The 902,147-nt window shown below is 71.4% G+C and carries 858 protein-coding genes, 14 tRNA genes, 4 pseudogenes and 1 riboswitch (2 of these 877 running past the window's edge); of the genes and pseudogenes, 548 read left to right on the top strand and 328 right to left on the bottom strand.

The annotated features are described in order from the left end of the window. The 6 genes from nhaA (D7I47_RS05715) to D7I47_RS05690 form a co-directional block, all read left to right on the top strand. Nucleotides 1-961, top strand: partial view of a Na+/H+ antiporter NhaA gene (nhaA, locus tag D7I47_RS05715; protein WP_120762152.1) — the 3' portion only. It extends 944 nt beyond the left edge of the window; the window shows 961 of its 1,905 coding nt (coding positions 945-1,905); its start codon lies beyond the left edge, outside the window; its stop codon occupies nt 959-961. Between the two features lies 1 nt (nt 962). Continuing rightward, the gene (locus tag D7I47_RS05710; protein ID WP_120762151.1) at nt 963-2,591 is read left to right on the top strand and encodes an FAD-dependent oxidoreductase; all 1,629 of its coding nucleotides are present in this window, start codon (nt 963-965) and stop codon (nt 2,589-2,591) included. Between the two features lie 47 nt (nt 2,592-2,638). Continuing rightward, the gene (locus tag D7I47_RS05705) at nt 2,639-3,268 is read left to right on the top strand and encodes a DUF308 domain-containing protein (protein WP_120762150.1); all 630 of its coding nucleotides are present in this window, start codon (nt 2,639-2,641) and stop codon (nt 3,266-3,268) included. After that, nucleotides 3,265-3,570 (top strand): hypothetical protein, encoded by a 306-nt coding sequence (locus D7I47_RS05700; RefSeq protein ID WP_120762149.1) that lies wholly within the window; start codon nt 3,265-3,267, stop codon nt 3,568-3,570. Before D7I47_RS05705 ends, D7I47_RS05700 begins: the two co-directional genes overlap by 4 nt. Nucleotides 3,571-3,754: 184 nt before the next feature. Continuing rightward, on the top strand, nt 3,755-4,381 hold the full coding sequence (locus D7I47_RS05695; protein WP_120762148.1) for a hypothetical protein: 627 nt from the start codon (nt 3,755-3,757) through the stop codon (nt 4,379-4,381). Continuing rightward, nucleotides 4,371-4,862 carry an RNA polymerase sigma factor gene (locus D7I47_RS05690; RefSeq protein ID WP_120762147.1) on the top strand — a complete coding sequence of 164 codons (492 nt, stop codon included), beginning with the start codon at nt 4,371-4,373 and terminating at the stop codon, nt 4,860-4,862. Before D7I47_RS05695 ends, D7I47_RS05690 begins: the two co-directional genes overlap by 11 nt. 104 nt (nt 4,863-4,966) lie before the next feature. Here the strand turns inward: D7I47_RS05690 and purB are convergent, their stop codons facing one another. Together purB and D7I47_RS05680 are read right to left on the bottom strand one after the other, a co-directional pair. Then, complete coding sequence (gene purB / locus D7I47_RS05685; RefSeq protein WP_120762146.1) at nt 4,967-6,352, bottom strand: adenylosuccinate lyase; 1,386 nt, start codon at nt 6,350-6,352, stop codon at nt 4,967-4,969. Then, nucleotides 6,349-6,873 (bottom strand): low molecular weight protein-tyrosine-phosphatase, encoded by a 525-nt coding sequence (locus tag D7I47_RS05680; protein ID WP_120762145.1) that lies wholly within the window; start codon nt 6,871-6,873, stop codon nt 6,349-6,351. Before D7I47_RS05680 ends, purB begins: the two co-directional genes overlap by 4 nt. A 133-nt stretch (nt 6,874-7,006) precedes the next feature. Here D7I47_RS05680 and D7I47_RS05675 point away from each other — a divergent pair, with 133 nt between their 5' ends. Beyond that, nucleotides 7,007-7,255 (top strand): hypothetical protein, encoded by a 249-nt coding sequence (locus tag D7I47_RS05675; protein ID WP_120762144.1) that lies wholly within the window; start codon nt 7,007-7,009, stop codon nt 7,253-7,255. Beyond that, the gene (locus D7I47_RS05670; RefSeq protein ID WP_120762143.1) at nt 7,242-8,747 is read left to right on the top strand and encodes a hypothetical protein; all 1,506 of its coding nucleotides are present in this window, start codon (nt 7,242-7,244) and stop codon (nt 8,745-8,747) included. The genes D7I47_RS05675 and D7I47_RS05670 overlap by 14 nt, the downstream gene beginning before the upstream one ends. Here the strand turns inward: D7I47_RS05670 and D7I47_RS05665 are convergent. After that, nucleotides 8,716-9,141: a phage holin family protein gene (locus D7I47_RS05665; protein ID WP_120762142.1), complete on the bottom strand. Its 426-nt coding sequence runs from the start codon at nt 9,139-9,141 to the stop codon at nt 8,716-8,718. The genes D7I47_RS05670 and D7I47_RS05665 overlap by 32 nt on opposite strands. A 59-nt stretch (nt 9,142-9,200) precedes the next feature. Between D7I47_RS05665 and D7I47_RS05660 the strand changes: the two genes are divergently transcribed. From D7I47_RS05660 to D7I47_RS05630, 7 genes are all read left to right on the top strand, one after another. Then, on the top strand, nt 9,201-10,256 hold the full coding sequence (locus D7I47_RS05660) for a histidinol-phosphate transaminase (protein WP_120762141.1): 1,056 nt from the start codon (nt 9,201-9,203) through the stop codon (nt 10,254-10,256). A gap of 36 nt (nt 10,257-10,292) precedes the next feature. Then, nucleotides 10,293-11,411 (top strand): thiamine pyrophosphate-dependent dehydrogenase E1 component subunit alpha, encoded by a 1,119-nt coding sequence (locus D7I47_RS05655; protein ID WP_120762140.1) that lies wholly within the window; start codon nt 10,293-10,295, stop codon nt 11,409-11,411. A gap of 8 nt (nt 11,412-11,419) precedes the next feature. Further along, a complete protein-coding gene (locus D7I47_RS05650; protein ID WP_405083449.1) occupies nt 11,420-12,388 on the top strand; it encodes an alpha-ketoacid dehydrogenase subunit beta in 969 nt (322 codons plus the stop codon). A 25-nt stretch (nt 12,389-12,413) separates the two neighbouring features. Then, nucleotides 12,414-13,742: a dihydrolipoamide acetyltransferase family protein gene (locus D7I47_RS05645; RefSeq protein WP_120762138.1), complete on the top strand. Its 1,329-nt coding sequence runs from the start codon at nt 12,414-12,416 to the stop codon at nt 13,740-13,742. 178 nt (nt 13,743-13,920) lie between these two features. Further along, complete coding sequence (locus D7I47_RS05640) at nt 13,921-14,739, top strand: metal ABC transporter ATP-binding protein (RefSeq protein ID WP_120762137.1); 819 nt, start codon at nt 13,921-13,923, stop codon at nt 14,737-14,739. Further along, entirely contained in the window at nt 14,736-15,608 is an 873-nt protein-coding gene (locus D7I47_RS05635) for a metal ABC transporter permease (RefSeq protein WP_120762136.1), read from the top strand. The genes D7I47_RS05640 and D7I47_RS05635 overlap by 4 nt, the downstream gene beginning before the upstream one ends. Continuing rightward, a complete protein-coding gene (locus tag D7I47_RS05630) occupies nt 15,605-16,000 on the top strand; it encodes a Fur family transcriptional regulator (RefSeq protein ID WP_120762135.1) in 396 nt (131 codons plus the stop codon). The genes D7I47_RS05635 and D7I47_RS05630 overlap by 4 nt, the downstream gene beginning before the upstream one ends. A 3-nt stretch (nt 16,001-16,003) precedes the next feature. Here D7I47_RS05630 and D7I47_RS05625 read toward each other — a convergent pair whose 3' ends face one another. After that, nucleotides 16,004-16,405 (bottom strand): PIN domain-containing protein, encoded by a 402-nt coding sequence (locus D7I47_RS05625; RefSeq protein ID WP_120762134.1) that lies wholly within the window; start codon nt 16,403-16,405, stop codon nt 16,004-16,006. Then, entirely contained in the window at nt 16,402-16,650 is a 249-nt protein-coding gene (locus tag D7I47_RS05620) for an AbrB/MazE/SpoVT family DNA-binding domain-containing protein (protein WP_120762133.1), read from the bottom strand. Before D7I47_RS05620 ends, D7I47_RS05625 begins: the two co-directional genes overlap by 4 nt. A gap of 255 nt (nt 16,651-16,905) precedes the next feature. Between D7I47_RS05620 and rpmB the strand changes: the two genes are divergently transcribed. The 5 genes from rpmB (at nt 16,906) to D7I47_RS05595 (ending at nt 20,205) form a co-directional block, all read left to right on the top strand. Beyond that, nucleotides 16,906-17,142, top strand: a complete 237-nt coding sequence (gene rpmB / locus D7I47_RS05615; protein ID WP_120762132.1) for a 50S ribosomal protein L28 — start codon at nt 16,906-16,908, stop codon at nt 17,140-17,142. A 1-nt stretch (nt 17,143) separates the two neighbouring features. Continuing rightward, the gene (gene rpmG, locus D7I47_RS05610) at nt 17,144-17,314 is read left to right on the top strand and encodes a 50S ribosomal protein L33 (protein ID WP_120762131.1); all 171 of its coding nucleotides are present in this window, start codon (nt 17,144-17,146) and stop codon (nt 17,312-17,314) included. A gap of 3 nt (nt 17,315-17,317) precedes the next feature. Next, nucleotides 17,318-17,623: a 30S ribosomal protein S14 gene (gene rpsN / locus D7I47_RS05605; protein ID WP_120762130.1), complete on the top strand. Its 306-nt coding sequence runs from the start codon at nt 17,318-17,320 to the stop codon at nt 17,621-17,623. A gap of 247 nt (nt 17,624-17,870) precedes the next feature. Beyond that, complete coding sequence (locus D7I47_RS05600) at nt 17,871-18,155, top strand: HU family DNA-binding protein (protein WP_120762129.1); 285 nt, start codon at nt 17,871-17,873, stop codon at nt 18,153-18,155. Nucleotides 18,156-18,243: 88 nt separating this feature from the next. Continuing rightward, nucleotides 18,244-20,205 (top strand): cytochrome c oxidase assembly protein, encoded by a 1,962-nt coding sequence (locus tag D7I47_RS05595; RefSeq protein WP_120762128.1) that lies wholly within the window; start codon nt 18,244-18,246, stop codon nt 20,203-20,205. Here the strand turns inward: D7I47_RS05595 and D7I47_RS05590 are convergent. Continuing rightward, nucleotides 20,199-21,140 (bottom strand): hypothetical protein, encoded by a 942-nt coding sequence (locus tag D7I47_RS05590; RefSeq protein ID WP_120762127.1) that lies wholly within the window; start codon nt 21,138-21,140, stop codon nt 20,199-20,201. The genes D7I47_RS05595 and D7I47_RS05590 overlap by 7 nt on opposite strands. 59 nt (nt 21,141-21,199) lie before the next feature. Here D7I47_RS05590 and D7I47_RS05585 point away from each other — a divergent pair, with 59 nt between their 5' ends. Next, the gene (locus D7I47_RS05585) at nt 21,200-22,492 is read left to right on the top strand and encodes an ATP-dependent DNA helicase (protein ID WP_120762126.1); all 1,293 of its coding nucleotides are present in this window, start codon (nt 21,200-21,202) and stop codon (nt 22,490-22,492) included. A gap of 18 nt (nt 22,493-22,510) precedes the next feature. Here the strand turns inward: D7I47_RS05585 and D7I47_RS05580 are convergent, their stop codons facing one another. Both D7I47_RS05580 and D7I47_RS05575 read right to left on the bottom strand, forming a co-directional pair. Beyond that, nucleotides 22,511-23,887: a serine hydrolase domain-containing protein gene (locus D7I47_RS05580; protein ID WP_120762125.1), complete on the bottom strand. Its 1,377-nt coding sequence runs from the start codon at nt 23,885-23,887 to the stop codon at nt 22,511-22,513. A 3-nt stretch (nt 23,888-23,890) separates the two neighbouring features. Next, the gene (locus D7I47_RS05575) at nt 23,891-24,916 is read right to left on the bottom strand and encodes a 6-phosphofructokinase (RefSeq protein ID WP_120762124.1); all 1,026 of its coding nucleotides are present in this window, start codon (nt 24,914-24,916) and stop codon (nt 23,891-23,893) included. A gap of 112 nt (nt 24,917-25,028) precedes the next feature. On the opposite strand from D7I47_RS05575, the gene D7I47_RS05570 reads away from it, so the two are divergent. The 4 genes from D7I47_RS05570 (at nt 25,029) to D7I47_RS05555 (ending at nt 27,328) form a co-directional block, all read left to right on the top strand. Then, nucleotides 25,029-25,370: a DUF4190 domain-containing protein gene (locus D7I47_RS05570; RefSeq protein WP_120762123.1), complete on the top strand. Its 342-nt coding sequence runs from the start codon at nt 25,029-25,031 to the stop codon at nt 25,368-25,370. Nucleotides 25,371-25,397: 27 nt separating this feature from the next. Then, nucleotides 25,398-25,670: a hypothetical protein gene (locus D7I47_RS05565; RefSeq protein ID WP_170154365.1), complete on the top strand. Its 273-nt coding sequence runs from the start codon at nt 25,398-25,400 to the stop codon at nt 25,668-25,670. A gap of 90 nt (nt 25,671-25,760) precedes the next feature. Beyond that, complete coding sequence (locus tag D7I47_RS05560; RefSeq protein ID WP_120762121.1) at nt 25,761-26,669, top strand: DNA-3-methyladenine glycosylase family protein; 909 nt, start codon at nt 25,761-25,763, stop codon at nt 26,667-26,669. 101 nt (nt 26,670-26,770) lie between these two features. Further along, complete coding sequence (locus D7I47_RS05555; RefSeq protein ID WP_227000887.1) at nt 26,771-27,328, top strand: thioesterase family protein; 558 nt, start codon at nt 26,771-26,773, stop codon at nt 27,326-27,328. A gap of 82 nt (nt 27,329-27,410) precedes the next feature. Here the strand turns inward: D7I47_RS05555 and D7I47_RS05550 are convergent, their stop codons facing one another. The 4 genes from D7I47_RS05550 to D7I47_RS05535 all read right to left on the bottom strand — a co-directional run bounded on the left by D7I47_RS05550 (nt 27,411) and on the right by D7I47_RS05535 (nt 32,233). Further along, entirely contained in the window at nt 27,411-28,958 is a 1,548-nt protein-coding gene (locus tag D7I47_RS05550) for a phytoene desaturase family protein (protein WP_120762120.1), read from the bottom strand. Between the two features lie 82 nt (nt 28,959-29,040). Next, a complete protein-coding gene (locus D7I47_RS05545; protein WP_227000885.1) occupies nt 29,041-29,643 on the bottom strand; it encodes an NAD-dependent epimerase/dehydratase family protein in 603 nt (200 codons plus the stop codon). Nucleotides 29,644-29,728: 85 nt separating this feature from the next. Beyond that, a complete protein-coding gene (locus D7I47_RS05540; protein ID WP_120762118.1) occupies nt 29,729-31,111 on the bottom strand; it encodes a DUF6421 family protein in 1,383 nt (460 codons plus the stop codon). A gap of 135 nt (nt 31,112-31,246) precedes the next feature. Next, on the bottom strand, nt 31,247-32,233 hold the full coding sequence (locus D7I47_RS05535; protein ID WP_120762117.1) for a helix-turn-helix transcriptional regulator: 987 nt from the start codon (nt 32,231-32,233) through the stop codon (nt 31,247-31,249). An 83-nt stretch (nt 32,234-32,316) separates the two neighbouring features. Here D7I47_RS05535 and D7I47_RS05530 point away from each other — a divergent pair, with 83 nt between their 5' ends. Further along, nucleotides 32,317-32,682, top strand: a complete 366-nt coding sequence (locus D7I47_RS05530) for a VOC family protein (protein ID WP_120762116.1) — start codon at nt 32,317-32,319, stop codon at nt 32,680-32,682. A 32-nt stretch (nt 32,683-32,714) separates the two neighbouring features. Here D7I47_RS05530 and D7I47_RS05525 read toward each other — a convergent pair whose 3' ends face one another. The 5 genes from D7I47_RS05525 to D7I47_RS05505 all read right to left on the bottom strand — a co-directional run bounded on the left by D7I47_RS05525 (nt 32,715) and on the right by D7I47_RS05505 (nt 38,966). Continuing rightward, nucleotides 32,715-33,536, bottom strand: a complete 822-nt coding sequence (locus D7I47_RS05525; protein WP_120762115.1) for an alpha/beta fold hydrolase — start codon at nt 33,534-33,536, stop codon at nt 32,715-32,717. 43 nt (nt 33,537-33,579) lie between these two features. After that, a complete protein-coding gene (locus D7I47_RS05520; protein WP_120762114.1) occupies nt 33,580-35,037 on the bottom strand; it encodes an APC family permease in 1,458 nt (485 codons plus the stop codon). A 106-nt stretch (nt 35,038-35,143) separates the two neighbouring features. Next, complete coding sequence (locus tag D7I47_RS05515; protein ID WP_227000883.1) at nt 35,144-36,508, bottom strand: LLM class flavin-dependent oxidoreductase; 1,365 nt, start codon at nt 36,506-36,508, stop codon at nt 35,144-35,146. After that, on the bottom strand, nt 36,505-37,686 hold the full coding sequence (locus tag D7I47_RS05510) for an acyl-CoA dehydrogenase family protein (protein WP_120762113.1): 1,182 nt from the start codon (nt 37,684-37,686) through the stop codon (nt 36,505-36,507). Before D7I47_RS05510 ends, D7I47_RS05515 begins: the two co-directional genes overlap by 4 nt. Further along, complete coding sequence (locus tag D7I47_RS05505; protein ID WP_120762112.1) at nt 37,686-38,966, bottom strand: acyl-CoA dehydrogenase family protein; 1,281 nt, start codon at nt 38,964-38,966, stop codon at nt 37,686-37,688. Before D7I47_RS05505 ends, D7I47_RS05510 begins: the two co-directional genes overlap by 1 nt. Nucleotides 38,967-39,141: 175 nt before the next feature. On the opposite strand from D7I47_RS05505, the gene D7I47_RS05500 reads away from it, so the two are divergent. Further along, nucleotides 39,142-39,531, top strand: a complete 390-nt coding sequence (locus tag D7I47_RS05500) for a RidA family protein (RefSeq protein ID WP_120762111.1) — start codon at nt 39,142-39,144, stop codon at nt 39,529-39,531. Between the two features lie 14 nt (nt 39,532-39,545). Here D7I47_RS05500 and D7I47_RS05495 read toward each other — a convergent pair whose 3' ends face one another. Next, entirely contained in the window at nt 39,546-40,385 is an 840-nt protein-coding gene (locus tag D7I47_RS05495) for an exodeoxyribonuclease III (protein WP_120762110.1), read from the bottom strand. Between the two features lie 51 nt (nt 40,386-40,436). Between D7I47_RS05495 and D7I47_RS05490 the strand changes: the two genes are divergently transcribed. From D7I47_RS05490 to D7I47_RS05480, 3 genes are read left to right on the top strand one after another with little or no spacing between them, the layout of a single operon-like run. Further along, nucleotides 40,437-41,123 carry a hypothetical protein gene (locus tag D7I47_RS05490; RefSeq protein ID WP_120762109.1) on the top strand — a complete coding sequence of 229 codons (687 nt, stop codon included), beginning with the start codon at nt 40,437-40,439 and terminating at the stop codon, nt 41,121-41,123. Nucleotides 41,124-41,142: 19 nt separating this feature from the next. Continuing rightward, the gene (gene pyrE, locus D7I47_RS05485) at nt 41,143-41,697 is read left to right on the top strand and encodes an orotate phosphoribosyltransferase (RefSeq protein WP_120762108.1); all 555 of its coding nucleotides are present in this window, start codon (nt 41,143-41,145) and stop codon (nt 41,695-41,697) included. Nucleotides 41,698-41,721: 24 nt separating this feature from the next. Continuing rightward, on the top strand, nt 41,722-43,179 hold the full coding sequence (locus D7I47_RS05480) for a hypothetical protein (RefSeq protein ID WP_120762107.1): 1,458 nt from the start codon (nt 41,722-41,724) through the stop codon (nt 43,177-43,179). Between the two features lie 85 nt (nt 43,180-43,264). Here D7I47_RS05480 and D7I47_RS05475 read toward each other — a convergent pair whose 3' ends face one another. Beyond that, nucleotides 43,265-44,050 carry an HAD-IIA family hydrolase gene (locus tag D7I47_RS05475; protein WP_120762106.1) on the bottom strand — a complete coding sequence of 262 codons (786 nt, stop codon included), beginning with the start codon at nt 44,048-44,050 and terminating at the stop codon, nt 43,265-43,267. After that, nucleotides 44,047-44,946: a DNA-methyltransferase gene (locus D7I47_RS05470; protein WP_120762105.1), complete on the bottom strand. Its 900-nt coding sequence runs from the start codon at nt 44,944-44,946 to the stop codon at nt 44,047-44,049. Before D7I47_RS05470 ends, D7I47_RS05475 begins: the two co-directional genes overlap by 4 nt. Nucleotides 44,947-45,039: 93 nt before the next feature. Here D7I47_RS05470 and D7I47_RS05465 point away from each other — a divergent pair, with 93 nt between their 5' ends. After that, the gene (locus D7I47_RS05465; RefSeq protein WP_120762104.1) at nt 45,040-45,666 is read left to right on the top strand and encodes a TrmH family RNA methyltransferase; all 627 of its coding nucleotides are present in this window, start codon (nt 45,040-45,042) and stop codon (nt 45,664-45,666) included. A 63-nt stretch (nt 45,667-45,729) separates the two neighbouring features. Here the strand turns inward: D7I47_RS05465 and D7I47_RS05460 are convergent, their stop codons facing one another. Genes D7I47_RS05460 through D7I47_RS05400 form a run of 13 tightly spaced genes read right to left on the bottom strand, consistent with a single transcriptional unit; the run spans nt 45,730 to nt 59,601 of the window. After that, nucleotides 45,730-47,457, bottom strand: a complete 1,728-nt coding sequence (locus D7I47_RS05460; protein ID WP_120762103.1) for a YhgE/Pip domain-containing protein — start codon at nt 47,455-47,457, stop codon at nt 45,730-45,732. Beyond that, nucleotides 47,454-48,044 carry a hypothetical protein gene (locus tag D7I47_RS05455; protein WP_120762102.1) on the bottom strand — a complete coding sequence of 197 codons (591 nt, stop codon included), beginning with the start codon at nt 48,042-48,044 and terminating at the stop codon, nt 47,454-47,456. Before D7I47_RS05455 ends, D7I47_RS05460 begins: the two co-directional genes overlap by 4 nt. After that, on the bottom strand, nt 48,041-48,688 hold the full coding sequence (locus D7I47_RS05450; protein ID WP_120762101.1) for a TetR/AcrR family transcriptional regulator: 648 nt from the start codon (nt 48,686-48,688) through the stop codon (nt 48,041-48,043). Before D7I47_RS05450 ends, D7I47_RS05455 begins: the two co-directional genes overlap by 4 nt. Nucleotides 48,689-48,747: 59 nt before the next feature. Then, nucleotides 48,748-52,695 (bottom strand): type VII secretion protein EccCa, encoded by a 3,948-nt coding sequence (gene eccCa, locus D7I47_RS05445; RefSeq protein WP_120762100.1) that lies wholly within the window; start codon nt 52,693-52,695, stop codon nt 48,748-48,750. After that, the gene (locus D7I47_RS05440) at nt 52,695-54,053 is read right to left on the bottom strand and encodes an FHA domain-containing protein (RefSeq protein ID WP_120762099.1); all 1,359 of its coding nucleotides are present in this window, start codon (nt 54,051-54,053) and stop codon (nt 52,695-52,697) included. The genes eccCa and D7I47_RS05440 overlap by 1 nt, the downstream gene beginning before the upstream one ends. Beyond that, a complete protein-coding gene (locus D7I47_RS05435; protein WP_120762098.1) occupies nt 54,053-55,414 on the bottom strand; it encodes a hypothetical protein in 1,362 nt (453 codons plus the stop codon). The genes D7I47_RS05440 and D7I47_RS05435 overlap by 1 nt, the downstream gene beginning before the upstream one ends. Before the next feature lie 13 nt (nt 55,415-55,427). Continuing rightward, a complete protein-coding gene (locus D7I47_RS05430) occupies nt 55,428-55,856 on the bottom strand; it encodes a hypothetical protein (protein ID WP_120762097.1) in 429 nt (142 codons plus the stop codon). Between the two features lie 41 nt (nt 55,857-55,897). Continuing rightward, nucleotides 55,898-56,764, bottom strand: coding sequence for a hypothetical protein (locus tag D7I47_RS05425; protein WP_120762096.1), 867 nt, complete (start codon nt 56,762-56,764; stop codon nt 55,898-55,900). 12 nt (nt 56,765-56,776) lie between these two features. Further along, nucleotides 56,777-57,616 (bottom strand): hypothetical protein, encoded by an 840-nt coding sequence (locus D7I47_RS05420; RefSeq protein ID WP_120762095.1) that lies wholly within the window; start codon nt 57,614-57,616, stop codon nt 56,777-56,779. Nucleotides 57,617-57,626: 10 nt separating this feature from the next. Further along, nucleotides 57,627-58,607: a hypothetical protein gene (locus D7I47_RS15025; RefSeq protein WP_120762094.1), complete on the bottom strand. Its 981-nt coding sequence runs from the start codon at nt 58,605-58,607 to the stop codon at nt 57,627-57,629. A 1-nt stretch (nt 58,608) separates the two neighbouring features. Then, nucleotides 58,609-58,938: a hypothetical protein gene (locus D7I47_RS05410; RefSeq protein ID WP_120762093.1), complete on the bottom strand. Its 330-nt coding sequence runs from the start codon at nt 58,936-58,938 to the stop codon at nt 58,609-58,611. 45 nt (nt 58,939-58,983) lie between these two features. Then, nucleotides 58,984-59,280 carry a WXG100 family type VII secretion target gene (locus tag D7I47_RS05405; RefSeq protein WP_227000881.1) on the bottom strand — a complete coding sequence of 99 codons (297 nt, stop codon included), beginning with the start codon at nt 59,278-59,280 and terminating at the stop codon, nt 58,984-58,986. A gap of 9 nt (nt 59,281-59,289) precedes the next feature. Continuing rightward, entirely contained in the window at nt 59,290-59,601 is a 312-nt protein-coding gene (locus tag D7I47_RS05400) for a WXG100 family type VII secretion target (protein ID WP_120762092.1), read from the bottom strand. 299 nt (nt 59,602-59,900) lie between these two features. Here D7I47_RS05400 and D7I47_RS05395 point away from each other — a divergent pair, with 299 nt between their 5' ends. The 8 genes from D7I47_RS05395 to D7I47_RS05360 are packed head-to-tail and all read left to right on the top strand — an operon-like array spanning nt 59,901 to nt 74,512. Continuing rightward, on the top strand, nt 59,901-61,016 hold the full coding sequence (locus tag D7I47_RS05395; RefSeq protein WP_170154364.1) for a serine/threonine-protein kinase: 1,116 nt from the start codon (nt 59,901-59,903) through the stop codon (nt 61,014-61,016). 1 nt (nt 61,017) lies between these two features. Further along, the gene (locus D7I47_RS14730) at nt 61,018-66,945 is read left to right on the top strand and encodes an Ig-like domain-containing protein (protein ID WP_157981644.1); all 5,928 of its coding nucleotides are present in this window, start codon (nt 61,018-61,020) and stop codon (nt 66,943-66,945) included. 15 nt (nt 66,946-66,960) lie between these two features. Further along, nucleotides 66,961-67,926: an AAA family ATPase gene (locus D7I47_RS05390; protein ID WP_120762091.1), complete on the top strand. Its 966-nt coding sequence runs from the start codon at nt 66,961-66,963 to the stop codon at nt 67,924-67,926. Further along, on the top strand, nt 67,923-69,290 hold the full coding sequence (locus D7I47_RS05385) for a DUF58 domain-containing protein (RefSeq protein WP_120762090.1): 1,368 nt from the start codon (nt 67,923-67,925) through the stop codon (nt 69,288-69,290). Before D7I47_RS05390 ends, D7I47_RS05385 begins: the two co-directional genes overlap by 4 nt. Further along, nucleotides 69,287-71,761 carry a transglutaminase domain-containing protein gene (locus D7I47_RS05380; protein ID WP_120762089.1) on the top strand — a complete coding sequence of 825 codons (2,475 nt, stop codon included), beginning with the start codon at nt 69,287-69,289 and terminating at the stop codon, nt 71,759-71,761. The genes D7I47_RS05385 and D7I47_RS05380 overlap by 4 nt, the downstream gene beginning before the upstream one ends. Continuing rightward, the gene (locus D7I47_RS14725) at nt 71,758-73,122 is read left to right on the top strand and encodes a DUF5684 domain-containing protein (protein ID WP_157981643.1); all 1,365 of its coding nucleotides are present in this window, start codon (nt 71,758-71,760) and stop codon (nt 73,120-73,122) included. The genes D7I47_RS05380 and D7I47_RS14725 overlap by 4 nt, the downstream gene beginning before the upstream one ends. After that, nucleotides 73,119-73,916, top strand: a complete 798-nt coding sequence (locus tag D7I47_RS05365; protein ID WP_120762086.1) for a PP2C family protein-serine/threonine phosphatase — start codon at nt 73,119-73,121, stop codon at nt 73,914-73,916. Before D7I47_RS14725 ends, D7I47_RS05365 begins: the two co-directional genes overlap by 4 nt. Further along, entirely contained in the window at nt 73,913-74,512 is a 600-nt protein-coding gene (locus D7I47_RS05360) for a hypothetical protein (RefSeq protein WP_120762085.1), read from the top strand. Before D7I47_RS05365 ends, D7I47_RS05360 begins: the two co-directional genes overlap by 4 nt. Before the next feature lie 6 nt (nt 74,513-74,518). On the opposite strand, the gene eccB is transcribed toward D7I47_RS05360, so the two are convergent. Both eccB and eccD read right to left on the bottom strand, forming a co-directional pair. Beyond that, nucleotides 74,519-77,107: a type VII secretion protein EccB gene (eccB, locus tag D7I47_RS05355; protein WP_120762084.1), complete on the bottom strand. Its 2,589-nt coding sequence runs from the start codon at nt 77,105-77,107 to the stop codon at nt 74,519-74,521. Nucleotides 77,108-77,117: 10 nt separating this feature from the next. Continuing rightward, nucleotides 77,118-78,452 carry a type VII secretion integral membrane protein EccD gene (gene eccD / locus D7I47_RS05350; protein ID WP_120762083.1) on the bottom strand — a complete coding sequence of 445 codons (1,335 nt, stop codon included), beginning with the start codon at nt 78,450-78,452 and terminating at the stop codon, nt 77,118-77,120. A gap of 106 nt (nt 78,453-78,558) precedes the next feature. Between eccD and D7I47_RS05345 the strand changes: the two genes are divergently transcribed. Further along, nucleotides 78,559-79,842 (top strand): adenylosuccinate synthase, encoded by a 1,284-nt coding sequence (locus D7I47_RS05345; protein ID WP_120762082.1) that lies wholly within the window; start codon nt 78,559-78,561, stop codon nt 79,840-79,842. A gap of 216 nt (nt 79,843-80,058) precedes the next feature. Here D7I47_RS05345 and D7I47_RS05340 read toward each other — a convergent pair whose 3' ends face one another. The 4 genes from D7I47_RS05340 to D7I47_RS05325 are packed head-to-tail and all read right to left on the bottom strand — an operon-like array spanning nt 80,059 to nt 83,796. Then, nucleotides 80,059-81,501 (bottom strand): sodium/solute symporter, encoded by a 1,443-nt coding sequence (locus D7I47_RS05340; RefSeq protein WP_120762081.1) that lies wholly within the window; start codon nt 81,499-81,501, stop codon nt 80,059-80,061. Beyond that, entirely contained in the window at nt 81,498-81,860 is a 363-nt protein-coding gene (locus tag D7I47_RS05335) for a DUF485 domain-containing protein (RefSeq protein ID WP_120762080.1), read from the bottom strand. Before D7I47_RS05335 ends, D7I47_RS05340 begins: the two co-directional genes overlap by 4 nt. Beyond that, entirely contained in the window at nt 81,857-82,606 is a 750-nt protein-coding gene (locus D7I47_RS05330) for a LytR/AlgR family response regulator transcription factor (protein ID WP_120762079.1), read from the bottom strand. The genes D7I47_RS05335 and D7I47_RS05330 overlap by 4 nt, the downstream gene beginning before the upstream one ends. Further along, on the bottom strand, nt 82,603-83,796 hold the full coding sequence (locus D7I47_RS05325; protein ID WP_120762078.1) for a sensor histidine kinase: 1,194 nt from the start codon (nt 83,794-83,796) through the stop codon (nt 82,603-82,605). Before D7I47_RS05325 ends, D7I47_RS05330 begins: the two co-directional genes overlap by 4 nt. Before the next feature lie 176 nt (nt 83,797-83,972). Between D7I47_RS05325 and D7I47_RS05320 the strand changes: the two genes are divergently transcribed. The 5 genes from D7I47_RS05320 to D7I47_RS05300 all read left to right on the top strand — a co-directional run bounded on the left by D7I47_RS05320 (nt 83,973) and on the right by D7I47_RS05300 (nt 87,907). Continuing rightward, the gene (locus D7I47_RS05320; RefSeq protein WP_120762077.1) at nt 83,973-84,323 is read left to right on the top strand and encodes a DUF485 domain-containing protein; all 351 of its coding nucleotides are present in this window, start codon (nt 83,973-83,975) and stop codon (nt 84,321-84,323) included. Beyond that, nucleotides 84,323-85,936, top strand: a complete 1,614-nt coding sequence (locus tag D7I47_RS05315; protein ID WP_120763824.1) for a solute symporter family protein — start codon at nt 84,323-84,325, stop codon at nt 85,934-85,936. The genes D7I47_RS05320 and D7I47_RS05315 overlap by 1 nt, the downstream gene beginning before the upstream one ends. Before the next feature lie 70 nt (nt 85,937-86,006). Then, entirely contained in the window at nt 86,007-86,654 is a 648-nt protein-coding gene (locus D7I47_RS05310; RefSeq protein WP_120762076.1) for a GNAT family N-acetyltransferase, read from the top strand. Nucleotides 86,655-86,672: 18 nt separating this feature from the next. After that, nucleotides 86,673-86,990, top strand: a complete 318-nt coding sequence (locus D7I47_RS05305; protein ID WP_120762075.1) for a chorismate mutase — start codon at nt 86,673-86,675, stop codon at nt 86,988-86,990. After that, the gene (locus D7I47_RS05300; RefSeq protein ID WP_170154363.1) at nt 86,987-87,907 is read left to right on the top strand and encodes an SDR family NAD(P)-dependent oxidoreductase; all 921 of its coding nucleotides are present in this window, start codon (nt 86,987-86,989) and stop codon (nt 87,905-87,907) included. Before D7I47_RS05305 ends, D7I47_RS05300 begins: the two co-directional genes overlap by 4 nt. Nucleotides 87,908-88,282: 375 nt before the next feature. Here D7I47_RS05300 and purL read toward each other — a convergent pair whose 3' ends face one another. Then, nucleotides 88,283-90,619, bottom strand: a complete 2,337-nt coding sequence (purL, locus tag D7I47_RS05295) for a phosphoribosylformylglycinamidine synthase subunit PurL (protein ID WP_120762073.1) — start codon at nt 90,617-90,619, stop codon at nt 88,283-88,285. Nucleotides 90,620-90,674: 55 nt separating this feature from the next. Here purL and D7I47_RS05290 point away from each other — a divergent pair, with 55 nt between their 5' ends. Continuing rightward, nucleotides 90,675-91,322 carry a hypothetical protein gene (locus D7I47_RS05290; RefSeq protein WP_120762072.1) on the top strand — a complete coding sequence of 216 codons (648 nt, stop codon included), beginning with the start codon at nt 90,675-90,677 and terminating at the stop codon, nt 91,320-91,322. An 85-nt stretch (nt 91,323-91,407) separates the two neighbouring features. After that, complete coding sequence (locus tag D7I47_RS05285; protein WP_120762071.1) at nt 91,408-91,971, top strand: RBBP9/YdeN family alpha/beta hydrolase; 564 nt, start codon at nt 91,408-91,410, stop codon at nt 91,969-91,971. A gap of 93 nt (nt 91,972-92,064) precedes the next feature. Here D7I47_RS05285 and D7I47_RS05280 read toward each other — a convergent pair whose 3' ends face one another. Continuing rightward, nucleotides 92,065-92,613, bottom strand: a complete 549-nt coding sequence (locus tag D7I47_RS05280) for a PadR family transcriptional regulator (protein WP_120762070.1) — start codon at nt 92,611-92,613, stop codon at nt 92,065-92,067. A 52-nt stretch (nt 92,614-92,665) separates the two neighbouring features. On the opposite strand from D7I47_RS05280, the gene D7I47_RS05275 reads away from it, so the two are divergent. The 3 genes from D7I47_RS05275 (at nt 92,666) to gap (ending at nt 95,263) form a co-directional block, all read left to right on the top strand. After that, nucleotides 92,666-93,079, top strand: coding sequence for a hypothetical protein (locus tag D7I47_RS05275; RefSeq protein ID WP_120762069.1), 414 nt, complete (start codon nt 92,666-92,668; stop codon nt 93,077-93,079). 122 nt (nt 93,080-93,201) lie between these two features. Further along, the gene (locus tag D7I47_RS05270) at nt 93,202-94,149 is read left to right on the top strand and encodes a GlxA family transcriptional regulator (RefSeq protein ID WP_120762068.1); all 948 of its coding nucleotides are present in this window, start codon (nt 93,202-93,204) and stop codon (nt 94,147-94,149) included. Between the two features lie 115 nt (nt 94,150-94,264). Further along, nucleotides 94,265-95,263, top strand: a complete 999-nt coding sequence (gene gap / locus D7I47_RS05265) for a type I glyceraldehyde-3-phosphate dehydrogenase (protein WP_120762067.1) — start codon at nt 94,265-94,267, stop codon at nt 95,261-95,263. A 46-nt stretch (nt 95,264-95,309) separates the two neighbouring features. Here the strand turns inward: gap and purQ are convergent, their stop codons facing one another. The 7 genes from purQ to purD all read right to left on the bottom strand — a co-directional run bounded on the left by purQ (nt 95,310) and on the right by purD (nt 101,083). Beyond that, on the bottom strand, nt 95,310-96,014 hold the full coding sequence (purQ, locus tag D7I47_RS05260; protein ID WP_120762066.1) for a phosphoribosylformylglycinamidine synthase subunit PurQ: 705 nt from the start codon (nt 96,012-96,014) through the stop codon (nt 95,310-95,312). Next, nucleotides 96,014-96,256, bottom strand: a complete 243-nt coding sequence (locus tag D7I47_RS05255) for a phosphoribosylformylglycinamidine synthase subunit PurS (RefSeq protein WP_120762065.1) — start codon at nt 96,254-96,256, stop codon at nt 96,014-96,016. The genes purQ and D7I47_RS05255 overlap by 1 nt, the downstream gene beginning before the upstream one ends. A gap of 37 nt (nt 96,257-96,293) precedes the next feature. Beyond that, nucleotides 96,294-96,902 carry a nucleoside/nucleotide kinase family protein gene (locus tag D7I47_RS05250; protein WP_120762064.1) on the bottom strand — a complete coding sequence of 203 codons (609 nt, stop codon included), beginning with the start codon at nt 96,900-96,902 and terminating at the stop codon, nt 96,294-96,296. Beyond that, on the bottom strand, nt 96,899-97,681 hold the full coding sequence (locus tag D7I47_RS05245; protein ID WP_157981642.1) for an SGNH/GDSL hydrolase family protein: 783 nt from the start codon (nt 97,679-97,681) through the stop codon (nt 96,899-96,901). The genes D7I47_RS05250 and D7I47_RS05245 overlap by 4 nt, the downstream gene beginning before the upstream one ends. A gap of 120 nt (nt 97,682-97,801) precedes the next feature. Beyond that, nucleotides 97,802-98,683: a VOC family protein gene (locus D7I47_RS05240; RefSeq protein ID WP_227000877.1), complete on the bottom strand. Its 882-nt coding sequence runs from the start codon at nt 98,681-98,683 to the stop codon at nt 97,802-97,804. A 229-nt stretch (nt 98,684-98,912) separates the two neighbouring features. Then, entirely contained in the window at nt 98,913-99,800 is an 888-nt protein-coding gene (locus D7I47_RS05235; RefSeq protein WP_193726461.1) for a phosphoribosylaminoimidazolesuccinocarboxamide synthase, read from the bottom strand. Next, nucleotides 99,797-101,083: a phosphoribosylamine--glycine ligase gene (gene purD, locus D7I47_RS05230; protein ID WP_120762062.1), complete on the bottom strand. Its 1,287-nt coding sequence runs from the start codon at nt 101,081-101,083 to the stop codon at nt 99,797-99,799. The genes D7I47_RS05235 and purD overlap by 4 nt, the downstream gene beginning before the upstream one ends. A gap of 36 nt (nt 101,084-101,119) precedes the next feature. On the opposite strand from purD, the gene D7I47_RS05225 reads away from it, so the two are divergent. The 3 genes from D7I47_RS05225 to D7I47_RS05215 all read left to right on the top strand — a co-directional run bounded on the left by D7I47_RS05225 (nt 101,120) and on the right by D7I47_RS05215 (nt 102,996). Next, complete coding sequence (locus D7I47_RS05225; protein ID WP_157981641.1) at nt 101,120-101,482, top strand: sterol carrier family protein; 363 nt, start codon at nt 101,120-101,122, stop codon at nt 101,480-101,482. 191 nt (nt 101,483-101,673) lie between these two features. Continuing rightward, complete coding sequence (locus D7I47_RS05220; RefSeq protein WP_120762061.1) at nt 101,674-102,000, top strand: hypothetical protein; 327 nt, start codon at nt 101,674-101,676, stop codon at nt 101,998-102,000. 51 nt (nt 102,001-102,051) lie between these two features. Beyond that, on the top strand, nt 102,052-102,996 hold the full coding sequence (locus tag D7I47_RS05215) for a hypothetical protein (protein ID WP_120762060.1): 945 nt from the start codon (nt 102,052-102,054) through the stop codon (nt 102,994-102,996). On the opposite strand, the gene purF is transcribed toward D7I47_RS05215, so the two are convergent. After that, nucleotides 102,989-104,446 carry an amidophosphoribosyltransferase gene (gene purF / locus D7I47_RS05210; protein WP_120762059.1) on the bottom strand — a complete coding sequence of 486 codons (1,458 nt, stop codon included), beginning with the start codon at nt 104,444-104,446 and terminating at the stop codon, nt 102,989-102,991. The genes D7I47_RS05215 and purF overlap by 8 nt on opposite strands. Nucleotides 104,447-104,753: 307 nt before the next feature. On the opposite strand from purF, the gene purM reads away from it, so the two are divergent. Next, nucleotides 104,754-105,881, top strand: a complete 1,128-nt coding sequence (gene purM, locus D7I47_RS05205; protein ID WP_120762058.1) for a phosphoribosylformylglycinamidine cyclo-ligase — start codon at nt 104,754-104,756, stop codon at nt 105,879-105,881. 19 nt (nt 105,882-105,900) lie between these two features. On the opposite strand, the gene D7I47_RS05200 is transcribed toward purM, so the two are convergent. Genes D7I47_RS05200 through D7I47_RS05190 form a run of 3 tightly spaced genes read right to left on the bottom strand, consistent with a single transcriptional unit; the run spans nt 105,901 to nt 107,532 of the window. Further along, nucleotides 105,901-106,797 carry a hypothetical protein gene (locus tag D7I47_RS05200; protein WP_120762057.1) on the bottom strand — a complete coding sequence of 299 codons (897 nt, stop codon included), beginning with the start codon at nt 106,795-106,797 and terminating at the stop codon, nt 105,901-105,903. A 59-nt stretch (nt 106,798-106,856) separates the two neighbouring features. Further along, the gene (locus D7I47_RS05195; RefSeq protein WP_120762056.1) at nt 106,857-107,066 is read right to left on the bottom strand and encodes a DUF3073 domain-containing protein; all 210 of its coding nucleotides are present in this window, start codon (nt 107,064-107,066) and stop codon (nt 106,857-106,859) included. Nucleotides 107,067-107,124: 58 nt separating this feature from the next. Beyond that, nucleotides 107,125-107,532, bottom strand: coding sequence for a PGPGW domain-containing protein (locus D7I47_RS05190; RefSeq protein ID WP_227000876.1), 408 nt, complete (start codon nt 107,530-107,532; stop codon nt 107,125-107,127). A 71-nt stretch (nt 107,533-107,603) separates the two neighbouring features. Between D7I47_RS05190 and D7I47_RS05185 the strand changes: the two genes are divergently transcribed. After that, on the top strand, nt 107,604-108,704 hold the full coding sequence (locus tag D7I47_RS05185; protein ID WP_120762055.1) for an FAD-dependent oxidoreductase: 1,101 nt from the start codon (nt 107,604-107,606) through the stop codon (nt 108,702-108,704). Between the two features lie 3 nt (nt 108,705-108,707). Here D7I47_RS05185 and D7I47_RS05180 read toward each other — a convergent pair whose 3' ends face one another. Next, nucleotides 108,708-110,756: an APC family permease gene (locus tag D7I47_RS05180; protein ID WP_120762054.1), complete on the bottom strand. Its 2,049-nt coding sequence runs from the start codon at nt 110,754-110,756 to the stop codon at nt 108,708-108,710. A 76-nt stretch (nt 110,757-110,832) separates the two neighbouring features. Between D7I47_RS05180 and D7I47_RS05175 the strand changes: the two genes are divergently transcribed. Continuing rightward, nucleotides 110,833-111,480, top strand: coding sequence for a hypothetical protein (locus D7I47_RS05175; RefSeq protein ID WP_120762053.1), 648 nt, complete (start codon nt 110,833-110,835; stop codon nt 111,478-111,480). Nucleotides 111,481-111,482: 2 nt separating this feature from the next. Here the strand turns inward: D7I47_RS05175 and D7I47_RS05170 are convergent, their stop codons facing one another. Together D7I47_RS05170 and D7I47_RS05165 are read right to left on the bottom strand one after the other, a co-directional pair. Continuing rightward, nucleotides 111,483-112,103, bottom strand: a complete 621-nt coding sequence (locus D7I47_RS05170; protein WP_120762052.1) for a PadR family transcriptional regulator — start codon at nt 112,101-112,103, stop codon at nt 111,483-111,485. Then, the gene (locus tag D7I47_RS05165; RefSeq protein ID WP_120762051.1) at nt 112,100-112,900 is read right to left on the bottom strand and encodes a DUF4097 family beta strand repeat-containing protein; all 801 of its coding nucleotides are present in this window, start codon (nt 112,898-112,900) and stop codon (nt 112,100-112,102) included. Before D7I47_RS05165 ends, D7I47_RS05170 begins: the two co-directional genes overlap by 4 nt. A 159-nt stretch (nt 112,901-113,059) precedes the next feature. Here D7I47_RS05165 and D7I47_RS05160 point away from each other — a divergent pair, with 159 nt between their 5' ends. Continuing rightward, nucleotides 113,060-113,803, top strand: a complete 744-nt coding sequence (locus D7I47_RS05160; protein WP_120762050.1) for a MerR family transcriptional regulator — start codon at nt 113,060-113,062, stop codon at nt 113,801-113,803. A gap of 173 nt (nt 113,804-113,976) precedes the next feature. Here D7I47_RS05160 and yczE read toward each other — a convergent pair whose 3' ends face one another. Next, nucleotides 113,977-114,543, bottom strand: a complete 567-nt coding sequence (yczE, locus tag D7I47_RS05155; RefSeq protein ID WP_227000947.1) for a membrane protein YczE — start codon at nt 114,541-114,543, stop codon at nt 113,977-113,979. Between the two features lie 140 nt (nt 114,544-114,683). Between yczE and yczR the strand changes: the two genes are divergently transcribed. Both yczR and D7I47_RS05145 read left to right on the top strand, forming a co-directional pair. Continuing rightward, nucleotides 114,684-116,096, top strand: coding sequence for a MocR-like transcription factor YczR (gene yczR / locus D7I47_RS05150; RefSeq protein WP_120762049.1), 1,413 nt, complete (start codon nt 114,684-114,686; stop codon nt 116,094-116,096). Nucleotides 116,097-116,292: 196 nt separating this feature from the next. Further along, entirely contained in the window at nt 116,293-119,403 is a 3,111-nt protein-coding gene (locus tag D7I47_RS05145; RefSeq protein ID WP_120762048.1) for an efflux RND transporter permease subunit, read from the top strand. A 13-nt stretch (nt 119,404-119,416) separates the two neighbouring features. Here D7I47_RS05145 and D7I47_RS05140 read toward each other — a convergent pair whose 3' ends face one another. Both D7I47_RS05140 and D7I47_RS05135 read right to left on the bottom strand, forming a co-directional pair. Beyond that, nucleotides 119,417-120,022: a hypothetical protein gene (locus D7I47_RS05140; protein WP_120762047.1), complete on the bottom strand. Its 606-nt coding sequence runs from the start codon at nt 120,020-120,022 to the stop codon at nt 119,417-119,419. A 241-nt stretch (nt 120,023-120,263) separates the two neighbouring features. Beyond that, on the bottom strand, nt 120,264-121,253 hold the full coding sequence (locus tag D7I47_RS05135) for an alpha/beta hydrolase (protein WP_120762046.1): 990 nt from the start codon (nt 121,251-121,253) through the stop codon (nt 120,264-120,266). Between the two features lie 356 nt (nt 121,254-121,609). Here D7I47_RS05135 and D7I47_RS05130 point away from each other — a divergent pair, with 356 nt between their 5' ends. Then, nucleotides 121,610-123,685, top strand: coding sequence for a DEAD/DEAH box helicase (locus D7I47_RS05130; RefSeq protein WP_120762045.1), 2,076 nt, complete (start codon nt 121,610-121,612; stop codon nt 123,683-123,685). Nucleotides 123,686-123,842: 157 nt separating this feature from the next. Here the strand turns inward: D7I47_RS05130 and D7I47_RS15020 are convergent, their stop codons facing one another. From D7I47_RS15020 to D7I47_RS05110, 4 genes are all read right to left on the bottom strand, one after another. Further along, nucleotides 123,843-125,333 (bottom strand): hypothetical protein, encoded by a 1,491-nt coding sequence (locus D7I47_RS15020; RefSeq protein ID WP_227000874.1) that lies wholly within the window; start codon nt 125,331-125,333, stop codon nt 123,843-123,845. 83 nt (nt 125,334-125,416) lie between these two features. Continuing rightward, nucleotides 125,417-128,260, bottom strand: coding sequence for an FtsX-like permease family protein (locus tag D7I47_RS05120; RefSeq protein WP_120762044.1), 2,844 nt, complete (start codon nt 128,258-128,260; stop codon nt 125,417-125,419). Continuing rightward, nucleotides 128,257-128,979 carry an ABC transporter ATP-binding protein gene (locus D7I47_RS05115; RefSeq protein WP_120762043.1) on the bottom strand — a complete coding sequence of 241 codons (723 nt, stop codon included), beginning with the start codon at nt 128,977-128,979 and terminating at the stop codon, nt 128,257-128,259. Before D7I47_RS05115 ends, D7I47_RS05120 begins: the two co-directional genes overlap by 4 nt. Beyond that, entirely contained in the window at nt 128,976-129,572 is a 597-nt protein-coding gene (locus D7I47_RS05110) for a PadR family transcriptional regulator (RefSeq protein WP_120762042.1), read from the bottom strand. Before D7I47_RS05110 ends, D7I47_RS05115 begins: the two co-directional genes overlap by 4 nt. Nucleotides 129,573-129,824: 252 nt before the next feature. On the opposite strand from D7I47_RS05110, the gene D7I47_RS05105 reads away from it, so the two are divergent. Together D7I47_RS05105 and recQ are read left to right on the top strand one after the other, a co-directional pair. Then, a complete protein-coding gene (locus tag D7I47_RS05105) occupies nt 129,825-133,817 on the top strand; it encodes an ExeM/NucH family extracellular endonuclease (protein WP_120762041.1) in 3,993 nt (1,330 codons plus the stop codon). Between the two features lie 328 nt (nt 133,818-134,145). Next, nucleotides 134,146-136,062, top strand: coding sequence for a DNA helicase RecQ (gene recQ, locus D7I47_RS05100; RefSeq protein WP_120762040.1), 1,917 nt, complete (start codon nt 134,146-134,148; stop codon nt 136,060-136,062). 467 nt (nt 136,063-136,529) lie between these two features. Here recQ and D7I47_RS05095 read toward each other — a convergent pair whose 3' ends face one another. After that, entirely contained in the window at nt 136,530-138,041 is a 1,512-nt protein-coding gene (locus D7I47_RS05095; RefSeq protein ID WP_227000872.1) for an SPFH domain-containing protein, read from the bottom strand. 34 nt (nt 138,042-138,075) lie between these two features. After that, a complete protein-coding gene (locus D7I47_RS05090) occupies nt 138,076-138,552 on the bottom strand; it encodes an NfeD family protein (RefSeq protein ID WP_120762039.1) in 477 nt (158 codons plus the stop codon). A 104-nt stretch (nt 138,553-138,656) separates the two neighbouring features. On the opposite strand from D7I47_RS05090, the gene D7I47_RS05085 reads away from it, so the two are divergent. The 3 genes from D7I47_RS05085 (at nt 138,657) to D7I47_RS05075 (ending at nt 142,601) form a co-directional block, all read left to right on the top strand. Then, the gene (locus D7I47_RS05085; RefSeq protein WP_227000870.1) at nt 138,657-139,361 is read left to right on the top strand and encodes a lysophospholipid acyltransferase family protein; all 705 of its coding nucleotides are present in this window, start codon (nt 138,657-138,659) and stop codon (nt 139,359-139,361) included. 38 nt (nt 139,362-139,399) lie between these two features. Next, on the top strand, nt 139,400-140,266 hold the full coding sequence (ypfJ, locus tag D7I47_RS05080) for a KPN_02809 family neutral zinc metallopeptidase (RefSeq protein WP_120762037.1): 867 nt from the start codon (nt 139,400-139,402) through the stop codon (nt 140,264-140,266). Between the two features lie 214 nt (nt 140,267-140,480). Then, on the top strand, nt 140,481-142,601 hold the full coding sequence (locus D7I47_RS05075; protein WP_120762036.1) for an acyl-CoA dehydrogenase family protein: 2,121 nt from the start codon (nt 140,481-140,483) through the stop codon (nt 142,599-142,601). Here the strand turns inward: D7I47_RS05075 and D7I47_RS05070 are convergent. Further along, entirely contained in the window at nt 142,586-143,131 is a 546-nt protein-coding gene (locus D7I47_RS05070) for a hypothetical protein (protein WP_120762035.1), read from the bottom strand. The two genes, D7I47_RS05075 and D7I47_RS05070, sit on opposite strands and share 16 nt — an antisense overlap. Nucleotides 143,132-143,230: 99 nt before the next feature. Between D7I47_RS05070 and D7I47_RS05065 the strand changes: the two genes are divergently transcribed. Then, nucleotides 143,231-144,124, top strand: coding sequence for a hypothetical protein (locus D7I47_RS05065; protein ID WP_120762034.1), 894 nt, complete (start codon nt 143,231-143,233; stop codon nt 144,122-144,124). 15 nt (nt 144,125-144,139) lie between these two features. On the opposite strand, the gene D7I47_RS05060 is transcribed toward D7I47_RS05065, so the two are convergent. Together D7I47_RS05060 and D7I47_RS05055 are read right to left on the bottom strand one after the other, a co-directional pair. Beyond that, the gene (locus D7I47_RS05060) at nt 144,140-144,874 is read right to left on the bottom strand and encodes a glycosyltransferase family 2 protein (protein ID WP_120762033.1); all 735 of its coding nucleotides are present in this window, start codon (nt 144,872-144,874) and stop codon (nt 144,140-144,142) included. Nucleotides 144,875-144,896: 22 nt separating this feature from the next. Next, nucleotides 144,897-145,613 carry a hypothetical protein gene (locus D7I47_RS05055; protein WP_157981640.1) on the bottom strand — a complete coding sequence of 239 codons (717 nt, stop codon included), beginning with the start codon at nt 145,611-145,613 and terminating at the stop codon, nt 144,897-144,899. 197 nt (nt 145,614-145,810) lie between these two features. On the opposite strand from D7I47_RS05055, the gene D7I47_RS05050 reads away from it, so the two are divergent. From D7I47_RS05050 to D7I47_RS05035, 4 genes are read left to right on the top strand one after another with little or no spacing between them, the layout of a single operon-like run. Then, nucleotides 145,811-146,809, top strand: a complete 999-nt coding sequence (locus D7I47_RS05050; protein WP_120762031.1) for an intradiol ring-cleavage dioxygenase — start codon at nt 145,811-145,813, stop codon at nt 146,807-146,809. Between the two features lie 26 nt (nt 146,810-146,835). Then, the gene (locus tag D7I47_RS05045) at nt 146,836-147,021 is read left to right on the top strand and encodes a Sec-independent protein translocase subunit TatA/TatB (protein ID WP_120762030.1); all 186 of its coding nucleotides are present in this window, start codon (nt 146,836-146,838) and stop codon (nt 147,019-147,021) included. Then, entirely contained in the window at nt 147,018-147,815 is a 798-nt protein-coding gene (gene tatC, locus D7I47_RS05040) for a twin-arginine translocase subunit TatC (RefSeq protein ID WP_227000868.1), read from the top strand. The genes D7I47_RS05045 and tatC overlap by 4 nt, the downstream gene beginning before the upstream one ends. Nucleotide 147,816: 1 nt before the next feature. Further along, on the top strand, nt 147,817-148,191 hold the full coding sequence (locus D7I47_RS05035; protein ID WP_227000866.1) for a twin-arginine translocase TatA/TatE family subunit: 375 nt from the start codon (nt 147,817-147,819) through the stop codon (nt 148,189-148,191). An 82-nt stretch (nt 148,192-148,273) separates the two neighbouring features. Here D7I47_RS05035 and D7I47_RS05030 read toward each other — a convergent pair. The 3 genes from D7I47_RS05030 to D7I47_RS05020 all read right to left on the bottom strand — a co-directional run bounded on the left by D7I47_RS05030 (nt 148,274) and on the right by D7I47_RS05020 (nt 148,575). Beyond that, nucleotides 148,274-148,346 (bottom strand) — tRNA-Phe (locus D7I47_RS05030). A 58-nt stretch (nt 148,347-148,404) separates the two neighbouring features. Next, nucleotides 148,405-148,478: transfer RNA gene (locus D7I47_RS05025), tRNA-Asp, on the bottom strand. A 21-nt stretch (nt 148,479-148,499) separates the two neighbouring features. After that, a tRNA-Glu gene (locus tag D7I47_RS05020) sits at nt 148,500-148,575 on the bottom strand. Nucleotides 148,576-148,879: 304 nt separating this feature from the next. On the opposite strand from D7I47_RS05020, the gene D7I47_RS05015 reads away from it, so the two are divergent. Both D7I47_RS05015 and D7I47_RS05010 read left to right on the top strand, forming a co-directional pair. Beyond that, entirely contained in the window at nt 148,880-150,100 is a 1,221-nt protein-coding gene (locus D7I47_RS05015) for a M23 family metallopeptidase (RefSeq protein ID WP_120762028.1), read from the top strand. Continuing rightward, nucleotides 150,093-151,400: a C40 family peptidase gene (locus D7I47_RS05010; RefSeq protein ID WP_157981639.1), complete on the top strand. Its 1,308-nt coding sequence runs from the start codon at nt 150,093-150,095 to the stop codon at nt 151,398-151,400. The genes D7I47_RS05015 and D7I47_RS05010 overlap by 8 nt, the downstream gene beginning before the upstream one ends. A 1-nt stretch (nt 151,401) precedes the next feature. Here D7I47_RS05010 and D7I47_RS05005 read toward each other — a convergent pair whose 3' ends face one another. After that, nucleotides 151,402-151,890, bottom strand: a complete 489-nt coding sequence (locus tag D7I47_RS05005) for an inorganic diphosphatase (RefSeq protein WP_120762026.1) — start codon at nt 151,888-151,890, stop codon at nt 151,402-151,404. 42 nt (nt 151,891-151,932) lie between these two features. Between D7I47_RS05005 and tilS the strand changes: the two genes are divergently transcribed. The 20 genes from tilS (at nt 151,933) to D7I47_RS04910 (ending at nt 171,515) form a co-directional block, all read left to right on the top strand. Beyond that, nucleotides 151,933-153,027: a tRNA lysidine(34) synthetase TilS gene (tilS, locus tag D7I47_RS05000; RefSeq protein WP_120762025.1), complete on the top strand. Its 1,095-nt coding sequence runs from the start codon at nt 151,933-151,935 to the stop codon at nt 153,025-153,027. An 89-nt stretch (nt 153,028-153,116) separates the two neighbouring features. Then, nucleotides 153,117-153,668, top strand: coding sequence for a hypoxanthine phosphoribosyltransferase (gene hpt, locus D7I47_RS04995; RefSeq protein ID WP_120762024.1), 552 nt, complete (start codon nt 153,117-153,119; stop codon nt 153,666-153,668). Nucleotides 153,669-153,845: 177 nt separating this feature from the next. Beyond that, complete coding sequence (gene ftsH / locus D7I47_RS04990; protein ID WP_120762023.1) at nt 153,846-155,870, top strand: ATP-dependent zinc metalloprotease FtsH; 2,025 nt, start codon at nt 153,846-153,848, stop codon at nt 155,868-155,870. A 6-nt stretch (nt 155,871-155,876) separates the two neighbouring features. Continuing rightward, nucleotides 155,877-156,464: a GTP cyclohydrolase I FolE gene (gene folE, locus D7I47_RS04985; protein WP_120762022.1), complete on the top strand. Its 588-nt coding sequence runs from the start codon at nt 155,877-155,879 to the stop codon at nt 156,462-156,464. After that, complete coding sequence (gene folP / locus D7I47_RS04980; RefSeq protein WP_227000864.1) at nt 156,461-157,261, top strand: dihydropteroate synthase; 801 nt, start codon at nt 156,461-156,463, stop codon at nt 157,259-157,261. Before folE ends, folP (D7I47_RS04980) begins: the two co-directional genes overlap by 4 nt. Then, nucleotides 157,248-157,616, top strand: a complete 369-nt coding sequence (gene folB, locus D7I47_RS04975; RefSeq protein WP_227000862.1) for a dihydroneopterin aldolase — start codon at nt 157,248-157,250, stop codon at nt 157,614-157,616. The genes folP (D7I47_RS04980) and folB overlap by 14 nt, the downstream gene beginning before the upstream one ends. Beyond that, a complete protein-coding gene (folK, locus tag D7I47_RS04970) occupies nt 157,613-158,098 on the top strand; it encodes a 2-amino-4-hydroxy-6-hydroxymethyldihydropteridine diphosphokinase (RefSeq protein WP_120762020.1) in 486 nt (161 codons plus the stop codon). Before folB ends, folK begins: the two co-directional genes overlap by 4 nt. Continuing rightward, entirely contained in the window at nt 158,095-158,574 is a 480-nt protein-coding gene (locus tag D7I47_RS04965; protein WP_120762019.1) for a DUF3180 domain-containing protein, read from the top strand. The genes folK and D7I47_RS04965 overlap by 4 nt, the downstream gene beginning before the upstream one ends. 173 nt (nt 158,575-158,747) lie before the next feature. After that, complete coding sequence (locus D7I47_RS04960) at nt 158,748-160,049, top strand: ABC transporter substrate-binding protein (RefSeq protein WP_227000861.1); 1,302 nt, start codon at nt 158,748-158,750, stop codon at nt 160,047-160,049. A 140-nt stretch (nt 160,050-160,189) separates the two neighbouring features. Then, nucleotides 160,190-161,134 (top strand): carbohydrate ABC transporter permease, encoded by a 945-nt coding sequence (locus D7I47_RS04955; RefSeq protein WP_227000859.1) that lies wholly within the window; start codon nt 160,190-160,192, stop codon nt 161,132-161,134. Continuing rightward, a complete protein-coding gene (locus D7I47_RS04950; RefSeq protein WP_227000857.1) occupies nt 161,127-161,936 on the top strand; it encodes a carbohydrate ABC transporter permease in 810 nt (269 codons plus the stop codon). Before D7I47_RS04955 ends, D7I47_RS04950 begins: the two co-directional genes overlap by 8 nt. Continuing rightward, nucleotides 161,933-164,944, top strand: a complete 3,012-nt coding sequence (locus D7I47_RS04945) for a glycoside hydrolase family 2 TIM barrel-domain containing protein (RefSeq protein ID WP_120762018.1) — start codon at nt 161,933-161,935, stop codon at nt 164,942-164,944. The genes D7I47_RS04950 and D7I47_RS04945 overlap by 4 nt, the downstream gene beginning before the upstream one ends. Before the next feature lie 49 nt (nt 164,945-164,993). Further along, the gene (locus D7I47_RS04940) at nt 164,994-165,962 is read left to right on the top strand and encodes a LacI family DNA-binding transcriptional regulator (RefSeq protein ID WP_264371286.1); all 969 of its coding nucleotides are present in this window, start codon (nt 164,994-164,996) and stop codon (nt 165,960-165,962) included. Nucleotides 165,963-165,980: 18 nt separating this feature from the next. Beyond that, the gene (locus D7I47_RS04935; protein WP_227000853.1) at nt 165,981-166,490 is read left to right on the top strand and encodes a PH domain-containing protein; all 510 of its coding nucleotides are present in this window, start codon (nt 165,981-165,983) and stop codon (nt 166,488-166,490) included. After that, entirely contained in the window at nt 166,487-168,031 is a 1,545-nt protein-coding gene (locus tag D7I47_RS04930; protein ID WP_120762017.1) for a PH domain-containing protein, read from the top strand. The genes D7I47_RS04935 and D7I47_RS04930 overlap by 4 nt, the downstream gene beginning before the upstream one ends. Further along, the gene (locus D7I47_RS04925) at nt 168,028-168,705 is read left to right on the top strand and encodes a Rossmann-like and DUF2520 domain-containing protein (protein ID WP_120762016.1); all 678 of its coding nucleotides are present in this window, start codon (nt 168,028-168,030) and stop codon (nt 168,703-168,705) included. Before D7I47_RS04930 ends, D7I47_RS04925 begins: the two co-directional genes overlap by 4 nt. Nucleotides 168,706-168,716: 11 nt before the next feature. After that, the gene (gene panC, locus D7I47_RS04920) at nt 168,717-169,556 is read left to right on the top strand and encodes a pantoate--beta-alanine ligase (protein WP_227000851.1); all 840 of its coding nucleotides are present in this window, start codon (nt 168,717-168,719) and stop codon (nt 169,554-169,556) included. Between the two features lie 8 nt (nt 169,557-169,564). Then, nucleotides 169,565-171,064, top strand: a complete 1,500-nt coding sequence (gene lysS / locus D7I47_RS04915; protein WP_120762014.1) for a lysine--tRNA ligase — start codon at nt 169,565-169,567, stop codon at nt 171,062-171,064. 9 nt (nt 171,065-171,073) lie between these two features. Next, complete coding sequence (locus D7I47_RS15185; RefSeq protein ID WP_264371285.1) at nt 171,074-171,205, top strand: hypothetical protein; 132 nt, start codon at nt 171,074-171,076, stop codon at nt 171,203-171,205. A gap of 118 nt (nt 171,206-171,323) precedes the next feature. Then, entirely contained in the window at nt 171,324-171,515 is a 192-nt protein-coding gene (locus tag D7I47_RS04910) for a hypothetical protein (RefSeq protein ID WP_120762013.1), read from the top strand. Nucleotides 171,516-171,517: 2 nt separating this feature from the next. Here D7I47_RS04910 and D7I47_RS04905 read toward each other — a convergent pair whose 3' ends face one another. Beyond that, entirely contained in the window at nt 171,518-172,510 is a 993-nt protein-coding gene (locus tag D7I47_RS04905; protein WP_120762012.1) for a pirin family protein, read from the bottom strand. A 103-nt stretch (nt 172,511-172,613) separates the two neighbouring features. On the opposite strand from D7I47_RS04905, the gene D7I47_RS04900 reads away from it, so the two are divergent. Together D7I47_RS04900 and D7I47_RS04895 are read left to right on the top strand one after the other, a co-directional pair. Beyond that, a complete protein-coding gene (locus D7I47_RS04900; protein ID WP_120762011.1) occupies nt 172,614-174,197 on the top strand; it encodes a cation:proton antiporter in 1,584 nt (527 codons plus the stop codon). A gap of 60 nt (nt 174,198-174,257) precedes the next feature. Further along, entirely contained in the window at nt 174,258-175,307 is a 1,050-nt protein-coding gene (locus tag D7I47_RS04895; protein WP_157981638.1) for a hypothetical protein, read from the top strand. A 3-nt stretch (nt 175,308-175,310) separates the two neighbouring features. On the opposite strand, the gene D7I47_RS04890 is transcribed toward D7I47_RS04895, so the two are convergent. From D7I47_RS04890 to D7I47_RS04880, 3 genes are read right to left on the bottom strand one after another with little or no spacing between them, the layout of a single operon-like run. After that, nucleotides 175,311-175,538 (bottom strand): helix-turn-helix domain-containing protein, encoded by a 228-nt coding sequence (locus tag D7I47_RS04890; protein ID WP_120762009.1) that lies wholly within the window; start codon nt 175,536-175,538, stop codon nt 175,311-175,313. After that, complete coding sequence (locus tag D7I47_RS04885; RefSeq protein ID WP_120762008.1) at nt 175,538-176,323, bottom strand: hypothetical protein; 786 nt, start codon at nt 176,321-176,323, stop codon at nt 175,538-175,540. Before D7I47_RS04885 ends, D7I47_RS04890 begins: the two co-directional genes overlap by 1 nt. After that, nucleotides 176,323-176,934 carry a hypothetical protein gene (locus tag D7I47_RS04880; protein ID WP_120762007.1) on the bottom strand — a complete coding sequence of 204 codons (612 nt, stop codon included), beginning with the start codon at nt 176,932-176,934 and terminating at the stop codon, nt 176,323-176,325. Before D7I47_RS04880 ends, D7I47_RS04885 begins: the two co-directional genes overlap by 1 nt. 172 nt (nt 176,935-177,106) lie before the next feature. On the opposite strand from D7I47_RS04880, the gene D7I47_RS04875 reads away from it, so the two are divergent. From D7I47_RS04875 to D7I47_RS04860, 4 genes are all read left to right on the top strand, one after another. Then, nucleotides 177,107-179,614, top strand: coding sequence for an ATP-dependent Clp protease ATP-binding subunit (locus D7I47_RS04875; RefSeq protein ID WP_120762006.1), 2,508 nt, complete (start codon nt 177,107-177,109; stop codon nt 179,612-179,614). 159 nt (nt 179,615-179,773) lie between these two features. Beyond that, nucleotides 179,774-181,021, top strand: coding sequence for a hypothetical protein (locus D7I47_RS04870; protein ID WP_120762005.1), 1,248 nt, complete (start codon nt 179,774-179,776; stop codon nt 181,019-181,021). Between the two features lie 157 nt (nt 181,022-181,178). Next, the gene (locus tag D7I47_RS04865) at nt 181,179-183,761 is read left to right on the top strand and encodes a glycosyl hydrolase 53 family protein (protein WP_120762004.1); all 2,583 of its coding nucleotides are present in this window, start codon (nt 181,179-181,181) and stop codon (nt 183,759-183,761) included. 113 nt (nt 183,762-183,874) lie between these two features. Then, nucleotides 183,875-184,330, top strand: coding sequence for an amino-acid N-acetyltransferase (locus tag D7I47_RS04860; RefSeq protein WP_120763810.1), 456 nt, complete (start codon nt 183,875-183,877; stop codon nt 184,328-184,330). 12 nt (nt 184,331-184,342) lie between these two features. Here D7I47_RS04860 and D7I47_RS04855 read toward each other — a convergent pair whose 3' ends face one another. Next, nucleotides 184,343-184,699 (bottom strand): hypothetical protein, encoded by a 357-nt coding sequence (locus D7I47_RS04855; RefSeq protein WP_120762003.1) that lies wholly within the window; start codon nt 184,697-184,699, stop codon nt 184,343-184,345. 131 nt (nt 184,700-184,830) lie between these two features. Between D7I47_RS04855 and D7I47_RS04850 the strand changes: the two genes are divergently transcribed. The 4 genes from D7I47_RS04850 to D7I47_RS04835 are packed head-to-tail and all read left to right on the top strand — an operon-like array spanning nt 184,831 to nt 191,393. Further along, a complete protein-coding gene (locus D7I47_RS04850; protein WP_157981637.1) occupies nt 184,831-185,442 on the top strand; it encodes a hypothetical protein in 612 nt (203 codons plus the stop codon). Between the two features lie 58 nt (nt 185,443-185,500). Continuing rightward, complete coding sequence (locus D7I47_RS04845) at nt 185,501-187,312, top strand: outer membrane protein assembly factor BamB family protein (RefSeq protein WP_120762001.1); 1,812 nt, start codon at nt 185,501-185,503, stop codon at nt 187,310-187,312. After that, nucleotides 187,309-189,123: a hypothetical protein gene (locus D7I47_RS04840; RefSeq protein ID WP_157981636.1), complete on the top strand. Its 1,815-nt coding sequence runs from the start codon at nt 187,309-187,311 to the stop codon at nt 189,121-189,123. Before D7I47_RS04845 ends, D7I47_RS04840 begins: the two co-directional genes overlap by 4 nt. 26 nt (nt 189,124-189,149) lie before the next feature. Next, nucleotides 189,150-191,393, top strand: coding sequence for a prealbumin-like fold domain-containing protein (locus D7I47_RS04835; RefSeq protein WP_120761999.1), 2,244 nt, complete (start codon nt 189,150-189,152; stop codon nt 191,391-191,393). A 19-nt stretch (nt 191,394-191,412) separates the two neighbouring features. Here the strand turns inward: D7I47_RS04835 and radA are convergent, their stop codons facing one another. Next, nucleotides 191,413-192,762 carry a DNA repair protein RadA gene (radA, locus tag D7I47_RS04830; protein ID WP_120761998.1) on the bottom strand — a complete coding sequence of 450 codons (1,350 nt, stop codon included), beginning with the start codon at nt 192,760-192,762 and terminating at the stop codon, nt 191,413-191,415. 240 nt (nt 192,763-193,002) lie between these two features. Between radA and D7I47_RS15180 the strand changes: the two genes are divergently transcribed. From D7I47_RS15180 to D7I47_RS04810, 4 genes are read left to right on the top strand one after another with little or no spacing between them, the layout of a single operon-like run. After that, nucleotides 193,003-194,268 (top strand): efflux RND transporter periplasmic adaptor subunit, encoded by a 1,266-nt coding sequence (locus D7I47_RS15180; RefSeq protein WP_264371284.1) that lies wholly within the window; start codon nt 193,003-193,005, stop codon nt 194,266-194,268. Continuing rightward, nucleotides 194,265-194,975, top strand: a complete 711-nt coding sequence (locus D7I47_RS04820; RefSeq protein WP_120761997.1) for an ABC transporter ATP-binding protein — start codon at nt 194,265-194,267, stop codon at nt 194,973-194,975. The genes D7I47_RS15180 and D7I47_RS04820 overlap by 4 nt, the downstream gene beginning before the upstream one ends. Continuing rightward, nucleotides 194,972-196,204 carry an ABC transporter permease gene (locus D7I47_RS04815; protein WP_193726459.1) on the top strand — a complete coding sequence of 411 codons (1,233 nt, stop codon included), beginning with the start codon at nt 194,972-194,974 and terminating at the stop codon, nt 196,202-196,204. The genes D7I47_RS04820 and D7I47_RS04815 overlap by 4 nt, the downstream gene beginning before the upstream one ends. Before the next feature lie 11 nt (nt 196,205-196,215). Continuing rightward, nucleotides 196,216-198,009 (top strand): HlyD family efflux transporter periplasmic adaptor subunit, encoded by a 1,794-nt coding sequence (locus D7I47_RS04810; RefSeq protein WP_170154362.1) that lies wholly within the window; start codon nt 196,216-196,218, stop codon nt 198,007-198,009. A 4-nt stretch (nt 198,010-198,013) separates the two neighbouring features. On the opposite strand, the gene rlmC is transcribed toward D7I47_RS04810, so the two are convergent. Beyond that, nucleotides 198,014-199,138: a 23S rRNA (uracil(747)-C(5))-methyltransferase RlmC gene (gene rlmC, locus D7I47_RS04805; protein WP_120761995.1), complete on the bottom strand. Its 1,125-nt coding sequence runs from the start codon at nt 199,136-199,138 to the stop codon at nt 198,014-198,016. 50 nt (nt 199,139-199,188) lie between these two features. Here rlmC and D7I47_RS04800 point away from each other — a divergent pair, with 50 nt between their 5' ends. From D7I47_RS04800 to D7I47_RS04790, 3 genes are read left to right on the top strand one after another with little or no spacing between them, the layout of a single operon-like run. Next, nucleotides 199,189-200,097: a cytochrome b/b6 domain-containing protein gene (locus D7I47_RS04800; protein WP_120761994.1), complete on the top strand. Its 909-nt coding sequence runs from the start codon at nt 199,189-199,191 to the stop codon at nt 200,095-200,097. Nucleotides 200,098-200,130: 33 nt separating this feature from the next. Then, nucleotides 200,131-200,478 (top strand): DUF2200 domain-containing protein, encoded by a 348-nt coding sequence (locus D7I47_RS04795; RefSeq protein WP_120761993.1) that lies wholly within the window; start codon nt 200,131-200,133, stop codon nt 200,476-200,478. A gap of 42 nt (nt 200,479-200,520) precedes the next feature. Then, the gene (locus D7I47_RS04790; RefSeq protein ID WP_120761992.1) at nt 200,521-201,288 is read left to right on the top strand and encodes an enoyl-CoA hydratase/isomerase family protein; all 768 of its coding nucleotides are present in this window, start codon (nt 200,521-200,523) and stop codon (nt 201,286-201,288) included. A 49-nt stretch (nt 201,289-201,337) separates the two neighbouring features. On the opposite strand, the gene D7I47_RS15215 is transcribed toward D7I47_RS04790, so the two are convergent. Beyond that, nucleotides 201,338-202,624 carry a glycoside hydrolase family 11 protein gene (locus tag D7I47_RS15215; RefSeq protein WP_319592674.1) on the bottom strand — a complete coding sequence of 429 codons (1,287 nt, stop codon included), beginning with the start codon at nt 202,622-202,624 and terminating at the stop codon, nt 201,338-201,340. A 394-nt stretch (nt 202,625-203,018) separates the two neighbouring features. On the opposite strand from D7I47_RS15215, the gene D7I47_RS04780 reads away from it, so the two are divergent. Next, entirely contained in the window at nt 203,019-203,783 is a 765-nt protein-coding gene (locus D7I47_RS04780) for an isocitrate lyase/PEP mutase family protein (protein WP_120761990.1), read from the top strand. A gap of 17 nt (nt 203,784-203,800) precedes the next feature. Here the strand turns inward: D7I47_RS04780 and D7I47_RS04775 are convergent, their stop codons facing one another. Further along, nucleotides 203,801-204,610 (bottom strand): DeoR/GlpR family DNA-binding transcription regulator, encoded by an 810-nt coding sequence (locus D7I47_RS04775; RefSeq protein ID WP_120761989.1) that lies wholly within the window; start codon nt 204,608-204,610, stop codon nt 203,801-203,803. Between the two features lie 86 nt (nt 204,611-204,696). On the opposite strand from D7I47_RS04775, the gene melA reads away from it, so the two are divergent. Together melA and D7I47_RS04765 are read left to right on the top strand one after the other, a co-directional pair. Beyond that, nucleotides 204,697-206,016, top strand: a complete 1,320-nt coding sequence (gene melA, locus D7I47_RS04770; protein WP_120761988.1) for an alpha-galactosidase — start codon at nt 204,697-204,699, stop codon at nt 206,014-206,016. Next, nucleotides 206,013-206,861: a class II fructose-bisphosphate aldolase gene (locus D7I47_RS04765; protein WP_120761987.1), complete on the top strand. Its 849-nt coding sequence runs from the start codon at nt 206,013-206,015 to the stop codon at nt 206,859-206,861. Before melA ends, D7I47_RS04765 begins: the two co-directional genes overlap by 4 nt. Before the next feature lie 93 nt (nt 206,862-206,954). Here D7I47_RS04765 and D7I47_RS04760 read toward each other — a convergent pair whose 3' ends face one another. Continuing rightward, nucleotides 206,955-208,004, bottom strand: coding sequence for an amidohydrolase family protein (locus D7I47_RS04760; RefSeq protein ID WP_227000848.1), 1,050 nt, complete (start codon nt 208,002-208,004; stop codon nt 206,955-206,957). 126 nt (nt 208,005-208,130) lie between these two features. Between D7I47_RS04760 and D7I47_RS04755 the strand changes: the two genes are divergently transcribed. The 7 genes from D7I47_RS04755 (at nt 208,131) to D7I47_RS04725 (ending at nt 215,812) form a co-directional block, all read left to right on the top strand. Next, nucleotides 208,131-209,444 carry an extracellular solute-binding protein gene (locus D7I47_RS04755; protein WP_120761985.1) on the top strand — a complete coding sequence of 438 codons (1,314 nt, stop codon included), beginning with the start codon at nt 208,131-208,133 and terminating at the stop codon, nt 209,442-209,444. 75 nt (nt 209,445-209,519) lie between these two features. Beyond that, complete coding sequence (locus D7I47_RS04750; protein ID WP_120761984.1) at nt 209,520-210,398, top strand: SIS domain-containing protein; 879 nt, start codon at nt 209,520-209,522, stop codon at nt 210,396-210,398. A gap of 25 nt (nt 210,399-210,423) precedes the next feature. After that, nucleotides 210,424-211,383: a carbohydrate ABC transporter permease gene (locus tag D7I47_RS04745; RefSeq protein WP_120763807.1), complete on the top strand. Its 960-nt coding sequence runs from the start codon at nt 210,424-210,426 to the stop codon at nt 211,381-211,383. Further along, nucleotides 211,383-212,252: a carbohydrate ABC transporter permease gene (locus D7I47_RS04740; protein ID WP_120761983.1), complete on the top strand. Its 870-nt coding sequence runs from the start codon at nt 211,383-211,385 to the stop codon at nt 212,250-212,252. The genes D7I47_RS04745 and D7I47_RS04740 overlap by 1 nt, the downstream gene beginning before the upstream one ends. Further along, entirely contained in the window at nt 212,249-213,178 is a 930-nt protein-coding gene (locus D7I47_RS04735; RefSeq protein WP_120761982.1) for a carbohydrate kinase family protein, read from the top strand. The genes D7I47_RS04740 and D7I47_RS04735 overlap by 4 nt, the downstream gene beginning before the upstream one ends. After that, nucleotides 213,175-214,086 carry a 1-phosphofructokinase family hexose kinase gene (locus D7I47_RS04730; protein ID WP_157981635.1) on the top strand — a complete coding sequence of 304 codons (912 nt, stop codon included), beginning with the start codon at nt 213,175-213,177 and terminating at the stop codon, nt 214,084-214,086. The genes D7I47_RS04735 and D7I47_RS04730 overlap by 4 nt, the downstream gene beginning before the upstream one ends. Beyond that, complete coding sequence (locus D7I47_RS04725; RefSeq protein ID WP_157981634.1) at nt 214,079-215,812, top strand: hypothetical protein; 1,734 nt, start codon at nt 214,079-214,081, stop codon at nt 215,810-215,812. Before D7I47_RS04730 ends, D7I47_RS04725 begins: the two co-directional genes overlap by 8 nt. A 79-nt stretch (nt 215,813-215,891) precedes the next feature. On the opposite strand, the gene D7I47_RS04720 is transcribed toward D7I47_RS04725, so the two are convergent. The 5 genes from D7I47_RS04720 to D7I47_RS04700 are packed head-to-tail and all read right to left on the bottom strand — an operon-like array spanning nt 215,892 to nt 220,298. Continuing rightward, the gene (locus D7I47_RS04720) at nt 215,892-216,650 is read right to left on the bottom strand and encodes an SDR family NAD(P)-dependent oxidoreductase (RefSeq protein ID WP_227000846.1); all 759 of its coding nucleotides are present in this window, start codon (nt 216,648-216,650) and stop codon (nt 215,892-215,894) included. Between the two features lie 30 nt (nt 216,651-216,680). Further along, complete coding sequence (locus D7I47_RS04715) at nt 216,681-217,469, bottom strand: HpcH/HpaI aldolase family protein (protein WP_120761979.1); 789 nt, start codon at nt 217,467-217,469, stop codon at nt 216,681-216,683. A gap of 1 nt (nt 217,470) precedes the next feature. Beyond that, nucleotides 217,471-218,409 carry a cupin domain-containing protein gene (locus D7I47_RS04710; protein ID WP_120761978.1) on the bottom strand — a complete coding sequence of 313 codons (939 nt, stop codon included), beginning with the start codon at nt 218,407-218,409 and terminating at the stop codon, nt 217,471-217,473. Nucleotides 218,410-218,436: 27 nt separating this feature from the next. Continuing rightward, nucleotides 218,437-219,372 (bottom strand): BKACE family enzyme, encoded by a 936-nt coding sequence (locus D7I47_RS04705; RefSeq protein WP_227000845.1) that lies wholly within the window; start codon nt 219,370-219,372, stop codon nt 218,437-218,439. Then, on the bottom strand, nt 219,369-220,298 hold the full coding sequence (locus tag D7I47_RS04700; RefSeq protein ID WP_120761977.1) for a DUF6282 family protein: 930 nt from the start codon (nt 220,296-220,298) through the stop codon (nt 219,369-219,371). Before D7I47_RS04700 ends, D7I47_RS04705 begins: the two co-directional genes overlap by 4 nt. A 229-nt stretch (nt 220,299-220,527) precedes the next feature. Here D7I47_RS04700 and D7I47_RS04695 point away from each other — a divergent pair, with 229 nt between their 5' ends. From D7I47_RS04695 to D7I47_RS04665, 7 genes are all read left to right on the top strand, one after another. Continuing rightward, nucleotides 220,528-221,307, top strand: a complete 780-nt coding sequence (locus D7I47_RS04695; RefSeq protein WP_120761976.1) for an IclR family transcriptional regulator — start codon at nt 220,528-220,530, stop codon at nt 221,305-221,307. After that, nucleotides 221,304-222,203, top strand: coding sequence for an ABC transporter permease (locus tag D7I47_RS04690; RefSeq protein ID WP_227000843.1), 900 nt, complete (start codon nt 221,304-221,306; stop codon nt 222,201-222,203). The genes D7I47_RS04695 and D7I47_RS04690 overlap by 4 nt, the downstream gene beginning before the upstream one ends. Continuing rightward, nucleotides 222,200-223,069 carry an ABC transporter permease gene (locus tag D7I47_RS04685; RefSeq protein ID WP_120761975.1) on the top strand — a complete coding sequence of 290 codons (870 nt, stop codon included), beginning with the start codon at nt 222,200-222,202 and terminating at the stop codon, nt 223,067-223,069. The genes D7I47_RS04690 and D7I47_RS04685 overlap by 4 nt, the downstream gene beginning before the upstream one ends. 11 nt (nt 223,070-223,080) lie before the next feature. Beyond that, nucleotides 223,081-224,220, top strand: coding sequence for an ABC transporter ATP-binding protein (locus D7I47_RS04680; RefSeq protein ID WP_120761974.1), 1,140 nt, complete (start codon nt 223,081-223,083; stop codon nt 224,218-224,220). A gap of 144 nt (nt 224,221-224,364) precedes the next feature. Further along, nucleotides 224,365-225,462 (top strand): extracellular solute-binding protein, encoded by a 1,098-nt coding sequence (locus tag D7I47_RS04675; RefSeq protein ID WP_120761973.1) that lies wholly within the window; start codon nt 224,365-224,367, stop codon nt 225,460-225,462. Nucleotides 225,463-225,530: 68 nt separating this feature from the next. Beyond that, on the top strand, nt 225,531-226,328 hold the full coding sequence (locus D7I47_RS04670) for an IclR family transcriptional regulator (RefSeq protein WP_120761972.1): 798 nt from the start codon (nt 225,531-225,533) through the stop codon (nt 226,326-226,328). Next, on the top strand, nt 226,300-227,274 hold the full coding sequence (locus tag D7I47_RS04665; RefSeq protein ID WP_120761971.1) for a cyclase family protein: 975 nt from the start codon (nt 226,300-226,302) through the stop codon (nt 227,272-227,274). Before D7I47_RS04670 ends, D7I47_RS04665 begins: the two co-directional genes overlap by 29 nt. A gap of 23 nt (nt 227,275-227,297) precedes the next feature. Here the strand turns inward: D7I47_RS04665 and D7I47_RS04660 are convergent, their stop codons facing one another. Continuing rightward, nucleotides 227,298-228,728, bottom strand: coding sequence for an NAD-dependent succinate-semialdehyde dehydrogenase (locus tag D7I47_RS04660; RefSeq protein WP_120761970.1), 1,431 nt, complete (start codon nt 228,726-228,728; stop codon nt 227,298-227,300). Continuing rightward, entirely contained in the window at nt 228,725-229,957 is a 1,233-nt protein-coding gene (locus tag D7I47_RS04655; RefSeq protein WP_157981633.1) for an iron-containing alcohol dehydrogenase, read from the bottom strand. The genes D7I47_RS04660 and D7I47_RS04655 overlap by 4 nt, the downstream gene beginning before the upstream one ends. A 72-nt stretch (nt 229,958-230,029) precedes the next feature. Between D7I47_RS04655 and D7I47_RS04650 the strand changes: the two genes are divergently transcribed. Beyond that, entirely contained in the window at nt 230,030-230,767 is a 738-nt protein-coding gene (locus D7I47_RS04650; RefSeq protein WP_120761968.1) for an IclR family transcriptional regulator, read from the top strand. Nucleotides 230,768-230,867: 100 nt separating this feature from the next. Here the strand turns inward: D7I47_RS04650 and D7I47_RS04645 are convergent, their stop codons facing one another. From D7I47_RS04645 to D7I47_RS04620, 6 genes are all read right to left on the bottom strand, one after another. Further along, nucleotides 230,868-231,779 carry a cation diffusion facilitator family transporter gene (locus tag D7I47_RS04645; protein ID WP_120761967.1) on the bottom strand — a complete coding sequence of 304 codons (912 nt, stop codon included), beginning with the start codon at nt 231,777-231,779 and terminating at the stop codon, nt 230,868-230,870. Between the two features lie 57 nt (nt 231,780-231,836). Beyond that, on the bottom strand, nt 231,837-232,478 hold the full coding sequence (locus D7I47_RS04640; protein WP_120761966.1) for a winged helix-turn-helix transcriptional regulator: 642 nt from the start codon (nt 232,476-232,478) through the stop codon (nt 231,837-231,839). 2 nt (nt 232,479-232,480) lie between these two features. Then, nucleotides 232,481-232,918, bottom strand: coding sequence for a VOC family protein (locus tag D7I47_RS04635; protein WP_120761965.1), 438 nt, complete (start codon nt 232,916-232,918; stop codon nt 232,481-232,483). Between the two features lie 90 nt (nt 232,919-233,008). Continuing rightward, on the bottom strand, nt 233,009-234,001 hold the full coding sequence (locus tag D7I47_RS04630; protein WP_120761964.1) for a DUF2804 domain-containing protein: 993 nt from the start codon (nt 233,999-234,001) through the stop codon (nt 233,009-233,011). Then, a complete protein-coding gene (locus D7I47_RS04625; RefSeq protein ID WP_120761963.1) occupies nt 233,998-235,758 on the bottom strand; it encodes a glycoside hydrolase family 2 protein in 1,761 nt (586 codons plus the stop codon). The genes D7I47_RS04630 and D7I47_RS04625 overlap by 4 nt, the downstream gene beginning before the upstream one ends. Then, nucleotides 235,755-237,068: an MFS transporter gene (locus D7I47_RS04620; RefSeq protein WP_120761962.1), complete on the bottom strand. Its 1,314-nt coding sequence runs from the start codon at nt 237,066-237,068 to the stop codon at nt 235,755-235,757. The genes D7I47_RS04625 and D7I47_RS04620 overlap by 4 nt, the downstream gene beginning before the upstream one ends. Nucleotides 237,069-237,139: 71 nt before the next feature. Here D7I47_RS04620 and D7I47_RS04615 point away from each other — a divergent pair, with 71 nt between their 5' ends. Further along, entirely contained in the window at nt 237,140-238,129 is a 990-nt protein-coding gene (locus D7I47_RS04615) for a LacI family DNA-binding transcriptional regulator (protein ID WP_170154361.1), read from the top strand. A gap of 27 nt (nt 238,130-238,156) precedes the next feature. Here D7I47_RS04615 and D7I47_RS04610 read toward each other — a convergent pair whose 3' ends face one another. Further along, nucleotides 238,157-238,570, bottom strand: coding sequence for a DUF1801 domain-containing protein (locus D7I47_RS04610; protein ID WP_120761960.1), 414 nt, complete (start codon nt 238,568-238,570; stop codon nt 238,157-238,159). A gap of 45 nt (nt 238,571-238,615) precedes the next feature. Here D7I47_RS04610 and D7I47_RS04605 point away from each other — a divergent pair, with 45 nt between their 5' ends. Continuing rightward, nucleotides 238,616-238,912 carry a DUF2277 domain-containing protein gene (locus D7I47_RS04605; protein WP_120761959.1) on the top strand — a complete coding sequence of 99 codons (297 nt, stop codon included), beginning with the start codon at nt 238,616-238,618 and terminating at the stop codon, nt 238,910-238,912. Nucleotides 238,913-239,073: 161 nt separating this feature from the next. On the opposite strand, the gene D7I47_RS04600 is transcribed toward D7I47_RS04605, so the two are convergent. From D7I47_RS04600 to D7I47_RS04590, 3 genes are all read right to left on the bottom strand, one after another. Then, a tRNA-Ser gene (locus D7I47_RS04600) sits at nt 239,074-239,163 on the bottom strand. A gap of 57 nt (nt 239,164-239,220) precedes the next feature. After that, nucleotides 239,221-240,393 carry a class I SAM-dependent methyltransferase gene (locus tag D7I47_RS04595; RefSeq protein ID WP_319592673.1) on the bottom strand — a complete coding sequence of 391 codons (1,173 nt, stop codon included), beginning with the start codon at nt 240,391-240,393 and terminating at the stop codon, nt 239,221-239,223. A 217-nt stretch (nt 240,394-240,610) separates the two neighbouring features. Beyond that, nucleotides 240,611-241,471 (bottom strand): NAD(P)H-binding protein, encoded by an 861-nt coding sequence (locus tag D7I47_RS04590; RefSeq protein WP_120761958.1) that lies wholly within the window; start codon nt 241,469-241,471, stop codon nt 240,611-240,613. 152 nt (nt 241,472-241,623) lie between these two features. Between D7I47_RS04590 and D7I47_RS04585 the strand changes: the two genes are divergently transcribed. From D7I47_RS04585 to D7I47_RS04575, 3 genes are all read left to right on the top strand, one after another. Beyond that, entirely contained in the window at nt 241,624-242,019 is a 396-nt protein-coding gene (locus D7I47_RS04585; protein WP_120761957.1) for a winged helix-turn-helix transcriptional regulator, read from the top strand. 95 nt (nt 242,020-242,114) lie between these two features. Beyond that, on the top strand, nt 242,115-242,876 hold the full coding sequence (locus D7I47_RS04580; protein ID WP_227000841.1) for a GTP pyrophosphokinase: 762 nt from the start codon (nt 242,115-242,117) through the stop codon (nt 242,874-242,876). A 31-nt stretch (nt 242,877-242,907) separates the two neighbouring features. Then, entirely contained in the window at nt 242,908-243,780 is an 873-nt protein-coding gene (locus D7I47_RS04575) for an LLM class flavin-dependent oxidoreductase (RefSeq protein ID WP_120761956.1), read from the top strand. 70 nt (nt 243,781-243,850) lie between these two features. Here D7I47_RS04575 and D7I47_RS04570 read toward each other — a convergent pair whose 3' ends face one another. Continuing rightward, nucleotides 243,851-244,750, bottom strand: coding sequence for an EamA family transporter (locus D7I47_RS04570; protein WP_227000839.1), 900 nt, complete (start codon nt 244,748-244,750; stop codon nt 243,851-243,853). 109 nt (nt 244,751-244,859) lie between these two features. Here D7I47_RS04570 and D7I47_RS04565 point away from each other — a divergent pair, with 109 nt between their 5' ends. From D7I47_RS04565 to D7I47_RS04550, 4 genes are all read left to right on the top strand, one after another. Beyond that, complete coding sequence (locus D7I47_RS04565; RefSeq protein WP_120761955.1) at nt 244,860-245,390, top strand: hypothetical protein; 531 nt, start codon at nt 244,860-244,862, stop codon at nt 245,388-245,390. A 124-nt stretch (nt 245,391-245,514) separates the two neighbouring features. Then, nucleotides 245,515-246,006, top strand: a complete 492-nt coding sequence (locus D7I47_RS04560) for an RNA polymerase sigma factor (protein ID WP_157981632.1) — start codon at nt 245,515-245,517, stop codon at nt 246,004-246,006. After that, nucleotides 245,999-246,931 carry a hypothetical protein gene (locus D7I47_RS04555; protein WP_120761953.1) on the top strand — a complete coding sequence of 311 codons (933 nt, stop codon included), beginning with the start codon at nt 245,999-246,001 and terminating at the stop codon, nt 246,929-246,931. The genes D7I47_RS04560 and D7I47_RS04555 overlap by 8 nt, the downstream gene beginning before the upstream one ends. A 5-nt stretch (nt 246,932-246,936) precedes the next feature. Next, on the top strand, nt 246,937-249,369 hold the full coding sequence (locus tag D7I47_RS04550) for a hypothetical protein (protein ID WP_120761952.1): 2,433 nt from the start codon (nt 246,937-246,939) through the stop codon (nt 249,367-249,369). Nucleotides 249,370-249,378: 9 nt separating this feature from the next. On the opposite strand, the gene D7I47_RS04545 is transcribed toward D7I47_RS04550, so the two are convergent. Next, a complete protein-coding gene (locus D7I47_RS04545; RefSeq protein WP_120761951.1) occupies nt 249,379-250,158 on the bottom strand; it encodes a DNA-formamidopyrimidine glycosylase family protein in 780 nt (259 codons plus the stop codon). Between the two features lie 322 nt (nt 250,159-250,480). Continuing rightward, nucleotides 250,481-255,034, bottom strand: coding sequence for an ATP-dependent helicase (locus D7I47_RS04540; protein WP_120761950.1), 4,554 nt, complete (start codon nt 255,032-255,034; stop codon nt 250,481-250,483). Nucleotides 255,035-255,243: 209 nt separating this feature from the next. On the opposite strand from D7I47_RS04540, the gene D7I47_RS04535 reads away from it, so the two are divergent. From D7I47_RS04535 to D7I47_RS04515, 5 genes are all read left to right on the top strand, one after another. After that, a complete protein-coding gene (locus tag D7I47_RS04535) occupies nt 255,244-256,167 on the top strand; it encodes an ABC transporter ATP-binding protein (protein WP_120761949.1) in 924 nt (307 codons plus the stop codon). Then, the gene (locus D7I47_RS04530; RefSeq protein WP_120761948.1) at nt 256,164-256,970 is read left to right on the top strand and encodes an ABC transporter permease subunit; all 807 of its coding nucleotides are present in this window, start codon (nt 256,164-256,166) and stop codon (nt 256,968-256,970) included. Before D7I47_RS04535 ends, D7I47_RS04530 begins: the two co-directional genes overlap by 4 nt. Nucleotides 256,971-257,032: 62 nt before the next feature. Next, the gene (locus D7I47_RS04525; RefSeq protein ID WP_120761947.1) at nt 257,033-258,358 is read left to right on the top strand and encodes a sensor histidine kinase; all 1,326 of its coding nucleotides are present in this window, start codon (nt 257,033-257,035) and stop codon (nt 258,356-258,358) included. Beyond that, the gene (locus D7I47_RS04520) at nt 258,355-259,020 is read left to right on the top strand and encodes a response regulator (RefSeq protein ID WP_227000837.1); all 666 of its coding nucleotides are present in this window, start codon (nt 258,355-258,357) and stop codon (nt 259,018-259,020) included. Before D7I47_RS04525 ends, D7I47_RS04520 begins: the two co-directional genes overlap by 4 nt. A 27-nt stretch (nt 259,021-259,047) precedes the next feature. Beyond that, nucleotides 259,048-259,620, top strand: coding sequence for a DUF2510 domain-containing protein (locus D7I47_RS04515; protein ID WP_157981631.1), 573 nt, complete (start codon nt 259,048-259,050; stop codon nt 259,618-259,620). Nucleotides 259,621-259,627: 7 nt separating this feature from the next. On the opposite strand, the gene D7I47_RS04510 is transcribed toward D7I47_RS04515, so the two are convergent. Further along, nucleotides 259,628-260,272 carry an alpha/beta hydrolase gene (locus D7I47_RS04510; RefSeq protein ID WP_120761945.1) on the bottom strand — a complete coding sequence of 215 codons (645 nt, stop codon included), beginning with the start codon at nt 260,270-260,272 and terminating at the stop codon, nt 259,628-259,630. Nucleotides 260,273-260,436: 164 nt separating this feature from the next. Between D7I47_RS04510 and D7I47_RS04505 the strand changes: the two genes are divergently transcribed. Next, the gene (locus D7I47_RS04505) at nt 260,437-261,000 is read left to right on the top strand and encodes an NUDIX hydrolase family protein (RefSeq protein ID WP_120761944.1); all 564 of its coding nucleotides are present in this window, start codon (nt 260,437-260,439) and stop codon (nt 260,998-261,000) included. A 13-nt stretch (nt 261,001-261,013) separates the two neighbouring features. Here D7I47_RS04505 and D7I47_RS04500 read toward each other — a convergent pair whose 3' ends face one another. Further along, entirely contained in the window at nt 261,014-262,513 is a 1,500-nt protein-coding gene (locus D7I47_RS04500) for a DEAD/DEAH box helicase (protein WP_120761943.1), read from the bottom strand. Nucleotides 262,514-262,752: 239 nt separating this feature from the next. On the opposite strand from D7I47_RS04500, the gene D7I47_RS04495 reads away from it, so the two are divergent. Both D7I47_RS04495 and D7I47_RS04490 read left to right on the top strand, forming a co-directional pair. Further along, nucleotides 262,753-263,253 carry a 2-phosphosulfolactate phosphatase gene (locus D7I47_RS04495; RefSeq protein ID WP_120761942.1) on the top strand — a complete coding sequence of 167 codons (501 nt, stop codon included), beginning with the start codon at nt 262,753-262,755 and terminating at the stop codon, nt 263,251-263,253. Nucleotides 263,254-263,280: 27 nt separating this feature from the next. After that, nucleotides 263,281-263,589: a DUF427 domain-containing protein gene (locus D7I47_RS04490; RefSeq protein WP_120761941.1), complete on the top strand. Its 309-nt coding sequence runs from the start codon at nt 263,281-263,283 to the stop codon at nt 263,587-263,589. On the opposite strand, the gene D7I47_RS04485 is transcribed toward D7I47_RS04490, so the two are convergent. From D7I47_RS04485 to D7I47_RS04475, 3 genes are read right to left on the bottom strand one after another with little or no spacing between them, the layout of a single operon-like run. Next, nucleotides 263,590-264,084: a CGNR zinc finger domain-containing protein gene (locus D7I47_RS04485; RefSeq protein WP_120761940.1), complete on the bottom strand. Its 495-nt coding sequence runs from the start codon at nt 264,082-264,084 to the stop codon at nt 263,590-263,592. Between the two features lie 25 nt (nt 264,085-264,109). Then, on the bottom strand, nt 264,110-264,556 hold the full coding sequence (locus tag D7I47_RS04480) for a SprT-like domain-containing protein (RefSeq protein WP_120761939.1): 447 nt from the start codon (nt 264,554-264,556) through the stop codon (nt 264,110-264,112). A 41-nt stretch (nt 264,557-264,597) separates the two neighbouring features. Further along, a complete protein-coding gene (locus D7I47_RS04475; protein WP_120763799.1) occupies nt 264,598-265,419 on the bottom strand; it encodes a spermidine synthase in 822 nt (273 codons plus the stop codon). A gap of 154 nt (nt 265,420-265,573) precedes the next feature. On the opposite strand from D7I47_RS04475, the gene D7I47_RS04470 reads away from it, so the two are divergent. The 21 genes from D7I47_RS04470 (at nt 265,574) to D7I47_RS04370 (ending at nt 295,793) form a co-directional block, all read left to right on the top strand. Next, the gene (locus D7I47_RS04470) at nt 265,574-266,302 is read left to right on the top strand and encodes a head GIN domain-containing protein (RefSeq protein WP_120761938.1); all 729 of its coding nucleotides are present in this window, start codon (nt 265,574-265,576) and stop codon (nt 266,300-266,302) included. 415 nt (nt 266,303-266,717) lie between these two features. Beyond that, on the top strand, nt 266,718-270,182 hold the full coding sequence (rpoB, locus tag D7I47_RS04465) for a DNA-directed RNA polymerase subunit beta (protein ID WP_120761937.1): 3,465 nt from the start codon (nt 266,718-266,720) through the stop codon (nt 270,180-270,182). Nucleotides 270,183-270,232: 50 nt separating this feature from the next. Continuing rightward, complete coding sequence (gene rpoC / locus D7I47_RS04460; protein WP_120761936.1) at nt 270,233-274,105, top strand: DNA-directed RNA polymerase subunit beta'; 3,873 nt, start codon at nt 270,233-270,235, stop codon at nt 274,103-274,105. 83 nt (nt 274,106-274,188) lie between these two features. Continuing rightward, nucleotides 274,189-274,956, top strand: coding sequence for a hypothetical protein (locus D7I47_RS04455; protein WP_120761935.1), 768 nt, complete (start codon nt 274,189-274,191; stop codon nt 274,954-274,956). After that, nucleotides 274,931-275,341 (top strand): hypothetical protein, encoded by a 411-nt coding sequence (locus D7I47_RS04450; RefSeq protein ID WP_120761934.1) that lies wholly within the window; start codon nt 274,931-274,933, stop codon nt 275,339-275,341. Before D7I47_RS04455 ends, D7I47_RS04450 begins: the two co-directional genes overlap by 26 nt. A gap of 142 nt (nt 275,342-275,483) precedes the next feature. Beyond that, nucleotides 275,484-277,139, top strand: a complete 1,656-nt coding sequence (locus D7I47_RS04445) for a GspE/PulE family protein (protein WP_120761933.1) — start codon at nt 275,484-275,486, stop codon at nt 277,137-277,139. A 43-nt stretch (nt 277,140-277,182) separates the two neighbouring features. Then, a complete protein-coding gene (locus D7I47_RS04440) occupies nt 277,183-278,691 on the top strand; it encodes a type IV pilus twitching motility protein PilT (protein WP_227000835.1) in 1,509 nt (502 codons plus the stop codon). Beyond that, nucleotides 278,691-279,950 (top strand): type II secretion system F family protein, encoded by a 1,260-nt coding sequence (locus D7I47_RS04435; RefSeq protein ID WP_157981630.1) that lies wholly within the window; start codon nt 278,691-278,693, stop codon nt 279,948-279,950. Before D7I47_RS04440 ends, D7I47_RS04435 begins: the two co-directional genes overlap by 1 nt. A 121-nt stretch (nt 279,951-280,071) precedes the next feature. Continuing rightward, a complete protein-coding gene (locus D7I47_RS15210; RefSeq protein ID WP_120761931.1) occupies nt 280,072-280,557 on the top strand; it encodes a prepilin-type N-terminal cleavage/methylation domain-containing protein in 486 nt (161 codons plus the stop codon). 112 nt (nt 280,558-280,669) lie between these two features. Next, nucleotides 280,670-281,356 carry a prepilin-type N-terminal cleavage/methylation domain-containing protein gene (locus tag D7I47_RS04425; RefSeq protein WP_120761930.1) on the top strand — a complete coding sequence of 229 codons (687 nt, stop codon included), beginning with the start codon at nt 280,670-280,672 and terminating at the stop codon, nt 281,354-281,356. Next, a complete protein-coding gene (locus D7I47_RS04420; RefSeq protein WP_157981629.1) occupies nt 281,353-282,015 on the top strand; it encodes a PulJ/GspJ family protein in 663 nt (220 codons plus the stop codon). The genes D7I47_RS04425 and D7I47_RS04420 overlap by 4 nt, the downstream gene beginning before the upstream one ends. Nucleotides 282,016-282,029: 14 nt before the next feature. After that, nucleotides 282,030-284,102 (top strand): RICIN domain-containing protein, encoded by a 2,073-nt coding sequence (locus D7I47_RS04415; protein WP_120761928.1) that lies wholly within the window; start codon nt 282,030-282,032, stop codon nt 284,100-284,102. Then, complete coding sequence (locus D7I47_RS04410) at nt 284,099-284,956, top strand: prepilin peptidase (protein ID WP_120761927.1); 858 nt, start codon at nt 284,099-284,101, stop codon at nt 284,954-284,956. The genes D7I47_RS04415 and D7I47_RS04410 overlap by 4 nt, the downstream gene beginning before the upstream one ends. A gap of 26 nt (nt 284,957-284,982) precedes the next feature. After that, nucleotides 284,983-286,032, top strand: coding sequence for a type IV pilus assembly protein PilM (gene pilM / locus D7I47_RS04405; RefSeq protein WP_120761926.1), 1,050 nt, complete (start codon nt 284,983-284,985; stop codon nt 286,030-286,032). Beyond that, nucleotides 286,029-286,769, top strand: coding sequence for a hypothetical protein (locus D7I47_RS04400; RefSeq protein ID WP_120761925.1), 741 nt, complete (start codon nt 286,029-286,031; stop codon nt 286,767-286,769). Before pilM ends, D7I47_RS04400 begins: the two co-directional genes overlap by 4 nt. Further along, nucleotides 286,766-287,431 (top strand): type IV pilus inner membrane component PilO, encoded by a 666-nt coding sequence (locus tag D7I47_RS04395; protein WP_120761924.1) that lies wholly within the window; start codon nt 286,766-286,768, stop codon nt 287,429-287,431. The genes D7I47_RS04400 and D7I47_RS04395 overlap by 4 nt, the downstream gene beginning before the upstream one ends. A gap of 368 nt (nt 287,432-287,799) precedes the next feature. Next, entirely contained in the window at nt 287,800-288,168 is a 369-nt protein-coding gene (gene rpsL / locus D7I47_RS04390) for a 30S ribosomal protein S12 (RefSeq protein WP_120761923.1), read from the top strand. A 5-nt stretch (nt 288,169-288,173) separates the two neighbouring features. Then, nucleotides 288,174-288,644, top strand: coding sequence for a 30S ribosomal protein S7 (gene rpsG / locus D7I47_RS04385; RefSeq protein WP_120761922.1), 471 nt, complete (start codon nt 288,174-288,176; stop codon nt 288,642-288,644). Between the two features lie 84 nt (nt 288,645-288,728). Further along, nucleotides 288,729-290,843, top strand: coding sequence for an elongation factor G (gene fusA, locus D7I47_RS04380; protein WP_120761921.1), 2,115 nt, complete (start codon nt 288,729-288,731; stop codon nt 290,841-290,843). Between the two features lie 143 nt (nt 290,844-290,986). Beyond that, on the top strand, nt 290,987-292,180 hold the full coding sequence (gene tuf, locus D7I47_RS04375) for an elongation factor Tu (protein ID WP_120761920.1): 1,194 nt from the start codon (nt 290,987-290,989) through the stop codon (nt 292,178-292,180). A gap of 295 nt (nt 292,181-292,475) precedes the next feature. After that, entirely contained in the window at nt 292,476-295,793 is a 3,318-nt protein-coding gene (locus tag D7I47_RS04370) for an SdrD B-like domain-containing protein (RefSeq protein ID WP_120761919.1), read from the top strand. An 18-nt stretch (nt 295,794-295,811) separates the two neighbouring features. Here D7I47_RS04370 and D7I47_RS04365 read toward each other — a convergent pair whose 3' ends face one another. Genes D7I47_RS04365 through D7I47_RS04355 form a run of 3 tightly spaced genes read right to left on the bottom strand, consistent with a single transcriptional unit; the run spans nt 295,812 to nt 298,968 of the window. Beyond that, entirely contained in the window at nt 295,812-296,945 is a 1,134-nt protein-coding gene (locus D7I47_RS04365) for a Dyp-type peroxidase (RefSeq protein ID WP_120761918.1), read from the bottom strand. Then, entirely contained in the window at nt 296,942-297,676 is a 735-nt protein-coding gene (locus D7I47_RS04360) for a hypothetical protein (RefSeq protein WP_120761917.1), read from the bottom strand. Before D7I47_RS04360 ends, D7I47_RS04365 begins: the two co-directional genes overlap by 4 nt. Next, the gene (locus tag D7I47_RS04355; protein ID WP_157981628.1) at nt 297,673-298,968 is read right to left on the bottom strand and encodes a right-handed parallel beta-helix repeat-containing protein; all 1,296 of its coding nucleotides are present in this window, start codon (nt 298,966-298,968) and stop codon (nt 297,673-297,675) included. The genes D7I47_RS04360 and D7I47_RS04355 overlap by 4 nt, the downstream gene beginning before the upstream one ends. 277 nt (nt 298,969-299,245) lie before the next feature. On the opposite strand from D7I47_RS04355, the gene D7I47_RS04350 reads away from it, so the two are divergent. The 26 genes from D7I47_RS04350 to D7I47_RS04225 all read left to right on the top strand — a co-directional run bounded on the left by D7I47_RS04350 (nt 299,246) and on the right by D7I47_RS04225 (nt 316,672). Beyond that, nucleotides 299,246-300,850, top strand: coding sequence for a SpaH/EbpB family LPXTG-anchored major pilin (locus tag D7I47_RS04350; protein ID WP_157981627.1), 1,605 nt, complete (start codon nt 299,246-299,248; stop codon nt 300,848-300,850). A 62-nt stretch (nt 300,851-300,912) separates the two neighbouring features. Next, complete coding sequence (locus D7I47_RS04345; protein ID WP_227000833.1) at nt 300,913-301,881, top strand: class C sortase; 969 nt, start codon at nt 300,913-300,915, stop codon at nt 301,879-301,881. Between the two features lie 227 nt (nt 301,882-302,108). Next, nucleotides 302,109-302,948: a hypothetical protein gene (locus D7I47_RS04340; RefSeq protein WP_120761913.1), complete on the top strand. Its 840-nt coding sequence runs from the start codon at nt 302,109-302,111 to the stop codon at nt 302,946-302,948. A gap of 434 nt (nt 302,949-303,382) precedes the next feature. Beyond that, nucleotides 303,383-303,691: a 30S ribosomal protein S10 gene (rpsJ, locus tag D7I47_RS04335; protein WP_120761912.1), complete on the top strand. Its 309-nt coding sequence runs from the start codon at nt 303,383-303,385 to the stop codon at nt 303,689-303,691. Between the two features lie 30 nt (nt 303,692-303,721). After that, on the top strand, nt 303,722-304,372 hold the full coding sequence (rplC, locus tag D7I47_RS04330) for a 50S ribosomal protein L3 (RefSeq protein ID WP_120761911.1): 651 nt from the start codon (nt 303,722-303,724) through the stop codon (nt 304,370-304,372). 2 nt (nt 304,373-304,374) lie between these two features. Further along, nucleotides 304,375-305,028, top strand: coding sequence for a 50S ribosomal protein L4 (gene rplD, locus D7I47_RS04325; RefSeq protein WP_120761910.1), 654 nt, complete (start codon nt 304,375-304,377; stop codon nt 305,026-305,028). Continuing rightward, the gene (rplW, locus tag D7I47_RS04320; protein ID WP_120761909.1) at nt 305,025-305,324 is read left to right on the top strand and encodes a 50S ribosomal protein L23; all 300 of its coding nucleotides are present in this window, start codon (nt 305,025-305,027) and stop codon (nt 305,322-305,324) included. The genes rplD and rplW overlap by 4 nt, the downstream gene beginning before the upstream one ends. A gap of 17 nt (nt 305,325-305,341) precedes the next feature. Next, the gene (gene rplB, locus D7I47_RS04315; RefSeq protein WP_120761908.1) at nt 305,342-306,181 is read left to right on the top strand and encodes a 50S ribosomal protein L2; all 840 of its coding nucleotides are present in this window, start codon (nt 305,342-305,344) and stop codon (nt 306,179-306,181) included. A gap of 12 nt (nt 306,182-306,193) precedes the next feature. After that, a complete protein-coding gene (gene rpsS / locus D7I47_RS04310; protein WP_120761907.1) occupies nt 306,194-306,475 on the top strand; it encodes a 30S ribosomal protein S19 in 282 nt (93 codons plus the stop codon). A 25-nt stretch (nt 306,476-306,500) separates the two neighbouring features. Beyond that, entirely contained in the window at nt 306,501-306,899 is a 399-nt protein-coding gene (rplV, locus tag D7I47_RS04305) for a 50S ribosomal protein L22 (RefSeq protein ID WP_120761906.1), read from the top strand. Next, nucleotides 306,899-307,645, top strand: a complete 747-nt coding sequence (gene rpsC / locus D7I47_RS04300) for a 30S ribosomal protein S3 (protein WP_120761905.1) — start codon at nt 306,899-306,901, stop codon at nt 307,643-307,645. The genes rplV and rpsC overlap by 1 nt, the downstream gene beginning before the upstream one ends. A 2-nt stretch (nt 307,646-307,647) precedes the next feature. Then, on the top strand, nt 307,648-308,067 hold the full coding sequence (gene rplP, locus D7I47_RS04295) for a 50S ribosomal protein L16 (RefSeq protein ID WP_120761904.1): 420 nt from the start codon (nt 307,648-307,650) through the stop codon (nt 308,065-308,067). Continuing rightward, nucleotides 308,067-308,393: a 50S ribosomal protein L29 gene (gene rpmC, locus D7I47_RS15205; protein ID WP_120761903.1), complete on the top strand. Its 327-nt coding sequence runs from the start codon at nt 308,067-308,069 to the stop codon at nt 308,391-308,393. The genes rplP and rpmC overlap by 1 nt, the downstream gene beginning before the upstream one ends. Then, complete coding sequence (gene rpsQ / locus D7I47_RS15200; RefSeq protein ID WP_120761902.1) at nt 308,393-308,731, top strand: 30S ribosomal protein S17; 339 nt, start codon at nt 308,393-308,395, stop codon at nt 308,729-308,731. The genes rpmC and rpsQ overlap by 1 nt, the downstream gene beginning before the upstream one ends. 3 nt (nt 308,732-308,734) lie before the next feature. After that, nucleotides 308,735-309,103 (top strand): 50S ribosomal protein L14, encoded by a 369-nt coding sequence (gene rplN, locus D7I47_RS04280; RefSeq protein ID WP_120761901.1) that lies wholly within the window; start codon nt 308,735-308,737, stop codon nt 309,101-309,103. A gap of 2 nt (nt 309,104-309,105) precedes the next feature. Next, entirely contained in the window at nt 309,106-309,465 is a 360-nt protein-coding gene (gene rplX / locus D7I47_RS04275) for a 50S ribosomal protein L24 (protein WP_120761900.1), read from the top strand. Then, a complete protein-coding gene (gene rplE, locus D7I47_RS04270) occupies nt 309,466-310,044 on the top strand; it encodes a 50S ribosomal protein L5 (RefSeq protein WP_120761899.1) in 579 nt (192 codons plus the stop codon). 81 nt (nt 310,045-310,125) lie between these two features. Continuing rightward, nucleotides 310,126-310,524 carry a 30S ribosomal protein S8 gene (gene rpsH, locus D7I47_RS04265; protein WP_120761898.1) on the top strand — a complete coding sequence of 133 codons (399 nt, stop codon included), beginning with the start codon at nt 310,126-310,128 and terminating at the stop codon, nt 310,522-310,524. Nucleotides 310,525-310,530: 6 nt separating this feature from the next. Then, the gene (gene rplF / locus D7I47_RS04260; protein ID WP_120761897.1) at nt 310,531-311,067 is read left to right on the top strand and encodes a 50S ribosomal protein L6; all 537 of its coding nucleotides are present in this window, start codon (nt 310,531-310,533) and stop codon (nt 311,065-311,067) included. 2 nt (nt 311,068-311,069) lie between these two features. Then, nucleotides 311,070-311,429, top strand: coding sequence for a 50S ribosomal protein L18 (rplR, locus tag D7I47_RS04255; RefSeq protein ID WP_120763797.1), 360 nt, complete (start codon nt 311,070-311,072; stop codon nt 311,427-311,429). A 47-nt stretch (nt 311,430-311,476) separates the two neighbouring features. Beyond that, nucleotides 311,477-312,142 (top strand): 30S ribosomal protein S5, encoded by a 666-nt coding sequence (rpsE, locus tag D7I47_RS04250; RefSeq protein ID WP_227000943.1) that lies wholly within the window; start codon nt 311,477-311,479, stop codon nt 312,140-312,142. Further along, the gene (gene rpmD / locus D7I47_RS04245) at nt 312,142-312,327 is read left to right on the top strand and encodes a 50S ribosomal protein L30 (RefSeq protein WP_120761896.1); all 186 of its coding nucleotides are present in this window, start codon (nt 312,142-312,144) and stop codon (nt 312,325-312,327) included. Before rpsE ends, rpmD begins: the two co-directional genes overlap by 1 nt. Then, entirely contained in the window at nt 312,327-313,097 is a 771-nt protein-coding gene (gene rplO / locus D7I47_RS04240; RefSeq protein ID WP_120761895.1) for a 50S ribosomal protein L15, read from the top strand. The genes rpmD and rplO overlap by 1 nt, the downstream gene beginning before the upstream one ends. An 87-nt stretch (nt 313,098-313,184) precedes the next feature. Then, nucleotides 313,185-314,513 carry a preprotein translocase subunit SecY gene (secY, locus tag D7I47_RS04235; RefSeq protein ID WP_120761894.1) on the top strand — a complete coding sequence of 443 codons (1,329 nt, stop codon included), beginning with the start codon at nt 313,185-313,187 and terminating at the stop codon, nt 314,511-314,513. Further along, a complete protein-coding gene (locus D7I47_RS04230; RefSeq protein WP_120761893.1) occupies nt 314,510-315,109 on the top strand; it encodes an adenylate kinase in 600 nt (199 codons plus the stop codon). The genes secY and D7I47_RS04230 overlap by 4 nt, the downstream gene beginning before the upstream one ends. Before the next feature lie 12 nt (nt 315,110-315,121). Continuing rightward, nucleotides 315,122-316,672 carry a hypothetical protein gene (locus tag D7I47_RS04225; RefSeq protein ID WP_120761892.1) on the top strand — a complete coding sequence of 517 codons (1,551 nt, stop codon included), beginning with the start codon at nt 315,122-315,124 and terminating at the stop codon, nt 316,670-316,672. 1 nt (nt 316,673) lies between these two features. On the opposite strand, the gene D7I47_RS04220 is transcribed toward D7I47_RS04225, so the two are convergent. After that, a complete protein-coding gene (locus D7I47_RS04220) occupies nt 316,674-318,572 on the bottom strand; it encodes a BglG family transcription antiterminator (RefSeq protein ID WP_120761891.1) in 1,899 nt (632 codons plus the stop codon). Between the two features lie 233 nt (nt 318,573-318,805). On the opposite strand from D7I47_RS04220, the gene D7I47_RS04215 reads away from it, so the two are divergent. The 11 genes from D7I47_RS04215 to rplQ all read left to right on the top strand — a co-directional run bounded on the left by D7I47_RS04215 (nt 318,806) and on the right by rplQ (nt 326,386). After that, nucleotides 318,806-319,126, top strand: coding sequence for a PTS sugar transporter subunit IIB (locus tag D7I47_RS04215; protein ID WP_120761890.1), 321 nt, complete (start codon nt 318,806-318,808; stop codon nt 319,124-319,126). Next, nucleotides 319,126-319,398, top strand: a complete 273-nt coding sequence (locus D7I47_RS04210) for an HPr family phosphocarrier protein (protein ID WP_193726458.1) — start codon at nt 319,126-319,128, stop codon at nt 319,396-319,398. The genes D7I47_RS04215 and D7I47_RS04210 overlap by 1 nt, the downstream gene beginning before the upstream one ends. Next, nucleotides 319,395-321,077 carry a phosphoenolpyruvate--protein phosphotransferase gene (gene ptsP, locus D7I47_RS04205; RefSeq protein ID WP_120761889.1) on the top strand — a complete coding sequence of 561 codons (1,683 nt, stop codon included), beginning with the start codon at nt 319,395-319,397 and terminating at the stop codon, nt 321,075-321,077. Before D7I47_RS04210 ends, ptsP (D7I47_RS04205) begins: the two co-directional genes overlap by 4 nt. Before the next feature lie 28 nt (nt 321,078-321,105). Then, entirely contained in the window at nt 321,106-322,656 is a 1,551-nt protein-coding gene (locus D7I47_RS04200) for a PTS mannitol transporter subunit IICB (protein WP_120761888.1), read from the top strand. A gap of 34 nt (nt 322,657-322,690) precedes the next feature. Beyond that, complete coding sequence (locus D7I47_RS04195; RefSeq protein WP_120761887.1) at nt 322,691-323,131, top strand: PTS sugar transporter subunit IIA; 441 nt, start codon at nt 322,691-322,693, stop codon at nt 323,129-323,131. A gap of 190 nt (nt 323,132-323,321) precedes the next feature. After that, nucleotides 323,322-323,543, top strand: a complete 222-nt coding sequence (gene infA, locus D7I47_RS04190; protein ID WP_100365313.1) for a translation initiation factor IF-1 — start codon at nt 323,322-323,324, stop codon at nt 323,541-323,543. Between the two features lie 59 nt (nt 323,544-323,602). After that, nucleotides 323,603-323,719 carry a 50S ribosomal protein L36 gene (gene rpmJ / locus D7I47_RS04185; RefSeq protein WP_055821300.1) on the top strand — a complete coding sequence of 39 codons (117 nt, stop codon included), beginning with the start codon at nt 323,603-323,605 and terminating at the stop codon, nt 323,717-323,719. Between the two features lie 140 nt (nt 323,720-323,859). After that, the gene (rpsM, locus tag D7I47_RS04180) at nt 323,860-324,240 is read left to right on the top strand and encodes a 30S ribosomal protein S13 (RefSeq protein WP_120761886.1); all 381 of its coding nucleotides are present in this window, start codon (nt 323,860-323,862) and stop codon (nt 324,238-324,240) included. Further along, nucleotides 324,240-324,638: a 30S ribosomal protein S11 gene (rpsK, locus tag D7I47_RS04175; protein WP_120761885.1), complete on the top strand. Its 399-nt coding sequence runs from the start codon at nt 324,240-324,242 to the stop codon at nt 324,636-324,638. Before rpsM ends, rpsK begins: the two co-directional genes overlap by 1 nt. Before the next feature lie 146 nt (nt 324,639-324,784). Next, nucleotides 324,785-325,777 (top strand): DNA-directed RNA polymerase subunit alpha, encoded by a 993-nt coding sequence (locus D7I47_RS04170; RefSeq protein ID WP_120761884.1) that lies wholly within the window; start codon nt 324,785-324,787, stop codon nt 325,775-325,777. Between the two features lie 45 nt (nt 325,778-325,822). After that, nucleotides 325,823-326,386, top strand: coding sequence for a 50S ribosomal protein L17 (rplQ, locus tag D7I47_RS04165; protein WP_120761883.1), 564 nt, complete (start codon nt 325,823-325,825; stop codon nt 326,384-326,386). A 77-nt stretch (nt 326,387-326,463) separates the two neighbouring features. Here rplQ and D7I47_RS04160 read toward each other — a convergent pair whose 3' ends face one another. Beyond that, a complete protein-coding gene (locus D7I47_RS04160; RefSeq protein WP_120761882.1) occupies nt 326,464-328,368 on the bottom strand; it encodes an acyltransferase family protein in 1,905 nt (634 codons plus the stop codon). A gap of 34 nt (nt 328,369-328,402) precedes the next feature. Here D7I47_RS04160 and truA point away from each other — a divergent pair, with 34 nt between their 5' ends. The 5 genes from truA to D7I47_RS04135 all read left to right on the top strand — a co-directional run bounded on the left by truA (nt 328,403) and on the right by D7I47_RS04135 (nt 332,263). Beyond that, on the top strand, nt 328,403-329,308 hold the full coding sequence (gene truA / locus D7I47_RS04155; protein ID WP_120761881.1) for a tRNA pseudouridine(38-40) synthase TruA: 906 nt from the start codon (nt 328,403-328,405) through the stop codon (nt 329,306-329,308). Nucleotides 329,309-329,442: 134 nt separating this feature from the next. Further along, entirely contained in the window at nt 329,443-329,889 is a 447-nt protein-coding gene (gene rplM / locus D7I47_RS04150) for a 50S ribosomal protein L13 (RefSeq protein ID WP_120761880.1), read from the top strand. A 32-nt stretch (nt 329,890-329,921) separates the two neighbouring features. Continuing rightward, a complete protein-coding gene (gene rpsI, locus D7I47_RS04145) occupies nt 329,922-330,410 on the top strand; it encodes a 30S ribosomal protein S9 (protein ID WP_120761879.1) in 489 nt (162 codons plus the stop codon). A 16-nt stretch (nt 330,411-330,426) separates the two neighbouring features. After that, nucleotides 330,427-331,794 (top strand): phosphoglucosamine mutase, encoded by a 1,368-nt coding sequence (glmM, locus tag D7I47_RS04140; protein WP_120761878.1) that lies wholly within the window; start codon nt 330,427-330,429, stop codon nt 331,792-331,794. A gap of 25 nt (nt 331,795-331,819) precedes the next feature. Continuing rightward, the gene (locus D7I47_RS04135) at nt 331,820-332,263 is read left to right on the top strand and encodes a nitroreductase family deazaflavin-dependent oxidoreductase (protein WP_120761877.1); all 444 of its coding nucleotides are present in this window, start codon (nt 331,820-331,822) and stop codon (nt 332,261-332,263) included. Here D7I47_RS04135 and coaA read toward each other — a convergent pair. After that, entirely contained in the window at nt 332,250-333,194 is a 945-nt protein-coding gene (coaA, locus tag D7I47_RS04130; RefSeq protein ID WP_120761876.1) for a type I pantothenate kinase, read from the bottom strand. The genes D7I47_RS04135 and coaA overlap by 14 nt on opposite strands. 84 nt (nt 333,195-333,278) lie before the next feature. On the opposite strand from coaA, the gene glmS reads away from it, so the two are divergent. The 8 genes from glmS to D7I47_RS14720 all read left to right on the top strand — a co-directional run bounded on the left by glmS (nt 333,279) and on the right by D7I47_RS14720 (nt 340,648). Next, nucleotides 333,279-335,129, top strand: a complete 1,851-nt coding sequence (gene glmS, locus D7I47_RS04125; protein ID WP_120761875.1) for a glutamine--fructose-6-phosphate transaminase (isomerizing) — start codon at nt 333,279-333,281, stop codon at nt 335,127-335,129. Between the two features lie 2 nt (nt 335,130-335,131). Next, the gene (locus D7I47_RS04120) at nt 335,132-335,488 is read left to right on the top strand and encodes a holo-ACP synthase (RefSeq protein ID WP_120761874.1); all 357 of its coding nucleotides are present in this window, start codon (nt 335,132-335,134) and stop codon (nt 335,486-335,488) included. Next, nucleotides 335,485-336,579 carry an alanine racemase gene (alr, locus tag D7I47_RS04115; protein ID WP_120761873.1) on the top strand — a complete coding sequence of 365 codons (1,095 nt, stop codon included), beginning with the start codon at nt 335,485-335,487 and terminating at the stop codon, nt 336,577-336,579. Before D7I47_RS04120 ends, alr (D7I47_RS04115) begins: the two co-directional genes overlap by 4 nt. Then, complete coding sequence (tsaE, locus tag D7I47_RS04110) at nt 336,576-337,043, top strand: tRNA (adenosine(37)-N6)-threonylcarbamoyltransferase complex ATPase subunit type 1 TsaE (RefSeq protein WP_120761872.1); 468 nt, start codon at nt 336,576-336,578, stop codon at nt 337,041-337,043. The genes alr (D7I47_RS04115) and tsaE overlap by 4 nt, the downstream gene beginning before the upstream one ends. A gap of 87 nt (nt 337,044-337,130) precedes the next feature. Beyond that, on the top strand, nt 337,131-337,742 hold the full coding sequence (gene tsaB / locus D7I47_RS04105) for a tRNA (adenosine(37)-N6)-threonylcarbamoyltransferase complex dimerization subunit type 1 TsaB (RefSeq protein WP_120761871.1): 612 nt from the start codon (nt 337,131-337,133) through the stop codon (nt 337,740-337,742). After that, entirely contained in the window at nt 337,739-339,298 is a 1,560-nt protein-coding gene (gene tsaD / locus D7I47_RS04100; RefSeq protein WP_120761870.1) for a tRNA (adenosine(37)-N6)-threonylcarbamoyltransferase complex transferase subunit TsaD, read from the top strand. Before tsaB ends, tsaD begins: the two co-directional genes overlap by 4 nt. Nucleotides 339,299-339,369: 71 nt before the next feature. Continuing rightward, the gene (locus D7I47_RS04095; protein WP_227000831.1) at nt 339,370-339,972 is read left to right on the top strand and encodes a DUF4190 domain-containing protein; all 603 of its coding nucleotides are present in this window, start codon (nt 339,370-339,372) and stop codon (nt 339,970-339,972) included. A gap of 76 nt (nt 339,973-340,048) precedes the next feature. Further along, nucleotides 340,049-340,648, top strand: a complete 600-nt coding sequence (locus tag D7I47_RS14720) for a hypothetical protein (RefSeq protein WP_157981626.1) — start codon at nt 340,049-340,051, stop codon at nt 340,646-340,648. A gap of 61 nt (nt 340,649-340,709) precedes the next feature. On the opposite strand, the gene D7I47_RS04085 is transcribed toward D7I47_RS14720, so the two are convergent. Next, nucleotides 340,710-341,885, bottom strand: coding sequence for a class I SAM-dependent methyltransferase (locus tag D7I47_RS04085; RefSeq protein ID WP_120761868.1), 1,176 nt, complete (start codon nt 341,883-341,885; stop codon nt 340,710-340,712). Nucleotides 341,886-342,086: 201 nt separating this feature from the next. On the opposite strand from D7I47_RS04085, the gene groES reads away from it, so the two are divergent. From groES to D7I47_RS04065, 4 genes are all read left to right on the top strand, one after another. Next, nucleotides 342,087-342,383, top strand: a complete 297-nt coding sequence (gene groES, locus D7I47_RS04080) for a co-chaperone GroES (RefSeq protein ID WP_120761867.1) — start codon at nt 342,087-342,089, stop codon at nt 342,381-342,383. Nucleotides 342,384-342,472: 89 nt separating this feature from the next. Further along, nucleotides 342,473-343,411 carry an EamA family transporter RarD gene (gene rarD / locus D7I47_RS04075; RefSeq protein ID WP_120761866.1) on the top strand — a complete coding sequence of 313 codons (939 nt, stop codon included), beginning with the start codon at nt 342,473-342,475 and terminating at the stop codon, nt 343,409-343,411. A gap of 46 nt (nt 343,412-343,457) precedes the next feature. Further along, nucleotides 343,458-344,726, top strand: a complete 1,269-nt coding sequence (locus D7I47_RS04070) for an ABC transporter substrate-binding protein (protein ID WP_120761865.1) — start codon at nt 343,458-343,460, stop codon at nt 344,724-344,726. Between the two features lie 142 nt (nt 344,727-344,868). After that, entirely contained in the window at nt 344,869-346,140 is a 1,272-nt protein-coding gene (locus tag D7I47_RS04065; protein ID WP_120761864.1) for an ABC transporter substrate-binding protein, read from the top strand. Between the two features lie 121 nt (nt 346,141-346,261). Here the strand turns inward: D7I47_RS04065 and D7I47_RS04060 are convergent, their stop codons facing one another. Genes D7I47_RS04060 through D7I47_RS04045 form a run of 4 tightly spaced genes read right to left on the bottom strand, consistent with a single transcriptional unit; the run spans nt 346,262 to nt 350,229 of the window. Beyond that, on the bottom strand, nt 346,262-347,029 hold the full coding sequence (locus D7I47_RS04060; RefSeq protein ID WP_120761863.1) for an ABC transporter ATP-binding protein: 768 nt from the start codon (nt 347,027-347,029) through the stop codon (nt 346,262-346,264). Further along, the gene (locus D7I47_RS04055; RefSeq protein ID WP_193726457.1) at nt 347,026-348,012 is read right to left on the bottom strand and encodes an ABC transporter ATP-binding protein; all 987 of its coding nucleotides are present in this window, start codon (nt 348,010-348,012) and stop codon (nt 347,026-347,028) included. The genes D7I47_RS04060 and D7I47_RS04055 overlap by 4 nt, the downstream gene beginning before the upstream one ends. After that, complete coding sequence (locus D7I47_RS04050) at nt 348,002-348,979, bottom strand: branched-chain amino acid ABC transporter permease (protein WP_120761861.1); 978 nt, start codon at nt 348,977-348,979, stop codon at nt 348,002-348,004. The genes D7I47_RS04055 and D7I47_RS04050 overlap by 11 nt, the downstream gene beginning before the upstream one ends. Nucleotides 348,980-348,981: 2 nt before the next feature. Beyond that, nucleotides 348,982-350,229: a branched-chain amino acid ABC transporter permease gene (locus D7I47_RS04045; protein WP_120763794.1), complete on the bottom strand. Its 1,248-nt coding sequence runs from the start codon at nt 350,227-350,229 to the stop codon at nt 348,982-348,984. A gap of 337 nt (nt 350,230-350,566) precedes the next feature. On the opposite strand from D7I47_RS04045, the gene guaB reads away from it, so the two are divergent. From guaB to guaA, 9 genes are all read left to right on the top strand, one after another. Beyond that, the gene (gene guaB, locus D7I47_RS04040; RefSeq protein WP_120761860.1) at nt 350,567-352,069 is read left to right on the top strand and encodes an IMP dehydrogenase; all 1,503 of its coding nucleotides are present in this window, start codon (nt 350,567-350,569) and stop codon (nt 352,067-352,069) included. Between the two features lie 432 nt (nt 352,070-352,501). Continuing rightward, on the top strand, nt 352,502-353,446 hold the full coding sequence (locus D7I47_RS04035) for a type IV toxin-antitoxin system AbiEi family antitoxin domain-containing protein (protein ID WP_157981625.1): 945 nt from the start codon (nt 352,502-352,504) through the stop codon (nt 353,444-353,446). 134 nt (nt 353,447-353,580) lie between these two features. Continuing rightward, entirely contained in the window at nt 353,581-354,702 is a 1,122-nt protein-coding gene (locus tag D7I47_RS04030) for a GuaB3 family IMP dehydrogenase-related protein (RefSeq protein ID WP_120761858.1), read from the top strand. A 224-nt stretch (nt 354,703-354,926) separates the two neighbouring features. After that, complete coding sequence (locus tag D7I47_RS04025; protein ID WP_120761857.1) at nt 354,927-356,615, top strand: glycerol-3-phosphate dehydrogenase/oxidase; 1,689 nt, start codon at nt 354,927-354,929, stop codon at nt 356,613-356,615. An 85-nt stretch (nt 356,616-356,700) separates the two neighbouring features. Further along, on the top strand, nt 356,701-357,225 hold the full coding sequence (locus D7I47_RS04020; RefSeq protein ID WP_120761856.1) for a TrkA C-terminal domain-containing protein: 525 nt from the start codon (nt 356,701-356,703) through the stop codon (nt 357,223-357,225). Nucleotides 357,226-357,228: 3 nt separating this feature from the next. Beyond that, nucleotides 357,229-358,662 carry a cation:proton antiporter gene (locus tag D7I47_RS04015; protein ID WP_120761855.1) on the top strand — a complete coding sequence of 478 codons (1,434 nt, stop codon included), beginning with the start codon at nt 357,229-357,231 and terminating at the stop codon, nt 358,660-358,662. A 1-nt stretch (nt 358,663) separates the two neighbouring features. Next, nucleotides 358,664-359,449 carry an SURF1 family protein gene (locus D7I47_RS04010; RefSeq protein WP_120761854.1) on the top strand — a complete coding sequence of 262 codons (786 nt, stop codon included), beginning with the start codon at nt 358,664-358,666 and terminating at the stop codon, nt 359,447-359,449. 9 nt (nt 359,450-359,458) lie between these two features. Then, nucleotides 359,459-359,914: a DUF3817 domain-containing protein gene (locus D7I47_RS04005; RefSeq protein WP_120761853.1), complete on the top strand. Its 456-nt coding sequence runs from the start codon at nt 359,459-359,461 to the stop codon at nt 359,912-359,914. After that, nucleotides 359,911-361,491 (top strand): glutamine-hydrolyzing GMP synthase, encoded by a 1,581-nt coding sequence (guaA, locus tag D7I47_RS04000; RefSeq protein ID WP_120761852.1) that lies wholly within the window; start codon nt 359,911-359,913, stop codon nt 361,489-361,491. The genes D7I47_RS04005 and guaA overlap by 4 nt, the downstream gene beginning before the upstream one ends. 16 nt (nt 361,492-361,507) lie before the next feature. Here the strand turns inward: guaA and D7I47_RS03995 are convergent, their stop codons facing one another. Beyond that, entirely contained in the window at nt 361,508-362,185 is a 678-nt protein-coding gene (locus tag D7I47_RS03995) for a hypothetical protein (protein WP_120761851.1), read from the bottom strand. A gap of 164 nt (nt 362,186-362,349) precedes the next feature. Here D7I47_RS03995 and D7I47_RS03990 point away from each other — a divergent pair, with 164 nt between their 5' ends. Then, on the top strand, nt 362,350-363,006 hold the full coding sequence (locus D7I47_RS03990; RefSeq protein ID WP_120761850.1) for a hypothetical protein: 657 nt from the start codon (nt 362,350-362,352) through the stop codon (nt 363,004-363,006). Nucleotides 363,007-363,013: 7 nt separating this feature from the next. On the opposite strand, the gene D7I47_RS03985 is transcribed toward D7I47_RS03990, so the two are convergent. After that, a complete protein-coding gene (locus D7I47_RS03985; RefSeq protein WP_120761849.1) occupies nt 363,014-363,514 on the bottom strand; it encodes a hypothetical protein in 501 nt (166 codons plus the stop codon). A 57-nt stretch (nt 363,515-363,571) separates the two neighbouring features. Between D7I47_RS03985 and D7I47_RS03980 the strand changes: the two genes are divergently transcribed. Next, nucleotides 363,572-364,582 carry a glycerophosphodiester phosphodiesterase family protein gene (locus tag D7I47_RS03980; RefSeq protein ID WP_120761848.1) on the top strand — a complete coding sequence of 337 codons (1,011 nt, stop codon included), beginning with the start codon at nt 363,572-363,574 and terminating at the stop codon, nt 364,580-364,582. 44 nt (nt 364,583-364,626) lie between these two features. Next, entirely contained in the window at nt 364,627-367,008 is a 2,382-nt protein-coding gene (locus D7I47_RS03975) for an ATP-dependent helicase (RefSeq protein ID WP_120761847.1), read from the top strand. 11 nt (nt 367,009-367,019) lie between these two features. Here the strand turns inward: D7I47_RS03975 and D7I47_RS03970 are convergent, their stop codons facing one another. After that, complete coding sequence (locus tag D7I47_RS03970) at nt 367,020-368,291, bottom strand: MFS transporter (RefSeq protein ID WP_120761846.1); 1,272 nt, start codon at nt 368,289-368,291, stop codon at nt 367,020-367,022. A gap of 105 nt (nt 368,292-368,396) precedes the next feature. On the opposite strand from D7I47_RS03970, the gene D7I47_RS03965 reads away from it, so the two are divergent. The 3 genes from D7I47_RS03965 to D7I47_RS03955 are packed head-to-tail and all read left to right on the top strand — an operon-like array spanning nt 368,397 to nt 371,624. Then, nucleotides 368,397-368,996 (top strand): TetR/AcrR family transcriptional regulator, encoded by a 600-nt coding sequence (locus D7I47_RS03965; protein ID WP_120761845.1) that lies wholly within the window; start codon nt 368,397-368,399, stop codon nt 368,994-368,996. Then, on the top strand, nt 368,993-370,195 hold the full coding sequence (locus D7I47_RS03960; RefSeq protein ID WP_120761844.1) for an MFS transporter: 1,203 nt from the start codon (nt 368,993-368,995) through the stop codon (nt 370,193-370,195). Before D7I47_RS03965 ends, D7I47_RS03960 begins: the two co-directional genes overlap by 4 nt. 34 nt (nt 370,196-370,229) lie before the next feature. Continuing rightward, entirely contained in the window at nt 370,230-371,624 is a 1,395-nt protein-coding gene (locus D7I47_RS03955; protein ID WP_120761843.1) for a GH1 family beta-glucosidase, read from the top strand. Here D7I47_RS03955 and D7I47_RS03950 read toward each other — a convergent pair. Further along, on the bottom strand, nt 371,592-372,320 hold the full coding sequence (locus D7I47_RS03950) for an oxygenase MpaB family protein (protein WP_157981624.1): 729 nt from the start codon (nt 372,318-372,320) through the stop codon (nt 371,592-371,594). The genes D7I47_RS03955 and D7I47_RS03950 overlap by 33 nt on opposite strands. A 194-nt stretch (nt 372,321-372,514) precedes the next feature. Between D7I47_RS03950 and sucC the strand changes: the two genes are divergently transcribed. The 4 genes from sucC to D7I47_RS03930 are packed head-to-tail and all read left to right on the top strand — an operon-like array spanning nt 372,515 to nt 377,568. Next, on the top strand, nt 372,515-373,681 hold the full coding sequence (sucC, locus tag D7I47_RS03945; protein WP_120761841.1) for an ADP-forming succinate--CoA ligase subunit beta: 1,167 nt from the start codon (nt 372,515-372,517) through the stop codon (nt 373,679-373,681). A gap of 12 nt (nt 373,682-373,693) precedes the next feature. After that, nucleotides 373,694-374,587, top strand: coding sequence for a succinate--CoA ligase subunit alpha (gene sucD / locus D7I47_RS03940; protein WP_120761840.1), 894 nt, complete (start codon nt 373,694-373,696; stop codon nt 374,585-374,587). 1 nt (nt 374,588) lies between these two features. Next, on the top strand, nt 374,589-375,989 hold the full coding sequence (locus D7I47_RS03935; protein WP_120761839.1) for a serine hydrolase domain-containing protein: 1,401 nt from the start codon (nt 374,589-374,591) through the stop codon (nt 375,987-375,989). Between the two features lie 4 nt (nt 375,990-375,993). Next, on the top strand, nt 375,994-377,568 hold the full coding sequence (locus tag D7I47_RS03930; RefSeq protein ID WP_120761838.1) for an alpha/beta hydrolase: 1,575 nt from the start codon (nt 375,994-375,996) through the stop codon (nt 377,566-377,568). A 5-nt stretch (nt 377,569-377,573) separates the two neighbouring features. Here D7I47_RS03930 and D7I47_RS03925 read toward each other — a convergent pair whose 3' ends face one another. Next, complete coding sequence (locus D7I47_RS03925; RefSeq protein WP_120761837.1) at nt 377,574-378,341, bottom strand: IclR family transcriptional regulator; 768 nt, start codon at nt 378,339-378,341, stop codon at nt 377,574-377,576. A gap of 148 nt (nt 378,342-378,489) precedes the next feature. On the opposite strand from D7I47_RS03925, the gene D7I47_RS03920 reads away from it, so the two are divergent. The 7 genes from D7I47_RS03920 to purH are packed head-to-tail and all read left to right on the top strand — an operon-like array spanning nt 378,490 to nt 386,890. Further along, nucleotides 378,490-379,236 carry an MIP/aquaporin family protein gene (locus D7I47_RS03920; RefSeq protein WP_120761836.1) on the top strand — a complete coding sequence of 249 codons (747 nt, stop codon included), beginning with the start codon at nt 378,490-378,492 and terminating at the stop codon, nt 379,234-379,236. Further along, nucleotides 379,233-380,228 carry a dihydroxyacetone kinase subunit DhaK gene (gene dhaK, locus D7I47_RS03915; protein WP_120761835.1) on the top strand — a complete coding sequence of 332 codons (996 nt, stop codon included), beginning with the start codon at nt 379,233-379,235 and terminating at the stop codon, nt 380,226-380,228. The genes D7I47_RS03920 and dhaK overlap by 4 nt, the downstream gene beginning before the upstream one ends. A 32-nt stretch (nt 380,229-380,260) precedes the next feature. Continuing rightward, nucleotides 380,261-380,905, top strand: coding sequence for a dihydroxyacetone kinase subunit DhaL (gene dhaL, locus D7I47_RS03910; RefSeq protein WP_120761834.1), 645 nt, complete (start codon nt 380,261-380,263; stop codon nt 380,903-380,905). Nucleotide 380,906: 1 nt separating this feature from the next. Then, nucleotides 380,907-383,414: a phosphoenolpyruvate--protein phosphotransferase gene (gene ptsP / locus D7I47_RS03905; protein ID WP_120761833.1), complete on the top strand. Its 2,508-nt coding sequence runs from the start codon at nt 380,907-380,909 to the stop codon at nt 383,412-383,414. A 9-nt stretch (nt 383,415-383,423) separates the two neighbouring features. After that, a complete protein-coding gene (locus D7I47_RS03900; protein ID WP_120761832.1) occupies nt 383,424-384,659 on the top strand; it encodes a cell division protein PerM in 1,236 nt (411 codons plus the stop codon). 9 nt (nt 384,660-384,668) lie between these two features. Beyond that, on the top strand, nt 384,669-385,259 hold the full coding sequence (gene purN / locus D7I47_RS03895) for a phosphoribosylglycinamide formyltransferase (protein ID WP_120761831.1): 591 nt from the start codon (nt 384,669-384,671) through the stop codon (nt 385,257-385,259). Then, the gene (purH, locus tag D7I47_RS03890) at nt 385,256-386,890 is read left to right on the top strand and encodes a bifunctional phosphoribosylaminoimidazolecarboxamide formyltransferase/IMP cyclohydrolase (RefSeq protein WP_120761830.1); all 1,635 of its coding nucleotides are present in this window, start codon (nt 385,256-385,258) and stop codon (nt 386,888-386,890) included. The genes purN and purH overlap by 4 nt, the downstream gene beginning before the upstream one ends. 250 nt (nt 386,891-387,140) lie before the next feature. Here purH and D7I47_RS03885 read toward each other — a convergent pair whose 3' ends face one another. Further along, nucleotides 387,141-388,658, bottom strand: coding sequence for an NCS2 family permease (locus D7I47_RS03885; RefSeq protein ID WP_120761829.1), 1,518 nt, complete (start codon nt 388,656-388,658; stop codon nt 387,141-387,143). A 240-nt stretch (nt 388,659-388,898) separates the two neighbouring features. Here D7I47_RS03885 and D7I47_RS03880 point away from each other — a divergent pair, with 240 nt between their 5' ends. Continuing rightward, a complete protein-coding gene (locus D7I47_RS03880) occupies nt 388,899-390,725 on the top strand; it encodes an ABC transporter ATP-binding protein (RefSeq protein ID WP_120761828.1) in 1,827 nt (608 codons plus the stop codon). Then, a complete protein-coding gene (locus D7I47_RS03875; RefSeq protein ID WP_120761827.1) occupies nt 390,722-392,533 on the top strand; it encodes an ABC transporter ATP-binding protein in 1,812 nt (603 codons plus the stop codon). The genes D7I47_RS03880 and D7I47_RS03875 overlap by 4 nt, the downstream gene beginning before the upstream one ends. Nucleotides 392,534-392,555: 22 nt before the next feature. On the opposite strand, the gene D7I47_RS03870 is transcribed toward D7I47_RS03875, so the two are convergent. The 3 genes from D7I47_RS03870 to D7I47_RS03860 form a co-directional block, all read right to left on the bottom strand. After that, on the bottom strand, nt 392,556-393,032 hold the full coding sequence (locus D7I47_RS03870) for a hypothetical protein (RefSeq protein WP_120761826.1): 477 nt from the start codon (nt 393,030-393,032) through the stop codon (nt 392,556-392,558). Nucleotides 393,033-393,103: 71 nt separating this feature from the next. Continuing rightward, nucleotides 393,104-393,430, bottom strand: a complete 327-nt coding sequence (locus D7I47_RS03865; RefSeq protein ID WP_120761825.1) for an MGMT family protein — start codon at nt 393,428-393,430, stop codon at nt 393,104-393,106. 11 nt (nt 393,431-393,441) lie between these two features. Beyond that, nucleotides 393,442-393,894, bottom strand: coding sequence for a GNAT family N-acetyltransferase (locus tag D7I47_RS03860; RefSeq protein WP_120761824.1), 453 nt, complete (start codon nt 393,892-393,894; stop codon nt 393,442-393,444). A gap of 108 nt (nt 393,895-394,002) precedes the next feature. Here D7I47_RS03860 and D7I47_RS03855 point away from each other — a divergent pair, with 108 nt between their 5' ends. Together D7I47_RS03855 and D7I47_RS03850 are read left to right on the top strand one after the other, a co-directional pair. Beyond that, a complete protein-coding gene (locus D7I47_RS03855) occupies nt 394,003-395,220 on the top strand; it encodes an NADP-dependent isocitrate dehydrogenase (RefSeq protein WP_120761823.1) in 1,218 nt (405 codons plus the stop codon). Nucleotides 395,221-395,346: 126 nt separating this feature from the next. After that, on the top strand, nt 395,347-396,324 hold the full coding sequence (locus D7I47_RS03850; protein WP_120761822.1) for a malate dehydrogenase: 978 nt from the start codon (nt 395,347-395,349) through the stop codon (nt 396,322-396,324). Nucleotides 396,325-396,389: 65 nt separating this feature from the next. Here D7I47_RS03850 and D7I47_RS03845 read toward each other — a convergent pair whose 3' ends face one another. The 4 genes from D7I47_RS03845 to D7I47_RS03830 all read right to left on the bottom strand — a co-directional run bounded on the left by D7I47_RS03845 (nt 396,390) and on the right by D7I47_RS03830 (nt 399,908). Continuing rightward, on the bottom strand, nt 396,390-396,962 hold the full coding sequence (locus D7I47_RS03845) for a YdeI/OmpD-associated family protein (protein WP_120761821.1): 573 nt from the start codon (nt 396,960-396,962) through the stop codon (nt 396,390-396,392). A gap of 125 nt (nt 396,963-397,087) precedes the next feature. After that, complete coding sequence (locus tag D7I47_RS15170) at nt 397,088-398,602, bottom strand: ferredoxin--NADP reductase (RefSeq protein ID WP_157981623.1); 1,515 nt, start codon at nt 398,600-398,602, stop codon at nt 397,088-397,090. Further along, the gene (locus tag D7I47_RS03835; protein WP_120761819.1) at nt 398,599-399,459 is read right to left on the bottom strand and encodes an FAD:protein FMN transferase; all 861 of its coding nucleotides are present in this window, start codon (nt 399,457-399,459) and stop codon (nt 398,599-398,601) included. Before D7I47_RS03835 ends, D7I47_RS15170 begins: the two co-directional genes overlap by 4 nt. Before the next feature lie 8 nt (nt 399,460-399,467). After that, nucleotides 399,468-399,908, bottom strand: a complete 441-nt coding sequence (locus D7I47_RS03830; protein WP_120761818.1) for an FMN-binding protein — start codon at nt 399,906-399,908, stop codon at nt 399,468-399,470. A gap of 147 nt (nt 399,909-400,055) precedes the next feature. Between D7I47_RS03830 and D7I47_RS03825 the strand changes: the two genes are divergently transcribed. The 7 genes from D7I47_RS03825 (at nt 400,056) to D7I47_RS03795 (ending at nt 407,600) form a co-directional block, all read left to right on the top strand. Beyond that, nucleotides 400,056-401,207 carry an ROK family transcriptional regulator gene (locus tag D7I47_RS03825; protein WP_120761817.1) on the top strand — a complete coding sequence of 384 codons (1,152 nt, stop codon included), beginning with the start codon at nt 400,056-400,058 and terminating at the stop codon, nt 401,205-401,207. A 77-nt stretch (nt 401,208-401,284) separates the two neighbouring features. Continuing rightward, entirely contained in the window at nt 401,285-402,583 is a 1,299-nt protein-coding gene (locus D7I47_RS03820; protein WP_120761816.1) for an extracellular solute-binding protein, read from the top strand. A 146-nt stretch (nt 402,584-402,729) separates the two neighbouring features. Then, nucleotides 402,730-403,653: a carbohydrate ABC transporter permease gene (locus D7I47_RS03815; RefSeq protein ID WP_120761815.1), complete on the top strand. Its 924-nt coding sequence runs from the start codon at nt 402,730-402,732 to the stop codon at nt 403,651-403,653. Then, entirely contained in the window at nt 403,650-404,489 is an 840-nt protein-coding gene (locus D7I47_RS03810) for a carbohydrate ABC transporter permease (protein WP_120761814.1), read from the top strand. The genes D7I47_RS03815 and D7I47_RS03810 overlap by 4 nt, the downstream gene beginning before the upstream one ends. After that, nucleotides 404,486-405,892, top strand: a complete 1,407-nt coding sequence (gene nagZ, locus D7I47_RS03805; RefSeq protein WP_120761813.1) for a beta-N-acetylhexosaminidase — start codon at nt 404,486-404,488, stop codon at nt 405,890-405,892. Before D7I47_RS03810 ends, nagZ begins: the two co-directional genes overlap by 4 nt. After that, the gene (locus D7I47_RS03800) at nt 405,889-406,830 is read left to right on the top strand and encodes an ROK family protein (RefSeq protein ID WP_120761812.1); all 942 of its coding nucleotides are present in this window, start codon (nt 405,889-405,891) and stop codon (nt 406,828-406,830) included. Before nagZ ends, D7I47_RS03800 begins: the two co-directional genes overlap by 4 nt. Beyond that, complete coding sequence (locus D7I47_RS03795) at nt 406,815-407,600, top strand: glucosamine-6-phosphate deaminase (protein ID WP_120761811.1); 786 nt, start codon at nt 406,815-406,817, stop codon at nt 407,598-407,600. Before D7I47_RS03800 ends, D7I47_RS03795 begins: the two co-directional genes overlap by 16 nt. Nucleotides 407,601-407,604: 4 nt before the next feature. Here D7I47_RS03795 and nagA read toward each other — a convergent pair whose 3' ends face one another. Then, entirely contained in the window at nt 407,605-408,738 is a 1,134-nt protein-coding gene (nagA, locus tag D7I47_RS03790; protein WP_227000827.1) for an N-acetylglucosamine-6-phosphate deacetylase, read from the bottom strand. Between the two features lie 74 nt (nt 408,739-408,812). Here nagA and D7I47_RS03785 point away from each other — a divergent pair, with 74 nt between their 5' ends. Continuing rightward, nucleotides 408,813-410,636 (top strand): AAA family ATPase, encoded by a 1,824-nt coding sequence (locus D7I47_RS03785; protein ID WP_120761810.1) that lies wholly within the window; start codon nt 408,813-408,815, stop codon nt 410,634-410,636. Between the two features lie 107 nt (nt 410,637-410,743). Then, nucleotides 410,744-412,333 (top strand): S1C family serine protease, encoded by a 1,590-nt coding sequence (locus tag D7I47_RS03780; protein ID WP_170154360.1) that lies wholly within the window; start codon nt 410,744-410,746, stop codon nt 412,331-412,333. Between the two features lie 43 nt (nt 412,334-412,376). Here the strand turns inward: D7I47_RS03780 and purU are convergent, their stop codons facing one another. Then, entirely contained in the window at nt 412,377-413,228 is an 852-nt protein-coding gene (gene purU, locus D7I47_RS03775; protein WP_120761808.1) for a formyltetrahydrofolate deformylase, read from the bottom strand. Between the two features lie 75 nt (nt 413,229-413,303). On the opposite strand from purU, the gene D7I47_RS03770 reads away from it, so the two are divergent. Then, nucleotides 413,304-414,494, top strand: a complete 1,191-nt coding sequence (locus D7I47_RS03770; protein ID WP_120761807.1) for an MFS transporter — start codon at nt 413,304-413,306, stop codon at nt 414,492-414,494. A gap of 9 nt (nt 414,495-414,503) precedes the next feature. On the opposite strand, the gene D7I47_RS03765 is transcribed toward D7I47_RS03770, so the two are convergent. Further along, nucleotides 414,504-414,980: a hypothetical protein gene (locus D7I47_RS03765; protein WP_120761806.1), complete on the bottom strand. Its 477-nt coding sequence runs from the start codon at nt 414,978-414,980 to the stop codon at nt 414,504-414,506. Between the two features lie 129 nt (nt 414,981-415,109). Next, complete coding sequence (locus D7I47_RS14715) at nt 415,110-416,207, bottom strand: hypothetical protein (protein WP_157981622.1); 1,098 nt, start codon at nt 416,205-416,207, stop codon at nt 415,110-415,112. Nucleotides 416,208-416,310: 103 nt separating this feature from the next. Next, nucleotides 416,311-416,396: riboswitch (ZMP/ZTP riboswitch) on the top strand. Between the two features lie 39 nt (nt 416,397-416,435). Here D7I47_RS14715 and glyA point away from each other — a divergent pair. Together glyA and D7I47_RS03750 are read left to right on the top strand one after the other, a co-directional pair. Continuing rightward, the gene (glyA, locus tag D7I47_RS03755) at nt 416,436-417,728 is read left to right on the top strand and encodes a serine hydroxymethyltransferase (protein ID WP_120761804.1); all 1,293 of its coding nucleotides are present in this window, start codon (nt 416,436-416,438) and stop codon (nt 417,726-417,728) included. Between the two features lie 94 nt (nt 417,729-417,822). Beyond that, nucleotides 417,823-418,704, top strand: a complete 882-nt coding sequence (locus D7I47_RS03750; RefSeq protein WP_120761803.1) for a bifunctional methylenetetrahydrofolate dehydrogenase/methenyltetrahydrofolate cyclohydrolase — start codon at nt 417,823-417,825, stop codon at nt 418,702-418,704. On the opposite strand, the gene D7I47_RS03745 is transcribed toward D7I47_RS03750, so the two are convergent. From D7I47_RS03745 to galT, 3 genes are all read right to left on the bottom strand, one after another. Beyond that, entirely contained in the window at nt 418,701-418,976 is a 276-nt protein-coding gene (locus D7I47_RS03745) for a Fe-S cluster assembly protein HesB (protein WP_120761802.1), read from the bottom strand. The two genes, D7I47_RS03750 and D7I47_RS03745, sit on opposite strands and share 4 nt — an antisense overlap. A gap of 179 nt (nt 418,977-419,155) precedes the next feature. Beyond that, on the bottom strand, nt 419,156-420,322 hold the full coding sequence (galK, locus tag D7I47_RS03740; RefSeq protein ID WP_120761801.1) for a galactokinase: 1,167 nt from the start codon (nt 420,320-420,322) through the stop codon (nt 419,156-419,158). Continuing rightward, complete coding sequence (galT, locus tag D7I47_RS03735) at nt 420,319-421,404, bottom strand: galactose-1-phosphate uridylyltransferase (protein ID WP_120761800.1); 1,086 nt, start codon at nt 421,402-421,404, stop codon at nt 420,319-420,321. The genes galK and galT overlap by 4 nt, the downstream gene beginning before the upstream one ends. A gap of 49 nt (nt 421,405-421,453) precedes the next feature. On the opposite strand from galT, the gene D7I47_RS03730 reads away from it, so the two are divergent. The 6 genes from D7I47_RS03730 to D7I47_RS03705 are packed head-to-tail and all read left to right on the top strand — an operon-like array spanning nt 421,454 to nt 426,089. Beyond that, nucleotides 421,454-422,269, top strand: a complete 816-nt coding sequence (locus D7I47_RS03730; protein WP_120761799.1) for a DeoR/GlpR family DNA-binding transcription regulator — start codon at nt 421,454-421,456, stop codon at nt 422,267-422,269. A 10-nt stretch (nt 422,270-422,279) separates the two neighbouring features. After that, nucleotides 422,280-423,212 carry an aldose 1-epimerase family protein gene (locus D7I47_RS03725; RefSeq protein ID WP_157981621.1) on the top strand — a complete coding sequence of 311 codons (933 nt, stop codon included), beginning with the start codon at nt 422,280-422,282 and terminating at the stop codon, nt 423,210-423,212. Next, nucleotides 423,209-424,129 carry an aldose 1-epimerase family protein gene (locus D7I47_RS03720; protein ID WP_120761797.1) on the top strand — a complete coding sequence of 307 codons (921 nt, stop codon included), beginning with the start codon at nt 423,209-423,211 and terminating at the stop codon, nt 424,127-424,129. The genes D7I47_RS03725 and D7I47_RS03720 overlap by 4 nt, the downstream gene beginning before the upstream one ends. 42 nt (nt 424,130-424,171) lie before the next feature. Continuing rightward, the gene (locus D7I47_RS03715; RefSeq protein ID WP_120761796.1) at nt 424,172-425,236 is read left to right on the top strand and encodes a VIT1/CCC1 transporter family protein; all 1,065 of its coding nucleotides are present in this window, start codon (nt 424,172-424,174) and stop codon (nt 425,234-425,236) included. A gap of 9 nt (nt 425,237-425,245) precedes the next feature. After that, the gene (locus D7I47_RS03710) at nt 425,246-425,668 is read left to right on the top strand and encodes a helix-turn-helix transcriptional regulator (RefSeq protein ID WP_120761795.1); all 423 of its coding nucleotides are present in this window, start codon (nt 425,246-425,248) and stop codon (nt 425,666-425,668) included. Nucleotides 425,669-425,687: 19 nt separating this feature from the next. After that, a complete protein-coding gene (locus D7I47_RS03705; protein WP_120761794.1) occupies nt 425,688-426,089 on the top strand; it encodes a VOC family protein in 402 nt (133 codons plus the stop codon). Between the two features lie 48 nt (nt 426,090-426,137). Here D7I47_RS03705 and D7I47_RS03700 read toward each other — a convergent pair whose 3' ends face one another. Next, the gene (locus D7I47_RS03700; protein WP_120761793.1) at nt 426,138-426,899 is read right to left on the bottom strand and encodes a putative protein N(5)-glutamine methyltransferase; all 762 of its coding nucleotides are present in this window, start codon (nt 426,897-426,899) and stop codon (nt 426,138-426,140) included. A gap of 111 nt (nt 426,900-427,010) precedes the next feature. Between D7I47_RS03700 and D7I47_RS03695 the strand changes: the two genes are divergently transcribed. Beyond that, nucleotides 427,011-427,319 (top strand): DUF1508 domain-containing protein, encoded by a 309-nt coding sequence (locus D7I47_RS03695; RefSeq protein WP_227000825.1) that lies wholly within the window; start codon nt 427,011-427,013, stop codon nt 427,317-427,319. Nucleotides 427,320-427,363: 44 nt separating this feature from the next. After that, nucleotides 427,364-427,909: a ribonuclease H family protein gene (locus D7I47_RS03690; protein ID WP_120761791.1), complete on the top strand. Its 546-nt coding sequence runs from the start codon at nt 427,364-427,366 to the stop codon at nt 427,907-427,909. Here D7I47_RS03690 and D7I47_RS15165 read toward each other — a convergent pair. Together D7I47_RS15165 and D7I47_RS03685 are read right to left on the bottom strand one after the other, a co-directional pair. Further along, a complete protein-coding gene (locus D7I47_RS15165) occupies nt 427,906-428,034 on the bottom strand; it encodes a hypothetical protein (RefSeq protein ID WP_264371281.1) in 129 nt (42 codons plus the stop codon). The genes D7I47_RS03690 and D7I47_RS15165 overlap by 4 nt on opposite strands. Continuing rightward, nucleotides 428,010-428,082: transfer RNA gene (locus tag D7I47_RS03685), tRNA-Lys, on the bottom strand. The genes D7I47_RS15165 and D7I47_RS03685 overlap by 25 nt, the downstream gene beginning before the upstream one ends. 75 nt (nt 428,083-428,157) lie before the next feature. Between D7I47_RS03685 and D7I47_RS03680 the strand changes: the two genes are divergently transcribed. After that, entirely contained in the window at nt 428,158-428,790 is a 633-nt protein-coding gene (locus D7I47_RS03680; protein ID WP_120761790.1) for a DNA-directed RNA polymerase subunit beta, read from the top strand. Between the two features lie 474 nt (nt 428,791-429,264). Here the strand turns inward: D7I47_RS03680 and pstB are convergent, their stop codons facing one another. The 7 genes from pstB to D7I47_RS03645 all read right to left on the bottom strand — a co-directional run bounded on the left by pstB (nt 429,265) and on the right by D7I47_RS03645 (nt 437,280). Further along, a complete protein-coding gene (gene pstB / locus D7I47_RS03675) occupies nt 429,265-430,044 on the bottom strand; it encodes a phosphate ABC transporter ATP-binding protein PstB (RefSeq protein WP_120761789.1) in 780 nt (259 codons plus the stop codon). Nucleotides 430,045-430,062: 18 nt separating this feature from the next. After that, nucleotides 430,063-431,151, bottom strand: coding sequence for a phosphate ABC transporter permease PstA (pstA, locus tag D7I47_RS03670; RefSeq protein WP_120761788.1), 1,089 nt, complete (start codon nt 431,149-431,151; stop codon nt 430,063-430,065). After that, nucleotides 431,151-432,089, bottom strand: coding sequence for a phosphate ABC transporter permease subunit PstC (gene pstC / locus D7I47_RS03665; protein ID WP_120761787.1), 939 nt, complete (start codon nt 432,087-432,089; stop codon nt 431,151-431,153). Before pstC ends, pstA begins: the two co-directional genes overlap by 1 nt. A 90-nt stretch (nt 432,090-432,179) precedes the next feature. Then, complete coding sequence (gene pstS, locus D7I47_RS03660; protein WP_120761786.1) at nt 432,180-433,274, bottom strand: phosphate ABC transporter substrate-binding protein PstS; 1,095 nt, start codon at nt 433,272-433,274, stop codon at nt 432,180-432,182. Nucleotides 433,275-433,429: 155 nt separating this feature from the next. Next, on the bottom strand, nt 433,430-434,371 hold the full coding sequence (locus D7I47_RS03655; RefSeq protein WP_120761785.1) for an NUDIX hydrolase: 942 nt from the start codon (nt 434,369-434,371) through the stop codon (nt 433,430-433,432). After that, nucleotides 434,368-436,536: an RNA degradosome polyphosphate kinase gene (locus D7I47_RS03650; RefSeq protein WP_120761784.1), complete on the bottom strand. Its 2,169-nt coding sequence runs from the start codon at nt 436,534-436,536 to the stop codon at nt 434,368-434,370. Before D7I47_RS03650 ends, D7I47_RS03655 begins: the two co-directional genes overlap by 4 nt. A gap of 57 nt (nt 436,537-436,593) precedes the next feature. Next, entirely contained in the window at nt 436,594-437,280 is a 687-nt protein-coding gene (locus D7I47_RS03645) for a response regulator transcription factor (RefSeq protein WP_193726455.1), read from the bottom strand. A 72-nt stretch (nt 437,281-437,352) separates the two neighbouring features. Between D7I47_RS03645 and D7I47_RS03640 the strand changes: the two genes are divergently transcribed. The 4 genes from D7I47_RS03640 to D7I47_RS03625 all read left to right on the top strand — a co-directional run bounded on the left by D7I47_RS03640 (nt 437,353) and on the right by D7I47_RS03625 (nt 440,609). Next, the gene (locus tag D7I47_RS03640; protein ID WP_120761782.1) at nt 437,353-437,670 is read left to right on the top strand and encodes a hypothetical protein; all 318 of its coding nucleotides are present in this window, start codon (nt 437,353-437,355) and stop codon (nt 437,668-437,670) included. 134 nt (nt 437,671-437,804) lie between these two features. Then, entirely contained in the window at nt 437,805-438,434 is a 630-nt protein-coding gene (locus D7I47_RS03635) for a nitrobindin family protein (RefSeq protein ID WP_120761781.1), read from the top strand. After that, nucleotides 438,424-439,479, top strand: a complete 1,056-nt coding sequence (gene ygfZ / locus D7I47_RS03630; RefSeq protein WP_120761780.1) for a CAF17-like 4Fe-4S cluster assembly/insertion protein YgfZ — start codon at nt 438,424-438,426, stop codon at nt 439,477-439,479. The genes D7I47_RS03635 and ygfZ overlap by 11 nt, the downstream gene beginning before the upstream one ends. Nucleotides 439,480-439,481: 2 nt before the next feature. After that, complete coding sequence (locus tag D7I47_RS03625) at nt 439,482-440,609, top strand: FUSC family protein (RefSeq protein WP_227000823.1); 1,128 nt, start codon at nt 439,482-439,484, stop codon at nt 440,607-440,609. Between the two features lie 62 nt (nt 440,610-440,671). On the opposite strand, the gene D7I47_RS03620 is transcribed toward D7I47_RS03625, so the two are convergent. After that, nucleotides 440,672-441,478 carry a class I SAM-dependent methyltransferase gene (locus D7I47_RS03620; RefSeq protein ID WP_120761779.1) on the bottom strand — a complete coding sequence of 269 codons (807 nt, stop codon included), beginning with the start codon at nt 441,476-441,478 and terminating at the stop codon, nt 440,672-440,674. 107 nt (nt 441,479-441,585) lie between these two features. Here D7I47_RS03620 and D7I47_RS03615 point away from each other — a divergent pair, with 107 nt between their 5' ends. The 4 genes from D7I47_RS03615 to D7I47_RS03600 all read left to right on the top strand — a co-directional run bounded on the left by D7I47_RS03615 (nt 441,586) and on the right by D7I47_RS03600 (nt 444,104). Beyond that, complete coding sequence (locus tag D7I47_RS03615; RefSeq protein ID WP_120761778.1) at nt 441,586-442,332, top strand: phosphoglyceromutase; 747 nt, start codon at nt 441,586-441,588, stop codon at nt 442,330-442,332. Nucleotides 442,333-442,345: 13 nt separating this feature from the next. Continuing rightward, entirely contained in the window at nt 442,346-442,657 is a 312-nt protein-coding gene (locus D7I47_RS03610; RefSeq protein ID WP_120763791.1) for a thiamine-binding protein, read from the top strand. Nucleotides 442,658-442,725: 68 nt separating this feature from the next. Then, the gene (locus D7I47_RS03605; protein ID WP_120761777.1) at nt 442,726-443,241 is read left to right on the top strand and encodes a MarR family winged helix-turn-helix transcriptional regulator; all 516 of its coding nucleotides are present in this window, start codon (nt 442,726-442,728) and stop codon (nt 443,239-443,241) included. Then, nucleotides 443,238-444,104 carry an SDR family oxidoreductase gene (locus D7I47_RS03600; RefSeq protein WP_120761776.1) on the top strand — a complete coding sequence of 289 codons (867 nt, stop codon included), beginning with the start codon at nt 443,238-443,240 and terminating at the stop codon, nt 444,102-444,104. Before D7I47_RS03605 ends, D7I47_RS03600 begins: the two co-directional genes overlap by 4 nt. A 3-nt stretch (nt 444,105-444,107) precedes the next feature. Here the strand turns inward: D7I47_RS03600 and phoU are convergent, their stop codons facing one another. After that, entirely contained in the window at nt 444,108-444,749 is a 642-nt protein-coding gene (gene phoU / locus D7I47_RS03595) for a phosphate signaling complex protein PhoU (protein ID WP_120761775.1), read from the bottom strand. A 198-nt stretch (nt 444,750-444,947) separates the two neighbouring features. Here phoU and D7I47_RS03590 point away from each other — a divergent pair, with 198 nt between their 5' ends. Next, on the top strand, nt 444,948-446,105 hold the full coding sequence (locus D7I47_RS03590; protein WP_120761774.1) for a sensor histidine kinase: 1,158 nt from the start codon (nt 444,948-444,950) through the stop codon (nt 446,103-446,105). Beyond that, the gene (locus tag D7I47_RS03585; protein WP_120761773.1) at nt 446,102-446,785 is read left to right on the top strand and encodes a response regulator transcription factor; all 684 of its coding nucleotides are present in this window, start codon (nt 446,102-446,104) and stop codon (nt 446,783-446,785) included. The genes D7I47_RS03590 and D7I47_RS03585 overlap by 4 nt, the downstream gene beginning before the upstream one ends. A 6-nt stretch (nt 446,786-446,791) precedes the next feature. Here the strand turns inward: D7I47_RS03585 and D7I47_RS14710 are convergent, their stop codons facing one another. Beyond that, complete coding sequence (locus tag D7I47_RS14710; protein WP_157981620.1) at nt 446,792-447,310, bottom strand: hypothetical protein; 519 nt, start codon at nt 447,308-447,310, stop codon at nt 446,792-446,794. Nucleotides 447,311-447,437: 127 nt separating this feature from the next. On the opposite strand from D7I47_RS14710, the gene D7I47_RS03575 reads away from it, so the two are divergent. Further along, entirely contained in the window at nt 447,438-447,920 is a 483-nt protein-coding gene (locus D7I47_RS03575; protein ID WP_120761771.1) for a CarD family transcriptional regulator, read from the top strand. A gap of 20 nt (nt 447,921-447,940) precedes the next feature. Continuing rightward, nucleotides 447,941-449,110 (top strand): 2-C-methyl-D-erythritol 4-phosphate cytidylyltransferase, encoded by a 1,170-nt coding sequence (gene ispD / locus D7I47_RS03570; RefSeq protein ID WP_120761770.1) that lies wholly within the window; start codon nt 447,941-447,943, stop codon nt 449,108-449,110. A gap of 147 nt (nt 449,111-449,257) precedes the next feature. Here the strand turns inward: ispD and D7I47_RS03565 are convergent, their stop codons facing one another. Beyond that, nucleotides 449,258-452,443 (bottom strand): HtaA domain-containing protein, encoded by a 3,186-nt coding sequence (locus tag D7I47_RS03565; protein ID WP_170154359.1) that lies wholly within the window; start codon nt 452,441-452,443, stop codon nt 449,258-449,260. Nucleotides 452,444-452,588: 145 nt separating this feature from the next. Between D7I47_RS03565 and cysS the strand changes: the two genes are divergently transcribed. Together cysS and rlmB are read left to right on the top strand one after the other, a co-directional pair. Continuing rightward, complete coding sequence (cysS, locus tag D7I47_RS03560) at nt 452,589-454,001, top strand: cysteine--tRNA ligase (RefSeq protein ID WP_120761768.1); 1,413 nt, start codon at nt 452,589-452,591, stop codon at nt 453,999-454,001. A 28-nt stretch (nt 454,002-454,029) separates the two neighbouring features. Further along, nucleotides 454,030-455,013: a 23S rRNA (guanosine(2251)-2'-O)-methyltransferase RlmB gene (gene rlmB, locus D7I47_RS03555; RefSeq protein ID WP_120761767.1), complete on the top strand. Its 984-nt coding sequence runs from the start codon at nt 454,030-454,032 to the stop codon at nt 455,011-455,013. Here the strand turns inward: rlmB and D7I47_RS03550 are convergent. The 3 genes from D7I47_RS03550 to D7I47_RS03540 all read right to left on the bottom strand — a co-directional run bounded on the left by D7I47_RS03550 (nt 454,980) and on the right by D7I47_RS03540 (nt 457,991). Continuing rightward, on the bottom strand, nt 454,980-455,453 hold the full coding sequence (locus D7I47_RS03550) for a heme-binding protein (protein WP_120761766.1): 474 nt from the start codon (nt 455,451-455,453) through the stop codon (nt 454,980-454,982). The genes rlmB and D7I47_RS03550 overlap by 34 nt on opposite strands. After that, nucleotides 455,453-456,739: a DUF4032 domain-containing protein gene (locus tag D7I47_RS03545; RefSeq protein ID WP_120761765.1), complete on the bottom strand. Its 1,287-nt coding sequence runs from the start codon at nt 456,737-456,739 to the stop codon at nt 455,453-455,455. The genes D7I47_RS03550 and D7I47_RS03545 overlap by 1 nt, the downstream gene beginning before the upstream one ends. Nucleotides 456,740-456,881: 142 nt before the next feature. Then, nucleotides 456,882-457,991: an ABC transporter ATP-binding protein gene (locus D7I47_RS03540; RefSeq protein ID WP_120761764.1), complete on the bottom strand. Its 1,110-nt coding sequence runs from the start codon at nt 457,989-457,991 to the stop codon at nt 456,882-456,884. Nucleotides 457,992-458,239: 248 nt separating this feature from the next. On the opposite strand from D7I47_RS03540, the gene D7I47_RS03535 reads away from it, so the two are divergent. The 3 genes from D7I47_RS03535 (at nt 458,240) to D7I47_RS03525 (ending at nt 460,262) form a co-directional block, all read left to right on the top strand. Continuing rightward, nucleotides 458,240-459,160 carry a DsbA family protein gene (locus tag D7I47_RS03535; protein WP_157981619.1) on the top strand — a complete coding sequence of 307 codons (921 nt, stop codon included), beginning with the start codon at nt 458,240-458,242 and terminating at the stop codon, nt 459,158-459,160. A 15-nt stretch (nt 459,161-459,175) separates the two neighbouring features. Continuing rightward, nucleotides 459,176-459,252: transfer RNA gene (locus tag D7I47_RS03530), tRNA-Thr, on the top strand. 14 nt (nt 459,253-459,266) lie between these two features. After that, nucleotides 459,267-460,262, top strand: a complete 996-nt coding sequence (locus D7I47_RS03525; protein WP_120761762.1) for a DMT family transporter — start codon at nt 459,267-459,269, stop codon at nt 460,260-460,262. Here the strand turns inward: D7I47_RS03525 and D7I47_RS03520 are convergent. Together D7I47_RS03520 and msrB are read right to left on the bottom strand one after the other, a co-directional pair. After that, the gene (locus D7I47_RS03520; protein ID WP_227000821.1) at nt 460,231-460,779 is read right to left on the bottom strand and encodes a nitroreductase family protein; all 549 of its coding nucleotides are present in this window, start codon (nt 460,777-460,779) and stop codon (nt 460,231-460,233) included. The two genes, D7I47_RS03525 and D7I47_RS03520, sit on opposite strands and share 32 nt — an antisense overlap. Before the next feature lie 19 nt (nt 460,780-460,798). Then, nucleotides 460,799-461,215 (bottom strand): peptide-methionine (R)-S-oxide reductase MsrB, encoded by a 417-nt coding sequence (msrB, locus tag D7I47_RS03515; protein WP_120761761.1) that lies wholly within the window; start codon nt 461,213-461,215, stop codon nt 460,799-460,801. A gap of 159 nt (nt 461,216-461,374) precedes the next feature. Between msrB and D7I47_RS03510 the strand changes: the two genes are divergently transcribed. From D7I47_RS03510 to groL, 5 genes are all read left to right on the top strand, one after another. Then, complete coding sequence (locus D7I47_RS03510) at nt 461,375-461,635, top strand: DUF3263 domain-containing protein (protein WP_227000819.1); 261 nt, start codon at nt 461,375-461,377, stop codon at nt 461,633-461,635. Then, complete coding sequence (locus D7I47_RS03505) at nt 461,636-462,211, top strand: LytR C-terminal domain-containing protein (RefSeq protein ID WP_120761759.1); 576 nt, start codon at nt 461,636-461,638, stop codon at nt 462,209-462,211. 184 nt (nt 462,212-462,395) lie between these two features. Next, the gene (locus tag D7I47_RS03500; RefSeq protein WP_120761758.1) at nt 462,396-462,599 is read left to right on the top strand and encodes a cold-shock protein; all 204 of its coding nucleotides are present in this window, start codon (nt 462,396-462,398) and stop codon (nt 462,597-462,599) included. Nucleotides 462,600-462,656: 57 nt separating this feature from the next. Next, nucleotides 462,657-463,703 carry a DUF3048 domain-containing protein gene (locus D7I47_RS03495; protein WP_120761757.1) on the top strand — a complete coding sequence of 349 codons (1,047 nt, stop codon included), beginning with the start codon at nt 462,657-462,659 and terminating at the stop codon, nt 463,701-463,703. Between the two features lie 142 nt (nt 463,704-463,845). Further along, nucleotides 463,846-465,465, top strand: a complete 1,620-nt coding sequence (groL, locus tag D7I47_RS03490; RefSeq protein ID WP_120761756.1) for a chaperonin GroEL — start codon at nt 463,846-463,848, stop codon at nt 465,463-465,465. A 61-nt stretch (nt 465,466-465,526) separates the two neighbouring features. Here the strand turns inward: groL and D7I47_RS03485 are convergent, their stop codons facing one another. Genes D7I47_RS03485 through D7I47_RS15195 form a run of 4 tightly spaced genes read right to left on the bottom strand, consistent with a single transcriptional unit; the run spans nt 465,527 to nt 471,219 of the window. Next, nucleotides 465,527-465,817: a WXG100 family type VII secretion target gene (locus D7I47_RS03485; protein WP_120761755.1), complete on the bottom strand. Its 291-nt coding sequence runs from the start codon at nt 465,815-465,817 to the stop codon at nt 465,527-465,529. 9 nt (nt 465,818-465,826) lie between these two features. Continuing rightward, the gene (locus D7I47_RS03480; RefSeq protein WP_120761754.1) at nt 465,827-467,533 is read right to left on the bottom strand and encodes a sensor histidine kinase; all 1,707 of its coding nucleotides are present in this window, start codon (nt 467,531-467,533) and stop codon (nt 465,827-465,829) included. 37 nt (nt 467,534-467,570) lie between these two features. After that, nucleotides 467,571-468,263: a response regulator transcription factor gene (locus tag D7I47_RS03475; protein WP_120761753.1), complete on the bottom strand. Its 693-nt coding sequence runs from the start codon at nt 468,261-468,263 to the stop codon at nt 467,571-467,573. 49 nt (nt 468,264-468,312) lie between these two features. Then, nucleotides 468,313-471,219, bottom strand: a complete 2,907-nt coding sequence (locus tag D7I47_RS15195) for a helix-turn-helix transcriptional regulator (protein ID WP_120761752.1) — start codon at nt 471,217-471,219, stop codon at nt 468,313-468,315. A gap of 121 nt (nt 471,220-471,340) precedes the next feature. Here D7I47_RS15195 and D7I47_RS15160 point away from each other — a divergent pair, with 121 nt between their 5' ends. The 4 genes from D7I47_RS15160 to D7I47_RS03450 all read left to right on the top strand — a co-directional run bounded on the left by D7I47_RS15160 (nt 471,341) and on the right by D7I47_RS03450 (nt 476,262). Beyond that, entirely contained in the window at nt 471,341-473,272 is a 1,932-nt protein-coding gene (locus D7I47_RS15160) for an Ig-like domain-containing protein (RefSeq protein WP_193726454.1), read from the top strand. 116 nt (nt 473,273-473,388) lie between these two features. Beyond that, a complete protein-coding gene (locus D7I47_RS03460; protein ID WP_120761751.1) occupies nt 473,389-474,639 on the top strand; it encodes an NAD(P)/FAD-dependent oxidoreductase in 1,251 nt (416 codons plus the stop codon). A gap of 79 nt (nt 474,640-474,718) precedes the next feature. After that, a complete protein-coding gene (gene folP, locus D7I47_RS03455; protein WP_227000937.1) occupies nt 474,719-475,522 on the top strand; it encodes a dihydropteroate synthase in 804 nt (267 codons plus the stop codon). Continuing rightward, the gene (locus D7I47_RS03450; protein WP_227000817.1) at nt 475,519-476,262 is read left to right on the top strand and encodes a pyrimidine reductase family protein; all 744 of its coding nucleotides are present in this window, start codon (nt 475,519-475,521) and stop codon (nt 476,260-476,262) included. Before folP (D7I47_RS03455) ends, D7I47_RS03450 begins: the two co-directional genes overlap by 4 nt. Here the strand turns inward: D7I47_RS03450 and D7I47_RS03445 are convergent. The 6 genes from D7I47_RS03445 to D7I47_RS03420 form a co-directional block, all read right to left on the bottom strand. Beyond that, nucleotides 476,229-476,873, bottom strand: coding sequence for a TetR/AcrR family transcriptional regulator (locus D7I47_RS03445; RefSeq protein WP_120761748.1), 645 nt, complete (start codon nt 476,871-476,873; stop codon nt 476,229-476,231). The genes D7I47_RS03450 and D7I47_RS03445 overlap by 34 nt on opposite strands. Before the next feature lie 56 nt (nt 476,874-476,929). After that, a complete protein-coding gene (locus D7I47_RS03440) occupies nt 476,930-477,802 on the bottom strand; it encodes an ABC transporter permease subunit (RefSeq protein ID WP_120761747.1) in 873 nt (290 codons plus the stop codon). Further along, a complete protein-coding gene (locus D7I47_RS03435; protein ID WP_120761746.1) occupies nt 477,799-478,713 on the bottom strand; it encodes an ABC transporter ATP-binding protein in 915 nt (304 codons plus the stop codon). The genes D7I47_RS03440 and D7I47_RS03435 overlap by 4 nt, the downstream gene beginning before the upstream one ends. A gap of 89 nt (nt 478,714-478,802) precedes the next feature. Continuing rightward, complete coding sequence (locus tag D7I47_RS03430) at nt 478,803-480,440, bottom strand: DNA repair helicase XPB (RefSeq protein ID WP_120761745.1); 1,638 nt, start codon at nt 480,438-480,440, stop codon at nt 478,803-478,805. A gap of 371 nt (nt 480,441-480,811) precedes the next feature. Then, the gene (locus D7I47_RS03425) at nt 480,812-482,698 is read right to left on the bottom strand and encodes a helicase-associated domain-containing protein (RefSeq protein ID WP_120761744.1); all 1,887 of its coding nucleotides are present in this window, start codon (nt 482,696-482,698) and stop codon (nt 480,812-480,814) included. Beyond that, a complete protein-coding gene (locus D7I47_RS03420; protein WP_120761743.1) occupies nt 482,688-482,951 on the bottom strand; it encodes a hypothetical protein in 264 nt (87 codons plus the stop codon). Before D7I47_RS03420 ends, D7I47_RS03425 begins: the two co-directional genes overlap by 11 nt. Before the next feature lie 56 nt (nt 482,952-483,007). On the opposite strand from D7I47_RS03420, the gene D7I47_RS03415 reads away from it, so the two are divergent. Together D7I47_RS03415 and D7I47_RS03410 are read left to right on the top strand one after the other, a co-directional pair. After that, nucleotides 483,008-483,388: a cold-shock protein gene (locus tag D7I47_RS03415; RefSeq protein WP_120761742.1), complete on the top strand. Its 381-nt coding sequence runs from the start codon at nt 483,008-483,010 to the stop codon at nt 483,386-483,388. After that, nucleotides 483,381-484,016, top strand: a complete 636-nt coding sequence (locus D7I47_RS03410) for a DUF3027 domain-containing protein (RefSeq protein WP_227000815.1) — start codon at nt 483,381-483,383, stop codon at nt 484,014-484,016. Before D7I47_RS03415 ends, D7I47_RS03410 begins: the two co-directional genes overlap by 8 nt. Here the strand turns inward: D7I47_RS03410 and D7I47_RS03405 are convergent. Together D7I47_RS03405 and serC are read right to left on the bottom strand one after the other, a co-directional pair. Then, nucleotides 483,963-484,130, bottom strand: a pseudogene (locus tag D7I47_RS03405) (DUF2530 domain-containing protein); the annotation flags it as partial. The gene D7I47_RS03410 and the pseudogene D7I47_RS03405 sit on opposite strands and share 54 nt — an antisense overlap. A gap of 9 nt (nt 484,131-484,139) precedes the next feature. Next, on the bottom strand, nt 484,140-485,249 hold the full coding sequence (gene serC, locus D7I47_RS03400) for a phosphoserine transaminase (protein ID WP_120761740.1): 1,110 nt from the start codon (nt 485,247-485,249) through the stop codon (nt 484,140-484,142). A 54-nt stretch (nt 485,250-485,303) separates the two neighbouring features. On the opposite strand from serC, the gene D7I47_RS03395 reads away from it, so the two are divergent. The 7 genes from D7I47_RS03395 to D7I47_RS03365 all read left to right on the top strand — a co-directional run bounded on the left by D7I47_RS03395 (nt 485,304) and on the right by D7I47_RS03365 (nt 490,654). Next, nucleotides 485,304-485,996: a metal-dependent transcriptional regulator gene (locus D7I47_RS03395; RefSeq protein ID WP_120761739.1), complete on the top strand. Its 693-nt coding sequence runs from the start codon at nt 485,304-485,306 to the stop codon at nt 485,994-485,996. Nucleotides 485,997-486,254: 258 nt separating this feature from the next. Further along, a complete protein-coding gene (locus tag D7I47_RS03390; protein WP_157981618.1) occupies nt 486,255-486,962 on the top strand; it encodes a C40 family peptidase in 708 nt (235 codons plus the stop codon). Between the two features lie 297 nt (nt 486,963-487,259). Continuing rightward, entirely contained in the window at nt 487,260-487,760 is a 501-nt protein-coding gene (locus tag D7I47_RS03385) for an HNH endonuclease (RefSeq protein WP_120761737.1), read from the top strand. A gap of 337 nt (nt 487,761-488,097) precedes the next feature. Then, a complete protein-coding gene (locus tag D7I47_RS03380; RefSeq protein WP_157981617.1) occupies nt 488,098-489,084 on the top strand; it encodes a CHAP domain-containing protein in 987 nt (328 codons plus the stop codon). 142 nt (nt 489,085-489,226) lie between these two features. Beyond that, a tRNA-Arg gene (locus D7I47_RS03375) sits at nt 489,227-489,298 on the top strand. Nucleotides 489,299-489,503: 205 nt separating this feature from the next. Further along, nucleotides 489,504-490,079 (top strand): helix-turn-helix domain-containing protein, encoded by a 576-nt coding sequence (locus D7I47_RS03370; RefSeq protein ID WP_157981616.1) that lies wholly within the window; start codon nt 489,504-489,506, stop codon nt 490,077-490,079. After that, the gene (locus D7I47_RS03365; protein WP_120761734.1) at nt 490,079-490,654 is read left to right on the top strand and encodes a hypothetical protein; all 576 of its coding nucleotides are present in this window, start codon (nt 490,079-490,081) and stop codon (nt 490,652-490,654) included. Before D7I47_RS03370 ends, D7I47_RS03365 begins: the two co-directional genes overlap by 1 nt. Before the next feature lie 46 nt (nt 490,655-490,700). Here the strand turns inward: D7I47_RS03365 and D7I47_RS03360 are convergent, their stop codons facing one another. Together D7I47_RS03360 and D7I47_RS03355 are read right to left on the bottom strand one after the other, a co-directional pair. Continuing rightward, complete coding sequence (locus tag D7I47_RS03360) at nt 490,701-492,290, bottom strand: multicopper oxidase family protein (protein WP_227000813.1); 1,590 nt, start codon at nt 492,288-492,290, stop codon at nt 490,701-490,703. Next, nucleotides 492,287-492,688 (bottom strand): hypothetical protein, encoded by a 402-nt coding sequence (locus tag D7I47_RS03355; RefSeq protein WP_120761733.1) that lies wholly within the window; start codon nt 492,686-492,688, stop codon nt 492,287-492,289. The genes D7I47_RS03360 and D7I47_RS03355 overlap by 4 nt, the downstream gene beginning before the upstream one ends. A gap of 63 nt (nt 492,689-492,751) precedes the next feature. Here D7I47_RS03355 and D7I47_RS03350 point away from each other — a divergent pair, with 63 nt between their 5' ends. Together D7I47_RS03350 and D7I47_RS03345 are read left to right on the top strand one after the other, a co-directional pair. Beyond that, nucleotides 492,752-493,177 carry a MarR family winged helix-turn-helix transcriptional regulator gene (locus D7I47_RS03350; RefSeq protein WP_157981615.1) on the top strand — a complete coding sequence of 142 codons (426 nt, stop codon included), beginning with the start codon at nt 492,752-492,754 and terminating at the stop codon, nt 493,175-493,177. 54 nt (nt 493,178-493,231) lie between these two features. Then, on the top strand, nt 493,232-493,618 hold the full coding sequence (locus D7I47_RS03345; RefSeq protein WP_120761731.1) for a hypothetical protein: 387 nt from the start codon (nt 493,232-493,234) through the stop codon (nt 493,616-493,618). On the opposite strand, the gene D7I47_RS03340 is transcribed toward D7I47_RS03345, so the two are convergent. The 6 genes from D7I47_RS03340 to D7I47_RS03315 are packed head-to-tail and all read right to left on the bottom strand — an operon-like array spanning nt 493,615 to nt 498,108. Then, on the bottom strand, nt 493,615-494,325 hold the full coding sequence (locus D7I47_RS03340; RefSeq protein WP_170154358.1) for an urease accessory protein UreD: 711 nt from the start codon (nt 494,323-494,325) through the stop codon (nt 493,615-493,617). The genes D7I47_RS03345 and D7I47_RS03340 overlap by 4 nt on opposite strands. Next, nucleotides 494,300-495,088, bottom strand: coding sequence for an urease accessory protein UreG (gene ureG, locus D7I47_RS03335; RefSeq protein ID WP_120761730.1), 789 nt, complete (start codon nt 495,086-495,088; stop codon nt 494,300-494,302). Before ureG ends, D7I47_RS03340 begins: the two co-directional genes overlap by 26 nt. Continuing rightward, nucleotides 495,081-495,761, bottom strand: a complete 681-nt coding sequence (locus D7I47_RS03330; RefSeq protein WP_193726453.1) for an urease accessory protein UreF — start codon at nt 495,759-495,761, stop codon at nt 495,081-495,083. Before D7I47_RS03330 ends, ureG begins: the two co-directional genes overlap by 8 nt. Further along, a complete protein-coding gene (locus D7I47_RS03325; protein WP_193726452.1) occupies nt 495,761-497,458 on the bottom strand; it encodes an urease subunit alpha in 1,698 nt (565 codons plus the stop codon). Before D7I47_RS03325 ends, D7I47_RS03330 begins: the two co-directional genes overlap by 1 nt. Next, nucleotides 497,458-497,793: an urease subunit beta gene (ureB, locus tag D7I47_RS03320; RefSeq protein ID WP_120761729.1), complete on the bottom strand. Its 336-nt coding sequence runs from the start codon at nt 497,791-497,793 to the stop codon at nt 497,458-497,460. Before ureB ends, D7I47_RS03325 begins: the two co-directional genes overlap by 1 nt. Before the next feature lie 12 nt (nt 497,794-497,805). Next, the gene (locus D7I47_RS03315) at nt 497,806-498,108 is read right to left on the bottom strand and encodes an urease subunit gamma (protein WP_120761728.1); all 303 of its coding nucleotides are present in this window, start codon (nt 498,106-498,108) and stop codon (nt 497,806-497,808) included. A gap of 453 nt (nt 498,109-498,561) precedes the next feature. Here D7I47_RS03315 and urtA point away from each other — a divergent pair, with 453 nt between their 5' ends. The 8 genes from urtA to D7I47_RS03275 all read left to right on the top strand — a co-directional run bounded on the left by urtA (nt 498,562) and on the right by D7I47_RS03275 (nt 506,264). Beyond that, the gene (gene urtA, locus D7I47_RS03310; RefSeq protein WP_120761727.1) at nt 498,562-499,860 is read left to right on the top strand and encodes an urea ABC transporter substrate-binding protein; all 1,299 of its coding nucleotides are present in this window, start codon (nt 498,562-498,564) and stop codon (nt 499,858-499,860) included. A 97-nt stretch (nt 499,861-499,957) separates the two neighbouring features. After that, nucleotides 499,958-500,842 carry an urea ABC transporter permease subunit UrtB gene (gene urtB / locus D7I47_RS03305; RefSeq protein ID WP_120761726.1) on the top strand — a complete coding sequence of 295 codons (885 nt, stop codon included), beginning with the start codon at nt 499,958-499,960 and terminating at the stop codon, nt 500,840-500,842. Beyond that, nucleotides 500,839-501,906 (top strand): urea ABC transporter permease subunit UrtC, encoded by a 1,068-nt coding sequence (gene urtC, locus D7I47_RS03300; RefSeq protein WP_120761725.1) that lies wholly within the window; start codon nt 500,839-500,841, stop codon nt 501,904-501,906. The genes urtB and urtC overlap by 4 nt, the downstream gene beginning before the upstream one ends. Further along, nucleotides 501,903-502,694 (top strand): ABC transporter ATP-binding protein, encoded by a 792-nt coding sequence (locus D7I47_RS03295; RefSeq protein WP_120761724.1) that lies wholly within the window; start codon nt 501,903-501,905, stop codon nt 502,692-502,694. Before urtC ends, D7I47_RS03295 begins: the two co-directional genes overlap by 4 nt. Then, nucleotides 502,694-503,374, top strand: coding sequence for an urea ABC transporter ATP-binding subunit UrtE (urtE, locus tag D7I47_RS03290; protein WP_120761723.1), 681 nt, complete (start codon nt 502,694-502,696; stop codon nt 503,372-503,374). The genes D7I47_RS03295 and urtE overlap by 1 nt, the downstream gene beginning before the upstream one ends. A 75-nt stretch (nt 503,375-503,449) precedes the next feature. Continuing rightward, the gene (locus D7I47_RS03285) at nt 503,450-505,168 is read left to right on the top strand and encodes a purine-cytosine permease family protein (RefSeq protein WP_405083447.1); all 1,719 of its coding nucleotides are present in this window, start codon (nt 503,450-503,452) and stop codon (nt 505,166-505,168) included. Then, nucleotides 505,129-505,692, top strand: a complete 564-nt coding sequence (locus D7I47_RS03280) for a TetR/AcrR family transcriptional regulator (protein ID WP_120761722.1) — start codon at nt 505,129-505,131, stop codon at nt 505,690-505,692. Before D7I47_RS03285 ends, D7I47_RS03280 begins: the two co-directional genes overlap by 40 nt. Then, on the top strand, nt 505,692-506,264 hold the full coding sequence (locus D7I47_RS03275) for a TetR/AcrR family transcriptional regulator (protein ID WP_120761721.1): 573 nt from the start codon (nt 505,692-505,694) through the stop codon (nt 506,262-506,264). Before D7I47_RS03280 ends, D7I47_RS03275 begins: the two co-directional genes overlap by 1 nt. Before the next feature lies 1 nt (nt 506,265). Here D7I47_RS03275 and D7I47_RS03270 read toward each other — a convergent pair whose 3' ends face one another. Next, the gene (locus D7I47_RS03270; protein ID WP_227000810.1) at nt 506,266-507,366 is read right to left on the bottom strand and encodes a Nickel transporter NicT; all 1,101 of its coding nucleotides are present in this window, start codon (nt 507,364-507,366) and stop codon (nt 506,266-506,268) included. A 117-nt stretch (nt 507,367-507,483) separates the two neighbouring features. On the opposite strand from D7I47_RS03270, the gene D7I47_RS03265 reads away from it, so the two are divergent. Beyond that, nucleotides 507,484-507,837 carry a DUF488 domain-containing protein gene (locus tag D7I47_RS03265; protein WP_120761719.1) on the top strand — a complete coding sequence of 118 codons (354 nt, stop codon included), beginning with the start codon at nt 507,484-507,486 and terminating at the stop codon, nt 507,835-507,837. A 52-nt stretch (nt 507,838-507,889) separates the two neighbouring features. On the opposite strand, the gene D7I47_RS03260 is transcribed toward D7I47_RS03265, so the two are convergent. Beyond that, nucleotides 507,890-509,050: an SLC13 family permease gene (locus D7I47_RS03260; protein ID WP_120761718.1), complete on the bottom strand. Its 1,161-nt coding sequence runs from the start codon at nt 509,048-509,050 to the stop codon at nt 507,890-507,892. A gap of 40 nt (nt 509,051-509,090) precedes the next feature. Here D7I47_RS03260 and D7I47_RS03255 point away from each other — a divergent pair, with 40 nt between their 5' ends. The 3 genes from D7I47_RS03255 (at nt 509,091) to D7I47_RS14980 (ending at nt 514,212) form a co-directional block, all read left to right on the top strand. Next, nucleotides 509,091-509,561 carry a GNAT family N-acetyltransferase gene (locus D7I47_RS03255; protein ID WP_227000808.1) on the top strand — a complete coding sequence of 157 codons (471 nt, stop codon included), beginning with the start codon at nt 509,091-509,093 and terminating at the stop codon, nt 509,559-509,561. Between the two features lie 295 nt (nt 509,562-509,856). Then, a complete protein-coding gene (locus D7I47_RS03250) occupies nt 509,857-510,249 on the top strand; it encodes an SHOCT domain-containing protein (protein ID WP_120761716.1) in 393 nt (130 codons plus the stop codon). Between the two features lie 102 nt (nt 510,250-510,351). Further along, the gene (locus tag D7I47_RS14980) at nt 510,352-514,212 is read left to right on the top strand and encodes an AAA family ATPase (RefSeq protein ID WP_405083445.1); all 3,861 of its coding nucleotides are present in this window, start codon (nt 510,352-510,354) and stop codon (nt 514,210-514,212) included. A gap of 162 nt (nt 514,213-514,374) precedes the next feature. Here D7I47_RS14980 and mscL read toward each other — a convergent pair whose 3' ends face one another. The 3 genes from mscL to D7I47_RS03230 are packed head-to-tail and all read right to left on the bottom strand — an operon-like array spanning nt 514,375 to nt 515,650. After that, on the bottom strand, nt 514,375-514,776 hold the full coding sequence (gene mscL, locus D7I47_RS03240; RefSeq protein ID WP_120761715.1) for a large conductance mechanosensitive channel protein MscL: 402 nt from the start codon (nt 514,774-514,776) through the stop codon (nt 514,375-514,377). A gap of 8 nt (nt 514,777-514,784) precedes the next feature. Continuing rightward, on the bottom strand, nt 514,785-515,054 hold the full coding sequence (locus tag D7I47_RS03235) for an FmdB family zinc ribbon protein (RefSeq protein WP_120761714.1): 270 nt from the start codon (nt 515,052-515,054) through the stop codon (nt 514,785-514,787). Between the two features lie 8 nt (nt 515,055-515,062). Continuing rightward, complete coding sequence (locus D7I47_RS03230) at nt 515,063-515,650, bottom strand: 5-formyltetrahydrofolate cyclo-ligase (RefSeq protein ID WP_120761713.1); 588 nt, start codon at nt 515,648-515,650, stop codon at nt 515,063-515,065. Nucleotides 515,651-515,711: 61 nt separating this feature from the next. Here D7I47_RS03230 and galU point away from each other — a divergent pair, with 61 nt between their 5' ends. The 5 genes from galU (at nt 515,712) to D7I47_RS03205 (ending at nt 518,945) form a co-directional block, all read left to right on the top strand. After that, complete coding sequence (gene galU / locus D7I47_RS03225; protein ID WP_120761712.1) at nt 515,712-516,650, top strand: UTP--glucose-1-phosphate uridylyltransferase GalU; 939 nt, start codon at nt 515,712-515,714, stop codon at nt 516,648-516,650. A gap of 32 nt (nt 516,651-516,682) precedes the next feature. Further along, nucleotides 516,683-517,327, top strand: coding sequence for a GNAT family N-acetyltransferase (locus tag D7I47_RS03220; protein ID WP_120761711.1), 645 nt, complete (start codon nt 516,683-516,685; stop codon nt 517,325-517,327). Nucleotides 517,328-517,373: 46 nt separating this feature from the next. Next, the gene (locus D7I47_RS03215; RefSeq protein ID WP_120761710.1) at nt 517,374-518,318 is read left to right on the top strand and encodes a hypothetical protein; all 945 of its coding nucleotides are present in this window, start codon (nt 517,374-517,376) and stop codon (nt 518,316-518,318) included. Between the two features lie 54 nt (nt 518,319-518,372). Further along, nucleotides 518,373-518,445 (top strand) — tRNA-Ala (locus D7I47_RS03210). Nucleotides 518,446-518,537: 92 nt separating this feature from the next. Next, a complete protein-coding gene (locus tag D7I47_RS03205; RefSeq protein WP_120761709.1) occupies nt 518,538-518,945 on the top strand; it encodes a nitroreductase family deazaflavin-dependent oxidoreductase in 408 nt (135 codons plus the stop codon). Between the two features lie 3 nt (nt 518,946-518,948). Here D7I47_RS03205 and D7I47_RS03200 read toward each other — a convergent pair whose 3' ends face one another. Further along, complete coding sequence (locus D7I47_RS03200; RefSeq protein ID WP_120761708.1) at nt 518,949-519,395, bottom strand: SRPBCC family protein; 447 nt, start codon at nt 519,393-519,395, stop codon at nt 518,949-518,951. Between the two features lie 140 nt (nt 519,396-519,535). On the opposite strand from D7I47_RS03200, the gene D7I47_RS03195 reads away from it, so the two are divergent. Together D7I47_RS03195 and D7I47_RS03190 are read left to right on the top strand one after the other, a co-directional pair. After that, on the top strand, nt 519,536-520,207 hold the full coding sequence (locus D7I47_RS03195; protein WP_120761707.1) for a hypothetical protein: 672 nt from the start codon (nt 519,536-519,538) through the stop codon (nt 520,205-520,207). A gap of 42 nt (nt 520,208-520,249) precedes the next feature. After that, the gene (locus tag D7I47_RS03190) at nt 520,250-521,236 is read left to right on the top strand and encodes a metal ABC transporter solute-binding protein, Zn/Mn family (protein WP_120761706.1); all 987 of its coding nucleotides are present in this window, start codon (nt 520,250-520,252) and stop codon (nt 521,234-521,236) included. Between the two features lie 192 nt (nt 521,237-521,428). Here D7I47_RS03190 and D7I47_RS03185 read toward each other — a convergent pair whose 3' ends face one another. Beyond that, nucleotides 521,429-522,133, bottom strand: a complete 705-nt coding sequence (locus D7I47_RS03185) for a hypothetical protein (protein ID WP_120761705.1) — start codon at nt 522,131-522,133, stop codon at nt 521,429-521,431. Between the two features lie 76 nt (nt 522,134-522,209). Further along, nucleotides 522,210-522,707 (bottom strand): hypothetical protein, encoded by a 498-nt coding sequence (locus D7I47_RS03180; RefSeq protein ID WP_120761704.1) that lies wholly within the window; start codon nt 522,705-522,707, stop codon nt 522,210-522,212. Between the two features lie 119 nt (nt 522,708-522,826). Here D7I47_RS03180 and D7I47_RS03175 point away from each other — a divergent pair, with 119 nt between their 5' ends. The 5 genes from D7I47_RS03175 (at nt 522,827) to mmsB (ending at nt 528,816) form a co-directional block, all read left to right on the top strand. Then, nucleotides 522,827-523,837: a LacI family DNA-binding transcriptional regulator gene (locus tag D7I47_RS03175; protein ID WP_120761703.1), complete on the top strand. Its 1,011-nt coding sequence runs from the start codon at nt 522,827-522,829 to the stop codon at nt 523,835-523,837. 124 nt (nt 523,838-523,961) lie between these two features. Next, nucleotides 523,962-524,798, top strand: a complete 837-nt coding sequence (locus D7I47_RS03170) for a class II aldolase/adducin family protein (RefSeq protein WP_120761702.1) — start codon at nt 523,962-523,964, stop codon at nt 524,796-524,798. Nucleotides 524,799-524,854: 56 nt separating this feature from the next. Then, complete coding sequence (gene chvE / locus D7I47_RS03165) at nt 524,855-525,931, top strand: multiple monosaccharide ABC transporter substrate-binding protein (protein WP_120763784.1); 1,077 nt, start codon at nt 524,855-524,857, stop codon at nt 525,929-525,931. An 84-nt stretch (nt 525,932-526,015) separates the two neighbouring features. Beyond that, a complete protein-coding gene (mmsA, locus tag D7I47_RS03160; protein ID WP_120761701.1) occupies nt 526,016-527,545 on the top strand; it encodes a multiple monosaccharide ABC transporter ATP-binding protein in 1,530 nt (509 codons plus the stop codon). A gap of 26 nt (nt 527,546-527,571) precedes the next feature. Then, a complete protein-coding gene (mmsB, locus tag D7I47_RS03155) occupies nt 527,572-528,816 on the top strand; it encodes a multiple monosaccharide ABC transporter permease (RefSeq protein ID WP_120761700.1) in 1,245 nt (414 codons plus the stop codon). 10 nt (nt 528,817-528,826) lie between these two features. Here mmsB and D7I47_RS03150 read toward each other — a convergent pair whose 3' ends face one another. Then, on the bottom strand, nt 528,827-529,564 hold the full coding sequence (locus tag D7I47_RS03150) for a FadR/GntR family transcriptional regulator (protein WP_120761699.1): 738 nt from the start codon (nt 529,562-529,564) through the stop codon (nt 528,827-528,829). Nucleotides 529,565-529,698: 134 nt separating this feature from the next. On the opposite strand from D7I47_RS03150, the gene D7I47_RS03145 reads away from it, so the two are divergent. The 6 genes from D7I47_RS03145 to D7I47_RS03120 all read left to right on the top strand — a co-directional run bounded on the left by D7I47_RS03145 (nt 529,699) and on the right by D7I47_RS03120 (nt 535,813). Beyond that, on the top strand, nt 529,699-531,072 hold the full coding sequence (locus D7I47_RS03145; protein WP_120761698.1) for an MFS transporter: 1,374 nt from the start codon (nt 529,699-529,701) through the stop codon (nt 531,070-531,072). A 62-nt stretch (nt 531,073-531,134) separates the two neighbouring features. Further along, on the top strand, nt 531,135-532,880 hold the full coding sequence (locus D7I47_RS03140) for a dihydroxyacetone kinase family protein (protein ID WP_120761697.1): 1,746 nt from the start codon (nt 531,135-531,137) through the stop codon (nt 532,878-532,880). Further along, nucleotides 532,877-533,353 carry a ribose-5-phosphate isomerase gene (locus D7I47_RS03135; protein ID WP_120761696.1) on the top strand — a complete coding sequence of 159 codons (477 nt, stop codon included), beginning with the start codon at nt 532,877-532,879 and terminating at the stop codon, nt 533,351-533,353. Before D7I47_RS03140 ends, D7I47_RS03135 begins: the two co-directional genes overlap by 4 nt. After that, nucleotides 533,353-534,129, top strand: a complete 777-nt coding sequence (locus D7I47_RS03130; RefSeq protein ID WP_120761695.1) for a triose-phosphate isomerase family protein — start codon at nt 533,353-533,355, stop codon at nt 534,127-534,129. The genes D7I47_RS03135 and D7I47_RS03130 overlap by 1 nt, the downstream gene beginning before the upstream one ends. Beyond that, a complete protein-coding gene (locus D7I47_RS03125) occupies nt 534,126-534,941 on the top strand; it encodes a sugar phosphate isomerase/epimerase family protein (protein WP_120761694.1) in 816 nt (271 codons plus the stop codon). The genes D7I47_RS03130 and D7I47_RS03125 overlap by 4 nt, the downstream gene beginning before the upstream one ends. 2 nt (nt 534,942-534,943) lie before the next feature. Next, on the top strand, nt 534,944-535,813 hold the full coding sequence (locus tag D7I47_RS03120) for a phosphogluconate dehydrogenase C-terminal domain-containing protein (RefSeq protein WP_120761693.1): 870 nt from the start codon (nt 534,944-534,946) through the stop codon (nt 535,811-535,813). 57 nt (nt 535,814-535,870) lie between these two features. Here the strand turns inward: D7I47_RS03120 and D7I47_RS03115 are convergent, their stop codons facing one another. Both D7I47_RS03115 and D7I47_RS03110 read right to left on the bottom strand, forming a co-directional pair. Then, nucleotides 535,871-537,286 carry a rhamnulokinase gene (locus D7I47_RS03115; protein ID WP_120761692.1) on the bottom strand — a complete coding sequence of 472 codons (1,416 nt, stop codon included), beginning with the start codon at nt 537,284-537,286 and terminating at the stop codon, nt 535,871-535,873. A gap of 8 nt (nt 537,287-537,294) precedes the next feature. Beyond that, nucleotides 537,295-539,334: a bifunctional aldolase/short-chain dehydrogenase gene (locus tag D7I47_RS03110; RefSeq protein WP_120761691.1), complete on the bottom strand. Its 2,040-nt coding sequence runs from the start codon at nt 539,332-539,334 to the stop codon at nt 537,295-537,297. Nucleotides 539,335-539,532: 198 nt separating this feature from the next. Here D7I47_RS03110 and D7I47_RS03105 point away from each other — a divergent pair, with 198 nt between their 5' ends. Continuing rightward, nucleotides 539,533-542,643, top strand: coding sequence for a glucuronyl esterase domain-containing protein (locus tag D7I47_RS03105; protein WP_170154357.1), 3,111 nt, complete (start codon nt 539,533-539,535; stop codon nt 542,641-542,643). A gap of 146 nt (nt 542,644-542,789) precedes the next feature. Here the strand turns inward: D7I47_RS03105 and D7I47_RS03100 are convergent, their stop codons facing one another. Further along, nucleotides 542,790-543,809 carry a LacI family DNA-binding transcriptional regulator gene (locus tag D7I47_RS03100; RefSeq protein WP_120761689.1) on the bottom strand — a complete coding sequence of 340 codons (1,020 nt, stop codon included), beginning with the start codon at nt 543,807-543,809 and terminating at the stop codon, nt 542,790-542,792. A gap of 111 nt (nt 543,810-543,920) precedes the next feature. Here D7I47_RS03100 and D7I47_RS03095 point away from each other — a divergent pair, with 111 nt between their 5' ends. Beyond that, nucleotides 543,921-546,830 carry a right-handed parallel beta-helix repeat-containing protein gene (locus D7I47_RS03095; protein ID WP_120761688.1) on the top strand — a complete coding sequence of 970 codons (2,910 nt, stop codon included), beginning with the start codon at nt 543,921-543,923 and terminating at the stop codon, nt 546,828-546,830. A 22-nt stretch (nt 546,831-546,852) separates the two neighbouring features. On the opposite strand, the gene D7I47_RS03090 is transcribed toward D7I47_RS03095, so the two are convergent. After that, nucleotides 546,853-547,662 carry a substrate-binding domain-containing protein gene (locus tag D7I47_RS03090; RefSeq protein ID WP_120761687.1) on the bottom strand — a complete coding sequence of 270 codons (810 nt, stop codon included), beginning with the start codon at nt 547,660-547,662 and terminating at the stop codon, nt 546,853-546,855. A 106-nt stretch (nt 547,663-547,768) separates the two neighbouring features. On the opposite strand from D7I47_RS03090, the gene D7I47_RS03085 reads away from it, so the two are divergent. The 9 genes from D7I47_RS03085 to D7I47_RS03045 all read left to right on the top strand — a co-directional run bounded on the left by D7I47_RS03085 (nt 547,769) and on the right by D7I47_RS03045 (nt 558,699). Beyond that, nucleotides 547,769-549,454, top strand: coding sequence for a glycoside hydrolase family 13 protein (locus D7I47_RS03085; protein WP_120761686.1), 1,686 nt, complete (start codon nt 547,769-547,771; stop codon nt 549,452-549,454). A gap of 67 nt (nt 549,455-549,521) precedes the next feature. After that, entirely contained in the window at nt 549,522-550,886 is a 1,365-nt protein-coding gene (locus D7I47_RS03080; protein WP_120761685.1) for an extracellular solute-binding protein, read from the top strand. 57 nt (nt 550,887-550,943) lie between these two features. After that, the gene (locus D7I47_RS03075; protein ID WP_120761684.1) at nt 550,944-551,924 is read left to right on the top strand and encodes a carbohydrate ABC transporter permease; all 981 of its coding nucleotides are present in this window, start codon (nt 550,944-550,946) and stop codon (nt 551,922-551,924) included. Beyond that, nucleotides 551,921-552,853, top strand: a complete 933-nt coding sequence (locus D7I47_RS03070) for a carbohydrate ABC transporter permease (RefSeq protein ID WP_120761683.1) — start codon at nt 551,921-551,923, stop codon at nt 552,851-552,853. The genes D7I47_RS03075 and D7I47_RS03070 overlap by 4 nt, the downstream gene beginning before the upstream one ends. 118 nt (nt 552,854-552,971) lie before the next feature. Continuing rightward, a complete protein-coding gene (locus tag D7I47_RS03065; RefSeq protein WP_120763783.1) occupies nt 552,972-554,507 on the top strand; it encodes a sugar ABC transporter ATP-binding protein in 1,536 nt (511 codons plus the stop codon). After that, nucleotides 554,504-555,490: an ABC transporter permease gene (locus tag D7I47_RS03060; protein ID WP_120761682.1), complete on the top strand. Its 987-nt coding sequence runs from the start codon at nt 554,504-554,506 to the stop codon at nt 555,488-555,490. Before D7I47_RS03065 ends, D7I47_RS03060 begins: the two co-directional genes overlap by 4 nt. Further along, the gene (locus D7I47_RS03055; RefSeq protein WP_120761681.1) at nt 555,487-556,539 is read left to right on the top strand and encodes an ABC transporter permease; all 1,053 of its coding nucleotides are present in this window, start codon (nt 555,487-555,489) and stop codon (nt 556,537-556,539) included. The genes D7I47_RS03060 and D7I47_RS03055 overlap by 4 nt, the downstream gene beginning before the upstream one ends. A gap of 54 nt (nt 556,540-556,593) precedes the next feature. Beyond that, a complete protein-coding gene (gene rhaS / locus D7I47_RS03050; RefSeq protein ID WP_120761680.1) occupies nt 556,594-557,628 on the top strand; it encodes a rhamnose ABC transporter substrate-binding protein in 1,035 nt (344 codons plus the stop codon). 66 nt (nt 557,629-557,694) lie between these two features. Next, complete coding sequence (locus D7I47_RS03045; RefSeq protein WP_193726471.1) at nt 557,695-558,699, top strand: LacI family DNA-binding transcriptional regulator; 1,005 nt, start codon at nt 557,695-557,697, stop codon at nt 558,697-558,699. Between the two features lie 25 nt (nt 558,700-558,724). On the opposite strand, the gene D7I47_RS03040 is transcribed toward D7I47_RS03045, so the two are convergent. The 3 genes from D7I47_RS03040 to rhaI form a co-directional block, all read right to left on the bottom strand. After that, nucleotides 558,725-559,366 (bottom strand): dihydrofolate reductase family protein, encoded by a 642-nt coding sequence (locus tag D7I47_RS03040; protein WP_120761679.1) that lies wholly within the window; start codon nt 559,364-559,366, stop codon nt 558,725-558,727. A 70-nt stretch (nt 559,367-559,436) separates the two neighbouring features. Then, nucleotides 559,437-559,736: an L-rhamnose mutarotase gene (locus D7I47_RS03035; protein WP_405083446.1), complete on the bottom strand. Its 300-nt coding sequence runs from the start codon at nt 559,734-559,736 to the stop codon at nt 559,437-559,439. A 46-nt stretch (nt 559,737-559,782) separates the two neighbouring features. Next, nucleotides 559,783-560,949, bottom strand: coding sequence for an L-rhamnose isomerase (gene rhaI, locus D7I47_RS03030; RefSeq protein ID WP_120761677.1), 1,167 nt, complete (start codon nt 560,947-560,949; stop codon nt 559,783-559,785). A gap of 127 nt (nt 560,950-561,076) precedes the next feature. On the opposite strand from rhaI, the gene D7I47_RS03025 reads away from it, so the two are divergent. Further along, nucleotides 561,077-562,084 carry a LacI family DNA-binding transcriptional regulator gene (locus D7I47_RS03025; protein ID WP_193726450.1) on the top strand — a complete coding sequence of 336 codons (1,008 nt, stop codon included), beginning with the start codon at nt 561,077-561,079 and terminating at the stop codon, nt 562,082-562,084. A gap of 52 nt (nt 562,085-562,136) precedes the next feature. Continuing rightward, nucleotides 562,137-562,892 carry a hypothetical protein gene (locus tag D7I47_RS03020; protein ID WP_120761676.1) on the top strand — a complete coding sequence of 252 codons (756 nt, stop codon included), beginning with the start codon at nt 562,137-562,139 and terminating at the stop codon, nt 562,890-562,892. Between the two features lie 46 nt (nt 562,893-562,938). Here D7I47_RS03020 and D7I47_RS03015 read toward each other — a convergent pair whose 3' ends face one another. Further along, nucleotides 562,939-564,372 (bottom strand): helix-turn-helix transcriptional regulator, encoded by a 1,434-nt coding sequence (locus D7I47_RS03015; RefSeq protein ID WP_120761675.1) that lies wholly within the window; start codon nt 564,370-564,372, stop codon nt 562,939-562,941. Between the two features lie 106 nt (nt 564,373-564,478). Here D7I47_RS03015 and D7I47_RS03010 point away from each other — a divergent pair, with 106 nt between their 5' ends. Genes D7I47_RS03010 through D7I47_RS02995 form a run of 4 tightly spaced genes read left to right on the top strand, consistent with a single transcriptional unit; the run spans nt 564,479 to nt 569,237 of the window. Continuing rightward, complete coding sequence (locus D7I47_RS03010) at nt 564,479-566,317, top strand: phosphoenolpyruvate carboxykinase (GTP) (RefSeq protein WP_120761674.1); 1,839 nt, start codon at nt 564,479-564,481, stop codon at nt 566,315-566,317. Next, nucleotides 566,314-567,291: a class II fructose-bisphosphatase gene (glpX, locus tag D7I47_RS03005; RefSeq protein WP_120761673.1), complete on the top strand. Its 978-nt coding sequence runs from the start codon at nt 566,314-566,316 to the stop codon at nt 567,289-567,291. Before D7I47_RS03010 ends, glpX begins: the two co-directional genes overlap by 4 nt. A gap of 48 nt (nt 567,292-567,339) precedes the next feature. Further along, the gene (locus tag D7I47_RS03000; protein ID WP_227000807.1) at nt 567,340-567,993 is read left to right on the top strand and encodes a GntR family transcriptional regulator; all 654 of its coding nucleotides are present in this window, start codon (nt 567,340-567,342) and stop codon (nt 567,991-567,993) included. 5 nt (nt 567,994-567,998) lie between these two features. Then, on the top strand, nt 567,999-569,237 hold the full coding sequence (locus D7I47_RS02995) for an alpha-hydroxy acid oxidase (RefSeq protein WP_120763780.1): 1,239 nt from the start codon (nt 567,999-568,001) through the stop codon (nt 569,235-569,237). Between the two features lie 57 nt (nt 569,238-569,294). Here the strand turns inward: D7I47_RS02995 and D7I47_RS02990 are convergent, their stop codons facing one another. Both D7I47_RS02990 and D7I47_RS02985 read right to left on the bottom strand, forming a co-directional pair. After that, on the bottom strand, nt 569,295-570,242 hold the full coding sequence (locus D7I47_RS02990; RefSeq protein WP_120761671.1) for a permease prefix domain 1-containing protein: 948 nt from the start codon (nt 570,240-570,242) through the stop codon (nt 569,295-569,297). Further along, on the bottom strand, nt 570,239-570,574 hold the full coding sequence (locus D7I47_RS02985) for a PadR family transcriptional regulator (RefSeq protein ID WP_120761670.1): 336 nt from the start codon (nt 570,572-570,574) through the stop codon (nt 570,239-570,241). The genes D7I47_RS02990 and D7I47_RS02985 overlap by 4 nt, the downstream gene beginning before the upstream one ends. A 160-nt stretch (nt 570,575-570,734) precedes the next feature. On the opposite strand from D7I47_RS02985, the gene D7I47_RS02980 reads away from it, so the two are divergent. From D7I47_RS02980 to D7I47_RS02960, 5 genes are all read left to right on the top strand, one after another. After that, nucleotides 570,735-572,219 carry an FAD-binding oxidoreductase gene (locus D7I47_RS02980; protein ID WP_120761669.1) on the top strand — a complete coding sequence of 495 codons (1,485 nt, stop codon included), beginning with the start codon at nt 570,735-570,737 and terminating at the stop codon, nt 572,217-572,219. Nucleotides 572,220-572,301: 82 nt separating this feature from the next. Next, nucleotides 572,302-573,207 carry a sugar phosphate isomerase/epimerase family protein gene (locus tag D7I47_RS02975; RefSeq protein ID WP_120761668.1) on the top strand — a complete coding sequence of 302 codons (906 nt, stop codon included), beginning with the start codon at nt 572,302-572,304 and terminating at the stop codon, nt 573,205-573,207. A 36-nt stretch (nt 573,208-573,243) separates the two neighbouring features. Further along, nucleotides 573,244-574,476 (top strand): Tm-1-like ATP-binding domain-containing protein, encoded by a 1,233-nt coding sequence (locus D7I47_RS02970; RefSeq protein WP_120761667.1) that lies wholly within the window; start codon nt 573,244-573,246, stop codon nt 574,474-574,476. 30 nt (nt 574,477-574,506) lie between these two features. Beyond that, nucleotides 574,507-575,442 carry a creatininase family protein gene (locus D7I47_RS02965; protein ID WP_120761666.1) on the top strand — a complete coding sequence of 312 codons (936 nt, stop codon included), beginning with the start codon at nt 574,507-574,509 and terminating at the stop codon, nt 575,440-575,442. Nucleotides 575,443-575,546: 104 nt separating this feature from the next. Next, entirely contained in the window at nt 575,547-576,221 is a 675-nt protein-coding gene (locus D7I47_RS02960) for a GntR family transcriptional regulator (RefSeq protein WP_170154356.1), read from the top strand. 39 nt (nt 576,222-576,260) lie between these two features. Here the strand turns inward: D7I47_RS02960 and D7I47_RS02955 are convergent, their stop codons facing one another. Both D7I47_RS02955 and D7I47_RS02950 read right to left on the bottom strand, forming a co-directional pair. Continuing rightward, nucleotides 576,261-577,268, bottom strand: coding sequence for a sugar phosphate isomerase/epimerase family protein (locus tag D7I47_RS02955; RefSeq protein WP_120761664.1), 1,008 nt, complete (start codon nt 577,266-577,268; stop codon nt 576,261-576,263). A gap of 39 nt (nt 577,269-577,307) precedes the next feature. Next, the gene (locus D7I47_RS02950; protein ID WP_120761663.1) at nt 577,308-578,483 is read right to left on the bottom strand and encodes a Gfo/Idh/MocA family protein; all 1,176 of its coding nucleotides are present in this window, start codon (nt 578,481-578,483) and stop codon (nt 577,308-577,310) included. A gap of 173 nt (nt 578,484-578,656) precedes the next feature. On the opposite strand from D7I47_RS02950, the gene D7I47_RS02945 reads away from it, so the two are divergent. The 7 genes from D7I47_RS02945 to D7I47_RS02915 all read left to right on the top strand — a co-directional run bounded on the left by D7I47_RS02945 (nt 578,657) and on the right by D7I47_RS02915 (nt 584,473). Continuing rightward, a complete protein-coding gene (locus D7I47_RS02945) occupies nt 578,657-579,520 on the top strand; it encodes a branched-chain amino acid ABC transporter permease (RefSeq protein ID WP_120761662.1) in 864 nt (287 codons plus the stop codon). After that, complete coding sequence (locus tag D7I47_RS02940) at nt 579,520-580,578, top strand: branched-chain amino acid ABC transporter permease (RefSeq protein ID WP_120761661.1); 1,059 nt, start codon at nt 579,520-579,522, stop codon at nt 580,576-580,578. Before D7I47_RS02945 ends, D7I47_RS02940 begins: the two co-directional genes overlap by 1 nt. Continuing rightward, nucleotides 580,575-581,840 carry an ABC transporter substrate-binding protein gene (locus D7I47_RS02935; RefSeq protein ID WP_120761660.1) on the top strand — a complete coding sequence of 422 codons (1,266 nt, stop codon included), beginning with the start codon at nt 580,575-580,577 and terminating at the stop codon, nt 581,838-581,840. The genes D7I47_RS02940 and D7I47_RS02935 overlap by 4 nt, the downstream gene beginning before the upstream one ends. A 66-nt stretch (nt 581,841-581,906) precedes the next feature. Then, nucleotides 581,907-582,668, top strand: a complete 762-nt coding sequence (locus D7I47_RS02930; protein WP_120761659.1) for an ABC transporter ATP-binding protein — start codon at nt 581,907-581,909, stop codon at nt 582,666-582,668. Then, the gene (locus D7I47_RS02925; protein ID WP_227000805.1) at nt 582,652-583,401 is read left to right on the top strand and encodes an ABC transporter ATP-binding protein; all 750 of its coding nucleotides are present in this window, start codon (nt 582,652-582,654) and stop codon (nt 583,399-583,401) included. Before D7I47_RS02930 ends, D7I47_RS02925 begins: the two co-directional genes overlap by 17 nt. Nucleotides 583,402-583,414: 13 nt before the next feature. Further along, nucleotides 583,415-584,185, top strand: a complete 771-nt coding sequence (locus tag D7I47_RS02920) for an SDR family oxidoreductase (protein WP_120761657.1) — start codon at nt 583,415-583,417, stop codon at nt 584,183-584,185. 24 nt (nt 584,186-584,209) lie between these two features. Further along, on the top strand, nt 584,210-584,473 hold the full coding sequence (locus tag D7I47_RS02915) for a hypothetical protein (protein WP_120761656.1): 264 nt from the start codon (nt 584,210-584,212) through the stop codon (nt 584,471-584,473). Here D7I47_RS02915 and D7I47_RS02910 read toward each other — a convergent pair. Next, nucleotides 584,446-585,048, bottom strand: a complete 603-nt coding sequence (locus D7I47_RS02910; RefSeq protein WP_157981614.1) for an ECF transporter S component — start codon at nt 585,046-585,048, stop codon at nt 584,446-584,448. The two genes, D7I47_RS02915 and D7I47_RS02910, sit on opposite strands and share 28 nt — an antisense overlap. A gap of 79 nt (nt 585,049-585,127) precedes the next feature. Between D7I47_RS02910 and D7I47_RS02905 the strand changes: the two genes are divergently transcribed. Genes D7I47_RS02905 through D7I47_RS02890 form a run of 4 tightly spaced genes read left to right on the top strand, consistent with a single transcriptional unit; the run spans nt 585,128 to nt 589,027 of the window. Continuing rightward, nucleotides 585,128-585,706: an ECF transporter S component gene (locus tag D7I47_RS02905; protein ID WP_120761654.1), complete on the top strand. Its 579-nt coding sequence runs from the start codon at nt 585,128-585,130 to the stop codon at nt 585,704-585,706. Beyond that, entirely contained in the window at nt 585,703-587,418 is a 1,716-nt protein-coding gene (locus tag D7I47_RS02900; RefSeq protein WP_120761653.1) for an ABC transporter ATP-binding protein, read from the top strand. Before D7I47_RS02905 ends, D7I47_RS02900 begins: the two co-directional genes overlap by 4 nt. Next, on the top strand, nt 587,415-588,230 hold the full coding sequence (locus tag D7I47_RS02895; RefSeq protein ID WP_120761652.1) for an energy-coupling factor transporter transmembrane component T family protein: 816 nt from the start codon (nt 587,415-587,417) through the stop codon (nt 588,228-588,230). Before D7I47_RS02900 ends, D7I47_RS02895 begins: the two co-directional genes overlap by 4 nt. Beyond that, nucleotides 588,227-589,027 (top strand): siderophore-interacting protein, encoded by an 801-nt coding sequence (locus D7I47_RS02890; protein ID WP_120761651.1) that lies wholly within the window; start codon nt 588,227-588,229, stop codon nt 589,025-589,027. Before D7I47_RS02895 ends, D7I47_RS02890 begins: the two co-directional genes overlap by 4 nt. A 111-nt stretch (nt 589,028-589,138) precedes the next feature. Here the strand turns inward: D7I47_RS02890 and msuE are convergent, their stop codons facing one another. Beyond that, entirely contained in the window at nt 589,139-589,717 is a 579-nt protein-coding gene (gene msuE, locus D7I47_RS02885; RefSeq protein WP_120761650.1) for an FMN reductase, read from the bottom strand. Nucleotides 589,718-589,911: 194 nt separating this feature from the next. On the opposite strand from msuE, the gene D7I47_RS02880 reads away from it, so the two are divergent. The 5 genes and pseudogenes from D7I47_RS02880 (at nt 589,912) to D7I47_RS02860 (ending at nt 593,656) form a co-directional block, all read left to right on the top strand. Beyond that, on the top strand, nt 589,912-590,463 hold the full coding sequence (locus D7I47_RS02880) for a DUF4956 domain-containing protein (protein ID WP_120761649.1): 552 nt from the start codon (nt 589,912-589,914) through the stop codon (nt 590,461-590,463). Further along, entirely contained in the window at nt 590,463-591,221 is a 759-nt protein-coding gene (locus D7I47_RS02875) for a polyphosphate polymerase domain-containing protein (RefSeq protein ID WP_120761648.1), read from the top strand. The genes D7I47_RS02880 and D7I47_RS02875 overlap by 1 nt, the downstream gene beginning before the upstream one ends. A gap of 22 nt (nt 591,222-591,243) precedes the next feature. Further along, entirely contained in the window at nt 591,244-592,785 is a 1,542-nt protein-coding gene (locus D7I47_RS02870) for a carbohydrate-binding domain-containing protein (protein ID WP_120761647.1), read from the top strand. 23 nt (nt 592,786-592,808) lie between these two features. Beyond that, a pseudogene (locus D7I47_RS02865) lies at nt 592,809-593,224 on the top strand (pilus assembly protein CpaE). Between the two features lie 60 nt (nt 593,225-593,284). Continuing rightward, on the top strand, nt 593,285-593,656 hold the full coding sequence (locus D7I47_RS02860; protein WP_120761646.1) for a hypothetical protein: 372 nt from the start codon (nt 593,285-593,287) through the stop codon (nt 593,654-593,656). On the opposite strand, the gene D7I47_RS02855 is transcribed toward D7I47_RS02860, so the two are convergent. Continuing rightward, a complete protein-coding gene (locus tag D7I47_RS02855) occupies nt 593,628-595,001 on the bottom strand; it encodes an MFS transporter (RefSeq protein ID WP_120761645.1) in 1,374 nt (457 codons plus the stop codon). The genes D7I47_RS02860 and D7I47_RS02855 overlap by 29 nt on opposite strands. Before the next feature lie 63 nt (nt 595,002-595,064). Continuing rightward, entirely contained in the window at nt 595,065-595,943 is an 879-nt protein-coding gene (locus D7I47_RS02850; protein WP_120761644.1) for a DUF4349 domain-containing protein, read from the bottom strand. 184 nt (nt 595,944-596,127) lie between these two features. Between D7I47_RS02850 and D7I47_RS02845 the strand changes: the two genes are divergently transcribed. The 3 genes from D7I47_RS02845 to D7I47_RS02835 are packed head-to-tail and all read left to right on the top strand — an operon-like array spanning nt 596,128 to nt 598,166. Then, on the top strand, nt 596,128-596,328 hold the full coding sequence (locus D7I47_RS02845) for a hypothetical protein (protein ID WP_120761643.1): 201 nt from the start codon (nt 596,128-596,130) through the stop codon (nt 596,326-596,328). A gap of 40 nt (nt 596,329-596,368) precedes the next feature. After that, nucleotides 596,369-597,151 (top strand): alpha/beta fold hydrolase, encoded by a 783-nt coding sequence (locus tag D7I47_RS02840; RefSeq protein WP_120761642.1) that lies wholly within the window; start codon nt 596,369-596,371, stop codon nt 597,149-597,151. A gap of 28 nt (nt 597,152-597,179) precedes the next feature. Further along, a complete protein-coding gene (locus D7I47_RS02835; RefSeq protein ID WP_120761641.1) occupies nt 597,180-598,166 on the top strand; it encodes an aldo/keto reductase in 987 nt (328 codons plus the stop codon). Between the two features lie 69 nt (nt 598,167-598,235). On the opposite strand, the gene D7I47_RS02830 is transcribed toward D7I47_RS02835, so the two are convergent. Continuing rightward, nucleotides 598,236-599,444: an MFS transporter gene (locus D7I47_RS02830; RefSeq protein WP_120761640.1), complete on the bottom strand. Its 1,209-nt coding sequence runs from the start codon at nt 599,442-599,444 to the stop codon at nt 598,236-598,238. 265 nt (nt 599,445-599,709) lie between these two features. Between D7I47_RS02830 and D7I47_RS02825 the strand changes: the two genes are divergently transcribed. Beyond that, nucleotides 599,710-602,175: a ribonucleoside-diphosphate reductase subunit alpha gene (locus D7I47_RS02825; RefSeq protein ID WP_193726449.1), complete on the top strand. Its 2,466-nt coding sequence runs from the start codon at nt 599,710-599,712 to the stop codon at nt 602,173-602,175. Nucleotides 602,176-602,254: 79 nt separating this feature from the next. After that, nucleotides 602,255-603,253: a ribonucleotide-diphosphate reductase subunit beta gene (locus D7I47_RS02820; protein WP_120761639.1), complete on the top strand. Its 999-nt coding sequence runs from the start codon at nt 602,255-602,257 to the stop codon at nt 603,251-603,253. Here D7I47_RS02820 and D7I47_RS02815 read toward each other — a convergent pair. Continuing rightward, nucleotides 603,250-603,648 carry a pyridoxamine 5'-phosphate oxidase family protein gene (locus D7I47_RS02815; protein ID WP_120761638.1) on the bottom strand — a complete coding sequence of 133 codons (399 nt, stop codon included), beginning with the start codon at nt 603,646-603,648 and terminating at the stop codon, nt 603,250-603,252. The genes D7I47_RS02820 and D7I47_RS02815 overlap by 4 nt on opposite strands. A gap of 56 nt (nt 603,649-603,704) precedes the next feature. Next, the gene (locus D7I47_RS02810; protein WP_120761637.1) at nt 603,705-607,706 is read right to left on the bottom strand and encodes a S8 family serine peptidase; all 4,002 of its coding nucleotides are present in this window, start codon (nt 607,704-607,706) and stop codon (nt 603,705-603,707) included. Nucleotides 607,707-607,782: 76 nt separating this feature from the next. On the opposite strand from D7I47_RS02810, the gene D7I47_RS02805 reads away from it, so the two are divergent. Beyond that, complete coding sequence (locus D7I47_RS02805) at nt 607,783-608,436, top strand: pyridoxine/pyridoxamine 5'-phosphate oxidase (protein ID WP_120761636.1); 654 nt, start codon at nt 607,783-607,785, stop codon at nt 608,434-608,436. Nucleotides 608,437-608,776: 340 nt separating this feature from the next. Here D7I47_RS02805 and hrpA read toward each other — a convergent pair whose 3' ends face one another. Genes hrpA through D7I47_RS02790 form a run of 3 tightly spaced genes read right to left on the bottom strand, consistent with a single transcriptional unit; the run spans nt 608,777 to nt 614,013 of the window. Further along, on the bottom strand, nt 608,777-612,622 hold the full coding sequence (hrpA, locus tag D7I47_RS02800) for an ATP-dependent RNA helicase HrpA (RefSeq protein ID WP_120761635.1): 3,846 nt from the start codon (nt 612,620-612,622) through the stop codon (nt 608,777-608,779). A gap of 36 nt (nt 612,623-612,658) precedes the next feature. Continuing rightward, nucleotides 612,659-613,645: an SRPBCC family protein gene (locus D7I47_RS02795; protein WP_120761634.1), complete on the bottom strand. Its 987-nt coding sequence runs from the start codon at nt 613,643-613,645 to the stop codon at nt 612,659-612,661. Between the two features lie 29 nt (nt 613,646-613,674). Further along, on the bottom strand, nt 613,675-614,013 hold the full coding sequence (locus D7I47_RS02790; protein WP_120761633.1) for an ArsR/SmtB family transcription factor: 339 nt from the start codon (nt 614,011-614,013) through the stop codon (nt 613,675-613,677). A 93-nt stretch (nt 614,014-614,106) separates the two neighbouring features. Between D7I47_RS02790 and D7I47_RS02785 the strand changes: the two genes are divergently transcribed. From D7I47_RS02785 to D7I47_RS02770, 4 genes are read left to right on the top strand one after another with little or no spacing between them, the layout of a single operon-like run. After that, nucleotides 614,107-614,748: a hypothetical protein gene (locus tag D7I47_RS02785; RefSeq protein ID WP_120761632.1), complete on the top strand. Its 642-nt coding sequence runs from the start codon at nt 614,107-614,109 to the stop codon at nt 614,746-614,748. Between the two features lie 4 nt (nt 614,749-614,752). After that, a complete protein-coding gene (locus D7I47_RS02780) occupies nt 614,753-615,049 on the top strand; it encodes a transcriptional regulator (RefSeq protein ID WP_120761631.1) in 297 nt (98 codons plus the stop codon). Continuing rightward, nucleotides 615,046-615,930 (top strand): ABC transporter ATP-binding protein, encoded by an 885-nt coding sequence (locus D7I47_RS02775; protein WP_120761630.1) that lies wholly within the window; start codon nt 615,046-615,048, stop codon nt 615,928-615,930. Before D7I47_RS02780 ends, D7I47_RS02775 begins: the two co-directional genes overlap by 4 nt. After that, the gene (locus D7I47_RS02770) at nt 615,927-616,679 is read left to right on the top strand and encodes an ABC transporter permease (RefSeq protein ID WP_120761629.1); all 753 of its coding nucleotides are present in this window, start codon (nt 615,927-615,929) and stop codon (nt 616,677-616,679) included. The genes D7I47_RS02775 and D7I47_RS02770 overlap by 4 nt, the downstream gene beginning before the upstream one ends. A gap of 67 nt (nt 616,680-616,746) precedes the next feature. On the opposite strand, the gene pntB is transcribed toward D7I47_RS02770, so the two are convergent. Then, entirely contained in the window at nt 616,747-618,174 is a 1,428-nt protein-coding gene (gene pntB / locus D7I47_RS02765; RefSeq protein WP_227000803.1) for a Re/Si-specific NAD(P)(+) transhydrogenase subunit beta, read from the bottom strand. Continuing rightward, nucleotides 618,171-619,715 carry a Re/Si-specific NAD(P)(+) transhydrogenase subunit alpha gene (locus D7I47_RS02760; protein ID WP_120761628.1) on the bottom strand — a complete coding sequence of 515 codons (1,545 nt, stop codon included), beginning with the start codon at nt 619,713-619,715 and terminating at the stop codon, nt 618,171-618,173. Before D7I47_RS02760 ends, pntB begins: the two co-directional genes overlap by 4 nt. 161 nt (nt 619,716-619,876) lie before the next feature. Between D7I47_RS02760 and D7I47_RS02755 the strand changes: the two genes are divergently transcribed. Then, nucleotides 619,877-620,707 (top strand): aldo/keto reductase, encoded by an 831-nt coding sequence (locus tag D7I47_RS02755; protein WP_120761627.1) that lies wholly within the window; start codon nt 619,877-619,879, stop codon nt 620,705-620,707. A gap of 81 nt (nt 620,708-620,788) precedes the next feature. Here D7I47_RS02755 and D7I47_RS02750 read toward each other — a convergent pair whose 3' ends face one another. Continuing rightward, a complete protein-coding gene (locus D7I47_RS02750; RefSeq protein ID WP_227000801.1) occupies nt 620,789-621,526 on the bottom strand; it encodes an MBL fold metallo-hydrolase in 738 nt (245 codons plus the stop codon). A gap of 35 nt (nt 621,527-621,561) precedes the next feature. On the opposite strand from D7I47_RS02750, the gene D7I47_RS02745 reads away from it, so the two are divergent. Then, nucleotides 621,562-623,406 (top strand): thioredoxin domain-containing protein, encoded by a 1,845-nt coding sequence (locus D7I47_RS02745; RefSeq protein ID WP_120761625.1) that lies wholly within the window; start codon nt 621,562-621,564, stop codon nt 623,404-623,406. Nucleotides 623,407-623,418: 12 nt separating this feature from the next. Here D7I47_RS02745 and D7I47_RS02740 read toward each other — a convergent pair whose 3' ends face one another. Further along, on the bottom strand, nt 623,419-624,294 hold the full coding sequence (locus D7I47_RS02740; RefSeq protein ID WP_120761624.1) for a sulfurtransferase: 876 nt from the start codon (nt 624,292-624,294) through the stop codon (nt 623,419-623,421). A 217-nt stretch (nt 624,295-624,511) separates the two neighbouring features. Between D7I47_RS02740 and D7I47_RS02735 the strand changes: the two genes are divergently transcribed. Next, a complete protein-coding gene (locus D7I47_RS02735) occupies nt 624,512-625,468 on the top strand; it encodes a hypothetical protein (protein WP_157981613.1) in 957 nt (318 codons plus the stop codon). Then, nucleotides 625,468-625,977, top strand: a complete 510-nt coding sequence (locus D7I47_RS02730; RefSeq protein WP_120761622.1) for a hypothetical protein — start codon at nt 625,468-625,470, stop codon at nt 625,975-625,977. Before D7I47_RS02735 ends, D7I47_RS02730 begins: the two co-directional genes overlap by 1 nt. A 9-nt stretch (nt 625,978-625,986) precedes the next feature. On the opposite strand, the gene D7I47_RS02725 is transcribed toward D7I47_RS02730, so the two are convergent. From D7I47_RS02725 to D7I47_RS02705, 5 genes are all read right to left on the bottom strand, one after another. After that, a complete protein-coding gene (locus D7I47_RS02725) occupies nt 625,987-626,571 on the bottom strand; it encodes a CoA-binding protein (protein WP_120761621.1) in 585 nt (194 codons plus the stop codon). Between the two features lie 4 nt (nt 626,572-626,575). Further along, complete coding sequence (locus D7I47_RS02720) at nt 626,576-627,907, bottom strand: O-acetylhomoserine aminocarboxypropyltransferase/cysteine synthase family protein (protein ID WP_120761620.1); 1,332 nt, start codon at nt 627,905-627,907, stop codon at nt 626,576-626,578. A 4-nt stretch (nt 627,908-627,911) separates the two neighbouring features. Continuing rightward, entirely contained in the window at nt 627,912-628,940 is a 1,029-nt protein-coding gene (locus tag D7I47_RS02715) for a D-alanine--D-alanine ligase family protein (RefSeq protein ID WP_120761619.1), read from the bottom strand. Next, complete coding sequence (gene alr / locus D7I47_RS02710; protein ID WP_120761618.1) at nt 628,937-630,034, bottom strand: alanine racemase; 1,098 nt, start codon at nt 630,032-630,034, stop codon at nt 628,937-628,939. Before alr (D7I47_RS02710) ends, D7I47_RS02715 begins: the two co-directional genes overlap by 4 nt. 219 nt (nt 630,035-630,253) lie before the next feature. Next, nucleotides 630,254-631,903, bottom strand: coding sequence for a dolichyl-phosphate-mannose--protein mannosyltransferase (locus tag D7I47_RS02705; protein WP_120761617.1), 1,650 nt, complete (start codon nt 631,901-631,903; stop codon nt 630,254-630,256). 60 nt (nt 631,904-631,963) lie between these two features. Between D7I47_RS02705 and D7I47_RS02700 the strand changes: the two genes are divergently transcribed. Together D7I47_RS02700 and rsmI are read left to right on the top strand one after the other, a co-directional pair. Continuing rightward, nucleotides 631,964-632,491: a hypothetical protein gene (locus D7I47_RS02700; protein ID WP_120761616.1), complete on the top strand. Its 528-nt coding sequence runs from the start codon at nt 631,964-631,966 to the stop codon at nt 632,489-632,491. A gap of 4 nt (nt 632,492-632,495) precedes the next feature. Beyond that, nucleotides 632,496-633,308, top strand: a complete 813-nt coding sequence (gene rsmI / locus D7I47_RS02695; RefSeq protein ID WP_120761615.1) for a 16S rRNA (cytidine(1402)-2'-O)-methyltransferase — start codon at nt 632,496-632,498, stop codon at nt 633,306-633,308. Between the two features lie 39 nt (nt 633,309-633,347). Here the strand turns inward: rsmI and D7I47_RS02690 are convergent, their stop codons facing one another. Then, entirely contained in the window at nt 633,348-633,788 is a 441-nt protein-coding gene (locus tag D7I47_RS02690) for a hypothetical protein (protein ID WP_120761614.1), read from the bottom strand. Between the two features lie 67 nt (nt 633,789-633,855). Here D7I47_RS02690 and metG point away from each other — a divergent pair, with 67 nt between their 5' ends. The 6 genes from metG (at nt 633,856) to D7I47_RS02660 (ending at nt 640,435) form a co-directional block, all read left to right on the top strand. After that, complete coding sequence (gene metG / locus D7I47_RS02685) at nt 633,856-635,454, top strand: methionine--tRNA ligase (RefSeq protein ID WP_120761613.1); 1,599 nt, start codon at nt 633,856-633,858, stop codon at nt 635,452-635,454. Next, complete coding sequence (locus D7I47_RS02680) at nt 635,451-636,374, top strand: TatD family hydrolase (RefSeq protein WP_120761612.1); 924 nt, start codon at nt 635,451-635,453, stop codon at nt 636,372-636,374. The genes metG and D7I47_RS02680 overlap by 4 nt, the downstream gene beginning before the upstream one ends. Further along, on the top strand, nt 636,371-637,231 hold the full coding sequence (gene rsmA, locus D7I47_RS02675) for a 16S rRNA (adenine(1518)-N(6)/adenine(1519)-N(6))-dimethyltransferase RsmA (protein ID WP_120761611.1): 861 nt from the start codon (nt 636,371-636,373) through the stop codon (nt 637,229-637,231). Before D7I47_RS02680 ends, rsmA begins: the two co-directional genes overlap by 4 nt. A 9-nt stretch (nt 637,232-637,240) precedes the next feature. Further along, the gene (locus D7I47_RS02670; RefSeq protein WP_120761610.1) at nt 637,241-638,173 is read left to right on the top strand and encodes a 4-(cytidine 5'-diphospho)-2-C-methyl-D-erythritol kinase; all 933 of its coding nucleotides are present in this window, start codon (nt 637,241-637,243) and stop codon (nt 638,171-638,173) included. Nucleotides 638,174-638,432: 259 nt separating this feature from the next. Continuing rightward, nucleotides 638,433-638,792 carry an ArsR/SmtB family transcription factor gene (locus tag D7I47_RS02665; RefSeq protein WP_120761609.1) on the top strand — a complete coding sequence of 120 codons (360 nt, stop codon included), beginning with the start codon at nt 638,433-638,435 and terminating at the stop codon, nt 638,790-638,792. After that, a complete protein-coding gene (locus tag D7I47_RS02660) occupies nt 638,789-640,435 on the top strand; it encodes a SulP family inorganic anion transporter (RefSeq protein WP_120761608.1) in 1,647 nt (548 codons plus the stop codon). Before D7I47_RS02665 ends, D7I47_RS02660 begins: the two co-directional genes overlap by 4 nt. A gap of 5 nt (nt 640,436-640,440) precedes the next feature. On the opposite strand, the gene D7I47_RS02655 is transcribed toward D7I47_RS02660, so the two are convergent. Next, entirely contained in the window at nt 640,441-640,728 is a 288-nt protein-coding gene (locus D7I47_RS02655; protein ID WP_120761607.1) for a hypothetical protein, read from the bottom strand. Between the two features lie 88 nt (nt 640,729-640,816). Between D7I47_RS02655 and D7I47_RS02650 the strand changes: the two genes are divergently transcribed. Continuing rightward, the gene (locus D7I47_RS02650) at nt 640,817-642,604 is read left to right on the top strand and encodes an ABC-F family ATP-binding cassette domain-containing protein (RefSeq protein WP_120761606.1); all 1,788 of its coding nucleotides are present in this window, start codon (nt 640,817-640,819) and stop codon (nt 642,602-642,604) included. 13 nt (nt 642,605-642,617) lie between these two features. Here the strand turns inward: D7I47_RS02650 and D7I47_RS14705 are convergent, their stop codons facing one another. Genes D7I47_RS14705 through D7I47_RS02635 form a run of 3 tightly spaced genes read right to left on the bottom strand, consistent with a single transcriptional unit; the run spans nt 642,618 to nt 645,893 of the window. Beyond that, nucleotides 642,618-643,784, bottom strand: coding sequence for a hypothetical protein (locus D7I47_RS14705; protein WP_157981612.1), 1,167 nt, complete (start codon nt 643,782-643,784; stop codon nt 642,618-642,620). 45 nt (nt 643,785-643,829) lie between these two features. Continuing rightward, nucleotides 643,830-644,867: an NAD-dependent epimerase/dehydratase family protein gene (locus D7I47_RS02640; protein WP_120761605.1), complete on the bottom strand. Its 1,038-nt coding sequence runs from the start codon at nt 644,865-644,867 to the stop codon at nt 643,830-643,832. 30 nt (nt 644,868-644,897) lie between these two features. Then, nucleotides 644,898-645,893, bottom strand: coding sequence for a helix-turn-helix transcriptional regulator (locus D7I47_RS02635; RefSeq protein WP_120761604.1), 996 nt, complete (start codon nt 645,891-645,893; stop codon nt 644,898-644,900). Nucleotides 645,894-645,989: 96 nt separating this feature from the next. Between D7I47_RS02635 and D7I47_RS02630 the strand changes: the two genes are divergently transcribed. The 3 genes from D7I47_RS02630 to D7I47_RS02620 all read left to right on the top strand — a co-directional run bounded on the left by D7I47_RS02630 (nt 645,990) and on the right by D7I47_RS02620 (nt 647,582). Further along, nucleotides 645,990-646,415: a VOC family protein gene (locus tag D7I47_RS02630; protein WP_120761603.1), complete on the top strand. Its 426-nt coding sequence runs from the start codon at nt 645,990-645,992 to the stop codon at nt 646,413-646,415. A 75-nt stretch (nt 646,416-646,490) separates the two neighbouring features. Then, the gene (locus tag D7I47_RS02625) at nt 646,491-646,901 is read left to right on the top strand and encodes a VanZ family protein (RefSeq protein WP_120761602.1); all 411 of its coding nucleotides are present in this window, start codon (nt 646,491-646,493) and stop codon (nt 646,899-646,901) included. 9 nt (nt 646,902-646,910) lie between these two features. Then, nucleotides 646,911-647,582 (top strand): TMEM175 family protein, encoded by a 672-nt coding sequence (locus D7I47_RS02620; protein WP_120761601.1) that lies wholly within the window; start codon nt 646,911-646,913, stop codon nt 647,580-647,582. Nucleotides 647,583-647,634: 52 nt separating this feature from the next. Here the strand turns inward: D7I47_RS02620 and D7I47_RS02615 are convergent, their stop codons facing one another. The 3 genes from D7I47_RS02615 to D7I47_RS02605 form a co-directional block, all read right to left on the bottom strand. Beyond that, the gene (locus tag D7I47_RS02615) at nt 647,635-649,086 is read right to left on the bottom strand and encodes a sugar transferase (RefSeq protein ID WP_120761600.1); all 1,452 of its coding nucleotides are present in this window, start codon (nt 649,084-649,086) and stop codon (nt 647,635-647,637) included. A 79-nt stretch (nt 649,087-649,165) separates the two neighbouring features. Continuing rightward, the gene (locus tag D7I47_RS02610) at nt 649,166-650,461 is read right to left on the bottom strand and encodes a UDP-glucose dehydrogenase family protein (protein WP_120761599.1); all 1,296 of its coding nucleotides are present in this window, start codon (nt 650,459-650,461) and stop codon (nt 649,166-649,168) included. Nucleotides 650,462-650,469: 8 nt separating this feature from the next. Next, entirely contained in the window at nt 650,470-651,441 is a 972-nt protein-coding gene (locus D7I47_RS02605) for an NAD-dependent epimerase/dehydratase family protein (protein ID WP_120761598.1), read from the bottom strand. 134 nt (nt 651,442-651,575) lie between these two features. Here D7I47_RS02605 and D7I47_RS02600 point away from each other — a divergent pair, with 134 nt between their 5' ends. Genes D7I47_RS02600 through D7I47_RS02590 form a run of 3 tightly spaced genes read left to right on the top strand, consistent with a single transcriptional unit; the run spans nt 651,576 to nt 654,496 of the window. Further along, entirely contained in the window at nt 651,576-652,958 is a 1,383-nt protein-coding gene (locus D7I47_RS02600; protein ID WP_120761597.1) for a polysaccharide biosynthesis tyrosine autokinase, read from the top strand. A gap of 55 nt (nt 652,959-653,013) precedes the next feature. Beyond that, the gene (locus D7I47_RS02595) at nt 653,014-653,598 is read left to right on the top strand and encodes an arsenate reductase/protein-tyrosine-phosphatase family protein (protein WP_227000799.1); all 585 of its coding nucleotides are present in this window, start codon (nt 653,014-653,016) and stop codon (nt 653,596-653,598) included. Between the two features lie 55 nt (nt 653,599-653,653). After that, nucleotides 653,654-654,496: a hypothetical protein gene (locus D7I47_RS02590; protein WP_157981611.1), complete on the top strand. Its 843-nt coding sequence runs from the start codon at nt 653,654-653,656 to the stop codon at nt 654,494-654,496. Nucleotides 654,497-654,580: 84 nt separating this feature from the next. Here the strand turns inward: D7I47_RS02590 and D7I47_RS02585 are convergent, their stop codons facing one another. From D7I47_RS02585 to D7I47_RS02560, 7 genes are all read right to left on the bottom strand, one after another. Next, on the bottom strand, nt 654,581-655,858 hold the full coding sequence (locus D7I47_RS02585; RefSeq protein ID WP_157981610.1) for a hypothetical protein: 1,278 nt from the start codon (nt 655,856-655,858) through the stop codon (nt 654,581-654,583). Then, nucleotides 655,839-657,062, bottom strand: coding sequence for a lipopolysaccharide biosynthesis protein (locus D7I47_RS02580; protein WP_120761593.1), 1,224 nt, complete (start codon nt 657,060-657,062; stop codon nt 655,839-655,841). Before D7I47_RS02580 ends, D7I47_RS02585 begins: the two co-directional genes overlap by 20 nt. After that, nucleotides 657,029-658,018 carry a polysaccharide pyruvyl transferase family protein gene (locus D7I47_RS02575; RefSeq protein ID WP_157981609.1) on the bottom strand — a complete coding sequence of 330 codons (990 nt, stop codon included), beginning with the start codon at nt 658,016-658,018 and terminating at the stop codon, nt 657,029-657,031. Before D7I47_RS02575 ends, D7I47_RS02580 begins: the two co-directional genes overlap by 34 nt. Further along, on the bottom strand, nt 658,015-658,338 hold the full coding sequence (locus tag D7I47_RS15260) for an acyltransferase (protein WP_157981608.1): 324 nt from the start codon (nt 658,336-658,338) through the stop codon (nt 658,015-658,017). The genes D7I47_RS02575 and D7I47_RS15260 overlap by 4 nt, the downstream gene beginning before the upstream one ends. Nucleotides 658,339-658,424: 86 nt before the next feature. Further along, on the bottom strand, nt 658,425-658,910 hold the full coding sequence (locus tag D7I47_RS14700) for a glycosyltransferase (RefSeq protein ID WP_157981607.1): 486 nt from the start codon (nt 658,908-658,910) through the stop codon (nt 658,425-658,427). 476 nt (nt 658,911-659,386) lie between these two features. Then, on the bottom strand, nt 659,387-660,241 hold the full coding sequence (locus D7I47_RS14695) for a glycosyltransferase family 2 protein (protein ID WP_157981606.1): 855 nt from the start codon (nt 660,239-660,241) through the stop codon (nt 659,387-659,389). Further along, the gene (locus D7I47_RS02560) at nt 660,238-661,407 is read right to left on the bottom strand and encodes a glycosyltransferase (protein ID WP_120761590.1); all 1,170 of its coding nucleotides are present in this window, start codon (nt 661,405-661,407) and stop codon (nt 660,238-660,240) included. The genes D7I47_RS14695 and D7I47_RS02560 overlap by 4 nt, the downstream gene beginning before the upstream one ends. Before the next feature lie 630 nt (nt 661,408-662,037). On the opposite strand from D7I47_RS02560, the gene D7I47_RS02555 reads away from it, so the two are divergent. The 3 genes from D7I47_RS02555 (at nt 662,038) to D7I47_RS02545 (ending at nt 664,784) form a co-directional block, all read left to right on the top strand. After that, nucleotides 662,038-663,369, top strand: a complete 1,332-nt coding sequence (locus D7I47_RS02555) for a DUF4012 domain-containing protein (protein ID WP_157981605.1) — start codon at nt 662,038-662,040, stop codon at nt 663,367-663,369. Nucleotides 663,370-663,462: 93 nt separating this feature from the next. Next, complete coding sequence (locus tag D7I47_RS02550) at nt 663,463-663,990, top strand: hypothetical protein (RefSeq protein ID WP_120761588.1); 528 nt, start codon at nt 663,463-663,465, stop codon at nt 663,988-663,990. Between the two features lie 68 nt (nt 663,991-664,058). Beyond that, on the top strand, nt 664,059-664,784 hold the full coding sequence (locus D7I47_RS02545) for a CPBP family intramembrane glutamic endopeptidase (protein ID WP_120761587.1): 726 nt from the start codon (nt 664,059-664,061) through the stop codon (nt 664,782-664,784). Between the two features lie 189 nt (nt 664,785-664,973). Here D7I47_RS02545 and D7I47_RS02540 read toward each other — a convergent pair whose 3' ends face one another. After that, nucleotides 664,974-665,465 (bottom strand): MarR family winged helix-turn-helix transcriptional regulator, encoded by a 492-nt coding sequence (locus D7I47_RS02540; protein WP_120761586.1) that lies wholly within the window; start codon nt 665,463-665,465, stop codon nt 664,974-664,976. Between the two features lie 26 nt (nt 665,466-665,491). Here D7I47_RS02540 and D7I47_RS02535 point away from each other — a divergent pair, with 26 nt between their 5' ends. After that, a complete protein-coding gene (locus D7I47_RS02535) occupies nt 665,492-666,457 on the top strand; it encodes a nucleoside hydrolase (RefSeq protein ID WP_120761585.1) in 966 nt (321 codons plus the stop codon). 17 nt (nt 666,458-666,474) lie between these two features. Next, a tRNA-Gln gene (locus D7I47_RS02530) sits at nt 666,475-666,546 on the top strand. 130 nt (nt 666,547-666,676) lie between these two features. Here D7I47_RS02530 and D7I47_RS02525 read toward each other — a convergent pair. The 5 genes from D7I47_RS02525 to D7I47_RS02510 all read right to left on the bottom strand — a co-directional run bounded on the left by D7I47_RS02525 (nt 666,677) and on the right by D7I47_RS02510 (nt 672,468). After that, entirely contained in the window at nt 666,677-668,467 is a 1,791-nt protein-coding gene (locus D7I47_RS02525; RefSeq protein ID WP_120761584.1) for a hypothetical protein, read from the bottom strand. After that, a complete protein-coding gene (locus D7I47_RS02520; RefSeq protein WP_120761583.1) occupies nt 668,464-669,399 on the bottom strand; it encodes a site-specific integrase in 936 nt (311 codons plus the stop codon). The genes D7I47_RS02525 and D7I47_RS02520 overlap by 4 nt, the downstream gene beginning before the upstream one ends. Then, entirely contained in the window at nt 669,396-670,532 is a 1,137-nt protein-coding gene (locus tag D7I47_RS14690) for a hypothetical protein (protein WP_157981604.1), read from the bottom strand. The genes D7I47_RS02520 and D7I47_RS14690 overlap by 4 nt, the downstream gene beginning before the upstream one ends. 66 nt (nt 670,533-670,598) lie before the next feature. Continuing rightward, the gene (locus D7I47_RS02515; protein WP_120761582.1) at nt 670,599-670,886 is read right to left on the bottom strand and encodes a hypothetical protein; all 288 of its coding nucleotides are present in this window, start codon (nt 670,884-670,886) and stop codon (nt 670,599-670,601) included. 145 nt (nt 670,887-671,031) lie between these two features. Further along, entirely contained in the window at nt 671,032-672,468 is a 1,437-nt protein-coding gene (locus D7I47_RS02510; protein ID WP_157981603.1) for an FUSC family protein, read from the bottom strand. Nucleotides 672,469-672,928: 460 nt separating this feature from the next. On the opposite strand from D7I47_RS02510, the gene D7I47_RS02505 reads away from it, so the two are divergent. Further along, nucleotides 672,929-674,461 (top strand): FAD-dependent oxidoreductase, encoded by a 1,533-nt coding sequence (locus D7I47_RS02505; RefSeq protein ID WP_170154355.1) that lies wholly within the window; start codon nt 672,929-672,931, stop codon nt 674,459-674,461. A 54-nt stretch (nt 674,462-674,515) separates the two neighbouring features. After that, a complete protein-coding gene (locus tag D7I47_RS02500; protein WP_227000798.1) occupies nt 674,516-675,517 on the top strand; it encodes a zinc-binding alcohol dehydrogenase family protein in 1,002 nt (333 codons plus the stop codon). On the opposite strand, the gene D7I47_RS02495 is transcribed toward D7I47_RS02500, so the two are convergent. Together D7I47_RS02495 and D7I47_RS15255 are read right to left on the bottom strand one after the other, a co-directional pair. Then, nucleotides 675,514-676,341 (bottom strand): DNA topoisomerase IB, encoded by an 828-nt coding sequence (locus D7I47_RS02495; protein WP_157981602.1) that lies wholly within the window; start codon nt 676,339-676,341, stop codon nt 675,514-675,516. The genes D7I47_RS02500 and D7I47_RS02495 overlap by 4 nt on opposite strands. A 54-nt stretch (nt 676,342-676,395) precedes the next feature. Beyond that, nucleotides 676,396-676,668, bottom strand: a pseudogene (locus D7I47_RS15255) (hypothetical protein); the annotation flags it as partial. Nucleotides 676,669-676,711: 43 nt separating this feature from the next. Here D7I47_RS15255 and D7I47_RS02490 point away from each other — a divergent pair. The 12 genes from D7I47_RS02490 (at nt 676,712) to D7I47_RS02435 (ending at nt 687,925) form a co-directional block, all read left to right on the top strand. Continuing rightward, a complete protein-coding gene (locus D7I47_RS02490; protein ID WP_157981601.1) occupies nt 676,712-677,281 on the top strand; it encodes an MmyB family transcriptional regulator in 570 nt (189 codons plus the stop codon). 242 nt (nt 677,282-677,523) lie between these two features. Next, a complete protein-coding gene (locus tag D7I47_RS02485; RefSeq protein ID WP_120761577.1) occupies nt 677,524-678,351 on the top strand; it encodes an alpha/beta fold hydrolase in 828 nt (275 codons plus the stop codon). Nucleotides 678,352-678,422: 71 nt separating this feature from the next. Further along, entirely contained in the window at nt 678,423-679,529 is a 1,107-nt protein-coding gene (locus D7I47_RS02480; protein WP_120761576.1) for an enolase C-terminal domain-like protein, read from the top strand. An 8-nt stretch (nt 679,530-679,537) separates the two neighbouring features. Beyond that, complete coding sequence (locus D7I47_RS02475) at nt 679,538-680,581, top strand: SLAC1 family transporter (RefSeq protein ID WP_157981600.1); 1,044 nt, start codon at nt 679,538-679,540, stop codon at nt 680,579-680,581. Then, the gene (locus D7I47_RS02470) at nt 680,568-681,065 is read left to right on the top strand and encodes an ester cyclase (RefSeq protein WP_120761574.1); all 498 of its coding nucleotides are present in this window, start codon (nt 680,568-680,570) and stop codon (nt 681,063-681,065) included. Before D7I47_RS02475 ends, D7I47_RS02470 begins: the two co-directional genes overlap by 14 nt. Next, nucleotides 681,065-681,844, top strand: coding sequence for an MIP/aquaporin family protein (locus D7I47_RS02465; RefSeq protein WP_120761573.1), 780 nt, complete (start codon nt 681,065-681,067; stop codon nt 681,842-681,844). Before D7I47_RS02470 ends, D7I47_RS02465 begins: the two co-directional genes overlap by 1 nt. A gap of 104 nt (nt 681,845-681,948) precedes the next feature. Beyond that, complete coding sequence (locus tag D7I47_RS02460) at nt 681,949-683,025, top strand: SMP-30/gluconolactonase/LRE family protein (protein ID WP_120761572.1); 1,077 nt, start codon at nt 681,949-681,951, stop codon at nt 683,023-683,025. Beyond that, the gene (locus D7I47_RS02455) at nt 683,022-684,044 is read left to right on the top strand and encodes an NADPH:quinone reductase (protein ID WP_120761571.1); all 1,023 of its coding nucleotides are present in this window, start codon (nt 683,022-683,024) and stop codon (nt 684,042-684,044) included. The genes D7I47_RS02460 and D7I47_RS02455 overlap by 4 nt, the downstream gene beginning before the upstream one ends. Before the next feature lie 34 nt (nt 684,045-684,078). Next, the gene (locus D7I47_RS02450; RefSeq protein ID WP_120761570.1) at nt 684,079-684,510 is read left to right on the top strand and encodes a GlcG/HbpS family heme-binding protein; all 432 of its coding nucleotides are present in this window, start codon (nt 684,079-684,081) and stop codon (nt 684,508-684,510) included. Nucleotides 684,511-684,515: 5 nt separating this feature from the next. Beyond that, nucleotides 684,516-685,754, top strand: a complete 1,239-nt coding sequence (locus tag D7I47_RS02445) for an LVIVD repeat-containing protein (protein ID WP_157981599.1) — start codon at nt 684,516-684,518, stop codon at nt 685,752-685,754. Between the two features lie 3 nt (nt 685,755-685,757). Continuing rightward, nucleotides 685,758-687,494, top strand: a complete 1,737-nt coding sequence (gene poxB, locus D7I47_RS02440; RefSeq protein ID WP_120761569.1) for a ubiquinone-dependent pyruvate dehydrogenase — start codon at nt 685,758-685,760, stop codon at nt 687,492-687,494. Then, nucleotides 687,491-687,925 carry a DUF302 domain-containing protein gene (locus tag D7I47_RS02435; RefSeq protein ID WP_157981598.1) on the top strand — a complete coding sequence of 145 codons (435 nt, stop codon included), beginning with the start codon at nt 687,491-687,493 and terminating at the stop codon, nt 687,923-687,925. The genes poxB and D7I47_RS02435 overlap by 4 nt, the downstream gene beginning before the upstream one ends. A 423-nt stretch (nt 687,926-688,348) precedes the next feature. On the opposite strand, the gene D7I47_RS02425 is transcribed toward D7I47_RS02435, so the two are convergent. Continuing rightward, a complete protein-coding gene (locus D7I47_RS02425; RefSeq protein WP_157981597.1) occupies nt 688,349-689,113 on the bottom strand; it encodes an AsnC family transcriptional regulator in 765 nt (254 codons plus the stop codon). Between the two features lie 573 nt (nt 689,114-689,686). Between D7I47_RS02425 and D7I47_RS02420 the strand changes: the two genes are divergently transcribed. Together D7I47_RS02420 and D7I47_RS02415 are read left to right on the top strand one after the other, a co-directional pair. Next, entirely contained in the window at nt 689,687-692,365 is a 2,679-nt protein-coding gene (locus D7I47_RS02420) for an AAA family ATPase (protein ID WP_170154354.1), read from the top strand. Between the two features lie 173 nt (nt 692,366-692,538). Next, nucleotides 692,539-693,357 carry a helix-turn-helix domain-containing protein gene (locus D7I47_RS02415; RefSeq protein ID WP_120761564.1) on the top strand — a complete coding sequence of 273 codons (819 nt, stop codon included), beginning with the start codon at nt 692,539-692,541 and terminating at the stop codon, nt 693,355-693,357. 10 nt (nt 693,358-693,367) lie between these two features. Here the strand turns inward: D7I47_RS02415 and D7I47_RS02410 are convergent, their stop codons facing one another. Together D7I47_RS02410 and D7I47_RS02405 are read right to left on the bottom strand one after the other, a co-directional pair. Continuing rightward, complete coding sequence (locus tag D7I47_RS02410; RefSeq protein ID WP_157981596.1) at nt 693,368-694,651, bottom strand: FtsX-like permease family protein; 1,284 nt, start codon at nt 694,649-694,651, stop codon at nt 693,368-693,370. 48 nt (nt 694,652-694,699) lie between these two features. Beyond that, entirely contained in the window at nt 694,700-695,434 is a 735-nt protein-coding gene (locus D7I47_RS02405; protein ID WP_120763774.1) for an ABC transporter ATP-binding protein, read from the bottom strand. A gap of 308 nt (nt 695,435-695,742) precedes the next feature. Between D7I47_RS02405 and D7I47_RS02400 the strand changes: the two genes are divergently transcribed. From D7I47_RS02400 to nhaA (D7I47_RS02390), 3 genes are all read left to right on the top strand, one after another. After that, on the top strand, nt 695,743-696,216 hold the full coding sequence (locus D7I47_RS02400; RefSeq protein WP_227000796.1) for a YbhB/YbcL family Raf kinase inhibitor-like protein: 474 nt from the start codon (nt 695,743-695,745) through the stop codon (nt 696,214-696,216). Nucleotides 696,217-696,250: 34 nt separating this feature from the next. Further along, complete coding sequence (locus tag D7I47_RS02395; protein ID WP_120761561.1) at nt 696,251-697,240, top strand: SDR family NAD(P)-dependent oxidoreductase; 990 nt, start codon at nt 696,251-696,253, stop codon at nt 697,238-697,240. A gap of 102 nt (nt 697,241-697,342) precedes the next feature. Continuing rightward, nucleotides 697,343-699,142: a Na+/H+ antiporter NhaA gene (gene nhaA / locus D7I47_RS02390; RefSeq protein WP_120763773.1), complete on the top strand. Its 1,800-nt coding sequence runs from the start codon at nt 697,343-697,345 to the stop codon at nt 699,140-699,142. Nucleotides 699,143-699,172: 30 nt separating this feature from the next. On the opposite strand, the gene D7I47_RS02385 is transcribed toward nhaA (D7I47_RS02390), so the two are convergent. After that, nucleotides 699,173-699,589, bottom strand: a complete 417-nt coding sequence (locus tag D7I47_RS02385; protein WP_157981595.1) for a hypothetical protein — start codon at nt 699,587-699,589, stop codon at nt 699,173-699,175. 1,020 nt (nt 699,590-700,609) lie between these two features. Here D7I47_RS02385 and D7I47_RS02375 point away from each other — a divergent pair. Continuing rightward, a complete protein-coding gene (locus D7I47_RS02375) occupies nt 700,610-700,966 on the top strand; it encodes a hypothetical protein (protein WP_120761558.1) in 357 nt (118 codons plus the stop codon). Nucleotides 700,967-701,029: 63 nt separating this feature from the next. Here the strand turns inward: D7I47_RS02375 and D7I47_RS02370 are convergent, their stop codons facing one another. Next, nucleotides 701,030-701,473 (bottom strand): hypothetical protein, encoded by a 444-nt coding sequence (locus tag D7I47_RS02370; RefSeq protein WP_120761557.1) that lies wholly within the window; start codon nt 701,471-701,473, stop codon nt 701,030-701,032. Beyond that, entirely contained in the window at nt 701,470-702,009 is a 540-nt protein-coding gene (locus tag D7I47_RS02365) for a hypothetical protein (RefSeq protein ID WP_120761556.1), read from the bottom strand. The genes D7I47_RS02370 and D7I47_RS02365 overlap by 4 nt, the downstream gene beginning before the upstream one ends. Before the next feature lie 538 nt (nt 702,010-702,547). On the opposite strand from D7I47_RS02365, the gene D7I47_RS14685 reads away from it, so the two are divergent. The 4 genes from D7I47_RS14685 (at nt 702,548) to D7I47_RS02345 (ending at nt 705,142) form a co-directional block, all read left to right on the top strand. Continuing rightward, entirely contained in the window at nt 702,548-703,087 is a 540-nt protein-coding gene (locus D7I47_RS14685; protein WP_157981594.1) for a response regulator transcription factor, read from the top strand. Nucleotides 703,088-703,171: 84 nt separating this feature from the next. Next, nucleotides 703,172-703,723, top strand: a complete 552-nt coding sequence (locus D7I47_RS02355; RefSeq protein ID WP_120761554.1) for an RNA polymerase sigma factor — start codon at nt 703,172-703,174, stop codon at nt 703,721-703,723. Then, nucleotides 703,716-704,678, top strand: coding sequence for a hypothetical protein (locus tag D7I47_RS02350; protein ID WP_157981593.1), 963 nt, complete (start codon nt 703,716-703,718; stop codon nt 704,676-704,678). Before D7I47_RS02355 ends, D7I47_RS02350 begins: the two co-directional genes overlap by 8 nt. 56 nt (nt 704,679-704,734) lie before the next feature. Continuing rightward, nucleotides 704,735-705,142, top strand: a complete 408-nt coding sequence (locus D7I47_RS02345) for a peptidase inhibitor family I36 protein (protein WP_157981592.1) — start codon at nt 704,735-704,737, stop codon at nt 705,140-705,142. Nucleotides 705,143-705,214: 72 nt separating this feature from the next. Here the strand turns inward: D7I47_RS02345 and D7I47_RS02340 are convergent, their stop codons facing one another. The 9 genes from D7I47_RS02340 to D7I47_RS02300 form a co-directional block, all read right to left on the bottom strand. Further along, on the bottom strand, nt 705,215-705,736 hold the full coding sequence (locus D7I47_RS02340) for a hypothetical protein (RefSeq protein WP_120761551.1): 522 nt from the start codon (nt 705,734-705,736) through the stop codon (nt 705,215-705,217). Continuing rightward, the gene (locus D7I47_RS02335; RefSeq protein ID WP_157981591.1) at nt 705,720-709,679 is read right to left on the bottom strand and encodes an SGNH/GDSL hydrolase family protein; all 3,960 of its coding nucleotides are present in this window, start codon (nt 709,677-709,679) and stop codon (nt 705,720-705,722) included. Before D7I47_RS02335 ends, D7I47_RS02340 begins: the two co-directional genes overlap by 17 nt. Before the next feature lie 350 nt (nt 709,680-710,029). Beyond that, nucleotides 710,030-710,446, bottom strand: coding sequence for a hypothetical protein (locus D7I47_RS02330; protein WP_157981590.1), 417 nt, complete (start codon nt 710,444-710,446; stop codon nt 710,030-710,032). Nucleotides 710,447-710,565: 119 nt separating this feature from the next. Further along, the gene (locus D7I47_RS02325) at nt 710,566-710,850 is read right to left on the bottom strand and encodes a hypothetical protein (RefSeq protein ID WP_120761548.1); all 285 of its coding nucleotides are present in this window, start codon (nt 710,848-710,850) and stop codon (nt 710,566-710,568) included. Between the two features lie 144 nt (nt 710,851-710,994). After that, nucleotides 710,995-711,279 carry a hypothetical protein gene (locus D7I47_RS02320; RefSeq protein ID WP_120761547.1) on the bottom strand — a complete coding sequence of 95 codons (285 nt, stop codon included), beginning with the start codon at nt 711,277-711,279 and terminating at the stop codon, nt 710,995-710,997. 20 nt (nt 711,280-711,299) lie between these two features. Then, nucleotides 711,300-711,641: a hypothetical protein gene (locus tag D7I47_RS02315; protein WP_157981589.1), complete on the bottom strand. Its 342-nt coding sequence runs from the start codon at nt 711,639-711,641 to the stop codon at nt 711,300-711,302. After that, the gene (locus D7I47_RS02310) at nt 711,638-712,405 is read right to left on the bottom strand and encodes a hypothetical protein (RefSeq protein WP_157981587.1); all 768 of its coding nucleotides are present in this window, start codon (nt 712,403-712,405) and stop codon (nt 711,638-711,640) included. Before D7I47_RS02310 ends, D7I47_RS02315 begins: the two co-directional genes overlap by 4 nt. Next, a complete protein-coding gene (locus D7I47_RS02305) occupies nt 712,393-712,854 on the bottom strand; it encodes a hypothetical protein (RefSeq protein ID WP_120761544.1) in 462 nt (153 codons plus the stop codon). Before D7I47_RS02305 ends, D7I47_RS02310 begins: the two co-directional genes overlap by 13 nt. Beyond that, nucleotides 712,851-713,144, bottom strand: coding sequence for a hypothetical protein (locus D7I47_RS02300; protein ID WP_120761543.1), 294 nt, complete (start codon nt 713,142-713,144; stop codon nt 712,851-712,853). The genes D7I47_RS02305 and D7I47_RS02300 overlap by 4 nt, the downstream gene beginning before the upstream one ends. Before the next feature lie 849 nt (nt 713,145-713,993). Here D7I47_RS02300 and D7I47_RS02295 point away from each other — a divergent pair. Then, entirely contained in the window at nt 713,994-714,998 is a 1,005-nt protein-coding gene (locus tag D7I47_RS02295) for a metallophosphoesterase (protein ID WP_120761542.1), read from the top strand. A gap of 300 nt (nt 714,999-715,298) precedes the next feature. Then, nucleotides 715,299-715,865 carry a hypothetical protein gene (locus tag D7I47_RS02290; protein WP_120761541.1) on the top strand — a complete coding sequence of 189 codons (567 nt, stop codon included), beginning with the start codon at nt 715,299-715,301 and terminating at the stop codon, nt 715,863-715,865. Between the two features lie 415 nt (nt 715,866-716,280). Here D7I47_RS02290 and D7I47_RS02285 read toward each other — a convergent pair whose 3' ends face one another. Beyond that, the gene (locus D7I47_RS02285) at nt 716,281-717,288 is read right to left on the bottom strand and encodes a hypothetical protein (protein WP_157981585.1); all 1,008 of its coding nucleotides are present in this window, start codon (nt 717,286-717,288) and stop codon (nt 716,281-716,283) included. A gap of 433 nt (nt 717,289-717,721) precedes the next feature. Between D7I47_RS02285 and D7I47_RS02280 the strand changes: the two genes are divergently transcribed. From D7I47_RS02280 to D7I47_RS14680, 5 genes are all read left to right on the top strand, one after another. After that, nucleotides 717,722-718,054, top strand: coding sequence for a hypothetical protein (locus tag D7I47_RS02280; protein WP_120761539.1), 333 nt, complete (start codon nt 717,722-717,724; stop codon nt 718,052-718,054). Between the two features lie 292 nt (nt 718,055-718,346). Next, nucleotides 718,347-719,519: an XRE family transcriptional regulator gene (locus tag D7I47_RS02275; protein ID WP_120761538.1), complete on the top strand. Its 1,173-nt coding sequence runs from the start codon at nt 718,347-718,349 to the stop codon at nt 719,517-719,519. Between the two features lie 30 nt (nt 719,520-719,549). Further along, nucleotides 719,550-720,080, top strand: coding sequence for a hypothetical protein (locus D7I47_RS02270; RefSeq protein ID WP_120761537.1), 531 nt, complete (start codon nt 719,550-719,552; stop codon nt 720,078-720,080). A gap of 91 nt (nt 720,081-720,171) precedes the next feature. Continuing rightward, nucleotides 720,172-720,645 carry a hypothetical protein gene (locus tag D7I47_RS02265; protein WP_120761536.1) on the top strand — a complete coding sequence of 158 codons (474 nt, stop codon included), beginning with the start codon at nt 720,172-720,174 and terminating at the stop codon, nt 720,643-720,645. After that, entirely contained in the window at nt 720,645-721,010 is a 366-nt protein-coding gene (locus D7I47_RS14680; protein ID WP_157981583.1) for a hypothetical protein, read from the top strand. Before D7I47_RS02265 ends, D7I47_RS14680 begins: the two co-directional genes overlap by 1 nt. A 5-nt stretch (nt 721,011-721,015) precedes the next feature. Here the strand turns inward: D7I47_RS14680 and D7I47_RS14975 are convergent, their stop codons facing one another. Further along, a complete protein-coding gene (locus D7I47_RS14975) occupies nt 721,016-721,186 on the bottom strand; it encodes a hypothetical protein (RefSeq protein ID WP_227001012.1) in 171 nt (56 codons plus the stop codon). A gap of 414 nt (nt 721,187-721,600) precedes the next feature. On the opposite strand from D7I47_RS14975, the gene D7I47_RS02260 reads away from it, so the two are divergent. Continuing rightward, on the top strand, nt 721,601-722,470 hold the full coding sequence (locus D7I47_RS02260; protein WP_264371278.1) for a ThiF family adenylyltransferase: 870 nt from the start codon (nt 721,601-721,603) through the stop codon (nt 722,468-722,470). A gap of 38 nt (nt 722,471-722,508) precedes the next feature. Further along, on the top strand, nt 722,509-723,147 hold the full coding sequence (locus D7I47_RS02255) for a hypothetical protein (protein WP_120761534.1): 639 nt from the start codon (nt 722,509-722,511) through the stop codon (nt 723,145-723,147). A gap of 63 nt (nt 723,148-723,210) precedes the next feature. Here D7I47_RS02255 and D7I47_RS02250 read toward each other — a convergent pair whose 3' ends face one another. From D7I47_RS02250 to D7I47_RS02220, 7 genes are all read right to left on the bottom strand, one after another. Then, nucleotides 723,211-726,183 carry a DEAD/DEAH box helicase gene (locus D7I47_RS02250; protein WP_120761533.1) on the bottom strand — a complete coding sequence of 991 codons (2,973 nt, stop codon included), beginning with the start codon at nt 726,181-726,183 and terminating at the stop codon, nt 723,211-723,213. A gap of 179 nt (nt 726,184-726,362) precedes the next feature. Further along, complete coding sequence (locus D7I47_RS02245) at nt 726,363-727,343, bottom strand: aldo/keto reductase (RefSeq protein ID WP_120761532.1); 981 nt, start codon at nt 727,341-727,343, stop codon at nt 726,363-726,365. Further along, the gene (locus D7I47_RS02240; protein WP_120761531.1) at nt 727,340-728,098 is read right to left on the bottom strand and encodes an SDR family oxidoreductase; all 759 of its coding nucleotides are present in this window, start codon (nt 728,096-728,098) and stop codon (nt 727,340-727,342) included. The genes D7I47_RS02245 and D7I47_RS02240 overlap by 4 nt, the downstream gene beginning before the upstream one ends. A gap of 37 nt (nt 728,099-728,135) precedes the next feature. After that, complete coding sequence (locus tag D7I47_RS02235; protein WP_157981580.1) at nt 728,136-728,537, bottom strand: sigma-70 family RNA polymerase sigma factor family protein; 402 nt, start codon at nt 728,535-728,537, stop codon at nt 728,136-728,138. Then, a complete protein-coding gene (locus D7I47_RS02230; RefSeq protein WP_120761529.1) occupies nt 728,527-729,405 on the bottom strand; it encodes an RNA polymerase sigma-70 factor in 879 nt (292 codons plus the stop codon). The genes D7I47_RS02235 and D7I47_RS02230 overlap by 11 nt, the downstream gene beginning before the upstream one ends. A 95-nt stretch (nt 729,406-729,500) precedes the next feature. Next, nucleotides 729,501-731,231, bottom strand: a complete 1,731-nt coding sequence (locus tag D7I47_RS02225; RefSeq protein ID WP_120761528.1) for an FAD-dependent oxidoreductase — start codon at nt 731,229-731,231, stop codon at nt 729,501-729,503. Nucleotides 731,232-731,300: 69 nt separating this feature from the next. Next, a complete protein-coding gene (locus D7I47_RS02220) occupies nt 731,301-731,747 on the bottom strand; it encodes a MarR family winged helix-turn-helix transcriptional regulator (protein WP_120761527.1) in 447 nt (148 codons plus the stop codon). 95 nt (nt 731,748-731,842) lie between these two features. Here D7I47_RS02220 and D7I47_RS02215 point away from each other — a divergent pair, with 95 nt between their 5' ends. The 4 genes from D7I47_RS02215 (at nt 731,843) to D7I47_RS02200 (ending at nt 735,685) form a co-directional block, all read left to right on the top strand. After that, nucleotides 731,843-732,796 (top strand): RNA polymerase sigma-70 factor, encoded by a 954-nt coding sequence (locus D7I47_RS02215; protein ID WP_120761526.1) that lies wholly within the window; start codon nt 731,843-731,845, stop codon nt 732,794-732,796. Between the two features lie 174 nt (nt 732,797-732,970). Beyond that, on the top strand, nt 732,971-733,921 hold the full coding sequence (locus D7I47_RS02210) for an alpha/beta hydrolase (RefSeq protein ID WP_120761525.1): 951 nt from the start codon (nt 732,971-732,973) through the stop codon (nt 733,919-733,921). 39 nt (nt 733,922-733,960) lie between these two features. Then, nucleotides 733,961-734,671 carry an alpha/beta fold hydrolase gene (locus D7I47_RS02205; RefSeq protein WP_120761524.1) on the top strand — a complete coding sequence of 237 codons (711 nt, stop codon included), beginning with the start codon at nt 733,961-733,963 and terminating at the stop codon, nt 734,669-734,671. A gap of 54 nt (nt 734,672-734,725) precedes the next feature. After that, complete coding sequence (locus D7I47_RS02200; protein WP_120761523.1) at nt 734,726-735,685, top strand: alpha/beta fold hydrolase; 960 nt, start codon at nt 734,726-734,728, stop codon at nt 735,683-735,685. Nucleotides 735,686-735,697: 12 nt separating this feature from the next. Here the strand turns inward: D7I47_RS02200 and D7I47_RS02195 are convergent, their stop codons facing one another. Genes D7I47_RS02195 through D7I47_RS02185 form a run of 3 tightly spaced genes read right to left on the bottom strand, consistent with a single transcriptional unit; the run spans nt 735,698 to nt 737,533 of the window. Then, entirely contained in the window at nt 735,698-736,444 is a 747-nt protein-coding gene (locus D7I47_RS02195; RefSeq protein WP_120761522.1) for an SDR family oxidoreductase, read from the bottom strand. Continuing rightward, nucleotides 736,441-736,863, bottom strand: a complete 423-nt coding sequence (locus tag D7I47_RS02190) for a GNAT family N-acetyltransferase (protein ID WP_157981578.1) — start codon at nt 736,861-736,863, stop codon at nt 736,441-736,443. Before D7I47_RS02190 ends, D7I47_RS02195 begins: the two co-directional genes overlap by 4 nt. Then, nucleotides 736,853-737,533 carry an SDR family oxidoreductase gene (locus D7I47_RS02185; protein ID WP_227000794.1) on the bottom strand — a complete coding sequence of 227 codons (681 nt, stop codon included), beginning with the start codon at nt 737,531-737,533 and terminating at the stop codon, nt 736,853-736,855. The genes D7I47_RS02190 and D7I47_RS02185 overlap by 11 nt, the downstream gene beginning before the upstream one ends. A 123-nt stretch (nt 737,534-737,656) precedes the next feature. Here D7I47_RS02185 and glmU point away from each other — a divergent pair, with 123 nt between their 5' ends. Beyond that, a complete protein-coding gene (glmU, locus tag D7I47_RS02180) occupies nt 737,657-739,087 on the top strand; it encodes a bifunctional UDP-N-acetylglucosamine diphosphorylase/glucosamine-1-phosphate N-acetyltransferase GlmU (protein ID WP_120761519.1) in 1,431 nt (476 codons plus the stop codon). Between the two features lie 321 nt (nt 739,088-739,408). Continuing rightward, a complete protein-coding gene (locus D7I47_RS02175) occupies nt 739,409-740,755 on the top strand; it encodes an HNH endonuclease signature motif containing protein (protein ID WP_120761518.1) in 1,347 nt (448 codons plus the stop codon). A gap of 233 nt (nt 740,756-740,988) precedes the next feature. On the opposite strand, the gene D7I47_RS02170 is transcribed toward D7I47_RS02175, so the two are convergent. The 5 genes from D7I47_RS02170 to D7I47_RS02150 are packed head-to-tail and all read right to left on the bottom strand — an operon-like array spanning nt 740,989 to nt 746,222. After that, nucleotides 740,989-742,302, bottom strand: a complete 1,314-nt coding sequence (locus D7I47_RS02170) for a DUF58 domain-containing protein (protein WP_120761517.1) — start codon at nt 742,300-742,302, stop codon at nt 740,989-740,991. A 3-nt stretch (nt 742,303-742,305) separates the two neighbouring features. Beyond that, on the bottom strand, nt 742,306-743,265 hold the full coding sequence (locus D7I47_RS02165; protein WP_120761516.1) for an AAA family ATPase: 960 nt from the start codon (nt 743,263-743,265) through the stop codon (nt 742,306-742,308). A 37-nt stretch (nt 743,266-743,302) separates the two neighbouring features. Further along, nucleotides 743,303-744,445, bottom strand: a complete 1,143-nt coding sequence (locus D7I47_RS02160; protein ID WP_120761515.1) for a DUF4350 domain-containing protein — start codon at nt 744,443-744,445, stop codon at nt 743,303-743,305. Beyond that, nucleotides 744,442-745,131, bottom strand: coding sequence for a DUF4129 domain-containing protein (locus tag D7I47_RS02155; protein WP_120761514.1), 690 nt, complete (start codon nt 745,129-745,131; stop codon nt 744,442-744,444). The genes D7I47_RS02160 and D7I47_RS02155 overlap by 4 nt, the downstream gene beginning before the upstream one ends. Then, nucleotides 745,128-746,222, bottom strand: a complete 1,095-nt coding sequence (locus D7I47_RS02150) for a hypothetical protein (RefSeq protein WP_120761513.1) — start codon at nt 746,220-746,222, stop codon at nt 745,128-745,130. Before D7I47_RS02150 ends, D7I47_RS02155 begins: the two co-directional genes overlap by 4 nt. 119 nt (nt 746,223-746,341) lie before the next feature. Here D7I47_RS02150 and mtrA point away from each other — a divergent pair, with 119 nt between their 5' ends. The 6 genes from mtrA (at nt 746,342) to secA (ending at nt 754,697) form a co-directional block, all read left to right on the top strand. Continuing rightward, the gene (gene mtrA / locus D7I47_RS02145; RefSeq protein WP_120761512.1) at nt 746,342-747,022 is read left to right on the top strand and encodes an MtrAB system response regulator MtrA; all 681 of its coding nucleotides are present in this window, start codon (nt 746,342-746,344) and stop codon (nt 747,020-747,022) included. A gap of 9 nt (nt 747,023-747,031) precedes the next feature. Continuing rightward, a complete protein-coding gene (mtrB, locus tag D7I47_RS02140; RefSeq protein ID WP_120761511.1) occupies nt 747,032-748,615 on the top strand; it encodes an MtrAB system histidine kinase MtrB in 1,584 nt (527 codons plus the stop codon). Beyond that, nucleotides 748,612-750,285 carry an LpqB family beta-propeller domain-containing protein gene (locus D7I47_RS02135; protein ID WP_120761510.1) on the top strand — a complete coding sequence of 558 codons (1,674 nt, stop codon included), beginning with the start codon at nt 748,612-748,614 and terminating at the stop codon, nt 750,283-750,285. The genes mtrB and D7I47_RS02135 overlap by 4 nt, the downstream gene beginning before the upstream one ends. Nucleotides 750,286-750,348: 63 nt before the next feature. Next, nucleotides 750,349-751,032 (top strand): ComF family protein, encoded by a 684-nt coding sequence (locus tag D7I47_RS02130; protein WP_120761509.1) that lies wholly within the window; start codon nt 750,349-750,351, stop codon nt 751,030-751,032. 97 nt (nt 751,033-751,129) lie between these two features. After that, nucleotides 751,130-751,795, top strand: a complete 666-nt coding sequence (gene hpf / locus D7I47_RS02125) for a ribosome hibernation-promoting factor, HPF/YfiA family (RefSeq protein ID WP_120761508.1) — start codon at nt 751,130-751,132, stop codon at nt 751,793-751,795. Nucleotides 751,796-751,892: 97 nt separating this feature from the next. Next, complete coding sequence (secA, locus tag D7I47_RS02120; protein ID WP_120761507.1) at nt 751,893-754,697, top strand: preprotein translocase subunit SecA; 2,805 nt, start codon at nt 751,893-751,895, stop codon at nt 754,695-754,697. A 105-nt stretch (nt 754,698-754,802) separates the two neighbouring features. On the opposite strand, the gene D7I47_RS02115 is transcribed toward secA, so the two are convergent. After that, a complete protein-coding gene (locus D7I47_RS02115; protein ID WP_227000792.1) occupies nt 754,803-755,225 on the bottom strand; it encodes an Rv3235 family protein in 423 nt (140 codons plus the stop codon). Between the two features lie 148 nt (nt 755,226-755,373). Here D7I47_RS02115 and D7I47_RS02110 point away from each other — a divergent pair, with 148 nt between their 5' ends. Then, on the top strand, nt 755,374-755,955 hold the full coding sequence (locus tag D7I47_RS02110; protein ID WP_120761506.1) for a hypothetical protein: 582 nt from the start codon (nt 755,374-755,376) through the stop codon (nt 755,953-755,955). A 14-nt stretch (nt 755,956-755,969) separates the two neighbouring features. Here the strand turns inward: D7I47_RS02110 and D7I47_RS02105 are convergent, their stop codons facing one another. Next, nucleotides 755,970-756,248 (bottom strand): helix-turn-helix domain-containing protein, encoded by a 279-nt coding sequence (locus D7I47_RS02105; protein WP_120761505.1) that lies wholly within the window; start codon nt 756,246-756,248, stop codon nt 755,970-755,972. Nucleotides 756,249-756,381: 133 nt separating this feature from the next. Here D7I47_RS02105 and D7I47_RS14970 point away from each other — a divergent pair, with 133 nt between their 5' ends. From D7I47_RS14970 to D7I47_RS02060, 9 genes are all read left to right on the top strand, one after another. After that, a complete protein-coding gene (locus D7I47_RS14970) occupies nt 756,382-757,017 on the top strand; it encodes a CpaB family protein (protein WP_227000790.1) in 636 nt (211 codons plus the stop codon). 1 nt (nt 757,018) lies between these two features. Further along, complete coding sequence (locus D7I47_RS02100) at nt 757,019-758,263, top strand: AAA family ATPase (RefSeq protein ID WP_227000789.1); 1,245 nt, start codon at nt 757,019-757,021, stop codon at nt 758,261-758,263. 4 nt (nt 758,264-758,267) lie between these two features. Continuing rightward, entirely contained in the window at nt 758,268-759,764 is a 1,497-nt protein-coding gene (locus D7I47_RS02095) for a sensor histidine kinase (RefSeq protein WP_120761503.1), read from the top strand. Between the two features lie 344 nt (nt 759,765-760,108). Continuing rightward, a complete protein-coding gene (locus D7I47_RS02090; protein WP_120761502.1) occupies nt 760,109-761,104 on the top strand; it encodes an AAA family ATPase in 996 nt (331 codons plus the stop codon). A 16-nt stretch (nt 761,105-761,120) separates the two neighbouring features. Next, on the top strand, nt 761,121-762,008 hold the full coding sequence (locus D7I47_RS02085; RefSeq protein ID WP_120761501.1) for a DUF58 domain-containing protein: 888 nt from the start codon (nt 761,121-761,123) through the stop codon (nt 762,006-762,008). Then, a complete protein-coding gene (locus D7I47_RS02080; protein WP_120761500.1) occupies nt 761,995-762,468 on the top strand; it encodes an SHOCT domain-containing protein in 474 nt (157 codons plus the stop codon). Before D7I47_RS02085 ends, D7I47_RS02080 begins: the two co-directional genes overlap by 14 nt. Before the next feature lie 11 nt (nt 762,469-762,479). Continuing rightward, nucleotides 762,480-764,339: a vWA domain-containing protein gene (locus tag D7I47_RS14965; RefSeq protein ID WP_227000787.1), complete on the top strand. Its 1,860-nt coding sequence runs from the start codon at nt 762,480-762,482 to the stop codon at nt 764,337-764,339. After that, entirely contained in the window at nt 764,336-764,998 is a 663-nt protein-coding gene (locus tag D7I47_RS02065) for a hypothetical protein (protein WP_120761499.1), read from the top strand. Before D7I47_RS14965 ends, D7I47_RS02065 begins: the two co-directional genes overlap by 4 nt. Then, nucleotides 764,992-766,065, top strand: coding sequence for a hypothetical protein (locus D7I47_RS02060; RefSeq protein WP_120761498.1), 1,074 nt, complete (start codon nt 764,992-764,994; stop codon nt 766,063-766,065). The genes D7I47_RS02065 and D7I47_RS02060 overlap by 7 nt, the downstream gene beginning before the upstream one ends. 22 nt (nt 766,066-766,087) lie before the next feature. Here the strand turns inward: D7I47_RS02060 and D7I47_RS02055 are convergent, their stop codons facing one another. Beyond that, nucleotides 766,088-766,336: a WhiB family transcriptional regulator gene (locus D7I47_RS02055; protein WP_120763770.1), complete on the bottom strand. Its 249-nt coding sequence runs from the start codon at nt 766,334-766,336 to the stop codon at nt 766,088-766,090. A gap of 199 nt (nt 766,337-766,535) precedes the next feature. On the opposite strand from D7I47_RS02055, the gene D7I47_RS02050 reads away from it, so the two are divergent. Next, a complete protein-coding gene (locus D7I47_RS02050) occupies nt 766,536-766,937 on the top strand; it encodes a hypothetical protein (RefSeq protein WP_157981576.1) in 402 nt (133 codons plus the stop codon). Between the two features lie 24 nt (nt 766,938-766,961). On the opposite strand, the gene D7I47_RS02045 is transcribed toward D7I47_RS02050, so the two are convergent. Further along, nucleotides 766,962-767,471, bottom strand: a complete 510-nt coding sequence (locus tag D7I47_RS02045) for a peroxiredoxin (protein WP_120761496.1) — start codon at nt 767,469-767,471, stop codon at nt 766,962-766,964. Between the two features lie 44 nt (nt 767,472-767,515). On the opposite strand from D7I47_RS02045, the gene D7I47_RS02040 reads away from it, so the two are divergent. Next, nucleotides 767,516-767,591, top strand: a tRNA-Lys gene (locus D7I47_RS02040). Nucleotides 767,592-767,621: 30 nt separating this feature from the next. Here the strand turns inward: D7I47_RS02040 and D7I47_RS02035 are convergent. Then, nucleotides 767,622-768,290: a hypothetical protein gene (locus tag D7I47_RS02035; RefSeq protein WP_120761495.1), complete on the bottom strand. Its 669-nt coding sequence runs from the start codon at nt 768,288-768,290 to the stop codon at nt 767,622-767,624. A 77-nt stretch (nt 768,291-768,367) separates the two neighbouring features. On the opposite strand from D7I47_RS02035, the gene D7I47_RS02030 reads away from it, so the two are divergent. Both D7I47_RS02030 and D7I47_RS02025 read left to right on the top strand, forming a co-directional pair. Beyond that, the gene (locus D7I47_RS02030; RefSeq protein WP_120761494.1) at nt 768,368-769,582 is read left to right on the top strand and encodes an alanine racemase; all 1,215 of its coding nucleotides are present in this window, start codon (nt 768,368-768,370) and stop codon (nt 769,580-769,582) included. 68 nt (nt 769,583-769,650) lie between these two features. Continuing rightward, nucleotides 769,651-770,967: an FAD-binding oxidoreductase gene (locus D7I47_RS02025; RefSeq protein WP_120761493.1), complete on the top strand. Its 1,317-nt coding sequence runs from the start codon at nt 769,651-769,653 to the stop codon at nt 770,965-770,967. Nucleotides 770,968-771,160: 193 nt separating this feature from the next. Here the strand turns inward: D7I47_RS02025 and D7I47_RS02020 are convergent, their stop codons facing one another. After that, nucleotides 771,161-772,690 carry an amino acid permease gene (locus tag D7I47_RS02020; protein WP_120761492.1) on the bottom strand — a complete coding sequence of 510 codons (1,530 nt, stop codon included), beginning with the start codon at nt 772,688-772,690 and terminating at the stop codon, nt 771,161-771,163. A 191-nt stretch (nt 772,691-772,881) separates the two neighbouring features. Between D7I47_RS02020 and D7I47_RS02015 the strand changes: the two genes are divergently transcribed. The 5 genes from D7I47_RS02015 to D7I47_RS01995 all read left to right on the top strand — a co-directional run bounded on the left by D7I47_RS02015 (nt 772,882) and on the right by D7I47_RS01995 (nt 778,017). Beyond that, on the top strand, nt 772,882-774,246 hold the full coding sequence (locus tag D7I47_RS02015; RefSeq protein ID WP_120761491.1) for a glutamine synthetase family protein: 1,365 nt from the start codon (nt 772,882-772,884) through the stop codon (nt 774,244-774,246). Continuing rightward, entirely contained in the window at nt 774,233-774,976 is a 744-nt protein-coding gene (locus D7I47_RS02010; RefSeq protein WP_120761490.1) for a gamma-glutamyl-gamma-aminobutyrate hydrolase family protein, read from the top strand. The genes D7I47_RS02015 and D7I47_RS02010 overlap by 14 nt, the downstream gene beginning before the upstream one ends. Continuing rightward, nucleotides 774,973-776,340, top strand: a complete 1,368-nt coding sequence (locus D7I47_RS02005) for an aldehyde dehydrogenase family protein (protein WP_120761489.1) — start codon at nt 774,973-774,975, stop codon at nt 776,338-776,340. Before D7I47_RS02010 ends, D7I47_RS02005 begins: the two co-directional genes overlap by 4 nt. Further along, nucleotides 776,337-777,116, top strand: a complete 780-nt coding sequence (locus D7I47_RS02000) for a 3-oxoacyl-ACP reductase (protein WP_227000785.1) — start codon at nt 776,337-776,339, stop codon at nt 777,114-777,116. The genes D7I47_RS02005 and D7I47_RS02000 overlap by 4 nt, the downstream gene beginning before the upstream one ends. A gap of 190 nt (nt 777,117-777,306) precedes the next feature. Next, a complete protein-coding gene (locus D7I47_RS01995; RefSeq protein ID WP_120761488.1) occupies nt 777,307-778,017 on the top strand; it encodes a FadR/GntR family transcriptional regulator in 711 nt (236 codons plus the stop codon). A gap of 76 nt (nt 778,018-778,093) precedes the next feature. Here D7I47_RS01995 and D7I47_RS14675 read toward each other — a convergent pair whose 3' ends face one another. Continuing rightward, complete coding sequence (locus D7I47_RS14675; RefSeq protein ID WP_157981574.1) at nt 778,094-778,537, bottom strand: hypothetical protein; 444 nt, start codon at nt 778,535-778,537, stop codon at nt 778,094-778,096. Continuing rightward, on the bottom strand, nt 778,537-778,725 hold the full coding sequence (locus D7I47_RS01985; RefSeq protein WP_120761487.1) for a hypothetical protein: 189 nt from the start codon (nt 778,723-778,725) through the stop codon (nt 778,537-778,539). Before D7I47_RS01985 ends, D7I47_RS14675 begins: the two co-directional genes overlap by 1 nt. 137 nt (nt 778,726-778,862) lie before the next feature. On the opposite strand from D7I47_RS01985, the gene D7I47_RS14960 reads away from it, so the two are divergent. From D7I47_RS14960 to D7I47_RS01970, 3 genes are read left to right on the top strand one after another with little or no spacing between them, the layout of a single operon-like run. Continuing rightward, nucleotides 778,863-779,414, top strand: a complete 552-nt coding sequence (locus D7I47_RS14960; protein ID WP_227000783.1) for a TetR/AcrR family transcriptional regulator — start codon at nt 778,863-778,865, stop codon at nt 779,412-779,414. Nucleotides 779,415-779,422: 8 nt separating this feature from the next. Continuing rightward, entirely contained in the window at nt 779,423-782,356 is a 2,934-nt protein-coding gene (locus D7I47_RS01975; protein WP_120761486.1) for an MMPL family transporter, read from the top strand. Then, nucleotides 782,353-784,140 carry a YhgE/Pip family protein gene (locus tag D7I47_RS01970; RefSeq protein ID WP_120761485.1) on the top strand — a complete coding sequence of 596 codons (1,788 nt, stop codon included), beginning with the start codon at nt 782,353-782,355 and terminating at the stop codon, nt 784,138-784,140. The genes D7I47_RS01975 and D7I47_RS01970 overlap by 4 nt, the downstream gene beginning before the upstream one ends. Nucleotides 784,141-784,149: 9 nt before the next feature. On the opposite strand, the gene D7I47_RS01965 is transcribed toward D7I47_RS01970, so the two are convergent. Further along, nucleotides 784,150-785,043, bottom strand: coding sequence for a sugar phosphate isomerase/epimerase family protein (locus D7I47_RS01965; RefSeq protein WP_120761484.1), 894 nt, complete (start codon nt 785,041-785,043; stop codon nt 784,150-784,152). Nucleotides 785,044-785,150: 107 nt separating this feature from the next. Between D7I47_RS01965 and otsA the strand changes: the two genes are divergently transcribed. From otsA to serA, 10 genes are all read left to right on the top strand, one after another. Next, nucleotides 785,151-786,635: an alpha,alpha-trehalose-phosphate synthase (UDP-forming) gene (gene otsA, locus D7I47_RS01960; protein ID WP_170154353.1), complete on the top strand. Its 1,485-nt coding sequence runs from the start codon at nt 785,151-785,153 to the stop codon at nt 786,633-786,635. Then, entirely contained in the window at nt 786,605-787,423 is an 819-nt protein-coding gene (gene otsB / locus D7I47_RS01955) for a trehalose-phosphatase (RefSeq protein ID WP_120761483.1), read from the top strand. Before otsA ends, otsB begins: the two co-directional genes overlap by 31 nt. Nucleotides 787,424-787,540: 117 nt before the next feature. Continuing rightward, nucleotides 787,541-789,262, top strand: a complete 1,722-nt coding sequence (ilvD, locus tag D7I47_RS01950; RefSeq protein ID WP_120761482.1) for a dihydroxy-acid dehydratase — start codon at nt 787,541-787,543, stop codon at nt 789,260-789,262. A 215-nt stretch (nt 789,263-789,477) separates the two neighbouring features. Then, complete coding sequence (locus D7I47_RS01945) at nt 789,478-791,292, top strand: acetolactate synthase large subunit (RefSeq protein ID WP_120761481.1); 1,815 nt, start codon at nt 789,478-789,480, stop codon at nt 791,290-791,292. Between the two features lie 4 nt (nt 791,293-791,296). Then, complete coding sequence (ilvN, locus tag D7I47_RS01940) at nt 791,297-791,806, top strand: acetolactate synthase small subunit (protein WP_120761480.1); 510 nt, start codon at nt 791,297-791,299, stop codon at nt 791,804-791,806. Between the two features lie 60 nt (nt 791,807-791,866). Then, nucleotides 791,867-792,892: a ketol-acid reductoisomerase gene (ilvC, locus tag D7I47_RS01935; protein ID WP_120761479.1), complete on the top strand. Its 1,026-nt coding sequence runs from the start codon at nt 791,867-791,869 to the stop codon at nt 792,890-792,892. Nucleotides 792,893-793,059: 167 nt separating this feature from the next. Then, nucleotides 793,060-794,193, top strand: a complete 1,134-nt coding sequence (locus tag D7I47_RS01930) for a mannitol-1-phosphate 5-dehydrogenase (RefSeq protein WP_120761478.1) — start codon at nt 793,060-793,062, stop codon at nt 794,191-794,193. A 73-nt stretch (nt 794,194-794,266) separates the two neighbouring features. Next, a complete protein-coding gene (locus D7I47_RS01925; RefSeq protein WP_120761477.1) occupies nt 794,267-794,749 on the top strand; it encodes a hypothetical protein in 483 nt (160 codons plus the stop codon). Further along, complete coding sequence (locus D7I47_RS01920; RefSeq protein ID WP_120761476.1) at nt 794,746-795,111, top strand: hypothetical protein; 366 nt, start codon at nt 794,746-794,748, stop codon at nt 795,109-795,111. Before D7I47_RS01925 ends, D7I47_RS01920 begins: the two co-directional genes overlap by 4 nt. 121 nt (nt 795,112-795,232) lie before the next feature. Further along, nucleotides 795,233-796,828, top strand: coding sequence for a phosphoglycerate dehydrogenase (serA, locus tag D7I47_RS01915; protein WP_120761475.1), 1,596 nt, complete (start codon nt 795,233-795,235; stop codon nt 796,826-796,828). 78 nt (nt 796,829-796,906) lie between these two features. Here serA and D7I47_RS01910 read toward each other — a convergent pair whose 3' ends face one another. Continuing rightward, nucleotides 796,907-797,161 carry a DUF6458 family protein gene (locus D7I47_RS01910; protein WP_120761474.1) on the bottom strand — a complete coding sequence of 85 codons (255 nt, stop codon included), beginning with the start codon at nt 797,159-797,161 and terminating at the stop codon, nt 796,907-796,909. A 147-nt stretch (nt 797,162-797,308) separates the two neighbouring features. Here D7I47_RS01910 and D7I47_RS01905 point away from each other — a divergent pair, with 147 nt between their 5' ends. Beyond that, entirely contained in the window at nt 797,309-798,361 is a 1,053-nt protein-coding gene (locus D7I47_RS01905; RefSeq protein ID WP_120761473.1) for a 3-isopropylmalate dehydrogenase, read from the top strand. Between the two features lie 30 nt (nt 798,362-798,391). Continuing rightward, nucleotides 798,392-799,504 (top strand): branched-chain amino acid aminotransferase, encoded by a 1,113-nt coding sequence (locus D7I47_RS01900; RefSeq protein WP_120761472.1) that lies wholly within the window; start codon nt 798,392-798,394, stop codon nt 799,502-799,504. 9 nt (nt 799,505-799,513) lie between these two features. Here the strand turns inward: D7I47_RS01900 and D7I47_RS01895 are convergent, their stop codons facing one another. Then, the gene (locus D7I47_RS01895) at nt 799,514-800,134 is read right to left on the bottom strand and encodes an alpha/beta hydrolase family protein (protein ID WP_120761471.1); all 621 of its coding nucleotides are present in this window, start codon (nt 800,132-800,134) and stop codon (nt 799,514-799,516) included. Between the two features lie 97 nt (nt 800,135-800,231). Here D7I47_RS01895 and D7I47_RS01890 point away from each other — a divergent pair, with 97 nt between their 5' ends. The 5 genes from D7I47_RS01890 (at nt 800,232) to D7I47_RS01870 (ending at nt 804,163) form a co-directional block, all read left to right on the top strand. Beyond that, nucleotides 800,232-801,014: a fumarylacetoacetate hydrolase family protein gene (locus D7I47_RS01890; protein WP_120761470.1), complete on the top strand. Its 783-nt coding sequence runs from the start codon at nt 800,232-800,234 to the stop codon at nt 801,012-801,014. Next, complete coding sequence (locus D7I47_RS01885; RefSeq protein WP_227000781.1) at nt 801,011-802,267, top strand: MFS transporter; 1,257 nt, start codon at nt 801,011-801,013, stop codon at nt 802,265-802,267. Before D7I47_RS01890 ends, D7I47_RS01885 begins: the two co-directional genes overlap by 4 nt. Nucleotides 802,268-802,272: 5 nt before the next feature. Next, nucleotides 802,273-803,289, top strand: a complete 1,017-nt coding sequence (locus tag D7I47_RS01880) for a YeiH family protein (RefSeq protein WP_120763766.1) — start codon at nt 802,273-802,275, stop codon at nt 803,287-803,289. Between the two features lie 64 nt (nt 803,290-803,353). Next, nucleotides 803,354-803,689: a hypothetical protein gene (locus D7I47_RS01875; RefSeq protein WP_120761469.1), complete on the top strand. Its 336-nt coding sequence runs from the start codon at nt 803,354-803,356 to the stop codon at nt 803,687-803,689. A gap of 36 nt (nt 803,690-803,725) precedes the next feature. Beyond that, nucleotides 803,726-804,163 carry a YdeI/OmpD-associated family protein gene (locus D7I47_RS01870; protein WP_120761468.1) on the top strand — a complete coding sequence of 146 codons (438 nt, stop codon included), beginning with the start codon at nt 803,726-803,728 and terminating at the stop codon, nt 804,161-804,163. 2 nt (nt 804,164-804,165) lie between these two features. Here D7I47_RS01870 and D7I47_RS01865 read toward each other — a convergent pair whose 3' ends face one another. Further along, the gene (locus tag D7I47_RS01865; protein ID WP_120761467.1) at nt 804,166-805,179 is read right to left on the bottom strand and encodes a LacI family DNA-binding transcriptional regulator; all 1,014 of its coding nucleotides are present in this window, start codon (nt 805,177-805,179) and stop codon (nt 804,166-804,168) included. A gap of 4 nt (nt 805,180-805,183) precedes the next feature. Continuing rightward, the gene (locus D7I47_RS01860; protein ID WP_120761466.1) at nt 805,184-806,698 is read right to left on the bottom strand and encodes a sugar ABC transporter ATP-binding protein; all 1,515 of its coding nucleotides are present in this window, start codon (nt 806,696-806,698) and stop codon (nt 805,184-805,186) included. Between the two features lie 302 nt (nt 806,699-807,000). On the opposite strand from D7I47_RS01860, the gene D7I47_RS01855 reads away from it, so the two are divergent. The 9 genes from D7I47_RS01855 to D7I47_RS01815 all read left to right on the top strand — a co-directional run bounded on the left by D7I47_RS01855 (nt 807,001) and on the right by D7I47_RS01815 (nt 818,261). Beyond that, entirely contained in the window at nt 807,001-807,999 is a 999-nt protein-coding gene (locus tag D7I47_RS01855) for an ABC transporter substrate-binding protein (RefSeq protein ID WP_120761465.1), read from the top strand. Between the two features lie 103 nt (nt 808,000-808,102). Beyond that, nucleotides 808,103-809,716: a sugar ABC transporter ATP-binding protein gene (locus D7I47_RS01850; RefSeq protein WP_120761464.1), complete on the top strand. Its 1,614-nt coding sequence runs from the start codon at nt 808,103-808,105 to the stop codon at nt 809,714-809,716. Next, complete coding sequence (locus D7I47_RS01845) at nt 809,713-810,798, top strand: ABC transporter permease (protein WP_120761463.1); 1,086 nt, start codon at nt 809,713-809,715, stop codon at nt 810,796-810,798. The genes D7I47_RS01850 and D7I47_RS01845 overlap by 4 nt, the downstream gene beginning before the upstream one ends. Further along, nucleotides 810,795-811,823: an ABC transporter permease gene (locus tag D7I47_RS01840; protein ID WP_120761462.1), complete on the top strand. Its 1,029-nt coding sequence runs from the start codon at nt 810,795-810,797 to the stop codon at nt 811,821-811,823. The genes D7I47_RS01845 and D7I47_RS01840 overlap by 4 nt, the downstream gene beginning before the upstream one ends. A gap of 35 nt (nt 811,824-811,858) precedes the next feature. Continuing rightward, entirely contained in the window at nt 811,859-812,866 is a 1,008-nt protein-coding gene (locus tag D7I47_RS01835; RefSeq protein WP_227000779.1) for a LacI family DNA-binding transcriptional regulator, read from the top strand. Between the two features lie 191 nt (nt 812,867-813,057). Continuing rightward, entirely contained in the window at nt 813,058-814,632 is a 1,575-nt protein-coding gene (locus D7I47_RS01830; RefSeq protein WP_120761461.1) for an FGGY-family carbohydrate kinase, read from the top strand. Next, the gene (locus tag D7I47_RS01825) at nt 814,625-815,323 is read left to right on the top strand and encodes an L-ribulose-5-phosphate 4-epimerase (RefSeq protein WP_120761460.1); all 699 of its coding nucleotides are present in this window, start codon (nt 814,625-814,627) and stop codon (nt 815,321-815,323) included. Before D7I47_RS01830 ends, D7I47_RS01825 begins: the two co-directional genes overlap by 8 nt. Next, nucleotides 815,320-816,837 (top strand): L-arabinose isomerase, encoded by a 1,518-nt coding sequence (gene araA / locus D7I47_RS01820; protein ID WP_120761459.1) that lies wholly within the window; start codon nt 815,320-815,322, stop codon nt 816,835-816,837. The genes D7I47_RS01825 and araA overlap by 4 nt, the downstream gene beginning before the upstream one ends. A 101-nt stretch (nt 816,838-816,938) precedes the next feature. Further along, a complete protein-coding gene (locus D7I47_RS01815; RefSeq protein ID WP_120761458.1) occupies nt 816,939-818,261 on the top strand; it encodes an exonuclease domain-containing protein in 1,323 nt (440 codons plus the stop codon). A gap of 15 nt (nt 818,262-818,276) precedes the next feature. On the opposite strand, the gene D7I47_RS01810 is transcribed toward D7I47_RS01815, so the two are convergent. Beyond that, nucleotides 818,277-818,804 (bottom strand): LysR substrate-binding domain-containing protein, encoded by a 528-nt coding sequence (locus D7I47_RS01810; protein WP_120761457.1) that lies wholly within the window; start codon nt 818,802-818,804, stop codon nt 818,277-818,279. Nucleotides 818,805-818,826: 22 nt separating this feature from the next. On the opposite strand from D7I47_RS01810, the gene D7I47_RS01805 reads away from it, so the two are divergent. After that, nucleotides 818,827-819,198 (top strand): DUF5997 family protein, encoded by a 372-nt coding sequence (locus D7I47_RS01805; protein WP_227000777.1) that lies wholly within the window; start codon nt 818,827-818,829, stop codon nt 819,196-819,198. Between the two features lie 9 nt (nt 819,199-819,207). Next, entirely contained in the window at nt 819,208-819,957 is a 750-nt protein-coding gene (locus D7I47_RS01800; RefSeq protein ID WP_120761456.1) for a DarT ssDNA thymidine ADP-ribosyltransferase family protein, read from the top strand. Nucleotides 819,958-819,998: 41 nt separating this feature from the next. Here D7I47_RS01800 and D7I47_RS01795 read toward each other — a convergent pair whose 3' ends face one another. Beyond that, a complete protein-coding gene (locus D7I47_RS01795; protein WP_193726447.1) occupies nt 819,999-820,421 on the bottom strand; it encodes a pyridoxamine 5'-phosphate oxidase family protein in 423 nt (140 codons plus the stop codon). Between the two features lie 102 nt (nt 820,422-820,523). On the opposite strand from D7I47_RS01795, the gene D7I47_RS01790 reads away from it, so the two are divergent. From D7I47_RS01790 to D7I47_RS01770, 5 genes are all read left to right on the top strand, one after another. Further along, entirely contained in the window at nt 820,524-821,399 is an 876-nt protein-coding gene (locus D7I47_RS01790) for a DMT family transporter (RefSeq protein ID WP_120761455.1), read from the top strand. 20 nt (nt 821,400-821,419) lie between these two features. After that, nucleotides 821,420-822,925, top strand: coding sequence for a glutamate--tRNA ligase (gene gltX, locus D7I47_RS01785; RefSeq protein WP_120761454.1), 1,506 nt, complete (start codon nt 821,420-821,422; stop codon nt 822,923-822,925). Between the two features lie 101 nt (nt 822,926-823,026). Beyond that, nucleotides 823,027-823,098 (top strand) — tRNA-Gln (locus D7I47_RS01780). Nucleotides 823,099-823,199: 101 nt separating this feature from the next. Continuing rightward, nucleotides 823,200-824,285, top strand: coding sequence for a hypothetical protein (locus D7I47_RS14670; RefSeq protein WP_157981572.1), 1,086 nt, complete (start codon nt 823,200-823,202; stop codon nt 824,283-824,285). A 94-nt stretch (nt 824,286-824,379) separates the two neighbouring features. After that, complete coding sequence (locus tag D7I47_RS01770; RefSeq protein ID WP_120761453.1) at nt 824,380-825,054, top strand: GAP family protein; 675 nt, start codon at nt 824,380-824,382, stop codon at nt 825,052-825,054. 3 nt (nt 825,055-825,057) lie between these two features. Here D7I47_RS01770 and D7I47_RS01765 read toward each other — a convergent pair whose 3' ends face one another. Both D7I47_RS01765 and D7I47_RS01760 read right to left on the bottom strand, forming a co-directional pair. Further along, nucleotides 825,058-825,384: a rhodanese-like domain-containing protein gene (locus tag D7I47_RS01765; RefSeq protein WP_157981570.1), complete on the bottom strand. Its 327-nt coding sequence runs from the start codon at nt 825,382-825,384 to the stop codon at nt 825,058-825,060. After that, complete coding sequence (locus D7I47_RS01760; RefSeq protein WP_120761451.1) at nt 825,381-826,022, bottom strand: MBL fold metallo-hydrolase; 642 nt, start codon at nt 826,020-826,022, stop codon at nt 825,381-825,383. The genes D7I47_RS01765 and D7I47_RS01760 overlap by 4 nt, the downstream gene beginning before the upstream one ends. A gap of 57 nt (nt 826,023-826,079) precedes the next feature. On the opposite strand from D7I47_RS01760, the gene D7I47_RS01755 reads away from it, so the two are divergent. The 8 genes from D7I47_RS01755 to D7I47_RS01720 all read left to right on the top strand — a co-directional run bounded on the left by D7I47_RS01755 (nt 826,080) and on the right by D7I47_RS01720 (nt 833,351). After that, nucleotides 826,080-827,051, top strand: coding sequence for an acetylxylan esterase (locus D7I47_RS01755; RefSeq protein ID WP_120761450.1), 972 nt, complete (start codon nt 826,080-826,082; stop codon nt 827,049-827,051). Between the two features lie 37 nt (nt 827,052-827,088). Beyond that, nucleotides 827,089-827,370, top strand: a complete 282-nt coding sequence (locus tag D7I47_RS01750) for a metal-sensitive transcriptional regulator (protein ID WP_120761449.1) — start codon at nt 827,089-827,091, stop codon at nt 827,368-827,370. Further along, nucleotides 827,370-829,577, top strand: a complete 2,208-nt coding sequence (locus tag D7I47_RS01745; RefSeq protein ID WP_120761448.1) for a heavy metal translocating P-type ATPase — start codon at nt 827,370-827,372, stop codon at nt 829,575-829,577. Before D7I47_RS01750 ends, D7I47_RS01745 begins: the two co-directional genes overlap by 1 nt. A gap of 97 nt (nt 829,578-829,674) precedes the next feature. Next, nucleotides 829,675-830,598: a diacylglycerol/lipid kinase family protein gene (locus D7I47_RS01740; RefSeq protein ID WP_120761447.1), complete on the top strand. Its 924-nt coding sequence runs from the start codon at nt 829,675-829,677 to the stop codon at nt 830,596-830,598. 65 nt (nt 830,599-830,663) lie between these two features. Next, a tRNA-Glu gene (locus D7I47_RS01735) sits at nt 830,664-830,739 on the top strand. Nucleotides 830,740-830,836: 97 nt separating this feature from the next. Next, entirely contained in the window at nt 830,837-831,181 is a 345-nt protein-coding gene (locus tag D7I47_RS01730; protein ID WP_120761446.1) for a histone-like nucleoid-structuring protein Lsr2, read from the top strand. 3 nt (nt 831,182-831,184) lie between these two features. Then, a complete protein-coding gene (locus D7I47_RS01725) occupies nt 831,185-832,591 on the top strand; it encodes an amidase (RefSeq protein WP_120761445.1) in 1,407 nt (468 codons plus the stop codon). Between the two features lie 52 nt (nt 832,592-832,643). Then, nucleotides 832,644-833,351 (top strand): SOS response-associated peptidase, encoded by a 708-nt coding sequence (locus D7I47_RS01720; RefSeq protein ID WP_120761444.1) that lies wholly within the window; start codon nt 832,644-832,646, stop codon nt 833,349-833,351. A gap of 4 nt (nt 833,352-833,355) precedes the next feature. Here the strand turns inward: D7I47_RS01720 and D7I47_RS01715 are convergent, their stop codons facing one another. After that, nucleotides 833,356-834,021: a TIGR00645 family protein gene (locus tag D7I47_RS01715; RefSeq protein ID WP_120761443.1), complete on the bottom strand. Its 666-nt coding sequence runs from the start codon at nt 834,019-834,021 to the stop codon at nt 833,356-833,358. Between the two features lie 79 nt (nt 834,022-834,100). On the opposite strand from D7I47_RS01715, the gene D7I47_RS01710 reads away from it, so the two are divergent. Continuing rightward, complete coding sequence (locus D7I47_RS01710) at nt 834,101-835,483, top strand: MFS transporter (RefSeq protein WP_120761442.1); 1,383 nt, start codon at nt 834,101-834,103, stop codon at nt 835,481-835,483. Next, a complete protein-coding gene (locus tag D7I47_RS01705; RefSeq protein WP_120761441.1) occupies nt 835,480-836,934 on the top strand; it encodes a pyridoxal phosphate-dependent decarboxylase family protein in 1,455 nt (484 codons plus the stop codon). Before D7I47_RS01710 ends, D7I47_RS01705 begins: the two co-directional genes overlap by 4 nt. Nucleotides 836,935-836,937: 3 nt before the next feature. On the opposite strand, the gene D7I47_RS01700 is transcribed toward D7I47_RS01705, so the two are convergent. Genes D7I47_RS01700 through D7I47_RS01690 form a run of 3 tightly spaced genes read right to left on the bottom strand, consistent with a single transcriptional unit; the run spans nt 836,938 to nt 839,799 of the window. Then, nucleotides 836,938-838,002 carry a P-loop NTPase gene (locus D7I47_RS01700; protein WP_120761440.1) on the bottom strand — a complete coding sequence of 355 codons (1,065 nt, stop codon included), beginning with the start codon at nt 838,000-838,002 and terminating at the stop codon, nt 836,938-836,940. Further along, entirely contained in the window at nt 837,999-838,505 is a 507-nt protein-coding gene (locus D7I47_RS01695) for a DUF1003 domain-containing protein (protein WP_120761439.1), read from the bottom strand. Before D7I47_RS01695 ends, D7I47_RS01700 begins: the two co-directional genes overlap by 4 nt. After that, nucleotides 838,492-839,799: a magnesium transporter MgtE N-terminal domain-containing protein gene (locus D7I47_RS01690; protein WP_120761438.1), complete on the bottom strand. Its 1,308-nt coding sequence runs from the start codon at nt 839,797-839,799 to the stop codon at nt 838,492-838,494. Before D7I47_RS01690 ends, D7I47_RS01695 begins: the two co-directional genes overlap by 14 nt. A 36-nt stretch (nt 839,800-839,835) precedes the next feature. On the opposite strand from D7I47_RS01690, the gene D7I47_RS01685 reads away from it, so the two are divergent. Beyond that, nucleotides 839,836-840,318, top strand: coding sequence for a general stress protein (locus tag D7I47_RS01685; RefSeq protein ID WP_120761437.1), 483 nt, complete (start codon nt 839,836-839,838; stop codon nt 840,316-840,318). Nucleotides 840,319-840,355: 37 nt separating this feature from the next. Here the strand turns inward: D7I47_RS01685 and D7I47_RS01680 are convergent, their stop codons facing one another. Together D7I47_RS01680 and D7I47_RS01675 are read right to left on the bottom strand one after the other, a co-directional pair. Beyond that, nucleotides 840,356-841,798 (bottom strand): aminopeptidase P family protein, encoded by a 1,443-nt coding sequence (locus tag D7I47_RS01680; RefSeq protein ID WP_120761436.1) that lies wholly within the window; start codon nt 841,796-841,798, stop codon nt 840,356-840,358. A 42-nt stretch (nt 841,799-841,840) separates the two neighbouring features. Beyond that, nucleotides 841,841-842,854 (bottom strand): endonuclease/exonuclease/phosphatase family protein, encoded by a 1,014-nt coding sequence (locus D7I47_RS01675; RefSeq protein WP_120761435.1) that lies wholly within the window; start codon nt 842,852-842,854, stop codon nt 841,841-841,843. A 74-nt stretch (nt 842,855-842,928) separates the two neighbouring features. Here D7I47_RS01675 and D7I47_RS01670 point away from each other — a divergent pair, with 74 nt between their 5' ends. Continuing rightward, nucleotides 842,929-843,783 carry a PHP domain-containing protein gene (locus D7I47_RS01670; RefSeq protein ID WP_120761434.1) on the top strand — a complete coding sequence of 285 codons (855 nt, stop codon included), beginning with the start codon at nt 842,929-842,931 and terminating at the stop codon, nt 843,781-843,783. Nucleotides 843,784-843,812: 29 nt separating this feature from the next. On the opposite strand, the gene D7I47_RS01665 is transcribed toward D7I47_RS01670, so the two are convergent. The 3 genes from D7I47_RS01665 to D7I47_RS01655 all read right to left on the bottom strand — a co-directional run bounded on the left by D7I47_RS01665 (nt 843,813) and on the right by D7I47_RS01655 (nt 846,710). After that, on the bottom strand, nt 843,813-844,493 hold the full coding sequence (locus D7I47_RS01665; protein ID WP_120761433.1) for a hypothetical protein: 681 nt from the start codon (nt 844,491-844,493) through the stop codon (nt 843,813-843,815). Nucleotides 844,494-844,555: 62 nt separating this feature from the next. Beyond that, complete coding sequence (locus D7I47_RS01660) at nt 844,556-845,161, bottom strand: hypothetical protein (RefSeq protein ID WP_120761432.1); 606 nt, start codon at nt 845,159-845,161, stop codon at nt 844,556-844,558. A gap of 148 nt (nt 845,162-845,309) precedes the next feature. Next, complete coding sequence (locus D7I47_RS01655; RefSeq protein ID WP_193726446.1) at nt 845,310-846,710, bottom strand: DEAD/DEAH box helicase; 1,401 nt, start codon at nt 846,708-846,710, stop codon at nt 845,310-845,312. Nucleotides 846,711-846,802: 92 nt separating this feature from the next. On the opposite strand from D7I47_RS01655, the gene D7I47_RS01650 reads away from it, so the two are divergent. Continuing rightward, complete coding sequence (locus D7I47_RS01650) at nt 846,803-847,516, top strand: ferritin-like fold-containing protein (RefSeq protein ID WP_157981569.1); 714 nt, start codon at nt 846,803-846,805, stop codon at nt 847,514-847,516. A gap of 310 nt (nt 847,517-847,826) precedes the next feature. Continuing rightward, entirely contained in the window at nt 847,827-848,771 is a 945-nt protein-coding gene (locus tag D7I47_RS01645) for a DUF559 domain-containing protein (protein WP_157981567.1), read from the top strand. Between the two features lie 116 nt (nt 848,772-848,887). On the opposite strand, the gene D7I47_RS01640 is transcribed toward D7I47_RS01645, so the two are convergent. Continuing rightward, nucleotides 848,888-849,184 (bottom strand): hypothetical protein, encoded by a 297-nt coding sequence (locus tag D7I47_RS01640; RefSeq protein ID WP_120761428.1) that lies wholly within the window; start codon nt 849,182-849,184, stop codon nt 848,888-848,890. A gap of 25 nt (nt 849,185-849,209) precedes the next feature. After that, a complete protein-coding gene (locus tag D7I47_RS01635; RefSeq protein WP_120761427.1) occupies nt 849,210-849,434 on the bottom strand; it encodes a DUF3107 domain-containing protein in 225 nt (74 codons plus the stop codon). 89 nt (nt 849,435-849,523) lie between these two features. Here D7I47_RS01635 and D7I47_RS01630 point away from each other — a divergent pair, with 89 nt between their 5' ends. After that, the gene (locus D7I47_RS01630) at nt 849,524-852,664 is read left to right on the top strand and encodes an ATP-dependent helicase (protein ID WP_170154352.1); all 3,141 of its coding nucleotides are present in this window, start codon (nt 849,524-849,526) and stop codon (nt 852,662-852,664) included. After that, nucleotides 852,657-855,887: an ATP-dependent DNA helicase gene (locus D7I47_RS01625; RefSeq protein ID WP_120761425.1), complete on the top strand. Its 3,231-nt coding sequence runs from the start codon at nt 852,657-852,659 to the stop codon at nt 855,885-855,887. The genes D7I47_RS01630 and D7I47_RS01625 overlap by 8 nt, the downstream gene beginning before the upstream one ends. A 21-nt stretch (nt 855,888-855,908) precedes the next feature. Here D7I47_RS01625 and D7I47_RS01620 read toward each other — a convergent pair whose 3' ends face one another. Beyond that, nucleotides 855,909-856,751: a LysR substrate-binding domain-containing protein gene (locus tag D7I47_RS01620; protein ID WP_120761424.1), complete on the bottom strand. Its 843-nt coding sequence runs from the start codon at nt 856,749-856,751 to the stop codon at nt 855,909-855,911. Nucleotides 856,752-856,834: 83 nt separating this feature from the next. On the opposite strand from D7I47_RS01620, the gene D7I47_RS01615 reads away from it, so the two are divergent. Then, nucleotides 856,835-858,181 carry an MFS transporter gene (locus D7I47_RS01615; protein WP_227000776.1) on the top strand — a complete coding sequence of 449 codons (1,347 nt, stop codon included), beginning with the start codon at nt 856,835-856,837 and terminating at the stop codon, nt 858,179-858,181. Nucleotides 858,182-858,212: 31 nt separating this feature from the next. Here the strand turns inward: D7I47_RS01615 and D7I47_RS01610 are convergent, their stop codons facing one another. Then, entirely contained in the window at nt 858,213-859,208 is a 996-nt protein-coding gene (locus D7I47_RS01610) for a phosphotransferase (RefSeq protein WP_120761422.1), read from the bottom strand. 95 nt (nt 859,209-859,303) lie between these two features. On the opposite strand from D7I47_RS01610, the gene nudC reads away from it, so the two are divergent. Together nudC and D7I47_RS01600 are read left to right on the top strand one after the other, a co-directional pair. Then, nucleotides 859,304-860,275, top strand: coding sequence for an NAD(+) diphosphatase (gene nudC / locus D7I47_RS01605; protein WP_227000774.1), 972 nt, complete (start codon nt 859,304-859,306; stop codon nt 860,273-860,275). Further along, nucleotides 860,272-861,978, top strand: a complete 1,707-nt coding sequence (locus tag D7I47_RS01600) for an ATP-dependent helicase (protein ID WP_120761420.1) — start codon at nt 860,272-860,274, stop codon at nt 861,976-861,978. Before nudC ends, D7I47_RS01600 begins: the two co-directional genes overlap by 4 nt. Before the next feature lie 841 nt (nt 861,979-862,819). Here the strand turns inward: D7I47_RS01600 and D7I47_RS01595 are convergent. The 4 genes from D7I47_RS01595 to D7I47_RS01580 all read right to left on the bottom strand — a co-directional run bounded on the left by D7I47_RS01595 (nt 862,820) and on the right by D7I47_RS01580 (nt 865,392). Next, nucleotides 862,820-863,716 (bottom strand): SDR family oxidoreductase, encoded by an 897-nt coding sequence (locus tag D7I47_RS01595; protein WP_120761419.1) that lies wholly within the window; start codon nt 863,714-863,716, stop codon nt 862,820-862,822. Between the two features lie 52 nt (nt 863,717-863,768). Continuing rightward, nucleotides 863,769-864,476: a YidC/Oxa1 family membrane protein insertase gene (locus tag D7I47_RS01590; protein ID WP_120761418.1), complete on the bottom strand. Its 708-nt coding sequence runs from the start codon at nt 864,474-864,476 to the stop codon at nt 863,769-863,771. Nucleotides 864,477-864,553: 77 nt separating this feature from the next. Continuing rightward, nucleotides 864,554-864,853: a DUF6412 domain-containing protein gene (locus D7I47_RS01585; RefSeq protein ID WP_120761417.1), complete on the bottom strand. Its 300-nt coding sequence runs from the start codon at nt 864,851-864,853 to the stop codon at nt 864,554-864,556. Nucleotides 864,854-864,885: 32 nt separating this feature from the next. Beyond that, nucleotides 864,886-865,392, bottom strand: coding sequence for an EXPERA domain-containing protein (locus D7I47_RS01580; protein ID WP_120761416.1), 507 nt, complete (start codon nt 865,390-865,392; stop codon nt 864,886-864,888). A 195-nt stretch (nt 865,393-865,587) separates the two neighbouring features. On the opposite strand from D7I47_RS01580, the gene D7I47_RS14955 reads away from it, so the two are divergent. The 4 genes from D7I47_RS14955 to D7I47_RS01560 all read left to right on the top strand — a co-directional run bounded on the left by D7I47_RS14955 (nt 865,588) and on the right by D7I47_RS01560 (nt 869,178). After that, nucleotides 865,588-866,232, top strand: coding sequence for an ECF transporter S component (locus D7I47_RS14955; RefSeq protein WP_120761415.1), 645 nt, complete (start codon nt 865,588-865,590; stop codon nt 866,230-866,232). 74 nt (nt 866,233-866,306) lie between these two features. Next, the gene (locus D7I47_RS01570; RefSeq protein WP_405083455.1) at nt 866,307-867,842 is read left to right on the top strand and encodes an ABC transporter ATP-binding protein; all 1,536 of its coding nucleotides are present in this window, start codon (nt 866,307-866,309) and stop codon (nt 867,840-867,842) included. Next, nucleotides 867,839-868,645 carry an energy-coupling factor transporter transmembrane component T family protein gene (locus D7I47_RS01565; protein WP_227000770.1) on the top strand — a complete coding sequence of 269 codons (807 nt, stop codon included), beginning with the start codon at nt 867,839-867,841 and terminating at the stop codon, nt 868,643-868,645. The genes D7I47_RS01570 and D7I47_RS01565 overlap by 4 nt, the downstream gene beginning before the upstream one ends. Next, entirely contained in the window at nt 868,642-869,178 is a 537-nt protein-coding gene (locus tag D7I47_RS01560; RefSeq protein ID WP_227000768.1) for a nucleoside/nucleotide kinase family protein, read from the top strand. Before D7I47_RS01565 ends, D7I47_RS01560 begins: the two co-directional genes overlap by 4 nt. Here the strand turns inward: D7I47_RS01560 and D7I47_RS01555 are convergent. The 8 genes from D7I47_RS01555 to D7I47_RS01520 all read right to left on the bottom strand — a co-directional run bounded on the left by D7I47_RS01555 (nt 869,153) and on the right by D7I47_RS01520 (nt 873,513). Next, nucleotides 869,153-869,812 carry a hypothetical protein gene (locus D7I47_RS01555; protein WP_120761413.1) on the bottom strand — a complete coding sequence of 220 codons (660 nt, stop codon included), beginning with the start codon at nt 869,810-869,812 and terminating at the stop codon, nt 869,153-869,155. The two genes, D7I47_RS01560 and D7I47_RS01555, sit on opposite strands and share 26 nt — an antisense overlap. Nucleotides 869,813-869,904: 92 nt before the next feature. Then, nucleotides 869,905-870,258, bottom strand: a complete 354-nt coding sequence (locus tag D7I47_RS01550; RefSeq protein ID WP_120761412.1) for a metallopeptidase family protein — start codon at nt 870,256-870,258, stop codon at nt 869,905-869,907. Next, a complete protein-coding gene (locus tag D7I47_RS01545; protein WP_157981565.1) occupies nt 870,255-870,707 on the bottom strand; it encodes a DUF2017 family protein in 453 nt (150 codons plus the stop codon). Before D7I47_RS01545 ends, D7I47_RS01550 begins: the two co-directional genes overlap by 4 nt. Then, nucleotides 870,704-870,967 (bottom strand): ATP-dependent Clp protease adapter ClpS, encoded by a 264-nt coding sequence (gene clpS, locus D7I47_RS01540; protein ID WP_120761411.1) that lies wholly within the window; start codon nt 870,965-870,967, stop codon nt 870,704-870,706. The genes D7I47_RS01545 and clpS overlap by 4 nt, the downstream gene beginning before the upstream one ends. A gap of 26 nt (nt 870,968-870,993) precedes the next feature. Then, a tRNA-His gene (locus D7I47_RS01535) sits at nt 870,994-871,069 on the bottom strand. Nucleotides 871,070-871,095: 26 nt separating this feature from the next. After that, nucleotides 871,096-871,719, bottom strand: coding sequence for an oligoribonuclease (gene orn / locus D7I47_RS01530; RefSeq protein ID WP_120761410.1), 624 nt, complete (start codon nt 871,717-871,719; stop codon nt 871,096-871,098). Between the two features lie 130 nt (nt 871,720-871,849). Then, nucleotides 871,850-873,082: an MFS transporter gene (locus D7I47_RS01525; RefSeq protein ID WP_120761409.1), complete on the bottom strand. Its 1,233-nt coding sequence runs from the start codon at nt 873,080-873,082 to the stop codon at nt 871,850-871,852. Further along, nucleotides 873,079-873,513: a MarR family winged helix-turn-helix transcriptional regulator gene (locus D7I47_RS01520; protein WP_120763759.1), complete on the bottom strand. Its 435-nt coding sequence runs from the start codon at nt 873,511-873,513 to the stop codon at nt 873,079-873,081. The genes D7I47_RS01525 and D7I47_RS01520 overlap by 4 nt, the downstream gene beginning before the upstream one ends. Nucleotides 873,514-873,600: 87 nt before the next feature. Between D7I47_RS01520 and D7I47_RS01515 the strand changes: the two genes are divergently transcribed. The 5 genes from D7I47_RS01515 to D7I47_RS01495 all read left to right on the top strand — a co-directional run bounded on the left by D7I47_RS01515 (nt 873,601) and on the right by D7I47_RS01495 (nt 880,432). Further along, a tRNA-Arg gene (locus D7I47_RS01515) sits at nt 873,601-873,673 on the top strand. A 1-nt stretch (nt 873,674) separates the two neighbouring features. Further along, on the top strand, nt 873,675-876,143 hold the full coding sequence (locus D7I47_RS01510) for a hypothetical protein (protein ID WP_120761408.1): 2,469 nt from the start codon (nt 873,675-873,677) through the stop codon (nt 876,141-876,143). Then, nucleotides 876,140-878,827: an FtsX-like permease family protein gene (locus tag D7I47_RS01505; protein WP_120761407.1), complete on the top strand. Its 2,688-nt coding sequence runs from the start codon at nt 876,140-876,142 to the stop codon at nt 878,825-878,827. Before D7I47_RS01510 ends, D7I47_RS01505 begins: the two co-directional genes overlap by 4 nt. Nucleotides 878,828-878,831: 4 nt before the next feature. Next, nucleotides 878,832-879,761, top strand: a complete 930-nt coding sequence (locus tag D7I47_RS01500) for an ABC transporter ATP-binding protein (RefSeq protein ID WP_120761406.1) — start codon at nt 878,832-878,834, stop codon at nt 879,759-879,761. Further along, nucleotides 879,758-880,432, top strand: coding sequence for an ABC transporter ATP-binding protein (locus D7I47_RS01495; RefSeq protein WP_120761405.1), 675 nt, complete (start codon nt 879,758-879,760; stop codon nt 880,430-880,432). Before D7I47_RS01500 ends, D7I47_RS01495 begins: the two co-directional genes overlap by 4 nt. Nucleotides 880,433-880,444: 12 nt before the next feature. Here D7I47_RS01495 and D7I47_RS01490 read toward each other — a convergent pair whose 3' ends face one another. Together D7I47_RS01490 and D7I47_RS01485 are read right to left on the bottom strand one after the other, a co-directional pair. Then, nucleotides 880,445-881,170, bottom strand: coding sequence for a hypothetical protein (locus D7I47_RS01490; RefSeq protein ID WP_120761404.1), 726 nt, complete (start codon nt 881,168-881,170; stop codon nt 880,445-880,447). A 59-nt stretch (nt 881,171-881,229) separates the two neighbouring features. Beyond that, complete coding sequence (locus D7I47_RS01485; RefSeq protein WP_120761403.1) at nt 881,230-882,234, bottom strand: aldo/keto reductase; 1,005 nt, start codon at nt 882,232-882,234, stop codon at nt 881,230-881,232. Between the two features lie 82 nt (nt 882,235-882,316). Between D7I47_RS01485 and msrA the strand changes: the two genes are divergently transcribed. The 5 genes from msrA to D7I47_RS01460 all read left to right on the top strand — a co-directional run bounded on the left by msrA (nt 882,317) and on the right by D7I47_RS01460 (nt 884,621). Beyond that, on the top strand, nt 882,317-882,844 hold the full coding sequence (gene msrA, locus D7I47_RS01480; protein WP_120761402.1) for a peptide-methionine (S)-S-oxide reductase MsrA: 528 nt from the start codon (nt 882,317-882,319) through the stop codon (nt 882,842-882,844). 66 nt (nt 882,845-882,910) lie between these two features. Next, nucleotides 882,911-883,123, top strand: coding sequence for a methyltransferase (locus D7I47_RS01475; protein WP_120761401.1), 213 nt, complete (start codon nt 882,911-882,913; stop codon nt 883,121-883,123). A gap of 165 nt (nt 883,124-883,288) precedes the next feature. After that, the gene (locus tag D7I47_RS01470) at nt 883,289-883,738 is read left to right on the top strand and encodes a single-stranded DNA-binding protein (protein WP_120761400.1); all 450 of its coding nucleotides are present in this window, start codon (nt 883,289-883,291) and stop codon (nt 883,736-883,738) included. 47 nt (nt 883,739-883,785) lie between these two features. After that, entirely contained in the window at nt 883,786-884,256 is a 471-nt protein-coding gene (locus D7I47_RS01465; RefSeq protein ID WP_120761399.1) for a DUF6993 domain-containing protein, read from the top strand. A gap of 116 nt (nt 884,257-884,372) precedes the next feature. Next, nucleotides 884,373-884,621 (top strand): hypothetical protein, encoded by a 249-nt coding sequence (locus D7I47_RS01460; RefSeq protein WP_120761398.1) that lies wholly within the window; start codon nt 884,373-884,375, stop codon nt 884,619-884,621. A 71-nt stretch (nt 884,622-884,692) separates the two neighbouring features. Here D7I47_RS01460 and D7I47_RS01455 read toward each other — a convergent pair whose 3' ends face one another. Next, entirely contained in the window at nt 884,693-886,132 is a 1,440-nt protein-coding gene (locus tag D7I47_RS01455) for a hypothetical protein (protein WP_120761397.1), read from the bottom strand. 281 nt (nt 886,133-886,413) lie between these two features. On the opposite strand from D7I47_RS01455, the gene ettA reads away from it, so the two are divergent. From ettA to D7I47_RS01440, 3 genes are all read left to right on the top strand, one after another. Beyond that, nucleotides 886,414-888,093, top strand: a complete 1,680-nt coding sequence (gene ettA / locus D7I47_RS01450) for an energy-dependent translational throttle protein EttA (RefSeq protein WP_120761396.1) — start codon at nt 886,414-886,416, stop codon at nt 888,091-888,093. A gap of 7 nt (nt 888,094-888,100) precedes the next feature. Further along, nucleotides 888,101-888,574, top strand: coding sequence for an acyl-CoA thioesterase (locus tag D7I47_RS01445; RefSeq protein ID WP_120761395.1), 474 nt, complete (start codon nt 888,101-888,103; stop codon nt 888,572-888,574). A 202-nt stretch (nt 888,575-888,776) separates the two neighbouring features. After that, entirely contained in the window at nt 888,777-889,199 is a 423-nt protein-coding gene (locus tag D7I47_RS01440; RefSeq protein WP_120761394.1) for a DUF6069 family protein, read from the top strand. A 268-nt stretch (nt 889,200-889,467) separates the two neighbouring features. On the opposite strand, the gene D7I47_RS01435 is transcribed toward D7I47_RS01440, so the two are convergent. Further along, a complete protein-coding gene (locus tag D7I47_RS01435) occupies nt 889,468-890,361 on the bottom strand; it encodes an acyl-CoA thioesterase (RefSeq protein ID WP_120761393.1) in 894 nt (297 codons plus the stop codon). Between the two features lie 51 nt (nt 890,362-890,412). Here D7I47_RS01435 and D7I47_RS01430 point away from each other — a divergent pair, with 51 nt between their 5' ends. After that, the gene (locus D7I47_RS01430) at nt 890,413-891,102 is read left to right on the top strand and encodes a hypothetical protein (protein WP_120761392.1); all 690 of its coding nucleotides are present in this window, start codon (nt 890,413-890,415) and stop codon (nt 891,100-891,102) included. Between the two features lie 85 nt (nt 891,103-891,187). Here the strand turns inward: D7I47_RS01430 and D7I47_RS01425 are convergent, their stop codons facing one another. The 9 genes and pseudogenes from D7I47_RS01425 to D7I47_RS01390 all read right to left on the bottom strand — a co-directional run bounded on the left by D7I47_RS01425 (nt 891,188) and on the right by D7I47_RS01390 (nt 899,614). Next, nucleotides 891,188-892,843: an FAD-binding dehydrogenase gene (locus D7I47_RS01425; protein WP_120761391.1), complete on the bottom strand. Its 1,656-nt coding sequence runs from the start codon at nt 892,841-892,843 to the stop codon at nt 891,188-891,190. Between the two features lie 55 nt (nt 892,844-892,898). Beyond that, nucleotides 892,899-893,297, bottom strand: coding sequence for a globin (locus D7I47_RS01420; protein ID WP_120763758.1), 399 nt, complete (start codon nt 893,295-893,297; stop codon nt 892,899-892,901). Nucleotides 893,298-893,311: 14 nt separating this feature from the next. After that, entirely contained in the window at nt 893,312-894,295 is a 984-nt protein-coding gene (locus D7I47_RS01415) for a mechanosensitive ion channel family protein (protein ID WP_120761390.1), read from the bottom strand. Nucleotides 894,296-894,362: 67 nt separating this feature from the next. Then, complete coding sequence (locus tag D7I47_RS01410; RefSeq protein ID WP_120761389.1) at nt 894,363-894,770, bottom strand: roadblock/LC7 domain-containing protein; 408 nt, start codon at nt 894,768-894,770, stop codon at nt 894,363-894,365. Next, complete coding sequence (locus D7I47_RS01405; protein WP_120761388.1) at nt 894,767-895,321, bottom strand: GTP-binding protein; 555 nt, start codon at nt 895,319-895,321, stop codon at nt 894,767-894,769. The genes D7I47_RS01410 and D7I47_RS01405 overlap by 4 nt, the downstream gene beginning before the upstream one ends. Next, entirely contained in the window at nt 895,321-895,947 is a 627-nt protein-coding gene (locus tag D7I47_RS14855; RefSeq protein ID WP_170154346.1) for a hypothetical protein, read from the bottom strand. Before D7I47_RS14855 ends, D7I47_RS01405 begins: the two co-directional genes overlap by 1 nt. A 171-nt stretch (nt 895,948-896,118) precedes the next feature. Further along, a pseudogene (locus D7I47_RS15155) lies at nt 896,119-896,193 on the bottom strand (DUF2510 domain-containing protein); the annotation flags it as partial. Nucleotides 896,194-896,318: 125 nt separating this feature from the next. Beyond that, nucleotides 896,319-898,877 carry an aminopeptidase N gene (gene pepN / locus D7I47_RS01395; protein WP_120761387.1) on the bottom strand — a complete coding sequence of 853 codons (2,559 nt, stop codon included), beginning with the start codon at nt 898,875-898,877 and terminating at the stop codon, nt 896,319-896,321. A 65-nt stretch (nt 898,878-898,942) separates the two neighbouring features. Continuing rightward, nucleotides 898,943-899,614 carry a hypothetical protein gene (locus tag D7I47_RS01390; RefSeq protein WP_157981563.1) on the bottom strand — a complete coding sequence of 224 codons (672 nt, stop codon included), beginning with the start codon at nt 899,612-899,614 and terminating at the stop codon, nt 898,943-898,945. Between the two features lie 99 nt (nt 899,615-899,713). Between D7I47_RS01390 and D7I47_RS01385 the strand changes: the two genes are divergently transcribed. Then, nucleotides 899,714-900,199, top strand: coding sequence for a ribose-5-phosphate isomerase (locus tag D7I47_RS01385; RefSeq protein WP_120761385.1), 486 nt, complete (start codon nt 899,714-899,716; stop codon nt 900,197-900,199). A 3-nt stretch (nt 900,200-900,202) separates the two neighbouring features. Then, nucleotides 900,203-901,174, top strand: a complete 972-nt coding sequence (locus D7I47_RS01380) for an Fpg/Nei family DNA glycosylase (RefSeq protein ID WP_120761384.1) — start codon at nt 900,203-900,205, stop codon at nt 901,172-901,174. Here D7I47_RS01380 and D7I47_RS01375 read toward each other — a convergent pair whose 3' ends face one another. Both D7I47_RS01375 and D7I47_RS01370 read right to left on the bottom strand, forming a co-directional pair. Beyond that, nucleotides 901,175-901,996, bottom strand: coding sequence for a carbohydrate ABC transporter permease (locus D7I47_RS01375; RefSeq protein ID WP_120761383.1), 822 nt, complete (start codon nt 901,994-901,996; stop codon nt 901,175-901,177). It lies immediately after the preceding gene. Continuing rightward, nucleotides 901,989-902,147, bottom strand: the 3' portion of a protein-coding gene (locus D7I47_RS01370; protein WP_227000766.1) for a carbohydrate ABC transporter permease. The gene runs 759 nt beyond the window's last position; 159 of the gene's 918 nt are visible here — the last part of the coding sequence; its start codon lies beyond the right edge, outside the window — the gene reads right to left on this strand; the stop codon is at nt 901,989-901,991. The genes D7I47_RS01375 and D7I47_RS01370 overlap by 8 nt, the downstream gene beginning before the upstream one ends.

Genomic DNA, 902,147 nt, shown 5'->3' with positions numbered 1-902,147 from the left:
CGTCATCCTGCCGCTCTTCGCGCTCGCCAACGCGGGCGTCGTGCTGAGCGGCGACATCCTCGCCGCCGCCCTCACCTCGGCGCTCACCTGGGGCGTCGTGATCGGCCTCGTCGTGGGCAAGTTCCTCGGGGTGTTCGGCTCGGCGGCGATCATGAAGCTGCTGCGGGTGGGCGAGTTCGGCGCCGGGCTCACACTCGACCGCATCGCGGGCGGCGCCGTGCTGTGCGGCATCGGCTTCACCATCTCGCTGTTCATCGTCGACCTCGCGATCGACGACCCGGCGGCCCAGAACGAGGCGCGGGTCGGGGTGCTCGCGGCATCCGTCATCGCCTTCGCGATCGCGACGGCCGTGTTCCGGATCTCGGACGCCGTGCACCCGGACGAGGAGACCGGCCAGACCCTGGTGCGCCCCGTCGACCCGCGCCGCGACCACATGTTCGGCACGGCCGACGCGCGGTACGAGGTGGTCGAGTACGGCGACTTCCAGTGCCCGTTCTGCTCGAAGGCCTCGGGCGCGATCCAGCAGGTGCGCGAGGAGCTCGGCGACGAGCTGCGCTACGTGTGGCGGCACGCCCCGCTCGTCGACCAGCATCCCAACGCGCTCGCGGGGGCGGAGGCCTCGGAGGCGGCCGCGCTGCAGGGCAGGTTCTGGGAGTTCGAGCGAGGGCTCTTCGCCGACCAGGAGAACCAGCTGCCCTCCGACATCGTTCGGCTCGCGGCGCAGCTCGGGCTCGATGTGCCGCGGTTCGAGCGCGACCTGCAGTCGGCGGAGGTGGCCGCCCACGTGCGCGACGACATGCTCGACGCGGAGGCGATGGGTGTCGACTCGGTGCCCACCTTCTTCATCAACGGCCGCCGCCACGTGGGGCCCTACGACGCGGGCTCGCTCATCCGGGCGCTGCGCGAGGCCGACCCCGCGCCGGCACCGACATCCGCCCCGACCCCCTCCCCGAGGAGCTGAGATGCCCGAACTCGACCCCGCCGACCCGGTCATGCAACCGCAGCTGAGCGACGCGCAGTGGGCGCGGCTCGTCGAGCACGCGACGCCGCTCGAAGTGGCCGACGGCGAGCACGTGTTCCGTGCGGGGCAGCGCGACTACCCCATGGTGCTCGTCGAGGAGGGCGCCGTCGAGCTCGTGCGCGACGCGCTCGCCTGGATGGGCGAGGAGGTGCTCGCCACGATGGGACCGCGTACCTTCGCGGGTGAGCTCGGACTGCTCAACGGGCAGAGCGCCTTCCTCTCGGCGCGGGCCCGGGGCGACTCCCGGGTGCGGCTGCTCGACCGGGCCGAACTGCGGCGCATCATGAACGAGGACGACGAGCTGTGCGACCTCATCCTGCACGCGCTGTGGGCTCGCCGCGAGAACCTGCGGCGGGGCTCGGCGGCGATGACGCTCAAGTTCGTCGGCGCGGATTCCTCGGGCGAGTTCCTGGCGCTCAGGCGCTTCGCCGAGCGGCTCGACCTCGTGCACACGGCGTTCACGGTCAGCCCCGCCGACGAGAACGCCTCCTTCCGCTACCGCGCACAGGACCTGCCGATCGCGTTCATCCAGGGCGAGCCCGTGCTGCACGCCACCCCGGGCGCGGTCGCCGAACGGCTGGGACTCGCCTACGAGGCGCAGGGCGACGAGGCGGTCGACCTCGTGGTCGTAGGCGGCGGGCCGGCCGGACTCGCGGCGGCGATCTACGGCGCATCCGAGGGGCTCAGCACGGTGCTGCTGGACGCGGTCGCGCCCGGCGGGCAGGCGGCCGCCACCTCGCGCATCGAGAACTTCCTCGGCTTCCCGTTCGGGGTCAGCGGCGGCGAGCTGATCGGGCAGGCGACGCTGCAGGCGCTCAAGTTCGGGGTGCGCGTGTACGCGCCGTGCGAGGCGGTGGCCCTCGACGAGGCGGACGGCCTGCTCGACGTGACCCTCGTCGACGGCCGCATCATCCGGGCCCGTGCCGCGATTGTCACCTCGGGGGCCGCCTATCGTCGCCTGCAGCTGGACCGCTGGACGGACTTCGAGCAGGCCGGCATCTTCTATGCGGCGACCCCGCTCGAGCTGCGGCAGGTGGCGGAGTCGCCCGTCGTCGTGGTGGGCGGCGCGAACTCCGCGGGGCAGGCGGCGCTGTACCTGGCATCCAACGGCTGCCCCGTGCACCTCGTGGTGCGTGGCGCGGAGCTCGGCGCCGGCATGTCGTCGTACCTCGTCGACCGTCTCGGCGAGGACCCCCGCATCCAGGTGCACCTCGGCTCGAACGTCGTGGGGCTCGGCGGCGATGTCGCGCTGCGCTCCGTGTCGATCGACTCGGCGGGCGAGATCGCCGCGCGTGGGCTGTTCTGCTTCATCGGGGCGGAGCCGGCCACCCGCTGGCTGCGCTCGGTCGACACGGATGCCGACGGCTTCATCCGCACCGGCGTCGACGTCACGGCGCTGTCGCTCGCGCGCTGGCAGGAGCTCGGACGGGATCCGTTCCCGTTCGAGACCTCGATGCCGCGGGTGTTCGCGGCGGGCGACGTGCGGCGCGGTTCGATGAAGCGCGTCGCGGCGGCGGTCGGCGAGGGATCGAGCGCCGTCGCCTCGGTGCACCGCGTGCTCGCCGGGTGAGGCGGGGCCCGGCGTCCGGGCGTCGCGGCCGAACGTAGGATGGTGTCGTGCCCACGGAAGCCTCGCCCGCTCTCGGAGCGCCGGATACCTGGGTCGCTCCTCTCGCACGTGCCCTGCCCGCGCTCGCGCTCGGCCTGCTCATCAGCTTCAGCCAGGACCACTCCGCGCCGCTCGGACTCGTCTCCTTCGGCGTCTTCGCCGTCGTCACCGCGGCCGTGCTGCTGGCCGCCGCGTTGCGCGCCGACCGTGCCGTGCGCGGCCTCGTGCTGCTGCAGGGTATCGTCACCGGCCTCGCGGGGATCGCGGCGCTCGTGCTGCCGGGCGGCGGGATCGGGTATCTCGTGCTCGTCGTGAGCGCCTGGGCGATCGTCGCGGGCGCCCTCGAGACCGTCAACGGCATCCGCTTCCGCCGCGCGCGTCCGGCGGCGCGCGACTGGCTGCTGACCGGTGCCCTCACGGTGCTGCTCGGGCTCGCGTTCCTGCTCGTGCCGCAGGACCTGCGCCAGGTGTACGAGTTCGAGGACAAGGGGCAGACCATCTCGGGCGTCATCACCGCCGACATCGTGCTCGTCGGCATCCTGGGCGCCTGGGCGGTCATCGTGGGCGTACAGCTCGCGATCGCCACCGTCACCCTGCGGCCCGTGCGCGCGGCGCGCTCCGCGGAGGCGGCCGCGTGACCGAACCGCAGCACACGCCCACCCGGCGGGAGAAGATGCGGCCGCTCGAGCTGCTCGTGATGGCGGCCGTCTTCGGCGTGTTCGTCGGGGCGTTCGTCTTCATGGGCACGCGCGAGTGGGGGCTCGCCCTCATCATGGCGGGTGTCGCCTTCATCGCCTCGCTCGTCGTGCTCGCCACGCTGCTCATCGCCGTCGGCCCGAAGATCGACGACGACCGCGTCGACCCGGTCGACCCCGACGCCCCCACCGGCACCGCCGGCTCCGTGCACCGCGACCCGCAGTCCGGTCCCCGCGGCCACTGATCCCTCCCGCGCTCCCTCCCCTCCTGCTGTGTCGAAAATGCAGGATCACCCGGCTCCGACCTCCATGGTTGCTGCCCTCGCCGCGGCGACACGCGCGGGATCTCCTGCATTTTCGACACAGCCGTGGACGGATGCGGGGGTGCCGGACATGTGGGGGTAGACACTCACCACGAGAAGGAACCCCATGATCGACACCGACCCGATCGAGGAGCTGCTCGCGCGCTCGGCACCCCGCACCACGACCGCGACGCCGGAGCTTCGCGAGGAGCTGACCCGGATGGCGGTCGCGTCCGGCAACGAGCGTCGCGCCTCCCGCTCGCGCCGGCGCATCGCGGTCGGAACCGGCATCGCGACGGTCGCCCTGCTGGCGGGGGCCGGCACCGCCGCGGCGACGGGCGTCATCGAGTGGGGTCCGTGGGCGCAGGACCCGGACGTCGTCTATGCGTACAGCCTTCCGAGCGGCGACGCCTGCGAGCTCCGGATCGCGTTCGACGATGACGCCACCGGCGCCACCGCGCGCGACATCGCCGCCGGGATCGACTTCGCGAGCGCGGTCGACGTCGAGGCGGAGATCGCCCGCATCCGCGCGACGTCGAGTACGGCCGGTGACGAGTTCGGCAACAGCTGGGACACCAGCTACGGTACCGACGACTACCTCTACGCCGACCCCGATTTCGAGTACGACACCGCGGTGCAGCAGGGCGTCACGGGCGTGCTGTTCGAGGAGCTGAACGCGCGCGGCGTCGACCCCGCGGCGCAGGACGCGACGGTCGCCTCCACCTGCTCGATCGAGCGGGCGAATGAAGGCTGACGCGGCGGGCGGGCGCGTCGCCGAGGAGCTCGCCGCGAACGCGCCCGAGCTGCTGGCCTACTTCGAGCGACGGGTGCAGCCGGCGGATGCCGCCGACCTGCTCGCCGAGGTGATGCTCGCGGCCTGGCGGCGCGCATCCGAGCTGCCCGCCGACCCCGAGCGGGCGCGCATGTGGCTGTACGTGACCGCGCGCAACGTGCTCGCCAACGCCCAGCGCGGTGAGCGGCGACGCTGGCGGCTCGCCAACCGCCTGCGGCTCCTGGTGCAGCCCGTCGCGGCTCCGGATGCGGGTGAGGGTGCCGAGGTGCGCGAGGCGATCGCCCGCCTCGACCCGGAGCTGGCGGAACTCATCCGCCTCGTGCACTGGGACGGCCTCACCCTCGCCGAGGCGGCCGAGGTGCAGGGCATCCCCGCCTCGACCGCGCGCGGGCGCTACCAGCGCGCGAAGTCCGAGCTGCGTGAGGCCCTCGCCCCCGTCTGAACCGACGGTGCTGGTGTCAAACGCTGTAGCGCCACGCCCGACGCTGCAGGAATGTCTGCGGCCGGAGGCGTGGCGCTACAGCGTTTGACGAGAAGGTGGGGGACTCAGGCGTCGAGGTAGTCGACGAGGGTGGAGGCGGCGCCCGTGTACGTCGCCGGGGTGAGGGCGAGGAGGCGGCTCTTCGCGGCGTCGCCGATGTCGAGGCCCGAGATGAACTCGGCGAGGTCGGCGGCCGTCGCCCGCTTGCCGCGCGTGAGCTCCTTGAGCAGCGCGTACGGGTCGGCGATCGAGGAGCGCCCCGCCGTCACCTCGGCGCGGATCACCGTCTGGATCGCCTCGCCGAGCACCTCCCAGTTCGCGTCGAGGTCGGCCGCCAGCGCCTCCGGGTTCACGGCGATCTCGCCGAGGCCACGCGCGAGGTTGTCGAGCGCGAGCAGCGAATGCCCGAGCGCGACGCCGATGTTGCGCTGCGTGGTCGAGTCGGTGAGGTCGCGCTGCAGGCGGCTCGTCACGAGCGTCGCGGCGAGCGAGTCGAGCAGCGCGCTCGAGAGCTCGAGGTTCGCCTCGGCGTTCTCGAAGCGGATGGGGTTGATCTTGTGCGGCATCGTCGACGACCCCGTCGCCCCGGCCTGCGGGATCTGCGTGAGGTACCCCATCGAGATGTAGGTCCAGATGTCGGTCGCCAGGTTGTGCAGGATGCGGTTGGCGTGCGCGACCCGCCCGAACAGCTCCGCCTGGCCGTCGTGCGACTCGATCTGCGTGGTGAGCGGATTCCAGGCGAGCCCGAGCTGGGTCACGAACTCGCGCGAGAGGGCCGGCCAGTCGGCATCCGGGTCGGCGGCGAGGTGCGCCGAGAAGGTGCCGGTGGCGCCCGAGAACTTGGCGGGGAAGTCGACCGCCTCGATCGCCGCGAGCTGACGCTGCAGGCGGTGCACGACGACGGCGATCTCCTTGCCGAAGGTCGTGGGGGTGGCGGGCTGGCCGTGCGTGTGGGCGAGCATCGGCTGGTCGCGCTGGGCGAGGGCGAGCTCGCGGAGCGCGTCGACGACGGTGCGGAAGGCGGGCAGCCACACCCCGTGCAGGGCGCTGCGCAACGTGATGCCGTAGGAGAGGTTGTTGATGTCCTCGCTCGTGCAGGCGAAGTGGGTGAGCTCGGCGAGGTGGGTGAGCCCGAGCTCGGCGAGCCGGCGCCGCACGAGGTACTCGACGGCCTTCACATCGTGGCGCGTGGTGGCCTCGAGGGTGGCGAGCTCGTCGATCTCGGCCTGGCCGAACTCGGTCGCCCAGGTGCGCAGGGCCCGGGCCTGCTCGGCGCTCGGCACCTCGGCGCCGAACGTGCCGCGCTCGGCGAGGAACAGCAGCCACTCCACCTCGACCTGCACGCGCGCCCGGTTGAGGCCCGCCTCCGAGAGGTACTCGCCGAGCCCCTCGACGGCGGCGCGGTAGCGCCCGTCGAGCGGACTGAGCGGCTGGGGGGGAAGCGGACTCATGGGACTCCCTGTCGGATGGCGGGTTCGAGCTGCCGGAACAGCGCGTTGCAGGCCCGTTCGATCGCGACGAGCACGGTGTCGAACATGGCGGCGTCCGAATAATACGGATCCGGCACATCCATCGTGCCCGATTGTTCCGGGTCGAAGCTCATCAGCAGCTGTACCTTGCTGCGGTCGGCCTCCGTGGGGGCCCATTCGCGCAGCACCCGCTCGTGTCCGCGGTCGAAGGCGACGATGAGGTCGAGCTCGGGGAACCAGGCGGGGTCGAACTGGCGGGCGCGGTGGCGGCCGGCGTCGTAGCCGTGGGCCTCGAGGGCGGCGATCGTGCGGGGGTCGGCGTGCTCGCCCACGTGCCAGTCGCCGGTCGCGGCGGAGGTGACGGCGATGGTCTTCGCGAAGCCCTTCGTGGCCACGATGCTGCGGAAGATCGCCTCCGCCATCGGCGAGCGGCAGATGTTGCCCGTGCACACGAAGCAGATCCGGAACACGAACGGTGCGCCGCCGGTCCCCTCGAAGGTCATGCGCCCATTGTGGCCCCGTCGTCCGCTCCTCCACACCCCGTGCGGGTGAACGACTGTCCCCGGATGCGGCTTCGGGCGCCCACGGCGTCGTACGGGGCGGGCACCCTGGGTGCACCGACAGGGAAGGAACACCGTGCCCATCGACCCGCTCGAACTCCAGCTTCTGCGCGACCGCATCGTGCGGTTGCACGGTCTGCAGCAGCACGCGCTCGCCCGCGCCGCGCATCCGCCGCGCATCGGGCCGGAGGCGTGGCGCGGGCCCGCCTACCGGGCCTACTCGCTCGCCGCCGACGAGCTGCAGTCGCGGTTGCGCGCCGTGGCCGAGGAGCTCACGCGCACCCTCCAGCTCGCCCGGACGGAGCTGGCCCGTGTCGGCGTCTGAGCTGCGGCCGCCCGCGCTGCCGCCGGGCGGGGCCGACCTCGTCGTGCACACGCCCGGCTCGCTGCTCGTCGCCACCGACGCGCTGCTCGCCCACCTGCCCGTGCTGGCGGGCCTCGCCGACGCCGTCGAATCCGACACCCATCGGATCGCACTGCTCGGGCTCGAGACGCCGCACGGCGCACTGCGCCAGGCCGTGGAGGGATGCGAGCGGTCGAGCGCGGAGCTGGCCGACGACATCCGGCGCCTGCGGGCGGGCATCCTCGCCGCCGAGCTCGGCTACACGGCGGCGGAGCGCGCCGCCACCACCCTGCAGGACACGCTGTCCGACTGGGTCGCGGGCATCGCGGGTCGCGGGCTGTGGGCGGCGCTGCCGGCACTCGCGCTCGGCGGCTTCGCCGCGTGGAAGCTCGCCCCCGGCAGCGACCGGCAGAAGACGGCCCTGCTGCAGCGTTGGATCATCGCGCATCCCGAGCTCGTCACGAGCCCCGAGTTCTGCACCCTCGTGCGGCGCTTCGTGACGGGCACCGACGACGCCGTGCTCGGCGCGCTCGGGGTGCCCGAGCCGCTCACCCTGCTGCTCGGCGAGCACGGGCTCGGCCTGCTCGGCGTCGACACGAGCGCGGCCGCCGTCATCGCGCTCGGCGGCATGAGCGGCACCCGCGTCATGCACGAGACGCCGGTGCGCGTGGAGCGGGTCTCGGAGCGCACAGGCGGCGCTCCGCCCGCGAACGCGACCGAGCGGCTCGACCGCGTGCCGGGCGACGAGCAGGTGCGCATCGAGCGGTACTCCGCACCCGGGCAACCCGACCGCTACGTCGTCTACGTCGCCCCCACCCAGACCTTCTCACCCGTCGCCGACGGCGAGCCGTGGGATCTCACGAGCAACATCGCGGGCGTCGCGGGGCTGCCGGCGGGCTCCATCCGCGCCACCGAGCAGGCGATGGCCGACGCCGGCATCAGCTCGGAGGCGGAGGTCATGCTCGTCGGCTTCTCGCAGGGCGGGCTCGTGGCGGACGCGCTCGCGGCATCCGGCGACTGGAACACCGTGGCGCTCGAGACCTACGGCGACCCCGGTGCCGGCATCGAGCTGCCGGAGGGCATCCGCGGCATGGCCGTGCACCACACCGACGACTTCGTCGTCGCGACGGGCGGCCCGCAGGTGCCCACCGATCGGCTCATCGTCGAACGGCAGGCCTACCCCGACGGCAGCACCATGCCCACCGACCGCGCGGTGCCCGCGCACCAGCGCGACGCCTACGTCGAGACGGCCGAGCGCATCGACCGGTCCCGCTCGCCGCAGCTGCGCGCCGAGCTCGACGCCGTCGACGCCTTCACCCACGACTACACCGCGCGGGAGGGTTCCGAGATCACGACGTACAGCTACCGCGCCGAACGCATTCCGGCGCCCGAGGTGCCGGCGGGCTTGATCGACGACCTGAAGGACTTCGACACCCGCCGGTTCAGCGCTTCTTCGTCAGGGGTCGGAGGATGATCCCGATGAGCCAGGCGATGACGCCGAGCACGAGCGCCCCGAGCACGCCCCACCAGAAGCTCTCCACCGAGAGACCGAAGCCGATGAGGGTCGAGATCCACGCCACGAGCAGGAACAGCAGCCCGTTCACGATGAGCGAGATGAGGCCGAGGGTGAGGATGTAGAGCGGGAAGGCGACGATCTTGATCGCCGTGCCGATGATGCCGTTGACGACGCCGAACACGACGGCGATCAGCAGGTACGTCCAGAACAGCGGCCACGAGACGCCCGCGCCGCCCGAGGCCGCGGAGTCCGCGCCCGCATCCCACGAGTGCATCTGCACGTGCGGGTTGAGGATCAGCACGGTGAGCCACAGGGCGAGGGCGTTGATGAGCAGCCGGATCACGAAGCGCATGCCGCCATCATCCCAGTGGCCCCGATGATTCGCCAGGAGGGCGCCCTAGGCTGGGCGGCATGCCCGTGGTCCTCCGCCCCGAGATCGCCGCCCTCGACCCCTACCGCCAGGGCCGCGCGGCGCCCGCCGACGCATTCAAGCTGTCCTCCAACGAGAGCCCGTTCCCGACGCTCCCCGCCGTGCTCGACGCCGTCGCCGCATCCGAGCTGCCGCGCTACCCCGACGGCTCCGCCGCCGGACTGCGCGTCCGGCTCGCGGAGCGCTTCGGCGTCACCGTCGACGAGGTGCACGTGGGCGCCGGCTCGGTGTCGATCCTGCACCAGCTCGCCCAGGCGACCTCCGGTCCCGGCGACGAGATCCTCTACGCCTGGCGCTCCTTCGAGGCCTACCCCGGCATCGTCACCGTCTCGGGCGCGACGAGCGTCACCGTGCCGAACCTGCCCGACGGCTCGCACGACCTGCCGGCGATGGCCGCGGCCGTGACCGACCGCACCCGGCTCATCCTGGTGTGCACCCCCAACAACCCGACGAGCGCCGTCGTCACCGCCGAGGCCTTCGAAGCCTTCATGGACTCCGTACCCGACACGGTGCTCGTGGTGCTCGACGAGGCCTACCGCGAGTTCGTGACCGACCCGGATGCCGTCGAGGGCATCCCGCTGCTCGAGCGCTACCCGAACCTCGTCGTGCTGCGCACCTTCTCGAAGGCCTACGGCCTCGCGGGGCTGCGCGTCGGCTACGCGATCGGCCCGTCGTACGTGCTCGACGCCGCCCGCGCCACCGCGATCGCCCTCTCGGTGACCGAGCCCGCCCAGCGTGCCGCGCTCGCCGCCCTCGACCACGAGGCCGAGTACGCCGCCCAGGTGGCCGAGCTCACGGCCCGCCGCGACGAGATCCGCGACGCCCTGCGGGCCCAGGGCTGGAACATCCCGGAGCCCCAGGGCAACTTCGTCTGGCTGCCCACCGGGCAGCACACGGCCGCCGCCGCGCAGCTGCTCGAGGAGCACGGGATCGTCGCCCGGGTGTTCGCGCCCGAAGGCATCCGCGTGACCGTGGGGGAGGCGGAATCTGTGGCCCCCCTCATCGGGGCCGCGGAAAAGGTTGTGCGAACCCTCTGACTTCGGCGGAATACGCCCGCGGATAGGGTGGTGCCTATGTCTTACACCGAGGCGACGATCCAGTTGCTCTCGCCGCAGGGCTCCCTCCTCGAGAACGACACCTCGGCCCCCTATCTGCCGTATCTCGCAGCCCTCGACGAGCAGCGACTGCGCGACTTCCACCGGCAGATGGTGGTCATCCGGCGCTTCGACATCGAGGCGGGCAACCTGCAGCGCCAGGGCCAGCTCGCGCTCTGGATCCCGAGCCTCGGCCAGGAGGCCGCCCAGGTCGGCTCCGGGTACGCCGCCCGGCCCCAGGACCACATCTTCCCCGCCTACCGCGAGCACGCCGTGGGACGCATCCGCGGCCTCGACGTCATGAAGCTCATCGAGATGCTGCGCGGCCAGAGCCACGGCGGCTGGGTGCCGGAGGAGACCGGCAACTTCCACCTCTACACGCTCGTCATCGGCTCGCAGTCGCTGCACGCCACCGGCTACGCGATGGGCATCGCCCTCGACGGCGCGAGCGGCACCGGCGACCCCGAGAAGGATGCGGCGGTGCTCGTCTACTTCGGCGACGGAGCCACCAGCCAGGGCGATGTCAACGAGGCGTTCGTCTTCGCGGCCAGCTACCAGACCCCGCAGGTGTTCTTCCTGCAGAACAACCACTGGGCGATCTCGGTGCCCGTCGAGCGCCAGTCGCGCACCCCGCTCTACCTGCGCCCGGCCGGCTTCGGCATCCCGAGCGTGCAGATCGACGGCAACGACGTGCTCGCCAGCTACGCCGTCACCGCGGCGGGCCTGGATGCCGCCCGCGCCGGCAAGGGACCGTGCTTCATCGAGGCGCTCACCTACCGGATGGGCGCCCACACCACGAGCGACGACCCCACCAAGTACCGCGAGGACGACGACGTCGCGTTCTGGAGCGAGCGCGACCCGATCGCCCGCTTCGAGGCGTACCTGCGCTCGCTCGGCGAGGGCGACGACTTCTTCCGCGACGTCGCGACCGAGGCAGAGGACCTGGCATCCGACATCCGCCGCCGCACGCTCGAGATCGAGCCGCCGACCGCCGCCAAGGTGTTCGAGCACGTCTACAGCGAGCCGCACCCGCTCGTCGCCGACGAGGCCGCCTGGTACACCGCCTACGAGGCCGGCTTCGAGGAGGGCGGCGCGTGACCGAGCGGATGCTGCCGATGGCGAAGGCCATCAACGAGGGACTGCGCGCGGCGCTCGCCGCCGACGACAAGGTGCTCCTCATGGGTGAGGACATCGGCACCCTCGGCGGGGTGTTCCGCGTGACCGAGGGGCTGAAGGCCGAGTTCGGCGAGGACCGGGTGCTCGACACCCCGCTCGCCGAGTCGGGCATCGTCGGCACCGCGATCGGCCTCGCCATGCGCGGCTACCGGCCGGTGTGCGAGATCCAGTTCGACGGCTTCATCTTCCCCGGCTTCGACCAGATCACCTCGCAGCTCGCGAAGCTCACCTACCGGCACGAGGGGTCCGCGAGGTTCCCCGTCGTCATCCGGGTGCCGTACGGCGGGCACATCGGCGCCGTCGAGCACCACCAGGAGAGCCCCGAGGCCTACTTCGCGCACACCCCGGGCCTGCGCGTGGTGAGCCCCGCCACCTCCAACGACGCGTACTGGATGATCCAGCAGGCGATCGCCTCCGACGACCCGGTGCTGTTCTTCGAGCCGAAGGCGCGCTACTGGCAGAAGGGCGAGGTGGCCGACGACGGCGTGCCCGCGCCGCTGCACAGCTCGCGCGTCGTGCGCACCGGCACCCAGGTGACGCTCGTCGGGCACGGCGCCATGGTCGCCCAGCTGCTGCAGGCGGCCGAGGTGGCCGAGTCGGAGGGCACGAGCGTCGAGGTGATCGACCTGCGCTCGCTCTCGCCCCTCGACTACGCGCCGATCCTGGCGTCCGTGCAGAAGACCGGGCGGCTCGTCGTCGCCCAGGAGGCGCCCGGCAACGTGTCGGTCGGCTCCGAGGTCGCCGCGACCGTCGCCGAGCGCGCCTTCTACTCGCTCGAGGCGCCCGTGCTGCGGGTGTCGGGTTTCGACACCCCCTTCCCGCCCGCCAAGCTCGAGGGCGTCTACCTTCCGGATGTGGACCGCATCCTCGAGGCCGTCGACCGCTCGCTCGCCTACTGAACCCCGACCCGTAAGGAGTCCCCGCGTGGCCCATGCAGAGTTCCCGCTGCCGGACGTCGGCGAAGGTCTCACCGAGGCCGAGATCGTCGCGTGGAAGGTCAAGCCCGGTGACACCGTCACGGTGAACCAGGTGCTCGTCGAGATCGAGACCGCCAAGTCGCTCGTCGAGCTGCCGTCGCCGTTCGCGGGCACCGTCACCGAACTGCTCGCCGAGGAGGGCACCACCGTCGAGGTGGGCGCGCCCATCATCCGGGTCGACTCCGCCGGCGGCACGATCGAGCTGCAGGCGCCCGCCAACGACTCCGAGAGCCTCGGCACCGTCTCCGACCCCGTGCACATGGGCGACAAGGACGACGCCGGCTCCGGCGCCGTGCTCGTCGGCTACGGCTCGAAGGGCGGCCACGGCGCCACCCGCCGTCGGCGCCCCGGAGCGGCCGTGCCCGTGGAGGGTGCGGATGCCGCCCCCGCCCGCACGGCGCCGCGGGCCCCCAGCGCGCCCGTCATCGCGAAGCCGCCCATCCGCAAGCTCGCGAAGGACCTCGACGTCGACCTGCAGCAGGTGACCGCGACCGGCCCCGGCGGCGAGGTGCTGCGCGAGGACGTCATCCGGCAGGCCGAGCAGGCGAGCGTCTTCCGCAACATCCAGACGCCCGCCTGGCCCACCGAACGCGAGGAGCGCATCCCCGTCAAGGGCGTGCGCAAGGCGACCGCGCAGGCGATGGTGACCTCCGCGTTCACGGCGCCGCACGTGTCGGTGTTCACCGACGTCAACGCCACCCGCACGATGGAGTACGTCAAGCGGTTGAAGGCCTCGCCCGACTTCGCCGGCGTGCGCGTCTCGCCGCTGCTCGTCATGGCGAAGGCGATCATCTGGGCGGTGCGGCGCAACCCCACCGTCAACTCCTCGTGGACGGACGAGGAGATCATCGTGCGCCACTACGTGAACCTCGGCATCGCCGCCGCCACCCCGCGCGGCCTCATCGTGCCGAACGTCAAGGACGCGCAGGACCTGTCGATGCTCGAGCTCGCGCAGTCCCTCGAGCAGCTGACCCTCACGGCGCGCGAGGGCAAGACGCAGCCCGCCGAGATGTCGGGCGGCACCATCACCATCACCAACCTCGGCTCCTTCGGCATGGACACCGGCACGCCGATCCTCAACCCCGGCGAGGTGGCGATCGTCGCGCTCGGCGCGATCAAGCAGAAGCCGTGGGTGGTGGACGGCGAGGTGCGTCCCGCCTACGTGACGACCGTCGGCGCCTCCTTCGACCACCGCGTCGTCGACGGCGATGTCGCCTCCCGCTTCACCGCCGACGTCGCCTCCGTGCTCGAGGAGCCGGCCCTCTTGCTCGATTAGGGTCGTGTCCGCTTCGCGGGGGAACGGGGGCGCCACCGTCGGAAAAGCAGGCTCAAATCGCGTCACCGTGGGCGCAGGCACGAGAGATGCGCGGTTGCGCCTGCTTTCCGCGCACCTTCTTCTTCCACACAACAGCACCCCGCAGCGGATGAGAACGGTTCTCAGGTAGCATGGCGCGGTGACGGATGCGGTGCTCGAGGTGCGGGATGCGGAGCTGCGGCTCGGCGCGCGCACGCTGTGGTCGGGCCTCGACCTCGAGGTGGGGCGCGGCGAGTTCCTTGCCGTGCTCGGCGCGAACGGCTCGGGCAAGACGAGCCTGCTGAAGGCGATCCTCGGGCAGCATCCGCTCGCGGCCGGCGAGATCCGCTTCGAGGGCGAGCCCGTGCACCGCGGCGACCGCCGCATCGGCTACATCCCGCAGCAGCGCGGACAGGATCCGGCCCTGCGCATCCGGGGCCGCGACCTCGTGCGGCTCGGTGTCGACGGGCACCGCTGGGGACCGGGCCGGCCGAACGCCGCCCGCAGAGCCCGCGTCGACGAGCTGCTCGAGGCGGTCGGCGCCGCCCACTACGCGAAGGTGCCGGTGGCGCTGCTCTCGGGCGGCGAGCAGCAGCGGCTGCGCGTCGGGCAGGCGCTCGCCGGCGACCCGAGCCTCGTGCTGTGCGACGAACCGCTCGGTTCGCTCGACCTGCGCGCCCAGCGCGTGGTGAGCGAGCTCATCGACCGGCATCGCCGCGCGAGCGGCTTCGGCGTGCTGTTCGTCACGCACGACGTGAACCCCGTGCTCGGCATGGTCGACCGGGTGCTCTACCTCGCGGGTGGGCGCTTCCGCATCGGCGCCCCCGACGAGGTGCTCACGAGCGAGGTGCTGAGCGAGCTGTACCAGGCGCCGATCGACGTCATCCGCACCCACGGGCGGGTCGTGATCGTCGGCGCCCCCGACCACTCCCACCACGAGCACGAGCACCACGGTCACCGCCACGGGGGTGCCGCGTGAACGACTGGTGGAGCGCCCTGTTCGACTTCAGCGACTACGGGGCGCTGCTGGCCCTGCTGCACAACTCGCTGCTCGCGGGGGCGGTGCTCGGGATCGCGGGGGGCCTCATCGGGGTCTTCGTGATGACGCGCGACCTGGCCTTCGCGGTGCACGGCATCAGCGAGCTGTCGTTCGCGGGTGCCGCCGCGGGCCTGCTGTTCGGGGTCGGGGTGGTCGAGGGATCGGTGATCGGCTCGGTCGTCGCCGCGCTCATCATCGGGCTGCTCGGGGCGCGGGCGCGCGAGCGCAACTCGATCACCGCGGTGCTCATGCCGTTCGGGCTGGGCCTCGGCATCCTGTGCCTGGCGCTGTACCCGGGCCGCGCCTCCACCAAGTTCGGGCTGCTGACCGGCCAGATCGTGGCCGTCGACGACCCGCGGCTCGGCGCCCTCGCGCTCGTGTGCGGCATCGTCGTGGTGGGGCTGCTCGTCATGTGGCGCCCGCTCAGCTTCGCGAGCCTGGATGCGGATGTCGCGGCCGCCCGCGGCGTTCCGGTGCGCGCCATCTCGATCGCGTTCATGCTGCTGCTCGGCCTCGCGGTCGCCGCGAGCATCCAGATCGTCGGGGCGCTGCTCGTGCTCTCGGTGCTCGTGACGCCCGCGGCGGCGGCGCTGCGCATCTCGAGCTCGCCGCTGTGGGTGCCGCTGCTCTCGATGGGGTTCGCGCTCGTCTCGCTCGTGGGCGGCATCCTGCTCGCCCTCGGTGCGAGCGTGCCGATCAGCCCCTACGTCACCACCATCTCGTTCCTCATCTGGGTGGTGTGCGTCCTGGTGGGTCGACGGAGGCGGGATCGCCGTACCCTGGAGGTCAGGGAGGTGGCGGCACCGTGAAGCGGAACACCTGGCAGCGCGAGGCCGTGCGCGACGCACTCGGCCGCACCGAGGGCTTCGTGTCGGCTCAGGCGCTGCACGCCTCGCTGCGGGGAACCGGCTCCGAGGTGGGGCTCGCGACCGTCTACCGGGCGCTCGCCGACCTCGCCCACGAGGGTGAGGCCGACTCGCTCGTGCAGGAGGGCGAGAGCCTCTACCGCGCGTGCACGCCCGGCTCGCACCACCACCACCTGATCTGCCGCAGCTGCGGCAAGGCGGTCGAGATCTCGGCGGATCCCGTGGAGGCCTGGGCGCGCCAGGTGGCCGCCGAGCACGGCTTCACCGCGCCGGAGCACGTGGTCGACGTCTTCGGGCTGTGCCCCGAGTGCAGCGCCGCGGCATCCGCCCACTGACGGTCAGCCGGCAGTTTCCACGAGTCGCCAGCCGAGCTTCTTCGACGCCCGACGATCGAATGTAACGGTATCGGTCACCCCGAACAGCTCGCCGCTGGCCGCGATGAGCGCGTCGGCGAAGTCCGCGCCGTCGTCGGCGAGAGCGAGCGCACGGACCACGCTCTCGCCGTCTTCGAACTCGAGTTCGCGCGTCTCGACGAGCCCGCGGATGACGGCCAGGCGCGCCTCCCGGGAGACCCTGTAGCCGCGCTTGAGCACCCAGTCGACCTCGGCCAACACGACGTGCGTGATGAACCCGGGCCGGGCTCGCGTGAGGGTCCCCAGGAAGGCCGTGGCCAGCGGAGTCTGCACGGCGTCGTCACGCAGGACGTGGCGGAGGATGACGTTCGTGTCGACCCCAATCACCGGGCGACGCTCTCCCGGTAGGACTCCGCGACGGCTTCACCGATCGCCTCGTCCATCTCTTCGACCGTGAGGTGGGGCATGCCCTCGTAGTGCAGGATGCCCGCAAGGTCCATGATGCTGCCGGTGCGGGCGACGATGTTGTACTGACCGTTCGGCAGCTTCACGAACATGACCTGTGAGCCGGCTTCGAGGTTGAGATCGTCGCGCACCTCCTTGGGCACGGTGATCTGCCCCTTGCTGGTCATTGTCGCAGTCGGCATCTCGCACTCCTTACTCAACATCCAGGACCTTACCGGAGGAGTTGAAGTAAGGCTAGCCGCGCGAGGTCACTCCGAGTGGCGGATACGGCATCCGTCCGGTATCTTGGGAGGGTTGCGCAGCAATGCGCTTCCTTGTGCGCCGTCGCGACCACCGGATCCGTCCGGAGGATCTCGATCTGGCGTGCCGACAAGTGACCTTGGGTGGGGCGCTCGCCCCACGGTAGAGAACAGGAAAGAACCATGGCAGCTGTGTGCCAGGTGACCGGAGCCGTTCCCGGCTTCGGACACAACATCTCGCACTCGCACCGCCGGACGAAGCGCCGCTTCGACCCGAACGTGCAGAAGAAGAAGTACTACGTCCCGTCGCTCAAGCGCACCGTGACCCTGACCGTGTCCGCCAAGGGCATCAAGGTGATCGACGCACGCGGCATCGAGGCGGTCGTCCAGGACCTCCTCGCACGAGGGGAGAAGATCTGAGATGGCCAAGAAGGCTCAGGACGTCCGTCCGATCATCAAGCTCCGCTCGACCGCCGGTACCGGGTACACCTACGTGACCCGCAAGAACCGTCGCAACGACCCCGACCGCATCGTGCTGAAGAAGTACGACCCCATCGTGCGCAAGCACGTCGAGTTCCGAGAGGAGCGTTAAGCAATGGCCAAGAAGAGCAAGATCGCGAAGAACGAGCAGCGGAAGGTCATCGTCGAGCGCTACGCCGCGAAGCGCCTCGAGCTCAAGAAGGCGCTCGTGGACCCGAACTCGACCGACGAGCAGCGCGAGGCCGCCCGCGTGGGCCTGCAGAAGCTGCCCCGCGACGCGTCGCCCATCCGCGTGCGCAGCCGCGACGCCATCGACGGCCGCCCCCGCGGTGTGCTGTCGAACTACGGCGTCTCGCGTGTGCGTTTCCGCGACATGGCGCACCGTGGCGAGCTGCCCGGCGTGACCAAGTCGAGCTGGTAAGCACCGCACCACACGTCCGAGGGGGCGTCGGCATCGCGCCGGCGCCCCCTCGTCGTGTTCCGGGGGCCCGCGAAACCCTCAACCATCACCTGAGGCCGAGTTGCGAAATGGGGCCGAAAAGCCCGGGAATGTCGGGGATCACTGGTAGTTTCGAGCACGGTTCAGGGGTAGACAGCCTCGGGGCCGACCCCCGCAGAACCTCACCGGTGCTGCATCAGATCAAGAAACCGTCCGAGGAGGACACCCCATGGCTGACACCCTCAACAAGAGCGACCTCGTGGCGGCGATCGCCGCGGAGACCGGCGAGAGCCAGGCGGCCGTCGGCAAGGTCGTCGACGCGTTCTTCTCCGTCGTGGCCTCGCAGGTCGGCGGCGGCAAGAAGGTCAGCATCCCCGGCTGGCTCTCCTTCGAGAAGACCCACCGTGCCGCCCGTGCGGGCCGCAACCCCGCGACCGGCGAGACCATCCAGATCGCTGCGTCGAACGGCGTGAGCGTGAAGGCCGGCTCGAAGCTGAAGGCCGCCGTCAAGTAACGACAGCCTCACCGCGCAGGGCGCCGACCGGAGCAGGTCGGCGCCCTGCCGCGTTCTCGGGCCCGGATGCGGCGCTTAAGCTGGATGCGTGCGGCGCCTCGCGTGGGTCACCGGACCCGCCATCCTCCTGATCGCCGCGCTCGCGGCGGTGCTCGTGGCGCTCGCCGTCGGCGGCGGAGCCGACCCACTGCCGCTCGTCGACCCGGGCGCGGTCGTGCGCTACGGCATCCCGATCGCCACGATCCTCGTCGACCTCGGCGCCGCCGGCACGATCGGCGCCCTCGTGCTCGCGTGCTTCGCCCTCACCCCCGGCGAGAAGGCCTACGAGCGCGCGGCGGATGTCGCCGCCGCCTGCGCGGGCGTCTGGACGGTCGCCTCCGCGGCGATGGCGTTCCTGCTGTTCCAGAGCCTCTACGTCGCCGCCCCGAACCTCGACGACGCCTACGGGCAGCAGCTCGGCACCTTCCTCACCGACGTCTCGGTCGGCCGCGCCTGGCTCACCACGACCCTCGTCGCGGCGGCCGCCACCGCCCTCTGCTTCGCCGTGCGCCACGTGGCGGTGCTCGCCTTCGTCGCCGTCGGCTCGGCCCTCGGCCTCATCCCCGTCGCCCAGCAGGGCCACGCCGGCTCGACCGCCGACCACGACCTCGCCATCACCTCCATCTGGCTGCACATCGTGTTCGTGTGCGTGTGGCTCGGCGGCCTGCTGACGCTCGTGCTCGTGCGGCGCCAGCTCGACGAGGAACGCTTGCGCACCGTGCTCGCGCGCTACTCGAGCGTCGCGCTCGTGTGCTTCGTCGTCGTGGCGGTCTCGGGCTACGTCTCCGCCGCCATCCGGGTCGGCGAACTGGGCGCCCTCGGCACCCCTTACGGCCTGCTCGTGCTCGCCAAGGTCGCCGCCCTGCTCGTGCTGGGCGCGCTCGGCGCCGTGCAGCGGCGGTTCGTGATCCCGCGGGTGCGGGACGCCGCGCCCCGCTGGTTCCGGATGCTGGTGCTCGCCGAGCTCGCCTTCATGGGCATCGCGGCGGGCGTCGCCGCGGCCCTCGCCCGCACTGCGCCGCCGGTGGACGAGGTGCCGACGACGGAACTCGCCACCCCCACCCCGGCCGAGTATCTGACCGGCCGCGAGCTCCCGCCCGAGCTCACCCCCATCCGCTTCCTCACCGAGTGGCGGCTCGACCTGCTGTGGGCGCTCGTGGTGGCGTTCGGGGTGTTCTTCTACCTCGCGGGCGTGTGGCGCCTGCACCGGCGCGGCGACCGCTGGCCCTGGTACCGCACGGTGCTGTGGCTCGCCGGGTTCGCGGTGCTGCTGTGGGTCACCAACGGCGCCCCGGCCGTGTACGAGCAGTTCCTGTTCTCGACGCACATGCTCGGCCACATGATCCTCACCATGGCGATCCCCGTGCTGCTCGTGCTCGCGGCGCCCGTCACGCTCGCGGCCCGCGCCATCCGCCGCCGCGACGACGACAGCCGGGGCGGGCGCGAGTGGATCCTGTGGGCCGTGCAGTCGCCCGTCGCCGGCGTGCTCACCAACCCGCTCGTCGCGGCCGTGCTGTTCGCGGGGTCGCTGTGGCTCTTCTACTACACCGATATCTTCCGCTGGGCCGTCACCGACCACGTGGGGCACGTGTGGATGGTCGTGCACTTCCTCATCACCGGCTACCTGTTCGTGCTCGTGCTGGTGGGCGTCGACCCCGTGAAGAAGCGCCCGCCGTATGCGCTGCGGCTCGTGCTGCTGCTCGCCACGATGGGCTTCCACGCCTTCTTCGGGCTCGCGATCATGTCGAACACCGGCCTGCTGCTGGCCGACTGGTTCGGCGCCATGGGCCGCACCTGGGGGCTGATGCCGCTCGAGGACCAGCAGTGGGGCGGCGGGATCGCGTGGTCGGTGGGCGAGATCCCCACCGTGATCCTGGCGATCGCGGTCGCCATCCAGTGGGGCCGCAGCGACGAACGCGAGGCGAAGCGCCTCGACCGGGCCGCCGACCGCGACGGGGATGCCGAGCTCGCGGCCTACAACGAGATGCTCGCGCGCCGCGGCGGTCAGTAGCCGGGGATCAGCGCGACGCGGTCGTCGTCGAACGCGATGAGGTAGTTCGCGTCGAAGGGCACGTCCTCCTCGAGGGTCGAGATCGTGCCGTCGAAGATCGACTGCACCTCGACGCTCAGGTGCGCGACGCCGTGCACGGGCGGCACCGCCCACAGCCCGATCTCGTCGGATGCGGCGATCTCGGCATCCGGCATCTCCGCGATCGTCCAGAGCGGCTCGGAGGCCACGCGGTCCTCGATCGACCAGCCGAACGGGCAGCCGGTCGGGAACAGCACCGTCTGCGCGGCGCACGCGTCGAGGTCGGCCTCCATCGCCTCCTGCACGGCGGCGACGAAGGCGTCGTTCGGTTCGACGTCGACGGTCAGCGACTGGGCGGTGCCCGTCGCGACCACCGTGGTCGGGTCGGCGTGCAGGAACGCGGAGTCGTGGCCCACCCGGTAGATGCCGGGGGTGAGTGCGGCGAAGGCGACCGGCTCGCCCCCGTCGATCGTCAGCGGCACCTCGCCCACGGTGAGACGCTCGTCTCCCGTCGTGCCGAGCTCGAGCTCGGTCACGGGTGAGCTCGCGAACCCCCAGGCCGGGAACAGCAGGAACCGCGAACCGGTGCGCTCGACCCGCAGCACGGCCTCGTGGTCGAGGTGCGTGGCCCCGAAGGCGACCCGGACGGCGTGCACGCCGCCGCGCTCCGTGTCGCCGCGCACCTCGAAGCGGAAGGTGCCGAGCGCGGCCGGGTCGAGCAGGGCGTCGTCGAGGCCCTCGTCGTCGACCCCCGGCAGCGCGAGCACCTCGTCGACGCGACCCGCGGCGAGCGCGCGCAGGTAGTCCTCGGCGAACGACGCCGCCGAGAACACGGTCGCGTTGGCGACGGCCACGCCGCCCGCGATCGCCCCGCCCACCACGAGCACCGCTCCCGCCCAGGCCAGTGCGATCCGCATGCTCCACATTCTGCCGTGCCCGTCCGGCCGTGCCCTCCCGGCTCGGTTAGCCTGCTGGGATGCCGCGCACCGAACTCGCCCCCGAGCAGCGGGCGGTGTTCGAGGCGATCGAGACGACGCGCGACCACATCTTCGTGACCGGCCGCGCCGGAACCGGCAAGTCGACGCTGCTCGAGCACCTCGCGTGGAACACCTCCAAGCAGCTCGTCATCTGCGCACCCACCGGGGTCGCGGCGCTCAACGTGGGCGGGCAGACCATCCACTCGCTGTTCCGGCTGCCGATCGGGGTCATCGCCGACCACGAGATCGAGCAGTCGGCCGAGCTCAAGAAGCTGCTCAACGCCATCGAGACGCTCGTCGTCGACGAGGTGTCGATGGTCAACGCCGACCTGCTGGATGCCATGGACCGCAGCCTCCGGCAGGCGCGGCTGAAGCCGCACGAGCCGTTCGGCGGGGTGCAGCTCGTGCTCTTCGGCGACCCGTTCCAGCTCGCACCCGTGCCGGGCGACGGCGACGAGCGCGCCTACTTCGCCGACCGCTACCGCTCCATGTGGTTCTTCGACGCGAAGGTGTGGGACGAGACCGACCTCACCATCTACGAGCTCGGCACCATCCACCGCCAGCACGAGCTCGAGTTCAAGCAGCTGCTCAACGCGGTGCGGCACGGGATGGTGACCGCCGAGATGGCGGGGCGCCTCAACTCGGTGGGCGCGCGCCCGGCGCCCGAGGAGGGCGCCATCACCCTCGCCACGACCAATGCCACGGTCACCCGGATCAACGCATCCGCCCTCGGCCGGCTGCCGGGTCGGGCGATGAGCGCCATCGCCGACGTGACCGGCGACTTCGGGGGGCGCGCCTACCCGGCCGACGAGAAGCTCGAGCTGAAGGTGGGGGCGCAGGTCATGTTCCTGCGCAACGACGCGGGCGGCGAGGGCCGCTGGGTCAACGGCACCATCGGCGAGGTGGTGCGCATCGCCGACAACGTGACGGTCGACATCGACGGCGAGCGGCACGAGGTGGCGCCCGCCACCTGGGAGCGCTACAAGTACAGCTACTCGCCCGTCACCAAGCAGCTGACCCGGGATGTGGTGGCCGAGTTCACGCAGTTCCCGCTGCGGCTCGCGTGGGCGGTCACCATCCACAAGTCGCAGGGCAAGAGCTACGACCGCGCGATCGTCGACCTCGGGCCGCGCAGCTTCGCGCCCGGGCAGACCTACGTGGCGCTCAGCCGGCTGACCGCCCTCGACGGCCTGCACCTGACGCGGCCGCTGCGCCCGTCCGACATCATCGTCGACGACGACGTGCGCCGATTCATGGGGCGGGCGAAGCCCATCCCGGGCATCGAGGCGTAGCGGGCGGGTGCCCGTACCTCACGGTGTCGTGGGCGCGACGTCGAGCTTCTGGATGCGGGGGCTCGCGTGCGGCGTCACGAGGATGCGGCAACGCAGGGCGCCGTGCGGACCGCGCAGCTCCCAGGCGGCGTCGGCGGGGGTGGTGTGGGCGAAGGCATCCTCGACCGTGACGCCGCCGATGCGGTCGAGCTGCGCCGCGAGCTCGGCGAGACGCCGCGGGAGCGGGAGGTCGAGCCCGACGCAGTCGTCGAGCAGGGCGGCATCCGGAAGCCCACCCGCCGCGAGCGCGGCGCGGGTCGCCTCGGCGAGGGCGAGGGTCTCGGGCCACGGCGTGGCGTTCGGGGTCGCAGCCGCGAGGGGGGCCGCCGGGGCGGGGAAGGCGGCATCGAACGCAGCGGTCACGGCGTCCGTCAGCCGCGTGTAGCCGGCGTTCTCGAAGACGACCGCGCCGAGGTCCGCGCCCTCCACCCACTCCATGCGGGTCGTGAACCCGGGGTAGCCGCCGCTGTGGCCGACGAAGCGGCGACCCGCGGCATCCGCGCGCACCATGAGGCCGAGGCCGTAGGCGTGCCAGGCGCCCGCGGGATCGCCGCTCACGGGGGTCACCGCCTGCCGCATCCGCTCGCCGACCGAGGCGGGCAGCGCCGAGTGCTCGGCGAAGCCCGCGAGCAGCGCCGCCCAGCGGGCCAGATCGTGCGCGGTGCTGAACAGTCCGCCGATCGGCGAGAAGGCGCCGGGCCCGCTCACCGGCTGCGCCTCCCAGCCGTCAGGACCCGGTCGGAACCCGGTCGCGACCCCGGCGGGTGCGCCGACCGTCTCGTTGAAGCCCGTACCGCCGAGCCTCAGCGGCTCGAGCAGCCGCGACTCGACCAGACGCCGGAACGGCATCCCGCCCCGCAGCCCCAGGATGCGGCCCGCGATCGCGTAGCCGAGGTTCGAGTACTCGAAACGCTCGCCCGCCGGCCACATCACGCGCACGCCCTCACCCAGCAGTCGGGCGAAGGCGTCGTCGGAGAGCGACTCCTGCCGGTCGGCCCACGGGTCGTCGGTGGGGAAGCCGCCGCGCATCGCGAGGGCGTCGCGCACCGTCGGCGCCGCGCCGGTCGCCCCGACGAGCCGCAGCGGCACGTCGAGCGCGTCGGCGAGCGGCTCGTCGAGGTCGAGCAGGCCGTCGTCGGCGAGCAGCAGAGCGGATGCCGCGGTGAAGCTCTTCGTGCACGACGCGATCCGGAAGGCCAGCTGCGCGGGATCCGGCGGCAGCGCACCCGCCGCATCCACCCGCACGAGACCGCTGCCGTCGAACACCCCGCGCACCTGTGCCGGCGTGCGCTCGCCGACGCGCGGCGACAGACCCGCGTCGAGCGCCGCGGCGAGCCGGTCGGCGGGGGCGGTCACGGGTCAGCCGAACAGGATCGCGGCCTCGTCGTACCGCGACTGCGGCACCGTCTTGAGGCGACCGAGCGCATCCTCGAACGGCACCGTGACGATCTGGGTGCCGCGCAGCGCCACCATCTTGCCCCACTGCTCCTCGAGCACGACGTCGATCACGGCCATGCCGTAGCGGGTGGCGAGCACGCGGTCGTAGGCGGTCGGCGTGCCGCCGCGCTGGATGTGGCCGAGGGTCGTCGCGCGGGTCTCGATGCCCGTGCGCTCCTCGATCTCGGGGGCGAGCATGTCGCCGATGCCGCCGAGCCGCGGGCGGCCGAAGGCGTCGAGGCCGCGCTCCGAGTGGGCGTCGTCCATGACGTCGAGCTTGAAGCCCTCCGCGACGACGATGAGCGGGGCGCGACCGCGCGAGCGGGCCGAGTCGACCCATCCGCAGATCTCGTCCATGCTCGTCTTGCGCTCCGGGATGAGGATCGCGTGCGCACCCGCGGCCATGCCCGAGTGCAGGGCGATCCAGCCCACGTGCCGGCCCATGACCTCCGCGACCATGCAGCGGCCGTGCGAGTCGCCCGTGGTGCGCAGGCGGTCCATCGCCTCGGTGGCGATCTCGACCGCGGTGTCGAAACCGAAGGTGTAGTCGGTGGCCGAGAGGTCGTTGTCGACCGTCTTCGGCACGCCCACGATCTGGATGCCCTCGTCGGTGAGGCGCTTCGCCGCCGCCAGGGTGCCCTCGCCGCCGATCGCGACGATCGCGTCGATGCCCTGGTCGGACATCACCTCCTTGACGCGCGGCACCCCGCCGTACTCGAAGGGGTTGGTGCGCGAGGTGCCGAGGATCGTGCCGCCCTGCTTGGAGATGCCCATCACCTGGGGTCGGCCGAGCGGATGGATGTCGGCCTCGACGAGGCCCTTCCAGCCGTCCTTGATGCCGACGAACTCGATGTCGTCGTGCTGTGTGATGCCCTTCAGGACCGCGCCGCGGATGACCGCGTTCAGCCCGGGACAGTCGCCGCCACTGGTGAGGATTCCGATCTTCACCCGCTCATCATCCCCTATTTCGGCGCGCGGCTCTCGCGCGGGTTCGCGCGCAGTCGGTAGAGTGCCCCCGGATCGGGTGTCATCCGATCCCTCGTCCACCACTAGGAGAGTCATGACCGACCCCAACGTCCCCGCCGCCCCCGCACCGCAGCCCGCAGCCGCGGCGCCCGGCAGCTACCCCGGAAAGGGCCTCGGCATCGCCGGCCTCATCCTGAGCATCTTCGTCGCCATCGTCGGCCTCATCCTGAGCATCGTCGCGCTGCGTCAGTCGAAGAAGGCCGGATACGGCAACGTGCCCGCCGTCGTCGGCATCATCATCGGCATCCTCGGATCGATCGGCTGGATCATCTTCTGGATCGTCATCATCGGCACCGCGGTCGCGCTCGCGAGCCAGTGTGCGGAGCTCGGCCCCGGCGTGCACGAGGTCGGCGGCGTCACCATCACCTGCAGCTGAACCACACCCCCTATCCCGCGAAGGAGCATGATGTCGAACCTCCAGACCGCCCCCTCGGGCACCGACTACCCCGGGAAGACCCTGGGCATCGTCGGCCTCGTGCTGGTGTTCTTCACCATCGTCATCGGCCTGGTCCTGAGCGCCGTGGCGCTCAGCCAGTCGAAGAACGCCGGCTACACCAACACGCCCGCCAAGATCGGCGTGATCCTCGGGAGCATCTTCCTGGCGATCCTCGTCCTCTGGGTGGTCATCGTGTTCGTCGTGGCGGGCCTCGCGGTCTCGAGCGGCCAGCTCGGCTGACCGGGCCACGTCGTCACGGAGGGGCTCGCGCCGCAGGCGCGGGCCCCTCTCGGCGTCTCCGGGTCGGTGCGGCGGGTTAGCCTGAGCCCGATGGACCCGGTCGTCACCCGCTACGCCCCGCCGCATCCGGTGCGGCTGCGGCTCGTGCTCGCCCCGCTCGTGCAGGGGGCGACCGACCCGACCGCGCGGCGCACGGCCGACGGCTGGTGGCTGACGGCGCGGTTCGCCGCGGGGGCTGCGACGCTGCTGCTGCGCGAACGCGCGGACGGCGTGGAGGCGCGGGCGTGGGGGCCCGGCGCCGAGCAGGCGATCGCCTCGGTGCCGGCGCTGCTCGGCGCGGAGGACGACGACTCCGGGTTCGAGCCGGGGCGGCATCCGCTCGTCGCGCGACTGCACCACGAGACGCCCGGCCTGCGGTTGGCCCGTGCGGGCCGCATCCTGCCGTACCTCGTGCCGACGGTGCTCGGCCAGAAGGTGACCGGCATCGAGCAGAAGTCGGCCTGGCGGCAGCTCGTGACCCGCTACGGGGAGGCGGCGCCCGGGCCCGCGCCGCTCGGCATGCGGGTGGTGCCCGAGGCGGCGGTGTGGCGGCGCATCCCCTCCTGGGTGTGGCACCGGGCGGGCGTCGGACCGCAGCGCTCCGACACGCTCATGCGGGTGTTCGCGGTGGCCGACGCGCTCGAACGGGGTGCCGTGCTGCCCGGGGCGGAGGCCGGGCGGCGCCTGCGGACGGTGGCGGGCGTCGGGCCGTGGACGGTGGCGGAGACGCTGCAGCGTTCGCACGGCGACCCGGATGCGGTGAGCGTCGGCGACCTGCACCTGTGCAAGCGCGTCGGTACGGCGCTCGCGGGTCGGCGCGTCGACGACGACGGCATGCTCGAACTGCTGGAACCCTGGCGCGGGCACCGCCAGCGCGTCGTGCGGCTCATCGAGGCGGCGGGCATCGGCTACGAGCGCCACGGGCCGCGCCTCGCGATCCCCGAGCACCGCGCCCGCTGATCGTCGCCATCGCGCACCGACGCGACGCGTACCGCGCGTGGGTTTGTCGGCATCCGACAGCGCTCTGGCGATCCGTTGACGGATGCGCCTAACGTTCCTGCGTGGGTTTCCTCCGCCGTCTGTCCCGTCTCGCCTGGCTGACCACGCGCGCACCGAAGCTGCCGCCGCTCGACATCTACGACGTGTGCCGCTCGCCGCGCCGCGTGCTGCTCGGCGACCTCGACGAGCTGCGCCACATGAACAACGGCGCCTACCTCGCGAACCTCGACCACGCGCGGCAGGAGCTCGTCGTGCGCACGGGACTCTGGAAGCGGATGCGGGACGCCGGCATGTACCCGGTGGTGGGCGCGCAGACGATCGCGTACCGCAAGTCGCTCAAGCTCGGGCAGCGGTACGTCATCGAGTCGCGCTTCCTCGGGCTCGACGACCGCGCCGCCTACCTCGAGCAGCGCTTCGTGGTCGACGGCGAGGTGTTCGCGCGGGCCTACGTGCAGGGCCGCTTCCTCTACGACCGCGGCGGTACCGTGCCGATGGACGAGCTCTCCCGCGTGAGCGGCATGGACCCGGCCACCCACCCCATCCCCGCCTGGCTGCACGACTGGGCGGCCCAGATCCGCCTCCCCGGCACCCGAACCCCCACCCCCTCCACCTGGGACTGACCAGCCGACATCGCTGACCGGTCGGTTTCTGGCCTCAAACTCGCTATATGGGGCGAGAAACCGACCGGTCAGCGACGACGGGTCAGGACTCGAGGGTGGCCATCGCGGCGTGGTAGCCGCCGAGACCGGAGACCGCGCCGCCTCGGCGGGAGCCGGAGCCGCAGAGGAGGATGCGGGGGTGCGCGGTCGCGACGCCCCAGCGCTCGGCGGGGGTGGCGAGCGGGGTGTCGTCCTCGGCCCAGGGCCAGGCGAGCGGGCCGTGGAAGATATTACCGCCCGGCATCCGCAGGCTCTGTTCCAGGTCGCGCGTCGTCGCCGTCTCGATGCACGGGTTGCCCGCGGCATCCGTCATGAGCACGTTCGCGATCGGCTCGGCGAGCACCGAGTCGAGCGAGGCCAGCACGGCATCCTGCAGCTCGGCACGCGCCGTATCCGGGTCGCGGCCCTCGAGCAGCCGGTCGGGGGTCTGCAGGGCGAACACCGTGAGGGTCTGGGCGCCCGCCGCCCGCAGCTCGGGCGAGAGGATGCCGGGGTCGGTGAGCGAGTGGCAGTAGCTCTCGAGCGGCAGCGGCGCGGGGATGCGACCCGCGGCGGCGCTCGCGTGTGCGGTGTCGAGCGCGGCGAAGCCCTCGTGCACGTGGAAGGTGCCGGCGAAGGCGGCGGCGGGGTCGGCGGAGGCGTCGCGCAGCCGCGGCAGGCGCGTCAGCAGCAGGTTGACCTTCACCTGGGCGCCCTCCGGCCGCTCCGCCCGCTCGCCGAGCAGCCGCGCGAGCTCGAAGGGGGCGACCCCCGAGAGCACGGTCGCCCCGGCGAGGCGGTGCTCGGCATCGCCCGTGCGGTAGCTCACCTCGCCGTCGGGGGTCACCGAGGTGACCTCGGCGCCCGTGATCAGCTCGGCGCCGGCATCCCGTGCCGCCCGCGCGAGCGCCCCGCTCACGGCTCCCATGCCGCCGACCGGCACATCCCAGTGCCCGGTTCCGCCGCCGATCACGTGGTACAGGAAGCATCGGTTGGCGGCGAGCGTGGGGTCGACCACGGGCGCGAAGGTGCCGATGAGCGCGTCGGTGAGCACGACGCCGCGCACCAGGTCGTCGGCGAAGCGGTGCTCGACCGTCTGGCCGATGGGCGCCTCGACGAGCTCCGCCCACACCCGGTCGTCGCCGACCGCGCGGCGGGCCTCCGCGCGGGTGAGCAGCGGGTCGGTGACGGTCGGCCAGATCGCGGCGGCGAGGCGGGCGGTGTCGGCGCCGAAGGCGTTCCAGGCGGGGAGGTCGGAGGCCGCGCCGATGCCTGCGAAGCTCGCGGCGGTGGCATCCGCGTCGCCCGTGTCGACGAGCAGACCGCGGTCGGTGCCGGGCAGCGGCGTGTAGGACGAGAAGCGGCGGCGGGCGAGGGCGATGTCGAGCCGGAGGTCGCGGCGGATGCGCTCGGGCAGCAGGCTCACGAGGTAGGAGTAGCGCGAGAGGCGGGCCTCGACGCCCGGGAACACCTCGGCCGAGATGGCAGCGCCGCCGAGGTGCGGCTGCCGTTCGAGCAGCGTCACGCTGCGGCCCGCACCCGCGAGGTAGGCGGCGGCGACGAGGGCGTTGTGCCCGCCACCCACGATGACGACATCCCGCATCCGAGTCATGCGGCCAGTATCCCAACTCCCCCTACGCTGACCGGTCGGTAATCGGCCCCAAACCGCGGGAATGGGGCCAGAAACCGACCGGTCAGCGCAGGGTGAGCGACACGCGGGCGCCGTTCACGGAGGCGGCGGGGGCGTCGAGCCAGGCGGCGAGGCGCTCGGCGAGGACGGCTGCAGGGGTGCCCTCCTCGCCGAGCGAGCGGATGACGAACACGGTCGCGGCGCCGCCCGCCGCCCCGAGGCGGTCGCCCAGCTCGGCGACCAGCCCCTCGGCGTCCGCCTTGGCGCGCGCGTAGGAACTCGTGGGTTCGGCGTCCGGCTTCACTGCGGTCGAGCTGACGATCGCGAGACGACCCGCGGACGCGGTGAGGGCCGCCTCGAACGCCGCGATCACGTGCGCGAGACTGTCGACGAGGCGCGGACGCAACCACGCGTCCACCTCGGCCGAATCGCCGCCGCGCCAGCCGCCGACGAGGTGCAGCACCGCGTCGACGGGGCCGAGATCCGCCGCGAGGGCGCGCACGGCATCCGCGTCGGTGAGGTCGGCGACCATCCGCTCTGCCGCGTCGACCGACGCGAGCCTCCCGGCATCCGTGCCCACCGCGATCACGGTGTCGCCGCGCTCGCGCAGCAGCGAGCACACGGCCCGCCCGGCGATCCCGCTCGCTCCGGTGACGACGACCCTCACGCGCCTCCTCCTCTCCGCGAAAGTACGCACTTTTGGGCGCTCGGGAGCGATTTCGGCCCAAAAGTACGTACTTTCGGGGACGGCGTCACCCGGTGATGCCCTTGGTCGACTCGATCACGTCGGTCATCTTCTTGCCGAGCGCCTCGTAGAACATCGACAGCGGGAACTCGTCGTCGAGCACCGCGTCCGTGTAGCCCTTCGGGGCGCCGGCGAGCACCTCGTCGGGCAGCCCGCGCGCCCACACGGATGCCGGGTTCGGGGCGAGCGTGCCCCGCACGAGCTCGTAGGCGGCCAGCCAGTGCGCCGTCTTCGGGCGGTCGATCGAGCGCCAGTACAGCTCGTCGATGGCGTCCGACAGGGCGATCACGGCATCCGGCACCTGATCCCAGTCGAAGGCGAGCTGGGTGTCGGTCCAGTGCAGAACGTCGCGCTGGTGCAGCCACGCGAACAGCAGCTGCCCGCCGAGCCCGTCGTAGTTGCGGATGCGGGAGCCGGTGAGCGGGAAGCGGAACAGCCGGTCGAACAGGATCGCGTGCTGCACGTGCACCGCACGGTCGCGGGTGCGCTCGTCGGCGTCCTCCGAGCGCGCGAGCTTCACGCACTCGCGGAACGCGGTGAGGTCGCAGCGCAGCTCCTCGAGCGAGTAGAGGAAGTACGGCATCCGCTGCTTGATCATGAACGGGTCGAACGGCAGGTCGCCGCGCATGTGGGAGCGGTCGTGGATGAGGTCCCACATCACGAAGACCTCCTCGGCGAGGCCCTGGTCCTCCAGCAGCAGGCGCTGGCTGGGCAGCAGCTCGAGCTTGGTGATCTCGGCGGCGGCGTCGACCACGACCCGGAAGCGGGCGGCCTCGCGGTCCTGGAAGATCGCCCCCCAGGTGAACGGCGGGATCTCGCGCATCGCGACCGTCTCGGGGAACAGCACCGCGGAGTTCGTGTCGTAGCCGGCCGTGAAGTCGACGAGCCGCAGCGAGACGAACAGCTTGTTCGTGTACCGCTCCTCGAGGCGGGCGATGAACTCGGGCCAGATCACCTCGACGATGAGCGCCTCGACGTGCCGGTCGGGCGAACCGTTCTGCGTGTACATCGGGAACACGACGAGGTGGCGGAGGCCGTCGACGCGGTGGCTCGCGGGGTCGAAGGCGACGAGCGAGTCGAGGAAGTCGGGCACGCCGAAGCCGTCCGCCTCCCAGCGCGCGAAGTCGTGCGGCAGCGCCTCGAGGTAGGCGGCGTCGTGCGGGAACGCGGGGGCGAGGGCGCGGATGCCGGCGACGAGCGCCGCGACGTGACCGCTCGCCTCGGGGTGGCGGGCGGCATCCGGGATCGAGCCGTCCTTCTCCTGCAGCGCGGCGAGGCCGGTGGCGGCGGCCTTGAGCTGCGCCCAGGCGGCGCTCTGCTCGGCGGTGGAGGCGTCTTCCACGACCTCCGGTTCTCCGATGATGGATGCGGGCTGGGCGAGCGTGGTCATGGCGCCTCCTTCCGGCATCGAGCCTACGAAGGATCGTTGTGCGAAGGGTTGCCAACCGCGCTGGATCGTTGCGTGCACGCACGATTCCGCGCACATCCGCGCAGGTTCCCGTCGCTGACCGGTCGGTTTCTCGCCTCAAACCTCCGGTTTGAGGCGAGAAACCGACCGGTCAGCGAGGGAGGAGACGAGCCGGGCGGCGAGGGCCCGCACCTCGTCGCGCAACTCGTCGGGCTGCTCGATCACGAACGGGCGGTCGAGGCCCGCGATCGCGGCCGCGACCCAGTCGAGTCGTTCGGCGCGCAGCTCGATGCGCAGCCATCCGTCGTCCGCGGTCTCGACGGTCGCGGCGCCGGGCGGGAAGCGGCGCAGCACCGCGTCGAGCCCGGCGTCGACCCGCACTCGCACCACATGGGCGCGGGGCACGGATGCGAGACTCGCGAGGAGGAAACCGCGGATGTCGAACTCGGCCGGCCCGCGGAACACGGCGCGCCGGAGACGATGGCGCAGGATGCGGTCGACCCGGAAGACGCGCGGTTCGGCCACCCCCTCGACGCCCGCGACCAGATACCAGTGGGCGTCGTGCGCGACCACACCGTAGGGGTGGACCAGCCGATCCACGCGTACCCCGTCGGCGCGCGCGTAGGCGAGTTGCACCGCGCGACGCTCGCGCACCGCGTCCGCGAGATCGAGCACCGTGCGGGTGGCGGCCGGGGTCGGCTCGCGCCCCGCGCCGGTCGCGGTGACCGAGCCCAGCACGGCGTCGACTCGGCGGCGCAGCGCGGCCGGCAGCGCGCGGCGGAGTTTCGCGGCCGCGCTCGCCGCCGCGCCGTCCGCGTCGCTCAGCAGCCCCGCCTCGCCCGCGAGCAGCAGTCCGACGACGGTCGTGAGCGCCTCCTCGTCGGTGAACAGGAGGGACGGCGTGCGGTAGCCGGGCGTGACGCGGTAGCCGCCGTGTCGGCCGCGCACCGCCTCGATCGGCACGCCCGCTTCGAGCAGCAGTTCGATGTCCCGTCGGATGGTGCGTTCGCTCGCCCCGAGGCGCTCGCGCAACCGCGAGACCGGATGCGTGCCGCCCGACTGCAGCACCTCGAGCAGCGCGAAGGCGCGCACCGCCTGCTGCATTCCGGGCCTCGATTCCGAATACCGGTCGTGGCACGACCGGTATCGCTCCTAGCCTGCCCGAGGTATCCACCGAGAGGAAGACCATGCAGTTCGCATCCGTCCGCATCATCACCGACGACGTCCCCGGGCTCACCGGGTTCTACGAAGCCCTCACGGGGCTCGAGGCCCAGCGCGTGGCTCCCGTGTTCGCCGTGTTCGCCGCGCCCACCGGCACCCTCGCGATCGGAGACGTCGTCACGGCGCCCTTCGTCGACGCGACGAACCGGTCGGGCTCCGCGGCGATCGTCGAGTTCCTCGTCGACGACGTGGAGGCGGCGTTCGCGCACGCCGTCACGCTCGGCGCCGAGGCCGTGCTCGAGCCGGCGACGATGCCGTGGGGCAACCGCTCGGCCATCGTGCGCGACCCCGCCGGCACGCTCGTGAACCTGTTCCGGCCTCCCGCAGCCTGACTCCGCCGGGCGAGGGTGCGCCCGGCCGCGGGTCACAGGCCGTGGCGGACGAGGAAGTCGCGGAGCAGCGCGGTGAAGCGGGCGGGGTGCTCGACGCTCGGCAGGTGGGCTGCGTCGGGGAAGCGGCCCTCCTCGGCGCCCGGGATGCCGGCGAGCAGCAGGCCGGCGGCGACCTTCGCATCCGTCACGTCGTGGTCGCCGATCACGACGAGCGTCGGCACGGCGACCTCGCCCAGCCGATCGATTGCGGGGTCGGCGGGCGGGGTCGCCTCGCCCGCGAAGTCCCAGTGCGCGGCCCCCACGTTGAGCTCGATCGCCCGCTCGACGAACGCCGGGTCGACGTCGTCGGCGTCGCGGTCCGGCCCGATGTCCCACAGCTGCACCTCGATGCGCACGAGCGCGTCGACGTCCTGCGCGGCCTCCGCCTCGTCCATCGCCGCCTCGAGCGCGAGCTCGTTCGGCGTGTACTCGATGCCCTCCTCGCGCTGCCCGCTCGGGTTCGACCCGACCATCACGAGGCCGACCACCCGATCCGGATGCGCGAGGGCCGCGTCGAGCGCGAAGCGGCCGCCGCGCGAGGCGCCCACCACGGTCGCCCGTGAGACGCCCGCCGCATCCAGCACCGCGACGAGGTCGTCGACCTCGGAGTAGGGCACCGCGGCCCCCGGCGAGGCGCCGTAGCCGCGGGTGTCGTAGCGGATCACCCGGTGGTCGGATGCCAGCTCGTCGAACTGCGGATCCCACATCGCCCGCGTCGCGACGCCCGCGTGCACGAAGAGCACCGCGGGCGCGCCCTCGTCACCGGCGACGTCGAAGGTGAGCGACGCGCCGGGCACGGATGCGACGGGGGGCACGCCGCCAGACTAGGCGACGTGCCCCCCGCGGGCCAGGACCGAATCAGTCGAGCTCGGCGCCCTTCCGGAAGCGGCCGACGATCGGGCCCGCGAGGAACGCGAGCGCGAGCAGCACGAGGATGCCGATCGAGAACGGGCCGTAGCTGTCCTCGTAGACGAGGGCGGGCAGGTTCCAGAGGATGATCGCGAAGAACCCGAGCAGGCCGATGAGGGCGAGCGTCGGCGCGATCAGGCGTCGCCACAGGCTCACGCCGTGCGGCTCCTTGCGGAAGATGCCGATGACGGACGCCGTCGTGATGACGAGCAGCAGCACGAAGCCGACCGAGGCGATGCCGCCGAGCCAGGTGTAGAACTCGTCGATCGGCTTGAGGTTGAGCGCGACGGCGGCGACCACGAGCAGTCCCACGATGGTGGCGGTGACGAGCGAGGCGCGCGAGGGCGAGCCGTGCCGGGCGTGCGCGATGCCGAGGGGCTTCGCGATCACGCCCTTGCGGGCGAGCGAGTAGAAGTAGCGCGTCGAGATGTTGTGGAACGACAGGATGCACGCGAAGAGGCTCGTGACGAACAGCACCTGGATGATGTGGCCGCCGACCGCGCCGAGGTACTGCTCGGTGGTGTCGCTCAGGATGGTGCCGAAGTTGGCGGTGGCGTTCTCGACGATCGTCGACTGGCCGTTGGCGCTGATGAGCGCCCAGCTGGAGATCGCGTAGAAGACGCCGATCGAGATGAGCGCGATGTAGGTGGCCCGCGGGATGGTCTTGTCGGGGTCCTTCGCCTCGTCGCGGAACACGGCGGTCGCCTCGAAGCCGATGAAGCTCAGCAGCGCGAAGAGCACGGCGAAGCCGGGCGCGCCGGAGACGATCTGGGCGGGGTCGAGGAAGCCGGTCGAGAAGCCCTCGGGGCCGCCGCCGGAGAAGACGACCGCCGCATCCAGCGCGAGCACGATGAGCACCTCGCCGATCAGCAGCACGGCGAGCACCCGGCCCGAGAGCTCGATGTTGAAGTAGGCGAGCGCGGAGACGACGACGAAGCCGACCGCGGCGTACGCCCACCACGGCACGGCGGGCAGGCCGTACGACTGCAGCAGGTTGTCGACGCCGGGCCCGAACAGGCCGAAGACGCCGGCCTCGAGCACGAGGTACGACAGCAGCGCCGAGAACGCGGTGCCGAGGCCGGCCCCGCGGCCGATGCCCTTGTCGACGTAGGCGTAGAAGGCGCCCGCGCTGCGCACGTAGGGCGTCGCCGCCGTGAAGCCGACCGCGAAGAGCACGAGCACGGCCGTCACGACGAGGAAGATCGTGGGGAAGCCTGCGCCGTTGCCGAAGGCGATGCCGAGCGGCACGGGGCCGCCGATGACGCCGAGCGGCGAGGCCGCGGCGACGACGATGAAGACGATGCTGGCGACGCCGAGCGAGCCGCGCAGCTTGCCGGTGACGGCGCGCTCCGGGGCGTCGTCGCCCTGGGGAGCCGTCTCGGCGGGGCGAGTGGTCGTGGTGGTCATGGTGGGGTCCTTCGGGATCTGTGGGGGTGCTCCGCCGTGCGGATGCGGCACGCTATCGCCCCCGGGCGGGGCTGCGCGAACGTGTGTGACGGGGTGCGACGCAGCGTTACGACGTGTGTCGGAAGGCCGCGGCGGCGTGGTCGTCGGCGACCCGCGCTCCGGCGCCGGAGAGCTTCTCGCGCAGGGTGCCGCGGCGCGGTTCGGCGGGCCGTCGGCCGCGTCGGCGCAGCTCCGGGACGAGCAGCCCGGTGAGCTGCTCCCAGCCCTCGGGCGAGACCGTCGCGGCGAGGTTGAAGCCGCTCACGCCCGTGGTCTCGACGGTGCGCTCCAGCACGTCGGCGACCGTCGAAGGCGAGCCGACGACGACCGGTCCGTCGCCGCCGATCCGCGCGTAGTCGGCGATCTCGCGCGGCGTCCACACCCGGCTCGGGTCGGCCGCGGTGAACGCGTCGACGGCCGACTGGATGGCGTCGCTGCCCTGGGCGGCGAGCGGGGCATTCGGATCCAGCCGCGAGAAGTCGATGCCCGTCCAGCCCGAGAGCAGCACGGCCGCGCCGATCGGGTCGGCCACCTCGAGGTACTCGCGGTAGAGCGCCTCGGCGTCGGCATCCGTCGCGGCGAGGATCACGGTCTGCTGGTTGATGACGGGCACGGTGTCGGGGTCGCGCCCCGCCTCGGCGACGGCGGCGCGCACGGCCGCCACCTGCTTCGCGAGCACGGCGTCGCTCGGCGCGGCCACGAACACCGCCTCGGCGTGCCGGGCGGCGAAGCGCAGCCCGCGCGGGGAGGCGCCCGCCTGGAACAGGAACGGGGTGCGCTGCGGCGAGGGTTCGGCGAGGTGCAGCCCGGGCACCCGGAAGAACTCGCCGGCGAAGTCGATCGCGCGCACCTTCGCCGGGTCGACGTACACCCCGGATGCGGCATCCGCGACGACCGCGTCGTCGGCCCAGCTGCCCTCCCACAGGCGGTAGCAGACCTCGAGGTACTCGTCGGCGATGTCGTAGCGGCGGTCGTGCGCCACCTGCCCCGAGACGCCGAGGTTGAGCGCGCCGCTCGAGAGGTAGGAGGTGACGATGTTCCAGCCGATGCGGCCGTTCGTCAGATGGTCGGCCGTCGAGATGCGGCGGGCGAAGGGGAAGGGGTGCTCGAAGGAGACGGATGCCGTGACCCCGAAGCCGAGGGTCTCGGTGACGGATGCCATGGCCGGTACGAGCTGCAGCGGGTCGCCGACCGGCACCTGCGCGCCGGCCCGGAGCGCGGCATCCGGGCTGCCGCCGTACACGTCGTAGACGCCGAGCACGTCGGCGAGGAACAGCACGTCGATGCCGCCCGCCTCGAGGGTGCGCGCGAGGTCCAGCCAGTGCTCGAGGGTGCGGTAGCCGCGCGAGCGGTCGCGCGGGTGGCGCCAGAGCCCCGAGGAGAGGTGGTTCGGGGTGTTCATGCTGAACGCGTTGAGGATGATCTCGCTCACGACGCGGCACCCTTCGGCGGCACGCCCACGTACCACTCGTAGGGCGGCTCGGCATCGTTGACGACCGCGTCGCCCACGATGCGCGCCTTGAACGCGACCGGGTTGTGGGATGCCACGGTGCGGGCGTTGCGCCAGTGCCGGTCGAGGTCGCGGGCCGCACTCGTGGCGGAGGCGCCGAGCACGTCGAAGAGGGCGGTCGTCTGGCGCAGCGCCAGCTCGGTGACGCTCAGCTGGGCGCGCGAGACGGCGAGCTCGGCGGCCCGCTTGTGCTCGGCGACGGTCGCGGCATCCGCGCCCCGCGCCTCGGCGGCCCGCTGCACGACGCGCGCGGCGTCGAGGGTGATGGCGCGGGTGGCGGCGGTCGTGGCCGAGAGGCGGCCGATCGCCTCGAGCAGCTGCGGGTCGTGGCGGCTGGTGGCGGCGGCGCCGTGGCTGAAGACGCGGGCGCGCGTGCGCAGCTCGTGCACGGCATCCCGTTCGGCCTCCTGCGCGATGCCGGCGAGCACCGCCACGAGCACGAGCTGGTAGAGGGCCGTCTGGTAGGGGAAGCGGGTGGCGAAGTCGAAGACGTCGGCGGCGTCGACGTGGGCGGCCTCGAAGACGGTCGTGCCGCTGCCGGTGAGGCGCTGGCCGAAGCCGTCCCAGTCGTCGGTGATGGTGACGCCGGGCTGGTCGCGACGCACGAGCGCGGCCACCTCGACGCCGTCGGGGCGCATCGCGTTGGCGTCGATCCAGTCGGCGAAGATGCTGCCGGTCGTGTAGTACTTCGTGCCCGTGATCGCGTAACCGCCGTGGCTGGTGTCGAGGCGGGTGGAGACGGCGCCGAGCGTCACGTTGCCGATCTCGGTGACCGCGTTGCCCACGAGCTCGCCCGCCGCGAAACGCGCCAGCCAGCGGTCGCGATCCGGGCCCTCGGGCGCCCACAGGCGGTCCTCGACGAAGGCGAGGTGCCCGCGCAGCGCCTGCGGCACGTTCGGGTCGGCGGCCGCGAGGTCGACGAGCGCCGCGGTGAGCGCGACGATGTCCGCCCCGCCGCCCCCGGCATCCGCGGGCACCCGCAGGGCGCCGAAGCCGGCATCCCGCAGCCAGCCGAGCTGCTCGAACGGCAGCACACGGTCGCGTTCGCGCTCGACGGCACCCTCGCGGATGCGGTCGATCGCCTCCTCGAGCGCGCCCATCAGGTGTACAGCGAGACGGGCTGCAGGCGGCCGTCGAGGAAGTGCGCCCCGACCTCGATCGACTTGTAGTCGACCGGATCGTGCAGCGTGTAGGTGCGGACGTTGCGCCAGAACAGGTCGAGGCCGATGCGGTTCGCGGTGGCGGATGCGCCGGTCACCTCGAAGACCCGGTTCGTCACCTCGAGCGCGGCGCGGGTCGAGGCGACCTTGAGCGCCGCGATCTCGACCTCGATGCGGCCGCGGTCCGCCTCCGTCGTGGCGGCGCCGAGCGCGACCGCCTCGTCGAAGCGGCGCGCCAGCCGGTCGGCGAGCGCCTCGACGGCGGCCGTCTGCGCGACGAGCTCGCCGAGCACGCGGTGCACGGTCGGGTCGTCGGCGTAGCGCTCGACGCCCGAGAGGAACCAGGCGTTCGAGCGCGCCAGCACGAGCTCGCGCGCCTGCTCGAGCGCACCCTGGGCGCCCGCGAGGTAGACGTTCGCGAGCAGCAGCTGCACGCCGGGCGTGACGAGCGCGGCGAACGGCTCCTCGCGGTCGACGCCGATGACATCCGCCTCGGTGATGCGCACGTCGGTGAAGCGGATCGAGCCGGATGCCGAGGCCCGCTGGCCGAGGTGATCCCAGTCGTCGGGGTGCTCGACGCCCGCGCGGCGCGAATCGAGAGCGAACACGACGAGCTCGCCGTCGTGGCGGCCGCCCTCGGCGATCGCGCCCGAGATGACGACGTCGGTCGCGGCGGCGCCCGTCGCGAAGCGCTTGACGCCGTTCAGCAGGTAGCCGTCGCCGTCGGCCGTGAACGAGAGGTCGGGGCTCACCGGGTTGAAGGCGTCGCTCCAGAACAGGTTCCGCTCGGCGGAGGCGCGGTACCAGCGCTCGCGGCCGTCGGGGTCGCCGTAGAAGGCGACGCAGGCCTGGTTGAGGTAGTGGTAGCCGAGGATCTGCCCGAGCGAGGCATCCGCCCGCGACACGGTGCGGATCACCTCGAACGCGGTCTCCCAGTGGGCGCCGTGCCCGCCGTTCTCGGCCGGGACCACGAGGTTCGCGAGCCCGGAGGCGCGCAGCACCTCGAGCGCCGCGCGCGGGTCGCCCGTGCGGTCGCGTTCGAGGGCGCCGGGGCGCAGCTGCTCGGCGACCGCCTCGGCCACCCCGCGCCAGCGCGCGAGCTCCTCGGCGGATGCGGTGCCCGCCCAGGGGCTGCGGGCGGTGCGGGCGGCGCCCGTTCCGGCGCTGCTCGGGCTGGCGCTCTCGGTGCTACTCGGACTGGCGCTCTCGATGGTGCTCATGCGGTGCTCTCGGGTCGACGACGGGTGCCCCGTCATGCTCCCGGCTCCGCATCCGTCCGTCGACACCGGATGCAACAAGACGTAATCGCTGACCGGTCGGTTCTCAGCCCCATTTCAGATAAATGAGGCGAGAAACCGACCACTCAGCGTCGGAGGACCCGAGGAGACTCGAGCCATGAACGCACAGATCACACCGGTCGACCCGCCCAGCATGGCCACGAGCCCCGCCTTCGCACAGGGGATGATCGTGCCCGCCGGGCCGATCCTGTTCGTCGGCGGTCAGAACGGCGTCGACGGCGACGGCAACCTCGTGAAGGGCCTCGGCCCGCAGACCGCGCAGGCGCTGCGCAACGTGAAGGCCGTGCTCGCCGAGGCGGGCACCGGCCCCGAGCACGTGGCGAAGCTCAGCATCTTCCTCACGTCGGGGGTCGCCCCGAACGAGGCCTACGCCGCGAGCGCCGCCGAGTGGACCCACCGCACCGCGGTCACCGTCGTGACGGTGCCGATGTCGCGTCCCGGGGTCCTCGTCGAGATCGAGGCCGTCGCCGCGATCCCCGCCGGCTGAGCGGGCGGGGGAGCCTAGAAGATCATCGGGCGGTCGTCGTCGTCCGCCGCCCCCAGATCGAGGTCGACCACGACGGGCACGTGGTCGCTCGGGCCGTCGCCCTTGCGCTCCTCGCGGTGGATGGAGGCGTCGACGACGCGGTCGGCGAAGGCGTGCGATCCGAGGATGAAGTCGATGCGCATGCCCTCGTTGCGCGGGAAGCGCAGCTGCTTGTAGTCCCAGTAGGTGAAGCCCTCCGGGCGGATCGGGCGCACCACATCCGCGAGCCCCGCCTTCTCGAACGCGGCGAACGCCGTGCGCTCGGGCGGCGAGATGTGGGTCGAGACGCCCGGCACGAAGGTGGGGTCGCCGACGTCGGAGTCGAGGGGGGCGATGTTGAAGTCGCCCATGAGCGCGAGCGGCAGCTCGGGGTCGGCCGCGAGCCAGTCGCGGGTGTCGGCCGCGAGGGTCGCGAGCCAGTCGAGCTTGTAGGCGTAGTGCGGGTCGTCGAGCGCGCGGCCGTTCGGCACGTAGAGGCTCCACAGCCGCAGCCCCTCGACCGTCGCGCCGATCGCGCGCGCCTCGAGCGGCGCATCCGGGCCCTCGTGCCCCTTCAGGAACCCGGGCTGGCCGGGGAAGCCGACCCCGACATCCTCGATCGCGTGCCGCGCCGCGATCGCCACGCCGTTCCACTGGTTGAGGCCGTGCAGCACCACCTCGTAGCCGGCGTCCTCGAAGGCGGCGAAGGGGAACTGCGCCTCGGTGCACTTGATCTCCTGGAAGGCGACCACGTCGACGTCCTCCCGCAGCATCCAGTCGATGGCGCGCGCGTGACGGGTGCGGATCGAGTTGATGTTCCAGGTCGCGATGCGCATACGGCAACGCTAGCGGCCACCGCGGATGACGTCGTGTGGCACCCTCGGAGGATGCGTCTGCCCTGGTTCCTCCGGACCGCGCTCTCGCCGCTCGTGCTCGCGGCGATCGCGCTGAGCGTGCCGCTCACGGTGATCGGAATGGAGCTGTCGATCCCCGACGATCGGGCGGAGCTGCCGTGGTCGAACGTGCTCGTCGCCTTCCCCGCGATCGTCGGGGCGATCGGCGAGCTCGAGGTGGTGTGGCGGAGACTGTCGGTCAACCGCATCGCCGAGGCGTTGCGGCGCACCCTCGTGGTGCCCACGGCATCCGCCCTCGTCTCGGCGGCCACCGTCGCGATCTCGTACGCCGCCCTCGACGTGGAGGGCCGCATCGGCGACGACCACCTCGTGTTCCCCGCGGACGTCGGCAACCCGTGGGCGCTCACCCTGTTCGCCGGCGCCGGTCTCGGCATGGCCGCGGCGCTCGGCGTGCTCATGATCGTGACGTTCCCGCTGCTCACCGTCTTCCGCGCCGACGAGGTGGTCGCCTTCAACTACGTGGAGCTCGACGAGCAGCACCTCCCGACGGCGCGGACGGCGGTGCGCGGCATCGCGGTGGTCGTCGCGTGCCTTCCGGTCGCCGTGACCGCGTTCGTGCTCGACTGGCCCCTGCTCGCCTGGCCGGTGACCGTCGTCGGCGTGATCGCGGTGATCCGCGTGGTCGGGCTGCAGCGCCGGATCGGCCGCAGCCCGATCTGATCCCTCTAGGCTGTAGGCCGTGACCGACGCGCGCAGCCAGCTCATCGAGTACATCTCGAACGAGGCCGTGTTCCACGGCGACTTCACGCTCACGAGCGGCCGCAAGGCCAGCTACTACGTCGACCTGCGCAAGGTGAGCCTCGACCACCGCGTCGCCCCGCTCATCGGGCAGGTCATGGTCGACCTCATCGCCGACATCCCCGAGGTGGACGCCGTGGGCGGGCTCACGATGGGCGCCGACCCGATCGCGGCCGCGGTGCTGCACCAGGGTGCCGCACGCGGCCTCTCCTACGACGCCTTCGTGGTGCGCAAGGAGCCGAAGGACCACGGGCGCGGCAAGCAGGTCGAGGGCCCCGACCTCGCGGGCAAGCGCGTCATCGTGCTCGAGGACACCTCCACGACGGGCGGTTCGCCGCTCAAGGCCATCGAGGCGCTCGAGAAGGTGGGTGCCGAGGTCGTCGCCGTCGCCGTCGTCGTCGACCGGGCGACGGATGCGCAGGAGCGCATCGAGGCCGCCGGCTACCCCTACCTCGCCGCCATCCGGCTCGCCGACCTCGGCCTCGAGCCGCAGTAAGCGCATCCGAGACCCCCGATACCGATGAGCGAACGACCCGGCGACGACGAGCAGTCCCCGAGCGACTGGCTCTCGTCGCAGTTCGACGAGACCGGCGAGGTGCGGAAGCCGCCGGCGGCCACGCCGCCGCCGGTCGCCCCGCCGCCCACCGCGGCACCGGTCCCGCCACCCGCGGCGACGGCCCCGCCGGCGGGTGGCTTCGACTGGGGGCTGCGCGCGACCACGCCGCCCGCGGCGAACGCGTCGACTCCGCCCGCGGGTGGCTTCGACTGGGGGCTGCGCGCGACCACGCCGCCCGCGGCGAACGCGTTGACTCCGCCCGCCGCCGTGCCGCCGGAGCCGGAGTTCATCCCGACCCCCGCGTGGACGCCCGGAGCCCGCACGCCCGCGGAGCCTCCGGCGGCGACTCCGCCGCCCGCTGCCCCGGTGCCGCCCGCCGCCCCGCCGGCGGCCGTGGCCCCGCCGCCGCTCCCCGTGCCGCCGCCGCTCGTCGAACCGCCGAGCGTCGACCCCGCGCCGACCGTCGCCTGGACGCCCCCGCCGATCGAGCCCTCCCTCGACGGAGCCGAACCGCCCGCGGCTCCGCCCGAGGCGCCCATGCCGTTCGAGACCGCGCGACTGCCCGAGGTGGCGCCGGATGCGGCCGACGCGCCCTCCTGGGATCAGCCGACCCAGCTCATGGCATCCGTGCCGGAGCCCGCCGTCGACCCGTACGCGAACGTCTCCGCGACCGAGCTGCTCGGGGCGGCGGCCGTCGCGCCCGACCCCGGCACGAGCTCCGCGCTCGAGACACTCTTCGGCGAGGACAACTTCCGCGACTACGACGCCGAGGCCGCCGGGGCGCCCCGACCGGCCGCGGTCGCCGTCGAGGGGCGGCCCGAGGTGCCGGTGCGGATCAGCCGCACCCAGAAGGTCCTGCTCGGGGTGGTCGGCGGGCTCGTCGCGCTGCTCGCGCTCGCGGCGCTCTTCCTGCTCGGCACGAGGCTCGGCGCGCTGGCTCCGGCGCCGACCCCCACGCCGAGCGTCACGCCCACCCCGACCCCCACTCCGACCCCCACCGCCGCGCCGGTCGGGCCGGTCGAGCCGGGCGTCTGGGCGTGGGATGCGCTGCTCGGCGGCGAGTGCCTCGACCCCTACGTCGACCCGTGGGCGGAGGAGTTCACGGTCGTCGACTGCGCGACGCCGCATCCGGCCCAGATGGTGCTGCGCGGCACCTTCGCCCCCTCCGCGGAGGGCGTCACCGACGACCCGTACCCGGGGGCGGATGCGCTGCAGGGCCAGCTCTCGCTGCTGTGCACGGCGCCCGGCGTGATCGACCTCGCGCAGGCGGGGCAGTACCCCGACCTGCAGTTCCAGGGCAGCTACCCCGCGAACGCCGAGCAGTGGGACGAGGGCAACCGCTTCTACTACTGCTTCGTCAGCCGCTCCTCCGGCGAGCCCCTCACCGGCTCCGTCGCCGTGCCCGCGACCCCCGCCGCCTGATCCCGGGTCAAACGCTGCAGCGGTTGGCGGCCGGCGGCAGACATCCCTGGCGCGGAACGCCAAGCGCTACAGCGTTTGACAGAGATCAGGGGAGCAGCTCGTGGACGCCCGCGAGGATCTCGTCGGGGCGGAACGGGTAGCGCTGGATCTCGGCCTCGTCGCTGATGCCCGTGAGCACGAGCACGGTGTGCAGGCCCGCCTCGATGCCGGCCACGACATCCGTGTCCATGCGGTCGCCGATCATGGCGGTCGTCTCGGAGTGCGCGGCGATCTTGTTCATCGCCGAGCGGAACATCATGGGGTTCGGCTTGCCGACGATGTACGGGTCCTTGCCGGTGGCCTTCGTGATGAGCGCGGCGATCGCGCCCGTCGCGGGGAGCACGCCGTCGGCCGACGGGCCCGTCGCATCCGGGTTCGTCGCGATGAAGCGGGCGCCCGCGTTGATGAGGCGGATCGCCTTCGTGATCGCCTCGAACGAGTAGTTGCGCGTCTCGCCGACCACCACGAAGTCGGGGTCGGTCTCGGTCATCACGAAGCCCGCCTCGTGCAGCGCCGTCGTGAGGCCCGCCTCGCCGATCACGAACGCGGCGCCGCCCGGGATCTGGCTCTTGCAGAACTCGGCCGTCGCGAGGGCGCTCGTCCAGATGCGGTCCTCGGGCACCTCGAGACCGGAGGCGCGCAGCCGCGCCGCGAGGTCGCGCGGCGTGAAGATCGAGTTGTTCGTCAGCACGAGGAACGGGGTGCCCGACTCGACCCAGTGGTGGATGAGCTCGGGGGCGCCGGGAAGCGGCTGGTTCTCGTGGACGAGCACGCCGTCCATGTCGGTCAGCCAGCTCTCGATGTGGGGGCGGGCGTCGTGGCGCGGGTTCATGCGTCCAGGGTAGTGGCGGCGGATGCGGTGGCCAGCACGCGCGCAGCCGGCAGCCGGGCGCGCATCACGGCCACGGCGTCCGGGTTCGCGTCGACGAGCAGGAAGCGCCGGCCGAGGGCGGATGCGACGGCCCCCGTCGTGCCGGAGCCGGCGAACAGGTCGAGCACGGCATCCCCCGGCGCGCTCGAGGCCTGCACGATGCGGCGCAGGATCCCCTCCGGCTTCTGGGTGGGGTAGCCGGTGCGCTCGGAGCCGTTCGTGGTGACGATCGTGTGCCACCACACGTCGGTGGGGAGCTTGCCGCGCTCGACCTTCTCGGGGGTGACGAGCCCGGGCGCCATGTAGGGCTCGCGGTCGACCGTCTCGTTGTCGAAGTAGTAGGAGGCCGGGTTCTTCACGTAGACGAGGATCGTGTCGTGCTTGGCCGGCCAGCGGCGGTTCGACTTGCCGCCGTAGTCGTAGGCCCAGATGAGCTCGTTGAGGAAGCAGTCGCGGCCGAACAGCGCGTCGAGGGCGACCTTCGCGTAGTGCGCCTCGCGGTAGTCGAGGTGCAGGTAGAGGGTGCCGCGGTCGTCGAGCAGCCGCCAGGCCTCGGCGAGACGCGGCTCGAGGAAGGCCCAGTAGTCCTCGAAGCGGTCGTCGTAGCCGTACAGGCTGCGGATGACGGTGCGGTAGCGCTCGCCGCCGTAGCCGGTGCGGTCGCCGTCGGCGTCGCGCACGGTCTGCACGGCGCGGTGCCGCTGGGTGCGGCCGGTGTTGAACGGCGGGTCGAGGTACACGAGGCGGAAGCTCGCATCCGGCAGCGCGCGCGCCACCTCGAGGTTGTCGCCGTGCACGACGGTGTCGGGGCTCGCGGCATCCCACGAGTCGGGCCCCCACCCCTCTCCGTCGCTCATGGCCCGAGATTAACAGGCCCCCAGTCCGCGAAAGTACGTACTTTTGGGCCCTTTCGGCCGGGCAGAGCCCCAAAAGTACGTACTCTCGGGGACGTGGACGAGTCGGATCGCGCGCCGGTCGGGGTGGGCCCGTGGCCGGGCGGGCGCGCGGCGTGGCCGAGCGACCCGCGCTACGACCCCGAGCTGCTCGAGCACGGGGATGCGCGCAACGTCGTCGACCGGTTCCGCTACTGGCGGCTGGAGGCGATCGTCGCCGAGCTCGACACGTTGCGGCATCCCTTCCACGTCGCGATCGAGAACTGGCAGCACGACCTCAACATCGGCTCGATCGTGCGCACGGCGAACGCCTTCACGGCCGAGGCCGTGCACATCGTCGGGAACCGCCGCTGGAACCGCCGCGGCGCGATGGTGACCGACCGCTACCAGCACCTCGTGCAGCATCCGAGCATCGACGACCTCGTCGCCTGGGCGCGCGAGCGCGGGCTGCCGATCGTCGCGGTCGACAACACCGAGGGGGCCGTGCCGGTCGACGCCTACCCGCTGCCGGAGCGCTGCGTCCTGCTGTTCGGGCAGGAGGGTCCGGGGCTCACGGATGCCGCGCTCGCCGCCGCGGACGCGCACGTCGAGATCCGCCAGTTCGGCTCCACCCGCTCCATCAACGCCGCGGCCGCCGCCGCGATCGTCATGCATGAGTGGATCCGCCAGCACGCCCATCCGTGAAAGTACGTACTTTTGGGGCGACACGCCGGGGGCGGGGCCCAAAAGTACGTACTTTCGGGGACGTCAGCCGATGAGGCTGGGCTCCAGGTCGCGCAGCGTGCGGAAGTGGGTCATGCGGGTCACGCCGACGGCGGCCAGCACGAGCGCGCCGAGCATCCAGGCCACGAGCACGAGCGCGTCGAGGCCCGCCCGGCCGACGTCGCCGCCGTACATGAACTGCCGGATGCCGTCGACGGCGTAGCCCATCGGCAGCACGTGGTGCAGCGCGGCGAGCGGCGCGGGCAGCGTCTGCCACGGGAAGGTGCCGCCCGCGGTCACGAGCTGCAGCACCATGAGCACGAGCCCCAGGAACTGCCCCACCGAGCCGAGCCAGACGTTGAGCGCGAGGATGATGGCCGCGAAGCACAGCACGGCGAGCGCCATCATCCCGAACACGCCCCAGGGGATCGCCATCGAGAAGCCGAGCGCCACCGCGAGCACGAGGAACAGCGCGCCCATCTGCAGCACCCCGAGGATGCCGGGGGTGAGCCACCCCGCGACCGTGATCTTGATCGGCGAGTGCAGTGCCGTGATGGCGCGCCGCGACACGGGCTTCACGATGAGGAACAGCGCGTACATGCCGATCCAGCCGGCGAGCGCGGCGAAGAACGGGGCGAGGCCCGCGCCGTAGCTGTCGGCGCTCGCGACGTTCGAGGTCTCGAGCTCGACGGGGTCGGCGATCACGGCTGCCTGCGCGGCGCGCGTGGCGGCATCCGTGTCGGGGATCGAGGTGAGGGCGTCCTCGAGGCCGTCGCGCAGCTGCGCGGTGCCGTCGTCGAGCTGGGCCACCCCGTCGGCGAGGGTCGCGGCACCGGATGCCGCCGCCGCGGCGCCGTCGGAGAGCTGCCGTGCCCCGGCGGCGAGCTCGTCGATCTGCCCGACCGTCGACTGCACCTTCGTGTTGGCGCGGTCGAGGGCGGATGCCACGGGGTCGAGCTTCGCGAGCACCGCGTCGATGTCGTCCTGGTCGAGGCCCTGGTCGGCGAGCGCCTGTGCGATCGCGGCGCGCGCCTCGGGCAGCTTCGCGTCGGCCTCGGCCGCCGCGGCGCCGAGCTGGTCGGCCTTCGCCGCGAGCTGCGCGTTCCCGTCGGCCACCTGCGCGGCGCCTGCGGCGAGCTGCGCCGTGCCGTCGGCGAGCGTGGCGGCGCCCGCGGAGGCGGCGTCCGCCCCGTCGGCGAGCTGCGTCGCCCCGTCGGCGGCGTCGACGAGCCCCGCGCGGATGTCGGAGATGCCGTCGAGCAGCTGTTGCGCGGCCTGCTCGACCACCTGCTCGGTGATCTTCGCGAGCAGCGTGGCCGCCGCCTGCTTGCCGATCGAGGTGGCGAGGTAGCTGCCGGCGTCGTTCGTGGCGAGTTCGAGCTGGGCCTGCCGCGGGGTGTCGCCCGCCACCGAGAGCAGCGCATCCGTGAAGTCGGCGGGGATCGTGACGGCGAAGTCGTAGCGCGCCGCGGCGAGCCCCTCGGCCGCCTCCTCGGCGGTCACCTCGTGCCAGTCGAAGGTGCCGTCCTCGAGCAGTTCGCGGGCGACGTCGTCGCCCACCACGAGGTGCTCGCCGTCCTGCTCGCCGCCCTCGTCCTCGACGACGAGCGCGACGGGGATGCGGTCGAAGCGGTCGTACGGGTCCTGGTTGGCCCACAGGTACAGCCCGCCGTACAGCACGGGCACGGTGCAGAGGGCCAGCAGCGCGACGATCGCCATGGGGGTGGCGGTGAGCCGACGCAGCTCGGCCTGGATCATGGCACGGATCCTCATGCGGCGCTCCAGGGGTTGAGGGCGGCCATCGCGGGCCGGCCGATGACGGCGAGCACCGCGAGCTCGCGCTCGGCGAGCTCGGCGAGGGCGGCCTGCCAGTGGGCGGGTTCGCCGCCGTGCCGATCGGGGGAGACGACGACGAGGCCCCGCACGCCGGGGCGCAGCAGTGCCAGTTCGGCGAGCACGCGCACGCGGGTCGCGGGGGCGAGGTCGGCCATCCGGGTGCCCGCGTCTGCGGCGGCGCCGAGCTCCTCGAGGATCGCGAGGGCGGCCTTCGCCGACGCCCAGCGCCCCGCGAACATGAGCTCCTCGGCGGCGACGCCCGCGAGGGTGACGCCGGGCGGGGGTTCGCTCACGGCGGGCGCGTCGACGAGGGCGATCTCGCGGCGGATGCGGCGGGTGTCGTCCGCGCCGTCGATGCGCACCTCGCCGTGCGCGGGCCGCATGCGGCCGCTCGCGATGAGGCCGAGCACGGTGGGGCGTTCGGCGGTCTCGGCCTCGGCGAGTACGAGCTCGCCGGTGCCGTAGCTGAGGGTCGTGGGCGGGAGGGCGCTGCCCTTGTCGACGCCGGTGAGGCTGATCCTCATGAGCGCAGCTCCGGGGTGGCGTCGATGAGGGCGTGCGCCTCGGCGGCGCCGAAGCCGAGCATCCCGAGCACGGAGAGGGCGACGAGGCGGTCGCCGGTGGGCACGTCGATGGCCGAGCGGGTGGCCTCGTCGAGCACCGAGAGCACGGCACCCTCGACGAGGCGGGCGAGGATCGGCGGGTCGATGTCGTCGCGGATGCGGCCGGTCGCCGCCCCGACGGCGACGGCGTGCCGCACGCGGTCGCGCAGCGGGGTGAGGGCGTAGGCGAGTTCGCGCTGGTGGCTGCCGCGCACCGTGAACTGGGCCATGACGCGCACGGCCTCGACCTCGCGCCACATGACGACGCCGATGAGGGCGAGCAGGGTCGGGGTGTCGGGGTGCTCGACCTGTTCGACGGCGGCGAGCAGTCGGCTCACGCGGTGGGCGAGCAGCGAGTGGATGAGGTCGTCGCGTGTCGCGAAGTGCCCGTAGAGGGCGCGTCGGCTGAGGCCGGCCTCGGCGGCGATGGCGTCGAGGGAGGCGTCGGGGTCGCGGTTGAGCACGGTGCCGGCGGCGGCGAGCAGCGCGAGGCGGTTGTTCTCGGCGTCGCGTCGGCGGCTGGTGGCTGCGGGCGCGGGGGCGACGGGGGTGTCTGTCGGGGTCACGTCGCGACGATACACCTAAAGTGCACACCGATGTGCAACTTACAGCGGTCTTTCGGGTTTCACTCCTGGGTCGGCGGCGAGTAGGCCAGCTGGCCCGCGAACACCCCGCGATCCCGGCTCACGATCTGCGCGCGGCCGGGGTTCGCGAGCTGCGGCTTGACCTTGCCGATCAGCTGACCCTCCTCGGGGTTGCCCGAGAGCAGGATGCCGGTGACGCCCAGGTCGGTGAAGCGCTGGATGACGGCGTCGTAGGCCGCCCGGCTCGCACCGCCCGTGCGCCGCGTCACGATGAGGTGCAGCCCCACGTCGGCCGCCTGGGCGAGCAGCGGCGCGAGGGCCGCCACCGGGTTGCCCTGCGAGGTCGACACGAGGTCGTAGTCGTCGACGAGCACGAAGCCCTCGGCGCCCGTCCACCAGCTGCGCGTGCGCAACTGCTCGGCCGTGACCTCCGGTCCCGGCATCCGGCTCTGGAAGAACGCGGCGAGCTCGGCCATGCCGCCCGTCGCCTGCTCGTGCGAGGTGAGGTAGGCGCCGAGGTGCGTCTCGGGGATCTCGCCGAGCAGCGAGCGCCGGTAGTCGACGACGAAGATCTTCGCCTCCTTCGGCCCGTACTGGCGCACGATCTCGGAGACGAAGCCGCGCAGCATCGACGACTTGCCGGAATCGGCATCCCCGTAGAGATAGAGGTGCGGCTCGGCGTGCAGGTCGAGCCCGAAGGGGGCGATGGATGCCTCGTCGACGCCCAGCCACGCGGTCTTCGCCTCCGTCGCGGGGGCCGCGGCGCGCACCTCGTCGAGGGTGATGAGCTCGGGCAGCAGGCGCAGCTTCGGGCCGGGCGTGCCGGTCCAGGCCGCGTTCGCGCGCGCGACGAGCTCCTCGACGCCGTTCGCGAGGGTCGTCGGGTCGCCCGAGCCGTCCACCCGCGGCAGGGCCGTGATCATGTGCAGCCTGCGGGGGTCGAGGCCCCGGCCGGGGCGGGTCGGCACGGCGGCCGCGACCTTGCGATCCACCTCGGAGTCGCTCGCGTCGCCGAGTCGCAGCTCGACGCGCGTGCCGATGAGGTCCTTGAGGCTCGCGCGGATCTCCATCCAGCGCGCCGCCGTGATGACCACGTGGATGCCGTAGGTGAGGCCGCGCGCCGCGAGCGCCTGGATGGCGGGCTCGTACGCCTCGAACTCGGCGCGCAGCGTCGCCCAGCCGTCGACGACGAGGAACACGTCGCCGTACCCGTCGTCGACCCGACCCTCGGCGCGGCGCATCCGGTAGGTGTCGATCGAGTCGATGTTGTTGACGCGGAAGTACTGCTCGCGCGCGTCCACGATGCCGGTGATCTCGGAGATCATCCGGCGCACGACATCCGGTTCGGAGCGCGTGGCGACGCCCGCGATGTGCGGGAAGCCGGTGAGGCCCGCGAAGGTGCCGCCGCCGAAGTCGGCGATGTAGAACTGCACCTCGCGCGGCGTCATGGTGAGCGCGAGCGACACGACCACCGTGCGCGCGAGCGTCGACTTGCCCGACAGCGGCGCGCCCACGATCGCCATGTGGCCGCCCGCCCCGCCGAGCGAGATCGCGAAGCTCTCGCGGCGCTGTTCGAGGGGGATGTCGGTGATGCCGAGCGGGATGGTGAGGTTGCCGACCGCGCGCCAGCGGGGCGACACGAGACCGAGCTGCGGATCCTCGGCGAGGTCGGGCATGAGCTCGTCGAGGCTCGGCGGCACCTCGAGCGGCGGGAGCCAGACCCGGTGCGCCATCGGCCCCAGCCCGCTCATCCGCTCGACGGCGATCTCGAAGGTGTTGCGCTTCTCCTCCGGCTCGGCGGGGCCCGCCGTCGGCACGGGCGCCGAGTCCTCCTCCTCGACGGTGCGGATGACGGGGGCCGCCCGGAACAGCTCGATCTCGGCGCTCGCGGCGGTCGCCCCGCCCGCCGCGGCGGCCTGACGCTTGCGTCGCGGGGGAGGTGCGGAGACGTAGGCGGCGCGGAACTGGGTCATCGAGTCGGTCGTGAACTTGAGGTAGCCGACGCCGGGGATCGACGGCAGCGTGAACGCGTCGGGCACGCCCAGCACGGTGCGGGACTCGGCGGCCGAGAAGGTGCGCAGACCGATGCGGTAGGAGAGGTGCGTGTCGAGCCCGCGCAGCTTGCCCTCCTCGAGGCGCTGCGACGACAGCAGCAGGTGCACCTGCAGCGAGCGGCCCACGCGGCCGATCATGACGAAGGTGTCGGCGAACTCGGGCTTCGCGGTGAGCATCTCGGAGAACTCGTCGGCCACGATGAGCAGCGCGGGCAGCGGGGCGAGGTCGGTGCGGCCGCCGCGGCGGGCCTTCTCGTAGTCGCTCACGTTGGCGAAGTTGCCGGCCGCGCGCAGCAGCTCCTGGCGGCGGGTCACCTCGCCCTGCAGGGCGTCCTGCATGCGGTCGACGAGCGTGAGCTCCTCGCCGAGGTTGGTGATGATGGCCGAGACGTGCGGCATCTCGGACATGCCGGCGAAGGTCGCGCCGCCCTTGAAGTCGACGAGCACGAAGTTGAGCTGCTCGGGCGAGTGGGTGAGGGCGAGGGCGAGCACCATGGTGCGCAGCACCTCCGACTTGCCGGATCCGGTGGCGCCGATGATGAGACCGTGCGGGCCCATGCCCTGCTGGGCGGCCTCCTTGATGTCGAGCACGACGGGTCCGCCGTCGGGCGACTGGCCGATCGGCACCCGCAGCCGGTCGCGTTCGAGGCGCGGCTGCCAGGCGAGGCTGAAGTCGATGTCGCGCACGTCGGGCAGCCCGAGCAGGTCGACGAGCTCGAGCTGGGTGGTCGTGGCGGCGGCCTGGCCGGGCGCCCCGGATGCCGGGCCCGCGTAGAGCGGCATGAGCCGGCGTGCGGTCGCCTCCGCCTCGGCGACGCTCAGGGTGTCGAAGGCGACCTGCGTGACGCGCGAGGTGGTCGTGAGCACCTCGCCCTCCTCGGCGAGCACCCGCAGCACCTGCGGGCTCTCGAGCTCGCCCCAGGTGGCGGGCAGGTCGATGACGGTGACCCCGACCATGCCGTCGGGGCCGAGGATCGGGTCGCCCGGGGGGATGCGGGCGCCGTCGGTCACGACGACGAGGTGCGGCAGCAGGGGGGCGCTGTCGGCGGCGAAGCGCGGCCGCTCGCGCAGGTCGGCGGGCAGCATCCCGAGCAGTTCCGCCCACTCCGAGCCGATGAGGCGGGCCGGGCCGATGGCATCCGAGGCGACGCGCGAGTGCGCGTGCGGCAGCCACTTCACCCACTCCCAGCGGTCGAGGGTGGCGGGCTCGGAGACGACCACGAGCTGCACCGCCTCGGGGTGGTGCAGTGTCGCGATCGAGCTGATCATCGCGCGCGCCATCGCGCGCACGTGCTCCTCGTCGCCGAGCAGTTCGACGCGCGAGTAGCTCCGCAGCCCGTAGGCGAGGGGCAGTTCGCGCTCGACCTCGTGCGCGAGCATGAAGCGGTGGGCCGAGGAGGCCGCCACCGGGTCGAGCTGGGTGAGGTCGGGCAGCGGCGGCGCCTCGAGTTGGATGCACAGCGGCTGGTCGGAGGTGCCGAGCCGCACCGAGAGGAAGTCGGCGTCCGAGGGCGAGCGCTCCCAGACGCGCGTGCGGTCCTCGGCGAGGTAGGTGAGGGTGTCGGGCGCCGGGTTCATCCAGTTGGTGTGCCGGCGCTGTTGGCGTCCGGCCACGCGCACCGTCTCGCGCAGCTCGGAGATGTAGCGCAGGTAGTCGCGGCGCGCCGTGAGGATCTGCGCGTTGCGCTGCGAGCGTTGCCGCCAGCCGTTGACCCCCACGAAGCCGAGCGAGGAGATGAGGAACATGCCGCCGGTGAGCAGGCCCGTGGGACCGGCGTTCGTCGTGACGACCATGATGATCGCGCCGAGCGAGCCGAGCGCGGGCAGCAGGGTCTGGATGAGTCCCCCGCCGTCGGCGGGCTGGATGGTGGGCGGCGGTTGCACCTGCACCTTGCCGCTCGGCAGCCGCGGCGGCGCGAGCCGGTTGCCGGCCATCAGCCCTCACCGCCCAGGATGAGGTTGACGGTGAAGGTGCGGTTGCCGATGCGCACGCGGGCGCCCTCCTCCAGTTCGCGCCGTTCGCCCTTCTGGAGGCGGGTGGTCGTGCCGTCGTCGCCGAGCAGGGTGGTGCCGTTGGTCGAGCCGAGGTCGACCACCCAGGTCTGGCCGCGCGAGTGCTCGATGCGCACGTGGCTCTTGGAGACCGTCGACTCCGGGTCCTGCACCTTGATCGCGCGGTCGCCCGGCTCGGTGCCGGTCGGGGCGCGCCCCAGGTTGATGGCGGCGGGTGTCGGCACGCGCTCGCGCTGGCCCGTGTCGAAGACGAGCAGCAGGGTCGAGACGCCGCTCGGCAGCACCGTCACGACGGTCGACTCGACCCCGCTCGCCGCCTCGAGGTCGGGCGCGACGACACCCGCGAGCACCTCGGGCGCCTCCTCGGCGACGGGGGCGACCGCGGTCGCGGGGTCGGCGACGAGCGGCACCGCCGCGGGGGGGACGAGGGGCGCGACCCCCGCCACGGCGGGCGGGGCGTCGGTGCGGTCGGCCGAGATCTCGAGGTCGTCGGCGAGCAGCACCGCCGGCGCGACCATCGTCGGCGCCGACACCGTGGTCACGGGCGGCGCAGCGACGGATGCGGCCTGCCGGGCAGCCCGCGGCAGCGGCACCACGCGCCGGGTTCCCGCGAGGCGGTCGGCCCAGCTGCGGTGCTGACCGGATCCGTCGGCGAAGCCGGATGCGACCACGACGGCCCCGCCCACCACGAGCCCCACGAGCGCGCCGGCGAGCACCGTGAGGCGCCAGGCGCCCGCCCGGGCGGCGCCCGGCGAGAGGGGTGCCTCGTCGCGCGAGGCGCGCACCCGCAGCAGCAGGTTGCCGAGCGTCGCGCCGGTGCGCGCCTCGATCACCCACAGCAGCACGGCGGCCTCGACGAGCGCGACGACGGCGAAGACGAGGCTGCCGGTGAGCAGCCCGACGCCCGCGGCGAGTCCCACCGCGGCGAGCACGTCGATCGCCCAGGCGAGCAGCTGGCGTCCGACGCCCGCGACCGTGCCGGCGAACTCCGACGGCAGCGGGGTGGGCGCCTGCCGCACCCGCGGGGCGACGACGATGGGCGCCCCGACGGAGATGAGCGGCGCCCCGGCCTGCGGGGCGGATGCGGCGGGTGCCGGGGCGGCGACCGGCGCGGGCGGCGCGGGGCTTGCGGCGGCCACCTCCGCCGCAGCCGCGGGCGCGCCGCCCGCGGGTCCCGCGGCCAGCGTCACGCCGCAGTACAGGCAGCGCTCGGCGCCGAGCCGCATGGCCTGGCCGCAGTTCCAGCACGTGGTGGCCCCGAAGGGACTCGCTCCCGCCATCAGGACATCAGCCTCCGCACGAGCTCCGGGATGTCGGCGGCGAGCAGGGCGGCCGGCAGCGAGAGCGCCACCGCGAGACCCTGCAGCGCATCCGCGATCCGCGAGACGGCGAGCGAGCGGGACCCGCGCGCGATCGGGATGAGCAGGTAGGCGACCACGACCGCCACCAGGAGGGCGACCGTCGCGACGATCGTGCGGGCCGTCGGATCGGCCTGGACCAGCACGGGAACCGCCACGAGCGCGACGACCCCGGCCGCGACGCGCGGGCACCACCGGCCGATGAGCGTGCCGCTGGCCCGCGGGATCGTGAGGAGCGCGACCACGACCGTGCACCACAGGCCGATCGCCCCGCCGAGCGCGAGGGGGCTCGCGGCGTCGAACACCCCGACCGCGAACGGCGCCGAGACCACGGCGAGCAGGCAGAGCGCGACCGTGCCGACCGCGAGCTGGGCGGATGCCGCCTCCACGGCGGGCCGCAGCTCGTCGATGCGCACGGAGCCGGGCGAGCTCGGGATCGAGCCGCGCACGGTCCAGCGGTTGGTGAGGAAGTGCTCGAACTCGATGAAGTAGCCGGGCTCGACCCCCAGCAGGGTCGTCGGCAGGATCCGGAGCGCGACGGGCACGATCCCGAGGCACAGGGCGGCGCTCGCGGCGACGTCGAGGCCGATGAACAGGCCGAGCAGCCACACCCCGCCGGTGAGCAGCACGAGCACGAGCAGGGTCGCGAGGGCCCCGCGCAGCCGCGTGCCGCGCGAGCTCACGAGCATGAGGGCGACGACGACCGCGACGGCCCCGAGCGCGATCACGGTCGCGAGCTGCGCCGCGGCCTCCGCGTCGCGGGGCACGAGCAGGAAGCCCGCCGCCCAGGCGAGGGCGAGCGGGCCGAAGACGAGCACGGCGTCGCGCGTGCGGTCGCCGACCGCGCGACGCACCCACAGGATGCCGCTCGCGATCGCGAGCACCCCCGCGAGCGCCGCGCACGCGAGGCGCAGCCGCTCGTCCACCTCGGTGACGAGGCCGAGGCCGGCGGCGAGCGCGCCCACCGCGAGCAGCGGCAGGATCGCTCCGGCACCGGGGATGGGGGCGGCCTCGGTGCCCGTGGGCCGCTGCGAGAGGTCGACGTCGTCGGGCGCGTCCGGGTCGACGATCGCCAGCAGCGTGCCGTCGAGCAGCTCCGACACGGGAGTGCCGGAGGGCACCGGGCGGCCGTGCTGGTCGAGCACGACCCGGCCGGGGCCGAGGGGATAGCCGAGGTCGTCGAGGCACTGCCGCACCGTCAGCTGGGGGGCCAGCTGCACGTCGAGTCGCCGACCGGGGGCGAGCACGACGATGCGCCGACGCTCGGGTGCCTCGGTCGTCATGTCGTGCGGGATCTCAGAGGTCGCGCAGGAGCTCGTCGAACTCCTCGAGCGACTTCTGCAGCTCGGCGCGAGCCGCCTCCGCCTCGGCGCGCTCCGGGCTCTGCTCGGGGTCGTCGAGCACGTCGGCGTAGTTCTGACGCAGCTCGGGGATCGCGGCGCTCATCTTCGCGCGCACCGCGACGGCCTCGTCGGACTGGTCGATGCCGCCGACGATGTCGTCGAGGGTGGTCTCGCGCATGTCGATGCGCTGCTGCAGCACCTGCCAGTCCCGGCCCTCCGAGCCGGAGCGACGCGCCTCCTCGACCTCGGCGAGGGCCTTGTCGAGCCCGGCGCGTTCGGCGGCGAACGCGGCCTCGCCCTCCTTGGTCCACGCGTCGATCTCCGCCATGGCGGCGTTCATCTCCGCCAGGGTGGCCTCGAGGTCGAACTCGTCCTCATCCATCTGGGTCTCCTTCGTCGCTGTCGGGTTCGATCACGGCCGGGTCAGGTGAACGCCCCGGCGCCCTTCTGGACCTGGGATGCGCCGTGCTGCGCCTGGGTCGCGGCGTCCTGGATCCTGCCGAGACCGCTCTGGGCGCTTCCCGCGGCGCCCGCTGCGGTGCCCGCCGCCTGGGCCATCCCCCCGACGACCGACCCGACGCCGCCGAGTCCCACCGCGTTGAGCCCGGCCTGCGCGGCCTGGAGCACCTGCTGGATCTTCTGCACGGCCGACTTCACCTGGTCGACGATCTTCTTGACCATCTCGACCATCTGCTTGAACTTCTCGATGCCCTCTTTGATGCGCTTGGTCCAGGCGACCACACCCTGGGCGATCGAGGCGACCCACCCCGGCACGCTCACGGCGCCGATGATGGTCGCCGCGGCGGCGAGCATGCCCGCGACCTTGTAGCTGAGCTCCTTGATGGCGGCCATGATCATCTTCGCGAGGTAGCCCGAGAGCTGCGTCAGGCCCTCGCATGCCGCCTCCATCGCCATCCCGAGCGGCGGGAAGAGCATGAGCGCACCCGCCACCTTGACCTGGCTGGAGATGAACGTCGCCGCGCCCTCGCCCTGCCAGCGGAAGCCGATCTGGGGGCCGACGGCGAGCATGTTCTGGGCGACGCCGCCCACCGCCTTGCACGAGTTGTTCCAGGCGTTCGCCCCGCGGGCGAAGGCATCCCAGTCGCCCGCGAGCGGCTTGGCGATCCACTCCTGCAGGATCGAGAACCCCGTGATGCCCTGGATCGCGGAGTCGATGGTCGACACGATGATGCCGGCCTCGGAGCGCAGCTGCTCGAGGGTCAGGCCCGCGCCCTTGGTGCTCGGGGCGACGAGGAACGATCCGGCGTCGACGGAGGCGGAGATGCTCATGGGGTGCTCCGATCAGCGGGAGATCGCACCGAGTGCCGCGGCCGACACCTGGCTGAAGATGGACGAGTCGATGAGGTTGCCGATCTGGGGCAGGGCCGCGACGGGGGTCGCACCCACGAGTTGCGCGATCGAGCCGAAGTCGAACGACACCGGGGTGCGTGCCTGCCAGAGGGACTTCAGCAGCTCGGGGCTGCGGCCGAGCGGATCGGCGGCGGCGCGATCGAGCCACACCGCGTGGTCGATCGGGGGCGGGGGAGCGAGCACCGCCTCGATCGGCGGCGGCCCGATGACCGGCGGGGGCGGCGGGGGCGCGAACACCTCGTGCAGCGGCGGCGGAGGGGGTGGCGGCACCTCGGAGACGGGGGGCGGAGGCGCGTAGCCCCCGGGCGACGTCCCGACGTTCGGCGGCGGGGTCGGGTACTCGCGCTCCTGGTGGGTGAAGTCGGGCGGGGGCACGGGGACGGCGTGGTGCACGGCGCCCGCGGCCGCCCCTGCGGCCGCTCCGCCCGCGCCGCCGAACCCCTTGCCCGAGTTCTCGAGCGCCTGCAGCATCCCGCGGATCAGGTCGTGGTGGGACTCCTCGAGCTGCTTCACCTCGTCCGCGTACTTCTTGACGAGGTCGCGGCGCTTCTCGACCAGGTTGGCGCCGATGCCGAATCCGCTGATCGCGAGCTTCCAGCTGATCTCGTAGATCGGGAAGACGATGAGCAGCAGCAGGCCGAAGTCCTTCCAGTCGATGTGCCCGTGCTCCTCGAGGTACGAGCGCGTCTTCTGCATGACCTGCTGCTGGCTCTCGAAGAACTGGGCGAGCTCCTCGAGCACGCCCTCCTCGATGGCGATCTTCTGCGGCATGACCGTCCTCCTACTCGCCGTCCGGGCGCGTGCGATGACGCCCGCCGGCGCCGGCCCCCGCGGAGCGCGGGGCGGCGTCTTCGTCTTCTTCGAGTTCGGGCGCCTGGAGGCCGAGGCCCGTCGGGCCCGAGTCGCTCTCCCCCTCGGCGCCGCCCATCATGCCGCCGCCCATCATGCCGCTCATGCCCGCGGAGCCTCCGGCGCCGAGCATGCCCGCGGCGCCGCCCGCGGCCGCGCCGCCCGCGCCGAGCACACCGCCCGCGCCGCCGAGCGCTCCGGTGCCTCCCGCGCCGAGGCCCGCACCGCCGACTCCGCCGACACCGCCGGCGAGGCCGCCCGCGCCGCCCGCGCCGAAGCTCGCGCCGCCGACACCGCCCGCGCCGCCGATCGCGGCGCCGCCGTCGAAGGCGAGCCCGCCGGATCCGGGGGTCGCATCCGGGTCGAGTCCGCCGGCCCAGTCCGGCGGGGTGGTGTCCTGCCAGGGAGCCGGGGGTGGCGTGCCGACGTCGATGATGCCCGAGTCGAAGTCGGTGTCCATGGGCTTGGACTGGTTGCCGACCGGTGCCAGGTCGCGCTCGAACTGCTTGAGGCCCTCCTCGCCGCGGTCGTCGTCGTCCTCGCCGAACAGGGCGTTCCACGCCTCGCTGAGACCCAGCGTGGCGACCCCCGCCGCGACCCGGCCGACGATGTCCTGGTTCACCTCGTCGAACTCCTGGTACTTCTGGTACACGCGACCCCACGCCTGGTTGGCCCAGTCGAGTCCGCGACGCGCCTGCTCGGCGGCGAGCTGCGCCCGCAGGATGTCGGCGCGCAGCGTCGCCGCGTACTGCGCCGCCTGCAGCGCCGACTGCCCCGTCCAGCCGGGCTCCGACGCGAAGTCGCCCAGCTGCTCGGCGAGCTCCTCGAACAGCGGCTCGAGCGCGTCGAGTGCATCCCAGGTGAACGGACCGTCGGAGACGACCCGCTCGAGTTCATCCGCCCACTGGCCCATGTCAGACGCCTCCGCCCGTGCCGAGATCGGAGGTGATCCGGCGCGCCTGCGCGTCGGCCTCCTGATCCGTCTTCACGAGGGTGTCGATCGCCGTGTCGACCTGCGACGCGAGGTCGCGGATGCGCTGCGCGAGCTGGTCCGTGACGGACGCCATCTCGAAGGCGCGGCTCCAGAGCGGCTGACTGTAGTTCATGCCGTAGTAGCTCTGCGTGCCCCCTATCCGGCTCACCTCGTCGCGCGACGGCAGCTGGTCGACCAGGTCGACCAGCCGCTGCATGGCGCGCTTGACGGCATCCGGATCCTCGACGCTGATGGTTCGTGAGCTGGTCACGATCCCTCCCTTCGCCCGGTCACGGGCGGCGACGCGATTCGACCGTCAGAGGGCGAAGCGTCCCGCGGCGGACTTGTCGGTCTGGGTGTACTGCGACGAGATCTCGTCGGTCTTCGACGCGATCTGCTCGAGCAGCTGCTGCATCTCGCCGAGCGACTTCGTCCACTTCGCCTGCGCCTGGTCGTACGAGGTCTGCGCCTCGCCGCTCCAGGATGCGCGGAGCTTGCCGACCTCGGACTCGAGCGTGTCGAGCTGGCTCTTGATGCCCGAGGCGCCGTTGCGGATCTGGGCGGCGAGAGCGGATACCTGTGCCGGGTCGACCGACATCGACTGCATGCTCATGATGTTCTCCTAGCTCATCAGCGAGCCGAGGCCCGAGATCGTCTGCTGGTGCTGCTCCTCGGAGGCAGCCTGGTCGCGTTCGGTGCCGGACAGGGCCGCCTCGAGGGTGACGAGCACCTCGTTGAGGTTGCGGGCCTTCTCGTCCCAGCTGTTCATGAGTCCGGTGAAGGCCGTGGCGGCCGAGCCGGACCAGAAGCCGCGCAGCTGGTCGATCTCGCCGCGCACCTTCTTCGCTTCTTGATCGATGCCCGCTTTCGCGGTGTTGACAGCCTGGGCCCCGCGACGCAGGGCTCCTTCTTCGGCTGAGATGACGTTGGCCATGCGCTCATTCCTCGTGGCTCGGTGGGATGTGGGGGGTGCTGGTGCGGAGGTGCGTTGCGAACGCGGGCACGCCGAATACCGATCCGAAAGGCTGGAAGCGGAGGGGGATTTCGTGGTGGTACCGCATCGCCGAGAGCAGACGCCGTCAGGGTAGACCCGCGGTCCCCGCCACCGCAATGGATTCAGCGAACTCCAAGCAAGGCGCTCGCTATCGCCCTCGCGCCGCGCGGAGTAGCATCGGCGCCACACCCGGCGTCACCCGTAGCTACCCCCACCACCACCACGAGATTCCGGCCGTCATGAATCGACGCTCTGCAGCGACCCCGCCCGTGCTCCCCGGGTTCAGCTACGTGCGCCCGCTCGGCTCGGGCGGTTTCGCCGACGTGTTCCTCTACGAGCAGGAGATGCCGCGGCGGGTCGTCGCGGTCAAGGTGCTGCTCGCGGATGCGCTGAATCCCGAGGTGCTGAGCTCGTTCGCCGCCGAGGCGGACGTCATGGCGCGGCTCTCGGCGCATCCGTCGATCCTCACGATCTACCAGGCGAGCATCTCCGCCGACGGCCGCCCGTACCTCGCGACCGAGTTCTGCCCCGACTCCTACGGGGTGCGCTACAAGCAGGCGCCGGCCTCGCTCGCCGAGACGCTCGACGTGGGGGTGCGGATGGCGAGCGCACTCGAGACGGCGCACCGCGCGGGCGTGCTGCACCGCGACGTGAAGCCCACGAACGTGCTCATCGCGAGCCTCGGCACGCCCGTGCTCGCCGACTTCGGCATCGCGGCGTCGCTCTCGGCGGCCGACGACGGCGACGAGTCGTTCGCGATGTCGGTGCCGTGGAGCGCGCCCGAGGTGGTGAGCGGCTCGACCTCCGGCACCGTCGCGAGCGAGGTGTGGTCGCTCGGGGCGACGCTCTACACGCTGCTCGCTGGGCGCAGCCCCTTCGCCTCCGACGACAAGACCAAGAACACCCGCGACGCGATGATCTCGCGCATCATCCGGGCGCACTACACGGAGCTCGGCCGGGCGGATGTGCCGCCCGCGGTCGAGGAGCTGCTGCGGTCGACGATGGCGAAGGATCCGTCGAAGCGTCCCGAGTCGATGGCGGCGCTCGCCGAGAAGCTGCGCTGGCTGCAGTACGAGCTCGGCCAGGTGCCCTCGCCCATCGAGATCGCGGGCGGGCTCGGTGCGGGCGTCTCGGCGGCGTCGGCCGGGGCGCCGCGCGGCCCCGTCATCACGACCGTCAACCCCGACTCGCGTCGGGCGGCACGCGCCGCCGCCGCGAGCGGTCGAGACCCGGACGCCGCCACGCGCCGGGCGTCGGCTCGCCGGCCTATTGGACTCGTGGTCGGGCTGGCCGTGGGGGCGGTCGTGCTGGTGGGCGCCGTCGTCGCGGTGCTGCTCGCGGTCGGGGTGATCTGAGATGCCCGCGCCCCGGCTGCTGCGTCATCCGGGGGTGCCCGTCGTCGCCGGGCTGGCGGTCGTGGGCGTCGTGGCGGGGTTCGCGATCGCGGCGCCCGGCTACGACTCGCGCGAGGTGCCGCACGTCGAGACCTCGGTGTGGGTCACGCGTGCCGCCGGCGAGTACGCGCGACTCGACACCGAGCTGGGCGAGCTTGACACCATCCGCAAGGTCGACGACCCGAGCGGGCTCGTGCAGTCCGGCCCCGCGGGGCTCGTGTTCGGGCAGGGCAACCGCCAGTACTGGTCGATCGACCCGGCCTCGCCCGCCGACCTCGTGGTCGACGAGGGCGGCGCCTCGGGGAACGACCCGGTCGCCCGCGCCCAGCCCACGCCGTCCGGGACGACCGCGGTGCTCGCGGGCGGGTCGCAGCTGCTCGCCCTCACCGGAGGGGGCCCCGCCTACCTCTCGGAGCTCGCCGACCCGGGTGCGGCGGTGGCGTTCCGCGTGCTCGACCCCTACGCCGACCTCCAGCTCGAGGAGGGCGAGACCCGGCCGGTGTACGCGGCGGATGCCGGGGCGATCGACGAGGCGGGCGACGTCGTGCTGTACTCCGCGGAGGAGGGGGCCGTGCGCCGCTGGGACGGCCGCTCGGGCGCGTTCGCGGGCGACGCGGCGACGGTGCCGGAGGCTCCCGCGGACGACGACGGCCTGGCGATGGCGCTCGTCGGCGGGCGCTGGGTGCTGTTCGCGCCGGACTCGGGGCAGCTCTGGGTGCAGGGTCGCGACGCCCCGATCACCGTCGACGTCGACGGCTCGGCCCTCCTGCAGGCCTCGAGCGGGACGGGCTCGACGGTGTTCGTCGCCGACGACCAGGGCCTCGTGGCGGTCGACCTCGACTCGGGCGCGGCCGACCGGCGCGTCGAGGCCTCCGGGGTGCCCGCGGCGCCGGCCGAGCTCGACGGGGTCGTCTACGCGGCGTGGCTCTCGACCGACACGGGCACCCTGTGGTCCTCCGACACCGGGGAGTCGATCCGCCTCGAGACCGAGGCCGACGCGCTCGACGCGGTCGTCACCCTGCAGCCGGTGCTGCGCGGCAACGGCGACCGGATGGTGCTCAACGAGACGAGCTCGGGGCTCGTCTGGCTCGTGCCCTCGGGCGAGCTCATCCCCACGGTGGCCTGGGCCGACGACGAGGTGAGCGACGTCTCCGAGGGGGAGGTGACGGTCGACGACGCCTCCGAGCAGCTGCCGCCGACCGCCGAGCCCGACTCCTTCGGGGTGCGCGCGGGCGCGCTCGTCGCGCTGCCCGTGCTGTTCAACGACCACGACCCGAACCGGTCGGATGTGCTGTCGATCTCGGCCGACTCCCTCGCGGCAGGGCTCGCCGACCCCTCCTTCGGCGACCTCGTGCTCACGAGCGGCGGGCAGGCGCTCGCCATCCGGGTGCGCGCGACGGCGGGCAGCACGACCTTCGGCTACGCGGTGACCGACGGTCTCGCCGTCTCGCCGCCGACCACGGTGACGCTGACGGTCGTCGCCGACGACGCCCAGTCGGCACCCGTGTGGTGCGGTGTGGCGCACTGCACCCAGGACTGGCCGACGCCGCAGCTCGCGGCGGGCGGCACGATCACGGTGCCCGTGCTCGACGGCTGGGTCGATCCCGAGGGCGACCCCTTCGTGCTCTCCGACGTGCGGGTGGCCGACCCCACCGCCCCGGTGAGCGCGATGCCCACCGCGGACGGCCGCCTCGCGATCCGCCACACCGACCCGAACGCGGGCGCCCAGCTCGTGACCGTCACGGTCGTCGTGATGGATGCACGCGGCGCGACGGCCGAGAAGGATCTCGAGCTCTCGGTGAGCTCGGCCCCGACGCTCAGCATGCGTCCGGGGGCATATATCGCGCGGGTGGGTTCCCGCACGGTCGTTGACGTCGTGAGCCTGGTGAGCGGCGGCTCGGGGTCGTACCGGCTGCTCGACGCCGCCGACTCCTCGACGCGCGCCGGCGGCCTCGCGCTCGAGGCCAACACGGCCGACGGCACGGTGAGCGTCGAGGCGAGCGCCGAGGGCGAGTACGCGGTGTCGGTCACGGTGCAGGACACCGGCACGCTCGCCGAGCGCAGCGCCGTGCTGCGGTTCACGGCGATCCCCGGTGCGCTGCCGCTCGCGGTGCCGCCGCTGACGGCGTTCGTGCGGGCGGGCGAGGATGCCACGGTGGGCGTGCTCGACGCCGTGCAGAACACGAGCGGCCGCGTGCTCATCGTGGCGACGGCCGAGTCCGACACCCCCGAGCTCACGGCGGGCGTCGTCGGCCAGAGCTACGTGCGCGTCCGCGGGTCGACGCAGGACGGGCAGCCGGGGCCGATCGGCACGATCCGCTACCAGGTCACCGACGGGGCGGGTGCCTTCGCGGAGGGCACGCTGACCGTCTTCCTCGTGGCGCCCGCGCACGACGTCGCCCCGATCGCCGTCGACGACGCCGTCACGGTGCGCGCGGGCGCCCTCATCGACGTGCCCGTGCTGGCCAACGACATCGGTCCGCGCGGCGAGCGGCTCGCCCTCTACCCGGACGTGACCGGATCGGGCACGCCGGGGGAGCTCGTCTTCGCCGCCGGCAGCACCGTCCGGTACCTCGCCCCGGACGAGCCCGGCGTCTACACCGTGAGCTACAGCAGCTACCTCGAGTCCTCGCCCGGAACCCTCGCGACCGCCCGACTCGACGTGACGGTGCTCGCCGAGGGTCAGAACAAGGCGCCCGAGCCGCGCCTGCTCGTGGCGCGCGTGCTCGCGGGCGGCACGGTCGACATCCCCGTGGACCGCTACGGGATCGACCCGGACGGCGACGTCGTGACGCTCGTCGACGTCGCGCAGCCCGGGGGCGGGCAGGGCGTCGCGACGGTCGCCGCGTCCGGCGCATCCATCGTCTACCGCGCCCCCGCCGCCGGGGTGCGCGACGGGCAGGTCGAGTTCGGCTACACGGTGCGCGACAGCGAGGGGCAGACCGCCACGGGCACCGTGCAGGTGGGGGTGCTCGACGAGGACGTGGCGGATGTGACCCCGGTGACCTTCAGCGAGCACCTGCGGGTGCGGGTCGGCTCGACGACGCCGCTCACGGTGCTGCCGCTGCTCAACGACCGCGACCCCGCGCAGGGCGCGCTGAGCCTCGTCGACCTCGTGCCGAACGCGCCCACGACGGGCGACGGCATCGAGTACGCGCGGCTCGAGGGTCTCATCGGCTCCGACACCTCGCTCGAGGACGGCGTCGTGTCACTGCTCGCCGGGGACGTCGTCGGCACCCACTCGTACATCTACACCGTGCAGTCCTCGGCGACCTCGAGCACGGCGCAGGGGCTCATCGTCGTGACGGTGTCGGAGGGCGCGCCGCCCGACCGTCCCGTCGTCGCGGACACCGTCGTCGACCTCACGACCCGCAACCAGCTCGCCCGCGGCATCGACGTCGTGAGCGGCAAGGTCACCTGGGCGACGGGCGATCCCTCCGGTCTCACCCTGTCGCTCTGGGACGAGGACGACGAGTACACGGTGAACGGATGGTCGATCTCGGGGCGTGCGCCCGCGGGCGGCGACCTCGTGCCGTTCCGGCTCGACGGCACCGACCCGGAGGGGCAGCCGGTCGTCGCCTACGGCTTCCTGCGCATCCCGGCGTTCGACGACATGCGCGTCGAGCTCGCGCCGGGCGTCGACCCCGTGCAGGTGGACGAGGAGGACGAGCGCAGCTTCGACGTGCCGACCGCGCTGCGCATCGACCCCGCCGATCAGATCGAGCTGCGCGAGGGCGACTTCCCCGTGCAGCGGCCCGGCTCCTCGTGCACGCGGGTGGACGCGACGCACGCGAGCTATCGGGCCGGCCGCGACGCACCGTGGACCGACACCTGCGCCGTGTACGTGCGCGTCGCCGGGCAGTCGGCGTGGAGCGTCGTCGCGGTGCCGATCCTCATCGCGCCGGGCGACCCGCAGCCGCTCCTCAACTCGATCACCCGCACGATCGCGCCGGGCGAGAGCGAGAGCATCGACCTGTACGAGAACCTCACCACCTGGGAGGGCGGCCGGGTCGGAGATGCCGCGGCGCTGCAGTACAAGGTGACCTCGGGCGGCTCCGCGTTCGTGCTGACCCAGTCGGGCCGCAACGTCACGATCGAGGCGCGGGCGGACGCGCCGCCCGGCACCCGGGTCGCCTTCGTCGTCTCGCTCGTCGGGCAGGACGTGCTGACCGCGACCATCACGGCCGTCGTCGGCATCGCCGCGCCCGACAGCCCGAAGGGCGCCGTGCTGAGCACCCAGTGCAGCGTCACGGGCGGCGCCTGCACGACGAAGGTCATCGGCGTGCCGGGTGCCGGCGAGTACGACCCCTTCGCCGGCAGCACGGGCGCCGGGCTCACGCTCACGGGCGTGTCGGCACCGGACTGCGCGGTCGCGAGCTTCACGGCATCCGGTGACCAGATCACGGCGAACTGGCCGCCCGGACCGAAGCCCCTCGGGGGCAGCTGCACGGCCGTCTTCACCGTGAAGGATGCGCAGGGCCGCCCCGGGACGGGCGAGCTCACCCTCGACCTGCAGGGCTACCCCGCCACCCCGCAGACCGTCACGACGGTCGCCTACACGGCCACGAGCGTGACCGTCGAGGTCGCGCTCGGCGACGCCGCATCCGCCCACCCGGCGCTCACCGCGGTCGCGCTCTACGAGGGCAACGCGAAGGTCGCCACCGTGTGCACGCCCGCGGGCCCCGCCGCGTACCGCTGCACGATGAACGGACTGCAGAACGGGCAGCCGCACGGCTACAGCGCCCGCGCCGTCAACACCGTCGGCGAGTCGGCGGGCACGACGGTGCACACGACGTGGGCCTACGCGGCGCCCAAGATCGACCAGCTCACGGCCGAGCCCGTGTACGACGGCGAGAAGACCTCGGCGACCGAGGGCGTCGTCCAGCTGAAGATCAAGGCCGGCGACGACGCGCTCTCCTTCCGCATCGACAACACCCACACGACCGTGCCGCGTTCCGGGGCGACGACGACGGCGACGATCACGCTGCCGGCCGGCGCGCCCGTCTCGGTCACCGTCATCCCGGTGAGCAAGTTCGAGCCGCCCACCGGCAGCGGCGGCGAGGGCTCCTCGAAGTCGGTCACCGTGACGCCCGCCGGTCTGCCCATCTACCCCTCGGGCCCGGCCGTGACCATCACGAGTTCGACGACCGCGACGGTGACGATCGCGGATCCGGATGCCAACGGCTCGTCGAGGCCGCGCGAACAGCGGTTCTTCGCGACGACGGGCGACGGCGGTTGCTCGCTCGACTCGCACGGACACGTCACGGGCCCGAACGGCGGCGACGACCGCAGCAACGACGACGGCCACTTCACCGGACTCAAGAAGTTCACCGACTACCACTTCTTCGTGTGCGCGACCTTCGGCTTCGGCGTCATGCGGTCGGATGTCGTGGACAAGATCAGCTACGTCCCGCCGCCCGCCCCCACCGGCACGCTCAGCTACACGGTGGACGGCAGCCCCGCGCTCGGCGGGTACATGGCGTGGGACTCGCTGGACACGGCACCCGTCATCGCGCCCGCGCCCACCGACTTCACGATCGTCTACTACCGTGACGGCACTCCCGGCCCGTCGTTCCAGATCGACAAGTCGAAGTACTCGACCTACGCCGTTGCCTACTGCCTCCAGACCGATCCGACCCAGTGCGGCCCGCAGGCCGCGATCACACCCGCGAAGTTCGGCGCGCCGTTCGACATCACCTTCTACTCGGGCCTGTGCCCGACGACCACCCCCGTCCCGACGGTGAGTTCCTCGGCGACGGGGCAGATCGTGGTGTACACGACCCTCGTCCTCTTCGACCCCCTCACCTTCAAGTACACGTGGTCGTTCCAGGTGGCGGCCTACGGCACCTTCTCGTCCATCGACGGCCTCATCGTGACCTGCACCTCGTGACCCGAAAGGACCACCATGACCATCACCCAGCAGCAGGCCGACTGGTTCACCGAGGCCTTCGGCCTCATCGCGGCCAACGTCGAGCAGGCGATCCTCGGCAAGCGCAACGTCATCGAGCTCGTGCTCGCGACGGCGATCAGCGAGGGGCACGTGCTGCTCGAGGATGTGCCGGGCACGGGCAAGACGGCGCTCGCGCGGGCGCTCGCCCAGTCGATCAAGGGCACCTCGAGCCGCATCCAGTTCACCCCCGACCTGCTGCCGGGTGACGTCACCGGCATCACCGTCTTCGACCAGAAGAAGGGTGTGTTCGAGTTCCACTCGGGGCCCGTGTTCGCCAACGTCGTGCTCGCCGACGAGATCAACCGCGCGAGCCCCAAGACCCAGTCGGCGCTGCTCGAGGTCATGGAGGAGGGCAACGTCACGACCGACGGCGTGACGCGCCCGGTGGGCACCCCGTTCCTCGTGATCGCGACCCAGAACCCCGTCGAGCAGGCGGGCACCTACCGGCTGCCGGAGGCGCAGCTCGACCGCTTCATGATCAAGACCTCGGTCGGCTACCCCGACGACGCGGCCATGACCCGCATCCTCACGGGCGTCGCGGCGGGCAAGACCGCGGTGCAGGGCATCGTCGAGCTCGAGACGATCGTCACGATGACGGATCTCGCGCGCGGCGTCTACGCCAACCCGCTCGTCATCGACTACCTCATGCGGATCGTCAACCAGACCCGCCTCGCCTCCGAGGTGCGGCTCGGGGTGAGCGTGCGCGGCGCGCTGTCGTTCACCAAGCTCGCGCTCACCTGGGCGGTCAGCCGGGGGCGCACCTACCTGCTGCCGGACGACGTGGCCCGCGTCGCCATCCCGGCGCTCGCGCACCGCATCATCCTCGACCCGGAGGCGGAGTTCGACGGGGTCACCGCCGAGCAGGTCGTCGGCAAGATCCTCGTCGACGTGCCCGCACCCAAGGAGAACGGCACGGCGTGAGCGACCACTCCGAGACCACCAGCCGCTCGCGGTCCGGGTCGTGGACCCGCAGCCGCGGCGAGACGATCACGCGCACCGGCACGGGGCGCACGGGCGTCGTCGAGGCGGGCTACGCCTGGACGCGCCGGGTGTCGGGGCGTGCCTCGCGCCTCGTGCGGGCGGTCGCCGGCTGGCTGCGCGAGACGGTGGAGCCGCTCGGCTGGTTCCTGCTCGCGGTGCTCGTGCTCGCGATCCCCGCGGCGTTCGCGCTCGGCTGGACGGAGGCGGCGGTCGTCGCGATCGTGGCGGCGCTGCTCGTGCTCATGAGCCTCGTCTTCCTGATCGGCGGCACCGACATCGACATGCGGCTCGTGCTGGAGCGCGACCGCGTCGTCGCCGGCACCGACGCGCACGCCGCCCTGCACCTCACCAACACCTCGCACCGGCTGAGCCTGCCGTGCGTGGTCGACGTGCCGGTGGGCGACGGCCTCGTCGAGGTGCGGGTGCCGCTGCTGCTCGGTCGCGCGGTGCACGTCGAGCCCCTCACGATCGGCGCCCGCAGGCGCGGCGTCGTGCAGATCGGACCCATGACGATCGCGCGCGGCGACCCCATCGGCATCCTGCGCCGCGAGGTCGCCTGGCCGCAGGTCGAGCAGCTCTACATCCACCCCGCGACCGTCTCGGTGCCGCGGTTCAGCGCCGGCTACATCAAGGACATCGACGGCAACCCCTCGCGGCAGATCGTGGATGCCGACCTCGCCTTCCACGCGGTGCGCGAGTACCTGCCGGGCGACTCGCACCGGCACGTGCACTGGAAGGCGACCGCGCGCACCGGCACCCTCATGGTGCGCCAGTACGAGGAGAGCCGGCGCTCGCGGCTCGGCGTCGTGCTCGACCTCGTGCGGTCGAACTACGCCGACGACGAGGAGTTCGAGCTCGCGGTGAGCGCCGCGACCTCCCTCGCCCTGCAGGGCGTGCGCGAGGGGCGCGACGTGCTGCTCGCGGTGAGCGCCGAGCAGCCCGAGTCGACCCGCGGCCGGGTCATGTCGGTGCGCACCCTGCCGACGCTGAGCCCCGTCGCGCTGCTCGACGCGGCCGCCACGATCGAGGCGCACACCAACGCCCTCACGCTGGAGGAGGCGGTCGGGCTCACCGGCCAGTCGCATCCGGACCTCTCGATCCTCTACGCGGTGACGGGCAGCCTCACGCCGCTCGCCCGCGCACGACGGGCCGCCTTCGCGGCGCCGAAGGGCGTGCTCGCGGTCGTCACGCGCTGCGAACGCGGCGCGCAGCCCGGGTACCGCCCGTTCGCCGAGTTCTCGATCATGACCGTCGGCGCCCTCGTCGACGTGCGGTACCTCATGGCGAGGGGGGCCGCGGCATGACCGACGCCTCCCCCCGCACCCCGCTCTCCCGCGTCATCCCCACCGTCGTGCTCGTGGCGGCGGGGGTCGTCGTCGCGACCGTCTCGGCGTGGCCTATCTACCAGCACGGGGCGATGGTCCAGGTGGCGGTGGCGGGCGGCGCCCTCGGCATCGCCCTCGCGGTGCTCGCCCGGATGCTGCGCTGGCCGTGGTTCGCGGCACTCGGGGTCGCCCTGCTCGGCTACCTCGCGCTCGCGGTGCTCGTGGCGATCCCGGGGGCGACGGCGTCGCTGCCCGCGGCGTTGCGCGGGCTGCGCGACGCGCTGTTCGGGATCGTGCTCGGCTGGAAGCAGCTGCTGACGCTCGAGCTGCCGCTCGGCGACTACCAGACGGTGCTCGTGCCGTGGCTCGTGGTCGTGTTCGGCGGCGGGTTCGCGGCGACCGCTTTCGGGCTGCGGCCCGGCCGGGTCGGGTTGCTCGCGCCGCTGCTCGTCGTGGCGATGGTCGGATTCGGGGCCGCGTTCGGCGCGGCGGAGACCGGCACCGGGCTGCCCCTCCCCGGGCTCGACGGCCCGACGGTGCGCGTCGTGGCGATCGGCCTCGTGACGGTGCTGCTCGGCGTCGGCTGGCTCGCCCTGCGCCGCCGCGGCGAACGCGCGGCCGCCCTCGCGCGCGCATCCGGGGTCACGACGGGTGTCGACCGGCGCACCGGCGGGCGGGGCGCGATCCTGCGGCGCGGGGCGCTCGGCGCGGGCCTGCTCGTGGTCGCCTCGGTCGCGGGCGCGGTCGTCGCGCCGGCGGTCGCGGGCGACCGTGTGACCTTGCGCGAGGGCATCGACCCGACGATCGTCGTCACCCGCATCCCGAGCCCGCTCGGCGACTACCGCAGCTGGTTCGACACCGACGCGTTCGACGCGACCCTGTTCACCGTGCAGGGTGCCCCGGCGGGCGTCGACCGGGTGCGGCTCGTGACGATGAGTACCTTCGACGGCACGCGCTTCCAGGTCGACACCTCGCGCGCCGAGCGCTTCCAGCGGCTCGCCGACCCGATCCGCCCGGCCGACGCGGTGCCCGTGACCGTCGAGATCGGCGACGGCTACACGCTGCCGTGGCTGCCTATCGTGGGGCGGCTCGAGAGCGCGCCGAGCTTCGAGGGGTCGCGGGCCGGGGCGCTCGCCGACGCCCTCTACGTGGCGCCCGGCGGCTCGACCGCGATCGAGGTGGCCGACGGCGCCGCGCTTCCGCTCGAGGAGGGCGACGGCTACCGGATGTGGGTCGCGCCCGATCCCGGCACCGACCGGCTCGCCGCGACCCCCGGCGGCGACGTGCGCATCGACCCCGGACTGTTCCCGCAGCTGACCGCGTGGGCGGATGCCGCCGAGCTGCCGCGCACCGGGGAGGGGCTGCTGCGCGGCGTCGAGCTGCTGCGCGACCGCGGCTACCTCTCGCACGCCCGCGCGGACGACGCCGACGCGGCCGCCTGGGTGGCGGGGCTGCAGGCGCGCACCGACTACCGCTTCGAGCCGAGCTTCGCCGGCCACTCCACGGCCCGCATCGAGGACATGTTCCGCGCGCTCTCCGACCAGCAGCGCAACGCGGGGCCGGGAGCCCCCGACGAGCTGCTCGTCGCGGCGGTCGGCGACGACGAGCAGTTCGCGGCGGCCGCCGCGCTCCTCGCGCGCTACCTCGGGCTCGACTCGCGCGTCGTGCTGGGTGTGCGCCTCGCCGACGCCGACCCCATGGCGGGGGTGCGACCGTGCGACGACGGGGTGTGCACGGGCGGCAACGTGACCGCCTGGACCGAGGTGCGCGACGCATCCGGGTCCTGGGTGCCGGTCGACGTGACCCCGCAGTACATGCGCAGCATCTCGCGCGTGACCCTCAGCGAGGTGCCGCCCGAACAGCCGACCGTGCCCGACGACCCCCAGGCCGAGGTGCTCGAGCCGCCGTCGGCGACCAGCACCGACACCGAGGACGCCGACAAGCCCGCAGACCAGGATGCCGGGGTGCCGGAGGGCCTGCGCCGCATCCTGACCGCGGTCGTGACGATCGTGGTGAGTCTCGCGCTGCTCGCGCTGCCGGTCGTCGCGGTGCCGATCGTGAAGGCGACGATCCGTCGCCGTCGCCGCGCCCAGTCGATCCCCGAGGTGGCGATCGTCTCGGCGTGGGAGGAGCTCATGGACGTCTACGCGGATGTCGGGATCGGCCCGGTGGCGGGCGGCACGCGGCGCGAGATCGCGGCCGCCGTCGAACGTCCCGCGGCGGGTCGCCTCGCCGCGCTCGCCGACGTGGCCGTGTTCGCGGAGCATCCCCCGCAGCGACCCTCGAGCGAGGACGCCTGGGCGATCGTCGACGCCGAGCGCAGCGAGCTGCGCGGCGCCGCCTCGCCGTTCGCCCGCATCCGCGCGGCCCTCAGCCTCGAGTCCGTGCTGCACCGGCTCGGTCGCCGCGCAGCCCACCCCCACCCGACACCGAAAGGCCCCGACGAATGAACGACTCCAGCGGTTACCTGTTCGCGCTCATGATCCCGGGCGTCTCGCTCCTGGTCGGGATCGGCATCTACGTGTGGAGCGCGATCGCGCTGAGCCGGGTGTTCGGCTACATGGGCGCGCCCGGCTGGAAGGCGTGGGTGCCCGTGCTCAACGTCGCCGAGCTGCTGCGGCTCGCCGGCATCAGCCCGTGGTTCGCGCTGTTCCTGCTCGTGCCGGTGCTGAACCTCGTGGGGCTGTTCTTCCTCATCACGGCGTACCACCGCATCAATCTCGCCTTCGGCAAGGGTGTCGGGATGACGGTGCTCGCGGTGCTGCTGTTCCCCGTGTGGGCGACGATCCTCGCCGGGGTCGGCGCCCGGCGGGCCGCGGAGCTCGCGGGCGGGGCACCGGCCGCGGCCCCCGCTGCGGCCCCGGCTGCCGCCGCGCCCGCCCCCCAGCCGGTTCCCGCTGCGGCGCCCGTGCCCGAGGTTGCACCCCCCGCCCCCGCGCCGGCCGTCCCTGAGCCCGCGCCCGCCGCAGCGGCGCCCGCCCCCGCGTCGCTGTTCGCTCCGCCCGTCGAGGAGGCCCCGCCGGCCGCGCCCGCGTCGCTGCCGCCGCTCCCGGGCGCCCCCGAGGCCGCCGCCGACGAGGTGCAGGAGACGGTCGTCGTCCCCTTCGTGCCCACCCCGGAGCCGGAACCCGTTCCGGAACCGGAACCCGTTCCGGAACCCGAACCCGTGCCGGTGCCTGTTCCCGAACCGACGCCGGTGCCTGTTCCCGAGCCGGAGCCGACCCCCGAGCCCGTTCCCGGACCCATCCCCGTCCCGGAACCTGCTCCGGTGCCGATCCTGGTCCCCGAGCCGGAGCCGATCGCCGCACCCGCCCCGGAGCCTGTGCCGGTCTCCATCCCGGAGCCGGAGCCGGAGCCTCAGCCGGAGCCGGTCCCGGAACCCGCGCCCGAGCCGCTGCCCGCACCCGTGCTCGTCCCCGAACCCGAGGACGAGGAGGACGAGGATCACACGGTCGTCGTCGAGCGGGCGCCCAAGGTCGTCTGGGAGCTCGTGACCGAGGACGGCGAGCGGCTCCGCATCCCCTCCGACCGCGTCGTGCTGGGACGCCGCCCGAGCGACCCGGGCGACGGCTCCGTCGCGCTCGCCGTGCCCGACCCCACCAAGACGCTGTCGAAGGTGCACGCGCGGCTCGAGCGCGGCGCCGACGACGCGTGGACGATCACCGACCTCGGCTCGACGAACGGCGTCATCATCCTGGCCCCCGACGGCGCCGAGCAGACCCTCGAACCGAACGCGACCGCCCGGGTCGAGGGCTCCTTCGTGCTCGGCAAGCTCACCCTGCGCATCGAGCGCTCGGGGGGCGCCGGATGAGCGGTCTCCACGTGCTCGACGGGGTCGTGCTCGAGGTGGGGGCGGCGACCGACCCCGGACTCCGCCGCGAGCTCAACGAGGACTCGATGCTCGCCGAGCCGCCCGTCTACCTGGTGGCCGACGGGATGGGCGGCTACGAGTCGGGCGATCGGGCGAGCCGGGCCGTCGTCGACGCGTTCCGCACGGTGTTCGAGGGGCGCGTGCGCGCCGATCTCGACGGCATCCGCGACGCCCTCGACGACGCGGATGCCGGGGTCGCGGCGGTCGCGGGCGGCACGCAGCGCGGTGCGGGCAGCACGGTCGCGGGCGCCGCGCTCGTGTGGCTCGACGAGCTGCCGCAGTGGGTGATCTTCAACGTCGGCGACTCGCGGGTCTACCGCCAGCAGGGCGACACGCTGCAGCAGGTGACCGTCGACCACTCGCTCGGGCAGGAGCTGTTCCTCGCGGGCAGGATCACGGCCGAGGAGCTCGCGAACTTCCCCCGCCGCAACGTCATCACGCGGGCGATCGGCGCCCCCGACGCCGACGCCGACAGCTGGGTCATGCCGGTCGTCAACGGCGAGCGGCTGCTGCTGTGCTCCGACGGGCTGCACGGCGAGGTCGACGACCAGGGCATCATCGAGCTGCTCGTCGCGCATCCGGATCCGACGGAGGCGGCCCGGGAGCTCGTGGAGGCGGCGAAGCGCGGCGGCGGCAAGGACAACATCACGGTCGTCGTGGTGGGGGTCGTCGAGGGCGGGCTGCTCGAGGCGCCCGAGCCGGCGGAGGTCGACGAGGACACGGTCGACGCATGAGCACACCGGAGCGGGACGAGGACGACGAGACCGTCGTCGTCGACCGCGCCGTGCCCGCGCCGCCCGCGGACGAGGAGCCGGAGGCGGAGGACCACACCGTGGTCGTCGAGCGGGAGGACGACGCGACGGTCGCCGTGGAGCGCTCCGGCTCGACGACGGGCGAGCACACCGTCGCGGTGCCCGTCGACTCGGAGGGCGCCCCGCTGCAGCCGGCACCCGCCGAGACCTCCCTCGGGCACGACTCGGGCTCGCTGAGCCCCGTCGGCCCCAAGCTCGCCCGCCCGGCCGGGGCGCGCCGCCGCGGCGAGCTGCGTCCCGCGCCCGTCCCCGCCGGCTTCGGCCGCACCGCGACCCGCGCGGTGGGTGCCGGCGCCGTGCTGAGCTACGCCCCCGCCGAGGTCGCCGCGGCACAGGCCACCGCCCAGCCGATCGCCGCCGCGGCGGAGGCCACCCGCTTCCGCGCGCCGTCCATGCCCTCGGTGCTGCGCAGCTCGCGGCGGGCGGCGGTCACCGCGGTCGTCGTGCTCGCGGGGGCGTGCGTCGTGTCGATCGGCGGCCTCGCCGCGGTCATCGTCTTCCTCGTGACCACCCGCTGACGCGGGTCACGCCTCCGGGTCGGGCGTGGTCGACGGGAACAGCCCGCCACCCGTGCGCGGGGGCGGCTGCGGTTCGGGGCGTCGGCGTCCGAGCGCGATCACGACGATCGCCCCCACGACCACGAGGCTGAGGCTCGCGATGCCGATCGCCAGCTCGCGGGTGATCCGGATGGGCGGCACGCCCGCATCCGGCGCGAGTTCGACCCCCGCCGGGGTGAGGGCGGGCGCCCCCACGCCCTCGGGGGCGGCGGGGCCGCGCAGACCGGCATCGGGCAGCACCGTGAGCGCCTCGAACGGCTGGATGAAGCCCCAGCCGTCGCGGTCGTCGCGGGTGTCGGGGTCGGCGCGCGCGGCGCTCACCATGAGCCGGTACTCGAGCTGCGCGGGGGTCTCCTCGGGGAAGCGCTCGCGCAGCAGGGCGACCGCGCCGGTCGCGTAGCCGGTCGCGTAGCTCGAGGAGGGATCCGTCGCGTTCGTGAACTGGCAGTTGCCCGCGCCGGGGGCCGTGCTCCAGACGTCGGCGCCGGGCGCCGAGACGTCGACCTGCGGACCGTGGATCGACGTCTCGGTGACGCGCCCGTCGAGTCCCGCGGCCGCGACCCCCAGCACATCCGGGTAGGCGGCCGGATAGCGCAGACCGTCGGTCGTGACGACCGCGGTGTCGCGGTTGCCCCCGCTCGCGACGAGCACGACCCCCGCGGCGACCGCCTCGCGCACGGCGGCCGCGAGCTCCGGGTCGTCGACGGGCTGGCTGAGCGAGAGGTTGATGACGTCGGCGCCGTGGGCGACCGCCCAGCGGATGCCGGCCGTCACCTTCGCGGTGTCGGGGCCGAAGCCGGCCTCGACCGAGCGGTCGTCGTCGCCGCGGAACACCCGCACCGAGAGCAGCTCGGCCTGTGGCGCCACCCCGACGATGCCCGAGCCCTCCACGGGGCGCGCGGCGATGATGCCCGCGACCGCCGTGCCGTGCCCCTTGACGTCGGTGAAGCCGTGCGGGTCGGTCCCGTCGCCCACGAGGTCCACTCCGCCCACCACCGCACCCGCGAGCTGCGGGTTCGCGGCGTCGATGCCCGAGTCGACGACCGCCACGAGCACCCCCTGCCCGGTCGCGAGCGCCGACGCCGCCGACAACTGCAGCTGGGTGAGCGGGGTCGGCGTGCCGGCCTGGAAGGCGACGACCCCCGGCGTGCACTCGTCGGCGGCCGCGGTGCGGCCGTCGACGGCGAGGGCCGAGGGGGTGGGCTCGTCGGACGGCGGCTCGACGACGCGCTCGCCGGTGTCGGGGGTGGAGCCCGCCGCGGCGACCGTGAGCTCGGGGCCCGACGGCAGGAACTGCAGCCAGCGGTCGGTGACGCGCGACACGTGCTCGGGCAGGTAGCCGAGCCGCGCCAGCACCTCCTCGTCGGCACCCGGGACGGGGAACGCCGTGCCGGTGGCGTCGACGATCGTGACGACGCCCTGGCTGTCGGAGCCGACCCCGCCCCCGCGCACGAGCGCGCCGGTCGAGGGCTGCAGGCGCACCCCGTCGGCGTCGAGCGCGACCGCGGGGGCCGCCGCCGCGGCGGCCAGCACCGTCGTGGGGTCGCCCGTGTCGTCGTGCTGCAGGAGCGCGCAGGCGGTGCCCTCGAGGGGGGCGAGCGTGCCGGACGGCCAGTCCCCGCCCGCCGGCGCATCCGCCGTCGGGAGCGCCGCGAGCTGGGCGGGGGAGACCGAGACGGCGGGGCCGAGCACGGCCCCCGCGCCCAGCAGGTAGAGCTGGTACGCGAGTTCGCCGAGCGGGGCGAGCCGGCCGTCCGAGGTCACCAGGAACCGCCGGTCGTCGGGGGTGCCGTCGGGGTGCACCACCTGGCCCACGATGAGCGAGGTGCCCGGCACCTCATCCCCCGCATCCGGCACGTCGAGCGGCGCGAGCTCGTCACCCGGCGCGAAGAGGTTGAGCCACCGGCCGTCGACCGGCAGTGGGCGCGCCTCGTCGAGCCCCACCGCGCGCAGCACCGCATCCCGCGCCGACGCCGGCACGGCGAAGCGGCGGTCGCCCGCGACCACGTAGTCCTCGTCGTTCAGCTCGACGACGACACCGCCGTCGCTCGCCTCGGCGAGCGGGCTCGCGGCGATGCCCACCGCCGTGCCGTCGGGGGCCGGGCACGCGGTCCAGCCGTCGCCCTGCAGCGAACCCACCGCGGGCAGGTCGTCGGGGGCGCCCACGATGCCGATCGTCGGACCCACCGGTACGCCCGAGATGGTCGCCTGGTCGGTCATCACGAGCCGGAACTCCGACGACTCGATGAGCAGCCGCGCGCTCGCCGTGTTGATGACCGGGTAGAGGGTGCCGTCGACGGCGACGAAGCGGCCGCCCGTGTCCTTCAACACGATGAGCGAGTTCTGCTGCCAGCCCTCCGGCAGCCCCGGCCGCAGGAAGCCGTAGAACAGGCCCGCCACGACGACCGCCGCGGCGATGCCGATCCCGGCGATCACGGCGCGCAGCGGCTTCGCGGGCTCGAGCTCCTTGCCGCCGGGGGCGCCGCTCGTGAAGGCGGTCAGCAGGCGACGCCGACTGAAGCCGACGGCCTCCTGAAGATCCTTCTTGGTGGCCATCGGCGGCGGGTCAGTTCAGTCCGGCGGTGATGACGCCGAGCGGCAGGAGGGAGGCGACCACGAGCACCTCGGCGATGTCCGCGATCCGGGTGACCGCGGGTCGCGCGCGCGGGGCGAGCAGCGTGAGCGCCACGATCACCGCCGTCGCCGCGAACAGGATCACGAGCAGGGCGGCGTGCAGTTCCGGCTGCGAGACGGCCACCGTGATGCCGGTCAGCACGAGCCCCACCACGCCGATCGCCATGATGACGAACACCCCGACACGGGCGTAGGTCTGCCGCGAGGGGAACATCATCGCCGCGAACGCGGCCGCCATGAGCGCCGCACCCCAGGTGCCGGATGCCGCCACGAGCGGCGTCGCCAGCACCACCGCGAGCGCGAGCCCGATCCGGATCGCCACCGCGATCCGCCGACCCGAACCCACCTGCGCGGCGATCGCGGCGCTGTCGATGGGCGCCGGCGTCGCGAAGATCTCCTGATCGCTCTGCGGCGAGATGACCTTGATGCGCACCGTGCTGAGCGCGAGCCACGGGATGAGGCCCGCGCACGACCCCGCGACCGCGACGAGCACGACCACCGGGAGCAGCGCATCCGCCCCCATCGTGGCGACGAAGACCGCCGGGATCGCGACGGCGACGCCGGCGACGATCGGCACGAGGTGCGGATCGCGCGGCAGCGAGAGCGCGAACGACGCCATGCCGACCACGACCGCGGCGATGCCGGCGAACATGAGCGGCCAGCTCCACAGCTCCTCCGTGAGCCCCAGCCCGTAGAGGAACCCGGCGACCCCGGCGAGCGCGGCCGCCGCGAGGCCGATCCCGGCCGCCGCGTCCGGCTGCCCGAGCCTGCCCAGCACGATGCCCGTCACCGTGAGCACCACCGCCGAACCGGCGGCGATCATCCAGCCGAGCGCGCCCGGCCCCGACAGCACCAGCACGAGCGCCGCGAGCGCGACGAGGCACAGGCTCACCGCGAGCGCGGTGCGCGCGTGGTCGCGGGGGGTCCACGGATGGTTCTGGCTCGAGGTGGCGTCGATGACCGTCTCGACGACGTCGTCGTACACCTTCGGCTGCACGAGGTGCACGCCGCGCAGCAGCGTCAGCACGTCGCCGTCGCGCACCCCCTGCTCGCCGCACGTCTTCGCGGGGTCGAGGGCCGAGCCGTCGGTGCGCTGCAGGGCGTACCCGCCGTGGGTGAGCGAGGGGTCGAGCACCCCGAGCGAGCGGGCGAACCCCGGCAGCAGCTCGATGATCGCCACCTGGCTCGGGATGCCCACATCCAGCCGCCGACCCTCGCTCGCGACGGAGACCCGGATGACCGAGGTGACTGCCGCGGGGGTCGACATGTCGGTCATCCTAGTGACGCGGCCCCACGTGAGATAGGCCCAGGATCACGGGGTTCGTTCCGATAGGCTGGGGTGTAATCCCCCGTCGAACCTAGGGAGAAGAGCTATGCCCGCGATCGTGCTCATCGGCGCCCAGTGGGGCGATGAAGGCAAGGGCAAGGCGACCGACCTGCTCGGCGACCGCGTCGACTACGTGGTCAAGTTCAACGGCGGCAACAACGCCGGCCACACGGTCGTCGTGGGCGACCAGAAGTACGCCCTGCACCTGCTGCCCTCCGGCATCCTGAGCCCCGGCGTCACCCCCGTCATCGCCAACGGCGTCGTCGTCGACATCGAGGTGCTGTTCAGCGAGCTGGAGGCGCTCGGCGCCCGCGGGGTGGACGTGTCGCGGCTGCTCATCTCGGCCAACGCGCACGTCATCACGCAGTACCACCGCACCCTCGACAAGGTCACCGAGCGCTTCCTCGGCAAGCGTCAGATCGGCACCACCGGCCGCGGCATCGGCCCCGCATACGCCGACAAGATCAACCGGGTCGGCATCCGGATGCAGGACCTCTTCGACGAGAACATCCTGCGGCAGAAGGTGGAGGGCGCCCTCGACCAGAAGAACCACCTGCTGCTGAAGGTCTACAACCGCCGCGCCATCGAGGCCTCCGAGGTCGTCGACGACCTGCTGTCGTACGTCGAGCGGCTGCGGCCCATGGTGGTCGACACCGCGCTCGAGCTGAACCGCGCCCTCGACGCCGGCAAGACGGTGCTCTTCGAGGGCGGCCAGGCCACCATGCTCGACGTCGACCACGGCACCTACCCCTTCGTCACCTCCTCGAACGCCACCTCCGGCGGCGCCGCCACCGGCTCGGGCGTCGCCCCCAACCGCTTCGACCGCGTCATCGCCGTCGTGAAGGCCTACACGACCCGCGTCGGCTCGGGGCCGTTCCCCACCGAGCTGTTCGACGAGTCGGGCGAGTTCCTGCGCTCGGCCGGCTTCGAGTTCGGCACCACCACCGGCCGCCCGCGCCGCACCGGCTGGTACGACGCACCCATCGCTCGCTACGCGGCCCGCATCAACGGCGTCACCGACTTCGTGCTCACCAAGCTCGACGTGCTCACCGGCCTCGAGCGCATCCCCGTCTGCGTCGCCTACGACGTCGACGGTGTGCGCGTCGACGAGGTGCCCGTGAGCCAGACCGACTTCCACCACGCGAAGCCCATCTACGAGGAGCTCCCCGGCTGGTCGGAGGACATCACCGGCGTCCGCAGCTTCGCCGAGCTGCCGAAGGCCGCGCAGGACTACGTGCTCGCCCTCGAGCAGATGTCCGGCTCGCGCATGTCGGCGATCGGCGTCGGCCCCGGCCGCGACGCGATCGTCGTGAGGCACGACCTGCTCTGAGCCACCCCTCTGCGGGTTGAGTAGCCCGCGCAGCGGGCGTATCGAAACCCATGCAGGCGTGGATGCAGAGGCCTCACCGAGCGAAGGCGCCCCGTCGAGGGGCGCCTTCGCTGGTTTCGATACACCGCGCTTCGCGCGGCACTCAACCAGCGGGAGGGTGACGCCCGGCGCGCGGCACTCAACCAGCGGGAGGGGTGGCGCCCGACGCACGGTGTCTCACCGCTCGGGCAGGTGCAGCAGGGCGAGGGTGCGGTCGACACCGCGCGGGATGCGGCGGCGGTCGAGGCGCGAGACGAGCACCATGGTGAGGGTCGCGAGCGGCACCGTCCACGCGGCGGGCTGCTCGAGCAGCACGAGGCCGGGCACGAGCGGCCCGACGAGGATGGCGGTGCCGCAGGCGACCGCACCCGTCGCCATCCCGGCGACGGCGCCGCGGGCGGTGAGCCCCCGCCACCAGATGCCGAGCAGCAGCACGGGGCAGAGGGTGGAGGCGGTGAAGGCGAACACGAGCCCGACCGAGCCGGCGAGCCCCGCCGACTCGGTGATCCCGGCGACGACGAGCGGCACGGCGACGGACCCGACGGCGGCGATCCGGAATCCGCGCACCGAGCCGGCGAACAGCTCCTGCGAGACGACGCCGGCGAGCGACACGACGAGCCCGGAGGAGGTCGACAGGAACGCCCCGAACGCGCCCGCGATGACGAGGGCGGTCACCGCCTCCGCGTAGGGCGACGGCAGCACGCGCGACGGCAGCAGCAGGAGGAGCGCATCCGGGTCTCCCTCGGCGAGCTCGGGCAGGAACACGCGCCCCAGCATCCCGATGGCCACGGGGAAGAGGTAGAACGCGCTCAGCAGGCACAGCACGATGAGGGTGGTGCGCCGGGCGGCCGGGCCGTCGGGGTTGGTGTAGAACCGCACGAGCACGTGCGGCAGTCCGAGGGTGCCGAGCAGCAGGGCGACGAGCAGCGACACGGCGCGGTACACCTCGCCGGGGCCGCCGACGCTGAACGGCGGGAAGGCGGCGGCGACGGCCTCCGCATCCGCCCGGATGCCGGGCTGCAGCAGCAGCACGAAGACCACGGGTGCCGCGACGGCGGTGAGCTTGAGCCAGTACTGGAACGCCTGCACGAAGGTGATGGAGCGCATGCCGCCCGCCGCCACGACCACCCCGACGATGAGGGCGACGGCGACGGCCCCCACCCAGCGTGGCAGGCCCGTCGTGATGCCGACGGTGAGGGCCGCCCCCTGCAGCTGCGGCACGATGTACAGCCACCCGATGACGATGACGAGCACCGAGGTCACCCGCCGCGCGAGGCGCGACTCGAGCCGCGCCTCGGTGAAGTCGGGCACCGTGTACGCCCCCGAGCGCCGCAGCGGGGCGGCCACGAACAGCAGCAGCATGAGGTAGCCGGCGGTGTAGCCGAGGGGGAACCACAGCGCCGCCTCGCCCTGCAGCAGCACGAGGCCGGCGACCCCGAGCACGCTCGCCGCCGAGAGGTACTCGCCGCCGATCGCGGAGGCGTTCCACCACGGCCGCACGGTGCGGGACGCGACGTAGAAGTCGGAGGTGGTGCGCGAGATGCGCACGGCGAAGAAGCCGATGAGCACCGTCACGAGCGTGACGGCCGCGATGGAGCCGTATCCGATGCCCGGGCTCATGCGTCGTCCGCGAGCGAGCGGTAGCGGGACTCGTTGCGGGCGGAGGTGCGCACGAAGAGCGCGGCGATGGCGATGAGCACGGGGAACAGCCCCGCGCCGAGCACGATCCACGAGACGGGCACGCCGCCGACGCTCGCCGCATCCAGCCCCGGCACGAGCACGAACACGAGCGGCACGGCGACGAGCACGACGATGAACGCGACGGCGCAGACGATCGCGAGCCGCAGCTGCGAGCGGATGAGGGAGCGGATGTAGAGCGCCCCCGGGTCGCCGAGGCCCGGTCCGGATGCCGCGCGCCCGAGCTCTTCGGCGCGGGGGGCGGTGACCCGCACACGCTGCGGGCGGGGCGCCTCGCTCACGTGCCGGCTCGCAGCCGGCGGGCGTCGAGCGCCTCCCGCAGCGCCGGCTGCAGCCGGCGGGAGACCGGCAGCTCGACGGCGCCGATGGTGACGGTCGCGTGGCCCGCGCCGCCGCGCAGCCGGGTCACGTGGTCGAGCTGCACGAGGTAGGAGCGGTGCACCCGCAGGAACCCGGCATCCGCCCACTGCCTCTCCAGGTCGCTGAGCGGGATGCGTACGAGGTAGCTGGACTCCTCGGTGTGCAGCCGCGCGTAGTCGCCCTGCGCCTGCACGTAGCGCACGTCGTCGCGGCGGATCATGCGGGTCGTGGCGCCGAGGGTCACGGCGACCAGCTCGGGGCGCTGCACCGGTCCCGTGACGGGCGCGGCCCGCATCCCGTCGAGCACGCGGTCGAGGGTGCGGGTGAGCCGTTCGGCGCGCACGGGCTTCAGCAGGTAGTCGACGGCGGCGAACTCGAAGGCCTCGAGCGCCTGGTCCTCGTCGGCGGTCACGAAGACGAGCGCGGGGCGGTGCTCGAAGCGACCGAGGGCGCGGGCGAGGTCGAAGCCGGAGAGCCCCGGCATGTGGATGTCGAGGAACGCGGCGTCGACGGTGCGCTCCGAGAGCAGCCGCACCGCCTCGGCACCGGATGCGGCGCGGTGCACGGCGGCGATCCGCGGATCCTGGCCGAGCAGGTAGGCGAGCTCGTCGAGAGCGGGCGGCTCGTCGTCGGCGATGAGCACGCTGATGCTGCGGGTCTCGGTCATCCGGCGAGCCGCTCCTCTCCCGCGCGCAGCGGCTGCGATTTCGGCACCCGCATGGTGACGAGGGTGCCCGCGCCGACGTTCGTCTCGACGACGAGCCCGAAGTCGTCGCCGTACACCTGCCGCAGGCGCGTGTCGACGTTGCGCAGCCCGACGTGCTCGCCCCCGGCACGTCCGGCGAGCACCGCCCGCGCGAGCTCCGGGTCGATGCCGACCCCGTCGTCCTCGACCGTGATGAGGGCGCAGCTGCCCGCATCCGTCGCCGTGATGGTGACCCGGCCGCCGCGCTCCGCCGACTCGAGGCCGTGGCGGACGGCGTTCTCGACGAGCGGCTGCACGGAGAGGAACGGGATGATCGTGGCGAGCAGCTCGGGCGCGATCTGCAGCGTCACCTCGAGCCGGTCGCCGAAGCGGGCGCGCTCCAGCCGCAGGTAGCCGTCGACGCTGCGCAGCTCCTCGGCGACGGTCGTGAAGTCGCCGTGGCGGCGGAAGCTGTAGCGCGTGAAGTCGGCGAACTCGACGACAAGCTCGCGCGCCTTCGCCGGGTCGGTGTGGATGAACGAGGCGATCGCGGTGAGCGCGTTGTAGATGAAGTGCGGGCTGATCTGCGCCCGCAGCGCCTTCACCTCGGCCTCGGCGAGCGCGGCGCGGGAGGCGTCGAGCTCGGCGAGCTCGAGCTGGGTCGACACCCAGCGCGCCGCCTCACCCGTCGCCCGCACGAGGCCGGGCCGCGCCCCGCGGGCGAAGGCGACGAGCGTGCCGGCCCGGATGCCGCTGCGCAGGATGGGCGCGGACACCGCGTCGAGCGCCTCCCGCCCCTGACCGGCGGCGGCGCGGTGCAGCTGCGGCCGGAGCCCGGAGTGGGCGCGCACGACCCCCTCGGCCACCTCGCGGAGCGCGGCCGGTCCGTCGACGGCGAGCACGCCATCCGCACCGGAGAGGGCGAGCGCGTCGCAGTCGAGCATGGCCCGCAGGTCGCGCGCGGCGCGCACCGTGTCGCCGCCCTCGAGGCCGGCCCGCAGGTGCTCGGCGGCGCGGGTGGCGAGGTGCAGGGTCGTGAACCGGGTGCGCTCGGCCTCGGTGCCGAGTTCGCGCGGCCCCCGCGCGAAACGGCGCGCCAGCAGATACCCCGCCACCGCCAGCAGCGCCACGGCCACGGCGATCGCGAGGCCGCTCGTCAGCGACTCGGCCATGCGACCCACGATAAGCGGTCGCTCGTCGTCGGCACAGCGCCGTTCGTCGCACGCGGACCGCCGCCCGGCGACGACGAGCGGTGTCGCCGCGCGTCACCGGGACGCAACCCCCAGAGTGTTCCGCAATCACGTCGAGACGGGTGCGCAACGGAGCGTGCCCGGGATGAGGAGAGATGATGGGCGACGAAGCCCCCAGCTCGGTCACGGAGGAGGGTGTCGACTTCGCCGGCATCCAGCAATCCGACCGCTTCCAGCAGTTGAAGAAGCGGCATCGATCGTTCGTATTCCCCGTACTGGCCCTCGCACTGGTCTGGTACTTCGCCTACGTGCTGCTCGCGGGCTACGCCCCCGACTTCATGGCTATCCCCGTGTTCGGAAGCGTCAACGTGGGCCTGCTGATCGGGCTCGGGCAGGTGGCGACGACCTTCATCATCACGATGGTCTACGTCTCCTACGCCAACCGGAAGCTCGACCCGCTCGCCGAGGAGCTGCGGGATGACGCCGAGGCCGGGAAGGCGGTGAAGTGATGCTCCCCACCGCGCTGCTCGAGACGAGCGCCTCGCCCGGCAACCCGGCGCTGAACATCGCCATCTTCGGCGGCTTCGTGCTCGTGACGATGATCATCGTGTTCCGGGCCAGCCGGAACAACAAGACCGCGGCCGACTACTACGCCGCCGGACGCTCCTTCTCCGGCCCGCAGAACGGCACCGCGATCGCGGGCGACTACCTGTCGGCCGCCTCCTTCCTCGGCATCTGCGGCGCGATCGCCCTCACCGGCTACGACGGGTTCCTGTACTCGATCGGCTTCCTGGTGGCGTGGCTCGTGGCCCTGCTGCTGGTCGCCGAGCTGCTGCGCAACACGGGGCGCTTCACGATGGCGGATGTGCTGTCATTCCGCCTCAAGCAGCGTCCGGTGCGCATCGCGGCGGCCACCACGACCCTCGTGGTGTGCTTCTTCTACCTGCTCGCCCAGATGGCGGGCGCGGGCGGCCTCGTCTCGCTGCTGCTCGGCATCCCCGACAAGGTGGGTCAGGGCGTCGTCATCGCGGTGGTCGGCGGCCTCATGATCGTCTACGTGCTCGTGGGCGGCATGAAGGGCACCACGTGGGTGCAGATCATCAAGGCGTTCCTGCTCATCGTGGGTGCGGGCGTCATGACGATCTGGGTGCTCGCGCTCAACGGCTTCAACCTGTCGACGCTGCTGGATCACGCGGTCGCGACGGCGGGCAACCCCGACATCCTGGCCCCGGGCATCAAGTACGGCGTCTCGGACATCACCCGCGTCGACTTCCTGTCGCTCGGCCTCGCGCTCGTGCTCGGCACGGCGGCCCTGCCGCACGTGCTCATGCGCTTCTACACGGTGCCGACGGCGAAGGAGGCGCGTCGCAGCGTCGTGTGGGCCATCTGGCTCATCGGCATCTTCTACGTGTTCACCCTCGTGCTGGGCTTCGGCGCGGCGGCGATGATCGGGCCGGAGGTGATCGCGGCGGCTCCGGGCGGCGCGAACTCGGCGGCCCCGCTGCTGGCGTTCGAGCTCGGCGGGCCGATTCTGCTGGGACTCATCTCGGCGATCGCGTTCGCGACGATCCTCGCGGTCGTCGCCGGGCTCACGATCACGGCCGCCGCGTCCTACGCGCATGACATCTACGCGAACGTGCTCAAGAAGGGCAAGGCGGAGCCGGGCTCGGAGGTGCGGGTGGCGCGTCGCACGGTGGTCGTGATCGGCCTCGTCGCGATCGCCGGCGGCATCCTCGCGAACGGGCAGAACGTGGCGTTCCTCGTGGCGCTCGCGTTCGCGGTGGCGGCGGCGGCGAACCTGCCGACGATCGTCTACTCGCTGTTCTGGAAGAAGTTCAACACCCGCGGGGCGCTGTGGAGCATGTACACGGGCCTGATCTCGTCGATCGTGCTCATCGTGTTCTCGCCCGTGGTGTCGGGTGGCCCGACGGCGATGATCCCGGCGGCCGACTTCGACATCTGGCCGCTGTCCAACCCCGGCATCGTGTCGATCCCGCTCGCCTTCCTGGTCGGCTGGATCGCGTCGCTCACGCAGCGCGAGCCGGAGGACGCGGCCAAGCAGTCGGAGATGGAGGTGCGCTCCCTGACCGGTATCGGTGCTGAGGGCGCCGTCCAGCATTGAGACCCGGCGGGGGTGGGTGTCGTGCCTGGCCCCACCCCCGCCGAAACCCCTCGATCCGTAGAGTGGACGCGTGACCGCGACGCGACCGGAGAAGTCGGCCCTCGTCGGGCGGTATGTGCGGCTCGACCCGTACACGCCCGCCGACCTGCCCGCCCTGTGGCGGGCGCTCGGGCATCCGGAGGTCTTCGCCGGCGGCTACGGCGGCGGCCCCGAGGGTCTGCCCGCGGATGAGGCGGCCTACGCCGAGTGGGCGCCCCGCTACTTCCCCCACGAACGCGGCATCACCTTCGTGGTGCGCGTCGCATCCGGGCCCCACACGGGCGAGGTGGTCGGCGCGAGCAGCATGGCCGACTTCGACGAGGCGAAGGAGTCGGCCCACATCGGCTGGACCGCCTACGACCCGCGCGTCTGGGGCACCCAGGTGAACGTCGAGGCGAAGCTGCTCATGCTCGGCCTGCTGTTCGACCACGGCTTCGGCCGGGTGAAGCTGCAGGCCGACGCGATCAACGAGCGCTCGCGCGCCGCCATCCAGAAGATCGGCGCCTCGTTCGAGGGCATCACCCGCCGCGACCAGCGCCGCGCCGACGGTTCGTGGCGCGACGCCGCGATCTTCTCGGTGCTCGTCGACGAGTGGCCCGAGGTGCGCGCGGGCCTCGAGCGCCGGCTCGAGGACTGGGGCGAGCGCCCCGTGCTCTACCGCTCGGTGCCGTCGGCCTGAGCCCGGTACCCTCGGGCTATGACCGCCGACCCGCACGAGGACCCGGGAGCCGTGCTCGCCGGCATCCGGCAGAGCATCGACAACATCGACGCGGCCCTCATCCACCTGCTCGCGGAGCGCTTCAAGTTCACCCAGCAGGTGGGGCGGCTGAAGGCGGCGAGCGGGATGCCTGCCTCCGACCCGGAGCGCGAGCGCGTGCAGGTGGCGCGGCTGCGGGCGCTCGCCGAGGAGTCGCATCTCGACCCCGAGTTCGCCGAGAAGTGGTTCACCTTCGTGGTCGCCGAGGTTATCCACCACCACGAGCGTCTCGCCGGCAACGGCGGCGCGGAGGCGTGACCGCCTGGGATCCGCGGGCGCTGCCGTCGCTCGCCGGGCGCACGGTCGTCGTCACGGGCGGCAACGCGGGGGTCGGCTACTTCACCTCCGAGCAGCTCGCCGCGGCGGGGGTGCGCGTGGTGATCGCCGCGCGCTCGGCCGAGAAGGCGCAGCTCGCGATCGACAGCATCCGCTCCCGCGTGCCGGGCGCCGAGCTCGCGCACGTGCGGCTCGACCTCACCTCGCTCGCCTCGGTGCGCGAGGCGGCGGAGGCGCTCGCGGCGTTCCGGCCGCTCGACGGGCTCGTCAACAACGCCGGCCGCGTGGTCGCGTCGCGGCACCGCCTCACGACGGAGGACGGCTTCGAGGCGACCGTCGGCGGCAACTTCCTCGGCCACTTCGCGCTCACGACGCTGCTGTTCCCGGCGCTCGCGGAGGGTGGCCGCGTGGTCGGCCTCGGCTCGGATTCGACGCGGATGGTGCGGCTCGAACCCGACGACCTCTGGTCGGAGCGGCGCTACCGGCCGTTCCGTGCCTACGGCTTCTCGAAGCACGCCGTGCAGGGCTTCCACCTCGAGCTCGCGCGGCGGCTCGCGGCGGCGGGCGACTCGCGGCTCTCGCTGCTCGCGCACCCCGGCTGGGCCACCAACAGCTACGCCGAGCGTCGCCCCGGCATCACCGACCGCGACCCGCGCGGCGGCCGCATCTTCGAGACCCTCACCGGCTGGGTCGGCCAGGGCAAGGACCGCGGCGCCTGGCCCGCCGTGCGCGCCATCGCCGACCCGGATGCGGTGAACGGCGAGTTCTTCGGCCCGCGGCGCGAGATGTCGGGTCCGCCCGTGCCCACCACGCCGGTCGCCTCATCCGCCGACCCCGCCTTCGGCGCCGCCCTGTGGGCCGACGCCGAGCAGAAGACCGGCATCCGCTTCCCCCTCTGAGCGCGGCCGCCGGGCCCGGCATCCTCCGGCATCTCACCGGCGGGAGCAACCGCACCAGCGGCGGGAGCAACCCGCAGCGCGGGCGGCGAAACCCTTAGGCGGCGGGAGCAATTGCTCCCGCCGGATGCCCGTTTCGCCGTCCGGTGCGGAACGCCGCGCGGCGCCCGCCCGCGCGATGGACTCACACGGGACCCCAGCACGAGGCTCCTCACGAGGGCATCGCGGGCGGAATTGCTGTCATATGGCGGGAGTAATTGCTCCCGCCGCCCAGCAGGTCTGCCGCCCGCGCATGCGGTTGCTCCCGCCGCTGGATACGAGGGTGGAGGCGCGGACGGATGCCGCGGCAGGGCGAGACGCGGGGCGCCGGCCCGCGCGTCAGGCGAAGCGGGCGCGGAGGGGCTCGCGGAAGGTGGAGGCGAGCTCGTCGACGGATGCCGTGAAGAGTCCCTGCACCTCGAGCGCGGGCTCGGAGTCGGTCACGCCGATGCGGATCACCGGGTAGCCGCGGCCCTCGCACAGACGGGTGAACTTGACGTCCTCCTCGCGCGGCACGGCCACCAGCACGCGGCCCGTCGACTCCGAGAACAGGGCGGTCGCCGCATCCACGCCGTCGCGGACGAGCAGCTCGTCGAGGAACACCCGCGCGCCGACGCCGAAGCGCAGCACGCCCTCGGCGAGCGCGATCGCGAGCCCGCCGTCGGCGAGGTCGTGGGCCGCGTTGAGCAGACCCTCGTAGGCCGCCGCCGAGAGCAGCGAGGCGAGCTCCTTCTCGGCGTCCAGGTCGACGGCCGGCGGGCGTCCGCCGAGGTGCCCGTGCACGATGCCCGCCCAGGCGGAGCCGTCGAGCTCGAGGGCGGTCGTGCCGAGCAGGTAGAGGTTGTCGCCCGCGTCCTGCCAGCCGGACGGCACGCGCCGCCCGACGTCATCGATCGTGCCCATGACGGCCACGACGGGGGTCGGGTGGATCGGCACGTCGCCGGTCTGGTTGTAGAAGCTCACGTTGCCGCCCGTGACGGGGATGCCGAGCTGCAGGCAGCCGTCGGCGAGCCCCTCGACCGCGCGCGAGAACTGCCACATGACCTCCGGGTCCTCGGGGGAGCCGAAGTTGAGGCAGTCGGAGACCGCCACCGGGGTCGCGCCCGTGACGGCGACGTTGCGGTACGCCTCGGCGAGCGCCAGCTGCGCACCCTGGTACGGGTCGAGGTAGCAGTAGCGGCCGTTGGCATCCGTCGCGAGCGCGAAGCCGAGGCCCGAGCTCTCGTCGACGCGCACCATGCCGCCGTCGTCGGGGTAGGAGAGCGCCGTATTCCCGAGCACGTACTTGTCGTACTGCGAGGTGATCCAGCTCTTGTCGGCGAGGTTCGCCGAGCCGAGCAGCGCGAGCAGCTGCGCCTTGACTGCGGGCCCCTCGGTGGGCCGCGCGAGGGCGGATGCGGAGTCGGCGTTCACCCGGTCGATCCACGTCGGGTAGGCGACCGGCCGCTCGTAGACGGGCCCGTCGACCGCGACCGTGCGCGGGTCGACGTCGACGATCGTCTCGCCCTTCCACTCGATCACGAGGCGCCCCGTGTCGGTGACCTCGCCCAGCACGCTCGCCTCGACATCCCACTTCGACGTCACCGCGAGGAAGCCTTCGAGCTTCTCGGGGGCCACGACCGCCATCATGCGCTCCTGGCTCTCCGACATGAGGATCTCCTCGGCCGTGAGCGTGGAGTCACGCAGCAGCACCTCGTCGAGCACGATGTGCATGCCGCCGTCGCCGTTGGAGGCGAGCTCGGAGGTGGCGCAGGAGATGCCGGCCGCGCCCAGATCCTGGATGCCCTCGACGAGCTCGCCGCGGTACAGCTCGAGGCAGCACTCGATGAGCACCTTCTCCATGAAGGGGTCGCCCACCTGCACGGCGGGGCGCTTGCGGCCCGCGCCTTCGTCGAATGACTCGGATGCCAGGATCGACGCGCCGCCGATGCCGTCGCCGCCCGTGCGGGCCCCGAACAGCACGACCTTGTTGCCGACGCCGCGCGCGTTCGCGAGGTGCAGGTCCTCGTGACGGAGCACGCCCACGGCGAGCGCGTTGACGAGCGGGTTGGCCTGGTACACCGGGTCGAACCAGGTCTCGCCGCCGATGTTGGGCAGGCCGAGGCAGTTGCCGTAGAAGCTGATGCCGGAGACCACCCCGGGCACGACGCGGGCCGTATCCGGGTGGTCGATCGACCCGAAACGCAGCGCATCCATGACGGCGACCGGCCGCGCGCCCATCGAGATGATGTCGCGCACGATGCCGCCGACGCCGGTCGCGGCGCCCTGGAACGGCTCGACGTAGCTCGGATGGTTGTGGCTTTCGATCTTGAAGGTGACCGCCCAGCCTTCGCCGATGTCGACGACGCCCGCGTTCTCGCCCATGCCGACCATGAGGTTCTGCTTCATCTCGGGCGTGACCTTCTGGCCGAACTGCCGCAGCCACACCTTGGAGCTCTTGTAGGAGCAGTGCTCGCTCCACATGACCGAGTACATGGCGAGCTCGCCGCTCGTGGGGCGGCGGCCGAGGATCTCGCGGATCTGCAGGTACTCGTCGGTCTTGAGTCCGAGCGCCGCGTACGGCTGCTCCCGCTCCGGGCTGGCGGCGGCGTTCTCGACGGTGTCGACGACGTGCGTCGAGGGGGTGCTCACGGGGGAGTGCTCCTTGCGGCGGGGCGGATGCGGCAGCACCGCCATCCTACCGGCGTGGGCATCCCGCATCCCGCGGGGGCGGCTCCGCTAGCCTGCGAGCATGTCCGAACCCGTGAACGGTGCCGTGCCCGCCGCATCCGCGCCGACGCGCGCCGGACTGTACTGGCGCCGCGGCGCGAGCGTGACCGCGGGCATCATGACCCTCGACGCCGGCGTGCTGTCGTTCCGCACCGAGCGGGAGACCGTGTTCAGTGCGCCCGTCGATCGGGTGTCGGCGGAGTTCACGCGCTTCTCGACGCTCGTCGTCACCTCGGATGGGCATCGGCACGTCTTCGTGACGGGGGCCTACGCCGGCAACTTCGCGCGCGAGTTCAGCACCGCGCAGCTCGCCGAGCTCGCGGGCGCACCGCACGCCTCCGAGGCGGCCCAGGCCTTCCGCGAGGGCGCGGCGATCGTCGTCTCGAGCGGGGTCATGCGCAGCGCCGCGGTGATCGCCGGCTCGGCGGCCGGTGCCGCGTTCGCCCTCGTCGGGGACGCGGTCGGGGTGGCGAGCCTGTTCGGCTCGCAGAGCCGCTCGTTCGCGCTCGCCCGGGCGTGGGCCGAGCACCTGGCCGCGAACGGCGTCGCGGTGCGGATGCGCGGCACGACCTTCGCGCGCTCGCAGGCGTTCATCGCGGCGATCGTGCTGCCCTCGGTCGCCGTGTTCGGCGTCGGGGTGTGGTTGCTGCTCTCGGCGCTCGCCTCGTAGTCCCCTCGGCGCGCTGGCGGGAACTCGTGCGGGCGTGGCGGCGTTCGTGCGGTGGTCGGGGACCCGCATCCGGCACGCTGGAGGCATGAGCCTTCGCCGCGTCGTCATCCTGCACGGCTACACCGCGCATCCCGGCAAGCACTGGTTCGGCTGGCTGCGCGAGGAGCTCGCGCCGCACGGCGTCGCCGTCGAGGTGCCCGCGCTGCCCGACACCGACCACCCGGAGGCGGCGGCCTGGACGGATGCGGCGGTCGCCGCGCTCGGCACCGTCGACGCGGAGACGGCGCTCGTCGGGCACAGCCTCGGCACCATCACCGCGGTGCGCGCGCTCGGCCGGGCGCTCGCCGAGCAGCCGGATGCGCGCCTCGGTGCACTCGCGCTCGTCGCCTCGTTCGTCGACCCGGTGCCGATCTACCCCGAGCTCGACCCCTTCACGGTGGGGCTGCCCGAGCTCGGCGAGCTCGCCGCGCGCACCGGGCGGCGGCTCGTCATCCGCTCCGACTTCGACCCCGAGGTGCCGATCGAGCTGACGCCCGCGGTCGTCGCGGGGCTCGCCGCCGAGGAGCTCGTGGTGCCGGGTGCCCAGCACTTCTGCGAGTCGCAGGGCGTGACGACGCTGCCCGCCCTCCGCGACTGGCTCACGGCGTAACCCCCGGGGCCAGCTCGGCGGGTGCACCTGCATCTGCCCTGACTGGTCGGTTTCTGGCCCCATTTCACCGAAATGGGGCCAGAAACCGACCAGTCAGCGCCCGTCGGCGATGAGCGCGTCGAGGGTCGCGATCGTCTCGTCGGCCCACGCGAGGGAGGCGCGCGCCGTGTGCTCGCCCGCCGCGATCGTCATGAGCTGGTACGGGCGGTGCGCCGGATCGGATGCCGCCTCCGTCTCGCGCCGGGCCGCGGCGAGTGCGGCGAGTTGTTCCGCCGCGATGCCGCGATACTCGACGACCAGCTCGCGGCAGGCCCGCGCCCCGAGCGCATCCCCGAAGAACAGCCGCAGCAGCATGCCGTTGCGCGGCGGCGTGCGGGTGGGCGGTTCGCGCATGAGCTCGACGAGCCGGGCGCGGCCGGATGCCGTGAGTCGGTACGCGGACGATCCGGGGCGGTCGCCGTCGCCCGCCTCGACGAGCCCGGCGTCACGCAGCCGCGCGAGCGCGGGGTAGATCTGCCCGAAGCTCTCGCTCCAGAAGGCGCCGAGGTGCGCGAGGATCGCCTCGCGCAGGGCGTAGCCGGTCATCGGCTCGACGCTGAGTGCGGCGAGGACGGCGAGGTCGGTCTGGGTAGCCCGTGGCATCCCGTCATCATATCTGCTAGACATATCGATATATCTGCCAGAAAGGTTCCGGATGTCGTTCGACCCCGCCGTCATCGCCCGCGTCGCCGCGATCGTGGCCGCCGTGCTGTACCTCGGGCTGGTCGCGTTCCAGCTCGCGCTCGCCCTCGGCGCCCCGTGGGGCCGCGCCGCCTACGGCGGACAGAGTGCCGAGCTCTCGACCGCACTCCGCGTCTCGAGCGCGATTGCCGTCATCGTCTGGAGCGGCGTCGCGCTCGTCGTGCTGCGCCGCGCCGGCGTCACCGGCTGGGCTCCGCTGCCGGATGCCTGGCTCCCCGTCGCGGTCTGGGTCGTCGTCGGCCTCTCGGCCGTCGCGATCGTCATGAACGCCATCACCCCGAGCGCCCTCGAACGCGCCATCTGGCTGCCCGTCGCCATCCTGCTGTTCGGCTCGACCCTCACGGTCGCGCTCGCCGCGCCGCGCTGACCCGGCGCACCGGGATGCTTGGCGCTATCCTTTCGACGGATGGCGTTTCCGCCACTGTGCGCGGCGGGCGGGATCCGCGAACCTGACCAGGGCCGTGCACCCGCGGTCGGAACGGAGGCGGCATGCGGCGGCATCGGGTCGTCGTCCTCGTGCTCGACGGAGCGCAGCCGCTCGACGTCGGCATCCCGGCGCAGACCTTCCAGGCGCGCGACGAGCTGCCCTACGACGTGCTCATGTGCGGCGTCGAGCCGGGCATCGTGCGCTCCGGTGAGGGGCTGAACTACGCGGTCGAACACGGCGTCGAGGCACTCCGCACCGCCGACACGGTCATCGTGCCCGGCTACCGCGATCCCGTGCGCCCCGTCGACCCGCGGGCGCTCGAGGCGCTGCGCGCGGCACACGCCCGCGGTGCGCGCATCGCCGCCATCTGCACGGGCGTCTTCGCCGTCGCCGCCGCGGGGCTGCTCGACGGGCGCCGTGCCACCACCCACTGGCGGCACGCGCCCGACCTGGCGCGCCTGCATCCGGAGGTCGACGTCGACGGCAGCGTGCTGTTCATCGACAGCGGCGACGTGCTCACCTCGGCCGGGGTCGCATCCGGCATCGACCTGTGCCTGCACCTCATCCGCAGCGACCACGGGGTGCGGATGTCGAACGTCGCCGCCCGCAGGCTCGTCGCCGCCCCCTATCGCAGCGGCGGGCAGTCGCAGTACGTGCCGCGTTCGGTGCCGGAGGATCTCGGCGACCGCTTCGCGGCCACCCGTGCGTGGGCGATCGAGCGTCTCGGCGATCCGCTCACCGTGCACGACCTCGCCCGCCACGCGGCGGTGTCGACGCGCACGTTCTCGCGGCGCTTCGTGGAGGACACCGGCTACACGCCGCTGCAGTGGATCCTGCGCGCCCGCGTCGACCTGGCACGCGAGCTGCTGGAGCGCACCGACTTCGGCGTCGAGCAGATCGCCGCCGAGGTGGGGCTCGGCACCGGGGCCAATCTGCGGCTGCACTTCCAGCGCATCCTCGGCACGAGCCCCAGCGAGTACCGCCGCATCTTCGCGCGCGTGCCGGCCTGACCGTCGCGCCGCGGTGGCGCGAAGCTCGCGCAAGCTGGCCGACATCCGCACGGTGCCGGGGGCGGTGCGGGCTCATCGTGGAAGGTGAACGATCCACCCACGAAAGGACCCACCCATGACCACGCGCGTCGCCATCAACGGCTTCGGCCGCATCGGACGCAACGTGCTGCGCGCGCTCCTCGAGCGCGACACCGACCTCGAGGTCGTCGCCGTCAACGACCTCACCTCGCCCGCCACCCTCGCGCAGCTGCTGCGCTACGACTCCACGCTCGGCCGACTCGGGCGTCCCGTCACCGCGGGCGACGACCACCTCGTCGTCGACGGGAAGCGGATCGCCGTGGTCGCCGAGCGCGAACCCGCGAAGCTCCCGTGGGCCGAGCTGGGCGTCGACCTCGTACTCGAGTCGACCGGCCGCTTCACCGCCGCCGCCGACGCGGCCGCCCACCTCGAGGCGGGCGCGGGGCGGGTGCTCGTGAGCGCAGCATCCGCCGGTGCCGACGCGACGATCGCGTACGGCGTCAACCACGACACCTACGACCCGGCGAAGCACCGCATCGTGTCGAACGCGTCGTGCACCACCAATGCCCTCGCCCCGCTCGCGCACGTGCTGCACGAGGTCGCCGGCATCGAGGCGGGCTTCATGACGACGGTGCACGCCTACACGCAGGAGCAGAACCTGCAGGACGGCCCCCATCGCGACCTGCGTCGCGCCCGCGCGGCCGGGGTCAACATCGCCCCCACGACCACCAATGCCGCCAACGCCATCGGCCTCGTGCTGCCGCAGCTCGCGGGGCGTCTCGACGGCTACGCCATCCGGGTGCCTGTCGCCGTCGGCTCGCTCGTCGAGCTGAACGTGACCGTCGAACGGGATGTGACCGTCGACGAGCTGAAGGCCGCCTACCGGGATGCCGCATCCGGTTCCCTCGCCGGCGTGCTCAGCTACACGGAGGACCCGATCGTCTCGACCGACATCGTGGGCGACCCGGCGTCGTCGATCTTCGACGCCGAGCTGACCCGCGTGCTCGGCCGCCACGTGAAGGTGGCGTCCTGGTACGACAACGAGTGGGGCTTCTCGAACCGCGTCGTGGACACCCTCGGCCTGATGGCCGGCTGAGGCTCGTGCTCGAGCAGCTCGTCCGGCACACCGGGGAGCGCGCGGGCTAGACCCCGGCGAGGGTGCGCTCGATGACCGAGCTGAAGAAGCGCAGGCCGTCGACGCCCGAACGCATGGCATCCGCCGTGTCGGGGCCGAAGCCCGGCTCGGTGGCGTGCTCCGGATGCGGCATGAGACCCACGACGTTGCCGCGCTCGTTCGTGAGGCCGGCGATGTCGCGCAGCGAGCCGTTCGGGTTCACGTCGAGGTAGCGGAACGCGACGAGACCCTCGCCCTCGAGGCGGTCGAGGGTCTCCTCGGTGGCGATGTAGCCGCCCTCGCCGTTCTTGAGCGGGATGACGATCTCCTCACCCTGCTCGAACGCGGAGGTCCACGCGGTGGAGGCGTTCTCGACGCGCAGCTTCTGGTCGCGGCAGATGAAGTCGCCGTGGTCGTTGCGGATGAGGCCGCCCGGCAGCAGCTGCGACTCGACCAGGATCTGGAAGCCGTTGCAGATGCCGAGCACCGGCATCCCGGCGTTCGCCGCCGAGACCACCTCGGCCATGATCGGCGAGTGCGCGGCGATCGCGCCGCAGCGCAGGTAGTCGCCGTAGCTGAAACCGCCCGGCAGCACGATCGCGTCGACGCCCTGGAGGTCGTGGTCGCCGTGCCAGAGGGCGACCGGCTCGCCGCCCGCGAGCCGCACGGCGCGCTGCGCGTCGCGGTCGTCGAGCGAGCCGGGGAAGGTGACGACGCCGATGCGGGTGGCCATCAGGCGACCTTGACCGTGACGACGTCCTCGATGACCTGGTTGGAGAGGAACTCCTCGGCCAGCTTCTGCGCCTCGGCGAGCACGGCATCCGTGACCTCGCCGTCGACGGTCAGCTCGAAGCGCTTGCCTATGCGCACCCCGCTGAACGTCGACGAGCTCTTGGCGATCGCGCCCGCGGTGGCCTTGCCCGCGGGGTCGAGCAGCTCGGGCTTCGGCATGACCTCGACGACGATGGTGGGCACGGACGACTCCCGGAGTTCGAGGGGCGGGGGAACGCCCTCAGTCTACGGCCACCTGCAGTTCGGCACGGTCCGCGGTCCGGCGGATGACGGCCGCGTTCGCCTCGTCGGGTCCGGTCGCCCAGGCGTGGGCGGCGGCGGGCGTCTTGCCGAAGCGGTGATGGCGCCGGATGAGGCGCGCGATCCGCAGCGCCTCGTCGACGCGCACGAAGGCGGTCACGTCGAGCAGCGGGGCGACGGCCTCCCAGCCGCCCTCGTCGTGCAGCAGGTAGTTGCCCTCCACGAGCACGATGCGGTGGCCGGGGTCGATGCGGATGGCGCCGGGCACCGCCTCCTCGACCTCGCGATCGAAGCCGGGCGCGTCGACCGGGCCGGCATCCGCCCGCACCTCGCCGAGCAGCCGCACGAAGCCGGCGACGTCGAAGGTGTCGGGGGCGCCCATCCGCTCGCGCCGGCCGAGCTCGACGAGCCGGGCCTGCGGCAGGTGGAAGCCGTCCATGGGCAGCACCACGGCATCCGCGCCGAGCGCCTCGGCGGTGCGGCGGGCGAGGGTCGACTTGCCGGATCCGGGTTCTCCGGCGATGCCCACGAGCAGTCGCGCCGTTCCCGCGCGGGTGCGCAGTTCGGCGGCGAACCGCTCGGGCGTCATGCCTCGGCCGGGCGGGGCGCGGAGGCGATCTCGGAGAGGCCGCGGTGCCACGCGTCCTCGACGGCCCAGCGCGCCCAGTCGGCGTAGCCGGAGGCGGAGGGGTGGAAGCGGTCGCTCGCGAAGAAGTCGGGCCCGTACGGCGGCGGCACCTGGTCGGTGATCATCCAGCGCGGGTCGCGGGCGATGACCGTGCGGGCGGCGCGCTCCAGGTTGCGCGAGTGCCGGTAGAGCGTCGTGCGCAGCGGCTCGGGCAGCAGCTCGAAGCGGATGAAGACGGGCAGGTTCGACATCAGGATGCGGGCCTCGGGCAGTCGGTCGCTGAGCGTCTCGAGCAGCTCGCGCAGGTCGCGCGCGAAGGCGCGGGCGGAGCGCGCGTGCAGGGCGTCGTTGGCGCCGAGGGTGACGAACACGAGGTCGGCCGGCCGGGCGAGCGCGTCGGTGAGGTGCCGTTCGAGGAACTGGCCGGTGTCGGCCCCGTTCTCGCCGACCGAGCGCCAGATGACGCCGCGGCCGGTGCGGGCGTGCAGCTCGCGCGCGAGCGATCCGGGCAGCGCCTCGTCCTGGGTGGCGGCGCCCGTGCCGGCGGCGGTCGAATCTCCCGCGACGAGCAGCCGCAGCGGCTCGGGGCCGGCGAGCTTGCCCTCCCAGGGGAGCGCGGCATCCGGGAGCCGTTCGACCTCGGCCTCGAGCTTCTTCTTCTGCCCGAGGATGCGCGGCCCGTGCAGCACGAGGAAGGCGCGGCTCGCCCGCAGCTGGCGCGGGTAGACGGGGTCGTTCACGGTGCGAGTGTAGGAGCGCGCGGCTCGACGTTCGCTGCAGACGCGCTCAGCCGGTGGTGCGGTTTCGGCCGGATGGCGCGGCTTCGCGGCCGCCACCCGGCCGAAACCGCACCACGCGGTTCAGCCGCGACCCGGAACGGTCACCAGGATGCGGTTCGCCCAGGGGTCGTCGAGCTCCACCGTGCGGCCGTCGTCGCGGGACTCGACGCCGAAGTGCGCGAGACGCTCGCCGAGCTCGCCGAGCGAGTCGGCATCCGGCACCTCGATGTCGACCCGGCCGAGGCCCAGGGTCGGCTGGCGGCGGCCGGCGCCCCGCGAGTTCCACACGTTCATCGCCATGTGGTGGTGGTAACCCCCCGCCGACACGAAGAGCGCCTGCCCCGGGATCGCGATCGTCTCGTCGAAGCCGAGCCGGTCGACGTAGAAGGCGCGTGCCTGCGCGATGTCGCCGACGGAGAGGTGGATGTGGCCGACACGCGCGTCGCCGGGGAGCGGGGACGCCATCCCCTCCTCGCTCAGGTTCTCGGCGAGGAAGCGGTTCGGGTCGAGGTAGACGGTGCCCATCTCGATCGTGCCGTGCACCCAGCTCCACTCGCTGCGGTCGCGGTCCCAGTAGAGCTCGACGCCGTTGCCCTCCGGGTCGTCGAAGTAGAAGGCGTTGCTGACGTAGTGGTCGGAGGAGCCGGTGAAGGTTCCCGGATGCTTCTGTGCGACCGAGTAGACGGCGGCGGCGAGCGCGGCCTTCGTGTCGAACACGATCGCGGTGTGGAAGAGGCCCGCCTCGCGGGGTCCGGCGTGCCGCAGCTCGGGGGTGTGCACGAGGATCACGACGGGCCGGTTCGCGGCATCCGCCCGCCCGAGCACGACCCGGGGGCCGGATGCGTCGAGCACGTCGAGTCCGATCGCGTCGCGGTAGTAGCGCGTCATCGCGTCGAGGTCCGCGACGTTGAGGGTCACCGCGCCCATGGCGGTGTCGGCGGCGAAGCGGCTGGTGTCGGTCATGTCCTCCCCAACATAGTTGCCCCAACAACTATTCCGCGACCCCGCCGCCGGTTTCGCAACTCAGGACATCCGGCCGTTTCCCCGGATGCGACCGCCCATCCGCCGGGATCTCCTGAGTTACGAAACCCGCTCGTTCTCGCAACTCAGGAGAAGAGCGGTGCTGGAGGGGGATGCGGCGCGTGTGGAGCGGAATCTCCTGAGTTGCGAAACCGGCGGGAGCGCTCGGGCGTCAGGCCGTGAGGCGCTGGATGAGTTCGCGGTAGCGGGCCGCGGTGCGCTCGACGATCTCGGGGGGCAGCGGGGGCGGGGTGCCCTGCTTGTCCCAGTTCGCGGCGAGCCAGTCGCGCACGATCTGCTTGTCGAAGCTGTCGAGGCGGTGCGGGCCGCCCGCGGCGTACAGCTCCGCATCCCAGTAGCGCGAGGAGTCCGAGGTGAGCACCTCGTCGGCGAGCGTGATCTCGCCCGTCTCCGGGTCGCGCCCGAACTCGAACTTGGTGTCGGCGAGGATCACGCCGCGCTCCTGGGCGATCGCCGACGCCGCCGAGAACACCCGCAGGCTGAGCGCCCGGATCGCCTCGGCATCCGCCTCGCCCACGAGCTCCACGGTGCGCTCGAACGAGATGTTCTCGTCGTGCTCGCCGAGGGGCGCCTTGTAGGCCGGCGTGTAGATCGGCTCGGGCAGCCGGTCGCCGTTCGCGAGGCCGTCCGGCAGCGGGATGCCGCACACCGAGCGCGTCGCCTGGTACTCCGCCCAGCCGGAGCCGACGAGGTAGCCGCGCACGACCGCCTCGATGGGGAACATGTCGAGCAGCTTCACGAGCATCGCCCGCTCGGCGACATCCGCCGGGAGCGGCGTCGAGAGCTCCGCGAGGCCCCCGCGCGCCCCGGCGAGGTGGTTCGGCACGTCGAGCTTGTCGAACCACCACAGGCTCAGCGTCGTGAGCAGCGCCCCCTTGCCCGGGATGCCCGGCTCGAGCACGTGGTCGAAGGCGCTCACCCGGTCGGAGGCGACCACGAGCGCGCGGGCCGGCTCGGCATCCGAGAGGTAGAGGTCGCGCACCTTGCCCGAGTACTCGTGGCGCCAGCGCAGCGCCTCCAGGCGCGGGTCGGCGCTCACCGCGCCACCCGCTCGGCGATGTCGTGGCGGAACTGCCCGCCCTCGAGCCCGATGCGGCCGATCGCCTCGTAGGCGGCGGATCGGGCGGCGCCGAAGTCCTCGCCGCGTGCGACGACGCCGAGCACCCGGCCGCCGGTCGCGAGGTAGTGCCCGTCGACGACGGCCGTCGAGGCGTGCGCGATCGTGACGCCCGGCACCTCGGCGGCGGCGTCGAGTCCGGTGAGCTCGCGGCCGGTCACCGGGTTCTCGGGGTAGCCCTCGCTCGCGAGCACGACGACGACCGCGGCCTCGTCCGAGAAGGTCGGATACGGCAGCCGGCCGAGTCCGCCGGTCGCGGCCGCGAGCAGCAGCTCCGAGAGGCGGCTCTTGAGCCGCGGCAGCACCACCTGGGTCTCGGGGTCGCCGAAGCGGGCGTTGAACTCGATGACCCGCACGGCGGCGCCGCCCGGGTGGCCCTCGTCGGCGACGATGAGGCCGCAGTAGAGCAGCCCGATGAAGGGCGTGCCCTCCGCCTCCAGGGCGCGCACGGTGGGCAGCGCGACGGTGTCGAGCACCTCGTCGACGAACGCCGCCTCCGACCCCCAGCGGGCGGTGAGCCACGGCAGGGGGGAGTAGGCGCCCATCCCGCCCGTGTTGGGGCCCTGGTCGCCGTCGAGCGCGCGCTTGTAGTCCTGCGCGGGGCTGAGCGGCACGACGTCGTGCCCGTCGGCGAGGAAGAACAGCGACACCTCCTGGCCGGTGAGGAACTCCTCGACGAGCACCGGGCCGTGCTGCAGGTAGTACTCGGCGTGCTCGATGGCGGCCTGGCGGTCCTCGGTGACGAGCACGCCCTTGCCGGCGGCGAGGCCGTCGGCCTTGACGACGTGCGGGGCGCCGAGCTCGTCGAGGGCCGCGACGAGCTCCTCGATCGTGGTGGCGCGCACCGCCCGCCCGGTGGGCACGCCCGCGGCATCCATGATGCGCTTCGCGAAGGCCTTCGAGCCTTCGAGCGCGGCTGCCGCCTTGCCGGGACCGAACACGGGGATGCCCTTCGCGCGCAGCACATCCGCGACGCCGGCCACGAGCGGGGCCTCGGGGCCGATCACGACGAGCTCGACGCCGTTGTCGTGCGCGTAGTCGGCCACGATGCGGCCGTTGCTGGGGTCGAGGGACACCGTCTCCACCTGGGCGGCGATGCCGGCGTTGCCCGGTGCCGCGGTGATCTCGTGCCCGGCGTCTTCGGCCAGCAGGGCTTCGACGATGGCATGCTCGCGGGCACCGGATCCGAGGACGAGGATCTTCACCCCGACAGGCTACCGGGCGCGCGGTAGCGTCGAGGCGTGGCGGTGAGGCGGCGGATCGACGCGGATGCGGGACGCGCCGCCGTGCGCGCCTGGCAGGGCGGCGCCGACGACCGGCAGACACTCGCGACGGCCGTGCGCTTCCTGCTCGAGCAGCTCGCCACCGACCACGAGGGCAACTCGGTCGAGGTGCGCGTGCCGCCGTTCGGCGCGACGCAGGCGATCCCGGGACCCCGCCACACCCGCGGCACCCCGCCCAACGTCGTCGAGACGGATGCCGTCACCTGGCTCGCGCTCGCGACAGGCGCGCTCGGCTGGGACGCGGCGCTCGCGGATGCGCGCGTCTCGGCATCCGGAACCCGCGCCGAGCTGCGCGGGGTGCTGCCGCTGCGCTGGGCGTAGCCCGGCCCGCTCGCCCCGCCCGCCCGCCCGCCCGGCGCCGCATCCCGCACGGCGGGAGCAGCCGCCTGCTCGGGCGGCGCGCACCCCACGCGGCGGGAGCAACTTCTCCCGCCGCCTGCGCGCGACGCCGCCCGCGCGTCGATCGCGAGAGCCCGGAGGATGCCCCCCGCGGAGGCTGCGACAATGGAGGGGTGAGCGAACCCGAGACCCCCGACGAGGTGCCCGCGGCCCCCGAGCCGCCCGCCGCACCCGAGGTGCTCGAGACCCGCATCCGCCGCGCCCCCAAGCTCGGGGTGTTCCTGCTGGTCGGCGCCGTGCTCGGCGCCTTCGCGACGCTCATCCTCACGAGCCTGTTCCCGGCCGACCCGAACGTGGGCTTCGCGGCGACGTTCGCCTACTTCTGCCTCTACGGCGTGCCCGCCGGCGTGCTCGTCGCCGCCCTCATCGGCCTCGCGCTCGACCGCCGCAGCGAGCGCCGCGCGCGCACGGTGCGCGTGGAGCACGAGCAGGTCGACTGACGCCGCAACGGGGGTGTGCGACCGGCCACGGGCTCGAATAGCGTCGCAGGGGTGACCGACCGGGCCGACACCGCACTCCAGTTCCACTACACGGCCGACGCCGGTTTCGCGGGGCGGTACGCACGCGCGATGTTCCTCGAGCGCCAGCGCGGCAGCCTCGTGTTCGGAGCGGTGCTGGTGCTGCTCATGGGCGCACTGGGGTTCCTCGAGTCGGCGTTCCTGCTGGGCGCGGGGCTCTTCCTCGCGCTCATGGTCGTGCTCCAGCTCGTCGTCCTCCGCGAGACGCTTCGCGCGGCCCGTCGCGGCGCCCCCGAAGGCGACACGACCGTCGTGCGCTATGACGAGGTGGTGCTCCGCCTCGCGGACGCCGACGTCGACGCCTTCATCCCGTACGCGCGGTTCCGGGATGTGCGCCCGCGCGGCCGGTTCGTGGCCTTCCGCCGGGTGGATGCGGCGCCGCTGCTGCTGCCCGTCGAACTGTGCCCACCGGAGGCCGTGGAGCGGGTGCGGGCAGGGATCGCCTCGCGCGTCGTGCCGCAGCTCGACCCCGCCCAGTTCCCCCACCACGCGACGATCGACGGCGGGTTCCTCCGCGCCGCCTCGCGGCGGGTCGTGGTGCTCATGGCGACGCATCCGACACTGCTGGCCGTCGCGGCGGGGGTGCTCGTCACCGGCGGTGCCCTGACGGTCGCGTTCGCGGACCCGGTGCCGGTCGTCGTCGCGGTCGCGATCCTGGTGCTGTGGCCGATCACCGCGATCGTGGGCACCCGCTCGGCGATCCGCAAGCAGCTCGGCACCGAGACGATCTGGAGCGGGTTCGACGACGAGTACGTGACGGTGGCCCGCGGCGGCGAGGTGCTGCGGATGCGCTACCGCGCGTTCGACCGGTTCGCGGTGTCCCGCGGCGCCGCCGAGCTGCGCGTCGCATCCACGCGCGAGTGGCAGCTGTACCCGCTGGGGCTGTTCCCCGCGGAGGTGCGGGCCCGCTTCAGCTGAGCTGGTTGCGCTCGACCCACTCGAGGTACTCGGGCGTCACGGTGCCGGTGACGTACTCGCCCGTGAAGCAGCTCATCTCGAGGTCGGTGATCGTCGAGCCTTCGAGGATCGCCGACTTCATGTCCTCGACCTCCTGGTAGATGAGGTAGTCGGCGCCGAGGGCGGTCGCGATCTCGGGGATCTTGCGCCCGGATGCGATGAGCTCGGCCCGTGTGGGCATGTTGATGCCGTAGACGTGCGGGTAGCGCACAGGCGGCGCCGCCGAGGTGAAGGTGACCGAGTGGGCGCCCGCCTGACGCGCCATGTCGACGATCTCCTTCGAGGTCGTGCCGCGCACGATCGAGTCGTCGACGATGAGCACGTTCTTGCCGGCGAACTCGGAGCTCATCGCGTTGAGCTTCTGCTTGACGCTCTTCGTGCGCTGCTCCTGGCCGGGCATGATGAACGTCCGCCCGACGTAGCGGTTCTTGTAGAAGCCCTCGCGGTACTCGATGCCGAGCTTGCGCGCCACCTGCATGGCGGCGGGGCGCGAGGAGTCGGGGATCGGCATGACGACGTCGATCGCGCCCGAGGGCGTGTACTTGGCGATCGTGTCGGCGAGCCGGTCGCCGAGCCGCAGGCGGGCGTCGTAGACCGAGATGCCGTTCATGATCGAGTCGGGGCGCGCGAGGTACACGTACTCGAAGGAGCACGGGATGAGGCGCGGGTTCTTCGCGCACTGCCGCGCGTACAGCTCACCCGAGCGCGTGATGAACACGGCCTCGCCGGGGGCCACATCCCGCACCACCTCGTAGCCGCCGTGCTCGAGCACGAGCGACTCCGACGCCACGACCCACTCCTCGCCGACGAGCCCCGCCGAGCGGCGACCCAGGATGAGCGGACGGATGCCGAACGGGTCGCGGAAGGCGAGCAGCCCGTGCCCGGCGATGAGGGCGATGGCCGCGTAGGAGCCCTCGACGCGCTCGTGCAGGGTCTCGATCGCGTCGAACACCTGGTCGGGGTCGAGGTCGGCGCCGCGGATCTGTGACTGCAGCTCGTTGGCGAGCACGTTGACGAGCAGTTCGGTGTCGGAGTTGGTGTTGAGGTGCCGACGGTCGGTGTGGAAGAGCTCCTCGGTGAGCTCGCGCGTGTTGGTGAGGTTGCCGTTGTGGACGAGCACGATGCCGTAGGGCGCGTTCACGTAGAACGGCTGGGCCTCCTGCTCCTTGGAGGCGTCGCCGCGGGTGGCGTAGCGCACGTGCCCGAGACCCATGGTGCCGAGGAGGCTGCGCATGTCGCGCGTGCGGTACGCCTCGCGCACCTGCCCCTTGGCCTTGAACATGTGGATGATCGAGCCCTCGGACGTGGCGATGCCCGTCGAGTCCTGGCCGCGGTGCTGGAGGAGGGACAGGCTGTCGTAGACCTGTTGGTTGACGGGGCTCGATGAGACGATGCCGACGATGCCGCACATGCTGCGGGCTGCTCCTGGGGTTCGTGGGGCGCGCACCGGATGAGTACGCCCCATCCTCCCACACCCCCTCCTGAGAATCCGGATGACCTCGGATGCCGCCCCCTCCTTCCCATCTCAAGGACTCGGGCCTCCCATCTCAAGGAGCTCGCATCCGCATCCGCCCCTTCCTCCCCAGCAGTCGACACCGGTCACACCGACTCCTTGAGACGGGAGGCCCGACTCCTTGAGATGGGACGACCGCGCGCGGGCGACGGCGGATGCGGGGAGGGCGAGCCGGGCCCCGACCCGCCGCGGGTATCCTGGGCACGTGACGAGCGCCCCCGCATCCGCCCCCGCCCACGGCGACGCGAGCTACGCGGCCGCCGGCGTCGACACCGCGGCGGGCGACCGCGCGGTCGAGCTCATGAAGGCCTCGGTGGCCCGCACGCACGGCCCGGAGGTGCTGGGCGGCGTGGGCGGCTTCGCGGGCCTCTTCGACGCAACCGCCCTGACCGGTTACACGCGTCCGCTGCTCGCGACGAGCACCGACGGCGTCGGCACCAAGATCGCGCTCGCACTCGCGGTCGACAAGCACGACACGATCGGCCAGGACCTCGTGGCGATGGTCGTCGACGACATCGTGGTGGTGGGTGCGAAGCCGCTCTTCATGACCGACTACATCGCCACCGGCAAGGTGCACCCCGAGCGCATCGCGACCCTCGTGGCGGGCGTCGCACGCGCCTGCGAGGCGACCGGCACCGCGCTCGTCGGCGGCGAGACCGCCGAGCATCCCGGCCTCATGGCCGCAGACGACTACGACATCGCGGGTGCCGCGGTGGGCGTCGTCGAGGCGGATGCCGTGCTCGGCCCGGACCGCGTGCAGCACGGTGACGTCGTGGTCGCCATCGCCAGCTCCGGCCTGCACAGCAACGGCTTCTCGCTCGTGCGGCACATCCTCGACCAGCGCGGCCTCGCCTACACCGACCACTCGGACGAGCTCGGCGGCGTCGTCGGCGAGGTGCTGCTCGAGCCGACACGCCTCTACACCGCGCCGCTGCTCACCGTCATCGACCAGCTGCCGGGCGCCATCCACGCGCTCTCCCACGTGACCGGCGGCGGCATCGCCGCGAACCTCGCGCGCGTGCTGCCGAAGGGCGCCTGGGTCGAGCTCGACCGCTCCACCTGGAGCCCGCAGCCCGTGTTCCGCACCCTCGCCTCCTGGGGCGGCCTCGAGCTCGCCGACACCGAATCCACCTGGAACCTCGGCGTGGGCTTCTTCGCGGTGGTGGATGCCGCGGCAGCCAGCTCGGTCACGCGCGCCCTCGAGGCGGCCGGCCTGCCCGCGTGGGTCGCGGGCCGCGTCTCCACGGCGTCCCACGACCTCGCCGGCTTCGAGCAGGGCGCCAAGGGCGTCGACGGAGGCGCCGTTCGCCTGGTCGGCGGTTACGCCTCCTGAGGCTCTCCGCGACGGTGCATCAGGGCCTGGGCGTCGCGTTCGCGACGGCCTCGCGCAGCACGTCGGCAGGGGTGGACAGCGGGGCGACGGCGCGCACGATCTCGTCCGGTCCCACCAGCGACACCTCGTGCAGACGCGCACCCGTCCGCACCCAGAAGTCGCCCTCCTGAACGCAGTCCTGCTGCGAGTCGACGCTGCGGGGGTCGGCCGGATCGCGGATCGCGTCCTCGATGCAGGGCGCCGACGCCGGCGCCGGCTGGGCGATGATCGCGAACGCGATCTCGCCTCCTCCTTCGGGAACGTAGGCGGCCCAGTACGCGGGGCCGTCGAGGTCGAGGGCCTCCGGTGCGCCGACGGCGACATACCCCGGCACCACGGTCGTGGTGGGGATGGCGGGGTAAGGCGGGACCTTCGGGGCGGCCAACCCGGCGGCGACGACCCCGATCGTGACGACGAGGGCCACGAGGCCGGCCGCGCCGAGCACCCGGGCGACGCCCCGATGGGCCAGCAAGGCGCAGGCGGCAGCGGCCGTCCCGGCGACGAGGCAGGCGCGCAGGAACTCGGGCGCGGTGTAGACGTCGCCCAGCTCCGCCACCTCCGCTCCCAGGAATCCGAGGATCGCGCCGGCGAGCCAGGCCATCGCCGTGCAGCCGAGCCAGGTCGCCCGGCGGCTTCCGACGAAGGCGATGCCGAGCCCCGCGAAGACGGCGAAGCCGACGACGAGCGTGGTGGCGCCCACCACCGCCAGAACCAGGGGGCCGCCCATGAGCGCGGCGACGGCGATCGAGGGGAGCGCGGTGACGCCAAGGGAGCCCACCCCGAACGCGACGAGCGCGTGCACCCAGGCGCGTGGGCGGCGGGCCTCGCGCAGCGAAACGGCCTCGGAGTCGCGGAACCCCGTTCGCGCATCGGTCACCGGCTCAGCGTGGCAGCCGAGCCCGCCTCACGTCCAGCCGCGTCTGGGGATGACCCGACTCAGGCGGTCTTGACGTCGCTCTCGTCGAGGTCGTCGTCCTCGTCGTCACCGTAGGTGTCGGCGTACTCCGGCCACTTCTCGAGGTCCTCCTCGAGGCGCGGGTTGCCGCCGAGCTCGCGCTCGAGCGCGTTGTAGTTGGTGTCCGGGCTGAAGTACTTCAGCTCCCGGGCGACCTTGGTGTGCTTTGCCTTCTGACGGCCGCGCCCCATGCGTGACCCCCTCGTTTCAGAGCTGCGATATAGGACGGAAAAATCTGCGGGGAGTCTATCACGCAGCGGGGCTCGGGCCCCGGTCGGCGGGGGTCGAGGACGAGCGGCGGGCGCGCCGCTCGGCGACCTTCGCGGCGGCCGTCTTGGCGGCTGCGGTGGCCTTCGTCGACACCTTCCTCGCGCCCTCGAACTCGCTGCCGAGCATCGCCAGCCCGCCGAGCGCGATGAGGGTTCCCGGGCCCGGCAGCGGCATGAGCACGACGCCGAGCGCCACCGTCGCCCCGCCCGTGACGCCGACCGCCGTGCGGTACGCGCGATCGGCCGAGGGGTTGCCGCGGATCGCCTCCCGCGCCCGCCCCGCGGCCCGCTTGCCGCTCGAGAACGCGGCCCCCACCATCCGACCCGCCGCGGCGGTCGCGGATGCCGGGGTCGCGGCGAGCTCGTCGGGGTCGGGGGTCACGGTCATGCCCCGACGATAGGGCGGGCGGCTGAAGATCTCCTGCCCCCAGCCGGAGCCCGGCGGGTAACGTGGGGCGGGTGACTGACCGGCCGACCGACACCTCCGTGGTGATCATCGGCGCCGGACAGGCGGGCCTCTCGGTGGCCTACTACCTGCGCAAGCTCGGCCTCGATCCGGGCAACGACTTCGTGCTGCTCGACCGGGGTCCGGGCGCGGGAGGCGCGTGGCAGTTCCGCTGGGAGGCGCTGCGACTCGGCTACGCGCACCGCGTGAACGACCTCCCCGGCATGGACGAGCTCGGCCTCAGCTTCGACACGGCCGACCGCACCGCGCCCGCGCGCGACGTCGTCGCCGACTACTACGCGCAGTACGAGCGGCACTTCGACCTCAAGGTGGTGCGCCCGGCCGACGTCACCCGCGTGCGGGCGACCCTCGACGGCTTCGAGGTCACCTTCGACGACGCCTACGGCGACCAGACCTTCTCGACCCAGGTGGTCGTGAACGCGACCGGCACCTGGGGCGCCCCCTTCATCCCGTGGTATCCGGGGCGCGACGACTTCCGCGGCCGGCAGCTCAACACGACGGAGTACCGCGACGCCGAGGAGTTCCGGGACCAGGATGTCGTGGTGGTCGGCGGCGGCACGAGCGCGATCGGCTTCCTGCTCGAGCTCGAGAACGTGGCGCGCTCCATCACCTGGGTCACCCGGCGCCCGATCGAGTTCCTCGAGGAGCAGGAGCTCAACATCGAGGGCGGCACGCGCGCCGTCACCCTGCAGGACGCCGCCGCGCGCGAGGGCCGCGCCCTGCCGTCGATCGTGTCGACGACGGGCGTGCCGCGCACCCGCCGCATCCAGGCCGCAATCGACCGCGGGCTGCTCTCCGAGCGCCCCATGTTCACCCGCATCGAACCGGATGGCGTGGTCTTCGCCGACGGCTCCGCCCAGCACGCGGATGCCATCATCTGGGCGACCGGGTTCCGTCCGGAGCTGCGGCACCTCGCCTCGCTCAAGCTGCGCGAGCAGGCGGGCGGCGTGACGGTCGCGGGCGGCGCCGCCTACCGCAACGCGGGCGTCTTCTTCGCCGGCTACGGGCCCACGGCATCCACGATCGGCGCCAACCGCGCGGGCCGCACGATCGCCCGTCAGGTGGTCTCCTACCTCAGCACCCTCGGCTACTGACCGTCAGCGCTTGCGGCCCGTGGGGGTCGGGGGGTTCGGGGCGCGCATCGGGGGGCGCACCGGCTCGCCGCGGCGGTCCTGGCCGGGCAGCGGGCGCGAGCGGCGGCCGTAGATGAGGTCGGACGAGTCGAGCAGCCACGGCACGAGCGCCACCACGACGCCGTGCACGAGCATGAGCTTGTGGCGGATGCGGCGCGCCTTGTGGTTGTGCAGCACGACCTCCCACCAATGCCCCACGATGTACTCGGGCAGGTACACCGTCACCACCTCGGAGCCGTGGGCCGCGCGGTGCTGCTTGATGTACTTGATGAGCGGCAGCGAGATGTCGCGGTACGGCGAGCCGATCACGGTGAGCGGCACGTGGATGTTGTGCTCGGCCCACTGCGCCTCGAGCGTCTCGCTCGCGGCGTCGTCGATCGACACGTGGATCGCCTCGATCGACTCGTGCCGGGCGGCGATCGCGTAGTCGAGCGCCTTCAGCACGGGCTTCGACATGCGCCCGACGAGCACGATCGCGTGGTCGCCGGAGGAGCCGAACACGGTCGTCGCATCGGCCGCGATCTCCCGGTCCACGTCGCGGTAGTAGCGGTTCACGCCGATCATCAGCAGGATCAGCACCGCCATCACGACGAACACGATCCACGCCCCGTGCACGAACTTGGTGACCGTCACGATGATGAGCACGGATGCCGTCATGAGCGCCCCGAGGGCGTTGATGGCGAGCCCCCGCCACACGGAGCCGCGGTCGGTGCAGCCCTCGCGCAGCATCCGCGACCAGTGCCGCACCATGCCGATCTGGCCGAGCGTGAACGAGATGAAGACGCCGATGATGTACAGCTGGATGAGCGCCGTCACGTTCGCCTGCGCGCCGATCAGCAGCACGATCGCGACCGCCGAGAGGGCCAGCACGCCGTTGGAGAAGATGAGCCGGTCGCCGCGGGTGGCGAGCGCCTTGGGGGCGTAGCCGTCGGTGGCGAGCACCGACCCGAGCAGCGGGAAGCCGTTGAAGGCCGTGTTGGCGGCGAGCAGCAGCACCGCCGCGGTGGCGGCCTGCACGATGAAGAACGGGATGGTGTTGTTGCCGAAGGTCGCGGAGGCGATCTGGGCGATGAGCGAGCGCTGCGGCTCGGTCTCGCAGTCGGTGAAGCCGATGAGGTCGCACGCGCGCTCGGCGTAGTGCACGCCCGTGACGAGCGCGACGACGGTGAGCCCGGTGAACAGCACGATCGCGATTCCGCCCATCGCCACGAGGGTGCGCTGCGCGTTCTGCACCTTGGGCCGGCGGAAGGCGGGCACGCCGTTCGAGACCGCCTCGACGCCCGTGAGGGCCGCGCATCCGCTCGCGAAGGAGCGCAGGATGAGCAGCACGAAGGCGGCCTGCGTGAGCTGCTCGCCCTTCACATCCCAGCCGGCGCTCTCGGCGACGGGCGCGTCGCCGAGAGCCATGCGGATGAGCGCCGTGACGAGCATGACGGCGATCGAGCCGATGAAGAGGTAGGTGGGGATCGCGAACGCCTTCGACGCCTCGCGCACGCCGCGCAGGTTGATGGCGGCGAGCACCACGACGAAGCCGACGGCGAGCTCCACCCGCCAGCCGTTGAGCCCGGGGATCGCCGAGATGATGTTGTCGACGCCGGACGCGACCGAGACGGCGACGGTGAGGATGTAGTCCACGAGCAGCGCGGCGGCGACCACGACGCCCGCCTTCTCGCCGAGGTTCTTCGACGCGACCTCGTAGTCGCCGCCGCCCGAGGGGTAGGCCTTCACGAGCTGGCGGTAGGAGGCGACAACGACGATGAGCAGCAGCACGACCGCGCCCGCCACCCAGGGCGCGAAGCTGAGGAAGGCGAGCCCGCCGAGCAGCAGGATCATGAGCAGCTCCTGCGGCGCGTACGCCACGGAGGAGAGCGGGTCGCTCGCGAAGATCGGCAGCGCCAGATGCTTCGGCAGCAACTGCCCCTCGAGGGTCGAGGTGGGCAGCGGATCGCCGATGAGCCAGCGCTTGGGAGATCGGGGTGTGTCCTCGGATTCGCTCCGAGACTCGTCAGTCACGGAGGGGAAGCATACGCTTGCGGCGCCGCTCGTCAAGCGGGCCGCACCTGGCCTCCCGCGCTCCTATGATCGTGCGGTGACGAGTGCGCGACGCAGGAGGCGGTGGCCGTGGATCGCGGGCGCCGTCGCGGTGGTGCTGTTGGTGCCCGCGGCCGTGCTCGGCATCCCGATCCTGCTGCACCAGGACGGCGGTGCGGCCAACCAGGAGACGCCCGCCGAGGATTGGCCGACCACCGTCACCGCGACGGGCGACGACGGCCGCGAGCGCGAGCTGAGCGTCGTCTCACCCGACCCGGGCGGCGTCGTCGACACCTCGGCGCTCACGGTGGGGGAGCGGATCGTGGTCAGCGGCACGGGCTACGACGCGGGCCAGGGCATCTACGTGGCGATCTGCGTGATCCCCGACGACCCCTCGATCAAGCCGGGACCGTGCCTCGGCGGGGTGCCGTCGACCGACGAGCAGCAAACCTCCGAGGGCGAGATCCAGTGGGCGCCGTCGAACTGGATCAACGACGAGTGGGGCTGGAAGCTTTTCGGCGCGCGCCCCTTCGACGACGCGGCCACCGGCACCTTCACGGCCTACCTCGAGGTCGTCGACCCGGTGGGCGACGGCTACGACTGCACGGTCGACGCGTGTGCGATCTACACCCGCAACGACCACACGGCGCTCGGCGACCGCGTGCAGGACCTCTCCATCCCGGTGGCCTTCGCACCCGCCGGGTGAGCTCAGCCGCGCAACGCCCGCGTGACCTCGCGACGCACCTCGTCGAGACGGCTCGTGAGCAGCCCGACCGCCTCCTCGATGCGGCGCCCGGCGGCGTGCTGCGCGCGCAGCTCGCTGCGCAGCTCGGCGCGGAAGGCGGTGAGCGCCGCATCCGCCTCGTGCAGCCGCTGGCGGGCCGCCGAGCGGTCGTCGGCTCCCGGATCGACGCGCACCCCGGCGTGCTGCGGCGTCGTGCGCGCCTCACGGGCGGCGGATGCCAGGTCGGCCCGCAGCGAGCGCATGGCGTCGCTCACGGAGCTGCGCACCTCGTCGGCGAGGCGGCGCACCGAGTCGGTCACGTCGGTCTCGATCGCGTCGAGCTCGTCCTGACGGGATGCCAGCTCGGCGCGACCGGCATCGGTGATCGCGTAGACGCTGCGGCGGCCGTCGGACTCCTTCGTGACGAGGCCCTCGTCCTGCAGCTTCGCGAGCCGCGGGTAGATGGTGCCGGCGCTCGGCACGTAGGTGCCGCCGAAGCGGTCGCCGAGGGCCTGGATGAGCTCGTAGCCGTGCTGCGGCTGCTCGGCGAGCAGGCTCAGCAGGTAGAGCCGCAGGTGGCCGTGGGCGAAGACGGGCGGGGTCATGCGCGCACCGTGTGCAGGATGCTGACGTCGCCGCCGACCGTGTTGATGCGCACGTCGGTCCAGCGCTGGTCGAGCACGCCGTGGCGCGCGGTGTAGCGGCCCTTGACGACGGTGATCGACTGCGCGTCGAGCTGCAGCTTGCCGCCGACGGTCTGCACCGTGTAGCTCGCGGGGGTGTCGGGGTCGAAGCGCGCCGTGACGGCGCCCGACACGGTGTTGACGCGCACCGCATCCGGGATGCCGGTGGCGTCGAGCATGATCTCGCTCGAGACGCCGTCGGCGTCGAACTTGGCGATCGCGCCGCTCGCGATGACGTCGCCCGACACGGTGTTGATGCCGACGGGGCCCGCGTGGTCGCGCACGGTGATCTCGCCGCTGACCGAGTTGACGGTGAGCTTGCCGGTGAGGGCGTCGGCGGTGATGTCGCCGGAGACGGTGTTGAGCTGCGCGTCGCCTTCGATGCCGGCGACGAGCGCATCCGCCGAGACGACGCCGAGCGTCACCGCGAGCTCGCGCGGCACGAGCACGCTCACCTCGGCGCGGATGCGCGAGCCGAAGTTCTTGAAGACGTCGATCCAGTTGTCCCAGCGCAGCTGGGGGTGGTCGATCTCGAGGCGGTCGCCGTCGACCTGCACGAGCAGTTCGCGGCCGGTCACCTCGCGCACCTCGACGCGCACGCCCGGCTCGTCGTGGGCGACGATGTCGACGTGCCCGCCCACGAGGCCCACCTTGAGCCGGTGGATGTTCTCGAGGTCGATCGTCTTGGGCCCGTCCACGAGCCACTTCTCCTGCGCCATCATCCGCTCCTGTCGAGATACATCGCGTCTTGTCAAACTCACGATATATCGTGTCTGTGGATGTGCGCAAGCCGGATGCCGCCCGTGGGGTTGCGGTTGACGTTGCGTCAACGTCTAGCGTCGGAGGCGACGGCACGACGGATGCGGGAGGAGCCGAACATGGAGCACACGATCCAGGAGGTCGCCCGGCTCGCGGGCGTCACGAGCCGCACCCTGCGGCACTACGACCAGCTCGGGCTCGTCGCCCCGAGCAGCGTCGGCGCGGGCGGCATCCGCCGCTACGACGCCGACGCCCTCGTGCGCCTGCAGCGCGTGCTGCTGTTGCGCGAACTCGGGCTCGGGCTGCCGGCGATCGCCGAGGTGCTCGCCGGCGAGACGCGCGACGTGCACGCACTGCGCGCCCACCGCGCGTGGCTCGAGCAGGAACGGGAGCGCCTCGCGCGGCAGCTGACGAGCGTCGAGGCGACCATCGACGCCCTGGAGGGAGGTGAGGAACCGATGGCAGAGCAGATGTTCGACGGCTTCGACCACACGCAGTACCGGGACGAGGTGACCGAGCGCTGGGGCGCCGACGCGTACGCGCGATCCGACGCCTGGTGGCGCGGGAAGAGCGCCGACGAGAAGCGCGAGTGGCGACAGCAGCTCGAGGCGCTGAGCGCCGACTGGATCGCGGCGGCGGCATCCGGCGTCGCCCCCGACTCGGCGGCGGCGCAGGAGCTCGCCCGCCGCCACGTCGCGTGGCTGGCCGGCATCCCGGGCACCCCGGGCGCCCTGAAGGAGTACGTCACGGGGCTCGGCGACATGTACGTCGCCGACCCGCGCTTCGCCGCCCACTACGGCGGCGCCGCGGGCGCGACGTTCGTGCGCGATGCGCTCAGCGCCTATGCCCGGGCGCGGCTCTGAGCATGACGAAGCCCCCGGAGACCTGACTTCTCCGGGGGCTTCGCGGATCTCGGATGCCGCCTACGGCAGCAGCGCCCGGTCGACGGGCAGCTGGCGGTAGCCGTCGTTGGCGGTGATCACGGCGGTGGCGATGATGGCCCAGAGCGACAACGCCCCGAGCGAGAGCAGCACGATCATGCGGTCACCTCCTCCCCGGATGCGGTGGGTGCGGCGGCAGCGGGTGCCGCCTCCGGAACCCGGAAGAAGGGGAGCGTCACGCCGACCATCGGGCCGATGAGCAGCGCGAACGCGACGGTGCCGATGCCGACCTGGCCGCCGAGCAGCCAGCCGACGACGAGCACGGTCACCTCGATGCCGGTGCGCACCGCCCAGATCGGCCAGCCCCAGCGGGCGTGGATGCCGGTCATGAGGCCGTCGCGCGGGCCCGGGCCGAGGCGGGCGCCCACGTAGAGGCCGGTGGCGACGGCGAGCAGCGCGAGGCCGGCCGCGAACAGCAGGCCCTGCGTCCACCACTCGTGCTGCTGCGGGATCCAGGCGAGGCCGAGATCGGCCGCGGGGCCGATGAGCAGGATGTTGAGCACCGTGCCGACGCCCGGCCTCTGACGGATGGGGATCCACAGCAGCAGCACGACCGCGCCGACCGCGACGACGATGACGCCGAACGAGATGCCGGTCTGGGCGACGAGGCCCTGGGTCAGCACGTCCCACGGACCCACGCCGATGCCGGCGCGCACCATCATGGCGATGGCGATGCCGTACAGGAACAGGCCGACGAGCAGTTGCCCGATGCGGCGAGTCCAGATGAGTTGCGGGGTCACGGTGAGCAGTCCACCTCACAATTGGCCCTTGAACAAGAGTCCAATCCGGCTACACTGGCCGCATGAACACCCTCTCGGCGCGCGCATTGGCATTGCTCATGGTCGATTGGCGCGGAAGCGGTCCCGCCTACCTGGCGCTCGCGGACCGCATCCGCCTGCTCATCCTCGACGGCCGCATCCCGCTCGGCACCCGCCTGCCCGCCGAACGCGAGCTCGCGGCGCACCTCGGCCTCAGCCGCACCACCGTGTCGGCCGCCTACGCCGAGCTGCGCGACACCGGCTACCTCGCGAGCGTCCGCGGCTCCGGCAGCACCGCGCGCCTGCCGCAGGACGGCACCGCCGACGACCTGCTCGTGGATGCGCCGCTCGACTTCTCGAAGGCGTCGCTGCCCTCGCTTCCCGCCGTCGCCCAGGCCGCCCAGGCCGCCGTCGAGCGGCTGCCGAGCTTCCTCGGCGACAGCGGCTTCGACCCCTTCGGCCTGCTCGTGCTGCGCCGCGCGATCGCCGACCGCTACACGGAGCGCGGGCTGCCGACCGACCCCGAGCAGCTCATGATCACGGTCGGCGCGCAGTCCGCCATCCACCTCGTCGCCCGCACCCTGCTCTCGCGCGGCGATCGCGCGGTCGTCGAGTCGCCCGGCTACCCGCACGCCTTCGCGGCGCTCAAGGCCGCGGGCGCGCGGCTCGTGCCCGTCGCCGTCACGACCGACGAGGGCTGGGACGAGGCCGGCCTCGAGCAGGCCTTCCAGCGCACGAGCCCCACGCTCGCCTACCTCATGCCGGAGTTCCACAACCCCACCGGCCGCACCATGGACGACGCCACCCGCCAGCGCGTGCTCGCCCTCGCCGAGCGCGAGGGCACCACGGTGATCGTCGACGAGACGATGACCGGCCTCGGCCTCGACGGTCAGACGCGCGTCGCCCCGTTCCCGGTCACCCGCAACGTCGTCATCATCGGATCCGTCGGCAAGTCGATCTGGGGCGGCCTGCGCATCGGGTGGGTGCGCGCCGAGCGCGAGCTCATCCAGCGGATGGCGCGCACGCGCTTCGCGAGCGACCTCGGCACCCCGATCCTCGAGCAGCTCGTCGTCGCCGAGCTGGTGCCCGACTACGAGCAGATCCTCGCCGGGCGCCGCGCCTACCTGCGCCAGGGCCGCGATCACCTCGCCAAGCGCATCCGCGCGCAGCTGCCCCAGTGGCGGATGCCGCACGTCGAGGGCGGGATCGTCGCGTGGGTGAACATCGGCGCGCCCGTGAGCTCGCAGCTCGCGCTCGCGGCCCGCAACGAGGGGCTCGTGATCGGCGCGGGCCCGCGCTTCGGACTCGACGGCGTCTTCGAGCGCTTCCTGCGCATCCCCTTCGGCATGCCGGCCGACCAGCTGGACCGCGGCGTCGACGCCCTCGCCGCAGCCTGGGCGACCGTCACCCGCCACGGTGCGCGCCTTCCCGAGGCCGACCTCGCCCACGTCGTCTGACCCGTCGTCGCTGACCGGTCGGTTTCTGGCCCCAAACCTGCGGTTTGGGGCCAGAAACCGACCAATCAGCGCCGGGGGCGGGGGTTCAGGGGATTGGAAGGTAGGGGCGCGACGCGGCTGGGATACTGAGGCGAGTGCACAGCGGCGTGCGCGCCTCCCGCCGCGCGAGCGGCATCCACAGCAATCCGGGGGAACCGTGTCACTGCTCTCCGTGTTCAGCCTGCGCAACCGCGCACTCATCGCCCTGCTCACGATCGTCGTCGCCCTGTTCGGCGGCTACGCGCTCACGGCCCTCAAGCTCGAGCTGTTCCCCTCGCTCACGCTGCCGAACGTGACGATCGTCACCACCTACCCGGGCGCGAGCCCCACGGTCGTCGAGAACGACGTCTCCACGCCCATCGAGTCCGCCATCCAGGGCGTCGAGGGCCTCGACTCCACCTCCGCCACCAGCTCGGCCGGTGTCTCCACCGTCCAGGCGAGCTTCGCCTACGGCACCGACCTGACCCGCGCCGAGCAGAAGGTCGAGCTCGCGGTCGGCCGCATCCAGTCGCAGCTGCCCGACGGCGTCGACCCGCAGGTCGTCACCTTCTCGATCGGCGACTTCCCCGTCGTGCAGCTCGCCGTCACGAGCGACCTCGACACCGCCGACCTCGCCTCACGCCTCGAGACCCTCACGGTGCCCGCGATCGAGCAGCTCGACGGCGTGAGCGCCGCGACCGTCTACGGCGCCACCGGTCAGCGCATCACCATCACCCCGGATGCCGCGGAGCTCGCCGCGCACGGGCTCAGCACCCAGGCGGTGCGCGACGCGCTCACGGCGAACGGCATCCTCATCGCCGCGGGCACCGTCGACGACGGCGACCAGACGCTCACGGTGCAGGCGGGCGTCAAGCTCGACTCCACCGACACCCTCGCCGCACTGCCGCTGCTCGGCGGCGCCACCCCCGCCACGATCGGCGACGTGGCCGACGTCGCGATCGTCGACAACCCGATCACCGGCATCTCGCGCGTCAACGGCGAACCCTCGCTCACCATCGCCATCACCAAGACGCCCGCCGGCAACACGGTCGAGGTCTCGCGCGCCGTGAACGCCCAGCTCGACGAGCTCGCCGCGCAGCTCGGAGGCGACACCGGCTTCACGGTCGTGTTCGACCAGGCGCCCTTCATCGAGCGCTCCATCAACTCGCTCGCCACCGAGGGTCTGCTCGGCCTCGGCTTCGCGGTCGTCGTGATCTTCATCTTCCTGCTGTCGATCCGCTCCACCCTCGTCGCCGCGATCTCCATCCCCGTCTCGGTGCTCATCACCTTCGTCGCGATGCTCGCCACCGGCTACTCGCTCAACGTGCTCACCCTCGGCGCTCTCACGATCGCCATCGGCCGTGTCGTCGACGACTCGATCGTCGTCATCGAGAACATCAAGCGGCACCTGGGCCTCGGCGAGCAGAAGAAGGAGGCGATCCTCGCCGCCGTGAAGGAGGTCGCGACCGCGATCACCGCCTCCACCGTCACGACCGTCGCCGTGTTCCTGCCGATCGCGCTCGTCGGCGACATCACGGGCGAGCTGTTCCGGCCGTTCGCCCTCACCGTGACGATCGCCCTGCTCGCCTCGCTCTTCGTCGCGCTCACGATCGTGCCCGTGCTCGCCTACTGGTTCCTCAAGGTGAAGCCCCACCACGCGCACGACGCCGCCGAGGCCGACCCCGCGCATCCGGACGACGAGCTCGAGCGCCCCTCGCCCCTGCAGAGGGGCTACCTGCCGATCATCCGCTGGACGGTCGCGCACCCCGCCATCACGATCGGCGCCGCGCTGCTCGTGCTCGTCGGCACCTTCGCGCTCACACCCCTCGTGCCCACCAACTTCGTGGGCGGCTCGGGGCAGAACACCCTCACCATCAGCCAGACGATGCCCGCCGGCACGAGCCTCGACGCGAAGGACGCCGCCGCGAAGAAGCTCGAGGCGGCGCTCGACGACGTCGACGGGCTCGAGACGGTGCAGGTGTCGGTCGGCTCGAGCGGCGGCTCCAGCTCCGCGCTCGCCGCGATCTTCGGCGGCGGCGGGTCGACCACCTTCTCCATCACGACCGACGACTCCCTCGACCAGGACGAGCTGCGCGCGAACGTGCAGGACGTCATCGACGGACTCGACCCGGATGCCGTGGGCGAGATCTCCGTCTCCTCCGGATCCGGCGGTGGCGGGTTCTCGAACGACATCGCCATCGACATCACCGCCCCCGACGCCGACACCCTGCAGGAGGCGAACGACCGCATCGTCGACGCCATGCGCGGGCTCGACGTCGCCCAGCAGGTGGAGTCGAACCTCTCCGAGACGCAGCCCTACATCGAGATCAAGGTCGACCGTGAGAAGGCGGCCGCCGTGGGGCTCTCCGAGGTGGCGGTCGGCGGCATCGTCGCCGAGGCGATGCTGCCCGCCGCGGTCGGCTCCGTCGAGATCGACGGCAACACCCTCTCCGTCTACATCGACAACCCCGCGGCACCCACGAGCGTGCAGGAGCTCGAGGACTTCGTGCTCCCCACCCTCGCCGGCCCGCAGCCGCTCAGCGCGCTCGCCACCGTCTCGCAGGTCGACGGGCCCGCATCCATCTCCACCCAGCGCGGGGTGCGCACGGCGACCGTCTCGGTGACGCCCGCCACCGCCGACATCGGCACGGCGTCCTCCGACGTCACCGCCGCGCTCGCCGACACCGAGCTGCCCGACGGCGCCACGGCGACCGTCGGCGGCGTCACCTCCGACCAGCAGGACGCCTTCAGCCAGCTCGGCCTCGCCCTGCTCGCGGCCATCCTCATCGTCTACACGGTGATGGTGGCGACGTTCCGCAGCCTCCGGCAGCCGCTGCTGCTACTCGTGTCGGTGCCGTTCGCCGCCACCGGCGCGATCCTGCTGCAGCTGGCATCCGGCATCCCGCTGGGCGTCGCCTCGATCATCGGCCTGCTCATGCTCATCGGCATCGTCGTCACCAACGCGATCGTGCTCGTCGACCTCGTCAACCAGTACCGCGAGCGCGGGATGGGGGTGGTCGACGCGATCGTGCACGGCGCCTCCCGGCGTCTGCGGCCCATCCTCATGACGGCGCTCGCGACGATCTTCGCGCTCATCCCGATGGCGGTGGGGCTCACCGGCCACTCCGGCTTCATCTCGCAGCCGCTCGCGATCGTCGTCATCGGCGGGCTCATCTCGTCCACCGTGCTGACGCTCGTCGTGCTGCCGTCGCTCTACTCCCTCGTCGAGGGTGCGCGCGAGCGTCGCACGGCGAAGCGGGCCGCCGCGGTCTCCGCTTCCGCGGAGTAGCGGGGCGCGCGGCTCACGTCGTGCGCGTCAGGGTGCCCTGGTCTATGGCCGTGATCCCACCGGAGTAGGTGTAGATGTAGCCGAGCTGCGTGAGCGGCGAGTCGAGCAGGGTCAGCACGACGGTCCCGTCGTCGGCGCAGCCGCCGGGAACCGTGAGCGTCTCGCTGAAGGTGACCGTCGTCTCGCTGCGCGCCGTCTGCGTCCACTCCGCCTCGCAGAGGAGCTCGGGGTAGGAGAGCACCCCGGATGCGACGGTGCCGTCGTCGGTGATCGTGACGAGGAGGTTGTAGCCGCCCGGCGGGTTGATCGCGCCTTCCCAGCTGCCGGCGATCGTGACGGGCGCGGGAGCGGTCGCGGTCGCCGTGGGCGTCGGGCTCGCGGTCGCGGTGGGTGCCGCGGTCGCGCAGCCCTCGTCGGCCGCGTGGGCCGCGGGGGAGGTCGCCATCCCGCCTGTCGTCAGGCTGAGCACCAGCACGCCGAGCAGCGCCGCCGGGGCGAGCCGTGAGCGTCGACGGACGAGCAGCGCGAGCGTGATCCCGAGCGCGACGGCGCCGGCAGCGATGGCGCTCACCACGATCCAGGCGTCGGAGGCGCCGGTGGCGGCGAGGCAGTCGGTCATCGGGATCCCCTCGATCAGAAAACTGCAATGATTGTACTTATTTGGCGCCCGCGCGCCAGCCGGGTGCAGTCTGCGGCCCCCGCCGCCCGCGTGCCGCGCGAAGCCGCCACTCCCCCCGCTGGTCGAGTGCCGCGCGAAGCGCGGTGTATCGAGACCCACGACGGACGCCCCTCGACGGGGCGCCCGTCGTCCGTGAGGCCCCACCGGTCCACGTCCGCACGGGTTTCGACCCGCCCGCTGCTCAACCCGCGGGCGGCGCCGCATCCGCCGCATCCGTCGCGGGGGCGACGGGCAGCTCCTTCGGGGCGAGGGTGCGGGCGTAGAAGTCGAGGATGCGCTGCTTGAGGCCGGCGTCGAGCATGGCGATCGAGTGCAGGGTGCCGGTGACGGTGACGAAGGTGGTGTCGACCCCGGCATCCCGCAGCGCGCGCACGAAGAGCTTCGCCTGCCCGAGCGGGATCATCTCGTCGGTCGAGTGGGCGACGAAGAACGGCGGGTCGCTCGCATCCACCCAGGTGTCGGCGGATGCCGCGACGGCGGCCGGGCAGGCGTCCTCGGTGGCGCAGCCGAGGTAGGCGAGCTGCACCGGTACGAAGTCGTCGGTGACGGCGACACCCGTGAGGTCGATGGGACCCGAGAGCTCGACGACCGCCGCCACGCGCGAGCCGACGTCGAGCGACCCGGTGCCGCGGGTGCCGAGCAGCGACACGAGGTTGCCGCCCGCCGAGCCCCCGAACGCGCCGATGCGGTCCGGGTCGATGCCGAAGCGGGCGAGCTGCTCGGGGTCGCGCAGCCACTCGACCGCCGCCCCGACGTCGTCGATGGCCGCCGGGTACGGGTGCTCGGGCGCGAGTCGGTAGTCGAGCGCGAAGGCCGGGTAGCCGGATGCGGCGAGCCACTGGCACACCGCGCGCCACGCCACGTCGTCCTTCGAGCCGCGGGCCCAGCTGCCGCCGTGCACGACGACGATCGCGGCGCGGGCGGGGTCGGTGAGCGCGTCGAAGTCGGGCGGGAGGCACGCGTCGAGCAGCAGCGGCTGCCCGTCTGCCGCCCCGTACTCGATGTCGGCGACGACGGGAACGTCGGGGTAGGTCGCGAGCTCGGGGTTGCTGGCGCCCGCCACCCCCTCGACCTCGGTCGACTCCGCGCCCTGCGGCGCGCATCCGCCGAGCGCGAGCGTCACGAGGCACAGCCCCGCCAGGGCGGCTCGTCTCGGGTTCGCGGCGCGCATGGTCGGACCACCGTAACCCCGACGGTGACGGTGTCAAACGCTGCAGCGCCTGGCCGACCGCGCCACCGATGTCGGGCGCGCGTGGCCGAACGCTGCAGCGTTTGACACGACTCTCACGGCGGATGCTCGGGTGCGGGAATACGGCACCCGCTATGCTCGACGGGTCGGCTCTCGACGAATCGCGGCATTGCGCCGCGTCTGATGCACCTTGTAGGTCGAGCGGGCCGGATCACCAGCGCATCCGCTGGTGAGGACTTCCACGAGGAAAACGGCCCCGGTCCACGTATGCCCGGGTTCTCGTCGCACGCGCGTTTCTGCGTGCGCGGCGCACTCTCATGAACACCGGAGACACATCGATGGCGTACAACGCGCGCGCCGCCCAGGGCGGCAAGAAGAACACGAGCAAGAAGGTCGGCGGCCCCTCCGCCAAGCACCGCGGCTACAAGCCCGAGGCGGATGCCGCTCGAGGCGGCAAGAAGCCCCGCTGGTCGAGCGAGCAGCGGGTCGCGAACGGTCGCGGCGTCGAGCGTCCGCGCGGGCAGCGCCAGGAGCGCGCCGAGGACGGCCGCCCCAACTGGGAGCCGCGCGGCAAGGACGCGCGCAACTCGGTGGAGCGCGCCCCCGCGGCCCGCAAGCGCGACACCGGCTACGGCGAGCGCCGCGACGACCGGGGTCGCACCGACCGCCCCCGCACCGACCGTTTCGTTCGGGAGGACGACGCGCCGCGGCGCGACGGATACCGCGACCGTGACGGCGTGTCATCCTCCCGAAGCAACCACGCGGGCGACCGCCCGCACCGTCTCGCCGGCGACCGCCCGCAGCGGCACAGCTACGGCACCGACCGTCCCCGCCGTGACGATGACCGCGCCCGTGACGACCGTCCGGCGCGCAGCTACGACGACCGCCCCCGCACCGAGCGTTTCGTTCGGGAGGACGACGCGCCGCGTCGGGACGGATATCGGGGCCGCGACGGCGTGTCGTCCTCCCGAACGGACAAGGATGCGCGCCCGCGTCGCGAGTACGGCGACCGGCCGCAGCGGGACGACCGCCGCGGCGGGTACCGGGACGATCGCGGTGGGTACCGGGACGAGCGCCCGCGTCGCGACGACCGCCCGCGCTACGAGGAGCGCCCGCGTCGCGACTATGACGACCGTCCGCGTCGCGACTTCGGCGACCGCGAGGACCGCGCCCCCCGCCCGCAAGTGGAGGACGTCGTGCTCGAGCGTCTCGAGGCGCAGGCCACCCTGGCATCCGACGTCGAGGGCATGACCTTCGGCGACCTCGGACTCGGCCAGAACATCGTGCGCGAGCTGGAGGAGCTGGGCGCCACGAGCCCCTTCGCCATCCAGGCCGCGACGATCCCGGATGTGCTGTCCGGCGGCGACGTGCTCGGCCGCGGCCGCACCGGCTCCGGCAAGACGATCGCCTTCGGCGCCCCGCTCGTCGAGCGGCTGCTGCGCATGCAGGCGGGCGACCAGAAGCGCCGCGAGTTCGGCCGCGCCCCGCGCGCGCTCATCCTCGCCCCGACGCGTGAGCTCGCCCTGCAGATCGACCGCACCGTGCAGCCGATCGCCCGCAGCGTCGGCCTCTTCACGACCCAGATCTACGGCGGCGTGCCCTACGCGCGTCAGCTCGGCGCGCTCGAGCGCGGTGTCGACATCGTGATCGGCACCCCGGGCCGCATCCAGGACCTCTCCGCATCCGGCAAGCTCGACCTCTCGAAGGTCGTCATCACGGTGCTCGACGAGGCCGACCACATGTGCGAGCTGGGCTTCGCCGAGCCGGTCACCGAGATCCTCGACCGCACCGCCGAGGGCGGGCAGCGTCTGCTGTTCTCCGCCACCCTCGACAAGGGTGTGGCGGACATCGTCGAGCGCTACCTGAAGGACCCGGCCGTGCACGAGGTCGCCGGCGAGGACCAGGCGAGCTCCACGATCGAGCACCGCGTGCTGCTGCTCGACCAGCGCGACAAGCAGGAGGTGCTCGTCGAGCTCGCCTCCGGCCCCGGCAAGAAGCTCGTCTTCGCGCGCACCCGCGCCTTCGCGGAGCAGCTCGCCGACCTGCTCGACGACGCCGGCATCCGCGCCGAGTCGATCCACGGCGACCTCACCCAGTCGCGTCGCCAGCGTGCCCTCGACAAGTTCGCGAACGGCCGCGTGCAGGCGCTCGTGGCGACGGATGTGGCCGCGCGCGGCATCCACGTCGACGACGTGTCGCTCGTGATCCAGGCGGATGCGCCCGACGAGTACAAGGCCTACCTGCACCGCGCGGGCCGCACGGGCCGCGCCGGCAAGGAGGGCACCGTCGTGACCCTCGTGCCGCGCAACCGCCGCCGCCGCACCGAGGAGCTGCTGCAGCGCGCCGACATCGTCGCCGAGTGGACGCCGGTCGTGCCGGGCGACGACATCATCCGCGAGCTCGCCGACCGCTGAGCCTGAGCCTGAGCGCCACGAGGGGGCGGCATCCGCAGGGATGCCGCCCCCTCGTCCTGGAGAAATGCAGGAGATATCGCGCTCGACGCCCGCAGAGGCCCGCACCGGCAGAGGAGCTGACGGGGGTCTCCTGCATTTCTCCGCCTCGTTCGGGCGGTCACGACCAGCCGTTGTCGAACCAGCCGTGCCAGAGGGCGTTGTCGAGACCCCGGCCGACCACGTCGAGCCGGTGGTCACCCCACGACGCGACGTCGAGCCCCGAGCTGAACTGGCCGCCGAGCGACTCCCAGCCGTGCCAGCTGCCGTTCCACCAGCGGTGCCAGGCGGCGTTGTCCTGGCCCCGGGCGACGATGTCGAGACGGTTCGGGCCCCAGGATGCGACGCCGGGCGCGGAGGTCAGCACCCCGCCGAGCGACTCCCAGTTGTGCCACGAGCCGTCGAACCACTTGTGCCACAGCGCGTTGTCCTGCCCGCGCGCGAACACATCCAGCCGGCCCGGGCCCCAGGATGCCACCGCCGGGTCGCTCGTGATGACGCCGCCGAGCGACTCCCAGTTGTGCCAGTGCCCGTCGAACCAGCGGTGCCACAGGGCGTTGTCCTGCCCGCGGGCGAAGACGTCGACGCGACCCTTGCCCCAGGATGCCGCGGCGGGTCCGGAGGTCAGCACCCCGCCGAGCGACTCCCAGTCGTGCCACGAGCCGTCGAACCACTTGTGCCACAGGGCGTTGTCCTGCCCGCGCGCCCAGATGTCGAGGCGTCCCTTGCCCCACGACGAGGCCGCGGGGTCCGAGGTGACGATGCCGCCGAGCGACTCCCAGTCGTGCCACGACCCGTTCCACCATCGGTGCCAGACGGCGTTGTCCTGCCCCCGCCCGACGAGGTCGAGGCGGTTCTTCGCCCAGGATGCCGCACCCGGCCCGGAGGTCAGGATGCCGCCGAGCGACTCCCAGCCGATCCCGTCGGGGCGGTGGCTGACCGCGCCGGTGAGACGGTAGTCGACGCCGCTCGGGTGGAAGCGCAGGTTGAGGTCCTGGTCGGCGAGCACCGGGATGGGGAGCGTCATCGAGGTGTCGACGGCCGCGAACACGAGCGGCGTCATCCCGATGAGGTCGTCGGGGTCGCCCCACGACTGCAGGAACAGCCCGATCGCCTCGAGCGTCGACGGCTCGACGGCGGCGCGGATGTTGCGCACGGCCGCGTCGATGTCGGGCTGCGGGTTGGCGAGGTTGAGGTTGCCCTGCTCGACGAGCCGGGTGATCTGGGTGCGTGCCGCGGCGATGAGGTCGTTCACGAGTCCGCGGATGGCGCTGAACGGGGTCGCATCCGATTCGAAGGTCAGCACGATCGCGCCCACCAGCTCGGGGAACTGCCCGGCCAGCACCTCGGCCTGGGTGGGGCGGTCGATGCCGCCGAAGGTGACGGTGCCCTGGTTGCGGGGGATCGCCTTCGACTCGCCGGAGTCGATGCCGTCCGCCCAGTCGTCGTCGAGCACGCCGCTCCAGAAGACGCTCGTGGAGCCGGGGGTTCGGAACCGGGACCGGAAGCCGATCGTGATGAGGTACGGCTCGTCGCCGTCGCTCCAGAAGTCGTCCTCGTCGGCGTCGACGACCCGCAGGCGGTCGAGCGCGATCGTCCATGATTCGGCCATGGTCGTGCCTTTCTCTCTGTTCCGCGGTCGGACGGCCGCGTACGAGGGAGGAGGCCCGACGACGCCGAGTGATACCCGCGGACTCAGCCCACGCGACGCACCGCGACCCGCCGCCGCCCCGCGGTCGCCCACGAGCCGATCGCGATCGCGAGCGGCACACCGACCACGGCGAGCCCGAGTTGAAGCCACGGCGCCGCGAAGTCCTGCAGCGGTCCGCCGCCGGTCCATCCGCCCTGCTCCTGGGCGAGCCGGGTCGCGAGGGCGAGCGTCAGCACCGGCAGCACCCCGACCGCGGCGCCGAGCAGCGTCCCGATGCCGGCGACCACGATCGCCTGCCAGAACGCGACCGAACGGCGCAGGCGCGGCGGGGCGCCCACGGCATCCAGCACCTCGTCGTCGCGCCGGCCGTCGGCGCGGGCGAGGCCGATCGCGACGGATGCGGAGGCGAAGGTGATGAGCGCGACGAGCCCCAGCATCGCCCACGCGAAGCCGCCCGCGTACTGGGGCGGTCCCGCCTCGTAGCGGGCGCTCGCGTTGCCGATGAGGGTTTGCATCCCGGCCCAGAGCGCCTGGTACTGGCGATCGCTGACACCGCCCGGCGCGGGGGCGACGACGCGCACCGGCCCGTAGTCGAGACCCAGCCGGTCGGCGGCCGAACGCGACAGCAGCACCCCGTAGAGCCCGGTGTAGTCCGACGCGACCGACAGTGCGGGCACCGTGACGGAGCGCAGCGGGTCGTCGCCCTCCGACGGCCCGCGCAGCTGCGCGTCGCTCCAGGTGTCGAGCGTGACCTTCCCGTCCTCCACATATTCCGGCCAGAACGCGATCGCGCCGCCGCCCGCCAGCATCCGCGCGGCGTCGTCGTCCGGCTTGTGGCCCAGGATGACGGCCAGGTCGTTCGCGTCGCCCACGTAGAGGTGGTCGTTGCGACCGAACTCGTACGGGAAGCTCGGCACGCACGAGGGGGTCGACTGCTCGCACGGCGAGACGCCGTACACGTGCGGTGTCGTCCACTCGGCGTCCGGCTGCTCGGCACCGAACGTCATCGGGTCGAGCACCGCCTCCAGTACCGTCACCTCGGCGGTGCCGAGCACGCTCGAGAACAGCGCCCGCACGTCGTCGACCTGGTCGTCGGTGGGGAAGGTGCGCACGGACGCGGAGGAGGGGTCGCTCGGGTCGAAGAGGCCCACGGGCGCCAGGTCTCCGCTCACGTCGCCGATCGGCACCTCGTACCGCCACTCGTCGTCGATCGTCTTCTGACCGGATGCCAGATAGGTCATGAGGAAGACGGCGACGCACACCGTGCTCATGACCGCGGCCGCCGCGGGCACCGAGCGCGCGTGGTTGCGGCTCGCATCCCGGCTCGCGAGCCGTGCGCCGTCTCCCACCCGGCTCAGGATGCGGGCAGCGCCGCCCAGCAGCGCCGGCGTCGTGAGGGCGAGGCCGAGCTGCAGCACGATCGCGCCCCCGACGAGCACCGCCATGGCGATCCAGACGACGTCGAGCTGATACCGCGGCCAGTAGCCGAGCACCGCCAGCAGCCCGCCGACGGCGAGCAGCCCGGCCCCGACGAGCGCGACCACGGTTCCTGCGACGGCGCGGCGCCTGTGGGCCGGCTGCGGGCGGCGCGAGCCGCGTAGCGCGGCGACCACGTCGATCCGTCGCGCCCCGCGCGCCGCCGCGAGCGCCGCCAACCACCCCGCGAGCACGCCGACGGCGAGCACCGGCAGGAGCGCGAGCGGCCAGGGGTGGAAGCCCGGCAGCGTCACGGCGTTGCCGTCGTCGGTCAGCGCGTAGTAGCCCCAACCGGCGAGCACGCCGAGGCCGATCCCGATGAGGCCGCCGACTCCGCCGAGCACGACGCCGCCCATCGAGACGATGCGTGAGACGAGCCGCGGGTCGCCGCCGACGCTCGCCACGGTCGCGAGCGAGCGCTGGTCGGCGCGCATGCCGACGATGAACGCGGCTCCGGCGAGGAGGCACACCTGGAACACGGCGAAGCCGCCGATGAGCAGCAGCAGCGAGATGTAGCCGGAGTTGATGTCGTCGGTCCACGAGCCGGAGCCGGCGCCCACGGAGAAGTCGCCGGGCGCCGGGGGATGCTCGACCACCTGGCGCGAGTAGGCGATCCAGCCCTTCTGATTGAGCTCGCGCACCGCGCTCCAGTCGAGCTCGGTGTCGGGCAGGTAGAAGAAGGCGTGCGTCGGGTCGTCGGCCGCGCGGACGTCGCTCACCGCACCGTCGCGCGCGAACACGGTCGCGGTGTCACCGGATCGGGCCCGGTCCTCGATGACGCCGACGACGGTGCCGGTGACCGTGCGGGGCGCGACGATCCGTACGGTTCCGCCGAGCTCGACGCCGAGCCGTTCGAGCGCGGAACCGCTGAGCGCGAACTCGTCGTCGCGCTGCGGCGCCCGCCCCTCGGCCAGGTGGTAGCGCCCCTCGAGCGCGGGATCCCCCGCGTCGCCCTCGATCACCGTGACCGCGTCGATGCCGGCATCCGTGCGCACGGTGGCGTTCACCTCGGAGGTCGAGAGCACACGGGTGCCCGTGGGGAACACCGCATCCGGCGCGAGCACCTCGGCGTCGGGGTCGTAGCCGGTGGGCTCGTAGTTCTCGTCGACGTCCCGCTCCGCCCATCCCGCGACGGTCGGCGACTGGTCGAGCGTCGGGTCGGGCGGCGAGTACGCCTGCACCATCGCCTCGGTGCGGCCGAGGGCGTAGGCGAGCTTCTCGTCCGTGGTCGGGACGGTGCTGGTGATGAGCACGGTGCCGGCCGCGAGTCCGATCGTCGGCAGGGCCACGAGCGCCACGATGAGCGCACTGCGCCCTGGATGCCGCAGTGCCGTGCGCCACGCGATCCGCGCCGCCACCCGGCTGGTGCGCTTCGAGCGCGACGGCAGCGCCGCATCCGCCCGCGAGCTCACGCCCGGCCCCCGACCATGGCATCCACGCCGCGGTAGCTCGACTCGTCGACGATGCGGCCGTCGCGGATGAACACGATCCGGTCGGCCCAGGCGGCGTGCCGGGCGTCGTGGGTGACGAGGATGCCGGCGGCGCCGTGGTCGACGCGGGTGCGCAGCATCCGCAGCACGACCTCGCCGGTGGTCGAGTCGAGGGCGCCGGTGGGCTCGTCGGCCAGGATGAGGCTGCGGCCGCCGACGACCGCGCGGGCGATCGCGACCCGCTGCTGCTGGCCGCCGGAGAGGTCGTCGGGGAAGCGGTCGGCCTGCTCGGCGAGTTCGACCGTGGAGAGCGCGTCGCGGGCGGCGCGGCGCGCCTTCGAGGCCTTCCAGCCGTCGAGCTCGAGCGGCAGCGCGACGTTCTCGATCGCGGTGAGCGCGGGCACCAGGTTGTAGTCCTGGAAGACGAAGCCGAGGTGGCGGCGGCGCAGGGTCGCGAGCTGGCCGGCGCTCAGGCTGCTGAGCCACTGCCCGTCGACGATCACCTCGCCCGAGGTGGGCTTCACGAGGCCGCCCGCGACCGTCAGCAGGGTGGACTTGCCGGATCCGGATGCACCCATGACGGCCACGAGCTCGCCGCGGTGCACCTCGAGGTCGACGCCGGAGAGGGCGGTGACGGCGGTGGGACCCGAGCCGTACTGCACGGAGACGCCGTCGAGGCGGAGGAGCGGGGTGGTGGTCATCGGGTGGTCTCGGTCTCGGCAGCGGCGGTGGTCTCGATACGCCCGCTGTGCGGGCTACTCGACCGACGGGGGGTGCGAGACGTGCGCGCTTCGCGGGCCAGGCGGGCCTCCGAGTGGTCGAGCCAGCGCACCTCGGCCTCGAGCTGGAAGATCATCGACTCGAGCACGAGCTCCCAGGCGAGGTCGCCGGAGTCCTCGCGCTTGAGGCGCGTGAGGTCCTGCAGCGCGCCGAGCGTCGCGGTGCGCTGGGTCTGGATGAGCGCCGGGATGTCGACCCCCGGCAGGGTGACCGCGAGCGCGAGCTTGATGGCGAGCTCGTCGCGGCTCGCGCGCTCGCGGGTCACCGGATGCCCGAGCCAGTCGGCGGTCGCCGCGCGGCCGGCGTCCGTGATCTCGTAGAGCAGCTGTCCCTCCTCGGTGCTCGCGCCGCGACGTACGAGGCCGTCGCGTTCGAGCCGGTCGAGGGTCGTGTAGACCTGCCCGATGTTGAGCGGCCAGGTGCCGCCCGTGCGCTGCTCGAACTCGGCCCGCAACTGGTAGCCGTAGTTCGGCCCCAGTTCGAGCACGGCCAGCAGGCCCTGTCGCACGCTCATGTCACTCCCTCGTCATCGCGGATGCATCACGAGTATATGCATACCCGGTATGCAATCCCGGGGACATCGGGGATGACCCTGATCTCCGCCGTGCGACGCACTGCGCAGATGAGCGCCGGATGAACGCCCGATGACGCGGATGCGCGAAGGGTTGCGCGGCGTCGGGGGCGGAGGGTAGGCAAGGGGGTGGCCCCCAACCGGGGGGTAACCCGACCAACGCTGTCCCCTTCGAACAACGGAGCACCGCGCGTCATGACAACTCCAGAAACCCTCGATCCGTCGCGCCCCGCCCGGCGCCGTCTCACCGCCGTCGCCGCGGCCGCCGTCGCCGCCCTCGGGCTCGCCACGCTGAACGCGACCCCCGCGCTCGCGGCCGACACCACCCACACGATCGCCGAGGTGCAGGGCACCGGCGCGACCACCCCGCTCGGCGGCCAGACGGTCACCGTCGAAGGCGTCGTCACGGGCTACTACAACGCCGCATCCGGCTACCGCGGGCTCTACCTGCAGAGCGCCGGATCCGGGGGAGACACCGACGCCACCCCCGGCGCATCCGACGGCATCTTCGTCTACTTCAACCAGCTGAACCCCGCCGTGGCGGTCGGCGACCTCGTGAAGGTCACCGGCACCGCGGGCGAGTACGGCGGCCAGACCCAGCTCACCGCGACCTCCGCATCCGCATACGAGGTCGTCGAGGCGGGCGCGGGCCTGCCCGCGGCCACGCCGCTGCCCGACACCGTCGTCGGCGACGCGCGCGAGGCCTTGGAGGGCATGCTCGTGCAGCCGACCGGCGACTACCGCCTGGCATCCAGCCACGAGCTGTACAACTTCGGCTCGCTCTGGCTCTCGGCCGGCGGCGAGCTCGTCAAGTCGACCGAGACGACGGATGCGGGCGACGCCGCGAACGCGATCGCCGCGTCGAACCTGGCCCGGCGTCTCATCGTCGACGACGGCTACTCGATCCGCGTCGACAACAGCGCGCATGCGGGGGACCAGCCGTACTTCACGGCCGACACGGTCGTCCGCAACGGCGACCGCTTCGTGCCGCCGACCAACACGATGATCCTCGGCTACGGCTTCGACAACTGGCGCCTGCAGCCGCAGACGCCGCTCACCGATGCCAGCCCGGCCGAGTACAAGCCCAGCTTCGAGACCCTCAACCCGCGCCCCGCGACGGCCCCCGAGGTCGGCGGCGACGTGCAGTTCGGCTCCTTCAACGTCTTCAACTACTTCACGACCTTCGGCGGCGACGCGCGCGGCGCATCCGGCCCCGAGCAGTTCGCGAAGCAGAAGGCGAAGATCGTCGCCGCGATCAACGGGCTCGGCGCGGATGTCGTGGCGCTCGAGGAGATCGAGAACTCCGCCGTGCTCGGCGAGACCGCCGACGAGGCGCTCGGCGACCTCGTCGCGGGGCTCAACGACGCGGCCGGCGCCGGTACCTGGGACTACATCCCCACGCCCGACGCCGCGAACGGCGACGGCAACGACGTCATCACGACCGCGATCATCTTCAAGCCGTCGGTCGTGACGCCCGTCGGCGACAGCTTCGCCGACGCGGACGCCGTGTGGGACATCGCGCGCAAGCCGGTCGCCCAGACCTTCGACATCGGCGACGGCCGGCTGGTGACCGTCGTGGCGAACCACCTCAAGTCGAAGAGCCCGCCGAGCGGCAACACCGCCCCCGAGCCGGCCGACGGCCAGGGCTTCTTCAACGCCGAGCGCACGGCGCAGGCGGAGCGCCTCGTCGACTTCGTCGCCGGCATCGCCGCCGACCCGGCCAAGAGCTCCGACGTCATCCTGCTCGGCGACTTCAACGCCTACGGCCAGGAGGACCCGGCCCAGGCGCTCACCGACGCCGGCTTCGTCGACCTCGTGCCGACGAAGGCGCAGGGCCAGTACACCTACAGCTACAACGGCGAGCTGGGCTCGCTCGACCACGCCTTCGTCAGCGGCTCGCTCGCGAGCTCGGTCACGGGCGTCGGGGTGTGGGGCATCAACTCGGCCGAGTGGAGCGACCGCGGCTACGCCTACGGCGCCACCGACGGCACGAGCCCGTACCGCTCGAGCGACCACGACCCGGTCGTGGTCGGGGTGAGCGCCGTCAAGCCGCCGGTCACGATCGACCTGCTGAGCATCAACGACTTCCACGGCCGGCTCGAGGCCTCCTCGACGACCGCGGGGGCGGCGGTGCTCGGCGGCATGGTCGACTCCTACGAGGCGGCCAACCCGAACACCCTGTTCGTGGGCGCGGGCGACCTCATCGGCGCCTCCACCTTCACCTCGTTCATCCAGCACGACGAGCCCACGATCGACGCGTTCAACGAGATCGGGCTCGACGCGAGCTCCTTCGGCAACCACGAGTTCGACCAGGGGCGCGCGGATGTCGACGACCGCATCCTCGAGCACGCGGACTGGCCGTACCTCGCCGCGAACCTCTACGACCGCGCGACGGGCGAACCCGCCTACCAGGAGTACGAGGTGCGCGAGTTCGACGGCGTGCGGATCGGCTTCATCGGCGCCGTCACCGAGGACCTCACCGAGCTCGTGAGCCCCGCGGGCATCGCGAGCCTCGAGGTCAAGGAGGTCGTGCCCGAGGTGAACCGGGTCGCCGAGCAGCTCAGCGACGGCGACGACTCCAACGGCGAGGCCGACATCCTGGTGCTGCTCGTGCACGAGGGCGCCGCGACCACCGACATCTCGAGCGCGACCGACGACTCCAACTTCGGCCGCATCGTGAACGGGGTCGACCCCGACGTCGACATGATCATCTCCGGTCACACGCACCTCGCGTACGACTTCGACGTGCCGATCCCCGGCACCGACCGCACGCGTCCGGTCATCTCCTCCGGCCAGTACGGGGCGATGTACGGGCACTCGACGATCGTCTACGACCCCGAGACGGAGGCCCTCTCGATCGAGACCGAGAACCTCAACCTGATCGGCGCATTCGCGCCCGACCCGGCCGTCGCGCAGATCGTCGCGGATGCCGTGGAGGTCGCGAAGGAGCTCGGCGGCGTCTCGCTCGGCACGATCACGCAGGACATCCGGCGCGCCGTGCAGTCCGACGGCTCCGAGAACCGCGGCGGCGAGTCGATGATCGGCAACCTCATCGCCGACGCGCAGCTCGAGGCGACCAGCGACCTCGGAACCGAGGCCGCGCTCATGAACCCGGGCGGCATCCGCGCCGACCTGGTGTACGCGGGCACGGGCGAGGACGACCCGGACGGCAACGTCACCTACGCGGAGGCGGCGCTCATCCAGCCGTTCGCCAACACGCTCGTGACGCTCGACCTCACGGGGGCGCAGCTGAAGGCCGTGCTCGAGCAGCAGTGGCAGCCGGCCGGGGCGGCGCGTCCGTTCCTGAAGCTCGGGCTGTCGCAGGGGCTCGAGTACGTCTACGACCCGGCCGCGGCGGCGGGATCGCACATCACGGCGATCACGCTGAACGGCGAGCCGGTGACCGACGACCAGGTGGTCAAGGTGGTGACGAACTCGTTCCTCGCCGCCGGCGGCGACAACTTCGGCGCCTTCGCCGAGGGTGCGAACAAGGCCGACTCGGGGCGCATCGACCTCGACGCCTTCGTCGCCTACATCGGCGAGCACTCGCCGGTCGCCCCGCCCACCGAGCAGCGCGCCGTGGGCGCGACGCTCACGGCCCCCGCCGACGGCACCGCCTACCAGGCGGGCGAGCAGGTGACGGCCGAGTTCTCGTCGCTGCTGTTCAGCGCGGGAGGTGCCACCTCGGGCGATGCCACCGTGAGCCTCGGCGGCGAGGTGCTCGGCACGGGCGCCATCGCACTGCAGATCGTCGACACGACGGACGAGCAGGGCACCGCCACCGTGACCTTCACCGTCCCGGAGGGGGTCGAGGGCGCCCAGACGCTCACGATCTCCGGTCCGGGCGGCACCGAGGTGACGCTGCCGATCGACGTGGCCGCGGCCACCGAGCCGGCCGAGCCGGTCGCCACCCGCACGAGCGGCTCCGCGCCGTTGATCGTGTGGGGCTCGCCGGTGAAGTACACCGTCACGGTGCGCACGGCCGACGGGTCGCCCGCGGTGGGCGAGCTCGTCATCCGCGACGGCCTCAAGACGGTCGCGACCGTGCAGCTCACCGAGGCGGACCACGGCAAGGTGACCGTCAACCTCGGCAAGCTGAAGCGCGGCATCCACCTGCTGTCGGCGCAGTTCCACGGCGAGGGCTTCGACCCGTCGCTCAGCTGGCCGTCGCCGGTGATCGTGCTGTAGCCCGGTCGCCGGATGCGTGAAGCGGCCCGCAGGTCCATCCCACTGGTGCCTGCGGGCCGCTGCGCGGCCGTGCACCGCGTGGGGTTTCTGGGGTCCACATGAAGGTGCGGGGGTCGCCGCCCCCCGACGGCGATCCCCCGCTCCGGATTCCCCCCAGATATCCGGTTTACCTTGAAGACGAAGGTAACGATTCAATCCGACGTGCGCGACGACCCCGAAGGGGGGGCACCCGTGCGGGGGTGAACGCGCTTTCACGCCCGCGGCGCGGCGATCCACAGGCGGCGTCCCCGATCCGGTCGACGTCCGAGCCGCCGGGTACGGTAGGCGCATGCCCGCCCCCCTCGAGGTCCTCCACCGCGTCTTCGGCTACGCCGGATTCCGCGGCGACCAGGGCGCCATCATCGACCGGGTGGTGGGCGGCGGCGACGCGGTCGTGCTCATGCCCACGGGCGGCGGCAAGTCGCTGTGCTACCAGATCCCCGCCCTCGTGCGGCAGGGCACGGGCGTCGTCATCTCGCCCCTCATCGCCCTCATGCAGGACCAGGTCGATGCGCTCGCCGCGCTCGGGGTGCGGGCGGCGTTCCTCAACTCCACGCAGAACCCCGACGAGCGACGGCTCGTCGAGCAGGAGCTGCTCGCGGGCGAGCTCGACCTGCTCTACCTCGCGCCCGAGCGGCTGAAGCTCGAGAGCGCGCGCGAGCTGTTCGACCGCGCCCCGATCGCCCTGTTCGCGATCGACGAGGCGCACTGCGTCTCCCAGTGGGGGCACGACTTCCGCCCCGACTACCTCGGCCTCTCGGTGCTGCACGAGCGCTGGCCCACCGTGCCGCGTATCGCCCTCACCGCCACGGCCACCGCCGCCACCCGTCACGAGATCGTCGAACGGCTCGAACTGCAGGGCGCGCAGCAGTTCGTGTCGAGCTTCGACCGCCCCAACATCCAGTACCGCATCGAGCCCAAGAACCAGCCGCTCGCGCAGCTGCTGCAGCTCATCCGCACCGAGCATCCGGGCGATGCGGGCATCGTCTACTGCCTCTCGCGCGCCTCCGTCGAGAAGACGGCCGATGCTCTCGTGGCCGAGGGCATCCCGGCGCTGCCGTACCACGCGGGGCTGGATGCGGGGGTGCGCGCCCGCAACCAGGCGCGGTTCCTGCGCGAGGACGGCATCGTCATGGTCGCCACGATCGCCTTCGGCATGGGCATCGACAAGCCGGACGTGCGCTTCGTCGCCCACCTCGACCTGCCGAAGTCGGTCGAGGGCTACTACCAGGAGACGGGGCGTGCGGGCCGCGACGGCCTGCCGTCGACGGCGTGGCTCGCCTACGGCCTGCAGGACGTCGTGCAGCAGCGGCGCATGATCCAGGAGTCGGAGGGCGACGCCGCCTACAAGCGGCGCGCATCCCAGCACCTGGACGCCATGCTCGCCCTCTGCGAGACGGTCGAGTGCCGCCGGGTGCAGCTGCTGAACTACTTCGGGCAGGCCTCCGAGCCGTGCGGCAACTGCGACACCTGCCTCGCGCCGCCCGAGGCGTGGGACGGCACGGTGCCGGCCCAGAAGCTGCTGTCGACGATCGTGCGCCTGCAGCGCGAGCGCAACCAGCGCTTCGGCGCCGGGCACCTCATCGACATCCTGCTCGGGCGCGACACCGAGCGCATCCGTCAGCAGCGGCACGACGAGCTGCGCACCTACGGCATCGGCGGCGAGCTCGGCGAGCAGGAGTGGCGCGGGGTGGTGCGGCAGCTGCTCGCGCAGGGGCTGCTCGCCGTCAACACCGACGGCTACGGCACGCTCGTGATCACCGAGGCCTCGGCATCCGTGCTCGACGGATCGCGCACGGTGTCGCTGCGGCGCGAGCCGGAACGGGTCGCCAAGCAGAAGAAGCGCAGCGCGGGCGCCGAGCTGCCCGAGGCGGCGCAGCCGCTCTTCGAGCGCCTGCGGGCGTGGCGTGCCGACGTCGCTCGCGCGCAGGGCGTGCCTGCCTACATCGTCTTCGGCGACGCGACGCTGCGCGGCATCGCCCTCACCGAGCCCGCGAGCCTCGCCGAGCTCGGCACCGTCTCGGGCGTCGGTGAGAAGAAGCTCGAGGCCTACGGCGCCGCGGTGCTCGCCCTCGTCGCGGGCGACGAGCCCCCCGCGCCCGCGCCGGCCGTGGCATCCGCCCCCGCATCCGCCCCCACTCCTGCGGCCCCGGACGACGACTACCCACCCCTCACCGACGACGACGCCCCGCCCCTCGACTTCTGAGCGCGCCCGTGCGGTCGGGACGCCATCACTCGCGGTGTTGCGCCGATCGGATGGAGAAGTCGTCGCGCGGCGGGGGAAACCTCTCCCGCCGGGCGACCGCCCCGCCGCCCGCGCCAGCGAATGCCCCCGCCGAAGGTGCAACTCGTCCCGCCGGCGGAGCACCCGCAGCCATCCCCGGAACAAAGCCCGAAGCGTTTCCGCAACTCAGGAGATCCGGCGCTTCCGTCGGGAATCGGCGCCGCACCCGTGCAATCTCCTGAGTTGCGAGAACCGCGGTTTCCGTAACTCAGGAGATCGGGGCGGGGGAGCTGCGGATGCGCCGAAACGTGCGAAGTCTCCTGAGTTGCGAAGAACGACGGGCGCGGGGACGACGATGGCGCGGGGACGACGACGGCGCCGGGACGACGACGGCGCGGGGATGACGACGGCGCCGGCCCACAGGACCGGCGCCGTCGGGCGGGAGTGCGTCAGACCGCGGGCGGTGCGTCCGTCGGCTTCGGGGCCTTCGCGGCGGCCCGCTTCGCCGTGGCGGCGAGGTCGGAGCCGCCGAGCGCGGCACCCGCGGCGCCGCCGAGCAGCGCCGAGAGGTCGAGCCCGGTGAGGTTCTTCACGACCGCGGGGATCTCGGAGGCCACATCCGTGACCGTCTTGGTGACGGCGGATGCGCCCTCGTTCGAGATGACGGTGAGGTTGCCGATCTTCGACAGCGGCTCCGACACGGCGCGGGTGATCTCCGGCAGGCGGCCGATGATCTCCTGCGCGAGGGCGGCCTCGCCGTACTTCTTGAGCGCCTCGGCCTTGGCGTCGATCGCCTTCGCCTCGGCGAGACCCTCGGCGGCGACGGCCGCGGCCTTCGCCTCGCCCTCGGCCTTGATACCTTCGGCGAGCGCCACCTGCTTGTCGCGCTCGGCGACACCGGCGAGCCGCACCGCCTCGGCGGCGGCCTGGGCGTCCTGCACCGCGGCCACCTTGTTCGCCTCGGCGATCTTGGTGCGCTTGAACGCATCCGCCTCGGTCGCCGCGTTGGCGGCGTCGCGCTCGGCGGTGGCCGCCTGCACGGTCGCGTAAGCCGCGGCCTCGGCGGGCTTGCGCACCGAGATGTCGAGGCGCTCCTGCTCCACCCGGGCCTGCTCGGCGAGCGCGTCGCGCTGCTGTACGGCGACGATCTTGTCCTGCTCGGCGGTGGCGAGCTGGCCGGCGGCGTTCGCCTCGGCGTTGGCGCGGTCGGTCTCCGCCTTGATGGCGGCCTGCTTGAGCGAGAGCGCCTTCTGACGCTCGGCGATCTGCTCGGCGGCCTCGATGCGGGCGAACTCGGCCGCGCGCTGCGTCTCGGCCTCCTTGACCTCCGCGTTCTGGCGGGCGAGGGCGGCCTCGGCGCGACCGAGGTCGGCGAGGTAGCTCGTGCCGGGTGTGGAGATGTCGGAGATGTTGAGCAGGTCGACCTGCAGACCCTGCTCGGCGAGGTCGGCCTTCGTCGCCTCGACCACGGCCTCCGACAGCGCGTTGCGGTTGGAGATGATCTCCTGGATCGGCATGTTGCCGATGATCGAGCGCAGCGACCCCTCGAGCGACTGCTGGATGATCTGCGTGAGCGAGTTCTGCTGCGAGAGGAAGCGCTGGGCGGCGCGGCGCACGCCCTCGGCGGTGCCCGAGACCTTGAAGTTGACGGATGCCTGGATGGCGAGCTTGATGAAGTTCTTGTCGACGCCCTCCACCGCGATGCCGATCTGACGCTGCTCGAGCGACACGAGGAAGCCCTGCTGCAGGATCGGCCAGATGAACACGCGACCGCCGATCACGACCCGCTGGCCGGCATCCGGCTCGGCCACCTTGCCGCCGGCGCCGCGGCCGACGACGACCATGGCCGAGTTCGGCGGAACCCGCTTGATGCGTCCGGCGATGAAGCCGAAGATCGCGAGCGCGACGATGATGAGCGCGATCACGGCGAAGACGGTGACGTTCTCGGAGATGAAGTTCACGGGAGCGTGCCTTTCGGGGTGGTGTGCGGGTGGTTCAGTTCTCGGGCGCCGGGGTGGCGCGCTCGACGCGCACGCGGGCGCCCTGCAGCTCGATCACGCGGATGCGGGTGTCGCGCGGGATCGTCTCGTCGGCGAACGCGAGCCGCGTCTCGATCTCGTGCGGCCCGTCGAGGCTCACCTCGCCCGAGGTGGTGGTGACGGTCGAGCGGGTGACGCCGTAGAGCCCGACGGGAGACGACGGCGTGCCGTCTTCGCTGCGGCGCAGACTGCGGATGAGCAGCTGCACGCCGACCAGCACGACGATGCCGACGACGGCAGAGATGAGGTAGGCCGACCACTCGGGCAGCCCGTTCGAGACGGCGATCGCGCCCGAGGCTCCGAACACGACGAGGGCGCTGCCCACCGCGGTGCCCGACAGTGCCCCGTCGAGGAAGTCGAGGATCTCGTCGAAGACGAGCGAGATCAGCACGAGGACGAGTCCGATTCCGCCGACGATGAGGAAGGGGAGCATGCCCTGAGTCTAGGGTGAGGGCTTCTCGTGTGCCCAGGGGAGAGGTCGGGGAGCGCTCCCCTCGTCATACCTCGCGCGGAATGCGCGGGTGCGAGGGTGGGGGGATGCGCTTCCTCAGCCGTCTGCTGCTGTCGCCGCTCGCGCGTCTCGTGTTCCGGCCGCGGGTGATCGGTCGGCGCAACGTTCCCCGGCGGGGCGGCGTGCTGCTGGCGAGCAACCACCTCGCGTTCATCGACAGTATCGTCATCACGCTCGTCGCGCGGCGCTCGGTGTCGTTCATGGCGAAGTCGAGCTACTTCACCGGACGCGGCGCGAAGGGCCGACTGCAGCGCGGCTTCTTCCGCGGCGTCGGCGCGGTGCCGGTGGAGCGCGGCGCGGGCTCGGCCGCGCAGGACGCGCTGGATGCCGGTCTGCGGGTGCTCGAGGCGGGCGAGGCGTTCTCGATCTACCCGGAGGGCACCCGCTCGCGCGACGGCCGCCTCTACCGCGGGCGCACGGGCGTCGCCTGGCTGGCCCTCACCGCGGGGGTGCCGGTCGTGCCGGTGGCCCTCGTCGGCACCGACGACATGCAGCCGGGCGGCAAGGGCCCCATCCGCTTCGCCCGCGTGACGGTGCGCTTCGGCGAGCCGCTCGACCTCTCCGTCTACGGCCCCGCGAGTTCGGGCCGTGCCCGCCGCGAGGCGACGGATGCCGTGATGGCCGCGATCCAGCGCATGTCGGGCCAGGAGGTGGCGGGCGTCTACAACGAGCCGCCGCCCGCGACCGTGCGCGAGCGGGTCGGCCGCATCCTGCACCCGGAGCGCCGCTGACCGTCGCCCTTTCGCGTCGGCGGGACTAGCGTCGTCGCATGACGTTCAACGACGACGCGGACATCAGCAAGGGTCGCGTCAGCCGCCGCGCGAAGACCGGCATCGCGCTCGGTGGCGGGGGCGGGCTCATCGGCATCGTGGTGCTCATCGTGGCGCTCGCCGGCGGCCCGGATCTCACCGGCCTCGTCGAGGGCGTCGGCGGCGGGGGCTCGGGCGGCGAGGACACCGCGGTCGGGTGCACGAGCGGCGAGGAGGCGAACGAGTCGGTCGACTGCCGCATGCAGGGCGCCTACGCCTCGCTCGACGACTACTGGGCGAGCCAGGTGGAGGGCTACCGCAGTCCCGCCGACTTCGTGCTGTTCACCGGCTCGGTGAACACCGGATGCGGGAGCGCGTCGAGCGCGGTCGGCCCGTTCTACTGCCCGCCCGACGAGACCATCTACCTCGACACCGGCTTCTTCGACGAGCTCACGAGCCTGGGCGGCAGCAGCGCCCCACTCGCCCAGCTGTACGTCGTCGCGCACGAGTGGGGGCACCACATCCAGAACATCGTCGGGCAGATGGACGGCCTCGACACCTCGGCCACCGGCCCCGACTCGGATGGCGTGCGGCTCGAGCTGCAGGCCGACTGCTACGCGGGGGCCTGGGTCGGTGCGGCCGAGGACACGGTCGACGACCAGGGCAACCGCTACCTCGACCCGATCACCGACGACCAGCTCGCCGAGGCGCTCGCGACGGCGCAGGCGATCGGCGACGACCGCATCCAGGAGACCACGCAGGGTCAGGTGAACCCCGAGACCTGGACGCACGGCTCGAGCGAGCAGCGGCAGCGCTGGTTCGAGGTGGGGCGCACGAAGGGCCCGCAGGCGTGCGACACCTTCTCGATCCCGGGCTCGCGGCTCTAGCTTCGGGAGGACGACACGCCGTGATCGCCGGCCGGGCCGTCCGTCGGCCGGCGTGTCATCCTCCCAAACGAAATCTGTGATCGTTTGGCGGATTCCGACAACGGCGGCCGACGGCTCAGGCCGCCGTTTGGTGCCCGCCGGACGAGAGGTTAGACACCCTCGGACACCGGATCTACCGTGAGGTCATCCCCTCGATCCCCGCACGGAGGACGCCATGACGCGCACAGAGACCGGCCCCGACACGACCGCCGAACTCCCCGACGAGGTGTCGACGCCGCGCGATGCGGCCACCGCATCCGCCGCGCTCGAGGTCGACGTCGCCTGGCTCGGCGAGTACCTGCTCGGCCGCTGGGCCGAGGACCGCAAGGCCTCCCGCGCGCTCGTCTCGCGCGAGGAGTTCCAGTTCGTCGGCAACCTGAGCTACCAGGAGCACCGCGCCCGCGTGCTCGGCCAGCTGCACCGCCTCGTCGAGGAGGACGCCGTGCACCGCGCCTTCCCGAAGAGCCTCGGCGGCCGGGACGACCACGGCGGCAACATCGCCGCCTTCGAGGAGCTCGTGCTGGCCGACCCCTCGCTGCAGATCAAGTCGGGCGTGCAGTGGGGCCTGTTCGCGGCCGCGATCCTGCACCTCGGCACCGAGGAGCACCACGAGAAGTTCCTGCCGGATGCGCTGAGTCTCGCCGTGCCGGGCGCGTTCGCGATGACCGAGATCGGGCACGGATCGGATGTCGCCTCGGTCGCCACGACCGCCACCTACGACGAGGCCACCGACGAGTGGGTGATCGACACCCCGTTCCGCGCCGCGTGGAAGGAGTTCCTCGGCAACGCGGCCCTGCACGGGCGCGCGGCCGTGGTGTTCGCGCAGCTCATCACGAAGGGCGTCAACTACGGGGTGCACGCGATCTACGTGCCCATCCGCGACGCATCCGGGGCGCTGCTCCCCGGCGTCTCGAGCGAGGACGACGGCCTCAAGGGCGGCCTCAACGGCATCGACAACGGCAAGCTCGCCTTCGACCACGTGCGGGTGCCCCGCACCAACCTGCTCAACCGCTACGGCAGCGTCGACGAGCACGGCGACTACAGCTCGCCCATCGAGAGCCCCGGCCGCCGCTTCTTCACGATGCTCGGCACGCTCGTGCAGGGCCGGGTGTCGCTCGACGGCGCCTCGACCCTCGCCGCGAAGGCCGCGCTGCACATCGCCATCACCTACGGCAGCCAGCGTCGCCAGTTCACCGCGGGCACCTCCGACGAGGAGGTGCTGCTCGACTACCAGCGCCACCAGCGCCGGCTGCTGCCGCGCCTCGCGCAGACCTACGCGATGTCGTTCGCGCACGAGGAGTTCCTCGACATCTTCGACCGCGTGTTCTCCGGCGTCGAGGACACCCCTGCCACCCGCGAGGACCTCGAGACGATCGCCGCCGCCCTCAAGCCGCTGTCGACGTGGGCGGGCCTCGAGATCCTGCAGGAGGCCCGCGAGGCCTGCGGCGGCGCCGGCTTCATGGCCGAGAACCGCCTCACCCAGCTGCGCGCCGACCTGGACATCTACGCGACTTTCGAGGGCGACAACAACGTGCTGCTGCAGCTCGTCGCCAAGCGCCTGCTCACCGACTACGCCCGCAAGTTCAAGAACGCGGATGCCGGGGCGATGGCGCAGTACGTCGCCGGCCAGGTGGGGGAGGCGACCGTCAACCGGACGGGCCTGCGTCAGCTCGGCCAGGCGATCGCCGACTTCGGCTCGCGCGCCCGCTCGGTGGGCTTCGTGCGCGACGAGGCCTCGCAGCGTCAGCTGCTCACCGACCGCGTGCACACCGCGGTTGCCGAGCTCGCCGGCAAGCTGCGCCCGGCATCCAAGCTGTCGCCCGCGGACGCGGCGGCGCTGTTCAACCGCTACCAGAACGACCTCATCCTGACGGCGCGCGCCCACGGCGAGCTGCTGCAGTGGGAGGCGTTCACGCGGGCGCTCGCCGGGGTGCCGGAGGGCGACACCAAGCAGGTCATGACGTGGCTGCGCGACCTGTTCGGGCTCGGCCTCATCGAGAAGGACGCCGCCTGGTACCTCACCCACGGCCGCCTCTCGGGGCAGCGCGCGGAGGCCATCACGGCGTACATCGACGACCGGCTGCTGCCGCGCATCCGTGCGCACGCCGTCGAGCTCGTGGCGGCGTTCGGCCTCACCCCCGAGCTCGTGCGGGCGCCGCTCGCCTCGGGCGGCGAGCAGCTGCGACAGGACGAGGCGCGCGCCTACTATGCGGCGCTGCGCGAGTCGGGCGAGGCGCCCGTCGACGAGAAGTCGCTGCGCTCCGCGAAGAAGGAGCGGCCTCAGTCGTCGAGGTAGTCGCGCAGCTCCTCGCGCAGCGACTGGAGGGCGCGCGAGCGGGCGAGGCCCTTGAGCGGCTTCGTGCGCCCGCGGCCCGGGATGGCGGCGGCGGTCGCCGCGATCTCGTCGAGGGCGCCCGCCCGCGCCTCGACGATGAGGGATGCGACGGCCTCGTCGTCGGCGGCGAGCGCGCGCAGCTCGACGGCGAGCGCGCGCAGCACCTTGCGCCGCAGCTTCAGGGTGGGCACGTCGCGGTCGACGAAGTCGCGGGCGGTCGCGGCGCGCAGGTGCCTGCCGCGCGCGAAGTCGAGTTCGCGGGTGACACGGGCGGCATCCGCCTCCGTCTCCGCGGCGACCGCCTCCAGTTCGGTGCGCACGGCATCCGCGTACCAGCCCTCGTCGAAGTCGGCGCCGTCGCGCAGCGCCCGCAGGATGACGACGTTCTTCACCTGCTGCCGCACGCCCGCGCGCGCGACGAGCATCGCATCCGCGACGCGGTCGGCGAGGCTGACGCGGCGGATGCGACGGTCGGGACGGCGGAAGGGCATCGACGTCACGTTAGCCCGGGGAGGACTCCCCGTGGATGAGTCCTGCTCGATTCGGGGGAGTCTGACACAATCGCTGAAACGCCCGTCGAAGGAGACTCCGTGACCACCACGCCGGAACCCACTACCCCCGCAGAAGCCGAGGCCGCCGCCCCGGAGCGCCGCTCGCGCGCCGCGACCCTGTCGCTGTACCTGACGATCGGCACGCTGCTCGCCGCGGCGCTGCTCGGCGGCTACTTCATCATCATCGGCGACCAGGCCAACGTGGCCGGGCGGGCGTGGTTCACGCTCTTCCTCGTCGCCGCCTTCGCGGGTGCGGTCGTGCTCGACGCCTACGCCGCGCACGGTCCGAACAAGTGGTACCTGGCGGCATCCACCATCGTCAACGTCGTGATCGTCGCGGTGGGTCTGCTGAAGATCTGGAACGGCTGGCTGCAGCCCGAGAACACCGCCGACCCGGGGGTGTGGATCGAGCAGACCGGTCGGCTGATCGCCGTGATCGTGCTGCTGCGCGTCGCGCTGCTCGTCACCCAGCTCTACGGCCTCTACTTCGTCTCGCGCGCGAAGTCGAAGGCCACCCGGTACTCGAGCATGGTCACGATCCTGTTCGTCTGGGTCGTCGCGCTCATCCTGGCGATCCCCTCGGCCTTCCCGGCGCCCGAGTGGCCGGACTGGTGGTGGCGTGCCGCGGGCGCGGCGGCGCTCGTCGCGGTGGTCTCGCTCGTCATCCCGCTCGTCGTGCGCGCCTTCGAGCCGAAGTCGCCGGCACCCGCCGTGCAGGCGCCGGCCGCCGGCTACGGTGCGCCCGTGCAGTACGTGCAGCAGCCGGTGCAGTACCAGCCGATCCCGCCGGGCTACGCGCCCGTGCAGCAGGCGCCGGTCGCCGAGGTGCCGCCCGTGCCGCAGGCACCCGTCGCCGAGGTGCCCCCGGTTCCGCAGGCCCCCGCGGCGGGCGAGCCCGCCGGCGAGCCCGGCGCCCCCGTACCCCCGCAGTAGCGGGGCGGGTTGGTATCACCAACCCGAGGACGTCGCCCCATGCGCAGCCCATCCCGGCCGGCGGGCCCGAGTCCGGACCACCCGGCCGGCGAACCGTGTCCAGGAGATCGAGGCCAGCAGTAGGGCATGTTGCCTGGCCGCACGTGGGCGACCGAAGAAGCTCCCTGCGATCTTCGAGCGGCCGAGTCGATCCCGGTACGGGACCGCGATCCATCCGAGGCGCGCGCGTGGGAGCTGTTCGGCGGCGTAGAGCGTGATGTCTAGGTTCCACGCGAACTGCGGGTGGAATGATCGGCCGGCGGAGTACAGTGCCGATCTTCTAAAAGCGCGAACTGAACCAAGGTCGGGGAAGAACCATCCCGGCGTTGCTCGACGTGCCCAGCTGTCGCGGATGCGACTGGTCAGGAGCGGCCCTCTACGGCGTCCGGAGGGCCCCACGAGTCGTGCGCCGACGACGAAATCCACGCGGTCGAGCGTGATCTGCTGAATCAGCGGGATGATGTCGCACGGGTCGATCGTGCCATCGCAGTCCATCACGCACACGACGTCGGTGAGGGCCGCGGACACGCCGAGTTCAACACATCGACCGGCTTCGCGGGGCTCGCGGTGTTCGATGACATGGACGCCGCGCGATCGGGCGTAGTCTGCGGAGCCGTCGCACGAGCCGTTGTCCACGACGATGACGTCGAGGCCGGATGGAATGCGCGGGAGCAGCCAGTGCAGTGCCTGGATCTCGTTGAGACACGGCATGACGATCGTTGCTGCGGGGAGGCTAGGCACGGGCCAGTCGGTTCTTCTCCGGTAGCCGCCCGCCTCCGAGGCTTCGAACGGGCGGAACGAAGACAAGAAGGTTCACGAGCACGAAAACGCCTGCCCATGCCCATATCGCTCCATGGACCCAACCCTGCGCGGCCTGGTCGGCGATGTGGCCCAGCATGCCTCCCGGTCCGATCGCGATGACGATCCCCGCGGCAAGCGCGGCGCCAGCCAAGGCGGCGAAGAGGGCGATGCTCGCCATGCCTCCCAAGCGGTTCTTCGCATACGCCCCCGTGTCAACGGGAGCGGCCAGCAGGCTCTCCCAGAGGAGGATGTCCGAATTGGTGGGATCGCTCGGATCAGCGCTTGCCGCCCGTCCACGACTCCACGCCAGCTCTCGCTCTCGGAGAAAGTGGCCTGCGCGTTCCATACGGAACAGTTCACCCAACCAGATCCCGAACGCGCACGCGACGACCACCGGCGTAATCATTCCCAAGAGGGCGAAGGCGGCGACGTTGATGCCCATGCGGCCTGGTTCGTCAAGATCCTTGAGCGCGGCGGCCGCCGCGACGGACGCCGCGATGAGAATGCCCACCGTTGCGAGCGTCCACTGCAGGATCGTCTGCTGATTCTGTTTCGCGGAGAGTGATTCGTTCCGTAGAGACACATACTCCTGAACGATCAGTTCGCGTATGTAGGGCGGGGCGTCCGGTCGACGCGAGGGCCAGTTCACGCGGCCACCATGTCCGTCGCCTCCGCCGCCATCTCCCTTATCGGCAACTTCGACGCCGATCATCTGCTCGACGGGGCTCCGGGGCGGGGGCTCCCAGCTCCCTCCGAACCTCTCCAAGGTGCTGCATATCCGCGGCAGGGCTTCGGCCCAGGGCCGCCCGGGATGGTGGCTGCACACCGACACGAGAGGAGACGACGGTGAGCAGAATCCCCGAACCCGAGAACACCCCGGAGGGCCCCCGCTACGAGGGCCGACTCCTCGACCGGGCAGACGACGAGGTCGTCGACCAGGGCGCTCCGTTCGACATGCGCACGCTCATCACGCGACGCGGCCTGCTGGGCGTCGGCGTCATCGGGGCGAGCGCCGTGGCGCTCGCGGCGTGCACGCCGGCCGGCACCACCTCGAGCGGTGACACCGCATCCGGGGGCGGCACGACGACGACCACGACGAGCGACGGCGAGATCCCGGAGGAGACGAACGGCCCCTACCCGGCCGACGGTACCAACGGCCTCAACGTGCTCGAGGAGTCGGGCATCGTGCGCAGCGACATCACGACGAGCCTCGACGGCGGCAGCGCCGTGGAGGGCGTGCCGCTGTCGCTCACCTTCACCGTGACCGACATGGTGAACGACGTGCCCTTCGAGGGCGTCGCCCTCTACGCGTGGCAGTGCGACGCGCAGGGCCTGTACTCGATGTACTCGGAGGGCGTCGAGGACGAGACCTACCTGCGCGGCATCCAGGTGGCCGACGCGAACGGGCAGTTGACGTTCCAGACGATCGTGCCCGGCTGCTACACGGGGCGCTGGACCCACATCCACTTCGAGATCTACCCGGATGCGGCATCCGCCACCGACGTGACGAACGCGATCGCGACCTCGCAGCTGGCGTTCCCGCCGGAGATGCTCGGCGACGTGTATGCGCTCGACGCCTACGCGGGCTCGGCCGAGAACCTCGCGGGCGTCGGCACCCAGATCTCGGACGACGACATCTTCGCGGAGGGCGACTGGAGCCTGCAGGTGGTCACCATCTCGGGCGACGTCGACAGCGGCTACGTGGGCTCGCTCGCGGTCGGGGTCGACACGACCACGGCGGCCGACCGCGGCGGTTCGGGCGGCGGCGGCATGGGTGGCGGCCAGGGCGGCGAACCGCCGTCGGGCGGCGGCCAGGGCGGCCCCGGCGAACCCCCGAGCAACTGATCCCCTGAACGGAAAGTGAGACGACCATGTTCCAGAACCTGACCGGGTGGCACGCCCTCATCGTGCTCGCGATCGTGCTGCTGATCTTCGGCGCCGCGAAGCTGCCGGCGCTCGCCCGCAGCGTGGGCCAGTCGGTGCGCATCCTCAAGACCGAGGCGGCCGACACCGAGCCGGCGCCGACGGCACCGGCGACCGCGGACCGGGCGTCATGACCACGGCCGCCGCCGAGGCGCCCCGGATGCCGCTCGGCGCGCATCTGCGGGAGGCGCGTCGGCGGACGGCCTGGTCGGCGGTCGCGCTGCTCGTCGGCGCGGTCGCCGGGTTCCTGCTCGCGGAGCCCATCCTCGAGCTGCTGCGCGCGCCGATCGAGCAGCTCGCCGAGTCGCGCAACGCGAGCCTCAACTACGACAGCGTGACGGGCGCCTTCGACCTGCGGGTCAAGATCGCGGTCGTCGCCGGCATCGTGCTCTCGAGCCCCGTGTGGCTCTTCCAGCTGCTCGCCTTCCTGGCGCCGGGGCTGAGCCGGCGCGAGAAGCGCTACGTGTTCGGCTTCCTCGGGGCGGCCGTGCCGCTGTTCCTCGGCGGATGCGTCACGGGCTTCCTGATCTTCCCGCACGTCGTCGAGCTGCTCGCCGGTTTCGCCTCGAGCGACGACAGCACGCTGCTGCAGGCCTCCGACTACGTCGACTTCGTGGCGAAGCTCGTGCTCGCGACGGGGGTGGCGTTCGTGCTGCCGGTGTTCCTCGTGGTGCTGAACCTCATGGGCCTGCTGTCGGCGCGGTCGATCGCGCGCAGCTGGCGCTACAGCGTCGTCGCGATCGTCGTGTTCAGCGCGCTCGTGACGCCGGCCGCCGACGTGCTGTCGATGTTCCTCGTCGCGGTGCCGATGGCGGTGCTGTTCGCCGCGGCGCTGCTCGTGACCTGGTTGCACGACCGTCGCGTGGCACGGCGTGCGCTGACGGATGACGTGGTGCCGGTCGCGGTCGGCGCCGGATCGGGGGTGTGACGTGTTCGGTCTGTCGCTCGAGAAGTTCGTGCTGGTGGCGATCATCGCCGCGTTCCTGCTGGGGCCGGAGCGCCTGCCGGTGCTCGCGCAGCGGGCGGGTGATCTCATCCGCGGGCTGCGGGGCTTCGTCGAGAGCTCGCGCACGCGCCTGGAGGAGGAGGCGGGCATGACCCGCGCCGACTGGGAGGCGCTCGACCCGCGCCGCTACGACCCGCGCCGCATCGTGCGGGAGGCGCTCGAGGGCTCCCCGGATGCCGCGGCCGACGTCGCACCCGATCCCGCGCCCCCGGCATCCGAGCCCGCCCGCGTGCTGGCGAGGCCGAGCTCTCGCACCGCCGGTTCCTCCGGCCACCCCACGCGGCTCTTCGGGCCGTGAGGCCCTGCGCGTCAGGGGTCGCCCGCCGCACCTCACGCCCCGCGGATGACGAAAGCCCCCGCGGGGCGGGGGGCTTCGAGAGTGGCTCCGACGGGCGTCGATCCCGTGACCTCACGATTTTCAGTCGTGCGCTCTACCAACTGAGCTACAGAGCCTCAGCGGTCGCCCGCTGATTGTGCAAGAGCCTCCCCTTTCGGAAAGGCTCTCGACCAGCGACCCTGACGGGACTTGAACCCGCGACCTCCGCCGTGACAGGGCGGCACGCTAACCAACTGCGCTACAGGGCCTTGCGTATTGAGTTGTTCGGTTGGTGACCCCAACGGGATTCGAACCCGTGCTGCCGCCGTGAAAGGGCGGTGTCCTAGGCCACTAAACGATGGGGCCGTGACGGCGGACCGCACAGCAACCGAGGGTCAAGCATACGTGGCATCCGCCCTTAACGCGAATCGGCCCGGCAGCCGTGCCGCCACTCCGTGAGAGTACGTACTTTTGGGCCCGACGCGCCGCCGCGGAGCCCAAAAGTACGTACTTTCGCGGAGAGGGCGCGCCGCGCCCGGAAAGTTCGACCCATGCTTGAAGCTTGGGGATGGCCCGCGCTCCTGGTCAGTGCGGATGCCTGTTGCTACTGTGATGGATGTTGCTCATGTGACATAAGGGTCGGGGTGGCCGTCACGGGGATCGGGGAGACATGAACCACCGAGGTCGAAAGGCCGGGCGCGCGCGCGGGCGGACGCGGGTCACCGCGCTCGCCGCAGCCACCGCATCCGCGGTGCTCGTGGCCACCCTGGGTGCCACCTCCTCGGTGGCAGCCCCCGCCGACTTCCCCAGCTGGTCCGACGTGCAGGCCGCCAAACGCGACGAGGCCGCCGCGAAGACGCAGCTCGCGAGCCTCAACGCCGCCATCACCGCCGCCCAGGTCGAGGTCGACCGCACGCAGGCCGAGGCGGAGGCGCGCGGCGCCGAGTACGCCGTCGCCCAGCAGGCCTACGACGAGCAGGTGATCGTCACCCAGAAGGTGCAGGAGCAGCAGGCTGCCGCACAGGCGGAGGCCGACCAGGCCCAGCGCGACTCCGCCCAGCTCATCGCGAGTCTCGCCAAGCAGGGCAGCACCGATTCGACCGTCGAGCTGCTCGGCGACACGGGAGGTGCCGAAGGCTACCTCTACCGCATCGGGGCGATGCAGAAGATCACCGAGCGCACCGACGCCGTCTACGAGAAGGCCGTGCAGCTGCAGAACACCGCGAAGGCGCTCGCCGACCAGGCCGCCGTCGCCGAGGCGAAGCTCGACGAGCTGAAGAACGACGCCGAGGCCAAGTTCCTCGTCGCGCAACAGGCCCAGGTGGTGGCGCAGCAGAAGTACGACGAGCTGCAGGAGGCCAAGGCGAAGGCCGAGGCGCTCGTCGCCTACCTCACCGACAAGCGCGAGGTGACCGAGGCCGACTACCTGGAAGGCATCCGCCAGCAGTGGGGCTCCGGTGCCGCGGGCGAGGTGAGCGCCCAGGGTTGGGCGCGGCCGTCGGCCGGCGTCATCCGCAGCAACTACGGCATGCGCGTGAACCCGGTGACCGGGGCGTACATCCTGCACACCGGCGTCGACCTCGGCGCCGCCTGCAACGCGCCCATCTACGCCGCGCACGCGGGCACCGTCGTCTACGCCGGATGGCTCGGCACGTGGGGCAACTACATCGAGATCGACCACGGCGACGGCACCGACACGGGCTACGCGCACATCGTGAGCGGCGGGATCGGCGTGAGCGTCGGGCAGACCGTCGGACCCGGCCAGCTGATCGCCAAGGTCGGCACCACCGGCCAGTCGACCGGCTGCCACCTGCACTTCATCACCCGCATCAACGGCAAGACGACCAACCCGGTGCCGTTCATGCGCGATCGGGGGATCACCCTTGGCTGACCGGGCAGCCGGCTCGAAGCCGACCCCCCGCCGGAGCACGGCGGGGCAGGCCGGCAAGGCCGCCGTGTCGATCGCCGCGGCCTTCGCGCTGACCGCGACGGGCGGGATGCCGGCCGTCGCGGCGCCGCGCGTGGACTACCCGACCTGGGCCGAGGTGCAGGCGGCGAAGCAGAACGAGGCCGCCAAGAAGGCCGAGGTCGCCAAGATCGAGCAGATCGTGAACGAGCTGCAGGCGCAGGCCGACGCCCTCGCCAAGGTGGCGATGGAGAAGGCCGAGGATGCCCTCATCGCCCAGTCCGACCTCGAGGCGGCCGAGGCCAAGACCGCCCGCCTCGCCGAACAGCTCGCCGCCGCGCAGGAGCGCGCCGACTCGTCCGCGGCACTCGCCGCGAGCCTCGTCGCCCGCCTCGCCCGCAGCGGCGGAGAGGACACGAGCGCGATGCTCGCGTTCTCCTCGCAGGCGGATGCCGACCGGCTGCTCTCGCGGCTCGGCACGATGTCGAAGCTCACCGAGTCGTCGACGGCGCTCGTCGAGAAGGCGCTCTTCGACAAGCGGACCGTCTCGTCGCTGACCGACGAGGCCACCGTCGCCGAGGAGGAGCGCCGAACCCGCGCCGCCGCCGCCGACCAGGCGCAGGCGGATGCCGAGCAGGCGGCCGCCCAGGTGGAGGCGCAGGCGCAGGAGCAGGCCGCCAACCGCGAGGTGCTCTACGCGCAGCTCGCGAGCCTCAAGGGCACCACGGCGACGCTCGAGCAGCAGTATGCGGAGGGGGTCGCCGCGGAGGCGGCCGCCCAGGCCGCGGCGGCCGCAGCAGCGGCGGCAGCTGCCGCAGCGGCGGCGGGGGGTTCGGGCGGATCCGGCGGTTCGTCCGGAGGCTCCTCCGGCGGCTCGGCCCCCGTGCCGGTCGCGTCCGCCGTCGCGGGTGCGATTGACTACGCGAAGGCGCAGCTCGGCGAGCGCTACGTGCTCGGCGGCATGGGCCCCGACGTGTGGGACTGCTCGGGCCTCACCAAGGCGGCCTACGCATCCGTCGGCGTCTACATCGGCACCCACAGCTCGACCGACCAGTACAACTACATGGCCCGGCAGGGGCGCCTCGTGCCATACAGCCAGGCCCAGCCCGGCGACCTCATCTTCTACTCGGACGGCGGATCGGCATCCGTCGCCCGCAAGTACCACGTCACCATCTACCTGGGCGACGGCATGATGATCGAGGCCCCGAACCCGAGCGTGCGGGTGCGCATCGTTAAGGTGCGCACCTCGGACCTCGTGCCCTATGTGGGGCGCCCGACCGGCTGACTCAGTGGGTCGGCACGTAGGCCACGATGCCGGCCTGCACGATCGCCTCGGCGTCGGCCGCGTTGCCCCAGCCCTCGGTCTTGACCCACTTGCCGGGCTCGAGGTCCTTGTAGTGCTCGAAGAAGTGCTCGATCTCCTTGCGGGTGTACTCCGGGATGTCGTCGACGTCCTGGATGTGCACCCAGCGCGGGTCCTTGGCGGGCACGGCGATGACCTTCGCGTCGGAGCCGCCGTCGTCGGTCATGTTGAACACGCCCACGGGACGCACCTTCACGCCGACGCCCGGGAACAGCGGGTACTCGAGCAGCACGAGCACGTCGACCGGGTCGCCGTCGAGGCCGAGGGTGCCCTCGAAGTAGCCGTAGTCGGTGGGGTAGACGAAGCCCGTGAAGAGCACGCGGTCGAGGAAGACGCGCCCGGTCTCGTGGTCGACCTCGTACTTGTTGCGGCTCCCCTTCGGGATCTCGATGACGGCGGGGTACTCGGCCATGGTGTCTCCTGTAGGGCGCGGATGTCGGTCTAACGTTAGCCGATGGCCTCCGACTCCCCGCGTCCGCGTCTGACGCCCGCCCGCGCCGACATCCGCCGCGCCGTGCGCGAGTCGCTCGCCGACCTCGCGGCGTCCCCGAACCATGTCGAAAATGCAGGAGATTCTGCAGCGCCCCGCGGTATCCGCGGAGCAGCGGGCGCGTCGGCGGGCGAATCTCCTGCATTTTCGACATCACCGCTCGTGCTGGTGGCGCTCTCGGGCGGGGCGGACTCGCTCGCGCTCGCGGCGGCGACCGCCTTCGAGGCGCCGCGCGCCGGCATCCGCGCGGGGGCGGTGGTGGTCGACCACGGGCTGCAGGAGGGCTCGGATGCGGTGGCCGCGCGCGCCGCGGAGCAGGCCCGCGCGCTCGGCCTCGACCCGGTCGTCGTGACGCGCGTCGAGGTGGGCGGCGGGGGCGGCCTGGAGGCGGCGGCGCGGGATGCGCGCTACGCCGCGATCTTCGACGCCGTGCGCGAGACGGGCGCCCGCCTCGCGATGACCGCGCACACCCTCGACGACCAGGCCGAGACGGTGCTGCTGGGCCTCGCCCGCGGGAGCGGCGGGGGGAGCCTCATGGGCATGACGGCGGATGCCGGCCTGTTGCGCCGCCCGCTGCTCGGCATCCGCCGCGCGGCGACCCGGCAGGCGTGCCTCGACGAGGGGCTCGAGCCGTGGGACGACCCGCACAACACCGACACGTCGTACGCGCGCGTGCGGGTGCGCGAGCGCGTGCTGCCGGTGCTCGAGGCGGAGCTCGGGCCGGGCGTCGCCGAGGCGCTCGCCCGCACCGCCGAGCAGGCCCGCGAGGACGGCGAGGCCTTCGCGCACCAGATCGAGGAGTTCATCGAGGACATCTGCGAGCCCGCGGAGGCCGGGGTCGCCGTCGCGGTCGCCGCGCTCGCCGCGAACCCGGCTGCGCTGCGGCAGCGCGTCATCCGCTACGTCGTGCTCGCCGAGTTCGGGGTGTCGCTCACGCGCGCCCACACGCTCGAGGTGGCGCGGCTCGTGACCGACTGGCACGGCCAGGGGCCCATCGACCTGCCGGGCCTCACCGCCCGCCGCGAGGGCCCGCTCCTGGTCTTCTCCGCCGCCGGATGATGCGCGTGGCGCGGTTTCGGCCGGATGGCATCCGCGCGCGCCCGCCATCCGGCCGAAACCGCACCGCCGCACGGAAGTAGGCTGAAGCCATGGAGCCGGCCGAGATCCAGGGTGACCTGACCGAGGTGCTGCTCAGCGAGGCCGACATCCACCAGCGGATCGCCGAGCTGTGCCGCGAGATCGAGCGCGACTACGAGGGGCGCGAGCTGCTCGTCGTGGGCGTGCTGAAGGGCGCGGTGATGGTCATGGCCGACCTCTCGCGCGAACTGCGCCGCCACGTGCAGATGGACTGGATGGCGGTGAGCTCCTACGGGGCCGGCACCCAGTCGTCGGGCGTCGTGCGCATCCTCAAGGACCTCGACACCGACCTCACCGACCGCGACGTGCTCATCGTCGAGGACATCATCGACTCGGGCCTCACCCTCTCCTGGCTGCGCGAGAACCTCGAGAGCCGGGGTGCCGCATCCGTCGAGATCTGCGCCCTGCTGCGCAAGCCCGAGGCCGCCAAGGTCGACGTCGACGTGAAGTACGTCGGCTTCGAGATCCCCAACCACTTCGTCGTCGGCTACGGCCTCGACTACGCCGAGCGCTACCGCAACCTGCGCGCCGTCGGCATCCTCGCCCCCCACGTGTACAGCTGATCGGTCAAACGCTGCAGCGTTGGGCCGGTGGCGGCAGCGATCGCCGTAGCGGAGGGCAAAGCGCTGCAGCGTTTGACCCCTCCGCCTTGGGCGAACGTGGAGGCGGCGTCAAGCGGGCGGGCGGTAGCCTGAGGGGCACGTCTTTCGAGGAAAGGAGCGGGCGCGAGCCCGCCTCACATGGACTTCAAGCGCATCTTCCGCGGCCCGCTCATCTACATCGTGCTGGGCGCGATCATCCTGGTGGTGGGTTTCAACCTGCTGACCGCGGCCGGCGGGTTCAAGCAGATCACCACGCAGCAGGGCCTCGAGCTGCTCGGCGGCTCGACGGTCGAGTCGGTCAAGGTGGTCGACGGCGAGCAGCGCGTCGACCTCACCCTCTCGAAGGCGTTCGTCACCGACGACAAGGTCGACAAGGGCACCTCGGTGCAGTTCTACTACGTCACCCCGCGCGGTGACGAGGTGATCGCCGCCATCAACGCGGCCAAGGACGTGACGTTCGACGACGAGGTTCCGCAGACCAACTGGTTCACGAGCCTGCTCGGCATCCTCATCCCGTTCCTGCTCATCGGCGTGATCTTCTGGTTCCTGTTCAGCTCGATGCAGGGCGGCGGCAACCGCGTCATGCAGTTCGGCAAGTCGCGCGCGAAGCTCGTCTCGAAGGAGAGCCCCAAGGTGACCTTCGCGGATGTCGCGGGCGCCGACGAGGCGGTCGAGGAGCTCGAGGAGATCAAGGACTTCCTCAAGGACCCGGCGAAGTTCCAGGCCGTCGGTGCGCGCATCCCGAAGGGCGTGCTGCTGTACGGCCCTCCCGGCACCGGCAAGACGCTGCTCGCACGCGCGGTCGCGGGCGAGGCGGGCGTGCCGTTCTACTCGATCTCCGGTTCGGACTTCGTGGAGATGTTCGTGGGCGTCGGCGCGAGCCGCGTGCGCGACCTGTTCGACCAGGCCAAGCAGAACGCGCCGGCCATCATCTTCGTCGACGAGATCGACGCGGTCGGCCGGCACCGTGGTGCGGGTCTCGGCGGCGGTCACGACGAGCGCGAGCAGACCCTCAACCAGCTGCTCGTCGAGATGGACGGCTTCGACGTGAAGACGAACGTCATCCTCATCGCGGCCACCAACCGTCCCGACATCCTCGACCCGGCGCTGCTGCGCCCGGGCCGCTTCGACCGCCAGATCGGCGTCGACGCGCCCGACCTGAAGGGCCGCGAGAAGATCCTCGAGACGCACGCCAAGGGCAAGCCGATGTCGAAGAACGTCGACCTGGCCGTGCTCGCGCGCAAGACCCCGGGCTTCACGGGCGCCGACCTCGCCAACGTGCTCAACGAGGCCGCCCTCCTCACGGCCCGCAGCAACGCGCAGCTCATCGACAACCGTGCGCTCGACGAGGCCGTCGACCGCGTGATGGCCGGTCCGCAGCGCCGCACGCGCGTCATGAAGGACAAGGAGAAGCTCATCACGGCCTACCACGAGGGCGGTCACGCGCTCGCGGCGGCGGCGATGCGGCACACCGACCCGGTGACGAAGGTCACCATCCTGCCGCGCGGCCGGGCCCTCGGCTACACGATGGTGCTGCCGCTCGAGGACAAGTACTCGGTCACCCGCAACGAGCTGCTCGACCAGCTCACCTACGCGATGGGCGGCCGCGTCGCCGAGGAGATCGTCTTCCACGACCCCACGACGGGTGCCTCGAACGACATCGAGAAGGCCACCGCGACAGCCCGCAAGATGGTCACCGAGTACGGCATGAGCTCGAACATCGGCGCGGTCAAGCTCGGCCAGTCGCAGGGCGAGGTGTTCCTCGGCCGCGACATGGGCCACCAGCGCGACTACTCCGAGGAGCTCGCCGAGAAGGTCGACGACGAGGTGCGCCTCCTCATCGAGCAGGCGCACGACGAGGCGTACCAGGTGCTCACCGAGAACCGCGACATCCTCGACCGGCTCGCGCGCGAGCTCATCGAGAAGGAGACGCTCGACCACAACCAGCTGGCCGACATCTTCGCGGATGTGCGCAAGCTCCCCGAGCGCCCGCAGTGGCTCTCGAGCGAGTCGCGGCCGATCAGCGACCTGCCCCCGATCGACATCGCCGCCTCGGCGCCGGTGGACGAGGGTGCGGTGGATGCCGGGGTCGACTCGGAGCCGCCGACGAAGCCGAAGCGCGCGCCGCGCCCCCGCCAGACCCCCGGCATCGCGCCCGCGTAGGCGACCGTGTCGATCGACTCGGGACGCATCGAGGCGGCCGTCGTCGAATTGCTGCACGCGATCGGCGAGGATCCGGCGCGGCCGGGTCTCGTGGCGACCCCGCGACGCATCGCCGAGTCGTACGCCGAGCTGTTCGCGGGCGTCGACGAGGATCCGCTCGTGCACCTCGCGGATGCCGCCGAGTTCACGGCGGGCGACGCGGTCGGCGAGCTGGTGCTCGTGCGCGACATCGCGTTCCGCTCGACGTGCGAGCACCACCTGCTGCCGTTCACGGGGGTCGCGCACCTCGCGTACCTGCCGGCCGGCCGCATCGTGGGTCTCGGCAAGCTCGCCCGCGTGGTCGAGACGCTGAGCTCGCGCCCGCAGTTGCAGGAGCGCCTCACCGACCAGATCGCCGACACCCTCGAGCGCGGTCTCGAGCCGCGCGGCGTGCTCGTCGTGATGGATGCCCGGCACGGCTGCGTGACGGCGCGCGGCACCCGGCAGGCCGACTCGACGACGGTCACCGTCGCGGGGCGCGGTGCCCTCGCCGACCCGGGTGCGCAGGCGGGCGTGCTCGCCCTCATCGGCGCCGGCGGCGGGGGGTCGGCGTGACCGAGATCCTCGGCATCCTCAACGTCACCCCCGACTCGTTCAGCGACGGCGGGCGGTGGGAGAAGCTCGACGACGCCGTGCGGCACGCCGCGAGGATGCACGAGGCGGGCGCCCGCTGGATCGACGTGGGCGGCGAGTCGACCCGCCCCGGTGCGGTCGCGATCGATCCCGCCGAGGAGCAGGCGCGCGTCATCCCGGTCGTGCGGGCGCTCACCGACGCGGGCATCCCGGTGTCGATCGACACCCGCAACGCCGAGACGGCGCGTGCCGCGGTCGCGGCCGGCGCCACGATGATCAACGACGTCTCGGGCGGGCTCTACGACCCGCACATGGCGTACGCGGCGGCCGAGTCGGGCGTGCACTTCGTCGTCATGCACTGGCGCGGCGGGGTGGATGTCGAGCCCTCGTACATCGACGTCGTCTCGGAGGTGCGCACCGAGCTGCGCGCCCGCGTCGCCGAGCTCGTGGTGATCGGGGTGCCGCAGGAGAAGATCGTCATCGATCCGGGCCTCGGCTTCGCGAAGACGGCCGAGCACAACTGGGAGCTGCTGCGCCGCCTCGACGAGCTGACGCCGCTCGCCCCGGTGCTCGTCGGGGCGTCCCGCAAGCGGTTCATCGGGCGCCTGCTGCCGGCGAACGCGCCGCTCGGCAAGCGCGATGCGCCGACCGCCACCATCAGCGCCCTCGCCGCGCGCTCGGGCGCGTGGGGTGTGCGCGTGCACGACGTCGCCGCGACGCGGCTCGCGCTCGACGTGTGGGAGCACTGGGAGTCGGGGGGTCGCGTTGACCGCTCGTGACGAGATCGCCCTCACCGGACTGCGGGCGATCGGCTACCACGGCGTGCTGCCCGAGGAGCGGGTCGAGGGCCAGCTGTTCATCGTCGACGTCGTGCTCCAGCTGTCGCTCGCCGCGGCCGCCGCGGGCGACGACCTGACGGCCACGGTGCACTACGGCGAGCTCGCCGCGCGCGTCGTGAAGGCGGTCGAGTCGGACCCTGTCGACCTCATCGAGACGGTCGCCGAGCGTGTCGCGCAGATCGCCCTGTCGTACCCGGTCGTGGATGCCACGACCGTCACCGTGCACAAGCCGAGCGCGCCGATCACGGTGCCCTTCGCGGATGTGAGCGTCACGATCCGCCGGAGCCGCGCGTGAGCGCCGGCACGGCCGCCGTGGTGGCGTTCGGCGCGAACCTGGGCGATCGCGCCGCGACGATCGAGGCGGCCGCGGCCGAGCTCGCCGCGACGGAGGGGGTCGAGCTCGTCGCGATCGCGCCGACCATCGAGACCCCGGCCGTGCGCCCGTACGGGGTCGACCTCGACGCGCCCGCCTACCTCAACACGGTCGCGCTCGTGCGCACGACGCTCGACGCCGCCGAGCTCTTCGCCGTGCTCGCCGCCCTCGAGGATGCCCACGGCCGCACCCGCGCCGAGCGCTGGGGCGATCGCACGCTCGACCTCGACCTCATCTCCTTCGGCGAGCTCGAGCAGGACGATCCGCGGCTGACCCTGCCGCATCCGCGCGCCCACGAGCGCGACTTCGTGCTGCGCCCGTGGCTCGTCGTCGACCCGCTCGCGACGATCCCGGGCCGCGGTCGCGTCGACCGGCTGCTGGCCGGACTCGGGGGCGTGTCGTGACCCGCACGCGCCCCGGGCTGCTCGTGGTGCTCGTGCTCGCGAGCGCGATCGGCGCCGTGCTGCTGCAGCTGGGGCTGGCGAGCGTCGGGCTCTCGAAGATCGTGCCGCAGGTGACGCTCTCGGTGACCCTCGTGCTCATCGCGGTCATCGTCGTGGTGCTCGCGCTGCCGGTGCGCCGTGCGACGCGGGGTGCCGGGACGGATGCCGCCAAGCGGCGCGTCGACCCGTTCTACGCGACCCGGGTGCTGCTCATCGCGAAGGCCTCGGCGGTCGCGGGCGCCCTGCTCGGCGGCGCCGCGGTGGGCCTCGTGATCGAGCTGCTCATCCGTCCGGTGAGCGCCGTCGGCACCGTCTGGGCGGGCGTCGCGATGGTGGTGGCGTCGGTGCTGCTGCTCACCGCGGGGCTCGTCGCGGAGGGCTGGTGCGCCGTTCCGCCGGACGACGAGGACAAGACCTCGACCGGCGCCCACGCCTGAGCGAACACGCCCCTGACCAGGGAGTTTCATTGATGCGTTGCAAATGGTGACGTTCACATGTTAACGTCACCATCGCAACACATCCCCGAGGCGATGCTCAAGGACGAGTACACAGCGCAGACGCAGCGAAGCGTCCGGAAGGCATTCCTCACCCGCCAAGGAAGGACAATGTCTTGAAGCGCACAACGAAGTTCGCCGCAGTCGTCGCGATGACGCTGCCGGTCGCCCTCATCATGAGCGGCTGCTCGAGCGACAACGGCGGCGGCGGAGGAGACTCCGCCGACGACAACACCCTCACCGTCTGGGCCTGGGACCCGGCCTTCAACATCTACGCGATGCAGGAGGCCGAGAAGATCTACCAGCAGGACCACCCCGACTTCAAGCTCGACATCGTCGAGACGCCGTGGGACGACCTGCAGACCAAGCTCACGACCCTCGCGCAGTCGCAGGAGTACGGCGAGCTGCCCGACATCTTCCTCGTGCAGAACAACGCGTTCCAGAAGAACGTCATCAACTACCCCGACCTGTTCAGCGACTTCAGCGACTCGGACGTCGACTTCTCCGAGTTCCCCGACGCGGTGAACGCCTACTCGACCGTCGACGGCGTCAACTACGGGCTGCCGTTCGACTCGGGCACCGCCATCCAGGCGCTGCGCACCGACGTGATCGGCGAGGCCGGCTACACGATCGACGACTTCACCGACATCACGTGGGACACCTTCCTCGCCCAGGCGGAGGACGTGCTCGCCAAGACCGGCAAGCCGCTGCTCTCGGGCCAGGCCGGATCGTCCGACCAGATCATGATGATGCTGCAGTCGGCCGGCGCGAGCCTCTTCGACGCGGACGGCAAGCCGACCATCTCCGGCAACGAGGCGCTCGAGAAGTCGATCGACACCTACATCCAGCTCGTCGACGCGGGCGTCTTCACCGAGGTCAACTCGTGGGACGAGTACGTCGGCAGCTTCGTGAACGGCTCGGTCGCCGGCACCATCAACGGCGTGTGGATCTCCGGATCCATCCAGACCGCGGAAGACCAGTCCGGCAAGTGGGCGGTCACCAACCTGCCCAAGCTCGACGGCGTGTCCGGTGCCACCAACTACTCGGCCAACGGCGGCTCCTCGTGGGCGGTCAGCTCGAACGCCAACGTCGAGCTCGCGCAGGACTTCCTCGCGTCGACCTTCGCCGGCTCCACCGAGCTGTTCGACACGATCCTGCCCTCCTCTGGTGCGGTCGCGAACTGGATCCCCGCCGGTGACAGCGACGTCTACTCGCAGCCGGTGGAGTTCTTCGGCGGCCAGGCGATCTACGCCGACGTCGTGCGGTTCGGCGCCAGCGTGCCGAGCAACAACACGGGCGTGTACTACTACGAGGCCCGGGATGCGGTGAGCGCGGCGATCACGAAGATCATCGGCGGCGCCGACATGAAGACGGCGCTCGACGAGGCGCAGTCCACGGTCGAGTTCGCCATGGGGTAATCCGAGTGGTCCGGTGGGTGGCGGGGCCACCCACCGGACCACCGGTTCCGCCAGAGGACCTTGCGAGATCGGGTGGCTTCGCCGCCCGATAGAGGTCGGCGGGCCGCCCTACTGCCGACGCCACAGAGAAGGAGTGCCACGTGAGTGCGCTGACCGCGACGCCCAAGAGGGCAGAATCCGCGCGGGGTGGGAGCCCCCGCGACCGCAGGCGGCTCGGAACCGACCGCCGCCACAACCTGACCGGCTGGGCGTTCCTGCTGCCGGCCGCGCTGCTCATCGTGCTCGTGAGCTTCCTGCCGATGATCCAGGCGTTCATCCTGTCGCTGCAGACCGGCCGCGGCACGCGCCTCGATTGGGCCGACCCTCTCTGGTACAACTACCAGCGGCTCCTCGGCGACGAGATCTTCAAGCAGACGCTCGGCAACACCTTCATCTACCTGATCATCCAGGTGCCGATCATGCTGGGGCTCGCGCTCGTCCTGGCCAACCTGCTCAACAATCCGCGGCTGCGCGGCCGCACCTTCTGGCGCACCGCCATCTTCCTGCCGTGCGCCGTGTCGCTCGTCGCCTACTCGCTCGTCTTCCGCACGATGTTCGCGACCGACGGCTTCGTCAACGACTTCCTCGGCGTCTTCGGCGTCGCGCCCGTCAACTGGCTCGGCGAGGCCGACACCGCCCGGGCCGTGCTCATCATCGGCCTGCTGTGGCGCTGGACCGGCTTCAACATGATCTTCTTCCTCGCGGGCCTGCAGAACATCGACCGTTCCACGATCGAGGCCGCGCGCATGGACGGCGCCAACAGCTTCCAGGTGTTCTGGCGGGTGACGGTGCCGCAGCTGCGGCCCATCATCCTGCTCACCGCGATCATGTCGACCAACGGCACCCTGCAGCTCTTCGACGAGTCGTGGGCCCTCACGCGCGGCGGCCCCGCCTACGCATCCATGTCGATGTCGCACTACCTCTACGAGGTGTCGTTCCAGCGCAACCCCAACTTCGGCTACGGCGCGGCTCTGTCCTACGTGATCCTGATCCTCGTCGCCGTGCTCGCCTTCATCCAGCTGAGGATCGGTGACAAGCGTGATTAAGAAGCTCCGGGATGTGCCCGGCTACCTCTTCCTCGGGATCTGGACGATCTTCTCCCTGTTCCCGCTGTACTTCATGGTCGTCTCCTCGACGAACACCAGCCAGGACGTGCTGAGCTCGCGCCTGCTGCCGGGCGGCGAGCTGTTCACCAACTTCGCCCACCTGTTCCAGGCGCAGGATGTGCTGCGCGCGATGGGCAGCTCGGCCGCGATCGCGCTCGGCACCACCGTGCTCGCGCTCATCATCTGCTCGATCGCCGGCTACGGCTTCGAGGTGTACCACTCGCGCGGCAAGGACGTGCTCATGGGCGTGCTGCTGCTCGCCATGATGATCCCGTTCGCGGCGACGATGATCCCGCTGTTCCAGGTGTTCGCGAAGCTGGGGCTCGTCAACTCGATCTTCGCCGTCATCATCCCGGCGATCTCGACGCCCCTGCTGATCCTGCTGTTCCGGCAATCCTCGCGCGCCTTCCCGACCGAGATCCTCGAGGCGGCGCGGGTCGACGGCCTCAACGAGTTCTCGATCTACGCGCGCATCTACATCCCCACCATGCGGGCGACCTTCGCGGCGGCGGGCGTCATCACCTTCATGACGGCCTGGAACAACTACCTCTGGCCGCGCGTCATCCTCATCAAGAACGAGGTGCAGACGATGCCGATGCTCATCGTCAACCTGAGCGCGGGTTACGTCACCGACTACGGCGTGCTCATGCTCGCGGTGCTGCTCGCCTCGCTGCCGACGGTGGTCGTGTTCCTGCTGCTGCAGCGCTCCTTCGCCAACGGCATCACGGGGGCGGTCAAGTGAGGCCCGAGCTCGACCGGGTGGCCGATCCGGGCTACGTCTCCGAGAACCGGCTGCCCGCCCACTCCGACCACCGCTGGTTCCGGGATGCCGCCGAGGCGGCATCCGGACGCAGCGTGTTCGAGCAGTCGCTCGGCGGCACGTGGCGGTTCCACTACGCGCCGAACCCCGCGGAGGTCGTGCCCGGCTTCGAGGACCCGGGCTTCGACGTCTCCGGCTGGGACGAGATCCCGGTGCCCGCGCACATCCAGCTGGAGGGCTACGACCGCGCCCAGTACACGAACGTGCAGTACCCCTGGGACGGCTGGGAGCAGCTCGAGCCGGGGCAGGTGCCGACCGGGTTCAACCCGGTGGCCTCCTACCGCCGCGACTTCGCGCTCGAGGCGGCGCCCGCCGAGGGCGAGACCGTGTCGGTCGTCTTCGAGGGCGCCGAGAGCGCCGTCTCGGTGTGGGTCAACGGCCGCTGGATCGGCTACGCGACCGACAGCTTCACCCCCTCCGAGTTCGACATCACCGAGGCCCTCGTGCCCGGCGTGAACGTCATCGCCGCCCAGGTGATCAAGTGGAGCTCCGGGTCGTGGCTCGAGGACCAGGACATGTTCCGCTTCTCGGGGCTGTTCCGCGACGTCGTGCTGCGCCGGCGCCCCGCCGTGCACGCGGAGGACCTCCGGGTGACGACGACGCTCGCCGACGACCTCGCGAGCGCCGAGGTGCGCCTCGAGGTCGCGTTGCAGGGCGAAGGCACCGTGAGCGCGCGCCTCGAGGGCGTCGGCGAGCTGCACGACGCGGGCGACGGCGTGCTCGCCGTGCGCGTCGAGTCGCCACGGCTGTGGAGCCCCGAGTCGCCCGCGCTCTACGAACTGCTCGTCGAGGTGCGGGATGCCGCGGGCACCGTGACCGAGGTCGTGCCGCAGGCGGTCGGCATCCGCCGCTTCGCGATCGAGGACGGCCTCCTGCGGCTGAACGGCCGCCGCGTCGTGTTCCACGGCGTGAACCGGCACGAGTTCGGGCTGCAGGGACGCGTCATGACGCGCGAGCAGACCGAGGCCGACCTGCAGGTGCTCAAGCGCATCAACGTCAACGCGATCCGCACGAGCCACTACCCGAACAACTCCTTCTTCTACGAGCTCGCCGACCGCTACGGCTTCCTCGTGATCGACGAGATGAACCTCGAGACCCACGGCATGTGGGATCGCCTGCGCTACCTCGGCGCCGGCGTCGAGGAGGCGTTCCCCGGCGACCGGCCCGAGTGGAAGCCCGCCCTGCTCGACCGCGCCGCGAACGTGCTCGAGCGCGACAAGAACCACCCGAGCGTCGTGATCTGGTCCTGCGGCAACGAGTCGTACGGCGGCACCGGCATCCGCGACGTCGCCGACTGGTTCCGTGCGAACGACAGCCGCCCCGTGCACTACGAGGGCGTCGACTGGGACCCGCGCCACCCCGACACGACCGACGTGCTGAGCCGGATGTACACGCCGGTGCGCGACATCGAGCCGTACCTCGCCGCGCATCCCGGCAAGCCGTTCATCCTGTGCGAGTACGCGCACGCCATGGGCAACTCCTTCGGCGGCGTGCAGGGCTACCTCGAGCTCGCCTACCGGGAGCCGCGCTTCCAGGGCGGCTTCATCTGGGACTTCTCCGACCAGGCGCTGCCGCTCGTCGACCCGCACGGCCGCGAGTTCCTCGGCTACGGCGGCGACTTCGGCGAGGCGCCGCACGACGGCGACTTCTGCGGCAACGGCATCTTCTTCGCCGACCACAGCCCGAGCCCCAAGGTGCAGGAGGTCGCGAAGCTCTACCAGGGGCTGCAGGTGACGGTCGGGCGCACAGCGTTCACGGTCGAGAACCGGCTGCTCGCGACCGCGAGCTCGGCCTACGCGTGCGTCGTGACGCTCGCGCGCGAGGGCGAGGTGCTCGCGAGCGCGACGGTCGAGACGGATGCGGCACCCGGCGGCTCGGCCGAGTACCCGCTGCCGGTCACGGTGCCCGCGGAGCCCGGCGAGTACGTCGTGCACGTGTCGTTCCGCCTGCGCGAGGGAACCGCGTGGGCGGATGCCGGCCACGAGGTCGCGTGGGGGCAGGGCGTCTTCGGCGCCTGGGCCCCGCCCGCATCCGTCGGCGCCGCGCCCCTGCGACTCGTGCACGGCATCCACAACACGGGCGTGCACGGGGAGCGCTTCCACGCGCTGTTCTCGCGACTGCACGGCGGTCTCGGCTCGTACCGCTTCGGCGACGCCGCCGACGGCGGCCGCGAACTGCTCACCGGGGTGGTGCGCCCCAACTTCTGGCACGCGCCCACCTCCAACGAGCGCGGCTGGGGCGGCCCCGCCGAGGACGGCGCCTGGCTCATCGCGAGCCGGTACCTGCGGGTGAGCCCCGACTCGCGCGACCCCGAGGTGACGCAGCTCGACGACGGCTCGGTGCGCGTCGTGTACCGCTACCCGCTGCCCGTGCAGCCGGCGACGGTGTGCGAGCTCGCGTACCGGGTGGACGCCGCGGGGCGCGTCGAGGTGACCCAGACGATGGAGCTCTCCGACGCACTGCCCGAGCTGCCCGAGTTCGGCGTGCTGCTCGGCACGCGCCCCGAGCTCGACCGCTGGCGCTGGTACGGCGACGGACCCGAGGAGTGCTACGTCGACCGCCGCGAGGGGGCGCGCCTCGGCGTGCACGAGGTGCCGGTCGCCGAGGCGCTCACCCCGTACCTGAACCCGCAGGAGGCGGGCAGCCGCACGGGGGTGCGCTGGGCGGAGGTCACCGACGCGCGCGGCACCGGTCTGCGACTGGATGCCGAGGGCGGCATGGAGTTCTCGGCGCTGCCGTGGACGCCCGACGAGATCGAGGCGGCGCGGCATCCGAACGAGCTCCCCCCGAGCGTGCGCACGGTGCTGCGCCCGGCGCTCATGCGGCGGGGTGTCGGTGGTGACGACTCCTGGGGTGCGCGTACACTGCCCGAGTACCGGCTGCCGCGGACGGGCACCCTCCGCTTCCGGTTCGGATTCACGGGGGTCTGACATGGAGACGCGGCGTCCTTCGATGCGGGACGTCGCCCGGGTCTCGGGGATGTCCCTGCAGACGGTGTCGCGCGTGGCCAACGGCGAACCCAACGTCAACGATGCGACGCGGGATCGCGTGCTGACCGTCATGCGGGAGCTCGGCTACCGGCCGAACCTCGCCGCCCGGGCGATGCGCCGCGGCAGCTACAAGACGATCGGCATCGTCTACCAGGGCCTGCACGCGGTGGGCACCCGGCGCACCGTCGAGGCGGTGTCCGAGTACGCGGCCCTGAACGGCTACGCGACGACCCTCATGCCGATCGCCGCCGCGACCGGCCTCGCCACGAGCGGCGCGTTCACGCGCCTCGAGGAGATGGCGGTCGATGTGATCGTGTCGATCCTCACCTCGCAGCTCGAGTTCGACACCCCGATGCAGGTGCCGCCCGGCATGCACGCGATCCTCATCGGCCCGCAGTCGAACCCCGACGTCTCGGCGATGGACTCCGACCAGATCGGCGGCAGCGAGGCCGCCGTCTCCCACCTGCTCGAGGCGGGCCACCACACGGTGCACCACATCGCGGGTGCTCCCGGCTCGTTCTTCGCCGCCCGCCGCCAGGAGACCTGGGAGCGGATGCTGCGCGAGCGCGGGCGCCCCGTGCCCGAGCCCCTGCAGGGCGACTGGTCGGCCCACTCCGGCTACCTCGCGATGCGCCGGCTCATCGAGACGACGCCGCGCGAGGAGCTGCCCACCGCGATCTTCTCGGCGAACGACCAGATGGCGCTCGGCGCCTACCGCGCCCTCGGCGAGGAGGGCCTGCGCATCCCCGAGGACGTCTCGGTGGTCGGCTTCGACGACATCGAGGAGGCGGTCGACTTCAGTCCGCCGCTCACCACGATCGCGCAGGACTGGGACCTGCTCGGCCGCGAGGTGCTGCGGGTGGCGAGCGAATCGCTCGACGGCGCCCCGCCGCAGCGCGTGCTGCTGCCGACGCGGCTCGTGGTGCGCGAGTCGGTCGCGGCCCCGCGCCCGCGCTGACCCGGGTAGCGTGAGGGCGTGACCGACGACGCCCCCGCCCCATCCGGACGACTCGACCCCGTGCCGGGCGACTGGCGGCGGGTGTCGCCCAAGTACCTCGTCGTGGACCTCGTGGGCACCTTCGTCACGGGCGTGCTGTTCACGGCCGCCTCGAGCCTGCCGGCCTGGCTGCTCGGCTGGGGCGCGTGGTGGTGGGCCGCGCCCATCGCGGTCGGCGTCTTCGGCATCGTCATGCTCGCCCTCACCCCGCGCCGGGTGCGCGCGATCGGCTACCGGCTGCGCGAGGACGACCTGCTGTTCCGCACGGGCATCATGTTCCAGCGCTTCGTCGCCGTGCCGTTCGGGCGGATGCAGCTCGTCGACATCAACCGCGGACCGCTCGCCCGGGCGGTCGGACTCGCCGAGCTCAAGCTCGTGACGGCGGCCGCGGCATCCGGGGTCACCATCCCGGGTCTGCCGTTCGCCGAGGCCGAGGAGCTGCGCGACCACCTCGTGGCGGTCGCCGAGACGCGTCGGGCGGGGCTGTGACGCAGCTCGCCGACGGCGAATGGCACCGCCTGCATCCGGCGACCCCGCTGCTGCGCGGCGGGATCGTGTTCATCGCGATCCTCGGCGCCGTCATCGCGAACCTGCGCGAGCGGATCTTCGAGCTGCTGGTACCCGGATTCGACTGCCCCGAGGAGTTCTGCACCGAGGACCCGATCACGATCATCCTCGAGCGCTACCTCGTGATCGGGCTGCTCGTGACGCTCGGGGTGCTGCTGCTCATCATCGCCCTGTTCTGGCTGTCGTGGCGTATGCACACCTTCCGCGTCACCGACGAGCTCGTCGAGGTGCGCTCGGGGGTCGTGTTCCGCTCGCACCGGCAGGCGCGGCTCGACCGCATCCAGGGCATCAACATCGCGCGCCCGCTGTTCGCGCGCATCTTCGGCGCGGCCCGGCTCGAGATCAGCGCGGCGGGGGCCGACGCCAACATGCAGCTCGCCTACCTCGGCGGCGCGAACGCCGACGGGCTGCGGGTCGAGATCCTGCAGCGCGCCTCCGGCATCCAGGAGGCCAAGCGCGCCGCGGCGGCGGGGGATGCGGCGGGCGAGGCGGTCGGCGAGGCCGGCGCACCCGCGCTCGCCGAGGTGGCCCGGGCGCGCATCGCCGAGTTCACCGCGCCCGAGCTCGACCCCTCGATCGCCCCGCCCGAGTCGGTCGTGAAGATGAGCGCCGGGCGGCTCGTCGGCTCGACGATGCTGAGCGCCATGACGTTCATCATGCTCGCGATCGCCGTGGCCTTCATCGTCGTGATCCCGCGCACCGACGCGGGCCCGTACCTGATCTTCGCGCTCCTCCCGATCGTGTTCGGCTACGGCTCGTTCCTCGTGAACCGCGTCGTCAAGTCGTTGCGCTACTCGATCGCCGCGACCCCGCACGGGGTGCGCGTCGGCTTCGGGCTGCTCTCCACGAGCAACGAGACCCTGCCGCCGGGCCGCATCCACGCCGTGCAGATCACGCAGGAGCTGCTCTGGCGCCCCTTCGACTGGTGGACCGTGCGCATCAACCTCGCCTCGCACTCGAGCGCGAGCGGTGCTGCCGGCCAGCAGAGCACCACGATCCTGCCGATCGGCTCGCGCGCCGACGTGCTGCGCGTGCTCGAGCTCGTGCTGCCGGAGCTCGTCGGCGACGGCACCCGCGAGCTCATCGAGGGCGGCCTCGCGAAGGCGCGACCGGACGACGGCTTCACGACCTCGCCCCGCCGCGGCGCCCTGCTGCGCTGGTTCTCGTGGCGGCGCAACGGCTTCCTGCTGCATCCGGATGCCGTGATCCTGCGCCGCGGAGCGATCTGGCGCTCGCTCACCGTCGTGCCGACCGCGCGCACCCAGAGCGTCGCGGCGCACCAGGGGCCGCTCGAGCGCGCCCTGCGGCTGGCCAAGGTGCGCGTGCACACGGTGACGGGGCCGGTCGGCGCCTCGATCGGGGCGCTCGACGTCGCCGACGCGGCGGAACTGTTCCGCGAGGTGTCGGCGGCGGGCGTCGTGGCGATCCGCGCCGACCGCAGCCACCGCTGGGGCACCGCGTGACGAGCCGCGACGGGCGCCTCGGCGTCGGGGTGATCGGCGGCGGCCGGGTGGGGCCCGTGCTGGGCGCCGCGCTCGGCGGAGCCGGCCACGCGATCGTCGGCGTCGCCACGGTCTCCGACGGGGGGCGCGACCGCGTCGACGCGCTGCTGCCCGGCGTGCCCGTGCTCACCGTCCCCGAGCTCGTCGAGCGCAGCGAGCTCGTGCTGCTCGCCGTGCCCGACGAAGAGCTCCCGGACCTCGTGGCCGGGCTCGCCGCCGTCGGCGCGTGGCAGCCGGGCCAGCTCGTCGTGCACACCGCGCCCGGCCACGGCACGGCCGTGCTGCAGCCCGCGCTCGCCGCGGGCGCCATCCCGCTCGCCATCCACCCGGCGATGGCGTTCACCGGCACGAGCATCGACCTCGCACGCCTGCAGGAGTGCTGGTGCGCTGTCACCGCGCCCGCGCCCGTGCTGCCGATCGCCCAGGCGCTCGTCGTGGAGCTCGGCGCCGAACCGGTCGTCGTGGCGGAGGCCGACCGCGCCGCGTACGGTGCCGTGATCGCCTCGGCGCGCTCCTTCGCGGCGGATGCCGTGGCCGGCTTCGTGCGCGAGCTGCGGGAGGCGGGCGTCGACGAGCCGACCCGCCTGCTCGGCCCCCTCATCCGCTCGGCCGTCGAGAACGCGCTCGCGCAGTAGCCTTGTCAACCGTGACCCAGCCCGCCGTCGTGACCACGATCGCCGAGTTGCGCACCCTGCTCGACGGGCGGCGCACGGCGCTCGTGCCGACGATGGGCGCCCTGCACGCGGGGCACCTCGCGCTCGTCGACGAGGCCGCATCCCTCGCCGACACGGTCGTCGTGTCGATCTTCGTGAACCCCCTGCAGTTCGGTCCCGAGGAGGACCTCGAACGCTACCCGCGCGACCTCGAGGCCGACCTCGCCGCGCTCGAGGGCCACGGCGTCGCGTACGTGTTCGCGCCCGACGTCGCCGAGATGTACCCGGACGGCAAGCCCCGCATCACGGTGCGCGGCGGCACCGTCGGCGAGCTCTACGAGGGCCGCAGCCGGCCCGGGCACTTCGACGGGATGCTGACCGTCGTCGCGAAACTGCTCGGCATCGTGCGCCCCGCGTTCGCGCTCTTCGGGCAGAAGGACGCCCAGCAGCTCTGGCTCGTGCAGCGCATGGTCAAGGACCTCGACATCGCGACGAGGATCGTGCCCGTCGAGACGGTGCGCGAGGCGGACGGCCTCGCCCTCTCGAGTCGCAACCGCTACCTCTCGGCCGAGGAGCGCCGGGCCGCCCCCGTGCTGCACCGCGCGCTCGAGGCGGCGGCATCCGCGGGCGACCGGGGCATCGACGCCGTCATCGCGGCCGCCCAGTCGGTGCTCATGGGGGAGGAGCTCGTGGCGGTCGACTACCTTAAAGTGGTCGACCCGCGCACCTTCCAGTCGGTGCCCGACGACTACCGCGGCCCCGCGCGCGTGCTCATCGCCGCGCAGGTCGGGCCCGCCCGCCTCATCGACAACGACGACCTCTACCTGAACTGAGCACCCCCGTGACCGAGCAGAACACCCCCCTCGAACTGACCGGCGAGGAGATCGCCGAGCAGAAGGCCGTGCGGCTCGCCAAGCGCGAGCGCCTCCTCGCCGAGGGCGACGAGGCCTACCCGGTTCGACTGCCGATCACCGCCACCATCCCCGAGCTGCGCGCGCGGTACGGCGAGCTCGAGGCGGATGCCGCCACGGGCGTCGAGGTCGGGGTCGCCGGCCGCGTCGTGCACCTGCGCAACACCGGCAAGCTCTGCTTCGCGGCGCTGCAGTCGGGCGACGGCTCCCGCATCCAGGCCATGGTGTCGCTCGCCGAGGTGGGCGAGGAGTCCCTGCAGCGCTGGAAGGAGCTCGTCGACCTCGGCGACCACCTGTTCGTGCGCGGCGAGGTGATCTCGTCCCGCCGCGGCGAGCTCTCGATCCTGGCCAAGGAGTGGAGGATCGCGGCGAAGGCGATCCTCCCGCTGCCGAACCTGCACTCGGAGCTCTCCGAGGAGACCCGGGTGCGTCAGCGCTACCTCGACCTCATCGTGCGCGAGCAGGCGCGGAACACCGTCGTCGCGCGTGCGAAGGCGGTCGCGTCGCTGCGGGCCACCTTCGCCTCCCACGACTTCCTCGAGGTCGAGACGCCCATGCTGCAGACGATGCACGGAGGAGCCGCGGCGCGCCCCTTCGTCACGCACTCGAACGCCTTCGACACCGAGCTGTTCCTGCGCATCGCGCCCGAGCTGTTCCTCAAGCGCGCCGCCGTCGGCGGCATCGACCGCGTCTTCGAGATCAACCGCAACTTCCGCAACGAGGGGGCCGACTCCACCCACAGCCCCGAGTTCGCGATGCTCGAGGCGTACCAGGCCTACGGCGACTACCACACGATCGCCGACCTCACCCAGGAGCTCATCCAGAACGCGGCCGTGGCGGTATCCGGATCGCACGTCGTCACCTGGGCGGACGGCACCGAGTTCGACCTCGGCGGCGACTGGGCCCGCCTGTCGATGTACGAGTCGCTCTCGGAGCGGAGCGGCATCCGCATCACCCCCGAGACCCCGCTCGCCGAGCTCGCCGCGCTCGCCGCCCGCGAGGGCGTCGAGGTGAAGCTGCCCACCCACGGCAAGTACGTCGAGGAGCTGTGGGAGCACTTCGTGAAGGGCGAGCTCGAGCACCCCACCTTCGTCATGGACTTCCCCGTCGACACCTCGCCGCTCGTGCGCGACAAGCCGGGCGCCCCCGGCATCGTCGAGAAGTGGGACCTCTACGTGCGCGGCTTCGAGCTCGCCACCGGCTACTCCGAACTCGTCGACCCCGTCATCCAGCGCGAGCGCTTCATCGAGCAGGCGAAGCTCGCCGACCGCGGCGACGACGAGGCCATGCGCCTCGACGAGGAGTTCCTGCGGGCGATGGAGCACGGCATGCCGCCCATGGGCGGCATGGGCATGGGCATCGACCGACTGCTCATGGCGATCACCGGCCTCGGCATCCGCGAGACGATCCTCTTCCCCCTCGTGAAGTAGGTTCGAGACATGCCCGACCGTCTGCCCGGGGAGGAACCCCCCAAGATCTCCACGAACCGCATCATCCTGTGGATCGTGGTGGCGGGCGTGGGGCTCTACCTGATCATCACGGGCATCGTCGGGATCGTCGCGAAGGGCTGAGCATGGATCGTCGCACCTCGCGGCTCGTCATGTACGGCGGACTCGTCCTCATCCTCGTGATCGTCGTGCTCGTCGTCGTGCTCAGCCCGCGCTGAGCCCGGGAACGTAGGATTCGGGCATGCCCACCGACTTCTGGGGAAACGCGATCTTCTCCCTCGTCCCCACCATCGCGCTGGGTCTCGTGTTCTGGTTCATCCTCCGCGCGATCATCCGCGCCGACCGCACCGAGCGGAAGGTCTACGCCGACATGGAGGCGCAGGAGCGCGCCCGCCGCGCGGCCGCGAAGGGGTCCGGCGCCGACGAGGGCTGAACTCAGCCGGATGCGGACTCGCGGGGGCGCAGACGCACGTTCGGGAGCTCGGGGGCCGGGAGGGGCGGGCCGTCGTAGCCCGCGACGCGGCCGAAGCGGCCGGCGGGGTCGGCATCCGCGATCACCTCGTGCTGCCACGCGCCGCGGAACGCCACGATCTCGTCGTGGCTGCGGCCCACGAAGTTCCACCACATGACGATCGGCTCCTCGAGCGGGGTGCCGCCGATGACGAGCACCCGCAGCGGGCCGTCGAACGTCTCGATGCGCAGCGCATCCGTGCCCGTGCCGACGACCCCGAGGTGGTGGGCGGGCACCGTCGTGCCGTTCAGCCGCGCGGGCTCGTGGTCGACGACGAGGCCGTACTCGAAGCCCGGGTCGGCGGGCAGCACGACGGATGCCCCGGCCGGCAGCGCGAGTTCGGCCGCGACGAGCGGGGTGTAGGCGGTGACGGGCGAGGTGATGCCGAGCCACGAGCCCACGAACACCCGCAGCGTGCCCTCGCCGACCGTCGCGAGCTCGGCCACGTGGTGCTCGAAGAACGGGGCGACCCCGCGTGAGGCGTCGGGCAGCGCCGTCCACAGCTGCACGCCGTGCAGGGTGGCCGCCGCCGTCGTCGACACCTCGGAGTGCTGGATGCCGCGCCCGGCCGTCATGAGGTTCACGGCGCCCGGGTCGATGAGCTGGTGCGCGCCCGTGGAGTCGCGGTGCTCGATCTGGCCCTCGTAGAGCCAGCTCACCGTCTGCAGCCCGGTGTGCGGATGCGGGGGCGTGTCCATGACGCCGGCGCGCGGGGCCGGGGTGGGGCCGTAGGAGTCGACGAAGCACCAGGCGCCGACGAGCGAGCGCCTGCGCTGCGGCAGGGTGCGGCGCACCATGAGCGCGCGCGGTCCGCCGAGCGGCACCTCCCGCGGCTCGAGCACCTCGACGGTGCCCGCATCCGCCTCCGGGTCCACGACGCAGACGAGCTCCTGCGGATCCCGCTCGAGGTTGCTCATGCCGAGACCCTACGCCCCCGCCCTGACCGGTCGGTTTCTGGCCCCAAACCATCGGTTTGGGGCCAGAAACCGACCACTCAGCGCAGATAGGGTGGGGGACGAGATGGAATTCGTCGTGCTGCTCATCGCCCTGATGTTCGGCACGGTGCTGCTCGCGGGGATCGGCGAGCGCATCCGGCTCCCGTATCCGGTGCTCGTGCTCATCGCCGCCGCGGCCGCCGCCTGGCTGCCGTTCATGCCCGAGCTGCACATCGAACCGGACCTGATCCTGCCGCTGTTCCTGCCGCCGCTGCTGTTCGCGGTCGCGCAGCGCAGCTCGTGGGGCGTGTTCCGGCTGCGGTGGAAGACGCTCGTGCTCATGGCGGTGCTGCTCGTCGCCCTCACCGCCCTCGCCGTCGCGGGTGTCGCCTGGTACCTCATGCCGGTGCTGTCGTTCCCGGCCGCCATCGCGCTCGGCGCGATCGTCGCCCCGCCCGACCCGGTCGCGGTGGAGGCGGTGGCCGGCAAGGTGCGGATGCCGCGCCGGCTCATGACGATGCTGCAGACCGAGGGCCTCTTCAACGACGCGATGGCCATCGTCATCTTCCAGACCGCGGTGTCGGCGGCGCTCTCCGGCGGCGAGGTCGGCTGGAGCCTCGTGCCGGCGTTCCTCGCGGGTGCGGCGGGCGCCGTCATCCTCGGCTTCCTCATGGCGTGGCTCGTCGGTGCGATCAACCACATCGTGCCGAACCGGGTCGCCCGCACCGCCATCACCCTGGTCGGTCCGTACGCGGTGTTCATGCTCGCCGAGCAGCTGCACTTCTCGGGCGTCGTCGCGGTCGTCGTGACCGCCGTCGAGCTCGTGCGCCGCGACCGCCCGCAGGACTCGCAGGAGCGGCTCACCCGCGCCTCCTTCTGGGAGGTGGTCGAGCTGATCACGACGGGTGTCGCGTTCGGTCTCGTCGGCATCGAGATGCGCTACGTCATCGAGGACGAGGGCGCGAACCTGTTCGGCTGGATCCCGGCGATCCTCGCCATCTGCGTCGTGGTCGTGCTCGTGCGGCTGCTGTGGGTCGGGGCGCTGCTCGGCGGCGGCAGGCGCGTCGAGGGCGTGGCCGACGTCCGCCGGTCGAGCGCGACGTCGCGGCTCAAGGACATCGTGCTCGTCACCTGGTGCGGGATGCGCGGCCTCGCGACCCTCGCGCTCGCACTCGCGCTCCCGACCGCGGTGCCGGGCCGCAACTTCATGCTCGCGACGGCCTGCGCGGTGCTCTTCGTGACCCTCGTCATCCCGGGGCTCACGCTTCCGGCCCTCATGCGCATCCTGAAGCCGGAGGACGACCACGTGCTCGTCGAGAGCGAGGAGCGTCAGATCGCCCTGCGCGCCGAGCGGGCGGCGGCGACCGCCATCCAGTCCTCGGCCCACATCGCCGAGCTCGACCCCGAGCTCGTCGAGCGGGCCCGCCGCCGCATCAGCGGCCTGCATTCGCTGCTCGAGCACGACGACGACGTCGTCGACGAGACGTACGAGGCGAAGCAGCGCGCCCAGGTGCATGCGATCGAGGCGATGCTGCGGGAGGCGCTCGCTGCGGCGCGGCGCGAGGTGCTGAGCATGCGCGCCGAGCGCGGCGTCGACCCGGAGGCCGTCAACGCGGTGCTGCGGCGCCTCGATCTGCGCACCGTCTCGCTCGACGGCCAGCAGCACTGAGCCCGCGGGCGCCCGAACGGGGGCGTTCCCGTCGGCGGCGTCCTCGGTAGCGTCGCAGGGGTGAGGATGCGTCGAGGACGGGTCGCGGGGGCCCTCGCGGCGGTCGCCGCGCTCGGTCTGCTGCTGACCGGGTGCGGCTTCGTCGACCAGTATCGGCAGGCGGTCGACGACCTCAGCCACGGCCAGGAGCTGCTCGACCGGATGGACTCGCTCGTGTCGGGTGTGCGCGAGCTCGACGGCGTGGAGGACGCGAGCGCGGACTCGCGGCTGGGCTTCGCACCGTACTCGGCCGACCTCACGGTGCGGATGGACGCGGACGCCTCGGTCGGGCAGTGGCGCGCCGTCGCCGACACGATCATGACGGCGGCGACCGGCGACCTCGACGAGGTCGAGCTCGCGGTCGTGCAGCGGTCGGAGGTGCTCCACGTCGACTACCCCGCGGACGCGGATGCCGCGCCCGCGCCCGACGTGGAGCTCGCGGCTCGCCTGGGGGAGGCGATCGGGCCCGGCCTCCAGTTCAGCCTCATCCGCGCCGCGCCCGCGTGGTCGCGGGTGGTCGGCGCGATCGACCGCGGGGACACCGCCACGACGCGCGCCTTCGTCGCGAACGCGACCGCCGTGCGCGCGGCCCTCGACGCGGCGCCCGAGCGCGGGACGCAGTGGCTGCTGCCGGGGCTCAGCTTCACCGACGGCCTGCCGCCCGACGCCGTGCTCGCCCTCGTCGGCGACACGTCGATCCCGCTGCCGCCCAACGCGCTCCCGGGCGACGAGACGGTTCCCGAGATGCCGGACGAATCGGTCTGGTTCGGGTACCACCATTCCGAGGCCGACGACACCGTCGTGATCGGCCTCCTCCTGACGGTGGCGGATGCGCCTCAGGATGCGGCCCACTGGCGCGAGTTCGCCGCGCTCGTGCGCGAGGCATCCGCCGCCGTCGACGGGGTGCTCGTCGTGAATGTGATGGGGCGGGACGGCGGCGGGGTCGTCACCCGCACCGACTGCACCGACGGCACGCCCACCTCCGGCCCCGACGACGCCGAGCTGGCCTCCGCCCTCGCCGACGCGGGCATCCCCCGCGCCGGCTTCATCCCCGGCTACTGCACCCCGTGACGGTCAGCGCAGACTGAGCAGGTCGCCGGGCTGGCAGTCGAGGGCGTCGCAGATCGCGGTCAGGGTCGAGAAGCGGATGGCGCGGGCCCGGTCGTTCTTGAGCACCGAGAGGTTCACGAGGCTCACCCCCACCAGCTCCGACAGCCGTGTCAGCGTCATCCCCCGCTCCTCGAGCAGCTCGTCGAGCCGGCAGTGGATGCGGCCCTCGTCGTCGGGTTCGGCCGGCGCCATCAGACGAGCCCCTCGAGCTCCCGCTCCGCCACGGCGGCGCGTTCGGCCAGCACGGCCCCGGCGTGGAACGCCACTCCGACCGCCGCGAGGGCGAAGCCGATGAACAGCGGCCAGGAGTCGAAGTCGAGGCGGAGGGACGCCGCATCCGGCCATCCGAAGTCGGTGAGCGAGTCGGGCGACAGCGGCCCGCTGTAGTTCCAGCCCCACACCTGCAGCACCTCCCGGCTCGCGAGCCAGCCGCCGAGCTGGCCGGCGAGGCTGCCGAGCCCGCCCCCGATGAACACCGCCAGTGCGGCGACGAGGAACGCGCGCGGCACGTCGCGGCGGAACGGCTGTCCCGCGCGGATCGCGGCGGCGAGCCGCGCGACGACGTGGGCGAGCACGACCGTCATGCCGGCCATGAACAGGATGCCGAGCGCGAGGGTGACGCGGGTGCCGAGGGTGAGACCCGTGACCTCGGCGGTCATCCGGTCGAGCCCGCCGGAGACGATCGTCGCGGTCGGGCCGTCGGTGAAGACGACGCCGTCGGGGGAGGCGTCGAGCGGCAGCGGCTCGACGGGGATCGTCACGGTGACCGTGTCCGAGAACAGCACCTGCAGGGTCGCCACGACCCAGAGGATGCCGACGGCGACGGCGATGAGGCGGGCGCCGATCCGGATCACCGGCAGCAGTCGGGTCGCGACCGCGGGGCGGAACGCGAGCGACACGAGGACGATGCCGCCGACGACGACGAGCAGCGCGACGAGCGCCACGATCCACAGCACGGGGGAGAACGCGTTCGACATCAGACGAGGCCCTCCGTCTCGCGCTGCAGCCGCGTGCCGGTGCGGAACACGTAGGCGAGCGCCATGACGCCGAAACCGACCACGAAGGGCGTCGGGGTGAAGAGGAAGCCCGGCATGACGATGTCGCCGAGCGTCGGTTCGAGGTCGGTCGCGGCCATCATCTGCCCGAGCCCGCCGATGCCCTGCGAGAGGATGCCGCCGAGGGCGAGCGAGAATCCGGCCACGAGGGCGGCGGCCTGCACCGTGCGGTGGAACGGCCGGCGCTGCGCGACCCGCCACAGCACGTAGGCGAAGCTCGCGGTGACGAGCGCGATCGTGAGCGCCTCGAAGAAGTCGCCGGCCGCGAGCGCCCAGACGGTGCCGGGGGCGAGGCCGTCCGCGTTCACGACGATGCTGTCGCCGTGCACCTGCACGATGCCCGGACCGCCGTCGACGGGCACGTCGGCGAGCAGGCTCACGGGGTAGCGCGCGGGGTCGAGGATGCGGAAGACGGCCGTGACGAAGCCGAGACCGGCGATGAAGCCGCCGCCGAGTGCGCCGATGGCGAGGATGAGCCAGATCGCGACGCGGTCCACGCGGCTCACCTCCGCCGGTGCCGAGGTGGTCTCCATGGCGGAGCTCCCTTCTTATCGAATGTCGTTAAGTTATCGACAAACGATAAGTCGCGCAAGACCCTCTCCCGAGCGATGCGCCCACGGCGAACAGGGGCATGCGGCACGCGGGGTGCTCGTTACCCTCGATGTATCGCCGCGGTACCCGCATCCGCGGTGTGAGGAGATCGAGATGTTCGAGCGCTTTACCGACCGAGCCCGCCGGGTGGTCGTCCTCGCCCAGGAAGAGGCGAAGATGCTCAACCACAACTACATCGGCACCGAGCACATCCTGCTCGGCCTCATCCACGAGGGTGAGGGCGTCGCCGCGAAGGCGCTCGAGTCGCTGGGCATCTCGCTGGATGCCGTGCGCGAGCAGGTGCAGGACATCATCGGCCAGGGTCAGCAGCAGCCGACCGGCCACATCCCCTTCACCCCGCGCGCCAAGAAGGTGCTCGAGCTGAGCCTGCGCGAGGCGCTGCAGCTCGGCCACAGCTACATCGGCACCGAGCACATCCTGCTCGGCCTCATCCGCGAGGGCGAGGGCGTCGCGGCCCAGGTGCTCGTGAAGCTCGGCGCCGACCTCAACCGCGTGCGCCAGCAGGTCATCCAGCTGCTGTCCGGATACCAGGGCAAGGAGCAGGTCGCCACCGGTGCGCAGGAGGCGAGCCCCGACAAGGGCAGCCAGATCCTCGACCAGTTCGGCCGCAACCTCACCCAGGCCGCCCGCGAGGGCAAGCTCGACCCCGTCATCGGGCGCGAGAAGGAGATGGAGCGGGTCATGCAGATCCTCTCCCGCCGCTCCAAGAACAACCCCGTGCTGATCGGCGAGCCCGGCGTCGGCAAGACCGCCGTCGTCGAGGGCCTCGCCCAGGCGATCGTGCGCGGCGAGGTGCCCGAGACCCTGCGCGACAAGCAGCTCTACACGCTCGACCTCGGCAGCCTGATCGCCGGCTCGCGCTACCGCGGCGACTTCGAGGAGCGCCTCAAGAAGGTCACCAAGGAGATCCGCACGCGCGGCGACATCATCACCTTCATCGACGAGATCCACACCCTCGTCGGCGCGGGTGCCGCCGAGGGCGCGATCGACGCGGCCAACATCCTGAAGCCGCTGCTCGCCCGCGGCGAGCTGCAGACCATCGGCGCGACGACGCTCGACGAGTACCGCAAGCACTTCGAGAAGGATGCCGCGCTCGAGCGCCGCTTCCAGCCGGTGCAGGTGGCCGAGCCCTCGCTGCCCATGACGATCAACATCCTCAAGGGCCTGCGCGACAAGTACGAGGCCTTCCACAAGGTGTCGATCACGGACGGCGCGATCGTCGCCGCCGCGAACCTCGCCGACCGCTACGTGCAGGACCGCTTCCTGCCCGACAAGGCCATCGACCTGATCGACGAGGCGGGCGCGCGTCTGCGCCTCAGCATCCTCTCGGCCCCGCCCGAGCTGCGCGAGTTCGACGAGCGCATCGCCGCGGTGCGCGCCGAGAAGGAGGGCGCCATCGAGGACCAGGACTTCGAGCTCGCCGCCCTCAAGCGCGACGAGGAGAAGAAGCTGCTCGGCGAGCGCCTGCGCCTCGAGAAGCAGTGGCGTTCGGGCGACGTGGCCGCATCCGGCACCGTCGACGAGGGCGTCATCGCGGAGGTGCTCGCGGCCGCCACCGGCATCCCGGTGTTCAAGCTCACCGAGGAGGAGTCGGCTCGGCTCATCTTCATGGAGCAGGCCCTGCACCAGCGGGTCATCGGTCAGGAGGAGGCCATCTCGGTGCTCGCCAAGACCATCCGTCGCACGCGCGCCGGCCTCAAGGACCCGAAGCGCCCCTCGGGGTCGTTCATCTTCGCCGGCCCGACGGGCGTCGGCAAGACCGAGCTCGCCAAGGCGCTCGCGGAGTTCCTGTTCGACGACGAGGGTGCCCTGATCTCGCTCGACATGAGCGAGTACGGCGAGAAGCACACCGTGTCGCGGCTGTTCGGCGCCCCTCCCGGCTTCGTCGGCTTCGAGGAGGGCGGCCAGCTCACCGAGAAGGTGCGCCGCAAGCCGTTCAGCGTGGTGCTCTTCGACGAGATCGAGAAGGCGCACCCCGACATCTTCAACTCGCTGCTGCAGATCCTCGAGGAGGGTCGTCTGACGGATGGTCAGGGTCGCGTCGTCGACTTCAAGAACACCGTCATCATCATGACGACCAACCTCGGCACGAAGGACATCACGGGTGGCCCGGTCGGCTTCACGATCGAGGGCAACGCCGAGAACTCGTACCGGGCGATGCGGGCGAAGGTGGTCGAGGAGCTCAAGAAGCACTTCAAGCCGGAGTTCCTGAACCGCGTCGACGAGACGATCGTGTTCCCGCAGCTCTCGCAGGACGAGCTGCGTCAGATCGTCGAGCTGTTCGTCAAGCGCCTCTCGGAGCGTCTGCTCGACCGCGACATGACGATCGAGATCACGGATGCCGCGAAGGTCCGCCTGATCGAGCTCGGCTGGGAGCCGACCCTCGGCGCCCGGCCGCTGCGCCGCGCGGTGCAGCACGAGATCGAGGACAGGCTCTCCGAGGAGATCCTGCACGGCCGCCTCGACGCGGGCGATCACGTGCACGTCGACCTGGTCGACGGGGAGTTCGTCTTCACGACGGGTCGCCAGCCGGGCCGCGAGCTGCCGGCGGGCGTCGGTGCCGCATCCGGCGTGATCGAGGCGGACGAGCCGACCGACTGAGCGGACACGGAAGCGCACACGGGGCGGGAGCGGTGCTCCCGCCCCGTCGCCGTTGCGCGGGATAAGCGCATCCCCCCATTCCTCCCGGGTCCCGCGACCCCTACGCTGGACGCGCCCGAAATCGCGCTCGCGCGCGACGCCCACCCGAACGGAGCTGCCATGCGCCTGCGTCCTTCCCTCGCGCTCGCCGTCGGCGGCGCGGCCGTCCTGACCCTCGTGGTCGCACAGCCCGCGTTCGCGGCCACTCGCACCTGGACGCAGGCGGGCGACTCCTGGTGGTCGACGGCCACCTGGACGGGCGGGGTGCCGATCGCGGGCGATGACGTGACCTTCGACGGCGGTCCGCGCTCGACCTACGACCTCGGCGACCTCGGCTTCGGCTGGTTCCTGTTCCCGACGACGCACGAGGTCGCGAACGGCGGCGGGGCGATCACCCTGAGCGGCGGCATCGAGGTGTCCGGCGGGTCGACCGCCCGCATCGAGCCTCAGCTGACGTCGGTCGGATCGCAGGCCTGGTTCGTCGAGTCGGGTTCGACGCTGCAGCTGCCCTCGGCGGTCGGCAGCGATCCCAGCACCTTCCTGCGGCTGACCGTGGACGGCACGATGACCGTCGAGGCGGCCGGCAACCTCGACGCGGGCGGCACCGGCTGCATCGAGAAGCAGGGCACGGGCGTGCTGCAGCTGCTCGGAGGCGGTGGCGGGGTTGGCACGTGCGCCGGCCAGCCGCGGGGGCTGCTCGTGGCGGCGGGTGAGCTCGCCGTCGTCGGCACCCCGAACCTGGGCGGCAAGGACTTCGCGGTGACGGGCGGCACCTTCACCGGCGGCACCGCCTCCGGTGCGGCCGTCGTGCACGAGCTCAACCTCGTGGGCACCGGCGTGGTGAGCCCCGGCCCCTCGTCGGGCGCGGGGATCGGCATGGTCGAGCTGTGGGGGACGTCGACGTGGACGGGCGGCACGTTCCAGGTCGACTGGGATGCGCCGACGAACGACTCCGACTACGTCTACGGGAGCGGCCAGGCGATCACGGTCGGCGCGACCCGGCTCGACGTGCGTCTCGCCGGAACGCCGACCCCCGGACAGTTCGTGCGCATCCTCGGGTCCGACGTCTCGTTCACCGGCCAGTTCGCGGCCCCCGACGGCACCGCGCTCGCCGACGGCGACGAGTTCACCTCCAACGGGCAGGTGTACTCGGTCGAGTACATCGCGGAGGGCGGCGCGTCGGGTGTGCTGCTGCACTGGCTGCGGGCCGCCCCGGTGGTCGTCCCGCCGGCGGAGCCCGCGCCTTCCGAGACGCTCGCCGACTCCGGTGCGCCGCAGCTGTGGCCGCTCGGTGCCGTCGCGGTCGCGCTGGGGGCTGCCGGCGCAGCCCTGGTCGGGTACCGCCGCCGCACGCGCCGCACCTCCTGAGCGGGATCTCGCAGATGGGGTGAGCGACCTCGTCGCCGCCGTCCTCGTGCCCGCACGTTGACGCGCCGGACTGTGACCGGTTACAGTCGCCTCGTGGCTGGGACCGGTCACAGCACCCGAGGCGGTCAGAGGCGACCGCGCAGAGAGGCACACAGCAGTGCACGCACACAGCATCCGCACCGGACTGGGGATCGGCGCGGTCACCGCCGTCGCGCTCGCCCTGGTCGGCATCCCGAGCGCCATCGCGGCCGCCGACGGGCCGGTCGAGGCCGGCATCTTCGTCGACAGGATCGACGGGCTCGGGGACGACTTCATCAACGGGGTCGACGTCTCGAGCATCCTGTCGGAGGAGGAGAGCGGGGTCGTCTACTACGACACCGAGGGCCACCAGGCCGACCTCTTCGATGTGCTCGAGGACGCCGACATCAACTACGTGCGCGTGCGCGTGTGGGACGACCCCTACGACGCCGAGGGCAACGGCTACGGCGGCGGCACCACCGACCTCGCCCGCGCCGTCGAGATCGGCGAACGCGCCACCGCGCACGGCATGCGGGTGCTCGTCGACTTCCACTACTCCGACTTCTGGGCCGACCCCGCCAAGCAGCACGTGCCGAAGGCCTGGGAGGGCTACACGACCGAACAGCTCGTGACCGCGCTCGGCGCGTACACCGAGGCGAGCCTCGACGCATTCGCGGATGCGGGCGTCGACGTCGGCATGGTGCAGATCGGCAACGAGACCAACAACACGATCGCGGGCGTCGCCGACTGGGACGGCAAGGCCGCCATGTTCAGCGCGGGCAGCGCCGCCGTGCGCGAGGTGTTCCCCGACGCGCTCGTGGCCCTGCACTTCACCAACCCCGAGACGCCCAACCGCTACACGGGCTACGCCGCCCAGCTCGCCGCGCACGACGTCGACTACGACGTGTTCGCGAGCTCGTACTACAACTTCTGGCACGGCAGCCCCGAGAACCTCACCTCGGTGCTGAGCACGATCGCCGACAGCTACGACAAGAAGGTCATGGTCGCCGAGACCTCGTACGTGTACACCTTCGACGACGGCGACGGATGGCAGAACTCGGTCAACGCCGGGAACTTCAGCGGCGACTACCCGGCCACCGTGCAGGGGCAGGCCGACCTCATCCACGACGTCATGGCGGCCGTCGCCGCCGTCGGCGACGCGGGCCTCGGCGTCTTCTACTGGGAGCCCGCGTGGATCCCGGTCGGCACGCCCGACCAGCTCGCCGCCAACCAGCAGAAGTGGGAGCAGTACGGCTCCGGATGGGCCTCGAGCTACGCGGGAAGCTACGACCCCGTCGATGCGGGCGTCTACTACGGCGGCTCCTCGTGGGACAACCAGGCGCTGTTCGACTTCACGGGTCACCCGCTCGAGTCGCTGCAGACCTTCCGCTACGCCCGCACGGGTGCCGTCACCGAGCGCGTCGCGACCTCGATCGAGACGGTCGCCCTCACCGTCTACGACGGCTCGCCGATCGCGCTCCCCGCGACGATCGAGGTCGGCTACAACGACGGCTCGACCGAGCATCCGGCGGTCGCGTGGAGCGACGCGGTCGACTGGATCCGCGGACCGGGCGTCTACTCGATCCCCGGCACGATCGCCTCCGGCGAGGCCATCACGGCGACCGTCACGGTGCTGCAGGCGAACTACGTCGTGAACCACGGCTTCGAGGACGCCGACACGAGCATGTGGTCGCTCGCCACGAACCCGAGCGGTGCCGCGAGCATCACGACGACGTCGAACACGAACGAGGGCACGAAGGCGCTCGACTTCTGGGCCGCGTCCGCGTTCACGATCCAGCTGCAGCAGACGGTGACGGGCGTGCCCGCGGGCGAGTACACGCTGCAGGCGACCGCGCAGGGCGGCGCGCTCGGCGACAGCGACACGCTCACCCTGTGGGCGTACACGGACGACGACTCCGCCGACACCTGGATGTGGCTCTACGGCTGGCGCGACTACCGCACCTTCACGACGCCCCCGCTCACGGTGGGCGACGACGGCACGGTCACGGTCGGCGCCTACATCTCCGCGACCGGCGGGGCCTGGGGCACGCTCGACGACCTGCGGCTCGTGCGGTACATCCCGGATGCCGCGCTCGACACGGGCGCGCTCGAGGAGCTGCTCGACGAGGCCGACGGCGTCGACCGCGCGCTCTACACGGAGGGCTCGCTCGGCGGGCTCGACGACGCGGTCGCGAGCGCGCAGGTGGTGCTCGCCGGCAGCGGAGACCAGGACGACGTGGACGCCGTGGTCGCTCTGCTGCGGGCCGCGCTCGACGGTCTCGCGCTCGCGCCGAGCGGGGAGCCCTCGGGGGAGCCGAGTGGCGAGCCCTCGGAGGGGCCCGTCGACGCGCCGGTCATCACCCTCGGTGCCGGCACCGTGACCCCCGGTGGCACGCTGCACGTCACCGTCTCGGGGCTCGAGGAGGGCAGCATCGAGATCGGCGTCGCGAGCACCTACCGCGCTCTCGCCACGGCATCCGTCGTCGCCGGGACGGCCTCGGCCACCGTGACCATCCCGGCCGACCTCGAGGCGGGCCTGCACCACATCCAGGTGCGCGACGGCTCGGGAGCGCTGCTCGCCGAGGCGGAGCTGCGGGTGCTCGCCCTGGGCGACACCGGCGCCGACGAGACGGTCATCCGGGTGCTCGCGGCACTCGGTGCCGTGCTCGTGCTCGGCGGTGCGGCGGCCTTCGCCTGGGGACGCCGACGCGCGGCGGCCTGAGAGCTCGCGGCCGCGGGGAGAGGCGTCCCGCGGCCGCGAGCCCGGCTCGCTAGGGTGAGCGGGTGAGCAGTGGATTCCGGGTGCGCCGCGCGCGCACCGCCGACGTCCGGGGCATGCTCGGGCTCATCGAGCCGTACGTCGAGCGACGCATCCTGCTCGGCAAGGAACGGGTGACCCTGTTCGAGGACATCCAGGAGTTCCGGGTCGCGGAGACCGCGGGCGGCGAGCTCATCGGCTGCGGTGCGCTGCACGTCATCTGGGAGGACCTCGGCGAGATCCGCACGATCGCGGTGGCCGGCGCGTGGCTCAAGCACGGCGTGGGACACGCCATCCTCGAGCAGCTCGAACAGGACGCGCGCGAGCTGGGGCTCAGCCGCCTGTTCTGCCTGACCTTCGAGACCGAGTTCTTCGGCGGGCACGGCTTCGAGCCGATCGGCGAGCGGGTGGTCGACCCCGAGGTCTACGCGGAGCTCGTACGCTCACCCGACGACGGCGTGGCCGAGTTCCTCGACCTCGCCCGCGTCAAGCAGAACACCCTCGGCAACACCCGGATGCTGAAGCAGCTGTAGGGCGCGGCCGGCTCAGGAGTTGCCGGAGCCCGAGCCGTCGCCCGGCTGGGGCATGTCGCCGTTGCCCGGGCCCTGGCCGTCGCCGAAGTCCGGCATCTGCCCGTCGTTCGGGAAGCCGCCGCCCGGGAACTGCCCGTTGCCGAAGCCGGGGCGCTGCGCGTTGGCGATCGCCCATCCGCTCACGCCGCCGACGCCGAGGCCCAGCACGAGGGCGACGATCGCGGTGATCGCGAGGGTGAGGGTCTTCCAGCGTCGGGCGGGCTTCGCCGGCTCGGCGGATGCGGGGGCGGATGCCGTCTCGTCGACGGCGGGGGTCTCGGCCGGCGCCTCGGTGGGCGTCTCGGCCGCGGGGGCCGTGGAGTCTGTCATGCCGTCGAGGATGCGGGGCCGGGTTGGGCGAACTCACGGCGCACCCTAAGAATCCGCCGAGAGTCCCGCCCATCCGGCACACGCCGTGCACGCGCACCGCCTCCGCGCGCTTCCCGGCCTACCCTGGCGGCATGTCGAGCCAACAGCCCGGACGACTTCCCGCGTCGGTGTACCGGCGTCGGCGGGTCGTCGTGGGGCTCGCGCTGCTCGCGGTCGTCGTCGTGATCGTGCTGCTCATCGTGCGGCCCGGGTCGGCAGCCGACGACACGAAGGGCCCCGGTGGCACGCAGTCGCCGAGCGGCGAGCCGACCGACGCGGACACCCCCGCCGCCGACGGATCGACCGCGTGCGATCCCGCGCAGATCACCCTCACCCCGGTGACCGACCGGACCGAGTACCAGGCGGGCGAGAACCCGATGATCTCGATGACGATCGTCAACTCCGGCACCTCGCCGTGCACCTTCAACGTCGGCACGGATGCGCAGCTCTACTCGATCGTCAGCGGCTCCGACCCGATCTGGAACTCGGCCGACTGCCAGACGGACGCCACGCCGATGGAGCAGGTGCTGCAGCCGGGCGTCGAGCTCACGACGACCCCGTTCGCCTGGGACCGCACGCGGTCCTCGCCCGAGACCTGCAACTCGGACCGCGACCCGGTCGTCGCCGGCGGGGCGACCTACCGCCTGTCGGTGTCGCTCGGCGACGCCGAGTCGGCCGACGACGTGGCCTTCCTGCTCTACTGACGCGACACGGTGCCGCGGGCGCCCCGGTGCGGTAGCGTCGAGCCAGCCCGGGAGCCCGATGTCCGAAACCACCACCGTCGCCGCGGAACCTCAGGAGCAGACCGCGGATCGGCGAGCCCCTTCGACGCTCCGGCGCGCCCTCGTGTGGACGACCATCGTCGGCGTCGTGGCGGCCGGCACCGCGGGGCTCGCGGCATCCGATCTCGTGGCCCCGCCGAGCGACGGCGGGCGCGCCGCACGGTACGTGCCGGCCGACGGTGCGGCCACGCTCACGACGGCGGCCGACGGCACGCGGGCCGTGCACGAGCACGCGCGCGGCACAGGACCGGGCCTGCTGCTCGAACTGCCCGCGAGCGCGGCCGCGGGCTTCTTCGGCGAGTACCCCGAGGCGGCGCTGCGGAACATGCAGCTCTGGCGCGAGACGATCACCCCGATCGACGACCCCGACGACGTCCCGACCTCGACGCTCTACCTGCTGGGCGACGCGGGCGTCTCGATGCTGAGCGTCACGGGCGGGCAGATCGGCTTCGCCTTCTCGCCGGCGCTCGTCATGCTGCCCGCGGATGCCGCCCCGGGCGCCCACTGGACGGGCTCCGGTTCGGCCGTGCCCTCCGGAGCGCTCGGCTACACGGTGTCGGGGGAGGTCGCCGCGGGCGACGCCGGCTGCCTCCTCGCGACGACCGACACCCGCTACTCCGAGGCGAGCTCGGGAGAGGTGCTGCTCGCGATCACCGAGACGATCACCTGGTGCCCCGGCCGCGGCGCGATCCGCGACGTCGGCACCGTGAACGGCGACCCCGTGGACTACTCGAGCGTCGAACTCCCCGCCGGCGGCCTCGGTGCGGCCGGGCTCGTGACCGAGCCGGCACCGCCCGACTGGGCGGATGCCGCCGACTGGCGTTCGCGCGAGCTCTCCTTCGTCATCTCCGACCCCGCGTTCGGCGATTCGCCGCAGGGCATGCCCTTCGACGGCCTCGCCGCCACGACCTCCGACGGCACGCTCGTCTCGGCGATCGGCGCCCGGCTCGTCGCCTACACGGTCGACGGCACGACCGCGACGCGCACCTGGAAGGCCTCGCCCGGCGGCGACCTGCTCGCCCTCTCGGCGATCGGCGAGGTGACGCTCGTGTCCACCTCCCAGCGTCGGCTGCTCGCCTACGACGGGCGCGGCGCGCGGCTGTGGGCGGTCGAGTTCCCGGACGTCGTGCTGTCGCCGCCGACCGCGGGACCCGACGGCGACATCCTCGCGGTGAGCCTCGACGGCACGCTGCGGCGGCTCGACCTCGCGACGGGCGAGACGCTCTGGTCGACGGCGCTGCGCACCGACGTCGAGGCGCCGCCCGCGGTGGGCGACGGGATCGTCGTCGTCGTCGACCGCGGGGGTACCGTCATCGCCCACTCCCTCGCCGACGGCTCCGAGCGCTGGCGCACCCGGTACGACGGCGCCGAGCTCGTCGCGGCAGGCGAGGGCGTCGTCGTCGTGCAGAGCTCCGGGGCGGATGTGTGGGCCCTCGACCCCGCGAACGGCGCGGTGCGCTGGGACTCCGAGCACCGCGGCGTCGGCCGGCAGCTGCTCGTGATGTCGGGCGTCGTCGTCGCGCAGAGCGACGAGTCGGCCGCCGCGTGGGCGGTCGACGGCGACGGCACGATGCTGTGGTCGAGCGATGCGACCGAGGGGCTCTTCGGCGACGGGGAGCGCTTCGTGCTCGTGGGCCTCTCCGGCCTCGAGGTGCGTACCCCCGACGGCGAGGTGCTCGGCGAGGTCGAGCTCGGCGAGGCGTCGATCGGGGTCTCGCGCGTCGTCATGCCGATGCCGCACGGCATCCGGGTGCTGCAGTCGAACACGACCGGCATGGAGGTGGGCGGATGACGCGGCGTCCCGTGCTGCGCGTTGCCCGGCAGGCCGGGTACGAGTTCCTGCACCGGGTGATCCTCGCGCCCGTGCACGAGGGGCGGCTGCGCGACGTGGACTGGCCGCTCGGGCTGCGTCCGCTCGTCACGGTCGGCCTCGTCGGCTACGTCGTGGCGGCGCTGCTCGTGCTGTTCTCGGGTCCGCTGCGCGAGTGGGTGCCGCTCGCCGCGCAGTCGGGCACGGTGCTGCTCACCCTGCCGCGCGCACTCGTCTGGATCGTGCTCGCGCTCACCGCCCTCTCGACGAGCCTCGCCGCATCCGGTGCCCTGCACGCGCGGGCGTGGCTGCGCTGGGTCATGACGGGTTTCGTCGTCGCGATCATGCTGTTCATCTCGGTGCCCGACCAGGAGGACATCCCGGTGGCCCGCATCCTGACGATCGTGGCCTGCATCGGGCTCGTCGTGTTCGTCGCGCTGCGCGGCGGGCGCGGCTACCGCTGGTGGGACTTCGTGGTGATCGTCGTGCTCGTCTGGGGCCCGCTCATCGTGACCGCCGCGGTGCTCACCTCGGTCAACCGGGCGGCCGGGTTCGACTTCGTTCCGCTGCTGCTGAGCCTCACCCTCTCGACCCTCGGGCAGCTCGCGGTGCCCGCCGGCCTCGCCGCCGGTGCCGCCGTGGCGAGCGTGACGGTGTCGTCGGCGCTGTGGGCCGCGAAGGTGGTGCGCGGCGTCATCGGTTCGACGGCCGTCTACATCGTGCTCGGTCTCGTCGCCGTGTGGCGCACGGTGGATGTGGTGCTCGGCGCGGGCGCCCTCTTCGCGGATGCCGAGGCGGTGCGCCCGCTCCTCGGCTCCGCGCTGCTGCTCGGCCTCATCGCGGGCGCCTGGGTGGTGCTCGCGCGCCTGCGTCCCGGCCGCGGCGAGCCGACCGCGCAGGGGATGACCGACCACATCGACGCACTCGCGCTCGTCGTCGCGGCGTTCACCACCACCACGATCTTCGCGACGCCGCTCATCGTGCTCGCCCAGGTGGCGCTCGGCTACGGCGCCCCCGCGGAGGTACCGACGTTCCTCGTGTGGGTCGCGGGTGCGGTGACCGACACCATCCCGCTGTTCATCGTGCGCGGCGTCGGCGCGCTCGTGCTCATCGCGCTCGCCGTCGTGCAGGCCCGCCGCGGTCGGCGCACGCTCCCCGAGCTCATGGCGGCGGTCGGCATCGCGGGCGCACTCATCTCGGCCGCGGCGCTGTTCCGCTTCCCGCTGCTGTGGGGAGGCGACGCGCTCGCGATCCTCGGCGCGGTGCTCGCCCTCGGCGTGCTCGTGGTGTCGCTCGTGCGGCGCGCGCTCACCCCGGCGCGCGCCACCTCCGTGCTCATCGCCCTGCTCATGTCGGCGCTCTTCGCCTACCGCGACATCGTGACCGACCCGATCGCGTTCCTGCTGGGCTTCGCGGGCGGCGCGGTCGTGCTGTTCGGCTTCGTCTGGTCGTTCCTCACCGGCTACAAGGCGGCGAACGAGGACTCCCGCGCCTACCCGCGCCCCGCGCGCGTGCAGCTCGTGCTCGCGAACGCGGTGTTCGGCATCACCGTGCTCGCCTTCCTCGCGCTCGCCCGCGATCCGGATGCCGCCGTGTCGCTCGGCGACCTGGCCGAGTTCGGCGGGCAGGCCTACGGCGACCCGCTCGTGGCATCCGGTCTGCTGCTCGCGCTGTGGGCGGCGGTGCGCGGTCGCGAGCTCGACGACGTTCCGGAGGAGCCCGAGGGCGAGGGCGTCACGGCCACCCTCGCCGAAAGTGAAGATGGCTCTCGAGACGCCCACGCCGTAGGCTGAGCGCACCACAGAGCGGGGGTTGGTCGATGGCATTCGGGCGTGCGCTTCGCGTCGCGACCGCAGGCACGGCGGCGGTGACGCTCGCCGTGCTGCCGACGATCCCCGCGGCCGCCCAGATCGAGCCGCTCGCCGACGGCAGCGGCCTCTACATCACCTTCGTGGCGCGGGTCTGCGACGAGTACAGCGACGTGATGGCCAACAAGGCGCGCAACAACATCATGGAGTCGTTGCGCGACCTGGGCCCCGACTCCGACTACGCGAGCAACGGCATCGTCACCCCCGACGCCGAGGCCGCCGGCTCGCCCGACTGCGAGCCCCTCGCGAACTGGACGCTCACGATGGGGACGGGGATGCTCGGCCCGGCCACCAACCCGCTCAGTCTGAGCACCGTCACGGGGGCGTACGGCACCTCGATCGTCACCCAGGCCTCCACCGCTCTGCTCGACTCGTCGGGCCAGCCGACCGGGGACACCATCGCCGGCGCCACGACCATCGAGCTGGACGCCACGCAGGCCGCTCACGTGCAGTTGGGTCGTCAGATCTGGGTGCAGGGCGGCACGCCCAGCGCCCCGCTCAACAACCAGCAGACCAGCTACGGCTTCGCCGCGCTGCGTTGCGCACAGGACGCCGTCAACGGCGACAACGTCGAGTTCGTGACCTACCCCCTGCACCAGCGGCACGTGTTCTGCTACTACTACGCGGTGCAGCCGCCGCCCGACCCGGGAACCATCACCATCCGCAAGGAGCTCGCGGACGGCGAGGCGGGCCCCGTCTCCTTCCGCTTCGACGGCAACCTCTCCTACCAGGACTCCAACGGCGACGGCGTCAACGACTTCACGCTGACGCCGAACGCGGGCTCGCCCGCCTCGGTGACCTTCGTGCGCGGTGCGGTCGGCGACGGCGATCCCGCGTGGGAGGTCTCGGAGGTGGTACCGGAAGGCTGGAACGACCCCGGGCCCCCGGTGTGCGAGCTCGACGGCAGCACCGTCACGACGGTGGACGGCGTCACGAGCATCTATCTCGCGTCGGAGTCGAACGTCGTGTGCACCTACACCAACAGCCGGGTGCACCTCGGCGACGGCTCGCTCTGGAAGGAGACCACCGGCGGCGTCGGCGACTTCCCGTTCACGATCACCGGCCCGGGGGGCTTCTCCCGATCCGACCTGGCGGAGGTGACCGAGCCCGGCACCGCCGTCGAGGTCGCGACCGACATCGGCATCGCCGCCGGCACCTACACCGTGACCGAAGAGCTTCCCGCCCCGACCCCCGCCGGCAGCTGGGAGCTTGTCTCGGCCACGTGCGGCGAGGAGGATCTCACCGAGGCCGTGCAGAGCGACGGCAACTTCCGCAGCGTCGACGTCGAGGTACCGGACGAGGGCGCCGCCCAGTGCCTGTGGCTCAACAAGTTCACCCCGGCGGGGTCGATCACGATCACCAAGACCACCGTCGGCGGCGTCGGCGCCTTCCCCTACGCGATCGACAGCCTCGATGCCGACGGTGCCGTCGTCACGCAGGGCCGCTACTCGGCGAGCGCGACCACGACGGCGGAGGGCACCCCGGTGGAGGCCGTCGTCGACTCGACGAGCGACCCGATGACGGGCATCGTCGTCGACCCGGCGTCGTACTTCCAGATCCAGGAGCTGCTGCCCGCGTGGTCGACCGAGGGCCACTGGCACGTGCTCGACATCGACTGCGGGGTGAACCAGGTGTCGATGGACCGCCTCGCCGCATCCGTCGTCGTCGAGCTCACGACCGACGACTCGCAGGCGGACTGCGCGTTCACGAACGAGTGGGTTCCGGCATCCGACCTCACGGTGCGGAAGCTGACGACCTCCGACACGGGGCTGCGGCCGGGCGAGGCGCAGCTGCAGCTCTCCTGCACCGAGCCGGACTGGCCGAACGGCAGCGACCTGTTCGAGTTCAGCGTGCCCGTCGGCGAGTCCGAGACCGAGCAGGCGTACACCGTGATGCACGGCACCGTGTGCCGGATCACCGAGCCGGAGACCGGCGCCGCGGATGACGTGCGCGCGACGACGGTCACGACGGTGTCGGTCGACGGCGGACCGGCGGTCGCCCTCGCGAGCTACGACGCCGAGTTCACGATCACGCCGGGCACGACCGTGGAGGTCGTGATCGACAACACGCTCGTGAAGACCGAGGCCGAGATCGCCGCGACCGGCGTCGACCCGCTGCCGTGGACCCTCGCGGGCGCCTTCGCGGTCGCGGGCGGTGTCGTGCTGCTGCTCGTGGTGCGCCGGCGCCTCGCCTGAGCGGGGCCGGAGGGCCGCGTCAGAACGCGGGGGCGTCGACCCGCTCGAGGACGCGCGCCGAGAAGGCGAGCGACTCGGCGGTCTGGATCGAGCCCGCCTCCGCATCGACGATCGTCGTGTAGCCGAGCCGGGTGGCCTCGGAGACCCGTTGCCGGCCGCCCGCGACGGCGCGCACCTCGCCCGCGAGACTGATCTCGCCGATCGCCGCGAGGGTGCGCGGCAACGGGCGGTCCTTCGCCGCGGAGGCGATCGCGAGCGCGATCGCGAGGTCGGAGCCGGGCTCGGCGAGGCGGATGCCGCCCACCGTCGAGACGTAGACCTCCTTGTCGGAGAGCCTGATGCGGCAGCGCTTCTCGAGCACCGCGAGCAGCATGGCGACGCGCGCGCCGTCGACGCCGCTCACGATGCGGCGCGGGTTGGGGGCGCTCGTGTCGACGACGAGCGCCTGCACCTCGACCGGGAGCGCCCGGCGCCCCTCGAGCGTGACCGTGACGCAGGTGCCCGGCACGGGGGTGCGGGTGCGCGAGAGGAAGAGGCCCGACGGGTCGGGCACTTCGGCGATGCCATCGCCCGTCATCTCGAAGCAGCCCGCCTCGTCGGTGGGGCCGAAGCGGTTCTTGAGGGCGCGCACGAAACGCAGCGCCGTCTGGCGGTCGCCGTCGAAGCTCAGCACGACGTCGACGAGGTGCTCGAGCACCCGGGGGCCGGCGATCGTTCCGTCTTTCGTGACGTGACCGACGAGCAGCAGCGGGATCGAGCGCTCCTTCGCGACGCGGATGAGGGTGCCCGCCACCTCGCGCACCTGCGCGGGCTGACCGGGGGCGCCATCCGACAGGGCGGAGGCGATCGTCTGCACCGAGTCGACGACGAGCAGGCCGGGTCGCACGGCGTCGACGTGGCCGAGCACGGTGGCGAGGTCGGTCTCGGAGGCGAGGTAGAGCTCGTCGTCGAGGGCGCCCGTGCGCTCGGCGCGCAGCCGCACCTGACCGGCCGACTCCTCGCCCGAGACGTAGAGCACGCGCGTGCCGCGGCGGGCGGCGCGGGCCGCCACCTCGAGCAGCAGCGTCGACTTGCCGACCCCCGGCTCACCCGAGACGAGCACCGCGGCGCCCGGCACGAGCCCGCCGCCGAGCACGCGGTCGAACTCGCCGATGCCGGTGGGCCGGTGGGTGGCGTCGTCGACGACGTGGTCGGTGATGGGCCGCGCCGCACGCGCGGCCGGCACGGCGGCCGGGGCCACCTTCGTCGTCGGCGCCCCGCGCTCGACGACCGAGCCCCACGCCTGGCATTCGGGGCAGCGCCCCATCCACTTCGCCCCCGTCCACCCGCACTCGCTGCACGCGAAGCCGGGTGCGGGGGTCTTGGCCATGCGGCCACTCTAGGCCGCACCCCCGACCCCGCCCCCCATCCCTCAAGCCCCCGTCGCTGACTGGTCGGTTTCTCGCCCCAAAAGGGGGAAATGGGGCGAGAAACCGACCACTCAGCGCAGAGGTGGAGGGGGCGGGGTTCCCAGGCTCCGCATAGGAACGGGTAGCGAACCGTCCACCGGGACTCCCTACCGTCGCATCCGAGACCCGGCGCGCCCGGCCCGGGCTCGAGGAGGCTTTCGGTGGCATCGTTCCTGAAGCGCGTCCGCACGCGCACCTGGATCATCATCGGCGCGGCGGTCGTGCTGGTACTCGGCGGCACGGCCGTCTACGTGTTCGGATTCGCGATCCCCGGATCGCAGCAGCAGGCGCAGGCGCAGTCGTTCGACATGACCGCCCAGGCGAGCCTCGAGACGCTCGAGCAGACCGTCACCACGAGCGGCACCCTCACGCCGCTCGTCAACGAGACGGTCGACTTCGAGGGCTCGGGCACCGTGCTCACGGTGGATGTGGCCGAGGGGCAGGTGGTCACGGCCGGCCAGCAGCTCGCGACGATCGACACCCTCACCCTCGACGCCGAGCTGCTCGAGGCGAAGGCGACCCTGGCATCCGCCCAGGCCCGCCTCGCCGACGCGAAGTCCTCGTCGAGCGGCTCGGCCGCCGACAAGGCGCAGATCGCCGCGGATGCCGCCGCCGTCGAGGTCGCCGAGGCGGGCGTCGACAGCGCGCAGTCCGCGCTCGACGGCGCGACCCTGCTCGCCCCCGTCGCCGGCACGATCACCTCGATCGGCATCGAGGTGGGCGACACGGTCGGCTCCTCGAGCAGCGGCTCCTCGGGCGGCATGGGCGGCTCGACCTCCTCGAGCAGCTCGAGCACCTCGGCCTTCACGATCGTCGGCACCGACGCCTGGAGCGTGGATGCGACGGTCGGCGAGTCGGATGTCGCGCTCATCGCCGCGGGTGACGCCGTGCACCTCACGACCGACGACGGCACGACCCTCGAGGGCACCGTCTCCGAGGTCGGCATGCTCCCCTCCACGAGCTCGGGCGCGGCCGCCTACCCCGTGACGGTCACCGTCGACGGCACCGCCGACGGGCTCTTCGACGGCGTCGCCGTCGACCTCGAGATCGTCTACGAGAGCCGCGCCGACGTGCTCACCGTGCCGAGCGCGGCCGTCACGACCGGCGACGACGGCACGAGCACCGTGACACTCGTCGGCTCCGACGGCACCCGCACCACGGCCACCGTCACCGTCGGCGAGACCGTCGGCAACCTCACCGAGATCACCGCGGGCCTCAGCGAGGGCGACGAGGTGCTCGTGGCGTCCTTCACCCCGGGCGAGGGCAACGAGGGCTCGACGGGCGGGTTCCCGGGCGGCGGTGGCTTCCCGGGCGGTGACGGCGACTTCACCCCGCCCGACGGCGGCAGCTTCCCCGACGGCGGCAACTTCCCGAGCGGCGGCCAGGGCGGTCAGGGCGGCTTCGGCGGCCAGGGGTCGAACGGATGAGCGCCGTGACCCCCCTCGGCGGCCCCGTCATCCAGCTGGCCGGCGTGCGCAAGACCTACCGCACCGGGGCGGTCGAGTTCGAGGCCCTGCGCGGCATCGACCTCGACATCCACCGCGGCGAGTACGTCGCCATCATGGGCCCCTCGGGCTCGGGCAAGTCGACCCTCATGAACGTGCTCGGCTGCCTCGACGTCGTCACCTCCGGCAGCTACCGGCTCGCGGGGGAGGACGTCGAGGAGCTCGACGAGGGCGAGCTCGCCCGCATCCGCAACCGCGAGATCGGCTTCGTGTTCCAGGGCTTCAACCTGCTGTCGTCGCTCTCCGCCTGGCGCAACGTCGAGCTGCCGCTCGTCTACGCGGGCGTCGCCAAGGAGGAGCGCCGCGAACGCGCCGCCCTCGCACTCGAGAAGGTGGGGCTCGGCGACAAGCTCGAGAACCGGCCGGGCGAGCTCTCCGGCGGCCAGCAGCAGCGCGTCGCCGTGGCGCGGGCGCTCGTCGGCGAGCCGACCATGATCCTGGCCGACGAGCCCACCGGCAACCTCGACTCGGTCTCGACCGCGGATGTGCTGGGCCTGTTCCAGGAGCTCAACGACGCCGGGCGCACGATCGTGCTCATCACCCACGAGCTCGAGGTCGCCGAGCACGCGGGCCGCATCGTGCGGGTGCGCGACGGCCTCATCCAGACCGACGAGGCGGTGGCGGCGTGAACTGGACGGAGACCCTGCACACGGCCTGGTCGGCGGTGCGCTCGCACGCGATGCGCTCGCTGCTCACCGTGCTCGGCATCCTCATCGGCATCGCGGCCGTCATCCTCACCGTGGGCCTCGGCCTCGGCACCCAGAAGGACGTCTCGGCGCAGATCGACTCGCTCGGCAGCAACCTGCTGATCGTGTCGCCCGGCTCCTCGACCGACTCCTCCGGGATGCGCGGCGGCTTCGGCACCTCGACGACCCTCACCCTCGCCGACGCCGAGGCGCTCACCTCCGAGGTGAACGCGCCCGACATCGCCGCGGTCGCGCCCGAGAAGACCACCTCGCTCGCCCTCGAGGCGAACGACACCAACTGGACCACCTCCGTCACCGGCACGACCGTGTCGTGGCTCGACGTGCGGGCGCGCGAACTCGAGTCGGGCTCCTTCTTCACGCAGGAGGACGTCGACCAGGCCGCGAAGGTCGTCGTGCTCGGCTCGGAGACGGCGACCGAGCTGTTCGGGCGCACGGGCGTCGTCGGGCAGACGGTCGAGATCGACGGCACCTCCTTCGAGATCGTGGGCGTGCTGGCATCCGCTGGCTCCGACAGCTCCTCCAACCTCGACGACGTCGCGATCGCGCCGATCTCGACGGTCGCGAACGTGCTCGTCGGCGGCACCTCCGCCTCGAGCGTGTCGACCGTGTACGTGCAGGCGGCATCCGCCGACCAGCTCGCCGCCGCCTACCAGGAGGCGCAGACCATCCTGCTGAACCGCCACGGCATCACCTCGAGCGACGACTCCGACTTCTCGATCGCGAGCCAGGAGGCGCTCGTCGAGACGGCGACCTCCATCTACCAGACCCTCACGATCCTGCTCACCGGCATCGCGGCGCTCTCGCTGCTCGTCGGCGGCATCGGCGTGATGAACATCATGCTCGTCTCGGTGACGGAGCGCACCCGCGAGATCGGCCTGCGCAAGGCGCTCGGCGCCCCGCCGTGGGCGATCCGGCGGCAGTTCCTCACCGAGGCGGCGATCCTCGGCCTCGGCGGCGGCATCCTCGGTGCGGCGCTCGGCGCGCTCGGCACCCTCGTGCTGCCCGGCATCATCGGCAGCTCGGTCGTGCTCTCGGGCCCGGCGGTCGCGGGGGCGCTCGCCGTGTCGATCGCGATCGGCATCGTGTTCGGGGTCTACCCCGCCACGCGCGCCGCGCGCCTCGCCCCCATCGACGCCCTGCGCACGGAATGACGGAGACGAACGTGGTGAAGAAGACGAAGAAGAAGACCGGATTCCGGGGCTGGTTCACGAAGGGCCGCCTGATCGGCGCCGGGGTCGTCACGGGTGCGCTCGTGCTCGCCGGCGGCGGCATGGCGTGGGCGAACGCCGCGAACACGGCGGGCGGCTACCGCACGGCGGTCGCGAGCGTCGGCTCGGTCGACGAGACCCTCACGGTGACCGGGTCGCTCGCCTCCGCGACCCGGCGCGACCGCGCCTTCGCGGCATCCGGCACGGTCGACGCGCTGAACGTGCAGGTGGGCGACCGGGTGGAGGCGGGCGACGTGCTCGCCACGATCGACCCGGGCGACCTCGAGGACGCCGTCGACGCGGCGGAGTCGGACCTCGCCGACGCGCAGCAGCAGCTCGCGACCGACCTCGCCTCGCAGACGTCCACGAGCTCGTCCGGCTCCTCGAGTTCCTCGGATTCCGGCACGGGTTCGGGGTCCGGCGGCTCCGGACCCTCGACCGGTTCGACCGATCCCGCGGTCACGGCCGCGCTCGAGCAGGTCGTCGCCGCCCAGCAGAGCCTGCTGACGCTCGCCGCGACCGCATCCGACGCGCTCGCGGCCGCCGAGAGCTCCTCCGCCTCGGCGACCACCGTGTGCGCCCCGTTCCTCGCCGCGACCCTCGGCGACGACTCGGGCGACGACCCGGGCGACGGCGCGGATGCCGGCGACGCGGAGGTCGCGGGCGACTCCGGCGACGACGCGGGCGACTCCGACGAGGCGACCCCGCTGACCCTCGAGGCCGTGCAGGCGCTGCTGGCCGAATGCCAGACCGCGATCGGCGGGGTCGGCACCGCGCAGGGCGTGGTCGCCGCCGCGCAGACGGCGGTCCAGGCCGGCATCACCGACCTCGACACGGCGGTCACGGCCCTCCGCGACGCGCTCGCGGCATCCGCGTCGACCTCGTCGTCGGGCGGCTCGAGCTCCGGCTCGACCGGCTCCTCCTCGGGTTCCTCGACCTCGTCGTCGGGCTCCTTCTCGGGCGGCTCCTCCGGCTCCACCGCATCCGCGGCCGACATCGTGGCCGACCAGGCCGAGATCTCGGTGGCCGAGGCGCAGCTCGCGATCGCCCAGCACGAGCTGCAGGCCGCGCAGCTGACCACGCCCATCGCGGGCACGGTCGCCTACGTGGGCTTCGCCGTGGGCGACGACGTCACGGCGGGATCGTCGACCCAGTACATCGCGATCATCGGCGACGACGGGTACACCGTCGAGGCGACCGTCACGCTCGCGCAGATCGCGAAGGTCGCGGCGGGCCAGACCGGCACCGCCGTCGTCACGTCGAGCGGGGCGAGCTACGCGGCCACCGTGTCGTCGGTCGGCTTCGTGAACGTCTCGGAGACCTCGACCCCCAGCTACACGGTCGAGATCGCCGTCGACCCGGCCGGCGCGACGCTGCTCAACGGCGCCGCCGTCGAGGTCACGATCGAGCTCGCCGCGGCGACCGACGTGCTCACCGTGCCGCTCTCGGCGCTGCACGTCGACGGAACCCAGCACACCGTGCAGATGCTCGTCGACGGGGAGCTCACGAGCGTGCCCGTCGAGGTGGGCGCGATCGGCACCGAGTCGGTCGAGATCACCTCGGGGCTCTCGGAGGGCGACGAGGTGGTGATCGCCGACCTCTCGGCCGACATCACCTCCGACTCCTCGAGCGACACGGGCGGTTTCGGCGGCGGCTCCTTCACGGGCGGCGGCTCGTTCGGTGGCGGCTCCTTCACCGGTGGCGGCTCCTTCACCGGCAGCGGCGGCCCGCCGTCGTTCGGCGGCTGACGCCTCAGTCGTGCACCCGACGCAGCAGCACCATCACCTCGTAGTGGGTGGTCTGCGGGAACATGTCGAAGACGCGGATGCGCTCGGGCCGCAGCGAGGGCATCGCGGCCAGGTCGCGCGCGAGTGAGGCGGCGTTGCAGCTCGAGTAGACGACCGATCCGACCCGCGAGGACTCGAGTGTCGCGCACAGCTCGGCGCCGAGCCCGCGCCGCGGCGGGTTCACGATGACGAGCTCCGGCGCATCCGCCCCGCCCACCGCCGTCGCATCCCCCACCTCGAACGAGACGTCGACGAGCCCCGCCTCGGCGGCCGAGAGCCGCGCGGAGGCGATCGCGGGCGCGCTCACCTCGACGCCCAGCACCCGCCGCCCGGGCGCCGCGACATGCAGCGCGAAGCCGCCGACGCCGCAGTACAGGTCCCACACCGAGCGGGGTGCGAGCTCGTCGACCCACGCGCGCGCCTGCCGGTACAGGCCCGCCGCGATCGCCGTGTTGGTCTGGAAGAAGCTGCCCGGGCGCAGGTGCAGCGTCACGTCGTCGAGGCGCATCGCGAGCGACTCGTCGGCGGTGAGCGCCACCTCCTCCTCGCCCTCCAGCACGGCCTTGTGCTCGGGCAGCAGGTTCGCGGTCACGACGGCGAGCTGCGGCAGCCCGGCGAGCAGCTCGGGCAGGTGCTTGCGGATGCGGCCGAGCGCCTCCGTCGACCGCAGCACCCAGCGCAGCATGAGGCGGCCGTCGGGCGACTCCGTCAGCAGCACGTGCTTGAGCTCGCCACGGCGCGCGGGGATGTCGTAGGGCACGATCCGCGCGCGCGCGATGAACGCCGTGATGGCCGGGAACGCGCCCCGCAGCCCCGGGGCGAGCACCCCGCAGCCCTGCAGGTCGACCCCGTGCCGCTCGGCGTCGAGGATGCCGAGCGTCGGCGCCTCGACGGTGCCGCCCACGACCATCTTCGCCTTGTTGCGGAAGGCCTCCGGAGCCGACGGCACGGGCGGCAGCCACACGGCGTCCGCCCACGCGGCCAGCAGCCCCTCGGCATCCGCGACCTTGCCCGCGAGCTGCGCGTCGTATCCGACCCCCATGAGCGTGCACGAGCGGCACACCCCGGCGTCGAAGTAGTCGCACTGCACCCCGTCACCCTACGACCAACGTCACCGGTGCCCTCGACTAGTCTGCGAGGGTGACGACCGCGCCGCCATCCGACCCCCGGCGGCGGCGCATCCGCTGGGTCGTCGCGGGCGCACTGCTGGTCGCGTTCGCGGTGGTCGTGGTGCTCGTCGCCCGCTGGCTGACGACGCTCGACCCCGTGGCCCAGTTCCTCGCCCGCTACCCCGGCTACGCGCCGATGCCCGCCGACGTGCCCGTCGGCATCCCCGCGTGGCTCGGCTGGCAGCACTTCCTCAACGCGCTGCTGCTCGTGCTCATCGTGCGCACCGGCTGGCGCTCGCGCGGCGAGAAGCGCCCGGACGCCACCTGGACCTCCCGACGGAACCGCCGCAGGCGGATGAGCCTCACCGTCTGGACCCACCTCGCGCTCGACGTGCTGTGGGTCGCGAACGGCGTCGTCTACCTCGTGCTGCTGTTCGCCACCGGGCACTGGATGCGCGTCGTCCCGACCGACTGGGCGGTCGTGCCGAACGCGCTCTCGGCGACGCTGCAGTACGCGTCGCTCCAGTGGCCGCTCGAGCAGGCCTGGGTCACCTACAACGCCCTGCAGCAGCTCAGCTACTTCGCGGTCGTGTTCGTGGCGGCGCCGCTCGCGATCGTCACCGGCGTGCGGATGTCGGCCTACTGGCCGCGCGACGCCGCGCGCGTGAACCGGATCTACCCCTTCGCGCTCGCGACGCGCGTGCACCTGCCGGTCATGTTCTTCTTCGTGGCGTTCACCGTGACGCACGTCGTGCTCGTGCTCGCCACCGACGCGCTGCGCAACCTGAACGCGATCTACACGGCGCGCGACGCATCCGACTGGTGGGGCTTCGCCGTCTTCCTGGTCTCGCTCGCCGCGATCGCCGGCGCCTGGGCGCTGCTGCGCCCCCCGCTGCTCGACCGCGCCGCGAACACGGTCGGCGAGGTCACCCGCCGCTGACCCCGCCGAGGCGGGCGGGGCTACCCTGGGCGCATGGAGCACCGGATCTTCGGGATGAGCTTCGCGCGCATCTACCCGCTCTACGTCGAGAAGCTGGAGCGCAAGGGTCGCACGACGACCGAGCTCGACGAGGTCATCGAGTGGCTCACGGGCTTCGACGAGGCCGAGCTGCGGCGGCACCTCGAGGCGGGCACGACGCTGCGCGACTTCTTCGCCGAGGCCCGGCTGAACCCGGATGCCGCGCTCATCACGGGCGTCATCTGCGGGGTGCGGGTCGAGGAGATCGACGACCCGCTCATGCAGCGCATCCGCTACCTCGACAAGCTCGTCGACGAGCTCGCGCGCGGCAAGGCCCTGCAGAAGGTGCTGCGCTCGGCGTGACGCGGGCCGCACACCGGCTCGTCGCGGTGCTACGGTCGCGCCATGACCGAGCCCATCCTGTTCACCGTCGATCGGGGTCTCGCCCGCATCACCCTCAACCGTCCCGAGCGACTCAACGCCTTCGACGCCGAGACCGGGCGGGCCTGGGCCCGGATCACGGCGGAGGCGGTGTCGCGTGACGACGTCGGCGCGGTGCTGATCGACGCCGCGGGTCCGTCGTTCTGCGCGGGCGGCGACGTGCGCGCGATGGTCGAGATGGACTCCGGCGCGGCGATGACCGAGCTCGCCGGGGTCATCAACGACGGCATCCTGAGCCTCACCGCCTCCGAGCGGCCGGTGGCGGTCGCCGCCCAGGGCACGACGGTGGGCGGCGGGCTCGGCATCCTGCTGGCGGGCGACTACGCGGTGGTCGGCGAGGGCTCGAAGCTCGGCAGCCTCTACGCGAGCATGGGGCTCACCCCCGACCTCTCGGTGTCGGCGCAGCTCGCGCGGGCCGTCGGCGAGCGACGGGCCCTGCAGCTCGTGCTCAGCGAGCGGACGCTGTCGGGCGCCGAGGCGGTGGAGTGGGGCCTCGCGGCGGAGGCGGTGCCGGATGCCGAGGTCGGCGCGCGTGCGGAGGCCGTCGCGCGCGGCTGGTTGGCCGGTGCGGCATCCGCCTACGGCCGGGCGAAGCGCCTCGTGCGCGACGCGGCCCTGCGCAGCATGCCCGAGCAGCTCGCCGAGGAGGCCCGCTCGATCGGCGCCGCCTACGGCACCGCCGACGCGCAGCGGCTCACGCGGGCGTTCGCGGCGCGCAGCTCGCGGGCATGACGGCGGAGGGCGGCGCGCCGGCGGGGAGCCGACGCGCCGCCCCCGTGCGCTATCCGACCTTGCAGCTCGCCGTGGGCAGGCTGCTGTTGCCGTTCTTGTAGAGCGTCAGGCCGAAGTTGTTGCCGGAGCCGTTGGGCTTCACGGTGCGGGTGTTGCCGCTGCCGCTGACCGTGGCGTTCCAGCTGTTCTGCACGCTCTGGCTGCCGTTGAGGTTCACCGTCACGGTCCAGTTGCTCGAGCCGCTGACCGCGAAGTTGACGTTGAACCGGTCGGACCAGTCGTCGCCCTTGGTGACGCTCACGGTGCAGCCGCTGCTCGTGCCGCCGCCGGTGTTGCCGCCGGTGTTGCCGCCCGAGTTGCCGCCCGAGTTGCCGCCTCCCGAACTGCTTCCGGATGCCGAGCAACTGGCCGTCGGCAGGTTGCCGTTGCCGTTCTTGTACAGGGTGAGCCCGAAGTTGTTGCCCGAGCCGTTGGGCGTGACCGTGCGGGTGCTCCCGCTGCCGCTCACGTTGGCGTTCCAGCTGTTCTGCACGCTCTGGCTGCCGTTGAGGTTCACCGTCACGGTCCAGTTGCTCGAGCCGCTGACCGCGAAGTTGACGTTGAACCGGTCGGACCAGTCGTCGCCCTTCGTGACGCTCACGGTGCAGCCGTTGCTCGTGCTGCCGCCGGTCGATCCACCGGACGAACCGCCCGAGGACCCGCCGCTGGATCCGCCGGACGAACCGCCGGAGCCACCCGACGACGACGACCCGATCGTGATGTTCGAGTTGCCGCTGCTCTGGTAGCCCTCGGTCGCCAGGATCTGGTAGTCGTGGCTGCCGAGGTTCATGCCCTTGCTCGCCCAGGCGTCGAAGTGGTTGCCGGTCGTGATGGTGCCGCCGGTGCGCTTCGACTGGCGCACGCTCCAGTACTGCTGGAAGGTGGCCGTGCCCTGGATGGACGGCTGGTTGGTGCGCGTCGTCTCGTAGATGTCGTACGTGCCGCCGTCGCTCGTGACCGTGCCCTTGAAGGTGCCCGTGGGGCGGTAGGTGCCCCAGTTGTCGACGATGTAGTACTCCACGAGCGGACTCGTCGTCCATCCGTACAGGGCGAGGTACGCGTTCCCCGAGGGGTTGAAGCTGCCCGAGTAGTCGATGGTGCGCCGGGCGCCGGTCTGCCAGCCCTTGCCGGCGACGAAGTTGCCCGTGTTGCTCCACTGGGTGGAGTAGTTGCCGCCGGATCCGAGATCCATCGACACCGTTCCCGACGAGTCGGTCCAGAACGAGTAGAAGTATCCGTTGTTGGTGCCGGTCTGGTTGGAGGTGACCGCCGCGCTTGCGGGGGCCGCCGCCGCCATGATCATCGCACCGGCGATCCCGAGGGCCGCCAGTGCTTTGAGCGTCCGGTGACGCGGGGGCGCACCGGCATTGAGCGTCGAAAGTTTCGACATTGTTTGGCACTCCTTCGTGCTTACTTGTTGGAGGTGGTGGATCGCCCCACAAGCCAGTCGGCGCACGAATCGAAGAGCGTGTGCGCAGAGCGCACGTCCCCCATTCTGACTTTCGCCCCTCACTTGGGGGGCGTCCGTGCCCATGAGTGTGCATCTCCCGGCGAAAACTGTCAAGCATTACTCCGATAGTTTCGGAGCGTTTTCGGGGCCCGCCGCGGGCGTCGGAAACCGTGGTCGCGCTCCCATCCCTGCAAACACGGGAGAGTGGATCCGCGGGCCCCGAGAGGAGAAAGATCGGGGTATGAGCACCCTCGACCGCGCCCGGACCCTTCGCGACCTCCACGAGTCGCCCCGCATCCTGCAGCTCGTCAACGTCTGGGATGCCGTGAGCGCGCGCGTGATCGCCGAACTCCCCGAGACCCGGGCGATCGCGACCGCCGGGCACTCGATCGCGGCCTCCTTCGGCTATCCCGACGGCGGGATGCCGCTCGACGTGGCGCTCGGGGGGATCGCGACGATCGTCGACGCGGTCGAGCTGCCCGTGAGCGCCGATCTGGACGACGGCTACGACGACCCGGGCGAGACGGTGCGGCGCGCGATCGCGCTCGGCGTCGTGGGCGCGAACGTGGAGGATCGCATGCGTCCCCTCGAGGAGGCGGTCGCGCGGGTGCGCGCCGTCACGGCGGCCGCCGAGGCCGAGGGCGTGCCGTTCCAGCTGAACGCCCGCACCGACGCCTTCGTGCGCGGCGAGGGTGACGTCGAGCACAAGCTCGGCGAGGCGATCGCCCGCGGCCGGGCGTTCCTCGCCGAGGGCGCCGCGCTCGTCTTCGTGCCGGGCCCGACGCGGCGCGATCTCGTCGAGCGGCTCGTCGAGGCCTTCGACGGGCGTCTCTCGATCATCGGTCTGCCGGGCGCCCTGCCCGCCGCCGAGTACGAGCGGATGGGCGTGGCCCGCATCTCCTACGGCCCGCTCGCCCAGCGCGTCGCCCTGCGCGCCCTCCGCGACCTCGGCGCCTCCCTCGCCGCCGGCGGGGTCATCCCCGAGGACACCCCCGCCCTCAACTGAGCCGAACGGTCACGACGTCAGGCGAGGACGACCTCGACGCCCGCGTCGCGCAGCCGCTGCAGCTGCCCGGGGTCGGCGGAGTCGTCGGTCACGAGCACATCGACGTCGGCGAGCTCCGCCATGCGGGCGAGCGCGGCGCGACCGATCTTCGAGCCGTCGGCGACGACGATCGTGCGCTGGGCCTTCGCGACCATCGCGTGGTTGGTGCGCGCCTCGGTCTCGTCGTGCGTCGTGATCCCCGCATCCGCGGACACCCCGTCGGCGCCGAGGATCGCGGTGCCCACGTTGATCGCGCTGAAGGTGCCCTCCGCGAGCACGCCGACGAGCTCGAGCGACTGCGCCCGCAGGATGCCCCCCGTCATCACGACCTTGAGCCGTGGGTAGGAGGCGACGAGTGAGGCGATCGACAGCGAGTTGGTGACGATCGTGAGGTCGGCGTGGTTGACGAGCTCGCGCGCGACGCCCGCGGTCGTCGTGCCGCCCGAGAGCGCGACGGCGTGCCGCTCGCGCGGGATGCGGATGGCGGCCGCGCGCGCGATCCGGCGCTTGGCGTCCTGGAAGCGGGTGTCGCGCAGCGCCACCGGCAGCTCGGCCAGCGAGCCGGCGGCCTTCGCCCCGCCGTGCGTGCGCACGATGAGCCCCTGGTCGGCGAGCACCGTGAGATCGCGCCGCAGGGTCGCGGCGGAGCTGTCGAACAGCGCGGCGAGTTGGGTGAGCGAGATCTCGCCCCGTTCGGCGATCGCGTCGAGGATGTCGGCCATCCGACGGGAGCGCTTGGGGGAGCCACCGAGTTCGGCGACGGTGCTGGTGCTGTAGGCGGTGGCCATGGAAAGCGAGCATGACAGATGAGCGAATGCGCGTCAATCCGCTCATTTCCTTGCGCGTCTTGCACAGTCTCCGGACAATCGTTCCCATGCCGACGATCGTGTTCCTCGGTGCGGGGAGTGTCGTGTTCACGCGACAGCTGCTGACTGACCTGCTCCGCTTCCCCGACCTCCCGGTGCTCGACCTCGCCCTGCACGACATCGACGCCGAGCGCCTCGAGGTGGCCCGCCTCACCGCCCTCGACGTCGCCGCGCAGCTCGGCCGCGAGGTGCGGGTCACGGCATCCGCCGACCGCCGCTCGGCCCTCGTCGGCGCCGACTTCGTCGTGAACATGATCCAGGTGGGCGGCATCGCCGCCACCCGCGTCGACCTCGAACTGCCGGCGCGCCGCGGCCTGCGGCAGACCATCGGCGACACGACGGGCGTCGGGGGCGTGTTCCGCGCGCTGCGCACCTTCCCCGTGCTGAGCGGCATCGCGCGCGACATGCGGGAGCTCTGCCCCGACGCCTGGTTCCTCAACTACACGAACCCCATGGCGATGAACATCTGGTGGATGTCGCACGTCGCCCCCGACATCCGGGCCGTCGGCCTCTGCCACAGCGTCTACTGGACCGTCAACGACCTGTGCGAGCTGGTGGGCGTGCCGCTCGAGGGCACGCACTACCGTGCGGCCGGCGTGAACCACCAGGCATGGCTCACCGAGTGGAGCCGCGACGGCGAGGACCTCTATCCGCTGCTGCGCGCCCGGATCGCCTCCGACCCCGAGCTCGAGCGCCGGGTGCGCGTCGAGATCTTCCGACGCATCGGCTACTACCCGACCGAGACGAGCGAGCACTCCTCCGAGTACCTCGACTGGTTCCTGCGCGACGACGCCCAGATCGAGCGCTTCCGACTCGAGCCCCTGCAGTACATCGGCATCTCGGAGGAGAACGTGCGCGAGTTCGAGGACGCGCGTGCGACCCTCGCCGCGGGCGGCCACGTGCCGCTGCACGAGGAGGGGGATGCCGCCGAGTACGCCCCGCAGATCATCCACTCGATGCTCACGGGCACCGCGCGGGAGATCCACGTCAACGTGCCGAACGCCGGGCTCATCGACAACCTGCCGCAGGGTGCCGTCGTCGAGGTGCCCGCGACCGTCGACGCCTCGGGCGTGCACCCGATCGCCTGGGGCTCGGTGCCGCCGGCCGGGGCCGCGCTCAACCGCGCCTACCTGTCGGTGGCCGAGCTCGCCATCCGCGCCGCCGCCGAGGGCGACCCGGAGTTCGTGCGCCGTGCCGTGCTCGTCGACCCGAACGCGAGCTCGACGCTCACGCCCACCGAGATCTGGGAGCTGTGCGACGAGCTCACCGCCGCGCACGCCGCCCTGCTGCCCGTCGCGCTCGGCGGCACCCTCGAGGAACCGCGGTGACGCTCGCGCCCACGCGCGAACTGGTCGCGGAGGCGGTCGCCCGTGGGGGCGCGGTCGCAGGCTTCAACGTCATCACCCTCGAGCACGCCGAGGCCATCGCCGAGGGTGCGACCCGCGCCCGATCCGGCGCGATCCTGCAGTTGAGCGAGAACGCCATCCGCTTCCACGGCGGCGACCCCCGGCCCCTCCTCGCCGGGTGCCGCTCGGTCGCCGAGTCGGCGACGGTGCTGCTCGCACTGCATCTCGACCACATCGAGGATCCCGCGCTCGTCGACCTGGCCATCGCGAATGCGAGAGCCTGGGGCCTCGGCTCGATCATGGTCGACGCCTCGCGGCTCGACGACCTCGCCAACGTGCGGGCGACCGCGGATGCGGCGCGACGCGCCCGGGGCGCCGGACTCTGGGTCGAGGCGGAGCTCGGCGAGATCGGCGGGAAGGACGGCGCCCACGCGCCGGGGGTGCGCACGGACCCGGACGACGCCGCCGCGTTCGTCGCGGCGACCGGCGTCGACGGTCTCGCCGTCGCGGTCGGCAGCTCGCACGCCATGCGGGAGCGCACCGCCGGGGTCGACCTCGCGCTCGTCGCGCGGCTCGCCGCCGCCGTGCCGGTGCCGCTCGTGCTGCACGGCTCCTCGGGCGTCGACGACGCGACGATCCGCGCCGCGGTGGCGGCCGGCATCCGCAAGGTCAACGTGGGCACGGCGCTCAACATCGCGGCGACCGCGGCGGTCCGCGCCGAGCTCGCGGCGCATCCCGATGCGGTCGACCCCCGTCCCTCCCTCCGTGCCTCGCGCGAGGCGATGGCCGACACCGTTGCCCACTTCACGCGCCTGCTCGCGCGCTGACCCGCTCGTCGTCTCCGTTCGGGAGGATGACACGCCGTGTGGGACGGATGATCCGCGCCGGATGCGGCGTGTCATCCTCCCGAACGAACGGGTTCAGCCGAGGAGGCGGCGGGCGTTGTCGCGGTAGAGGGCCGGCAGCAGCGCCGGGTCGAGGGACGCGGCCGAGACGGCCCAGCGGCCCTGTGGCGGGATCGGCTCGCCAGGGGCGTACTCGAAGCCCTCGTCGGCGGTCTCCAGGAAGCGGTAGTGCAGGCGGTACTGCTCGTCGCCCGCCGGGTAGATGTCGGTGCCGAACAGGATGCGGTCGGGGTGCCGCGCCACGAGCTCGGCGAAGCGACGGGGCTGCCGGCCGAGCTCGGCCATGCGACCTGCGATGTCGGCGTGGTAGCGCGGCGCCTCGTCCATGAGCGCCGAGACGCGGTCGAGGTCCTCGGCGGCGCAGCCGAGGTGGGCGCCGATGATGTCGGTGTCCGGGCAGGCGCGCACGAGACGCGCGTGGGCGTCGAGCAGGGTGTCGAAGTCGGGGTGCCGCGCGCGGTCGCCGAACCACCAGTCGCGCGCCCCGCGCAGCTCGTCGAGGCGCTCGTTGTGCGCGTCGAGCGGCTCGAAGAAGGCGATCGGATCGGCGGTGTGGATGAGCACGGGGATGCCGAGCTCGCCCGCCCGCGCGACGAGCGCCACGACGCGCGGGTCGTCGGGGGAGATGAGCGCCCCCGAGGCGTCGCGCACCTCGAGGCCGAGGTTCTTCCAGATCTTCACCCCGCGCGCCCCGCGGCGTGCGCTGTCCTCGAGCAGGCGCAGCAGCAGTGCACCGCCGTCCGGCTCGCCGAGCAGCGACCAGTCGAGCTGGCAGAAGGTCGCGAAGCGCCCCGGATGCGCCCGGTCGTAGCGCTCGAGGTTCGCCTCGAGCTCGTCGCCCCACATCCCGTCGAGGTTGACGATCGTCTCGACGTGGCGCGCATCCATGACGCCGAGCAGGGCGTCGACGTCGTCGATCATCCAGTCGCCGTCGGCGGTGAGCCAGCGCCCCAGGTGGTTGTGGATGTCGACGCACGGCGTGTGCGGCGTGTCGCGTGCCGTCTCGCGGGCGCGCATCATGCTGCGCGGGGTCCAGTCGCGCAGCAAGATGTCGTCGATGTCCACGAGCCCACCTTGGTCGTCGGGCGCTCGGGTGGCAATGATCCGATCACCAGAAATGATCGATTCGCGCATTCCGCTTTACAAATGATCATTCGGCGCAAGGATGGGCGGAAACATCGAGAGGACGCCATGAGACACCACAGCCACAGCACCGTCCGTATCGCCGCCGGAATCGCCGCCGTCGGCACCGCCCTCGCCCTCACCGGCTGCACCGGTGCAGGCAAGGCCACCGAACTCGACCCGGATGCCGACGTCACCATCACCTGGTGGACCGGCCAGTCCGACGAGGCGGAGGCGATCCTCGAGGATCTCGCCGCCGAGTTCGAGTCCGACCACCCGAACGTCACGATCGACATCTCCTCGGGCGCCTCCTCCACCGAGGAGCTCCTGCAGAAGCTCTCCGCGGGCTTCGCGAGCGACACCTACCCGAACATCTCCTACTCCTTCGGCTCGTGGGCGAGCGAGCTCGAGACCTCGGGTCGCACCGTCGACCTGCGCGACCAGGTCGACGACCCCGAGCTCGCCTGGGACGAGTTCCCCGCCGCCGCGCGCGCCACCGTGCAGCCCACGGGCGACAAGATCATCGGCTTCCCGGCCCTCGTCGACAACCTCTCCCTCATCTACAACAAGACGGTCTTCGACGCCGCGGGCGTCGACTACCCGACCGAGGACTGGACCTGGGACGACTTCCGTGACGCCGCGAAGAAGATGACCGACCCCTCGACCGAGACCTACGGCTACGCCTACTCCGTCTCCGGCTCCGAGGAGACCACCTGGCAGTTCTGGCCGCACCTGTGGCAGAACGGCGGCGAGATCCTCGCCGACGACGGCACCGCCGCCTTCGCGAGCGACGCCGGCGTCGAGGCCCTCACCTTCCTGCAGGAGATGGCCGTCGACGACCAGAGCGTCTACCTCGACCAGACCGACACCAAGTTCGCGCAGCTGTTCGCGGCCGACCGCATCGGCATGATGACCTCCGGCCCGTGGCAGCTGTACGACCTCAACACGGCGGGCACGGACTACGGCGTGACCATCCTCCCCGGCACCGACGGCGACCACCAGACCGTCTCCGGCCCCGACATCTGGGCGATGTTCGACACCGGCGACGTCAACGAGGCCTACTGGTCGTTCGAGCTCATGAAGTGGCTCACCGCGCCTGCCCAGGACCTGCGCTGGAACGTCGAGTTCGGCAACCTGCCGCTGCGGGAGAGCGAGGTCGACAGCCCCGAGTTCCAGGCGCAGGTCGCGGCGCTCCCCGGCCTCGACATCATGGCGGCCAACAGCGCGAACGCCATCAACTCGCGCCCGACCGTCACCGGTTATGTCGGGCTCTCCGAGGCCGTCGGCTCCGCCATCTCGCACGTGCTCCAGGGTCAGGGTGACCCGAAGGAGGCGCTCGAGGAGGCGGCCAAGGCGGCCGACGAGGCCCTCTCGGACAACTAGAACCATCCGATCCACCCGGCGGGGCGGCCCATCCGGTCGCCCCGCTCCCACCCTGCAGCAGGAGCGCAGATCCCCATGAACATCACCTCCCTCGAGATCGAGAGCCAGCCCGAGGTGTGGCGTCGCTCGCTCGACCTCCTCCCCGACGCGGTGCGGATGCTGACCCGCTCCGGCGAGCGCGTGCTCGTGATCGGATGCGGCACCTCCGCCTTCGTCGCCGAGTCGTTCGCGCTGCTGCGGGAGCAGGCGGGCTTCGGCGAGACGGATGCCGCCTACGCCTCGGAGCCGCGCCCGTGGCGCCCCTACGACGCGGTCATCGGGATCACCCGTTCCGGCACGACCACCGAGGTGATCGAGGCGCTGCGCGCCGTGCCGGATGGCGTGCGCAAGGTCGTCGTGACGGGCGTCGCCGACTCGCCGTGCGCCGAGCTCGCCGACGAGGTGCTGCTGCTCGACTTCGCCGACGAGCGCTCGGTCGTTCAGACCCGCTTCCCCACCACCTTCCTGTTCCTCGCACGTGCGGCGTTCGGCGAGGACGTGTCGGGACTGCCCGCCGAGGCGGAGGCCGCGCTCGCCGCCGGTGCACCCGAGGTCCCCGAGGGTTTCGACCACGTGGTCTACCTCGGACGCGGCTGGAGCTACGGCCTCGCCCAGGAGGCGGCCCTCAAGATCCGCGAGGCGGCGCAGGCGTGGGCGGAGTCGTATCCGCTGCTGGACTACCGGCACGGTCCGCTCGCGGTGGCGCACCCGGGCTCGCTCGTCTGGTTCCTGGGCGCGATCGACGACGGCCTCGCGCGCGACGTCGAGGCGACCGGCGCGCGCGTCGTGCAGTCGGATGCCGACCCGCTCGTGCAGCTCGCGGTCGCGCAGCAGCTCGCCGTGCGCACCGCGACCGCTCGCGGCCTCGACCCCGACAACCCGCGCCACCTGACCCGCTCCATCGTGCTGTCCTGAACCGAGAATGGTCGAGGAGCCGACGATGACGACCGTGACCGAGAAACCCGTGACCGCGCCCGGGACCCCGAACCCCGCGCCGGCGGGCCGCACCCGGGGCGGCGCGCGCCGCCGGCGCGGGCTCGGCACCCTCACCGGCTGGGCGTTCGTCGCCCCCGCGATGGTGATCATCCTCGGCCTCTCGGTGTTCCCGGCGGCGTGGGCGTTCATCCTCTCGCTGCAGAAGTGGAACGGCTTCGCGCCGCCCAAGTTCGTCGGCGGCGACAACTACGCGAAGATCATGACCGACGCGGAGTTCTGGGCCGCGGTCAGCCAGACGGGCCTCTACGTGCTGCTGTTCGTGCCGGCCTCGGTGCTGCTGGGACTGTTCCTCGCCGTCGCCCTCAACCGCGACATCCGGTTCATCGGGCTCTACCGCACCGCCATCTTCGTGCCGTTCGTGGCCTCCGCGGCCTCCACCGGCATCCTGTCGACCTACCTGTTCAGCCCGCAGTACGGGCTCGTCAACAACGTGCTGCGCGCGCTCGGCCTTCCCGCCCAGGGCTGGCTCGAGGATCCGAACCAGGCGATGCTCGTGATCGCCATCATGTCGCTGTGGGGGCAGGCGGCGTTCACGACCGTCATCTACCTCGCCGCCCTGCAGGACATCCCGAACGAACTGCTCGAGGCGGCCCGCATCGACGGCGCGAACCGGTGGCAGACCTTCTGGCAGGTCGTGTGGCCCGAGCTCCGGCCGGTGACGGTGTTCGTCGGCATCTGGCAGACCATCGGCGCCCTGCAGCTCTTCGACCTCGTCTACACGACCACCCGCGGCGGTCCCCTCGACTCGACGAAGACGATCGTCTACTACCTGTGGGAGAAGGCCTTCAAGGCCCTCGACTTCGGTGCCGGATCGGCCGCGGCGTACGTGCTGTTCGCCGTGACCCTGCTCATCACGATCGGCGCGGTCCTCTTCGCGCGCCGCCGCAACATGGAGGCGTTCTGATGGCGCTCACCTCGCTGACCCGAGGCCCGCGCCTCGACTCGACTCGCCGTCGCACGACGCGCCGGTTCAGCCTCTGGCACCTCGTGCTCGCGCCGATCGCGCTGCTGTTCTTCATCCCGTTCGGGCAGATGCTGCTCGCCTCGGTCTCCCCCCGATCCGACCTCGTGAAGTTCCCGCCGCCGTTCTTCCCCTCGCGGATCACGCTCGACGGGTTCGTCGGGCTGCTCGTCGACACCGACATCCTGCGCTGGCTCGCGAATTCGACGATCGTGGCGGTCATCTCGATCGTGTCGCACATCGTGCTGTGCTCGCTCGCCGGCTACGGCTTCGCGCGGCTGCAGTTCCGGGGGCGCAACGTCGGGTTCTTCGTGATCCTCGCGACGATCATGATTCCGACGCAGCTGCTCATGATCCCGACCTACATCATGTTTTCGAAGCTCGGCATCGTGAACACGCTCGCGGCGGCGTTCGTGCCGTGGCTGGCGTCCGCTTTCGGCATCTTCCTCATGCGGCAGTTCTTCCTCTCGATCCCCGCCGAGATCGAGGAGGCGGCGGCGATCGACGGGGCGAACCGCCTGCAGATCTTCCTGCGCGTCGTGCTGCCGCTCGCCCGCCCCGCGATGGCGACGCTCGCGATCTTCACGCTGCTGAGCTCGTGGAACGACCTGGTCTGGCCGCTCATCGCGATCAACGACGACGGCGCATTCACCGTGCAGCTCGGCATCGCGAACTTCCAGGGCACCCGGCGCACCCAGTGGGATCTGCTCATGGCCGGTAACGTCATCGCGACGGCACCGCTCGTGCTGTTCTTCCTGTTCGCGCAGAAGCAGTTCGTGCAGACGATGACCATGTCGGGGCTCAAGGGATGACGGCACGCGTGCTCGTGGCGGGCGACGCCAACCTCGACCTCGTGCTGCGGGGCGATGTCGTGCCCCGCTTCGGTCAGGCGGAGCAACTGCTCGCGGGCGCGGATCTCGTGCTCGGCTCGAGCGCGGGCATCTGCGCGGCGGGTCTCGCCCGGCTCGGCGTCGACACGGCGCTCGTGGCGCGCGTCGGGCGGGACGTGTTCGGTGCGCGCACGCGCGAGCTGCTGGCGGATGCCGGGGTCTCCACGGAGTCCGTGACGGTCGTCGACGAGCCGACGGGGGTGTCGGTCATCCTGTCGGCGCCCGACGACCGCGCGATCCTCACGCTCACGGGTGCGCTCGCGGGGGTGACGGGCGACGAGGTGCGTGCCGCCGCCGCATCCGCAACCCACGTGCACGTCGCCTCCTTCTTCCTGGTGCCGACCCTCGCGGCGGAGCTGCCCGCGGTGCTCGCGGAGCTGCGGGCGCGGGGCGTGACGACGAGCCTCGACACCAACTGGGATCCCGCGGAGACCTGGGCGGGCGTCGCCGAATGCCTGCCGCACCTCGACCTGCTGCTGCCGAATGCGCAGGAGGCGCTCGCCCTCGCCCGGGCGCTCGGCGACGAGCCTGCGGATGCCGTGGCCGCCGCGACGCTGCTCGCGGCCCGGGGACCGGTGGTGGTCGTCAAGGACGGCGCCGCGGGCGGTTTCGCCGTCACGCCCGCCGGTGACGTCGTACGGGCGCCCGGACTCGTGCTCGACGTCGTCGACACGACGGGCGCCGGCGACAGCTTCGACGCGGGCTTCCTCGCCGCGTGGCTCGACGGCCGCCCGCTCGCGGAGGCCGTTCGCTGGGCCGCGGTCGCGGGCTCGCTCTCGACGCGGGGCGCGGGCGGCGCCGGCGGCCAGGCCACGCGCGCCGAGGTCGAGGCGGAGCTCGAGGCGTGATCACCTGCCTCGGACTCTCTCCTGCGCTCGACGTGACCTACGGCGTGCCCGTGCTCGAGGTGGGCGGCATCCACCGGCCCACATGGAAGCTCGCGCTGCCCGGCGGCAAGTCGCTCAACGTGGCCCGCGCGCTGCACACGCTGGGAGCGGAGGTGCGGGCCATCGCGCCCCTCGGCGGCACGGTCGGCGAGGGGATGCGGGTGGCGCTCGAGGCCGAGGGCGTGCCCGTCGAGGTGGTGCCGGCGCGCGAGGAGACGCGCACGTGCGTGAGCGTCGTCGACGCGACGGACGGACGCATCACCGAGTTCTACGAGTGCGTGGCCCAGCCGGACGACGGCGCCTGGGCGGCGCTGACCGCCACGCTCGAGGGTGTGCGCGAGGGGTGGCTCGCCGTGTCGGGTTCCGTGCCGGACACCCGCGCGGGCGCGCTCGCGGCGGCGCTCGCCGACGCGGCGGATCGCGGGGTGCGGCTCGCCGTCGACCTGCGCGGGGAGGCGCTCGCGGCGGTGCTCGAGCGCACCCGGCCCGCGCTCGTGAAGGTGAACCGGGCGGAGGCCGCCGAGGCCGTGGGGCCGGGCGAGCTCGAGGACCTCGCCGCGTCGCTGCGGGCGCGGGGCGCCGAGACCGCGATCGTGACCGACGGCGCGGCCGGCTCTCTCGGGGCGGATGCCGCGGGCGCCTGGCGCGTGGTCGCCCCCTCGGCCGGCCCGTACACGGTCGGCGCGGGCGACTCGTTCCTCGCCGGCCTGCTCACCGCGCTCGAGGGCGGTGCTGCACTCCCGGAGGCGTTGCGCACCGCATCCGCGGTCGCCGCCGCCAACACCCTCCGGCCCGGAGCCGCCGTCTTCGAGCCCGCCGACATCCCGGCGCTCGCCTCCCGCATCGAGGTGACCCCATCCCATGCCTGAGCCGTCGCCTCGTCGCCGTCGCGCGCCGGCCGCGGCCGTGGCGGTCGCCCTCGCCGCGGCGCTCGCGGGGTGCACGGTGAGTGCGCCGGAGCCGCTGCCGACGGCGGGCGGCGACGGCATCGACCTCGACGTGGGGCCGCGCGCGGCGTTCGTCGACGCGGATGCGACGGGCGTCACGATCGCCGACGGCGACGACTGGACGCTGCCCGACTGGGTGCGGCCGGCCGCGAACTCGGGCTACTTCTCGGAGGAGGCCGACGCGTCCGAGCTCGTCGCCGTACGCTCCGTCGACCTCTCCTGGCGGCAGTTGCGGCCCACGCCCGACGAGGTTCTCGACCGCACCTCGAGCGGCGACGCCCAGGGCATGGGCTTCGACGCGCTCGACGCGCAACTGCGGCAGCCGGGCGACTTCTGGATGCGCATCTTCGCGAGCGGCGAGGACTGGGCGCCCGAGTGGGTCGCGAAGGAGTGCGGCGTCTCGAGCTACGGCCCCGACTACGACGGCGAACGCCACCTGCCGATCTGGGACGAGTGCGTCTGGGGCCACCTCATGGACACCTACCGGATGCTGTTCGTCGACCTCGGGCTGGCCGCCGATCCGCGTCTGAGATTCGTCTACGTGCCGGGCGCCTTCACGTGGGCCGAGTACGACTACGAGATGGTGACGGCCGCCGCGGACGCCGGCGAACTCGACGAGCGGGCCTACCTCGACTGGTACGCGCACGCCTGGAGCGACCTCGTGACGCTCTTCGGCGACCACGCCGACAAGCTCGTCTTCACGGGCGAGGACTACCCGTGGGGTCCGTTCGGCGCGGCCGACGACCTGCTGGCGCGGCGGGCTGTGGATGCCGGGATGGGCATCCGCACGGGTATCACCGAGCTCTCCAACTTCCACCTGAGCGAGGCGCCCGCCTACGGCTCGCACATCGAGCCGAACGGGCACATGACCGTCGACGAGTCGCTGCCGGTCCATTCGGGCCGGTACGTCGTGGCGACCGAGAACGAGTGCTTCACCGACTGCGGCTACTCGACCGACGACGTGTATTACGCCGTGCGCCAGGCGAACCTCAAGGCGCTGCAGCTGCGGGTGAACTGGATGTACGTCGTGCCGGGGCCCTCGTACCTGGCCGAGTACCCCGAGCAGTGGGACTGGCTGCGGCTCTCGCTCGGGCAGACGGCCGAGACCTCGGCGGATGCCTGGGCCGCCCTCCGCGACGCGGAGGACACCTACTGGGCCGGCGACCTCGAGTCGGGTCCCTTCGACGACCCGGCCTCGTGGCCGACCCGTCCGTGGGTGCGCAACCTCGAGCGCTGGCTCGTGCAGGTCGACGAGCCGGGCTCGGTCGCGCACCGCACAGAGGCGGATGTGCACGAGCACGTCTTCGAGGAGGACAACGGCACCGCGTACGAGGGACTGTCGACGGAGGTCGCGGCCGGCGACACGGGCTTCGCCCTCGACGTGGACCCGCGTTTCGCGGCCGCCGCCACCGGGCGCACGGTGCTCAAGGTCACCTACTTCGACGAGGGCGCGGGCTCGTTCGCCGTCGACACGGCCGCGGGCTCCTCGGCCCCGGTCGCCCGCGACGGCTCGGGCGCCTGGCGCACCGCGACGATCGCCCTCCCCGACGGCGCCCTCGCCGCCGGCACCCGCATCCGCATCTCGCTCGCCCCCGGCGCCGACGACCTCGTCGTCCGCTTCGCCCGCCTCGTCCGCCTCGACCCGTGACGCTGACCGGTCGGTTTCTGGTCTCAAACCGCCGGTTTGAGACCAGAAACCGACCGATCAGCGATGTCGGGGGTGAGGATCAGGCGGTGAAGCCGCCCTCGACGGGGAGGACGGCACCTGTGACGTGGCTCGCGCGGTCGCTCAGCAGCCAGGCGACGGCGTTCGCGACCTCGGCGCCCGTGCCCACCTTGCGCAGCGGCATCGCGGCGAGGCGGCGCGGGATGGCGTCGGGGTCGTCGCGGCGCATCGCGTCGAGCATGGCCGACTCGGTCGGTCCGGGGGCGACCGTGTTGACGCGGATGCCGAGCGGCCCGTTGTCGTGGGCGGCGGTGCGGGTGAGGCCGATGACGGCGTGCTTGGTCGCCTGGTACGCGCCGAGACCCGAGCTGCCCTTGTAGCCGCCGACGCTCGAGGTGTTGACGATCGAGCCGGCACCCGCCGCGCGCATGACGCGCAGCTCCTCGCGCAGGCACAGCCACACGCCCTTCACGTTGACCGCGAACAGGCGGTCGAAGTCGTCTTCGCTCACCTCGTGCAGCAGCCCGAGCTGCGTCATGCCGGCGTTGTTGAAGGCCCCGTCGAGCCGCCCGAAGCGCTCGACGGCCGTGTCCACCATGCGCGCCACGTCGGATGCCGAGGTCACGTCGCCCGCCGCCGTCGCGACCGCGTGCCCGCCCTCGGCGAGCTCACCCGCGAGCGACTCGAGCGCATCCGCCGAGCGCGCGGCGAGCACCAGCGAGGCGCCCTCCGCCGCGAAGACCCGCGCGGCCTCCGCGCCGATGCCGGTGCTCGCCCCGACCAGCAGCACGACCTTGTCCTCGAGCAGCCCCATCGTCATCCGTCTCCCTCGACACTTGCGACCCTCACATCATCCCCGTTCGACCGACCTGCCCGCCTCGACGGCCGCGCGGGCGGCGGCGCCGAGCAGGCTCGCGTCGTTGCCGAGGAGGGTGAAGTCGAAGCCGGCGTCGAGCGAGGCGCGCACGTTCGCGGCGGTCGGTCCGCCGGCGTTGCCGATCGGCTTGCCCGCCGCGTGCACGTCCCGTACGGCGCCCGCGATGAGCTCGACGACCGCCGGGTCGGTCTCGGTGAGCCCCTCGCTCGTGGAGAGGTCGGCCGCGCCGACGAGCAGCACGTCGACCCCGGGCACCTCGGCGATTGCGCGGGCGTTGCGGGCGGCCTGGGCGCTCTCGAGCTGCGGGATGAGCACGACCTCCTCGTTGCCGTAGCGCAGGTAGTCCTCGCGCGAGACGGCACCCCAGGCGCCGGCCCGGCTGGTGCTGCCGACCCCGCGCGCACCCAGCGGCGGGAACCGCACGGCCGCGACCGCGGCGCGCGCCTGCTCGACCGTGTCGACGTGCGGCAGCATGATCCCCTCCGCCCCCGCGTCGAGGATGCGCTGCGCGAGCCCGCCCTCGAGGCTCGGCACCCGAACGATGGGCGAGACGCCTGCGAGCAGCGCCGTGCCGATGTGCCGGAACGCGGTCTCGAGGTTCATCGCCGAGTGCTCGAGGTCGATCACGGCGAAGTCGAAGCCGGCGAGCGCGACGAGCTCCATGCTCTCGGTCGCCGGCAGCTTCACCCAGGTGCCGAGCGGCACCCGGCTCGGGTCGGCGAGCGCCGCCCGGAACAGGCTGTGCGCGAGCGGCAGCCCCATCTCAGCTCCCCTCGGGGATGCCGCGGTCGGGCGCCGCGGGGTAGTCGGCGGCGTTCAGCACCCAACCCGAGGTCGAGAAGTCGACGCGGGGCGGCGAGAAGATGTCGATGAGCTGCTGGTGCGGCCCGATGCCCTGCGTCGTGTGCACGGTCGGCGGCGGGATGACGCAGATCGACGGCGTCGCGATCCGCCGGTGCTCGTCCTCGCGCCAGGCGCCCGAATCCGGCCCCCAGGGGTAGCGGATGTGGTGCACGAAGTCGCCCTTGACGGCGAGCGAGATCTGCTCGAAGTCGTCGTGGTGGTGCGGTGAGAGCTTGTGCGGGTCGCGCGGGGTCGGCTCCTCGGCGAGGAAGTTGACCATGACGTTGGTGGTGCGGAAGATGCGTCCGAAGCGGCCGGGCGCGATGGGGGTGTCGGCGAGGCGGTAGACCCGCAGCCGGAAACCTCCCACGGGGTCCGGCCACTCGCCGAGCGGGGCGGAGCGCGCATCCGGCTCCTCGTACGCCTCGGCGTTGAGGGAGGCCGCCGCCAGGTCGCCGGAGCGCACCGAGAACAGCCGGATGACGGGCCCGTCGCCGCGCAGCTCGATGCGCGAGTCGCCGGGCGGCACGACGACGAAGGCCTCCTCGTCGACTTCCGCCGACTCCTCGCCCGCGGTCACCAGGATCGGCGCGCTCTCCGAGTACTGCAGCACGACGTACTCGTCGACCTGTGCGGCGCGCTCGAGCACGTCTCCCGCGCGCCCCTCGGTGTACGAGACCACGAGGTTCGCGGCCCGCGCGTTCCACACCCGGCTGCCGTGGGCGAGCACCTCGCCGGGCGGCAGCGCGAGGAACTCGATCCACTGCGAGGGCTTGATGGGGGTCGACGGGTCGACCTGCACGGCGGGTGCCGTCGTCTGCAGGGTCGAGCGGATGTCGTCCGTGGCATACGTGCTCATGTGCGGTCCGTTTCTGCGGGTGGTGGGTCAGAGGGTGACGCCCGCGAGGCCTTTGAGGCCGAGCATGCGGCGGGCGTCGTCGGGGGTGGCGAGGGGGCGGCCGAGGTCCTCGATGACGGCGCGGATCTTCTCGACCTGCTGGGCGTTGCTCTCGGCGAGCCGGCCCTTGCCGATCCACAGGCTGTCCTCGAGGCCGACGCGCACATGCCCGCCGAGCCATGCGGAGTGGGTGGCGAACTGCAGCTGGTCGCGCCCGGCCGCGAACGCCGAGAACCGGTACTCGTCGCCGAACAGCTTGTCGGCGATCCGCACCATGTGCTCGAGGTTGGCGTGGTCGGCGCCGATGCCGCCGAGGATGCCGAACACGCCCTGGATCATGAACGGCGGCTCGACGAGCCCGCGGTCGACGAAGTAGGCGAGCGTGTACAGGTGCCCGATGTCGTAGCACTCGAACTCGAAGCGGGTGCCGCGACGTTCGCCGAGCTCGCGCAGCACGTACTCGATGCGGTCGAAGGTGTTGATGAAGGGGTGGCTGTAGGTGCCGAGCACGTACGGTTTCTCCCACTCGTGCTTCCAGTGCGTCACCTTGTCGGCGATGCCCGAGTACACGAAGTTCATCGACCCCATGTTGAGCGAGGCGAGTTCGGGGCTGAATCGGGTGGCGCCCGCGAGGCGCTCCTCCATCGTCATCTGCGAGGAGCCGCCCGTGGAGATGTTGATGACCACGTCGACCTGTTCGAGGATCGGCGGGATGATCGCCTCGAACGCCTCCGCCTCGAACGCGGGCCGCCCGTCGGGGTGGCGGGCGTGCAGGTGGATGATGGCCGAGCCGGCGTGGGCCGCCTCGACGGATGCCTGCACGACCTGCTCCGCGCTGAGCGGCAGGTAGTCGCTCTGCGAGGGGACGTTGACGCTGCCGGTGACCGCGGTGCTGATGATCACCTTCTCGGCGGGGCGCATCATCCGGCCTTCGGCGAGTCCTCGAGGCCGAGGAGGTAGGCGGTGTTGTGGCACATCATCTGCCGCACGTCCTTCTCGGCGATGCCGTGGTCGAGCAGTTGCTGGGCGACGTACAGGTAGCCGTCGACGGGCAGCGGGTTGCCCTCCTGGCCGAGGTCGGAGTCGATGACGGTGCGGTCGGGGCCGATCCGCTCGATCCAGTCGATCAGGCGGGAGATCGGCCACCCGGGCGCTGGGACGCCCGGGTGGTACATGGACATCTCGTGCTCGACGAAGGCGCCGTGCGAGAGCAGCTCCTCGACGTCGTGCTCGGAGGCGCCGACGATGAAGTCCGGGTGGTGCAGCAGGATGCGGCGCACGCCGTTCTGCTTCGCGGTCGCGAAGAGCGCCTTCTGCGAGTCGACGTCGAGGTGGCCGCCCGTCAGCATGATGTCTGCCTTCGCGACGAGCTGGGTGACGCGCACGGTCTCGGCGGAGACGTCGCCCGAGTCGTCGAAGACCGACTCGACCTTCTCCTCGAGGTCGGAGCCGGCGGTCGGGAAGCCGTCGTCGTGGCTGTGGGCGGCGATGTGCTGGGCGGCCGAGACGGTGGGTCCCCACACGGCCCGGCCGCCCATCTTGATCGCGACGGCGACGGCCGAGGGGTTGATGCCGCCGACCTCGGAGTTGAGGGCGACGCCGCCGTAGGCCGGGGTGGGCGCGTCGGCGAGCAGGTCGCGCATGGCCAGCAGGTCCATGACGGTGTTGTGGTGGTGCGACTTGATGAGGATCGCGCGCATGCCGATTCGGGCTGCGTCGTACGACGCCTCGACGTGGTTGACGCGGCGGGGGAAGGGGCTCGGTCCCGAGTGGGTGTGCAGATCCACCGCCCCGGTGAGGACCTTGAGCAGTGCGGGTGACGGGGCGACCCGGTCGTCGACGGTGGACATCCGACGAACCTCCTTGTGTTCGGATGATGAATAGCGCGTTCAGATTACGAAACGAGCGAGGTCTTGTCTACACCACCCCGGCGATCCGTCCAAGCCCGCGGATGCGGCTGATCACGAGTGATGATCGAATCCGGCGCGCGAGTTGACGGACGCCGGATCCTGTTCTAGCGTTCGTATTCTGAAATCGCAGATTGCATTTCGAACATCTGAACCTCGACGAGGAGGTGACATGGCGACGACCGAGGAGCTGCTCGGCACCCCCGAGCTCGCGTTCGAGATCGACCGCGGATCCATCCAGTCGATCGAGCGGGCCGCCGCCGTGCTCGGCCTGCTCGACCAGCACACGCGCGTGCTCACCCCCGCCCTCGTCGCCGAGCGCCTCGGGCTCAACCGCTCCACGGCGCACCGCTACCTGCAGTCGCTGCAGAACTCGGGCTTCCTCGACAGCGCCTACGGGCTCGGTCCGCTGTTCGACCAGCTCTCGGCGCTCGTCGCCGGCCGCCAGCAGCTGCTCGGACTCGCGCCCGCCATCATGCGGCAGCTCTCCGACCGCACGGGCCTCACCTGCGTGCTGAGCTTCCTCGGCCGCACGGGCGCCGTCGTCACCCTTGTCGAGGAGGCGAGCGCGGGCACCATCATCCTCACCGTCCGCACCGGCACCGTGCTCGAGGTGCGCGCCGCCCAGTCGCGCGTGCTGCTCGCCTTCCAGTCCGACCCGGCCGTCGTCGCGCGCGTGCACTCGACGCTCGGCGACGAGGAGCGGCGCGTCGAGACCGGCGCGCTCGCCCGCGTGCGTCGCGAGCGTCTCGCCTGGGCCGACCTCGGACGCATCGGCCTCGCCTCGGTCGCGGCGCCCGTCTTCGGCCCCCACGACATCCAGGCCGCCATCGCGCTGCTCGGCACGAGTCCCGTGCTCTCGCCCGACGACGTCGCCGGACGCGTCGAGCTGCTGCGCGAGGCCGCCGACAAGCTCAGCGTGATGCTCGCCTCGGAGGAGAGGACCCCGTGACCGACCTGATGTCCGACCCCGTCGAGGCCGCGCGCGTCGCGCGTCGGCGACGGCTCGACGCGAACTGGCTGCTGCTCGTGCCCGCGCTCGCCCTGCTGACGGTCGTGCTGCTCGTGCCGCTCGTGCAGAGCTTCATCCGCAGCATCTCGACCCCGAGCTGGGGCTTCGACAACTACGTGAAGCTCTTCACCGACGGGGTCACCCTCACCGTGCTCGGTCGCACCGCGACGACCGCCCTCGTCGTCACGATCGTCGCGTTCCTGCTCGGCTACCCCTACGCCTACTTCATGACCCGGGTCGGCGACCGCACGCGCGCCATCCTGCTCGTCGTCGTGCTCATCCCGTTCTGGACCTCGGTCATGGCGCGCAATTTCGCCTGGCTCGTCATCCTGCAGCGCGGCGGTCCCGTGCAGACCGCGCTCAGCTGGATCGGCCTCGGCGACGTGCAGCTCGTCGGCTCGCAGATCGGCGTGACGATCGCCATGAGCCAGGTGCTGCTGCCGTTCATGGTGCTGCCGCTGTTCAGCTCGCTCTCCGCGATCGACCGGCGCCTGCTGCTCGCGGCGCGCGGGCTGGGCTCGCGCCCCATCGTGGCGTTCTGGAAGGTGTACTGGCCGCTCTCGCGCGGCGGGGTCGTCGCGGGCCTCATCCTCGTCTTCACCCTGAGCCTCGGCTTCTACGTGACGCCCGCGCTGCTCGGCTCGCCGCAGCAGTCGCTCATCGCCCAGCTGCTCGCGCAGCGCACGACCCAGCTGCTCGACTTCGCGGGCGCCGGGGCGCTCGGCATGGTCGTGCTCGTGGTGACCCTGCTGCTCGTCGCCTGGGCCAACCGGGTCGGCGGCACGATCTCCGCGATCGGCGTCGTCGCGACCTCCGGATCGGGAGGCCGTCGATGAGCACCGCACCCGCGCGCGCTCCCGAGCCCGCGCTCGAGACCGTCGCGATCATCGCCGGCTCGCGGGGCCGCCGCCGACGCGACCGCTCGGTCGACCCCATCCCGTGGTGGCTCGCCGTCATCGGCGTGGCCGTCGCGATCTACTTCATCCTGCCGACGCTGTTCGTGATCCCCATGAGCTTCGGCGGACAGGGCAGCTTCCAGTTCCCGCCGAAGGAGTTCACTCTCGAGCTGTACCGCAACTTCTTCACCAACCCGAAGTGGATCGGCTCGCTGCTGAACTCGCTGCTCGTGGCCGTGCTCGCCGCGAGCCTGGCGACGGTCGTCGGCACGGCCGCGGCGCTCGGGCTGCACAACCTGGCCGGCCGGGTGTCGCGCCTCGTGCGCACCCTGCTCATGGTGTCGATGGTGACGCCCGCGATCGTCGTCGCGGTCGCCGTGTACGTCTCGTTCCTGCAGTGGCACCTCGTCGGGTCGATCGGCGGCTACGTGCTCGCCCACGCGGCGATCGGCGTGCCGTTCGTGCTCGTCTCGGTCACGAGCGCGCTCGGCGGCTTCGACCCCAAGCTGCTGCGCGCATCCGCGTCGCTCGGCGCCTCGCCCCTGCGCACCTTCATGCGGGTGACGCTGCCGCTCATCAGTCGCGGGGTGCTCACGGGCGCCGTGTTCGCCTTCGTCACCTCGCTCGACGAGGTCGTCATCGCGCTCTTCCTGCGTTCGCCCACCTTCCAGACCCTGCCCGTGCAGATGTACACGGCCGTCACGGTCGAGGTCGATCCGACGATCGCCGCGTCGTCGAGTCTCGTCGTCGTGACCGTGACCCTGTTGCTGCTCATCCCGCTGCTCGCCCGACCCGCGAAGCGTTGAGAGGAGAACCCATGACCACCCACGCACCGGCCCGCGCCACGAGCGCCGCGCCCGCCGCACCGACGACGCGGGGCACCCGCATCCAGCTCGAGCACGTCACCAAGGACTACGGCCTCGCCGTGCCGGCGGTCGACGACATCACGCTCACGATCGAGCCCGGCGAGTTCATGACGCTGCTCGGCCCCTCGGGTTCGGGCAAGACCACGACCCTGAACCTCATCGCGGGCTTCGAGACGCTCACCGCCGGACGCATCGCCCTCAACGGTGCCGACGTCGGCAAGCTGCCGCCGCACAAGCGCGACCTCGGCATGCTGTTCCAGAACTACGCGCTGTTCCCGCACATGACGGTCGCGCAGAACGTCGCCTACCCGCTGCGCGAGCGCCGGATGCCGCGGGCCGAGATCGCGCGCAAGGTCGCCGAGGTGCTCGAGCTCGTGCAGCTCACCGGCCGCGACGACCACTACCCGGCGCAGCTCTCGGGCGGGCAGCAGCAGCGCGTGGCACTCGCCCGCGCCATCGTGTTCGACCCGAAGGCGCTGCTGCTCGACGAGCCGCTCGGCGCACTCGACCGGAACCTCCGCGGGGCGCTGCAGGCGGAGATCCGCCGCATCCACCGCGAGGTGGGCTCGACCTTCGTGTTCGTGACGCACGACCAGGAGGAGGCGATGAACCTCTCCGATCGGATCGCGCTGTTCAACCAGGGGCGCATCGAGCAGGTGGGCAGCCCCGAGCAGCTCTACCGGCACCCGGAGACGCTCTTCACGGCGCGCTTCCTGGGCGACTCGAACGTCTTCGAGCTGGGCGGCGGTGCCGGTGGCGGCCGGGTCGCCTGGGAGGACCGCAGCTGGGCGGTCGATCCCGCGACGGTCGCGGCCCACCCCGGCGTCGTCGACCGGGCGGCCGTCGTCGTGCGCCCGGAGGACGTCGGCATCGTGCGCGCGGCATCCGAGCTGCCGGCGGATGCCAACTCGGTGGGCGCGCGCGTGGTCGACGTCGAGTACATGGGCTCGTACCGCACCGCCATGCTCGCCTTCGGCGCCGCGGGCGTCGCGGGGCGGGCCCGCATCGACGCGTTCGACGCGTCGGTCGCGATCGGAGACGAGGTGATCGCGCATTGGCGCCCCGGGCGCCAGCGCCTCGTCGCCGCATGAGACGTCGCGGGCGCTCCGGCGCACCGCGATCACGACGGCTGGGACTCCGTCGAACCGTCCGCTCCGGTGGACGTCAACTCCACAGAACCGAACACCCACGAGTCCGGCTCCGGCCGGCCTCTCGACCCGGAGGAACAGACAACGATGTCCCGAATCACATCCCGAACCCGAGCCGGACGGCGCACCGCCGTCTCCGGCATCGGCCTGATCGCGGCCGTGGGGCTGCTCGCGGGCTGCGCGGGCACGCCGACCCCCGAGGGGACCGGCGGTGCCGACGAGCCCGTCACGATCACCTACGTCGGCTACGGCGGCGCCGGGCAGGACGCGCAGATCCAGGCCTGGCAGGTGCCCTACACGCAGGCGCACCCCAACATCACCTTCGTCAACACCTCGCCGCCGGATGTGGCGCAGGTGAAGGCGCAGGTGGAGGCGGGTGCCGTGCTGTGGGACGTGCTCGCGACGGCCCCCTACGCGGCCGAGCAGAACTGCGGCACGCTCTTCGAGCCGCTCGACGTGACGCTCACCGTCCCGGAGGACGACCTCGTGCCCGGCTCGGTCGGCAAGTGCTACACGGCCAACTGGATCAACGCGACCCCGATGGCCTACCGCACCGACGCCTTCCCGAACGGCGGCCCGAAGACCGTCGAGGACTTCTTCGACACCGAGAAGTTCCCGGGGCAGCGCGGCTTCGTCACCAACCTGCAGAACGGCATCCTCGAGTACGCCTCGATCGCCGCGGGCGCCGACCCGGAGAACCTCTACCCGCTCGACGTCGACTCGGCGCTCGACGAGCTCGAGAAGATCCGCTCGGTGACGACCTTCGCGCCGAACGTGGGCGCCCTGCAGCAGGCCGTGGCCGCCGACCAGGTCGACATGTTCTTCCTGCCCGACTCGCGTCTCGTGCCGCAGCTGGCCGAGGGCGACGACCTCACGATCGTGTGGGATGTCACGGTCGCCTCGATCAACGCCTTCGCGGTGCCGAAGGGCTCGCCGCACAAGGCCGAGGTGGAGGCGTTCCTGGCGAGCGTCATGGAGCCGGGTCCGGTGGCGAAGATCTCGGAGCTGCTCGGTGTCGCGCCCATCAACAAGAACGCGAAGCCCGACCTCAACGAGTACGCGAGCCAGGTGCAGGTGTACAACCCGGACGTCAACACGGGCATCACGGTGCTCCAGGACATCCCCTGGTACACCGAGAACTTCAATGACGCCTCGACGAAGCTGACCAACTGGTTGGCCGGCTGACCCGCTGAAGACGAGGAACTGTGCAGACCGCCGGGGGAGGTGTTCTCCATTTGAACTACGATCGTGCGATGGTGAACACCGAGCCCGGCGGCGAGCCCTCGAACCTCGACATCCAGTCGGTCTCGCGGGTCGGGCAGATCCTCGGACTGTTCGGCCCGCGGACCGTCGAGCTGACGGCCGCCGAGGTCGCCGAGCGCGTCGGCCTCAACCGCACCACGGCATACCGCTACTGCGCCTCCATGGCGAGCGCCGGCATCCTCGAGCGCGGGCACCGCAAGGGCTCGTTCACGCTCGGCGGGCTCGTGCTGCAGTTGGGCATCCACGCCCTGCACCGCAAGCGCGTCGTCGACATCGCCCCGGCCTACCTCGAAGACCTCGCCCGCACCGCCGGCTCGACCGCCGTGCTGAGTCTGTGGGGCGTCGACCGACCGGTCGTCGCCCTCGTGCACGAGAACCCGACCCGCACGGTCGTCGTCACGGTGCGCCCGGGCACGCAGCTCGACCTCGAGGCGTCGCAGACGCGCGTCTTCCTCGCCCACCTCACCGACCACCAGACGGTCGAGAGGATGATGGAACCTCTTCCGGCGCCGCAGCGCGCCGAGCTCGAAGCGGCGATCTACACCGCGCGCCGCACCGGCTACTACGTGTCGAAGCTCCCCGACGGGATCTACGGCGCGGCCGCCCCGGTCTTCGACGAATACGGGATCTGCGCCACCGTGGCGCTGCTCGGCTCCGAGATCGGCGCCGACCTGTCCCCGGGTTCCCCCCTCCTCTCGGCCCTCACCTCGACTGCGGCCGCGCTCGGCGCCGAGCTCGCCGGCCGCGAGGGAGAACCGAATGCGAAGCTACGACGAGCTGCGGAATGAGCAGCCACCCGGCTCCAGCTGGAGCACCTTCGGGCCGGGCGACCGGCTCGGCACCGTCAACTTCCTGACGCCGGAGCGCGTCGCCTCCGCTGCGCGCCTCGTGCGCACCGGCAAGCGCTTCAGCCTCGACCACCCGCTCACGGCGTTCGAGCCGTACCCGACCGGCACGCGGCGGCCCATCGAGCACCACCTGTTCGCGAACAACGAGTTCCACCGCGACGACTGGATCGACTCCTTCTACCTGCAGTCGTCGTCGCAGCTCGACGCGCTGCGCCACATCGGGCACCCGCTGCACGGCTTCTACGGCGGGCTCTCACCCGCCGACAACGACGAGCACTCGACGACGCTCGGCATCCAGCACTACGCGGATGCCGGCATCGCCGGGCGGGGCGTGCTGCTCGACGTGCCGCGGTACTTCGCCGCCCACGAGCTCGACTACGACACCGAGCGCACCATCCCGATCGACGCCGAGCTGCTCGACGCGATCGCCGCCTGGCAGGGGGTGGGTTTCGCGGGCGGCGAGCTGCTGCTGCTGCGCACCGCGTGGGCCGAGCGCTACCTCGCGAAGACCCCGGAGGAGCGGGCCGTGACACCCTGGCGGCTGTCGCCCGGACTCGCCCAGAAGGAGTCGGTGCTGCGCTGGCTGTGGGAGCACGAGATCGCGCTCGTCGCGGCCGACAATCTCGCGGTAGAAGCCGACCCCGTGCTCGACAGCGACTTCCGCTACCCGGGCGAGCGGCCACCCGAGCGCGGCGTGGACCACTCCGGGATGCTGCACCGGCCGCTCATCGCGCTGCTCGGCATGGCGCTCGGCGAGCTCTGGAAGCTCGACGAGCTGGCCGCCGACTGCGCGGAGGACGGCGTCTACGAGTTCTTCCTCACCGTCAAGCCCCTCAACCTGCCGGGGGCGGCGGGCTCGCCGCCGAACGCGCTGGCCCTCAAGTGAGCGGACGGCACCGGATGCGGCGCTCAGGCCGTGAGGGCGATGTACTTCTCCTCGAGGTACTCGAGGATCCCCTCCGAGGAGCCCTCGCGGCCGAGGCCGCTCTGCTTCACGCCGCCGAACGGAGCGGCCGGGTCGCTCACGACACCGCGGTTCACGGCGACCATGCCGGCCTCGAGGCGCCGCGCCACGGCGACCGCCTCGCGCTCCTCGCCGAAGACGTAGGCCATGAGGCCGTAGATCGTGTCGTTCGCCATCCGCACCGCCTCGTCCACCTCGGAGAAGCGCACGACGGTGGTGACGGGTCCGAAGATCTCGGTCTCGGTGATGCGCGAACCGTGCCGCACACCCGTGAGCAGGGTCGGCGCGTAGAAGGCTCCGGTCTCGGATGCCGTGGCGCCCGTCACGGCGACCGCGCCGTCGGCGAGGGCGGCGTCGACGAGGGACGCGACCTTGTCGCGCTCGGTCACCGAGACGAGCGCCCCGAGCTGGTTGCCCCGGTCGAGACCGGGGCCGACCGTGTAGGCGGCGAGGCGCTTGGCCATCCGGCCCACGAAGGCGTCGTGGAGCGAGTCGTGCACGTAGAAGCGGTTGGCGGCCGTGCACGCCGAGCCGCCGTTGCGCATCTTCGCCTGCAGGGCACCCTCGACGGCGACGTCGAGCTCCGCGCCCGGCAGCACGATGACGGGCGCGTTGCCCCCGAGCTCCATCGAGGCGCTCACGACGCGGTCGGCGCAGGCGTGCAGCAGCTCACGGCCCACCTCGGTCGAGCCCGTGAAGCTCAGCTTGCGCACCTCGGGTCGGGCGAGCATCGCCGCGACGTTCGGCCCGGTCGGCACGGGGGTCACGAGGTTCACGACCCCACGCGGCACGCCCACGCGGTGCAGCACGTCGACGACGTAGGCCGCGGTGAGCGGCGTCTCGCGGGCGGGCTTGAGGATCGTCGTGCAGCCCGCGGCGAGCGCCGGCCCGAGCTTGCGGGTCGCCATCGCGGCCGGGAAGTTCCACGGCGTGATGAGCAGCGAGACGCCGATCGGCTGGCGGTCGACGACGATGCGCTTGTCGCCCGCGGGAGAGAGGCGGTAGTCGCCCGAGATGCGCACGGCCTCCTCCGAGAACCAGCGGAAGAACTCGGTCGCGTAGCCGGCCTCGCCCATCGCGTCACCCCACGACTTGCCGTTCTCGCGCACCATGATCTCGGCGAAGAGCTCCTTCTCGGCCACGAGCACCTCGAAGGCCGCCCGCAGCAGCTCGCCGCGCTCGCGGGGGGCGGCCGCCGCCCATCCCTCCTGGGCGGCGGCCGCGGCATCCACGGCGGCCATGCAGTCCGCCTCGGTCGCGATCGCGAAGCGCTCCACGACCGAGAGGTCGGAGGGGTCGATCACGTCGAAGCGCCCGCCGCCTGCACCGGGGCGCCACGCGCCGTCGATGTAGAGGTCGGCTCTCAGCTCGGTCATCGGGTGCTCCGTTCGGCGAGTGCGCCCTCGTGGGCGCGGGTCAGGATCTCGAGCAGGAAGGCGGCGTCGGCCGGCACGGGCGACATCGCCACGAGCCGCCGGGAGGCGAGGCCGAGCTCGGCCACCCGCGGCAGCTCGGCGGCGTCGAGGCCGAGCGCCGCGAGCGACGGCGGCAGGCCGATGCGGCGCCCCAGCTCCGCGGTGATCGTGACGGCGTCGTCGACGCGCGCCGACTCGGATGCGGCGGTCGAGCCGAGCGCGGCGCCGAGTTCCGCGATGCGCGCGGCCGCCTCCTCGTCGACGCGGATCGCATCCAGCACGTACGGCAGCAGCAGCCCCGTGCCGACTCCGTGGGCCGTGTGGGTGAGCGCGCCGATCGGGTACTGGAGGGCGTGCGAGAGATGAGTGCCCGTCGGACCGAACGACATGCCGCCCACGAGGCTTGCGTAGGCGAGGTGCCGCCGCGCCTCCCGATGGTCGGGCTCGACGACCGCGACCGGCAGCCAGCGGCCGATGCGCGCGGCGGCGTCGAGCGCCGTCACATCGGAGAAGACGTTGCGTCCCGTGAAGACCGGCAGCACCGCATCCCAGACCGGCTCGACGGGGGCGGCCGTGTACGACTCGGCGAGGTGCACGAGGGCGTCGATGCCGGAGGCGGCGGTCACCCCGGCGGGCGCGCCGAGGGTGAGCTCCGCGTCGACGATCGCCGCGGCGGGCACGAGGTGCGGGCTCGAGACGCCCACCTTGAGCTCGCGGTCGGGGTCGGTGACGACGGCGACGGGGGTCGCCTCGGAACCGGTTCCGGCCGTCGTCGGCACGGCGACGACCGGGGTGACGGGACCGGGCACGAGGTTCTCGCCGTAGTAGCGGCTGAGCGGACCCTCGTAGGCGGCGAGCAGCGCGACCACCTTGGCGGCGTCGAGCACGCTGCCGCCGCCGATCGCGAGGATGACGTCGGGCGCGGCCTCCCGGGCGCGCGCAGCGAGGGCGTCGAGCGAGGCGACCGGCAGCTCGGGCTGCACCTCGGTGACGAGGGTGACGGCGGCCCCGCCCTCCTCGAGCGCGCGCCGGATACCGGCGAAGGCGGGCGTCGTCGCGACGAAGGGGTCGACGATCGCGAACACCCGCGAGCCGAACTCGGCCAACAGGCGGGGCAGTTGGGCGCGGGCGCCCTCACCCACGTGGATGCGCGGCGGCAGGCGCAGGGTTCCCGCGGTCGTCTGGATCACATCCCCGATCCTGCGGCGCAGGCCGAGGCCGAGACCAGGGGGCGTCCCGCGGGACGGGACGGGTCGGCGTCGATGCTGACGCGCGCCTTCCAGCTGCTCGACGCCTTCACCCCCGACCGGCCCGAGCTGACCCTGCGGGAGCTCGCCGCGCGCGCGGGGGTGCCTCGATCGACGACGCACCGGCTGGTGGGGGAGCTGCTCGCCTGGGGTGCCCTCGAACGCGGCCCGCGCGGGGTGCGGCTCGGGGTCAAGCTCTTCGAGCTCGGGGCGCTGGCCCCCACGCCCAACCGGCTCGTCGCGGGAGCCTCCGCCCACCTGCACGCCCTGCGCGAGGTGACGGGCCTGACCGCCAACCTCGCCATCCGCGAGGGCGGGCACCTCGTGTACCTCGACAAGATCGGCGCACGAGACCTGCGGGTGCCGCACTCGCGACTCGGCGGGCGCGGGGCGCTGCACGCGACGGCGCTCGGCAAGGCGATCCTCGCCTTCAGCCCGCAACCCGACGTCGACGAGCTGCTCGCGCATCCGCTCGCCGCCCTCACCCGGGCGACGATCACCGACCCGGATGCGCTGCGCACCGAGCTCGCGCGCGTGCGCCGGGCGGGTGCCGCCTACGACCTCGCCGAGTCGTTCGACGGGCTGTTCTGCGTCGCCGCACCCGTGCGCGACCGGCGGGGTGCCGCGGTCGCGGCCCTCTCGGTGACGGGGGCGACCGCCCGCGCGCAGGCCGAGCGCTTCGCCCCCGCCGTCATCGCGACGGCGCGCACCCTCGAGCGCGAGCTCGACCCCGGCCGCCGCATCGCGACCTGACCACCCCCGCCTCCACCCGTGACGCTGACCGGTCGGTTTCTGGTCTCAAACCGCCGGTTTGAGACCAGAAACCGACCGATCAGCGATGTCGGGGTGAGGATCAGGCCGGGTCGAGGGAGGGCTCGTCGGGGAGCGAGAGGGTGAGGGCGGCGATCGCGATGTTGTCGTGGCGCTCGAGGTCGTCGGAGACCTGGCGCAGGCGCACCGCCACCACCGACTCCGCGTCGTCGTCGACGAGGTCGACCGCGGCGACGAGCAGCAGCTGCCCGGGGCCCACGAACTCGAGGTGCAGGAAGGTCACGCGGGAGATCGCGGCGTGCAGCAGCAGCTGCTCGAGCACCGCGCGCCGGACGGATGCCGGGGGAGGCGCGCCGACGAGGAAGCGACGGTTGCGCTGGATGAGCAGCACCGCGACGACGCCCAGCAGCACGCCGATGAGGATCGACCCCACCCCGTCCCACGCCGAGACGCCGGTCGCCTGGTGCAGGCCGAGGGCGCCCGCCGCGATCGCGAGCCCGACGAGTGCCGCGACATCCTCGAACACGACGGCGCGCAGCGTCGCGTTCGAACCGTTGAGCACGTAGTCGAGCGGCTCGCGGTCGAGCGTCGCGGTCTCGCGTCGCACCTGGCGGATCGACTGCGCGAGCGAGCCGCCCTCGAGCACGGCGGCGACGGCCAGCACGGCGTAGCCGATGCCGTAGTCGGTGACGGCCTCCGGCTCGAGCAGCTCCTGCACGCCGACCGCGATCGACAGCACGGCCCCGATCGTGAACAGGCCGAACGCGGCGAACAGCGACCACACGTACACGTCGCGCCCGTAGCCGAGCGGATGCTCGCGGTCGCGTCGTCGCCGACCGGAGCGCTCCGCGAACAGCAGGAAGACCTCGTTGCCCGCATCCGCCCAGCTGTGCAGCGCCTCCGCGACGAGCGAGGCGGATCCCGTGATGAGCGCCGCGGCCGTCTTCGCGATCGCGACCGCGATGTTGGCGAGGAAGGCGATCACGACGGCCATGCGCCCATCCTCCTCGCTCCGGGGCTCAGGCGGTGGCGGCCGCGGCGACGCCGCGCGTCACGCCGCCAGGTGGAACGTGCTCGCGAAGCGGTCCAACAGTTCGTCGGGTCCACGCAGGACCTCGACGACCCCGGTGGCGATGGCGCGTGCGGGCGCGAGCTCTCCCGAGATGAGGTGGCGGATGTCGGGCCCCGCGGTGAAGTCGAGGTCGGCGGGGCCCGTGCCGCGGTCGACCGCGAGCCGCGAGCCGTCGACCCGGATGAGCAGCTCGGCCGGGCCGAGGCGCGCGGCGTACGCGGTCGCCGGCAGCGACTCCGCGACATCCGCCCGGAATGCGGTGCGCAGGGCGATGGTCATCGAGTCGGCAGTGACCACCTGGTCGTCGCGCGGGTCGCCCATGGCCTTGAACCCCCACGCGCCGAGCGCGAGCACGACCGGCTCGAGCTCGCGGCCGTAGGGCGTGAGCTCGTAGAGCACCACGCGCGAGCGGGGCATCCGGCGGATCACGCCGACGGCCTGCAGCTCCTTCAGCCGTGACGCGAGGATGTTGCTCGGGATGCGCGGCAGGCCCGCGGCGAGCTCGCCGTAGCGTCGCGGGCCGACGAGCAGGTCGCGCACGATGAGCAACGCCCAGCGCTCGCCGACCAGTTCGAGGGCGCGCGTGATCCCGTCGTACTGCCCGTAGTCGCGTGCGGCCAAGCTCAGGCCTGCTGCTCGGCCATGAACGCCTCGGGGCCCTTCTCGGCGGCCACCGGATCCATCCAGCCGAACTCGAGCATGTTGCCGTCGGGGTCGGTGAGCTGGCGCTGGTACATGAAGCCGTAGTCGGCGGCGGGGCGCTCCTCGACGCCGCCCGCGGCCACGCCATCCGTGATCGCCTGGTCGACGGCCTCGCGGCTGTCGAGGAAGATCGCGGTCGACACCGAGACGGCCTCGGCGGGGTTGCCGATGGGGCGGTCTGTGAAGGTCTGGAAGAACTCGCGGACGAGGATCATGAAGTAGTTGTGGTCCTCTTCGACGACGACGCACGCGGCGTTGTGGTCGGTGAACTGCGGGTTGATTCGGAAGCCGAGCGCCGTGTAGAACGCCTTCGCGCGCTCCAGGTCGGTCACCGGCAGGTTGACGAACATCGCGGTCATGGTGGCTCCTTGCAGCTTCGTCGTCCCGATGTGGACAGTGTCCACACTTGCAAATAACAAGTGCCGTTGTCAAGGGTCGAGCGTGGGTGGCTACCAGCGGTTGGCGACATCCTCCGCGAAACCGAAGAGCCGCTCGATGCGGATGCGCTCGCCCCCCACCCGGATCCAGCCGTCGAAGACGCCGAACACCTGGTCGCCGCGCGTGCCGAGCGGGCCGAGGTCGGTGCGCGTCGCGTGGTCGTACTCGGGGGTGAGGGTCACCTCGATGTCGGTGCCGCGGATCGTCCACGGATCCATCGGGCGCTCGAGGTCGTAGACCCACTCGAGTTGCTCCGACACCTTGTGGGTGCGGCCGTCGACCACGAAGCCGTTCTCGGTCATCCCGGTGCCGTCGGTCCACCTCGCGCCGAACTGCAGCCCCACGAGGTGCCCGTCGGTGCGCCCGACCGCGGCGCCCCAGTTCCAGCGCACCGAGTGGTGCCAGCGCCCGCGCCCGTGGTCGAGGATCGCCCACGCCTCGCCGAGCTCCGTCGTCACCCCGTCGACCGTGACGGTTCCGGATGCCGTGCGCACGACATCCTTCACCGTGTACTGGAAGCGGCGCTCCGACCACGGCACCACGACCGCCACGAGCTCGTGCGGCTCCGGGCGCGCGGCCAGCACATCCACCGCGAGCCCCCGTGCGCGGGCCCGCAGGCGCGTGCCGCCCGGCTCCTCGACGAACGAGAGCTCGAGCCCCCGCATCCGGGCGCGGGCGCCGCCCCCGCCGAGCGAGCCGGGCAGCGTCGCCGTCCACGGGCCGCCCACCGCGCCCCGGTCGACCGTCTCGCCCGTGCGGCGGTCGTGCACCCAGAAGCCGTGCACGCCCGCGAAGTCGAGCGACGACACCGTGAGCGAGACGATGTGCGTGGGCGACAGGATCGCCCAGTACTCCCAGCGCTTGTTGCGCCCCCGGTCGCGGAAGCCGCGGCCGATGCCCGAGGTGTCGTGCAGCGCCGTCCGGCTCCAGCCGACCGCCTCGCGGTTCAGGCCGCCGCCCGGCAGGCACAGCGCCACCGGCTCGGTGATCTCGCGTTCGGTCATGGTGCCTCCTCGAGAGTGGCGTGTGCGAAGGCGCGGCGGATGTCGGCGTTGAGCGCGCGCACCGCATCCGCATCGAGCTTCACCTCGCCGCGGTCGGCGGTGAGCAGTCCGTTCGACTCGTCCTCGACATCCGACAGCTGCGTGTAGACGGTCGCGGAGAGTCCGCGGGCGATCGCCGGGATCACCTCGCGACGGTGCAGACGCTCGTAGGCCCGGGTCAGCGCGGCGCGCGAGGCGAGCCGGCGGTAGCCGAACTCGCGTTCCGGGTAGCGGTGCCCGGGCAGCCGCAGGCTGTAGCCGCCGAACTCCGACACGACGAGGGCGCGCCTGTCGCGCCCCCACCAGCGGGCGGGACGGATCGGCTGGAAGTAGACGTGCAGACTGCGGAGATCCCCCGCGCGCTGGTCGTGCCATCCGCTCGCCTGGTCGATCACGCGGGTGTCGTCGAGGGCGCGCACCCGATCGGCGGCCGTGGCGGCGTCGAACTGCCCCCAGCCTTCGTTGAACGGCACCCAGGTGACGACCGAGGGGACGTTGCGCAGCAGCTCGACCGTCGCATCCAGTTCGCCGAGGAACTCCTCGCGCCCCGCCGCATCCGCCCGGCCGAAGGCGCGGTACCAGCGGTCGGGGAAGCGGATGCGCGGCGAGATCACCGGGGTCGTGATGACCCAGGGGCGGTAGCGCTCGCCGCCGTTCACCATGTCCTGCCAGACGAGCACGCCGAGCCGGTCGCAGTGGTGGTACCAGCGCAGCGGCTCGATCTTGATGTGCTTGCGCAGCATCGTGAAGCCGAGCTCCTTCATGCTGCGGATGTCGTGCACGAGCGCCGCATCGTCGGGGGCCGTGTAGAGGCCGTCCGGCCAGTACCCCTGGTCGAGCACTCCGAGATGCGGGTAGGGGGCGCCGTTGAGGTGCAGGCGCGGCACCCCGTGCGTATCCGGCGCCACCTCGACGCTGCGCAGGCCCACGTAGCTCGTGACGCGGTCGTCGCCGAGGGCGATCTCGAGGTCGTAGAGGTGCGGGTCGTCGGGGCTCCACGGGCGCGGCTCCGGCACGCGGATGCGCAGCGTCTCGCCGCTCACCCCGCCCGCCTCCGCGACGCGCTCGCCGCCGTCGAGCACCGCGACGGTGAGCGGATGCGCGCCCCCGTCGGAGGCGTCGACCGTCAGCTCGAGCGTCGCCTCGGCGAGGCCCGCGCGGATGCCGGGGGTGCGCATCCGCAGCGCCGCGACATGCAGGGTGGGCACCTCCTCGAGCCACACCGTCTGCCAGATGCCCGACTGCGCGGTGTACCAGATGCCGCCGCGCGCCAGTCGCTGCTTGCCGACGGAGTGGGCGGCGGTGTCGCTCACGTCGCGCACCTCGACGACGAGCTCGTGCTCGCCCCGCCCGCCCAGGGCATCCGTGATGTCGACCGAGAACGGCAGGTAACCCCCCGTGTGCGCGGCCACCTCGACGCCGTCCAGCAGCACCCGGCACGTCTGGTCGACCGCGCCGAAGTGCAGGATCGTGCGCCGCCCCGGTGCCGCCGTCGCGCTGATCCGCCTCCGGTACCAGAGCGACTCGTGCGGCTGCAGCTGCCGCCCCACGCCCGAGAGCTCCGCCTCGGGTGAGAACGGCACCAGGATGCGCTGCCCCCAGTCGGAGGGCGCCTCGCCCGCCGGGGTGAAGGCGCACCGCCACCAGCCGTTGAGGATCGTGAACCCGGCACGCCGCAGTTGCGGCCGCGGGTACTCCGGATGCGGGACCTCGCTCATCGCGCGCGCTTCTCGGCGCGGGCCCGCAGCACGGCCACCGCGGGGACGAGCACGAGCACCACGGCGGCGGCGAGGAAGATCTCGGCGCCCGGGACCGGCCGCTCCACCCCGAGATCGATGTAGCTCCGCCCGGCGCCCGTGATCACCGCGGCGCCGATGAACGGGCCCACCACCATCGGCACCATGATCACGGTCACCATGCGCAGGCCCTGCACCATCCCGGCCCGCCCCTCCGGGGTCTCGTCGCGCACGGTCGCCGAGAGCGAGGCGATGGCCGTCATCATGCCGCCGAGGGCGAGCGAGGCGGCCACGATCACGGACACCATATCGCGGGCGAAGAACAGCAGCACGAGCCCGAGCGCGAACAGCGCGGTCGCCGGCAGCAGCATCCGCCGCTTGCCGATGCGGTCCATGAGGCGCCCGCCGAGCACGCTGATGACGGATGCCGTGAGCAGCGAGACGCCCAGCACGAGGGCGTACGACTCGATCTGCAGGCCGTACTGCAGGTAGATGATCACGTAGGGCAGGAACACCTGGCTCGCGGTGCCGACCACGAGCCAGGTCAGCAGCGACAGGTAGAGGGCGGGGTTCGCGCGGATCGCGGAGGGGCGGAAGCCCTGCACCAGGCGCGCGAGCATCGAGGGCTCGGATGCGGGACGCGCGGCCTGCGGAACGTCGCGCACCAGGAACCACGACACGACGCCGGTCACCACGACCGCGCCGCCGACGATCGCGAAGAACAGCCGCCACTCGCCGGCCCGGGTGAGGCCGTCGAGGGCGCCGAAGACGAGCAGCATCGCCAGCAGCGGCATGACCGCGACCACCCCGTCGACGCGGCCGCGCGTGCGGGGCGTGGTGGCATCCGTCACCCAGGCGTTGAACGCGGCATCGTTGGCGCCGGAGCCGAAGATGCTCATGACGCAGTCGAGGGCGATGATGCCGACGACGGCGGCGAGCACGTAGGGGGCGGCGACCACGCCCTCCGCGGGGGCGAGCAGCCCGAACGCGGCGGTGGAGGCGCCCCAGGCGAGGTAGCCGACGGCGATGAACGGCCGCCGCCTGCCGGTGCGGTCGGACCACGCGCCGACGACGATCGTGGCGAGGGTGGCGGCGACGGCGCTCGACGCGACGAGGGTGGCGGTCACGGTCGGGTCGGGGGTGATCGTCTCGTAGACGAACACGTTGAGGTACATGTTCTCGACCGTCCACGCGAGCTGGCCGACCAGGCCGACCAGCACCACCGTCCACCAGAGGCGGGCCCCCGGGCGTTCGCGGGTGGTGGGGGCGGATGTGGCGGGCGCTGACGTCATCGTCGGTCCTCGGGTCGTGGGCGGGTGCGTTTTTTCCACGTGGAAAGCCATTTGAGCATAACCTGGTCGCCGTGGTCACGCAGCAGGATGTCGCCGACCGGGCCGGGGTCGGACGCCGCACCGTCTCGCACGTCGTCACCGACTTCCCGCACGTCAACCCGGCCGTGCGCGAGAGGGTGCTGCGGGCCATCGACGAACTCGGCTACGTGCCCAACCGTGCGGCGCAACGCCTGCGCACCGGACGCGGCGGGGTGATCGCACTCGTCGTGCCCGAGATCGGGGTCGGCTACTTCGGCCAGCTCGCCCACCTCGTCGTCGAGGAGGCGGCCGCGCGCGGCGTCGGCACGATCGTCGCCCAGACCCACGGGCTGCGCGAGCGCGAGCTGGTCGAGATCGAACGCATCCTCGCCCTGCAACCGGACGGCCTCATCCTGAGCCCGCTCGGGCTCACCGCCGCCGACCTCGCCGCGCTCGACGTGCGCACCGCCGTCGCCCTCATCGGTGAGCGCTTCGCCGAACCCGACGCGCGCACGATCGTGGTCGACAACGAGTCGGCGTCCGCCGAACTCGTGGCGCATCTCGTCGCCTCCGGCCGCACGTGCGTCGCCTACGTCGGCGGCACGCAGGAGGAACCCCGCTTCGACAGCCTGCGCCGCACCGGGTACCTCTCGGCGCTCGCGGAGGCCGGACTGCAGGCGCCGCCGATCGTCGAACTCGCCGACTACACGACCCCCGAAGGCCACGCCGCGGGCCTCGAACTGGTGCGTCGCATCCGCGCCGGCGAGTCGGTGGATGCCGTGTTCTGCGTGACCGACGAGGTCGCGCTGGGCGTGCTGCGCGCCCTGCACGACGGCGGGGTGCGCGTACCGGACGAGGTCGCGGTGGCCGGCTTCGACGACATCGCCGAGGCCCGCTACGCGACCCCCCGACTCACCACCGTCGCCCCCGACACCGCGCAGCTCGCCCGCCGTGCGGTCGCCGCCGCCCTCGGCGACGCGCCCGCGGATGCCGCGGGCCGCATCCCCCACCGCCTGCAGCTGCGCGAGAGCACCGACGGCTGACGGGCGGTCGCGCGACCGGCGCGGTGCCTACAGCCCGGCGCGGATCGCGGCCTCCAGCACCTCGAGGTCGACATCCGCGAGCCGGCGGAAGCGGATGCAGTAGCCCGTCACCGTCGCCTTGCCGATCGTGGCGCCGAAGGTGCTGCGCAGGTGCTCCCGGTCGGGGAGGCCCATCACGTACACCGAGATGCCGCCCGTGTTCGCGGTGAGGCCGATGCGATAGAAGTCGCGCGTCCTGCCGCCGGCGAGCGTCGTGGTCCGGCGGCCGTAGCCGATGTTCGGGTTCGTCACGACCCTGCCCGTGTCGTCGGTGCCGTCGAGGAACCACAGCTCCGCATCCGGCGCGAGCGCCCGGATGCGGCGGTCGAGCTCGCGCAGCTCGGCCTGCTTCGGCTCGGGCTGGCTCGCCAGGTAGGCCTCGATCCGCTCGGCGACGTCCATGCGGATCGGTATAGCACGTCGGCGTCGCGGCGTATCGTCGCGGGCATGTGCCGCAACATCCGCTGCCTCCACAACTTCGAGCCCCCCACCACCGACGACGAGGTGCGGGAGGCCGCCCTCCAGTTCGTGCGCAAGGTGAGCGGATCGACGCATCCCTCGCGCGCCAACACCCCCGCCTTCGAGCAGGCGATCGACGAGATCGCGGAGGCGACGCGGCGGATGCTGGACCAGCTCGTCACCAACGCCCCGCCGAAGAACCGCGAGGCGGAGGCGGTGAAGGGACGGGCGCGGCACGAGAAGCGCATGGAGCGGGAGGTGCGGGTGCGGACGGGGGTGGGGTAGGTGCTGGGGCGTCGGGGGTTCTGGGGGTGCTGGGGGTACCGGGGGCTCTGGGGTACCGGTGGCTTCGCGGTGCGGCGCCTGCGGCGCCGGCACGCTCGTGCCACGGTGCCTGGCGAATAGGTTGAGGCGCCCGCCCCTCCGGGGCGGACGCCTCAACCTATTGGCGGTACCGGTGGGATTTGAACCCACGGATGGCGTGAACCATCACATGTTTTCGAGACATGCTCCTTCGGCCGCTCGGACACGGTACCGCCGACGAGTCTAACGGACGCACGGCGGTGGTCGAGACCGGGTCCTGAGTCCGTGGCCTACCCCCGGCGGGTGGACGCCGTCACGGTGAACTTCGGGGTGCGGGTGAGTTGCCTCGTCGGGCCGACGAGGCGTTCGAGCGTGGGACGGTAGCCGAGGTGCGAGTTCCACACGACGCGCAGCTCACCGCCCGGGCGCAGCACGCGGGCGGCATCCGCGAACAGCCGGTGCGCGATCTCGGTGGTGACGGCCGCGCCCGCGTGGAACGGCGGGTTGAGCACGATGAGGTCGGCGGATGCGTCGGGCTCGCTCGAGAGGCCGTCGTCGTGGCGGGTCTCGACGCGTACGCCGTTCGCCTCGGCGGTGAGGCGGGCCGACTCGACCGCGACCGCGGAGACGTCGGTGGCGAGGATGCGCGCGGCCGGGTTCGCGCGGGCGAGTGCTACGGCGACGATGCCCGTGCCGCAGGCGAGATCGACGGCGTTCTCGAACGGCGGCAGGGTGTCGAAGGTGGCGAGCAGGGCTCGGGTGCCGATGTCGAGGCTCGCCCCCGCGAAGACGCCCGGCAGCGCCACGACCTCGAGGGGCGGCTGCCCGGATGGAGAGGCGACCGCCCGGCGGGGGTAACTGCTCCCGCCGCCGGTGGATGAGTCCGCCCGCGCTGCGTTCGGCGCCGCCCGCGCTGCGGGCGCCGGCTCGCGGGCGACGATGATGCGCGACTTGGCGCGGGCGTGGGCGACGTCGACGCGTGCGAAGGAGGCAGCGAGCACGTCGTTCTGGGTGGGCGTCATGTGCTTGATGCGCCCGCCCGCGAGCAGCACCAGCTCGGGGCTGGCGGGGCCGGCGAGCGCCTGCGCGACGGCGGCCAGGCGCTCGAGCGAGCGTGGCATCCGCAGCAGCACGAGGGAGGTGGCGGGCGTCACGAGCTCGGCGAGCGGATGCTGCCCCGGCTCCGCGAGGCCCGTGCGGGCGGCGTTCGCGGCGAGCGCGCGCCGCGCGACGATCGAGTCCTGGTGCACCCGCACGGTTCGCGCCCCGAGCGACGCCGCCCCCAGCGCGAGTGCCCCGTGCGTGTCGTCGACCACCGCGACCTCGCCCGCCAGCGCATCCGGGAACTCGGATGCCGCATGGTCGAGCAGGTACCGGTCGGCCGCATCCCATGCCCGCAGCTCGGCGCCGCCGACGTCCGGTTCGCGCGAGAGCGCATCGAGCAGCGCATCCAGGTCCGGCACCCCTCGACGCTACCCGTGCCGGGGATTCCGCAACTCAGGAGATCCGCGCGAGACGGCCCCGCATCCGGCCCGCGGCTCGTTTCTCCTGAGTTGCGAAACCCTCCCACTCTCGCAACTCAGGAAGAAGCCGCCGTCGGGGCCGCGAAGCAGCGGATGCGGGGGAGCCTTCCTGAGTTGCGGAAAGCGGGCGGGGGCCTCACCCCGCGGCGCGCACGGGTCAGGCCGCCGAGCCCGCGCGCAGGGTGTCGGCGATCGGGGTCGTGGGGCGGCCGATGAGGCGCGAGAGGTCGCCGGTCACCTCGGCGAGCAGGCCGTCGCGGATGTTCGCGTCGAGCCCCACGAGGAAGCCCACGAGTCCCGCGTCGAGTCCCGCCGCGGTGAGCGCGGCGGTCTGCTCCTCGGGGGTCTGCGCGACGTAGGCGATCTCGCGGCCGAGCACCTCGCCGATCGTCACGGTCAGCTCCGCGAAGTCCCACGCGATGTCGCCGCCGAGCTCGTACACCTTGCCGAGGTGCCCCTCGCCCGTCAGCACGGCGGCGGCCGCCTCGGCGAAGTCGGCGCGCGACGCGCTCGCGACCCGGCCCGCACCCGTGCTCGACGCGACGACGCCCGTCGCGGCCGCCTGCTGCACCGTGCTCAGGTAGTTCTCGTGGTACCAGTTGTTGCGCAGGATGGTCGCCGGAACACCGGATGCGGCGATCGCCTCCTCGGTGGCCTTGTGCTCGGGCGCCAGGATGAGCGCCGAGGTGGTCGCGTGCGGTGCGCTCGTGTAGACGAGCTGGGCGACGCCCGCGGCGGCGGCCGCGTCGACGACGGCCATGTGCTGCGCGACGCGCTGCCCCAGCTCCGACCCCGAAACGAGCAGCACCTTCTCGACGCCGGCCACGGCATCCGCGACGGAGGCGGCATCCGTGTAGTCGAGGTGCACGGTCTGCACGCCCTTCGCGGCGAGGTCGGCGACCTTCGCGACGTCGCGCGCGCCGGCGCGGATGTCGGATGCGGCGACGCCGCGGGCGAGCAGCGCCTCCACGGTGAGGCGGCCGAGGTGCCCGGATGCTCCGGTGACGAGGATGGTCATGGTGTTCCTTTCGTGGCTTCGTTGGGGAGGACGACGCGCCGACAACGGCCCGGGTGGGTGCCTCCGCGCGGCGTGTCATCCTCCCCAACGAACAGCGGACGCCCCATGGTACTTCCCGATCCGCAGTACCCACTTTTTGGTAAGCTACTGGCATGACGGTGAGTTTGAGGGAACTGCGGCAGCTTCCCGGGTTCGATGACACCCTGCTCACCGACGGATGCCCCACGCGCGTCGTACTCGACCACGTCACCAGCAAGTGGGGCGTGCTCGTGCTGCTGGCCCTGAGCGACGGCACCCATCGCTGGGGCGAGCTGCGCCGGGCCGTCGACGGCATCAGCGAGAAGATGCTCGCCCAGACCCTGCGCATCCTCGAGGCCGACGGGTTCGTGCTGCGCGACGCGCACCCCACCATCCCGCCCCACGTCGAGTACTCGCTCACCGAGCGCGGCCGCGAGCTCACCGACCGGATGCTGCCCCTCGTCGAGTGGATCGCCCGCGACACGAGCGCCACTTTTTCGCCTGCCGCGCCAGGAGTTCCTGCCGCCTGAGGCCGAACGCTGCAGCGTTTGACAGAACAGCCTCGTTCAGCGGGGGTTCAGGTGGGGTTCAGCGGAGCCCAGGATGCGTGGCTAGCGTCGGACGGGTGACCGACGCCGCCACCGCGAACGCCCCCGCCACCGTCCCCACCGTCCCCACCGCATCCGACCTCGCCGTGTACCGCGGACTGTTCCAGTCGATGACCGGCTACGACGGCACCGCCGCCACCGCCGACGGCCAGGTGCCGCTGCAGGTGATCAAGAACCTGCAGAAGCGGGTGGCGCAGTTCCACCTCTCCTACAAGTTCGCGATCGACGAGCTCACGACCAAGATCGGCATCCTCCAGGAGGAGTTCGAGCACACCCACGACTACAGCCCCATCGAGCACGTGCGCACGCGGCTCAAGTCGATGGACTCGATCATCGAGAAGGTGCAGCGCACCGGCACCACGCCCGACGTCGACGCCGTGCGCGCCCGCATCCGCGACATCGCCGGGGTGCGCATCACGTGCGCCTTCGTGGCCGACGCGTACTGGGTGGCCGACATGCTCATGGCGCAGGCCGACCTCGAGGTGCTCGAGATCAAGGACTACATCGCGAACCCGAAGGCCAACGGCTACCAGAGCCTGCACCTCATCGTGACGGTGCCGGTGTTCCTCTCCGACCGCACCGAGCTCGTGCCGGTCGAGATCCAGCTGCGCACCATCGCGATGGACTTCTGGGCGAGCCTCGAGCACAAGATCTACTACAAGTACGACCGCGAGGTGCCGGCCTCGCTCGTCGCCGAGCTCACCGAGGCGGCGGATGCGGCCCGCGCGCTCGACGCGAAGATGGCCACTCTGCGTGATCAGATCCGCGCCCTCGGGTGACCGCGTCGGCCGCCCCTGCCACGATGGGTGCATGAGCACCAGTGTCGGCGTCATCTTCACCCCCACCCGTCCCCCCGAGGCCCTGCGCGACTTCGTCGTCGAGGCGGAGCGGCTGGGGCTGGATGAGGTGCTGCTGTTCGAGGACTGCTTCCGCGAGTCGGGCATCGCCGCCGCCGTCGCCGCGCTCGCCGCGACCGAGCGCATCCGCATCGGCATCGGGGTGCTGCCGATGCCGTTCCGCAACGTGGCGCTGCTCGCGATGGAGGCCGCCACGATCGAGCGGCTGTTCCCGGGCCGGCTGCGGCTCGGCGTCGGCCACGGCGTGCAGGACTGGATGGGGCAGGTGGGCGCGCGCCCGGCATCCCCGCTCACCCTCATGCGCGAGTACGTGCCGGCCCTGAAGGCCCTGCTCGCGGGCGAGAGGCTCGATGTCGCCGGCCGCTACGTGACCCTCGACGGGGTGCAGCTGAACTGGCCGCCCGCGTCCGCTCTGCCCGTGTGGGCGGCGGGCGAGGGTCCGAGAACACTGCTGCTCACGGGCGAGGTGGCCGACGGCACGATCCTCACCACCGGCACGCCCCCCGAGGCGGTGCTCGCCGCCGCCGCACTCGTCGCGCAGGGCCGCGAGGCGGCCGGCCGGGGTGGCATCCAGCCGCTCGCGTCGTTCGTCATGACCGCGTTCGGGGCGGATGCGGAGGCCCGGCTCGCCGCCGAGCTCGCCGCGTGGGGGTACGAGGGCGAGCGTGCCGCGGGGGTCGCGGGTTCGCCCGCCGAGGTGGCCGAGCAGCTGCGCGCCTGGGTCGACGCGGGTGCCTCGTCCCTGCTGCTGCAGCCGCTCGACGACGAGACCGACCTCGCGCGCTTCCTCGCCGACTGCGCCGAGGTCGCCGCCCTCATCCGCTAGCCGTGGCGCGGTTTCGACCGGATGGCGCGGTCGCGCAGGTGCCATCCGGCCGAAACCGCGCCAGGATCGCTCAGGTGAGGCTCTCGGCGGTGCGCTCGAGCTCGGATGCGGGCGCCGGGCGCTGGGTCGCGATCGCGGTGCCGGCCGCGACGCACACGAGCACGATCGCGAGCAGCTGCACCCAGCCGAGCCGCTCGTGCAGCACGAGCCAGCCGAACACGGCCGCGACGACCGGCCCGAACGAGGTGATGATCGCGTACAGCCGCGCCGTGATCCGCCGCAGGATGAAGGTGTCGAGCGCGTAGGGGATCGCCGACGACAGCAGGCCCACCGCGAGCAGCAGCCCGACCACGGGCCACGAGAACGTGGCGGATGCGAGGCCGAGCACCGCGAGCGGCAGGATGAGCGCGAGGCTCACGACGCTGCCGACGGTGAGCCCCTCGAGCCCGGGCAGCCCGAGCGCCACGCGCCGGGTCAGCAGGATGTAGGCGGCCCACGACGCCGCCGCGACGAGCGCGAGCGCGATGCCCCAGCCGTCGACGGTGCCCTCCAGCCCGGTCAGCAGCACGACGCCCGCGCCCGCGACGAAGACGCACACGACATCCAGCACCCGACGCGAGGTGGCGAGCGCGAGCAGCAGCGGCCCCAGGAACTCGACGGTCGCAGCGATGCCGAGCCCCAGCCGGTGCACGGCCTCGTAGAAGGAGAGGTTCATGACGGCGAGCGACACCCCGAGCGCGACCGCGGGCCACAGCCGCCGCCAGGTGAGCAGGGCGCGCCGCGGCCGGTAGAACGGCAGCAGCACGACCACCATGACGAGCTGCCGCGCCGCCACGACGATGGGCGAACCGACCGAGGGGATGGCGACGCCGGCGAGCGCGGACCCGAGGTTGATCGACACCTCGGTGCCGAGCTGCGTCGACGCTCCGACGATCGTGCGTCGCCGGGTCGACGCGGGCACCTGGCTCACCTCCCCATTCTGAGGCGTCGGGTGCGGTCGCGGCGACGCGCGCGCGGGCGACGGAACCGACGCCCCACCCGCCCGCCCCGCGGATGCCCGCGCCGCCTATGCTCGACGCATGGCAGAGCAGCCCGCGATCGACCCGAGGTACGACCCCGCGTTCCAGCGCGGCTTCGACGGCGCCGTGGCCACCGGCTCGCGCGCCCAGGCGGCCGCGCGCCGCTCCGCACCGTACGTCGCGAGCGCGCTGCAGCGGCCCGTCGAGCACCAGCCCGCAGCCCCCGCCGAGCCGCCCGTCGCGATCGGCCTGCCGCCCGCCGCCCCCGCGGAGGAGCCCCAGGCGGCCCCCGCCGCATCCGTCACCGTGCAGCCCGCCCCGCTGCGCCCGCCGTGGACCAACCCCTTCGTCATCGTGCTCACCGTGCTGGGCGCCCTCATCGTCGCGGGCGGCGTGTGGCTGCTGCAGGAGAACTACGCGATGATGCAGAACCTCGAGTCGTTCCAGACCCAGGCGGACTACTGGGTCATGCAGGTGGGCATGACGGCCGGCCCGCTCGCGATCGCGGTGGGGGTGCTCGTGCTCGCCGGGGTGCTGTTCCTGGCCGCGTCGTACTGGGCGCGCCGCCCGCATCCGCCGCGCGAAGACTGAGTTTCCCTCTTCCCCGCACGGCCCGGGCACGCCAGGATCGGAGTCGATTCGGTACCCGTGTCAACCCGAGGCGCCCCTCGCACGTCGTAGAGATGTGAGCACAGCCGTGGCAGAAGGAACCCAGGTGGATCTGGACGCCTTCGTCGCGGGCGAATACCCGAAGGTGGTCGCCGCCGTCGGGCTCATCACGGGCAACCGGCAGGATGCCGCGGATGCCGTGCAGGACGCGCTCGTCGGCTTCCTCGCGAAGCCTCCCGCCCGTCCCGTGCAGAACCTGGCCGCCTGGATCACCGTCGTCGCCGCCAACCGCGCCCGCGACCTGCGGCGCTCCCGCGCCGCCGAGTCGCGTGCCTACGCGAAGGTCGGCACCGACGACGAGTCGCTCGACGCGGAGTTCGCCGGGCTCGACGTCGACGTGAAGGCGGCGCTCGTGTCGCTGCCCGAACAGCAGAAGCAGGTGTGCGTGCTGCACTATCTGCTCGACCAGTCGGTCGAGCAGATCGCCGAGGGCCTCGGCGTGAGCACGGGCACCGTCAAGACCCAGTTGCATCGGGCGCGCAAGGCGCTCGCCACGCGATTGGGACGGAACCGGGGAGAGGAGGAGCACGATGGCTGAGCTCGACGAGCTGCTGCGCGATTCGATCACCCGGATCGCCGACACCACCACGCCGGAGCGCGACTCCGCCGGTGTCGCCGACGCCATCCGTTCGCGGGTGGCGGCCGGCGACACCGGCGCCCCGGCGACCTCGTCCACCGCACCCGGATGGAGCGGCGGCGGTGGTGCCGGCTGGATCCCGTGGATCGGTGTGGTCGTCGTCGCGGGGCTCGTGGGCGGCGCGGTCGGCGTCTCCGGTGTGGTCGCGCATCCGGTCCACGAGGTCTCCGTGGTCGGGGCGAACTCGCTGCTCGCGGAGTCGGTCGACGCCGCCTCGTGCCCGGGCGGCCCCGTCGTGCGCAGCCTGCCTGCCGACTCGCGCGTGCTCACGGTCGAGCGCAGCGAGGACGGCGCCTCCCTCGGCGTTCGGGATCCGGATGCGCTGAGCCAGGTGATCTGGCTGCCCGCCTCCGCGGTCGTCGCCGACGATCCCGCGGGCATCGCCGGCCTGCCGGTGGGTGCCGCCTGCCCGACCGTCACGGTGCAGGCCGAGACGCCCGAACCCGCGCCGAGCCCCGCGCCGAGCGAGGAGCCCGCGCCGGGGCCGAAGCCCGCGCCGCAGCCGAACCCGCAGCCGGCGCCCGACACGACCGCACCCGTCATCTCGGCGATCTCGGCGAGTCCTACTCTCATCGTCAACGACGACCCGACCACCATCACGGTCGCCGCGAGCGACGCGGTCGGCGTGACACACGTCGAGCTCAGCTGGACGGGCGGGGTCTCCGGGAGCGCCTCGATGACCAAGCCCGGCGCCAACTGGACCTACACCTTCTCGAGCAACAGCCCCACCCCGAACGACCTCACCTTCACGGCAAGGGCGTACGACGCGGCGGGCAACGCCAGCGCCCCCGCGTCCGTCGCCGTCGACTGGCAGTACTTCGGGTGACGACCATGACCCCCCGCTGGATCCGCCCCGTCGTCGCCGCCACCTCCGCGCTCGCCCTCGGCGCCGGCGCCCTGTACCTCGGCACGCTGTTCGCCGCTCCCGAGACCGTCACGGTCGCGACCGGCACCGAGTCGGTCGTGGTGGCCGAGCCCATCGTGATCGGCGACGAGCCGATCCCCGCCGCCGACGAGCAGACCCCCGACGAGGACGACGAGACCCCGGATGCCACGCGCACCGTGCGGGTGCCGGCGGGCCCCGTCGACGCATCCGCCCGGCTCGACCCCTCCGTGGCGGAGCTCGTCGACACGCTGGCCGCCTCGCCCGACCCCGCCTACGAGCTGACGGTCATCGGCGGATCGGACGACGGCGGCACCGGCGGCGGCACCGACGACGCGTGCGCGCCGCGCGACGGCGAGCCGGCGACCGACTGCCCCGAGGGGCTCCGCAGCACCGTGCTGCCGCTCGTGCGGGAGTACCTCTGGGGCACGGTCACCGCGTTCCCGCCGAGCGGGGTCAACGGCAGCAGGCTCACCGGCTGTTCGCCCGAGGTGGTCGACCCGCCCGAGGGGGAGACGCCCTTCGGCGTGGTCGCCAACGCGCCCGCACGCTTCCAGTTGCGCTACCAGCCGGTCGACGGCTCGGTCGCGCCGCGCGTGGTCGAGCTCTCCACCCCCGACGACCAGCGCGCCGCGTACCAGGCGGCGATCGCGGCCGGGGCCGACGACGCGACCACCCCCGTCAACGCGTTCTGCTTCACGATCCCCGAGCTGCAGCCCGACACCGTCTACACGGCGCAGCTCACCGGCACCTCGGACGCAGGCGCCGAGATGGTGCCGTACCCGATCTCGTTCAACACCGCGGGCGCACCCACCCGGCCGAGCCTCAGGCTCACGCCCGTCGGCGAGAACCTGCTCCTCGCCACGGCACTGCGCACCCAGGACCAGTCGCTCGACATCCGCGCGTTCGAGGTCGACGCGGACGCCCCGCCGTCGTGCGATGCCGGCACCGCGCTCTCCCCGGCGGCCCGGGCCGAGAGCTCGGTCGACCCCGACCGGCTGCTCGAGCTCAACGTGCTGCCGGAGTACCACGAGCAGCACGCCGCGACCTTCCGGGTGAGCCCGGGCGCGACGCTCGTCGTGTGCGCCCGCTGGTTCGACGCATCCGACGACTCCGCGTCGTGGGAACGCACGCAGCCGATCTACACCTCCACGATCGTGGCGCAGAGCCCCGACCGGCTCGTGCCGAGCCTCGAGATCGCGGACTGGCACGACGGGTCCGGTCTCGACGTCGAGTCCGTCCGTCTCGAGGTCGCGACGGCGGAGGGCGCCTCGTGCCACTCCGCCGAGTGGTCGGCCGACGACCCCATCACCACGCCGCGCGTGCTGTGCACGGCGAGCTTCCTCGACGGCAGCGGCGTGCACGTCGAGGGCGACCGGATGTGGGATCTCGGCTTCTCGGGCGACCTCGTGGTGCGCGGCCGGGTCACCCTCCCGACCGGCTACTCCGAGGATGCCCGGTTGCTGCCGGCCGTCGACGGGGACTGCCGCGGCGCGTGCCCCATCCCGGAGGACCGCGTGTACCGTATGCAGCTCGCCGGGGTGACGATCGACCTGCGCGAGAGCTGGACGCTCGGCGGCGGCAACGGCCGCAGCGACTGGGAGTTCACGACCGCGGTCGACGAGTCACCCGCGTACGTCGTTCCCGAGCTGCCCCAACTCGACATCGACAGCGTCTGGACCTCGAGCGCGCCGAACCTGAGCGGCACGGTCACGATGACACTGGATCTCATGGTCGACCGCCCCGTGGACTATGTGGTGCTCATCAGCGAGGAGCTCGGCGTGGGCTTCCCGAACTGCAGCGGCACCGGGCTCATGGAGGTCCGCGGCCACGCGGAGGCGGGGCACACGCCCGTGCGGATCTACGACGTGTGCATGGGTCTGTATGCACGCAGCCAGGTCGAGCTCACCGACGCCGCCGGGCATTCGGTCGTGTGGGGGTTGTTCGACTCGCGCGCGTGGTGGGGGCCCAACAGCCTCGTCCGCGCCGCGACGCTCGAGCGCGACATCCGCTACCGGGTCGACGGCAGCGTCTGGCCGAACGCGCGCCTGCAGACCTTCGAGCTCTGGCTCGGCGGCACCGACACCGAGCTCGTCAACCTCCGTGGCGGGGAGTGCACGGGCGATGGGCTCCCGTTCGACGAGGGGACGGCCGAGGTGGGGCTCGGCTCGGAGACCAGGTACCACTTCCAGCTGCAGGTCTGGCGGTTCAACGGCCGACCCCCGGACGACTGCGCCGACGACATCGGCACGTACATCTACGCACCGGCCGTGGACGTCGAGGGCACCTTCGCCCTCGCGGACCTGGCGCGACCCGACGGTGTCGTGCTGGAGCTCCACATCCCCGACGAGGGCACCATTTTCATCCACCTCTGGATGTGACGGCGTCGCTCAGCGCTGGCATCGCGGGCACCAGGTGACCACCCGTTCCTGCCCCTCGACGCCGCCGAGCTCGCCGCCCTCGAGCGTCGTGCCGCAGCGCAGGCACGCCCGGCCGGTGCGGCCGTAGACCCAGCTGCGGCGGTCCGGGCGCAGGTCGCCCGTGGTGGAGCGGGTCCATCGGCCGCGGTTCGCCACGAGCATGCGATGCGCGAGCGAGACGAGGGCCGGCACATCCTCCACCTCGCCCATCGGGCGGGTCGGCAGCAGCCCGCGCACGTAGCACAGCTCGTTCGCGTAGACGTTGCCGACCCCGGCGAGCTTGCGCTGGTCGAGCAGCGCCACGAAGACGGGGATGCCGGGATCGGATGCCAGGCGCCGCGCCGCCTCCGCGGCATCCCAGTCGGCTCCGAGCAGGTCGGGTCCGAGGTGCCCCACCACGCGCTCCTCCTCGGCCGTCGGCAGCACCTCGAGGGTGCCGAGCTGGAAGCCGACCGACTGCACCCCCGGCACCTCGAGCACGGCGCGCGCCTGGAACGCGGGCAGCGTCCAGCGCTCGCCGCCGCGGAACAGCCGCCACGCGCCCTCCATCTTCAGGTGCGAGTGCACCGTGAACGCGCCGATGCGGTGCAGCAGGTGCTTGCCGCGCGACACCACCTCGTGCACCGTCTCTCCCGCCAGGTCGAGGGTCGCGAAGGCGGGCACCCGGAAGTCCGACGCGGTCAGCACGCGCCCCGCGAGCGCCTCGTGCTGCTGCCGCGCCGTGCGGTAGACGGTGTCACCCTCGGGCACCCTCGCACGCTACCCCGGAGTGGAGGGGTGTGCTGGCGTGAGGTGCGGCCCGCGGCCGCGCTGTGTTTCGCGGTGAGCCGCGGCGCGCCCTCCCGCTGGTTGAGTGCCGCGCGAAGCGCGGTGTATCGAAACCAGCGAAGGCGCCCCTCGATGGGGCGCCTTCGCTCGGTGAGGCCCCACTGGTCCACGTCTGCACGGGTTTCGATACGCCCGCTGCGCGGGCTACTCAACCCGCAGAGGGGGTGTTGCGCGGGCTGTTCACCCCGCGGGAGGGGGGCTGCGCGGGCTACTCAACCCGCGGAGGGGGCGCCCCCCGACACGCCTACCGCAGCCGCAGGCCCTGCGGGGTGGGGGCGAAGCCCGCGCGCTGCAGGGCGTCGCCGAGCGGGGTGCCGACGGCGAACTCGCCGTCGATCCTCTCCACGCGCAGCCGCCCGCCCGCGGCCCGCACCGTGGTGGCGAGGGATGCCGCGGCAGCCTCGCGGGCCTCCTCGGCATCCGCGTCGAGGAAGCTCAGCACCGTCTTACCGCCCTTCTCGACGTAGAGCCCGAGCGCCCCGTCGACGAGCACGACGAGCGCGCCCGCCTTGCGGCCCGGCCGGTGCCCGGCGGGCGGTTCGGGCCAGCCGAGCGCGGCCCCGTACGGGTTCGCCGGGTCGGTGGCACCGAGCGTCACCGCGACGGGCGGCGCATCCGCATCCCGGTCGCTGTGGAACGAGCGCAGCCGGTCGACCGTCGCGGGGGTCGCGAACTGGGCCGCCCCGAGCCCCTCCACGAAGTAGCCGCGGCGCACGCGTCCGGTCTCCTCGAGGCTCGACAGCACCTTGTAGACGAGCGCGAAGCCGCCCTCCACCCCCTCAGCCTGCACGGCGCCGCGGGTGACGACGCCGTACCGCTCCAGCAGCTGCTCGACGAGCGCCGTCGCGCGGGCGGTGGGCACGGCATCCGGATGCGGCAGCAGGCTCCAGCGGCCGGCGACGGTCGGCGGCGCGGAGGCGGCGAGCGACGCCGACACCCGCGCCCGGGCCCGGTGCGCCCGCCCGCGCGGGGTCGCCCGGGTGCGCGTCGTGGTGGCGCCGAGCCGTGCCCGCAGCCCCGCGAAGGTGTCGCCCGTGACGCGCCCGGCCCAGACGAGGTCCCACAGGGCGCGGGCGAGCTCGGTGTCGGTGGGTGAATCGTCGCCCGCGGCGGCCGCCGCGAGCTGCCGGAAGAAGTAGCCGCCCCCTCCGTCGAGCGCCGTGAGCAGGCGCTCGCGCAGCGGATCCGGCTCGAGCGCGAGCGGTGCGGGCAGGGTCAGCCCGGCGGCATCCGCCAGGTGCAGGCTCACCCAGCCGTCGCCGCCCGGCAGCTCGCCGCGGCCCGCCCACACGACCTCGCCGGATGCCATCAGCTCGTCGAGCATGGCCGGCGTGTAGTCGCGCACGCGGCTCGGCAGCACGAGGCTCTCCCAGCTGGTGGCGGGCAGCGGCAGACCCGCGAGCTGGTCGATCGCCGAGACGAGGCCGTCGAGGCCGCGGAGGCCACCGCCGGTGTGCTGCCAGTCGGGCAGGAACCGCCCGAGCGCCGCCTGCGGCACGGGCTCCACCTCGGCCCGCAGCGCGGCGAGCGAGCGGGCCCGCAGCCTCCGCAGCACCTCGGGGTCGACCCACTCGGTGCCGGTGGCGCCGGGGCGGAACTCGCCCTCGACCGCGCGCCGGTCGGCGGCGAGCCGGCGCAGCGCATCCGTGACCACGGCGACGCCGAGACCGAGCCGGGATGCCGCATCCGCCGCCGTGAAGGGGGCGTGCGTGCGCAGGTAGCGGCTGACGAGGTCGCCGACCGGGTCGGCGACCGGCTCGAGGAACGCGCTCGGCACCCCGATCGGCAGCGGCACGCCGAGCGCGTCGCGCAGGCGCGCGGCATCCTCGACGACCGCCCACCGCTCGACACCGGCGATCTGCATGCGCAGCACCCGGTTCGCCCGCGCGAGCTCGGTCAGCAGTTCCTCGACCTCCTGGGGGGCGGAGCGCGCGGCGAGCTCGTCCACCGAGAGCGGACCCAGCACCCGCAGCAGGTCGACGAGGCCCTCGGCGTCGCGTGCGTGCCGCTCCGGGTCGAGCCGCTGCAGCTCGCGCTCGGTCTGCGCGATCACCTCGGGGTCGAGCAGCTCGCGCAGCTCCGCGCGACCCAGCAGCTCGGCCAGCAGCGCCGGGTCGAGCGAGAGCGCCGCCGCACGGCGTTCCGCGAGCGGGGAGTCGCCCTCGTAGAGGAACGCCGCCACATACCCGAACAGCAGGGTGCGCGCGAAGGGCGAGGGCGCATCCGTCTCCACCTCGACGAGCCGCACGCGACGGTTCGCGATCGCGGTGGCGAGCTCGCGCAGCGACGGCAGGTCGTAGACGTCCTGCAGCACCTCGCGCACCGTCTCGAGGATGATCGGGAAGCTCGGATACTTGCGCGCCACCTCGAGCAGCTGCGCCGACCGCTGCCGCTGCTGCCAGAGCGGCGAACGCCGCCCGGGGTTGCGCCGCGGCAGCAGCAGGGCGCGTGCCGCCGACTCCCGGAACCGGGACGCGAACAGCGCCGAACCGCCCACCTCCTCCGTCACCACGGTCTCCAGCTCGCCCGGCTCGAAGGCGAACAGCTCCGCGCCCGGCGGGTCGGCATCCGTCTCGGGCAGCCGCACCACGATGCCGTCGTCGCCCGCCATCGCCGAGCCGTCGACGCCGAGGCGTTCCCGGATGCGGGCCGCCACGGCGAGCGCCCACGGCGCGTGCACGGGGGTGCCGTAGGGGGAGTGCAGCACGAGCCGCCAGTCGCCGAGCTCGTCGCGGAAACGCTCCACGAGCAGGGTTGCGTCGCTCGGCACGACCCCGGCGGCCGCCTTCTGCTCGGCGACGAACGCGAGCAGGTTGCGGGCGGCGCGCGCATCCAGCCCGTCGGCCTCCAGCCGTTCGGCGCTCACGGTGCCGGATGCCAGCTCCGCCTGGAAGGCGCCGATCGCGCGCCCCAGCTCGGCCGGTCGCCCGAGGCCGTCACCCTTCCAGAACGGCACGCGCCCCGGCTGGCCGAACGCGGGGGAGACGAGCACGCGGTCCGAGGTGATCTCCTCGATGCGCCAGCTGGTCGCCCCGAGCGCGAACACGTCTCCGACGCGCGACTCGTAGACCATCTCCTCGTCGAGCTCGCCCACCCGGCGGGCGCCCTCATCCCCGCCCACGATGAACACGCCGAACATGCCGCGGTCGGGGATCGTGCCGCCGCTCGTGACCGCGAGCCGCTGCGCGCCCGGGCGTCCCGTGATCGTGCCGGCCACGCGGTCCCACACGATGCGCGGCCGCAGCTCGGCGAACTCGTCGGAGGGGTACCGCCCCGCCAGCAGGTCGAGGGTCGCCTCGTAGGCGCTGCGCGGCAGGGTCGCGAACGGCGCCGCGCGGCGCACCGTCTCGAACCACTCCTCCACCTCGACCGTGTCGAGCGCGACGGCCGCCACCGTCTGCTGGGCGAGGATGTCGAGCGGGTTCTGCGGTACGGCGATCGCCTCGATGAGCCCCTCGCGCATCCGCTCGGTCGCGATCGCCGTGTGCAGCAGGTCGGCGCGGTGCTTGGGGAACAGCACGCCCTTCGAGATCTCGCCCACCTGGTGCCCCGCGCGACCCACGCGTTGCAGGCCGGAGGCCACGGACGGCGGCGACTCGACCTGGATCACGAGGTCGACGGCGCCCATGTCGATGCCGAGTTCGAGCGAGCTCGTCGCGACGACGCAGCGCAGGCGGCCCGACTTGAGGTCGTCCTCGATCTGGGCGCGCTGCTCCTTGCTGACGGAGCCGTGGTGGGCGCGCGCCAAGATCGGCCCGGCGCCCGAGGTCTGGCCGGATGCGCCCATCATGGCGGCGGGAACGCGCGCCCCCGCCGCCGGTTGAGCAGCCCGCGTGGCGGGCGTATCGAAACCCGGCTCGCCCGCGAGTTCTTCCGCGTACAGCTCGTTCATCGACGCCGTCAGGCGCTCCGCGAGCCGCCGCGAGTTCGCGAACACGATCGTCGAGCGATGCCGCAGCACCTCGTCGACGATCGCCCGGTCGACGTGCGGCCAGATCGAGCCGCCGGATGCCAGGGCCTTCTCGTCCTCGCCGAGCTCCGCATCCGTGGCCCTCGCCCCCAGCTCGGTCATGTCCTCGACGGGCACCACGACCCGCAGCTCGAAGGTCTTCTGGATGGGCGGCGCCACGATCTCGACCCGCTCGCGCCCGCCGAGGAACCGCGCCACCTCCTCGAGCGGCCGCACGGTCGCCGACAGCCCGATGCGCTGCGCGGGCTTCGGCAGCAGCGCGTCGAGGCGCTCGAGCGACACCGCGAGGTGCGCCCCGCGCTTGGTGGCGGCGACCGCGTGGATCTCGTCGACGATGACCGTCTCGACCCCGGCGAGGGTCGAGCGGGCCGCGCTCGTCAGCATGAGGTAGAGCGATTCGGGCGTCGTGATCAGGATGTCGGGGGGCTCGCGCTGCAGCAGCCGGCGGTCGGCGGCGGGGGTGTCGCCGGAACGCACCCCGACCGTGATCGCGGGGGCCGGCATCCCGAGCCGTTTCGCCGTCTGGGTGATGCCGACGAGCGGCGAGCGGAGGTTGCGTTCCACGTCGACGCCGAGCGCCTTCAGTGGCGAGATGTAGAGCACCCGGGTCCGCCGTCGCGGGTCGGCGGGTTCCGCCGTCAGCAGCCGGTCGAGCGACCAGAGGAACGCCGAGAGCGTCTTGCCGGAGCCCGTCGGCGCCACCACGAGCGCGTGCCGCCCCGACGAGATCGCCTCCCACGCCCCCGCCTGCGCGGCGGTCGGCTGCGGGAACGCGCCGTCGAACCACTCCCGCGTCGCCGGCGAGAACCGCTCGAGGGCCCCATCCATCCCCCCATCTTCGTCCCCGCCCCCGACCTCCGCGAAAGTACGCACTTTTGGGCTCCAGGGGGCCCGAATCGGCCCAAAAGTACGTGCTTTCGGGGACTTCGGGGTCATCCCCGGGAGGTATGCGGCCCGCGCGAGATACCCCGGGCGGGGGCCGAGCCGCGCCGCACCCCCTTCGTAGCGTCGAAGCACACCCCACGAAGGAGGGCACCATGATCGAGGCACGCGGCCTCACCAAGCGATACGGCGACCGGATCGCCGTCGACGACGTCAGCTTCACCGTGCAGCCGGGCACCGTCACCGGCTTCCTCGGCCCGAACGGCGCCGGCAAGTCCACCACCATGCGCATGATCGTCGGCCTCACCCGCCCCACCGCGGGCAGCGTCACCGTCGCCGGCCAGCGCTACGCCGAACTGCGCTCCCCCCTCACCACGGTCGGCGCCCTGCTCGACGCGAAGGCCGTGCACACCGGCCGCACCGCCTACCACCACCTGCTCTCGCTCGCCGCGAGCCACGGCATCCCGAAGCAGCGGGTGCACGAGGTCATCGAGCAGACCGGGCTGGATGCCGTGGCCGGCAAGCGCGTCAAGGGCTTCTCGCTCGGCATGGGACAGCGGCTCGGCATCGCGGCCGCCCTCATCGGCGACCCGCAGATCCTGATCTTCGACGAGCCGGTCAACGGCCTCGACCCGGAGGGCGTGCGCTGGGTGCGCACCTTCGCCCGGTTCCTCGCCTCGCAGGGGCGCACCGTGTTCCTCTCGAGCCACCTCATGAGCGAGGTGGCGCTCACCGCCGACCACGTCATCGTGATCGGCCGCGGCCGCATCCTCGCCGACGCCCCCGTCGCCGAGCTCGTGGCCGGCGCCGGGAGCCCGGCGGTGCGCGTGCGCACCGAGCGCGCCTCCGAACTCGCCGAGCTGCTCGCCCGCAGCGGGGCGACCGTCGCCTCCGACGAGCCCGGCGTGCTCGAGATCCGCGAGCTCGACGTGGCCGACATCGCCGGTGCGGCCGCCGCAGCCGGTATCGTCCTGCTCGAGCTCACCCCGCTCACCACCTCGCTGGAGGACGCGTACATGGCCCTCACCGACGACTCCGTCGAGTACCGCACGAGCGTCCCCGTGGAGGTGGCCCGATGAGCGCCACGACCGCCACCCGGTTCGGGTCCGGCATCCGGCCCACCCTCGCCCGCGGCATCCGCTCCGAGTGGATCAAGCTGCGCAGCCTCCGCTCCACGGTGTGGATCGCGGCCGCCACGGTCCTCGTGATGGCGGCGTTCGCCGCGCTCTTCGCGTGGGCGATCACCGTCATCCCCGACGAGGCCCCGGCGGGCGCCGCCGTGCTCGTGGTCGGCTACCCGATCGCGCAGCTCGTCATCGGCGTGCTCGGCACACTCGTCATCACCGGCGAGTACGCGACGGGCGGCATCCGCTCCACCCTCGCGGCCGAGCCTCGGCGGATGCTCGTGGTCGCCGGCAAGGCGATCGTCGTGCTGCTGAGCTCGTTCGCCGTCTCGCTCGTCGCGCTCGGCGTCTCGGCCGCGGTCGCGCTGCCGATCCTGAACGCGGGCGGCGTGGAGACGACGTTCGGCGCCGACGACCTCCGCGCCCTCGTCGGGGTCGTGCTCTACCTCACCCTCTCGGGCTGGTTCGCGTTCGGCATCGGTCTGCTCGTGAAGCACACCGCGGCCGCCATCACGGCCCTCGTCGGGGTGCTGTTCATCCTGCCGATCGTCGTGCAGATCATCTCCGCGACCACGGGCGCCGAGTGGCTGTGGGACGTCTACCAGTACCTGCCCGCGCCCGCCGGCTCGGCGGTCGTCTCGGGTGACGTCATCGGCATGGGCGGCCTCGAGCCGTGGACCGGCTTCGCCGTCTTCGGCGGCTACACCGCGGCACTGCTGGCGGCCGGAACGTTCGTGTTCTCGAGGCGGGACGACTGATCGACGAGCCACGCGCACAGGCGGCGCCGGATCCCTCGGGGGATGCGGCGCCGCCGTCGCGCGTGCTCGCCCGGCTGCGCGGCTGGTTGCGGCCGGCATCCGCCGCCACCGCCGACGGTCCGTTCACCGAGCTCGACGCCCGCCGGCTGGGGGCGGTGCGCCGCTTCTTCGTGCAGCATCCGGTCTTCACCGATGTCTTCGTCGCGCTGTGGTTCACGGTGCCGTCGCTGTTCGCGGCGCTCGTGCTCGGCTATGTGGGCGATCCGGTGCCCGATCCGGGACGCGGCTGGATCCTCGTCGCGTTCGCCTTCGGCGGCGGCCTCGTGCTGCTGCGTCGCCGCCGGGAGCCGGTGCTCACCGTGGCGGCGCTCGTCGTGCTGCTCGTCGCGTGCCTCGCGCTCACCGGCGAGACGGGCGGGTTCGAGCTCGCCATCGCCCTCGGCATGTACGCGGTCGCGGCCGCGCGCCCGCCCGCCGTCACCTGGCTCGTCGAGCTCGGCGCGATGCTCGTCGCGGGCACCGCCGTCGCGTTCCTCGTGCGGGACACCGCCACCGACCCGGACGTGAACCGGGTGGGCCTCGCGATCGCGACGATCGCGATCATCGCGATCGGCTCCCTCGTCGCCATCGCGATCGGCATCAGCGTGCGGGGCAGGCGGCAGCACATCGACTCCCTCATCCAGCGCGCCAACGCCCTCGCCCACGACCGCGCGCAGAGCGAGGCGCTCGCGGTGGCCGAGGAGCGCACCCGCATCGCGCGCGAGCTGCACGACGTCGTCGCGCACTCGCTCACCGTCATGGTGGCGCTCGCCGACGGGGCCCGGGCGGCATCCGCGAGCGACCCGGAGGGGGCCGCGCGCGCCCTCGACGCCCTCACCGAGACGGGCCGCTCGGCGCTCGACGACATGCGCCGCGTGCTCGGCGTGCTGCGCGAACCCGGCTCCGACGCCCCGCTCGAGCCGGAGCCGGATGTGGGGCTCGACGAGCTCGTCGCCCGGTTCCGGGCGGCGGGCCTCGCCGTGCGGATCGTGCGCTCCGGCGTGCAGGACGAGCTGCCCGTGGCGGTGCGGCGCTCCATCTGGCGCATCGTGCAGGAGTCGCTCACCAACGTGCTGCGCTACGCACCCGCCTCACCGCTCGTGCTCGTCGAGCTGACGCGCGTCCGCGACGCCGCGGGCGAGCGCTTCGAGGTCCGCGTCACCAACCAGGCGCAGCCGCTCACGGCCGAGCGGCCCACGGCATCCGGCACCGGCCGTGGCATCATCGGGATGCGCGAACGGGCGGCATCCCACGGCGGCACCGTGGATGCGGGCCCGCACGAGCGCGGCTGGCAGGTGCACGCCGTGCTGCCGCTCGGGACGCGCACGGCAGAGGGGGAGACGCGGTGACCGGCATCCGGGTGCTCATCGTCGACGACCAGTCGATGCTGCGCATGGGGTTCCGCCTCGTGCTCGCGGCCGAGGACGGCATCGAGGTGATCGGCGAGGCCGGCGACGGCGCCGCCGCGCTCTCGATGGTGCGGGCGCTGCAGCCCGACGTCGTGCTCATGGACGTGCGGATGCCGGGCGTCGACGGCATCGAGGCGACCCGCCGCGTGGTGGCGGAGGCGCCCGACTCGCGCGTCATCATCCTGACCACCTTCGACCTCGACGAGTACGCCTTCGCGGCCCTCCGGGCGGGGGCGAGCGGCTTCCTACTGAAGGACGTGCGGCCGCCGGAGCTCGTCGCCGCGATCCGCTCCGTCGCCGCGGGCGACGCGGCGATCGCCCCGCGCGTCACGCGCCGGATGCTCGAGCTGTTCGCGGAACGCCTGCCGGACGCCGGCCGGGCCCCCGCCTCCGACGACCGGCTCGCCGCGCTCACCCCGCGCGAGCACGAGGTCTTCGCGGCCCTCGGCGAGGGCCTCAGCAACGCCGAGATCGCCGAGCGCTTCGTGCTCTCGGAGGCCACCGTGAAGACCCACGTCGCCCGCGTGCTCGGCAAGCTGGGGCTGCGCGACCGGGTGCAGGCGGTCGTGCTCGCCTACGAGACGGGCGTGGCGGGGCGATGACGCCGCGCACGCCCTAACATGACCCGCATGTCGTCACCGGATGCCGCACTCCCCGCCGAGGGATGGCATCCGGACCCGGCGGATGCGGCGCGCGAGCGCTGGTGGGATGGCGTCGCCTGGACCGAGTTCACCCGCGAGGCGCCGCCCGTGCCGGGGCCGATCGCCCGCCGCATCCACGTGCGCGAGCAGATCCACCGCCCACCCGACGCATCCACCCGCGCCGTCGCCTGGATCGCCTGGTCTCCCGGCTGGATCGTCTTCGTGCTGCTGCCGATCGCCCTGCTGGGGCTCGCGAGCGCGCTCGCCTCGCTGCTCGTGCCGACCCTCGCCGGGCTCATCGTCGGCGTCCTGCTGGCCCTCGCCTGGCGTGACCGGCGGCAGCTCTACGACCGCGGCTTCCCGCGCCGGCCTGCGCTCGCCTGGATGCTGCTCGGGCCGGTCGGCTACCTCGTGGCCCGGTGGCGCGCGCTCGGCGAGGGGCGGACCGAGATCGTGCTGTGCGTCGCGCAGCTCGCGCTCATCGGTGTCGGCTGGTTCATCTACGAGGCGATCACCCTGGGGCTCGGGGCGTTGGGCGAGCGGCTGTCCGAGACACCGTGAGGCGCGGCTAGTCCGTCGCGCGCGCCCGCAGGAACTCGACCACGTCGCGCAGCATGGCGTCCGGCACGGTGTGCCCGACGCCCGGGTAGACGGCCGACTCGAGCGAGGTGTGGAAGGGCAGCCACGCCTCCGCGCGCGCGATGAGTTCGGGGGAGAAGAACGGGTCGACCCCGCCGCGCCCCCAGTAGACGGGCGGGGGCTCGCGCACGAGCCGGTCGTCGCCCGGGTGCGTGCCGCCGACGACGAACCCCGACATGTTCACCGCGAACTCGACGCGGCCGTACCCCTGCCGCAGCAGGTGGGTGGCGATCGCGCCGCCCTGCGAGAAGCCCGCCGCGCCGACCGCGGGCGGCATCCAGCCGAGCCCGTGCAGCCAGGCGAGCACGGCATCCGCGGCCGCGTCGGCGGACGCCATGCGCGGGTCGCCCGGCACCTCGACCGCGTCGTCGAACCACGCGAAGCCCGGACCGAATGGGTGCGGCGCACGCAGCGAGGCGTACACGAACTCGGCGGGCAGCAGCTCGGCGAGGCCGGCCAGGTCGCGCTCGTCGGAACCGCGGCCGTGCAGCAGGATCACGAGGGGGCGACCGCGGCGGGCCGCCGGCTCCACACTCCACTGCACGAGGTCCGGGTCGATCGACAGCTCCGTCACCCCTCCATCGTGCCCCGCATCCGCCCCTCCCGTGTCGAAAATGCAGGAGATCCCGCACGCGCCCCCCGGATTTCCGGGGGTGGGACCGGATGCGGATGCCGTTTCTCCTGCATTTCTCACGTCGGGCGGGCGGGGGCGCCCGCCGCGTGCGACACAATGAAGCCATGAGCACCGTGGGCGCCGGCATCCCCGAACCTCCCCGCGACGAGCCGAACTCGGCGTGGCTGAACGACGAGGAGCTCGCGTGGGTGCGCGGGCGGATGCCGCTGCTCTACGTCGAGGCGGTTCCGGTGCGCGTCGACGGGCTCGGCATCGTCACGCACGTGGGCGTGCTGCTGCGGGCCAACCCGGTCGGCGAGATCACCCGCACGCTCGTCTCGGGTCGCGTCATGTACGGCGAGACGATCCGCGACGCGCTGTTCCGGCACCTCGAGAAGGACCTCGGTCCGATGGCGTTCCCGCAGCTGCCGACGAGCCCGGTGCCGTTCCAGGTGGCCGAGTACTTCCCCATCCCGGGGCTGTCGGCGTACGTCGACGACCGCCAGCACGCGGTGTCGCTCGCCTTCGTCGTGCCGGTCACCGGCACGTGCGAGCCCCGTCAGGACGCGCTCGAGCTCACCTGGGTGACGCCCGCCGAGGCCTCGGCGCGCACCTTCCACGACGAGATGGAGGGCGGACGCGGCACGCTGCTGCGCGCGGCCCTCGCCTCCGCGGGCGTGCTCGGCTGACGCCGGCGGCTGGTCAGCCCGCGGGGCGCGCCGCGCGGCGGCCCCCGCGGCGCGGGTTGCCCTGCGGCGCTGAGCTCGACGAGCTGTAGACGGTGGCGCTGCCGCCGCGCGTGGTGGCCGAACGGCCTCCACCCGAGCGGGTCTGCCCGGAGGCGGATCCCGCGGCACGCTGCTGCTTCGCCGCCGGACGCCCCGAGCGGTCACGCCGCGGACGGTCGGCCCGCGGCTGCGCCGCCTCGCGCTCGGCACGCGCCGCGCGCTTGCGCTGGGCGTTGGCGCCCTGGCTGCGTCCGCCGCCGCCCTGCTGCTGGCGCGGCTCCTTCGGGGCCGGCTTCACGTACTCCGCGACCTCGCCGACGAGCGCCGTCACGGCATCCGACGTCGCGGTCACGCGCTCGGGCGTCGCCGTGATGGCGGCCTTCCGCATGAGCTGCGCGAGGTCCTTCTCCTGGCCGGGCATGACGACCGTCACGACGTCGCCCGCGCTGCCGGCGCGCGCCGTGCGGCCCGAGCGGTGAAGGTACGCCTTGTGCTCCATGGGCGGGTCGACGTGCACGACGAGCTCCACGTCGTCCACGTGCACGCCGCGCGCCGCGACATCGGTGGCGACGAGCACGCGCACCGAGCCGTCCGAGAACGCGGCCAGGTTGCGGTCGCGCTGCGGCTGCGACAGGTTGCCGTGCAGGTCGACGGCCGGGATGCCGGATGCCGTGAGCTGCTGGGCGAGCCGCTTGGCGTGGTGCTTGGTGCGCATGAAGAGGATGCGGCGGCTGGTGCCGGAGGCGAGCGCCTGCACGAGCTCCTTCTTGGCCTCGACGCCCTCGACCGAGAACACGTGGTGGGTCATCGCGGCGACGGGGGAGTGGGCCTCGTCGACCGAGTGCAGCACGGGCTGGTCGAGGAAGCGCGTGACGAGCTTGTCGACGCCGTTGTCGAGCGTGGCCGAGAACAGCAGCCGCTGCCCGCCCTCGGGTGTGGCCGCGAGGATGCGGGTGACGCCCGGCAGGAAGCCGAGGTCGGCCATGTGGTCGGCCTCGTCGATGACGGTGATCTCGATGGCGTCGAGTCGCACGAGCTTCTGGCCCATGAGGTCCTCGAGGCGGCCGGGGCAGGCGACGACGATGTCGACGCCGGCGCGCAGCGCCTCCACCTGGCGGTTCTGGGAGACGCCGCCGTAGATGGTGGTGACGCGCAGGCCGTACGCCTCGGCGAGCGGGGCGATGGTGGTGGCGATCTGGGTGGCGAGCTCGCGGGTGGGGGCGAGCACGAGGCCGAGCGGCAGGCCGCCGCGGCGCCCGCCGCCGGCGAGCTTGGTGCCGAGGCGCGCCACGAGCGGCAGCGCGAAGGCGATGGTCTTGCCGGAGCCGGTGCGGCCGCGGCCGAGCACGTCGCGCCCGGCGAGGGTGTCGGGCAGGGTGTCGGCCTGGATGGGGAACGCCTCGGTCTTGCCGTCGGCTGCGAGGGCGGCGACGAGGGGGGCGGGCACGCCGAGCGTGCGGAAGTCGGTGGTCATGGTGATGCTTTCGGGTGGTGCGCACGCGTGCGTGCACGATGGGCGAGCGTGCCGGACGGCACGTCGGGTTCGCCGGGAAGAGATGTCAGCCGCGCAGCGATCCGGATCGGGTCCGGTTCGGGCGGCGAGGGATGCGTTCACGACGCGGGCGCGGAGCTGCGCCTCGGCAACCCTAGCCTGTTTCCCCGCGTGACCCGTGGTTTCGGGGCGGATGCTCAGCCGCGGATACCCTCGGGGGCATGAGTTCTCCGCGCGTGCAGTCGTACTACCAGGTCCGCTTCGAGTGGGGTGCCGAGGGCGCCGCCGCGGTGGCCGACGGCGTGCACGCGATCGTCTGGGTGGATGAGCTGGGCGCCGAGCAGGTGCCGGCGCTGCCCGTGGACGTGGTGGCCGGGTCGCTGCGTCACGCGGATGCCGTGGCCCGCTGGTCGCTCGAGCGGCAGGCCGAGCTGGGCGGCCGGTTCGTGGTCGCGGTGGTCGCGGCCGGGGCCCGGCAGGACGACGGCTCGCTGCGCTTCACGGTCGAGGATCTGCTCGCCGCGGGCGCCGTCATCGACGCGATCGCCGAGCTCGGCATCGACCACCAGTCCCCCGAGGCGGCGGCGGCCGCATCCGCCTACTCGGGCCTGCGCAACGCCACCCGCCACCTCGTCACCGCCTCCGTCTCGGCCCGCGAGCTCGGCGCCACCTCCCTCGACCTGACCCCCGCCGCCGTCGAGTTCCTGCACTCCCCGGCGTGACGGCCCGGCTCGGCGTAGCCTGAGCCCATGTTCCAGGCGAAGCTCGGAGACCAGGTCATCGCGCAGGCCGAGGAGGCCGACGTCATCCACATCGAGGGGAACGTCTACTTCCCGCCCTCCTCGGTCGTCGAGGGTGTGCTGCGCGACAGCCCCACCCCCTACACCTGCCCCTGGAAGGGCGAGTGCCAGTACCTGAGCGTGCGCGACGGCGAGCAGTGGCTCACCGACCGCGCGTGGACCTACCCCGATCCGTACCCGACGGCGATCGAGAAGGTGGGTCGCGACTTCAGCGGCTACGTCGCCTTCTGGAAGGACGTGCGGGTCTCCGAGGCCTGATCACGCGGTGCGCGCGCGCTCGCGGTGGGCGCGCACCTTGGCCCGGTTGCCGCACGTCTGCATCGAGCACCAGCGCCGGGTGCCGGTGCGCGATTCGTCGTGGAACACCCGGCGGCAGTCGTCGGCCGCGCAGCGCTTGAGCCGCGCGCGGGCGTCCGGATCGAGCACGCCGACCGCGTCCCGGGCGACGCTCGAGAGCGCCTGGGTGGTGCGGATGCGGCTCGCGCCGGCCTGGCGACGACCGCCGGCGAGTGCGGGCGGCACGTCGGGGGATGCCGCGAAGAGGTTGAGCGTGTCGACGTCGTCGGCCGCGGCGGGGCTGTCGTCGACGGAGGCCGCGGCGAGCCGCAGGATCGCCTCGCGCAGCAGCTGCGCGTCGCGCCGCTCGCCGTCGGTGATCGACGCCGCATCGACGGCGGGGTAGCGCCGGGCGACCCAGGCGTCGAGCTCGCCGGCATAGGCGAAGTCGAGGCTGAGGGCTCCCGCGTCGAACACGTAACCAGGCTAGCGGGTTAGCCGGTCACCGCCGTACCCACGCGATCCGCAGGGCCGGGTCGAAGCGCCGCGAGCACACCCCGCACGAGGTGGGCCGGGTGGGGCGGCGGTAGCGGTAGCTCACGTGCCCGTTCGGGCAGGTGCCCACCCACGGCGCGAGCTCGTTCGGCACCGGCCCGTCGTGCGTGCGCCCGCCCGCGTAGCCGAGCTCGTCGGCGATGCGCTTCCAGCTCGCCCCGTGGCCGGCCTTCGGCCCCGCGATCGCGTGCGCCACCTCGTGCAGCAGCACCTGGTGGATCTCGTCGTCGTCGGAGCGCTGCGCGATGTAGCGCGAGACCGAGATGCGCTTCGCCGTGAAGTTGCACAGCCCGGCCCGCGTCTTGGCGTGGTCGAAGGCGAAGCTCCAGCCGTCGTCGAGGTGCAGACGGATGAGGGCGTCGGCCCAGGTGCGCACGCGCGTGAGCTCAGCCATGCGCCCATTCCAGCACCCGCCCCCGGCATCCGCCGGGCACGTCACCGATTCGGGGGGATCTGGAAGATGTTGCGACCCGGGGGAGGAGACGCCACGGCCGTCGCATCCGTCACGACGCGCGCCCCCGCGATCCAGTCGCGCAGCTCGCGCCCGTGCAGCAGCTGGGCCGGATGCGGTCCGCCGGCGAGCAGGCGCGGCATCCAGTCGAGCGGCAGCGGCGCGGGCGAGCCGACGAGCACGAAGTTGCCGAAGCGGCGTCCCTTCAGCACGCCCGCCTCGCCGAGCACCGCGGTGTCGGCGAACACCATCCCGAGTGTGGCCGCCTGGCCGCGCGCGAACGCCGCCCCCTGCCCGTCGGCGATGTTGGCGAGCAGCACGCCGCCCGGCGCGAGGAACGCCGCGCACTCCGTGTAGAACTCGACGCTCGTCACGTGCGCGGGGGTGCGGGCGCCCGAGAACACGTCGACCACGAGCAGCTCCACCTGGCCGAGCAACCCCTTCGGCAGGCGCCCGAGCACCTCGCGCGCGTCGCCGTAGCGCACCCGGATGGAGGCGTCGCGCGGCAGCGGCAGCTCGCGCCGCACGAGCTCCACGAGCTCGGGCTCGAGCTCCACCACCTGCTGGCGCGAGCCCGGGCGGGTGGCCGCGATGTAGCGCGGGATGGTGAGGGCCCCGGCCCCGAGGTGCAGTGCGGTGATCGGTTCGCCGGGGTCGCCCAGCTGGTCGATCACGTGCCCCATCCGCGCGATGTACTCGAAGAAGAGGTGCGTGGGGTCGTCGAGGTCGACGTGCGACTGGGGGGTGCCGTCGACGACGAGCTCGTAGCCGCCGGTGAGCCGGTCGGGGCGCACCTCGGCCCGCATCCCGTTCGACAGGCGCACGCCCGGAGGTTCCTCCACGCCTCTATTGTCGTCGCCGTGGGGTTGGGGGGATGACCCCACCCGCCGCGGGGGTCGACCGGATGCCGCCCGCGCGCTCACGGCGGAAGGCTGGGGGCGAATCGAGAGGAATCCCCCCATGACCATCACCACCCCCACCACCCGCCGCGCCCTCGCCGCCGTCGCCGCGTTCGCCGTCGCCGGCGTCGCGCTCACCGGCTGCGTGCGTCTGCCGTCCGCCGCCCCGCTCGTCACGACCGAGCACGAGGTCTCGGACGAGGTGCACGCGCTGCGCCTCGAGAACTCGGGCGACGTCGTCGTGAAGCTGGGCGACGAGCCGGGGCTCACGGTGCGCGCCCCCGAGTCGGTCGTCGACCGGCTGACCGTCGAGGAGCAGGACGGCACCCTCGTGCTCGGCATCGACGGCGCCTCGCTCGGGGAGGGTCGCATCCGGTACACGCTCACCGTGCGCTCCTTCGACGAGCTGGAGCTCGAGGGCGCGGGCGATGTCCGCGCCGACTTCTCGGCCGCCGACACCGTGCGCATCCGGGTCGACGGCTCGGGCGATGTGCGCGCCGACGACGTCGACGCCGACGAGGTCTCGGTCGAGATCGAGGGCTCGGGCGACGTGCGCCTCGACGGCCGCGCCGCGGATGCCGACTACCGCGTGCAGGGCTCGGGCGACATCGACGCGCACGAGCTGCGCCTCGTCGACGCGGTCGCCGAGGTCGGCGGCTCCGGCGACATCGCCCTCTTCGCGACCGGTTCGGTGCGCGCCCGCATCGGCGGCTCGGGCGACATCCGGGTCTCGGGCGGTGCCTCCGTCACGAGCGAGGTCTCAGGCTCCGGCGACGTCATCCAGCTCTGACGGCCGGTCCCATTCACGCCGGTCCCATTTCAAGGAGTTCCGCAACCCGTCTCAAGGAGTCGGCGCGGCGGCGGGTGCCCCTGCGCCCCATCCGCCACACCCGTCACGTGGCCTCCTTGAGACGGGATGCCCGGGTCCTTGAGATGGGACGGTGACGAGGGGGTCGCGGGCCGCGGCGGCGGGGTTATAGACCCGAGTCGGACGGATGTCAAGGAATATGTGGACACGGCGCGTCGTTGAGGCCTATAGTTGTTCTTTGCGCTCCCCCACACCTGTGCCCTCATATTGCGGTCGGCCTTCGTGTGCTCCGGCGGCGGATCCCGAAAATGACGGCGGGATCGCTCGAGAGAAGCTGGGGCGCCTCTCCACTACCGACACACACTGAGACCGACGGGTCTCACGGAGGTTGTTTTCCTTGGCTGCTGCGCGCTCCGCATCCAGTAAGAATTCCCCCAAGAACGGTCGGGCCGCATCCCGGCTCTCGTTCGCGAAGATCACGGACACGCTGACGGTCCCCGACCTGCTGGCCCTCCAGACCGAGAGCTTCGACTGGCTCGTCGGCAACGAGGCCTGGAAGGCCCGGACCGGCGGCACCGACACCACGGGCCTCGACGAGATCTTCGAGGAGATCTCGCCCATCGAGGATCTCGGCGAGACGATGCAGCTGTCGTTCTCCCAGCCCGAGCTCGAGGAGCCCAAGTACTCCATCGAGGAGTGCAAGGAGCGCGGCAAGACCTTCGCCGCGCCGCTCTACGTGAACGCCGAGTTCATGAACCACATGACGGGCGAGATCAAGACCCAGACGGTCTTCATGGGCGACTTCCCGCTCATGACCGAGAAGGGCACCTTCATCATCAACGGCACCGAGCGTGTCGTCGTGTCGCAGCTCGTCCGCAGCCCGGGCGCCTACTTCGACCGCACCCCCGAGAAGACCTCCGACAAGGACATCTTCTCGGCGCGCATCATCCCGAGCCGCGGTGCGTGGCTCGAGTTCGAGATCGACAAGCGCGACCAGGTGGGCGTGCGCATCGACCGCAAGCGCAAGCAGTCGGTCACCGTGTTCCTCAAGGCCCTCGGCCTCACGAGCGAGGAGATCCTCGCCGCGTTCCCCGGCTACGAGTCGATCGCGTCGACGCTCGAGAAGGACGCCATCCTCACCAAGGAGGAGGCCCTCAAGGACATCTACCGCAAGCTCCGTCCGGGCGAGCAGGTGGCCGCCGAGGCCGCCCGCGCGCTGCTCGACAACTTCTACTTCAACCCGAAGCGCTACGACCTCGCCAAGGTGGGTCGCTACAAGATCAACCGCAAGCTCGGCCTCGACGCGCCGCTCAGCGACTCGGTGCTCACGATCGACGACATCATCGCGACGATCAAGTACCTCGTGGCGCTGCACGCCGGCGAGACCACCCTCCCGGGTGTGCGCGACGGCAAGAAGGTGGAGCTGCGTCTCGACACGGACGACATCGACCACTTCGGCAACCGTCGCATCCGCGCGGTCGGCGAGCTCATCCAGAACCAGGTGCGCACCGGCCTCAGCCGCATGGAGCGTGTCGTGCGCGAGCGCATGACCACCCAGGACATCGAGGCGATCACGCCGCAGACGCTCATCAACGTGCGTCCGGTCGTCGCCGCGATCAAGGAGTTCTTCGGCACCAGCCAGCTCTCCCAGTTCATGGACCAGAACAACCCGCTCGCGGGCCTCACCCACAAGCGTCGCCTGAGCGCGCTCGGCCCCGGCGGTCTGTCCCGTGAGCGCGCCGGCGTCGAGGTCCGTGACGTCCACCCGTCTCACTACGGCCGCATGTGCCCGATCGAGACCCCGGAAGGCCCGAACATCGGCCTCATCGGCTCGCTCGCGTCGTTCGCGCGCATCAACTCCTTCGGCTTCATCGAGACCCCGTACCGTCGGGTCTCGGGTGGCAAGGTGTCGAGCACGATCGACTACCTGACCGCCTCCGAGGAGGACGACTTCGTCGTCGCCCAGGCGAACGCCCCGCTGAACGCCGACGGCAAGTTCTCCGAGGCTAAGGTGCTCGTCCGCAAGAAGGGCGGCGAGGTCGAGCTCGTGGATGCCGACCAGGTCGACTACATGGACGTCTCGCCGCGCCAGATGGTGTCGGTCGCGACCTCGCTCATCCCGTTCCTCGAGCACGACGACGCGAACCGCGCCCTCATGGGTGCCAACATGCAGCGCCAGGCCGTGCCGCTGCTGCGTTCCGAGTCGCCGCTCGTCGGCACCGGCATGGAGGGCTACGCGGCCGTCGACGCCGGGGATGTCGTGACCGCCTCGAAGGCGGGCGTCGTCTCCGAGGTCTCGGCCGACGTCGTCACCGTGCAGCTCGACGAGGGCGGCACGCAGGACTACTACCTGCGCAAGTTCGACCGCTCCAACCAGGGCACGAGCTACAACCACCGGGTGCTCGTCAACGCGGGCGACCGGGTCGAGGTCGGCGAGGTCATCGCCGACGGCCCGGCCACCGAGAACGGCGAGCTCGCGCTCGGCAAGAACCTGCTCGTCGCGTTCATGCCGTGGGAGGGTCACAACTTCGAGGACGCCATCATCCTCAGCCAGAACCTGGTGAAGGACGACGTGCTCAGCTCGATCCACATCGAGGAGTACGAGGTCGACGCCCGCGACACGAAGCTCGGCAAGGAGGAGATCACCCGTGACCTCCCGAACGTGAGCCCCGAGCTGCTGGCCGACCTCGACGAGCGCGGCATCATCCGCATCGGCGCCGAGGTGCGCCCCGGCGACATCCTCGTCGGCAAGGTCACGCCGAAGGGCGAGACCGAGCTCTCGGCCGAGGAGCGCCTGCTGCGCGCCATCTTCAACGAGAAGAGCCGCGAGGTGCGCGACACCTCGCTCAAGGTTCCTCACGGTGAGGAGGGCACGATCATCGCCGTCAAGGAGTTCTCGGCGGAGAACGACGACGAGCTCGGCTCGGGCGTCAACCAGCGCGTCGTGGTCTACATCGCCCAGAAGCGCAAGATCACCGCGGGTGACAAGCTCGCCGGTCGTCACGGCAACAAGGGCGTCATCTCGAAGATCCTGCCGGTGGAGGACATGCCGTTCCTCGCGGACGGCACCCCGGTCGACGTGATCCTCAACCCGCTCGGCATCCCCGGTCGCATGAACTTCGGCCAGGTGCTCGAGACCCACCTCGGATGGGTCGCGAAGCAGGGCTGGAAGGTCGACGGCTCCCCGAAGTGGGCGGCGCGTCTGCCCAAGGAGGCGCACGAGGCCGCCCCGAACACCAAGGTCGCGACCCCGGTGTTCGACGGCGCGCTCGAGGAGGAGATCGAGGGTCTGCTCGACTCGACCACCCCGAACCGCGACGGCGTGCGGATGATCGACCACACCGGCAAGACGGTGCTGTTCGACGGCCGCTCGGGCGAGCCCTTCCCGGAGCCGATCTCGGTCGGCTACATGTACATCCTGAAGCTGCACCACCTCGTGGACGACAAGATCCACGCCCGCAGCACCGGCCCCTACTCGATGATCACCCAGCAGCCGCTCGGTGGTAAGGCGCAGTTCGGCGGCCAGCGCTTCGGTGAGATGGAGGTGTGGGCGCTCGAGGCCTACGGTGCCGCGTACGCGCTGCAGGAGCTCCTGACGATCAAGTCCGACGACATCCTCGGCCGCGTGAAGGTGTACGAGGCGATCGTCAAGGGCGAGAACATCCAGGAGCCCGGCATCCCCGAGAGCTTCAAGGTGCTCATCAAGGAGATGCAGTCGCTCTGCCTGAACGTCGAGGTGCTCGCCGCCGACGGCACGGCCATCAGCCTGAAGGACACGGATGACGAGGTCTTCCGTGCCGCCGAGGAGCTGGGCATCAACATCTCCACCCGCTTCGAGTCGTCGTCGATCGACGACATCTGAGCCGGGCCACAACAGGATTTCGTAGAGAAGAAGCGAGAGAGAACACACACGTGATCGACGCAACCACTTTCGATCAGCTCCGCATCGGCCTCGCGACGAGCGCCGACATCCGTGCCTGGTCGTACGGCGAGGTCAAGAAGCCGGAGACGATCAACTACCGCACCCTGAAGCCCGAGAAGGACGGCCTGTTCGGCGAGCAGATCTTCGGACCCTCGCGCGACTGGGAGTGCTCCTGCGGCAAGTACAAGCGCGTGCGCTTCAAGGGCATCGTCTGCGAGCGCTGCGGCGTGGAGGTCACCAAGAGCTCCGTCCGTCGTGAGCGCATGGGCCACATCGAGCTCGCCGCCCCGGTGACGCACATCTGGTACTTCAAGGGTGTGCCGAGCCGCCTCGGCTACCTGCTCGACATGGCGCCGAAGGACCTCGAGAAGGTCATCTACTTCGCCGCGTACATGGTCATCAACGTCGACGAGGACGGCCGTCACGCCGACCTCCCCGGCCTCGAGAACGAGCTCCGGCTCGAGGTGAAGGCGCTCGAGCAGCAGCGCGACGACCGCATCAACGCGCGTCTCGTGCAGCTCGAGGGCGACCTCGCTTCTCTCGAGGAGGAGGGCGCCAAGGCCGACCAGAAGCGCAAGGTGAAGGACGCCGGCGAGAAGGAGATGGCCCAGATCCGCAAGTCGTACGACGAGCAGATCGGTCAGCTCGAGCGGGTCTGGGAGGACTTCCGCAACCTCAAGGTCGGCGACCTGAAGCCGGAGGACTCGGTCTTCCACGAGCTGCAGGACCGCTACGGCCTGTACTTCGAGGCGTACATGGGCGCCGAGGCGATCCAGCGTCGCCTGCAGGCCTTCGACCTCGCGGCCGAGGCCGAGCTGCTGCACGACCAGATCGCCAACGGCAAGGGCCAGAAGAAGATCCGCGCCATCAAGCGCCTCCGGGTCGTCAACTCGTTCCTGCAGACCGGCAACTCGCCGGCCGCCATGGTGCTCGACGTCGTGCCGGTGATCCCGCCGGAGCTGCGCCCGATGGTGCAGCTCGACGGCGGCCGCTTCGCGACCTCCGACCTCAACGACCTCTACCGTCGTGTGATCAACCGCAACAACCGTCTGCGTCGTCTGCTCGACCTCGGTGCCCCCGAGATCATCGTCAACAACGAGAAGCGGATGCTGCAGGAGGCCGTCGACGCGCTGTTCGACAACGGCCGCCGTGGTCGCCCGGTCACCGGTACCGGCAACCGTGCGCTCAAGTCGCTGTCCGACATGCTCAAGGGCAAGCAGGGCCGGTTCCGTCAGAACCTGCTCGGCAAGCGCGTGGACTACTCGGGCCGTTCGGTCATCATCGTGGGTCCGCAGCTGAAGCTGCACCAGTGCGGTCTGCCGAAGCAGATGGCGCTCGAGCTGTTCAAGCCGTTCGTCATCAAGCGCCTCATCGACCTGTCGCACGCGCAGAACATCAAGGCCGCCAAGCGCATGGTCGAGCGTTCGCGTCCGCAGGTGTGGGACGTGCTCGAGGAGATCATCCGCGAGCGCCCCGTGCTGCTGAACCGTGCGCCGACGCTGCACCGTCTCGGCATCCAGGCGTTCGAGCCGCAGCTCGTGGAGGGCAAGGCCATCCAGCTGCACCCGCTCGTCTGCACGGCGTTCAACGCGGACTTCGACGGCGACCAGATGGCCGTGCACCTTCCCCTCTCGGTGGAGGCGCAGGCCGAGGCCCGCATCCTGATGCTCGCCTCGAACAACATCCTGAAGCCGTCGGACGGCCGCCCGGTCACCCTGCCCAGCCAGGACATGATCATCGGTCTGCACCACCTGACCACGGTCAAGGAGGGTGCCGCCGGTGAGGGTCGCGCGTTCAGCTCGATCTCGGAGGCGATCCTGGCGAAGGACGAGGGCACCCTCGACCTGAACGCCAAGGTGCGCATCCGTCTCGAGGGCGTGTACCTCCAGGACGCCGACGAGGACTTCGTGCAGGGCTCGACCAAGGTGCTCGAGACGACCCTCGGTCGCGCGCTGTTCAACCAGGCGCTGCCGGTGAACTACTGGTACACCGACGCCGTCGCCGACAAGGGCAAGATCTCCGCGATCGTCAACGACCTCGCGGAGCGCTACCCCAAGGTGGAGGTCGCCGCGGCGCTCGACCGCATCAAGGACGCCGGCTTCTACTGGGCCACGCGTTCGGGTGTGACGGTCGCGCTCAGCGACATCGTCACCCCGAAGGACAAGCCCGCCATCGTGTCCAAGCACGAGAAGCAGGCCGCCAAGATCCAGGGCGAGTTCGACAAGGGTCTCATCGACGACGCGACGCGCCGCAAGGAGCTCATCGACATCTGGACCGAGGCGACCAACGAGATCGCCGCCTCGATGCAGGAGAGCTACCCGAAGGACAACAACATCTTCCGGATGGTGTCCTCCGGTGCCCGTGGTAACTGGCTGCAGGTGCGCAACATCTCGGGTATCCGCGGCCTCGTCGCGAACCCGAAGGGTGAGACGATCGCCCGTCCGATCATCTCCTCGTACCGCGAGGGTCTGTCGGTGGCGGAGTACTTCATCGCCACGCACGGTGCCCGCAAGGGTCTCGCCGACACCGCCCTCCGCACCGCGGACTCCGGGTACCTCACGCGTCGTCTCGTCGACGTCTCGCAGGATGTCATCATCCGCGAGGACGACTGCGGCACGACCAAGGGCCTCGAGCTGCGGATCGCGGTGAAGGTGGGCGACGAGCTCGTCCGCGACGAGAACGTGGAGAACTCGGTCTACGCGCGCTCGCTCGCCGAGGACGCGGTCGACGCGAAGGGCACCGTGGTCGCGGAGGCCGGCTCGGACGTCGGCGACGTGCTCATCAACGAGCTCATCGCCGCGGGCGTCGAGACCGTCAAGGTGCGCTCCGTGCTCACCTGCGAGTCGGCGGTCGGCGTCTGCGCCGCCTGCTACGGCCGTTCGCTCGCGACCGGCAAGCTCGTGGACATCGGCGAGGCGGTCGGCATCATCGCCGCCCAGTCGATCGGCGAGCCCGGCACGCAGCTCACCATGCGTACCTTCCACCAGGGTGGTACCGCGGGTGCGGACGACATCACGCAGGGTCTGCCGCGTGTCACCGAGCTCTTCGAGGCCCGGACCCCGAAGGGTGCGAGCCCGATCGCGGAGGCCGCCGGTCGCATCGAGATCGAGGACACCGACAAGCAGCGCCGCATCGTCCTCACGCCCGACAACGGCGACGAGCCGCAGATCTACCCCGTGCTCAAGCGCGCCACCCTCCTCGTGGAGGACGGCCAGCACGTGGAGCTCGGTCAGCAGTTCGTGGTCGGCAACCTGGACCCGAAGGAGGTGCTGCGCGTGCAGGGCGTCCGCGCCGTGCAGCAGCACCTGGTCGACGGCGTGCAGGGCGTCTACCGCAGCCAGGGTGTGCCGATCCACGACAAGCACATCGAGGTCATCGTGCGTCAGATGATGCGCAAGGTGACCGTCGTGGAGCACGGCGACACCGACCTGCTGCCGGGCGAGCTCGTGGACCGCGCGCGGTACACCGAGCTCAACCGTGCCGCGATCGTCGAGGGCAAGAAGCCCGCGTCGGCGCGTCAGGAGGTCATGGGCATCACGAAGGCGTCGCTCGCGACGGAGTCGTGGCTGAGTGCCGCGTCGTTCCAGGAGACCACCCGCGTGCTCACGCAGGCGGCGATGGAGGGTCGCTCCGACCCGCTCGTCGGTCTCAAGGAGAACGTCATCATCGGTCAGCTCATCCCCGCGGGAACCGGACTCTCGAAGTACCGGAGCGTGGCGGTGGACGCGACCGAGGAGGCGAAGGCGGAGCGGTACCCCAACCGCATCTTCGCCGACGACTCGGCGTTCTCGGAGGCCGACCTGAGCTTCGTCGACTTCGACAGCTTCAGCTCGGACGACTTCCAGCCCGGTACCTACAACTAGGTGATCCACCCGGAAGGCCCCGCGCGAGCGGGGCCTTCCGGCGTTAACCGTCGCTAGGCTGATGCCGAGCGAAGGAGCACGCCATGGCGAACCCCACCGAACCGCAGACCCCCCTCGAGCCGGAGCCCGTGGAGCCCGTGGCGGCATCCGAGCACCTGGGTGTCGAGCCGGTCGTCCCGGAGGTGGACGAGGCGGAGGTCGTGGACGACGTGGCCGAGCCGGTCGTCGTCGAGCCCGTCGCCCCGGCGGCGGTCCCGCTCGCCGACCCGAGCCCGCGCGAGGTCGTCTACGTGCAGGCGCCCACGCCGCCGGCGCCCCGCGGCAACCGCGGTTTCGGCGTGCTCATCTCGATCATCGGTGCCATCGCGTTCGCCCTGCTGTACCTCGGGGCCGCCTCGATCATCATCGCCTTCACCCCCGGCGCGAACGTCGAGGCGAGCATCGGCAAGTTCCTGGTCAGCGGCGCCTTCTGGGCACCCGTCGCGGCGTATGCCGTCTTCGCCGTGCTGTTCGCCCTCATCGTGAACCGCGCCGCCTGGTGGGCGCACGTGATCGGAAGCCTGTTCGTCGCGGCGCTCACCTATGCCGCCTCGATCGCGGCGCTCGCCCTCGCGAGCAACATCTTCGCGATGACCCCCGACCAGGCCGTCGACTTCTTCGGCATCGTCGCGGTCAGCCCCTTCCTGCTGAGCGCCCTCGCGCTCGCCCGCGAGGCTTCGCTGTGGTTCGGTCTCGCGATCGCGTCGCGCGGTCGGCGGGTGAAGGAGCGCAACGCGACCGAGCGGGCGCTTTTCGAGCAGAGCGTCGCCGAGCGTCGTGCGGAGTATGAGCGCGCCCACCCCCACCCCTGAGCCGTCCCGGCATCCCGAGCGGATCGCGGGGATCTTCGTCGCGGTCGTGTGGGCGTCGATCGTCTTCGCCGTCGACGGCGTGCTCGCGGTGGTGCTCGATCGCGACCCGATCGAGCTGCCGGTCGGTCCGTTCTACGGCGTCCTGGCGCTCGGGATCGCGATGCTCGCGGTGTACCTGGGGATCGTGTTCACGGTGCCGGCGCCGCGCCCGTGGCTCGGGGCGGTCGCGACGGCCGCCGCCGTCTACCTCGTGACGCTGGCGTCCGGGGCGCTCGTCGACACCTCGCTCGCGCTCGCCCAGGCGGGCAGCCCCTTCGTGCTCACGGCCGCCGTCCTCGCGGCCGCCCCGCCCATCGCCTGCTGGGCATATTTCGCGAGGCGCTGAACGCTACCCCCCGCATGCGGGTATCGTCCCCGCGGCATACGGCGGATAGCCTGACGCTCTCGGGGATGTGGGGTTCCCGGAAGCGGCGCCGCTCGGGGGGGCAGGCGCCGTGAGATCCGTGCAGATCACCTAGGGGGGTGGCATGGCCTCCCTGTCCGAGATCCTGATCATCCGTGGTCAGCTGCCGATCACGAGCATCGATGCCGCCGCGGGTGACGACGAGCCGCAGATCCGCGAGCTCGTCGCGCAGGGCATGCTGACCGAGGGCCAGGTGGCGTCCGCGCGTGCCGCGCAGATGAACCTGCCGTTCGTCGACCTGACCGAGTACCCGGTCGACCACTCGGCGGTCGCGCTCGTGCCGATCGGCCTGCTGCGCCGCCACGAGGTGCTGCCGATCGGCCGCGACGGCGACCGCCTGCTCGTGGCGATGGCCGACCCGAACAACGTCGTCGCGCTCGACGACATCCGCGCCGCGGTGCGTTTCTCGGTGCGCGCGGTGGTGGCCGAGCGTCAGGATCTGCTCAACGCGATCACCCGCTTCGTGCGCGCCGACAGCGAGCTCAACGACCTCTCGAGCGAGATCGAGGGCGACGCCGAGTCGACCGGATCCGAGCTCGAGCGCGCGGAGGTCGAGGACGACGCGCCCATCGTGCGCTTTGTGAACCTGCTCATCAGCCAGGCCATCCAGGACCACGCATCCGACATCCACATCGAGCCGGCCGAGCACGACCTGCACGTGCGGTACCGCATCGACGGCGTGCTGCACGAGATGCAGCGCGCGCCGAAGTCGATCCAGAACGGCGTCATCAGCCGCCTCAAGATCATGAGCGACATCGACATCGCCGAGCGTCGCAAGCCGCAGGACGGCCGCCTCTCGGTCATGCACGGCGGCCGCAAGATCGACCTCCGCGTCGCGACCCTGCCGACGGTGTACGGCGAGAAGGTCGTCATGCGTATCCTCGACAACTCGTCGACGCAGCTGGGCATCCAGCAGATGGCGATGCTCGACCACAACCTCGAGCGCTTCAGGAAGTCGTACTCGAAGCCCTACGGCATGATCCTCGTGACCGGTCCGACCGGTTCGGGTAAGTCGACGACGCTCTACACGACCCTCAACGAGGTCGCGAAGCCCGAGATCAACGTCATCACCGTCGAGGACCCGGTCGAGTATCGCCTGCCCGGCATCAACCAGGTGCAGGTGAACGTCAAGGCGGGCCTCACCTTCGCGAGCGCCCTGCGCAGCATCCTGCGTTCGGACCCGGATGTCGTGCTCATCGGTGAGATCCGCGACCAGGAGACGGCCCAGATCGCGATCGAGGCCTCGCTCACCGGCCACCTCGTGCTCTCGACGCTGCACACCAACGACGCCCCGAGCGCCGTGACGCGTCTCATCGAGATGGACATCGAGCCGTTCCTCGTGGGCTCGGCGCTCGACTGCGTGGTGGCCCAGCGTCTCGCCCGGCGGCTGTGCGACAAGTGCAAGCAGCCGTACCACCACCCGCCGGAGGAGCTGCAGTCGCTCGGCTTCGCCTTCGACCCGCGCATGGGCATCCCGACGCTGTTCCGTCCGATCGGCTGCCAGCACTGCTCCAACACCGGCTACCGCGGCCGCATGGCGCTGCACGAGGTCATGAGCGTCACGGAGGACATCGAACGTCTCGCGGTCGCGCGCGCATCGAGTGCCGAGATCGGCCGCGTCGCCGTGCAGCAGGGCATGTACACCCTGCGGCAGGACGGCTGGGGCAAGGCCCTGCTCGGCATGACGAGCATCGAGGAGATCCTGCGCGTCGTCGCCTGACGGCTCGTTTCGGAGGTTCCGCATGGAGGGGGAGGACCACCGCGTGAACAACAACATCTACGAGATCCCGTTGACGGATCCCGCGGCACCGCCGTTCGGCGTGCCGGGAACGAGCGGCACGCTGCCGCCGCCGCACGGCGTGCTGCCGCCCGACGCGGCGCCTACGGTGGACTTCTCGCAGCTGCCGCCGCCCGGATCGAGCGCCCCGCCCGTGGTCGCCGAGCCGCAGGCGCCCGCCCCCGACCTGTCGGCGCCCGCGGCCTTCGAGTCGTTCTCCGCGGCACCTGCGACGCCCGGCTACACGCCGCCGCCCGCCGTCGACCTGCAGGTGCCGGTCTTCGACGCCGAGGCCGCGCGGGGTCCCGCGCTCGTGGCCCCGCCCATGGCGAGCGCGCCCGCGAGCGCCGAGTCGATCCTGGACGACGATTTCGCCCGCGCCGCTCGCGCGAACGCGGATGCCGACCTGCTGCACTGCCTGCAGGAGGTGCTGCTCGCGGGCGCATCCGACCTCCACATCTCGACCGGCACGGCACCGCTGCTGCGCATCGACGGCACGCTCACGCCCGTGCACGAGCAGGAGATCTGGGACCGCGAGAAGACGGCGACGGCGCTCTACAGCATCCTGTCGCCCACCCAGCGGGCCAAGTTCGACGAGGTGCTCGAGCTCGACTTCGCCTTCACCCTCTCGGCGAACGCCCGCTTCCGTGTGAACTTCTACCAGCAGCGCGGCGCGATCGGCGGTGCGTTCCGCATCATCCCGACCGAGATCAAGTCGCTCGGCCAGCTCGGCGTGCCCGGGCAGGTGGGGGAGTTCGCGAAGCTGCCGCGCGGTCTCGTGCTCGTCACCGGCCCGACCGGTTCCGGCAAGTCGACGACCCTCGCGGCGCTCATCGACCTCGTGAACAACACCCGTCGCGACCACATCGTGACGGTCGAGGACCCGATCGAGTTCCTGCACCGCAACAAGAAGTCGCTCATCAACCAGCGCGAGGTCGGGGCCGACACCCACTCCTTCGGCAACGCCCTCAAGCACGTGCTGCGTCAGGACCCCGATGTGATCCTCATCGGCGAGCTCCGCGACCTCGAGACGATCTCGGTGGCGCTGACCGCGGCCGAGACCGGTCACCTCGTGTTCGCGACCCTGCACACGCAGAGCGCGGGCTCGACGATCGACCGTGTCATCGACGTGTTCCCACCGCACCAGCAGGACCAGATCCGCGTGCAGCTCGCGGCGACCCTGCAGGGCGTCGTGTGTCAGACGCTCGTCAAGCGCTCGACCGGCCGCGGCCGGGCGGTCGCGACCGAGATCATGTTCATCACGCCGGCCATCGCCAACCTCATCCGCGAGGGCAAGACCTACCAGGTCACCTCGGCGCTGCAGTCGGGTGCCGCGGCAGGCATGCACACGATGGACCAGCACCTGTCCGAACTCGTCAACGGCGGTGAGGTGCCCTACGAGGCCGCCATGGAGAAGGTGCAGGACCCCGAGACGTTCAACAGGCTCGTGACCCGGCGCGATCTCGCCGGCAACGGCGCCTCGAGGAGCATCTGATGGCCGCGGGTGCGGCCGCCGCCGTCGCCGGAGGCCCCCGGAACTGGAGCTACCGCGCGCGAGACGCATCGGGCAAGGTCGTCAAGGGGAAGCTCGACGCCCCGACGGAGAGCGCCGCGATCGACCGTATGCGCGTCATGGGGCTGAGCCCGGTCAAGCTCGACGAGGTGGTGGCCGGCACCGGCCTCAACCGCGAGATCGAGATCGGCAACGGCGCCCGGGTGAAGCTCAAGGACCTCGCCGTCGTCAGCCGCCAGGCGGCGACGATGGTGAGCGCGGGCCTGTCGCTGCTCAAGACCCTCAACGTGCTCGCGGAGCAGACCGAGAACAAGAAGCTGAAGACGACGCTCGGCATGGTCGCGCGCGACGTCGAGGTGGGCTTCTCGCTCTCCGACGCCCTCGGCAAGCATCCACGCGTGTTCCCGCCCCTCATGATCAACATGGTGCGGGCCGGTGAGATCGGCGGCTTCCTCGACGGCGCCCTCAACACGGTCGCCGTGAACTACGAGAAGGAGGCGAAGCTCCGCGAGCAGATCAAGTCGGCGATGACCTATCCCGTGATGGTGCTCATCATGTCGCTCGTCGCCGTGATCATCATGCTCACGTTCATCGTCCCGATCTTCAAGACGATGTTCGCGGGCTTCGGTGCCGATCTGCCGTTGCCGACGCAGATGCTGGTGACGTTGAGCGAGTCGATGGTCTTCGTCGTGCCGGTCGGCATCGTGGCCGGGATCGCCTTCGCCGTCTGGTGGAACGCGAACAAGAACACCGAGAAGGTGCGAAGTTTCGTGGATCCCATCAAGCTCAAGCTGCCGGTCTTCGGCAAGCTCACGGCGAAGATCGCGATCACCCGGTTCTGCCGCAACCTCGCCGACATGGTGAACGCCGGCGTGCCGATCCTTCAGGCGCTCAACATCGTGGGGGAGGCCTCCGGCAACTGGGTGATCGAGCAGGCGGCGCGGAACGTCGCCAACTCGGTCCGGGTGGGCAAGTCGCTCTCGGGTCCGCTCGCGGAGGAGAAGGTCTTCCCGGCGATGGCCGTGCAGATGATCTCGGTCGGTGAGGATGCGGGCGCGCTCGACACGATGTTGTCGAAGGTGGCCGACTTCTACGACGCCGAGGTGCAGGCGACGACCGAGGCGCTCACCTCGATCATCGAGCCGTTGCTCATCGCCTTCCTCGGCATCGTCGTGGGCAGCATGGTCATCGCGCTGTACATGCCGATCTTCCAGATGGTCAACGTCGTCGGCGGCGGATGACCCCTGACGTGGGGCTACCCGAGAGGTGTATGCCGCCACGATCATCTAAGCGTCGAGTCAGAACCGTATTGGGGGGGACGGCTCGCGAACCATCAACAACCAAGTGGAAATGGAAAAGCACATGACTCGCATCACCAAGGCCCTGTGGGCCAAGCGTGCGGACCTCGAGAAGAAGGAAGAGGGCTTCACCCTCATCGAGCTCCTCATCGTCGTCATCATCATCGGCATCCTCGCCGCGATCGCCATCCCGGTGTACCTGAACATCCAGCAGGGCGCCTGGAAGTCGTCGGTCGAGTCCGACCTCGGCAACGTCGCGATCTCGCTGCAGGCGGCCTCGACCCAGAACAACGGCTCCTTCGCCGGCCTCACCGTTCCCGGTGCGTCCACCGCGTCGGTCGCCGGCAAGTACGACATCACGAAGACCACCGGCGGCGCCGTGGTCGGCAGCTACACCGTGTCGCCCGGCAACACCGTCGCGATCACGATCGCCACCGACGGCTCGTACACGCTCGTCGGCTCGAACTCGAACCTGACCGGCCAGTCGATCACCTACAGCAGCGCGACCGGCGGCCTCGGCTCCTGGACGACGGGGACCGCCACGTCGTAAGCCGCGAGCTCGACTCGTGAGCGGGGTGGGGCGTCGGAGTTCCGGCGCCCCACCTCCACCCGGAGGCTCGGCCTCCGTTCTTCCATTCGGATCCGCAGGGGAGGAGGCGGTGATGAGCAGCACACACGATGCGGCACAGTCCGACCGTCCGTTCCACGGAGACGAGTCCGGCTTCACCCTCATCGAGGTGGTCGTGGCGGTCGTCATGCTCGTCGTGATCACCGCGGCGGCCCTGGCCTTCGCCATCCAGGGCCTCAAGGGCTCGCACGCCCAGGAGCGCGTCGAGATCGCGACGACCGTCGCGACCCGCGCCATGGAGGCGGTGCGCGCCTACAACATCATCGAAGACCCGAGCTCGCACAAGTCGAGCATCTACAACGGGCGAACGCAGGCCGCGGTGCAGGCCGCGTGGACCGCCAACTCGACCGTCGCGCCCGCCGTCGCAAGCACCTACGCCGAGTGGGACACCGCGATCGGTACGGGGGAGACCGAGGCGCTCCCGATCTCGCAGAACGTCGTCTTCGGCGACACCACGTACACCGTCGTGACCCTCGTCGGGAAGTGCTTCGTTCCGGCCACCGGAGACCGCACCTGCGGGCTCGCGACCGGCTACACGAACGCCCAGGGCGGCTGGAGCTCCGCCTGGACCGTGCCGAGCGGCGCGACCGAGATGATGCGCGCCACCGTGATCGTCAAGTGGACGGCGGGCGAGGCATGCGCGGCGAGCGGATGCACCTACACGATCAGCAATCTGATCGAACCGAAGAGCATCGACCTCGCGTGGAGGTCCGGATCATGAGGTGGGCACGCCTGAAGCGTGAGGAGGGGTTCTCGGTCATCGAGCTCATCGTCGCGATGCTGATCTTCACGATCTTCGCCGTCATGCTCTCGACCACGCTCATCGCCTTCACCCGCTCGACCCTCACGGCGCAGCAGACCGCGCGAACCGGTGAACAGATGGTCGTGGCCTTCGGGGCGCTCGACAGTCAGATCCGCTACGCGGAATCCATCAACTTCCCCGGGCCCGGTACCACCGCCGGCAACGTCTACGTCGAGTGGCTCACCCGCGCCGAGAGCTCACCCACGCGGCAGGACCTCTGCACCCAGTGGCGCTACGTGCCGTCGAGTGGCGTGCTCGAGTACCGCCGCTGGAACCTGGCCGACAGCACGACGGCGCCGCCGTGGACGCTCGAGGTCTCCGGGGTCGTCAACACGGGAGCCAGCGGCTACCCCTTCCAGCTCATCCCGGCGAACGACAGCCCGACCGGCACGCTCCTGCAACAGCTGGTCGTCACGATCTCCGCGGGCAACGCCAACGCGAACGCCCTCACGGGCACCCGGACGAGCTTCGTGGCGCGCAACAGCTCGTACACGAAGTCGGTGAGCAACGCCGAGACCTCCCCGGGCTCGGGCGTCAGCGCCAGCCCCGTCTGCAATCCCAGCTGGTATCGGCCCTGACCATGCGAGGACCCATGATCCGCTTCAACTCCGCCCTGCGGACCCGCCTCCGCGCAGACTCCGAGCGCGGTTCTGCGCTGCTCGGCGCGGTGCTGTTCTCGGTCATCATCGCCGGGATGGCGGTGGTGCTGCTCAGCATCATCGTGACGGCGGTCTACCCCGCGGCCCTCGCCCAGGCGCGCGGTCGCACCGTGTACAACGCGGAGGCCGGATTGCAGTCGGCGCTCGGCATCCTGCGCGCGGCGAAGGCGAGCCCGGCGACCGTCGACTCCAAGACCGGCTCGTACCTCGGCGACCGCGCGAAGCTGCCGTGCTCGATCACGGGCTACACCGACGGTGTCACGACGGGCCAGGAGAAGTACGTCGTCTCGCTGCGCTACTACCTCGACAATCCCTCCGGCAAGGACGAGGCTTGGCGCGCCTCGAACGCGTTGCCGTGTCCGCTGAGCTCGACGCAGCCCTACTTCGCACTCATCGAGGCGACCGGCTCGACGGGCGCCGTCGCATCGAGCGGCAGCGCCGGCGACCGCAAGCTCTCCGCGATCTACGAGTTCACCGTGTCGAACGAGCGCATCCTCGGCGGCCGCATCTGGACCTACGGCAGCGGCAAGTACTGCCTCGAGGCGACCGGCACCCCGCCCGCCTCGGGTGAGCCGTCGCCGACCATCAACGTCAAGTTCACCCCGGCCGCCCAGTGCACCTCGGCCAACAACGCGACACAGCTGTGGGAGTACACCACGGACTGGCGGATCAAGCTCTCGAGCACCGTGACCGAGAGCTTCGCGGGCTACTGCATCACCGCGCCGGTGGATACGACGACGACGACCGTTAGTCCCGAGACCCGCTCCACGGAATCCGACGAGTGGTACCAGACGCCGACGAACTCCAGCTACACGCCCTCGAATATCAGGCGTCAAGGGCAGACGACATCGCGCTCGTTCTCGGGCGAGCGTGCTTGGCCTGATGCATATGGGCAGATCCAGCTGTCGAGCAACTGGTACACGCTGGACTCGTCGGTGCTCTACGGGTCGCCGAGCGTCACGACGGTCAACAACGGCTACGGCCCCGGCACCCAGAAGGTGACGACGGTGACGACCTACCGCGATGGCTACAAGCGGAACTCGACGACCCGGTACATCGATCGTGTCGAGACGGTAGTCGAGAAGGTCGTCTTGGCGTCGACGGTCACGACGACGACCAAGAGCTACACGGCCGAGCTGCATCCGTGCGTCGCCACGACGACGAGCTACGGGTGGGGTCAGGTCTTCTCCTGGACGGGCAACGCGACGTGGTTCGGGCTCAGTGAGACCGGCACCCACAACACGGTGAGCTCGACCGCGTGCTTGTGGTCCGGGGTGTACTCCGCGGGTGCCGAGTCGGCGTGGACCCTGAACGCCACCGCTCGGCTCATGGTCGGCAAGCCGAGTCCCTACGAGTGCGCGAGTCAGGAGTACTGGGGCTCGTTCAATCCGGATCCGGCGGTAGGCGCCGGCCGCGCCGCGCCCGACTTCGTCGATGGCAAGGCGGTGACCCAGACCGGCCAGTTGGTGAACTTCAAGGAGTTCGGGCGCTGCGCCGACGTGACGGGGGCGAACATCAACAACGCCGACAGCGCCGCCGAGTTCAACATCGTCTACCCGTGCAAGCAGGACCCCACGGGTTCCGGGCTCGCCTGGAACCACAAGTGGAACTACACCCCGCCGTCGGTCGGCTACACGAACATCACGCCGATCTGGGTGAACAACGGCAGCAACTACTGTCTGCAGACGCCCGACCCCGCGACGAGCAACAAGTACCCGATCTGGGCGAGCTGCGGCGTCACCAACCCCAGCACGACCGTGCCGTCGAGCGCGCGCCTGAAGTGGACGCGCTATGAGTACACGGGCGTCTACTCGCGGAGCTACATCTTCGTCGACCAGTGGAACCGCTGCCTCACGGCCGACAGCACCGACACCTACATCAACGGCGGGCAGGCGTGGTCCAAGATCACCGTCGCCGCGTGCAACGGCTCCGAAGCGCAGAAGTGGAACGCTCCCGCGTACCTGACGGACGCCAGCTTCGGCGACTACCGGGAGATCACGGGATGATCGCCGTCGTCGGAGGCTTCACGGGAGCGCTGGGGTTGATCATCGGATCCTTCCTCAACGTGGTCGCGTGGCGGGTGCCCCGCGGGGAGTCCATCGTGACGCCTCCGAGCGCGTGCCCGAGCTGCGGACACGAGATCCGTGCGCGCGACAACGTGCCCGTGCTGTCGTGGCTGCTGCTCCGCGGCAGGTGCCGCGACTGCCGGGTCGCCATCTCGGCGCACTACCCGGTGATCGAACTGCTCACGGGTGCGGCCTTCGTGGCCGTCGCGCTGTGGCTCGCGCCGTCGATCCTGGGCGCCGCGGGGCTCGAGGCGGGGGCGTGGGGGGCCGCCCAACCCGCGCTGCTCGCCGGCACCGTCGTCCAGCTCGTCGCGTTCCTCTACCTCGCCGCCCTCACCGTGGTGCTGAGCGACATCGACATCGCGGTGCACCGTCTGCCGAACGCGATCGTGCTGCCGGGCTACGTGGTCGGGGCCGTGCTCCTGACCGCCGCCGCCCTTCTCATGGGTGAACCGCAGCGGTTGCTCGTCGCAGCGATCGGCATGGCGGGTTCCTTCCTCTTCTATGCGATCCCGGCCTTCCTCTATCCGGCCGGGATGGGCATGGGCGACGTCAAGCTCGCGGGCGTGCTCGGGATGTTCCTCGGCTACCTGGGTTGGGAACAGCTCGTCGTGGGCGTCGCCGCCGCGTTCGTGGTCGGCGCGGTCGCCGGGATCGCCCTCATGATCTTCCGTCGCACCGGGCGGCGGACCCCCATCCCGTTCGGCCCCTGGATGTTCGCCGGGGCGTGGATCGGGATCTTCGGAGGAGTGCCCCTGGCCTCCGGATACCTGAAGCTGGTCGGGCTCGCCTGACCGGAGAGAAATCGAGGAGACAAACTATGGCATCGACAGTCGTGGGGCTGGACTTCGGGCGCGGGGTCATCCGCGCCGCGGAGGTCCAGGGCGCTGCCACCGCCCGGCCCTCTCTGGTGAGGTACCACCAGATCCCCATTCCCGAGACCGCGGTCGACCGCGGTGACGTCGTCGACAAGGACACCGTCGCCTCCGCCCTCAAGCAACTGTGGGTGCAGGCCGGGTTCAAGACGAAGAAGGTCATCGTCGGCGTCGGCAACTCGCGCGTGCTCGTGCGCGAACTCGCCGTGCCGAAGATGCCGATGAACCGGATCCGGGAGACGCTGCCCTTCCAGGTGCAGGATGTGCTGCCGGTCCCCGTCAACGAGGCGCTGCTCGACTTCTACCCGGTCGCCGAAACCCTCGACGACGGGAAGCCCGTCATCACCGGGTTGCTCGTCGCCGCCATCAAGGAGAGCGTGCTGTCGACGGTCGAGGCTGTCGAGGCGGCGAAGCTCGAACCGGTCGATGTCGACCTCGTGCCCTTCGCGTTGCACCGCGCGCTCATGGTCGGCAACGCGGCGGAGGGTACTGCGGCGCTCGTGCACATCGGCGCCGAGACCACCATCGTGCTCATCTCCATCAACGGCGTGCCCGCCTTCGTGCGCATCATCCAGAACGGCAGCGACGACATCAACCGTGCGCTCGTCACCCGCCTCAACATGGAGCCCACGCAGGCCGAGTACATCAAGCGCCAGTTCGGGCTCTCCACCCAGGGCGCAGGCGCGGAACTGCGGCCGGCGTTCGAGGTCATCTACGAGGCGACGGGCGACCTCGTCGTCGCCATCCGCAACACCCTCAGCTTCTACCTGTCGAGCAAGCCGGGTGCCACCGTGGAGCGCATCCTGCTCTCGGGTGGGGGTTCCGCCCTCAACGGCTTCGCCACCGCCCTCGCCGACGCCACCCGGATCCCCGTGCGGGCGCCCGGGCAGGTGGAACGTCTCGCCATCGCACGATCGGTCGATCAGGATCAGCTCGCGCGAGGCATCGCAGGCCTGCCGGTCGCCGCCGGCCTCACCCTCGGGAGCAAAGCATGACCGCAACCATCAGCGAGCCGACGACGCGGGTGCGCAGCAGCGCGTCGCGTGTCGCCGTGCCGATCGGAGTCGCCCCGCGCGTCTCGCTCATGCCGCCCGAGATGGGCGAGCGCAACCGGCAGCTCGGCATCCAGCGCAGCCTGCGGTTCGCGATGCTGCTCGTGCTCGTGCTCGTGGTCGCGGGAGTCGCGGGTGCCTGGTACCTGTCGTTCACCGCAGCCAACGCGCTCGCGGCCGAGTCGCAGCGCACGCAGTTGCTGCAGGCCCAGCGCCTGCAGTACGCGGACGTCGATCAGGCCATCAACGAGGTCGCCCTTGGCGAGGCGGGCCTGCGGGTGGGTGGATCGACCGAGATCGACTGGCAGGACTACATGAACCGCGTGCAGGCATCCTTGCCTGCCGGGGTGCTGATCGCGTCCTTCAACGTCGACGCGGCCAACAGCACCACGCAGTACGGGCAGTCGACCATCCCCCTGCAGGGTGCGCGCATCGCGACGCTGCAGTTCTCGGCGCAGAGCACCACCATCCCGGAGATCCCGGACTGGTTGAACCGCCTGAGCGAGCTGCCCGGCTTCGTCGACGCCAACCCGAACACGGTCGCCGCCAACACGGACGGCACGGCCTTCACCGCGAGCATCACGATGCACATCGATGCGGCCGCCTACTCGAACCGCCTGGTCGAGAGCGCCGACGACGCAGCGGGTGCCGACACCACGACCGAGGAGGCGGGACAGTGAAGCTGGGAACCCGGGTATGGGGCGTCATCACGGTCGTCGTCGTCGTCGGACTCGTCGCCGGGGGATGGTTCCTCGGCGCCGCACCGCTGCTCGACGCGAAGACCTCCTCGGATCAGGCCCGCGCCGCGATCCTCGTGCAGAACGACCTGCTGGCCGCGCAGAACACCGCGCTCGAGGCGAAGCGGGCGGAGCTCGACGACCTCGAAAAGCGTGCGAGCGAGCTGGAGACGGCGATCCCCAGTGAGGTGGGCGGTGCGGACTTTATCCGTGATCTCAACGACCTCGCCGTGGCGACCGGGGTGTCGATCAGCTCGATCGGCATCAGCGACGGGACGCGCTACCTGCCTCCCGTCGAGGGGTCGGACGTGGAAGGGGCTCCCACCCCGCTCACCGACCCGCTCATCACGGAGGAGAACTTCGTGCTCGTGCCGGTGACCGTCACCGCGACGGGCGGCTGGAACGAGCTGCTCGCCTTCGTGCACGCGGTGCAGACGGGTCAGCGGCTCGTGCTCGTCACGGGCCTCACCTCCAGCGCCGACGCGGGCACGTACCAGTTCCAGATCAGCGGCACGATGTACGCACTGCAGCGTCCGGGTGGCCCTGCCGTCGACACCGAGGCGGATGCCGACGGTACGTCGACCGACGGGGCGGCCGCCAGCTGAGCAGCCCTTTCCGAGCTTCGCCGGGGAACCGGCGACCGCATCCCTCCGCCCCGGCGAGCCCTCCCGTCCGCCGGGGCGGAGCCTTTTGCCCGCTGCTCCGACGCCACATTGCGGCAGATTACGCGCGCGGGTATGCTTGACCGCGTGTGTGCATTCGCGCACGTTCCCCATGCCCCGAGAACAGCTCCCCTGGAGTGCGTCTCGGTGTGGGAACGCAGCGGAATCCCCACAGGGCCAGGCCCCGGCATCCGCCGGAGCTGACCCCCACGGCATATCCGCCGGCAGTCCCGCAGCCGCTTGGCTGCGGGGGCGGATTCCGGTGGATCCCACCATGAGCTGTCACCGTGCAGCGCGAACAAGGAGCAGTTTTGCCCACTATTCAGCAGTTGGTCCGCAAGGGCCGCTCGCCGAAGGTCACCAAGACCAAGGCACCCGCCCTCAAGGCGAACCCGCAGCAGCGCGGCGTGTGCACCCGTGTGTACACGACCACCCCGAAGAAGCCGAACTCGGCCCTCCGCAAGGTGGCCCGTGTGAAGCTCTCCAACGGCACCGAGGTCACCGCCTACATCCCCGGCGAGGGCCACAACCTGCAGGAGCACTCGATGGTGCTCGTCCGCGGCGGTCGTGTGAAGGACCTCCCCGGCGTGCGCTACAAGATTGTCCGTGGCGCCCTCGACACCCAGGCCGTCAAGAACCGCAAGCAGGCCCGTAGCCGCTACGGCGCGAAGAAGGGTTAAGGAAGATGCCTCGCAAGGGACCCGCGGCCAAGCGCCCCGTCGTCGCCGACCCGGTCTACTCGTCGCCGGTCGTCAGCCAGCTCGTCAACAAGATCCTCCTCGACGGCAAGAAGGACCTCGCCCAGCGCATCGTCTACGGCGCGCTCGAGGGCGTCGGCACCAAGTCCGGTCAGGATGCGGTCGTCGTGCTCAAGAAGGCGCTCGACAACGTGCGCCCCACCCTCGAGGTCAAGAGCCGCCGCGTCGGCGGTTCGACCTACCAGGTGCCGGTCGAGGTCAAGCCGCACCGCGCGAACACCCTCGCGCTGCGCTGGCTCGTGAGCTACTCGAAGTCGCGTCGCGAGAAGACGATGACCGAGCGTCTGCAGAACGAGATCCTCGACGCCTCGAACGGCCTCGGTGCCGCGGTCAAGCGCCGCGAGGACACCCACAAGATGGCCGAGTCGAACAAGGCGTTCGCCCACTACCGCTGGTAAACCTCCGGGTCGTCCGGATGCCGTAGGCTCCGCGCCGCGGCATCCGGGCCACCCGAATCACATTCCCGAAAGAAGGAACACCCCGTGGCACAAGACGTGCTCACCGACCTCACGAAGGTCCGCAACATCGGCATCATGGCGCACATCGATGCCGGCAAGACGACGACGACCGAGCGCATCCTCTTCTACACGGGCGTGAACCACAAGATCGGCGAGACGCACGACGGCGCCTCGACCACCGACTGGATGGAGCAGGAGAAGGAGCGCGGCATCACCATCACCTCCGCCGCCGTCACCTGCTTCTGGAACAAGAACCAGATCAACATCATCGACACCCCCGGACACGTGGACTTCACGGTCGAGGTCGAGCGCTCGCTGCGCATCCTCGACGGCGCGGTCGCCGTGTTCGACGGCAAGGAGGGCGTCGAGCCCCAGTCCGAGACCGTATGGCGTCAGGCCGACAAGTACAACGTGCCGCGCATCTGCTTCGTCAACAAGATGGACAAGCTCGGCGCCGACTTCTACTTCACGGTCGACACCATCATCAGCCGCCTCGGCGCCAAGCCCCTCGTGCTGCAGCTCCCGATCGGGTCCGAGTCCGACTTCGTCGGCGTCGTCGACCTCATCGAGATGCGCGCGCTCGTCTGGCCTGGCGACGCCAAGGGCGACGTGACCATGGGCGCCAAGTACGAGATCCAGGAGATCCCCGCCGACCTCCAGGCCAAGGCCGAGGAGTACCGCGCGGTGCTGCTCGAGACCGTCGCCGAGTCCGACGACGCGCTGCTCGAGAAGTACTTCGGCGGCGAGGAGCTCACGGTCGCCGAGATCAAGGGCGCCATCCGCAAGCTCACCATCGCCTCCGAGCTCTACCCGGTGCTCTGCGGCTCGGCGTTCAAGAACCGCGGCGTGCAGCCGATGCTCGACGCGGTCATCGACTTCCTGCCGTCGCCGCTCGACGTGCCGGCCGTCCAGGGCCACGACGTCAAGGACCCGGAGCTCGTGCTCGAGCGCCACGCGGATGCCGCGGAGCCGTTCTCGGCGCTCGTCTCGAAGATCGCCGTGCACCCCTTCTTCGGTCGCCTCACCTACATCCGCGTCTACTCGGGCTCGCTCGAGTCGGGTGCCGCGGTCGTGAACTCGACCAAGGGCAAGAAGGAGCGCATCGGGAAGATCTTCCAGATGCACGCCAACAAGGAGATCCCGGTGCCCTCGGTCACCGCCGGTCACATCTACGCCGTCATCGGCCTCAAGGACACCACCACCGGTGACACCCTGAGCGACGCGGCGCACCCGATCATCCTCGAGTCGATGACCTTCCCGGAGCCCGTCATCGAGGTCGCGATCGAGCCCAAGACGAAGGCCGACCAGGAGAAGCTGGGCACCGCGATCCAGAAGCTCGCCGAAGAGGACCCGACGTTCCGCACCGAGCAGAACCAGGAGACCGGTCAGACGGTCATCAAGGGCATGGGCGAGCTGCACCTCGACATCCTCGTGGACCGCATGAAGCGCGAGTTCAACGTCGAGGCGAACGTCGGCAAGCCCCAGGTGGCCTACCGCGAGACCATCCGCAAGACGGTCGAGAAGTACGACTACACCCACAAGAAGCAGACCGGTGGATCCGGCCAGTTCGCGAAGGTGCAGATCACGCTCGAGCCGCTCGAGGTGACCCCGGAGACCTCGTACGAGTTCGTGAACGCCGTCACCGGTGGTCGCGTGCCGCGCGAGTACATCCCCTCGGTCGACGCGGGCATCCAGGACGCGATGCAGGTCGGCGTGCTCGCCGGCTTCCCGACGGTGGGCGTCAAGGCGACCCTCGTCGACGGCGCGAGCCACGATGTCGACTCCTCGGAGATGGCGTTCAAGATCGCCGGCTCGATGGCCTACAAGGAGGCCGCGCGCAAGGCGAACCCCGTTCTGCTCGAGCCGCTCATGGCCGTCGAGGTGCGTACGCCCGAGGAGTACATGGGCGACGTCATCGGCGACCTGAACTCGCGTCGTGGGCAGATCCAGGCGATGGAGGATGCGACCGGCGTCAAGGTCGTGCGCGCCCTCGTCCCGCTGTCCGAGATGTTCGGCTATGTCGGCGACCTGCGCTCGAAGACCTCGGGTCGCGCGGTCTACTCGATGTCGTTCGACTCCTACTCGGAGGTCCCGAAGGCTGTGGCCGACGAGATCGTCCAGAAGAGCAAGGGCGACTAGTTCGTCCTGGGTGGTCTCCACCCGCTGGTCGAGGAGCGCCGTAGGCGCGTATCGAGACCACCCACTAAAGTAAATCGAAACCCCGCAACCGCATCCGGAAATCCATCCGGATGCCTGCAACAGAGTCCTGAGGAGGACCCCAAGTGGCTAAGGCCAAGTTCGAGCGGACCAAGCCGCACGTCAACATCGGAACGATCGGTCACGTCGACCACGGCAAGACCACGCTCACCGCGGCGATCTCGAAGGTGCTCGCCGACAAGTACCCGTCGTCGGTCAACGTCATCCGTGACTTCGCCTCGATCGACTCGGCTCCGGAGGAGCGTCAGCGCGGCATCACGATCAACATCTCGCACGTCGAGTACGAGACCCCGAAGCGCCACTACGCGCACGTCGACGCCCCCGGTCACGCCGACTACATCAAGAACATGATCACCGGTGCGGCCCAGATGGACGGCGCGATCCTCGTGGTCGCGGCGACCGACGGCCCGATGGCCCAGACGCGCGAGCACGTGCTGCTCGCCAAGCAGGTCGGCGTGCCCTACCTGCTCGTGGCCCTCAACAAGTCGGACATGGTCGACGACGAGGAGATCCTGGAGCTCGTCGAGCTCGAGGTGCGCGAGCTCCTCTCCTCGCAGGACTTCGACGGCGACAACGCCCCCGTCGTGCGCGTCTCGGGCCTCAAGGCTCTCGAGGGCGACGAGAAGTGGGTGCAGTCGGTGCTCGACCTCATGGAGGCCGTCGACGAGAACATCCCCGACCCGGTGCGCGACAAGGACAAGCCGTTCCTCATGCCCATCGAGGACGTCTTCACCATCACCGGTCGTGGAACGGTCGTCACCGGTCGCGCCGAGCGTGGCACCCTCGCCATCAACTCCGAGGTCGAGATCGTCGGCATCCGCCCGACGCAGAAGACCACGGTCACCGGTATCGAGATGTTCCACAAGCAGCTCGACGAGGCCTGGGCCGGCGAGAACTGTGGTCTGCTCCTCCGCGGCACCAAGCGTGAGGACGTCGAGCGCGGTCAGGTCGTCGTGAAGCCGGGTTCGGTCACCCCTCACACCAACTTCGAGGGCACCGCGTACATCCTCTCCAAGGACGAGGGTGGCCGTCACAACCCGTTCTACGCGAACTACCGTCCGCAGTTCTACTTCCGCACCACCGACGTCACCGGCGTCATCACGCTGCCCGAGGGCACCGAGATGGTCATGCCCGGCGACACCACCGACATGACGGTCGAGCTCATCCAGCCGATCGCCATGGAGGAGGGCCTCGGCTTCGCCATCCGTGAGGGTGGCCGCACCGTGGGCGCCGGCAAGGTCACCAAGATCATCAAGTAACGTCCGTTACTGATCGCGAGGGGCCCGGATCCGTTGGATCCGGGCCCCTTTCGCGTGTACCCCCATAGACAGCCAGTTCTATGGTCCGTTCGGGGGCTCCGTACCCCGCGCGTCTCCTCAATAGGCTGGGTGGGTCGCATGGATGGGTCCACCCTGGCCCGCGTTCTTACCCGACGCTCGCGCGACATCCAACCCGATTCCGTGGAGTCGCATGCCTCCCGCACGCCTCATCATGCCCGCGCGCCCGACGCGCAGGCGTCGTCGGCGTGCCCTCGCATTGGTAGGCGTATTCGCGGTGCTGGCCTCCACGGTGGTCGTCGTCGAAAGCGGCGCCGACCCCGCGGAGGCCGTGGCAGGACAGGTGACGGGGCGCGTCTTCCGGGACTACGACGCCGACGGGGTCTACGCTGCGACAGCATCGGGCAACCGCGTCGCCGAGGTGGGCCTCGCGGGGGTCACGGTGACCGCCTACAACGGCGCCGGCACCAGTGTCGGCACGACGACCACCGCGAGTGGCGGCGGCTACACACTGTCCGGTCTCGGCAACAACACCGCGCTCCGCATCGAGTTCACGGGGTACCCCGCGGGCTTCACCGACTCCACGCGGGGCGGAACCGCGACCGCCACCACGACCGCGAACACCTCCAACACGAGCGTCCAGTTCGTCTCGACGGGCACGAACGGGGCCTCGGAGGTGAACCTCGGCCTTCACAAGGAGACCGACCTCGCCAAGTCGACGGCGACGCCCATCATCACCGCCGTGCAGGCCGTCGGCACGTACAACGGCAACTCCTCGGGCGCATCCGCGATCACCTACATCACGCGCGCGGCGGCGACGAACACCGCCGCGACCACTGCGGCGTCGACCGTCGCGACGTTCTCCCAGGTCGGAGCGACCTGGGGCGTCGCGATGCAGGCCCTGCCCCGCACGAGCTCGACCGCCAACGAGGGCTACTACGTGTACGCCTCCGCCGTCGTGAAGCGGCACTCGGGGCTCGGCCCGGCGGGACTCGCGGGGCTCTATCGGATGTCGGTGACCGCGAACTCCACCACGGGGGCACGGGTCGGCACCGGCACCGCGACGGTCGAGCGCATCAACCTGGCGGGCACGGGCATGCCGAGCTACGGCACCTTCACACGCACGACGGCCGACCTCAACTCCAGCAACACCGACACGGGTCAAGCGCCCGACTCGGGCGCCTTCGCCGCCGCCGGCACCCAGGGGATCGGCGGCATCGCTTACGACGACGGCTACCTCTACGTCGTGAACCTGTACGACCGCAATGTGTACCGCTACGCGCTCAGCACGCTCGCCTTCTCGACGAACGCCACCATCCCGACGCCGAGCGCCGCGCCCACCCTCATCTCCACGGGTCTGGCGTCGGGCGAGCGGCCGTGGGCGATCTCGGTGCACCAGGGGCGGATCTACCTCGGCGTCGCGAACGAGAACGGTCTGACGGCCCGGGTGCTGTCGCTGCCCGTCGGGTCGACGAGCGGCTGGACGCAGGAGCTGTCGTTCTCGCTCGGGTACCAGCGGGGCATCGCATGGAGTACCGCCGCCCCGACCACGGGTCAGACGCAGGCGCAGTGGCACGCGTGGGAGAGCAACCCGGCGACCCTCTACACGGCGTCCAATCTCGGTTCCACCTGGACCACCTGGCAGTTGAGCGCCTACGGTCAGGCGATCCTCTCGGGACTCGACTTCGACGACGGCGGCAACATGCTGATCGGCCTGGCCGACCGCTTCAGCCTGCAGTCGGGTGAGAAGGACCCCTGGCCCAATCAGACGAACCTCGTCGTCGCGACTCCGGTCGGCGACACCCTCTACGCGGGTGTCTCGAGCACCGGCGCCTTCTCTCTCGAGAACGGTGCGAGCCAGGCGGGCGCGACCGCGCCGACACTGCTGACCGTGATGACGGCCGGCAATGAGGCGGCCGCGCGTCAGCCCGGTTACGGGGGGACCGTCGCGACCACGAGCGAGCAGTGGACGCGGCGCAACATCCAGCATGGCGGTCGGGAGTTCTTCGAGGACAGCCTGCGCTACGACGGCGCCGGCGGCATCGACGGTCAGGGCGTCGTGCACGACGAGACCACGCTCGGCGCGGTCGCCGCACTCCCCGGCATCGCCCAGGTGGTCACCTCCTCGTACGACGCGGCGACGTCCTACAACTCGGCGGGCAACCGCTTCCTCGACCTCACCGACGGCCACGGCATCGACGGCTTCAACCAGTACACGCAGAACGACATGTACTTCGGCAAGGGCGGCGGCATCGGCGGGGTCGCCGTGCTGCTCTCGGATGCGCCCGTCGAGATCGGCAACCGCGCCTGGTATGACGCGGACGCCGACGGCATCCAGGATGCCGACGAGCCTGCCCTCAACGGGCTGACCGTGCAGCTGTGGACGGCAGACAGCAGCGGGAACCCGGTGAGCCAGGTGGGCGCGTCCAAGACGACGGCGACCGTCAACGGGCAGGCAGGCACCTACTACTTCCGCAGCCAGGACGCGGCGACCGATCCCACGACCGGCTTCACCAAGAACGGCGACTACGTCGTGAAGTTCGTGAAACCGACGACAGGCTCGCCCACCTACGTGTGGCCGGGGACGACGCCGACCGCGTTCAGCACGACTCCCACCTGGGCCCAACTCGAACTCACGACCCGCACGGCGGGCAGCAACGACCTCATCGACTCGAACCCCGATCCGGTGACCGGCAACGCCCCCGTGACGGTCGGAGACTTCGGCGACGACGACCACTCGATCGATGCCGGCTACGTCGCCCTGCGCACCTACACGATCACCAAGACGATCGCCGCGGGCACTGCACCGCCGGGCGCCCAGTTCACCATCGACGTCTCGTCGGCGACCAACTTCCGCGGCGACGACGTGCTCTCGCCAACGAACTCGACGACCGACGCGTCGCGCGTCACCGTCGAGACGACGAGCTACACGCTGGCCGCCGGACAGACGCTCACGACGACGGAGCGCATCCCCTACGGGTACACCCTGCGGTTCACCGAGGCCGGCATCCCGGGGGCCGCCGTCGCCTTCTCGCCCAACATCGGCACGAGCGACGACACCGGTCAACTGGTGCTCTCGGCGAGTGCGGGCGCACTCACCGTCGCCAACAGCTACACGACCGTCACCGTCACCAAGGCGCTCTCGCCGACCGTGACGCTCCCCGGAGGCACCACCTTCCCGATCGAGTACACCCTCGACGGCGGCTCGACGCAGAGCACGACCGTCGCGGTCGGCACCCCGCTCACGCTCTCGGTGCCGTACGCGACCGTGGTGAAGCTGCGCGAGCCGCTCGTCGGCCCCTTCAGCTGGGGCGGATGGGCGTGGGGCACAGGCACCTGGACCAACGGCGCGACGTCGCTCACCCCCGACGCGAACGGGTGGGTCACCGTCACGGCCAACTCGAGCACGGCCGCGGTGGCGCTCACCCTGACGAACCACCCGTACGTGCCCCCCGCGCTGCCCTTCGCGGGTGGACCCGCGAGCGACCTCTTCACGATCGGCGGGGCGCTCGTGCTCGCGATCGGGCTCGGTCTCGGCACCTGGCAGCTGCTGCGGCGCAGGCGGCAGGGCACGCGGGCGGCGCACCGGGCCTGACCGGCGGGCGGGCGCAGCTCAGAACAGCGACGCGCCCAGGTCCGATCCGTCGCGCATCCCCGGAAGGATCGCGAACGCCGCCGTCGCAGTCGGAGTCGCGAACGCCATCAGCGCGTCGGTCTCGTCGAGCCGTAGTTGGGTGCGTGCGAAGGTCTGTACGTCATTCTGATACGAGATGAACAGATGCCCGTGGTCGTCGTCGGATGCGCGGTAGCTGTAACTGCGTCGCAGCATGAGCGCGCTGCCGGTGAACGAGGGATGGGCGGCCCGGGCGTGTGCGCGCGCCGGCACGAGCAGGGCGCCGTCGGGCGTCTTCGCGTCGAGGTCGACCTGGTCGTCGCGTGCGCCGCCCGACAGGGGAGCCCCGGTTGCCTGCTCGCGGCCGACCGTCGCGTCGCGTTCGGCGGGCGAGAGTCGCCGGAACCCCTCGACGTCGAGCCGGAACCGGCGCATGACGCAGATGGTGCCGCCGGCGAGCGGACCCTCGGCGATCATGACGTCGTCGCGGAGCTCCTGCTCGCTTCGCGGCACGATGATGCCGTCGAAGTACCCGAAGGGGTTGCGTCCGACGCCCTCGACCGGAGTGCCGCGATAGCCGAACTCGGACCAGCGCATCCGCGCTCCTCCCACCTGCTCCATCAACCAGGAGGCGACGGGCTCGAGGATCGTCGGGTCGGAGGCGTTCACACCGAGCAGGAGCTCGCCGCCGCGGCGGTCCGCGGGGAGTGCCGCATCTCCCGCGAACTCGGGGAGCTCGAGGAGCGTGGCGAGTTCGGAGTGACCGGACGCCCCGAGTGCACCGGGCCCGATGCCGACCGTGACCGTCAGGTCGCCCGGGCCGTCGGGGGTGAGGTCCGCGAGCCCGCGCGACGGGTCGGTCATGAGCGCGATCTGCGTACCGAGCGCGCCGAGCGTCGTGCGCAGCGCGGTCGTGTCGAGATCGGCGACCACGACGAGGCAGTGCTGCTGCGGCATTGCGGGGCGCGTCACGCCCGCCTGCTGGGCACCGAGGGCCGGGACGCCCGTCGCGGGCGTCTGCTCGCCCGCGACGGCTCGGAACCCGATCGCGCCGCCGACGGCGGCGGCGGTCGCGCCGGCGCCGACGATGAGGGCTCGCCGTGACAGCTCGGTCGGCTCGGTCTCGTCGCTCACGATCCCCCTTCCGGCAGCGCAAGACGCGGGCCGTCGGCGCCGAAGTCGACCGCCGTCCAACTCGCGTTGAGGTGGACCTCCGCGCGCCGCAGCAGGCCATCGCCGTCGACCCACAGCCGCAACGGCGATGCATCCGGATCTGCGGATGCGGTGGCCTCGAGCGGTTCGTCGGTCGGCGGTGCCGCGAACACCGTCACCGCGGTGCCGTCGATCACACCGGAGCGCAGCCGGAGTGCGCCCGACTGCTGCACGAGCAGGGGGTTGTCGGGGCGGTCCTGGCCGAGCGCGCTGATCGTGGCGAGCAGGGCGAAGAGCGGCGACGCCTCGGGGTCGAGCTCCTGGAACTGCCAACCGGCCTCGTCCGTGTCCGGGATGGGCATCGCAGGGAAACCATCCGCGTCGGGCGTCGTCAGGATGGCGCCCACCGTCGCATCGCTCCACAGCAACGCCTCCGCGTCGAAGGAACCGCTCGCCGTCGCGTAGCCGAGCGCCGCCTCCCAGTCCACCCACCCGGTGAGTTCGGTCGCGACCCCGGAGACGCTGATCGACGTCGAGAAGGCACGGCTTCCTGCGTCGAAGTTGCGGAAGCGCGTGACGGCGAGCAGCTGCGCCTCCTCGCTCGTGACGGCGCGCGGGCCGTCCTCCGGCTGCTCGTCCGTCGACCCGCACGCGGCGAGGACGAGCATGAGCACGACGGCGAGCCCGCCGACTACGACGCTCCGTGCCTTCATCGCGAACCCGACAGCTCGGCGAACAGCGCGACGTCCGGCACCTCGAGCGCCGACACGTCCGGCAACTCGATCGCGTCGGGCAGCGGTTCGCGGGAGACGGGTCGTTCGAGCTGCGGCTGGTCGCGGGGCGCGGCCACCCGCAGGAAGCTCACGCCCTTCGGCACCGCGGGGCCGGCGAGCTCCGCCGTCGCAGGCTGCGCGTCGCCGGTCCCGGCGCAGCCGGCCGCGAGCGCGGAGGCGAGCTCCGCAGGCGCGCTCGCGGGCGCGTCCACCCAGCAGTTGCCGGTCGCGGGGGTGCGATCGGCGGAGAGGTTCGCGATCGCGACCGTGCCGTCGACGATGTTGCCGGCGAAGCGGTTGCCGCTCGCCGGGATGTCCTCCGTATTGGTGAGGATGACGGCCGCCCGCGGGTTGCCCGTGATGCGATTGCGCTCGATCAGGTTGCGCTGGCCGCCGGAGATCCCGACTCCCGTCGCGAAGCCCCCGTCCGCCTGCGACGGGGAGTCGGCCTCCGTGTTGTCGGTGATGAGGTTGCCGACGACGGTGTTGCCGCGCTGCGGGGTGAACGCCTCCTGGTAGCTCGACAGCAGGGTCATCCCCACCCGATTGCCGGAGAAGCGGTTTCCCACCACGACGACCGAATCGCTCGCGTTCGCGTTCTCGAAGCCCACTGCATTGCGCTCGGCCACGTTGCCCGTCACGAGGATGTCGCACTGCTCGCACTGGCCCACGTAGAAGCCGCTGTCGGCCGAGCCCGACGCGTAGGAATCGCGGATGACGCCGTGCTGCGAATCGAACGCGTAGATCCCGTAGAGACCGTTGTTGGAGGCAGTCACGTGATCGACGAGGAAGCGCTGCAGCGGGGGGAACTTCTCGGGGTCCCAGCCCGTGTAGCTGTCGCCGCCGGGCTCCGCGGGCTGATCGCCGTCGTGCACGCCGGAGATCAGCACGCCGTAGAAGGTCGCGCCGGTGACGGTCAGGTTCTCGATGCGCACCCCGTCGGCGATCCCCACGATCCCGTAGGGGCGGATGCCGCCGCCGTCGATGATCGTGGCGTTGCGGTCCTCGCCGCGGATGGTGACGTCCGTCTTGTCGACGACGAGCTGCTCCTCGTACCGGCCCGCCGCGATCGTGATGACGCCGCCCGGTGCGACGAGCTCCATCGCCTCCGCGAGAGTCGCGGCGTCGGCGGGCACCGCGACCTCGTCCCGCAGCGTCGGCGCGGCGCATCCGTTGAGCGTCGCCGCCGCGAGCACGACCGCCATGAGGGCTGCGGGCGGGCGTCGGGACACGGGGCAAGTGTAGACAGCGCTCCCATCGCCCTTGCTGCGCGCTCACCGATGCGACCACAACGGGGGGGCGAGCGGCGAAAGCGCTCCCTCCTAGACTCGGAACGTCGCAGTGGGCCCTTACCCGACCCTGCGCCGCTTACCCCGGTGCGCGCGACAACCGACCCGAACCTCTCGAGGCGTGTGCCGTGTGCGCCCACGCCTCGGCACGTCTGCGCGCGCGGAATCGGGATCGGTCGCATCACCGACGCACTGAGAACCCGAAACCAGAGAGATGGACATGACCATCACCACCCGTCACAGCCGCACCCGGCGCGCGTTCGCCGCCGCCGGCGCACTCGCCCTCGGCCTCATCGGCGTCGCCGGTGTCGCCGGCTCCGCATCCGCCGACACCGTGGGCGACGTCGGCAACATCGACGTCACCCAGGACGGCCACGGCTCGCTCGTCATCACCAAGTACGAGCGTTCGAGCTCCAACGGCAGCACGGCCGGCAACGGAACGCCCGTGACCGTGTCGGGCGACACCATCAACGGCGTGACCTTCTCGATCCAGGAGGTCGTGACGTCGCCGGGCAACGCCTCGCTCGACCTCACCACGAACGCCGGATGGACGCAGGCGCAGGCGATCAAGAGCGCATGGTCCGCAAGCGCGCCCACCACGCTTCCCTCGGGCTACGCCCTGACCACCGCCGTCACCCAGACGACGGCCGGCGCCGGTGTCGCCACCTTCGCCAACCTCGGCTTCGGCCTCTACCTCGTGCGGGAGACCACCCCGCTCGCCGAGGGCATCATCGACCCGGCGCTGCCGTTCCTGGTCACGATCCCGTTCCCGACCGGCACCCTCGCCGGCAACAGCGCCGAGTGGCTCTACGACGTGCACGTGTATCCGAAGAACGGTGTGACGGAGCTCACCAAGGACGTCATCGGCGCCGACGTCGACGACGCGTTCTACACCCAGGCCGGCCACGTGAGCTGGACGATCGCCAGCGATGTTCCGCTCCTGCCGAACACGCAGAACCTGACCCAGTTCCGACTCGTCGACACCATCGACACGGCCGAGCTCGCCTTCGTCGCCACGTCGGCGACCCTGCCGACGGATGTCTCCGGCTACGCGGTCCGCGCCTACGCGGCCGGCAGCACGACGCCGCTCGCCGGGCTCACCACCGCGATGTACACGATCGACGAGGCTGCGTCCGCGACCGGCACGCTCGAACTGCGGTTCACCAACGCGGGCCTCACGTACCTGCAGGACAACGCCCAGGGCGGCCACGTCGAGTTCGACGTGCCGACCACGGTCGTGACCCCCGGCACCGAGACCCTCGAGAACGACGTCACCTCGTACGTGAACTCGTCCGTGCTGCACGCCGACGCCGAGCAGCCGTTCGGCGAGCTCCTCGTCTTCAAGTACGCCGAGACGACAGGAGCGACCCCGACCGAGACGCCGCTCACCGGCGCGACCTTCCAGCTCTACGCCGACGGCAACGGCAACGGCTACGCCGACACGGGCGAGCTCGTCACGATCGGGGGTCAGACCTCCTGGACGGTGACGAGCGTCGACGGCACGCTGCACATCGCGGGCATCAAGCCGGGCGCCTACATGCTCGTCGAGTCGTCGGCTCCGGCGGGCTACGTCACGCCGACCGGTTCGACCCTCGGCAGCGCGGAGAACCCGCACGACGTCACGGTCGTCGCGGGTGCGGCCGACGCGGGCACCGGCGTCAACTACCAGGACGTCGAGAACTACCAGGTCGACCCGTGGATGCTGCCCTTCACCGGTGGCAACGGCGTGCTGACCTTCAGCCTCACGGGTGCCGGCCTCATGGCGCTCGCCCTCGGATTCGCGTTCGTCGCGTTCCGCCGCCGCAAGCGGGCCGAGCAGCACTGATCCGACACTGAGACGATGGCGGGGGTATCCACGGATGCCCCCGCCGTCGTCGTGAGGAGAGCATGACCACCGTCGCCACCATCCGCCACCGCCGCCGATCCCGGCGCGCGGGCGGATGGCGGATGCCCTGGCTCGCGTTCGCGACGGTGGTGATCTTCGTGCTCGGCACCCTCGTCTTCCTCGCGCCGACGATCGCCAACTGGTTCTCCCAGGTGGAGCAGGCGCACCGCATCACCGAACTGGACGACGGGGTCGAAGATCTCAGCACGACCGCGCGCGAACACGCGATCGAGCAGGCCCGTCGCTACAACACGACACTCGTCGGCGGCGCGGTCGTGGCGGCGAACGAGCGCATCCCGCAATCGGCCGGCGGGTCCGACAGCGCCGACCTCGGCTACGACCAGCTGTTGCGCGCCGACTCGGAGGGCCTCATGGCCCGTATCAAGATCCCCGTCATCGGAGTCGACCTGCCCGTGTATCACGGCACCGACGATGCGACCCTCGAGGAGGGCATCGGGCACCTCGAGGGAACCGCGTTGCCGGTCGGGGGCGTCGGCACGCGTTCCGTGCTCACGGGACACCGCGGGCTCGCGACCTCCGAGCTGTTCACCAACCTCGACAAGGTGCAGATCGGCGACACGTTCACGATCGAGGTGTTCGGCGAGGTGCTGACCTATCAGGTGGTCACGACGGAAGTCGTCGAGCCCGAGGACTCGAAGGCGCTCTATCCCGTCGCCGACCGCGATCTCGTGACCCTCGTGACGTGCACCCCTCTCGGTATCAACAGTCACCGCATCCTCGTGACGGGGGAGCGGATCCTGCCCACCCCGCAGGACGATGTCGACGCGGCGGGCAATCCGCCCACGATCCCCGGCTTCCCCTGGTGGATGGTGATCCTGGGTGCCGTGCTCGTCCTCGCGACGGTCTACGTCTACCTCTCCGGTCGCCCCCGCCGCCTCACCCGCTCCCGTTCTGCTGCGGTTTCGGCGCCCCGCGCGGGTTCCGCCGACGGCGGATCGCCGAAACCGTAGCGAAGCCCGCCTGCGCGTCCCCTCCTCCCCAGGGGCGTGTGCGGCGCAGAGTGCGCAGCTCCCCGAAACGGCGGCAGGACGCCGACGCGGGCGCGGCATCGTGAGGGGATGCAGGACACCGCGCATCCCGAACTGATCCTCGCGCGCGAGCTCAGCCGCTTCGACTTCGACGACCCGGCCGCGCGGCGGCTCGCGGGGAGCTCGTCCGCATCCGCCGGGGGATCTACGTGCGCACCGAGGAGTGGGAACAGCTCGGCGCGCGCGACAGGTATCTCGCCGTCGTCCGCGGGTACGCGCTCAGCCGCCGTGAGCAGCCCGTGCTGTCGCACGACTCGGCGGCCGTCGCGTGGGGCCTCCCGCACGTGGGTCCGCAGCCGCACGAGGTGCACATCGCCAACGACGACCCGCGAGGCGGCCGTGCGCGAGCCGGGGTGCGCGCGCATCTGATGCGGCTGGAACCGGACGACGTGACGACCGTCGACGGCGTGCTCGTCACGTCGCTGCGCCGCACGATCGTGGATCTCGCGGCGACGGCATCCGTCATGACCGCGGTGAGCGCCATCGATCACGTGCTGCACGTGGATCGGCGCGGGGTGGCGCGCACCGAGGTCACGCGCGAGGAGCTGCTCGAGCTGCTCGGCGCGGCGCTGCCGTTGCGCGGTTCGGTGCGGGCGCTCGCGCGCATCGAGTTCGGCGAGTCGGGTGCGGCGAATGCGGGGGAGTCGACGAGCCGGGTGACCCTCGCGCACATCGGCGCGCCCGCCCCCATCCTGCAGCGCACCTTCGTCACCGAGCTCGGCGAGTTCGACACCGACTTCTACTTCGAGGAGGCGGATACGGCGGCCGAGCTCGACGGCAAGCAGAAGTATCTCGATCCGGCGTTCCGCTCCGGACGTTCCGCCGAACGGGTGGTGTACGACGAGAAGCTCCGGGAGGACGCCATCCGCCGCCGGGTGCGCGCCTTCCTCCGCTGGGGGATGGCCGCAGGCATGAATCGCGACACCCTCCGCACGCTCCTCGTCTCGGTGGGCGTCCCGGTCGGCCGCGCGCGGCCGCGCATCAGCTGATCCGCTGCGGATTCGGCGCTCCGCCGCCGGCGAAACCGCGGCGGAGCGCCGAAACCGCCACATACGTAGCGGGACGATCGTCGGGGCGACCCGCGCATCCGCTTCCCCGTGAACCCGCCGTGAGCGCGACACGCCCGGGTTGCAGCAAATGCCGGCGTGTGGCAGACTTTCATGGTTCAACACGCCGCGCATCCGTGTGCGGCTCACTGTCCTGGCAGTGCACAGCCCCTGGTCCGATGGATCGGAAGCGGCTGGGCCGCGGGCAGCAGAACGAAGCTTCAATCGAATCCCGAAACCCTGTGGGGTGACGTGCGTCCTGCGCGCGTCGCGCCGGGGGCCAGGTGATTGACAGAAGAACAGCGGTGCGCATCGAAGGATGCGCGGATGTGCGGGCCGGGATCGGTGCCGCACGGGAACAAGGAAGAGAGCTGACCATGGCGGGACAGAAGATCCGCATCCGGCTGAAGTCGTACGACCACGCCGGCCTCGATGCATCGGCGCGCAAGATCGTCGACACCGTGACCCGTGCGGGTGCGACCGTCGTCGGCCCCGTGCCCCTCCCGACGGAGAAGAACGTGGTCGTCGTGATCCGTTCGCCCCACAAGTACAAGGACAGCCGCGAGCACTTCGAGAAGCGCACCCACAAGCGCCTCATCGACATCATCGACCCGACGCCGAAGGCGGTCGACTCGCTCATGCGTCTCGACCTGCCCGCCGACGTCAACATCGAGATCAAGCTCTAGCCGAGCGATCCGGAAGCCAGAAGGAAACCCATGTCTGCAGTGAAGACGACCAAGGGTCTGCTGGGCACCAAGCTCGGCATGACCCAGGTCTGGGACGAGAACAACAAGCTCGTGCCCGTGACCGTGGTCCAGATCACCCCCAACGTCGTGACCCAGGTCCGCACGGTCGAGAAGGACGGCTACGAGGCCGTCCAGATCGCCTACGGCCAGATCGACCCGCGCAAGGTCAACAAGCCCGCCGCCGGCCACTTCGAGGCCGCCGGGGTCACCCCGCGCCGTCACCTCACCGAGGTGCGCACCGCCGACGCCGCCGAGTACTCGCTCGGCCAGGAGCTCGCGGTCGACATCTTCGAGGCCGGCCAGCTCGTCGACGTCGTCGGCACGAGCAAGGGCAAGGGCTTCGCCGGTGTCATGAAGCGCCACAACTTCAAGGGCGTCTCCGCCTCGCACGGTGCGCACCGCAACCACCGCAAGCCCGGCTCGATCGGCGCCTCCTCGACCCCCAGCCGTGTCTTCAAGGGCATGCGCATGGCGGGCCGCATGGGTGGCGAGCGCGTCACCGTGCAGGGCCTCAAGGTCCACTCGGTGGATGCCGAGAAGGGCCTCCTGCTGGTCAAGGGCGCCGTCCCCGGTGCCCGCGGCCGCATCGTCTTCGTCCGCAACGCCGTGAAGGGTGCCTGATCATGGCCGCTAACACTCTCGACGTCGTCGACGCCAAGGGCAAGAAGGCCGGTTCGGTCGAGCTGCCCGGCGCGATCTTCGACGTGCAGACCAACGTCCCCCTCATCCACCAGGTCGTGACCGCCCAGCTCGCCGCCGCGCGCCAGGGCACCCACAAGACCAAGGGTCGCGGTGAGGTCTCCGGCGCCGGCCGCAAGCCGTTCAAGCAGAAGGGAACCGGTCGCAGCCGTCAGGGCTCGATCCGCGCCCCCGAGCACACCGGCGGTGGCGTCGTGCACGGACCGGTGCCGCGCGACTACTCGCAGCGCACCCCCAAGAAGATGATCGCCGCGGCCCTGCTCGGCGTGCTCTCGGACCGCGCCCGCGGCGAGCGTCTTCACGTCATCTCCTCGTTCGGCGTCGACGCGCCCTCGACCAAGGGCGCCGCCGAGGTGCTCTCGGGTCTCGGTGCGACGAAGAACGTGCTCGTGGTCCTCGACCGCGGCGACGACAACGGCGCGCTCAGCGTCCGCAACCTCGCCTACGTGCACGTGCTCTACGCCGACCAGCTCAACGCCTACGACGCGGTCGTCTCCGACGACATCGTCTTCACCCGTGCGGCCTTCGACACCTTCGTGGCCTCGAAGAGCGCCAAGACCGAGGAGGCTGCCCAGTGAGCGGCTACAACAAGGACCCCCGCGACATCATCCTCGCGCCGGTCGTGAGCGAGAAGAGCTACGGGCTCATCGACGAGGGCAAGTACACCTTCATCGTCGACCCCCGCTCGAACAAGACCGAGATCAAGCTGGCGATCGAGAAGATCTTCGGCGTCAAGGTCGCCTCGGTGAACACCATCAACCGCGTCGGCAAGACCCGCCGCACCCGGTTCGGCATCGGCAAGCGCAAGGACACCAAGCGCGCCATCGTCACGCTCAAGTCCGGCTCGATCGACATCTTCACGGCTGTCGGCTAAGGACCAGGAAGAGAATCATGGCTATTCGCAAGTACAAGCCGACGACCCCGGGTCGTCGTGGCTCGTCGGTCGCCGACTTCGCGGAGATCACGCGCTCGACGCCCGAGAAGTCGCTCCTCAAGCCGCTCCCGAAGACCGGTGGTCGCAACAACACGGGCCGCATCACCACCCGCCACATCGGCGGTGGGCACAAGCGCCAGTACCGCGTCATCGACTTCAAGCGCAACGACAAGGACGGCGTCAACGCCAAGGTCGCGCACATCGAGTACGACCCGAACCGCACCGCGCGCATCGCGCTGCTGCACTTCGTGGACGGCACCAAGCGCTACATCCTCGCGCCGAACAAGCTGAACCAGGGCGACATCGTCGAGTCGGGTCCCGGCGCCGACATCAAGCCCGGCAACAACCTGCCGCTCAAGAACATCCCCGTGGGTACCGTCATCCACGCCATCGAGCTCAAGCCCGGTGGCGGCGCGAAGATGGCCCGCTCGGCCGGCGCCTCGGTGCGTCTCGTCGCCAAGGACGGCCCCTACGCGCAGCTGCGTCTGCCCTCGGGCGAGATCCGCAACGTCGACGTGCGCTGCCGCGCCACGATCGGCGAGGTCGGCAACGCCGAGCAGTCGAACATCAACTGGGGCAAGGCCGGTCGCAAGCGCTGGAAGGGCGTGCGTCCGACGGTCCGCGGTGTCGCGATGAACCCGATCGACCACCCGCACGGTGGTGGTGAGGGCAAGACCTCCGGTGGTCGCCACCCGGTCAGCCCGTGGGGTCAGAAGGAGGGCCGCACGCGCCGTCCGAACAAGGAAAGCGACAAGCTCATCGTCCGTCGTCGCACCGTCGGCAAGAAGCGCAAGTAGAGGTAGAGAAGAATGCCGCGCAGTCTCAAGAAGGGCCCCTTCGTCGACGAGCACCTGTTCCGCAAGGTGCAGACTCAGAACGAGGCCGGTTCCAAGAACGTGATCAAGACCTGGTCGCGCCGATCGATGATCGTGCCCGCGATGCTGGGCCACACGATCGCCGTCCACGACGGACGCAAGCACATCCCGGTCTTCGTGACCGAGACCATGGTGGGTCACAAGCTCGGCGAGTTCGCGCCGACGCGCACCTTCCGTGGACACGAGAAGGACGACAAGAAGGGTCGTCGCCGCTGACGCGGCGATACGAGGAGGAAGAGAAATGGTGGAGTCGATCGCCCGCGTGCGACACATCCGCGTGACGCCTCAGAAGGCCCGTCGCGTCGTGGACCTCATCCGTGGCAAGCAGGCTCAGGAGGCGCTCGCCATCCTGAAGTTCGCCCCGCAGGGTGCGAGCGAGCCCGTCTACAAGCTCGTGGCGTCCGCGATCGCGAACGCCCGCGTGAAGGCGGATGCGAGCAACAGCTACCTCGACGAGGCCGACCTCGTGGTCGCGCGCGCCTTCGTCGACGAGGGCACCACGCTCAAGCGGTTCCAGCCGCGTGCCCAGGGCCGCGCGTTCCGCATCAACAAGCGCACGAGCCACATCACCGTCGTGCTCGCCACGCCGGACGAGCCGGTGCTCGCCGGCACGGCTGCTGCGAAGAAGGCAGGTAAGTAATGGGCCAGAAGGTCAACCCCTACGGCTTCCGTCTGGGAATCACCACCGACCACACGTCGCGCTGGTTCTCCGACTCGACGAAGCCCGGTCAGCGCTACGCCGACTACGTGGCCGAGGACGTCAAGATCCGCAACCTGCTGACGAAGAACCTCGACCGCGCCGGTGTCGCCAAGATCGAGATCGAGCGCACCCGCGACCGCGTCCGCGTGGACATCCACACGGCCCGCCCGGGTATCGTCATCGGCCGCCGCGGCGCCGAGGCCGAGCGCATCCGCGCCGACCTCGAGAAGCTCACCGGCAAGCAGATCCAGCTCAACATCCTCGAGGTGAAGAACCCCGAGGCCGAGGCCCAGCTCGTCGCCCAGGGCATCGCGGAGCAGCTCAGCGCCCGTGTCGCGTTCCGTCGCGCCATGCGCAAGGGCCTCCAGGGTGCCCAGCGCGCCGGCGCCAAGGGCGTCCGGATCCAGGTCTCGGGCCGCCTCGGCGGCGCGGAGATGAGCCGCTCGGAGTTCTACCGCGAGGGTCGCGTGCCGCTGCACACCCTCCGCGCGAACATCGACTACGGCTTCTACGAGGCCAAGACCACCTTCGGCCGCATCGGCGTGAAGGTCTGGATCTACAAGGGCGACATCACCAACAAGGAACTCGCTCGCGAGCAGGCCGCCCAGAAGTCGGCCCGCCCCGAGCGTCGTGACGGCGCGCGTCGTGGCCCCCGGGCCGAGGCCGCCGCAGGAGTCGAGGCGTAATCATGCTCATTCCCCGCAAGGTCAAGCACCGCAAGCAGCACCACCCGGGTCGTTCCGGGCAGGCCACCGGCGGCACGAAGGTCAGCTTCGGCGAGTTCGGCATCCAGGCGCTCACCCCCGCCTACGTGACCAACCGCCAGATCGAGTCCGCTCGTATCGCCATGACCCGTCACATCAAGCGTGGCGGCAAGGTGTGGATCAACATCTACCCCGACCGTCCGCTCACCAAGAAGCCGGCCGAGACCCGCATGGGTTCCGGTAAGGGTTCGCCGGAGTGGTGGGTCGCCAACGTCAAGCCCGGCCGGGTCCTCTTCGAGGTCTCCGGCGTCAGCGAGGAGCTCGCCCGCGGCGCGCTCACCCGGGCCATCCACAAGCTGCCGCTCAAGGCACGCATCATCAAGCGCGAGGAGGGCGACGCATAATGGCCGTCGGATCCAAGGAGCTCGCCCCGGCAGAGCTCGACACCTTCGAGGACGACCGCCTGGTCGACGAGCTGAAGAAGGCCAAGGAGGAGCTGTTCAACCTGCGCTTCCAGGCCGCCACCGGTCAGCTCGAGAGCCACGGCCGCCTGCGTGCCGTGAAGCGCGACATCGCGCGCATCTACACCGTCATCCGTGAGCGCGAGCTCGGCATCCGTGCCACGCCCGCCCCCATCGAGGTGCCCGCCAAGGCCACCAAGGCCAAGGCCAAGAAGTCGGAGGCCGCCGAGGCCCCCGCCGATGAGACCGCTGAGGAGGCGAACAAGTAATGGCTGAGACCAAGAAGGCCGCCGCGAAGCCGGCGACGAAGGCCGCCGGACACGAGTCCGCCGCCCACGACGTCAAGGACGCGGACGCCCGCGGCTACCGCAAGGTGCGCCGTGGCTACGTCACGAGCGACAAGATGGACAAGACCATCGTCGTCGAGGTCGAGGACCGCGTGAAGCACCCGCTGTACGGCAAGGTCATCCGCCGCAGCTCGAAGATCAAGGCCCACGACGAGCAGAACACCGCCGGCATCGGCGACCTCGTCGTCATCTCGGAGACCCGTCCGCTCTCGGCGACGAAGCGCTGGCGTCTCGTCGAGATCGTGGAGAAGGCGAAGTAACCCATGATCCAGCAGGAATCCCGCCTCAAGGTCGCCGACAACACCGGCGCCAAGGAGCTCCTCACCATCCGCGTGCTCGGCGGCTCCGGCCGTCGCTACGCGGGCCTCGGTGACGTCATCGTCGCCACGGTCAAGGACGCGATCCCCGGCGGCAACGTGAAGAAGGGCGACGTCGTCAAGGCGGTCGTCGTCCGCACCAGGAAGCAGACGCGCCGTCCCGACGGCTCGTACATCAAGTTCGACGAGAACGCCGCCGTGATCCTGAAGAACGACGGGGACCCCCGTGGCACCCGCATCTTCGGCCCGGTCGGTCGTGAGCTTCGCGACAAGAAGTTCATGAAGATCATCTCGCTGGCCCCGGAGGTCATTTAGTCATGGCGAACATCAAGAAGGGCGACCTCGTCCAGGTCATCAGCGGACCCTCGCAGGCCCGCGGCGGTGACCGGGGCAAGCAGGGTCGCGTCATCGAGGTCCAGGTCGAGAAGAACCGGGTCGTCGTCGAGGGCATCAACTACGTCACCAAGCACGTCCGCGTGGGCCAGACCCAGCGCGGCACGAAGACCGGTGGCATCGAGACCCACGAGGCGCCCATCCACATCTCGAACGTGGCGCTCGTCGACCCCAAGACCAAGAAGCCGACCCGCGTGGGTTTCCGTGAGGAGACCGTCGAGAAGGACGGCGTGAAGAAGACCGTTCGCGTGCGCTACGCGAAGAAGTCCGGAGAGAAGCTCTAAATGGCGAACGCGACTGCCGCGGTGGCTGGCAAGAACCAGCCCCGCCTCAAGCAGAAGTACCGTGACGAGATCACGAAGACCCTGACCGAGGAGTTCGGCTACGCGAACCCCATGCAGGTGCCGGGCCTCGTGAAGATCGTCGTCAACACCGGTGTCGGCGAGGCCGCCCGCGACTCCAAGGTGATCGACGGGGCCGTCAAGGACCTCATCCTCATCACCGGCCAGAAGCCGCAGGTCACCAAGGCCCGCAAGTCGATCGCCCAGTTCAAGCTGCGCGAGGGCATGCCGATCGGCGCCCACGTGACGCTCCGCGGCGACCGCGCGTGGGAGTTCCTCGACCGCCTGCTGTCGCTCGCGCTGCCGCGCATCCGCGACTTCCGCGGGCTCAACCCCAAGCAGTTCGACGGCAACGGCAACTACACCTTCGGTGTCACCGAGCAGTCGATCTTCCACGAGATCAACCAGGACCAGATCGACCGCGTGCGCGGCTTCGACATCACGGTCGTGACCACCGCCAAGACGGATGACGAGGGCCGGGCTCTGCTCCGCGCGCTCGGCTTCCCGTTCAAGGCGGAGTAAGGCCCGCTCGCGGGTTCATCAAACAGGTCGGCATCGGGTGTACCGGGTGTCGAAACCGATTGAGATAAGGAAAACAACGAAATGACGATGACAGATCCGGTCGCAGACCTGCTGACCCGTCTGCGCAACGCGAACCGTGCGTACCACGACACGGTCTCGCTTCCGAGCAGCAAGCTCAAGACCCACATCGCCGAGATCCTCCAGCGCGAGGGCTACATCGCCGGGTGGAAGGTCGAGGAGGCCCGCGTGGGCCACACCCTGACCATCGACCTCAAGTACGGCCCCAACCGCGAGCGGTCGATCGCCGGCATCAAGCGCGTCTCCAAGCCGGGTCTGCGCGTCTACGCGAAGTCCACCGAGATCCCCCACGTGCTGGGCGGCCTCGGCGTGGCGATCCTGTCCACCTCCTCGGGGCTCCTCACGGACCGCGAGGCGAGCAAGAAGGGCGTCGGCGGGGAAGTCCTCGCCTACGTGTGGTGAGCTGAGATGTCTCGTATCGGACGCCTTCCCATCGACGTGCCCGCCGGCGTCACCGTGACGATCGACGGCCAGGACGTCAGCGTCAAGGGCCCCAAGGGCGAGCTCGCGCTCACCGTCAAGAGCCCCATCGAGGTCAAGCTCGAGGACGGCCAGGTGCTCGTCACCCGTCCCGACGACGAGCGCGAGTCGCGCTCGCTGCACGGCCTCACCCGCACCCTCATCGCGAACCAGATCATCGGCGTGACCGACGGCTACTCCAAGAGCCTCGAGGTCGTCGGAACCGGTTACCGCGTGGCGGCGAAGGGCAGCTCGGTCGAGTTCGCGCTCGGCTACTCGCACCCCATCACCGTCGACCCGCCCGCAGGGATCTCGTTCGAGGTCGAGGGCAACAACAAGCTCCACGTCCGCGGCATCGACAAGCAGGCCGTGGGCGAGGTGGCGGCCAACATCCGGAAGCTGCGCAAGCCCGAACCCTACAAGGGCAAGGGTGTGCGTTACTCCGGCGAGGTCGTCCGCCGCAAGGCCGGAAAGAGTGGTAAGTGATCATGGCTGGCATCAGCAAGTCGGCGCAGCGCAACCGTCGCCACGCGCGCCTGCGCAAGCGCATCGCCGGGACCGCGGACCGTCCGCGTCTCGTCGTCACCCGTTCGGCCCGCCACGTCTTCGTGCAGGTCGTCGACGACAGCAAGGGCCACACCGTGGCCTCCGCGTCGACCCTCGAGGCGGACCTGCGCACCTTCGACGGTGACAAGACCGCGAAGGCGAAGAAGGTCGGCGAGCTCGTCGCCGAGCGCGCCAAGAAGGCGGGCGTCGAGGCGGTCGTGTTCGACCGCGGCGGCAACAAGTACGCCGGACGCGTCGCGGCCATCGCCGAGGGCGCCCGTGAGGGAGGGCTGGAGCTGTGAGCGACGCCACCGAGAACAAGGAGAACCAGGACGTGCAGTCCGAGGAGATCACCGAGGGTCAGGTCGTGGAGACCGCCGCCGGCACGCAGTCGCAGGGTGAGCCCCGCGAGCAGCGTCGCGGCAGCCGCGAGCGCAACCCGCGCAACGACCGTGGCGCCCGTGGCGCCCGCGAGGAGAGCCAGTTCCTCGAGCGCGTCGTCACCATCAACCGCGTGTCGAAGGTCGTGAAGGGCGGACGCCGCTTCAGCTTCACGGCGCTCGTCGTCGTGGGCGACGGCAACGGCACCGTCGGCGTCGGCTACGGCAAGGCGCGCGAGGTGCCGCTCGCGATCTCGAAGGGCGTCGAGGAGGCGAAGAAGAACTTCTTCCGCGTCCCGCGCGTCGGCGCCACCATCCCGCACCCCGTGCAGGGTGAGGCCGCCGCCGGTGTGGTGCTGCTGCGCCCCGCCGCCGCCGGTACCGGCGTCATCGCCGGTGGTCCGGTGCGCGCCGTGCTCGAGTGCGCCGGCATCCACGACGTGCTGTCGAAGTCCCTCGGGTCCTCGAACACGATCAACATCGTCCACGCGACGGTCGCGGCCCTCACCCAGCTCGAGGAGCCCCGCGCCGTCGCCGCCCGCCGCGGCCTCGAGTTCGAGGACGTCGCCCCGGAGCGCCTGGTGCGCGCCGAGGCCGACGCGCGTGCGGCCGCTACCGCGAAGGTCGGTGCCTGATGTCCGCGCGTCTCAAGGTGACCCAGATCAAGTCCGTAATCAGCGAGAAGCAGAACCAGCGCGACACCCTGCGCAGCCTGGGCCTCAAGCGCATCGGCGATGTCGTCGTGCGCGAGGACACCCCGGCGAACCGCGGGTACGTCCGTGCGGTCGCTCACCTCGTGAAGGTCGAGGAGATTGACTAATGGCTGACGAGAAGAAGCCGACTGAGAAGAAGGCCGCCGCTCCGAAGGCCGCCGCCGAGAAGGCGACGACCGAGAAGAAGGCCCCCGCCAAGGCCGCAGCTCCGAAGGCCGCAGCCGCGGAGAAGAAGCCCGCCGCCGAGAAGGCCGCCCCCAAGGCGACCGCCTCGAAGGCCGCCGCCGAGAAGCCGGCTGCCGAGAAGAAGGCCCCCGCGAAGGCTGCCGCCCCCAAGGCCGCCGCCGCCGCGAAGGCCGACGACACGGTCGCCGAGAAGCCGGCCGCCAAGCCCGCCGCCAAGAAGGCGCCCGCGAAGTCCTCCGACGTCGCGTCGCGCCCGCAGGTGCTCAAGGCCCACCACCTCCGCCCCGCGGAGGGTGCCAAGAAGGCCAAGACCCGCGTCGGACGCGGTGAGGGCTCGAAGGGCAAGACCGCCGGTCGCGGCACCAAGGGCACCAAGGCCCGCTACCAGGTGCGCGTCGGCCTCGAGGGCGGCAACCTCAACTCGGTCATGCGCGCCCCGAAGCTCCGCGGCTTCAAGAACCCGTTCCGGGTCGAGTACCAGGTCGTGAACCTGGAGCGGCTCGCCGAGCTCTACCCCTCGGGCGGCGACGTCACCATCAGCGACCTGGTCGCCAAGGGTGCCGTGCGCAAGAACGAGAAGGTCAAGGTGCTCGGCGCCGGCGAGATTGCGGTTAAGCTGAACGTTGCGGTCGACAAGGTCTCGAGCTCTGCGGAGCAGAAGATCGTCGCCGCCGGCGGCTCCGTCAAGTAGCCATCGAGGAGGCGGCCCCACCCCGGGGCCGCCTCCCCGCCGCACCACACCCGTGTGCGGCAGCTCCACAATCAACCGGGAGGCGTCGTGTTCAGTGCCGTCGCGCGGATCTTCCGCACGCCGGACCTCCGCCGCAAGATCGCGTTCACGCTGGGCATCATCGCCCTGTTCCGGCTCGGGTCGTTCGTCCCCGCGCCGTTCGTGGACTTCGGCAACGTCCAGCTCTGTCTTGCAGGCAACGCGGGCGCCTCGGGTCTGTACGACCTCGTCAACCTCTTCTCGGGCGGCGCGCTGCTGCAGCTGTCGATCTTCGCGCTCGGCATCATGCCGTACATCACGGCGTCGATCATCGTGCAGCTGCTGCGCGTGGTCATCCCCCACTTCGACACCCTCTACAAGGAGGGCCAGTCGGGCCAGGCCAAGCTCACGCAGTACACCCGGTACCTGACGATCGGCCTCGGCGTCCTCCAGTCGACGACGCTCATCACGGTGGCCCGTTCCGGCGCCCTGTTCGGCTCGTCCGGCGTCGCCGAGTGCTCGCAGCTGATCACCGACGGCGGCCAGACCTGGTACGGCATCCTGCTCATGGTCATCACCATGACGGCCGGCACCGGCGTCATCATGTGGATGGGCGAGCTCATCACCGAGCGCGGCATCGGCAACGGCATGTCGCTGCTCATCTTCACCTCGATCGTCGCGCGCTTCCCCGACTCGCTCGCCTCGATCGCCCAGCAGCGCAACATCGAGACGCTGCTGCTCGTGCTCGCCATCGGCATCGGCATCATGTTCGCGGTGATCTTCGTCGAACAGTCCCAGCGCCGCATCCCCGTGCAGTACGCGAAGCGCATGGTGGGCAGGCGCACCTACGGGGGCAACAACACCTACATCCCGATCAAGGTCAACATGGCCGGCGTCGTGCCCGTCATCTTCGCCTCGTCGCTGCTGTACCTGCCGGCGCTCATCGCCCAGTTCAACCAGCCGGCCGCGGGTGAGACGGCTCAGCCGTGGGTGCAGTGGATCTCCACGTACCTCACGCGCGGCGACCACCCGCTCTACATGGCGATGTACTTCCTGCTCATCGTGGGCTTCACCTACTTCTACGTGGCGATCACCTTCAACCCCGACGAGGTCGCCGACAACATGAAGAAGTACGGCGGCTTCATCCCCGGCATCCGCGCGGGGCGTCCGACGGCCGAGTACCTCGACTACGTGCTCACCCGCGTCACGCTGCCGGGCTCGATTTACCTCGGTCTCGTCGCCCTCATCCCGCTCATCGCCCTCGCGATGGTCGGGGCGAACCAGAACTTCCCGTTCGGCGGCACCTCGATCCTCATCATGGTCGGCGTCGGCCTCGAGACCGTGAAGCAGATCGACTCGCAGCTGCAGCAGCGCCACTACGAGGGCCTGCTGCGATGACGGTGCGGCTCCTCATCGTCGGCCCCCCCGGCGCCGGCAAGGGCACGCAGGCCGCGCGGATCGCCGAGCACTTCGGCATCCCGACGATCTCGACGGGCGACATCTTCCGCGCCAACATCGCGAACGAGACCGAGCTCGGCAAGCGCGTCAAGGCGATCGTCGACGCGGGCGACTACGTGCCCGACTCGCTCACCAACGAGCTCGTCACCGACCGGCTCGCCGAGGCGGACGCGACGACGGGCTTCCTGCTCGACGGCTACCCGCGCACCCCCGACCAGGTGCGCTACCTCGACGGCCTGCTCGCCTCGCACGGGCACAAGCTCGACGCGGTGCTGCGGCTCGTGGCCGACCAGGACGAGATCGTGCGGCGCCTTCGCAAGCGCGCGATCGAGCAGGGGCGAGCGGACGACTCCGAGGAGGCGATCCGCCACCGCCAGGAGGTCTACCAGCGCGAGACCGCGCCCGTGCTCGAGATGTTCCGCGAGCAGGGGCTGCTGATCGAGGTCGACGGACTCGGCTCGGTCGACGAGGTCGCCGACCGCATCTGGGCCGCCTTCGCCGAGCGCGGCCTCGCCACCGGCGCCCCGCAGGCCTAGCCCCCGGCGTCCGTGTCCGCGACGGGGACGGTCACACGCGAGACGTGGGGGCCGTCGCGTCGCGACGTCGCCGCCGAACTGCTCGGCATCGTGACGGCGCTCGCCCTCGCCGTAGTCGTCGCCGCCTTCCTCGCCGAGCACCGTCCGTGGCTCCTGTTCGCCGACGGCGACTCGCTCGTGAACGTGCTCGTCGTCACGTCGATCGCACTCGGGCAGCAGCAGGACTGGGCGATGTCGCCCGTGCTGTTCCTTCCCGAGGCGACGGTGCACGGCCTGCTGTCGGCGTTCGGGTTCGGGGTGCGCGAGACGCTCGCCCTCGGCGCGGTCGTCAACCTGCTCGCCCTGTACGGGGCGCTGCGGATCGCCGCCGGAGCCCGTCGGCACGCGACGGCACCCGTGACGGGCGCGCTCGTGGCGCTCGCGGTCGTCGGCCTGCTCGTGGTGCTCGAGGGCGGCGATGAACGGGAGGGGCTGCAGCTCGCCTGGATGATCGGCACGACCACCTACTACTCCGCCACGGTCGTCGCGGGGGTCGCGAGCCTCGGGTTGATCCGGCGCGCGCTCGAGGCGCGACACCGGCCGTGGGCGGCGATCGTCGGCCTCGCGATCGTGAGCGCGGTATCCGTGCTGAGCAACCCGATCCACGTGGCGTGGACGGTCGTGCCGGCACTCCTCGTGCTCGGAGCGGTACTGGCGGGCGCCCGCCTCGACCGCGCGCGCGTCGGGCTGCTCGCCCTCTCGCTGATCGGCGGATCCCTCATCGGCTGGACGACGCGGCTCGCCTTCGCGGACGTGATCGTCGCCGACGGCGCCAACTACCTGCGACCCGGACGCTGGGCGGATGCGGCCCGGCACTACGCCGAAGGATGGGCGCAGAACGCAGACGGCCCCGGCGGGATCGTCTGGCAGCTCGTGCTGCTCGCCTGCTGGATCGTCGCGGTCGTGCTCGCGCTGCGGGTGCGGCAGGGCACCGGGGCGTGGTGCCTCGCCGCGATCGGAGCCGTGACGCCGCCGTTCACCCTCGTGTGGGCGGTCGTGCTCGGCACGGACGCCGATCGCTACCTCCAGCCGCTCGTCTACGCGCCGGTCGCCGCCCTCGTGCTGCTGCCCGCCCTGCTCGCCGGGCGGGTTCCCGCGTCCGCCCGACGTGCGGCCGTCGCGGTCGCGACCGGGCTCGCCCTCGTCGCGGGGATCGCATCCGCACCCGTGCTCGTGACCGCCGCGCAGCGCACGGATGCCGACCTCGCATGCGTCACGGACTGGGTGGACGCCTCGGGGCGCGTCGGTGCCGGACAGTTCTGGACCGTCCGGGCGCCCAAGGCGTACCTCGCCGACCCGTCGCGGCTGCTGCAGCTCGACGCGTGGTTCCAGCCGTACACGTGGCTCGTGAACCGCGCCGACTTCACCGGGGCGCGGCCCACCTTCCTCGTCGTGGACGAGCGGTCGCAGCCGTTCCAGTACCCCCAAGGCATCACCGAGTCCGACGCCGTGTCCGTCGCGTGCGGGCGGTACACGATCCTCGACTTCGGCCGCGAGCTGCCGCTCGGCACACCGCACAGCTGAATCAGGCGTCGATGAGACGCGTGAGCTCCGCGACGAGGGTCGGCACGTCGGTCGCCCGCGCCACGAGGCCGCGCACGTTCTCGCGATCGGAGAACACCTCGACGAGCTGGTCGAAGACCTCCTGGAACGAGGCGCGCCCGGACTCGCTGAAGGCGATGAACGCGATCACCTCCACCCGTGCCTCGCCCCACGGCATCGAGGTCGTGTTGAGCACGAGCGCGATCGCCGTGCGGTCGGCCGTCATCGCCATCGCGTGCGGCATCGCGAGACCGTCGGTGAACGCCGTCGACGACAGCCGCTCGCGCTCGATCGCGCCCGCGACGTAGGCCTCGTCGACGATCCCCGCCTCCACCATCCGGGCCCCGATCGTGCGGATCATCGCCTCGGGGTCGGGGGCGTAGAGCTCGCGGAAGAACAGCCGCTCGTCGAAGTATCCGGTGAGCCGCTCGGCGAGCCGGGTGCGCCGCCGCTGGCGCCGCACCCGGGCGATCGCCGCCTGGATCGCCTGCGCATCCGCCTCGCCGAGGAAGGGGTGCACGACGATGATGCGGTCCGTGGGCGTCGGCGGCTCGATGACCGAGATGACGAGGTCGCCGGGGAGCGCATCCCAATCGACGTCGGAGCGGGTGTCGAGCTGCTCGATGCGCAGCTCGGTGCCGACCGACGCCTCCACGCGGTGCAGCAGATCGAGGTGCAGGCGGTGGTACGCGGGGGCGACGATCGTCGCGGTCACGGCCTGCTCGCTCTGCCGCTGCTCCTCGAGCCGCGCGCCGAGGTGCATCGCGAGGTAGGCGATCTCGTCCTCCGGGACCGAGATGCCGGTGCTCAGCTGCAGCTCGCGCGCGAGGTACACGGCGAGCTCGTAGATCATCGGGTAGCCCGACTTGATCGAGCGGGTGAGCGGGTTGCGCGAGAACGACCCCTCCTGCGCCCGCCGCACGAGCTGGCGGATGTGCATGGCCAGGCGCAGCAGGAAGTCGTCGTCGCCGTCGAGGTCGACGAGGTACTCGCGCGCCGCCTTCTCGACGATCGCCCGCACCTCGTCGAGCTCGGCGTCGTCGATGGGGGGCGGTCCCGCGTCGACCGGGCTCACGGCCACGCGCGTCCCGAGCAGGAATCCGAGGTAGTCGAGGTCGCCGGGGGCGAGGGTCACCCCGAAATGCTCGGAGACGAGGCCGTCGATGATGGCGGGGAACACGCCCTCGTCGCCGCCGGTGCGGTCCGGCAGGGCGTGCCGCGCCTGCGTGCGGTCGACGGCGATCGCGAGGTGCAGCAGCACCGTGCCGAGCCCGTAGTCGTTGATCTCGTAGCCGTCGGCGACGAGCCGCGCGATGAGCGCCGTCTTGAACGCCGTGAGGTCGCCCGCCGCGAACCAGCTCTCGATGCGGTCGACCTCGCGCATCCCCCGGGTGGCCTCGTCGCGGAACAGGGCGCCGATGAGCCGGCGGCGCGCGCTCTCCGGCCCCTCGAGCTGCACCCTCTCACGCGTGCGCACGATCGTGAGACCCGCGGCGCCGGCGCGGCTGCGGGCGCGTGCGAGGTCCGATTCGAGCGTGGAGTCGCTCACGTGCAGGCGCTCGGCGAGCTCGTAGAGGTCGACGCCCTCCGAATCGGCGGGCGCGTCGAGCAGCGCGCGCAGCACGGCGGAGACGCGCCCCGCCGGGGTCGCCGAGGGCACCCCGCGCTCGTCGCGCAGCCGCCTGCCCCACTCGCCGCGGTCGAGCCGGTAGCCCGAGGGGCCGGATTCGATGAGCGGCGCATCCGAGGCGGCGTTGAGCGCCGAGACGTAGCCGCGGATGCTGCGGTCGGTGACGCCGAGGCGCGCCGCGAGGTCGGCCGCCGTCGCCCAGCCACCGTGCTGGGCGAGCGTGTCCGTCAGCTGCTCGTGTCGATCGACCATCCGACTCCCGCTCCGCGATCCCTCGCGAGACCCAGTCAAGCATCGCCACGGGGTGGGCGCACGGGCCTCCGGGCAGATTTCCGGGGGTGCGGAAGCAGGCCCGCTGGTGGGCGGCGTCGCCCGCGCGGCACACTGGGCACGCCCGCCGGGAGAGGGAACCGGCGGGCCCTGGACCACGGCGACGCCGCCGACGCGAGACCCGCGCCGCACGTCGCAGGAGCGGAGAGGGACGGATGCGGGTGCTCATCGTCTGCGGCGCCGGGGCGTCGAGCACCTTCGTCGCGCAGCGCCTGCGCCGCGCCGCCGCCGACCGCGCGGTCGAGCTCGAGGCCGTCGCCTCCTCGGCCTCCGCCGCAGCAGACCTCGTCGGCGGTGCCGACGTCGTGATCGCCGGGGCACACCTCGGCAGCACGGTCGCCGAGCTCGCCGTCCTGGCGGCCGACGCCCGGGTGCCGTTCGTGGTGCTCGACGACGCGGCACGGCAGGATGGCGACGAACTGCTCGACACGACACTGGCGGCCCTCGGGTCCGCCCCCCGCGAGAGGACCCGCTGATGGAACGCACGCTGCAGATCGCATCCGGCCACGGGCTGCACGCCCGCCCGGCGAAGCTCTTCACCCAGGCGGTCGCCGCATCCGGCCACAAGGTCACCATCGCCCGCCCGGGAGGCGCGGCCCTCAACGCGGCGAGCATCCTGTCGATCATCGCCGCGGGCTTCGAGAACGGCGACGAGGTCGTGCTCACGGTCGAGGGCGACGACGAGGAGCGCGTGCTCGAGGAGCTCGCGGAGTTCCTCACGACCGATCAGGACGAGGCCGCCGGATGATCGAACTGCGCGAGCTCCGCGGCGTCGGCATCGGCACCGGGGTCGTCGTCGGCCCCGTGCTGCACGTCGCCCGGCAGGCCGCGGTCGCGCCGACGGACGCTCCGAGCACGATCGGTGCGGAGGCCGAGGTCGCGCGCGCGCGGGAGGCGCTCGCTGCGGTCTCCGCGCAGCTGCGCGAGCGGGCGGCCGGTGCCGACGACGCGACGCGCGACGTGCTCGAGGCGCAGGCGCTCATGACCGACGACCCGGCCCTGCTCGACGGGGTCGAGTCGAAGCTCGCGGGCGGCATCACCGCCGAGAAGGCGGTCGCCGACTCCTTCGCCGAGTTCGCCGCCATGCTCGCGGATGCCGGCGAGTACTTCGCCGAGCGCGCCGCCGACCTGCACGACCTCTCCGACCGCGCCGTCGCGGTGCTGCAGGGGCGCTCGACCGAGCTCGTCGTCGACCCCGGACACCCCTATGTGCTCGTCGCGCGCGACCTCGCGCCGGCCGACACCGCCGTGCTCGACCTCGACCGCGTGCTCGCCTTCGTCACGAGCGAGGGCGGGCCGACCTCGCACACCGCGATCCTCGCCCGCCAGCGCGGCATCATCGCGCTCGTCGGGGCGACCGGGGTCGAGTCCCTGCCCGAAGGCGTCGAGGTCATCGTCGACGCCGAGCGCGGCCGTGTCTCGGTCGACCCGGATGCGGCCGAGCTCGCCGACGCCGAGGCGCGCATCGCCGCCCGCGCGGCCGCGGCATCCGCCCCGATCGGTCCCGGCGTGCTCGCCGACGGCACCCCCATCAAGCTGCTCGCCAACCTCGGCAAGCCGGGGGAGGCGGCCGACGCCGTGCGCCTCGGGGCGGAGGGCGTCGGCCTGTTCCGCACCGAGTTCCTCTTCCTCGACTCGGCCGACGCGCCGACCGTCGAGGAGCAGACGGCGAGCTACCGCGAGGTGCTCGCCGCCTTCCCGGGCAAGCGCGTGGTGGTGCGTCTGCTCGACGCGGGGGCCGACAAGCCGCTCGCGTTCCTCTCGCCGGGTGAGGAGGAGAACCCGGCCCTCGGTCGGCGCGGGCTCCGGGCGCTTCGAGCCTCGGAGTCCGTGCTCCGCGACCAGCTCGCCGCGCTCGCCGCGGCCGCCGACGGCACCGAGGCCGAGCTGTGGGTCATGGCGCCCATGGTGGCGACCGTCGAGGAGACCCGCTTCGTGTCGGATGCCGTGCACGGTGTCGGCATCCCGGTCGCCGGGGTCATGGTGGAGATCCCCTCCGTCGCCCTCATCGCCGACCGGGTGCTCGCGCACACCGACTTCGCCTCGATCGGCACCAACGACCTCACGCAGTACACCCTCGCCGCGGACCGCCAGCTCGGCTCGGTCGCGGCCCTGCAGGACCCGTGGCACCCGGCGGTGCTGCGGCTCGTCTCGGAAGTGGGCGCCGCCGGCGCCGCCCTCGGCAAGCCGGTCGGCGTGTGCGGCGAGGCCGCCGCCGACCCGCTCCTCGCCGTCGTGCTCGCGGGACTCGGGGTCACGAGTCTCTCGATGTCGCCGACGGCGCTCGCAGATGTCCGCGTCTCCCTCGCGCGGTACACCCCGGACGACGCAGCCGCGATCGCCCGGGCGGCCCTGGCGGCCGAGGAGGCCGCCGATGCCCGAGAGGCGGCCAGGGCGGCCGCCGACACCATCACCGCCGGACGCTAGACCGGCAACGAGCCAGGAGGCACACACCATGACGACGACGTCAGCGACGACGACGGCGCGGGGCGGGGGAGCCCGCGTCGCCGTCCAGAGATTCGGCACCTTCCTGTCGGGCATGATCATGCCCAACATCGCCGCATTCATCGCCTGGGGCATCGTGACCGCGATGTTCATCGACAACGGCTGGGTCGGCAACAACAGCCCGGTCGCCGCATGGCGATGGGCCGACTCCGCCATCCTCGGCGGAGGCACGACCCCCGACGGGACCGAGTGGATCGGTCTCGTCGGCCCCATGATCACCTACCTGCTGCCGCTGCTCATCGGCTACACGGGCGGGCGGATGGTCTACGGCGTCCGCGGGGCCGTCATCGGCACCGTCGTGACGATGGGTGTCGTGATCGGCGCGGCGGGGACGATCATGTTCCTCGGCGCCATGATCTGCGGCCCGATCTCGGCATGGATCCTCAAGCAGGTCGACAGGATCTGGGCGGGGAAGATCAAGCCCGGCTTCGAGATGCTGGTCGACAACTTCTCCTCCGGCATCCTGGGCTTCCTGCTCGCGCTCGCCGCGTTCTTCGGACTCGCCCCGCTCATCAAGATCTTCAGCGACGCCCTCGGCACCGCGGTGAACTGGCTCATCTCGACCCACCTCATCCCGCTCGCGTCGATCCTCGTCGAGCCGGCGAAGGTGCTGTTCCTCAACAACGCCATCAACCACGGCGTGTTCACCCCGCTCGGCACCGCCCAGGTCGAGGAGCAGGGCAAGAGCCTGCTGTTCCTCGTCGAGGCCAACCCCGGCCCGGGCGCGGGACTGCTCATCGCGATCACCGTCTTCGGCGTCGGCGCCGCGCGGGCCACCGCCCCGGGCGCGTTCATCATCCAGTTCCTCGGCGGCATCCACGAGGTGTACTTCCCGTACGTGCTCGCGAAGCCGCTGCTCATCGTGGCCATGATCGGCGGCGGCGCGACGGGCGTGCTGACGAACGTGATCTTCAACTCGGGTCTGCGCGCACCTGCCGCGCCGGGGTCGATCTTCGCGGTGCTGTTCCAGACCGCCCCCGACAGTTACGTCGGGGTGGTGCTCTCGGTGGTGCTCGCCGCGGCGGTCACCTTCGTGATCGCGATGCCGATCCTGCTGGCGAGCCGCAAGCGCGACCTCGCGGCCGCGAGCGAGACGGATGCGAAGCTCGCCGCCTCGATCGCGCAGACGAGTGCGAACAAGGGCAAGGAGAGCGCCGCGCTGTCGGGGCTCGCCGCGAGCGTCGCGGGCGGCACCGCCACCAAGACGATCGAGAAGGTCGTGTTCGCGTGCGACGCGGGCATGGGCTCGAGTGCCATGGGCGCATCCGTGCTGCGCAACAAGTTCAAGAAGGCGGGGGTCGCGGCGGATGTGTCGAATGCGGCGATCGCCAACCTCACGGGCGACGAGGACCTCGTCATCACCCAGAACGAGTTGACGGAACGCGCGAAGCTGAAGGCGCCGAACGCCATCCACGTCTCGGTCGACAACTTCATGAACTCGCCGAAGTACGACGAGGTCGTGGAGCTCGTGAAGAACCAGCAGGACGGGGCCGTCGAGTAGGCCCACGGGTCCGGCGGCGAGAGAGGAGCACACCATGAGCGACGACATCCTGACACCGGAGCGCGTGGTGCTCGAGCACCGGACCCCCACCCGCGAGGAGGCGATCCGCGACGTCGGGCGCCTCCTCGTGGAGGCCGGGGCCGTACGGCCCGGCTACGTCGACTCGATGCTCGCCCGCGAGGCGACCGTGTCGACGTCGATGGGGAACTTCCTCGCGATCCCCCACGGCACCAACGAGGGGCGCGAGTTCATCGACCGGACGGCGCTCGCCGTCATCCGCTACCCCTCCGCCATCGAGTGGGACGGCGACGAGGTGCGGTTCGTGATCGGCATCGCCGGCCGCGAGAACGAGCACCTCGAGATCCTGGGACGGATCGCGGTGCTCTTCTCGGACGACGACGACGTGCAGTCGCTGCTCGCTGCGCCCACCGCCGAGGCCCTCTACGCCCTCATCTCCGCCGTCAACGAGGACTGAGTCCCCGAAAGTACGTGCTTTTGGGCCGACACGCCGTGTCGCTCGCCCAAAAGTGCGTACTTTCGCGGATTATGCGGAATCCGGATCGATCGGCTAAGATCGATCTTTGGTGCTTTGTGCCCGCTGGGCCGAGTCTGCACCGAATCAATCACCCGCATGACCGAGCGTCACCGATAGCGATTTAGAGGGTATGGCCAAGAAAGACGGCGTCATCGAGATCGAGGGATCTGTTCTCGAGGCTCTGCCGAACGCGATGTTCCGCGTCGAGCTGAGCAACGGGCACAAGGTTCTCGCCCACATTTCGGGCAAGATGCGTCAGCACTACATCCGGATCCTCCCCGAGGACCGCGTGATCGTGGAGCTGAGCCCCTACGACCTGACCCGCGGCCGCATCGTCTACCGCTACAAGTGACACTCGGAAAGTAACGGCCTGCGCCCCTGGCACAGGTACGAGGACAGCGAGAAGGAAACATGAAGGTCAACCCGAGCGTCAAGCCCATCTGCGACCACTGCAAGGTCATCCGCCGCAACGGCCGCGTGATGGTCATCTGCAAGTCGAACCCGCGTCACAAGCAGCGTCAGGGCTGAGCCCTCCGCCGCTTCGCGGTTTCACAACTCAATACACACACTGCACCGCCAGAACCTCCTCGGAGGGGACACCCCGGGTCGGAGGCCCGGGCACCGGCGGCGCTCCACACCTCCGAACGACTCCATAAGGAGAAGCCGACATGGCACGTCTCGCCGGCGTCGACATCCCGCGCGACAAGCGCGTGGAAGTCGCCCTGACGTACATCTACGGTGTGGGCCGCACGCGCGCCCTCGCCACCCTCAAGGAGACCGGGATCTCCGGTGACATCCGCGTGAAGGATCTGACCGACGACCAGCTCGTCGCCCTTCGCGACTACATCGAGGGCAACTTCAAGGTCGAGGGCGACCTGCGCCGCGAGGTGCAGGCCGACATCCGCCGCAAGGTCGAGATCGGCTCGTACGAGGGCCTGCGCCACCGTCGCGGCCTGCCCGTGCGCGGTCAGCGCACCAAGACCAACGCACGCACTCGCAAGGGCCCGAAGCGCACCGTGGCCGGCAAGAAGAAGGCAGGTAAGAAGTAATGGCTGCTCCGAAGGCCGCCGCGCGCAAGCCGCGCCGCAAGGAGAAGAAGAACATCGCCGTGGGCCAGGCCCACATCAAGTCGACGTTCAACAACACGATCGTCTCCATCACCGACCCGACCGGTGCCGTCATCAGCTGGGCCTCCTCCGGCGGCGTCGGCTTCAAGGGCTCGCGCAAGTCGACCCCCTACGCCGCGCAGCTCGCCGCCGAGTCGGCCGCGCGCCAGGCGCAGGAGCACGGCATGAAGAAGGTCGACGTCTTCGTCAAGGGTCCGGGTTCGGGCCGCGAGACCGCGATCCGCTCGCTCCAGGCCGCGGGCCTCGAGGTCGGCACCATCAACGACGTGACGCCTCAGGCGCACAACGGGTGCCGCCCGCCGAAGCGTCGCCGCGTGTGATCTCCGCATCCGGATGACCCGCCTGCCCGGCGCGGTCATCCGGATGCCCCACGTCTTCCCATAACTCAACAAGCACGGCGGCCCAGCCACCCGCCGCAACTGTCGTGGGCGTCATATGGCGGACGCCCTCGCCGAAAGGAAACCACGTGCTCATCGCACAGCGTCCCACTCTCTCCGAGGACAACATCTCGGAGTTCCGCTCCGCGTTCGTGATCGAGCCCCTCGAGCCCGGCTTCGGCTACACGCTCGGCAACTCGCTGCGTCGCACCCTGCTGTCGTCCATCCCGGGCGCCGCCGTCACGAGCATCCGCCTCGACGGCATCCAGCACGAGTTCGACACCATCCCCGGTGTCAAGGAGGACGTCGTCGAGATCGTCCTCAACATCAAGAACCTCGTGGTCTCGAGCGAGCACGACGAGCCGATCACCGCCTACCTGCGCAAGCAGGGCGCCGGTGAGGTGACCGCCGCCGACATCTCGGCGCCGGCGGGTGTGGAGATCCACAACCCCGAGCTCGTCATCGCGACCCTCAACGACAAGGCCAAGTTCGACCTCGAGCTCACCATCGAGCGCGGTCGCGGCTACGTGTCGGCCACCCAGAACCGCAGCGAGTTCAGCGAGGCCGGCCAGATCCCGGTCGACTCGATCTACTCGCCCGTGCTCAAGGTGACCTACCGCGTCGAGGCGACCCGTGCCGGTGAGCGCACCGACTTCGACCGCCTGGTCGTGGACGTCGAGACGAAGCCGGCGATCTCGCCGCGCGACGCCATCGCCTCCGCCGGCCGCACCCTCGTCGAGCTGTTCGGCCTCGCCCGCGAGCTCAACACCGCGGCCGAGGGCATCGAGATCGGGCCCGCCCCGGTCGACGCGGTGCTCTCGAGCGAGCTGTCGATGCCGATCGAGGACCTCGACCTCTCGGTGCGCTCGTACAACTGCCTCAAGCGCGAGGGCATCAACACCGTCAGCGAGCTCGTCGCCCTCTCGGAGACGCAGCTCATGAACATCCGCAACTTCGGTCAGAAGTCCGTGGACGAGGTGAAGGACAAGCTCGTCGAGCTCGGCCTCTCGCTCAAGGACAGCGTGCCCGGCTTCGACGGTGCGCACTTCTACGGCGGATACGACGACGACGAGACCGTCTGAGTCCCGCCCTTCTGACACGAAACACATTCTGGAGAACGACTGATCATGCCTCAGCCCACCAAGGGTCCCCGTCTCGGCGGCGGTCCGGCGCACGAGCGCCTGCTGCTTGCGAACCTCGCCGCGGCCCTGTTCACCCACAAGAGCATCACGACCACCGAGACCAAGGCAAAGCGTCTGCGTCCGCTGGCCGAGCGCCTCATCACCTTCGCGAAGCGCGGCGACCTGCACGCGCGTCGTCGGGTGCTGTCGGTCATCGGCGACAAGTCTGTCGTGCACGAGCTCTTCACCGAGATCGCGCCGCTCGTCGCCGAGCGTGAGGGCGGCTACACCCGCATCACGAAGATCGGCAACCGCAAGGGCGACAACGCCCCCATGGCGGTCATCGAGCTCGTGCTCGAGCCGGTCGTGAAGAAGCCGGCCTCGTCGAAGAAGTCGGCCGCCCGCGTCGAGACGCCGAAGGCCGCCCCGGTCGAGGAGGCCCCCGCCGAGGAGGTCGTCGAGGAGGCGGCAGCCGAGGAGACCGAGGCTCCGGAGACCGAGGCCGCCGAGGCCGAGGCTCCTGCCGAGGAGACCACGGACGAGACCGCTGAGGAGTCGGAGGAGAAGTAACTCCCCGCATCCGCTCTACGCCGAGAGGCCCCGCTCCCATCGAGCGGGGCTTCTCGCGTTCTCCGGCCGCGCCATGATCACACAGGGCGGGGGAGGGACTCGTCGGCTGCCTCGTCGCGGAGCGGCGGGAGGGCGGCGAGGCGCTGCAGGGCCTCCTGGATGGTGGCGGTGAAGATGCCGGCGCCGACGTGGCCGAAGTGCACCTGATCGCGGGCGAGCTCGCCGAGGTGCGGTTGGACGGCCGTGTACCAGTCGGCGAGCTCGACGTTGCGGTACTGCCAGGCGAAGGCCGCGAGCCGCTGGTTGACGGTCGGGATCCAGCCGCGCGGCGCCTGCGCCGTCACGACGACGAGCTCGCGGTCGGGCCCGATGATCTGGCGCACGCGCTCCAGTGCGTCGACGCTGATCGACCCGTTCGTGCCGAGGGCGAGCACGACGACCGGACGCAGGGCGCCCGCGTCGCGCAGGCCCTGGATGAGGTCGGGGGCGACCGACATCTGGCGGGACACGGCGGCGTCGATCTGGATGCCGGGGAACGCCGCCTGCAGCTCGGGGACGGCGGCGAGCATGACCGAGTCGCCGATCGCCGTGATCTGGTCGCCCCGCAGCTGGACGGGTGGTCCGGGCTGCTCCGCGTCCGCGGTCGGGGTCGGCGACGGACTCGGCGTCTGCTCGAGTGCGCGCTGCCCCTCCTCGATGCGCTGTTGCACCTCCGACTCGGCGGGCTGCGTCACGAGCGCGATCGCGGTCCCCGCCGTACCGGCGAGCACGAGCAGCGTCGCCGTCGCGCTCGCGACGACCGCGCGACCCGGTCGACGCCATCCCGCGGCCCAGCGCCGCGCGACCGCGCGGAAGCCGTCGCGGCGGATGGGCGTCTCGATGAAGCGGTAGCTGAGTGCGGCCGCCACGACCGTCACCGCGGCCGCGATGCCGCCGAGTGCCCAGGCGAGACCGGTGTCGGCGCGCCAGCTCGGCAGCGCCGCGACGAGCAGCACGAAGACCGGCCAGTGCCACAGGTAGATGCCGTAGCTGCGCTCCCCGACCCAGCGCAGCGGCGGCAGCTCGAGCCCGCGTGCGAGCGGGGACGCGGGCACGAGCGCGGCCGTGATGACGACGGCGGTGAGCACGGCGACGCCCTGCAGTCCGCCCGAGTAGGTCCACTCGGCGGTGCCCGGCATCCACACGGCCAGCGCGACGAGTCCCGCGAGCGCGACCGCGCCGGCCCAGCCGAGCGCCCGCCGCGCCGCACGTGGCCACTCGAGCGGGCGCGCCGACCACCACTGGCTGACGACCGCGAGCAGCGCGCCGAGCGTGAGCCCGAAGGCGTGGGTGCCCGTGCCGTAGTAGACCCGGGTCGGGTCGCCGGGCGTCAGCAGCAGCGCCATGGCGAGGGCGGAGGCGACGGTCGCGGCCGCGAGCAGCACGATCCGGGTGGGCCGCGCGATCCGCACGATCACGAGCAGCACGAGGACCGGCCAGAGCAGGTAGAACTGCTCCTCGACGGCGAGCGACCAGAGGTTGCGGTAGAGCTCGGGCGCGGTCTCGGCGAAGTAGTCGGAGCCCGTGGCGATGTAGTACCAGTTGCTCGAGAAGGTGACGGCGCCGAACAGCTGCCCGCCGAGGCCCACGAGCACATCGCCCCCCACGAACAGCGCCACCGTGCTCGTGACGAGCAGCAGCACGGCGAGGGCGGGGAGCAGCCGTCGGGCGCGCCGGCGCCAGAAGCCCCCCAGGCGGATGCCGCCCGTCCGGGCGCGCTCGGCGAGCAGCAGGCGCGTGATGATGAAGCCGCTGACGACGAAGAACACGTCGACGCCGAGGTACCCGCCGACGACCGCACCCGGGGTGAGGTGGAAGGCCACGACGACCGCCACCGCGAACGCGCGCAGCCCGTCGAGCCCGGCGACTCGGGAAGTCGCGGGAGCGGAGGGAGTCGAGTCCCGTGCGAGGGCGGGCGCGACGTTGCGGGTCGAAGCGGTCATGGGTGCCTGTCGCGTAACAGCCTAAGCTCGCCTCGTGACCGAACCGGAGGCCCCCACGCGCATCCGGCTCGACATCGCCTACGACGGCACCGACTTCACGGGCTGGGCGCGTCAGCCGGGGCTGCGCACCGTGCAGGGCGAACTCGAGGATGCCCTCGCGACGCTCTTCGCCCGCACCGGCGAGGCGCCGCGCCTCACCGTGGCGGGGCGTACGGATGTCGGGGTGCACGCGATCGGGCAGGTCGCGCACCTCGATCTCACAGCGGGGCAGCTCGAGCAGTTGGATCGTCGGCCGCGCGATCGCGGTGCGGGCGCCGCGGGGGCGGAATCCCTCGCCCGTCGGGTCAACGGGATCGTGGGGCAGGCGGCCGACGTGCAGGTGCTCGCCGCGACGCCCGCCCCCGCCGGCTTCGACGCCCGCTTCTCGGCCGTCTGGCGCCGCTATCGGTACCGCATCGCCGACGCCGAGGCCCTCCGCGATCCGCGGATGCGCGCCTTCACCCTCTGGCATCCGGCCCGACTCGACGTCGAGGCGATGGACGCCGCCGCCGGGGAACTGCTCGGCCTGCACGACTTCGCGGCCTACTGCCGACCGCGGGAGGGTGCCACCACCATCCGCACCCTGCAGGAGTTCGGCTGGCGACGGGATGCGGACGGCGTGCTCGTCGCCGAGGTGCGGGCCGACGCGTTCTGCCACTCGATGGTGCGCGCGCTCGTGGGCGCGTGCGTCGCCGCGGGCGAGGGCCGCCTCGCCCCGGGGCGAGCGGCGAGAATCCGGGACGAGGCGCGGCGCACGAGCGAGTTCATCGTGCTGCCGGCGCGCGGCCTCACCCTCGTCGAGGTCGGCTATCCGCCGGATGCGGAGCTCGCCGCCCGCGCCGAGCAGACCCGCGCGCGGCGTGCGACGCCCGGTTTGGCGGATGAGGCTCCCATCGACTAATCTGTACAGGTTGTCTGCGCACCGTGCTGGCGACCAGTTGGGCCCTCCACCGTCGGGTTCCGCAGCGATCGAGTTGCCGGAACGCACACCGGAGCGGGATTCACGAACATCACCGACCAGAAAGCAGTCATTCCGTGACGCGCACGTTCAGCCCCAAGCCGGCGGACATCCAGCGGGAGTGGGTCGTCATCGACGCCACCGACGTCGTCCTCGGCCGCCTCGCCACCCACGCCGCCGCGATCCTCCGCGGCAAGCACAAGGCGACCTTCGCCCCCCACATGGACATGGGCGACTTCGTCATCATCGTCAACGCCGAGAAGGTGGCCCTCACCGGCCAGAAGCTCGAGAAGAAGATGGCCTACCGTCACTCGGGCTACCCGGGCGGCCTCTCCGCTCAGAGCTACGTCGAGATGCTCGAGAAGCACCCGACCCGCGCCGTCGAGAAGGCCATCCGCGGCATGCTGCCGAAGAACTCGCTGGGTCGCGCCCAGATCAAGAAGCTGAAGGTGTACGCCGGCGCCGAGCACCCGCACGCCGCCCAGCAGCCCAAGCCCTACACCCTCACCCAGGTCGCGCAGTAAGCGCCCGCCGAGACTTTTCAAGGACATCACCGATGGCGAAGATCGAAGACACCGTGGCCGACGAGGTGCTCACCAGCTTCTCGACCGAGACCCCTGCCGATGAGGCGCCGCGCACCCCGCGCGCCGTGCTCAACGTCCCCGGCGCAGCCGTGGGCCGCCGCAAGGAGGCCATCGCGCGCGTGCGCCTGGTCCCCGGCGGCAGCTCGTTCACCGTGAACGGCCGCACCCTCGAGGACTACTTCCCGAACAAGCTGCACCAGCAGCTCATCAACGACCCGTTCAAGGTGCTCGACCTGCTCGGCTCCTACGACGTGATCGCGAAGATCACGGGTGGCGGCCCCTCGGGTCAGGCGGGCGCCCTGCGTCTCGCGATCGCCCGTGCGCTCAACGAGATCGACCGCGAGAACAACCGCCCGGCGCTCAAGAAGGCCGGCTTCCTCTCGCGCGACGCCCGCGTCATCGAGCGCAAGAAGGCCGGTCTCAAGAAGGCCCGCAAGGCCTCGCAGTTCTCGAAGCGCTAAGCCGCGACACAGACGTATGCCGCGTCTCTTCGGCACCGACGGGGTCCGGGGGCTGGCGAACGGTGAGATCATCACCGCCGACCTGGCCCTCGGCCTCGCTCAGGCCGCCGCCGTCGTGCTCACGCGCGGTCGTCACGCCGACCTCGTGCGCGAGGAGGGCCGCCGCCCCCGTGCGGTGATCGCCCGCGACCCGCGGGTGTCGGGCGAGTTCATCTCGGCCGCCGTGGCCGCGGGCCTCGCGAGCTCGGGCATCGACGTGCTCGACGCGGGCGTCATCCCGACGCCCGCCGCCGCGTTCCTGGTGGCCGACATCGACGCCGACTTCGGCGTCATGGTGTCGGCGTCGCACAACCCTGCGCCCGACAACGGCATCAAGTTCTTCGCCCTCGGGGGCGTCAAGCTCCCCGACGAGGTCGAGGACCGCATCGAGGCCGCCCTCGGCCAGCCGAAGCTCGCCCCGACGGGCGCGGGCGTCGGACGCATCCGCCGGTTCGCGGATGCCGAGGACCGCTACCTGCTGCACCTGCTCGGCACGCTCGACGTGCGGCTCGACGGGCTCAAGGTCGTCATCGACGCCGCCCACGGCGCCGCCGCGGGTGTCTCGCCGCAGGTGTTCGCGGATGCCGGAGCCCAGGTGACCGTGATCGGTGCCGACCCCGACGGCCTCAACATCAATGACGGCGTCGGTTCGACGCACCTCGGCAAGCTCCAGGCGGCCGTCCGGCTGACCGGTGCCGACCTCGGCATCGCCCACGACGGCGACGCCGACCGCTGCCTCGCGGTCGACGCGGACGGCCAGGTCATCGACGGCGACCGCATCATGGCGATCCTCGCCGTCTCGCTCAAGCGCCGCGGACTGCTCGCCCACGACACCCTCGCGGTCACCACGATGAGCAACCTGGGCCTGCGCGTCGCGATGGCCGAGCACGGCATCCACCTCGTCGAGACCGGGGTGGGCGACCGCTACGTGCTCGAGGCGATGGCCGAGCACGGCCTGACCCTCGGCGGTGAGCAGTCGGGCCACATCATCTTCAGCGACCACGCGACGACCGGCGACGGCATCCTCACCGGGCTGCAGCTCGCCGCCGAGATGGCCCGCACCGGCAAGACGATCGCCGAGCTCGGCTCCGTGATGACCGTCTACCCCCAGGTGCTCGAGAACGTGCGCGGCGTCGACCACCACGGCCTGCACGACGACGAGGTGATCGCGGCGGCCGTGCGCGGCCACAGCGAGGCGCTCGGCGACGACGGCCGGGTGCTGCTGCGCCCCTCCGGCACCGAGCCGCTCGTGCGCGTCATGGTCGAGGCGCGCGACGCCGCGCAGGCGCAGCGAGTGGCGGACGAGCTCGTGGGAATCGTGCGGGAGCGGCTCGCGTTGTCCTGAGCGACGACACGAGGAGGTCACCACCATGCCGCTGACCGGCGAGTACGGACCGAGCACGTCCGAGTGGGCGCGGAAGCAGGCGGAGGCCTTCGAGGCCTCCGACGGCTCCGAGGCGGGCGAGCTGCGGGGGAAGCCCATCATCGTGCTCACCTCGGTGGGCGCGCGCAGCGGCAAGCTGCGCAAGAACGCGCTCATGCGCGTCGAGCACGACGGCAGCTACGCGGTCGTCGCCTCGAAGGGCGGGGCTCCCCAGCATCCGTCCTGGTACCACAACCTGGTGGCGAACCCGCACGTCGAGCTGCAGGACGGAGCCGAGCGGCACGACTACCTGGCGCGCGAGGTGCACGGCGACGAGAAGACGCTGTGGTGGGCGCGGGCCAACGAGGTGTGGCCCGACTACGCCGGCTACCAGACGAAGACGAGCCGCCCCATCCCGGTGTTCGTGCTGGAGCGCATCACACCTTCCTGATCAGCACGTTCGACACGGTGTGATCGGATGCCTTGCGCAGCACGAGCGAGGCACGCGCCCGGGTCGGCGCGATGTTCTGCTCGAGGTTCGGGCCGTTGATGTCGTGCCAGATGCCGCGCGCCCGGGCGACCGCGTCCTCCTCGCTGAGCGACGCGTAGCGGTGGAAGTAGGAGCGCGGGTCGGCGAAGGCGCCCCGCTGCAGGCGGAGGAAGCGCTCGACGTACCAGCGCTCGATGTCGACCGTGCGGGCATCGACGTAGATCGTGAAGTCGAAGAGGTCGCTCACGGCGAGGCGCGCGCCCGGGCCGGGCGGCTGCAGCACGTTGAGCCCCTCGACGATGAGGATGTCGGGGCGGCGCACGACGATCTCGGCGTCCGGGACGATGTCGTAGAAGAGGTGAGAGTAGACGGGCGCGCGCACCTCGGCCACGCCGCTCTTGACCCGGCTCACGAACCGCAGCAGCGAGCGGCGGTCGTAGCTCTCGGGGAAGCCCTTGCGTGCCATGAGGCCGCGTCGCTCGAGCTCGGCGTTCGGCAGCAGGAACCCGTCGGTCGTGACCAGCTCGACGCGCGGGGTGTCGTCCCAGCGGGCGAGCAGCTCGCGCAGCAGTCGTGCGATCGTCGACTTGCCGACGGCGACCGAACCCGCTACCCCGATCACGAACGGCGTCGGGGGCTCGTCCTGCCCGAGGAAGTCGCGCGTCGAGCGGTGCAGGGCGCGCGCCCCGACCGCGTAGAGGCTCAGCAGCTTGCTGAGCGGCACGTACACGTCCGCCACCTCGCGCAGGTCGAGGGAGTCGCCGAGCCCGCGCAGTCGCACCAGCTCGCCCTCGGTGAGCGGGTTCGCCGCCGACGGCGCGAGCGAGGCCCAGTCGGCACGGTCGAGTTCCAGGAACGGGGTCGCGGCCGTGCGGTCGCCGGGCTCAGACATCCCCTCGAGCGTAGTCCCGCCCGAGGCGCCGCTCGCGTGCGCGCGCGCCGGGGCTCCCAGGGGTGGTGGCCTAGGATCGAGTCCATGTGCGGGATCGTGGGCTACGTCGGACCGGGCAGCAGTCTCGAGGTGCTCGTCGGGGGCCTCACCCGGCTCGAGTACCGCGGTTACGACTCGGCGGGGGTCGCCGTGCTCGGCGACGACGGCGTGATCGGAACCCGGAAGCGTGCGGGCAAGCTCGGTGTGCTCGTCGAGGAGCTCGAGAGCTCGCCGATCGGCGACGGGCACACGGGCATCGGCCACACCCGCTGGGCGACGCACGGCGGACCGACCGACGTCAACGCGCATCCGCACTTCGGCGACGGCGGCCGGCTCGCCCTCATCCACAACGGCATCATCGAGAACTTCGCCGAGCTCAAGGCCGAGCTCGAGGCCGACGGCGAGACCTTCGAGTCGCAGACCGACACCGAGGTCGCGGCGCTGCTCGTGGGGCGTGCGTTCCACGAGTCGGGTGATCTGACCGAGGCGATGCGCCGCACCGTGGAACGGCTCGAGGGCGCGTTCACGCTGCTCGCCCTGCACCAGGATGCGCCGGGGGTCGTCGTGGGCGCTCGCCGCAGCTCGCCGCTCGTCATCGGGCTCGGCGAGGGCGAGAACTTCCTCGGCTCGGATGTGGCGGCGTTCGTCGAGCACACCCGTCGCGCCATGGAGATCGGCGAGGACCAGATCGTCACCATCCGCCCGGACTCCGTCGAGGTCATCGACTTCGCCGGTGCGCCCGCGCAGGCGAAGGAGTTCGAGGTCTCGTGGGACGCCTCCGCCGCCGAGAAGGGCGGCTGGCCGAGCTTCATGAAGAAGGAGATCTCGGAGGAGCCCGAGGCGGTCGCCAACACGCTCCGCGGTCGCGTGCACGAGGGCGCCGTGACGCTGCACGAGCTCGACGGCGTCGCCGAGGTGCTGCAGGGCGTCAACCGGGTGATCGTGCTGGGCTGCGGCACCGCCGCCTACGCCGGCATGGTCGGCAAGTACGCCGTCGAGAAGTGGGCGCGCGTGCCCGTCGACGTCGAGCTCTCGCACGAGTTCCGCTACCGCGACCCGGTGCTCGACGAGCGCACGCTCGTCGTCTCGGTGAGCCAGTCGGGCGAGACGATGGACACCCTCATGGCCGTGCGGTACGCGCGCGAGCAGGGTGCGCGCACGCTGTCGATCTGCAACACGCAGGGCGCGACGATCCCCCGCGAGTCGGATGCCGTGCTGTACACCCACGCGGGTCCGGAGGTCGCGGTCGCCTCGACGAAGGCGTTCGTCGCCCAGGTGACCGCCCTCTACCTGCTGGGGCTGCACCTCGCGGGCCTGCGCGGCACGCTCGACGCGGCGGGCATCGCGCATCAGATGGCCGAGCTGGAGGCCGTGCCGGCGAAGATCCAGAGCGTCGTCGAGACGGCATCCGGACGCATCGCGGAGCTCGCGCACTGGATGAGCGACACCCAGTCGGTGCTGTTCCTCGGCCGTCACGTGGGCTTCCCGGTGGCGCTCGAGGGCGCGCTCAAGCTCAAGGAGCTCGCCTACATCCACGCGGAGGGCTTCGCGGCCGGCGAGCTCAAGCACGGCCCCATCGCGCTCATCGAGCCGGGGCAGATCGTGTTCGTCGTCGTGCCGAGCCCGCGTGACCCGTCGTCGCTGCACAAGAAGGTGGTCTCCAACATCCAGGAGATCCGCGCGCGCGGGGCGCGTGTCATCGCGATCGCCGAGCTCGGGGATGTCGCGGTCGTGCCGTTCGCGGACGAGGTCATCCGCATCCCGCTCGCCGCGCCGTTCTTCGAGCCGCTGCTCGCGGTCGTGCCGCTGCACATCTTCGGCATGGAGCTCGCGACCGCGAAGGGGCTGGACGTCGACCAGCCGCGCAACCTCGCGAAGTCCGTCACGGTGGAGTGAGCATGATCGTCGGGCTGGGCGTCGACGTCGTCGATCAGGCCCGGTTCGAGCGCGCCGTCTCGCGCACGCCGCGGCTGCGCGAGCGCCTGTTCGCCGAGAGCGAACGCGGGCTGCCGCTGCGCTCGCTCGGGGCCCGGTTCGCCGCCAAGGAGGCCCTCATCAAGGCCCTCGGCGACGCCGAGGACGTGCACTGGACCGACATGGCGATCGCCTCGGACGCCACCGGCAACCCCTCGTTCGTGGTCGCCGGCCCGCTCGCCGCGCTGCTCGAGCGGCGCGGCATCGCCCGGCTGCACGTCTCGATGAGCCACGACGCGGGCATCGCGACGGCCACCGTCATCGCCGAGGCCGACGCGTGAGCGCCCCGCGGCGCGAGGCCCGCATCCACCTGGACGCGCTCGCCGGCAACCTCGAGGTGCTGCGCCGCACCGCCGCGCCCGCTCAGCTCATGGCCGTGGTCAAGGCCGACGCGTACGGCCACGGGGCGCTCCCCGTGGCGCGGGCCGCGGTCGAGGCGGGCGCCGACTGGCTCGGCACGGCCGACCTCTCCGAGGCCCTCGCCCTGCGGGCCGCGGGCGTCACGGCACCGCTCCTCGCCTGGCTGCACGGCGGCACCCCCGACTTCGCGGATGCCGTGGCCGCGGGTGTCGACGTCGGGGTGTCGACGCCCGCACAGCTCGAGGCGGCGGCCGACGCCGGCGCGACCGTGCATCTCAAGGTCGACACCGGGCTCAGCCGCAACGGGATCGCGCCCGAGGAGGCCACCGCCGTGTTCGCCCGCGCGGCCGAGCTCGAGCGCGCCGGACGCCTGCGGGTGCGCGGCCTTATGAGCCACCTCTCGGGCACCTCGGCCGAGGACGACGCCGCCCAGCGCGCGGCGTTCGCCGCCGTGATCGGCGAGGCGGAGTCCACGGGCCTCGCGCCCGAGCTGCGGCACCTCGCGGCGAGCCTCGCGGTGATCACCCAGCCGGACGCCCGGTTCGACCTCGTGCGCGTCGGCATCGCCATGTACGGGCTCGCGCCCGACGCATCCGTCGACCCGGCGGTGCTCGGGCTGCGACCCGTCATGCGGCTCGTCTCGGAGGTCGCGGCGGTGCGTCGGGTGCCCGCCGGCACGGGCGTCTCGTACGGCTTCACCCACCGCACCGAGGGCGAGACGACGCTCGCGCTCGTGCCGCTCGGCTACGCGGACGGCATCCCGCGTCACGCCTCCGGTCGTGCTGAGGTCGCCGTCGCGGGCGCACGGCACGCGCAGGTGGGCCGGATCGCCATGGACCAGTTCGTGGTCGACGTGGGCGACGCCCCCGTGGGCGTCGGCGACGAGGTGGTCGTGTGGGGCGACCCCGCCGCGGGCGAGCCCGGCGCCGGGGAGTGGGCGGAGGCCGCCGGCACGATCGGCTACGAGATCGTGACGCGGATCGGGCCGCGGGTCGCCCGGGTGCCGGTGTGACGCCGCTCGAACTCGACGTTCCGGATGCGGAGGCCATGGAGGCGCTCGGCGCACGCCTCGCCGCGGTGCTGCGGGCGGGCGACGTCGTGCTGCTGAACGGCGAGCTGGGTGCCGGCAAGACGACGCTCACGCGCGGGCTGGGTACGGCGCTCGGGGCGCGCGGAGCCGTGACGAGCCCCACGTTCGTGCTCGCACGCACGCACCCGACGACATCCGGGGTGCCGCTCGTGCACGTCGACGCCTACCGGCTCGCGACCGCGGCCGAGGTGGAGGACCTCGACCTCGACCTCGACGGCTCGATCACGGTCGTCGAGTGGGGATCCGGCAAGCTCGACGGCGCCGTCGACTCCTGGCTCGAGCTCGACATCGTGCGCCCGCTCGGCGGCGACCCCGCCGCCGACGACTCGCCCCGCCACGTGCGCCTCACCCCCCACGGCCCACGGTGGGTCGGTCAAACGCTGTAGCGGTTGGCTCCTGGCGCCGCTCATCACCGCCGCGGCCGGTCAGACGCTGCAGCGTTTGACGAACGGACGGAACCGTAGGCTGGGGAGGTGCTGCTGGCGATCGACACCTCGACGGGGACGAGCGTCGCCGTCGTGTCGCGGCGGGGCACCCTCGCCGAGCGCGCGAGCGCCGACACCCGCGGGCACGCCGAGCTGATCGGCGGCTTCATCGCCGAGGCGCTCGCGGAGGCGGGGGTCGCGCCCTCCGAGCTCGAGGGGGTCGCGGTCGGGATGGGTCCCGGGCCCTTCACGGGCCTGCGCGTCGGCATCGCCGCGGCGCGGGCCTTCGCGCTCGGCATCGGGCGACCGGTGCTGCCCGTCGTCTCGCACGACGCGGTCGCCTACGGCCGCACCGAGCGGGTGCTCGTGGTCACGGATGCGCGCCGCCGAGAGCTCGCCTGGTCGCGGTACGCGGCGCCCGGCTCCGACGGCCTGCCGGTGCGGATCGAGGGCCCGGCCCTCGTGCCGGTCGCGGAGGCCGAGACGGTGACCGCCGTCGCCGGTTACGTGCGGATCGACGCCGCCACGATCGACGCGGGCCTGCTCGGGCTGCTCGCCCTCGCGCGCCACGACGCGGGGCTCGAACCCGGCCCCGCCGAACCCGTCTACCTGCGCGCCCCCGACGTCACCCTCTCGACGCCCAAGACGGTGACCCCGTGAGCTGGACGCTGCGCCCGGCCACGGCATCCGACCTCGACGCGATCGACGCGCTCGAGCACGCCATCTTCCCCACCGATGCCTGGTCGCGCGAGACGCTCGCCGCCGAGCTCGCGGGCGAGCACGGCCACTACCTCGTCGCCGTCGACGAGGCGGATGCCGTGCTCGGCTACGCGGGACTCCTCGCCCCCCGCGGCGGCGGCCAGGGCGACATCCAGACCATCGCGGTCGCCGCATCCGCGCGCCGCCGCGGCATCGGCGCCGCACTGCTCGACGCGCTGCTCGCGGAGGCGCGCGGCAGGGACGCCGAGGAGGTGTTCCTCGAGGTGCGCGCCGACAACCCCGGCGCCGAGGCGCTCTACGCGAGCCGCGGCTTCGAGCGCATCGCCGTCCGCCCCGACTACTACCAACCCGACGGCGTCGATGCCATCATCATGCGCGCGAGATTCGTGCCGTTCGGTCGGAATGAGGGCGCGGATTCGACCAACTCGCACGAATCTCCCGGCGCACTGGTGCTCGGGATCGAGACGAGCTGCGACGAGACGGGCATCGGCATCGTGCGCGGCACCGAGCTGCTCGCGAACGTCATCGCGAGCTCGATGGACGAGCACGCCCGCTACGGCGGCGTCGTGCCCGAGATCGCGGCACGCGCCCACCTCGAGGCGCTCGAGCCGACCATCCACGAGGCGCTGCGGGTGGCGGGCGTCGAGCTCGCCGAGCTGGATGCCGTGGCCGTCACGAGCGGGCCGGGTCTCGCGGGGGCGCTCATGGTGGGCGTCGGTGCGGCGAAGGCGCTCGCGCTGTCGCTCGAGAAGCCGCTCTACGCCGTCAACCACCTCGTCGGCCACGTGGGCGCGGATGTGCTGAACCACGAGCCGCTCGTCGGCGACGGCGAGCTCGAGCTGCCGACCATCGCGCTGCTCGTCTCGGGAGGCCACACCTCGCTGCTCTACGTGCGCGACCTCGTCTCGGATGTCGAGCTGCTCGGCGAGACGATCGACGACGCCGCCGGCGAGGCCTTCGACAAGGTCGCGCGACTGCTCGGCCTGCCGTATCCGGGCGGACCCGAGATCGACCGGGTGGCGGCATCCGGAGACCCCACCGCCATCCGCTTCCCCCGCGGGCTCACCGCGTCGAAGGACCAGGAACGGCACCGCTACGACTTCTCGTTCTCCGGCCTCAAGACGGCCGTCGCCCGGCACGTCGAGGCGGCCCGTGCCGCCGGCGAGGAGGTGCCGGTGGCGGATGTCGCGGCGAGCTTCCGCGAGGCGGTCGTCGACGTGCTGCTCACGAAGGCGCTCGCCGCCTGCGTCGAGCTCGGCGTGCCGCGGCTGCTGCTCGGCGGGGGCGTCATCGCGAACCGCCGGCTGCGCGAGGTCGCGATCGAGCGCTGCGCGGATGCCGGGGTCGCGCTGCGGATCCCGCCGCTCGCGCTGTGCACCGACAACGGCGCCATGATCGCCGCGCTCGCCGCGCAGCGCATCGCCGCCGGGTATCCGCCGTCGGAACTCGGCTTCGGCGCCGACTCGACCCTGCCGGTGACGAGCATCCAGGTCTGAGGGCGCCCCGGACGGGTGCTTGCCGTGGTCCGGGGCGGCTGGCACGATGACGGGACACGGAAGGGACGCACTTGTCAGACACCACCACCCCGACCCCCGCCGAACCGGAACCGGGGGAGTACGTGCCGCCTCCCGCCTACACCGCACCGGCCCCCTACGTGGCGCCCAACCCGTACCTCGCGCCGAACCCGTACACGGCGCCGGCTGCAGCTCCCGCCCACGATCCGTTGGCCACGCCCGTCGCGCCGCCGCCGGCGGCCGCAGCCCCGGCCGCCGCTCCGCCTGCCCCGGCTCCCGCGCCCGCCTACGCGAGCGCCCCGGCGGCCCCGGCCTACCAGCCGGTCCCGACGACGCCCGCGCCGTACGCACCGGCGCCCTACACCGTCGGGGGCGTCGCCTACGCCTACGCGCCGCGCACCGACCCCCTCGCGCTCACCTCGATGATCCTCTCGCTCGTGGGTCTGCTGTTCTGGATCCTCGGCATCCCGGGCGTCATCCTCGGGCACATCGCCCTCTCCCGCATCAAGCGCACGGGCGAGGGCGGCAAGGGCATGGCCATCGCGGGGATCGCGGTCGGCTACGCGGTGATCGCCTTCCTGCTGATCTACGTCGCCTTCTTCGTGATCGTGTTCTCGAGCACCTACAACTCCTACTCCGACTACAGCGGTTACTGAGCCGACGGATCGCGTTGACAGGCCCGAGGGGCGCTGGAAGCATGGGCGGAGTCCACCACTACGAAGGAGTTCGGACATGACCGACCCCACTGCCACCCCCGCAACTCCCGAGGAGCCGACGCCCGCCGCCGCCCCCGCCGAGCCCGTCGTCCCCGCGGCCGAGCCCGTCGTCCCCGCGGCCCCCGCCGCAGCCGAGCCCGTGGTGCCGACTGCTCCCGCGGCGCCCGTCGCCGAGCCCGTGGTGCCCGTCGTCCCGGCCGCTCCCGCGGCGCCCGTCGCCGAGCCCGTGGCGCCCGTCGCGCCGGCGGCCCCCGCCGCCCCGGCGGCCGCGCCCGCCGCCAACCCGTACGCGGCGCCCGCCGCCGCGCCCACCTACGCGGCGCCCGGCACGCCCGTCAAGCAGACGCTCAGCATCGTCTCGTTCGTGCTCGGCATCGCCGGCGTCGTGTTCTCGTTCATCTACGGCCTCGGCCTCATCCCCGGCATCATCGCCGTCGTGTTGGGCTTCCGGGCGAAGAAGAGCGAGCCCGCCGCGCCGAAGTGGATGTCGCTCACCGGCATCATCACGGGTTTCGTCGCGATCGGCATCAGCCTGATCGCGGGCCTCATCACGATCGTCGCCATCGTCAGCTACTTCGCGCTGATCAACCAGTATGGCTCGTACTACAGCAACTGAGTCCTCTCGGCTGCAAGGGGGGCGGGGTGCACGGCATCCCGCCCCTTCTGCATCCGCGGGGTCAGACGCGGTCGGCGAGGATCGCCGCGCGTCGTCCCGCGATGCGGGTCAGCACGAGCGTCGCCGCATCCGGGCCCCGCAGCGCCAGCCGCGTGCGCAGGGCGGCGGGGTCGACGTCGACCCCGCGCTTCTTGATCTCGAGCGTGCCGATGCCCCGCTCGCGCAGCGCGGCCTTCAGCCGACGCTCGTCGACGGGCAGCTCCTCGCGCACGCGGAACGCCTGCCCGAACGGCGTCGCGGGCTCCGTGTCGGCCGTCACCCAGGCGATCGTGGGGTCGAGCATCCGGCCGTCGACGCGACGTGCGAGCTCGCCGATGAGCCGCGCGCGGATGACGGCCCCGTCGGGTTCGAGCAGGAACGCGCCGAGTTCGCCGGGATCCGCGTCGGGGGCGGGTCCGGATGCCGTGAGCTCGGCCGACCCTCCGGCGCCGAGCAGCAGCGCGGCGCGGCCGACCCCCTCGCGGGCGAGCGCGCCCGACCAGACCACGAGCTCGACGACCTCCCGGTCGACAGACACCCACTGCGCCTCGCCGCCCTCCGGCAGCAGGGCGTGGTCGAGCGCGGGGCCGAGCTTGACGCCCGCGGGCTTCGCGGCCGCGCGCGCGAACACGGCGTCGAGCGCCGGCGACCAGTCGGCGGGGTCCGCCTGGCGTCGCCCACCCGCCCGGCGGGCGGGGTCGAACCACAGGGCGTCCACGTCGGCGGGCTCCTCGGCGAGCGCGTCGCCCCGCACGACGCGCGCGTCCGGGAACGGGGCGAGGTTGTAGGCGGCGATCGCGGCGGTGACCTCGTCGCGCTCGACCGCGACCACCCGCATCCCGAGCCCCGCGAAGGCGAGCGCGTCGGCGCCGATGCCGCAGCCGAGGTCGGCGACGGATGCCAGCCCGGCGCGGGCGAAGCGCCCCGCGTGCTGCGCCGCCACCGGCAGGCGGGTGGCCTGCTCCAAGCCGTCGGGGGTGAACAGCATCCGTTCCGCGAAGTCGCCGAACTTGGTGCGCGCCCGGGTGCGCAGCCGCGCCTGGGTGAGCACGGCCGCCACGAGCGCGGGGGAGTGGCCGGCGGCCCGCAGCCGCGAGACGATGCGCACGACATCCGCATCCGCCGCGACCGTGCCCACCTCGTCGAGCAGCCGCAGCCCCTCGGGCGACAGCAGCGCGCGCAGCTCCTCCGGCGTCATCCCCTCACGTTATCCGTCAAACGCTGCAGCGCTCGGCCCGCCGCTGCGGTGATGACCGGCGCGCCGGGGGAGCCGCTGCAGCGTTTGACAGAGTCATCCCGGCTGGCAGTCGGATTGAATGAGTGCTAACGGGGGCCTATAGTTGTCCTGGCACTCTCGAACGGAGTGTGCCAAACCTGAGTCTTCAGAAAGAGGTCACACGTGTCGGTCTCCATCAAGCCGCTCGAGGATCGCATCGTCATCAAGCAGGTCGAGGCAGAGCAGGTCACCGCGTCGGGTCTGGTCATCCCGGACACCGCCAAGGAGAAGCCGCAGGAGGGCGAGGTCGTGGCCGTGGGCCCCGGTCGCATCGACGACAACGGCAACCGCGTTCCGCTCGACGTCGCCGTCGGCGACAAGGTGCTGTACTCCAAGTACGGCGGCACCGAGGTCAAGTTCGGTGGCGAGGAGTTCCTCGTGCTCTCGGCCCGCGACGTGCTCGCGGTCGTCGTGCGCTGAACCACGACATCCTGCCGGAAGGCCCCGAGGCTCTGCCATCGGGGCCTTCCGCGTCTGCGGGGCACGTTCCGCGCGGCTAGCCTCGTGAGGTGACCCGCCCCGCACCCGCCCCCTCCCGCGTCGGAGGTCAGGGCGCCGGCCTCGCCTACGCGATCTCGGCCTACGGGCTCTGGGGGTTCCTCCCCGGCTTCTTCCTGCTGCTGGCCCCCGCGAGCCCCTGGGAGATCGTCGCCTTCCGCATCCTGATGTCGCTGGGCTTCTGCGCCCTGCTGCTCACCCTCACGCGCGGTTGGCGCGGCTTCATCGGGCTCTCGCGGCAGTGGCGGGTGCTCGGGATGATGGCGCTCGCGGGCGTGCTCATCTACGTCAACTGGCAGGTCTTCGTGCTCGCGACGCTCGGCGGGCACGTCGTCGAGGGCGCGCTCGGCTACTTCATCAACCCGATCATCACGGTCGCCCTCGGCGTCGTGGTGCTGCGCGAGCGGCTGCGTCCGCTGCAGTGGGCCGCCGTCGGCATCTCGGTGCTCGCGATCGTCGTGATCGCCGTCGGCTACGGCGCCTTCCCGTGGATCGCCCTCGCCCTCGCGCTGTCGTTCGGCTTCTACGGCTTCATCAAGAAGCGGGTCGGGGCCCAGGTGGATGCCGTGAGCGGGCTCACGCTCGAGACGGCCTGGCTCACCCCCGTCGCGATCGTGCAGCTGCTCGTGACGGGCGCGACCGTCGGCCTCACCTTCGGGAACGCGGGCCCCGTGCACGCCGCGCTCATGATCGCGACGGGCGTCATCACGGCCACCCCGCTGCTGCTGTTCGCGGCCGCCGCGCGCCGCCTGCCGCTCGTCGCGCTCGGCCTCACCCAGTACCTCGCGCCCGTGCTGCAGTTCCTCACCGGGGTGCTGCTGCTGCACGAGCCCATGCCGACGGGGCGCTGGATCGGCTTCGGCCTCGTCTGGCTCGCCCTCGTGCTGCTGACGGTCGACATGCTGCGCGCGGCGCGGTCCGGCCGCCGCGCCTCCCTCCCCACCGCCTGACGTCGCGGTAGGGTCACGGCGACACGTCGACCAGGAAGGACCCCGGATGCCGCGCGCGCTCCCGCCCCGCACCCGCCGAGCATCCCTGCTCGCCGCGGCCGCCGCATCCGTGCTGCTCGCGGGCTGCACCGCCGTCGCCCCCATGCCCACCCCCACCCCGACGCCGACCGAGACGGTCGCGCCGAGCGGCGACGGGGTGCTGCGCATCGGCACCCTCTTCCCGACGACGGGCGCGACGGCCTTCCTCGGCTCGGCGCAGCTCGCCGGGGTGAACGCCGCCATCCGCGAGATCAACGCCGCGGGCGGTGTGCTCGGCGCCCCCGTCGAGATCGTCTCGCGGGACTCGGGGGATGCGAGCACCGAGACCGCGGAGGCGTCGTTCGCCGCGTTCGTGGAGAAGGGCGTCGACGTCGTCATCGGCCCGAGCTCCTCGGTGCTCGCCGAGCGACTGCTGCCGAAGGCCGAGGAGGCGGGCATCCCGTTCATCTCGCCGGCCGCCACCTACCCGAGCCTCACGACCGCCGACACGGCGGGCCTGTTCTCGCGCACCATCCCCTCCTACCCGCACCAGGGAACGCTGCTCGGCGCGCTGCTGCCCGAGAAGGGCGCGGATGCGGTGGCGCTCGTGACGAGCGGGGACGAGCTCTCGGCCACCATCCAGGCGCCGCTCGAGGCCGCGCTCGCCGACAACGGCGGCGAGCTGGCCGTCGCGGCCGAGGCGGGCTCGGCCTCCGCCGTGACCGCTGCGGTGGCCAAGGTCACGAAGGCCAAGCCCGACGCCGTCGTGCTCGCGACGCCCGACAACGGCGAGCTCACGCGGGCCCTCATCACGGCGCTGAGCGCCGCGGGCTACGGGGGCGCGAAGCTGTGGCTCACGAGCCAGAACCTCGCCGACTACTCGCAGTCGCTGCCCGCCGGGCTGCTGAACGGCGCGAACGGCGTGCTCGAGGGGGTGCAGCCGGACGACGCCTTCATCGCGAAGCTCAAGGTCGAGGATCCGGGGCTCACCGACCCGCGCTACGCGGCCGAGGCCTACGACGCGACCATGATCGCGGCGCTCGCGGCGACGCTCGCGGGCGACGACGGCGGCCCGTCGATCGCGTCGCGGGTCGTGCAGGCGACGCGCGACGGCATCCGCTGCACGAGCTTCGGCGAGTGCATCGACGTACTGTCGACGGAGCCCGACATCGCCTACGAGGGCATCGTGGGGGCGCTGCGCCTCGACGACGCGGGCGACCCGACATACGCGAGCTACGGGCTCTACGCCTACAACGCGGAGAACAAGTACGGCCGCACGGGGACCGTCAGCGGCTGAGCCCGGACGCGTCCCGGTTGTAACGATTTCATCGCGTTACACCCCTGTAACACCTTCGTATTGTGAACGCATCGGGTGGCACGTACCGTGACTCTCACGCGGCGTACCTGACGCGCGCGCATTTCACACTCCAAGGAGCATCATGGGTGCATTTTCCCGGGCCACCGCGGCCACTCGCTCTCGGAAGTCGAAGGCAATCCTCAGCGGGGCCGCGCTCGTCAGCGCCACTGCCCTCGCCCTGAGCGGCTGTGCCTCGACGCCCGAGGGAGACGGCGGGACCACGCCGGCTGAAGACCTCACGCTGAAGATCGGTACGGTTCTGCCGCAGACGGGCAGCCTCGCCTTCCTCGGCCCGCCCGAGGAAGCCGGTGTGCTGCTCGCGGTCAACGAGATCAACGAGGCGGCCAAGTCGATCAAGATCGACCTCACCCCGGGCGACTCCGGCGACGCCGACAACAAGGCGTTCGAGACCACCGTCCCGAAGCTCCAGAGCGCCGGCGTCTCGGCCATGATCGGTGCGGCGGCCTCCGGTGTCACCAAGCTCTTCCTCGACAGCAACGTGTCGGCCGGCATCATCACCTTCTCGCCCGCCAACACCTCGCCCGACTTCACCACCTGGGACGACGACGGCCTCTACTGGCGCACGGCTCCGAGCGACCTGCTCCAGGGCGAGGTCCTCGGCAACCTGATCGCCGAGGATGGCCACAAGAACATCGGCATCATCTACCAGAACGACGCCTACGGCACCGGCCTCTTCGGCGTCGTCAAGGAGGTCTTCGAGAGCACCGGCGGCACCGTCGTGGCGGACGCCTCCTACAACGACGGTGACGCTTCGTTCGACGCGCAGGTCGCCACCATCGCGGCGGCCAACCCCGACGCGATCGTGCTCATCACCTTCGACCAGTTCGCCACCATCGCCCCGCTCCTCGTGAACGCGGGCCAGGACGCCTCCAACTTCTACCTGGTGGACGGCAACCTGAAGCAGTGGGGTGACCAGGTCTCGGTGAACCTCGCCGGCGCGAAGGGCACGACGCCCGGACCGGTGCTGTCGGACGACTTCCAGGAGCGTCTCAACGCGGCCTGGACGGCGGACGGCAACTCCGACCTGACCGACTTCTCCTACGCGGCCGAGTCCTACGACGCCACGGTGCTCCTCGCTCTCGCGGCGCTCGCCTCGGGCTCGACCGACGCGGCGGACATCGCCGGCAAGCTGCGCGAGGTCTCGGGCGGCACCGGCGACGGAGAGAAGTGCACTTCGTTCGCGGCCTGCGCCGACATCATCCTCGGTGGTGGCACCGCGGACTACGACGGCTACTCGGGCCCCATCACCTTCGACGAGAACGGTGACCCGACCGAGGCCACGATCGGCATCTTCCAGTTCGGCGACGACAACATGCACACCCGCATCAACTGATCGTCTCGATCGACCCGAAGGCCCCGGAGCGATCCGGGGCCTTCGGCATCTCCGCGTCGTGCGAGTGCACGAAGAAGGCGGCCCGTGCATCGTGCACGAGCGGCCTTCCGGGTCGTCGGGATCAGCCGTCGGCGAGCGTCCCCAGGTACAGGCCGATCACCTTCGGGTCGTGCAACAGCTCACGCCCGGTGCCCTCGTAGGCGTCGCGACCCTGGTCGAGCACGTAGCCGCGGTCGCAGATCTGCAGGCAGCGGCGGGCGTTCTGCTCGACCATGATCGTCGTGACGCCCGCCTTGTTGATGTCGGAGACGCGGATGAAGGCATCATCCTGGCGCACCGGCGAGAGGCCCGCGGAGGGCTCGTCGAGCAGCAGCACGGACGGGTCCATCATGAGCGCCCGCGACATCGCGACCATCTGACGCTCGCCGCCCGAGAGCGACCCGGCACGCTGCTTGAGGCGCTTCCCGAGTTCGGCGAAGATGCCGGTCACGAACTCGAGGCGCTCGGCGTAGATCCGCGGGTTCTGGTACAGCCCCATCTGCAGGTTCTCCTCGATCGAGAGCGAGGGGAACACGTTGTTGGTCTGCGGCACGAAGGCGACCCCGCGTTGCACGAGGCGGTCGGCCTTGAGGCCCACGATGCTCTCGCCGTTCACGGTGATGTCGCCGCCCCGCACCTTCACGAGACCGAAGATCGCCTTCAGCAGCGTCGACTTTCCGGCGCCGTTCGGCCCGATGATGCCGATGAGCTCGCCCTGGCGGGCGACGAGATTGGTGCCGTTGAGGATGTTGACTCCCGGCAGGTAGCCGGCCACGAGGTCCGTGACCTGCACCACCACGTCGGTGCCGGCGGCGGTCGACGGTGCCGGCGCGGCTGCGGTGTCGCTCACTTGTTCTCCTCCTCGGCCTCGGCGAGTGCCTGCGCCTCGTCCTCGCGGATCTCCTCGAGCAGCTCCCGGGCCTCCGCGTCGAGCTCGCCCGCGATCCGGCCGGTGACGACGCCGAGGTCGACGTCCTGGTGGCTGCCGAGGTAGGCGTCGATGACCGCCTGATCCTGCATGACGGTGTCGGGCGGGCCCTCCGCGACGACCTTGCCCTCCGCCATCACGACCACCCAGTCGGCGATGTGACGCACCATGTGCATGTCGTGCTCCACGAAGAGCACGGTCATGCCGTCCTCCTTGAGACCCAGGATGTGATCGAGCAGCGACTGCGTGAGGGCGGGGTTCACGCCGGCCATCGGCTCGTCGAGCATCACGAGGTTGGGGTCGCTCATGAGGGCGCGCGCCATCTCGAGCAGCTTGCGCTGGCCGCCGGACAGGGATGCGGCGAAGTCCTTCTCCTTGGCGTCGAGCTTGAAGCGGGTCAGCAGCTCGCGCGCCTTGGCCTCGTTCGCCTTCTCCTGCGGGCGCCACAACGCCGGGAAGAAGCTCGACCAGAAGCGCTCGCCTCGCTGCTTGGGGGCGCCCAGCTTCATGTTCTCGAGCACCGTCAGCAGCGACAACGCCTTGGTCAGCTGGAAGGTGCGCACCTGACCCATCCGGGCCACCTTGAAGGCGGGGATCCCGGCGAGGCTCTTGCCGTCGTACGACCACGTGCCGGTGTTGGGCTTGTCGAAACCGCACAGCAGGTTGAACAGCGTGGTCTTGCCGGCGCCGTTCGGGCCGATGAGCGCCGTGATGGCGTTCCGCGGGATCTCGAGGTGTTCGACGTCGACGGCGACGAGGCCACCGAAGCGTCGCGTCACGTGATCGACCACGAGGATCGGATCGTTCTTCTTGACGCCCGGGGCGGGCTCGCCGACCGCCAGGCCGACGGTCTTCACCGGCTTCGTGGCGGGAGCGGGTGCCGGGGTCTCCGATTCACTTGACAAAGGTCATCTCCCTCTTGTCGCCGAGGATGCCCTGGGGCCGGAAGATCACGATGAGCATGAGCGCGACTCCCACCAGGATGTAGCGCAGGGTGCCCGCCTGGATGTCGGTCATCGGCAGGATGCCGGCCTGGGCGAGCTCGGGCAGCAGGTTGCCGAGCAGCGCCATGACCATCCAGAACAGCACCGCGCCGAGCGAGGGGCCGAAGATGGTGGCCGCCCCGCCGAGCAGCAGGATCGTCCAGAGGAAGAAGGTGAGCGACGTCGTGTAGCTCGACGGCACCACCGCCGAGGGCAGCACGTAGACGATGCCGCCCGCCGCGCCGATCACACCGCCCACCACGAGCGCCTGCATCTTGTAGGCGAAGACGTTCTTGCCGAGGGCGCGCACCGCATCCTCGTCCTCGCGGATGCCCTTGAGCACCCGGCCCCACGGGCTGCGCATGAGGGCCCAGACGAGGAGGATCGCGGCCGCCAGCAGGATCAGGCCGAAGACGCGCACCCACAGGCCGTCCTGGTTCCACTCCCACGGCCCGAAGCCGTAGGTGCCCTCGGGGAACGGGTTCGCGCCGCGGAAGCCCTCGTGGTAGCCGCCCAGGCCGTCGGCCGAGTTGGTCCACTCGTCGAAGAGCTGCGTCGTGAACAGCAGGCGCACGATCTCGGCGGCCGCGATCGTGACGATCGCGAGATAGTCGGCGCGGAGGCGCAGCGTCGGCACACCCAGGATGATGGCGAACAGCGCCGCCAGGGCGAGGCCCACCAGCATGCCGCCCCACCAGGGCAGTCCGAAGCTCAGCACCGAGATGGCGTAGCCGTATCCGCCGAGGGCCATGAACCCCGCCATGCCGAAGTTGAGCAGGCCGGCATAGCCGAAGTGCACCGCGAGGCCCGTCGCCGCGAGCGCGTACGCGATGGTGACCGGGCTCAGCAGGTAGCCCAGCGTGTTTCCGAGAATCGCTCCCCAGTCCATGGCTAGCCCAGCCTCTCTTTCCGTCCGAGGAGGCCTTGCGGTCTCACGAGCAGGATGATGATCAGGACGACGAGGGCGCCCGCGAACTTGAGGTCGGACGGGATCCACAACGTCGAGGTCTCGACGACGATCCCGACGATGATCGAGCCGATGAGCGCGCCGAACGCGGTGCCGAGGCCGCCGAGCGTGATCGCGGCGAACACCAGGAGCAGCATCTGGGTACCCATGTCCCAGCGCACCCCGGGGCGGAAGTAGGCCCACAGCACGCCCGACAGCGCCGCGAGGATGCCCGCGAGCACCCACACGATCCGGATCACCCGGTCGACGTTGATGCCGGAGGCGGCGGCCAGCTGCGGGTTGTCGGAGATCGCGCGGGTGGCCTTGCCGACGCGCGTGCCGAGCAGGAAGTAGGCCACGCCGAGGATGACGACGATGCTCACCCCCATGCTGATCATGTCGATGTACGACAGCTGGATCGGGCCGAGCTGGATGGGCGCGGGGCTCGCCCCCGGCAGTTGCTGGGTGGCGCCGCCCATCAGGTACTGGAAGCTGTAGCGCAGCGCCAGCGAGAGACCGATGCTCACGATCATCAGCTGCACCACGCCGAGTCCGCGCCTTCGCAACGGTCGCCAGAGCGCCGCGTCGAGTGCGAGTCCGAGCAGACCGCCGGCGAGCAGGGCCGCGATCACGGCGAGCCACAGCGGCATCGTCCAGAGCGACGAGACGGCGAAGGTGACGAGTGCACCCCAGGTGACCATCTCGCCGTGGGCGAAGTTCGACAGGCCCGTCGTGCCGTAGATGAGCGCGGCGCCCATCGCGGCCAGGGCGAGCAGCAGGCCGAAGTTGAGGCCGTTCACGAGCCGCACGAGCAGCTGGTCGAGGAACGACTGCGTCACGCGTTCGCCCTCGCCGAGGAAGAGGTTCACGATCTTCGAACCGGTGAGCCCGAACTCGACCTCCTGCGAGGCGGAGTCGCCGTCCACGATGACGCCCTCGGGCAGCGTCGACTCGTCGACCGTCAGCGTGTAGGTGGCCTTCTCCGGAACGTACAGGCGCCAGCGGCCGTCGGCACCGGTCAGCGTCTCGGCCTCGAAGCCGTTCCCCGTGACGAGCACGCGCACGTTCGGGACGGGCTTGTCGTCGAACGTGATCACGCCCCCGAAGTAGAAGTCGGTGGCCTCCTGGTCGGCGCCGGGGGTGTCGGGCGGCTCGGCGGAGACGCTCGCCGACGCGGGGCCGGCCGAGAGCATGAGCGCAGCGAATGCGGTGGCGCCGAGCAACAGGATCGCGGCGAGCCGACGACCCAGCCGTGGGACGTGCGCTGTTCGAGCGTGGGCCACGGAACCTCCAAGACCTCGGGAACGACGAGGCTGCAGGCGCTTCGTCGACCTTGACGTTACTTCCGCCATGTTGCCTTCGTGTTTCGAACGCAGCATCGCGTTCGAACAGTATGGGCGCGTCATGGGCGTCCGTCCAACCCGCCCGCGTCCGGGTGCCCGGAATGTTATGGGCGGGAAGCCGTTAAGATGTACTACCGGTCTTCGACGCAGCAGCCGGGTTCACCTCATCGCGACCCCAGAGGACACCATGGACCAGCCCGATCCGTTCGGATTCGTCGGACTCACCTACGACGACGTCATGCTGCTGCCGGGACACACCGACGTCATCCCGAGCGAAGCCGACACCTCCTCCCGTCTGACGCGCCGCATCCGCGTCAACGCGCCGCTCGTGTCGAGCGCCATGGACACCGTGACCGAGTCGCGCATGGCGATCGCGATGGCCCGCCAGGGCGGCATCGGCATCCTGCACCGCAACCTCTCGATCGACGACCAGGCGACCCACGTCGACAAGGTGAAGCGGTCCGAGTCGGGCATGATCACGAACCCCGTGACGACCACGCCCGACGCCACGGTCGCCGAGGTCGACGCGCTGTGCGGGCAGTTCCGGGTGTCGGGCCTGCCGGTCGTCGAGGGCGACGGCACGCTCGTCGGCATCATCACCAACCGCGACATGCGCTTCGTCTCGCCGTTCGAGGCGGGCACGACGCTCGTGCGCGACGTCATGACGAAGGCGCCGCTCATCACCGCACCCGAGGGCATCGACCCGGATGACGCGGTCGCGATCTTCGCGCAGCACAAGATCGAGAAGCTGCCGCTCGTCGACGGCGCGGGTCGCCTGCGCGGCCTCATCACCGTCAAGGACTTCGACAAGTCGGAGAAGTACCCGAACGCCACCAAGGACGAGGAGGGCCGCCTCCGCGTCGGCGCCGCGATCGGCTTCTTCGGCGACGCGTGGGACCGCGCCGGGGCGCTGCGCGATGCGGGCGTCGACCTCATCGTCGTCGACACCGCCAACGGCGACTCGGCGGGGGTGCTCGACATCATCCGCCGCCTCAAGGCCGACGCGGCCTTCGCGCACATCGACGTCATCGGCGGCAACGTCGCCACCCGCTCCGGCGCCCAGGCGCTCGTCGACGCGGGTGCGGATGCCGTGAAGGTGGGCGTGGGCCCCGGCTCGATCTGCACCACGCGCGTCGTCGCGGGCGTCGGCGTGCCCCAGGTGACCGCCGTCTACGAGGCGTCCCTCGCGGCGCGCGAGCACGGCATCCCGGTGATCGCCGACGGCGGTCTGCAGTACTCGGGCGACATCGCGAAGGCGCTCGTGGCGGGTGCGGACACGGTCATGCTGGGCTCGCTGCTCGCGGGCACCGACGAGTCGCCCGGCGACCTCGTGTACGTGGGCGGCAAGCAGTTCAAGAACTACCGCGGCATGGGTTCGCTCGGTGCGCTCTCGGACCGCGGCAAGAAGACCTCCTACTCGCGCGACCGTTACTTCCAGGCCGACGTGCCCTCGGATGCGCAGCTCATCCCTGAGGGCATCGAGGGCCGGGTCGCCTACCGCGGCTCGCTGAGCGCGGCCGTCTACCAGCTCGTCGGGGGCCTGCGCCAGTCGATGTTCTACGTGGGCGCCCGCACCATCGACGAGCTCAAGCAGCGCGGCAAGTTCGTGCGCATCACGCCCGCGGGCCTCAAGGAGTCGCACCCCCACGACATCCAGATGGTCGTCGAGGCCCCCAACTACTCCCGCTGACCCGGGTTGTTGCGCCCCTGCCGGTCGCATTCCTGCCGGTCGCGCCCGGTCGCACCTGCGGCGGGAGTAACCGCACCTTCGGCGGGAGTTCCTGCAGTACCGGGCGGTGAACTGCCTCCGCGGCGGGGGCAGTTGCTCCCGCCGACCTAGCTGGACTCCGCCCGCGCCTCGTGTGCAGTCGTCGCATCCCGCGCCCCGGCGTCAGGCAGCGCGCGGTTGCGGCGGGGGAACGTGCAGGCGCGGGTGGTCCAACCATGCACCGGCGGGAGCAACTACTCCCGCCGCCCGCACCCAACTCCGCCTGCGCTCTGCGGATGCGTCTTCCCGTCCGGCATCCGCACCACTCCTCCCCAGGCCTTGGATGAGGCAGAGCGTCCCCGGATCGCGTGGATGCCGCCGCACCGCACCGCGCGGGCGGGGATCCTGCACACCATGGAACTCGCACCCTTGGCCGACCCGAGCGGTCTGATCAGCACATCCGACTACCTCCGCGTCGGCAGTGACGTGCGGGAACTCACCCGCGCCGTCGAACGCGGAGAACTCGTCAAGCTGCGGCGGGGCTCGTACGTGCCGGTTCGGCGGTGGGACTCGGCTGGCCCTCGCGAGCGGCACCTGCTCCGCGCGGTCGCCGCGTCGCGGGCAGCTCGGCGAGAGCTGCCCTTCGCCGGCGCCACCGCCGCGGCGATCTGGGAGATGTGGCAGCACAGCTATCCGGAGGAGGTGTCCTTCCTCGACGAGTGGAAGGGTGGAGGGCGGTCGGAGCCGGGGGTGCGGCGGATCACGGCGGCCGCGTCGTCGGCGTTCGTGCGGCGGGTCGACGGGCACCTCGTGACGGGCGTCGCACGCACGGCGATCGACGTGGCCCGGTCGGCCGGAGACTTCACGACGGCGGTCGGAACCCTCGACTGGGCGCTGTGGCGTCGCAATCCGAATCGGGTCACGCGTGAGGAGCTCGCCGCCGAGCTGAAGAAGCTGCCGACGACGCTGCGCCGCCGGTTCGTGGAGCGGGCGATCGCGTTCGCCTCGCCGATGTCCGACTCGTACGCGGAGTCCTACGCCCGGGCGCTCATGTACGTGCTCGGCTACGAGGTGCCCGTGCTGCAGCTCGAGTTCCCGCATGCGACGGGCTCCTACTTCGTGGATTTCGCCTGGCCCGCCTACCTGGTGATCGCCGAGATCGACGGCTTCGGCAAGTATCTGGACCCCTCGATGAACGCTGGCGATCCGGCGCGCGTCGTGCTCGCGGAGAAGCTGCGGGAGGACGAACTGCGCCGCCGCGGCTACCACGTCATCCGCGTCTACTGGTCCGATCTCACGAACCCCGTTGCTCTGGTGACGAAGCTGGATACCGCCGGAATCCCGCGCGGGCGGCGATAGTGCAGTGCGGCGGGGGTAATTGCTCCCGCCGCTCTCACGTGTTGCCGCCCGATGCGGTGAGTACCCCCGGCGGGTGGGTGGTTCCCGTCGCCACGACTGGCGGCGCGGGAGCGGGGCGCCGGTAGGGTGGAGCGGTGAGCGACATCGAGATCGGCCGGGCCAAGCGCGCCCGCCGCGCGTACGCCTTCGACGACATCGCGATCGTGCCGAGCCGGCGCACGCGTGACCCGAAGGACGTCAGCGTCAGCTGGACCATCGACGCGTTCACCTTCGACATCCCCGTGCTCGCGGCCCCGATGGACTCGGTCGTGAGCCCCGCCACGGCCATCGCGATCGGCAAGCTCGGCGGCCTCGGCGTGCTCGACTTGGAGGGCGTGTGGACGCGCTACGACGACCCGGATGCCGTGCTCGGCGAGATCCGCGGCCTCCCCGCCGAGGCGGCGACCGCCCGCATGCAGGAGCTGTACGCCGAGCCGGTGAAGCCCGAGCTCATCAAGGAGCGCCTCGCCGAGATCCGCGCCGCCGGCGTGCCGGTCGCCGGCGCGCTCAGCCCGCAGCGCACCCAGGAGCACTACAAGACCGTGGTCGATGCGGGCGTCGACCTGTTCGTGATCCGCGGCACCACCGTGAGCGCCGAGCACGTCAGCAAGAACGACGAGCCGCTCAACCTCAAGAAGTTCATCTACGAACTCGACGTTCCCGTCATCGTCGGAGGCGCCGCCACCTACACGGCGGCCCTGCACCTCATGCGCACGGGTGCCGCGGGCGTGCTCGTCGGCTTCGGCGGCGGTGCCGCATCCACCACCCGCACGAGCCTCGGCATCCACGCCCCCATGGCGACCGCGGTGGCGGATGTCGCGGGCGCGCGCCGCGACTACCTCGATGAGTCGGGCGGGCGCTACGTGCACGTGATCGCCGACGGCGGTCTCGGCACGAGCGGCGACATCGTGAAGGCGATCTCGATGGGTGCGGATGCCGTGATGCTCGGCTCGACGCTGGCCCGCGCCGCGGAGGCGCCGGGCGGCGGCTGGCACTGGGGTGCGGAGGCGCACCACCCGGAGCTGCCGCGCGGCAACCGCGTGCAGGTGGGCACGATCGCGCCGCTCGAGCGAGTGCTGTTCGGGCCGAGCTCGCACCCCGACGGTCAGGTGAACCTGATCGGGGCGCTGCGTCGCTCGATGGCCACCACCGGCTACTCCGATCTCAAGGAGTTCCAGCGCGTCGAGGTGGTCGTCGCGCCGTACCTGCAGAGCTGAGTCGCACCGAGCGGTGGACCCAGCATCCGCCCGGATGCTGCGACGCGCGGGCGGTGATCTTGCGCCGCGGCGGGGGCAATTGCTCCCGCCGCACGAGCGGGTTGCCGCCCGGTGCGGAGGTTGCTCCCGCCGTGAGTGCGGTTGCCACCGCCGCAGGCGCTGAACTGGCGGTGTGAGGCGCCGCCGCACTGTGCGGCGGATGCGCACCGACGTAGGGTGGAGGCGTGGGCGGGCTCGGACCGGTGGGGCGTGCGGCGGCGCTGGAGGCGCTCCGCACGAGGGAACTCGACGTGCTCGTCGTGGGCGGCGGCATCGTGGGCGCGGGCACCGCGCTGGATGCCGTCACGCGCGGACTCAGCACCGGCATCGTCGAGGCGCGCGACTGGGGTTCGGGCACCAGTTCCCGCAGCTCCAAGCTCGTGCACGGCGGCATCCGCTACCTCGAGCAGCTCGACTTCCGGCTCGTGCGCGAGGCGCTCATCGAGCGTGGTCTGCTGCTGCAGCGCATCGCCCCGCACCTCGTGAGGCCCGTCAAGTTCCTCTACCCGGTGACCACGCCGCTCGTCGAGCGCGCCTACATCGGCGCCGGCATGACGCTCTACGACCTGTTCTCGTGGACGGGCGGCCGCGAGCCCGGGGTGCCGCACCACCGCCACCTCACCAAGCGGCAGCTCGCGAAGGCGGCGCCCGATCTGCATCCGGATGCCTTCCGCGGCGGGCTGGTCTATTACGACGCGCAGGTGGATGACGCCCGCTACGTCGCGAGCCTCGTGCGCACGGCGTCCGAGTACGGCGCCCACGCGGCGAGCCGGGTGAAGGTCGAGGGCCTGCTGCGCGAGGGTGCCCGCGTCGTCGGGGTCGAGGCGCTCGACCGCGAGACGGGGGAACGGTTCGAGATCCGTGCCCGCCAGGTGGTCTCGGCCACCGGCGTGTGGACCGACCAGCTGCAGGAGATGGCGGGCGTGCGTCCCTTCCGCGTGCGTGCCTCGAAGGGCGTGCACCTCGTGGTGCCGCGCGACCGCATCCGCGGCACGATCGGCCTGCTGCTGCGCACCGAGAAGAGCGTGCTGTTCCTCATCCCGTGGGGCAGGCATTGGCTCATCGGCACGACCGACACCGACTGGCACCAGGGTCTCGCCCACCCCGCCGCGACGGCCGCCGACATCGACTACCTCCTCGAGCACATCAACACCGTGCTCGCGACCCCGCTCACCCGCGACGACGTCGAGGGGGTCTTCGCGGGGCTGCGGCCGCTGCTGGCGGGCGAGAGCGAGGAGACCAGCAAGCTCAGCCGCGAGCACATCGTCGCCACCCCGGTGCCCGGTTTCACGGTCGTGGCGGGCGGCAAGCTCACCACCTACCGCGTCATGGCGAAGGACACCGTGGATGCCGTGGCGCGCGGGCTGGACCGCCCGACCCCCGCCTCGGTCACGGAGGACATCGGCCTCACCGGCGCCGAGGGCTACCGGGCCGCGTGGAACCGCCGCGGACGCATCGCGCGGAAGTACGGCCTCACCGCGGGCGCTGTCGGCCACCTGCTGAACCGCTACGGCACGCACGCGCGGGAGGTGCTCGCCCTCATCCGCGAGGACCCTGAGCTCGGCGCCCTGCTGCCCGGCTCGGAGGACTACCTCGCGGCGGAGGCCGTGTACGCGGCGAGCCACGAGGGCGCCCTGCACTTGGACGACGTGCTCGCCCGGCGCACCCGGATGTCGATCGAGGCATGGGACCGCGGCGTCTCGGCGGCACCCGTCGCGGCGCGCCTCATGGCGGGGGTGCTGGGCTGGGACGAGGAGCGCATCGGCTACGAGGTCGAGCGCTACCTCGAGCGGGTCGCCGCCGAGCGCGCGAGCCAGCTCGAACCGGATGACGCATCCGCCGAGCGCGTACGGCTCGAGGCCCGCGAGGTCTGAGCGGCCCCGCCGCGGGGTCGCGGCTCCAGGCGCGCCACGAATCCGCCCCGATAGGGTGGAGGGGAACCGCGAGTGAGGAGCTGCCATGGTCGACGTGCGACGGGTCAAACTCCCCGGGGTGGGGGTGCTGCACACCTTCGTCACGGATGACGGCGGCAAGGTGGGCGTCATCACGCACCGCTCCGGCGCATCCGACCTCATCTCCTTCGCGGATGCCGAGGACGGCGACGGCCGCAAGGTCTCGCTGCGCCTCGACGAGGACGAGGCCCACACCCTCGCCGAGCTGCTCGGCGGCACCCGGATCACCGAGTCGCTCAGCGGCCTCGACCAGATCCCCGGGCTCTCGATCGACTGGTTCCACGTCGACTACGACCACCACATCGCCGGGCAGCCGCTCGGCTCGATGACCGAGCGGGGCCTGCCCGGTGTGACCGTCGTCGCCGTCGTGCGCGGCGACTCCGCGAACCCCGGCCCCGACTCCGACTTCCGGGTGTTCCCCGGCGACACCCTCGTCGTCGCGGGCGCCCCCGAGAAGGTCGCGAAGGCGTTCAACTTCTACCGCACGGGCGAGTTCAAGCCGCGCTCGGGCGACGCGCCGCCCGGGGGCTGAGCCATGCACCTCGGTGAAGAACTCCTCGTCCTCGGAATCCTGTTCCTCATCGCGTATGCGCTGGGCCGGCTCGGGAAGCTCATCGGGCTGCCGTCGATCCCGATCTACATGCTCGTCGGGCTGCTCGCGAGCCCGCACTTCCACCTGTTCCCGCTGCACATCGAGTCGAGCTACGTCGAGCTGATCGCGATCTTCGGGCTGCTGTTCCTGCTGTTCAACCTGGGCCTCGAGTTCGACCAGGACGAGTTCTTCGGCAATGCGGGCAAGCTGCTGCTCTCGGGCGGCAGCTATGTGCTCATCAACATGGGCGTCGGCTTCGCGTTCGGATTCATGGTCGGCTGGGGTACGCGTGAGGCGCTCGTCATCGCGGGGATGACGGCCACCTCCTCGAGCGCGATCGTCACGAAGCTGCTCATCGAGCTGCGGCGCCTCGCCAACCCCGAGACGCCCATGATCCTCGGCGTCACGGTCGTCGAGGACATCTTCATCGCGATCTACCTGGCGATCGTCTCGGTCGTCATCTCGGGCGAGACCGACTTCTGGGCGGTCGTGCTGAAGCTCGCGATCGCGTTCGCCTTCCTCGTCGTGATGTTCACGGTCGCGCGCTGGGGCGGGCGGATCGTGTCGCGGCTCGTGCAGACGAAGGACGACGAGCTCTTCACCATCCTGATCTTCGCCCTCGCGGTCGCCTTCGGCGGCATCGGCGAGCTGCTCGGGGTGACGGATGCGATCGGCGCGTTCCTCATCGGCCTCGCCCTCGGTGCGACCCGGTTCCGGGCGCGCATCGAGGCCTTCGCGACGCCGCTGCGCGACGTCTTCGGCGCGTTCTTCTTCCTCAACTTCGGGCTCGCGCTCGACCCCTCGACCTTCGGCGAGGTGCTGCTGCCGGTCGCCGGGGCGATCCTCATGACGATCGTGCTCAACATCGGCGCGGGGCAGTTCGTCGCCTGGCTGAACGGATTCGGGCCGCAGGCGGGTCTCAACACGGCCGTCATCCTCGTGAACCGCGGCGAGTTCGCCCTCATCCTCGCGACGCTCGCGGCCGCGGGCGGGCTCGACGCGCGGCTCACGCCGTTCGCGGGTCTCTACGTGCTCGTCATGGCGATCGTCGGACCGGTGTTCGCCGTCAACTCGGAGCGCATCGGCGCGCTGTTCCGGCGTCGGCGGAAGGCCGTCGAGGTGCCGCACGAGCTCGACCTCGAGCGGGACCGCGCGCTCGCGCTCGCCGAGGCGGCGATGGCGGGCGAGCTGCCGACCGAGGCGGAGGCCGAGCCGGAACCCGTGCCCGTCGAGCCCGAGCCGGCGCTCGAGGACACCGCGCCGGATGTCGCCTCCGCGCTCGAGCGCGAGGCGCGCCTCGCCGCCCAGGCCCGCAGCCAGTCCGACCGCCTCCTCGAGGACGAGCGTCGCGAGCGCGAGGTCGACCCCGAATACTGACATGACCGACGACACCGACCGTTCGCCGCGCCCCACGGCGGCCCAGTTCTTCTCCGTGGCCCGGCGACCCCGCTGGATCGCGGCGCTCGTGCTCGCGCTCGCCGTGGCGTCCGGGTTCGCGGCCCTCGGCCAGTGGCAGCTGCAGCGCAGCGTCGAGAACGCGGCGGCCCCCGAGATCGACACCGAGACCCCGGTGCCGCTCGAGACGGTCGCCGAGCCGCAGCGGCCGATGACCGACGCCTCCATCGGCCAGCGGGTCACGGTATCCGGTCACCTCGTGGCGGGCGACTTCGTCGTGCTCACCGGCCGCGAGAACGACGGCGTGCAGGGCGCCTGGCTCGTCGGCCACCTCGTCACCGACGACGGCGCCTCTCTCGCGGTCGGCCTCGGCTGGGCGCCGGATGCGGATGCCGCGCGCGCGGCGGAGGCGGATGTACCCACGGACCAGCCGTTCACGGTGGCCGGCCGCTACCTGCCGACGGAGTCGCCCGAGGTGAACGACGTCGAGGCGGGCGAGCAGCGGGCGCTGTCGATCGGCGAGCTGCTCAACCTGTGGGCGGAACCCGGCCCGGTGTTCGCGGGCTACGTCGTGCTGGCCGAACCCACCCCGGGCCTCGACGCCATCCATCAGCCGCCGCCGTTCCGCGACGTGAGCCTCAACTGGCTCAACGTCTTCTACGCCGCCGAGTGGGTGATCTTCGCCGGCTTCGCCGTCTACCTCTGGTACCGCGTCGTGCGCGACGTGTGGGAGAAGGAGGAGGAGGAGCGCACGGCCGCCGCGCCTTAAGCTAGGTGCATGCCCTCCGGTCCCCGCCCCGTCGACGTGCCCCGACTGCGGATCGCGCTCAAGGTCTACCGCGTCTCCGCGCTGATCACGGGTGTCTTCCTGCTGCTGCTCGTGGTGATGATGGTGTTCCGCTGGGGCTTCCTCGTCGACATCGAGCTCGGCGGTCCGTACGGCTTCCTCGCGCTCACGCCGAAGGAGCAGATCACCGGCATCAACCTGTCGACCGTGATCCTCATCGTGCACGGCTGGCTCTACGTGCTGTACCTCGCGTGCGACTTCGTGCTGTGGCGCCTCGCGCGGTTCTCCTTCGGCCGGTTCCTGTTCATCGCGCTCGGCGGCGTCGTGCCGTTCCTGTCGTTCTACTTCGAGTTCCAGGTGCCGCCGTACATCGCGGCGCGCATCCGGGCCACCACCGGGCCCGAGCCCACGGATGCGGCGCCCGCCGCCGAGGAGGTGAGCGCGTGAGCGAGACCGCTCAGCGCCCCGTGCTGGTCGTCGACTTCGGCGCGCAGTACGCCCAGCTGATCGCGCGCCGCGTGCGCGAGGCGGGGGTGTACAGCGAGATCGTGCCGCACACGATCTCGGCCGAGGAGCTCGCCGCGAAGAACCCGGTGGGCATCGTGCTCTCGGGCGGGCCGTCGAGCGTCTACGAGGAGGGCTCGCCCGACCTCGACGAGGGGATCCTCGAGCTCGGGGTGCCCACCCTCGGCATCTGCTACGGCTTCCAGGTGATGGCGCAGCAGCTCGGCGGCGAGGTCGCGAAGACCGGCGCCCGCGAGTACGGCTCCACCGAGGTGCGCCTCGCGGGCGGCACCGACGGCGGCCTTCTGCTCGCCGAGCAGCCCATCGAGCAGACCGCCTGGATGAGCCACGGCGACTCGGTCGTGAAGGCGCCGGAGGGCTTCGACGTGCTCGCGGCATCCGACTCGACCCCGGTCGCGGCCTTTGCGAACGACGAGCGCAAGCTCTACGGCGTGCAGTGGCACCCGGAGGTGAAGCACTCGCCGTTCGGGCAGCGCGTGCTGGAGAACTTCCTGCACCGGGCGGCGGGCATCCCCGCCGACTGGAACTCGGGCAACGTCATCGCCGAGCAGGTGGACCGCATCCGCGAGCAGGTGGGCTCCGGTCGCGTGCTCTGTGCGCTCTCGGGCGGCGTCGACTCGGCCGTCGCGGCGGCGCTCGTGCACAAGGCGGTCGGCGACCAGCTCGTGTGCGTGTTCGTCGACCACGGCCTGCTGCGCGCGGGCGAGCGCGAGCAGGTGGAGCAGGACTACGTCGCCTCGACGGGCGTGCGGCTCGTGACGGTGGACGCGCGCGAGCGCTTCCTCACGGCGCTCGCGGGGGTGTCCGACCCGGAGCAGAAGCGCAAGATCATCGGGCGCGAGTTCATCCGCACCTTCGAGGCCGCGCAGGCGGAGCTCGTGGCCGAGTTCGCCGCCGAGGGCGACCCGATCCGCTTCCTCGTGCAGGGCACCCTGTACCCGGATGTCGTGGAGTCGGGCGGCGGTTCGGGCACCGCGAACATCAAGTCGCACCACAACGTGGGCGGCCTGCCGGAGGACCTGCAGTTCGAGCTCGTCGAACCGCTGCGCACCCTCTTCAAGGACGAGGTGCGCGCGATCGGCCGCGAGCTCGGCCTGCCGGAGGCGATCGTGGCGCGGCACCCGTTCCCGGGGCCGGGCCTCGGCATCCGGATCGTGGGCGAGGTCACCGAGGAGCGTCTCGAGACGTTGCGCGCGGCCGACCTGATCGTGCGTACCGAGCTGACCGCGGCCGGCCTCGACGGCGAGATCTGGCAGTGCCCCGTCGTGCTGCTCGCGGATGTGCGCTCGGTCGGCGTGCAGGGCGACGGCCGCACCTACGGCCACCCGATCGTGCTGCGGCCGGTCTCCTCGGAGGATGCGATGACCGCCGACTGGACGCGCCTTCCCTACGAGTGGCTCGCGCGCGTCTCGAACCGCATCACGAACGAGGTCGCGGGCGTCAACCGCGTCGTGCTCGACGTCACGTCGAAGCCCCCGGGAACCATCGAGTGGGAGTGAGCCGTCAGGCTCGTGGTCAGGCGATCGGGTTCGTCTCGATGATGGGGATGAGACGTTCGGCCTGAACGAAGAACCGTGCCGCATCGGGCCCGATCGCGTGGCACACGCTGCGCATGTCGCGGCGGACGCGTCGCAGATCCAGGTGCTGAAGAGGCTCGAGGTGCGCGACGCGATTGCGGAGCTCGTGCGCGCTCGCGACGCGCGTCACGACGCTCTCGGGGCCCCAGTCACCGGGCCATGCCGGAAAGGCATGGCTGAGCGCGGCATCCCACAGTCTCTGCTTCGCCTTGACGGACCTCGAAGGAAGCAGGTACCGCCAGGTTCCGAGGGACAGCTGCGCGAGCACGTCGTCGTGGCGTACCGGTCTCCCGCGTTCCGCCGCGATGCGCCTCGCCCGCTGAAGTGCTGCGGCGCGGTCGGCGGGCCGGAGCGACTTGTGGAGGAACTCGTGGGGCGTGAGCAGCCAGTCGGGGTCGCCGTTCATGTTCGCGTTCCACACGCGGAGTTCGCGGTCGAGCGCGTTGCGGAGGATGAGTTCGAAGACGTGCACGGCCTCCATGGCCGCCCCGGCAGCGGCGACGTTCCAGGCGAACAAATCGTTCGCGCGGCGATGGTCACCCTCGACGTCTGCGAGCAGTCGGAGGAGCCGCGGGCGTCCGATGAGTCGCTCCGTGGCGGGCTCGATTCGCGGCATGTGAGGTACACTAGGACCACAAGCACCGGACGTTCGCGGATCGGTGTTCACACATAAGGGGCCCGGTGAAAACCGAGGCCCCTTATCCATGTGCAGGACGGGACGAGGGGCAGCCCCCTTCAGGGGACTGCCGCCGCGCGGCGCCGGCTCATACGCTTCGAGGCATGAACCACGACGGCGACGAGGCGCGCCTGCCTCCCGCGCCGCGCACGGCGCCCACGCCGCTGTTCCTCGGGTTCCTGGGAGCGCTGGTCGTCGTCGGCGGGGTCGCGTTCCGCGCCGGGTTCACCGTCTCGGCCCTCGCCGACTTCCTGCTGCTCGCGGCGATCGTCACGGGCCTCGTGCTCGTCGTGTTCGCGTGGCTCATGATCTGGGCGACCCGCGCGGCCCAGCGCGCGGAGCGGCTCGCGGCCGCCCGCCCGGGGGCCGTCGTGATCCGGGCCGTCGGCTCGCGGGGCCTGCGCCGTGCGGTCGCGGCGCTGCGCACCGAGGTCGCGTTCCTGCCGCTCGGCTTCACGGTCGTCGCCGACCGCACCGGCATCGAGGTGTGGGGCGGCTCGGCCGAGCACCCGCTGCGCATCGGTCGCGCGCCGTGGGATGCGGTGGCCGACATCGCGATCGTGCGAGTGAGCCGCGCCGGTCGCGCAGCGGACGGCCTGAGCGTCGCGATCCTCGACGGCGTGGAGGGTTCCCGCGTCGAGCTGCCGATCGCCGTCGTCGGCTACGGCCTGGGCGGTCTCTTCGCACCGCGGCGTCCGCAGCTGCTCGAGCTGCACCGCGAGCTCACCGTGCGCCGCTCGGCGGCCCTCGAGCTCGCCTGAGCCGGCGTCAGCCGCGCCCGCGCGCGATGAGCCGCGCACCCCACGCGCCCGCGACCATCGCGACCCCGACGATCGCGAGGGCGGGCAGCATCCGCGAGTAGTCCTCCTGGAAGACGTTCCCCACGAGCAGCGCGACGGCGGCGACGGGCACGGCGGTGAGCATCGCGAGCGGCGGGCGGTGCCGCACGAGCAGCCAGCCGAGGTACGGCAGCACGAGCACGATCACGAAGCGCGGACCGGAGAGCAGCAGCCACATCGCGAGCATCGACGGTCCGAGCGCGAGCACGCGCCGCCAGCCCGCCGACGGCAGGACGCACCAGCCGATCGCGGTCGCGGCCGTGCCGAGCGCGAGCACCCACAGCGAGAAGGTGTTGGAGCCGGCGATCGCGAGGCCACCGCCCACGATGAGCCAGGCCCCCGCCCACAGCCGGTCGGCCGCGTGGCCGAAGCGCAGCGGCAGCGCGGCCGTCGGCTCTCGCCACGGCGGTCGCGCGGATGGTGGGCTCATCGAGCGCGAGCGTAGCGGCTGGACGCGGTGTTCGGCGGGTGCGGCTATCGTGACGGGGTGACTCTTCGACCGGCTCAGGGCGGCGACACGCAGCGCCCGTGGGTCATCGGGCACCGCGGGGCGAGCGGCTATCGCCCGGAGCACACCCGTGCGGCGTACGAGCTGGCCTTCGCGCTCGGGGCGGATGCCGTGGAGCCCGACATCGTCGCCACCCGTGACGGGGTGCTCGTGCTGCGGCACGAGAACGAGATCTCGGGCACGACGGACGTCGCCACGCGTCCCGAGTTCGCCGACCGGCGCACGACGAAGAGCTTCGGCCCCGTCACGATGACGGGCTGGTTCACCGAGGACTTCACCTGGGACGAGCTCTCCACCCTGCGGGCGATCGAGCGCCTGCCGGAGCGGCGGCCCGGCTCGGCGACCTTCGACCGGCGCTACCCGATCCTGCGGCTCGACGAGCTGCTCGAGCTGATCGCCGACGCCTCCGAGCGCTACGGCCGCCAGCTCGGGCTCGTGGCCGAGATCAAGCACGCCGTCTACTTCGCCGCCATCGGCCTGCCGCTCGACGAGCTCGTGGTCGACGCGCTCGCCCGCTTCCCGGGGCCGCTCGTGGTCGAGAGCTTCGAGGAGACGGTGCTCGGCGAGGTGCGCCAGCGCGGACTCGACGCGCGGTTCGTGTACCTGCTCGAGGCGACCGGCACCGCGCCCGACCTCGCGATGCGGCTCGGCGCATCCGCCCCCGACTACGACGCGCAGCTCGGCGACGAGGGTCTCGACGACCTCGCGACGCGCGTCGACGGCATCAGCGTCGACAAGTCGCGGCTGCTGACCCCGGACGCGCGGGCCGGTGTCGAGCTCGTCGACCGTGCGCATCGCCGCGGGCTCGAGGTGTTCACCTGGACGCTGCGGCCCGAGAACAAGTTCCTCACACCCCCGTTCCGCGGCGCGGGCGGCGCCTCCGCGTGGGGCGACTGGCGCGGCGAGTTCGACAGCGTGCTCGCGACGGGTGTCGACGGCGTCTTCGCCGACCACCCCGACCTCGCCGTCTCGGCCCGCGACGACTCCTGATCCCGGCCCGGGGTGTGGGCGGGTCGACCTAGACTGGGGCGGCCATGACCTTCCTCCTCGACGGATTCGACAGCGATCCGGGTGACCCCGCCGCGTCCGCGCCCGCCGTCGACGAAGCGCTGCTGGCCGGCCTCAACCCGCAGCAGCGCGAGGCGGTGCAGTACCGGGGCCCCGCCCTGCTGATCGTCGCGGGCGCCGGCTCGGGCAAGACGAGCGTGCTCACCCGCCGGATCGCGAGTCTCATCGCGGGCCGCGAGGCGTGGCCGAGTCAGATCCTCGCCATCACCTTCACCAACAAGGCGGCCGCCGAGATGCGCGAGCGCGTGCAGCAGCTCGTGGGCGGCGCCGCCGACGGCATGTGGATCTCGACCTTCCACTCGGCGTGCGTGCGCATCCTGCGTCGGCAGGCGGAGGTCATGGGGCTGAAGTCGGCGTTCACGATCTACGACTCCGCCGACTCGCGCGCCCTGCTCAAGCGCATCATCAAGGAGCTCGAGGTCGACACCCTCGGGCTCACGGTGCCGAGCGTGGCGGGCCGCATCTCGAAGCTCAAGAACGAGCTCACCGACGTCGACACCTTCGCGCGGCAGGCGAACGCCGACGACCCGGCCGAGGTCGCCTTCCTCGAGGTGTTCCGCCGCTACACCGAGGGACTGCGCCGCGCCAACGCCCTCGACTTCGACGACCTCATCGCCGAGACGGTGCACCTGTTCCGGGCCTTCCCCGAGGTGGCCGCGCTTTACCAGCGCCGCTTCCGGCATGTGCTCGTCGACGAGTACCAGGACACCAACCACGCCCAGTACGCGCTCGTGCGCGAGCTCACCCGGCCCATCAAGCCCGAGCACGTCCCCGACGACACGCGGATGCGCGTGGACGCCACGGGCGGCATCCCGGGCGCCTCGCTCACCGTCGTGGGCGACTCCGACCAGTCGATCTACGCCTTCCGCGGCGCCGACATCCGCAACATCGTCGAGTTCGAGCGCGACTTCCCCGAGGCGAAGGTGATCCTGCTCGAGCAGAACTACCGCTCGACGCAGAACATCCTCGACGCGGCGAACGCCGTCATCGCGCAGAACTTCGACCGGCAGTCGAAGAACCTGTTCACGACGGTCGGCTCGGGCGAGCGCATCACGGGCTTCACGGGCTACTCGGCCTACGACGAGGCGCAGTTCGTGGCCGACGAGATCCAGAAGCTGCACGAGGCGGGGGCCGCCTACAAGGACATGGCCGTGTTCTTCCGCGTCAACTCGCAGACGAGGGCGCTGGAGGACATCCTCATCCGCGCGGCCATCCCGTATCGCATCGCGGGCGGCACCAAGTTCTACGAGCGCGCCGAGATCAAGGACGCGATGGCGTACCTGATCCAGGTGGCGAACCCGGCCGACGACCTGGCCCTGCGGCGCATCATGAACACCCCCAAGCGCGGCATAGGCCCCGCGACCGAGGCGGCGCTGCAGGCGCACGCCGACCGGCTCGGGATGCCGTTGCGCGAGTCGCTGCGGGAGGCCGATCAGCTCGGGCTCGGCCCGAAGGTGACGAAGGCGATCCTCGACCTCGGCCAGGTGCTCGACGAGGTGGAGGCGATGGTGCCCACCTCGCCGCCCGCCGACGTGCTCACCGAGCTGCTCGTGCGCACGGGGTACGTGGACGCGTTGCGCGCGACGCGCGACCCGCAGGACGAGGTGCGCGCGGAGAACGTCGAGGAGCTCCTGTCGTTCACGAAGGAGTTCGCGAAGCGCAACCCCGAGGGGCGGCTCGTCGACTTCCTCACCGAAGTGGCGCTCGTCGCGGCCGCCGACGAGATCGACGACGCCTCGGGCACCGTGACCCTCATGACGCTGCACACCGCGAAGGGCCTCGAGTACGACACGGTGTTCCTCACGGGCATCGAGGAGGACCTGCTGCCGCACCGCATCTCGGCGGGCGAGCCGGGCGGCGTCGCGGAGGAGCGGCGGCTGTTCTACGTCGGCATCACGCGCGCGAAGAAGCGCCTCTACCTCTCGCTCGCGATGACGCGCTCGCAGTTCGGCGACACCTCCGTCGCGATGCCGAGCCGCTTCCTGCAGGACGTTCCCGCGCACCTCATCGACTGGCGGCAGTCGCCCGGCATGGCGAACTCGTACGGCGGCAGCCGCTCGCGCGCGCTCAACGCGGGGCGGCCCCGGCAGAGCTTCAGCTACTCCACCTCCCTGCCGCCCGCGCCCGCGCGCGAGAAGCGCGAGTGGACGAGCGCCGTCACGGGGGCGGTGCGCGACAACGGCGACCTGACCCTGGCCCCCGGCGACCGCATCCGGCACACCGACTTCGGCGAGGGGCGCGTCGTGGATGTCACGGGCCAGGCCCCGAAGGCGGTCGCCGAGGTGCAGTTCGACACCGCGGGCCGCAAACGCCTGCTCGTCAAGATCGCGCCGATCGAGAAGCTGTAGGCGCCTGCCGCTCAGTTCTCGCCGAGGGCCTCGGGTTCGCTCGGCTCGACGGGGGCCGTGTGGCGGGTCTCCATCCGGCGTCGCCGCACGAGCACGAGGGCGAGCAGCACGGCCGCGGATGCCAGCAGCAGCGCGGCGTCGATGCCGACCGCCCAGGTGACACCGAGCCAGGAGCCGAGCGCGCCGATGAGGATGCCGGAGCCGACCCGTGAGCCGTTCGACGCCATGGCCGAGGCCCCGAGGAAGCGGCCCCGGCGGTCGGGCGGCGCCTCGAGCTGCACGATCGCCTGCGAGGTCGACGAGGAGGTGAGGTTCGCCATCCCCGCGACCACGAGCACGACGAGGCTGAGCGCGAAGCTCCGCGAGATCGCGAAGACGACGAGCGCGGCGGCGAAGACGATCGTCGCCGTGATGGCGAGCCGGACGCTGACCCGGATGCGCCCGATCGCCTCGAGCCCGATGCCGGCGGCGACGGCGCCGGTGGCCATCGCGACGAGCAGCAGGCCGTAGGCGAGCCCGGACGCCTCGAGGCCGAGCAGCTGGCCGAACTCGGGCAGCAGGGTGACGACCGCCGAGCCGATGAACAGCCCGACGAGCGCCTGCAGCACCATGACCGCGAGGATCGGCGGGTGGCGGGGCACCTCGCGCAGCACCCCGAGCACGTCGCGGAAGCGTGCCGCGGCGGGGCGATCGCTCACCCGGCTGTGGCCGTCGTAGGGCACGAGCAGCAGGTAGATCACGAACGGCAGGTAGAGCAGAACGTTGATCGCCATGCCCCACGCCGCCCCGACGGTGAACAGCAGCGCCGCACCGATCGCGGGGCCGACGAGCATGCCGAGGTTGAGCCCCGTCGCCATGAGGCGTACGGCGCTCGGGAGCTCCTTCGGGCCCACGATGTCGTAGAGCATGAGCTGGTCCGCGGGGCCCCAGAAGGTGCCCGCGAGGCCGTGCAGGATGAGCAGCACGACGCAGTGCCAGGGCTCGAGGGTGTTCGTCGCGATGAGCACCGCCCAGCCGGCGGAGGCGAGCATGAAGCAGGCGGCGCCGAGCTGGATGAGGCGGCGGCAGTCGAAGCGGTCGGCGAGCGCGCCGAAGGGGATCGCGAACAGCAGCTGCGGCACCCAGTGGCTGATGACGGCGAAGCCGGCGAGCACGGGCGACTCGAAGAGCTGCCACATGACGAAGTAGGTGATCGCGTGCTCGACGTGGTCGGCGCCCATCATGAGCGAGCCGCCCGCGAGGTAGCCCTTGTACCAGGGGGCTCGGAGGGCGGCGAATCTCACCCGCCGAGGCTACCCGGGCCTTGTGCTCCGCGAGCGCATGCGTCATCCTGGACGCAGTTTTGGACAATCGTCCAAAACTCGCGCACGACCCGACGATGAGGTGCGATGAACCGCCGCATGAGCTACGAGGACCGCCGCCAGGCGCTCGTCCAGGCCGCGATCCGCGTGATCGCCCGAGGCGGGGTGCCCGCCGCCACCACCCGCGCGATCGTCGCCGAGGCGAGGATGCCGCTCGGCGCCTTCCACTACGTGTTCGCCTCGCGCGACGAGCTGCTCTCCGAGGTGGTGCGCACCATCACCGACGGCGAGCGCATCGCCGCCGAGCTGGCCCTCCCCGCGGGCGTGCCCGTGCAGGATGCCGTCGAGGCGGCCCTCGTCTCCTACCTCGAGCTGCTCATCGCCGACCCCGACCGCGAGCTCGCGCTCACCGAGCTGAGCCTCCACGGGCTGCGCCACGACCCCGCGCTCGCCCGGCGGCAGCACGAGCTCTACTTCCTCGAGATGGAGGCGGTGCTCGGCCAGCTCGCCGAGCGGTGCGGTGTGCGCTGGAGCGAGCCGCTGCCCGAGCTCGCGCGGCGGCTCATCGTCGTCACCGAGGGGCTCACCGGCACCTGGCTCGCCGACCGCGACACGGATGCCGCGCGCGCCGTCATCCGCTCGGTGGCGTCCTGGGTCGCCGGCTCCGCCGAACGGGTCGCCGCATGATCCGCCGCAGCTGGCTCGTCGCGCTGCTGCTCGCCACGGGCGGTGTGTTCGCGGGCTGGTTCGGGCCGATCCAGATCCTGCTGCCCGCGCAGTCCGCCGCGATCGCGGGGGCGGACGGCAAGGAGGCGCTGCTCGCGCTCGTGACCGGCATCGGCGCGGTCGCCTCGCTCGTCGCCAACCCGTTGTGGGGCCTGCTCTCCGACCGGCTCTCGGTGAACGGGCCGCGTCGGCGCCCCGTGCTCGTCGCGGGCGCCGTCATCGGCGTCGTGGGCCTCGCGGTGCTCGCCGTCGCGCCGGACGCCGGCTGGATGATCGCGGGCTGGGTGCTCGTGCAGGTGGGTCTCAACGGACCCTTCGCCGCGCTGCTCGCGATGATCGCCGACCGGGTGCCCGAGGAGCGCCGCGGCCTCGTCGGCTCGTTGTTCGGCATCGCCCAGCTCGCGGGCGTCGTGCTCGGCACGGCGACCGCCGTCGCCCTCGACGAGGGAGCGCTCGGCTACGTCGCGCTCGCCGTGGCGGTGCCGCTGCTCGGCGCGGCGATCGTCGTACTGCCCGAGCCGCGCGAGGCGGTCGCGGGCGCGGATGCCGCAGCCGGTGCCGCGTCCGGGCTCCGCGGGGTGCTCGCGGCGCTGCGCCCCACCGCCGACTTCGCGTGGGCGTGGCTGCTGCGCCTGCTGCTCAACCTCGTCAACGCGCTCGTGCTCGTCTACCTGTACTTCTACCTGCTCGACGGCGTCGGGGTCGACGACCCGGGCACCTGGGTGCTCGTGCTCACGCTCGTCAACGTCGTCGTCACGGGCGTCGGGGCGGGTGTCGGCGGCGCCTGGTCGGATCGCCTCGCGCGTCGCAAGGTCTTCGTGGTGTTCGCGGGGGTCACCCTCGCGGCGGGCGCCGTGGTGTTCGCCGTGCTGCCCGTGCTGCCCGCCGTCATCGCGGCGACCGTGCTCATCGGCGTGGGCTGGGGGCTCTTCGTGAGCGTCGACGTCGCCATCATCACGCGCGTGCTGCCGAGCGGACGCTCGACCGGCAGCATGCTCGGCGTCGCCAACATCGCCTCCGCTCTGCCGCAGGCGCTCGCGCCCGTCGTCGCAGCGCCGATCGTGACGGGCGCCGGCGGCTACCTCGCGCTGTACCTCGTCACGGCGGCGGTCGCGCTGCTGGCCCTGCTCTGCCTGCCGCGTCTGCGCGGCGTTCGCTGACCCCCGATCCGCCCACGAATCATCGAGAGAAGCCATGAACCAGCTCCCCGCCCTGCCGCCCGGATTCCGTTTCGGCGCCGCGACCGCCTCGTACCAGATCGAGGGGGCCGTCACCGAGGACGGCCGCGGCCCCTCCATCTGGGACGTCTTCAGCCACGAACCGGGTCGCACCCGCGAGGGCGAGACGGGCGACGTGGCGATCGACCACTACCACCGCTGGGAGGGCGACCTCGACCTGCTCGCCGAGCTCGGCATCCACGACTACCGCTTCTCGATCTCGTGGTCGCGCATCCTTCCGGAGGGCACCGGTGCGGTCAACGAGGCGGGGCTCGCGTTCTACGAACGGCTCGTCGACGGCCTGCTCGCGCGCGGCATCCGTCCCGTGCCCACCCTCTACCACTGGGACCTGCCGCAGACGATCGAGGAGCGCGGCGGCTGGATGGTGCGGGACACCGCCGAGGCGCTCGCCGACTACGTCTCGGTCGTCGCCGGGCGGCTCGGCGACCGGGTGCGCGACTGGATCACGCTCAACGAGATGAGCGTGCAGGTGCTGTACGGCTACGCGCTCGACTCGCACGCGCCCGGCCGCGGCCTCGGCTTCGGGGCGCTGCCGGCGGCGCACCACCAGCTGCTCGCGCACGGCCTCGCGGTGGGGCGGCTGCGCGCGGCGGGCGCCGAGCGCGTGGGGGTGGCGCAGCAGCATCCGCTCATCGTGCCGGCCTCGGATGCCGAGGAGGACCTCGTGGCGGCGGGCACCTTCCACGCCATCACCAACCGGTTGTTCTCGCAGCCGATCCTCGCGGGCAGCTACCCGGAGGAGCTGCGGCCGCTGCTGCCGATCGACGACGCGCAGCTCGCCGCCGACCTCGCGGTGATCTCGGCGCCGCTCGACTTCTACGGCGTGAACTACTACGAGCCGGTGCGGATCGCGGCCCCGCGCCCCGACCTCGACACCGCCGGGGCGATCGAGGTCGAGCTCCCGGAGGGGATGCCGTTCGCGCCCGTGCCGTACCCGTCCGAGGAGCGCACCGACTTCGGCTGGGCGATCGTGCCGGAGGGGCTCACGGGCGTGCTGACCGAGCTGCGCGCGAGCTACCCCGAGCTGCCGCCCGTCGTCATCACCGAGAACGGGGCGTCGTTCCACGACGTGCCGGAGGCCGACGGCGCCGTGCGCGACCCGCGTCGCGTCGCGTTCCTCGACGCGCACCTGCGGGCGGTCGCGGATGCGGTGGCCGCGGGCGTCGACGTGCAGGGCTACTACGTGTGGAGCGCCTTCGACAACTTCGAGTGGGCGGCGGGCTATGCCGAGCGCTTCGGCCTCGTCTACGTCGACTACGCGACGCAGGCCCGCACCCCGAAGGACTCGTTCCGCTGGTACCGCGACGTCATCGCCGCCTCACCCGCGGGGGAGGAGCAGGCGCGAGGGTAGGCGCCGGATCCGGCGGGGCGTGAGGCGGGCGAGCGCGCGCGCGAGCGCGAGGGCGGCGCGCTCGCGGCGGGGGCGGCGCGGGAGGCCGTAGGCGTCGCGGATCGCCTCCGGCAGCAGGGCGGCCGTCGTGAGCCGCGCGAGCGGCAGCACGGCGCGCACCCACGCGGGCACGGTGCCGCGCGCGGGGTGCAGGATGCCGTGGGCCACCGCGCGCGCCTCCTCGCCCACGGCGAGCGTCGGCAGCATCCGCTCCCAGTACGCCGCGAAGTCGGCGCGCGTCGCGGGCCACATCCCCTCCGGCACCTGCAGGCTCGTGCCGAAGCGGCCCGAGACCGTGTAGACCTCGTCGGCCACGGCATCCGGCAGCGGGCGGAACAGCACCTCGTGCACCTGCATCCCGACGCCGTAGAGCGTCGCCGCGACCCACAGCTGCGGCTCGGGGTCGACGGCGCCCGGGATGCCGCGGTGCGCGCGGTCGACGGCGCGCGCCGCCGCCTCCGCGACCTCCGGCGTGCCGAGGCCGATCGCGTACACGTAGCCGAGCGTGTGCCGCAGCCGCCGCATCGGATCGCTCGCGAACCGCGAGTGCCCCGCGACCGCGCGGGCCACCGTCGGATGCGCGAGCTGCAGCAGCAGGGCCGCCCCGCCGCCGAGCACGAGCGAGCCCTCGGCGAGGTAGTCGTCGGCGGTGCTCACCACCCCATCCTTGCTCTTCGTTCGGGAGGACGACACGCCGTGCTGGGGCGGTGTCGGGCCGCCGAGGCGGCGTGTCGTCCTCCCGAACGAAGCAGGTAGAGTGGCAGACGGCCAACTATCTCGACATCGAACTATCTCGGCGTCGAGAGAGTTCCGGCCCCTCCATCCCCGACGCACTGGAAGAAGCGACAAGCGTGGATCTCTACGAGTACCAGGCCCGCGACATGTTCGAGAAGCACGGGGTCCCCGTGCTCGCAGGCATCGTCGCCGACACCCCCGCCGAGGCGCGCGCCGCGGCCGAGAAGCTCGGCGGCGTGACCGTCGTCAAGGCGCAGGTGAAGACCGGAGGCCGCGGCAAGGCCGGCGGCGTCAAGGTTGCGAAGACCCCGGACGACGCGGAGGCGGCCGCCGAGGCGATCCTCGGCCTCGACATCAAGGGCCACGTCGTGAAGCGCCTCATGGTGGCGGCGGGCGCCGACATCGCGCAGGAGTACTACTTCTCGGTGCTGCTCGACCGGTCGAACCGCTCGTACCTGAGCCTCGCCTCCTACGAGGGCGGCATGGAGATCGAGCAGCTCGCCGAGGAGCGCCCCGAGGCGCTCGCACGCATCGAGGTCGACCCGCTCGACGGCATCACCCTCGAGAAGGCGAAGGAGATCGCGGTCGCCGCGAAGTTCCCCGCCGAGCTCGTCGACAAGGTCGCCCCCGTCTTCGTGAAGCTCTACGAGGTCTACACCTCGGAGGACGCGACCCTCGTCGAGGTGAACCCGCTCGTGCTGACCGGCGCTGGCGACATCGTCGCCCTCGACGGCAAGATCTCGCTCGACGACAACGCGAGCGAGGTGCGCCACCACGAGCACGAGGCCCTCGAGGACAAGGGCGCCGCCGACCCGCTCGAGGCGAAGGCGAAGGCCGCGGGCCTCAACTACGTGAAGCTCGACGGCGAGGTCGGCATCATCGGCAACGGCGCGGGGCTCGTCATGAGCACCCTGGATGTCGTGGCCTACGCCGGCGAGAACCACGGCGGCGTGAAGCCCGCCAACTTCCTCGACATCGGCGGCGGCGCATCCGCGGAGGTCATGGCGGCGGGCCTCGACGTCATCCTCGGCGACCCGCAGGTCAAGAGCGTGTTCGTGAACGTCTTCGGCGGCATCACCTCGTGCGTCGCGGTCGCGAACGGCATCGTGAAGGCCCTCGAGATCCTCGGCGACGCGGCCACCAAGCCGCTCGTGGTGCGCCTCGACGGCAACCAGGTGGAGGAGGGCCGTGCGATCCTCGCGGCCGCGAACCACCCGCTCGTGACGATCGCCACCGGCATGGACGAAGGCGCCGACAAGGCCGCCGAGCTGGCCTCCAAGTAAGGACTGAACAGAATGTCGATCTTCCTCACCAAGGACTCCAAGGTCATCGTCCAGGGCATCACGGGCGGCGAGGGCACCAAGCACACCGCGCTCATGCTCAAGGCGGGCACCCAGGTCGTGGGCGGCGTGAACGCCCGCAAGGCGGGCACCACGGTCGAGCACGACGGCGGGGTCACCCTGCCCGTGTTCGGCACGGTCGCCGAGGCCATCGAGAAGACGGGCGCGGATGTGTCGATCGCCTTCGTGCCCCCGGCCTTCACCAAGGACGCGATGATCGAGGCCATCGATGCCGAGATCCCGCTGCTCGTGGTCATCACCGAGGGCGTGCCCGTGCAGGACACCGCCGAGGCGTGGGCGTACGCGAAGGCCAAGGGCAACAAGACCCGCATCATCGGGCCGAACTGCCCCGGCATCATCACCCCGGGTGAGGCGCTCGTGGGCATCACGCCCGCCAACATCACCGGCAAGGGCCCGGTCGGCCTCGTGTCGAAGTCGGGCACCCTGACCTACCAGATGATGTACGAGCTGCGCGACCTCGGCTTCTCGACCGCGATCGGCATCGGCGGCGACCCGATCATCGGCACGACCCACATCGACGCGCTCGCCGCGTTCGAGGCCGACCCCGAGACGAAGGCGATCGTCATGATCGGCGAGATCGGCGGCGACGCCGAGGAGCGCGCGGCCGCCTTCATCGCCGAGAACGTCACCAAGCCGGTCGTCGGCTACGTCGCGGGCTTCACCGCCCCCGAGGGCAAGACGATGGGCCACGCGGGTGCGATCGTGTCGGGCTCCGCGGGCACCGCGCAGGCGAAGAAGGAGGCCCTCGAGGCCGCCGGCGTGCGCGTCGGCAAGACCCCTTCCGAGACCGCCACCCTGCTCCGCGAGGTGCTCGCCTCGGCCTCGTGACATGAGCACCGCCGACCTGCCGCACTCGACGCCGTCCGCGGAGGGGGTGGATGCGCGCGGGATCGCGGCGCTGCTCGACGCGCTCGAGACCGACCCCGACATCCGCCCGCACGGGCTCGTGCTGCTGCGGCACGGCGCCGTCATCGCCGAGGGATGGTGGGCGCCCTACGCCGCCGACCGCGTGCAGCTGCTGTACTCGCTCAGCAAGAGCTTCACCTCGACCGCCGCGGGGTTCGCGCACGCCGAGGGGCTGTTCGAGCTCGACACCCCGGTGATCGACTACTTCCCCGAGTACGACGCCGAGGTGACCGACCCGCGGACGCGGCGCATGACGGTGCGGAACATCGCGTCGATGGCGAGCGGCCACGCCGAGGAGACGATCGACCGCGCCTCCCAGGCGGGCGGGGGCGACCTCGTGCGCGGCTTCCTGCTGACCCCTCCGGATGCGGAGCCCGGTACCCTCTTCGCCTACAACCAGCCGTGCACGTACACCCTCGCGGCGATCGTGCAGCGCGCCTCGGGGCAGAGCCTCATCGACTACCTGCGGCCGCGGCTGTTCGAGCCGCTCGGCATCCGCGAGGCCTCCTGGTTCGAGGAGCCCGCGGGGGTCGACCTCGGCTTCAGCGGCCTGCACGCCACGACGGATGCCGTGGCGCGGCTCGGTCAGCTCTACCTGCAGCGCGGGCGCTGGGGCGAGCAGCAGCTGCTCGACGCCGACTGGCTCGCCGAGGCGACGCGGGTGCAGGTCGCGAACCCCGGCGACTGGGGCCCGGACTGGAGCCAGGGCTACGGCCTGCAGTTCTGGATGTCGCGGCACGGCTACCGCGGCGACGGCGCCTACGGGCAGTTCTGCATCGTGCTGCCCGAGCACGACGCCGTGCTCGCGATCACCTCCGAGACCGAGCAGATGCAGCGCCTGCTCGACCACGTCTGGGCGCGGCTGCTGCCCGCGTTCGACGGCGAGCCGCATCCGGATGCGGACGCCGCGCTCGCCGAGCGCCTCGCCTCCGCCGCGCTGCCGGTGCCGCCCTCGGCGCCGCAGCCGGTCACGGCCGCCTCCGCCGTCTTCGCGGTCGCCTCGGCCGGTCGCGCGCCCGCCGGTATCCGCGAGGTGCGCCTGCGGTCGGAGGGGGACGGCTGGGTGCTCGGGCTCGTCGACAGGGCGGGCGAACTCGTCGTGCCCGTCGGCATCGGGGAGTGGGTCGAGTCGGCCCCGGACGGCGTGCCGATCGCCGCCGCGGGCGGCTGGGACGGCGACGGCTTCGCGGCCGAGGTGCTCTTCCTCGAGACACCGCACACGCTGCACCTCGCGTGCCGCGCCGACGGCACGGCGCAGCTGCGCTGGCTGACGACGCCGCTCCACCCCGACCGGCTGCGGGAGCTGCGGCACCCCGTAGGCTGAGCGCATGTCTTCCCGCACCCGTGCGCGCGGCCTGCGCGCCGCCACCGCGGTTCTCGCCGCGGCCGTCCTGCTCGCCGGCTGCACCGGGCTGCCGTTCCTCGGCGGAGGCGGCACGAAGGACGACGGGCGCCCCGGGCCCACGGGGGAGGACGTGCCGGCCGAGCTCGAGCAGTACTACACGCAGACCCCGTCGTGGAGCGGCTGCGGCGCGAGCGGCATCGACTGCACCGAGGTGACCGTGCCGCTCGACTGGGACGACCCGACGGGCGACACCATCCAGATCGCGATCGCCCGGCACAAGGCGAGCGGCACGCCCATCGGCTCGCTGCTCATCAACCCCGGCGGCCCCGGCGGCTCCGGCTACGACTTCGTGCACGACTCGGTCGACTACATCGTCACCTCCGACGTGCTCGACGACTACGACGTCATCGGCTTCGACCCCCGCGGGGTCAACCACTCCACGCCCGTCGAGTGCTACACCGACTCGGCCGACCAGGACGAGTGGCTGTACGGCACCTACTCCTCCGCGTACGGCACGCAGGGCTGGCTCGACGAGCTCACCGAGCGCGCCGCCGACTGGACGGCGGCCTGCGACGCCAACACGGGCGCGCTCATGGGCCACCTCGACGCGGCATCCGTCGCGCGCGACATGGACGTCATCCGCGCCGTGCTCGGCGACACCGAGCTGCACTACCTCGGCTACTCGTACGGCACCTACCTCGGCACGATGTACGCCGAGCTGTTCCCCGAGAAGGTGGGGCGGATGGTGCTCGACGGCGCCGTGGACCCCTCGGTCGGCGACCTCGACGCGCTCGCCACGCAGATGGCGGGTTTCGACTCGGGGCTGCGGGCGTACATGACCTGGTGCATCTCGAGCGGAGGCGACTGCCCGTTCTCGGGCGACGTCGACGCGGCGATGAAGTCGGTGCGGCAGATGCTCGACACGGTCGACGCGCGGCACTTCGTCGCCTCCGACGGTCGCGAGCTCGACTCGGCGACGGTCGCGACGGGCATCATCCTGACGCTCTACTCGGAGAGCTACTGGCCCGAGCTCTCGAACCTCTTCACGAGCCTGCGCAAGGGCGACGCCGACACCGTGTTCGTCTACGCCGACGCCTACAACGGGCGGGACGCGGGCGGCGGCTACTCCGACAACTCGATGGAGATCTACACGGCCGTCACCTGCAACGAGGGCGACCTCGCGACCGACGGCGTCTCGACGCTCGACGGGCTCGCCAAGATCGACGCGGCCGCACCCATCCTCGGCCGCTACGCCGCCTACGACGACTACGCGATGCTCGACGTGGTCTGCTCGAACTGGCCGTACCCGGTCGCCGAGCTGCCCACCACCTTCGACGCCCAGGGTGCGCCCCCGATCATGGTGATCGGCACGACGAACGACCCCGCGACCCCCTACGCGAACGCCGTGTCGCTCTCGAAGCAGCTCTCGAGCGGGTTCCTCGTGAGCTACGAGGGCGAGGGGCACACCATCTACGCGCAGGGTGTGGCGTGCGTCGACGACACGGTCGACGCCTACCTCCTGAAGGGGACGGTGCCGGCGTCGGACCCGATGTGCTGACGCGCTCAGTCCTCGTGGGTCGACACCCGCGGCGGCCAGGTGGTGGCGCCGAGCTCGCGTGAGATGTTGCGGGCGGTCTCGCGGAGGTCGTTGAGCACCCCGTCGACGGGCGGCCACTCGCTCGACGGCAGCACGACGGCGACGGCTGCGACCACCCCTCCGGATGCGTCGGCGACCGGTGCGGCGATCGACGACTCGCCGAGCACGGCCTCGTCCTCCTCCGTGGCGACGCCGCGTTCGGCGATCCCGGGGAAGGCGAGGGTGAGCTTGGCGGGGTCGGTGATGGTGTCGCCGGTGAGGCTGCGGAGGGCGACGCGCAGCACGGTGTCCTGGTACTCCTCGTCGTAGGCGAGCAGCACCTTGCCCATCGCGGAGGCGTGGGCGGGGATCGTCATGCCGGTCTCGAGCATCTGCTGGCTGCCGTCGGGGCGCCGGTTGTGGTGGATGACGAGCACCTCGTCGAAGAGCTCGACCCCGAGCCGGACGGCGAGCCCGGTGCGACGCGCGAGCTCGCGGGTCCAGCGCATGGCGCGTGCGCGCACGTCGAGGGTGTCGAGGTAGACGTTGCTGAGCTTCACGAGGGCGGGGCCGAGCATGTACCGGTTGCCGCCGCGCTCCTTGGCGACGAGCCCGTGCTCCGCGAGCGACTTGACGATCCCGTGCACGGTCGAGGGCGGCAGCTCGAGCATGGCGGAGAGCTCGGTGATGCCGAGGTGGCGGGCGCCTTGCAGGGATTGCAGCACTTTCGCCGCCCTGTCGATGGCCTGGATCACGTGTCACCCCCTCGTGGTCGTTCCATTATGGGGTCGGATGCACTTCGTGCTGGACCCTTGACATCCGGCGATTTCAGTACAATATTCGACATTGTCGAATGACGTTCCGTGATTCGATCAACTTCCCCCTATGTCCGAAGGAGTACATATGGATGAGAACCGCCTGTGGCAGAAGCTGGCTGCAGAGTTCCTCGGCACCGCGTTCCTCGTGTTCGTCGGCGTCGGATCCGTCCCCGCCCTCGCCCTCGCCCGAGGCGACGCCCCGTTCACCGGCGCGGAACTCGGATTCATCTCGCTGGCGTTCGGCACGGTCGTGGTCGTCACGGTCTACGTGTTCGGCTACATCTCCGGCAACCACATCAACCCGGCCGTCACCTTCGGCCTCGCCGCCACCGGCAAGTTCCCCTGGAAGCTCGTGCCCGCCTACGTGGTCGCCCAGGTGCTGGGAGCCATCGCCGGTTCGTTCATGATCGTCGGCGTGCTCGGTCAGGCGGCCAGCGAGCTGGGGCTCGGCGTCGCGTCGTTCTCCGCCGAGACGCCCATCCCGCAGGCGTTCTTCGCGGAGTTCGTCGGCACCTTCCTGCTGGTGTTCGCCGTGTTCGGGGTGATCTACCGCAAGGCCGCCCCCGGATGGGCCGGCCTCGCGATCGGCTTCGTCGTGTTCGCCGCCATCATCCCGGTGGCCCCCACGACCGGGGCATCCATCAACCCGGCACGCACCACCGGCCCGATGATCGTGCAGTCGATCCTCGGCGGCGAGGTGCAGTGGGAGCAGTACTGGGTCTACATCGTGGCCGAACTGCTGGGCGGCGTGCTCGCGGCGCTCGCGTTCGGGCTCATCGCGCACACCAGGGCCGACCGGGCCCCGGTGCAGAACGAGGAGGTCAAGGCGTGAAGAAGCTCATCAACGCACCGGAGGACGTGCTCATCGAGTCCCTCCGCGGTGTGGCGGCGGCCCACCCGGAACTGTCGGTCGACTTCGAGAACCGGGTCATCTACCGCGGGACTCCGAAGGCCGATGGCAAGGTGGCGCTCATCTCGGGCGGGGGATCGGGGCACGAGCCGCTGCACGGCGGATTCGTCGGCTACGGCATGCTCGACGCGGCGTGTGCGGGCGAGGTCTTCACCTCGCCGACCCCCGACCAGATGCAGGCGGCGACCCTCGCGGTGAACCGCGGCGGCGGCGTGCTCCACATCGTGAAGAACTACACGGGCGACGTGATGAACTTCGAGATGGCGGCCGAACTGGCGGCGGCCGACGGCGTCGAGGTCTCCACGATCGTCACCGACGACGACGTCGCCGTACAGGACTCCACCTGGACCGCGGGTCGCCGCGGTGTCGGCGTGACCGTGCTGCTGGAGAAGATCGTGGGTGCCGCGGCCGAGGAGGGCCGCGACCTGGCGAGCGTGCTCGCCATCGCCGAGAAGGTGAACGCCGGTGGTCGCTCGATGGGCATGGCGCTCACGAGCTGCACCGTTCCCGCCGCAGGCAAGCCGACCTTCGACCTGCCCGACGACCAGATGGAGATCGGCATCGGCATCCACGGCGAGCCGGGACGCCATCGCGTGCCGCTGGCGCCGGCGCGCGACATCGCCGCGCAACTCGTCGAACCGATCCTCGCCGACCTCGACTTCACCGGTGGACCGACCATCGTCATGCTGAACGGCATGGGCGGCTCGCCGCTGATCGAGCTGTACCTGATGTACGGCGAGGTCGCCCGCATCCTGGAGTCGTCGGGGGTGACCATCGCCCGCAACCTGGTGGGCGACTACATCACCTCCCTCGACATGGCCGGCTGCTCGCTCACGGTGCTCCAGGCCGACGACGAGCTGCTCGGGCTCTGGGACGCCCCCGTCAACACGCCGGGTCTGCGCTGGGGCCTGTAGCCCGGACCGATCCGCAGGAAGAGAATGACCGCATGAGCGACGACACCCTGACCATCGACCGCCTCGTCGAATGGCTCGCGGCCTTCCGCGACGCCGTCACCGAGCAGCGCGCCTGGCTGACCGAGCTCGACTCGGCGATCGGCGACGCGGATCACGGAGCGAACATGGCGCGCGGCATGGCCGCCGTCATGGACAAGCTCGACCAGGGGCATCCGGCGACCGTCGACGAGCTGTTCAAGTCGGTGGGGATGACGCTCGTCAGCTCGGTGGGGGGCGCGAGCGGCCCGCTCTACGGCACCTTCTTCCTCCGCATGGGCATGACCGCGGGCGCCGTCACCTCGTTCGACGGTGCGGCGCTCGCGGCGGCCCTGCGCGCGGGTCTCGACGGCATCGTCGCCCGCGGCAAGGCCGAGGCGGGCGACAAGACGATGTTCGACGCCGTGTCGCCGGCGGTCGACGCCCTCGACGCGGCGCTCGCATCCGGCGGATCGCTCGCGGAGGCGACGCGCGCGGCGGCGGATGCGGCGCTCGCCGGTCGTGACGCCACCGAGCCGCTCGTGGCCCGCAAGGGACGCGCCAGCTACCTGGGCGAGCGCAGCGCGGGTCACCTGGACCCGGGTGCGTCGTCGTCGGCCATCCTCTTCGAGACCCTCGCAGAGACCGTCTCCCGGACCTGACATGATCGGCATCGTCATCGTCTCGCACAGCGCAGCGCTGGCCGAGGCGGCGGTACAGCTCGCCCACCAGATGGTGCAGGGCGACCGTCCGCAGATCGTCACCGCGGCGGGGGCCGGCTCCGACGCCGACGGTGCGCCCATCCTCGGCACCGATGCGACGCGCGTCGCCGCAGCCGTCGACGAGCTCGCCGCGGACGGCGCCGAAGGCGTGCTGCTGCTGATGGACCTCGGCTCGGCGGTGCTGAGCTCCGAACTCGCGCTCGAGCTGCGCTCGAGCGACGTGCCCGTCCGGCTCGCGGCGGCCCCTTTCGTGGAGGGGCTGCTGGCGGCCACCGTCGCGGCGGCGGGGGGCGCGAGCCTCGACGCCGTCGCGGCGGAGGCCTCGTCCGCGCTCGCGGCGAAGGCGTCGCAGCTCGGCGACGCGGAGGCCCCCGCAGAGGCTCCGGCATCGACCGACGAGGACGCGATCGTGCGCCGTGTGACGTTGCGCAACCGTCTGGGCATCCACGCGCGCCCCGCCTCCGTGATCGCCGGGATCGTCGGTCCCGCCGATGCGCAGGTGACGGCGCGCCGGCTGCCGCACGGCGTACCCGTACAGGCCGGCAGCATGACGGGCCTCCTCTCGCTCGGTGCGGCGGGGGGCGACGAGGTCGAGTTCCGCGCCTCGGGCCCCGAGGCCGCCTCCGTGCTCGACGCGATCGACGGTCTCGTCGCCGACGGCTTCGGCGAGGACGACGCGGGGCCGCGGCCCGCCGCCGAGGCGGCGGTCGTGACCGACGTCGGGCCCGCATCCGTCGCCGACGGCCTGCTGCACGGTCGCGGGGTGAGCGGGGGGCTCGCCGCCGCCCCCGTGGTGCGGCTCGGAGCCCCCGTGCCGGAACCCGAGGCGGGCGCCCCCCTCGACGCGGGGGCGCGCGAGACCGAGGCGGCACGCATCGGCCCCGCCGCCTCCGCCGTCGCCGACGGCCTGCGCTCCCGCGCCCGACTCGCAGCCGGGGAGGCCGCGGCGATCCTCGAGGCGACCGCGCTCATCGCGCTCGACCCGGAGCTCGCCTCCACGGCGGAGACCTCCGTGCGCGAGCGCGGCCTCGACGCCGCCCGTGCCGTCTGGGAGGCGGCCGCCGGGTACGAGCAGCTGCTCGCCTCGCTCGGCGGGCGGATGGCCGAACGCGCCTCCGACATCCGCGACGTGCGCGACCGCATCGTCGCCACCCTGCAGGGCCTCGAGCCTCCCGGGATCCCGCAGCGCGACGATCCCTTCGTGCTCGTCGCACGCGACCTGGCACCGGCCGACACGGTGACGCTGTCGGGCAGCGGCTGTGTCGCGCTCGTCACCGAGCTCGGCGGGCCCACCTCGCACACGGCGATCATCGCCCGCGCCCTCGGGCTGCCGGCGGTCGTCGGCGCCGCGGGGGCGACGGGGCTCGCGGAGAGCTCGGTCGTGGTGGTCGACGGCTCGGCCGGCACGATCGACCCCCACCCGGATGCGGCGGAGCTCGAGCGCGCCCGGGCGCGCGTCGAGGTCGTCGCCTTCGACGGCGCGGGCGTCACCGCCGACGGCATCCGCATCCCCCTGCTCGCGAACGTCGGCAGCGCCGCCGACGCGGAGGCCGGTGCCGCCGCGCACGCGGAAGGGGTGGGGCTGTTCCGTACCGAGTTCTGCTTCCTCGACCGGCGGACGGCCCCCGGCGTCGACGAGCAGGAGCAGGCGTACGCCGCCGTGATCGCCCCCTTCGACGGCCGCAAGGTGGTCGTCCGCACACTCGACGCGGGCGCCGACAAGCCCCTGCCGTTCGCGAACGACGACGAGGAGGAGAATCCGGCGCTCGGGGTCCGGGGCCTGCGGGTGGCGCGGAGGAACCCGGCGCTGCTCGACGACCAGCTGGCCGCGCTCGCCCGCGCGACCACCGCATCCGCCGCCGAGATCCAGGTGATGGCTCCGATGGTGGCCACCGTCGACGAGGCCCGCTCCTTCGCCGAGCGATGCCGTGCCGCCGGACTGCCGACGGTCGGGGTGATGATCGAGACCCCGTCGGCTGCGCTGCTGGCGGCCGAGATCCTCGACGTCGTCGACTTCGTGAGCCTCGGCACCAACGACCTCACCCAGTACACGATGGCCGCCGACCGGCTGCTGTCCGAGCTCGGCGAGCTCGGCGACACCTGGCAGCCGGCCGTGCTGCGGCTCATCGGCGTCGTCGGCGCCGCGGGCGCGAAGGCAGGCAAGGCGGTCGGCGTGTGCGGCGAGGCCGGGGGCGACCCGGAGCTCGCGCCCGTGCTCGTCGGGCTCGGCGCCACCTCGCTGTCGATGTCGCCGCGGGCCCTCGGACCCGTCGCCGCGCGTCTCGCCCGGCTCACCCTCGCCGACTGCCGACGGGCCGCCGAGGCGGCCGCCGCGTCGGAGACGGCCGCGGCCGCCCGCGCCGCCGCCGCGGCCGTGCTCGCGGACGCGGAGGCCGCATCCCGCGGACGGCTGCGCGTCCGCCCGGGAGGCGACACGGGGGTGGCATAGGGTCGCTTCGTGACCCGGCGCCTCACCCTGCTCTTCGCGGCGTTCGAGGCGGCCCTCGTGCTCGCGATCGGCGTCGCGGTGCCGCTGCTCGTGGCGACCGTGCTGTGGGCGGCGCAGTTCGGCTTCGGCCCCGACTGGCTGGGGTTCTGGCGCGGTGCGGTCGACGTGTGGCTCATCGGACACGGGGTCGACGTGACCTTCGTGCTCGACGAGACGACGGCCGCGGCGATCGCGGCCCCCGCCGGCACGGTCGTGAAGGTCACGATCGCGGCGCTCGGCTTCGCCCTGCTGACGCTCGCGCTCGGCGTGCGCGCCGGCATCCGCATCGCCGAGACCGGCCACCGACGCCTCGGCTCCCTCACGAGCCTCGCCGTCTTCGCGGCGCTGTCCTTCCTCGTGACGTTCTCGGTGCTGCACCCCGACGCCCGCCCCTCGCTCTGGCAGGGCACCCTGCTGCCCCCGCTCGTCTACGGTGCGGGGCTGCTGCTCGGCGTGCTGCGGGAGAGCGCGGATGCCGCCCCCGGCTCCCACCGCGGGTTCGCCGCCCGCTTCGCGGCCGTCGACGCGCGCACCCGCGGGGTGCTGCGCGGCGGCCTCACCGCGGGTGCGGCGTCCGTCGCGCTCACCCTGCTCGTGAGCGCGATCGCCGCGACCGTCGTCGTGGTGGTCGGCTACGCGCAGGTGATCCGCATGTACGAGAGCCTGCACACGGAGGTGCTCGGCGGGGTCGTGCTGACGGCCGGTCAGCTCGCCTTCATCCCGAACGTCGTGATCTGGGCGGCCTCGTGGTTCGCGGGGCCCGGGTTCGCCCTCGGGCTCGGCTCGCAGGTGTCGCCGCTCGGCACGGCGGTCGGGCCGCTGCCCGCCATCCCGATCCTCGGGGCGCTGCCGAGCGGCGAGCTGTCGTTCGGCTTCGTGGGTCTCGTCGTGCCGGTCGTGGCGGGGTTCCTCGCGGGCGCGGCCGTGCGTCCGGGGGTGATCCGCGCCGGGGGCGACGGACCGCGGGCCGGCCGGCTCGCGCTCACGGCGCTGCTCGGCGCCCTCGTCGGCGGCCTGCTGCTCGGCCTGCTCGCCGCGGCATCCGCGGGTGGGCTCGGCCCCGGGCGGTTCTCGGTGATCGGACCGGACCCGCTCGCGGTGGGGCTGGCCGCCGCGGCCGAGTTCGCCGTGGGCATCGGACTGGGCATCGCGACGGGTGCCCTGCCGGGTCTCGCGGCACGGCTGGGCCGCCGCCGCGACCGGTAGGCTGGCCCGGTGCTCCGCCTCGTCGTCCTGATCTCCGGGGGCGGGTCGAACCTCCGCGCCCTCCTCGACGCCTCGCAGGACGCCGAGTTCCCGGCCCGCGTCGTCGCCGTCGGTGCCGACCGGCAGGCCGACGGTCTCGCCCACGCCGAGCACTACGGCATCCCGAGCTTCGTCGTGCCGTTCACCTCCTTCGACAGCCGCGAGGCCTGGGGCGACGAGCTGCTCGCCCAGCTGCGCGAGTGGCAACCGGATGTCGTGGTGCTGTCGGGCCTCATGCGGCTGCTGCCCGCGCAGGTGGTCGCCGAGTACGCGCCCGCCATCATCAACACCCACCCCGCCTACCTGCCCGAGTTCCCGGGCGCGCACGGGGTGCGCGACGCGCTCGCGGCGGGCGTCACCGAGACGGGGGCGAGCGTCATCGTCGTCGACGACGGCGTCGACTCCGGACCGATCCTGCACCAGCGCCGGGTGCCGGTCGAGCCGGGCGACACCGAGGCCACCCTCCACGAACGCATCAAGCCGGTCGAGCGCGAACTGCTCATCCAGACCGTGCTCGACCTCGCCAACGGCACCATCGACCTCAAGGAGTACCGCGCATGAGCGGCCCCGCCATCGACCCCTCCCTCTACCGCGCGCGCGACCGCGTCGCCATCCGCCGCGCCCTCGTCGCGGTCTCCGACAAGACCGGCCTCGTCGAGCTGGCGCGCGCCCTCGCCGACGCGGGCGTCGAGATCGTCTCCACGGGCGGCACCTCGAAGGCGATCGCGGATGCCGGCATCCCCGTCACCCAGATCGGCGAGCTCACCGGCTTCCCCGAGCACCTCGACGGGCGCGTGCGCACCCTGCACCCCAAGGTGCACTCGGGCCTGCTCGCCGACCTGCGCCTCGAAAGCCACGAGGCCGAGCTCGCCCACTTCGGCATCGAGCCCTTCGAGCTCGTCGTCGTCAACCTCTACCCCTTCGCCGAGACGGTCGCCTCCGGCGCCGCACCGGATGCCGTGATCGAGCAGATCGACATCGGCGGGCCGGCCATGGTGCGCGCCTCCGCGAAGAACCACGCCAACGTCGCGGTGGTGGTCTCGCCCGCCGCCTACGGCACCGTCGTCGAGGCGCTCGCGAGCGGTGGCACCACGCTCGAGCAGCGTCGTGAGCTTGCCCGCGACGCGTTCCGGCATACAGCCGACTACGACGCCGCGGTCGCCGCCTGGTTCGAGCAGCAGGTGCCTGGGCCGGACTGGACGGTTCAGGTGGGCGAGGGTGCCTCCTCGGCGGACGATCCGGGCGCCTTCGTCCCGACGCTCGAGGTGCATGCCGAGCTCGCTGCGACCCTGCGCTACGGCGAGAACTCCCACCAGCGCGCGGCCCTCTACGCCCACCCGCGCGGGGCGGGCATCGCCCAGGCGACGCAGCACGGCGGCAAGGAGATGTCGTACAATAACTACGTCGACGCGGATGCCGCGCTGCGCGCCGCCTACGACCACGACACCCCCGCGATCGCGATCATCAAGCACGCGAACCCGTGCGGTATCGCGACGGCCGACGACATCGCCACCGCTCACGCGCTCGCCCACGCCTGCGACCCGGTGTCGGCGTACGGCGGGGTGATCGCCGCCAACCGGGTGATCACGAAGGCCGCGGCCGAGTCGATCGCGCCCATCTTCACCGAGGTGGTCGTCGCTCCCGGCTTCGAGCCGGAGGCACTCGAGCTGCTGCAGGCGAAGAAGAACCTGCGCCTGCTCGAGCTGCCCGCCGAGTACGCTCCGCGGGTGCGAGGTCGTGCGGAGATCCGGCAGATCTCCGGAGGTCTGCTCGCCCAAGACCCCGACGCGCACTTCGCCGACCCCTCGAGCTGGACCCTCGCCGCGGGCGACGCCGCAGACGCCGCAACCCTCGCCGACCTGGAGTTCGCCTGGCGTGCCGTGCGCGCGGTCAAGTCGAACGGCATCCTGCTCGCCTCCGGCGGCGCCTCGGTCGGCGTCGGCATGGGGCAGGTCAACCGCGTCGACTCCTGCAAGCTCGCCGTCGAGCGGGCGGGGGAGCGGGCGGCCGGCTCGGTCGCCGCATCCGACGCCTTCTTCCCCTTCGACGACGGCCCCCGCATCCTGCTCGAGGCGGGCGTGAAGGCCATCGTGCAGCCGGGCGGCTCCATCCGCGACGCCGACGTCATCGCCGCGTGCGAGGAGTACGGCGTGACCCTCTACCTCACGGGCGAGCGCCACTTCTTCCACTGACGCCGACGTCGCCCCCGTCCCATTTTCGCAACTCAGGAGATTCCGCCCGCAGCCGGCGATCGGCGCGCCTCAAGCCCTCCGTTCCTGAGTTGCGGACACGGCGTGTTCTCGCAACTCAGGAAGAGGTGCGGGATGCGGGGGACGGCGCCGCGAAAGCGGCCGAATCTCCTGAGTTGCGGAAACCACGCGGATGCGGAGGGTCGCCGCGGCGCGCGGCGTCCGCGTGCGCACGCTGCCGCGGCCGCCGGGGTCAGCCGGTGAAGAGGGCCTCGAGGGGGCCGCGGGCGAAGTAGAGGACGAAGCCGACCGCCACGATCCACAGCAGCGGGTGGATGGTCTTGGCCTTGCCGCTCAGCGCGTTCACGATCACCCAGCTCACGAAGCCCGCGCCGATGCCGTTCGCGATCGAGTAGGTCATCGGCATCACGGTCGCCGTGAGGAACACCGGCAGCAGCACGCGGAAGTCGCTGAAGTCGATGTGCCGGATCTGCGAGAGCATCATGGCGCCCACGAGCACGAGGGCGGCCGCCGCGACCGCGCCCGGCACGATCGAGGTGATGGGGGTGATGAACATCGCCAGCAGGAACAGCACGCCCGTGACGGTCGTCGCGAAGCCCGTGCGGGCCCCCTCGCCGATGCCCGAGCCCGACTCGATGAACACCGTCGCCGACGAGGACGAGGTGCCGCCGCCGACGATCGCGCCGACGCCCTCCACGACGAGCGCCGACTTGATCCGCGGGAAGTCGCCCTTCGCATCCGCGAGGCCGGCCTCCTTCGCGAGGCCCGTCATGGTGCCCATCGCGTCGAAGAAGTTCGAGAACACGAGCGTGAAGACGAACATCACGAGCGTGACGAAGCCGACCTTGCCGAGGTCGAAGCCGAAGTCGAGTGCGCCGATGAGGCTCAGGTCGGGCAGGCTCACGATGCCGTGCGCGAAGCCGAAGTCGAGGCCGAACGGCCAGATGAGGTTGAGCAGCGCGGCGAGCAGGGTGCCGGCGACGAGGGCGATGAGGATCGCGCCCTTCACCTTGAGTGCGATGAGCACGCCGCCGAGCAGCAGCGTCACGACGAACACGAGCGTCGCGAGGGTCGCGACCGAGCCGCCCTGGCCGAGGTCGACGGGCGGCGAGTCGGCGCCCGTCGCCGTCACGAAGCCCGCGTTGACGAAGCCGATGAAGGCGATGAACAACCCGATGCCGACCGTGATGGCGAGCTTCAGCTCGACCGGCACGGCGTCGAAGATGAGCTTCCGGAGGCCGGTCGCGGCGAGCAGCACGATGATCGCGCCGTTGATGACGACGAGCGCCATCGCCTCCCGCCAGCTCACCTGCCCGACGACCGTGAAGGCGAGGAAGGCGTTGATGCCGAGGCCCGCGGCGAAGGCGAACGGCAGGCGCGTGATGACGCCGAACAGGATCGTCATGACGCCCGCCGTGAGCGCCGTGCTCGCGGCGACCGCCGCCTGCGGGAGCGTGTTCCCGTCGACGTCGGGCGTCGACAGGATGATCGGGTTCAGGATCACGATGTAGGCCATCGTCACGAAGGTGACGACGCCTCCCCGGATCTCGGTTCCGAGGGTCGAACCGCGTTCGCTGATCTGGAAGAAGCGATCGATCGCGGAGGAGGGACGGGCGGGCGCGGTGGTGTTCACGGATGCTCCGGGGTGGTTCGGTGGTGCGGAGCGACGCTGCTCCGGGCCCGAGTCTAGCCACGCGCGCGGACGCTCATCCCGTCTGATCGCGTGTTGCGTGTCGGCGGGTGCGGGCATAGTCTGTAGGGCTGCTCGGGCATCCTTCCGGGCGGTCGAGCTCGCACAACGAGGAGGCATCATGACGTACACCGGCACACCGCGCCCGCTCACGGCCGCGATCCCGGCGGTCGCCTTCTCCGCGCGGCGCCGTTAGCGGCCCAGCCCGCCCGCCTCTTCGACGGATCCGGAATCCGTCGCCACCTCTCCACGTTCCACCTCTCGTGCGCGCCGTCGCGTGCGCCCAGCTCCGGATGATCCATGCCTGAACAGACCACCTCCGTCGCCGCCGGACGCGGCACCGTGCGCACCCTCGCGCGCATCCTGCCGTTCGTGCGCCCCTTCCTCGGCCGCACGATCGTCAGCCTCTTCGTCTACATCGCGCTCGTGCTCGTCTCGCTCAGCGTGCCCGTCGTGCTGCAGTGGATCATCGACGGTCCGCTCGCGGCGGGCGACCCCGCGCAGGTCTGGCCCGCCGCGGTCGTCGTGCTCGCGCTCGGCGTCGCCGAGGGCCTGCTCATCATGCTGCGCCGCTGGCTCGTGCTCACCCCGTCGACGCACATCGAGGCGAGCATGCGCAACGCCCTCTACGCGAAGCTGCAGGATCTGCCGGTCGCCTTCCACGACCGCTGGCAGTCCGGTCAGCTGCTGTCGCGCTCGATGGGCGACCTCGGGCTCATCCGCCGCTGGCTCGCCTTCGGCGTGATCCTGCTCGTCGGCAACGTCGTCATCATCGTCGTCGGATTCGGCATCCTGTTCACCTGGTCGTGGCAGCTCGCGCTCGTGTTCATCGTCGCGTCGATCCCCATGTGGGTGGTCGGGTTCCGCTTCGAGCACCGCTACTCGGTGGTGTCGCGTCGCGCCCAGGACCAGCAGGGCGACCTCGCGACGACCGTCGAGGAGTCGGTGCACGGCATCCGGGTGCTGAAGGCCTTCGGGCGCGGCACGCACAGCCTCGAGAACTTCCTGCACCAGGCGGAGGAGCTGCGCGGCACCGAGCTCGAGAAGGCGCGTTCGATCGCGGGCCTGTGGCTGTGGCTGCTGCTCATCCCGGATGTGGCGTTCGCGCTCTCGCTGCTCGGCGGCGTCGTGCTCGCAGCGGGCGGGCAGCTGACCGTGGGAGGTCTCATCGCCTTCTTCGCGGCGGCCGCCGTGCTGCGCTGGCCGATCGAGTCGATCGGCTGGCTGCTGTCGATGACCTTCGAGACGCGCACCGCCGTGGAGCGCATCTTCGAGGTGCTCGACGAGCCCGACCTGATCCGCGACCCCGAACATCCGCAGACGATCGCCGAGCCCCGCGGGCGCCTCGTGTTCGACCGCGTGCACTTCCGCTACCAGGACTCGCCCGACTCGGTGCCCGACCTGCTCGACGACATCGTGCTCGAGGTCGAGCCGGGCGAGACGATGGCGCTCGTCGGCCTCACCGGTTCGGGCAAGACCACCCTCACGGCCCTCACGACGCGGCTCTACGACGTGACGGGCGGCGCCGTGCGGCTCGACGGCGTCGACATCCGCGAGCTGACCCGCGAGGAGCTGCGCGCCCGGATCGCGATGGCGTTCGAGGAGGCGACGCTCTTCTCGGCCTCGGTGCGCGAGAACGTGCTGCTCGGGCGCCCCGAACTCGACCCGGGCTCGCCCGAGGGCGAGGCGGTGCTCGACGAGGCGCTCGAGATCGCGCAGGCGGACTTCGTGGCGGCGCTGCCGCACGGCGCCGACACCACGATCGGCGAGGAGGGGCTCAGCCTCTCCGGCGGCCAGCGGCAGCGCATCGCGCTCGCCCGCGCGGTCGCGGCGCGCCCCTCGGTGCTCGTGCTCGACGACCCCCTGTCGGCGCTCGACGTCGACACGGAGGCCCGCGTGGAGGCGGGGCTGCGTCGCGTGCTCGCCTCGACGACGGCCCTCATCGTGGCGCACCGGCCCTCGACCGTGCAGCTCGCCGACCGGGTGGCGCTGCTCGAGCACGGGCGCATCACGGATGTCGGGCGCCACTCCGAACTGCTGGCCCGCAACGAGCACTACCGCTACGTGATCTCCTCGCTCGAGGAGGGCCGCGATACCGAGACGGCGGATGAGGGGGTGACGGCGTGAGCGCGCTCGAAGGCGTCGAGGGAGAAGACCGCCAGGACTACACGCGCGAGGAGAGCCGCGCCATCCGGCAGCGCTCGTCGCGGCTGCTCGGCTCACTGCTGCGTCCGCTGCGGGGCCGGGTCGTCGTCGCCATGGTCATCGTCGCCGTGTCGACGGGTCTGCAGACCGCGGGCCCCGCGCTCATCGCGTTCGGCATCGACGCGGGGCTGCCCGCGATCATGCAGCACCGGGATGCCATGCCGCTCGCACTCGTCGTGCTCGCCTACCTCACCGCGGCGATCGTCGGTGCGGTGCTCATGTGGCACTACACCCTGCTGTCGGCGCGCATCAGCCAGGCGTTCCTCTACGACCTGCGCGGGCGCATCTACCGGCACGCCCAGCTGCTGAGTCTCGAGTTCCACGAGAGCTACACCTCGGGCCGCATCATCGCGCGGCAGACGAACGACCTCGACTCGATCCGCGAGCTGCTCGACTCCGGCATCCAGGGCCTCATCCGCGGGGTGCTCTACATGGCGTTCATCGCGATCGCGCTCGTGCTGCTCGACCCGATCAGCGCGCTCGTCATCGCCTGCTCGCTGCCGATCCTCGCCGTGCTGACGCGCTGGTTCCAGGTCACCTCGCAGCGCGCGTTCCGTGCGACGCGGGTGCACTCGGCGCGCCTCATCGTGAAGTTCGTCGAGACGATGACCGGCATCCGCGCGGTCAAGGCGTTCCGTGCCGAGGGGCGCAACGAGCGCGAGTTCGGCGTGCACGTCGAGAACTACCGCGAGGCCAACGCGAAGGCGATCGGGGTGTTCGGCGTGTTCGACCCGAGCCTCGTGGTGGTGGGCAACGTCGTGGTCGCCGCCGTGCTGCTCGTGGGCGGCCTGCGGGTGGCGGACGGCCAGCTCGCGGTGGGTGTGCTGCTCGCGGCGCTCATGTACGCGCGGCGCTTCTTCGACCCCATGGAGGAGATGGCGCAGTTCTACAACTCGTACCAGTCGGCCTCCGCGGCGCTCGAGAAGATCTCGGGCGTGCTCGACGAGACCCCCTCGGTGCCCGACCCCGCGCGGCCCGTCGACCTGTGGCACGCCTCGGGCGCGATCGACTTCGACGGGGTGCGGTTCGCCTACCGCGACGACCGCGTCGTGCTGCCCGCGTTCGAGCTGCACATCCCCGCGGGGCAGACGGTCGCGCTCGTCGGATCGACGGGCGCCGGCAAGTCGACGCTCGCGAAGCTCGTGGCACGCTTCTACGACCCCACCGAGGGCACCGTGAGCCTCGACGGCGTCGATCTGCGCGAACTGCACCCGAAGGACCTGCGCCGGGCGATCGTGATGGTCACCCAGGAGGCGTACCTGTTCTCGGGCACCGTCGCCGACAACATCGCACTCGGCAAGCCCGGCGCCTCGCTCGACGAGATCCGGGCGGCCGCGCACGCGGTCGGCGCCGACGCCTTCATCGAGGCGCTGCCCGATGGTTACGACACGGATGTGAACAAGCGCGGCGGGCGCGTCTCGGCCGGCCAGCGGCAGCTGCTGTCGTTCGCGCGCGCGTTCCTCGCCGACCCGGCGGTGCTCATCCTCGACGAGGCGACGGCCTCCCTCGACATCCCGAGCGAGCGACTCGTGCAGGAGGGTCTCACGACCCTGCTCGCCGACCGCACCGCGATCGTCATCGCGCACCGGCTGTCGACCGTCGAGATCGCCGACCGCGTGCTCGTCATGGAGCACGGCGCGATCGTCGAGGACGGCACGCCCGAGGAGCTGATCGGCGGCAGCGGGCGCTTCGCCCGGCTGCACAAGGCGTGGAGGGATTCGCTCGTGTGAGCCCGGGGGACGCCCCGGGGCCTCAGCCGATCGTGTTGAGGATGATCGCCACCACGATGGCGACCGCGACGACACCGCCCGCCGCGACGCCGAGCATCGTGTAGAGCTTCTTGCGGTCGATCGACTCGCGGAAGCCGAGACCCTCGGCCTCGCGGCGCACGAGGCGACGGACGGGCTCCGCGCTCACCCGCAGGTCGACCTCGTCGCGCATGCGCTGCTTGGGCGCCCCGCCGCCGTGCGCCACGAAGTGCGGGGCGTCGTCGCCGGCCCACTCGACGAAGCGGGGGATCTCCACGATCGTGAACTTGGAGTCGATCTCGTCGGTGAGGATCTGGAAGCTGGAGGTCTCGGACAGCCGGGTCTCCTTGAGCACGCCCCACCACTGCTTGTTGGCGAGGTCGAGGTCGATGTCGAACCCCTTGGCGGTGCGTGCGAAGACGAAGGCCGTGCCGCGCATGTGCCTCTGCATCGTCGCCATGAGGTCATCGGTACGGGTCATGGGATGAGAGGCTACCGGGCCGGGGCCTCCCCGCGAACGCGCCCATTCGGGGGATGGGACGGCCGGTCGCCTCAGGGCGCGTCGTCCGGCTCGTGGCGTGCCGCGCGCAGGTCGACGCGGTACGAGCCGCGGTCGCGCGACCACACGAGCGGGGTGCCCTCGGCGCGGTAGTGCTCGAGGGCGCGGTCCTCGTGGCCGGGCGCGGGGTGGCCGGATGCGCGCACGACGCGCCACCAGGGCACCTCGCCGCCGTAGTAGGCCATCACCTGCCCCACGCCGCGCGCGGCGCGGGAGCCGATCGCCGCGGCGACGTCGCCGTAGCTCATCGCGCGGCCCTCGGGGATCTGCGCGACCACGTCGAGCACCGCGCCCACGAAGTCCTCGGGCGGGAGCGGCATCCAGGCCCCGCTCAGAGGGCGAGGGCGCCGAGGTTCTCGCCGTACGGCGTCTCGCCGACGACCTCGAAGCCGACCGCCTTGAAGAACTCCTCGGGGCCGGCCTCGCCGGAGGCCCACACGACCGTGAGACGGTCGAAGCCGCGACGGCGCGCCTCGTCGGCGAGCGCCTGCACCGCGAAGCGTCCGACGCCCGCGCCCTGCGCATCCGCCTCGACGTGCACGCGCCAGAGCGCGGCCTTGAGGAAGTCCTCGGTCGCGTCGGCGTCGAAGGCGCCCATCACGTAGCCGACGAGGTGGTCGCCGTCCATCACGACGCGGGGCCACGAGCCCGCGGGGTCGAGGTCCTGCTCGACGTGCACGTACGTCTCGGGGGCGATGAACGCAGCCTGCCCGGGCTTGAGGGCGAGGTTGCGAGCCGCGACGATGGTCTGGGCCGTCAGTTCTTCCAGTCTCAGCTCCGCCATTCGGACAGGCTAACCCGCGACGCCGCCGAGCGCACAGATATCTCGATATCGAGATATCTCGGATGCGCGGTAGGCTGGTCGGCGGCGTACGACGCGAAAGGACAGCACGTGGTCGAGAAGATCAAGGTCGAGGGGACGGTCGTCGAACTCGACGGCGACGAGATGACCCGCATCATCTGGCAGTTCATCAAGGACCGCCTCATCCACCCCTACCTCGACGTGAACCTCGAGTACTACGACCTCGGCATCGAGAACCGGGACGCGACCGACGACCAGGTCACGATCGACGCGGCGCACGCCATCCAGAAGCACGGTGTGGGCGTCAAGTGCGCCACCATCACGCCCGACGAGGCGCGCGTGGCCGAGTTCGGTCTCAAGAAGATGTGGAAGAGCCCGAACGGCACGATCCGCAACATCCTCGGCGGCGTCATCTTCCGCGAGCCGATCGTCATCTCCAACATCCCGCGCCTCGTGCCCGGGTGGAACAAGCCCATCATCATCGGCCGCCACGCCTTCGGCGACCAGTACCGCGCCACCGACTTCGTGTTCGACGGCCCGGGCACGCTGACCCTCTCGTTCCAGCCCGCCGACGGCGGCGAGGCGCAGAGCTTCGAGGTGTTCCAGGCCCCGGACGGCGGCGTCGCGATGGCGATGTACAACCAGGACCCGTCGATCCGCGACTTCGCCCGGGCGAGCTTCAACTACGGCCTCTCGCGCGGCTACCCGGTGTACCTCTCGACGAAGAACACCATCCTGAAGGCCTACGACGGCCGCTTCAAGGACCTCTTCCAGGAGGTCTTCGACGCCGAGTACAAGGAGCGGTTCGAGGCCGCCGGCATCACCTACGAGCACCGCCTCATCGACGACATGGTCGCCTCCGCGCTCAAGTGGGAGGGCGGCTACGTCTGGGCGTGCAAGAACTACGACGGCGACGTGCAGTCCGACACGGTGGCCCAGGGCTACGGCTCGCTCGGCCTCATGACCTCGGTGCTCACCACGCCCGACGGCAAGGTCGTCGAGGCGGAGGCCGCGCACGGCACCGTGACGCGCCACTACCGCCAGCACCAGGCGGGCAAGCCCACCTCGACCAACCCGATCGCCTCCATCTTCGCGTGGACCCGCGGCCTCATGCACCGCGGCAAGCTCGACGGCAACCAGGCGCTCATCGACTTCGCCGAGACGCTCGAGGACGTCGTCATCAAGACGGTCGAGTCGGGCAAGATGACGAAGGACCTCGCGATCCTCGTCGGCCCCGAGCAGGAGTGGCAGACCACCGAGGACTTCCTCGCCTCCCTCGACGAGAACCTCGCGGCGCGTCTGGCGTAGCAGTCCTCGAAAGTACGTACTTTTGGGCGCCCGAGTCCAGGAATCGCCCAAAAGTACGTACTTTCGCGGAGAAGGCCGGGCCCTTGGGCCCGGCCTTCCGGCGTGCACGGCGCGTAGCGTGAAGGGGTGCGCACCCCCATCACCGTGACCGTCACGGGCGCCGCCGGTCAGATCGGCTACGCCCTCCTCTTCCGCATCGCCGCGGGCGACATGCTCGGCGGCTCCCCGGTGCGGCTGCGGCTGCTCGAGATCCCGCAGGCGGTCGCCGCCGCCGAGGGCACGGCGATGGAGCTCGCGGACGCGGCCTTCCCGCTGCTGGACTCCGTCGACGTCTTCGACGACGCGGATGCCGCCTTCGAGGGGGCGAACGTCGCCCTGCTGGTGGGCGCCCGGCCGCGCACCGCAGGGATGGAGCGCGGTGATCTGCTGGCTGCGAACGCGGGCATCTTCGGCCCGCAGGGGCGCGCGATCGGCGACCACGCCGCCGACGACATCCGGGTGCTCGCGGTCGGCAACCCGGCCAACACGAACGCCCTCATCGCGCAGGCACACGCGCCGGACGTGCCCGCCGAACGCTTCACCGCGATGACGCGTCTCGACCACAACCGCGGGCTCGCGCAGCTCGCGGCGAAGCTCGGCGTGGGGGTGGGTCGGCTCACGCGGATGACCGTCTGGGGCAATCACTCCTCCACTCAGGTGCCCGACCCCTCGCACCTGCTGCTCGACGGGGAGCCCGTCGGCTTCGCGCCCGAGTGGGTGGCCGACGAGTTCGTGCCGACGGTCGCGAACCGCGGGGCCGCGATCATCGCGGCGCGCGGGGCGTCGTCGGCGGCGAGCGCCGCATCCGCCGCGATCGACCACGTGCGCGACTGGGTGCTCGGCACCCGGGAGGGCGACTGGGTGTCGGTCGCGCTGCCGAGCACGGGACTCTACGGGGTGCCCGCGGGCCTCGTGAGCTCGTTCCCCGCGACGAGCGCGGGCGGCGAGTGGCAGGTGGTCGAGGGGCTCGAGCTCTCGGATGCCGTGCGCGCGGGCATCGCGGCCTCCGCGGCGGAGCTCGTCGCCGAACGCGACGCGGTGCGCGCCCTCGGCCTGCTGCCGTAGCGGATGGCGCGGTTTCGGCCGGATGGCACCCGCGAAACCGCGCCATCGGGCCGAAACCGCGCCACTCAGTGGAAGGTCTCGCCGCGCTCGAGCATCCCGAGGAAGCGGTGGGCGTTGCGCTCGCGGGTGGCCGCCTGCTTGCCCTGGGCGATGCGGAAGATGAAGGCCCAGCGGTTCTGCGCGCTGAGGCCCGCGAAGAAGGCGGATGCGGTGGGGCTCGCATCCAGCAGCACCTGCAGTTCGGGCGGCACCGGGGCGTCCTTCTGGCGGTAGGCGGCGTCCCACCGCCCGTCGGCCTTCGCGCGGTCGATCTCCGCGAGACCGGCGGGTCGCATCCGCCCCTCCTCGATGAGCCGGGCCACATGCTCGCGGTTGATCTGCGACCACGGGCTGCGGGCGCGGCGCGGCGTGTAGGCCTGCAGGCTGTAGTCGTCGTCGAACGCCCCGGCCTGGCCGTCGATCCAGCCGAAGCACAGCGCGACGTCGAGCGCCTCCTGCCGGGTGATGCCGGGCACTTCGGCCTTGGCCTTCAGGATCTTCACCCGCACTCCGTCGGCCGGCGGCTCGCCCGCGAGGAACGCCTCCCACTCCCGCCAGTCGGTGAAGGGCAGGATCGGCTTCTCGGCGAACGACGACATGCCGCCACGATACGACCCACCCCCGTCGGCGAGCAGGTGTCAAACGCTGCAGCGCTCGCCCTCCGGCTGCGGGAAATGGTGGCGCGCGAGGGTTGGCGCTGCAGCGCTTGACCTATTGCGGGAGGTCAGTAGCCGAGGAAGACGTCGGTGCGGATGCGGCGGGTGCCCGCCGCGCGGAGGGTGCGGCGCAGGCGGGCGACGTCGGTGGGGGCTCCGGAGAGGTAGACGGTGCGCTCGGCGGCGTCCGGGATGGTGCGGTGCACGAGCTCGGCGTCGAGCGCGCCCGCGCCGAGCCACGTCCAGTGCGCGGGCAGCTCGCCCGGGTCGTCGGGGGAGAGCACGGCCACCCGGCAGCCGGTCGCCGCGAGCTCCTCGCGGTAGGCGAGGTCGGCGGATGCGCGCACCGCGTAGAGCAGCTCGGCGTCCGCGGCGCGCCCCGCGGCCGCGAGCGTGCGCAGCTGCGAGACGAAGGGGGTCACACCGATGCCGGCCGCGACGAAGGCGAGCTTCGCCCCCGGGTCGCGCGGCAGCGTGAAGTCGCCCCACACGCCCGTCGCCCGCAGCCGGGCGCCCGGCTCGAGCGAACGGAGCGCGCGCTTGAACGACGACGGCTGCTCGCGGATGCGCACGCCCACCGTCACCTCGTCGTCCCCGGCCGCCTGGGTGAGCGAGAACACCCGGCGGATGCCGCCCGCATCCGGTCGGCGGTGGGGGAGCGTCAGCTCGAGGTACTGCCCCGGCGCGAACCGCAGCGGGGCGGCCGGCCGGAAGCGGAACTCCCACGCGGTGGGGGTGAGCTGCCGCTTCTCGACGAGTTCGAGCTTCACGCCGCGCCGCTGCGCGAAGAAGAAGGCGAGCACGCCGCCGATCACGAGCGCGAGCTCGGGGGTGTTGCGCACGGGTCCGATCGCGAGGGGCGCGCTCGTGAGCACGCCCACGACGACCGCGTAGAGCATCCGCTGCCAGCGCCGCGGCGGCAGGGTGAGCGGCTCGCTCACCATGAAGCCGGCGGCGAAGACGACCGGCGAGGAGACCAGCGTGAACGACAGCGCGCTGCCCGCATCCGCCCCGAACGCGAGGTAGCGCACGAACAGCAGGCCACCCGCGACGGCGAGGTAGACGAGCCCCATGCCGAGGTGCCGGGTGCGCCACAGGATGAGCAGCGCCCCGAGCGCGACCGCGGGCAGCATCGGCCCGGTCGCGACCCACCACGACGAGAGCGTGAGCCCCGTTACCCCGACGAGCACGGCGGCGATCGCGGCGGGGTTCACGAGGTGCCGCCCGCGCCACGCGATGAGGTACTTCGAGGCCGCCGCGATCGCCGCGGCGAGCGCGAGCACGAGCAGCCCGTCCGGCTCGAGGCTCGGTTCGAGCACGAAGAACAGCAGCATCGCGGTGATGAAACCGGATGCCAGCAGCGGCGTCGTGCGGAACACGAGCCCGAGCACCTGGTTGGCGATCCACGACGCCGCGAGCAGCACGGTCGCGCTCGCGAGCAGGGTCAGCGGGTCGAAGGGGATCGCCCCGACGGCGCCGAGCACGACGGCGAGCACGGCGAGCACCACGAGGATGCCGAGCACGAGCAGGTACATCGTGACGCGGCCGAGCAGCCGGTCGATCCGTGCGACGAGTGCGGTCATGCGAACACCTCTCCGGGGAAGCCGGGGCTGGCCTCGAGCGAGCCGTCGGACAGCATCCTGACCCATTCCACGCCGCGGCGCTCGAGCCAGCCGCGGTCGACGTCGAAGAACAGCGCCGTGGCGGCGCCGTCGGCGACGAGGTCGTCGGCGGCGACGGCCCAGGTGGCGACGACGTCGCGCGCGGGCAGTCCCGTCACGGCGTCGAGCACGTGGTGGCGCCCGTCGGCGTGCCGTCGACGGTTGCCGGCGCTCGCGGAGAGGGCGCCGCCGACGAGTTCGGCGACGCCGACCGCCCGGGTGGCGTCCGCGGGATGCTCGAGCGCGATCCGCATGGGCACGTCGCGGATGCGGAGGTCGCCCGAGCCGTCGACGACCGAGCGCGCGATGCCCGCCTCGGCGAGCAGTCCGCTCACGAGGTCGACGAGGTAGCCCTTGCCCGCCGCGCCGACGTCGAGCAGCACGGGGGAGGCGGTGTCGAGGTGCTCGCCGTCCCAGGCGAGTGCGTCCTCGAAGCGGGGCACGGCATCCGGCACGCCGCCGAGCCGCGGGCCGAAGCCGGCCGCCGCGAGCGCGCCGCCGACGAGCGGCGACACCCGGCCGCGGGTGGCGGCGTACAGTTCGCGGTAGAGCCCGAGCAGCGGCGCCGCGTCGGCGGGCAGGCGGTGGCGTCCGGGGTGGCGCGCGATGCGGGCGACGAGCGAGTCGTCGCGGTAGCGCGACCAGTCGCGGTCGAAGCGCTCGACGCGGGCGGCGACGAGCTCGCGCACCTCGTCCGGCAGCGGTTCCTCGGTGTCGATCCGCCACGGGGTGCCGAGCGCGTCGAACCTCCAGGCGTTCGGGAGCGGATCGGCGATCACGCGCGGGCCTACGACTCGAGCGCGTCGGCCTTGATGGTCGCGAGCGCCTGGTTGAACCCGCCGCTCGTGAGCGAGGAGCCGGCGACGCGCGAGACGTCGAGGGTGTCGATGTCCTTGCCGACCACGACATCCGCGATGCCGCCGGCGAACTTCTCCTGGAAGCTCTCGGCCTGCGGGTCGTCGGCCTCGGGGGTCACGGTGACGGCGGTCACGATGTCGTCCTCGAGGGTCAGCTCGACCGTGATCGACTCCTGGCCGGCGGGGGAGACGTAACTGCCTTCGGCGGTGTACGTGCCGTCCGTGTAGCTCGCCGAGGTGTCGGTCGAGCCGCTCCCGGAGCTGTTGTCGGCGGCGTCGGATGCGGTGGCGCACCCCGCGAGCGAGAGGAGGCCGATGCCGGCGATGCCCGCGATTCCGAGTGTGCGGTGGGGTCGGGGGGAGGTCGTCATGCGGTTCAGGATGTCAGCGAATCCTTGGGTCGGGCTGGCAGTTCCTATGAATTCGCATGGAGTCGTCCCGGCGGCGGAGTATTACGGGTTTGTTAACCGTCCGATCAAACCTTGCGCGTCTTTTGTTCGTACGCTTTACTAACAAACATGTCCGCACCGGAAGCGCAGCGAAGCGCCCCCCTCCGCGCCCTGCGCCCGAGCGCGAAGGTGCTGCCGGAGCACGCCCGCGCGCACAACCGCTCGCTCGTGCTGCAGACGCTCTACCGCGGCGGCCTCCAGAGCCGTGCCGACCTCGCCCGCGAGACGGGCCTCACGCGCGTCACCGTCTCCGACCTCGTCGCCGAGCTCATCGCCGACGGGCTCGTCGTCGAGACCGGCCAGCGCGACGAGGCGCGTCCCGGCAAGCCCGCCATCCTGCTCGACATCAACCGCGCCGGCCACCGCATCATCGGCATCGACCTCTCCGACACGGGCGTCTTCCGCGGCTCCGTGCTCGACCTCGACGGCGGCATCGTCACGCGCATCGAGGTCGCCACCGACGGCGCCGCGGGCGCCGAGGTCACCCGGATCGCCACCGAGCTCGCCCGCGAACTCGTCGCGGCCGCCGACCAGCCCGTGCTCGGCATCGGCATCGGCTCCCCCGGCATCGTCGACCTCACCGGCACGGTGCTCTCGGCCCCGAACCTCGGCTGGGTCGACGAGCCGCTGCAGGCGACCATCGCGACCGCCACCGGCCTCCCGGTGATCGTCGCGAACGACGCCAACGCCGCCGCCCTCGCCGAGCACAGCTTCGGCGACGCGCTCGGCGACTTCATGCTCATCCGGGTCGGCCGCGGAGTCGGCGCGGGCCTCATCCTCGGCGGCACCCCCGTGTTCGGCAGCCGGTTCGCGGCGGGCGAGCTCGGCCACGTCGTGGTCGGCACCGACGGCGGCGACCTCTGCGTGTGCGGCAAGCACGGCTGCCTCGAGACCTGGCTCTCGGTGCCGCGCCTGCGCGCCGGCCTCGCCGAGGCGCCGGATGCCGCCGCCCGCGACGCCGTGCTGCGTCGCGCCGGCGAGCGCCTCGGCATCGCCCTCGCGCCGGTCGTCGGCGCCCTCAATCTCGACGAGGTCGTCATCAGCGGCCCCGTCGAACTCCTCGAAGGTCCCCTCACCGAGGCGGCCATCGAGACCTTCCGCGCCCGCACGATGGCCGAGTTCCACGGCGATCTGACGGTGCGGATGTCCGAGCTCGGTCAGGACATCGTCATGCGCGGCGCCGCCGCCATGGTCCTGTCGAGCCGACTCGGGGTCTCCTGACGCCGAACCCGCAACACCCATGCACCAGCGGTGCCGCCACCCGGCCCATCGCAATTCAAAGAAGAAGGAAAGCACGAATGAAGCGAAAGATCGGAGCAGTCGCTGCCGCGACCGCTGCGCTCGTCGTCCTCGCGGGCTGTGCATCCACGCCCGAGACGCCGAGCACGGATGACGCGAAGGGGCAGGACATCACGTTCTGGCTCATGGGGGGTGACACCCCGGACGCGCTGCGCGACTACCTGAAGACCGAGTACAACGAGCGGACCGGGGGCACCCTCACTATCGAGGAACAGGGCTGGGGTGACGCTCTCGCGAAGCTCACCACTGCACTGCCTGACGCCGACAATACCCCCGACGTGACGGAGATCGGCAACACGTGGTCGCCGACCTTCACGACCGTCGGCGCCTTCTCCGACATCACCGACATGGTCGACGAGCTCGGCGGCGACAAGCTGCTGCAGTCCTTCGTCGACGTCGGCAAGGTCGACGAGGTCAACTACGCCCTGCCGTACTACTTCGGTTCGCGCTACGTGTTCTACCGCAAGGACCTGTACCAGGCGGCCGGCGTCGAGGTCCCCACGACCCTCGGCGAGGTGACCGAGGTCGCGCAGACGCTGCGCACCGACTCGCTCTCGGGCTTCTACCTGGGCGGCGAGGACTGGCGCAACGGCATCTCGTGGATCTTCGCGCACGGCGGCGACCTCGCGAAGAAGGACGGCGACACGTGGGCCTCCTCGCTCTCCGACCCGAAGACGATCGAGGGTCTCGAGGCGCTGCAGGAGCTGTTCACCACGGGCTCGAACGCCCCGGTGACCGAGGCCGACAGCACCCCGTGGGTGAACATCAACACCCAGCCCGAGGCGGCGGCTCCCGAGGCGGCCACGATCATCGCTCCCGGATGGGCGCACTGGTCGATCGGCGACCTCGCCCCCAACCCCGAGGACGAGACCAAGCCGATCCCCACCTGGAACGACGACGTGTTCGGCACCTACGTGCTGCCCGGCGTCGACGGCGGTGTCGCCCCGGTGTTCGCCGGCGGCTCCAACATCGCGATCTCGGCGGCCTCGAAGAACCAGGCCGGTGCCCGTGAGCTGCTGCGCATCATCTTCAGCTCCGAGTACCAGACCATGCTCGGTGAGAACGGCCTCGGCCCGGCCAACTCGGACTACGTCTCCGCCCTCGGCGACGACCAGTTCGCGCAGGCCCTCATCGAGTCGGCCCTCGGCTCGAAGCTGACCCCCGCGGCGCCCGGCTGGGCCGCCGTCGAGGGCTCGGGCCTGCTCGAGGAGTTCTTCGGCAAGGTCAACGGCGGCGGCGACATCACCGCGCTCGCAGCCGAGTACGACAAGAAGATCGACGAGCTCATCAACGGCTAGTCGGCACAGCCGGTCGGGCAGCGCGCGCTGCCGCTGCCCGACCGGCACCCCGGCACCGCCGCCGGACCCCGCAGCGCCCGCACACCTCTCGCCGCCCTCGCGGCATCCACCCGCACCTGCCAGCCTTGTCGAAAGGAGGTTCCCGCATGTCCGCGAAGAGCTCCGCCGTCCGCATCCAACCCCGCCGTACGGGTATCCCCTATTTCCTGATCGTGCCCGCGGTCGTCTTCCTGCTGCTCGGCCTCGGCTACCCGCTCGTCTGGCAGTTCATCACCGCCTTCCAGAAGTACGGTCTCGCCCAGCAGTTCGGCAAGCCGCCGGAGTGGGTGGGCTTCGCCAACTTCGCCGAGCTGCTCTGGAAGGGCGAGTTCTGGGCCGTGCTCGGCCGCTCGCTCGTCTTCTGCGTCGTGACCGCCTTCGTCACCGTCGTGGTCGGCGTCGGGATGGCGCTGCTCATGAACGCCGTCGGCAGGGCCGCCCGCCTCATCCTGCAGATCTCGATGCTGCTCGCCTGGGCGATGCCCGTCGCCGCCGCGACGACCGTCTTCATCTGGCTGTTCGACCGTCGCCGCGGCGTCGTCAACTACCTGCTCGACGCGATCCCGGGCGTCGACATGAACCGCTACGACTGGCTCGGCAACCCGGCCACCTTCTTCCTCGTGGCGAGCGTGCTCATCATCTGGATGTCGGTGCCCTTCGTCTCGTTCGCCGTCTACGCGGGGCTCACCCAGATCTCCGACGAGGTCATGGAGGCGGCCCAGATCGACGGTGCGAACGCCTGGCAGCGCTTCACCCGGATCGTCGGGCCGATGATCCGCCCCGTGCTCTCGATCGTGCTGCTGCTGCAGCTCATCTGGGACCTGCGGGTGTTCGCCCAGATCACCCTGCTCAAGGACGCCGGCTCGAAGTCGGGCGACTTCGACCTGCTCGGCACCTACATCTACAAGCTCGGCGCCTCCGCCAACGACTTCGGCATGGCGAGCGCCGTCTCCATCATCGTGCTGCTGATCACCCTCGCGCTCAGCTGGGTGTACGTGCGCGACCTGATCAAGGAGGACGAGGGACGATGACCGTCAAGCTCGGACGCATCCTGCTCACGGTGCTCGCGATCGCGCTCGCGGTCGTGTGGGCGTTCCCCGTCTACTGGATGGTGAACTCGGCCTTCATCTCGACCGCCGTGCTGCAGCAGTTCACGCCGCACTTCTTCCCCGGCGAGTACTTCACCACCTCGAACTTCACGGGCGCGGTCGCCGACGGCTCCTTCTTCGGCGCGCTCGGCATGAGCGTCTCGATCACCCTGCTCGTGGTGGCGTTCTGCCTCGTCTTCGCCTTCCTCGGCGCCGTCGCGATCAGCCGCTTCAAGTTCCGCGGGCGCAAGAGCTTCGTGCTCGCGCTGCTGCTCATCCAGATGCTGCCGGCCGAGGGCCTGTTCATCGCGCAGTACAAGATGATGTCGTCGGTCGGCCTGCTCAACTCGGTCGTCGGCGTCTCGGTCATCTACATCGCGGCCGTCATCCCGTTCACGATCTGGATGCTGCGGGGCTTCGTCGCGGGCGTGCCCGCCGAGCTCGAGGAGGCCGCCATGGTCGACGGGCTCAGCCGCTTCCAGGCGTTCATGCGCATCACCTTCCCGCTGCTGGCGCCCGGGCTCGTCGCCTCCGGGGTGTACGCGTTCCTGCAGGCCTGGAACGAGTTCACGGTCGCGGTCGTGCTGCTGCCGGCCGAGGCGGCGCAGACGCTGCCGCTGTGGCTGCGCGGCTTCGTGCAGGCCTCGGCGACCCGCGAGACCGACTGGGGTCAGGTGATGGCCGCGTCGACGATCGTCGCGATCCCGGTGATCGTGTTCTTCCTGCTCGTGCAGGGTCGCATGACGAGCGGCATCGTGGGGGGTGCGGTCAAGGGATGAGCGCACCGAACCCGTCCGCCGTCCTGCTCCCGGGCTTCGTCGGCACCGAACTGCCGGAGTGGCTCGCTGCGCGGCTGCGCGCCGGTCTCGCCGGGGTGTGCCTGTTCGCGGAGAACCTCGTCTCGGTCGAGCAGCTGCGCGAGCTCACCGCCGCGATCCGCGCGGCCAACCCGCGCGCCCTCGTCGCCATCGACGAGGAGGGCGGCGACGTCACCCGCCTGCACGCCGCCACGGGATCCCCGTTCCCCGGCAACGCCGTGCTCGGCCGGCTCGACGACACCGGGCTCACCGCCCGGGTCGGCGCGGCCGTCGCGGCCGAGCTGCGCGCCGTCGGCGTCAACCTCAACTTCGCGCCCGACGTCGACATCAACTCCAACCCCGACAACCCCGTCATCGGGGTGCGCAGCTTCGGCGACGAGCCGCGGCTCGTCGCGCGCCACGCGACCGCCTGGATCGCCGCGCACGAGGCGGGCGGCGTCGCGGTGAGCGCCAAGCACTTCCCGGGCCACGGCGACACCTCCGCCGACTCGCACCTCGCGCTGCCCGTCGTCGACCTGCCGCTCGAGGTGCTCCGCGAGCGCGAACTCGTGCCCTTCGTCGCGGCCGTCGCGGCCGGGGCGCGCACCATCATGTCGAGCCACATCCTGCTGCCGCAGCTCGACCCCGCCCAGCCGGCGACGTTCTCGCCACGGATCCTGCGGGAGCTGCTGCGCGGCGAGCTCGGCTTCGAGGGGGTCGTCGTCTCGGACGCGCTCGACATGGCCGGCGCCTCGGGCGAGATCGGCATCCCGGCGGCCGCCGTGCGTGCGCTCGCGGGAGGCTGCGACCTGCTGTGCATCGGCACGCGCAACACCGAGCGGCAGCTCGCCGAGATCGAGATCGCGATCGCCGACGCGATCGCCGACGGTTCGTTGGCGGCCGAGCGGCTCGACGACGCCGTCGCCCGCGTGACCGCGCTCGCCGGGGGACTCGTCGCCGAGGAGGCCCCCGTGCCCGCGCCGTTCGAGCTCGACCCGGCCGTGATCGCGCGCGCCTTCGAGCTGCGCGACGGCGTCGCGCTCGATCCGGCGGCCCGCATCCTCGCCCTCGAGACGACCGCCAACGTGGCCGTCGGCGAGGTGCCGTGGGGGCTCGCGGGCGTCGGCGTCGAGGTCGAGGTCGTGCGCGAGGGCGACGCACTGCCGGCATCCGATGCGCCCTACCTCGTCGTCGGCAAGGACAACCACCGTCGCGCGTGGACGCGCGAGCTCATCGACCGGGCGCGCACCGCGCAGCCCGGCACCGTCGTCGTCGACATGGGGTGGCCCGGCCCCGACCGCCGCTACGCCGACGTCGCCACCTTCGGCGCCTCGCGCGCCGTGTCGCTCGCCCTCCGGGGCCTCATGGAAGGGACCTCGCGGTGAGGGTCGGCATCGACATCGGCGGCACCAAGACGGATGCCGTGGCGATCGGCGACGACGGGCGCGTCGCGCACACCCTGCGCCTGCCGACCGGATTCGGCGCCGACATCGTGCTGCTCACCGCCGTCTCGGCGGTGCACCAGCTCTCCGAGGCGTCGGGCACCGCGGTCGAGGAGTTCGCCTCCATCGGCATCGGCATCCCGGGTGCCGTCGACCCGGCGACCGGGCGCGTGAGCCACGCCGTCAACCTGGGGCTCGAGGACCTCGAGCTGGGCGCCCGCCTGCAGGAGCGCCTCGGCCGCGCGGTGCGGGTCGAGAACGACGTCAACGCGGCGGCCCTCGGGGCGTTCCACCTGCTCGAGCGCGGCCCGACCCGGTCGATGGCCTACCTCAACCTCGGCACCGGCCTCGCCGCCGGTCTCGTGGTCGGCGGCCGGCTCTGGCGGGGCGTGCGCGGGGTGGCGGGCGAGATCGGGCACATCCCCGTCGACCCCGCCGGCCCGGTCTGCCCCTGTGGCCAGCGCGGCTGCCTCGAGCTCTACGCCTCCGGCTCGGCCGTCGCCCGGCAGTGGCCGAGCGACGACCCGCTGCCGGTGCGCGCGCTCTTCGCGGCCGCCGCATCCGGCGACGCCGCCGCGACCGCCGTGCGCGACCGCCTGCTCGAGGCGACCGCCGAGGCGGTGCGCCTGCTCGTGCTCGCGGTCGACGTCGACGACGTCGTCATCGGCGGCGGCATCAGCCGCCTCGGCGACGCGCTGCTGGACGGCGTGCGCGGCGTGATCGCACACTGGGAGAGGGACTCGGCGTTCGTCGCCTCCCTCGGCCTCGGGGAGCGCCTGCAGCTGCTGCCCGCCGACTTCCCGGCGGCCGCGGTCGGGGCGGCCTTCGTGGGCGAGGGCGAGCCGAGCACGGAGGAGGTGGCCGCATGGCCGAGGTCGTGATCCTGTCCGGCGCCCCGGAGGAGGCGAAGGCCGCCGCGGGCGAGCTCGCCGCGGGGCTCATCGCCTCCGTCGTGCGGGCGAAGCCCGACGCCGTGCTGGGGCTCGCGACCGGGTCCACCCCGCTGCCGGTCTGGTCGGCGCTCGCCCGGGCCGGGCTCGACTGGTCGCGCGTGCGCGGCTTCGCGCTCGACGAGTACGTCGGGCTGCCGGCCGGCCACCCCGAGAGCTACCGCGCGGTCATCACGCGCGAAGTCGTCGACACCCTCGGCCTCACGCCGTCGCTCGTCCACGTGCCTGGGGACGACGGCGGTGGGATCGCGACCGCGGGCGCCCGCTACGAGGCCGCGATCGCCGCGGCCGGGGGTGTCGACATCCAGGTGCTCGGGATCGGCCGCACCGGCCACATCGGCTTCAACGAGCCGGGGTCGTCGTTCGCCTCGCGCACGCGCGTGAAGACGCTCACCGAGGCGACCCGCGCCGACAACGCGCGCTTCTTCGACACGCCGGGCGACGTGCCGCGGCACTGCCTCACGCAGGGCCTCGGCACGATCCTCGACGCGCGCGCCCTCGTGCTGCTCGCCTTCGGCGAGGCCAAGGCGGACGCCGTCGCGGGTGCCGTCGAGGGGCCGGTGTCGGCGTCGCTGCCGGGATCCGCCATCCAGCTGCACCCCGAGGTGACGGTCATCCTCGACGAGGCCGCCGCCTCGAAGCTGCGCTTCGCCGACTACTACCGCTACGCCTGGGCCAACCGCCCCGACTGGGCCCGCTGACCGCTCAGCGGATGCGCGCGCCCGCTGCCCACACGGCCGTGACGGCGCCGTCGGCGTCGAGGGCCACCGCGTCGGCGGCGTAGCCGGGCTCGAGGAGGCCGAGGCGGTCGCCGTAGCCGAGCGCGCGGGCCGGGACGGCGGTGACCGCGCCCACGGCATCCGGCCACGGCAGCCCCACCACGTCGACCGCGCGGCGCAGGGCCGCGTCGAGGGTGAGCGTGGAGCCCGCGATCGTGGAGGTGCCCGAGAGCACGGCGAGGCCGTCGCGCACCGTCACGTTGAGGGCGCCGAGGCGGTAGTCGCCGTCGGCGCTCGCCGCCGCGGCCATCGCGTCGGTGATGAGGGCGACCCGCGAAGGGGCCTCGTCGAAGGCGAGCGCCACGACCGTGTCGTGCACGTGGTGGCCGTCGAGGATCACCTCGAGCGTCACCCGTTCGTCCGAGAGCGCCGCGATCACGGGGCCCGGTTCGCGGTGGTGGATGCCGTTCATGGCGTTGAAGGCATGCGTCAGGATGCTGGCCCCGCGGTCGAAGGCCCGCGCGGCGGTCTCGAAGTCGGCCTCGGTGTGGCCCACCGCCACCCGCACGCCCGCCGCGACGAGCACGTCGATCGCGGCATCCGCGCCGGGGAGCTCCGGCGCGATCGTGATCTGCCGCAGCGTGCCGTGGGCGGCCGCGATGAGCTGCTCCACCTCGATGAGGTCGGGCTCGCGCAGGTAGTCGACGTGGTGCGCCCCGCGCCGCCCCGGGGCCAGGAACGGGCCCTCGAGGTGCGTGCCGAGCACGAGCGGGTCCGTTGCGCAGAGCTCGGCGACCTCCGCCAGCGCCGACCGCAGGGCCGCGAGCGGGTTGGCGACGAGCGAGATCACGGAGCGCGTCGTGCCGTGGGCGCGATGTGCGGCGAGGGCCGCCGCGAGCTCCTCGCCCCCGTCGTCGTAGGCGTGCCCGCCGCCGCCGTGGCCGTGGATGTCGATGAAGCCCGGCACGAGCCGCGCGCCGCCGAGATCCACCGACTCCGCGGCCTCCGGCGGGGCGCCCGCACCGACCGCGACGATCGCGTCGTCGCGCATGAGCACCCAGCCGTCCGGGGTCTCGCCCCGCTCGTCGGTGAGGAGGGCGGAATACAGCAGGAGCGTCACGATCCGAGCGTAGGGGAGTCGCGGGCGGGCGGGCTCTTGACGGGCCGCCCGGCGGCGACTACCGTCCAGCGTTCGTGACGACCCGAACGTTGCGTGACGCCGTCGCCGCGGCCGACGCCGAGCGTTTCACGGGCCGGGAGGCCGAGCTGGCGATCGTGCGCGCCCTCCTCGACCCCGCCGGCAGCCGCCGCGTGCTCTACGTGCACGGGCCGGGCGGCATCGGGAAGTCGGCCCTGCTGCGGGCCACCGCGCGTCTCGCGGCGGCGGCGGGGTTCGAGGTCGAGACCCACGACGCGCGGGTGCTGCCGGCCGATGTCGCGCAGCTCGTGGAGCGGGTGGCGGGAGGCTCCTCCACGGGTCGCTGCGTCGTGATCGACGAGGTCGACGCGCTGGGCGCCGCACTGCACCCGCTGCGCGACGCCCTGCTCGACCGGCTCGACGAGGCCTCCCGCATCGTGCTCGCGGGGCGATCGGCGCCCAACCCCTCCTGGCACTCCGACGGGCTGCCGGCGATCCTCGTCGACCTGCCCCTCGCCCCGCTCGACGACACCACTGCCGACGAACTGCTCGCGGCGGGCGGCGTGCTCGAGCAGGCGCGGCGTGAAGAGATCATCGACTGGGCCCAGGGCTCGCCGCTCGCCCTCACGGTGGCGGCGGCGGTGCCCGCCGGGGCGCCGGGATCGCGGGAGTCCGAGCTCGAGGGGCGCCTCACCGCCTGGCTCGCCGGCCAGCCCATCCTCTCCGTCGACCCGGCGGTGCTCGAGGTCGCCGCACTCGTCCCCGCCGTCGACGCGCGCCTGATCGCCGCCGCCCTCGCGGGGCGCTCGACCCGGGATGCCATGCGCGGGCTCGCCGCCCTGCCCGTCGTGCAGCGGCTGGGGAACGGGCTCGCGCTGCACCCCGTGCTGGCATCCGCGATCCGCGCGCGACTCCGGGCGACCGCCCCCGCCCACTACCACCAGCTCGTGCGCCGCATCGCCTTGCATCTCGGCATGCGGGCCCGGATGGGCGACATGGACGCGCTCATCGAGCTCTCGCAGTTCATCGAGAGCGAGGAGTACCGCAGCGCGATCTCGAACCGCCCGAGCGCCACCCACTACGCCGACTCGGCCGCTCCCGGCGAGTTCGAGGAGTTCGCCCGCGCGCACGGCTTCGCCGACCGACCCGGATGGGCGGAGCTCGCCGAGTGGCGGGCCGCCCCCGAGCTCGACTTCGTCATGCGCCGCAGCGACGGCCGGGCGCTGCTCTACAACCGGCTCGTGCTCGCCTCGCGGCTCGTCGCGATCGGACCGGTCACCGCGAGCCTCATCGGCGCGGTGCAGGCGACGGGCCTCGACCCCGAGCGCACCTTCGCCGGGGTGACGCTCCACGCCGACGTGCCCGAGCACGACCGGGCGGAGGCGTCGCGGCTCGCGAGCGGCGCGTTCATGCACCGGGTGGGGATGCCGGATCTCCAGGGGGTGCTCATCCACTTCGCGGCGCCCGAGCGCAACCCCATCCGCGCCGAACTGCTCGGGGGCGAGGTGCGTCCCGAGGGGGGTCTCCCGGTGACCGTGGTCGACCTGCGCCCCTTCGGCGCGGCCGGCTTCGTCGAGGCGCTCGTGCTGCACGAGCACGGCTTCCCGCCGCGATCCGTCGCCCCGCGCGAACTGCTCGAGCAGGGGGAGGATCCCGAGCGCGAGGCGCGGCTGCGCGCGGTGCTCGACCGGGCCTTCGGCGCGACCCCCGACGACCGCCGCCTGCGGCAGGTGATCGAGCTCGCGCACCTCGGGCCGCGGCGACGCGAGGAGGAGCTGCTCGCCGAGCTGCACGTGAGCCGTCCCACCTGGTACCGGCTGCTGCGCCGGGCGCGCGAGCGGGTGCTCGCGGCGGCCGAGGAGGCCCCCGCGGCGCCGTGAGACTCTCACTTTGATACTGCCGTGAGACCGTGCGGATCCCTAGTTTCGAGCCGCAGCGCACCTTACCCTGCCCACCCGCACCAGGAACATCGAGAACGAGGCGACCCGTGTCCGCAACCACCACCCGATCCGTCCGGCGACCCCTCACGGCCGTCGCCGCCACCGCGCTCCTCGCGCCCGCCTTCGCGGGCTGCAGCCTCATCCCCTCGGTGGGGGGAGGCGGCGACGCATCCGTCACCTACGACGGCAAGGACTCGAGCGCCGTGCAGTCGGCGACCATCCAGTTCTCCGGTCAGGGCACCTTCATCGAGCCCGACACCCTCGACCCCGCCGAGTACTCCTGGTCGGGCTCCGGCTTCTTCATCACGCCCGACGGCATCGCCGTCACCAACAACCACGTCGTGACGGGTGCCGGCTCGCTGAGCGTCACCATCGGCGGCGAGGGCAAGAGCTACCCGGTGCGCGTGCTCAGCACCTCGGAGTGCCTCGACATCGCGGTCGTCCAGGTGGACGTCGACGACCCCGTGCCGTACTTCGGCTGGGCGAAGGGCGAGATCTCCACCGGCAGCGAGGTCTACGCGCTCGGCTACCCGCTCGGCGACCCGACCTTCTCGATGACGAAGGGCGCCGTCGTCAAGGCCGACTACGCCTTCGACACCTTCGACAACGTGGTCGAGCACGGCATCCAGTCGGATGCCACGATCCGCGGCGGCAACTCGGGCGGCCCGCTCATCGACTCCGAGGGCAAGGTCGTCGCCGTCAACTTCTACGGCAACGACCAGATCGCCACCTCCAACTACGCGATCGGCCGCGACGACGTGCTCCCGGTGCTCGACGACCTGAAGGCCGGCAAGTCGGTGCTGAGCCTCGGGCTGAACCTCGCCGCCCTCACCACCGACGACCCGTACGGCCTCTCCGGCATCTGGGTGCAGTCGGTCGCCGCGGGCAGCGCCGCCGACAAGGCGGGCATCGAGCCCGGCGACGTGCTCGAGAAGCTCGGCGGCGTCACCCTCGCGGGCCCCTCGAGCCTCTCGCAGTTCGAGGGCACCACCGAGGGCACCATGAAGAACTACTGCGACGTGCTGCAGACGAAGGGCGTCGACGCGGCCATCGAGGTGGAGGTGTACCGTCCCTCGACCGACGAGCTGCTCGAGGGCGAGGTCAACGGCAGCGGTGAGATCGAGGTGACCCAGAGCGGCGTCTACGGCGGCGGCGGCAACGACGTCCCCACCGGCTACACCACCGTGTCGAGCGACGACGGCCGCATCGTCGTCTCCGTGCCGGCGGAGTGGACCGACCAGGCGACCACGCCCGGCAGCGGCGAGACCCAGCTGCAGGTGAGCACCGACCTGAACTCCTTCGGGGCGCTCGCCGCGGAGGGCGTCGAGCTGCACGCGACCGCCTACCAGGCGCTCGGCACCCCGTCCGACGTCATCGCGACGCTCGACAACGGACTCGCGGGCGTCGGCTGCTCTCCCGCATCCGGCCAGGTCGATCAGGCCTACGACGACGGCTACTACACGGGCCTGTGGTCGGTGTTCACCGGCTGCTCCACGGGTGCGGATGTGGGGGTCGTCGTGGTCGACTCCGTCGACGGCTCGGCATCCGGGTACCTCATCATCGTCGGCACCTTCGGCGAGGCGGCCACGAGCGACCCCACGGTCATCCAGATCCTCAACACCTTCATCCTGAGCTGAGGCGTCGGGGCCGAGGTCGTCGGGCGCGGGTCGCCCGGCGGCCTCAGCGGAAGATGATGGTGCGCGCGCCGTCGAGCAGCACGCGGTCCTCCGCGAACCACTTGACGGCCTGCGTGAGGGTGCGGCTCTCCTCGTCCTGCCCGATCGCGACGAGCTCCGCCGGGGTGCGGGTGTGGTCGACCCGCACGATGTTCTGCTCGATGATGGGCCCCTCGTCGAGGTCGCTCGTCACGAAGTGGGCGGTCGCGCCGATGATCTTCACGCCGCGCGCGTGGGCCTGCTTGTAGGGGTTCGCCCCCTTGAACCCGGGCAGGAACGAGTGGTGGATGTTGATGACCCGGCCCGCGAGCGACTCGCACAGCTCGGGCGACAGGATCTGCATGTAGCGGGCGAGCACCACGAGCTCGATGTCGTGCTCCTCGACCACCTCCAGCACGCGCTCCTCGAAGGCGAGCTTCTGGCCGGGCGACGTCACCGCGTGCGACTCGAACGGCACCCCGTAGAACGCGGCGAGCTCGCCGAGGTCCGGGTGGTTCGAGAGCACGAGCGGGATGTCGACGCCGAGCTGCCCCGCGCGCTGCCGGAACAGCAGGTCGTTGAGGCAGTGCCCCGCCTTCGAGACGAGCACGAGGGTGCGCAGCGGCCGGCCGACCACATCCAGCTGCCACGTCATCCCGTAGCGCTCGGTGACGGGTTCGAGGGCGGCCTCGAACTGCTCGCGCGTCGCGGCCGACTCGACCTGCAGGCGCATGAAGAAGGTGCCCGTGTCGGCGCTCGAGAACTGCTGCGACTCGGTGATGTTGCCCGCGGCCTCGACGATGGCGCCCGAGATGGCGTGCACGATGCCGGGCCTGTCCTCGCAGATGAGGGTGAGGATCCAATGGGTCGCGGTCATAGGCACCCAGCGTAGAGCGCTCGGCCGCCCCGACCGCGCGCATCCGGTCGACCGGTTCGCGGCTAGGCTCGTTCGGTGAGTACGAACGACGGCAACGGCTTCCCCTTCTTCAAGCTGCTCGTGCTCACCGGGGCGATCTTCGCCTCCGTCTCGAGCGAGTTCCTGCCGACCGGTCTGCTGCCCGAGATGGCCGCCGAGCTGCGGGTGTCGGAGTCGCAGATCGGCCTGCTCGTGACGGTCTTCGCGGGCACCGTCGTCGTCTCGACCGCCCCGCTCACGGTGCTCACCCGCCGCTACTCGCGCAAGTGGCTCATGGTGCTGCTGCTCGGCATCTTCGCCCTCACCAACGTGCTGTGCGCGATCGCGCCCACGTATTGGTTCCTGCTGGCCGCGCGCATCCTGGGCGGTCTCGCCCACGGCCTGTTCTGGGCCGTCACGGGGCCCTACGCGGCGCGCCTCGTGCCGAAGCACCAGCTCGCGCGCGCGATCTCCGTCACCAACGCGGGCGGCACCCTCGCCTTCATCCTGGGTGTGCCGCTCGGCACCTTCCTCGGCCACGCGCTCGGCTGGCGCTTCGCCTTCGCGGCGATGGCGGCCGTCGTGCTCGTGTTCATGGTGTTCGTGATCGTGTACCTGCCGCCCGTGTCGCACCTCGTGCCGCTCGCGACGGGCGAGATCCCGCTCCCCGCACACAAGGACCGCTCGCTGCCCGCCGTGCTCATCGTGTGCGTCACGGTCGTGCTCGTCATCACGGGGCACAACGTCTTCTACACCTACATCGCGCCGTGGGCGATCCAGGTGGGCGGGGTCGACGAGGCGTGGGTCTCGGGGCTGCTGTTCGCCTACGGGGCGGCCGGCGCGATCGGCCTCGCGCTCGGCGGCGCGTTCGGCGATCGCTACCCGCGCGGATCGGTGAACCTCGCGCTCGTCGGCGTCGCGCTCAGCGTGCTGGGGCTCGGCGCCTTCGGCACGGATGCCGTGCCGATCGTGATCGGCATGGTGCTGTGGAGCGTGTTCTTCGGCGGCGTGCCCGCCCTCATGCACTCGCGCGTGCTGCACTCGGCCTCGGAGCGCATCCGCGACCTCGCCGCGGCGTGGCTCACGACCGCGTTCAACCTCGCGATCGGCGGGGGCGCGCTGCTCGGCGGGGCGCTGCTCGACGGACTCGGGATCGCGGTGCTGCCGTGGTTCGCGGCGGCGATCATCGCGGCCGGGCTCGTCTTCGTGCTCGCGACCGACCGCACGCGCATCGCCCTGCACCGCTGAGCGCGGGGCTCAGGAGGGCGTCTGCCCCTGCTCGGCGGCGGCGAACCAGCCCACCCAGCCGTCGGCGTAGGGGATCACCTGGTAGTCGCCGCAGTGCAGGGCGTCCTCGAGCAGCGAGCCGTCATCCTTCTGGAGGGCCTCGGAGGGCACCCAGTCGGGCGTCTCGAACGGCATCGTGGTGCGGTCGCCGGGCTCGCAGTCGACGGGGTCGCTCGGCGAGTCGATGCGGATGATCGACTGCGTCTCGTCCTCGGTGGCGTAGTTGTGCAGCCCGGTCGCGTCGTCGGGGATCCACGCGGGGATCTCGACGCCGACCCAGCCGTCCGCGGCGGCGGCGTAGTCGGGGAACGACTCCTCGTGCACGTGCGTGAGACCGTTGACGAGCTGGGCGCAGCCCGTGAGGCTCACGGCGAGCAGCAGGACGGCGGCGCCGCCCACGATCGGGGTGAGCAGTTGGGCCGTGGTGGGGAGGGTGCGGTTCGACATGCCTCCAGCACAGCCGAGCGGTGGGGTCGCGCGCGTCGGCCCGCGGTCGCGCGACCCTCATCCGCGGGGCTGATCCGGCGATCCGCCGGGGAGCGGATCGCCGGATCGGTCACCCGGTCCGCGCCGCGCTCAGGCGATGCGGCGGCGACGGGCGAGCAGCAAGGCGCCCGCGAGGGCGAGCGCGGCGGCGACACCGGCTGCCGGGAGGGGCGAGACGCCCGAGTCGGCGAGCTCGGGGGCGCCGGGGGTCACCTCGGCCTCGTCGTCGACCTCGACGGTCCAGGAGGTCACGGCGAGGGTGGTGAGGGCGAAATCCACCGAGGGGCCGGCGGGATCGCTCGACTCGAGCGAGCCGACCAGGGTCGGCGTCGCGGTCGCGAGTGCCGCTCCGGGGGCGAACGACAGCAGCTGCTGGCCGGACGCGCTCGAGGAGTAGCTCAGCCACAGGGTGCCGTCGGGGTCGTAGTCGGCGCCGAGCGGCGAACCCGACCCGATCGCGTCGACCGTGCCGGTCATCGTCGTCGGCGCGCCGGCCACGCCGTCCGAGACGATCACGACGGTCGGGGCGTAGTCGAAGAGGTTCGGGTCGAAGGGGTTGTAGAAGAGCGCGATGTCGCCCGTGAGGGGGTCGGTGGCGAGCTCGTCGGGCGTCGACTGGGTCAGGCTGCGCAGCTCGCTGATGTCGACCGTCGCGGTGAAGACGGCCGTCACCGGGTCGAGGGTGCCGATGAAGCATCCCTCGTCGCCCGAGTCCTCGTAGTCGACGTAGGTGCAGAGCACCGTCTGCAGGGTCGTGCCGTCGGCCGAGTCGAGTCCGTTGTAGTCGGGCCAGGAGGCGATCCAGCCCGGCTCGAAGGGCAGCGAGGAGTCGTCGACGGTGATCTCGGTCGAGCCGAGCACGGCGCCCGTCGTGGTGTCCCAGGTGACGAGCTGGGTCGTGAAGGTCGTGTCGACCCAGGTGGGCACGACGGCGTAGCCGGTGTCGCCGAGGATCTCGATCCCGTTCGGCTCGGTGAGGGTGAACGGGGTCGGCAGCGCCGTGAGCTGGGCGTCGGTGCGGGATGCCGTGCCGAAGCTCGTGGTGGCGGGGCCGTCGCCGTCGAAGGGCGTCGTGACGACGAGGTACACCGAGTCGGGGTCGGTCGCGGCGGATGCGGAGACGGCTCCCGCGCAGCTGAGGGCGCCGACGAGGGCGAGGGCGAGCAGGGATCGGGTGCGGCGACGCATGGGACTCCTCGGGTAAGCGGGCGCAGCCACGACATTACTGCAATCAATGCAGTAATTCGCAACCGAGATGAGGCGGCCGCGCGGAGGTCCGCATCCCGTACACTGGGCACGTCGCGACTGGCGTTCGGATGGGTCACCATCGGGGAGCGACGAACACGTGAACGGCGGCCGTACGCCTGGGCCGCTCACCCCGTACCGGGTAGTTTTTACGTGACGTGAGGAGCGCCAGTGTCCGCCGAATCCACCTTCCTGTCCCCGCTCGCCGAGGTCGACCCCGAGGTCGCCGCCGCACTCGAGGCCGAGCTCGGCCGCCAGCGGTCGACCCTCGAGATGATCGCCTCCGAGAACTTCGTGCCGCGCGCCGTGCTCGAGGCGCAGGGCTCCGTGCTCACCAACAAGTACGCCGAGGGCTACCCGGGCCGCCGCTACTACGGCGGCTGCGAGTTCGTGGACGTCGTCGAGACCCTCGCGATCGAGCGCGCCAAGGAGCTCTTCGGCGCCGCCTACGCCAACGTGCAGCCCCACTCGGGCGCCTCCGCCAACGCCGCCGTGCTCGCCGCGATCGCCCAGCCCGGCGACCGCATCCTGGGTCTCGAGCTCGCCCACGGCGGCCACCTCACCCACGGCATGAAGCTCAACTTCTCGGGCAAGCTCTACGAGGCGCACTCGTACAAGGTCGACCCCGAGACCTTCCGCGTCGACCTCGACGAGGTGCGCCGCGTCGCCCTCGAGATCCAGCCGCAGGTGATCATCGCCGGCTGGTCCGCCTACCCGCGCCAGCTCGACTTCGCCGCGTTCCGCGCCATCGCCGACGAGGTGGGCGCGAAGCTGTGGGTCGACATGGCGCACTTCGCGGGCCTCGTCGCCGCGGGCCTGCACCCCTCGCCCGTGCCCCACGCGCACGTCACGAGCTCGACCGTGCACAAGACGATCGGCGGCCCGCGCTCCGGCTTCATCCTCACCAACGACGAGGACATCGCCAAGAAGATCAACTCGAACGTCTTCCCCGGCCAGCAGGGCGGCCCGCTCATGCACGTCATCGCCGCGAAGGCGACCGCGTTCAAGCTCGCCGGCACGCCGGAGTTCCGCGACCGTCAGGAGCGCACCATCCGCGGGGCGCAGCTCCTCGCCGAGCGTCTCACGCAGCCGGATGCGAAGGCGGCGGGCATCGACGTGCTCACCGGCGGCACCGACGTGCACCTCGTGCTCGTCGACCTGCGCACCTCCGAGTTCAGCGGCAAGGAGGCGGAGGACCGCCTGCACGAGGTCGGCATCACGGTCAACAAGAACGCCGTGCCGAACGACCCGCGCCCGCCGATGGTGACCTCGGGCGTGCGCATCGGCACCCCGGCGCTCGCGACGCGCGGCTTCGGCGACGCCGAGTTCACCGAGGTGGCCGACGTCATCGCGCTCGCCCTGCAGCCGGACGCCGACATCCCGGCCCTGCGCGCCCGCGTCGCGAGCCTCGCCGAGGCCTTCCCGCTCTACGAGGGCCTCACGAGCCCCACCACCTGGTCCTGACCCCCGACTCCCCCCACCTGTCCCCGAAAGTACGTACTTTTGGGGCCCAGGAGGGGCGGGATGGCCCAAAAGTACGTACTTTCACGGAGATGACATGAGCGCACGGGTGCTGGACGGGATCGCGACGGCGAGCGCGATCAAGGGGGAGCTGACGGCGCGGGTCGCGGCGCTCGCGGAGCGCGGCGTCGTGCCGGGGCTCGGCACGCTGCTCGTGGGGGCGGATCCGGGCTCGGTGAGCTACGTCGGCGGCAAGCACCGCGACTCGGCCGAGGTCGGCATCCGCTCGATCCGCGAGGAGCTGCCGGCGGATGCGAGCGAGGCGGATGTGCGCGCGGCGATCGCGCGACTCAACGCCGACCCCGAGGTGACCGGCTACATCGTGCAGCTGCCGCTGCCGAAGGGCATCGACGAGAACGCGATGCTCGAGCTGATCGACCCCGCGAAGGACGCCGACGGTCTGCACCCCACCAACCTCGGGCGGCTCGTGTTGGGCGTCGACGGCGAACTGCACTCCCCGCTGCCGTGCACCCCCGCGGGCGTCGTCGAGCTGCTGCGCCGCCACGAGGTGCCGATCGCCGGGAAGCACGTCACGATCATCGGCCGCGGCCTCACGGTGGGCCGCCCGCTCGGCCTCGTCTTCACCCGCAAGGGCGTCGACGCGACCGTCACGCTCACCCACTCGCGCACGCCCGACATCGCCGCCGAGGTGGCGCGGGCCGACATCGTGGTGGCCGCCGTCGGCGTGCCGCACTTCGTGAAGCCCGAGTGGGTGAAGCCCGGCGCCGCGGTGCTCGACGTGGGCGTCACGCGCGTCGGCACCACCGAGTCCGGGCGTGCCAAGCTCGCGGGCGACGTGCATCCCGACGTCGCCGAGGTGGCGGGATGGCTCTCGCCGAACCCCGGCGGCGTCGGGCCCATGACGCGCGCGATGCTCATCGCGAACGTCGTCGAGGCCGCGGAGCGCGCGCTGGGTTAGCGCTGCGGCGCGAGGGCGAAACGGATCTCGCCCTCCGGGGTGACGACCGCGTCGAGCGTCATCTCCTCGAGCACCCGGGCGACGGGCGCGTCCATGAAGACGCGTGCCCCCGCCTGCTCGACGACGACCTCGCTCGGCGCGGGCGCATCCGCGATGGCGACGTCGAAGCGGTCGGCGCCCTGCTGGATGCGCAACCCCGCGGTGTCGACCTCGCTCGCGCGTGCGACGAGGTCGGAGACCACGGTTCCGGCGTTCTCGGTGAGGGTGAGCATTGCGGTTCCCCTTTCCCTTGGGTTTCGGAGTCGGCCACGATTCCGAGATTCCGGGGATGCCGCAACCCCGCCCGCGGCGATTCGCGCGCATACGGAGGCAACTGCCAGGGTCCTCGAAAGTACGTGCTTTTGGGTCTGGGCGCGGCGTGTCGCGCCCAAAAGTACGTACTTTCGGGGACTCAGCTCTCTCGGCGCGCGCCCGCGGAGGGGGTCACCGTGAAGGTGACCGGCTGGGCGAAGCCGTGCTCGGCGAAGGCGCCGTCGACCGCCACCTGCAGGCGCGAGACGAGGTCGCGGTGCACGAGCGCGATCGCCGAGCCGCCGAAGCCGCCGCCCGTCATCCGGGCGCCGATCGCGCCGTTCTCCTGCGCCGTCTCGACGGCGAGGTCGAGCTCCGGCACCGAGATCTCGAAGTCGTCGCGCATCGAGCGGTGCGAGGCGTCGAGCAGCTCGCCGATCGCGGTCGGACCCTCGGATGCCAGGGTCGCCACGGTGTCGAGCACGCGCTGGTTCTCGGTCACCACGTGCCGCACCCGGCGGAAGGTGACGTCGTCGAGCAGCTGCTGCGCGCGCGGCAGGTCGTCGACGGTCACGTCGCGCAGCGAGGCGACGCCGAGCGCGGCGGCCCCCGCCTCGCACGAGGCGCGCCGCTCGCGGTAGCCGCCGCTCGCGTGCTGGTGCTCGACCTGGGTGTCGATCACGAGGATGGCGAGGTCGTTCTCGGCGAGCCCCAGGTCGACGGCCTCGGCCTCCTCGCTGCGGCAGTCGATGAACACGGCGGCGTCGTCGCGGCCGAGCAGCGACGCCATCTGGTCCATGATCCCGGTGGGGGCGCCCACGAAGTCGTTCTCGGCCTTCCGGCCCACGCGCGCGAGCTCGACGCGCGTCAGGTCGAGCCGCCACAGCTCGGCGAGGGCGATCGCGACGGCGCCCTCGATCGCGGCCGAGGAGGACAGCCCCGCGCCGACCGGCACGTCCGACTCGAGCATGATGTCGACGCCCGGTACGGCCGCCAGGTCGGCGTGCCCGAGCTGTCCGAGCGCCCACGCGACGCCCAGGGGGTAGGCGGCCCAGCCGTCCACGGCCTCCGGGCTGAGCTCGGCGATGTCGATCTCGGCCACCTCGTCCGAGAAGGTCGAGCCGACCCGGATGCGGGTGTCGTCGCGCACGCCGACCGCGGCGAAGGTGCGCCGGTCGATGCCGAACGGCAGCACGAAGCCCTCGTTGTAGTCGGTGTGCTCGCCGATCAGGTTGGCGCGGCCGGGGGAGGACCAGACGCCGATCGGCGTCGTGCCGTAGGCCGCCTCGAACTCCTGCCGCACGAGGTCGCGCAGATCCTGGCTCATCCCTGTGCCACCGCCTCCCGCAGCCGGGCGGCCGCATCCTCCGGAACGATATCCGCCACCCAGGCGCCCATGGCGGCCTCCGAGCCGGCGAGGAACTTGAGGCGGTCCGCCCCCCGGCGCGGCGAGGTGAGCTGCAGCATGAGCCGCACCTCGTCGCGGCCCTCGCGCACGGGGGCCTGGTGCCACGCCGCGATGTAGGGCGTGGGGGTGTCGTAGAGCGCGTCGACGCCCTGCAGCAGGCGCTTGAAGACGACGGCGAGCTCGGCCCGCTCCGCCTCGTCGAGGGCGTCGATGTCGGGCACCTGGCGGTGCGGCAGCAGGTGCAGCTCGATCGGCCAGCGCGCCGCGAAGGGCACGAACGCGGTCCAGTGCTCGCCCGCGAGCACGACGCGCGGGCCCGCCTGCTCGCGCTCGAGGATGCGCGCGAAGAGGTCGGGGCCGAGCTCGCGGATCGCGTCGAGCGTCGAGCGGGTGCGCGGCGTGACGAAGGGGTAGGCGTAGATCTGGCCGTGCGGGTGCCCGAGCGTCACGCCGATCGCCTCGCCGCGGTTCTCGAAGGGGAACACCTGCGCGACGCCGGGCAGCGCCGAGAGCTCGCGCGTGCGATCCGCCCAGGCCTCGATGACGGTGCGGATGCGCGTGACGCTCTGGGTGCCGAGCGAGCCGGTCGACTCGGGGCTGAAGCACACCACCTCGCAGCGGCCGACGGAGGGGGAGGTGCGGTCGAAGCCGCGGCCCGCCGGGGCGAGCGGGCCGTCCGTGTCGGGGCCGAAGGAGGGCGACTTGTTCTCGAAGACGACGACGTCGTAGAGGTCGGGGATCTCGGAGGGGTTCTCGGGGGTCTGCGGCGCGAGCGGGTCGAGGTGCGCGGGCGGCAGGAAGACCCGGTTGTTGCGGCCGGAGGCGACGGAGATCCAGTCGCCCGTGAGCACGTCCTGCCGCATGGTGGCGGTGGCGGGACGCGGGTCGAGCCGCCGCTCGTCGAGGCGCCGCTCGGCGGGCAGCGTCGAGCCCGCGTCGTCGAAGTAGATGAGCTCGCGTCCGTCGGCCATGCGGGCGGTGCGGCGGGTGACCCCGGTCATGTGCTTACGATAACGTAAGCGAGTCTTGCCAAATCGAAGGGATCCGTAAGTGACGGATGCGTCGCTCCCCGCCGAGCTGCGCCGCGCCCGCATCGCCGAGCGCGTGCGCGAGGACGGCGTGCTGCGGGTCGCCGAGGCGGCCACCGCGTTCGGGGTGAGCGAGGTGACGATCCGCGCCGACCTCGTGCAGCTCGAGGCCGCCGGGCTCGTGCGACGCGTGCACGGCTCGGCGCTGCCCGTGCCGGGCGGCCCCCGGGAGGAGCCGGTCGAGCGCGTCTCGGGCCGCGACGCCGCCACCAAGCGCGCGATCGGCCGCCGCGCCGCCTCGCTCGTCGAGGGCGGTACGAGCGTGCTGCTCGACGTCGGCTCCACGACCCTCGCCGTCGCCCACGCGCTCGTCGACCGCGCCGAGCGCGGTGACCTCGACGAGCTCGTCGTCGTCACCAACGGCCTCACGATCGCCCTCGCCCTCGAGGCGGCCGTCCCGCGCATCACGGTCGTGCTCACGGGCGGCACCCTGCGACCCCTGCAGCACTCGCTCGTCGACCCGGGCGCCTCCGAGTCGATCGCGGGCCTGCACGTCGACCTTGCCATCCTCGGCTGCAACGGCCTCGACGCCGACGGTCGCATCACCAACCTCAACCTCGCCGAGGCCGAGGTCAAGCGCGCCATGATCGCCGCATCCGCCGCCCAGCTCGTGGTCGCGGATGTCGGCAAGCTCGGCGCCCGGCACCTGGGGCTCGTGGGGGTGGCGGGGCCCGCGACGACGCTCGTGACCGCCGGCCCCTGGACGGATGCCGCCGCCTCGACCGCCGCCTCCCTCGCCTCCCTCGGCGCGCGCGTCATCCGCGCCGACGCTCGCTAGGCTCGTGCCCGTGCCATCCCCCCTCGGCGAGCTCATCGAGCTGCGCACCGGGCGCTCGAGCGCCCAGGTCGCGACCCTCGCGGCCGCCCTCCTCCACCTCGTGGTCGACGGCGTCGAGCTCGCCGAGCGCACCCCGCCCACGCGCATCCCCTCGCACGGGCACGGCATCGTGCTCGCCCCCTGGCCGAACCGCGTGCGCGACGCGCGCTGGAGCCACGACGGCGTGATCCGGCAGCTCGACATCACCGACCCGAGCCGCGGCAACGCCATCCACGGGCTGCTGCGCAACACGGCCTACCGGGTGCGCGAGCGCACGGATGCCGCGGTCACCCTGGGCGCGGTGATCCACCCCCAGCACGGCTGGCCCTTCCTGCTCGACACCCGGGTGCGGTACGCGCTCGCCGACGACGGCCTGACCGTGACGCACGGCGTTCGCAACCTCGGAACCGCGCCCGCCCCGTGGGCGGTCGGCACGCACCCCTATCTGCGCGTCGGCGCTGCCCCCGTCGAAGAGCTCACGCTCGAGGTGCGCGGCGGCCACCACCTGGAACTCGACGAGCGCCTCGTGCCCGTCGCGGTGCGCGAGGTGGAGCCGGGCTCCGGGCTCGACCTGTCGACCCCGCGCGCGCTCGGCGGTCTCGACCTCAACGTCGCCTACCAGGACGTCGCGACCGGCCCCGAGGGCGCCGCCGTGCTCACCTCACCGGATGGCACGCGCGCCGTGCTCTGGCAGGATGCGCCGTTCCGCTGGCTGCAGGTGTTCACCCCGCGCGACTTCCCGCACGTGGCGGACGACGCATCCGAGACCCCGGCGCTCGCCGTCGCGCTCGAGCCGATGACGGCCGCACCGGACGCCCTCAACTCGGGCGAGGGGCTCGCGTGGCTCGAGCCCGCACAGGACTGGCAGGCGTCGTGGGGCGTCCGCCTGGAGAGGAACGAATGAGCACCATCACGGGAGTCGGCGAGCGCTTCGAGCTGCGCGCGGGCGACACGGTCGCCGAGGTGGGCACGGTCGCCGCCGTGCTGACCGCGCTGCGCGTCGGCGGGGTCGACCTGACCGAGCCGCTGCCGGTCGAGACCGCGCCGCCGCCGTTCTGCTCCGGCATCGCGCTCGCCCCGTGGCCGAACCGGGTGCGCGCCGGGCGCTGGGTGCTCGACGGCGCCGTGCAGCAGCTCGACATCACCGAGCCGGCCCGCGGCGGTGCCCTGCACGGGCTGCTCGAGTTCACCGAGTACGAGGTGCGCGAGCGCACGGATGCCGCGATCACGCTGGGGGCCGTGATCCACCCCCAGCACGGCTGGCCGTTCCTCGTCGACACCTGGATCCGCTACGAGGTCGTGGAGGGCGGGCTCGTCGCCACCCACGGCGCCCGCAACCTCTCGGAGCGCCCCGCGCCGTACGCGACGGGCACGCATCCCTACCCCCGCATCGGCGCCTACGACGTGGCCGAGCTCGTGCTCACGGTGCCCGCCGACGAGTACCTCGAGGTCGACGAGGTGCTCGACCCGATCGCGTGGCATCCGGTCTCGGGCGGCACCGACCTGCGCGGTGGCGTGCCGGTCGGCGAGCTCGCGCTCGACACGGCGTTCCGGTCGCTCACCCCCGCGGACGGCGTGACGGCGACGCTGACGGCGCCCGACGGTTCGCGGCTCGAGGTGTGGCAGGACGCCGACTGGCGCTACCTGCAGGTGTTCACGACGCCCCTCTTCCCGAAGGCGCACGGCCTCGGCACGGCGGTCGCGATCGAGCCGATGACGGCGCCGCCCGACGCCCTCAACTCGGGCGACGACCTCATCTGGCTCGCGCCCGGCGAGAGCTACGAGGGCCGCTGGGGCTTCCGCTACACCGCCGCCCGCTGATTCGGCGCCCCGCAATCCGGGCGGGCTCGGCAGAATAGGCGGGTGCATCACCCGACCCCCGCCCAGATCCGCCGCTGGCGCCGCTACCTCGCGGCCGAGCGGGCCGAGCGGGAGATCTACCGCGACCTCGCCGAGCGCCGCGAGGGCCGCGAGCGGGAGATCCTGCTCGGGCTCGCGGATGCCGAGCTGCGGCACGAGCAGCACTGGCTCGAGCTGCTCGGCGAGCACCAGCTGCCCGCCCCGCGCCCCGACCTGCGCACGCGGCTGCTCGGCTTCCTCGCGAAGCGTCTCGGCTTCCTGTTCGTGCTCGCCCTCGCCCAGCGCGCCGAGGGTCGCTCGCCCTACGACGACGACTCCGACGCGACCGAGCGGATGGCGGCCGACGAGCGCATCCACGGCGAGGTGCTGCGCGGTCTCGCCGCCCGGGGGCGCACGCAGCTCTCCGGCAGCTTCCGCGCCGCCGTGTTCGGGGCGAACGACGGCCTCGTCTCGAACCTCGCCCTCGTGCTCGGCATCGGCGCGACGGGTGCGAGCCCCCAGGTGGTGCTGTTCACGGGCTTCGCGGGCCTGCTCGCGGGCGCCCTCTCGATGGGCGCCGGGGAGTACGTGTCGGTCAAGTCGCAGCGCGAGCTGCTCGCGGCATCCCGCCCCGACCCCGAGTCGCAGTCCGCCCTGCCGCACCTCGACGTCGACGCGAACGAGCTCGCCCTCGTCTACCGCGCGCGCGGCATGGGGCAGACGGATGCCGAGGAGCACGCGCGCCAGGTGCTCGCGACCCTGCACCTCGACTCGGACGCGCCGCCCGAGGAGCTCGACCCCGACGAGGCGGTCGGCTCGCCCTGGAAGGCCGCCATCTCGAGTTTCCTGTTCTTCGCATCCGGCGCCTTCATCCCCGTGGTGCCGTACCTGTTCGGCATGACGGGGCTCGGCGCGGTCGCGCTCGCCGCGTCGCTCGTCGGCATCGCACTGCTCGGCACGGGCGCCGTGGTCGGCATCCTGTCGGGCACCTCGCCGCTGCTGCGGGCGCTGCGCCAGCTCGCGATCGGTTTCGGTGCGGCGACCGCGACGTACCTGCTCGGCCTGCTCTTCGGCGCCACCGTGGGGTAGAACGGTTCCATGGACCGCGCCGATCTCGTCCGCCTGCGCAGGGCGCGCGACCGCATCGACCGCGAATACGCGGAGCCGCTCGACGTCGAGTCGCTCGCCCGCACGGCCCTCATGTCGTCGGGGCACTTCGCCCGCAGCTTCCGCGCCGCCTACGGCGAGACGCCCTACGGCTACCTCATGACGCGGCGCATCGAGCGGGCGAAGGCGCTGCTGCGGCGCGGCGACCTCTCGGTCACCGAGGTGTGCGTGGCGGTCGGCTGCACCTCGCTCGGCTCGTTCAGCGCGAGCTTCACGAGACTCGTCGGGGTACCGCCGAGCGAGTACCGCGCGGCCGCGCATCCGGATGCCGCGGAGTCGACGCTCGACGGCATCCCGTGCGTCGCGAAGAGCGTCACGCGACCGGTCAGGATTCGAGAAGCGGCGCGCGACTGAACCGCCGTAGCGTGACGGCATGACGATCAGGATCCAGCACAGCTACATCGCCTTCGACGACGCGGAGGCGGCCCTCGTCTTCTACCGCGACGTGGTGGGCTTCGAGGTCACACGGGACGTCGACATGGGCGGCGGGATGCGGTGGATCACCCTCGCGCCGGCCGGCTCCGAGGTCTCGGTCGTGCTCACGCCGGTGGGCGCGGGCGAGTCGGATGCCGACCGCGAGACGCTGGCCGACCTGCTCGCGAAGGGTGTGCTCGCCGGCCTCGTGCTGAGCACCGACGACCTCGACGGCGACTTCGAGCGCATCGCCGCATCCGGGGCCGACATCGTGCAGGAGCCGATGGACCAGCCGTGGGGCGTGCGCGACGCCGCGTTCCGCGACCCCGCGGGCAACCAGCTGCGGCTCACGCAGCGCTGAGCGATGTGCGCCCTGCAGGCGGCCGACGGCCGCTGGACCCCCGTGCCGTCACGGCGCCTCGCCGACGACGCACGTGCCGTCCCGCTCCTCGTCCCGGACGACGCGCACGACGAGCCCCCGCCCCTCGAGCAGTGACGCGGTACGCGCGGCCTGGCGGCGGCTCGTCTCGATGACGACGCGGCCGCCGGGCGCGAGCCACTCCCGGCATCCGGCCGCGATGCGGGCCTGCACCGCGTGCCCGTCGGCGCCGCCGTCGAGGGCCACCCGGTGCTCGTGGTCACGTGCCTCCGACGGCATATTCGCGATCTCGGCGGTGGGCACGTAGGGCGCGTTGGCGACGAGCACGTCGACGCGGCCGCGCAGCGCGGCGGGCAGCGCCTCGTAGAGGTCGCCCTCGAGCACGCGATCGGGCGGCAGGTTGCGCCGGGCGACGGCGACGGCGTCCGGGTCGACGTCGCTCGCCCACACCTCCGCGTCCGGGCGCGCCGTCGCGACGGCCGCCGCGATCGCCGCGACCCCGCAGCACAGCTCGACGACGACCGCGGCATCCGGCAGCGCCTCGAGCACGGCGTCGACGAGCGTCTCGCTGCGCAGCCGCGGCACGAACACGCCGGGTGCGACCGCCACCCGCAGGCCCGCGAACTCGGCCCAGCCGAGCAGCACCTCGAGCGGTTCCCCCGCCACCCGGCGCGCCACGAGCTCCTCGAGCGCGGCACCGGATGCCGCCTCGCGCAGCAGGGTCGCCTCGTCCTCCGCGAACACGCAGCCGGCGGCCCGCAGCCGGGCGACCAACGCATCCGCATCCGTCACCGGGCCACGGTACCGCCCCGCTCTCTTCCGCCGCCGCCCGCGGGCGAGGATACTGAGCCGCATCCGGGCCGCCCGGGCCCGAGAGGGGAGCACGACGAGGTGCGTTTCGAAGTGAAGGCAGACAAGGGCGGCCACTACTCGTGGTGGCTGATCGCGAGCAACGGCCAGACGGTCGCGTGGGCGGGTGAGTCGTTCGCGTCGAAGTCGAACGCGAACCGCGCGGCGGAGGCGTTCAAGGTGGGCGCCGTCGCCGCCGACTACGAGCTCTACGAGAACAAGGGCGGGCACTGGAGCTGGCGGGCCCACCGCGGCGGCCACATCGTGGCGGTGCCGGGCGAGTCGTTCGCCTCGAAGTCGAACGCCCAGCGGGCGGCCGACAACGTGCGCGACCGGGCGGGCGGCGCGACCGGCCCCGAGTGACCGGGTGCCCGGCGCGGGTGCGCCGCGCCTGAGAGGATCGGGGGGTGACCTCCACCGACCGCTACGTGCTCGCCACCGACGGCGCCTGCAAGGGCAACCCCGGCCCCGCCGGCTGGGCGTGGGTGGGGGAGGACGGCGAGTGGGCCGCCGGTTCGCTGCCGCAGGGCACCAACAACATCGGCGAGCTGCTGGGGCTGCTGAACGCCATCCGCGACCACGCGCAGGTGCGCGAGCTCGTGGTGCAGGCCGACTCGAAGTACGCGATCGACACCTACTCCTCGTGGATGGACGGCCACAAGCGCCGCGGCTGGGTCACCTCGGCCAAGAAGCCGGTCGCGAACCGCGACATCCTCGAGCAGCTCATCGCGGTGCGCGACGCCCGCCGCGCGGCGGGGCTCCCGGATGTCGTGCTCGAGCACGTGCGCGGCCACGCCGGCCACCGCCTGAACTCGTGGGCGGACGAGCGCGCCGTGCGCGCCTCGCACCACGCCGCAAAAGGCACCGCCTCCGAGTGGTCCTCGCTCGGCGGGAAGCAGGAGCGCCTCGACGTGTCGGTCGACCCGCCGCGCGGCTCGGGCGACCGCCGCTAGTCGACCGTCTCGCAGTACCGGGCGGCGGTTGGTGCCAGCCGCCGGTCGACGGTGAGCAACGGCGCAGCGAGCGCTTCGGCGAGCGCCACGTGGGTGCGGGTGGGCCCGGTGGGGCTCGAACCCACGACCCGCGGATTAAAAGTCCGATGCTCTACCGACTGAGCTACAGGCCCGATGCATCCAGGGTAGTCGCGGATGCCGCGCTCACCGCGCGAGCGCCGCATCCGCCTGCGGGGGAGAATGGGGCGATGGCCGACGACTTCCACAAGCCCACGCTGTTCGGCGGACGCGAGTTCGAGGCGTTCGAGGGCGCGGCGCCCGACCCGGCCGTCTCGCGTCGCATCGCGCACGACACGGCGCGCAGCCTCGTGGCGCGGGTGCGCGACAGCGCCGACCCCGAGGTGCTGGACCGCGTGGTCGGCTTCACCGACGAGCACGGACTCGACGCGGTCGCGGAGCTGTGGGCGCGGTCGAGCCCGCGCAGCCTGCCGGGGGCGCTCTGGCGGGTCTACCTGCTGCGCACCATGATCCGCCAGGACCCCGATGGCGTCGCGCTGCTGTTCCAGCGCGGCAGCGAGGTGCTGAGCACGATCGACCCGGTCATCGCCGGCGCCCCGAGCCCCGCGGGGCCGCAGGAGGTGCTCGAGCTCTCGGAGCGCATCCTGCGCGGCGTCTTCGACGGCGACCTCGCCGACGCCCTCGATCGGGCGGCCGCCTTCTGCCGCGTCGAGGCGGCGGGTGCCGCATCCGTCGCCGACGACCAGGATGCCGCATCCCCCGAGCGCTCCACCGAGCTCACGACGCGCGCATCCCGCCTCGCCACGATCGCCGACGAACTGACCACCTGCGCACGCCTCGCCCGCGACGACGCCCTCGACTGAGCCGCCGCGCCGCTCGCCCGCATCCCACTCCAGAAATGCAGGAGATCCGGCGCCGGATGCGGGCCGTCACCGCACCGGGCGGGCCGAGCCGCCCGAATCTCCTGCATTTCTGAGGCACCTGCAGGGCGGATGGTGCTCGCGTAGACTGTCCCGGCCGGGCCGCAGTAACCCCGGGCTCCAATATTCGCCGCTTCGAGCGGCCTTCCGCCGAGAGGCGTTCTGCGGCTCGGCGCCTCCCTCTCCGGCCCCGCACCCGGCCCGCGCCCGCGCCCCGCGCCGACCCGCAGCGCGGCATCCCATCTCAAGGAGTCGGGCAACCCGTCTCAAGGAGTTGATGGGGCGGATGTCGTCTGACGTGGCGGGTGCGGCGGCTGAGGCGGGCGCTTCCTTGAGATGGGATGCCCGACTCCTTGAGATGGGAACGAGCGAGGGAGAGAGCGAGCGCGGGAGCGAGCGGCAGACAGCGGCCGCAGGTCACCCGAACTTGCCGGAGACGTAGTCCTCGGTGGCCTTCACGGACGGCATCGAGAAGATCTTCGTCGTGTCGTCGTACTCGATGAGCTTGCCGGGCTTGCCGGTGCCCTCGATGTTGAAGAAGGCGGTCTTGTCGGAGACGCGCGAGGCCTGCTGCATGTTGTGGGTCACGATGACGATCGTGTACTCCTGCTTGAGCTCCTCGATGAGGTCCTCGATGGCGAGCGTCGAGATCGGGTCGAGCGCCGAGCACGGCTCGTCCATGAGGATCACCTCGGGCGACACCGCGATCGTGCGGGCGATGCAGAGGCGCTGCTGCTGGCCGCCCGAGAGGCCGGATCCCGGCTTGTCGAGGCGGTCCTTGACCTCGTTCCACAGGTTGGCCCCGCGCAGCGACTTCTCGACGAGCTCGTCGGCCTCGGGCTTCGGCATGCGGGTGTTGTTGAGCCGCACGCCCGCGAGCACGTTCTCGCGGATCGACATGGTGGGGAACGGGTTCGGCCGCTGGAACACCATGCCCACCTGCCGCCGCACGAGCACCGGGTCGACGCCCGGGCCGTAGAGGTTGTTGCCGTCGATGAGCACCTCGCCGTCGACGCGCGCGCCGGGGATCACCTCGTGCATGCGGTTGAGGGTGCGGATGAAGGTCGACTTGCCGCAGCCGGAGGGGCCGATGAAGGCGGTCACCGTGCGGGGCTCGATCGTGAGCGAGACGCCCTCGACCGCCCGGAAGGCGCCGTAGTAGACGTCGAGGTCGCGGACTTCGATGCGCTTGGACAAGGTGGTTCCTTCGGTGGGTCAGCGCCCGAGCTTGGGCGAGAAGAAGTGGGAGACGAGGCGGGCGACGGCGTTGAGCAGGGCGACGATGAGCACGAGGGTCAGCGCGCCGGCCCACGCGCGGGCGATGTAGGGGTCGGGGTCGATGCCCGGGATCGTGTACTGCGTGTACACGAACACCGGCAGCGACATCATCCGCTCCGAGAACGGGTTGTAGTTCATGGATGCCGTGAAGCCGGCCACGATGAGCAGCGGCGCGGTCTCGCCGATGACGCGCGAGATGGAGAGCATGACGCCCGTCGTGATGCCGGCGATCGAGGTGGGCAGCACGACCTTCGCGATGGTGCGCCACTTCGGCACGCCGAGCGCGTAGGAGGCCTCGCGCAGCTCGTTCGGCACGAGGCGGATGATCTCCTCGCTCGAGCGCACGACGACCGGGATCATGAGGATCGACAGCGCCACCGACCCGGCGAAGCCGCTGCGCACCCCGTCGCCGAAGAACAGGGCGAAGAGCGCGTAGGTCGCGAGGCCCGCGACGATCGAGGGGATGCCGGTCATCACGTCCACGAGGAAGGTGATGCCGCGGGCGAGCTTGCCCGTGCCGTACTCGACGAGGTAGATCGCCGTCATGAGGCCGATCGGGATCGAGATGACGGCCGCGAGGCCCGTGATGATGAGCGTGCCGACGATGGCGTGCAGGGCGCCGCCGCCCTCGCCGACGACGTTGCGCATCGAGTTGCTGAGGAACCCGCCGTCGAGGAGCGTCGGCAGGCCGTCGACGACGACCGTGAGGGTGAGCCAGACGAGCGGGATGAGCGCGAGCACGAACGCGCCCGTGACGAGCGAGGTGACGAGCCGGTCGGCCGCCTGGCGCCCGCCCTCGACGAGCCGGGCGATCACCCAGTTCACGACGACGAACAGGATCACCCCGACGATCGTGCCGGCGATCCAGTTGAACTCCTCCTCGGCCGCCGCGGCCATGAGCCCGAACGCGGCGAGCGCGACCGCGAGCGAGCCCGCGAGGATCGGCCACGGCATCCAGCGCGGCAGCTTGCCGGCGGTGAACGCGTTGGCGACGAGGCGCGGCGCGGGGGCGGTTCCGGTCGTCATCAGTTGGCTCCCGAGAATTCCTTGCGGCGGGCGACCGCCCACCGGGCCGCGGAGTTCACCGCGAAGGTGATCACGAACAGGATGAGGCCGGTCGCGATGAGCACGTTGACGTAGCTCCCGTGCGCCTCGGGGTAGTTGAGGGCGATGTTGGCCGGGATGGTGGTGGGGTTCTGCGGACCGGTCAGCACGAAGCTGATGACGGTGGCGGGCGAGAGCACCATGGCGACGGCCATCGTCTCGCCGAGCGCGCGTCCGAGGCCCAGCATGACCGCCGAGACGATGCCGGGGCGCCCGAACGGCAGCACGGCGAGCTTGATCATCTCCCAGCGGGTGGCGCCGAGCGCGAGCGCCGCCTCCTCGTGGAGCTTCGGGGTCTGCAGGAAGATCTCGCGGCAGAGCGCGGTGATGATCGGCAGGATCATCACCGCGAGCACGATCGCGACGGTCAGGATGGTGCGGCCCGTGCCGGAGACCGGCGGGGCGAACAGCGGGAACCAGCCGAAGTTGTCGACGAGCCAGGCGTAGAAGGGCTGGATGGCGGGGGCCAGCACGCCGGCGCCCCACAGGCCGAAGACCACCGACGGCACGGCGGCGAGCAGGTCGACCGTGTAGCCGAGCCCCTGCGCGAGGCGACGGGGCGCGTAGTGGGAGATGAACAGCGAGATGCCGAGCGCGATCGGCACGGCGATCAGCAGGGCGAGCGCCGCCGCCCACACGGTGCCGAAGACGAGCGGGCCCACGTAGGCCCAGAAGCTGTCCGGCTCGCCCTTGATCTCGGACGGATCGATGAGGAAGGCGGGGATCGACTGCGCGATGAGGAAGATCGCGACACCCGCGAGGATGACGAGGATGAAGGCACCCGCGGCGAGCGCCGCGCCGGAGAAGAGGACGTCTCCGGGGCGCTTCCTGGCGGTGATCCGTCCCGTTGCGGCGGTCATGGGTCCTCGTCTGGTCGTGTCGGCTTCAGTGTGTCGGGCTGCGGTCCCCGGTGCAATGCCCGGGGACCGCAGCCCGACGGTGGTGCTGGATTACTTGATGGTCGCGACGACCGCGGCGACCTTGGCCGAGAGGTCGGACGACAGCGGCGCCGAACCGGCGGCATCCGCGGCGACCTGCTGGCCCTCCTCGCTCGTGATGTAGCCGATGTAGGCCTTCACGAACTCGCCCTTGGCCGGGTCGGCGTACTCCTGGCAGACGATGCTGTAGGAGACGAGCACGAGCGGGTAGTGGCTCGGGTCGGTCGTGGTGCGGTTGAGCTTGAACGCGAGGTCGTTGCCCTCGCGGCCCTCGACGAGCGGCGACTCGGCCACGACGGCGGCCGCGGCCTCCGGCGTGAAGGCGACGAACTCGTCGCCGACCTTGAGCTTGGCCGTTCCGAGGTCGCCCGCGGCGGAGGCGTCGGCGTAGCCGATGGTGCCCACACCGTTCTTGACCGCGTCGATGACGCCGCTCGTCTTGGCGGCACCCTCACCCGACTGGAAGGGGAAGGCGTCGGCCGGCTTCTGGTCCCAGATCTCCGGGACGACCTGGTTGAGGTAGTCCGAGAAGTTCTTGGTGGTGCCGGAGTCGTCCGAGCGGTGCACGGCGGTGATCGCGAGGTCGGGGAAGGTGGTGCCCTCGTTGATCGCGGCGATCGCCGGGTCGTTCCAGTTGGTGATCTCGCCCTTGAAGATCCTCGCGAGGGTGGTGGGGTCGAGGTTCAGCTCGTCCACGCCCTCGACGTTGAAGACCACCGCGATGGGGGAGATGTAGGTGGGCAGGTCGATCGCCTTCGTGTCGGCGGCGCACGCGGCGAAGGTGCCCGCGAGCTCGTCGTCGTTGAGGGCGGAGTCGGAGCCGGCCCAGTCGGAGCCGCCCGCGATGAAGGTCTCGCGGCCCGCACCGGAACCGGTCGGGTCGTAGTTGATCGTGACCTTCGGGTTGGCGATCTGGAAGGCGGCGATCCAGGCCTCCTGCGCCGCGCCCTGCGCGGAGGAGCCGGCGCCGTTGAAGGTGCCGGAGAGGGTGCTCTCGGGAGCCTCCGAGTCGTCGCCCGAGGGGGTCTCGTTGGCGGCGCAGGAGGTGAGGGCGAGGGCGCCCACGAGCGCGAGGGCGGCGATGCCACCGGTACGCGTGATCTTCACTGTGTTCCCTTCGGGAATGTCGGTCAGGTTCTGAGGCTCTTGGCGGCCTCGGGGCGACGCTACGAACCGACGGTGACCAGGTTCGGCGGGAACGGTGAACGGAAGGTGAACGGAAACGCAACAGGCGGTCGTCGCGGCGACCGGGCGCGACCGCGTCAGACGGTCGGTCCGTGCACCTCGACGGCGACGATCCCGGATGCCGGGTCGTCGACCGGCACGTGCAGCACGGCGTACTCGGCCGTGGCGAGCGCGGCCGCGCGCTGCAGCCGGGTGGCGCCCGATCCGCCCGTCTCGGCGGCGACCGCCGCGATGATCTGCGGCAGCACGGGTCCGTGGCTGCACAGCACGACCGACTCGCCCTTGCGGATGCGTTTGGCGACGAACTCGCGCACGGCCTGCCCGCCCGAGCGGTACGCGTCCTGGCTGATGACCGGGTCCTCGTCGACCGGCAGCCCCGTCACGCGCGCCGTGGGGGCGATCGTGCGCAGGCAGCGCTCGGCGGTCGAGCTGATGAGCTTCTTCGGCCGGAAGGCGGCGACGCCGTGGGCGACGCTGAGGGACTGGTCGGTGCCGCGCTGCATGAGGGGGCGGGTCGAGTCGGGGCCGTCCCAGTCCTCGGCGGGCACGGCCTTGCCGTGCCGCAGCGCCACGATCGCGAAGGTGCGCGCGCGGCCCTGCGCGAACAGCTCGGCGAAGCGGTCGACGATGTCCATGTCGTGCGGGTAGCTGAGCACGCGGCGGGCCTTCTCGAGCCCCACCCAGTGCAGCTCCTCGATCTCGTCGTTGGAGGCGAAGGTCGAGTTGGCGATCGCGTCCGGGCTCACCTCGGCCGCCCAGTAGTACACCTGCTTGTCGCGGCCGCCGGGCAGCTGGTATTCGACGACCCCGAGCGGGGCGCCGAGCGCGATGATGAGCCCGGTCTCCTCGGCGATCTCGCGCACCGCGGTCTCGGGCAGCGTCTCGCCCGGGTCGAGCTTGCCCTTGGGCAGCGAGACGTCCTTGTGCTGCGTGCGGTGCACGAGCAGGATCTTCGGCTTGCCCTTCTTCGAGACGCGCCAGCACACCGCCCCCGCGGCGAGCACCGGCGGCTGACTCACCGTGCTCCCCGCCGACGACTCGACACCTGGCGCCAGCGCTCGTCCTGCGCGTCGCGCAGCGGCACGCCCGCGGCGTCCCGGTCGTGGCGCACCCACACGCCCTCCGGCTCGAGGTGCCACGACGAGGTCTCGTCGTCCATGCCGAGGTCGAGCAGCTGCTGGATCTCGGTGAGGTGCTCGGGCTTCACGAGCCGCACGAGCGCCTCGACGCGGCGGTCGAGGTTGCGGTGCATCATGTCGGCGCTGCCGATGTAGACCTGCGGGTCGCCGTCGTTGTGGAAGGAGAAGATGCGCGAGTGCTCGAGGTAGCGCCCGAGGATCGAGCGCACCCGGATGTTCTCGCTGAGCCCCGGCACGCCCGGCCGCAGCGAGCAGATGCCCCGCACGAGCACATCCACGGGCACGCCCGCCTGGCTGGCCCGGTAGAGCGCGTCGATGATGGCCTCGTCGACCATCGAGTTGACCTTGATGCGGATGCCGCTGGGCTTGCCCGCGCGCGCCGCCTCCGCCTCCGCGTCGATGCGCTTGAGCAGCCCCGCGCGCAGGTGCAGCGGCGCCACCAGCAGGCGCTTGAACTTCTTCTCGATCGCGTAGCCGGAGAGCTCGTTGAAGAGCCGGGTGAGGTCCTTGCCGACCGTGTCGTCGGCGGTCAGCAGCCCGAGGTCCTCGTAGAGGCGGCTCGTCTTCGGGTTGTAGTTGCCCGTGCCGATGTGGCTGTAGTGGGTGAGCGTGCCGCCCTCCTGGCGCACCACGAGCGCGAGCTTGCAGTGGGTCTTCAGCCCGACGAGGCCGTACACGACGTGCACGCCCGCCTTCTCGAGCTTGCGGGCCCACGAGATGTTGGCCTGCTCGTCGAAGCGCGCCTTGATCTCGACGAGCGCGAGCACCGCCTTGCCCGCCTCCGCCGCGTCGATGAGCGCCTCGACGATGGGGCTGTCGCCGCTCGTGCGGTAGAGGGTCTGCTTGATGGCGAGCACGTTCGGGTCGGCGGCCGCCTGCTCCAGGAAGGTCTGCACGCTCGTCGCGAACGACTCGTAGGGGTGGTGCAGCAGGATGTCGCCCTTGCTGATCGAGGCGAAGATGTCGGGCCGCTCGGTCGGCTCGGTCGGCTGCAGGTAGACGGAGGTCGTGGGCACCCGGCGCGGGTACTTGAGCTCCGGCCGGTCGAGTCGGGAGACCTCGAAGAGACCGCCGAGGTCGAGCGGCGCCGGCAGCCGGTACACCTCGCGGTCGGTGATCCGCAGCTCCTGCATGAGCAGGCCGAGCGTCACCTCGTCCATGTCGTCGGTGATCTCGAGGCGGATGGGCGAGCCGAAGCGGCGGCGGAGCAGCTCCTTCTCGAGCGCCTGCAGGAGGTTCTCGGTCTCGTCCTCCTCGATCACGACATCCTCGTTGCGGGTCACCCGGAACTCGTGGTGCTCGAGCACCTCCATGCCCGGGAACAGCTCGCCGAGGTGGTTGGCGATGAGGTCCTCGAGGGGGATGTAGCGCAGCTGCGCCTGCGAGTTCGGCAGCTGCACGAAGCGCGGCAGGTTGGTGGGCACCTTGAGGCGGGCGAACTCGACCTTGTCGGTCTTCGGGTTGCGCACCCGGATGGAGAGGTTGAGCGAGAGGCCCGAGATGTAGGGGAAGGGGTGCGCCGGGTCGACCGCGAGCGGCATGAGCACGGGGAAGATCTGGTTCTGGAAGGTCTCGTGCAGCACCTCCCGGTCGGCCTCGTCGAGCGCGGCCCACGTCTCGACGCGGATGCCGGCCTCGTCGAGGGCGGGCTTGACGAGCTCGTTGAAGGCGCGCGCGTGGCGGGCCTGCAGCTCGTGGGCGCGCTCGGAGATGTCGCTCAGCACGTCCAGCGGGGCGCGGCCCACGTTGGTGGGCACGGCGAGGCCCGTGTCGATGCGGCGCTTGAGACCGGCGACCCGCACCATGAAGAACTCGTCGAGGTTGGAGGCGAAGATCGCGAGGAAGTTGGCGCGCTCGAGCAGCGGCAGGGCCGGATCCTCGGCGAGTTCGAGCACCCGCTGGTTGAAGGCGAGCCAGCTGATCTCGCGGTCGAGGAAGCGGTCGGGAGGCAGCGTCCCGTCGTCGACGGGCGCGGGATCCGCGTCGTAGTCGTCGAGCAGGTCGGCCGCGAGTGTCGCGTCGCCGAGCGGGCTGTTGGTCTCCATCGCCCCATCCTGCCAGGTGCCGGGTTAACGCATCCCTACCGGCAGGAAAACCCGGACTCAGACGCCCGAGCCCACCGGGGTCTGCTCGTCCTCGTAGACGTTGAAGCGGTAGCCGACGTTGCGCACCGTGCCGATGAGGCTCTCGAGGTCGCCGAGCTTGGCGCGCAGGCGCCGCACGTGCACGTCGACGGTGCGGGTGCCGCCGAAGTAGTCGTAGCCCCACACCTCGCTGAGCAGCTGCTCGCGGGTGAACACGCGGCTCGGGTGGGTGGCGAGGAAGCGCAGCAGCTCGAACTCCTTGAAGGTGAGGTCGAGCGGGCGGCCGTGCACCTTCGCCGAGTAGCTGGCCTCGTCGATGACGACGCCGGAGGCCTGGATCTTCGAGACCGAGTTCTCCTTGGCGAGCCGGTCGATCACGAGGCGGATGCGCGCATCCACCTCGGCGGGCCCCGCGGTGGAGAGGATGACCTCGTCGACGCCCCAGTCGGCCGACACCGCGGTGAGCCCGCCCTCGGTCAGCACGAGCACGAGCGGCACCGCGAGACCGGTGGTGCGGAGGATCTTGCACAGCGACTTCGCGCTCGCCAGATCCTGGCGCGCATCCACGAAGACGAGGTCGGAGGTGGGGGCGTTGACGAGCGACGCCGGCTCGGCCGGGATCGCACGGACACGGTGGCTGAGCAGGTTCAGCGCCGGCAGCACGTCCGTGTCGGCTGCAGAGCTCAGAATCAGGAGCTGCGCCACTCGGGTCCTTTCCGGGCGAATCCGGGTCTTCGTCGCCTTACGCGACAGTGTACGCAGCCGTAGCATGAGGCGGTGACCTCCTCGTTGCCCAGCGTCATCCCGGTGTGGGTCGTCGCCCTCGTCGGTGCCGTGTTCGTCGGCATGCTGCCCTGGGCGTCGGCGATCACCTGGATACCGGTCGTGATGGCCGTCTCCCTGCTGCTGACCTTCGCGATCCAGATGCTGCTGGCCCGCAAGGAGGGCCTCGTCGAGCGGCTCGTGGCGAGCCTCGCGGGCGCCTTCGTCATCCTCGTCGTCGCGACGGGCGTGTTCACGGTGCGCGCGCTGCTCACGACGGAGGGGCCGATCGAGGTGCCCTGCGGGTGCCTGGAGGTCGGCGACGGCGCGTGACGGCGGCTAGAGTGAGGGCATGATGCTGGCGCTCGAGCTCTTCTTCATCGGCCTGCTCGGCCTCGCGACGCTCTCCATCGGCGCCGTCTCGGTGGTCGTGCTCTACAACCTCTTCCGCGGCCAGCGCTGAGGCCGTGTTCGAGCTCGACGTCGACCTGCCGGCGGAACTCGTCCCGCTCTCCTGGCTGATCGGCGTCTGGGAGGGCTCCGGCGTCGTCGCCTACCGGGTGGGCGACGAGGTGCGCGAGCACGAGTTCGGTCAGCGGGTGGCGTTCAGCCACGACGGCACCCCGCACCTGCAGTACAGCTGCTCGACGTGGCTGCTGCCGGACGCCGCATCCCTCGCCGACGACGAGCCGGCGCCCGACCCGCGTCCGCTGTTCTCCGAGATCGGCTACTGGCGTCTCGCCCGGCCGCTCGGCGACGCGGATGACGGCCCAGCCATGCTGCCGGGCTCCGGGGCGCCCGTGTTCCGCACCGCCGAGGCCGTCGAGACGCTGCGCAACGGGCGCGGCGCCTTCGACATCGAGGTGCTGCTCGTGCAGCCGGGCGGCGTGAGCGAGCTGTACCTCGGCGAGATCAAGGGGCCGCGCATCGACCTCGCGACGGATGCCGTGCTCCGCTCGCCGACCGCGAAGGAGTACGCCGCGGCGACCCGCCTGTACGGCCTCGTCGAGGACCACCTGCTGTGGGCGTGGGACATCGCCGCGCTCGGCCAGGACCTGCGCACCCACGCATCCGGGCGGTTGGCGCGTGTCGAGTAAGCCGCCCGCCGAGCACTACGGCGACCCGTTCGGCGAGCAGCGCGCGCTCGCCGCGGGCCGCGCGATCGTCGACCTCTCCGACCGTGACGTCGTCACCGTGACGGGCCCCGACCGGCTCAGCTGGCTCGACTCGCTCACCTCGCAGGCCCTCGCGCAGCTCGCGCCCGGCGCATCCGCCGAGACGCTGCTGCTCGACCCGAGCGGCCGCATCGAGTACGCGGCGCGCGTGCTCGACGACGGCGAGACGACCTGGCTGCTCATGGACGCCGACACGGGCGCCGGCTTCGCCGCCTTCCTCGAGCGGATGCGGTTCATGCTGCGCGTCGAGGTCGCCGACCGCTCGGCCGAGTACGCCACGATCGGCACGCTCGGCGAGGCGCCCGCCGCGACGGCCGCGCCGAACGGCGTGCCGCTCGTCTGGGTCGACCCGTGGAGCGCCGTGCAGGCGGGCGGGTACCAGTACGCCGCCGGCGAGCACCCCGCCGCGGGGTGGAGCTACCGCGAGGCGCTCGTCGCCCGCGATCGCCTGGGCGAGCTCGCCGGGCTGCCCGCCGCAGGCACCCTCGCGCTCGAGGCGCTGCGCATCGCCGCCTGGCGCCCGCGCGCCGGCACCGAGCTCGACGAGCGCGCCATCCCGCACGAGTTCGACTGGCTGCGCAGCGCCGTGCACCTCGCGAAGGGCTGCTACCGCGGGCAGGAGACCGTCGCCAAGGTGCACAACCTCGGCCACCCGCCGCGTCGCCTCGTGCTGCTGCACCTCGACGGCAGCGACAACGTGCTGCCGGCGCCCGGCGCCGAGGTGCGGCTCGGCCGCCCGGACGCCGCGGGCGACGTCGTCGGGCGGGTCACGGCATCCGCGATCCACCACGAACTCGGCCCGGTCGCGCTCGCCCTCGTGAAGCGCTCGGCCGACCCCGCATCCGAGCTGACCGTCGACGCCGACGGCGTGCTCGTGCCCGCCGCGCAGGAGGTCATCGTGCCCCCGGGGGCGGGATCCGTGGCGGAGGTGCCGCGCCTGCCGCGGCTCGGCGCTGTGCGGCGCTGAGCGTGACCGACGGGCGTGCCGACGGCGTGAGCGCCGAGCTGCGCCGACTCGAGCGGCGCGTGCGGCGGCAGGTCGACGCGCGGATGGCGGGACGGCGCGTGTGGGAGTCGCTGCCGGCGATCACGCAGATCCTGGTGGCGGTGGCCGCCGCCTACGCGATCGCGCACTGGGGGTTCGGGCACGCGGTGCCGCTGCTCGCGGTGACCGTCACGATCAACTCGCTCGGGTTCACGCGCGACGCCCGGCCGGTGCGGGTGGCCGAGACGGTGCTCGGCATCCTGCTCGGCATCGCCCTCGGCGACGCGCTCGCCCTGCTCGTCGGTCGGGGGCTGTGGCAGCTCGTGGTCGTGCTCGCCGTGGTGTTCGTCGTGGGGCGCGCGGTGTCGGCGAACCCGGCGTTCGCGGTGGCCGCGGCCGTGCCCTCGGCGCTCGTCGTGCTCCTGCCGGAGCCCGACGGCGGCCCGTTCACGCGCTCGCTCGACGGGCTGATCGGCGGCGCGGTGGCGCTGCTCGCGACGGCGCTCGTGCCGCGCGACCCGCGGCGCGCGGCGGCGCGCGACGGGCGTGCGCTGTTCTCGGTGCTCGAGGAGTCGCTCGCCGGCGTCGTCGACGCGCTCGCGGATGCCGACCCCGCGGCCGCCGAGCTGGCCCTCTCGCGGCTGCGGCGCACGCAGCCGCTCGTCGACGCCTGGGCGACCTCGCTCGACTCGGCGATCTCGGTCGCGCGGATCTCCCCGTGGGTGCACCGGCAGCTGCCCGAGCTGCGCCGCGACGCGCGGGTGGCGGCGGCCGCCGACCTCACGGCGCGGCACCTGCGCACGATCGCGCGGCGCTCCGAGTTCCTCGTGCGCGACGGGCGGTCGCGACCCGAGCTCGCGAGCGTGGTGTCGCAACTCGCGACCGCCGTGCGTCTGCTCGGGCTGGAGCTCGACGACGCGGAACTCGCGGGCTCGGCCCGCACCGAGCTCACGCACCTCGCCGCGCGGCTGGACCCCGCATCCCTCATCCCGGGTGCGGGCGCCTCCGACGTCACGGTGCTCCTCCTCCTGCGCCCCCTCGCCGTCGACCTGCTCGTCGCCACCGCCCTCACCCCGGGCGAGGCCCGGTCCCTCCTCCCGCCCGTCGACTGACGGCATCCGCGGCGTCGATTTCGGTCGGGCGGATGGGGTGTGGGACGACCGAAAGTGACGCCTCAGGGGAGGGGTGCGACGGCGGCCCAGGGGAGCGAGAGCTCGCCGAGGCGCCAGCGGCCGCGGCCGCCGAGCGGCGGGCGGTCGAGGACGGGATGGCCCGCGTCGCGCAGGGATGCGACGGTCGCCTGCCAGCGCTGCACCGGACCGTAGACGCCGAGCGGGGCGTTCGCCGCCCAGGCGCGGTCGAGCTCGACGAGCAGGCCGTGGATGCGCTCGCCCGGCACGTTGCGGTGGATGAGGGCCTTCGGCAGCCGCTCCGCGACGATCGACGGCGCCTCGAGCCCCGCGAGCCGCAGCGAGACCGTGAAGCTCTGCGGCCCGGATGCGTCGAGCGTCACCCAGCTCGCGACGCGCCCCAGCTCGTCGCAGGTGCCCTCGACGAGCGCGCCGCCGGGGGCGAGCCGCGCCGTCATGCGCGCCCAGGCATCCGCGACCTCCGCCTCCTCGTACTGCCGCAGCACGTTGAAGGCGCGGATGATCGCGGGGCGGCGTCCGTCGTCCGTCGGCACCTCGAAGCCGCCGAGCCGGAAGCTCACCCCGGGCCGCGCGGCGGCGGACGCCAGCCGTACGCGCTCGGGGTCGATCTCGATGCCCAGCACCTCGACGTCCGCCCGCACCCGGGCGAGCCGCTCGTGCAGCTCGTTGCTCGTCGTCGCGGAGGCGCCGTAGCCGAGGTCGACGACGAGCGGGTCGGATGCCGCCCGCAGCGCCGGCAGCGCCGCGATCCAGCGGTCGACGCGCCGCAGCCGGTTCACCCCGGTGGTGCCGCGCGTGATCCGCCCCTGCGGTCTGCCCAACCTCGCCATCCTGTGTCAAACGCTATAGCGCCTCGCCGCGCGCGCCAGGAATACCTGCCGCGTCACACCCAGCGCTACAGCGTTTGACCAACATGTGCGCTCGGTAGGGTGGGGGCATGACCTCCACGCTCATCCTGCTGCGCCACGGCAACTCCGACTGGAACCAGAAGAACCTCTTCACCGGATGGGTGGATGTGCGCCTCTCCGAGCAGGGCGTCGCCGAGGCGAAGCGCGCGGGCGAGCTGCTCGCCGAGTCGGGCCTGAAGCCCGGCATCCTCTACACGAGCGTGCTGACCCGCGCCATCCAGACCGCCAACCTCGCCCTCGAGGTGGCCGACCGCCTGTGGATCCCGGTCAAGCGCAGCTGGCGCCTCAACGAGCGCCACTACGGCGCCCTGCAGGGCCTCGACAAGGCCGAGACCCTCGAGAAGTACGGCCCCGAGCAGTTCCAGACCTGGCGTCGCAGCTTCGACACCCCGCCGCCGCCGCTCGCCGACGACGCCGAGTACAGCCAGGTGGGCGACGAGCGCTACGCCGACCTCGCCGACGCCGAGCTCCCCCGCACCGAGAGCCTCAAGCTCGTGATCGACCGGATGCTGCCCTACTGGTTCTCCGACATCACGCAGGACCTCGCCGCCGGCACGACGGTGCTCGTCACGGCGCACGGCAACTCGCTGCGCGCCCTCGTCAAGCACCTCGACGGCATCGGCGACGACGAGATCGCCGAGCTCAACATCCCCACCGGCATCCCGCTCGTCTACGAGCTCGACGACGACTTCCGCCCCACCGGCCCCGGCCGCTACCTCGACCCGGAGGCCGCCGCCGCCGGCGCCGCCGCGGTCGCCGCGCAGGGCAAGAAGTAGGGCCGGGCGGATGGTGCTCGTCGCCTTCTCGGTCGCCCCGTCCGGCACCGGCAACGCGGACGGCTCGGTGCACGACGCCGTCGCGGCGGCGGTGCAGATCGTGCGGGAGTCGGGCCTGCCGAACCGCACCACCTCGATGTTCACCGAGCTCGAGGGGGAGTGGGACGAGGTCTTCGACGTCGTCAAGCGCGCCACGGATGCCGTGGCCGCCTTCGGTTCGCGCGTCTCGCTCGTGCTGAAGGCCGACATCCGCCCCGGCTACGCGGGCGAGCTCGACGGCAAGGTCGAGCGGCTGGAGCGCGCGATCGACGAGCTGGGCTCCTAGCGCTCGGGACCCCGCCGTGCGTGCGCACGTGTCTGCGCGTATACTTCCAAACTGGAAGTAGGTGAGGCATGGCCCGCAAGCTCGACCGCGACGACGCGACGCAGCATCCGCAGCGCCTCGACCTGCCCTACCGCGACGACGTCACCGCCTCGCTCGTGCGCGTGCTCGCTCAGTGGAGCTCCGGCGACTACCAGCGCGAGATCGCGCGCGGCGCCGGCATCCCCGACGACGAGCGCGCCATCCGCCTGATCTACGCGCTCGCGGCGCGCGGACCCCAGCGTCCCTCGGCGCTGGCCGGGCTGCTCGACACCTCGCCGGCCGCCACGAGCCGCCTGCTCGAGAGCCTCGCCGCCGCGGGGCTCGCCCACCGGACCCCGGATCCGCTCGACGCACGCGCCACGCTCGTCGTGCTGACGGATGCCGGGCGCGCGTCGGCGCGGAACCTGTTCTCGGCCGGCGACGCGCTCATGCGCCGACTGCTCGCGGACTGGACGGAGGCCGACCGCGAGCGATTCGCCGCCCTGCTCCACCGCTTCGCCGACGCCGTCGAAGCCCGACCCGACACCCACGGAGGAACCCCATGAGCACCTACGCCGTCACCGGATCCGCATCCGGAATGGGCAAGGCGACCGCCGACAAGCTGCGCGCCGCCGGCCACACCGTCATCGGCGTCGACCTGAAGGACGCGGAGGTCGTCGCCGACCTCTCGACGGCCGAGGGCCGCGCCGCCGCCGCGAAGGCGGTCGTCGCGCGGGCCGACGGCCGGCTCGACGGCGCCGTGCTCGCCGCGGGCCTCGGGCCGCACCCCGGCCGCGAGCTGCTCATCGCCGAGGTCAACTACTTCGGCGTCGTCGAGCTGCTCGAGGCGTGGCGGCCGGCGCTCGCCGCCGCGGGCTCCTCGCGCGTCGTCGTGTTCTCGTCGAACTCCTCGACCACCGTGCCGGTCGTGCCGAAGCGGACGATCGCCGCCTTCCTCGCCGGGGACGCCAAGAAGGCGGTCGCCGCGACCCGGCTCTTCAAGGACAACGCCTCGGCGATGGTCTACGCGGGCTCGAAGATCGCCGTCACCCGGTGGCTCCGCCGCGCGGCCGTGCGCCCGGAGTGGGCCGGCGCCGGCATCCGCCTCAACGCGATCGCGCCCGGCGCCATCCTCACCCCGCTGCTGCAGGCGCAGCTCGACGACCCGCACCAGCGCGGGGCGATCGAGGCGTTCCCGATCCCGGTCGGGCACCTCGGCGACGCCGAGCAGCTCGCCGACTGGGTGGTGTTCCTGCTCGGGCCCGCCGCCGAGTTCATGGCGGGCAGCGTCGTGTTCGTCGACGGCGGCACGGATGCCTACTTCCGCAGCGAGGACTGGCCGCGCGCCGTGCCGTTCAGCGGCCTGCGCCGCTACCTGCGGCTGAACAAGGAGTTCGCGGCGCGCAAGGCCGCGGCCGCCGGGAGCTGAGACTCAGGTCCAGTCGCCGGTGGCGAGGTACTGCACCTTCTTGGCGATCGAGACGGCGTGGTCGGCGAAGCGCTCGTGGTAGCGGGATGCCAGGGTCGCGTCGACCGTGTCGGCGGTCTCGCCCTTCCACGTCTCGCCGAGCACCTTGTCGAACACCGCGAGGTGCAGCGCGTCGACCTTGTCGTCCTCGTTGCGGATGTGCTCGGCGATCGCCGGGTCCTCGGTGGCGAGCAGCTCGGTGAGCTTGCGCGCGATCTCGACGTCGAGGGCGCCCATCTCGCGAAAGGTGCCGCGCAGGCCCTTCGGCACGACCTTCTCGGGGAAGCGGTAGCGCGCGAGCTGCGCGATGTGCTCGGCCATGTCGCCCATCCGCTCGAGCGAGGCCGAGATCCGCAGCGCGCTCACCACGATGCGCAGGTCGCGCGCGACCGGCTGCTGCCGGGCCAGGATCGTGATCGCGAGCTCGTCGAGCTCGGCCGCGAGGGCGTCGATGCGGCGGTCGTCCTCGATCACCGTCTCGGCGAGCGAGACGTCCGACTCGTTGAAGGCGCGGGTGGCCTTCTCGATCGAGTCGCCGACGAGGGTGGAGATCTCCACGAGGCGCTCCTGCACCTCACGCAGCTCCTGCTGGAACACCTCGCGCATCGATTCCGATCCTTCCTCGCCGACCCCGGGTCGGCCTCGTCGCGGGCACAGGGCACCGGATGGCGCATCGGCCCGCATCGGACACGGTGTCGCGGGAAGGTGAACGGGCGGTGTCCTGGTCGTGAACATCCACCTAAGGGATGTCGAGACCTCGCGCACCCGCCGTTCACCCGTGCGGGCCCGCCCTAATCTAGTCGCATGGACGCGGCATGGCTCGTGCCCGCTGCCCTGGGCTTCGGGTTGGCGGTGGGGGTCGGTGGCACCGCCGCCGTCGTCGCCGCGCACGCGCGCGGCCAGCGTGCGGCCGCCGTGGTGACGCCCTCCGTGCCCGACGGGGTCGAGGAGGTCATCGACGCGCTCGAGTCGGCCGGCATCGTGCTCGACTCCTCCAACAGCGTCGTCACGTGCTCGACGGCGGCGGTGGCGCTCGGCCTCGTCTGGAACCACGCCCTCGCGCACCCCGAGCTCGTCGAGCTCGTCGACCGGGTGCGTCACGAGGGCACCGCGGCCAACGAGGAGCTCCAGCTGCCGCGTGGTCCCTACGGCGACGCCCAGGTGCACCTGCTCGTGCGCGCGGCGCCGCTCGGCGCGCGCTTCGTGCTGCTGCTCGCCGACGACCGCACCGAGGCGCACCGCCTCGAGGACGTGCGCCGCGACTTCGTCGCCAACATCTCCCACGAGCTGAAGACGCCGATCGGCGCGATCGGCCTGCTCGCCGAGGCCCTCGAGCTGGCCGCCGACGAACCGGATGAGGTGCGCCGTTTCGCCGATCGGCTCACGATCGAGGCCGAGCGGCTGCGCAGCCTCACCCACGAGATCATCGAGCTGAGCCGCCTGCAGGCGGCCGACGCGCTCGAGAACGCCGACCGCGTGAAGATCGACACGATCGTCGCCCAGGCGGTCGACGCGAACCGCGTCGCCGCCGAGTCGCACCGCATCACGATCGTCGCCCAGGCCGAGCCCGACGCGGTCGTCTGGGGAAACGAGTCGATGCTCGTGACCGCCGTGCACAACCTCATCGCCAACGCCATCCAGTACTCGCCCGACGGCACGCGCGTCGGCGTCGGCGTCAGCCGCCGCGACGGCGCGATCGAGATCGCCGTCGCGGATCAGGGGGTCGGCATCCCCGAGTCGGAGCGCGACCGCGTCTTCGAGCGCTTCTTCCGCGTCGACTCCGCCCGCAGCCGCCAGACCGGCGGCACCGGCCTCGGCCTCTCGATCGTCAAGCACGTGGTGCAGAACCACGGGGGCGACGTGCGGGTGTGGTCGCAGCAGGGGCGCGGCTCGACGTTCACCATCCGCCTGCCGGAGGCAGCACCTGCGCCGGCCGTCCCCAGCCGTGGAGCCCGTCCGTGACCCGAATCCTCATCGTCGAAGACGAGCCCTCGCTCTCGGAGCCGCTCGCGTTCCTGCTGCGGCGGGAGGGCTACGAGACGGTCATCGCCGGCGACGGCCGCGCGGCGCTCGCCGAGTTCGACCGCGCGGGCGCCGACCTCGTGCTGCTCGACCTCATGCTGCCGGGGCTGCCCGGCACCGAGGTGTGCCGTGAGCTGCGCAACCGCTCGAGCGTGCCGATCATCATGCTGACCGCGAAGGACTCCGAGGTCGACATCGTCGTCGGCCTCGAGCTCGGCGCCGACGACTACGTCACCAAGCCGTACTCGAGCCGAGAGCTGCTGGCCCGCATCCGCGCCGTGCTGCGCCGGCACGTGGAGGCGCCCGTCGAGGAGCTCGACGCGGTGCTCGAGGCGGGGCCGGTGCGGATGGACATCGAGCGTCACGCGGTCATGGTCGACGGCGCCGAGGTGTCCATGCCGCTCAAGGAATTCGAGCTGCTGGAGTTCCTGCTGCGCAACGCGGGACGCGTGCTCACGCGCGGTCAGCTCATCGACCGGATCTGGGGATCCGACTACTTCGGCGACACCAAGACGCTCGACGTGCACATCAAGCGCATCCGGGCCAAGATCGAGCCCGACCCCTCGCAGCCGCAGCTGCTCGTCACGGTGCGCGGCCTCGGCTACCGCTTCGAGAACTGAGCCGGGCTACGGGGCCGGCGTCGCGGTGGGCGTCGGCGTCGGAGTGGGCGTCGGGGTCGGGGTCGGCAGCGAGTCGCCGTACTCCGGGAACGCCGCGTCGAGCACGGGGATCTGCTCGCCGCGCTGGTCGTCGGCGACGTGGATGACGGTGTCGAGCAGGCCGCCCGGCGCCACCCCGAGGTTGTCGAGGTTGACGCGCTGCCCGTCGCCCCAGCCGAACGCGGTGCTCGCGTCGGCCTCCGCGACGAGCGCCACCTGGTTCCACTCGCCGTCGGTCTGCCACTGCACGAGGAACGGGATGTCGTCGTCGGTCGTGTTGACGGCGACCGCCACGAAGCTGCCGGTCTCGCCGTCGTCGGTGATGACGAGCACGTTGCGCAGCTTGAGGTCGCCGACCGTGAAGTTGATGCCGTCGCTCGGGTCGTAGGGCGTCGTCGTCGCGGGCGGGGTGACGAAGTTGCACCCTGCCAGGCCGAGGGCGAGCGCTCCGCTCAGGGCGATGGCGGCCACGGCACGTGCTCTCACGGAATCCTCCAGGCGATCAGACGACGAGCCCTCCCAGCGTACCCGCTCGGCGGAGCGGCCCGTGCCCGGCCGGGCCCGCATCCGGGGTGCCGTGTTAGAATGAGAGGTCTGCGGAAGGAACAACTCCATGCTCTTCGAGGTCGGCGAAACCGTCGTTTACCCCCATCACGGTGCGGCAACCATCATCGAGGTGAAGGACCGGGTCATCAAGGGTGAGACCAAGAAGTACCTGAAGCTCAACGTCACCCAGGGCGACCTCATCATCGAGGTGCCGGCGGAGAACGTCGACCTCGTCGGCGTGCGCGACGTGATCGGCAAGGAGGGCCTCGACAAGGTCTTCGAGGTGCTCCGCGCCCCCTTCACGGAGGAGCCCACCAACTGGAGTCGCCGCTACAAGGCCAACCTCGAGAAGCTCGCCTCGGGCGATGTCATCAAGGTCTCCGAGGTCGTGCGCGACCTGTGGCGCCGCGACCAGGACCGCGGCCTCTCGGCCGGTGAGAAGCGCATGCTCGCGAAGGCGCGCCAGATCCTCATCTCCGAGCTCGCGCTCGCCGAGAAGACCGACGAGGAGAAGGCGTCGACCGTCCTCGACGAGGTCCTCGCCTCCTAGCCCCCCCGTAGGCTCGTCGCATGACTCCGACCCCGGATGCCGTGCGCCTGGCCGTCGTCGTCGTCGCCGCGGGCGGCGGCACGCGTCTCGGGCGCGAGGAGCCGAAGGCGTTCGTGCAGCTGCACGGCGCGACGATCCTCGAGCACGCCCTGCGCGGGGTGTTCGCGTCGGTCGAACCGGCGCAGGTGATCGTCGTCGCGCCGGCCGCGCTGCTCGCGCGCGCCCGGGCGATCGGCGAGCATGTCGCGGGGGCGGCATCCGAGCACCTCACGGTCGTCGCGGGCGGCGAGACGCGCCAGCAGTCGGTCGTGGCGGGGCTCGCGGCGCTCGCCGAGGGCGTGCAGGCGGTGCTCGTGCACGACGCGGCACGCGCCCTCGCGCCGAGCGCGCTCATCGACCGGGTCGCCCACGCCGTGCTGCAGGGCGGCGAGGCGGGCGTCATCCCCGCGCTGCCCGTGATCGACACCGTCAAGCGGGTCGAGGGGGAGCGCGTGGTGGGTGCGGTCGACCGCAGCGACCTCGTGCACGTGCAGACGCCGCAGGGGTTCCCGCGTGCCGCGCTCGAGGCCGCCTACGCGGCGGCGACCGAGGACTTCACCGACGACGCCGCGCTCTTCGCCGCCGCGGGCGGTGCGGTCGTCACGGTGCCCGGCGAGCCGCGCGCCTTCAAGATCACGACCCCGTGGGATCTGAACCGCGCCGAGCAGCTGCTCGACGGCGGCTCGCGCATCCGCACCGGGGTCGGCGTCGACGTGCACCGCTACGACGAGGCGGTGCCGCTCTGGCTCGGCGGCGTGTACTTCCCCGACGAGCCGGGACTCGACGGGCACTCGGACGGCGACGCCGTCATCCACGCGATCTGCGACGCCCTGCTCTCGGCCGCCGGGCTCGGCGACCTCGGTTCGCGCTTCGGTTCGGCCGACCCGCGGTTCGCGGATGCCGCCAGCGGCATCTTCCTGCGCGAGACGCTCGCGCTCGTGGCCGGCGCGGGCTTCACGGTGGGCAACGTCGCGGTGCAGGTGGTCGCCAACCGGCCCCGGCTCGCCGCCCGCCGCATGGAGCTCGAGGCGCACCTCGGCGAGCTGGTCGGCGCCCCCGTGAGCGTCGCCGCCACGACCTCCGACGGTCTCGGCTTCACGGGCCGCGGCGAGGGCCTCCTCGCCGTCGCCACCGCCCTCCTCACCCGCTGATCCTGGTCAAACGCTGCAGCGTTCGGCCTGGCGCGGGTCGAAATGCAGGCGCGCGGGGCGAAGCGCTGCAGCGTTTGACCGAGAACACAGAGCCGCCCGTCCGGTCCCGGGTGCGCCGGGGGCCGGACGGGCGGAGTCGGTGGTGCGTCAGCCGCGGCGGCGACGCACCAGGATGACGGCCGCGGTGACGATCGCGGCGGCGAGCAGGGCGATGAGCAGCACGGTCGCCCAGAGCGGCCAGCCCGCGGATGCGGTCTGCTCGGGGGCGAGGTCGTCGTCCGTCGCCTCGGCGGTCGGCTCGTCGACCGCGGTCTCGACGCATCCGCTCTCGACGGTCGCGGTGATCGTCACCGGGTCGAGCTCCTCGCCCTCGGGGTAGGTGCCGAACGCGGCGGCCCCCGCGGCGGTGAGCGTCGCGGGGATGTCGGCCCACGTCACCTCGTCGCCCTCGACCGTGCGCTCGACGCCCGAGAGGTCGAGCTCGGCGAACTCGACGGCCGTCTGGGAGACGGCCTCGCCCTCCTGCGTCGTGCCTGTGACGTCGAGCAGCAGCACGGCGCGGTCGCCGTCGATCACGACGCGCGGGTTCGCGACCGTCGTGTCGAGCACGCCGCCGTGACCCGTGAAGCGCACCGAGCCCGAGTACTGCACGTCGAGCGCGCCGTCCTCGTCGGCACCGCCGCTGCCGCCGGTCCAGGTGAACACGGGCGTCGCGTAGGCGACGTCGCCCTCGGTCGTCCACTCGCCGTTCGCGATCGAGCCGTCGATGTAGGCGCGGAAGCTCTCCTTGAAACCCCACACGAGGCTCGCGTCGGATGCCGTGCACGGCAGGGTGCTCGCGGCCGCGATGTTCAGCACGATGCCGCGGTCGACGGAGCCCTGGAAGGTGAGCGTGTGCTGCCCGGTGAGGCCGCGCGGCAGGGTGCCGGTCCAGCTGACGCGGCCGTCCGCATCCGCCGTCGCGTTCTCGGCGAGCACCGTGGGGGTCGAGTAGATCACCACGAGGATACCGGTCTCGTTCGGCTGGAAGCCGTCGGCCTCCGCGGTGAGCTCGCCGCCCTCGCCCGGCTCGCCGTCGGTGACGGTGATGCCGGTCGTGGCGGGCGGGGCCGCGGCGGGGGTGTTCGTCGGCGTGGCCGGGGCGGCGGACGCCACGACGACCGTGCCGCTCGAGGCGCTGCCGGCGGATCCGACGACGAAGGTCACCGGGTCGAGTGCCGTGCCCGCCGGGTAGAACGTCGAGCCCTCGAGGGAGAAGGCGCCGGCTCCGGATGCCGTGATCGTCGCGGGGGCGCCCGCGTACCGCACGGCGCCCGTGGCATCCGTCGTCTTCGTGGCCGAACCGAGCGCCAGGGTCGCGAAGGCGACGTGCGAGCCGCCGTTCACCCGCACGAGCAGCGTGCCCGCGGTGGCCGAGTCGATGCGCACCTGCGGGTCGGACAGGCGCAGGTCGAGCACGCCGTCGTGACCGGTGAACCGCACCGAACCCGAGTAGGCGACCGTGCCGGTGCCGTTCGTGAGCTGCGCCGCACCCGACTGCGGGAAGACGTAGCCGCCGGTTCCGGCCGTCGCGCCCGTCGTCGAGATGGTGCCGTGCGCGATGGGGCCCGTGACGTACGAGCGGAAGCTCGCCTTCACGCCCCAGCTGAGGCTGCCCGCGACGGGGGTCGGGTTGAGCACGACCGGCGGGAACACCGCATCCCACTGGCTCGTCGTCACGGCGATGTCGGCGCGCGCGTAGATCGTGGCGGCACTCGGGTTGCTGCGGGTCTTCCAGGCGATGACCTCGTACTGCTTGGTCTTGTCGAGGGATGCCGTGGGCGCCGTGAGCTCCTGCGTGAAGGCGCCGTCGACGACCGCCACCTGCGCGGGGGCGCCGATGTAGTTGTACTCGCTGCCCTTCTCGATGATCGAGAGGTAGCTCGCGGTGACGTCGCCGAATGCGGCTCCGGCGACGGAGACGGTGAGTCCGCCCGTCGTGCCCGCCGCGGTCACGGTCGGGGTGAGCGCGGCGGGGGCCGGGAAGACGGCGTTCCACTGCTCCTCGGTGAGGACCACGTCGGCGCGGTCGTAGGTGGTGGTGGGGCCGGGGTAGCTGCGGGTCTTCCAGGCGATGACCTCGTACTGCTTGGTCTTGTCGAGGGATGCCGTGGGCGCCGTGAGGGTCTGGGTGAACGCACCGTCGACGACGGCGACCTGGGCCGCGGCTCCGACGAAGGCGGTGTCGCTGCCCTTCTCGATGAGCGAGACGTAGCTCGCGCTGATGCCGTCGAAGTCGGTGGCGGTGACCGAGACGGTCACGCCGTCGGCCTGCGTGGCGGAGGTGACCGCGACGGCGAGGGTGGGCACCGGCGGGATCAGCGCGTCCCACTGTGCCTCGCTGAGGGTCACGTCGGCGCGGGCGAAGGTGGTGCTCGGCCCGGGGTAGCTCCGGGTCTTCCAGGCGATCACCTCGTACTGCTTGGTCTTGTCGAGGGATGCCGCGGGGGCGGTGAGGGTCTGGGCGAACGCGCCGTCGACGACGGCGACCTGGGCCGCGGCTCCGACGAAGGCGGTGTCGCTGCCCTTCTCGATGAGCGAGACGTAGCTCGCGCTGATGCCCTCGAAGTCGGTGGCGGCGACCGAGACGGTGAGGCCGTCGGCCTCGGTGGCCGTCGTCACGTCGACCGCGAGCGTCGGCACGACGGGTGCCTGCTCGACGGGCCAGCTGAAGGAGACCGGGTCGAGGGCGGTGCCGGCGGCGTAGAAGCCGGCGAAGGCCGGTGCCCCTGCCGCCGTGAGCGCGGCGGGCACGGCCGTGTAGGCGACGGTGGTCGCGGTCGAGGCGTTCGTGCCGGCCGAGAGGTCGAGGGTCGCGAGCACGACATCCGTGTACGTCTCGAACGAGAGCGTGCTCATGCTGCGCGAGACGACATCCGCCTGGAGTTCGGCGGTGGTCGCCGAGGTCACGCGCACGCGCATGTCGGTGATCGTGACGTCGAGGGCGTACTCGCCCGCGGGCACCCCGGTCGCCTCGTGCCCCTGGAACTGCAGGGTGCCGGGGTAGGCGACCGTACCGGTGCCGCCGGAGGCCGCGCCCGTGCCGCCCGACCAGCCGTAGGGCGTCGCGGTATCGACGTCGGTCGCCGTGACGTGGCCGTGGGCGATCGGGCCGGTGAGGTAGTTGCGGAAGCTCTGCTTGAAGCCCCACTGCAAGGTGGCGGCTGCGACGTCGCCGGGGGCGGCGGATGCGGGGGCGGTGGGCACGAGCACGCTCGCGAGGGCGAGCAGCGGGACGAGCAGGATGGCGATCCAGGGCGCGCGGGAGCGCGCGCGGGCAGGCGCGTACGACAAGAGCGAATCTCCGTGGTTGGGATGTGATCGGGTCACGCGACGCGCACCATCGCGAGTGACTCAGGTAAGGCTAACCTTATCGATCTCTCGCGCGGATGTCGACCCGGGCTGCGGGGAGGCGACGGCGCGCCGGTAAACTCGCCGGGTGACGATCCGCCTGTACGACAGCCGCGCCCAGGCGCTCCGCGACTTCGCGCCGCTCGAGCCCGGCCGGGTGGGCATGTACGTCTGCGGGCCCACCGTGCAGTCCTCGCCGCACGTCGGCCACCTGCGCTCCGCGCTCGCCTACGACCTGTGGCGGCGCTGGTTCGCCTACCGCGGCTACGACGTCACCTTCGTGCGCAACGTCACCGACATCGACGACAAAGTGCTCGCCAACGCCTCCGAGCGCGAGCCCTGGTGGGCGGTCGCCTACCGGGTCGAACTCGAGTTCACGGCCGGCTACCGCGCCATCGGCATCCTGCCGCCGAGCTACGAGCCGCGCGCCACCGCGAGCATCCCGCAGATGCAGGAGCTCATCGAGACCCTCATCGAGCGTGGTCACGCCTACGTCGCCGACGACGGCACGGGCGACGTCTACTTCGACGTGCGCACCTGGGCGGCCTACGGGGAGCTCACGCGGCAGAAGCTCGCCGACATGGCCGACTCGCCGGATGCCGCCACCCGCGGCAAGCGCGACCCGCGCGACTTCGCGCTCTGGAAGGGGTCGAAGCCCGAGGAGCCGGAGTCGGCGTCCTGGAACTCGCCGTGGGGCGCGGGACGCCCCGGGTGGCACATCGAGTGCTCGGCGATGTCGAAGCGCTACCTCGGAGCCGAGTTCGACATCCACGGCGGCGGGCTCGACCTGCGCTTCCCGCACCACGAGAACGAGCTCGCCCAGTCGACCGCCGCGGGCGACGCCTTCGCGCGCTACTGGGTGCACAACGGCATCGTCATGGTCGAGGGCCAGAAGATGTCGAAGTCGCTCGGCAACTCGATCTACGCGGCCGAGTTCCTCGCGCTCGCCCCGCCCGTCGTCGTGCGCTACTACCTCGCGAGCGCCCACTACCGCTCGGTCATCGACTACCACCCCGGCGCCCTCGAGGAGGCAGAGGCGGCGCTCGACCGCATCGCCGGGTTCCTCGAGCGCGCCGAGCGCGCCCTCGAGGCGGCCCGGGTGGCGGGCCCCGGCGACGGCCGGGTGCCGGATGCGTTCGCGGCGGCCATGGACGACGACCTCGGGGTGCCGCAGGCGCTCGGCGTGCTGCACGAGACCGTGCGCGCCGGCAACACCGCGCTCGACGCGGGCGACTTCGCCTCCGTCGCACTCGCGCGCGAGCAGGTGCTCGCGATGACGGGCGTGCTCGGCGTCGACCCGACCGCGGCCGAGTGGCGGCAGGGCGGATCGGCCGCATCCGAGATCGCGCTCGGCGCGCTCGTCGAGAAACTGCTCGCCGACCGGGCCGCCGCCCGAGCCGCGAAGGACTTCGCGGCCGCCGACCGCATCCGCGACGAGCTCGCCACGGCGGGCATCGCGATCGACGACACACCCGCGGGTGCCCGCTGGAGCCTCGCATGACCATGACACCGAGACAGGGGAGCCGCTGATGGCGAAGCCGGGACGCCCGGGCGCGCGCAAGTCGAAGAAGGGCGCGACCACGGGCACGGGCGGCCACGGGCGCAAGGCGCTCGAGGGCAAGGGGCCGACCCCGAAGGCCGAGGACCGCAGCTGGCACGTCGCCGGCAAGCGCAAGGCCGCGAACGACCGCCTCGAGGCGGCGCGCGCCCGCCACGGCAAGTCGGGAGACGGCACCAAGCGCCCCCCGCGCGCCAAGAAGGCGGATGAGGGCGAGCTCGTCACGGGACGCAACTCGGTGCTCGAGGCGCTGCGCGCCCGCATCCCCGCCACGACCCTCTACGTCGCGGCGCGCGTCGAGATGGACGACCGCGTCAAGGAGGCGCTGTCGATCGCGACCAAGCGCGGCATCCCCGTGCTCGAGGTGATGCGACCCGAGCTCGACCGGATGAGCGGCCACGACGCCGTGCACCAGGGGCTCGCGCTCAAGGTGCCGCCGTACGAGTACGCGCACCCGCTCGACCTCGTGGAGCGCGCCCACCAGACCGGTCGGCCGCCGCTCATCGTCGCCCTCGACGGGGTGACCGACCCGCGCAACCTGGGCGCCATCATCCGCTCGGCGGGCGCCTTCGGCGCGCACGGCGTGATCGTGCCGCAGCGGCGCTCGGTGGGGATGACGGCATCCGCCTGGAAGACTTCGGCGGGCGCCGCCGTGCGCGTGCCCGTCGCGATGGCCGCGAACCTCACGCAGACGCTGCAGACCCTCAAGAAGGAGGGGCTCTTCGTGCTCGGGCTCGACGGCGGCGGCGACGTGTCGCTGCCCGGCATCGGCTTCGCCGAGCGCCCCATCGTGATCGTCGTCGGCTCGGAGGGCAAGGGCCTCTCGCGGCTCGTCACCGAGACGTGCGACGCGATCGTGTCGATCCCGATCTCCTCCGACACCGAGTCGCTCAACGCCGGCATCGCCGTCTCGGTCGCCCTCTACGAGGTGGCGAAGCTCCGCGCGACCGCGTAGCGGCGGAGCGCCTCCGCGGCGGTCGCGTGGTCGACGACGTCGGGCTCGCCCGAGGTCGTGATCGTGCCGACGAGCTCGCCCGCGACGAAGAGGGGGATCGCGCCGCCGTGGGCGCGTTCCCCGTCATCCGCGGGCTGGAACTCGGTGCCCGCCTCCTCGTGACGGCGGCGCACGAGCAGCGAGGGCTCGCCGAAGCGCGCGGCGACGGCGGCCTTGCCGGCGAGCCACGGGTCGTTGCCGGGCCCGGATGCGCCGAGCTTGGCCTGGAAGACCACGTCGCCGCGCAGCACGATGCGCACCGCGAGGTCGAGACCGCGCTCGTCGATCACCTCGACGGCCGCGAGGCCCAGGTCGACGGCGTCGTCGTTCGTGAACGACGGCACGTCGAACGCCTCCTCGCGCTCCAGATCGGCGACCGTGTACTCGGGCAGCTCGCTCATCAGACCTTCGCCCTCCAGTCCTCTTCGCCGTCGTCGACGACGGCGATCGGCAGGGTGATCGCCGAGGTCGCCGGCCCCACGACCGTCATCTCGTCGCGGCGGTGGCGCAGCACGGTGTCGACGTAGGAGGTGAGCGCCTCCGCGAGCGGCACGTTGCGGTTCTGCTCCTGCGAGAGGTACCAGCGGTGGTCGAGCAGCTGGTGGAACACCTCGGCGGGCTCGAGCTTGCCGCGCAGCTCCTTGGGGATCGAGCGGATGACCGGCTCGAACACCTTCACGAGCCACTCATGTGCCACCATCTCCTCGTCCTCGTCGGCGCGCTTGCGGGTGGCACGGTAGGCGTCGAGGTCGTTGAGCAGGCGGCGGGCCTGGTTCTCGCCCGCGTCGAGGCCGGTGAGCCGCAGCAGCCGCCGCGAGTGGTGCCCGGCATCCACGACCTTGGGCTGGATGCGCACGCTCGTGCCGTCGTCGCCGCGGCGGATCGACAGCTCCTCGATGTCGAAGCCAAGGTCGTTGAGGCGCTCCACGCGCTCGCGGATGCGCCAGCGCTCCGCCTCGGGGAACGTCTCGGATGCCGTGAGCTCGCGCCACAGCGAGCGGTACGCGGCGACGATGCCGTCGGCGATCTCGACCGGGTCGACGGCCTCGTCGAGGCGACCGCCGGACTGCAGGTCGAGCAGCTCGCCCGCGATGTTGACGCGCGCGATCTCGAGGTCGTTCTCGCGCTGCCCGTTCGAGAGCCCGCCGTCGTAGAGCTTGCCGGTCTCGGCATCCACGAGGTAGGCGGCGAAGGCGCCCGCATCCCGGCGGAACAGGGTGTTCGAGAGCGAGACGTCGCCCCAGAAGAAGCCGATGATGTGCAGCCGGGCGAGCAGCAGCGCGAGCGCGTCGACGAGGCGCGTGGCGGTGTCGGGGCGCAGCGCCTGCGAGTAGAGGGCGCGGTAGGGCAGCGAGAACTTGAGGTGGCGCGTGACGAGCGCGGGCGAGAGCTCCTCGCCGTCAGGCGAGACGCGGCCCGTGACGACCGCGACCGGTTCGACGCACGGGATGTCGATGCGCTGCAGGGTGCGCAGCATCTCGTACTCGCGGCGGGCCAGCTCGGCCGAGGTCTCCTTGATGGCGACCACGAAGCCCTCGAGGTGCACGAAGCGCACGAGGTGCCGCGAGATGCCCTTCGGCAGCGCGGCGATCGTCTCATCCGGCCACAGCTCGAGCGGCAGCCCCCACGGCAGGTCGAGGAGTGCCGGGTCGGGCACGGCGGAAGTGATCGACAGGCTGGAGCTCACGCTCCGAGCCTATTCACAAACGCTGTAGCGCTCGGCCCCGGGTTGCAGCAACTGCCGGCGCGGGAAGACAAGCGCTGCAGCGTTTGACACAAACGACGGAGGCCGCACCCCGAGGGATGCGGCCTCCGTGTGGAGCGGATGCTTACGCGAGCGCCGAGGAGCCGATCGGGGCGGCGTTGAGGCGCTCACCCGACTCGACGTCGAACACGTGCACGTGCTTCGGAACGGGCGACACGACGACCTTCTCGCCGGCGTCCGGGTGGTTGCGGCCGTCGACGCGCGCGATGATGTCGACACGGTGGCCGTCCACGTCGGTGTGACCGTAGAGGTAGCCGTCGGCGCCGAGCTCCTCGACGACGTCGACCTCGACCGTCAGGCCATCGCCCGACTTCGAGATCGCCACGTCCTCGGGGCGCACGCCCACGATCGCCTTGCCGTTCTTGGCCTGCGCGAGCACGTCGCGCTCGACCGGCGTCACCGCGGTGCCGAAGCGCACGCCGCCGTCGACGACGTCCGCCTGGAACAGGTTCATGGCGGGCGAGCCGATGAAGCCGGCGACGAAGACGTTCGACGGGGTCTCGTAGAGGTCGCGCGGCGAGCCGACCTGCTGCAGGATGCCGTCCTTGAGCACCGCGATGCGGTCGCCCATGGTGAGGGCCTCGGTCTGGTCGTGGGTCACGTAGACGGTGGTGACGCCGAGACGACGCTGCAGCGACGCGATCTGCGTACGCGTCTGCACGCGCAGCTTCGCGTCGAGGTTCGACAGCGGCTCGTCCATGAGGAACACCTGGGGCTGACGCACGATGGCGCGGCCCATGGCGACGCGCTGACGCTGACCACCCGAGAGGGCCTTGGGCTTGCGGCCGAGGTAGGGCTCGAGGTCGAGCAGCTTGGCGGCCTCGAGCACGCGGGCGGCGCGCTCCTCCTTGCCGACGCCGGCGATCTTGAGCGCGAAGCCCATGTTCTCGGCCACCGTCATGTGCGGGTAGAGGGCGTAGTTCTGGAAGACCATCGCGATGTCGCGGTCCTTCGGCGGCACGTCGGTGACGTCGCGGTCGCCGATCAGGATGCGGCCGTCGTTGACCTCTTCGAGGCCGGCGAGCATGCGCAGGGTCGTGGACTTGCCGCAGCCGGAGGGTCCGACGAGGACGAGGAACTCGCCGTCGTCGACCGCCAGGTCGATCGCGTCGACCGCGGGGCGGGTCGAACCGGGATAGATGCGGGTGGCCTTGTCGAAAGTGACGGATGCCATGACTAATCGTTCTCCTTCACCGGCAGGTACGTGCCGGACGATCCGTAGTGAATGGAAGACCGCCGGCAGCGGTGCCGACGATCCCGCCCAGTATGACACAGCGTGACGCGGCGCCCGCCTTCAGCGTCCGTCCGGACGCTTCCCAGATTGGCTTCCTACCATCGGGGGGAGCCCGCGCGGTTTGGCGCCGCTCGCGCGCGCACCGTATCCTGCCGGAGCGCGCTCCCCACACCCGAGAACGAGGATCGATGACGTACGGCGAGTCCGATCGCCCGGAGCCCGGAGGCAGTGAAGCCCGGGAGGCCGCGAAGGAGCGCGCCCGGGAACTGCGCGAGCTCCACAAGAAGAAGGAGCGCCGCCGCCGCGCCACCGTCTACCTGAGCGTGCTCGGCGGGACCCTCGTCGTGCTCGGCATCGTCGCCGTCACCCTCATCACCATGAACCAGTCGCCGGCCCGCGGCCCGCTCAACATGGCCAGCGACGGCATCAAGATCGGCGAGGAGCTGAAGGCCGTGCGCACGGGTGGCGTGCAGCCCAACACCACGCCGGTCGCCTCCAAGTCCAACGCCGACGGCGTCATCGACATCCAGCTCTACGTCGACTACCTGTGCGCCACGTGCGGCACCTTCGAGCAGAACAACGCCGACCAGCTGCGCCAGTGGGTGAGCACGGGGGCCGCGACCCTCGAGATCCACCCCATCGCGCTGCTCACCACCAAGTCGGCCGGCACCCAGTACTCGCTGCGCGCCGCGAACGCCGCCGCCTGCGTGGCCGAGTACTCGCCCGACTCCTTCTTCGACTTCCACGACGCGCTCTTCACCGACCAGCCGGAGGAGGGCACCGAGGGACTCACCGACGAGCAGCTCGTCGACCGCGCCCGCCAGTCGGGCGTCGGCAGCATCGCCAAGGTGACCACCTGCATCCAGAAGAAGAGCTTCTCGGCGTGGGTGCAGGCCGCGACCCTGCGCGCCCTCAACGGGCCCATCCCCGGCGCCGACATCCCCGCCATCACGACGGCGCCCACGATCATCGTCGACGGCAAGAAGTTCAGCTACACGAAGGACTTCGACCCGAAGGAGCTCGCCCTCTTCGTGACCGACGCCTCGGGCGACCAGTACACGGGCACGCCGACACCCACGCCGACGCCGACGGAGACCCCGGCGCCGTAGGCTTGCTGGCAGCGCGCCTCCTTAGCTCAGTCGGCCAGAGCATCGCTCTTGTAAAGCGAGGGTCGTCGGTTCGAATCCGACAGGAGGCTCCACCGGACGGAGGGTCATGACGCACGAGCACGCGCTGCGCCCCCTCGTCACCACCGCGGCGCTGCTCGGCGCGATCGTCTCCGGGGCGCTCATCGCCGTGCAGGCCCGCCTCAACGGAGAACTCGCCGTCGAGCTGGGCGGTGCGGTGATCGCCGCGTGCATCTCCTTCGGGATCGGCACCGTCATCTGCGCCGTCGCCCTGCTCGGCGGCCGGAACGCCCGCGCGGGTCTCGCCCGCATCTGTTCGGCCGTGCGCGATCGCAGCATGTCGCCGTGGTTCCTGTTCGGCGGCGTCGCCGGCGCCCTCATGGTGACCTCGCAGGGCCTCGTCGCCCCCGTGCTCGGGGTCGCGCTGTTCACGGTCGCGCTCGTCGGCGGTCAGACCGTCGGTTCGCTGCTCATCGATCGGCGCGGGATCGGCACCATGCCCGCGAAGGCGCTCACCGCACCTCGTCTGCTCGGTGCCGTGTTGGCGATCGGCGCCGTCGTCTGGGCGGTCTCCGACCGGGTGCGCGGCGATGCGCCGTGGTGGCTGCTGCTGCTCCCGCTCGTGGCGGGCGTCGGGGTGTCGTGGCAGCAGGCCGTCAACGGCCAGCTCCGGCAACGGGCCGAATCCGTGCTCGCCGCGACCCTGGTGAGCTTCCTCGCCGGAACGATCGTGCTCGCCGTCGCCGGCGTGGTGGACCTGGCCGTCATCGGGGCGTGGCCCGTGCTGCCCGCCGACCCGGCGCTGTACCTGGGCGGCGCCATCGGCGTCGTGTTCGTCGCGGCCGGCGCCGCGATCGTCCCGCTCACGGGGGTGCTGCTGTTCGGGCTCGCGACGATCGCCGGGCAGCTGACGGCCGCCGTGCTGCTCGATGCGCTGTTCCCGGTCGCCAGCGCGGTGCTCGACCTCGCGACGGTCGGCGGTGCCGCGCTCGCGGTGGTGGCGGTCGGGGTGGCCGCCATCCGACGCCCGACGCACCTGCGGGCGCGGCGCGCTACAGACTCGACAGGTGCTTCTTCGCGGTGATCGGCTTGCGCCGGCCGCTCTTCTTCTCCGGCTTCGAACCCACGTAGAGCCAGCCGAGCAGGTGCTCGTGCGGCGCCAGCTCGTGCGCGCGGTGCACGGCGCCCGAACGCGTGTAGAGGCCCGTGCGCCACATGACGCCCCAGCCGGCCTCGTCGAGCAGCAGGCTCAGCGCGTGGGCGACCCCGGATGCCGTGGCCTCCTGCTCCCAGTCGGGCACCTTCATGCTCGGGCGGGGCGACACGACGACCGCGAGCAGCAGGGGCGCCCGCAGCGGCTTCTTCGCGATGCCGCTCGACGCATCCTGGCCCGTCGCCTCCGCGATCGCCCGGCCCACGCGCTCGCGCGCCTCGCCGCGGATCGCGATGACCCGCCACGGGTGCAGCGCCGCGTGGTCGGCGACCGTGCCGGCCGCCTCCAGCAGCTTGCGCAGCTCCTTGTCGCCCGGTGCCTTGTCGCCCACCGAGGAGTGGGACCGCCGCCGCAGCATCGCGTCGGCGACGGTGCCCTTCTTGCCCATGCTCAGTACTCGACCGTGCTCAGTGCTCGGCGGCCTCGCCCTCGGCCTGGAAGCCGAGGGAGAGCGAGTTCATGCAGTAGCGCAGCCCCGTCGGGGTGCCGAAGCCGTCGTCGAAGACGTGACCCAGGTGGCCGCCGCAGTTGGCGCAGCGCACCTCGGTGCGCACCATGCCGAGCGAGCGGTCCTCGATCAGCTCCACCGCATCCGGGTTCACCGAGTCGTAGAAGCTCGGCCAACCGCAGCCCGAGTCGAACTTCGTGCCGCTCTTGAACAGCTCGGCGCCGCACGCCGCACAGGTGTAGAGGCCGGCGCGGTGCTCGTCGAGCAGCTCGCCCGTCCAGGCCCGCTCGGTGCCGGCCTTGCGCAGCACGCGGTAGCGGTCGTCGCCGAGCTCCTCGCGCCACTGCTCGTCCGTCTTGGTGACCTTGTAGCCCATCGCGTTCCCTTTCCGCAGTCATCGTAGGCGCCCGGTGCGGGCTCCCGCTGAATACAACATCGGGCCCCGCCCGGGAGTTCCCCGAGGGCGCCGCGGGTCGTCGGGATGCCGTGAGCCGGCGTGCCTAGGATGGCGGCGCCGATTCGGATGGAGGTGCGCGTGGACGAGCTGCAGCTGCGCGTGCTCGAGTTCGAACGCGACTGGGGGGCCCGGTCGGGCGCGAAGGCCTCGGCGATCCGCGCGGAGTTCGACGTGGCGCCCGCCCGGTACTATCAGATGCTGTCGGCGATCATCGATTCGCCGGCCGCGCTGCGCCACGACCCGCTCCTCGTGCGCCGGTTGCAGCGCGTCCGGGATGCGCGCGCCGCGGCCCGGGCATCCCGCACCTTCCGCATCGACCCCCAGGATCCGACCCCGTAGATGGCCAGCTTCCCCCGAGACCAGTTCGACGATCTCCCCCGCGACACCGACCGGGTCGGCGCCCACCGCGCCCCCGGCAAGCGCGGGCGCGGGTGGATCGGCTTCGGCTGGGCCGTGCTCGCGACGGCCGTGCTCGTCGTGGTGGGCCTGTTCGCGCTCGCGGCGTTCGACTCCCGGTTCCAGCTGCCGATCTTCGCGCAGCCGAGCGAGACGCCGACCCCCACCCCGACGGTGATCGAGACGGCCGACCCGGTGACCGATCCGGCCACCCTCGACCCCGCGTTCCTGCAGGGCATCACGATCTCGGTGCTCAACGGCACCCCCACCCAGGGGCTCTCCGCGACCGCCGCCGACCAGATCGCGGCGGCCGGCTGGCCGAACCCGAGCCGGGCGGCGGCATCCGCGACCGACGAGACCGAGACGTTCGTCTACTACGGCTCGGCCGAGTACGAGGGCGTCGCGCGCGGCATCATGCAGCTCATCGGCGCCGCCGACGTGCGGCTCTCGGATGCGTTCCCGACCGCCACGATCACCGTCGTGCTGGGTTCGGACTACGTGCCTCCGGCCGCCGGCTGAGACCCCGCGGGGCCCGTCCGGGGCCCCAGTGTTACGCCGATGTTTAATCTGCGTTGAATCTTTCCGCCGAGGGCTCATTTGGCGCCCCTCGCGCCGGAACGGCCCCGCCGTGCTCGCTACCATCGCCGATGTGCCGCCCGACACCGGGTGGGGCGGCGCGGGTTCAGCAGCAGGGAGCAACACGATGACCAACGGCACCGTCAAGTGGTTCAACGCCGAAAAGGGTTTCGGCTTCATCACCGTGGAGGGCGGCGGTCAGGATGTCTTCGTGCACTACTCGGCGATCGACATGCCCGGCTACAAGGTGCTGGAGGAAGGCCAGGCGGTGACCTTCGAGGTCGGCACCGGCGCCAAGGGCCCCCAGGCCGAGTCGGTGCGTCCGGTCTGAGCCGGACGCGCCGCAGATGGCCCGGTCCGGGCGGACCGGCCGCCCTAGCATGACCCCATGCAGCTGAGGGGGCGCCGCGGTCTCGCGGGCGCGGTGTTGGTCGCGCTCGCCGCCGTGTCGGCGGGCTGCACGGCCCAGACGCCGACCCCCACCCCGACGCCCAGCCCCACGCCGGAATACGTCTCCGACTACGAGACGCCCGCGCCGATCGTCATCGCGCCGCTCACGGGCGTCGTCGTCGACGACCCGGCGAGCCTCGCCCACCCCTCGCTCGCCGCGAAGATCGACAACCACTGGGACGCCCGACCGCAGGTGGGACTCGAGCAGACCGACCTCGTCTTCGAGGAGCTCGTCGAGGGCGGCCTCACCCGCTACGTCGCCGTGTGGCACTCGCACGTGCCGGCCGAGATCGGGCCCATCCGCTCGATCCGTCCGATGGATCCGGACATCATCTCGCCCTTCGGGGGCATCGTCGCCTACTCGGGCGGCCAGCTGCGCTTCGTCGCGCTCATGCAGCAGACGAACGTGTACAACGCCATCCACGGTCAGAAGGACACCGCGGATGTCATGTACCGCACGAAGAACAAGGCGGCGCCGCACAACGTGATCGTGAAGGCGCCCGAGCTCATCGCGATGCACGCCGAGCTCGCGCCGCCGCCGCAGCAGTACTCCTACGCCGACCGGGCCGAGCAGGCGACGGCTGCGCGGGAGGGTGCCCCGACGCAGGGCGTCGACCTCGTGCTCGGCGGCTCCGCGCATCCGTCCTGGCGGTGGGATGCCGCCTCGGCGAAGTGGCTGCGCTTCCAGGACGGCGACGTCGACCTCGACTCGAACGGCGGGCAGCTCTCGGCGGCGAACGTCGTGATCGTGCGCGTGCCGATCTCCAACGACGGCGGTGTGCCGAAGACGGAGCTCATCGGCGGGGGCGAGGCCTGGGTGCTGTCGGGCGGCGGGATCTCGCATGCGAGCTGGTCGAAGTCCGACCGCACCGCGCCCATCCGCCTGCTCGACGACACCGGTGCGGTCATCCGCCTGGCGCCCGGCAACAGCTGGTTCGAGCTCGTCCCGAACTCCGGCTCGGTCACCCAGCTGCCCGCCGCGTAGCCGCGCGCCGAGCCCGTCACGCCGCCCGCGAACACGGGCGTCGTCGGCTTGCACTCGTCCTGACCGAGTGCCAGACTGATCCTTGGCACTCGTCATCTGCGAGTGCCAAATCACTGTGGATCAAGAGGGACGACACTTACCCATGGCTAAGATCATTGCTTTCGACGAGGAAGCCCGCCGCGGCCTCGAGCGCGGCCTCAACACGCTGGCGGACGCCGTGAAGGTCACGCTCGGACCGCGCGGCCGCAACGTGGTGCTCGAGAAGAAGTGGGGCGCTCCCACCATCACGAACGACGGCGTCTCCATCGCCAAGGAGATCGAGCTCGACGACCCGTACGAGAAGATCGGCGCGGAGCTCGTCAAGGAGGTCGCCAAGAAGACCGACGACGTCGCGGGCGACGGCACCACGACCTCCGTCGTGCTCGCCCAGGCGCTCGTGCGCGAGGGCCTGCGCAACGTCGCGGCCGGCGCCGACCCCATCAGCCTCAAGCGCGGCATCGAGAAGGCCGTGCAGGCCGTCGAGGCCGAGCTGCGCGGCAACGCCAAGGAGGTCGAGACCAAGGAGGAGATCGCGGCGACCGCGTCCATCTCCGCCGCCGACCCCGAGATCGGCGAGCTCATCGCCGAGGCCATCGACAAGGTGGGCAAGGAGGGCGTCGTCACCGTCGAGGAGTCGAACACCTTCGGCACCACGCTCGAGCTCACCGAGGGCATGCGCTTCGACAAGGGCTACCTGTCGGCGTACTTCGTGACCGACCCGGAGCGTCAGGAGGCGGTCTTCGAAGACCCGTACATCCTGATCGTCAACGGCAAGATCTCGAACATCAAGGACCTGCTCCCGATCGTCGACAAGGTGATCCAGGCCGGCCGCCAGCTGCTCATCATCGCCGAGGACGTCGACGGCGAGGCGCTCGCGACGCTCGTCGTGAACAAGATCCGCGGCATCTTCAAGTCGGTCGCCGTGAAGGCCCCCGGCTTCGGCGACCGCCGCAAGGCGCAGCTGGCCGACATCGCCATCCTCACGGGCGGCGAGGTCATCAGCGAGGAGCTCGGGCTCAAGCTCGAGAACGCCACGCTCGACCAGCTCGGTCAGGCGCGCAAGGTCATCGTCACCAAGGACGAGACCACGATCGTCGAGGGTTCCGGTTCGGCCGACCAGATCGCCGGTCGCGTGAAGCAGATCCGTCAGGAGATCGAGAACACCGACTCCGACTACGACCGCGAGAAGCTCCAGGAGCGCCTCGCCAAGCTCGCCGGCGGCGTCGCCGTCATCAAGGCGGGTGCGGCCACCGAGGTCGAGCTCAAGGAGCGCAAGCACCGCATCGAGGACGCCGTGCGCAACGCGAAGGCCGCCGTCGAGGAGGGCATCGTCGCCGGTGGTGGCGTCGCGCTCATCCAGGCCGGCAAGACCGCGTTCGAGAAGCTCGAGCTCTCGGGTGACGAGGCCACCGGCGCGAACATCGTGAAGGTCGCCATCGACGCTCCGCTCAAGCAGATCGCCCTCAACGCGGGCCTCGAGCCCGGCGTGGTCGTCGACCGCGTGCGCAACCTGCCCTCGGGCCAGGGCCTCAACGCCGCCACGGGCGAGTACGTCGACATGCTGGCCGCCGGCATCAACGACCCGGTGAAGGTGACCCGTTCGGCGCTGCTCAACGCGGCCTCGATCGCGGGCCTGTTCCTCACCACCGAGGCCGTCGTCGCCGACAAGCCCGAGAAGGTCGCGGCCCCCGCCGGCGACCCCACGGGCGGTATGGATTTCTGATCCAGCACAACGATCAGCGGGCGGCTCCCACAAGGAGCCGCCCGCTTTCGTGTTGTGGGGGTTACCGCAGGAAGAGCCGCGCGTTGTGCTGCTCGATCTCGGCGTACTGCTGCGCCGCCTGCGCGAGGGCGGTGCCGAGTGCGGCGAGGGACTCCTCGACCCGCTGCTGTGCGGCGCGCCAATCGGCGACGACGCCGCGGAAGGCGGTGGCGGCCGTGCCGGTCCATGACGCCTGCAGCTGCTCGAGCTGGGAGTGGAGGGCACCGACTTCGCCCTGGATGCGCCCGACTGTGCTGCGGGCGGCCGTCGCCTGTGCGAGGACGGCTTCGCTGTCTACCTGGTAGCTGCTCATGCCGCCACGTTAGGGGCGCGGCTCGCCCGTCTGGCCGGCCTCGGCCGCATCCGGGGATGACTCGCCCTCGCCCTCGCGGGGGAGGAGAGGAAGGCTGACGCGGAAGGTGGCCCCGCCGCCGGGGGTCTCGATGGCCTCGACGTGTCCGTCGTGCTTCGCGACGATGCCCGCGACGATCGCGAGGCCGAGACCGGAGCCGCCCGTCTCGCGGGTGCGCGAGGTGTCGGCGCGCCAGAAACGCTGGAAGATCTTCTCGCGCAGCTGCGGCGGGATCCCCTCGCCGTGGTCGACGATCGAGATGGTGCCGTAGCCTCCCGCGCGGTCGACGCCGACCTCGAGCTCGATGGGGCTGTCGTCCGGGGTGAAGCGCATGGCGTTGCCGATGAGGTTCGTGACGACCTGGCGGATCTTGTTCTCCTCGCCGTACACGACGGGCCCCACCTCGGGCAGCGGCGCCGGGGCGTCACCGGGGGCGCTCACGGGATCGGTGGGCCGACGGCGGCGGAGCCGCGCGATCGCCGAGCCGGCGAAGGCGATGGGGCCGGTCATCGTGGTGGCGGGCGGTGTGGTCACGGGCGGGGCCGTGGTGCCGACGGCGGCCTCCGGCTCCTCGTCCTCCTCGACCGGCTCGGGCTCGGCGGGGGCGGTCACCACGACGGTGATGCGGCGCAGCGGTGCGGATGCCGAGGCGTCGAGTGCGGCGTCCTGGGCGACCGGCAGCAGATCGACGGGGCCGCGGGCGAGCGGCCGTGCCTCGTCGAGGCGGGCCAGCTCGAGCAGGTCCTCGACGAGCCCGCCCATCCGGATCGCCTCGCGCTCGATGCGGTCCATCGCCTGGGCGACGTCCTCCGGCTTCTGCAGGGCGCCCATCCGGTACAGCTCGGCGTAGCCGCGCAGGGAGACGAGCGGGGTGCGCAGCTCGTGGCTCGCGTCGCCGACGAAGCGCCGCATCTGCTCGACCGCGCGCTGGCGTTCGGCGAAGGCGCGGTCGATGCGCGCGAGCATCGTGTTGAGCGAGCGGTTGAGGCGGCCGACCTCGGTGTTGGGGGTGGCGCCGCCGAGGCGCTGGGCGTAGTCGCCCGCGGCGAAGCGCGCGGCGGTGCGCTCGACGTCGCGCAGCGGTGCGAAGGTGCTCGTGACGAGCAGCTGGGTGACGGCGGCGCCGAGCAGCACGACCGCGATCGCGAAGAGGAAGAAGATGAGCGCGTAGCGGGTGATCGTGTTGTCGGTGCCCGAGAGGTCGACGCCCACGATGACGGTCGTGTAGCTGGCCCCGCCGTCGAAGGTGACGAACGTGGACTTGACCTGCCAGCGGGGCTCGCCGTTGGTGTCGGTGAGGGTCCACGGCGGCAGGTTGGCGTGCGCGTAGCTCCACGCGAAGTTCATGCCCGTGAAGTCGGGCTGCGGCATGTCGGAGGGCACGTTGGTGCAGATCTCACGCCCCTCGGCGTCGAGCAGCGCGACGAGGTAGCCGTCGGGCTCGTAGCGCACGTTGCACTCGATGAGCTGCGAGCTCGGCATCGCCTGGGCCTCGACGAACCCGGAGGTCGCCTTCGCATCCACCTGCTCGAGCAGGTAGGTGCGCAGCACCGTCATGGTGCCGATGCCGGCGACGGCGAGGCCGAAGGTCAACAGCAGCACGGTGACGCCGGTGATCTTCGTGCGGAGCGAGATCCCGTTCCACCAGTGCTCGAACGAGGCGTGCAGCTTCGCCATCAGGCGCCTCGCATCCGTACCGCCCGAGCCCGCGCGGTCACGCCTTCGCGGTCTTGAGCATGTAGCCGAAGCCGCGCTTGGTCTGGATCATCGGCTCGGTCGAGTGCTGGTCGATCTTGCGGCGCAGGTAGGAGATGTAGCTCTCGACGATGCCCGCGTCGCCGTTGAAGTCGTACTCCCACACGTGGTCGAGGATCTGCGCCTTCGACAGCACCCGGTTGGGGTTGAGCATGAGGTAGCGCAGCAGCTTGAACTCGGTGGGGGAGAGCTCGACGGAGACGTCGCCCACGGTGACCTCGTGGGTGTCCTGGTCCATCGTGAGCTCGCCCGCGCGGATGATGGCGTCCTCCTCGTCCTGCATGGTGCGGCGCAGGATCGCCTTGATGCGCGCGACGATCTCGTCGAGGCTGAACGGCTTCGTGACGTAGTCGTCGCCGCCGACCGTGAGGCCGGTGATCTTGTCCTCGGTGTCGTCCTTCGCGGTGAGGAAGAGGATGGGCGCCGTGTAGCCGGATGCCCGCAGCCGCTTCGTGACGCCGAAGCCGTTCATGTCGGGCAGCATGACGTCGAGGATGATGAGGTCGGGCTCCTCGTCGAGGACCGCGGAGATGGCCTGCGCGCCGTTGCTCACCGCGCGCACGGCGAAGCCGGCGAAGCGGAGGCTGGTGGTCAGGAGGTCGCGGATGTTGGGCTCGTCGTCGACGATGAGGATCTTCGGTCCGTCGCTCATGCCGCCATTGTATCCTGCATGTTCCCTGAAAGCTAGCTGAATCTGAAGATCAATCGGCGAGCCCCAGGCGGTGCACGAGGCCCGCGGCCGCGACCCGCCCCTCGAGCCCGAGCTTCGCCAGGATGTTGGACACGTGCGTGCTCGCCGTCTTGCCGCTGATGAAGAGCTCGCGGGCGATCTCCGGGTTCGACCGCCCCGCGGCCACGAGCATGAGCACCTCGCGCTCGCGGGTGGTCAGCCCGTAGCGCTGCAGGGGGTCGGCCTGCTCGGCCGCGGCCACCGCATCCGGGTCGGCGAGCACGATCCGGGTGCGCTGCGCGAGGCGCCGGGCGCCCGTCGCGAGCGGCTCGGCCCCGAGCGATGCGGCGATCCCGTGCGCCTCGAGCAGCGGCGCTCGCGCCGCGTCCAGCTCGCCCGCCTCGGCAGTCGCCTCCGCGAGCCGCAGCAGCGCGTAGCCCAACTGCCACGGCCAGCCGACGCGGCGCCAGGCGGCGACCGCCGCCCGCCAGGGCTCCGGATCCGCGACGCCGGCCAGCTCGGCGAGTGCGAGGTCGCGGTAGCCGAGCGTCGGGGGCGTCGGGGTGGCGAGGCTCCCGGCGAGCGCGACGAGCACGGGGTCGGGTTCGTCGCCCGTCACGGCGACCCGCTCCGCCTCCGCGCGCAGTCCCGCCCAGATCACCGGCCACAGGTAGCGCGTGAGCGCGGGGTGGTGCTCCGGCATCCCCACCGCGTCGAGCGCCTCCCGGCGTGCCGCGTCGAAGTCGCGTGCGACACGGTGCAGCTCCACCTCGAGCTGGGCGATCGGCATCCGGAACTGCTCGTCGTCGGGGTCGATCGGCAGACGTCGCAGCGACTCCAGGATGCCGGGGAGCGTCGCGAGGTCGCCGCGCAGCAGCGCGAGCTCGCCCCGCAGCAGCTGCGCGCTCGCCTCGAACACGCCCTCCGGCAGGCGCCGCAGCGAGTCGCTCAGGAGCGCCTCCGCCTCCGCCCACTCGCCGAGCCGCAGGCGGGACTCGGCGAGGTTCGCCGCGAGGTAGGCGCCGATCGTGCGCAGCACCCCGCTGCGTTCGGCGCTCGCGATCCCCGGCGTCGCCGCCGCGATCGCCTCCGCGGAACGCCCCCACGACTCGAGCAGATCGGCGAGGTTGGTGTAGCCGCGCGCCATGATGAAGGAGTCGCCCGCCTCGGTCGCGCGGGCGATGCCCTCGCGGAGACGGTCGATGCCGGCCTCGTCGCCCTGCAGCCCGAAGCTCACCCCGAGGGTGATGAGCGCGTCCGCCTCGGCCCGGATGCGCCCCGTGGCGCGCGCGGACTCGACCGCACGGCTCGCGGAGGCGGCCGAGCCCTCCAGGTCGAGCACCCGCAGGAGGGTCGCCGCGAGCGCCGCCTCGAGGTCCGCGCGTCGTGCCGTCGCCCGTTCGGGCAGGCCCGCGAGCTCGCCGCTCAGCAGCTCGACGGCGTCGCGGGCCCGGCCGAGCGAGAGCAGCACCGTGCCGGTCGACAGGGCGAGCTCGGCCCGCCGCTCGTGGTCCTCCTCGCCCAGCTCGGCGCGCGCCTGCTGCGCGAGCTCGAGCGCGGGGTCGAGATCGCCGGCCCCGAACGCCGCGGCGGCCGCGAGCCGCAGCAGCTCGGCCCGGTCGAACTCCTCGGGGCGCTGCCCGGCGTCCAGCTGCGACCAGATCCGCACGGCGCGCTCGTAGTGGGCCCGCGCCTCGTGCGCCGCGAACTGCCGGCTCGCCTCGCGCCCCGCCGCGATCGACGCCCCGAGCGCGGTGGGGAGCTCGCGTGCCGCGAAGGCGTGATGTGCGAGCGAGGCGGCGCCCGAGAGCCCCGAGCCGTCGAGCAGCTCGGGCCGTGCGGCGAGCACCCGCGCGTAGCGGCCGTGCAGCGCCACCCGTTCGCCCGGCAGCATGTCGTCGTAGACCGCGTCGCGGGTGAGGGCGTGCCGGAAGCGGTAGCCGACCCCCATCTCGTCGACGATCAGCAGGTGCGCCTCCACGGCCTCCCGGATCGCCGCGAGCACCTCCGCCTCGGGCTGACCGGATGCGGCGACGAGCAGACGCTCGGGCACGGAGCGTCCCGCGATCGCGGCGAGCCGCAGCACGTCGACCGTCGCGGGCTCGAGCCCGTCGAGGCGGGCGAGCAGCAGCTCCCGCAGTGACGGCGGCAGCCCCTCGGGGTCGCCGGACCGCACGACGCTCAGCAGCTCCTCGGCCAGGAAGGCGTTGCCCTCCGAGCGCTCGTACACGGCGTCGAGCACCGCCTCCTCGGGGTCGGTGCCGAGGATGCCGGCGAGCAGGGCGCGCAGCTCGGCGCGGTCGAGGCGGGCGAGCTCGAGCCGGGTGCCGAGCCGGGCGCGATCCCAGCTCGTGAGGAGCTGTCGCAGCGGATGGCGCCGGTCGACCTCGTCGCTGCGGTAGCTGAACAGCAGCCCCACGGGCATGCCCCGCAGGTTCTGGGCGAGGAACGCCGCGAGCTCGAGGGTCGAGCGGTCGCCCCAGTGGAGGTCCTCGATGACGATGAGCAGCGGCCGCACCGCCGAGAGCCGTTCCACGAGACCGAGCACGAGTTCGAGCACCTGGCTGCCGCTCAGCTCGTCGCCGTCGTCGAGCGGTCCGCGCGAGGTGAGCCGCATGACGAGCTCACGCGCCGGGCCGAGCACGGCATCCAGCCCCTCGGCGTCGCTGCGGACCAGCTGCCGCAGCGCCTCGACGAGCGGCGCGTAGGCGAGCCCCTCGGTGCCGAGCTGCACGCAGTGGCCGACGAGCACCTGCAGCCCGCGCTCGGCGGCGTACTCCACCGCCTGCGCCACGAGCCGGGTCTTCCCGATCCCCGCTTCGCCGCTCACCAGCACGAGACCCGGGGTGCCGGAGGCGAGCTCGTCGACGAGGCGACGCACCGCCTCCCGTTCGCGTGGGCGTCCGACGAACTCGGCACCGCTCACACCGATCGCCACGCTTCCGCCTCCCGCGGGTGAAGCCTAGCGCCGGGTTCTCGGACGATGTCCGACGGATCTCGGACGTCGTCTCGGACGATCGCCCGATCCGCGGCGGGGCCGCGATCGCGAGCCTGGATCCATGAATCTCCTCACCTCGCGCGCGGCGTTGCGCCGCGGCTCGCTCCTCACCTCGGCCGCCCTCGTCGGCGGCCTGCTCTCCGCGGTCGGCCTCGCCGCCGCGCCCGCCTCCGCCGTCGACCTCACCTGGGACTACGGCGAGGCGCAACGGACCTCGTGGTACGTGCCCGACGGCGTCTACGCCTACGACGTCTACCTCGTCGGCGGCGACGGGGGCAGCGGGCTGCACGGCGCCGAGGGCGGCCATGGCGGCTACGTCGACGCCCGCATCCTCGTCACCCCCGGCCAGCTCATCACCGTCGACCTCGGGCAGGCCGGAGCGGACTCCGTCGCCGAGGGCAGGGGGGTGGGCGGCGCCCAGCCCAACGGCCTCAGCGGCGGCGACGGCAGCTTCAGCTACTACTCGTCCTCCGGGGTGTCCGCCGGATCGGGCGGTGCAGGCGGCGGGGCGAGCCAGTTCTCCGTCGACGGCCGCCTGGCGGCGGTCGCGGGCGGAGGAGGCGGTGGCGGTGGCGGCCTCGACGACGCCGGCAACGAGTTCGAGGGCGGCCGCGGAGGCGACGCCGCGCACTGGGGCAGCGCCGGCGCCGGCTCCGGTGCGGGGTCCGCGGGGGCCGGCCTCTGGGAGCACAACTACGGCGAGCGCGGCATCAGCTCGGTGTTCGGCAGCGGTGGTGGCGGCGGCGGTGGCGGCGGATGGCCGGGCGGCCACGCCGGCGGCGCCGGGACCTACTTCGGCTCGGGCGGCGGCGGTGCCGGCGGCGCGAACTGGACGAGCATCCCCGGGGCGACCACGGGCTACGACACGGGGATCGTGCGCGACGGCTGGATCGACGTCATCCCCGTGGCCGTGAAGTCCCCGACGGGCTACATCGACGCGGTCGCCTCCCCGATCCTCGGCGACGGCTCGGCGACGACGCTGCGGGCGCGGGTCTTCGCCGCGGGCGACGGCCTTCCCGTCCCGAGCGGCAAGGTGGCCTTCTTCGAGGGCAACGTCGCCCTCGGCGAGGGCACCCTCGTGGGCGGGGTCGCCTCCCTCGACGTCGTCTTCGCACCCGGCGAGCACGCCGTCGCCGCCACCTACCGCGGCGACCAGACGTTCGTCGCAGGCCCGCTCCTCGGCACCGCGGCCTTCACGGTGACCGCGCCACGCCTGGACCAGCGGATCGCGGAGGTCGGCTCGGGCTCCCTCGCCGTGGTCGCCGACGGCAGCGCCGCGCTCCGGGTGTTCCGCCTGACCAATACCGGGCAGGGGCCGATCGCCGTCTACGAACCCGGCGTGCTCGAGTCGGTGGGTCTCACCGCGACGACGGGCTCGTGCGCCGCGGTCGGCGGGAGCCTCGCGCCGGGTGCGAGCTGCGACTACGTGTTCGCCTTCTCCACCCGCGAGCCCGGCGAGCACCAGGTGTGGGCGCAGATCTCCACGTCGCTGTCCGTGTGGTCGAACAGCTGGATCGTCACCGCCACGGCGCCGCCCGTGCCCGAAGTGCCGGGGGACGACCCCGAGTCCGGCGACGAGGGCGGCTCGGAGACGGGGGGCGACACGGATCCCGCCGACGACCCCGAGACCGAGACCCCGGATGACGGCTCCACCCCGGACGCGGTCGAGAACCCGGATGCGGTCGAGGCCCCGGCGACGAGCCCCGCGATCGCGATGCTCGCGGACGACCCCACCCCCACCTCGATCGTCCCCGATGCCGACGCGACGGACGCGACGGACGCGGCGGAGGCGGAGCACGCCGCCGACCCGGCGGCCGCCGACACCGGCGAGGAGGCGCCGCCCGCGGCCCACGCGGCCGGGATGGATCCCGCACCCGTGGCCGAGGTGGGGCACCCGGACGACCCGCTCCCCTGGGTCGTGGTGATCGCGACCCTGCTGCTCGCAGCCCTCGCCGGCGCGCTCGTGCGGCGGCTGCGCCGGACGGGTCTCTGAGGAGGGCCCGTCCCCGCGGCCCCGTGCCCGCCCGAGCTGGCGGGCGCGGGGCCGCATCGTCGACCGATCCACCCCGCGCCCTGCCGTGCGGCCGAGGAACTGCCTAGCATCGGGACATGGTGTCTGAACGCATCGTGATCGTCGGCGGGGGACTCGCCGGAGCGGGAGCCGCCGCCGAGTTGCGCGAGCGCGGCTTCGACGGCGACGTCGAGCTGGTCGGGGCGGAGCCGCATCCGCCCTACATCCGGCCGCCGCTCTCGAAGGGATACCTCGCGGGCGACGACGAACGCGGCTCGTTCGAGGTGCACCCGCTCGGCTGGTACGCCGAGCACGGCATCCGCTTCGTCCCCGGCTCGACGGCCGTCTCGCTCGACCGCGCGGCGCGGCTCGTGGGGCTCGCGGGCGGCGACGCGCTGCACTACGACAGGCTGCTGCTCGCGACGGGCTCGACGCCGAACCCCCTGCCGGTGCCGGGAGGCGGGCTCGCGGGCGTGCACCTGCTGCGCACGATCGACCAGGCCGACGCGCTGCACGCCGCGCTCGCGGGTGGCGGGCGCCGGGTGGTGCTCATCGGCTCCGGCTGGATCGGCATGGAGGTGGCGGCGACCGCGCGCACGCTCGGCAACGAGGTCGCGGTGCTGATGCGCGGCGAGGTGCCGCTCGCCTCGCAGCTCGGCGCGGAGCTCGGCGGCGACTTCGCCCGGCTGCACGAGGAGCACGGCGTCGTGCTGCGCCGCGGCGTGACCGTGCGCGAGGTGCTCGGCACGGGCGTCGTCGTCACCGGGGTGCTGCTCGACGGCGGCGAGGTGGTGCCCGCGGACGTCGTGGTCGCCGCGGTGGGCGCCGCACCCGCCGTGTCCCTCGCCGAGGCGGCCGGCCTCGCCACCGGCGACGGGGTGCACGTGGACGCCCGGCTGCGCACCGACGACGAGCGCATCTGGGCGGCCGGCGACATCGCGAACGCCGTGCACCCGCTGCTCGAGGCGGCCGGGCTGCCCGCCCGCATCCGCAGCGAGCACTGGGCGAACGCCGAGAAGGGCGGGCCGCACGCCGCGCGCTCGATGCTCGGCGACGAGACCCCGTACGACGCGATCCCGTACTTCTACACCGACCAGTTCGACCTCGGCATGGAGTACACGGGCTTCCCGCGGCTCGCCGCCGAGGGGGAGGTGGTGATCCGCGGCGACCGCGCCGGACGCGAGTTCATCGCCTTCTGGGTGCGCGGCGGCGCGGTCGTCGCGGGCATGAACGTCAACGTGTGGGATGTCGCGGACGCCGTCGAGCGGCTCGTGCGCGCGGGCTTCGCGGGCGCGACGGTCGACGTCGCACGGCTCGCCGACCCGGACGTGCCGCTCGAGGAGCTCTAGCATCGAGCCCGTGACCTCTGCCTCGCTCGTGCGCCGCATCGGTTCGCGCGAGTTCGACTTCGCGCGCCGGGTCGCCGTCATGGCGATCGTCAACCGCACGCCCGACTCGTTCCACGACAAGGGGGCCACCTTCGGCCTCGACCGCGCCGTCGAGGCCTCGCTCGCGGCGGTCGCGGACGGCGCCGACTGGGTCGACGTCGGCGGGGTGCCGTTCGGCCGCGGACCGGTGGTCGAGCTCGCCGAGGAGCTCGACCGGATCGTGCCGCTCGTCGCGGCGATCCGCGCGGCATCCGACGTGGTCATCTCGGTCGACACCTTCTCGGCGCGCGTCGCCGAGGCCGCCCTCGCGGCGGGGGCGGACGTCGTCAACGACACCTCGGGCCTCTGGGACCCCGACATGGCGGGCGCGGTGGCGGCGGGCGGCGGTCACCTCGTGCTCACGCACTCGCTCACGCCTCCCCGCACGCCGCATCCGAGCCCCCGGTACGACGACGTCGTCGACACGGTCGTGGCGCACCTGCGCTCGCGCATCGAGACGGCGCTCGCGGCGGGCGTGCCGTTCGAGCACCTCATCGTCGACCCCGGGCACGACCTCAACAAGAACACCCTGCACTCGCTCGAGCTCACGCGTCGCCTCGGCGAGGTGGCCGAGCTCGGGCCGCCCGTGCTCGTGGCGCTCTCGAACAAGGACTTCATCGGCGAGACGCTCGACCGCACCCAGTACGAGCGGCTCGAGGGCTCGCTCGCCTCGGCGGTCGTGTCGATCGTGAACGGGGCGCGCATCGTGCGCGTGCACGACGTGCGGGCGAGCGTCGCCGCGGTGCGGATGACGGAGGCGATCCTCGGATGGCGGGAGCCCGCGTGGCTGAAGCACAACATGTGAGGATCGACCGGGTCTGGCCCGACCCCGCCGACGACCTCGACGACGACGCGCTCACCGCCGAGCTGCGTCGCGCCGACCCGATGCTGCGGGTCAACTTCGTCTCGTCGGTCGACGGCGCGGCCACCCGCGACGGGCTCTCGGGGGGACTCGGCGACGCCGCCGACCGCCGCTACTTCGAACTGCTGCGTCGCGCCGCGGATGTCGTGGTCGTCGGTGCGGGCACGGTGCGCGCCGAGGGCTACGGTCCGCTGCGGGTCGCGGAGGAGTCGGCGGCCTGGCGTGCGGCGCACGGGCTGCCGCCGCATCCGGTGTTCGCGATCGTGTCGGGCGCGCTCGACCTCGACCCGGACTCCCGCATCTTCGTCGAGGCCCCCGTGCCCCCGATCGTCGTGACGACCGAGGGGCACGACACCCGGGCCTTCGCGGAGCGCGCGGAGGTCGTGGAGGCGGGCCGGGGCGGGCGCATCGACGCGGCGGCCGCCGTCGCGGCGCTCCACGCCCGGGGGCTCACGCGCATCCTGTGCGAGGGCGGGCCGCACCTCTTCGGGGCGCTGCTCGCGGCCGACGTCGTCGACGAGCTGTGCGTGACCGTGGCGCCGAGCCTCGAGGCGGGTGACGCGCGGCGGATCGCGGCCGGCGAGCTGCCCGAGCCGCGCCGACTCGAGCTCGTGCACGTGCTGCGCTCCGGGTCGACCCTGCTGCTGCGCTACCGGCGGGACGCCGAGCCGTCGGCCACCTGACGGGCGATGCGGGCGCCGATCGTGTTGCCGCTCTCCCCCGCGGGCAGCTCGCCGCGCGCGTAGCCGTCGCGCGCGTAGAGGATCGTGGCGGTCCAGGCGGCGAAGATCTCGGCGGCGCGGCTCCACGGCTCGAGTGCGTCGGGGGAGTGGCCGCCGCGCTCGGCGACGTCGGCCGCGAGCCGCTCCTGCGCGCGCACCCAGGAGTGCATGATGTGGCCCGCGATCTCGAGCGCGCCGTCGCCGATGAACTGCACCGTGGGATGCGGGCGCGTCATCTCGCCGTAGCTGCGGTCCGTCCAGCCGTCCGCCACCATCCGGGCGAGCGCCGCCGCGATCGCGTCGGGCACCGGCTCGTCGACGGGTCGCGCGCGGAGGGCGTCGACGAACGCGTCGAGCCAGTCGTCGAAGTGGGCGAGCAGGATGCCCGACTTCCCGTCGAAGTGCAGGTAGATGGTGCGCACGCCGACGTCGGCGGCCTCGGCGATGTCCTCCATCGTCGTCTCGACGTAGCCGCGCTCGGTGAAGAGCCGGTCGGCGGCCTCCATGATGGCGCGGCGCGTCGCCGCCTTGCGCCGCGCCTGGCGGCCGGGGGAGGGGGCCGAGGATTCCATCCCGGTCAACCCTACGGTGCGGGCGGCGGCCGGACGAGCCGCCGCCCGCACCGCGTTCACACGTCGCGTCGCGTGATGAGCAGCGTCCCGCCGAGGAGAGCCGCGACCGCCCAGCCCGCCATCGCGAGCGCGGCCGACCAGGGCTCGAGGCTCACCGTGGCGAGGGTGTTCGTCATCCCGTCGAGCACCGGCGTGTACATGGTCGCGCCGAGGCTGGACGGCAGGAACGCACCCACGTTGAACGCCCACTCGGCGCGGAGCAGCCCGCCCACCAGCTGCAGGATCGTGGGCACCACGAGCAGCAGTCCGAGCACGGAGGCGATCGCGCCGGCCGAGTTGCGCAGCACCGCCCCGACGCCGACCGAGAACACGGCGATGAGCGCCGGGTAGCCGGCCGCGGCCAGGATCGTCAGCCAGACCCTGCCGTCCGCCGGGTCGACCACGAAGCCGGCGCCCGAGAACACGAGGCCGCTGAGGACGGCGCCGATCGCGAGCGAGACGAGCACGACGACGAAGATCGTCGCCCCGATCACGAGCGCCTTCGCGAGCAACGCCGAGACGCGCTTCGGGGCCGCGGTCATCGTGGAGCGGATCATGCCGGTGCCGTACTCCCCCGTGATGACGAGGCAGCCGAGCACGGCCGCGGCGAGCACGCTGAACCCGATGGGCAGCGTCGTCGCCATCATCCAGTTGTAGTAGCCGGAGTCGGCATCCGGGTTCGCGCCGGGGTTGCTCGCCGCGGTGAGCGCGCCGGCGATCAGCAGCGGGATGCCGGCGGTGAGCGCCACGATGACGCCGAGGCACCACCAGGTGGAGCGCAGGGTCACGAGCTTCACCCACTCGGAGCGGATGATGCCGACGCCCGAGAGTCGCGCGTCGGCGAGTCCGGATGCCGGGCCTGCGGTGGCCGGAGCGGTCTGCGCGGTCACGCCGCCTCACCTCCCGCGTGGTACTCGACCTCGTCCTGGGTGAGGGCGAGGTAGGCGTCCTCGAGCGACCCGGCGACCGGGGTCAGCTCGTACAGCACGACGCCCGCGTGCGCGGCGAGCTCGCCGATGCGCTCCGAGCGCAGGCCGGTGACGACCAGCGCGTCGCCGTCCGGGGTGACGCTCGCGCCCTCCGCCGTGACGGCGGGGGTCAGTCGCTCGGCGTGCGGGGTGCGCACGCGCACCGCACCCTCGCCCCGCGCCCCCGCGACGATCTCGGCAACCGGGGCATCCGCGATGACGCGGCCCCGGCCGAGCACGATGATGTGGTCGGCGGTCTGCGCCATCTCGCTCATCAGGTGCGAGGAGAGGAACACCGTCCGGCCCTCGGCGGCCAGATGCCGGGCCAGCTTGCGCACCCAGATCACGCCCTCCGGGTCGAGGCCGTTGACCGGCTCGTCGAGGATGAGCGTGGCCGGGTCGCCGAGCAGCGCCGCGGCGATGCCGAGCCGCTGACCCATGCCGAGCGAGAAACCCTTCACGCGCTTGCCGGCGACGGCATCCAGACCGGTCAGGCCGATCACCTCGTCGACGCGGCGGTTCGGGATGCTGTGCGTCGCGGCGAGGGCGCGCAGGTGCCCGCGGGCGCTGCGCCCGGGGTGCACGGCCTTCGCGTCGAGCAGCACCCCGACCTCGCGCAGGGGCGCCTTCAGCTCCGCGTAGCGGACGCCGTCGACGGTGACACTGCCCTCGGTGGGACGGTCGAGCCCCACGATCATGCGCATCGTGGTGGACTTGCCGGCGCCGTTCGGGCCGAGGAAGCCGGTGACGAGGCCGGGCCTCACGGTGAAGGTGACGTCGTCGACGGCGGTCTTGGCGCCGTAGCGCTTGGTCAGGTGGGTGGCTTGGATCATCGAGTGGACCTCATGCCTCGACCCTAGGGAATCCGCCCGGCGCGCGTCATCCGGTTGACCCCCGAATCGGCGGCCGCGGCCCGAGGTCGCTACGCGGCCAGCTCGTGCGCGTCGAGGATCGTGTAGCTGTAGCCCTGCTCGGCGAGGAAGCGCTGCCGGTTCTGGGCGAAGTCCTGGTCGACGGTGTCGCGCGCCACGAGCGTGTAGAAGTTCGCGGGCAGGCCCGACTCCTTGGGCCGCAGCAGCCGGCCGAGGCGCTGGGCCTCCTCCTGGCGCGAGCCGAAGGAGCCCGACACCTGGATGGCGACGGTCGCCTCCGGCAGGTCGACCGAGAAGTTGGCGACCTTCGACACCACGAGCACCTTCGTCGTGCCGTCGCGGAACTCCTGGTAGAGCCGCTCACGCTCGGGCACCGGGGTGGAGCCCGTGAGCTGGGGGGCGCCCAGCGCCTCGGCGAGCTCCTCGATCTGGTCGAGGTACTGGCCGATCACGAGGATGCGCTCGCCCGCGTGCTTCGCCACGAGATCCTTCACGACCTGCAGCTTCGCGGGGGCGGTCGCGGCCAGGCGGTAGCGCTCGTCGTCGGCGCTCGCGGCGTACTCCAGACGCTCCGACTGCGGCAGGTCGATCCGCACCTCGAAGCAGGATGCCGGGGAGATGAAGCCCTGCGCCTCGATCTCCTTCCACGGCGCGTCGAAGCGCTTCGGCCCGATGAGGCTGAACACGTCGGACTCGCGGCCGTCCTCGCGCACGAGCGTCGCGGTGAGGCCGAGGCGGCGGCGGGCCTGCAGTTCGGCGGTCAGCTTGAACACGGGCGCCGGCAGCAGGTGCACCTCGTCGTAGACGATGAGCCCCCAGTCGAGCGCGTCGAGGAGCGCCAGGTGGGCGTACTCGCCCTTCCGCTTCGCCGTGAGGATCTGGTAGGTCGCGATCGTGACCGGCTTGATCTCCTTCGACTGCCCGGAGTACTCGCCGATCTCGTCCTCGGTGAGGGTCGTGCGCTTCAGCAGCTCGGCCCGCCACTGACGTGCCGACACGGTGTTGGTGACGAGGATGAGGGTGTTGGTGTCGGCGGCCGCCATCGCGCCCGCGCCGACGAGCGTCTTGCCGGCGCCGCACGGCAGCACCACGACCCCGGAACCGCCCTGGAAGAAGTTGTCGACCGCCTGCTGCTGGTAGGGGCGCAGGGTCCAGCCGTCCTCGACGAGGTCGATGTCGTGCGGGGTGCCGGGGGTGTAGCCGGCCTCGTCCTCGGCGGGCCAGCCGATCTTCAGCAGCTCCTGCTTCACCTGGCCGCGCGCCCACGGCTGCAGCGTCCACTCGGTGCTCGTGCGGCGGATGCCGAGGAACGGGCCCACCTTCGAGTTGCGGGTGATCTCGGCCAGCACCGCGGCATCCGAACCGCGGATGACGAGCTCACCCGCGTCGTCGCGGGCGATCACGAGACGGCCGTAACGGCCCACCGTCTCCTGGATGTCGACCGCGACCGTCTGCGGCACCGGGAACTTCGCGTAGCGCTCGAGCGTCGCGAGCATCTGCTCGGCGGTGTGACCGGCGGCGCGCGCGTTCCAGAGGCCCAGGCGTGTGATGCGGTAGGTGTGCACGTGCTCGGGGGCTCGCTCCAGCTCCGCGAAGATCGCCAGCTCGTGCCGCGCCTCCTCCGCCTCCGGGTGCGCCACCTCGAGCAGCACCGTGCGGTCGCTCTGCACGATCAGCGGTCCGTTCATAACCGAGCAAGCCTAGTCGGGCCGATGGCGGGTGTGCTGGGTGCGGCAAGGTGCGGCCGCGCTGTGTCGTGCGGGAGGGCTGTGGCCCTCCCGCTGGTTGGGTGCCGCGCGCCGGGCGTCACCCCTTCCCGCTGGTTGAGTGCCGCGCGAAGCGCGGTGTATCGAAACCAGCGAAGGCGCCCCTCGATGGGGCGCCTTCGCTCGGTGAGGGCCCACTGGTCCACGTCTGCATGGGTTTCGATACGCCCGCTGCGCGGGCTACTCAACCAGCGGGAGGGGGATCGCTGCGCGGGCTACTCAACCCGCGGGAGGGGGTCGCCGCGCGCGGCGTTCAACCCGCGGGAGGGGGAGGGGCCGCCTGCGCGCGGCGTTCAACCCGCGGAGGGGGCGGCGGCGACCGCGACGATGTGCGAGAGGGGGAGGGTGCGCTCGATGTCGGCGCGACGGTCGCGCGCCCGAAGCCGCCCGCCCGCGAGGGCGGCCGGCTCGAGCACGTAGGGCACCTCGGTGCCGTCCGGCATCCGCACGGTGACGGTCACGGTGAGCTTCGCCTTGATGGCGAGTTCGAGCTGGCGCGCGTTCCAGGCGGCGCCCGCCTCGGCGGGCTGCTCGACGTCCGCGTCGCGCAACCGCGCCACGAGGATCGCGGCCGTGTCGGGCGGGTGCGAGGCGGCGGCCGACACGGGGGTCGAGCGCGCGACGGCCCGGATGACGCCCGCGGCATCCTCGAAGACGGCCGGGTAGCGCGCGTCGACGAGCGACCAGTACACCGTCTCCGCGTCGAAGCGGCTCACCGCCCGGTGCTCGCCGACCCGACGCAGCCCGATCGTGGTGAGCGCCTGGTCGATCGCGAGCTGGCCCACGAGCGCCGGGTCGTCGCCGCGCACGTAGGCGTGCGCCCCCGCCTCCACGGTGCCGATGGCGCCGTCGAGCGCGCCCACCCGCAGACTGCCGAAGCGTCCGGCGGTCTCGGTGAGCAGGTACTCGAGCGGCTGCGGGATGCCGGTGAGCGACACCTCGGAGAGCGCGCCGCGCAGCTGTTCGACGGTGAGGCCCGTCGTGAGGGCGCGCGTCACCGAGGCGGCCGTGATGCGGAAGCTCGACGCGACCCCCACCGACTCGACGTCGGCGAACTGCCGCAGGCGTCGGTCGACGTCGGAGGCGAGCGGGCCGGGCGCGATGACCGACAGGTCGTGCTGGATGTACACCTGGCGCACGTCGTCGGGGAACAGCCGGGCGACCGCCGCGGCCGCGGCATCCGCCCCCTCGCCGAGCAGCGCCGCTCCGGGTGTCGACGGCACGCCGTCGCCCACGATGCCGAGCTGCTCGGCCGAGCGGGATGCGGCCCGCAGCCGCTCCGGCAGCCAGTCGTCGCCGGCCGGGTACAGCCAGGCGAGGTAGTCGCGCAGCCCGTCGCCCCAGCGGGCGCGCGCCCGCCGGCGGAAGTGCTCGCGCAGCTCGGGCGGCACCGCGGCGAGCCAGCCCTCGGCGAGCGCCGCCCAGCGTTCGACGCGCGGCAGCCCCCGCCAGCGCAGGCCCTCGTCGGTGGCCCGCCAGGCGCCCGCGTCGACCTGCACGAGGTCCGCGCCCGCGGCGAGGTCGAGCAGCGCGTGCAGCTCGTCGTCGGCGGAGGCGGAGGCGGCCGACAGCATCCGCCGCCAGTCGGGCAGGGCGATGCCGCCGCGCTGCAACCGCCGGGCCGGTTCGCGCTCGAGGGTGTCGACGAGCTCGCCGACGGCGGTGACGGCCGCGAAGGCGCGGTCGGCGGCACCCCGGTCGACGGGGGCGAGGTCGGCCGCCGCGACCGGCTCGAGCGCCGCGGGCCGGTCGTCCTCGAGCAGCTCGGCGACCGAGGGGAGCCCGAGCTGCGGCCAGCCGGTGAGCGCGTCGGTCACGGGGCCCCAGGGCGCGACCCCGCCGTCCGTGTCGTCGACGAGTGCCGCCCGCACGAGCACGTCGACGGGGGAGGCGACCGCGGATGCCGGAACGCCGAGCCGGGCGGCGACCGCCGCCGCATCCGGGGTGCCCCCTCCGGCGGAGAGCTCGCCCGCCGCCGCGAGCACCGCGAGGGTCGGGCGGTCGAGGTGCGCCAGCACCGCCTGGATGGAGGCGGGCTCGAGCAGCGCCTCGGCGAGGTCGAAGCGGTCGCGGATGCCGGACTCGCGCACCGGCCGCGCGTGCAGCAGCGCCGTCAGGGCGTCGTCGTCGAGCGCCCGCAGCCATGCCGCGAGCGCGAGGGCGGAGCTGCTACCGCTCACCGTCCCGGGCGAGCCGGCGACGGCGGGTGGTGCTCACGATGAGGAACACGACGATGAGGACGAACGCGAGCGGCAGCCCGATGTAGCCGATGAGCACGAGGGTGGGCCAGATGCCGCCCTTCATCTCGACGCCCGAGCCGGCCGCGATCATCACCACGACGATGCCGATGATCGACAACCCCATGATCGTCGCGATCATGGCGGTGAGCACACGTTCGATACGATTGAGCGGGACGGGGGCGTTCTCGGGCACGAGACCACAATAGGCCCCGCATCCCCGCCCCATCAGATCAGCGAGAGAGGTTCGGCATGCCGACCGGCAAGGTGAAGTTCTACGACGAGGAGAAGGGCTTCGGCTTCGTCTCCTCCGACGACGGCCAGGAGGTCTTCCTGCACGCGTCGGCCCTGCCTGCAGGCGCGGTGGTGCGCGCCGGCACCCGGCTCGAGTTCGGCATCGCCGACGGACGCAAGGGCGCCCAGGCGCTCTCGGTGCGCGTGCTCGACACCCCGCCGAGCCTCACCAAGATCAACCGCCGCTCGGCGGACGACATGGCGATCGTGGTCGAGGACCTCGTGAAGCTGCTCGACGGCATCGGCGCGGGACTGCGCCGCGGCCGCTACCCCGAGCGCGCGCACGGGGCGAAGATCGCCGCCGTGCTGCGCAAGGTCGCCGACGACCTGGATGCCTGAGCTGCCCGTGTCCGCCGAGGAGCGCGCGCGGATCGCCCGGGAGGCGCTCGCCGAGATCACCCCCGCGTCGACCGTCGGCGAACTCGTCTCGCAGACCGACGAGGGCGAGGGCGTGACGACGGTCGAGTTCGCGGCCACGATGTCCGGCTACCCGGGCTGGCACTGGACGGTGAGCGTCGTCGAGCTGCCGGACGAGGCGCCGACGGTGCTCGAGGCCGAGCTGCTGCCGGGCGACGGCGCGCTGCTCGCGCCCGACTGGGTGCCGTGGTCCGAGCGCCTCGAGGAGTACCGCGCGGCGCAGGCCGCGGCCGCCGCGGAGGCGGGGGAGGAGCTCGACGAGTCCGACGAGGACGACGACGAGGATGAGCTCGACGACGACGAACTCGACGACGACGAGTCCGACGACGCGGAGTTCCACGACGACTTCGGCGACGACCCCGACGACGGCATCGACTTCGAGCACGACGAGCACGACGCATCCGCCGTGCCGGTCGACGACTCAGTCGCGGGGGCGCCGGCGCAGGTGGATGTAGACGAGGACGACGAGGCCGAGGCCGATGCCGACGAGGCAGGTCCACAGCCACCAGACGCGGCCGGAGTCGACGAGCGCTCCGACGAAGAGGAGTAGCCCGCCGAGCGCGAGCACCCACAGCACGAGCCCGACGACGACGGCCGTGCGGTCGTCGGTGACGACCGGTTCCGGGTCGGGCCGGCGTTCGCTCTCGCTCAGCCAGATCCGCATGCGGTCAGCCTAGAGCGCCCCGACGACGTAGTCGATGGAGGCCGTGAGGGCGCGGACGTCGTCCGGGTCGATCGCCGCGAAGGTCGCCACGCGCAGCTGGTTGCGGCCGAGCTTGCGGTACGGCTCGGTGTCGACGACGCCGTTCGCGCGCAGGGTCGCGGCGATCTGTGCGGCGTCGATCGACTCGTCGAAGTCGATCGTCACGACGACCTGCGAGCGGTGGTCGGGCTCGGTCACGAACGGGGTCGCGAAGGCGCGCTCCTCGGCCCAGGCGTACAGGTGCTGCGACGACTCGCGCGTGCGCGCATCCGCGAACGCGAGACCGCCGTTGCCGTTCAGCCAGTCGAGCTGCGCCTCCATGAGCAGCAGCGTCGCGATGGCCGGGGTGTTGAGGGTCTGGTCCAGGCGCGAGTTGTCGACCGCGTTCTTCAGGCTCAGGAACTCGGGGATCCACCGGCCGGATGCGGCGATCCGCTCGATCCGCTCGATCGCGGCCGGGCTCGCGAGGCTGAACCACAGCCCGCCGTCGCTCGCGAAGTTCTTCTGCGGGGCGAAGTAGTAGAGGTCGGTCTCGGCGACGTCGAAGTCGACGCCGCCCGCGGCGCTCGTCGCGTCGATCACGGTCAGCGCGCCGGCATCCCCGTGCACGCGGGCGACGGGCGCCATGACGCCGGTCGAGGTCTCGTTGTGCGGCCAGGCGTACACGTCGACGCCCTCGAGCACCTCCACCTCGGCGCGCGAACCGCCGGGGGCCGAGATGACGTGCGGCGCCTCGAGGAACGGGGCGGCGGCGGCCTGGGCGAACTTCGCACCGAACTCGCCGAAGGTCAGGTTCTCGCTGCGCCGCTCGATGAGGGAGAAGGCGGCGGCATCCCAGAACGCGGTCGAGCCGCCGTTGCCGAGCAGCACCTCGTAGCCCTCCGGCAGGCGGAACAGCTCGGCGAGGCCGCTGCGCACCCGGCCGACGAGCGCCTTCACGGGCTTCTGCCGGTGCGAGGTGCCGAACAGCGCGGCGTTCGCCTGCAGGTGGGCGAGCTGCTCCGGGCGCACCTTGGACGGTCCGCAGCCGAAGCGGCCGTCGAGGGGGAGGAGGTTCTGGGGGATCTGGATGTCCGGCACGCACCGAGTCTATTTGTGCCGGGTAGGCTGGTGACGACGTGCTGGGAGGCCACGATGACCGATCTCGTCGACACGACGGAGATGTACCTTCGGACCATCCTCGACCTCGAGGAGGAGGGGATCGTGCCGCTGCGCGCGCGCATCTCCGAGCGCCTCGGGCACTCGGGTCCTACCGTTTCGCAGACGATCGGCCGCATGGAGCGCGACGGCCTCGTGGTGGTCGAGGGCGACCGTCACCTCGCGCTCACGGTCGAGGGGCGCAGCCGGGCGATGCACGTCATGCGCAAGCACCGCCTCGCGGAGCGGCTGCTGTCGGATGTCATCGGGCTCGACTGGGCCTACGTGCACGACGAGGCATGCCGCTGGGAGCACGTGATGAGCGAGCAGGTGGAGCGTCGGCTGCTCGAGTTGCTCGACCACCCGACCGAGTCGCCGTACGGCAACCCGATCCCGGGGCTCGACGAGCTCGGCGACGAGCCCGCCGGCCGCTTCCTCGACGGGGTGGAGAACCTCGTGACGCGCGTCGCGGCGACCCCCGGCGAGTCGAGCGGCGTCATCCGCCGGCTCGGCGAGCCCGTGCAGTTCGAGCCGGAGCTGCTCGCGCAGCTGCTCGAGGCGGGCGTCGTGCCGGGTGCGACGGCCACCGTGTCGGCGGCGGGCAGCTACGTGCTCGTGCAGGTGGAGGGCTTCGGCGACGGCCTCGAGCTGCCGACCGAGGTCGCCTCGCACATCTACCTGCAGGTCTGAGCGCGGGCCCTCGGCATCCGTTCCTCCCCCGTGCATCCGGGGGACAATCACCCCCGAATGGGGCACGGTGATGTGACATTGCGCCGCGCCTCGCATAAACTCGCGGAGTCCTCCGACCACACCAGGACGGTCGGGGGCCGCACCGCAGGGCGTCTCGTTCACCCATCCTCTGCGGGGCGACGTGACATACGAAAGGGATGGGGCCGTCACCTCGAGCGGCCGGGACGCGGGAGACACCTCTTGACTCCAGGTACCCAGATGGCCCGGCACACCCAGCCGGTCCCCGCAGCCCGAACCCCGCGACGCCACCCGCTCCGCAGCGTCGCGATCGTGGCCCTCGTCGTACCGGGACTGTTCGCCACCGTGGCCCTTCCTGCCTACGCGTACAACCCGTCGAACGAGGCGGCCGCCCCCATCGAGGCCCGCGCGCAGCTCATCGAGCAGAACGCCCAGACCGTCGCGGTCGCCGAGGCCGACGTCGCCGTCGACGCACGCGACGGCTACTCCACCACCTCCGCCGCCGAGCTGCGCCGTGCCGCGCAGCGTGCCGCGCTGCGCTCCTACTCCGGCCCGACCGTGCGCGACTACCTCGCGAACCCGCCGTACCCGAGCTTCAACCTCGACCAGGTCGTGCAGGTGGCGCTCCAGTACCAGGGCATCCCCTACGTCTACGGCGGCTCGACGCCCGCCGGCTTCGACTGCTCCGGCTTCACGATGTTCATCTACGCGCAGTTCGGCATCGCCCTGCCGCACTCCTCGAGCGCGCAGGGCCGCGGCTCGGGCGGCGGTCACCTGATCGCCCGCGCGGACGCCCTGCCGGGCGACCTGGTCGTCATGGACGGCGGCGGTCACGTGGGCATCTACATGGGCGGGAACACGATGGTGCACTCGCCGAAGCCCGGCCGCACCGTCGAGGTGCACAACATCTGGGACTCCAACGCCTGGTTCGTCCGCTACGGGATCTGAGCCGACGGTTTCTGTGTCGTTCCCCTGAAGTTCCCCCTCCGGGGTTACTCTGGGGCTCTCGGAGATCCTTCGGATTCGGGAGGGCACATGCGATCGCCGCACAGCATCCGCACCATGGATGCACGCGCGCGGTTCCGCATACTGCTCAGCAGCCGGCCGGACGTGCACTGTCACGTTCCGGTCGAGTGAGGCGCTGTCGTTCGCGACGGCGCCTTTTTCTGTTCTCGCCCGCATCCGCGGCCTCCGGGGTGTTCGAAGGCCTGCAAGCCGTGCAGGCTCCCTCGAGAGGAGACCCGTTTGCGCACCACCCTCGTTCTCAATGCCGGTTACGAACCGCTCGCCATCGTGTCGTTCAAGAGAGCCCTCGTGCTCGTGCTGTCGGGGAAGGCGGTCGTGGTCGCGTGCGACGACGACCACCCCGTGCGCGCCGCGTCGGGGGAGTGGGATCGCCCGTCGGTGATCCTGCTGAGCCGCTACGTGCGGGTGCCGAGCGGCCGCGCCGTGCCGGTGTCGCGCCGCGGTGTGCTGCGTCGCGACGATCAGCGCTGCGCGTACTGCGGGGTGCATGCGTCGACGATCGACCATGTCGTGCCGCGGTCGCGCGGGGGCGCCGACAGCTGGGAGAACCTGGTGGCGTGCTGCCTTCGCTGCAACAACGTGAAGGGCGACCGCACCCCGCAGGAGATGGGGTGGACGCTGCGGTTCGCGCCGCGTCCGCCGCACGGCACGGCCTGGCTGGTGCGGGGCGCCGAGCGCGCGCAGCCGCAGTGGGAGGAGTTCCTCGCGCCGGCGGCGTGAGGCCCGATGCGGTACGGATTCCCTGCGGATTCCGTCGTGCGGGTGACCTCCCGCCTGGGAAAGTCCTGTGCGGACGACCTGTCTGCCCCGGAAAACGTGGCGTTATCAAGACGTGACATTCGGGGGGATGTCGCGTAACGTCGGTCGGGTCGTCTCAACCCGGAAGACCTCTATCGACGTGACTGACTACGAGACCCTCGCGGCACTGGGATTCACTCCCACCCCCGCAGAGACCTCGGGAGCCGCGCAGCCCGCGCAGAGCCGCCCGTCAGGAGCCGTCGTCACCGGTAATGTCGAGTTTCCGTCGCGTCGTTCGCTCCGCGAACAGGCGGGTGCCGTGGCCGCAACTCCCGCGAGCCCCGTGGCGCCCTCCGCGCCCGTGACGCCCGTGGCATCCGCGCCGGCCGAGGGCGTGCAGTACGCGTCGCGTCGTGCCGCGCGCGAGGCGGCCGCTGCGGCGAGCGCGCCGCCCGTGCCGCAGGCGCCCCGACCGGCCGCCGCCTCGGTGCCGAGCGTCGCGGCGCCGTTCACGACCTTCGCGGCCCCGCCGGCATCCGAGTCCCGTCCGGCCGTGGAGGCGCGCGCCGCGCGCCCGACCGCGCCGCGCCGGCATCCGGTGCGCAAGCGCCTCTCCGTCGTGGGGGCGATGCTCTTCGTGCCGGGCCTGTTCGCCTCGCTCACGCTGCCCGCCTACGCCTCGACCGACTACACGGCCGGGGCGGCCGACGCCACCACCGCGATCGGCTCCCAGGTGCTCGCGCTCGACACCGAGGCGATCGCCTCGAGCGACGACGCGACGGGCGACGCCCGCGACGGCTACCAGTCCACGAGCGCCGCCGACCTGAAGCGCCTCTACCGCGACGCGCTGCGTCAGCAGAACCTCGCCGCCTACCTCGCATCCGGTGCGAAGGAGATGGGCGACGACTACCCGTGGGCGGCCGAGCTGACCCGCGGCCAGGGTGGCGGGCTGTCGCCCCTCAACTACTACTACCGCGAGTGCGTCGACTTCGTGGCCTGGCGCCTCAACCGCGACGCCGGCTCCACCTCGGCCCCGTTCAAGTACGTGTGGTCGACGCTCACCCCCGGCGGCGGCAGCGCCGTCTCGTGGAAGCGCCAGTGGGAGAAGCACGGCTGGCCGATCAGCACCACGCCGCAGGCCGGATGGGTGGCCTGGTTCCCCGGCATGAACCACGTCGCCTACGTCTCGGGCGTGCTCGACGACGGCTCGGTCGCGATCGAGGAGTACAACTGGGGCCCGAACATCTACGGGCAGCGCGTCATCCAGGCCAGCGACGCCATCTACCTCTCGCCCCCGCCGCGCTGATCGCTCGTCCCTCCGCCTCCCCGCGATTCCGCAACTCAGGAGATCCGGCCCGTTCCGCCTCCATGTGCCACGGAATCCGCCTCTTCTCCTGAGTTGCGGTGAGAGCCGTGCGCGGGAGGGGCTCGATAGACTCGAGCGGTCAGCCTCTGTAGCTCAATGGAAGAGCAGTTCCGTCCTAAGGAAAGGGTTGGGGGTTCGAGTCCCTCCAGGGGCACCGACCGAGACGCCCTCCGAGCAGGGCCCGCGACGAGCTGGCGGAAGGCCAGCAGTTGCGCACGCCTCGACCCCGGTGAACCGGATGCTGCGGCACTGACAGCCGCCATGTCGCAGCCCTGTGGGACGATCGCGACTGACGCGCCCGCCCCCGCCGGGTGCGCTACTATTTCGGATCCGATATAGTTGCGGAGGAGGTGCAGGGTATGACCGCAGCGACGATTCTGCGGGCGGCGCGGTTGGATCAAGGGCTCGCGCAGACCGAGCTCGCGCGCCGAGCGGGCACTGCTCAGGCCGATGTGTCGCTCATCGAGCGCGGGCACCGGGTGCCCACCGTCGACACCCTCGATCGGATTCTGAGGAGTGCGGGGCACCGCCTCATCGCCGTGCCCGTGCGCGGTGCGACCGGTGTCGATACTGCGGCGACGATCGCTGACGAGCTCGCCGAGGGACGCGCGGACAAGGCCTTCCGCACCTTCCTCTCCTACTCCGATTCGCTCGCCGATTCCGACCCCGCCGGCCGCGTGATCCTCAGCGCCGCGGCGCCGGCGACGACGGGCGACGACGCGTGGGATGCGGCGCTCGCTGCCGTCACGGAGTACTGGCTCGACGCGGCTCACGCTCCGAAAGCCGAGTGGCTTCGGGACGGCAGCCGCACGCTCGCCGCTCCTCGCCCGCTCGACTACGCCCGCCATGCGGTCTCTCCTGATCCCGCCGACGTGCCACCCCAGTTCCTCAGCCGCAACATCCTCGTCGACGAGACGACGTTGGCGAGCGTGTGATGCCACGCCTGGAGCGGGAGGACATCGTCTGGGGGCTTCGCGAGCTCGTCGCCCGCGCGCGTGCAGCCGGCATCGTCGGGGCTCGCATCTACATCGTCGGCGGTGCCGCGCTGCGACTGGCGTACTTCGACCGGCCGGCGACCGGCGACATCGATGCGCGCATCCACCTCGCGGCGGAGCTCCAGCCCATCATCGACGAGATCGCGAACCAGCGGGGATGGATGCGGGGGTGGCTCAACTCCGCGGCCGAGAAGTTCATCCCCGGGTATGGGTCGCCTGTCGAATGGGTGCCGGTTCTCGATGACCAGAGCGTCTCCGTCTGGATCGCACCCGCCGATACCCTCCTCGCGATGAAGCTCAAGGCGATGGAAGGTCGCCGCGGTCGTGACGAGGACGACGTCGCGTACCTGCTCGCGATCAACGGCATCGCCAGCGCCGAGGAAGCCGAGGAGTTGCTCGGGTCGTTCTTCCCGGGTGATGCGCTCAATGATCGTGCCTACGCGACGCTCATCCGGATCATCGACGATGGCCTGCCCCCACCGGTTCCGCCGATGGACGTCGATCTCGGCGGCTGACGCGACCGCGGAGCTCGCCCTCGATGTGCGGGGAGCCGACGGCGGGTCAGCGGGTCGTGAAGTTGGCCATCATCGCCATGTCCTCATGCTCGAGGTTGTGGCAGTGGAAGACGTACTTCCCGCGGTAGCCGTCGAATCGGATGGCGATCTCCGCCTCCTCGGATGGACGCAGATCGATGGTGTCCTTCCAGCCGGCGTCGAACGGTCCGGGACCTCCGATGCCGCGTGAGAGCACCTGGAACGGGTTGAGGTGGATGTGCACCGGATGATGGAAGTCGGCGACCAGCCGCCACACCTCCACCGTGCCCAACTCGACGGCGGCCGCGATGTCGTTCGGCCGGAACGGGCGGCCGTCGATGAGCCAGCCTTTCCGATGGTCGACGTCGCCGGATCGGAACCGGAAGGTGCGCCTCGCGACGGCGTCGCGGGCGAGCAGCGGTTCGACCGTGGAGAGCGTGTCCGGGATGGCGTAGGGCTCGGCCTCCCGGTCCTCGACCATGAAGCGCATGATCTGCGACATGTTGCCGTCTCCGAAATCGTTGAGCAGCGTCACCGTCGTTCCGGGCGGATAGCCGGAGAAGTCCACGAGGGCGTCGAGGCGCTGGGCGGGCGCCAGCTCGAAGTGGTCGTGCGCGATCGGCGAGGCGAGGAGGCCGCCATCCGTTCCGATCTGCACGAGCTGCGGCGCGGGTCGCGCCTCCAGGCGGAGGTCGAGCCGCCGCGCGTTGCACGCGTTGAGGACACGGAGACGGTAGCTCGCCCGCGCCACCCGCGCCTGCGGCCACGGCGTGCCGTTGACGAGCATCACGTCGCCCAGGACGCCCGCGATGAACGCGTCCGTGACCCCCGGCTTCACCAGCAGGGTGGGGTCGACGTTCGGATAGAGCAGGGACCCGTCGGCGGCGAAGCTCCGATCGGTGATCATGAGGGGCAGCTCCCGCTCGCCGGACGGCAGGCCGAGTGCGTCCTCCGTCTCGTCGCGCACTATGTGCATGCCGGCGAGCCCGCGCCACACCGCGGGGCCCGTGAAGTCCATCCGGTGGTCGTGGTACCAGAGCATCGCCGCACGCTGCTCCAGCGGGTAGCTGTAGACGCGCTCGCCGTCGGATGTATCACCCATCATGACGGAGCCGTGCATCCCGCCCGCGCCGGCGTGCTCGTCCATGAACGAGCGATCGACGGGGTAGACGAAGTCGGTCGGGTAGCCATCGCTGTCGTGCGGGGTCCGCCCGCCGTGAAGGTGGACGACCGTCGGGACGGGCAGCCTGTTGGTGTGGGTTACCATGGCGGCCCGACCACGACGGCTCTCGATCGTCGGGCCGGGGAACATGCCCTGATAGCCCCAGATGGGTGTGCGCACCCCCGGGATGATCGCGGCGTCTGCGACCGTCTGGTCGATGTCGTAGAAGTCGGCGTGCTCGTCGGAACGACGCGGCCGCAGCACGGGAGGAACTCGGAACGGCAGCGTGAACGGTTCCGGGAGCGGGAGCCGGCTGCGGAGCAGGCTCCCCGTCGAGGACGACCCTGCGCTGCCCTGGACGAACGGGATCCCCACCCCCAGGCCGATGCCCGCGAGCATGGTGCCGCCCAGGAACAGCCGCCGCGAGATCCCGCGACCCGCGTCGCCTCCGGTCACGGTCGCCGCCACGCCCAGACGGCGAGCAGGATGGCGATCCCGATCGTCGCGACACCGAGGGGAACATGGATGGCGACCAGCCGGGCGAAGCCGAGCGCGATCTGGGCCGCGATCATCCCGAAGATCCCCAGGCTCGCGAGGATCGGCCACCAGGGTCCGCCGCCCGGCCACCGCACGAGCACGGCCGCGACGGCGGAGATCAGCACGCTGATGCCGGCGTAGGTGGCGTTCTCCCGATGCTGGTGCAGCGACCCGTACGTCCCGTCGAGGAACTGTCCGGCGAAGATCGCCTGGTCGAAGAGCATGACGGCGGATGCGGTGCTGGTGACCCGGAAGACCCACCTCGGCCAGCGGACGCCCTGCGCCGTCCGCGCGCTGCTGCGATCGTTATCGGTCACCGGCCGACCTCCTTTAGATTCATTTGAATCGGATTCAAATAAATCTAACATAGAATGACGGGGATGCCTTCTCCGCCCATCCGTCTCGCGATCGGCCTGCTGTTGCGACGGTCGCACCGTCGGGCCGCCGAAGCCCTCGACGAGGCCCTGCGCCCGCTCGGTCTCACGGGACGACACTTCGGGGTGATGATGCTGCTGGACCGCGAGCAGGTCTCCACGCAACGTGACCTGATCCGCGCGACCGGCAGCGACAAGGCCGGCATGACCCGCACGATCGCCGACCTGCAGAAGCTCGGTCACGTGCGACGGGAACGCTCGACGGAGGACCGTCGGCTCGAGTACCTCAGCCTCACCGACAGCGGACGCTCCGCCTTCGCCACCGCGCGGGCACTCACGGGCGCGGCGGCGGCGCGACTGTTCGACGGCTTCAGCGACGAAGAGCTCGACACGCTCGCCCGACTGCTGCGGAGATTCGCCGACGGCTCGTAGCCGCCCCCGAAGAGGCGACGCCGGTGAGGGCCTCGGCTCCAGTACCGTAAAGGTGTGGGCCGCGCCGAGAAGAAGAGAGTCAAGGATCTCGTCGGCACGCTCGCGTGGAGCGTGCCGGAGATGAATCCGCGCAGCGGCACCCTGCCCCCGAACGGCGACGGCCTCGAGGACTGCGCCGAGTTCGACGTGCTGCCCGGCATCCGCGCCGTGCTGTTCCCGCACGGCGACGAGTGGCGCGGTCTCATCGTGCAGTTCGGCGGCAACGGCCAGGTGACGAGCATGATGGAGCATGGCATCCGCGCCCTCAGCGACGAGGAGGCGCCGCGCTGGTCGATGCTCGTCTTCCACGACATCCTCGCCTCGGTCGTCGCGGGCGGCCCCGCCTCGCCGCTGCCGCAGGAGCGGCTCACCAAGGTCGACGGGCTGATCGACCGGGTCTAGCCCGCCCCGAGCTCGGCGCGCCAGCGCTCCCACACCTCGTCGAGGGGTGAGCGGTGCGCGGCCGCATCCAGGTGCCGTGCGATCGCGCCGGGCGTCTCGAGCACGAGGGCACCCGGCTCGGGCGGGGGCTCGAAGCCGACGGCGATCACCGAGTCGAGCACGCGGTGCGCCCCCAGCACGCCGGGTTCGGGCGCCGCGGCATCCACGTCGAGCCGCTCGACGACGACCGGTCGCCCGTCCTGACGGATGACGGATGCCGCGTCGATCGCGCCGCCCGTCTCGCGGTGCCGCCCCAGCACGAGCGTCTCGCGTACGAGCAGCGCCGCGCCGCGGTCGAGCTCGACCGCGGTCTCGCGCTGCACGCGTGCGTCCGCGGCGACGACGAACGGCAGTCCGCGCCACACGAGTCGCCCGCCCGCGCCCACCCGGGCGACGAGCCGCCACGACGACGCGCCCGGGTAGGCGACCGTGCCGCCCACGTCCTCCACCTCGAGTGTGCAGCCGGGGCCCACCTCCACCTCCACCGTGAGCGCGTCGCCGTCGAGCAGCAGCATCTGCGCGGCCGCCACGGCCACGTGCGCGCTGCGCGGACCGCGCGCGACGACGCGCGGCGCGAGCATGCCCACGGCGAGCTCGACGCGGGAGCGGCCCTCGGCCGCGTGCACGCCGATGCGGGTCGGTTCAGCGACCGGCGACGGTCTCAGCATGCGGGTGGGGGTGCGGATGCGGGTGCTCGTGCTCGTGCTCCTCGTCGTGGCTGTGCACGTAGCCGCCCTCCGGGTGCTCCTCGTCGGCGTGGAAGTGCGGCGCCATCGGTCCCGGATCCTGCGGCACGTGCTCGCCCTGGCGGTGCGCGTCGAGCACGCCGAGCACCCACGCGCGCAGCGCCGCCACCGACTCCGCGTCGGTGCGCGACAGCGCGATCACCGGCCGTCCGTCGCGCGCCTGGAGCGCATCCGCGACCATCTGCGGAACGTCGACCCCGACGTAGGGGGCGAGGTCGGTCTTGTTGACGATGAGCAGGTCGGCCCGCCCGATGCCGGGCCCGCCCTTGCGCGCCACATCCCCGCCGCCCGCGACGTCGAGCACGAACAGCTGCGCGTCGACGAGCGCCGGAGAGAAGGTGGCCGTGAGGTTGTCGCCGCCCGACTCGATGAGCACGACGTCGAGCGGCGCGAAGTCGCGTTCGAGGTCCTCGGCGGCGAGCAGGTTGGCGGTGATGTCGTCGCGGATGGCGGTGTGCGGGCACGCGCCCGTCTCGACGGCGCGGATGCGCTCCGGCTCGAGCACGCCCGCCGAACGCAGGAAGCGCGCGTCCTCGTCGGTGTAGATGTCGTTCGTGATCACGCCGATCCGCAGCTCCCCGGCGAGGGCGCGGCAGATCGTCGCGATGAGCGACGACTTGCCGGTGCCGACGGGGCCGGCGACCCCCAGGCGCAGTGCGCGGACGGATTCGGTCTCATCAACCACGGAACAACCTCCCTTGTGCGACGGCGTGCGATTCGGCCCACGCCTCGGCCTGCGGTGCGCTGAGCGCCGGGATGTCCTCCGGATGTCGGGCCCGTGCGAGCTGCGGGATGCGCGCCTCGATCGAGGCGCAGCCCGCGAGCACGAGCCCGACGCCGTCGGCCGGGTCGCGCGGGTCGAGCTTGAGGAGAGCGGCGACCGCGCTCGCCAGGTCGTCGTACACGGCGAGCCGCACGAGCTCCTCAGGCGCGATGCCCGCCTCGGCGGCGATCGCCCCGAGCACGAGCGGCCGCGGCGGCGGGCCCGGCGGCTCGTGCAGCGCCGCGACGGCGCCCGAGCCGGGCCAGACCCGGTCGGCGAGCCGCAGCAGCCCGCGGCCGAGGTCCCGCGAGGCCACCCGCATCGCGCGGCTCGGGGTGCGCGCCGCCCACGCCTCGTCGACGGGCGCGAGCGGACCGACGCCCGCCGTGCGGCTCGCGACGACCGCGGCGCCCGCATCCACGAGCGAGGTGGTGCGCGCCCGGGCGAGCAGGAAGGCGCCCACCGCGGCGGGCGGCATGCCGCCCATGAGCGCGGGTTCGAGGCCCGAGGAGTGGGCATGCCCGCCGCTCGGCAGGCGCGCGTCGGCGAGCAGCAGGGCGACCGTGGCGGCAGCGGGGGCGATCGTCGTCGTCATCAGAACAGGTGGTAGAGGCGGGTGAGCGGCAGCGTCTCGGCCGGCGCGGGCACCACCGGCTCGCCGTCGATCGCGATCTCGAAGGTGTCGGGGCGGATGTCGATCGTCGGCAGCGCCGTGTTGTTGCGCATCTGCGCCTTGCCGGTCCCGCGCGTCGGCGCGACCGGGGCGAGTCGGCGGCGCAGCCCCAGCTCGTCCGCGAGCCCCGCCTCGATCGCGGCGGGCGCGACGTAGGCGAACGACACGTCCGCCCCGATCGCGTCGCCGAACGAGGGCCGCTGCAGCACCGGCTGCGGCGTCGGGATGGAGGCGTTCGGGTCGCCGAGCGCGCCCCAGGCGAGCGCCCCGCCCTTCATGACGACCTCCGGCCGCACCCCGAAGAACCGCGGATCCCACACCACGAGGTCGGCGAGCTTGCCGACCTCGACCGAGCCGAGGTCGGCATCCACCCCGTGCGCGATCGCCGGGTTGATCGTGTACTTCGCGACGTAGCGCCGGGCGCGCTCGTTGTCGGCGGGCAGGCTCGCACCGAGCGCGCCGCGCCGCGCCTTCATGACGTGCGCCACCTGCCAGGTGCGCGTGATCACCTCGCCGATGCGGCCCATCGCCTGCGCGTCCGAGGAGGTGATCGACAGCGCGCCGAGGTCGTGCAGCACGTCCTCCGCGGCGATCGTGGTGGCCCGGATGCGCGACTCGGCGAACGCCAGATCCTCCGGCACCGCGGGGTTCAGGTGGTGGCACACCATGAGCATGTCGAGGTGCTCGGCGACCGTGTTGACCGTGTGCGGCAGCGTCGGGTTGGTCGAGCCGGGGATCACGTGCGCCAGCCCCGCGAGCTTCAGGATGTCGGGTGCGTGCCCGCCGCCCGCACCCTCGACGTGGAAGGCATGGATGGACCGCCCGCCGATCGCGCCGATCGTCGACTCGACGTAGCCCGCCTCGTTGAGCGAGTCGGAGTGCAGCGCCACCTGCAGCCCCCACTCCTCGGCGGCGCGCAGGGCCGCGTCGATCGCGGCGGGGGTGGAGCCCCAGTCCTCGTGCACCTTGAAGCCGGCGGCGCCCGCGAGCGCCTGCTCGCCGAGCGCCTCGGCCGACACCGTGTTGCCCTTGCCGAGCAGCAGCACGTTCACCGGCAGCGCGTCGAGCGCCCGGAGGATTGTCTTCAGGTGCCACGCCCCGGGCGTGACCGTGGTCGCCTTCGAGCCCTCGGAGGGCCCGGTGCCGCCGCCGACGACCGTCGTGATGCCGGTCGCGAGCGCCTCGTGCAGCTGCGAGGGCGAGAGCAGGTGCACGTGCGAGTCGATCGCGCCCGCCGTGACGATGCGCCCCTCGCCCGAGACGACATCCGTCGACGGGCCGATGACCATGTCGACGCCGTCGCTCACGTCGGGGTTGCCGGCGTGGCCGATGCCCACGATGCGGCCGTCGCGGATGCCGATGTCGGCCCGCACGACGCCCCACCAGTCGAGGATGATCGCGTTCGTGATGACGGTGTCGAGCGCGCCGCCCGCCCGCGGCACGGTCGACTGCGCCATCGACTCGCGGATCGACTTGCCGCCGCCGAACACCGCCTCCTCGCCGCCCGCGGTGCGGTCCTCCTCGATCTCGATCCAGAGGTCGGTGTCGCCGAGCCGCACCTGGTCGCCGAGCGTCGGGCCGTAGATGGCGGCGTAGCGCGCCCGCGTGATCCGCACCATCAGAGCACCCCGCCATCCGCCTTGAGCTGGATGCCCGGCACGACGCGCGCGCCCCGGATCGTCACGGCGTCGAGCTCGCGGGACGCGCCCGGTTCGAAGCGCTGCGAGGTGCCCGAGGGGATGTCGAGCCGGAAGCCGTGCGCGGCGACCCGGTCGAACTCGAGCGCCGTGTTCGCGTCGGGCAGGTGCAGGTGCGAGCCGATCTGGATGGGACGGTCGCCCGTGTTGACGAACACGAGCCGGATGCGTTCGGACGCCTCGCGGTCCGCGTTGAGCTCGATCTCGCCCTCGCGGATGCGATACGCCCCGGGGCCTGTGCCGGATGCCGACGCCACGTCTTGCGCTCCTCAGTCGATCGGGTGGTGGATGGTGACGAGCTTGCGGCCGTCGGGGAAGGTGGCCTCCACCTGCACCTCGACGAGCATCTCGGGCACGCCCTCGAGCACCTGCTCGCGACCCAGCACGCTGCGGCCGGCGTCCATGAGCTCGGGCACGCTGCGGCCGTCGCGGGCGCCCTCGAGCACCCAGTTGGAGATGAGCGCGACGGCCTCCGGATGGTTGAGCCGGAGCCCGCGCGCGAGTCGATCCCGGGCGACCATCCCGGCGACCGCCAGCAGCAGCTTCTCGGTGTCGGCCGGGGTCAGATGCACGCCTCGTCTCCTCTCGATCCGCGACGGTTCACTGACGCTGGAGGCGTGCTCGCCGTCCGCTCGGAATTGCAGAAGTGTGTCACAACCGCGACACGGCCCGCCATGCGCCACGCGCCCCGAAACATTCGAGATCCCTGTAAATACAGGGCAGGCGACCCCTCGATGCCTCGACTGTTAACAAACCCGATACGTTCGAGAAATGGCAGTGTAATGCCGCGGTCCCACAGTGAGACCACCTGCAGTAGCTGACGGTGTTCTGCCGTCGGCGATGATCCGGGTCGGTTCGTCGGGACGCCGACGGCCCGCTCGGAAGCACCTCGCGCAATCCCTCTTCAATGGCGATCGGCTGGATCCACCGGATCCTCGGCCTGGACGGGCTCCGTCCTGCGGCGGAAACGTCGCAGTCGCAGCACCTCCGGCGTCGACCCCCACCACACCGAAACGGAGCACTGCATGATCATCCACAGCACGCGGCGCCGCCGGGCGCTGCTCGCGTCCGGCGCGCTCATGGCGAGCGCCGCCCTGGTCCTCTCGGGCTGCGGCGCGCAGGCCGGCGACGAGACCGAGCCGGCGTCGGCATCCGGCGACAGCTGCATCGACACCTCGGGCGACACCATCAAGCTCGGCTTCCTCAACTCGCTCACGGGCGGCATGGCCATCTCGGAGAAGACCGTCTCGAACGTGCTGCACATGGCGGCCGACGAGATCAACGCCGACGGCGGCATCCTCGGCAAGCAGATCGAGTACATCCAGGAGGACGGCGCCACCGACTGGCCGACCTTCGCGGAGAAGACCGAGAAGCTGCTCACCCAGGACTGCGTCGCGGCGATCTTCGGCGGCTGGACCTCGTCGTCCCGCAAGGCCGTCAAGCCGGTCGTCGAGGAGCACAACGGTCTGTTCTTCTACCCCGTGCAGTACGAGGGCCTCGAGTCCTCGCCGAACATCTACTACACGGGCGCGACCACCAACCAGCAGATCATCCCGGCCATGGACTTCCTCAAGGCCCAGGGCGTGAAGACGCTGTTCCTCGCGGGCTCCGACTACGTGTTCCCGCGCACCGCCAACGCGATCATCAAGCTCTACGCGGCCGAGCTCGGCATCGAGATCGTCGGCGAGGAGTACGTGCCGCTCGACAAGGACGACTGGACCACGCAGGTGGCGAAGATCGTGGCCGCGAAGCCCGACTTCATCTTCAACACCATCAACGGCTCCTCGAACGTCGGCTTCATCAAGGCCTACTACGACGCCGGTCTCACCCCCGAGACGACCCCGATCATCTCGGTGTCGATCGCCGAGGAGGAGGCCCCCGCCATGGGCCACGAGGTCACCGGCAACTACGCCTCGTGGAACTACTTCCAGTCGCTCGACACCCCGGGCAACCCGAAGTTCATCGCGGACTGGAAGGCGTACCCGGGCAGCAGCGGCGTCACCTCCGACCCGATGGAGGCCGCGTACATCTCGCTGTACCTCTACAAGGCGCTCGTCGAGAAGGCGGGATCCTTCGAGGTCGACGACGTCAACGCCGCGGCGAAGGCCGGCGGGATCACGGTGGACGCTCCGGAGGGGGTCGTGACCCTCGACGGTGACAACCACCACATCTCGAAGCCGGGTCACATCGGCAAGATCAACGCCGACAACCAGTTCGACATCGTCTGGGAGTCCGACGGGTTCATCGACCCCGACCCGTATCTCGAGGGATACGACTGGTTCCCCGCCGACGTCCGCGACGCGCTCGTCGCAGCGGCCGGCTGATCCACCTGCAGGACGTGGGGTCCCCTTCCGGAACCGGCAGGGGGCCCCACGCTCCGACCTTCCGGCATCCGCCGCAACCCCAGAGAGTGGAGCGCCCGTGGACGCACTCATCCCGCCGCTGCTGAACGGCACCGCGCAAGGCGCGCTGCTGCTGCTCGCCGCGCTCGGCCTGTCCCTCACCTTCGGTCAGATGGGGGTGATCAACATGGCGCACGGCGAGTTCATCATGGCCGGCGCCTTCGTCGCCTACCTGACCCAGCTCGTGATCCCCTCGAGCGACATCTCGATCCCCGTCGCCCTGCCGCTCGCCTTCATCGTGGCCGGCATCCTGGGCCTGCTGCTCGAGGTCAGCATCCTGCAGTGGATGTACCGCAGACCGCTCGACACCCTCCTCGTGACGGTCGGTGTGAGCCTCATCCTGCAGCAGGCGGCGCTGCAGATCTTCCCCGCGCAGGGCGTGCCGGTCGAGAAGCCCGGCTGGCTCGACGGGCAGATCGACGTCTTCGGCTACGGCTGGCCCTCGCGCCAGCTCTTCACGATCGTGCTCGCCGCGGTGTGCGTCGTCGCGCTCGCGGCCTGGCTCAAGTACTCGCCGTTCGGCCGCCGCATCCGCGCGACCGTGCAGAACCGCGACCTCGCCGAGACGCTCGGCGTCTCCACCCGCCGGGTCGACCGGCTCACCTTCTTCGTCGGCTCGGGACTCGCCGGGGTGGCGGGCGTCGCCGCCTCGCTCATCGGCGGCACCAACTCGCAGATGGGCGCGCAGTACATCATCCCCGCGTTCCTCGTCGTCGTCGCCGGCGGCATCGGGCAGATCAAGGGCGCGATCATCGCGGCCTGGGTGGTGGGCGTCGCACTCGCCTTCTTCGCCCAGTGGACGACGGGCAGCCTCGCGCAGGTGCTCGCCTTCGTGCTCGTGGTCGTCTTCCTGCAGCTGCGACCACAGGGCCTGTTCACGGTGCGCACGAGGGGGCTGGCATGACGAGACTGCGCCCCTGGCTGCCGCTCATCGGCATCGGCGTCTTCGCGATCGTGCTGCTCGGCGTCGCGCCCGCCGTGCTCTCGATGCACTGGATCAACAACCTCGGCAAGTACTGCTGCTACGCGATCGTCGCGGTCGGCATCGGCCTCGCCTGGGGCCGCGGCGGGATGCTCGTGATGGGCCAGGGCGTGTTCTTCGGCCTCGGCGCCTACGCGATGGCCATGCACCTCTCGCTCGAGACCGCGGGACCCGACAAGATCCCGACGTTCATGATCCTGTACGACCCCCTCGCGCCGCTGCCGGCGTTCTGGGAGCCGTTCCGCAACGGCGCCTTCACCCTCGTGGTGATCGTCGTCGCCCCGATCGTCGTCGCCTCGATCCTCGGCTTCGCGCTCTTCAAACGCCGCGTCAAGGGCGCGTACTTCGCGATCCTCACCCAGGCGCTCGCGGTGGCGCTCGCGACGCTCGTGAGCTCCACGATCCGCGAGACGGGCGGCGACACGGGCCTCAGCGGCTTCAAGTACTTCTTCGGCTACGTGCTCGACGACGACCGGAACAAGCTCATGCTGTTCTTCATCGCCGCCGGCATCCTCGTGGCGTGCCTGCTCGTGGTGTGGCAGCTGAACCGCAGCCGCTTCGGCGAGCTGCTGCTCGCGACCCGCGACGCGGAGGAGCGCGTGCGCTTCCTCGGCTACGACCCCGCCAACATCAAGCTCACGGCGTTCGTCATCGCGGCCGTCATGGCGAGCATCGGCGGCGCGATGTTCGTGCCCATCGTCGGCATCATCACGCCGCAGGAGATCGGCGCCTCCGCATCCATCCTCATGATCGCGGGCGTCGCGCTCGGCGGCCGGGCGTCGTTGTTCGGCCCCGCCCTCGGTGCCATGGCGATCGGCTGGGGGCAGTCGAGCCTCGCGTCGAGCTGGCCCGGCGGCTGGGTGTACCTGCTCGGCCTGCTGTTCGTCGTGGTGACCCTGTTCCTGCCGAAGGGGCTCGCCTCCGTCGTCGACCGGATCCGGGGCATCGTCCCGCGGGGCGGCGCCGAGAAGGGGGTGGCCTCGTGAGCGGGCAGGCACTGCACCCGGATGCCGAGACCTCCGTGGAGGTCAGGAACCTCACGGTCAGCTTCGACGGCTTCACGGCCGTGAGCGACGTCAGCATCCTCATGCTCAAGGGCCAGGTGCACTTCCTGATCGGGCCGAACGGCGCGGGCAAGACGACCCTCGTCGACGCGCTCACGGGGCTCGTGCCCGCCACCGGCAGCGCGACCTACAACGGCATCGACCTGCTCGGCAAGAAGACGAACAAGATCATCCGCGCGGGCGTCGGGCGCACCTTCCAGACCGCGACCGTGTTCGACGAGCTCTCGGTGCTGCAGAACCTCGACATCGCGGGCGGCCTGCACCGCAGGGCGTGGCGGCTGCCACTCGCGCGCCGCGGGGTGCCCGAGTACGTCGAGGAGGCCCTCGAGACGATCGGGCTCGCCGAGGTGCGCGACAAGCCGGCCGGCATCCTCGCGCACGGGCAGAAGCAGTGGCTCGAGATCGGGATGCTGCTCGTGCAGGACGCGAAGGTCATGTTCCTCGACGAACCGGTCGCCGGCATGAACGCCGACGAGCGGGACGAGACCGGTCAGCTGCTGCGCCGCATCGGCGCGACGCGCACCATCATCGTCATCGAGCACGACATGGACTTCGTGCGCAGCTACGCCGACTGGGTCACCGTGATGCACACCGGCAAACTGCTCACCGCGGGCACCGTCGAGCAGGTGCAGGCCGACCGCCGCGTGCAGGAGGTCTACCTCGGCACCACGGCCGACGTCGCGGCCGCCGAGAACGAGGGGGTGCACTGATGCTCGAGATCTCCGGCGTCACCGCGGGCTACGGCCGCACGAGGGTGCTGCACGACGTCAGCATCGAGATCCCGACCGGCAAGGCGGTCTCCGTGATGGGGCACAACGGGGCGGGCAAGACCACCCTGCTGCGCGTCGCGACGGGCCTCATCCCGGTCATGAGCGGCCGCGTGCGCATCGACGGCGAGGATGTCACAAGACTGCCACCGTCGAAGCGCGTCGCGCGCGGGCTCGGCTACGTCCCGCAGGGCCAGCTGTCGTTCCCGCAGATGACGACGCTCGAGAACCTGCAGCTCGTCGCGAAGCGCGGCTCCGACATCGACGAGGTCTTCGACCTCTTCCCGGTGCTCAAGGAGCTGCTCGGGCGCCGGGCGGGCCTGCTCTCGGGCGGCCAGCGCCAGCAGCTCGCGATCGCCCGCACGCTGCTCACCAAGCCGCGGCTGCTCGTGCTCGACGAACCGACGGAGGGCATCCAGCCCAACATCGTCGCCGACATCGAGCGGGTCATCATCGACCTGACGCGCCGCGGCGACCTCTCGGTGCTGCTCGTCGAGCAGCACGTCGGCTTCGCGCTGCGCTCCACGAGCAGCTACTACGTGCTGAAGGCCGGGCGGATCGCCGTGAGCGGCGACGGGGGAGACGTCGCCGACGAGCTCGTGCGGGAGGCCATGGCGATCTGACGCTGATCGACTCGGGGCCGCAACGTGGCTGAAACACGCCCTCGGCAGAATGCTCACATCATCGACCCGGTGGGGGTGAGGAGTGTGGCTCGAGCCGGCGACGCCCGCGCCGCGGCCGAGGACAGCCTCGAGGATTACGCCTTCCGGTACGTTCCGCGTTCCTTCCGCCGGTGGAGCGCGGTGTCGGTCGGCGGCACCGCCCTCGGCTCGATCGCGTTCCTCGCCGACTTCTCGATCGGCGCCGCCATCGGTCTCGAGCACGGCACGACGAACGCCGTGCTGGGCATCCTCGTGGCATCCGTCATCATCTTCGCGGTCGGTCTGCCGGTGGCCGCCTACGCCGCCCGCTACAACCTCGACCTCGACCTGATCGCGCGCGGCTCCGGCTTCGGCTACTACGGCTCGATCATCACGACCGTCATCTTCGCGGGCTTCACGTGCATCTTCTTCGCCCTCGAGGGCGCCATCATGGCGCAGGGCCTGCAGGTGGCGATCGGCCTGCCGCTGCCGATCGGCTACGTCGTCTCGACGATCGTCGTCATCCCCATCGTGGTCTACGGGATGCGTGCCCTCGAGCGCCTGCAGTTCTGGACGACGCCGCTGTGGCTCGCCCTCGCGCTGCTGCCGCTCATCTGGGTGATCTTCACGCAGCCCGAGGCGGTCACCGAGTTCCTCGCGTTCACCGGGGAGTCCGACGGCTCGGTCAACTTCAGCGCGATCGCGGCGAGCGCCGCCGTGTGCTTCGCGCTCACCCCGCAGCTCGCGGAGCAGATCGACTACATCCGGGTCATGCCCCCGCGGCGCCCCTCGAACGCGCGGGCCTGGTGGACGGCGTTCCTGTTCAGCGGGCCCGGCTGGGTGATCTTCAGCGGCACGAAGCAGGTGATCGGCGTGTTCCTCGCCGTCTACCTCGTCACGATGATCGACCCGACGATCGGCGACCGCGCGGTCGAGCCGGTCAAGCAGTTCCTCGGGCTCTACCAGTCGCTGCTGCCCGAGTGGATGGCGCTCGGGCTCACGCTCATCCTCATCGTCGTCGCCCAGGTGAAGATCAACGTGACGAACGCCTACTCGGGCTCGCTCGCCTGGTCGAACGTCTACACGCGGGTGCGGAAGCGCTACCCCGGCCGCACGGTGTTCGTGATCTTCAACCTCGCGATCGCGCTGAGCCTCATGCTGCTCGACGTGTTCAGCCTCATCTCCTTCGTGCTGAGCCTCTACGCGAACGTCGTCATGGCCTGGCTCGTGACGATCTCGACCGACATCGTCATCAACAAGCGGCTGCTGCGCATCTCGCCGCGCTTCCCCGAGTTCCGCCGCGGCATGCTGCACGACTGGAACCCGGTCGGCCTCGTCTCGGTCGGCCTCGCCTCGCTGCTGTCGCTCGCCTGCTTCGCGGGGCTCTTCGGGGAGGCGATGCGGCCCATGTCGGTGCTCGTCGCGATCGCCGTCGCGGTCGTCGTGACCCCGCTCACGGCGATCATCACGCGCGGACGGTTCTACCTGCGCCGCACCTCGGACGGCATCCCGACGCCCCTCCTCGACGAGGACGGCAACCCCTCCGGCGAACGACTTCGCTGCCATGTCACCGGCTACACGTTCGAGCGACCGGATATGCTGGCATCGGCCGAGCAGGGGCCGAACGGCGAGCTGCAATACGTCTCGTCGCTCGCGCTGACGCTCGACGAATCCGACCGATACGTGCTGCCGCCGGAGCACGTGGAGAAGCGGTGGCCCAGGAGGGAGCGGCGCGGATGGATGAGGCAGTCGACACGCAGTCGGCCATCCTCATGAGTGCGACGGCCCTGCTGCGTCAGCGCACCTTCGAGGACATCTCCTACCTCGACCTCGCGGATGCCGTGTCGGTCTCCGAGCGCACGATCTACCGTCGCTTCCCGACCCGCTCGCACCTGCTCGAGGCGCTCGGCCGCTGGATCGAGGCGGAGCACTTCCCGATGCAGGGCTTCGCGACCCCCGCCGAGTTCCGGGCCGCCGCGCAGCGACGCTTCCGAGCGTTCGAGGCGGAGCCCGCCTACGCCTTCGTCGCCGCGCGAGGCGTGTCGCTCTCGCCGATCGCCGACGGGACCGAGTCGCCCATCACCTCCGCGATCTCGGCGATGGTGCGCGGCGCCGCGCCGACCCTCAACCCGCGCGACGCGCTGCGCGTGACCGCGACGATGCGCTACTTCGCCTCCCCGCTGTTCTGGGCCCGGATGCGCACCGGCTTCGACATGAACGCCGAGGAGGTCGTCGCCGCCTTCGACGCCGCGATGGACAGCGTGCTGCCGACACGGCCGAAGGCGAACCGGGCGGCCTGATGTCGGGCGCCCCACCGGCGACCGAGCTGTCGGCGACCGAGGAGAAGATCCTCGGGGCGTACTCGGAGCTGATCGAGGAGGTCGGGACCGACGACGTGTCGTTCCGGCTCATCGCCCTGCGGGCGGGCGTCGGGGAGCGCACCGTGTTCCGCTACTACCCGACGCGCGTCGACCTGCTGCTCGCGACCGCGGCGTGGATCGAGCGCACCATCTTCACCCGCCAGGAGTCGGACTCCGTCTTCGACGTGCCCCTCGCCATCCGGGAGGCCATGGAGGGTTACGACCGGCGCCCGGAGCTCGCCTACGTCGTCGCCGAGACGGCGATGCGCGGCGTCAACGGGGCCGAGCCCGCACCGCACCGGGAGCGCTTCGACGAGCTGCTGCGGAGCGAGGTGCCGACCCTCGGCGCGGGCGAGCGCACGCGCATCGTCGCGGCGCTGTGCCACCTCGACTCCTCGGCCACGTGGGTGACGATGCGGCGTGAACTCGGGATGAGCGGGCGCGACATCGCCGACGCCGCGCACTGGGCGGCCGAGGCGATCCTCGACCCCATCCGGCACCGGGTGGGCTGACTCAGCCGAGGTCGACGCGCAGCCGCTCCTCGAAGCGGCCCAGCCGCCACACGGCGAGCGCGACGAGCCAGGTGGCGACGAGGGTGCCGACGATCGCGTAGCCGAGGAACTCGAGCGTGCCGAACCAGTCGAGGAACGGGTTCGACCAGCCCAGCTCGTCGGCGAGCACCGCGGCGAGCTGCACGCCGCCGATCACGAGCGCGATCACGACCGACATGACCGTGATGACGGCGTTGTAGTAGACCTTGCGCGCCGGGGTGACGAAGGCCCAGCCGTAGGCGAAGTTCATGAGCACGCCGTCGATCGTGTCGAAGAGGCACATCCCGGCGGCGAACAGCAGCGGCAGCGACAGGATCGCCCACCACGGCAGCCCGCCGAGCACGGCCGCCCCCGAGAGCACGAGCAGCGTCACCTCGGTCGCGGTGTCGAATCCGAGGCCGAACAGCACGCCGAGCGGGTAGATCTTCCAGGAGGCGTCGATGCGGTCGGCGAGCCTGCCGAACAGGCGGTTCATGAGGCCGCGCTTGGCGAGCTCGGCCTCGAAGTGCGACTCGTCGAACTCGCCCGCCCGCAGCCGCCGGAACACCCGCACGATCGAGACGGTCACGAGGATGTTGATGATCGCGATGATGAGCAGGAAGACGCCCGAGACGGTCGGGCCGATGATGCCCGTCACGTGGTGCAGCAGCGAGGCGTCGTCGGTGACCTGGGAGTTGACGGCGGCGATGCCGAAGCCGAGCAGCACCGCCATCGCGAAGACGATCGTGGAGTGCCCCAGGGAGAAGAAGAAGCCCACCGCGAGGGGGCGCTTGCCGTCGGCCGCGAGCTTGCGCGTCGTGTTGTCGATCGCGGCGATGTGGTCGGCGTCGAAGGCGTGCCGCATGCCGAGCGTGAGGGCGAGCAGTCCCGTCGCCCAGCCGAACACCGTGGGACCCTCGGCGCCGACGATCGCGTAGTGCTGCGGCACCGCGGCCGCGAGCAGCGAGATGCCGGCCGCGAAGAGGCCGAGCACCACGGCGCCCATAACGGCGATCGAACGCCACCCGGCCGCATCCAGACGATATCGAGCGCCGATCGCGGCTGGAGCGTCGAGTGCGGTCACGGTCCCCCGATGCTGGGTCTGGTCGGTGTCAGATCTCTGCCACTCACGCTATCGCGCCCGACCCTCCGAAGACAAAGCGAGGTTGACCCCCGCGGGTCGCGGGCGGAGGATCGGGACATGGGCGAGCTGGGGATCAAACGGGTCTACGAGCCCGCCGACGACGTCGACGGCTTCCGGGCGCTCGTGGACCGGCTGTGGCCGCGCGGCGTCTCGAAGGAGCGCGCCCGGCTCGACGCGTGGTGGAAGGAGCTCGCTCCGAGTCCCGCGCTGCGGACCGCCTGGCACCACGATCCGGCACGCTTCGACGAGTTCGCGGACGCCTACCGCGCCGAGCTCGACGACGACCTCTTCGTCGCCGAGGCGCTCGACGTCATCCGGGCTCACGATCGCGTCACGCTGCTCTTCGCGGCCCACGACGAGCACGTGAACCACGCCGCCGTGTTGCGCGACTACCTCGCCGCGCGTCTCTGAGGCGTCGATCTCGGTCGTCGGGCGACGCCCACGGGCGACCTCACGCGACCCCTCAGGCGACGAGCGCGAGGGGGAGGGTCAGGGTCGCGAGCACGACCGTGAGGGGGGCTGCGACGAGGCCGAGCAGCAGGTAACGGCGCCACGAGAGGTCGACGTCGAGCGCGCGCAGGCGGTCGTGCCAGAGCAGCACCGCGAGCGAGGCCCACGGCGTGACGAGCGGACCCGCGTTCACGCCGACGAGCAGCGCGGCGACGCGCGCGGGGGAGTCGGCGAGCGGCTCGAGCGCGAGGTAGGCGGGCAGGTTGTTGACCAGGTTCGCGCCGACGGCCCCGGACGCCGACATGCGCAGCAGGGCGCCCACCGAATCCCCCGTGCCGGTGACCGCGCCGAGCAGCTCGGTGAGTCCGAGCGCGTGGGCCGAGCCGACCACGAGGAACAGCCCGCTCGCGAACAGCAGCAGCCCCCACGGCACGAGGCCGGGTCGCAGCCGCCGGCGGTCGCGCCAGGCGAACGCGGCCACGAGCACGAGCGCCGCGGCGGTCGCCGGGATCCACACCGGCACGCCGCTCACGAGCGCGGGGATGAGCACGGCGAGCACCCCGGCCGCCACCCAGAACAGCACCCGGTCGTGCGGATCCTCCGCGGCCACCGGCTCGTAGCGGGTGCCGAGCACCCGGCGGAACACGATCGCGATGACGAGGCACGGCACGACGATCGCGACGAGCGCGGGCAGCGCCATGAGCGCCGCGAAGCGACCCGGGTCGGAGAAGCCGAGCGCGTGCTCGGCGAGCAGGTTCGTGAGGTTCGACACCGGCAGCAGCAGCGACCCGGTGTTCGCGAGCCACACCGTCGTGAGCGCGAAGGGCAGCGGCGGGTAGCCGTGGTGGCGCGCGAGCAGCACGACCACGGGCGTCAGCAGCACCGCGGTCGTGTCGAGCGAGAGGAACACGGTCGCCGCGACGGCGAGCAGCACCACGAGCATCCAGAGCAGCCAGCCGTGGCCGCGCGCGAGCCGGGCGAGCCGCTCCGCGACGGCCGCGAAGACGCCCGCGGCATCCGCGAGCTCGGCCACCACGGTCACCGCGACCGCGAACAGCAGGATCGGCCACACCCGCGCGCCGATCGCCGCGGCGTCCGCGGGCGGCAGCACCCCGGTGGCGAGCGCGACAGCACCGAGCAGCAGCAGGCCGAGCCCGACGAACGCGAGACGCACCGGACGAGCGTACGGCGTCGGATGCGCCAGGATGGCACCGATGACCACGACCGAGATCGCGATCGGCGACCTGACCGACCCCCGCATCCTCAGACTGCTCGAGGACCACCTCGCCGACATGCACGCCGAGTCGCCGCCCGAGAGCGTGCACGCCCTCGACGTCTCGGCGCTGCAGGATGCCGCGGTGACCTTCTGGGCGCTCTCGGACGGGGACGCCGTGCTCGGCTGCGTCGCCCTCAAGCAGCTCGACGAGAGCCACGGCGAGCTCAAGTCGATGCGCACGGATGCCGCCGCGCGCGGCCGCGGTCTCGGCCGGCTGCTGCTCGACCACGTGCTCGCCGAGGCGCGGGCGCGCGGCTACCGGCGCGTCAGCCTCGAGACCGGGACGCAGGACTTCTTCGCCCCCGCCCGCACCCTCTATGCGAGCGCCGGCTTCGCCGAGACCGGCCCCTTCGCGGACTACGTGCTCGACCCGTACTCCGTCTTCATGACGCTCGACCTCGACGCCTGACGCCTGCGCGGGTTTTCGCAACTCAGGAATATCCGGCTGTATCGCCCCGTGGGCGTCGCGTCACGCGATATCTCCTGAGTTGCGAACACGGCGGGGTTCGCAACTCAGGAGATGTCCCGCATCGGGGCGTTCTTGCGCCGGATGCGACGGATGTTCCTGAGTTGCGAAAGGCGCCGACCGAGAGGGGGCGCGGGCGCGGGGCGGCGCATCCCGCGTGGACGACGGGGGCACCCGAGTGGTGGATTCAGCGTGCGAGGGCCACAATCGGAGCAGCCCGCAGACGGAGGAGACGACGATGGACTTCTGGCAGTGGCTCGGCACCTGGTTCTGGTGGATCTTCGACACCTTCGTCTGGATCGCGGGCCTCATCCTGCTGTTCTGGGTCGTGCTCGACCTGTTCCGCGACCGGAAGCTCGCGGGCATCTGGAAGGCCGTCTGGCTGATCTTCCTGCTGTTCGTGCCGGTGATCGGCTCACTGTTCTATCTGCTCGTCCGCGGACGGGGGATGGGCGAGCGCTGGGCCGAACGGCGCGGACCGGTTCCCGAGAAGGACTGGAAGCCGGCCGCGTCCGCGACGCCGGCCGACGACATCCTGCGCGCGAAGGAGCTGCTCGACGCGGGCACCATCACGCAGGGCGAGTTCGACGCGCTCAAGTCGAAGGCCCTCGGCAGGCAGTACTTCGGGTAGCGCGACGGGCGCGTTTCGCTCCCGGGTTCGCGGGGCGGCCGCACCTATCGTGGCCGTGTGTGGCCTGCCAATCGACGGGATGAAGAGTCCGGGGAGATCCCGGTGACCCCGTACGCGTCCTCGCAGCCGGCGACCGCGCCGCTGCTCGTCCCCGCCCCCGAGCTCCGCGACGTCGCGGACCCCGCGCGGGCGGCCTGGCGGGAGGAGCTCGCCGGGCTCGGCGGGCCGTCGCCACTGCTGCACTTCGTCGACACCCCGACCACCCGCATCGAGCTCTCGACGACCCACCCGGGCGGGCTCGCCCGGTTCATCACCGGCAAGAGCACCCTGCTGTCGCAGCTGATCCGCGACGACCTGGCCCTGCGTTCCGCCCGCATCGCGGCCGAGCGGATCACCGCCCGCAGCCTCGAGCTCTCGACGACGCGGGGGCTCGACGCCGTGCACCTCGGCATCGGCATCGTGCGCTGGACGCACGAGCGCGTCGACTACTGCGCGCCCCTGCTGCTGCGTCCCCTCGCCATCCGCCGTCACGGCCGCGACTTCGAGCTGCGCCTGCGCGGCGCCGCCGTGCTCAACCCGGCCCTCGCGCGCACCCTGGAGAAGCAGTACGGCATCTCCCTCGACGCCGCGAGCTTCGTCGCCCTCTCCGACGACGACGGCACCTTCAAGCCGAACGCCGTCATCGACCAGCTGCGTCGCCTGACCGGCCACCTCGGCGAGATCGTCGTGCAGCCGCGCCTCGTCGTGTCGAGCTTCGAGGAGGTCGCCCCCTCGCTCGTCGCGGATGCGGCCGAGCTCGCGCACCCCGTGCTCGACGCGCTCGCCGGTGACGCGACCGCGCGCTGGGCGCTCGAGGAGGGCTACCAGGCCACCACGCCCGTCGACCCCGACCGCCGCGACCCCTCGACCGACGTGCTGCTGCTCGACGCCGACTCCGAGCAGGAGCACATCGTCGCCCAGATCGCCGCCGGCAACTCGCTCGTCGTGCGCACCATGCCCGGCACCGGCGCCACCCAGACGATCGTCAACGCGCTCGGCGCGCTCGTCGGCCAGAACAAGCGCGTGCTCGTGGTGAGCCCGCGCCGCGCGAGCCTGCGCGGCATCGCGCAGCGGCTCGGGGATGTGGGGCTCGCGGGCGTCGCGGTGTCGCCGTCGACCCTGCGGCGGGATGTCGTGCGCGGCATCGCGCGCGCCGAGAAGGCCGCCCAGCCGCAGCTCGCCGAGGTCGACGAGGCGCTCGTGCGGCTGCGCAGCGTGCTCATCGACTACCGCGAGGCGCTCTCCCGGCCCGACGAGACCCTGTGGGTGTCGGTGTTCGACTGCGTGGCCGAGCTCTCGCGCCTCGCGCTGCTGCCGCATCCGCCGTCGACGACCGCCCGGCTGAGCGCCGCATCCGTGCAGCGCCTCGCGGGCGACCGCGCGGCCGCCGCGACCACCATGGTGGAGGCCGCGCGCCTCGGCGAGTTCCGCTACGGACCCGGAGACTCGCCCTGGTACGGCGCCCAGTTCGCCACGGGCGACGACGCGATGCGCGCCCACACCCTCGCCAAGAAGCTGCACAGCGAGACGCTGCCGCGGCTGCTGGTGCGCGCCGGCGAGGTGATCGGCGCGACCCGGATGCGGCCCTTCACCTCGATCGCCGAGCTCGGCATCTACCTGCGGCTGCTGCACGAGCTGCGCGACACCCTCGACAAGTTCGAGCCCGCCGTCTTCGACCGTTCGCTCTCCGAACTGATCGTCGCGACCGCCCCGCGCCGCGACGCCCCCGAGATGTCGGGCGCCAACCGCCGACGCCTCAAGAAGCTCGCGCGCGAGTACGTGCGCCCCGGCATGCACGTGGGCGACCTGCACGAGGCGCTCACCGCCATCCAGCAGCAGCGCATCCTGTGGCAGCGCTACGTCGCCGCGGGCGTCACCCCCGAGGTGCCGACGGGCGTCTCGGACGTGCAGGTGGCCTGGCAGCAGGTGGCGGCCGACCTGGGCGAGCTCGACGGCCCGCTCGGCACGCAGCTCGCCACGCTGCCGCTGCACCAGCTCTCGGCGCTGCTCGGGCAGCTCGCCGAGGACTCCGACGCCCTGCACAACCTGCAGGAGCGCAGCGCCCTCATGCAGCAGCTGCGCGACCTCGACCTCGACGAGCTCATCACCGACCTCGCAGCGCGCCACGTTCCCGAGGAGCAGGTGGCCGCCGAGCTCGAGCTCGCCTGGTGGCGCAGCGCCCTCGACGGCCTGCTCGCCTCCGACCGGGCGCTGCTCGGGGCGAAGACGGATGTGCTGCAGCGGCTCGAGGCGGACTTCCGGCTCGTCGACGAGGCGCACACGCAGGGCAGCGCCGGGCTGCTCGGCTGGCAGCTCGCCGAGAACTGGCGCATCGGCATCGTCGACTGGCCCGACGAGGCGGCCGCGCTCAAGCAGCTCATCGTGGGCGACGGCCTCACCTCGGAGACGCTGCAGCGGCTCGCCCCGCACCTCTCGCGCACCGTCGCGCCCGTGTGGCTCGCCTCGCCGTACGAGGTCGGGCAGGTGAGCGACACGATGCCGGTCGACACCGTGATCCTCGTCGACGCGGGCGCCACGACCGTCGCCGAGAACGTGGGCGCCATCCGCCGCGCCAAGCAGGTGATCGCCTTCGGCGACCCCGTGACGCAGACCCCCGCCGAGTTCCGCATCGGGCTCGCCGAGTCGGACGAGGCGCCCGTGGCGGTCGCGTATCCGTCGCCATACGCGACGATGCCGGTGCGCGTCGTGGCGGATGACGTCGAGGACGAGGTCGAGGACGTCGCCGAGGAGGGTGCCGAGGACGAGGTCGCCGAACCGGTCGAGGAGGCCGGTCTCGACACGCGTGCTGCGGACGCTGCTCAACCGGCGAGCGGCGACGAGCAGGCGATCGATGTCGACGAGGACCTGCACGGACGCTCGGCGTTCGCCCAGCTCGCCGCCGTGCTGCCGACGCTGAGCCTCACCCGCAGCTACCGGGCGGGCGGCGAGGACCTCGCCGAGCTCGTCAACCGCCGCTTCTACGGCGGCCGCATCGACGCGCTGCCCTGGGCGGGGTCGTTCCTCGGCCACGGCAGCCTCTCGCTCGACTACATCGAGAACGGCACGGGCCTGCCCGACCCCGTCACGGGCGCCGTCGAGTCGGTGGATGCCGAGGTCGCGCGCGCCGTCGAGCTCGTCGTCGACCACGCCGTCACCCGGCCGCGCGAGTCGCTCATGGTCGTCACGGCGTCCGAGAAGCACGCCGTTCGCGTCATGAACGCCGTGCTCGCGCAGATGTCGACCCACCCGCAGTTGAGCGAGTTCGTGCTCGGCGAGCGCTCGGAGCCGTTCGCCGTGCTGCCCGTCGAGCGGGCCGTCGCGCAGAGCCGCGACCGCGTCGTGTTCTCGCTCGGCTACGGGCGCACGCCCCACGGCCGCGTGCTCTCCGACTTCGGCGCCCTCGGCCGCCCCGGCGGCGAGCGCCTGCTCGCGGTCGCCATGACGCGGGCCCGCCGCTCGCTCGTCATCGTCACGTGCGTGCAGCCGGACGACCTCGACGAGGACCGCATGAAGCACGGCGCGGTCGCCCTCGCCCAGCTGCTCGGCGAGATCGCCTCGCGCCGCGCCGAGCCGCCGCTGCCCGACGACTCGGACCCCATGCTCGTCGACCTGTCGCGTCGGCTCGAGGCGCGCGGCCTGCGGGTGGCGCTCGGCCACCGCGGCAAGCTCGGCCTCGTCGCGGCGAACGGCGGCATGTGCGTCGTCGTCGACACGGATGCCGTGTTCACCGGCCGCAGCCTCCGCGAGGCCCTGCGCCTGCGGCCCGAGGTGCTGCGCCGGCTCGGCTGGCACTACGCACGCGTGCACGCCTTCGAGCTGTTCGCCGACCCGGACGGCGTGGCCGACCGGATCGCGCGGATGGCGGGACTCGCGGGCGGACCGCTCACCGAGGAGATCCCGGTCGTTGCGGCCCACACCGCCTGACGACGGGGAGCGCCCCGCACCGCGGCCGCGGCGCCGCCGCCGCGTGACGACCGAGCCGCCGCCGGGCAGCGACCCGACGCCGCTGCCCGAGCCCGAACGGCACAGCACGACCGAGAACGACGAGCGGATGCGGCGGGAGAAGCCGCCGCACTACTGAGTCGGCTACTTCTTCTCGGCGAGCAGGTCGCGGATCTCGGAGAGCAGCTGGGTCTCGGTGGGCCCGGCCTCCTCCTCGGCGATGCCCTTCTTGGCGGCCTGACGCTCGCGCAGCTTGTTGACCGGCAGCACGAGCACGAAGTAGACGACCGCGGCGATGATGAGGAAGTTGATGACCGCGCCGATCACGGCGCCGAAGTACATCGTGGCCTCGCCGCCCTCGGTGGTCGGGATGGTCACCGGCAGCGCCGTGTCGAGCGAGTCGGCACGGAACAGCGCACCGATCGCCGGGTTGATGACGGCGCTCACGATCTGGTTGACGATCGCGGTGAACGCGGCGCCGATCACGACCGCGACGGCGAGGTCGATGACGTTGCCGCGCAGGATGAAGTCGCGGAAGCCCTTCATGGTGTCTCTCAATCTGACGTGGTGGAGGAGGGGGTGGAACCGCCGGAACTGCTGGAGGTGCCGGACGTGCTGCTGCTGGGCGCCGCGGATCCCGTGACCGGTCCGCGCGAGTCGGTGCGGTAGAAGCCCGAGCCGTTGAAGGTCACCCCGACCGCGCCGTAGAGCTTGCGCAGCGTGCCGCCGCAGCTCGGGCAGATGGTGAGCGAGTCGTCGGTGAACGCCTGCTGGATGTCGAAGGCGTGGCCGCACGCGGTGCAGCGGTAGGAGTAGGTGGGCATCAGGTCTCTCAGGCTACGGCGAAGCTCGTGATCCCGCTCGGGGTCACGACGCCGTCGACGGGCATGTCGTGGCGTTCGGTGGGCACGGAGTCGACGAGCTCGTCGTCGAAGATGACGGCGTAGACGGGCGGGCAGCCCTCCATCGAGCCGAGGGTCTTGTCGAAGTACCCGCGGCCCCAGCCCATCCGCATCCCGTCGCGGGCGACGCAGGCGGCGGGCACCAGGATGAGGTCGACGCCGTTGATGGCGATGGGGCCGAGCAGCTCGCTCGTGGGCGTGGGCATGCCGAGGATGTCGCGCTCCTCGTCCTCGCCGTCGTACGGCGCCCAGTCGAGCAGGCCGTCCTCCCGCGAGACCGGCAGCAGGATGCGGATGCCGCGCTCTGCCGCCCAGCGCAGGAAGTCGCGCGTGTCGGGCTCGTCGGGGGTGGAGAGGTAGGCGGCCAGGAACCCGACGTCGAGGTCGGCGGCGAGCTGCACGAGGTGGCGCGTGAGGGCCTCCGACGCCTGGGTCCGCTCGGTGCTCGTGCGGATGCGGCGTCGCTCGCGCAGCTCGGCCCGCAGGGCCCGCTTCAGGTTGCCCGGTTCATCGGTCACACCACTGATTGTAAAAGGCGCGTAACCTGCCGCGTCGGGGTGGCCCGATAGCCTGATCCGCATGGCCAGTCCCATCCCCATCACGAAAGCCGTCATCCCCGTCGCCGGTCTCGGCACCCGGTTCCTGCCGGCGACCAAGGCGATGCCGAAGGAGATGCTGCCCGTCGTCGACAAGCCGGCCATCCAGTACGTGGTCGAGGAGGCGGTCGACGCGGGGCTGACCGACGTGCTCATGGTCACGGGCCGCAACAAGAACGCCCTCGAGAACCACTTCGACCGCGCGGGCGAGCTGGAGGCAGTGCTCACGAGCAAGGGCGACGACGAGAAGCTGCGCAAGGTGGACTACTCCACGCACCTCGCCGACGTGCACTACGTGCGCCAGGGCGACCCGAAGGGCCTCGGCCACGCCGTGCTGCGCTCCAAGATGCACGTCGGGCGCGAGCCGTTCGCGGTGCTGCTCGGCGACGACATCATCGACTCGCGCGATCCGCTGCTCAGTCGCATGCTCGAGGTGCAGACCGCGCTCAACACGACCGTCGTGGCGCTGCTCGAGGTCGACCCCGCGCAGACCCACCTCTACGGCATCGCCACCGTGGAGGGCACCGACCAGGAGGACGTGGTGCGCATCACGGGCCTCGTCGAGAAGCCCTCTCCCGGAACCTCGCCGTCCAACTACGCGGTCATCGGGCGCTACGTGCTGCGGCCGGAGATCTTCGAGATCCTCGAGCGCACCCCGCCCGGCAAGGGCGGCGAGATCCAGTTGACGGATGCGCTGCAGGAGCTCGCCACGGGCCCGGTGTGGGGCGGCGGCGTGCACGGGGTGGTGTTCCGCGGTCGGCGCTACGACACGGGCGACCGGCTCGACTACCTGAAGGCGATCGTGCAGCTCGCGAGCGACCGCGACGACCTCGGCCCCGAGTTCCGGCCGTGGTTGAAGAGCTTCGCCGACTCGCTCGGCGGCGGCGGCGACGAGGGCTGGCAGGGCGGCGAAGACGGCTGATCGGGCGTGCGCGCAGTAGTCTGGCGCGCAGCATGGCCACACCGACACTGACCGACGGGCCGGTCACCATCCGCCCCATCCGCCTGCGCGATGCGCGGGCCCTCGAGCACGAGCTCGTGCGCAACCGGGGGTGGCTGCGGCAGTGGGAGGCGACGAACCCGCACGGCCCCGCCGGGTTCGACGTGAAGGCCTCGATCCGCGCCCTGCAGGCCAACGGCCGATCCGGTGGGGGACTGCCGTTCGCCGTCGAGTACGAAGGCGAGTTCGCGGGGCAGTTGAACGTGTCGTCGATCACCTACGGCTCGCTGTCGTCCGCGACGCTCGGCTACTGGGTCGCGGAGCGCTTCGCCGGCCGCGACATCACCCCGACGGCGGTCGCCCTCGCGACCGACCACTGCTTCTTCGGGCTCGGCCTGCACCGCATGGAGATCTGCATCCGCCCCGAGAACGCGCCGAGCCTGCGGGTCGTGCAGAAGCTCGGCTTCCGCTACGAGGGGCTGCGGCGGCGGTACATCCACATCAACGGCGACTGGCGCGACCACTTCTGCTTCGGGCTCGTCGTGGAGGAGGTGCCGGAGGGCGTGCTGCGGCGCTGGCGCGACGGCCGCGCCCCCGAGAGCGTCGCGCGGGTGACGGAGGCCGACCTGCAGGCGGCGACGCATCCCCTGCGGTACTAGCGCGCGCCTCCCGGGCGCGGGCGGCATCCGCTCCTAGCCTTGCCGCATGGACTTCTCGGGTGCGGGCACCGCGATCATGCTGGCGCTCGCCGCCGTGCTGTGGTTCCTGTACCTGCTGCCCACGTGGGTGCGCCGCCGCGAGTACCTCGCGACCGAGCGCAACGCCACCCGGCTGCAGCGCGCCATCCGCGTGATGGCGGAGTCGGCCGAGGTGCCGGAGGAGGTGCACCTGGAGGCGAGCGCCCGCGCCGCCGCCCAGCAGGAGCGGCTGCGCACCGAGGAGCGCCGCCGCGAGGACGCCGCGGCTCGTGCCGAGGTGCACGCCGCCGCGCTGCGCGCCCGCGAGGCGGAGCGACGCGCCGCCGTCGTCGAGCGCGCGCAGCAGCTCGCCGAGCGGCGCCCCGAGACCGCGACCCCCCTCGACCGGCTGCGTCGCGCGCGCCGCGTGGCGGGCCTGCTGCTGCTCGCGACGGTGCTCGTGGGCGGCGTGCAGTTGTGGCTCATCGCGACGACCGGGATGTCGGTCGGGGCGTGGGTGGTGCTGGCCGGATGCGTCGCGGGCGGACTCGTGTCGACGGCGATCCAGCGGCGCATCGTCGAGCGCACGCGTGCGCTCGCGGCCCCTGCCGCGCCCGTCGCGCGCACGGCATCCGTGCTGCTCGACGCCGAGCCGATCGCCGAGCCCGTGCGCGAGTGGACGCCCGTGCCCGTGCCGAAGCCGCTGTACCTCGAGCACCAGCAGGCGCCGCGCGAGCCGGTCATGCCCGCCGTGAGCGCCGAGACGCTGCTGCGCGCGGCCGCCGAGGAGGCCGAGCGTGCGCTCGCCGCCGCGCACGCCGAGCCCGAGGTGGTGCCGTTCCCGCAGCGGCAGGCGCCCGCGGCATCCGCGGCCCCCGCCCCGAGCCGCTTCGCGTCGATGGGCATCGTGGGCGACGTCGACGCCGCGCTGCCCGACCTCGACGAGGTGCTGCGCCGCCGTCGCCTCGGCTGAACCCGCCCCGGTCGGGGAGCCCCTCGCCGGGGTGATATCGTGTTCAGGCAGTCCGGGCCCATGGCGCAGTTGGTAGCGCGTCTCGTTCGCAATGAGAAGGTCGGGGGTTCGAATCCCCCTGGGTCCACCGGTTTCGACGCTTCTGCCTGAGGTCGCTCCTCGACCAGCTGAGCCGTACGACGTCGCCCCGACGTAGGCTGGCGGCGAGCGGAGGGCGACATGAGCGGCTTCAACGAGCGGATCGTCGACGAGTTCCGGAGCAACGCCGGCACGGTCGAGACGGCGGGATTCGGGCGCAGCCTCGTGCTGCTGCATCACCTCGGGGCGAAGTCGGGTGTCGAACGCGTGACGCCCGTGCTCGGCATCCCGAGCGAGCGCGGCTGGCTGATCGCGGCGTCGAAGGGCGGCTCGCCCGAGAACCCGGCCTGGTTCCACAACCTGCACGCGCATCCGGACGTCGTGATCGAGACGCCCGACGAGGGCGAGGTCGCGGTGACGGCGGTCGAGCTGCAGGGTGCCGAGCGGGATGCCGCCTGGGCGCGCTTCCTCGCGCGCGGCCCCGCGTTCGCGCAGTACGAGCAGCGCACGGCCCGCACGATCCCCGTCGTCGAGCTGCGGCGCCGCTGAGCCTCAGCCCCCGAGGCGCTCGGCCAGGATGCGGCCGCGGGCGTGCTGCACCTCGCTCGCGCGGGCGAGCGCGAAGCGGCGCAGGCCCCACGGGGCCGTCACCTCGATACGGTCGATGAGCCGCGTGCCGTGGCCGTCGGGCGTGAGCTCGTAGCCGTAGGCGAGCTGCACGTCGCCCGGGCTGTCGACGTCGCCGCCGACCCACAGCCGGCCGCCCGCATCCACGGTGCGGATCGTCACCCGGATGCGGTTGTCGTAGCGCAGGAACCCGAGAAACCGGAACCGCTCGACCGCGACGTAGTGCACCGTGCCGTCGTCGTCGGTGCGGATGTCGCGCGCTTCGACCACGAGCGGCGAGAGGCCCACGTAGCTGCGCGGATCGCGCAGGTGGTCGAACACGGCTCGCGGCCGGGCGGCGATGTGGAACACCGCCTCGGACACCTCGCCCATCGCACCTCCGTGCACAGGCTAGCGGCCGCAGAGGATGAGACTGCCGTGGGACCGCCCGGAGCCATACCGTCTCGTCATGCGCGCCCATCGCGCCACCGCCCGCCTGCCCGACCTCTCGGCGTGCGGATGAGAGGGAGACCATGAGACGACTCGCCCCCACCGCCACGATCCTGGCGGCGGCCCTGCTGCTGAGCGGATGCGTCCTCGCGCCGTCGCCGACGGACACCGAGACGCCGCTGAACGGCGGCGGGGGAGGCGGTCAGGGCGACGGCGGCGACGGAGGCGATGGAGGAGACGGCGGGAGCGGCGGCGACCCCTTCCCGCCCGAGTATCCGACGAGCATCGACGGATGGAAGGCGCGCTACCAGAACCTGCCGTGGCTCGCCGACGACCTCGACAACGACGACTACTTCATCACCGGCACGGTCGACGGTCACGACGTCATGGGATTCCTGTGCGGCTACGACGGCAACACGCAGGGCTTCGCGCTCGGCACCGGCACCTACGTCGAGGTCGCGTTCCAGAGCGACGTCGACGTCGACATGACGGCGATGCGCTCCGCTCCATACATCACGTTCATGGGCAGTGGCACCTACGCGCTGCCCTCCGAGCCGCAGGGCACGCACACGGTGGTGCCGTCGCTGTCGGTGTCGAACGAGGTCGACTCCGACCCCACCAAGGACGTCACGGCGACGCCCACGAACGGCTCGGTGAGCTTCGACTTCCTCGGGGTGCCGACTCCGGATTCCGACGCGTGCGACGCGGAGAGCTCGTCCTTGTACGGGTGGCTGTACGCCGAGTTCGGCTACTAGTGCTTTTGACAATCATTATCAATAACGGGTAGCTTCGGAGGCATGACCTCCCGACGTCCCCTGCTGCCGCTCGCCCTGCTCGCCACCACCGCGCTCGCCCTCACCGGCTGCGCGGCATCCGACGACCCGGCATCCGACGGCGTCATCCGCATCGTCGCCTCGACCAACGTCTACGGCGACATCGCGCAGACGGTGGCGGGCGACGCGGCGGAGGTGACCTCGATCATCCACAGCTCCACGCAGGACCCCCACGAGTACGAGGCCGACGCGCGCGACGCGCTCGCCGTGTCGCGTGCCGACATCGTGATCGTCAACGGCGGCGGCTACGACGACTTCATGGATGCGTTGCTCGAGGCGCACCCGAACGACGCGGTCGTCGTCATCGACGCCTCCCAGCTCTCGGGCCTCGACCCGGACGCCGACATCCACGACCACGGCGACGAGGGCGACGAGGATGAGCACGAGGGCGAGCACGCGGACGAGGACCACGATCACGACCACGGCGCCTTCAACGAGCACGTCTGGTACCACCTCGGCACCATGGCGACCGTCGCCGACGAGATCGCCGAGGCCCTCGGCGCGCTCGACACGGGCGCGGCGAACGCCTTCCGCGACAACGCGATCGCGTTCGGCGACGGCCTCGACGCGCTCACGGTGCGACTCGGCGACATCGCCGCCCGGCACGCGGGCGCGGGTGTCGCCGTCACCGAGCCCGTCCCGCTGTACCTGCTGGAGGCGGCGGGCCTCGAGAACCGCACCCCGGCCGAGTTCAGCGAGGCCGTCGAGGAGGGCACCGACGCCCCCGCGCTCGTCGTGCAGGCGATGCTGACGCTCGTCTCCGACGGCTCGGTCGCCTTCCTCGCCTACAACGAGCAGACCGTGGGCCCGCAGACCGAGCGGGTGCTCGCCGCCGCGGAGGACGCGGGCACCCCCGTCGTGTCGTTCACCGAGCTGCTGCCCGATGGCATGGACTACACGGCCTGGATGACGGCGAACGTCGACGCCGTCGAGACGGCACTGGGGGCGTAGCGGCTCAGCATCGGGGCTTCGGCCTGCGGATGTGCATGGGTTTCGATACGCCCGCTGCGCGGGCTACTCAACCCGCAGAGGGGTGGCGGCCCCCTCCGCTGGTCGAGTGCCGCCGAAGGCGGTGTATCGAGACCACGGCGGACGCCCCTCGATGGGGCGTCTGCCGTCGGTGGGGGAACGACCTGGCCCGGCTCAGCCCCAGGCGGAGGCGGGGGCCTGCACGACCTTGACGGGGCTGTAGTGCCAATGGGCGCCGTTCGCGTAGTGGCCGCTCGCCCACGGCGACGCCCAGATGGCCGCCTCGATCTCGGCGGCGGGCGCCCCCGCCGCGAAGGCCGCGCGGATGCCGGCGTAGCCGCGGATGCTGTGCAGCGCATCCGCCGCGTTGCGGGCCGCCTCGACGAGGTTCACGTTGCGACCCGTGCCGCCCGCGCCGGCGCTCGCGCCCCAGCCGTTGTTGAGCGGGTTGTTGCGGTTCCACCAGTCGTCGACGCCGTTCTCCTGGCGCATCCAGCGGGTCATCACGGTGACGCTGTCGTCGGTCTGCGGGAAGCCCGCGAAGAGCAGCACGAGCTTCGCCCAGTCGTGGTTGGTGCCGCCCGACTTGTAGGTCTCGATGCCCGCGGTCGCGTCGTACTCGTCGCGCGTGACGGCGCCGCTCGCCTCGAGGTGCGCGGCCGCGTCGGCGGCCGAGACGTCGACCTCCTGTGCGTTCGCGGCGGCGTAGGCCCGCAGCACGGCGGCCTCGGTGGGCGGCGCGGGCGGGGCGAGCGCGAGCGAGGCGAGCAGCGCGAAGCTCGCGGCGACGGCACCCGCGGCGAGCGTGCGGCGGGTTCGCCGACCCGCGCGGGGGGCTTCGAGCCTCTCGCGGAACGCGGCCAGGAGGGTGGGTGTCATAGGCGTCCTGCGCCACCCGCGGGGGGCGGTGGCGACACCCCAGGCTACCAGCGGGGTTGGGAACCGCCTGGGAGTCTCAGCCGCTCGCGGGCGCCGGATGCGGGGCGACGAGGCTGCGCCCGCCGAGGAACTCGAGCAGCGCGGCGGCCGTGTCCTCGAGCACGGGGCCGCGCCCGAACTCCCAGCCGGCGTCGGTGGCGCGCAGCGCGTGCCCGGCGATGACGGCGCGGATGGCGACCGGGGCGGATGCGGCGCGCCCGAGGGCGACGGCGCCCCCCGCGCGCACGGGGAGCTCCGGTTCGTGGCCGATCCGCGCGCACAGGTCGAGGTATGCGTAGACGGCGCGGTCGAGCTCGGGCAGCTTCGCGGGGCGCGGTCGTCCGCCCCGTGCGGGCCGGCCGGGGGCGAGCGCCGCCTCGAACGCCTCGGCGGCCGCGGCGTCCGGATGCGCCTCGAGCGCCACCCGGGCGGCCTCGCGCAGCTGCGCGAGCTCGGCATCCCAGCCGGGGGTCACACCCGACTCGTCGACGCGCGCGCGTCCGAAGAGGGGGAGCTCGCGCCAGAGGTCCGACATGGTGCGGCCAGCCTAGACCGAACCAGAATGTGACTGTCACATTCTGTGCGCTTCCTGTGTCATCATGGCCGCACGGCACGAGCGCCCGCCGCTGCCGTCACCCGCGTGAGAGGGCACCCGTGACGCTCGACCCGGCCGCGTCCGGCCGACCGCCCAGCATCCGCGATGTCGCGCGCGTGGCCGGCGTCTCGCACCAGACCGTCTCGCGCGTGCTCAACAACCACCCGAGCATCCGCGACACCACGCGGCAGCGCGTGCTCGAGGTGATGGCGGAGCTGCAGTACCAGCCGAACCGCGCCGCCCGCGCGCTCGCCTCGAGCCGCTCGCGCACGATCGGCATCCTCTCGGCGATGAGCACCGACTACGGGCCGGCCTCGATCATGACGAGCGTCGAGGCGGCGGCCCGCGCGAACGGCTACTGGGTGAGCGTGGCGAACATCGACCCGAGCGTCGAGGGCTCCATCTCGGATGCGCTCGCCCAGCTGCGCGCGCAGGCGGTCGAGGGCATCGTGGTGGTCGCCCCGCAGGTGCGCGTCTTCGAGGCGCTCGCGACGCTGCCGCTCGACATCCCGTACGTGACGCTGCAGTCGACGAGCGACGACGGTCACGCCCTGTTCTTCGACCAGTACGCGGGGGCGCGGCTCGCCACCCGGCACCTGCTCGAGCTCGGCCACCGCGGCATCTACCACCTCTCCGGTCCGCAGGACTGGATCGAGGCGGACGCCCGCATGCAGGGCTTCCTCGACGAGCTGAACGCCTGGGATGCGCCGACGACGGCGCCGATCCTCGGGGACTGGTCCGCCGACTTCGGCTACTTCGCGGGGCGCGAGCTGCTGCGCGTGCGCGACTTCACGGCGGTGTTCGCCTCCAACGACCAGATGGCGCTCGGGCTGCTGCACGCGCTGCGCGACGGCGGTGTCGACGTGCCGGGCGAGGTGAGCGTGATCGGCTTCGACGACATCCCGGAGGCGGCGCACTTCTGGCCGCCGCTCACCACGGTGCGGCAGGACTTCCCGGAGCTCGGCCGCCGCGCGGTGGCGTTCCTGCTGGGGGAGCTCGACGCGGAGGGGGCGCACACGATCGCCCCGCAGCTCATGGTGCGCAACTCGACGGCACCCGTCGCGCGCTGAGCGGCCGTTACCGTCTCGATATCTCGCCGACTTGACACGTCGCGCCGCGCTCGGGCTAGAGTGCTCGATGTTACCGGTCACATTTACCGGTCACATTTTCAGGACGACGGAGTCGGGAGAGCCGGTGAATCGCTTCGAGCCACGCATCGAGGTCGCCATCGCGCGCACCCGTGCCGAGGTCGCCCGCCTCCACAAGACCCTCCAGCGCGGCGGACTCGTCAGCTGGACGAGCGGCGTCGTGTCGGGTCGCGTGCCCGGTGCCGAGCTCTTCGTCATCAAGCCCGGCGGCCTCGACCACAGCGAGCTCAGCCCCGAGCGGATGGTGCTCGTCGACCTCGACGGGCACGTCGTCGAGGGCACTCCCGGATCCGAGCAGCCGCCGTCGCGCGGCGTCGCCGTGCACGCCCGCCTCTACCGCGAGGACCCCGCGATCGGCGGGGTCGTGCACACCCACTCGCCCTACGCGACCGCGTTCGCGCTGCGCGGCGAGCCCGTGCCGTGCGTCGCCGCGATCGTCGCCGACGAGTTCGGCGGGCCCATCCCCGTGGTGGCGTACGCCGGCCCCGACGAGGAGATCGGCGGCGCGATCGCCGCGACCCTCGCCGCCCAGCGCTCGCGCGCCGTGCTGCTCGAGCGTCACGGCGCGTACGCCGTCGGCGCCGCCGCGCGGGACGCCGTGCGCGCCGCCGCCCTCCTCGAGGACGCCGCCCGCGCCGTGCAGCTCGCCCGCGCCGGCCTCCCCGAAGGCGGCACGATCGAGCCCCTCGCGGCCGACATCGTGGACGCGCTCCACGAGCGCCGCCTCCGCAGCGACGCCGAGCGCGTCGCCGAGCTCGCCACGGTGGGCTCCTATCCGACCTCCCGACCGGGCACCGCCCGGCCGAGCGGCGAGACCGGGTCATGGACGACCCCGGAATCGATCAGCTCCACCCCTGACAACGACGTCCGCAACACACAGTGAAAGGAACAACCGTGAAGACGAAGAAGTTCGCACTCGCCGCCGTCGCGGCCGGTTCGATGCTCGCGCTCGCCGCGTGCGCCCCGACGGGCGACAACGGCGGATCGGGTGGCGGAGACGGCGGCCTCATCGGTGTCGCGATGCCCACCAAGAGCTCGGAGCGCTGGATCCAGGACGGCAACGCCGTCAAGGCGGAGCTCGAGGCCCAGGGCTTCACCGTCGACCTGCAGTACGCAGAGGACGACATCCCCACCCAGGTCTCGCAGATCGAGAACATGATCACGAAGGGCGCCGAGGCGCTCATCATCGCCTCGATCGACGGCACCACCCTCTCCGAGGTGCTCCAGACCGCCGCCGACAGCGACATCCCGGTCATCGCCTACGACCGACTCATCAAGGACACCGAGAACGTCGACTACTACGCGACGTTCGACAACTTCCTCGTGGGACAGCAGCAGGCGTGGACCGTGCTCAACGGCCTCGGCCTCACCGACCTCAAGGGCAACGCGCTCGACGGCGCGCCCGAGGGTCCGTTCAACATCGAGCTGTTCGCCGGCTCGCTCGACGACAACAACGCCTTCTTCTTCTGGAACGGCGCGATGGACGTGCTCCAGCCGCTCATCGACGACGGCACGCTCGTCGTGAAGTCGGGCCAGACCGACATCGAGCAGGCCGCGACGCTGCGCTGGGACGGCGAGACCGCCCAGAGCCGCATGGAGGACCTCCTCACCGCGAACTACTCGGACGGCTCGAAGGTCGACGCGGTGCTGTCGCCCTACGACGGCATCTCGCGCGGCATCATCTCGGCCCTCACCGACGCCGGCTACACGGTCGGCGACGAATGGCCGATCATCTCCGGCCAGGACGCCGAGGTCGACTCGGTCAAGGCGATCCTCGCGGGCGAGCAGTTCGCGACCATCTTCAAGGACACCCGTGAGCTCGCGAAGGTCGCCGCCGGCATGGCCGTCGCGATCCTCAACGGCGACGACGTCGAGGTCAACGACACCACGACCTACGACAACGGCGTGAAGGTCGTGCCGTCGTACCTGCTCGCACCGGTTCCGGTCGTGAAGGACAACGTCAAGGAGGCGCTGGTCGACACGGGCTACTGGACCGCCGAGGAGCTCGGCCTCTAGGCCGGACGCCTTTCGGAAAGCATGATGGTGGGGGAGGAGTCCCCTCCCCCACCATCACCGGAATCGACGAGGAAGACGGGGATCGTGACCGAGAACATCCTGGAGATGCGCGGCATCACCAAGACCTTCCCAGGTGTGAAGGCCCTCTCCGACGTGACCATCGAGGTCGCGCGCGGCGAGGTCCACGCCATCTGCGGGGAGAACGGCGCCGGCAAGTCCACCCTCATGAAGGTGCTGTCGGGCGTCTACCCGCACGGCAGCTACGACGGCGACATCGTGTTCGAGAACGAGACCGTCGGCTTCCGCGACATCTCCGACTCGGAGGCCAAGGGCATCGTCATCATCCACCAGGAGCTCGCCCTCAGCCCCTACCTCTCGATCGCCGAGAACATCTTCCTCAACAACGAGCAGCGCGGCGCCGCCGGGCTCATCGACTGGAACAAGACGAACTTCGAGGCCCAGAAGCTGCTCGCGCGCGTGGGCCTGCGCGACAACCCCACCACGCCGATCCGTCAGCTGGGCGTCGGCAAGCAGCAGCTCGTCGAGATCGCCAAGGCGCTCTCGAAGGAGGTCAAGCTGCTCATCCTCGACGAGCCGACCGCCGCGCTCAACGACGAGGACTCCGACCACCTGCTCGACCTGATCCTGCACCTCAAGGGGCAGGGCATCACGTCGATCATCATCAGCCACAAGCTCAACGAGATCAAGAAGATCGCCGACTCGGTCACCGTCATCCGCGACGGCAAGACGATCGAGACGATGGCGCGCCGCGACGTCTCGGAGGAGCGCATCATCAAGGACATGGTCGGACGCGACCTCGAGCACCGCTACCCGGACCACACGCCGCACATCGGCGAGGAGCTGCTGCGCGTCGAGGACTGGACCGCCCACCACCCGCAGGACCCGAGCCGCGTCGTCGTCGACGGGGTGTCGCTCAACGTGCGCGCCGGCGAGATCGTCGGGATCGCGGGGCTCATGGGCGCGGGCCGCACCGAGTTCGCGATGAGCCTGTTCGGGCACTCCTACGGCAGCCGCATCTCGGGGCGCGTGTTCCTGCGCGGCAAGGAGATCAAGACGCGCACGGTGGCGGAGGCCATCCAGAACGGCATCGCCTACGCGACCGAGGACCGCAAGACCTACGGCCTGAACCTGCTCGAGGACATCAAGCGCAACATCTCGATGGCGTCGCTCAAGAAGCTCGAGAAGTGGGGCCTCGTGCACGACAACGAGGAGTACAAGGTCGCCACCGAGTTCCGGAAGTCGATGAACATCAAGGCTCCCAACGTGCTCGTCAAGACCGGCAAGCTCTCCGGCGGCAACCAGCAGAAGGTCGTGCTGTCGAAGTGGATCTACTCGGATCCCGAGGTGCTCATCCTCGACGAGCCGACCCGCGGCATCGACGTGGGCGCGAAGTACGAGATCTACACGATCATCAACCGGCTCGCGGCCCAGGGGAAGGGCGTCATCGTCATCTCCTCGGAGCTGCCCGAACTGCTCGGCATCTCGGACCGCGTCTACGCGCTCTCCGAGGGGCGCATCACGGGCGAACTGCCCATCGAGGAGGCGACCCCCGAGGCCGTCCTGACCCTCATGACCATGGAACGTCCCCGCTGACCGCGGACGAAGAAGAGGAACCCGCAATGTCCAACCCCACTACCCCGACCCCGACGGAGTCGCAGGCGGTCGGCGGCAACATCAACCCGGCCGACAACAGGTTCACCTCGTGGCTCGGCCACGTGCTCGCCGACCTCGGCAAGAACGGCATCTTCATCGCGCTCATCGCGGTGGTCGTGCTGTTCTCGTTCACGACGAACGGCATCCTGCTGCGGCCGCAGAACATCTCCAACCTGATCGTGCAGAACGGCTACATCCTCGTGCTCGCGATCGGCATGGTGATGGTCATCATCGCCGGCCACATCGACCTCTCGGTGGGATCGGTCGCGGCGTTCGTCGGCGCGTGCTCGGGCGTCTTCGCCGTGCACTGGGGGCTGCCGTGGTGGCTGTCGATCGCGCTGTCGCTGCTGATCGGCGCGCTCGTGGGCGCCTGGCAGGGATTCTGGGTGGCGTTCGTGGGGATCCCGGCGTTCATCGTGACGCTCGCCGGCATGCTCATCTTCCGCGGCCTCGCGCTCGTCGTGCTCGGCAACCAGAACATCGGCTCCTTCCCGCCGGAGTACCGCGCGCTCGGCAACGGCTTCCTCACCAACGTCTTCGGCGAGTTCGAGCTCGACCCGCTCACCCTGGGCATCGGCGCGCTCGCGATCGTGCTCATCGTCATCCAGCAGCTGCGCACCCGCGCCGGCCGCGTCAAGTACGGCCAGGAGGTCGAGCCGGTCGTCTGGTTCGTCGCGAAGCTCGTGTTCGTCTCGGTCGCGATCGCCTTCTTCGCCTACGCGCTCGCCTCGTACAAGGGCATCCCGGTGACCCTCATCGTGCTCGCGCTGCTCGTGCTCGTCTACGGCATCGTCATGAACCGCACGGTGTTCGGCCGCCACATCTACGCGATCGGCGGCAACCGCCACGCGGCCGAGCTCTCGGGCATCAAGACCCGCCGGGTGGACTTCTGGCTGTTCGTCAACATGGGTGTGCTCGCGGCGCTCGCGGGCCTCATCTTCACGGCCCGCCTCAACCTCGCGGGCCCGAAGGCCGGCGACGGCTTCGAGCTCGAGGCGATCTCGGCGGCCTTCATCGGCGGCGCCGCGGTGCAGGGTGGTGTCGGCACCATCGGCGGCGCCATCATCGGTGGTCTCATCATCGGCGTGCTCAACAACGGCATGTCGATCATGGGCATCGGCATCGAGTGGCAGCAGGCCGTGAAGGGCCTCGTGCTGCTGCTGGCCGTCGCCTTCGACGTCTACAACAAGCGCCGCTCCGGCCGCGGCTGACGCGGAGGCGTCAGCCGCCCGCGGCGGCGGTGAGGCGGCGGCCCGCGGTCTGCATGTGGGCCGCCATCGCCGAGGCCGCGGCGTCGCCGTCGCCGGATGCGATCGCATCCCGCACGGCGGTGTGCTCGTCGAGCGCCGCGCGGGCGTGCCCGGCGTCCTCGACCGCGCGGTCGACCCAGACCCGCAGCAGCGAGCGGATGATCTGCAGCAGGTCGACGAGCACGCTGTTGCCGGTCGCGTGTGCGAGCTCGAGGTGGAACTGCAGGTCGGCCTCGACGAAGGCCGGAAGGTCGTCGAGGTGGGCGGCCATCTCGGCGAGGTGGGCGTCGAGCCGTGCCGAGGCCTCGGGCGTCATGCGCTCTGCGGCGAGCCGGGCGGCGTAGATCTCGAGCGCCCCGCGCACCTCGACAAGCTCCTCGGTGGAGCGCCGCCCGATGAGGATGCCCCAGCTGAGGCTCTGGGGGAGCAGCTCGCTCGTGGATGAGCGCAGGTAGGTGCCGGATCCCGGGCGCACGTCGACGACGCCGAGCACCTCGAGCGCGGCGAGCGCCTCACGGACGGCCGAGCGGCCGACCTCGAGCGTCGCGGCGAGCTGGCGCTCCGGGGGGAGGCGGGTTCCGGGGGCGATCTGGCCGCTCGTGAAGAGCTCGAGCAGCTTCGTGGTCACCGCCGAGACGGGGCTGCCGGAGGGGAGACGTCCGAGGGACGCGGAGATGTCATCCGATTCGTCCTTGGGATATGCCGGCATGCGAGCAACGCTAGCAATATCGACGGGCGCGCAATATTGGTCAACCGGTTGACATCTAGAACCGGTTGACCAATACTGGTCGTCGAACGCGCGAGCCCTGCGCGTGACAACGACGTCATCACTAAGGAGTCGACGTGGACACCACCTCCACCGCATCGCCGATCGAGAAGTCGGCGATCAGAAAGGTCGCCGTGCGGCTCGTGCCGTTCGTCGCCCTGATGTTCTTCATCAACTACCTCGACCGCACCGCGATCGGATTCGCCGCCCCGAACGGCATGAACGACGACCTCGCCCTCTCGGCGGCCCAGTTCGGCTTCGCCTCGGGCGTCTTCTTCATCGGCTACATCCTGCTCGAGGTGCCCTCGAACCTCGCCCTGCACCGCTTCGGCGCCCGCAAGTGGCTCGCCCGCATCATGGTCAGCTGGGGCATCGTCGCTCTGCTGTTCACCTGGGTCGGCAACTTCGAGCAGCTCGCCATCCTGCGCTTCGTGCTCGGCGTCGCCGAGGCCGGCTTCTTCCCCGGCGCGATCCTCTTCCTCTCGCTGTGGGTGCCCGCCAAGCACCGCAGCAAGATCCTCGCCCTCTTCTACCTGGCCCAGCCGCTCACCACCGTCATCGGCGCGCCGCTCGCCGGCCTCCTCATCCAGCAGCACGGCGTCTTCTTCGGGCTCGAGGGCTGGCGCTTCATGTTCATGGGCGTGGCGATCCCCGCGATCATCATCGGTGTCGTCGCCTGGTTCTACCTCAAGGACAAGCCCGCCGACGCCAAGTGGCTCACCCAGGAAGAGCAGGAGTGGCTCACCGCGGCACTCGCCCGCGAGTCCGCCGCCACCCAGAAGGTCAACCCCACCGAGCACAACTGGAAGGCCGCCTTCCGTTCGGGCCGCGTCTGGACGCTCTCCTTCATCTACTTCGGCTTCATCTACGGCCTCTACGCGCTCGCCTTCTTCCTGCCGACGATCATCGAAGGCTTCCAGGGCCAGTTCGGGGTGACCTTCGACGTCTTCCAGAAGGGCCTCATCACGGCGATCCCGTACATCCCGGCCGCCATCGCCCTGTACCTGTGGTCGCGTGACGCCACGCGTCGCGGACTCAAGACCTGGCACATCGTGATCCCCGCGATCGCCGGTGCCGTCGCGATCCCGCTCGCCCTGTTCGCCGGCAGCCCCGCCGCCACGATCGCGCTCGTCGCGGTGACCGCGATGGCGATCTTCTCGGCCCTGCCGAACTTCTGGACGCTGCCCACCCGCTTCCTGACGGGGGCGGCCGCCGCCGCGGGCGTCGCGCTCATCAACACGATCGGCAACCTCGCCGGCTTCAGCGCCCCCTACATCACGGGTGCCGTGAAGGACTGGACGGGCGGATACCAGATCCCGATGTTCATCGTGGGCGGCTTCATGCTGCTCTCCGCGGTGCTCATGATCCTGCTCGCCCGCCGCGGCGCCGTGCCGGCCGCCGCGGTCGCCGACGCGGATGCGCTCGCCGTCGGGGAGACGGCGGGCAAGTAGGACCCGATCCGGGCGGCGGCGACCCCGTCGCCGCCCGGATCCACTCGAGGAGCGAGAGAACCATGACACGCCTGTTCAACGACCCGACCGCGTTCGCGGACGAGCTGATCGACGGCTTCGTCGCCGCGCACCCGGGACACGTGCGCCCGGTGCGCGGGGGTGTGGTGCGCGCCACCCGCTGCACCAGCGACACCGTCGCGCTCGTGATCGGCGGCGGCTCCGGGCACTACCCGGCGTTCGGCGGGCTCGTCGGCCCCGGGATCGCCCACGGGGCCGCGATGGGGAACCTGTTCGCCTCGCCGTCGACGCAGCAGATCGTCTCGGTGGCGCGGGCCGCCTCGAACGGCGGCGGCATCCTCCTCTCCTACGGGAACTACGCGGGCGACGTGCTCAACTTCGACGCGGCCGAGGCGCAGCTGAACGCGGAGGGCATCCCGACGCGCACGGTGCGGGTGACCGACGACATCGCCTCGGCCCCCGCATCCGAGAAGCACCGGCGTCGCGGCATCGCGGGCGACCTGACCGTCTTCAAGGTCGCGGGCGCGGCCGCCGAGGCCGGCTACGTGCTCGACGAGGTGGTGCGGGTGGCGGAGCTCGCCAACGAGCGCACCCGCAGCTTCGGGGTGGCGTTCACCGGCTGCACGCTGCCGGGGGCGTCCGAGCCGCTCTTCACGGTGCCGGAGGGGCGCATGGCGCTCGGGCTCGGCATCCACGGCGAACCCGGGATCGGCGAGACCGACATCCCGAGCGCCGACGGCCTCGCGCAGCTCTTCGTGGAGGAGCTGCTCGCCGAACTGCCCGAGGGGGTGGCCTCGCCGAAGGGCCGGCGGGTCGCGCTCGTGCTGAACGGCCTGGGGTCGGTCAAGTACGAGGAGCTCTACGTCGTCTACGGCTGCATCGCCCGGCGCCTCCAGGAGGCCGGCGTCACGATCGTCGAGCCCGAGGTGGGCGAGTTCTGCACCTCGTTCGACATGGCCGGCGTCTCGCTCACCCTGTTCTGGCTCGACACCGAACTCGAACTGTTCTGGCGTGCCGGAGCCGACACCCCCGGCTTCCGCAAGGGGCTCGTCTCGCCGCGCCCGCGCGTGAGCGCCGAGAGCGGTGTGCAGAAGAAGCCCTCCTCGGAGGCCGTGATGGTGCCGGCCTCCGAGGAGTCCCGCGCCGCGGCCCCGCGCATCGTCGCCGCCGTCGACGCGATCGCCGCGGTGATCGACGCGCACGTCGAGGAGCTCGGGCGCATCGACGCCGTCGCCGGCGACGGCGACCACGGCATCGGCATGCAGCGCGGCGCGACCGCGGCCCGTGCGGCCGCGCACGCCGCCGTCGAGGCCGGTGCCGGCGCCGGGAGCGTGCTGCTGCGCGCCGCGGACGCCTGGTCCGACCGGGCAGGCGGAACCTCCGGCGCGCTCTGGGGGGTCATGCTGCGCGCACTCGGAACGCGCATCGGCGACGAGGACGCGCCGGACGCCCACGCGATCGCCGAGGGCGCCGCCGACGCGCTCGCCGGCATCCGCAGCTACGGCAAGGCCGAGGTGGGCGACAAGACCATGGTCGACGCGATCGTGCCCTTCGTGGAGACGCTCGTCGCCCGGGTGATCGACGGCGAGCAGTTGGGGGACGCCTGGGACGCCGCCGCGGCCGCCGCGACCGCCGCCGCCGCCGCGACCGCCGACCTGCTGCCGCGGGTGGGGCGCGCCCGCCCCCACGCGGAGAAGAGCCTCGGCACCCCCGACGCGGGCGCCCACTCCTTCGGCCTCATCGCGACCGCGGTGGCCGCCACCCTCACCCGAAAGGACTTCGCCCGATGACCGCCCTGCAGCCGCTGCGGATCGTGATCGGATCCGACGACGCCGGATACCAGTACAAGGAGGCCCTCAAGCGGGACCTCGAGGCGAACGGCCTCGTCGCCTCGGTCGTCGACGTGGGGGTGGATGCCGACGGGCACACCGCCTACCCGCGGGTCGCGATCGCGGCCGCGGAGCAGGTCGCCGCGGGCGAGGCCGACCGGGCGCTGCTGATCTGCGGCACGGGGCTCGGGGTGGCGATCTCGGCGAACAAGGTGCCCGGCATCCGCGCCGTGACCGCGCACGACTCCTTCTCGGTCGAGCGGGCCGTGCTCTCCAACGACGCGCAGGTGCTCACCATGGGCCAGCGCGTCATCGGCCTCGAACTCGCCCGGCGGCTCGTGCGGGAGTGGCTCGGCTACCGCTTCGACCCGAGCTCCGCATCCGCCGAGAAGGTCGCCGTCATCGAGCAGTACGAGACCACGGGAGCCTGCTGATGCCGCAGGTGACGGTGGGGGTGAGCCTGAAGATGTACTTCGGGCATCGTGCCGCGCGCGAGTGGGCGGCCGAGGTCGCCGACATTGCCGCCCGCACGCCCGCCGTCGCCGACGGCCGCATCGAGCTGTTCATCGCGCCGACGTACCCGCAACTGCTGCCCGCCCTCGAGGCGGTCGCCGGAACGCGCACCCGGGTCGCCGCCCAGGATGCGGCCGCCCACGACCGCGGCGCGTACACGGGCGAGGTGAGCCCTGCCGAGCTCGCCGAGATCGGTGTCGGCATGGTCGAGCTCGGCCACGCCGAACGCCGCCGCCTGTACGGCGAGACGGATGCCGTGGTCGCCGCGAAGACCGCCGCCGCCCTCCGCAACGGCCTCGTGCCGGTGCTGTGCGTGGGCGAGACCGAGCGCGTCTCGCCCGAGGAGGCGCTCGCCTCCTCGGCCGCCCAGGTGCGATCCGCGGTCGCCGACGCGCCCGCCGGGCGCCTCGTCGTCGCGTACGAGCCCGTCTGGGCGATCGGCGCCCCCGAACCCGCACCCGTGTCGCACACCCGCGTCGTCACCGCGGGGCTGCGCGAGCTCGTCGCCGCGCTGCCCGGGCGCGACGGCTCCGTCGTCGTCTACGGCGGCTCCGCCGGACCCGGCCTGCTCGCCGAGCTCGGCGACGACGTCGACGGCCTCTTCCTCGGCCGCTTCGCCCACGACCCCGCCGCCCTGGCCGCGGTCCTCACCGAGGCCACCGCCCTCGCCGACGCACGCGAGGGGGTGCGCGCGTGACGAGCGAACTCGGCCTCGGCAGCTACGCCTTCTTCTGGGAGGGCGCCGACGCGCTGCCCGACGGAGGCAACCGCTGGCCGCTGCCGCTCGCCGGCCAGCTCGTGCGCACCGCCGAACTCGGCCTCGGCCTCTTCCAGATCTGCGACTACGCCCCGCTGCTCGGCTACTCGGCCGCCGAACTGCGCGAGGTGCGCGCCGTCGCCGACGACCTCGGCATCCGCCTCGAGCTCGGCACCAAGGGAGTCGCGCCCGGGCACCTGCGCTCGTTCCTCGGGCTCGCCGAGACCCTCGGCGCGCGCTACCTGCGCAGCATGGTGTTCGCCCCCGACTGCCGGCCCACCCTCGCCGAGGCGGAGCGGACGCTGCGCGAGCTCATGCCCGCGTTCGACGCCGCGGGCGTCACGCTCGGGCTCGAGACCTACGAGCAGGTCTCCTCGGCCGACCTCGTCGGACTCGTCGAGGCGGTCGGAGCGGACGGTCTCGGCATCTGCCTCGACCCCGCCAACACGGTCGCCGGGCTCGAGAACCCGCGCGAGGTCGTCGAGCGCTGCGCGCCCTACGTCAACGGCATCCACGTGAAGGACTTCGCCTTCACCCGCCGCGACGGCTGGGTCGGCTTCACCCTCGCGGGCACGCGGATGGGGGAGGGGCTGCTCGACTACGCCCACCTCGTCGAGACGGTGCGGCCCGCGGAACGCGGCATCACGCGCATCGTCGAGCACTGGTTGCCCTGGCAGGGCGACCTCGAGAGCACCGTCGCGCTCGAGCGCGACTGGACAACCCACAACGTCGGATATCTGAAGGAGAACTGACCATGACCGACACCGCTACCGCAGCACCCACCGCGACGATCGCCGTCATCGGCGCCGGCGGCAAGATGGGCATGCGCGTCTCGAACAACCTCGTGAAGACGGCGCACACCGTCTACTACTCGGAGAACTCGCCCGTCGGGCAGGAGCGGGTGACCGCCGCCGGCCGTGTCATCACGCCGACCACCGAGGCCATCCGGGATGCCGACGTCGTGATCCTCGCGGTGCCCGACCTGGCCCTCCGGGCGGTCTCGGCCGAGGTCGTGCCGCAGCTGAAGTCGGGCGCCGTGCTGCTGACGCTCGACCCGGCCGCCGCCTACGCGGGCCTGCTCACCCGCCGTGAGGACGTCATCCAGGCCGTCACCCACCCCTGCCACCCCTCGGTGTTCGTCGAGCGGCACACGCCCGAGGAGTACGCCGACACCTTCGGCGGCATCGCGGCCAAGCAGGATGCGATCGCCGCCGTCGAGTCGGACGACCCGGCCGTCCGGGAGCTCGTCGAGACGGTCGTGCGCGCCATCTTCGCGCCCGTCGTCGACGTGCACTGGGTGACCGTGAAGCAGCTCGCCCAGCTCGAGCCGACCCTCGTCGAGACGATCGCCTGCATGATCGGCGCGCTGCTCAAGGAGTCGCTCGACGAGACCGTGAAGATCGGCATCCCGGAGCCCGCGGCCCGGTCGATCCTGCTCGGTCACACCCAGGTGGCGCTCGCGAACACCCTCAAGGGCGACAACCCGTTCAGCGACGCGTGCCTCATCGCGATGGAGTACGGCCGGGAGATGATCATCAAGCCCGACTGGAAGCGCGTCTTCGAGGATTCCGAGCTCGACAAGAACCTCGCCCGGATGCTGCACCTCGACCACATCGAGCGCTGACCCTGACCGGTCGGTTTCTCGCCCCATTCCACGTGTTTGGGGCGAGAAACCGACCGGTCAGCGCTGTTCGTAGCGGGTGACGGGGAAGCTGCGGGCGACGAGGGCGCGGAGATCCTCGAGGGATCCCGTGACGAGGCCGTGGCCGCGGGCCTGCACGAGCACGTTGCCGATCGCGGTCGCCTCGACGGGGCCCGCGACGATCGGCAGGCCGGTCGCCTCGGCGGTGAGGCGGCACAGCAGCGCGTTCTGCGATCCGCCGCCCACGAGGTGCACGGTCCGTACGGGCACGCCCGAGAGTTCGGATGCGGTGCGGATGGTTCTCGCGTAGGCCTCGGCGAGGCTCACCAGGATCGAGCGCACCAGCTCGGGCCGCGTGCCGGGAGCGCGGAGGCCGCGCTCGCCGAACCAGGCCGCGATCCGCTCCGGCATCCCGCCGGGGGCGAGGAACACGGGGTCGTCGGCGTCGAACACCGGCACCTCGCCCGTGACCTGCTCGGCGGCGGCGAGCAGGGCGCCGAGGTCGACGTGCTCGCCCGTCTTCTCCCACTCGCGCACCGACTCGCTCAGCAGCCACAGGCCCATCACGTTGTGCAGGAACCGCACGCGGCCGTCGACGCCGCCCTCGTTCGTGAAGCCGGCCTCGCGGGCGGCCTCCGTCACGACCGGCCGGTCGAGCTCCACGCCCACGAGCGACCAGGTGCCGCAGGAGATGTAGGCGATCTCGCGATCCGTCGAGGGCACCGCGACGACCGCGGATGCCGTGTCGTGCGAACCGACGGCGGTCACCACGGCATCCGTCGCGCCCGTTCCCCGCAGGGCGCTCGGCAGCAGCGGCCCGAGCACGGTGCCGGGCTCCACGAGCCCGCGGGCGAGGCGGGTGGGGATGCCGAGGCGCTCCATGAGGGCCGTGTCCCACTCGCCGCTCGTGACCTCGACGAGGCCGGTCGTCGAGGCGTTGGTGCGCTCGGCGACGCTGCGGCCGGTGAGCCAGAAGGCGAGCAGGTCGGGGATCAGCAGGAAGGAGTCGGCCTGCGCGAGCGCGCCCGCGAGGCGGTCGGCGGTGAGCTGGAACAGGGTGTTGAACGGGAGATGCTGCAGGCCGTTGCGGGCGTACAGCTCGGACGCCGTCGCGCGCGCGTGCACCGCCTCGACCGCCGCCAGGTTGCGCTCGTCGCGGTACGAGTACGGCTCGCCCAGCATCCGCCCCTCGCGCAGCAGCGCGTAGTCGACGGCCCAGGAGTCGATGCCGATGGAGACGAGCCCGGGGGAGCGACGCACGCCCTCGGCGAGCCCCTCGACGACATCGCGGTAGAGCTCGGTGACCGACCAGTGCAGCCCGTCGGGTGTGCGCACGGGTGCGTTCGCGAACCGCGCGACCTCCTCGAGGCGCAGCGCCCCGTCATCCAGGTGACCCAGGATGACGCGCCCGCTCGTGGCGCCGAGATCGACGGCGGCGACGGTGCCGGATGCCATGGCGGGCCTCAGCGCAGGAACGCCGCGGCGACGCCCGCGTCGACGGGGATGTGCAGCCCCGTCGTGTGCGAGAAGTCGGGTCCGGTGATGGCGGCGACCGCGTTCGCGACGTTCTCCGGCAGCACCTCGCGCTTGAGGATGGTGCGCTGCGCGTAGAACTCGCCGAGCTTCTCCTCCTCGATGCCGTAGGTCTTGGCGCGGTTCGCCCCCCAGCCGGAGGCGAAGATGCCGGAGCCGCGCACCACGCCATCCGGGTTGATGCCGTTCACCCGCACGCCGTGCTCGCCGAGCTCGACCGCGAGCAGGCGCACCTGGTGGGCCTGGTCGGCCTTCGTCGCCGAGTAGGCGATGTTGTTGGGGCCCGCGAACACCGAGTTCTTGGAGGCGATGTAGACGATGTCGCCGCCGAGCCGCTGCTCGATGAGCACCTTCGCGGCCGCCTTCGAGACCAGGAAGGAGCCCTTCGCCATGATGTCGTGCTGGAAGTCCCAGTCCTTCTCGGTCGTCTCGAGCAGCGGCTTGGAGAGGCTCACGCCCGCGTTGTTCACCACGAGGTCCACGCCGCCGAAGGCGAGCACGGCATCCCGGATCGCGGCCTCCACCTGCGCGGCGTCGGTCACGTTCACCTGCACGCCGACCGCGACATCCGAGCTGCCCAGCTCGGATGCCGCGGCCTGCGCCTTCGCGAGGTCGAGGTCGGCGATCACCACGCACGCCCCCTCGGCCGCGAGCCGCGTCGCGATCGCCTTGCCGATGCCGGATGCGGCACCCGTCACGAAGGCGACCCGCGTCGCGTGGGACTTCGGCTTCGGCATGCGCTGCAGCTTCGCCTCCTCGAGCGCCCAGTACTCGATGCGGAACTTCTCGGCATCCGAGATGGGCGTGTAGCTGCTGATGGCCTCGGCGCCGCGCATGACGTTGATGGCGTTGAGGTAGAACTCGCCGGCCACCCGCGCGGTCTGCTTGTTCGCGCCGAAGCTGAACATGCCCACTCCCGGCACGAGCACGATCGCCGGGTCGGCGCCGCGGATCGCGGGGGAGCCCGCATCCGCGTGCGCCTCGTAGTAGGCGGTGTAGTCGGCGCGGTAGGCCTCGTGCAGCTCGCCGAGGCGCGCGATCGACTCCTCGACGGTGGCGCCCGCCGGCAGGTCGAGCAGCAGGGGCTTCACCTTGGTGCGCAGGAAGTGGTCGGGGCAGCTCGTGCCGAGGGCGGCGAGGGCGGGCGCCTTCTCGGAGGCGAGGAAGTCGAGCACGCGCGGGTCGTCGCTGAAGTGCCCGACCATGGGCTTGTCGTGGGAGGCGATGCCGCGGATGGTGGGGAACAGCGCGGCGGCCTTGTCGCGGCGCGCGGCATCCGGCAGGGCGGCGTTCTTCTTCACCGCCTTGCCGAAGGGGTGCTTCCTGCCCTTCGCGTCGATGAACTTCTGCGCCGTCTCGATGATCCAGCGGCTGTTCTTCTCGGTCTCGGCGCTCGTGTCGCCCCAGGCGGTGATGCCGTGGCCGCCCAGGATGCAGCCGATCGCCTTCGGGTTCGCCTGCTTGATCGCGGCGATGTCGAGCCCGAGCTGGAAGCCCGGGCGGCGCCACGGCACCCAGACGACCAAGCCGTCGAAGGCCTTCTTCGTGAGCTTCTCGCCGTCGGCGGCGGTCGCGAAGGCGATGCCGGCATCCGGATGCAGGTGGTCGACGTGCGCGGCGTCGACGAGACCGTGCATGGCGGTGTCGATCGAGGGGGCGGCGCCGCCCTTGCCGTGCAGGGTGTAGTCGAAGGCGGCCACCATCTCGTCTTCGCGCTCGACGCCGGGGTAGACGTCGACGAGGGCGCGGAGACGGTCGAGGCGCAGCACCGCGAGGCCGGCCTCGGTGAGGGTGCCGAGGTCGCCGCCCGAGCCCTTGACCCACAGCAGCTCGACCGGCTCGCCCGTCACGGGGTCGGTCGCCGTGCCCTTGGCGGAGGTGTTGCCGCCCGCGTAGTTGGTGATCTCGGGGTCGGCACCGAGGCGGTTGCTGCGCGCGATGAGCTCGGCGGCGGGCGACTTCTTCGTCATGGTGGGTCCTCTGGCTGATGGTATGAATCGTTTCAAAGGGTAGCCCGAGCGCGTGGTTCGGCGCAACGCCGGCCCGGCCTTGGATTTATTCGTTGAATCGTTTCGAGAAAGCGCTTTCTTGCAGTAGTGTCTGTCGGCATGGTCCCCCGGCCGGGGGACAGCGTGCGATACAGCGAAGTATCCGAATCAGGAGAGACGATGACGTACTCGACCACCACACGACGCCGGCGACTCGTCGCCGGGGCTGTCGCCGGGCTGCTCGCGGCAACCGCCGTGCCCCTCGGTGCAGCTCACGCAGCGACGCCCGCCAGCCCCGCCGAGAACCTCACGGCGACGTTCGTCGCGGCACTTCCCGACGGCAGCTCCCCCATCGTCGTCGACGGCGTGCGGGACGCGGGTTACCCTGCCGACGCCGCAGCGATCGACAACGCGAAGAACGGGGCGGCGACGGCGGACGTCGTGAGCGCCACCTCCGGACAGCTCCGCGCCACGTGGGACGGGCGTGTGCTGTATCTGCTCGTCGAGGTCGCGGACGGCACCCCTTCGTACAACGCGACCCTGCCCGAATGGGGCGGCAGCAGCGCAACCGACTTCGACGGCGTCGAGTTCGCCCTCGACTTCTGGAACGACAAGCTCGACAAGTTCGAAGACGACGACGGCCTGTTCACCGTCTCGCGGGACGGGAAGCTCAGCTATGTCCCCAACGCCGGCGTCGTGAACCACAGCTCGGTGCACGCCTTCACCGGGAACCGCGAGTACAGCAACCGCATCCGCGACTTCGCGGTGACCGACGGCCCCACGGGATACACCGTCGAGCTCGCCCTCGAGATCCAGGGGGCGCCCCTCGTCAACGGAACCAGCTTCGGGATCGAGACGATGATCGGCGACTCCCCGGCCGACGGCTCGGCTCGGGATGCCCGCGTCTACTGGAGCCATTCCGACAACGGCTACCCCGCGAGCAGCCAGGACCATCCGATGGACTGGGGCAACGTGATCCTCGGCGGCTGGGACGGGAATGCGGCCTTCGCCTTCGACGACTGGGATCTGCGCAACCAGCTGCGCTGGGCCGAATCCAGCTCGCTCGTCAAGGGCGTCTGGTCGGCCGACTCCCAGGCCGCCCTCGACGCAGCGCTCGCGAACGGTCACGCGGTGCTCGACGCCGAGACCGCGACCGATGCCGAGGCGCAGGCGCGCGTGGATGCCGCCGCCGCCCAGCTGCGGCAGGCGATCGCGGGCCTGCGCTGGGTCGACGACCGGTATCCGGACCCCATGGACCTTCCTGAGCAGCTGACCCTCCCCGACCCCTGGACCTTCTTCGACGGCAGCGCGGTCGCCTCGCCGGCCGACTGGTGGGGTGAGGACGGACGTCGTGCGGAGCTGCTCGACCTCGCCCAGTTCTACGAGTACGGCTACAAGCCGGGCGCGCCCGATGCGTTCAGCATCACGGGGATCACCGAGGTGCCGGCGAACCCCGGCTGGTGCTTCCCGGGGTGGGGCTGCATCATCCCGCCGTCGCCGGCGCATCCCGGGATCGAGGTCTCGATCAGCTATGGCGGGGTGACCGCGCCGATGACGTTCGACCTGTACCTGCCGAGCGATGAGGAACGGACCGCGTCCGGGCATGAGGGTCCGGTCCCCGTGGTGCTGAGCTTCGGCGGGTACATCCCCGAGTACACGGCGGCGGGCTTCGCCGTGCTCAACGTGCCGACCTCGGTCACGACCGACGATCGGAACAGCCCGTGGGGCACCCGTGCGGGCACGTTCCGTACCTTCTTCCCGTACACGCGTGATGGCGACCCCGACGAGATCAGCAACGAGATGGCGGCCGCCTGGGGTGCCTCGCGCGCCATCGACGCGCTCGAGCTCGCGGTCGCGGACGGTCTCGATCTCGCCGGGGCCGGAACCGCGGATTCGCTGGTGTCGGCGGACGACCTCGCGGTCACGGGCTTCTCGATCAACGGGAAGTACGCGTTCGTGTCGGGCGTCTTCGACGACCGGATCGATGTGACGATGCCGAGCGCCGCCGGCTCGACCGGGCCCGCCCCGTATCGGTACGCCTCGACCGAGGTGCACGACTACGCGTGGGGCAGCTCGTCGGGTTCCGAGGTCATGGGCGACACGATCCGTCACAACCCCGGGCGCACGACCGAGCTGTTCCGGCGGTTCCTCGAGCCGTTCCACTTCTACGAGCGGGTCGACGGCGCGCACGGCTACGGCCTTCGCCTGCCGTACGACCAGAACGACCTGGTGGCGACCCTGGCGCCGCGCGCGATCGTCGTCAACCACACGCTCGACGACTACGCCGACAACTCGGAGGGGGATGCCCTGAGCCTCACGGTGGCGAAACTCACCTACGAGTGGCTCGGCTATGACGGCGACGACCTCGTGAAGTACAACTACCGCGACAGCGGTGGTCACGGTGAGGATGCGACGCACCGCGCGCGTGCGAGCGAGTACCTCGACCACTACTTCTACGGATCCACCATGACGCCCGAGGTGGCGACCGCGCTTTCGACGGATCCCTTCCTCGCGGATGGCGCCTACGATCGCTACTTCGGTGGGCTCGAGACGATCGCCCCGTGGATGCACTCGCGTGACATCTCGATGGAGGTCGCGCTCGACCCCGTCGCGATCATCGCCGGGGAGTCCGGAGCGGTCGACGTGTCCGTGACGGGGGCGAACCTCGCCGACCGCGAACTCACGGCGACCCTCCTCGACGGGGAAGACGAGATCGCGAGCGTGCCGCTCGAGGCGGACCCCTCGGGCACCTGGAAGGGGCGGTTCGCCCTCGACCCGGTGCCTGCCGCGGGCGAGTACCTCGTGCGGGTGACGGTCGCTGGACAGGATGCGACGGCCGAGGCGACGCTCACGGTGCGGGATGCGCCCACCGAGGAGCAGCTGGGCGCCGGGCCGCGGGACGAGATCTCGGGCCCCGCCTCCGCGGCACCGGGTGACACGATCACGGTGCACGTCGGAGCGAGCCACGCCGGCCAGGCCGTCGAGGCATGGCTGTTCTCGACGCCCCGCTTGATCGGTCGCGCGACCGTGGGCGCGGCTGGGACGATCGCCGTCACGATTCCCGACGACGTCGAGACCGGCTCGCATCGACTCGCCGTGCTGGCCGCCGACGGGACCGTGATCGGGTGGTACTCCATCGAGATCCGCCTGGCGGCCGACCCGTCGGCCGCGCTGGGCGCGACGGGAGCGGATGTGGCCTCCACCTGGTGGATCGCGGTGATCCTGCTCGCGGCGGGCGCGGGCGGGGTCGGGTTCTCGCTCGTCCGTCGCCGTCGGCAGCCGGTCGCATAGCACCCGGTCGGCCCCGCATCCGCGTCCGGGATGCGGGGCCGACCGCGCGCGCCGACGCCTCAGAGGTCGAGGAAGTCGCTTCGATCAGCACGAAGTGTTGCGCGGCACGGTCGTGGTGCCGGTGAACGGCACCCCGAACCGCGTGCTCACGCCGATGCCCGCGGCGACCCGACCGTCCCGCGCTCGACGAGTCGCACGCCGAGTGACACCGGCGCGCGCGGGCCTTCGCCCTTCTCGATTTCGTCGAGGATGATGCGCGCCGCCTCCGCCACCTTCGCCGGCATGTCCTGGGCGATCGTCGTGAGCCCCGGGGAGGTGTAGGCGCTGATGTCGAGATCGTCGAAGCCGACGATCGAGACGTCGTCGGGGACGCGGACGCCCGACTCCGCGAGACCGGCCATGATGCCGATCGCGAGCACGTCGGCGGTCGCGAAGACGCCCGTGACCTCGGGGTGGTCCCGGCGCAGCCGCCTCCCGAGCTCGCGGCCGTCTTCGAAGGTTGTGAGCACGCGCTCGGACCCGATCGCGTCGTGCGGGATGCCCGCCGCGAGGCAGGCCGAGCGGAAGCCCTCGAAGCGCTGCCCGACGACGCCCATACCCTCGTAGGGCGGTCCCGCGAAGAGCACGTGCCGATGGCCGGCATCCATGAGGAGGGCGCCCGCGATCCAGCCACCACGGTGGTCGTCGGTGCGCACGCCGATCGTGCGGGGGTTCGCAGAGTAGCTGTCGAGCGCGACGAGCGGCACGCCGTCGATGCGGATGCGGTCGATCTCGGCGTCCGTGAACTCGACGAGGATCGCGCCGTCGAGCGACCAGCCGCGGATCGCCTGCCCGATCTCGCCCTCGTGCTCGATGCCGCGCAGCAGCACGTGGTAGCCGTGGTGGCGCAGGTGCTGCTCGATGCCGCCGATAACGGCGACGGTGTGCGGGCTCACGAGCAGGCTGTTGTTCTCGCCGACCGGGACGAGCGCGCCGACGATGTGGGAGCGGGACGCCGCGAGACTGCGTGCCGGGATGTTCGGCACGTAGCCCAGCCGGTCGGCGATCTCCTGCACGCGGGCGATGGTCTGCTGCGAGACGCGGGCGCGCTTGCCGTTCATGACGTTCGACACGGTCATGACGCTGACGCCTGCCGCCTCCGCGATGTCGCTCAGCTTGACGGTCATCCGCGCACCTCCGCGACTCATCCTAGGAGCACTCTTGACGGCGCTCGCGGCCGAGGTCTAGCGTTCCACCTGATTTATCGCTAAATCATCCCCCGATCAAAGGAGATCGCATTGTCGACCCGTGTCACCGGCATCCCCCGGTTCATCTCCGCGGCCGCCGTCGCCGCGCTCGCGGCCTCGGTGCTCGCCGTCGCCTCACCGGCCGCCGCCGACGACGCCCTCGAATACGAGGCGGAGGACGCCGCCCTGTTCGGCGGCGCCGGCATCAACTCCGACCACCTGGGTTACTCCGGAACCGGCTTCGTCGACGGCTTCGTCATCGATCATCAGGGCACGGCCGGGGTCACCTTCACGGTCGACGTTCCCGAGGAGGGCGAGTACGGCCTCAACCTCCGCTACGCGAACGGGCTCGGCACCGACATGACGCTCTCGCAGGTGATCGGCGACGAAGACCGCCAGATCACCCTTCCCTCCGCGGTGGGGGCGGGTTGGAGCCAGTGGTTCGTCCACCAGGAGACCGTGCAGCTTCCGGCGGGGGAGCAGGAGATCACGTTCCGCTTCGACGCCGACGACACGGGCAACGTCAACCTCGACGCGATCGCACTCACGACGGTCGGCGACCTCGGCACCCCCGGTGGCGGCGCGACCGATCCCGGCGAGGTGCCCGGCGCCGGACCCGACACGCGGTGGGATGACGTGACGAGGTCCCTCGCCACCCGTTCGGCACCGCGTGGGGGGGAGGTCTACGAGGCGGAGGACGCCTTCTCGGCGAACGGCGCCGTGAACGCCGACGGCGGTATCGACCTCGCGGCAGATCGCGCACGGCTCGTCGTCACGACCTTCGCGCGCGACGCCCGCGCGCAGCTCGTCACCATCCGCTACCGCAACACGGGACCGGATGCCGCGCGCCTCGTGCTCGGGACGGACGGTCTCCCGCTCGGCACCGTGACGCTGCCACGCGGCAGCGGCTGGCGCGAGCTCGCCGTGTCGATTCCGCTGCGTGCGGGCCTCGGCACCCTCGAGCTGCGTCGTACCGGCGACGCCCGCACCGGGGCGCTCGTGGTCGACGCCGTGCGGCTGCAGCGCGGTGAGGCTCCCGCCGAGCGCGGCGCGACCCTGGGCGTCAGCTCCTACGAGGCCGAGCAGGGGCTCACGAGCGGCGAGGTCCTCGCCGAGAGCCGTGCCTTCCACGACCTCGCCGCCGAGGCATCCGGTCGGCAGGCGGTCGTGCTCTCGGATCGCGGCGACGACGTGGCCTGGACCCTGCGGGAGCCGGCCGACGCCCTCGTGCTGCGTGCCTCGATCCCCGACACCGCGGACGGCGCGGGTCAGTACGGCACGCTCGCGCTGTACGCGGGAACCCGGAAGGTCGCCGACGTTCCGGTCACGAGCCGCTACTCCTGGGTCTACGGCGCCTACCCCTACGGCAATGACCCCGCCCAGGGCGGCGCCCAGCGCTTCTTCGACGAGACGCGGGTGGCCTTCGCGAAGCTGCCGGCGGGCACGACCCTGCGGCTCGTGAAGACCGCGGCATCCGGCTCGATCGACTACACCGTCGACCTCGTCGAGACCGAGCTGCGCGCGGCCGCGTTCACGAGGCCCGCCGGCTATCTCGACGTGCGCGACTACGGCGCGACCGCAGGCGACGGGGCCGACGACACCGGCGCGATCCAGGCGGCCGTCGACGCCGCATCCGCCGCCGGAACCGGCGTCTGGGTGCCGAAGGGCACCTTCACTCTCACGGGGCTCGTGCGCCTCGCCGACGTCGCGATCCGCGGTGCCGGTCCCTGGTACTCGGTGCTCGAGGGACGTTCGGGCAAGGGTGGGCTGTACGGCATGGGCACGGGCGTGACGATCGCCGATCTCATGATCGCGGGCGACAACCGCCACCGTGACGACCGGACCGCCGACTCCGGCATCGCCGGCACCTTCGGGCAGGGCTCGCTCGTGCAGAACGTCTGGATCGAGCACACCAAGACCGGTCTCTGGGTCGACCCGGGAACCGACGGCTTCCTCGCGACCGGGCTCCGCGTCCGCGACAGCTACGCCGACGGCGTGCACCTGCACGGCGCGGTCACGGATGCGCGGGTCGAGCAGTCGAGCGTGCGCAACACGGGCGACGACGGCATGGCGATGTGGTCGGCGGGCGGGGCCGTCACACGCGGCGTGTTCGCGCACAACACGGTGCAGTCGCCCCTGCTCGGCAACGGGGCCGCGATCTACGGAGGCGACTCCAACCGGATCTCCGACTCGGTGATCAGCGACACCCTCACCGCCTCGGCGGGCATCGCCGTGAGCACGCGGTTCAACCCCGTGCCCTTCTCGGGCACGACGGTCGTCTCGGGTAACGACATCTTCCGCGGCGGAGGCTGGGAGCCCAACTGGAGCACCTCGTTCGGCGGCATCTGGGTGTTCGCCGACACGAGCCACATCACGACGCCCGTCGTCGTCGAGCGCACGCGGATCGTCGATTCCAGCTACGAGGGCATCCTCGTGAGCGGCAGCCACTGGGTCAACGACCTGCGGGTGAGCGAGGTGATCATCGAGGGCACCGGCTCGTATGCGGTGGCGGCGCGCGTCGGGGGCGACCACCGCTTCCGCGACGTGCGCGTCTCCGGTGTCACGGAGCCCGCCGACGCCCGCAACCACCTGTGGGGCACCTTCATCGACGAGGGCGGCAACACGGGCCTGCTCGCGGCGGAGACCGCGACGTGCTCGGTCTCGGTGCGCGCGATCCCGACCGTCGCGGGGCGCTACGTCGCGACCGTGACGCTCCGCAACGCGGGCACGGCGGCGCTTCCCGCGAGCTCGCTGTCGTGGCACGCGGGCAGCGGCGAGTCGGCGCTGCTGGGGCTCGGCGCGAGCGTGTCGCAGAACGGCACGCGCGTCGAGGCCGAGCTGGGGGATGCGACGTTGCGGGCGGGCAGGAGCCTGACGTTCCTCGTCTACGGCACCGCGAACGCGAAGCGCATCGCCGAACCCGATGCCTTCACCCTCGACGGCGTGCGCTGCAGGGGGTGAGCGGGGCGCCGGCCCCGCGTGCTCAGCGCGGGGCCGGCGCGGCGGTCGTCGCGCGGTCGATGACGACGACGCCGACGGTGAGCGCGGATGCCGAGGCGGTTCCGAAGAGCGCGTCGGCGGCGAGCCGCGAGCGCCGGGCCGGGTCGCCCGTCACGCTCGTGATGCGCGGCCCCGCGGGGGAGGGGAGCCCGTCCGCGAAGCACACCACCGAGACGTCCTCCGGCACGCGGGAGCCACGGAGGACGAGGCCCCCGACGAGGCCCGCGGCGGAGGTCTCGTCGGCGAGCAGCACCGCGCTCGTGTCGTGAGGGGTCCGGGCGAGGCGCGCGGCGAGCCGGGCGCCGTCCGCGGGTCCGTAGCTCGACAGCTCGAGGAACCGCATCCGCAGGCCCGCGTCGGCGAGCGCGCCCTCGAATCCGCGGCGTCTCTCGTCGGCGGGGCGTGAGCGCCCCGCCCGCGGCCCCGCGAAGGCGATGCGCCGGTGGCCGAGCGAGAGCAGGTGGCGTGCCGCCGCCCGCCCGCCGTCGTCGTCGTCGGAGCGCACGATGGGAAACCACGGATCGTGCGCGTAGCTGTCGATCGCCACCACGGGGAGATCGAGCGGGGGCAGGCCCTCGAGCAGTTCGTCGTCGAAGCCGAGCAGCACGGCGCCCGCGAGCTCGTCGCCGGCGGAGCGGAGCACCTCCAGGGGGTTCCCGGATGCGATGCGCACGCCGTGTCCGTACCCGCCCGCGTGGACGCGGAGGCGACTCGCGAAGTCGTGGACGGCGCCCGCCGTGCGTCGCGGTCCGGATGCCGGGGTGATCACGGCGACGTCGCCGGAGGCTCCCATCCGCGCCCCTCCTCTCGAGAGTTGACATCCGCATTCGGGTCGAATATCTTCGCTTCATACAAGGTATATCGCTAAACCTTCCCGCGGACAAGGGGGCCGCACACGCATGGTCGATGGGGATCGCGGGCAGACGCCCGGCACGGCGCACGAGGAGCGCACCGGAGCGAGCCGGGGGAGCGCGCTGGTCGAGCCGTGGTGGCGGGATGCCGTGATCTACCAGATCTACCCGCGCAGCTTCGCGGACGGGAACGGCGACGGCACGGGCGACCTCGCGGGCGTGCGCGAGCACCTGCCGTACCTGGTCGAGCTCGGGGTCGACGCGATCTGGTTCACCCCCTGGTACGCGAGCCCCCTCGCCGACGGCGGCTACGACGTCGCCGACTACCGCGTCATCGACCCCGCCTTCGGCACGCTCGCCGAAGCCGAGCAGCTCATCACGGAGGCGCTCGGCCTCGGCATCCGCACGATCATCGACGTCGTCCCCAACCACGTCTCCGACCGACACGTCTGGTTCCAGGCGGCCCTCGCCGCGGGGCCCGGCTCGCCGGAGCGCGAGCGCTTCTGGTTCCGGCCCGGCGGCGGTCCCGCCGGTGACGAGCTGCCCACCGACTGGGTCTCGAGCTTCGGCGGCGACACCTGGACGCGGACGACGAACCCGGACGGCACCCCGGGGGAGTGGTACCTGCACCTGTTCTCGGCTGAACAGCCCGACCTCAACTGGGACCACCCGGACGTGCGGCGCGAGCACGAGGACATCCTGAGGTTCTGGTTCGACCGCGGGGTCGCGGGCATCCGCATCGACTCGGCCGCCTTCCTCGTGAAGGACGCGGCGCTCCCCTCGCTCGCGACGGCGGCACCCGGAGAGCACCCGCACATGGACCGCGACGAGCTGCACGACATCTACCGATCGTGGCGCTCCATCGCCGACGCGTACGAGGAGCCGCGCGTGCTCGTCGGCGAGGTCTGGCTCGACGACCCCAAGCGCTTCGCCGCCTACCTGCGCCCCGACGAGATGCATGCGGCGTTCAACTTCGACTTCATGACCCAGCCCTGGGACGCGGTGCGGATGCGCGCCTCGATCGAGCGCACGCTCCGCGAGCACGCGCCGGTCGGCGCCCCCGCGACGTGGGTGCTGTCCAATCACGACGTCACGCGTCCCGTCACGCGCTACGGCCGCGAGGACTCGGGCTTCGCCTTCGAGCGCAAGCGCTTCGGCACGCCGAGCGACCTCGAGCTCGGCACCCGACGGGCACGCGCCGCGGCGCTGCTCGTCGCGGCACTCCCCGGCTGCCTCTACATCTACCAGGGAGACGAGCTCGGCCTCCCCGAGGTGGAGTTGCCCGTCGAGGTGCTTCAGGACCCCATGCACTTCCGCTCCCGGGGCGTCGACCCGGGGCGGGACGGATGCCGGGTGCCGCTCCCCTGGGCGGGCGACGCCGCACCCTACGGATTCGGTACCGGTCCCGACCACCGCACCTGGCTTCCTCAGCCGTCCGATTGGGCACCCCTCACGGTCGCGGCCGAGGCCGCCGACCCCGACTCGATGCTGTCGCTGTACCGGTCGGCGCTCGCCGAACGTCGTTCGCGGCACGAGCTCCGCCTCGGGGAGCTCTCCTGGTTCGAGCTCGGCGCGGAGGCCATCGCTTTCCGCCGCGGCGAGTCCCTGCTGAACGTCACCAACCTCGGCAGCACCCCTCTCGCCCTGCCCCCGCATCGCGAGCTCATCCTCGGCAGTGCCGCCCTCGAGGACGGCCTCCTGCCCCCCGACTCCACCGTGTGGTTGACCCTCTGACCCCGCGGTACCGGAGAGGCGTCGCACCCGACGCGCCACAATCGACACAGCACGAAAGGACCAGACAATGAAGTCGAACACCCAGCGGTTCGGCGTCGCGGGCATCGCCCTGCTGTCGGCGAGCGCCCTGCTCGCCGGATGCGGGACGAGCTCCGAGCCCGCCGACGGCAAGGTGACCATCACGGTGTCCATCGACGCCGGCCTCGAGCAGGAGGCGCGCGACAACTTCGATGCGCGCGTCGCCGTCTTCGAGAAGGCGCACCCCGACATCACCGTCGAGGCCCAGGAGTACACCTGGACCGCGACCACCTTCACGGCCGATCTCGCGGGCGGCACGCTGCCCGACGTGTTCACCATCCCCTTCACCGACGGCCGCGGACTCATCGCGGGCGGTCAGCTCGCCGACATCAGCCAGTACGTCGCCGAGCTGCCCTACGCCGACCAGTTCAACCCGAACGTCGCGCAGGCCGGCCAGGCGGAGGACGGCGGCCAGTGGGCCATCCCGATCGCCGCCTACGGCCAGGGTCTGCACTACAACCGCACCCTCTTCGAGGCCGCGGGGCTCGACCCCGACGCCCCGCCCGCGACGTGGGACGAGGTGCGCGAGTACGCGAAGAAGATCTCGGATGCCACGGGCGAGGCGGGCTACGCCACCATGACCTCGAGCAACACCGGCGGCTGGATCCTCACGACCCTCGTGAACGCCTTCGGCGGTCGCACCGAGAACGCCGACGCGACCGCGCCGACCGTCGACTCCGAGGCTGTCGCGGAGGTGCTGCAGTATCTCCACGACCTCCGCTGGGACGACGACTCCATGGGAGCGAACTTCCTGTACGACTGGGGCACCATCAACCAGGACTTCGCTGCCGGCCGCATCGGCATGTACGTCTCGGGCGGCGGCAACTACGGCAACCTCGTGACCCAGAACGCCCTCAACCCGGACGACTACGGTCTCGCGGTGCTCCCGCTGCAGGGGGATGACCCCGGTCTGCTCGGCGGCGGCACGCTCGCCGCCGTCAGCCCCAAGGCCTCGGCCGCGGAGCAGCGGGCGTCCGTCGACTGGATCGACTTCTACTACCTCGCCAAGCTCGTCGACGAGGACACGGTCGTCGAGACCGCGAAGCTGGCCGCCTCGCTCGACCAGCCGGTCGGCGCCCCCGAGCTGCCGGTGTTCGGTCAGGAGCAGTTCGCGCAGTACCAGTCGTGGATCGCACCCTACGTGAACGTTCCCGTCGACCAGATGGCGCCCTACACCGACGCGATCTTCGACCAGCCGCTCATCGCGGAGCCGCGCGTCGCGACGCAGGATGTGTACGCGCTCCTCGACACGGTCGTGCAGGCCGTGCTCACGGATCAGAACGCCGACATCGCGAAGCTCCTCGCCGACGCCCAGACGCAGGCCGAGGCGCTCTACGCGAAGGCCGCGCAGTAACAACCACCCCCGGGGCGCCGACTCGGGCGCCCCGGGGTCCACCCGAACGGAACCCGGATGTCCCAGCTCTCGCCGACGAGGTCGGCCCCACCCGCGCCCGCCGCCGTCGACGCGGTCGCCCACGCGCGCACCCGCCGACCCGGCCGCGGCATCCGCGGCTGGGTCGGCGGCGACGGACCACACATCATCGTCTTCCTGCTGCCGCTGCTGTTCAGCTTCGGGCTGTTCTCCTGGTGGCCAATCGTCCGCGCGGTCGTCATGTCGTTCCAGAAGACGAACCTCGTGAGCGCGCCGGAATGGGTGGGGCTGCAGAACTTCGTCAACGTGCTGCAGGATCCGCTGCTCGGCACCGCCGTCGTCAACACGCTCTACTTCGCCCTGCTCGCGCTCCTCATGGGCTACCCGCTGCCGCTCATCGCCGCCGTGCTGATGAGCGAGGTGCGTCGGGCGCGCGGACTGTACAGCGCCCTCGCCTACCTCCCGGTCATCGTGCCTCCGGTCGTCGGCGCTCTCCTGTGGAAGTTCTTCTACGACGGATCGCCCACGGGCGTCTTCAACGTCATCCTCGGCTGGTTCGGCATCCCACCCCAGAACTGGCTCTCGGATCAGTCCCTCGTGATGCCGTCGCTCGTGCTCTTCGCGACGTGGTCCGCGGCCGGGGGCACGATCATCATCTACCTCGCCGCGCTCGTCTCGGTACCGCCCGAGCTCTACGATGCGGCCGAGGTCGACGGTGCGAGCATCTGGCGCAAGATCTGGCACATCACCCTGCCGCACCTGCGCGGCGTGCTGCTCATCACCTTCATCCTGCAGATCATCGGCACGGCGCAGGTGTTCCTCGAGCCCTACCTCTTCACGGGCGGCGGCCCCGCGAACTCCACCACGACGATCCTGCTGCTCATCTACAAGTACGCGTTCCAGAACAGCCTGGGCGGGGACTACGGGGCCGCGACCGCGCTCAGCATCATGCTCGCGATCGTGCTCGCCGTGTTCTCGCGCCTGTACTTCCGCCTCACCCGCAACTGGAGCACCTCATGACGGCCATCGGCTCGCGGGTCGCCCGCACCCGGCGTCGGGCCGACGCCGAGCAGAAGGATCGCGGCATCATCTCGGCGGCCGACTGGCGCCGGCGCCGCACGCGGGTTGCCACGCGGCTCAGTCACGGCATCCTGCTCGCCTCGCTTGTGATCGTGGGCCTCGGTCCCATCCTGTGGCTCGCGAAGTCGGCCGTCACCCCGACCCAGGACACCCTGCGGCAGCCGCTCGCGCTGTGGCCGAACGGGATCGACTGGTCCAACCTCGCGGAGGCGTGGTCGCGCGTCGAGATCGACCGCTACTTCCTCAACACGGTCGTCATCGCGGCGGGTGTCTGGTTCGCGCAGCTCGTCGTCGCGACGACGGCCGGGTACGCGCTCTCGGTGCTGCGCCCGCGGTACGGACGCTTCGTGGTGAGCCTCGTGCTCGCGACGCTGCTCGTGCCGAACATCGTGCTGCTCGTGCCGCTCTACCTCACGATCGTCGATCCGCCGTTGCTCGGGACCTCGCTCATCAACTCGTTCTGGGCGATCTGGCTTCCGGCGGGGGCGAACGCGTTCAACGTGCTGCTCGTCATGCGGTTCTTCGACTCGCTGCCGCGCGAGGTCTTCGAGGCGGCGCGGATGGACGGGGCAGGCCCCTACCGGCTGTTCTGGTCGATCGTCGTGCCGATGTCGCGGCCCATCATCGGCGTCGTCTCGGTGTTCGCGATCATCGGGGCCTGGAAGGACTTCCTCTGGCCGCTGCTCGTGCTGAAGAACCCGGATCTCCAGCCGCTGTCGGTGCGGCTGCCGCAGCTGCAGCCGTTCATCGAGCTCGACGTGTTCCTCGCGGCGCTCGCGATCTCGACCGTCATCCCGATCGCGCTGTTCCTGGTCTTCCAGCGTCTCTTCCTCAACGGCGCGGGCCTCGGGGGTGCGCTCAAGGGCTGAGCGCACCCCGCTTGACGGATGGCGGCATCCGGACCTATGGTGACTGAACACCGCATGAAACGATTCAGAATCTGTTCAGGTGGTGTGCACCCTCCCGCACCATCCGGAAGAGACGACGATGTCCGAAACCCCCGACGCGCCCGCGCAGCCCGATGCGCCCGCGGTGCTCGAGCTCAGCCGCATCGCCAAGGCGTTCGGCGCCGTGGTGGCGCTCACCAACGGCACCCTGCGCCTCGAGCGCGGCAGCATCCACGCCCTCGTCGGCGAGAACGGCGCAGGCAAGTCCACCCTCGTCAAGATCGTCGCCGGGCTGTACCAGCGCGACGCCGGCGAGTTCCGGCTCGAGGGTGACAGCGTCGACTTCACGAGCACCGCCCAGGCGAAGGATGCCGGCATCGCCGTCATCTACCAGGAGCCCACCCTGTTCCCCGACCTCTCGGTCACCGAGAACCTCTTCATGGGGCGCCAGCCGCGCGGCGCCCTCGGCGTCATCGACCGCCGCGCCATGCGGGCCGAGGCGCTCGAGCTCTTCGAGCGACTCGGCGTGCGGATCGACCCCGACCGCCCCACCCTCGGCCTCTCGATCGCCGACCAGCAGATCATCGAGATCGCGAAGGCCATCTCGCTCGACGCCCGCGTGCTCATCATGGACGAGCCCACCGCCGCCCTCTCCGGCGTCGAGGTCGAGCGGCTGTTCGCGGTCGCCCGCGGGCTGCGGGACGAGGGTCGCGCCATCCTGTTCATCTCGCACCGCTTCGACGAGGTCTTCGCGCTGTGCGACACCGTCACCGTCATGCGCGACGGTGCCTACATCGCCACGAGCCCCATCGGCGACACCACCGTCGCCGAGATCGTGCGCCAGATGGTGGGCCGCGACGTCACCACCCTCTTCCCCAAGCAGGAGGTGCCGATCGGCGACGTCGTGCTCGAGGTCGAGCACCTCACCCAGCCGGGCGTCTTCACGGATGTCAGCTTCGTCGCGCGCGCCGGCGAGATCGTCGCGCTCGCCGGGCTCGTCGGCGCCGGCCGCAGCGAGATCGCTCGCGCCGTCTTCGGGGTCGACCCGTACGCATCCGGCACCGTCACGGTCGCCGGGCGCGCACTGCCGCGCCACTCGCCCGCCGCCGCCATGCGCGCCGGCATCGCCCTCGTGCCCGAGGACCGCCGCCAGCAGGGCCTCGTGCTCTCCTCGAGCGTCGCGCGCAACGCGACCCTCGCCATCCGCCGCCAGCTCGCCCGCCTCGGGCTCATCACCAACGCCGCCGAGAACGCGAGCGCGCGCATCTGGGCGAGCCGGCTCGAGGTCAAGACCGCCTCGCTCGACACCGAGGTGGGCACCCTCTCGGGCGGCAACCAGCAGAAGGTCGTGCTCGGCAAGTGGCTCGCCACCGACCCGAAGGTGCTGTTCGTCGACGAGCCCACCCGCGGCATCGACGTCGGCACCAAGGCCGAGGTGCACCGGCTGCTCTCCGAGCTCGCCGGACAGGGCATGGCCGTCGTCATGATCTCCTCCGAGCTGCCCGAGGTGCTCGGGATGGCGGATCGCGTGCTCGTCGTGCACGAGGGGCGGATCACGGCCGACATCCCGCGCGAGGAGGCGACCGCCGAATCCGTCATGTTCGCCGCCACCCACACCGCGGGGGAGGCCGCATGAGCCGCCTCGCCCACCTGCTCAAGGCGCGCGAGACCGGCATCGCGCTCGCGCTCGTGCTCGTCGTCGTCGCGACGACCGTCAAGAACCCGGCGTTCCTGTTCTCGAGCGACGGATGGCGCGACCTGCTGCTGACGCCGTCGATCCTCATGCTCGTCGCCGTCGGGCAGGCGATCGTCATCATCACGCGCAACGTCGACCTCTCGGTCGGCTCCGTCGTGGGGCTGAGCGCCTACCTCACCGGCCGCGTCTTCATCGACCTGCCCGGCATCCCGTGGCCGCTCGTCTTCGTCATCGGGCTCGTCTTCGGTGGGCTGCTCGGGCTCGTCAACGGCGCCCTCGTCGCCTTCGCCAAGGTGCCCGCGCTCGTCATCACCCTCGGAACGCTCTACGTCTACCGCGGCATCAACGTCATGTGGACCGGCTCCGACCGCATCAACTCCTCCGACATGCCGCGCGAGTTCCTCGCCCTCGGCACGAGCTCGTTCCTGTTCGTGCCGTGGCTCACGATCATCGCGCTCATCGTGCTCGTGGCGGCCGGATGGTTCCTGCGCACCCAGCGGGCGGGCCGTGAGCTGTACGCGATCGGCTCCGACCCCGCGGCCGCCCACCTCTACGGTCTGCGGGTGACGCAGCGCGTGCTCGCCGCCTTCGTCGTGTGCGGGGCGCTCGCGGGACTCGCGGGCGTGCTCTACGCGGCCCGCTACGGCACCGTCAACTCGCAGGCCGGCTCCGGCTGGGAGCTGGATGCCGTGGGCGCGGCCGTCATCGGCGGCGTCGCCATCTTCGGCGGCTCGGGCACCGTGTGGGGTGCCGCGATCGGCGCCTACCTGCTGCTGACCATCAACCGCGCCCTCCCCGTCATCGGGGTGCAGGACTTCTGGCAGCGCGCCGTCGTCGGCGTGCTCATCCTGGGCGCGATCGTGCTCGACCGCGTGCTCGCGGTCAGACAGAGCCGCCGGCTCACGGAGGCGAGGAACCGATGACGACGACCGACGCATCCGCACCCGCCCGGGTGTACCGCGACTACGCCCACCCGCTCTGGCGGCGCCTGCTGTTCACGCGCGAGGCGGCCATCGTGGTGCTGCTCGTGCTCGTGTACGCGGTGGCGGCCGCGAGCGTGCGCAACTTCGCCGCCCCCATCACGATCACCTACCTGCTGCTCGACGTCGCCGCGATCCTGTTCATCGCGCTGCCGATGACGCTCGTCATCATCACGGGCGAGATCGACCTGTCGGTCGCAAGCATCGTGGGGCTCTCGTCGGTGACCCTCGGCACGCTGCACCAGGCGGGGCTGCCGATCGAGGCGGCCGGCACGGTGGCGATCCTCGTGGGCGTCGTCGCCGGCGCGATCAACGGGTTCTTCATCACGGTCGTGGGGCTGCCGTCCCTCGCCGTCACGATCGGCACGCTCGCGCTGTTCCGCGGGCTCGCGGTCGGGCTGCTCGGCACGACCGCGGTCACCGACTTCACCGAGTTCTGGACGGACCTGGCGAAGTCCAAGATCCCCGGCACCCCGATCCCGAGCGTCATGATCGTCTTCGTCGTGCTCGCGATCGCGTTCGCGGTGCTGCTGCACTTCACCCCGTTCGGGCGCGGCATCTTCGCGATCGGGCTCTCGAGCGAGGCCGCCCGCTTCTCGGGCGTCAAGGTCGAGCAGACCAAGTTCATCCTCTTCGTGCTGAGCGGCGCGGTCTCCGCGCTCGCCGGCATCTACTACACGCTGCGCTTCGGCAGCGCCCGCGGCGACAACGCCACCGGGCTCGAGCTGAGCGTCATCGCGGCCGTGCTGCTCGGCGGCGTGTCGATCTTCGGAGGCCGCGGCAACATCCTCGGCGTCATCGCGGGCGTGCTGCTCATCGGCATCCTGGGCAGCGCGCTGCGCCTCGCCAACGTCACGAGCGACGTCATCAACATCATCACGGGAGCGCTGCTCGTCGCCTCCGTGGTGTCCACGAGCGTCCTGGCTTGGGTCCACCGCAAACGGATCGGAGCAGGCATCAAGAAGGGGCCCCCGGCACCTGCGCAGGACTGAGGACCCCCCCACGTCGATGCAATCACATCGGCACCAGCAAAGAGGAGAGAAACAATGACGTTTGGAACCAAGCGCGCGGGCGCTCTGACGGCCCTCGCCGTCACCGTCGCGCTCGTGGCGACCGGGTGTGCGGCGTCGGATGACGGAGGCTCCGGCGGTGGGGGAGACGGCGGCGACAACCTCGCCATCACCTTCCTGCCCAAGAACCTCGGCAACCCGTACTTCGACACCTCGTCGGCGGGCGGCAAGGAGGCGGTCGAGTCGTTCGACGGCACCTTCGCGGAGGTCGGCCCGACCGAGGCCGCGCCGGATGCCCAGGTCAGCTTCATCAACACGCTCACCCAGCAGGGCGTGGGCGGCATCGTCGTCTCGGCGAACGACCCGGAGGCCATCTGCGACGCCCTCAACGAGGCGCGCGACGCGGGCATCAAGGTCGTCACCTTCGACTCCGACACCAACCCCGACTGCCGCGACCTGTTCATCAACCAGGCCACCGCGGAGGGCATCGCCAAGGTGCAGGTCGACCTCATCGCCGACCAGATCGGCGGCGCGGGCGAGATCGCGATCCTGTCGGCCACGGCCAACGCGACCAACCAGAACGCCTGGATCGACCTCATGAAGGACTACCTGGCATCCGACTACCCGGACATCACGCTCGTCGACACCGTCTACGGCGACGACGACGACCAGACCTCCTTCGACAAGACGGCGGCCCTGCTGCAGACCTACCCCGAGCTGAAGGGCATCATCTCGCCCACGACGGTCGGCATCTCGGCCGCGGCGCGCTACCTGTCGACCTCGGAGTTCAAGGGCAAGGTCGCGCTGACCGGCCTCGGCACCCCGAACCAGATGCGCGACTTCGTCGAGGACGGCACCGTCACGGCGTTCGCGCTGTGGAACCCGTCGGACCTCGGCTACCTCGCCGCGTTCGCCGCGAAGGCGCTCATCACGGGCGAGATCACCGGCGCCAAGGGCGACACCTTCGAGGCCGGCAAGCTCGGCAGCTTCGAGGTGGGCGACGGCGGCACCGTGCTGCTCGGCGACCCGTACGTGTTCGACGCCGACAACATCGGGGACTTCGACTTCTGAGTCGAGCCCTCGCGGGCCCGGTCGGTCGCCGCCGGCCGGGCCCACCCATCTCACCCGGAGGACATGATGGTCGTCAGCATCCGTGACGTGGCCCGCGAGGCCGGCGTCTCGGTGGGCACGGTGTCGAACGTCCTCAACAAGCCCGACGAGGTGTCCGCCGACTCGATCGCGCGCGTGCAGAGCGCGATCGACAAGCTCGGCTACATCCGCAACGACGCGGCGCGTCGGCTGCGGGCGGGCGTCAGCTCGACCGTCGGCTTCATCGTGCTCGACGGGCGCAACCCCTTCATCAACGAGGTGGTGCGCGGCGCGGAGGACGAGGCATCCCGGCACGGCATCGCCATCCTGGTCGGCAACACCGACGAGGACCCGGCGCGCGAGGAGATGTACCTCGACCTGTTCGCCGAGCAGCAGGTGCGCGGCGTGCTCATCTCGCCGTATGGCGACATCACGCGGCGCCTGCAGCGGCTGCGCGAGCGCGAGGTGCCGGTCGTGCTCGTCGACCGGATGAACCCCGAGGGGCGCTTCAGCGCCGTCGCCACCGACTCCGTCTCGGGCGGGCGGATGGCCGCCGAGCACCTGCTCGCGCAGGGGCGGCGGCGGCTCGCCTTCGTCGGCGGGCCGTTCGACATGCGCCAGGCACGCGACCGGCTCGACGGCGCCCGCTGGGCGGTCGAGAACTCCGACGCCGGGGCGACGCTCGAGGTGGTGACGACGACGGCGCTCTCCGTCGAGGAGGGGATCGCGGCGGGGCGTCGCATCATGGACCGGCAGCCGGCGCAGCGCCCGGATGCGGTGTTCGCGGGCAACGACCTCGTCGCCCTCGGCCTCCTGCAGTCGCTCTCCACGGGCGGCTCGCTCCTCGTGCCCCAGCAGATCGCGCTCATCGGCTTCGACGACATCTCCTTCGCAGCGGCCGCCGCCGTGCCGATCTCCTCGATGCGTCAGCCGGCGCGGGCGATCGGCCAGACCGCCCTCCGCATCCTGCTCGAGGAGGCGGCGGACGCGACCCTCATCCCGCGCCAGACCGTGTTCCGGCCCGAGCTCGTGGCGCGCGCCTCGAGCGGCTGAGCCGCCTCACCCGGGGATCTGCGGTTCAGCGGGCGAAGGTGAGGTGGATGGTGCCGCTCTCGGCGGTCTCGCTCGTCACCGTGTAGCCCGCCTCGAGGCCGCGCAGCCCGTCCCAGAGGCGGATGCCGCGGCCGAGCAGGATCGGCGCGATCGCGACGTGCAGACGGTCGACGAGCCCTGCGGCGAGGAAGGGGCGGATGGTCGTGGGGCCGCCGCCGATGCGCACGTCGCCGCCTCCGGCGGCATCCGTCGCGCTCGCGAGCGCCTCCTCTGGGGTCGCGTCGAGGAAGTGGAAGGCGGTGCCGTTCGCGAACTCGATGCTCTCCCGGGGAATATGGGTCAGCACGAAGACCGGGCAGTGGAAGGGCGGCTCCTCGCCCCACCAGCCGCGCCAGTCGGGGTCGTCGGCGTGGTCGTGCAGGCCGAACATGCCGGCGCCCATGATCTCGGCCGCGACGTCCTCGAAGTAGGCGGCGGCGTAGCGGTCGTCGACGCCCGTCGTGCCCTCGCCGCTCGTGTCGTGCAGCACGCGCTCGCGGAAGGTGCGGGTGCCGACGTAGGCGGCGGTGAGTCGCCCCCAGTCCTGGCCGAAGGGATTCTCGGGGGTCTGATCCGTCGTCGTCGCGAAGCCGTCGAGCGAGATGTTGAGGTCCACGCGCACTGCCACATCCGCGAGAGTACGTACTTTTGGGGCGTTCCGGGCGCAAGATCGCCCAAAAGTGCGTACTTTCGGGGACTCAGTTCAGGCGGGCGAGCTGGTCCTCGAGGTGGAAGACCTCGGGCAGCTGCGGGGCGCCCTGGTCGGGGCGGGTGCCGGGGAGGGACTCGAAGAAGTCGGCGGCCTCGGCCTCCCACGCCGCGGTGCGCGGGTCGGCGGCGAGCGCGGCGGCGGATGCCGTGTCGTCGTCGGTCTCGTAGTAGCCGATGAGCAGGCCGTCGCCCCGCAGGAAGAGCGAGTAGTTGCGGCGTCCGGCATCCGCGATCGCCTGCAGCATCTCGGGCCACACCGCGCGGTGCCGCTCGACGTACTCCGCCATCCGCTCGGGTCTCACCTGCAGCTGGAAGCACACCCGCGGCACGGGATCAGGCCCCCCAGCCCGCCTGGGCGCCGCCGACGCGGCCCTCGACGATCGAGGCGGCGTAGCCGGAGGCGGCGTAGGCGGCCATCGGGTCGGCCGGCAGCCCCTTCGCCTCGCGGTAGGCGGCGAGGCCGGGGCGCACATCCGTCTGGAACGCGTCCATGAGGATGCCGTTCGCCGCGAGCACGTCGCCCGCGAGCTGGGCCGCGGCGAGGGCCTCGCGGTCGACGAGCAGCGCGCGCGCCGTCATCTCCTGGACGTTCAGCACGCTGCGGATCTGGCCGGGGATCTTGTCCTCGATGTTGTGGCACTGGTCGAGCATGAAGGCGACGCCCGAGTCGCGCCCGTAGCCGCCGCCCCGCACGACCTCCGTGAGGATGCGGAACAGCTGGAACGGGTCGGCCGCACCCACGATGAGGTCGTCATCCGCGTAGAAGCGCGAGTTGAAGTCGAAGGAGCCGAGCCTGCCGAGGCGCAGCAGCTGCATGACGATGAACTCGATGTTGGTGCCGGGGGCGTGGTGGCCGGTGTCGAGGCACACCATCGCGCGCTCGCCGAGCGCCGCCACCTGCACGTAGCTGGTGCCCCAGTCGGGCACGTCGGTGTGGTAGAACGCGGGCTCGAAGAACTTGTACTCGAGCACGAGGCGCTGCTCGGGGCCGATCCGGTCGTAGATCTTCTGCAGCGAGTCGGCGAGGCGGTCCTGCCGACCGCGCATGTCGTCCTGGCCGGGGTAGTTGCTGCCGTCGGCGAGCCAGATCTTGAGGTCGCGGCTGCCGGTGGCGCCCATGATGTCGATGCACTCGTAGTGGTGGTCGATCGCCTTCTGGCGGATGCGGGGGTCCGAGTGGGTGACGGAGCCGAGCTTGTAGTCGTCGTCCTGGAAGGTGTTCGAGTTGATGGTGCCGAGGGCGACGCCGTGGTCTTCGGCGTGCTTGGCGAGGTCGGCGTAGTCGTCGACCTTGTCCCACGGGATGTGCAGGGCGACGGTCGGCGCGAGTCCGGTGAAGCGGTGCACCTGGGCGGCGTCGGCGATCTTCTCGTACGGGTCGCGCGGCACGCCGGGCTGCGCGAAGACCTTGAAGCGGGTGCCGGAGTTGCCGAAGGCCCAGGAGGGCAGTTCGATGGCCTGCTCGTCGAGGAGGGGTGCGATCGGGGTGAGGTCGGTCATGCGTGTTCCTGCGGTCTCGTCGTTGAAACGATTCATCGTCAGGGCTACAGTAGGCGTCACCGCGAAGGCCGTCAAGTCATCCGCTAGGGTTTCGACGACCTGGCGCGGACGACCGGAAGGGGAGCGGATGGCGGTCTCGATCCGCGACGTCGCCGAGCGCGCCGGAGTCTCCGTCGGCACCGTCTCGAACGTGCTCAACCGCCCCGACCGGGTCTCGGATGCCGTCGTCGACCGCGTGCACGACGCGATCCGCGCGCTCGGCTACGTGCGCAACGACGCGGCACGCCAGCTGCGCGCCGGGCGCTCGAGCTCGGTCGGGCTCGTCGTGCTCGACGCGCGCAACCCCTTCTTCACCGACATCGCCCGCGGCGCCGAGGACGAGGCCGCCGAGCACGGCGTGGCCGTGCTGCTCGGCGACAGCGACGAGAACACGGCGCGCGAGGCCGCCTACCTCGACCTCTTCGAGGAGCAGCGCGTGCGCGGCGTGCTCGTCTCGCCGCTCGGCGACCTCCGCGAGCGGCTCGAACGACTGCGCGCGAACGGCACCCCCGTCGTGCTCGTCGACCGCAAGGCCGAGGGCGAGGCGCTCAGCTCGGTGTCGGTCGACGACGTCGCGGGCGGGCGCACGGCCGTCGCCCACCTGCTCGCGGGCGGCCGGCGCCGCATCGCGTTCGTGGCGGGGCCGCTCGCCATCCGCCAGGTCTCCGACCGCCTCGCGGGCGCGCGGGAGGCCGTCGACGCCGTGCCGGGCGCCACGATCGAGGTGCTCGAGGGCACGGCGCTCTCGGTGCTCGAGGGGCGCCGGATGGGCGAGGCGCTCGTCGCGCGGCCCGCCGCCGAGCGCCCGGATGCCGTGTTCGCGGCGAACGACCTGCTCGCCGTGGGGCTGCTGCAGGCGCTCGTGATGCGCGGGCAGGTACGGGTGCCCGACGACGTCGCGATCGTCGGCTTCGACGACATCGACTTCGCCCAGGCCACCGTCGTGCCGCTCAGCTCGATCCGGCAGCCGAGCCGGCTCATCGGGCAGACGGCCCTGCGCATCCTGCTCGAGGAGGCCGACGACCCCGAGCTCGCCCCGCGTCAGGTGGTCTTCCAGCCCGAGCTCGTGGTGCGCGACTCGAGCGCGCCCGCCTGAGCCCGCGCAGCATCCCCTCGCCACGACGGGGGCCGGGCGGCATGATGGTGCCATGAGCGACACCACCACGCCCTCGCCCGCGGAACCCCAGCCCGCGAAGCCCGCTCCGGCCGAGGCCGCGAAGCCCGCCCTCGCGAAGTCCGCCGCCGCGAAGCCCGTCGCGCCGAAGAAGGCCGCCGACGACCCGGCAGCCGTGGCCCGTCGCGCCCGACGCGGCACCGTCATCGCGGGCGCGTTCACCCTGCCGATGGTGACGCTCGGCGTGATCCTGCTCGCCGTGCCGCTCGCCGTCTGGTATCTCAGCACCGTCATCCGCACCCTCGTCGTCGTGGTCGCCAACATCGTGAGCGGCAGCGGCGCCGCGAAGGACGCCAACACGACCCTCGGCGAGATCGACCCCGCCGCGCTCGGCGGCGTCACGCTGGGCTTCGCGATCGTGGGCGCCGTGTTCGTGGTGGCGGGCGTGCTCGTGAGCTTCTTCGTGCTGCGCGCGCACCGGGTGAACCGCCCCGGCTACGTCACGGGCTTCGGCCTCGCGGTGGGTCTCGTGATCGCGAGCCTGCTGACGGCGACGGTCGGCGCGCTCACGGGCCTCATCTTCGGCTCGGCCCGCACGGTGGGGGAGGTGCTCGGCAACGCGGCGCTCTCGATCGCGCTCACCACGCTCGGCTCGGTGGCCGTCACGATCGCGACCGGCGTCGTCGTCTGGTTGTGGATGGGCCGCATCTTCGCCACGGCCGCCGAGCCCGCCGCTTCCGCCTCCCGTGCCGCTGATCGGTCGGTTTCTGGCCTCAAACCGCCGGTTTGAGGCCAGAAACCGACCGGTCAGCGAGGGGGGAGTGGGGGCTGACGCCTCAGTCCGAGACGCGGTGGGTCTCAAGGAACTCGTACAGTTCGCGGTCGTCGACGCCCGGGTAGGTGCCGGATGGCAGGGGGCTGAAGATGTGCGCGTGCACCTTCGCGCTCGTCCAGGCCTTGCCCGCCCAGCGTGAGGCGAGCTCCGACGGCGGGCGCTTGCAGCACGCGGCATCCGGGCAGCGGGAGGTCTCGCGGCGCGTCGACTCGCGCCCGCGGAACCACTTCGACTCGACGAACGGCACCCCGACGGTGATCGAGAACTCCTCCGTGGCGCTCGTTCCGGTCTGGCTCGACTCGTAGAAGGTGCCCTCGGGGGTGTCGGTGTACTGGTAGAACTCGGTCGTGCGGTTGGTGCGCGCGAACGCCGTGCGCGCCGCCCAGTAGCGGCACACGATCTGCCCCTCGACGCCGCCCGTGACATCCGTCGGCAGCCGCAGCCCGTCGTTCTCGTAGGCCTTCGCGATGGCGCCGCCGTCGTCGACGCGCATGAAGTGCACGCGCATGTCGAGGTGCGCGGTCGCGAGGTTCGTGAAGCGCAGCGCGGCGGCCTCGTGGGTGACCCCGAAGGCGTCGCGGAAGTCCTCGATCGCGATGTCGCGGTCGGTCTTCGCCTGGCGCAGGAACCGCACGGCGTGGCTGCGCGGCATGAGGCAGGCGGCCGCGAAGTAGTTGATCTCGAGCCGCTGCCGCAGGAACTCGGCGTAGTCGCGCGGCGGGTGGTGCTCGAGCAGGCGGTGGGCGATCGCCTGCAGCGCCATCGAGCGCAGCCCGTGGCCGCCCGGGATGGATGCCGGCGGCAGGTAGATGCGCCCGTTCTCGAGGTCGGTCACCGAGCGGGCGGAGTGCGGCAGGTCGCCCACGTGCACGAGCTCGAAGCCGAGGCGCTTGGCGACCACCGCGACCTGGCGGTGGGTCATGGCGCCGCCCTCGTAGCCTGCGTCGGCCATGACGCGCTCGGCGAGCTCCTCGATCTCGGGGATGTGGTTGTCGGCCTCGCGCATCCGGGCGCGCAGCTCGGTGTTGGCGCGGCGGGCCTCCTCGGGGGTGGCGATCTTCTCGCGCGAGCGGCGGTCGAGCTCGCGGTGCAGGCCCACGAGCGTCTCGAGCACCTCGTCGGGCATCGTGCGCCCGGGTCGCAGCGCGGGGAGCCCGAGCTCCGCGTAGAGGGCGCCCGTCTGCGCGCGCTCGAGCTCGATCTCGAGGGCGGCGCGCGCGGAGGGCGGGGCGTCGTCGAGCAGCTCGCCGACGGGGATGCCGAGGCGGTCGGCGATCGCCGAGAGCAGCGAGAGGCGCGGCTCGCGCTTGCCGTTCTCCATGAGGGAGAGCTGGCTCGCGGAGACGCCGACGGCGCCGCCGAGGTCGCCGAGGGTGAGGCCGGCGGCGCTGCGGAAGTGACGCATCCGCTGGCCGAGGGTCGAGAGATCGGGCATGAATGCACGCTACGTCAATTTCAGCGGAAATTTCCACTATCGGCGCCGAATCAAGCCGTGATCGTGCGCGCAGAGTGGAATCACGCCGATTCTTCAGGAGGATGCCATGCCCGCGTCGCCGACCCCCGTCGCCCCCGTCCGCTCGCTCGACGAGTGGGTCGCCGAGAACGTCGAGCTGCTGCAGCCCGACCGCGTCGTCTGGATCGACGGCTCGCGCGCCCAGCTCGACGCCCTGCTGCACGACATGGTCGAGGAGGGCCGCATCATCCGCCTCAACCCCGAGCATCGGCCCTACAGCTTCCTCGCCCGTAGCGACCCCGACGACGTCGCGCGCGTCGAGGCGCGCACCTTCATCTGCTCCGAGCGCGAAGAGGATGCGGGCCCCACCAACAACTGGCGCGAGCCGGAGGCCATGCGCGAGGAACTGCGCGGGCTGTTCGCGGGCGCGATGCGCGGCCGGACGATGTACGTGCTGCCGTTCTCGATGGGGCCGGTCGGCGGCGCCCTCTCGCGGTACGGCGTGCAGCTGACCGACTCGGCCTACGTCGTGGCCTCGATGTCGATCATGACGCGCGTCGGCGACGCCGTGCTCGAGCGCATCCGCGCCGGCGCCCGCTGGGTGCCCGCGCTGCACTCGGTCGGCGCGCCGCTCGAACCCGGCGACGAGGACGTGGCGTGGCCGTCCAACCCGGTCAAGTACATCTGCCACTTCCCCGAGACGCGCGAGATCGTCTCCTTCGGCTCCGCCTACGGCGGCAACGCGATCCTCGCCAAGAAGTCGTTCGCGCTGCGCATCGCCTCCGTCATGGCGCGCGACGAGGGCTGGTTGGCCGAGCACATGCTGCTGCTGCGGGTGACCGACCCGCGCGGGCGCCGCTTCCACATCGCGGCCGCGTTCCCGAGCGCGTGCGGCAAGACGAACTTCGCCATGTTGCGCTCGGCGTTGCCCGGGTGGCAGGTCGAGACGCTCGGCGACGACATCGCCTGGCTCGCCCCCGGATCGGATGGGCGCCTGCGCGCCATCAACCCCGAGGCCGGGTTCTTCGGTGTCGCGCCCGGTACCGGGCCCGACACCAACCCGACCGCGATCGACACCCTGTGGGGCAACACGATCTTCACGAATGTGGCGCTCCGCGAGGACGGCGATGTCTGGTGGGAGGGCCTCACGAAGACCCCGCCCGCCGGCCTCACCGACTGGCGGGGCGAGCCCTGGACCCCGGATGCCGGCCGCCCGGCCGCGCACCCCAACTCGCGGTTCACGGTCGCCGCATCCCAGTGCCCCTCCATCGCGCCTGACTGGGACGACCCGAACGGCGTGCCGATCGACGCGATCATCTTCGGCGGGCGGCGCGCCACGAACGTGCCGCTCGTCGTGGAGGCGCGCGACTGGGAGCACGGCGTGTTCCTCGGGGCGACGATCGCCTCCGAGCGCACCGCCGCGGCCGAGGGCGAGCTCGGCGAGCTGCGCCGCGACCCCTTCGCGATGCTGCCCTTCTGCGGCTACAACATGGCCGACTACATGCAGCACTGGCTCGACGTGGGCACGCGCCTGCGCCGCACGGGCGGGGTTCCGGGCGTGTACCAGGTGAACTGGTTCCGCAAGGACGCCGACGGGAAGTGGCTGTGGCCGGGCTTCGGCGAGAACGGCCGCGTGCTCGCCTGGATCGTGGAGCGGATCGCGGGGGAGGCCCCCGCCTCGGACACCCCGCTCGGCCGGATCCCCGCGGTCGGCACGATCGACTACCGCGCGGCGGGGGTGGGCGACGCCGACTGGCAGGAGCTCTTCCGCGTCGACGCGCCCGCCCTGCTCGCGGAGGCGGACGACACCGAGGCGTTCCTCGACCGATTCGGCGACAAGCTCCCGGAGGCGGTGCGTCGCCAGCTCGCGGCGCTGCGCGAGCGGCTCGGCGCACCCCGGCGCGCGGGGAAGAAGGCCGTCGCGTGAGCTTCGTCCTCGGCACCGCGGTGCCCGACCGCAACCTCGCGCTCGAGCTCGTGCGGGCGACGGAGGCGGCCGCCATCCGCGCCTCCGCGTTCGTCGGACTCGGCGACAAGAACGCCGCCGACGGCGCCGCGGTGGATGCCATGCGCGCGTTCCTCGGCACGGTCGCGTTCCGCGGCACGGTCGTGATCGGCGAGGGCGAGAAGGACCGCGCGCCCATGCTGTTCAACGGCGAGGTGGTCGGCACGGGCGACGGGCCGGAGTGCGACATCGCGGTCGACCCGATCGACGGCACCTCCCTCACCGCGGCCGGTCGGCCGAACGCGATCTCGATGATCGCGGCATCCGACCGCGGCACGATGCTGGATGCGTCGAGCGTGTTCTACATGGACAAGATCGTCACCGGTCCCGCGGGCGTCGACATCGTCGACATCCGCCGGCCGATCGGCGACAACCTGCGGGCGCTCGCGAAGGCCTCCGGCAAGAAGGTGGGCGACCTCGCAGTGGGCGTGCTCGACCGTCCCCGGCACGAGGGGCTCGTGGCCGACATCCGCGCGGCGGGTGCCGGCGTGCGGCTGCTGCTCGACGGCGACGTGGGCGGCGGCATCGCGGCGGCGTCGCTCGAGGGCGACCTCGACATGTGCGTGGGCATCGGCGGCAGCCCCGAGGGGGTCGCGACGGCGTGCGCCGTGAAGGCGCTCGGCGGGCTCATCCAGGGGCGGCTCGTGCCGGGCGACGACGCCGAGCGCGAGCGCGCCGAGGCGGCGGGGCTCGAGTTCGACCGGGTGTACGAGGCCGACGACCTCGTCGCGGGCGACAACACCTTCTTCGTGGCGACGGGCGTCACCGACGGCGCGCTGCTCGAGGGCGTGCGCAAGCTCGGCCCCGTGATCCGCACCGAGTCGATCGTCGTGCGCGGCGCATCCGGCACCGTGCGCCGCATCACCGCCGATTACCGCACCGAGCGCTGGATGTGAGGCCATGATTGTCAGGCAATCTGATATTGTCTGACAATCATGGTGGAGATGGCGGGTGCGTCGGCCGCGGCGGTGCGGCCGGATGCCGTGGTCGCGTCGCTGCGCACCGCGATCCTCGCGGGCACCGTCGAGCCGGGGGTCGCCGTCACCGAGGCGCTCGTCTCCGAGACGTTCCGGGTCGCGCGGCCGACGGCGCGCATCGCGATCGACCGGCTCGTCGCCGACGGGCTGCTCGAGCGCGAACCGCACCACGCGGCCCGCGTGCGACGCCTCGGCCGGGACGACATCGCCGACCTCTTCGCGGCGCGCGCCGCCGTCGAGGCGGCGGCCGTCGAGCTGCTGGCCGACACCTCGGCGGTGCCGGAGCCCGCATCCGCCGCCCACGCCCAGCTCGAGCGACTCGACGCGGACGCCTCCTACTGGGCCGTCGACATCGCGTTCCACCGCGCCCTCGTGCAGGGCGCCCCCTCCACGCGGCTGCCGCGCCTGCACGACCAGCTGATGGGCGAGATCGAGTTCGCGCTCGCGCAGGTCGACGCGCACCGCCTGCGCTCCACGCGCGAGGTCGCCGCCGAGCACGGTCGCATCCTCGACGCCGTCGCCGCGGGCGACGCCGCGCTCGCCGGGCACCTCACCCGCGCCCACATCCTCGCGTCGCGCGACCGCCTGCTCGCGCACTTCGACTCGCAGCACGGAAGGTGACCACGGTGGTCAAGCGACAGTTCCCCCGCCCGGCCGAGGTGTTCGGCCTCATGAAGTTCAAGAAGCCCGAGTTCGACGGCCGCACGCGCCGGCTGTCGAAGGCGCTCACGATCTCCGACCTTCGCGACATCGCGAAGCGCCGCACCCCGAAGGCCGCCTTCGACTACACGGATGGCGCGGCCGAGGGCGAGCTGAGCCTCGCGCGGGCGCGCCAGGCGTTCGAGGACGTCGAGTTCAGCCCCCGGATCCTCCGCCCGGCGACCGACGTCGACACGAGCTCGACGATCCTCGGCGGTCCGTCGGCCTACCCCCTCGCGATCGCCCCGACCGGTTTCACCCGGCTCATGCAGACCGAGGGCGAGGTCGCGGGCGCCGGCGCGGCGGGCGCCCTCGGCATCCCGTTCACGCTCTCGACCCTCGGCACGACCTCGATCGAGGGCGTGAAGGCCGCGAACCCCGACGGGCGCAACTGGTTCCAGCTGTACGTCATGCGCGACCGCGAGATCTCCTACGGCCTCGTCGAGCGGGCCGCCGCCGCGGGCTTCGACACCCTGCACTTCACGGTCGACACCCCCGTCGCGGGCGCCCGCCTGCGCGACAAGCGCAACGGCTTCTCGATCCCGCCGCAGCTCACCCTCGGCACGATCGTCAACGCCATCCCGCGCCCCTGGTGGTGGTTCGACTTCCTGACCACCCCGACGCTCGAGTTCGCCTCGCTGTCGTCGACGGGCGGCACGGTCGGCGAGCTGCTCGACGCCGCCATGGACCCCACGATCTCCTTCGACGACCTCGACGTCATCCGGGGGATGTGGCCGGGCAAGATCGTCATCAAGGGGGTGCAGAGCGTCGATGACGCGAAGGCGCTCGCGGCGCGCGGCGTCGACGGCATCGTGCTCTCGAACCACGGCGGTCGTCAGCTCGACCGTGCGCCCATCCCGTTCCACCTGTTGCCGGATGTGGTGCGCGAGGTGGGCAAGGACGTCGAGATCGGACTCGACACGGGCATCATGAACGGCGCCGACATCGTGGCCTCCGTCGCCCTCGGCGCGAAGTTCACGATGATCGGTCGCGCCTACCTCTACGGGCTGATGGCCGGCGGCCGGGCCGGTGTCGACCGCGCGCTCCAGATCCTCACGGGCGAGCTGACCCGCACCATGAAGCTCCTCGGCGCCTCGACCCTCGCCGAGCTCGAGCCCGCCCACGTCACCCAGCTCGAGCGCCTCATCCCGCGCCCCCGTCGCTGATCGGTCGGTTTTCGGCCCCAAACCGCAGGTTTGGGGCCGAAAACCGACCAGTCACGGTCAGACTTTGCGGACGGAACGGATGTTCTCCCACGCCGAGGTGGCGATGGAGAGGGCCGCGACGATCACGAGGATCACGTTGACGACGGGGATGATCGAGGCGGGCCAGCCGGCGGCGGCGAAGAACGCCGGGTTGAGCACGTGGTCCGTCGAGGCGAGCACGATGAGCACGATCGCGCCGACCACGTCGACGACCGTCGCCCCGATCGCGAGCGGCATCGTCCACCGTCCCCGCAGCTTGAGGACGTTCGCGCCCACCTGCAGCAGCGGCACGAGCACGAGCAGCACCACGAGCCCGGACTGCCAGATCCACGGGTGGAAGAACGGGATCGGCGCCCCCGCCGCGTCCGCGTGGGGGCTCACGAACGGCGAGAGCAGGAAGGCCGTGATCACGAGGGCCCCGAGCGTCGTCTCGACGACGAACTCGGTGCGGCTGGTGAGCCTCGCGGAGGTCTCCGGCAGCATGTCGGGGTTCCACGTCGTGCGCTTGCAGGCCGCCTCGGGGGCGGTGCGCTCGATGACGGCGAAGACCACGGTGACCCAGAAGGCGAGGAACACCGCGACCGACAGCGCGGTCCACACGGCGCCGCCGATGACGCCGCCGACCTCGTCGCCCTTCAGCACGCCCACGACGGTGAGCGTCGCGAAGACGATCGGCACGACGATGAACTCGAGCACGGTGAGCAGCCGCTTCCAGTCCGGGTAGAGCGCCGGGCCGATGAGATGCAGCGGGCGTCCCGCGTAGCGGGCGCTCAGCACGATCGGGTCGCCGAGCTCGGTGACGGCCTCGTACTCGGCCGTCTTCGCATCCGCGCCCGCCTCGAGCCGGGCGTCGATCGCGTCGGCGAGGGATGCGCGCAGCTCCTGCTCGAGGTCGGCGCGCTGCTTCTCGGGCACACCGCGCACGACGGCGGAGATATAACGGTCGGTGAGGGTGGTGGCGGTCATGACTGCTCCTTGAGGGTGTCGAACGCGGTGTCGAGCGAGCGCCATTCGGCGGTGAGGAGGTCGGCGAGGGCCGCCCCGTCGTCGCTCGTGCGGTAGAACTTGCGCGGCCGGGCCTCGGCGGTGTCCCACTCGGACACGAGCAGGCCCTGCTTCTCGAGCCGCCGCAGCAGCGGGTAGAGGGTGTTGGCATCCGTGGCGAAGCCCCGGGCCTCGAGCGCCTCGATGAGCGCGTAGCCGTAGTCGGGCGTCTTCAGGAGCAGCAGGCAGGCGAGCACGATCGTGCCGCGCCGCAGCTCCTGCAGGTGGGTGGCGAGCACCTCGTCGTCGTACATGTGTCGCACGATACTGTGCGACACACATTAATGTCAACCGCGTGAGCGCGGGATTTGACAGCCCGCCGGAGCGCCACTAGTGTTCTGACTTGTATACAAGTACGGATACAAGGTCGACGCCGACCCAGAGTCGCGAGCGGCCCCCAACGCAGGAGGACCCGTGAGCGGCGACTGGCCCCAGACCTCGGTGACCGGATCGAACTACCTCAAGGGCGTGCTCGCCCGCGAGCTCGGTGCCGTCGTCGGCTTCGACAACGTCACCGACGACCCGGAGGCCCGCCAGAGCGCCGCCGCCGACTGGTCCTGGCAGTCGAAGTTCATGACCTACCGCGGCCTCGAGCAGCCCGCGGCCGACTTCGTCGTGCGCCCGCGCACGACCGCGGAGGTCGAGCGCGTCGTGCAGATCGCGAACGACCACGTCATCCCGATCGTCCCGCGCGGGGGCGGCTCCGGCACCCAGGGCGGCACCCTCGCCCCCTACGGCGGCATCGCCCTCGACCTCTCGCGGATGACCGACATCGTCGAGATCGACGCCGAGTCGCTCATCGTCACGTGCCAGGCGGGCATCGACGGCCCGACCCTCGAGGCCGCACTCAACGAGCAGGGCCTCACCCTCGCCCACTACCCGGGCTCGTACCACCTCGGCGCCTCGATCGGCGGCTTCGTCGCGGCGCGCGGCTCGGGCGTCGTCTCGACCAAGTACGGCAAGGCCGAGAACCAGGTGCTGCAGCTCGAGGCCGTGCTGCCGCCCGGCCGCACCCTCACGACCCTGCGGGTGCCGAGCCACGCCGCCGGCCCCGACCTGCTGCAGACCCTCGTCGGCTCCGAGGGCACCCTCGGCGTGATCACCCAGCTCGCGATGCGGATCGACCCGCTGCCCGCGCGCCGTGAGTTCCTCGCGTTCTCGTTCCCCGACATCTTCGCCGGGATGGAGGCGGGGCGGCTCATCATGACCTCGCGTCTGCGCCCCGCGACCATCCGCCTCTACGACGAGGCCGACTCCGTCAAGCTGCAGGAGTGGGTGGGCACCCCGTTCACGGGCACCCTCATGGTCATCATGTGCGACGGCTCCGACGAGCTCGTCGCCTACGAGACCCGCGCCATCACCGAACTCGCCGAGAAGGCGGGCGGCACCTCGCAAGGTTCCGAGGTCGGACGGATCTGGTGGGAGGGCAAGTACGAGCCCTACGCGAAGGGCAAGCTGCCGCAGCCGCCGCTCATGTACGGCACCTTCGACCAGGTGGCCCGCTTCTCCGACCTGCCGGCGATCTACCGTGCCAAGAAGGAGGTCATCGAGCGCGAGTTCCGCGAGTACGGCGCCCGGTACACCGCCCACCTCTCGCATTGGTACGACTGGGGCTCGATGCTCTACGACCGGTTCTACGTCGACGCGCCGCCGGAGGACCCGGAGGAGGCGATGGAGCTGCACGACCGGCTCTGGGATGCCGGCATCACCGCGGGCCTCGCGAACGGCGGCGTGCTCAACGACCACCACGGCGTCGGCATCAAACTCGGCCGTTTCATGCGCCCGCAGCTCGGTGTCGGCTTCGAGCTGCTGCGCGAGCTCAAGGACGCCTGGGACCCGAACGGGATCATGAACCCCGGCAAGCTCGGCTTCGGTCCGCCCCGCGGTCCGCGACTCTGAGTCGCGCCCCACGACCCCCACAACTGAATACGGCAACGACAATGGTTCGGCACCCATGTGCCGCGACTCAAAGGAGAGTGTGATGCACCTTTCGTCCCACAACTGGATGCGGCAGGAGCCCATCGAGGTCACGATCGCGCGCCTCGCGAAGCTCGGGTTCAAGTCCATCGAGATCTCGGGCGAACCTGAGAAGTACGACCCGAAGCACGTCAAGGGACTGCTCGACGACGCGGGCATGAAGTGCTGGGGGTCGGTGACCCTCATGGTCGACAAGCGCAACATGCAGTCGGCCGACGAGGCCAAGCGCGCCTCGAGCGTGCAGTACGTGAAGGACTGCATCCAGCTGGTGTCCGACCTCGACGGGCAGATCCTCACCCTGGTGCCCGGCACGGTCGGCAAGGTCGTGCCCGACTCGACCCCCGAGAACGAGTGGCAGTGGCTCGTCGAGGGCACCAAGGAGGTCTACGAGTTCGCCGAGCAGAAGGGCGTGCGGGTCGGCATCGAGCCGCTCAACCGCTTCGAGTCGTACCTCATCACGCGTGCCGAGCAGGCGCTCGCGCTGTGCGCGGAGGTCGGCCCGAACCTCGGCGTCGTGCTCGACGCCTTCCACATCAACATCGAGGAGTCCAACCTCTACGACGCGATCCGCCTCGTCGGCAAGGACAAGCTCGTCGACGTGCACGTGGCCGACAACAACCGGATGCCGGCCGGCTACGGCGACTACGACTGGGCCGAGTTCGTGGGGGTGCTCGAGGAGGTCGGCTACACCGGCGCCCTCACCGCCGAGTTCGTGGCGCCGGTGGACCGCACGCCCGCCAACAAGTACCCGAACGCGCTCGAGACGAACCTCGAGAACCTCGACATCGACGAGGAGCAGCTCAAGTTCATCGTCGACCACGGCTCGTCGATCCTCACCGAGGAGTACTACACGTGGCTCTACGAGCAGCACGCCAAGACGCTGCTGCCGCTCGTCGACAACGTGTTCTGATCGGGTCGGCACCGAAGGATCGGAGATCTGCTCCCCATGGGAAGAGTCGTCATCGTCGCCACGCTCGACACGAAGGGCCCGGAGACCGCGTACCTGCGCGATCGCCTCAACGCCCTCGGCATCGAGACCTTCGTGGTCGACAGCGGCATCCTCGGGGAGCCGGTCGGCATCGTGCCGGATGTCTCACACGAGCAGTTGGCTGAGCGAGGCGGCATCACCCTCGCCCAGCTGCAGCACTCCGGTACGCGGGGTCGCGCAGTCGACACGATGCGCGACCTCGTCACCGACCTCGTGCGCGAGCTGCACGAGGCGGGCGAGCTCATCGGCGGCATCGCGCTCGGCGGCGTCGGCTCCGTCATGGGGGCCGCCGCCGTGCAGGTGCTGCCGGTCGGGGTGCCGAAGATCGTCGTCGCGCCGACGGCGAGCGGTCACCACGAGTTCGGGCCGTACGTGGGCCTCAAGGACGTCTTCGTGGTGCACTCGGTCGTCGACATCCTGGGGCTGAACCCCGTGCTCACGACCGTGCTCGACAACGTCGCGGCGGCCATGAAGGGGATGCTGGACGCCGGCCACGCGCTCGGCGCGCCGCCCGCGGGCCGCCGGTACGTGGCGTCCACGATGCTCGGCAACACGACGCGCGCCGTCGCCGCCATGAAGGACCGCCTCGCCGAGGCGGGCTACGAGACGGTCGTCTTCCACTCCAACGGAGTCGGCGGCCCGGCGATGGAGGAGCTCGCCGAGGCGGGCCAGTTCGTCGGCGTCGTCGACTACACGACGAACGAGATCTACGACCCGATGGTGGGCGGCATCCACGACGGCGGCCCCGACCGCCTCGCGGTGGCCGGCCGCCTCGGGCTGCCGCAGGTGGTGCTGCCCGGCTGCAACGACTTCTCGGTGTGGTCGCCCGCGACGATCCCCGAGGACATGCGCGACCGCCCCGCCTACGACCACAACCCCGAGTACACGCTCGTGCGGGCCACCCACGAGGAGAAGCGCGCCCTCGGCCGCGTCTTCGCCGAGCGCCTTAACCAGGCCACCGGGCCCGTGCTCGTGCTCTTCCCCACCCGCGGCCTGTCGATCCCGGCCACGCCCGACGGCGTGTTCTGGGATCCGGAGGGCGACGCCCTCTACCTCGCGGCCATCCGCGAGCACCTGCGGCCCGACATCCCCGTCGAGACCGTCGAGCTGCACATCAACGACCCCGAGCTGGGCCGTCTCGCCGCCGAGCGCTTCCTCGCACTCGTCGGCGGACGCGGTCCGGCCGACTGAACCGCATCCGTCACGAAGGAGAACACGAAGATGCCCCTGGTCCGATCCGAGTCGTCCGGCTACGAGCGCGAGGTCGCGCACCTCACCGAGGGGGACGAGGACTTCCGCGCGAAGTTCGTGTCCTGGAACCTCGCCTACCTCTCGTACGTCGACATCAACGAGTACCTCGCCGTCAAGGACACGGTGCTCGTACCGATGGCCTCGACCGAGCAGCACGGCCCGCACCTGCCGCTCTACACCGACACCATCACGGCCGTCGAGATCTCCGAGCGCATCTCGGAGGCGATCGGCGTGCTGCACACCCCGCCGATCTGGACCGGCTACTCACCGCAGCACATGTACGGCGTCGGTCAGGGTCGCGGCACGATCACGGTGCGCGCGAGCACGCTGCTCGACCTCATGTACGACGTGGCGCGCTCGCTCATCCACCACGGCTTCAACCGGGTGATCTTCATCAACGGCCACGGCTCCAACACGAAGGTCGTCGACCCGGTGCTGCGGCGGCTGCGCTACGAGACGGGTGCGCTCATCTCGTTTGTGAAGCCGTTCATGGAGCGCTATGTGGGTGTGCTCGACGGGCTCATGGAGAACCCGCCCGAGGAAACCCCCGGCTGGCACTCGAGCGAGCTCGAGACCTCGCAGGACATGGCCTGGCGCCCCGAGCTCGTGCGCATGGAGCGCGCGGTCGACACCCGCGCCCACACGCCCGCGTTCCTGCCCGACGCGTTCCAGAAGAACGACGGGATGCCCGACACCGAGTTCGAGGGCTACCAGTACTTCACCTTCCCGATGGACCACCACGAGTTCGTCGAGAACGGCATCATCGGCAACCCGATGCGGGCCACCCCGGAGAAGGGGTTCGAGGCCTTCCGCCGCTATTCGGAGCACACCGCGCGCGGCATCCTCGAGCTCATGAAGGCGCCCGTCGAGGTGCACGACCGGGAGTTCGTCAACCGCGTCATGTGACGCGGGGCCCCGGCGCCCCCGATCCTTCCCGGTCCCGGGGGCGCCGAGGTCGTAACATGAAGCCCTTGCAGGGCCTGCGCGCAGGCGCAGGCCGAGGAGGCGGGATGACACTGACCGACGAGAACCACTCGCGCGTCGAGGGTGCGTACGAGTACCTGCTCGGCGAGATCACCTCCTTCCGCGTGCGCACCGGCGCCCCGCTCTCGGAGAACCGGATCGCGGCGCAGCTCGGGATCTCGCGCACCCCCGTGCGCGAGGCCCTGCAGCGCCTCGAGAAGGAGGGGCTCGTGAAGCGCAGCGACAGCGCGCGCTTCACCGTCTCGCAGCTCACGCCGCAGGAGGCGAACGAGGCCTGCGACATGCTCGAGGTGCTCGACACCTACATCGCCAAGAAGGCCGCGTCGCTGCTCAGCCCCGACGACCACGAGGTGCTGCGCGCCTCCGTCGACGCGATGCGCGTCGCCGCGGCCTCCGGAGACCGCGCGGCGTGGTCGGAGGCCGACCTCGCCTTCCACCGGCTCCTGAACGGCATCGCGGGCAACGCCCTCGTCTCGGAGACGGTGAAGGAGACGCGCCGCCGCGTGCAGCGCTTCTGGCTGCACGCCGCGTCGCTGCAGTCGCGGCTCATCGACTGCTCCGACGAGCACGCGGTGCTCGCGGAGGCGATGATCAGCAAGGACTACGCGGCGATCGAGCCGGCCGTCAAGGAGCACATCGACCACATGCGCGAGCGCATCCTCGACCTGCTGGCCGCCGCCGCGATGTACATCGGGGAGTGAGCCCGCGGGGGCGCGGCGCGTCCGCACCCCCGCGACGCCTCAGTCCTTCGCGGCGAACGCGTCGTCGAACGAGCCGGTCGGCACCGACCACAGCAGCGAGCGCACGAAGGCGAGCCCGGCCGGGGCGCCCTCGAGGCGGTCCATGCCGGCGTCCTCCCATTCGACCGAGACGGGGCCCGTGTAGCCGATGTGGTCGAGGGCGCGGATGGCGTCCTCCCACGGCACGTCGCCGCGGCCCGTCGAGACGAAGTCCCAGCCGCGGCGCGGGTCGGCCCACGGGCGGTGCGAGCCGAGCACGCCGTTGCGGCCGCCGCCCATCCGCATCCGGGTGTCCTTGCAGTCCACGTGGTAGATCCGGTCGGCGAAGTCGAGGATGAACGCGACGGGGTCGAGCCCCTGCCACACCATGTGGCTCGGGTCCCAGTTGAGGCCGAACGCCTCGCGGTGGTCGATCGCCTCGAGGGTGCGCACGGTCGTCCAGTAGTCGTAGGCGATCTCGCTCGGGTGCACCTCGTGGGCGAAGCGCACGCCCTCGGCGTCGTAGACGTCGAGGATGGGGTTCCAGCGGGTCGCGAAGTCCTCGTAGCCCGCGTCGATGACGTCCTGTCCGACGGGCGGGAACATCGCGACGTAGGGCCAGATCTTCGACCCCGTGAAGCCGACGACCGTGTCGACGCCGAGCCTGCGGGCCGCGATCGCGGTCTTCTTCATCTCCTCGGCGGCGCGCTGCCGCACGCCCTCGGCGTCGCCGTCGCCCCACACCCGGGAGCCGACGATGGCCTGGTGGCGGAAGTCGATCGGGTCGTCGCAGACGGCCTGGCCCTTGAGGTGGTTGGAGATCGCGAAGAGCTGCAGCTCGTGGCGCTTCAGGATCTCGAGGCGGGAGGCGACGTACGCGTCGTCCTCGGCGGCGAGCCACGGGTCGAGGTGGTCGCCCCAGCAGGCGAGCTCGAGGCCGTCGTAGCCCCATCCGCTCGCGAGCCGGGCCACCTCCTCGAGCGGGAGGTCGGCCCACTGGCCGGTGAACAGGGTGACGGGGTGGGACATGGTGACTCCTTCGTCGGGGTTGCGGTGGTGGAGGGGGGTTCAGGGGGCGGTGGCCGCGCCGTCGTGCGCCGCGGAGCGCTCGATCGCGTCGAGCACGCGCTGCACGGCGAGGCCCTCCGCGAAGCTCGGCGTCGAGGGGCGGCCGTCGCGGATGTCGCCGAGCAGCTGGGCGAACTGGTGCGTGAAGCTGTGCTCCCAGCCGATGATGTGCCCGTCGGGCCACCAGGCGTTCACCCACGGATGCCCGGACTCGGTCACGAGGATGCGCGTGAAGCCCTGACGCCCGGCGTCGCCGCGGGCGTCGAAGTACTCGAGCTCGTTGAGGCGTTCGAGGTCGAACGCGATCGAGCCGTGCTCGCCGTAGAGCTCGAGGCGCAGGCCGTTCTTGCGGCCGCCCGCGAAGCGCGACACCTCGAGTTGGGCGACGCCGCCGCCCCAGAGGTGGGCGCTCGCCCAGGCGGCGTCGTCGACGGTGACCTCCTCGAGCGGCCCGCCGCCTCCGCTGCCGCCGAGCGCGCCGTCGCCGCTCTCGCCCGCGGGGCGCCGGGTGACGAAGGTGCGCATCCCGCCGTTGAGGCTCTCGATCCGGTCGCCCGTGAGGTGCAGCACGAGGTCGACGATGTGGGCGCCGAGGTCGCCGAGCGCGCCCGAGCCGGCCTGCTCCTTGCGCAGCCGCCAGCTCATGGGGGAGGAGGGGTCGGCGAGCCAGTCCTGCAGGTAGCTCGCGCGCACGTGCCGGATGGCGCCGATGCGGCCCTCGTCGATGAGCTCCTTGGCGAGCGCGATGGCCGGCACCCGGCGGTAGTTGAAGTTGACGATCGCGTGCTGGCCGCGCGCCTCGGCCGCGGCGGCCGCGGCGGCCATCGCCTCCGCCTCGGCGAGCGTGTTGGCGAGCGGCTTCTCGACGACGACGTGCTTGCCCGCCTCGAGCGCGGCGATCGCGATCTCGGCGTGCAGGTGGCCGGGAGTGAGGATGTCGACGATGTCGACGTCGTCGCGCTCGAGCACGCTGCGCCAGTCGGTCGCCGTCTCGTCCCAGCCGTAGCGCGCGGCGGCGCGGCCCACGGCCTCCGCGTCGCGGCCGACGAGGAGGCGGCGGTGCACGGGCGGCACGTCGAAGTAGGCCCCGACGTTGCGCCAGGCGCCCGAGTGCGCCTTCCCCATGAAGGCGTAGCCGATCGCGGCGACTCCGAGCGATCCATCCGGTGCGGGCATCGTGTTCCTTTCGCGTCGTTGCGAGCCCCGCGCGAGGCCTGCGCGGAGGGGGCGCGGGCCGGGATGTTTGACATCTCCGAGCGCGCAGGGATACTGTACCCGAAGTTGTATACAAGTAGGGATACAGTTTGGTGTCCCAACCCGGAAGCCCCTCACAGAGACGTGGAGCGCGTGTGGACCAGATCCTCCTCATCACCCTGAACGGGTTGACGCTGGCGGCCGTCTACTTCCTGGTGGCGAGCGGCCTGACGCTGATCTTCGGCCTCATGCGCGTCATCACGATGGCCCACGGCACGAGCTACCTGCTCGGCGGCTACGTCGGCTACACGATCGCGAAGGCGACCGGCAACTGGTTCCTCGGCGCCCTCGGCGCGGCCGTCGCGATCGGCGTGCTCGGACTGTTCATCCACCAGGTGCTCATCCGCCGCTTCCAGGACGACGACATGCGCGTCGCGCTCATCACGCTCGGCGTCTCGCTCATCGGCACCGACCTCATGCTCGCGACCTTCGGCGGCACCGCCACCCAGGTGCCGGTGCCCGACGAGCTGCAGGTGGCATCCGTCGCGATCCCGGGGGTCGGCTCCTACCCGGTGCTGCGGCTGCTCGTGCTCGCCCTCGCGATCGTCATCGGGGTCGCCCTCGCGCTCGTCATCACCCGCACCCGGTTCGGCTCGATCGTGCGGGCCGGCGTCGACGACAGCCGGATGACGGCCGCCACGGGCGTCAACGTGCGACTCGTGTTCGCCGCGATCTTCGTGCTCGGCTCCGCCCTCGCCGCCCTCGCCGGCGTCGTGGGAGGCACCCTCTTCCCGCTGCTGCCCGGCCAGGACGGCGTGTTCCTGCTGTACTCGCTCGTCGTCGTGATCGTCGGGGGGATGGGGTCCATCCCGGGGGCGGCGCTCGGCGCGGCCCTCGTGGGGCTCGTCTCGCAGTTCGCCCTCGTCTACGCGCCCACCTACTCGCTCGTGCTGACCTTCGCCCTCATGGTCGTCGTGCTCGCCGTGCGCCCCCAGGGCCTCATGGGGAGGGCAGCCTGATGGCCGGCGCCGTCCGCACCCGGCGGTGGACCCGCCGCATCCCGCTCGTCATCGGGCTCGTCGCCCTCGGCGTCGCGATCGCGTTCCCGTACCTCGTCGACCGGCCGCGGTTCTGGCTGCCCAACATCGGCGTGCGATCGATCTGGCTCGGCATCATCGCCATGAGCCTCGTCTTCCTCAACCGCTACGTCGGGCTGCTCTCGCTCGCGCAGGTCACCGTCGCGGGCATCTCCGCCTACGGCGTCGGCTACGTCATGGTGACCCTCGAGCAGGACTTCCTGCTGGGCGCCCTCGTGGGCATCCTCGCCGGCACGGTCGCCGCGTTCCTCATCGCGCTCATTGCGGCCCGCACGCGCGCCATCTACTTCCTCATGATCACCCTCGCGATCGGCCAGGTGTTCTACTCCTGGGCCTCGCAGGCGATCGAGGTGACCAACGCGCGCCGCGGTCTCGCGCCCGTGCTCAAGCCCGACTGGGGCGTCGTCAACCTCAACGACATCACGACGTTCTACTACTTCGCGCTCGCCGTCGGCGTGCTCTGCTACCTGCTCTGCCGCTACGTCGGCGCCTCGACGTTCGGCCTCACCCTGCAGGGCGTGCGCGACAGTCCCGATCGCATGAAGGCGCTCGGCTACAACGTCAACGCCTACCGGATCGCGGCCACCACCTTCGCGGGCTTCATCGCCTCCGTCGGCGGCGTGCTGCTCGTGCTCGACCGGGCGCAGGTCGACCCCGACGTCGTGAGCCTCGGCTCGACGCTCGACGTGCTCGTCGTCGCCGTCGTCGGCGGGATCGGCTCGCTCGGCGGCGTCTTCGCGGGCGCCGTCGTGCTGACTCTGCTCTCCAACTTCGCCCAGAACCTCACCGACCGCTACATGACCCTCACCGGGCTCGTGTTCATCCTCATCCTGCTGTTCGCCCCCTCCGGCCTGGCGGGGATCGGGCGGCAGGTCAAGCGGTTCGTCGACCGTCGCCGTGCGGCGGGCGCCGGACCATCCGAAGAGCCGCCGACGGCACCGTCGACGGAGCATGCAATCACCGAAGGGAAACAGCGATGAAGCTGAAGAAGAAGTCGATCGCCGCGGCGATCGGAATCGGGAGCGCCATGCTCCTGGCCGTCACCGGCTGCTCCGCCCCGGGCGGGGACGGCGGGGACGGTGGCGACACCATCAAGATCGGCGTGCTCGCCACGAGCGAAGGCAACCTCGCCTTCGGCATGGACGAGGCCAAGGCCGCCATCGGCGTCGCGATGGAGGCGCGCGGGGGCACGGCCGAGGGCGGCGAGGTCGCCGGCAAGAAGATCGAGTTCGTCTACGCGGGCACCGATGGCACCACCGCATCCGCGCAGACCCAGGTCAAGAAGCTCGTCGAGAACGACGGCGTCGACATCGTGCTCGGCCCGGTCTCCGGCGACGAGGGCGAGACGGTCGTGCAGTACGCGCTGACCGTCCCGGAGGTCACCTTCGTCAACGGTGCGGCCAGCCCCGTCGGCATGACGCTCGAGGGCGCCGAGAACTTCTTCCGCTTCCATGGCGACTCCGCCATGTGGATGGGCGGCGTGGGCACCTACGCCCACGACGAGAAGGGCTACGAGAAGATCTACCTCCTCGCCGAGGACTACTCCTTCCCGTACGACAACGCGGGCGGGTTCTTCAGCGAGTTCTGCGCCGCGGGCGGCGAGATCACGGGCGCCTCGTGGGTGCCCGTCGGCACGACCGACTACGCGACGATCATCGCCCAGATCCCGGCCGACACCGACGCGGTGTACGTGGGCCTCGGCGGTGCGGATGCGGCCAGCTTCCTCTCGCAGGCGGTCACCAACGGCGTCAGCAAGCCCCTCGTCGGCGGCACGATCGCGGTCGACACCACGGCGCTCTCGGGCGACGCGAACATCGCCTCCGCGGCGGTCGGCATGATCTCGGGCGGACCGGTGCCGGGTGGCGACTACGACACCCCCGAGTGGGATGCCTTCGTTGCGGCCTACGCGACGCAGCCCAACGCCTTCCCGAGCCCGTCGATCTTCTCGATCCTGTACTACAACTCATTCGAGTCGCTGCTGCTCGGCCTCGAGAAGGCGGACGGCGACCTGAGCGACGGCCAGTCGGCGTTCCGCGAGGCGCTCTCGGGCCTCGACTGGACCTCGCCCACCGGTGAGATCAAGCTCGACGAGAACCGTCAGGCGATCGTGACCAACTTCATGAACGAGGTCGTGACGGACGACTCGGGCGCGCTCGTGCTCAGCACCGTCGCCCAGACCGACGGCGTGAAGCAGGGCACCACGGTCTACGACCGCTTCGAGTCCTGCGCCGATCTCGGCTGACCCCCCGGTCCCGGGCCGGATGCGCGCATCCGGCCCGGGACATCCATCCACGCGAAGGGAATCGCGATGAGCACCGACACCGCCCTCGTCGTCGACGACGTGTCGAAGCACTTCGGCGGCCTGAAGGCCATGCGGCACGTGAGCCTCACGCTCGGTGTCGGCGAGCGCATCAGCGTCATCGGCACCAACGGCGCGGGCAAGTCGACGCTGTTCAACTGCATCGCGGGCACCTTCCCGGCGAGCTCCGGACGCATCGAGCTGTTCGGCGAGGACGTCACCCGGATGTCCGCCTCGCGTCGTGCGCGACGCGGCCTCGCCCGCACCTTCCAGACCTCGCGGCTGTTCGAGCAGCTCACCGCCGCCGAGAACGTCTTCATCGCCCTCGGCGGCAACGAGTTCCGCGGCGGTCTGCTGCGACCGAGCCGGTTCGGACGCGAGCGCTGGGACCGTGTCGAGCGGCTGCTCGAGCGCGTCGGGCTCGCGGGACGCGACGAGACGGTCGTCGCCGACCTCTCGCACGGCGAGCAGCGCCAGCTCGAGCTCGCGATGGCGCTCGCCCTGCAGCCGCGGCTGCTCATGCTCGACGAGCCGGCGGCCGGCTTCTCGCCCGCCGAGCGCGTGCACCTCACGACGCTGCTGCGCGAGCTGCCGCAGGAGATCAGCCTGCTGCTCATCGAGCACGACATGGACATCGCCCTCGCGGTCGCCACCCGCGTCATCGTGATGCACGACGGCGAGAAGATCCTCGAGGGCACGCCGGACGAGATCCGCGCCTCCGAGCGGGTCCGCGAGATCTACCTGGGAGGTTCCGTTGCCGACGTCGCCTGACCCCGTCGTCCCCCTCGCCTCGCCCGGCGCCGGGCCGACCGTGTTCGAGGTCGAGAACCTCAACGTGGCCTACGGGCGCGTGCACGTGCTGCAGGACGTGAGCTTCTCGATGGGCACCGAGCCGCTCGGGATGGTCGGCCGCAACGGCATGGGCAAGTCGACGCTCACCAACGCGATCGCCGGCTTCCTGCCGGTGCGCAGCGGCTCGATCCGCTTCGAGGGCGGCGAGCTCGTCGGGCGCCAGCCGTACCAGATCAACCGCGCCGGGGTCGGCTACGTGCCCCAGGGTCGGCGGATCTTCCCCTCGCTCACGGTGCACGAGCACCTGACGATGGTCAAGCGCGCGCGGGGTGCGCGCTGGGACGTGCCCGCGGTGTACGAACTGTTCCCGCGGCTCGCCGAGCGTCGCCGCAACGGCGGCGCCGAGCTCTCCGGCGGCGAGCAGCAGATGCTCGCGATCGGCCGCGCCCTGCTGTCGAACCCGCGCCTGCTCGTCATGGACGAGCCGAGCGAGGGCCTCGCGCCCGCCGTCGTCGACCACCTCGCCGAGGTGTTCCGACGACTCGTGAGCGAGGGGCAGGCGGTGCTGCTCATCGAGCAGAACCTGCGGTTCGCGACCGAGCTGTGCGACCGCATCCTCGTGATGGTGAACGGGCGCATCGCCGCCGACCTGAGCGCCCACGAGATCGCGAACGACGAGGCCGTGCAGAACAAGTACCTCGGCGTCGTCTGAGTAGCCTTCCTCCATGGGCATCCTCGACGACTTCCGGCTCGACGGCCGGCTCGCGCTGGTCACCGGGGCGAGCCGCGGCATCGGCGCCGCGATCGCCGTCGCACTCGCCGAGGCGGGGGCGGATGTCGTGGGCGTCTCGCGCACGATGACGCCCGACGGTGGCGACACGGGCGCCGCGGTGCGCGCCGCGGGCCGGGAGTTCACGGGGATCGCCGCCGAGCTCTCCGACGCCCGCGGCGTCGAGGCGCTGCTGCTCGAGCTCGCGACCCTGGACCGCCCCGTCGACATCCTCGTCAACAACGCCGGCATCGCGGAGCGCAACCCCGCCGAGTCGCACGGCGACGCCCAGTGGGAGGCCGTGCTCGCGGTGAACCTGCACGCGCCGTTCCTGCTGGCCCGCGAGCTCGGCCGCGGCATGCTGGAGCGCGGACACGGCCGCATCCTCTTCCTCTCCTCGATGAACGCGTTCCAGGGCGGGCGCAACGTCGTCGGCTACGCCGCCAGCAAGGCGGGCGTGGGCGGCATCGTGCGCGCCCTCGCGAACGAGTGGTCGGATCGCGGGGTCACCGTCAACGCGATCGCCCCCGGCTACGTCGAGACGGAGCTCACCCTGGGCGCCGACGGCGACCCCGAGCGCATCGCGGCGCTCACCCCGCGCATCCCCGTGGGCCGCTGGGCGCGGCCGCGGGATCTCGCGGGCGCGGCCGTGTTCCTCGCCTCGGACGCCTCGGCGTACGTGACCGGCGTCACGCTGCCCGTCGACGGCGGCTGGCTCGTACGCTGAGAGGGTGACGAGCGGGAGACGGCGATGACGACACGACGTGACGAGGAGTCCGTCGACGGCTTCAGCCGGGGCAACGACTTCGCGGGCGGCGGGTTCTTCAACCGCCTCAACCGCCGGCTCTTCCCGTGGCTCGGTCCGCCCCCGCTCGGCCCCTACGACCAGCCCGCGCCGGTGCCCGCCCGGGATCGCGCGTGTCCGCTGTGCGGCGCGCTCATGTCGGAGCACGCGAAGGGTACGAGCGAGGACGGGCGCACCCTGCTCTACTGCCCGGCGACGGCCTCCGACTGAGCCGCGGGAGCGGCATCCGCCGTCGGCTTCGGGCCGGTGTACGAGATGCCGCGCGTCACGCCCGTGCGCTCGACGGCGCGCGCGATCGCCCGGCCGAGCAGCGTGCCCACGACCGCGCTCACGAGCAGCAGGGCGATGAAGGTCGCCTGCGCCCAGGGGGCGAGGGAGGCGACGTCGAGGCTGCGCCACGTGACGAAGCCGTAGAGCACCGCGAGCACGACGGCCGCCGAGAGGAAGATCGCCGGATGCCAGCGCCGGTACAGCAGCACGGCGAACGGCAGCTCGAGCAGCACCCCGATCATGAGCATCGTGATGACCGCGGCGGCGCCGTTCGGCGAGGCCGGGATGGTCACGAGCCCCGCGACGAGCGCGCTCAGCACCCCGGCGCCCGGGCGTCGCAGCAGGGCGAGCGCGACGACGACCGGCAGGATCCAGACGCCCACCACGGGCGCGTACAGCAGCGGCACCCCCTTCGCGACGGTCGCGGCGTACAGGTTCGCCGGGATCAGCAGCAGCCCGCCGGCGACGCCGATGGCGGCGCAGCTCAACAGGTATCGGGTCGTGAAGCGGCCCACGGGGGTTCTCCTCGGTCGTGATGGTCGGATGGCGCGCTAGAGTTAGCGTTGCCTTACCTTAGTCAAGGACCCACCCGTCATGCGCAACCCCTACTCGACCCGCGTCTTCCTGAGCGCGGCCGCCATCGGCGCCGCCGGCGGCGTGCTCGCGATCGCCCTCAACTGGCTCTTCATCGCCCTCAACACGACCCCGATCGCGACCCTCATCATCGTCGCGGTCTTCGGCCTCTGGGTGCTGCCCGGGATGCTCTCCCAGGTGCTCTTCCGGGTTCCCGGCATCGGGCTGTTCACGCTCCTCGTCGCCTCGCTCGTCAACGCACCGTTCACCCCGTACGGCGTCGCGCAGATCTGGAGCACGGTCATCTTCGGGCTCATCCTCGAGCTGCCGTTCGCCGTCACCCTCTACCGCTTCGGCTCGCGACGCATGTTCTGGATCGCGCACCCGCTCTCGCAGCTGCTCGTCATCCCGTTCTACGTCGTCGGCTTCGACCTGGGCGCCTTCGCCTGGTGGGTGCTCGCGATCTTCGTCGTGCTGACGCTCGCGAGCGCCGCGTTCTTCACCTGGCTCGCGCAGTTCCTCGCCGGGCGGCTGCAGGCGGCCGGCGTGGCCCGCCCGCGGCGTGCGGTCGTCACGCCGCCCCCGGCATCCGAGGGATGAGCGCGCCGCCGCTCGCAGCCGCGGGGGTGCGCATCCGCCACGACGGTCGCGACCGTTGGACCCCGGACGGGGCGGACCTCGCGGTCGCCGCGGGCGAGGTCGTGCTGCTGCTCGGGCCCTCCGGCTCCGGCAAGTCGACCCTCGCCCTCGCCCTCGACGGGCTCGTGCCGCACGCCGTGCCCGCGGACCTCGAAGGCGTCGTCACCGTGTCGGGCATCGACACCCGTGCCTCCACGCCGGGCGCGCTCAGCGCGCACGTGGGCATGGTCTTCCAGGATCCGGACAGCCAGCTCGTGACGGGCACGCTGCTCGACGAGGTGTGCTTCGGCCCCGAGAACCTGCTCGTGCCGGTGGAGGAGGTGCTCGCCCGCGGCGAGGCGGCCCTGCGCCGCGTCGGCCTCTGGGAGCGGCGCGCCGAGAGCCCCGACCGGCTCTCGGGCGGCGGCAGGCAGCGGCTCGCGATCGCCTGCGCCCTGGCCATGCGCCCGCACGTCATCGTGCTCGACGAGCCGACCGCCAACCTCGACCCGGTCGGCATCGAGGAGGTGTACGCGGCGCTCGCGGAGGTCGTCGCGGCGCACGAGGTGGCGATCGTGCTCATCGAGCACAACCTCGACGCCGCCGTCTCGCTCGTCGACCGCGTGGTCGTGCTCGACCGCGCGGGGCGCACCGCCGCCGACGGCACGGTCGACGAGGTGCTGCGCGCCCGGGCCGAGGAACTGCACGCGCTCGGCGTCTGGCTGCCCGTCGCGACCCTCGCGGGGCTGCGGTTGCGGGACGCCGGTCTCCACCTCGATCCGCTGCCGGTGACCCCCGGCGAGCTCACGGCCGCCCTCGACGCTCTGCCGGCTTTGCCGCCGCCGCGCGCGGTGCCGGATGTCGCATCCGCCGGCGACGTCGTCGTGCGGGTCGCGGGGCTCAGCGTGGAACGCGGCCGCCGCGCCGTGCTGCACGGGGTGGACCTCGAGGTGCACGCGGGGGCGTTCCTCGCGCTCGTCGGCGAGAACGGCGCGGGCAAGACGACGCTGCTGCAGGCGATCGCCGGCGTGCAGTCGCCGCCGCGCGGGCACGTCGACCTCGCCGGACTCGACCCGGCCCGTGCCGACGTGCGCGCCCTCGCGCGCACCGTCGGCTTCGTCTTCCAGAACCCCGAGCACCAGTTCATCCGCCACACCGTCGCCGAGGAGCTCGCACACGGACTCCAGCTGCAGCGGATGCCGGAGGCCGAGATCGCGCGCCGGGTCGACGGGGTGCTCGAACGCTTCGGACTCTCCGACGCGCGGGAGGTGCACCCCTTCCTGCTCTCGGGCGGGCAGAAGCGGCGCCTCTCGGTGGGCGCGGCGCTCATCGCGGGCGCGCCCGTGCTCGCGCTCGACGAGCCCACCTTCGGGCAGGACCGGGAGCGCGCGGCCGAGCTGCTCGACATGCTCGCGGGACTCAACGCGCAGGGCACCACGGTGCTCGTCGTCACCCACGACATGCAGCTCGTCGCCGACTACGCGAGCCACGTCGCGGTGCTGCGCGAGGGGCGGCTGCTCGCCCACGGCACGACGCGCGAGGTGCTGGCGGGCGACGCGCTCGAGCAGGCCGGGCTGCGGCATCCGCCCCTCGCCCGAGCGATGCGCGGACTGCGGCACGCCGAGTGGCGCGGCGTCACCCGGCTCGCCGAGCTGCCGGGCGCCCCCGAGCGGTCCGCGGAGGTGGGCGGATGACGGCCGTCGTCGACCCCTACGCCGCGGCCGCCCGCGTGAGCGCCGTGCGGTTCCTGCACGGCCTCAACCCGCTCGTCAAGCTCGCCGCCCCGCTGCCGGCCATCGTCGCGCTCGTGTTCAGCCGCGACCTCGCCACCCCCCTCGCCTTCGCCGCACTCGGCTACGCCCTGCTGCTCGTCGGGGCGCGGCTCACCGCGCGCAGCGCCGCCCTGCTGTTCCTCGCCATCCCGCTCACCGCGCTCGTGCTGTCGCTCAGCTTCGGCCTGTGGATCGACGGCTCGCGCGTCGACGACGCGGTCGTGCTGCTCGCCGTGGGCGACTACCGCTTCACGCTCGGCATGTGGCAGGTGGGCGCGGCGACGGCCCTCCGCCTCGCCGCGATCGTCGTGCTGTCGCTCACCGCGGGCCTCACCACGACGGGCCCGGATGTGGCGCGCTCGCTCGTGCAGCAGCTGCGGGTGCCGTACCGCGTCGGCTACACGGCGCTCGCGGCGTTCCGCTTCGTGCCGCGCTTCGCCCACGAGCTCGAGGTGATCCGCCAGGCGCACCGGGTGCGCGGCATGACGGGGGGACGCGGGCCCATCGCGGCCGTACACCGCTGGTTCGGCTACGCCGTGCCGCTGCTGGCGGGCGCCATCCGGCACGCCGAGCGGGTCGCCCTCGCGATGGACTCGCGCGCGTTCGGCGCCCACCGCACCCGCACCGAGCGGCACCTCGTGCCGTTCCGGCTGCGCGACATCGCCTACCTGATCCTCGTCCCGGCGGCGACCGCCGCCCTCCTCCTCACCATCCCCACCCTGGAGTTGCCATGAGCTTCCGCGACGCCCGTAAGTACGACACCCACGCCCTGCTCGAGGTGGTGCGCACCGAGCAGGTGAGCCCCCACATGGTGCGGGTGACGGTCGGCGGCGACGACCTCGCCGAGTTCCCCGACCACGGCTTCGACCAGTGGTTCCGGCTCTTCCTGCCGCGCCCCGCGCACGACGACGCCCTCGGCCGGCTGCCGAAGAAGGTCGACGTGCTCGGCACCCTCAAGTTCATGGGCATGTCCGCGGGCGCCCGTCCCGTCATGCGCTGCTACACCGTGCGCGAGCTGCGCCGCGAGCAGCGCGAGCTCGACATCGACTTCGTCGTGCACGGGGATGCCGGGGTCGCCGCGCCCTGGGCCCGCGCCGCCCAGCCCGGTGAGCGGCTCGCCATCATCGACCAGGGACCCGGCTACGACCTCCGCGAGGGCATCGACCACCACCTGCTCGTCGCCGACGACACGGGCCTGCCGGCCGTGCTCGGCATCCTGCGCTCGCTGCCGCGGCACCACCGCGGCGCGGCCTGGATCGAGATCCCGGATGCCTCCGACGCCCAGCCGCACGACGCCCCCGACGGGGTCGAGGTGCACTGGGTGGTGCGCGAGGACGGGGCGAAGGCGGGCGACACGGTGCGCGCGGCGGTGCAGGCGGCGCCCGTGCCGGACGAGCCGTTCACCGCCTACCTCGTGGGCGAGCAGGCGCTGCCGACGTCGCTGCGGCGGTGGCTCGTCACCGAGCACCACGTGCCGAAGGACCGGATCGCGTTCGTCGGCTATTGGCGGCTCGGTAAGGCGTACATGTAGTCGGCACTTCGTGCCTCCACTGACTCGGCGGTCGCTTCGCTCGCGCCGAGCTGTATCGCCAGAGGATGTGTCCAGAGCCCGCTTCGCGGGCTAGAGGCCGGGCGTGCGCTGCTAGACGACCAGGGGTTCGCGGGCGGCGGCGTTCGCGGCGAGCTGGCTGCGCACGAGGGGGAGGGCGCGCGAGAGCGAGGTCTCGATGCGCTCGCCGAGCTCGTCGCCCGTGACGACGTAGTCGGTGAAGTCGCGCTCGTTGGCGAAGATGCCGAGCGGCAGCGTGAGCGCCTGGAAGAAGCCGAACAGCGGCCGCATCTGGTGCTCGACGAGCAGCGCGTGGCGGTCGGAGCCGCCCGTCGCGGTCAGCACGACGGGGGTGTCGACGAGCGCGTACTGCCCCACGTAGTCGAAGAACAGCTTGAACAGCCCCGAGTAGGTGGCGCGGTAGGCAGGCGAGCCGACCACGAGCACATCCGCCGTCTCGACCGCGTCGAGCGCCTCCTGCGCAGCCTGCCCCAGGTTCGGGCGGTGGCCGCCCGCGGCGAGCGCGGGGAGCACCGTGGCGAGCTCGATCACCTGCGCCTCGCCGCCGAGCCGCTCGGCGAACGCCTCGGAGACCCGGCGCACGAGGGCGGTGGTGCGCGAGGGGTCGGTGGGACTGCCGCTCACCCCGACGACGCGGATGGTGTCGCTCATGCGTCTCTCCTCCGGGCCGCGCGGATCGCGGCGCCCTGCCGATCCTGTCACCGCGGTCGGATGCGGGGCCGCTTTGCGTCCCGAGGTTGCGCTTCGTGACTCCATGTTGCGCGGGACGCGCGTTCGTCCGATTCCCAGGAACGGCATAGGCGCGACCAGGGTGCGGGGGAGGCCCGGATGCGGTACTGGTCGACATGGAATCCCTGCTGCTCATCGCCGCCGACCTCGTCGCCATCGGCGTGCTCGTGTTCGCGCTCTACTTCCCCCGGCACCGCCGGCGCGACCTCGTGGTGGCGTTCCTCACCGTCAACGTGGGCGTGCTCGCGGTGTCGATCGTGCTCGGGAGCTCGTCCGTGGGCCTCGGGATCGGGCTGGGCCTGTTCGGCGTGCTGTCGATCATCCGGCTGCGCTCCTCCGAGATCGAGCAGCACGAGGTGGCCTACTACTTCGCGGCTCTCGCGCTCGGCCTCGTCGGCGGCCTCGGCTCGGGGGCACTCGCCCTCTCGCTCGGACTCATGGTGCTCGTCGTGGCGGTGCTCGCCGTGGGCGACAGCCGGCTCGTGCTGCGCCGCTACCGGCAGCAGCTCGTGCGCCTCGACCAGGCCTACCCCGACGAGGCCGCGCTGCGCGCCGCGCTCGAGCAGACCCTCGGCGCCCGCGTGCACCGGGTGACGGTGCGCGAGCTCGACCTCGTCGACGACTCGACGCTCGTCGAGGTGCGCTACCAGGTGGGCGAGGCCCGCTGATGTCGCTCCTCGCCCCCGCATCCCTCGCCGCGATCGGCCTCGACGAGCTGCTCGAGCTCGCCGCCCTGCAGACCCGCATCGACCGCAAGTACGTGCTGCCGCGGGCGGATGCCGCGCGCATCCTGGCCGCGCTCGACCCGGAGACGCGGGTGCTCGAGATCGACGGCGCCCGCGGCTCGCTCTACGAGTCGGTGTACTTCGACACCGACGAGCTGCTGAGCTACCGGATGGCGGCGCTCGGCCGCCGCCGCCGCTTCAAGCTGCGCACCCGTTCGTACCTCGACACGGGGGCCGCCTACCTCGAGCTGAAGACGAAGGGCGCCCGCAGCGCGACCGTCAAGGACCGCCTCGCCTACGAGATCGCGCACCGCGACGAGCTCACCGCCGAGGGCATCGCCTACGCGGCGCCGACGCTCGACGAGCTGGGCCTGGACGACCCGGCCCGCCTCCAGCCCACCCTCGTGACCCGCTACGTGCGCGAGACGCTCTACCTGCCCGGCTCCGGCAGCCGGGCGACGGTCGACACCGAGCTCGGCTGGGAGGACGCCGCCGGCGACCGCCTCGTCCTGCCGCAGCTCGCGATCGTCGAGACGAAGTCGGCCGGCGCGGCATCCGAGGTCGACCGGATGCTGTGGCGTGCGGGGCATCGCCCGTCGACCGTGTCGAAGTTCGGCACGGGCCTCGCGGCGCTGCGCCCCGAGCTGCCCTCCCACAAGTGGAACCGCGTGCTGCGTCGGCACTTCGCGCACGCCGCCTGACCCCTCCCGGAAGGAGACCCCCATGCCCACCCGCAGAACCTCCGCCCTGCTCTCGGCGGCCGCGCTCGCCGCGGCCCTCGGCCTCACCGGCTGCGCCGTCGCGGCGACCACGACCCAGGACGGGTCGACCCGGACCGCCTCCGAGATCGCGACCCCCGACGACCTCACGGCCGAGGCGATCCTCGCCGCGAACTCCGACGCGACGACCGTGAACGACGACGAGTGGGACGCCTCGACGGCCGTCGACCTCGCCGTATCCGCCGACACCGTGACGATCACCGAGGCGGGCGTGTACCGGCTCTCGGGCGACTACACGGGCGGGGTCGTGGTCGACGCGGGCGACGAGGCGCAGGTCGTGCTGATCCTCGACGGGGCCGAGATCTCGAACGCCGACGGCCCCGGCATCCAGGTCACGAGCGCCGACGACGTCGGCATCTTCCTCGAGGACGGCAGCACCAACACCGTCTCGGATGCGGGCACGGGCTACGCCGACGACGCCGACTTCCACGCCGCGATCGCCTCGGACGCCGACCTCACGATCTCGGGCACCGGCGCGCTCGAGGTCGACGCGGTCGACGACGGCATCTCGACGAGCGACGACCTCGTGATCCTCTCGGGCACGATCGCGGTGACCGCGGGCGACGACGGCCTGCGCGGCCACGACGCCCTCGTCGTGAAGGACGGCGCCCTCACGGTCGACGCGGGCGGCGACGCGCTGACGTCCGACCAGGACGGCGACGAGACCCAGGGCTGGATCGAGCTCGCGGGCGGCACCCTCGACCTGACGGCGGGCGACGACGGCCTCGACGCGCAGACCGACATCGTCGTGACGGGCGGCGCGCTCACCGTCGACGCCGCGGACGACGGCCTGCACTCGGAGGTCGTGCTCGCGATCGAGGGCGGCGAGGTCACGGTCGCGAACGCGAACGAGGGCATCGAGAGCTTCACGATCTCGATCGCCGGGGGCACGATCGACGTGACCACCTCGGACGACGGGCTCAACGCATCCGGCGGCACCTCGAGTGGCGGCGGCATGGGCGACGGCGGCCAGCTCCTCTCCCTCTCGGGCGGCACCCTCACGGTGAACGCGCAGGGCGACGGGCTCGACTCGAACGGCTCGATCGAGATGACGGGCGGCGACGTCGTCGTGCAGGGGCCGACCGCCGACGACAACGGCGCGCTCGACTCGAACGGCAGCTTCACCATCTCGGGCGGCACGCTCGTCGCGATCGGCAGCTCGGGGATGGCCGAGACACCCGACGCCGACTCCGCGCAGGGCTTCGTGTCGATCGGCGTCACCGGTTCCGCGGGCGACGTCGTCGAGGTGACGGATGCCGACGGCACGGTGATCGCCGAGGTGACGGCGTCGAAGAGCTTCGGCAACATCGTCGTGAGCACCGCGGAGGTCGTCGACGGGCAGAGCTACACGGCGACCGTGAACGGCTCCTCGGCCGGCACCGGCACCGCGGGCGAGGCGTCGAGCGGATTCGGCGGCGGTGGCGGCATGGGCGGCGGGGGAGGCGGCCAGCGCCAGGGCGGCGGCGGATCCGCGCCCCGCGGCTGAGCCGCATCCCGCAGACTGGAGGCATGATCTCGACGCGCCTCGCCCTCGAGCTCCGGATGCCGGGCTCGTCTGGACCCCGGCATCCGGCGACGCGTTCCAGCTCGAGGGCGGCGAGTTCGAGGGCGACGTCTTCACGGTGAGCGACATGACGATCGAGGCGCACCACTACCCGACCGGTTCGGTGCTCGGCTTCAACGGCACGACCGAGTGGGCGCTCGACTCGGTGGCCCTCGACGACGCGCTCTGGCTGCCGCGCGAGGAGCAGCTGCGCGAGCTGCTGCGGGGCTCGTTCCGCGGCCTCGAGCGGGTGCCGCAGGGGGCGGGTGCGATCTACCGCGTCACGACCGAGCGGGCCGGCATGACGACCGTCTTCGAGGCGGACGACGCGACCGAGGCGTACGGCGAGGCGCTGCTCGCGCTCATCCGCGCCGCGGCCTGAGCCCGGCTCCCCGGGCGCGCCCCTGCCGCCCCCGCGCCCCCGCGGTGCACAATGGGCGCCATGGAGATCCCCGCGCTCGCCCCCTCGGTCGTGGTGCCGTTCCGCGTCACCGTCGGCGTCACGCTCGTCACGGCGGTCGCGGGCATCGGGCTCGCGATCTACGACCTCGTCGACTCGGGCTGGGACACGAGCTTCCTCTACGCGACGGGCCGCAGCCTGGTGTTCCTGTTCATCGCGATCGCCGTGTCGATCGCGCGCTGGCCGGCCGGTGCGGTGCTCGCGGCGGCCGCGCTCGCCCTCGTCGACGTGCTCGACACGATCGTCGGCGTCATCCGCGGCGACGCCCTGCATATCGTCGTGCCGCTCGTGCTCGCGATCGTGACGGCGGCCGCCGCGGTGTGGCTCAGCCGGGCGATCCGTCGCTCCCGCTGATCGCCGCGCGCGGGGCGGGTGCCTGCGGTATCTCCGCGGCCGGCACCGACGACTGCTCGGCGAGGTAGAGCCGCGAGATGCGCCGGTAGGAGCGCGTGAAGAACGCGCCGGCCGCGGCGAGCACCATGACGAGCCCCGCGACGAGGAAGATGAGCGCGATGCCCCGCGCGGTGCCGTCGCCGAGCAGCCAGCCCCAGCGCGCCTGGCCCGCCTCCGACTCCATGTAGGGGATGACGAGGAACTCGGCGAGCGGCGCGACGAGGAAGGCGGTGAGGGGCGCCGCGGCCGACTCGAAGGCGGCCGCGAAGCCGAACACGCGCCCCTGGGTGGCGAACGGCACGACCCGCTGGATGACGGTCTGCTCGGATGCCTCGATCGCGGGGATGATCACCATGTACAGCCAGATGCCGCCCGCGTAGAGCCACCACCATTCGCGGATCGTGAAGAGCGCGCCGATGGCACCCATGACCATGACGAGCAGGAGCATCGTGCGGATGGGGTTGCGGCCGAGCCCGAACCGCGCGACGAGGAGCCCGCCGATGATGAAGCCCGTCGAGGTGATCCCGAGCACGACGCCCCACCACGCGACGGGGAACAGCTGCAGGCCGTACGGGTCCATGAGGGCCATGTAGACGCCGCCGATGAGGTTGTTGAAGGTCGAGAAGACGAGCAGCGCGAACAGGCCCGTCGCGGCCCGCACCGCCGCGATGCTGCCGCGCAGGTCGATGAGGCCCGTGCGGCCCGGATCGCGCGCCGGCTCGTCCTCGGGGATGCGCAGGAACAGCAGGTGCACGAGCGCGCCCGCCGTCAGCACGAGCGAGATGGCGAGCGTCCACCCCATGCCGAGGAAGCCGACCGAGAGCCCGCTGAACACGCTCGTGACGGTGAAGGCGAGCCCCTGCACGGTGCCGACCATGCCGTTGGCGTTCGCGTGGCGCTCGGGCGGCACGAGCAGGGTCACCGTCGTGGCGAGGGCGATGTTGCGCATGTTCTCGACGACCGCGCCGATGAGGATGATCGTCGTGAAGAACCAGAACGCCGGCCCGCCGATGTCGACGAGCTGCGACTCCGGGTAGAGCAGGTAGAGGCCGCCCGCGATCCCGAAGGCGACGAGCGTCACGACCCCCGCGAACAGCATCACCCGGTGCTTGCGGTGGCGGTCGACGATCGTGCCGAACGCCATCGAGAACAGCGCGACGAGCAGCATGTAGGCGCCGCCGATGATGCCCGTGGCGAGCACCGACCTCGTCTCGAGGTAGACCCAGAACGTGAGGGCGAACCACAGGTAGCTCGTCGTCACGTTCGCGAGCGCCGTGTTGACGAGGATCTGCGCGAAGGTCCGCATCGCCTCAGGCTAGCCCGCGACCTCCGACATGTGAACAGCGTCCACATGTCGGAGGTCGCGTGGTCAGCTCGCGGTGGGCGGTGCGGTGGGCGGTGCGGCGCGGCCGACGCGCCGCGCGACGAGCACGACGACCGTGATGACGATGCCGAGCGTGACGAGCCAGGGCAGCCCCACGCCGAGGGCGACGGCGACGGCCGCCCAGAACGCGGCGAACCCGCTCCAGCCCGCGACGAGCCCCTCCCAGAAGTTCGTCGGGCCCTCGGGCGGCGGCGCGAGCGCCTCCGCGCGCAGCACGAGCGTGACGGTCGACATCGCGACCTGGTCGGCGAGCTCGCGCTGCTCGGCCTCGAGCGACTCGAGCTGCGTCTGCCGCTCGGAGATCGCCGACTCGAGCGCGAGCAGGTCGGCGGTCGTGTCGGCGTCGGCGAGCCACGCGGTGTAGCGCGCGATCGAGGCGCGCAGCGTCGTGATGCGCGAGTCGAGGTCGCGCTGCCGGTCGCCCACCCCCACGGTGTCGAACGCCGACTCGTCGACCGAGCCGAGCTCCTTGAGGTCGGCGCGCACCTGCTCGAGCTGATCGGCGGGGATGCGCAGGGTGAGCGTCGCGGATGCCGCGCGCCCGTCGCGGGGCGCGTTCTCGCTGCGCGCGTCGACCCGGCCGCCCGCCGCATCCGCGATCTCGGTGGCCCGCTCGGCGGCCGCGATCGGATCGTCGGCGGTGATGGTGACGGTGCCCGTGATGACGAGCGCCTGCTCCTGGCTCGAGGTGCTCTCGACGTCGGCGGTGCTGCCCGCGTCGACGGCCTGGGGTGCGTACTCGGAGGTGCCGCCACGGTCGGATGCGCTGTCGGCGCCGGAGGAGGCGGCGGAGCATCCGCTGAGGGCGATGCCCGCCGCGGCGAGCGCGGCGAGGGCTGCGGGGAAACGGGGGATGTGCCTCATGGCGTCACGCTAGGACCGCCCCGGATGCGAGCACCACCCAACTTTCATCACGATTCGGTCGTCCCGCGGTCACGATTCCGTCACGGGCTAGGCCGGTCGCGGGCCGCTGTCAACCCCGTGTCGCGCCCGCCGCATCCGGGCTTCGATGGGGCTACGAGATCCCACGAGGACAGAGGAGGACGACATGGGTTTCCTGGACGACGCGAAGGACGCGGCCGAGGCCACCGGCAAGAAGGTCGGCGACTGGGTGGACGACACCAAGGAGCGCGTGGAGGACAAGGTCGACGAGCTGCGCGCGGACGCCGACGTCAAGCGCGCGGAGGCGGAGCGCGACAGCGTGCACGCCAGGAACGAGTACAAGGAGAAGCTCCGCGAGGACGGCTGAGCGCCTCCCCATCCACCCCGTGCCCCGCTAGCCTCGGGGCATGGGGTGGAATCCGTTCCGGCGCGCACCGCTGCTCCACGTGGCCGACGACCGCGGCTCGGGGCCGGTGGTGGTGTTCATCCACGGCATCGCGTCGAGCTCGATCACCTGGACGAACGTGGTGCCGCTGCTCGAGGACCGCTTCCGGTGCATCTCGATCGACCTGCTCGGCTTCGGCGGCTCGCCCATCCCCGAGCACGCCGACTACACGCTCGCCGAGCACGTCGCCGCGATCGCCCGCACGGTCGCGAGCCTCCGGCTGCGGGAGCCGTTCGTGCTCGTCGGGCACTCGATGGGCGGGCTCATCGCGCCCCGCTACGCGGCGCGGCATCCGAAGCAGGTGCGACGCCTGGTGCTCGTGAGCCCGCCGATCTACATCACCCCGACGGCGCTGTCGATGGACCGCGACCGCAGCGTGCAGCAGTTCTACCTGCGGGCCTACAAGTGGCTGCGCGAGAACCCCGCGTTCACCATCAAGAACGGCGGCATCATCGGCGACATGCTCGCCATCCCGCGCTCGATGGACATCAACGAGCGCACCTGGGTGCCGTTCGTGAAGTCGCTCGAGCACACGATCGAGTCGCAGACGACCATCTCCGACCTCGCGGCGCTGCGGGTGCCGGTCGAGATCGTCTACGGCGACCTCGACGAGTTCAGCTCGCCCGGCGGGATGCGGATCGCGGAGCGCATCCGCGGCGTCACGGTGACGCGCGTGCGCGGCGCCGACCACCTCATCGGCAAGCGCCTCGCCCGGGCGGTCGCCCGATCCGTCGACGAGGAGTGACCGCGGGCGACGCCGTAGGCTCGCAGGCATGCAGCATCGCACGCTCGGCCGCACGGCCCGCACCGTCTCCGTCATCGGCCTCGGCACCTGGCAGCTCGGCGCCGACTGGGGGCAGGTGAGCGAGGCGGATGCCCGCGCCGTGCTCGACGCGAGCGCCGCATCCGGGGTCACCTTCTTCGACACGGCCGACGTCTACGGCGACGGGCGCAGCGAGTCGCTCATCGGCGGCTGGTTGCGCGACAACCCGGGCGCCGGCGTCACGGTGGCGACGAAGATGGGTCGCCGCATGGAGCAGCTGCCCGAGAACTACGCGCTCGCGAACTTCCGCGCCTGGACGGATCGCAGCCGTCGGAACCTCGGCGTCGAGACGCTCGACCTCGTGCAGCTGCACTGCCCGCCGACTCCGGTGTACTCCTCCGACGAGGTGTTCGACGCGCTCGATCTGCTCGTCGAGGAGGGCGTCATGGCGAACTACGGCGTCAGCGTGGAGACGGTCGACGAGGCGCTCACGGCGATCGCCCGCCCGCACGTGGCGAGCGTGCAGATCATCCTGAACGCGTTCCGGCTGAAGCCGCTCGACCGGGTGCTGCCGGCGGCCGAGGAGGCGGGGGTCGGCATCATCGCGCGGGTGCCGCTCGCGAGCGGGCTGCTGTCGGGGCGCTACACGCTCGAGACGAGTTTCGCGGCCGACGACCACCGCAACTACAACCGCCACGGCGCCGCCTTCGACCAGGGCGAGACCTTCTCCGGCGTCGACTACGCCGAGGGTGTGGATGCGGCGCGCTCGTTCGCGGTACTCGCGGCGGATGCGGGGCTCGCGCCCGCGACGGCGGCGCTCGCCTGGGTGGCGCAGCTGCCGGGCGTCTCGACGGTCATCCCGGGTGCCCGCAGTGTGGCGCAGGCGGAGGCGAACGCCGCCGCCGGTTCGGTGCCCGACCTCGGCGCGGCCTTCACGGCATCCGTGCGCGAGCTCTACGACCGCAGCTTCCGCGACGCCATCCACGCCCGCTGGTAGTCCCCGAAAGTACGTGCTTTTGGGGTGATTTCGCCCCGATCGGGCCCAAAAGCACGTACTTTCGCGGACTCAGCTGGGCGGGAGGGGGACCGGCTCGGTGTCGGGGAGGGGGCTCGCGTCGCGGCCGCGGAGGTCGGGGTGCGCGCGCCGGAAGAACACCGGCACGAGGAAACCCGCGAACGCGAAGGCGGCCGCCGCGACGAAGCCGCCGTCGGGTCCGTAGCCGTCGATGAGGAAGCCGGCGACCGCCGAGCCGAGGGCCGCGCCGATGAGCTGGCCGGTGCCGACCCAGCCGTAGGCCTCCGCGGTGTCGGAGAACTTGACGGTCGCCGACACGATCGAGAACATCACGGCGAGCGCCGGTGCGATGCCGAGGCCGGCGATCACGAGGGTCGCCGAGATCGACCAGAACTCGAAGGCGAACACGGCGAGCGTCGAGCCGACGAAGACGATGAACATGCGCCGCGCGAGCGCCCACGGCCCGATCGGGATGTTGCCGAAGCCGAGGCCGCCGACGAGCGAGGCGACCGCCCAGATGCCGAGCACGAGTCCCGCCTCCGCGCCGCCCTCGCCGAAGGTCGCCACGACGCCCGCCTCGACGGCGGCGCACGAACCCACCAGCAGGAAGCCGACGACCGTCGACAGCAGCACCGCGGGGCGCTTGAGCACGACGCCGAACCGGCGCTTCGAGCGCGGGATGCGCACCCGGCCGAGCTCGGGCGAGGAGATGAACCAGGCGCCGCCCACGACGAGGAAGAACACCGAGATGAAGATCCCGGCGACGGTCGACACCTGGATGGCGACGAGCGTCACGACGACCGGCCCGGCGATCCAGATGAGCTCCTGGGCGGATGCGTCGAGCGAGAACAGCGGGGTGAGCTGGCGCGAGTTGACCATCTTGGGGTAGATGGTGCGCACCGCGGGCTGCACGGGCGGGTAGCTGAGCCCCGCGACGAGGCCGGCGATCATGAAGCCCCACAGCGGCATCTGCGCGAGCGCGATCGTGGTGAGCGCGACGGCGCAGACGGTCGTCGTGGCGATGAGCACGGGCCGCATGCCCCAGCGGCCCATCCAGCGGCTCGTGACGGGGCCCGAGATCGCCTGCCCGACGGAGGTCGCGGCGAGCACGAGGCCGGCCGCCCCGTAGCTGTGGAAGAGGTGCTCGATGTGGATGAGGAAGCCGAGCGAGAGCATGCCGCTCGGGAACCGCGCGACGAGCTGCGCGGCGATGATCCGGGCGACGCCCCGGGTGCGCAGGAGGTCGAGGTACGCGTTCACGGCCTTCCCACTGTAGTGCTGTCGGAGGGGCCTCCTAGGGTGTGGAAAGTGTGAATAACAGCGGTGAAGTTATGCACATCTGTGGATGACACGCCCACAACATCTAGGGTTGGCCCGGTGTCAGGAGCCCGATATATAGTGGTGGAACCTCCGGGCCGGGGGAGAGCAACGAAGCTCGAGGACGGGCCGTCGAGGTCGATTCTCACCAGGGTTTTTTCATCGGAATGCGGGGCGCGCAGGACTGCGCGGAGAGGAAAGGGATCACGTGACCATCACCGTCGTGAAGCGCAACGGAGAGCGCGAGCCGTACGACGCCAACAAGATCAACCTGGCGATCGAGCACGCGAGCCAGGGGCTCGACGAGAACATCACCTGGGTCACCCAGATCGCCTCGGAGCTCGAGCTGACCCTGTTCGACGGCATCACCACCCAGCAGCTCGACGAGGCCGTCATCCAGGTCGCCCTCCAGAACGTCAAGGACGACCCGCAGTTCGACACCGTCGCCGCGCGGCTCCTGCTCAAGACCATCTACAAGCGCGTGCTCGGCGACTACACGACCGACGAGCAGCTGAAGGCCCTCCACGCGCAGCACTTCCGCGGCGCCATCGAGCGCGGCGTCGCCGAGACGCTCCTCGACTCGCGCTTCCCCGAGCTCTTCGACCTCGACCGCCTCGCCGCCGCCCTCGAGCCCGCCCGCGACGGCCTGCTCAAGTACATCGGCGTCGTCACCCTCAACAACCGCTACGGCATCAAGGCCCGCAACGGCGAGCCGCTCGAGGTGCCCCAGTTCTTCTGGATGCGCATCGCCATGGGCCTCTCGCTCAACGAGGCCGACCCGACGAGCCACGCGATCGAGTTCTACGACAAGATGTCGAAGCTCGAGTACCTCGCCGCCGGCTCCACCCTCGTGAACGCTGGCACCGCGTTCCCGCAGCTCTCCAACTGCTTCGTCATGGAGATGCACGACGACATCGAGCACATCGCCAAGTCGGTGCGCGACGTCATGTGGCTCACCAAGGGCACGGGCGGCATCGGCCTCTCGGTCACCAAGCTGCGCTCGCAGGGTTCGCCCATCCGCTCCAACAACACCACCTCGACCGGGCCGATCCCCTTCATGCACACGATCGACTCGGTGCTGCGCGCGGTCAGCCGCGGCGGCAAGAAGTTCGGCGCCCTGTGCTTCTACATGGAGAACTGGCACCTCGACTTCCCCGAGTTCCTCGAGCTGCGCAACAACTCGGGCGACCCGTACCGCCGCACCCGCACCGCCAACACGGCCGTCTGGATCTCCGACGAGTTCATGAAGCGCGTGCAGAACGACGGCGACTGGTACCTCTTCGACCCGCTCGAGGTCGCCGACCTCAACGAGCTGTACGGCCAGGAGTTCTCCGACCGCTACGCCGAGTACGCCGCGAAGGCCGAGGCGGGCGAGATGCGGATGTTCAAGAAGATCTCCGCGCGCGCCCAGTTCAAGGACATCCTGATGTCGCTCCAGACCACGAGCCACCCGTGGCTCACCTGGAAGGACACCATCAACAACCGCGCCCTCAACAACAACACGGGCACCATCCACCTCTCGAACCTCTGCACCGAGATCTGCCTCCCGCAGGACCTCGAGAACATCTCCGTCTGCAACCTGGCCTCCATCAACCTCTCGACCCACCTCAAGGTCGACGAGAACGGCGGCCTCGGCTTCGACTGGGCCCTCATCGAGGACTCGGCCCGCAGCGCCGTGCGCCAGCTCGACAACCTCATCGACATCACCGAGTCGTCGGTCGCCGAGGCCGACCACGCCAACCAGACCAACCGCGCCATCGGGCTCGGCGTCATGGGCTTCACGGATGTCGTGGAGCGTCTCGGGTTCTCGTACGAGTCCGAGGAGGCGTACGCCCTCATGGACGAGATCATGGAGCACGTCTCCTACGCGGCCATCGACGAGTCGGCCGACCTCGCCCGCGAGCGCGGCTCCTACGACAACTTCGAGGGCAGCCGCTGGTCGCAGGGCCTCGTGCCCTTCGACTCGATCGAGCTCACCGAGAAGGACCGCGGCATCAAGATCACCGTCGACCGCACCACGCGGCTCGACTGGGACCGCCTGCGCGAGAAGGTCAAGGGCGGCATGCGCAACGCGACCCTCATGGCCATCGCGCCCACCGCATCCATCGGCCTCGTCGCCGGCACCACCCCCGGCCTCGACCCGCAGTTCGCGCAGATCTTCAGCCGCGCAACCAGCAACGGCAAGTTCCTCGAGGTCAACCGCAACCTCGTGAACGACCTGCAGAAGCTCGGCCTCTGGGACACCGTGCGCGAGCAGGTGCTGCGCAGCCAGGGCGACGTGCAGAACATCGCCGAGATCCCCGACGATCTCAAGAACGTCTACAAGACGAGCTTCCAGCTCTCGCCGTACTCGTTCATCGAGGTGGCGGCGCGCGCCCAGAAGTGGATCGACCAGGCCATCAGCCGCAACATGTACCTCGAGACGCGCGACCTCGGCGACATGATGGACATCTACTACGCGGCATGGGAGAAGGGCGTCAAGACGACCTACTACCTGCACATGAAGCCGCGCCACACGGCCGAGCAGTCCACGGTCAAGGTCAACAAGACCGAGGAGCTGAACACCGGCGCCGGCGCCCAGCGCGGCTTCGGTGCCGCGGCGGCCGCCCCGGCGACCGAGGCCCCGGCCGCACCGGCCGCCGCGCCGCGTCGCGGATTCGGAGGCCTCGCGTGAACGGCTACGGAGACACCATCGGCGGTTATGAAGTGCCGCTCGACCCCATGGACGAACTTCAGTGTGAGAGCTGCCAATAATGGCCATCCTCGGCACCGGGGTCCAGGAAGGACTCCTCCTCAAGCCCGTCACCTACCAGTGGGCGATGGACCTCTACGACCAGGCGGTCGCCAACACCTGGTTCCCCAACGAGATCCAGCTCGGCGAAGACCTCGCCGACTTCAAGAAGATGACGGACGAGGAGCGTCACGCCGTCACCTTCCTGATCTCCTACTTCAACCCCAACGAGCTGCTCGTCAACAAGGCCCTCGCCTTCGGCGTCTACCCGTACGTCAACGCCCCCGAGGCGCACCTCTACCTCGCGAAGCAGATGTGGGAGGAGGCCAACCACTGCATGTCGTTCGAGTACGTCCTCGAGACGTTCCCGATCGACCGCAACGAGGCCTACAACTCCCACGTCGACGTGCCGTCGATGCAGCGCAAGGAGGAGTTCGAGGTCGGCTACATCCGCCGGATGACCGAGGAGACCCTCGACATCACGACGACCGCGGGCAAGCAGGACTTCATCCGCAACCTCATCGCCTACAACATCATCCTCGAGGGCATCTGGTTCTACTCGGGCTTCATGGTGGCGCTGTCGTTCCGTCAGCGGAACCTGCTGCGCAACTTCGGTTCGCTCATGGACTGGATCGTGCGCGACGAGTCCCTGCACCTCAAGTTCGGCATCAACCTCATCCTCACGGTGCTCGACGAGAACTCCGACCTGCAGACGCCGGAGTTCGCGGCCGAGATCAAGCAGATGATCCTCGACGCCGTCGAGATGGAGGAGCAGTACAACAACGACCTGCTGCCGAACGGCATCCTCGGACTCAACGCGAGCTACATCAACCAGTACGTGAAGTACCTCGCCGACCGTCGCCTCGAGGAGCTCGGCTTCGGCTCGCACTACAACGTGGTGAACCCGGCCAAGTGGATGGCGACCGCGAACGACACCCTGCAGCTCGTCAACTTCTTCGAGTCGACGAACACCTCCTACGAGTCGAACGCCTCCGCCTCCTCCGGCGACCGCAAGTCCTAGTCCGCGCGGTGGAAGCGGCGGCCGCTCACGCGGTCGGGGGTGATGCGCACGTAGTTGAACTTCTCGTCGGGTGACCACGAGACGAGCCCCAGGATGCCGGAGTGCTCGATCTCGTCGTCGAACTCGAGGCGTTCGGCGGTGCCCCACAGGATGACGCTCCAGGCGACCTCCTCGGAGTGCTCGTCGACCTCGAACGCGACCCGCGGGTGCTCCGCGACGAGTTCGAGCTTCGAGCCCGGCGCGCTGCGGAACAGCACGCTGCGCCCGCCGATCGAGAAGTTGACCGGGAACACCTCCACGTCGTCGCCCTCCGAGAAGATCACCCGCCCGATCCGGGCCTGGGCGAGCAGCTCCCAGCAGGTGTCGAGGTCGAGGGTCTCCGCCGCGTGCTCCATGACGGCACCCTACGTGCGTGCCGCCCCCGCGTCGAGGGTCGCAGGTCCCGCCGGGTTCACACCCGCTCGAACTCGCGCTCGAGCTCCTTCACGGAGAGGCCGTCCTCGGCGAGGCGCTTGGTGAGCAGTTCGAGCAGCTTCGGGTCGCGCTCGATCGCCTTCCACCAGCGGCCCGGGATGCGCTTGCGCCCCGGCTCCTCGCCCTCGGTCGGCTTGTACTCGTCGCCGCCCCTCCACACGCTGAGGGTGCGCACCTCCTCGCGCGTGAACGGGGTGCCGCGGAAGGTCTTGCCCTCCGCCCGGAACAGCACCGTGTAGACGCCCGGAGCGCCGAGGCCGATCGCCTCCACGAACTCGCCCGGGGCGGACTCGGTGAGGTCGACGTCGTACTGCGCGCCGGAGGGCTCGGTGACGGTGGCCCGCACCTGCGCCCGGCCCGACACGGGCACGTCGTACTCGGTGAGCCACGCGACGAGCCGCGCCTTCGCCCCCGGTTCGAGCGAGTCCTGCTCGGTGTCGACCCGCATCCGCAGGCTCGACGAGGCGTGCACGAGCACCGTGCCGGGCAGGCCCCGCCTCGCGATCTCGCGCACCTCCTCGGCCGTGAGCTGCTCCTTGCCGACGGCCGCCTTGAGGTGGCGCTTGTCGATCGTGAAGCGAGCGAGCCAGGTGCCGGAGCGCGCGCCCGCGCCGATCGGGGCGGGCAGCGTCAGCCGGTAGTACACGACGTCGTCGGCCACCCGCACGTAGTTGCGGCCGCCGAGCCCCGCCATGAACGCCGGGTCGATGACGTCGCCGTCGGGGGTGATGAGCGTCATGTCGACGAGCTCCGGATGCTGGGTCAGCAGGAACACGTCGGCCACGAAGTCGGTCTCCGCGAGCACGAACGGCACGTCGACGTCCGACCCGACCGGGATCTTCACCGGCGGGTCGACGACGATCTGGTCGTTCTTGACCCCCGCGAGCACCTGCAGGAAGTACTTCGCGAGCTTGTACCGGCTGTCGGCATCCAGGTCGTCGGTGAGCACGCAGTAGCCGCCGGTGCCCTTCGTGACGGCGGTGAGGGCGGCCGGCTTGATGTTCTCGGCGCGGCCGAGGGCGACCGCGTAGGTGCGGTCGGTGATCGAGCCGGACACGTCGGCGATGAAGGCGTTGCGGTTCTCGTAGCCGTCGGTGAAGACGATCGTCGCCTTCGTGTCGTAGCCGCCGACCGGGTTCAGTTCGTTCTGACCGAGTTCGAGGCCGTCGCCGATCGAGGTCGCGCCGTTGAGGTTCACCGCGTAGCTCGAGATCTTCGAGCGCACGTCCCCGCGCGTCGTGTCGAAGATCGTGGGCGCGAGCAGCGGACCCACGGGCGGCACGAGCACGGGGAAGGAGTCGTCGTCGAAGCCGACGATGCCCACCCCGTCGCCCTCGTGCACGGCCTCCGCGAGGATGCCGGCCGAGTAGTGCAGCACGTCGATGCGCTTCGCCGTGCCGACACCGGATGCGGCATCCATCGAGCCGGAGCGGTCGAGCACGAGCATGACGCACGCGGAGGTCGGCGGCACGGTGTTCGCGGCGATCTGCAGCGTCCACTCCTGGCCGGTCTGGTCGTGCCGCACCGTGATGCTGCCCGCGGCGGTCGCGCCCGCCGTGGTGCCGACGAAGTTGACCCACAGGTAGGCCTCCTGCACCGTCTGGTAGTCGGCGGTGCCGGTGAGCGACTCGGTGGCGCCGAGCGGCAGCCCGAACGGGGCCGCGGGTGCGCCCGTGACGGTGAAGGTGGAGGCGTAGAGGCTGTGCACGTCGAAGCGCACCGCGCGCCAGGCCTCCTCGCCCTCGGGGATGTCGGTGAAGGCGAGCTCGTCGGTCACCAGGTCGATCGTGCAGGCGGCGCGGCTCACCGCCGCGCCCGCGTCGATGCGCCCGGCGCCGAACCAGCGGCTGAAGCTCGGGCCCGCGTAGCCGGGGTCGGAGGAGACGAGGCCGTTGACATCCGTCCAGCGGCCCACCGGGTCGGTCTGGGTGGGGTCGATCTTGACGGCCGTGTCGCGCAGGATCTGGCCCACCTGGTCCCAGCGCAGCTGCGGGTTCGCCGACAGCATGAGCGCCGCGACACCCGCCGTGAGCGGGGTGGCGTGCGAGGTGCCGCCGAAGTCGGAGCGGTAGCGCCGCGGCGCGAAGGCGACGGCGGTGCCGGAGGCGAAGCCGGTGGTGAGGGGGAAGTCGAACGAGACGGTGCCGGCGCCCGCGTCGACGGCGGTGATGGTGCGGCCGCGGGCGGCACGCGTCGCGACGTTGCCGACGAGCAGCGCGCCGCCGACCGTCGCCCCCGCCGTGCTCGCCACCGAGAGGCTCGTCGCCCCCGCCGCGGATGCCGCGCTGAGCGTCGTCGTCGCATCCGCCGACCCGGCGATCGCGGTGCCCTCGGGGGCGTCGGCGCGCGTCGAGGAGAAGATGCCGAACTCGGTGTTCGGGTCGTGGCGGATCGCGGGGTCGGGCGAGCGGAACCGCGTGTGCGAGGGGGCGGCGAAGTCGATCGTGCTGCCGAAGTTGCTGTAGCCGGCGTGGATCTCGGTGACGCCGTCGGTGTCGAGCGTCGATGCGGCCACGCCGAAGCAGCGGCCGTACATGCTCCACGGGCGGTCGGAGGTGGCGTCGAGGTCGCGGATGTTGTTGCCGGCCGAGAAGAACAGCGCGGTGCCGAGCCCCCCGCGCCCGTCGTCCGTGACGGCGTCGAAGGTGTCCTGCATGAGGGCCGAGATCGGCATGCCGATGCTGAAGCCGAAGCTGTTCGTGATGACGTCGACGCCCGTCGCGAGCTGCGCCGGGAAGCCCGCCGTGGACGAGTTCGCGTCGAGGCCGGCGAGCCACAGGTACATCTCCGCGTAGCGCGTCTCGGGCCCGGAGCGCCGGATGCCGAACACGTGGCAGTTGCCCGCGACGCCCGCCGTGCCCTCCGCGTTGTTCACCGCGCCCGCGGCGGTGCCGGCGCAGTTGGTGCCGTGGTCGCCGTCGGCGGTGTTGTCGTTGTCGGCGGCCATCCGCGCGAAGTCGAACAGCCGGCTCACCTTCGCGGTGCCGTCGCTCAGGGTGACCGCCATGCCCGGGTGCCCGTCGTCGACGCCCGAGTCGACGACCGCGATCGTGACGTCGGGCGAGCCGAAGGTGTGGGCGGGGTCGAGGTCCTGCAGCACCTGCCAGGCGTCGGGGGTGCCGATGACGCCGTGGTCCCACTGCTGCGGGAAGAGGAAGTCGTTGGGGGTGACGGCGTCGTCCTCGACCGTGACGACGAGGTTCGGCTCCGCGTAGCGCACGCCCGGCTCGGCGACCACCGCGGCGAGGATGTCGAGCAGGTCATAGCCGGCGCCGGCGGGGGAGCGCAGCACGTAGGTGCGCGGCAGCGCCTCGAAGCGCTTCACGACCTCGAGCCCGTGGCGGGCGGCGAGGGCCACCGGGTCGACGTCGTCCGTCAGCAGCGACACGACGAGCTCGTCGGTGAGGAACGCGGCGCCGCGGTCGGTGAGCTCGACGACCGCGCCGACCTCGCCGAGGCGGTCGACATCCGCCACCTCGCGGCCGATGTCGCGCACCGTGTCGCCGCCCGCGGGGGCGGCGAGTCGAACGACGGCGACCGTCGGGTCGCCGAAGCGGATCACGTCGCGCGCGTCGCCGATCGCGTCGAGGCCGTCGTAGCCCGCGTCGTCCTTCGGGGCCGCACCGCCGACGAGGCGCACGCCCACGGCATCCGGAACCGGGCGGAACGGCACCCGCACACGCCCGCGGTAGTAGGCGGGCCAGCCGGCGGGGGCGAGCACGAACTGCTCGACCCCGTCGGGGCGCACCGGGTAGCCGTCGCCGATCTCGCGTGCGTCGGGGGCGAGGCCCTTCGCGATCGCGGTGAGGGAGGCCGCCTCGCGCGGGTCCGCGTCGAAGCGGGCGATGCCGCGCGCGTCGGTCTCGACCGTGAGGGTCGTGCGGTCGGGTGCCGTGCGGGTGACGGCGGCACCGGCGACGGGGGAGCCGTCGGGGGTGGTGACCTGCGCGGACAGGGGGCGGAAGGCGGTGGCGGACATGGCTGCTCCTCGGGGGGATCGGTGACAGTGAGGAGGGCGGCGGGCCCGGCCTGATACCTCCCGCTAGCCTCGAGCCATGACCGACGAGCTGCGGGCGCGCCTGCGGGCGCTGCCGTCGTTCCCCGCCGAGCTGCCCGTGTTCGACCCGGACGCCGCACCGGCCGAACCCGAGCCGCTCTTCCTCGAGTGGCTCGACGCCGCGGTGCGCGCGGGCGTGCTCGCGCCGCACGCGGCGACCCTCGCGACGGACGATGACGGCGGCCCGAGCGCGCGGGTGGTGATCCTGAAGGACGTGGATGGCACCGGCTGGGCGATCGCGACGCCCGACGACAGCCGGCCCGGGCGGGCGATGGCGGCGTCCGGCGTCGCGGCCCTCGGCTTCTTCTGGCCGGCGCTCGGACGGCAGGTGCGCGTCGAGGGCGAGGTGCGGCGCGCCGACGCCGCGGAGGCGGCCGCCGACTTCCTCGCCCGCCCCGTCGAGGCGCGGGCGACGGCCCTCGTCGGACGCCCCGCACCCGTGCTCGCGGGCGACGCGGAGTACGCGGCGGCGCGCGCCGCCGCGCGCACCCGGGTCGAGGCCGACCCCGGGCTCGTGCCCGCGTCATGGGCGCTCTGGCGCGTCGTGCCGAGCACCGTCGAGTTCTGGCAGGCGGCGCACGACCGCGCCCACCTCCGCCTGCGCTACCGGCGCGAGGGCGCCTCGTGGATGCGCGAGCGGCTGTGGCCGTGACGCGGTGCGGCCTGCGGCCGCGCTGTGTCTTGCGGGACGGTCGCGATGCGGCCTTCCCGCTGTTGAGTGCCGCGCGCCGGGCGTCACCCCTTCCCGCTGGTTGAGTGCCGCCGAAGGCGGTGTATCGAAACCAGCGAAGGCGCCCCTCGATGGGGCGCCTTCGCTCGGTGAGGGCCCTACTGGTCCACGCCTGCATGGGTTTCGATACGCCCGCTGCGCGGGCTACTCAACCAGCGGAGAGGGGAGCTGCGCGGACTACTCAACCCGGGGGAGGGGGCCGCTGCGCGGCTACTCAACCCGCGGAGGGGTGCCGCGGAGAGGGTGGCGCTGTGCGGGCTGCTCAACCCGGGGTGAGGGCCTTGCGGATGCGCTGCACCGAGATGGGGCCCGCGGCGCCGAGGTGCTGGGCGAAGAGGGAGAGGCGCAGTTCCTCGAGCATCCAGCGGACGGGCACGAGGTGCGCGGGCGTGGTGGGGGCGAGGGGGAGGGTGCCGCCGGCGGCGCGGTAGAGGGCCACCGCCTCCTCCACCTGGGTCTGCCAGGCGCGGTCGCGGCCGGGGTTGTCGGCGAGCTTCTCGGCGCGGTGCCGGATGCCGGCGAGGTACACGGGCACACGCGCGAGCTGCGCGAGGCCGGTGATGCGCACGAAACCGGGATGCACGAGCGCCTCGAGCTGCCCACGGGCGTCGGCGAGCGGCCCCATGAAGGCGAGGCTCGACGCCCGCGAGATCGCCTTGTCGGCCTCCTTCGCGCCCGTGAGCACGCGCGCCGTGAGCCCCGCGGCGCGGAACAGCGCATCCATGAGCCCGCCCGAGACGCGCTCCCGCAGCGCCGCGAAGCCCGCCTCGTCGCGGGGCGCCGCATCCCCCGCGAGCTCGTCGACGACGGCGAGCAGCACGTCGTCGAGCAGGGCCTTCGTGTTCGGGTAGGGGGCGGTCGCGAGCACGAGCTTCTCGGGCCCGGTGAGCTGCTCCTGCACGTAGCCGAGCGGGCTCGGCAGGGTGAGGGCGACGAGCCGTCGCACCCCGCGCGGGTGGGCGGCATGCGCCTCCGCGCGCGTCGCGAACACCTTCAGTTCGACGCCGGCACCGGCGTCCACGAGCGCGGGGTAGCCGACGATGGTCGAGCCGCCCTGCGTCGCGGTGACCTGCTCGGGGATCGTGCCGAGGTCCCACGACGTGATCCCGGTGCGTTCGAGCTCGCGGCCGGGGGTGACGGCGGCGACCTTCACGGCCACGTCGGTGCGCGCGCGTTCCGCGAGGCGCGCCTGCAGCGCGGGCAGGTCGCGACCCGCCGCGAGGGTCTTCCCGCGCTGGTCGACCACCTCGAAGCGCATCCGCAGGTGGGCGGGCACCCGCTCCCACTCGATGTCGGATGCCGTGATGGGAATATGCACGGCGGCGCGGATGACCTCCGCCACGGCCTCGCCGACCGGGACGTCCGACAGCACCGGCAGCTCGCCGACGAGGCGCCTCGCCCAGTCGCCCGCGGGCACCACGTGGCGGCGCAGCTGCTTCGGCAGCGCCTTGATGAGCGCCGTCACGAGGTCTTCCCGCAGCCCCGGCACGAGCCAGTCGAAGCCGCGCTCGGCGACCCGGGGCAGCACGGCGAGCGGGATGACGACGGTCACCCCGTCGTCGTCGGCGCCCGGCTCGAAGCGGTAGCGGATGCGGAAGCGGGCATCCCCCTGCACCCACTCGTCGGGGAAGCCGGCGGCGTCGCCCGCGTCGTCGTCCTCGAGCAGCTCGGCGCGGCTCATGGTGAGCAGCTCGGGCTGCTCGGCCTTCGTCCTCTTCCACCAGCTCGCGAAGCGCCGTGAGTCGGTGACCTCGTCCGGGATCCGCCGCTCGTAGAACTCGTAGACGGCCTCGTCGCCCGTGAGGATGTCGCGGCGCCGGGTGCGCTCCTCGACCTCGGCGAGTTCGCGGCGCAGCTTCTCGTTGGCGCGGTCGAAGTCGAGCAGTGCGGAGCGTTGCAGCTCGTGCGGCCAGTCGCCCTCGACGAGCGCGTGCCGGATGAACAGCTCGCGCGCGAGCGGCGCGTCGATGCGGGCGAGCTGCGCGCGGCGGCGCGGCACGATCGGCACCCCGTAGAGCGTCACCTTCTCCCAGACGAGCGCCGCACCTTGCTTGCTCGACCAGTGCGGTTCGGAGTGGCTGCGCTTGGCGAGCTCGCCCGCGATCGGTTCGGCCCAGGCGGGGTCGATCGCGGCGACCGTGCGGGCGAAGAGCCGCGAGGTCTCGACGAGCTCGGCGGCCATGACGGCGTTCGGCTGCTTCTTGGCGAGCCCGGAGCCCGGGAAGATCACGAAGCGCTGGCCGCGGGAGCCCAGGTAGTCCTTCTTCTCGGCGTCGCGCAGCCCGAGCCGCGAGAGCAGGCCCGCGAGCACCGATCTGTGGATGGCATCCGCATCCGTGGAGGCGGCGCCGACCGTCAGCCCGACCGACTTCCCCGCCCTCGTCACCTGCCGGTACAGGTCCTGCCACTCCCGCACCCGCAGGTAGTTGAGATATTCCGCCTTGCACATACGCCGGAAGGCGTTGCCGGAGAGCTCCTGCTGCTTCTCCTCCAGGTGGTTCCAGAGGTTCAGCAGCGAGACGAAGTCGGAGCCCGGGTCGCGGAACCGCGCGTGCGCGGCATCCGCCTGCGGCCGCTTCTCGAGCGGGCGCTCGCGCGGGTCCTGGATGGAGAGGCCGGCGACGATCGCCGCCACCTCGCGCACGACGCCGTGCGTCTTCGCCTCCACGAGCATCCGCGCGAACCGCGGGTCGACGGGCAGCCGCGCGAGGTCGCGGCCGACGCGGGTGATGCGCTGCGCCGCGTCGACCGCGCCGAGCTCGGCGAGCAGGTCGAGGCCGTCGGCGATGCCGCGCGCGTCGGGCGGGGTGAGGAAGGGGAAGGCGCGGATGTCGCCGAGCCGCAGCTCGAGCATCTGCAGGATGACGGCGGCGAGGCCCGTGCGCAGCACCTCGGGGTCGGTGAACTCGGGGCGCCGGGCGAAGTCCTCCTCCGAGTAGAGGCGGATCGCGATGCCGGGGCTCGTACGGCCCGCGCGGCCGGAGCGTTGGTTGGCGGAGGCCTGGCTGATCGCCTCGATCGGCAGCCGCTGCACTTTGGCGCGCGGCGAGTAGCGGCTGATGCGCGCCGTGCCCGCGTCGACGACGTAGCGGATGCCGGGCACCGTGAGGCTCGTCTCGGCGACGTTGGTGGCGAGCACGACGCGCCGCCGGATGCCGGGGCGGCGCTTCGTGTCGAACACCCGGTGCTGGTCGGCGGCCGAGAGGCGCCCGTACAGCGGCACGACCTCGGTGTCGGCGCCGAAGCGGCCCGCCACGACATCCGCCGCATCCCGGATCTCGGACTCGCCCGAGAGGAACACGAGCACGTCGCCCGGCTCCTCCCGCCCGAGCTCGACGAGCGCATCGACGATGCCCTGCTGCACGTCCCCGCCATCCGCCTCCGCGGTCTCCGTTCGGGAGGACGACACGCCGCGTGCGCGGCCTGACGCGGGCGGATGCGGCGTGTCGTCCTCCCGAACGAAGTCGTCGTCGGGGGTGAGGGCTTCGGCCACGAGCGGGCGGTAGCGCAGCTCGACCGGGTAGGTGCGGCCGGAGACCTCGACGACGGGCGCCGGCTCGCCCGCGGCATCCGCGAAGTGGCGGGCGAAGCTCTCGGGGTCGATGGTGGCGGAGGTGACGATGACCTTGAGGTCGGGGCGGCGCGGCAGCAGCTGCTTCAGGTAGCCGAGCAGGAAGTCGATCGTGAGGGAGCGCTCGTGCGCCTCGTCGATGATGATCGTGTCGTAGGCGCGGAGGTCGCGGTCGCGCGAGAGCTCGGCCAGCAGCACGCCGTCGGTCATGAGCTTGATCGCGGTCTCGCTCTTCGTGCGGTCGTCGAAGCGCACCTGGTAGCCGACCACGCCGCCGAGTTCGACGCCCAGCTCGGAGGCGATGCGCTCGGCGACCGAGCGGGCCGCGATCCGCCGCGGCTGGGTGTGGCCGATGCGGGTTCGCCCGAGCTCGAGGCAGATCTTCGGCAGCTGGGTGGTCTTGCCCGAGCCGGTGGCGCCCGCGACGACCACCACCTGGTGGTCGCGGATGGCGCGCGCGAGCTCGTCGTGCGCCTGGCTGACGGGCAGCTCGGGCGGGTAGACGATGCGGTAGGGGGATGCGGGCGCCTCGGACATGAGCCCTCCAGGCTACCGCCGGAGGGCCCACGTGCGTCATCCGAGGGTGGGCAGCACCTCGCGTTCGAAGCGGGCGTACGAGGTCTCCATGCCGTCGGTCATGCCGGTGGCGAGGATCGCGTCGCGCTGCTCGACGCTCGCGTAGGTGATGAGCAGGGTGAGCAGCGTCACGCCGTCGACCTCGTCGAGGGTGAGGTCGTTGACGGTGCCGGGGAGGTCGGTGCCCGACATCCGCTCGGTCGTCACCATGCGCCGCTCCGGCTCGATCACGAGGTTCTCGCCCTCGAAGCCGAACGGCTCGCCGGGGTGGCCCTCCTCGGGCGCCCACGCGGTGCGGTAGGCGCCGCCGACGCGCAGCTCGTTCTCGCAGACCGTCATCGTCCAGCCGTCGGGGCCGAGCAGCCAGCGGCGCATCAGCTCCGGCTCGGTGTGCGCCCGCCACAGCAGGTGGCGCGGTGCCTCGAAGGCGCGGGTGAAGCGCACGTGCGTGTCGTCGAGCATCTCGGTGCGGATGCCGCTGCCGAGCGCGTACTGCCGCAGGTCGGCGAGCACGGTGTCGAGCTGGCCGAACGCCTGCTCCATGCCCTCGGCCTGACCCATCGCGATCACCTGCTCGAGCGCCTCGGCGGTCGGCGACTCCGACACCGCGGTGAAGCGCGCGCCCGTCGGCGTGCTCTCGAAGGTGAGCGTCATCACCCCGGTCGGCACCGAGGTGTCGATCTCGCCCTGCGCGTCGGCGAACGAGTCGCGCACCACGAAGCGGTGCGGCTCGTCGACCTCGACGAAGTCCCAGCGGCCGTAGAAGCGTTCGCCCTCGGGCGAGGTCATCCAGTAGTGCGAGATGCCGCCGGGGTGCACCTCGTGGCGGTCGAAGGTCGCGGGGTAGCCGGGCGGGCCCCAGAAGCGTTCGAGCTGCCGCGGGTCGGCGAACGCGCTCCAGAGGCGCTCGACGGGCACGGGGAAGTCGGCCACGACGGTCATCGTGAGCGCCTCGGGATCGGTGGTGACGGATGTCACGGGCATGGTTCTCTCCTTCAGCTGCGGATGGGTGGTCAGTCGTCGTCGGCGAGCAGCGCGTCGAGACGGTCGATGCGTCCGCGCCAGAGCTCGGCGTAGGCGTCGAGCAGTGCGCGTGCGCGGGCGAGCTGTTCGGGGTCGGCGCGCACGATGCGTGCGCGACCGCGGGTCTGCTTGGTCACGAGTCCCGCTCCCTCCAGCACGGCGACGTGCTTCTGCACCGCGGCGAAGGACATCGCGTAGTCGGCGGCGAGCTCGCTCACGGAGCGCTCGCCGAGCAGGGTGCGTCGCACGATGTCGCGCCGGGTGCGGTCGGCGAGGGCATGGAAGAGGCGGTCGACCTCCGCCTCGCTCAGTTCCGTTTGTGCAACCATTTGGTTGTACGTTACGACCGTCGGTCGTTGGCGTCAAGGGGGAGGGCGAGACTGACACTTGACCCGCAAAGCACTTTGCGTTACAAAGTAGCCATGACCGAGCCCGACGCATCCGACGACGACGACCTCACGCCCGAGCAGTCGCTCGCCCTCATCGCGGGCGAGACGCGCGGCGTGAAGCGCCTGTTCGGTGCCCAGGTGCCCGTCTACTACTTCGTGTGGGGCGGCGCGTGGCTCATCGGCTACACCCTGCTGTGGGCGGCCTGGCCGGGCGGCCCCTCGCCCGTCGCGGTGCCGCTCGTCGTCGCCGCACCCGCGTTCGCGGCCCTCATCCTCGGCGCGGCCGTCACCTCGGCCGTCGTCGGGGTGCGCACCAACCGCGGCATCAAGGGCGTGAGCGACTTCGTCGGCACCGTCTACGGCATCTCGTGGGCCGTGCTCGGCACCGCGACCGCCGCGCTCGGCTACGCGCTCATCCGGGCAGGCGCCACGGACGAGGTGGTCGCCATCTACTTCACCTCCGCCTACGCGCTGCTCGTCGGGGCGATGTACCTCGCCGGCACGATGCTCTGGCGCTCGCCCGACCAGCTCGTCATCGCGCTCGTCATGATCGTCGCGGCCGCCGTCACCGGCTTCTTCGGGGCGCCGGGCAACATGCTCGCGATGGCGCTCATCGCCGGCCCCGCGCTGCTGATCGGCGGGGTCGTCTCCCTCCTCCGGCTGCGGCGGATGTGACGCCATGGACGAACTCGACCCCGTCATCCACGCCTCGGCGCGCCTGCGCATCTGCGCGACCCTCGCGGCGCTCGACGCCGGCGACCGGATCTCGTTCCCCCGCCTGCAGGAGCTGCTCGCGATGACCGCGGGCAACCTCTCCACGCACCTGCGCAAGCTCGAGGACGCCGGCTACCTCGCCGTCGACAAGACCTTCCAGGGCCGCTCGCCCGTCACCTACCTCTCGCTCAGCACGGCCGGGCGCCGTGCGTTCGAGGACTACACCGCCCAGCTCAGATCACTCCTCGGAGGAACCCCATGACCACCCTCGCCGCCCTCGACGGCGTCACCCGGCGCTTCGGCGACATCCTCGCCCTCGACGACGTCGACCTCGCCGTCGGCGAGGGGGAGCTCGTCGGCCTGCTCGGCCCCAACGGCGCAGGCAAGACCACCCTGCTCTCCCTGCTGCAGGGGCTGCGCCGCCCGCACGCGGGTACCGTGCGCCTCTTCGGCGGCGACCCGCGCGACGCGGCATCCCGGCAACGCCTCGGCTGCACCCCGCAGGAGACGGCGCTGCCCGCGACCCTGCGGGTGGGCGAGGTCATCGACTTCGTCGGCGGGCACTTCGCCGACCGGATGCCGACCGCCGAGCTCGCGGAGGAGTTCGGGCTCACCGAGCTGCTGCGCCGCCAGACCGGCGCGCTCTCGGGCGGACAGCGTCGCCGGCTGAGCGTCGCCCTCGCCTTCGTGGGCCGACCTCGCCTCGTGCTGCTCGACGAGCCCACCACGGGGCTCGACGTCGACGGCCGCCGCGCCCTGTGGGACGCCATCCGCCGCCAGCACGCCGCGGGCGCGTCGATCATCGTCACGAGCCACTACCTGGAGGAGATCGAGGCGCTCGCCGAGCGGGTCGTCGTGATCGCCGACGGCCGCGTCGTCGCCGACGACAGCCTGCACGCCGTGCTCGCCCGCGTGGGCGACCAGTGGGTGCGGCTCTCCACGCCCGAGCCGGCGCGCCTGGCCGCGCTCGCGGGGGTCGTCGCGACCGCCGCGGACGAGACGGGCGTCTCGCTCGCCGTGCACGACTCGGACGCCTTCGTGCGCGAGCTCGTCGCATCCGGCATCCCCTTCACGGGGCTGCAGGTGCGCGGCGCGACGCTCGAGGAGGCGTTCCTCGCCCTGACCGAGAGGAGCGCGGCATGAGCACGCTGCGTCTGACCGCCCTGCACACGCGCTACACGCTCGTCGAGACCTTCCGGGTGCCGATCGCGGTGATCGGCTCGCTCGCCTTCCCGGCGCTCGCGTTCCTGTTCTTCATCGTGCCGCAGCGGGTGGTCGCCGACGACCCCGTGTTCGCGACGCAGGCCGTGATCCAGCTCATGGTGTTCGCCCTCATGTCGAACGCGCTGTTCGGCTTCGGCATCTCGATCGCCCAGGCCCGCGAGACCCCGTGGGATCCCTACCTGCGCACCCTGCCGGCGCCGGCCGTCGCCCGCATCCTGGCCCAGGTGCTCTCGACCGGCACCCTCGGCCTCGCCGCGCTCATCCCCGTGCTCGTGCTGGGCGCCACCTTGACGCAGGCGCACGCGGATGCCGCGGGCCTCGTGCTCGGGCTGCTCGCGCTCGCGGCCTCCGCGCTGCCGTTCCTGTTCGCGGGGATCGCGATCGGCTACGCGATGCCCATGAAGGTGGCGATCGCGGTCGTGCAGATCGTGATGTTCGCGCTCGCCTTCGGCGGCGGGCTGTTCCTGCCGCCGGTCATGTTCCCCGGCTGGCTCGACGTGCTCTCGCGCTTCCTGCCCTCGCGGCAGGCGCGCGAGGTGGTCATCGCCGCGGTGCAGGGTGGCGAGGTGCCGTGGTGGGCGTGGGGCGGCATCCTCGCCTGGTGCGCCGTGCTGCTGACGCTCGCCCTCGTGCTCTACCGCCGCGACGAGGGGCGCCGCTTCCGCTGAGCCGTGGTGCGGTTTTGGCCGGATGGCGGCGGCGAAACCGCGCCATCCGGCCGAAACCGCGACTTCGCTACAGCGCGCGCAGGATGTCCTCCACGCGCTCCTTCGCGTCGCCGAACAGCATCTGCGCGTTCTCGCGGAAGAACAGCGGATTCGGCACCCCCGCGTAGCCGGAGGCCATCGAGCGCTTGAAGACGATGACGTTCGTCGCCTCCCACACGCGCAGCACCGGCATCCCCGCGATGGGGGAGCCCGGGTCCTCGGCGGCCGCCGGGTTCACGGTGTCGTTCGCGCCGATCACGAGCACGACATCCGTCTCGGCGAGTTCGTCATTGATCTCGTCCATCTCGAGCACGATGTCGTACGGCACCTTCGCCTCGGCGAGCAGCACGTTCATGTGGCCGGGCAGGCGACCCGCGACGGGGTGGATGCCGAAGCGCACGTCGACCCCGCGCGCCCGCAGCCGCTCCGTCAGCTCGGCGACGGGGTACTGCGCCTGCGCGACCGCCATGCCGTAGCCGGGCGTGATGACGACCGAGCGGGATGCCGTGAGCAGCGCCGCCGCCGAGGTCGCGTCGATCTCGCGGTGCTCGCCCGCCTCCTCCTCGCCGGCGCGCGGTGCGACGATGCCGAACCCGCCCGCGATGACCGAGAGGAACGAGCGGTTCATGGCCTTGCACATGATGTAGGAGAGGTAGGCGCCCGAGGAGCCGACGAGCGCACCGGTGACGATGAGCAGGTCGTTGTCCAGCAGGAAGCCCGCCGCGGCCGCCGCCCAGCCCGAGTAGCTGTTGAGCATCGACACGACGACCGGCATGTCGCCGCCGCCGATCGAGGCGACGAGGTGCCAGCCGAGCAGCAGCGCGAGCGCCGTGACGGCGACGAGCAGCCACAGCTCCGGGGTCAGCACGTACCAGACGGTGAGGCCGGCGAAGGCGACGAGCGCCCCGATGTTGAGCGCGTTCTTGCCGGGCAGCATGAGCGGCCGCGAGCCGATGCGCCCCGAGAGCTTGAGGAAGGCGACGATCGAGCCGGTGAACGTCACGCCGCCGATGAACACCCCGATGAACACCTCGGCGTGGTGGATGTCGCGCAGCGCGGCCGGGATCCCGGCGGAGGCGAGGTGGCCGTTCCAGCCGACGAGCACGGCCGCGAGGCCCACGAAGGAGTGCAGCAGCGCGATGAGCTCGGGCATCCCCGTCATCTCGACGACCCGCGCGCGCCACAGGCCGATCGCGCCGCCGACGAGCACGGCGGCCGCGAGCAGGGTGAGCCCGAGGCCGCCCTGCGGCACCACCGACCCGGTCGCCACGACCACCCACACGGTGGAGGCGAGCGCGATCGCCATGCCGGCGATCCCGAAGCCGACGCCGCGCCGCGCCGTCTCGTGGCGGCTGAGCCCCGCGAGGCTCAGCACGAACAGCAGCGCGGCGACCACGTACGCGGCGTCGGCGACCGTGGCGGCGAGCACGGCATCCGCCCAGAACGCCGCGGTCACTTCGCGTCCCCCTTGCGGAACATCGCGAGCATGCGCCGCGTGACGGCGAAGCCGCCGAAGATGTTGATGCTCGCCACGAGCACCGCGACGGTCGCGAGCAGCTGCACGAGCAGCGACGCGGAACCGAGCTGCGTCATCGCGCCGACCACGATGATGCCGCTGATCGCGTTGGTGACGCTCATGAGCGGCGTGTGCAGGGCGTGGGCGACCTTGCCGATCACGTAGAAGCCGACCACGACCGAGAGCGTCAGCACGAGGAAGTGCTGCGGCAGCGGTGGCGGTGCGAACACGCAGACGAGGAACAGCGCGGTGATGCCCGCGATCGCGAGGCCGAGGCGTGCGCGCGGGTTCGGTGCCCGGCGGGCGGGGGCGGATGCCGGGGCGGGCGGTGCCGCCGCGGGCGCCGCCGAGACGGCGACGGCGGGCGGCGGCCACGTGACCGCACCGCCCTGCGTCACGGTGACCGCGCGCTGCACGACGTCGTCGTGGTCGAGGGTGAGTCGGCCGTCCTTGCCGGGGGTGAGCAGGGTCAGCAGGTTCAGCAGGTTGGTGCCGTACAGCTGCGAGGCCTGCTGGGGGAGGCGCCCCGCGAGGTCCGTGTAGCCGAGGATGATGACCCCGTTCGCCGTGACGACGCGCTCGCCCGCGACCGAGCCCTCGACGTTGCCGCCCTGCCCGGCCGCCATGTCGACGACGACGCTGCCCGGTTTCATGAGGGCGATGTCGGATGCCGTGAGCAGCCGCGGCGCGGCGCGGCCCGGGATGAGCGCCGTCGTGATGACGACGTCGACCTCGGCGGCCTGCTCGCTGTACAGCTCGCGTGCGCGGCGGTCGTAGGCGTCGCTCGTCGCCTTCGCGTAGCCGTCGGAGGAGACCTCCTGCTGCTCCTCGGGCACCACGACCGCGAGGTACTCGCCGCCGATCGAGCGCACCTGGTCGGCGACCTCGGGGCGCGGATCGGTGGCCCGCACGATCGCGCCGAGGCTCGAGGCCGCGCCGATCGCGGCGAGCCCCGCGACGCCGGCGCCCGCCACGAGCACCTTCGCGGGCGGCACCTTGCCGGCCGCCGTCACCTGGCCGGTGAAGAAGCGGCCGAACTCGTGGGCGGCCTCGACGACCGCGCGGTAGCCGGCGATGTTCGCCATCGAGCTCAGCACGTCCATCGACTGGGCGCGCGAGATGCGCGGCACCGCGTCGAGGGCGAGGGCGGTGACGCCGCGCGCGGCGAGCTGCTCGAGCAGCTCGGGACGCAGGGCCGGGCTCAGCAGGCCCACGAAGGTCGCGTCGGGCCGCAGCCGCGCGATGTCGGCGGGGGTCGGCGCGGTGATGGCGAGCACGACATCCGCGCCCCACGCCTCCGCCCGGTCGACGACGGTCGCGCCGGCGTCGGCGTAGGCCTCGTCGGGGAAGGAGGATGCGGTGCCCGCGCCGCGCTCGACGGCCACCTCGTAGCCGAGGGCGACGATGCGGGCGGTGGTGGCGGGCGAGACGGCGACGCGGTTCTCCCCGGCGGGTTCGGCGACGATGCCGATTCGGGTCATGGTGGCTCCTGTGCGGGTGGCTCCCTCCGACTCTAGGAGGCGCCGCGCCCGCGCACCCGGGGAATCCGCGGGCGAAACTTCGGACGATCTTCGGCCCGTGTCACGAACCCCCGGCCTTTCCGCCCCGGCGCGGGGCGCCGCCACGGTGTCAGGATGGGGGCATGACGGTTCCCCTCCTCACGCTCAACGACGGCCACAGCATCCCCCAGCTCGGATTCGGGGTGTTCAAGGTCGACCCCGACGAGACGGAGCGGATCGTCACCGACGCGCTCGAGGTCGGGTACCGGCACATCGACACGGCCGCCGTCTACGGCAACGAGCTCGGCGTGGGGCGTGCGATCGCGGCGTCCGGCATCCCGCGCGAGGAGCTGTTCGTGACGACCAAGCTGTGGAACTCCGACCAGGGCACGCAGTCGGCGGTCGACGCCATGGACCTCAGCCTCGAGAAGCTCGGCCTCGACCACGTCGACCTGTACCTCATCCACTGGCCGCGCCCCGACCTCGGCCGCTACGTCGAGTCGTGGCTGACGCTGGAGCAGCTCCGCGCCGACGGCAAGACGCGCTCGATCGGCGTCTCGAACTTCCACCGCCCGCACCTCGAGCGCATCATCGCCGAGTCGGGCACCGTGCCGGCGGTCGACCAGGTGGAGCTGCATCCGGCGTTCCAGCAGCGCGAGCTGCGCGCGTTCTCCGAGCCCCTCGGCATCCGCACGGAGGCGTGGGGGCCGCTCGGCCAGGGCAAGTACGACCTCTTCGGCGAGCAGGCGGTGCAGAATGCGGCGGCCGCGCACGGCGTGAGCCCCGCGCAGGTGGTCATCCGCTGGCACCTGCAGCGCGGCATCATCGTGTTCCCGAAGTCGAACTCGCGCGAGCGGATGGCCGCCAACTTCGACGTCTTCGGCTTCGAGCTGACCGACCCCGAGCTCGCCGCGATCGACGCCCTCGACCGCGGCCAGCGCGTCGGCGCCGACCCCGACACCGCCACCTTCTGACGTCCGTCCCCCCTCCGCGAAAGTACGCACTTTTGGGCCGTTCGGGCCCGATTTCACCCCAAAAGTACGTACTTTCGGGGACTAGAGCGGGATGGCTGTGCGCTCGCCACGGGGGGTGGGAACGAGGAGTTCGGCGAGGCCCGCGTCGGTGAAGGCCTTCTCGAGGTCGGCGCGGCTCTCGGAGAAGTGGGCCCAGTCCTCGACGTGCAGGCCGACGACGCGGCGGGCGCCCAGGATGCGCGCCGCCTGTACCGCGCGTGCGGCGGTGAGGGTGAGCGCGACCGGCACGGGCGCGACGCGCGCGGCCCCCGCGAAGAGGAACGCCACCCCGACCGGGCCCACGCGCTTCGCCGCGGCGCGCACGAGCGCGAGGGAGGAGTTGTCTCCCGAGACGTAGACGGTCGGCTCGCCGGGTGCGCTCAGCAGGAAGCTCGTGACCGGCCCGACGAGCGGCCGCAGCGGCCGCGGTCCGTGCCGCCCCGGCAGCGCCGTCACCGTCACCTCGCCGAGCGCGTGCGTCTGCCAGGGCCGCATCCCCACGACGGGCCCGCCGAGCGCCGCCTGCGCCTCGGGCGTCGACAGCACCAGCGGTGCCCGCAGCGCCAGCTCGCGCCCCGCGTCGTCGAGGTTGTCGGCGTGCCCGTGGTGCGAGACGAGCACGACGTCGACCGGCTCGATGGCGGATGCGGGGAGCCCCGGCCCCGCCGTCTTCCGCAGCCCGGCCCGCGGGTAGTGCCGCGGCTCGTCGAACGTCGGGTCGAGCAGCACCCGCAGCCCCGCGTACTCGACGAGCGCCGTCGGGCCCCCGATGTACGTCACGGCTAACGGCGCGGGCGTCGGCATAGGGTGAGCCTATGGGGAAGCGCCTCGCATCCGCGATCAGTCCCTACCTGCTCTCGCACGCGGGCAACCCGGTCGACTGGTGGCCGTGGGGCGAGGAGGCCTTCGCCGAGGCCGCCCGCCGTGACGTGCCGGTCATGGTCTCGATCGGCTACGCCACCTGCCACTGGTGCCATGTGATGGCGCGCGAGTCGTTCTCCGACCCCGAGCTCGCCGCCTACCTCGACGAGCACCTCGTGGCGATCAAGGTGGACCGCGAGGAGCATCCGGAGGTCGACGCCGCCTTCCTCGCCGCGGCGAGCGCCTTCACACCGCAGCTCGGCTGGCCGCTCACCGTGTTCGCCACCCCCGAGGGTCGGGTGTTCTTCGCCGGCACCTACTTCCCGCCGCGCGCGGCGCACGGGGTGCCGTCGTTCCGGCAGGTGCTCGAGGCGATCGTGGAGGCGTGGACGCTGCGCCGCGCGGAGGTGGAGGCGACGGGCGCCGCGGTCGCCGAGGCGCTCGCCGCCCGGCCCGAGGAGGCGCTCGCCGCGCTGCCCGGCGAGCACGCGCTCTCCGCATCCGTCGCCGAGCTCGCGAGCTTCGAGGACCCGCAGTACGGCGGCTTCGGCGCCGACGCGAAGTTCCCGAACGCGCCCGTCATCGCCTTCCTCGCGGAGCGCGGGCGACGCGGCGACGCCGGGGCGGACGCCTTCGGCCGCCGCCTCTACGACGCCGCCCAGGCGCTGCGCGACCCCGTCGAGGGCGGCTTCTTCCGCTACGCCGTGCGCCGCGACTGGACCGAACCCCACTACGAGCGCATGCTCTCCGACAACGCCCAGCTGCTCGACCTCGCGACGGGCTTCGGCGACGAGGGCACCGCGGATGCCGTGGCCGGCTTCCTGCTCGAGGTGCTGCGCCTGCCGAACGGCGCCTTCGCCTCCGCCCAGGACTCGGAGAGCCTCGTCGACGGCGAGCGCGTCGAGGGCGGCTACTACGCGCTCGACGCCGCGGCGCGCGCGACGCAGCCGCGGCCGGCCGTCGACGCGAAGGTGCTCGCGGGCCTCGACGGCATGGCGATCGGCGCGCTCGCGGATGCCGGGGTGCGTTTCGCCCGCCCCGCCTGGATCGAGGCGGCGGCGCGGGCCGCGGATGCCGTGCTCGCCGCCCAGCTCGCGGCGACCTCCGACGGTCCCCGGCTGCGGCGGGCGGGCCGCGGCGAGCGGGTCTCGGACGCCTCCGCGACCCTCGAGGACTACGGCGGCCTCGCGGGCGGCCTGCTGCGGCTCGCGCTCGCGGCGGGGGAGCCCGCCTACGCGGTGACGGCCCGCGAGCTGCTCGACGCCTGCCTCGATGACGGCGAGGTGCGCGCCCCCGGCGGCGGCGACCCGGTGCTCGCGGCGCGCGGCATCCAGGTCGATGCCGACCAGAGCGAGGGCGCGACGCCCTCGGGTGCCGCGCTTCTCGCGGATGCCGCCCGCGGCATGTTCGAGTTGACGGGCGACGACCGCTACGCCGCCGCCGCGGAGCGCGCGATCGCGCCGCTGCTCGGCCCGGCGCTCGAGCGGCCGATCGCCTTCGGCGCGACCCTCGCGGTGGCGGCCCGGCTTGCGGCGCCCCCGGAGGAGCTCGTCGTGGTGCTGCCCGACGACGCGGGCGTGGACGGTCCGCTCGCCGATGCGGCCCGCGGTTGGGCGGCGCCCGGCCGCACCCTCGCGATCCTGCCGCAGCGCGCCGCCGAGGCGTTCGCGGCGGCGGGCTTCGGTCTGTTCGCCGATCGCACACCGGTCGCGGGCGCGGCCACCGCCTACCTGTGCGAGGGCTTCAGCTGCCGACTGCCCACGGGAGACCCGGCGGCCCTCGCCGCCCAGCTCGCCTGAGCCGGCCCCCGCTCAGTCCGCGGTCACGAGCGGCGCATCCGGGTCGGCCGCCCACTCGTTGAGCGAGCCGTCGTACACCGCCACCGCGCGCTCGCCGAGCAGGGTGAGCGCGAAGGCCGCCGAGGTCGCGGCGATGCCCCCGCCGCAGTAGGTGATGATCTGCGGCGCGCCGAGCGCGGGGGCGAGCCGCGCGCGCAGCCCCTCGGCATCCAGCAGCGCGTTCGTCTCGCGGTCGACGAGGAACCCGGCCGGCGCCGAGCTCGACCCCGGGATGTGGCCCGCGCGCACCCGGGTGACGGCCTCGCCGCTGAACTCCTTCGGCGGCGTCGAGCACACGAGCGCCGCCTCGCGCTCGCCCCGCACCACGGCCTCCACGTCCTGCTTCGACACCCAGAGCTCGGGGCGCTCGGATGCCGTGAACTCCGCCGGGGTCGGCTCGATGTGGCCGCGGCCGAGCTCGCGACCCTCGGCCCGCCACTTGGCGAGGCCGCCGTCGAGCACCGCGACGTCGTCGTAGCCGAAGGCGCGGAACAGCCACCACAGCCGCGAGGCCCACTGGCCGACCGCGGTGTCGTACGCGACGACGGTCGTGCCCGGGCCGACGCCGAGCGCGCCGGCCGCCGCCGCGAAGCGCTCCGCATCCGGTCGCGTGAAGGGGTAGTCGCCCTCCGGGTCGGAGAACTCCTCGATGAGGTCGGCGAACACGGCGCCCGGCACGTGGCCCTCGAGCAGGTACTGCTCGTGCCCGCTCAGGTAGCCGCTGCGCCCGTCGGGGCGCGTGAACGCGGCGACGGAGGCGTCGACGACGAGCAGCCCCTCGGTGCCGAGGTGGTCGGCCAGCCACTGCGTCGAGACGAGCTGGCTCGTGAGCACGGGTGTGTCGGTCATGCCAGCACGCTAGCCCCGCGCGGTGTCCGCTTCGTGACGGAATGCAACACACGGTAACGCTGCCGTGGCATCCGGTCGGATTCCCCATTGCCGACGACGGGGTACACGAGGCACACTGAGGGGGTACAAACCGGAGGTGACCCGAAAACCTCCGCACCCGTCTCAACAGCAGACGTCACGGTGAACCCGCCGCGACGCCACGAGCGGAGTGTGGAAGATGACGGCGTTCATCGGGCACCCACCCTTCGGCCGGGCTGCCCACGCCCGGCACCGGATGCCGCGCCCCGCGCCGGTCGTCGCGCCGAAGGTCCACGGGCACGCCGCACGCGCGCTCGTCCTCGGTGCCGCTGTCGCGGTGGCGGTGGGCGGTTTCGGTGCGGCGGATGCCGGGGCCGATCGCCTCGAGCCGGTCGCCTTCACGACGCCCGCCGCGCCCGCCGTCGCCACGGCGTCCACGGCATCCGACCCCGTCGCCGCCCTGCGCGAGGCGACCGAGGCGGCCCGCACCGCCCACGCCGCCGCGGCCGGGCACGTGCTCGACGAGTCCGCGCGGGAGGCGCTCGCCGCCGACATCGCCGCCGCGGAGGCGGGGGCCGAGCGGGTGCGGCTGCTCGCCGCGCTGGGCGGCGGGGTCGAGGGCGCCTCCGACGGCGGCTCGGCCGCGCTCGTCGAGCGCCTCGGCCAGGGGGTCGAGCGGCTCGACGCGGCCGTCGCCGCGTGGGAGGCCGAGCAGGCGAGGCTCGCCGCCGAGGCGGCGGCCCGCGCCGCGCAGCTTGCGGCGCAGCAGGCGGCCGGACGCACCGTCGCCGCGGGCACCGGCCGGGTGCAGGCGATCGGCCCGTACGTCGAGAGCATCTGGACGACGGGCGGCCAGGCGGAGGTCGACGCGTGCCGCGGCTCGGTGAACTTCGCGAACATCGCCGCCTACCTGGGCGGCGCCTTCTACGCGGCCGAGCACTGGTCGTGCGGCGGGCGCGCCTGGTCGGGCCTCGGCACGGGCGCGCGCGTCGACATCCCCGGCTATGGCAGCTTCCAGGTGGCGGGCCGCGTCGGCGGACTCGCCTACGGCAGCGACGCATCCGCGGTGCCGGCCGGCTACGACGGCTACTACCAGACGTGCGTCGGCGGCTCCGCCTCCAACATGACGGTGTGGCTGCTCACCCGGGTGGGTTGATGTCGCGCCGCGCCGCCGCCCCCGTGCTGCTGCTCGCCGCCCTCGCACTCGGCGGATGCGTCGTGCTGCCGCCGATCGTGCCCGAACAGGGGTCGACGCTCGAGCCCGGCGAGACGCTCGCGCCCGAGGCGCCCGGCGGATGCGACGGCGAGCTCGTGATCGACCAGCCGGGCGATCACGTCATCGGCGACTGCGACACCCTCACGGTGCAGGGGCAGGACATCGAGGTGGTGGCCGGCGATGTCGGCGCCCTCGTCGTGCGCGGCGACGGCCTCGAGGTGACGGCCGCCTCGCTCGGCACGCTGTCGATCGAGGGCCAGGACAACGACGTCGAGTCGGGCCTCATCGGCGCCGTGACGATCGCGGGCGACCGCAACGAGGTGACGAGCTCGGCCGGCATCGGCTCGCTCGTCTTCGACGGAAACGACAACGAGGTGTCGGCGGGCGGCCGCCTCGGCTCGGTGACCGACAACGGCGCACGCAACGAGGTCAGCGCCCCCGCGCTGTGACCTCGCGCCTCAGCGGATCGTCTTGCGCGAGGTGATCTGCCCGGTGTCGAAGCCGAGCAGGTGCAGCCCGCCGTTGAAGCGCGCGTGCTCCACCTTGATGCAGCGGTCCATCACCACGGTGAGGCCCTTCGACTCGCCGTAGTAGGCGGCCTCCTCGTTCCAGATGCCGAGCTGCACCCAGATCGTCTTCGCGCCGATCGCGACGACGTCGTCGATGACGGAGGGGATGTCGCTGCCGCGGCGGAAGACATCCACGATGTCGGGCACCACGGGCAGATCGGCGAGCGACTTGTACACGGGCTGCCCGAGGATCTCGGTCGCGTTCGGGTTCACGAAGTACAGGTCGTAGTCGCTCGACTGCTGCAGGTAGGTGGCGACGAAGTACGAGGAGCGCGCCGGGTTCGGCGAGGCGCCCACGATGGCGACCGACTTCGCGCGGCGCAGGATGCCGAGGCGCTCCTGGGCGCTCGGACCGGTCCAGGTGCGCTTGCTGCGCAGCAGCTTCGCGAGCGGGGAGTCGGCGGGGATCGAGCAGGAGAGGCCGTTCTGCAGGTTGACGGTCTCGAGCTCGGGGGCTTCGGCGACAGCGGACATGGCCCTATTCTCCCCTCACCGCGGCGCTCAGCGCTTGGTCGAGGTCGTAGAGGATGTCGTCGACGTCCTCGATGCCGACCGAGATGCGCACGAGGCCGGGCAGCACGCCCGCGTCGAGCAGCTGCTGCTCGGTGAGCTGCGCGTGCGTCGTGGAGGCGGGGTGGATGACGAGGGTCTTCGCGTCGCCGATGTTGGCGAGGTGGCTCGCCAGGTTCACCGACTCGATGAAGGTCTGCCCGACGCTGCGCGAGTCGCGCGAGGCGGAACCCTTCACGCCGAAGCTGAACACCGATCCGGGTCCCTTCGGGAAGTAGCGCTTCGCCCGCTCGAAGTGCGGATGCGTGGGCAGGCCCGCCCAGTTGACGAACTCGATGCGGTCGTCGGCGGCCAGGAACTCGGCCACGGCGCGGGCGTTGTCGACGTGCGCCTGCATGCGGAAGGGCAGCGTCTCGACGCCCTGCGCGAGCAGCCACGCCGAGTGCGGGGCGAGCACGGGGCCGATGTCGCGCAGCTGCTCGGCGCGCAGACGCGTGAGGAAGGCGTACTCGCCGAAGTTGCCGTGCCAGTTGAGGCCGCCGTAGTGGGGCACCTCCTGATCGAACAGCGGGAAGCGCTCGTTCGCCCAGTGGAAGCGGCCCGACTCGACGACGACACCGCCGAGGGTGGTGCCGTGCCCGCCGAGGAACTTGGTGGCCGAGTGGATGACGACGTCCGCGCCCCACTCGATCGGCCGGTTGAGGTAGGGGGTGGCGACGGTCGAGTCGACGATGAGCGGCAGGTGGTGCGCGTGCGCCACCTCGGCGAGGCCCTCGAGGTCGGCGATGTCGCCGGAGGGGTTCGTGATCGACTCGACGAAGATGAGCTTCGTCTTCTCGGTGATGGCGGCCGCGTAGTCGGCCGGGTCGGTGCCGGTGACGAAGGTGGTGTCGACGCCGAAGCGGCGCAGCGTCACGTCGAGCTGGGTGACCGAGCCGCCGTAGAGGCTCGAGGCGGCGACGATGTGGTCGCCCGCGCCCGCGAGCGAGGCGAAGGTGATGAACTCGGCGCCGAGGCCGGAGGAGGTGGCGACCGCCCCGAGCCCGCCCTCGAGCGAGGCGATCCGCTCCTCGAAGGAGGCGACGGTGGGGTTCGCGACGCGGGAGTAGATGTTGCCGTACTTCTGCAGCGCGAAGCGGGCGGCGGCATCCGCGGTGTCGTCGAAGACGAAGGCGCTCGTCTGGTAGATCGGCAGGGCGCGGGATCCGTGCACGCCGTCGGGGATGTTGCCCGCGTGGATGGCGCGGGTGCGGAAGCCCCAGGCGTGGTCCGGGGTGGGGGCGACGTCGCTGTTCGGCATCCGTTCAGGCTACCGGCGCGGGCGAAGTGTTGCGGTCTGTTGCAACCCCCAGCCGGCGTCGGATGCGGTGCGGCTCGGCCGTCGCGAGGGCCGTCTCGACGAGCTGCTCGACGAGTTCGGGGTAGCCGATGCCGGCGGCTGCGGCCATGCGCGGCACCTGCGAGCGCGGGGTGAAGCCGGGGAAGGTGTTCAGCTCGTTGAGCAACAGCCCGGCATCCGTGGCGAAGAAGTCGACCCGGGCGAGCCCGCGGGCCCCGACGGCGCGGAACACGGCGAGCGCGGCGCCCTCCAGCTCGGCGAGCAGTGCCGGCGGCACGGGCGCCGGCACCCGGAAGTCGGGCTCGCGCGCGTACTTCGCCTCGGCGTCGAAGATGCCGCCCTCCGGCACCACGATCTCGAGCGGCGGCAGGCAGCGCAGCGACCCGTCGGCGTGCTCGATGACGGCCACGTCGATCTCCCGGCCGCGCACGAAGCGCTCCACGAGCACGGCGGTGTCGAAGGCGAGCGCCGTCTGCACCGCGGCGGCCAGCCCGCCCGCTTCCCGCACGACCGTGACCCCGTGGCTCGAGCCCGCCCGGTCCGGCTTCACGACGAGCGGCGGCTTGAGCCCCGCCAGGCGCGGGTCGCGGGCGTCGTGCACGAGGATTCCGTCGGCGCTCGCGACGCCCACCGCGGCGGCGACCGCCTTGGTGGCGTGCTTGCTCATCGCGACGGCGCCCGCGACGACCCCCGAACCGACGTAGGGCACCCCCACGAGGTCGAGCAGGGCGGCGAGCGTGCCGTCCTCCCCGCGCGGGCCGTGCAGGGCAGGCACCACCACATCCGCCCGCTCGAGCACCGCCACGGCGCCCGCGAGGTCGCCCGGCAGCGGGCCCTCCGGCCCCGTCCAGGTGCCGTCGGGGCGGATGCCGAGCCGCACCACGTCGAAACGCTCCGGGTCGAGGGCGTCGGCGATGCCGGCGGCGGAGGCGAGCGACACCTCGTGCTCGCTCGAGGTGCCGCCGCCGATCACGACCACCCGCGGCGCGGTCACGCGGCCGCCTCCACATGCACGCGCGGACCCACCCGGGTGACGAGCTCGTGCTCGATCGTGCCCGCCCAGCCGGCCCACTCGGCGAGCGTCGGCTCGCCCGCATCCCCCGGACCGAACACGGTCACCTCCTCGCCCGCCTGCACCGGCATGCCGCCCACGTCGAGCACGAGCTGGTCCATCGAGACGGCGCCCGCGATCGGCACGCGGCGTCCGCGCACGAGCACCCGCGCATCCGGCGACAGGGCGCGCGGGATGCCGTCCGCGTAGCCGAGCGGCACGAGCGCGAGCCGCGTCGCCTCCCGCGTCAGGTAGCCGGCGCCGTAGCCGACCGGGGTGCCGGCGCGCACCTCGCGCACCGTGGTGACGTGGGTCGTGAGGGTCATGGCGCCGCGGAGCGTCGTCGTGCGCGAGGGGTCGATGCCGTAGAGGCCCGCACCCACCCGCACGAGGTCGAAGTGGGTGCTCGGGTCGGTGAGGGTCGCCGCCGTCGCCGCGAGGTGCACGAAGCGGGGGGTGAGGCCGCGGCTGCGGGCGGTGCGGGCGGCCGCATCCGTGAGCAGCCGCTGCCGCACGGTGAGCGGATGCCCCGGCTCGTCGGCGCGCGCCAGGTGGCTCATGATGCCGACCACCCGCACGGTGCCCTCGCGCTCGTACTCGCGGGCGAGCGCGCACATCGTGCGCCAGTCGGATGCCGGGGCGCCGTCGCGAGACATCCCGGTGTCGAGGTGCAGGTGCACGGATGCCCGGGCTCCCAGCCGCCGCGCCTCGGAGGCGATGCGCGCCAGGTGCGCGAGGCTCGGGGCCGCCAGCTCGATGCGGTGCCGCAGTGCCGACACGATGTCGGCGTCGACCGGGTTCAGCCAGCTGAGGATGGGCGCCTCGACGCCGGCCCAGCGCAGCGGCAGCGCCTCCTCGATGCTCGTCACGCCGAGGCGCGTCGCCCCCGCCTCGAGCGCCAGCAGGGCGGCGCGGCCGTGGCCGAAGCCGTCGGCCTTCACGACCGCCATCACCTCCGCGCGCGTCGACGCGGCGATGCGGCGGGTGTTCTCGACGATCGCCCGCCCGTCGATCCGCAGCGTGGTGGGGGAGTGCATGCCGCCACGCTACGGACGCGCCCCGCGGGCGGGCGTCCGTCGCCGGGATGACGGCAGCGTGCCGCGAGGATGAATGTCGGGGCGCGGTGAGCGGATGCGCTGAGGTGCGGCCTGCGGCCGCGCTGTGTTTCCCCGCTGGTTGAGTGCCGCGCGAAGGCGGTGTATCGAAACCACGACGGACGCCCCTCGACGGGGCGCCCGTCGTCGGTGAGGTCCCCTCTAGATCCAGGAGTGCAGCCAGTAGTGGCTGAAGATGAACGCGATCGGCAGGCGCATCGCGGTCCACATGGGCAGGAAGTACGCCGACACGATGACGACGAGCCCGAGGTACACGCCCACGGTGGCGAGTCCGGCGGTGCGGCGGGGCTCCGCATCCGTCGCGCGCCCCGCGATGGCGGCGAGGGCGGCGGTGAGCGCGAGGATCATGAACGGCTCGAAGGCGATCGTGTAGAACTGGAACACCGTGCGGTTCAGGTACAGCAGCCACGGCAGGTAGCCCGCGGCCATGCCGGTCAGGATGAACGCATCCGTCGCGACGGGACGCCGCGCGAGCAGCCCCCGCACCACGCGCACGACGAGGAACACGACGGCCGCGGTGGCGCCCCACCAGATGAGCGGGTTGGCGATGTCGAGGATCGCCTGCGCCGTGCCGTCGTCGAACGACTGGTAGTGCATGCTCGTCGGGCGGGTGAGGAACAGCCAGGTGAGCGGATTCGCCTGGTAGGTGTGCGGGGTCGTGAGGCCCACGTGGTAGTTCATGATCGACGTCTGGTAGTGCCACCAGTTCTGCAGGGTGTGCGGCACCCAGGCGAAGGCGCCCGTCCAGGCCTCGCCGCCGCTGTCCTCGAGCCAGTGGCGGTAGTAGCCGTCGTCGCTCGTGAACCAGCCGAGCCAGCTCGTCACGTACACGGCGAGGGCGAGCGGCACGAGCAGCAGCGCGTTGACGGGGGCCTGGCGCAGCAGGGTGCCGGTGCCCCAGAACTCGATGCCGGCGCGTTTGCGCAGGAAGGCATCCGACACGACCGTGTACAGCCCGAACACGGCGAGGAAGTAGAGGCCGTTCCATTTGACGCTCGTGGCGCAGCCGAAGGCGACCGCGGCGGCCAGCAGCCAGGGCCGCCACCACCACACGGGACCCCAGCCGCTGGGGCGGCCCGCGGCCGCGCGTGCGGCGACCCACGGTCCGATCCGGCGTTCCGCCCACCGCCGGTCGAGCAGCACGAACCAGGTGCCGAGCAGGGCGAAGAACGCGACCGCCCCGTCGAGCAACGAGACGCGGCTCATGACGATCGCGTTGCCGTCGATCGCGATGAGCCCGCCCGCGAGCACGGCGAGCGTCGTCGAACGGAACAGCGTCTTGCCGACGAGCATCACGAGCCCGACCAGCAGCACGCCGACGAGCGCGATGCCGAAGCGCCAGCCGAAGGCGCTGTCGGTGCCGAACAACGCCATCCCGGCGGCGATGATCCACTTGCCGAGCGGCGGATGCACGACGAAGGAGGGGTCGCTCGTGTACACGTCGGCATTGCCGGAGGTGAAGGAGTCGTTGGCACCGTCGGGCCACCGCGCCTCGTAGCCGAGGTGCGAGAGGGTGTAGGCGTCCTTCACGTAGTAGGTCTCGTCGAAGACGAGTTCGTGCGGGTGGTCGAGCGCCACGAGGCGCAGCGCCGCGGCGACGGCGAGCACGGCGGCGGGCGCGCCCCGGTCCCAGGCGCGGCGGATGCGGGGGTCGGCCATCCAGCGCTGCCAGCGCTCGTCGAGGCGCGAGCCGAGGGGCGCGGGGGCGCCCCGCCCGCCGCCCGCGGTCGGGAGGGCGACCGGGCCGCCGCCGCGGACGGCGCGCTCGAACTCCTCGGCGCGCGCATCCATGCCGGAATCGTAGCCGCGCCCTGCTGGGCGCCCGCCGCATCCGCCGGTACCGTCGTGCCCGTGACCGAGTTGCTCGAGACGCTCGCCGCGGAGGTGCGGCGGCTCTCGCCCCATCCGGTGGTCGTGAGGTGGATGCGACGGCCGCGCGATGACCGGCGGGTGCCCGTCGTGATCGACTCGTTCTCGCGTGACGGTGTCGGTACCGTCTCCGGGACCGAGCTGCTCGTGGATCCGGTGCTCGCGGAGGCGCCGGAGGGCACCGCGCTGTACCTGGCGGCCCAGGCGGGAGCCAGGTGGGGCTCGACGGAACCGTACCCGTGGCCGCCGCGGTCGGGGCAGGCCGCCATCCGTCGGCTGCTCGCCACGACGGGCGACCAGCCGTACCGCGGTACCTCGCGCCAGACCTTCGGCCCGCTCTCGTGGGACCGCCTCACCCGCACCGCGGCCGGGCGGCGGCTCACCCCCGAGATGGCGGAATGGCTCGACGCCGTCGAGGACACGGGTGTGTACCCGAGCTGGCGTGGCCGGCTGCTCGTGCAGGAGCACGAACACGAGGTGTGGCCGGAGGCGCCCGGCGCGGCAGGATGAGGGGGTGATCATCCTCGCGGCGACGCCCATCGGCAACCTCGGTGACGCGTCGCGGCGGCTCGTGGAGGCGCTCGAGAACGCGGAGGTGATCGCCGCCGAGGACACCCGCACGACCGTGCAGCTGCTGCGCGCGCTCGGGGTCGAGAACCGTCCGCGGCTCGTCGCGCTGCACGAGCACAACGAGTCCGCCCGCGCGGCCGAACTCGTCGAGCTCGCCCGCGACGGCGACGTGCTCGTGCTCTCGGATGCCGGCATGCCGACCGTCTCGGATCCCGGCTTCCCGCTCGTCGCGGCCGCGGCGGATGCGGGGGTCACGGTGACCGCGATCCCCGGCCCCTCGGCGGTGCTGACGGCGCTCGCGGTGTCGGGGCTGCCCACCGACCGGTTCTGCTTCGAGGGCTTCCTGCCGCGCAAGGGCCGCCTCGCCGCCCTGCGGGCGCTCACCGCCGAGTCGCGCACCCTCGTGTTCTTCGAGTCGCCGCACCGGGTGGCGGATGCGCTCGCCGACCTGGCCGCCGCGTTCGGTCCCGAGCGCCGGGCGGCCGTCTGCCGCGAGCTCACCAAGCTGCACGAGGAGGTGGCCCGCGGCACCCTCGCCGAGCTCGCCGAGCGCTTCGCCGACGGCACCCGCGGCGAGCTCGTGCTCGTCGTCGCGGGTGCCGCGCCCGCCACGGCCTCCTTCGACGACGCGCTCGCGCAGGTGCGCGCCCTCACGGCATCCGGCACCCGACTCAAGGACGCGACCGCCGAGGTCGCCGAGGCCACCGGCCTCAGCCGCCGCGAACTCTACGAGGCCGCCCTCAGGAACCCCCGCTGATCGGGTGCCGCGCGGAGCGCGGTGTATCGAGATCCGCGATCAGCCACCGAGCGCCGCGCGGAACGCCGCCGCCTCCGGCCCCGGAACCTCATCCTCGAGCGAGCCGAGGAACACCGCCACGAGCCGCCCCGCCGCGCCGCCGTCGAGCGCCGTGCGGAAGGTGTCGCGCCACATCCACAGGTTCGGATGCGGGATGTCGCACGCCTCGGCCGGCTCGAGTCGCTCGATGATCTGGTCGAGCTGGGTGCGCGAGACCTCGAGCACGCACGAGCCGCGCCGGTAGCCGAGCACCCACGCCGCGACGACGCCCGGCAGCACATGCTCGGCGCGGTTCGCCACGGGGAAGTGCTCCGGGCGCGGCTCCTCGCCGAGCGGCACGAAGCCGATGCCGTGCGCCTCCGGCTGCGCCCAGCCGTTCAGCGACTCCGCGATGCGGGTGCGTGCCGCGATGATCTCGTCGAGGGTGGCCCAGCGTTCCATCCCGGCAGGGTACCGGGTGCCATCCGCCCGCCGTCACGGAACGGGACGCGCAACTAGACTCGTGCGCATGCCATCCGGCGAGAGCTTCTTCATCACGACGCCCATCTTCTACGTCAACGACGTGCCCCACATCGGCCACGCGTACACGGAGGTGGCGGCCGACGTGCTCGCCCGCTGGCACCGTCAGGCGGGCGACGACACCTGGCTGCTCACCGGCACCGACGAGCACGGCCAGAAGATCCTGCGCACCGCCGCCGCGAACGGCGTCGAGCCGAAGCAGTGGGCCGACCAGCTCGTCGAGTCGGCGTGGAAGCCGCTGCTCGAGACGATCGACATCGCCAACGACGACTTCATCCGCACCACCGACAGGCGCCACGAGGATGCCGTGGCCGTCTTCCTGCAGAAGCTGTACGACGACGGATTCATCTACGCGGGCGAGTACGAGGGCTACTACTGCGTCGGCTGCGAGGAGTACAAGCAGCTCGACGACCTCGAGACGGCGACCGAGGGCGAGTACGCCGGCCAGCTCGTGTGCCGCATCCACTCGCGCCCGGTCGAGATCCTGCGCGAGAAGAACTACTTCTTCAAGATGAGCCAGTTCGAGGATGCGCTGCTCGACCTCTACGAGACGCAGCCCGACTTCATCCAGCCGGAGAGCGTGCGCAACGAGATCGTGCAGTTCGTGCGGCAGGGGCTCGCCGACCTGTCGATCTCGCGGTCGAGCTTCGACTGGGGCATCAAGGTGCCGTGGGATCCGAGCCACGTCGTCTACGTGTGGTTCGACGCGCTGCTGAACTACGTCACCGCGGTCGGCTACGGCACCGACGAGGCCGAGTTCGCGCGTCGCTGGCCCGCCTACCACCTGGTCGGCAAGGACATCGCCCGCTTCCACGCCGTCATCTGGCCCGCCATGCTCATGGCGGCCGGGCTGCCCGTGCCGCACAAGGTGTTCGGCCACGGCTGGCTGCTGGTCGGCGGCGAGAAGATGTCGAAGTCGAAGCTCACCGGCATCGCCCCGAACCAGATCACCGACACCTTCGGGTCGGACGCGTTCCGCTACTACTTCCTGCGCGCCATCACCTTCGGGCAGGACGGCTCGTTCAGCTGGGAGGACCTCTCCGCCCGCTACCAGGCCGAGCTCGCCAACGGTTTCGGAAACCTCGCCTCCCGCGTCGTCGCGATGGTCGCCCGCTACCGCGGCGGCGTGCTGCCGGCGCCGGGGGAGTACGCGGATGCCGACCTCGACATCCAGAACACGACCGCGCGGGCGGTCGCGGCGGCGGATGCGGCGATCGAGTCGTTCGCGATCAACGAGGCGATCGCATCCGTGTGGACGGTCGTCGACGCGCTGAACGGCTACATCACCGAGCAGGAGCCGTGGGTGCTCGCCAAGGACGAGGCGCAGGCGTCGCGGCTCGACACCGTGCTGTACACGGCGAGCGAGGGCCTGCGTGCGCTCGCGGTGCTGCTGAGCCCCGTGCTCCCGAAGGCGACCGAGAAGCTGTGGGCCGCCCTCGGGGCGGAGCCGACCCTCGGTGCGCTGACGGCGCAGCCGCTGCGCGAGGCGGGCACCTGGGGGCAGCTGCCGGCCGGGTCGACCGTGTCGGCCCTCGAGGCGCTGTTCCCGCGCATCGAGGAGCCGGGCGCCGACGCGGGAGCCGCGTGACCGACGCGTTCCTGCGCGCGAGGGAGGCTCCGGACGGGCCGCCCCGGGACTACCCGCCCCTGCCGGAGGCGCTCGTCGTGCCGGTGTACGACAACCACACGCACCTCGAGGTCGCCGACTCCGGCGAGCCGCTCGACTACCGCGAGCACCTCGACCGCGCCTCCGCGGTGGGGGTGAAGGGGGTCGTGCAGGTGGGCACCGACCTCGCGACCTCGCGCTGGAGCGCCGAGGTGGCATCCCGCGAGCCGCGCGTGCTCGCGGCGGTCGCCATCCACCCCAACGACGCGCCCGAGCTGGTGGCCGCCGGGCTGCTCGACGAGCACCTGGCCGGCATCGACGAGCTCGCGGCGCGACCGCGCGTGCGGGCGGTGGGGGAGACGGGGCTCGACTTCTTCCGCACCGAGGGCGATGCCGGGATCGACGCGCAGTACTGCTCGTTCGAGGCGCACATCGACATCGCGAAGCGGCACGGGCTGGCGCTGCAGATCCACGACCGGGATGCGCACCGCGAGATCGTCGAGACGCTCGACCGGGTGGGGGCGCCCGAGCGCGTCGTGTTCCACTGCTTCTCGGGCGACGCGGCCCTCGCGCAGCTGGTCGCGGACCGCGGTTGGTACCTCTCCTTCGCGGGCACGGTGACGTTCAAGAACGCCCCCGCGCTGCGTGAGGCGCTCGAGGTGATCCCGCGCTCGCGCATCCTCATCGAGACGGACGCGCCGTACCTGACCCCGACCCCGTTCCGCGGGCGGCCCAACGCCCCGTACCTCATCCCGCACACCCTGCGCGCGATGGCGGCGCACCTCGGCACGGATGCGTCGATGCTGGCCGCGCAGATCGCCTCCAACACCGAGCTCGTCTACGGCCACTGGGACGACGAGCCCGTCGACGCCCCGCCCGGCCCCTTCGAGCCCTCCGCATGAGCGCGCTTCTCGGGCCGGCCGAGATCCGGGACCTGGCGGAGCAGCTCGAGCTGCAGCCCACCAAGAAGCTCGGGCAGAACTTCGTCGTCGACGGCAACACGGTGCGCAAGATCGTGCGCGCCTCCGGCATCGAGGCGGGCGCCCACGTCGTGGAGGTCGGGCCGGGCCTCGGCTCGCTCACGCTCGGCCTGCTCGAGGCGGGCGCCCGCGTGACGGCGATCGAGATCGACCACCGGCTCGCGGATCAGCTGCCCCGCACGGTCGAGGCGATGCAGCCGGGCGCCCCGCTCCAGGTGGTCGACGCCGACGCGCTGCGCGTCGAGGGCGTCGCGGGCGAGCCCACCGCCCTCGTCGCCAACCTGCCGTACAACGTCTCGGTGCCGGTGCTGCTGCACCTGCTGCACGTCGTGCCGAGCCTCGAACGCGCGCTCGTCATGGTGCAGGCGGAGGTCGGCCACCGGCTCGCCGCCGACCCCGGCTCGCGGGTCTACGGCTCGCCGAGCGTCAAGGCCGCCTGGTACGGCGTGTGGTCGATCGCCGGCACCATCAGCCGTCAGGTGTTCTGGCCGGTGCCGAACGTCGACTCGGTGCTCGTCGGCTTCCGCCGTGCCGCCGAGCTGCCGGGGACGGATGCCGAGCGCCTCGCCACCTTCGCCCTCGTGGATGCCGCCTTCGGCCAGCGCCGCAAGATGCTGCGCCAGTCGCTCGCCGACCGCCTCGGCGGCTCGGCCGCCGCATCCGCCGTGCTCGAGGCGGCGGGGGTGGACCCGACGGCGCGCGGCGAGCAGCTGACGGTGGCCGACTTCCTGCGGGTCGCGCGGGCCGCGGGTCGAAGCGAGCCCTCGACGACCCCCTAGGGTGGAGGAATGACCACCTCCGGGCGCGCATCGGTGCACGTCAAGGCGCCGGGGAAGATCAACGTCTTCCTCAAGGTGGGGGCCCTCGACGACGAGCAGTACCACGACGTCGCGATCGCCTACCAGGCGGTGTCGCTCTACGAGGACGTCCGGGTCTCCGACGCCCCCGACTTCTCGGTCGAGGTGAACGGGTCCGTCGAGCTGTCGCGGGTGCCGCTCGACGGCTCCAACATCGCCATCCGCGCGGCGCGGCTGCTCGCGGCCCGCACGGGCTACACGGGCGGCGCCCACATCGAGATCGAGAAGCACGTGCCCGTGACGGGCGGCATGGGCGGCGGTTCGGCGGATGCCGCGGCCACCCTGCTCGCGTGCGACGCGCTGTGGGGCACCGAGCTGCCACGCGAGGAGCTGCTCGACCTCGCCCGAAAGCTCGGCGCGGATGTGCCGTTCGCGTTCACGGGCGGCACGGCGATCGGCACCGGCCGCGGCGACGAACTGTCGCCCGCGCTCGCGAAGGGCACCTTCCACTGGGTGCTCGCGCTCGCCGAGTTCGGGCTCTCGACGCCCGCCGTGTACCGCGAGCTCGACGAGCACCGCACCCGCCACGCACAGGACATCTACCCTGCCGACCCGCGTCCGAGCGTCGAGGCGAACGTGCTGCAGGCGCTGCGTGCGGGCGACGCCCACATGCTCGCCGACGCGATGCACAACGACCTGCAGGCGCCCGCCCTGCACCTGGAGCCCTCGCTCGCCGACGTGCTCGAACTGGGCGAGCAGAACGGCGCGCTCGCCGGCATCGTCTCCGGTTCCGGGCCCACGGTCGCCTTCCTCACCTCGGATGTCGACTCGGCACTCGAGCTGCAGGTCGCCCTCTCGGCGGCCCGCCTCAACGTCGTGCGCGCCACCGGGCCCGTGCACGGCGCGCGCATCGTGGGGGACTGACGCGGCGGACCCCCGACCGCGCTCTCGCGGCGGCCCATCCGGGCGTCCCCGCCCATCCGGCGGATTCCGTAACTCAGGAGCCGACGCGGAATCCGCATCCGCGCGCCGCCCTTTCGCGCGAAGTTCCTGAGTTGCGAAACCGCGCGGATTCCGCAACTCAGGAAGAACCGGTGGGGTGGGGGATGCCGGGGCGGGAAAGCGGATGATGTCCTGAGTTGCGGAAAAGGCAGGTGGCGTCTGGCGATATGATGACTTCATCATGCCGATAAGTCAGACGCAGCGCCCGCTGTACGAGGTGAAGGCGGGCCTGTTCAAGGGGCTCGCGCACCCGTTCCGCATCCGCCTGCTCGAGCTGCTCGCCGACGGCGATGAGCACAGTGTGGCCAAGCTGCAGGAGGCCACCGGCCTCGAGGCCTCGCACCTCTCCCAGCACCTCGCCGTGCTGCGCCGGCACCGCCTCGTGGTGTCGGAGCGCCGCGCGAGCCACGTGTACTACCGGATCGCGCATCCGGATGCCGCCGAGCTGCTCGCGGTCGCGCGCCGCCTGCTCGGCGCGATCGTCGCCGACGACGAGGCCCGCGCGGCCGACGTCGCCGCCCTGCCCGAGCTGCCCCGATGAGCGGGGTCGCGGCCGTGCGCCGCCTGCTGCCCGCGGCATCCGACTACCGCCCGCTGCGCCGCAGCTGGCGCGCCGACCTGCTCGCGGGGCTCACGGTGGGCATCGTGGCGCTGCCGCTCGCGCTCGGCTTCGGCATCTCCTCGGGTGCCGGGGCGGAGGCGGGGCTCATCACCGCGATCGTCGCGGGCGTCGTGGCGGCCGTGTTCGGCGGCTCGAACGTGCAGGTGTCGGGGCCGACGGGTGCGATGGTCGTGGTGCTCGCGCCGATCGTCGCGAGCCACGGCATCGGCGCGGTCGCGCTCGTGAGCCTCATGGCCGGCGTCGTGGTGCTCGTCGCGGGGGTGCTGCGGCTCGGGCGCGCGGTGTCGTTCATCCCCTGGCCGGTGATCGAGGGCTTCACCCTCGGCATCGCCGTCATCATCTTCCTGCAGCAGGTGCCCGCGCTCACCCGGGCGGATGCCGACGCCGCCGCCCACACGAACGTCGTCGTCACCGCGGTGACCGCGCTCGTGCATGCCGACCCGCTCTACCTGGCGTGGGCGCTCGGGGCGGTCGCGATCGTCGCGGCGTGCATGGTGCTGCTGCCGAAGCTGCACAAGGCGATCCCGGGCTCGCTCGTCGGCATCGCCGTCGTCACGCTGCTCGCGCTCTGGCTGCCGACGCCGCTCGCCGACATCGGCGAGCTGCCGCACTCGCTGCCGCCCCCGTCGCTGCCCGCGTTCGGCCTCGGCACCCTCGGCGCGCTCGCGCTGCCGGCGCTCACGGTCGCGGCGCTCGCGGCGATCGAGTCGCTGCTCTCGGCGCGGGTCGCGGCATCCCTCGCCGACACGGGCCCCTACGACCCCGACCGCGAACTCGTCGGCCAGGGCCTCGCCTCGGTCGCGGCCGGCCTCTTCGGCGGCATGCCCGCCACGGGCGCGATCGCCCGCACCGCCGTCAACGTGCGCTCCGGTGCGAAGACCCGGCTCGCCTCGGTGACCCACGCGATCGTGCTGCTGCTCGTGGTGCTCGTCGCGGCGCAGCCGGTGGGGCTCATCCCGCTCGCGGCGCTCTCGGGCGTGCTCATGGTGACGGCCGTGCGCATGGTGCACGCTGCGACCGTGCGCAGCATCCTGCGCTCGACGCGGGCGGATGCGGTGGCCTTCGTCATCACGGCGATCGTCACCATCTCGGTCGACCTCATCGTGGCGGTCGTCATCGGCATGCTCGTGGCGGGCGTGTTCGCGATCCGCAGCCTCTCGCGCGCCACCGGGGTCACGCGCGAGCCGATCCCCGGTGAGCCGGTGCCGGGCGACGAGCGCATCGCGATCATCCGCCTCGACGGGCCGCTGTTCTTCGCCGCCGCCGACCGGGTGTTCGACACGGTCACCTCGCTCGACGGGGTGTCGGTGGTGATCCTGCGGATGTCGCAGCTCGAGCTCGTGGACGCCACCGGCGCGCACGTGCTGAGCGAGATCGTGCAGCGGCTCGAGGCCCGCGGCATCACGGTGCTCATCAAGGGGGTGCGCGAGGGGCACGTCGAGCTGTTCCGCACGGTCGGGGTGCTGGGCGCCCTCCGCCACCACAAGCACCTCTTCACCGAGCTGCCCGCGGCCGTGGAGCACGCCCGCAGCCACATCGCCCGCGAGGCCTCCGCCGGCTGAGAGGCTCAGCGCTCGGTCTCGCCCCACACCTTGCGCGTGAGTGCGGCCACGTCGCGGTCGAGGTGCTCGATCTTCGTCTCGACGGCGTCGAACCGGGCGTTCATCTCGCCGCGCAGCCCGTTCATCTCACCGCGCAGCCCGTCGAATCGCCCGTTCATCTCGCCGCGCAGTCCGCCGATAGAGGCGGTGATCGTGCGCATGAGGAGCGTGGTGGTGAGCGTCATGCCGCCGAGCATCACGGCCGCGAAGACGCCGATGAGCGTCCAGATCTGCGGGTCGTTCACGGGCTGCACCCCCTCATTGTGCGTCGGATGCGTCGATCGTGCCAGACCCCGTCGCCGCGGGGGAGGAGCGGACGCGGTCGTCTAGCCTGGAGGCGACATGGCACACCTGCTCGGCGCCGAAGGCATCTCGCTCTCCTACCCCACCAAGGACGTCTTCGATGACGTGACGGTGGGCCTCGACGAGGGCGACCGCATCGGCGTCGTCGGCCGCAACGGCGACGGCAAGTCGACGCTGCTGCGCATCCTGGCGGGGCGCCAGCAGCCGGATGCCGGCCGCGTCACCGTGCGCGGCGGCACCCGCATCGGCATGCTCGACCAGGCCGACACGCTGCCCGAGGACGAGACCGTGCACCACGCGGTGGTCGGCGACCGCGCCGAGCACGAGTGGGCGGGCGACGCGAAGGTGCGCGACGTGATCCGGGGCCTGCTCGGCGGCATCCCCTTCGAGGCGCGCCTCGGCGAGCTCTCGGGGGGCCAGCGCCGCCGGGTGGCGCTCGCGGCGCTGCTCAGCCGCGACTGGGACGTCGTGTTCCTCGACGAGCCCACCAACCACCTCGACGTGGAGGGCGTGGCCTGGCTCGCCGAGCACCTGAAGCAGCGCTGGTCGAAGAACCAGGGCGGGCTCGTCGTGGTCACCCACGACAGGTGGTTCCTCGACGAGGTCTCCACCGACACCTGGGAGGTGCATGACGGCATCGTCGAGCCCTTCGAGGGGGGCTATGCGGCCTACGTGCTGCAGCGGGTGGAGCGCGACCGGATGGCGGCGGCCTCCGAGTCGAAGCGGCAGAACCTGATGCGCAAGGAGCTCGCCTGGCTGCGCCGCGGCGCCCCCGCCCGCACGAGCAAGCCGAAGTTCCGCATCGACGCCGCCAACCAGCTCATCGCCGACGTGCCGCCCGTGCGCGACCGGGTGTCGCTCGAGAGGCTCGCCACCTCGCGCCTCGGCAAGGACGTCGTCGACCTCGAGGACGTCTCGGTCGCCTTCGACGGCCGCGAGGTGCTGCACGACGTCACCTGGCGCATCGCCCCGGGCGAGCGCACCGGCATCCTGGGCGTCAACGGCGCCGGCAAGTCGACGCTGCTCGGGCTCGTCGCGGGCACCGTGGCGCCCGGCACCGGGCGGGTGAAGCGCGGCAAGACGGTGAAGCTCGCCGTGCTCGACCAGCGCCTCGCCGAGCTCGACGAGATCGCGGACGACCGGGTGGCGGATGTCGTGGGCCGGCAGCGCGCGAGCTACCGGGTGGGCGGGGGTGCCGAGCTCACGCCCGGTCAGCTGCTCGAGCGGCTCGGCTTCTCGAACGCGCAGCTCTCCACCCCCGTGAAGGACCTCTCGGGCGGCCAGAAGCGGCGACTGCAGCTGCTGCTCATCCTGCTCGACGAGCCGAACGTGCTCATCCTCGACGAGCCCACCAACGACCTCGACACCGACATGCTCGCCGCCATGGAGGACCTGCTCGACTCCTGGCCCGGCACCCTGCTCGTCGTCAGCCACGACCGCTACCTGCTCGAGCGCGTCACCGACCAGCAGTACGCGATCCTCGGCGGGCGGATGCGGCACCTCCCCGGCGGCGTGGACGAGTACCTGAAACTCTCCGCTGCCCCTCCCGCTGGTCGAGTAGCCGCCGAAGGCGGCGTATCGAGACCGCCCGCTGCCACGCTCTCCGGCGCCGAGCGCCGCACCCTCGAGAAGGAGCTCGCATCCGTCGATCGCCGCATGGGGAAGGTGGCGGATGCGATCACCGCGCAGCACGCCGCGTTCGCCGCCGCCGACCCGTCCGACTACGCCGGCCTGCAGCGCCTGCAGCAGGAGCTGGCGGCGTTCGACGCCGAGGCGGCGCAGCTCGAGGATCGCTGGCTCGAGCTGAGCGAGCTGCTCGAGGGCTGACGCGGCCCGCGGGTCAGCCGACGCTCACGTGGGCGTGGGCGTGCCAGGCCGAGGTCAGCCGGACGATGCTGCCGCTCACGGCCGACGCGGGCACCTCGAAGACGGCGTTGGTGTTGACGGTCGCGCCGTTCGCCACGGCGGCGGCGTCGGGCAGCGCATCCGGGAACTCGACGTCGGCCACGATGTACGAGCGGTCCTGGCTGATGAGCGTGGGGGTCACGCCGAGCGCCGGGTAGCCGGTGCCCGCACCGAGGTAGGTGTAGCTGATCGGCACGAGCACGTACACGTTGCCGGCGGCCGGCGCCGGGTTGGCGGCCGAGGCCTGCGCCACCTGGGCCGTCGCGTCCTGCGCGCCGGCGGTCACCGCCACCTGCCACTGGTTCGCGCCCGCGAAGTCGGTGAAGGTGACCACCGATCCGGGCGGGCCGGGGTTCGAGAACGAGCCGAGCGATCCGTCGTCGTCGACCTGCTCGACGGGGCCGCCGTTGACCGGTTCGGATGGCGTGGGCGTCGGCGTCGGCGTGGGCGTCGGTGCGTCGGTGGTGGCCTCGTCGCTCGGCGTCTCGGACGCCTGCGGGGTGCCCGACATCGGCTGGAACACGATGAGCAGCACGACCGCGAGCGCGGCGAGCGCCGCCACGATGACGCCGACGATCACGAAGACCAGCGCCCGGCTCTTCTTGACGGGCGGCGGTGCGGGCGCGGGCGCGGGCACGGCAACTTCGGGCTCCGGTGCGGGCTCGACCATGGGCTCAGGCACCGGCGTCGGCTCCGCCACCGCCTCGACCGGCGCGACCTCGATCACGGGTTCGGGTACCTCGGCGGCCACCGGTTCCGCCGCGACCGGCGAGTCCACGACGACGGTGTCCTCCACCTCCTCGGCGACCGGGGAGTCCACCACCACGGTGTCCTCCACCTCCTCCTCGACCGCGGGGTGATCCACGACGACCGTGTCCTCGACCTCCTCGACTGCAGCCGCGGGCACCACCTCGAGGGTGTCCTCCACGTCGTCGTCCTGCGGCTCGGCCGGCGTCACGACGACGGTGTCCTCCACCTCCTCCACCGGCTCGGGCGGTGGCGCGAAGATCGAACCCGGCGCGGCTCCCGGCGCGGGCGCGTCGGCGCTCGGCGGCGGCGGGATGGTGCGAGGCGTCTCGTCCGGTTCGCGCGTGTCCGACATGGCCACGATTCTTCCCTGAACCGGGCCCCGAGCACACCGTCTTTTCTAGCGGCCGTGCAGTTGCCGCCAGGCGGCCACGTGGTCGCGCATGGTCTCCTCGACGGGCCGGTACGCGATCCCCAGCTCCGCGATCGAGCGGGTGTTGTCGAGGGCGAAGCGGATGCCGACGTGGTTCTCGATGAACGCGCGGTCGAGTCCGAAGGCCGGCCCCACCATCCGCAGCAGCCAGGTGGGCAGCACCGTGCGGGCGACGCGGGGCAGGCGCGGCTGCTGGGCGCGCACCATCCGGGCGAAGTCGATGAAGGCCACCATGGTGTCGCGCGACACGATCACGCGCCCGCCCACCTCGCGGCGTTCGGCGGCGCGCACGTGGGCGAGCGCCACCTCGCGCACGTCGACGGGGGCGAAGGCGATGTCGGGCACCCCGAACCACAGGGTGCCGCCGATGAGCTCGTCGAAGAGGAACAGGCTGCCCGAGACGCTGCCCGCGGCGAGCGCCGGCCCGAGCACGAGCCCGGGGTTGACGGTCACGAGCGACCAGCGGTCCTGTTCGGCGTGCAGCCGCCACGCCTCGCGCTCGGCGAGCGTCTTCGAGTAGTGGTACGGCTCGCGCTCGAGGGTGCTCGTCGAGTTCCAGTGCTCCTCGCGCAGCACCCGATCCGGGATCTCGAGCACGTCGCTGTAGTCGCCGAACATGGCGCCGATGGTGGAGGTGAGCACGACGCGGGTGACGGATGCGGTGCGCGTGGCCGAGCCGAGCACGTTGCGGGTGCCGGTGAGGGCGGGCTCGATGAGCTGCGTCTGCGGGTCGCTGATCTGCTCGGCCATGAGGAACGGGCTCGCGACGTGCAGCACGGTGTCGCAGCCGTCCATCGCCTCATCGAAGGAGCCCTCGACGAGCAGTTCGCCGTGCCGCACCGTGAGGCGACCCGGATGCGCGTCGCCGAGCGCGCGGAGCGCCGCGGTGCGTGCGGGGTCGTCGGGCTCGCGCACGGTGGCGACCACCTCGTGGCCCGCCTCGAGCAACGCCGCCACCACGTGGGAGCCGACGAATCCGTTTCCACCGGTGACGAGTGCACGCATGCGCTCATCCTGGCACCCGCGGCGACCGCGTTATGACACGGGAGGTTCGTCGCGATCCGGGCCGCGATCGCGGTCGTCGACGCGCGGGGAGGCCGCCGCGGCGGCCCGTGCCGCGAGCCGACGGAACGCGGATGCCAGCTCGGCCGGCCGCGGCTCGTCGAGCGCGGCCCCGAAACGGCCGAAGGAGGCGGCGAGCGCATCCCACGACCACGAGCCCGCGGTGATGCGCGTGCGGTCCGGACCGAGCGCCTCGGCCTCGCCGTCGCCCACGAACGGGGCGACATCCGCGAGGGGCAGCGCGACGACCGCCGAGCCGCGGGCGGGCCATCCGCTGCCCTCCGGGGCGCCCCTGAAGCGCGCGTCGAGCAGGGCGTGCGGGTCGCCGCCCGGCAGCCGCCGCGGCGCGAAGCGGCGCCCGCGGGCCGAGCGCGGGGCGATGCGGTCGGCGCGGTACACGCGCCAGTCGTCGCGGTCGAGGTCCCAGCCGATCAGGTACCACCGCCCGGCGCGCGCCACCAGGTGGTGCGGTTCGGTGCGGCGCGGCTGCTCGCCGCCCGCGTAGTCGAAGCGCAGCACCTCGTGTGTGCGGATCGCCTCGCTCACCGCGAGCAGCACGCCCGGGTCGACGGGGTCCGCGGCGGGGGGCGGCGCGGTGGTCGCGAGCGCGTCGACCCGGTGCCGCAGCCGCGACGGCATCACCTGGCGCACGGTGGCGAGGGCTCGGTCGGCGGCCTCGCCGATGTCGGCACCGGACGCCGTGGCCGTCTGCAGCGCGATCGCCACGGCGACCGCCTGCTCGTCGTCGAAGAGCAGCGGCGGCAGCTCGGAGCCGTTCTCGAGGCGGTAGCCGCCATCCGGGCCCTTCACCGCCTGCACCCGATAGCCGAGCTCGCGCAGCCGGTCGACGTCGCGCCGCACCGTGCGCACGCTCACGTCGAGCCGCTCGGCGAGCAGCTCGCCCGGCCAGTCTCGGCGCGCCTGCAGCAGCGAGAGCAGCTGCAGCATTCGCGAGGTGGTGTCGGCCATGCCCCGAGACTAGTTCGAGAAGCGGACGAGAACTGTCCTGTTCTGAGTGGAACATGGCTTCCGCCGCACCCGCGGCACCGACAGAAGGAGTCCACGATGACCATCGCCACCACCCCCCACCTCAACTTCCGCGGCGACGCCCGGGCGGCGCTCGAGTTCTACCAGGCCGCGTTCGGCGGCCGGATCGCGCTCGTGCGCTATGTCGACGCGGGCGCCGTCACCGACCCCGCCGAGGCGGAGCAGATCATGTGGGGCCAGGTCGACTCCGACGCCGGCTTCCGCGTGATGGCCTACGACGTGCCCGGCCACACCCCGTGGGAGCCGGGCGTCATCCCCGTGTTCGTCTCGGTGCGCGGCACCGACGCCGACGAGCTCGCCGGCTACTGGAAGGGGCTCGAGGAGGGCGCCACCGTGGTGGTGCCGCTCGCGCCCGCCGGCTGGTCGCCGCTGTACGGGATGCTGCGCGACCGTTTCGGCGTCACCTGGGTGCTCGACCTCGAGGTGCCCTGGAGCGAGGACTGAGCCGCCGGTACACTCGCCCCATGCGGCCCGCGTGCGTCCGGGCGCCCCGCCCGGCTTCGGGCCGGGAGGGAGCGCATGGTCGAGGGCCCGCATCCGCGTCTGCATGACGCCCGCCTGTGGCTCGCGGGCTACGCGGTGGCGCTCGCTGTGATCGGCCTCTGGCCGGTGCACGTCGACGAGGGCGCGCGGCCGCTGCTGGATGCGATCATCCGCGCGGTGCCGGGGCTCAGCTATCCGCGGATCGAGTTCGCCGCGAACGTGCTGCTCTTCGTGCCGATGGGGGCGCTGCTGGCCGTGATCCTGCGGAGGCGGTACCTGGTGCTGCCGATCGCGCTCGTGGTGACGGTGGGGATCGAATCGGCTCAGGCTTCCCTCATCGCCCACCGCACCCCGAGCGTGCTCGACGTGATCGCCAACGTCACGGGTGCGGCGGTGGGTCTGCTGCTCGTGGAGCTGCTCGAGCATCGCCGCCGCCGCACTCGGTAGGGTGCGTGCATGACGGGTGTGCGGCAGCGGCTGGCGCTCCTGAGCCGCGGCGAGGGCACCGAACGCATCGCGTTCTTCTCGGATGCCGTGTTCGCGATCGCGCTCACCCTGCTGGTGCTCGACATCCGCCTGCCGGAGGGCCTCGAGCCCGACGAGCTGTGGCCGGCGCTCGGAGAGCTGTGGCCGCAGTTCTTCGCCTACGCGCTCACCTTCGCGGTGCTCGGCATCAACTGGATCACCCACCACCGCAAGTTCCGCCTGATGGAGCGTTTCGACACGGGCCTCATCTGGATCAACCTGGCGTTCCTCGCCTTCGTGGCGCTCGCCCCGTTCCCCACGAGCGTGCTGAGCGAGTACCCGGAGGCGCCGGCGGTCGTGCTCTACGCGGTGCAGGTGTCGATGCTGAGCATCCTGCAGGGGGTGCTCTGGTGGTACGCCTTCCGCCGCGGTCTGCTCTCGGAGGCGGTGGATGTGTCGATCGCCCGCTTCGTGACGATCAGTGTCGCGGTGACCCCGGCGATCTTCCTCGCCACCATCCCGGTGGCGCTCCTCGTCGACCCCACGATCGCGATGCTCTGCTGGCTGCTGCTCCCGCCCGCCGGCGCCCTCACCTCACGCCTCGCCGCCCGCCGCCTCGACCGCGTCACGCCCGCCACGCCCGCCACCCCGTCCGCGGGTTGAGCGGTTGCGAAGGCCGCCACCCCCTCACGTGGATGCAGCGGCCGCACCCCCGTCAGTACGCCCCGTCCCGTGCGAAGACGGCCTTCACCGTGCGCCACAGCAGCACGACATCCCCCATGAGCGACCAGTTCTCGACGTAGTACAGGTCGAGGCGGATCGAGTCCTCCCACGACAGCGTGCTGCGTCCGCTCACCTGCCAGAGTCCGGTGAGCCCGGGCCGCACGAGCAGCCGACGTCGTGCCGCCTCGTCGTAGAGGTCGACTTCGCGTTCCAGCGGCGGCCGCGGCCCGACGAGCGACATCGAGCCGCCGAGCACGTTGAACAGCTGCGGCAGCTCGTCGATGGAGTACCGCCGCATGAAGCGCCCGACCCGGGTCACGCGCGGGTCGTCTTTCAGCTTGAACAGAACCTCGTTGCCGGCATCCCGTCGCTCCTGCAGCAACTCCGGCAGGCGCGCTTCCGCGTCGACCACCATGCTGCGGAACTTCAGCATGTGGAACGTCTCACCGCGCAGTCCGATGCGCTCCTGCCGGAACAGCAGCGGTCCGCGCGAGCCGAGCTTCACCGCGAGGGCGGCGAACAGCAGCACGGGCGACAGCAGGATCACCGCGACGAACGCCCCCAGCAGGTCGAACGCGCGCTTCGTGAACCGCCCGGCACCTTCGTAGCGCGGCGTCTCGACGTGCACGAGCGGCAGTCCGGCCACGGGGCGGGTGTGGATGCGGGGCCCGGCCACGTCGATGAGGTTCGGCACCATCACCAGGTGCTGCTCGCCGGGGATGAGCGACCATGACAGTTCGCGGATCTCGCGCGCGCTCAGGTCGTGCCCGCCCACCATGATGACGGTGTCGGCACCCACCTCTGCCATCACCGTCTTCAGCTGGTCGACGGATGCGACGCGGATGCGGCGGTCGAGGTCGAGGGTGCGCCCGGCTCCCGAGATGCATACGGCGAGCACGTGGTACCCCGCGGCGCTCTGGCGCCCGAGGGTGCCGACGATCTCCTGCACGGCCCGCGTTCCGCCGACGACGACGCACCGCGCGCTGTACTCGCCGAGCAGGCGCACGCTGCCGAGCCACTGACGCCACAACCAACGTTCGAGCAGCAGGATGAGCACACCCGCCGGCAGAGCGACGAGCAGGTAGCCGCGGCTGAACTGCAGCTGGAACGCGAACCCGACGATGGCCACGAGGCCGAACACCTGCAGGCTCACGTTGGCGACCCGCTTGTACTCGTCGGCGCCGGCGCCGACGATCCGGTATTCACGGGTGGCACCCACGCCGAGAGCAATGGTCCACAGGAGGATCAGTGCCACCGAGAAGATCGTGTAGTTGACCGTGAAGGCGGTGATCTCCTCGGTCCCTGTCACCTTCACCGAGTCGACGCCGAACCAGAGCAGTTGCGCCCCGAACACGGCCCAGGCCACGACCAGGAAGTCGCTCCAGCCGAGGCGCCGTGCGTACGACGATCGCCAGTCGACATCACGGCCGGATCGGGAACTCACAAAGGCTCACCTTACCCGCGTGCACATACCCCGAAGCGTCGTTTGGCGTCCCCCATTCGGCCGAAACAACGTCGAAACCTCAGGGACGCCCCATGCCCAGGTAGGTCCACCCGGCGGCGCGCCAGGTGTCGGCGTCGAGGCAGTTGCGCCCGTCGACCACGACGCGCCCCGCGGCGAGGCCGGCGGCGTGCTCGGGCGAGAGCTGGCGCCGGTACTCGTCCCACTCGGTGACGACGACCACGGCATCCGCTCCGCGCAGCGCCTCGTCGCGGTCGGCCGCGTAGTCGAGTTGCGGGTGCACGCGCCGCGCGTTCTCGAGCGCCGCAGGGTCGGTGACGACCACGTCGGCGCCGAGCCCGTGCAGACGGGTGGCCACGTCGAGCGCGGGGGAGTCGCGGATGTCGTCGCTGTGCGGCTTGAAGGCGGCGCCCAGCACGGCGACGCGCTTGCGGTGCACGCTGCCGCCGAGCCCGTCGACGACGAGCTGCACGGCGCGTTCGCGGCGGCGCAGGTTGATGGCGTCGACCTCGCGCAGGAACGACACCGATTCGCCGCGCCCGAGTTCTTCGGCGCGGGCGGAGAAGGCCCGGATGTCTTTCGGCAGGCAGCCGCCGCCGAAGCCGATGCCAGCCCCGAGGAAGCGCCGCCCGATGCGGTTGTCGTGGCCGATGGCGTCGGCGAGCTGGGTGACGTCGGCGCCGGTGACTTCGGCGATCTCGGCCATCGCGTTGATGAACGAGATCTTGGTGGCGAGGAACGCGTTGGCCGCCACCTTCACGAGCTCGGCCGTGGCGTAGTTGGTGACGATGAACGGAGTCTCCGTGGCGACCGCCGTGTGGTACACCTCGCGCAGCACGTCGGCCGCCCGGGCGCCGCCTCCCACCACGATCCGGTCCGGCGACACGGTGTCCTCCACCGCCCATCCTTCGCGCAGGAACTCGGGGTTCCACACCAGCTCCGCGCCGACGCTCTCCACCGCCTCGGCCAGTCGAGCCGCGGTGCCCACCGGCACGGTCGACTTCCCCGCCACGATGTCGCCGGGCGCGAGGTGAGGCAGCAACCCTTCGACCGCGGCGTTCACGAATCGCAGGTCGGCCGCGTCGCCATCCTTGGTCTGCGGCGTTCCCACCGCGATGAAGTGCACGGCCGCGCCGGCGGCATCCGCGAGGTCGCTGCTGAACCGCAGCCTGCCCGAGGCGACCCCTTCGGCGAGCAGCTCGTCGAGTCCCGGCTCGAAGAAGGGCGCCTTACCTGCGGCGAGCGCCTCGATCTTGCGCTCGTCGACGTCGATGCCGACCACCTCGTGGCCGATGGAGGCCATGGCGGCGGCGTGCACCGCGCCGAGGTAGCCGCATCCGATGACGGACAGCTTCATGTGTTCCCCTAGTTCCAGTCGGTGGCCGTGGCGAGCACCGGTGCCGCCTCGACGGCCCACTCGTATTGGTTGCGCAGTCCGTCTGCCACGCTCGTCGTGGCGCGCCAGGCGAGGGCTTCTTCGATCAGCTCTGTGGCGCCGGCGGTGCGGAAGACGTCTCCGGTGGCCACGCCCACGCGTTCGACTTCGAGTGGCCGTCCGGTGAGCGTCCCGATGCTGTCGAGCACCTCGTTGACCGAGACCTGCCCGCCGCCCGCGACGTTGAACACGGAGCCGGCGTCGTGCTCGACGGTCGCCGCACGCAGGTTCGCCTCGACGATGTCGTCGATGTAGGTGAAGTCGCGGATCTGCTCACCGCTGCCGAAGACGCGGATGGGGTCGCCGGCGATGGCGGCGCGCAGGAACCGGGTGAAGGCCATGTCGGGTCGCTGCCGCGGTCCGTAGACGGTGAAGTACCGCAGCGAGGTGGTGGGCACCCCGAAGTTGCGCCCGTAGAGCGTCGTCAGGTGTTCGGCGGCGAGCTTCGTGACACCGTAGGGCGACTTCGGCTGGGGTCGGTCGCTTTCGCGGGTGGGGTAGCTCTCAGCCTCGCCGTAGACGGACGACGACGATGCCCCGACGAAGCGTCGCAGCTTCGGCGCGGTGCGCGCGGCCTCCAGCAACGCCTGCGTGGCGGCGATGTTGCGCGAGATGTAGGGCTCGAATCCGCTGCCCCACGATCCCCGAACGCCCGGCTGGCCGGCTTCGTGGAACACGACCTCGACGTCGTGAAGAAGCTCGACGAGGTCGACCTCCAGCAGGTCGGACTCGATCAACCGGAAACCATCGCCCGCAAGTGCAGCCGCATTCCGCCGCTTCAGCGGCTCGTGGTAGTACTCGGTGAAGCCGTCGATTCCGATGACTTCGTGACCGTCATCGAGCAGTCGTCTCGCGATCGAGCTTCCGATGAAGCCGGCGGCACCGGTGACAAGGGCTTTCATTCGTTTCGTTCCGCTTCTCGAGACAACTCGGAAATCCTACCCAGCGGCCACAACGCCATGGCGCTTCGCCCGCGTCGGTTAGGCTGGCGGGGCGCTCGCACGGGCGCGTTCACCTGTCTCGAGGAGTGCCCGACGTGGAGTTGCGCGACTATCTGCGTATCCTGCGCCGGAACTGGGTGATCATCCTCGTGATCACGCTTGCGGGGGTCGCCGGCGGCGCCACGTACTCGTTGCTGCAGACCCCTCAATACGAGGCGACGACGAAGGTGTTCGTTTCGACCTCCAGTGCCGACTCGGTCTCCGACCTGAACGCCGGAAACAGCTTCACGCAGCAGATCGTGCGCAGCTACGCGCAGGTCGTCACCACGGGGCTCGTACTCGACCCGGTGATCTCTGAACTCGGTCTCGATCGGACGACGCGCGAACTCGCTGATCAGGTGAGTGCGGAAGTGACTCTGAACACGGTCATCGTCGACATCACCGTGACCGACGCGGATCCCGTGCTGGCTGCGAATATTGCCAACTCGATCGCCAAGAACCTCATCGAGGCGGTTCCCGAGCTGACCCCGGCAAATGCCGACGGCGTGGCTCCGGTGAAGGTGACAGTGACCCAATCCGCCCAGGTGCCAGATGAGCCGGTTTCGCCTCGCGTTCCCCTCAACATCGCGCTTGGAGCCCTCGTGGGCCTCGCGTTCGGCATCGGCATCGCGGTGCTGCGCAGCGTGCTCGACCAGCGCATCCGCGGCCAGCGCGACGTGGAGCTCGTGACCGACCGTCCGATCATCGGTGCGATCGCCTACGACCCGAAGGCGAAGGATCGCCCGCTCATCGTGCACGCGGATCCGCTCAGCCCGCGCGCCGAGTCGTTCCGTTCGCTGCGCACGAATCTGCAGTTCGTCGACATGGGGTCGGACCGGCGCAGCTTCGTGGTGACCTCGTCGATCGAGAGCGAGGGCAAGTCGACGACGACGGCCAACCTCGCGATCGCCCTCCGCGACTCGGGTCTCAACATCTGCGTGATCGAGGGCGACCTGCGTCGCCCGAAGCTCGTCGACTACCTGGGCCTCGAGGGAGCGGTGGGCCTCACCGACGTGCTCATCGGTCGGGTGCAGCTCTCGGATGCGCTGCAGCGCTGGGGTCGCAACAACCTGTTCGTGCTGCCCGCGGGGCAGATCCCACCGAACCCGAGCGAACTGCTCGGTTCGGCTGCGATGGCGAAGCTGCTGCGCGACCTGGAGTCGGAGTTCCACATCGTGCTCGTCGACGCCCCGCCGCTGCTGCCGGTGACCGACGGCGCGATCCTCAGCAAGCAGACCTCCGGCGCGATCGTCGTGGCCGCGGCCGGCCGTACTCAGCGCAACCAGCTCGAGGCGGCGCTCAAGTCGCTCGAGAGCGTGGATGCGAAGGTGCACGGCATCGTGCTCACGATGATGCCGACCAAGGGCCCCGACGCCTACGGCTATGGCGCCTACGGGTACGGTTACGGCTACACCCAGGAAACGTCCTCGAAGAGCTGACCCTCCGGAGCACCCGTTGTCAGTTGCGACCGATTCCCCGTTCCGCATCCTCGTCGTGTGCACCGGCAATATCTGCCGCTCGCCCCAGGCGGAGCGGCTGCTGATCGCAGAGTTCGAGCGGCGTGGGTTGAGCGGGGCGGTGGAGGTGTCGAGCGCGGGCGTCGCCGCGCTCGTCGGCGAGCCGATGACCGAGCAGGCGGCCGCCCAGACGATCGGCTACGGTGGCAACCCGTCTGGCCATGTCGCCCGCCGTCTGGCGGATCCCATGGTCGAGCAGGCCGACCTCGTGCTGACGATGGAGCGCACGCATCGCGCCGACGTGGTGCGCCTGGTGCCGCGTGCGAGCCGCTACGCGTTCACGCTGCCCGAGTTCGCGCGCCTGGCGGTCGACCTGCGCGATTCGGGCGAGGCCGAGGAGCCGGATCCGGCGGCGGATGCGGACCGTCTGCGCGCGCTCGTGCCCCAGGTGGCGGCGGGCCGCGGCCTCTCCCTCCCGGGGGCTGCCGAGCACGATGAGGTCGAGGACCCCTATCGCCAGTCCGACGAGGTGTACGCGCGCTCGGCCGCTCAGGTGGCCACCGCGGTCTCCACCATCGTCACCGTGCTGGCCGAACTGTCGAGGCCGTCAGCTCGTGGCTAGCCGACGCACCCGCGCCCTCCGGGGGCCGGCCGGCTCACGACGGCTGTGGCTGATCTTGGCGCTCGTTGCCTTCCTCGCGGTCGACGCCGTGCTCGTGGGCCTGGCACTCACCTCGTCCCGCGAGGTCGACTCGGACACCCCCTACATCCAGCCCACCCAACCGCCGCAGCCTTCGGCCACCCCGACGCCCACGACCCCGCCCGTCGTCGCGCTGCCGGTGCGTCGCGTGCTCGCCGCGGCCGGCGAGTCCGCGGTGTGGCGAGCCGAGGGGGGTTCCTGTACGGGCGGGGTAGCCCCACTGCTGCAGACCTCATCGGATGCGGGCGCCACCTGGAAGGACCGCGACCTCGCCCGCTATGACGTGCGGCAGGTCCTCGCCCTCTGGATCCGCGACGTCAACTATGGCGAGGCGGTCGTCCGCCTCGGCGACGGTTGCACCCTCGCAGGCATGCGCAGCTTCACAGCAGGTCAGTTCTGGGAGCAGCAGGACTCGATAATTGGCGGCCACAGCTTCCTTGATCCAGATGCTCCTGGCGCCGTGCACATCGACGGGGCCGACGTGCCCGCGCCGTGCGGTGACGCAATTCAGGCGGTATCAGGGGCCGATACCGTGGTCGCATTGTGTGGGAGTGGCGCGGCGTTCGCATGGTCTAGCGGTAGCTGGATGCCCTACCCACCTCAGACATCGGCGATTGCCATCGTGGGTGAGGCCCCGTCGCCAGAGTTTGTACTCGTCGGCGCGGCTGATTGTCTCCTAGGACTTGGCAAGCGCGTGGATGAGCAGCAACTCGTTCCACGACTCTGTTCGCTCTCGCCCGCGGTTCCCGGTCAGTCGGTGGCCACTTGGGCAGCTAGTCGTACGTGGCTGTGGGCTGGCAACTGGTTCGGTGTGCTCTAGGTCCCGCTAGTGCATCTACCGGCGTCCGCTGTCTGACCCACGATGGCGGACGAGTCCAATCGGAGAGTCCGCCTTGACTACTCGTCAAGGGGGAGAGCTTGGTGAAGCAATAGCGTCGCCGCCCGACCGTCGGGTTGCCACGGCATATGCACACGCCGCGAAGAGGAAGCCGGTGGTGATTGCGATCCCTGGCCACGCGTGGAGCGCGACAGTGAAGCCGTTCATGAGGAACGACGCAAACACTAGAGAGAGTTGTCGGTTCACCTTTAGTGCCTTCACGGCCAAGATGATGGCCGCAGTGCAGATCAAGATCGCACCTACTCCAACTCTGCCAACCAAGAGTACAAACTCGGAATCGACGGTAGCGCTCACGTCGACCAAGCCCCGAAAGCCGCTAGACAGCATGAACTCGCCCGGAGGTATACCTGCAATGCCAAACCCGAATGGCGCGACCTGCAACAGATGCGGTACGAGCGAATACAGTCCAAACCGATACTGGACGCTGTAAGAGTCGAGGTCGGCGTCGGACAAAGAACTCGACCAAACGTTGAGTGAAAGATAGGTCACGATCCCGGTTGTAACAACGGCCAGCGTTCCGATGAGGAAAGTGCTTCGCTGAGCGTTCACGTCGGGTCTCGCAAGAATCGTGAAGGCACCGACAACCAAACCAACCGCCAGAGGACCGGCGGAGCCGGTCGCGGCGGTGCCTAGAAGCAGTACTACTACCCCAAGGAATCGCTTGCCACGGCTCAGGCCTAGGAGCATTGGTATCGCCGCGACCAACAAGGTGCCCAGGACGATCGGGTGTTCCTGACCGACCGCCGCTCGCTCGTAGTTTGAGTTGGGTATTCGTGATTCGACTATTCGCGAATGTGTCGCGTACTCATATCCGGCGAGAGGCACGGCCAGGAACGAAAGCCAAAGCCAGCCTCGCTTGAGGCGCCGGAGTGTCTCACTCTTATCCGGGTTGATAAAGAACGCGTAGGCACTCAGCGGCCACAAGGCGACGAAGACGGTCAGCGGCCCAACAAGGGTCTCATCTTGCTGCCAAGTGACCACGACCAGGACCGAGGCGACTATGAGCCAGCAGGCCAGCACAGCGATTCGCGGCACCTGGTCTGGTCGCGTCAGCCCCCCTCTATAGGTGCAGACGAGCGTATAGAGCATCAGCAGCAGTGGGAAGAACACATACTGCGAGATAAGCGGGTGGATGGCCATCGGCCAGAAGACAGTCGTTACAAGGGCGTACTCAAGAACGGCCTGCAGGCCAGAGCCCCGAACAGCTCTCTTCGGTGCTACCGATTCGACGGATCGGGCGCTCGCCGGGATGCCACTGCTATTGCTATTGCTCGGGTGGCGCATGTCGTATCCCCATCACGAACAAACTGAGGGTCTTTCCGATGAAGCAAGCAGAGATCAGGCTGATGCTGAGCGTGAGGTCGCCAAGGACGGCACCGACGATGGTCGCGACGATTCCAGCAATTGCGAAGACCACGCCGTTGACCCCGACTGCGCGCTCCTGATCGAGTGCCTGGAGGAGGCTGCCCAAGGGCGCGCTAAGTGACGTGAGTGCTGCCGTGGTGACGACAATCTGCGTCGGCAGGATTGCACCAGCGTAGTCTGAGCCGACGAGTGCGGGAATCAGGGCAGGCAAGAACGCTGCTGCAAACGCGCCCGCAAGGGTGCCGGCTACCCCGAGAATCACAATTTGCGTGAGGGTGGAGCGGGCCTCGTGCACCTGGGTGGAGATACGAGGCAAGACTGTTTGCGCCACGGAAGTGGCTACGAGCCTTGCAGGCTGACCGAATCGCAAGGCGAGGCTCGCTAGTCCTCCCGTGTGTGCGTCGGCAAAAGCCTGGATGAGCGGAACTTCCAGATTCCGCGCCTGACTCGACCCCAGGGCGCTCAAGTAGTGCCGGGACTCCCGCAACACGGTCGCGACGGGTGCTCGTACGCGCCAGGCGATCTGGTGTCTCAGGAGCAGGGCATTCACGCATACCGCCGCCCCAGCCCCTGCGGTGAGAGAAGCGGCGAACGCAACAGCCGGCTCATCATTGGGAGCAATCGCAGTGACTCCGACGAAAAGAAGCAACGGAAGTAGGCGTCGCAACACTAGGCAGCTCGCGGACCATACGATTCGTCCGTCGGCGAGGAGGATCGCGCTTGACATCTCTGCAAGCCGCTCGAACGTGACCCAGGCCACTATCAGTGCAGCAACCAACGTGCTTACATCACCTAATGCTCCCGTCAGCCAAGTTAGGACGAGGAGCGCTGCAGACAAACCGGTCCCGATGCGGGAGATGAACACCGAGGTCGCAATCCTGGGGTCATCGCGCGACCTTGCCCGCAGCTTCAGGACATAGGGAGAGGTCCCAAAATCGAGAACTGCGACGAGAAAGGTGCCGACCGCGATCATCGCACTGAGCGAGCCAAACTCGGCTGGAGACACAAGTCGAGCCAGGAGAATCAGGCTGAGTGCCTGCGCAGCGCTCGCGACTACCCGGCTGGCGGTGAGAACAGTGGCATTCCGCTTCACAACTGCCTCTCCACGGCGCTCAAGAGCCATGACGAGCTGCGTTCGGCGGCTGCCGACCAAGCACCGCTTAGGTCTTCGGAGGAGCTGAGCGACTGTATCGCGAGATCAACGTCAAGACTCCGCAGCACGATGCTCTCAATACCAATCTGACCCAAGGTGGGAGAGACCTTGCCGTTGTACGGGACCGCAAGCGTAGGAACCCCCAACATGCTTGCAATTAGGGCGGGGTGCATGCGGACGCTCAGGACTGCTCGCGCGGAGCCGAGAATCGAGATGAAGGATCGAACGCTGGACGGCTCGATGAGTGGGATCCCAAAGTTTCGCGCGAACTCGCGATCAGCGTGGCCGGCGACGATTGCAACAGCTTCCGACCCGATGCGACTTATGAGTTCCTTGCAGAACCCTAGCCATTCCTGTGGCGCCACTTCGCTGTCAGATGAGTCGGAGCGCTTCGCGATATCGACGAGGTTGAGCACGTACTTGCCCACAACTTGAGGAACCGTTTTGCGAAGGCCTCCGACGTGGGGCGCAAGCATCGCGATCGCATCCGGCACAATGTCAGCAGCGAGCCCGAGCCGGGCTGCTTGGGCGGCAGACTCGGTGTCACGGACTGCAAGGGGATGCCCGCTGAACAATGCTCTCGAAGACCGGGAGATTGAGGGCGCGTCCAGCCGACGCATCTCAAGAGCGTGGCCAATAACCCCGTGTCGCGATAGCCTGCGGAGCCGTCTCAACTTCAGCGGCAGTTCTGGGCGCCACCGACCGTTCAGATAACCTCCGCCACATACGACCACGGGCCCTTCGGCGGGCCGCATGAAGTACGCCTCCCGATCGACCTCTGCGAGACCATGGGCGCGCGCAGTTCGTACGGGATCAACCGAGGCTATCCGGAGCTCATCGATACCCTCGAGAGTCTTGCGGTATGCGGCAAGAAGCGCTTCGTCCCCCATGTTGTAGTAGCCCCACCCGCCGGTGAGCGTGATCATGGAGCACTCAGCTTTCCTGGTTGTCCTGATATTCGGTCCCCCGGAAGGATCACAGATCCGTCCGGGACCACTGCGTTGTCTCCGATCACGATTCCAGACGCCCATGTAGTCGTTGAATCAAGGTCAATACGAGAAAGCAAGCGCACCCGATCGCCGATGGTGGCGTTGGAGCCGATCTCGATTCCTGAGTAGGCGTCGATCTCGCATTCGCTGCCGATTGTGGAACCTTCGCCAACATAAAGGTCGTCGAATGTGAGCGACGACAGTGGCCCAATGCTGACTTCCGGCCCGAGATGACAGCGATGACGTAAGGCGTACATTCGCCACGCCTTAAGGCTCCATCTGCCAATCACTAGAGGATCGAGCTTCGACCGGAACAGCCGACGCAGTTCGGAACGAGACAATCTCATCGGGTGGTGGCCTCCAGTTCATCCCGCACGTGCTCGGCGAAAGCGCGCCAACTGAATCTCGCCGCCAGTTTCCGTCGCTCCATCAAGGGTGGCCATGCCCGGTGTTTGAGTTGGCTTTCAATATCGCGGGCGTCTCCGTCGATCACCAGAACTGCCGCTTCGCCGAGCAGCTCCCTTGTAAGCGGTTGGTCGACCGCGATTACTATGCACCCCGAACTCAAGGCTTCGATGTATGGCAGTCCAAATCCTTCCTCGGTGCCAAGGAAGAGGAAGAACTCTGCACTACGGTACAAGTCGATTAGTTGCTCGTCCGTTGGCCGCACCACCCATTCTGTTGCCCCCGGGTATGCGTCATCGAGAAGTGTGCGAGCTTGTGGAGATAGCCCGACCCCCACAACCGACTTGCACCATGCCGGGCGGCGCGCCAGCACGCGCGCGGCCAGTTCGTTGCGCTTGTGTGCGCCGCCGCCAATGAGCAGCACGCGACCGGGGATGTTCTCGGAGAAAACTTGCTCCGTAACGATTCCAGGACCCTCCCATGCGACCGTAGCCTTTGTTCTTGATTCCGGAGCGAAGGCGACGAGGTCGTGAAGTGTGCGTTCGCTAATGCAGATGATTCGATCGGACCGCCGCACAGCGCGCCGCAGGTCCCACGCTCGGTAGGCCCTGGAGACTCCATCGCGAGTTCGCATCCATCGTAAGTCGTGAACAATTGTCACTGCAGGTGATGTCAATTGGAGTGGGAATGGCGGCACTAGTGACAGGAAGACCTCTCCTTCCTGGGGGCGCCGTAACAGCCCAATGATGAGACCAAGTGCCCGGCGGAGTGCTCCATCACCGCGATCACGGGATTCCCCGATAGAGAGCTCCACCCCGAAGCTCTCGAGGAAGGGGTAGAGCTTGCGTTGTACGACGCCGATGCCGGTCCCGGTGCGCACGTAACCATCGCAATGGACTCTCATTGGATTTGCTCGTACTTAGGCAGGGCCGGGGGAACGTGCCGCCCGGACGCGCTGATCGCGCGAAGAACGCCGACCAAGTGGTCTCTAAAGCGCGCCTTTGCGAATAACAGGAGAGGTATTCTGGCGATCAACGCCGCACGGACGGTCAACAAGTTGGCCGAACTCTTTCCGCGCCACTTGTCCAAGTATGCGACCGCGGACCAAGCGGATACGGGCAGAACTTCTCGAATGTACTGCGCACTCGCCTCGGAATGCCTATGAGCTATCGCAAGATCGGGTGAGGCGACCGCGGCGTACCCTAATTGCGTTGCCCGTCGGATGAAGTCCGCATCCTCGAAGGTGAATGGTATATCTGGGTCGAGCCCGCCGACGTCGTCCCAGCAGCTTCGCGAGATCTCGACCATCGAAAAAGATCGATACTGCATGCCTGTCACGGGTCGACGAGCTCCAAGCCGCCCAAGGAGCCGGCCCAGCAGTGACAAGTTGAGGAAAACCTCGATGAGTCCCGGAAGTGCGCGAGGAGGCTCGGGGCACAAGTATCTGACCCCTGAGTTGCGTGAAAGTGCCGTCATACTGGATGAAAAGCGGGACTCCTCCACCACAAGGTCGTCGTTGGCGATAATCAGCGAGTCCCAATCGTTCTCCTCTGCAACGACTGCGCGCACAGACCCCCCGAATCCAAGATTCAACTGAAGGTCCATGTGAGGGACCTGCCATTCGAGCAGTCGGGTGGCTGCTCGAGCGCTGTTTGCCACTACACGTACTTTCGCGCCTGACGCTTCCAGCGATCGGACTAGACCGCGGAGTCCGTCGGGCGCAACAAGTGTCGGTATGACTGCCAGGGTGCTCATTGGGGGGCTTTCCTTGCTAGTGGTACTCCTGCGATCTCCAGAACGGACGTGAGTGTCTGTGCGAGATCGAAATGCTCAACGACGTACTGGCGCGCCGATCGGCCGAGAGAGTGCCGTAGTTCGCGGTGTTCGAGGACCTCGTGAGTTGCACGGATCCAATCATCTTCATCGACTCCGTCGATGAAGATTGCAGAGTCGCCAACGACGGCGCGGCTGCCGGGTTGATCGTTGGCGACGATCGCGACCCCACACGCCGCGGCCTCGATCAAGACTCGCGGTGTTCCCTCGGGGTGTGTGCTGGGGAAAAGCAGGACGTCTGCGGATTGGAGCAGCCCCAACATGTCGTCGGATTGCCCAAGATAGGTCACTACTCCTGTCCATTCCGCAATATCTTCTGGCCGGACGCTCGTCGAAACTCCCAGATCTGGTGCCCCAGCAACCAAGAACTCGGCCTTGTCCGCGAGAGCGCGTGCGACAGCCAGGTATGTTCCGATGCCCTTCTCGGCAAACAGCCGTGAAGCGAACAGGATCTGTGGCCGACTGGGGTCTCGTTGTGCGGGTGCGGGGTTCCACAATCTGGTGTCGATGCCTGTCCCAGGTATTACAGAGGATCGTGGCTCGACCGCCATCTTCCGCGTCAAGAAACGGTCAAGATCTTGTTCGAGCTGGAAGATCGAATACACATTCCGGCGCCGGGCCGAGAACCGAAGTTGCGATCCAACGATCAGTGAGGCAAGCGTCGATCGGCCGTCGAGCGCTCTTCCGGCGCCAGTGATCACTCGGATGAATCGAGTAGACGGCATCGTGAGGCTTGCGAACCAACCGAGAGTGTAGGCAGCAGTAGCCACCAGGAAGACGGTGTCGTACGCTCCCTTGTTCAGCGTCTGGAAGAGCCTCCATGCGACTTGGGATGCCCTTAAGGGAGAGACGGATTCGCGACCCATCTCCACAGGAATGAATTCGAACCCGAGCTCTCGAATTCTGTCCGCAAAGCCGGTGTCCGCTGCGATCACGGTCACAGAACCACCCGCGGCGCTGATTGCACGCGCCCAAGACGCTCTATGGGTGAGAAAGAACCGATCGGTGTTCACGACAAACGCGATGCTTGCACGAGTCCCGAAGCGGGCACCAATCTCGGACGCTCGAGCCAAGTCGGGGAGACGCATCTAAGTGTTCCTGGTTGTTCCGGAGTGTGGTGCCTAGGGCTGGCGCGCAGCCTTGAGCCAACGCGACTCGCCGTGAGCAGGCTACACGGCACTCGATGGGGGCTGGTGACGTTCCGTGTCGGGTAGCCTCGTGTGTCAGGGCAGCCTGCCCTGCTGTTTCTCCCGCGCGTCGCCCGAATGGTCAATATGGCAGCCTCACACCGAGTTCGGCGCAGATCCGCGTGGGTTCGATTGGTGATCTTGGGGGGGATCTCAATCTTGCTACTTTGGAGCGGGTGGATTGTCGCTCGGGGACTCATAGTCCGGGAGCAACTCACCGCTGCCGAACCGATCACTCGTGAACTGCGGGACACGCTACTCGGAGCACACGACGGAAGCCCCGCCGAGCTTGTCGCTGCACTAAGGCAACGTACGGACGCTGCGTTTGAAATCACCCATGATCCAATTTGGAACCTTACCGAGCATGTTCCGTGGGTGGGGCCGAATCTGACCGCTGTTAGGCAGGTATCCGAGGTTGCGCGCCTTTTGGCCGACGAAGGTGTGAATCCGTTGGTCAGGGCGGCCGCCAACTTCGAACCAGATTCATTCGCCGTTGTGGACGGTGCGATCGACCTGTCTCCAATAATTGCCATGCAGCCCGAACTCGCGGAGGCCAATGACGCGATGTCCGCAGCGGCCACGAGCGCAGCGGGGATTGACGTCGATACAACGATTGGTCCGGTGCGCGACTCAGTTGAGAAGCTGCTCGGGCTCATTGACGAGGCCACTTCTTCGGTCGATTCCCTTTACCGCACCTCGCATCTGCTGCCTATCATGCTGGGGGAAGACGGCCCGCGTAGCACCCTCGTTCTTGTCCAGAACAACGCGGAGTTGCGTGCCGCAGGGGGAGTCAGCGGTGCGCTCGCGCTGATCACGGCCTCGGGGGGAAAGGTCGACCTGGCGGGTCAAGCGTCTAGTCGCGACTTCGGTGCACATTTCGACAGCCCTGTGCTGCCGCTCGATGATCCCACTCGCAGCCTCTTCGGCGACATTGCCGGAGAGTACATTCAAGACGTCAATCTCACCCCTTGGTTCGACACTACCGGCCAACTTGCCCAGGCGATGTGGCAGCAGCGTATCGGTGGCACCATCGACGCCGTCGTCGCCGTCGATCCCGTGCTGCTTTCCTACCTGCTCGAAGCGACCGGGCCGGTGCAGGTGGGGGAGGTCCTCCTGACAAGCGAGAACGCGGTCGCGGTGCTGCTGAGCGAGACGTACGCGCGCTATCCGGATCCCGCTGACCAGGACGCTTTCTTCGCCGCCGCCGCCCAGGCGGTGTTCTCGGCCGTCACAGGTCCCGACGTCGAACCGAAGGCACTCGTGGAAGCGCTCGTCAGGGGCGGTGAAGAACGACGCATCCGCATTTGGAACGCGCGCGAGGAAGACCAGCAGTACGTGGCCGGCACCACGCTCTCGGGCATCCTGCCCTCCGACAACAGCGACGGCCCCGAGCTCGGCGTGTACCTCAACGACGGCACCGGTGCCAAGATGAACTACTACACCGACCTCGAGGTCGACGTGGCGGGCGGCGTGTGCCGGGCTGACGGCATCCCCACCTACCGGGCCACCGTCACCTTCACCAACAACGCACCGGCGGATGCGGCCACCTCGCTGCCCGACTACGTCACCGGGGGTGGTGACTTCGGCATCGAGCCCGGCAAGGTGAAGACACTCATCGCCATCTACGGGCCCGTCGGGGCGATCGTGCAGGGTGCCACCCTCGACGGCGAAGAGGCGATCGGCACCGGGGCGATCGACCGGGGGCGACCCGTATTCCAGGTGTCGACGCTGCTCGCGCCGGGGGAGAGCGCCACCTACACCGTCGAGTTCGCGGGGGTCGCGGGCGAGAAGGGTCCGCTCACCGTTGACGTGACACCGACTCTTAACCAGACCGAAACAAGGCATCGCTCGCTCGTCTGTTAGGACGTGTGTATCATTCAGGAGTACCCGCGCGGCCGGACAGGGGATCCGGTCGTGGTAACGCACCCAAGGGAGGCGCGCTCAGGCGCGAGGATCATGAACGTTAAGAAGACCATCACCGCGCTCGCCGCGGCATTCGCGCTCACCATCGGCGGCGCTGCATCCGCAGCCATCGCCGACCCGTACCCGGCCACCGACGGCGCTGCTGGCCCGGCCACCGTTGCACCCGGCGGCTCCGCCAGCTTCGGCTTCGATGGCTTCTTGCCGCAGGAGTCCGTCACCTTCACGCTCACGGGTGAGAACGCCTCCGGAGCTACCCTCGCCGCATCCGGCGTGCTCGCCGTGGTCGACAACTCGGCGCCCGTCACCAAGCCCGCCAGTGGTGCTGGTGCAGCCTCCGTCAGCGTCACCCTGCCGGCGAACGCCACCGGCACCTACACGCTCGTCGCGAGCGCCGAAAGCGGCAGCGCCACCACCACCTTCGCGGTGTCGATCGCCGCGACCGGTGCCGACGTTCCCGCGTGGCTCATCTGGGGTGGCGTCGGAGCCGTCGGACTCGGTGTGCTCGCCCTCATCGCGGTGTCGGCCTCGCGCCGCACCCGCAAGGTCGTCGAGCAGCGCTGACGCCCAGTACTTCACGACAACGGCCCCGTCGCGAGACGGGGCCGTTGTCGTATCGGTAGCGTTGCGGCATGGCCGATGTGCAACGCCACCCGCCCCGACGCAAGTCCCACTACCGCGACCCGCTCGGGGCGCTCACCGTCGCATCCGTCGTCTACCTGATCAGCCTGCTCGTCGCGCTGCTCGCGGTGCCCCGCATCATCGCGCTGTCGCTGCCGGTGGCGCTCCTGCAGGCGATCGTGTTCCTCGCGCTGTGGGCACCGCTCGTGATCGGCGTGTACTGGGCCGGTCGGCGCTACGGCGACGGCGACGCGCGCACCGATGTCGGGCTGCGCATCCGACTCATCGACCTCGGCATCGGGCTGCTCGTCGGCCTCGTGCTGCGGTTCGGGGTCGAAGCGATCGCGCCGTCGAGCCCCGGAGCGACGCTCGACGGGACCACGGCCGCGCTGCCGGAAGTGCCGCTGCTCGTCGTGATCATCGTGGGCACCGGGCTCGCCGCGCCGTTCGTCGAAGAGCTGTTCTTCCGCGGGCTGCTGCAGCGCTCCGTATCTGGGCTCGTGCCCGGGCGGAGGCCGGCGCGCGTCATCGTGTCGGTGCTCGTCAGCACGCCGCTGTTCGTGCTGCTGCACCTGGCGACCAGTGCGCCGACGCTGTGGGGCACCGTGGCGATCGTCACCGGGATCAGCGGGCTCGTGTTCGGGCTGCTCGCGGCGCTCACGCGGCGGCTGGGGCCGGGAATCGTGGCGCACGTCGTGTTCAACGGGGTGGGGTTGGCGATCCTGTACGTGCGGTGAGGGGGCGGGAGGCCTCACGGAGCGAAGGCGCCCCGTTGAGGGGCGCCTTCGCTGGTTTCGATACACCGCCTTCGGCGGCACTCAACCAGCGGGAGGGGTGTCGCTTTGCGGCGGCACTCAACCAGCGGGAGGGGTGTCGCATTGCGGCGGCGGTCAGCCGGCGGGAGGGGTGTCAGCCGGGAGGGGGCTTCAGTCGAAGTCGAGGCTGAGTTTGCGGAGGAGGGCGGCGAGGCGGTCCTGGTCGGCGGGGGGGAGGGCGCCCAGCAGTTGGGCCTCGCGGGCCACCAGGGCGCGGATCGCCGCATCCACCGCCTCCCGGCCCGCCGGGGTCATCGCCACCTGCACCCCGCGGCCGTCGTGCGGGTCGGTGTGACGCTCCACGAAACCGCGCTCCACGAGACGGTCGATGCGGTTCGTCATCGTGCCGCTCGACACGAGCGTCTGCTGCAGCAGCGTCTTCGGGCTCGCCGCGAACGGGGCGCCCTCGCGGCGCAGCGCCGCCAGCACGTCGAACTCCCACGGTTCCAGGCCCGAGCTGCCGAACGCATCCCGCCTCGCGCGGTCCAGGTGCTTCGACAGGCGCGCGACGCGCGACAGCACCTGCAGGGGCGAGAAATCCAGCTCCGGATGCGCGCGCTCCCAGGCGGCGACGATCCGGTCGACCTCGTCGTTCTCGGGCATCCCCCCATTATTGCGAGGATGGTGCCGTGACCACCCCGATCCTGCTCGACGTCGACACGGGTGTCGACGACGCACTCGCCCTGCTGTTCGCCGCCGCCCACCCGGAACTCGAGCTGCTGGGGGTGAGCTGCGTGGCCGGCAACGCCAGCCTCGACCGCGTCGTCGACAACACGCTGCGGGTGCTCGCCCTCGCCGGGGCGCACCACGTGCCCGTCGCGGCGGGGGCGCGGCGGCCGCTCATCGAGCCGGCACGGGATGCCGGGCACGTGCACGGCGCGGACGGGCTCGGCGGGGTGCAGCTGCCGCCCGCGCAGCGCACGGCCGAACCGGAGGGGGCCGTCGAGTTCCTGCGGCGACGCATCCTCGAGCACCCCGAACCGGTCGCCCTCGTGGCCCTCGCCCCGCAGACCAACCTCGCCCTGCTGCTGCGCACGCATCCGGAGGTCGCCGACAACCTCGAACGCATCGTGTTCATGGGCGGCTCGGCGAGCGTCGGCAACGCCACCGCGCTCGCCGAGTTCAACGTGTGGCACGACCCGGAGGCGGCCGCCATCGTGCTTGACGCCGGGGTGCCGCTGTACATGTACGGGCTCGACGTGTTCAACCGCGTGGGCGTGCCGGAGGCGACCGCGGCGGCGCTCGCCGCATCCGCAACGCTGCGCGAGACGGTCGTGGGGCGGCTGCTCGACCACCGCATCGCCTCACCCGACGGCGAGCACCCCTACCTCGGCTGGATCGGCGACGCGGGCGCCGTGTGCAGCCTCGTCGACCCCGACGCGCTGCGGGTGGAACGGCTGCCGGTGCGGGTGGAGCTCGTCGGCTACGGGCGCGGGCAGACCGTGGTCGACCGGCGCGAGATCCCCGGGGAAGACCTCATGCACGGACTCGGCGCCCAGTGGGCCGCCGTCGACGTCGCCCTCGACGTGGACGCGGCCCGGCTCGTGCGGCTGTTCCTCGAGACCGTGCTGCCCGGCGGCGGATGGCAGACTTGACCCGCGCCCCGGCGCGATCCGCTGTGGTGTAACGGCAGCACGTCGGCCTTTGGAGCCGTACAGTCCAGGTTCGAATCCTGGCGGCGGAGCTTGGAGGGATTGTGATAACTGAGGCGTTCGGATAGTGATAACTCGAACGACCTTCTGGGGTCTCATGAACGTGCGAAAAGGCCCGGCCAGCGATCGAGAATCTCGATGCAGGCCGGGCCTCTTCGTGTGCTATCTGAGGGTGCGGCGGTCGCGCTGCTTGGCGACGTTCTGGAGTGTCTCGTCGGGGCGCCGTCGCGGAGCACGCCGACGAGGACTGCGGCTCGTATCGATGCCCTCGAGCGCTCGGACGTGGTTGTTCGCTTCTCGGATGTTGTAGGCGGTCAACAGCATCGCGACGGCGAGGGCGTTTGCGGCGTAGCCGCGCGCGGGACGGTTGTAGGGATTGTCGATGTCCTCGAAGGTGGTGTGCTTCAGTTGGCTGTTCTTGCGTTCGATGGTGCTGCGCAATGCGTACGCCGTGTACCACTCGGGCGACTTGTAGGGATGCTTCTGCCCCCAGCGGAGACCGACCTTCAGCGGGATGCTGACAGTCTTCACGGTGGGCTTCTCTTTGATTTGGCCGGTGAGCTCGTCGAACGCGAAGTAGCGGTCAGGGGCGGGAAGCTTGTAGCGCTGGAATCCGCGATCGTCTCGGCGCCCGAACCGGACCAGTTGGTAGTCGCGACGCGCCTCGAGCTGCAGGGCACGCGTCTCCTTGCTGATGTGGTCCGGATCGTCCTCGGGTAGGCGCGAGCGCCTGACGCAGTTGATCAGGTCGCTGGGCATGAACTCGAGGTACCAGGTGCCCTCGACCATGATGTAGCCGACGCCGTTGACGCGGATGCTCGTCTGGCTGCCGAGCTCGTCACCTGGATAGTCGAACACCCACTCGTAGCCGTGCTCGAGCAGCACCTCGTGGAAGTTCTCGCTCAGCAGGTTGTTGTATGCACGGTCGACGCTGATGGTGCCGGTGGGCAACTCGAGCTCGGCGACCCGGGGGAGAAGAGTCCGGGCGACATTGGTGATCTCCGCTGGTCGGTGCATGTCGCACCCGATCAGGAAGTCCGGGCAGTCGCGGCTTCCATTTGTCATCGTGAGGATGTCGAACTCGTACCCGAACTTGTATTTGGTGCTGGTATAGGGCTTGCCGTCGGGTCCGATTTCTCCAGCCGATCGCTTGCGGGCGTAGTTTCCTGCTTCGTGGTTGGTGGAGTTGGCGTCTTTGGTCAGGTCGGCACGATCGCTTACTCGTCCCAGCAGGCCGGCAAAGGTCGCGTCGAGGGCGAGGTCGCCCGTGGCCTTGTCGAGCATTCCGATCGACTTTGCGTGTCGCACCGGGTTGGTGATCATCTGGAAGATGAAGTCGTTGAGGCGCTCGCGGCGCTCCTCGAGGAGCGGTCGCTCGCTCCTGTGCCACTGGTCGAGCACTACGCGCTTGGCTCCGGTGAGCTTTCGGTGGCGGTTGATGCGGTCGTGGGCCGCGGGCTTCTTGCCCCGCCGATAGCGGGGCATGGGCGAGGGGTCGAGAGGGGTGAGCAGCCTCTTGTGTGCGGACTGGAGACGGCCGTACCAGGCCTCCCCGTCGAGTTCCATCTCAGGGAGCCCGATCTGTCGACGTTGCGGTGTGGTCAGGCGCATCATCAGCGTGTCGGCCATGTGTCGCTTCACCATCGGCTCTCCGGCGAGGGCGTGCATGAGCAGGATGATGAGCATCGTGCGGGTGCTGATGGCCGCCGGGCGGCCTCCCGGGCCGCGGCGCTCGACCTCAAGCGCCTCCCACTCGGCATGCAGGTCGGCGAGGTTTGTGCCTCCCATCTCGCCGTCGACGATCTTGACGGCCAGGTCGACGTGGAGCTGCGGGAATGACTTCACTTCGAGCCGGTCGAGTTCCTCGCGGGTGTCGACGCCGAAGAAGCCCTTGATGCGCTCGTCTGCTTCGCTGGCGGTCAGTGTCACTTCGAAGTGGGACGGCCGGGTCACCGCACGACATCCTTGGTAAGGCCGGCGAACGTCGCCGGAGTGGGTTGTGCGAGGTAGGGGATGTAGTCGCCGAGCTTCTCGAGCCGGTCGAGACCGGCTGCTTCGAGCAAGGTCGGGAGGTCCACGCCTGAGGCCAGTCGGCCCACGATCCACGTGGTGCGCATGCGGTAGGTGTTTGGCTTGACTCGGTGGCAGTTGGACACCGCGACGAACTCCGAGATGGCGTTTCGCCGCACTTCGCGCTCGGGCTTGCCGAAGATGAAGTCGCCGCTGCGACGCGACTCGATGAGCTTCCGGAACGCGGGCTCGTACCTGGGCAGCATCGGCACCCGGCGGGCGCCGTTCTCGTCGAGAACGGTCACGATGATGCCGTTGTCATCCTCGATGTCTTCACGCCGCAGGGTGTTGATTTCGCGGGCCCGTAGCCCGCAGCCGAGGCCGAGGCACATGAGGGCGGTGGCCTTCTGGCCCATCAGATCGGTTCGCTGGCCGAGCGCCCAGGTCGGGAAGTGGGTCAGTTCCTCCGCGCTGTACGGCGGGAGCAGGGCGTTGGCGCTGAGGCCGCGCGCCTGAGTCGCCTCGTCTCGCGGCAGCAGGACCTCGGACACCCGCAGCAGTACGGAACGATATGTTCCGATGCTCGACGGGTGAAGCTTCCCCTGGATGCGGGAGTCACGAATGTAAAGGTCGACGACCTTGGTATCGAACAGCAGGCGCTCCGCCAGCGGCAGACCGCGGATGCCATGGGCCCAGGCCACGTACTTGCCGATGATGGTGGTGAGGCGAGCGACCGTATAGTCCGACTGGGAGGCGAGCAGCCGCGCGACGGTTTGCACGAACGCGGCGACCTCGCTCAACACCAGTTCTGAGACGGGGGGATGGGTATCTGTCATCGTGTTGCGCGCGCCCGGCTGCGACTCAGCGTTACTCATGCGCGTCCTCCGAGACCCCTATGCGCGGCACTGTCGTTTTTCTGATCACGGTCCTCGGAGATGCGGCGAGTCTTATCCAGCGGAACTGACGTACGCAGCCGGATGAGCTGCGCGCGACGGGTCGCGTCGACCTCGCCGAGGAACGGGAGGTAGCCGGCAAGGGTTTCTCCGCGGTCGATGCCGGCCCATGCGAGGAGGAGTTCGTCGTTTCCGGCATTGGACTTGAGCTGCTCGACGATCCACGTCACGCGAAGCCTCTGAGGCGCGAGCCGCGGACGATGCGGGAGGCGGTTGAGCCAGTCGCCGACGTGCGGGGCGGGGTTCTGGCCGTCGTAGACGCGCGGGAAGAGGTACTCATCCGGCGGTGTGATCTCCGTGAGACTTCGGATGACTGGTCTCCAAGCATCGATGGCGGGTGCCAGGCGGGGCCGCGAGCCACCCACGGTCACCCACATCCCGCCTTCGATGAGTACGTCGCGCCCGCGCACGAGCACGACCTCCTCCGAGGTGAGACCGGCGCCCGCCGCCAGGGAGAGAAGCGACAGAGCTCTCGACCTCGAGGACCCACGGAGTGTTCGGGCCCAGAGGACGTAGCGCCTCATGTCCTCGGCGGAGTAAGGCCGGGTGCGGGCCGTGCGGGTGATCGGCTCAAGCGAGGCGTCAATTTCGACCCCCATTGCGTGCGCCACCCGAAGCAGGTGTCCGCGGTAGTTCCTCGCGGTCCCCTTCCCCAGAACTCCGGACTTCAACGTCGCAGCCTGCCACTGCCGGAGCACCTCGCCGCTCAGCACCAGCCGATATCGCAGGGGCAGGCCCTTTGAGACGTGCGCCCAGCCGACCAGGCTCACGACGGCCGCGAACACCTGATGGGCGGTGTGTTTGTTCATCGGAGCGACCGAACACACCGCGTCGCGACAGAACGCCGCTACCGCTGGGGCGATCGCCGTCGAGCCCGGGGTCCAGGACTCGATGTAAGACGACATGCCCTCCGGCAGTGATGCCTTGACCCGGGCGAGGGCTCGGGCGAGGGCATCGACGCGGTCAGCGTCGCCGGGAGGCAGAGACAGACTGTCCCCGAACGCCAGGGGGTTCGTCTTCTCAGACGGTTGGTGGTTCGTCGTTGGTGTGGACACGCACGGTCTATGCCGTGGGGGGTCAAACCGGTTGCAAGTACGACTCCGCGTGCGGGCCGAGGCGTTCTAGCTGTAGACAGCCAGTAGTCGCCAGCCCGACCCGAGTTCTTGCACGTCAAACACACGTGTCTCCCCGCCGGCGCTCGCGGTGAAGCGCCAGCCCGACCACCCTGCCGGCGGGTGGGTGAGAGCCGGATGCCAGATCGCGTCGGCGGACCCGAGCCTTGTGGGTGCGTCGATCACGCGCCAGCGTTCGCCGCGCCAGAACATCCGAATAGGGATGCTGTCAGTGGTCCAGATGCTGATGTGTGCGCTGTCTGCGCCGGCCCGCTCGACGACTTGAGTCTCGAACATGAGTTCGATTGTGGGCCACGCGCGGGGCGGGGGCAAACCTGAACGGCGTGTCGACTCCTGCCTCCGGGAGGCGCTCACTGTCGCGACGGGCGGAAGCGAACGAAACGGTGTCGACCGTGCGACTGATCGACCAGTGGGGATGGGGCTAGGGGACCTGCTCAGTCACAGCGTCTGGCCGGATGCGCCGCATTCCCAGCCTGAACCTGCCCTCGATCCTGGTGATGTCTTCGGCTAACAGCCTGTATCGCTGAGGCGAGATTGAGGTCTCCGACATCACGGCAGCTTGATCTTTCAAGGCAGTGATCCTTCGCGACAGCGCTAACCGCTGTACCGCGGTCTCGAAGGACAGCCCTTGGGCGGCCCTGCTCAAGAACTCGTCGATATCGGCGTCGAGGAGATCTGCTTCGTGACGCAAGCCGCGCGCCCAGGTGGCGGGCCAGAGCGCATTCCCGACGGTGAGGACGATCACGCAACCGATGAGCGTGTTCGCTGCCCGCTCGACGATCGTGGTCCAGCTGACGGGCTGGCCCAATTCCAGCAGCACGAACACCTGAGGCGTGATGACGAAAGCGAACCAACCGTAGTTTCGCCGAACGGTGTAGGGCACGGCACCGCCGGCCGCAACGAGGAGGGCAAGCGCAAACAGCCGACTCGGGAGGAGAACAAAGACGACCCCCACGACGAGCCCGAGCAGCGTGCCGACGCCACGTTGGACCGTGCGCGTGAAGACGGGGGCGAAGTCGGGCTTGAGGCATAGCGCAATCGTCAGGGTGATCCAGTAGCCGTGTCCCAGTGGACTGGCCTGGCGCACGAGCTCGCCGACCAGCAGGCAGGCCTCGAGGCGTCCGACAAGCGCCCAGGTGGATCGCGCACCAATCGCTTCCCGCAGAACAGCTTGCGCATCTCCTGGGGTGACCGAAGCGACCAGGGGGGCCGGTTGCTGTGTCGCAACGCCGAGGGCTTTGACGAGCGCGTTGGCGTATTTGGCACGCGCCTTCTCGACGAGCGCGCGTCGGGTCGGACCGATCGGACGCGCCCAGGTGATGAGGTCTTGCGCTAGGTCGAGCTCACGGTCGGCGACCGAGGCAGCAGCCACGTTCTCGGGGTCGAATGCGGACAATTCGACGGCTCGTTCGGCGCCGTCCGCGGCTGCTAGGTAGAGCCCGCTCGTCCGTTCGATTGCGCTTTGGACCACCATCACCGCGATCGCGAACAACCCGCCCGCGATGTACGAGGTGAGGCGTTCCCAACGGGAGATCTCCACAGCCAGTCCGCAGGCAATGGACACCTGCACAAGAAGCTGCATGGAGGCGAACGACAAGGCGGATGTGATGCTGCTGAGCACACCTGCCACCAGCCCGAAGCCCAAGAGGGCGGCGAGTGGGATCCAACCCGTGCCCCCGGTCGAGGATCCGAACGCCTCGGCGACAATCCCCGCCCCGAGCCCGGCGCCCGAACGGAAGAGCCGCTGACCGAGAGTGCCGGACCGTTCCGAGAGAACTACCAAGAGTGCTGCCAAGGAAGCGAACAACGCCGCGTTGGCATCGACAGTGGCGAGCGTGATTGCGAGGACGACGGGCACGGTGACCGCCGAGCGGATCACGTCCCTGGCGGGGACCGGCGTTCGCGAGGTGGCAAGCGTAATCGCTACCCACCCCGGGTACCGGCGTCTCGCGCGAGGTTTGTTCCGCCCTCGTGCGCCGCGGAGTCGATCAGGTTGCGCGTCGCGGTATGGAGGGTGTCCCACAGCCCGAAGTTAGGAGGAAACCATGTGCCGGTCCTGGCCGTGTCGCGGTCAGGTTATCGCGGGTTGGAGCGGTGCTCGAGTTGTCCTCGCAGGGCCAGGCTATGGAAATGGCGGCTGCCTACACTCCGAGCAAGGCGGCGGTGCGCGATCGTCGCCACCCCGGGAGGTGACGGTGTATACCGACATTGTTGCTAGCGTGCGTGCCTCCGCAAGCACGGTCGAGACCGCGTTTCCCGTCTTGGAGTCGGAGACCTTACGTCGAATCGCGTCGTTCGGTGTCGAAGGCGAAGCCTCCGTGGGCGAGTGGATCGTGAAGGTCGGAGACACAGATCCGACTCTGCTGGTCCTCGAGATGGGTTCGGTAGAGGTCGTGTCACCTCCGACCCCGGCGGCACCTGACGGAACGGTCGTCGTGCGTCACCATCCCGGCAGCTTGGTTGGCGAGCTGTCCGTCCTCACGGGCCAGCACCCGATCGTTTCCGCGCGGGCGCGGGCGCACACGCGCTACTGGTCGTTGGATGGACGGGCGCTTCGGCGTCTCCTTGCCCACGAGCCGGCCATTGGCGACTTGGTGCTGCGCGCGCTGCTTGCGCGGCGCGAAGTGCTTCGGAGCGGCCCAGTCGGAGACTCGATCACGTTGGTAGGCGATGTCGGTCGGCGGGCCGACAGGAGCCTGATCGCATTCGCCGAGCGTCAACGTGTCCCGTTTACGTGGATCGACGAAGTGACCGCGTCGGCGAATCGCGCTTTGGCGGCATACGGCTTGACCATCTCGGACACGCCGGTTGTGCTGGGCCTCGAGGCTCCGATCAGGAAGGCGACGCCCGGAACTCTCTCCGAAGTGCTTGGATTCACCCTCTCCCGCGCCGAACCTCGTCTCGTCGACCTCGCCATCGTCGGCAGTGGGCCGTCAGGTATAGCTGCCGCCATATGTGCAGCGTCGGAAGGTTTGGACACCGTGGTGCTTGATGCGGTCGCGGTCGGTGGGCAAGCTGCGGCCAGTTCGCGAATCGAGAACGTGCTCGGCTTTCCCTCGGGGATCAGCGGAGCGCAGCTACTCGAGGACTCCGCCGTGCAGGCACTCAAGTTCGGTGCGCGATTGCACAGCCCATGCGAGGTGGGAGCGCTCAGGCGGTGCGCGGACGGCGGGTACGTGCTCGCATTGAGCGACGGCGCCGAAGTCCGTGCTCGTGCGGTGATCGTCGCTACGGGTGTGCAGTACAGGGGGCTACCCCTGAGACGCTGGCGTCACTTCGAAACCACGAGCATCTACTACGCCGCCACCGCCCTCGAAGTGAGGCCCCTGGCAGGGTTGCCGGTCGTCGTTGTGGGCGGGGCGAACTCCGCGGGCCAGGCGACCGCCTTTCTGGCGGAGCACGGCTGTATGGTCGCGCTCGTCTCCCGTCGGCGAATCGAAGAGTCGATGTCTGCGTACCTTGTCGATCGTATTCGCGGGAACCCGAGCGTCGTCATCTACGAAGGCTCCGAGCTCTCGTCCCTCAACGGCGACGACACCCTCACAGGCGTCGAGGTGGATGGAATCCACCAGATCCCGGCGAGCGCGTTGTTCTGCTTCATCGGCGCAACGCCGAGCGCGGACTTCGAGCACGAACTCGAAGCAGATCCAGCCGGCTTCCTGCTCACCGACACACAGCTCCCAAAGACCGCGCTTGGTCGCGCACCACTTCCGTTCGAGACGAGTTGGCCCGGGGTGTTCGCGGCGGGTGACGTCCGTCACGGCTCCATCAAGCGGGTCGCGGCTGCGGTCGGGGAGGGCTCAAGCGCGGTGCAATCGGTGCACCGGTTCCTGGCGGAAGTGGCCGAGTAGTCGTCCGAATCTGGAGGACGTCGGCATCGAGATACTCGATCGGAGAGGATCAGCATGGAAAAGACGATGTGGGCGGTGGGCGCGCGCGGATCGGTCGAGGTGGAGCAGCAGGATGCGTTCGAGGACGTCGTGGTTGCAGTTCCGGACCTTCGCGAACGGGACGTCCTCGTGCGGGTGGAGGCGGTTTCGATCAACCCGGTCGACACGAAAACCCGGCTGTCGACTCCGGCGGATCAGCGCCGGATCCTCGGTTGGGACGCTTCCGGGGTCGTCGAAGCTGTGGGGTCGGGAGTGGAGCGGTTCCGGCTCGGGGACGAGGTCTGGTACGCCGGCGACATCACTCGAGATGGATGTGACAGCGAGTTCCACGCGGTCGATGAGCGTCTTGTCGCAAAGAAGCCACGGACTTTGTCGCATGCGTCGGCGGCGGCCCTCCCGCTCACCGCGTTGACTGCATGGGAATCGCTGTTCGAGCGACTCCAGATCGATGGTGGATCCAGCGGAACGTTGTTGGTGATGGCCGGGGCGGGGGGTGTGGGCTCGATCATGCTTCAGCTCGCTAAGCGCCTCACCGGTGTTCGAGTGGTCGCCACCGCGTCACGCGAGGACTCGCGCGAGTGGGCCGTGCACATGGGTGCGGACGCGGTTGTGAATCACCACGACCTTGCGGCCTCGGTTTCACAACTCGCCCCGGAAGGCGTCGATTGGGTCTTCTCGAGCCACACCCGTGGCAACGAAGCTGCCTATGCCGAGATTCTCAAGCCGTTTGGAGCCGTGGTAGCTGTCGACGGTGCAGATGGACTGGACCTCGCGCCCTTCAAGTCGAAATCGGTGGCGTTCCACTGGGAGTACATGTTCACTCGAGCTCGGTATCAGACGTCAGATATGGGCAGGCAAGGGGAAATCCTTGCGGAGGTCGCGCGGCTTGTTGATTCCGGGTCGGTCAGAAGCACGATGCGAACGAACCTGCGGGGCTTCTCTGCTGAGAATCTGCGCAAGGCCCACAGGATGATCGAATCCGGCCGCACGATCGGGAAGGTCACCGTCGCACGTTAGGGCCGGACGAGCGCAAGCTCACTGACGATCGCTTCTTGGAGAGAAGGGTCCGCGTGAATCACGCGCACATCGTCAGTCTTCGCCCGCGCAGCGGCGTCGTTCAGAGCCCTCCTCACGGAGGCCGTTCTCCCGACCGCTATCGCGGCGGGGTGCACGTACGACTGCTTTGCGACCGCTGGAGTGTTCCCCAGCAGCTGGGCTGCCGCGATCAATGGCAGACGCTCTGGTGAATGCCGGGCACCGTCTGAGGCGATGACGGTCGCGCCTGCGGACACCGCCGCGGCCGCGACTGAGGCTCCCCATGTTCGGAAGGTCTTCGCAGACGATGCGGTGTCCGCGTGGGTGTGGATGTACGCGTTCACCGTCACGCTGTCGATAAGACGTGAGGCGGTTGCCGTGGTGATCATGAAGAGCGGAGAGCTGGCATCTTCAGCTTGCGTCAGGAGAGCCCGCAATACCCGAGTGGCCCCGGAGTCGGCCACAGACACTGAGTGCTCCTTGTGCTCCTTGCCGACGAAGTCGAACCGTGCAGAAACCCCGTCGAGTGCGACCTGCGAGCGCCGGAGGGTTGTCAAACCGAACGTGTGGTTGTCCCGCCGATAGCGTTCGTTGCCTACTCGGAACAGCCCCTTGTCGAGCAGTCGAACTACAGTTGCCGTGACGGTCGAAGCCTCGAGGTGCTCGCCCTCGAGGTCCTCGCTGACGCGCTTTCGCAGCACCGGGAGCGAGGTTGCGAAGGCGAGCATGTGCTCGAACTTGTCTCGAGAGGCGCGATCAACTGCGTCCGCGGAGTATCGATACTGTGTCCGGCCGCGGGAGTCCACACCCGTCGCCTGAAGAGCCGCAGCTGGGTCATAGCTCGCCCATACGTGCGTCCATCCTGGCGGCACACGCAACGCCGCGAGTCGGGTCCGCTCGGACGATGTCACAGGATGGCCGTCCTCTTGCACCCACGACGCATTCGACGCGGTAACGCGGTGGAACCCGGGCGGGCGCGGCACGTGTCGGCTTGCCTCTGGGAGAAGGGATGGGGTGGTCACCCCCTCATCGTCGCGCCGACGGGCACCGACGTGGTGGCCACGACAGGACCAGGATGCAGACGACAGGCGCAGTGCTCGGCCCGAGTATTCCTGGTCCTGCTTCCCACACATAGCAGGGCTGTCTCATCGGAGCTGACACATGTACTCTCCGACCGTGGGGGACACACCTGACGATGCCGACCGTGCGGTGCATGGTCGACCGCCGAACAGTCACGACGAGTGGGCGACCTTGGTGGGCTCACTGCGATGCGTGCCCGCGTTCATGTACGACAAGCACATGACGGTGGTTGCGGCCAACTCGCTCGCGCGAAGGCTGGATCGGGTATTTGAACCCGGCAACAACCTCGTTCTCGATGCCTTCCGCCCGCGCGATGGCGGCCCGCCCGACGATGCGGACCTGCGCAACAAGCGCGACCAAGCGGTCGCGGTTCTTCGCGCATCCCTGAGGAGGCACCCCGAGGACGGGGTGTTCCTCGACATCGTCGGAGAGCTCGCCGCGACCAGCGCCGAGTTCTCATCTCTTTGGGCGTCAACCACGCCTATGAAGAACACGGACACCATCACCTTCCAGCTTCGTCCGGGTGAGAGCGTCAAGTTGACTTACCACCGTCTGGAGGCATCCGGCCGCGACGGCGAAGTCCTCGTCATCTTTCATCCCGCAGACCAGGCGGCGACACGTGTGCTCGACGAGTTGATTACGCGTCATCAGGGCGCAGCGGAGTAGCTAACCTCCGACTCGTTCCGGTCCCCAGCGCCCCGCCGCCGCTGCCAGAGCACCGTGATGCGACCGCGTGGATCTGCCTGCGCCCATGGCGCGTGCGCTTCCGAGCGGAAACTGCCTGACCGTGGGAGGACCACGACGAAGCAGCCGAGGCGTCCATACCGTGTCGCCAGGCGACGACATGTCGAAGCCGCATCATCCACAACCCAGCCCATCAGGGCCTCAGACACCGAATCGAGCACACCATGCCTTACCTCACTCTTCGCGACGGAACCGAGATGTACTACACCGAGTACGGCCCCTCCGACGGTCAGCCCATCATCTTCGCTCACGGCTGGCCGCTCAGTTCGGACGCATGGCAGGTGGCGCTGAAGTACTTCGCCGACCGCGGGTACCGTGCCATCGCCCATGACCGTCGCGGCCACGGCCGTTCGTCCAAGACCTGGACCGGCAACGATCTGACCACCTATGCGAGCGATCTGTCCGAGCTCGTCGAGTACCTCGACCTGAAGGACCTCGTCGTGGTGGGGCACTCCACCGGCGGGGGCGAGGCGGTGCGCTTCGCTTCGCGCTTCGGCAACGGCCGTGTCGCGAAGGTCGTGACCGCCGGCGCCATCCCGCCGATCATGGTGAAGTCCGACAGCAATCCCGAGGGCACCCCGATCGAGGTCTTCGACGGGATTCGGGACGGGGTGCTGAGCGACGCGAGCCAGTTCTGGATCGACCTCACCGAGAGCTTCTTCTCTGCCAACCGGGAAGGCTCCAAGGTGTCGGAAGGTGCCAAGCGTGACTTCTGGCGTCAGGCGATGCTGTGCAACCTGGCCGCGGCCTACGACTGCATCAAAGCGTTCAGCGAGACCGACCAGAACGAGGACCTCCGCAACCTTCAGGTGCCGATCCTCATCGCGCACGCGACCGGCGACCAGATCGTTCCGATCGCGGACGCGGCGGAGAAGTCGATCAAGATCGTGCCGAACGGGACCCTCAAGATCTACGAGGGCTACTCCCACGGCATCTTCGGCGAGTACCAGGACGTGCTCCTCGCCGACATCCTCGACTTCATCCGCAGCTGACGTGCACGCGGGGGCGCGGGGCTGCAAAACGGCCCTGCGCCCCCGAACTTCGTGATTTGGAAGGAGCAGTCGTGAACAACCTCACCATCCGCTCGTTGAAAGCTCGAGTGGTCTCCGTGCCGCTGAAGCGCCCGGTCATCGCCGCAATCGGAAGATTCGATACCTGGTCGCTCGTCCTGATCGACATCGAGTTCGACGGCGGGATCGTCGGGCGCAGCTACGTTTCGCCGTATCGCGGGAGCGCAACTCCGGCGATCGTCAAGGAACTGGTCGATCTGGGTGACCTCCTCAAGGGTCAGCCGGCGGCTCCGGTGGACGCCTATGACAGAACTGCGGCGGCGCTGAACACGATAGGCGAGGGCGGGATCTCTCTGATCGCCCGCGCCGGGCTGGACATGGCTCTGTGGGACGGACTCGCCCGAGCTGCCAACCGGCCGCTGGTCGAAGTCCTCGGCGGAACTGTCGGCTCATTCCGCGCGTATAACAGCAACGGTCTGTGGCGTCACGACCCCAACACGCTCGCCCAGGAAGCGGCGGAGCTCCTCGAGAGCGGCGGCTTCTCCGCGCTGAAGCTCCGGCTGGGATACGAACACCTCGCAGATGACCTGAGAGCGATTCGTGCCGTGCGGGAAGGGGTGGGAGGCGACGTCGACTTGATGGTGGACTTCAACCAGTCGTTCGGGGTCGGTGACGCTCTGCGGCGCTTGCACGAACTCGACGACGAGGGGCTGTACTGGTACGAGGAGCCCATCGACTACAGCGACGTCCGGGGCTACGCGGCTCTTGCCCAGGCTGTCCGAACGCCGCTGCAGGCGGGCGAGAACTTCTATGGTCCGCGCGACTTCTTCTCGGTGCTCAACGCTGGTGGCGTGCACTACGCGATGGCAGATCTTGAACGCATCGGCGGCGTGACCGGGTGGGTCCGCGCGGCAGGACTCGCGGCAGCGGCCGGTGTGCAACTATCCAACCATCTCTACCCCGAGTTCTCGGTACACCTGCTTCGGGCGACGGCAACCGCTCACTGGCTCGAGTGGGTGGATTGGGCGGACCCGATCATGGCCGAGCCTCTTCGCCCCGTCGACGGCAGGATCACGGTTCCCGACAAGCCCGGCAGTGGGATCGAGTGGGATGAGGACGCCGTAGCCGGCTACCTCGTGCACGAGGAGTCCACCAGGTGAGGCGGCGCGTGGCAGCCGAGCGTATCCCGCTCAACACGCTTGCGATTCCGTTCGGTCTCGCGGGCATCGCGGACGTATGGACCTTCGCCGGAGGGGCGCTGCCCATACCGACGTGGCTTCCGCCGGTGCTTTGGACCGTGGTCGCTGTCTCGTGGGTATGGCTGGTTGTCGCCCACGTCGTCCGCGGGTTCTTGGTTCGCATGCCTCTCCGTGAGCAACTCCGGCATCCTGTTCAGGGCCCCATTGCGGCGCTTGTTCCAGTAGTGGCGATGCTTGTCGGTATCGAGGCCGTCGAGTATTCACCTGTTGTAGGGCGCGTCGTGATCGGCCTCGCGATGATCACGACGGCCCTGTACGCGGGATGGTTTTTTGGTCGCGTGTTCACCGGTGGCATTGCCGTGGATGCGGTGCACGGGGGTTATCTCCTGCCGAGCGTGGCCGGGGGGTACATCGCCTCCTACGCTGCCGCGGTGTCCGGGTGGACAGGCCTCGCGATCGGTTGGTTCGGTTTCGGCACTCTGGGTTGGGTGGTGACCTTCTCGCTTCTGACCGCGAGGCTCGCATTGCGGCCGGCGCTGCCCGACGCGTTGCAGCCGACGTTGATGATCATGATCGCTCCGCCCGCGGTCGGAGGTCTAGCACTGTTCGCCATCGATCCGTCCATCGGCGCGGCGCAGGAGTTCATGGCGGTGACCCTGATCGTCATGCTGTTGGCGCAGCTGGCGCTCCTGCCGAGGTATCTGAAGACGACTTTCACGCTTGGCTTCTGGTCCTTCACCTTCCCATGTGCGGCAGCTGCGTCGTACGGGATCGTGTGGGTCACGACTGCCGAGGTGCCGGGCTATCAGATCATCACGCTGGTGCTGGCGACGGCCATCACGTCGCTCGTCCTCGTGATCGCTCTGCGGAGTCTGAAGCTCGTGCTTCCCGTTCCAGCGGGTGTGATCGCCGCCGAGGATGTGCTCGCACGCGACGACGACAGCTCTCTGAGGCGAGGGACGGCGGGACTGAACGCACCATCGACGGAAGGAACACACCATGGGAGATCGTGATCTGCTCAGTGACCGCAGCGATCTGGTCGTGCCGGAGTCCATACAAGTCGACGCAGGATTGGCTCCAGAACGGGCGAGGCACATGGTGCTCGTCACGCAGCTTCTGTACACGTTCTGGCATACCGGAGACGTCGCCTACCTCCGCCAGGCGGTCGCTCCGGAGTTCGTAGACAACACACTGCCCCCGGGCAGACCGGCCGGAATCGATGGGGTGATGGTCGCGTCGAGGAGCTTCCGTGCCGCCGTCCCGGATCTGACCTGTGGGCTCGAGGACGTCATCATCGCCGGAGACAAGATCGCCGTCCGCCTCCGCTTCCGAGGGACCTTCTCCGGCAGGAGTGGGGAAGTCATGGGTCGCGGGCAGGCCGTCGATTTCACAGCCTTCGACATCCAGCACGTGGGGCCGGAGCGGATCATCGAGGACTGGCACCTCGAGGACAACCTCACCTTCCTGACCCAGGCCGGTCTGATCCCTCGCGGCTGATGGAGACGACCGTCCTACCTCAGAACGGATGGCATTGGCGCGAGTGGGGAAGCGAGCTGCTCGGCACGGCCATCCTGATGTGGTCCGTGGTAACCGCGCTCTGGGTGGTGACGACCGCATGGAGTGACTCGACGGTCTTCGTAAGAGTGCTCGTGGTCGGGTCGGTTGCTGGGGTCGCGGTCATAGGAATAGCCGAAAGCCCGCTCGGAAGACGTTCAGGGGCGCACTTGAACCCTGCGCTGACGCTGTCGCTGTGGGTACGTCGCGTCGTTTCGGCAGGGGACCTTGCTGGCTACGTGGCGGCGCAGGCGGTCGGTGCCATCGTTGGCTTTGGCGCTGGCATCGTCTGGGGGCCAGGCGTCGCCGCGGCTCCCGTGAGATGGGCAACGATCGCTCCTGAGCCGGGACTCGGTGACCTCGCGGCGGGCGTCATCGAGGCGGTGACGACAGCGGCGCTGCTGAGCGTCGTGTTTGTGTTCCTAGGAAGGGCTCGGCTCGTCAGATACACCGCGTGGGTCGCGGGGGCCACTCTCACAGCAGCGATCATCGGTCTGGCGCAGGTGACCGGTGCAGCGTTCAATCCGCTGCGCGGTGTCGCGCCCGAAATACTCGCCGGCAGCTACCAGTCCTGGCTGATGTTCCTCGTCGCCCCTCCTCTGGGAGGAGTGATCGCCGCACTGGGCTGGCGTGGGGCTCACCGTCCGGTCACGGGGAAGCTCGTTCACGACCCGGCGAAGCCCTGCCGAATGTACTGCGAGTTGCCACACGCCGAGTCCTGACCATGGTCCTGGCCCCAGAGGGACCAGGCGCCCGCGAATCCTCACTCGTACCTTCGGGACATGGAGCTTCGGACATCGTCCACACGACCTGAAGGAGAGAGCTCATGAGCACCCCCAACCCCCTCGGATCCTGGGTTGCAGACCGCTACGAAGTGGTCGCCGAGATCACGGAGAACATGCCCACGGGACTCACGGTCTCCGACGACGGACGAGTCTTTGTCTCCTTCCCGCGTTGGGGTGACGCCGTCCCGTACACCGTCGCAGAGATCGTTGACGGCAGGTGCGTTCCGTATCCGAACGCCGAGATCAATGCGTGGGTTGAGGGCGACGGTGAAGGTCGACTCGTTTCCGTGCAGAGCGTCATCGTGGACCCGAACGGGGACCTCTGGCTGCTCGACACCGGGGCACCTCAGTTCGGACCCTTCGTGCCGCATGGGCCGAAGCTCGTGCAGGTGAACCTCACCACGAACGAGGTGGTGCGTGTCATCGAACCGTCACCGGAAGCGGTGACGGCCACAACGTACCTGAACGACGTGCGTTTCGACTTCTCGAGAGGCGAGGCGGGATTCGCGTACATCACCGACTCTCAGGCGGTGGGGGCGCTGATCGTCGTCGACCTGGCCACCGGTGAATCGTGGTCGAAGCTGCGGGGCCACGTGTCCACGAAGGCCGTCGATCAGTTCCGAGCCGTCGTTCAGGGGATCGTGCGCGAGGGCTACCGCGTCGGATCCGACGGCATCGCCATCAGCCCCGACGGGTCACGCCTCTGGTACTGCCCGCTGTCGAGTCGCAGGTTCTACTCGGTCGACACCGCGGCGATCCTCGACCGCGATCTGTCGGAGGACCTCGTCGCCGCGACCGTCACCGATCACGGGGACAAGGGTGCCTCGGACGGGATGGAGTCCGACACCGACGGGAACCTCTACGTCACGGCGTACGAGCACTCCGCTGTGTTCAAGTTCAGCGCGGACGGAGTCTGGTCGACGGTGGTCCATGGGCCTGACGTGCTCTGGCCGGACACCCTGGCGCTCGGAGCCGATGGGTATCTGTACGTCAGCGTCAACCAACTGCCCCGATCGCCGCTATTCAACCGGGGCGTGGAGGAGCGAATCCTGCCGTACCTCATCATCCGTGCACGGGTGGACGCGACCCCGATCCGCTTGAAGGGAACGCGCGCATGAAGTCCGTGGCGCACTTCAAGCCGGGCGACGTGAGTGTTCTTGAGATGATCGAGCGTCCGGTGCCGGTGCCGGGACCGGGAGAGGTCCTCGTGAGGCTGGCGGTCGCGGGGGTGAACCCGACCGACATCGACGCACGCCGGAGCCGAGCCGGCAAGGTGCAGCATTTCCGCGAGCCCCACATTCCCGGTCAAGACGGTGCCGGAGTGGTGGACGGGGTCGGTGACGACGTTTCGACGTTCCGCGTCGGCGACCGGGTGTGGGTGTGGGACGCAGCATGGCGACGCCACGAGGGCACGAGTCAGGAGTACGTGGCGCTTCCGGAGCGCCAAGTGGTCCACCTTCCGGACAACGCCAGTTTCGACGTCGGCGCCTCCCTGGGGATCCCGGCGCTCACTGCACATCGGGCGCTGACCTCATTCGCGGAGGGACCCGTTGAACTCGGGCAGGGCGCGCTCGCGGGCAAGACCGTCCTGGTACAGGGCGGCACCGGTGCTGTCGGTCACGCGGCCGTGCAGTTGGCCGCATGGGCTGGGGCGCAGGTGGTGACCACGGTCGGCGACGAGCGAAAGGTCTCGCTCGCGCGGGCCGCAGGGGCCCATCACGTCATCGACTACCGCTCGCAGAACGCCCATGATGAGATTCGACGGATCTCACCGTCCGGACCAGACATCATCGTCGAAGTCAACGCACACGCGAACCTTCCGATGGATATCTCAGTGATCGCCGCTCATGGCGGCATCTCGATCTACACGCCCGGTGGTAGCGAGACGCGGATCCCCTCCTACCAGGCGATGACGAAGAACGTTCAGTTCTCCTTCATCCTCACCTACACGACGAGCCCCGCGCAGAAGCAAGCGGCCGTTCGTGCGGTCAGCAACGCGATCGCCGCTGGCGCGCTCGGGGTGGGAGACGCTGCGGGTCTCCCGCTCACCCGGTTCCCCCTCTCCGAGACCGCAGCTGCGCACACCGCGGTGGAGAACCACACCACGGGCAAAGTCCTCATCGACATCGACAACTGAATACCTGACCGGCACAACGCACTAAGGACGAATCATGGCCATGGCACAAATCTCCCCGATCATTCTCAGCCTTGAGATCGCACACAAGGTGACCGCCGCGGCGATCGCGAAAGTGGAAGCGATCGGTATCCCGTACACCCTCTCTGTCGTCGATGGCGCGGGGAATCTCGTCCATCTCACCAGGCTCGACGGGGCGGCGATCGCATCCATCGATACGTCGGTGGCAAAGGCCCGGACCTCGGTCTATTTCGGCGCACCGACTGCGGACCTCGCCGCGGCGGTATCGGATGGCGCACCCTTGGCAACCATCCAGACTTCCACGACGGCGCATCTCGCGTTCGTCGCCGGAGGAGTGCCCATCATCGACCAGGATGGCGTCGTAATCGGCGGTTTCGGCGCCGGCGGCGGCTCGCCGGAACAGGACCATGAGGTCGCCTATGCAGCGGTCGCCGCGCTGAAAGCGTGAAGGCCGTGTCGTTGAAGCCCGCCGAACTCGCTGTCGGATTCACCCATCTCGGTCACTCCGACCAGGGCGGAAGACCTGACGCGATGCAGCTGCAGTACTGGAAAGGTCATGTGTACGTTGGCCACCTGTTCAGCAGCGGCTTCTCCATCGTCGACGTGACCGACCCGCGGGCACCTCGGGCGCTCGGCTACATCGCGGCGCCCGAGAACACCTGGAACATTCACCTTCAAGCGGCAGATGACCTGCTCCTCGTCGTCCACGCGAAAGACCTCTGGAAGAAGTTCGACATCGAGTCCAGCTACTACTCGGGGTCTGTCGGTTCCCGATTGAAGGACGAAGAGCAGGACTGGAGCGCAGGAGTCGCAATCTATGATGTCGCGGATCCATCCTCTCCCAGACAGATCTCTTTCCTCCCCGTCGACGGGATCGGGGTGCACAGGCTCTGGTTCACCGGTGGCAGGTATGCCTATGCGTCTGTGCTCCCGAACGGCTTCAGCGACTACGTGTTCCGTGTGATCGATCTGGCGAACCCATCGAGTCCCCAGTGGCTCGGCGAATATTGGCTGCCCGGGATGAACTTTGGCGCCGGTGAGGAACCCACTTGGGATTCCGAGAAGTGGCGGTACGCACTTCATCACGCCATCATCGCCGGCGACACGGCCTACTCGTCATGGCGCGATGGGGGGTTGGCGCTCCTGGACATCACGGATCGAGCGCGTCCGACACAGATCTCCTACCGGAACTGGTCGCCCCCATACGGAGGGGGAACGCACACATCGCTGCCGCTCCCCGGCCGCGAGCTGCTGGTAGTCGCAGACGAGGCGACAGCGGACGAGCTAGCTGACGGTCTGAAACGGGTGTGGGTGTTCGACATCCGCGTGCCTGCGAACCCGATCAGCATCTCGACGTTTCCGACGCCGGACGAGATCGATTACGCCAAGAAGGGCCGCCACTTCGGCCCCCACAACCTGCACGAGAACCGGCCCGGCAGCTTCGTGTCGGAGGAGATCATCTTCGCCACGTACCAGAATGCGGGCGTTCGCGCGTTCGACATCTCGAACGCCTACGCGCCACGCCAGATCGGGGCATTCGTCCCTGCGGCGCCGGATCAGGTCATCGATCCACGGCCCGGCGGCCGCGCCGTGACTCAGACTGCGGACGTCTTTGTGCGCGATGACGGAGTCGCCTTCACAACCGACTACAACGGAGGGCTCGACGTCCTCCAGTTCACAGGCAAGGACTGATCAATGGCAAACACCGTCGCGGACAACATGGTCGCCGCATTGAAGGGCTCTGGTGTGAGTCGGGTGTACGGCCTGCCTGGAGACAGCCTCAACGGATTCGTCGACGCGCTTCGACGCGACGGGAGCATCGACTGGGTGCACGTCCGGCACGAAGAGGCGGCGGCCTTCGCGGCTGCAGCGGACGCGGCTCTGACGGGTGAACTGGCGGTCTGCGTCGGGAGTTGTGGTCCCGGCAATACACACCTCATCAATGGCCTCTACGATGCGCAGCGGACACGCGTGCCAGTACTCGTCATCGCGGCCCAGATTCCGGGTGCTGAGATCGGTGGGGAGTATTTCCAGGAGACACACCCCCAAACGATCTTCGCCGAGTGCTCCGTCTACACGGAGCTGATTTCGACTCCGGAGACCGCACCGCACATCTTCGAGATCGCCATGCGCGCGGCAGTCGAGCGGCGGGGCGTCGCGGTCGTCGTGGTGCCGGGTGAAGTGTTCCTCTCGCGAGCAGAACGGGTGACGTTGCCCGCGCCTATCCGCGCCGCGTCCCCGCTGGTGCGTCCCTCCGAAGTGGAACTCGTCGAAGCGGCCCAGAAGCTGAACGCGACCGAGAAGGTGACGATTCTCGCTGGGGCTGGCTGTCAAGGCGCACGAGACGAGGTGTTGGCCCTGGCCGCGCGCCTGAAGGCACCCATCGTGCACACGTTCCGTGGCAAGGAGATTTTCGAGTACGACAACGCGTACGACGTCGGGATGACGGGTTTGCTCGGGTTCACCTCCGGGTACAAGGCGATCGCCGACGCCGATGTGGTTCTCATGCTCGGGACGGACTTCCCGTACCGGCAGTTCCTGCCCTCTCCGAAGACCTATATCCAGGTCGACCTTCGTGGCGAACACCTGGGGCGCCGCGCCAAGTTGAGCCTGGGGCTCGTCGGGACCGTTCGGGATACGGCGGCTGCGTTGCTGCCGCTCATCGTCGATGACCGATCGGACAGCCACCTCGACAGTGCACGCACGCACTACGCGCGCGCGCGGAGCGGGCTGGATTCGTTCGCGGTCAACGATCGCAATCGCTCTCCGATCCACCCCGAGTACGTGGCTCGGGTCATCGACGAGACGGCGGCGAGCGACGCAGTGTTCACGGTGGACGTTGGTTCTCCGGTCGTGTGGGCCGCACGCTATCTCACGATGAACGGCGAGCGAAGGATCATGGGGTCGTTCAATCACGGCACGATGGCGAATGCGGTGCCTCATGCCATCGGAGCGCAAGTCGCGTACCCGGGCAGGCAGATCGTCACTCTTTCTGGGGACGGAGGGCTGGCAATGCTCCTGGGTGAACTGCTGACCCTTGTCCAGATGGACCTCCCCGTGAAAGTCGTGGTGTTCAACAACAGTGCGCTCGATTTTGTCGAGGTCGAGATGAAGGCGGCCGGAATCGTCAACTGGGGGACTGAGCTGAAGAATCCCGACTTCTCGGCGGTTGCGGAAGCGATGGGCATCTTCGGTCGTCGCGTCACCCATCCGGACGACCTCCGTCGGGCGATGGAAGATGCATTCGCTCACGATGGTCCGGCGTTGGTCGAGGTTGTGACCGCCCGGCAGGAGTTGTCCATCCCCCCGACGATCACCGTCGAACAGGCGAAGGGATTCTCGCTCTACGCGATCCGGACCATCCTGTCCGGTGCTGGCGACGAACTTCTGGACCTAATCGACACCAACGTCGCACGGCGGATCCTGCGGTGATCGCCTTCGACAGTAGGACCGGCTCGGTAACGGTCTTCGTTGAGAGACCGGTGGTGCAGGTGGTGGGGTTGATCGAGCGCTGGGTGCGCGAGAAAGGCGCCGTGGTCTTCGATGTCATCGATCATGGGGCTGCGGCGAGGGCTGCCGGACTCGAGTTGAGAGAAGAAGTAGTGATCGTGTTCGGGAACCCCCGTGTGGGGACGGTGCTCATGGAGCAGGATCCGAATGTCGCTCTTGATCTTCCATTGCGAGTGCTCGTCTACGAAGACCGGGGGAACTCGGTGGTGACCTACCGCGATCCGAACCAGCTGCGTCAGCTGTATGACGTCGGCGCCTCCGACGAAGTCATCGACCAACTGTCGGCTTTGATGCATGAACTCGTCACGGAACTCACGGTGGGAGCGAGCAATGGGTCAGCCAGCGTCGGATGACCGCGGGCCCGTGGTGCCCTATTGGGTTCTCGAGCGGGGGGAAGCGGGCCCGACGACGATGCGGTATGACGAACTCGTCGGCTTTGCGCCGAGGACGCTGGGAGGTCAGGCTCAGCCGAGCCTCGTACTTGACGTTCCGGGCGATTTTCAGAACGTGTCGTTCGTCGACTTGCCCGTTGGCTGGGTCGGCGAGTGGCACGAGAGTCCCTACCCTCAGTGGGTGGTCGCGCTCAGGGGCCGCTGGTTCATTGAGCCGCAGGACGGGACGCGGGTGGAGATGGGCCCGGGGGACCTGCACTGGGGTGGTGATCAAGGTACCGATGATGTGCACGGCGGCAGGGGTCACCGCAGCGGTCAGGTCGGGGACGTGCCGTGCATGCTGATGATGGTGCAAAGGACCGCTGGACCGACCCGCTGAACTGATCACGTCGACTTGCCATCGACAGTCTTGAGTCGGAGCATGTGCGTGTCGTGAATGCCTTGGACGGAGGCCATTCGTGCATAGCCTTCGGAGATCTGCGGCTCGTTGGCGCAGACCAACTCGACGCAGAGCTGTCGCGCGCCGGTGAGCTCGCTTACGTAGACCACGTTCGGCATGTTGACGAGTTCCTCAGCTAGATCGGCGACGTCCCGCGAAACAGCTGCCTCGACCCGGATGGTTGTGACATCGTCCCTGTGCGGGTCGGGCCGCGTCCGGAAATGGATGGTCTGGCTGTCCATCAGCCGTATCAAGCGATGTCGTGTTCCTGCCACCGAGAGTCCGATGACTTTGCTCATGTCGGTCAGCGACATCTGGGCGTCTACCGTCAGGCACTCGAGCAGATCGAGATCAAGCGCATCGAGCGAAGCCACGGATCGATTGCCTGGGTACCACTGCAGGTCAGGCGCGGACTGAACTGCGATGTGCTCGTAATCGAACGCGAAGTGAGGGGCCCAGCTTCGGAGCACGATCGCCGTGGAGAAGCCCGTGACGTCAGGGTCCGAGATGATCGCGTCCTTCACCACTCGTGCGAGCTCCACGTTGCCGGCAGTGCTCAGTTGGATGGCGACGGTGCGTTCGTCTGAGGATCGCCTCACCCAGCAGATGTTCGGAGTTCGCGAGAGTCGCTCGGCGACAGCGGTCCCCCTCGAGTCGGTACGGAGGAGTGCGCTCGCCAAGACCGGTCGGCCGAGCGCGGACGGGTCCACCAACGTGACCGTGCGCAGAAGTCCGTGTGACTTCAGTTGCCCATACCTATGCCGGAACTTGGCAATCGAGAGTCCGGCCGTTCTCGCCAGTCGCGCAGCAGGAGCGCGACCGTGCAGCCGAAGCGCCTGAGCAATAGCGTGCTCCTCCTGGCCCATATCCGGCCAGGGGGTCGCCGACACTAATGACCCTCGGCGGGGGTCGGATTCGGCTTTCGCCGACCATTGGTCCGTGGACCGTCGTCAGGCATCACGCGCCTGCCGATGGAGCCTGCCTCACCCGCGAAGGGGGCGTGTCGCCACTTCATGTTGTGATGCTCTACTGCAGGTGGCGCGTCGGCCATCGGTCAAATGACCTAATGCCGCCTTCGCCTCATGGACGTCGTCGCAGGATTTGAACGGGTAGAGCGGGCCGATTGAAGGATCCGTGATGATTGCTAAAATCGCGTTGCCCCGTGACAGACGCGCCGCTGATGGGAGTGATGGATGTCGCAGCCACCAGATCACTATCTGAGTGGCGAGTCTGAGCGCCCTTCTCCGGTGGGGCGTGAGGGGGAACTGGCTCGCGTCAGGGAGATGATCGCGGCTGCACGCATTGGCAACGGCGGCGCCGTCCTCCTCACCGGTGATGCGGGCATTGGCAAGTCGACGCTGCTTGCCGAAGCGCGTGAGGCCGCGCACGGGTTCAGAGTTCTCAGGTGCCACGGGGTGCAGAACGGCTGCACCGGGTTCGCCGCACTACATCAGCTGCTCCATCCGGTCATGAGCGGAGTCGAAAACCTCCCTGCCCGGCAGAGCGAAGCGCTCAAGGTAGCCTTCGGACTATCTGAGGCGGGTCCTAGCGAACGCCTCATAGCCAGCATCGCAACCCTGGGGCTGCTCGAGGAAGCGGCGGAGCATCAACCCCTTCTCGTGACGGTGGATGACCTTCACTGGGTGGATCAGCCGACGGCCGAGATCGTGGGCTTTGTTGCGGGGAGGCTGGCGTCTGCGCCCATCCTGCTGATCGCGACAACTCGCGTCGGATCGACCTACAAGGATTGGCAGGACTTCTTTCCTGAGGTGATGCCGTTGTCGCCGCTTTCCACCGACGAATCCCGGGTGGTGCTGGACCGGGCGGCACCCCACCTCGAGTCTCGCGCCCGCGATCTGATCATCGATCAGTCGTACGGAAACCCCCTCGCGTTGAACGAACTGTCGACCAACGCCAACTTGCCTGCGTTGACATTGCGCGGTGCTCCAGCGCGCTACAGCATGACGAAACGGCTTGAGCAAGCTTTTCTGGCAGAGGCGGCGCAGCTACCCGCTTCGTCTCGTCTGGCGATGCTGGTCGTGGCCGCCGGGGAGGACTTGTCCTACCCCGAGATCTTTGCCGCTGGGCAGGCCCTCGGCCTTTCCGCCGAGGATTTCGCCGCCCCCGAACGGGCTGGCCTGGTTGCCGAGACCGCGGATGGATACCGGTTCCGCCACCCGCTCGTGAGCTCGGCGATACATGAGGACTCCGACTCGGTGACCCACCGCCAGGTGCACGAGGCGCTCGCTTCTGTCGCCCGCAATCCCGAACGGGCGTGGCGTCATCGTGCAGCAGCCACGATCTCTCCGGACGAGGAAGTCGCTCAGGAGCTCGACGGAGCGGGGAAGGCTGCGGAGGCGCGCGGCGCTGTTCGCGAGGCTACGGACGCGTGGTTGCGAGCGTCGGAGCTCTCCCCGACGGTCTCCGGCCAAGCCCGCCGACTTGTGAGAGCTGCCGAAGCCGCACGGCAGGCCGGGGCGTCAGCCCTCGCAGGCGAATTGATCCTGAGAGCGCGTCCTCTCGTCAAGGACGAGTCGCTCGTGGTCGCCCTGGCGCGCACGGAGTGGCTGCTCACGTCGACCTCGAGCTTTGCGGGGATCACGGCAGCCGAACTGCTCGGCATTGCGGGAACGTTGTCGAATCGCGAGGACCGTACCGAGGTGCTCGTCTGGGTGGCAGCCATGTGCTATCTCGGGCAGGAGCCCTCCGCGGTCGTGAGATCCCAGGTGATCGATGAACTTGTTCGACTCGATGTCGAGGTGGGCGGCCGAGATGAGGTGTTGCGACAGATCGGGCTCGCGCTTGCTGATCCCGAACGCCCGATCTCTGACGTCGGAAAGGCGCTCGAGGCATTCACAGGCCACATGCGGCCGACCGACGGAACACTACTCAACTGCCTCGCTTTCGCGGCCGAAAGCATGGCGGACCTCCCCGGTGCGGACAAGGTGTGGAGCGCGGAGATCGAGCTCTTCCATCGCGCGGGTCGGGTCAGTGATGAAACGATCGGCCTGTCCGGTCGTGGAGTGCTGCGGGTGACCGCTAACGCCCTGACTGACGGCCTCGCCGACTCCGAGCAGGCGCTCCGGCTGAGCGATGATCTGGGGATGAAGGTTGTCTCGATGTTGGCGTCCGCGAACATCGCGCGTGTCCGCGCGTGGCGAGGAGAAGCGGATGCAGCGACATCAGCCCTCAACTTCGATCGCGATGCATCGCCTGCGCCCCGCGTCATCGCCATCGGCGAGTGGGCGCAGGGAATCCTCGCTGTCAACGAGGGCCGCTACGAAGACGCGATCGCTCACCTTCTGAACACGTCGCTGGATGCCCAGATCGCGCTCTGGGCATATGCCGATCTCGCTGAGCCGGCAGCGAAGACACAGAACACAGAGATTCTCGCGCAATGGTTCGAAGAGGCGAGCAGGGTCGTGGCCAAGACTGAATCCGACCACCTCCGCATGCTCATCGACCGATCGCGAGCACTCGTCTCCGAAGGTGACCTCACCCGCGAGCTCTTCGAAAGCGCCATCTCATCCGGTGAAAGGTGCGGAGCGCGCTTCGACCTGGCCCGTACTCATCTCCATTACGGGGAGTGGCTCCGCCGAGAACGGCATGTGGTCGAGGCGCGGACGCATCTTTCCGCCGCATTGCGTGTCTTCGACGCAGAGTCGACACTTCCCCTCGCGGATCGCGCCTCGCAGGAATTGCGCGCGGCCGGAGGCGTTGACGCGCGGCGTCGGGCCGAGGACGAGGGAACTCGTCAACTCTCAGGTCAGGAACTGATTGTGGTGCGGCTGGCTGCGGATGGCCTTTCGAATAAGGAGATCGCCGACCGGATCTACCTTTCGCACCGTACGGTTGGCGCCCACCTGCACAGGGCTTTTGCGAAACTGGGGGTCAATCGTCGCTCGCAGCTTGCAGCGATCCTTGTCGACACCGGCGCCGGTCATCCGACGGTCGCCGACTGATCGCTGAGAGCGCCGAACGGCAGCGTCGCGTCGATCTGCGTTGCGTGAGGCTGCTCCCGCGACAGAACGGGGATCGCCATCACTCATGGCGGATATGGTCATTTGACGGATTGATCGAGACATGGGCGCCTGGAAACCTCTACTAGAAGGAATCCACGCGGAAACGGACGGCCATGGCTTTCAATTCACCGCTCGGCGACTATCTACGGGCGAGGCGAGCTGCAACACAGCCGGAGGATGTCGGGCTGGTGCGCATGCCCGGGCGAAGGGTCGAAGGGCTCCGTCGGGAGGAAGTGGCGGAACTGGCGGGGGTCAGCTCGGACTATTACTTGCGTCTTGAGCAGGGACGGGATAGGCAACCTTCGTTTCAGGTCCTGCAAGCGATCGCGCGAGCGCTGAAGCTGGACGCGTCCGCAGTCGACTACATGCTTCGCTTGACGCACGTCGACACGGGGGTTGGGAGAAGCGACGACATGGAGATCGCGGCCGATGTGGTCTCAGGTCTCGATGAGATGGTCGCCCAGTGGCCGTTCCCCGCGTATGTGACCAATCGGAACCTTCGGATCCTGTCGTCGAATGAGTCAGCGCGACAGCTCGTACCGGAGATGTGGAACCCCGGAGGGAGCCTCATCGTTGCGATATTCGGGGACGCGTGGCGCAGGATCGATCAGCACTGGGAGTGCAACGCTCGCCGAGCAGTTGCCGCGCTTCGCTTTGCGTCTGACCCGCGGGACTCGGCATTGCGTGACCTGGTTGGGCTGCTGTCCATGCGGGACGCCGACTTCCGACGAATCTGGAGCGCTCACGAGGCAGCTCCGCTCGGCGCCTGTCGCCTGCAACTGAACCTTGGAGGCGAGGAACGTTTCTTCGATCAGCGAACGCTGGTGATGCCCGACGCAGAGGGATCAATGGTCACCGTGCTCCGCGAGGCGGAGTCGAGCGGGGAACGCCAGGAATGGACGCAAGACGGTGAGTTCGAAGGCGCTGCGTGAAAGCGCATTGTTAGTTGCCGCCGGAGGTGATCGCTTCTATCGGCCTTCGACGCATCGCGAACAAGGCCGGCAGGAGTGCTGCCGGTAGGCAGAACACCGCGGAGAGTGCCACCACCGCGGCCAACGCATCGGGCTCTAGGGCGGCATGCACGTCAGGTGCTTCATGACGCACGGCTGCGACGATCGACAGTCCGACCGCTACGGCTAGCAACGCGGAGACGAGAGTTGCCGTAGCGACGTGGATTGTGACCTCCCACAGGACGAAGAGGCCCCGGGTGCCCGTGCCGGCCCCGACGATGCCCATCAGTGCGCTGGCGCGGCCTCGCTCCTCGTTCGACATGAAGATGCGAGCTGCGGCGCCCACGATTGCAAGCAATACTGGTCCGCCCAGGATCAGCGCGAGCGCCCCCGAGTCTCCGCTACCTCCGGATGAGTTGGCGGTTTCCACTGTTCGCTGCCCAACGAGGAACGTCACGGGCAGGCCTATGGCCACCAGCAATGGAGCAGTCGGGCCTCCCGTGCGGGTGTCTGCTTGTATCGCGTGCGCACGTGCGACGAACCAAGCAGCGGACCACCCTGGACGGATAACCGCAGACCAAGCCCGGGAAGCGGCCGGGAAGACCCACGGGCCTGCTGCTGCCGTTGCGGCCACGAGCACAGGTCCAATGAGAACGGACTGCGCGGCGCCCGTCGGCAGCGAACTTGGGAGGCCCGCCGTCATCCAGCCCGCCACCAAAGCCAACAGCCCCGCAGAAGTCAGCTTGAGCGCAGGCCTCGGAGAATCGCCTGTGTCGTTCAAGACCTGGATCGGACTCTGATATCCAGCTCGATGTGCCGGGGCTGCGCCCACGACTGCAACATAGATAACGACCAGGCCGGCCGTCGCCAGCCCGGTCTGCACGGAGATCGGAGTCCGGATTCCTCCGAGACCACTGGACGACTCCAAGGCGAGCGACAGCAGGCTCGGCAGGAAGATCGCCGCCAGTGCCGTACCTAGCGCCGCCCCGACAGCCGCGGTGAGGAAGAGTTGAAGCGATACCACCGTCGAGACCTGTGACGGAAGCGCGCCCACAACCCTCCACAACGAAAACGCCTGAGAGCGTCGGCGGACCGCTGACCTCACCACCGAGCTGAGCACGACCGAGGTGGAGACCGTTGTCAAGAGCAGGCTGACGCTCGCGACCGCCGCCAGCCCGAGAGCCTGCGTCCCGCCGACCCTCACGGCAGCCTCAATCAGCGCGGCAGGTGCTGATGCGGCGACTGTCGACGCGACGATGACGAGCAGCGGTGCCAACCATGAGCTCGCCGTGACCTTGGCATCTGCGCCCAGTAGCAACCACATTCAGGCCGCCAACTCCACGGCGTCGAACACTTCGCGTGTGGTCGGTGCCACCAGTTCACGATGAAGCAGACCATTGCGAAGGACGAGAACGCGGTCTGCGGATGCGGCTGCCTCCAGGTCGTGGGTCACCATCAGCACCGCTCGACCATCGACGGCTGTGAGACGCAGCTGGTCGAGGACGAGACGTGTTGCGCGGGCGTCAAGTGCACCGGTTGGTTCATCGGCAAACAACAACTCCGGCTTCGAAAAGAGAGCCCGAGCGATCGCGACTCGTTGCTGTTGTCCGCCTGACAAGGTTCCGGGAAGAGCTTGCGCATGATCTGCGAGCCCCACCGCATCGAGTGCCTCCCACGAGGCTCGGGGTTCGAAGCGTCGACGCGCCAAACGTGCAGGGAGCTGCACATTCTGCAGCGCCGTGAGTGACGGGAGCAGGTTGTACGACTGGAACACGAACCCCAGATGGTCGCGGCGAAACCGGGAACTCCGTCCGACAGAAAGTTCGCTGAATCTCGCTCCCGCGATCCTCACCGAACCGTGCGAGAGGGGGACGAGCCCGGCAAGGCAATACAGGAGCGTCGACTTGCCCGATCCGCTCGGACCGACGATGCTGACGAGCTCACCCGCGCGGACTTGCAGCGAGATTCCGCGCAGCACATGTGCCTCGCGGGCGGCGCCCCTTACGGGGTAGCGCTTCTCGATGTCCTCCGCGACGAGGAGAGCGGATTCCGTGTCCATCAACGTGTCCATTCGTTGGTTGTCAGGCGGGGTCGGGCTCCGCGGGCGGAGTCTCCCGCGCCGCCAGTGTGTTCGACGGTCGACCAGACCGCGTGGGTGTGTGAGGGACAGGGTTCGCATTGGACACCACGCATACCACGCGCGCATTGCGCTACGGCGACTGTGGCTGTCCCCGACATGGCCACGACGAAGAGTGGTATCGCCACCTACCTTGAGGGCGCGGCTTCGACCACCGCTTCGACCTCCTAGAGAAGGGCAAGACAATGACCACTCCTTTTGACCGCCTTCCGGCAGTCCCTGCACTGACGGTGACCAGCACCGATGTCGTCGACGGTGGAGATTTCGCGCCGGCTCAGTACTCGGGACTGTTCGGTGTTCCCGGTGGCGAGGACCGCTCCCCCCAGCTTCAGTGGACGGGTGCCCCGGAGACGGCGAAGAGCTTCGTCGTCTCCGTGTACGACCCCGAGGCACCCACACCCTCCGGCTTCTGGCACTGGATGGTCGTCGACATCCCGGCCGGAACCAGCGAACTGCCCTCGGGTATCACCGAGCTGCCGGGGAACGCCTGGACGGTGAAGAACGACGCTCGCGCCGCCCAGTTCATCGGCTCCGCGCCGCCTGCAGGGGCAGTTGACCACTACGCCATTTCCGTTCAAGCGCTCGACATCGCGAGTGTCACCGAACTCGGAATCGACGCAGAGGCGACGCCGGCCTTCGTCTCCTTCAACATCCTGTCCCACGTGGTTGCTCGCGGTGTCATCACGGCCATCGGCCGCCAGTGACCCCACGGCTTCCGCGATCAGCGCGTTCCTGGAAATGAAGCACGAGCGTGAGAGCGCCGTGAGGCGTCCGGTCAGGAGCCCGTTCTCCTCACTCGCGACCGCGGACGAGGTTCTCGCTGGCAGGGATCTCAGCGGAAAGCGGATCATCGTGACGGGCGGGGCTTCGGGGTTAGGAGCCGCCAGCGTGCGGGCTCTGGCGTCCGCTGGAGCAATGGTCACGATCGCAACCCGAAACGCCGCTGACGCGGACGATATCGCGAGGCGTTTCGAGCTGGTTGACGGGCGTGTTCTGGACCTCGGGGACCTGCAGTCGGTACGTAGATTCGTGTCGGACTGGAGCGGCCCGGTGGACGTGTTGATCGCGAACGCCGGAGTGATGGCGTTGCCAGAGCGGAAGTTGACGGCGTCCGGTTGGGAGATGCAGTTGGGCGTGAACTTCCTGGGGCACTTCGCACTCGCGTACGGGTTGCACGAACAGCTCGCCCAAGCCAACGGAAGGGTGGTGATCGTGAGCTCCGGAGCGCAGTTGCGTGCACCGGTGGACCTCGCCGACCTCCATTTCGACAGCCGTCCATACGATCCGTGGGTCGCGTACGCCCAGTCGAAGAGCGCAGATGTGCTGCTCTCGGTCGGGATCACACGACGCTGGATGGGCGACGGGATCACCGCCAATGCCTGCTCGCCGGGCGCGGTTCACACACAACTCCAGAGGCACATCCCCGCCGAGGCCATGAGGCAGATGGGTGCGATGGACGACCGGGGGAACTTGATCCACGGTGAAGGCTTCAAGACTCCCGAGCAGGGTGCGGCGACTCCTGTCTTCCTGGCGACGTCCCCCCTCGTCGAGGGAGTTTCGGGTGCCTACTTCGAGGACAACCAGGAGTCCGCGGTGGTCGACGGGGGGCCGGAGCCCCGCTCAGGCGTAGCGCGCTGGTCTCTCGATCCGGCGCGAGCGGACGCGCTTTGGGAGTTGGCGTCGCTCACCGTCGAGCGGGAAACCAGGGCCGAGGACCGAGAGGACTAGCCGGGGGCGGGGACGTCTTCCGGGCGTCGGTGGAGTCGGGTCGTGCGGGTGAAGGCAGGAGCGTTGGCGGTGTCCTCGAGTGTCCAGGACCCAAGGCGCGGGATGAGCGCTGAGAAGCTTTCGGCGTTGCTCATGCTGCTCGGCGTGGTTCTCGCGATGGCGTGGGCAAACGGTCCTTGGCCCGAGAGCTACCGAGGCTTCTGGTCGCTTCCGATCAACATCTCGATCGGGCAGCTGGCAGCCGAGACCAATCCGCTCCACGTCGTGAACGAGGTGCTGATGACCCTCTTCTTCTTCATCGTCGGGCTGGAAGTCAAACGAGAGTTCGCCATCGGCGAGCTACGCGATTGGTCGAGAGCGCTCGTGCCGGTTGCTGCGGCTGTCGGCGGGTTGCTAGTACCCGCACTCATCTTCATCGCCGTCGCGTCGGGAGGCGGAGAGGCAACAGCGTGGGGAATCGTGATCTCAACGGACACTGCTTTCCTGTTGGGCGCGTTGTCACTGATCAGTCTTCGGTTCCCACAGCGTTTGCGGACGTTCTTGCTGACGCTTGCGGTTGCCGACGACATCGGGGCGCTCATCGTGATCGCCTTCTTCTACACCGGCGCGATCAACCTTGTCGCCTTGTCAGTGACGCTTGCTCTGCTTGCGGCCATCGCCATGGTCCGGTACCTGCCGAGCCATCGCGGGTTCGCCTACGCGGCTGTCGGCGCGGTGCTCTGGCTCGCGGCTGCCGACGCGGGGCTGCACCCCACGTTGACAGGGGTGGCGGTGGCCCTGTTCATCCCAGTGTTCTCGCCGTCCAGACCCGATGTCGAACGCACCGCCGAACTGAGTAGGGCCTTCCGCGAGTCGCCGAACACGGCATACGCGGCCGCTGTGGCTCGGAGTCTTCGCGAGTCGTTGTCGATCAACGAGCGCGTGCAGAGCACCTGGCGACCATACGTGGCGTTCGGTGTCCTTCCTCTGTTCGCGCTGGCGAATGCCGGCGTCACGATTGATCCTGCTGTCCTGCTGTCGGCCCTCGTGTCGCCGATCTTCTGGGGTGTGATCGTCGCGTTGGTCGCCGGTAAGTTCGCCGGCATCTCGGGCGTCACGTGGATTCTGCGGAAGTCCGGAAAAGGGACCCTCGCGCCAGGACTTTCGTTTCACAGGATCGCCGGGGGCGCCGCACTGTCCGGGATCGGCTTCACGATCTCGTTGTTCCTTGTGCCGATCGCTCTGGAAGACCCGACGCAGCAGGACATCGCCCGGATAGGCATCCTGGTCGCGTCCCTCTTGGCTTTCGCCATCGGGTGGGCAGTTCTCGGGATCGGGGACAGGCTGAGACCCCCACGACCGGTGGGCGCGCATCTCCAACGACCCGTGGATTCTCAACGGGACCACATCAGAGGACCGGTTGACGCACCCATGACGATCGTCGAGTACGGGGACTTCGAATGTCCCTACTGCGGGAGGGCCACGGGCGTCATCGACGAGGTGTTCGCGGAGCTCGGCGATGAGTTGCGCTGGGTATGGCGACACCTGCCGCTCGATCAACTGCACCCCCACGCCCAGATCGCGGCTCAAGCGTCCGAGGCTGCGGCCGCGCAAGGCAAGTTCTACGAGATGGCTCGCCTGATGTTCCGACACCAACAGGCCCTGAGCCGGGAGGACCTCTTTCGCTACGCGGAGGAGCTCGAGATGGACGCGCAACAGTTCGAGGAGGACTATCGGAGCGCGGACACCATACGCCGAATCCAGGATGATCGCGACGATGCGGCCAGCATGGACCTGCACTCGACGCCGACGTTCTTCATCGGGTCGAATCGGCATCTGGGACCGTGGGACGCAGCGGTCCTTGTCGAGGCGCTGCGTGCGTCGATCCAGAATCCACCACACAGCAACCTCGCGGAGGGCTGATCGCAAGAAGACCTGGATCGGTCGGGACGCTCAGATTCGCCAGGTCGTGCGGGAGAACGAGGGACGCAACACCAGGCCGCCCAGCAACGTCTCTTGGGTGACCCAGCGGTCGACGGTATCGACTGCAGTCGAGAGAGAGTGGAGCTCGTCCTGGCTCGCCTTGAAGGCAAATCCGAATCGCCCGATGTCCTCTTGAGGTGTTCGCGAGGCGCCAGTGGGGACCGCGAGCGAGACAGTGGAGAACGTGGGCCCGACCTCGACTGCCAAGCCGGAGGCCACGTTGCCGCAGCTCTGCCCGAAGGCGCCGGTCTCAAGGTTCGTTATCGACACCCACGACCATTCCCAGGAGGTGCCGATGCTTGCCAGCAGTCGCCACAGGTGGTGCTGGTCGAAGACGAAGCCTTGGTCGCTCCCCGAGTTGTTCCAGCGGAGGTCGGGCTCATCCACGGCCTCGATCGGAGCAAGTTGGGCCAGTTCTTCGCTGTGGAAGTCGACCGTCGGAGCGGCCAACGCGCGGACGTCGTGAGCACCCGGCAAGTGGACGCGTCCAAGAGGCTCGTTGGGAAACTCAGCGACCCCAGCAAACCAAAGGTCCCGTAAGCCCCTATTGACACACTCGACGGGACGAATCCTGTTTCGGTACTTCGAATAATCCTCCCGGGAGAAGGACATGGCGACAACCAGCGAGATCAACTAATTCCAGAGCAAGCGCATCCGTGCGCTCGCGGGCGACAAGTCGCTGATCGACTTGGTGGACTGGGCTCGTGTCGAGTGCAAGTACCGGGACCACACATACGAGTGGCTGAGCACGGTCGCGGCACGTCTCGCGTTCGAGGGATACACGCGGGTGTCCAATGTCCCGCTCAACCTGCTTGAGGAGTTGGTCGGGCGTGTGAAGGAGCGTGACCGCGTCCACGCGTACGACGAAGGGGGCCACACCGACGGGGTGACCCCCTCAGGAGCAGTCGATAGCTAGACGAGCATGGGGACGCGAGCAGAGATGCACATGCACTGGCTGTCATTGACATGCGATCCCCACCCACATTGGTCGTCCGTTCCCTGGTGTCCGCCCAGGTGGTAGGCGTCGCACTCGCAGACTGAGAAGCGTCGCGGCTGGATCTGAGCGGCGCAGTCCTCGAGTCGGGCACGCAGCTCGGCGACGGTGGTGCGGTCTTCACCGCCACCGTTCGTGCGACGAAAGTGCTATTTCATAGTTGTCGAGGAGCATGGATGTTGAGTAGGGGCTACAAGTCGAGGACGTGGTCGGTGACGCGGCTTGGCCCCAGAGGGCGGGGCCTTCCGCGTCCAGTTCATTCACCGCGAGATTGAGGAAGCCCGATGAATCGAGTTGCACGACTGTCATTGACCTTGGCGCCATTGACGCTGCTGGCCGGGTGCTCCATCGCCGCCACCCCTGGCGGACAAGGAGGCGAACCCCAGTCTCCATCACCGGAAGTCGGAACGGAAATGCAGGCCATCGCCGCAACTTGCAATGGCCTCTCGGTGCTATTCACCAACCTCACCGGAGCCGCCGACCTCCAACGGACTGGGGAAATTGACCAGGCTCAGTTCAACGCCATTACCCGGGTGTCCCTCGCGGGCATTCGCGCGTTGCAGCAGCAAGCTGCAGAACACCAGTACGGGCTCATCGATCAACTCGAAGCACTATTGGACGCTGCCGTGCCCCCTGACGGTGGCGATCCCAAGGGCGAGGCATTCGACCCGTCGTCGGAGGTATTCGGTTCAGCTAGGCGCGCGGTCACGGGTGCGTGTGAAGCAAATGGCACCCCTGTCGCGGTGTGGGCGGTCGTCGCTGGCGGCTGAGCGCCCAACCCGCAAGATGCCCGGTCTCGAGAGACCGGGCATCTTGCTAGCGGTAGAGCGCGATTAGTAGTACAGGACGTCGTACCACAAGCTGCCGCTCCAGGTGTCGTAGTCATTGACATAGTTGCCACCGACTGCGCTGGAGAGGTAGAACGTCCCGGCTGACAGCCAGGCGTTGCCGTTGTCTGCGTGGAACTCATGCCACGCGCCGGCGGAGATGTACCCGCTGATTCGGGCGTTGGTGGAAGCACTCAGGCCCGGGCGACTCGCGAATGCGATTCCGCAGCCACAACCGCCAACGCTGGTCAGCTTCAAGTACATGACATTCTTCGCATGGGTGTTCGTGCGGGCGGTGCTCCAGTACTGCACGAAGAAATTGTCCTGCTGATACCCGGAGATGGAAGTTGTTGTATCTGCGGATGCCGGCTGCGCTGCGGTGGTCACTCCTGCGACAACCAGGATGCCGGCGACGAGGACCTTCCAGCCGGACTTGCGCTCGCCGGTCACTTCTCGAATCCTTCGCAGCTCAGAGCAAAAAGCGCTTCGTCCCCGGTAGGAAAGTTGAGTGCCTTCGCCGCAGCCTGTAGGGCTTCGCTATCGAGTCCCGTCAGGTCGGTCTCTGGGACAGACGGAAGCTTCCAGTATGTCTCGAGCGCCTTGGCGAGCTCCTGGCCGGTGATTGACTTACTGTGGAGTCCGGCATCAAGCCAGGCGCATCGCCAGTACTGCGCCGCGACAGCATCCGGGAGCCCCACCTCGAACAGGTGCTTCAGGCCGTCGTTGGGGTGGAAAATCGCTGGCGCTACGTTGGGGAATTGGTACCCCTCCGGAAGCGCTGCCGGATAGTTGCTCACCACTGCCGCCCATACGGCATCGATTTGATCGTCGGTGAAGGAGGCCACTCCCTCGCGCACGACGCCGGGGGAGATCAACTCGGCGTCCGTGCGGGGTCCGTCGACGGCAATCGCCTGACTTGCTGCCGAGAGGACCCCGATGGTTATGGCGCTGGCAAGAACTGTTGCCCACGTCTTGCGTAGTGACATGTCGACCCTTCGGTGATGAGTGTTGGTGCTCGATAGCCGGAGCCTGGCATCACCCTCGACGCCGGACTATCCACCTTTGGTGACATCGCGGGCAGACGTATGTCGTTCCCCAGAGCGAACAGATGTTGGCGATTCCAGCTGGCGGGGAACGAGCCGAGTACGAGTCCTCCCTGGTGCCACTCGCATGCGGCTGCTTCCCGGGCCCGCCAGATCGTGTCCCACGCCGGGATGGTCGCGTTGTGCTAAAGGGAACCGCGACAGGGACCAACTCGATCGTGTGGGGCGCCACCTTCAGCCACAGCGAGAGGTTCAGCCGGCCGTCGCGCCGCGGGGCGACCCGCCCAACACGAGAGAGTGCCCGAGGAGCGAATCAGTCCCGCGGGCGCTGTATTGCTCGAGCCGTCCACGCCAGATGGGCGGCCGTTACTCATCCCGCGTATCCGGAAACGAACCGAGTATGGGTCGCGATGCTTTGCCAAGTGCATGTGCCGCGATCGTCGTTGCGAACGACGTCGCGCGCGCAGGAGTCCGAGCGATCGTGACGGAGGACGGCGAGTTTGCGGTCGGACTCTGTTCGCCAGCCCTCGACCGCGACGTGCTCCTCGAAGAACCTCCACAAGTCCTTGTCATAGACCCAGAGCTTCCCGGGATCAGCCCCCTCCGCTTGCTCCACGAGGTGCGACAAGTCGCGCCGAAGACCGGACTCGTGGCGTTGTGTTCCCGCCCCCGGGCGGATCTTAGCCAACTGCTACAGAGTCGCGGTGTCGCGCAGATCGTCAGCTATTGGGCCCCGCAATCCGTGCTCCTGAACTCCATCCGAGCGGCGGCGGCCGAACGCCCCGTCGGAGAGCCCATTCTCAAATCGCAACTCAGGGAAGCTGGCGACGAACTCACCTCGCGTGAACACGAGGTGCTCGGCCTGCTCGCCGGGGCGTTCTCCAACAAGACAATCGCCATCATGTTGGGAATCAGCGAGGGAACGGTCAAGCGCCACACGAACAACCTCTACCGAAAGCTCCGGGTGACGTCCCGGATACAGGCATTGCTCGAGGGGCGACGACTCGGGTACGTCGCATGACGGCGGCGACACAGCGCACTGAGCATCTCGGCTGGCTGACGCTCGTTGTGTTACCTTCCCCCACGAACAGGTCTACGCGGGGGCATGTCCGGCTCGTTCAAGAGGGGGTGGCGGTTGCCGGAGAGAGCCGAGGCGGAGCAGCTTTTCCGCGAGATCTATCGCGAGCACCGGAGTCTGATTCTCACAACCTGCGAGCGTCGACTCTCCGACCACCACGCCGCCGAGGACGCCACTGCGGAAGTGTTTCGAATCGCCTGGCAGAAGATCCTGGATGGCAAACGCGTGGACCTGCCCTGGTTGTATCGAACGGCGAGGAACGTGGTGGGCAACGAGTACCGTCGTCGCGGCCGTGCGCAAGCACTCTTCGACAAGACCGAGGAACTCGCCCGGGTGACGGGCATCGCCACACCCGAGCGCTCGATCGAAACCCTGGCCGCGCTCTCTCGCCTCCGGCTCGACGATCGCGAGATCCTCTTCATGGCCTACTGGGAGGATCTCTCGTCGTCGGAGATGGCGGCGATCCTCCGTCTTCGCGAGACAACCGTGCGCATGCGCATCAGCCGTGCTCGAGCGGCGTTGAGGCGAGTGTTGGACCAAGGCACCGGAGAACGAGAGGAGGTGACACCCGTTGGATGAGCTTGAGCGCCTCGTGCGTGGGGCACGTCCGGACATCGGTAGCCGTTTCGATCCCCTCCCCTTCCGGGCGGAGGCGGAGTTGGACGCTATCGTCGCTCGATCGACCATCGACCGCCCCCTCCGCTGGCGGGTGCCGGCCCTCGCGGTGTCGGGGCTCGCAGGAGCGTTGGCGATCCTTTTCACTGCCGTTAGTGTCTTCCACGCCCCTCAGGCGAGCATGGCGGCGCCCCCGGCTCTCGAGTTCGCCGCGACCGAGGAGTCCGTCGGCCACCTCATGTCCCGGTTGAGCTCCGCGGCAGAGTCGCTGCCGGGCGCTTCCGGCTCCGCAGAGCGAATCGACTACGAAGCGTGGTATTCCGAAGTGATCGTCGACGAGGACCACGCCGTGCACTATGTGCAGCCCTACACGGTGAGCCGCGTTCGAAATGCGGACTTCTCCGGATCTCAAACTACCTGGGCCGGCGACATCAGGTGGGGTACGGTACCCGCGGATGACGACGCCGACGAACCCGGAACGCTTCTCGAAGAGCTGACCTTCAACGCCGGAGAATTCCCCCTGGTATATACGACACCGCCTCCCCGATCGGCGAGCAGCCTGCGTGACTACTTCCAGGCGGTCCTCGGGGATAGCCCCAGTACCGGAGACTATTTCCGGGCGATCCACGATCTCAGCCTCGAGTGGGTCCTCGACGGGCCTCAGATGGCGGCCGTGTACGAACTCGTGGCGGAACTCCCCGACGTAACGGTGGCCGGCACGACGACCGACCGCCTGGGTCGAGCAGGCGTCGGTATCGAGACCGCGACCCGCGTCGGCTTCCGTGATGTCCTCATCTTCGACGAGAACACCGGTGGGCTTCTCTCAGCGGAAGAGACCTACCTCGGAGGTCTCGACTGGCTCAAGAACACCCCCTCTCCGACCGTCTTCTCCTACGTCTCCTGGAAGGAACTCTATTGAAATCACTCGGCGCGCTCGCCCTTGCCCTCACAGTGCTCGCCCTGGGGATGCCCTCCGTGAGTGCGAACGCCTCGGAACTCGAGGCCCCGAATGCAGCGCAGGCGCAGATCGACCGAATTCTCGAAGCCAACCCAGGCGGCGAGCAGATCGCCCCCGGCCAAATTTCGTGGGACTCCGGGAGCGTCGTCCTGACGCTGGAAGAGGCCGTGACGCCCTACGTGCTCAGTGCGTGCGCATCCGGGCGATACTGTGCGTGGTCAAGTCCCGCCTATGCGGGAACCCTGCTCAGCTTCTCCTCCTGCAGCGCGGCCGGCACAATCAGTACCGCAGGTTTCCCGATCCGCTCGATCGCGAACCAGCGAACCAGCGGCCACATCACCGCCGGTAGCTACTCACTCTCGGCAGGCACGAGCCTCACCAGCATCAGCGGCACGATCACTTCGATCACCTGCTATACGGGCTGAACGCGCGGCCTCCTGCCGGAGATAGTTGAAACCCGAAGCAGCTGGGACGACGTCGCTGGTACCCGGTGGAACTCAGCCGCCGAGCTCCCCGACGGTCTTGTGGCGGTCGGTTGCGGTCGCCCCGTTGAGTTCCTTGACGCAGTCCGTGTCCGCGTACGCAGGTTCACCTCCGCGCTCGAGGTCGAAGGTTGCCGTAAGGCAGCTATACACGGTTTCGGGGCGAGTTCCCCACCCCGCGGGACTGTCGTACCCCATTACGATGACGCTAACGACGCCCGCGCCGTCGAGTACTCTTGCGCTGTAGATCAGGCGGGTAGACCGACCACCCACACCAACGTGGAGAAGGTCGGGATCGCCGTTCGGGTCAATAGCGAGTTCTCCTTCGGTGTCGAGTCTGTGGTCGTGGACGTACTGAACGAACGAGTCTTCCGTGTTTGCTGCGGGAGCATTCGCGATGAACTGCTCCTTCATCTCCGCGAACTCTGAGCGAGCTCTTGCCGTCGCGGCGGCCTCCCCTGCGCTGGCACACCCCACGAGAGTGGCCACGACGAAGACCGCGAGGCACGCTGCCCCGAGGCTACGGATAGACACCATCAAGAACATCCTCCAATGCAGCCGCGAAGTAGCTGGTCCCCAGCGTATTCGGGTGCACTGATTCCTGAGACACGCCGAGACCGAAGTTGGGCCCGGGCACGGGCATCTCGAACATCGGCTTGTCACCTGGAGTTTGGGTGAAGACGAGCCCATTGATCCCCGACGTTGTAGTACACAAGTTGTGGCCGGTGAACTGCGACTGGGGATCCGCAAAGAGCACGCGCTGAGCCCCGGGTTCGTCCATCGTCGCGGCCGCGTTGCTCATCACGCTTGTGAGATCGGTCGAGAGCTGGTTGAGCCAAGTGTGGTTCGAGGCGTCGATCTCCACACAAGTGGTGTCAGTCTCGAACAGGTTGGGATAGCCCATGAGCACGATGGTGGCGTTGGGTGCCCTTTCCTTGATGGCTGCGAGCACGGTGACGAGAGTCTCCGGCAACTCGTACTCCAACCGGCGCGCCGTTGCCGTTGCGATGTCCTCTGAACCATCCCCGCTCAGGAATACGGCAAAGTCACAAGGTATCCCGTAAACCAAAGAGCGAACAATGCATGCACTCAGTATTGGACTGAACCGCATGTCGTTACCCCCGATGGAAAGGGTGACCAGAGTCGTGTTTTCGTCAAGGTAGCCACGATCCATCTGGCTCACCTGGTGATTGGTTCCGTCGCTCCCGTCCTCACCCTCCGCGTTTTTCGGCGGAGCGGCCAGGCCCAGGTAGGGCAGGAGATGCTCGGACTCGGCGCCCGAACAGGCGAGGAACTGGTAGTCGAGCGAGGCATCAGCGTGGTCAGCTCGGTAGCCGATGGTCTGACTATCTCCCGGCAGCTTCGTCTTCCTCACCCAGTTGTCCTTCGACACGTGGCAGCCGTTCCGGCGTGCAGCATTGGTGCCATCGTGATCGCTGTATGGCTCGTAGGAACCAGCTCCCTCGCCCGAGGAGAAAGAGTCTCCGAGCGCCACGACGAAATCACTGGGCTTGCTCGAAAGCGTCTCGAATCCAACGGCATCCCACGCGACATCGTCGACCCCCATGTTGTACCTACCGAGGTTTGACAGGGTCACCGTGGGTGAGCCGTCTACTTGGAACACGCCGATCGGCACCCATTCGCTCGCATATCGACGCTGCGCGAGGTATCGAGTCTGCGACTTTCCGGGCGCGTAGTTGACCGTGTAGGCGGCGCTGTCCGTCCAGCCTGCATAGTCGGGTAGGTGGATCCAGACTCGCGTCCATTGGTTGGTGAGGGATTGGCCGAGGGACCACGTTCCGGTCACCGTTCGTGACGGCTGGGAGGCCTCTTGCGTGTGCGCAAAGTAGAAGTGCCCGTTGAACCCTCCCCCCTGCTGATGCAGATCGACCTTGGCTGGGTAGCTGCCATTCGGATCAACACTGCCGAAGGTGAATTGAAAAGACCCCGTCCTCGATTGCGGAACACATTCGTCGCCGGTCTGCTCCACTGAGGAGTTGCGCGCGTCAGCGTGTGGCGTGTCGTCGACGACCAGCATCGCGACCGGCGGCGCCGAACAGTTCGGAAGGAAGCTGGATTGGCGTGTCTTCGGGTCAAGTGCGGTATTCGACATACTGCTGTTCTCGGTGGGATAGGAACTGCTTGAGAAACGTTCGTTGCCGAACCCGCATTCGCTGGCACCGCAGTTCTTCCAAGTCACGTTGCCGTGCCAATAACAGAAGCTGCCAGCGATAGTGCACGGGTTTGTCGTGTAGCACCCGTTGACTGTCGGGTCGCAGAACGACTCAAGCGGCGGCTTGACGGTATCCCGGTTCGCGTTGGTCGTCCACCACGCCAGGGTGTACGACGGCACCAGGCGAGTTGGGTACGTGCGTGTCGGGGCGTCCGTCCATTGCGTCTCGACCAGAGTGAGTCCCCAGGCGGCGAAACCCATCACCTTCTCCGGATACGGCCAGTTCTGCGGTTGAGCGGCGTCCGCGGCGTTGTTGTTCGCGAGGAACGCCAGCCGGCTCGGTGGATACTTCGGGTTGATGGGGTTGTTGCTCCACCCCAAGCCCCAGGTGCCGGCGGCGGTGGTGCAACTTGGGCCGGGAGAGCAGCCCGTGCCATTGCCAAGAGCAGCGCTCGAGGGCTGAAGGCCCGTGTTGTAGATCCAGACCGCAGCGAACCAGTTCTCGATGCTGCTGGCTGAGCCATCGTTGATCGTGATACCGAGGCTCTTCAGCTGGTTCCACTTCTGCCCGAGCATTCGGACGGTCATTGCGATGTTCGCGGTGTAGTCCAGCGCGATGGCGCGTTGCTGGGCGTAGGTCAGTGCGGTCCCCCCATCGTGTCCGGCGATTCGCATTCCGTCGGTGATCTGCCCGACTCCGTATCCGCAGTCGGCTTGGGTCCAGTCGATGCTCCACAGATTCGATTGGTTGCCGTAGAAATTGCCGATCAGCGGGTTGCCGGTGTTTCCGGGGGCTGTGAACCTTGACGCCTGCCACATATTCGATTCCTGCATGAGCACGCCCAGGACGACCTGCGGCGGCATCGTTCCACCACCGGTCAACGCAACTGGCGGAATGAGCACCTGTGGCGCGTAGTTGGTCATGCCGAGGTTGCGCCAGTTGGCCGGTCGAGCGACGGTGAGCTGTCCCTTCACGGCGCGATCCACAGCCCACTCGACCTGGCGTGGCTTCGGTTGATACGCCTGATTGTCGGGGTCGTTGCGGGGCACCGAGCAATACCTTTCGCTTTCGACAGGGTCGTGTGGGTCGCCCGCGGTTGCCGCTACCCATAGCCGTCCCGGCCGCGCAAAACCGAACGCCCCGCGAGCTGGTGCCTCGCTGGAGTCGCCTGACCATGCAGAAGGTTCGTACTGGCCCAGGTTGAACGCGAGTTCGCGGCCCGTCACGGTTGCGATCGCAGCGACCTTTGCTTCGAGGTCGTCGGGCGTCATCTTGTCACTCGCGGGTGCTATCCCGGCAGGCTTAACCGAAGTCACGACAAGTTTGCCAGTGCTAGAGACGACCGAGTTGGGGCGCCCCGTGGGGAGCGACTTCACCGAGTCGTCTGCAAGGGTCCGCTTGACTCCGCCGCCAAGTAGGTAGAAGCCACCACCTTGAGCGCTGCGTATTCCCAGCTCGGTGACAGGGCCGGTGGCGATGCGCGTCGGCTTGGTCGTCTTGGCCAAGGGCAGGATGTATGCGGAGGCGGTCGTCCCGTCGTACGCGACATAGCCAAGCCGGTCCGTGGCATCAATGGAGAGGTCGTATGTAATGCCGCTGGTCGAGGAGACCCTGCGGGCCTTTTCGCCGGCCGGAACGCCGATGATGCCGCCGTCCGATACCGCGTAGATCGTCCCAACCTCGTCGGAGACTGCAGAGGTGGCCTGCGAGTTCACGCTCGTCTGGTTGATCACCCTTCCTGAGCTCGCTTCGATCGCCGCGATCAGGGTGCCTCCCGTCCCCGGAGCGTCAGCCGAAAGGGTGAAGGTGTCACCGGCGCCACAGCCAGGGTTGAAGTATGCGATCGAATATCCGGTCCCCAGTTCTCTCACGGCCCCACTGCTCAGGTCGACAATCGCGGCGGTGGCACCGAACCCGAAGCCCTCCTCGCTGTTGGTGATCGTCCGCGGCCCGTAAACGACAGCCATGTAGCGGCCGCTCGAGGTAACACAACTGTTCGAGATCCACAGGTCGGCGTCCGGGTCGTTGGTGGGGAGTGAGGTGAGTTCATTCCATGCATAGCCGTGGGCCTCGTCGGCATGAAGCACGGCCAGGCCCTCGCGGCCGCCGACCACGACGCTGACTTGGTCGGAGCTATCGGCCCACTGCCGGCCCAGAACCGCCTCCCGGTCGCCCCAGGCGATGCCGTTCGCCGCGTCTACCTCACGCAGTTCCGGCTCGGGCTGCGGAGTGCTCGCTTGCGCCGACAGAAGGTCCGCACCGGATACGGCCACCGACGCGATCACCCCCGCCGCAAGGACGGCCATCAACGTGCGAGAACTCCATCGCGAGCTGTACGAGCGCATCCTGCCCCTGACTATCGACGACGACATGAGGTGCGCCGAGCCCTGACTTCCTGCGTGGCATTACCCCATCGAGCACTACTTGCGATCGTGGCAGTAGCCGGGGCGCGGGGTTATAGCACCTTGGTGTCAAGGAGCGGCGAGATAATCGCGGCGCCCACAACCGAGCTCAACGGGATGAGGTACACCGGCCCATACGATGCGCGAAGTCTCATTCGGGTCCTCAGGGAGGGGTGAGCGACCGACGGGCCGCTACTCGCCGTGCGTCGGCGCCGTGACATCAGGTCGGCGACCGGATCCTCGTTCCGTGTGGCTCAAGTTCGCGATTTCGTGCGGGAGAACGAGGGGCGCAGCACCAGCCCCTCCGGCAACGTCTCTAGGGTGACCCAGCGGTGGATGATCTGCACTGCGATTGCGACGCTGTGGAGCTCGTCCGGGCTCGCTTTGAAAGCGAACCCGAATCGCCCGATGTCCTCTTGAGGTGTTCGCGAGGCGCCAGTGGGGACCGCGAGCGAGACAGTGGAGAACGTGGGCCCGACCTCGACTGCCAAGCCGGAGGCCACGTTGCCGCAGCTCTGCCCGAAGGCGCCGGTCTCAAGGTTCGTTATCGACACCCACGACCATTCCCAGGAGGTGCCGATGCTTGCCAGCAGTCGCCACAGGTGGTGCTGGTCGAAGACGAAGCCTTGGTCGCTCCCCGAGTTGTTCCAGCGGAGGTCGGGCTCATCCACGGCCTCGATCGGAGCAAGTTGGGCCAGTTCTTCGCTGTGGAAGTCGACCGTCGGAGCGGCCAACGCGCGGACGTCGTGAGCACCCGGCAAGTGGACGCGTCCAAGAGGCGGTGTCCATGTCATTCGACTACGCCCATCGGGCGGATGGACACGACGTCGGTCGTGATCAGTTTGATCCGACGACTCACGGGAGCCTGCAGTTCGAGGGCGAGGACCATCGGCGCTGCGATCTGGCAGCGGTCGAGCCGGACGATGGTGAACGCCTCCGCTTCGCCTGCCTCAGCGCTGTGCGTGATCCGGGTGCCGGTGCGGGCATCCAGGTCCAGCAGATAGGCGGCTTCCTGGGTGAGCACCGTCCACGCACCGTCCATCGATGCGTCCAGCGCGCTGACGGTCGTGGTCATGCCGCCACCCGCCGACCCCACCTGTCGATCAGTTCGGGCCGCTCGGCCGGCGCCGGCGATGGTGGTGCCATGACCGGCCATACACGCCGGTCTCGACTTGGAGACAGCTCGCGGACGGGGCGCCCGTCCTCGCCGCTGGACGCCTCACCGCTCATCGGAGAGTCGCTCGATCAAGACGACATTGGTCGTCTGGCGCGTCGTCGCGAAGACCTCTGGCACCGACAGCTCGATCCAGAGGATCATCGGCGAGCCCACCTCGCACCGGGAGATCCGGAGCAGCTCGAACTCCCCCTCATCCCGGCGGAGCTCACTCGCCTCCGGCGACTCGGGCAGCCTCACGCCCGTCCGGTTCGTCAGGTCGAGCAGGTAGATGGAGTGCTCCGTCGTGACCTTCCAGGACCCGATGGCCGAGTCCTTGAGTTCGGTCACGACTTGGGGTTGGTTGCGCGTCACTCGGCCACCTCCCGAACGATGCGGACGATCGGCGTCGTGACCGCCCACCGGAAGTCGACCGAGTCGTCGTCCGCCTCGTAGGTGAAGTAGGCGGGACCGCCGACGATGCAGTTGGTGATACTGCGGAGCCGCAGCACCTCGACTTCGAACTTGTACGGGTTCGCGTCCTTCCCGGGCATTCGCTGCGCCGTCATCGAGTCGAGGTCGATCCGGTGGATGGAGTGGGCCGTGTGCACGAGCCACACGCCTGTGTCCGCGAACGTGAGCTCGGCGACCTCCATCGGGCCGCCAGCCGGATTCGGGCCCGGCAACTCGCCAGAGATATGTGAATCGGTCACTTCGAGTCCTCCTCGAGCCAGACCTTCAACTCGTTTGCCCAGTGCTGGTAAACCCTTCGCCCAAGCCCCACCCGCACGAGAGCGTCGCGCTCGCTGGTGCCGGTTGCAGTCAGCTGCTGCACTTCGATGACCTGCCGGAATCTGGCGGTCGCGTTCTCTCGACGCCTCGAGGCCAAGGCATCCCTCGCCTCCTTGCGCTTCAAACGCTCCCGGGGTGTCTCGAAGACCCGCCCCGCCCGGAGGAGGGGCTCAGGCGCTTCGGCGAGAGGGGGGAACGTCAGTGCGGGGTGATCCGGCTGCAGCGATCGCAAAGCGTCTTCGAGGGTGCGTACTCGACGAAAGACTGCGTTCCGCACTGACGCCTCGAGCACGTTGATGAGCGCAGTGGCAGGCCGGACATGCGTCGGCTCGAGGCAATCGCGGGTCCCACACAAGTGGTGGACAGGCGGGAAATCGCGCATCTCACCTGGGAACCCCGCCACCGCCCACGCGACCGTGCGATGGACCAACCGGTTGGTGGTTCCGCGCCCGGTCATGCCATACCCGTTCGGGCGCCGATTGCCGGTCCAGCGCAGGCAGCCGGTGCTCGGCTCGCGCTGCGCACGCGTAGACAGCGCACTCAGGACAGCCTGGGCGTCGCGAGCCTGGATGGCCTTCTCGACGGGGCCGAGGCGACTCTTCGCAGTTTTCACTTGCTTCTCCTCCGTGGTGTTGTTCTTCGACTCGGCCGGACGCGAGTGAGGTTGTTGGTTCACCAGAGCCACCTGCAGTCGCGGTCCTCGATGCTTCGCAGTTCGAATCCGGGCGAGAACACGCGGTCGTAAAGCCAGTCGGCGAAAAGGCCGAAGGTTGCACTTGGGGTGTGCAGCTCGGTCGGATGCGCCAAGTACTGCCACGCACCCACGCCGACATCGACGCGAGGCCAGCTGCGCGCCGCAAGTGGCGCTACCAGGTGCGGGTGGTCGTCGAATCCGATCTCGACGGCGAGGCCACGCTGGTTGCCGCATGATTGGGCATAGATCCCGAGGTCGGAGTCCACGACCAACCATTCGCGCCCCTGGTCCGACCCGATCAGTCCGATCAACTCGCGTAGATGCTCGACGTTGCGCACACCCCCCTCGTCTTGTGGCGTGATCCAATGCAGCGCGCGTGCGGGAAAGAGTGCCAGGTCCAGGCGCAGATCAAGCTCCGGCCCAGCTAACAGCAGGCTCATCCCTGGAAGTCCTCGGGGCGACCCAGCCACACCACGTCGGTTGTGACGCGTGTCGTTGCGTAGGTGATCGCGGGATCCCCCAGTGGCTCGAGGACGAAAACCGCTGGCCCGCCGACCTCCATCTGCCGAACATGCAAGACCTTCAGCCACTCTCCGTCGCGCCTCAGATCCACAGACAGCTGTGACTCTCGGCGAGGGACGCGCATGAGGCGCATTTCTGCGAGATCGATGAGGTAGGCGGATCCCGACGCCGTGATCATCAGTTGCGTTTCGACAGCCGCAGGCTCCATACGAGCTCCTCCGTTCCGTTCGGATTGGAAGCATTCCGCGCAGCCCGAATCGATGTGGCCGAAAGAGTCCCACCTAGTGCCGCGCACTAGAAGGGAGTGAACGGACTTGATCGACGCGCACTCCGCTGGTCAGAACTCGAACGAAAGCAACCTCGGCAAAGGACACTCGACGAGGAGCGCTGTCTGGCCTTTCACCGAGCTGAGAGCTCAGACAATGGTCCACCGAGGGTCATCGCATGGCTTCGCAACTGCGCGGCGTTTGAAAGCTGGGTGCGAGTTCACTCCCGCATGCCCAGTCCTCTTTCGGACGACCCCGTCGAGCGTCACCTTGGGCACTGGGTCAGGCGGCAACGCCGTGACCAATGCGCTCTCTGCGTATACCAGCGCGACCGGCTAATGGACGTTCATGCGTTCTCTTTCGAGCCGCGAACTACCCGCTGGGATACGTCGCTCTACGAGGTTGTGGACTTCGTGGAAGCGGCTGGTCGGCGGCCGAGCCACCATGCTCCCGAACTCCGTGAGCGTCGGCTTGGTCTCTGGCTTCGGCGGCAACGTGTAGCGGACCTATCGGACTTTCAACGCACCCTCTTGGCTCGCGCCCTTGCCGGGGCCGAGTGAACCGCCACACATCCGCAATGTACCGCCAGCGACGGCACCGCCGACGTCGTGGCCGTGCGCATGAAGCGGGCGACCGACTTCGCCGCGCGAATCGCGGCGCAGAGCTACAACGGAGGAAAGTAGCCCGGCAACCGGGCTGCCTCGCGAACCGTCGATGCGTCGGTTTCGATCCCACTCTCGATGTCCGAAGCTCGGGATACAACCGAGGCACCCTCGACGGAAGGAGCTTCGATGAGCCATGAGCCGGAGGTTGTCGCCGATGGTTCGGTGGGGCTGCTCGGTGATGCCCACGGGAACCTTGACTTCATCCTTTCGGCGCTCGTTGCTCTCACCGAAGCCCAGCCTGGCATTCGTCGCGTCTGGCAGCTTGGCGACGCAGGGCTCGTTTGGAGTGGGCATCCGTCGGAGCGGGCGAAGATCGCCCGAATTGACTCCCTTCTCGAGATGCTCGGCATCGACCAGTTGGGCTGCGTTCTGGGGAACCATGAGGGTTACGGCGTTTTGGCCCATCGCGAGTCCGATGCTGTGGGTCGCATTTGGCTCAGTCCACGGATCTTCTACTTTCCGCACGGATACCGAATGACCACGCCGGCTGGGGTTGCGATCGCGGTGCTCGGCGGCGCTGGCAGTCCCGACCGGAGCATCCGCACTCCGGGTCGAAGCTGGTGGCCGGAAGAAGCCCCCGACGACGACACGCTGCACGCCTTCGCCCAGGGCGGGCCGGTCGACATCCTCCTCGCCCATGACGCGCCGCGCTCGGCAGCACTCACCGCTACTCTCACCAGCGGGGCGTTCTCCGACTCTGGGATCGCCTACGCCACCCGCATTCAGGACCGCTTCCAGAACGCTGCAGCTGAGGCGATGTCCGACCGCGGCCTCATCCTCTCTGGCCACTACCACCAGCGCGTCAGCACCACGACCGAGATCCACGACGCCGAGGGGCGCGCGGTGACGGTTCGAAGCGAGGTCCTTGCCGCGGAGACGCAGTCCGGAAGTGTTGCGGTGCTCAACCTGGGTACCCAGCAGCTGCGGGACGTCGTGCTCCTCGACCCGCCCGTGGCGCGCAAGCGCACCCGAGTGCTGCGAGAGGTGCTTCGGGGACGAGCTTCGGAACGAGACATCGCTGCGCGCCTCGGCGTGACGACTCGACAACTCCGCCAACTCCGCAGCGGACACCTACCGGTGTGGTCCGGAATCCTCGAGCGAAGCCAGGCACTGGATGGCGACGAGGAGTAATCCCCGCGGGTAAGGAGTCATCGATTCGCGGGGTCGCGGCCAAATGGGGCGCCTGAATCGACCGATCGACCTGTGGCAGATGAGCCGAGGTTCATCGGTGCCGCAAGCCGATCCAACGCGAGGCTGGGCGTGGCGGCCGAGACGGTGCGGTGTGGGCGTCAAAGCGTCGGGGGTGGGCTGGCCATCTATCCGGTATCTCTCGTCAGCAACGACGAAATCTCGTGACCGTGCAGATGCCGCACAGTGCCGCGCACAGATGCTCCGACGGGCCATCCCGGCCCGAGATTCGGAGCATCACACATGAACCACGACGCCTTTGTCCGTTTCTGGGACGCAGCGCTGACCGCGGTGAAGGAGGCGGGTATCGAGCTCGATCTCGAGGGTCGTCGCACGAAGCGTGCGGAGCGCTCGATCCTGTTCCCTCACGCGTACCCGGCTCCCGTGAAGCGCAGCGCGGTCGCCTGGGTGGAGGCACTTCACCGTGCCGAGTCGTTCGTTGCCGAGAATCGCCGGTTCCCAAGCCGTAGGAGCGCGGACGCGGGTGAGCGTTCAGTCGCGAACTGGCTCTACGCGCAGCGTTCCGCTGACCTCAACGCCTTCCAGAAGCAGCGGTTGAAGCAGAGTCCGGCGTTCGTCTCGAGCGTGCATGACGCGCGGTGGCTGGTTACTGCTGTGGAGCTCGAGTCGTGGATGCTCACTGCGCGGCGTCTGCCGCAGCTCAACTCTGCCGACCCGGTCGAGTTCGCTTACGCGCGCTGGTTCGGGCGCGCGTTCGAGGATTGCCGTGCCGGTCGTCTCGACCCGCGTCGCGCAAAGCTCGTCCTCATCCTCCTCGACGCTGCACGCCAAATGGCGTGCGCCGCGTAGGGCAGACACGCCGCGCATCCTCACACCTTCAGACAGAGATCCTTCGTTCGCTGGAGAAAAGCACCCGGAGTCCTCACGCAAGACGGCCGCGCGCAAGGGCTGCGTTGCAGGAAAACCTGCGGCGCGCGTTGCAGGTTTTCCTGCAAGGCAGCGGCCCTCCACCTTCAGCAGTCCCGTCCCCGAGCGCCATGAGGTGCGGCGAACAGACCTTAACCGACGATGAGGAGGTCAAGGCGAGCCCTGCCCTCCGGAGTGAATGGCGCGTTAGCGTGAGGCACGAAGACCGCCGTGGAAACGATCTGAGTGCGGTTACCCACATCGTTCCCGGAGGTCTTCGCTCACCTCAGCCGATTACAACGTGTCGGGGAAGAACAGCTCGCGATCGAACAATGAGAAGGAACTGCCCAGGAGCTGGTCAGTGGAGTGCCGAATCAGCCCACTTGGCCAGACCTCCGATCCCGCTCAGGACGGTTGTTCTGTACTCGCTGTCGAGATGGCCGGCGGTGGCGAGATGAGCCCAGTGCTTGTCGGCGGCGACGACGTCGCAATAGGGGATCGAGTGGGCCAGGTCGTAGATATCTGCCTGGTCGTGTTGCCGAAAGCTGTACGCCGGGTTGCGAAGTGCTTGAAAGAGGAGCTCGGCAACGACGTGCTCAATGGGGACCTTTCCGATCAGGGACACACCTGCGGCGGGGGACGGCACCAGATTGACGAACTCGTCGAGCGACGTGAGTTCGATCAGTGACGGTCGGATTGCTTCGAGTCGCTGAAGGATGATTGCTCGGTACAGCAGTGAGTCGTCGCTTGCCACGCGTTGCACGAATCGACGGAGTGCTTCCTGCTGATCGACCCACTCGTCTCCATGGCGGTGAGTGGGGCGGAAGTCGACGCCCGCGAAGTTGTGGCCGTCATCCGATCCGACCAACTGAATCCACTCGAAGTTGCGTGGTTCGAGGAGCGAGAAGAAGCTGACAAGCTCCGGAGGCGGCTCTACCGGTGGGCCTTCCGGTTCGGCGTTCGATTCGAGGGTTTCGACGAAACGGTATCTCCCCATTTCAGAGTTGAACGCGTGGCGGACTCCTGTGCCCAGAACCCAGGATCGCGGCAGTCGCTTCGGCTGCTGTTCCAAGCCGCCTTCTCGCCGAGCGTCGATCGCGAGTGAGACCTCCGCTCCGGTGAGTTGATCTATGTCGCGCAACGAGACGTACCCGGACAGCATCGCGATCGTTAGTCCGAGGTCATCTCTTGATGCTCTTGCACGCCGGTTCCATACCTCGAGGTAGTTCATGTTCGACAACGCGACTTGGACTCGCCCGGATTCGGTGGCCTCAAGCAGGTGGCCCCAAAGCTCGCGGAATGGATCGTCGGCGTGAAGCCGAGCACGCGAGAGAGCCACCCACACCGAGGTGTCGAGGTGCAGCACGGGCGCGGCATTGTGCGTTCGCGGTGCTGGGAGGACTGAAGCAGCGGTGCCCATCTGTTCCCGTCCTTCCTTGGCCAAACGGTACTCGCAGAAGGCCGCCGGGGGCTCATCCAGGGTGTCCACCGGAGGTTCCCTACCCGGGACAGTGAGGTCGCTCTCGTCCTTCCAGGGTTCATGGGGACTGAACCGTCCCAACAGACTGGTCCGGTGAAGAGTCCGGTGAAGGGGCGTCTGTTGACACGGCTGCCAACCGAATCTCCCGGGTAGCGTGTTGCTCGAAGGCAGCGCCGGGATGCTCTCGCGCATTGCCGGATGCTCCCGTGGCGGTATGGAGTGGTTGCCGTACCGAAGTCGCAACCGGTTCGAGCTTGGCGGCATATATCCCGTTGACAACAACTCGACGGGCAAAATGCCCCGAACCGGAAGTAGCTCCATGGCAAACCTCACCACCCTCGCGTTCCGTATCGACGTGGACGGCACCATCACCGAACTGCACCTGGAGGGCGACTGGCGCGACAAGGCGCAGCAGATCCGCGAAGCGATCGGGGGAGGGATCGAGCGCATCTCCGGGTTCCTTCCCTCCGCGGACGCCTACGTGCACAACGCCGGCCCTTACGTGAAGGGCATGCGACTCAACCCGTACGCGTCAGCGATCTACCTCGACGGCGCGGGCGAGATCTACGGGCCGGTCGTGGTGGTCCCACACCAGCGCGTTACGGAAGCGACCGACGAGTCGCCTTGGGTCCTCGTGCCGCTGCCCAACTAGGACGGTTCTGTGCGGGGGCTCTCGGGACTGGTGCGAATCTGATCGCTGAAGCCGTGTTCCGAGGACTCCCGCCACCTGATCAACTCGTCTGGCCTCCGCGTCCCGGGATTGCATTATCGGGTGATCGCTCGGGGAGGGTGAGCACCGTGTGCGCCGTTGAACAGGTTTCGGAGTTCGAGAACTCTCGTTGGTCGCAGCGTGCCTGCCATGTGCTGTGCAATGGGGGGAAGCGACACGCCGCATTCAGCGAATACCCATTGCGATAATCGCACTCTCCACTAGCATCACCCCCATGGACTCTGCAACTGCAGACCGTGTCCGTGCCGTGATTAGCAAGCTCGGGATGTCGAACAAAGAGTTCGCCGAGGCTATTGGCATGCCGGTCGACCAACTGTCCAAAGCGTTGAACGGGAAGCGTCGTCTAAGTGCCTTTGAGCTCGCGGTAATCGCCGACCTTGGTTCAACGACAGTCGACTGGCTCTCCACCGGGACGCAACGGCAACGCCTGGGTCTCGCCGCGCGTGCAATCGGCCTTGAAACGGTCGAATACGAGGATGAAGCCCAGCAGATCGCTTCGCGCTTCGCGAACGCCGCTGAGGTTCTAATCGAGCTGGGGATCAGGCCGGAGCCAGAGGCTCTTCCGCAGTTGAAGCAGAACGGGTGGTTCGTCGACGAAGGCGAAGCCATGGCGAAGTGGGCACTCGAGCAACTCAATCCCGACGTACTTCTCACATCGACTGTCGAACTCGTGAGTGCGGTTGAGGAAGCATTCGGGGTTGACATCGCGAACAGCACCGAGCTGCCGGTCGGCTTTGATGGATTGTCGTTCCAAAACGACCATCTGCGTCTGATTCTTCTACTCACTACCGAGAACTGGACGCGACGCCGCTTCACCTTGGCGCACGAACTCGGCCACGTTCTTTGGGCCGATGCACGCGACTACGCCCTGGCAGAGGAGTTGCGCCCCGGCATCGACAACTCTCACAAGGAGAAGCGAGCAAACGCATTCGCTGCGGCCTTCCTGATGCCAGAGAGTTTGATCGAGCAGGAAGTCGCCGGCGAGAAGGTAACTGTCGAGCTGTTTCATCGGCTCATACTTCGCTTCAAGGTCTCTCCGAGCTCGATGGCTGTACGTCTGAACAAGCTCGGCCTACTTGACCAAGTGACATTCGCACGCTTCCGACGCTTCCGAACCCGGGATTCGATCGACGCCACTGGCTCGAGCAAGATCGAAGCGCAGGAGATAGCTGCCGCCCAAGCTGCTTGGGCGCCGACCCACATGGTGGCTGACTTCCTTACGGCATACCGAGAAGGTCGGATCACTTCGAAGCCACTCGTGGAGCTCACGGGGCAACCCGAATGGGCATGGCGGGAACTCTTGAACGACGACCTCGACCTCTATCTCGCGCAACCGGGCATCGACCTGGACTTGCCGTCGGAGGATGAGGACATCTACGCCCCGTAACCCGTACCCGCTACCCGAGCGTTGCGACTCATGTTCCTGTTTCCGGATACGACTGTCCTCTGCAACTTCGCGGCGGTGCGGCGCATGCCGCTCCTGCGTGAGTTCCTCGGTGATCGCGGGCGCTGGGTGCAAAGCGTCGAGGGTGAGGTGAAGCGTGGAGTTGCGATCCACCAGGATCTCGAGCTTGTTGTGTCTGAGGACTGGTTCGGTGCGGCAGTATCCGCCACGAAACGCGGCGAGATCGCGCGCATCGAGCGTTTCCGGACCCTTCACATGTTTGGCGACCCCACGAAGCCTCTGCAGCACCTAGGTGAGAGCGAGACGTTCGTCGTGCTGAACCGAGCTGAGTTCAAGGGCGCAGCCTTCCTCACCGACGATTTCGACGCTCACCGGATCTTCGATGGATTTGACGTCCCTGTTCTGGACACGCGAGACGTGATCGAGTCGCTCGTGGCCTGGAACTCGCTCTCAGCTAGCGAGGGTTTCGACATCTGCGAGGAGATGGCGGCCAAGCAGCGCACGCTGCGCAGGCCGCCTGCGTTCCCTCGCGATCTCGGTTAGTTGCGAAAATCGCAAGGTCCTTGTAGCGTGTGAGTGGTTGCGAAAATCGCAATCCCGGGGTGGCCCGGCACGCCGAGAGGTAGCAGCACTGATGACTTTGAGCCAGGACAGCGAGACTGCGAAGGACTCGCGACGGAAGAAGATCTCCATCTCCATCGACGGCGAGACTTTCACCACCCGCGATGACGACCAGGAATCGGCCAGCCTTCTCCGGCTCGCCGGCCGCGATCCCGACCAGTACAACCTGGCGCGCCTCGTTCCGGGCGGCGAGCCCAAGGAGTTCGGTGACGGCAAGGTCATCGACCTCAAGGACGGGGATGCCTTCGTATCGGTCAAGCAGCGGGTGACGCTGCATTTCACGATCGACGGCGTGCAGCACTCGACGCGCGACGACGATCAGGAAGCCGCCTCGCTCCTCCGACTCGCGGGCCTCGACCCGGCGGCCTACGACATCGCCAGGGTCAAGGACGGCCATGAGCCGAAGGTGTTCAAAGATCGCGCGATCGTAAAGATCCATGAAGGCGACGTGTTCGTCTCCCTCAAACAGAGCAGCCCGGTCGCCTGATGGGAGCGGCGGAGGACGCGGGAGCTTCGGCGTTCATCGCGGACCTCGCCGAGCAAGGGATCGAGGCGCGCGTCGACGGCCCCGCCGTTGTCTACGGCATCGAGGCAGTCGCGGGGGCGCGCGTCGGCACGGCGGTCGGCACGGCGGTGAGCATCAACGAGCTCGGCGGCTGGCCCGCATTGCCGCCGCATTGGGTTCATTTTCCGGAAGAAGTCAGATTCGAGTCGACGAACACCGACAACGTCGACTGCCTTCCGGGATGGCTGCGCCACTCGCGCGACATCGGAGCATGGTCGATGGATCGCCCGCCGGCGCTGAACTGGCTCGCTCATGTCCGGGGCCTCGTGTCGGGGGCCATCGGATGAGGTTCTCAGTTGCTATTCCCAGTGACGTTGAACGAGAACTCGCGCGCCACCTGACGCGCGACGACGGCGATGAAGACGTCTGCATCGCGACCTACGTCTGGTCGACTGGAGCGGCGCGACAGACGGCCCTCGTGCGACGGGTCATCCTCCCGCGCGAAGGCGAGCGGTACGTCCACGGCAACGCTTCGTTCACTGGCGCCTACGTGCTTCGTGCCGCGACCGAGGCAGCGGACCGTGGGGAGGGCATAGTTCTTCTGCACTCACATCCGGGGGCCTCGCAATGGCAGGGCCTCAGCGGCCCTGATCGGAACACCGAGTCTGAGTACGAACGCGTCGCGCGAGCGGTGACGGGCGAACCGCTCGTCGGCATGACCCTTGGTACTGCCGGTCCATCATGGTCTGCGCGAGTGTGGAATGGCGCGTCTGCCCCGCTCTTCGGCGAATCGGTAAGGGTTGTGGGGCCCCAACTGGCGGTCACCTGGAACGACCAGCTCAGGCCCCGTCCGGCCGCGACGGCCTCACAGCGACGGACGGTCTCAGCATGGGGTCCAGCTCGCCAGGCGAGTATCACCCGCCTTCGAGTCCTCGTGGTGGGCGTCGGCAGCGTCGGGCTCGATATCGCCGTGCGGATAGCAGCTACGGGGATCGAACGTCTCGGCGTAATGGACATCGACACCGTCGAAGAGTTGAACCTCGATCGAATGGTCGGTGCCACTCGAGCAGACGCCCAGGCGCGAAGGCGCAAGACCGAAGTGGCGGCACGTCTCGCGCTCAGCGCGGCAACCGCAGACAACTTCGAAGTCGAAGCGCACGACATGAGCATCACCGAGCACGATGGCCTGGCGGCGGCGCTGGACTACGACGTCATCTTTTCCTGCGTGGATCGCCCCTGGCCCCGCGCAGTATTGAACGCGATTGCCTACGCCGACCTCATCCCAGTTATTGATGGAGGCATCGCCCTCGACTCCTTCCCGAACGGCGAGATGCGCGGTGGTACGTGGCGCGTCCACACCCTGGTGCCCGGCAGGCCGTGCCTGCAGTGCAACGGCCAGTTGCGCGTGAACGAACTCACGCTCGACCGAAACGGGTTGCTTGACGACCCTAGCTACATCGAACGAGCGGGGCTCGAACCCATGACAGGGAGCCCCAACGTCGCCCTCCTTGCGGCATCCGTGAGCGCCGGCCAACTCGCCCAGTTCGTCAGCTTGGTAGCCTCCCCTGCGGGAATGGGGGTTCCGGGTCCCCTGCGATACATGCTTGCTCCGCACCACCTCGAACACGTCGATGCCCACTCCGGACTCTTCTGCAGTTACGAGAACGGAGTCGCTGACGGAGACCGACGCCTTCCCTTGACGATCCCAACAACGCGTCGCGTTTCTGCGCGTCGCGCTAGGCCGGAGTCGTGGCGAAGGCTCCGCGAGCGGCTCAGGACGCTCATGCAGCGGAGACCCGGAGCATGAGTCGGGCGCCTTCGACGTCGTCCCCTCGCCGCCGTGCGATGCTGTTCGCGTCCCCGCTCTTCATCTGGATCGCGTGCGTTGCGATCACCTACTGTGCCGGACTGATCACCCAGTTTGCTACGTGGACCGTGGTGTCCCTAATCGCGCTGAGCGCCATCGCTGGGATCGGGTTGTTGGCGGTTGGCTCGGTATTGAGGCCCGAGGACTACGTACCGAGATCGGTACTCGCTCGGGAGCTTTCCAAGCTGGGAGGTCTGGTTCGCGGAGGACTCGGAACCTTCGTCGTGGCTGTCGTGGGGGCCCTCGGAACACTTGCGGTGCAGGCGGACTTGCGCGCGGACAGCCCTCGGAGTCAGATTCTCTGGCTCCTTAGCGGGGTGTTGCTCTGCGTCATTGTCGTCGCGCTCGCGCGCCTGATGTTCGGTATCGCGTTCCGGTTTCACGTAGCCGACCGAGGCAACCGCCGTAGGGCGATACGGAATCTCGTCGTCTCGATTGCGTTTCGAGTTGGCGGCCGCCGATTCGCGGCCAGAAGCGGAAGCAGTTGGCTTGTGCGCGACTTGAACGAAGATCTGGCAGGCCCTGGCCCCTTCTGGTTCGCGGCTGTCGCGGGGTGGGTCGGCATGTCGGTTACAAGCGCCGCCGTGGTCAACGAGCTTGCTGCGATGGACTTCTAGCCCGACGGGCGTGCAAGCAAACCTCGCGCGCTCAGCGCTCGGGGCTCGTATGTCGGGGCCTCCTCAGTCGTTGCAGATGATTGAGAGTCTCGCGCCGATCGAGCCCGCCGACGCCCACGCAGATTGAATCAGGTACAGAGCCTGCAGCGCCGGCAACTCCTTTGCGTTGGTGCCATCCAACAGCTTCTGTTTGCTCAGGATTCCGGATACCACGATCCAAACTTCCCGAGAGTACCCGGGGTCTCGCAGGGCGGCCACGAGCAGATCGGCGGCCTCCTCGGGTGTGTGCTCACTCCTAACGCGTCGTACGACTTGTGTGTCGCCATTCAGTCGCCAATCTGTTGTCCAGCGCACGGCCGTCTCGTGGCGATCAACACCACCACCGCCCGGCACCATGCGTCGAAGATTCTTCTGTGCTTGGGCCACAACCTCGTGCAGACCGGAAGCGCCGAAGCCTGGCACTCCGGACTTAGCCTTCGCATGGATTGCGGCCAACCTCTTGCTCGTTGAGTCGACTAGGTAGAAGTCCGCGGTTTCACTGTTTGTCGAGTCGTCGCAGACAAGAAGCACGTCATCAGGTAGGCGCACGCCGAAGAGATCGCCGCCATCCACCTGTTTGCAGATCAAGTCGAACAGGCTGTCGGTCTCCCATCCATCAAGCCCTGGGACTGTGCCGCCCTTTTCGCTCGTAACGCCTGCAGGAACCTCTGCGCGCAACAGATCCTTGAGGGCGATACCCGCTTCGGGGCCAGCCGAGAGATCCGCACGAGGTACGACGAACCGCCGGTCTGAGTAGTAGCTAATCTCCCCAGGGCTCTTCTTGTCCTCAACTAGAACGCTGAACGCTTGCTCCTGCGTGATCAAGTCCGAGAACAATCGAGGGTCGGTGGCGGACCTGAACCTTTCGTCAATACCCACGCAATCGAACCAGAATCGCCCGTCCGCCCATCGAAGTTCAGCAGCGAGTGGGTCGGGCAGCCCGGCCACTTCGAGCTGCAACATGCCATCTACGACGTCAACGCACTGCTCTGCGATCTGCAACTGACCGGCTCCGTTGTCGGCTGCGAACTGCGACATCACCTCAGGATCAAGGCTTATCAATACGTTCCTTGCGTCGGGGTCCGCGCACTCGACTTCCTGGGCGTAGCGCGAGAAGAACGCGGGCTCTGCCGAGTGACTCGACAGAGCGCCATCCACGACTGCCAGCCACGACAGATATCGCTCAACTGTCATCCGACCGCTTTCGCGCACCCGGGCCTTCCCGAAACCGACATAGCGACTTTGCTTGGAGGAGGAGCCGTAGATATCGACGCTCTCGGCCATGCCGACGATCGTCGATGGTGCCTTCATGTAGTCGCCGAGATCGGGCGCGAGCAGTGACAACGACGCGGCGGCCTGGGTCCGCGTGCGCTCCGCCGTGACGGACATGTCGGTGTTGGCGAGCGTGACTTGCTGGAAGTTGCCTTGGCCCGGGAACGCCAGCTTCATTTGGCCGATGTGTTCGTAGCGGTACCCCTGATCTTCGAGCGGCAGTCGAACGGAACTTTGAAGATAGACCCGGGTACCGCGAATGGTGACAGTTGTTACGCCGAGCTCGACGTTGAGAAAGAGTTGGCGTCGAAGAAAGGGAGATGGGTGAGCTGACATATGAACGAAGGCTGTGAACGATGAACCTTCGAAGTCGGCCCCCTGAACCCTGACGGGTTCGCTGACGAGAAAACAGTCTTGCTCCTCCAGCGCCTCTCGGATCAACGCAAGTGTCATCGTCTCCACGTCGACTCCGTCGGGTGCCAGCATGACGGTCACAGCCTTAGGCAAGCTCAGGTCCGCGGCTTCAAGTGGTTCGGAACCGATCGGTCGCCGGAAGGATCCGCCGATGTAGCTGGCATTCGGCAATGCATCGAGGAACGACGGCAGGACTTGTTGCGATGCGTCGTTCGCGAGATCGAAGTCCAAGAAGGACGTCCAGTCTTGGCGCATGTGCTCAACATCGGGTCCAAGCACCCATGCGTTTGGAGAGTACTTGCGTCCGCGGAGGACTCGTCCGACCTGTTGGACGAACGACCGACCGTTCTTGAGGGGACTGTAGAAAGCAAGACATCTGAAGCGCGGATCGTCAATGCCTTCGATGAGTTTGAACTGATGAACCCAGTAGCGAGCACCATGTTCACGAGGCACTCGGTTGAGGAGGCCGAGCGGTGCTTCTTTGGTGCCGAAGCGTTCATGGACTCCGATCGCAGTTTCGCCCCGCTGATTGAGTGTGCTGACAACGGAACGGATCTCCGCCGCCGTGGCGCATCGGACAATGATGCGATCATCTGGCTCGAGTCGGCCTGAGGCGAACTGAATCAGCCCGTCGACGAAGCCGCCGAGGTCGTCGGTGCCGATCTGATCGAAGATAGGTGTTCGTAGGATCGCGTCGTCGATCGCTTGGGCCAAGGAGTAGTGGTGGCTGTTGCCAGGTTCGACCGCGAAGTACTTGTAGTCGTTTCGAAACGGGGTTGCCGTGAAAAGCACTATGGGGCGCTGTAGGCTTCGGACCGACTTCGCCCAGGACTTTGCGGGCTCATAGTGACCTTCGTCGATGAGCACAGCCCCGAGGCGAGCCGCCAAGACAGACTTCGACTCGTCGGTAAGTCCATGAAATCCGGCGAAAGTGGATATCCATATGGTCGGACCTTCTGCAGACTCCAGGTGGCGCTCAACATTCGACGGGGAGATGCGAACTGGCCGGAGCATGCCAGTGACCTCGAACCCACTGTGACGCCAGAACCGCTCTGCAACGTCATCCTGCAACTGACTGACGAGGGCCGCCCAAGGGGTCAAGAGCAGGACGTCTGCCTTTGTCGCGATGGCTTGGGCGACCACAGCGATGACACCGCTCTTTCCGCTCCCGGTCGGCATCGACACCACGAAGCTCGGGGAGTGGGGGTTCGTGAGAAAGGACTCGACGCTCAAGGCCGCGTCTTGCTGATGTCGCCACAGGGCGGATGAAGAAAAAAGAGCCTTCGCATCAGAAGGCGGCGCCTTGGTCATGTGCTGAGCATATGGACTGGGGCCGTTCTACGGCTGCACACCTGCAGGACGGTTCTGACCTGGGATTATTGTGGTCCTGTACTGTCGCGTTGCTTAGCCTGTAAATAGGTTGCAGGTTTCGCGTGGCGGTGCCCCCATTTCTACGGGCGACCACCGGGTTCGGGGAATCCCTCGCTTGATCAGCGGTCGGTTCCCGCCGGGGCGTCGACCCCGTCGCGAGATCCGACGATCGCCGCCGCGGGGAACGCGTCCGTGAGGTCGCGGATCTCGGTCTCGCTGAGGACGAGGTCGGCGGCCGCCGCGTTCTCGTCGAGGCGATCGCGGCTCCGCGTTCCGGGGATGGGGACCACCCCGTGCGCGAGCACCCACGCGAGAGCGATCTGAGCGACCGTGGCATCGTGGGCCGCGGCCAGCTCATGCACCCGCTCGACCAGTCGACGGTTGGCGGCGAACGCCTCCGGTTGGAACCGAGGCAGTCCCCGGCGGGCGTCGTCCGCGGCGAGAGCCTCGAGCGAGCTGATCCGGTCGGTGAGTGCCCCACGCCCGAGCGGAGAGAAGGCGACCACCCCGATCCCCAGTTCGTCCGCGGTGCTCTTCTCGCCGTTGCCGAGCATGTCGCGCGCGAACAGCGAGAACTCCGACTGCACCGCCGCGATCGGATGAACCGCCTGCGCGCGGCGCAACGTGGGCGCCGACGCCTCGGAGAGACCGATGTGACGCACCTTCCCCTCGGCGACGAGCGCCGCGAGCCCGCCGACGCTCTCCTCGATCGGTACCGCGGGGTCGACGCGGTGCAGGTAGTAGAGGTCGATCACGTCCATGCCGAGGTGTCGGAGCGAACGTTCGCACGCACGCCGGATGTACTCCGGCGTGCCGTTGCGCCCGTGGATCGTGCCGTCGTCATCCATCTCGGCCGACGCCTTCGTGGCGATGATCACCTCGTCGCGTCGACCGCCGAGCGCCCGGCCGATGAGTCGCTCGTTCTCGAACGGCCCGTACGCCTCCGCGGTGTCGATGAAACGCACGCCGATGTCGAGGGCATGGCGCAGGGTGTCCACGGCCTCGCGCTCGTCGGTCGGACCGTAGTAGGCGCTCATCCCCATCGCCCCGAGGCCGATCGCGGGGACCTCGAGTCCGTCTCCCAGGCGGATGCCCCTCATCGCGCGGGCGGAGGGTTGTCGGGCAGCCACTCCTCGTAGCGCGTCGACGAGAGCTGCGCGTCCGGTCCGGGGAGCAGGGCGTCGTCGGCGAGGAGCGCACCGAAGTACCGCGCCTGCGAGTCGGGGATGACGACGCGTCCGTCGCCGATGTACTCGAGCCCGACGCGGACGAGGTCGTCGAGACGCCACCGCTCGGGGCCCGCCACCTCGACGATGCCGTTGCTCGGGTGCTGCACCGAGATCCGGGCGACCGCCGCCGCGACGTCGTCGCCGGCCATCGGCTGGATGCCGACGTGCGAGAGACGCACGACACCGTCGGCGGTGGCCGCGTCGGCGATGCTCCTGACGAACTCGAAGAACTGGGTGGCGTGGACGATCGTGTACCCGATGCCGTCGTCGGCGATGAGCTTCTCCTGCGCGATCTTGGCGTGGAAGTAGGGGCTCTCGTCGAGCCGTTGCGTGCCCACCACCGAGAGGGCCACGTAGTGGCTGACGCCGGCGGTCCGTGCCGCGTCGAGCAGGGTGCGAGTCGACGTCGTGAAGAAGTCGAGCACGGCCTGCTCCTCGAAGGAGGGCGAGTTCGAGACGTCGATCACCACGCTCGCGCCGACGAGCGCCTCCGCGACCCCCTCGCCCGTGATCGTGTTCACCCCGGTGTTCGGTGAGGCCGCGACCGCCTCGTGGCCCGCGTCGCGCAGCCTCGCGACCAGTTTCGAGCCGATGAGGCCGCTGCCTCCGATGACGACGATCTTCATGGTGTCCCCTTTCGCCTGCGACCGGCGGATCGGCCGCTCACAGAGTGGACAGCGGGGGGTCCTCGGATGTGACATCGCCGTCGGCGGGATCGCTGCGCCGCCAGCCGCGCAGCTTCTGCGGCGCCGTGCACACCCAGACGCTGCGGAAACGTCGGCGACCGGGGTCGAGTGCGAGCACGCCCACCACATCGCCGCAGGCATCACGCAGCACGATGCCCGGTTCGCCGTTGACCGCGGACTGCTGCACCGCGGTCGCCCCGACGCGCTCGAGGATGCCGATCAGGGCCGCGGCGGAGCGCCGCCCCCGGAAGATCCCGCTCGAGCTGTCGCCGTGGTCGTGCACCACCAACACCCGCCGCCCCAGGGTCTGCGCAACGGCCGGAACATCCCGTGATTCGAGGGCGGTGCGAAGACGGGCGGCCGGGGAGTCATCGACCACGGGACGCCACGGCCCCGAGCTTCTGCGGATTCATCATCCACAGCAGTTGCCTGATCCCGTCGGAGGCGGTCGTGAGCGCGAGCACGGCGATGGTGTCGTCCCCGCGTGAGAGGACGACGGTCGGCTGGCCGTTCGCCTCGGCCTCCACGACGTCGATGCCGTTCCAGAAGTGCGACTGGAACGCACGCACGAACTTCGCGACCGTCTCGCGACCCGCCACGGGGATGCGCGAGGCGCGCACCAGGCCGCCCCCGTCCGAGTAGGACACGACGTCCTCGGCGAGCAGCCGCTCGAGGTCGCGCAGGTCGCCGGTGGTCGCCGCCGTCACGAATGCGGAGAGCAGGCGCCGCTGCTCCGCCTTCGGCACCTCGCGATGCCGCTCCAGTGCGAGATGCTTGCGAGCGCGGCTGACGAGCTGACGCGTGGCGACCTCCGACACCTGGACGACCGACGAGATCTGCTCGTAGGAGTAGGCGAACGCCTCGCGCAGAACGTACGCGGCCCGCTCGGTGGGGGTCAGTCGTTCGAGCATCAGCAGCACGGCGAAGCTCAGCGCCTCGGCCCTCTCCGCACCGAGCGTCGGGTCGGCGCTGGTGTCGACGGGCTCGGGCAGCCACGGACCGATGTAGGACTCCCGGCGCACCCGAGCCGACTGCAGCTCGTTGATCGCCAGCCTGGTCGTCATGGTGACGAGGAACGCGGTGGGCTCCTGCACGGTCGCGTGATCGACGCGCTGCCAACGCAGCCACACCTCCTGGAGGATGTCCTCGGCCTCCGCGACGCTGCCCAGCATCCGGTAGGCGACCCCGAAGAGCCGCCCACGCGCGGACTGGTAGACGGCCAACGCGGTCGCGAGTTCGGATTCCACCGCACGCCCCCTCCGGAGCGGTGACGCACCGCTCCCAACAGAGAGACCGCGCACGAGGGGCCTGTGTGACGGGTTCGGAGAAAAAAGTCGGAAAACTACTCGACGAGCTTTCCGACCGTCGACACGTCCCGCATGAGCGCACGCACGTCGTGGGGGATCGGCTCGACGGGTTCCTGGGCGATACGCCCCGGGCCCGACCAGACCAGGTTGACCTGCAGGCGCGGGTCGAGGTCGGGGAAGTCCGAGCGGTTGTGGCAGCCGCGGGTCTCGCGACGCTCGAGGGCCGACTCGACGGTCGCCCGTGCCGCCACCAGCGACGAACGCAGGTCGTAGGCGTGTGCCAGGTCCTGGAAGCCGGCGAGGTCCGGGTGCACGCCGATCCGCGTCGCGCGATCCTCGATGCCGTCCAGTTCCCGCAACGCCGTCCGCAGTCCGACGTCATCGCGCACGACGCCGACGTGCTCGGTCATGGTCTCGCGGAGCGACCGTTGGAGCACCCGCACGTTCTCGGGTCCGTCGGCTTCAAGAAGCGCATCGACGTCGGCACGCGCCTCGGCGACCCGGGCGGCCGACCGCCGCTGCGCGACGAGCGCCCCCGAGTACTCGGCCGCCGCCTCGCCGACGATGCGACCGTAGACGAGGAGCTCGATGAGCGAGTTCCCGCCGAGGCGGTTGGCGCCGTGCAGACCGCTCGACGCCTCGCCGACGGCGTAGAGCCCGTGGATGCCGGTGCCGTGATCCTCGGGGCGAACCCAGATGCCGCCCATGGAGTAGTGGGCGGTGGGGGCGATCTCGATGGGCGTCGTCGTGATGTCGACCATCTGCAGGTCGAGCAGGGTCCGGTAGACCCGGGGGAGCCGCTTCTCGATGGTCTCCCGGGGAAGATGCGAGACGTCGAGCAGCACGCCGCCCTTCGGGGTGCCGCGCCCCTCCTTGATCTCCGTGTAGACCGCCAGCGCCACCCGGTCGCGTGTCGAGAGCTCGAGCCGCTCGGGGTCGTAGCGGCTCATGAAGCGCTCGCCGAGGGCGTTGAGGAGGATCCCACCCTCACCGCGCGCCGCCTCCGACACGAGGGTGCCCGCGGCGCTCTCGGGCTCGATGATGCCGGAGGGGTGGAACTGGACGAGCTCGGCGTCGCGGATGCGTCCGCCGGCCTCGACCGCGAGGCGGAAGGAGTCGCCGGTGTTCTCGTCCCGCCGGGACGAGGTGCGACGCCAGATCCGCGTGTGCCCGCCGGTCGCGAGGATGACGGCATCCGCCGAGATCACGTAGCGCGACCCGTCGTGCAGATCGAAGCCGTAGGCGCCGAACACCACGTCGTCGTCGACGAGCAGCCGGGTGATGTCGACGGAGTCGAGGATCGGCACGCGGAGCTCCTCGGCGCGCCGCACGAGGGTGCGCTGGATCTCGAGGCCCGTGTAGTCGCCGGCGAAGGCGGTGCGTCGGTAGGTGTGCGCGCCGAAGAACCGCTGCGAGATGCGGCCGTCGTCTTCTCGGGCGAAGCTCATGCCGTAGCGCTCGAGGTCCCGGATCCCCCGCTCGGCTCCCGCGGCCACATGGACGACGGTGCGCGGATCGGCGAGCAGGTAGCTCTCGGTGATCGTGTCCGCAGCGTGCTGCTGCCAGCTGTCGTCCGGGTCCATGGTGCCGAGGGCGGCGTTGATGCCGCCCGCGGCGAGCGACGTGTGGGCGTCCATGCGCGGTCTCTTCCCGACCACGACCACGTCGACGTATCGCTCGGAGAGCTCGATGGCTGCGCGGAGGCCGGAACCTCCGGCGCCGACGATCAGGACGTTGGTGGTGATGCGGTGCTCGCGCATGTGCATGGTCACTCCTCCGGAGCACGTTGCTCCTCAAGGGAGACCGTGCTGTCGCGGGAGGTGTGACGCGTGCGGTCAGGACGTGGGCGTGCCGCGCCCGGCGATCTGGCGCAGCACCGCGAGCGACTCCGCGGAACGCTCGGGGGTGAACCCGAACGCCTCCACGATGCCCGCGTAGACGTCGGGCGCGTGCCGGCGCAGCGCATCCCCCTCGTCGGTCAACGTCACCACGACCGTCCGCTCGTCGGTGGCGCTGCGCGTGCGCTTCACGAGGCCCTGGTGTTCGAGACGCTTGAGCAGCGGGGTGATGGTGCCGTACTCGACCTTGAGGCGTTCGGCGAGCCCGCCCACCGTGTGGTCGCCGTACTCCCAGAGGCACGCGAGCGCGATGTACTGCGGGTAGGAGAGGCCGATCGGCTCGAGGAGCCGACGGTACTCGGCGGTCACCGTGCGGGATGCCTGGTAGAGGTTCCAGCAGACCATCTCGCTGAGGGGGATCGCCCCGCCGGTGTCGTCGCTCATACGAGAAACCTAGCACTCTAAATAAAAGAAACCTATTGACACGCCCTCGTGGTACAGGGGTATGGTGTGGGCGAGCACACGAGGGAGAGCTCCACATGCGGTCACATGACGAGAACCTCACGCTCCGACACGACCACCTGAGCCGTGCCCGAGACGAGGTCACCACCCCCCACGCGCCGACCGAGCTGGACGAGGTGGCGCGCCGGTTCCAACTGCTTCGCCCGCGACTCTTCGGCATCGCGTACCGCGTCATCGGCACCATCTCCGACGCCGAAGACGTCGTGCAGGACGTCTGGCTGAAATGGCACGACTACGACCGCGAGCAGGTCGAGCATCCGGAGGCCTTCCTGGTCACGACGACCACGCGGGCGGCGATCAACGTGCTGAAGTCGGCGCGCGTGCGCCGTGAGACCTACGTCGGACCGTGGCTTCCCGAGCCCATCGACACCGACGCCAACCCCGAGCTCGAAGCCGAGCACAACGAGTCGCTGTCGTTCGCCCTGCTCGTCGTCATGGAGGCGCTCTCCCCGTCGGAGCGTGCGGCGTTCGTGCTGCGGGAAGCGTTCGGGTACGAGTACGAGGCGATCGCGCGCATCCTCGACACCACCGAGGTCGCGACGCGCAAGCTCGTGAGCCGTGCCCGCGAGCATGTCGCATCCGGCCGCCGGCGGTCGGTCCCGGTCACGCAGCATCGCACGCTGCTGCGCGCCTTCGTCGCCGCGGCGCGCTCGGGCGACATCGACGAGCTCGAGCGTGTGCTCGCATCCGACGTCGTGAGCTACTCGGACGGCGGAGACGTGGTGCACGCCGCGCGGATCCCGATCATCGGCCGGGAGCGGGTCGTCAAGTTCGTGGCGGCGTTCTCGCGCTGGTTCTGGGCCGGCATCGAGGTGCACGAGCTCGAGATCAACTCCGAGCCCGCCATCGCCATCGTCGCCGACGGTGAACCGGTGACGATCCTCTCGATCTGCGCATCCGGCGACGGGATCGTGCGACTGTTCTGGTTGCTCAACCCCGCGAAGCTCGAGCGCATCAGCGCCGCAGCCTGATCCGTCGGCCCGGCGGTCACACGCCGACGCGCGGCCCGGTCTCCTCTCGTAGAGAGCGGCCGATGAGCCTTCCTCCCTCCAGTTGCGTCACAGCGAGGGCGACCACGCGGTCTCTCCTGGTGTCACCCCCCGTTCGGGGGCCACGCACCACGAAGAACGAAAGGTCGAAAACCCATGAGCGCACACGCACTCGAACCCGCGGCGGCGGACATCGTCGCCGCGACGTCGCAGCCCCCCTACATCTACGAGCTCGGCACCGAAGGCGCCCGCAAGGTCCTCGACGACCTCCAGGCCGCACCGATCGACAAGCTCGACATCGACGAGCGCTGGGTCACCGTCCCGGCCGCCGTCGGCGAGGTGAAGGCCCGAATCGTCACGCCCCCCGGGGCCGAGGGCCTCCTCCCGGTGGTGCTCTACATCCACGGAGGCGGATGGGTGCTCGGCAACGCCGGCACGCACGACCGTCTGGTCCGCGAGCTCGCCGTCGGCGCCACGGCCGCCGTCGTGTTCGTCGAGTACGATCGCTCGCCCGAGGTGAAGTACCCCGTCGCCATCGAGCAGGCGTACGCCGTCGCCGAGTGGATCACCGCATCCGGCGCGGCAGAGGGCTTCGACACCTCGCGCCTCGCGGTCGCGGGGGACTCGGTCGGCGGCAACATGACCGCCGCCGTCACCCTCCTGGCCAAGCAGCGCGGCACGGTGCGGTTCGTGCACCAGTCGCTGTACTACCCGGTCACCGATGCGGCGCAGGACACCGACAGCTACCGCGAGTTCGCGGAGGGCCGCTACCTCGCCGCCAAGGGGATGGCGTGGTTCTGGGACAACTACCTGCCCGAGCTCGACAAGCGCGCCGAGATCACCGCGTCGCCGCTGCGCGCCGGTCTCGACGAGCTCGCCGGCCTCCCGCCGGCGTTCGTGATCGTCGACGAGAACGACGTGCTGCGGGACGAGGGCGAGGCCTACGCCAGGAAGCTCACGGAGGCCGGCGTGCGCACGGTGTCCGTCCGCTACAACGGCACGATCCACGACTTCATGATGCTCAACCCGCTGCGCGCCACCGCCGCCACCTCGGCGGCCGTCGCCCAGGCGGTCACCGTGCTGCGGCACGCCCTCGGCACCGACTGAACCGCAACACCCCACCCACCGGAAAGAAGAGAGAGAACAATGAGTACCCCCACCGTCGTGCTGGTCCACGGAGCCTTCGCCGAGTCGGCCAGCTGGAACGACGTCATCGGCCGCCTCTACGAGAACAAGGTCACCTCGGTCGCCGTCGCCAACCCGCTGCGCAGCGTGAGCGGCGACGCCGCCTACCTGCGCGACGTGCTCGACAGCATCGAAGGCCCCGTCGTGCTGGCCGGCCACTCCTACGGCGGCTTCGTCATCACCGAGGCCGGCACCCACCCCGCCGTCAAGGCGCTCGTCTACGTCTCGGCGTTCGCCCCCGCGCAGGGTGAGAACGCCTTCGAGCTGTCGACGAAGTACCCCGGCAGCACGCTCGGCGAGGCGCTGAACGCCTACCCGGTCTCGACCGGCGGCAACGAGTTCGCCATCCGTCGCGACGTCTTCCGTCAGCAGTTCGCGGCCGACGTCGACGTGCAGGTGGCGGGGCGGATGGGCGCGACCCAGCGCCCGGTGACCGAGAAGGCGCTGACCGAGCCGCTCGCGACCGCGAGCCCCGCCTGGTCGAAGCTGCCGAGCTGGTTCATCTGGGGCGAGCAGGACCTCAACATCCCCGCCGAGCTCCAGCGCTTCCAGGTGGAGCGTGCCGCGGCCCGCAACGGGCAGGAGATCCCCGGCGCGTCCCACGCGCTGACCGTCTCGCAGCCCGACGCCGTCGCCCAGACGATCCTCGAGGCCGTCCAGGCCGTGTCCTGAACCGCTCCGGGTGGCGCCGTGACCCGGCGCCACCCGGACGACAGGGAGACTGAGATGAAAGACGCACAGACGCGGCTCGAGCCGCTGCACACGGTGACCACCCCCGTCCTGGAGATCGCCTACGCCGAATTCGGCCCCGCCGACGGCCAACCGGTCGTGCTGCTGCACGGCTACCCGTACGACATCCACAGCTACGTCGATGTCGCCCCCATCCTCGCCGGGCGCGGCTACCGGGTGCTCGTGCCGTACCTGCGCGGGCACGGGCCCACCCGGTTCCTCTCGCGCACCTCGCCCCGCTCCGGTCAGCAGGCCGCCCTCGGCAAGGACGTCATCGACTTCCTGGACGCGCTCGACATCCCGCGGGCCATCCTCGCGGGATACGACTGGGGCGGGCGCGCGGCCTGCGTTGCGGCCGCGCTCTGGCCGCACCGCGTCGAGGGCATCGTCTCGGTGAACAGCTACCTCATCCAGGACATCGCCGCCTCGATGTCGCCCCTCGACCCCGAGCTCGAAGCGGGGTTCTGGTACTTCTTCTACTTCCTCACCGATCGCGGCTACGCGGGGCTCGAGAAGCACCGCACGCAGATCGCCGAGGTGATCTGGCGGCGGAACTCGCCCGACTGGCTCTTCGACGACGCCATGCTCGAACGCTCGGCGGAGGCGTTCCGGAACCCGGACTACGTCGACGTCGTCATCCACTCCTACCGACACCGGCTCGGACAGGTGGCCGGCGCCGACGAGTACGAGCCGGAGGAAGCCGTGCTCTCGACCCTGCCCGCGATCCGCGTTCCCGCCGTGACCCTCGACGGGCTGGCCGACGGCAACTTCCCGGCGACGGACGGATCGCCGAGCGCATCCCGCTTCACCGGCCCGCGCGTGCACCACCAGATCCCGCGGGCGGGGCACAACCTCCCGCAGGAGGCGCCGTTCGCGTTCGCTCAGGCCGTGCTGGAGGTCGCCCGACTCGGCGAGCTCGACGGCGCGCGCCGTCTGGAGGCCATCGCGGCGCGATGACGACGGGAGCGATCAGCCCTCCCCGGTGAGCCAGCGGGCCAACGTCGTCGCGCTCAGGCGCGCCGACGCGCCGGGGAGCAGCGTCTCGGCTCCCGGGTGCCCGCCGAAGTAGGCGGCGGAGGCATCGGCGAGCACCGGCCGCGGATCGCCGAAATGACGCAGCACGGTGCGGACGAACCGGTCGATACCCATCACCTCCGGGCCGGCCAGCTCCGTGAACCCGAGCACCGGCCGCTGCGTCGCGATGCTCGCGAGCGCTCCGGCGACATCCCGCGAAGCCATCGGCTGCATCGGTGCCGAGGGGAGGCGCACCGTGCCCTCCCGGGTGGCCGACCCGGCGATCGCCCAGGCGAACTCGAAGAACTGCGTGGAACGCACCAGGGTGAAGGGGATCGCTCCGCGGCCGACCAGCTCCTCCTGGGCGGCCTTGGCCCGGTAGAAACCGGAGTCGGGCAGCCGCTCCGTGCCGACGGCGGACAGCGTGAGGTGATGGCGGACCCCGGCCCGCTCCTCCGCCTCGAGCAGCCGACGGGTCGAGGTGGTGAAGAAATCAAGAACCTCATCCGGGTCGTAGCTGTGCGGCTTGGACACGTCGACGACGACCTCGGCGGCCCTCATCACGCCGTCGAGCCCGCGGCCGCGGAAGGAGTCGACCCCGCTGCCCGGCGACGCCGCGACGGCGTCATGCCCGGCGGCGGAGAGGAACGCGACGAGCTGACGGCCGATCAGGCCGGTGCCCCCGACGACGACGATCCTCACCGGACCACGACGTCCGCGTACTCCCGGTGCGACTCGACGAACGCCCGGATCATCGGGCACTGCACGATGACGCGCTCGCCGCGCTCACGACGCTCGTCGAGCACGTGGGCGACGAACGCGGTGCCGATGCCGAGGCCGCGCAGCTGCGGGTCGACATAGGTCGAGCGCAGCACCGTCGGGCTGCCCGAGAGGCGGGAGTAGCGGATGACGCCCACCTCGCGGTCGCCGATGACGGCGTGGTACTCCTCGGTCGCGGAGTCGTCGACCACGCGCAGATCGACGTCGGCCTCGGCGCTCGGAGTGAGGAACTGGGCCGACCCGACCGACGGCGCCCGCCCGGGCGTCGTGCCCTCGTCGAGGAAGCCCATGCCGTCCGGATACCCTGCGGCATCCGGGTACTCGAAGCTGTCAGCGGACATCGCGGATCCAATCGTCGAAGCGGGTGGGCATGAGCACGGCGTCCTCGGCGGGGAGCAGCTCATCCTCGGTGAGGTTCGTGCCGAAGTAGGTGGCGAGCGGATCGGCCACCACCTGGCGCGGGTCGTTCTGCACCCACAGGCGGGTGCGCACGACGCTGTCGAGGCGGAAGCGCTCCGGGCCCGCGAACTCGGTGATGCCCCCGGTAGGGGCGCCGGCGGCGATCCGGAGCACCGCATCCGCCACGTCGTCCGCGGCCATCGGCTGCATCAGCGCATGCGAGACGCGGACCACCCCGTCACGCGTCGCGGCCTCGGCGATGCTCAGCAGGAACTCGAAGAACTGGGTGGCGTGGACGATCGAGAAGGCGCGGCCCGAGCTCTGGATCAGCTTCTCCTGCTCGAGTTTCGCGGCGAAGTACCCGCCCTCCGAGGCGGCGAGACGGTCGGTGCCGACCACCGAGAGGGCCACGTGGTGCGACACCCCGGCCGCGGCGCCGTAGCTCAGCAGGTTGAGGGTCGACCCGGTGAAGAACTCCTGCGCGCCCGCGTAGTCGGTGTACGAGGAATTGGTCACGTCGACGAGCACATCCGCCCCGTCGAGCGCCTCCGCGAGCCCCTCGCCCGTGAACGAGTTCACGCCCGTCGCGCGCGACGCGACGCGATGATCCACCCCCCGCTCCGCGAGTCTGGCCGAAACCATCGACCCGATCAGACCGGTACCACCGACGACGACGATCCTCATGTCAAAGGAGACAAGGCGACCGGTCCGGATGTGACGCGGCAGAATGGAGCCATGACCGACCCCCGACTCGCCGTCATCGTGCTCGCTGCAGGGGAAGGCACGCGCATGCGATCCCGGCGCGCCAAGGTGCTGCATCCGATCGCCGGGCTGCCGATGATCGCGCACGTGCTCACCACGGCGCGGCACCTCGAGCCCGCCTACGTCGAGGTGGTCGTGCGGCACCAGCGCGACGAGGTGGCGGCGTGCGTCACCGAGTACTCCGCGGATGCCGTGGTGGTCGACCAGGACGAGGTGCCCGGCACCGGCCGCGCCGTCGAGCTCGCCGTCGCCGCACTCCCCGCCGACTTCGACGGCGAGGTGGTGGTGATCTCCGGCGACGTGCCGCTGCTCGACACCGACACACTGGCGGCGCTCGTCGCCCAGCACCGGGCGGCCGCGGCATCCGCCACCATCCTCTCCGCCGTGCTCGACGACGCCACCGGGTACGGACGCATCGTGCGCGACGCCGACGGGGCGGTGCGCGCCATCGTCGAGCACAAGGACGCGAGCGAGGCCGAGCTCGCCCTCACCGAGGTGAACTCGGGCAGCTACGTCTTCGCGGCATCCGCCCTGCGTGAGCTGCTGCCGCAGGTGGGGCTCGCCAACGCCCAAGGGGAGAAGTACCTGACGGACGTCGTCGCGCTGCTGCGGGCCGCATCCGCCCCCGTCGCCGCCGTACCCGTCGCCGACAGCTGGCGCGTCGCCGGCGTCAACGACCGGGCGCAGCTGTCGGAGCAGGCCGCGCGGCTCAACGCCATGATCGTGCGCGGGCACCAGCTGAACGGGGTGACCGTGCACGACCCCGCCACCACCTGGATCGACCTCACCGTCTCCATCGGGCAGGACACCGAGCTGCTGCCCGGCACCCGCCTCGCCGGCGCCACCAGCATCGACCGGGACGCCGTCATCGGGCCCGACACCACTCTCGTCGACTGCGAGGTGGGGGAGGGGGCCGTCATCTCGCGCACGGATGCGACGCTCGCCGTGATCCGCGCGTACGCCACCGTGGGGCCGTTCGCCTACCTGCGGCCCGGAACCGAGCTCGCGGGCGGCGGCAAGATCGGCACCTTCGTGGAGACCAAGAACGCCCGCATCGGCCGTGGGTCGAAGGTGCCGCACCTGTCGTACATCGGCGACACCGAGGTGGGGGAGGGCTCCAACATCGGCGCCGGCACCATCACCGCCAACTACGACGGGGTCGCGAAGCACCGCACCACCGTCGGATCGCACGTGCGCACCGGATCGCACAACGTCTTCGTCGCGCCCGTCACGATCGGCGACGGCGCCTACACGGGCGCCGGCACCGTCGTGCGGAAAGACGTACCCGCGGGGGCGCTCGCGGTGAACGTGGCGCCGCAGCGCAACCTCGAGGGGTGGGTGGCGGCGAACCGCCCCGGCACCGCGGCGGCGGATGCTGCCGCGGCATCCCCGCTGGTCGAGTAGCGGCCGCAGGCCGCACCCTCCCGCTGGTTGAGTAGCGGCCGCAGCCGCACCCTCCCGCTGGTTGAGTAGCGGCCGTAGGCCGCGTATCGAAACCCACGACGGACGCCCCTCGACGGGGCGCCCGTCGTCGGTGAGGCCCCACGTGTCCACGCCTGCACGGGTTTCGATACGCCCGCTGCGCGGGCTACTCAACCCGCGGAGGGGGCGCCTCGCGGCTCCTCAATCGGCGGCGGCGGGGGCCCGCTTCGCGGGACGCCCCGGAGTTCTCCACAGATCGCCGGAAACACTAGAACATATGTTCGAAACCTGCGACAATGGGGCATGCCCGATTTCACCGACACCCTCGCCGCTCTGGGCGACCTGTCGGTGCCGTTCGCCCCTCCCGCGGTCGCGCTGCTGAACGACGGCGGGCTTCTCGCCGCGCAGCGTCAACTGGCCGAGGTGCGCCGCCGGGTCGACTCCCTCGCCGCCACGGTGGCGGGCGAGATCGCGCATCGTTCGCGCCGCGAGTTGGGCCACAGCGGGCTCGCGCAGTCTCAGGGCCAGCGCACCGCCGAGGGGCTCATCTCGCAGCTGTCGGGCACCTCCACGCGCGACGCCCGCACCCTCGTGAAGGCCGCCGAACTGCTGCCGGCGGCTCCGCTGGCCGCGCCGACGCCGCGATGGATGCAGGTGATCGGCGAGGCGGTCGCGGCAGCCGCCATCTCGACCGAGGCCGCCGAGGTGATCCGCACGCGGCTGGCCGCCGTCGGCGCCCGCCCCGAGACGGATGCCGCGCTCACCGCGGCTGCCGAGCGGCTGGTCGCGGAGGCGGCGTCGCTGCCCATCGAGCAGTTGGCGGTGCGGGCGGGGTTCGTGCGTGACGAGCTGGATGTGGTGGGCGTGGCGGGGCGTGAGGAGGCCTTGCGTGAGCAGCGGTCTCTGCGGTTCTGGAAGCGGCGCGACGGGTTGACGGGCCTTGCGGGGGTGCTCGACCCGGAGTCGGCGGCGGTGCTGCTGCCGGTGGTGGAGGCGGGCACCTCGCCGCGGCGTGGGGGTCCGCGGTTCGTGGATCCGGATGCGGTGGCGCGTGCCGAAGACCTGGTGCGTGATGAGCGCACGACGGAGCAGCTCGCGCTCGACACGTTGGTCGAGGTGGTGCGGATCGGGTCCCGGCTCGACGACGGCACCCTGCTGGGGGATCGGAAGCCTGCGGTGCGGGTGCTGGTGACCGAGCGCGACCTTCGGGCGGGTGTCGGGGTGGCGTACTTCGAGGGGCAGACGCAGGCCGTGTCCGTGGCGACTGCGGAGCGGTTCATCTGCGAGTCGGGGGCGATCCCGATCCTGTTCGACGGTGACGGGCGGGTGCTGAACCTGGGGCGGGCGCAGCGGCTGTTCAGCGAGAAGCAGCGGGTGGCGATCGCCGCCCGCGACGGCGGATGTTTGATGTGCGATAGGCCGCCGTCGTGGTGCGAGGCGCATCACATCGACCACTGGGATGAACATCACGGCCGAACGGACGTCGACGACGGGGTGCTGTTGTGCCGGTTCTGCCACCTGCTCGTCCACAACCGAAGGTGGCGGGTACGGCGGAACGGGGGCGAGTACCACCTGGAGAAGCCCGACGGGGTGACGGTGGCATTGCCGACGCGCAGCCTCGCGCTGCAACGGTTGCGTCGCGCGAGCTGAGGCGGGGCGCCCACATCTCGATAGTTGAGGGATGCGGCTGCACCCATCCCGCTGGTTGAGTAGCCCGCGCAGCGGCCCCCCTCCGCTGGTTGAGTAGCCCGCGCAGCGGGCGTATCGAAACCCGTGCAGACGGGGTCGGGTGGGGCCTCACCGACGACGGGCGCCCCTTCGAGGGGCGTCCGTCGTGGGTTTCGATACGCGGCCTGCGGCCGCTACTCAACCAGCGGAAGGGGTCAGAGGCGGCCGGCGGCCTTCAGCGCGAGGTAGTGGTCGGCGAGGGCCGGGGGCAGATCCTGCGGGGCACCCGTCACCACGTCGCCCCCGAGGCGGCGGATGGCGGCGGCCACGCGCTGGGCGTCGAGCAGGGCGCGCTCGGCGGCGGCCGCACGGTAGACGCCCTCGCCGCTGTCGCGCTGCGCCGTCGCCGCCACCACATCCGGGTCGGTGACCGAGGCCACCACGACCGTGTGGTGGCGGGTCAGCTCGGGCAGCATCGCCAGCAGCGGCCGCGCCGAGCCGGGCGCGTCGATCGAGGTCAGCAGCACCACGAGCGCCCGGTGGGGCGTGATGGAGCGCACGAGCCCCGGCACGCCGTACCAGTCCGGCTCCAGCAGCTCCGGCTCGATCGGCGCCAGCACATCCACCATGCGCGCCAGCAGCTGCGCACCCGTCGCCCCCTGAACGCGCCCGCGCACCCGGCGGTCGTACACGGCGAGGTCCACGCGGTCGCCCGCGCGGGTGGCGAGCGCCGCCAGCAGCAGACTCGCCTCGAAGGAGGTGTCGAGCCGCACCTCGTCGGCGATGCGGGCCGCCGCGGTGCGCCCCGAGTCGACCACGAGCACGATGCGGCGGTCGCGCTCCGGGCGCCAGGTGCGCACCACGAGCTTCGCACCGCCGCCCGCCGGGTCGCGGCGGCGGGCCGTCGCGCGCCAGTCGATCGAGCGCACGTCGTCGCCGCGCACGTACTCGCGCAGGCTGTCGAACTCGGTGCCCTGGCCGCGCACGAGCAGCGCCGTGCGGCCGTCCAGCTCACGCAGCCGCGCGATCCGCGACGGCAGGTGGCGCCGGGAGGCGAACGGCGGCAGCACCCGGATCGCGCCCGGCACCCGCAGGGTGCGCTGCCGCGCCACCAGGTGCAGCGGACCCCACGCCCGCACCGTGACCCCCGCCGCCCGCAGCTCGCCGCGGCGGATGGGGGTGAGCGTCGTGTGCACGAGCCTCTGCTCGCCGGGCGGCACGGAGACGGGCTGCCGCGACGGAGCAGCCCCCGCCGACGGCTGCCACGCGTCGCGCAGCAACCCGCGCACCGTGCGGCGTCCGCCGTTGTAGACGGTGAGCGTGGTCGGCACCTGCTCGCCGAGCCGGGTGCGGGCGGGCACCTCGCGGGCGATGCGCAGCGCGATCGGCGAGCCGGCGAGCAACGCATCCGCGGTGCCCGCGAGCACCAGGAACGCGCCCCACACCCCCAGCCCCGCCCAGCCGCCGAGCAGCACGACGGGCACGGCGCCCACCGCGAGCGCCAGCACGAACCAGCCCGAGATCGCCATCGCTCAGATGGGAACGCGAACCTGCTGGATCACCGAGCGCAGCACGGCATCCGCCCCCACGCCCTCCAGCTCCGCCTCGGGACGCAGCTGGATGCGGTGCCGCAGCACCGGCAACGCCATCGCCTGGATGTGGTCGGGCGTCACGCCCGGAGCCCCCGACAGCCACGCCCAGGCGCGGGAGGCGGCGAGCAGCGCCGTCGTGCCGCGCGGGCTCACCCCGAGCCGCACCGAGGGGCTCTGCCGGGTGCCGCGCGCCAGGTCGACCGCGTAGCCGAGCACGTCGGCGCTCACCGGCACCCGCCGCACGTCGGCCTGCGCCGCCTGCAGGGTGGCCGCATCCACCACCGGGGTCACCCCGGCCGCCTCCAGGTCGCGCGGGTCGAAGCCGCCCGCGTGCCGGTTCAGCACCTCCACCTCGGCGTCGCGCGCCGGCAGCTCGAGCACGAGCTTCAGCAGGAAGCGGTCGAGCTGCGCCTCGGGCAGCGTGTAGGTGCCCTCGTACTCGATCGGGTTCTGGGTCGCCGCCACCAGGAACGGCGCCGGCAGCTTGCGGGTCACCCCGTCGGCCGACACCTGCCGCTCCTCCATCGCCTCCAGCAGCGCCGACTGGGTCTTCGGGGGCGTGCGGTTGATCTCGTCGGCGAGCAGGATGTTGGTGAACACCGGCCCCTCACGGAACTCGAACTCGCCCGTCTTCGGGTCGTAGACGACCGAGCCGGTGATGTCGCCCGGCATGAGGTCGGGGGTGAACTGCACGCGCCGCGTCTCGAGGCTCAGCGACCGCGAGAGCGAGCGCACGAGCAGCGTCTTCGCGACGCCCGGCACGCCCTCCAGCAGCACATGCCCGTCGGCGAGCAGCGCGATGAGCAGCCCGGTGACGGCGCCGTCCTGGCCCACCACCGCCTTGCCGACCTCGACGCGGACACGCGACAGGGCGTCGCGGAGTTCGGATGTGGTGCTCATGTCGTCCATTCTGTCTGCGGTATGGGTCTGGTCGGCCTCAGCGCGGCGTCACGTCGCGGGCGACGTCGCGTTCGAGGCGCAGCAGCTCGTCGGAGAGCCGCACGAGGGAGCGGTCGTCGGATGCCGTGGCCGAGCGCAGCAGCGCGTCGACGACGTTCGGGTCGCGGCCCGTCGTGGCGGCGGTGGTCGCGATCACCTCGTCGAGGGTGGCGGTGCGGGCGAGCCCGAGGGTGCGGGCGAGCCGTGCCACGGTCGCCGAGCGCAGGGTGCCGAGCGCGTGGTTGCGGGAGCCGCCGCGCTCGTAGAGCCGCGCGCGGCCGTCCATCGTCTCGCTCGAGCGCACCTCGACCGGCAGGTCCTCGACGACGACGGGCCCCATCCGGCGACCCCGCCAGACCGCCGCGGCCACGCCGACGAGCAGCACGAGCACGACGAGCGGCGCGAACCAGTCGGCCTGGCGCGAGGCGAGGCTGCCCTCCGGCTCCCAGGAGTAGTCGTCGAAGTCGGGCTGATACCAGACCAGGTGGCGGCGCTCGCCGAGCAGGCCCAGGGCGAGGGCGGCGTTGCCGGAGCCCGTGATGGTGTCGTTGCGCAGCAGGTCCGCGGCGCCGAGCACCGTCACCTCGCGCGTCTCGTAGTCGGCGCGCACGAGCGAATAGCCGTCGCCGGCCTCGTTCGGGAAGCAGCCCACGGCATCCGCGTCGACCCGGTAGGCGTCGCCCGCCGCCTCGATCCGCTCGGCGCGCGCGGCGGCCGGCAGCTCGCAGGATGCCGACAGCTCACCGCCCGTGAAGCCCGCGTACTCGACGCCGGGGGCGAGAGCCGCGAGGGCGTCGTCGTTCGGCAGCACGAGCAGGAAGTGGTCGGCGATGTGCGCGAGCTCCCCGTAGGCCTCCGGGGTGAGCACCCACCAGTCGTCGTCGACGAGCACGGTCGTGTCGGAGTACAGGCTGACGGCATCCTCGGTCTCCCAGAAGGAGCGCGTCACCTGCACGTCGACGCCCTGCGCGCGCAGCACCTCGGCGAGGGCGAGCGAGCCGACCGGCGAGCGGTCGTCGGGGTTGCGCAGGTGGTCGCCGACGGTCGAGTCGCGGCCCGCCGCCCACACGGTGAGCGCCACGAGCACGACGACGACGGCGAGTGCGGCCCAGCCGAGCCCGGCCCGCAGCGCGCGGCTCACGGCTTCACCCACTCGCTGCGGTCGACCTGGTCCTCCACGATCGCCGCCGCCGGGCGGCTGTGCTCGATGGCGCGGTCAAGCGCCACCATCGTCTCGTAGCGGTCGCGGTCGCCGCGGTCGCCCAGGTAGCGCACCGCGTCGAACTCGTAGGCGGCGCGCTCGAGGGCCGCGCCGTGCTCGGGCAGGGCGCGCGCGGCGCGGCGCGCCACGTCGTGGGCGGTGCTGCCCGGCAGCGTCGCGAGCAGGGCGCGTTCGTGCATCGCGCGCGCGATCGCCCGGAAGCGCTCGGCGATCGCGAGCGCCCACGCGCCCTCGCGGGCGGCGGCATCCGCGTCGCGGCGCATGGCGGCGGCGTCGCGCACGTCGTCGGCCTCGAACAGCTCGTCGGCGCCCACCTCGCTGCGGGCGCGCAGCCGCGGCACCCCGAACACGAGGAACGCCACCACGATCACGGCGATGCCGACGATCACGAGCACGACCACCCAGGCGGGCACCGACTCCGTGCCGCTCAGCGAGTCGAGCAGCTTCTGGAACCACCGCAGCAGCTCGTCGATCCAGTTCGGGCCGCTCGGCGCGGGCTCCTCCCACTGGTACTTCGTCTTCGCGAGCTCCTCGCGCAGCAGCCGGCGGGCCTCCTCGGCATCCGGGTCCAGCGGCGGGCCGAACGGCAGCGTCAGCGGCGTCATCCCCATGCCGACGCCCCCGGGTTCGCGGATGCCGGCGCGGCGGCGCCGGGCGTGCGGTACGGGTCGACCTCCGCCGGGTCGAAGCGGGTGCCGGGGCGGCGGTGCTCCATGAAGCGGCCGAGTTCCAGGTCGAGGCCCTCCTGGCGCATCCGCAGGTCGAGGTAGAGGATCGCATCCGTCGCGGTCGTGATGACGAGGCCGATCGCCCCGATGATCGCCCCGACGACGGCGGTGGCGATGTCGCTCAGATGCATGATGACGACCTGGTCGCTCGTGGCGCCGTTGCCCGCGACGATCGAGCCGAGCCAGGCGATGATGAGCTGCACGGGGATGCCGACGAGCAGCGTCGCGAGCCAGATCATGCTCCAGCACAGGATGCGGATGCCGAAGGTGCGCCAGAACTGGTGCCGGGTGAGGCGCCGGGCGCGTCCGATCGCCCGCCCGAGCGGCAGGCGTTCGACGACGAGCACCGAGGGCACGAAGGCGAGCCGGGTGCCGATCCAGGCGAGCAGCACGGCGGCGACCGTGTAGACGAGCGCGGCGATGAGCACGCTGCCCGCGGCGTCGGCCATCGCGGCCGCGCCGATGAGGGCGGCCCCGAGCAGCCCCGCGACGAGCAGCACGACCGACACGATGACCGCCCAGGCGGCGAGCGGACCGCGCACCCCGCGCGTGCGGCGCCGCAGCCCGACGGTCGTCAGCCGACGGCCGAGCACCGCGTGCGACACGTCGGCGGCCGAGACGCCCTGCTGCAGCACGCCCGCCGTCGTCGCGAGCACACGCACCACCATCCAGCCGATGAGGCCGGCGCCGAAGCCGACGAGCCAGTCGTAGGTACGCGAACTGCCGGCGCCCGAGCCGTAGCCGTCGACGAGCGGGTCGATCACCCACGTCGAGACGCCGAGCGCGAGCAGCGCCGCGGCGAGCGAGATGACGATCGAGGGCCCGAGCGTGACGGCCGGGTTGTGCCGCAGGGTGCGGAACGCGCCCGAGAGGATCTGCCCGAGGGTGAGGGGACGCAGCGGCACGAACGGCTCGCGCGGCGGCGGCGTCCAGGTCGGCGCGGGGAAGGCACCGATCGGTTGCGTCACCCGGCCCCCTTGGTTCACGAGAGTCGCTCACACGACTGGGCATATGCTTCCATACCCCGACTACTCTTGTCGTGAGCGAACCAACCCCGAACCCGGGCGACACGGAACGAACGAGGTCCATGAACGCGCGCATTCTCGTGGTCGACGACGACCCCGCGATCGCCGAGATGATCGGCATCATCCTCCGCGGTGAGGAGTTCGAGCCGCTCTTCGCCGCCGACGGCAAGATCGCGATCGACACCTTCCGCGCCGAGCGCCCCGACCTCGTGCTGCTCGACCTCATGCTGCCGGGCATGAGCGGCATCGAGGTGTGCCGCACGGTGCGCGGCGAGTCGGGCGTGCCGATCATCATGCTCACCGCGAAGGGCGAGGCGACGGATGTCGTGCAGGGCCTCGAGTCGGGTGCCGACGACTACGTCGTGAAGCCCTTCAACCCGAAGGAGCTCGTCGCGCGCATCCGGGCCCGTCTGCGCCCGGCGCTGCCCGACACGACGGAGCGCATCCAGATCGGCGACCTCGTGATCGACGTCGCCGGGCACGAGGTGCGCCGCGGCGAGAACCGGGTGAACCTGACCCCGCTCGAGTTCCAGCTGCTGCTCGCGCTCGCGGCGAAGCCCCAGCAGGTGTTCACGCGCGAGATGCTGCTCGAGCAGGTGTGGGGCTACCACTACAAGGCCGACACCCGCCTCGTGAACGTGCACGTGCAGCGGCTGCGCGCGAAGGTCGAGCACGACCCCGACAACCCGCGCATCGTGACGACCGTGCGCGGGGTCGGCTACCGCGCGGGCGCCGTCACCTAGGAGCCCGGGGTGCGGTGGGACTGGCGCGCCGGGCGGGACCGCCTGGTGCACCTGTGGCGCGGGTCGTTGCGGGTGCGCACCATCGTCATCACCCTGCTGCTGTCGGCCGTCGCCGTGACCGTGATCGGCGTCGTCATCTCCACCTCGGTGCGCACCAACCTGTTCGACTCCCGCCGCGACCAGGTGCTCGCGGAGGCGGGCCGCGCCACCGAGCAGGCGCAGTCGATGTTCACGACCGCCGCCGAGCTCGGCGAGACGGTCGACGCGCAGGCGACCGCCGACTCCGTGCTGTCGTCGGTGCAGCGCTCGACGACCGCGCGGTATCTGGCGTTCCTGTGGGTGCCGGGCCAGGACGTGCCGCGCACGGTCGACCCGCGGGCGAGCGCCGCGTTCGAGACGGGGGCGATCGCCGTCTCGTCCGAGCTGCGCGCGACGACGATCGACAGCGACGCGACGACGATCGCCTGGCAGTCGATCGCGGTGCAGAGCTCGGAGGGCGCCGATCCCGGCATCATGACCGGCTCGATCCTCGACACGATCACCGCGGGGCGCTACCAGCTGTACCTCGTCTATGACCTCGCCGACGTGCAGGCCACCCTCGACTTCGTGCAGTCCACCCTGCTGCTCGGCGGGTTCGGCCTCGTGGCGCTGTTCGGCGGGGTCGCCTACCTGATCGTGCGCCTCGTGGTCGGGCCGGTGCGGGTGGCGGCCGACGCCTCCGAGAAGCTCGCCGAGGGCGACCTGGGCGAGCGCCTGCCGGTGAAGGGGGAGGACGAGCTCGCGACCCTCGCGCGCTCCTTCAACCGGATGGCCGACAGCCTGCAGCGCCAGATCCGGCAGCTGGCCGACCTGTCGCGCGTGCAGCAGCGCTTCGTCTCGGACGTGTCGCACGAGCTGCGCACGCCGCTCACCACCATCCGTCTCGCGGGAGACGTGCTCTACGACCAGCGCGAGGACTTCTCGCCCACCACCGCGCGCACCGCCGAGCTGCTGCACACCCAGATCGAGCGCTTCGAGTCGATGCTCGCCGACCTGCTCGAGATGAGCCGCTACGACGCGGGCGCCGTGCAGGTGGAGACCGACCCCACCAACCTGGTGCGGCTCGTGGAGGAGTCGATCGAGGCGGTGCAGCCCCTCGCCGCGGAGAAGGGCAGCGAGCTGCGGCTCGTCGCGCCCGGCGGCTACTTCGAGGCGGAGGTCGACGTGCGCCGCATCCGCCGCATCCTGCAGAACCTGCTCGGCAACGCCATCGACCACGGCGAGGCGAAGCCGATCGTCGTCTACGTCGACTCCGACCAGGATGCCGTGGCGATCGCCGTGCGCGACTACGGCGTCGGCATGTCGCCCGCGCACGTGGAGCGGGTGTTCGACCGCTTCTGGCGGGCCGACCCCTCGCGGCAGCGCACCACGGGCGGCACGGGCCTCGGCCTCGCGATCTCGCTCGAGGACGCGGCGGTGCACGGCGGCGAGCTGGCCGTGTGGTCGAAGCCGGGCGAGGGCAGCTGCTTCCGGCTGACGCTGCCGCGGCGCCTCGGCGACGAGCTCTCCGGCTCGCCGCTCGCGCTGCCGCCCGACGGGGAGGTGGCCGCATGAGCCGCCCGACGCTCCGCCGCATCCGGATGACGGCCGCCCTGCTCGCGGGGCTCGTCGCGCTGACCGGCTGCGCCGGCATCCCCACGGGCGGGCCGGTCGGCACCGCCCAGCTGAGTTCGGGCGACGACGGCGGCGACCTCGTGACGATCGCCGAGGGGCCGCAGCCGGGGGCGAGTCCCGAGCAGCTGCTCGCGAACTTCCTGACGGCGCAGCGCGCACCCTCCGGCGACTACTCGGTGGCGCGGCTGTTCCTCACCGACGAGTTCCGCACCGTCTGGTCGCCGACCGAGCGGGTGCTCATCAGCAACAGCCCCACGACCCCCACCGCAGTGGCGGAGGGCAGCCTGCGGCTCACCGTCAACGTGCAGGCCTTCGTCAACTCGACCGGCAACTACAGCGAGCTCGCGAAGCCCGAGGCGCAGTCGCTCGACTACGAGTTCGCGAAGAACGCCGACGGCGAGTGGCGCATCGCGAGCGCGCCCGCCGGCATCCTGCTGTCGACCACCCAGTTCGCCACCACCTTCGGCGCCTACCCGCTGTACTTCTTCGAGCCGAGCGGCGCGTTCCTCGTGCCCGACGTGCGCTGGTTCCCCGACACCGCGTCGCGGCCGGAGCGCATCGTGACGGAGCTGCTCGCGGGGCAGTCCACCTGGTACCAGAACGGCGTGCTCGTGACCGCGTTCCCGAGCGGCACCAAGGTGCAGGACGTGACGATCGACTCGGGCACGGCGAGCGTCGACCTGTCGAGCGAGGTGGCCGCCCAGCCGGCGGATGCGCGCTGGCGCATGCAGCAGCAGCTCGTCGCGAGCCTCGCGCTCGGCGACGTCAGCAGCGTGCAGCTCACGGTCGGCGGGCTGCCGATCGAGGTGGGCAGCGGCACGAAGCCCGAGTGGGTGCTCTCGGTGTCGTCGAGCCCCGCGGGTCTCGCCGACGGCTCGTTCGGCTTCCTGAGCGCGGGCGGCGCGCGCTCGATCCCCGGCATCAGCTCGACGGTCGAGGGGCTCGTGCCGCTCGGCGCGACGCTCGGCCGCGACGCGACCTCGGCGGCGGTGCGCACCGCATCCGGGGCGTGGCTCGTGCCCGCCGACGGCGACCCGGCGCTGCTCGATCCGCGCTCCGGGATCGTCGACCCGGGGCTCGACGTGCAGGGCTACCTGTGGTCGGCGGTCGCGGCCGACCCGCACAGCATCGTGGCGTACGCGGCCGACGGCACGCCGCATCCGCTCTCGACCCCGTACCTGGAGGGTGAGATCCGCGCGCTGCACGTGTCGCGCGACGGCTCGCGGCTGCTCGTGGGGACGCAGGGGGATGCCGGCCCCGCGGTGACGATCGTCGGAATCGTGCGCGACGCGGACGGCGTGCCGGTGGGCCTCGGCGAACCGCTCGAGCTCGTCGTCGGGGAGGCGCCGCTGCTCGACGCCACCTGGGTCGACGCCTCGACGGTCGCCGTGCTGTCGCAGGAGGGCGACGAGACGCGCGTCGACCTGTACCGGATCGGCGGACGGCACGAGAGCTACGGCACGGTCGCGCAGGGCGTGCAGCTCGTGGGCGGCAACCTGGCCGACGGCCTGCGGGTGCGGGGCGCCGACGGCACCGTATGGCGGCACAGCGCGAGCGGCGGCTGGCAGTCGACGGGGCTCGTCGTCTCCTTCCTGGCCACCCTGCAGTAGGGGTTCTCCCCAGTTCGGCGGATGCCGCCTCCGGGTCGCGTGCGGCGGCGCGATGCTGGGCGCATGGTGCTGCCGGATGCCGTGCGCGAGGCGCTGCTCGACGCGCTCGCCCTCGTGCTGCCGACCGCGTGCGTCGGCTGCGGCCGACCCGACCGCACGCTGTGCGCGGGCTGTCGGCGCCGCGTCGCGCCTGCGCCGATCGCGACCACGGCGCCCGGCGGGCTGCGGGTGATCGCGGGCGCCCCCTACCGCGACACCGTGCAGCGGGTCGTGCTCGCGGCGAAGGACGGCCGCACCTCGCTCGCCGTCCCCCTCGCCCCGCTGCTGCTCGCCGCGCTCGCGCACGCCGCCCCCGATGCGTCCGTCGAGCTCTGCCCGGTCCCCTCGACGCGCGCGGCGCTGCGCCGCCGCGGCTACGACCCCGTGATCGTCGCGATGCGCGCCGCGGGCCTGCGTCCCGCCCGGCTGCTGCGCCCGGCCCGCGCCCACGCCGTGCAGAAGGGCCTCGGTCGCACCGAGCGCGCCGCCAACCTGCGCGGCGTGCACCGCGCCCGGTCCCGCCTCGACGGCCGCCGCATCCTGCTCGTCGACGACGTCGTCACGACCGGCGCCACCCTCGCCGAGGCGGCCCGCGCCCTCCGCGCCGCGGGCGCCGAGGTGCTCGGCGCCGTCACGATCGCCGCCACCCCGCGGCGGCTTCCCGGGGGAACCGGCACTCACACCTCGCGCTCAGCGAAACGGAGGTGACATCCGGGGAAGGGCGGACTACGGTGGGCGAAAAGGCGAGAAGGAGACGACCGCCTGATCGATAGGCGGCACTTCGAGCCGGATCAGGGAGGTCGCCATGGATGTCACGATCACCGGACGGAACGTCGGGATCCCGGATCGGTTCGAAGAATACGTGACCGAGAAGAGCGACAAGATCGCCACCCTCGCGCCGCGGGCCCTCGCCCTCGAGGTGAAGCTGTGCCGGCACCACGAGACCAACGGATCCTCCGGCGACGACCGCATCGAGCTCACCCTCATCGGTCCCGGACCGATCGTGCGCGCGGAGGCCGGGGCGGGCGACAAGTACGCCGCCTTCGACGCCGCCTTCGACAAGATCGTGGAACGCATCCGCCAGGCGAAGGACCGCCGCAAGGTGCACCGCGGTCAGCACCGCCCCACCTCGCTGCGCGAGGCGGCCGCCGACGGCTTCAGCGGCGTCGACATCACCCCCGCCACCGCGGAGATGATCGAGAAGGTCAGCACGGGCGCCATCGACGTCGTGACGGGGGGCGAGGAGGAGCAGGAGTGGAGCCCCGTCGTCATCCGCGAGAAGCTGTTCCCCGCCGAGCTCATGACCGCCGAGGAGGCCGTCGACCGGATGGAGCTCGTCGGGCACGACTTCTTCCTCTTCATCGACGCGCGCACCGACCGGCCGAGCGTCGTCTACCGCCGCAAGGGCTGGGACTACGGCGTCATCGGGCTCGAACAGGAGCAGGAGGCGCTCGCGGCGGCCGGCCGCTGACGCCGGTCGCCACACGAACCTCCCAGCCCGCATCCGACTAGGCTGAACAGGTCAAGGGCGCTTCCGCGCGCCCGGAAACCCAGACTGGAGGCCATTCGTGGCGAACCTTCTCGAGAACGTCCTTCGCGTGGGCGAGGGCCGCACCCTCCGCAGGCTGAAGGCGTACGCCGACGCCATCAACGAGCTGGAGGACGCCTTCTCCGAGCTCAGCGACGAGGAGCTGCGGAACGAGACCGTCGAGTTCCGGGAGCGTTACGCGAACGGCGAGACCCTCGACGACCTGCTGCCGGAGGCGTTCGCCGCCGTGCGCGAGGCGGGCAAGCGCACCCTCGGCATGCGCCACTTCGACGTGCAGCTCATGGGCGGCGCGGCCCTGCACCTCGGCAACATCGCCGAGATGAAGACCGGTGAGGGCAAGACCCTCGTCGCCACGACCGCCGCCTACCTGAACGCGATCGCCGCCCGCGGCGTGCACGTGATCACCGTCAACGACTACCTCGCGAGCTACCAGTCCGAGCTCATGGGCCGCGTGTTCCGCGCCCTCGGCATGACGACCGGCTGCATCCTCTCCGGCCAGACCCCGGCGGAGCGTCGCGAGCAGTACGCGGCCGACATCACCTACGGCACCAACAACGAGTTCGGCTTCGACTACCTGCGCGACAACATGGCGTGGCAGGCCTCCGACATGGTGCAGCGCGGCCACTTCTTCGCCATCGTCGACGAGGTCGACTCGATCCTCATCGACGAGGCCCGCACCCCGCTCATCATCTCCGGGCCCTCCTCGGGCGAGGCGAACCGCTGGTTCGGCGAGTTCGCCTCCATCGCCAAGCGCCTCGTCGAGGGCGAGGACTACGAGGTCGACGAGAAGAAGCGCACCGTCGGCGTGCTGGAGCCCGGCATCGAGAAGGTCGAGGACTACCTCGGCATCGACAACCTCTACGAGTCGGCCAACACCCCGCTCATCTCCTTCCTCAACAACTCCATCAAGGCGCGCGCCCTGTTCAAGCGCGACAAGGACTACGTCGTCATGAACGGCGAGGTGCTCATCGTCGACGAGCACACCGGCCGCATCCTCGTGGGCCGGCGCTACAACGAGGGCATCCACCAGGCCATCGAGGCGAAGGAGGGGGTGCAGATCAAGGCCGAGAACCAGACGCTCGCGACCGTGACCCTGCAGAACTACTTCCGCCTCTACTCGAAGCTCTCCGGCATGACCGGTACCGCCGAGACCGAGGCGGCCGAGTTCATGTCCACCTACAAGCTCGGCGTGGTGCCCATCCCCACCAACAAGCCGATGGTGCGCAAGGACCAGCCCGACCTCATCTACAAGAACGAGACGGTCAAGTTCGACCAGGTCGTCGAGGACATCGTCGAGCGCCACCGCACCGGCCAGCCGGTGCTCGTCGGCACCACGAGCGTCGAGAAGAGCGAGTACCTCTCGCGCCTGCTCGCCAAGCGCGGCGTCAAGCACGAGGTGCTGAACGCGAAGAACCACGCGCGTGAGGCGTCGATCATCGCCCAGGCGGGCCAGCTCGGCGCCGTGACCGTCGCCACCAACATGGCCGGCCGTGGAACCGACATCATGCTCGGCGGCAACGCCGAGTTCCTCGCCGTCGCCGAGATGAACAACCGCGGCCTCAGCCCCGTCGACACCCCCGACGAGTACGAGGCGGAGTGGGATGCCGTGTTCGCGGCCGTCAAGGAGCGCGTCGAGACGGAGGCCGAGAAGGTGCGCGAGGCGGGCGGCCTGTACGTGCTCGGCACCGAGCGCCACGAGTCGCGTCGCATCGACAACCAGCTGCGCGGACGCTCCGGCCGCCAGGGCGACCCCGGCGAGAGCCGCTTCTACCTCTCGCTGCAGGACGACCTCATGCGCCTGTTCAACACGGGTGCGGCCGAGATGCTCATGCGCGGCGCCCCCGACGACCTGCCGATCGAGTCGAAGGCCGTCTCCCGCGCCATCCGCTCCGCCCAGTCGCAGGTCGAGTCGCGCAACGCCGAGATCCGCAAGAACGTGCTCAAGTACGACGACGTGCTCAACCGTCAGCGCGAGGCGATCTACTCGGACCGCCGCCACATCCTCGAGGGCGACGACCTGCACGACCGCGTGCAGAAGTTCCTCACGGATGTCGTGAGCGACGTGGTCGACGAGCACACCGTCGAGAGCTCGAGCGACGAGTGGGACCTCGAGGCGCTGTGGACCGAGCTGAAGACGCTCTACCCGGTGTCGATCACCGTCGACGAGGTGCTGACCGAGGCGGGTTCGAAGGGCAGCCTCAAGGCGAAGTCGCTCAAGGAGGAGGTGCTCTCGGACGCGCGGATCGCCTACCAGCGCCGCGAGGACCAGCTGGGCACCGCCCCCACCCGCGAGCTCGAGCGGCGCGTCGTGCTGTCGGTCATCGACCGCCGCTGGCGCGACCACCTGTACGAGATGGACTACCTGAAGGACGGCATCGGCCTGCGCGCGATGGCGCAGCGCGACCCGCTCGTCGAGTATCAGCGCGAGGGCTTCGCGCTGTACCAGTCGATGATGGGCGCGATCCGCGAGGAGTCGGTCGGGTTCCTGTTCAACCTCGAGGTCGAGGTGACGGGTGCCGACGGGCAGGCGCGGGTCGCGGCGAAGGGGCTCACCTCCCAGCAGGCGCAGCAGGGCCTCAGCTACTCGGCCCCGAGCGACGACGCCTCCGGCGGCGTCGAGGTGCGCAACCAGCGCGGCCAGGTGGAGCGTGCCGCGACGGCCCGCGCCCAGCAGCTCGCCGCGCGGCAGGCGCCCGCGGCGCCGCAGCAGCCGGCCGCCCAGGGCGGCGAGCGCGGTGCCTTCGGGCAGCGCGTCGACGGCGGCGAGCAGCAGGCCCCCCTCAACCGCGCCCAGCGTCGCGCCCAGGAGCGCAACGGGCGGTAGCGCCACCCCCCGCTGGTTGAGTGCCGCCGAAGGCGGTGTATCGAAACCAGAAAAGGCGCCCCTCGACGGGGCGCCTTTTCTCGGTGAGGCCTCTGCGTCGCGCCCCTACAGCACGTGGATCGCGGTGGCGCGCCAGCGCCGGTCGAGGCCCTCGAGGCGGATGGCGACGGCCCGCGCCCGCGCGCGGGTGCGCACCACGACGACCGCCTCGACGACGCCGTCGCGGGGTTCGCAGAGGGTGAGGGAGCCGATCGTGAAGACGGGGCGACGGGCGGGGCGCCCGGTGGCCTGGCGGGCCTGAGCCGAGTAGACGGCCCGCTTGAGGAGCGACTTGTAGACGTCGTCGTCGACCCAGCGGGCGATCTGTTCGAGCTCGCGCGCACCGGCGAGGATCTCGATGACGCAGCGGGTGAGGTTCTCGAGCAGGGGACGCGGGTCGGGCAGTTCGCGGGTGGCGGCGGGTTGGCGGCCGAAGAGCTCGTCGTCGTCGAGCCGGACGGGGACCGCGGCCGACTCGCTCGCTGCCATCCGCACCCTCCGCCCCGAATGAGTTGTCTCCCCCCGAACGGGGGATGCGGGATCACCTTGGCATATGACGCTTCCTCGTGTCGAGATGCCGCGTCATCCTGTGGATAACCCGCGGGGCGAGGGCCGCCGGATCGGTAGCGTCGCCGTCGTGCGCTGGGATGAGCTGTTCGCCGACATCGAGGGTCAGCTCGAGCAGGAGCTCGACGCGTCGCGTCTCGACCTCGTCGCCGAGGAGGAGCGGCTGCGGCTCGGGCGGCTCGGGCTGCGGGACCGCCTCGTGGCGATGTCGCGCGGCGGCGACGGGGTGCGGGTGACGCTCGACGGCGGCGAGCAGCTCGAGCTGCGCATCGACTCGGCGGGCCGCGACTGGGTGGCGGGGGAGTTCCGCAGCGGCGAGCTGCGCCGGGCGGTCGTCGTGCCGCTCGCGGCGATCGTCGCCGTGCTGCCGGTGGGCGACCAGCTCGAGCGCGGGCTCCGCGCCCCCGCCGCCGAGCCGGCATCCGACCTCGCGGGGCGGCTCGGGCTCGCCTTCGTGCTGCGCGACCTCTGCCGACGCCGCGCCCCGGTCGAGCTCACGAGCACGGACGGCAGCCACCACGGCACGATCGACCGGGTGGGTCGCGACCACCTCGACCTCGCCGAGCACGAGGCGGGCGACCCGCGCCGCGAGCGGCTCGTGCGTCGCATCCGGATCGTGCCGCTCACGGCGATCCGCAGCGTGCGCATCTGAGGCGCGCACCCGCGTCAGTCGATGCGCGGCGCCTCGGCGAACAGCTCGGGCAGGTCGGCGAACTCGGACTGCTGCCAGAGGCTCATCCGGCGCGACTCCTCGTACTTGGCGGCGATGTAGCGCTCGAGCACCTCGCGCTCGATGCGCCAGTGGCCGTGGGCGCCGATCTTGATGGCCGGCAGCTCGCCGCCGCGCACGAGTGCGTACGCCTGCCCCGCCGAGATGTTGAGGATCTCGGCGACGTCGGCGAGGGTGAGGAACCGGCCGAGGCCGGATGCTGGCTCCGGGTTCATGCCCCCGATTATGCGACCGTCCGGGATGCGGCGGGCGGGCGGGGCCGTCGGCCTGTGGATAACCTCGGCGGGCGTTCCACGTCGCGGTGCACGATGGTGCCCGTCGCATCCGCGGCAGCGAGAGGAGCATCCCGTGGGCCGAAGCGCCGACCCGGCACGCCGCCGCCGGGCGTTCGATCCGCGGCTGCTCATCGGCCTCGCGCTCGTGGCGGTGTCGGTGGCGGGGGTCGTGGGCATCGTGACGGCCGTCGACGACCGCACCACCGTCTATGCCGCCGCCTCGAGCCTCAGCCCCGGCGACCGCATCGATCGCGGCGACCTCGTCGAGCGGGCGGTGTCGCTCGACGGCGCCGACGAGCTGTACCTCACGACGGACGAGCTGCCCGCGGGCGGCCTCGTGGTGGTGCGGCCGGTGCGCGACGGCGAGCTGCTGCCGAAGACCGCGGTGGGCGACGCGGCGGGGCTGCGCTCGACCTCGCTCGTGCTCGAGCTCGCGGCGCCGGTGAGCTCCACGGTGCGTCCGGGGTCGACGGTCGACGTGTGGGCCTCGCCCGCCGACGAGGAGGGTCGCGGCTTCGGCGCCCCCGCCGTGCTCGTGCCGGATGCCGTCGTGGTGCGCGTCGTCGAGGAGGCGGGGCTCGTCTCGAGCGGCACGGGTGGCGCCGTCGAGGTGCTCGTGCCCCGCAGCCGGGTGGCCCGCATCCTGCAGGCGCAGGCCGACGGCGACGTGCTCGCCGTGGTGCCCGCCGGTCTGCCGCTCGGGGGCTGAGGTGAAGGTCGCGCTCGCCCTGCCGCTCGACGACGAGCGGCGGCTCACGGCATCCGCCGGCTTCCACGGCCATGAGGTGGTCGCGGTGTGCTCGGGCGGCGACGAGCTCGCGGTGCGGATCGCGCAGGTGCCGGTCGAGCTCGCGGTGGTCGCGGCGACGCCCGAGCATCTGACCCCGCGGCTCGTCGAGTCGGCCGACCTGCTGGGGGTGCGGATGCTCGTGGTCGCCGACGACGCGACGGCCCGCCGCCACGCGGAGCGGACCGGCATCATCGACGCCGTCGACGGTCCGGCCGACTGGGCGCTGCTCGGCGGCGGCGCGCCGGCGGTCGCGGCCGCGCCCGCGGCTCCCGATGACGCCGCCCTGCCCCCCGTCCCGATCTCCACCGCCCGGCGACCCGGGGTCGTGCTCGCGGTGTGGGGACCGCACGGAGCCCCCGGCCGTACGAGCATCGCGATCGGGCTCGCGGCGGAGTTCGCGGCAGCCGGCCTCCGCGTCGTGCTCGCCGACGCCGACACCCACGCCGCCGCCGTCGCGCCCGCGCTCGGGCTGCTCGACGAGGCACCCGGCTTCGCCGCCGCCTGCCGACTCGCGGGCATCGGCGGGCTCGACGAGACCCAGTTCGAACGCCTCGCGCAACCGCACCGGGCCTCCCGGCACCCGTTCCGCGTGCTCACCGGCATCGGCCGTCCCTCGCGCTGGCCGGAGCTCGGCGAGGAGCGGGTGGCGGGCGTGCTCGCGGCCGCCCGCGCCTGCTGCGACGTGCTCGTCGTCGACCTCGGTGCGAGCCTCGAACGCGACGAAGAGCTCGCCGCCGACGTCGTGACCGCCCGCCGCAACGCCGCCGCCCTCGAGGTGCTGCGGCACGCCGACCGCGTCGTCGCGGTCGCGGCGGGCGACCCGGTGGGCATCGCCCGCTTCCTGCGGTCTCACGCCGAGCTCGGCGAGCTCGTCGAGCCCGACCGCATCGAGATCGTCGTCAACAAGGTGCGCGCGAGCGCGATCGGTCTGAACCCGGGCGGTCAACTACGGCAGACCCTCGCCCGCTTCGGCGGCATCGAGGACGCCGTGCTCGTGCCGTGGGATCCGGCCGCCTTCGACGCGGCCGTGCTGAGCGGCCGGGCCATCGCGGATGCCGCCCCGCGCTCCGCGGCGCGCGCCGGCATCCGCGAACTCGCCACGCGGCTCGTGCCGACGCCCGCGGCGGCGGGCGTGCGGGGGCGGCGCGGACGACGGCTAGCCTAGGAGCGTGTCCACGCTCTCGGAGCTCATGCTCGCCCAGGGCCGCTCCACGGAGGCCGACGTCGAGTGGCTGCATCTGCTCGTCGCCGACGGCCAGCTGCTCGCCGACCTCGCCTTCGCCGACATCGTGCTGTGGGTGCCGAGCTCCTCGGGCAGCTTCGTGGCGGTCGCCCACTCGCGCCCGTCGTCGGCGGCGACCCTGTTCTACCGCGACTTCGTGGGCCAGGAGATCAAGCCCGAGTGGCGTGCCCAGGTGACGCAGGCCTTCGAGGAGGTGCGCATCGTCGACACCTCGGCCCCCGACTGGTACGAGGAGACGCCCACCCGGGTGCGCGCGGTGCCGGTGCTGCGGCGCCTGTCGCCGAGCGGCGCCGCCACCACGACGATGCCGATCGCGGTGCTCACCCGGCACTCGAACCTCTCCGAGGCGCGCACCCCGAGCCGCCAGGAGCTCACCTTCAACCAGTGCGCCGACGACCTGTTCGGCATGATCGCGAACGGCGACTTCCCCGACCTCGGCGCGCCGACCCTGCCGCGGCGCGGCGCCCCGCGCGCATCCGACGGTCTCATCCGCCTCGACGTCGACGGCATCGTCACCTTCGCGAGCCCCAACGCGCTCTCGGCGTTCAACCGGATGGGCTTCGGTTCGGAGCTCGAGGGCGAGTCGCTCGCCGAGGTGGCGACGGGGCTGCTGAGCGGCAAGCTCACGGTCGACGAGTCGCTGCCGCTCGTGGTGACCGGTCGCGCGCCGTGGCGCACCGACATCGAGGCGCGCGGGGTGACCGTGACGCTCCGTGCCATCCCGCTGCGGCATCAGGGCGAGCGGGTGGGCGCCATCGTGCTCATCCGCGACGTGACCGAGGTGCGCCACCAGGAGCAGGAGCTCATCACCAAGGACGCGACGATCCGCGAGATCCACCACCGGGTGAAGAACAACCTGCAGACGGTCGCCTCGCTGCTGCGCATCCAGAGCCGGCGCACGCACAACGACGTCGCGCGCGACGCGCTGACCCAGGCGATGCGGCGCGTGACCGCGATCGCGGTCGTGCACGACACCCTCTCGGAGGGGCTCAGCCAGAACGTCGACTTCGACGACGTCTTCGACCGGGTGCTGCTGCTCGTGGCGGAGGTCGCCTCCAGCCACAACACGACCGTGCGTCCCACCAAGACGGGCGAGTTCGGCACGCTGCCGTCCGAGTACGCGACGCCGCTCGCGCTCGCGCTCACCGAGCTCGTCACCAACGCCGTCGAGCACGGGCTCGCCGACCGCGACGGCGAGGTCGTCATCTCGGCCAAGCGCCGCAACGACCAGCTCTCGGTGCGGGTGCGCGACAACGGCGTGGGGCTGCCCGAGGGCAAGGTGGGCTCGGGCCTCGGCACGCAGATCGTGCGCACCCTCATCCAGGGCGAACTCGGCGGCACGATCGACTGGCACACGCTCGAGGGCGAGGGGACCGAGGTGACCATCCAGGTCCCCCTTCTCTACCTCACGCACCGCGCCTAGTGCTGTTCTGTCAAACGCTGTAGCGGTTGGCCAGGCGCGGCAGTGATGTCTGGTGCCGAGCGCGAAAGAGTGACGCGCGAACGCTCAGCCCATTCCGGCATCCGCATCCGCATCCGTCTGCGCTTTCCTCCGACGGTGGTGGCATCCGCGGCCGATGCCCGTGTCGCGCTATACGTTTCGACCGTCGGCGACAGAAACACCCGCAGCGTCTGGCCAACCGCTACAGCGTTTGACAATCACGCGGAGGCTGGACGGGGTCGAGACGGATACGACGGGGTGAGGCGGTTAGGGTGGATGCCCGGGCGCCGGTGCGCGTCTCGTCACGACGCGGAAGGACCCTGCCCATGGGAGATGCGCATCCGAGCCACGCGGAGCTGGAGCGCGCGGGCGACATCGTCGGCCGCATCACGGATGCCTACTCGGCGCGCATCGTGGGGCAGGAGCGGCTGCGCACGAGCCTGCTCGTCGCGCTCATCGCGGGCGGGCACGTGCTGCTCGAGAGCGTGCCGGGCCTCGCGAAGACGACCGCGGCGAGCACCCTCGCCGACACGGTCGACGCGAGCTTCAAGCGCATCCAGTGCACCCCCGACCTGCTGCCGAGCGACATCACCGGCACCCAGATCTACGACGCGCAGACGGGCACCTTCCGTACGGTGCTCGGCCCCGTGCACGCCAACTTCGTGCTGCTGGACGAGATCAACCGTTCGAGCGCGAAGGCGCAGAGCGCCATGCTCGAGGCGATGCAGGAGCGGCAGACCACGATCGGCGGCGTCGTGCACGAGCTGCCCGACCCGTTCCTCGTGATCGCCACCCAGAACCCGATCGAGCAGGAGGGCACCTACGAGCTGCCCGAGGCGCAGATGGACCGCTTCCTGCTCAAGGAGATCGTGCAGTACCCGAGCCCCGAGGAGGAGCTGCAGGTGCTCGACCGCCTCGACTCCGGGGTGCTCGCGCCCGGGCAGCACGCCTCGCGCGTGGCGACCCTCGACGAGGTGCGCACGCTGCAGCAGGTGGCGGCCGGCATCCACGTCTCGCCCGCGGTGCGCAACTACATCGTCGGCCTCGCCTACGTCACCCGGAACCCGGCCGCCTACATCGGCGAGGACCGCGCCCGCCTCATCAAGTACGGCGCGAGCCCGCGCGCCTCGATCGCGTTCCTGCGCGCCTCGCGCGCCCTCGCGCTGCTGCTGGGCCGCGACCACGTCATCCCCGACGACGTGCAGAGCCTGCGCCACGTCGTGCTGCGGCACCGCGTGCTGCTCAGCTACGAGGCGGAGGCGGAGGGCGTGCGCAGCGAGGAGATCATCGACGCCGTGTTCGGCGCGGTGCCGACCCCCTGAGCTCCGCGGACACCCGATGGCCAGCCTCCTCGAGCCGGTGAAGAGCAAGCTCTTCATCTCGTCGACCCTCAAGTCGGCGCACCCGCTCGACGGCGGGTACGCCTCGCTCGTGCGGGGCCGCAGCCTCGACTTCGACGACCTGCGCCCCTACGAGCACGGCGACGAGGTGCGCGACATCGACTGGAAGGCGACCGCCCGGATGGGCGAGCCGATGGTGAAGCGCTCGCACGCCGAACGGCGGCACACGGTGCTGTTCGCCGTGGACACCGGCGCGGCGATGCGCGCCCGCGCCCGCGACGAGGGCGGCAAGACGGAGCTCGCGGTGCTCGCCGTGGGCGCGCTCGCGACCCTCGCGGTGCGGCACGACGACGACGTCTCCCTCATGCACCTCGCGAACGGCCGTGGCCGGCGGCTCGCCCCGCGGCGCTCGGAGGGCGGCATCGAGCAACTGCTACGCGCCATGGTCGCCGCGATCGAGGCCGAGCCCGCCGCGAGCACCCGCGACGAGCTGCTGCGGGCCGTCGCGCAGGGGGTCGCCCGGCGCATGATCCTCGTCGTCGTGACGGATGAGGCACCCGTCTCCGCGCGCGCCGAGCGCGAGCTGCGGCGGCTGCGCGCCCAGCACGACGTGGTGTGGCTGACGCTGCGCGACGCCGACCCGGTGCTCGCGAGCCGTCCGCGGGTCGGTCGGCGCGACGCCGCGAGCGGCTGGGCGGTGCCCGAGTTCCTGCACGGCTCGGCGGAGGTCGTGGCCGAGCTCACCGAGCAGCGCGCCGCCGACGACGCGGCCCGCCGCGCGGTGCTCGACCGGCTCGGCATCAGCCACGTCGAGCTCGACGGCCGCGACACGGCGGTGACCGCCCTGCTGCGGATGCTGCACGGGAGGGCGCATGCCCACCGATGACCCGCTCTACCCGCCCGTCCAGTACGGGGGCGGATGGCTGCTGCTCGTGTTCGCGATCCTGCTCGCGCTCGTCGTGGCCGGGTTCCTCGTCGCACGGCTGACCCGTCCGCGGCGGCTGCCGCCGCATCCGCAGGGCGAGCAGCCCACCGTGATCGCGCAGCTGCGCGGCGAGTACCTGACCGCGATCGACGAGGTGGGGGCGCGGTTCGCCGCGGGAGAGATCGACGCGCGGCGCGCGCACGGCGAGCTCAGCCGCCTCATGCGCGGCTTCGTCAACGAGTACAGCGGCCTCGAGGCGCCCGTGCTGACGCTCCACGACCTCGTCGAGGCGGGGGTGCATCCCTCGCTCGTCGACGCCCTCAGCCGCTTCTCGTACCCGAGCCTGTTCCGGCGCCAGCCGCCGGTCGACCCGGCGCTCGGGCTCGAGGCGGCCCGGCAGGTGGTGCGGTCGTGGCGCTAGATCAGGCATGGATGCTCGGGCTGGTCGCGGCGTTCGCCGTCGCGGCCGTCGTGCTGGGCGTCGTGCTCGGCTGGCGCGCCCGCCGCGCCTCCTGGGGGTTCCAGATCGCGCGGGCCGAGCGGGTGCGTGCCCTGCCGAGCGTGCGGCGGGTCGTCGCACGGCGCCTCGTGGTGCTCGCGGGGGTGCTGGCCCTCACGGCCGTGGCGCTCGGGGCGGCCGCCGTCGTCGCCGCGCGGCCGATGCGGGAGAGCGTCGTCGAGCCCGAGTCGCACAGCCGCGACATCATGCTCTGCCTCGACGTCTCGGGCTCCATGAGCGACGTCGACGTGGAGGTGCTCGAGCTGTTCGCCGAGCTCGCCGACGACTTCCAGGGCGAGCGGGTGGGGCTCACGATCTTCAACAGCTCGCCCGTGCGCATCTTCCCCCTCACCGACGACTACGCCTTCGTGCGCGACAACCTGGAGCGGGTGCGCACGAGCTTCGACTACGTGGACGAGGTGCCCGAGCACTGGGTGGGCACCCTCAACGGCAACGGCGGCTCGCTCGTCGGCGACGGTCTCGCCGCCTGCGCGCTCGGCTTCGACCACCCGGACGACGACCGCGCGCGCTCGATCATCCTGGCGACCGACAACGAGGTCAACGGCGCCGAGACGATCACGGTCGACAAGGCCGCGGGCTATGCCGGCTCGCTCGGCGTGCGGGTGTTCGCGATCGACCCGGCCGACGAGCAGACCGCGGAGGCGGCCGCGCTGCGCGAGGCCGTCGAGGGCACCGGTGGCACCTCGTTCGCGCTGCGCGGGGCGACGACGGTCGACCAGATCGTCGCCCAGGTGCAGGCGGAGGACGCGACCCTGCTGAAGGGCGAGCCCCGCATCGTGCGCGTCGACGACCCCGGCCCCTGGCCCGTGATCGTGGCGGTCACCGCGCTCGCGCTCGTGATCGTGCTGTGGGCGGTGCGCGATCGCGGTCGTCGCGAGCGGATGCTGTGGGTCGGCCGCATCGCGCTCGTGCTGGCCTGCGGGGTGCTGCTGCTGCGCCCGACGGTGCCGGGCGGCTCCTCGCCGACCCTCGCGAGCGAGCTCGACGTCGTGCTCGTCGTCGACGCGACCGCGAGCATCGTCGCCGAGGACTGGGACGGCGATCTGCCGCGTCTCGACGGGGTGCGCGGCGACGTCGAGGAGCTCGTGCGGCGTTATCCGGGGGCCCGGTTCGCGCTCATCACCTTCGGCGCGGAGGCCGAGGTGCGCGTGCCGCTCACGAGCGATACGACGGCCCTCACCTCCTCGCTCTCGGTGCTGCGGCCCGAGCCCACCGCGCAGTCGCGCGGCAGCTCGGTGGGTGTCGCCGCGGACACGCTGCGCGAGACGCTCGAGAGCGCGGAGGCGGTGTCGCCCGACCGGGCCCGGATGGTGTTCTACCTGGGCGACGGCGAGCAGACCGCGTTCTCGCCCCGCGAGAGCTTCGCCGACAGCGCGGACCTCGTCTCGGGCGGAGCGGTGCTCGGCTACGGCACCGCCGAGGGCGGTCCGATGCGCTCCACCTCGGCGGGCGTCGACGGGCCGGGCGACTACATCGAGTACCAGGGTGAGCGCGCGCTGTCGAAGATCGACCCGGCGACCCTCCAGGAGATCGCCGACGAACTCGGCGTGGACTACCAGGAGCGCTCGGCGGGCAGCGCGCTCGAGGTGCCCGAACCGCCGACGGATGTCGTGGCCGAGGACGGCGAGATCGAGAACGTCATCGAGCTCAGCTGGCTCGTCGCGTTCGTGATCGCGGCGCTGCTGCTCGTGGAGCTCGCCCGCGGCGTGCAGCTCGCGACCCGGACCGGCCGCGTGCACACGCGGGCGCCCCGAGGGGAGGCGGCCCGATGACCGACCCCCTGCTGCGCGCCAACCGGCGCCGCCGCCTCGCCCGGCGCATCGCGCTCATCGCATCCGCGCCGCTCGTGATCGTCGCGCTGCTCGTGTGCGGCAAGCTGCTCAGCATGTACGCCTTCGCGAACCAGGCGATCTCGAGCTACGCGGCGGGCGACTACCCGGGCACCGTGTCCGCCGCGCGCGGGCAGGAACCGTTCAACTACTTCGAGCCCTACAAGGCCCCCTTCAACCGCGGTGTCGGGCTCGCGGATGCCGGCGAGCTCGACGCGGCCCGGCTCGCCTTCGAGGAGGCGCTCGCGCTCGCGACCGGCATGGAGGAGTGCCCCGTGCGCGTGAACCTCTCGATCGTGTGGGAACGGATCGGCGATGCGGCCGAGCAGCGGGGGGATGCGGTCACCGCGACGCAGGCCTGGCAGGAGGCGCTCATCGTGGTGCAGGAGGCCCCCGCCGACTGCCAGTCGGAGGAGCTGAGCGATCAGCGCGAGGACCTGAGCGACAAGCTGCGCGGTCGCGACGACGAGGAGGAGCCGGCGCCGACCCCCGACCAGGACCAGCTCGACGAGCTCCAGGACCAGCTCGACCAGGGCGCCGAGGACCGCGACGACCAGAACGAGGGCGGCGACGGGGACGAGTGGACGGACCGGCCATGGTGACCTCGTCGCGGGACCGCGAGAACTACCTCGGCGCAGACGCGGGCGCGCCGCCGCCCCCGCCGCCCGGCGGGTACCGCGCGGCCAAGCGCGTGCAGGCGAGCGCGGCGCCGGTCGCGGCGCCCCCCGTGCCGCGCGTCCGGCCGAGCCGGCTCAGCATCGCGGCGCTCGCATCCGCCATCGTCTTCGCGCTCGTACTGCTCATCATGTGGGCGGCGGGGGCGACGGATGCCATCTACGGCATGTTCGTGCTCGCGCTGCAGTTGGCGGTGCTCATCGTGGTGGTCGCCTCGCTCGTCGACACGCGCGGTCGCGCGCTCGGCTCGGCGGCGCTCGCGCTCGCGCTGCTCGTCAACGTGGGCACGATCGGGGCGGCGAGCGCCGTCACCCGACCGCCGTCGGTGACGCTCACGAGCCCCGAGGACGACTACTGGGCCGGCTACCCGGGCATCAAGGGCCAGTACACCGACGAGATCCTCGCGCGCACCTCGCTCGAGCAGGCGCAGGCGACCGCCGAGGAGGTGCTGGCCGACATCCGCGAGCGGCTGAGCGAGGAGTACGGCTTCACCTGGGTCGCGGGGCGCGGCCCGTCGACGCGCGCGGAGCGCAACGGCTTCGGCGGCGAGTCGATGCTCGTGGAGTGGACCTCGGAGCGCTGGGGCACCGCGGAGCCGATCTCCGACATCTCCCTCAAGCTCGACGCGATGGCCACCATCGGCGAGGTGCTCGAGCAGCACGGCTTCGCGCCGCTCTACTCGTTCAACGACCCGGCATCCGGTTTCGACCCGGGCATGCTGGAGCGGCTGTACGGCAGCGACGACATCCGCACGCAGCCCGAGTGGGAGTGGTACAGCGAGGACTACCCGGGGCCGATGCGGTTCTACGCCAACATCACCGACCTGACGCTCGACGACGACGGCAGCTTCCGCGCCGCGCGCGAGGCGCAGGTCGCAGGCAGCGACGAGCCGATCGAGGGTCTGCGGATCGGGTTCCTCGTGCCGGAGGTGCTGAGCGAGGCGGACCGTGACGAGTTCGTCACGCGGATGGCGGACTACCCGGACGGCGGGTAGGGCGCCCGGCCGGTGGGTGAGTTCAGCTGGCGCGGCGCGCGCGGGCGGCGCGGCGCTTCAGGGCGCGGCGCTCGTCCTCGGAGAGGCCACCCCACACGCCCGAGTCCTGGTTGGTCTCGAGGGCGTACTGCAGGCACTGCTCGGAGACGGTGCAGCGACCGCAGACGGTCTTCGCCTTCTCGATCTGGTCGACGGCCGGACCGGTGTTCCCGACGGGGAAGAACAGTTCGGGGTCGACGGTGAGGCAGGCGGCCTTGTCGCGCCAGTCCATCTTGCGGTGCTCCATTCGTGTTGCTGTTGACGCTGAACGGAACCGGGTTAGCGGATTCCGCGCACGGCTGAAGAGGGTCCGAATGTGTGGGGGGTGTGTCGATCCGGACGCACTCACCGCGTTGTGAGCGTCACATCAACCGTCAACACTGTTTCATACTTGTTACGCCTTATCAATAGTCTGCGAATGGGATATCCCTGTGAGAAACCCGGCCCGTCCGCCCCTGTTCTGGGCCTTGTCGGCACTTCTCGTGCTCGAGTTGGCGGCCGTCTCGGTGGTCGCCGCCGTGCTGCTGTTCGACCTCGTGACACTCGAGCCGGACTCCCTCGCGACCGCCCTTGCGCTCACCGTGCTCGTCGTCATCGCGGTCGCCTGGATGGCGGCGACGATCGTCGGGCTGCTGCGCGGGCAGGCCTGGGTGCGCGCGTCGGCGATCGTCTGGCAGGTGTTGCAGTTCGCGATCGGACTGGGTGCCCTGCAGGGCAGCTTCGCTCAGCCGGCGTGGGGTTGGCCGATCGTCGCGGTCTCGGTCGTCACCTTCGCGATCCTCTTCGCGCCCTCCGTCGTCAAGGCCACGCAGAGCCGCGCCGCGCGCGACTGAGGCGCGTGCCGCATCCGCCCCGCGTCAGGCGGTGAGGCCGAGGCGCTTGCGCAGCATGGCGACGTGGCCGGTGGCCTTGATGTTGTAGAAGGCGCGCTCGATGACGCCCGCCTCGTCGATCACGAAGGTGGCCCGGATGACGCCCTGCACGGTGCGGCCGTAGAGCTGCTTCTCGCCGAAGGTGCCGTAGAGCCCGTGCACGTGGCGGTCGGGGTCGGCGAGCAGCGGGAACGGCAGGTGCTCCTCGCGCGCCATCTTCGCGATCGCGGGCACCTCATCCCGGGACACCCCGACCACCTGGTAGCCCTCGGCCGTGAAGGCGTCGAGCCGGTCGCGGAAGTCGCACGCCTGGCCCGTGCAGGCGGGCGTTCCGGCCTCGCCGTAGAAGTAGAGGATGACCTTGCCGCCGCGCAGCTGCGAGAGGGTGAACGGTTCGCCGTGCTGGTCGACGAGGGTGAAGTCGGGGGCCGGCGCGCCCTCCTCGAGCCGGATCGGGGCGGCGGAGGGGGCGAGGTTCGACGCGGATGAAGTCATGCTCCGGTCATGCTATCGTTGTCCTTCGGCCCCTCGTGGGCTGCGCACCTCTAGCTCAATTGGCAGAGCAACTGACTCTTAATCAGTGGGTTCCGGGTTCAAGTCCCGGGGGGTGTACCACCGAAGCCCCGCCTCGCGAGAGACGGGGCTTCAGTCGTTCCGGGCGCAGTCCTCGAGGCTGCCCTGCTGGAACCACACGAGCTGCCAGCGCGGCATGGTGACCGTCGCATCCGCACCCCAGCCCGAGGTCACCCGGACGGTGGGGATGCTCATCCCGACCGCGGAGCATCTGCTCATGGCGGCGTCCCCGGCGTAGCGGATGCCGACCTCGACGACGGAGGTCGAGCCGGGCGGCAGGAGGAGGGATCCGTCGGGCAGCGTGAAGTCGCGTGCTCCCTCGACGTCGTCGCCCCCGTCCACACCCGGGTTCAGCAGCGTCGCGCTCAGCCCGTACACGTTGTCCGTGGCGAACCCCGCGAGCGAGACCTTCGCGAGCTGCAGTTCGGCCCAGCCGTCGTTGGCGACGACGAAGCGCAGCACGCAGTCCATCCCCTCGTCGAGCACGACGACCGGCCGCGTGATGGCGGTCTCCGGGTCGAGCCGTGCGCCGACCTCGGTGCCGTCGCACCGCACGGGGTCGGTGTCGTACCCGATGGTCACGCCGTCCGTCGCGGATGCCGCGGCGACCCGCCAGCCGACGAGCGAGAGGGCGAGCACGACGACGAGCACCACGGCGAGCCACACGATCCGACGGGAGCGCGTCGGGGCGGCGGGGGAGTCCTCGGCGGTGCGCGCCGGCGCTTCGGGGGCGAGCGTCATGCGGTGAGTATCGCAGCGGGTGACGTCCGCGTCGAGGGGCCGGTGACGTGAGACGCAGCGGCTGCGACGATGGGTGCATGAGCGATCTCGACCTCGACCCCGTGCTGGGGGTCGGTCACAAGTCGGTGCCGCCGGCGCTGTGGGGCAGGAGGGCGTCGGAGGTCGCGGCCGAGCGGCGTCCGGTGGACGAGTTCGCGACGCCGCTGCTCGTGTTCGACCGCGCCGCATCCGACGCCAACGTCGCGACGCTCACCGCGTGGGCGGCCGAGCGCGGCCTCGGGCTCGCGCCGCACGGCAAGACGACGATGGCGCCGGAGCTCTGGCGGCGGCTGCTCGACGCCGGATGCTGGGGTGTCACCGTCGCGACGCCGTGGCAGGCGCAGGTGGCGCGCGCGGCGGGCGTCGATCGCATCCTGCTCGCCAACGAGGTGGTCGACCCGGTCGGCGCCACGTGGCTCGCGGCCGAGCTCGACGCGCATCCGGATGCCGAGCTCGTCTGCTGGGTCGACTCGCCCGAGTCGGTGGCCGCGCTCGCCGCGACCGCGGGGGAGCGGCCGATCGACGTGCTCGTGGAGCTCGGCGACACGGGCGGGCGCACGGGTGCGCGCGGCGTGGGGGCCGCGCTCGCGGTGGCGGATGCGGTGGCCGCCGAGCCGCGACTGCGGCTGCGCGGCGCGACCGGCTACGAGGGCAGCTACGGCGCCGACCGCTCGCCCGCGACGACCGACCGGGTGCGGGGGTACCTCGCCGCGCTCGCGGGGTTCGCCGGCGCACTGCTGGACGCGCACGACATCCCGGAGCCGATCGTCACGGCGGGCGGTTCGACGTGGTTCGACCTCGTCGCCGAGGAGCTCGGGTCGCTCGGCGGTCGGGCGCACGTGATCCTGCGGTCGGGCGCGTTCCAGGCGCACGACGACGTGTTCTACACGCGGACCGCGGCGCTGCCGTTCGAGCCCGCGCTCACCGTGTTCGCCCGCGTCGTCTCACGGCCGGAGCCGGGGCTTGCGCTGCTCGACGCCGGCAAGCGCGACGTGCCGAGCGACCTCGACCTGCCGGTCGTGCTTCAGACCGCATCCGGACGCCCGGTGCCCGGGGCGCGCGTCACGGCGCTCAACGACCAGCACGCGCGCGTCGAGCTGCCCGCGGGTGCCGAGCTCGCGGTGGGCGAGGTCGTGCTGCTCGGCGTCTCGCATCCCTGCACGGCCTTCGACCGCTGGCGCCTCATCCCCGAGGTCGAGCACGCCCGCGAGCCCGACCCGCGCGTCGTCGGCTTCCTCCCCACCGTGTTCTGACGTTCACCGCCCGGGCGCGATGTCGCCGCCGGTGTGTAGCGTGTCCACATCCCCGGGAGGACCATCACATGACCGAGCTCACGACACTGCGCGACGCCACCGACGCCGAGGTGCTGCTGCCCGGCGACGACGCCTACGAAGCGTTGCGCCCCGCCTACTTTGGCGTCGGCGACCCCGCCGCCATCGTGCGGCCGGCGACGCCTGAGCAGGTGGCGGATGCGCTGCGCCTCGCGCGCGAGCACGGCCTGACCGTCTCGGTGCGGTCGGGCGGCCACGCGGCGCAGGCGTTCCCCAACCCGGGTGGTCTCGTGATCGACCTCGCCGCCTTCGACTCGATCGAGCTGCTGTCCGACGGCACGGTGCGTGTCGGCACGGCCGCCACCTGGGGCGAGGTCGCCGAGGCACTCGCCCCGCACGGGCTCGTCATCACCTCGGGCGACACCCGCGACGTGGGGGTCGGCGGTCTTGCCCTCGGCGGCGGCATGGGGTGGCTCGTGCGCGCCGTGGGGCTCACGATCGACGTCCTCGAGTCGGTCGAGCTCGTGACGGTCGACGGGCGGCAGCTCACGGCATCCGCCGAGCGCGAGCCGGAGCTGTTCTGGGCGCTGCGCGGGGGAGGCGGCAACTTCGGCGTTGCCACCCACTTCACCTTCCGGCCGACGGCGCTGCCCGCGGTCGTCGGTGGACGCATCCTGTTCGCCCTCGACGACTTGCCGGGCCTGCTCGCCGGCTGGCGCGACGTCATGCGGCAGGCCCCCGACGAGTTGAGCGCCACCTTCCTCGCGCTGCCCGCGATGGGGCCGGATGCCGCCCCCACCGCCCAGCTGGTCGTCTGCTACGCGGGCGAGGACGAGGCCACCGGTCTCGCCGCGATCGCGCCGCTGCTCGCGCTGCCGGGGGTCACGGGCTCCGACATCGCGCGGCGCCCCTACCTCGACCTCGTCGACGAGGCGATGACCCCACCGCCCGTGCTCATGGTCGGCGGTCACGGTTTCGCCGACCTCGACGACGAGGTGATCGCCGACTACGCGGCGGCGGTCGGCGGCTTCCCCGCACCCACCGTCGCCTCCATCCGCTACCTGGGCGGAGCGTTCGCGCGGGTGTCCTCCGATGCCACCGCGTTCGCGGTGCGCGACCGCGAGGCGATGCTGTTCCGCGTGGTGTTCCTGCCGCCGGATGCCGCGCCCGAACTCGTCGCGGCCGCCGAGGCGAGCTGGGCGGCGGTGCGCGCGCGCATCACCAGCACCTACGGCAACTTCGCCGAGTCGGGCGACCCGGAGCTGCTGCCGCTGCTCTACCCGCCGGCCACCCTCGAGCGTCTCCGCGCGGTCAAGCACGCCTTCGACCCCGACAACCTGCTGGCCCGCAACCACAACATCCGCTGAGCCCCAGCGCGTCCGCCGGTATCGCAACTCAGGAGGAACGGCCGCACACGCTGCTCGCGGCGCGCCACGCGCGTTCGTTCCTGAGTTGCGAACCTGGCCGGTATCGCAACTCAGGAGGAACGTCGCCGAGAGGCCGCGCGAGGCGGTGTCGGCGGGTTCCTCCTGAGTTGCGACAACCCCCCCGGATGCGGCGTCAGTTCTGGTCGCCGGTGAAGACCTCGCCCTCCATGGCGTCGTAGCCCTCCTTCTGCGGGTCGCCGTGCAGGCCGCCCGACAGGGCGTACTCCTCCTCGGGCGAGAGCACGAGCTGCTTGCGGCCCCACACGGCGAAGCCGAGCAGGATGAGGATGTAGACGATCGCGATCGCCACGATGGCCGGCTGGTACGAGGGGTTCAGCAGGAAGCCCACGAAGATGAGCGCGGCGATGACGGCCGCGACCGCGGCACCGGGGATGCCCCACGGGCTGCGGTAGGGGCGGTTCGCGTCCGGGTAGCGGCGCCGCAGGATGATGAACGAGATCATCTGCAGTAGGTAGGCGAGCACCGCACCCCACACGGCGATGTTGAGCACGATCGTGCCGGCGACGCCCCCGGAGCCGCCCGCGAAGTCCATCACGACGAGGGCGATGAAGCCGAGCACGGCGCCCACGACGAGCGCGACCCACGGGGTCTGCCGCTTGCCGGTGAGCGAGAAGAACTTCGGGTAGTAGCCGGCGCGCGAGAGGGAGTACATGTTGCGCCCGTAGGCGAACATGATGCCCTGCAGCGAGGCGAGCAGACCGATGAGCGCGAAGAGTCCGAGCACGGCGGCCCAGGTCTCGCCCACGATCGCCTTGAAGCCGCCGAGCAGCGGTTCGAGGTGCGGGCCGGTCGCCTCCGCGCCGAGCACGCCCGTGTTGAGGAACAGCACGAGCAGACCCGTGACGATGAGCGTTCCGCGTGCCCAGAGGCCCGCCCGGGGGATGTCCTTGACCGGGTTGTGCGACTCCTCGGCGGCGAGCGGCAGCTCCTCGATGCCGAGGAAGAACCACATGGCGAACGGCAGCGCGAACAGGATCGGCAGCGGGCCGTGCGGCAGGAAGGTGCTCTGGCCCTCATCCGGCTCGATGTTCCAGAGCGAGTCCCAGTTGAACGCCCCCGAGAACAGCGCCATCGCCGAGAACAGCAGGATGATGCCGATCGAGATGATCGACACGACGATCGCGAACTTGAAGGAGATGTTGGCGCCGGCGGCGTTGAGCGCGATGAAGATGAGGTAGAGCACGATCCACCAGATCCACATGCTCGCCGACAGGTCGAAGTTGAACAGGATCGCGGTGACCCCGTTCAGGTACTGCGCCGAGAAGAAGACGATGACGGCGGTGGTGGCGACGTACTCGATCGTCTCGGCGAGCCCCGTCACGAGACCGCCCCACGGACCCATCGCCGAGCGTGAGAAGGAGTAGGCGCCGCCGGTGTGCGGCATGGCGGATGACATCTCGCCGATGGAGAAGATGAGGCCGTAGTACATCGCCACGAGGATCGCGAAGGCGATGAGCATGCCGCCGAAGCCGGCGAAGCCGATGCCGAAGTTCCAGCCCGAGAAGTCGCCGGAGATGACGGCGGCGACGGCGAGACCCCAGAGGCCCCACACGCCGGCGGCGCGCTTCAGCTTCCTCTTCTCGAAGTACTCGGATCCGGCGCTCGTGTAGGTGACGCCGCCTACCTTCTTCTGCTCTGCCATGAGGGTCCTTCCGCAGTGGGGGTATGGACGCGCCAGGACTCCGGCGTCCACGCTTGGGGGAAAGGATGGCGCTCATTGGTACCTGATGTCTACCTTTGGGTGTAAACATCTCGTGACGCGGCCCGAGGGATGCTCGGAGCCGCCTAGGGTGTAATGGTCGGATCGAGGGCCGATCCGGCGAGGGGAGAGTCATGGCGGTTCGCTCCGGAAACCTCGAGCTCGGCGAGCTGGAGGGGCTCATCGCGACGGGGGAGATCGACACCGTCATCGTCGCGTTCCCCGACATGCAGGGGCGCCTCGTCGGCAAACGGGTGTCGTCGCGGCTCTTCCTCGACGAGGTCGCGGCGCACGGGGCCGAGGCCTGCAACTACCTCATCGCGGTCGACGTCGAGATGAACACCGTCGACGGCTACCGCCTCTCCAGCTGGCAGACCGGCTACGGCGACATGGTGCTGAAGCCCGACTTCGAGACGCTGCGCCTCATCCCGTGGCTGCCCGGCACCGCCCTCGTGATGGCCGCGCTGCAGAACCTCGACGGCACCCCCATCGTGCAGAGCCCGCGCGCCGTGCTGCAGGCCCAGCTCGACCGGCTCGCCGCGCGCGGCCTCACCGCCTTCGTCGGCACCGAGCTCGAGTTCATCGTCTTCGACGACTCCTACCGCGAGGCCTGGGCGAAGGGGTACCGCGAGCTCACCCCGGCATCCGACTACAACATCGACTACGCCCTGCTCGCCTCCACCCGCATGGAGCCACTCCTGCGCGACATCCGCCTCGGCATGGAGGGCGCGGGGATGTACTGCGAGGGCGTGAAGGGCGAGTGCAACCTCGGCCAGCAGGAGATCGCCTTCCGCTACACGGAGGCGCTCGCCACCTGCGACAACCACACCATCTACAAGAACGGTGCCAAGGAGATCGCCGATGCCCACGGCAAGTCGCTCACCTTCATGGCCAAGTTCAACGAGCGCGAGGGCAACTCCTGCCACATCCACCTCTCGGTGCGGGATGCGGATGGCACACCCGTCATGGCGGGGGATCGCGAGCACGGCTTCTCGACGCTCATGGAGCACTGGATCGCCGGCATCCTCGCGACGATGCGCGAGCTGACGCTGTTCTCGGCCCCCAACATCAACTCCTACAAGCGCTACGCGGAGGGCAGCTTCGCCCCCACCGCGGTCGCCTGGGGCGTCGACAACCGCACCTGCGCGCTGCGCGTCGTCGGCCACGGGCCGTCGCTGCGGGTCGAGAACCGGGTGCCGGGCGGGGATGTGAACCCCTACCTCGCGGTCGCCGCGATCATCGCGGGGGGCCTGCACGGCATCGAGAACGAGCTCGAGCTCGAACCCCTGCTCACCGGCAACGCCTACGCCTCCGACGCGCCGCGGGTGCCGTCGACGCTGCGCGAGGCGGCCGAGCTGTTCTCGGCATCCGCCGTGGCCCGCGAGGCATTCGGCGACGAGGTCGTCGACCACTACCTCAACAACGCCCGCGTGGAGCTCGCCGCGTTCGAGTCCGCGGTCACCGACTGGGAGAGAGTCCGCAACTTTGAACGCTTCTAAGCCGCTGATCGGTCTCACGACCTACCTCGAGCAGGCGCAGCAGGGGGTGTGGGACGTGCAGGCGTCCTTCCTGCCGAAAGTGTACTTCGAGGCCGTCTACCGGGCGGGCGGCATCCCCGTGCTGCTGCCGCCGCAGCCGGTCGACGACGAGATCGCCGCCGAGGTGCTCGGCGCCCTCGACGGGCTCATCATCACGGGCGGCAAGGACGTCGACCCGGCCCGCTACGGCCAGGAGCCGCATCCGACCACCGACGAGCCGCGCCCCGACCGCGACGCCTGGGAGGACGCGCTGCTCACGGCGGCGATCGAGCGCGAGCTGCCGTTCCTCGGCATCTGCCGGGGGCTGCAGGTGCTCAACGTCGCGCGCGGCGGCAGCCTCATCCAGCACCTGCCGGATGTCGTGGGCTCGACCCGCTACAACGCGGGCGGGGGCGTGTTCACGGTCAACGAGGTGGGCATCGCGGGCGGCACGAGGCTCGCCGAGCTGGTCGCCGACGAGGCGATCGGCGTGAAGAGCTACCACCACCAGGCGGTCGACGAGCTGGGCGACGGCCTCGTCGTGACGGCCCGCAGCGACGACGGCACCGTGCAGGCGGTCGAGTTGCCGGACCACCCGTTCGGCGTCGCCGTGCAGTGGCATCCGGAGGAGGATGCCGCGGAGGACGCCCGCCTCTTCGCGGGACTCGTGGATGCGGCGCGCGCCTACCGCGCGGGGAAGGGGGCGGTATGAGCTCCACCACCCTCATCGACCCGGCGACCGAGCAGGTCATCGGCGAGGTCGAGCACACGAGCCTCGAGGAGGTGGACGCGGCCGTCGAGCGCGCCCGGCTCGCCCAGCGCGGCTGGGCCGCGCTCGCGCCGGCCGACCGCGCGCAGGCGCTGCGCCGCTTCGCCGAGGTCGTGAACGCCCACGTCGAGGAGCTCGCCCAGCTCGAGGTGCGCAACTCAGGACATCCGATCTCCTCGGCCCGCTGGGAGGCGGGTCACGTGCGCGACGTCCTGAACTACTACGCGGGCGCCCCCGAACGCCTCATCGGGCAACAGATCCCCGTCGCGGGCGGGCTCGACGTGACCTTCCACGAGCCGATCGGGGTCGTCGGGGTCATCGTGCCGTGGAACTTCCCCATGACGATCGCGTCGTGGGGTTTCGCCCCGGCGCTCGCCGCGGGCAACGCCGTGCTGCTGAAGCCGGCCGACTGGACCCCGCTCACCGCCATCCGCCTCGGCGAGCTGGCCCTCGAATCCGGGCTGCCGGAGCATCTGTTCCAGGTGCTGCCGGGCCGCGGCTCGGTCGTGGGGGAGCGCTTCGTCACGCATCCGCACGTCGGCAAGGTCGTCTTCACGGGCTCGACCGAGGTGGGTGCGCGGGTCGCCGCGGGCTGCGCCGAGCGACTCAAGCCCTCGACCCTCGAGCTCGGCGGCAAGAGCGCCAACATCGTCTTCGCGGATGCCGACCTCGAGCGCGCCGCGGCGACCGCGCCGGGCTCGGTGTTCGACAACGCCGGCCAGGACTGCTGCGCCCGCAGCCGGCTGCTCATCGAACGCCGCGTGCTCGACCGCTTCCTCGAACTGCTCGAGCCCGCCGTGAAGGCGTTCCGGGTGGGCGCGCCGGGGGATGCGGACACCGAGATGGGCCCGCTCGTCTCGGCCGCGCACCGCGACGCGGTCGCCTCCTTCTTCGACGACACGGTCGACATCGCCTTCCGCGGCAGCGCCCCCGACGGCCCCGGCTTCTGGTTCGCGCCGACCGTCGTGCTCGCGAACCGCGGAGACCGCCTCGCGACCGACGAGGTGTTCGGGCCCGTCGTCACGGTGCTGCCCTTCGACGACGAGGCCGACGCGATCGCGCTCGCCAACTCCTCCATCTACGGCCTCTCCGGCTCGATCTGGACGAACGACCTCGGTCGCGGCATCCGCGTCGCCCGCGGCGTCGAGTCGGGCACGATCAGCGTCAACTCGCACTCCTCCGTGCGCTACACGACCCCCTTCGGCGGCATGAAGGCCTCCGGCCTCGGCCGCGAGCTGGGTCCGGATGCCGCACTCGCCTTCACCGAGACCAAGAACGTCTTCTTCTACACCGGGAGCACCTCATGACCATCGACCTCACCCAGCGCCTCGCCGGCCGCGTCGCCGTCATCACGGGCGGCGCGAGCGGCATCGGCCTCGCCACCGCCCGGCGCTTCGCGGCCGAGGGCGCGAGAGTCGTCATCGGCGACCTCGACCCCGCCACCGGCCGGGCGGCCGCCGATGAGGTGGGCGGCCTCTTCGTGCCGGTCAACGTCGCCGACAGGGAGCAGGTCGACAACCTCTTCGACACCGCGGCATCCGAACTCGGCTCGGTCGACATCGCGTTCAACAACGCGGGCATCTCGCCCGCCGACGACGACTCGATCGAGACGACCGAGCTCGACGCCTGGGACCGCGTGCAGCTCGTCAACCTGACGAGCGTGTACCTGTGCTCGCGGGCGGCGCTGCGCCACATGGTGCCGGCCGGCCGCGGGTCGATCATCAACACGGCCTCCTTCGTGGCGGTGCTGGGGTCGGCGACCTCGCAGATCTCCTACACGGCATCCAAGGGCGGGGTGCTCGCGATGACCCGCGAGCTGGGCGTGCAGTTCGCGCGGCAGGGTATCCGCGTGAACGCGCTGTGCCCGGGGCCCGTCAACACGCCGCTGCTGAAGGAGCTGTTCGCGAAGGACCCGGAGCGCGCGGCCCGTCGACTCGTGCACGTGCCGGTCGGTCGCTTCGCCGAGCCGGAGGAGCTCGCGGCGGCCGTCGCCTTCCTCGCGAGCGACGACGCGAGCTTCGTCACCGCATCCACCTTCCTCGTCGACGGCGGCATCTCGGCCGCATACGTCACCCCTCTGTGATCTGCGGCCATGTTCGCAACTCAGGAGGATCGCCCGAAACAGGGCTTGGTCGGGTCCATCCGCACCCCTTCTCCTGAGTTGCGAACAGGGGCGGTTTCGCAACTCAGGACGGATGCCGACAAGGGCCGCGTGGAGGGTATTTTCGGCGCAGTTCTCCTGAGTTGCGGAATGCCGGGGGAGGGGAGACGTGATGGATGAGGACTCGCTCGTCCACGAGCTCGTGTTCCGGCCGGTGCGGTCGGGCAACTCGCTCGAGGACACCGTGTCGCGGCTCATGCAGACCATCCGGCTCGGGGTGGTCGCGCCCGGCGGCGCGCTGCCGCCGGAGCGCGAGCTCGCACTGCGGTTCTCGGTGAGCCGCGACACGGTGCGCGAGGCGATCAAGGAGCTCTCGGAGGCCGGCTACCTGCGGGCGCGGCGCGGACGCTACGGCGGCACCTTCGTCGCCGATCCGCTGCCGAGCTCGGGCCCGGTGCTGCCGCCCGCGCCGGGCGAGCTCGAGGACCTCATCGGTCTGCGCGAGGTGCTCGAGGAGGGCGCCTGCCGGCTCGCCGCGACGCGCGAGCTCGGCGCCCCCCAGCGCGCGACCCTGTGGGGGCGGCTCGCGGAGGTGCAGGCCGCGTCGGCGGAGGACTACCGGCGGCTCGACTCGCGACTGCACCTGTCGATCGCCGAGCTCGCCGGCATCCCGTCGCTCGTGGGGCTCATCGCCGACAACCGCACGCGCATCAACGAGCTGCTCGACAGCTTCCCGCTGCTCGCGCGCAACATCGAGCACTCCAACCGCCAGCACGAGCAGATCGTGCTCGCGATCCTCGCCGGCAACGAGCGCGGCGCCGAGGCCGCGATGCACGAGCACCTCGAGGGCTCGGCGGCCCTGCTGCGCGGCTTCCTCGCCTGATCCCGCGCTGACTGGTCGGTTTCTGGCCCCAAACCGCTGGTTTGGGGCCAGAAACCGACCAGTCAGGGGTGCCGCGTCAGCTTGCGGGCGGGGGCTTGCGGGTGCGGGGCTTCGGGGCCGGCTTCGGCTCGGTCACTCCCGTGGGGGCGGATGCGGAGGCGTGCGCGGAGGCGGACTTGGGCGCCGGGGTCTCGGTCGCCGCGGGCTCGGGTGCGACGGGCTCGGGCTTCGCGGCGGGCTCGGGGGTCGGTGCGGGAGCGGGAGCGGCGGGAGCCGCCGCGGCCGGGCCCGGGGCCGGGGCGGGCGCGTACACCGACTGCGCGGGCCGCGGCGCCGCCTTCGGGCCGTGCGCGTCGACGTAGAGCTGCGCCGCGCGCGTGCCCACGAGCAGGAACCGCACGAGCAGCACCGTCACGCCGATCACGACGCCGACGATCACGATCGCGCCGACGAGGTGGAAGAGCCCGTTCAGGAAGCCGAAGAAGCCCCCGAAGCCCCACCCGAATCCGTATCCGTCCATCACCACTCCAGTTCGTTGTGCTTCTGGTCTTCGATGACCGTGCCGACGGCGATCGCCACCGAGCTGGCCCAGCCGACCCACATGAGGATGAGGCGCCAGTCGCGCGGCCCCTTGCGGGTCGCCTGGATGACGCCGACGGCGCCGAACAGCGCGCTCAGCACGCTCGTGTTGAAGATGAACTTGCGCACGGACCCTCCCTCGGCCTCCGTCCACGCTACCCCGCGGATGTCGGCCGCGTGTCGGGGAGATGTGGATTCCCTGGACGTTCACCCCCAGTTTGACCGATCGGTCAGGAGTTGACCGATCGGTCAGTTACGGTCGGCAAGTGACCACAGCATCCGAGCTCCGCCAGATCGCCCTCGAGGAGTTCGCCTCCGCCGGCTACCTCGGCACCTCGATCCAGACGATCGCCGACCGGGCCGGCGTCTCGAAGGCGAGCGTGCTCTACCACTTCTCCTCCAAGGAGACGCTGCTGGATGCGGCGCTCGGCCCCGCGCTCCAGGAGATCGGCGCGCTGCTGCCCAAGACGATGAGCCTCTCCGGCACCCCCGAGCAGAGCCGCGAGTTCCTCACCGAGTTCGTCGACCTGCTGCTGCGGCACCGCCTCGCCGCCCAGATCTTCATCACCCAGTCCGGCACCCTGATCGACGTGCCCATCGTGGCGCGCGCCCAGGCCGTGATCCGGGAGATCGCGACCGCCCGCCCGCAGCAGTCGGTCGACGACCAGGTGCGTTTCGCGGTCGCCCTCGGCGGCGCCGCCTACCTGCTCGCCCAGTCGGGCAGCTACGGGGTCGACGACGCCCCCGATGACGACGCCCTGCGGGCGTCCCTCATCCGCATCCTGGGCGAGCTGCTCGCCCCCGTCGCCGCACTGTAAGGACCCCCATGGCCATCCTGCTCTCCCGCATCGGACGCTTCGCCTACCGCCGGGCGATCCCCGTGCTCGTCGCCTGGCTGCTGCTCGCCGCCGGCGCCGTGCTCGGCGGACTCGCCCTCGGCGGCACGATGCAGGACTCGTTCAAGATCCCCGGCACCGAGTCGCAGCAGGCGATCGACCGCCTCGCCGCGGTGTTCCCGCAGACCGCGGGTGCGAGCGCGCAGATGGTCGTGCACTCGACGGATGCCATGATCGCCTCCCTCGGGGACGACATCGAGCGGGTGGTCACCGAGCTCGGCGAGGTCGACGGCCTCGAGAACGCGGTCTCGCCGTTCAGCGAGTACGCGACCGACGCCATCAGCGACGACGGGATGACGGCGGTCGTGCAGCTGCAGTTCGCCGGCTCGAGCGAGGAGGTCACGGATGCGACCCTCGCCGCGGTGCAGAAGGTGGGCGACGAGCTCGCCTCGGACACCGTGCAGGTCGAGTACGGCGGCCAGGTGTTCCAGCAGTTCACGATGGGGCTCTCGGTCGTCGAGGTGATCGGCGTCGTGTTCGCGGCCGTCGTGCTGATCGTCACCTTCGGCTCGCTGCTCGCGGCGGGTCTGCCACTGCTGTCGGCGCTGCTCGCCCTCGGCGCCTCGATGGGCGGCATCCTGGCGCTCGCGGCCTTCACGACCCTGTCGACGACGACGCCCATGCTCGCCCTCATGATCGGCCTCGCGGTCGGCATCGACTACGCGCTGTTCATCCTGTCGCGGCACCGCGCCCAGCTCGCGAACGGCATGGATGCCGAGGAGTCGGCGGCGACCGCCGTCGCGACCGCGGGCGGCTCGGTCGTCTTCGCGGGCGTCACGGTCATGATCGCGCTCGCCGGGCTGCTCATCGTCGGCATCCCGTTCCTCGGGATGATGGGCGTCACCGCCGCCTTCGCGGTGCTGCTCGCGATGCTCGCCGCCATCACGCTGCTGCCCGCGATCATGGGGCTGCTGAAGGGGCGCCTCGCCCCGAAGTCCGGATCGCGCACCGCCCGCCGCGCGCAGGCGCAGCTGCACGACGTGGATGCCGCCGAGGCGGGGGAGGGTGCCGCGCCCGCCGCGCCGCACCGGAAGACCCTCGGCGAGCGCTGGGTCGGGCTCGTGCTGAAGGCGCCCGTCGCGTTCATCCTCGGCGTCGTGGCCCTGCTCGGCGTCGCCGCCGTGCCCGCGGCCCAGCTCGCGCTCGCGCTGCCCGACGGCGGCTCGCTGTCGGAGGAGGAGACCTCGCGCCGCGCCTACGACCTCATCGCCGACGCGTTCGGCCCCGGTCGCAACGGCCCGCTCATCGTGACGGTCGACATCACCCAGACCACCGACGTGCTCGACGACCTCGACAGGATCGCCGACGAGCTCGCGGACGTGCCGGGCGTCGCCTCCGTCGGCACCCCCGTCCCGAACCCGACCGTCGACACCGCGATCATCCAGGTGATCCCCGAGACGGGCCCCTCCGACCCCGAGACGACGGCGCTCGTGCAGCACATCCGCGACCTCGCCCCCGCGATCGAGGACGAGTTCGGCACCGCGGTCGCCGTGACCGGCTCGACCGCCGTCGCGATCGACGTGTCGAGCCGACTCGACGCCGCCCTGCTGCCGTTCGGCCTCGTCGTCGTGGGGCTCTCGATCGTGCTGCTCATGATGGTGTTCCGCTCGATCGTGGTGCCCCTCAAGGCGGCGCTCGGCTACCTGCTCTCGGTGCTCGCCTCCTTCGGCATCGTCGTCGCCGTGTTCCAGTGGGGCTGGGGCGCCGAGCTGCTGCACGCCGTGCCGGGCCCGATCCTCAGCTTCATGCCGATCCTGCTCATGGCGATCCTGTTCGGGCTCGCGATGGACTACGAGGTGTTCCTCGTCTCGGGCATGCGCGAGGCCTACGTGCACGGCGCGAGCCCGAAGCAGGCGATCCGCCGCGGCTTCTCGGGGGCCGCGCGCGTGGTCACGGCGGCCGCGCTCATCATGTTCTTCGTCTTCGCCGCGTTCGTGCCGGAGGGCGCCTCGATGATCAAGGTCATCGCGCTCGGCCTCGCCGTGGGCGTCGCCATCGACGCCTTCCTCGTGCGGATGACGCTCGTGCCCGCCGTCATGGCGCTCTTCGGGAAGCACGCCTGGTACCTGCCGAAGTGGCTCGACCGCATCCTGCCGAACGTCGACGTCGAGGGCGAGGGACTGCGCGCCCACCTCGACGACCTCGCCTGGGCGCAGGGGCGCCTCGGCGCGGGCGAGGCGATCACCCTCGAGGGGCTCACGGGCGGCGTCGGCGACACGCGCATCGGGCCCTACGACGCGCGCGTACAGGCCGGCTCGATCGCGCTCGTCGGCGGGGATGCGTCGCGTCGCCGGATGCTGGCCGCGACCGTCGCGGGGCGCCTGCCCGCCGTCGAGGGCCGCGCGCAGGTGGCGGGGCGCCCACTGCCGAGCGAGGCCTCGCACGTGGCGCGCCGGGTGTCGTTCGCCGAGTTCGGCGGAGCGGCCCGCGAGGGCGAGCTGCCGCTCGGCGAGCTGCTCGCCGAGCGCCTGCGGCTCACCGGCCGCTGGTACCGCACCTTCACGGCCCGCCGCCGCGCCCGCGTGTGGGTGGCCCGCATCCACGACGTGGTCGGCGCATCCGGATCGCCCGTGCCGATCGGCTGGAACACCACCCCGGCGTCCCTGCCGCCCGTCGAGCGCGCGATCGCGACCCTCGGCATCGCGCTCAGCGAGCGCACGCCCGTCGTGGTGCTCGACTCGGTCGACCCGCTGCCGGGCGCCGACGGCGGCGCGGGCTTCCTCGCGGCCGTCGACCACCTCACCCCCGCCGCCACGACCGTCGTGATCGGCGCCGCCGACGCCCACCGCGTCGCCGCCCCCGCCCTCTCCCGCCCGGTCGGCCACTTCCGACCCGCAGACCTCACCGAAGGAGCATCCCGATGAGCAGCAACGAGCTCCCCGCCGTCCAGCGACCGCGCCGCCGACTCATGCGCGTGCTCGCGATCGTCGCGGCGGCCGTTGTGCCGCTCGCCTTCGCGGGCCTCACCATGGCGGCCCTCAGCGACACCGGCAACGGCGTCGACCGCATCCCCGCCGCGATCGTCAACCAGGACGAGATGATCACCCGGACCGCCGACGACGGCACCGAGACGCGCGTGCTCGCCGGGCGTCTGCTCGTCACCGAGCTCACGGGCGCCGACTCGCCCGGCATGGACTGGCAGCTCTCGAACGCCGAGGAGGCCGCCGACAAGCTCGCCGCAGGCGAAGTGTACGCGGTGCTCACCATCCCCTCCGACTTCTCGGAGTCGGTCGTGTCGCTCTCCGGCACCGACCCCGTGCAGGCGCAGCTCACCCTGCAGACCGACGACGCGCACTCCTACCTCGCGGGCACGGTCGCGCAGTCGCTCGGCGACGGCATGGTGCGCGCCTTCGGCTCCGAGCTCACCGAGCAGTACATCTCCGGCATCTACACGCAGTTCGGCACGGTCGGCGAGGCGTTCACGCAGGCCGCCGACGGCGCGACGCAGCTCTCCGACGGGGCCGCGCAGGCGGCATCCGGGGCGCAGCAGTACGCGGATGGCGTGAAGACCTACACGGGCGGCGTCTCGTCGCTCTTCTCGGGGCTCGCGCAGCTGAACAACGGTGCCGCGGGGCTCGACCAGCTCTCCTCCGGCGTCGCGCAGTACACGGGCGGCGTCTCGCAGCTGTCGGCCGGCATCGCCGCGCAGACCGCGATCCTCGCCGACCCCGACTCGACCCCCGTGCAGATCGCCACGGCGACCGCGACGCTGCAGGTGCTCTCGCAGCAGCTCGCGCAGACCGCCGCGGGCGGCACCCAGCTGTCGGCCGGCGTCACGAGCGGCATCGACGGCATCCAGTCGGGCATCGCGCAGAGCGCCTCCGGCGCCGCGCAGCTCGCCGCGAACGGCGGCACCGTCGCCTCGGGCGCGCGGAGCCTCGCCGACGGCAACGCCCAGCTCGCCTCGGGCGCCGCGGAGCTCGCCGCGGGGCTCCAGGACGGTGCCGACAAGCTGAACGGCACCGAGACCCCCTCCTCGGATGCCGCATCCGTCGCCGCCGACCCGGTGGGCCTCGAGGTGACGACGGCGAACGCGGTGACCCAGCTCGGCCAGGTGATCGGCACCTACTTCGTGCCGCTCGGGCTGTGGGTGGGCGCGCTCGCGATCTTCCTCGTGATGCCGCGGCTCAGCCGGCGGGTGCTCGCCTCGACGGCGGGCTCCAGCCGCGTGCTCGGCTCGGAGGGTGTGCGCGCCGGCGCGGTCGCGGCGGTGCAGGCGGCGCTGCTCGTGCTGCTGCTGCACCTCGTCGCGGGCGTCTCGTGGGCGCTGCTGCCGGCGACGCTCGGCCTCTCGCTCGTCGCGGCCCTCGCGTTCACGGCGTTCCACCAACTGCTCACGGTGGGCCTCGGCCGCGCCGGCCTCGTCATCTCGCTGCTGCTCGTCTCGCTGCAGGTGGCGGCGGTCGGCGGCATCCTGCCCTCGCAGGCGCTCGCGGGTCCGTTCGCCTGGCTCGGCCAGCTCATGCCGCTCGGCTGGGCGACCACGGGCCTGCAGCAGATCGTCGCGGGTGGCGACGTCGGCCTCGCGGTCGGTGCGGCCCTCGGCCTCGCCGCCTTCGGCGGCCTCAGCATGCTCGCGAGCCGCCTCGTCATCCGTCGCGCCCGTCGCGCCTCCGTCCTCCGGATGCTGCTCCCGGCGACCGCGTAGCGGCGCGGCTCAGCGGGCGGGCTTCGCGGCCTTCTTCTCGTGGCGGCGGGCCTGGCGGATCTTGAGGGGGAGGTCGTCGCGGCCGGCCGCGAGCGGGTCGCGGGTCGCGTGCTCCTGGCTGAGGTGCTCGCGGGCGAAGGCCACCGTCTGCACGAGCTTCTCGAGGCGGTAGGCCTCGTCCTTCTCCTGGCGCACGTTCACCTCGGCGACGACGTTGCCGTCCCAGCCCGTCTGGGCGAGGTACTGCAGCGTCTCGGCGACCGGCTGGGTGCCCTCGCCCGGCAGCAGGTGCTCGTCGAGGATCGCGCCGTCGGCCGCCGAGGTCGCCCCGTCGCACAGGTGGATGTGGCGCAGCTTCGGCCCCATCGCCATCGCCATCTCGAGGCTGTCGCGGCCCGAGAGCGAGGCGTGCGAGAAGTCGAGGGTCATGTGGTCGACGTCGAGGTCGAGCGGGTCGGGGGAGGGGGCGTACGCCTTCATGCTCTTGCCGCGCACCGTCCAGGGGAACATGTTCTCGACGGCGACCTCGACATCCCAGTTCTTCGCCGTCTGGCGCACGATGCGCTCGAAGTTCTGCGCGTAGCCCGACTGCCAGCGGAACGGCGGGTGCACGACGACCGAGTCGGCGCCGACCGCCGCCGCGAGCTCGCCCGACTTCTCGAGCTTCACCTGCGGATCGCGGCCCCACACGAAGGTCGTCAGCAGCAGCACGGGCGCGTGGATCGTCACGATCGGCAGCTCGTAGCGCGCGCTGATCTCGCGCAGCTTCTCGGCGTCCTGGGTGATCGGGTCGTTGGTGACCATGATCTCCATGGAGTCGAACCCGGCCAGCCGCGCGATCCGGAAGGCGTGCTCCACGGCGAACGGATACACGCACGTGGTGCTCATGCCGACGGAGATCACACGGCCAACCTAGTCGGCGGATGTGTCGGGCGCGTGACTTCACAGCAATCGCCAACCCCCGACCGAGGGCATGCCCGGCTTCGCCGCGCGCCGTGTACCGTGGACGGATGGCCGACGAGAGCTACAGCTTCGTCGTCGTGTCCAATCGCCTCCCGGTCGACCGTGTGGTCGATGAGGCCGGCAACGCGAGCTGGAAGCAGTCGCCGGGGGGTCTCGTCACGGCGCTCGAACCCGTCATGCGCGCCGCCGACGGCGCGTGGGTCGGCTGGGCGGGCCAGGCGGACCTCGAGCTCGAGCCCTTCGACAACGCCGGCATCCGCATCGTCCCGGTGCCGCTGAGCGAGGCCGACCTCGAGGAGTACTACGAGGGTTTCAGCAACGACACCCTCTGGCCCCTCTATCACGACGTCATCGCGCAGCCCGGCTACCACCGCGTCTGGTGGGAGCGCTACGTGCAGGTCAACCGCCGCTTCGCCGACGCGACCGCCCGCGTCAGCGCGCCGGGCGCCACCGTGTGGGTGCAGGACTACCAACTGCAACTGGTGCCCGCGATGCTGCGCGAGCGGCGACCCGACCTGCTCATCGGGTTCTTCAACCACATCCCGTTCCCGGCGTACGGCATCTTCTCGCAGCTGCCGTGGCGCGGGCAGATCATCGACGGGCTGCTCGGCGCCGACGTGGTCGGCTTCCAGCGGGTCGCGGATGCCGGCAACTTCTCGCGCGCCGTGCGGCGGCTGCGCGGCTACACGACGAAGACGCCCTACATCGAGGTGCCCGGCACCGACGCCGTGCCCGCGCGACGGGTCATCGCGAAGGCGTTCCCCATCTCGATCGACGTGGCCGGCTTCCAGGAGCTCGCCGAGAGCCCCGAGGTGCAGGCGCGTGCCCGGCAGATCCGCGCCGACCTGGGCGACCCGGAGACGATCATGCTCGGCGTCGACCGGCTCGACTACACGAAGGGCATCGGCCACCGGCTGAAGGCCTTCGGCGAGCTGCTCGCCGAGGGGCGGCTCAAGGTGGAGGACGTCACGCTCGTGCAGGTGGCGACGCCCTCGCGCGAACGCGTCGAGAGCTACCGGCAGCTGCGCGACGAGATCGAGCTGACCGTGGGGCGCATCAACGGCGACTACGGCACCATCAGCCACCAGGCGATCAGCTACCTGCACCACGGCTTCCCGCGCGAGGAGATGGCGGCGCTCTACCTCGCCGCCGACGTCATGCTCGTCACGGCCCTGCGCGACGGCATGAACCTGGTCGCGAAGGAGTACGTGGCCGCCCGCTCCGACGAGGACGGCGTGCTCATCCTCTCCGAGTTCACCGGCGCATCCGACGAGCTGCGCGCCGCCCTGCTCGTGAACCCGCACGACATCGACGGCGTGAAGGATGCGATCCTGCGCGCCATCGAGATGCCGCGCCAGGAGCGGCGCAAGCGGATGCGGTCGCTGCGCAGGCGGGTGGCCGAGAACGACGTGACCCACTGGTCCGACAGCTTCCTCGCGACGCTGCGGAACACCCGCGGCCCGGGCGGCTGGGCCGGCAGCGTCCTGCCCGACGAGGTGGAGTGGACGCTCGAGCGGACCACGAAGCGGTGACCGGTCGGCTGCCGGAGCTGCTCGTCGGGGCGCTCCGCGAACTCGCCCGGGTGCGTCGGCTGCTCGTCGCGCTCGACTTCGACGGCACCCTCGCGCCCGAGGTCGACTCGCCCGAGCAGGCGCGGGCGCTGCCGGAGGCGCGGGATGCCGTGCTGCGGCTGCTCGCGCTGCCGCGCACGCGCGTCGCCCTCGTGTCGGGTCGGGCGCTGCGCTCCCTCATCCACGTCGCGCAGCTGCCCGACGAGACGCTGCTCGTCGGCTCGCACGGCATCGAGATCCGCCTCGACGACCCGACCGCGCGGGTGAACCTCGACACGGCCGAGCTCGAGCGGGTCGACGTGCTGCACGAGGTGCTGAGCCAGGTGGCCGACTCGATCGACGACGTGTGGCTCGAGGCGAAGCCGGCGGGCTTCGCGCTGCACACCCGCCTCGCGACGGAGGAGGACTCGCGTCTCGCGCACCTCGTGGCGCTGCGCGAGACGCAGGCCGAGCTCGACGACCTCACCATCCGCGAGGGCAAGAACGTGCTCGAGTTCGCGGTGCGCTCGACGACGAAGGGCGAGGCGGTCGAGCATCTGCGGCGCTACACGGCGGCGGATGCGGTGTTCTACGCGGGCGACGACGTCACCGACGAGGACGCCTTCGACGCCCTCGGCCCCGACGACCTGGGCGTGAAGTCCGGACCGGGCCCCACCCTCGCCCCCTTCCGCGTCGCGGGCCCCGCCGAGGTCGCCCACGTGCTCTCCGCCCTCGCCACCTTCCGCGCCGGCGACGTCCACGAGCAGTGAGTCCCCGAAAGTACGCACTTTTGGGCCGACACGCCGTCTGAATCGCCCAAAAGTACGTACTCTCGCGGAGGGTCGGGTGGTCAGCGCGGGTATGCACCGCGGAGTACCCTCGATGCCATGCCGGACAGCAACGCCGCGGGCACGCCCGTACCCGACCACAAGCCCCGCTCGCGCACCGTCACCGACGGTATCGAGGCCACCACCTCGCGCGGGATGCTGCGCGCGGTCGGCATGGGCGACGCGGACTGGAACAAGTCGCAGATCGGCATCGCGAGCTCGTGGAACGAGATCACCCCGTGCAACCTGAGCCTCGCGCGCCTCGCGCAGGCCGCCAAGGAGGGCGTGCACGCGGGCGGCGGCTACCCGCTGCAGTTCGGCACCGTCTCCGTGTCCGACGGCATCTCGATGGGCCACGAGGGCATGCACTTCTCGCTCGTCAGCCGTGAGGTCATCGCCGACTCGGTCGAGACCGTCATGCAGGCCGAGCGCCTCGACGGCTCGGTGCTGCTGGCCGGATGCGACAAGTCGATCCCCGGCATGCTGATGGCCGCCGCGCGGCTCGACCTCGCATCCGTCTTCCTCTACGCCGGCTCGATCGCGCCCGGCTGGGTGCGCCTCTCGGACGGCACCGAGAAGGACATCACGATCATCGACTCCTTCGAGGCGGTCGGCGGCGTCAAGGCCGGGATCATGTCGGAGGCCGACGCGCACGCCATCGAGTGCGCCTTCGCGCCCGGCGAGGGTGCCTGCGGCGGCATGTACACCGCCAACACCATGGCCTCGGTCGCGGAGGCGCTCGGCCTCTCCATTCCCGGCTCGGCATCCCCGCCCAGCTACGACCGCCGCCGCGACTACTACGCGCACCGCTCGGGCGAGGCCGTCGTGAAGCTGCTCGAGAAGGGCATCACGGCACGGCAGATCCTCACCAAGAAGGCCTTCGAGAACGCCATCGCCGTCGGCATGGCGCTCGGCGGCTCGACCAACATCGTGCTGCACCTGCTCGCCATCGCGCACGAGGCCGAGGTGGAGCTGACCCTCGACGACTTCAACCGCATCGGCTCGAAGGTGCCGCACATCGGCGACCTGAAGCCCTTCGGCCGCTACGTCATGAACGACGTCGACCGCCGCGGCGGCCTGCCCGTGCTCATGAAGGCGCTGCTGGATGCGGGGCTCATGCACGGCGACGCGCTCACCGTGACCGGCAAGACGCTCGCCGAGAACCTCGCCGACATCGGGCCCATCCCGCCGCTCGACGGCGACGTGCTGCGCACCCTCGACAACCCCATCCACGCGACCGGCGGCCTCACGATCCTGCACGGCTCGCTCGCCCCCGAGGGCGCCGTCGTCAAGACGGCCGGCTTCGACGCCGCCACCTTCGAGGGCCCCGCGCGCGTCTTCGAGCGGGAGCGCGCCGCCCTCGACGCCCTCACCGACGGCGAGATCCAGCACGGCGACGTCGTCGTCATCCGCTACGAGGGCCCGAAGGGCGGCCCCGGCATGCGCGAGATGCTCGCCATCACCGCCGCGATCAAGGGTGCCGGGCTCGGCAAGGACGTGCTGCTGCTCACCGACGGTCGCTTCTCGGGCGGCACGACCGGACTCTGCATCGGCCACATCGCCCCCGAAGCCGTGGATGCCGGACCCATCGCGTTCGTGCGCGACGGCGACCGCATCCGCGTCGACATCGCGAGCCGCTCGATCGAGCTGCTCGTCGACGACGCCGAGCTCGCCGCCCGCCACGAGGGTTGGGAGCCGCTGCCTCCGCGCTACACGCGCGGCGTGCTCGCCAAGTACTCGAAGCTCGTGCGCTCGGCCGCCGAGGGCGCCGTCACCGGTTGATCCGGTCGCCTAGGCGAGTTTCACCGGATACGCGGAGAGCGCGGCATCCGACATCAGGTAACATGGCCGGACGATAGACACCCGGGTGGCACAACCAGTCCTGGCGTGGGCGTCGACCGCACTACGAGCGGCCGACGGCATTCTGATCAGGTCGATGACGTCATTCGCGCGCATCCCCTTGATTCCCACCGACTCCCACCTCTGAGGAACCTTTCATGACTGCGCCCGACGCAACCGTGCCATCCCCCGCGCCCGCGCCCGCCAAGCGCGACGCGACGCCCATCCTGACCGGCTCCGGTGCCGTGCTCGCGAGCCTCGAGAAGCTCGGCATCACCGACGTCTTCGGACTCCCCGGCGGGGCGATCATGCCCTTCTACGACGAGCTCATGGCCTCCACCGCCATCCGCCACATCCTCGTGCGCCACGAGCAGGGCGCCGGCCACGCGGCCGAGGGCTACGCCGCCGCCTCCGGCCGGATCGGCGTGTGCATCGCCACCTCCGGCCCCGGCGCCACCAACCTCGTCACCGCGATCGCCGACGCCTACATGGACTCGGTGCCGCTGCTCGCGATCACCGGTCAGGTGTTCTCGACCTCGATGGGAACGGATGCGTTCCAGGAGATCGACATCACCGGCATCACGATGCCGATCACCAAGCACAGCTTCCTCGTGACCGACCCGGCGCAGGTGCCCGCGACCCTCGCGGCGGCGTACCACATCGCCACCACGGGCCGCCCCGGCCCGGTGCTGGTGGACATCACGAAGGACGCCCAGCAGAAGTCGGCGCCGTTCGTGTGGCCGCCCAAGGTCGAGCTGCCCGGCTACCGCCCGGTCACGAAGGCGCACGGCAAGCAGATCCTCTCGGCCGCCGAGCTGCTCGGGAACGCGCAGCGCCCCGTGCTCTACGTGGGCGGCGGCGTCATCCGGGCCGAGGCCTCCAAGGAGCTGCGGCAGCTCGCCGAGCTCACCGGCGCCCCCGTCGTGACGACCCTCATGGCGCGCGGCGCGTTCCCCGACTCGCACCGTCAGCACCTCGGCATGCCCGGCATGCACGGCTCGGTGCCCGCGGTGCTCGCGCTGCAGGAGTCCGACCTCATCGTGTCGCTCGGCGCGCGCTTCGACGACCGGGTGACCGGCAAGGTGAGCGACTTCGCCCCGGAGGCGAAGGTCGTGCACGTCGACATCGACCCGGCCGAGATCGGCAAGATCCGCCACGCCGACGTGCCGATCGTGGGCGACGCCCGCGAGGTCATCGTCGACCTCATCGACGCGTTCACGCAGCAGCGCACGGTGCCCGACATCGCCGACTGGTGGACGCGCCTCGAGCAGCTGCGAGCCAACTACCCGCTCGGCTACACCGAGCCGGAGGACGGCCTGCTCTCCCCGCAGTACGTCATCCAGCGCATCGGCGAGCTCTCCGGACCCGAGGCGGTCTACGCCGCGGGCGTGGGCCAGCACCAGATGTGGGCTGCCCAGTTCATCGGCTACGAGCGTCCGCACGCCTGGCTCAACTCGGGCGGCGCCGGCACGATGGGCTACTCGGTGCCCGCCGCGATGGGCGCGAAGGTGGCCGAGCCGGAGCGTCTCGTGTGGGCGATCGACGGCGACGGCTGCTTCCAGATGACCAACCAGGAGCTCGCCACCTGCACGATCAACGACATCCCGATCAAGGTCGCGATCATCAACAACTCCTCGCTCGGCATGGTGCGCCAGTGGCAGACCCTCTTCTACGACGGCCGCCACTCCTTCACCGACCTCAACACGGGGGCCCTCGACGGCGAGAACACCACCCGGATGGTGCCCGACTTCGTGAAGCTCGCCGAGGCGTATGGCGCCCTCGGCATCCGCGTGACGAAGAAGTCGGAGATCGACGCGGCCATCAAGCTCGCGATCGAGACCAACGATCGCCCCGTCGTCATCGACTTCGTGGTGAGCCGGGATGCCATGGTGTGGCCGATGGTGCCGCAGGGCGTCGGCAACTCGCAGGTACAGTACGCGCGGGATCACGCCCCGGCGTGGGAAGAGGAGTAAGGCCATGACGCATCACGTGCTCTCCCTCCTCGTGGAGGACAAGCCGGGTCTGCTGACCCGCGTGGCCGGGCTGTTCGCCCGGCGCGGCTTCAACATCAACTCGCTCGCGGTGGGTCCCACCGAGATCGACGGGCTCAGCCGCATCACCGTCGTCGTCGACGTGGAGGGCCTGCCGCTCGAGCAGGTGACGAAGCAGCTGAACAAGCTCGTCAACGTCATCAAGATCGTCGAGCTCGACCCGACCCAGTCGGTGCACCGCGAGCACCTGCTCATCAAGGTGCGCGTCGACAACACCACCCGCAGCCAGATCCTGGAGGCCGTCAACCTGTTCCGGGCGCGCGTCGTCGACGTCTCGCCGGATGCGCTCGTCATCGAGGTGACGGGCGACTCCGGGAAGGTGCAGGCGCTGCTGCGCGTGCTCGAGCCGTACGGCATCCGCGAGATCGCCCAGTCGGGCCTGCTCGCGATCGGCCGCGGCGGCAAGAGCATCACCGAACGCGTCTACAAGAGCTAGTCCCGCCGGATGAGTAGCCGCGCAGCGGCGTATCGAAACCCCAACAAGAAGGAAACGAAATTGGCTGAGATCTTCTACGACAAGGATGCCGACCTCTCGATCATCCAGGGCAAGAAGGTGGCGATCGTGGGCTACGGCTCGCAGGGCCACGCGCACGCCCAGAACCTGCGCGACTCGGGTGTCGAGGTCGTCATCGCCCTCAAGGACGGCTCGAAGTCGACCGCGAAGGCCGCCGAGGACGGCTTCGAGGTGAAGTCGGTCGCCGACGCCACCGAGTGGGCCGACCTCATCATGATCCTGGCGCCCGACCAGCACCAGCGCTCCATCTACAGCGAGTCGATCAAGGACAAGCTGACCGAGGGCAAGACGCTCGCCTTCGCGCACGGCTTCAACATCCGCTTCGGCTACATCGACGCCCCCGAGGGGGTCGACGTGATCCTCATCGCCCCGAAGGCCCCCGGCCACACGGTGCGCCGCGAGTTCGTCGCGGGGCGCGGCATCCCGGACATCATCGCGGTCGAGCGCGACGCATCCGGCCACGCCTGGGAAACGGCGCTGTCGTACGCGAAGGCCATCGGCGGCACCCGCGCGGGCGTCATCAAGACGACCTTCACCGAGGAGACCGAGACCGACCTGTTCGGCGAGCAGGCCGTGCTCTGCGGCGGCATGAGCCACCTCGTGCAGTACGGCTTCGAGACCCTCACCGAGGCCGGCTACCAACCCGAGATCGCCTACTTCGAGGTGCTGCACGAGCTCAAGCTCATCGTCGACCTCATGTGGGAGGGCGGCATCGCCAAGCAGCGCTGGTCGATCTCCGACACGGCCGAGTACGGCGACTACGTGTCGGGCCCGCGCGTCATCGACCCGTCGGTCAAGGAGAACATGAAGGGCGTGCTCGCCGACATCCAGTCGGGCGCCTTCGCCTCGCGCTTCATCGCCGACCAGGATGCGGGCGCCCCCGAGTTCCTGGCCCTGCGCGAGAAGGAGGCGCAGCACCCGATCGAGAAGACCGGCAAGGAGCTGCGCGCCCTGTTCGCCTGGAAGCAGCAGGACTCGGACTACACCGAGGGCAGCGCGGCGCGCTGATCCATCGGACGGAGATCCAGGCGCGGGGCGGGAGCGATTGCTCCCGCCCCGCGCTGGCGTCTGCGCCCGCGCGTGCGGTTGCTCCCGCCGCAGGGAGTTCCGGGAGTTCCGGGGGTGCGGAAGGGCGGGGGCTGGCCGGGGGCGCGGCGGACGGGTTGAATGAACACGTGACAGCGACGGCGGTGCATTTCGGGGCGGGCAACATCGGGCGCGGATTCGTGGCGCCCTTCCTGCGGGAGAGCGGCTACGAGGTCGTCTTCGCGGATGTCAGCGAGGAGCTCATCCAGGCCCTGCAGCAGCAGCCGAGCTACCACGTGCACGAGGTGGGTGCGGGCGGCCGGGAGCTCGTCATCGACGGCTACCGAGCCCTCAACTCGCGCGACGTGCCGGATGCCGTGGTCGCCGAGATCGCGCGGGCCGACATCGTCACCACGGCGGTCGGTGCCCGCATCCTGCAGTTCGTCGCCCCGCTCATCGTCGCCGGGCTCGCCCAGCGGCCGGCGGATGCGAAGCCGCTCGTCGTGATCGCGTGCGAGAACGCGATCGGCGGCACCGACATCCTGGCCGCCGCGGTCGCGGAGCTCGGCGGCGCCATGGAGCGCGCCGTCTGGGCGAACTGCGCGATCGACCGCATCGTGCCGGAGCAGCGCGGGGGGCTCGACGTGACCCTCGAGGCCTTCTGGGAGTGGGCGGTCGACCGCACCCCGTTCCACGGCGACGAGCCCGCGCTCGCGGGCGTGCACTGGGTCGACGACCTCGAGCCGTACATCGAGCGCAAGCTCTTCACGGTCAACACGGGCCACGCATCCACCGCCTACCTCGGCTACCGGCGCGGCATCGAGACGATCGCCGAGGCGCTCGCGGTGCCGGAGGTGATGGCCGAGGTGCGCGCGGTGCTCGCCGAGACCTCGGGGCTGCTCGTCGAGAAGCACGGCTTCACCCCCGAGGAGCAGCAGGCCTACGTCGAGACGACGCTCGTGCGCATCACCAACCCCGAGCTGCCCGACAGCTGCGTGCGCGTCGGCCGGGCACCGCTGCGCAAGCTCGGCCGGCACGAGCGCTTCGTCGACCCGGCCGCCCAGCTCGCCGAGCGCGGGCAGGATGCGTGGAACCTGCTCACCGCGGTCGGCGCCGCCCTGCGCTTCGACACCGCGGACGACCCGGAGGCCGTGGAGTTGCAGGCGAAGCTCGTGCCGGGAGCCGACCCGGGCGCGCTCGCGACGGAGCTGTGCGGGATCGAGCCCGCGCATCCGCTGTATGCGCCGCTCACCGAGGTGTTCCGGCTGCGCCTCGAGGCCTGAGGCGGCGCGTCCTGTCGCGGAGGGGCGACGGGGGCGACGGGAATCGACGCCTCGGATGGGAGAGGATGGTGTCGTGAGCACTCGCGCGCCCGAGCCCGAGGAGCCGGACGACGACGCCGCGCTGCACTGGGCGGGCGACGAGGCGCGCGGCCAGGCGGCCCCCCGGCTGCGCGGCGAGCCGGTCGCGGATGCCGACGGGACGGATGCCGCATCCGCCGCGGGCACCGCGGCCGCCGCATCCGCCGACCGCCGCACGCCGCGCGAGCTCGCGCTGCTCGTCGCGACGGGCGTCTTCGGTGGCCTCTACCTCGCGCTCGCGGTCGGCTGGATCCTCTCCGTGCAACTGCTCGGCTACCCGGGCCTCGACCTCGCGGGCGAGGTGATGTGGCAGTTCGGCGAGTTCCTCGCGATGATCGCGGCCGTGCTGTGGTTCGGCGCGGCCCTCACCCTCACCCCGCCCGGCACCGCGCACCGCGGCGCGAAGCGCTTCGTCGCCCTGCTGCTCGGGGTCGCGCTGCTGCTGCCGTGGCCGTTCCTGTTGGGGGCGCTCGGATGACCGTCGAACTGCCCGAGCCCGACGAGACCGTCGGCACCCCCGAGCGCGCCTGGCCGCTGCCCGCGATCGTCGTCGCGGTCGTCTTCGGCCTGCTCTACGCGTGGTTCCTCTACCAGGCGATCGGCAACCTGCTGAACGTGCCGCCCGCCTACGAGAACGCGGGCTTCGGCGAGCGGATCCCGTGGGCGCTGCTCGTCGTCGGCGCCGCGTTCCCGGTGCTCGCCTTCGCGGCCGCCGCGTGGCTCGGCGTGCGCCGCACGCTCACCCATCGCGTGCTCGTCTTCGCGGCGGGTCTCGCCGCGACGTCCGCGACGGCGCTCAGCCTCTACGTGGTCTCGGCGTACCTCGTCACGGTCGGGTGACGACGCCCCGACCCGCGCCGTAACGGCATGCGGTGTCCGGTAGGCTGCCTGTGCCGCGCCGCCGACTGCCGCGGTGATCCCGCGGCCCTCTGCCGCCACCCCCGCACGAAGGAACACAGCTGTGTCGAAGCCGGTCGTCCTGATCGCCGAGGAACTGTCGCCCGCCACCGTCGAGGCCCTGGGCCCCGACTTCGAGATCCGCTCCGTGGACGGCGCCGACCGCGCCGCGCTGCTGCCGGCGCTCGCGGAGGCGAACGCCGTGCTCATCCGCTCCGCCACCCAGATCGACGCGGAGGCGCTCGCCGCGGCCCCGCAGCTGAAGGTGGTGGCGCGCGCGGGCGTCGGGCTCGACAACGTCGACATCAAGGCCGCCACCGAGGCGGGCGTCATGGTCGTCAACGCCCCGACCTCCAACATCATCAGCGCCGCCGAGCTCACCATCGGCCACATCCTGAGCCTCGCCCGCCACATCCCCGCCGCCCACGCGAGCCTCGCCGCGGGGGAGTGGAAGCGCTCCAAGTACACCGGCACCGAGCTGTACGAGAAGACGGTCGGCATCATCGGCCTCGGCCGGATCGGCGCGCTCATCACGAGCCGCCTGCAGGCCTTCGGCGTCGACGTGATCGCCTACGACCCCTACGTCACCCCGGCCCGCGCGCCGCAGCTGGGGGTGCGGCTCGTGACCCTCGACGAGCTGCTCGAGCAGGCCGACTTCATCAGCATCCACATGCCGAAGACGCCCGAGACCACGGGCATGATCTCGACGGCGCAGCTCGCGAAGATGAAGCCGACCGCGTACATCGTCAACGTCGCGCGCGGCGGGCTCATCGACGAGGACGCCCTCTACGAGGCGCTCACCACGGGCGTCATCGCGGGCGCCGGCCTCGACGTGTTCAACGCCGAGCCGCCCGTCGACACGAAGCTGCTGCCGCTGCCGAACGTCGTCGTCACGCCGCACCTCGGCGCCTCGACCGACGAGGCGCAGGAGAAGGCGGGCGTCTCGGTGGCCAAGTCGGTGCGGCTCGCCCTCGAGGGCGAACTGGTTCCGGATGCCGTGAACGTCGCGGGCGGGATCATCGACCCCTTCGTGCGCCCCGGCATCGCGCTCGTCGAGAAGCTCGGCCAGGTGCTCGCGGCGGTTGCGGGCCACGGCGCCCTCACCGACCTCGAGGTCGACGTGCGCGGCGAGCTCGCCGCCTACGACGTGAGCGTCTACCGTCTCGCGGCGCTCAAGGGCTACTTCACGAACCTCGTCACCGAGAACGTCTCCTACGTGAACGCGCCGCTGCTCGCCGAGCAGCGCGGCATCTCCTCGAGCCTCAACGTCTCGGAGGAGTCGAAGGACTACCGCAACACGACCACCCTGCGCGGGGTGCTCTCCGACGGCACCTCGGTCGAGGTCGCGGGCACGCTCGCCGGCACCAAGATGACCGAGAAGATCATCGGACTCAACGGCTACGACATCGAGGTGCCGATCGCCGAGCACCACGTCGTGATGTTCTACACCGACCGCCCGGGCATCGTCGCCGTCTACGGCAAGGAGTTCGGCGAGGCGGGCATCAACATCGCCGGCATGCAGATCGCGCGCCGCTCGGCGGGCGGCCAGGCGCTGTCGATCATCACGGTCGACTCGCCGGTGCCCGACGAGGTGCTCGAGCGGGTCGCCGCGGCGATCGACGCCGACGAGCTGCGCGAGATCGACATCGTCGAGTCCTGAGCCGCGGGCGGTCCGTCGGCACGCGGCGACGGCACGTGTCCACCCGAAAGACACGTGCCGTCGCGGACCCGGGCTGCGCTACGGCAGCGGGTCGCTCTCGGTCGCGCGCTGATCGACGCGCGTGCCCGTCCGCGGGTCGACGCTCGTGCGCACGGTCGTCACCGTCTGGCGCTTGCGCACCAGCAGCACGATGCCGATGAGCGTCACGACGACGCCCGCGCCCATCAGCAGGTAGCCGACGAGGTCGAGGTCGATCCACGTCGCATCCACGTTGAGCGCGAAGGTGAGGATCGCGCCGACGACGATGAGGAAGATGCCGAGCCCGATGCTCATGGTGGGCCTCCTTGGGTCAGGGCTCCACGACGGGAGCCGGGTACGACGCTAGGAGCGCCTCGCGGATGCGGACAGCCCGTTGACGGGGCCGCATCCGGGGGGCTATACGCGCGCGGAGCGGCATGCGCGCGCCGATACCCTAGGGGGATGACGCGCACCATCGACCTCGCCGTGATCGCGGGGGACGGCATCGGACCGGAAGTCACGAGCGAGGCGGTGAAGGTGCTGGATGCCGTGCTCGCCGACGAGGCGCAGCTCGCGGTGACCGAGTATCCGTTCAGTGCGGCGCACTACCTCGAGACGGGCGTCATCCTGGGCGACGACGACCTCGCCGCCCTCGCGCAGCACGACGCGATCCTGCTCGGCGCGGTCGGCGGCGACCCGCGCGACCCGCGCCTCGCGGGCGGCATCATCGAGCGCGGCCTGCTGCTGAAGCTGCGCTTCGCCTTCGACCACTACGTGAACCTGCGCCCCACGGTGCTCTACCCGACGGTGCCGAGCCCGCTCGCGAACCCCGGCGAGGTCGACTTCGTCGTCGTGCGCGAGGGCACCGAGGGTCCGTACGTCGGCAACGGCGGCAGCATCCGCGTCGGCACCCCGCACGAGGTCGCGAACGAGGTGAGCGTCAACACCGCCTTCGGCATCGAGCGCGTCGTGCGCTACGCCTTCGACCTCGCCGAGAAGCGCGGCAAGAAGGTCACGCTCGTGCACAAGACGAACGTGCTGACCAACGCCGGCAAGCTCTGGTCGCGGCTCGTCGAGGCCGAGGCTGCCAATCATCCGGACGTGGCGTGGGATTACCTCCACGTGGACGCCGCGACCATCTTCCTGGTCACCGACCCTGCTAGGTTCGACGTCATCGTCACCGACAATCTCTTCGGCGACATCCTCACCGACCTGGCCGGCGCCATCAGCGGCGGCATCGGTTTGGCGGCCTCGGGCAACATCAACCCCGACGGCGCCTTCCCCTCGATGTTCGAGCCGGTCCACGGTTCCGCACCCGACATCGCGGGGCAGCAGAAGGCCGATCCCACGGCCGCGATCCTGTCGACCGCGCTGCTGCTCGACCACCTCGAGCTGCCGGATGCGGCGCGCCGGGTCGAGGCGGCCGTGGCGGCCGATCTCGCCGAGCGGGGCGCCGCTCCCCGCACGACGGCCGAGATCGGCACGGCCATCGCGGCCCGACTGGGCGCACAATAGATTCCACGACCTCCGAGAGCCGAGCAGACCATGACCCTGAACCTCCTGCCGATGGCCACCCAGGACCTGCAGTTCCAGGTGACCCGCAATGAGAACGCCAAGACCCCCGAGGAGCGCGAGGCGATCCTCGAGAACCCCGGCTTCGGGCAGTTCTTCACCGACCACATGGTCGACATCTGCTGGTCGGAGCGCGGCGGCTGGCACCGCCCGCGCGTGCAGCCGTACGGCCCCATCCAGCTCGACCCGGCCGCCGCGGTGCTGCACTACGCGCAGGAGATCTTCGAGGGCCTGAAGGCCTACCGCCACGCCGACGGGTCGATCTGGACCTTCCGCCCCGACGCGAACGCCGCCCGCATGCAGCGCTCCGCGAAGCGCCTCGCGATGCCGGAGCTGCCGACCGAGTACTTCCTCGACTCGCTGAAGCAGCTCATCGCGGTCGACGGCGACTGGGTGCCGACGCAGGACGAGACGAGCCTGTACCTGCGTCCCTTCATGTTCGCGAAGGAGGCGTTCCTCGGCGTGCGCCCGGCGAAGAAGGTCAACTACTACCTCATCGCCTCGCCCGCGGGCGCCTACTTCACGGGCGGCGTGGCCCCCGTGTCGATCTGGCTGTCGACGCACTACACGCGCGCCGGTCACGGCGGCATGGGGCAGGCGAAGACGGGCGGCAACTACGCCGCATCCCTCGTCGCCCAGCAGGAGGCGTACGAGAACGGCTGCGCCCAGGTGCTGTTCCTCGACGCGCAGCGGGGCGAGTTCCTCGAGGAGCTCGGCGGCATGAACGTCGTGCTCGTCACGCGCGACAAGCGCCTCATCACGCCCGACTCCGACTCGATCCTCGAGGGCATCACGCTCGACTCCGTGCTGCAGCTGGGCCGCGATCGCGGCTACACGGTCGAGCAGCGCCCCGTGTCGATCACCGAGTGGCGCGACGGCGCCGCCTCGGGCGAGATCGTCGAGGCGTTCGCGTGCGGCACGGCGGCCGTCATCACCCCCATCTCGGAGATCAAGGCCGAGTCCTTCGGCATCCGGATGCCGGAGGTGGAGGACCGCGTGTCGCTCTCGCTCCGCGACGAGCTCACCGGCATCCAGTACGGCCGCGTCGAGGACCGCCACGGCTGGCTTCACCGCCTCGACGCGTAGCCGGGCGGGCTAGACGCGCGCGGCCACCGCATCCGCGGCGGCCGCGAGGTTGTCGGTGAGCGTACGGCCGGATGCCTTGCGCGGCTTCAGGTCGTGGTCGCCGTCGGGGGCCCACAGCAGCTCGATCGCGGGGGAGAGCGTGTAGGCCGCGACCTCCTCGCGGGAGCCCATGATGTCGCGCTCGCCCTGGCAGACGAGGGTGGGCGTCTCGAGGTGCGCGAGGTGCGCCGTGCGCAGCTGCTCGGGCTTGCCCATCGGGTGGAAGGGGTAGCCGAGGCACACGAGCCCGCGGATGCCGCCCGCGGCCGACTGCTCGTCGGCGATCATCGAGGCCACCCGGCCACCGAAGGACTTGCCGCCGATGACGGGCACCGCATCCGTCTCGGCCCGCAGCTGCGCGAGCGCCTCGCGGTACTCGTCGAGCACCGCCTCCGCCCGTGGGTTGGGGCGCCGCACCCCCGCGCGCCGCGCGGCCATGTAGGCGAACTCGAAGCGGGCGAGACGCACGCCGCGCTCGGCGAGCAGGGTCGCGAACTGCTCCATCCATCCGGAGTCCATGGGCGCGCCCGCCCCGTGGGCGAGCACGAGCACACGGGGGCCCTCGGGGCCGGTCCAGAGCAGCGAGGTCACGCCACCATTCTGCCGGTGCGGTTTCGGCTGGATGGCACCGTCGCGACGGCGCCATCCAGCCGAAACCGCACCATGGCGGCAGCGATAGGCTCGACGGGTGAGAGTCGCACGTTTCAGTACGGGAGGCGACCCGCGCTACGGCATCGTCGACGACGACGAGCTCGTGGTGCTGGCGGGCGACCCCATGTTCGCCGGCTACGAGACGACGGGCGACCGCGTGCCGCTCGCGGAGGCTCGGCTGCTCGCGCCCGTCATCCCGCGCTCGAAGGTCGTCTGCGTCGGCCTCAACTACGCCGAGCACCGCAAGGACATGGCGAGCATCGACGTCCCCGAGAACCCGCTCATCTTCCTCAAGCCCAACACGGCGGTCGTCGGTCCGGGCGACCCCATCCGCATCCCCCCGGTCGACGGCCGCATCACGCACGAGGGCGAGCTCGTCGCCGTCATCGGGCGGATCGCGAAGCAGGTGCGTGCGGAGGACTGGGCCGACTACGTGTTCGGCTACACGATCGGCAACGACGTGTCGGCCCGCGACCAGATGTTCGCCGACGGGCAGTGGGCGCGCGCGAAGGGCTACGACACCTTCGCCCCGATCGGCCCGTGGATCGAGACCGAGCTCGACCCGGACGGCCTCGAGATCCGCACGCGGGTCGACGGCGAACCGCGGCGGCACGGCAACACGCGCGACATGACGCACAAGCTTCCCGAGCTCATCGCCTACATCTCGGATGTCTGGACACTGCTGCCGGGCGACATCATCATGACGGGCACGCCGTCCGGTCTCGGCGGCTTCGTGCACGGGCAGACGGTCGAGATCGACATCGAGGGCATCGGCACGCTCAGCAACCCCGCGCTCGACCGCGACGAGCGCCCGGCGTGACCGGGGCGGCATCCGGCGTCCCCGAGGAGCTCTCCGAGTCCGAGATCGCGCGGGTGCGCGGGCGCAGCCGCGCCGCGATCATCGCGGGCCAGGTGCTCGCGGGGATCGGGATGGGGTCGACCCTGTCGGCGGGCGCCCTGCTCATCACGCAGGTGTCGGGGTCGGAGACGCTCTCGGGCATGGCGGCCACCATGTCGACGATCGGCGCGGCCGTCGCGGCGGTGCCGCTCGCGACGCTCGCCGCCCGCCGCGGCCGCGCGCCCGCGCTCACGACGGGTGCCCTGCTCGCCGCGTTCGGCGCGGTCGTCGGGCTCGTCGCGGCGGTCCTCGGCTGGACGCTGCTGCTGCTCGCGGGCATCGTGCTGCTCGGGGTCGGCACGGCCGTCAACCTGCAGGCGCGCTTCGCCGCGACCGACCTCTCCGAGCCGGGGCGCCGCGGCCGCGACCTCGCGGTCGTCGTGTGGTCGACGACGCTCGGGGCCGTGCTCGGCCCCAACCTCATCGGCCCCGGGGATGCCGTGGGCCAGGCGATCGGGCTGCCCCCGCTCGCGGGCGCCTACCTGTTCACGATCGCGGCGCAGCTCGTCGCTGCGGTCGTGTACCTCGTGGGGCTGCGACCGGATCCGCTGCGCCTCGCGACGCGCATCGGGCTCGAGCGCCCCGCCTCGCCGGAGGCGGCATCCCGTACCGCCGACGTGGGCGGCATCGCGACGGGCATGATCTCGACCTCGCTCAGCCACGCGACGATGGTGTCGGTCATGGCGATGACGCCCGTGCACCTCGTGGGGCACGGGGCGGGGCTCGAGCTCGTGGGGCTCACGATCAGCCTGCACGTGCTCGGCATGTACGCGCTCTCGCCGCTGTGGGGCCTGCTCGCCGACCGGGTGGGACGCGAGGCGACGATCGCGATCGGTCAGGTGCTGCTGCTCGGGGCGCTGCTGCTGCTCGCCGCGGGCGCCGAGTCGGAGCTCTGGGTGGCGGTCGGGCTGTTCCTCATCGGCGTGGGCTGGAGCGCGGCGAGCGTCGCGGGCTCGACCCTCGTCACGGAGTCGGTCGACGTGCTCGGCCGTGCCCGCATCCAGGGTCGGGCGGACCTGCTCATGTCGACGGCGGGTGCGCTCGGCGGAGGCGCCGCGGGCCTCGTGCTCGCGCGGCTCGGCTACGGCGGCCTCGCCCTCGCCGCGACGGGGCTCGTGGCGGTCGTGCTGCTCACCCTCGTGGTGCGCGTCTCGCGGCGGCGGGCGGCGGCGTGACCCGGATGCGCGAGCTCGCTCCCGGGGTCGCGCTCGCGCTCGCGGGGGCGGCGCTCGCCTGGCTCGTGCACCTCGTGCTGCCGGGCGTGCCGTGGCTGACCGCCGCCTTCGTCGTCGGCGTCGCGCTCGCGTGCCTGCCGCCGCTGCGTCCGGCGCTCGACGGCCCGCTGCGCGCGGGCCTCGGCTTCTCGGCGCGCACGCTGCTGCGCGCCGGCATCGTGCTGCTCGGGCTCGACCTCGCGCTCGGCGACATCGCCGCGCTCGGCTGGTGGGGGGTGCTCGCGATCGCCGCGCTCGTCGGCCTCGCCTTCGCGATCAGCTACGCGATCGCGCGCGCCCTGCGACTGCCGGGCGACGAGCCCGTGCTGCTCGCCGCCGGCTTCTCCATCTGCGGCGTCTCGGCCGTGGGCGCGATGGCCGCCGCCCGCGGCTCGATGTCGAAAATGCAGGACGCGGCGACCCCCACCGCCCTCGTCACGCTGTTCGGCACCCTCGCCATCGTCGTTCTTCCTGCATTTTCGACACTCGCCGGGGCGCTCGGGATGCCGATGGGCGAGGCGTTCTTCGGCGCCTGGGCGGGCGCGAGCGTGCACGACGTCGGGCAGGTGGTCGCGACGGCGCAGACCGCGGGGCCCGCCGCGCTCGGCGCGGCGGTCGTCGTCAAGCTCACGCGCGTGCTGGCGCTCGCGCCCATGGTGGCGGTCGCCTCGCTGCGCACCCGGCGCGCGGCGCGTGCGGCCGGCGGCGCGGGCGGGAAGCTGCCGCCGATCGTGCCGCTGTTCATCGTGGGGTTCCTCGCGCTCGTGCTCGTGCGCTCGTTCCTGCCGGTTCCGGATGCCGTGCTCGACGCCGTGGATCTCGTGCGCACCGCGCTGCTCGCCGCGGCCCTCGTCGGCATCGGCGCGGGCCTCCGGCTGGAGCGACTCGTGCGCACCGGCGGACGCGCGATCGTGGCGGGCGCCCTCGCCTGGGGTGTCATCCTCGTGCTGGGCCTCGGAGTCGCGGCGGTCGTCGCGGGCTGAGCCGCGTCTGGGAGGTCGCTGGGTTTTCCGCATCCACCCAGGCGCGAGACGGCAGGCTGGAGGCATGGCGCCGCAGTCCCCCGACGATCCCACGCGCATGCGGGACCAGCCGGCGCTCACCACCTCGCGCGGCCGTTCCTGGCTCATCCTCGGCGGGCTGCTGACCCTCGTGTCGCTCGGCGTGCTCATCCCGATGGCGGTGCTCCGGATGCCGCCCATCGGCGTGCCGGGGACGGCGGCGCTCGTCGTCGCGGTGCTCTACTGCTGCATGGTCATCGTGCGTTTCGCGACGCCGTCGCGGCGCCTCCGCCTCGCCCTCCTCGCGATCGACATGCTCGCGATCGCCTTCGTCGCGCTGCTCGCGGTGCTGCTCGTCGCGGAGCGCGCGAGCACCGGCTGAGTGGCGGGCGTCGGGCGAGGGGTCCATCATCGGCGTATGAGATTCGAGACGACGCTGTCGCAGTTCGGCAACAACACGGGCATCGAGGTGTCGCCCGCACAGCTCGAGCAGCTCGGCGGCGGTAAGCGGCCCGCGGTCACGGTGACCGTCAACGGCTTCAGCTACCCCTCGACGGTCGGCACGATGGGCGGCAAGCACCTCATCCCGTTCAGCTCCGACAAACGCGCCGCGACCGGCATCGCGGGCGGCGACGCCATCACGGTCGAGCTCGAGCTCGAGACGGCGCCGCGCGTCGTCGAACCCACGCCCGACCTCGCCGAGGCGCTCGCGGGGAACCCCGCGGCGGCCGCCGCCTGGCAGAAGCTCGCGCCGAGCCACCGCAAGGCGCACGTCACCGCGATCGAGGGCGCGAAGGCGGCCGAGACCCGCGCGCGGCGCGTGGCCGCCGCGATCGAGAAGCTCACCGCCCCCTGAGCTCAGGCCTCGCGGGTGGAGTCGCGGATGACGAGGCGGGTCGGCAGCGGGGTGTCCTCGGTGACGGTGTCGGGATCCTCCACGGCCACCAGCACCTTCTGCATGATGAGCCCGCCGAGCGCCGCGAAGTCCTGACGCACCGTGGTGAGGGGCGGGTACAGGTAGCCGGCCTCGGGCACGTCGTCGAAGCCGACGACGCTCACGTCCGCGGGCACCTGCAGGCCGTGCTCGCGCAGCGAGGAGAGCAGGCCGATCGCCATGTGGTCGTTGGCGACGAAGACGGCGTCGCCGGCCTCCACCCCGAGCTCCGGTCCCAGGCGGTGCCCGCTCTCGGCCGACCAGTCGCCGTGCGGCGGGGCGACGACGTCGAGGCGCCGGGCGAGGAGCTCGTCGCGCCAGCCGCGCTCGCGCTCGATGGCGTCGGGGTTCGCGAGCGGCCCGCCGAGGTGCAGGATGCGGGTGTGGCCGAGCTCGGCGAGGTGCCGCACGGCGGCGCGCGCCCCGCGGTACTGGTCGATCGAGACGATCAGCGGGCTCGGGCGGGGGGATGCGGCGACCGCGACGACCGGGATCGACAGGTCGAGCCCGCGCACCACCTCGAGCACCGCGACGTCGACGACGACGAGCACGATGGCATCCACGCGCTGTCTCAGCAGCGACTCGACGACGGAGCGGACGCCGACCGGGTCGTCGCTGAGCGAGCTGACCGTCTCGACGTTGTAGCGGGCGGCGCGGGCCGCGAAGTTGAAGTGCATCGCGATCGAGCTCGGGCCGAAGTCGGAGACGCCCGGTGAGACGAGCCCGATGGTGCGGGTGCGCCGGGTGACGAGGGCGCGCGCCGCGGGGGAGGGGCTGTAGCGCAGTTGGGCGATGGCCTGCTCGACGCGGGCCCGGGTGGCGGGGCGCACGTTCGGCTGATCGTTGAGCACGCGCGAGACGGTCTGGTGGGACACGCCGGCGAGTCGTGCGACGTCGAAGATGTTGGCGGTCCGCGCTGCCTTGTCGTCCTGGCTCACCCGTTCACCCCTCCTCGTCCGGTTGCGCGACCAAGGCGAGCAGCGAGTCGATGGTGAGCTCTTCGGCGGGCAGGTCGCCGACGATCCGGCCGTCGCGCAGCACGAGGACGCGTCCGGAGACCCGCAGCACCTCCTCGAGCTCGGCGGAGATGAACACGACGGACAGCCCGTTGTCGGCGAGCTCCCCGACGAGGTTCTGGATCTCGACCTTCGCCCCCACGTCGATCCCGCGGGTCGGTTCGTCGAGGATGAGCACGCGCGGTGCGAGGGCGAGCAGTCGGGCCAGCAGCACCTTCTGCTGGTTGCCTCCCGACAGGGTGCCGGCGGGCCGTTCCGGGTCGGCGGGGCGGATGTCGAGCGCGTCGATCCAGCTGCTCGCGAGTTCGCGCTCCCGCGCGAGCGGGATGCGCCGGAACGCGCCGAGTTGCGCCTGCAGGGCCAGCGCGATGTTCTCGCGGATGCTGAGGTCGGCGATGATCCCCTCGGTGCGGCGGTTCTCGGAGGAGTAGGCGAGCCCGAGCGCGATGGCGTCGCGCGGCCGTCGCGGTCTCACCGGCGCGCCCGCGAGGCGGAGCACACCCTGGCCGATCGGGGTGACCCCGGAGAGCGCCCGGGCGAGCTCGCTGCGCCCGGATCCGAGCAGGCCCGCGATCCCGAGGACGTCGCCCTCGACGAGCTCGACGTCCGCGCCGACGACCCCCGACGCGTGGATGCCGTGCGCGCTCAGCAGGGGCGTCGCGGGCTCGGCGACGACGGATGCGTCGCGTCCGCGGGCGACGAACTCGGCCGGCCCGCGGCCGAGCATCTTCTGCACGAGGTCGATGCGCAGCAGCTCGCGGGTGAGGTACTCGCCCTCCACCCGTCCGCCGCGGAGGACGGTGATGCGGTCGCAGATCTCGTACACCTGCTCGAGGAAGTGGGAGACGAACAGGATCGCGACCCCGCGGGAGGCGAGCTCACGGATCACCCGGAACAGCTCTGCCACCTCGTCGAGGTCGAGGCTCGAGGTCGGTTCGTCGAGGATGAGGACCTTGACCTCGGTCGAGGTGGCGCGCGCGATCGCGACGAGCTGCTGGACGGCGAGCGAGTGCATCCCGAGGCGCGAGGCCGGGTCGATGTCGAGGCCGAGGCCGGCGAGCACCTGGGCCGCCTCGTCGCGCATCCGCTTCCAGTCGATGCCGAAGCGCCGCGGTTCGCGGCCGAGGCAGATGTTCTCGGCGACGCTCAGGTTGGTGAGCACCTCGATCTCCTGGTACACGGTGGAGATGCCCGCGTGCTGCGCGTCGTGGGGGCTGCGGAAGCGCACCTGGTCGCCGTTCACCCGGATGACGCCCGCGTCGAGCGGCAGCGCGCCGGTGATGGCCTTGATGAGCGTCGACTTGCCCGCACCGTTCTCGCCCATGAGCGAGTGCACCTCGCCCGGGAACATCCGGAAGTCGACGCGATCGAGCGCGAGTTCTCCGGGGAAGCGCACCGTCGCGCCCCGGACCTCGATCACGGGTTGGGCCTGCTCGACCATGACTCACATCATGCCCGGATGTGGCGCCGCTCCGCGCCAAGCCGCGAACGCGGCGCTCCAGGTGATCCCTCACAGTTCTCGGCGGCCCGCGCCCGCGATGCGGTGGAGGGGCGACATCGGCGGCGCCGAGATCCGCGGCATCACGGGAATGTTCACGATAACAAAATGGCAACGGAGTGGGCGTGCCCTCTTGCACGGACGAAATGTGAGCGTGCACAATTGCGGCACACACAGGGGTGTCCGCGAGGGCACGCAGAAAAACCCTTCGACCTCGCGTCGAGGAATCTCAAGGAGGAGATCACATGAAGAACAGGCAGCGGATGCTGAGCCTGATCGGCATCGTCGGCGCAGGCGCTCTCGCGCTCGGGCTGACCGCCTGCTCGACCCCGGACGAAGGCGGTGCCGGCGGCGGTGGCGAGGGAGACCTCATCACCGTCGGTTTCGTCGCCGTGGGCCCCGAGGGTGCCTGGCGTGAGGCCAACGAGCAGAACATCCAGGACACCTTCACCGAGGACGCGGGCTTCGAGCTCAAGTACGCCCCGGCGACCAACCTGGACCAGAAGTCGCAGATCGACGCGTTCACCTCCTTCGTGGACGAGGGCGTCGACGTCATCCTGCTGTCGGCCACCGAGGCCTCCGGCTGGGAGGACTCGCTGAAGCGCGCGCAGGAGGCCGAGATCCCGGTGATCCTGCTCGACCGCGGCATCGAGCCCGACGACACGAGCCTCTACGTCACCCGCATCGCGCCCGACAACGTCGAGGTCGCCAAGGCGGTCGGCGAGTGGGCGAACACGACCTTCCCCGACGGCGGCAACTACATCGTCCTCGAGGGTCCCGCCGGAGTCGGCGTCGTCAACGAGCGCAACAAGGGCTTCGAGCAGGGCCTCGGAGACTCCTCGCTCGTGAAGGTCGCCGCGCAGACCGCCAACTGGAGCGCCGAGGAGGGCAAGAGCGTCACCGAGACCCTGCTCAAGGCGAACAGCAACAACATCCAGTTCATCTTCGCCCAGAACGACGAGATGGGTCTCGGCGCGGTCCAGGCCGTCCAGGAGGCCGGCCTCACCCCCGGTGTCGACATCAAGATCGCCACGATCGACGGCACCAAGTCGGCCATGCAGGCGCTTGCCGACGGTCTGCTCAGCTTCGTGCACGAGTACAACCCGCTGTTCGGGGAGACCGCGCTCGACGTCGTGAAGAAGACCCTCGCCGGTGAGACCGTCGACTCGTACATCATCGTCCCGAGCCAGGCCTTCGACTCGCCCGAGGCGGCCCAGGCCGTGCTCGCCGACCGCAAGTTCTGATCGATCGGTACGGAGTCGCTTCTTCCCAGATAGGCGGTGCGGGGCTCCCGACAAGGAGCCCCGCACCGTCGTGAGCGGCGAGAGACGAGCGAGAGAGTGTGCAATGACTGAACCACTGGCCGTCGTCGAGATGCGTGACATCTCGATCGAGTTCCCCGGAGTGAAGGCGCTCGACGGCGTCGACTTCCGCCTCTTCCCCGGCGAGATCCATGCGCTCATGGGCGAGAACGGCGCGGGGAAGTCCACGCTCATCAAGGCGCTCACGGGCGTCTATCGCATCGACTCGGGCTCCATCCTCGTGCTCGGCGAGGAGCGCCAGCTGCACGGCACGGCGGATGCCCAGAACGCCGGCATCTCGACCGTGTACCAAGAGGTCAACCTCGTCACGAACCTCTCCATCGGCGAGAACGTGATGCTCGGACACGAGGTCCGCGGTCCGTTCGGCGTCAACTGGCGTGCCACCCACCGCGCCGCGACCGAGGCGCTCGCCCGGCTCGGCCTCGGCGACCTCGACACCCACCGCCCCCTCTCGACGCTGTCGATCGCGGTGCAGCAGCTCGTGGCGATCAGCCGCGCCATGGCGATCAAGGCCAAGGTGCTCATCCTCGACGAGCCGACGTCGAGCCTCGACGCCAACGAGGTCGAGGGGCTCTTCCGCGTCATGCGCGCGCTGCGCGACCAGGGCGTCGCCATCCTCTTCGTCTCGCACTTCCTCGACCAGGTGTACGCGATCAGCGACCGGCTCACGGTGCTGCGCAACGGTCGATACGAAGGCGAGTACGCGACCCGCGAGCTGGACCGGCACGCCCTCATCTCCAAGATGATCGGCAAGGACCTCGACTCGCTCACCTCGCTCGGCGGCAACCGCGCCAACGGCGACCGCGACCGCGAGAACGAGCAGCCCCTGCTCGCCGCGGAGGGCATCGGCCGCCGCTCCTCGATGCTCCCGACCGACGTCGAGATCTACCCCGGCGAGGTCGTCGGATTCGCGGGGCTGCTCGGCGCGGGCCGCACCGAACTCGCCCGGCTGCTGTACGGCGCCGACCGCGCGGAGACCGGCGTGCTGCGCTTCCGCGGCAAGAAGGTCGAGCTGCGCAACCCCGCGAGCGGCATCGAGCACCGCATCGCGTTCTCCACCGAGAACCGTCGCGACGAGGGCATCGTCGGCGATCTGACCGTCCGCGAGAACATGGTGCTCGCCGTGCAGGCCAAGCGCGGCTGGGCCCGGCCGCTCTCCCGGCGCGAGCAGGATCAGATCGTGCAGCGCTACATCACCGAGCTCAACGTGCGCCCGGCCGACCCGGAGCGGCTCATCAAGAACCTGTCCGGCGGCAACCAGCAGAAGGTGCTGCTGGGACGCTGGCTCGCGACCCAACCCGAGCTGCTCATCCTCGACGAGCCGACCCGAGGGATCGACGTCGGCGCCAAGGCCGAGATCCAGGAGGCGGTGGCGGAGCTCGCCGCCGAGGGCGTCTCGGTCGTCTTCATCTCCTCCGAGCTCGAGGAGGTGGTCCGCCTCAGCGAACGCATCGTCGTGCTGAAGGACCACGAGAAGATCGGCGAGATCGTCAACGGGCCGGGTGTCACGGCGCAGCAGGTCGTCGACCTCATCGCCTCGCACGGGGTCGGGGCCGCAACTCCCGACGACGCCGCGGATGCGGAGCAGAATGTGAGTGCGTCGACGACGACGCAGAAGACCGAGAGGCACGAGTCATGACCCGTCCGACGCCCGCGGCAGCCGTCGCCGGCCTCATCCGCCGCCCCTGGTTCTGGGGTCTCGTCGCGATCGTGGTGCTCCTCGGGCTCAACGTGCTGAAGGACCCGAACTACCTCGCGATCACGGTGAGCCCCACGACCGGCAACCTCGTCGGCAACCTCATCGACATCCTGCGGGCCTCGCCGCCCGTGCTCATGGTCGCCGTGGGCATGGCGCTCGTGATCGCCACCGGCGGCATCGACCTCTCGGTCGGTTCGATCATGGCGGTCTCCGGCGCGGTCGCCATGGAGTTCCTGAAGAGCGTGGGCGACTCGCGCTCGATCGGGGTCGCGCTCGCCGCCATCGGGCTCGCGCTGCTCGTGAGCGCCCTGCTCGGAGCCGTCAACGGCGTGCTCGTCGCCTACGTCGGGTTGCAGCCGTTCATCTCCACCCTCGTGCTCATGCTCGCCGGCCGCGGGATCGCCAAGGTCATCACCGGCGGCCAGAACACGGCGGCATCGAGCGACCCGCTCAAGTGGATCGTCAACGGCTACGTCATCGGCTTGCCCGTCGTGTTCCTGTTCGCGGTCGCGATCGTGGTGATCGTCGGCCTCGTCGTGCGGCGCAGCGCCCTCGGGCTCATGATCGAGGCGATCGGCATCAACCCGCGGGCGAGCCGCATGGCGGGCATCCGCCCCACCGGCCTGCTGCTCACCGTCTACGTGCTCTCGGGCGTGCTCGCCGGTATCGCGGGGATCTTCGCCGTGGGAACGGTCATGACGGTCGACGTCTCCAAGACCGGCTACCAGATCGAGATGGACGCCATCCTCGCCGTCGTCATCGGCGGCACCTCGCTCGCGGGCGGCAAGTTCTCGCTCGGCGGTGCGTTCGTCGGCGCGATGCTCATCGCGACCCTCGACAAGACGGTGCTGTTCCTCGGCATCTCCTCCTCGGCGACGCCCGCCTTCAAGGCCGTCGTGATCGTCGTGCTGTGCCTGCTCCAGTCCGAGCGGGTGCGCAGCTGGTTCCGGCGACGCAAGGCCCCGCCGGCGCTCGCGATCGCCCTCGACGACGACGCCCGCAAGGAAGGTGTGGTGGCATGAGCACCGCGATCAGAACCGAGCCCACGCCCGGCCTCGCCGCGCGCGCCCGCCGCCTCCTCACGACCAACCCGTCGCTGCTGCCCACGGCCGCCGCGGTCGTCATCTTCGTCGGGATGGTCGTCTACGGCGAGATCGCCTACGGGCGGATCGTGCAGTACAACACGCTGTCGAACCTGCTCATCAACAACGCGCACCTCATCGTGCTCGCGGTCGCGATGACCTTCGTCATCCTCACGGGGGGCATCGACCTCTCGGTGGGCGCGATCATCGCGTTCTCCTCGGTCTCCGGCGTGATGCTCGCCAACGCCGGGTGGAACCCGATCGTCGTGATCGTCGTGATGATCGCCCTCGGCACGGTGTTCGGACTCGTCTCCGGCATCCTCGTGCAGTACTTCAACGTGCAGCCGTTCATCGCCACCCTCGCGATGATGTTCCTCGGCCGGGGCCTCGCCTCGCTCCTGAGCACCCAACCGGAGCGGCTCGCCGACGACTCCCCGATCCGGTGGCTCGGCACCCAGCTGAAGATCATCGACGGCCCCAAGGTCAACGACCTGGTCGTGACCCCCGGGGTCGGGATCGCGGTGCTCGTCGTGCTCGCGGCCGTCTTCGTCCTGCACCGCACGCGCACGGGTCGCACCGTGTACGCGATCGGCGGATCCGAGACCTCGGCGCTGCTCATGGGCCTTCCGGTGCTGCGGACGAAGGTGCTCGTCTACGTCATCAGCGGGACGCTCTCCGGGATCGCGGCCGTCATCTACACGAGCCGGCTCGGCATCGCGCAGAACATCACCGGTATCGGCTGGGAGCTCGACGCCATCGCGGCGACGGTCATCGGCGGCACGCTCCTCACCGGTGGCGCCGGCTACGTGCTCGGCTCGGTCGTCGGCGCGCTCGTGATCGGGCTCATGACGGTGCTCATCACGCGCGACGGCGGGATCCGTCCGGAGATGACGACGATCATCACGGGCGGCATCCTGCTCGTCTTCGTGCTGCTGCAGCGCGTCGTGACGCGGAAACGGGAGTGAACGGCCGGGCACGACGAAGCGGATAGCCTGACCGCGTGACGCAGCCGCATCGGAACCCGAGCATGCACGACGTCGCCGCGCGCGCCGGCGTCAGCCACATCACCGTGTCGCGGGTGCTCAACGACTACCCGTCGATCCGGCCGGAGACCCGCGAGCGGGTGCTGGCGGCGATCGCCGAGCTCGGCTACCGCCGCAACCTCGCCGCGCGTGCCCTCGTCACGAGCCGCACGCGCGCGATCGGGGTGCTCTCTCCCGAGGTCGCCCAGCACGGACCCGCCTCGAGCGTGCTCGCGGTCGAGCGGGCGGCGCGCGAGCACGGCTACCACCCGCTCGTCACGACCGCCGCCGTCGAGCACGACGCGACCCTCGCCGCCCTCGAGTTCCTGCTCGACCAGGCCGTCGAGGCGCTCGTCGTGATCGCCCCGCACGAGACGGTGCTCGCCGCCATCCGCGACCTCGACATCCGCGTGCCGCTCGTGACGCTGCAGGCGCCCGACCGCCCGGGCGGCATCGGCGTCGACCAGGCGGAAGGTGCGCGCCTCGCGACCCGGCACCTCGTCGAGCTCGGCCACACCCGCATCCAGCACCTCGCGGGCCCCGAGGGCGCGCTCGAGGCCGCCTCGCGCCTGCTCGGCTACACCGAGACGCTCGCTGCGGCGGGACTCGAGGCGCCCGAGGTGCTGCGCGGCGACTGGAGCGCGGCCTCGGGGTTCGCCGCGGGGGAGCGGCTCGCCTCGGGCGTCACGGCCGTCGTCGCCGGCAACGACCAGATGGCGATCGGCCTCATGGCGGCGCTCGCGGATGCCGGCCGCGCGGTGCCGGGCGACGTCTCGGTCGTCGGCTTCGACGACATCCCCGAGGCGGCGTACCTGCGCCCCGCCCTCACGACCGTGTACCAGGACTTCGAGCTCGTCGGCCGCCGCGCGGTCGAGTCCCTCCTCGCGCAGCTCGGCGCCGCCGCGCCCGACGCCACCATCCCCTCCGCCACCATCCCTCCCCGCCTCGTCGTGCGCGCCTCGACCGCCCCACCCCGCCGCACGTGATGTCGAAAATGCAGGAGATCCCGCGCGTGTCGCCCGCAAGACGGCGGAGATCCCGGATGGGAGGGGCGGGTTCTCCTGCATTTTCGGCAGAGGGGCGAGGCGGAACGACGGGGGAGTTGAAGTAGCATGGCTGTGTTCGTTAACGTGAACATCACGTACCAGCTCCGACCGGCGAGGAGGCCGCGACACCCATGAGCGCCCGATATCTGGGGATCGAGCTGGGCTCGACGCGCATCAAGGCGTGCGTCGTCGACGAGACCGGGGCCACGGTCGCCACCGGCTCGCACTCCTGGGAGAACCGGCTCGAGCACGGACTGTGGACCTACGGCCTCGACGAGGTGCACGAGGGCCTGCGCGCCGCCTACGCGGACCTCGTGGCCGAGCTCGGCGAGGCGCCCGCGGGCTTCGACGCGATCGGCGTCTCGGCGATGATGCACGGCTACCTCGCCTTCGACGCGGCGGGCGGGTTGCTCGTGCCGTTCCGCACCTGGCGCAACACCAACACGGGCCCCGCGGCGGCCGAGCTGTCGGCCGCGCTCGGGGTCAACATCCCACTCCGCTGGTCGATCGCGCACCTGCACCAGGCCGTGCTCGACGCCGAGCCGCACGTGCCCGCGATCGCGAGCGTCACGACCCTCGCCGGCTACGTGCACCGCCTGCTCACCGGGCGCGACGTGCTCGGCGTGGGCGACGCCTCCGGCATGTTCCCCATCGACCCGGCCACCGGCGGCTACGACGCGCGGCTGCTCGGCCTCGCCCAGGAGCGCCTCGCCGCGGCGGGCGCCGCCTTCGAGCTCGCCGAACTGCTGCCCGCGGTGCTGACCGCGGGGGCGGATGCCGGCGCGCTCACCGCCGAGGGTGCGGCGCTGCTCGACGCGAGCGGCACGCTGCAGCCCGGCATCCCGTTCGCCCCGCCCGAGGGCGACGCGGGCACGGGCATGGTCGCCACCAACGCCGTGCGCCCGCGCACCGCCAACGTCTCCGCCGGCACGAGCATCTTCGCGATGGTCGTGCTCGAGCGGGCACTGCCGGCCGCGAGCCCCGACATCGACGTCGTCACGACCCCCGACGGCAGCCCCGTCGCGATGGTGCACTGCAACAACGGCTCGAGCGAGCTCGGCGCCTGGGTGGGCGTGTTCCAGGAGTTCGCCTCCGCGATCGGCTCCACGGCATCCTCCGACGAGGTGTTCGCGGCCGTGCTCGGCGGCGCCCTCGACGCGGGCGGCGAGGGGCTGTACGCCTACAACCTGCTCTCGGGCGAACCGGTCGTCGGCACCTCGGAGGGTCGCCCGCTCGTCGTGCGCACGCCGGGCTCGCGCCTGAGCCTCGCCGCCTTCGGCCGCGCCCAGCTCTTCTCGGTGTTCGCCGCGCTGAGCGTCGGGATGCGCGAGCTCGCCGCGCAGGACGTCGCGCTGGATGCCGCGGTCGCCCACGGCGGCCTGTTCCGCACCGGCGGCATCGCCCAGAGCGCGCTCGCCGCGGCCCTCGGCGCGCCGGTCGCGGTCGGCGAGACGGCGGGGGAGGGTGGTGCCTGGGGCATCGCGCTGCTCGCCGCCTACCGCCGCGCGGTCGCCGACGGCGAGACGCGGGGACTGCCCGACTGGCTCGACGAGACCGTCTTCGCGGATGCCGCGGTCACGACCGTCGAGCCGACGGCCGCCTCGATCGCCGACTACGCCGCCTACCTCGACCGCTGGCAGGCGGGGCTCGCGATCGAGCACGCCGCCATCGCCGCCCTCACCGACCAGGAGACCGCTCATGAGTGACCTCGACGCCGCCATCCAGCGCACCCGCGAGGAGGTGGCGAAACTGCACGCCGAACTCACCCGCTACGGTCTCGTCATCTGGACGGGCGGCAACATCTCGGGCCGCGTCCCGGGAGCCGAGCTCTTCGTCATCAAGCCGAGCGGCGTCAGCTACGACGAGCTCGCGGCCGACAACATGATCCTCTGCGACCTCGACGGCAACGTCATCGCCGGCACCCCCGGCTCCGAGCGCAGCCCCTCGAGCGACACCGCCGCGCACGCCTACGTCTACCGCAACATGCCGCACGTCGGCGGAGTCGTGCACACCCACTCCACCTACGCCACGGCCTGGGCCGCGCGCGGCGAGGCGATCCCGTGCGTCATCACCGGGATGGCCGACGAGTTCGGCGGCGAGATCCCCGTCGGGCCGTTCGCGATCATCGGCGACGACTCCATCGGCCGCGGCATCGTCGCGACGCTCGACGGGCACCGTTCGCGCGCCGTGCTCATGCAGAACCACGGCGTCTTCACGATCGGCAAGGACGCGAAGGACGCCGTCAAGGCGGCCGTCATGTGCGAGGACGTCGCCCGCACCATCCACATCTCCCGGCAGCTGGGCGACCCGCTGCCGATCCCCCAGGAGAGCATCGACGCGCTCTTCGACCGCTACCAGAACGTCTACGGACAGAAGCCGCAGGGAGAACTGCAGTGACCTCGATCATCCCGAACCTAAAGAACTACACCGTCTGGTTCCTCACCGGCAGCCAGGACCTCTACGGCGAGGAGACCCTGCGCCAGGTCGCCGAGCAGTCGCAGGGGGTCGTCGCGCTGCTCGCCGGCGCCGCCGACATCCCCGTGACGATCGAGTGGAAGCCGGTGCTGAAGAGCTCCGACGCCATCCGCCGCGCCATGATCGACGCCAACTCCGACGACTCCGTCATCGGCGTCATCACCTGGATGCACACCTTCAGCCCCTCGAAGATGTGGATCCACGGCTTCGACGCGCTGCAGAAGCCGCTGCTGCACTTCCACACGCAGGCGAACGTCGCGCTGCCGTGGAGCGAGATCGACTTCGACTTCATGAACCTCAACCAGGCCGCCCACGGCGACCGCGAGCACGGCTACATCCTCAGCCGCATGTCGGTGCCGCGGAAGACGGTCGTCGGCCACGCGTCCGACCCCGCCGTCACCGCCGCGATCGGCACCTGGACGCGCGCCGCCGCCGGGTGGAACGCCTCGCAGGGCATGAAGGTGGCTCGCTTCGGCGACAACATGCGCAACGTCGCCGTCACCGAGGGCGACAAGACGGAGGCCGAGATCCGGCTCGGCGTGAGCGTCAACACCTGGGGCATCAACGAGCTCGTCGCGCGCGTGCAGGAGCAGACGGATGCCGACATCGACGCGCTCGTCGAGGTGTACCTCGCCGAGTACGAGGTCGCCGCCGAGCTGCTGCCGGGCGGGGAGCGCCACGCCTCGCTCCGCGACGGCGCCGCGATCGAGCTGGGCCTGCGCTCCATTCTCGAGGAGGTCGGCGCGACCGCCTTCACCGACAGCTTCGAGGACCTCGGCGAGCTCACGCAGCTGCCCGGCCTCGCCGTGCAGCGCCTCATGGCCGACGGCTACGGCTTCGGCGCCGAGGGCGACTGGAAGACCGCCGTGCTCGTGCGCATCGCCGCCGTCATGGGGGCGGGGCTGCCCGGCGGGGCGAGCCTCATGGAGGACTACACCTACGACCTGACCCCGGGCGACGAGCTCATCCTCGGCGCCCACATGCTCGAGGTGTCGCCCGCGCTCTCCTCGCAGAAGGCGAGCCTCGAGATCCACCCGCTCGGCATCGGCGGCAAGGACGACCCCGTGCGCCTCGTGTTCACGGCGGATGCCGGCCCAGCCGTCGTCGTCGCGCTCAGCGACCAGCGCGAGCGCTTCCGCCTCGTCGCGAACGCGGTGACCAACGTCACCCCGCCCGAGTCGCTCCCGAAGCTGCCCGTCGGCCGCGCCGTGTGGAAGCCGGCCCCCGACTTCCGTACCAGCGCCACCTCGTGGCTCATCGCGGGCGCCGCCCACCACACCGTCATGACGAACCAGGTGGGCATCGAGGCGTGGGAGGACTTCGCGCGCATCGCGGGCGTCGAGCTGCTCGTCATCGACGAGTCGACCACGGTGCGCTCCTTCGAGGACACGGTGCGCGCGAACGCCGCGTACTACCGCCTCTCGCAGGGGCTGTAGGCACCCGGGGCCTGCGCGCCCCGAATGAGCGTCCCTCGAATGTGGGCTGCCGTGCAGGGGCGATGACCCGATAGCGTGACGCGCCATAGCGGAAGGCGCGTATGACCGGACCCGACGGCATCCCCCACCGCTCGAGCCTGCCCGCCGCCTACCCTGCCTTCACCACGACCGCCTTCGACGGCTTCGCCGTCGTCGACGTCGAGACGACAGGCCTGTCACCCCGCGGCGATCGGGTCATTGAGCTGGCGATCGTCCACGTCGACCCCATGGGGGAGCAGACGGGGCGTTGGGAGACCCTGCTCAACCCCGGACGCGACCTCGGCCCGCAGCGCGTGCACGGCATCCGCGCCGCCGACGTGCTCGAGGCGCCGACCTTCGCCGACGTCGCCACCGAGCTCGTCGGGCTGCTCGACGGGCGGGTCGCGGTGGCCCACCACGCCGACTTCGACTCGGCGTTCCTGTTCGCCGAGTTCGAGCGTGCCGGCGTCGGCGTGTGGAACCGGCCGGACTTCCTCTGCACGATGCGGCTCGCGCGGCACTTCCTGCCCGGATGCGGGCGCTCGCTCGGCGACTGCTGCGCGGCCTACGACATCCCCCTCGAGCACGCCCACCGCGCGCTCGACGACGCCGTCGCGACCGCCCAGCTGCTGGGCGCCTACCTCGGCGAGGCGCGCCGGCATCCGCAGCTCGCGGATCCCTTCACGGGGCTCGCGGGAGGACGCTGGCCGTCGGCCGCGATCGGTGTGGGGCGTGCCGTGCCGTGGAAGGCGCGCCCGCCCGCACCCTCGGTGACGACCGTCGAGCGCTTCCTGCCGAGCCTCGCCGTGCGGATGCCGCCCGGGAGCGAGCCCGGCGACGTCGACGAGTACCTCGCCCTGCTCGACCGGGCGCTGCTCGACCGGGTGCTCGCCGTGCACGAATCGGATGCGCTGCTCGCCTGCGCCGAGCGCCTGCACCTCGACCGCGACACCGTGGAGGAGCTGCACCGCGGCTACTTCATCGCCCTCACGCGCGTCGCGTGGGAGGACGGCATCCTCACCGAGGGCGAGATCGATCAGCTCATCGCGGTGGCCGAGCTGCTCGCGCTGCCGACCGCCGTCATCGAGGCGGCGCTCGACCCGCAGCGCGCGGCGCGCATCGTGCTGCAGCCGCGCCGACCGACCGCCCCACCCGGCGGCTTCGCGCTCGCGGCGGGGGACGCCGTGGTGCTGACCGGCGAGCTCTCGCGTCCGCGGGCCGTGTGGGAGCAGGAGCTCGCGGCGCTCGGGCTCGTGCCGGGGGCCGCGGTCACCCGCCGCACCGCCCTGCTCGTCGCCGCCGACCCGGATTCGTCGAGCGGCAAGGCGCGCAAGGCCCGTCAGTACGGGGTGCCGATCGTGGCGGAGTCGGGGCTGACCGCGCTGCTCGAGTCGCTCGCCGGCTGAGACCTCCGCGCCCGTTCAGCGCGAGGAGTTCGGCGTGCGCCCGCGCACGATGCCGATGAACGCCTCGACGAGCGGGTCGTCGGCGTCGCGGGACCAGGCGAGGCCGATCCCGGAGTCGGGCGCGTCGAGCACGGGGCGCGCGACGACGTCGCGGCGGGAGTGCGCCCGTGCGACCGCCTGCGGCATGAGCGCGAGGCCCACGCCGGCGGCGACGAGCTCGACGGTGTCGGCGCCCTGCCCCTCGAGCATCGTCTCGCCCTCGAGCTCCGCCCGGGTGAGCGCATCGAAGGCCGCCACGGGGTGATCCTTCGGGGCGACGACGACCGCCTGCTCGCGGTAGAGGGGGATGACGTGGAACTCGTCGTCCGCGACGACGTCGCGCAGCAGGGCGAGCTGCGCCGTGCCGTCGCGCAGCGCCGCGAGCGCCTCAGCCTGGGGGAGCGGGCGCACCTCGAGGCGGTCGCGCCGCATCCGCTCGTCCCAGATCCGCGCCCACTTGCCCGGCGTGACGCCCGGCACGAACGCGACGACGAGGGAGCCCACGCATCGAGGCTACCCTCGGAGCATGACCGGATCCGAGCACGGCGAGGACCGCCGCCAGCAACCGAAGCCGCCGAAGACCCAATACCTCTCGGCGCAGACCGCGGCGAAGAAGCTCGGCATCTACCTGCCGGCCGCGCCCGAGGAGTTCCAGGCGGCGCAGCACTCCCGCGAGGAGCTCGCCGCCCTGCAGGCCGAGCCGCCCGCCTGGCTCGCGACGCTGCGCCGCGAGGGGCCGCATCCGCGCGGCGAGGTGTCGCGGCGCCTCGGCATCACGAACTCGGGGCTCGCCCGCGCCGGGGTCTCGGATGCCATGACGACCGCCGAGATCCAGGCGATCCTCGCCGACCCGCCCGAGTGGCTGCTCGTCGAGCGGCGCCGCGCGCAGGCGACGTAGGCTCGAGAGGTGGCCGAATGCATCCACGGGTTCGATGAGGGCCTCTGCGACGTCTGCTTTCCGCGGAAGGCGCCCGAACCGGTGAGGGCGGTGCGCACCGCGGTGCGCGCACCTCGCGCCACGACCGTGCGCACGCCCACGGCATCCGCGGCGCCCGCGACGCTGCGGCTCGCGGGGCGACGCGTCTTCCACGTGACCCACCTGCGCACGCTCGAGTCGATCGCACTCGACGGCGCGCTCGTCGGCGCGGCCGTTCCGGACGTCGACGTGAGCTCGGCGACCACCCGCGAACTCCGTGCGACGGCGACGGCGCCCGACGGACGCAGCGTCGCCGACTTCGTCTCGTTCTTCCTCGCGCAGGACGCCTCGCGCTGGGAGGAGCTGCGCTCGGGGGCGGAGGGCGCCCACTGGTCGGATGCCGCGCGCGCCGCCAAGCCGACGGAGTTCGTCATCCTGGCCGTGCCGGTCGACGCCCTCGGCGACGACGTCGTGTTCGCCGACGGGGACGCGGGGGCGGTGGCGACCCGCTTCGCAGCCGGCGTCGAGGCGGGCACGCAGGCGCTGCGTCGGCTGCACGCGAGCGACCCCGACTTCCGCGACGCCGAGCTGCTCGCGGCAGGGCCGGTGCCGTTGGGCGCGGTCGCGATCGTGACGGTCGCGAACGACCGGGTGCGCGACGAAGTGCGCGCCATGTTCGCGAGCGCCGGGCTGCCGACGCCGCGCATCGCCGTCTACCCTCCGGTCTTCCAGCCCGCCTGAGCGCTGTCGTGCAGGACTCCTGCACGACAGCTGCGCGCCGCTCAGAAGCGGTCGGGTTCCGGTCCCCGCCGGAAGCGCCGACCCGTCACCGAGCCGGGGCGGATGCGCACCCAGCGGTACTTGAGGGTCGGCACCCACGGGGTCAGCGGCAGCCGCTCCGCCTCCTCGATCTCGGCGGCGTGCTCGAGCCGCTCCGCGACGCCCTTCACGACGACGCTGAAGGCCTCGCCCTCGTCCCAGCCGTCGATCTCCAGCGCGACATCCGGGTGGATCGTCAACTCGACGAGCTTCGTGCCCGGGGCGGTGCGGAAGTAGACGGCACCGTCGTGCACCGCGAAGTTGAGGGGGAAGATGTCGATCACCCCGCCGACCGCGATCGCGATGCGGCCCATGGGGGCCAGCTCCAGCAGCTCCCAGCACTCCCGCTCGTCGAGCAGTTCGACGGGGTTCACCGTGTCGATCATGTCGTCCTCCTTCGGTCGTCGCGGCCATCATGCGCCCGCGCCGGCGACGGCGACAGGGCCGTTGGGCCCGCCGTCGTCGCGGGTTTCCGCTTGGATGGGGGCATGGTGATCGTGCTCGTCGGACTCGCGAGCGCGGTCGTCTACGGCGTGTCCGACTTCTTCGGCGGTCTCGGCTCGCGTCGCATCCCGCCGCTGCTCGTGAGTCTCGTGAGCTTCGCGGCCGCGGCCGTGCCGATCGCGGTGCTCACCCCGCTGGTCGGATCGGTGTGGTCGGCGGAGGCGGTGTGGCTCGGCGTGCTCGCGGGTGTCGCGGGTGCCGTCGCGATCTGGGCGTTCTACGCGGCGCTCGCGATCGGCCCGATGAGCGTCATCTCGCCCACGACCGCGGCCGTCGCGGCGCTCATCCCGGCGATCGTCGGTATCGCACGCGGCGAGCGCTTCTCGACGCTCGGCTATGTCGCCCTCGCGGCGCTCGTGGTCGCCGCCGTGCTGCTGGGGATCACGCGCGAGCAGCAGGGCGGTGCGGTCGGCGTGCGCGCGGTCGTGCTCGCGGTCGCCTCGGGCATCGGTTTCGGCGGCTACAACGTCGTCATGGAGTGGACGGCCCCCGAGTCGGAGTTCGCGCCGCTGCTCGTCGACCTCGTCGCGGGGGCGCTGCTGTTCGCGGTCGTGCTCGTCGTGCTGCGCCTCGTGCGCGGCGACTCCTGGTGGGGCGCCCCCGAGCCGCCGCCCGTCGAGGTGCGGCGCCCCGGGCTGCTGTTCGCGGTCGGTGCCGGCCTGCTCATGGCCGTCGCGAACGCCCTGCTCGTCTGGGGGCTGCACCAGGGGCAGCTCGCCATCATGGGGGTGCTCGCCTCGCTCTACCCGCTCGGCACGGTGCTGCTCGCGCTCACCGTGCTGCGCGAGCGGCTCACCGCCGTCCAGGTGGCCGGCGTCGTGCTCGCCCTCGCCGCATCCGCCGCCCTCGCCTTCGGCTGAGCGCCGATAGGATCGAGGGGATGTCGCTCCCCTTCTCCACCGCGACCGGCGCCGACGTGCGCGTGCGGTTCTGCCCCTCGCCCACCGGCACCCCCCACGTCGGGATGGTGCGCACCGCCCTGTTCAACTGGGCCTACGCCCGGCACACGGGCGGCAAGCTCGTGTTCCGCGTGGAGGACACGGATGCCGCCCGCGACTCCGAGGAGAGCTACCTGCAGCTCATCGACGCGCTCGACTGGCTCGGCATCGACTGGGACGAGGGCGTCGAGAAGGGCGGGCCGCACGGCCCGTACCGGCAGTCGCAGCGCACCGAGATCTACCTCGAACTCGTCGAGCGGCTGAAGGCGTCCGGGCACCTCTACGAGAGCTTCGTGACCCCGGAGGAGATGGAGGCCCGCAACGTCGCCGCGGGTCGCGACCCCCGCCAGGGCTACGACAACTTCGAACGCGAGCTCACCGACGAGCAGCGCGCCGCATTCCGGGCCGAGGGACGTCAGCCGAGCCTGCGCCTCCGGGTGCCGGACGAGGACCTCTCGTTCCATGACCTCATCCGCGGCGAGATCACCTTCCCGGCGGGCAGCTTCACCGACTTCGTCGTGGTGCGTCCGAACGGCGCCCCGCTGTACACCTTCGTGAACCCGGTCGACGACGCGCTGATGGGCGTGACGCACGTGTTCCGCGGCGAGGACATCCTCTCCTCGACCCCCCGCCAGATCGCCCTCTACCTCGCGCTCATCGAGATCGGGGTGACCGACTTCATCCCGCAGTACGCGCACATGCCGCTCGTCTACGGCGAGGGCGCGAAGAAGCTCAGCAAGCGCGACCCCGAGTCGAACCTCTTCCACCACCGCGACCGCGGGTTCATCCCCGAGGGCCTGCTCAACTACCTCGCGCTGCTCGGCTGGTCGATCGCGCCCGATCGCGACGTGTTCACGCAGGCCGAGTTCACGGCCGCGTTCGACATCCGCGACGTGAACCCGAACCCGGCCCGGTTCGACCTCAAGAAGGCTGAGTCGATCAACGGCGACCACATCCGCATGCTCGACGTGGCCGACTTCACCGAGCGCGTCATCCCCTACCTCGAGGGCTTCCTCGCCGACCCGCCCACCGAGTCCGAGCGCGCGATCCTGCGCGAGGCGGCGCCGCTCGTGCAGGAGCGGGTGACGGTACTGGGCGAGACGCGCGGCATGCTCGCGTTCCTGTTCACGACCGACGACGCGCTCGAGTTCGAGGCGGATGCGCTGCCCAAGGACGTCGACGAGGCCCGCCTCGTGCTGGATGCCGCCGAGGCCGCGCTCGAGCCGCTCACCGAGTTCGGCCGGGTCGAGATCGAGGAGGCGCTGCGCGCCGCGCTGCTCACCCCCGTCGACGAGGGCGGCCCGGGACTCAAGCCCCGCACGGCCTTCGGACCGCTGCGCACCGCCGTGTCGGGGCGCCGGATCAGCCCGCCGCTGTTCGAGTCGATGGAGATCCTCGGCAAGACCTCCACGCTCGCGCGGATCGAGAGGCTGCGCCGGGCGCTGTGAGCCGTCCACCGGCCGGTCCGAACCCCCGCCGCCCGTAGGGTAAAGTATCTAGTCGGCCCGGGTTCGCCCGGCCGCCTCGGTCCGGCCCCGGTCGGAACCGGTGGGGTATGGTGTAATTGGCAACACGGCTGATTCTGGTTCAGTTGTTCTTGGTTCGAGTCCAGGTACCCCAGCTTTCGAAACCCCCGCGTCGGCGGGGGTTTTCCCGTTCATGGGGAGCGCTGCCCATGGGCGGCGGTGTATCGGCATCCCACGGCACGGCAGAATCATTCTCATGTCCGATTCGCAGCAGCCGGGTGCCACCGGCGACCAGATTCCCCCCGTTCCCCCCGCGCCGGGCTCCGTGATCCCGCCCGTGCCTCCGGCACCGCAGACGCCCGCGGCTCCCGCGGCCCCCGTGACTCCCGTGCCGCCCGCCGCGGCTCCCGCAGCCCCCGTGCCGCCGGTCGCGCCCGCCGCGCCCGCGGCCCCGGCCGCCCCCGCCGCATCCGCGCCGGTCGACCCCTACGCCCCCGTCGCCCCTGCGGCGCCCGGCGTCGCCTACGCACCGGCCGCGCCGGCCCCCGCCTCGCGCCTCAACGTGCTCGGACTCGTCTCGCTCATCCTCGGCGGCGTCGCGTTCCTGTTCGGGATCACGGTCGGCTGGATCCCGTTCGTCGGCTTCCTGCCCATCGTGCTCGCGCTCGCGGGCGTCGGCCTCGGCATCGGCGGTCTCATCGCGAAGAACCGCGGCAAGGGTCTCGCGATCGCCGGCCTCATCGTCTCCGGCATCGCGCTGCTGGTGTCGGCCGTCATCACGGTCGTCATGATCATGGCCTTCAACGCCGTCCGCACGGGCCTCGAGGACTTCGGGCCCGACGACCCGGTGATCACCCAGGACGACGGCACCGAGACCGAGACCGACGGCGACGACTCCGACGCCCTCGGCTCGGCCGGCAACCCCGCCGCCATCGGCAACACCATCACCTTCACCGACCTGCAGGGCGTCGACGAGTGGCAGGTCGTCGTGGGCGACCCGACGCTCGACGCGACCGAGCAGGTGAGGGCCGCGTCCGAGTACAACGTGCCCGAGGCCGGCAACCAGTACGTGCTCGTGCCGCTGCAGTACACCTACGTCGGAACCGAGACCGGCGTCCTGTTCACGAGCGTCTTCCCGACGTTCGTGGGCGTCGACGGCGAGAGCTACTCGCTCAGCGCGGCCGACTATCCGGACTCGTTCTACACGGTCGACGAGCTGGAGCCCGGCCAGCAGGTGCTCATCAACGCCGTCTACGAGGTGCCCAGCAGCGCGGTCGGCAGCGGTGCGCTGCTCGACCTGACGTCGCTGTGGGGCGTGACCATCTACGTCGCCCTGAACTGACGGATCGCGTCGTCCGGCCCCCGTCGCACCGCGCGGCGGGGGCCGTCGGCGTTCCGGGTCGATAGGGTGAGCACGCCCGGGGAAGGAGCTGCGGATGGAGATGTTCGTGGTGCTCCTGCCGCTCGCCCTGGGCGTCGCCCTCTCGAGCGTGCCGATCGTGGCGATGATCGCCATCCTGCTGTCGCCGCGGGGCGCGGCATCCGGATTCGGCTACCTCTTCGGCTACGCGGCCGGCCTCGCCGCGATCACGATCGGCTTCACGCTCGGCATCCGCGCCATCCCGCGCGGCGACGAGGTGTCGCCGTTCTGGATCGGGCTGGGCGAGATCGTCGTGGGCGCCGCCTGCGTCGTGGTCGCCGTCGTCATCTTCGTGCGGGAGCGTCGCAAGCGCGGCGCCTCCGACGAACCGCCCGAGCCGCCGACCTGGCTGCGCAAGGTGGGCGAGCTCGGGCCCTTCTCGACCGCCGCGCTGGGGCTCGCGCTCAACCTGCGGCCGAAGGCGCTCGTCTTCGCCACGGGTGCCGCGCTGGCCCTCAACACGGGCGGCCTCACGGCCTGGTGGTGGGCCGTCGACACGGCCGTCTACCTCACGATCGGGCTCTCGACGGTCGCGGCGCCCATCATCGTGGTGTGGCGGCTGGGCGACCGCGCCCGCCCGGCGCTCGAACGCGCGCGCGAGTGGATCGACCGCAACAGCTACCTCGTCACCTCGATCGCCCTGCTCATGGTCGGCTTCGTGCTCATCGGCGACGGCCTCGGCAGGCTGTAGGGCTCAGTAGCGGCGCAGCTCCGGGTCGACCTCCACGGCCCAGGCGTCGATCCCGCCCGCGAGGTGCCGCACGTCGTCGAAGCCGTTCGCGAGCAGGTACTGGGCCGCCTGCGCCGAGCGGATGCCGTGGTGGCAGTAGGTGACGATCGGGCGGTCGGGGTCGAGCGCGTCGGTGAGCTCGGGCAGCCGCCCGAGCGGCAGCACCATCGCCCCCGGGATCGCCGCGAGCTCCGCCTCCCACGTCTCGCGCACGTCGACGAGCTGCACGGTCGGGTCGTCCTCGAGCAGCGCCGCCAGCTCGGCGGGCGCGATCTCCTCCGGTGGGTTCACAGGTCGATCGATTCGCCCGGTTCGAGCACGTGGTAGCTGCCACCGCCCTGCTGGGTCGCCCACTCGAGACGGCCGCTCGCCATCGTCTTGCCGGCGACCGAGAGCGTCAGGTCGTGCACGGGGAACGCCTGCCGCGGCGCCACCTCGAGCACGTAGTCCATGGCGTCGCCGATCTTCAGCCAGGGGGCGCCGACGGGGGCCGCGAGCAGCGCCACCGGCACGCCGGGGGCCGTGTAGGAGTCGCCGCCGTAGTAGAACTCGTCGTCGACGAGCACGCCGACGTTGTCGATCACCGGGATCGAGGAGTGGATGACGTTGTGCTTCTCGCCGAAGAACCTCAGGGTGAACGGTTCGACCTCGACCGTGTCGCCGCCGTGCACGACCTCCACCGGGATGCCCTCGGCGGCCGCCGCATCCGCGACCCCCTGCGGTCCGAGGACGCGCGCGTCGGGGCTCTGCTCGAGGATGTCGCGCACCCGGTCGGCGGAGAAGTGGTCGGCGTGCTCGTGGGTGAGCACGACCGCCACGATGCCGGCGGTGTCGGGCAGTGCCGCGAGGAACACGCCCGGGTCGATGACGAGCTTCGCGGTGCCCTTGGAGACGACCATGCACGAGTGCTCGAACTTGGTGACGTTCATGCATCCGACCCTAGCCTCAGGCCCTGGATAGGGTGAGGACGACCGAGGAGGAAATGGATGTTCGTCGACCTGCCCGAGGCCGAGCTGAGGGAGTACCGCAGCGCCCAGACCGACCCCGCCGACTTCGATGCGTTCTGGGAGGAGACGCTGGCCGAGAGCCGCGCCGCCGCCCCGTCCGGCGCCGTCGAGCTCGAGCGGGTGGACGTCGGGCTGCGCACGCTCGACGTGTACGACGTCACCTTCCCCGGGTTCGGCGGGCAGCCGGTCAAGGCGTGGCTGCGTGTGCCGCGCGGCGCATCCGGACCGCTCCCGACGGTCGTCAACTACCAGGGCTACGGCGGGGGTCGCGCGCTGCCGACCGAGAACCTCGGCTACGCATCCGCCGGGTTCGCCCACCTGTTCATGGACACCCGCGGGCAGGGCTCGGGCTGGTCGGTCGGTGCGACGGCCGACGAGGGCGTCACGGGGCCGCAGATCCCGGGTGTCATGACGCGCGGCATCGACGCGCGCGAGACGTACTACTACCGTCGGCTGTTCACGGATGCCGTGCGGGCGGTCGACGCGGCCCGCACGCTCGACGTGGTCGACCCGGAGCGCATCGCCGTCACGGGCGGCAGCCAGGGCGGCGGCATCACGCTCGCCGCCGCGGGGCTCGTGCCCGACCTGGTCGCGGTGCTGCCGTCGGTGCCGTTCATGTGCGACTTCCCGCGCGCGCTCGTCATCCACGACAGCGACCCGTACCGCGAGGTGGTGCGCTACCTGGCCCAGCATCGCGGCAAGACGGCGTCGGTGCTCGAGACGCTCGCCTACTTCGACGGCGTGAACTTCGCCCGCCGCGCGACCGCTCCCGCGTGGTTCACGGCGGGACTCATGGACGAGATCTGCAAGCCGTCGACCGTGTTCGGGGCGTTCAACGCGTACGCGGGGGAGAAGTCGATCGAGGTGTTCCCGTTCAACGGCCACGAGGGCGGCGGCGCCTGGTGGGAGGGCGAGACCATCCGCATCCTGCACGAGGTGTTCGGGGACTGAGCTGGCGGCAGATACCCCCTGGGGGTATCATGGCCGCATGATCGACGACATCAAGAAGCGCGCGCTGCATCGCAGCCGCATCATCCAGGGCCAACTGCGCGGCGTGGAGAAGATGATCGACGACGAGGCCTACTGCGTCGACATCATCACGCAGACCCTCGCCATCCAGAAGTCGCTGCGAAGCCTCAACAAGCTGCTCGTCGAGAACCACCTGCGCACCCACGTGTCGCACATGTTCGACGAGGGCGGCGAGACGCGCGAGCGAGCCGTCGAGGAACTGCTCGCGGTGTTCGAGCTGCAGCAGAACCGGGGGGCGTGATGAGCGGGCACGAGCACCACGACCACGCAGGGCACGACCACGCAGGGCACGACCACGCAGGGCACGACCACGCAGGGCACGACCATGCAGGTCACGACCACTCCGGGCACGACCATGGTTTCGATACGCCGCCTGCGGCGGCTACTCAACCAGCGGGAGGGGGCCGCGACCACGCGGGTCACGATCACGCCGACCACGCGGGGCATGACCACCACGACCACTCCGGGCACGCGGGCCACGATCCGCTGAAGTTCCGCAAGCTGTTCTGGATCTGCCTCGCCCTCACCGTGCCCGCGGTCGTGTTCTCGACGGGTCTGCAGGACATCCTGGGCCTCGGCGGTCCGCGGTTCCCGGGCAGCGAGTGGATCCCGGCCGTCTTCGGCACCGCGATCGTGGTGATCGGCGGTCGCATCTTCCTGGTCGGCGCCTGGCACGAGCTGCGCGCGAAGAGCCCCGGCATGATGACGCTCATCTCGCTCGCGATCGTCGTCTCGTTCGGCTACTCGCTCGCGGTCATGCTCGGGCTCCCCGGGATGGACTTCTGGTGGGAGCTCGCGACCCTCGTCACGATCATGCTGCTCGGCCACTGGATCGAGATGTCGGCCGTGCACGGCGCCCAGAACGCGCTCGGCGAGCTCGCGAAGCTGCTGCCCGACCAGGCCGAGGTACTGCAGGGTGGTGAGCCGCTCACGGTGAGTCGTGCCGAGCTGGCGGTCGGCGACCGGGTGCTCGTGCGCCCCGGGGCCGCGATCCCCGCCGACGGCGAGGTCGTCGAGGGCGAGGCGGAGGTGGATGAGTCGCTCCTCACGGGGGAGTCCGTGCCGGTCGGGAAGCACCCGGGCGACGCGGTCGTCGCGGGCTCGCTCGCATCCGGTTCGCTCACGGTTCGCGTCACCCGCACGGGCGGCGACACGGCGCTCGCGGGCATCATGCGGCTCGTCGCCGACGCGCAGGCGAGCCGTTCGCCCGCGCAGCTGCTCGCCGACCGCGCCGCCGCGCTGCTGTTCTACGTGGCGCTCGGCGCCGCGCTCGTCACCCTCGCCGTGTGGTGGCTGCTGCGGCCCGACGACCCCTCGTTCGTGCTGGAGCGCGTGGTCGCGGTGCTCGTGATCGCGTGCCCGCACGCACTCGGACTCGCGATCCCGCTCGTGGCGCAGCTGTCGACCGCGATCGGCGCGCGGCGCGGCATCCTCATCCGCAGCCGTTCGGCGCTCGAGGAGGCCAAGGACGTCGACGTCGTGCTGTTCGACAAGACCGGCACGCTCACCGCCGGCCGCCAGACGCTCGCCCGCGTGGTGCCCGCCGAGGGCGTCGACGAGGCGGATGCGCTCGCGCTCGCCGCCGCCGTCGAGGCGCGCAGCGAGCACCCGATCGGTCGCGCGATCGTCGAGGGGGCGCGCGAGGCGTCCGCGGCGGTGCCCACGGCATCCGGATTCCGGGCGCTGCCCGGGCGGGGCGCGGTCGCGACGGTCGACGGGCGGGAGCTCGCGGTGGCGAGCTCGCGCTACGTGACCGAGCGCGGCATCCAGCTCGAGCACGAGCTCGTGCATGCCGGTCGCGCGGCCGGTTCCGAGGGCTCGACGACGGTGTTCCTCGTCGAGGGCGCGGAGGGCGAGGAGCACGTGCTCGCGCTCTTCGCGATCGCCGACCAGGTGCGCCCCGAATCCGCGGATGCGGTGCGGGCGCTGCGCGCCGACGGGGTGCGGGTGGCGATGCTCACGGGTGACTCGCACGTCGTGGCGCAGCATGTGGCGACGGAGCTCGGCATCACGGAGGTGCGCGCCGAGGTGCTGCCCGAGCAGAAGGCGGAGGTGGTGGCCTCGCTGCAGGAGGGCGGGGCCGCGCGCGTCGCGATGGTGGGCGACGGCATCAACGACGCCCCCGCGCTCGCCCGGGCCGACCTCGGCATCGCGATCGGCGCGGGCACCGATGTCGCGATCGAGTCGGCGGGCGTCGTGCTCGCCTCCTCCGACCCGCGCGGCGTCGCCGACACGATCACGCTGAGCCGCGCGAGCTACCGCAAGATGCTGCAGAACCTGTGGTGGGCGGCCGGCTACAACGCGGTCGGCATCCCGCTCGCCGCGGGCGTGCTGGCGGGCGTCGGGTTCCTCATGCCGCCGGCCCTCGCGGCGGTGCTCATGAGCGCCTCGACGGTCATCGTGGCCCTCAACGCCCAGCTGCTGCGCCGCATCCGCTTCCGCCGCTGATCCCGTCCGCGAAAGTACGTGCTTTTGGGCGCGACACGCCGCCCAGAGGCCCAAAAGTGCGTACTTTCGCGGAGGTGACGGATGCCATGATGGGCGGATGACGACGAAGCCGAGGCGGGTGGTGGTCGCCATCAACCCCTCGGCCTCGTTCGGTGCGAGCCGGGCCGTGGGCCCCGCGGTCGTGCAGACGCTGCGCGCCATGGGCCACGAGGTCACCTCGCTCACCGAGCCCGACTTCGAGTCGCTGCTCGCCTCCGCGGCGGCGGCCGTGCGCACGAAGCCCGACGCGCTCGTCGTGGTGGGCGGCGACGGCATGGTCAACCTCGGCACCAACCTCGTGGTCGGCACCCGCGTGCCGCTCGGCATCATCCCCTCCGGCACCGGCAACGACATGGCGCGCGGCCTCGGCATCCCGCACGACGACACGGAGGCCGCCATCCGCCACCTCGACGCCGTCCTCGGCCGCCCGCCGCGGGCGATCGACGCGGTGCGCATCGACTGGACGGATGCCGCCACCGGCGACCCCGGGCAGCGCTGGTTCGCGTGCGTGCTCTCGGCGGGCTTCGACGCGATCGTCAACGAGCGTGCGAACAGCATGCGGCACCCGAAGGGGGCGAGCCGCTACATCCTCGCGCTGTTCGCGGAGCTCGCCCGGCTGCACCCCATCCGCTACCGGCTCGAACTCGACGGCACAGCCGACGAGGTGGAGGCGCTCATGGTCTCGGTGGGCAACAACGTCTCGATCGGCGGCGGCATGAAGGTGACGCCCGACGCGCTCGTCGACGACGGCCTGCTCGACGTCATGATCGTGAAGCCGCTGTCGAGGTTCTCGTTCCTGCGGATCTTCCCGCGGGTGTTCCGCGGCGAGCACGTGACCGACCCGCGGGTGCGGATGGAGCGCGTGCGTCGCATCCGCATCGCCGCCGACACGGAGGTGGTGGCCTACGCGGACGGGGAGCGGATCGCGCCGCTGCCCATCCAGCTCGAGGTCGTCCCGGGGGTGCTGCGGGTGCTCGCCTGACGCGAGTCGCGCCCGTTTTGGCGGTGTCTGCGCGCTGTGGCATAATCGTCAAGTTGTCGCGAAACGGCCCCATCGTATAGCGGCCTAGTACGCCGCCCTCTCACGGCGGTAACGCGGGTTCGAATCCCGCTGGGGTCACCAACGAGAAAAGCCCGGTCCACAGGACCGGGCTTTTCTCGCTCGCGCCCCGCGTCCCGGAATCCTCCGCCACGCGCCCCCGCGGCCCTACACTCCAGGCATGGCGAAGAAGACGATCACGATCCTCACCGACGACCTCGACGGCGAGGAGCTCCCCGCCGGCAGCCGCACCACGCGCTTCGCGCTCGACGGGGTGGAGTACGAGATCGACCTCTCCGCCGGCAACGCGGCGGCCCTCGCCGAGGCGCTCGCGCCGTTCATCGCCGCGGGGCGCCGCGTCGGAGGGTCCACGCGCACCGCATCCGCGCCGCGCGCACGGGCGAAGGGCGCGGATGCCGAGCGGCTCGCCGCGATCCGCTCCTGGGCGCAGGGGGCCGGCTACACGGTGGGCGACCGCGGCCGCATCAAGGCCGAGATCGTCGACGCCTACGACGCCGCCCACTGACGCGTGCCCGAGCCGTCGTTCTCGTCGCTCGTCGAGCAGGCCCGCCGGGTGGCCGACGGCGAGACCACCTCGCGCGCCCTCGTCGACCACGCGCTCGCGCGGATCGCGGCGCTCGACGTCGAGCTGAACGCGTTCGCGCACGTCCGCGACCAGGCCCGCGAGGAGGCCGAGGCGCTCGACGCGGAGCTCGCCGCGGGGCGCCCGCGCGGGGCACTGCACGGCGTGCCGGTGGCGATCAAGGAGGAGAACGACGTCGCGGGGCTCGTGACCGGGTTCGGCGGGCGCGGCAACAGCACCCCGGCATCCGCCGACGGCGAGGTGGTGCGGAGGCTCCGTGCCGCGGGCGCGGTCGTGGTCGGCACGACGCGCATGCCCGAGTTCGGCATCTGGCCGTTCACCGAGTCGGACGCCCACGGCATCACCCGCAACCCCTGGGACCTCAGCCGCTCGCCCGCCGGCTCCTCCGGCGGCACGGGCGCCGCGGTCGCGGCGGGCATCGTGGCGATGGGCATCGGCGGCGACGGCGGCGGCAGCATCCGCCTGCCGGCGAGCTGGTGCGGGGTGTTCGGGCTGAAGCCCCAGCGCGGCCGGGTGAGCTCGGCCCCCGCGCGCGACCTGTGGCGCGCGCTCGGCACACGCGGCCCGCTCACCCGCACGGTCGCCGACAGCGCGCTCGTGTACGACGTCATCTCGGGCGCCGCGGATGCCGACCGCTATCGCGCCGCACCGTTGCCGGAGTCGCTGCTCGCGGCATCCGCGCGCGAACCGGGGCGGCTTCGCGTGCTGCTCTCGCTCGCGAACCCCATGCGCGACGCGGAACCGGATGCCGACACGGCCGCCGCGGTGCGGGCGACGGGCGAGCTGCTCGCCTCGCTCGGCCACGAGGTGACGGAGGCCGACCCGCGTTACCCCGATCTGCGCATCGCGTTCCAGGTGCAGCTCGGCGGGGGCGTGCGCGACGAGGCCGCCGCGGTCGAGCATCGCGACCGGCTCGAGCCGCGCACCCGCACCGTGCTGCGGATCGCGCGGGCGCTCGCGCCGCTCGGCGGATGGGCCGAGCGCAGCTCCGCGCGTGCGGGCGACGAGTTCCTCGCGCGAGTGTTCGGCGCCTACGACGTGCTGCTCATGCCGACCACCCCGACCGCCGCGCAGCCGGCCGGCCGGCTGCTCGCGGCGAGCGGCCTCGAGGCGGCTGAGCTCGCCCGGCCGGTGGCCTCGTTCACCTCGATCTGGAACGTCTTCGGCAACCCCGCCGCCTCGGTGCCGGCGGGCTTCGATGCGGCCGGGCTGCCGCTCGCCGTGCAGCTCGTCGGCCCCGCCGACTCCGAACCGCTGCTCGTGAGCCTCTCCGCCCAGCTCGAGGCCGCCCGGCCGTGGGCCGACCGCCGCCCCGCGCTCGCCGCCGACTGATCGTCGCCCCGCATCCGCCGCGGGTGTCTGCGGTGCGCGCGAGAATGGCGGCATGTGCGGACGGTTCGCGAACGACTCCGAGACCAACGAGCTCATCGAGGAGTTCGTGGCATCTGGCGGAGACCTCCGCGACTGGGTGCCGAGGTTCTCGATCGCCCCCACCGAGCTCGTGCCGATCGTGCGCGAGCGGGCGAACGCGCAGGGCGAGCTCGCCCGCACCCTCGAGCTCGCCGAGTGGGACTTCCACCCGCCGTTCCTCACCGCGAAGTCCCGACCGCAGTTCAACGCCCGCATCGAGACGATCGCGAGCAACGGCCTGTGGAAGTCGGCCTTCGCGGGCAACCGCTGCATCGTGCCGATGCGGGGCTACTACGAGTGGACGGGCGAGAAGGGCGACAAGCAGGCCCACTTCCTGCACGGCGAGCGCCCGATCCTCGCGGCGGCCGGCCTCGCGACCGCCCGCAGGGTCGAGGGCGACTGGGCGGTCTCGTGCGTCATCGTCACGCGCGAGGCGCGGGATGCCTCGGGCGAGGTGCACGACCGCATGCCCGCGTTCCTCACGCGCGACGTCTACGAGGAGTGGCTGAACCCCGCCAGGCTCGACACGGAGGCCGAACGGCAGCGCATGCTCGACCTGCTCGAGGCGGTCTCCGGCGAGGTCGCCGCGACCCTCAGCGGCTACGAGGTCGACCGGCGCGTCAACAACTCGCGCACCGTCGACCCGCTCGACCCGGCCCTCATCGAGCCGCTCGCGGGCTGAGGTCTCAGCGCGCCGCGCCGAGGTGCGGCTCGAGCGGCTGCTCGCCCTCCCGGGGCGCGTGGGCGAGGTGCGCCTTGACCGACATCCGGTCGATCCAGGCGAGCGCGAGCGCCGAGAGGATGAAGGTCAGGTGGATCATCACCTGCCAGAACACGCCCTCCGAGGTGTACCGCTCGCCCGTCGTGTCGTCGACCACCACATCCGAGCCGATGTCGCTCACGGCGATGAAGGTCTTCAGCAGGTGGATCGACGAGATGCCGATGATCGCCATCGCGAGCTTCACCTTGAGCACGTTCGCGTTGACGTGGCTGAGCCACTCCGGCTGGTCGGGGTGGCCGTCGACCTTGATGCGCGAGACGAAGGTCTCGTAGCCGCCGATGATCACCATGATGAGCAGGTTGGCGATCATGACCACGTCGATGAGGCCGAGCACGCCCAGCATGATGGTCGCCTCGTCGACGTGCGGCCAGTGCGAGATGACCTCCTCGCCGAGGTGCCACAGCTCCACCATGAAGACGACCACGTAGATCGCCTGCGCGACGATCAGCCCGAGGTAGAGGGGCGCCTGCAGCCAGCGGCTGAAGAAGATGAAGTACCCGACGGCGCTCACCCACGGGGTCTGGGGGCGGTAGCTGCGGGGTCCGTCGGATGCGGGGGTCGGCTCGGTCATCGGGGCGGGGCTCCTGGTCGGCTCGGCGTGCCCTCCCAGCCTACGTGGCGGGGGAGCGGCGCGGGATAGGGTGACCGACATGACGTCGTCGTCGGCACCGCTTCGCGCATCCGTCGTCGCCCGCTACGCGGCCGGCTCGATCGGCACGGGCGGGTTCGCGACCCTCCCGGGTCTCGTGCTCGTGATCTACCTCACCGACACGCTCGGCGTGGCCGCGATCTGGGCGGGCCTGCTCGTGACGGTCGCGAAGGTCTGGGATGTCGTGATCGACCCCGTGATCGGCGGCCGCAGCGACCGCTCGCTCGCCGTCACCGGCTCCCGGCGGCGCTTCATGCTGCTCGGCGCCCTGCTGCTGCCGGTGTTCTTCATCCTCACCTTCGCGGTCGTGCCGGGCATCGGCCCGGTGGCGGGCGGGCTCTGGGTGCTCGCGGCGTTCATCCTCGCGGCCACCGCGTTCAGCCTGTTCCAGGTGCCCTACATCGCCCTGCCGGCCGAGCTGACGGACGACTACGACGCCCGCACCCGCCTGCTGTCGGTGCGCGTCGTCGTGCTGACCCTCGCGATCCTGCTGTTCGGCGCGGGCGGCCCGGCGCTGCGGAAGGCGTTCGGCGGCGAGACCTTCGAGGGCTACCTCGGCATGGCCGTCGTCGCGGGCCTGCTGCTCGGTGCGGGGATGCTGGTGGCGGTGTTCTCGGCCGAGCGCGGCCCCGCACAGCCCGCCCCGCCGCGCGCATCCCTCGCCTCCTTCTACGCCGACGGCGTCGCCGCCCTGCGCCGCAGCCGCCCGTTCCGCACCCTGCTCGCGACCTTCATGCTGCAGGCTCTCGCGACCGGCATGATGCTCGCGGGTGCCGCCTACATCGCCAAGTGGGTGCTGAACGACCCCGACGACGGCACGACGTTCCTCTTCGTCGCGCTCATCGCGCCCGCCCTCGTCTGCGCGCCCGTCTGGGCGGTCGTGGCCCGCCGCACGGGCAAGGAGTGGGCGTTCGGGCTGGCCTCGATCCTGTTCGGGCTGGCCGCGCTGTCGCTCGTGCTGCTCGTCTGGATGCCGGGCGCCTGGCTGTACGCGCCCGTCGCCCTCGCGGGCGCCGCCTACGCGGGGATGCAGACGCTGCCGATGGCGATGCTGCCCGACGTCATCTCGCACGATGCCCGCACGCACGGCCCGGGCCGCGCGGGCACCTTCGGCGGGGTGTGGACGGCGGGCGAGACGACCGGCATGGCGCTCGGTGCGATCGTGCTGTCGCTCGCGCTCGCCGTCACGGGCTACCGCGAGGGTGTCGCGGGGCAGGTGCTCACGCAGGATCCGAACGCGATCGCCGGCATCGTGCTGAGCTTCTCGATCGTGCCGGCCATCCTCATCGGCGCGAGCCTGTGGACGCTCGGCCGCTATCCGTTGCGACGCGCCGACATCCGCGACGATGCGACGGTCGTCGCGGATGCCGGGGCCGGTTCGTGAGCGCGCCGACCGACCCCGAGGCGGTCATCGCACGGCTCCGCGCCCTGCGCGAGCTCGACGCCCCTACCCACGGCGGCCACGTGCTCAGCTACGTGTACGACTCGGGGCTCGCGGCTGTCGACGAGGTCGCGGCCCGCGCGATCCGCGAGGTGCTGCCCGTCAACGGCCTCGACCCCACCACCTTCCGTTCGGTCGGTGTGCTCGAGGCGGAGCTCGTGGGCTTCGTGCGCGGGCTGCTGCACGGCGACGCGGAGGTCGTCGGCTCGGCGACCTCGGGCGGCACCGAGAGCTGCCTGCTCGCGGTCAAGACGGCGCGCGAGCTCTGGCGGCAGACGCATCCGCGGGGCAGGGCGCGGCTGCTCGCGCCGACGACCGTGCATGCCGCGTTCCAGAAGGCCGCCGCCTACCTCGACCTCGAGCTCGACCTCGTGCCGGTGGGGCCGGACGGTGCCGTCTCGGCCGCGGATGTCGTGGCCCGGCTCGGCGACGACGTCGCGCTCGTCGTGCTCTCGGCCCCCAACTACCCCTTCGCGGTGCTCGACCCGGTGGCGGAGGTCGCCGAGGTGACGGCCGAGCGCGGCATCGCGCTGCACGTCGACGCCTGCATCGGCGGCCTCGTGCTGCCGTTCTGGCCGGGCGAGCTGCCGCCGTGGGACTTCCGGGTGCCGGGCGTCACGAGCGTGAGCGCCGATCTGCACAAGTTCGGCTACGCGCCGAAGGGCGCCTCCGTGCTGCTGCAGCGCGGGCGCGACCGGCAGCGGCACCAGTTCTTCGCCACCACCCGCTGGCCGGGGTACCCGGTCGTCAACCCCACGATCCTCGGTTCGAAGTCGGCCGGGCCGCTGGCCGCCGCGTGGGCGATCACCGAGACGCTCGGTACCCAGGGGCTCGGCGAGCTCGCCGCCTCCTGCGCGCGTGCCACGGCGGCCCTGCGGGAGACGGTCGCGGGCATCGAGGGTCTGCGCGTCGTGGGGGAGCCGGTCGGCCCGCTGTTCGCGGTCGCGAGCGACGATTCGGTGCCGGCCGAGCGACAGGTCGACCCTCACCACTGGGCCGACGCGGTGCGCGCGCACGGCTTCGTGCTGCAGCTGCAGCCCGCGCTGCGGCAGGCGGACGGCACGGTGCTGCCCTCGACGACCCACCTCACGGTCACGCCCGTCACGGAGGCGGTGCTCGGCGAGCTCGGCGCGGCGCTCGTGGCGGGCGCGGATGCCGTGCGCGGCATCCCGCACGTCGACGCGTCGGCGCTGCTGGCGGCGCTGCCGCCGCTCGACGAGACCGCGCTCGACGCGGACACGGTGTGGGCGCTGCTGCAGGGCTTCGGCATCGGCGGGGGTGCCGAGCTGCCGGATGCGCAGGCGCCGCTCGTCGCGGTCATCGAGGCGCTGCCGCCCGCGCTCGCCGAGCGCCTGCTCGTCGAGCTGCTGGGTCGGCTCGTCGAGCCCGCCTGAGGCCTACAGCAGCGAACGGCCGGCGAGGCCGCGGCCGCGCGCCGCGAGGGCGTCGGCGAGGGCGAGCAGGGCGGCGGCGGCCGGGTCGGCCCCGTCGCCCAGCACGAGCGGCGCACCCGCATCCCCGGATGCCGCGACGGCACCCGAGAGCGGAACGCGGGCCAGCACGGGCACCTCGAGCCGCCGCGCCACCTCGTCGCCGCCGCCGGAGCCGAACACCCCGCCCGTCATGTTCTCGACGACGCCGACGACCGTCTGGCCGGTCTGCCGGGCGAGCAGCCCCGAGCGCTCGGCGACCCCCGCGGCGGCCGTCTGCGGGGTCGTCACGACGAGCACCTCGGCGTTCGGCAGCAGCTGCCCGAGCGTGATCGCGACATCCCCCGTGCCGGGCGGCAGATCCAGCAGCAGCACGTCGAGGTCGCCGAAGTACACGTCGGTGAGGAACTGCTGCATCGTGCGGTGCAGCAGCGGCCCGCGCCACGACACGGGGGTCTTGTCGTCGACGAACATGCCGATCGAGATGACCTTCACCCCGTGCGCCACGGGCGGCAGGATCATGTCGCCCACCTGGGTGGGCTTGGCGTCCGGGATGCCGAGGATGCCGGGGATCGAGAAGCCGAACACGTCGGCGTCGACGAGTCCCACCGCGAGGCCGCGGGCGGCGAGGGCGACCGCGAGCTCGGCCGTCATGGTCGACTTGCCGACGCCGCCCTTGCCCGAGGTGACCGCGATGACGCGCGTGAGCGTGCCCGGGCCGAACGGCATCCGCCGCTCGCCGCGCAGCCGCGTGACGAGCGCCTCGCGCTCGACGGGCGTCATGACGCCCACCTCGAGCTCGAGCGACTCCACGCCCGGCACCGCGAGCACCGCCGCCCGCACGTCCCGCTCGATGCGGTCGGCGGCCGGGCAGCCGACGATCGTGAGCCGCAGGCCGACCTCGGCCACGCCATCCGTCACCGACACCCCGTGCACCATGTCGAGCTCGGTGATGGGGCGCCGGATCTCCGGATCCTGCACGCGCGCGAGCGCGGCGCGCACGGCATCCGCGGAGGCGGATGACGAGGTCACTTGGCGACCTCGTCGGGCTCCTTCTCCTTGTCGAGCTCTTCGAGCAGCGCGCGCAGCTCGGCACGGATGAAGTCCTTCGTCGCCATCTCCTTGACCGCGAGCCGCAGCGCCACCACCTCGCGGGCGAGGTACTCGGTGTCGGCGAGGTTGCGTTCGGCGCGCTGGCGGTCCTGCTCGATCTGCACGCGGTCTCGGTCGTCCTGGCGGTTCTGCGCCAACAGGATGAGGGGCGCGGCGTACGAGGCCTGCAGCGACAGGATGAGCGTCAGCAGCGTGAAGTTCGAGGAGCGCGGGTCGAACTGGTACTCGACGGGCATGAGCGTGTTGTACGTCAGCCACACCACGACGATCACCGTCATGCCGATCAGGAACCAGCTCGTGCCCATCGCGCGCGCGAACGACTCCGAGAAGCGGCCCATGCGGTCGCGGCCCGAGGGGCGGAAACCCCACGCGGGGCGGATGCCCTTGGGCGAGTCGAGTCGGGGCTCGTTACGACGTGCCATGCGAGGTCCTCCTTCCTCGGGTCGGGATGGCTGCGGTGCCCGTGCTCACGGGTTCGGGTTCGGCCGGGGTACTTCGCCAGTCGTCGGGCAGGAGGTAGTCGAGGACGTCGTCGATGGTCACCACCCCGACGAGGCGGTGCTTCTCGTCGACGACGGGAAGCGAGACGAGGTTGTAGGAGGCGAGGATGCGCGCGACCTCGGCCGCGCTCGTCTCGGGGGAGACCGGCTCGAGGCTCGGGTCGATGAGGGTGCCGAGCCGCTCGTGCGGCGGGTAGCGCAGCATCCGCTGGAAGTGCACGAAACCGAGGAAGCGGCCGGTCGGCGGCTCGTAGGGCGGCAGCGTCACGCACACCGCGGCGCCGAGCGCCGGGGCGAGCTCGTGCCGGCGGATGAGGGCGAGCCCCTCGGCCACCGTCGCATCCGCCGAGACGATGATGGGCTCGGTCGTCATGAGACCGCCCGCCGTCTCGGGCGCGTAGTTCAGCAGGAAGCGCACGTCCTCGGCCTCTTCGGGCTGCATGAGCTCGAGCAGGGCCTCGCCCCGCTCCTCCGGCAGCTGGGCGATGAGGTCGGCGGCGTCGTCGGGCTGCATCTGGTCGAGCACGTCGGCGGCGCGCTCGTCATCGAGCTGGGTGAGGATCTCGACCTGCTCGGTCTCGGGCATCTCCTCGAGGGCGTCGGCGAGGCGGTCGTCGGAGAGCTCCTCGGCGACCTCCATGCGGCGCTCCTCGGGCAGGTCGAGGAGCGTGGAGGCGAGGTCGGCGGGCAGCAGATCCGAGTAGGTCGCGATGAGGTGCTCGGCGGACTGCGCCTCGCCCGTGTCGGTCTTCTCGCGCACCCTGTCCCAGCCGGCGAGCACGGTGGCGCCCTTGCCGAACGGGGCCGCGCCCGTGCGGGGTCGGCGCAGGAACAGGTCGCCCACCTCCCACTCGCCGGGGGCGGACTCCTCGATCGCGACGTCTTCGATGGTGGCGTCGCCGGATCCGTCGCGCAGCACCACCTGGCGCCCGAGCAGCTCGGCGATCACGCGCACCTCGCCGCCGCGCTGCTCGAAGCGGCGCAGATTGATGAGGCCCGTCGTGATGATCTGGCCGGCGCCGATGCTCGTGACGCGCCCGATGGACACGAAGACCCGGCGGCGCCCGGGGATCTCGACGATGAGACCCACGACGCGGGGCGATCCGGCGTTGCGGAAGACGACGAGCACGTCGCGCACCCGGCCGACCCGGTCGCCGTTGGGGTCGAAGACGGAGCACCCGGCCAGACGGGCGACGAAGACTCTCGTGGCGCTCACGATGAAACCCTACCCGCCGGATGCCACAATGAACGGGTGTCGAACACCTCGCCCTTCGCGCGCCGCGGCGTGCCGCTGACCGTGCCGCACGGCGACGTGCTGGGCACCTACGACAGTTATCCGGACGCCCAGCAGGTCGTCGACCGGCTCGCCAAGGCCGACTTCCCGATCGCGAAGCTCGCGATCGTGGGCAACGGTCTCACGAGCGTCGAGATCGTCACCCGCAAGCGCTCCTGGAACCGGGCCGCGCTCTCGGGGGTGCTCTCGGGCGCCTGGCTCGGCATCTTCCTCGGGCTGTTCTTCAGCCTGCTCTCGCCGACCTTCACGTGGCAGCTGTTCGCGGCCGCGGTCTTCATCGGTGCGGCCCTCGGCCTGTTCCTGCAGCTCGCGAGCTACGCCATCCAGCGCCGCAACCGCGACTTCGAGTCGATGACGCAGGTCGTCGCCGCGAACTACCAGATCATCCTGGAGCCCGGGTATCTCACCCGGGCCCAGGACGTGCTGGCACGCAACCCCTGAGCCGTTCCGGACGGACGCCTCCGAACGGGGGTGGCGCTCAGCGCGCCAGCCAGGCCTCGACCTCGTCGGCGGTGCGCGGGATGCCGGCCGACAGGTTCTCGGCGCCGGTCTCGGTGACGAGGATGTCGTCCTCGATGCGCACCCCGATGCCGCGGTACTCCTCGGGCACCGTGAGGTCGTCGGGCTGGAAGTAGAGGCCCGGCTCGATCGTGAACACCATGCCGGGCTCCAGCACGCCGTCGAGGTAGAGCTCGCGGCGGGCCTGCGCGCAGTCGTGCACGTCGATGCCGAGGTGGTGGCTCGTGCCGTGCACCATGTAGCGGCGGTGGTACTGCGCGTCGGGCTCGAGCGAGGCCTCGGCGCTCACCGGCAGGAAGCCCCACTCGGCGGTGCGCGCGGCGATCACCTTCATGGCCTCCGCGTGGATCTCGCGGAACCGGATGCCCGGCCGCACGATCTGGAACGCCGCATCCGCCGCCTCGCGCACGGCCTCGTAGACGCGGCGCTGCACCTCGGTGAAGGTGCCCGAGACGGGCAGGGTGCGGGTGATGTCGGCCGTGTAGAGCGAGTCGAGCTCGACGCCCGCGTCGAGCAGCAGCAGGTCGCCCGGGACGACCGGCCCGTCGTTGCGGGTCCAGTGCAGGATGCAGGCGTGCGGCCCGGAGGCGGCGATCGTGTCGTAGCCGACCGTGTTGCCCTCGGCGCGTGCCCGGCGGTTGAAGGTGCCCTCGACGAGGCGCTCGCCGCGCGGGTGGGCGACGATCTGCGGGAAGTCGGCGATGACGTCGTCGAAGCCGGCGCGCGTGGCGTCGATCGCGGCGCGCAGCTCGTCGACCTCGTAGGCGTCCTTCACGAGCCGCAGCTCGCTGACCGCGCGGGTGAGCTCCGCATCCGCGGCGTCCGGGGCGGCGAGCGCGTCGGCGTCCGCGTCGACACCGCGCAGCACGAGCACCTGCTCGCCCTCGGCCGCGAGCTCGGAGAGCGGGCGGGTCGCGAGGCCGAGGTCGGCGGCGACGTGGTCGAGCGAGGGGCGCGGGCCCGTCCAGAACTCGCCGATGGCCGCGTTGGCGTAGAACTCGTCGGAGTCGCGGCCCGCGGTGGGGGTGAAGTAGAGGGTGGCGCCCGCGTCGTCGGGGGAGATCACGAGCACGCTGCCGGGCACCGTGTCGCTCGCCCAGCCGGTGAGGTGCGAGAACGCGGAGTGCGCGCGGTAGGGGTAGTCGGTGTCGTTGGAGCGCACCTTGGCGGGGCCCGCGGGGATGACGATGGTGGCGCCCGGGAAGGCGGCGGAGATGCGCAGCCGGCGGGCGGCGGCGAAGGCGGCCTGCGCGCGCGGCGAGGGCGGCACGTCGGGCCGGTCGGCCCAGTTGGCGAAGATGAACTCGCGGAACGACGCGGAGGTGGGGGTCGTGGAGCGGTTCGCGTTGGCCGCGATGGCGGCGGGGGCGGTGTCCGATGCGACGGGGGTGGTGTCAGCCATGCCCCCATCCTCCCACCGACGGCTGATGGCGGCCCGCGGAGCTCAGGATGCGGGCCGCAGCTGGGCGAGCACGGGACGGTGGTCGGATCCGGCGCCGTCCTCCGACTCGAGCACCCGGAATCCGACGATCTGCCAGGCGTCGGTCGCGAGCACGTGGTCGATGGGGGTGCCGAGCAGGGGCGGCATGCGGGTCGGCCAGGTGCCGACCGCCGCGTTGCCGGTGGCGCGGGCGGCGTCGCGGCACTGGTTGAGGCCGACGTCCGAGCCGAGCGAGGCCCAGTGGTCGAGGGTCGAGTTGAGGTCGCCCGCGACGACGAGGTCGGCGTCCGCGTCGGCGCAGCGCTCGGCGAGCCAGTCGAGGCTCGCGCGCCAGCCGTCCATCTCCTCGGGCACGGGCGCCACCGGGTGCGCGGCGATGATCGTGGGACCCGTGCCGTCGACGGGCACGGCCACGACGCTCGGCAGGGTGACGGTGTTGCCGACGGTCTCGTCGACGCGGTACTCGCCGAGTGCGGTCGAGACGAGCAGCATGGTCGAGCGCGCCTTCGAGATGTGGTCGAACTGCACGCCGAGCGCCTGCACGGGGCGGCCCGCGGCCGCCATGAGCGTCGCGATCTGCTCCGCGGCATCCGGGCTCGTCTCCGGCAGCGCCACGACATCCGCCTCCTGCTCGACCGCGAGCTCCGCGATCCGCTCGGCGCCGGGCGCCTCGCCGAGGGTGTTCCAGCTGAGCACCACGAGGTCGCCGGGGGCGAGGGTCTGGAGGGCGCCGTTCCCGAAGCCCCGCACCGCGAGCACGCCGGTCGACACGACCGAGAAGGCGAGCAGCAGCACGGCGAGCCCCGCGAAGAAGCGGCGTCCGCGCGGCGACAGCAGCGCCACGAGCGTCAGCAGCACCGCCAGGAGCACCGCGACGAGCGCGGCGATCCCGCGGAACGACACGAGCTGGGCGACACCCAGCACACGCTCGAGGCCCAGCAGTTGCGGCCAGCAGGCGACGAGCAGCAGCAAGGCGAGGGCGAGCGTGACCGCGGCGGCGAGGATGCGACGGATCATCGTCATGAGCCTAGGGCGCGGATGCTGTGCATCCGCCCCGGCGGGACGGCCGGGCGCCGCTCTAGCATGAGGGGATGCCGGGACCGATCGATCTGCACGCGCACTCGAGCGTGTCCGACGGCACCGAGACCCCGGCGGAGCTCGTCGCGGCGGGCGTCGCCGCGGGGCTCGGGGTGCTCGCCATCACCGACCACGACTCGACGGCCGGCTGGGACCAGGCCTTCATCGCGGCGGACGGCACGGGGCTCGAGATCGTGCCGGGCATCGAGCTGTCGACCCAGCTCGACTACGCGAGCGTGCACATCCTCGGCTACCTCGTCGACCCGACGGATGCGGCCCTCGTCGAGGCGACCGCCGCGATCCGCTCCGAGCGGCTGCACCGGGCCGAGGCGATGGTCGAGCGCATCGCCGCCGACTACGCCCTCGACTGGGAGGACGTGCTCGCCCAGACCACGCCCGGCGCCACCGTGGGCCGCCCGCACATCGCCGACGCGCTCGTGGCCCGCGGGCACGTGCCCGACCGCTCGGCCGCGTTCGCGACGATCCTGCACTGGCGGGGCGGCTACTACCGCCCGCACGAGGCGCCGCCGCCGCTCGAGGGGGTGCGGCTCATCGCCGGAGCCGGCGGCGTGCCGGTCATCGCGCATCCGGGCGCCCGGGGACCCGAGCGGGTGCTGTCGGATGCGCGGATGCGGGCGCTCGTCGACGCGGGACTGTTCGGCCTCGAGCTCGACCACCGCGACAACCCGGCATCCGGTCGCGCGCACTGGGCCGAGGTCGCCCGGCGCTTCGGCCTCGTCACGACCGGATCGAGCGACTACCACGGCGCCGGCAAGCCGAACCGTCTCGCCGAGAACACGACCGACCCCGAGGTGTACGCCGCGATCGTGGCGCGCGGCACCGGGGCGCGGCCGTTCCGCACGCCGTAGCGCGGCTCAGGCGCCCGGCACGAAATGGCTCAGGCGCCCGGCACGAAATGGTAGCCGTAGGGGCTCGCGGTCGTGATCACGAGCTCGGACGCACTGCAGCTGAACTGGTGCGTGATCGAGGTCTGACCGGTCACGATGTCGCGCGACCAGGGGAACACCGGGGGCGCCCCGACCGGCAGCGGGCCGCTGACCGACCCGTCGGCGAACGTCGTGGTGGTGTCGTCGACGTGGGCGAGCGATGCGGCGGCGTCGATCATCACGAAACCCCCGTCGATCACGCGGAACTCGCCGTTCTGCTCCTCCACCTGGGCCGAGCGGACGGTGAGGGGGCCGTCTCCGGTCGGTATCTGGATCGTGAACACGACGTCCTCGGCGACGAACTGCCAGATGCGCGCGCCCTCCGTGAACGTCATGAGCGCCGTGCCCTCGGCCGACCACGAGCTGGGGGTGGCCTCCGGCGCGGTGCTGCCGAGGAAGGCGGCGTGGTCGTCGAGCAGCCTGCCGATGTCGAGCGACCACGGCGAGTGGTCGACGAGGCAGGCGCCCGCCTCGTCGAGGGCGTCGGCGGCGGGCGCCTCGGATGCGGGTCGCGGCTCCTCCGCACCCCGGCCCGTCGTGACGGGGGTGCACGCGCACAGCAGGGCGGCGGTCGCGGTGACGGATGCGGCGGCGACGATGCCGCGCGGCGATGGGGTGGTGGTGGTGGTCATGGGGTCCTCCTCGGATGTCCTCACCTTCGCGACGCGCGCCGCCGCGCGGGAGGTTGACACGGTCAGCCCGGCGACAGGCTCCAGCCCGACGGCACGACGCCGGGCGTGCTGATCACGAGCCGGTGCTCCGTGCACGTGAACGACAGCTCCGCGGCATCCGTCGCCGTCCAGGGGAACTCCGGCGCGGGGATGCTCACGCCGTCGGTGCGGGTGCCGTCGGGCGTCGTCGTCGTCGCGGCGCGGGTCTCGTCGACGTCGAGCCCGTCGAGCACGAGCACGTCGCCCGCCTCCGAGACCGCGTAGTCGCCCGCGGCATCCGTCGTGACGGTCGTGGACTCCTGCGCGCCGTCTTCGAGCGAGAGGGTGAAGGCGACGCCGTGCGCCCGGAAGCGCCAGCCGGACGCCGACGCGAAGCTCATCGTGGCGGTGCCGGCGACCTCGCCGCCGAGCACCGGCCGGTCGGCGGGGATCGCCGCGCGCCACGCCTCGTCGACGGTGGCGAGGTCGAGCGTCCAGGGGGAGTGGTCGACGAGGCAGCGCAGGGCGGATGCCGCCTCGCGCGAGACGGTCGGCGTCGGCTCCGGTTCGGCGGGTGCCGAGCAGGCGGTGAGGGTGACCGCGAGGGCGCCGCCGAGGAGCCCGGACGCGACGCGTGGCGAGCGCATCATCCGACCTCCTCGCCTCGCGATGGTCTCCAGTATCGCGGTGCGCGCGCCGGGACGGCATCCGACGGCGGGAGGATCCGCGCCGCCGGGCGCGGAAACAGCTGTGCGGCGGGAGCTGCTGCTCCCGCCGCACGTGGCCTCCCCCGCCCGCTCAGCCGGCGGGCGGCGGGGTGGGTGCGCCGGTCGAGCCGCCGCTGCGGCGACGACGACGGCGGCGCTTGGCCGGAGCCGTGTTGCCGTCGTGGTGCTCGGCGCCGCCCCCGTCGTGGGTGCCGCCGCCTTCGGTGCGGGTGGCCGGCTTGTCGGCACCGCCGCCCGAGCCCCCGCGCGTACGGGTACGCGTGCGGCCCTCCCCGGAACGGCCGGAGCCCTCACGCGGCGCGCGCTCTGCGGCCGGCGCGGCCGGCTTCAGGCGGCCCTTCGTGCCCTCCGGGATGTCGAGATCCGTGTAGAGGTGCGGCGACGAGGAGTACGTCTCGGTCGGCTCCGGGATGCCGAAGTCGAGGCCGCGGTTGATGAGGCCCCACTTGTGCATGTCGTCCCAGTCGACGAACGTCACCGCGATACCGGTCTTGCCGGCGCGGCCGGTGCGGCCGGCGCGGTGCAGGTAGGTGTCGGGGTCGTCGGGAACCGTGTGGTTGATGACGTGCGTGACGTCGTTGACGTCGATGCCGCGCGCCGCCACATCCGTCGCGATGAGGATGTCCTTCTTGCCCGCCTTGAACGCGGCCATCGAGCGCTCGCGCGCATCCTGGCTCATGTCGCCGTGCACGGCGCCCGCGTTGAAGCCGCGGTCGTTCAGCTCCTCCACGAGCTTCGCCGCCGCGCGCTTCGTGCGGGTGAAGATCACGGTCTTGCCGCGACCCTCCGCCTGCAGGATGCGCGAGATGACCTCGTCCTTGTCGAGCGCGTGCGCGCGGTAGATGACGTGCTTGATGTTCGCCTGCGTGAGCCCCTCGTCGGGGTCCGTCGCGCGGATGTGGATGGGCCGGTTCATGAAGCGGCGCGCGAGGGCGACCACGGGGCCCGGCATGGTGGCCGAGAACAGCATGGTGTGGCGGGTCGCCGGGGTCTGCGCGAACAGCTTCTCGACATCCGGCAGGAAGCCGAGGTCGAGCATCTTGTCGGCCTCGTCGAGCACCATCACCTGCACGTCCTTGAGGGAGAGCAGGCGCTGGCCGGCCAGGTCGAGCAGGCGCCCGGGGGTGCCGACGACGATCTGGGCGCCCGCCTTCAGCTGCTCCACCTGGCCCTCGTAGGCCTTGCCGCCGTAGATGGCGGCGATCTGGGTGGGGCGGTTGGAGGCGGCCAGCTCGAGGTCCTCGGCGACCTGCACGCACAGTTCGCGCGTGGGGACGACGATGAGGGCCTTCACGCCGGGCTCCGGATTCGGGCCGAGCGCCTGGATGACCGGAAGGCCGAAGCCGAAGGTCTTGCCGGTGCCGGTCTTCGCCTGGCCGATGATGTCCTGTTTGGCGAGGCCGAGGGGGATGGTCTGGGACTGGATCGGGAAGGGCTCGATGATGCCCTTGGCCGCCAGGGCGTCGACCATGTCCTGGTCGATGTCAAGATCGCGGAAAGTCAAGGAATACCTGTCTGGTAGGGGAATACGGTCAGTCTACCGGGCTGATCTACACTGAGCCGGTGGCCTGGTTCCGTCGTCGCACGCGTCCGCGCCCGGGAACCCTCCACGTCGCCCCGCGCTCGGAGGCCGTCGCCGTCGCGCGCGTCGAGCTGCGCGACCTCGCGCCCACGCCCGAGCGCTTCCTCGGGCAGACCGCGTACCTCACCATCGTGCTGTTCGAGAACCTCGGCCGCGCCGTGACGACCGCCCCCACGACAGATGCCAAGACGCGGCTCGCGCGCGCGGCATCCGAGATGCTGCGGATGCACGAGGAGCTCGTGACGGAGCTCGCGCGCCTGCACGACGACCCGGCGGTCGAGATGGAGCCGTTCCGGCTGCTGCTCGACGACTTCCAGCGCCGCACCAAGGGCGCCGACTGGTACGAGATCCTGGTGACCTGCTACCTCACGAGCGGCTTCCTGCTGGACTTCTTCGCGGGGCTCGCGGCCGGCCTCCCGGACGAGCTCGACGACCGCACGGCCGTCATCCTGCAGCGCGACGCGGCCGAGGGCGTGCTCGTGGAGGAGCTGCGCCGCGCCATCGAGGAGAACCCGCGCCTCGCCTCCCGGCTGGCCATGTGGGGCAGGCGCCTCATCGGCGACACGATGCTCGTGGCGCGTTCGGCCATCGACCAGCACCCCGCCATCTCGGTGGAGGAGCGCGTCGACCCCGTGTTCACGGAGCTCATCGCGGCCCACACCCGCCGCATGGACGCCCTCGGCCTGACGGCGTAGGGGCGCGGCGCCCTCCTGCCGGTTTCGCAACTCAGGAACTTCGCGCCGCAGCGCCGCATCTGCCCGCGCCGCGGCTGTTCCTCCTGAGTTGCGATCCCCACGCGCGACGCGCGGGTTTCGCAACTCAGGAAGATGCGTCCCTTGCGGGGCATGCGGCCGCCGATACGGGCGGATGTCCTGAGTTGCGAAAGCGGTGGAGGCGGCGCGGCGGGATGGTGACGGCACCTCCACAGGCCGGCGCATGCGGCGTCATCCACGAATCACGCGGTGCGGCATACGGGGTGGGGGCGGCGGCCGCCAGCATCGGCACATGCAGCCTCCTCTCCGCCCGCATCCGGCATCCCTGTTCGGCGACACCGACGTGCTCACCCGTCTCAACCTCGTCGGTCGCGGCGCGAGCGTGGTCCAGCTCGCCGCAGCCGTCCACGACGGCAGCCTCATCCGGATCCGTCGCGGCTACTACGGCCGACCCGAGCTCGAGCTGCCTGTGCAGCGGGCGGTGCGCGTCGGCGGACGGATGTCGTGCGTCTCCGAGCTGCGACGTCGCGGTGTGTGGACGCTCGACCCGGGCGACACGGTGCACCTGCAGATCGCCCCGAACGCGGCGCGGCTCCGCGACCGCGACGAACGCACCGAGCCGCTCGACTTCGTCGAACCTGGCTGCCGCATCCACTGGAGACCCCTCGAACGTCCGCGGGCGGCGGACCACGCCCACGCGGGGCTGTGGGATGCGCTGCTGCTGGCCGTCGTCTGCCTGCCCGAGCGGGAGGCGCTCGCGGTGCTCGACAGCGTGCTGCACGAACGACTCATGTCGCGCCGGTCGCTGCGGGAGCTGGCGCAGTCGCTTCCCGCCGACCGTGCCCGGCTCGTCGCGCTCGCCGACGCGGGTGCCGCATCCGGGATCGAGACCTTCCCGCGCTGGCTGTGCCTGGTGATGGGGCTCTCGGTGCGCACCCAGCCGTTCGTCGCAGGAGCCGGATACGGGGACCTGGAGGTGGAGGGCTTCATCCTCGTCGAGGGCGACAGCCACGAGTTCCACGACGCCGAGGTGACGGCGCGCGATCGGCGACGCGACGCCGTGTTCACCCGCGCCGGGTACACCGTGCTGCACTTCCGCTACGCACAGATCGTGTACGAGCCGCGGGAGGTCGCCGAGACGATCCTCGCCGCGATCCTCGCGCACCGCGGCATCCGCAACTCAGGAGAAATCGTGCGGCGGGCGCGTCGGCGCCTGGATGCTGCGGGAATCTCCTGAGTTGCGAGAACAGCTGCTTTCGCAACTCAGGAGATGACGCCGAAAAAGGGGCCGCGTGGGGCGAAAACGGTGGGAAGTCCTGAGTTGCGAAAAAGGCGGGGACGGGCGGCAGCGCCCTAGATGCGGCCGCCGGAGAGCTCGTGGAGGCGGCGGGCGTCGGATGCGGCGCGCGCCCGCGGCAGCAGCAGGGCCGTGAGGAGCGAGGCGACGGCGCCCGCGGTGATCGAGACGGTCCAGATCCAGCCGCCGTCGAAGGTCCAGCCGAGCCACAGCAGGATCACCCAGACGACCGCCGTCACCGCGGCGCCGATGCCCGGCAGCAGGGCGAGACCGTAGCTGCGGCGACCGGGCACGAGGTAGCGGATGAGGCCGCCGATGCCGGCGCCGATGACGGTGACGAAGACGATCTCCACGCGGCGATCCTAGGCGAGCCGGGGGCTACGCGACGAAGCCGACCCGACGGGACTCGCCGCCGCCGACCTCGATGTAGGAGAGGCCCGCGGTCGGCACGATGTAGATCTTGCCCTTGTCGTCGCTGAGCGAGATGAACGGGTCGCCCGCCGTGAGCGCCTTCTCGACGGCCTTCTCGACCTCGGCGGGGGTCTGCGAGCTCTCGAAGGAGAGCTCACGGGCGGTGTTGGCGATACCGATGCGAATGTCCACGTCTCGAGCGTAGAGGATGCCGTGGGCGGCATCCGGGGGCGTTCACCGTGGGCGGAATGGCTGTCGCAGGCGGGCGCTACGGTAGCGGCATGCCCGGTGCCCGCTTCGTCGTCGACGCGCTCGAGGAGGCCGGGCCGGTCGAGCTCGACGCGTCGCAGCGGGCGGTGCTCGCGCTGCCGGTCGACGCGTCCGCCGCGGTGCTGGGGGCGCCCGGGACCGGCAAGACGACGACGGCCGTCGAGCTGGTCGCGCGGCGGGTGGCCGAGGGCCTCGCGCCCGAGCAGCTGCTCGTGCTCGCGCCGTCCCGCGCCTCCGCGAGCCGCCTGCGCGACCGCATCGCGCGCCGCCTCGGCACCCCCACCGACGGCCCGCTCGCCCGCACGGTCGCCTCCCTCGCCTTCGAGCTCGTGGGCGCTGCGGCGCGTGCCGCCGGCCGCACAGTGCCGCGTCTGCTCACCGGAACCGAGCAGGATGCCGACATCGCCGCGATCCTGGCCGGGCACCTCGCCGACGGCACCGGTCCGGACTGGCCGGAACCGCTCACCCCCGAGGTGCGCGGGCTGCGCGGCTTCCGCGGCGAGCTGCGCGAGCTCATGGCGCGCGCCACCGAGTACGGGGTCGACGCCGCCCGCCTCGCCGCCATCGCGCGCGACGCGGGCCGGCCCGACTGGGCCGCCGCCGCGCGCTTCCTCGGCGAGTACCAGGTGCTGCAGGCCCAGAACCGCCCCGACCAGTTCGACGCCGCCGAGTTCGTGCGCTTCGCGGTGCAGGCCGTCCACGACGGCACGGCGGGCGAGCGCGTCGACCGGCTGCGGCTCGTCGTCGTCGACGATCTGCAGGAGGCCACCGAGTCGACCATGGCGGTGCTGCGGGCCCTCGCCGCGCGGGGCGTCACGGTCATCGCCTTCGGCGACCCGGATGTCGCCGCGAACGCCTTCCGCGGCGGTGAGGCGGATGCCGTGGGCCGCTTCGCGACCGCGCTCGGCATCCCCGAGGGGGCCGGGCTGGTGCTCGAGACGGTGCACCGCGGCGGCCCCGAGGTGCGCGCGCTCGTGTCGCGCACCGTCGAGCGCATCGGCACGGCGGCGGCCGGGCCCCAGCGGCGCGCCACGGTCGCCGCGGGGGAGGGGGAGGCATCCGCCGACCCCGAGCGGCCGCCCGTGTCGACCGTGCTGACGACCACGCCCTCCCGCCAGGCCGCGGGCATCGCCCGCGTGCTGCGCGAGGAGCACCTGCTGCACGGCGCCCGCTGGTCGGAGCTCGTGGTGGTGGTGCGCTCGGGCGCGCAGATCCCCGAGCTCGCCCGCGCCCTCGCCCGCGCCGAGGTGCCCACCCGCACGACGGGCCGCGGCACGCCGCTGCGCGACGACCCCGCCCCGCGCGCTCTGCTGGCGCTCGTCGAGGTGGGCATCGGGCGCCGCGCCCTCGATCCGGTCACGGCCGCCGAGCTGCTCGCGGGACCGTTCGGCGGGCTCGATGCGCTCGGCCTCCGGCGGCTGCGGCTCGCCCTGCGGCACGAGGAGCTCGCGGGCGGCGGCTCCCGTCCCGGTGCCGAGCTCGTGGCCGAGGCGCTCGCCGAGCCGGGCCGGTTCGCCACGATCGAGGGGCGCGCGGCGAAGCGCGCCGCGCGGCTCGCCGAGACCCTCGGGGTGCTGCGCGACATGGCCGAGCGCTCCACGATCGAGGAGCTGCTCTGGACGGCGTGGGAGCGCAGCGGCGTGGCCGAGCGCTGGCGGCGGCAGGCGCTCGGCGGCGGGATCGAGGCGGCGGAGGCGAACCGCGACCTCGACGGCGTCGTCGCCCTGTTCGCGGCGGCCAAGCGCTACGTCGAGCAGCAGCCCACCGAGGGGGCGATCGAGTTCCTCGAGCACGTGCTCGACTCCGACATCGCCGACGACCTGCTCGCCCCGCCGCGGGCCGACGACGCCGTGCTCGTCGCCACCCCCTCCGCCCTCGTGGGGCTCGAGTTCCGCACGGTCGTGGTCGCGTCCCTGCAGGACGGCGGCTGGCCGAACCTGCGCCCGCGCGGTTCGCTGCTGGCCCCGCAGCGCCTCGCGCGCGTGCTCGAGGGGCGCGAGACCGGCACGATCGACGAGCGCAAGCTCGTGCTCGACGACGAGTTGCGCATGTTCGCCCTCGCGGTCTCCCGGGCATCCGAACGCGTCGTGCTGGCCGCGGTCGACAACGACGACGAGACCCGCAGCGTGCTGTTCTCGCTCGCCCCGGAGGTGCCGTCGGCGCTCAGGGATCGCATGACCGGGCCGCTCACGCTGCGCGGGCTCACGGGGCGGCTGCGTCAGGAGCTGACCGCGCCGGCGGGGGATCGCCCCCACGATCGCGCGGGAGCCGCGGCGATCCTCGCCCGCTTCGCCGCGGAGGGGGTGCCCGGCGCCGACCCGGCGCAGTGGCTCGGCCTCGTCGAGCCCTCGTCCGAGCGCCCGCTGTTCGCCGACGAACCCGTGCGGGTGTCGCCCTCGCAGCTGAAGAACGTCGAGGAGTCGCCGCTCGACTGGGCGCTCTCGCGGCTCGCCGCGTCCGGCTCCTCCCTCGCGATGAGCGTGGGCACCATCGTGCACTGGGCCATGGAGACCTCCCCGTCGCCCGACGTCGAGGCGCTGTGGGCGCGCGTCGAGCAGCGCTGGCCCGAGCTGCCCTTCGAGGCGCCCTGGCTCGCCGAGTTCCAGCGGCGGGCGACGCTCGGGCTCATCCGGGGGCTGTCCGAGTACCTCGGCGACTTCGTGCGCGCCGGCAAGACGCTCGTCGGCGCCGAGAGCCGCTTCCGCTTCCCGCTCACCGACGACGTGCTCGTGAGCGGCTCGATCGACCGGGTCGAGCTCGGCGCGGGCGGCGAGGTCGTCATCGTCGACCTGAAGACGGGCCGCGCCGTCACCTCGAAGACCGAGATCGCGGGGCATCCGCAGCTCGGCATCTACCAGCTCGCCTACACCGAGGGGGTGCTCGACGAGTTCCTCGCCCCGCACGGCGAGCACCGTGCGGGCGGGGCGAAGCTCGTCTTCGTCAAGGAGGGGGTGGGCGGCAAGCGCTACCGCGAGGCGGTGCAGGCGACCCTCGACGCGGAGGCCCTCGACGACTTCCGCGCCCGGGTGATCGCGGCGGCCGCGGTCATGGCGGCGGCCGGGTTCGAGGGTCCGCTCGAACCGGTCTCGTACGGGCCGCGACCCGATCCGGATGCCGTGCTCCCGCGGGTGCCGGAGGTGACGCATGACTGAGTCGGCATCCGCGCGCCCGACCGTGAGCGCCGCCCGCATCGCGGAGGCGCTCGGCGAGGTGCGCGCCCGGAGCGGGGGCGACGGCACCGTGCGCTATCCGACCCCCGAGCAGACCGCGGTCATCGAGGCCGACCCGCGTGAGCCCGCGCTCGTGGTGGCGGGGGCGGGTTCCGGCAAGACCGAGACGATGGCGAACCGCGTGCTGTGGCTCGTCGCGAACGGCCACGTCGCCCCCGCCGAGGTGCTCGGCCTCACCTTCACCCGCAAGGCGGCCGGCGAGCTCGCCGAGCGCATCCGCGTGCGCCTCGCCGAGCTGCACGAGGCGGGGCTCACCCCCGAGGGGCACGACCTGTTCGACGCCCCCGAGATCTCCACCTACAACGCCTTCGCGAGCGCGGTCTTCCGCGACAACGCGCTCGTGCTGGGTCGCGACGGCGAGGGCGTCGTGCTCGGCGAGGCGGCCGCCTGGCAGCTCGCCCGCTCGGTCGTCATCCGCAGCGTCGACCCGCGGCTCGAGCTGCTCGACAAGCGCCTCGACGCGGTGGTCGACGCCACCCTCCGCATCGCCGCGGGGCTCGCCGACAACGCGGCCGACCCCGAGCGGGTGCGGCAGCTCGGCGCGCGCTTCGCCGAGCTGCGCGAGCTGCCGCTCGGCGACCGCTACGAGCGCGCCGACATGCTCACGGTGATCGACGACGTGGCGCAGCTCGAGCTGCTCGTCGACCTCGCCGCCGAGTACGACGCCGCGAAGCGCGAGCGCGGCGCCGTCGACTACGCCGACCAGGTGGTGCTCGCCCTGCGGGCCGTCGAGAAGCGTGCGGAGGCGGGCGAGGAACTGCGGGCCCGGTTCCGCGTCGTGCTGCTCGACGAGTACCAGGACACCTCCGTCGTGCAGACCGAGCTGCTCGCACGGCTCTTCGCGGGCACCGCCGTCACTGCGGTCGGCGACCCGAACCAGTCGATCTACGGCTGGCGCGGCGCGAGCGCGGCGAACCTCGGCGAGTTCCGCGAGCGGTTCCGGGCGGGCGACGGCGGCCCGGCCCGCGACTTCACCCTGGCGACGAGCTGGCGCAACGGCGAACGCATCCTCGACGCCGCGAACGCACTCGTCGCGGGGGGCGCGACCGCCATCCCGGTGCCGACGCTCACCGCGCGCCCGGGGGCGAGCACCGCCCGGGTCGACCGCGTCTTCGCCGAGACGGTCGGCGAGGAGGCGACGCAGGTGGCCCGCTGGCTGCGCGACCGGCTCGCCGAGCACCGGGCGCGCGCGGGGCGTCCGGGCACCGCGGCGCTGCTGCTGCGGGCGCGCAAGACGCAACCGCGCTTCCTCGCGGCGCTCGCCGACGCGGGCGTGCCGTATCACGTGCTCGGCGTCGGCGGGCTGCTCGCCGAGCCCGAGATCGCCGACCTGGTGAGCGCCCTGCGGGTGATCGAGAGCCCGGATGCGGGACTCGAGCTCGTGCGGCTGCTCGCCGGTGCGCGCTGGCGCGTCGGCGTCGCCGACCTGGATGCGCTGCGCGAGGTGTCGGGCTGGCTCGCCCGGCACGACGCGGCCGAGAGCGGCATCCTCTCCGACGAGGTGCAGCAGCGCATGCGCGACTCGGTCGCCGACGGCGAGGGCGGCTCGATCGTCGACGCGCTCGAGTTCGTGGGCCGGGTGCCCGAGACGCATCGCGCCCTCGAGGCGTTCAGCCCGGAGGGGCTCGCCCGACTGCGCGACGCATCCCGGTTCTTCGAGCAGTTGCGGGCGCGTGCGGGCCTCGAACTGCCCGAGCTCGTCGTGCTCGTCGCCCACGAGCTGCGGCTCGACCTCGAGCTGGCCGCGAACGAGACCCGCACCGCGGGCGAGGCGAACCTCGACGCGCTGCTCGACGCACTCTCCGGCTACCTGTCGATCGCCGAGACGGCGAACCTCGGCGGCTTCCTCGGCTGGCTGAAGGAGGCCGAGCAGCGTGAGGATCTGACCCCGCGCCCGGAGGATCCGGAGCCCGGCACCGTGCAGGTGCTCACCGTGCACGGCGCGAAGGGCCTCGAGTGGGATGCGGTCGCCGTGCCGCGCCTCGTCGAGGAGGAGCTGCCCGCCCGCCCGCTCGAGGGCTACGGCGGCTGGCTCGCCTTCGGCCGCTTCCCCTGGCCCGAGCGCGGCGACGCGGCGCAGCTGCCGAGGTTCCGGCTCGAGGTGCTCGACTCGCGCAAGGCGTTCAAGGCCGAGCTCGACCGTTTCAAGGAGGAGGTGGCCGAGCACTACCGTGCCGAGGAGCGCCGCCTCGCCTACGTCGCCGTCACGCGTGCGCGCGACCACCTGCTCGTCTCGGGCTCGTTCTGGAGCGGGCAGACGAGGCCGCGCACGCCGAGTCGCTTCCTGCGGGAGCTCGCCGACGCGGGCGTCGTGGACGGGCTGCCGGAGGCCCCGGCGGACGACGCGCCGCCGCCCGGCGCCGAGCCCGAGACGACCCGCTGGCCGCACGAACCGTTCGGCGCCCGCGCCGCGGCCGTGCACGCCGCGGCGGCCGCCGTGCGCACCGCCGCGCCCGCGCTGACCGGAACGTGGGCGCGCGAGGCCGAGCTGCTGCTCGAGGAGCGCGAGCGGCGCCGCACCCGCGACGGAGCCGTGCCGCTGCCGGCGCGCATCCCGGCATCCGCGTTCAAGGACTATGTGAGCGACCCGGATGCCGTGGCCGAGGAGCTGCGTCGCCCGATGCCCGAGCGCCCCTACCGGGCGACGCGGCTCGGCACCCTCTTCCACTCGTGGGTGGAGGAGCGCTACGGCACGGCGGGCGGTGGCGCCGACGAGCTCGACGCGGCGCCCTTCGAGCTCGACGACGAGGGCGACGTCGTGGATGCGGAGCGGCTCGCCGAGCTGCAGGCGACGTTCGCGCGGTCGGAGTGGGCAGCGCTGAAGCCCGTCGAGGTGGAGCGCGAGATCCACCTGCCGTTCGCGGGGCGCATCGTGATCTGCAAGATCGACGCCGTCTACCGGCACGGCGACCGCTTCGAGGTGGTCGACTGGAAGACCGGCAAGGCGCCGCGCGACGACGCCGACCTGGAGCGCAAGCAGCTGCAGCTCGCCCTCTACCGCCTCGCCTACGCCCGGCGTGAGGGCATCGACCCGGCGCTCATCGACGCCGCCTTCTACTTCGTGGCCGACGACGAGGTCATCCGCCCGCCGCACGTCGACTCGGAGCAGGAACTGCTCGAGCGCTGGACCGCCGCGTTCGGCTGAGCATCGGCGGGCTGGGGCGCCCTACCGAGCCGTCGCGTGGATCGCGTTCGCGAGGGCCTCGGCGGGCTCGCGGGCCGAGCGCGGGTTGGAGAGCAGCGCGAAATCCACCTCGCCGAGCCGCGGCAGCTCGAAGGTGCCGGTGACCTCGACGAGGTCGTCGGGGATGAGCACGCGCGGGAAGACGGCGACGCCGATGCCGGCGCGCAGCGCCGTGAGCACCCCGTTCACCTCGCGCACGTTGCAGGTGATGCGCCAGGTGCGCCCTTCGGCTTCGAGGGCGTGGATGGCGGCGTCGCGCGAGTAGCTGGGCGCCTGGTACACGATGAGCGGCACGGGCGCGTCCGGTTCGAGCCGCAGCGAGCGGTGCGCGACCCAGACGAGCCGCTCCCGTCGCACGGTGCGGCCGTCGGTGGTGCCGGGTTCCTGCTTCACGTAGACGAGGTCGAGCTGGCCGCCCGCGAGGCGTCGGGCGAGCTGCCCGGACTGGCCGATGGTGAGCTCGAGGTTGATCTGCGGGTACAGCTGCCGGAAGTCGCGCAGCACCTGGGGCAGGTGGGTGAGGGCGAGGTCGTCGGCGGCGCCGAAGCGCAGGCGTCCGCGCATGGCGGAGCCGAGGAAGTAGGCGGCGGCCTCGTCGTGGGCGGCGAGGATGGTGCGGGCGAAGCCGAGCATGGCGTCCCCGTTGTCGGTGAGGCGCACGACGCGGGTGTCGCGCGCGACGAGGATGCGGCCGGCGGCGGTCTCGAGGCGGCGCACCTGCTGGCTGACGGTGGGCTGGCTGATGCCGAGCAGTTCGGCGGCGCGGGTGAAGCTGCCGGTGTCGGCCACGGCGACGAAGGTGCGCAACAGGACGGGGTCGAACATCCGCGACCTTTCATTCGGGAATCGAATGGGAGTTATAGCCAGGATAGTTCGCGCGAATGTCATGACCCACCTAGCCTTGAATCGTGTCACCGCCGCCGCCACCCCCGCATCCGGCGGCCGAGTACCCCGTGGTGACCGAGCCGATCCCCGTCTTCGACCGGCGCCCCACGCTGCGCGAGAGCTTCGCGGCCCTCGGCGCCTACAACTACCGGCTCTACCTGTTCTCGCTCGCCTTCGGCAGCACGGGGGGCTGGATGGCGCGGGTCGCGATCGACTGGCTCGTGCTCGAGCTCACGGGCGACGTCGCGATGGTGGGCCTCGCGGTCGCGCTGCAGTTCGCGCCCACCCTGCTGCTCGGCGCCTGGGCGGGGGTGCTCTCGGACCGGCTGCCGCGCCGCTTCGTCATGCTCGGCACGCAGATCGTGGCGACCCTCGCGAACGGCGTGCTCGCCGCGCTCGTGCTGACCGGGCACGTGCACGTGTGGCACGTGCTGCTGATCGCGGGCGTCACCGGGGTCGCGGGCGCGATCGAGGGTCCGAGCCGCTCCGCGTTCGTCTCCGAGATGGTGGGCACCCACCGCCTCCGCGGCGCGATCAGCCTCAACGCCACCACCTTCCACCTCGGCGGGCTCCTCGGCCCCGCGCTCAGCGGCATCCTCATCGCGGCGCTCGGCTCCGGCTGGTCGATCGCGGTGAACGCCGCGACCACGCTGCTCGCGGTCGTCGCGATCTCGTGCATGCGGTCCCACGAGCTCGTGCCGACCCCCAAGCAGCCGCGCTCCCGCGGCCAGGTGCGGGAGGCGGTGCGGTACGCGTGGCGCAAGCCCGCCATCCGCTGGTCGCTCGTCATGCTCGCCGCCATCTCGGTGTTCGGCATGAACCTGCCGGTGCTGCTGGCGGCGGCCGCCGACGGCACCTTCGGCACGGGCCCCACCGGCTACGGCCTCTACAACTCGCTGTGCGCGCTCGGCGCCTTCCTCGGCGCGATCCTCTCCTCGCAGCGGCGGAGTCTGCGGCTGCGGGATGTGGTCGGCTTCGGCGCGGCCTACGGCCTCGTCACGATGCTCGCCGCCTGGGACGGCTGGTACCCGATGTTCCTGTCGGCGCTCGTCGGCATCGGCGTCACGCGGCTGCTGTTCGCGATGAGCGCCGAGGCGCTCACGCAGCTCTCCACGAACCCCGGCATCCGGGGGCGCGTGGTCTCGTTCTACATCATGGTGCTCATGGGCGGGCAGGCCGCGGGCGGCGTGATCATGGGCTGGATCGCGCAGCAGTTCGGCGGGCAGCTGGCGTTCCTCGTCGCGGGGGTCGTGCCCGCCGTGACGGCGCTCGTCATCGGTGTGGTGCTCGCCCGCCGGCACGAGCTGCGCATCCGCGTCGACCTGCGGCGCCCGAGTCGCCTCGTGAGCGTCGTCACCCGCACCGGCTGAGCGCGCCGCCGCGCTCCGGAGCGGGGGAGGCTCAGCTGGCGGAGCGCTCCGCGCGGTCGAGCAGCGCCTCGACCTCGTCGACGGCGAGGATCGGCAGCGTCTGCGGGCCGATCGAGTCGGTCGCGTCGCCCAGCACGTCGTCGACGAGCTTCGACATCATCCGCACGGCGTCGTCGACCGTCTCCGTCGAGCGCGTGTCGGTGCCGTGCAGCAGCCAGAGCGCCACCTCGAGCTCGGAGGCGAGGGTCGCGCGCTGGCGCAGGCGCCGGTCGACGGAGCCGCGCACGCGCGTGTAGGCGTCGAAGACGGCGTCGGCGATGCCCTCGCGGCGAGAGCCCAGCGCCCACGACAGGTCGCGGGCCGGGTCGCCGACCCGCAGGCCGTGCCAGCCGAGCACGCCCGTGACGTCGCCCGCGGAGGCGAGGAACGATGCCGCGTTCAGCGAGCCGTTGATGACGGTGGGGGTGAACTGCCACAGGCCCTCGTCGTCGCCGGCCTCCTGCCAGCGGCGGGCGAGTGCCGCGGGCACGAGGCCCGTGGCGGTGGCCCGGTCGATGACGGCGAGCGAGGCGCGGTGCGCGTCGGCGGCGCTGTGGGCGGGGAGCCCGGCATCCGTCACGAGGCTCGTGGGGAGGGCGTGGACGGCGGCGATCGCCTCGCCGATCGAGGTCGCGAGCTCGAGGTCGATCGCGGTGAGGCTCACGGGCGTGCCCGCCACGAACTCGGAGACGACGGCGCGGGTGCCGCCGACGGGGGCCTGGCCGGCGAAGCGGGTGACCTCGAACGGCAGCCGGGCGCGCACGCCCTGGCTGAGCGCGCCGAGGGCCACGAGGTCGGCGGACTGCTCCTGCTCGGCGCGTTCGGAGCGCGGCACGCGCACCATCCAGAGCCGGCCGTCGCGTCCCGTCACGATCGCGGAGTCGAAGTCGCCGCGACCCCGCGAGCCGAAGGGGGCGGCGCCCACGGCGTCGAGCTCGGCGACGGCCGAGGTGGCGAGCGCCGCTAGAGTGAGGTGGGATCTGGCCATGGCGACAGGGTAGGTCTACCCCCGCCCGGCCGCCCGGCACGCCACGCCCGATCCGGCGTTCTCGCGGCCGGTCCAGTGTCGCGGATGGGATGCGGATGAGCGGGTCGCGAGTGCCGTCGGGCCGCGGTGCGCCGCGCCCGCCGCTCGCACCGCCGCTCGCCCGCTTCGACCTCGACCGCGACTACCTGAGCCGCGCGGGCGGTGTCGAGGGTCTGCTCGCGGACCCCGCGGCGCGGCTCGTGGTGCTGCACGACGGGCGCGCGCTCGGCGCCTCGCGCGACGCCCTCGCCCTCGTGCCCGCGGCGCGCGTCGGCGAGGTGGATCCCGACGCGGTCGTCTTCCTCGGCCGTGCCCGCAGCGACGCCCCCGACCTCGCGGCGGGCGCCCCGGTGCTCGCCCTCGACGCGGGCGACGAGCTCGCCGCGACGCTCGACGGCGAGTGGCTCGAGCTGCGCGGTGTCGGCGCACGGCTCGGCGCGCGCGACGCCGGCATCTTCGCCCAGGCGCTCGCCCTCGCCAACTGGCACGCGGCATCCGGTTTCTCGCCCGGCACGGGCACCGTCACCCGCGTCGGCCAGTCCGGCTGGGTGCGCATCGACCCCGACACGGGTCGCGAGCACTACCCGCGCACCGACCCGGCCGTCATCGTGGCGGTGCTCGACGACGAGGATCGCATCCTGCTCGGCTCGAACGTCGAGTGGGGTGCGGGTCGATTCTCGCTGCTCGCGGGCTTCGTCGAGCCGGGGGAGTCGCTCGAGGCGGCCGTCGTGCGCGAGATCTTCGAGGAGGCGGGCGTCGTGGTCGCCGACCCCGTGTACCTCGGCAGCCAGCCGTGGCCGTTCCCGGCCTCCCTCATGCTCGGCTTCGAGGCGCGCATCGCGGCGGGCACCCCGAGCGAGCCGACCCCCGACGGCACCGAACTGCGCGAGCTGCGCTGGTTCACGCGTGAACAGCTCGCGGCGGATGCCGAGGCCGGACGCGTGACGCTGCCGCGTTCGGCGTCGATCGCGCGGGCGATCATCGAGGACTGGTACGGCGGCGCCCTCCCGGACGGGGCGGAGGGGTGAGCCGCGACCCGCTCGCGGGCCTCGACGAGCAGCAGCGCCGCGCCGCCGAGACCCTGCTCGGTCCCGTGTGCATCCTCGCGGGTGCCGGCACCGGCAAGACCCGCGCGCTCACCCACCGCATCGCGCACGGCGTCGCGACGGGCGTCTACGCGCCCGACCGCGTGATGGCCCTCACCTTCACGACCCGCGCGGCCGGCGAGCTGCGGGGGAGGCTGCGCCGGCTCGGCGCGGGCCAGGTGTCGGCGCGCACCTTCCACTCGGCGGCGCTCGCCCAGCTGTCGTTCTTCTGGCCGCAGCTCGTCGGCGGCCGACTGCCCGAGATCCTGCCCGGCAAGGCGCGGATGCTGGGGCAGGCGGCCGAGTCGCTGCGGATGCGCGTCGACACGGCGGCACTGCGCGACCTCGCCGCCGAGATCGAGTGGCGCAAGGTGCGCCGCATGGGACTCGAGGAGTACGGGCGCGTCGCCCGCACCCGTGCGATGCCGCCGGGGCTCGGCGTCGACGCCGTGCTCGAGCTGCAGCAGCGCTACGAGGACCTCAAGGACGAGCGCCGCCAGCTCGACTTCGAGGACGTGCTGCTCGTGACGGCCGGCATGCTCGACGCGGAGCGCCGGGTGGCGGAGCAGGTGCGCGAGCAGTACCGCTTCTGGGTGGTGGACGAGTACCAGGACGTCTCGCCGCTGCAGCAGGAGCTGCTCGAGCTCTGGCTCGGCCCACGCAACGACCTGTGCGTGGTGGGCGACGCCTCGCAGACCATCTACTCCTTCGCGGGCGCCTCGAGCGACTACCTGCTCGGCTTCGCCACCCGCTACCCCGACGCCACCGTCGTGCGACTCGAGAGCAACTACCGCTCGGGCGCGGGCGTGCTGGCGGCGGCGAACCGGCTCATGCGCGGCCGCCCGGGCGCGCTCGAGCTGCGGGCGGCGCGCACCGACGAGCCGGCGGCCGAGCCCACGGTGACGCGCTGGGAGTCGGATGCCGCGGAGGCGGAGGGTGTGGCCGACGCGATCGCGGCGCAGCTGACGTCCGGCATCCGCCCCGAGCAGATCGCGGTGCTGTACCGGGTGAACGCGCAGGCGGCGCGTCTGGAGGCGGCGCTCGCGGAGCGCGGCATCAGCGCCCGACAGCTCGGCGGCACGCGCTTCTTCGAGCTCGACCCGATCCGCCGGGCGATGCTCGAGCTCACGAGCCTCGCCCGCACCGGCTCGCCGAAGCCCATGTACGAGACGGTCACGGACGTGGCGCGCAACATCGGCTGGACGGTGCAGGCACCCGAGAGCCAGGGGGCGGTGCGCGAGCGCTGGGAGGCGCTCGGGGCGCTCGTCGAGCTCGCCGACCAGGCACCGGACGGCACGAGCCTCGCCCAGTTCGTGGCCGAGCTGCAGGAGCGCCAGAACGCCCAGCACGAGCCGACCATGCAGGCCGTCGTGCTGTCGACGCTGCACGGGGCGAAGGGCCTCGAGTGGGAGCATGTGCACCTCGTGGGGCTCAGCGAGGGGCTGCTGCCGATCTCGCACGCGCGCGGCTTCGACGCGATCGACGAGGAGCGCCGGCTGCTCTACGTGGGCATCACGCGGGCACGACGGACACTCGCGCTGCACTGGTCCGCCGAGGGGCTGCGCGGCCGTCCGCGGGAGCCCAGTCGCTTTCTGGCGGAGCTGCGCAGCGGCACTCCGGGTGCGGGGCGACGCGGCGCTCGCTGAGCTCGTCGCCGTTCCCCGTGATCCGCAGCTCGGGTGCGGGTGGGGCGCCCGCGAGCTGCCGCACGACGACGCGCGCGACCTCGGCGACCGCGGATGCCGTGCGCAGCGGGTGCGCGGCCGGCGGCGGCAGGGTGGGCAGCTGGGCGGCGATCGCGGGCCACGCGTGGTCGGCGTCGCGGCGGTGCAGCTCGCGGCAGTGCAGGCACGCGGTGCGGCCCGGTACGACGAGCGGGCCGACGGTGACGGCGGTGTCGCCCACCACGACGGGCAGGTGCGGGATGTCGCGCTGCAGCCAGCCGCGGTGCTCGGCGGGGGAGAGCACGCGGTCGGCGACGAGGATCGCGAGTGCCGGTCTCGCGCGGCCGGTGGCTCGGAGGCCGGCCTCGTCGAGCACGCGGGCGATGCCGTGCGCGAGCGGGCCCGCCCCGAACACGACGACGCGGCCGGGGGGCGCGGCGGGGGTCGGCTCCCCGGCCTCGGGGAGCAGGGCGGGCGCGACCGCGGCGAGCAGGGCATCCGCCCGGCGCCGCGGGACGCCGAAGGTGCCGGCGAGCATGGGGAACCCGGAGGCGGAGACGCCCGTCACGAGCACCGCGAGCAGCCGCTCGACGCCGCCCACGGCATCCGGGATCACGGCGAGCACCGGGTCGACGCCGAGCTGCAGCGTCTGCGGGTCGCGCCACACGAGCGGGACCGCCGGATCCAGCCGCAGCACCATGGCTCCCACCCTGCCGCACCTCGGCCTCCCGCGTCCGCGCCTCTCCACAGCCACGCTGACCGGTCGGTTATCGGCCCCATTCCCGTGGTTTGAGGCGAGAAACCGACCGGTCAGCGTCGAGGGTTACGGGACGTTGGCGCCGCCGTTGACGTTGATCACCTCGCCGACGACGAAGCTCGACTCGGGGGAGGCGAGGAACACGTAGGCGGGCGCCTGCTCGACGGGTTGGCTCGTGCGGCCGAGCCATGAGGACTCGCCGAAGCCGTCGAGCTTCTCGGCGGGCTGGCCGTCGGAGACCTGCAACGGCGTCCACACCGGCCCCGGCGCGACCGCGTTCACGCGGATGCCGCGGGGCGCGAGGTCCTGCGCGAGCGCCTTCGTGAACCCGATGATCGCGAACTTCGTGGAGGCGTAGTTGACGATCATGGGCGAGGGGTTGTAGCCCTGCACCGAGGTCGAGTTGATGATCGTCGAGCCGGGCCTCAGGTGCGGCAACGCGTCGCGCGTGATCCAGAACATCGCGTACTGGTTGGTCTTGATGGTGCGGTCGAGGTCGTCCTCGTCGAGCTCCGCGAAGGTCTGGTGGTACACCTGGTGCGCCGCGTTGTTGACGAGGATGTCGAGCCCGCCGAGCCCCGCGACGGCATCCGCGACGAGCTGTCGGCAGAACTCCCGGTCGCGGATGTCGCCGGGCAGCAGGATCGCCTTCCGGCCCTCCGCGCGCACCACCTCGGCAATCGCCTCGGCATCCACCTGCTCCTCCGGCAGGTAGCCGAGCGCGACATCCGCGCCCTCGCGCGCGAAGGCGATCGCGACGGCCGCGCCGATGCCGGAGTCGCCGCCCGTGATGAGCGCCTTGCGGCCGGGGAGGCGGCCCGTGCCGCGGTAGCTCGTCTCGCCGTGGTCGGCCTTCGGATCGAGTTCGGCGTCGAGGCCCGGCAGCGGCTGCCACGAGGCGTGCGGCTTGATGTGGGCGTGGCGCTCGACGGGGTCGTCGAAGGTCAGCTGGTCGGAGGTCATCGTCGACTCCTTTTGTTGTGATTCACAACGTTATGGGATGCGGTGCGCGCTGTCACGGGTAGACGGCGCGCAGGATGCGGCGCTCCAGGTGCGACCAGGTGCCCGACACCGCGAGGTAGAGGGTCGCCGCGAGGGGCACGAACGCCGCCGCCGCGAGCGTCAGGAACGGCGCCCAGCTGAGCGCGCCGCGCGGGTCGAGCATCGCCGGGACGCCCTCCGCGGGCGCGATCGCGTCGCGCAGCGCGAGGCGACGGTTGAGCCACGCCACCACGCCGAGCACCGCGATCAGGGCGACGAACACGAGGTCGGCGGGCTGCATCCCGGACGCCAGGTCGACGAGGTGCCGCCCGAGACCCGCACCGAACAGCGAATGCTCGAGCAGGTGGTTCGGGTCGCCCGCGATCGTCGGATACGCGAACAGTGCGTAGACGATCGCGAGCACGGGCGCCTGCGCGAGCATCGGCAGGCATCCGGCGAACGGCGACACCCTCTCGGCGGCGTACAGCTCCATCGTGGCCCGGCGGAGCTTCTCGGGGTTCTTCTTGTGGCGGCGCTGCAGCTCGGCGAGGCGCGGGGCGAGGCGGCGGCGGTTCTGCGCCGCGCGGGCCATCGACACCCCGACAGGGATCAGCAGGGCGCGCACGGCGAGCGTGACGAGCACGATCGCACCGGCGGGGGTGACGAGGGTGCCGAGGGCGGTGAGGCCGGATGCGGCCGCCGCGAGGATCGCGGCGACCGGGGGCAGGTCGAACGGGTTCATGGGTGCTCCTGGGTCGGATGCGGACAGGCGGTAACGTCTGGCCGCCCGGCTCCGGAGGAGCGGGTGCGCGGGATGCGTCAGGCGGCCTGAGCCGCCCGCCCGGGGGCCCGGGAGCGGACGTGGCCGCGGGCATCCGGATGCGAGGCGTCGGGCAGGTGCCCGAGCAGGATGGCGTGCCGGCGGGCGCGCAGTCCCACCGTCATGTGCCGCGGGGCCGCCGCGAGGGTGGCCCGCACGAGCACCGCGATCGCGACCGCGAGGGCGCCGACGAGCGCGGCGGCGCCGAGGGTCGCCAGGTCGACGCCCGGGCCGTGCAGCCCGAGCACGCCGAGCACGAGGGCCACGCCCTGCATCAGCTGCTCGTACGCCTCGTGCACGGCGTCAGTCTACGTGCGGGATGCCGCCGCCCTCAGAACCGGCGCGTGAAGGGCAGGGGCTTCCGCATCCGCACGAGCAGCAGCAGGGGGATGAGCACGTAGGGCAGGTTGAAGGCGAGGAACTTGACCGGGTTCTGGGTCTGGAACTCCGGCTCGCCGAAGAACTCGACCCCGAACACGACGACGCCCGTGATGACGCTGATGGCGGTCGCGTAGATGACGGCGGGCAGCTGGATCCAGTTCCAGCCGCGGATGAGCGCGGGCACGAGCACGAGGTAGAAGGCCAGGTAGACGAAGGCCGAGAGCCCGGTGACGATCCGCATCCACACCGGGGGATGCATGAACAGCGGGTCGGCGTCGTGCGCGTACCAGTAGTTCGAGTCGACGAGGAACTGCCCGTTCGGCTGCGAGAAGTCGACGCCGACCGTCGGCAGCATGTCGGCGATGCAGGAGGTCACGATGAAGATCGTGAACATGACGGCGAAGAAGATGTCGATGGGGCGTCTGCGCAGCGGCAGGTTCGCGACGGCGTCGGGCATGTCGGCAGCGTAACGGGGGCGGGGGTAGGCTGTCCGCGAACACGGGAGTCCGGTGTGCCGGGCTGAGAGGAAGCTGATCCAAGCTTCGACCGTCGAACCTGATCCGGATCATGCCGGCGCAGGGAGGCATCTCGGGGTTCGGCTGCGACCAGCCGCCCACCCGTGCCGCTTTCACCGAACGAAAGGGCACGTATCGTGACCACCCACTCCACCACCGACGCCACCGACACCGCCGCGGCCGCGAAGGCCGCCCCGAGCCGCCGTTGGCGGGTCATCGACATCGTCATCGCGAGCGTGCTGGGCGTCGCGCTCGGCCTCGTCTTCATCCTGTGGAACACCACGAGCTCGCCGCTGCGCGACGCGGTCGGCGCCGTGCTGCCGGGCCTCGGCGCCCTGCTCGCGGGCATCTGGCTGCTCCCGGGCGTGCTCGGCGGCCTCATCGTGCGCAAGCCCGGCGCCGCGCTCTTCACCGAGCTCGTCGCGGCGACCGTGAGCGTCATCATCGTGCCCAACGAGTGGGGCTGGTGGACGATCGAGGCGGGCCTCGTGCAGGGTCTCGGCGCCGAGCTCGTCTTCGCGCTGTTCCTCTACCGTCGCTGGGGCTTCGGCGTCGCCGTGCTCGCGGGCGTCGGCGCGGGGCTCGCCATGGCGATCAACGACCTCATCGTCTGGTACGCGGGCAGCGTGACGCCCGAGTTCGTGGTCGTCTACATCGTCGCGTCCGCGATCACCGGCGCCGTCATCGCGGGTGCCCTCTCGTGGCTGCTCGTGCGTGCCCTCGCCGCGACGGGCGTGCTGAACCGCTTCGCGGCGGGGCGCGAGCGCGCCGAGCTGGTCTGAGGCGCGCGAGGCACGAGCGGCACGAGCGGCACGAGCGAGCGGATGCGACGGTGACGGACGGGGCGGGCGCGCGGATCGAGGCGCGCGGCTGGGGCTGGCGGCACGCCGGCCGCCGCGACCCCGCCGTCGCCGCGCTCGACCTCGTCGTCGAGCCGGGGGAGCGGGTGCTGCTGCTCGGTGCCTCGGGCGCCGGCAAGTCGACGCTCCTGCACGGCCTGGCCGGCATCCTGGGCGGTGCGGAGGAGGGGGAGCAGACGGGCGAGCTGCTCGTCGACGGCACCCCCGCCTCCGCCGCCCGGGGTGCCGCGGGGCTCGTGCTGCAGGACCCCGACACCCAGGCGGTGCTCGCGCGGCTGGGCGACGACGTCGCCTTCGGTCTCGAGAACCTGGGGGTCGAGCCGGACGAGATCCACCGCCGGGTGCCGGAGGCGCTCGCCGCGGTCGGCCTCGAGCTGCCGCTCGACCACCCCACGACGGCGCTCTCCGGCGGGCAGAAGCAGCGCCTGGCGCTCGCGGGGGTGCTCGCGATGCGGCCCCGGCTGCTGCTGCTCGACGAGCCGACCGCCAACCTCGACCCCGCCGGTGTGCGCGAGATCGTCGACGCCGTCGCCGCGACCGCCGCGGGCCGCACCCTCCTCGTCGTCGAGCACCGCGTCGACGCATGGTGGCCGCACGTGACGCGCGTCGTCGTGCTGGGACCCGCCGGGGTGATCGCCGACGGCGATCCGGATGCCGTGCTTGCGTCCGCGCGCGCGGAGCTCGAGGCGGCGGGCGTCTGGCTGCCGGGCACCGGCGCCGAGCTGCCCGTGCACCCGGCGGATGCGGCGGGCCCCGTGCTGCTGCGGGCCGAGCATCTCGCGGTGGGCCGCGTCGGCACGCGCGTGAGGCGCCGGGCGCGGCGGGCCGAGCCCGAGCATCCGCCCGTCGCCGCCGGGATCGACCTCGAGGTGCGCGCGGGCGAGGTGCTCGCCCTCACGGGCCCGAACGGCGCGGGCAAGACGACGCTCGCGCTGACCCTCGCGGGGCTGCTCGAACCGCACGCGGGGGTGCTCGAGGCGACCCCCGAACTCGCCGACGGCGTCGCGCCCGCCCCCGCCCGCTGGCGCTCGGCCGAACTGCTCACCCGCATCGGCTTCGTGTTCCAGAGCCCCGACCACCAGTTCCTGACGGCGACGGTGCGCGCCGAGCTCGAGGTGGGTCCGCGCGCGCTGCGCCAGGCTCCCGAGGCGTTCGGCCCGCGCATCGACGAGCTGCTCGAGCGGCTGCACCTCGCGCGCCTCGCCCGCGCCCACCCCTTCAGCCTCTCGGGCGGCGAGAAGCGTCGCCTCTCGGTCGCGACGGCCCTCGCCACGAGCCCCCGCATCCTCGTGCTCGACGAGCCCACCTTCGGGCAGGACGCCCGCACCTGGCGCGAGCTCGTCGCCCTGCTCGCCGAGCAGCGCGACGCGGGCCGCGCGATCGTCGTCGTCACGCACGACCGCGACCTCATCCGCTGCCTCGACGCCCGCGAGCACCCCCTCGAGGTCTCGAGATTCGTGCCGGTTGGTCGAATCGAGGCCCCGGAATCGACCACACGGCACGAATCTCCCGCGCACGGGGGTGCCTCGTGACGGCGCTGCTCGCTCCCGTGCGGGGGGATCGCCTCGTGCACTGCATCAACCCGGTCGCGAAGATCGCGGCCTCCGCGGCGATCGGCGTGGCCCTGCTCGTCACGATCGACTGGGTCTCGGGGGCCGTCGCGCTCGCGCTGCTGCTGCCGCTCGTGCCGTTCGCGGGCGTGCCGTGGCGCGCCCTCACGGTGCGGATGCTGCCGCTGCTGATCGCCTCCCCCCTCACCGCCCTCACCCTCGCGCTCTACGGGGCGCCGTCGGGCCACGTCTACGGCAGCTTCCTGCTCGCGACCGTGAGCGAGGGCTCGCTGCAGCTCGCCGCCGCGGCCGCGCTGCGCGTGCTCGCGATCGGCCTGCCCGCCGTGCTGCTCGTCGCCACCGTCGACCCCACCGACCTCGCCGACGGCCTCGTGCAGACCTGGCGTCTGCCCGCGCGCTTCGTGCTCGGTGCGCTCGCGGCGTTCCGCCTCGTCGGGCTCATCGTCGACGACTGGCGTGCCCTCGTGCTCGCCCGCCGCGCGCGCGGCGTGGGGGATGCGGGCGGCCGGCTCGGCCGCATCCGCTTCCTCGGCTCGGTGGCGTTCGCGCTGCTCGTGCTCGCCCTGCGCCGCGGCGGGTCGCTCGCGACCGCGATGGAGGCGCGCGGCTTCGGCGGCGACACCCCGCGCAGCGCCGCCCGCACCGCGAGCTTCGGGCGCGCCGAGTGGGTGCTCGTCGGCATCGGGGTGCTCATCGGGCTCGTGGCGCTCGGCGTCTCGATCGCGGTCGGCGCCTTCAACCCCGTCCTCGGGCCGCGCGGATGACCGCCGTCGACGCCGAGGTCGACCCGGCGCCGCTCGTCGAGCTGCTCGAGGTGGGGCCGCAGCCGTGGGTGCTGCTCATCGACGGCCGTTCGGGGGCGGGCAAGACCGTGCTCGCCCGCAGCCTCGCGGCCGCCACCGGCGCCGCCCTCGTCTCGCTCGACGAGGTCTACCCCGGCTGGGACGGCCTCGCGGCGGGCGCGGATGCCGTGCCCGGCATCATCCGCGACGGCCGCTGGCGCCGCTGGGACTGGGCCCGCGACGTTCCCGCGGATGCCGTATCCGTCGACCGCAGCGGCTCGCTCATCGTGGAGGGCTGTGGCGCGATCACCCGCGCCTCGCGTGCGCTCGCGGACCACGCGTGGTGGGTGGAGCGGGACGCGCCCGCCCGGAAGCGGCGCGCCCTCGACCGGGACGGCGATGCCTTCGCCCCGCACTGGTGCCGCTGGGCGGCACAGGAGGTGCAGCTCGACGCGCGCGAGGGTTCGCGTGCGCTCGCCGACCTCGAACTCAGTCCCGGTGCCAGGTCGTCGTGAACGGCGACCCGCTCGGATGCGTCGTCATCGTGTCGCCCTCGCACGTCACCGCGAGCGGCACGTTCCCGGCCGCCATCGGCGGGCTCGTGACGGGCATGTCGGAGGCCTCGCCGTTGATCGCGACGGTCGTGTCGATGGTGTAGGCCGAGTCGTCGAACTCCGAGAACACCATGGTGCCCGCGGTGTCGCTCGCATCCGAGCCGCCGTCCCACGCCCAGTCGGCGCCGACCCGGCCGGTGTGCGCCTGCGTCGTGGTCATGGTGAGACCCCCGCTCATGTCGATCGTGATGACGAAGGTCATCTCGTTCGAGAAGCCGAGCACCCCCTCGCCGCCGATCGAGAGGGTCTGGCTGCCGGATCCGGTCGAGCTCACGACGTTGAGACCGTTCGCGGCCATGAACGCACCGAGCTGGCTCGCGAGGTCGTCGAGGTCGGCGGTCCAGTCGCCGTTCACGCACGCGGTGAGCACGGGACCGAGGGCGTCGCCGTCCGTGTCACCGCCGGTGTCGCCTCCCGTCGTGCCGGTGTCGTCGCCCGTGCCGTCCGTCCCGGTGCCGGGCACGGGGAAGCATCCGGTGAGGGCGAACAGCAGGACGAGGGGAAGGGCTGCGGCTGCGGCGGTGCGACGGGACATGGTGGTCTCCTCCGGTCGATCGACCGCATCGTACGGTCTCGTCCTCACGACGCGCGAGAGGGTGTGCGGGGTTGACGCGAGACCGTGACCGTTCAGCCCCAGCCGAGGCGGTGCAGCTCCGCGTCGTCGATGCCGTAGTAGTGCGCGATCTCGTGCACGAGGGTGATGTGGATCTCGTCGCGCAGCTCGTCCTCGGTCTCGCAGATCGCGAGCAGCGGCTCGCGGTAGAGCACGATGCGGTCGGGCAGCTCGCCGAAGCCGTAGCGGTCGCGCTCGGTGAGCGCGGTGCCCTCGTAGATGCCGAGCAGGTCGAGGGAGCCGTCCTCGGGGCGGTCCTCGGTGACGAAGACGAGGTTCTCGAGGCCGTCGACCATCTCGTCGGGCAGCGCGTCGAGCTCGTCGACGACGATGCGCTCGAACTCCTCGGCGTCGAGTTCGAGGCTCACGGCTCCTCCAGGGCGTCGACGAGCACCCACTGCAGCTCGCCCAGCCAGCGGTAGATGTCGGCGAGCGGCCCCTCGCCCGGGTCGTCGCCGTCGTCGCGGATGCCGAGGCGGGTGCCGACCATCATCCGCAGATCGGTGAGGCTGCGCGCCCAGGTGGCCGCGGCATCCGGACCGAGGTCCACGCGGCCCTCGGTCGCGGTCGCGGCGATGCTCTCGGCGGCCTCGAGCTTGCGCTCCTCGAGCTCGTCGCGCGTATAGCGGCGGAACTCGGCCGCCGCGTCGGGGTCGTCGCGGTAGGCGTCGGGGAAGAGCCGCGCGAGCAGGGGCGCGTCGTCGAGCTCGGGGTCGCGCACGACATCCGCGAACTGGTGGGCGAGCACCGTGAGCAGCCCCGCCTCCTCGGCGGCGAACTCGATACGCACGGTGCCGCCGTCGCGCCCGATCCTCACGCGTCGTCCCTCGCGACGGTCGCCTGCAGGCCGTACTCGTGCATGGCCTGCGCGTGGCGCTCCATCTCCTCGCGGGGACCGGATGCGACGGTCGCGCGCCCCTCGTGGTGCACGAGCAGCATGAGGCGCTCGGCCTCCTCGCGCGGGTAGCCGAAGTAGCTGCGGAACACGTGCACGACGTAGTTCATGAGGTTGATCGGGTCGTTCCAGACGACGAGGATCCACGGCACGTCGAAGCGCACGTCCACATCGGGGAGCACCCCGGTGGAGGTGGAGGAGGTGGAATTGGGGCGATCGACGGGACTCGAACCCGCGACATCCGGCACCACAAGCCAGCGCTCTACCAACTGAGCTACGACCGCCATGCTGCTTGCGCAACCCGACGATTCTACGGTATCCGCGGCGCCCATTTCGCCACCGCGTCCTTCGCCGCGGCCGCCGCCTCGTCGCTCGTCGGGCCGGGTTCGGGCACGAACGCGACCCGACGGTAGTAGTCGAGTTCGCGGATCGACTCGAGGATGTCGGCGAGGGCGCGGTGCCCGCCGTTCTTCGCGGGGGACTGGAAGTAGATGCGCGGGTACCAGCGGCGCGAGAGCTCCTTGATGCTCGACACGTCGACGTTGCGGTAGTGCAGGTGGGCGTCGACGCGCGGCATGAACTTGGCGATGAAGGCGCGGTCGGTGCCGATGGTGTTGCCGGCGAGCGGGGCGGTGCCGTTGTCGGGCACGAACTTCAGGATGTACTCGAGCACCTCGTACTCGGCCTCGGCAAGGCTCACGCCGTTCGGGATCTCGTCGATCAGGCCGGATGCCGTGTGCATCTCGCGCACGAAGTCGCCCATGTGGTCGAAGGCCGACTGGTCGGGCTTGATGACGATCGAGAAGCCGGGGTCGACGGGCACGAGCTGGTAGTCGGTGACGACGACCGCGACCTCGACGAGCTCGTCGACCTCGAGGTCGAGCCCGGTCATCTCGCAGTCGACCCACACGAGACGATCCGCTGCCTGGCTCATGCCTCCACCCTAGCCACCTCCGCAGCCCCCTCCACCGCATCCGCTGACCGGTCGGTTTCTCGCCTCAAACGGGGTGGATGGGGCGAGAAACCGACCGGTCAGCGTCGACGGGTGGGGGGGGGGGTGACGGTCAGGCGGCGTCGCCGAGGGTGATGGCCTCGGCCTCCTCGGCGGTGGTGTCGGCGGCGGCGTCGGCGCGGGCGAGGAGGCGGCGGCCGGCGATCACGAGGGTCGCGGCGACGAGCACGGCGCCCGCGGCCACGTAGTAGGGCACGTGGTCGCCCCAGAACTCGGCGAGCAGCGCGGCGAGCGGGGGAGCGGCGGCGCCGCCGAGGAAGCGCACGGCCGAGTAGGCGGAGCTCGCGACGGGGCGCGCGAGGTCGGTCGAGTCCATGACGGTCTCGGTGAGCACGGTGTTGAGGATGCCGAGCAGCAGCCCGCCGACGACGATGCACACGATGAGGCCGGGCACCGAGCCCACCACGATGCCCGCCGCGACGAGGTCGAGGGCGAGCAGCGGCAGGACGATCGCGAGCACGCGCGAGCGCGGCATCCGGGCGGTGAGCAGCGGCGCCACCCACACGCTCGTGATCGCGAGCGCGAGACCCCAGCCGAAGAACACCAGGCCGAGGCCGATCGCGTCGAGGCCGAGGGGGAACGGGCTGAAGGCGAGCAGGGTGAAGAAGCCGACGTTGTAGAACAGCGCGGCCACCGCGAGCAGCGCGAGCGGGGGGCGGCGCAGCGCCCGCAGCGGGTCGGAGAGCCGGCGCCGCTCGCGCGGGGTGCCGCGATCCGAGGGCAGCAGCACGAGCAGGGCGACGACCGCGCTCGCCATGAGCGCCGCGGTGCCGAAGAACGGCCCGCGCCACGAGATGCTGCCGAGCAGCCCGCCGAGCAGCGGCCCCACCGCGATGCCGATGCCGAGGGCGGCCTCGTAGAGCACGATGGCCGCGCCCGAGCCGCCGGTGGCCGCGCCGATGATGGTGGCGAGCGCCGTCGAGATGAACAGGGCGTTGCCGAGGCCCCAGCCGGCGCGGAAGCCGATGACCGCCTCGACCGAGCCCGACAGCGCGGCGGCCGTCGCGAACACGACGATGAGGGCGAGGCCGATGAGCAGGGTCCAGCGGGCGCCGATGCGGCTCGACACCCACGCGGTCACGAGCATCGCGAGACCCGTGACGAGCAGGTAGCTCGTGAAGAGCAGCTCGGCCTGGGCCGCGGTCGCGTCCAGTTCGGCGGCGATCGCGGGCAGGATCGGGTCGACGAGCCCGATGCCCATGAAGGCGATGACGCTCGCGAAGGCGACGACCCAGACGGTGCGCGGCTGTCGCAGGATGCCGGAGCCCGCTCCGTGCCCGCTCACGAGGCGACCGCGGAGGCGTCGTGACCGAGGCGCGACTCGAGCACGGCGGCGGCGCGGGCGAGCGCGGCCCAGTCGGCGTCGTCGAGCTCGCCGAACCAGGGTTCGAGCGTCTCGGCGAGCTGGGCGCGCCACGCGGCGAGCGCCTGGGCGCCCTTCTTGCTCACGACGATGAGCCAGGCGCGCGAGTCGTCGCGGTCGGCGATGCGGGTGACGAGCTCCTCCTCGACCATGGTGGCGAGCAGGCGCGTCATGCCGGGCTGGGTGACGCGGCTGGCGGCGGCGAGCTCGCCGATGCGCATGGGGCCGTCGCTCTCGAGGATGGAGAGGGTGCGCCACTGCGCGGCGGGCGTCGTGCTGCCGGTGGTCGTCGCGGCGAGGCGGGTGAGCCGGTGGGTGGAGACGAGCAGGGATTCGAGGATGTCGGTGTGCATCACGGCAGCAAGTGTATATCAAGGTTATATAACTTGCTGATGTGTTTTCGGAGGCTCGCGAGAACCGCTGCGATAGCCTGAGAGGCCGCCCTCGTAGCTCAGCGGATAGAGCAGGAGCCTTCTAATCTCTTGGTCGCAGGTTCGATTCCTGCCGAGGGCACATGAGGCTACTGCTGCGCCGCACGCTCGCGCGTGCGGACCAGCTGGCCGCCGCCGCCCTCGTGATCGCGATCGGCGCGGGGGCGATCGTGACCCTCGTCACGGCGCTCGGGAGCGGCCTGGATGCCGGGGTCGCCGCCGTCGTGCACGACGCCGAGCCGACGGCGGGCGCCCTGCGGGTCGACACGGCGCTCGCGCCGGATCCCCAGGCCCAGCGCCTCGAGTACCACGCGGAGCTCGAGGAGGCGATCGGCTCCGCGCCGCTCGACATCGTGCGCAGCGTCCGCAGCGAGCCGGTGCCGGCGCTCGTCGGCGGCACCGCGCGCCCGGTCGTGCTCGGCAGCGAGGACGCCCTCGACCGCCTCGCGGGACTCGTCGCGGGCGACTGGCCGACGGACGAGACCGAGGCGACCGTCTCCGAGGCGGCGGCGCGCGAGCTCGGCGTCGCGGTCGGCGACACCCTCGCCGCGGCGGGCCGCGAGTTCCGCATCTCGGGCATCTGGCGCGCCCACGATCCGGCCGACGCGGCCTGGTTCTCGGAGACGGCCATCGCATCCGGTCTGCTCGGCGACGCCGCCGGGCCCGTCATGGTGCACCCCGACGCGCTCGCCGGGCTGGCACCGCGGCCCGCGGTGGCCTGGACGATCGTGCCGCGCGACGACGCCGTCGACGTCGCCTCGCTCGCCGCGCTGAGCACGGTCGAGAGCCGGTTGCGCGGCGTCGCCTCGCGGCTCGGCTCGGGCGGCAGCTACGCCGTCACCGTCTCGGGAGGGCTCACCGACACCGTCGCCCGCGCCCAGGATGCCGTGCAGACCGCGCGCGTGCTCGGCGGCGTCGCGCTCGTGATCGTGGCCGTCGCGGCGGCGATCGTGCTGGGCCTCATCGGTCGCTCCCTCGCCCAGCTGCGGGCGGAGGAGTCGCGGCTGCTCGCCGCGCGCGGCCTGGCGCCCGCGCGGGCCGCCGTCATCGCCGCGCGCGAGGCCCTCGGCACGGCGCTGCTCGGCACCGCCGCGGGTCTCGGCGCGGCCGTCGGCGTGTGCGCGCTCGCCGGCTTCGGCCCGCCCGCCCTCGAGACCGTGCTCGTCGGGGCCGCCCTCGGCGTGCTCGGCGGCACCGTGCTGTTCGCGCTCGCCGCCCGACCGGATGCCGCCGAGGTGCGTCGGGTGCGCACCCGCCGCGCCCGTCCGGTCGCCGAGACCGAGTCGGTCGCCCCCGCGCTCGCCGTCGCCGTGCTCGCGGCGCTCGCCCTGCTCGCCGGCACGAACCGCACGACCGCGGCCCCCGTCGCCCTCGTCGCGCCCGCGCTCGTGCTCGTCGCCGGGGTGCTGCTCGTGCGGCTGCTCGTGGCGCCCGCGCTGCGCCTCGCCGAGCTCGCCGCGGCCCGCCGGCCGGGGCTGCTGCCGGTGCTGCCGCTGCGCCAGCTCGCCCGGCGTCCGCGGGCCGTCGCCGCGGCCTTCGTGGTGGTGGCGCTCGCGGCCGGCACGATCGTGTTCGCCTCGGCCGCCCAGGCCGCCGTGCACCGGGCGGATGCCGCCGCCGTGAGCGCGGGAGGCGGCGGCGACGTGCGCATCCGCTTCACGGGCGTCGACCGCGACCCGGTGCGCCCGGCCGACTACGCGCAGCTCGACGGCGTCGACGCCGCCGCGGGCGTCGCGCTCGGCAACGCCTCCTTCGGCCGCGTCGCCGCGCGCCTGCTGGTGGCGTCGCAGGAGCTCGGGCGGGTGGATGCCGCGGCCGCGCCGCCCGTCGCGGGCGAGGCGCTCGCCGTCGTGCTCACCCCGGCCCTCGCGAGCCGCATCGGTGTCGGCATCGGCGACACGGTCGCGATGGCCATGACGGGTGCCCGCGAGCCGCTGCCCGTGACCGTCGCGCGGATCGCCGCGCTGCCGGCCGTGGGCGAGGCGGGCGTGCTCGTCGACGGCGACGCGCTCGCCGCGGCGCTGCCGGAGGGCTCGCACGCGCCCGCCGTCGACGAGGTGTGGCTCGCCGCCGACGATCCGACCGCGGTGGCCCTGGCCGTGCGCGAGGCGAGCGTCCGCCCCGCGACGGTCATCGTCCCCTCGGCGCTCACGACCGCAGCCGTCGGAGGTGTCGGCGGCGGTGCGGCGACCCTCGCCGCGCTCGTCGTCACGGTCATCGCCTGGGGTGGTTTCGCGGCGGCCGCCGCGACCCTCGCCCGGCTGCGGCGCGAGGAGCTGGTGCCGTTGCGTTCGCTCGGCCTCGGGGCGCGCGCCCAGGCCCGCGCCCGCGTCGTGGAGCTGTGCGTGACGGCGCTCGCCGCCGCGCTCGGCGGTGCGGGTGCCGGCGCCCTCGCCGCGGGACTCGCCGTGCGCGGCCCGCTCGTCGCGGGCGGCGTCGACCCCGCCCTGCTGCTGACGGCCGTCGCGCTGCCGCTCGGCGTCGTCGTGATCGCCCTGCTCGCGGGTGCCGCCACGAGCCGCGCCGGGCAGCATCCGGGGGGTGGCAGGTGACCCGATCCGCCCCCTCGCTGCGCGCCCTCGCGGCGACGCTCGCCCACACCTCCGCCGCCGCTCTCGTCGTGCTCGGCGTCTCCGCCCTGCTCGCCGCCGGCGCGACCTTCGCGATCGGCGGGGCGCGGGATGCGCGCGACGACACCCTGCGCGCCGCGGTCGCCGCCACCGCCCCCTCGCAGCGCGACCTCTCCGACGGGATGCGCGGCTCGATCTCGCCCCGCCCCGGATCCGTCACCCACGGGCTCGACCCGGAGACGGCGTCCGCGTGGGGCGCCACCTTCGACCGGCTCACCGCGATCGGCGAGACCATGCCGCCGGAGGTCGCCGCGATCACCGGCGACCCGCGCGCCGTGGTGCGGCTCGATCGTGCGAAGGCCGTGCCGGTCGACGGCGCGCGCGCTCCCGACACCGAGCTCATCCTGAGCTTCGACCCCGCCCTCGCGGGGCTCGTGACGGTCGTCGAGGGCACGCTGCCCGGGCCCATCGCGCCGGGCGAGCCCATCCCGATCGCCCTCACCGAGACGGTCGCCGAGCAGTTCGGCTGGCCGCTCGGGCAGGTGCGGAACGTGCAGTACAGCGCGGGCGCGCGCGAGCTCGTGCTCGTGGGGCTGCTCGAGGCGCGCGATCCGGATGCCGGCGAGTGGGATCACGCGGCCGTCGCCCTGCAGGCGAGCGAGGTCGACAACTTCGAGCGCCCGCCCACCTTCATCGGCGTCGGCTACGCGGATGCCGCCTCCGTCGGCTCCGTCGCCGAGCTCGCGGCGGCGTCGCGCGTCGAGTTCTGGTTCCCGGTGCACCCCGAGCGGCTCCAGGCGGATGCCGCGGAGCGGACCGCGGAGGGCCTGCACCGCTTCTCGTCGACCGTCAACGAGCTGCCCGTGCTCATGAACGTCGGCTCGGTCTTCCCCGTCACCGTCACCCCGGCCGGCACGACGGCGGGTGTCATCTCGCAGACGCTGCCACTGCTCGGCACCCTCACGGCGCTGCTCGGCGTCGCGGCGTCGGGTGTCGCGCTCGCGGGTGCCGCCGTGCTCGTGCTCGCGGTGCGGGCGATCGTCACGCGGCGTCGCCCGCTGCTCGCGCTCGTGGCGGCGCGCGGCGCCTCCGACGGGGCGCGGGCCGGGTTCCTCGCGGTCGACGCGGCGCTGCCGGCCGTGCTCGGCTCCGTGCTCGGGGTCGGTGCGGGGTCGGTCGTGCTCGGCGAGGCTCCGGCGCCGGGGGCCGTGTTCGCGGGGATCGCGGTGGTCGTGATCGCGGCCGTCGCGGCGGCGCTCACGGGTGCCCTGCTCGTGCGCACGCGGATGCGCGTCGACGACCGGGCACGCACCCGGTCGCGGCTGCGCACCGCCCTGGAGGGGGGCGCCGTGCTCGTGGCGGGCGGGCTCGTCGCGATCCTGCTGACCACCCCCGCCTCCGCGCGCTCGGGGACCTCGCCGCTCGCGATCGTCGTGCCCGCCGCGCTCGTCGCACTCGGCTGCCTGCTCGCGCTGCGCCTCACGCCGCTCGCGCTGCGCGGCGCGGAGGCCCTCGGTCGTCGGCGCCGGGGACTCGTGCCGCTGCTCGGGCCCGCGCGGGCCGGCCGCGACCCCTCGGCGGGCGCCGTGCCCGTGCTCGCCCTCATCGCCGGCATCGCGGTGGCCGTGCTGGGCGCGGGCCTGCACGCGACCGTGACCGACGGCATCCGTGACGCGGCCCGCAGCCAGGTGGGCGCCGACGTGCGGGTGGATGCGCGGTACCTCGGCGCCGAACTGGCCCTCGCCGCCGCCCAGACCGAGGGGATCGCCGCCTCGGCCCTCGTCTCGGACGACGACGACGTCGAGCTGGAGTTCCCCGACGGCGACGGGCGCATCACGGTGTACGCGGTCGACCCGGAGGCGTTCCGCGCGGCCGCCGCCGACGGCGTGCCGGTACCGCCGGACGGCACCGACCCGATCCGCGCCCTCGTGTCGCGCACCGTCGCCGACCGACTCGACGGCGCCGGCATCGAGCTCGCCGGCACCGCGATCGAGACCGCCCAGGTGGTGCCCGACGACAGCCCCTTCGGGCGTGCGAACTCGTGGATCGCGATCCCGCTCGACGCGGCCGAGCAGTTGCGGCTCAAGGTGACGCCGAGCGCCTTCGTGGCCCGTGTGGAGCCGGATGCCGATGCCGCCGAGGTGCGGGGGCGGCTCGCCGCGCTGTTCGACGGGATCGGCACCGCCCGCACCCCGCAGGACGTCGTGGCCGACCGCGTCGACGCGCCCGCCGTGCGCTCGCTCGTCGCGGCGCTCACCGTCGCGGTCGTCGCGGCCGGGGTGCTCACCGTGCTCGGCGCCCTGCTCGCGCTCTCGCTCGCCGCCCCCGCGCGCGGGCGACTGTTCGCGCTGCTGCGGGCACTCGGCTCGCCCGCGCGACGCGAGTACGCGCTCGTCGTGTGGGAGCTCGCACCCGCGCTGCTGCTCGCCGTGCCCATCGGCGCGGTGGTCGGCGTGGCGCTCGTGCCGCTCGTGACGGCGGGCGTCGAGCTCACGACCTTCACGGGGGGATCCGCGGCTCCCGCTGTGAGCCTCGGCCTCGCGGCGTCCGGTCTCGTCGTCGCGGCGCTCGTCGCCGTCGTCGCCGTCGCCGTGCTCGCGGCGGCCGCGATCGCCCGCATCCCCGGCGCCACACGCGCCGTCCGAACCGTCGACGAGGAAGGATGAGCAGATGACCGCGCTCGCCGAACCGGACATCCTGTGCTCGGAGCTCGTGCGCATCTTCACGGCGCAGGGCGTCGAGGTGCAGGCCCTCCAGGGGCTCGACCTGCGCGTCGAGCGCGGCGAGCTCGTCGCGCTCGTGGGCGCGTCGGGCTCCGGCAAGTCGACGCTGCTCGGCATCCTCGCGGGCCTCGACACCCCCACGGCGGGCGTCGCCCAGGTGGCGGGGCACGACCTCACCACGATGGGCCGCCGGGAGCGGATCGCGTACCGCCGTCGCAGTGTCGGCTTCATCTGGCAGCAGACGAGTCGCAACCTCGTCGGCTACCTCACGGCCGCCGAGAACATCGCCCTCGCCCACCTCGTCGCGGGGGTCGTGCCGCGGCGCGAGCGCGCCTCGCGCGCCGCCGGACTGCTCGAGCTGCTCGGGATCGGCGAGCTCGCGGACCGTCGCCCCGCCGAGCTCTCCGGCGGTCAGCAGCAGCGCGTCGCGCTCGCCGTCGCCCTCGCCAACGGCCCGCGCGTGCTGCTCGCCGACGAGCCCACGGGCGAGCTCGACGAGACCTCGAGCGCGCAGGTACTCGAGGCGATGGAGACGGTGGGGCGCGAGCACGGGCTCACGACGCTCGTGGTGACCCACGACGGTGCGGTCGCCGAGCACGTCGACCGCACCATCCGCATCCGCGACGGCCGCACCTCGACCGAGGTGCTGCGCAGCACCCGCACCGACGCCGAGGGCGCGCGGGTGCGGGTGGCCGAGGAGTTCGCGGTGCTCGACCGGGCCGGTCGTCTGCAGCTGCCCGCCGAGTTCACCGGCGCGCTCGGCCTGCGCGATCGCGTACGGCTGAGCCTCGAACCCGACCACATCCAGGTGCGGCAGGGCCGCAGCCACGGGCAGGGCGGGCAGGGCGAGCGTCAGGACGGGGAGGACGCGCGATGACCGTGGTGCTGCGCGGCGAGGGACTCGAGCGGGTGTTCCGCACCCCGGCGGGCGAGGTGCGCGCCGTCGACGGGGTGGGCCTCGAGGTGTCGGCGGGCGAGCTCGTCGTGCTGCAGGGGCGCTCCGGCGCCGGCAAGACCACCCTGCTGACGCTGCTCGGCGGCCTCGACCGGCCCACCGCCGGGCGCGTCGAGCTCGACGGCCGCGACCTCGCGACGCTCGGGGATGCCGAACTGCGGGAGCTGCGCTCGACGCGCGTCGCCTCCGTCTTCCAGACCTTCGGGCTGCTGCCCGTGCTCTCGGCCGCCGAGAACGTCGAGGTGCCGCTGCGGATCCTGCGGGTGCCGCGCGCCGAGCGCGAGGAGCGGGTGGCCGCGGCGCTCGCGGCCGTGGGTCTCACCGAGCACTCCGCCCAGCGGCCCGGCGAGCTCTCGGGCGGTCAGCAGCAGCGGGTGGGCCTCGCGCGCGCCATCGTGGCGCGGCCGGCGCTGCTGCTCGCCGACGAACCGACCGGCCAGCTCGACTCGGAGACGGGGGCGGCGATCATGACGCTCATCGGCGAACTCGTGCGCGACACCGGCATGGCGGCGCTCGTCGCCACCCACGATTCGGCGCTCGCGGAACGGGCGGATCGCGTGCTGCAGCTGCACGACGGCCGCCTCACCGACTGAGGCGGGTCCGGTTCAGACGCCGCGGGCGGGCGTGTCGAGGCTTGGCTCCTCCGCCGTCGCGACGGGGCTCGAGTAGAGGTCGGCGGGCTCGACGACCGCCGGCTGCACGGCCGTGGCCTCCGCGGGCTCGGCCTCCGCGGGCAGCGGCAGCTGCTCGGCGTGCGCGACCGGCTGGTCGGTGGCGGCCGTGAACTGCTCCTCGGCCCACTTCTGCTGCTCGACGATCACCGGATCGGTCGCCTGGTCCTCGTAGCGCCAGCGCTCCAGATCGGCGGCGAAGAGCTTGCGGCCCTTGCCCGGCTTGTGCAGCCACGTCACGAGGCGCTCGCGGTACTCGGCGAGCGTCTGGTCGGCCTGGTAGCTGAAGCTCACCGAGTTGGTGCGCATGTCGGCGAGCTGGTGCGAGGCCCAGTCGGCGGCGTAGTTGGCGCCCGAGATCGGCAGCAGCCGCACCATGACATCCGCGTCGTTCGCGAGGTGCTCGGCGTGCTCGCGCGCGGCCGGGGTCTGGCTGTGCCAGCGGGCGGCGTTCTGGCCCGCCGAGATGAGCGAGGAGACGGCGGCGGCCCGCGTCTCGTGGTCGCGCTGGGCCACGAGCCGCTTCGTCGCACCGCGTCCGATGAGGGCCGCGACGATGCCGGCGACCACGATCGCCACGAAGGGGATGACGGCGGTCACGAGGAGGCGCTGGCCGTCCTCCGAATAGAACCAGTCCACGAAAGCGTTCCACCACTGCATGGCGGCACCCTACGTCCGGTCCGGGCGGAACGGCCTGTCTTCCCCCGCGCGCCGCGGAATCAGCGGCGACCCGTGCCGTGCACCGCGAACGGCTCGATCGCCGCGATCTCCTCGGCGGTGAGCGGGGCGCCGTCGAGGGCCGCCAGGTTGTCCTCCAGCTGGCGCACGCTCGAGGCGCCGATGAGGGCGCTCGTGACGGCGCCCTGCCGCAGCACCCACAGCAGCGCGAGCTGGGCGAGCGACTGGCCGCGCGCCTCGGCGATCGCGTTCAGGCCGCGTGCGCGCTCGAGGTACTCCTCGCTGATGGTGTCGGCGTTCATCCAGCGCCCCTCGGCGACCCGCGAATCCGCCGGGATGCCGTCGAGGTAGCGCGCCGTGAGCAGGCCCTGCGCGAGGGGCGAGAAGACGATCGAGCCGATGCCGAGCTCCTCGACCACTTCGAGCAGCCCCTGCTCGGGGAGTCGGTTGAACATCGAGTAGGAGGGCTGGTGGATGAGCAGCGGTACCCCCTCGGCGGCGAGCGCCTCGTAGGCGCGGCGGGTGTCATCCGGGCCGTAGTTCGAGATGCCCGCGTAGAGCGCCTTGCCCGAGCGCACCGCGTGGGCGAGCGCGCCCATCGACTCCTCGACGGGGGTCTCGGGGTCGGGGCGGTGGTGGTAGAAGATGTCGACGTAGTCGAGGCCGAGCCGGCCGAGCGAGGCGTCGAGCGAGCTCAGCAGGTACTTGCGCGACCCGAAGTCGCCGTACGGCCCCGGCCACATGTCGTAGCCCGCCTTCGACGACACGACGAGCTCGTCGCGGTACGGCCGGAGCTCGGATGCCAGCAGCCGGCCGAAGTTCTCCTCCGCGGCGCCGCCGGGAGGGCCGTAGTTGTTGGCGAGGTCGAAGTGGGTGACGCCCAGGTCGAAGGCGCGCAGCACGATGTCGCGCTGGGTGGTGAACGCCCGGTCGTGGCCGAAGTTGTTCCAGAGGCCCAGCGAGATGCGGGGGAGCTTCAGCCCCGAGCGGCCCACCCGGGCGTAGTCGAGCTTCTCGTAGCGGTCGTCGGCGGCGCTGTACGGCATGTCCTCACCCTAGGGAACGGATGCGACATCCGCTGCGTTGTATCCGGTGTCCCCCCGAACCCAAGGAAAGTAGGGTCGCATCATGCGCACTTTCGTTCTCGCCGGCGGCTGCTTCTGGTGTCTCGACGCGGTGTACCGCACGCTCGAGGGCGTGACGGACGTCGTGTCCGGCTACACCGGCGGCAACGTGCCGAACCCGAGCTACGAGCTCGTCTGCACGGGCAGCACCGGCCACGCGGAGGCGGTCGCCGTGACGTTCGACGAGGAGGTCATCCCCTCGAGCGTCATCCTCGACGTGTTCTTCAGCCTGCACGACCCGCGTCAGCTCAACCGCCAGGGCGCCGACATCGGAACCCAGTACCGTTCGGCGATGTTCTACGCCGACGACGACCAGAAGCTCGAGTTCGAGCAGGCCCGCGACCGCGCGGCAGACGCGTGGGGCGACGGCATCGTCACCACGATCACCAGGCTCGGCGAGTTCTACCGGGCGGAGGAGTACCACCAGGACTTCTTCGCCAAGAACCCCGGCCAGGGCTACTGCATGGCGGTCGCGCTGCCCAAGGTCAGCAAGATCCGCAAGAGCTACGCGCAGTACGTGAAGGCGGTGTAGCCGCCGGCGCCGGGCCGGGGTAGCGTCGAAGACGACGCAGACGGATGCGACGCAAAGGAGCAGATCATGAGCGAGAGCACCACCGTCGAGCAGCGCTGGGTGGCCTTCGGGCCCGCCGGCGCCGTGGGCACCATCCACCGCACGGGCGAGACCTTCCAGGTCAAGCTCGTCGACGACGCCGACTACCGGGGCAGCTACCCCAGCCTCGACGTCGCCAAGAGCGCCCTGCATGCGGCGCTCACCCCCGGCTCGGAGTGGCCGGACTTCCGGGAACACTGAGCACCACCGCTCCTCCCCAGGTACCGCGGCGTCCCGTCGTCCCCGATTCGGGGATGCGGGATCCCGCGGATGCCGCGCGCCCGGCACGCTGATGCCACGGCGCCCGGACCGGACGTCCCGGCACGATCGTCCGCCGGGCGCCGCATCCGCGAAAGAGGAGGAGCAATGACCGAGATCGTCACCGTCGTGGGCGTCGTCGCCACCGAGCCCAAGCACACCGTCTCCGCCGAGGGGCTCGACGTGCTCCAGTTCCGGCTCGCCGCCAACCACCGCCGCTTCGACAAGGCCACGGGCGGCTGGATCGACGCCGAGACCAACTGGTTCCGCATCGTCGCATTCCGGCAACTCGCCGCGAATGCCGGCGCCTCGTTCGCGAAGGGGCAGCGCATCTTCGTCACGGGGCGGCTGCGGGTGCGCGACTGGAACGACGGCGACAAGAACGGCCGCGAGGTCGAGATCGTCGCCGACGCCCTCGGGCACGACCTGACGTGGGGCACCTCGCAGTTCACGCGCGTCTCGCGCGGGGGCGCGGCGGCGACCCCGTCGGCGTCCGAGGCGGATGCGCCCGAGGAGTTCCCGGCGGAGGCTCAGGTCGCCGAGGTGCTGCCGTTCTAGACTCGGGGCGATCGCGCACCCGTCGCGCGACGACCTCGGAGGCCCGGATGACCCGACCGCGTCGTGCACTCGCGTGCGCGGCCGCCGCGCTCGCGGCCGCCGTGCTGCTCGCGGGCTGCACCACCCCGGAGCCGGAGCCCACGCCGTCCGAGACGCCCACGGCATCCGCGACGCCCACCCCGACGCCCACCCCGACCTCGGGGCCGGAGCTCGACGGCACCGCCGCCGACAACCAGGAATACTTCGACACCATCAACCGCGAGCTCATCGACTCGGGTGTGGCGCTCGGCGGGGCGGCGTTCATCGACAACCTCGTCGCCCACGGCTTCCCCCGTGAGGCGATGGAGGTGACGCCCGACACCACCGCGATCGGCGTCGCGGCCGACAACATCGTGTTCTCGATCCGCTTCGCCGACAGCTGCCTGCTCGGGCAGTGGGGCAACATCGGCTACACGAGCCTCGTGACCGAGCTCCCGGCGAACGGCCGCTGCATCATCGGCACCGCCCGACCCGCGTAGCCGCACCGGTCGCCCTCCCGGCGCCCGTAGGATCGACGGGTGGCTGAATACAACCGGCCATTCCTATTGCTGCAACGAAGTTGCGTCGCGTGTTGGCAGGCTGACACCCTCGGCACATGAGGATCCGCGTCGAAGTGTTCCCCATCGAATCGACGCGATGGATCACGGTCATCGAGGCTCCGCGCGGGCCGTTTTCCACCGAAACGCTGCGGCCAGAGGATATCGAGGCGGACGTGAAGGCCAGCGTTCGCGGCGTCCTCGGCAAGGGCCCCTTCGAGATCGAGCTAGTCGACGACCTGGGCCAGAGCTGGACGGTCGCATCCGCGGATGCGCAGAGTCGACGGTTGGGATTCGATGCGGGCTAGTGCGGCGGAGGACCGGCTGTGTCGTGCGACAGAGGATGGTCTCGAGACCAGGCCCCGAGTGGTCGCGCGACTTACGCCGCGGGGTGACGCGAACCGAACTGTTCGTACGAACTTTGAAAGTCCTCGAACCTAATCCGGGCGGGTAGGTCGAGAGTCGCGGCGGCCGGGGCGATTACGCTGCTGACGCCAAGGAATTCGTGCATGGAGATCAGCATCTGGCGCCACGGCGCCGGTGTTTCGATCGCGAAGCTTCCTTCCGGCCAATTCAGCGTCGCGCGAGTCCAGAAGGACCGCCCGTCAGCCTTTCCGCTGGCGGGATCCGGAATGATCTCGTAGCCAAGCGTCTCCAAGGCGTCAGCGACGCGCGCGATGTTCAGGAAGGAGACGATGGCGAGTTTCCCGCTGAGCAGTTCGCTCACCGCCCGCTTGGGAATGTCGTACATGTAGAAGGGCAGTACCTCGCTCGCAAAGGACGCGTCCTCATCAGTCAAAGGCACGGTTTGAAGCAACATGCTGTTCCGCTCGTGACCCTCGACGTGCAACTCGTCCGTGAGAGCTTCCTTCGGGAAGTTGCGCTGGAAGTCTGAAGGGGTCACACCTTCCGGGTTGTACGCGACGATGTACCCGGCGTACCCGTCGACGGAAAAGAACGAGGTTCCATCCTTGCGAGCGTTTCGGATGGCTCTCCGCAACTCCGCCCAATGGTGCTTGTCTTCGCCGACGCGCGTGAGCGTCAAGTGGGTCGTGTCGCCAATCTGATTGATGCTGTTGAGCTTGGCCTTGCGATGCTGGACAGCTGCATCCATCCGTTGCATCTGACGCCGGAAGCGCTGATCGGTTTGCCAACGCGGGCGAGTCTGAATCGCCGGCGCCGCCTTAACCTCACCGAGTCCTTCGGGCATCGGCTCGTTGGTGATGAGAGTTACCTGCAGGGTGATGTTCTCCGTCTTGTCGTTGATGGGTTCTGTCGCCGTGCGATGCGACTTGACCTCGACGGTGTGATGGACCAACTTCCGAGTCTTGCGATCAACGTTGAGGAAGGTGATGTCGCCGACTCGCAAGCAGCTTGTGATGTCGTGCAGCAGTGGGATTCCCCAGTCAGGCCCCGCGCACGCGCGCGCTGCCAACCACGTCCCTCGCACGCCGTCATCCTCTTTGGTGCTCGGGATAGGCATCAGATCGTTGTGCGACAGTGCCGCGATGTGCTGCTTGTCCTTGTTGAAGTGATCCCAGGCGAGGGCATCTCCGAGGCGACGCGCATTCCATCGAATCTGGCGAAATCGAGCGGCATCCTTTCGTGCTTGGGCGCTGCGTCGCGTTGTGGCCTTCAGCGACGCGAGATGCCTTTGAACCTCGATCTGGAAGTCGAACAGATCCTCCTGGAACTTGAAGAACGCTTCGACGCCCTCGTTGAGGACGATCGAGCGGTCCCGCCCAACCACACGCAGCGCCATGCGGTCGAGCTGGCGCACTAGACGCTCGAGTTCTCGCTCGTAGTCGGGTTCGGGCACGTCGTCACGGTATTCGTCGCCGCCGACACTCGAGCTCGCAAATGATCCTTTCCGTGGACTGCGCGCCTCTCGTCGGAAGGAGCGAGTCGAAGTAGAGCCACGCCGTCCAAGATCCTGCGCACGCACTGAGCGTGTAGTTCGTGCGCGCCGGCCTGTAGGCCGCCCGATAGCGCGCTCCGGCAGGATGAGCTACCACAGTCGACAGAACGATCCCTCTTACCCCTTCGAAACGAAGGGCGGCGCGTCATCCGCACCAGGCCGACGCCCGTAGGATCGAAACCATGGCTGAGTACATCTACTCCATGGTGCGCGCCCGCAAGTCGGTCGGCGAGAAGCTCATCCTCGACGACGTCACGATGGCGTTCCTGCCGGGAGCCAAGATCGGCATGGTCGGCCCGAACGGCGCCGGCAAGTCGACGATCCTGAAGATCATGGCGGGGCTCGACACCCCCTCCAACGGCGAGGCGAAGCTCACCCCCGGGTACTCGGTCGGCATCCTCATGCAGGAGCCCGAGCTCGACGAGACCAAGACCGTGCTCGAGAACATCCAGGAGGGCATCGCGATCAAGGCGAAGCTCGACCGCTTCAACGAGATCTCGGCGGCCATGAGCGACCCGGATGCCGACTTCGACTCCCTGCTCGCCGAGATGGGCGTGCTGCAGGAGGAGATCGACGCCGCCGACGGGTGGGACCTCGACTCCCAGCTCGAGCAGGCGATGGACGCCCTGCGCACCCCGCCGCCGGACGCGCCCGTGAAGAACCTGTCGGGTGGTGAGAAGCGCCGCGTCGCCCTCGCGAAGCTGCTGCTGCAGAAGCCCGACCTGCTGCTGCTCGACGAGCCCACCAACCACCTCGACGCCGAGAGCGTGCTGTGGCTCGAGCAGCACCTGCAGAAGTACCCAGGCGCGGTCATCGCGATCACCCACGACCGGTACTTCCTCGACAACGTCGCCCAGTGGATCGCCGAGGTCGACCGCGGTCACCTCTACCCCTACGAGGGCAACTACTCGACCTACCTGGAGAAGAAGGCCCAGCGCCTCGAGGTGCAGGGCAAGAAGGACGCCAAGCTCGCCAAGCGCCTCGCCGACGAGCTCGACTGGGTGCGCTCGAACACGAAGGGTCGCCAGGCGAAGTCGAAGGCGCGTCTGGCCCGCTACGAGGAGATGGCGGCGGAGGCCGACCGCACCCGCAAGCTCGACTTCGACGAGATCCAGATCCCGCCGGGGCCGCGCCTCGGCAACGTCGTCATCGAGGCGAAGAAGCTCAAGAAGGGCTTCGGCGACCGGGTGCTCATCGACGGGCTCAGCTTCACGCTGCCGCCGAACGGCATCGTCGGCGTGATCGGCCCGAACGGCGTCGGCAAGACCACCCTGTTCAAGACGATCGTCGGCCTCGAGCCGCTCGACGGCGGCGACCTGAAGATCGGCGAGACCGTCAAGATCAGCTACGTCGACCAGACCCGCTCGAACATCGACCCCAACAAGACGCTGTGGGAGGTGGTCTCGGACGGCCTCGACATCATCGTGGTCGGCAAGACCGAGATCCCGAGCCGCGCCTACGTGTCGAAGTTCGGCTTCAAGGGCCCCGACCAGCAGAAGAAGGCCGGCGTGCTCTCGGGCGGTGAGCGCAACCGCCTGAACCTCGCGCTCACCCTCAAGGAGGGCGGCAACCTGCTGCTGCTCGACGAGCCCACCAACGACCTCGACGTCGAGACGCTGCAGTCGCTCGAGAACGCGCTGCTCGAGTTCCCCGGCTGCGCGGTCGTCATCACCCACGACCGGTGGTTCCTCGACCGGATCGCGACCCACATCCTCGCCTACGAGGGCACCGAGGAGAACCCGTCGGAGTGGTACTGGTTCGAGGGCAACTTCGAGGCCTACGAGCAGAACAAGATCGAGCGCCTCGGCCCCGAGGCGGCGAAGCCGCACCGCTCGGTCTACCGCAAGCTCACCCGCGACTGACGTCGACGTGACCCGCATCCACGTTCCCATCCGGCTGCGCTGGAGCGACGTCGACGCCTACGCGCACGTCAACAACGCCGAGATGCTGCGTCTGCTCGAGGAGGCGCGCATGGAGGCGTTCTGGCGCCCCGACGACGGGGTCGACGGGCGGCCCACGGCCCTGCTCGACGCGCGCCCCGGCGCGCCGATCCTCAGCCTCATCGCCCGCCAGGAGGTCGAGTACCTGGCGCCCATCCCCTTCCAGCGCAGCCCCATCGTGGTGGAACTGTGGATCGGGCGGATCGGCGGCGCGAGCATCGAGATCTGCTACGAGGTGTACTCGCCGGACGGCGTCGACCCCCGCATCCGGTACACGATCGCCTCGACGACGCTCGTGATGGTGGATGCGACCTCCGGCCGCCCGGCGCGCATCCCCGACGAACTGCGCGAGGCGTTCGCGCCCTACATCGAGGAGCCCGTGGCCTTCGCCAAGCGCGGCTGAACGCACGCTCGCGTCCCGCGGCGACCATGATGCGGGTTCCGCTCATGGAGCCCGAGATGCGTGTCGAGATCGAGGTCACGGCGGTCGTCGGGTCCGCTCTGCTCCCGCGGGAGTAGGCGGGTTACTCCCTGCAGCGGTTCCGGCGACCCCGGATGCGCGCCTAGCGTCGGCGGCATCGCATCCGTCGACCAGGGAGATCGCCATGACCGCCACCGCAGCCCGCCCCGCAGCCCGCCCCCTCGCCGTCGCCGTGACGGTGATCCTCGCCGTCGTGGTCTCGGCCGTCGGCACCTCGCTCATCGCCCTCGTCGCGTCGCTCGCGGGCGTCGGCGCGGGATTCCCGCCGCTGCAGCCGCAGGCCTACCTGAGCTTCGCCGTCGTCGGCACCCTCGCCGCGATCGGCGGCTGGGTGCTCGTGGTGCGCTTCGTCCGGCGTTCGGCGCGGGTGCTGCGCGTGCTCGTCCCCGTGCTGGTGCTGCTGACCCTGATCCCGGACGCGGTGCTGCTGGCGACCGGCTTCATCCCCGCCGCGACGCCGGGTGGCGTGGCGGCCCTCGCGCTCATGCATCCGCTCGTCGCCGCCGTCGCGGTGCTCGCAGGCCGTCGCATCGCGCCGGCCCGCTGACCCCCCGGCGGCGCGCCCTACCGGCCCGCGCACCCGCACGCCCCACCAACCCCACGCCCCGCGGGCCGCACGGTCTCCGCAACTCAGGAGATCCGGCCGAACACAGCGTGGGCGCCACGCATCGGCGTGCTTTCTCCTGAGTTGCGATAACGGAGGTCTTCGCAACTCAGGAGAAACTCGCGTTTCGCCGCGCCCGACCGCGAAGAGAGAGGTATTTCCTGAGTTGCGAACAAGAGGGGGGATGCCGCCGGTGCCCCGGCCGCGCACCTCAGTCGTGCAGCTCGGGGATGCGCACCATGCCCTCCTGTGCGATGGAGGCCACGAGCACCCCGTCGCGCGTGAAGATGCGGCCCGTCGACAGGCCGCGCCCGCCGGACGCGGTGGGCGACTCCTGCACGTACAGCAGCCAGTCGTCGACGCGCGCGAAGCGATGCCACCACATGGCGTGGTCGAGGCTCGCCATCTTCAGGCCGGGGTGCGTCCAACGCACCCCGTGGGCGCGCAGCACGGGCTCGAGGATCGAGTAGTCGCTCGCGTAGGCGAGGGCCGCACGGTGCAGGTTCGGGTCGTCGGGCAGCGGACCGATCGTGCGCATCCAGATCGCCTGCCGCGGCACCCGGTTCGGGTCGGGCTCGAAGTAGATGGGCTGCTCGACGTGCCGGATCTCGAAGGCGCGGCTCGTGGCCCAGAACTGCGCGACCGGGTGGTCGATGGGGCCGAGCACCTCGGCCGCCGACGGCAGCTCCTCGGGTGGGGTGACCCCCTCGGGCGCGGCCACCTGGTGCTCGACGCCGGGGTCGTGGTCCTGGAACGAGGCGATCATCGACAGGATCGGCACCCCGTTCTGGTACGCCTGGGTGCGCCGGGTGGAGAAGGAGCGGCCGTCGTGGATGCGGTCGACCGAGAAGGTGATCGGCTGGTTCGCGTCGCCCGGCCGCAGGAAGTAGCCGTGCGTGGAGTGGATGGAGCGCTCCTCCTCGACGGTGCGGATGGCGGCCATGATCGACTGCGCGTACACCTGGCCGCCGAAGACCCGGCCCCCCGGCATCCACTGGCTCGGGCCCGTGAAGATGTCCTCGCTCGTGCGGGCGCCGGTGTCGGTGAGGTCGAGGGTGGTGAGCAGGCCGGCCAGCGGGTCCAGGCCCTCGCGCGGGTTGCTCATGACGCCAGTCTAGAAGTCGCCGCGCCCTGCCCGGGCTAGGCTGGGAACGCTGTGACGCGCTCCTTCACCCTCGCCGACCCGGCGTCGCTCGACGACCTCCAGGTCTACCTCTCACGTGCCCAGCGCGTGGAGGACGGCTCGGTGCGCCTCATCGGCGGCAGCGGCGTGCTCGCGGTGTACTCGGCGGTGCTGTACCCGGTGGGGCTGCTCGATCTGACGCCCACGGTGCTGGGGCTGCGCACCTTCGCGCTCGCGAGCCGCGACGACTTCGACGCCGTCGTGCCCATCCGCTCCCTGCTGCTGCGGGTCGAGCGCGCCCAGCAGCTCGCGGTGGAGTCGATCGCCGCGGGGCGTGAGGAGGCGGTGGCCGTGGGGCTGCCGATGGAGGTGCACACCGCCACCTGGGCCGCGATCTCGCCCCCGCGCGGCGGCTGGCGCGGGGTGCCGCCCATCGAGGGTGCGCTGCTCGACCGGGTGGCGCGCGAGGGCATCGCCGAGGTGGCCGAGGCGGTTCCGGATGCCGTGGGCGAGTCGATCGTGCGGCGCGTGCGGGGCGAGGTGTGGGGTCGCGAGATCGCGGGCTTCGAGCACATCCCGACGGGCGCGGCCTTCGCCCTCGACAGCCTCGGCTTCGCGGGCGACGAGCAGGTGCGCGTCTACGAGACCGGCCCCTGGACGCGCCTCACGACCCACCGCGGCCACGTGCTCATCCGTCGCCGCGCCTGGACCCTCTCCCGCTAGGTGTCAAACGCTGCAGCGCCTCCCCGCGCGCTGCAGACATCACCGCCGCGGCAGGCCAAGCGCTGCAGCGTTTGACCAGGAACGGCTAGAGGGACTCGAGGATGGCGCGGCCGGCCTGGCGGCCGGTGAAGAGGCAACCGCCGAGGAAGGTGCCCTCGAGCGCGCGGTAGCCGTGCACGCCGCCGCCGCCGAAGCCCGCCGCCTCGCCGACCGCGTAGAGGCCGGGGATGGGCTTGCCCGCGGCGTTCAGGGCGCGCGACGAGAGGTCGGTCTGGATGCCGCCGAGGCTCTTGCGGGTGAGCACGTGCAGCTTGACCGCGATGAGCGGCCGGTGCTTCTCGTCGAGGATCTTGTGCGGCTTCGCCACCCGGATGAGCTTGTCGCCCCGGTAGTTGCGGGCGCCGCGGATGGCGGTCACCTGGGCGTCCTTCGTGAAGCTGTTGTCGAGCTCGCGGTCGCGGGCCTCCAGCTCCTGCCGGATCGCGACGACGTCGAGCTCGACCTCGGGCGCGAGCCGCCGCATCCCCGCGAACAGGTCGTCGAGCGAGTCGGCCACGACGAAGTCGGGGCCCTTCTCCTTGAAGGCCTCCACGGCATCCGTCGCGCCCTTGCCGAGGCGCTGACGCAGCAGCTCCTTCACGCTCTTGCCGGTGAGGTCGGGGTTCTGCTCCGAGCCCGAGAGCGCGAACTCCTTCTCGATGATCGACTGGTCGAGGATGAACCACGAGTGGTCGTGGCCGGTCTGGCGCAGGTACTCGAGCGTGCCGAGGGTGTCGAAGCCGGGGAACAGCGGCACGGGCAGCCGCTTGCCGGTCGCGTCGAACCACATGCTCGAGGGCCCGGGCAGGATGCGGATGCCGTGCAGCGGCCAGACGGGGGAGTGGTTCTCGATGCCCTCGACGTAGTGCCACATGCGGTCGCCGTTGACGAGGCGCGCCTTCGCCTTCGCGGCGATGCCGAGCATGCGCCCGTCGACATGCGCGGGTACCCCGGAGAGCATATGTTCGGGCGCCGTGCCGAGCCACTCGGGCCAGTTCTCGCGCACGAGCTCGTGGTTGCCGCCGATGCCGCCCGAGGCGACGACCACGGCGGGGGCCTTCACCTCGAACTCGCCCGTCTCCTCGCGGTTCGAGGCCTCGCCGCGCTCGGCGGCATCCGGGGCGAGGATGGCGCCCGCGGCGCCGATGACGGTCTGGCCCTTGGTGAGCAGGCGGTCGACGCGGTGCCGGAAGCGCAGCTCGACGAGCCCCGCCTCGACGCCCTCCCGCACGATGCGGATGAAGGGCTCGAGGATGCCGGGGCCGGTGCCCCAGGTGATGTGGAAGCGCGGCACCGAGTTGCCGTGGCCGGTCGCGGTGTAGCCGCCGCGCTCCGCCCAGCCGACGACGGGGAAGAACGAGACGCCCTTGGCCTTCAGCCAGTCGCGCTTCTCGCCGGCGGCGAAGGCGAGGTACGCCTCGGCCCACTCGCGGGCCCAGTCGTCCTCGGCACGGTCGAACTCGGCGCTCGCGAACCAGTCCTGGCGGGCCAGCTCGTGCGAGTCCTTGACGCCCATCCGGCGCTGCTCGGGCGAGTCGATGAGGAACAGTCCGCCGAACGACCACCACGCCTGCCCGCCGAAGCTCGCCTCGGGCTCCTGGTCGAGGATGATGACGCGCTTGCCCGCCTCGACGAGCTCGGCGGCTGCGACGAGCCCCGAGAGTCCCGCTCCGATGATGATGGCGTCGGCCTGCTCCGGCATCCGTCCTCGTTCCCCTCTGAAGTCGGTCAGGTGACCAAGTTGCGGTCGATTCACCCTATCCGGCGGTGTTGACCATGGCGTGTGCGGCACGCTCCAGATAGTCCCAGAGCATGTTCTCGTGCAGCGGGCTGAGCCCGAGCTCGTCGACGGCGACGCGCATGTGGTGCAGCCAGCGGTCGCGCGCGGCCGGCGTGATGGGGAACGGCGCGTGCCGGATGCGCAGCCGCGGGTGGCCGCGCTGCTCGCTGTAGGTGCCCGGGCCGCCCCAGTACTGCTCGAGGAAGCCGGTGAGGCGCTGGATGGCGCCCTCGAGGTCGTCCTCCGGGTACATGGGCCACAGCAGCTCGTCCTCGCGCACGCCCTCGTAGAAGCGCCGCACGAGCCGCTCGAAGGTGGCGCGCCCGCCGACCTCCTGCCAGAAGCTCGACCCGACGATGTCGCCGCCCTGACCCATCCGGATCTGCAGGTTCACGACGGGTCCTTGGGCGTCTGGGGCTTCGGCCGCGTCACGGGCAGCTGGCCGGTGCGCGGCGGACGGGCGCCGCGGATGGATCCCGCACCCTCGAAGCCGCTCAGCACGATCGAGTTGAGCGCGGGCAGGCGGATTCCCTCCTCGTCGAGGGCGCGCTTGAGCCGCAGCCGCAGCTCGCGCGCCACGTCGTCCTTCGCGCTCGTGCGGGTCTTCACGACGAGCCGCACGACGATCGCCTCGGCCGAGATCGACTCGATGCCCCACACCTCGGGCCGCTCCATGATGAGGCGCTTCCACTTGGACTCCTGCGACATCGACACGGCGGTCTGCAGGATGAGCGCCTCGACGGCGTCGATGTCGGTGTCGTACGGCACCGCGAGGTCGATGATGGCGCGCGCCCAACCCTGCGAGAGGTTGCCGACCCGCACGATCTCGCCGTTGCGCACGTGCCACAGGGTGCCGTTGACGTCGCGGATGTCGGTGATGCGGATGCCGACCGCCTCGACGACGCCCGTCGCGGGCCCGAGGTCGACGACATCCCCCACGCCGAGCTGGTCCTCGATGACCATGAAGAGGCCGTTGAGCACGTCCTTGACGATGTTCTGGGCGCCGAAGCCGAGGCCCGCGCCGATCGCCGCGGTGATGAGCGAGAACGCGCCCGCGGCATCCGGGGCGATCGTCGTGATGATGAGCAGCGCCGCGACGATCACGACGACGGTCGTCACGACGCTCGACAGCACCCCGCCGAGGGTGCGGGTGCGCTGCACGACGCGCACGGCGGCGAGCGGGGTGGCCATGAGCGCCTGAGTGTCGGTGACGCCCTGCTTCCTCTTCACGCCCGAGACGATCGAGCGCACCGTGCGGTTGATCGCGAACTGCAGAGCCAGGCGGATGAGCACCGCGAGCACGACGATGAGCACGACCCGGGCCGGCGCCTGCCAGGGACCGAGGCTCTCCCACCAGGCGACGATCGCGTCCATGCCTCCCAGCCTATCCGCCGGTGCGGTGCCGGCTCGGGGTGCCGGCTCGGGGTGCGCAGCCGCGGGTTCAGCGGGTGCCGACGGCGGCGGCGAGCGCGTCGGCGGCGACGCGCACGGCCTTCTCGTCGCGGCCGCGCGCGGGCGAGAACACGGCGATGAGCGCGAGCGGCAGGGTGCCCACCCGTCGCACGATGACGCTGCCGCGGGCCCCCGCGACGGTCACCTGCGCGGGTGCGTCGAGCTGCAGTTCCCGGATGACCGCCTCCGAGAGCAGTTGCAGCGTGCTGCCCATGCTCGCGAGCCGGGCGGTGCCGTCGGGCAGCCCGGCCGAGCGGGCCACCTCGAAGCCGTCCTCGGTGAGCACGACGGCGATCCGCAGCCCGGAGTTGCGGGCGGCGAGCCGCGCGAGCACGGTCTCGGTCGCCGCGATCACGCGCGCGTCGTGGTGGAGCGCCACCGTCTCGGGCGCGCTCATGCGCCGGCCACCGCGAGCGCCTGGCGGATCTCGATGTCCGCGATGAGGGAGAGCAGCAGCGTGCGCATCTGCTCCTGGTCGCGCGCATCCACCGCGAACACCGGCACCGTGCGCTCGGGGAGCACGTTGCGGGCCGTCGCGACGATGCGGTCGCCGATGTCGGTGCGCTGGATGTCGTAGCGGGTCACGCCCACGACGACGCCGCCGCGGCGGGCGAGGTCGGCGAAGGCCGTGAGCTGTTCGAACACGTGCCGCTCGGGCTCCGGCGCATCCGCGTTGATGAGCACGATGAGCCCCATCGAGCGCGCCTGCAGGATCTCCCACATGAAGTCGAAGCGACCCTGGCCCGGGATGCCGTAGAGCTTGACCTTGTCGGGGTCGAGGTCGATCTCGCCGTAGTCGAAGCCGACGGTCGTGGTCTCCTTGTCGACCGTCTCGCGGTCGGTGTTGGCGGCCTCCGTGGAGACGACCCCGATCTCGCTGAGCGAGCCGATCGCGGTCGTCTTGCCGGCCCCCATCGGTCCCGCGAACAGGATGACGTACTCGGCCATCACTGCATCCGGAACCGTTTGCGCAGCCGCTGGAAGAGGCTGCTCTCCGGGAGCTCCTGGGGGACCGCGTGGCGGACGAGGGATGCGGCGGGCACCGTGCCGAGCACGCCCATGAGGCTGAGCGCGTTGACGAGGGTGCGGGTGGTCTCGACCCCGCGGCCGGAGAGGCCCGCGAGCTGCTCGATCGTGAGCAGGGAGTTGGCGAGCATCGCGGTCTGGCGCAGGTGGTCGGTATCGGGCTTGAGGGTGGTCCAGTTGGGCCAGCGGATGAGGTGGTAGGCGTCGCCCGGCTCGAGCCAGGGCGCGAGACGCTCGGGGAACCCGGCGCGGCCCACCTTCCACAGCAGCTCGTCGAGGCTCTTGCCGGGCAGCTCGAACGGTGCCGGGGTGCCCTCGCCCACGAGCTCGACCGACACGACCACGCCGACCGGGTGCTCGGGGAAGCGCTCGAGCTCGAGCAGCCAGTCGTACGCCTGGTGCCGGGCGTCGATGCGGATCGTGGGATGCCCGGAGACCCCCAGCTCGATGAGCATGGGGAGCCGCGTCGACTGCACCGAGTGCAGGGTGAGCGCGGCACCCGCCCAGCCGAGCTCGGGCAGGTCGGAGGTGCCCGCGGGGAGCGCCATCGGCGTCTCCTCGAACGTGGCGCCGGTCCGCGCCGCAGCACCCTCTCCGGCCGACTCCGCGCGGTGGCGCGGCGCACGCGTGTCGCGCGCGGGCTCGGCGAAGTCCGCCGACGGCGCGGCAGCAGGGCGCGCCGGCTGTCGTGCGGTGGACGTGTCGCTCGTCCAGGCTCGGCCGTCCCACCATCGGAGTTGAGGCGCGCCCAATGGGTCGGGATACCAACCTGCCCGGACCTGGGTGTCGGTCACGGTGGTCTTCTTCGGGTTTGTTTATCGTGGGAAGCGGAACCGCTCGGCCCCGCGCAGACACCGGGTTCGTGTCATGCCTGAACGTAGTCGAGTGGTAGTCGATTCTGCCTGCCCCCGAGCGGGGGTCAGCCCTGCCGGTCGCGCTCCTGGGCCGCGAGCGCGCGCTCCACTCCGGCCACTCCCTCGACCACCATGCGCCGCAGCGCCGGCACCTCGGGGTTGCCCGCGAGCCACGCGTTCGAGGCCTCGACGAGCTCGCGCGAGGCGAGCGGCGCGGGGTAGAAGCCCTGCACGAGGTACTGCGCGATCGCGAAGTTGCGCTCCTCCCAGACGCGCGTGAGCGAGTCGAAGTAGAGCGTCGTGAGGCCCGCGAGCACGGCCGGGTCGTTGACGTGCGTGTAGCCGAGGGCCATGTTGCGCAGCACGACGTTCGGGAGGGCGGCGTCGGTGAGGGCGGCGATGAGCGCGGCCTCCTTCGCCTCGACGGTGGGGATCGTGGCGCGGGCGCGGGCGGCCGACTGCTGACCGTTCGCGGTGTCGTCCTGCTCGAGCGCGGCGGCGATCTCGAGCTCGCCCGCCTCGCCGAGCAGCACGAGGCCCTCGAGCAGCTCCCAGTCGAGGTCGGTGTCGATCTCGAGCCCGTCGAGCGCGACCGAGCCGTCGCGGAGGCCCGCCAGGGCGGCGGCGTGCTCGGGGGTGGAGGCGACGTTCGCGAAGAACTTCACGAACTGGAACTGCGCATCCGACCCGGGTTCGGCGCCCTGCGCGAGCGCCCAGAGACCGTCGCCGACGGCGCGGATCGTCTCCTCGCGGGTGGCGGGGTCGACGTAGCTGCGCGCGGTCTGGGTGAGCTGCGTGAGCGAGAGGCGCATCGTGGTCGACTCGGTCTCGGGGCCGATGTTGCCGAGCACGAGCTTCACGTAGTCGCGGCCGGCGATCTCGGCGTCGCGCGTGGCATCCCAGGCCGAGCCCCAGACGAGCGCGCGCGCGAGCGGATCCTCGATGCGGGCGAGGTGCGCGACGGCGACGCGGAACGAGTCCTCGTCGAGGCGGATCTTCGCGTAGGCGAGGTCATCGTCGTTGAGCAGCACCAGGTCGGGCTTCGGCAGGCCCACGAGCTCGGGCACGTCGTTCCACTCGCTCGCGGCGAGGTCGAACTCGTGCCGGTGCACGCGCACGAGCGGCGCATCCGCCGCCTCGGAGGCGAAGGAGTAGAAGCCGATCGCGATGCGGTGCTGGCGCAGCGTCGGATAGTCGGGGTGGGCGGTCTGACGCACCCGGAACCCGGTGACGACGCCCGCGGCATCCGTCTCGATCTCGGGCTTCAGGGTGTTGACGCCCGAGGTCTCGAGCCACTGCGCCGAGAAGGTGGAGAGGTCGCGGCCGGAGGCCGCCTCCAGCTCGCGCAGCAGGTCGGCGAGCTCGGTGTTGCCGTAGGCGTGCGCGCGGAAGTACGCGCCGACGCCGGCGAAGAACGCGTCGATGCCGACCCAGGCGGCGAGCTGCTTGAGCACCGAGCCGCCCTTGGCATAGGTGATGCCGTCGAAGTTGACCTGCACGTCCTCGAGGTCGCGGATGTCGGCGACGACCGGGTGGGTGCTCGGCAGCTGGTCCTGGCGGTAGGCCCAGCTCTTCTCCATCGCCTGGAAGGTGGCCCACGCCTCCGTCCACTCGGTGGCCTCGGCGGTCGCGATCGTGGAGGCCCACTCGGCGAACGACTCGTTGAGCCACAGGTCGTTCCACCACTTCATGGTCACGAGGTCGCCGAACCACATGTGGGCGAGCTCGTGCAGGATCGTGACGACGCGGCGCTCCTTGATGGCATCCGTCACCTTCGAGCGGAAGACGTAGGTCTCGGTGAAGGTCACGGCGCCCGCGTTCTCCATGGCGCCGGCGTTGAACTCGGGCACGAAGAGCTGGTCGTACTTGGCGAAGGGGTAGGGGTAGCCGAACTTCTCCTCGAAGTAGGCGAAGCCCTTGCGGGTGATGTCGAAGATGTAGTCGGCGTCGAGGTAGCCGAACAGCGACTTGCGGGCGAAGACGCCGAGCGGGACGGTGCGGCCATCCGAGCTCGTGAGCTCGGAGCGCACCACCTCGTAGGGGCCCGCGACGAGCGCCGTGATGTAGCTGGAGATGCGCGGGGTGGGCTCGAAGTGCCAGACCGCGCTGCCGTCGCCGAGGCGCTCCGGCTCGGGGGTGGGGGAGTTCGAGACCACCTGCCAGGCCTCGGGCGCCGTGACGGTGAAGCGGAAGGTGGCCTTCAGGTCGGGCTGCTCGAACACCGCGTAGACGCGGCGGCTGTCGGGCACCTCGAACTGCGAGTACAGGTACACCTCGCCGTCGACCGGGTCGACGAAGCGGTGCAGGCCCTCGCCCGTGTTGGTGTAGGCGAAGTCGGCGACCACGACGAGCTCGTTGGCGGGCGCGAGCCCGTCGAGCGCGATCCGGGTGCCGTCGGCGACGCCCGCGCCGAGCTCGGAGCCGTTGAGCACGACCGAGTGCACCTCGGCCGTGATGGCGTCGATGAATGTCGAGGCTCCCGGGGTCGCGGTGAAGCGCACCGTGGTCGTGGAGCGGAACGTGGTGGGGCCCGTCGTCAGGTCGAGCTCGACGTCGTAGCTCTCGACCTCGACGAGCGCCTTGCGCTCCTGGGCTTCGATGCGGGTGAGGTTCTCTCCAGGCACGCGTGCGCTCCTTCAGGCTCAGGTGGATCGTGTCCGCCTGCCAGCCTAGGCGCTCGGCGCGCGGGTCAGAGGAGTGCCGGCTGCGGCAGCGGCTCCCGGGCCGGGGCACCCGGACGCACGAGCGCCTCGACGTCGTCGACGGCGAGGGAGAGCATGCGGATGAGGTGGGCGTCCGGGTCGGGCACGCAGGCGCGGGCGGCACCGACGACGGCCGTCGCGACGACGAGCTCGCAGCTGATGGTGTCGAGGTGCGGGTACCGGGGCGAGATCGCGGTGACGTGCGTGCGCGCCCAGCGGGCGGCATCCGGCACCTCGTCGAGCACGCGGTGCGCCTCCTCGCGGAGGGCATGCGACGGCACCTGCTTCGTCTCGAGCAGGGCGCACAGCGAGATGACGCCCGCGGCGAGCACGCGCTGGCGCTCCATGCTCGCGATCGGCAGCGCCACGGTCGCGGCGCGCAGCGCCACCACGAGTCCGAGGTGCTCGGCGCCGCGGAGGCCCACGACGCGGGGGATGAGCAGCACGAGCTCGTCCCGGCGGCCGTCGGCCACGAGGTCGTTGACCCCGCGCGCGAGCGAGGCGAGGGTGCGGTCGGTGCAGGCGGGGTGGTCGCTCCAGCGTTCGCCCGCCAGGTAGGAGGCGAACTCCATGAAGCACGCGCCGCGGCGCGGAGTGCGGTGCCTGCCCGCCGAGAGATGGGGCATGACATCCGGGATGAAGGGGGTGCGCTGGCTCATCGTGATCACCTCGCCGTTGTCTTCCTCCCGATTCTGCTCCTCGCCGCCGACGGAGGCTAGGGGGTCGGGCGAGTCGGATACGGCTCCTAGACTCATCGGGTGCGTATCCACATCGCGACAGACCATGCGGGCCTCGAGTTCAGCCAGACCCTCCAGCAGCACCTGGCCGACGCCGGCCACGAGGTGATCGACCACGGGCCGGTCGAGTACGACGCCCTCGACGACTACCCCTCGTTCTGCATCAACGCGGCCCGCGCCGTCGTGCGCGACCAGCGCTCGGGCGTCGAGGCGCTCGGCGTCGTCTTCGGCGGCTCGGGCAACGGCGAGCAGATCGCCGCCAACAAGGTGGAGGGCGTGCGCGCCGCGCTCGTCTGGAACGCCTCGACCGCCGAGCTCGCCCGCGAGCACAACGACGCCAACGTCATCTCGATCGGCGCCCGTCAGCACACGGTGGAGGAGGCGATCGCCTTCATCGACCTGTTCATCGCCACCCCGTTCTCCGGCGAGGAGCGCCACGCGCGGCGCATCGCCCAGCTCGCCGAGTACGAGACCACGGGGCGCATCGTCGGCCACCCGATCGAGTAGCCGATGCCCGAGGGTCACTCCGTCCACCGGATCGCGCGGCAGTTCGCCGCGAACTTCGAGGGTGCGCCCGTCGCGGTGAGCTCGCCGCAGGGGCGGTTCGCGGCGGGGGCCGCCCAGCTCGACGGGCACGAGATCGTGCAGGCGAAGGCCGTCGGCAAGCAGATGTTCCTCGAGTTCGACCACGGGCTGTGGCTGCGCGTGCACCTCGGCATGTACGGGGCGTGGGACTTCGCGGGCGACATCACGGTCGACGACACCCTGGCATCCGCGAAGGGGCGCATGGGGCAGACCAACCAGCGAGGCACGGTGGTGGGCGCCCACGAGGACTCGCCGTGGTCGATCGGGGCGCCGCGGCGCACGCGGCTGCGGATGGCGGAGTCCGAGAAGCTGGAACCCGAGCTCGAGACCTGGCCCCCGGAGCCCGTCGGCGCCGTGCGGGTGCGGCTGCTCACCGAGACGGCCTGCGCCGACCTGCGCGGCCCCACCGCGTGCGAGGTGCAGACGATCGAGGAGGTCGACCGCACGATCGCGAAGCTCGGCCCCGACCCGCTCGTCGACGACGTCGAGGTGGGAGAGGAGCGCTTCACGGCCGTCGTGCGGAAGAAGCCGACCCCCATCGCCCTGTTGCTGATGGACCAGTCGGTCGTCTCCGGCATCGGCAACGTGTACCGCGCCGAGCTGCTGTTCCGCGCCCGGCTCGACCCGTTCCGCCCCGGCCGCGAGGTGCCCGAGGAGGTCGTGCGCGGACTCTGGCGCGACTGGGTGCACCTGCTGCGCATCGGTGTCGAGACGGGGCAGATGCTCACGATGGACGACCTCGACCCGGAGGCGTACGCCCGCGCCCTGGCATCCCGCGACGACCGGCACTGGGTGTACCACCGCACGGGCGAACCATGCCGCGTGTGCGGCACCGGCATCGCGATGGTCGAGCTCGGGGGCCGCAAGCTGTACTGGTGCCCGACCGACCAGGTCTGATCAGCGCACGGCGCCCTGGGTGAGGCCGCCCACCAGCCACCGCTGGAAGAACACCGCTGAGGCGAACACCGGAATGACGCCGATGAACGCCGCCGCCGCGATCTTGCCGAAGTGCGGCGTGCGGTCGCCGTAGAACAGCGACAGGGCCACCGGGAAGGTCTGGGTGTCCGCGCTCTGGGTGAGGAAGGTGGCGAGCAGGAACTCGTTGTAGTTCAGGATGGCGACGATGATGCCGATCGCGACGAGGCTCGGCGCGAGCAGCGGCGCGATCACCGCGGCGAGGGTGCGGAACTCGGACGCCCCGTCGATCCGCGCGGCCTCTTCGAGTTCGGAGGGCAGTCGCCGCACGAAACCCTCGAGCAGCCACACGGCGACCGGCAGGTTGGCGAGCGCGTAGACGAGCGTGAGCCCCACGAGCGAGTTGTTGAGGTGCAGGATGCGCAGGAGCGTCAGCAGCGGAACCACCGCGACGATCGGCGGCAGCAGCCAGGGGCTCATGAGCGTCGCGCCCAGCGTCCGTCCCCCCGTCCGATAGCGCGCGACGGCCCAGGCGCCGGGAAGGGCCAGCACCAGGGTGACCGCGGCCCCGCCGAGGGCCGCCAGGAGCGAATTGAGGATCGAGCGCGGGATGTTCGAGCCGAGCACGTCTCCCCAGTTGGCCCACTGCGGGTCGGTCGTCCACAGCACCCCCGACACCGTCTCGCCGCGCCCCATCAAGGAGACCGAGAACAGGTAGAGCAGGGGGACGACGGTCGCCGACAAGGCGACGCCGAGCACCGCCAGGGCGAGCGGTGAGCTCCGTCTCCGGACGCGTTCAGTCATGGGCGAGCCTTCGCGTGATGGCCGCGACGGGGAGGCTGACCGCGGTGACGACGACGGCGAACACGAGTGTGATCGCCGAGGCCCGACCGATGTCGAACTCCTTGAGGGCGACCTGGTAGATCAGGTACGAGGTCGTGGTCGAGGCCTGGCC

The organism is Protaetiibacter intestinalis (assembly GCF_003627075.1).
Lineage (GTDB): Bacteria > Actinomycetota > Actinomycetes > Actinomycetales > Microbacteriaceae > Homoserinibacter > Homoserinibacter intestinalis.
This window is presented reverse-complemented; position numbering and strand designations above follow the sequence as displayed.

Excerpts from the sequence above, each read along its gene's own strand:
- D7I47_RS02455 (WP_120761571.1), top strand. The coding sequence starts at position 683,022 with ATGAAGTCCGTGGCGCACTTCAAGCCGGGCGACGTGAGTGTTCTTGAG.
- D7I47_RS05400 (WP_120762092.1), bottom strand. The coding sequence starts at position 59,601 with ATGGCCAACGTCATCTCAGCCGAAGAAGGAGCCCTGCGTCGCGGGGCC.
- D7I47_RS03830 (WP_120761818.1), bottom strand. The coding sequence starts at position 399,908 with ATGACGACCTCCCCCCGACCCCACCGCACACTCGGAATCGCGGGCATC.
- D7I47_RS04435 (WP_157981630.1), top strand. The coding sequence starts at position 278,691 with ATGGCCGCGGGTGCGGCCGCCGCCGTCGCCGGAGGCCCCCGGAACTGG.
- D7I47_RS03150 (WP_120761699.1), bottom strand. The coding sequence starts at position 529,564 with ATGCCGGCATATCCCAAGGACGAATCGGATGACATCTCCGCGTCCCTC.
- orn (WP_120761410.1), bottom strand. The coding sequence starts at position 871,719 with ATGAGCCAGGCAGCGGATCGTCTCGTGTGGGTCGACTGCGAGATGACC.
- D7I47_RS03445 (WP_120761748.1), bottom strand. The coding sequence starts at position 476,873 with ATGGAATCCTCGGCCCCCTCCCCCGGCCGCCAGGCGCGGCGCAAGGCG.
- D7I47_RS02795 (WP_120761634.1), bottom strand. The coding sequence starts at position 613,645 with ATGCCCGTGACATCCGTCACCACCGATCCCGAGGCGCTCACGATGACC.
- D7I47_RS02165 (WP_120761516.1), bottom strand. The coding sequence starts at position 743,265 with ATGAGCACCACATCCGAACTCCGCGACGCCCTGTCGCGTGTCCGCGTC.
- D7I47_RS02190 (WP_157981578.1), bottom strand. The coding sequence starts at position 736,863 with ATGTCCGCTGACAGCTTCGAGTACCCGGATGCCGCAGGGTATCCGGAC.
- D7I47_RS05655 (WP_120762140.1), top strand. The coding sequence starts at position 10,293 with ATGTCTTACACCGAGGCGACGATCCAGTTGCTCTCGCCGCAGGGCTCC.
- D7I47_RS02730 (WP_120761622.1), top strand. The coding sequence starts at position 625,468 with ATGTCGCGCCGCGCCGCCGCCCCCGTGCTGCTGCTCGCCGCCCTCGCA.
- D7I47_RS04685 (WP_120761975.1), top strand. The coding sequence starts at position 222,200 with ATGAGCACCGCACCCGCGCGCGCTCCCGAGCCCGCGCTCGAGACCGTC.
- D7I47_RS02055 (WP_120763770.1), bottom strand. The coding sequence starts at position 766,336 with ATGGACTGGCGCGACAAGGCCGCCTGCCTCACCGTCGACCCCGAACTG.
- D7I47_RS02785 (WP_120761632.1), top strand. The coding sequence starts at position 614,107 with ATGACCGAGCCCGACGCATCCGACGACGACGACCTCACGCCCGAGCAG.
- ptsP (WP_120761889.1), top strand. The coding sequence starts at position 319,395 with ATGATCGAACTGCGCGAGCTCCGCGGCGTCGGCATCGGCACCGGGGTC.
- D7I47_RS02550 (WP_120761588.1), top strand. The coding sequence starts at position 663,463 with ATGAACGTTAAGAAGACCATCACCGCGCTCGCCGCGGCATTCGCGCTC.
- D7I47_RS02895 (WP_120761652.1), top strand. The coding sequence starts at position 587,415 with ATGACGGCCGTCGTCGACCCCTACGCCGCGGCCGCCCGCGTGAGCGCC.
- D7I47_RS02610 (WP_120761599.1), bottom strand. The coding sequence starts at position 650,461 with ATGAAGCTGTCCGTCATCGGATGCGGCTACCTCGGCGCGGTGCACGCC.
- D7I47_RS05680 (WP_120762145.1), bottom strand. The coding sequence starts at position 6,873 with ATGACCTTCGAGGGGACCGGCGGCGCACCGTTCGTGTTCCGGATCTGC.
- D7I47_RS03505 (WP_120761759.1), top strand. The coding sequence starts at position 461,636 with ATGGCCAGCTTCCCCCGAGACCAGTTCGACGATCTCCCCCGCGACACC.
- rpsN (WP_120762130.1), top strand. The coding sequence starts at position 17,318 with ATGGCCAAGAAGAGCAAGATCGCGAAGAACGAGCAGCGGAAGGTCATC.
- D7I47_RS02555 (WP_157981605.1), top strand. The coding sequence starts at position 662,038 with ATGCAGCCCGAACTCGCGGAGGCCAATGACGCGATGTCCGCAGCGGCC.
- D7I47_RS02705 (WP_120761617.1), bottom strand. The coding sequence starts at position 631,903 with ATGGATGCGCGCGCCGAGGAGTTCGAGCGCGCCGTCCGCGGCGGCGGC.
- D7I47_RS03475 (WP_120761753.1), bottom strand. The coding sequence starts at position 468,263 with ATGAGCGACGGACCGAAGATCCTCATCGTCGACGACGAGCCCAACATC.
- D7I47_RS03975 (WP_120761847.1), top strand. The coding sequence starts at position 364,627 with ATGACCTTCCTCCTCGACGGATTCGACAGCGATCCGGGTGACCCCGCC.
- D7I47_RS05585 (WP_120762126.1), top strand. The coding sequence starts at position 21,200 with ATGCCGCGCACCGAACTCGCCCCCGAGCAGCGGGCGGTGTTCGAGGCG.
- D7I47_RS03235 (WP_120761714.1), bottom strand. The coding sequence starts at position 515,054 with ATGCCCACCTACTCCTACCGCTGCACCGCGTGCGGCCACGCCTTCGAC.
- D7I47_RS03435 (WP_120761746.1), bottom strand. The coding sequence starts at position 478,713 with ATGATCCAAGCCACCCACCTGACCAAGCGCTACGGCGCCAAGACCGCC.
- D7I47_RS04585 (WP_120761957.1), top strand. The coding sequence starts at position 241,624 with ATGACGGTGAGTTTGAGGGAACTGCGGCAGCTTCCCGGGTTCGATGAC.
- rplC (WP_120761911.1), top strand. The coding sequence starts at position 303,722 with ATGTCTGCAGTGAAGACGACCAAGGGTCTGCTGGGCACCAAGCTCGGC.
- rpmD (WP_120761896.1), top strand. The coding sequence starts at position 312,142 with ATGTCCGCGCGTCTCAAGGTGACCCAGATCAAGTCCGTAATCAGCGAG.
- D7I47_RS02665 (WP_120761609.1), top strand. The coding sequence starts at position 638,433 with ATGCCGATAAGTCAGACGCAGCGCCCGCTGTACGAGGTGAAGGCGGGC.
- D7I47_RS01850 (WP_120761464.1), top strand. The coding sequence starts at position 808,103 with ATGACTGAACCACTGGCCGTCGTCGAGATGCGTGACATCTCGATCGAG.
- D7I47_RS14965 (WP_227000787.1), top strand. The coding sequence starts at position 762,480 with ATGCTCGGGCTGGTCGCGGCGTTCGCCGTCGCGGCCGTCGTGCTGGGC.
- nagZ (WP_120761813.1), top strand. The coding sequence starts at position 404,486 with ATGAGCGCACCGAACCCGTCCGCCGTCCTGCTCCCGGGCTTCGTCGGC.
- rplP (WP_120761904.1), top strand. The coding sequence starts at position 307,648 with ATGCTCATTCCCCGCAAGGTCAAGCACCGCAAGCAGCACCACCCGGGT.
- D7I47_RS03880 (WP_120761828.1), top strand. The coding sequence starts at position 388,899 with ATGCCTGAACAGACCACCTCCGTCGCCGCCGGACGCGGCACCGTGCGC.
- radA (WP_120761998.1), bottom strand. The coding sequence starts at position 192,762 with ATGGCCAAGACCCCCGCACCCGGCTTCGCGTGCAGCGAGTGCGGGTGG.
- D7I47_RS01500 (WP_120761406.1), top strand. The coding sequence starts at position 878,832 with ATGACCGCGCTCGCCGAACCGGACATCCTGTGCTCGGAGCTCGTGCGC.
- D7I47_RS05430 (WP_120762097.1), bottom strand. The coding sequence starts at position 55,856 with ATGGATGAGGACGAGTTCGACCTCGAGGCCACCCTGGCGGAGATGAAC.
- purB (WP_120762146.1), bottom strand. The coding sequence starts at position 6,352 with ATGAGTCCGCTTCCCCCCCAGCCGCTCAGTCCGCTCGACGGGCGCTAC.
- D7I47_RS03060 (WP_120761682.1), top strand. The coding sequence starts at position 554,504 with ATGAGCCGCCTCGCCCACCTGCTCAAGGCGCGCGAGACCGGCATCGCG.
- D7I47_RS04425 (WP_120761930.1), top strand. The coding sequence starts at position 280,670 with ATGAGCAGCACACACGATGCGGCACAGTCCGACCGTCCGTTCCACGGA.
- D7I47_RS03615 (WP_120761778.1), top strand. The coding sequence starts at position 441,586 with ATGACCTCCACGCTCATCCTGCTGCGCCACGGCAACTCCGACTGGAAC.
- glmS (WP_120761875.1), top strand. The coding sequence starts at position 333,279 with ATGTGCGGGATCGTGGGCTACGTCGGACCGGGCAGCAGTCTCGAGGTG.
- D7I47_RS03415 (WP_120761742.1), top strand. The coding sequence starts at position 483,008 with ATGCCGACCGGCAAGGTGAAGTTCTACGACGAGGAGAAGGGCTTCGGC.
- D7I47_RS02155 (WP_120761514.1), bottom strand. The coding sequence starts at position 745,131 with ATGACGCCGCTGACGCTGCCGTTCGGCCCGCCGCTGGACCCGGATGCC.
- D7I47_RS03205 (WP_120761709.1), top strand. The coding sequence starts at position 518,538 with ATGAGCGGCTTCAACGAGCGGATCGTCGACGAGTTCCGGAGCAACGCC.
- mmsB (WP_120761700.1), top strand. The coding sequence starts at position 527,572 with ATGTCCAACCCCACTACCCCGACCCCGACGGAGTCGCAGGCGGTCGGC.
- D7I47_RS05165 (WP_120762051.1), bottom strand. The coding sequence starts at position 112,900 with ATGGCGCAGGAGAAGTGGCTCGTGGACGGGCCCAAGACGATCGACCTC.
- D7I47_RS03105 (WP_170154357.1), top strand. The coding sequence starts at position 539,533 with ATGACGTACTCGACCACCACACGACGCCGGCGACTCGTCGCCGGGGCT.
- folP (WP_227000937.1), top strand. The coding sequence starts at position 474,719 with ATGGCGATCGTCAACCGCACGCCCGACTCGTTCCACGACAAGGGGGCC.
- D7I47_RS02585 (WP_157981610.1), bottom strand. The coding sequence starts at position 655,858 with ATGCGCCACCCGAGCAATAGCAATAGCAGTGGCATCCCGGCGAGCGCC.
- D7I47_RS03865 (WP_120761825.1), bottom strand. The coding sequence starts at position 393,430 with ATGCCGCTCCCGCCCGAGGACTTCGTGGGCGCGGTGCTCGACGTGGTC.
- D7I47_RS05365 (WP_120762086.1), top strand. The coding sequence starts at position 73,119 with ATGAGCGGTCTCCACGTGCTCGACGGGGTCGTGCTCGAGGTGGGGGCG.
- D7I47_RS14675 (WP_157981574.1), bottom strand. The coding sequence starts at position 778,537 with ATGGACGGATACGGATTCGGGTGGGGCTTCGGGGGCTTCTTCGGCTTC.
- D7I47_RS05160 (WP_120762050.1), top strand. The coding sequence starts at position 113,060 with ATGGAGCACACGATCCAGGAGGTCGCCCGGCTCGCGGGCGTCACGAGC.
- D7I47_RS03650 (WP_120761784.1), bottom strand. The coding sequence starts at position 436,536 with ATGGAGACCAACAGCCCGCTCGGCGACGCGACACTCGCGGCCGACCTG.
- D7I47_RS03540 (WP_120761764.1), bottom strand. The coding sequence starts at position 457,991 with ATGGCATCCGTCACTTTCGACAAGGCCACCCGCATCTATCCCGGTTCG.
- D7I47_RS14705 (WP_157981612.1), bottom strand. The coding sequence starts at position 643,784 with ATGTCGGACACGCGCGAACCGGACGAGACGCCTCGCACCATCCCGCCG.
- D7I47_RS01560 (WP_227000768.1), top strand. The coding sequence starts at position 868,642 with ATGACCGCCGTCGACGCCGAGGTCGACCCGGCGCCGCTCGTCGAGCTG.
- D7I47_RS15170 (WP_157981623.1), bottom strand. The coding sequence starts at position 398,602 with ATGACCGCACTCGTCGCACGGATCGACCGGCTGCTCGGCCGCGTCACG.
- D7I47_RS03600 (WP_120761776.1), top strand. The coding sequence starts at position 443,238 with ATGAGCACCTACGCCGTCACCGGATCCGCATCCGGAATGGGCAAGGCG.
- D7I47_RS05500 (WP_120762111.1), top strand. The coding sequence starts at position 39,142 with ATGAACGCACAGATCACACCGGTCGACCCGCCCAGCATGGCCACGAGC.
- D7I47_RS02970 (WP_120761667.1), top strand. The coding sequence starts at position 573,244 with ATGGGAAGAGTCGTCATCGTCGCCACGCTCGACACGAAGGGCCCGGAG.
- D7I47_RS01805 (WP_227000777.1), top strand. The coding sequence starts at position 818,827 with ATGACCGGATCCGAGCACGGCGAGGACCGCCGCCAGCAACCGAAGCCG.
- D7I47_RS01920 (WP_120761476.1), top strand. The coding sequence starts at position 794,746 with ATGACCGTCGAACTGCCCGAGCCCGACGAGACCGTCGGCACCCCCGAG.
- D7I47_RS05110 (WP_120762042.1), bottom strand. The coding sequence starts at position 129,572 with ATGAGCGTGCGACAGGGCCTGCTGGCCGTGCTCGAACTGGGGCCGAAC.
- D7I47_RS02580 (WP_120761593.1), bottom strand. The coding sequence starts at position 657,062 with ATGGCTCTTGAGCGCCGTGGAGAGGCAGTTGTGAAGCGGAATGCCACT.
- D7I47_RS04005 (WP_120761853.1), top strand. The coding sequence starts at position 359,459 with ATGCCCTCCGGTCCCCGCCCCGTCGACGTGCCCCGACTGCGGATCGCG.
- D7I47_RS02940 (WP_120761661.1), top strand. The coding sequence starts at position 579,520 with ATGGCCGGCGCCGTCCGCACCCGGCGGTGGACCCGCCGCATCCCGCTC.
- D7I47_RS02035 (WP_120761495.1), bottom strand. The coding sequence starts at position 768,290 with ATGACGCTCGCCCCCGAAGCGCCGGCGCGCACCGCCGAGGACTCCCCC.
- D7I47_RS05530 (WP_120762116.1), top strand. The coding sequence starts at position 32,317 with ATGCAGTTCGCATCCGTCCGCATCATCACCGACGACGTCCCCGGGCTC.
- D7I47_RS04450 (WP_120761934.1), top strand. The coding sequence starts at position 274,931 with ATGAGCGCGCCCACCCCCACCCCTGAGCCGTCCCGGCATCCCGAGCGG.
- D7I47_RS04835 (WP_120761999.1), top strand. The coding sequence starts at position 189,150 with ATGGCATTCGGGCGTGCGCTTCGCGTCGCGACCGCAGGCACGGCGGCG.
- D7I47_RS15025 (WP_120762094.1), bottom strand. The coding sequence starts at position 58,607 with ATGGGCCAGTGGGCGGATGAACTCGAGCGGGTCGTCTCCGACGGTCCG.
- D7I47_RS04940 (WP_264371286.1), top strand. The coding sequence starts at position 164,994 with ATGTCCCTGCAGACGGTGTCGCGCGTGGCCAACGGCGAACCCAACGTC.
- tilS (WP_120762025.1), top strand. The coding sequence starts at position 151,933 with ATGGCCTCCGACTCCCCGCGTCCGCGTCTGACGCCCGCCCGCGCCGAC.
- D7I47_RS04015 (WP_120761855.1), top strand. The coding sequence starts at position 357,229 with ATGCACCTCGGTGAAGAACTCCTCGTCCTCGGAATCCTGTTCCTCATC.
- D7I47_RS02630 (WP_120761603.1), top strand. The coding sequence starts at position 645,990 with ATGACCATCGCCACCACCCCCCACCTCAACTTCCGCGGCGACGCCCGG.
- D7I47_RS02305 (WP_120761544.1), bottom strand. The coding sequence starts at position 712,854 with ATGAGCCTGCTGTTAGCTGGGCCGGAGCTTGATCTGCGCCTGGACCTG.
- metG (WP_120761613.1), top strand. The coding sequence starts at position 633,856 with ATGCCATCCGGCGAGAGCTTCTTCATCACGACGCCCATCTTCTACGTC.
- D7I47_RS02905 (WP_120761654.1), top strand. The coding sequence starts at position 585,128 with ATGCGCAACCCCTACTCGACCCGCGTCTTCCTGAGCGCGGCCGCCATC.
- D7I47_RS03365 (WP_120761734.1), top strand. The coding sequence starts at position 490,079 with ATGCCACGCCTGGAGCGGGAGGACATCGTCTGGGGGCTTCGCGAGCTC.
- D7I47_RS04850 (WP_157981637.1), top strand. The coding sequence starts at position 184,831 with ATGTCGAGCCAACAGCCCGGACGACTTCCCGCGTCGGTGTACCGGCGT.
- D7I47_RS03055 (WP_120761681.1), top strand. The coding sequence starts at position 555,487 with ATGACGACGACCGACGCATCCGCACCCGCCCGGGTGTACCGCGACTAC.
- rplX (WP_120761900.1), top strand. The coding sequence starts at position 309,106 with ATGGCGAACATCAAGAAGGGCGACCTCGTCCAGGTCATCAGCGGACCC.
- guaB (WP_120761860.1), top strand. The coding sequence starts at position 350,567 with ATGGACCAGCCCGATCCGTTCGGATTCGTCGGACTCACCTACGACGAC.
- glmM (WP_120761878.1), top strand. The coding sequence starts at position 330,427 with ATGCCGCGTCTCTTCGGCACCGACGGGGTCCGGGGGCTGGCGAACGGT.
- D7I47_RS01470 (WP_120761400.1), top strand. The coding sequence starts at position 883,289 with ATGACCGAGATCGTCACCGTCGTGGGCGTCGTCGCCACCGAGCCCAAG.
- D7I47_RS04210 (WP_193726458.1), top strand. The coding sequence starts at position 319,126 with ATGGAACGCACGCTGCAGATCGCATCCGGCCACGGGCTGCACGCCCGC.
- D7I47_RS01840 (WP_120761462.1), top strand. The coding sequence starts at position 810,795 with ATGAGCACCGCGATCAGAACCGAGCCCACGCCCGGCCTCGCCGCGCGC.
- D7I47_RS04840 (WP_157981636.1), top strand. The coding sequence starts at position 187,309 with ATGACGCGGCGTCCCGTGCTGCGCGTTGCCCGGCAGGCCGGGTACGAG.
- D7I47_RS02045 (WP_120761496.1), bottom strand. The coding sequence starts at position 767,471 with ATGACTTCATCCGCGTCGAACCTCGCCCCCTCCGCCGCCCCGATCCGG.
- D7I47_RS04650 (WP_120761968.1), top strand. The coding sequence starts at position 230,030 with ATGCTGACGCGCGCCTTCCAGCTGCTCGACGCCTTCACCCCCGACCGG.
- D7I47_RS02080 (WP_120761500.1), top strand. The coding sequence starts at position 761,995 with ATGCCCACCGATGACCCGCTCTACCCGCCCGTCCAGTACGGGGGCGGA.
- D7I47_RS02170 (WP_120761517.1), bottom strand. The coding sequence starts at position 742,302 with ATGGCGATCTCGGGCTGGTTCGTGCTGGCGCTCGCGGTGGGCGCCGTG.
- D7I47_RS03010 (WP_120761674.1), top strand. The coding sequence starts at position 564,479 with ATGCCCGCGTCGCCGACCCCCGTCGCCCCCGTCCGCTCGCTCGACGAG.
- D7I47_RS04160 (WP_120761882.1), bottom strand. The coding sequence starts at position 328,368 with ATGACCGCTTCGACCCGCAACGTCGCGCCCGCCCTCGCACGGGACTCG.
- D7I47_RS14730 (WP_157981644.1), top strand. The coding sequence starts at position 61,018 with ATGCCCGCGCCCCGGCTGCTGCGTCATCCGGGGGTGCCCGTCGTCGCC.
- rpmJ (WP_055821300.1), top strand. The coding sequence starts at position 323,603 with ATGAAGGTCAACCCGAGCGTCAAGCCCATCTGCGACCACTGCAAGGTC.
- D7I47_RS01495 (WP_120761405.1), top strand. The coding sequence starts at position 879,758 with ATGACCGTGGTGCTGCGCGGCGAGGGACTCGAGCGGGTGTTCCGCACC.
- D7I47_RS01715 (WP_120761443.1), bottom strand. The coding sequence starts at position 834,021 with ATGACCGAGCCGACCCCCGCATCCGACGGACCCCGCAGCTACCGCCCC.
- D7I47_RS04230 (WP_120761893.1), top strand. The coding sequence starts at position 314,510 with ATGACGGTGCGGCTCCTCATCGTCGGCCCCCCCGGCGCCGGCAAGGGC.
- D7I47_RS04215 (WP_120761890.1), top strand. The coding sequence starts at position 318,806 with ATGCGGGTGCTCATCGTCTGCGGCGCCGGGGCGTCGAGCACCTTCGTC.
- D7I47_RS04885 (WP_120762008.1), bottom strand. The coding sequence starts at position 176,323 with ATGTCGAACGCGTTCTCCCCCGTGCTGTGGATCGTGGCGCTCGTCGCG.
- D7I47_RS01860 (WP_120761466.1), bottom strand. The coding sequence starts at position 806,698 with ATGGTCGAGCAGGCCCAACCCGTGATCGAGGTCCGGGGCGCGACGGTG.
- D7I47_RS04045 (WP_120763794.1), bottom strand. The coding sequence starts at position 350,229 with ATGCTCTCGGCCGGCCCCGCGTCGGCGAGCGTCTCCGCCGAGCCGCCC.
- rpsJ (WP_120761912.1), top strand. The coding sequence starts at position 303,383 with ATGGCGGGACAGAAGATCCGCATCCGGCTGAAGTCGTACGACCACGCC.
- D7I47_RS01660 (WP_120761432.1), bottom strand. The coding sequence starts at position 845,161 with ATGATGCGCTCGCCACGCGTCGCGTCCGGGCTCCTCGGCGGCGCCCTC.
- D7I47_RS02355 (WP_120761554.1), top strand. The coding sequence starts at position 703,172 with ATGTCCGGCTCGTTCAAGAGGGGGTGGCGGTTGCCGGAGAGAGCCGAG.
- urtA (WP_120761727.1), top strand. The coding sequence starts at position 498,562 with ATGATCATCCACAGCACGCGGCGCCGCCGGGCGCTGCTCGCGTCCGGC.
- phoU (WP_120761775.1), bottom strand. The coding sequence starts at position 444,749 with ATGCGCGAGGTGTTCCAGCAGGAGCTGCGTGAGGTGCAGGAGCGCCTC.
- D7I47_RS01680 (WP_120761436.1), bottom strand. The coding sequence starts at position 841,798 with ATGGCTGACACCACCCCCGTCGCATCGGACACCGCCCCCGCCGCCATC.
- D7I47_RS05435 (WP_120762098.1), bottom strand. The coding sequence starts at position 55,414 with ATGACGACCGAGGCACCCGAGCGTCGGCGCATCGTCGTGCTCGCCCCC.
- D7I47_RS03575 (WP_120761771.1), top strand. The coding sequence starts at position 447,438 with ATGCTCTTCGAGGTCGGCGAAACCGTCGTTTACCCCCATCACGGTGCG.
- D7I47_RS14720 (WP_157981626.1), top strand. The coding sequence starts at position 340,049 with ATGACCGACCCCACTGCCACCCCCGCAACTCCCGAGGAGCCGACGCCC.
- rplR (WP_120763797.1), top strand. The coding sequence starts at position 311,070 with ATGGCTGGCATCAGCAAGTCGGCGCAGCGCAACCGTCGCCACGCGCGC.
- D7I47_RS03390 (WP_157981618.1), top strand. The coding sequence starts at position 486,255 with ATGGCCCGGCACACCCAGCCGGTCCCCGCAGCCCGAACCCCGCGACGC.
- D7I47_RS03860 (WP_120761824.1), bottom strand. The coding sequence starts at position 393,894 with ATGGCGGAGCTGAGACTGGAAGAACTGACGGCCCAGACCATCGTCGCG.
- D7I47_RS03485 (WP_120761755.1), bottom strand. The coding sequence starts at position 465,817 with ATGAGCAGCTACCAGGTAGACAGCGAAGCCGTCCTCGCACAGGCGACG.
- D7I47_RS02745 (WP_120761625.1), top strand. The coding sequence starts at position 621,562 with ATGGGGAAGCGCCTCGCATCCGCGATCAGTCCCTACCTGCTCTCGCAC.
- recQ (WP_120762040.1), top strand. The coding sequence starts at position 134,146 with ATGCCCGCCCCCCTCGAGGTCCTCCACCGCGTCTTCGGCTACGCCGGA.
- D7I47_RS04645 (WP_120761967.1), bottom strand. The coding sequence starts at position 231,779 with ATGGCCGTCGTGATCGCCTTCCTCGCCAACATCGCGGTCGCGATCGCG.
- D7I47_RS04750 (WP_120761984.1), top strand. The coding sequence starts at position 209,520 with ATGAACATCACCTCCCTCGAGATCGAGAGCCAGCCCGAGGTGTGGCGT.
- D7I47_RS02210 (WP_120761525.1), top strand. The coding sequence starts at position 732,971 with ATGAGCGCACACGCACTCGAACCCGCGGCGGCGGACATCGTCGCCGCG.
- D7I47_RS04495 (WP_120761942.1), top strand. The coding sequence starts at position 262,753 with ATGAGTTCTCCGCGCGTGCAGTCGTACTACCAGGTCCGCTTCGAGTGG.
- D7I47_RS02545 (WP_120761587.1), top strand. The coding sequence starts at position 664,059 with ATGGCCGATGTGCAACGCCACCCGCCCCGACGCAAGTCCCACTACCGC.
- D7I47_RS05420 (WP_120762095.1), bottom strand. The coding sequence starts at position 57,616 with ATGCCGCAGAAGATCGCCATCGAGGAGGGCGTGCTCGAGGAGCTCGCC.
- D7I47_RS03135 (WP_120761696.1), top strand. The coding sequence starts at position 532,877 with ATGACCGCCCTGCAGCCGCTGCGGATCGTGATCGGATCCGACGACGCC.
- D7I47_RS05665 (WP_120762142.1), bottom strand. The coding sequence starts at position 9,141 with ATGCGCTTCGTGATCCGGCTGCTCATCAACGCCCTCGCCCTGTGGCTC.
- D7I47_RS05560 (WP_120762121.1), top strand. The coding sequence starts at position 25,761 with ATGGACCCGGTCGTCACCCGCTACGCCCCGCCGCATCCGGTGCGGCTG.
- D7I47_RS03275 (WP_120761721.1), top strand. The coding sequence starts at position 505,692 with ATGTCGGGCGCCCCACCGGCGACCGAGCTGTCGGCGACCGAGGAGAAG.
- D7I47_RS15210 (WP_120761931.1), top strand. The coding sequence starts at position 280,072 with ATGACTCGCATCACCAAGGCCCTGTGGGCCAAGCGTGCGGACCTCGAG.
- D7I47_RS02135 (WP_120761510.1), top strand. The coding sequence starts at position 748,612 with ATGAGCCGCCCGACGCTCCGCCGCATCCGGATGACGGCCGCCCTGCTC.
- rlmB (WP_120761767.1), top strand. The coding sequence starts at position 454,030 with ATGGCGAAGCCGGGACGCCCGGGCGCGCGCAAGTCGAAGAAGGGCGCG.
- pstA (WP_120761788.1), bottom strand. The coding sequence starts at position 431,151 with ATGACGACCGGAACCGCCCCCGCGCCGCGCCTCGTCGCCAACGCGTTC.
- D7I47_RS02790 (WP_120761633.1), bottom strand. The coding sequence starts at position 614,013 with ATGGTTGCACAAACGGAACTGAGCGAGGCGGAGGTCGACCGCCTCTTC.
- poxB (WP_120761569.1), top strand. The coding sequence starts at position 685,758 with ATGGCAAACACCGTCGCGGACAACATGGTCGCCGCATTGAAGGGCTCT.
- D7I47_RS05570 (WP_120762123.1), top strand. The coding sequence starts at position 25,029 with ATGACCGACCCCAACGTCCCCGCCGCCCCCGCACCGCAGCCCGCAGCC.
- D7I47_RS04745 (WP_120763807.1), top strand. The coding sequence starts at position 210,424 with ATGACGACCGTGACCGAGAAACCCGTGACCGCGCCCGGGACCCCGAAC.
- ptsP (WP_120761833.1), top strand. The coding sequence starts at position 380,907 with ATGATCGGCATCGTCATCGTCTCGCACAGCGCAGCGCTGGCCGAGGCG.
- D7I47_RS02065 (WP_120761499.1), top strand. The coding sequence starts at position 764,336 with ATGACCGACCCCCTGCTGCGCGCCAACCGGCGCCGCCGCCTCGCCCGG.
- D7I47_RS02635 (WP_120761604.1), bottom strand. The coding sequence starts at position 645,893 with ATGGCCGACACCACCTCGCGAATGCTGCAGCTGCTCTCGCTGCTGCAG.
- D7I47_RS04700 (WP_120761977.1), bottom strand. The coding sequence starts at position 220,298 with ATGTCCACCGTCGACGACCGGGTCGCCCCGTCACCCGCACTGCTCAAG.
- D7I47_RS03220 (WP_120761711.1), top strand. The coding sequence starts at position 516,683 with ATGGCCACACCGACACTGACCGACGGGCCGGTCACCATCCGCCCCATC.
- D7I47_RS02620 (WP_120761601.1), top strand. The coding sequence starts at position 646,911 with ATGACGGGTGTGCGGCAGCGGCTGGCGCTCCTGAGCCGCGGCGAGGGC.
- D7I47_RS03995 (WP_120761851.1), bottom strand. The coding sequence starts at position 362,185 with ATGCCGCGAATCGAGCCCGCCACGGAGCGACTCATCGGACGCCCGCGG.
- D7I47_RS01745 (WP_120761448.1), top strand. The coding sequence starts at position 827,370 with ATGAGCGGGCACGAGCACCACGACCACGCAGGGCACGACCACGCAGGG.
- pstC (WP_120761787.1), bottom strand. The coding sequence starts at position 432,089 with ATGACCGCCGCAACGGGACGGATCACCGCCAGGAAGCGCCCCGGAGAC.
- rpsH (WP_120761898.1), top strand. The coding sequence starts at position 310,126 with ATGACGATGACAGATCCGGTCGCAGACCTGCTGACCCGTCTGCGCAAC.
- D7I47_RS01510 (WP_120761408.1), top strand. The coding sequence starts at position 873,675 with ATGAGGCTACTGCTGCGCCGCACGCTCGCGCGTGCGGACCAGCTGGCC.
- D7I47_RS01390 (WP_157981563.1), bottom strand. The coding sequence starts at position 899,614 with ATGAGCCAGCGCACCCCCTTCATCCCGGATGTCATGCCCCATCTCTCG.
- D7I47_RS05140 (WP_120762047.1), bottom strand. The coding sequence starts at position 120,022 with ATGACCGACTGCCTCGCCGCCACCGGCGCCTCCGACGCCTGGATCGTG.
- D7I47_RS02870 (WP_120761647.1), top strand. The coding sequence starts at position 591,244 with ATGCCCACCCGCAGAACCTCCGCCCTGCTCTCGGCGGCCGCGCTCGCC.
- D7I47_RS02840 (WP_120761642.1), top strand. The coding sequence starts at position 596,369 with ATGGGGTGGAATCCGTTCCGGCGCGCACCGCTGCTCCACGTGGCCGAC.
- D7I47_RS04035 (WP_157981625.1), top strand. The coding sequence starts at position 352,502 with ATGGAACTCGCACCCTTGGCCGACCCGAGCGGTCTGATCAGCACATCC.
- D7I47_RS01870 (WP_120761468.1), top strand. The coding sequence starts at position 803,726 with ATGAGATTCGAGACGACGCTGTCGCAGTTCGGCAACAACACGGGCATC.
- D7I47_RS04845 (WP_120762001.1), top strand. The coding sequence starts at position 185,501 with ATGTCCGAAACCACCACCGTCGCCGCGGAACCTCAGGAGCAGACCGCG.
- D7I47_RS04605 (WP_120761959.1), top strand. The coding sequence starts at position 238,616 with ATGTGCCGCAACATCCGCTGCCTCCACAACTTCGAGCCCCCCACCACC.
- D7I47_RS05470 (WP_120762105.1), bottom strand. The coding sequence starts at position 44,946 with ATGAGCGACGGAGAGGGGTGGGGGCCCGACTCGTGGGATGCCGCGAGC.
- D7I47_RS03430 (WP_120761745.1), bottom strand. The coding sequence starts at position 480,440 with ATGAACGGACCGCTGATCGTGCAGAGCGACCGCACGGTGCTGCTCGAG.
- D7I47_RS04455 (WP_120761935.1), top strand. The coding sequence starts at position 274,189 with ATGGCGAACCCCACCGAACCGCAGACCCCCCTCGAGCCGGAGCCCGTG.
- D7I47_RS03930 (WP_120761838.1), top strand. The coding sequence starts at position 375,994 with ATGTCTTCCCGCACCCGTGCGCGCGGCCTGCGCGCCGCCACCGCGGTT.
- purL (WP_120762073.1), bottom strand. The coding sequence starts at position 90,619 with ATGGCGGTGCTGCCGCATCCGCCCCGCCGCAAGGAGCACTCCCCCGTG.
- D7I47_RS04135 (WP_120761877.1), top strand. The coding sequence starts at position 331,820 with ATGCCGCTGACCGGCGAGTACGGACCGAGCACGTCCGAGTGGGCGCGG.
- D7I47_RS02740 (WP_120761624.1), bottom strand. The coding sequence starts at position 624,294 with ATGACCGACACACCCGTGCTCACGAGCCAGCTCGTCTCGACGCAGTGG.
- D7I47_RS04070 (WP_120761865.1), top strand. The coding sequence starts at position 343,458 with ATGCCGCGCGCGCTCCCGCCCCGCACCCGCCGAGCATCCCTGCTCGCC.
- D7I47_RS01675 (WP_120761435.1), bottom strand. The coding sequence starts at position 842,854 with ATGATCCGTCGCATCCTCGCCGCCGCGGTCACGCTCGCCCTCGCCTTG.
- D7I47_RS01645 (WP_157981567.1), top strand. The coding sequence starts at position 847,827 with ATGCAGCCTCCTCTCCGCCCGCATCCGGCATCCCTGTTCGGCGACACC.
- D7I47_RS04490 (WP_120761941.1), top strand. The coding sequence starts at position 263,281 with ATGTTCCAGGCGAAGCTCGGAGACCAGGTCATCGCGCAGGCCGAGGAG.
- D7I47_RS05520 (WP_120762114.1), bottom strand. The coding sequence starts at position 35,037 with ATGACCACCACGACCACTCGCCCCGCCGAGACGGCTCCCCAGGGCGAC.
- gltX (WP_120761454.1), top strand. The coding sequence starts at position 821,420 with ATGTCGCTCCCCTTCTCCACCGCGACCGGCGCCGACGTGCGCGTGCGG.
- D7I47_RS01730 (WP_120761446.1), top strand. The coding sequence starts at position 830,837 with ATGGCGAAGAAGACGATCACGATCCTCACCGACGACCTCGACGGCGAG.
- D7I47_RS05455 (WP_120762102.1), bottom strand. The coding sequence starts at position 48,044 with ATGAGGATCAGCCTCACCGGCGTCGACAAGGGCAGCGCCCTCCCGCCC.
- D7I47_RS05340 (WP_120762081.1), bottom strand. The coding sequence starts at position 81,501 with ATGAGCCCGGGCATCGGATACGGCTCCATCGCGGCCGTCACGCTCGTG.
- D7I47_RS02815 (WP_120761638.1), bottom strand. The coding sequence starts at position 603,648 with ATGGAGCACGCGGCGGAGACCCTCGACCTCGACACCTGCTGGGAGCTG.
- D7I47_RS01665 (WP_120761433.1), bottom strand. The coding sequence starts at position 844,493 with ATGACCACCACCACCACCCCATCGCCGCGCGGCATCGTCGCCGCCGCA.
- D7I47_RS04085 (WP_120761868.1), bottom strand. The coding sequence starts at position 341,885 with ATGACGCCGGAGGAGCTGCGCGCGCTGCTGTCGCCCGAGGGGCTGCGG.
- D7I47_RS04660 (WP_120761970.1), bottom strand. The coding sequence starts at position 228,728 with ATGACCGAGCTGAGAGCCGACCTCTACATCGACGGCGCGTGGCGCCCC.
- hrpA (WP_120761635.1), bottom strand. The coding sequence starts at position 612,622 with ATGTCCGAGGCGCCCGCATCCCCCTACCGCATCGTCTACCCGCCCGAG.
- D7I47_RS04050 (WP_120761861.1), bottom strand. The coding sequence starts at position 348,979 with ATGGACTGGGGAGCGATTCTCGGAAACACGCTGGGCTACCTGCTGAGC.
- D7I47_RS01485 (WP_120761403.1), bottom strand. The coding sequence starts at position 882,234 with ATGCCGTACAGCGCCGCCGACGACCGCTACGAGAAGCTCGACTACGCC.
- D7I47_RS02855 (WP_120761645.1), bottom strand. The coding sequence starts at position 595,001 with ATGCGGACCTTCGCGCAGATCCTCGTCAACACGGCGCTCGCGAACGTG.
- msrB (WP_120761761.1), bottom strand. The coding sequence starts at position 461,215 with ATGGGCTACAAGGTCACCAAGACGGACGAGCAGTGGCGCGAGGAGCTC.
- D7I47_RS02420 (WP_170154354.1), top strand. The coding sequence starts at position 689,687 with ATGATCGCGGCTGCACGCATTGGCAACGGCGGCGCCGTCCTCCTCACC.
- purU (WP_120761808.1), bottom strand. The coding sequence starts at position 413,228 with ATGACCGCGACCCATTGGATCCTCACCCTCATCTGCGAGGACAGGCCC.
- D7I47_RS03265 (WP_120761719.1), top strand. The coding sequence starts at position 507,484 with ATGGGCGAGCTGGGGATCAAACGGGTCTACGAGCCCGCCGACGACGTC.
- D7I47_RS04410 (WP_120761927.1), top strand. The coding sequence starts at position 284,099 with ATGATCGCCGTCGTCGGAGGCTTCACGGGAGCGCTGGGGTTGATCATC.
- D7I47_RS05045 (WP_120762030.1), top strand. The coding sequence starts at position 146,836 with ATGTTCCAGAACCTGACCGGGTGGCACGCCCTCATCGTGCTCGCGATC.
- D7I47_RS01620 (WP_120761424.1), bottom strand. The coding sequence starts at position 856,751 with ATGTTCGACCCCGTCCTGTTGCGCACCTTCGTCGCCGTGGCCGACACC.
- D7I47_RS03710 (WP_120761795.1), top strand. The coding sequence starts at position 425,246 with ATGGACCGCGCCGATCTCGTCCGCCTGCGCAGGGCGCGCGACCGCATC.
- D7I47_RS01420 (WP_120763758.1), bottom strand. The coding sequence starts at position 893,297 with ATGGGTCAGGGCGGCGACATCGTCGGGTCGAGCTTCTGGCAGGAGGTC.
- ispD (WP_120761770.1), top strand. The coding sequence starts at position 447,941 with ATGACTCCGACCCCGGATGCCGTGCGCCTGGCCGTCGTCGTCGTCGCC.
- D7I47_RS02605 (WP_120761598.1), bottom strand. The coding sequence starts at position 651,441 with ATGAAAGCCCTTGTCACCGGTGCCGCCGGCTTCATCGGAAGCTCGATC.
- D7I47_RS01975 (WP_120761486.1), top strand. The coding sequence starts at position 779,423 with ATGGCCATCCTGCTCTCCCGCATCGGACGCTTCGCCTACCGCCGGGCG.
- D7I47_RS01790 (WP_120761455.1), top strand. The coding sequence starts at position 820,524 with ATGGTGATCGTGCTCGTCGGACTCGCGAGCGCGGTCGTCTACGGCGTG.
- D7I47_RS03330 (WP_193726453.1), bottom strand. The coding sequence starts at position 495,761 with ATGACGACGACGATCGCCCCCGCTGCCGCCACGGTCGCCCTGCTGCTC.
- gap (WP_120762067.1), top strand. The coding sequence starts at position 94,265 with ATGACCACGCGCGTCGCCATCAACGGCTTCGGCCGCATCGGACGCAAC.
- D7I47_RS03705 (WP_120761794.1), top strand. The coding sequence starts at position 425,688 with ATGACGATCAGGATCCAGCACAGCTACATCGCCTTCGACGACGCGGAG.
- D7I47_RS03000 (WP_227000807.1), top strand. The coding sequence starts at position 567,340 with ATGGCGGGTGCGTCGGCCGCGGCGGTGCGGCCGGATGCCGTGGTCGCG.
- D7I47_RS02215 (WP_120761526.1), top strand. The coding sequence starts at position 731,843 with ATGCGGTCACATGACGAGAACCTCACGCTCCGACACGACCACCTGAGC.
- D7I47_RS04515 (WP_157981631.1), top strand. The coding sequence starts at position 259,048 with ATGTCGTCACCGGATGCCGCACTCCCCGCCGAGGGATGGCATCCGGAC.
- D7I47_RS04220 (WP_120761891.1), bottom strand. The coding sequence starts at position 318,572 with ATGGTCGATCGACACGAGCAGCTGACGGACACGCTCGCCCAGCACGGT.
- D7I47_RS04870 (WP_120762005.1), top strand. The coding sequence starts at position 179,774 with ATGCGCCTGCGTCCTTCCCTCGCGCTCGCCGTCGGCGGCGCGGCCGTC.
- D7I47_RS02660 (WP_120761608.1), top strand. The coding sequence starts at position 638,789 with ATGAGCGGGGTCGCGGCCGTGCGCCGCCTGCTGCCCGCGGCATCCGAC.
- mtrA (WP_120761512.1), top strand. The coding sequence starts at position 746,342 with ATGAACGCGCGCATTCTCGTGGTCGACGACGACCCCGCGATCGCCGAG.
- D7I47_RS03820 (WP_120761816.1), top strand. The coding sequence starts at position 401,285 with ATGAAGCGAAAGATCGGAGCAGTCGCTGCCGCGACCGCTGCGCTCGTC.
- D7I47_RS03080 (WP_120761685.1), top strand. The coding sequence starts at position 549,522 with ATGAAGTCGAACACCCAGCGGTTCGGCGTCGCGGGCATCGCCCTGCTG.
- D7I47_RS02255 (WP_120761534.1), top strand. The coding sequence starts at position 722,509 with ATGCTGTTCGCGTCCCCGCTCTTCATCTGGATCGCGTGCGTTGCGATC.
- D7I47_RS04345 (WP_227000833.1), top strand. The coding sequence starts at position 300,913 with ATGACCACCGTCGCCACCATCCGCCACCGCCGCCGATCCCGGCGCGCG.
- D7I47_RS02340 (WP_120761551.1), bottom strand. The coding sequence starts at position 705,736 with ATGGTGTCTATCCGTAGCCTCGGGGCAGCGTGCCTCGCGGTCTTCGTC.
- D7I47_RS02720 (WP_120761620.1), bottom strand. The coding sequence starts at position 627,907 with ATGCCGAACAGCGACGTCGCCCCCACCCCGGACCACGCCTGGGGCTTC.
- D7I47_RS03410 (WP_227000815.1), top strand. The coding sequence starts at position 483,381 with ATGCCTGAGCTGCCCGTGTCCGCCGAGGAGCGCGCGCGGATCGCCCGG.
- rplF (WP_120761897.1), top strand. The coding sequence starts at position 310,531 with ATGTCTCGTATCGGACGCCTTCCCATCGACGTGCCCGCCGGCGTCACC.
- D7I47_RS04900 (WP_120762011.1), top strand. The coding sequence starts at position 172,614 with ATGGAATTCGTCGTGCTGCTCATCGCCCTGATGTTCGGCACGGTGCTG.
- D7I47_RS02275 (WP_120761538.1), top strand. The coding sequence starts at position 718,347 with ATGGACTCTGCAACTGCAGACCGTGTCCGTGCCGTGATTAGCAAGCTC.
- D7I47_RS02220 (WP_120761527.1), bottom strand. The coding sequence starts at position 731,747 with ATGAGCGACGACACCGGCGGGGCGATCCCCCTCAGCGAGATGGTCTGC.
- D7I47_RS05480 (WP_120762107.1), top strand. The coding sequence starts at position 41,722 with ATGAGCGAACGACCCGGCGACGACGAGCAGTCCCCGAGCGACTGGCTC.
- purQ (WP_120762066.1), bottom strand. The coding sequence starts at position 96,014 with ATGGCCACCCGCATCGGCGTCGTCACCTTCCCCGGCTCGCTCGACGAC.
- D7I47_RS01625 (WP_120761425.1), top strand. The coding sequence starts at position 852,657 with ATGACTGAGTCGGCATCCGCGCGCCCGACCGTGAGCGCCGCCCGCATC.
- D7I47_RS04630 (WP_120761964.1), bottom strand. The coding sequence starts at position 234,001 with ATGACCGAACGCGAGATCACCGAGCCGGTGGCGCTGTGCCTGCCGGGC.
- D7I47_RS05550 (WP_120762120.1), bottom strand. The coding sequence starts at position 28,958 with ATGACTCGGATGCGGGATGTCGTCATCGTGGGTGGCGGGCACAACGCC.
- D7I47_RS01590 (WP_120761418.1), bottom strand. The coding sequence starts at position 864,476 with ATGAACCCGTTCGACCTGCCCCCGGTCGCCGCGATCCTCGCGGCGGCC.
- D7I47_RS05395 (WP_170154364.1), top strand. The coding sequence starts at position 59,901 with ATGAATCGACGCTCTGCAGCGACCCCGCCCGTGCTCCCCGGGTTCAGC.
- D7I47_RS01770 (WP_120761453.1), top strand. The coding sequence starts at position 824,380 with ATGGAGATGTTCGTGGTGCTCCTGCCGCTCGCCCTGGGCGTCGCCCTC.
- D7I47_RS03815 (WP_120761815.1), top strand. The coding sequence starts at position 402,730 with ATGTCCGCGAAGAGCTCCGCCGTCCGCATCCAACCCCGCCGTACGGGT.
- D7I47_RS05600 (WP_120762129.1), top strand. The coding sequence starts at position 17,871 with ATGGCTGACACCCTCAACAAGAGCGACCTCGTGGCGGCGATCGCCGCG.
- D7I47_RS04195 (WP_120761887.1), top strand. The coding sequence starts at position 322,691 with ATGAGCGACGACATCCTGACACCGGAGCGCGTGGTGCTCGAGCACCGG.
- D7I47_RS05475 (WP_120762106.1), bottom strand. The coding sequence starts at position 44,050 with ATGAACCCGCGCCACGACGCCCGCCCCCACATCGAGAGCTGGCTGACC.
- D7I47_RS03100 (WP_120761689.1), bottom strand. The coding sequence starts at position 543,809 with ATGACCGTCAAGCTGAGCGACATCGCGGAGGCGGCAGGCGTCAGCGTC.
- rpsG (WP_120761922.1), top strand. The coding sequence starts at position 288,174 with ATGCCTCGCAAGGGACCCGCGGCCAAGCGCCCCGTCGTCGCCGACCCG.
- rplV (WP_120761906.1), top strand. The coding sequence starts at position 306,501 with ATGGTGGAGTCGATCGCCCGCGTGCGACACATCCGCGTGACGCCTCAG.
- D7I47_RS02755 (WP_120761627.1), top strand. The coding sequence starts at position 619,877 with ATGACGGTTCCCCTCCTCACGCTCAACGACGGCCACAGCATCCCCCAG.
- rpsK (WP_120761885.1), top strand. The coding sequence starts at position 324,240 with ATGGCTGCTCCGAAGGCCGCCGCGCGCAAGCCGCGCCGCAAGGAGAAG.
- D7I47_RS01910 (WP_120761474.1), bottom strand. The coding sequence starts at position 797,161 with ATGAGCATCGGGCTCGGCATCTTCCTCATCGTCGTCGGCGCGATCCTC.
- D7I47_RS04875 (WP_120762006.1), top strand. The coding sequence starts at position 177,107 with ATGTTCGAGCGCTTTACCGACCGAGCCCGCCGGGTGGTCGTCCTCGCC.
- D7I47_RS04575 (WP_120761956.1), top strand. The coding sequence starts at position 242,908 with ATGAGCACCAGTGTCGGCGTCATCTTCACCCCCACCCGTCCCCCCGAG.
- D7I47_RS03550 (WP_120761766.1), bottom strand. The coding sequence starts at position 455,453 with ATGAGCGAGCTGCCCGAGTACACGGTCGCCGATCTGGAGCGCGAGGAG.
- D7I47_RS05135 (WP_120762046.1), bottom strand. The coding sequence starts at position 121,253 with ATGCGCGCCGCGAACCCGAGACGAGCCGCCCTGGCGGGGCTGTGCCTC.
- D7I47_RS05710 (WP_120762151.1), top strand. The coding sequence starts at position 963 with ATGCCCGAACTCGACCCCGCCGACCCGGTCATGCAACCGCAGCTGAGC.
- D7I47_RS02375 (WP_120761558.1), top strand. The coding sequence starts at position 700,610 with ATGCAGGCCATCGCCGCAACTTGCAATGGCCTCTCGGTGCTATTCACC.
- D7I47_RS01795 (WP_193726447.1), bottom strand. The coding sequence starts at position 820,421 with ATGATCGACACGGTGAACCCCGTCGAACTGCTCGACGAGCGGGAGTGC.
- D7I47_RS02130 (WP_120761509.1), top strand. The coding sequence starts at position 750,349 with ATGGTGCTGCCGGATGCCGTGCGCGAGGCGCTGCTCGACGCGCTCGCC.
- D7I47_RS01855 (WP_120761465.1), top strand. The coding sequence starts at position 807,001 with ATGAAGAACAGGCAGCGGATGCTGAGCCTGATCGGCATCGTCGGCGCA.
- D7I47_RS02900 (WP_120761653.1), top strand. The coding sequence starts at position 585,703 with ATGAGCGCGCCGCCGCTCGCAGCCGCGGGGGTGCGCATCCGCCACGAC.
- D7I47_RS05390 (WP_120762091.1), top strand. The coding sequence starts at position 66,961 with ATGACCATCACCCAGCAGCAGGCCGACTGGTTCACCGAGGCCTTCGGC.
- D7I47_RS03120 (WP_120761693.1), top strand. The coding sequence starts at position 534,944 with ATGACCGACACCGCTACCGCAGCACCCACCGCGACGATCGCCGTCATC.
- D7I47_RS14695 (WP_157981606.1), bottom strand. The coding sequence starts at position 660,241 with ATGAGCACCCTGGCAGTCATACCGACACTTGTTGCGCCCGACGGACTC.
- D7I47_RS04670 (WP_120761972.1), top strand. The coding sequence starts at position 225,531 with ATGGTGAACACCGAGCCCGGCGGCGAGCCCTCGAACCTCGACATCCAG.
- D7I47_RS05330 (WP_120762079.1), bottom strand. The coding sequence starts at position 82,606 with ATGACCGAGACCCGCAGCATCAGCGTGCTCATCGCCGACGACGAGCCG.
- D7I47_RS03070 (WP_120761683.1), top strand. The coding sequence starts at position 551,921 with ATGACGGCCATCGGCTCGCGGGTCGCCCGCACCCGGCGTCGGGCCGAC.
- D7I47_RS01900 (WP_120761472.1), top strand. The coding sequence starts at position 798,392 with ATGACCCTGAACCTCCTGCCGATGGCCACCCAGGACCTGCAGTTCCAG.
- D7I47_RS01880 (WP_120763766.1), top strand. The coding sequence starts at position 802,273 with ATGCGCGAGCTCGCTCCCGGGGTCGCGCTCGCGCTCGCGGGGGCGGCG.
- D7I47_RS03965 (WP_120761845.1), top strand. The coding sequence starts at position 368,397 with ATGAACCGCCGCATGAGCTACGAGGACCGCCGCCAGGCGCTCGTCCAG.
- D7I47_RS02515 (WP_120761582.1), bottom strand. The coding sequence starts at position 670,886 with ATGTTCGAGACTCAAGTCGTCGAGCGGGCCGGCGCAGACAGCGCACAC.
- D7I47_RS02460 (WP_120761572.1), top strand. The coding sequence starts at position 681,949 with ATGAGCACCCCCAACCCCCTCGGATCCTGGGTTGCAGACCGCTACGAA.
- ilvN (WP_120761480.1), top strand. The coding sequence starts at position 791,297 with ATGACGCATCACGTGCTCTCCCTCCTCGTGGAGGACAAGCCGGGTCTG.
- D7I47_RS01945 (WP_120761481.1), top strand. The coding sequence starts at position 789,478 with ATGACTGCGCCCGACGCAACCGTGCCATCCCCCGCGCCCGCGCCCGCC.
- D7I47_RS01405 (WP_120761388.1), bottom strand. The coding sequence starts at position 895,321 with ATGGCCGAGTACGTCATCCTGTTCGCGGGACCGATGGGGGCCGGCAAG.
- D7I47_RS05540 (WP_120762118.1), bottom strand. The coding sequence starts at position 31,111 with ATGACCACGCTCGCCCAGCCCGCATCCATCATCGGAGAACCGGAGGTC.
- D7I47_RS01460 (WP_120761398.1), top strand. The coding sequence starts at position 884,373 with ATGAGGATCCGCGTCGAAGTGTTCCCCATCGAATCGACGCGATGGATC.
- D7I47_RS04445 (WP_120761933.1), top strand. The coding sequence starts at position 275,484 with ATGGCCTCCCTGTCCGAGATCCTGATCATCCGTGGTCAGCTGCCGATC.
- D7I47_RS04735 (WP_120761982.1), top strand. The coding sequence starts at position 212,249 with ATGACGGCACGCGTGCTCGTGGCGGGCGACGCCAACCTCGACCTCGTG.
- D7I47_RS04695 (WP_120761976.1), top strand. The coding sequence starts at position 220,528 with ATGGCGACGACCGAGGAGCTGCTCGGCACCCCCGAGCTCGCGTTCGAG.
- D7I47_RS04200 (WP_120761888.1), top strand. The coding sequence starts at position 321,106 with ATGACGACGACGTCAGCGACGACGACGGCGCGGGGCGGGGGAGCCCGC.
- D7I47_RS01490 (WP_120761404.1), bottom strand. The coding sequence starts at position 881,170 with ATGCAGTGGTGGAACGCTTTCGTGGACTGGTTCTATTCGGAGGACGGC.
- rplO (WP_120761895.1), top strand. The coding sequence starts at position 312,327 with ATGGCTGACGAGAAGAAGCCGACTGAGAAGAAGGCCGCCGCTCCGAAG.
- D7I47_RS01380 (WP_120761384.1), top strand. The coding sequence starts at position 900,203 with ATGCCCGAGGGTCACTCCGTCCACCGGATCGCGCGGCAGTTCGCCGCG.
- D7I47_RS05115 (WP_120762043.1), bottom strand. The coding sequence starts at position 128,979 with ATGACCACCACCCCGCTCCTCCGCCTCGACGGCGTCTCCGTGCAGTAC.
- rpsM (WP_120761886.1), top strand. The coding sequence starts at position 323,860 with ATGGCACGTCTCGCCGGCGTCGACATCCCGCGCGACAAGCGCGTGGAA.
- D7I47_RS03015 (WP_120761675.1), bottom strand. The coding sequence starts at position 564,372 with ATGCCCGATCTCTCGACCCTCGGCCAGCGGATGCGTCACTTCCGCAGC.
- galK (WP_120761801.1), bottom strand. The coding sequence starts at position 420,322 with ATGAGCCAGGATCTGCGCGACCTCGTGCGGCAGGAGTTCGAGGCGGCC.
- D7I47_RS02225 (WP_120761528.1), bottom strand. The coding sequence starts at position 731,231 with ATGCACATGCGCGAGCACCGCATCACCACCAACGTCCTGATCGTCGGC.
- D7I47_RS03745 (WP_120761802.1), bottom strand. The coding sequence starts at position 418,976 with ATGCTCACCCTCACCGAGAACGCCGGAACCGTGGTCTCCGACCTCGTC.
- rpsI (WP_120761879.1), top strand. The coding sequence starts at position 329,922 with ATGGCGAAGATCGAAGACACCGTGGCCGACGAGGTGCTCACCAGCTTC.
- D7I47_RS05690 (WP_120762147.1), top strand. The coding sequence starts at position 4,371 with ATGAAGGCTGACGCGGCGGGCGGGCGCGTCGCCGAGGAGCTCGCCGCG.
- D7I47_RS01845 (WP_120761463.1), top strand. The coding sequence starts at position 809,713 with ATGACCCGTCCGACGCCCGCGGCAGCCGTCGCCGGCCTCATCCGCCGC.
- D7I47_RS03065 (WP_120763783.1), top strand. The coding sequence starts at position 552,972 with ATGTCCGAAACCCCCGACGCGCCCGCGCAGCCCGATGCGCCCGCGGTG.
- D7I47_RS02725 (WP_120761621.1), bottom strand. The coding sequence starts at position 626,571 with ATGTCCGCTGTCGCCGAAGCCCCCGAGCTCGAGACCGTCAACCTGCAG.
- D7I47_RS15185 (WP_264371285.1), top strand. The coding sequence starts at position 171,074 with ATGCCCGACCGTCTGCCCGGGGAGGAACCCCCCAAGATCTCCACGAAC.
- D7I47_RS04790 (WP_120761992.1), top strand. The coding sequence starts at position 200,521 with ATGACCGAGCCCATCCTGTTCACCGTCGATCGGGGTCTCGCCCGCATC.
- ftsH (WP_120762023.1), top strand. The coding sequence starts at position 153,846 with ATGGACTTCAAGCGCATCTTCCGCGGCCCGCTCATCTACATCGTGCTG.
- D7I47_RS02860 (WP_120761646.1), top strand. The coding sequence starts at position 593,285 with ATGGAGATCCCCGCGCTCGCCCCCTCGGTCGTGGTGCCGTTCCGCGTC.
- D7I47_RS03130 (WP_120761695.1), top strand. The coding sequence starts at position 533,353 with ATGCCGCAGGTGACGGTGGGGGTGAGCCTGAAGATGTACTTCGGGCAT.
- mscL (WP_120761715.1), bottom strand. The coding sequence starts at position 514,776 with ATGAAGGGCTTCCGCGACTTCATCCTGCGCGGCAACGTCATCGACCTC.
- D7I47_RS02290 (WP_120761541.1), top strand. The coding sequence starts at position 715,299 with ATGAACCACGACGCCTTTGTCCGTTTCTGGGACGCAGCGCTGACCGCG.
- D7I47_RS02395 (WP_120761561.1), top strand. The coding sequence starts at position 696,251 with ATGAAGCACGAGCGTGAGAGCGCCGTGAGGCGTCCGGTCAGGAGCCCG.
- D7I47_RS04120 (WP_120761874.1), top strand. The coding sequence starts at position 335,132 with ATGATCGTCGGGCTGGGCGTCGACGTCGTCGATCAGGCCCGGTTCGAG.
- D7I47_RS05695 (WP_120762148.1), top strand. The coding sequence starts at position 3,755 with ATGATCGACACCGACCCGATCGAGGAGCTGCTCGCGCGCTCGGCACCC.
- D7I47_RS04500 (WP_120761943.1), bottom strand. The coding sequence starts at position 262,513 with ATGACCACCGACTTCCGCACGCTCGGCGTGCCCGCCCCCCTCGTCGCC.
- D7I47_RS02560 (WP_120761590.1), bottom strand. The coding sequence starts at position 661,407 with ATGCGTCTCCCCGACTTGGCTCGAGCGTCCGAGATTGGTGCCCGCTTC.
- D7I47_RS02520 (WP_120761583.1), bottom strand. The coding sequence starts at position 669,399 with ATGAGTAACGCTGAGTCGCAGCCGGGCGCGCGCAACACGATGACAGAT.
- rhaI (WP_120761677.1), bottom strand. The coding sequence starts at position 560,949 with ATGACCGACCTCACCCCGATCGCACCCCTCCTCGACGAGCAGGCCATC.
- D7I47_RS03765 (WP_120761806.1), bottom strand. The coding sequence starts at position 414,980 with ATGTCGAACCGCACCCTCCCCACCACGGCCCAACTGCTCACCCCGATC.
- D7I47_RS02650 (WP_120761606.1), top strand. The coding sequence starts at position 640,817 with ATGGCACACCTGCTCGGCGCCGAAGGCATCTCGCTCTCCTACCCCACC.
- D7I47_RS02820 (WP_120761639.1), top strand. The coding sequence starts at position 602,255 with ATGGCCATCCTCGGCACCGGGGTCCAGGAAGGACTCCTCCTCAAGCCC.
- D7I47_RS04555 (WP_120761953.1), top strand. The coding sequence starts at position 245,999 with ATGGCTGAGCTCGACGAGCTGCTGCGCGATTCGATCACCCGGATCGCC.
- D7I47_RS15260 (WP_157981608.1), bottom strand. The coding sequence starts at position 658,338 with ATGTACGCCTTACGTCATCGCTGTCATCTCGGGCCGGAAGTCAGCATT.
- purH (WP_120761830.1), top strand. The coding sequence starts at position 385,256 with ATGAGCGGCCCCGCCATCGACCCCTCCCTCTACCGCGCGCGCGACCGC.
- D7I47_RS02850 (WP_120761644.1), bottom strand. The coding sequence starts at position 595,943 with ATGAGGCACATCCCCCGTTTCCCCGCAGCCCTCGCCGCGCTCGCCGCG.
- urtC (WP_120761725.1), top strand. The coding sequence starts at position 500,839 with ATGACGAGACTGCGCCCCTGGCTGCCGCTCATCGGCATCGGCGTCTTC.
- D7I47_RS03605 (WP_120761777.1), top strand. The coding sequence starts at position 442,726 with ATGGCCCGCAAGCTCGACCGCGACGACGCGACGCAGCATCCGCAGCGC.
- D7I47_RS02465 (WP_120761573.1), top strand. The coding sequence starts at position 681,065 with ATGGAGACGACCGTCCTACCTCAGAACGGATGGCATTGGCGCGAGTGG.
- D7I47_RS04475 (WP_120763799.1), bottom strand. The coding sequence starts at position 265,419 with ATGCGGGCCGAGGTGCGCCCCGACCGGCTCACCGGCGGCTACGAGCTC.
- D7I47_RS15215 (WP_319592674.1), bottom strand. The coding sequence starts at position 202,624 with ATGGCGGCGGCGGCCCCCGCAAGCGCGGCGGTCACCTCCAACCAGACC.
- D7I47_RS03090 (WP_120761687.1), bottom strand. The coding sequence starts at position 547,662 with ATGGGAGCCTCCGGCGACGTCGCCGTGATCACCCCGGCATCCGGACCG.
- D7I47_RS04705 (WP_227000845.1), bottom strand. The coding sequence starts at position 219,372 with ATGATGCGCCCCGCCGAGAAGGTGATCATCAGCACCGCGGTCACCGGC.
- nudC (WP_227000774.1), top strand. The coding sequence starts at position 859,304 with ATGAGCGGGTCGCGAGTGCCGTCGGGCCGCGGTGCGCCGCGCCCGCCG.
- D7I47_RS02500 (WP_227000798.1), top strand. The coding sequence starts at position 674,516 with ATGGAAAAGACGATGTGGGCGGTGGGCGCGCGCGGATCGGTCGAGGTG.
- D7I47_RS04755 (WP_120761985.1), top strand. The coding sequence starts at position 208,131 with ATGAGACACCACAGCCACAGCACCGTCCGTATCGCCGCCGGAATCGCC.
- D7I47_RS02020 (WP_120761492.1), bottom strand. The coding sequence starts at position 772,690 with ATGGCAGAGCAGAAGAAGGTAGGCGGCGTCACCTACACGAGCGCCGGA.
- D7I47_RS04505 (WP_120761944.1), top strand. The coding sequence starts at position 260,437 with ATGAGCACCGTGGGCGCCGGCATCCCCGAACCTCCCCGCGACGAGCCG.
- D7I47_RS04665 (WP_120761971.1), top strand. The coding sequence starts at position 226,300 with ATGCGAAGCTACGACGAGCTGCGGAATGAGCAGCCACCCGGCTCCAGC.
- D7I47_RS03720 (WP_120761797.1), top strand. The coding sequence starts at position 423,209 with ATGAGCACCATCACGGGAGTCGGCGAGCGCTTCGAGCTGCGCGCGGGC.
- D7I47_RS14725 (WP_157981643.1), top strand. The coding sequence starts at position 71,758 with ATGAACGACTCCAGCGGTTACCTGTTCGCGCTCATGATCCCGGGCGTC.
- D7I47_RS05190 (WP_227000876.1), bottom strand. The coding sequence starts at position 107,532 with ATGACCGTGACCCCCGACCCCGACGAGCTCGCCGCGACCCCGGCATCC.
- D7I47_RS03370 (WP_157981616.1), top strand. The coding sequence starts at position 489,504 with ATGACCGCAGCGACGATTCTGCGGGCGGCGCGGTTGGATCAAGGGCTC.
- D7I47_RS03500 (WP_120761758.1), top strand. The coding sequence starts at position 462,396 with ATGACCAACGGCACCGTCAAGTGGTTCAACGCCGAAAAGGGTTTCGGC.
- D7I47_RS05345 (WP_120762082.1), top strand. The coding sequence starts at position 78,559 with ATGCCCGCGATCGTGCTCATCGGCGCCCAGTGGGGCGATGAAGGCAAG.
- D7I47_RS01435 (WP_120761393.1), bottom strand. The coding sequence starts at position 890,361 with ATGAGCAACCCGCGCGAGGGCCTGGACCCGCTGGCCGGCCTGCTCACC.
- D7I47_RS01825 (WP_120761460.1), top strand. The coding sequence starts at position 814,625 with ATGAGTGACCTCGACGCCGCCATCCAGCGCACCCGCGAGGAGGTGGCG.
- ettA (WP_120761396.1), top strand. The coding sequence starts at position 886,414 with ATGGCTGAGTACATCTACTCCATGGTGCGCGCCCGCAAGTCGGTCGGC.
- D7I47_RS01720 (WP_120761444.1), top strand. The coding sequence starts at position 832,644 with ATGTGCGGACGGTTCGCGAACGACTCCGAGACCAACGAGCTCATCGAG.
- D7I47_RS04470 (WP_120761938.1), top strand. The coding sequence starts at position 265,574 with ATGACCATCACCACCCCCACCACCCGCCGCGCCCTCGCCGCCGTCGCC.
- D7I47_RS02280 (WP_120761539.1), top strand. The coding sequence starts at position 717,722 with ATGGCAAACCTCACCACCCTCGCGTTCCGTATCGACGTGGACGGCACC.
- D7I47_RS03495 (WP_120761757.1), top strand. The coding sequence starts at position 462,657 with ATGCAGCTGAGGGGGCGCCGCGGTCTCGCGGGCGCGGTGTTGGTCGCG.
- D7I47_RS01630 (WP_170154352.1), top strand. The coding sequence starts at position 849,524 with ATGCCCGGTGCCCGCTTCGTCGTCGACGCGCTCGAGGAGGCCGGGCCG.
- D7I47_RS03590 (WP_120761774.1), top strand. The coding sequence starts at position 444,948 with ATGGACGCGGCATGGCTCGTGCCCGCTGCCCTGGGCTTCGGGTTGGCG.
- galU (WP_120761712.1), top strand. The coding sequence starts at position 515,712 with ATGGCCAGTCCCATCCCCATCACGAAAGCCGTCATCCCCGTCGCCGGT.
- D7I47_RS04675 (WP_120761973.1), top strand. The coding sequence starts at position 224,365 with ATGTCCCGAATCACATCCCGAACCCGAGCCGGACGGCGCACCGCCGTC.
- D7I47_RS02915 (WP_120761656.1), top strand. The coding sequence starts at position 584,210 with ATGACGACACGACGTGACGAGGAGTCCGTCGACGGCTTCAGCCGGGGC.
- D7I47_RS03955 (WP_120761843.1), top strand. The coding sequence starts at position 370,230 with ATGAACCAGCTCCCCGCCCTGCCGCCCGGATTCCGTTTCGGCGCCGCG.
- D7I47_RS04020 (WP_120761856.1), top strand. The coding sequence starts at position 356,701 with ATGGTCGACGTGCGACGGGTCAAACTCCCCGGGGTGGGGGTGCTGCAC.
- D7I47_RS04540 (WP_120761950.1), bottom strand. The coding sequence starts at position 255,034 with ATGGATGGGGCCCTCGAGCGGTTCTCGCCGGCGACGCGGGAGTGGTTC.
- D7I47_RS15020 (WP_227000874.1), bottom strand. The coding sequence starts at position 125,333 with ATGGCCGAATCATGGACGATCGCGCTCGACCGCCTGCGGGTCGTCGAC.
- D7I47_RS04820 (WP_120761997.1), top strand. The coding sequence starts at position 194,265 with ATGAGCGCCGTGACCCCCCTCGGCGGCCCCGTCATCCAGCTGGCCGGC.
- D7I47_RS03255 (WP_227000808.1), top strand. The coding sequence starts at position 509,091 with ATGACCACGACCGAGATCGCGATCGGCGACCTGACCGACCCCCGCATC.
- D7I47_RS05290 (WP_120762072.1), top strand. The coding sequence starts at position 90,675 with ATGTCCGAACCCGTGAACGGTGCCGTGCCCGCCGCATCCGCGCCGACG.
- eccB (WP_120762084.1), bottom strand. The coding sequence starts at position 77,107 with ATGGCCACCAAGAAGGATCTTCAGGAGGCCGTCGGCTTCAGTCGGCGT.
- D7I47_RS03870 (WP_120761826.1), bottom strand. The coding sequence starts at position 393,032 with ATGACCCGTACCGATGACCTCATGGCGACGATGCAGAGGCACATGCGC.
- D7I47_RS02955 (WP_120761664.1), bottom strand. The coding sequence starts at position 577,268 with ATGTCCCACCCCGTCACCCTGTTCACCGGCCAGTGGGCCGACCTCCCG.
- D7I47_RS01425 (WP_120761391.1), bottom strand. The coding sequence starts at position 892,843 with ATGCCGGAGCAGGCCGACGCCATCATCATCGGAGCGGGACTCTCGGGG.
- D7I47_RS05405 (WP_227000881.1), bottom strand. The coding sequence starts at position 59,280 with ATGAGCATGCAGTCGATGTCGGTCGACCCGGCACAGGTATCCGCTCTC.
- D7I47_RS04905 (WP_120762012.1), bottom strand. The coding sequence starts at position 172,510 with ATGAGCAACCTCGAGCGGGATCCGCAGGAGCTCGTCTGCGTCGTGGAC.
- D7I47_RS04530 (WP_120761948.1), top strand. The coding sequence starts at position 256,164 with ATGAGCGCCACGACCGCCACCCGGTTCGGGTCCGGCATCCGGCCCACC.
- D7I47_RS04360 (WP_120761917.1), bottom strand. The coding sequence starts at position 297,676 with ATGAAGGCACGGAGCGTCGTAGTCGGCGGGCTCGCCGTCGTGCTCATG.
- D7I47_RS02835 (WP_120761641.1), top strand. The coding sequence starts at position 597,180 with ATGCAGCATCGCACGCTCGGCCGCACGGCCCGCACCGTCTCCGTCATC.
- D7I47_RS02200 (WP_120761523.1), top strand. The coding sequence starts at position 734,726 with ATGAAAGACGCACAGACGCGGCTCGAGCCGCTGCACACGGTGACCACC.
- D7I47_RS02250 (WP_120761533.1), bottom strand. The coding sequence starts at position 726,183 with ATGACCAAGGCGCCGCCTTCTGATGCGAAGGCTCTTTTTTCTTCATCC.
- D7I47_RS02845 (WP_120761643.1), top strand. The coding sequence starts at position 596,128 with ATGGGTTTCCTGGACGACGCGAAGGACGCGGCCGAGGCCACCGGCAAG.
- D7I47_RS03535 (WP_157981619.1), top strand. The coding sequence starts at position 458,240 with ATGACGTACGGCGAGTCCGATCGCCCGGAGCCCGGAGGCAGTGAAGCC.
- D7I47_RS01755 (WP_120761450.1), top strand. The coding sequence starts at position 826,080 with ATGTTCGTCGACCTGCCCGAGGCCGAGCTGAGGGAGTACCGCAGCGCC.
- D7I47_RS04610 (WP_120761960.1), bottom strand. The coding sequence starts at position 238,570 with ATGGACGTCGCCGAGCGGATCGAGGCCTACCTGGCGAGCCAGCCCGAG.
- D7I47_RS01815 (WP_120761458.1), top strand. The coding sequence starts at position 816,939 with ATGACCGGACCCGACGGCATCCCCCACCGCTCGAGCCTGCCCGCCGCC.
- D7I47_RS02015 (WP_120761491.1), top strand. The coding sequence starts at position 772,882 with ATGGCGGTTCGCTCCGGAAACCTCGAGCTCGGCGAGCTGGAGGGGCTC.
- D7I47_RS03885 (WP_120761829.1), bottom strand. The coding sequence starts at position 388,658 with ATGCCCGCACCCGCCGACACGCAACACGCGATCAGACGGGATGAGCGT.
- D7I47_RS05315 (WP_120763824.1), top strand. The coding sequence starts at position 84,323 with ATGCTCCCCACCGCGCTGCTCGAGACGAGCGCCTCGCCCGGCAACCCG.
- D7I47_RS02245 (WP_120761532.1), bottom strand. The coding sequence starts at position 727,343 with ATGAGGGGCATCCGCCTGGGAGACGGACTCGAGGTCCCCGCGATCGGC.
- D7I47_RS04855 (WP_120762003.1), bottom strand. The coding sequence starts at position 184,699 with ATGACAGACTCCACGGCCCCCGCGGCCGAGACGCCCACCGAGGCGCCG.
- D7I47_RS05005 (WP_120762026.1), bottom strand. The coding sequence starts at position 151,890 with ATGGCCGAGTACCCCGCCGTCATCGAGATCCCGAAGGGGAGCCGCAAC.
- D7I47_RS01415 (WP_120761390.1), bottom strand. The coding sequence starts at position 894,295 with ATGGACGCGATCGTCGCCTGGTGGGAGAGCCTCGGTCCCTGGCAGGCG.
- D7I47_RS04415 (WP_120761928.1), top strand. The coding sequence starts at position 282,030 with ATGATCCGCTTCAACTCCGCCCTGCGGACCCGCCTCCGCGCAGACTCC.
- otsA (WP_170154353.1), top strand. The coding sequence starts at position 785,151 with ATGGCCGACGAGAGCTACAGCTTCGTCGTCGTGTCCAATCGCCTCCCG.
- D7I47_RS02930 (WP_120761659.1), top strand. The coding sequence starts at position 581,907 with ATGAGCACCGACACCGCCCTCGTCGTCGACGACGTGTCGAAGCACTTC.
- D7I47_RS05535 (WP_120762117.1), bottom strand. The coding sequence starts at position 32,233 with ATGCAGCAGGCGGTGCGCGCCTTCGCGCTGCTCGAGGTGCTGCAGTCG.
- D7I47_RS02240 (WP_120761531.1), bottom strand. The coding sequence starts at position 728,098 with ATGAAGATCGTCGTCATCGGAGGCAGCGGCCTCATCGGCTCGAAACTG.
- D7I47_RS14670 (WP_157981572.1), top strand. The coding sequence starts at position 823,200 with ATGTCCGATTCGCAGCAGCCGGGTGCCACCGGCGACCAGATTCCCCCC.
- msrA (WP_120761402.1), top strand. The coding sequence starts at position 882,317 with ATGCGCACTTTCGTTCTCGCCGGCGGCTGCTTCTGGTGTCTCGACGCG.
- D7I47_RS04635 (WP_120761965.1), bottom strand. The coding sequence starts at position 232,918 with ATGACCGCGATGTTCGTCAACCTGCCGGTGACCGACCTGGAGCGCGCG.
- D7I47_RS01750 (WP_120761449.1), top strand. The coding sequence starts at position 827,089 with ATGATCGACGACATCAAGAAGCGCGCGCTGCATCGCAGCCGCATCATC.
- D7I47_RS02405 (WP_120763774.1), bottom strand. The coding sequence starts at position 695,434 with ATGGACACGGAATCCGCTCTCCTCGTCGCGGAGGACATCGAGAAGCGC.
- D7I47_RS04795 (WP_120761993.1), top strand. The coding sequence starts at position 200,131 with ATGGAGCACCGGATCTTCGGGATGAGCTTCGCGCGCATCTACCCGCTC.
- D7I47_RS14680 (WP_157981583.1), top strand. The coding sequence starts at position 720,645 with ATGGGAGCGGCGGAGGACGCGGGAGCTTCGGCGTTCATCGCGGACCTC.
- D7I47_RS02470 (WP_120761574.1), top strand. The coding sequence starts at position 680,568 with ATGGGAGATCGTGATCTGCTCAGTGACCGCAGCGATCTGGTCGTGCCG.
- D7I47_RS03750 (WP_120761803.1), top strand. The coding sequence starts at position 417,823 with ATGAGCGCACGGGTGCTGGACGGGATCGCGACGGCGAGCGCGATCAAG.
- D7I47_RS01710 (WP_120761442.1), top strand. The coding sequence starts at position 834,101 with ATGACGTCGTCGTCGGCACCGCTTCGCGCATCCGTCGTCGCCCGCTAC.
- D7I47_RS02880 (WP_120761649.1), top strand. The coding sequence starts at position 589,912 with ATGGAATCCCTGCTGCTCATCGCCGCCGACCTCGTCGCCATCGGCGTG.
- D7I47_RS02625 (WP_120761602.1), top strand. The coding sequence starts at position 646,491 with ATGGTCGAGGGCCCGCATCCGCGTCTGCATGACGCCCGCCTGTGGCTC.
- D7I47_RS03325 (WP_193726452.1), bottom strand. The coding sequence starts at position 497,458 with ATGGTGCGGATCACGCGGGCGCGCTACGCCGCCATCTACGGCCCGACG.
- D7I47_RS02575 (WP_157981609.1), bottom strand. The coding sequence starts at position 658,018 with ATGATCACGCTCACCGGCGGGTGGGGCTACTACAACATGGGGGACGAA.
- D7I47_RS03110 (WP_120761691.1), bottom strand. The coding sequence starts at position 539,334 with ATGACGAAGAAGTCGCCCGCCGCCGAGCTCATCGCGCGCAGCAACCGC.
- D7I47_RS02300 (WP_120761543.1), bottom strand. The coding sequence starts at position 713,144 with ATGGAGCCTGCGGCTGTCGAAACGCAACTGATGATCACGGCGTCGGGA.
- D7I47_RS03195 (WP_120761707.1), top strand. The coding sequence starts at position 519,536 with ATGAGACGACTCGCCCCCACCGCCACGATCCTGGCGGCGGCCCTGCTG.
- D7I47_RS04780 (WP_120761990.1), top strand. The coding sequence starts at position 203,019 with ATGAGCACCCTCGACCGCGCCCGGACCCTTCGCGACCTCCACGAGTCG.
- D7I47_RS01610 (WP_120761422.1), bottom strand. The coding sequence starts at position 859,208 with ATGGCCAGATCCCACCTCACTCTAGCGGCGCTCGCCACCTCGGCCGTC.
- D7I47_RS04740 (WP_120761983.1), top strand. The coding sequence starts at position 211,383 with ATGGCGCTCACCTCGCTGACCCGAGGCCCGCGCCTCGACTCGACTCGC.
- D7I47_RS04550 (WP_120761952.1), top strand. The coding sequence starts at position 246,937 with ATGACCCCCCGCTGGATCCGCCCCGTCGTCGCCGCCACCTCCGCGCTC.
- D7I47_RS03795 (WP_120761811.1), top strand. The coding sequence starts at position 406,815 with ATGGCCGAGGTCGTGATCCTGTCCGGCGCCCCGGAGGAGGCGAAGGCC.
- D7I47_RS02115 (WP_227000792.1), bottom strand. The coding sequence starts at position 755,225 with ATGGCAGCGAGCGAGTCGGCCGCGGTCCCCGTCCGGCTCGACGACGAC.
- urtE (WP_120761723.1), top strand. The coding sequence starts at position 502,694 with ATGCTCGAGATCTCCGGCGTCACCGCGGGCTACGGCCGCACGAGGGTG.
- D7I47_RS03395 (WP_120761739.1), top strand. The coding sequence starts at position 485,304 with ATGACCGATCTCGTCGACACGACGGAGATGTACCTTCGGACCATCCTC.
- D7I47_RS01830 (WP_120761461.1), top strand. The coding sequence starts at position 813,058 with ATGAGCGCCCGATATCTGGGGATCGAGCTGGGCTCGACGCGCATCAAG.
- D7I47_RS01555 (WP_120761413.1), bottom strand. The coding sequence starts at position 869,812 with ATGTCCCGTCGCACCGCCGCAGCCGCAGCCCTTCCCCTCGTCCTGCTG.
- D7I47_RS03480 (WP_120761754.1), bottom strand. The coding sequence starts at position 467,533 with ATGGCGAAGCTGCACGCCTCGTTCGAGCACTGGTGGAACGGGATCTCG.
- nhaA (WP_120763773.1), top strand. The coding sequence starts at position 697,343 with ATGAGCGCTGAGAAGCTTTCGGCGTTGCTCATGCTGCTCGGCGTGGTT.
- D7I47_RS01465 (WP_120761399.1), top strand. The coding sequence starts at position 883,786 with ATGACCCGACCGCGTCGTGCACTCGCGTGCGCGGCCGCCGCGCTCGCG.
- D7I47_RS14715 (WP_157981622.1), bottom strand. The coding sequence starts at position 416,207 with ATGCGTCGCCGCACCCGATCCCTGCTCGCCCTCGCCCTCGTCGGCGCC.
- D7I47_RS03045 (WP_193726471.1), top strand. The coding sequence starts at position 557,695 with ATGGTCGTCAGCATCCGTGACGTGGCCCGCGAGGCCGGCGTCTCGGTG.
- D7I47_RS05170 (WP_120762052.1), bottom strand. The coding sequence starts at position 112,103 with ATGACCCCGCCCGTCTTCGCCCACGGCCACCTGCGGCTCTACCTGCTG.
- D7I47_RS03035 (WP_405083446.1), bottom strand. The coding sequence starts at position 559,736 with ATGGCGGAGTACGTCGAGCGGCACCGCGCGGTGTGGCCCGAGATGCTG.
- rhaS (WP_120761680.1), top strand. The coding sequence starts at position 556,594 with ATGACGTTTGGAACCAAGCGCGCGGGCGCTCTGACGGCCCTCGCCGTC.
- D7I47_RS01695 (WP_120761439.1), bottom strand. The coding sequence starts at position 838,505 with ATGGCACGTCGTAACGAGCCCCGACTCGACTCGCCCAAGGGCATCCGC.
- D7I47_RS03140 (WP_120761697.1), top strand. The coding sequence starts at position 531,135 with ATGACACGCCTGTTCAACGACCCGACCGCGTTCGCGGACGAGCTGATC.
- D7I47_RS05440 (WP_120762099.1), bottom strand. The coding sequence starts at position 54,053 with ATGGCGGGAGCGAGTCCCTTCGGGGCCACCACGTGCTGGAACTGCGGC.
- D7I47_RS01740 (WP_120761447.1), top strand. The coding sequence starts at position 829,675 with ATGACGACGAAGCCGAGGCGGGTGGTGGTCGCCATCAACCCCTCGGCC.
- D7I47_RS05620 (WP_120762133.1), bottom strand. The coding sequence starts at position 16,650 with ATGACCAGCAAGGGGCAGATCACCGTGCCCAAGGAGGTGCGCGACGAT.
- eccCa (WP_120762100.1), bottom strand. The coding sequence starts at position 52,695 with ATGGCCGGCAACCGGCTCGCGCCGCCGCGGCTGCCGAGCGGCAAGGTG.
- D7I47_RS03960 (WP_120761844.1), top strand. The coding sequence starts at position 368,993 with ATGATCCGCCGCAGCTGGCTCGTCGCGCTGCTGCTCGCCACGGGCGGT.
- groL (WP_120761756.1), top strand. The coding sequence starts at position 463,846 with ATGGCTAAGATCATTGCTTTCGACGAGGAAGCCCGCCGCGGCCTCGAG.
- rplB (WP_120761908.1), top strand. The coding sequence starts at position 305,342 with ATGGCTATTCGCAAGTACAAGCCGACGACCCCGGGTCGTCGTGGCTCG.
- D7I47_RS05195 (WP_120762056.1), bottom strand. The coding sequence starts at position 107,066 with ATGGGGCGCGGCCGTCAGAAGGCAAAGCACACCAAGGTCGCCCGGGAG.
- D7I47_RS03825 (WP_120761817.1), top strand. The coding sequence starts at position 400,056 with ATGTCCGCACCGGAAGCGCAGCGAAGCGCCCCCCTCCGCGCCCTGCGC.
- D7I47_RS04860 (WP_120763810.1), top strand. The coding sequence starts at position 183,875 with ATGCTCGGGCTCATCGAGCCGTACGTCGAGCGACGCATCCTGCTCGGC.
- hpt (WP_120762024.1), top strand. The coding sequence starts at position 153,117 with ATGGAGCCGGCCGAGATCCAGGGTGACCTGACCGAGGTGCTGCTCAGC.
- D7I47_RS01655 (WP_193726446.1), bottom strand. The coding sequence starts at position 846,710 with ATGGTCGACGCCCTGGCGGCCAAGGGCATCATCGAGCCCTTCCCGATC.
- D7I47_RS04725 (WP_157981634.1), top strand. The coding sequence starts at position 214,079 with ATGCCTGAGCCGTCGCCTCGTCGCCGTCGCGCGCCGGCCGCGGCCGTG.
- eccD (WP_120762083.1), bottom strand. The coding sequence starts at position 78,452 with ATGTCGACCCCCGCGGCAGTCACCTCGGTCATCCGGGTCTCCGTCGCG.
- D7I47_RS02775 (WP_120761630.1), top strand. The coding sequence starts at position 615,046 with ATGACCACCCTCGCCGCCCTCGACGGCGTCACCCGGCGCTTCGGCGAC.
- glmU (WP_120761519.1), top strand. The coding sequence starts at position 737,657 with ATGACCGACCCCCGACTCGCCGTCATCGTGCTCGCTGCAGGGGAAGGC.
- D7I47_RS03845 (WP_120761821.1), bottom strand. The coding sequence starts at position 396,962 with ATGTCGTCGTTCGCCGAGAAGCCGATCCTGCCCTTCACCGACTGGCGG.
- rpsQ (WP_120761902.1), top strand. The coding sequence starts at position 308,393 with ATGGCTGAGACCAAGAAGGCCGCCGCGAAGCCGGCGACGAAGGCCGCC.
- ypfJ (WP_120762037.1), top strand. The coding sequence starts at position 139,400 with ATGACGTTCAACGACGACGCGGACATCAGCAAGGGTCGCGTCAGCCGC.
- D7I47_RS05060 (WP_120762033.1), bottom strand. The coding sequence starts at position 144,874 with ATGCCGTGTCTCAACGAGATCCAGGCACTGCACTGGCTGCTCCCGCGC.
- D7I47_RS02990 (WP_120761671.1), bottom strand. The coding sequence starts at position 570,242 with ATGACCGCCACCACCCTCACCGACCGTTATATCTCCGCCGTCGTGCGC.
- D7I47_RS03350 (WP_157981615.1), top strand. The coding sequence starts at position 492,752 with ATGCCTTCTCCGCCCATCCGTCTCGCGATCGGCCTGCTGTTGCGACGG.
- D7I47_RS03020 (WP_120761676.1), top strand. The coding sequence starts at position 562,137 with ATGAGCGACACCACCACGCCCTCGCCCGCGGAACCCCAGCCCGCGAAG.
- rpmB (WP_120762132.1), top strand. The coding sequence starts at position 16,906 with ATGGCAGCTGTGTGCCAGGTGACCGGAGCCGTTCCCGGCTTCGGACAC.
- D7I47_RS03280 (WP_120761722.1), top strand. The coding sequence starts at position 505,129 with ATGGATGAGGCAGTCGACACGCAGTCGGCCATCCTCATGAGTGCGACG.
- D7I47_RS05090 (WP_120762039.1), bottom strand. The coding sequence starts at position 138,552 with ATGCTCCCCTTCCTCATCGTCGGCGGAATCGGACTCGTCCTCGTGCTG.
- D7I47_RS05505 (WP_120762112.1), bottom strand. The coding sequence starts at position 38,966 with ATGAGCACCATCGAGAGCGCCAGTCCGAGTAGCACCGAGAGCGCCAGC.
- D7I47_RS04625 (WP_120761963.1), bottom strand. The coding sequence starts at position 235,758 with ATGAGCGAGGTCCCGCATCCGGAGTACCCGCGGCCGCAACTGCGGCGT.
- D7I47_RS02335 (WP_157981591.1), bottom strand. The coding sequence starts at position 709,679 with ATGGCCGTCCTTGCGGCGGGGGTGATCGCGTCGGTGGCCGTATCCGGT.
- D7I47_RS03620 (WP_120761779.1), bottom strand. The coding sequence starts at position 441,478 with ATGGCGAGGTTGGGCAGACCGCAGGGGCGGATCACGCGCGGCACCACC.
- D7I47_RS03340 (WP_170154358.1), bottom strand. The coding sequence starts at position 494,325 with ATGCTGAGACCGTCGCCGGTCGCTGAACCGACCCGCATCGGCGTGCAC.
- D7I47_RS02005 (WP_120761489.1), top strand. The coding sequence starts at position 774,973 with ATGAGCTCCACCACCCTCATCGACCCGGCGACCGAGCAGGTCATCGGC.
- D7I47_RS03680 (WP_120761790.1), top strand. The coding sequence starts at position 428,158 with ATGGCCGACGACTTCCACAAGCCCACGCTGTTCGGCGGACGCGAGTTC.
- D7I47_RS15160 (WP_193726454.1), top strand. The coding sequence starts at position 471,341 with ATGAATCTCCTCACCTCGCGCGCGGCGTTGCGCCGCGGCTCGCTCCTC.
- D7I47_RS03085 (WP_120761686.1), top strand. The coding sequence starts at position 547,769 with ATGGTCGATGGGGATCGCGGGCAGACGCCCGGCACGGCGCACGAGGAG.
- D7I47_RS03215 (WP_120761710.1), top strand. The coding sequence starts at position 517,374 with ATGGACTTCTCGGGTGCGGGCACCGCGATCATGCTGGCGCTCGCCGCC.
- D7I47_RS04710 (WP_120761978.1), bottom strand. The coding sequence starts at position 218,409 with ATGAGCACGTATGCCACGGACGACATCCGCTCGACCCTGCAGACGACG.
- D7I47_RS02960 (WP_170154356.1), top strand. The coding sequence starts at position 575,547 with ATGACACTGACCGACGAGAACCACTCGCGCGTCGAGGGTGCGTACGAG.
- D7I47_RS02780 (WP_120761631.1), top strand. The coding sequence starts at position 614,753 with ATGGACGAACTCGACCCCGTCATCCACGCCTCGGCGCGCCTGCGCATC.
- D7I47_RS02025 (WP_120761493.1), top strand. The coding sequence starts at position 769,651 with ATGACCGAGCTCACGACACTGCGCGACGCCACCGACGCCGAGGTGCTG.
- rplD (WP_120761910.1), top strand. The coding sequence starts at position 304,375 with ATGGCCGCTAACACTCTCGACGTCGTCGACGCCAAGGGCAAGAAGGCC.
- D7I47_RS02935 (WP_120761660.1), top strand. The coding sequence starts at position 580,575 with ATGAAGCTGAAGAAGAAGTCGATCGCCGCGGCGATCGGAATCGGGAGC.
- D7I47_RS03075 (WP_120761684.1), top strand. The coding sequence starts at position 550,944 with ATGTCCCAGCTCTCGCCGACGAGGTCGGCCCCACCCGCGCCCGCCGCC.
- D7I47_RS05275 (WP_120762069.1), top strand. The coding sequence starts at position 92,666 with ATGTCGTTCGACCCCGCCGTCATCGCCCGCGTCGCCGCGATCGTGGCC.
- D7I47_RS04565 (WP_120761955.1), top strand. The coding sequence starts at position 244,860 with ATGGCAGAGCAGCCCGCGATCGACCCGAGGTACGACCCCGCGTTCCAG.
- D7I47_RS02735 (WP_157981613.1), top strand. The coding sequence starts at position 624,512 with ATGACGGCGTTCATCGGGCACCCACCCTTCGGCCGGGCTGCCCACGCC.
- D7I47_RS02540 (WP_120761586.1), bottom strand. The coding sequence starts at position 665,465 with ATGCCCGAGAACGACGAGGTCGACCGGATCGTCGCCGCCTGGGAGCGC.
- D7I47_RS05650 (WP_405083449.1), top strand. The coding sequence starts at position 11,420 with ATGCTGCCGATGGCGAAGGCCATCAACGAGGGACTGCGCGCGGCGCTC.
- D7I47_RS02265 (WP_120761536.1), top strand. The coding sequence starts at position 720,172 with ATGACTTTGAGCCAGGACAGCGAGACTGCGAAGGACTCGCGACGGAAG.
- D7I47_RS05075 (WP_120762036.1), top strand. The coding sequence starts at position 140,481 with ATGACGCGCACAGAGACCGGCCCCGACACGACCGCCGAACTCCCCGAC.
- melA (WP_120761988.1), top strand. The coding sequence starts at position 204,697 with ATGCCGACGATCGTGTTCCTCGGTGCGGGGAGTGTCGTGTTCACGCGA.
- rpsC (WP_120761905.1), top strand. The coding sequence starts at position 306,899 with ATGGGCCAGAAGGTCAACCCCTACGGCTTCCGTCTGGGAATCACCACC.
- D7I47_RS02920 (WP_120761657.1), top strand. The coding sequence starts at position 583,415 with ATGGGCATCCTCGACGACTTCCGGCTCGACGGCCGGCTCGCGCTGGTC.
- alr (WP_120761618.1), bottom strand. The coding sequence starts at position 630,034 with ATGCACTCCCCCACCACGCTGCGGATCGACGGGCGGGCGATCGTCGAG.
- yczR (WP_120762049.1), top strand. The coding sequence starts at position 114,684 with ATGAACACCCTCTCGGCGCGCGCATTGGCATTGCTCATGGTCGATTGG.
- D7I47_RS01375 (WP_120761383.1), bottom strand. The coding sequence starts at position 901,996 with ATGACTGAACGCGTCCGGAGACGGAGCTCACCGCTCGCCCTGGCGGTG.
- D7I47_RS03810 (WP_120761814.1), top strand. The coding sequence starts at position 403,650 with ATGACCGTCAAGCTCGGACGCATCCTGCTCACGGTGCTCGCGATCGCG.
- D7I47_RS03990 (WP_120761850.1), top strand. The coding sequence starts at position 362,350 with ATGAACCACGACGGCGACGAGGCGCGCCTGCCTCCCGCGCCGCGCACG.
- D7I47_RS02690 (WP_120761614.1), bottom strand. The coding sequence starts at position 633,788 with ATGGAACGCTGGGCCACCCTCGACGAGATCATCGCGGCACGCACCCGC.
- D7I47_RS04715 (WP_120761979.1), bottom strand. The coding sequence starts at position 217,469 with ATGGGGCTGCCGCTCGCGCACAGCCTGTTCCGGGCGGCGCTCGCCGAC.
- D7I47_RS02965 (WP_120761666.1), top strand. The coding sequence starts at position 574,507 with ATGCCCCTGGTCCGATCCGAGTCGTCCGGCTACGAGCGCGAGGTCGCG.
- D7I47_RS01875 (WP_120761469.1), top strand. The coding sequence starts at position 803,354 with ATGGCGCCGCAGTCCCCCGACGATCCCACGCGCATGCGGGACCAGCCG.
- D7I47_RS04535 (WP_120761949.1), top strand. The coding sequence starts at position 255,244 with ATGATCGAGGCACGCGGCCTCACCAAGCGATACGGCGACCGGATCGCC.
- D7I47_RS03180 (WP_120761704.1), bottom strand. The coding sequence starts at position 522,707 with ATGTCGGACCTCTGGCGCGAGCTCCCCCTCTTCGGACGCGCGCGCGTC.
- D7I47_RS02205 (WP_120761524.1), top strand. The coding sequence starts at position 733,961 with ATGAGTACCCCCACCGTCGTGCTGGTCCACGGAGCCTTCGCCGAGTCG.
- D7I47_RS01580 (WP_120761416.1), bottom strand. The coding sequence starts at position 865,392 with ATGCCCGACGCCGTCGCGAACCTGCCGCTGCGCAGACGCCCCATCGAC.
- D7I47_RS03935 (WP_120761839.1), top strand. The coding sequence starts at position 374,589 with ATGAGCACCGCCGACCTGCCGCACTCGACGCCGTCCGCGGAGGGGGTG.
- rpmC (WP_120761903.1), top strand. The coding sequence starts at position 308,067 with ATGGCCGTCGGATCCAAGGAGCTCGCCCCGGCAGAGCTCGACACCTTC.
- D7I47_RS01410 (WP_120761389.1), bottom strand. The coding sequence starts at position 894,770 with ATGAGCGCGCCCGAGACGGTGGCGCTCCACCACGACGCGCGCGTGATC.
- D7I47_RS02085 (WP_120761501.1), top strand. The coding sequence starts at position 761,121 with ATGGCCAGCCTCCTCGAGCCGGTGAAGAGCAAGCTCTTCATCTCGTCG.
- D7I47_RS05565 (WP_170154365.1), top strand. The coding sequence starts at position 25,398 with ATGATGTCGAACCTCCAGACCGCCCCCTCGGGCACCGACTACCCCGGG.
- D7I47_RS02760 (WP_120761628.1), bottom strand. The coding sequence starts at position 619,715 with ATGACCCGAATCGGCATCGTCGCCGAACCCGCCGGGGAGAACCGCGTC.
- D7I47_RS05250 (WP_120762064.1), bottom strand. The coding sequence starts at position 96,902 with ATGACGCCCGAGCGGTTCGCCGCCGAACTGCGCACCCGCGCGGGAACG.
- infA (WP_100365313.1), top strand. The coding sequence starts at position 323,322 with ATGGCCAAGAAAGACGGCGTCATCGAGATCGAGGGATCTGTTCTCGAG.
- D7I47_RS05240 (WP_227000877.1), bottom strand. The coding sequence starts at position 98,683 with ATGACCGACACCAGCCGCTTCGCCGCCGACACCGCCATGGGCGCGGTG.
- D7I47_RS02805 (WP_120761636.1), top strand. The coding sequence starts at position 607,783 with ATGACCGACGAGCTGCGGGCGCGCCTGCGGGCGCTGCCGTCGTTCCCC.
- D7I47_RS05360 (WP_120762085.1), top strand. The coding sequence starts at position 73,913 with ATGAGCACACCGGAGCGGGACGAGGACGACGAGACCGTCGTCGTCGAC.
- D7I47_RS01475 (WP_120761401.1), top strand. The coding sequence starts at position 882,911 with ATGAGCGAGAGCACCACCGTCGAGCAGCGCTGGGTGGCCTTCGGGCCC.
- D7I47_RS14855 (WP_170154346.1), bottom strand. The coding sequence starts at position 895,947 with ATGGCGCTCCCCGCGGGCACCTCCGACCTGCCCGAGCTCGGCTGGGCG.
- D7I47_RS02985 (WP_120761670.1), bottom strand. The coding sequence starts at position 570,574 with ATGTACGACGACGAGGTGCTCGCCACCCACCTGCAGGAGCTGCGGCGC.
- D7I47_RS03025 (WP_193726450.1), top strand. The coding sequence starts at position 561,077 with ATGGCGGTCTCGATCCGCGACGTCGCCGAGCGCGCCGGAGTCTCCGTC.
- D7I47_RS01520 (WP_120763759.1), bottom strand. The coding sequence starts at position 873,513 with ATGCACACCGACATCCTCGAATCCCTGCTCGTCTCCACCCACCGGCTC.
- D7I47_RS05085 (WP_227000870.1), top strand. The coding sequence starts at position 138,657 with ATGCGCTTCCTCAGCCGTCTGCTGCTGTCGCCGCTCGCGCGTCTCGTG.
- D7I47_RS02890 (WP_120761651.1), top strand. The coding sequence starts at position 588,227 with ATGAGCTTCCGCGACGCCCGTAAGTACGACACCCACGCCCTGCTCGAG.
- D7I47_RS04590 (WP_120761958.1), bottom strand. The coding sequence starts at position 241,471 with ATGACCATCCTCGTCACCGGAGCATCCGGGCACCTCGGCCGCCTCACC.
- D7I47_RS02365 (WP_120761556.1), bottom strand. The coding sequence starts at position 702,009 with ATGTCACTACGCAAGACGTGGGCAACAGTTCTTGCCAGCGCCATAACC.
- D7I47_RS05660 (WP_120762141.1), top strand. The coding sequence starts at position 9,201 with ATGCCCGTGGTCCTCCGCCCCGAGATCGCCGCCCTCGACCCCTACCGC.
- chvE (WP_120763784.1), top strand. The coding sequence starts at position 524,855 with ATGCTCGCGCTCGCCGCGTGCGCCCCGACGGGCGACAACGGCGGATCG.
- D7I47_RS01440 (WP_120761394.1), top strand. The coding sequence starts at position 888,777 with ATGACCGCCACCGCAGCCCGCCCCGCAGCCCGCCCCCTCGCCGTCGCC.
- D7I47_RS05070 (WP_120762035.1), bottom strand. The coding sequence starts at position 143,131 with ATGCCCTTCCGCCGTCCCGACCGTCGCATCCGCCGCGTCAGCCTCGCC.
- D7I47_RS02030 (WP_120761494.1), top strand. The coding sequence starts at position 768,368 with ATGAGCGATCTCGACCTCGACCCCGTGCTGGGGGTCGGTCACAAGTCG.
- galT (WP_120761800.1), bottom strand. The coding sequence starts at position 421,404 with ATGACCGGGGTCACCCGCCGCACCGCCCGCATGGCCGACGGACGCGAG.
- D7I47_RS02975 (WP_120761668.1), top strand. The coding sequence starts at position 572,302 with ATGCACCTTTCGTCCCACAACTGGATGCGGCAGGAGCCCATCGAGGTC.
- rplE (WP_120761899.1), top strand. The coding sequence starts at position 309,466 with ATGGCGAACGCGACTGCCGCGGTGGCTGGCAAGAACCAGCCCCGCCTC.
- D7I47_RS03460 (WP_120761751.1), top strand. The coding sequence starts at position 473,389 with ATGGTGTCTGAACGCATCGTGATCGTCGGCGGGGGACTCGCCGGAGCG.
- D7I47_RS02270 (WP_120761537.1), top strand. The coding sequence starts at position 719,550 with ATGTTCCTGTTTCCGGATACGACTGTCCTCTGCAACTTCGCGGCGGTG.
- D7I47_RS04910 (WP_120762013.1), top strand. The coding sequence starts at position 171,324 with ATGCCCACCGACTTCTGGGGAAACGCGATCTTCTCCCTCGTCCCCACC.
- D7I47_RS04350 (WP_157981627.1), top strand. The coding sequence starts at position 299,246 with ATGACCATCACCACCCGTCACAGCCGCACCCGGCGCGCGTTCGCCGCC.
- D7I47_RS02770 (WP_120761629.1), top strand. The coding sequence starts at position 615,927 with ATGAGCACGCTGCGTCTGACCGCCCTGCACACGCGCTACACGCTCGTC.
- D7I47_RS04420 (WP_157981629.1), top strand. The coding sequence starts at position 281,353 with ATGAGGTGGGCACGCCTGAAGCGTGAGGAGGGGTTCTCGGTCATCGAG.
- D7I47_RS03525 (WP_120761762.1), top strand. The coding sequence starts at position 459,267 with ATGACGCACGAGCACGCGCTGCGCCCCCTCGTCACCACCGCGGCGCTG.
- pilM (WP_120761926.1), top strand. The coding sequence starts at position 284,983 with ATGGCATCGACAGTCGTGGGGCTGGACTTCGGGCGCGGGGTCATCCGC.
- D7I47_RS04680 (WP_120761974.1), top strand. The coding sequence starts at position 223,081 with ATGACCACCCACGCACCGGCCCGCGCCACGAGCGCCGCGCCCGCCGCA.
- D7I47_RS02060 (WP_120761498.1), top strand. The coding sequence starts at position 764,992 with ATGGTGACCTCGTCGCGGGACCGCGAGAACTACCTCGGCGCAGACGCG.
- purF (WP_120762059.1), bottom strand. The coding sequence starts at position 104,446 with ATGTGCGGCATCGTCGGCATCGTCTCATCGAGCCCCGTCAACCAACAG.
- tatC (WP_227000868.1), top strand. The coding sequence starts at position 147,018 with ATGACCACGGCCGCCGCCGAGGCGCCCCGGATGCCGCTCGGCGCGCAT.
- D7I47_RS05495 (WP_120762110.1), bottom strand. The coding sequence starts at position 40,385 with ATGCGCATCGCGACCTGGAACATCAACTCGATCCGCACCCGTCACGCG.
- D7I47_RS01670 (WP_120761434.1), top strand. The coding sequence starts at position 842,929 with ATGCCGGGACCGATCGATCTGCACGCGCACTCGAGCGTGTCCGACGGC.
- D7I47_RS04890 (WP_120762009.1), bottom strand. The coding sequence starts at position 175,538 with ATGGCGCCGGCCGAACCCGACGACGAGGGCCGCATCCACTGCCGGCTC.
- D7I47_RS05425 (WP_120762096.1), bottom strand. The coding sequence starts at position 56,764 with ATGAGCATCTCCGCCTCCGTCGACGCCGGATCGTTCCTCGTCGCCCCG.
- D7I47_RS02485 (WP_120761577.1), top strand. The coding sequence starts at position 677,524 with ATGCCTTACCTCACTCTTCGCGACGGAACCGAGATGTACTACACCGAG.
- D7I47_RS03190 (WP_120761706.1), top strand. The coding sequence starts at position 520,250 with ATGACCTCCCGACGTCCCCTGCTGCCGCTCGCCCTGCTCGCCACCACC.
- D7I47_RS03200 (WP_120761708.1), bottom strand. The coding sequence starts at position 519,395 with ATGGGCGAGGTGTCCGAGGCGGTGTTCCACATCGCCGCCCGGCCGCGA.
- D7I47_RS02950 (WP_120761663.1), bottom strand. The coding sequence starts at position 578,483 with ATGCCCGCACCGGATGGATCGCTCGGAGTCGCCGCGATCGGCTACGCC.
- D7I47_RS03185 (WP_120761705.1), bottom strand. The coding sequence starts at position 522,133 with ATGACACCCACCCTCCTGGCCGCGTTCCGCGAGAGGCTCGAAGCCCCC.
- D7I47_RS04010 (WP_120761854.1), top strand. The coding sequence starts at position 358,664 with ATGACCGACGACACCGACCGTTCGCCGCGCCCCACGGCGGCCCAGTTC.
- D7I47_RS02640 (WP_120761605.1), bottom strand. The coding sequence starts at position 644,867 with ATGCGTGCACTCGTCACCGGTGGAAACGGATTCGTCGGCTCCCACGTG.
- D7I47_RS02295 (WP_120761542.1), top strand. The coding sequence starts at position 713,994 with ATGAGCCATGAGCCGGAGGTTGTCGCCGATGGTTCGGTGGGGCTGCTC.
- D7I47_RS03250 (WP_120761716.1), top strand. The coding sequence starts at position 509,857 with ATGGACTTCTGGCAGTGGCTCGGCACCTGGTTCTGGTGGATCTTCGAC.
- D7I47_RS01970 (WP_120761485.1), top strand. The coding sequence starts at position 782,353 with ATGAGCAGCAACGAGCTCCCCGCCGTCCAGCGACCGCGCCGCCGACTC.
- D7I47_RS05460 (WP_120762103.1), bottom strand. The coding sequence starts at position 47,457 with ATGAGGATCCGTGCCATGATCCAGGCCGAGCTGCGTCGGCTCACCGCC.
- D7I47_RS02875 (WP_120761648.1), top strand. The coding sequence starts at position 590,463 with ATGTCGCTCCTCGCCCCCGCATCCCTCGCCGCGATCGGCCTCGACGAG.
- rplN (WP_120761901.1), top strand. The coding sequence starts at position 308,735 with ATGATCCAGCAGGAATCCCGCCTCAAGGTCGCCGACAACACCGGCGCC.
- D7I47_RS05380 (WP_120762089.1), top strand. The coding sequence starts at position 69,287 with ATGACCGACGCCTCCCCCCGCACCCCGCTCTCCCGCGTCATCCCCACC.
- D7I47_RS05320 (WP_120762077.1), top strand. The coding sequence starts at position 83,973 with ATGGGCGACGAAGCCCCCAGCTCGGTCACGGAGGAGGGTGTCGACTTC.
- D7I47_RS02090 (WP_120761502.1), top strand. The coding sequence starts at position 760,109 with ATGGGAGATGCGCATCCGAGCCACGCGGAGCTGGAGCGCGCGGGCGAC.
- D7I47_RS05510 (WP_120762113.1), bottom strand. The coding sequence starts at position 37,686 with ATGGGCGCGCTCGAGGAGGCGATCGACCGCATCCGCGAGGGTGCCGTC.
- D7I47_RS04065 (WP_120761864.1), top strand. The coding sequence starts at position 344,869 with ATGGGTGCATTTTCCCGGGCCACCGCGGCCACTCGCTCTCGGAAGTCG.
- D7I47_RS04400 (WP_120761925.1), top strand. The coding sequence starts at position 286,029 with ATGACCGCAACCATCAGCGAGCCGACGACGCGGGTGCGCAGCAGCGCG.
- D7I47_RS02670 (WP_120761610.1), top strand. The coding sequence starts at position 637,241 with ATGACCACCTCCGGGCGCGCATCGGTGCACGTCAAGGCGCCGGGGAAG.
- D7I47_RS05280 (WP_120762070.1), bottom strand. The coding sequence starts at position 92,613 with ATGCCACGGGCTACCCAGACCGACCTCGCCGTCCTCGCCGCACTCAGC.
- sucD (WP_120761840.1), top strand. The coding sequence starts at position 373,694 with ATGTCGATCTTCCTCACCAAGGACTCCAAGGTCATCGTCCAGGGCATC.
- D7I47_RS05325 (WP_120762078.1), bottom strand. The coding sequence starts at position 83,796 with ATGGCCGAGTCGCTGACGAGCGGCCTCGCGATCGCCGTGGCCGTGGCG.
- D7I47_RS05285 (WP_120762071.1), top strand. The coding sequence starts at position 91,408 with ATGAGCCTTCGCCGCGTCGTCATCCTGCACGGCTACACCGCGCATCCC.
- D7I47_RS03985 (WP_120761849.1), bottom strand. The coding sequence starts at position 363,514 with ATGAGCCCACCATCCGCGCGACCGCCGTGGCGAGAGCCGACGGCCGCG.
- D7I47_RS04620 (WP_120761962.1), bottom strand. The coding sequence starts at position 237,068 with ATGACGTCAGCGCCCGCCACATCCGCCCCCACCACCCGCGAACGCCCG.
- D7I47_RS04775 (WP_120761989.1), bottom strand. The coding sequence starts at position 204,610 with ATGGCCACCGCCTACAGCACCAGCACCGTCGCCGAACTCGGTGGCTCC.
- rpsS (WP_120761907.1), top strand. The coding sequence starts at position 306,194 with ATGCCGCGCAGTCTCAAGAAGGGCCCCTTCGTCGACGAGCACCTGTTC.
- yczE (WP_227000947.1), bottom strand. The coding sequence starts at position 114,543 with ATGATGGTGCGCGCCGGCATCGGCGTGGGTCCGTGGGACGTGCTGACC.
- D7I47_RS04480 (WP_120761939.1), bottom strand. The coding sequence starts at position 264,556 with ATGGCTGAGCTCACGCGCGTGCGCACCTGGGCCGACGCCCTCATCCGT.
- D7I47_RS02105 (WP_120761505.1), bottom strand. The coding sequence starts at position 756,248 with ATGAACCCGGAGCCAGCATCCGGCCTCGGCCGGTTCCTCACCCTCGCC.
- D7I47_RS05490 (WP_120762109.1), top strand. The coding sequence starts at position 40,437 with ATGCGTCTGCCCTGGTTCCTCCGGACCGCGCTCTCGCCGCTCGTGCTC.
- rsmA (WP_120761611.1), top strand. The coding sequence starts at position 636,371 with ATGAGCGCGCTTCTCGGGCCGGCCGAGATCCGGGACCTGGCGGAGCAG.
- rplQ (WP_120761883.1), top strand. The coding sequence starts at position 325,823 with ATGCCTCAGCCCACCAAGGGTCCCCGTCTCGGCGGCGGTCCGGCGCAC.
- D7I47_RS03520 (WP_227000821.1), bottom strand. The coding sequence starts at position 460,779 with ATGGGCAAGAAGGGCACCGTCGCCGACGCGATGCTGCGGCGGCGGTCC.
- msuE (WP_120761650.1), bottom strand. The coding sequence starts at position 589,717 with ATGAGCGACACCATCCGCGTCGTCGGGGTGAGCGGCAGTCCCACCGAC.
- D7I47_RS05305 (WP_120762075.1), top strand. The coding sequence starts at position 86,673 with ATGACCGCCGACCCGCACGAGGACCCGGGAGCCGTGCTCGCCGGCATC.
- D7I47_RS04880 (WP_120762007.1), bottom strand. The coding sequence starts at position 176,934 with ATGGAGACCACCTCGGCACCGGCGGAGGTGAGCCGCGTGGACCGCGTC.
- D7I47_RS05105 (WP_120762041.1), top strand. The coding sequence starts at position 129,825 with ATGACAACTCCAGAAACCCTCGATCCGTCGCGCCCCGCCCGGCGCCGT.
- D7I47_RS03115 (WP_120761692.1), bottom strand. The coding sequence starts at position 537,286 with ATGGCATCCGGCACCGTCGCCGCCGTCGATCTCGGCGCCACGAGCGGG.
- D7I47_RS03920 (WP_120761836.1), top strand. The coding sequence starts at position 378,490 with ATGGATGAGAACCGCCTGTGGCAGAAGCTGGCTGCAGAGTTCCTCGGC.
- D7I47_RS02000 (WP_227000785.1), top strand. The coding sequence starts at position 776,337 with ATGACCATCGACCTCACCCAGCGCCTCGCCGGCCGCGTCGCCGTCATC.
- D7I47_RS05015 (WP_120762028.1), top strand. The coding sequence starts at position 148,880 with ATGAACCACCGAGGTCGAAAGGCCGGGCGCGCGCGCGGGCGGACGCGG.
- ilvD (WP_120761482.1), top strand. The coding sequence starts at position 787,541 with ATGCCGGACAGCAACGCCGCGGGCACGCCCGTACCCGACCACAAGCCC.
- D7I47_RS01995 (WP_120761488.1), top strand. The coding sequence starts at position 777,307 with ATGGATGAGGACTCGCTCGTCCACGAGCTCGTGTTCCGGCCGGTGCGG.
- D7I47_RS02175 (WP_120761518.1), top strand. The coding sequence starts at position 739,409 with ATGCCCGATTTCACCGACACCCTCGCCGCTCTGGGCGACCTGTCGGTG.
- D7I47_RS02325 (WP_120761548.1), bottom strand. The coding sequence starts at position 710,850 with ATGACCACGACCGTCAGCGCGCTGGACGCATCGATGGACGGTGCGTGG.
- D7I47_RS01905 (WP_120761473.1), top strand. The coding sequence starts at position 797,309 with ATGACGCGCACCATCGACCTCGCCGTGATCGCGGGGGACGGCATCGGA.
- dhaL (WP_120761834.1), top strand. The coding sequence starts at position 380,261 with ATGAGCGACGACACCCTGACCATCGACCGCCTCGTCGAATGGCTCGCG.
- D7I47_RS02450 (WP_120761570.1), top strand. The coding sequence starts at position 684,079 with ATGGCCATGGCACAAATCTCCCCGATCATTCTCAGCCTTGAGATCGCA.
- D7I47_RS01760 (WP_120761451.1), bottom strand. The coding sequence starts at position 826,022 with ATGAACGTCACCAAGTTCGAGCACTCGTGCATGGTCGTCTCCAAGGGC.
- D7I47_RS05590 (WP_120762127.1), bottom strand. The coding sequence starts at position 21,140 with ATGCGGATCGCACTGGCCTGGGCGGGAGCGGTGCTCGTGGTGGGCGGG.
- D7I47_RS05270 (WP_120762068.1), top strand. The coding sequence starts at position 93,202 with ATGCGGCGGCATCGGGTCGTCGTCCTCGTGCTCGACGGAGCGCAGCCG.
- D7I47_RS04720 (WP_227000846.1), bottom strand. The coding sequence starts at position 216,650 with ATGACGATGGGGCTGCTCGAGGACAAGGTCGTGCTGCTGGTCGGGGCG.
- hpf (WP_120761508.1), top strand. The coding sequence starts at position 751,130 with ATGGATGTCACGATCACCGGACGGAACGTCGGGATCCCGGATCGGTTC.
- D7I47_RS02810 (WP_120761637.1), bottom strand. The coding sequence starts at position 607,706 with ATGTCCGCCACCGCCTTCCGCCCCCTGTCCGCGCAGGTCACCACCCCC.
- D7I47_RS02415 (WP_120761564.1), top strand. The coding sequence starts at position 692,539 with ATGGCTTTCAATTCACCGCTCGGCGACTATCTACGGGCGAGGCGAGCT.
- rpmG (WP_120762131.1), top strand. The coding sequence starts at position 17,144 with ATGGCCAAGAAGGCTCAGGACGTCCGTCCGATCATCAAGCTCCGCTCG.
- D7I47_RS05130 (WP_120762045.1), top strand. The coding sequence starts at position 121,610 with ATGGCGTACAACGCGCGCGCCGCCCAGGGCGGCAAGAAGAACACGAGC.
- D7I47_RS01595 (WP_120761419.1), bottom strand. The coding sequence starts at position 863,716 with ATGACCTCCGACCAGCTGACCTTCGACGACCCCGTCGAGCGCCACGCC.
- coaA (WP_120761876.1), bottom strand. The coding sequence starts at position 333,194 with ATGTCTGAGCCCGGCGACCGCACGGCCGCGACCCCGTTCCTGGAACTC.